The 922746-nt window shown below is 38.1% G+C and carries 899 protein-coding genes, 28 tRNA genes, 6 rRNA genes, 1 other RNA gene, 41 pseudogenes, 4 riboswitches and 1 other annotated feature (2 of these 980 running past the window's edge); of the genes and pseudogenes, 443 read left to right on the top strand and 532 right to left on the bottom strand.

The genetic code is table 11. The annotated features are described in order from the left end of the window. The 4 genes from DQN49_RS08150 to DQN49_RS08135 form a co-directional block, all read left to right on the top strand. Positions 1 to 379: the 3' portion of a DUF2846 domain-containing protein gene (locus DQN49_RS08150; protein ID WP_050789038.1), read on the top strand. 128 nt of this gene lie to the left of the window's left edge; 379 of the gene's 507 nt are visible here — the last part of the coding sequence; its start codon lies off the left edge, out of view; it ends in the stop codon at positions 377 to 379. A gap of 194 nt (positions 380 to 573) precedes the next feature. Further along, positions 574 to 1635, top strand: a complete 1062-nt coding sequence (msrAB, locus tag DQN49_RS08145) for a bifunctional peptide-methionine (S)-S-oxide reductase MsrA/peptide-methionine (R)-S-oxide reductase MsrB (RefSeq protein WP_006995985.1) — start codon at positions 574 to 576, stop codon at positions 1633 to 1635. Between the two features lie 11 nt (positions 1636 to 1646). Then, entirely contained in the window at positions 1647 to 2288 is a 642-nt protein-coding gene (locus tag DQN49_RS08140; RefSeq protein ID WP_006995986.1) for a cytochrome c biogenesis protein CcdA, read from the top strand. Positions 2289 to 2329: 41 nt separating this feature from the next. Continuing rightward, entirely contained in the window at positions 2330 to 2800 is a 471-nt protein-coding gene (locus tag DQN49_RS08135; RefSeq protein WP_006995987.1) for a redoxin domain-containing protein, read from the top strand. A 113-nt stretch (positions 2801 to 2913) separates the two neighbouring features. Here the strand turns inward: DQN49_RS08135 and DQN49_RS08130 are convergent, their stop codons facing one another. The 3 genes from DQN49_RS08130 to moeA all read right to left on the bottom strand — a co-directional run bounded on the left by DQN49_RS08130 (position 2914) and on the right by moeA (position 5254). Continuing rightward, positions 2914 to 3237: an HI1450 family dsDNA-mimic protein gene (locus tag DQN49_RS08130; protein WP_006995988.1), complete on the bottom strand. Its 324-nt coding sequence runs from the start codon at positions 3235 to 3237 to the stop codon at positions 2914 to 2916. 67 nt (positions 3238 to 3304) lie between these two features. Beyond that, the gene (gene moeB / locus DQN49_RS08125; RefSeq protein ID WP_006995989.1) at positions 3305 to 4036 is read right to left on the bottom strand and encodes a molybdopterin-synthase adenylyltransferase MoeB; all 732 of its coding nucleotides are present in this window, start codon (positions 4034 to 4036) and stop codon (positions 3305 to 3307) included. 3 nt (positions 4037 to 4039) lie between these two features. Continuing rightward, positions 4040 to 5254, bottom strand: a complete 1215-nt coding sequence (gene moeA, locus DQN49_RS08120) for a molybdopterin molybdotransferase MoeA (protein ID WP_006995990.1) — start codon at positions 5252 to 5254, stop codon at positions 4040 to 4042. A gap of 137 nt (positions 5255 to 5391) precedes the next feature. On the opposite strand from moeA, the gene folE reads away from it, so the two are divergent. From folE to bioD (DQN49_RS08105), 3 genes are all read left to right on the top strand, one after another. Beyond that, complete coding sequence (folE, locus tag DQN49_RS08115) at positions 5392 to 6048, top strand: GTP cyclohydrolase I FolE (protein WP_005650443.1); 657 nt, start codon at positions 5392 to 5394, stop codon at positions 6046 to 6048. Between the two features lie 60 nt (positions 6049 to 6108). Further along, positions 6109 to 6375 carry a YcgL domain-containing protein gene (locus DQN49_RS08110; protein WP_005650445.1) on the top strand — a complete coding sequence of 89 codons (267 nt, stop codon included), beginning with the start codon at positions 6109 to 6111 and terminating at the stop codon, positions 6373 to 6375. 102 nt (positions 6376 to 6477) lie between these two features. Continuing rightward, positions 6478 to 7206 carry a dethiobiotin synthase gene (gene bioD / locus DQN49_RS08105; protein ID WP_005652748.1) on the top strand — a complete coding sequence of 243 codons (729 nt, stop codon included), beginning with the start codon at positions 6478 to 6480 and terminating at the stop codon, positions 7204 to 7206. An 88-nt stretch (positions 7207 to 7294) separates the two neighbouring features. On the opposite strand, the gene metF is transcribed toward bioD (DQN49_RS08105), so the two are convergent. Next, the gene (gene metF, locus DQN49_RS08100) at positions 7295 to 8173 is read right to left on the bottom strand and encodes a methylenetetrahydrofolate reductase (RefSeq protein ID WP_005650448.1); all 879 of its coding nucleotides are present in this window, start codon (positions 8171 to 8173) and stop codon (positions 7295 to 7297) included. A 463-nt stretch (positions 8174 to 8636) separates the two neighbouring features. Here metF and rplM point away from each other — a divergent pair, with 463 nt between their 5' ends. From rplM to DQN49_RS08080, 4 genes are all read left to right on the top strand, one after another. Further along, positions 8637 to 9065, top strand: a complete 429-nt coding sequence (gene rplM / locus DQN49_RS08095; RefSeq protein ID WP_005650450.1) for a 50S ribosomal protein L13 — start codon at positions 8637 to 8639, stop codon at positions 9063 to 9065. A gap of 16 nt (positions 9066 to 9081) precedes the next feature. Then, positions 9082 to 9474, top strand: coding sequence for a 30S ribosomal protein S9 (gene rpsI, locus DQN49_RS08090; RefSeq protein ID WP_005631594.1), 393 nt, complete (start codon positions 9082 to 9084; stop codon positions 9472 to 9474). Positions 9475 to 9653: 179 nt separating this feature from the next. Then, positions 9654 to 10292: a stringent starvation protein SspA gene (gene sspA / locus DQN49_RS08085; protein ID WP_005650452.1), complete on the top strand. Its 639-nt coding sequence runs from the start codon at positions 9654 to 9656 to the stop codon at positions 10290 to 10292. Next, positions 10292 to 10744, top strand: coding sequence for a ClpXP protease specificity-enhancing factor (locus tag DQN49_RS08080; RefSeq protein WP_005652745.1), 453 nt, complete (start codon positions 10292 to 10294; stop codon positions 10742 to 10744). Before sspA ends, DQN49_RS08080 begins: the two co-directional genes overlap by 1 nt. 35 nt (positions 10745 to 10779) lie before the next feature. On the opposite strand, the gene dxs is transcribed toward DQN49_RS08080, so the two are convergent. The 3 genes from dxs to xseB are packed head-to-tail and all read right to left on the bottom strand — an operon-like array spanning position 10780 to position 13841. Beyond that, positions 10780 to 12657 (bottom strand): 1-deoxy-D-xylulose-5-phosphate synthase, encoded by a 1878-nt coding sequence (dxs, locus tag DQN49_RS08075; RefSeq protein WP_041175190.1) that lies wholly within the window; start codon positions 12655 to 12657, stop codon positions 10780 to 10782. A 54-nt stretch (positions 12658 to 12711) separates the two neighbouring features. Continuing rightward, entirely contained in the window at positions 12712 to 13602 is an 891-nt protein-coding gene (ispA, locus tag DQN49_RS08070) for a (2E,6E)-farnesyl diphosphate synthase (RefSeq protein WP_006995993.1), read from the bottom strand. Further along, entirely contained in the window at positions 13602 to 13841 is a 240-nt protein-coding gene (gene xseB / locus DQN49_RS08065) for an exodeoxyribonuclease VII small subunit (protein ID WP_005628882.1), read from the bottom strand. Before xseB ends, ispA begins: the two co-directional genes overlap by 1 nt. Positions 13842 to 13999: 158 nt before the next feature. On the opposite strand from xseB, the gene thiI reads away from it, so the two are divergent. The 5 genes from thiI (at position 14000) to cspD (ending at position 17023) form a co-directional block, all read left to right on the top strand. Further along, a complete protein-coding gene (gene thiI / locus DQN49_RS08060; protein WP_006995994.1) occupies positions 14000 to 15457 on the top strand; it encodes a tRNA uracil 4-sulfurtransferase ThiI in 1458 nt (485 codons plus the stop codon). 14 nt (positions 15458 to 15471) lie between these two features. Continuing rightward, a complete protein-coding gene (locus tag DQN49_RS08055; RefSeq protein ID WP_006995995.1) occupies positions 15472 to 15792 on the top strand; it encodes a YqcC family protein in 321 nt (106 codons plus the stop codon). Beyond that, a complete protein-coding gene (gene truC / locus DQN49_RS08050) occupies positions 15786 to 16505 on the top strand; it encodes a tRNA pseudouridine(65) synthase TruC (protein WP_006995996.1) in 720 nt (239 codons plus the stop codon). Before DQN49_RS08055 ends, truC begins: the two co-directional genes overlap by 7 nt. Further along, entirely contained in the window at positions 16498 to 16656 is a 159-nt protein-coding gene (locus DQN49_RS08045) for a YoaH family protein (RefSeq protein ID WP_005628875.1), read from the top strand. Before truC ends, DQN49_RS08045 begins: the two co-directional genes overlap by 8 nt. Before the next feature lie 148 nt (positions 16657 to 16804). After that, a complete protein-coding gene (gene cspD / locus DQN49_RS08040) occupies positions 16805 to 17023 on the top strand; it encodes a cold shock domain-containing protein CspD (RefSeq protein WP_006995997.1) in 219 nt (72 codons plus the stop codon). Between the two features lie 157 nt (positions 17024 to 17180). On the opposite strand, the gene ybaK is transcribed toward cspD, so the two are convergent. Continuing rightward, positions 17181 to 17657, bottom strand: coding sequence for a Cys-tRNA(Pro) deacylase (ybaK, locus tag DQN49_RS08035; RefSeq protein ID WP_005631703.1), 477 nt, complete (start codon positions 17655 to 17657; stop codon positions 17181 to 17183). 58 nt (positions 17658 to 17715) lie between these two features. On the opposite strand from ybaK, the gene DQN49_RS08030 reads away from it, so the two are divergent. Beyond that, positions 17716 to 18669 carry an oxidoreductase gene (locus tag DQN49_RS08030; RefSeq protein ID WP_006995998.1) on the top strand — a complete coding sequence of 318 codons (954 nt, stop codon included), beginning with the start codon at positions 17716 to 17718 and terminating at the stop codon, positions 18667 to 18669. Positions 18670 to 18851: 182 nt separating this feature from the next. Here the strand turns inward: DQN49_RS08030 and DQN49_RS08025 are convergent, their stop codons facing one another. The 11 genes and pseudogenes from DQN49_RS08025 to fnr all read right to left on the bottom strand — a co-directional run bounded on the left by DQN49_RS08025 (position 18852) and on the right by fnr (position 28952). After that, positions 18852 to 20000 carry a restriction endonuclease subunit S gene (locus DQN49_RS08025; protein WP_006995999.1) on the bottom strand — a complete coding sequence of 383 codons (1149 nt, stop codon included), beginning with the start codon at positions 19998 to 20000 and terminating at the stop codon, positions 18852 to 18854. A gap of 11 nt (positions 20001 to 20011) precedes the next feature. Next, on the bottom strand, positions 20012 to 22072 hold the full coding sequence (locus tag DQN49_RS08020; protein ID WP_006996000.1) for an N-6 DNA methylase: 2061 nt from the start codon (positions 22070 to 22072) through the stop codon (positions 20012 to 20014). Between the two features lie 224 nt (positions 22073 to 22296). Further along, positions 22297 to 23106 (bottom strand): tryptophan synthase subunit alpha, encoded by an 810-nt coding sequence (trpA, locus tag DQN49_RS08015; RefSeq protein WP_006996001.1) that lies wholly within the window; start codon positions 23104 to 23106, stop codon positions 22297 to 22299. Beyond that, positions 23106 to 24302, bottom strand: a complete 1197-nt coding sequence (trpB, locus tag DQN49_RS08010) for a tryptophan synthase subunit beta (protein WP_006996002.1) — start codon at positions 24300 to 24302, stop codon at positions 23106 to 23108. Before trpB ends, trpA begins: the two co-directional genes overlap by 1 nt. A gap of 16 nt (positions 24303 to 24318) precedes the next feature. After that, positions 24319 to 25070, bottom strand: a pseudogene (locus DQN49_RS08005) (SDR family oxidoreductase). A gap of 120 nt (positions 25071 to 25190) precedes the next feature. Then, a complete protein-coding gene (locus tag DQN49_RS08000) occupies positions 25191 to 25991 on the bottom strand; it encodes a sulfite exporter TauE/SafE family protein (protein WP_006996004.1) in 801 nt (266 codons plus the stop codon). 9 nt (positions 25992 to 26000) lie between these two features. Then, positions 26001 to 26711 (bottom strand): TauD/TfdA family dioxygenase, encoded by a 711-nt coding sequence (locus DQN49_RS07995; RefSeq protein WP_006996005.1) that lies wholly within the window; start codon positions 26709 to 26711, stop codon positions 26001 to 26003. A gap of 31 nt (positions 26712 to 26742) precedes the next feature. After that, complete coding sequence (locus DQN49_RS07990; protein WP_006996006.1) at positions 26743 to 26916, bottom strand: hypothetical protein; 174 nt, start codon at positions 26914 to 26916, stop codon at positions 26743 to 26745. Positions 26917 to 26996: 80 nt separating this feature from the next. Continuing rightward, positions 26997 to 27113 (bottom strand): annotated as a pseudogene (locus DQN49_RS10465) (DUF4198 domain-containing protein); the annotation flags it as partial. A 14-nt stretch (positions 27114 to 27127) separates the two neighbouring features. Then, a complete protein-coding gene (uspE, locus tag DQN49_RS07985; protein ID WP_032826283.1) occupies positions 27128 to 28057 on the bottom strand; it encodes a universal stress protein UspE in 930 nt (309 codons plus the stop codon). Between the two features lie 121 nt (positions 28058 to 28178). Next, entirely contained in the window at positions 28179 to 28952 is a 774-nt protein-coding gene (fnr, locus tag DQN49_RS07980) for a fumarate/nitrate reduction transcriptional regulator Fnr (RefSeq protein ID WP_006996008.1), read from the bottom strand. Positions 28953 to 29237: 285 nt separating this feature from the next. On the opposite strand from fnr, the gene DQN49_RS07975 reads away from it, so the two are divergent. From DQN49_RS07975 to rnm, 3 genes are all read left to right on the top strand, one after another. Further along, positions 29238 to 29323 (top strand) — tRNA-Leu (locus DQN49_RS07975). A 210-nt stretch (positions 29324 to 29533) separates the two neighbouring features. Beyond that, positions 29534 to 30553, top strand: coding sequence for a quinone-dependent dihydroorotate dehydrogenase (pyrD, locus tag DQN49_RS07970; protein ID WP_006996010.1), 1020 nt, complete (start codon positions 29534 to 29536; stop codon positions 30551 to 30553). Further along, positions 30553 to 31377, top strand: coding sequence for an RNase RNM (gene rnm, locus DQN49_RS07965; protein WP_006996011.1), 825 nt, complete (start codon positions 30553 to 30555; stop codon positions 31375 to 31377). The genes pyrD and rnm overlap by 1 nt, the downstream gene beginning before the upstream one ends. A gap of 98 nt (positions 31378 to 31475) precedes the next feature. Here rnm and DQN49_RS07960 read toward each other — a convergent pair whose 3' ends face one another. Further along, positions 31476 to 32084, bottom strand: coding sequence for a chalcone isomerase family protein (locus DQN49_RS07960; protein WP_006996012.1), 609 nt, complete (start codon positions 32082 to 32084; stop codon positions 31476 to 31478). A 127-nt stretch (positions 32085 to 32211) separates the two neighbouring features. Continuing rightward, the gene (gene fumC / locus DQN49_RS07955) at positions 32212 to 33606 is read right to left on the bottom strand and encodes a class II fumarate hydratase (RefSeq protein ID WP_006996013.1); all 1395 of its coding nucleotides are present in this window, start codon (positions 33604 to 33606) and stop codon (positions 32212 to 32214) included. Positions 33607 to 33840: 234 nt separating this feature from the next. On the opposite strand from fumC, the gene DQN49_RS07950 reads away from it, so the two are divergent. The 7 genes from DQN49_RS07950 to valS all read left to right on the top strand — a co-directional run bounded on the left by DQN49_RS07950 (position 33841) and on the right by valS (position 39360). Next, on the top strand, positions 33841 to 34275 hold the full coding sequence (locus tag DQN49_RS07950) for a DNA polymerase III subunit chi (RefSeq protein WP_006996014.1): 435 nt from the start codon (positions 33841 to 33843) through the stop codon (positions 34273 to 34275). A 15-nt stretch (positions 34276 to 34290) separates the two neighbouring features. After that, on the top strand, positions 34291 to 34785 hold the full coding sequence (locus DQN49_RS07945; RefSeq protein ID WP_006996015.1) for a hypothetical protein: 495 nt from the start codon (positions 34291 to 34293) through the stop codon (positions 34783 to 34785). A gap of 81 nt (positions 34786 to 34866) precedes the next feature. Next, positions 34867 to 35037: a hypothetical protein gene (locus tag DQN49_RS10245; protein ID WP_005693965.1), complete on the top strand. Its 171-nt coding sequence runs from the start codon at positions 34867 to 34869 to the stop codon at positions 35035 to 35037. After that, positions 35027 to 35425 (top strand): zeta toxin family protein, encoded by a 399-nt coding sequence (locus DQN49_RS07940; protein WP_006996016.1) that lies wholly within the window; start codon positions 35027 to 35029, stop codon positions 35423 to 35425. The genes DQN49_RS10245 and DQN49_RS07940 overlap by 11 nt, the downstream gene beginning before the upstream one ends. Positions 35426 to 35646: 221 nt before the next feature. Beyond that, the gene (yqfB, locus tag DQN49_RS07930) at positions 35647 to 35967 is read left to right on the top strand and encodes a N(4)-acetylcytidine aminohydrolase (RefSeq protein ID WP_006996018.1); all 321 of its coding nucleotides are present in this window, start codon (positions 35647 to 35649) and stop codon (positions 35965 to 35967) included. Positions 35968 to 35980: 13 nt separating this feature from the next. Further along, positions 35981 to 36481 (top strand): hypothetical protein, encoded by a 501-nt coding sequence (locus DQN49_RS07925; RefSeq protein WP_006996019.1) that lies wholly within the window; start codon positions 35981 to 35983, stop codon positions 36479 to 36481. Between the two features lie 14 nt (positions 36482 to 36495). Next, on the top strand, positions 36496 to 39360 hold the full coding sequence (gene valS / locus DQN49_RS07920) for a valine--tRNA ligase (RefSeq protein WP_006996020.1): 2865 nt from the start codon (positions 36496 to 36498) through the stop codon (positions 39358 to 39360). A gap of 34 nt (positions 39361 to 39394) precedes the next feature. Here valS and hybG read toward each other — a convergent pair. The 9 genes and pseudogenes from hybG to ftnA (DQN49_RS07875) all read right to left on the bottom strand — a co-directional run bounded on the left by hybG (position 39395) and on the right by ftnA (DQN49_RS07875) (position 47079). Continuing rightward, positions 39395 to 39680: pseudogene (hybG, locus tag DQN49_RS07915) on the bottom strand (hydrogenase maturation factor HybG). A 131-nt stretch (positions 39681 to 39811) separates the two neighbouring features. Next, positions 39812 to 41242 (bottom strand): bifunctional indole-3-glycerol-phosphate synthase TrpC/phosphoribosylanthranilate isomerase TrpF, encoded by a 1431-nt coding sequence (trpCF, locus tag DQN49_RS07910; protein ID WP_032826321.1) that lies wholly within the window; start codon positions 41240 to 41242, stop codon positions 39812 to 39814. 39 nt (positions 41243 to 41281) lie between these two features. Further along, the gene (trpD, locus tag DQN49_RS07905) at positions 41282 to 42283 is read right to left on the bottom strand and encodes an anthranilate phosphoribosyltransferase (protein WP_006996023.1); all 1002 of its coding nucleotides are present in this window, start codon (positions 42281 to 42283) and stop codon (positions 41282 to 41284) included. Between the two features lie 52 nt (positions 42284 to 42335). Beyond that, positions 42336 to 42722 (bottom strand): tautomerase family protein, encoded by a 387-nt coding sequence (locus DQN49_RS07900; RefSeq protein ID WP_006996024.1) that lies wholly within the window; start codon positions 42720 to 42722, stop codon positions 42336 to 42338. Positions 42723 to 42770: 48 nt separating this feature from the next. After that, entirely contained in the window at positions 42771 to 43352 is a 582-nt protein-coding gene (locus DQN49_RS07895) for an aminodeoxychorismate/anthranilate synthase component II (RefSeq protein ID WP_005688458.1), read from the bottom strand. Between the two features lie 12 nt (positions 43353 to 43364). Next, a complete protein-coding gene (gene trpE, locus DQN49_RS07890) occupies positions 43365 to 44915 on the bottom strand; it encodes an anthranilate synthase component I (protein ID WP_006996025.1) in 1551 nt (516 codons plus the stop codon). Positions 44916 to 45019: 104 nt separating this feature from the next. Next, a complete protein-coding gene (locus DQN49_RS07885; RefSeq protein WP_032826322.1) occupies positions 45020 to 45784 on the bottom strand; it encodes a glycosyltransferase family 2 protein in 765 nt (254 codons plus the stop codon). Between the two features lie 293 nt (positions 45785 to 46077). Continuing rightward, complete coding sequence (gene ftnA / locus DQN49_RS07880) at positions 46078 to 46575, bottom strand: non-heme ferritin (protein ID WP_006996027.1); 498 nt, start codon at positions 46573 to 46575, stop codon at positions 46078 to 46080. 15 nt (positions 46576 to 46590) lie between these two features. Continuing rightward, on the bottom strand, positions 46591 to 47079 hold the full coding sequence (gene ftnA, locus DQN49_RS07875; RefSeq protein WP_005650594.1) for a non-heme ferritin: 489 nt from the start codon (positions 47077 to 47079) through the stop codon (positions 46591 to 46593). A 517-nt stretch (positions 47080 to 47596) separates the two neighbouring features. On the opposite strand from ftnA (DQN49_RS07875), the gene pstS reads away from it, so the two are divergent. The 6 genes from pstS (at position 47597) to phoR (ending at position 53332) form a co-directional block, all read left to right on the top strand. Beyond that, the gene (gene pstS / locus DQN49_RS07870) at positions 47597 to 48598 is read left to right on the top strand and encodes a phosphate ABC transporter substrate-binding protein PstS (RefSeq protein ID WP_081457583.1); all 1002 of its coding nucleotides are present in this window, start codon (positions 47597 to 47599) and stop codon (positions 48596 to 48598) included. Positions 48599 to 48691: 93 nt separating this feature from the next. Beyond that, positions 48692 to 49639 (top strand): phosphate ABC transporter permease subunit PstC, encoded by a 948-nt coding sequence (gene pstC / locus DQN49_RS07865; protein ID WP_006996030.1) that lies wholly within the window; start codon positions 48692 to 48694, stop codon positions 49637 to 49639. Between the two features lies 1 nt (position 49640). Then, positions 49641 to 50489: a phosphate ABC transporter permease PstA gene (gene pstA, locus DQN49_RS07860; RefSeq protein ID WP_005650601.1), complete on the top strand. Its 849-nt coding sequence runs from the start codon at positions 49641 to 49643 to the stop codon at positions 50487 to 50489. 9 nt (positions 50490 to 50498) lie between these two features. Further along, positions 50499 to 51266 carry a phosphate ABC transporter ATP-binding protein PstB gene (gene pstB, locus DQN49_RS07855; protein ID WP_005650603.1) on the top strand — a complete coding sequence of 256 codons (768 nt, stop codon included), beginning with the start codon at positions 50499 to 50501 and terminating at the stop codon, positions 51264 to 51266. A gap of 96 nt (positions 51267 to 51362) precedes the next feature. Then, a complete protein-coding gene (phoB, locus tag DQN49_RS07850) occupies positions 51363 to 52058 on the top strand; it encodes a phosphate regulon transcriptional regulator PhoB (protein WP_006996031.1) in 696 nt (231 codons plus the stop codon). After that, positions 52055 to 53332, top strand: coding sequence for a phosphate regulon sensor histidine kinase PhoR (phoR, locus tag DQN49_RS07845; RefSeq protein ID WP_006996032.1), 1278 nt, complete (start codon positions 52055 to 52057; stop codon positions 53330 to 53332). The genes phoB and phoR overlap by 4 nt, the downstream gene beginning before the upstream one ends. A gap of 711 nt (positions 53333 to 54043) precedes the next feature. Here the strand turns inward: phoR and sbcB are convergent. The 9 genes from sbcB to mukF form a co-directional block, all read right to left on the bottom strand. Next, a complete protein-coding gene (gene sbcB, locus DQN49_RS07840; protein ID WP_005656746.1) occupies positions 54044 to 55465 on the bottom strand; it encodes an exodeoxyribonuclease I in 1422 nt (473 codons plus the stop codon). 12 nt (positions 55466 to 55477) lie between these two features. Next, positions 55478 to 56353, bottom strand: a complete 876-nt coding sequence (locus tag DQN49_RS07835) for a hypothetical protein (protein ID WP_006996033.1) — start codon at positions 56351 to 56353, stop codon at positions 55478 to 55480. 207 nt (positions 56354 to 56560) lie between these two features. Continuing rightward, on the bottom strand, positions 56561 to 57517 hold the full coding sequence (locus tag DQN49_RS07830) for a HaeIII family restriction endonuclease (RefSeq protein ID WP_006996034.1): 957 nt from the start codon (positions 57515 to 57517) through the stop codon (positions 56561 to 56563). Positions 57518 to 57519: 2 nt separating this feature from the next. After that, the gene (locus DQN49_RS07825) at positions 57520 to 58512 is read right to left on the bottom strand and encodes a DNA cytosine methyltransferase (RefSeq protein ID WP_013527695.1); all 993 of its coding nucleotides are present in this window, start codon (positions 58510 to 58512) and stop codon (positions 57520 to 57522) included. Positions 58513 to 58592: 80 nt separating this feature from the next. Beyond that, positions 58593 to 63125, bottom strand: coding sequence for a chromosome partition protein MukB (gene mukB / locus DQN49_RS07820; RefSeq protein ID WP_006996037.1), 4533 nt, complete (start codon positions 63123 to 63125; stop codon positions 58593 to 58595). Beyond that, the gene (gene mukE / locus DQN49_RS07815; protein ID WP_006996038.1) at positions 63125 to 63859 is read right to left on the bottom strand and encodes a chromosome partition protein MukE; all 735 of its coding nucleotides are present in this window, start codon (positions 63857 to 63859) and stop codon (positions 63125 to 63127) included. Before mukE ends, mukB begins: the two co-directional genes overlap by 1 nt. Before the next feature lie 3 nt (positions 63860 to 63862). After that, positions 63863 to 64921, bottom strand: a complete 1059-nt coding sequence (locus tag DQN49_RS07810) for a HaeII family restriction endonuclease (protein WP_005650624.1) — start codon at positions 64919 to 64921, stop codon at positions 63863 to 63865. Positions 64922 to 64923: 2 nt separating this feature from the next. Next, positions 64924 to 65880: a DNA cytosine methyltransferase gene (dcm, locus tag DQN49_RS07805; RefSeq protein WP_006996039.1), complete on the bottom strand. Its 957-nt coding sequence runs from the start codon at positions 65878 to 65880 to the stop codon at positions 64924 to 64926. A 12-nt stretch (positions 65881 to 65892) separates the two neighbouring features. Beyond that, positions 65893 to 67227, bottom strand: a complete 1335-nt coding sequence (gene mukF, locus DQN49_RS07800; RefSeq protein ID WP_005666957.1) for a chromosome partition protein MukF — start codon at positions 67225 to 67227, stop codon at positions 65893 to 65895. Positions 67228 to 67376: 149 nt separating this feature from the next. On the opposite strand from mukF, the gene ttcA reads away from it, so the two are divergent. Together ttcA and DQN49_RS07790 are read left to right on the top strand one after the other, a co-directional pair. Next, complete coding sequence (ttcA, locus tag DQN49_RS07795) at positions 67377 to 68318, top strand: tRNA 2-thiocytidine(32) synthetase TtcA (protein WP_006996040.1); 942 nt, start codon at positions 67377 to 67379, stop codon at positions 68316 to 68318. A gap of 1 nt (position 68319) precedes the next feature. After that, positions 68320 to 68649: a TusE/DsrC/DsvC family sulfur relay protein gene (locus DQN49_RS07790; protein WP_006996041.1), complete on the top strand. Its 330-nt coding sequence runs from the start codon at positions 68320 to 68322 to the stop codon at positions 68647 to 68649. A gap of 256 nt (positions 68650 to 68905) precedes the next feature. On the opposite strand, the gene DQN49_RS07785 is transcribed toward DQN49_RS07790, so the two are convergent. From DQN49_RS07785 to thrS, 3 genes are all read right to left on the bottom strand, one after another. Further along, the gene (locus tag DQN49_RS07785; protein ID WP_006996042.1) at positions 68906 to 71185 is read right to left on the bottom strand and encodes a YadA family autotransporter adhesin; all 2280 of its coding nucleotides are present in this window, start codon (positions 71183 to 71185) and stop codon (positions 68906 to 68908) included. 9 nt (positions 71186 to 71194) lie between these two features. Next, the gene (locus DQN49_RS10460; protein WP_006996043.1) at positions 71195 to 71539 is read right to left on the bottom strand and encodes an ESPR domain-containing protein; all 345 of its coding nucleotides are present in this window, start codon (positions 71537 to 71539) and stop codon (positions 71195 to 71197) included. 309 nt (positions 71540 to 71848) lie between these two features. Continuing rightward, positions 71849 to 73780 carry a threonine--tRNA ligase gene (gene thrS / locus DQN49_RS07780; protein WP_006996044.1) on the bottom strand — a complete coding sequence of 644 codons (1932 nt, stop codon included), beginning with the start codon at positions 73778 to 73780 and terminating at the stop codon, positions 71849 to 71851. Between the two features lie 284 nt (positions 73781 to 74064). Here thrS and DQN49_RS07775 point away from each other — a divergent pair, with 284 nt between their 5' ends. Then, positions 74065 to 74649, top strand: a complete 585-nt coding sequence (locus tag DQN49_RS07775; RefSeq protein ID WP_006996045.1) for an FMN-dependent NADH-azoreductase — start codon at positions 74065 to 74067, stop codon at positions 74647 to 74649. A gap of 74 nt (positions 74650 to 74723) precedes the next feature. Here DQN49_RS07775 and topA read toward each other — a convergent pair whose 3' ends face one another. Beyond that, positions 74724 to 77330, bottom strand: coding sequence for a type I DNA topoisomerase (gene topA, locus DQN49_RS07770; RefSeq protein ID WP_006996046.1), 2607 nt, complete (start codon positions 77328 to 77330; stop codon positions 74724 to 74726). A gap of 95 nt (positions 77331 to 77425) precedes the next feature. Between topA and DQN49_RS07765 the strand changes: the two genes are divergently transcribed. Then, positions 77426 to 78343, top strand: a complete 918-nt coding sequence (locus DQN49_RS07765) for a LysR family transcriptional regulator (RefSeq protein WP_006996047.1) — start codon at positions 77426 to 77428, stop codon at positions 78341 to 78343. A 62-nt stretch (positions 78344 to 78405) separates the two neighbouring features. Here DQN49_RS07765 and pntB read toward each other — a convergent pair whose 3' ends face one another. The 14 genes and pseudogenes from pntB to rng form a co-directional block, all read right to left on the bottom strand. Further along, positions 78406 to 79830, bottom strand: a complete 1425-nt coding sequence (pntB, locus tag DQN49_RS07760) for a Re/Si-specific NAD(P)(+) transhydrogenase subunit beta (RefSeq protein WP_006996048.1) — start codon at positions 79828 to 79830, stop codon at positions 78406 to 78408. A 10-nt stretch (positions 79831 to 79840) separates the two neighbouring features. Continuing rightward, positions 79841 to 81385: a Re/Si-specific NAD(P)(+) transhydrogenase subunit alpha gene (pntA, locus tag DQN49_RS07755; protein ID WP_006996049.1), complete on the bottom strand. Its 1545-nt coding sequence runs from the start codon at positions 81383 to 81385 to the stop codon at positions 79841 to 79843. A 347-nt stretch (positions 81386 to 81732) separates the two neighbouring features. Continuing rightward, positions 81733 to 82140 (bottom strand): annotated as a pseudogene (locus tag DQN49_RS07750) (glycogen/starch/alpha-glucan phosphorylase); the annotation flags it as partial. Beyond that, positions 82122 to 82244 carry a hypothetical protein gene (locus DQN49_RS10590; RefSeq protein WP_006996051.1) on the bottom strand — a complete coding sequence of 41 codons (123 nt, stop codon included), beginning with the start codon at positions 82242 to 82244 and terminating at the stop codon, positions 82122 to 82124. The gene DQN49_RS10590 and the pseudogene DQN49_RS07750, both read right to left, overlap by 19 nt. A 2-nt stretch (positions 82245 to 82246) precedes the next feature. After that, a pseudogene (locus tag DQN49_RS10240) lies at positions 82247 to 82540 on the bottom strand (4-alpha-glucanotransferase); the annotation flags it as partial. Between the two features lie 177 nt (positions 82541 to 82717). Next, complete coding sequence (locus tag DQN49_RS07740; RefSeq protein WP_006996606.1) at positions 82718 to 84565, bottom strand: UDP-glucose:protein N-beta-glucosyltransferase; 1848 nt, start codon at positions 84563 to 84565, stop codon at positions 82718 to 82720. Positions 84566 to 84650: 85 nt separating this feature from the next. Next, positions 84651 to 86288: a ShlB/FhaC/HecB family hemolysin secretion/activation protein gene (locus tag DQN49_RS07735; RefSeq protein WP_006996607.1), complete on the bottom strand. Its 1638-nt coding sequence runs from the start codon at positions 86286 to 86288 to the stop codon at positions 84651 to 84653. A gap of 74 nt (positions 86289 to 86362) precedes the next feature. Further along, positions 86363 to 89758 carry a two-partner secretion domain-containing protein gene (locus DQN49_RS07730; protein ID WP_111723592.1) on the bottom strand — a complete coding sequence of 1132 codons (3396 nt, stop codon included), beginning with the start codon at positions 89756 to 89758 and terminating at the stop codon, positions 86363 to 86365. Positions 89759 to 90238: 480 nt separating this feature from the next. Then, on the bottom strand, positions 90239 to 90670 hold the full coding sequence (locus tag DQN49_RS07725) for a YcgN family cysteine cluster protein (RefSeq protein WP_167395599.1): 432 nt from the start codon (positions 90668 to 90670) through the stop codon (positions 90239 to 90241). Between the two features lie 78 nt (positions 90671 to 90748). Beyond that, positions 90749 to 92416 carry a glutamine--tRNA ligase gene (glnS, locus tag DQN49_RS07720; RefSeq protein ID WP_006996054.1) on the bottom strand — a complete coding sequence of 556 codons (1668 nt, stop codon included), beginning with the start codon at positions 92414 to 92416 and terminating at the stop codon, positions 90749 to 90751. A 165-nt stretch (positions 92417 to 92581) separates the two neighbouring features. After that, positions 92582 to 93898, bottom strand: a complete 1317-nt coding sequence (locus tag DQN49_RS07715) for a YadA-like family protein (RefSeq protein WP_223395539.1) — start codon at positions 93896 to 93898, stop codon at positions 92582 to 92584. A gap of 557 nt (positions 93899 to 94455) precedes the next feature. Further along, positions 94456 to 94848 carry a type II toxin-antitoxin system VapC family toxin gene (locus tag DQN49_RS07710; RefSeq protein ID WP_006996056.1) on the bottom strand — a complete coding sequence of 131 codons (393 nt, stop codon included), beginning with the start codon at positions 94846 to 94848 and terminating at the stop codon, positions 94456 to 94458. Next, positions 94849 to 95109: an antitoxin gene (locus tag DQN49_RS07705; RefSeq protein WP_006996057.1), complete on the bottom strand. Its 261-nt coding sequence runs from the start codon at positions 95107 to 95109 to the stop codon at positions 94849 to 94851. Between the two features lie 82 nt (positions 95110 to 95191). Beyond that, positions 95192 to 96667 (bottom strand): ribonuclease G, encoded by a 1476-nt coding sequence (rng, locus tag DQN49_RS07700; protein WP_006996058.1) that lies wholly within the window; start codon positions 96665 to 96667, stop codon positions 95192 to 95194. A 114-nt stretch (positions 96668 to 96781) separates the two neighbouring features. On the opposite strand from rng, the gene putP reads away from it, so the two are divergent. Together putP and cmoB are read left to right on the top strand one after the other, a co-directional pair. Next, positions 96782 to 98296, top strand: coding sequence for a sodium/proline symporter PutP (gene putP / locus DQN49_RS07695; RefSeq protein ID WP_006996059.1), 1515 nt, complete (start codon positions 96782 to 96784; stop codon positions 98294 to 98296). Further along, positions 98293 to 99258, top strand: a complete 966-nt coding sequence (gene cmoB / locus DQN49_RS07690) for a tRNA 5-methoxyuridine(34)/uridine 5-oxyacetic acid(34) synthase CmoB (protein ID WP_006996060.1) — start codon at positions 98293 to 98295, stop codon at positions 99256 to 99258. The genes putP and cmoB overlap by 4 nt, the downstream gene beginning before the upstream one ends. A gap of 42 nt (positions 99259 to 99300) precedes the next feature. Here the strand turns inward: cmoB and cdd are convergent, their stop codons facing one another. Continuing rightward, positions 99301 to 100179, bottom strand: coding sequence for a cytidine deaminase (gene cdd / locus DQN49_RS07685; protein WP_006996061.1), 879 nt, complete (start codon positions 100177 to 100179; stop codon positions 99301 to 99303). A 273-nt stretch (positions 100180 to 100452) separates the two neighbouring features. On the opposite strand from cdd, the gene DQN49_RS07680 reads away from it, so the two are divergent. Continuing rightward, on the top strand, positions 100453 to 100935 hold the full coding sequence (locus DQN49_RS07680; RefSeq protein WP_006996062.1) for a Dps family protein: 483 nt from the start codon (positions 100453 to 100455) through the stop codon (positions 100933 to 100935). A gap of 229 nt (positions 100936 to 101164) precedes the next feature. Here the strand turns inward: DQN49_RS07680 and pepT are convergent. Further along, positions 101165 to 102173, bottom strand: a pseudogene (gene pepT, locus DQN49_RS07675) (peptidase T); the annotation flags it as partial. A gap of 295 nt (positions 102174 to 102468) precedes the next feature. On the opposite strand from pepT, the gene potA reads away from it, so the two are divergent. The 4 genes from potA to DQN49_RS07650 all read left to right on the top strand — a co-directional run bounded on the left by potA (position 102469) and on the right by DQN49_RS07650 (position 106413). After that, positions 102469 to 103587, top strand: coding sequence for a spermidine/putrescine ABC transporter ATP-binding protein PotA (potA, locus tag DQN49_RS07665; protein WP_032826284.1), 1119 nt, complete (start codon positions 102469 to 102471; stop codon positions 103585 to 103587). Beyond that, positions 103571 to 104431, top strand: a complete 861-nt coding sequence (gene potB / locus DQN49_RS07660) for a spermidine/putrescine ABC transporter permease PotB (RefSeq protein WP_006996067.1) — start codon at positions 103571 to 103573, stop codon at positions 104429 to 104431. Before potA ends, potB begins: the two co-directional genes overlap by 17 nt. After that, the gene (gene potC / locus DQN49_RS07655; RefSeq protein ID WP_006996068.1) at positions 104431 to 105201 is read left to right on the top strand and encodes a spermidine/putrescine ABC transporter permease PotC; all 771 of its coding nucleotides are present in this window, start codon (positions 104431 to 104433) and stop codon (positions 105199 to 105201) included. The genes potB and potC overlap by 1 nt, the downstream gene beginning before the upstream one ends. A 129-nt stretch (positions 105202 to 105330) precedes the next feature. After that, positions 105331 to 106413: an extracellular solute-binding protein gene (locus DQN49_RS07650; RefSeq protein WP_032826325.1), complete on the top strand. Its 1083-nt coding sequence runs from the start codon at positions 105331 to 105333 to the stop codon at positions 106411 to 106413. A 146-nt stretch (positions 106414 to 106559) separates the two neighbouring features. On the opposite strand, the pseudogene DQN49_RS07645 reads toward DQN49_RS07650, so the two are convergent. Further along, a pseudogene (locus DQN49_RS07645) lies at positions 106560 to 106866 on the bottom strand (hypothetical protein); the annotation flags it as partial. Between the two features lie 1447 nt (positions 106867 to 108313). Here DQN49_RS07645 and DQN49_RS07630 point away from each other — a divergent pair. The 4 genes from DQN49_RS07630 (at position 108314) to DQN49_RS07615 (ending at position 110282) form a co-directional block, all read left to right on the top strand. After that, a complete protein-coding gene (locus tag DQN49_RS07630; protein ID WP_013525864.1) occupies positions 108314 to 108736 on the top strand; it encodes a cysteine peptidase family C39 domain-containing protein in 423 nt (140 codons plus the stop codon). A gap of 174 nt (positions 108737 to 108910) precedes the next feature. Beyond that, positions 108911 to 109618: an AAA family ATPase gene (locus DQN49_RS07625; protein ID WP_006996074.1), complete on the top strand. Its 708-nt coding sequence runs from the start codon at positions 108911 to 108913 to the stop codon at positions 109616 to 109618. A 26-nt stretch (positions 109619 to 109644) separates the two neighbouring features. Further along, positions 109645 to 109917: a hypothetical protein gene (locus DQN49_RS07620; protein WP_006996075.1), complete on the top strand. Its 273-nt coding sequence runs from the start codon at positions 109645 to 109647 to the stop codon at positions 109915 to 109917. A 5-nt stretch (positions 109918 to 109922) separates the two neighbouring features. Further along, a complete protein-coding gene (locus tag DQN49_RS07615; RefSeq protein ID WP_223265902.1) occupies positions 109923 to 110282 on the top strand; it encodes a hemocin immunity protein in 360 nt (119 codons plus the stop codon). A gap of 362 nt (positions 110283 to 110644) precedes the next feature. Here DQN49_RS07615 and DQN49_RS10295 read toward each other — a convergent pair. After that, positions 110645 to 111423 (bottom strand): annotated as a pseudogene (locus tag DQN49_RS10295) (hypothetical protein); the annotation flags it as partial. A gap of 125 nt (positions 111424 to 111548) precedes the next feature. Between DQN49_RS10295 and DQN49_RS10670 the strand changes: the two are divergent. Beyond that, a pseudogene (locus tag DQN49_RS10670) lies at positions 111549 to 111641 on the top strand (type I restriction endonuclease); the annotation flags it as partial. Positions 111642 to 111687: 46 nt separating this feature from the next. Here the strand turns inward: DQN49_RS10670 and DQN49_RS10665 are convergent. Together DQN49_RS10665 and hldE are read right to left on the bottom strand one after the other, a co-directional pair. Continuing rightward, positions 111688 to 111816, bottom strand: a pseudogene (locus DQN49_RS10665) (DNA cytosine methyltransferase); the annotation flags it as partial. A gap of 192 nt (positions 111817 to 112008) precedes the next feature. After that, positions 112009 to 113439: a bifunctional D-glycero-beta-D-manno-heptose-7-phosphate kinase/D-glycero-beta-D-manno-heptose 1-phosphate adenylyltransferase HldE gene (hldE, locus tag DQN49_RS07590; protein ID WP_006996082.1), complete on the bottom strand. Its 1431-nt coding sequence runs from the start codon at positions 113437 to 113439 to the stop codon at positions 112009 to 112011. A 96-nt stretch (positions 113440 to 113535) separates the two neighbouring features. Here hldE and htrB point away from each other — a divergent pair, with 96 nt between their 5' ends. The 4 genes from htrB (at position 113536) to gltS (ending at position 120008) form a co-directional block, all read left to right on the top strand. Continuing rightward, the gene (htrB, locus tag DQN49_RS07585; RefSeq protein WP_006996083.1) at positions 113536 to 114471 is read left to right on the top strand and encodes a lipid A biosynthesis lauroyl acyltransferase HtrB; all 936 of its coding nucleotides are present in this window, start codon (positions 113536 to 113538) and stop codon (positions 114469 to 114471) included. Between the two features lie 72 nt (positions 114472 to 114543). Next, entirely contained in the window at positions 114544 to 116442 is a 1899-nt protein-coding gene (parE, locus tag DQN49_RS07580) for a DNA topoisomerase IV subunit B (RefSeq protein WP_006996084.1), read from the top strand. 66 nt (positions 116443 to 116508) lie between these two features. Beyond that, positions 116509 to 118752 carry a DNA topoisomerase IV subunit A gene (gene parC, locus DQN49_RS07575; RefSeq protein ID WP_006996085.1) on the top strand — a complete coding sequence of 748 codons (2244 nt, stop codon included), beginning with the start codon at positions 116509 to 116511 and terminating at the stop codon, positions 118750 to 118752. A 41-nt stretch (positions 118753 to 118793) separates the two neighbouring features. Further along, entirely contained in the window at positions 118794 to 120008 is a 1215-nt protein-coding gene (gene gltS, locus DQN49_RS07570; protein ID WP_005655130.1) for a sodium/glutamate symporter, read from the top strand. Positions 120009 to 120046: 38 nt separating this feature from the next. On the opposite strand, the gene DQN49_RS07565 is transcribed toward gltS, so the two are convergent. Further along, a complete protein-coding gene (locus tag DQN49_RS07565) occupies positions 120047 to 120955 on the bottom strand; it encodes a RimK family alpha-L-glutamate ligase (protein WP_006996086.1) in 909 nt (302 codons plus the stop codon). A 114-nt stretch (positions 120956 to 121069) separates the two neighbouring features. On the opposite strand from DQN49_RS07565, the gene DQN49_RS07560 reads away from it, so the two are divergent. Next, positions 121070 to 121333: a GrxA family glutaredoxin gene (locus DQN49_RS07560; protein ID WP_006996087.1), complete on the top strand. Its 264-nt coding sequence runs from the start codon at positions 121070 to 121072 to the stop codon at positions 121331 to 121333. Positions 121334 to 121399: 66 nt separating this feature from the next. On the opposite strand, the gene fabB is transcribed toward DQN49_RS07560, so the two are convergent. Further along, positions 121400 to 122620, bottom strand: a complete 1221-nt coding sequence (fabB, locus tag DQN49_RS07555; protein ID WP_005655138.1) for a beta-ketoacyl-ACP synthase I — start codon at positions 122618 to 122620, stop codon at positions 121400 to 121402. A 148-nt stretch (positions 122621 to 122768) separates the two neighbouring features. Between fabB and mnmC the strand changes: the two genes are divergently transcribed. The 5 genes from mnmC to DQN49_RS07530 all read left to right on the top strand — a co-directional run bounded on the left by mnmC (position 122769) and on the right by DQN49_RS07530 (position 128265). Next, a complete protein-coding gene (mnmC, locus tag DQN49_RS07550) occupies positions 122769 to 124781 on the top strand; it encodes a bifunctional tRNA (5-methylaminomethyl-2-thiouridine)(34)-methyltransferase MnmD/FAD-dependent 5-carboxymethylaminomethyl-2-thiouridine(34) oxidoreductase MnmC (RefSeq protein WP_111723585.1) in 2013 nt (670 codons plus the stop codon). 70 nt (positions 124782 to 124851) lie between these two features. Further along, positions 124852 to 125892, top strand: coding sequence for a phosphorylcholine kinase LicA (gene licA / locus DQN49_RS07545; protein WP_111723582.1), 1041 nt, complete (start codon positions 124852 to 124854; stop codon positions 125890 to 125892). Further along, positions 125892 to 126770 (top strand): choline transport protein LicB, encoded by an 879-nt coding sequence (gene licB / locus DQN49_RS07540; protein ID WP_006996615.1) that lies wholly within the window; start codon positions 125892 to 125894, stop codon positions 126768 to 126770. Before licA (DQN49_RS07545) ends, licB (DQN49_RS07540) begins: the two co-directional genes overlap by 1 nt. Continuing rightward, positions 126767 to 127468: an NTP transferase domain-containing protein gene (locus DQN49_RS07535; RefSeq protein ID WP_006996616.1), complete on the top strand. Its 702-nt coding sequence runs from the start codon at positions 126767 to 126769 to the stop codon at positions 127466 to 127468. Before licB (DQN49_RS07540) ends, DQN49_RS07535 begins: the two co-directional genes overlap by 4 nt. Beyond that, entirely contained in the window at positions 127468 to 128265 is a 798-nt protein-coding gene (locus DQN49_RS07530; RefSeq protein WP_111723580.1) for a LicD family protein, read from the top strand. Before DQN49_RS07535 ends, DQN49_RS07530 begins: the two co-directional genes overlap by 1 nt. A 37-nt stretch (positions 128266 to 128302) precedes the next feature. Here the strand turns inward: DQN49_RS07530 and sppA are convergent, their stop codons facing one another. Beyond that, entirely contained in the window at positions 128303 to 130153 is a 1851-nt protein-coding gene (gene sppA, locus DQN49_RS07525; RefSeq protein WP_006996090.1) for a signal peptide peptidase SppA, read from the bottom strand. 96 nt (positions 130154 to 130249) lie between these two features. On the opposite strand from sppA, the gene DQN49_RS07520 reads away from it, so the two are divergent. Further along, a complete protein-coding gene (locus tag DQN49_RS07520) occupies positions 130250 to 130804 on the top strand; it encodes an NAD(P)H nitroreductase (RefSeq protein ID WP_006996091.1) in 555 nt (184 codons plus the stop codon). Positions 130805 to 130850: 46 nt separating this feature from the next. Here the strand turns inward: DQN49_RS07520 and DQN49_RS07515 are convergent, their stop codons facing one another. The 3 genes from DQN49_RS07515 to sstT form a co-directional block, all read right to left on the bottom strand. Further along, positions 130851 to 131405 carry a TorD/DmsD family molecular chaperone gene (locus DQN49_RS07515; protein ID WP_006996092.1) on the bottom strand — a complete coding sequence of 185 codons (555 nt, stop codon included), beginning with the start codon at positions 131403 to 131405 and terminating at the stop codon, positions 130851 to 130853. Continuing rightward, complete coding sequence (locus DQN49_RS07510) at positions 131405 to 132013, bottom strand: NAD(P)H-dependent oxidoreductase (RefSeq protein ID WP_006996093.1); 609 nt, start codon at positions 132011 to 132013, stop codon at positions 131405 to 131407. Before DQN49_RS07510 ends, DQN49_RS07515 begins: the two co-directional genes overlap by 1 nt. Before the next feature lie 120 nt (positions 132014 to 132133). After that, positions 132134 to 133378: a serine/threonine transporter SstT gene (gene sstT, locus DQN49_RS07505; RefSeq protein WP_006996094.1), complete on the bottom strand. Its 1245-nt coding sequence runs from the start codon at positions 133376 to 133378 to the stop codon at positions 132134 to 132136. 284 nt (positions 133379 to 133662) lie between these two features. Here sstT and DQN49_RS07500 point away from each other — a divergent pair, with 284 nt between their 5' ends. Next, complete coding sequence (locus DQN49_RS07500; RefSeq protein WP_006996095.1) at positions 133663 to 134103, top strand: LexA family protein; 441 nt, start codon at positions 133663 to 133665, stop codon at positions 134101 to 134103. Positions 134104 to 134172: 69 nt separating this feature from the next. On the opposite strand, the gene aroG is transcribed toward DQN49_RS07500, so the two are convergent. The 20 genes and pseudogenes from aroG to DQN49_RS07405 all read right to left on the bottom strand — a co-directional run bounded on the left by aroG (position 134173) and on the right by DQN49_RS07405 (position 151164). Then, on the bottom strand, positions 134173 to 135261 hold the full coding sequence (gene aroG / locus DQN49_RS07495) for a 3-deoxy-7-phosphoheptulonate synthase AroG (protein WP_006996096.1): 1089 nt from the start codon (positions 135259 to 135261) through the stop codon (positions 134173 to 134175). Between the two features lie 218 nt (positions 135262 to 135479). Then, the gene (gene lolE, locus DQN49_RS07490; protein ID WP_006996097.1) at positions 135480 to 136730 is read right to left on the bottom strand and encodes a lipoprotein-releasing ABC transporter permease subunit LolE; all 1251 of its coding nucleotides are present in this window, start codon (positions 136728 to 136730) and stop codon (positions 135480 to 135482) included. After that, positions 136730 to 137413, bottom strand: coding sequence for a lipoprotein-releasing ABC transporter ATP-binding protein LolD (lolD, locus tag DQN49_RS07485; RefSeq protein WP_005693575.1), 684 nt, complete (start codon positions 137411 to 137413; stop codon positions 136730 to 136732). The genes lolE and lolD overlap by 1 nt, the downstream gene beginning before the upstream one ends. Before the next feature lie 81 nt (positions 137414 to 137494). After that, entirely contained in the window at positions 137495 to 138136 is a 642-nt protein-coding gene (gene bioD / locus DQN49_RS07480) for a dethiobiotin synthase (RefSeq protein ID WP_006996098.1), read from the bottom strand. A gap of 9 nt (positions 138137 to 138145) precedes the next feature. Continuing rightward, positions 138146 to 138928, bottom strand: coding sequence for a malonyl-ACP O-methyltransferase BioC (gene bioC, locus DQN49_RS07475; RefSeq protein WP_006996099.1), 783 nt, complete (start codon positions 138926 to 138928; stop codon positions 138146 to 138148). After that, positions 138916 to 139563, bottom strand: coding sequence for a DUF452 family protein (locus DQN49_RS07470; RefSeq protein ID WP_006996100.1), 648 nt, complete (start codon positions 139561 to 139563; stop codon positions 138916 to 138918). The genes bioC and DQN49_RS07470 overlap by 13 nt, the downstream gene beginning before the upstream one ends. Positions 139564 to 139572: 9 nt before the next feature. Next, the gene (gene bioF, locus DQN49_RS07465; protein ID WP_006996101.1) at positions 139573 to 140715 is read right to left on the bottom strand and encodes an 8-amino-7-oxononanoate synthase; all 1143 of its coding nucleotides are present in this window, start codon (positions 140713 to 140715) and stop codon (positions 139573 to 139575) included. An 8-nt stretch (positions 140716 to 140723) separates the two neighbouring features. Then, positions 140724 to 142013 carry an adenosylmethionine--8-amino-7-oxononanoate transaminase gene (gene bioA, locus DQN49_RS07460; protein WP_032826328.1) on the bottom strand — a complete coding sequence of 430 codons (1290 nt, stop codon included), beginning with the start codon at positions 142011 to 142013 and terminating at the stop codon, positions 140724 to 140726. Positions 142014 to 142027: 14 nt separating this feature from the next. Continuing rightward, a complete protein-coding gene (locus DQN49_RS07455; protein WP_006996103.1) occupies positions 142028 to 143209 on the bottom strand; it encodes a lipoprotein-releasing ABC transporter permease subunit in 1182 nt (393 codons plus the stop codon). Next, positions 143209 to 144156: a 2-hydroxyacid dehydrogenase gene (locus DQN49_RS07450; protein ID WP_006996104.1), complete on the bottom strand. Its 948-nt coding sequence runs from the start codon at positions 144154 to 144156 to the stop codon at positions 143209 to 143211. The genes DQN49_RS07455 and DQN49_RS07450 overlap by 1 nt, the downstream gene beginning before the upstream one ends. A 59-nt stretch (positions 144157 to 144215) precedes the next feature. Further along, positions 144216 to 145070 carry a 3-deoxy-8-phosphooctulonate synthase gene (gene kdsA, locus DQN49_RS07445; protein ID WP_006996105.1) on the bottom strand — a complete coding sequence of 285 codons (855 nt, stop codon included), beginning with the start codon at positions 145068 to 145070 and terminating at the stop codon, positions 144216 to 144218. 14 nt (positions 145071 to 145084) lie between these two features. Further along, positions 145085 to 145888 (bottom strand): SirB1 family protein, encoded by an 804-nt coding sequence (locus DQN49_RS07440; protein ID WP_006996106.1) that lies wholly within the window; start codon positions 145886 to 145888, stop codon positions 145085 to 145087. Then, on the bottom strand, positions 145888 to 146766 hold the full coding sequence (gene prmC, locus DQN49_RS07435) for a peptide chain release factor N(5)-glutamine methyltransferase (RefSeq protein ID WP_006996107.1): 879 nt from the start codon (positions 146764 to 146766) through the stop codon (positions 145888 to 145890). Before prmC ends, DQN49_RS07440 begins: the two co-directional genes overlap by 1 nt. Next, complete coding sequence (locus DQN49_RS07430; protein ID WP_013527733.1) at positions 146766 to 147206, bottom strand: RDD family protein; 441 nt, start codon at positions 147204 to 147206, stop codon at positions 146766 to 146768. Before DQN49_RS07430 ends, prmC begins: the two co-directional genes overlap by 1 nt. Before the next feature lie 52 nt (positions 147207 to 147258). Further along, positions 147259 to 148341, bottom strand: coding sequence for a peptide chain release factor 1 (prfA, locus tag DQN49_RS07425; protein WP_032826329.1), 1083 nt, complete (start codon positions 148339 to 148341; stop codon positions 147259 to 147261). 278 nt (positions 148342 to 148619) lie between these two features. Further along, positions 148620 to 149387, bottom strand: a pseudogene (locus DQN49_RS07420) (tetratricopeptide repeat protein). A gap of 11 nt (positions 149388 to 149398) precedes the next feature. Then, positions 149399 to 149575, bottom strand: coding sequence for a hypothetical protein (locus DQN49_RS10235; protein WP_006996112.1), 177 nt, complete (start codon positions 149573 to 149575; stop codon positions 149399 to 149401). Continuing rightward, the gene (locus DQN49_RS07415) at positions 149575 to 150234 is read right to left on the bottom strand and encodes a tetratricopeptide repeat protein (RefSeq protein ID WP_006996113.1); all 660 of its coding nucleotides are present in this window, start codon (positions 150232 to 150234) and stop codon (positions 149575 to 149577) included. The genes DQN49_RS10235 and DQN49_RS07415 overlap by 1 nt, the downstream gene beginning before the upstream one ends. Positions 150235 to 150432: 198 nt before the next feature. Further along, positions 150433 to 150969, bottom strand: coding sequence for an elongation factor P hydroxylase (locus DQN49_RS07410; protein WP_006996114.1), 537 nt, complete (start codon positions 150967 to 150969; stop codon positions 150433 to 150435). 66 nt (positions 150970 to 151035) lie between these two features. After that, positions 151036 to 151164 carry a Com family DNA-binding transcriptional regulator gene (locus DQN49_RS07405; RefSeq protein ID WP_032826285.1) on the bottom strand — a complete coding sequence of 43 codons (129 nt, stop codon included), beginning with the start codon at positions 151162 to 151164 and terminating at the stop codon, positions 151036 to 151038. Between the two features lie 24 nt (positions 151165 to 151188). On the opposite strand from DQN49_RS07405, the pseudogene DQN49_RS07400 reads away from it, so the two are divergent. From DQN49_RS07400 to DQN49_RS07380, 5 genes and pseudogenes are all read left to right on the top strand, one after another. Further along, positions 151189 to 151398 (top strand): annotated as a pseudogene (locus DQN49_RS07400) (bifunctional tRNA (5-methylaminomethyl-2-thiouridine)(34)-methyltransferase MnmD/FAD-dependent 5-carboxymethylaminomethyl-2-thiouridine(34) oxidoreductase MnmC); the annotation flags it as partial. An 82-nt stretch (positions 151399 to 151480) separates the two neighbouring features. Continuing rightward, complete coding sequence (licA, locus tag DQN49_RS07395; protein ID WP_197712460.1) at positions 151481 to 152497, top strand: phosphorylcholine kinase LicA; 1017 nt, start codon at positions 151481 to 151483, stop codon at positions 152495 to 152497. After that, positions 152497 to 153375 (top strand): choline transport protein LicB, encoded by an 879-nt coding sequence (gene licB / locus DQN49_RS07390; protein WP_006996615.1) that lies wholly within the window; start codon positions 152497 to 152499, stop codon positions 153373 to 153375. The genes licA (DQN49_RS07395) and licB (DQN49_RS07390) overlap by 1 nt, the downstream gene beginning before the upstream one ends. Then, on the top strand, positions 153372 to 154073 hold the full coding sequence (locus DQN49_RS07385) for an NTP transferase domain-containing protein (RefSeq protein WP_006996616.1): 702 nt from the start codon (positions 153372 to 153374) through the stop codon (positions 154071 to 154073). The genes licB (DQN49_RS07390) and DQN49_RS07385 overlap by 4 nt, the downstream gene beginning before the upstream one ends. Further along, entirely contained in the window at positions 154073 to 154870 is a 798-nt protein-coding gene (locus tag DQN49_RS07380; RefSeq protein WP_111723578.1) for a LicD family protein, read from the top strand. Before DQN49_RS07385 ends, DQN49_RS07380 begins: the two co-directional genes overlap by 1 nt. Before the next feature lie 37 nt (positions 154871 to 154907). Here DQN49_RS07380 and DQN49_RS10660 read toward each other — a convergent pair. From DQN49_RS10660 to DQN49_RS07360, 4 genes and pseudogenes are all read right to left on the bottom strand, one after another. Then, positions 154908 to 155009 (bottom strand): annotated as a pseudogene (locus tag DQN49_RS10660) (peptidase); the annotation flags it as partial. Between the two features lie 234 nt (positions 155010 to 155243). Continuing rightward, positions 155244 to 155660: a phage virion morphogenesis protein gene (locus tag DQN49_RS07370; RefSeq protein WP_005682185.1), complete on the bottom strand. Its 417-nt coding sequence runs from the start codon at positions 155658 to 155660 to the stop codon at positions 155244 to 155246. A gap of 142 nt (positions 155661 to 155802) precedes the next feature. Continuing rightward, the gene (locus DQN49_RS07365) at positions 155803 to 156519 is read right to left on the bottom strand and encodes a PBECR3 domain-containing polyvalent protein (protein WP_065246946.1); all 717 of its coding nucleotides are present in this window, start codon (positions 156517 to 156519) and stop codon (positions 155803 to 155805) included. A gap of 14 nt (positions 156520 to 156533) precedes the next feature. Next, positions 156534 to 156755, bottom strand: a pseudogene (locus DQN49_RS07360) (phage portal protein family protein); the annotation flags it as partial. A gap of 8 nt (positions 156756 to 156763) precedes the next feature. Between DQN49_RS07360 and DQN49_RS07355 the strand changes: the two are divergent. Both DQN49_RS07355 and DQN49_RS10230 read left to right on the top strand, forming a co-directional pair. Continuing rightward, positions 156764 to 157234, top strand: coding sequence for a hypothetical protein (locus DQN49_RS07355; protein ID WP_006996123.1), 471 nt, complete (start codon positions 156764 to 156766; stop codon positions 157232 to 157234). Between the two features lie 54 nt (positions 157235 to 157288). Continuing rightward, positions 157289 to 157447 (top strand): nucleoside triphosphate pyrophosphohydrolase family protein, encoded by a 159-nt coding sequence (locus DQN49_RS10230; protein WP_006996122.1) that lies wholly within the window; start codon positions 157289 to 157291, stop codon positions 157445 to 157447. A gap of 59 nt (positions 157448 to 157506) precedes the next feature. On the opposite strand, the pseudogene DQN49_RS10450 reads toward DQN49_RS10230, so the two are convergent. Then, positions 157507 to 157911: pseudogene (locus tag DQN49_RS10450) on the bottom strand (site-specific integrase). Between DQN49_RS10450 and DQN49_RS10445 the strand changes: the two are divergent. Next, the gene (locus DQN49_RS10445; protein ID WP_032826340.1) at positions 157814 to 158185 is read left to right on the top strand and encodes a hypothetical protein; all 372 of its coding nucleotides are present in this window, start codon (positions 157814 to 157816) and stop codon (positions 158183 to 158185) included. The pseudogene DQN49_RS10450 and the gene DQN49_RS10445 sit on opposite strands and share 98 nt — an antisense overlap. 2 nt (positions 158186 to 158187) lie before the next feature. Here the strand turns inward: DQN49_RS10445 and DQN49_RS10440 are convergent, their stop codons facing one another. From DQN49_RS10440 to DQN49_RS07220, 29 genes and pseudogenes are all read right to left on the bottom strand, one after another. Continuing rightward, a complete protein-coding gene (locus DQN49_RS10440) occupies positions 158188 to 158505 on the bottom strand; it encodes a hypothetical protein (RefSeq protein WP_006996118.1) in 318 nt (105 codons plus the stop codon). 449 nt (positions 158506 to 158954) lie between these two features. Further along, positions 158955 to 159434, bottom strand: coding sequence for a hypothetical protein (locus DQN49_RS07345; protein ID WP_006996117.1), 480 nt, complete (start codon positions 159432 to 159434; stop codon positions 158955 to 158957). Then, positions 159427 to 160050: a hypothetical protein gene (locus DQN49_RS07340; RefSeq protein WP_032826339.1), complete on the bottom strand. Its 624-nt coding sequence runs from the start codon at positions 160048 to 160050 to the stop codon at positions 159427 to 159429. The genes DQN49_RS07345 and DQN49_RS07340 overlap by 8 nt, the downstream gene beginning before the upstream one ends. Next, positions 160050 to 162215, bottom strand: a complete 2166-nt coding sequence (locus DQN49_RS07335; RefSeq protein WP_223395529.1) for a tail fiber protein — start codon at positions 162213 to 162215, stop codon at positions 160050 to 160052. The genes DQN49_RS07340 and DQN49_RS07335 overlap by 1 nt, the downstream gene beginning before the upstream one ends. A gap of 9 nt (positions 162216 to 162224) precedes the next feature. Continuing rightward, positions 162225 to 162800: a DUF2612 domain-containing protein gene (locus tag DQN49_RS07330; RefSeq protein WP_006996360.1), complete on the bottom strand. Its 576-nt coding sequence runs from the start codon at positions 162798 to 162800 to the stop codon at positions 162225 to 162227. Then, positions 162800 to 163942 carry a baseplate J/gp47 family protein gene (locus DQN49_RS07325; RefSeq protein ID WP_006996361.1) on the bottom strand — a complete coding sequence of 381 codons (1143 nt, stop codon included), beginning with the start codon at positions 163940 to 163942 and terminating at the stop codon, positions 162800 to 162802. The genes DQN49_RS07330 and DQN49_RS07325 overlap by 1 nt, the downstream gene beginning before the upstream one ends. Positions 163943 to 164037: 95 nt before the next feature. Continuing rightward, positions 164038 to 164391 carry a hypothetical protein gene (locus tag DQN49_RS07320; protein ID WP_006996362.1) on the bottom strand — a complete coding sequence of 118 codons (354 nt, stop codon included), beginning with the start codon at positions 164389 to 164391 and terminating at the stop codon, positions 164038 to 164040. Continuing rightward, positions 164388 to 165032 (bottom strand): Gp138 family membrane-puncturing spike protein, encoded by a 645-nt coding sequence (locus tag DQN49_RS07315; protein ID WP_006996363.1) that lies wholly within the window; start codon positions 165030 to 165032, stop codon positions 164388 to 164390. The genes DQN49_RS07320 and DQN49_RS07315 overlap by 4 nt, the downstream gene beginning before the upstream one ends. Beyond that, entirely contained in the window at positions 165029 to 165913 is an 885-nt protein-coding gene (locus DQN49_RS07310; protein ID WP_006996364.1) for a phage protein, read from the bottom strand. Before DQN49_RS07310 ends, DQN49_RS07315 begins: the two co-directional genes overlap by 4 nt. Positions 165914 to 166167: 254 nt before the next feature. After that, on the bottom strand, positions 166168 to 166476 hold the full coding sequence (locus tag DQN49_RS07305) for a phage baseplate plug family protein (RefSeq protein WP_013527742.1): 309 nt from the start codon (positions 166474 to 166476) through the stop codon (positions 166168 to 166170). Between the two features lie 5 nt (positions 166477 to 166481). Continuing rightward, positions 166482 to 167264, bottom strand: coding sequence for a phage baseplate protein (locus DQN49_RS07300; protein ID WP_006996366.1), 783 nt, complete (start codon positions 167262 to 167264; stop codon positions 166482 to 166484). A gap of 5 nt (positions 167265 to 167269) precedes the next feature. Continuing rightward, positions 167270 to 168367 (bottom strand): phage tail tape measure protein, encoded by a 1098-nt coding sequence (locus DQN49_RS10435; protein ID WP_006996367.1) that lies wholly within the window; start codon positions 168365 to 168367, stop codon positions 167270 to 167272. Positions 168368 to 168374: 7 nt separating this feature from the next. Continuing rightward, positions 168375 to 169358: a hypothetical protein gene (locus DQN49_RS10430; protein ID WP_006996368.1), complete on the bottom strand. Its 984-nt coding sequence runs from the start codon at positions 169356 to 169358 to the stop codon at positions 168375 to 168377. A gap of 150 nt (positions 169359 to 169508) precedes the next feature. Beyond that, positions 169509 to 169919: a phage tail assembly chaperone gene (locus DQN49_RS07290; protein WP_006996369.1), complete on the bottom strand. Its 411-nt coding sequence runs from the start codon at positions 169917 to 169919 to the stop codon at positions 169509 to 169511. Continuing rightward, the gene (locus tag DQN49_RS07285) at positions 169919 to 170350 is read right to left on the bottom strand and encodes a phage structural protein (RefSeq protein ID WP_006996370.1); all 432 of its coding nucleotides are present in this window, start codon (positions 170348 to 170350) and stop codon (positions 169919 to 169921) included. The genes DQN49_RS07290 and DQN49_RS07285 overlap by 1 nt, the downstream gene beginning before the upstream one ends. A gap of 9 nt (positions 170351 to 170359) precedes the next feature. Further along, complete coding sequence (locus DQN49_RS10225; RefSeq protein ID WP_006996371.1) at positions 170360 to 170518, bottom strand: hypothetical protein; 159 nt, start codon at positions 170516 to 170518, stop codon at positions 170360 to 170362. A 76-nt stretch (positions 170519 to 170594) separates the two neighbouring features. After that, on the bottom strand, positions 170595 to 172103 hold the full coding sequence (locus DQN49_RS07280) for a DUF3383 domain-containing protein (protein WP_006996372.1): 1509 nt from the start codon (positions 172101 to 172103) through the stop codon (positions 170595 to 170597). 4 nt (positions 172104 to 172107) lie between these two features. After that, on the bottom strand, positions 172108 to 172611 hold the full coding sequence (locus tag DQN49_RS07275) for a phage neck terminator protein (RefSeq protein WP_006996373.1): 504 nt from the start codon (positions 172609 to 172611) through the stop codon (positions 172108 to 172110). Further along, entirely contained in the window at positions 172535 to 172906 is a 372-nt protein-coding gene (locus DQN49_RS07270) for a hypothetical protein (RefSeq protein ID WP_006996374.1), read from the bottom strand. The genes DQN49_RS07275 and DQN49_RS07270 overlap by 77 nt, the downstream gene beginning before the upstream one ends. After that, positions 172903 to 173349, bottom strand: coding sequence for a hypothetical protein (locus DQN49_RS07265; protein ID WP_006996375.1), 447 nt, complete (start codon positions 173347 to 173349; stop codon positions 172903 to 172905). Before DQN49_RS07265 ends, DQN49_RS07270 begins: the two co-directional genes overlap by 4 nt. After that, entirely contained in the window at positions 173350 to 173712 is a 363-nt protein-coding gene (locus DQN49_RS07260; protein ID WP_006996376.1) for a DUF4054 domain-containing protein, read from the bottom strand. 9 nt (positions 173713 to 173721) lie between these two features. Further along, entirely contained in the window at positions 173722 to 174636 is a 915-nt protein-coding gene (locus tag DQN49_RS07255) for a major capsid family protein (RefSeq protein WP_006996377.1), read from the bottom strand. Positions 174637 to 174645: 9 nt separating this feature from the next. Next, complete coding sequence (locus DQN49_RS07250) at positions 174646 to 175086, bottom strand: structural cement protein Gp24 (RefSeq protein ID WP_006996378.1); 441 nt, start codon at positions 175084 to 175086, stop codon at positions 174646 to 174648. Positions 175087 to 175098: 12 nt separating this feature from the next. Continuing rightward, positions 175099 to 176199: a DUF2213 domain-containing protein gene (locus DQN49_RS07245; protein WP_006996379.1), complete on the bottom strand. Its 1101-nt coding sequence runs from the start codon at positions 176197 to 176199 to the stop codon at positions 175099 to 175101. A 64-nt stretch (positions 176200 to 176263) separates the two neighbouring features. Next, positions 176264 to 176620 (bottom strand): DUF2513 domain-containing protein, encoded by a 357-nt coding sequence (locus tag DQN49_RS07240; protein ID WP_006996380.1) that lies wholly within the window; start codon positions 176618 to 176620, stop codon positions 176264 to 176266. Between the two features lie 278 nt (positions 176621 to 176898). Next, entirely contained in the window at positions 176899 to 178389 is a 1491-nt protein-coding gene (locus DQN49_RS07235; protein WP_006996381.1) for a phage head morphogenesis protein, read from the bottom strand. Next, positions 178361 to 179691, bottom strand: a pseudogene (locus DQN49_RS07230) (anti-CBASS protein Acb1 family protein). The gene DQN49_RS07235 and the pseudogene DQN49_RS07230 overlap by 29 nt, the downstream one beginning before the upstream one ends. A 1-nt stretch (position 179692) precedes the next feature. Next, positions 179693 to 181036 carry a PBSX family phage terminase large subunit gene (locus DQN49_RS07225; RefSeq protein WP_006996384.1) on the bottom strand — a complete coding sequence of 448 codons (1344 nt, stop codon included), beginning with the start codon at positions 181034 to 181036 and terminating at the stop codon, positions 179693 to 179695. After that, entirely contained in the window at positions 181023 to 181538 is a 516-nt protein-coding gene (locus DQN49_RS07220; RefSeq protein ID WP_005693952.1) for a terminase small subunit, read from the bottom strand. The genes DQN49_RS07225 and DQN49_RS07220 overlap by 14 nt, the downstream gene beginning before the upstream one ends. 76 nt (positions 181539 to 181614) lie before the next feature. Between DQN49_RS07220 and DQN49_RS07215 the strand changes: the two genes are divergently transcribed. Next, positions 181615 to 181866, top strand: a complete 252-nt coding sequence (locus DQN49_RS07215) for a type II toxin-antitoxin system RelE family toxin (protein ID WP_006996385.1) — start codon at positions 181615 to 181617, stop codon at positions 181864 to 181866. After that, positions 181850 to 182197 carry a helix-turn-helix domain-containing protein gene (locus DQN49_RS07210; protein WP_006996386.1) on the top strand — a complete coding sequence of 116 codons (348 nt, stop codon included), beginning with the start codon at positions 181850 to 181852 and terminating at the stop codon, positions 182195 to 182197. Before DQN49_RS07215 ends, DQN49_RS07210 begins: the two co-directional genes overlap by 17 nt. A 1-nt stretch (position 182198) precedes the next feature. Here DQN49_RS07210 and lysC (DQN49_RS07205) read toward each other — a convergent pair whose 3' ends face one another. The 5 genes from lysC (DQN49_RS07205) to DQN49_RS07185 all read right to left on the bottom strand — a co-directional run bounded on the left by lysC (DQN49_RS07205) (position 182199) and on the right by DQN49_RS07185 (position 184720). After that, positions 182199 to 182480 carry an Rz1-like lysis system protein LysC gene (lysC, locus tag DQN49_RS07205; RefSeq protein ID WP_013527746.1) on the bottom strand — a complete coding sequence of 94 codons (282 nt, stop codon included), beginning with the start codon at positions 182478 to 182480 and terminating at the stop codon, positions 182199 to 182201. Next, positions 182392 to 182715 carry a DUF2570 family protein gene (locus DQN49_RS07200; protein ID WP_006996388.1) on the bottom strand — a complete coding sequence of 108 codons (324 nt, stop codon included), beginning with the start codon at positions 182713 to 182715 and terminating at the stop codon, positions 182392 to 182394. The genes lysC (DQN49_RS07205) and DQN49_RS07200 overlap by 89 nt, the downstream gene beginning before the upstream one ends. After that, a complete protein-coding gene (locus tag DQN49_RS07195; RefSeq protein WP_006996389.1) occupies positions 182708 to 183310 on the bottom strand; it encodes a glycoside hydrolase family 19 protein in 603 nt (200 codons plus the stop codon). Before DQN49_RS07195 ends, DQN49_RS07200 begins: the two co-directional genes overlap by 8 nt. Continuing rightward, entirely contained in the window at positions 183279 to 183635 is a 357-nt protein-coding gene (locus DQN49_RS07190) for a phage holin, lambda family (RefSeq protein ID WP_005650535.1), read from the bottom strand. Before DQN49_RS07190 ends, DQN49_RS07195 begins: the two co-directional genes overlap by 32 nt. A gap of 215 nt (positions 183636 to 183850) precedes the next feature. Continuing rightward, a complete protein-coding gene (locus DQN49_RS07185; RefSeq protein ID WP_006996390.1) occupies positions 183851 to 184720 on the bottom strand; it encodes a phage repressor protein/antirepressor Ant in 870 nt (289 codons plus the stop codon). A gap of 597 nt (positions 184721 to 185317) precedes the next feature. On the opposite strand from DQN49_RS07185, the gene DQN49_RS07180 reads away from it, so the two are divergent. Continuing rightward, complete coding sequence (locus DQN49_RS07180; RefSeq protein WP_005687174.1) at positions 185318 to 185500, top strand: hypothetical protein; 183 nt, start codon at positions 185318 to 185320, stop codon at positions 185498 to 185500. A 44-nt stretch (positions 185501 to 185544) separates the two neighbouring features. On the opposite strand, the gene DQN49_RS07175 is transcribed toward DQN49_RS07180, so the two are convergent. The 11 genes from DQN49_RS07175 to DQN49_RS07125 form a co-directional block, all read right to left on the bottom strand. Further along, the gene (locus DQN49_RS07175; protein WP_006996391.1) at positions 185545 to 185994 is read right to left on the bottom strand and encodes a type II toxin-antitoxin system HicB family antitoxin; all 450 of its coding nucleotides are present in this window, start codon (positions 185992 to 185994) and stop codon (positions 185545 to 185547) included. Between the two features lie 31 nt (positions 185995 to 186025). Next, positions 186026 to 186208, bottom strand: coding sequence for a type II toxin-antitoxin system HicA family toxin (locus DQN49_RS07170; protein ID WP_005653907.1), 183 nt, complete (start codon positions 186206 to 186208; stop codon positions 186026 to 186028). 100 nt (positions 186209 to 186308) lie between these two features. After that, positions 186309 to 186677 carry an antiterminator Q family protein gene (locus DQN49_RS07165; protein WP_006996392.1) on the bottom strand — a complete coding sequence of 123 codons (369 nt, stop codon included), beginning with the start codon at positions 186675 to 186677 and terminating at the stop codon, positions 186309 to 186311. Position 186678: 1 nt separating this feature from the next. Then, entirely contained in the window at positions 186679 to 187227 is a 549-nt protein-coding gene (locus DQN49_RS07160) for a recombination protein NinG (RefSeq protein WP_006996393.1), read from the bottom strand. 88 nt (positions 187228 to 187315) lie between these two features. Continuing rightward, positions 187316 to 187735: a recombination protein NinB gene (locus tag DQN49_RS07155; RefSeq protein ID WP_006995071.1), complete on the bottom strand. Its 420-nt coding sequence runs from the start codon at positions 187733 to 187735 to the stop codon at positions 187316 to 187318. Between the two features lie 36 nt (positions 187736 to 187771). After that, positions 187772 to 187996, bottom strand: a complete 225-nt coding sequence (locus DQN49_RS07150) for a hypothetical protein (RefSeq protein ID WP_005633909.1) — start codon at positions 187994 to 187996, stop codon at positions 187772 to 187774. Next, positions 187993 to 188628, bottom strand: coding sequence for a replication protein P (locus DQN49_RS07145; protein ID WP_065246951.1), 636 nt, complete (start codon positions 188626 to 188628; stop codon positions 187993 to 187995). Before DQN49_RS07145 ends, DQN49_RS07150 begins: the two co-directional genes overlap by 4 nt. Further along, complete coding sequence (locus DQN49_RS07140; RefSeq protein ID WP_065246952.1) at positions 188613 to 189371, bottom strand: helix-turn-helix domain-containing protein; 759 nt, start codon at positions 189369 to 189371, stop codon at positions 188613 to 188615. The genes DQN49_RS07145 and DQN49_RS07140 overlap by 16 nt, the downstream gene beginning before the upstream one ends. Then, the gene (locus DQN49_RS07135; protein WP_006996396.1) at positions 189368 to 190036 is read right to left on the bottom strand and encodes a phage antirepressor KilAC domain-containing protein; all 669 of its coding nucleotides are present in this window, start codon (positions 190034 to 190036) and stop codon (positions 189368 to 189370) included. The genes DQN49_RS07140 and DQN49_RS07135 overlap by 4 nt, the downstream gene beginning before the upstream one ends. 47 nt (positions 190037 to 190083) lie before the next feature. Next, positions 190084 to 190380: a hypothetical protein gene (locus DQN49_RS07130; protein ID WP_006996397.1), complete on the bottom strand. Its 297-nt coding sequence runs from the start codon at positions 190378 to 190380 to the stop codon at positions 190084 to 190086. 20 nt (positions 190381 to 190400) lie between these two features. Then, entirely contained in the window at positions 190401 to 190607 is a 207-nt protein-coding gene (locus tag DQN49_RS07125; RefSeq protein WP_005687166.1) for a helix-turn-helix transcriptional regulator, read from the bottom strand. A gap of 130 nt (positions 190608 to 190737) precedes the next feature. Here DQN49_RS07125 and DQN49_RS07120 point away from each other — a divergent pair, with 130 nt between their 5' ends. Continuing rightward, entirely contained in the window at positions 190738 to 191394 is a 657-nt protein-coding gene (locus tag DQN49_RS07120; protein WP_006996398.1) for a LexA family protein, read from the top strand. Between the two features lie 117 nt (positions 191395 to 191511). After that, the gene (locus DQN49_RS07115; protein ID WP_005692469.1) at positions 191512 to 192357 is read left to right on the top strand and encodes a BRO family protein; all 846 of its coding nucleotides are present in this window, start codon (positions 191512 to 191514) and stop codon (positions 192355 to 192357) included. Positions 192358 to 192819: 462 nt separating this feature from the next. Here the strand turns inward: DQN49_RS07115 and DQN49_RS07110 are convergent, their stop codons facing one another. After that, on the bottom strand, positions 192820 to 192990 hold the full coding sequence (locus tag DQN49_RS07110) for a YegP family protein (RefSeq protein WP_005650502.1): 171 nt from the start codon (positions 192988 to 192990) through the stop codon (positions 192820 to 192822). 14 nt (positions 192991 to 193004) lie between these two features. Here DQN49_RS07110 and DQN49_RS07105 point away from each other — a divergent pair, with 14 nt between their 5' ends. The 14 genes from DQN49_RS07105 to DQN49_RS07045 all read left to right on the top strand — a co-directional run bounded on the left by DQN49_RS07105 (position 193005) and on the right by DQN49_RS07045 (position 201307). After that, entirely contained in the window at positions 193005 to 193226 is a 222-nt protein-coding gene (locus tag DQN49_RS07105) for a hypothetical protein (protein WP_005650500.1), read from the top strand. A gap of 518 nt (positions 193227 to 193744) precedes the next feature. Continuing rightward, entirely contained in the window at positions 193745 to 194236 is a 492-nt protein-coding gene (locus tag DQN49_RS07100) for a hypothetical protein (protein ID WP_006996400.1), read from the top strand. A 3-nt stretch (positions 194237 to 194239) separates the two neighbouring features. After that, complete coding sequence (locus tag DQN49_RS07095) at positions 194240 to 194332, top strand: hypothetical protein (RefSeq protein WP_005656638.1); 93 nt, start codon at positions 194240 to 194242, stop codon at positions 194330 to 194332. Between the two features lie 135 nt (positions 194333 to 194467). Next, positions 194468 to 195493 carry a hypothetical protein gene (locus DQN49_RS07090; RefSeq protein WP_006996401.1) on the top strand — a complete coding sequence of 342 codons (1026 nt, stop codon included), beginning with the start codon at positions 194468 to 194470 and terminating at the stop codon, positions 195491 to 195493. 329 nt (positions 195494 to 195822) lie between these two features. Next, complete coding sequence (locus DQN49_RS07085) at positions 195823 to 196674, top strand: P22AR C-terminal domain-containing protein (RefSeq protein ID WP_041175197.1); 852 nt, start codon at positions 195823 to 195825, stop codon at positions 196672 to 196674. A 74-nt stretch (positions 196675 to 196748) separates the two neighbouring features. Then, positions 196749 to 196877 (top strand): hypothetical protein, encoded by a 129-nt coding sequence (locus tag DQN49_RS10585; RefSeq protein ID WP_257004071.1) that lies wholly within the window; start codon positions 196749 to 196751, stop codon positions 196875 to 196877. A gap of 1 nt (position 196878) precedes the next feature. After that, positions 196879 to 197523, top strand: a complete 645-nt coding sequence (locus DQN49_RS07080) for a translocation protein TolB precursor (protein WP_032826402.1) — start codon at positions 196879 to 196881, stop codon at positions 197521 to 197523. Further along, a complete protein-coding gene (locus tag DQN49_RS07075; protein ID WP_006996611.1) occupies positions 197523 to 197957 on the top strand; it encodes a single-stranded DNA-binding protein in 435 nt (144 codons plus the stop codon). The genes DQN49_RS07080 and DQN49_RS07075 overlap by 1 nt, the downstream gene beginning before the upstream one ends. A 63-nt stretch (positions 197958 to 198020) precedes the next feature. Next, complete coding sequence (locus DQN49_RS07070; protein WP_111723576.1) at positions 198021 to 198773, top strand: DUF7666 domain-containing protein; 753 nt, start codon at positions 198021 to 198023, stop codon at positions 198771 to 198773. Between the two features lie 124 nt (positions 198774 to 198897). Beyond that, positions 198898 to 199794, top strand: coding sequence for a recombination-associated protein RdgC (rdgC, locus tag DQN49_RS07065; protein WP_065246972.1), 897 nt, complete (start codon positions 198898 to 198900; stop codon positions 199792 to 199794). Beyond that, positions 199791 to 200036 carry a hypothetical protein gene (locus DQN49_RS07060; protein WP_006996404.1) on the top strand — a complete coding sequence of 82 codons (246 nt, stop codon included), beginning with the start codon at positions 199791 to 199793 and terminating at the stop codon, positions 200034 to 200036. The genes rdgC (DQN49_RS07065) and DQN49_RS07060 overlap by 4 nt, the downstream gene beginning before the upstream one ends. Beyond that, the gene (locus DQN49_RS07055) at positions 200033 to 200383 is read left to right on the top strand and encodes a hypothetical protein (protein WP_111723574.1); all 351 of its coding nucleotides are present in this window, start codon (positions 200033 to 200035) and stop codon (positions 200381 to 200383) included. Before DQN49_RS07060 ends, DQN49_RS07055 begins: the two co-directional genes overlap by 4 nt. A gap of 143 nt (positions 200384 to 200526) precedes the next feature. Beyond that, on the top strand, positions 200527 to 200967 hold the full coding sequence (locus DQN49_RS07050; RefSeq protein ID WP_005684834.1) for a Panacea domain-containing protein: 441 nt from the start codon (positions 200527 to 200529) through the stop codon (positions 200965 to 200967). After that, entirely contained in the window at positions 200954 to 201307 is a 354-nt protein-coding gene (locus tag DQN49_RS07045; RefSeq protein ID WP_006996405.1) for a hypothetical protein, read from the top strand. The genes DQN49_RS07050 and DQN49_RS07045 overlap by 14 nt, the downstream gene beginning before the upstream one ends. 203 nt (positions 201308 to 201510) lie before the next feature. Here the strand turns inward: DQN49_RS07045 and DQN49_RS07040 are convergent, their stop codons facing one another. Beyond that, a complete protein-coding gene (locus tag DQN49_RS07040) occupies positions 201511 to 201684 on the bottom strand; it encodes a ribbon-helix-helix protein, CopG family (RefSeq protein ID WP_006996406.1) in 174 nt (57 codons plus the stop codon). Between the two features lie 823 nt (positions 201685 to 202507). On the opposite strand from DQN49_RS07040, the gene DQN49_RS07035 reads away from it, so the two are divergent. Together DQN49_RS07035 and DQN49_RS07030 are read left to right on the top strand one after the other, a co-directional pair. After that, the gene (locus DQN49_RS07035) at positions 202508 to 202654 is read left to right on the top strand and encodes a hypothetical protein (RefSeq protein ID WP_006996407.1); all 147 of its coding nucleotides are present in this window, start codon (positions 202508 to 202510) and stop codon (positions 202652 to 202654) included. A gap of 300 nt (positions 202655 to 202954) precedes the next feature. After that, positions 202955 to 203809, top strand: coding sequence for a P22AR C-terminal domain-containing protein (locus tag DQN49_RS07030; protein ID WP_013527750.1), 855 nt, complete (start codon positions 202955 to 202957; stop codon positions 203807 to 203809). A 435-nt stretch (positions 203810 to 204244) separates the two neighbouring features. On the opposite strand, the gene DQN49_RS07020 is transcribed toward DQN49_RS07030, so the two are convergent. Both DQN49_RS07020 and DQN49_RS07015 read right to left on the bottom strand, forming a co-directional pair. Then, the gene (locus DQN49_RS07020) at positions 204245 to 205492 is read right to left on the bottom strand and encodes a tyrosine-type recombinase/integrase (protein WP_032826373.1); all 1248 of its coding nucleotides are present in this window, start codon (positions 205490 to 205492) and stop codon (positions 204245 to 204247) included. Between the two features lie 241 nt (positions 205493 to 205733). Further along, positions 205734 to 205810, bottom strand: a tRNA-Val gene (locus DQN49_RS07015). Positions 205811 to 206038: 228 nt separating this feature from the next. Between DQN49_RS07015 and pyk the strand changes: the two genes are divergently transcribed. The 6 genes and pseudogenes from pyk (at position 206039) to DQN49_RS06985 (ending at position 213481) form a co-directional block, all read left to right on the top strand. Beyond that, positions 206039 to 207475: a pyruvate kinase gene (pyk, locus tag DQN49_RS07010; RefSeq protein WP_032826374.1), complete on the top strand. Its 1437-nt coding sequence runs from the start codon at positions 206039 to 206041 to the stop codon at positions 207473 to 207475. Between the two features lie 132 nt (positions 207476 to 207607). Beyond that, positions 207608 to 209023, top strand: coding sequence for a replicative DNA helicase (locus tag DQN49_RS07005; protein WP_257005523.1), 1416 nt, complete (start codon positions 207608 to 207610; stop codon positions 209021 to 209023). Positions 209024 to 209032: 9 nt separating this feature from the next. Then, the gene (gene alr / locus DQN49_RS07000) at positions 209033 to 210115 is read left to right on the top strand and encodes an alanine racemase (RefSeq protein WP_006996414.1); all 1083 of its coding nucleotides are present in this window, start codon (positions 209033 to 209035) and stop codon (positions 210113 to 210115) included. Positions 210116 to 210211: 96 nt separating this feature from the next. Further along, entirely contained in the window at positions 210212 to 211861 is a 1650-nt protein-coding gene (pgi, locus tag DQN49_RS06995) for a glucose-6-phosphate isomerase (protein WP_013527751.1), read from the top strand. 73 nt (positions 211862 to 211934) lie between these two features. Next, a pseudogene (locus DQN49_RS06990) lies at positions 211935 to 212419 on the top strand (transposase). A 90-nt stretch (positions 212420 to 212509) separates the two neighbouring features. After that, on the top strand, positions 212510 to 213481 hold the full coding sequence (locus tag DQN49_RS06985; protein ID WP_006996416.1) for a glycosyltransferase family 2 protein: 972 nt from the start codon (positions 212510 to 212512) through the stop codon (positions 213479 to 213481). Between the two features lie 184 nt (positions 213482 to 213665). On the opposite strand, the gene DQN49_RS06980 is transcribed toward DQN49_RS06985, so the two are convergent. Genes DQN49_RS06980 through DQN49_RS06970 form a run of 3 tightly spaced genes read right to left on the bottom strand, consistent with a single transcriptional unit; the run spans position 213666 to position 215027 of the window. Beyond that, positions 213666 to 214130, bottom strand: coding sequence for an outer membrane lipoprotein (locus DQN49_RS06980; RefSeq protein WP_006996417.1), 465 nt, complete (start codon positions 214128 to 214130; stop codon positions 213666 to 213668). 25 nt (positions 214131 to 214155) lie between these two features. Next, entirely contained in the window at positions 214156 to 214452 is a 297-nt protein-coding gene (locus tag DQN49_RS06975) for a hypothetical protein (protein WP_006996418.1), read from the bottom strand. 5 nt (positions 214453 to 214457) lie between these two features. Further along, a complete protein-coding gene (locus tag DQN49_RS06970) occupies positions 214458 to 215027 on the bottom strand; it encodes a VOC family protein (protein ID WP_006996419.1) in 570 nt (189 codons plus the stop codon). A gap of 79 nt (positions 215028 to 215106) precedes the next feature. Between DQN49_RS06970 and argS the strand changes: the two genes are divergently transcribed. Continuing rightward, on the top strand, positions 215107 to 216840 hold the full coding sequence (argS, locus tag DQN49_RS06965; protein WP_006996420.1) for an arginine--tRNA ligase: 1734 nt from the start codon (positions 215107 to 215109) through the stop codon (positions 216838 to 216840). Positions 216841 to 217125: 285 nt separating this feature from the next. Here the strand turns inward: argS and ilvN are convergent, their stop codons facing one another. The 3 genes from ilvN to DQN49_RS06945 form a co-directional block, all read right to left on the bottom strand. After that, positions 217126 to 217617 carry an acetolactate synthase small subunit gene (gene ilvN, locus DQN49_RS06960; RefSeq protein ID WP_005647229.1) on the bottom strand — a complete coding sequence of 164 codons (492 nt, stop codon included), beginning with the start codon at positions 217615 to 217617 and terminating at the stop codon, positions 217126 to 217128. Then, positions 217617 to 219338 (bottom strand): acetolactate synthase 3 large subunit, encoded by a 1722-nt coding sequence (locus tag DQN49_RS06955; RefSeq protein ID WP_006996421.1) that lies wholly within the window; start codon positions 219336 to 219338, stop codon positions 217617 to 217619. The genes ilvN and DQN49_RS06955 overlap by 1 nt, the downstream gene beginning before the upstream one ends. Positions 219339 to 219604: 266 nt before the next feature. Beyond that, on the bottom strand, positions 219605 to 221125 hold the full coding sequence (locus DQN49_RS06945; RefSeq protein WP_006996423.1) for a Na+/H+ antiporter NhaC family protein: 1521 nt from the start codon (positions 221123 to 221125) through the stop codon (positions 219605 to 219607). Positions 221126 to 221182: 57 nt separating this feature from the next. Next, positions 221183 to 221359: riboswitch (Lysine riboswitch) on the bottom strand. A gap of 208 nt (positions 221360 to 221567) precedes the next feature. Here DQN49_RS06945 and DQN49_RS06940 point away from each other — a divergent pair. From DQN49_RS06940 to aroA, 3 genes are all read left to right on the top strand, one after another. Then, a complete protein-coding gene (locus tag DQN49_RS06940; RefSeq protein ID WP_006996424.1) occupies positions 221568 to 221972 on the top strand; it encodes an H-NS histone family protein in 405 nt (134 codons plus the stop codon). Between the two features lie 69 nt (positions 221973 to 222041). Beyond that, the gene (gene purU, locus DQN49_RS06935) at positions 222042 to 222878 is read left to right on the top strand and encodes a formyltetrahydrofolate deformylase (RefSeq protein WP_005661478.1); all 837 of its coding nucleotides are present in this window, start codon (positions 222042 to 222044) and stop codon (positions 222876 to 222878) included. After that, positions 222878 to 224176, top strand: coding sequence for a 3-phosphoshikimate 1-carboxyvinyltransferase (gene aroA / locus DQN49_RS06930; protein WP_006996425.1), 1299 nt, complete (start codon positions 222878 to 222880; stop codon positions 224174 to 224176). The genes purU and aroA overlap by 1 nt, the downstream gene beginning before the upstream one ends. A gap of 87 nt (positions 224177 to 224263) precedes the next feature. On the opposite strand, the gene DQN49_RS06925 is transcribed toward aroA, so the two are convergent. From DQN49_RS06925 to DQN49_RS06880, 10 genes are all read right to left on the bottom strand, one after another. After that, complete coding sequence (locus tag DQN49_RS06925; protein WP_006996426.1) at positions 224264 to 225604, bottom strand: replication-associated recombination protein A; 1341 nt, start codon at positions 225602 to 225604, stop codon at positions 224264 to 224266. Between the two features lie 61 nt (positions 225605 to 225665). Then, the gene (gene lolA, locus DQN49_RS06920) at positions 225666 to 226283 is read right to left on the bottom strand and encodes an outer membrane lipoprotein chaperone LolA (RefSeq protein ID WP_006996427.1); all 618 of its coding nucleotides are present in this window, start codon (positions 226281 to 226283) and stop codon (positions 225666 to 225668) included. A 17-nt stretch (positions 226284 to 226300) separates the two neighbouring features. After that, a complete protein-coding gene (locus DQN49_RS06915; RefSeq protein WP_013527753.1) occupies positions 226301 to 229069 on the bottom strand; it encodes a DNA translocase FtsK in 2769 nt (922 codons plus the stop codon). A gap of 1 nt (position 229070) precedes the next feature. Then, a complete protein-coding gene (gene lrp / locus DQN49_RS06910; RefSeq protein ID WP_005664572.1) occupies positions 229071 to 229550 on the bottom strand; it encodes a leucine-responsive transcriptional regulator Lrp in 480 nt (159 codons plus the stop codon). 79 nt (positions 229551 to 229629) lie between these two features. After that, complete coding sequence (gene radA, locus DQN49_RS06905) at positions 229630 to 231006, bottom strand: DNA repair protein RadA (RefSeq protein WP_005668320.1); 1377 nt, start codon at positions 231004 to 231006, stop codon at positions 229630 to 229632. 135 nt (positions 231007 to 231141) lie between these two features. After that, positions 231142 to 232185 (bottom strand): CYTH domain-containing protein, encoded by a 1044-nt coding sequence (locus DQN49_RS06900; protein WP_013527754.1) that lies wholly within the window; start codon positions 232183 to 232185, stop codon positions 231142 to 231144. A gap of 323 nt (positions 232186 to 232508) precedes the next feature. Continuing rightward, the gene (locus DQN49_RS06895; RefSeq protein WP_006996434.1) at positions 232509 to 233225 is read right to left on the bottom strand and encodes an HvfC family RiPP maturation protein; all 717 of its coding nucleotides are present in this window, start codon (positions 233223 to 233225) and stop codon (positions 232509 to 232511) included. Next, the gene (locus tag DQN49_RS06890; protein WP_013525968.1) at positions 233215 to 234138 is read right to left on the bottom strand and encodes an HvfB family MNIO-type RiPP peptide maturase; all 924 of its coding nucleotides are present in this window, start codon (positions 234136 to 234138) and stop codon (positions 233215 to 233217) included. The genes DQN49_RS06895 and DQN49_RS06890 overlap by 11 nt, the downstream gene beginning before the upstream one ends. Before the next feature lie 59 nt (positions 234139 to 234197). Further along, complete coding sequence (gene hvfA, locus DQN49_RS06885; protein ID WP_005681701.1) at positions 234198 to 234485, bottom strand: oxazolone/thioamide-modified RiPP metallophore HvfA; 288 nt, start codon at positions 234483 to 234485, stop codon at positions 234198 to 234200. 38 nt (positions 234486 to 234523) lie between these two features. Then, positions 234524 to 234964, bottom strand: coding sequence for an HvfX family Cu-binding RiPP maturation protein (locus DQN49_RS06880; RefSeq protein ID WP_005686601.1), 441 nt, complete (start codon positions 234962 to 234964; stop codon positions 234524 to 234526). 222 nt (positions 234965 to 235186) lie between these two features. Here DQN49_RS06880 and DQN49_RS06875 point away from each other — a divergent pair, with 222 nt between their 5' ends. The 7 genes from DQN49_RS06875 (at position 235187) to DQN49_RS06845 (ending at position 241682) form a co-directional block, all read left to right on the top strand. After that, positions 235187 to 235867, top strand: a complete 681-nt coding sequence (locus DQN49_RS06875; RefSeq protein WP_005647270.1) for a TIGR00153 family protein — start codon at positions 235187 to 235189, stop codon at positions 235865 to 235867. Between the two features lie 24 nt (positions 235868 to 235891). Next, positions 235892 to 237154, top strand: a complete 1263-nt coding sequence (locus tag DQN49_RS06870; protein ID WP_006996436.1) for an inorganic phosphate transporter — start codon at positions 235892 to 235894, stop codon at positions 237152 to 237154. Positions 237155 to 237219: 65 nt separating this feature from the next. After that, complete coding sequence (locus DQN49_RS06865) at positions 237220 to 237831, top strand: TIGR04211 family SH3 domain-containing protein (protein ID WP_006996437.1); 612 nt, start codon at positions 237220 to 237222, stop codon at positions 237829 to 237831. A gap of 6 nt (positions 237832 to 237837) precedes the next feature. Next, positions 237838 to 239088: a multifunctional CCA addition/repair protein gene (locus tag DQN49_RS06860; protein ID WP_006996438.1), complete on the top strand. Its 1251-nt coding sequence runs from the start codon at positions 237838 to 237840 to the stop codon at positions 239086 to 239088. A gap of 71 nt (positions 239089 to 239159) precedes the next feature. Beyond that, positions 239160 to 239780, top strand: coding sequence for a lipoprotein insertase outer membrane protein LolB (gene lolB / locus DQN49_RS06855; protein ID WP_013525970.1), 621 nt, complete (start codon positions 239160 to 239162; stop codon positions 239778 to 239780). A gap of 11 nt (positions 239781 to 239791) precedes the next feature. Continuing rightward, positions 239792 to 240733, top strand: a complete 942-nt coding sequence (ispE, locus tag DQN49_RS06850) for a 4-(cytidine 5'-diphospho)-2-C-methyl-D-erythritol kinase (protein WP_032826388.1) — start codon at positions 239792 to 239794, stop codon at positions 240731 to 240733. 1 nt (position 240734) lies between these two features. After that, the gene (locus DQN49_RS06845; RefSeq protein WP_005647284.1) at positions 240735 to 241682 is read left to right on the top strand and encodes a ribose-phosphate pyrophosphokinase; all 948 of its coding nucleotides are present in this window, start codon (positions 240735 to 240737) and stop codon (positions 241680 to 241682) included. An 82-nt stretch (positions 241683 to 241764) separates the two neighbouring features. On the opposite strand, the gene tyrS is transcribed toward DQN49_RS06845, so the two are convergent. From tyrS to hmrM, 3 genes are all read right to left on the bottom strand, one after another. Beyond that, positions 241765 to 242952, bottom strand: coding sequence for a tyrosine--tRNA ligase (gene tyrS, locus DQN49_RS06840; protein ID WP_006996441.1), 1188 nt, complete (start codon positions 242950 to 242952; stop codon positions 241765 to 241767). Positions 242953 to 243147: 195 nt separating this feature from the next. After that, complete coding sequence (gene sfsA, locus DQN49_RS06835; protein WP_006996442.1) at positions 243148 to 243864, bottom strand: DNA/RNA nuclease SfsA; 717 nt, start codon at positions 243862 to 243864, stop codon at positions 243148 to 243150. A gap of 8 nt (positions 243865 to 243872) precedes the next feature. After that, positions 243873 to 245267 carry a sodium-coupled multidrug efflux MATE transporter HmrM gene (gene hmrM, locus DQN49_RS06830; protein ID WP_006996443.1) on the bottom strand — a complete coding sequence of 465 codons (1395 nt, stop codon included), beginning with the start codon at positions 245265 to 245267 and terminating at the stop codon, positions 243873 to 243875. A gap of 43 nt (positions 245268 to 245310) precedes the next feature. On the opposite strand from hmrM, the gene ribE reads away from it, so the two are divergent. Beyond that, positions 245311 to 245925 (top strand): riboflavin synthase, encoded by a 615-nt coding sequence (ribE, locus tag DQN49_RS06825; RefSeq protein WP_006996444.1) that lies wholly within the window; start codon positions 245311 to 245313, stop codon positions 245923 to 245925. A 67-nt stretch (positions 245926 to 245992) separates the two neighbouring features. On the opposite strand, the gene pepN is transcribed toward ribE, so the two are convergent. The 5 genes from pepN to DQN49_RS06800 all read right to left on the bottom strand — a co-directional run bounded on the left by pepN (position 245993) and on the right by DQN49_RS06800 (position 254106). Next, positions 245993 to 248602: an aminopeptidase N gene (gene pepN, locus DQN49_RS06820; protein WP_006996445.1), complete on the bottom strand. Its 2610-nt coding sequence runs from the start codon at positions 248600 to 248602 to the stop codon at positions 245993 to 245995. 257 nt (positions 248603 to 248859) lie between these two features. Continuing rightward, positions 248860 to 250158: a fimbrial protein gene (locus DQN49_RS10285; RefSeq protein ID WP_065246971.1), complete on the bottom strand. Its 1299-nt coding sequence runs from the start codon at positions 250156 to 250158 to the stop codon at positions 248860 to 248862. 24 nt (positions 250159 to 250182) lie between these two features. Continuing rightward, positions 250183 to 250803, bottom strand: coding sequence for a fimbrial protein (locus DQN49_RS06810; protein WP_005647302.1), 621 nt, complete (start codon positions 250801 to 250803; stop codon positions 250183 to 250185). Positions 250804 to 250816: 13 nt separating this feature from the next. Then, positions 250817 to 253330 (bottom strand): fimbria/pilus outer membrane usher protein, encoded by a 2514-nt coding sequence (locus tag DQN49_RS06805; RefSeq protein ID WP_006996447.1) that lies wholly within the window; start codon positions 253328 to 253330, stop codon positions 250817 to 250819. A 62-nt stretch (positions 253331 to 253392) separates the two neighbouring features. Further along, a complete protein-coding gene (locus DQN49_RS06800) occupies positions 253393 to 254106 on the bottom strand; it encodes a fimbria/pilus periplasmic chaperone (RefSeq protein WP_032826391.1) in 714 nt (237 codons plus the stop codon). A gap of 400 nt (positions 254107 to 254506) precedes the next feature. Here DQN49_RS06800 and DQN49_RS06790 point away from each other — a divergent pair, with 400 nt between their 5' ends. The 4 genes and pseudogenes from DQN49_RS06790 (at position 254507) to DQN49_RS06775 (ending at position 257774) form a co-directional block, all read left to right on the top strand. Then, positions 254507 to 255136 (top strand): fimbrial protein, encoded by a 630-nt coding sequence (locus tag DQN49_RS06790; RefSeq protein ID WP_005685472.1) that lies wholly within the window; start codon positions 254507 to 254509, stop codon positions 255134 to 255136. A gap of 364 nt (positions 255137 to 255500) precedes the next feature. Continuing rightward, positions 255501 to 255650 (top strand): annotated as a pseudogene (gene purE, locus DQN49_RS06785) (5-(carboxyamino)imidazole ribonucleotide mutase); the annotation flags it as partial. Between the two features lie 129 nt (positions 255651 to 255779). Beyond that, a pseudogene (locus tag DQN49_RS06780) lies at positions 255780 to 256444 on the top strand (ATP-grasp domain-containing protein). Positions 256445 to 256583: 139 nt separating this feature from the next. Further along, on the top strand, positions 256584 to 257774 hold the full coding sequence (locus DQN49_RS06775) for an amino acid aminotransferase (RefSeq protein WP_006996452.1): 1191 nt from the start codon (positions 256584 to 256586) through the stop codon (positions 257772 to 257774). A 106-nt stretch (positions 257775 to 257880) separates the two neighbouring features. Here DQN49_RS06775 and DQN49_RS06770 read toward each other — a convergent pair whose 3' ends face one another. Genes DQN49_RS06770 through DQN49_RS06750 form a run of 5 tightly spaced genes read right to left on the bottom strand, consistent with a single transcriptional unit; the run spans position 257881 to position 260942 of the window. Beyond that, the gene (locus DQN49_RS06770) at positions 257881 to 258507 is read right to left on the bottom strand and encodes an energy-coupling factor ABC transporter ATP-binding protein (RefSeq protein WP_032826377.1); all 627 of its coding nucleotides are present in this window, start codon (positions 258505 to 258507) and stop codon (positions 257881 to 257883) included. 1 nt (position 258508) lies between these two features. After that, positions 258509 to 259141, bottom strand: coding sequence for an energy-coupling factor transporter transmembrane component T family protein (locus tag DQN49_RS06765; RefSeq protein ID WP_006996454.1), 633 nt, complete (start codon positions 259139 to 259141; stop codon positions 258509 to 258511). Further along, a complete protein-coding gene (gene cbiM / locus DQN49_RS06760; protein WP_006996455.1) occupies positions 259141 to 259761 on the bottom strand; it encodes a cobalt transporter CbiM in 621 nt (206 codons plus the stop codon). Before cbiM ends, DQN49_RS06765 begins: the two co-directional genes overlap by 1 nt. Beyond that, entirely contained in the window at positions 259761 to 260246 is a 486-nt protein-coding gene (locus tag DQN49_RS06755) for a hypothetical protein (protein WP_006996456.1), read from the bottom strand. Before DQN49_RS06755 ends, cbiM begins: the two co-directional genes overlap by 1 nt. Before the next feature lie 12 nt (positions 260247 to 260258). Then, a complete protein-coding gene (locus tag DQN49_RS06750; RefSeq protein WP_006996457.1) occupies positions 260259 to 260942 on the bottom strand; it encodes a DUF4198 domain-containing protein in 684 nt (227 codons plus the stop codon). An 89-nt stretch (positions 260943 to 261031) separates the two neighbouring features. On the opposite strand from DQN49_RS06750, the pseudogene DQN49_RS06745 reads away from it, so the two are divergent. Further along, a pseudogene (locus DQN49_RS06745) lies at positions 261032 to 261437 on the top strand (Cd(II)/Pb(II)-responsive transcriptional regulator). 14 nt (positions 261438 to 261451) lie between these two features. Here DQN49_RS06745 and DQN49_RS06740 read toward each other — a convergent pair. Beyond that, entirely contained in the window at positions 261452 to 261994 is a 543-nt protein-coding gene (locus tag DQN49_RS06740; protein ID WP_006996459.1) for a tetratricopeptide repeat protein, read from the bottom strand. Further along, the gene (locus tag DQN49_RS06735; RefSeq protein ID WP_006996460.1) at positions 261995 to 262711 is read right to left on the bottom strand and encodes a YwiC-like family protein; all 717 of its coding nucleotides are present in this window, start codon (positions 262709 to 262711) and stop codon (positions 261995 to 261997) included. It lies immediately after the preceding gene. Between the two features lie 111 nt (positions 262712 to 262822). Between DQN49_RS06735 and DQN49_RS06730 the strand changes: the two genes are divergently transcribed. After that, entirely contained in the window at positions 262823 to 263173 is a 351-nt protein-coding gene (locus DQN49_RS06730; protein WP_006996461.1) for a RidA family protein, read from the top strand. Positions 263174 to 263203: 30 nt separating this feature from the next. After that, the gene (locus tag DQN49_RS06725; protein ID WP_005691226.1) at positions 263204 to 263608 is read left to right on the top strand and encodes a YhcB family protein; all 405 of its coding nucleotides are present in this window, start codon (positions 263204 to 263206) and stop codon (positions 263606 to 263608) included. Positions 263609 to 263654: 46 nt separating this feature from the next. Here DQN49_RS06725 and DQN49_RS06720 read toward each other — a convergent pair whose 3' ends face one another. After that, a complete protein-coding gene (locus DQN49_RS06720; RefSeq protein WP_006996462.1) occupies positions 263655 to 264260 on the bottom strand; it encodes a DedA family protein in 606 nt (201 codons plus the stop codon). A 212-nt stretch (positions 264261 to 264472) separates the two neighbouring features. Between DQN49_RS06720 and rplY the strand changes: the two genes are divergently transcribed. Further along, complete coding sequence (gene rplY, locus DQN49_RS06715) at positions 264473 to 264760, top strand: 50S ribosomal protein L25 (RefSeq protein ID WP_006996463.1); 288 nt, start codon at positions 264473 to 264475, stop codon at positions 264758 to 264760. Positions 264761 to 264913: 153 nt separating this feature from the next. Here the strand turns inward: rplY and DQN49_RS06710 are convergent. The 4 genes from DQN49_RS06710 to DQN49_RS06695 form a co-directional block, all read right to left on the bottom strand. Next, positions 264914 to 264988: transfer RNA gene (locus DQN49_RS06710), tRNA-Gln, on the bottom strand. A 47-nt stretch (positions 264989 to 265035) separates the two neighbouring features. Further along, positions 265036 to 265110, bottom strand: a tRNA-Gln gene (locus DQN49_RS06705). Between the two features lie 28 nt (positions 265111 to 265138). After that, positions 265139 to 265223, bottom strand: a tRNA-Leu gene (locus tag DQN49_RS06700). Between the two features lie 5 nt (positions 265224 to 265228). Then, a tRNA-Met gene (locus DQN49_RS06695) sits at positions 265229 to 265305 on the bottom strand. A 306-nt stretch (positions 265306 to 265611) separates the two neighbouring features. Between DQN49_RS06695 and DQN49_RS06690 the strand changes: the two genes are divergently transcribed. Beyond that, entirely contained in the window at positions 265612 to 265977 is a 366-nt protein-coding gene (locus DQN49_RS06690; RefSeq protein ID WP_005683065.1) for an ACT domain-containing protein, read from the top strand. Positions 265978 to 266105: 128 nt separating this feature from the next. Further along, on the top strand, positions 266106 to 267404 hold the full coding sequence (purA, locus tag DQN49_RS06685; RefSeq protein ID WP_006996465.1) for an adenylosuccinate synthase: 1299 nt from the start codon (positions 266106 to 266108) through the stop codon (positions 267402 to 267404). Between the two features lie 56 nt (positions 267405 to 267460). Here purA and dapD read toward each other — a convergent pair whose 3' ends face one another. Next, on the bottom strand, positions 267461 to 268288 hold the full coding sequence (gene dapD / locus DQN49_RS06680; RefSeq protein ID WP_005632504.1) for a 2,3,4,5-tetrahydropyridine-2,6-dicarboxylate N-succinyltransferase: 828 nt from the start codon (positions 268286 to 268288) through the stop codon (positions 267461 to 267463). Between the two features lie 360 nt (positions 268289 to 268648). Between dapD and purR the strand changes: the two genes are divergently transcribed. Next, positions 268649 to 269659, top strand: coding sequence for an HTH-type transcriptional repressor PurR (gene purR, locus DQN49_RS06675; protein ID WP_005660510.1), 1011 nt, complete (start codon positions 268649 to 268651; stop codon positions 269657 to 269659). A gap of 181 nt (positions 269660 to 269840) precedes the next feature. Beyond that, the gene (ppc, locus tag DQN49_RS06670) at positions 269841 to 272480 is read left to right on the top strand and encodes a phosphoenolpyruvate carboxylase (protein WP_006996466.1); all 2640 of its coding nucleotides are present in this window, start codon (positions 269841 to 269843) and stop codon (positions 272478 to 272480) included. A 37-nt stretch (positions 272481 to 272517) separates the two neighbouring features. Here the strand turns inward: ppc and DQN49_RS06665 are convergent, their stop codons facing one another. After that, positions 272518 to 273930, bottom strand: a complete 1413-nt coding sequence (locus DQN49_RS06665; protein ID WP_006996467.1) for a YcjX family GTP-binding protein — start codon at positions 273928 to 273930, stop codon at positions 272518 to 272520. A 69-nt stretch (positions 273931 to 273999) separates the two neighbouring features. On the opposite strand from DQN49_RS06665, the gene DQN49_RS06660 reads away from it, so the two are divergent. Genes DQN49_RS06660 through DQN49_RS06635 form a run of 6 tightly spaced genes read left to right on the top strand, consistent with a single transcriptional unit; the run spans position 274000 to position 280426 of the window. Then, a complete protein-coding gene (locus DQN49_RS06660; RefSeq protein ID WP_006996468.1) occupies positions 274000 to 275694 on the top strand; it encodes an ABC transporter substrate-binding protein in 1695 nt (564 codons plus the stop codon). Further along, positions 275694 to 276659 (top strand): ABC transporter permease, encoded by a 966-nt coding sequence (locus tag DQN49_RS06655; RefSeq protein WP_006996469.1) that lies wholly within the window; start codon positions 275694 to 275696, stop codon positions 276657 to 276659. Before DQN49_RS06660 ends, DQN49_RS06655 begins: the two co-directional genes overlap by 1 nt. Beyond that, positions 276649 to 277536: an ABC transporter permease subunit gene (locus DQN49_RS06650; protein WP_006996470.1), complete on the top strand. Its 888-nt coding sequence runs from the start codon at positions 276649 to 276651 to the stop codon at positions 277534 to 277536. Before DQN49_RS06655 ends, DQN49_RS06650 begins: the two co-directional genes overlap by 11 nt. 3 nt (positions 277537 to 277539) lie before the next feature. Further along, positions 277540 to 278589 (top strand): peptide ABC transporter ATP-binding protein, encoded by a 1050-nt coding sequence (locus DQN49_RS06645; RefSeq protein WP_005647374.1) that lies wholly within the window; start codon positions 277540 to 277542, stop codon positions 278587 to 278589. Further along, positions 278589 to 279398, top strand: coding sequence for a peptide ABC transporter ATP-binding protein (locus DQN49_RS06640; RefSeq protein WP_005670537.1), 810 nt, complete (start codon positions 278589 to 278591; stop codon positions 279396 to 279398). The genes DQN49_RS06645 and DQN49_RS06640 overlap by 1 nt, the downstream gene beginning before the upstream one ends. A gap of 11 nt (positions 279399 to 279409) precedes the next feature. Next, positions 279410 to 280426 (top strand): YeiH family protein, encoded by a 1017-nt coding sequence (locus DQN49_RS06635; RefSeq protein ID WP_006996471.1) that lies wholly within the window; start codon positions 279410 to 279412, stop codon positions 280424 to 280426. 91 nt (positions 280427 to 280517) lie between these two features. Here the strand turns inward: DQN49_RS06635 and truA are convergent, their stop codons facing one another. After that, the gene (truA, locus tag DQN49_RS06630) at positions 280518 to 281327 is read right to left on the bottom strand and encodes a tRNA pseudouridine(38-40) synthase TruA (protein WP_006996472.1); all 810 of its coding nucleotides are present in this window, start codon (positions 281325 to 281327) and stop codon (positions 280518 to 280520) included. A 234-nt stretch (positions 281328 to 281561) separates the two neighbouring features. Between truA and fbp the strand changes: the two genes are divergently transcribed. After that, on the top strand, positions 281562 to 282566 hold the full coding sequence (gene fbp / locus DQN49_RS06625) for a class 1 fructose-bisphosphatase (protein WP_006996473.1): 1005 nt from the start codon (positions 281562 to 281564) through the stop codon (positions 282564 to 282566). A gap of 43 nt (positions 282567 to 282609) precedes the next feature. Here fbp and DQN49_RS06620 read toward each other — a convergent pair. Further along, positions 282610 to 282702 (bottom strand): annotated as a pseudogene (locus tag DQN49_RS06620) ((d)CMP kinase); the annotation flags it as partial. A 267-nt stretch (positions 282703 to 282969) separates the two neighbouring features. Here DQN49_RS06620 and DQN49_RS06615 point away from each other — a divergent pair. Further along, positions 282970 to 284568 (top strand): L-lactate permease, encoded by a 1599-nt coding sequence (locus DQN49_RS06615; RefSeq protein WP_006996475.1) that lies wholly within the window; start codon positions 282970 to 282972, stop codon positions 284566 to 284568. 255 nt (positions 284569 to 284823) lie between these two features. Continuing rightward, a complete protein-coding gene (locus tag DQN49_RS06610; RefSeq protein WP_006996476.1) occupies positions 284824 to 287562 on the top strand; it encodes a TonB-dependent receptor domain-containing protein in 2739 nt (912 codons plus the stop codon). Positions 287563 to 287638: 76 nt separating this feature from the next. On the opposite strand, the gene DQN49_RS06605 is transcribed toward DQN49_RS06610, so the two are convergent. The 4 genes from DQN49_RS06605 to dsbC form a co-directional block, all read right to left on the bottom strand. After that, the gene (locus tag DQN49_RS06605; protein ID WP_006996477.1) at positions 287639 to 288328 is read right to left on the bottom strand and encodes a 5'-methylthioadenosine/adenosylhomocysteine nucleosidase; all 690 of its coding nucleotides are present in this window, start codon (positions 288326 to 288328) and stop codon (positions 287639 to 287641) included. Further along, complete coding sequence (locus DQN49_RS06600; protein WP_081457599.1) at positions 288328 to 289020, bottom strand: thiol:disulfide interchange protein DsbA/DsbL; 693 nt, start codon at positions 289018 to 289020, stop codon at positions 288328 to 288330. The genes DQN49_RS06605 and DQN49_RS06600 overlap by 1 nt, the downstream gene beginning before the upstream one ends. A 4-nt stretch (positions 289021 to 289024) precedes the next feature. Then, the gene (recJ, locus tag DQN49_RS06595) at positions 289025 to 290752 is read right to left on the bottom strand and encodes a single-stranded-DNA-specific exonuclease RecJ (RefSeq protein WP_006996479.1); all 1728 of its coding nucleotides are present in this window, start codon (positions 290750 to 290752) and stop codon (positions 289025 to 289027) included. Between the two features lie 286 nt (positions 290753 to 291038). After that, complete coding sequence (gene dsbC, locus DQN49_RS06590; protein WP_006996480.1) at positions 291039 to 291728, bottom strand: bifunctional protein-disulfide isomerase/oxidoreductase DsbC; 690 nt, start codon at positions 291726 to 291728, stop codon at positions 291039 to 291041. Positions 291729 to 291860: 132 nt separating this feature from the next. Between dsbC and prfB the strand changes: the two genes are divergently transcribed. Further along, a protein-coding gene (prfB, locus tag DQN49_RS06585; RefSeq protein ID WP_111723572.1) for a peptide chain release factor 2 occupies positions 291861 to 292959 on the top strand; the annotation gives its coding sequence in 2 pieces (ribosomal slippage) (positions 291861 to 291935 and positions 291937 to 292959; 1098 coding nt in all). A 151-nt stretch (positions 292960 to 293110) separates the two neighbouring features. Further along, positions 293111 to 294619 carry a lysine--tRNA ligase gene (gene lysS / locus DQN49_RS06580; protein WP_006996482.1) on the top strand — a complete coding sequence of 503 codons (1509 nt, stop codon included), beginning with the start codon at positions 293111 to 293113 and terminating at the stop codon, positions 294617 to 294619. 85 nt (positions 294620 to 294704) lie between these two features. On the opposite strand, the gene mdh is transcribed toward lysS, so the two are convergent. After that, on the bottom strand, positions 294705 to 295640 hold the full coding sequence (gene mdh, locus DQN49_RS06575; protein ID WP_006996483.1) for a malate dehydrogenase: 936 nt from the start codon (positions 295638 to 295640) through the stop codon (positions 294705 to 294707). Positions 295641 to 295846: 206 nt separating this feature from the next. Between mdh and argR the strand changes: the two genes are divergently transcribed. Then, positions 295847 to 296302: a transcriptional regulator ArgR gene (gene argR / locus DQN49_RS06570; protein ID WP_005653722.1), complete on the top strand. Its 456-nt coding sequence runs from the start codon at positions 295847 to 295849 to the stop codon at positions 296300 to 296302. Then, positions 296302 to 297192: a TIGR01777 family oxidoreductase gene (locus tag DQN49_RS06565; RefSeq protein WP_006996484.1), complete on the top strand. Its 891-nt coding sequence runs from the start codon at positions 296302 to 296304 to the stop codon at positions 297190 to 297192. The genes argR and DQN49_RS06565 overlap by 1 nt, the downstream gene beginning before the upstream one ends. 53 nt (positions 297193 to 297245) lie before the next feature. Here the strand turns inward: DQN49_RS06565 and purF are convergent, their stop codons facing one another. From purF to yfbV, 3 genes are all read right to left on the bottom strand, one after another. Further along, positions 297246 to 298763 (bottom strand): amidophosphoribosyltransferase, encoded by a 1518-nt coding sequence (purF, locus tag DQN49_RS06560; RefSeq protein WP_006996485.1) that lies wholly within the window; start codon positions 298761 to 298763, stop codon positions 297246 to 297248. 10 nt (positions 298764 to 298773) lie between these two features. Continuing rightward, positions 298774 to 299265, bottom strand: coding sequence for a CvpA family protein (locus tag DQN49_RS06555; RefSeq protein WP_005647427.1), 492 nt, complete (start codon positions 299263 to 299265; stop codon positions 298774 to 298776). An 86-nt stretch (positions 299266 to 299351) separates the two neighbouring features. Next, a complete protein-coding gene (gene yfbV / locus DQN49_RS06550) occupies positions 299352 to 299795 on the bottom strand; it encodes a terminus macrodomain insulation protein YfbV (RefSeq protein ID WP_005663782.1) in 444 nt (147 codons plus the stop codon). Between the two features lie 214 nt (positions 299796 to 300009). On the opposite strand from yfbV, the gene DQN49_RS06545 reads away from it, so the two are divergent. Further along, positions 300010 to 301215 (top strand): acetate kinase, encoded by a 1206-nt coding sequence (locus tag DQN49_RS06545; RefSeq protein WP_006996486.1) that lies wholly within the window; start codon positions 300010 to 300012, stop codon positions 301213 to 301215. 67 nt (positions 301216 to 301282) lie between these two features. Beyond that, entirely contained in the window at positions 301283 to 303418 is a 2136-nt protein-coding gene (pta, locus tag DQN49_RS06540) for a phosphate acetyltransferase (protein WP_006996487.1), read from the top strand. A gap of 75 nt (positions 303419 to 303493) precedes the next feature. On the opposite strand, the gene smrB is transcribed toward pta, so the two are convergent. Continuing rightward, positions 303494 to 303997 carry an endonuclease SmrB gene (gene smrB, locus DQN49_RS06535; RefSeq protein WP_006996488.1) on the bottom strand — a complete coding sequence of 168 codons (504 nt, stop codon included), beginning with the start codon at positions 303995 to 303997 and terminating at the stop codon, positions 303494 to 303496. A 130-nt stretch (positions 303998 to 304127) separates the two neighbouring features. Here smrB and prmB point away from each other — a divergent pair, with 130 nt between their 5' ends. After that, the gene (gene prmB / locus DQN49_RS06530) at positions 304128 to 305072 is read left to right on the top strand and encodes a 50S ribosomal protein L3 N(5)-glutamine methyltransferase (RefSeq protein WP_006996489.1); all 945 of its coding nucleotides are present in this window, start codon (positions 304128 to 304130) and stop codon (positions 305070 to 305072) included. A 58-nt stretch (positions 305073 to 305130) separates the two neighbouring features. On the opposite strand, the gene cysB is transcribed toward prmB, so the two are convergent. The 7 genes from cysB to DQN49_RS06495 all read right to left on the bottom strand — a co-directional run bounded on the left by cysB (position 305131) and on the right by DQN49_RS06495 (position 312041). Beyond that, positions 305131 to 306102: an HTH-type transcriptional regulator CysB gene (gene cysB, locus DQN49_RS06525; protein WP_005691165.1), complete on the bottom strand. Its 972-nt coding sequence runs from the start codon at positions 306100 to 306102 to the stop codon at positions 305131 to 305133. Positions 306103 to 306112: 10 nt separating this feature from the next. Continuing rightward, entirely contained in the window at positions 306113 to 307186 is a 1074-nt protein-coding gene (rluB, locus tag DQN49_RS06520) for a 23S rRNA pseudouridine(2605) synthase RluB (protein ID WP_006996490.1), read from the bottom strand. A gap of 47 nt (positions 307187 to 307233) precedes the next feature. After that, on the bottom strand, positions 307234 to 307857 hold the full coding sequence (locus tag DQN49_RS06515; RefSeq protein WP_005667400.1) for an L-threonylcarbamoyladenylate synthase: 624 nt from the start codon (positions 307855 to 307857) through the stop codon (positions 307234 to 307236). Between the two features lie 120 nt (positions 307858 to 307977). Next, positions 307978 to 308859: a succinate--CoA ligase subunit alpha gene (gene sucD / locus DQN49_RS06510; RefSeq protein WP_006996491.1), complete on the bottom strand. Its 882-nt coding sequence runs from the start codon at positions 308857 to 308859 to the stop codon at positions 307978 to 307980. Beyond that, the gene (sucC, locus tag DQN49_RS06505) at positions 308859 to 310028 is read right to left on the bottom strand and encodes an ADP-forming succinate--CoA ligase subunit beta (RefSeq protein ID WP_006996492.1); all 1170 of its coding nucleotides are present in this window, start codon (positions 310026 to 310028) and stop codon (positions 308859 to 308861) included. Before sucC ends, sucD begins: the two co-directional genes overlap by 1 nt. 35 nt (positions 310029 to 310063) lie before the next feature. Next, on the bottom strand, positions 310064 to 311155 hold the full coding sequence (gene rlmM / locus DQN49_RS06500; RefSeq protein ID WP_006996493.1) for a 23S rRNA (cytidine(2498)-2'-O)-methyltransferase RlmM: 1092 nt from the start codon (positions 311153 to 311155) through the stop codon (positions 310064 to 310066). Beyond that, on the bottom strand, positions 311148 to 312041 hold the full coding sequence (locus tag DQN49_RS06495) for a transcriptional regulator GcvA (protein WP_005667412.1): 894 nt from the start codon (positions 312039 to 312041) through the stop codon (positions 311148 to 311150). Before DQN49_RS06495 ends, rlmM begins: the two co-directional genes overlap by 8 nt. A gap of 473 nt (positions 312042 to 312514) precedes the next feature. On the opposite strand from DQN49_RS06495, the gene ilvE reads away from it, so the two are divergent. Next, positions 312515 to 313546 carry a branched-chain-amino-acid transaminase gene (gene ilvE, locus DQN49_RS06490; RefSeq protein WP_006996494.1) on the top strand — a complete coding sequence of 344 codons (1032 nt, stop codon included), beginning with the start codon at positions 312515 to 312517 and terminating at the stop codon, positions 313544 to 313546. A 50-nt stretch (positions 313547 to 313596) separates the two neighbouring features. On the opposite strand, the gene DQN49_RS06485 is transcribed toward ilvE, so the two are convergent. Beyond that, a complete protein-coding gene (locus tag DQN49_RS06485) occupies positions 313597 to 313740 on the bottom strand; it encodes a hypothetical protein (protein WP_005634891.1) in 144 nt (47 codons plus the stop codon). Between the two features lie 110 nt (positions 313741 to 313850). Beyond that, positions 313851 to 313895, top strand: a riboswitch (PreQ1 riboswitch). 1 nt (position 313896) lies between these two features. Between DQN49_RS06485 and queC the strand changes: the two genes are divergently transcribed. From queC to DQN49_RS06440, 8 genes are all read left to right on the top strand, one after another. Continuing rightward, a complete protein-coding gene (queC, locus tag DQN49_RS06480; RefSeq protein WP_006996495.1) occupies positions 313897 to 314580 on the top strand; it encodes a 7-cyano-7-deazaguanine synthase QueC in 684 nt (227 codons plus the stop codon). Further along, on the top strand, positions 314573 to 314998 hold the full coding sequence (queD, locus tag DQN49_RS06475) for a 6-carboxytetrahydropterin synthase QueD (protein ID WP_005663812.1): 426 nt from the start codon (positions 314573 to 314575) through the stop codon (positions 314996 to 314998). Before queC ends, queD begins: the two co-directional genes overlap by 8 nt. After that, positions 314999 to 315634 carry a 7-carboxy-7-deazaguanine synthase QueE gene (locus tag DQN49_RS06470; protein WP_005686506.1) on the top strand — a complete coding sequence of 212 codons (636 nt, stop codon included), beginning with the start codon at positions 314999 to 315001 and terminating at the stop codon, positions 315632 to 315634. Positions 315635 to 316248: 614 nt separating this feature from the next. Further along, positions 316249 to 318429, top strand: coding sequence for a DNA helicase II (gene uvrD / locus DQN49_RS06460; protein WP_032826393.1), 2181 nt, complete (start codon positions 316249 to 316251; stop codon positions 318427 to 318429). 89 nt (positions 318430 to 318518) lie between these two features. After that, positions 318519 to 319520 (top strand): ABC transporter permease subunit, encoded by a 1002-nt coding sequence (locus DQN49_RS06455; RefSeq protein WP_006996497.1) that lies wholly within the window; start codon positions 318519 to 318521, stop codon positions 319518 to 319520. 14 nt (positions 319521 to 319534) lie between these two features. Beyond that, positions 319535 to 320422 carry an ABC transporter permease subunit gene (locus DQN49_RS06450; protein ID WP_005653671.1) on the top strand — a complete coding sequence of 296 codons (888 nt, stop codon included), beginning with the start codon at positions 319535 to 319537 and terminating at the stop codon, positions 320420 to 320422. A gap of 9 nt (positions 320423 to 320431) precedes the next feature. Beyond that, the gene (dppD, locus tag DQN49_RS06445; protein ID WP_006996498.1) at positions 320432 to 321424 is read left to right on the top strand and encodes a dipeptide ABC transporter ATP-binding protein; all 993 of its coding nucleotides are present in this window, start codon (positions 320432 to 320434) and stop codon (positions 321422 to 321424) included. 2 nt (positions 321425 to 321426) lie between these two features. Next, positions 321427 to 322410, top strand: a complete 984-nt coding sequence (locus tag DQN49_RS06440) for a peptide ABC transporter ATP-binding protein (RefSeq protein WP_005663823.1) — start codon at positions 321427 to 321429, stop codon at positions 322408 to 322410. Between the two features lie 28 nt (positions 322411 to 322438). On the opposite strand, the gene DQN49_RS06435 is transcribed toward DQN49_RS06440, so the two are convergent. Next, positions 322439 to 323245, bottom strand: coding sequence for a DNA ligase (locus DQN49_RS06435; RefSeq protein WP_006996499.1), 807 nt, complete (start codon positions 323243 to 323245; stop codon positions 322439 to 322441). Between the two features lie 206 nt (positions 323246 to 323451). On the opposite strand from DQN49_RS06435, the gene lpcA reads away from it, so the two are divergent. From lpcA to DQN49_RS06405, 6 genes are all read left to right on the top strand, one after another. After that, positions 323452 to 324036: a D-sedoheptulose 7-phosphate isomerase gene (gene lpcA, locus DQN49_RS06430; RefSeq protein ID WP_006996500.1), complete on the top strand. Its 585-nt coding sequence runs from the start codon at positions 323452 to 323454 to the stop codon at positions 324034 to 324036. 125 nt (positions 324037 to 324161) lie between these two features. Then, positions 324162 to 324893 (top strand): arginine ABC transporter ATP-binding protein ArtP, encoded by a 732-nt coding sequence (gene artP / locus DQN49_RS06425; RefSeq protein WP_006996501.1) that lies wholly within the window; start codon positions 324162 to 324164, stop codon positions 324891 to 324893. A 17-nt stretch (positions 324894 to 324910) separates the two neighbouring features. Beyond that, on the top strand, positions 324911 to 325630 hold the full coding sequence (locus DQN49_RS06420) for a lysine/arginine/ornithine ABC transporter substrate-binding protein (RefSeq protein ID WP_006996502.1): 720 nt from the start codon (positions 324911 to 324913) through the stop codon (positions 325628 to 325630). Positions 325631 to 325633: 3 nt separating this feature from the next. Then, a complete protein-coding gene (artQ, locus tag DQN49_RS06415; RefSeq protein WP_006996503.1) occupies positions 325634 to 326299 on the top strand; it encodes an arginine ABC transporter permease ArtQ in 666 nt (221 codons plus the stop codon). Further along, a complete protein-coding gene (gene artM, locus DQN49_RS06410; RefSeq protein WP_006996504.1) occupies positions 326299 to 326982 on the top strand; it encodes an arginine ABC transporter permease ArtM in 684 nt (227 codons plus the stop codon). The genes artQ and artM overlap by 1 nt, the downstream gene beginning before the upstream one ends. Positions 326983 to 327419: 437 nt before the next feature. Next, positions 327420 to 330731 (top strand): YadA-like family protein, encoded by a 3312-nt coding sequence (locus tag DQN49_RS06405; protein WP_006996505.1) that lies wholly within the window; start codon positions 327420 to 327422, stop codon positions 330729 to 330731. A 97-nt stretch (positions 330732 to 330828) separates the two neighbouring features. Here DQN49_RS06405 and DQN49_RS06400 read toward each other — a convergent pair whose 3' ends face one another. From DQN49_RS06400 to DQN49_RS06385, 4 genes are all read right to left on the bottom strand, one after another. Continuing rightward, positions 330829 to 331341: an opacity family porin gene (locus DQN49_RS06400; RefSeq protein WP_005647500.1), complete on the bottom strand. Its 513-nt coding sequence runs from the start codon at positions 331339 to 331341 to the stop codon at positions 330829 to 330831. 50 nt (positions 331342 to 331391) lie between these two features. Beyond that, on the bottom strand, positions 331392 to 331907 hold the full coding sequence (locus DQN49_RS06395) for a SprT family zinc-dependent metalloprotease (protein ID WP_006996506.1): 516 nt from the start codon (positions 331905 to 331907) through the stop codon (positions 331392 to 331394). Positions 331908 to 332202: 295 nt separating this feature from the next. Further along, positions 332203 to 333357, bottom strand: coding sequence for a methionine adenosyltransferase (gene metK, locus DQN49_RS06390; RefSeq protein ID WP_006996507.1), 1155 nt, complete (start codon positions 333355 to 333357; stop codon positions 332203 to 332205). An 84-nt stretch (positions 333358 to 333441) separates the two neighbouring features. Continuing rightward, positions 333442 to 334023, bottom strand: coding sequence for an anthranilate synthase component II (locus tag DQN49_RS06385; protein ID WP_006996508.1), 582 nt, complete (start codon positions 334021 to 334023; stop codon positions 333442 to 333444). Positions 334024 to 334064: 41 nt separating this feature from the next. On the opposite strand from DQN49_RS06385, the gene DQN49_RS06380 reads away from it, so the two are divergent. Together DQN49_RS06380 and DQN49_RS06375 are read left to right on the top strand one after the other, a co-directional pair. Beyond that, positions 334065 to 335051: an aminodeoxychorismate synthase component I gene (locus tag DQN49_RS06380; protein WP_006996509.1), complete on the top strand. Its 987-nt coding sequence runs from the start codon at positions 334065 to 334067 to the stop codon at positions 335049 to 335051. Beyond that, positions 335051 to 335617: an aminotransferase class IV family protein gene (locus tag DQN49_RS06375; RefSeq protein WP_006996510.1), complete on the top strand. Its 567-nt coding sequence runs from the start codon at positions 335051 to 335053 to the stop codon at positions 335615 to 335617. The genes DQN49_RS06380 and DQN49_RS06375 overlap by 1 nt, the downstream gene beginning before the upstream one ends. Positions 335618 to 335656: 39 nt before the next feature. On the opposite strand, the gene DQN49_RS06370 is transcribed toward DQN49_RS06375, so the two are convergent. Continuing rightward, positions 335657 to 336001, bottom strand: a complete 345-nt coding sequence (locus tag DQN49_RS06370) for a DUF496 family protein (protein WP_013526043.1) — start codon at positions 335999 to 336001, stop codon at positions 335657 to 335659. A gap of 190 nt (positions 336002 to 336191) precedes the next feature. On the opposite strand from DQN49_RS06370, the gene serC reads away from it, so the two are divergent. Then, a complete protein-coding gene (gene serC / locus DQN49_RS06365) occupies positions 336192 to 337280 on the top strand; it encodes a 3-phosphoserine/phosphohydroxythreonine transaminase (RefSeq protein ID WP_006996512.1) in 1089 nt (362 codons plus the stop codon). Positions 337281 to 337367: 87 nt separating this feature from the next. After that, entirely contained in the window at positions 337368 to 338468 is a 1101-nt protein-coding gene (hisC, locus tag DQN49_RS06360; protein ID WP_006996513.1) for a histidinol-phosphate transaminase, read from the top strand. A 76-nt stretch (positions 338469 to 338544) separates the two neighbouring features. Here hisC and grxD read toward each other — a convergent pair whose 3' ends face one another. Together grxD and ompA are read right to left on the bottom strand one after the other, a co-directional pair. Continuing rightward, positions 338545 to 338868, bottom strand: a complete 324-nt coding sequence (grxD, locus tag DQN49_RS06355) for a Grx4 family monothiol glutaredoxin (protein WP_005653629.1) — start codon at positions 338866 to 338868, stop codon at positions 338545 to 338547. 150 nt (positions 338869 to 339018) lie between these two features. Then, a complete protein-coding gene (ompA, locus tag DQN49_RS06350) occupies positions 339019 to 340065 on the bottom strand; it encodes a porin OmpA (protein WP_006996514.1) in 1047 nt (348 codons plus the stop codon). Positions 340066 to 340446: 381 nt separating this feature from the next. Here ompA and ydiJ point away from each other — a divergent pair, with 381 nt between their 5' ends. The 7 genes from ydiJ (at position 340447) to cydC (ending at position 350862) form a co-directional block, all read left to right on the top strand. Beyond that, entirely contained in the window at positions 340447 to 343530 is a 3084-nt protein-coding gene (ydiJ, locus tag DQN49_RS06345; RefSeq protein WP_006996515.1) for a D-2-hydroxyglutarate dehydrogenase YdiJ, read from the top strand. Between the two features lie 424 nt (positions 343531 to 343954). After that, positions 343955 to 344371, top strand: a complete 417-nt coding sequence (locus DQN49_RS06340; RefSeq protein ID WP_006996517.1) for a hotdog fold thioesterase — start codon at positions 343955 to 343957, stop codon at positions 344369 to 344371. Continuing rightward, on the top strand, positions 344368 to 345339 hold the full coding sequence (hemH, locus tag DQN49_RS06335) for a ferrochelatase (RefSeq protein ID WP_006996518.1): 972 nt from the start codon (positions 344368 to 344370) through the stop codon (positions 345337 to 345339). Before DQN49_RS06340 ends, hemH begins: the two co-directional genes overlap by 4 nt. A gap of 73 nt (positions 345340 to 345412) precedes the next feature. Then, entirely contained in the window at positions 345413 to 346270 is an 858-nt protein-coding gene (locus tag DQN49_RS06330; RefSeq protein ID WP_005686470.1) for a co-chaperone YbbN, read from the top strand. A gap of 73 nt (positions 346271 to 346343) precedes the next feature. Then, complete coding sequence (gene trxB / locus DQN49_RS06325; RefSeq protein WP_006996519.1) at positions 346344 to 347300, top strand: thioredoxin-disulfide reductase; 957 nt, start codon at positions 346344 to 346346, stop codon at positions 347298 to 347300. 71 nt (positions 347301 to 347371) lie between these two features. Further along, complete coding sequence (cydD, locus tag DQN49_RS06320) at positions 347372 to 349132, top strand: heme ABC transporter permease/ATP-binding protein CydD (RefSeq protein ID WP_006996520.1); 1761 nt, start codon at positions 347372 to 347374, stop codon at positions 349130 to 349132. Continuing rightward, the gene (gene cydC / locus DQN49_RS06315; RefSeq protein WP_006996521.1) at positions 349132 to 350862 is read left to right on the top strand and encodes a heme ABC transporter ATP-binding protein/permease CydC; all 1731 of its coding nucleotides are present in this window, start codon (positions 349132 to 349134) and stop codon (positions 350860 to 350862) included. The genes cydD and cydC overlap by 1 nt, the downstream gene beginning before the upstream one ends. Positions 350863 to 350882: 20 nt before the next feature. On the opposite strand, the gene ffs is transcribed toward cydC, so the two are convergent. Continuing rightward, an RNA gene (gene ffs, locus DQN49_RS06310) (signal recognition particle sRNA small type) lies at positions 350883 to 350981 on the bottom strand. 128 nt (positions 350982 to 351109) lie between these two features. Here ffs and nrdG point away from each other — a divergent pair. Then, the gene (nrdG, locus tag DQN49_RS06305) at positions 351110 to 351577 is read left to right on the top strand and encodes an anaerobic ribonucleoside-triphosphate reductase-activating protein (RefSeq protein WP_006996522.1); all 468 of its coding nucleotides are present in this window, start codon (positions 351110 to 351112) and stop codon (positions 351575 to 351577) included. Between the two features lie 136 nt (positions 351578 to 351713). Here the strand turns inward: nrdG and DQN49_RS06300 are convergent, their stop codons facing one another. Continuing rightward, a complete protein-coding gene (locus DQN49_RS06300) occupies positions 351714 to 352850 on the bottom strand; it encodes an RNA-guided endonuclease InsQ/TnpB family protein (RefSeq protein ID WP_006996523.1) in 1137 nt (378 codons plus the stop codon). 45 nt (positions 352851 to 352895) lie between these two features. On the opposite strand from DQN49_RS06300, the pseudogene tnpA reads away from it, so the two are divergent. Then, positions 352896 to 353156: pseudogene (gene tnpA, locus DQN49_RS06295) on the top strand (IS200/IS605 family transposase); the annotation flags it as partial. A 60-nt stretch (positions 353157 to 353216) separates the two neighbouring features. Here the strand turns inward: tnpA and hpt are convergent. The 3 genes and pseudogenes from hpt to pmbA form a co-directional block, all read right to left on the bottom strand. Next, a pseudogene (gene hpt, locus DQN49_RS06290) lies at positions 353217 to 353758 on the bottom strand (hypoxanthine phosphoribosyltransferase). Positions 353759 to 353941: 183 nt separating this feature from the next. Then, the gene (locus tag DQN49_RS06285) at positions 353942 to 354685 is read right to left on the bottom strand and encodes an opacity family porin (protein ID WP_197712459.1); all 744 of its coding nucleotides are present in this window, start codon (positions 354683 to 354685) and stop codon (positions 353942 to 353944) included. Positions 354686 to 354915: 230 nt separating this feature from the next. Then, complete coding sequence (gene pmbA, locus DQN49_RS06280; RefSeq protein ID WP_006996528.1) at positions 354916 to 356271, bottom strand: metalloprotease PmbA; 1356 nt, start codon at positions 356269 to 356271, stop codon at positions 354916 to 354918. An 88-nt stretch (positions 356272 to 356359) separates the two neighbouring features. Here pmbA and yjgA point away from each other — a divergent pair, with 88 nt between their 5' ends. From yjgA to rapZ, 6 genes are read left to right on the top strand one after another with little or no spacing between them, the layout of a single operon-like run. Beyond that, complete coding sequence (yjgA, locus tag DQN49_RS06275; protein ID WP_006996529.1) at positions 356360 to 356896, top strand: ribosome biogenesis factor YjgA; 537 nt, start codon at positions 356360 to 356362, stop codon at positions 356894 to 356896. 50 nt (positions 356897 to 356946) lie between these two features. Then, the gene (lptC, locus tag DQN49_RS06270) at positions 356947 to 357561 is read left to right on the top strand and encodes an LPS export ABC transporter periplasmic protein LptC (protein ID WP_005647563.1); all 615 of its coding nucleotides are present in this window, start codon (positions 356947 to 356949) and stop codon (positions 357559 to 357561) included. Further along, positions 357542 to 358060 carry a lipopolysaccharide transport periplasmic protein LptA gene (lptA, locus tag DQN49_RS06265; RefSeq protein ID WP_005661318.1) on the top strand — a complete coding sequence of 173 codons (519 nt, stop codon included), beginning with the start codon at positions 357542 to 357544 and terminating at the stop codon, positions 358058 to 358060. The genes lptC and lptA overlap by 20 nt, the downstream gene beginning before the upstream one ends. Positions 358061 to 358063: 3 nt before the next feature. Then, positions 358064 to 358789 carry an LPS export ABC transporter ATP-binding protein gene (gene lptB / locus DQN49_RS06260; RefSeq protein ID WP_005657236.1) on the top strand — a complete coding sequence of 242 codons (726 nt, stop codon included), beginning with the start codon at positions 358064 to 358066 and terminating at the stop codon, positions 358787 to 358789. Between the two features lie 2 nt (positions 358790 to 358791). Further along, positions 358792 to 359286 (top strand): PTS IIA-like nitrogen regulatory protein PtsN, encoded by a 495-nt coding sequence (gene ptsN / locus DQN49_RS06255; protein ID WP_005647568.1) that lies wholly within the window; start codon positions 358792 to 358794, stop codon positions 359284 to 359286. A gap of 17 nt (positions 359287 to 359303) precedes the next feature. Then, entirely contained in the window at positions 359304 to 360161 is an 858-nt protein-coding gene (gene rapZ / locus DQN49_RS06250; protein WP_005657239.1) for an RNase adapter RapZ, read from the top strand. A 44-nt stretch (positions 360162 to 360205) separates the two neighbouring features. Here the strand turns inward: rapZ and pheA are convergent, their stop codons facing one another. The 18 genes from pheA to DQN49_RS06160 form a co-directional block, all read right to left on the bottom strand. Continuing rightward, positions 360206 to 361363, bottom strand: a complete 1158-nt coding sequence (gene pheA / locus DQN49_RS06245; RefSeq protein WP_005657241.1) for a prephenate dehydratase — start codon at positions 361361 to 361363, stop codon at positions 360206 to 360208. A gap of 126 nt (positions 361364 to 361489) precedes the next feature. Beyond that, complete coding sequence (gene lpxC, locus DQN49_RS06240; RefSeq protein ID WP_005657242.1) at positions 361490 to 362407, bottom strand: UDP-3-O-acyl-N-acetylglucosamine deacetylase; 918 nt, start codon at positions 362405 to 362407, stop codon at positions 361490 to 361492. 38 nt (positions 362408 to 362445) lie between these two features. Next, positions 362446 to 363711: a cell division protein FtsZ gene (gene ftsZ, locus DQN49_RS06235; protein WP_005647572.1), complete on the bottom strand. Its 1266-nt coding sequence runs from the start codon at positions 363709 to 363711 to the stop codon at positions 362446 to 362448. A gap of 83 nt (positions 363712 to 363794) precedes the next feature. Further along, on the bottom strand, positions 363795 to 365072 hold the full coding sequence (gene ftsA, locus DQN49_RS06230) for a cell division protein FtsA (RefSeq protein WP_005657244.1): 1278 nt from the start codon (positions 365070 to 365072) through the stop codon (positions 363795 to 363797). A gap of 18 nt (positions 365073 to 365090) precedes the next feature. After that, a complete protein-coding gene (locus tag DQN49_RS06225; RefSeq protein WP_005657246.1) occupies positions 365091 to 365855 on the bottom strand; it encodes a cell division protein FtsQ/DivIB in 765 nt (254 codons plus the stop codon). After that, positions 365855 to 366775, bottom strand: a complete 921-nt coding sequence (locus DQN49_RS06220; RefSeq protein WP_006996531.1) for a D-alanine--D-alanine ligase — start codon at positions 366773 to 366775, stop codon at positions 365855 to 365857. The genes DQN49_RS06225 and DQN49_RS06220 overlap by 1 nt, the downstream gene beginning before the upstream one ends. Positions 366776 to 366845: 70 nt before the next feature. After that, positions 366846 to 368273 carry a UDP-N-acetylmuramate--L-alanine ligase gene (gene murC, locus DQN49_RS06215; RefSeq protein ID WP_006996532.1) on the bottom strand — a complete coding sequence of 476 codons (1428 nt, stop codon included), beginning with the start codon at positions 368271 to 368273 and terminating at the stop codon, positions 366846 to 366848. Between the two features lie 96 nt (positions 368274 to 368369). Beyond that, positions 368370 to 369425, bottom strand: a complete 1056-nt coding sequence (gene murG, locus DQN49_RS06210; RefSeq protein ID WP_006996533.1) for an undecaprenyldiphospho-muramoylpentapeptide beta-N-acetylglucosaminyltransferase — start codon at positions 369423 to 369425, stop codon at positions 368370 to 368372. Between the two features lie 11 nt (positions 369426 to 369436). Next, complete coding sequence (gene ftsW, locus DQN49_RS06205; protein ID WP_006996534.1) at positions 369437 to 370621, bottom strand: putative lipid II flippase FtsW; 1185 nt, start codon at positions 370619 to 370621, stop codon at positions 369437 to 369439. Between the two features lie 21 nt (positions 370622 to 370642). Continuing rightward, entirely contained in the window at positions 370643 to 371956 is a 1314-nt protein-coding gene (gene murD, locus DQN49_RS06200; protein WP_006996535.1) for a UDP-N-acetylmuramoyl-L-alanine--D-glutamate ligase, read from the bottom strand. A 111-nt stretch (positions 371957 to 372067) separates the two neighbouring features. Continuing rightward, on the bottom strand, positions 372068 to 373150 hold the full coding sequence (mraY, locus tag DQN49_RS06195; protein WP_005651824.1) for a phospho-N-acetylmuramoyl-pentapeptide-transferase: 1083 nt from the start codon (positions 373148 to 373150) through the stop codon (positions 372068 to 372070). Continuing rightward, a complete protein-coding gene (murF, locus tag DQN49_RS06190) occupies positions 373144 to 374517 on the bottom strand; it encodes a UDP-N-acetylmuramoyl-tripeptide--D-alanyl-D-alanine ligase (RefSeq protein WP_006996536.1) in 1374 nt (457 codons plus the stop codon). The genes mraY and murF overlap by 7 nt, the downstream gene beginning before the upstream one ends. Positions 374518 to 374530: 13 nt before the next feature. Then, the gene (murE, locus tag DQN49_RS06185; protein WP_006996537.1) at positions 374531 to 375997 is read right to left on the bottom strand and encodes a UDP-N-acetylmuramoyl-L-alanyl-D-glutamate--2,6-diaminopimelate ligase; all 1467 of its coding nucleotides are present in this window, start codon (positions 375995 to 375997) and stop codon (positions 374531 to 374533) included. A gap of 9 nt (positions 375998 to 376006) precedes the next feature. Further along, positions 376007 to 377839, bottom strand: a complete 1833-nt coding sequence (locus tag DQN49_RS06180) for a penicillin-binding transpeptidase domain-containing protein (protein WP_006996538.1) — start codon at positions 377837 to 377839, stop codon at positions 376007 to 376009. A gap of 12 nt (positions 377840 to 377851) precedes the next feature. Beyond that, entirely contained in the window at positions 377852 to 378175 is a 324-nt protein-coding gene (gene ftsL, locus DQN49_RS06175) for a cell division protein FtsL (RefSeq protein ID WP_005647600.1), read from the bottom strand. A gap of 2 nt (positions 378176 to 378177) precedes the next feature. Next, on the bottom strand, positions 378178 to 379143 hold the full coding sequence (rsmH, locus tag DQN49_RS06170; RefSeq protein WP_006996539.1) for a 16S rRNA (cytosine(1402)-N(4))-methyltransferase RsmH: 966 nt from the start codon (positions 379141 to 379143) through the stop codon (positions 378178 to 378180). Between the two features lie 30 nt (positions 379144 to 379173). Continuing rightward, positions 379174 to 379629, bottom strand: a complete 456-nt coding sequence (gene mraZ, locus DQN49_RS06165) for a division/cell wall cluster transcriptional repressor MraZ (protein WP_005661293.1) — start codon at positions 379627 to 379629, stop codon at positions 379174 to 379176. Between the two features lie 201 nt (positions 379630 to 379830). Continuing rightward, positions 379831 to 381417 (bottom strand): carbon starvation CstA family protein, encoded by a 1587-nt coding sequence (locus tag DQN49_RS06160; protein ID WP_006996540.1) that lies wholly within the window; start codon positions 381415 to 381417, stop codon positions 379831 to 379833. A 196-nt stretch (positions 381418 to 381613) separates the two neighbouring features. Between DQN49_RS06160 and DQN49_RS06155 the strand changes: the two genes are divergently transcribed. Next, positions 381614 to 381844, top strand: a complete 231-nt coding sequence (locus DQN49_RS06155; RefSeq protein WP_005663910.1) for a zinc ribbon domain-containing protein — start codon at positions 381614 to 381616, stop codon at positions 381842 to 381844. Positions 381845 to 382493: 649 nt separating this feature from the next. Here the strand turns inward: DQN49_RS06155 and tal are convergent. Continuing rightward, complete coding sequence (gene tal, locus DQN49_RS06150) at positions 382494 to 383447, bottom strand: transaldolase (RefSeq protein ID WP_006996542.1); 954 nt, start codon at positions 383445 to 383447, stop codon at positions 382494 to 382496. Positions 383448 to 383742: 295 nt separating this feature from the next. Here tal and DQN49_RS06145 point away from each other — a divergent pair, with 295 nt between their 5' ends. The 5 genes from DQN49_RS06145 (at position 383743) to oppF (ending at position 389290) form a co-directional block, all read left to right on the top strand. Beyond that, entirely contained in the window at positions 383743 to 385368 is a 1626-nt protein-coding gene (locus DQN49_RS06145; protein ID WP_006996543.1) for an ABC transporter substrate-binding protein, read from the top strand. An 80-nt stretch (positions 385369 to 385448) separates the two neighbouring features. Continuing rightward, positions 385449 to 386369: an oligopeptide ABC transporter permease OppB gene (oppB, locus tag DQN49_RS06140; protein WP_005647620.1), complete on the top strand. Its 921-nt coding sequence runs from the start codon at positions 385449 to 385451 to the stop codon at positions 386367 to 386369. A 9-nt stretch (positions 386370 to 386378) separates the two neighbouring features. Next, positions 386379 to 387314 (top strand): oligopeptide ABC transporter permease OppC, encoded by a 936-nt coding sequence (gene oppC, locus DQN49_RS06135; protein WP_005651799.1) that lies wholly within the window; start codon positions 386379 to 386381, stop codon positions 387312 to 387314. A 9-nt stretch (positions 387315 to 387323) separates the two neighbouring features. Next, positions 387324 to 388295, top strand: coding sequence for an ABC transporter ATP-binding protein (oppD, locus tag DQN49_RS06130; protein WP_006996544.1), 972 nt, complete (start codon positions 387324 to 387326; stop codon positions 388293 to 388295). Next, positions 388292 to 389290: a murein tripeptide/oligopeptide ABC transporter ATP binding protein OppF gene (gene oppF / locus DQN49_RS06125; RefSeq protein WP_006996545.1), complete on the top strand. Its 999-nt coding sequence runs from the start codon at positions 388292 to 388294 to the stop codon at positions 389288 to 389290. The genes oppD and oppF overlap by 4 nt, the downstream gene beginning before the upstream one ends. A 39-nt stretch (positions 389291 to 389329) precedes the next feature. Here the strand turns inward: oppF and DQN49_RS06120 are convergent, their stop codons facing one another. Continuing rightward, on the bottom strand, positions 389330 to 390196 hold the full coding sequence (locus DQN49_RS06120; protein WP_013527836.1) for a VirK/YbjX family protein: 867 nt from the start codon (positions 390194 to 390196) through the stop codon (positions 389330 to 389332). Positions 390197 to 390300: 104 nt separating this feature from the next. Between DQN49_RS06120 and yihA the strand changes: the two genes are divergently transcribed. Further along, positions 390301 to 390918, top strand: coding sequence for a ribosome biogenesis GTP-binding protein YihA/YsxC (yihA, locus tag DQN49_RS06115; RefSeq protein WP_006996547.1), 618 nt, complete (start codon positions 390301 to 390303; stop codon positions 390916 to 390918). Positions 390919 to 391031: 113 nt separating this feature from the next. After that, positions 391032 to 392561: a YifB family Mg chelatase-like AAA ATPase gene (locus DQN49_RS06110; RefSeq protein ID WP_013527838.1), complete on the top strand. Its 1530-nt coding sequence runs from the start codon at positions 391032 to 391034 to the stop codon at positions 392559 to 392561. Positions 392562 to 392594: 33 nt separating this feature from the next. Here the strand turns inward: DQN49_RS06110 and deoC are convergent, their stop codons facing one another. Then, on the bottom strand, positions 392595 to 393266 hold the full coding sequence (deoC, locus tag DQN49_RS06105; protein ID WP_006996549.1) for a deoxyribose-phosphate aldolase: 672 nt from the start codon (positions 393264 to 393266) through the stop codon (positions 392595 to 392597). 113 nt (positions 393267 to 393379) lie between these two features. On the opposite strand from deoC, the gene DQN49_RS06100 reads away from it, so the two are divergent. From DQN49_RS06100 to waaF, 3 genes are all read left to right on the top strand, one after another. Then, complete coding sequence (locus tag DQN49_RS06100; RefSeq protein ID WP_006996550.1) at positions 393380 to 393883, top strand: protein disulfide oxidoreductase; 504 nt, start codon at positions 393380 to 393382, stop codon at positions 393881 to 393883. A gap of 52 nt (positions 393884 to 393935) precedes the next feature. Then, positions 393936 to 394862 carry an ADP-glyceromanno-heptose 6-epimerase gene (rfaD, locus tag DQN49_RS06095; protein ID WP_006996551.1) on the top strand — a complete coding sequence of 309 codons (927 nt, stop codon included), beginning with the start codon at positions 393936 to 393938 and terminating at the stop codon, positions 394860 to 394862. 85 nt (positions 394863 to 394947) lie between these two features. After that, positions 394948 to 395988 (top strand): lipopolysaccharide heptosyltransferase II, encoded by a 1041-nt coding sequence (gene waaF / locus DQN49_RS06090; RefSeq protein ID WP_013527840.1) that lies wholly within the window; start codon positions 394948 to 394950, stop codon positions 395986 to 395988. Positions 395989 to 396097: 109 nt separating this feature from the next. Here the strand turns inward: waaF and DQN49_RS06085 are convergent, their stop codons facing one another. The 3 genes from DQN49_RS06085 to cysZ form a co-directional block, all read right to left on the bottom strand. Next, positions 396098 to 397321, bottom strand: coding sequence for an MFS transporter (locus DQN49_RS06085; RefSeq protein ID WP_006996553.1), 1224 nt, complete (start codon positions 397319 to 397321; stop codon positions 396098 to 396100). Between the two features lie 247 nt (positions 397322 to 397568). Continuing rightward, positions 397569 to 398519 carry a cysteine synthase A gene (cysK, locus tag DQN49_RS06080; RefSeq protein ID WP_006996554.1) on the bottom strand — a complete coding sequence of 317 codons (951 nt, stop codon included), beginning with the start codon at positions 398517 to 398519 and terminating at the stop codon, positions 397569 to 397571. A gap of 98 nt (positions 398520 to 398617) precedes the next feature. Then, positions 398618 to 399436 carry a sulfate transporter CysZ gene (cysZ, locus tag DQN49_RS06075; protein WP_006996555.1) on the bottom strand — a complete coding sequence of 273 codons (819 nt, stop codon included), beginning with the start codon at positions 399434 to 399436 and terminating at the stop codon, positions 398618 to 398620. Positions 399437 to 399588: 152 nt separating this feature from the next. On the opposite strand from cysZ, the gene zipA reads away from it, so the two are divergent. Then, a complete protein-coding gene (gene zipA, locus DQN49_RS06070) occupies positions 399589 to 400575 on the top strand; it encodes a cell division protein ZipA (protein ID WP_006996556.1) in 987 nt (328 codons plus the stop codon). A 111-nt stretch (positions 400576 to 400686) separates the two neighbouring features. Continuing rightward, positions 400687 to 402699 carry an NAD-dependent DNA ligase LigA gene (gene ligA / locus DQN49_RS06065; RefSeq protein WP_006996557.1) on the top strand — a complete coding sequence of 671 codons (2013 nt, stop codon included), beginning with the start codon at positions 400687 to 400689 and terminating at the stop codon, positions 402697 to 402699. A gap of 4 nt (positions 402700 to 402703) precedes the next feature. On the opposite strand, the gene DQN49_RS06060 is transcribed toward ligA, so the two are convergent. The 11 genes from DQN49_RS06060 to ccmA all read right to left on the bottom strand — a co-directional run bounded on the left by DQN49_RS06060 (position 402704) and on the right by ccmA (position 410602). Then, positions 402704 to 403003, bottom strand: coding sequence for a hypothetical protein (locus DQN49_RS06060; protein WP_005651748.1), 300 nt, complete (start codon positions 403001 to 403003; stop codon positions 402704 to 402706). A gap of 70 nt (positions 403004 to 403073) precedes the next feature. Then, entirely contained in the window at positions 403074 to 403514 is a 441-nt protein-coding gene (locus DQN49_RS06055) for a hypothetical protein (protein ID WP_006996558.1), read from the bottom strand. Between the two features lie 120 nt (positions 403515 to 403634). After that, positions 403635 to 404552, bottom strand: a complete 918-nt coding sequence (ccmI, locus tag DQN49_RS06050) for a c-type cytochrome biogenesis protein CcmI (RefSeq protein WP_006996559.1) — start codon at positions 404550 to 404552, stop codon at positions 403635 to 403637. After that, positions 404553 to 405014, bottom strand: coding sequence for a cytochrome c-type biogenesis protein (locus DQN49_RS06045; protein WP_006996560.1), 462 nt, complete (start codon positions 405012 to 405014; stop codon positions 404553 to 404555). Beyond that, on the bottom strand, positions 405014 to 405559 hold the full coding sequence (locus DQN49_RS06040; RefSeq protein ID WP_006996561.1) for a DsbE family thiol:disulfide interchange protein: 546 nt from the start codon (positions 405557 to 405559) through the stop codon (positions 405014 to 405016). Before DQN49_RS06040 ends, DQN49_RS06045 begins: the two co-directional genes overlap by 1 nt. Before the next feature lie 139 nt (positions 405560 to 405698). After that, positions 405699 to 407645 carry a heme lyase CcmF/NrfE family subunit gene (locus DQN49_RS06035; protein WP_006996562.1) on the bottom strand — a complete coding sequence of 649 codons (1947 nt, stop codon included), beginning with the start codon at positions 407643 to 407645 and terminating at the stop codon, positions 405699 to 405701. Then, positions 407642 to 408163, bottom strand: a complete 522-nt coding sequence (gene ccmE, locus DQN49_RS06030) for a cytochrome c maturation protein CcmE (protein ID WP_006996563.1) — start codon at positions 408161 to 408163, stop codon at positions 407642 to 407644. Before ccmE ends, DQN49_RS06035 begins: the two co-directional genes overlap by 4 nt. Further along, a complete protein-coding gene (ccmD, locus tag DQN49_RS06025; RefSeq protein ID WP_006996564.1) occupies positions 408160 to 408363 on the bottom strand; it encodes a heme exporter protein CcmD in 204 nt (67 codons plus the stop codon). Before ccmD ends, ccmE begins: the two co-directional genes overlap by 4 nt. A gap of 105 nt (positions 408364 to 408468) precedes the next feature. Continuing rightward, positions 408469 to 409233, bottom strand: coding sequence for a heme ABC transporter permease (locus tag DQN49_RS06020; RefSeq protein WP_006996565.1), 765 nt, complete (start codon positions 409231 to 409233; stop codon positions 408469 to 408471). A gap of 60 nt (positions 409234 to 409293) precedes the next feature. After that, a complete protein-coding gene (ccmB, locus tag DQN49_RS06015; RefSeq protein ID WP_006996566.1) occupies positions 409294 to 409959 on the bottom strand; it encodes a heme exporter protein CcmB in 666 nt (221 codons plus the stop codon). 4 nt (positions 409960 to 409963) lie between these two features. Beyond that, positions 409964 to 410602: a cytochrome c biogenesis heme-transporting ATPase CcmA gene (gene ccmA / locus DQN49_RS06010; RefSeq protein ID WP_006996567.1), complete on the bottom strand. Its 639-nt coding sequence runs from the start codon at positions 410600 to 410602 to the stop codon at positions 409964 to 409966. A gap of 248 nt (positions 410603 to 410850) precedes the next feature. Here ccmA and sodA point away from each other — a divergent pair, with 248 nt between their 5' ends. The 12 genes from sodA to pnuC all read left to right on the top strand — a co-directional run bounded on the left by sodA (position 410851) and on the right by pnuC (position 419981). Next, complete coding sequence (sodA, locus tag DQN49_RS06005) at positions 410851 to 411498, top strand: superoxide dismutase [Mn] (RefSeq protein WP_006996568.1); 648 nt, start codon at positions 410851 to 410853, stop codon at positions 411496 to 411498. A gap of 391 nt (positions 411499 to 411889) precedes the next feature. Then, entirely contained in the window at positions 411890 to 412684 is a 795-nt protein-coding gene (gene mlaF, locus DQN49_RS06000) for a phospholipid ABC transporter ATP-binding protein MlaF (protein ID WP_065246970.1), read from the top strand. Continuing rightward, complete coding sequence (mlaE, locus tag DQN49_RS05995; protein WP_005669891.1) at positions 412681 to 413466, top strand: lipid asymmetry maintenance ABC transporter permease subunit MlaE; 786 nt, start codon at positions 412681 to 412683, stop codon at positions 413464 to 413466. The genes mlaF and mlaE overlap by 4 nt, the downstream gene beginning before the upstream one ends. Before the next feature lie 10 nt (positions 413467 to 413476). After that, the gene (gene mlaD, locus DQN49_RS05990) at positions 413477 to 413977 is read left to right on the top strand and encodes an outer membrane lipid asymmetry maintenance protein MlaD (RefSeq protein ID WP_006996571.1); all 501 of its coding nucleotides are present in this window, start codon (positions 413477 to 413479) and stop codon (positions 413975 to 413977) included. A 32-nt stretch (positions 413978 to 414009) separates the two neighbouring features. Next, positions 414010 to 414654 (top strand): phospholipid-binding protein MlaC, encoded by a 645-nt coding sequence (gene mlaC, locus DQN49_RS05985; protein WP_006996572.1) that lies wholly within the window; start codon positions 414010 to 414012, stop codon positions 414652 to 414654. A 10-nt stretch (positions 414655 to 414664) separates the two neighbouring features. Then, entirely contained in the window at positions 414665 to 414982 is a 318-nt protein-coding gene (locus DQN49_RS05980) for an STAS domain-containing protein (protein WP_006996573.1), read from the top strand. A 20-nt stretch (positions 414983 to 415002) separates the two neighbouring features. Next, the gene (locus DQN49_RS05975) at positions 415003 to 415260 is read left to right on the top strand and encodes a BolA family protein (protein ID WP_005690750.1); all 258 of its coding nucleotides are present in this window, start codon (positions 415003 to 415005) and stop codon (positions 415258 to 415260) included. Between the two features lie 10 nt (positions 415261 to 415270). Continuing rightward, positions 415271 to 416545 carry a UDP-N-acetylglucosamine 1-carboxyvinyltransferase gene (murA, locus tag DQN49_RS05970; RefSeq protein ID WP_006996574.1) on the top strand — a complete coding sequence of 425 codons (1275 nt, stop codon included), beginning with the start codon at positions 415271 to 415273 and terminating at the stop codon, positions 416543 to 416545. Positions 416546 to 416844: 299 nt separating this feature from the next. Next, positions 416845 to 417618: an amino acid ABC transporter substrate-binding protein gene (locus tag DQN49_RS05965; protein ID WP_005651725.1), complete on the top strand. Its 774-nt coding sequence runs from the start codon at positions 416845 to 416847 to the stop codon at positions 417616 to 417618. Next, positions 417602 to 418318, top strand: a complete 717-nt coding sequence (locus tag DQN49_RS05960) for an amino acid ABC transporter permease (protein ID WP_006996576.1) — start codon at positions 417602 to 417604, stop codon at positions 418316 to 418318. The genes DQN49_RS05965 and DQN49_RS05960 overlap by 17 nt, the downstream gene beginning before the upstream one ends. 9 nt (positions 418319 to 418327) lie before the next feature. Then, entirely contained in the window at positions 418328 to 419095 is a 768-nt protein-coding gene (locus DQN49_RS05955; RefSeq protein ID WP_006996577.1) for an amino acid ABC transporter ATP-binding protein, read from the top strand. 175 nt (positions 419096 to 419270) lie between these two features. Beyond that, complete coding sequence (gene pnuC, locus DQN49_RS05950; RefSeq protein ID WP_006996578.1) at positions 419271 to 419981, top strand: nicotinamide riboside transporter PnuC; 711 nt, start codon at positions 419271 to 419273, stop codon at positions 419979 to 419981. A gap of 118 nt (positions 419982 to 420099) precedes the next feature. Here the strand turns inward: pnuC and pyrG are convergent, their stop codons facing one another. After that, positions 420100 to 421737 (bottom strand): glutamine hydrolyzing CTP synthase, encoded by a 1638-nt coding sequence (pyrG, locus tag DQN49_RS05945; RefSeq protein ID WP_006996579.1) that lies wholly within the window; start codon positions 421735 to 421737, stop codon positions 420100 to 420102. A 657-nt stretch (positions 421738 to 422394) separates the two neighbouring features. Between pyrG and DQN49_RS05935 the strand changes: the two genes are divergently transcribed. The 9 genes from DQN49_RS05935 (at position 422395) to nrfD (ending at position 434258) form a co-directional block, all read left to right on the top strand. After that, positions 422395 to 423960: a cytochrome ubiquinol oxidase subunit I gene (locus DQN49_RS05935; protein WP_006996581.1), complete on the top strand. Its 1566-nt coding sequence runs from the start codon at positions 422395 to 422397 to the stop codon at positions 423958 to 423960. Between the two features lie 14 nt (positions 423961 to 423974). Then, positions 423975 to 425111, top strand: a complete 1137-nt coding sequence (cydB, locus tag DQN49_RS05930) for a cytochrome d ubiquinol oxidase subunit II (RefSeq protein ID WP_006996582.1) — start codon at positions 423975 to 423977, stop codon at positions 425109 to 425111. Positions 425112 to 425381: 270 nt separating this feature from the next. Beyond that, the gene (locus tag DQN49_RS05925; protein WP_006996583.1) at positions 425382 to 425834 is read left to right on the top strand and encodes a DUF441 domain-containing protein; all 453 of its coding nucleotides are present in this window, start codon (positions 425382 to 425384) and stop codon (positions 425832 to 425834) included. After that, positions 425835 to 426209 (top strand): DUF423 domain-containing protein, encoded by a 375-nt coding sequence (locus DQN49_RS05920; protein WP_006996584.1) that lies wholly within the window; start codon positions 425835 to 425837, stop codon positions 426207 to 426209. Beyond that, a complete protein-coding gene (gene hrpA, locus DQN49_RS05915) occupies positions 426206 to 430117 on the top strand; it encodes an ATP-dependent RNA helicase HrpA (protein WP_006996585.1) in 3912 nt (1303 codons plus the stop codon). The genes DQN49_RS05920 and hrpA overlap by 4 nt, the downstream gene beginning before the upstream one ends. Before the next feature lie 251 nt (positions 430118 to 430368). Further along, the gene (nrfA, locus tag DQN49_RS05910) at positions 430369 to 431895 is read left to right on the top strand and encodes an ammonia-forming nitrite reductase cytochrome c552 subunit (RefSeq protein WP_005651712.1); all 1527 of its coding nucleotides are present in this window, start codon (positions 430369 to 430371) and stop codon (positions 431893 to 431895) included. Between the two features lie 76 nt (positions 431896 to 431971). Beyond that, a complete protein-coding gene (nrfB, locus tag DQN49_RS05905; RefSeq protein ID WP_032826382.1) occupies positions 431972 to 432622 on the top strand; it encodes a cytochrome c nitrite reductase pentaheme subunit in 651 nt (216 codons plus the stop codon). Beyond that, complete coding sequence (nrfC, locus tag DQN49_RS05900) at positions 432619 to 433296, top strand: cytochrome c nitrite reductase Fe-S protein (RefSeq protein ID WP_006996588.1); 678 nt, start codon at positions 432619 to 432621, stop codon at positions 433294 to 433296. The genes nrfB and nrfC overlap by 4 nt, the downstream gene beginning before the upstream one ends. Then, positions 433293 to 434258 (top strand): cytochrome c nitrite reductase subunit NrfD, encoded by a 966-nt coding sequence (gene nrfD / locus DQN49_RS05895; protein WP_006996589.1) that lies wholly within the window; start codon positions 433293 to 433295, stop codon positions 434256 to 434258. The genes nrfC and nrfD overlap by 4 nt, the downstream gene beginning before the upstream one ends. A 238-nt stretch (positions 434259 to 434496) precedes the next feature. On the opposite strand, the gene pyrH is transcribed toward nrfD, so the two are convergent. Then, positions 434497 to 435210, bottom strand: a complete 714-nt coding sequence (pyrH, locus tag DQN49_RS05890; RefSeq protein WP_006996590.1) for a UMP kinase — start codon at positions 435208 to 435210, stop codon at positions 434497 to 434499. Positions 435211 to 435340: 130 nt separating this feature from the next. Between pyrH and DQN49_RS05885 the strand changes: the two genes are divergently transcribed. The 7 genes and pseudogenes from DQN49_RS05885 (at position 435341) to DQN49_RS05855 (ending at position 445191) form a co-directional block, all read left to right on the top strand. Next, positions 435341 to 436900: a phosphoethanolamine transferase gene (locus tag DQN49_RS05885; RefSeq protein WP_032826383.1), complete on the top strand. Its 1560-nt coding sequence runs from the start codon at positions 435341 to 435343 to the stop codon at positions 436898 to 436900. Positions 436901 to 437027: 127 nt separating this feature from the next. Next, positions 437028 to 437432 carry a 3-hydroxyacyl-ACP dehydratase FabZ gene (gene fabZ, locus DQN49_RS05880; protein ID WP_013527849.1) on the top strand — a complete coding sequence of 135 codons (405 nt, stop codon included), beginning with the start codon at positions 437028 to 437030 and terminating at the stop codon, positions 437430 to 437432. Positions 437433 to 437445: 13 nt separating this feature from the next. Then, complete coding sequence (gene lpxA / locus DQN49_RS05875; RefSeq protein ID WP_005651701.1) at positions 437446 to 438234, top strand: acyl-ACP--UDP-N-acetylglucosamine O-acyltransferase; 789 nt, start codon at positions 437446 to 437448, stop codon at positions 438232 to 438234. A gap of 66 nt (positions 438235 to 438300) precedes the next feature. Continuing rightward, a complete protein-coding gene (lpxB, locus tag DQN49_RS05870) occupies positions 438301 to 439473 on the top strand; it encodes a lipid-A-disaccharide synthase (protein WP_006996592.1) in 1173 nt (390 codons plus the stop codon). Then, entirely contained in the window at positions 439466 to 440059 is a 594-nt protein-coding gene (rnhB, locus tag DQN49_RS05865; RefSeq protein WP_006996593.1) for a ribonuclease HII, read from the top strand. Before lpxB ends, rnhB begins: the two co-directional genes overlap by 8 nt. 215 nt (positions 440060 to 440274) lie before the next feature. Further along, entirely contained in the window at positions 440275 to 442425 is a 2151-nt protein-coding gene (locus DQN49_RS05860; RefSeq protein WP_111723570.1) for a DNA methyltransferase, read from the top strand. Further along, positions 442415 to 445191 (top strand): annotated as a pseudogene (locus tag DQN49_RS05855) (DEAD/DEAH box helicase family protein). The gene DQN49_RS05860 and the pseudogene DQN49_RS05855 overlap by 11 nt, the downstream one beginning before the upstream one ends. A 99-nt stretch (positions 445192 to 445290) precedes the next feature. Here DQN49_RS05855 and DQN49_RS05850 read toward each other — a convergent pair. Then, positions 445291 to 445632: a carboxymuconolactone decarboxylase family protein gene (locus DQN49_RS05850; RefSeq protein WP_005662881.1), complete on the bottom strand. Its 342-nt coding sequence runs from the start codon at positions 445630 to 445632 to the stop codon at positions 445291 to 445293. A gap of 111 nt (positions 445633 to 445743) precedes the next feature. Between DQN49_RS05850 and DQN49_RS05845 the strand changes: the two are divergent. Further along, positions 445744 to 446639 (top strand): annotated as a pseudogene (locus DQN49_RS05845) (cupin domain-containing protein). 78 nt (positions 446640 to 446717) lie between these two features. Then, on the top strand, positions 446718 to 448562 hold the full coding sequence (locus tag DQN49_RS05840; RefSeq protein WP_006996601.1) for an ABC transporter ATP-binding protein: 1845 nt from the start codon (positions 446718 to 446720) through the stop codon (positions 448560 to 448562). 124 nt (positions 448563 to 448686) lie between these two features. Here the strand turns inward: DQN49_RS05840 and DQN49_RS05835 are convergent, their stop codons facing one another. From DQN49_RS05835 to DQN49_RS05825, 3 genes and pseudogenes are all read right to left on the bottom strand, one after another. Continuing rightward, positions 448687 to 448965 carry a heavy-metal-associated domain-containing protein gene (locus DQN49_RS05835; protein WP_006996602.1) on the bottom strand — a complete coding sequence of 93 codons (279 nt, stop codon included), beginning with the start codon at positions 448963 to 448965 and terminating at the stop codon, positions 448687 to 448689. Positions 448966 to 448973: 8 nt separating this feature from the next. Continuing rightward, positions 448974 to 449337, bottom strand: a pseudogene (locus DQN49_RS05830) (mercuric transporter MerT family protein). After that, positions 449312 to 449605 (bottom strand): annotated as a pseudogene (locus DQN49_RS05825) (transglutaminase family protein); the annotation flags it as partial. The pseudogenes DQN49_RS05825 and DQN49_RS05830, both read right to left, overlap by 26 nt. A gap of 322 nt (positions 449606 to 449927) precedes the next feature. On the opposite strand from DQN49_RS05825, the gene DQN49_RS05820 reads away from it, so the two are divergent. Then, positions 449928 to 450191 (top strand): hypothetical protein, encoded by a 264-nt coding sequence (locus DQN49_RS05820; RefSeq protein ID WP_032823788.1) that lies wholly within the window; start codon positions 449928 to 449930, stop codon positions 450189 to 450191. 39 nt (positions 450192 to 450230) lie between these two features. Here the strand turns inward: DQN49_RS05820 and DQN49_RS05815 are convergent, their stop codons facing one another. From DQN49_RS05815 to DQN49_RS05650, 38 genes and pseudogenes are all read right to left on the bottom strand, one after another. Continuing rightward, positions 450231 to 450365 carry a hypothetical protein gene (locus DQN49_RS05815; protein ID WP_005677493.1) on the bottom strand — a complete coding sequence of 45 codons (135 nt, stop codon included), beginning with the start codon at positions 450363 to 450365 and terminating at the stop codon, positions 450231 to 450233. A 23-nt stretch (positions 450366 to 450388) separates the two neighbouring features. Next, positions 450389 to 452236, bottom strand: a complete 1848-nt coding sequence (locus tag DQN49_RS05810) for a UDP-glucose:protein N-beta-glucosyltransferase (RefSeq protein WP_006996606.1) — start codon at positions 452234 to 452236, stop codon at positions 450389 to 450391. Between the two features lie 85 nt (positions 452237 to 452321). After that, positions 452322 to 453959, bottom strand: a complete 1638-nt coding sequence (locus tag DQN49_RS05805; protein ID WP_006996607.1) for a ShlB/FhaC/HecB family hemolysin secretion/activation protein — start codon at positions 453957 to 453959, stop codon at positions 452322 to 452324. 74 nt (positions 453960 to 454033) lie between these two features. Further along, positions 454034 to 457486 (bottom strand): two-partner secretion domain-containing protein, encoded by a 3453-nt coding sequence (locus DQN49_RS05800; RefSeq protein WP_111723568.1) that lies wholly within the window; start codon positions 457484 to 457486, stop codon positions 454034 to 454036. A gap of 429 nt (positions 457487 to 457915) precedes the next feature. After that, positions 457916 to 458122: pseudogene (locus DQN49_RS05795) on the bottom strand (phage protein Gp37); the annotation flags it as partial. Continuing rightward, complete coding sequence (locus DQN49_RS05790) at positions 458106 to 458537, bottom strand: gp436 family protein (RefSeq protein WP_006995433.1); 432 nt, start codon at positions 458535 to 458537, stop codon at positions 458106 to 458108. The pseudogene DQN49_RS05795 and the gene DQN49_RS05790, both read right to left, overlap by 17 nt. 9 nt (positions 458538 to 458546) lie before the next feature. After that, on the bottom strand, positions 458547 to 458852 hold the full coding sequence (locus tag DQN49_RS05785) for a hypothetical protein (RefSeq protein WP_006995434.1): 306 nt from the start codon (positions 458850 to 458852) through the stop codon (positions 458547 to 458549). 63 nt (positions 458853 to 458915) lie between these two features. After that, the gene (locus tag DQN49_RS05780; protein ID WP_006995435.1) at positions 458916 to 459839 is read right to left on the bottom strand and encodes a Mu-like prophage major head subunit gpT family protein; all 924 of its coding nucleotides are present in this window, start codon (positions 459837 to 459839) and stop codon (positions 458916 to 458918) included. Beyond that, on the bottom strand, positions 459839 to 460876 hold the full coding sequence (locus DQN49_RS05775) for a phage protease (RefSeq protein ID WP_006995436.1): 1038 nt from the start codon (positions 460874 to 460876) through the stop codon (positions 459839 to 459841). The genes DQN49_RS05780 and DQN49_RS05775 overlap by 1 nt, the downstream gene beginning before the upstream one ends. A gap of 281 nt (positions 460877 to 461157) precedes the next feature. Further along, complete coding sequence (locus DQN49_RS05770; protein ID WP_065246956.1) at positions 461158 to 461574, bottom strand: phage virion morphogenesis protein; 417 nt, start codon at positions 461572 to 461574, stop codon at positions 461158 to 461160. Between the two features lie 135 nt (positions 461575 to 461709). Next, positions 461710 to 463011 (bottom strand): phage minor head protein, encoded by a 1302-nt coding sequence (locus DQN49_RS05765; protein ID WP_065246957.1) that lies wholly within the window; start codon positions 463009 to 463011, stop codon positions 461710 to 461712. Next, positions 462995 to 464617, bottom strand: a complete 1623-nt coding sequence (locus tag DQN49_RS05760) for a DUF935 domain-containing protein (protein WP_006995438.1) — start codon at positions 464615 to 464617, stop codon at positions 462995 to 462997. Before DQN49_RS05760 ends, DQN49_RS05765 begins: the two co-directional genes overlap by 17 nt. Positions 464618 to 464696: 79 nt before the next feature. Then, positions 464697 to 466337: a phage terminase large subunit gene (terL, locus tag DQN49_RS05755; protein ID WP_006995439.1), complete on the bottom strand. Its 1641-nt coding sequence runs from the start codon at positions 466335 to 466337 to the stop codon at positions 464697 to 464699. Next, on the bottom strand, positions 466327 to 466470 hold the full coding sequence (locus DQN49_RS10220; protein ID WP_005681449.1) for a hypothetical protein: 144 nt from the start codon (positions 466468 to 466470) through the stop codon (positions 466327 to 466329). The genes terL and DQN49_RS10220 overlap by 11 nt, the downstream gene beginning before the upstream one ends. Then, a complete protein-coding gene (locus DQN49_RS05750) occupies positions 466467 to 466970 on the bottom strand; it encodes a DUF1804 family protein (protein ID WP_006995440.1) in 504 nt (167 codons plus the stop codon). Before DQN49_RS05750 ends, DQN49_RS10220 begins: the two co-directional genes overlap by 4 nt. 1 nt (position 466971) lies before the next feature. After that, positions 466972 to 467238: a hypothetical protein gene (locus DQN49_RS05745; protein ID WP_006995441.1), complete on the bottom strand. Its 267-nt coding sequence runs from the start codon at positions 467236 to 467238 to the stop codon at positions 466972 to 466974. Further along, positions 467238 to 467495 (bottom strand): hypothetical protein, encoded by a 258-nt coding sequence (locus tag DQN49_RS05740; RefSeq protein WP_006995442.1) that lies wholly within the window; start codon positions 467493 to 467495, stop codon positions 467238 to 467240. Before DQN49_RS05740 ends, DQN49_RS05745 begins: the two co-directional genes overlap by 1 nt. Then, complete coding sequence (locus DQN49_RS10580) at positions 467492 to 467626, bottom strand: hypothetical protein (RefSeq protein WP_006995443.1); 135 nt, start codon at positions 467624 to 467626, stop codon at positions 467492 to 467494. Before DQN49_RS10580 ends, DQN49_RS05740 begins: the two co-directional genes overlap by 4 nt. After that, complete coding sequence (locus DQN49_RS05735; RefSeq protein WP_006995444.1) at positions 467619 to 467876, bottom strand: DUF2681 domain-containing protein; 258 nt, start codon at positions 467874 to 467876, stop codon at positions 467619 to 467621. Before DQN49_RS05735 ends, DQN49_RS10580 begins: the two co-directional genes overlap by 8 nt. Further along, positions 467876 to 468166 carry a DUF2644 domain-containing protein gene (locus tag DQN49_RS05730; RefSeq protein ID WP_006995445.1) on the bottom strand — a complete coding sequence of 97 codons (291 nt, stop codon included), beginning with the start codon at positions 468164 to 468166 and terminating at the stop codon, positions 467876 to 467878. The genes DQN49_RS05735 and DQN49_RS05730 overlap by 1 nt, the downstream gene beginning before the upstream one ends. Beyond that, on the bottom strand, positions 468163 to 468330 hold the full coding sequence (locus DQN49_RS10215) for a hypothetical protein (RefSeq protein WP_006995446.1): 168 nt from the start codon (positions 468328 to 468330) through the stop codon (positions 468163 to 468165). Before DQN49_RS10215 ends, DQN49_RS05730 begins: the two co-directional genes overlap by 4 nt. Further along, positions 468330 to 468878: an N-acetylmuramoyl-L-alanine amidase gene (locus DQN49_RS05725; protein WP_006995447.1), complete on the bottom strand. Its 549-nt coding sequence runs from the start codon at positions 468876 to 468878 to the stop codon at positions 468330 to 468332. Before DQN49_RS05725 ends, DQN49_RS10215 begins: the two co-directional genes overlap by 1 nt. 80 nt (positions 468879 to 468958) lie before the next feature. Then, entirely contained in the window at positions 468959 to 469387 is a 429-nt protein-coding gene (locus tag DQN49_RS05720; protein WP_006995448.1) for a Mor transcription activator family protein, read from the bottom strand. Between the two features lie 105 nt (positions 469388 to 469492). Then, the gene (locus DQN49_RS05715) at positions 469493 to 469711 is read right to left on the bottom strand and encodes a hypothetical protein (protein WP_006995449.1); all 219 of its coding nucleotides are present in this window, start codon (positions 469709 to 469711) and stop codon (positions 469493 to 469495) included. Between the two features lie 10 nt (positions 469712 to 469721). Further along, positions 469722 to 470363, bottom strand: coding sequence for an antA/AntB antirepressor family protein (locus DQN49_RS05710; protein WP_111723566.1), 642 nt, complete (start codon positions 470361 to 470363; stop codon positions 469722 to 469724). A gap of 472 nt (positions 470364 to 470835) precedes the next feature. Beyond that, positions 470836 to 471039, bottom strand: coding sequence for a KilA-N domain-containing protein (locus DQN49_RS05705; RefSeq protein ID WP_006996626.1), 204 nt, complete (start codon positions 471037 to 471039; stop codon positions 470836 to 470838). 26 nt (positions 471040 to 471065) lie between these two features. Next, positions 471066 to 471464: a gp16 family protein gene (locus DQN49_RS05700; RefSeq protein WP_006996625.1), complete on the bottom strand. Its 399-nt coding sequence runs from the start codon at positions 471462 to 471464 to the stop codon at positions 471066 to 471068. A 240-nt stretch (positions 471465 to 471704) separates the two neighbouring features. Continuing rightward, complete coding sequence (locus tag DQN49_RS05695) at positions 471705 to 471953, bottom strand: hypothetical protein (protein ID WP_006996624.1); 249 nt, start codon at positions 471951 to 471953, stop codon at positions 471705 to 471707. 4 nt (positions 471954 to 471957) lie between these two features. Continuing rightward, a complete protein-coding gene (locus DQN49_RS05690) occupies positions 471958 to 472131 on the bottom strand; it encodes a hypothetical protein (RefSeq protein ID WP_006996623.1) in 174 nt (57 codons plus the stop codon). After that, positions 472128 to 472292, bottom strand: a complete 165-nt coding sequence (locus DQN49_RS10210; RefSeq protein ID WP_006996622.1) for a hypothetical protein — start codon at positions 472290 to 472292, stop codon at positions 472128 to 472130. Before DQN49_RS10210 ends, DQN49_RS05690 begins: the two co-directional genes overlap by 4 nt. A 10-nt stretch (positions 472293 to 472302) precedes the next feature. Then, the gene (locus DQN49_RS05685; RefSeq protein WP_006996621.1) at positions 472303 to 472500 is read right to left on the bottom strand and encodes an ANR family transcriptional regulator; all 198 of its coding nucleotides are present in this window, start codon (positions 472498 to 472500) and stop codon (positions 472303 to 472305) included. Positions 472501 to 472686: 186 nt separating this feature from the next. Next, positions 472687 to 473304 (bottom strand): DUF3164 family protein, encoded by a 618-nt coding sequence (locus DQN49_RS05680; RefSeq protein WP_013526168.1) that lies wholly within the window; start codon positions 473302 to 473304, stop codon positions 472687 to 472689. Continuing rightward, on the bottom strand, positions 473305 to 473496 hold the full coding sequence (locus DQN49_RS05675) for an HTH domain-containing protein (RefSeq protein ID WP_005647090.1): 192 nt from the start codon (positions 473494 to 473496) through the stop codon (positions 473305 to 473307). An 8-nt stretch (positions 473497 to 473504) separates the two neighbouring features. Continuing rightward, positions 473505 to 473801, bottom strand: a complete 297-nt coding sequence (locus DQN49_RS05670) for a hypothetical protein (RefSeq protein ID WP_013527864.1) — start codon at positions 473799 to 473801, stop codon at positions 473505 to 473507. 11 nt (positions 473802 to 473812) lie between these two features. After that, the gene (locus DQN49_RS05665; RefSeq protein WP_006996358.1) at positions 473813 to 474694 is read right to left on the bottom strand and encodes an AAA family ATPase; all 882 of its coding nucleotides are present in this window, start codon (positions 474692 to 474694) and stop codon (positions 473813 to 473815) included. Between the two features lie 51 nt (positions 474695 to 474745). Next, positions 474746 to 475144, bottom strand: coding sequence for a hypothetical protein (locus tag DQN49_RS05660; protein WP_032826358.1), 399 nt, complete (start codon positions 475142 to 475144; stop codon positions 474746 to 474748). Between the two features lie 10 nt (positions 475145 to 475154). Continuing rightward, complete coding sequence (locus DQN49_RS05655) at positions 475155 to 477131, bottom strand: Mu transposase C-terminal domain-containing protein (protein ID WP_013527866.1); 1977 nt, start codon at positions 477129 to 477131, stop codon at positions 475155 to 475157. Between the two features lie 9 nt (positions 477132 to 477140). After that, on the bottom strand, positions 477141 to 477404 hold the full coding sequence (locus DQN49_RS05650) for a hypothetical protein (protein WP_005678050.1): 264 nt from the start codon (positions 477402 to 477404) through the stop codon (positions 477141 to 477143). Positions 477405 to 477528: 124 nt separating this feature from the next. Between DQN49_RS05650 and DQN49_RS05645 the strand changes: the two genes are divergently transcribed. Beyond that, entirely contained in the window at positions 477529 to 478335 is an 807-nt protein-coding gene (locus tag DQN49_RS05645; RefSeq protein ID WP_006996354.1) for a transcriptional regulator, read from the top strand. Positions 478336 to 479110: 775 nt separating this feature from the next. On the opposite strand, the pseudogene DQN49_RS05640 reads toward DQN49_RS05645, so the two are convergent. After that, positions 479111 to 479941 (bottom strand): annotated as a pseudogene (locus tag DQN49_RS05640) (transglutaminase-like domain-containing protein); the annotation flags it as partial. Positions 479942 to 480197: 256 nt separating this feature from the next. Here DQN49_RS05640 and DQN49_RS05635 point away from each other — a divergent pair. The 7 genes and pseudogenes from DQN49_RS05635 to DQN49_RS05600 all read left to right on the top strand — a co-directional run bounded on the left by DQN49_RS05635 (position 480198) and on the right by DQN49_RS05600 (position 488318). Then, positions 480198 to 482618 (top strand): DMSO/selenate family reductase complex A subunit, encoded by a 2421-nt coding sequence (locus DQN49_RS05635; RefSeq protein WP_006996352.1) that lies wholly within the window; start codon positions 480198 to 480200, stop codon positions 482616 to 482618. Between the two features lie 10 nt (positions 482619 to 482628). Then, entirely contained in the window at positions 482629 to 483246 is a 618-nt protein-coding gene (locus tag DQN49_RS05630; protein ID WP_005647791.1) for a DMSO/selenate family reductase complex B subunit, read from the top strand. A gap of 1 nt (position 483247) precedes the next feature. Next, positions 483248 to 484087, top strand: a complete 840-nt coding sequence (locus DQN49_RS05625; protein WP_005690803.1) for a dimethyl sulfoxide reductase anchor subunit family protein — start codon at positions 483248 to 483250, stop codon at positions 484085 to 484087. A 111-nt stretch (positions 484088 to 484198) separates the two neighbouring features. Continuing rightward, on the top strand, positions 484199 to 484810 hold the full coding sequence (dmsD, locus tag DQN49_RS05620) for a Tat proofreading chaperone DmsD (RefSeq protein WP_005693380.1): 612 nt from the start codon (positions 484199 to 484201) through the stop codon (positions 484808 to 484810). After that, a complete protein-coding gene (napF, locus tag DQN49_RS05615; RefSeq protein ID WP_006996351.1) occupies positions 484810 to 485310 on the top strand; it encodes a ferredoxin-type protein NapF in 501 nt (166 codons plus the stop codon). Before dmsD ends, napF (DQN49_RS05615) begins: the two co-directional genes overlap by 1 nt. Before the next feature lie 215 nt (positions 485311 to 485525). Continuing rightward, positions 485526 to 486857 (top strand): annotated as a pseudogene (locus tag DQN49_RS10425) (vitamin B12 dependent-methionine synthase activation domain-containing protein); the annotation flags it as partial. A gap of 126 nt (positions 486858 to 486983) precedes the next feature. Then, positions 486984 to 488318: a hypothetical protein gene (locus DQN49_RS05600; protein WP_223395614.1), complete on the top strand. Its 1335-nt coding sequence runs from the start codon at positions 486984 to 486986 to the stop codon at positions 488316 to 488318. A gap of 208 nt (positions 488319 to 488526) precedes the next feature. Here DQN49_RS05600 and ffh read toward each other — a convergent pair whose 3' ends face one another. Beyond that, positions 488527 to 489915: a signal recognition particle protein gene (gene ffh / locus DQN49_RS05595; protein ID WP_006996347.1), complete on the bottom strand. Its 1389-nt coding sequence runs from the start codon at positions 489913 to 489915 to the stop codon at positions 488527 to 488529. Between the two features lie 280 nt (positions 489916 to 490195). On the opposite strand from ffh, the gene DQN49_RS05590 reads away from it, so the two are divergent. The 3 genes from DQN49_RS05590 to DQN49_RS05580 all read left to right on the top strand — a co-directional run bounded on the left by DQN49_RS05590 (position 490196) and on the right by DQN49_RS05580 (position 492838). Continuing rightward, positions 490196 to 491458 (top strand): HlyC/CorC family transporter, encoded by a 1263-nt coding sequence (locus DQN49_RS05590; RefSeq protein WP_032826356.1) that lies wholly within the window; start codon positions 490196 to 490198, stop codon positions 491456 to 491458. 128 nt (positions 491459 to 491586) lie between these two features. Next, on the top strand, positions 491587 to 492357 hold the full coding sequence (locus DQN49_RS05585; RefSeq protein WP_013527872.1) for a threonine/serine exporter family protein: 771 nt from the start codon (positions 491587 to 491589) through the stop codon (positions 492355 to 492357). Between the two features lies 1 nt (position 492358). Then, positions 492359 to 492838 carry a threonine/serine exporter family protein gene (locus DQN49_RS05580; protein WP_005628250.1) on the top strand — a complete coding sequence of 160 codons (480 nt, stop codon included), beginning with the start codon at positions 492359 to 492361 and terminating at the stop codon, positions 492836 to 492838. Between the two features lie 89 nt (positions 492839 to 492927). Here DQN49_RS05580 and DQN49_RS05575 read toward each other — a convergent pair whose 3' ends face one another. Further along, positions 492928 to 493269, bottom strand: coding sequence for a hypothetical protein (locus DQN49_RS05575; protein ID WP_006996344.1), 342 nt, complete (start codon positions 493267 to 493269; stop codon positions 492928 to 492930). Between the two features lie 166 nt (positions 493270 to 493435). On the opposite strand from DQN49_RS05575, the gene serS reads away from it, so the two are divergent. Beyond that, positions 493436 to 494725 (top strand): serine--tRNA ligase, encoded by a 1290-nt coding sequence (serS, locus tag DQN49_RS05570; RefSeq protein WP_006996343.1) that lies wholly within the window; start codon positions 493436 to 493438, stop codon positions 494723 to 494725. A gap of 334 nt (positions 494726 to 495059) precedes the next feature. Then, positions 495060 to 495689: a glutathione S-transferase family protein gene (locus tag DQN49_RS05565; RefSeq protein WP_006996342.1), complete on the top strand. Its 630-nt coding sequence runs from the start codon at positions 495060 to 495062 to the stop codon at positions 495687 to 495689. Positions 495690 to 495706: 17 nt separating this feature from the next. On the opposite strand, the pseudogene DQN49_RS05560 reads toward DQN49_RS05565, so the two are convergent. After that, positions 495707 to 495940 (bottom strand): annotated as a pseudogene (locus DQN49_RS05560) (helix-turn-helix domain-containing protein); the annotation flags it as partial. 109 nt (positions 495941 to 496049) lie between these two features. On the opposite strand from DQN49_RS05560, the gene DQN49_RS05555 reads away from it, so the two are divergent. Then, entirely contained in the window at positions 496050 to 498287 is a 2238-nt protein-coding gene (locus DQN49_RS05555) for a TonB-dependent hemoglobin/transferrin/lactoferrin family receptor (protein ID WP_006996340.1), read from the top strand. Between the two features lie 720 nt (positions 498288 to 499007). Here DQN49_RS05555 and rrf (DQN49_RS05550) read toward each other — a convergent pair. The 9 genes from rrf (DQN49_RS05550) to DQN49_RS05510 all read right to left on the bottom strand — a co-directional run bounded on the left by rrf (DQN49_RS05550) (position 499008) and on the right by DQN49_RS05510 (position 507448). Then, positions 499008 to 499123: ribosomal RNA gene (gene rrf / locus DQN49_RS05550) — 5S ribosomal RNA — on the bottom strand. Positions 499124 to 499365: 242 nt separating this feature from the next. Continuing rightward, positions 499366 to 502479, bottom strand: a 23S ribosomal RNA gene (locus DQN49_RS05545). A 272-nt stretch (positions 502480 to 502751) separates the two neighbouring features. Further along, positions 502752 to 502827: transfer RNA gene (locus DQN49_RS05540), tRNA-Glu, on the bottom strand. A 131-nt stretch (positions 502828 to 502958) separates the two neighbouring features. Next, positions 502959 to 504498 (bottom strand): 16S ribosomal RNA (locus tag DQN49_RS05535). Together the 16S, 23S and 5S rRNA genes with 4 tRNA genes alongside form the textbook arrangement of a ribosomal RNA operon. A gap of 176 nt (positions 504499 to 504674) precedes the next feature. Further along, a tRNA-Pro gene (locus DQN49_RS05530) sits at positions 504675 to 504751 on the bottom strand. A 21-nt stretch (positions 504752 to 504772) separates the two neighbouring features. After that, positions 504773 to 504848: transfer RNA gene (locus tag DQN49_RS05525), tRNA-His, on the bottom strand. Positions 504849 to 504874: 26 nt separating this feature from the next. Next, positions 504875 to 504951 (bottom strand) — tRNA-Arg (locus tag DQN49_RS05520). A gap of 154 nt (positions 504952 to 505105) precedes the next feature. Continuing rightward, on the bottom strand, positions 505106 to 507241 hold the full coding sequence (gene rlmKL / locus DQN49_RS05515; RefSeq protein WP_006996339.1) for a bifunctional 23S rRNA (guanine(2069)-N(7))-methyltransferase RlmK/23S rRNA (guanine(2445)-N(2))-methyltransferase RlmL: 2136 nt from the start codon (positions 507239 to 507241) through the stop codon (positions 505106 to 505108). Positions 507242 to 507371: 130 nt separating this feature from the next. After that, positions 507372 to 507448, bottom strand: a tRNA-Met gene (locus tag DQN49_RS05510). Between the two features lie 187 nt (positions 507449 to 507635). Between DQN49_RS05510 and mltA the strand changes: the two genes are divergently transcribed. From mltA to znuA, 3 genes are all read left to right on the top strand, one after another. After that, a complete protein-coding gene (gene mltA / locus DQN49_RS05505; protein ID WP_013527542.1) occupies positions 507636 to 508745 on the top strand; it encodes a murein transglycosylase A in 1110 nt (369 codons plus the stop codon). Next, a complete protein-coding gene (tcdA, locus tag DQN49_RS05500) occupies positions 508745 to 509515 on the top strand; it encodes a tRNA cyclic N6-threonylcarbamoyladenosine(37) synthase TcdA (protein WP_005649626.1) in 771 nt (256 codons plus the stop codon). Before mltA ends, tcdA begins: the two co-directional genes overlap by 1 nt. Positions 509516 to 509692: 177 nt before the next feature. After that, on the top strand, positions 509693 to 510676 hold the full coding sequence (gene znuA, locus DQN49_RS05495; RefSeq protein WP_006996336.1) for a zinc ABC transporter substrate-binding protein ZnuA: 984 nt from the start codon (positions 509693 to 509695) through the stop codon (positions 510674 to 510676). Positions 510677 to 510725: 49 nt separating this feature from the next. On the opposite strand, the gene DQN49_RS05490 is transcribed toward znuA, so the two are convergent. From DQN49_RS05490 to metC, 3 genes are all read right to left on the bottom strand, one after another. Continuing rightward, positions 510726 to 511232: a DUF2301 domain-containing membrane protein gene (locus DQN49_RS05490; RefSeq protein ID WP_005653606.1), complete on the bottom strand. Its 507-nt coding sequence runs from the start codon at positions 511230 to 511232 to the stop codon at positions 510726 to 510728. A gap of 112 nt (positions 511233 to 511344) precedes the next feature. Continuing rightward, on the bottom strand, positions 511345 to 512706 hold the full coding sequence (gene mpl / locus DQN49_RS05485; RefSeq protein WP_006996335.1) for a UDP-N-acetylmuramate:L-alanyl-gamma-D-glutamyl-meso-diaminopimelate ligase: 1362 nt from the start codon (positions 512704 to 512706) through the stop codon (positions 511345 to 511347). Between the two features lie 477 nt (positions 512707 to 513183). Next, the gene (gene metC / locus DQN49_RS05480; RefSeq protein WP_006996334.1) at positions 513184 to 514374 is read right to left on the bottom strand and encodes a cystathionine beta-lyase; all 1191 of its coding nucleotides are present in this window, start codon (positions 514372 to 514374) and stop codon (positions 513184 to 513186) included. Between the two features lie 274 nt (positions 514375 to 514648). On the opposite strand from metC, the gene pgsA reads away from it, so the two are divergent. The 4 genes from pgsA (at position 514649) to DQN49_RS05460 (ending at position 515654) form a co-directional block, all read left to right on the top strand. After that, positions 514649 to 515206: a CDP-diacylglycerol--glycerol-3-phosphate 3-phosphatidyltransferase gene (gene pgsA / locus DQN49_RS05475; RefSeq protein WP_005658075.1), complete on the top strand. Its 558-nt coding sequence runs from the start codon at positions 514649 to 514651 to the stop codon at positions 515204 to 515206. Positions 515207 to 515361: 155 nt separating this feature from the next. Next, positions 515362 to 515437 (top strand) — tRNA-Gly (locus DQN49_RS05470). A 4-nt stretch (positions 515438 to 515441) separates the two neighbouring features. Next, positions 515442 to 515528, top strand: a tRNA-Leu gene (locus tag DQN49_RS05465). 50 nt (positions 515529 to 515578) lie between these two features. Next, positions 515579 to 515654 (top strand) — tRNA-Lys (locus DQN49_RS05460). 118 nt (positions 515655 to 515772) lie between these two features. Here the strand turns inward: DQN49_RS05460 and DQN49_RS05455 are convergent. Next, the gene (locus DQN49_RS05455) at positions 515773 to 516303 is read right to left on the bottom strand and encodes an inorganic diphosphatase (RefSeq protein ID WP_005630160.1); all 531 of its coding nucleotides are present in this window, start codon (positions 516301 to 516303) and stop codon (positions 515773 to 515775) included. A 233-nt stretch (positions 516304 to 516536) separates the two neighbouring features. Between DQN49_RS05455 and DQN49_RS05450 the strand changes: the two genes are divergently transcribed. The 5 genes from DQN49_RS05450 to DQN49_RS05430 all read left to right on the top strand — a co-directional run bounded on the left by DQN49_RS05450 (position 516537) and on the right by DQN49_RS05430 (position 521698). Then, positions 516537 to 517853, top strand: a complete 1317-nt coding sequence (locus DQN49_RS05450) for an NCS2 family permease (RefSeq protein WP_005627949.1) — start codon at positions 516537 to 516539, stop codon at positions 517851 to 517853. 220 nt (positions 517854 to 518073) lie between these two features. Further along, a complete protein-coding gene (gene udk, locus DQN49_RS05445) occupies positions 518074 to 518715 on the top strand; it encodes a uridine kinase (protein WP_005654445.1) in 642 nt (213 codons plus the stop codon). Between the two features lie 8 nt (positions 518716 to 518723). Then, positions 518724 to 519311, top strand: a complete 588-nt coding sequence (gene dcd / locus DQN49_RS05440) for a dCTP deaminase (RefSeq protein WP_005649599.1) — start codon at positions 518724 to 518726, stop codon at positions 519309 to 519311. Between the two features lie 3 nt (positions 519312 to 519314). Further along, the gene (locus DQN49_RS05435; protein WP_006996332.1) at positions 519315 to 520490 is read left to right on the top strand and encodes a hypothetical protein; all 1176 of its coding nucleotides are present in this window, start codon (positions 519315 to 519317) and stop codon (positions 520488 to 520490) included. Further along, complete coding sequence (locus DQN49_RS05430) at positions 520490 to 521698, top strand: sugar transporter (RefSeq protein ID WP_006996331.1); 1209 nt, start codon at positions 520490 to 520492, stop codon at positions 521696 to 521698. Before DQN49_RS05435 ends, DQN49_RS05430 begins: the two co-directional genes overlap by 1 nt. 60 nt (positions 521699 to 521758) lie before the next feature. Here the strand turns inward: DQN49_RS05430 and der are convergent, their stop codons facing one another. From der to dnaQ, 4 genes are all read right to left on the bottom strand, one after another. Beyond that, positions 521759 to 523273, bottom strand: coding sequence for a ribosome biogenesis GTPase Der (gene der, locus DQN49_RS05425; RefSeq protein ID WP_006996330.1), 1515 nt, complete (start codon positions 523271 to 523273; stop codon positions 521759 to 521761). Positions 523274 to 523689: 416 nt separating this feature from the next. Continuing rightward, positions 523690 to 523766, bottom strand: a tRNA-Asp gene (locus tag DQN49_RS05420). A gap of 23 nt (positions 523767 to 523789) precedes the next feature. Continuing rightward, positions 523790 to 523866 (bottom strand) — tRNA-Asp (locus DQN49_RS05415). 87 nt (positions 523867 to 523953) lie between these two features. Then, a complete protein-coding gene (gene dnaQ, locus DQN49_RS05410) occupies positions 523954 to 524724 on the bottom strand; it encodes a DNA polymerase III subunit epsilon (RefSeq protein ID WP_006996329.1) in 771 nt (256 codons plus the stop codon). Between the two features lie 60 nt (positions 524725 to 524784). Here dnaQ and rnhA point away from each other — a divergent pair, with 60 nt between their 5' ends. Further along, positions 524785 to 525249, top strand: coding sequence for a ribonuclease HI (gene rnhA / locus DQN49_RS05405; protein WP_005687959.1), 465 nt, complete (start codon positions 524785 to 524787; stop codon positions 525247 to 525249). A 258-nt stretch (positions 525250 to 525507) separates the two neighbouring features. Further along, a complete protein-coding gene (locus DQN49_RS05400) occupies positions 525508 to 526605 on the top strand; it encodes a porin (protein WP_006996327.1) in 1098 nt (365 codons plus the stop codon). 197 nt (positions 526606 to 526802) lie between these two features. On the opposite strand, the gene nagA is transcribed toward DQN49_RS05400, so the two are convergent. The 6 genes from nagA to DQN49_RS05370 form a co-directional block, all read right to left on the bottom strand. Beyond that, on the bottom strand, positions 526803 to 527948 hold the full coding sequence (gene nagA, locus DQN49_RS05395; protein ID WP_006996326.1) for an N-acetylglucosamine-6-phosphate deacetylase: 1146 nt from the start codon (positions 527946 to 527948) through the stop codon (positions 526803 to 526805). 136 nt (positions 527949 to 528084) lie between these two features. Next, the gene (gene nagB / locus DQN49_RS05390) at positions 528085 to 528897 is read right to left on the bottom strand and encodes a glucosamine-6-phosphate deaminase (protein WP_065246980.1); all 813 of its coding nucleotides are present in this window, start codon (positions 528895 to 528897) and stop codon (positions 528085 to 528087) included. A gap of 797 nt (positions 528898 to 529694) precedes the next feature. After that, on the bottom strand, positions 529695 to 530576 hold the full coding sequence (nanA, locus tag DQN49_RS05385; RefSeq protein ID WP_006996324.1) for an N-acetylneuraminate lyase: 882 nt from the start codon (positions 530574 to 530576) through the stop codon (positions 529695 to 529697). Between the two features lie 10 nt (positions 530577 to 530586). Beyond that, positions 530587 to 531453, bottom strand: a complete 867-nt coding sequence (locus DQN49_RS05380) for a MurR/RpiR family transcriptional regulator (protein WP_006996323.1) — start codon at positions 531451 to 531453, stop codon at positions 530587 to 530589. Then, on the bottom strand, positions 531446 to 532348 hold the full coding sequence (locus tag DQN49_RS05375; protein ID WP_006996322.1) for an N-acetylmannosamine kinase: 903 nt from the start codon (positions 532346 to 532348) through the stop codon (positions 531446 to 531448). The genes DQN49_RS05380 and DQN49_RS05375 overlap by 8 nt, the downstream gene beginning before the upstream one ends. Before the next feature lie 44 nt (positions 532349 to 532392). Further along, a complete protein-coding gene (locus DQN49_RS05370) occupies positions 532393 to 533079 on the bottom strand; it encodes a putative N-acetylmannosamine-6-phosphate 2-epimerase (RefSeq protein ID WP_006996321.1) in 687 nt (228 codons plus the stop codon). Positions 533080 to 533427: 348 nt separating this feature from the next. Here DQN49_RS05370 and siaP point away from each other — a divergent pair, with 348 nt between their 5' ends. From siaP to DQN49_RS05350, 4 genes are all read left to right on the top strand, one after another. Next, positions 533428 to 534417 (top strand): sialic acid TRAP transporter substrate-binding protein SiaP, encoded by a 990-nt coding sequence (gene siaP / locus DQN49_RS05365; RefSeq protein WP_006996320.1) that lies wholly within the window; start codon positions 533428 to 533430, stop codon positions 534415 to 534417. A gap of 64 nt (positions 534418 to 534481) precedes the next feature. Then, positions 534482 to 536332 carry a sialic acid TRAP transporter substrate-binding protein SiaT gene (gene siaT / locus DQN49_RS05360; protein ID WP_006996319.1) on the top strand — a complete coding sequence of 617 codons (1851 nt, stop codon included), beginning with the start codon at positions 534482 to 534484 and terminating at the stop codon, positions 536330 to 536332. Between the two features lie 175 nt (positions 536333 to 536507). Beyond that, positions 536508 to 537635, top strand: a complete 1128-nt coding sequence (locus DQN49_RS05355; protein ID WP_032826354.1) for an N-acetylneuraminate epimerase — start codon at positions 536508 to 536510, stop codon at positions 537633 to 537635. 161 nt (positions 537636 to 537796) lie between these two features. Beyond that, entirely contained in the window at positions 537797 to 538231 is a 435-nt protein-coding gene (locus tag DQN49_RS05350; protein ID WP_032826352.1) for a methyltransferase family protein, read from the top strand. 42 nt (positions 538232 to 538273) lie between these two features. Here DQN49_RS05350 and hflC read toward each other — a convergent pair whose 3' ends face one another. From hflC to yceD, 11 genes and pseudogenes are all read right to left on the bottom strand, one after another. After that, positions 538274 to 539161: a protease modulator HflC gene (gene hflC / locus DQN49_RS05345; RefSeq protein WP_005660876.1), complete on the bottom strand. Its 888-nt coding sequence runs from the start codon at positions 539159 to 539161 to the stop codon at positions 538274 to 538276. Continuing rightward, positions 539161 to 540378: an FtsH protease activity modulator HflK gene (gene hflK / locus DQN49_RS05340; RefSeq protein WP_032826351.1), complete on the bottom strand. Its 1218-nt coding sequence runs from the start codon at positions 540376 to 540378 to the stop codon at positions 539161 to 539163. The genes hflC and hflK overlap by 1 nt, the downstream gene beginning before the upstream one ends. A 121-nt stretch (positions 540379 to 540499) precedes the next feature. Continuing rightward, entirely contained in the window at positions 540500 to 541207 is a 708-nt protein-coding gene (locus DQN49_RS05335; RefSeq protein ID WP_006996315.1) for a 4'-phosphopantetheinyl transferase family protein, read from the bottom strand. 59 nt (positions 541208 to 541266) lie between these two features. Further along, entirely contained in the window at positions 541267 to 542598 is a 1332-nt protein-coding gene (locus DQN49_RS05330; protein WP_006996314.1) for an anaerobic C4-dicarboxylate transporter, read from the bottom strand. 204 nt (positions 542599 to 542802) lie between these two features. Next, positions 542803 to 543033 (bottom strand): acyl carrier protein, encoded by a 231-nt coding sequence (acpP, locus tag DQN49_RS05325; protein ID WP_005544465.1) that lies wholly within the window; start codon positions 543031 to 543033, stop codon positions 542803 to 542805. A gap of 255 nt (positions 543034 to 543288) precedes the next feature. After that, a complete protein-coding gene (fabG, locus tag DQN49_RS05320) occupies positions 543289 to 544017 on the bottom strand; it encodes a 3-oxoacyl-ACP reductase FabG (RefSeq protein ID WP_005668128.1) in 729 nt (242 codons plus the stop codon). 16 nt (positions 544018 to 544033) lie between these two features. Next, a complete protein-coding gene (fabD, locus tag DQN49_RS05315; protein ID WP_006996313.1) occupies positions 544034 to 544969 on the bottom strand; it encodes an ACP S-malonyltransferase in 936 nt (311 codons plus the stop codon). Between the two features lie 625 nt (positions 544970 to 545594). Then, a complete protein-coding gene (locus tag DQN49_RS05300) occupies positions 545595 to 546545 on the bottom strand; it encodes a beta-ketoacyl-ACP synthase III (RefSeq protein ID WP_006996311.1) in 951 nt (316 codons plus the stop codon). 40 nt (positions 546546 to 546585) lie between these two features. Next, positions 546586 to 546708, bottom strand: a pseudogene (locus DQN49_RS10420) (phosphate acyltransferase PlsX); the annotation flags it as partial. A 23-nt stretch (positions 546709 to 546731) separates the two neighbouring features. After that, positions 546732 to 546902 (bottom strand): 50S ribosomal protein L32, encoded by a 171-nt coding sequence (rpmF, locus tag DQN49_RS05295; protein WP_005544470.1) that lies wholly within the window; start codon positions 546900 to 546902, stop codon positions 546732 to 546734. A 22-nt stretch (positions 546903 to 546924) separates the two neighbouring features. Further along, entirely contained in the window at positions 546925 to 547449 is a 525-nt protein-coding gene (gene yceD, locus DQN49_RS05290; protein ID WP_006996310.1) for a 23S rRNA accumulation protein YceD, read from the bottom strand. Between the two features lie 157 nt (positions 547450 to 547606). On the opposite strand from yceD, the gene asd reads away from it, so the two are divergent. Then, positions 547607 to 548491 (top strand): archaetidylserine decarboxylase, encoded by an 885-nt coding sequence (asd, locus tag DQN49_RS05285; protein WP_032826367.1) that lies wholly within the window; start codon positions 547607 to 547609, stop codon positions 548489 to 548491. A gap of 108 nt (positions 548492 to 548599) precedes the next feature. On the opposite strand, the gene gorA is transcribed toward asd, so the two are convergent. After that, positions 548600 to 549970, bottom strand: a complete 1371-nt coding sequence (gene gorA / locus DQN49_RS05280) for a glutathione-disulfide reductase (RefSeq protein WP_006996309.1) — start codon at positions 549968 to 549970, stop codon at positions 548600 to 548602. Between the two features lie 215 nt (positions 549971 to 550185). Beyond that, positions 550186 to 550785, bottom strand: coding sequence for a YajG family lipoprotein (locus tag DQN49_RS05275; RefSeq protein WP_006996308.1), 600 nt, complete (start codon positions 550783 to 550785; stop codon positions 550186 to 550188). Positions 550786 to 550878: 93 nt separating this feature from the next. Between DQN49_RS05275 and DQN49_RS05270 the strand changes: the two genes are divergently transcribed. The 10 genes from DQN49_RS05270 (at position 550879) to mnmA (ending at position 559978) form a co-directional block, all read left to right on the top strand. Next, positions 550879 to 551190 (top strand): BolA family protein, encoded by a 312-nt coding sequence (locus DQN49_RS05270; RefSeq protein WP_005668108.1) that lies wholly within the window; start codon positions 550879 to 550881, stop codon positions 551188 to 551190. Between the two features lie 290 nt (positions 551191 to 551480). Then, positions 551481 to 552824 (top strand): Na(+)-translocating NADH-quinone reductase subunit A, encoded by a 1344-nt coding sequence (locus DQN49_RS05265; RefSeq protein ID WP_006996307.1) that lies wholly within the window; start codon positions 551481 to 551483, stop codon positions 552822 to 552824. A gap of 2 nt (positions 552825 to 552826) precedes the next feature. After that, entirely contained in the window at positions 552827 to 554062 is a 1236-nt protein-coding gene (locus DQN49_RS05260; protein WP_006996306.1) for an NADH:ubiquinone reductase (Na(+)-transporting) subunit B, read from the top strand. Further along, positions 554055 to 554789, top strand: a complete 735-nt coding sequence (locus DQN49_RS05255; RefSeq protein ID WP_006996305.1) for a Na(+)-translocating NADH-quinone reductase subunit C — start codon at positions 554055 to 554057, stop codon at positions 554787 to 554789. The genes DQN49_RS05260 and DQN49_RS05255 overlap by 8 nt, the downstream gene beginning before the upstream one ends. Next, positions 554789 to 555415, top strand: coding sequence for an NADH:ubiquinone reductase (Na(+)-transporting) subunit D (nqrD, locus tag DQN49_RS05250; protein WP_005648665.1), 627 nt, complete (start codon positions 554789 to 554791; stop codon positions 555413 to 555415). The genes DQN49_RS05255 and nqrD overlap by 1 nt, the downstream gene beginning before the upstream one ends. Before the next feature lie 3 nt (positions 555416 to 555418). Beyond that, positions 555419 to 556015 (top strand): NADH:ubiquinone reductase (Na(+)-transporting) subunit E, encoded by a 597-nt coding sequence (gene nqrE / locus DQN49_RS05245; RefSeq protein ID WP_005631374.1) that lies wholly within the window; start codon positions 555419 to 555421, stop codon positions 556013 to 556015. A gap of 12 nt (positions 556016 to 556027) precedes the next feature. Continuing rightward, the gene (gene nqrF / locus DQN49_RS05240) at positions 556028 to 557263 is read left to right on the top strand and encodes an NADH:ubiquinone reductase (Na(+)-transporting) subunit F (RefSeq protein WP_006996304.1); all 1236 of its coding nucleotides are present in this window, start codon (positions 556028 to 556030) and stop codon (positions 557261 to 557263) included. 143 nt (positions 557264 to 557406) lie between these two features. Then, positions 557407 to 558447: an FAD:protein FMN transferase gene (locus DQN49_RS05235; protein WP_006996303.1), complete on the top strand. Its 1041-nt coding sequence runs from the start codon at positions 557407 to 557409 to the stop codon at positions 558445 to 558447. Between the two features lie 2 nt (positions 558448 to 558449). Next, the gene (gene nqrM / locus DQN49_RS05230; protein WP_006996302.1) at positions 558450 to 558710 is read left to right on the top strand and encodes a (Na+)-NQR maturation NqrM; all 261 of its coding nucleotides are present in this window, start codon (positions 558450 to 558452) and stop codon (positions 558708 to 558710) included. 116 nt (positions 558711 to 558826) lie between these two features. Then, positions 558827 to 559978, top strand: coding sequence for a tRNA 2-thiouridine(34) synthase MnmA (mnmA, locus tag DQN49_RS05225; RefSeq protein WP_111723564.1), 1152 nt, complete (start codon positions 558827 to 558829; stop codon positions 559976 to 559978). Positions 559979 to 560021: 43 nt separating this feature from the next. Here the strand turns inward: mnmA and pgeF are convergent, their stop codons facing one another. Both pgeF and rluD read right to left on the bottom strand, forming a co-directional pair. Further along, entirely contained in the window at positions 560022 to 560756 is a 735-nt protein-coding gene (gene pgeF, locus DQN49_RS05220) for a peptidoglycan editing factor PgeF (RefSeq protein ID WP_006996300.1), read from the bottom strand. 1 nt (position 560757) lies between these two features. Then, positions 560758 to 561732, bottom strand: a complete 975-nt coding sequence (gene rluD / locus DQN49_RS05215) for a 23S rRNA pseudouridine(1911/1915/1917) synthase RluD (protein WP_006996299.1) — start codon at positions 561730 to 561732, stop codon at positions 560758 to 560760. A 107-nt stretch (positions 561733 to 561839) separates the two neighbouring features. Here rluD and DQN49_RS05210 point away from each other — a divergent pair, with 107 nt between their 5' ends. Then, positions 561840 to 562628: an outer membrane protein assembly factor BamD gene (locus tag DQN49_RS05210; RefSeq protein ID WP_013526547.1), complete on the top strand. Its 789-nt coding sequence runs from the start codon at positions 561840 to 561842 to the stop codon at positions 562626 to 562628. Positions 562629 to 562707: 79 nt separating this feature from the next. On the opposite strand, the gene DQN49_RS05205 is transcribed toward DQN49_RS05210, so the two are convergent. The 4 genes from DQN49_RS05205 to focA all read right to left on the bottom strand — a co-directional run bounded on the left by DQN49_RS05205 (position 562708) and on the right by focA (position 567296). Beyond that, positions 562708 to 563190, bottom strand: a complete 483-nt coding sequence (locus DQN49_RS05205; RefSeq protein ID WP_006996297.1) for a surface-adhesin protein E — start codon at positions 563188 to 563190, stop codon at positions 562708 to 562710. A gap of 31 nt (positions 563191 to 563221) precedes the next feature. Further along, complete coding sequence (gene pflA, locus DQN49_RS05200; RefSeq protein WP_006996296.1) at positions 563222 to 563962, bottom strand: pyruvate formate lyase 1-activating protein; 741 nt, start codon at positions 563960 to 563962, stop codon at positions 563222 to 563224. A gap of 129 nt (positions 563963 to 564091) precedes the next feature. Next, positions 564092 to 566404 (bottom strand): formate C-acetyltransferase, encoded by a 2313-nt coding sequence (gene pflB, locus DQN49_RS05195; protein ID WP_006996295.1) that lies wholly within the window; start codon positions 566402 to 566404, stop codon positions 564092 to 564094. 37 nt (positions 566405 to 566441) lie between these two features. Further along, positions 566442 to 567296: a formate transporter FocA gene (gene focA / locus DQN49_RS05190; protein ID WP_006996294.1), complete on the bottom strand. Its 855-nt coding sequence runs from the start codon at positions 567294 to 567296 to the stop codon at positions 566442 to 566444. 504 nt (positions 567297 to 567800) lie between these two features. On the opposite strand from focA, the gene nagK reads away from it, so the two are divergent. Together nagK and DQN49_RS05180 are read left to right on the top strand one after the other, a co-directional pair. Beyond that, entirely contained in the window at positions 567801 to 568715 is a 915-nt protein-coding gene (gene nagK / locus DQN49_RS05185; protein ID WP_006996293.1) for an N-acetylglucosamine kinase, read from the top strand. A gap of 184 nt (positions 568716 to 568899) precedes the next feature. Then, positions 568900 to 570339 (top strand): alanine/glycine:cation symporter family protein, encoded by a 1440-nt coding sequence (locus DQN49_RS05180; protein ID WP_013527526.1) that lies wholly within the window; start codon positions 568900 to 568902, stop codon positions 570337 to 570339. Positions 570340 to 570523: 184 nt separating this feature from the next. Here DQN49_RS05180 and fghA read toward each other — a convergent pair. Further along, positions 570524 to 571169 (bottom strand): annotated as a pseudogene (gene fghA, locus DQN49_RS05175) (S-formylglutathione hydrolase); the annotation flags it as partial. Positions 571170 to 571373: 204 nt separating this feature from the next. Between fghA and DQN49_RS05170 the strand changes: the two are divergent. From DQN49_RS05170 to gdhA, 5 genes are all read left to right on the top strand, one after another. Continuing rightward, a complete protein-coding gene (locus DQN49_RS05170; RefSeq protein ID WP_006996287.1) occupies positions 571374 to 571781 on the top strand; it encodes a MerR family transcriptional regulator in 408 nt (135 codons plus the stop codon). Between the two features lie 217 nt (positions 571782 to 571998). Further along, on the top strand, positions 571999 to 572226 hold the full coding sequence (gene tatA, locus DQN49_RS05165) for a twin-arginine translocase TatA/TatE family subunit (RefSeq protein ID WP_005648696.1): 228 nt from the start codon (positions 571999 to 572001) through the stop codon (positions 572224 to 572226). A 3-nt stretch (positions 572227 to 572229) separates the two neighbouring features. After that, the gene (tatB, locus tag DQN49_RS05160) at positions 572230 to 572790 is read left to right on the top strand and encodes a Sec-independent protein translocase protein TatB (RefSeq protein WP_006996286.1); all 561 of its coding nucleotides are present in this window, start codon (positions 572230 to 572232) and stop codon (positions 572788 to 572790) included. Between the two features lie 9 nt (positions 572791 to 572799). Then, entirely contained in the window at positions 572800 to 573570 is a 771-nt protein-coding gene (tatC, locus tag DQN49_RS05155; protein WP_005658522.1) for a twin-arginine translocase subunit TatC, read from the top strand. A gap of 360 nt (positions 573571 to 573930) precedes the next feature. Beyond that, entirely contained in the window at positions 573931 to 575280 is a 1350-nt protein-coding gene (gdhA, locus tag DQN49_RS05150; RefSeq protein ID WP_013527524.1) for an NADP-specific glutamate dehydrogenase, read from the top strand. Positions 575281 to 575387: 107 nt separating this feature from the next. Here the strand turns inward: gdhA and fur are convergent, their stop codons facing one another. The 3 genes from fur to DQN49_RS05135 all read right to left on the bottom strand — a co-directional run bounded on the left by fur (position 575388) and on the right by DQN49_RS05135 (position 577260). Beyond that, positions 575388 to 575828: a ferric iron uptake transcriptional regulator gene (gene fur, locus DQN49_RS05145; protein ID WP_006996284.1), complete on the bottom strand. Its 441-nt coding sequence runs from the start codon at positions 575826 to 575828 to the stop codon at positions 575388 to 575390. Positions 575829 to 575856: 28 nt separating this feature from the next. After that, positions 575857 to 576381, bottom strand: coding sequence for a flavodoxin FldA (gene fldA / locus DQN49_RS05140; RefSeq protein ID WP_005648709.1), 525 nt, complete (start codon positions 576379 to 576381; stop codon positions 575857 to 575859). A 96-nt stretch (positions 576382 to 576477) separates the two neighbouring features. Further along, a complete protein-coding gene (locus DQN49_RS05135; RefSeq protein WP_013527523.1) occupies positions 576478 to 577260 on the bottom strand; it encodes an alpha/beta fold hydrolase in 783 nt (260 codons plus the stop codon). 70 nt (positions 577261 to 577330) lie between these two features. Here DQN49_RS05135 and seqA point away from each other — a divergent pair, with 70 nt between their 5' ends. From seqA to selD, 8 genes are all read left to right on the top strand, one after another. After that, positions 577331 to 577924 (top strand): replication initiation negative regulator SeqA, encoded by a 594-nt coding sequence (gene seqA / locus DQN49_RS05130; RefSeq protein ID WP_005648714.1) that lies wholly within the window; start codon positions 577331 to 577333, stop codon positions 577922 to 577924. A gap of 2 nt (positions 577925 to 577926) precedes the next feature. Beyond that, positions 577927 to 579285, top strand: coding sequence for an o-succinylbenzoate--CoA ligase (gene menE / locus DQN49_RS05125; RefSeq protein WP_006996281.1), 1359 nt, complete (start codon positions 577927 to 577929; stop codon positions 579283 to 579285). A gap of 41 nt (positions 579286 to 579326) precedes the next feature. Further along, complete coding sequence (mscK, locus tag DQN49_RS05120) at positions 579327 to 582650, top strand: mechanosensitive channel MscK (RefSeq protein ID WP_032826349.1); 3324 nt, start codon at positions 579327 to 579329, stop codon at positions 582648 to 582650. A 10-nt stretch (positions 582651 to 582660) separates the two neighbouring features. Continuing rightward, entirely contained in the window at positions 582661 to 583734 is a 1074-nt protein-coding gene (aroC, locus tag DQN49_RS05115) for a chorismate synthase (protein WP_006996279.1), read from the top strand. 171 nt (positions 583735 to 583905) lie between these two features. Further along, complete coding sequence (gene mepA, locus DQN49_RS05110; RefSeq protein ID WP_006996278.1) at positions 583906 to 584766, top strand: penicillin-insensitive murein endopeptidase; 861 nt, start codon at positions 583906 to 583908, stop codon at positions 584764 to 584766. Positions 584767 to 584783: 17 nt separating this feature from the next. Beyond that, positions 584784 to 585551, top strand: coding sequence for a TSUP family transporter (locus DQN49_RS05105; protein ID WP_006996277.1), 768 nt, complete (start codon positions 584784 to 584786; stop codon positions 585549 to 585551). 46 nt (positions 585552 to 585597) lie between these two features. Beyond that, positions 585598 to 586554 carry a lauroyl-Kdo(2)-lipid IV(A) myristoyltransferase gene (lpxM, locus tag DQN49_RS05100; RefSeq protein WP_006996276.1) on the top strand — a complete coding sequence of 319 codons (957 nt, stop codon included), beginning with the start codon at positions 585598 to 585600 and terminating at the stop codon, positions 586552 to 586554. A 57-nt stretch (positions 586555 to 586611) separates the two neighbouring features. Then, positions 586612 to 587613 carry a selenide, water dikinase SelD gene (selD, locus tag DQN49_RS05095; RefSeq protein ID WP_081457588.1) on the top strand — a complete coding sequence of 334 codons (1002 nt, stop codon included), beginning with the start codon at positions 586612 to 586614 and terminating at the stop codon, positions 587611 to 587613. 110 nt (positions 587614 to 587723) lie between these two features. Here the strand turns inward: selD and rplS are convergent, their stop codons facing one another. From rplS to rpsP, 4 genes are read right to left on the bottom strand one after another with little or no spacing between them, the layout of a single operon-like run. Beyond that, complete coding sequence (rplS, locus tag DQN49_RS05090; protein ID WP_005648735.1) at positions 587724 to 588074, bottom strand: 50S ribosomal protein L19; 351 nt, start codon at positions 588072 to 588074, stop codon at positions 587724 to 587726. A gap of 36 nt (positions 588075 to 588110) precedes the next feature. Then, on the bottom strand, positions 588111 to 588851 hold the full coding sequence (gene trmD, locus DQN49_RS05085) for a tRNA (guanosine(37)-N1)-methyltransferase TrmD (protein WP_006996274.1): 741 nt from the start codon (positions 588849 to 588851) through the stop codon (positions 588111 to 588113). 37 nt (positions 588852 to 588888) lie between these two features. Next, the gene (rimM, locus tag DQN49_RS05080; protein WP_005653863.1) at positions 588889 to 589416 is read right to left on the bottom strand and encodes a ribosome maturation factor RimM; all 528 of its coding nucleotides are present in this window, start codon (positions 589414 to 589416) and stop codon (positions 588889 to 588891) included. A gap of 44 nt (positions 589417 to 589460) precedes the next feature. After that, on the bottom strand, positions 589461 to 589709 hold the full coding sequence (gene rpsP / locus DQN49_RS05075) for a 30S ribosomal protein S16 (RefSeq protein ID WP_005653865.1): 249 nt from the start codon (positions 589707 to 589709) through the stop codon (positions 589461 to 589463). A gap of 291 nt (positions 589710 to 590000) precedes the next feature. On the opposite strand from rpsP, the gene DQN49_RS05070 reads away from it, so the two are divergent. The 5 genes from DQN49_RS05070 (at position 590001) to DQN49_RS05050 (ending at position 595404) form a co-directional block, all read left to right on the top strand. After that, positions 590001 to 590774 carry a hypothetical protein gene (locus tag DQN49_RS05070; RefSeq protein ID WP_032826348.1) on the top strand — a complete coding sequence of 258 codons (774 nt, stop codon included), beginning with the start codon at positions 590001 to 590003 and terminating at the stop codon, positions 590772 to 590774. 22 nt (positions 590775 to 590796) lie between these two features. Continuing rightward, positions 590797 to 592608: an NAD nucleotidase gene (gene nadN, locus DQN49_RS05065; protein ID WP_006996272.1), complete on the top strand. Its 1812-nt coding sequence runs from the start codon at positions 590797 to 590799 to the stop codon at positions 592606 to 592608. 283 nt (positions 592609 to 592891) lie between these two features. Further along, positions 592892 to 593434, top strand: coding sequence for a shikimate kinase AroK (gene aroK, locus DQN49_RS05060; RefSeq protein ID WP_005648746.1), 543 nt, complete (start codon positions 592892 to 592894; stop codon positions 593432 to 593434). A gap of 19 nt (positions 593435 to 593453) precedes the next feature. After that, the gene (gene aroB / locus DQN49_RS05055) at positions 593454 to 594542 is read left to right on the top strand and encodes a 3-dehydroquinate synthase (protein WP_006996271.1); all 1089 of its coding nucleotides are present in this window, start codon (positions 593454 to 593456) and stop codon (positions 594540 to 594542) included. Between the two features lies 1 nt (position 594543). Next, positions 594544 to 595404, top strand: coding sequence for a Dam family site-specific DNA-(adenine-N6)-methyltransferase (locus DQN49_RS05050; RefSeq protein WP_006996270.1), 861 nt, complete (start codon positions 594544 to 594546; stop codon positions 595402 to 595404). A gap of 1083 nt (positions 595405 to 596487) precedes the next feature. Here the strand turns inward: DQN49_RS05050 and DQN49_RS05045 are convergent. Next, complete coding sequence (locus DQN49_RS05045; RefSeq protein WP_006996268.1) at positions 596488 to 597219, bottom strand: phosphatase PAP2 family protein; 732 nt, start codon at positions 597217 to 597219, stop codon at positions 596488 to 596490. Positions 597220 to 597287: 68 nt separating this feature from the next. Here DQN49_RS05045 and ribA point away from each other — a divergent pair, with 68 nt between their 5' ends. Then, positions 597288 to 597938, top strand: coding sequence for a GTP cyclohydrolase II (gene ribA, locus DQN49_RS05040; protein WP_005629111.1), 651 nt, complete (start codon positions 597288 to 597290; stop codon positions 597936 to 597938). A gap of 315 nt (positions 597939 to 598253) precedes the next feature. Here ribA and DQN49_RS05035 read toward each other — a convergent pair whose 3' ends face one another. Further along, the gene (locus DQN49_RS05035; RefSeq protein ID WP_006996266.1) at positions 598254 to 599798 is read right to left on the bottom strand and encodes a peptide ABC transporter substrate-binding protein; all 1545 of its coding nucleotides are present in this window, start codon (positions 599796 to 599798) and stop codon (positions 598254 to 598256) included. After that, positions 599791 to 600153: a YbaN family protein gene (locus DQN49_RS05030; protein WP_006996265.1), complete on the bottom strand. Its 363-nt coding sequence runs from the start codon at positions 600151 to 600153 to the stop codon at positions 599791 to 599793. The genes DQN49_RS05035 and DQN49_RS05030 overlap by 8 nt, the downstream gene beginning before the upstream one ends. A gap of 124 nt (positions 600154 to 600277) precedes the next feature. Here DQN49_RS05030 and prlC point away from each other — a divergent pair, with 124 nt between their 5' ends. The 6 genes from prlC to DQN49_RS05000 all read left to right on the top strand — a co-directional run bounded on the left by prlC (position 600278) and on the right by DQN49_RS05000 (position 610701). Next, the gene (prlC, locus tag DQN49_RS05025) at positions 600278 to 602320 is read left to right on the top strand and encodes an oligopeptidase A (RefSeq protein ID WP_032826366.1); all 2043 of its coding nucleotides are present in this window, start codon (positions 600278 to 600280) and stop codon (positions 602318 to 602320) included. Positions 602321 to 602562: 242 nt separating this feature from the next. Then, complete coding sequence (locus DQN49_RS05020) at positions 602563 to 604107, top strand: type I restriction-modification system subunit M (protein WP_006996262.1); 1545 nt, start codon at positions 602563 to 602565, stop codon at positions 604105 to 604107. Between the two features lie 2 nt (positions 604108 to 604109). Then, on the top strand, positions 604110 to 605108 hold the full coding sequence (locus DQN49_RS05015; protein ID WP_006996261.1) for a virulence RhuM family protein: 999 nt from the start codon (positions 604110 to 604112) through the stop codon (positions 605106 to 605108). Between the two features lie 82 nt (positions 605109 to 605190). Beyond that, complete coding sequence (locus DQN49_RS05010; protein ID WP_111723562.1) at positions 605191 to 606447, top strand: restriction endonuclease subunit S; 1257 nt, start codon at positions 605191 to 605193, stop codon at positions 606445 to 606447. 6 nt (positions 606448 to 606453) lie between these two features. Then, positions 606454 to 607395, top strand: coding sequence for an Abi family protein (locus tag DQN49_RS05005; protein ID WP_006996258.1), 942 nt, complete (start codon positions 606454 to 606456; stop codon positions 607393 to 607395). Between the two features lie 222 nt (positions 607396 to 607617). Then, positions 607618 to 610701 carry a type I restriction endonuclease subunit R gene (locus DQN49_RS05000; protein ID WP_006996257.1) on the top strand — a complete coding sequence of 1028 codons (3084 nt, stop codon included), beginning with the start codon at positions 607618 to 607620 and terminating at the stop codon, positions 610699 to 610701. Between the two features lie 216 nt (positions 610702 to 610917). Here DQN49_RS05000 and DQN49_RS04995 read toward each other — a convergent pair whose 3' ends face one another. The 9 genes from DQN49_RS04995 to birA form a co-directional block, all read right to left on the bottom strand. Further along, positions 610918 to 611547: a YkgB family protein gene (locus DQN49_RS04995; RefSeq protein WP_006996256.1), complete on the bottom strand. Its 630-nt coding sequence runs from the start codon at positions 611545 to 611547 to the stop codon at positions 610918 to 610920. Between the two features lie 213 nt (positions 611548 to 611760). Continuing rightward, positions 611761 to 613557 carry an ATP-binding protein gene (locus DQN49_RS04990; RefSeq protein WP_006996255.1) on the bottom strand — a complete coding sequence of 599 codons (1797 nt, stop codon included), beginning with the start codon at positions 613555 to 613557 and terminating at the stop codon, positions 611761 to 611763. 113 nt (positions 613558 to 613670) lie between these two features. Then, the gene (locus DQN49_RS04985) at positions 613671 to 614258 is read right to left on the bottom strand and encodes a uracil-DNA glycosylase family protein (protein ID WP_006996254.1); all 588 of its coding nucleotides are present in this window, start codon (positions 614256 to 614258) and stop codon (positions 613671 to 613673) included. Between the two features lie 439 nt (positions 614259 to 614697). Continuing rightward, positions 614698 to 614813, bottom strand: a 5S ribosomal RNA gene (gene rrf, locus DQN49_RS04980). A gap of 242 nt (positions 614814 to 615055) precedes the next feature. After that, positions 615056 to 618169, bottom strand: a 23S ribosomal RNA gene (locus DQN49_RS04975). A gap of 407 nt (positions 618170 to 618576) precedes the next feature. After that, positions 618577 to 618652 (bottom strand) — tRNA-Ala (locus DQN49_RS04970). An 85-nt stretch (positions 618653 to 618737) separates the two neighbouring features. Continuing rightward, positions 618738 to 618814 (bottom strand) — tRNA-Ile (locus DQN49_RS04965). Between the two features lie 79 nt (positions 618815 to 618893). Next, positions 618894 to 620434, bottom strand: a 16S ribosomal RNA gene (locus DQN49_RS04960). 356 nt (positions 620435 to 620790) lie between these two features. Further along, on the bottom strand, positions 620791 to 621696 hold the full coding sequence (birA, locus tag DQN49_RS04955; RefSeq protein ID WP_013527518.1) for a bifunctional biotin--[acetyl-CoA-carboxylase] ligase/biotin operon repressor BirA: 906 nt from the start codon (positions 621694 to 621696) through the stop codon (positions 620791 to 620793). 129 nt (positions 621697 to 621825) lie between these two features. Here birA and guaB point away from each other — a divergent pair, with 129 nt between their 5' ends. Further along, positions 621826 to 623292, top strand: a complete 1467-nt coding sequence (guaB, locus tag DQN49_RS04950; protein WP_006996252.1) for an IMP dehydrogenase — start codon at positions 621826 to 621828, stop codon at positions 623290 to 623292. Between the two features lie 109 nt (positions 623293 to 623401). After that, positions 623402 to 624973 (top strand): glutamine-hydrolyzing GMP synthase, encoded by a 1572-nt coding sequence (gene guaA, locus DQN49_RS04945; RefSeq protein WP_006996251.1) that lies wholly within the window; start codon positions 623402 to 623404, stop codon positions 624971 to 624973. A 61-nt stretch (positions 624974 to 625034) separates the two neighbouring features. Here the strand turns inward: guaA and rarD are convergent, their stop codons facing one another. Then, on the bottom strand, positions 625035 to 625925 hold the full coding sequence (gene rarD / locus DQN49_RS04940; protein ID WP_013525488.1) for an EamA family transporter RarD: 891 nt from the start codon (positions 625923 to 625925) through the stop codon (positions 625035 to 625037). Between the two features lie 119 nt (positions 625926 to 626044). Here rarD and DQN49_RS04935 point away from each other — a divergent pair, with 119 nt between their 5' ends. Then, positions 626045 to 626506 carry an Lrp/AsnC family transcriptional regulator gene (locus DQN49_RS04935; protein ID WP_013525489.1) on the top strand — a complete coding sequence of 154 codons (462 nt, stop codon included), beginning with the start codon at positions 626045 to 626047 and terminating at the stop codon, positions 626504 to 626506. Positions 626507 to 626544: 38 nt separating this feature from the next. Here the strand turns inward: DQN49_RS04935 and nhaA are convergent, their stop codons facing one another. Further along, the gene (gene nhaA, locus DQN49_RS04930; protein ID WP_006996248.1) at positions 626545 to 627747 is read right to left on the bottom strand and encodes a Na+/H+ antiporter NhaA; all 1203 of its coding nucleotides are present in this window, start codon (positions 627745 to 627747) and stop codon (positions 626545 to 626547) included. A 188-nt stretch (positions 627748 to 627935) separates the two neighbouring features. Here nhaA and brnQ point away from each other — a divergent pair, with 188 nt between their 5' ends. Next, positions 627936 to 629246: a branched-chain amino acid transport system II carrier protein gene (brnQ, locus tag DQN49_RS04925; RefSeq protein ID WP_032826365.1), complete on the top strand. Its 1311-nt coding sequence runs from the start codon at positions 627936 to 627938 to the stop codon at positions 629244 to 629246. Between the two features lie 105 nt (positions 629247 to 629351). Here the strand turns inward: brnQ and DQN49_RS04920 are convergent, their stop codons facing one another. The 5 genes from DQN49_RS04920 to DQN49_RS10570 all read right to left on the bottom strand — a co-directional run bounded on the left by DQN49_RS04920 (position 629352) and on the right by DQN49_RS10570 (position 631559). Continuing rightward, positions 629352 to 629645 (bottom strand): hypothetical protein, encoded by a 294-nt coding sequence (locus tag DQN49_RS04920; protein WP_006996246.1) that lies wholly within the window; start codon positions 629643 to 629645, stop codon positions 629352 to 629354. Positions 629646 to 629677: 32 nt separating this feature from the next. Continuing rightward, on the bottom strand, positions 629678 to 630019 hold the full coding sequence (locus DQN49_RS04915) for a hypothetical protein (RefSeq protein ID WP_032826347.1): 342 nt from the start codon (positions 630017 to 630019) through the stop codon (positions 629678 to 629680). Between the two features lie 107 nt (positions 630020 to 630126). Next, positions 630127 to 630594, bottom strand: a complete 468-nt coding sequence (nanQ, locus tag DQN49_RS04910; protein WP_006996243.1) for an N-acetylneuraminate anomerase — start codon at positions 630592 to 630594, stop codon at positions 630127 to 630129. Positions 630595 to 630669: 75 nt separating this feature from the next. Continuing rightward, on the bottom strand, positions 630670 to 630996 hold the full coding sequence (locus tag DQN49_RS10575) for a glycosyltransferase (RefSeq protein WP_249270094.1): 327 nt from the start codon (positions 630994 to 630996) through the stop codon (positions 630670 to 630672). Beyond that, positions 630996 to 631559: a glycosyltransferase gene (locus tag DQN49_RS10570; protein ID WP_006996241.1), complete on the bottom strand. Its 564-nt coding sequence runs from the start codon at positions 631557 to 631559 to the stop codon at positions 630996 to 630998. The genes DQN49_RS10575 and DQN49_RS10570 overlap by 1 nt, the downstream gene beginning before the upstream one ends. Positions 631560 to 631830: 271 nt before the next feature. On the opposite strand from DQN49_RS10570, the gene pnp reads away from it, so the two are divergent. From pnp to DQN49_RS10205, 5 genes are all read left to right on the top strand, one after another. Continuing rightward, on the top strand, positions 631831 to 633960 hold the full coding sequence (pnp, locus tag DQN49_RS04900) for a polyribonucleotide nucleotidyltransferase (RefSeq protein ID WP_032826346.1): 2130 nt from the start codon (positions 631831 to 631833) through the stop codon (positions 633958 to 633960). Between the two features lie 81 nt (positions 633961 to 634041). Further along, positions 634042 to 634986 carry a lipoprotein NlpI gene (nlpI, locus tag DQN49_RS04895; RefSeq protein WP_005694062.1) on the top strand — a complete coding sequence of 315 codons (945 nt, stop codon included), beginning with the start codon at positions 634042 to 634044 and terminating at the stop codon, positions 634984 to 634986. Positions 634987 to 635105: 119 nt separating this feature from the next. Next, positions 635106 to 636947, top strand: a complete 1842-nt coding sequence (locus tag DQN49_RS04890) for a DEAD/DEAH box helicase (protein WP_006996239.1) — start codon at positions 635106 to 635108, stop codon at positions 636945 to 636947. A gap of 117 nt (positions 636948 to 637064) precedes the next feature. After that, on the top strand, positions 637065 to 638513 hold the full coding sequence (mltF, locus tag DQN49_RS04885) for a membrane-bound lytic murein transglycosylase MltF (RefSeq protein WP_065246975.1): 1449 nt from the start codon (positions 637065 to 637067) through the stop codon (positions 638511 to 638513). A gap of 4 nt (positions 638514 to 638517) precedes the next feature. Next, positions 638518 to 638670, top strand: a complete 153-nt coding sequence (locus DQN49_RS10205; protein ID WP_005648810.1) for a hypothetical protein — start codon at positions 638518 to 638520, stop codon at positions 638668 to 638670. 133 nt (positions 638671 to 638803) lie between these two features. On the opposite strand, the gene DQN49_RS04880 is transcribed toward DQN49_RS10205, so the two are convergent. The 3 genes from DQN49_RS04880 to arsC all read right to left on the bottom strand — a co-directional run bounded on the left by DQN49_RS04880 (position 638804) and on the right by arsC (position 639782). Further along, positions 638804 to 639100, bottom strand: coding sequence for a DUF5377 family protein (locus tag DQN49_RS04880; protein WP_005648811.1), 297 nt, complete (start codon positions 639098 to 639100; stop codon positions 638804 to 638806). Between the two features lie 18 nt (positions 639101 to 639118). Continuing rightward, positions 639119 to 639364 (bottom strand): alternative ribosome-rescue factor A, encoded by a 246-nt coding sequence (locus DQN49_RS04875; protein ID WP_006996236.1) that lies wholly within the window; start codon positions 639362 to 639364, stop codon positions 639119 to 639121. A gap of 67 nt (positions 639365 to 639431) precedes the next feature. Further along, positions 639432 to 639782: an arsenate reductase (glutaredoxin) gene (gene arsC / locus DQN49_RS04870; RefSeq protein WP_005664106.1), complete on the bottom strand. Its 351-nt coding sequence runs from the start codon at positions 639780 to 639782 to the stop codon at positions 639432 to 639434. 77 nt (positions 639783 to 639859) lie between these two features. On the opposite strand from arsC, the gene DQN49_RS04865 reads away from it, so the two are divergent. Then, the gene (locus tag DQN49_RS04865; protein WP_006996235.1) at positions 639860 to 640909 is read left to right on the top strand and encodes an AI-2E family transporter; all 1050 of its coding nucleotides are present in this window, start codon (positions 639860 to 639862) and stop codon (positions 640907 to 640909) included. A 114-nt stretch (positions 640910 to 641023) separates the two neighbouring features. Here the strand turns inward: DQN49_RS04865 and secF are convergent, their stop codons facing one another. From secF to uvrA, 14 genes and pseudogenes are all read right to left on the bottom strand, one after another. Continuing rightward, a complete protein-coding gene (secF, locus tag DQN49_RS04860; RefSeq protein ID WP_005686665.1) occupies positions 641024 to 641998 on the bottom strand; it encodes a protein translocase subunit SecF in 975 nt (324 codons plus the stop codon). A gap of 10 nt (positions 641999 to 642008) precedes the next feature. Next, positions 642009 to 643859, bottom strand: a complete 1851-nt coding sequence (secD, locus tag DQN49_RS04855; protein WP_006996234.1) for a protein translocase subunit SecD — start codon at positions 643857 to 643859, stop codon at positions 642009 to 642011. 69 nt (positions 643860 to 643928) lie between these two features. Beyond that, positions 643929 to 644222 (bottom strand): preprotein translocase subunit YajC, encoded by a 294-nt coding sequence (gene yajC / locus DQN49_RS04850; RefSeq protein WP_005645638.1) that lies wholly within the window; start codon positions 644220 to 644222, stop codon positions 643929 to 643931. 107 nt (positions 644223 to 644329) lie between these two features. Then, positions 644330 to 644551, bottom strand: coding sequence for a sulfurtransferase TusA family protein (locus DQN49_RS04845; protein ID WP_006996233.1), 222 nt, complete (start codon positions 644549 to 644551; stop codon positions 644330 to 644332). After that, positions 644548 to 645066: a hemerythrin domain-containing protein gene (locus tag DQN49_RS04840; protein ID WP_013527511.1), complete on the bottom strand. Its 519-nt coding sequence runs from the start codon at positions 645064 to 645066 to the stop codon at positions 644548 to 644550. The genes DQN49_RS04845 and DQN49_RS04840 overlap by 4 nt, the downstream gene beginning before the upstream one ends. A gap of 26 nt (positions 645067 to 645092) precedes the next feature. Then, positions 645093 to 646157 carry a restriction endonuclease subunit S gene (locus DQN49_RS10415; RefSeq protein ID WP_223395611.1) on the bottom strand — a complete coding sequence of 355 codons (1065 nt, stop codon included), beginning with the start codon at positions 646155 to 646157 and terminating at the stop codon, positions 645093 to 645095. Beyond that, positions 646102 to 648837, bottom strand: a complete 2736-nt coding sequence (locus DQN49_RS04830) for an HsdM family class I SAM-dependent methyltransferase (RefSeq protein WP_006996229.1) — start codon at positions 648835 to 648837, stop codon at positions 646102 to 646104. The genes DQN49_RS10415 and DQN49_RS04830 overlap by 56 nt, the downstream gene beginning before the upstream one ends. A gap of 89 nt (positions 648838 to 648926) precedes the next feature. Next, positions 648927 to 650075, bottom strand: coding sequence for a tRNA guanosine(34) transglycosylase Tgt (gene tgt / locus DQN49_RS04825; protein ID WP_006996228.1), 1149 nt, complete (start codon positions 650073 to 650075; stop codon positions 648927 to 648929). Between the two features lie 343 nt (positions 650076 to 650418). Beyond that, on the bottom strand, positions 650419 to 651510 hold the full coding sequence (gene queA / locus DQN49_RS04820) for a tRNA preQ1(34) S-adenosylmethionine ribosyltransferase-isomerase QueA (protein WP_006996227.1): 1092 nt from the start codon (positions 651508 to 651510) through the stop codon (positions 650419 to 650421). Positions 651511 to 651633: 123 nt separating this feature from the next. After that, positions 651634 to 652080 carry a hypothetical protein gene (locus tag DQN49_RS04815; protein WP_006996226.1) on the bottom strand — a complete coding sequence of 149 codons (447 nt, stop codon included), beginning with the start codon at positions 652078 to 652080 and terminating at the stop codon, positions 651634 to 651636. 138 nt (positions 652081 to 652218) lie between these two features. Beyond that, entirely contained in the window at positions 652219 to 653802 is a 1584-nt protein-coding gene (locus DQN49_RS10655) for an autotransporter outer membrane beta-barrel domain-containing protein (protein ID WP_371258129.1), read from the bottom strand. Next, positions 653795 to 654712: a S6 family peptidase gene (locus DQN49_RS10650; protein WP_371258130.1), complete on the bottom strand. Its 918-nt coding sequence runs from the start codon at positions 654710 to 654712 to the stop codon at positions 653795 to 653797. The genes DQN49_RS10655 and DQN49_RS10650 overlap by 8 nt, the downstream gene beginning before the upstream one ends. A gap of 747 nt (positions 654713 to 655459) precedes the next feature. Beyond that, positions 655460 to 656127 (bottom strand): annotated as a pseudogene (locus DQN49_RS10690) (S6 family peptidase); the annotation flags it as partial. 423 nt (positions 656128 to 656550) lie between these two features. Beyond that, positions 656551 to 659382: an excinuclease ABC subunit UvrA gene (gene uvrA / locus DQN49_RS04805; protein ID WP_006996222.1), complete on the bottom strand. Its 2832-nt coding sequence runs from the start codon at positions 659380 to 659382 to the stop codon at positions 656551 to 656553. A gap of 154 nt (positions 659383 to 659536) precedes the next feature. Here uvrA and DQN49_RS04800 point away from each other — a divergent pair, with 154 nt between their 5' ends. After that, positions 659537 to 660043 (top strand): single-stranded DNA-binding protein, encoded by a 507-nt coding sequence (locus DQN49_RS04800; RefSeq protein WP_006996221.1) that lies wholly within the window; start codon positions 659537 to 659539, stop codon positions 660041 to 660043. Between the two features lie 177 nt (positions 660044 to 660220). Here DQN49_RS04800 and DQN49_RS04795 read toward each other — a convergent pair whose 3' ends face one another. The 4 genes from DQN49_RS04795 to bcp form a co-directional block, all read right to left on the bottom strand. Then, entirely contained in the window at positions 660221 to 661003 is a 783-nt protein-coding gene (locus DQN49_RS04795; protein WP_006996220.1) for an energy transducer TonB, read from the bottom strand. Between the two features lie 9 nt (positions 661004 to 661012). After that, entirely contained in the window at positions 661013 to 661456 is a 444-nt protein-coding gene (exbD, locus tag DQN49_RS04790) for a TonB system transport protein ExbD (RefSeq protein ID WP_005694050.1), read from the bottom strand. Between the two features lie 3 nt (positions 661457 to 661459). Continuing rightward, positions 661460 to 661912, bottom strand: coding sequence for a TonB-system energizer ExbB (exbB, locus tag DQN49_RS04785; protein WP_005648856.1), 453 nt, complete (start codon positions 661910 to 661912; stop codon positions 661460 to 661462). A gap of 168 nt (positions 661913 to 662080) precedes the next feature. After that, the gene (gene bcp / locus DQN49_RS04780; protein ID WP_005653400.1) at positions 662081 to 662548 is read right to left on the bottom strand and encodes a thioredoxin-dependent thiol peroxidase; all 468 of its coding nucleotides are present in this window, start codon (positions 662546 to 662548) and stop codon (positions 662081 to 662083) included. 105 nt (positions 662549 to 662653) lie between these two features. Between bcp and dapA the strand changes: the two genes are divergently transcribed. The 3 genes from dapA to hpf all read left to right on the top strand — a co-directional run bounded on the left by dapA (position 662654) and on the right by hpf (position 664803). Next, positions 662654 to 663550: a 4-hydroxy-tetrahydrodipicolinate synthase gene (gene dapA, locus DQN49_RS04775; RefSeq protein ID WP_013525505.1), complete on the top strand. Its 897-nt coding sequence runs from the start codon at positions 662654 to 662656 to the stop codon at positions 663548 to 663550. A 110-nt stretch (positions 663551 to 663660) separates the two neighbouring features. Then, the gene (gene bamC / locus DQN49_RS04770; protein WP_006996218.1) at positions 663661 to 664308 is read left to right on the top strand and encodes an outer membrane protein assembly factor BamC; all 648 of its coding nucleotides are present in this window, start codon (positions 663661 to 663663) and stop codon (positions 664306 to 664308) included. A 171-nt stretch (positions 664309 to 664479) separates the two neighbouring features. Beyond that, complete coding sequence (gene hpf / locus DQN49_RS04765; protein ID WP_005653397.1) at positions 664480 to 664803, top strand: ribosome hibernation-promoting factor, HPF/YfiA family; 324 nt, start codon at positions 664480 to 664482, stop codon at positions 664801 to 664803. Positions 664804 to 665245: 442 nt separating this feature from the next. Here hpf and DQN49_RS04755 read toward each other — a convergent pair. The 4 genes from DQN49_RS04755 to DQN49_RS04735 form a co-directional block, all read right to left on the bottom strand. Beyond that, positions 665246 to 665335: transfer RNA gene (locus DQN49_RS04755), tRNA-Ser, on the bottom strand. 183 nt (positions 665336 to 665518) lie between these two features. Then, positions 665519 to 666415 (bottom strand): glycosyltransferase family 8 protein, encoded by an 897-nt coding sequence (locus DQN49_RS04750; protein WP_032826364.1) that lies wholly within the window; start codon positions 666413 to 666415, stop codon positions 665519 to 665521. A 198-nt stretch (positions 666416 to 666613) separates the two neighbouring features. After that, positions 666614 to 667201, bottom strand: a complete 588-nt coding sequence (gene rdgB / locus DQN49_RS04740; protein ID WP_005668864.1) for an RdgB/HAM1 family non-canonical purine NTP pyrophosphatase — start codon at positions 667199 to 667201, stop codon at positions 666614 to 666616. A gap of 11 nt (positions 667202 to 667212) precedes the next feature. After that, the gene (locus tag DQN49_RS04735) at positions 667213 to 667941 is read right to left on the bottom strand and encodes a 3-deoxy-D-manno-octulosonic acid kinase (RefSeq protein ID WP_006996216.1); all 729 of its coding nucleotides are present in this window, start codon (positions 667939 to 667941) and stop codon (positions 667213 to 667215) included. Positions 667942 to 668017: 76 nt separating this feature from the next. On the opposite strand from DQN49_RS04735, the gene DQN49_RS04730 reads away from it, so the two are divergent. The 4 genes from DQN49_RS04730 (at position 668018) to DQN49_RS04715 (ending at position 676081) form a co-directional block, all read left to right on the top strand. Beyond that, on the top strand, positions 668018 to 669061 hold the full coding sequence (locus DQN49_RS04730) for a glycosyltransferase family 9 protein (RefSeq protein WP_006996215.1): 1044 nt from the start codon (positions 668018 to 668020) through the stop codon (positions 669059 to 669061). Positions 669062 to 669383: 322 nt separating this feature from the next. Beyond that, complete coding sequence (gene hxuC, locus DQN49_RS04725) at positions 669384 to 671549, top strand: heme/hemopexin-binding protein HxuC (protein WP_006996214.1); 2166 nt, start codon at positions 669384 to 669386, stop codon at positions 671547 to 671549. Positions 671550 to 671624: 75 nt separating this feature from the next. Then, a complete protein-coding gene (hxuB, locus tag DQN49_RS04720) occupies positions 671625 to 673322 on the top strand; it encodes a heme/hemopexin-binding protein HxuB (RefSeq protein ID WP_006996213.1) in 1698 nt (565 codons plus the stop codon). Positions 673323 to 673333: 11 nt separating this feature from the next. Then, the gene (locus DQN49_RS04715) at positions 673334 to 676081 is read left to right on the top strand and encodes a filamentous hemagglutinin N-terminal domain-containing protein (RefSeq protein WP_006996212.1); all 2748 of its coding nucleotides are present in this window, start codon (positions 673334 to 673336) and stop codon (positions 676079 to 676081) included. Between the two features lie 95 nt (positions 676082 to 676176). On the opposite strand, the gene folB is transcribed toward DQN49_RS04715, so the two are convergent. Continuing rightward, on the bottom strand, positions 676177 to 676533 hold the full coding sequence (gene folB, locus DQN49_RS04710; protein WP_006996211.1) for a dihydroneopterin aldolase: 357 nt from the start codon (positions 676531 to 676533) through the stop codon (positions 676177 to 676179). Positions 676534 to 676615: 82 nt separating this feature from the next. Here folB and plsY point away from each other — a divergent pair, with 82 nt between their 5' ends. From plsY to rpoH, 4 genes are all read left to right on the top strand, one after another. Then, positions 676616 to 677215, top strand: a complete 600-nt coding sequence (gene plsY / locus DQN49_RS04705) for a glycerol-3-phosphate 1-O-acyltransferase PlsY (protein ID WP_005656208.1) — start codon at positions 676616 to 676618, stop codon at positions 677213 to 677215. A gap of 41 nt (positions 677216 to 677256) precedes the next feature. Continuing rightward, positions 677257 to 678960 carry a nitrate/nitrite two-component system sensor histidine kinase NarQ gene (gene narQ / locus DQN49_RS04700; protein ID WP_006996210.1) on the top strand — a complete coding sequence of 568 codons (1704 nt, stop codon included), beginning with the start codon at positions 677257 to 677259 and terminating at the stop codon, positions 678958 to 678960. A 9-nt stretch (positions 678961 to 678969) separates the two neighbouring features. Then, the gene (murB, locus tag DQN49_RS04695; protein WP_006996209.1) at positions 678970 to 679995 is read left to right on the top strand and encodes a UDP-N-acetylmuramate dehydrogenase; all 1026 of its coding nucleotides are present in this window, start codon (positions 678970 to 678972) and stop codon (positions 679993 to 679995) included. A gap of 125 nt (positions 679996 to 680120) precedes the next feature. Continuing rightward, positions 680121 to 680966 (top strand): RNA polymerase sigma factor RpoH, encoded by an 846-nt coding sequence (rpoH, locus tag DQN49_RS04690; protein ID WP_006996208.1) that lies wholly within the window; start codon positions 680121 to 680123, stop codon positions 680964 to 680966. Positions 680967 to 681005: 39 nt separating this feature from the next. Here the strand turns inward: rpoH and dusC are convergent, their stop codons facing one another. The 6 genes from dusC to gltX form a co-directional block, all read right to left on the bottom strand. Then, positions 681006 to 681938 (bottom strand): tRNA dihydrouridine(16) synthase DusC, encoded by a 933-nt coding sequence (dusC, locus tag DQN49_RS04685; RefSeq protein ID WP_006996207.1) that lies wholly within the window; start codon positions 681936 to 681938, stop codon positions 681006 to 681008. Beyond that, positions 681938 to 682804, bottom strand: coding sequence for a co-chaperone DjlA (djlA, locus tag DQN49_RS04680; protein ID WP_006996206.1), 867 nt, complete (start codon positions 682802 to 682804; stop codon positions 681938 to 681940). The genes dusC and djlA overlap by 1 nt, the downstream gene beginning before the upstream one ends. A 78-nt stretch (positions 682805 to 682882) precedes the next feature. Further along, positions 682883 to 683524 (bottom strand): orotate phosphoribosyltransferase, encoded by a 642-nt coding sequence (gene pyrE / locus DQN49_RS04675; RefSeq protein ID WP_006996205.1) that lies wholly within the window; start codon positions 683522 to 683524, stop codon positions 682883 to 682885. A 23-nt stretch (positions 683525 to 683547) separates the two neighbouring features. Beyond that, positions 683548 to 684264 carry a ribonuclease PH gene (rph, locus tag DQN49_RS04670; RefSeq protein ID WP_006996204.1) on the bottom strand — a complete coding sequence of 239 codons (717 nt, stop codon included), beginning with the start codon at positions 684262 to 684264 and terminating at the stop codon, positions 683548 to 683550. Between the two features lie 144 nt (positions 684265 to 684408). Beyond that, positions 684409 to 684484, bottom strand: a tRNA-Ala gene (locus DQN49_RS04665). An 80-nt stretch (positions 684485 to 684564) separates the two neighbouring features. Further along, positions 684565 to 686007: a glutamate--tRNA ligase gene (gene gltX, locus DQN49_RS04660; RefSeq protein ID WP_006996203.1), complete on the bottom strand. Its 1443-nt coding sequence runs from the start codon at positions 686005 to 686007 to the stop codon at positions 684565 to 684567. 170 nt (positions 686008 to 686177) lie between these two features. On the opposite strand from gltX, the gene DQN49_RS04655 reads away from it, so the two are divergent. From DQN49_RS04655 to lpt6, 5 genes are all read left to right on the top strand, one after another. After that, positions 686178 to 686253: transfer RNA gene (locus tag DQN49_RS04655), tRNA-Val, on the top strand. A gap of 43 nt (positions 686254 to 686296) precedes the next feature. After that, positions 686297 to 686372: transfer RNA gene (locus DQN49_RS04650), tRNA-Val, on the top strand. A gap of 58 nt (positions 686373 to 686430) precedes the next feature. Next, positions 686431 to 686506, top strand: a tRNA-Val gene (locus DQN49_RS04645). A 52-nt stretch (positions 686507 to 686558) separates the two neighbouring features. Then, positions 686559 to 686634: transfer RNA gene (locus DQN49_RS04640), tRNA-Val, on the top strand. A gap of 121 nt (positions 686635 to 686755) precedes the next feature. Continuing rightward, on the top strand, positions 686756 to 688411 hold the full coding sequence (gene lpt6, locus DQN49_RS04635) for a phosphoethanolamine transferase Lpt6 (RefSeq protein WP_006996202.1): 1656 nt from the start codon (positions 686756 to 686758) through the stop codon (positions 688409 to 688411). A gap of 19 nt (positions 688412 to 688430) precedes the next feature. Here the strand turns inward: lpt6 and DQN49_RS04630 are convergent, their stop codons facing one another. From DQN49_RS04630 to DQN49_RS04620, 3 genes are read right to left on the bottom strand one after another with little or no spacing between them, the layout of a single operon-like run. Further along, positions 688431 to 689240 carry a virulence factor BrkB family protein gene (locus tag DQN49_RS04630; protein ID WP_005631996.1) on the bottom strand — a complete coding sequence of 270 codons (810 nt, stop codon included), beginning with the start codon at positions 689238 to 689240 and terminating at the stop codon, positions 688431 to 688433. Then, on the bottom strand, positions 689237 to 689719 hold the full coding sequence (locus DQN49_RS04625; protein ID WP_006996201.1) for a YchJ family protein: 483 nt from the start codon (positions 689717 to 689719) through the stop codon (positions 689237 to 689239). The genes DQN49_RS04630 and DQN49_RS04625 overlap by 4 nt, the downstream gene beginning before the upstream one ends. Before the next feature lie 2 nt (positions 689720 to 689721). After that, positions 689722 to 690384: an MOSC domain-containing protein gene (locus DQN49_RS04620; protein WP_006996200.1), complete on the bottom strand. Its 663-nt coding sequence runs from the start codon at positions 690382 to 690384 to the stop codon at positions 689722 to 689724. A 235-nt stretch (positions 690385 to 690619) separates the two neighbouring features. Here DQN49_RS04620 and udp point away from each other — a divergent pair, with 235 nt between their 5' ends. Further along, positions 690620 to 691378 carry a uridine phosphorylase gene (gene udp / locus DQN49_RS04615; RefSeq protein ID WP_013525523.1) on the top strand — a complete coding sequence of 253 codons (759 nt, stop codon included), beginning with the start codon at positions 690620 to 690622 and terminating at the stop codon, positions 691376 to 691378. A 225-nt stretch (positions 691379 to 691603) separates the two neighbouring features. Here the strand turns inward: udp and DQN49_RS04610 are convergent, their stop codons facing one another. The 4 genes from DQN49_RS04610 to DQN49_RS04595 are packed head-to-tail and all read right to left on the bottom strand — an operon-like array spanning position 691604 to position 696772. Continuing rightward, entirely contained in the window at positions 691604 to 692920 is a 1317-nt protein-coding gene (locus DQN49_RS04610) for an MFS transporter (protein ID WP_006996199.1), read from the bottom strand. 55 nt (positions 692921 to 692975) lie between these two features. Next, positions 692976 to 693719 (bottom strand): 2-succinyl-6-hydroxy-2,4-cyclohexadiene-1-carboxylate synthase, encoded by a 744-nt coding sequence (gene menH / locus DQN49_RS04605; RefSeq protein WP_006996198.1) that lies wholly within the window; start codon positions 693717 to 693719, stop codon positions 692976 to 692978. A gap of 60 nt (positions 693720 to 693779) precedes the next feature. Next, entirely contained in the window at positions 693780 to 695486 is a 1707-nt protein-coding gene (gene menD / locus DQN49_RS04600; protein WP_032826344.1) for a 2-succinyl-5-enolpyruvyl-6-hydroxy-3-cyclohexene-1-carboxylic-acid synthase, read from the bottom strand. A 14-nt stretch (positions 695487 to 695500) separates the two neighbouring features. Further along, a complete protein-coding gene (locus DQN49_RS04595; protein WP_006996196.1) occupies positions 695501 to 696772 on the bottom strand; it encodes an isochorismate synthase in 1272 nt (423 codons plus the stop codon). Positions 696773 to 696928: 156 nt separating this feature from the next. On the opposite strand from DQN49_RS04595, the gene DQN49_RS04585 reads away from it, so the two are divergent. Next, on the top strand, positions 696929 to 698143 hold the full coding sequence (locus tag DQN49_RS04585; protein ID WP_006996194.1) for a pyridoxal phosphate-dependent aminotransferase: 1215 nt from the start codon (positions 696929 to 696931) through the stop codon (positions 698141 to 698143). Positions 698144 to 698259: 116 nt separating this feature from the next. Further along, entirely contained in the window at positions 698260 to 699516 is a 1257-nt protein-coding gene (mtr, locus tag DQN49_RS04580; protein ID WP_006996193.1) for a tryptophan permease, read from the top strand. A gap of 108 nt (positions 699517 to 699624) precedes the next feature. Here mtr and DQN49_RS04575 read toward each other — a convergent pair whose 3' ends face one another. The 5 genes from DQN49_RS04575 to DQN49_RS04555 all read right to left on the bottom strand — a co-directional run bounded on the left by DQN49_RS04575 (position 699625) and on the right by DQN49_RS04555 (position 705132). Continuing rightward, positions 699625 to 700992, bottom strand: a complete 1368-nt coding sequence (locus tag DQN49_RS04575; protein ID WP_006996192.1) for an L-serine ammonia-lyase — start codon at positions 700990 to 700992, stop codon at positions 699625 to 699627. Between the two features lie 34 nt (positions 700993 to 701026). After that, positions 701027 to 702265 (bottom strand): HAAAP family serine/threonine permease, encoded by a 1239-nt coding sequence (locus DQN49_RS04570; protein ID WP_006996191.1) that lies wholly within the window; start codon positions 702263 to 702265, stop codon positions 701027 to 701029. 222 nt (positions 702266 to 702487) lie between these two features. After that, on the bottom strand, positions 702488 to 704659 hold the full coding sequence (locus DQN49_RS04565) for a heavy metal translocating P-type ATPase (RefSeq protein ID WP_006996190.1): 2172 nt from the start codon (positions 704657 to 704659) through the stop codon (positions 702488 to 702490). Continuing rightward, on the bottom strand, positions 704634 to 704840 hold the full coding sequence (locus DQN49_RS04560; RefSeq protein WP_005631184.1) for a heavy-metal-associated domain-containing protein: 207 nt from the start codon (positions 704838 to 704840) through the stop codon (positions 704634 to 704636). Before DQN49_RS04560 ends, DQN49_RS04565 begins: the two co-directional genes overlap by 26 nt. 85 nt (positions 704841 to 704925) lie before the next feature. Then, positions 704926 to 705132 carry a heavy-metal-associated domain-containing protein gene (locus DQN49_RS04555; protein WP_005654130.1) on the bottom strand — a complete coding sequence of 69 codons (207 nt, stop codon included), beginning with the start codon at positions 705130 to 705132 and terminating at the stop codon, positions 704926 to 704928. A 76-nt stretch (positions 705133 to 705208) separates the two neighbouring features. Here DQN49_RS04555 and cueR point away from each other — a divergent pair, with 76 nt between their 5' ends. Then, positions 705209 to 705595, top strand: coding sequence for a Cu(I)-responsive transcriptional regulator (gene cueR / locus DQN49_RS04550; protein ID WP_005654127.1), 387 nt, complete (start codon positions 705209 to 705211; stop codon positions 705593 to 705595). Between the two features lie 13 nt (positions 705596 to 705608). Here cueR and metJ read toward each other — a convergent pair whose 3' ends face one another. Beyond that, the gene (gene metJ, locus DQN49_RS04545; protein WP_006996189.1) at positions 705609 to 705926 is read right to left on the bottom strand and encodes a met regulon transcriptional regulator MetJ; all 318 of its coding nucleotides are present in this window, start codon (positions 705924 to 705926) and stop codon (positions 705609 to 705611) included. A 234-nt stretch (positions 705927 to 706160) separates the two neighbouring features. Between metJ and rho the strand changes: the two genes are divergently transcribed. Then, positions 706161 to 707423, top strand: coding sequence for a transcription termination factor Rho (gene rho, locus DQN49_RS04540; RefSeq protein ID WP_006996188.1), 1263 nt, complete (start codon positions 706161 to 706163; stop codon positions 707421 to 707423). Positions 707424 to 707478: 55 nt separating this feature from the next. Here the strand turns inward: rho and DQN49_RS04535 are convergent, their stop codons facing one another. The 4 genes from DQN49_RS04535 to DQN49_RS04520 are packed head-to-tail and all read right to left on the bottom strand — an operon-like array spanning position 707479 to position 711222. Further along, positions 707479 to 708171: a prepilin peptidase gene (locus DQN49_RS04535; protein WP_006996187.1), complete on the bottom strand. Its 693-nt coding sequence runs from the start codon at positions 708169 to 708171 to the stop codon at positions 707479 to 707481. Further along, positions 708168 to 709385, bottom strand: coding sequence for a type II secretion system F family protein (locus tag DQN49_RS04530; protein ID WP_006996186.1), 1218 nt, complete (start codon positions 709383 to 709385; stop codon positions 708168 to 708170). The genes DQN49_RS04535 and DQN49_RS04530 overlap by 4 nt, the downstream gene beginning before the upstream one ends. Then, the gene (locus DQN49_RS04525) at positions 709382 to 710776 is read right to left on the bottom strand and encodes a GspE/PulE family protein (RefSeq protein ID WP_006996185.1); all 1395 of its coding nucleotides are present in this window, start codon (positions 710774 to 710776) and stop codon (positions 709382 to 709384) included. Before DQN49_RS04525 ends, DQN49_RS04530 begins: the two co-directional genes overlap by 4 nt. Continuing rightward, the gene (locus tag DQN49_RS04520; RefSeq protein ID WP_006996184.1) at positions 710773 to 711222 is read right to left on the bottom strand and encodes a prepilin-type N-terminal cleavage/methylation domain-containing protein; all 450 of its coding nucleotides are present in this window, start codon (positions 711220 to 711222) and stop codon (positions 710773 to 710775) included. The genes DQN49_RS04525 and DQN49_RS04520 overlap by 4 nt, the downstream gene beginning before the upstream one ends. 114 nt (positions 711223 to 711336) lie before the next feature. Here DQN49_RS04520 and ampD point away from each other — a divergent pair, with 114 nt between their 5' ends. The 6 genes from ampD (at position 711337) to ruvX (ending at position 716734) form a co-directional block, all read left to right on the top strand. Further along, positions 711337 to 711897, top strand: coding sequence for a 1,6-anhydro-N-acetylmuramyl-L-alanine amidase AmpD (ampD, locus tag DQN49_RS04515; RefSeq protein WP_006996183.1), 561 nt, complete (start codon positions 711337 to 711339; stop codon positions 711895 to 711897). A 622-nt stretch (positions 711898 to 712519) separates the two neighbouring features. Then, positions 712520 to 713419, top strand: a complete 900-nt coding sequence (gene corC / locus DQN49_RS04510; RefSeq protein ID WP_006996182.1) for a CNNM family magnesium/cobalt transport protein CorC — start codon at positions 712520 to 712522, stop codon at positions 713417 to 713419. Positions 713420 to 713441: 22 nt separating this feature from the next. Further along, a complete protein-coding gene (gene lnt / locus DQN49_RS04505) occupies positions 713442 to 714971 on the top strand; it encodes an apolipoprotein N-acyltransferase (RefSeq protein WP_013525535.1) in 1530 nt (509 codons plus the stop codon). 49 nt (positions 714972 to 715020) lie between these two features. After that, a complete protein-coding gene (rsmE, locus tag DQN49_RS04500; RefSeq protein WP_006996180.1) occupies positions 715021 to 715758 on the top strand; it encodes a 16S rRNA (uracil(1498)-N(3))-methyltransferase in 738 nt (245 codons plus the stop codon). Continuing rightward, positions 715755 to 716315 carry a YqgE/AlgH family protein gene (locus tag DQN49_RS04495; RefSeq protein ID WP_006996179.1) on the top strand — a complete coding sequence of 187 codons (561 nt, stop codon included), beginning with the start codon at positions 715755 to 715757 and terminating at the stop codon, positions 716313 to 716315. Before rsmE ends, DQN49_RS04495 begins: the two co-directional genes overlap by 4 nt. Continuing rightward, a complete protein-coding gene (ruvX, locus tag DQN49_RS04490; protein WP_005648994.1) occupies positions 716315 to 716734 on the top strand; it encodes a Holliday junction resolvase RuvX in 420 nt (139 codons plus the stop codon). The genes DQN49_RS04495 and ruvX overlap by 1 nt, the downstream gene beginning before the upstream one ends. A 49-nt stretch (positions 716735 to 716783) precedes the next feature. Here ruvX and rdgC (DQN49_RS04485) read toward each other — a convergent pair whose 3' ends face one another. Continuing rightward, on the bottom strand, positions 716784 to 717692 hold the full coding sequence (gene rdgC, locus DQN49_RS04485; RefSeq protein ID WP_006996178.1) for a recombination-associated protein RdgC: 909 nt from the start codon (positions 717690 to 717692) through the stop codon (positions 716784 to 716786). A gap of 65 nt (positions 717693 to 717757) precedes the next feature. On the opposite strand from rdgC (DQN49_RS04485), the gene proC reads away from it, so the two are divergent. The 4 genes from proC to DQN49_RS04465 all read left to right on the top strand — a co-directional run bounded on the left by proC (position 717758) and on the right by DQN49_RS04465 (position 721076). Continuing rightward, on the top strand, positions 717758 to 718573 hold the full coding sequence (proC, locus tag DQN49_RS04480) for a pyrroline-5-carboxylate reductase (RefSeq protein ID WP_006996177.1): 816 nt from the start codon (positions 717758 to 717760) through the stop codon (positions 718571 to 718573). Beyond that, positions 718573 to 719739: a 3-phenylpropionate MFS transporter gene (locus tag DQN49_RS04475; RefSeq protein ID WP_006996176.1), complete on the top strand. Its 1167-nt coding sequence runs from the start codon at positions 718573 to 718575 to the stop codon at positions 719737 to 719739. The genes proC and DQN49_RS04475 overlap by 1 nt, the downstream gene beginning before the upstream one ends. Positions 719740 to 719769: 30 nt before the next feature. Then, the gene (gene xerD / locus DQN49_RS04470) at positions 719770 to 720663 is read left to right on the top strand and encodes a site-specific tyrosine recombinase XerD (protein ID WP_006996175.1); all 894 of its coding nucleotides are present in this window, start codon (positions 719770 to 719772) and stop codon (positions 720661 to 720663) included. 125 nt (positions 720664 to 720788) lie between these two features. After that, complete coding sequence (locus tag DQN49_RS04465; protein ID WP_006996174.1) at positions 720789 to 721076, top strand: DUF5339 domain-containing protein; 288 nt, start codon at positions 720789 to 720791, stop codon at positions 721074 to 721076. A 51-nt stretch (positions 721077 to 721127) separates the two neighbouring features. Here the strand turns inward: DQN49_RS04465 and ruvB are convergent, their stop codons facing one another. The 6 genes from ruvB to aspS all read right to left on the bottom strand — a co-directional run bounded on the left by ruvB (position 721128) and on the right by aspS (position 726603). Then, positions 721128 to 722135, bottom strand: coding sequence for a Holliday junction branch migration DNA helicase RuvB (gene ruvB / locus DQN49_RS04460; RefSeq protein ID WP_006996173.1), 1008 nt, complete (start codon positions 722133 to 722135; stop codon positions 721128 to 721130). Positions 722136 to 722142: 7 nt separating this feature from the next. Beyond that, positions 722143 to 722757, bottom strand: a complete 615-nt coding sequence (ruvA, locus tag DQN49_RS04455) for a Holliday junction branch migration protein RuvA (protein WP_006996172.1) — start codon at positions 722755 to 722757, stop codon at positions 722143 to 722145. 62 nt (positions 722758 to 722819) lie between these two features. After that, complete coding sequence (gene ruvC, locus DQN49_RS04450) at positions 722820 to 723392, bottom strand: crossover junction endodeoxyribonuclease RuvC (RefSeq protein ID WP_006996171.1); 573 nt, start codon at positions 723390 to 723392, stop codon at positions 722820 to 722822. A 46-nt stretch (positions 723393 to 723438) separates the two neighbouring features. Continuing rightward, positions 723439 to 724179: a YebC/PmpR family DNA-binding transcriptional regulator gene (locus DQN49_RS04445; RefSeq protein WP_006996170.1), complete on the bottom strand. Its 741-nt coding sequence runs from the start codon at positions 724177 to 724179 to the stop codon at positions 723439 to 723441. Positions 724180 to 724338: 159 nt separating this feature from the next. After that, positions 724339 to 724815 (bottom strand): dihydroneopterin triphosphate diphosphatase, encoded by a 477-nt coding sequence (gene nudB, locus DQN49_RS04440; RefSeq protein WP_006996169.1) that lies wholly within the window; start codon positions 724813 to 724815, stop codon positions 724339 to 724341. A gap of 21 nt (positions 724816 to 724836) precedes the next feature. After that, a complete protein-coding gene (aspS, locus tag DQN49_RS04435; protein ID WP_013527496.1) occupies positions 724837 to 726603 on the bottom strand; it encodes an aspartate--tRNA ligase in 1767 nt (588 codons plus the stop codon). Positions 726604 to 726821: 218 nt separating this feature from the next. Between aspS and DQN49_RS04430 the strand changes: the two genes are divergently transcribed. The 6 genes from DQN49_RS04430 to priC all read left to right on the top strand — a co-directional run bounded on the left by DQN49_RS04430 (position 726822) and on the right by priC (position 731649). Beyond that, positions 726822 to 727340, top strand: a complete 519-nt coding sequence (locus DQN49_RS04430; RefSeq protein ID WP_005649040.1) for an isoprenylcysteine carboxyl methyltransferase family protein — start codon at positions 726822 to 726824, stop codon at positions 727338 to 727340. Between the two features lie 52 nt (positions 727341 to 727392). After that, positions 727393 to 728118, top strand: a complete 726-nt coding sequence (cmoA, locus tag DQN49_RS04425; RefSeq protein ID WP_006996165.1) for a carboxy-S-adenosyl-L-methionine synthase CmoA — start codon at positions 727393 to 727395, stop codon at positions 728116 to 728118. A gap of 74 nt (positions 728119 to 728192) precedes the next feature. Then, entirely contained in the window at positions 728193 to 728600 is a 408-nt protein-coding gene (gene gloA, locus DQN49_RS04420; protein WP_006996164.1) for a lactoylglutathione lyase, read from the top strand. Between the two features lie 73 nt (positions 728601 to 728673). Continuing rightward, positions 728674 to 729363: a ribonuclease T gene (rnt, locus tag DQN49_RS04415; RefSeq protein ID WP_005691801.1), complete on the top strand. Its 690-nt coding sequence runs from the start codon at positions 728674 to 728676 to the stop codon at positions 729361 to 729363. A gap of 94 nt (positions 729364 to 729457) precedes the next feature. Continuing rightward, positions 729458 to 729579, top strand: a sequence feature (His leader region). A gap of 97 nt (positions 729580 to 729676) precedes the next feature. Further along, entirely contained in the window at positions 729677 to 731029 is a 1353-nt protein-coding gene (locus tag DQN49_RS04410; protein WP_005654065.1) for a Na+/H+ antiporter family protein, read from the top strand. A gap of 32 nt (positions 731030 to 731061) precedes the next feature. Then, positions 731062 to 731649, top strand: a complete 588-nt coding sequence (gene priC, locus DQN49_RS04405; RefSeq protein ID WP_006996163.1) for a primosomal replication protein PriC — start codon at positions 731062 to 731064, stop codon at positions 731647 to 731649. A gap of 51 nt (positions 731650 to 731700) precedes the next feature. On the opposite strand, the gene DQN49_RS04400 is transcribed toward priC, so the two are convergent. Both DQN49_RS04400 and efp read right to left on the bottom strand, forming a co-directional pair. Further along, positions 731701 to 731790, bottom strand: a tRNA-Ser gene (locus tag DQN49_RS04400). 210 nt (positions 731791 to 732000) lie between these two features. Further along, a complete protein-coding gene (gene efp / locus DQN49_RS04395; protein WP_005662944.1) occupies positions 732001 to 732567 on the bottom strand; it encodes an elongation factor P in 567 nt (188 codons plus the stop codon). Between the two features lie 37 nt (positions 732568 to 732604). Between efp and epmB the strand changes: the two genes are divergently transcribed. The 8 genes from epmB (at position 732605) to DQN49_RS04355 (ending at position 741371) form a co-directional block, all read left to right on the top strand. Then, positions 732605 to 733621, top strand: a complete 1017-nt coding sequence (epmB, locus tag DQN49_RS04390) for an EF-P beta-lysylation protein EpmB (RefSeq protein WP_006996162.1) — start codon at positions 732605 to 732607, stop codon at positions 733619 to 733621. Positions 733622 to 733719: 98 nt separating this feature from the next. Then, positions 733720 to 734985 carry an opacity-associated protein OapA gene (oapA, locus tag DQN49_RS04385; RefSeq protein WP_081457585.1) on the top strand — a complete coding sequence of 422 codons (1266 nt, stop codon included), beginning with the start codon at positions 733720 to 733722 and terminating at the stop codon, positions 734983 to 734985. Between the two features lie 61 nt (positions 734986 to 735046). After that, entirely contained in the window at positions 735047 to 735451 is a 405-nt protein-coding gene (locus DQN49_RS04380) for an MliC family protein (protein ID WP_006996160.1), read from the top strand. A gap of 2 nt (positions 735452 to 735453) precedes the next feature. Beyond that, positions 735454 to 736164, top strand: coding sequence for a DNA repair protein RecO (recO, locus tag DQN49_RS04375; protein ID WP_006996159.1), 711 nt, complete (start codon positions 735454 to 735456; stop codon positions 736162 to 736164). Between the two features lie 136 nt (positions 736165 to 736300). After that, positions 736301 to 736906 carry a fimbrial protein gene (locus DQN49_RS04370; RefSeq protein WP_006996158.1) on the top strand — a complete coding sequence of 202 codons (606 nt, stop codon included), beginning with the start codon at positions 736301 to 736303 and terminating at the stop codon, positions 736904 to 736906. 95 nt (positions 736907 to 737001) lie between these two features. Next, on the top strand, positions 737002 to 737697 hold the full coding sequence (locus DQN49_RS04365) for a fimbria/pilus periplasmic chaperone (protein WP_006996157.1): 696 nt from the start codon (positions 737002 to 737004) through the stop codon (positions 737695 to 737697). Beyond that, complete coding sequence (locus DQN49_RS04360) at positions 737694 to 740249, top strand: fimbria/pilus outer membrane usher protein (protein WP_006996156.1); 2556 nt, start codon at positions 737694 to 737696, stop codon at positions 740247 to 740249. The genes DQN49_RS04365 and DQN49_RS04360 overlap by 4 nt, the downstream gene beginning before the upstream one ends. A gap of 3 nt (positions 740250 to 740252) precedes the next feature. Next, entirely contained in the window at positions 740253 to 741371 is a 1119-nt protein-coding gene (locus DQN49_RS04355) for a fimbrial protein (protein ID WP_006996155.1), read from the top strand. A 124-nt stretch (positions 741372 to 741495) separates the two neighbouring features. Here the strand turns inward: DQN49_RS04355 and DQN49_RS04350 are convergent, their stop codons facing one another. Together DQN49_RS04350 and DQN49_RS04345 are read right to left on the bottom strand one after the other, a co-directional pair. Further along, positions 741496 to 741825, bottom strand: coding sequence for a type II toxin-antitoxin system PemK/MazF family toxin (locus DQN49_RS04350; RefSeq protein WP_006996154.1), 330 nt, complete (start codon positions 741823 to 741825; stop codon positions 741496 to 741498). 25 nt (positions 741826 to 741850) lie between these two features. Continuing rightward, positions 741851 to 742120, bottom strand: coding sequence for an AbrB/MazE/SpoVT family DNA-binding domain-containing protein (locus tag DQN49_RS04345; protein ID WP_013525556.1), 270 nt, complete (start codon positions 742118 to 742120; stop codon positions 741851 to 741853). A gap of 137 nt (positions 742121 to 742257) precedes the next feature. Here DQN49_RS04345 and rlmD point away from each other — a divergent pair, with 137 nt between their 5' ends. The 6 genes from rlmD to DQN49_RS04315 all read left to right on the top strand — a co-directional run bounded on the left by rlmD (position 742258) and on the right by DQN49_RS04315 (position 748316). Beyond that, the gene (rlmD, locus tag DQN49_RS04340) at positions 742258 to 743574 is read left to right on the top strand and encodes a 23S rRNA (uracil(1939)-C(5))-methyltransferase RlmD (RefSeq protein ID WP_006996152.1); all 1317 of its coding nucleotides are present in this window, start codon (positions 742258 to 742260) and stop codon (positions 743572 to 743574) included. Between the two features lie 77 nt (positions 743575 to 743651). Further along, a complete protein-coding gene (relA, locus tag DQN49_RS04335; protein WP_013527485.1) occupies positions 743652 to 745883 on the top strand; it encodes a GTP diphosphokinase in 2232 nt (743 codons plus the stop codon). Positions 745884 to 745897: 14 nt separating this feature from the next. Further along, positions 745898 to 746254 carry a diacylglycerol kinase gene (locus tag DQN49_RS04330; protein ID WP_005632174.1) on the top strand — a complete coding sequence of 119 codons (357 nt, stop codon included), beginning with the start codon at positions 745898 to 745900 and terminating at the stop codon, positions 746252 to 746254. Positions 746255 to 746336: 82 nt separating this feature from the next. Continuing rightward, on the top strand, positions 746337 to 746930 hold the full coding sequence (mog, locus tag DQN49_RS04325; RefSeq protein ID WP_005635167.1) for a molybdopterin adenylyltransferase: 594 nt from the start codon (positions 746337 to 746339) through the stop codon (positions 746928 to 746930). A 1-nt stretch (position 746931) separates the two neighbouring features. Beyond that, positions 746932 to 747270, top strand: a complete 339-nt coding sequence (gene glnB, locus DQN49_RS04320) for a nitrogen regulatory protein P-II (protein ID WP_005649085.1) — start codon at positions 746932 to 746934, stop codon at positions 747268 to 747270. Next, positions 747270 to 748316, top strand: a complete 1047-nt coding sequence (locus tag DQN49_RS04315; RefSeq protein ID WP_005649088.1) for an AI-2E family transporter — start codon at positions 747270 to 747272, stop codon at positions 748314 to 748316. Before glnB ends, DQN49_RS04315 begins: the two co-directional genes overlap by 1 nt. 41 nt (positions 748317 to 748357) lie before the next feature. Here DQN49_RS04315 and priA read toward each other — a convergent pair whose 3' ends face one another. Continuing rightward, the gene (gene priA, locus DQN49_RS04310) at positions 748358 to 750550 is read right to left on the bottom strand and encodes a primosomal protein N' (protein WP_006996150.1); all 2193 of its coding nucleotides are present in this window, start codon (positions 750548 to 750550) and stop codon (positions 748358 to 748360) included. Between the two features lie 84 nt (positions 750551 to 750634). Between priA and trmB the strand changes: the two genes are divergently transcribed. The 9 genes from trmB to DQN49_RS04265 all read left to right on the top strand — a co-directional run bounded on the left by trmB (position 750635) and on the right by DQN49_RS04265 (position 758158). Further along, positions 750635 to 751375, top strand: coding sequence for a tRNA (guanosine(46)-N7)-methyltransferase TrmB (gene trmB, locus DQN49_RS04305; RefSeq protein ID WP_006996149.1), 741 nt, complete (start codon positions 750635 to 750637; stop codon positions 751373 to 751375). Positions 751376 to 751459: 84 nt separating this feature from the next. Further along, on the top strand, positions 751460 to 751804 hold the full coding sequence (locus DQN49_RS04300; protein ID WP_005632159.1) for a YggL family protein: 345 nt from the start codon (positions 751460 to 751462) through the stop codon (positions 751802 to 751804). A gap of 205 nt (positions 751805 to 752009) precedes the next feature. After that, positions 752010 to 752540, top strand: a complete 531-nt coding sequence (napF, locus tag DQN49_RS04295) for a ferredoxin-type protein NapF (RefSeq protein ID WP_005654038.1) — start codon at positions 752010 to 752012, stop codon at positions 752538 to 752540. Then, positions 752533 to 752814, top strand: coding sequence for a chaperone NapD (locus DQN49_RS04290; RefSeq protein ID WP_005656333.1), 282 nt, complete (start codon positions 752533 to 752535; stop codon positions 752812 to 752814). The genes napF (DQN49_RS04295) and DQN49_RS04290 overlap by 8 nt, the downstream gene beginning before the upstream one ends. A 36-nt stretch (positions 752815 to 752850) precedes the next feature. Next, positions 752851 to 755334, top strand: coding sequence for a nitrate reductase catalytic subunit NapA (napA, locus tag DQN49_RS04285; RefSeq protein WP_032826343.1), 2484 nt, complete (start codon positions 752851 to 752853; stop codon positions 755332 to 755334). Positions 755335 to 755389: 55 nt separating this feature from the next. After that, positions 755390 to 756229: a ferredoxin-type protein NapG gene (gene napG, locus DQN49_RS04280; RefSeq protein WP_065246976.1), complete on the top strand. Its 840-nt coding sequence runs from the start codon at positions 755390 to 755392 to the stop codon at positions 756227 to 756229. Next, on the top strand, positions 756229 to 757092 hold the full coding sequence (napH, locus tag DQN49_RS04275) for a quinol dehydrogenase ferredoxin subunit NapH (protein WP_006996145.1): 864 nt from the start codon (positions 756229 to 756231) through the stop codon (positions 757090 to 757092). The genes napG and napH overlap by 1 nt, the downstream gene beginning before the upstream one ends. Before the next feature lie 5 nt (positions 757093 to 757097). After that, on the top strand, positions 757098 to 757541 hold the full coding sequence (locus DQN49_RS04270) for a nitrate reductase cytochrome c-type subunit (RefSeq protein ID WP_005649106.1): 444 nt from the start codon (positions 757098 to 757100) through the stop codon (positions 757539 to 757541). Positions 757542 to 757555: 14 nt separating this feature from the next. Then, positions 757556 to 758158 (top strand): cytochrome c3 family protein, encoded by a 603-nt coding sequence (locus tag DQN49_RS04265; protein WP_006996144.1) that lies wholly within the window; start codon positions 757556 to 757558, stop codon positions 758156 to 758158. Between the two features lie 159 nt (positions 758159 to 758317). Here DQN49_RS04265 and adk read toward each other — a convergent pair whose 3' ends face one another. From adk to DQN49_RS04245, 4 genes are all read right to left on the bottom strand, one after another. Then, the gene (adk, locus tag DQN49_RS04260; RefSeq protein WP_005649108.1) at positions 758318 to 758962 is read right to left on the bottom strand and encodes an adenylate kinase; all 645 of its coding nucleotides are present in this window, start codon (positions 758960 to 758962) and stop codon (positions 758318 to 758320) included. Positions 758963 to 759046: 84 nt separating this feature from the next. Continuing rightward, on the bottom strand, positions 759047 to 760324 hold the full coding sequence (locus DQN49_RS04255) for an MFS transporter (RefSeq protein ID WP_081457584.1): 1278 nt from the start codon (positions 760322 to 760324) through the stop codon (positions 759047 to 759049). Between the two features lie 141 nt (positions 760325 to 760465). Further along, entirely contained in the window at positions 760466 to 761482 is a 1017-nt protein-coding gene (gene galE, locus DQN49_RS04250) for a UDP-glucose 4-epimerase GalE (RefSeq protein WP_006996142.1), read from the bottom strand. A 172-nt stretch (positions 761483 to 761654) separates the two neighbouring features. Beyond that, positions 761655 to 762611, bottom strand: a complete 957-nt coding sequence (locus DQN49_RS04245; protein WP_006996141.1) for an alpha-2,3-sialyltransferase — start codon at positions 762609 to 762611, stop codon at positions 761655 to 761657. A 236-nt stretch (positions 762612 to 762847) separates the two neighbouring features. Further along, positions 762848 to 762936: riboswitch (TPP riboswitch) on the top strand. A 73-nt stretch (positions 762937 to 763009) separates the two neighbouring features. On the opposite strand from DQN49_RS04245, the gene DQN49_RS04240 reads away from it, so the two are divergent. Genes DQN49_RS04240 through tenA form a run of 4 tightly spaced genes read left to right on the top strand, consistent with a single transcriptional unit; the run spans position 763010 to position 766090 of the window. After that, complete coding sequence (locus tag DQN49_RS04240; RefSeq protein WP_006996140.1) at positions 763010 to 763732, top strand: ABC transporter ATP-binding protein; 723 nt, start codon at positions 763010 to 763012, stop codon at positions 763730 to 763732. Beyond that, positions 763729 to 764466 carry an ABC transporter permease gene (locus DQN49_RS04235; RefSeq protein WP_005649115.1) on the top strand — a complete coding sequence of 246 codons (738 nt, stop codon included), beginning with the start codon at positions 763729 to 763731 and terminating at the stop codon, positions 764464 to 764466. Before DQN49_RS04240 ends, DQN49_RS04235 begins: the two co-directional genes overlap by 4 nt. Positions 764467 to 764487: 21 nt before the next feature. Beyond that, complete coding sequence (locus tag DQN49_RS04230) at positions 764488 to 765432, top strand: ABC transporter substrate-binding protein (RefSeq protein ID WP_006996139.1); 945 nt, start codon at positions 764488 to 764490, stop codon at positions 765430 to 765432. 10 nt (positions 765433 to 765442) lie between these two features. Next, positions 765443 to 766090, top strand: a complete 648-nt coding sequence (gene tenA, locus DQN49_RS04225; RefSeq protein ID WP_006996138.1) for a thiaminase II — start codon at positions 765443 to 765445, stop codon at positions 766088 to 766090. 93 nt (positions 766091 to 766183) lie between these two features. Here tenA and DQN49_RS04220 read toward each other — a convergent pair whose 3' ends face one another. Genes DQN49_RS04220 through DQN49_RS04205 form a run of 4 tightly spaced genes read right to left on the bottom strand, consistent with a single transcriptional unit; the run spans position 766184 to position 769645 of the window. Next, positions 766184 to 766999, bottom strand: coding sequence for a metal ABC transporter permease (locus DQN49_RS04220; protein WP_006996137.1), 816 nt, complete (start codon positions 766997 to 766999; stop codon positions 766184 to 766186). Further along, positions 766992 to 767840: a metal ABC transporter permease gene (locus tag DQN49_RS04215; protein WP_006996136.1), complete on the bottom strand. Its 849-nt coding sequence runs from the start codon at positions 767838 to 767840 to the stop codon at positions 766992 to 766994. The genes DQN49_RS04220 and DQN49_RS04215 overlap by 8 nt, the downstream gene beginning before the upstream one ends. A 3-nt stretch (positions 767841 to 767843) precedes the next feature. Further along, entirely contained in the window at positions 767844 to 768764 is a 921-nt protein-coding gene (locus DQN49_RS04210) for an ATP-binding cassette domain-containing protein (RefSeq protein WP_006996135.1), read from the bottom strand. Next, positions 768764 to 769645, bottom strand: a complete 882-nt coding sequence (locus DQN49_RS04205) for a metal ABC transporter substrate-binding protein (RefSeq protein ID WP_005662662.1) — start codon at positions 769643 to 769645, stop codon at positions 768764 to 768766. Before DQN49_RS04205 ends, DQN49_RS04210 begins: the two co-directional genes overlap by 1 nt. A gap of 247 nt (positions 769646 to 769892) precedes the next feature. Between DQN49_RS04205 and DQN49_RS10565 the strand changes: the two genes are divergently transcribed. Further along, complete coding sequence (locus DQN49_RS10565; RefSeq protein ID WP_257005528.1) at positions 769893 to 770018, top strand: hypothetical protein; 126 nt, start codon at positions 769893 to 769895, stop codon at positions 770016 to 770018. On the opposite strand, the gene DQN49_RS04200 is transcribed toward DQN49_RS10565, so the two are convergent. Beyond that, on the bottom strand, positions 770010 to 770888 hold the full coding sequence (locus DQN49_RS04200; RefSeq protein WP_005662660.1) for a D-alanyl-D-alanine carboxypeptidase family protein: 879 nt from the start codon (positions 770886 to 770888) through the stop codon (positions 770010 to 770012). The two genes, DQN49_RS10565 and DQN49_RS04200, sit on opposite strands and share 9 nt — an antisense overlap. A gap of 246 nt (positions 770889 to 771134) precedes the next feature. On the opposite strand from DQN49_RS04200, the gene DQN49_RS04195 reads away from it, so the two are divergent. The 6 genes from DQN49_RS04195 (at position 771135) to DQN49_RS04170 (ending at position 776937) form a co-directional block, all read left to right on the top strand. Then, the gene (locus DQN49_RS04195) at positions 771135 to 772286 is read left to right on the top strand and encodes a bifunctional tRNA (adenosine(37)-C2)-methyltransferase TrmG/ribosomal RNA large subunit methyltransferase RlmN (protein WP_013527479.1); all 1152 of its coding nucleotides are present in this window, start codon (positions 771135 to 771137) and stop codon (positions 772284 to 772286) included. Between the two features lie 100 nt (positions 772287 to 772386). Further along, a complete protein-coding gene (gene pilW, locus DQN49_RS04190; RefSeq protein WP_006996133.1) occupies positions 772387 to 772926 on the top strand; it encodes a type IV pilus biogenesis/stability protein PilW in 540 nt (179 codons plus the stop codon). 71 nt (positions 772927 to 772997) lie between these two features. After that, the gene (locus DQN49_RS04185; protein ID WP_006996132.1) at positions 772998 to 773909 is read left to right on the top strand and encodes a RodZ domain-containing protein; all 912 of its coding nucleotides are present in this window, start codon (positions 772998 to 773000) and stop codon (positions 773907 to 773909) included. An 8-nt stretch (positions 773910 to 773917) separates the two neighbouring features. After that, positions 773918 to 775024: a flavodoxin-dependent (E)-4-hydroxy-3-methylbut-2-enyl-diphosphate synthase gene (gene ispG, locus DQN49_RS04180; protein WP_006996131.1), complete on the top strand. Its 1107-nt coding sequence runs from the start codon at positions 773918 to 773920 to the stop codon at positions 775022 to 775024. A gap of 9 nt (positions 775025 to 775033) precedes the next feature. Next, positions 775034 to 776305, top strand: a complete 1272-nt coding sequence (hisS, locus tag DQN49_RS04175; protein WP_006996130.1) for a histidine--tRNA ligase — start codon at positions 775034 to 775036, stop codon at positions 776303 to 776305. A 17-nt stretch (positions 776306 to 776322) separates the two neighbouring features. Beyond that, complete coding sequence (locus DQN49_RS04170; RefSeq protein WP_006996129.1) at positions 776323 to 776937, top strand: YfgM family protein; 615 nt, start codon at positions 776323 to 776325, stop codon at positions 776935 to 776937. 50 nt (positions 776938 to 776987) lie between these two features. Here DQN49_RS04170 and iscX read toward each other — a convergent pair whose 3' ends face one another. The 13 genes and pseudogenes from iscX to DQN49_RS04105 form a co-directional block, all read right to left on the bottom strand. Then, positions 776988 to 777182 carry a Fe-S cluster assembly protein IscX gene (iscX, locus tag DQN49_RS04165; RefSeq protein ID WP_005630102.1) on the bottom strand — a complete coding sequence of 65 codons (195 nt, stop codon included), beginning with the start codon at positions 777180 to 777182 and terminating at the stop codon, positions 776988 to 776990. Then, positions 777182 to 777523 carry an ISC system 2Fe-2S type ferredoxin gene (gene fdx / locus DQN49_RS04160; protein WP_006996128.1) on the bottom strand — a complete coding sequence of 114 codons (342 nt, stop codon included), beginning with the start codon at positions 777521 to 777523 and terminating at the stop codon, positions 777182 to 777184. The genes iscX and fdx overlap by 1 nt, the downstream gene beginning before the upstream one ends. 41 nt (positions 777524 to 777564) lie before the next feature. Next, positions 777565 to 779424, bottom strand: coding sequence for a Fe-S protein assembly chaperone HscA (gene hscA / locus DQN49_RS04155; RefSeq protein ID WP_006996127.1), 1860 nt, complete (start codon positions 779422 to 779424; stop codon positions 777565 to 777567). An 18-nt stretch (positions 779425 to 779442) separates the two neighbouring features. Beyond that, positions 779443 to 780129 (bottom strand): DUF2625 domain-containing protein, encoded by a 687-nt coding sequence (locus tag DQN49_RS04150; protein WP_005649159.1) that lies wholly within the window; start codon positions 780127 to 780129, stop codon positions 779443 to 779445. Between the two features lie 50 nt (positions 780130 to 780179). After that, positions 780180 to 780704 (bottom strand): Fe-S protein assembly co-chaperone HscB, encoded by a 525-nt coding sequence (gene hscB / locus DQN49_RS04145; protein WP_006996126.1) that lies wholly within the window; start codon positions 780702 to 780704, stop codon positions 780180 to 780182. A gap of 12 nt (positions 780705 to 780716) precedes the next feature. After that, positions 780717 to 781040, bottom strand: coding sequence for an iron-sulfur cluster assembly protein IscA (iscA, locus tag DQN49_RS04140; protein ID WP_006996125.1), 324 nt, complete (start codon positions 781038 to 781040; stop codon positions 780717 to 780719). Positions 781041 to 781097: 57 nt separating this feature from the next. After that, positions 781098 to 781478 carry a Fe-S cluster assembly scaffold IscU gene (gene iscU, locus DQN49_RS04135; protein WP_005654861.1) on the bottom strand — a complete coding sequence of 127 codons (381 nt, stop codon included), beginning with the start codon at positions 781476 to 781478 and terminating at the stop codon, positions 781098 to 781100. A gap of 59 nt (positions 781479 to 781537) precedes the next feature. Continuing rightward, a complete protein-coding gene (locus DQN49_RS04130; RefSeq protein WP_005656383.1) occupies positions 781538 to 782752 on the bottom strand; it encodes an IscS subfamily cysteine desulfurase in 1215 nt (404 codons plus the stop codon). Positions 782753 to 782819: 67 nt separating this feature from the next. Continuing rightward, positions 782820 to 783272 carry a Fe-S cluster assembly transcriptional regulator IscR gene (gene iscR / locus DQN49_RS04125; protein ID WP_005662648.1) on the bottom strand — a complete coding sequence of 151 codons (453 nt, stop codon included), beginning with the start codon at positions 783270 to 783272 and terminating at the stop codon, positions 782820 to 782822. A gap of 52 nt (positions 783273 to 783324) precedes the next feature. Further along, the gene (gene trmJ / locus DQN49_RS04120; RefSeq protein ID WP_005691741.1) at positions 783325 to 784050 is read right to left on the bottom strand and encodes a tRNA (cytosine(32)/uridine(32)-2'-O)-methyltransferase TrmJ; all 726 of its coding nucleotides are present in this window, start codon (positions 784048 to 784050) and stop codon (positions 783325 to 783327) included. A 530-nt stretch (positions 784051 to 784580) separates the two neighbouring features. Beyond that, positions 784581 to 784997 (bottom strand): phage virion morphogenesis protein, encoded by a 417-nt coding sequence (locus DQN49_RS04115; RefSeq protein WP_005682185.1) that lies wholly within the window; start codon positions 784995 to 784997, stop codon positions 784581 to 784583. Positions 784998 to 785139: 142 nt separating this feature from the next. Next, entirely contained in the window at positions 785140 to 785856 is a 717-nt protein-coding gene (locus DQN49_RS04110; protein ID WP_065246946.1) for a PBECR3 domain-containing polyvalent protein, read from the bottom strand. Between the two features lie 14 nt (positions 785857 to 785870). Next, positions 785871 to 786092: pseudogene (locus DQN49_RS04105) on the bottom strand (phage portal protein family protein); the annotation flags it as partial. 8 nt (positions 786093 to 786100) lie between these two features. Here DQN49_RS04105 and DQN49_RS04100 point away from each other — a divergent pair. Together DQN49_RS04100 and DQN49_RS10200 are read left to right on the top strand one after the other, a co-directional pair. Then, positions 786101 to 786571 (top strand): hypothetical protein, encoded by a 471-nt coding sequence (locus DQN49_RS04100; protein WP_006996123.1) that lies wholly within the window; start codon positions 786101 to 786103, stop codon positions 786569 to 786571. A gap of 54 nt (positions 786572 to 786625) precedes the next feature. After that, complete coding sequence (locus DQN49_RS10200) at positions 786626 to 786784, top strand: nucleoside triphosphate pyrophosphohydrolase family protein (RefSeq protein WP_006996122.1); 159 nt, start codon at positions 786626 to 786628, stop codon at positions 786782 to 786784. Positions 786785 to 786843: 59 nt separating this feature from the next. Here DQN49_RS10200 and DQN49_RS10405 read toward each other — a convergent pair. Continuing rightward, positions 786844 to 787248, bottom strand: a pseudogene (locus DQN49_RS10405) (site-specific integrase). Between DQN49_RS10405 and DQN49_RS10400 the strand changes: the two are divergent. Beyond that, complete coding sequence (locus DQN49_RS10400; protein WP_032826340.1) at positions 787151 to 787522, top strand: hypothetical protein; 372 nt, start codon at positions 787151 to 787153, stop codon at positions 787520 to 787522. The pseudogene DQN49_RS10405 and the gene DQN49_RS10400 overlap by 98 nt on opposite strands. A gap of 2 nt (positions 787523 to 787524) precedes the next feature. On the opposite strand, the gene DQN49_RS10395 is transcribed toward DQN49_RS10400, so the two are convergent. The 12 genes from DQN49_RS10395 to DQN49_RS10195 form a co-directional block, all read right to left on the bottom strand. After that, positions 787525 to 787842, bottom strand: coding sequence for a hypothetical protein (locus DQN49_RS10395; RefSeq protein WP_006996118.1), 318 nt, complete (start codon positions 787840 to 787842; stop codon positions 787525 to 787527). Positions 787843 to 788291: 449 nt separating this feature from the next. Next, positions 788292 to 788771 (bottom strand): hypothetical protein, encoded by a 480-nt coding sequence (locus DQN49_RS04090; protein WP_006996117.1) that lies wholly within the window; start codon positions 788769 to 788771, stop codon positions 788292 to 788294. Next, positions 788764 to 789387, bottom strand: a complete 624-nt coding sequence (locus DQN49_RS04085) for a hypothetical protein (protein WP_032826339.1) — start codon at positions 789385 to 789387, stop codon at positions 788764 to 788766. The genes DQN49_RS04090 and DQN49_RS04085 overlap by 8 nt, the downstream gene beginning before the upstream one ends. Next, positions 789387 to 791672, bottom strand: a complete 2286-nt coding sequence (locus DQN49_RS04080; RefSeq protein ID WP_223395604.1) for a tail fiber protein — start codon at positions 791670 to 791672, stop codon at positions 789387 to 789389. The genes DQN49_RS04085 and DQN49_RS04080 overlap by 1 nt, the downstream gene beginning before the upstream one ends. Beyond that, positions 791669 to 792295, bottom strand: a complete 627-nt coding sequence (locus DQN49_RS04075) for a DUF2612 domain-containing protein (RefSeq protein WP_006995038.1) — start codon at positions 792293 to 792295, stop codon at positions 791669 to 791671. The genes DQN49_RS04080 and DQN49_RS04075 overlap by 4 nt, the downstream gene beginning before the upstream one ends. A gap of 8 nt (positions 792296 to 792303) precedes the next feature. Continuing rightward, on the bottom strand, positions 792304 to 793740 hold the full coding sequence (locus DQN49_RS04070) for a baseplate J/gp47 family protein (protein WP_006995039.1): 1437 nt from the start codon (positions 793738 to 793740) through the stop codon (positions 792304 to 792306). After that, entirely contained in the window at positions 793733 to 794098 is a 366-nt protein-coding gene (locus DQN49_RS04065) for a hypothetical protein (RefSeq protein WP_006995040.1), read from the bottom strand. The genes DQN49_RS04070 and DQN49_RS04065 overlap by 8 nt, the downstream gene beginning before the upstream one ends. Next, a complete protein-coding gene (locus DQN49_RS04060; protein ID WP_006995041.1) occupies positions 794095 to 794766 on the bottom strand; it encodes a Gp138 family membrane-puncturing spike protein in 672 nt (223 codons plus the stop codon). The genes DQN49_RS04065 and DQN49_RS04060 overlap by 4 nt, the downstream gene beginning before the upstream one ends. Then, positions 794763 to 795725, bottom strand: a complete 963-nt coding sequence (locus DQN49_RS04055; protein ID WP_006995042.1) for a phage protein — start codon at positions 795723 to 795725, stop codon at positions 794763 to 794765. Before DQN49_RS04055 ends, DQN49_RS04060 begins: the two co-directional genes overlap by 4 nt. Then, a complete protein-coding gene (locus DQN49_RS04050) occupies positions 795722 to 796036 on the bottom strand; it encodes a phage baseplate plug family protein (RefSeq protein ID WP_005643334.1) in 315 nt (104 codons plus the stop codon). Before DQN49_RS04050 ends, DQN49_RS04055 begins: the two co-directional genes overlap by 4 nt. Further along, positions 796033 to 796614 carry a phage baseplate protein gene (locus tag DQN49_RS04045; RefSeq protein ID WP_006995043.1) on the bottom strand — a complete coding sequence of 194 codons (582 nt, stop codon included), beginning with the start codon at positions 796612 to 796614 and terminating at the stop codon, positions 796033 to 796035. Before DQN49_RS04045 ends, DQN49_RS04050 begins: the two co-directional genes overlap by 4 nt. A gap of 177 nt (positions 796615 to 796791) precedes the next feature. Continuing rightward, complete coding sequence (locus tag DQN49_RS10195) at positions 796792 to 796938, bottom strand: hypothetical protein (RefSeq protein ID WP_153232579.1); 147 nt, start codon at positions 796936 to 796938, stop codon at positions 796792 to 796794. On the opposite strand from DQN49_RS10195, the gene DQN49_RS04040 reads away from it, so the two are divergent. After that, a complete protein-coding gene (locus tag DQN49_RS04040) occupies positions 796922 to 797494 on the top strand; it encodes a KilA-N domain-containing protein (protein WP_006995044.1) in 573 nt (190 codons plus the stop codon). The genes DQN49_RS10195 and DQN49_RS04040 overlap by 17 nt on opposite strands. Before the next feature lie 74 nt (positions 797495 to 797568). On the opposite strand, the gene DQN49_RS04035 is transcribed toward DQN49_RS04040, so the two are convergent. The 17 genes from DQN49_RS04035 to DQN49_RS03960 form a co-directional block, all read right to left on the bottom strand. Then, complete coding sequence (locus DQN49_RS04035) at positions 797569 to 799899, bottom strand: tape measure protein (RefSeq protein WP_006995045.1); 2331 nt, start codon at positions 799897 to 799899, stop codon at positions 797569 to 797571. Next, positions 799896 to 800048 (bottom strand): hypothetical protein, encoded by a 153-nt coding sequence (locus DQN49_RS10190; RefSeq protein ID WP_006995046.1) that lies wholly within the window; start codon positions 800046 to 800048, stop codon positions 799896 to 799898. The genes DQN49_RS04035 and DQN49_RS10190 overlap by 4 nt, the downstream gene beginning before the upstream one ends. Positions 800049 to 800083: 35 nt before the next feature. Next, on the bottom strand, positions 800084 to 800566 hold the full coding sequence (locus tag DQN49_RS04030; protein ID WP_006995047.1) for a phage tail assembly chaperone: 483 nt from the start codon (positions 800564 to 800566) through the stop codon (positions 800084 to 800086). After that, positions 800566 to 800991 (bottom strand): phage structural protein, encoded by a 426-nt coding sequence (locus tag DQN49_RS04025; protein WP_005643344.1) that lies wholly within the window; start codon positions 800989 to 800991, stop codon positions 800566 to 800568. Before DQN49_RS04025 ends, DQN49_RS04030 begins: the two co-directional genes overlap by 1 nt. Positions 800992 to 801036: 45 nt before the next feature. After that, the gene (locus tag DQN49_RS04020; RefSeq protein ID WP_032826286.1) at positions 801037 to 802110 is read right to left on the bottom strand and encodes a DUF3383 family protein; all 1074 of its coding nucleotides are present in this window, start codon (positions 802108 to 802110) and stop codon (positions 801037 to 801039) included. Beyond that, on the bottom strand, positions 802097 to 802606 hold the full coding sequence (locus DQN49_RS04015) for a phage neck terminator protein (RefSeq protein WP_006995049.1): 510 nt from the start codon (positions 802604 to 802606) through the stop codon (positions 802097 to 802099). The genes DQN49_RS04020 and DQN49_RS04015 overlap by 14 nt, the downstream gene beginning before the upstream one ends. Before the next feature lies 1 nt (position 802607). Continuing rightward, positions 802608 to 802967, bottom strand: coding sequence for a hypothetical protein (locus tag DQN49_RS04010; RefSeq protein WP_006995050.1), 360 nt, complete (start codon positions 802965 to 802967; stop codon positions 802608 to 802610). Continuing rightward, a complete protein-coding gene (locus tag DQN49_RS04005; RefSeq protein WP_006995051.1) occupies positions 802967 to 803425 on the bottom strand; it encodes a phage virion morphogenesis protein in 459 nt (152 codons plus the stop codon). Before DQN49_RS04005 ends, DQN49_RS04010 begins: the two co-directional genes overlap by 1 nt. Continuing rightward, positions 803418 to 803768, bottom strand: a complete 351-nt coding sequence (locus tag DQN49_RS04000) for a DUF4054 domain-containing protein (RefSeq protein ID WP_006995052.1) — start codon at positions 803766 to 803768, stop codon at positions 803418 to 803420. The genes DQN49_RS04005 and DQN49_RS04000 overlap by 8 nt, the downstream gene beginning before the upstream one ends. Before the next feature lie 3 nt (positions 803769 to 803771). Continuing rightward, positions 803772 to 803960, bottom strand: coding sequence for a hypothetical protein (locus DQN49_RS03995; RefSeq protein WP_006995053.1), 189 nt, complete (start codon positions 803958 to 803960; stop codon positions 803772 to 803774). A gap of 2 nt (positions 803961 to 803962) precedes the next feature. Then, positions 803963 to 804964 (bottom strand): DUF2184 domain-containing protein, encoded by a 1002-nt coding sequence (locus DQN49_RS03990; RefSeq protein ID WP_006995054.1) that lies wholly within the window; start codon positions 804962 to 804964, stop codon positions 803963 to 803965. 7 nt (positions 804965 to 804971) lie between these two features. Beyond that, positions 804972 to 805391: a structural cement protein Gp24 gene (locus DQN49_RS03985; protein WP_006995055.1), complete on the bottom strand. Its 420-nt coding sequence runs from the start codon at positions 805389 to 805391 to the stop codon at positions 804972 to 804974. Between the two features lie 10 nt (positions 805392 to 805401). Beyond that, on the bottom strand, positions 805402 to 806475 hold the full coding sequence (locus DQN49_RS03980) for a DUF2213 domain-containing protein (protein WP_006995056.1): 1074 nt from the start codon (positions 806473 to 806475) through the stop codon (positions 805402 to 805404). 125 nt (positions 806476 to 806600) lie between these two features. Beyond that, positions 806601 to 807818: a PBECR3 domain-containing polyvalent protein gene (locus tag DQN49_RS03975; RefSeq protein ID WP_032826239.1), complete on the bottom strand. Its 1218-nt coding sequence runs from the start codon at positions 807816 to 807818 to the stop codon at positions 806601 to 806603. Continuing rightward, complete coding sequence (locus tag DQN49_RS03970) at positions 807799 to 809115, bottom strand: phage portal protein (protein WP_006995058.1); 1317 nt, start codon at positions 809113 to 809115, stop codon at positions 807799 to 807801. The genes DQN49_RS03975 and DQN49_RS03970 overlap by 20 nt, the downstream gene beginning before the upstream one ends. Position 809116: 1 nt before the next feature. After that, complete coding sequence (locus DQN49_RS03965) at positions 809117 to 810475, bottom strand: PBSX family phage terminase large subunit (protein WP_006995059.1); 1359 nt, start codon at positions 810473 to 810475, stop codon at positions 809117 to 809119. Next, positions 810456 to 810974, bottom strand: coding sequence for a terminase small subunit (locus DQN49_RS03960; RefSeq protein WP_006995060.1), 519 nt, complete (start codon positions 810972 to 810974; stop codon positions 810456 to 810458). Before DQN49_RS03960 ends, DQN49_RS03965 begins: the two co-directional genes overlap by 20 nt. A 77-nt stretch (positions 810975 to 811051) precedes the next feature. Between DQN49_RS03960 and DQN49_RS03955 the strand changes: the two genes are divergently transcribed. Next, entirely contained in the window at positions 811052 to 811303 is a 252-nt protein-coding gene (locus tag DQN49_RS03955; protein ID WP_005643377.1) for a type II toxin-antitoxin system RelE family toxin, read from the top strand. Continuing rightward, positions 811287 to 811634 carry a helix-turn-helix domain-containing protein gene (locus DQN49_RS03950; protein ID WP_006995061.1) on the top strand — a complete coding sequence of 116 codons (348 nt, stop codon included), beginning with the start codon at positions 811287 to 811289 and terminating at the stop codon, positions 811632 to 811634. The genes DQN49_RS03955 and DQN49_RS03950 overlap by 17 nt, the downstream gene beginning before the upstream one ends. Before the next feature lies 1 nt (position 811635). Here the strand turns inward: DQN49_RS03950 and lysC (DQN49_RS03945) are convergent, their stop codons facing one another. The 7 genes from lysC (DQN49_RS03945) to DQN49_RS03915 all read right to left on the bottom strand — a co-directional run bounded on the left by lysC (DQN49_RS03945) (position 811636) and on the right by DQN49_RS03915 (position 816376). Further along, positions 811636 to 811917: an Rz1-like lysis system protein LysC gene (gene lysC, locus DQN49_RS03945; RefSeq protein ID WP_080358406.1), complete on the bottom strand. Its 282-nt coding sequence runs from the start codon at positions 811915 to 811917 to the stop codon at positions 811636 to 811638. Then, positions 811829 to 812152, bottom strand: a complete 324-nt coding sequence (locus DQN49_RS03940) for a DUF2570 family protein (protein WP_006995062.1) — start codon at positions 812150 to 812152, stop codon at positions 811829 to 811831. Before DQN49_RS03940 ends, lysC (DQN49_RS03945) begins: the two co-directional genes overlap by 89 nt. Continuing rightward, positions 812145 to 812747 carry a glycoside hydrolase family 19 protein gene (locus DQN49_RS03935; protein ID WP_006995063.1) on the bottom strand — a complete coding sequence of 201 codons (603 nt, stop codon included), beginning with the start codon at positions 812745 to 812747 and terminating at the stop codon, positions 812145 to 812147. The genes DQN49_RS03940 and DQN49_RS03935 overlap by 8 nt, the downstream gene beginning before the upstream one ends. Further along, entirely contained in the window at positions 812713 to 813072 is a 360-nt protein-coding gene (locus DQN49_RS03930; RefSeq protein ID WP_032826240.1) for a phage holin, lambda family, read from the bottom strand. Before DQN49_RS03930 ends, DQN49_RS03935 begins: the two co-directional genes overlap by 35 nt. Before the next feature lie 178 nt (positions 813073 to 813250). Beyond that, a complete protein-coding gene (locus DQN49_RS03925; RefSeq protein WP_006995065.1) occupies positions 813251 to 813763 on the bottom strand; it encodes a hypothetical protein in 513 nt (170 codons plus the stop codon). 245 nt (positions 813764 to 814008) lie between these two features. After that, positions 814009 to 815336 (bottom strand): IS3 family transposase gene (locus tag DQN49_RS03920; protein WP_111723549.1). Its coding sequence is split into 2 segments (ribosomal slippage): positions 814009 to 814883 and positions 814883 to 815336, totalling 1329 coding nucleotides; the frame shifts between segments, so codons are not numbered across the junction. Positions 815337 to 815407: 71 nt separating this feature from the next. Next, positions 815408 to 816376, bottom strand: a complete 969-nt coding sequence (locus DQN49_RS03915; protein ID WP_006995066.1) for an XRE family transcriptional regulator — start codon at positions 816374 to 816376, stop codon at positions 815408 to 815410. A 133-nt stretch (positions 816377 to 816509) separates the two neighbouring features. On the opposite strand from DQN49_RS03915, the gene DQN49_RS03910 reads away from it, so the two are divergent. From DQN49_RS03910 to DQN49_RS03755, 32 genes are all read left to right on the top strand, one after another. Then, positions 816510 to 816716 (top strand): YdaS family helix-turn-helix protein, encoded by a 207-nt coding sequence (locus tag DQN49_RS03910; protein WP_006995067.1) that lies wholly within the window; start codon positions 816510 to 816512, stop codon positions 816714 to 816716. Between the two features lie 43 nt (positions 816717 to 816759). Then, entirely contained in the window at positions 816760 to 817212 is a 453-nt protein-coding gene (locus DQN49_RS03905) for a phage regulatory CII family protein (protein ID WP_005651123.1), read from the top strand. A 45-nt stretch (positions 817213 to 817257) separates the two neighbouring features. Continuing rightward, positions 817258 to 817491 carry a helix-turn-helix domain-containing protein gene (locus DQN49_RS03900; RefSeq protein WP_005651121.1) on the top strand — a complete coding sequence of 78 codons (234 nt, stop codon included), beginning with the start codon at positions 817258 to 817260 and terminating at the stop codon, positions 817489 to 817491. 1 nt (position 817492) lies between these two features. After that, the gene (locus DQN49_RS03895; RefSeq protein ID WP_065246948.1) at positions 817493 to 818275 is read left to right on the top strand and encodes a helix-turn-helix domain-containing protein; all 783 of its coding nucleotides are present in this window, start codon (positions 817493 to 817495) and stop codon (positions 818273 to 818275) included. Then, entirely contained in the window at positions 818260 to 818901 is a 642-nt protein-coding gene (locus DQN49_RS03890; RefSeq protein WP_065246949.1) for a replication protein P, read from the top strand. The genes DQN49_RS03895 and DQN49_RS03890 overlap by 16 nt, the downstream gene beginning before the upstream one ends. Beyond that, entirely contained in the window at positions 818898 to 819122 is a 225-nt protein-coding gene (locus DQN49_RS03885) for a hypothetical protein (RefSeq protein WP_005633909.1), read from the top strand. Before DQN49_RS03890 ends, DQN49_RS03885 begins: the two co-directional genes overlap by 4 nt. A gap of 36 nt (positions 819123 to 819158) precedes the next feature. Then, positions 819159 to 819578, top strand: a complete 420-nt coding sequence (locus DQN49_RS03880; protein WP_006995071.1) for a recombination protein NinB — start codon at positions 819159 to 819161, stop codon at positions 819576 to 819578. A gap of 88 nt (positions 819579 to 819666) precedes the next feature. Further along, on the top strand, positions 819667 to 820254 hold the full coding sequence (locus DQN49_RS03875; RefSeq protein ID WP_005651110.1) for a recombination protein NinG: 588 nt from the start codon (positions 819667 to 819669) through the stop codon (positions 820252 to 820254). Between the two features lies 1 nt (position 820255). Continuing rightward, positions 820256 to 820621 carry an RNA polymerase sigma factor gene (locus tag DQN49_RS03870; protein ID WP_005651107.1) on the top strand — a complete coding sequence of 122 codons (366 nt, stop codon included), beginning with the start codon at positions 820256 to 820258 and terminating at the stop codon, positions 820619 to 820621. 122 nt (positions 820622 to 820743) lie between these two features. After that, on the top strand, positions 820744 to 821544 hold the full coding sequence (locus DQN49_RS03865; protein WP_223395600.1) for an OB-fold putative lipoprotein: 801 nt from the start codon (positions 820744 to 820746) through the stop codon (positions 821542 to 821544). Between the two features lie 10 nt (positions 821545 to 821554). Continuing rightward, positions 821555 to 822703, top strand: coding sequence for a type I restriction endonuclease (locus DQN49_RS03860; RefSeq protein WP_005651101.1), 1149 nt, complete (start codon positions 821555 to 821557; stop codon positions 822701 to 822703). A gap of 159 nt (positions 822704 to 822862) precedes the next feature. After that, complete coding sequence (locus DQN49_RS03855) at positions 822863 to 823048, top strand: hypothetical protein (RefSeq protein ID WP_006995073.1); 186 nt, start codon at positions 822863 to 822865, stop codon at positions 823046 to 823048. A 385-nt stretch (positions 823049 to 823433) separates the two neighbouring features. Continuing rightward, a complete protein-coding gene (locus tag DQN49_RS03850; RefSeq protein ID WP_006995075.1) occupies positions 823434 to 823721 on the top strand; it encodes a hypothetical protein in 288 nt (95 codons plus the stop codon). Between the two features lie 142 nt (positions 823722 to 823863). Further along, a complete protein-coding gene (locus DQN49_RS03845) occupies positions 823864 to 824115 on the top strand; it encodes a hypothetical protein (protein ID WP_005688811.1) in 252 nt (83 codons plus the stop codon). Beyond that, positions 824105 to 825136, top strand: coding sequence for a P22AR C-terminal domain-containing protein (locus DQN49_RS03840; RefSeq protein WP_006995076.1), 1032 nt, complete (start codon positions 824105 to 824107; stop codon positions 825134 to 825136). The genes DQN49_RS03845 and DQN49_RS03840 overlap by 11 nt, the downstream gene beginning before the upstream one ends. Positions 825137 to 825226: 90 nt before the next feature. After that, positions 825227 to 825964 (top strand): DNA-methyltransferase, encoded by a 738-nt coding sequence (locus DQN49_RS03835; protein ID WP_006995077.1) that lies wholly within the window; start codon positions 825227 to 825229, stop codon positions 825962 to 825964. 13 nt (positions 825965 to 825977) lie between these two features. Continuing rightward, positions 825978 to 826325, top strand: a complete 348-nt coding sequence (locus DQN49_RS03830; RefSeq protein WP_006995078.1) for a hypothetical protein — start codon at positions 825978 to 825980, stop codon at positions 826323 to 826325. Continuing rightward, positions 826322 to 826615, top strand: a complete 294-nt coding sequence (locus DQN49_RS03825; RefSeq protein WP_006995079.1) for a hypothetical protein — start codon at positions 826322 to 826324, stop codon at positions 826613 to 826615. The genes DQN49_RS03830 and DQN49_RS03825 overlap by 4 nt, the downstream gene beginning before the upstream one ends. Positions 826616 to 826627: 12 nt before the next feature. Next, a complete protein-coding gene (locus tag DQN49_RS03820) occupies positions 826628 to 827548 on the top strand; it encodes a recombinase RecT (RefSeq protein WP_061720767.1) in 921 nt (306 codons plus the stop codon). Beyond that, positions 827523 to 828173 (top strand): translocation protein TolB precursor, encoded by a 651-nt coding sequence (locus tag DQN49_RS03815; RefSeq protein ID WP_065246950.1) that lies wholly within the window; start codon positions 827523 to 827525, stop codon positions 828171 to 828173. The genes DQN49_RS03820 and DQN49_RS03815 overlap by 26 nt, the downstream gene beginning before the upstream one ends. Next, positions 828173 to 828607: a single-stranded DNA-binding protein gene (locus DQN49_RS03810; RefSeq protein ID WP_006996611.1), complete on the top strand. Its 435-nt coding sequence runs from the start codon at positions 828173 to 828175 to the stop codon at positions 828605 to 828607. The genes DQN49_RS03815 and DQN49_RS03810 overlap by 1 nt, the downstream gene beginning before the upstream one ends. A 63-nt stretch (positions 828608 to 828670) precedes the next feature. Beyond that, positions 828671 to 829477 (top strand): DUF7666 domain-containing protein, encoded by an 807-nt coding sequence (locus tag DQN49_RS03805; RefSeq protein WP_111723558.1) that lies wholly within the window; start codon positions 828671 to 828673, stop codon positions 829475 to 829477. Between the two features lie 125 nt (positions 829478 to 829602). Next, on the top strand, positions 829603 to 830499 hold the full coding sequence (gene rdgC, locus DQN49_RS03800) for a recombination-associated protein RdgC (protein ID WP_065246965.1): 897 nt from the start codon (positions 829603 to 829605) through the stop codon (positions 830497 to 830499). Next, positions 830496 to 830741, top strand: coding sequence for a hypothetical protein (locus DQN49_RS03795; protein ID WP_005668254.1), 246 nt, complete (start codon positions 830496 to 830498; stop codon positions 830739 to 830741). The genes rdgC (DQN49_RS03800) and DQN49_RS03795 overlap by 4 nt, the downstream gene beginning before the upstream one ends. After that, positions 830738 to 831097: a hypothetical protein gene (locus DQN49_RS03790; protein WP_065246966.1), complete on the top strand. Its 360-nt coding sequence runs from the start codon at positions 830738 to 830740 to the stop codon at positions 831095 to 831097. The genes DQN49_RS03795 and DQN49_RS03790 overlap by 4 nt, the downstream gene beginning before the upstream one ends. Before the next feature lie 7 nt (positions 831098 to 831104). Beyond that, a complete protein-coding gene (locus DQN49_RS03785) occupies positions 831105 to 832268 on the top strand; it encodes a DNA cytosine methyltransferase (protein ID WP_006995082.1) in 1164 nt (387 codons plus the stop codon). Positions 832269 to 832325: 57 nt separating this feature from the next. Continuing rightward, complete coding sequence (locus tag DQN49_RS03780) at positions 832326 to 832808, top strand: DUF551 domain-containing protein (RefSeq protein ID WP_032826241.1); 483 nt, start codon at positions 832326 to 832328, stop codon at positions 832806 to 832808. Positions 832809 to 832811: 3 nt separating this feature from the next. Continuing rightward, positions 832812 to 833249: a hypothetical protein gene (locus DQN49_RS03775; protein WP_006995084.1), complete on the top strand. Its 438-nt coding sequence runs from the start codon at positions 832812 to 832814 to the stop codon at positions 833247 to 833249. Positions 833250 to 833387: 138 nt separating this feature from the next. Then, positions 833388 to 833813 carry a Gp49 family protein gene (locus tag DQN49_RS03770; RefSeq protein WP_006995085.1) on the top strand — a complete coding sequence of 142 codons (426 nt, stop codon included), beginning with the start codon at positions 833388 to 833390 and terminating at the stop codon, positions 833811 to 833813. A 46-nt stretch (positions 833814 to 833859) separates the two neighbouring features. Then, the gene (locus DQN49_RS10275; protein WP_006995086.1) at positions 833860 to 834282 is read left to right on the top strand and encodes a hypothetical protein; all 423 of its coding nucleotides are present in this window, start codon (positions 833860 to 833862) and stop codon (positions 834280 to 834282) included. Positions 834283 to 834334: 52 nt separating this feature from the next. Further along, positions 834335 to 834649: a helix-turn-helix domain-containing protein gene (locus DQN49_RS10610; protein WP_005651299.1), complete on the top strand. Its 315-nt coding sequence runs from the start codon at positions 834335 to 834337 to the stop codon at positions 834647 to 834649. Then, positions 834547 to 835572 (top strand): tyrosine-type recombinase/integrase, encoded by a 1026-nt coding sequence (locus DQN49_RS03755; RefSeq protein WP_006995087.1) that lies wholly within the window; start codon positions 834547 to 834549, stop codon positions 835570 to 835572. The genes DQN49_RS10610 and DQN49_RS03755 overlap by 103 nt, the downstream gene beginning before the upstream one ends. Positions 835573 to 835676: 104 nt before the next feature. Here DQN49_RS03755 and DQN49_RS03750 read toward each other — a convergent pair. The 8 genes from DQN49_RS03750 to ybgC form a co-directional block, all read right to left on the bottom strand. Beyond that, positions 835677 to 835752, bottom strand: a tRNA-Lys gene (locus tag DQN49_RS03750). A 23-nt stretch (positions 835753 to 835775) separates the two neighbouring features. Next, a tRNA-Lys gene (locus DQN49_RS03745) sits at positions 835776 to 835851 on the bottom strand. 154 nt (positions 835852 to 836005) lie between these two features. Then, the gene (gene pal, locus DQN49_RS03740) at positions 836006 to 836467 is read right to left on the bottom strand and encodes a peptidoglycan-associated lipoprotein Pal (protein WP_005652235.1); all 462 of its coding nucleotides are present in this window, start codon (positions 836465 to 836467) and stop codon (positions 836006 to 836008) included. Positions 836468 to 836490: 23 nt separating this feature from the next. Next, positions 836491 to 837774 (bottom strand): Tol-Pal system beta propeller repeat protein TolB, encoded by a 1284-nt coding sequence (tolB, locus tag DQN49_RS03735; protein WP_006995088.1) that lies wholly within the window; start codon positions 837772 to 837774, stop codon positions 836491 to 836493. Between the two features lie 41 nt (positions 837775 to 837815). Then, positions 837816 to 838934, bottom strand: coding sequence for a cell envelope integrity protein TolA (gene tolA / locus DQN49_RS03730; RefSeq protein WP_006995089.1), 1119 nt, complete (start codon positions 838932 to 838934; stop codon positions 837816 to 837818). A 15-nt stretch (positions 838935 to 838949) separates the two neighbouring features. Then, on the bottom strand, positions 838950 to 839369 hold the full coding sequence (tolR, locus tag DQN49_RS03725) for a colicin uptake protein TolR (RefSeq protein WP_005649190.1): 420 nt from the start codon (positions 839367 to 839369) through the stop codon (positions 838950 to 838952). 70 nt (positions 839370 to 839439) lie between these two features. Continuing rightward, a complete protein-coding gene (tolQ, locus tag DQN49_RS03720; RefSeq protein WP_005649191.1) occupies positions 839440 to 840126 on the bottom strand; it encodes a protein TolQ in 687 nt (228 codons plus the stop codon). Positions 840127 to 840142: 16 nt separating this feature from the next. Continuing rightward, on the bottom strand, positions 840143 to 840553 hold the full coding sequence (gene ybgC, locus DQN49_RS03715; protein ID WP_005649192.1) for a tol-pal system-associated acyl-CoA thioesterase: 411 nt from the start codon (positions 840551 to 840553) through the stop codon (positions 840143 to 840145). Positions 840554 to 840878: 325 nt separating this feature from the next. On the opposite strand from ybgC, the gene DQN49_RS03710 reads away from it, so the two are divergent. The 5 genes from DQN49_RS03710 to rnd are packed head-to-tail and all read left to right on the top strand — an operon-like array spanning position 840879 to position 847030. Further along, positions 840879 to 842801, top strand: coding sequence for an ATP-dependent DNA helicase (locus DQN49_RS03710; protein WP_006995090.1), 1923 nt, complete (start codon positions 840879 to 840881; stop codon positions 842799 to 842801). A 12-nt stretch (positions 842802 to 842813) separates the two neighbouring features. Then, on the top strand, positions 842814 to 843524 hold the full coding sequence (tsaB, locus tag DQN49_RS03705) for a tRNA (adenosine(37)-N6)-threonylcarbamoyltransferase complex dimerization subunit type 1 TsaB (RefSeq protein ID WP_006995091.1): 711 nt from the start codon (positions 842814 to 842816) through the stop codon (positions 843522 to 843524). Between the two features lie 24 nt (positions 843525 to 843548). Further along, positions 843549 to 844100 carry a Slp family lipoprotein gene (locus DQN49_RS03700; RefSeq protein WP_006995092.1) on the top strand — a complete coding sequence of 184 codons (552 nt, stop codon included), beginning with the start codon at positions 843549 to 843551 and terminating at the stop codon, positions 844098 to 844100. Positions 844101 to 844142: 42 nt separating this feature from the next. Continuing rightward, positions 844143 to 845831 carry a long-chain-fatty-acid--CoA ligase FadD gene (gene fadD, locus DQN49_RS03695; RefSeq protein WP_006995093.1) on the top strand — a complete coding sequence of 563 codons (1689 nt, stop codon included), beginning with the start codon at positions 844143 to 844145 and terminating at the stop codon, positions 845829 to 845831. 56 nt (positions 845832 to 845887) lie between these two features. Further along, a complete protein-coding gene (gene rnd / locus DQN49_RS03690) occupies positions 845888 to 847030 on the top strand; it encodes a ribonuclease D (RefSeq protein ID WP_013526513.1) in 1143 nt (380 codons plus the stop codon). 42 nt (positions 847031 to 847072) lie between these two features. On the opposite strand, the pseudogene DQN49_RS03685 reads toward rnd, so the two are convergent. The 3 genes and pseudogenes from DQN49_RS03685 to pth all read right to left on the bottom strand — a co-directional run bounded on the left by DQN49_RS03685 (position 847073) and on the right by pth (position 850755). Beyond that, positions 847073 to 848957: pseudogene (locus tag DQN49_RS03685) on the bottom strand (acyltransferase family protein). 73 nt (positions 848958 to 849030) lie between these two features. After that, on the bottom strand, positions 849031 to 850122 hold the full coding sequence (gene ychF / locus DQN49_RS03680; protein ID WP_005649212.1) for a redox-regulated ATPase YchF: 1092 nt from the start codon (positions 850120 to 850122) through the stop codon (positions 849031 to 849033). A 48-nt stretch (positions 850123 to 850170) separates the two neighbouring features. Then, positions 850171 to 850755, bottom strand: coding sequence for an aminoacyl-tRNA hydrolase (gene pth / locus DQN49_RS03675; RefSeq protein ID WP_006995096.1), 585 nt, complete (start codon positions 850753 to 850755; stop codon positions 850171 to 850173). A gap of 182 nt (positions 850756 to 850937) precedes the next feature. Between pth and DQN49_RS03670 the strand changes: the two genes are divergently transcribed. From DQN49_RS03670 to cpdA, 5 genes are all read left to right on the top strand, one after another. Next, on the top strand, positions 850938 to 851246 hold the full coding sequence (locus DQN49_RS03670; RefSeq protein ID WP_006995097.1) for an RnfH family protein: 309 nt from the start codon (positions 850938 to 850940) through the stop codon (positions 851244 to 851246). Positions 851247 to 851248: 2 nt separating this feature from the next. Further along, positions 851249 to 852463: a ribosomal protein uL16 3-hydroxylase gene (locus DQN49_RS03665; RefSeq protein ID WP_006995098.1), complete on the top strand. Its 1215-nt coding sequence runs from the start codon at positions 851249 to 851251 to the stop codon at positions 852461 to 852463. A 1-nt stretch (position 852464) separates the two neighbouring features. Then, on the top strand, positions 852465 to 853784 hold the full coding sequence (gene xseA, locus DQN49_RS03660; RefSeq protein ID WP_006995099.1) for an exodeoxyribonuclease VII large subunit: 1320 nt from the start codon (positions 852465 to 852467) through the stop codon (positions 853782 to 853784). 132 nt (positions 853785 to 853916) lie between these two features. Beyond that, the gene (nudF, locus tag DQN49_RS03655) at positions 853917 to 854549 is read left to right on the top strand and encodes an ADP-ribose diphosphatase (RefSeq protein WP_013526508.1); all 633 of its coding nucleotides are present in this window, start codon (positions 853917 to 853919) and stop codon (positions 854547 to 854549) included. A gap of 9 nt (positions 854550 to 854558) precedes the next feature. Then, positions 854559 to 855383: a 3',5'-cyclic-AMP phosphodiesterase gene (gene cpdA / locus DQN49_RS03650; protein ID WP_006995101.1), complete on the top strand. Its 825-nt coding sequence runs from the start codon at positions 854559 to 854561 to the stop codon at positions 855381 to 855383. 97 nt (positions 855384 to 855480) lie between these two features. Here the strand turns inward: cpdA and DQN49_RS03645 are convergent, their stop codons facing one another. Continuing rightward, positions 855481 to 855768, bottom strand: coding sequence for a YfcZ/YiiS family protein (locus tag DQN49_RS03645; RefSeq protein ID WP_005639254.1), 288 nt, complete (start codon positions 855766 to 855768; stop codon positions 855481 to 855483). Positions 855769 to 856009: 241 nt separating this feature from the next. Between DQN49_RS03645 and DQN49_RS03640 the strand changes: the two genes are divergently transcribed. The 3 genes from DQN49_RS03640 (at position 856010) to mutH (ending at position 858661) form a co-directional block, all read left to right on the top strand. Beyond that, entirely contained in the window at positions 856010 to 857377 is a 1368-nt protein-coding gene (locus DQN49_RS03640) for a porin (protein WP_006995102.1), read from the top strand. A 76-nt stretch (positions 857378 to 857453) separates the two neighbouring features. After that, on the top strand, positions 857454 to 857993 hold the full coding sequence (locus DQN49_RS03635; RefSeq protein WP_006995103.1) for a methylated-DNA--[protein]-cysteine S-methyltransferase: 540 nt from the start codon (positions 857454 to 857456) through the stop codon (positions 857991 to 857993). Then, entirely contained in the window at positions 857990 to 858661 is a 672-nt protein-coding gene (gene mutH / locus DQN49_RS03630; RefSeq protein ID WP_006995104.1) for a DNA mismatch repair endonuclease MutH, read from the top strand. Before DQN49_RS03635 ends, mutH begins: the two co-directional genes overlap by 4 nt. Here the strand turns inward: mutH and tilS are convergent. From tilS to znuC, 5 genes are all read right to left on the bottom strand, one after another. Then, positions 858658 to 859950, bottom strand: coding sequence for a tRNA lysidine(34) synthetase TilS (gene tilS, locus DQN49_RS03625; RefSeq protein WP_006995105.1), 1293 nt, complete (start codon positions 859948 to 859950; stop codon positions 858658 to 858660). The two genes, mutH and tilS, sit on opposite strands and share 4 nt — an antisense overlap. Further along, positions 859950 to 860816 carry a pyridoxal kinase gene (pdxY, locus tag DQN49_RS03620; RefSeq protein ID WP_006995106.1) on the bottom strand — a complete coding sequence of 289 codons (867 nt, stop codon included), beginning with the start codon at positions 860814 to 860816 and terminating at the stop codon, positions 859950 to 859952. Before pdxY ends, tilS begins: the two co-directional genes overlap by 1 nt. Before the next feature lie 72 nt (positions 860817 to 860888). Continuing rightward, a complete protein-coding gene (gene accA, locus DQN49_RS03615; protein WP_006995107.1) occupies positions 860889 to 861836 on the bottom strand; it encodes an acetyl-CoA carboxylase carboxyl transferase subunit alpha in 948 nt (315 codons plus the stop codon). Positions 861837 to 861924: 88 nt separating this feature from the next. Beyond that, a complete protein-coding gene (gene znuB, locus DQN49_RS03610; RefSeq protein ID WP_005656410.1) occupies positions 861925 to 862710 on the bottom strand; it encodes a zinc ABC transporter permease subunit ZnuB in 786 nt (261 codons plus the stop codon). Then, entirely contained in the window at positions 862710 to 863516 is an 807-nt protein-coding gene (gene znuC / locus DQN49_RS03605) for a zinc ABC transporter ATP-binding protein ZnuC (protein WP_005656411.1), read from the bottom strand. The genes znuB and znuC overlap by 1 nt, the downstream gene beginning before the upstream one ends. A gap of 179 nt (positions 863517 to 863695) precedes the next feature. Here znuC and mepM point away from each other — a divergent pair, with 179 nt between their 5' ends. Next, positions 863696 to 865117, top strand: a complete 1422-nt coding sequence (mepM, locus tag DQN49_RS03600; RefSeq protein ID WP_032826242.1) for a murein DD-endopeptidase MepM — start codon at positions 863696 to 863698, stop codon at positions 865115 to 865117. 114 nt (positions 865118 to 865231) lie between these two features. Next, positions 865232 to 866188: a sigma 54-interacting transcriptional regulator gene (locus tag DQN49_RS03595; RefSeq protein WP_006995109.1), complete on the top strand. Its 957-nt coding sequence runs from the start codon at positions 865232 to 865234 to the stop codon at positions 866186 to 866188. Between the two features lie 96 nt (positions 866189 to 866284). On the opposite strand, the gene hfq is transcribed toward DQN49_RS03595, so the two are convergent. Further along, a complete protein-coding gene (gene hfq, locus DQN49_RS03590) occupies positions 866285 to 866560 on the bottom strand; it encodes an RNA chaperone Hfq (RefSeq protein ID WP_006995110.1) in 276 nt (91 codons plus the stop codon). Between the two features lie 90 nt (positions 866561 to 866650). Beyond that, the gene (gene rluC / locus DQN49_RS03585; RefSeq protein WP_005659830.1) at positions 866651 to 867619 is read right to left on the bottom strand and encodes a 23S rRNA pseudouridine(955/2504/2580) synthase RluC; all 969 of its coding nucleotides are present in this window, start codon (positions 867617 to 867619) and stop codon (positions 866651 to 866653) included. A gap of 421 nt (positions 867620 to 868040) precedes the next feature. Between rluC and rne the strand changes: the two genes are divergently transcribed. The 9 genes from rne (at position 868041) to DQN49_RS03540 (ending at position 878219) form a co-directional block, all read left to right on the top strand. Beyond that, positions 868041 to 870848, top strand: coding sequence for a ribonuclease E (gene rne, locus DQN49_RS03580; RefSeq protein WP_006995111.1), 2808 nt, complete (start codon positions 868041 to 868043; stop codon positions 870846 to 870848). A gap of 244 nt (positions 870849 to 871092) precedes the next feature. After that, entirely contained in the window at positions 871093 to 871821 is a 729-nt protein-coding gene (locus tag DQN49_RS03575) for an opacity family porin (protein ID WP_006995112.1), read from the top strand. A gap of 107 nt (positions 871822 to 871928) precedes the next feature. Further along, a riboswitch (TPP riboswitch) is annotated at positions 871929 to 872017 on the top strand. A gap of 129 nt (positions 872018 to 872146) precedes the next feature. Continuing rightward, a complete protein-coding gene (thiM, locus tag DQN49_RS03570; RefSeq protein WP_032826244.1) occupies positions 872147 to 872938 on the top strand; it encodes a hydroxyethylthiazole kinase in 792 nt (263 codons plus the stop codon). Continuing rightward, on the top strand, positions 872931 to 873740 hold the full coding sequence (gene thiD / locus DQN49_RS03565; protein ID WP_005649264.1) for a bifunctional hydroxymethylpyrimidine kinase/phosphomethylpyrimidine kinase: 810 nt from the start codon (positions 872931 to 872933) through the stop codon (positions 873738 to 873740). Before thiM ends, thiD begins: the two co-directional genes overlap by 8 nt. A 10-nt stretch (positions 873741 to 873750) precedes the next feature. Further along, complete coding sequence (gene thiE / locus DQN49_RS03560; RefSeq protein WP_006995114.1) at positions 873751 to 874431, top strand: thiamine phosphate synthase; 681 nt, start codon at positions 873751 to 873753, stop codon at positions 874429 to 874431. Continuing rightward, positions 874415 to 875719: an MFS transporter gene (locus tag DQN49_RS03555; protein WP_006995115.1), complete on the top strand. Its 1305-nt coding sequence runs from the start codon at positions 874415 to 874417 to the stop codon at positions 875717 to 875719. Before thiE ends, DQN49_RS03555 begins: the two co-directional genes overlap by 17 nt. 168 nt (positions 875720 to 875887) lie before the next feature. After that, positions 875888 to 877270 (top strand): prephenate-dependent tRNA uridine(34) hydroxylase TrhP, encoded by a 1383-nt coding sequence (gene trhP / locus DQN49_RS03550; RefSeq protein ID WP_005652150.1) that lies wholly within the window; start codon positions 875888 to 875890, stop codon positions 877268 to 877270. Between the two features lie 141 nt (positions 877271 to 877411). Continuing rightward, positions 877412 to 877711 (top strand): type II toxin-antitoxin system TacA family antitoxin, encoded by a 300-nt coding sequence (locus tag DQN49_RS03545; protein ID WP_006995116.1) that lies wholly within the window; start codon positions 877412 to 877414, stop codon positions 877709 to 877711. After that, positions 877701 to 878219, top strand: a complete 519-nt coding sequence (locus tag DQN49_RS03540; RefSeq protein ID WP_005691414.1) for a GNAT family N-acetyltransferase — start codon at positions 877701 to 877703, stop codon at positions 878217 to 878219. The genes DQN49_RS03545 and DQN49_RS03540 overlap by 11 nt, the downstream gene beginning before the upstream one ends. Positions 878220 to 878395: 176 nt before the next feature. On the opposite strand, the gene srmB is transcribed toward DQN49_RS03540, so the two are convergent. Then, complete coding sequence (gene srmB, locus DQN49_RS03535) at positions 878396 to 879730, bottom strand: ATP-dependent RNA helicase SrmB (RefSeq protein ID WP_006995117.1); 1335 nt, start codon at positions 879728 to 879730, stop codon at positions 878396 to 878398. 69 nt (positions 879731 to 879799) lie between these two features. On the opposite strand from srmB, the gene DQN49_RS03530 reads away from it, so the two are divergent. Further along, complete coding sequence (locus tag DQN49_RS03530; protein ID WP_006995118.1) at positions 879800 to 880498, top strand: tRNA1(Val) (adenine(37)-N6)-methyltransferase; 699 nt, start codon at positions 879800 to 879802, stop codon at positions 880496 to 880498. Between the two features lie 31 nt (positions 880499 to 880529). On the opposite strand, the gene DQN49_RS03525 is transcribed toward DQN49_RS03530, so the two are convergent. Beyond that, positions 880530 to 881585, bottom strand: coding sequence for a tRNA/rRNA methyltransferase (locus tag DQN49_RS03525; RefSeq protein WP_006995119.1), 1056 nt, complete (start codon positions 881583 to 881585; stop codon positions 880530 to 880532). Positions 881586 to 881731: 146 nt separating this feature from the next. On the opposite strand from DQN49_RS03525, the gene pssA reads away from it, so the two are divergent. Next, entirely contained in the window at positions 881732 to 883099 is a 1368-nt protein-coding gene (gene pssA, locus DQN49_RS03520) for a CDP-diacylglycerol--serine O-phosphatidyltransferase (RefSeq protein WP_006995120.1), read from the top strand. 44 nt (positions 883100 to 883143) lie between these two features. Here pssA and fadR read toward each other — a convergent pair whose 3' ends face one another. Further along, positions 883144 to 883869, bottom strand: coding sequence for a fatty acid metabolism transcriptional regulator FadR (fadR, locus tag DQN49_RS03515; RefSeq protein ID WP_013527441.1), 726 nt, complete (start codon positions 883867 to 883869; stop codon positions 883144 to 883146). A gap of 124 nt (positions 883870 to 883993) precedes the next feature. On the opposite strand from fadR, the gene nhaB reads away from it, so the two are divergent. Both nhaB and dsbB read left to right on the top strand, forming a co-directional pair. Further along, positions 883994 to 885538 carry a Na(+)/H(+) antiporter NhaB gene (nhaB, locus tag DQN49_RS03510; protein WP_013527440.1) on the top strand — a complete coding sequence of 515 codons (1545 nt, stop codon included), beginning with the start codon at positions 883994 to 883996 and terminating at the stop codon, positions 885536 to 885538. A gap of 9 nt (positions 885539 to 885547) precedes the next feature. Next, a complete protein-coding gene (dsbB, locus tag DQN49_RS03505) occupies positions 885548 to 886081 on the top strand; it encodes a disulfide bond formation protein DsbB (RefSeq protein ID WP_006995124.1) in 534 nt (177 codons plus the stop codon). A 54-nt stretch (positions 886082 to 886135) separates the two neighbouring features. On the opposite strand, the gene glmS is transcribed toward dsbB, so the two are convergent. From glmS to DQN49_RS03450, 11 genes and pseudogenes are all read right to left on the bottom strand, one after another. Continuing rightward, positions 886136 to 887968: a glutamine--fructose-6-phosphate transaminase (isomerizing) gene (glmS, locus tag DQN49_RS03500; RefSeq protein ID WP_006995125.1), complete on the bottom strand. Its 1833-nt coding sequence runs from the start codon at positions 887966 to 887968 to the stop codon at positions 886136 to 886138. A gap of 111 nt (positions 887969 to 888079) precedes the next feature. Next, positions 888080 to 888352: an HU family DNA-binding protein gene (locus tag DQN49_RS03495; RefSeq protein ID WP_006995126.1), complete on the bottom strand. Its 273-nt coding sequence runs from the start codon at positions 888350 to 888352 to the stop codon at positions 888080 to 888082. Positions 888353 to 888491: 139 nt separating this feature from the next. Then, on the bottom strand, positions 888492 to 889082 hold the full coding sequence (locus tag DQN49_RS03490) for a YjaG family protein (protein ID WP_006995127.1): 591 nt from the start codon (positions 889080 to 889082) through the stop codon (positions 888492 to 888494). 35 nt (positions 889083 to 889117) lie between these two features. After that, positions 889118 to 889913 (bottom strand): annotated as a pseudogene (gene nudC / locus DQN49_RS03485) (NAD(+) diphosphatase). Positions 889914 to 889979: 66 nt separating this feature from the next. Then, positions 889980 to 890576: a Fe-S biogenesis protein NfuA gene (gene nfuA, locus DQN49_RS03480; protein ID WP_006995130.1), complete on the bottom strand. Its 597-nt coding sequence runs from the start codon at positions 890574 to 890576 to the stop codon at positions 889980 to 889982. Between the two features lie 75 nt (positions 890577 to 890651). Beyond that, a complete protein-coding gene (locus tag DQN49_RS03475; RefSeq protein ID WP_006995131.1) occupies positions 890652 to 891338 on the bottom strand; it encodes a ComF family protein in 687 nt (228 codons plus the stop codon). Positions 891339 to 891350: 12 nt separating this feature from the next. After that, a complete protein-coding gene (gene pilQ / locus DQN49_RS03470; protein WP_006995132.1) occupies positions 891351 to 892688 on the bottom strand; it encodes a type IV pilus secretin PilQ in 1338 nt (445 codons plus the stop codon). Between the two features lie 9 nt (positions 892689 to 892697). Beyond that, positions 892698 to 893111 carry a pilus assembly protein PilP gene (locus DQN49_RS03465; protein ID WP_006995133.1) on the bottom strand — a complete coding sequence of 138 codons (414 nt, stop codon included), beginning with the start codon at positions 893109 to 893111 and terminating at the stop codon, positions 892698 to 892700. Beyond that, complete coding sequence (gene comC, locus DQN49_RS03460; RefSeq protein ID WP_005662592.1) at positions 893108 to 893629, bottom strand: competence protein ComC; 522 nt, start codon at positions 893627 to 893629, stop codon at positions 893108 to 893110. Before comC ends, DQN49_RS03465 begins: the two co-directional genes overlap by 4 nt. After that, positions 893626 to 894132 carry a competence protein ComB gene (gene comB / locus DQN49_RS03455; RefSeq protein ID WP_006995134.1) on the bottom strand — a complete coding sequence of 169 codons (507 nt, stop codon included), beginning with the start codon at positions 894130 to 894132 and terminating at the stop codon, positions 893626 to 893628. Before comB ends, comC begins: the two co-directional genes overlap by 4 nt. After that, positions 894133 to 894930: pseudogene (locus DQN49_RS03450) on the bottom strand (competence protein ComA). Between the two features lie 98 nt (positions 894931 to 895028). Here DQN49_RS03450 and DQN49_RS03445 point away from each other — a divergent pair. From DQN49_RS03445 to DQN49_RS03415, 7 genes are all read left to right on the top strand, one after another. Then, positions 895029 to 897629, top strand: coding sequence for a penicillin-binding protein 1A (locus DQN49_RS03445; protein ID WP_006995137.1), 2601 nt, complete (start codon positions 895029 to 895031; stop codon positions 897627 to 897629). Positions 897630 to 897701: 72 nt separating this feature from the next. After that, the gene (locus DQN49_RS03440; RefSeq protein WP_006995138.1) at positions 897702 to 898547 is read left to right on the top strand and encodes a 23S rRNA (adenine(2030)-N(6))-methyltransferase RlmJ; all 846 of its coding nucleotides are present in this window, start codon (positions 897702 to 897704) and stop codon (positions 898545 to 898547) included. 152 nt (positions 898548 to 898699) lie between these two features. After that, a complete protein-coding gene (locus tag DQN49_RS03435) occupies positions 898700 to 899029 on the top strand; it encodes a YbaB/EbfC family nucleoid-associated protein (RefSeq protein WP_005629464.1) in 330 nt (109 codons plus the stop codon). 130 nt (positions 899030 to 899159) lie between these two features. Beyond that, a complete protein-coding gene (gene recR, locus DQN49_RS03430) occupies positions 899160 to 899762 on the top strand; it encodes a recombination mediator RecR (protein ID WP_005626527.1) in 603 nt (200 codons plus the stop codon). A gap of 15 nt (positions 899763 to 899777) precedes the next feature. Beyond that, positions 899778 to 901733 carry a DNA topoisomerase III gene (locus tag DQN49_RS03425; protein ID WP_006995139.1) on the top strand — a complete coding sequence of 652 codons (1956 nt, stop codon included), beginning with the start codon at positions 899778 to 899780 and terminating at the stop codon, positions 901731 to 901733. A gap of 108 nt (positions 901734 to 901841) precedes the next feature. After that, positions 901842 to 902183 carry a preprotein translocase subunit SecG gene (gene secG, locus DQN49_RS03420; RefSeq protein ID WP_005691381.1) on the top strand — a complete coding sequence of 114 codons (342 nt, stop codon included), beginning with the start codon at positions 901842 to 901844 and terminating at the stop codon, positions 902181 to 902183. A 24-nt stretch (positions 902184 to 902207) separates the two neighbouring features. After that, positions 902208 to 902293 (top strand) — tRNA-Leu (locus DQN49_RS03415). Positions 902294 to 902730: 437 nt separating this feature from the next. Here DQN49_RS03415 and DQN49_RS03410 read toward each other — a convergent pair. The 8 genes and pseudogenes from DQN49_RS03410 to DQN49_RS03375 all read right to left on the bottom strand — a co-directional run bounded on the left by DQN49_RS03410 (position 902731) and on the right by DQN49_RS03375 (position 911223). Next, positions 902731 to 904401, bottom strand: coding sequence for a fructose-specific PTS transporter subunit EIIC (locus tag DQN49_RS03410; RefSeq protein WP_006995140.1), 1671 nt, complete (start codon positions 904399 to 904401; stop codon positions 902731 to 902733). Between the two features lies 1 nt (position 904402). Further along, positions 904403 to 905344 (bottom strand): 1-phosphofructokinase, encoded by a 942-nt coding sequence (gene fruK / locus DQN49_RS03405; RefSeq protein WP_006995141.1) that lies wholly within the window; start codon positions 905342 to 905344, stop codon positions 904403 to 904405. Position 905345: 1 nt separating this feature from the next. Further along, positions 905346 to 906845, bottom strand: a complete 1500-nt coding sequence (gene fruB, locus DQN49_RS03400) for a fused PTS fructose transporter subunit IIA/HPr protein (RefSeq protein WP_006995142.1) — start codon at positions 906843 to 906845, stop codon at positions 905346 to 905348. Between the two features lie 71 nt (positions 906846 to 906916). Beyond that, positions 906917 to 907447, bottom strand: a complete 531-nt coding sequence (locus DQN49_RS03395) for a hypothetical protein (RefSeq protein ID WP_013527432.1) — start codon at positions 907445 to 907447, stop codon at positions 906917 to 906919. Between the two features lie 72 nt (positions 907448 to 907519). Continuing rightward, positions 907520 to 908801 (bottom strand): annotated as a pseudogene (locus DQN49_RS03390) (hemolysin family protein). 56 nt (positions 908802 to 908857) lie between these two features. Next, the gene (locus tag DQN49_RS03385) at positions 908858 to 909382 is read right to left on the bottom strand and encodes a DUF1523 family protein (protein ID WP_006995145.1); all 525 of its coding nucleotides are present in this window, start codon (positions 909380 to 909382) and stop codon (positions 908858 to 908860) included. A 26-nt stretch (positions 909383 to 909408) separates the two neighbouring features. Next, on the bottom strand, positions 909409 to 910191 hold the full coding sequence (locus DQN49_RS03380) for a YchF/TatD family DNA exonuclease (protein WP_006995146.1): 783 nt from the start codon (positions 910189 to 910191) through the stop codon (positions 909409 to 909411). 51 nt (positions 910192 to 910242) lie between these two features. Further along, positions 910243 to 911223, bottom strand: a complete 981-nt coding sequence (locus DQN49_RS03375) for a DNA polymerase III subunit delta' (protein WP_006995147.1) — start codon at positions 911221 to 911223, stop codon at positions 910243 to 910245. Positions 911224 to 911422: 199 nt separating this feature from the next. Between DQN49_RS03375 and las the strand changes: the two are divergent. After that, positions 911423 to 913523 (top strand): annotated as a pseudogene (las, locus tag DQN49_RS03370) (phase-variable autotransporter Las). 63 nt (positions 913524 to 913586) lie between these two features. Here the strand turns inward: las and tmk are convergent. From tmk to pyrR, 5 genes are all read right to left on the bottom strand, one after another. After that, positions 913587 to 914219, bottom strand: a complete 633-nt coding sequence (tmk, locus tag DQN49_RS03365; RefSeq protein WP_032826288.1) for a dTMP kinase — start codon at positions 914217 to 914219, stop codon at positions 913587 to 913589. A 16-nt stretch (positions 914220 to 914235) separates the two neighbouring features. Then, positions 914236 to 915279, bottom strand: a complete 1044-nt coding sequence (gene mltG, locus DQN49_RS03360) for an endolytic transglycosylase MltG (protein ID WP_006995150.1) — start codon at positions 915277 to 915279, stop codon at positions 914236 to 914238. Between the two features lie 74 nt (positions 915280 to 915353). After that, positions 915354 to 916681, bottom strand: a protein-coding gene (locus DQN49_RS03355) for an IS3-like element ISHin1 family transposase (RefSeq protein WP_111723554.1) whose coding sequence is annotated in 2 segments (ribosomal slippage) — positions 915354 to 916228 and positions 916228 to 916681 — 1329 coding nt in all. Because the reading frame shifts where the segments join, the coding sequence is not laid out codon by codon here. Positions 916682 to 916766: 85 nt separating this feature from the next. After that, the gene (locus DQN49_RS03350; protein WP_013527426.1) at positions 916767 to 917702 is read right to left on the bottom strand and encodes a peptidylprolyl isomerase; all 936 of its coding nucleotides are present in this window, start codon (positions 917700 to 917702) and stop codon (positions 916767 to 916769) included. 76 nt (positions 917703 to 917778) lie between these two features. After that, complete coding sequence (gene pyrR, locus DQN49_RS03345) at positions 917779 to 918318, bottom strand: bifunctional pyr operon transcriptional regulator/uracil phosphoribosyltransferase PyrR (protein ID WP_005626142.1); 540 nt, start codon at positions 918316 to 918318, stop codon at positions 917779 to 917781. 131 nt (positions 918319 to 918449) lie between these two features. On the opposite strand from pyrR, the gene mazG reads away from it, so the two are divergent. After that, positions 918450 to 919241 carry a nucleoside triphosphate pyrophosphohydrolase gene (gene mazG, locus DQN49_RS03340; protein ID WP_006995153.1) on the top strand — a complete coding sequence of 264 codons (792 nt, stop codon included), beginning with the start codon at positions 918450 to 918452 and terminating at the stop codon, positions 919239 to 919241. Positions 919242 to 919290: 49 nt separating this feature from the next. Here mazG and DQN49_RS03335 read toward each other — a convergent pair whose 3' ends face one another. Further along, a complete protein-coding gene (locus tag DQN49_RS03335) occupies positions 919291 to 920166 on the bottom strand; it encodes a VirK/YbjX family protein (RefSeq protein ID WP_006995154.1) in 876 nt (291 codons plus the stop codon). A 192-nt stretch (positions 920167 to 920358) separates the two neighbouring features. On the opposite strand from DQN49_RS03335, the gene lon reads away from it, so the two are divergent. Further along, positions 920359 to 922746: the 5' portion of an endopeptidase La gene (gene lon / locus DQN49_RS03330; protein ID WP_006995155.1), read on the top strand. It continues 24 nt past the right edge of the window; only the first 2388 of its 2412 coding nucleotides appear in the window; its start codon is at positions 920359 to 920361; its stop codon lies off the right edge, out of view.

Raw genomic sequence — 922746 nt, 5'->3', positions numbered from 1 at the left:
TATGGCTTCTGTTGAAGAAAGTAATACCGCCAAACAATTCAGATCTCCCGAAAAAGGAAATTCAGGATTATATATCTACCGTGATTCTTTTATAGGAAAAGCTTTAAAGAAAGATCTCTATATTGACGATAAATTTATAGGTGAGTCTGCTCCTGATGTATTTTTTTATAAAACCATTAAAGCGGGAGAGCATAAAATTTCAACTGAATCCGAATTCAGTAATAATGATTTAAACATTAAAACTGAAAGTGGTAAAAACTATTTTATTCGTCAATATATTAAATTTGGTGTATTTGTAGGCGGTGCAAATTTAGAACAAGTTTCTGAAGAAGAAGGTAAGAAGGCTATTTCTAAACTAAATATGGCAGTAAGTCATTAAAATTCTGCTCTAACAACATCATTTTATTTAAACAAGACTAAGTCTATATTTAATTTAGACTTAGTCTTTTTTATTTAAAATTCCCCTCTTATTTTCTACCACAATTCAAACTTAAGTAAAAAAATCTGTAAGAAATCGGATTATCCGCCGTCTAACCTTATGTAACGTTAATTTTCACATCATAAGGAAAAACAATGAAACTATCAAAAACATTTCTATTTATTACCGCACTTTGCTGTGCAGCACCAACTTTAGCAATACAAAATTCAACATCATCATCTGGAGAACAAAAAATGGCAATGGAAAATACACAAAACATTCGAGAAATTTATCTTGCTGGCGGCTGTTTTTGGGGTATGGAAGCATATATGGAGCGTATTCACGGTGTGAAAGATGCGATTTCTGGCTATGCAAATGGTAATACAGAGAAAACCAGTTATCAGATGATTGGGCTAACCGATCACGCAGAAACGGTAAAAGTCACTTACGATGCAAACCAAATTTCGTTAGATAAATTGCTTAAATATTATTTTAAAGTGATTGATCCAACCAGCGTAAACAAACAAGGTAACGACCGTGGTAGACAATATCGCACAGGGATTTATTATCAAGATGGAGCAGATAAAGCGGTGATCGAACAAGCACTCACCCAGCTTCAAACCAAATATAAAAAACCAGTACAAATTGAGGTGCAACCACTTAAAAATTACATCGTAGCAGAAGAATATCATCAGGATTATTTGAAGAAAAATCCAAATGGCTACTGCCATATTGATATTACCAAAGCTGATGAACCTGTGATTGATGAGAAAGATTATCCGAAACCGAGTGATGCAGAACTCAAAGCGAAATTGACACCGTTGCAATATTCCGTTACTCAAAATAAACATACTGAACGCTCTTTTAGTAACGAATATTGGGATAACTTCCAACCTGGTATTTATGTTGATGTCACTACAGGCGAGCCTGTTTTCTCTTCAAATGATAAATTTGAATCAGGTTGTGGCTGGCCAAGTTTTACGAAACCGATCATTAAAGATGTAGTGCATTATGAAACTGACAACAGCTTCAATATGCAACGTACCGAGGTGTTAAGTCGTGCGGGCAATGCCCATTTGGGTCACGTTTTTGATGACGGTCCGAAAGATAAAGGCGGTTTGCGTTATTGTATTAACAGTGCATCAATTAAATTTATTCCGTTAGCAGAAATGGAAAAGGCAGGATATGGATATTTGATTCAATCCATTAAAAAATAAGGGGAGACAGGATGTTAGATCAACAACTCCTTATTGGAACTGTATTTTTAGCGGGGCTTGCTTCTTTTCTTTCGCCTTGTATTTTCCCGATTATTCCAATTTATTTTGGTATTTTGAGTAAAGGCGGTAAAAAAGTCCTAAATACTTTTTTATTTATTTTAGGGCTTTCCCTTACATTTGTCAGTTTAGGCTTTAGTTTTGGTTTTTTAGGGAATATTTTATTTAGTAACACCACCCGCATTATCGCTGGCATTATTGTGATTATTTTGGGTATTCATCAACTTGGCATTTTCAAAATTGGTTTGTTGGAACGCACAAAATTGGTGGAAATAAAAACATCAGGAAAATCAACCGCACTTGAGGCATTTGTGCTTGGTTTAATCTTTAGCCTTGGTTGGACACCTTGTATTGGCCCGATTTTGGCTTCCGTGTTAGCTTTATCAGGCGATGAAGGATCCGCACTTTACGGTGCATCAATGATGTTCGTTTATGTTTTAGGCTTGGCAACGCCGTTTGTATTATTTTCATTCTTCTCAGACAGCTTGCTAAAACGTGCTAAAGGGTTAAATAAACACTTAGACAAATTTAAAATCGGTGGCGGAATTTTAATTATCGTGATGGGTATTTTATTGATTACGAATAATTTTTCGTAAAACATAACCTCAACAAAAGAAATTTATAAAAGGAAAAAGCAATGAAAAAACTATTATCAATATTTCTAATGGCATTCAGCCTAAACGCTTTTGCACAAACTAATTTGGCGGATGTGCAACTCAAAGATTTAAACAATCAGCCAGTTACTTTAAGCCAATATAAAGGCAAACCCGTGTATGTAAAAATGTGGGCATCTTGGTGTCCGATTTGTTTGGCAGGATTAGCTGAAATTGATGATTTAAGTGCGGAAAAAAATCGCAATTTTGAAGTGATTACCATTGTTTCGCCCGATCACAAAGGCGAAAAAGACACCGCTGATTTTATTGAGTGGTACAAGGGATTAGAATATAAAAATATCACGGTGCTTTTAGATGAAAAAGGCGAGATCATTGATAAAGCAAGAGTGCGTGGCTACCCGTTTAATCTCTTTTTAGATAGTGATTTAAACCTGAAAAAAACCGTACCAGGACATTTAGGTGCAGAGCAAATTCGAGTGTTTGCTGAAAAATAACGATGACAAGCGGCTTATTTTTAAGCCGCTTTTTATTTCCAATTTGATGGCTTGTTAATTTTAAGCGAAAGGAAAAGGGAAATCAGATGATTTCCCTTATTTTTACGTTATCGTTACTTTTTCCAAATAACGTGAAATTCGCGATCTTCTTCTCGGTGAGAAATTAAGAATTTAGTAAAGACATCATTCATTTCATCTTGCTCATTGACTAAGCCCACCCATACTTCAGCGTATTCTTCTGGGTCAATCAGTACACCAATTTCTTCTTCCCAATCATCGGCGGTTTCAACAAATTCTACACCACCGCGTTCTTCAAATTGTAAGTTGAATAGAAGAATATCGGCAGGATCTAAATTTTCCCCAGCCATTTCTAAGAAAATATCGTAAGCAATATCAATGGCTGTATCTGGATCAAGTTTTTTAATTTCTGTTGCCATAGTGTTTTTATAGTAAAGGTTATGGTTAATAAAAGTGCGGTTAAATTTCTTTCTCTTTTTAAGCGTTTTATTCCATATTGGTTGGAAGTTTAATTTCTCGGATATTCATCGAAAAACCGTCAATCATCAATAAGCGTCCACACAAATTCTTACCGATTTTTAACCGCACTTTAATCGCTTCTAAGGCTTGAATACTGCCAACAATGCCGACGATTGGTGCAAGCACGCCTGCTTCCACACAGCTTAATATATTTTGTCCAAATAATTTGCTGAGATCACGATAAGTCGGCGTATTCGGTTCATAAGTGAAAACGGAAACCTGACCTTCCATCCGAATCGCTGCGCCAGAAATAAGTGGGACTTTTGCATTATTACATTGGCGATCCAATTGATTACGGATTTCTACATTGTCTGTACAATCTAAAACAATATCAAAGTGCGGAATGATTTCAGCGAGTTTTTCTTCATCTAATTTCGCATTAATGGTCTCAATTTTTATATGTGGATTGATTTGTTTCAGTGCAATTTTAGCTGACTCTACTTTGGGCATATTTAAGCGTGCATCACTGTGCAAGACTTGGCGTTGAAGATTTGAAAGAGAAACTGTGTCGAAATCCAACAGTGTTAAATTGCCAATGCCTGCCGCAGCGAGATATTGACTGGCTGCACAGCCTAAGCCGCCAAGCCCAACGATCAGCATTTTGCTTGCTTTGAGTTTTTCTTGCCCATAAAAATCTATGCTTTTAAGAATAATTTGGCGGTTATAACGCAATTCTTCTTCGTGACTAAGTTCGATCATTTGTTATCCTAATAAATGATTGAAAGGCTCAATTGTCACTGTTTCGCCCGCAGAGACATTGCCACGTTCTTGTTCTAACACGATAAAACAATTGCTTTTTACAAAAGCACTAAAGAGATGAGAGCCTTGAAAACCTACTGATTGCACTTCAATTTGACCTTGTTCATTGATGTAATAAAAACCCCGTTGGAAGTCTAAACGTCCCACTGCTTTTTTCAAATTCATTGTAGCAATGGCTGAAAAGTGCGGTGGTTTTTTCCATTGTTTTTGGCCTTGAAGTTTAGCGATTAATGGCTGAACAAGTTGATAAAATGTTACTAATGCGGAAACAGGATTGCCGGGTAAACCACAGAACCAAGCATTTTCTAATTTACCAAAAGCGAATGGTTTGCCCGGTTTGATTGCAATTTTCCAGAAATTTACTTTGCCTACTTTTTCCAATACCGCCTTAGTGAAATCCGCTTCACCAACGGAAACACCGCCACTGGTAATCACTAAATCGGATTGGCTTTGTGCGGCAATAAATGCTTTTTCAAATTCAGCTTCGTTATCAGGTAATAGTCCTAAATCAATGACTTCACAGTGTAGTTTTTCGAGTAATAATTTTACAGTGAAACGATTGGTATCGTAGATTTGCCCACTTTGTAATGGTTTGCCAACTTCCACAAGTTCATCGCCAGTTGAGAGTACACCGACTTTTAATTGACGATAGCATTTTACTTCTGCAATGCCTAGAGAGGCTAATAATGGCAAGGAAACTGGGGTAAGCGGTGCGCCTTGTTCTAATACCACATCGCCTTTCTTTACATCTTCACCAATACGACGGATGTTTTGATTTGGTTTAGGTAATTCACTAAAAGTGACGGTGCCGTCTTCATTGAGTGTTACTTGCTCTTGCATTATCACTGCATCTGCGCCTTCAGGAATCATCGCGCCAGTCATAATTCTGACCGCACTTTTTGAGGGCCATTCTTCTTGGAATGGATTACCTGCAAAAGATTTCCCTGCCACTGAAAGGGTTAAAGATTGTTGTAAATCCGATAAACGTACAGCATAACCATCCATTGCTGAGTTATCGAAAGAGGGAATATTGATAGGCGAAATAATATCTTCTGCACAAATTCGATTGGCGGCTTCTTGTAAATTTAGGTATTCAGTTTGAGTCGGGAAGGGAAGCTGTTCAAGTATTTTCGAGCGAGCTTGATCCAATGTAAGCATAGAAAATCCTTATTTGATAAAATTTGTCAGCTATTCTATATCTAAAGCCTAATTCATTCAAATTTGCAATTTTTCTCATTTTACCATCCTATTATCCTTTGCTAGAATAGCCGATTATTTTTTTAGGAAAGACTATTATGAGCAAAATTTCACTGGATGCACAGAATGTAAGAAATGCCTTGATTGAAAAAGGTATTGAGACACCCATGATTGATCCAACACAGGCTAAAAATGAACGCCGAGAAAGCATTGCAAAACACATGCATGAAGTAATGAAGCTGATTGGATTAGATTTGCGAGATGATAGTTTAGAAGAAACGCCAAATCGTTTAGCTAAAATGTTTATTGATGAGATTTTTAGTGGAATGGATTATGCGAATTTTCCAAAGATGACAAAAATCAAAAATCAAATGAAAGTCAGCGAAATGGTGCAAGTGAATGACATTACGCTAACAAGCACTTGTGAACATCATTTTGTGACGATTGATGGTAAAGTTTGTGTGGCATACTATCCAAAAGATTGGGTGATTGGTCTTTCTAAAATTAATCGAATCGTTTCATTTTTTGCGCAACGTCCACAGGTTCAAGAACGCTTAACTGAGCAACTTTTGACAGCATTTCAAACCATTCTTGAAACCGATGATGTGGCGGTATATGTGAAAGCGACCCATTTCTGTGTGAAAGCGCGTGGTATTAGAGATACGAATAGTTATACTGTCACATCTGCTTATGGTGGCGTATTCTTAGAAGATAGAGATACTCGTAAAGAATTTTTAGCTACAGTTCAAAAATAGGAAATGATAAATTGTAATCCGCACGTAAAATGTGCGGATTTTTATTTCGGGAAATTAAATATGCTATGTGCCATTTATAAAAGTAAAAAGAAGTTAGGAAGTTACCTTTATGTTGCCAATAGAGAGGATTTTTCTTCAGTTCCCAGCGTTTTACTCGAACATTTTGGTAAACCAGAATTAGTGATGATGTTTAATCTGCTTGGGCGTAAAGCACTACACAATGTAGATTGTAATGAAGTATTGGAAACAATTAAACGCCAAGGATTTTACTTACAAATAGCAAAACAAGATGATGGTTTATTTAATAGCTTGAGTGAGATCAAATAATTTGTCTATTTATAAGATAAAAAAAGTGAAAATTTGCGTTATCTCAAATTATTAAATAAAAAATTCCTTTAAAATCCGCCGCACTTTTTAAAGGAGAAAAAAATGAGTAGCTTTTTTGTCGCAGGGACAGATACGAATGTAGGGAAAACAACAGCAGCGCGCGCAATGATTCAAGCCTTGCAAGGGCAGGGAGTGCAAGTTGTCGGCTATAAACCTATTGCTTGTTGTGGAGAAGAGAGTATTTATCCTGTTGCGCAATCAGAAAATACATCTGATTATGATCATTTCGTAAATGCTGATGTATTAACGCTGATGCATTCAACAAAAGAAAATGTGTCTTATCAGGATATTAATAGTTATACTTTTAGCCACTGTGCACCCATGCTCACACAAGATAAAATGCGGATTAAATTAGATAAAATTAATTGTGATTTAACGCGTTTGAATCAAACTTATCAATCTGTTGTGGTGGAAGGATCTTTTGGTTTAATGACACCAATGGCAGAAGGAAAAAGTTTTGCAGATTGGATTACTCAACGAAAAATGCCAGTAGTACTTGTAGTTGGAATTAAAGATGGTTGCGTAAATCACGCTTTATTGACGGTAAAGGTTATCCAACAATTGGGTGTGCCGTTATTAGGTTGGATAGCAAATCGAATTAATCCATTATTAAGCCATTATGCAGAAATTGTTGATTTACTTGTTGAACATATTGATGCGCCGCTTTTAGGTAAAATTCCTTATTTACATAAACCCGAAGAACAAGAATTAGGGCATTATTTAACGAATATAGATCGATTAATGTATATGCAAACAGAGTTCATAAAATAATAAAGTGCGGTTGAATTTTTTTAGTTTTGTATAAGGGCGAAATATCGCCCTTATTTTGTGTTTGAAAAGAAATATATTATTGTGATAATTAAGGTCTTACACCTAACATATGACAGATAGCATAAGTTAATTCACTACGATTTAATGTATAAAAGTGGAAGTCATTCACGCCTTCGCGAGATAAAATTTTTACCATATCCATTGCAACACTTGCTGCTACAAGATTACGTGTAGTTGGATCATCATCCAAACCATCATAGGCTTTAACTAACCACGCTGGAATTTTCACATTAGTGAATGATGCCATTTTTTGGAGTTGTTTAAAATTAGTAACAGGTAAAATACCGGGTACGATTTCAGTATCAATACCAATTGATGCACAACGATCACGAAAACGCAGGTAGTTTTCAATATCAAAGAAAAATTGTGTAATGACGTGGTTTGCACCTGCATCAATTTTACGTTTTAAATTAATTAAGTCTGCTTGTGCGGATTTTGCTTCTGGATGAACTTCAGGATAAGCGGCTACAGAAATATCAAAATCAGCGACAGAACGGAGTAATTCCACAAGATCTGACGCATAAAATGGTTTTTTCGCGTAACCTTTAGGTTCGTCACCGCGTAACGCAACAATACGGCGAATACCACTATCCCAATAATCTCTCGCAATTTGTTTTAATTCTTCAGGTGTGGCATCAATTCCAGTTAAATGCGGTGCGGCTTCTAAGCCAGTTTCTTGTTTAATGGCTTTCACAATGCCGTGAGTGCGGTCACGTTCTCCCGAATTTGCGCCGTAAGTGACTGACACAAATTTAGGCTTTAATACTTTTAAACGATGAATTGAATCCCATAGAAGGGTTTCCATTTTTTCGTTTTTAGGTGGAAAAAATTCAAAGGAGACATTAATTTTTTTATTAAAATCTGCAATATGTTGATTTAATGTATCAATTTCTTTCGCGTAGCTCATAAGGCTTCCTTTAGGATTCTAAAATAGTATTTGTACAATAAAATAGGTTTTAATATGAGTCAATTTCAATTTATTCATTAAAAGTATGATTATTATTAATAATTCAATAAGTGGATAATTATTGTTCAATAATAACTAATTTTTAGATCAACACATACTCAAAACTACCGCACTTTTGTTAGCAATGATTTATCCCATTTTACAACGAAAAAGAAAGTGCGGTAATTTTTTGTGTATTTTTATAGAAAGATAAATGCGTGTTAAATAAATACAATAGATTTGTTTTTTAGCGCAAAAAATTAGCATTTTATGAAAAAACGAGTATAATACGCCGACCCTGTAAATGTGCGAATTCCCATCGTACATTATTTTATCGAGATCGCACTCGAAGGGGTGGCGATTAAGATTAATGGTTGTGTTCATAAGAACACTGGGTATCAAACTAATTTTTGGTAATTAATTAATGAAAACTTTTGTAGCAAAACCAGAAACGGTTAAACGCGACTGGTACGTAGTAGATGCGACAGGTAAAACTTTAGGTCGTTTAGCGACTGAATTAGCACGTCGTCTTCGTGGTAAACACAAGGCTGAGTACACTCCACACGTAGATACTGGTGATTACATCATCGTTATCAACGCAGACAAAGTGGCAGTAACTGGTCGTAAAGAAACAGATAAACTTTACTACTGGCACACTGGCTATGTAGGTGGTATTAAACAAGCGACTTTCAAAGAAATGATCGCTCGCCGTCCTGAAGCAGTGATTGAAATTGCGGTTAAAGGTATGTTGCCAAAAGGTCCATTAGGCCGTGCAATGTTCCGTAAATTAAAAGTGTATGCAGGTGGAGAACACCAACACGCAGCACAACAACCACAAGTATTAGATATTTAATCACGAGGTTTAGAAAATGGCAGAGAATCAAAACTACGGCACAGGTCGCCGCAAAAGCTCTTCAGCTCGTGTATTTATCAAACCGGGCAGTGGTAAAATCACTATCAATCAACGTGAATTAGATGTTTACTTTGGTCGCGAAACAGCACGTATGGTAGTACGTCAGCCATTAGAGTTGGTTGAATTAACTGATAAATTAGACCTATACATCACTGTTAAAGGTGGTGGTATTTCTGGTCAAGCGGGTGCAATCCGTCACGGTATCACTCGTGCATTGATGGAATACGATGAAACATTACGCCCAGCACTTCGTGCAGCTGGTTTCGTTACTCGTGACGCACGTCGCGTTGAACGTAAAAAAGTGGGTTTACACAAAGCACGTCGTCGTCCACAATACTCAAAACGTTAATTTTTATTTTCGTTTCAAAAGAAAAGCAGAGAGAAATCTCTGCTTTTTTATTATTTGAGTTACTCTAACTTATTGATTATAAAACAATAAAAAAGATTATATTGGCAAATAGGTAATGCTTTATGGTAAAATGTTGCCCCTTAAAAACCTAGAATATTTTTGGATCTTCGGAGGAATAAATGTCCAGCGCATCAAGTAAACGTTCAGTAATGACCCTTTTTTCAAATAAAGATGATATTTATTGCCATCAGGTAAAAATTGTTTTGGCAGAAAAAGGTGTGCTTTATGAAAACGCAGAAGTTGATTTGCAAGCTCTACCAGAAGATTTAATGGAATTAAATCCATACGGCACTGTGCCTACGTTGGTTGATCGTGATCTCGTATTATTTAATTCGCGCATCATAATGGAATATCTTGATGAACGTTTTCCACATCCTCCATTAATGCAAGTGTATCCTGTTTCTCGTGCTAAAGATCGACTTTTAATGTTACGTATTGAACAAGATTGGTATCCAACCCTTGCAAAAGCAGAAAATGGCACAGAAAAAGAAAAAACTTCAGCATTAAAACAGTTAAAAGAAGAACTATTGGGGATTGCACCAATTTTTCAACAGATGCCTTATTTTATGAATGAAGAATTTGGTTTGGTTGATTGCTATGTTGCACCATTATTATGGAAATTAAAACATTTAGGTGTGGAATTTACAGGCACAGGAAGTAAAGCGATTAAAGCTTATATGGAACGTGTGTTTACACGTGATTCTTTTTTGCAATCTGTAGGTGAAGCTGCACCAAAAAATTTAATGGATGATAAATAATGGAACATAAATCTTCCCCTAAACGCCCTTATTTATTACGCGCCTATTATGATTGGCTAGTAGATAATAGTTTTACGCCTTATTTAGTTGTTGATGCGACTTACTTAGGTGTGAATGTTCCTGTCGAATATGTAAAAGATGGACAGATTGTATTAAACTTGTCTGCCAGTGCTACGGGCAATTTACAACTTACAAATGATTTCATCCAGTTTAATGCGCGTTTTAAAGGTGTTTCTCGTGAACTGTATATTCCAATGGGTGCAGCCCTTGCGATTTATGCTCGTGAGAATGGCGATGGCGTGATGTTTGAACCTGAGGAAATTTATGATGAACTTAACATCGAGCCAGATACTGAACAACCAACAGGTTTTTATGAAGCAGTAGATAAGCCTAAAAAACGAGAAGAAAAAAAGAAAACAAAATCAGTTTCCCATTTAAGAATTGTGGATTAAGAAAAAACGCGATGAAATTATCATCGCGTTTATTTTTATAAATTACCTTGTTTTGCAATAAAGTTGAGAATTTTTTCTTCAATGCCTTTTGTATCCAATCCTAAATCTGCCAATGCTTCTTGCTGTGTCGCTTGTGGAATAAAATAATCTGGCAAGCCAAGTTGTAAAAGTGCGGTTGATTTTCCTGATGAATTTAGTACTTCCGCAACAGCAGATCCCGCTCCACCTTGAATTGCATTCTCTTCCAATGTGACCAAATAATCGTGAGTTTGTGCAAGCATATTAATCATTTCAATATCAATCGGTTTCACAAAACGCATATCGACAACCGTTGGATTGAGTTTTTCTGATAACTCTAAAGCGGATGGTAATAGAGTACCAAAATTTAAAATCGCAATTTTTTGACCTTTTCGAATTAAACGTGATTTACCAATAGGAAGCATTTCTAAAGGAGTAAGTTTTACACCAACGGCATTTCCGCGAGGGTAGCGCACTGCCGCAGGTTTTCCACATTGATAACCTGTATAGAGCATTTGACGGCATTCATTTTCATCACTCGGCGTCATAATGATCATATTTGGAATGCAACGCATAAAGCTAATATCGAATGCACCTTGATGTGTAGCCCCATCTGCGCCAACTATCCCTGCTCGATCAATCGCAAATAGCACAGGGAGATTTTGAATGGCAACATCGTGAATTAATTGATCGTAAGCACGTTGTAAAAATGTCGAGTAAATTGCGACGACAGGTTTATATCCGCCAATTGCAAGTCCTGTGGCAAACGTGACGGCGTGCTGTTCTGCAATCGCTACGTCAAAATATTGTTTTGGGAAGCGTTGGGAAAATTCTACCATACCTGAACCCTCACGCATTGCAGGTGTGATACCTATAATTTTGGCATCTTTTTCTGCCATTTCACATAGCCAATCGCCAAAAATTTTCGAATAAGTTGGTTTACTATTGTTTTTGGGCAATTCGCCACTGATAGGATCAAATTTAGGTACACCGTGGAAACCAATCGGATCTTTTTCTGCGGGTGCGTATCCTTTACCTTTTTTCGTTTTTATATGCAAAAATTGTGGGCCTTTCAGATTACGCATATTCGTAAGCGTTGCCACTAATTCATCAATGTTATGCCCATCCACAGGGCCAATATAGTTAAAACCGAGTTCTTCAAATAATGTACTTTCTGGCGAAAACATTACACCTTTCATATGTTCTTCGGTTTTTTTCATAAAGTTTTTGATTGGAGGAACTTTATCAAGGATTTTTTTACTGCCATCACGAAGCGTAGAGTAAAGAGAGCCAGAGAAAATACGCGCAAGATGATTATTTAATGCGCCAACGTTTTCTGAAATAGACATTTCGTTATCATTTAAAATAACTAACATATCTGTATGCAATGCCCCCGCGTGATTTAATGCCTCAAATGCCATTCCCGCAGTAATTGCGCCATCACCGATTACGCATACTGTTTTTCTACCTGCATTTTCTCGTTCTGCGGCAACGGCAATGCCTAATCCCGCACTAATAGACGTAGAGGAGTGACCAACACTTAATACATCAAATTCACTTTCTTCACGCCAAGGGAAAGGATGAATACCGTCTTTTTGGCGAATTGTGGACATTTGATCTCGACGACCCGTTAAAATTTTGTGGGGATAAGCTTGATGTCCAACATCCCAAATTAACTGATCAAATGGTGTTTTATACACGTAATGTAGTGCAACGGTTAGCTCTACAGTGCCTAAACCTGACGCTAAATGCCCGCTAGTTTGACTAACAGATTCTAAAAGATAACCGCGTAATTCTTGGCAGAGTTGGGGTAGCTGATCTTTATTTAAAAGACGCAAATCTTCTGGTGAATTAATCAAAGATAATAAGGGGTAATTGTTCATATTGTTAGTCATTTTAAAAACGTGATAATTTTTGACCGCACTTTGTGAGCATTGATGCGGTCGGTATTAACTTTTTCTAGTAATAATGAATTCAGCTAATGCACGAAGTGCGGTCGTATCAAAAGGAATTTTTTCTAATTCAGACAAAGCACTTTGATATAGATCTTGCGCTTTTTGTTTTGCGCCGCTTAACCCAAGTAATTTTGGATATGTACTTTTATCTAAATCAAGATCGGCGCCGACTTGTTTGCCAATTTCTGCGCTATCACCTTCAATATCTAAAATATCGTCTTGAACTTGAAAGGCTAAGCCAATGGCTTCCGCATATTGTGTTAAGGATTGTTCTAAGGTTTTGTCAGCAAAATGCGGAGAACAAATAAAACCTAATTTTAATGCAGCAATCAGCAATGCGCCCGTTTTGTTACGGTGGATTAATTCTAATTCGTTTAAACTAATTTGTTTATGCTCAGAAATAAGATCTAAACTTTGCCCTAAGCACATTCCTTGTGCGCCAGCGCCTTGCGCTAAAATTTTAATTAAAGCCAGTTTTTGTTCAGAAGAAATATTTGGCGTTTTAGTTAATATTTCAAAAGCAAAACTTTGAAGGGCATCGCCCGCAAGAATAGCTGTAGCTTCATCAAATTGGATATGACAAGTAGGATGTCCACGGCGTAAATTGTCATCATCCATTGCAGGTAAATCATCGTGAATTAAGGAATAGGCGTGAATGGCTTCAATGGCAGCAGCTGCGTAATCTAAGGTTTGTTTCTCTGCACCAAGCATTTGACCTGTTGCGTAAACTAAGAAAGGTCGAACTCGCTTACCGCCAAGTAATAATGCGTATTCCATCGCCTCAAGCAAAGGCGCATTATGACTTTCAATGCCCTCAAATTGAGCTTCTAAAAAGCGATTGATACGAGTTTGAACCTGTTGTAATTCTTCAGAAAAGTGACCCATTAAGCATTCCCTTCATAATCATTCAGTGGCGCGTCTTCTGTTTTTTGCAATAAGATCTGAATACGTTGTTCTGCTTGTTGTAAACGTTCTTGCCCTAACTTAGCGAGTTGCACACCTTGTTCAAATTCTTTTAACGCTTCTTCTAACGGTAGATCTCCATTTTCTAAATGTGTAACAATATTTTCTAACTGCGCTAATGTTGTTTCAAAATCTTGTGAAGATGCGGGTTTACGCGCCATGGAATTATCCTTTTTCACGGTAAAAATTGCTTGCCATTGTACTGTATTTTACTTGAGTTGTTAAAAATTTATTTCAAGCTAGGACCAGTGGACTTTTCACTATCTTTGCGTAAAATACTCGCCACTTTAAATCCCCAAGAAATACCTAAACTATTTATATGAAATTTATCGTTAAACTTTTTCCTGAAATTATGATTAAGAGCGAAACTGTTCGTAAACGTTTCGCAAAAATTTTAACCTCTAATATTCGCAATATTTTACAGAAATATGATGAAGAAACTGCAGTTGTACGCCACTGGGATTACATTGAAGTGCGGTCAAAAAATGAAGAAAATAGTGAAGAATTAATCGCCTTGTTACAACGTATTCCTGGTATTCATCATTTTTTAGAAGTTGAAGAAAAACCATTTACCGATTTACATCATATTTTTGAATTGACGCTTGCTGATGTCGCACAACAACTTCAAGGCAAAACCTTTTGCGTTCGAGTAAAACGTAAAGGAAAACATAAATTTAGTTCGATTGAAGCAGAACGTTATATCGGCGGTGGATTAAATCAACACATTGAAAGTGCAAAAGTGCGGTTGAAAAATCCAGATGTGACTGTTCGTATTGATATTGAAGATGACAAAATGATGTTAGTTAAAGCACGTCACGCTGGTATTGGTGGTTATCCGATTGGTACGCAAGAAGATGTACTTTCTTTAATTTCAGGGGGATTTGATTCAGGCGTATCGAGTTATATGTTGATTCGTCGTGGTTCCCGAGTTCATTATTGTTTCTTTAATCTTGGCGGCACAGTCCATGAAATTGGCGTTAAACAAATGGCTTATCATATTTGGCAACGCTATAGTGCTTCACATAAAGTGCGCTTTATTGCGATTAACTTTGAGGGAGTTGTCGGTGAGATTTTAGAGAAAGTCGATAACGGACAAATGGGCGTTGTATTAAAACGGATGATGGTGCGAGCCGCAAGTAAAGTCGCTCAACGTTTTAATATTGAAGCGATTGTGACAGGGGAGGCATTAGGGCAAGTATCTAGCCAAACTTTAACCAATTTACGCTTGATTGATGAAGCCGCTGATGCCTTAGTATTACGCCCGTTAATTACCCATGATAAAGAACAAATTATCGCGATGGCGAAAGAAATTGGTACTGACGATATTGCAAAATCTATGCCTGAATTTTGTGGCGTGATTTCAAAAAATCCTACGATTAAAGCTGTTCGTGAAAAGATTCTAGAAGAAGAAGGGCATTTTAATTTTGAGATTCTTGAAAGTGCGGTACAAAATGCGAAATATTTAGATATTCGCCAGATTGCAGAAGAAACAGAAAAAGAAGTCGTGGAAGTTGAGGCAATTTCTGTATTAGGTGAAAATGAAGTGATTTTGGATATTCGCAGCCCAGAAGAAACGGATGAAAATCCATTTGAATCAGGTACACATGACGTCATTCAAATGCCGTTCTACAAACTTTCTTCTCAATTTGGTAGCCTTGATCAAAGTAAAAGTTACGTGTTGTATTGTGAACGTGGTGTGATGAGTAAATTACAAGCCTTATATTTGAAAGAAAATGGTTTTTCAAATGTGCGTGTATTTGCAAAAAACATTCATTAATTAGGATATAAAATATGCGTAATCAAACTAAACAGCATCTTGAACAGCTTCAAATTACCATGCAGCAGCTTAATTTATGGCAAACGATGCCCCCTGCTGCAGAGGCGTTTTTAAGTGAAGAACCTTTTTCAATTGATACGATGTCTGCCGAAGAGTGGCTACAGTGGGTATTTATTCCACGCATGCAGGTATTGTTAGAAAGTGGTTCAGCCTTGCCAAATAAAATTGCCATTTCGCCTTATATTGAAGAAGCAATGAAGGAATTTAATGAGTTACAACAACTATTAATTCCTTTAGTTGCTTTAGAAGAACTTCTGAACAAGAACCAATGCTAGAAATTTTATATCAAGATGAGTTTCTCGTTGCGGTGAATAAGCCTGCTGGCATGCTGGTTCATCGTAGTTGGTTAGATCCTCACGAAACTCAATTTGTGATGCAAACCTTGCGAGATCAAATTGGCCAACATGTATTTCCTATTCATCGTTTAGATCGACCGACATCTGGCGTGTTGTTATTTGCATTGAGCAGTGAAATTGCGAATTTAATGTGTGAACAGTTTGAACAAAAGTGTGTTCAGAAATCTTATTTGGCTGTAGTGCGTGGGTATCTACAGGGAAAAGAGCGGATAGATTATCCACTAAAAATTCAATTGGATAAAATCGCAGATAAATTTTCTCAAGAAGATAAAGAGCCTCAAGAAGCGATTACTGATTATGAAGGATTAAAAATAGTCGAAATGCCTTATCCTGCTGGGCGTTATCAAACGGCGCGTTATTCTTTAGTTAAATTAATCCCTCATACAGGTAGAAAACACCAATTACGTCGCCATATGAAACATATTTTTCACCCAATTTTAGGGGATACGCAATATGGTGACTTACATCAAAATCGTGCATTAATGTCACATTTAGGTTGTTCTCGATTATTTTTACATTCTGATAGTTTGTCTTTTATTCATCCAATAACGAAAGAGCAAATAACAATTACAGCAGGTTTAGATGAACAATGGCAGCAATTAATGAATCAATTTGGATGGGAAAATGTTTGATATTAACTTAACACACGAACAGCAACAAAAAGCAGTTGAACAAATTCAAGAACTTATGGCAAAAGGAATTAGTAGTGGAGAAGCGATTCAAATAGTGGCGAAAGCACTACGAGAAATTCATAAAAATGATAAAAAAACTCCAGAAAATTAAATTTTTTGTGATCTACTTATCATTTTTGAATATTGCTCGTTGCATAACCGTTCAAAATATTTAAACATAGCGAACCTAATTAGTAGGTAATAAGGCGAGAGTCTTGTTGATTTATTGTTTTAATAGGCGAAGCCTAGAGAGGTCTTTTATGGAAATTGGTATTGTAAAATGGTTCAATAATGCAAAAGGATTTGGTTTCATTTCCGCAGAAGGTGTAGATGCCGATATTTTTGCACATTATTCAGTGATTGAAATGGACGGCTATCGTTCATTAAAAGTGGGTCAAAAAGTACAATTTGAAGTTCTCCACGGCGATAAAGGATCTCACGCCACAAAAATAATCCCAATTGCGGATACTCAAGAATAATAAATACCCTAAATTTTTTTCTATTAATCCTAACTTAAAAGACAAGAATTAAAAGTTAGAAAGTCAGTAAAGGACTAAGCTTTGTGATTAAAAAAAGCTTGGTCCTTTTAGTTCGTATTAAATAAGAAATCCGCCTTTAAATTTATAAGTCCATCACTTATTCATCAACAATATCAGTAAATTCTGCACCTAATACTTTTGCTAAATCTTGTGGTGCAATTTCTACGCTTAGCCCACGTTTTCCGCCTGAAACATAAATCGTTTCAAACTCAAGTGCGGTTGAATTTATCACGGTTTTCACGCGTTTCTTTTGACCTAGCGGGCTAATTCCACCTACAAGATAGCCTGTACTTTTTTGTGCTGCATCTTTATCCGCCATTTCCACTTTTTTCACACCGATAGATTTTGCTGCTTTCTTTAAATTCAGCATATTGGCCGTTGCAAGCACAAAACAAGCGAGTTTTTTCTGATCGCCATTTTCCGCCACAAGTAAGGTTTTAAAAGAGCGGTTAGGATCAATGCCTAATTTTTCGGCCGCCTCATCACCAAAATGTTGATTATTCGGATCATGATCATAAGTATGCAAGATAAAAGGAATTTTTTGTTTTTTAAGTAAATCAATTGCGGGTGTCATTATTTCGTTCCTGGTTTTGGTGTAAAATAATGCTGATTATTTTACAGCGGAGAGAAAAATGGACGCAACCTTAAATATTGCGATAGCAGCAGAATTTGAATTAAGTGAAAAAATTGTAGAGCGTTTCGAACAAAGTGCGCTTGAAATTAGCAAAGTTTCTATTGTTGAAATAATACCTTTTGAAGAAGAACAAAATATTCGTTTTCGAAATAAAAGCGTTGAACAACTTTCGCCAAATGAAGTAGAGTGGGCTGATTTTAATTATGTCTTTTTTGCAGGAAAACTTGAGCAAGTTTCCCATATTGCGCAAGCAGCAGAGCAGGGCTGTATTGTCATTGATATGTTAGGCGTTTGCAGTGCGCTTTCGGATGTGCCTGTTGTTGTTCCAACGGTAAATGAATCACAACTATTTGAACTGAGACAACGTAACATTATTAGCTTGCCTGATCCACAAGTAAGCCAACTTGCTTTAACGCTTGCCCCGATTTTACAAGAAACGAATCTCAATCAAATATTTGTCACCTCTTTATTGCCGGCTTCTTATACGGATGCGGAAACCGTGACGAAACTTGCGGGACAAACAGCCCGTTTATTAAATGGCATTCCATTGGATGAAGAAGAAACGCGCTTAGCCTTTGATGTTTATCCGCATCAAGCACCTAATTTATCAAATCAATTACAACGAATTTTTCCGCAATTAGAGCGTGCTACATTTCATGCAATCCAAGTACCTGTATTTTATGGATTGGCACAAAAAGTCACCGCACTTTCAGATTATGATTTCGACTATCAGCCTCAAAATAGCGAGCTTGTCGCTTTAGAAGAAACCTTAATTACGCCTGTGCTTAATGGAGAACAAGAAAATGGCGAAGAATCAGTAAAACTTCATTTAAGTCAAATAAGTGCGGTAGAAAATGGCGTAGAATTTTGGTCTGTGGCAGATGAACAACGCTTTAATCTCGCTTTACTTTCAGTGAAATTGTTGGAAGGAATTTATCAGCAAGGTTATTAATGAAATTAAGGAGAATAGTATGCAAAATATTCTATTTATTATCCATTCAGCCCCTTATGGTGGATGGAAGCTGACAAAGTATTAAATTTTTAATTTTCTCGATAAAAGAAACCCGCTGCAAGTGCGGGTTCTTTTTTGCTTGATGATGACAAAGCCTTGTAAAATTGTTGGAAAAGACAAAATTACTCGCCAATCACACTTTGATAAGCCGATAACTCACGATCAGCGTATTTAACGACATCGGCGATAACTAATTTCTGAACAGCTGAACCTAATGTTTTCATTAACTTATAATCAGGATCGTTATTTTTGGTTGGTAAATGGCATTTTAAATTATAGGATTTTGAAGATCTTAATTTATTTCCATATTCAAACCTACCTCTTAATGCTTTCTGAATACTACCCGCAAGTATTAACATTACATTTTTGCTTTTCTCATTTTCTCTATTCCAATATACACCCACATCATCAGACGCACCAAAAATAATAGAGCGATAGAACACATTACCAAAAATATCAATAGTTATTGAATTTTTAGGAAATTGAGTAACAGAATTACCAATATATTTTACGACACCAGTATTTGTTATCCCAGACATAACAAATGGCAAATATCCAGATATTTGATCAGACTTTGTTAATCTTTCTCCTTGTTGAATTGAATCGAATAATGAACTAAACGCAAATTCATCCCAATCAACCTCACTAAAAGAATCTATCGCTCGTTGTTCTTCTTCGGTCAATGTATAGTTTGATAGCCCTGTTACTTGCAAGTATCCTTGCAGTTCCTGCAACCGTTCCGCTTGCAGTTCCTGCAACCGTTCCGCTTGCAGTTCACTAATAAAATGATACATATAAGAAACATCTGGCTGTTCATTTCTTATAGGAAGAAAAATAACCAAGTTATTTAACGTATTCACTGTAGGATAGCTAGAATAATCCTTATCAAAGATTTTTAACCCACTATTTATACAAGCAATCATATATTTATAGTGGCTTATAATCCAATCAAACTTTGGAGTTAATAAGAATAAATTTTGGCTACCATACCATTTATGTTTTCTAAATTGAGCAATATTTTCACCAACTTGAATAACAGAAAATGTGTTGCCATTATTAGGCTCAAATCCCAAATGTTTCACATAACCTTGAATACCATTGTTAATCGATGTTCTTCCAATAAACTCATAATTGTTACCGTTTCTATTATTTGATAATTCTATATTACCTTTATCAAAGCTAATAGAAGTCTTTATAGTAAACCAATCTTTTAAAATTGTTCTTTTCCATTCTCCCCCACTTGCCAAAAATTCTTCTTCCAATTTCTGCAAGCGAGGGTTTATTACTTTCCCTGTTCACTTTCCTTTTTTAATAATTGTGAAACTTCCCACGCTAAATAATCGGCAACGGTTTTCTTAAAATCAGCAAGGGTAGGTTTAGTATCAATTTTTTTGTGTTGAGTGAAATTCCAATCGCAACCAGCATTATCGCCTGATACCGAGATTTTATCTTCAATATATTCATTTTCAGTAAAGTGATTTAATTCTCCTTTACCAAATTTCACTAAATCAACTAACTCCTGATAACGTTCTGTTGCATGATCAACATTACGTAAATTTGTACTGGCTTTCGCTTTTTTACGGCTTGAGCGTTTGTAACCGTCATTTGTAAAATCGATAAATTTTACCAGTTGTTTTTCTTCATGTTTTTCGCCAACTTTAAACACATAAATTGCTGTTTGCACGCTAGACTTACCAATAAATATATCAGCTGGCATTTTTATACTTGCAATCAAAGAATGTTTTTGCAGAATACGTTGATTAATTTCTTTTGCTTTACCTGTTCCAGCGGAATCTTGAATAATAACCGCTGCATAACCTTTGTTCATCATATTCAAGGCTTTTTCAACAAAGATCATACCGTTACCTTCTTTAGAATAAGGAGGGTTCAGAATAAAGGCATCCGCTGGAAATGCTTTATCTTCAAATCCTTTTCCTTCAAAGTCAGATAATGAGTTTTTATTTAATACATTTGAGCTACCATCTCCCATTAAGATCATATTTAAAATGGCTAACATATATACGCTAGATAAGATCTCAACACCTAATAATTGATGGGCTTTGATATGAGCTTCTTTTTGACGTAATTCATCTCGAGATGTAATGCTGTTTTTAGCATCAATTAGCATCTCATTCATTGCCGCAACAAGTAAACCTGCCGACCCCGTTGCAAAATCCCACACATAAGAATCTTTATTTACACGAGCTAATTTAGCTAAAAGCGTTGCAACATAAGACGGTGTCAAAACAACATCATTTAATTTATCTTGACTAAATCCAAGCCAAGAATACATTTCATTAAATAATTTTCCTGTAAAATCGGTAGTTAAGCCAATTTTGTAATAAATACCCAAATCATCAACAATTTTTATAAATACTCGTTTTAATTGACTTTCTCCATCAACAACTTTGTTGATATTCTCTGTCAAAACAGTATTTGATAATGTTCGAATAATTAAGTTTTTCTTTTCCTGAGGTAAATTTTTAGCTGATAAAAAAGCATTTATTTTTCTGATTAGAATATCACCATCTCTTTCCCCTTCTTCTGTTTTAGATTTTAAATCTTCTTTTTCAAGCGGAGAAACCTTACCTTGGACACCTAAAGTTGCCATAATAGATGCTGCAACTAAATAAACCCTATCATTCTCTCCTAATCCAGATTCATTCTGATAAATATCATTATTTAGTTTTGTCAAACTAGCATCTATTTCATTTTCACGTTTAGCTTTTATTCTTTCTAATTCATTGTGAGATAAAGAAAGATTATTTACTTGTGTAATAAAATCTTCAAAATGCTCTGGAGCTAAAAATGATAAATCTGAAAACTTCCCTATTTTTTGCCCAATACCTAAATTTGCTTTAGATACATAATATACGCCAATTTCATAGCACAGCTTATCTGTATGAGATTCTTTATAACCCGTCATACCAATCGCAATAATATCGGTATAACTTGTATGATGTAATAATGCATTGGCATAATGCACGGCACCATTTACTGCATATCCATTGATATTTTTAAATATAGGTTCATTCTTAGCCGAACGATTTTCAACATTGCCATCCGCATCTAGTTTGGCTAATTTATCTTTATAACCTTTATATTCAATAAGAATAGGGTAATCTTTTTGAGTAATATTTGAACGCAATAATAATTTTGCATCAGGGCGATTTCCGCCAACACCTCCATTTTTGCTGAAGTAAGCATCTAAAGCTTTATCAATTTCCGTATTTAATTGTTCTTGCTCTAATTTATAGTTGAGTTTATACGAGGCTAACCAGCCGTTTGCTAAATTAGCAATGTTCGGTTCAACCGATTGAATTTTTGACGGAGACTTAGCCATTTAAGCCTCCGCATTTATTTAATATAGAAGTGAAAGCAGTGAGATTTTTTGAAAAATTTACAATTTTTTGCTTGCAATTAACGTTAAGTTTGTGCAGTGCCATTTTTTCGTCCTTAATTTATGAATGTCAATAAAATTTTGAAATTATAAATAAAAAACGGTTAAATTTCCTTGATTTTTCAACAAAATCAGAAAATTTAACCGTTTGTTTTTCTTTACTTAATTTAGCCTTTGGTTGCTTGTTTCATTTCTCTTACAAACGCACCAAGTTCTTCGAGCAATTTCGCTTGATTATCTAAATTTCGCTCAATTATTTTCACCGTTGCCGAACCTGAAATCGCACCAGCCACCCCCAAAGCTAAGGCTTCTTTAACTTGTGCAGGCTGTGCAATGCCGAAGCCTTGTAAAATTGGCGGGGCATTGTGGGCTTTAAGTTGTTCTATAAGGGTATCTAAATTTGCTGCGTGAGCTTGATTTTCAGCACTGGTTACGCCTGCACGTGAGACTAAATAGGTATAGCCTTCGCTATTTTTCGCTACGCCTTGAATAGTTTTCTCGTCCGCATTTGGCGGGCAAATAAAGACGGGTTGAATGCCGTGTTTTTTAGCTGCTTGCACATAATCTTCTTTTGCGAGTAACGGAATATCTGCTACAAGCACAGCATCAACACCTACTTCTGCACAGCGTTGATAAAAAGCATCTAAAGCTTTGGCAAAAATTAAATTGGCACAAAGTAATAAGCTAATCGGAATCTCTGGATATTTTGACCGCACTTTTTCTAATAACTTAAAGCTATCTTCAGTGCTATGTCCCGCAGTTAAAGCGCGATTATTCGCCGCTTGGATCACGGGGCCATCGAGTAACGGATCGGAAAAAGGAAAACCAAGCTCTAAAGTATCTGCGCCGCTATCTACAAGCGTACAAATAATCTCAAAAGAGCGGTCAAAAGTAGGGTCACATAAGGTAACGAAAGGAACAAATGATCCTTCACTTTTTGCTTTAAGCGCAGCAAATTGAGTTTCAAAACGGCTCATTATTTTATTCCTTTTTCTGTCAAAATTTTATTTACGGTGAAAATATCTTTATCGCCACGTCCAGATAAATTCACGACTAAAATTTGTTCTTTGTTAGGTTCTTGATGAATCATTTTTAAGGCTTGAGCAAGAGCGTGTGAGCTTTCTAATGCAGGAATAATGCCTTCATGTTTAGCTAACTCTTGGAAAGCATTCAATGCTTCATCATCAGTAATACTTGGATATTCTGCACGTCCAATACTTTGTAAATAAGCATGTTGAGGCCCAACAGAAGGGAAGTCTAACCCAGCTGAAACAGAGTAGGATTCCTCTACTTGACCATCTTCGGTTTGCATTAAAGGGGATTTCATCCCGAAATAAATGCCAACTTTTGCATGACCTAATGGTGCGCCATGTTCACCGCTTTCAATACCTTTCCCCGCAGGTTCAACACCAATTAAACGAACATTTGGTTCATCAATAAAATCAGTAAACATGCCAATTGCGTTAGAACCACCGCCAACCGCAGCAATCACTGCATCAGGTAAACGACCTTCTCGTTCGAGAATTTGACGTTTAGTCTCAATCCCAATCATTTTTTGAAATTCTCTCACAATCGTAGGGAAGGGATGCGGACCTGCTGCGGTTCCAAGTAAATAATGGGTAGTTTCGTAGTTTGCTGACCAATCACGCATAGCCTCACAACAAGCGTCTTTTAAAGAGCAAGAGCCTTTTTGTACAGGAATTACCTCTGCGCCCATTAGACGCATACGAAATACATTCGGCGATTGACGCTCAACATCTTTTGCGCCCATATAAATACGGCATGGCATATCTAACATAGCACAAGCAAGGGCTGTCGCAACACCATGCTGACCTGCACCTGTTTCGGCAATAATACGTGTTTTGCCCATACGTTTAGCCAGTAAAATTTGCCCTAACACTTGATTGGTTTTGTGCGCACCACCGTGTAATAAATCTTCACGTTTAAGATAGATTTTCGCTTTAGTACCTTTTGTTAGGTTGCGACAAAGAGTAAGTGCGGTCGGTCTGCCCGCATAATTTTTGAGTAAATCAGCAAATTCTGCTTGGAATGTAGGATCATTTTGAGCTTCCACAAAGGCTTGTTCTAATTGCTTTAAAACAGGCACTAAAATTTCTGGCACATACATTCCGCCAAATTCGCCAAAATAAGGGTTAAGAAGTGTGTCTGACATATTTTTTCCTATGATTTTATTTTTCTTTTGAAACGCTCATTCCCGCAAAAGATTGTGCGGTTGGCATTACTTCAATACGATTAATGTTTACGTGTTCAGGCTGTTGATGAAGCCATAATACAATATTCGCAATATCTTCAGGCTGAACCGATTGCACATTTTCATACACTTTTGCGGCTTTTTCATCATCGCCGTGAAAACGCACATTAGAAAATTCCGTACCGCCACATAATCCGGGTTCAACATTACTGACACGGATTTTAGTGCCTGCAAGATCTGCTCGCAAATTTAAGCTAAATTGTGTCACAAAGGCTTTGGTTCCGCCATATACATTGCTGCCAGCGTAAGGGTAATTTCCCGCAATCGAACTCAAATTAATAATGTGCCCGTGATTACGAGCAATCATATCAGGCAACACAAGGCGAGTGATAGTGACCAAGCCTTTGATGTTGGTATCGATCATCTGATACCAATCTTGTAAATCCGCTTTATGTGCTGGCTCTAATCCCAACGCTAAACCTGCATTATTCACCAATAAATCGACCGCTTGCCAACCTTCAGGAAGGGTATTTAGAGCGTTAATTGTGGCTTGTTCATCACGAATATCAAAGGCAAGTGGTAGAAAATGATTGCCCAATTGTGAATGGGTTTCTGCTAATCGAACTGCACGTCTGCCCGTGCCAATCACTTTATAGCCCGAAGCAATCAGTAATTTACAAATGGCTAAGCCGAAGCCTGCGGTTGCCCTGTTACTAATGCGGTTTTCATTTCGTTTCTCCTATATTTATATGCACGACTAAGATAGTACAGTTTAAAAAATGATGTAAGGTTGAAAAAACAAAAGAGATTGAATCTCGCTTGTTAAGACGTATTCAATCCCTTTTTTTATTAAGCGAATAAGGCTTTGTACCCCAAAGTACACATCAATAAGCCTACGGTAATTACCAACACTTTTTTGATAATTTTACCATTACTGTGAATTGCATGTTTACTACCAACATGGTTCCCTGCAAGGTTGGCAATAATCATTGGAATACCTATTAAAAATGCCATTTTACCTGCAATAGCAAAAGATACAAATGCACCAATGTTAGAGGAAAAATTAAAAATTTTGGAGGTCGCAGAAGCACGCAATAGACTTAATTTATTGATTAAGAATAACGCAATAATAAAAATACTTCCTGTACCAGGCCCAAAGAAACCGTCATAAAAACCAACAATTAAACAGGTAATAAAAACAGATAGTGCTGAGTTTTTAATTTCTTGCTCTTGATTTTCTTGCTTGAGCAATTTTCCTTTAAATAAAGTGGTAGCTAAACCCAAAGGTAAAAATGCAAAAATAATATAGTTAATAACATGTGTTGGCAGCATTAAAATAACTTCTGCTCCAATGTAGGCACCTAATAATGCAGAAACAATCCCTATGGGAATAATTTTCCAAACTATAGATTTGCTTTGCATAAAGTTTTTAATAGCAGCGATTGTGCCAATAGTACTAACTAGTTTTTCTTGACCTAATGCTAATTGTGGTGGAAGACCAACTATTAAGAATGCAGGAATTAAAATTAAGCCTGCACCTCCAGCAATAGAATCAATATAACCTGCTACAAAAGAGGCTATTACTAATAAACAAATACCAAGAATAAAATAGTTAGCAATAATACTATTATCGATAAATAAATTTTCCACTTTTTGTCCTTACTTAGTTCTTAAATGATGATTACATTCAGATGATACAAAATATTCTTTGAGAGGTTTATCATAGGTACCAAATAGTCTAATTAACCATCGGTCATTCCCATCAAATTTTGCCTTGAATCCATTTCTTGTATGTAATGTTTTCTGGTTATCAAATGTTACTATCTCACCAGGTTTCAAATACAAAGAAATCCATTTATCTTGATCAATAGCACTTTTTTTGAATTTCTCTAGTACTACCTTATGTTTAGGACTTTCTGTATCTATATTGTGATAATCAAATCTAGAAATATAAGAACCATCTTTACATTTCATAAGTAAAGGAACATCACGAACTTCAGCCTCTCCAGCAAAAGAAGCAGGACGCTTAATGATAAATTTACTTTCTTCTAATAGAGATTTTTCTTCTTCTGCTAAATCCTTAAGAACATCACTAAGTAATAATATACTAGTTGCAACACCTTCTTGTTGCTTTAAGCATAATAGGGTTAATGTATCTGGAATATAAGTTGGAACGTCATTAAACATATCTTCTTCTCGTAATCGTAAATCGGGATTATCAACATGAGGGAAAAATGTTTCATTAGAACCATAAGAGATAATCTGATTTTCTAAACCTTGCTTAGGAACAACATGACGTAATAATTTACCTTCATTTTCACCTTCATAAACAACAGGATAAACCCCAAGTGATAAACAATAACTAACCAAATTAAAAGCTGAAAGTTCAATTGCTTTATTTTCAACAAATCCAGTTAATGTTGGGGTAGGTGGTAAACCAGGGTTCTATATCAATTTTAGATACAACATATCCGATAGAACGAAGTTTTTGTGCATCTGATTGATTTTTTGATACTAAACCATTTGATTCAACATTGCCTAATGCAAGTTGATAAAGTTCATTGTTAGTTTGCATAAGATCCTTTTATTTTTTATGTATTAAATGTAACAAAATTGTTACATTTAAAATAATACTTCATTTGAAACATAAATCATATATTTATAGTTTTCACTTTTTTGAACTAAGGTTTGTTTTTCACCATCTTGATGAATAATTTCCATTGGCGTAAAAATTTTTAAACGCGCTTCAGGAATTTTTTCTATGTAAGGGTAGTATAGGGCTGTTTTTAATCGTCTTTTTTAGATGGTTTAATACCTAATAAATTACAACTTAATTTACTAATCACATGTTCTGCAGTATTACCTAATAAGGCAGCAGATAAACCAGTGCGACCAACTGTACCTAAAATCACTAATTCAGCTTCAATCTCTTTCGCAACTTCAGGAATAACTTCCTCTGGAAAACCTTCGCGTACGTGAGTATGATCTTCATCAATTCCAAATTTTTGGCGTAAAGCTTTCATATTAATAAGATGCTGACCTCGAATACCGTTTTCATAACCTGAAGTATTAAATTCAGGTAAATCAATCGCCATATTGATTGGCGCGGAAGGGTAGGCTGCCACCAAATGGACATTACCACGATTTAGATTTTCCGCGAGTGAAATACCTGTTTCTACCAGCTCTTGATTAAATTCATCTTGATATTCTTGCTCTCCAGAAACATTCACCGCCACAAGAATACGGCGTTGATGTTTCCAATCGCCATCACGAACCATTAAGACAGGAATAGGGCATTTACGAAGAAGTTGCCAATCAATGGGAGTAAAGATAAGAGACGTCAGTTTTTCTTCGTCTTTGGTATATTTTACGACTAGATCGTAATTATTATTTTCTACTTCTTCGTTAATTGCATCAGCTTCATTGCTATTCCACACAATATGAGATTGTAATTCAATTTCTGGATTTGCATATTTATCTAAGTAATATTGAACCGCATGGCGGTATTTTTCAATTACTTGTTGATGCATTTCTGAACGTTCTTCGGAAGAAAGTAAAGCTGACATTTCATAAGATAAATCATAGACTGATAAAAGTGCGGTGATTTTTACCTTAGTTTCATTTTTTTGTTCTTCAACTAAACGCACTGCACGAGCTAGGGCGTACTGTTTTTCATCACTGGGATTAAGTACAACGAGAATATTTTTAAATTTCATAATAGCCTCCAAAATTGAGGCATAGGATAAAAAAGAATAGCAAAAATGGCAAGGTACAAGATTAATTTGGATAAATTTATTTTTATCAAGCACAAAAAGGCGTGATATTCACGCCTTAAATTTATTTAACTAATGTAATTTTTGTTTTATTCGTACCAGTTAATTCAATTAAACCATTTAAATCATTGATTGTAATATATTTGCCTTGTACGCTAATCACGCCGAGTTTTTGAAAGCGGCCTAATAAGCGGCTGATGGTTTCTACTGTTAAACCTAGATAATTACCAATATCGCCACGTGTCATTGTTAAACGAAATTCTTTTGCTGAAAAACCTCGAGCAGAATAGCGTTTAGAAAGATTATGAATAAAAGCAGCCAAACGTTCTTCTGCATTCATTTTAGATAGCAATAAAATCATCTCTTGATCACTTTTAATTTCACTGCTCATCAAACGTAAAATTTGCTGGCGTAGTTTTGGCATTTTTCCTGCCAAATCATCTAAAATATCAAAAGGAATTTCACATACCATAGCCGTTTCTAGAGCTTGCGCAAAACTAGGGTGTTGCATTTGAGTAATGGCATCAAAACCAACTAGGTCACCGGGCAAATGAAATGAAGTAATTTGTTCTTCGCCAGATTCACTAATCGTATAGCTTTTTATTGTGCCAGAACGAATAGCATAAATTGAATTGAGAGAATCTCCTGCTTTAAACAATACTTGAGACTTTTGAATCGGTTTTTTTCTCTCTATGATATTATCAAGCTGATCTAATTCTTGTTCATTTAAGGTAAAAGGAATACAAAGCTGACTAATACTGCAATCCTGACAATGAATCGCACAACCGCCTGATTGAATTTTGCGCCCTGATTTAGCTTCTGCAACGAAATTTTTCATGTACGCCTCAAATATTGAAAAAATAGTGTAAAATTGATCTAACGCAAATATTCTACCACTAATTAGTCAGATTAAGAAGAGTAAAGCATTATGATGGCAGCTGAAAAATTAACAAAAAAACGTTTAGCTCAAATTTTAATTATGTTGTGCATTTTAATTATTGCATTTGTTTGGCGATATTTTTAGAAAACAGAAAATTGTTGCTTATTTTTAAAACAAATGGATTATTTCTAATAAATTTTGCTTGTCACATTCTTATATATACGTATAATTCAACCCCATTAAGCCTGGGTGGCGAAATTGGTAGACGCAGCGGATTCAAAATCCGCCGTTGAATAAACGTGTCGGTTCGAGTCCGACCCTAGGCACCATAAAAATAAAACTAGCCGTTTTTTATACATAATTAAAATGTATTAATGATCGTGTAGAGCTTAATTTTACAATATTTTCCATTAATTATTTCTTTATTATTTGCACATCATCTTTCTTCCTCGTGGAATACGAGCAACCTTACCTTGTAAAGTGCGGTGAAAATTAACCGCACTTTTCTTACAGTAAACTATCCTGAGAGATAAACGAGTATGTATCAATTATTCCGTCACGGCATTTTCCAAATGGATGCTGAAAAGGCTCATAATTTCACGATTCAATGCTTGAAATTAGCTGGTAATCCTTTATTTCAACCGATCTTAAAATCTCTTATTCATGCTCCCAAAGGCTTTCCGAAAACGGTAATGGGTGTGAATTTTCCTAATCCCATTGGATTGGCGGCAGGAGCGGATAAAAATGGCGATGCGATTGACGGCTTTGGTGCATTGGGTTTTGGTTTTTTAGAACTGGGAACAGTCACGCCCGTTGCACAAGATGGGAATGCAAAGCCACGTCAGTTTCGTTTGATTGAAGCTGAAGGCATTATTAACCGTAATGGTTTTAATAATAATGGTATTGACTATCTTATAGAAAATGTGAAAAACGCCCGTTATAAAGGTGTGATAGGCATCAATATTGGTAAGAATAAATTCACACCTTTGGAACAAGGCAAAGATGATTATATTTTCTGTTTGAACAAAGCCTATAACTACGCAGGTTATATTACGGTGAATATTTCATCTCCCAATACACCAGATTTGCGTCAATTACAATATGGTGATTATTTCGATGATTTATTGCGAAGCATCAAGGATCGTCAGGCTATTTTGGCAAACCAATACAATAAATATGTGCCGATTGCGGTAAAAATTGCACCAGATTTAACGGAAAGTGAATTAGTACAAATTGCGGATACATTGGTTCGTCATAAAATGGATGGCGTTATTGCAACGAATACTACAATTTCTCGTGATACGGTTATGGGGATGAAAAATGCCGAACAGCAAGGCGGATTAAGTGGAAAGCCGTTGCAGCATAAAAGCACAGAGATTATTAAGCGATTACATCAAGAACTGAAAGGTCAGATTCCGATTATTGGTAGTGGTGGCATTGATGGTTTGCAAAATGCGCAAGAGAAAATTGAGGCTGGCGCAGAGTTGTTACAAGTTTATTCAGGATTGATTTATCACGGTCCAAAATTAGTAAAAGAATTAGTAAAAAATATTACATAATGACAAAAAAATACGATTTACATTGCCACAGCACCGCATCAGATGGAGTGTTGAGTCCAACGGAATTAGTGCATCGTGCTTATGCGCAAGGCGTGAACGTGCTGGCATTATGCGATCACGATACGATTGCGGGTATTGATGAAGCTGAGATTGCAGCGAAAGAAGTAGGCATTGAATTGATTACTGGAGTAGAAATCTCGACAAATTGGGAAGGGCGAGGGATCCATATTGTAGGATTAAACTTCGATAAAACTCATCCAAAAATGACCGCACTTTTGCAAAGTCAAAAAGCATTACGGGAAAAAAGAGCGGTGGAAATTGGCGATAAATTAGAAAAAGCAGGAATTCTTAATGCTTATGAAGGTGCGAAAGCTTTAGCTGATGGTGAAGTTACGCGTGCGCATTACGCACGTTATTTGGTGCAGATTGGTAAGGTATCTAATGATGGTCAGGCTTTTAAACGCTATTTAGGGCAAGGAAAATCGGCATTTGTTAAAGCTGAATGGGCTGATATTCCCACGGCGATTGAGACAATCCATGCCGCAGGCGGTATAGCTATTATTGCGCATCCATTACGTTATAACATGACGGGGAAATGGGTGCGTAAGCTGATAGTCGATTTTAAGGCTTGGGGCGGTGATGGCATGGAAATGGCGGATTGTGGTCAAACAAAAGATCAGCGTCAAATGCTTGCTCGTTGGGCAAAAGAATTTGATCTGTTGGGATCCGTTGGTTCAGATTTTCATTTCCCTTGTGGTTGGGTTGAATTGGGAAAAAATTTAGATTTAGTTGATAGCGTTATCCCAGTTTGGGAAAAATTTTAGTCAGATAGAGAATGTTCAAATAATAAATACCTGTTTCCTTGATAATAATTTATTCGGAAACAGGTATTTTTTATGGTGCAAAATATAAAAAACTGAATTTATCCTTGAGATTTTTTCTGACTATCTAATAAATAATTTGGCGGTAATTCAGGTGTAGAATCTTGTTCATCAAAGGATTCAATTTCAGGTTTGAGATAAAACTCTGTCGCTTCATGATTGCTTTTCGTTTTGCCTAATAATTGTGGCTGAAGTTTTACAAAAGTACTATTTGGCGCAAGCCAGATACCGATAAATGCCTGATTAAATTTAGCATCAAAATCGTGTTCTAAAACTGTATCATTTAAGACGAAGTAGCCTCTATCTGGTAAGGCAATATAGTTCAAAATATCGTTTGGGGAAAAATCAGGAAAGGTCGCTTGCATTTCTTTAAGCCAGCTTTGAGTATCGCCATCATTAAGTTTTAAGGTTTCGATTTCTTTAATGAGCGTAATCGCAAAATTTTTTCCTTCAATGGGTTTTTCATATTTGAAAGAGAGCATTAATGGACGTTCATTTTCTTGATAAGTGCCAGTTTCAGAAAACAAACCAATGGTATAAACATGGAACGGCCCCCAAGTGTATTCGGCATTTCCGATGGGTTGCCAATCAGCAAAAGGTGCGGTAGAAAAAAACGTTATCATTGCCACAAAAAGGGATTTCATTTTCATAATAAATTGCCGTGAATAAAATTGTGTTGATTATAACAAACCGCATCAAAAAACAAATGAGAAACGAGTAAAAAGGCGAGTAATTTTACTCGCCTTTAATATTACTGATGTTAATTTGTGCGGTGAATTATTTTAGGCTACCCACCATATCTTCTGGGCGAACCCATTTATCAAAATCTTCGGCAGACACTAAACCTAAATTAATCGCTTCTTCACGTAATGTGGTGCCATTTTTGTGTGCGGTTTTGGCAATTTTAGCGGCATTTTCATAACCGATATGCGTATTAAGTGCGGTCACCAGCATCAATGAATTTTCAAGTTGTTGTTTAATGCGTGGATAGTTTGGCTCAATACCCACTGCACAGTGTTCATCGAAAGATACGCAAGCATCGCCCAATAATTGAGCAGATTGTAAGAAGTTGGCAATCATCACAGGGTTGAACACATTTAATTGGAAGTGACCTTGTGAACCCACAAATGCGATTGTAGTGTCATTACCAAATACTTGTGCGCAGACCATTGTCATTGCTTCGCATTGAGTTGGGTTTACTTTACCCGGCATAATTGAAGAACCAGGTTCATTTTCAGGAATTAAAATTTCGCCAATTCCCGAACGAGGGCCTGATGCTAATAGACGAATATCGTTCGCAATTTTAAATAAACTCATTGCTAATTGACGTAATGCACCGTGAGTTTCAACAATCGCATCATGAGCGGCTAATGCTTCAAATTTATTATCTGCTGTGACAAACGGAAGTGCGGTGAATTTTGCAATGTAATCTGCCACTTTCACATCATAGCCTTTCGGCGTGTTCAAACCTGTACCAACAGCTGTACCACCCAATGCTAGTTGGCTTAAATGCGGAAGAGTATTTTTTAATCCTTTTAAGCCGAAATCTAATTGAGCAGCATAAGCCGAAAATTCTTGACCTAATGTGAGTGGCGTTGCATCCATTAAGTGAGTGCGGCCAATTTTTACCACGTTTTTGAAGGCTTCAGATTTTGCCGCAAAAGTTTTTTGTAAACGTTCAACACAAGGAATGGTGTGCTCAACTACTTTTTTATATGCCGCAATGTGCATTGCCGTTGGGAAAGTATCATTTGAAGATTGTGATTTGTTCACATCGTCATTTGGATGAATGATTGATTTTTCGCCTAATTTTCCACCGTTTAACACATGTGCACGATTGGCAACCACTTCATTCACATTCATATTGGATTGTGTGCCAGAACCAGTTTGCCAAATAACAAGTGGGAATTGATCATCCAATTTATTTGCTAAAATTTCGTCACAAGCCTGTGCAATTAAATCACGTTTTTCAAGAGGTAATACACCTAAATCATGATTAGCAAATGCGGCTGCTTTTTTCAAATAACCAAAAGCTTCGATAATTTCATGTGGCATTGATGCGGCTGAACCAATTTTAAAGTTATTGCGTGAACGTTCAGTTTGTGCAGCCCAGTATTTATCTGCTGGAACTTGAACTTCACCCATTGTGTCTTTTTCAATACGAAATGCCATTCTGTACTCCTATGAATTGAATGAAAATTAAAACGCAAGTGATTTTAACACTTCCGAGTTATGAGTGGAACGTAACAAAAACGTTAAAAATCAGTTTTGTGACATAGATCATAAAAGTGCGGTGGATTTTCACGCATTTGTAATAATATATATTTAATTATTTATTTTTTAGGGTTTTTTCGTTAAAATTCTACCCTTTTTATAGGGCAAGATTGAGAAAATAACGGGGCTAAAATGGCAAAAACTGCACAATTTTATATTCTTACGGAAAATTGTACTTTAACTGTCGAAGAAATAGCCTGTAATCTTGCTGCTTCAATATGGCGCTCTGGGAAAAAAGTACTAATTAGTTGCGAAAGTGAGAGCCAAGCATTAGAAATTGATGAACTTTTGTGGCAACGAGATCCTAATGAATTTGTTCCACATAATTTATCGGGTGAGGCAACACAATATCCCACACCGATTGAGATTTCATGGCTTGGAAAACGAAATTTACAACGCCGTGATGTGTTAATCAATTTGCAACAAGAAATCCCAGATTTTAGCCATAGCTTCACCCAACTTATTGATTTTGTACCGAAAGATGATGCTTTAAAAACACAAGCTCGAGAACGTTACAAACAGTTAAGAGCATTGGGATGGGCACTTTCTACAGAAAATATAGCATAACAGAATGGAGTAATTATGAAGAAAACCAAATTTTGCTTAAGTTTATTATTGGGAACAGCTGTATTGATGATTTCAGCTTGTGAGAAACAAGAAAATAAAGTTGAAGCAACCCCTAAAGCTGAAGAAACTAAACAAGCAGCAGAACAGAATGTTAAAAAAGAAACAGTTCTTTTAGAGGAAAATAAAGAAAAAACTTCTGTTGTAGATCAGAAATCTGAAGCTGTTGAACAAGATAAAATGGTTGAAGCTGAAAAAACGGTAGAGATGACTACTCAACAAAAAACGCAAGAAGCTCAAGTTTCATCTAAGGTATTGTCAGCTCCAGCTAAAATAAAGCAGGCAAATGATCCAAATACAGAAAAACGAAAAATATTACAAATACTAGAACAACAATATCAGCAAGTTCGTTGTACTAGCGAGGGAGAGAAACTCGGTTCTGAGAGTTTTTGCCATCAAGAAGAATATCGCTTATTAAATGAAATTGATCGTTTAAAGAAAGAATTGAGATAGTTTTATAAAACTTTCTAAAATTTAAGTATTATTCTGTGAGTTAAAAATGAATTTGGTTAAATTAGCTAAAGAGGATAATTGATGACTGAACGTGAGAAAATTATTCAACAACAGAAACAACTTAAAGCGTTATTTTCAGTTTGGATGAAAGAGAAAATGAATCACGAGGTGGTTATCTTTCAAAAAACTGATGGCAAGATAGTCGAGCATTATCCAGATGGTTCGGAAAAAATTGTGGGTTATGCAAAATAAAGCGATTTTTTATTGTGGAACAAATGATTCGGGAAAAAGTACTTTACGTTCTTTTAACCAAGATGCTGTGCAAATTGTGATTGATTCTGATCATATTGCGATGCAGATTAATCCTCAAAATCCAAGACTTGCTGATATTGATGCAGGCAGAAAAGCGATAGGGCTATTTCGTTTTGCTATTAAGCTACATATTGATTTTTCTATGGAATCAACGCTTTCGGGCAATTCAATTATTCAGAGAATAAAGAACGCTAAAGAAAATGGTTTCTATGTACATTTAAATTATATTGGTATTAATCGCATTGAAATAAATCTTGCACGGATTAAGGCAAGAGTAAAAAGTGGTGGTCATTTTATTGCTGAAGATATTGTAAAATATCGTTATTAAATAAGTTTAGATAATTTATTTCTTGTTTTGTCATATTGTGATGAAATTTTTATTTATGATAATTCAGGCATTACACCCGAATTGATTTTTCAGCTAAAAAATAACTGCATTACTCAATTTAGTGAATTTTTACCAAGTTGGTGTGAAAAAATATTGAATAATTTAAGAAAGCTAGGATTTGAAAAAATTTTCTAAAATATAACCGCTCTTTAAGGATCAAAATGCAACCAAACGACATCACTTTTTACCAACGTTTTGAAGCCGACATTCTCGCTGGGCGTAAAACTATCACCATTCGAGATAAATCCGAAAGCCATTTTAAAGCTGGCGATATTTTGCGTGTTGGGCGCTTTGAGGATAATCAATATTTTTGCACCATTGAAGTGTTAAGCGTGTCGCCGATTACCCCTGATGAGCTAACGGAACAACATGCCAAGCAGGAGAATATGTGTTTGGCAGAATTGCTAGAAGTGATTAAAGCAATTTATCCAAATGAAAGTGAGTTTTTTATGATTAACTTTCACTTGTTATTTACTATGTAAGAGAGACTATTAAATGTGCAAATCATCACTTTTATCTAAACTTAACTTTATATTATTAATATTTTGTGCAGTATCTTTTTTTGGAATAGTTAAGCCTAATAGTATTATTGGTCAATTATTTGATAATCTAGGTTGGGAAGTTAAAACGCCGATAGATAAGTTGGAGTTAGAAGTCAATAATGGATTGGTTGATATTAAGACGAAGATAAATTCTTATCTTAAGGATGTTGATTCTATAAATAAAAATATATCTAAATTAGATGCTAAATCTAGTTTATACGAAAATAAGCAATCTCAAATTTTTGATTCGATCAAAATATTAAATAATAATGTTATTTCACTTGAAAACGAACTTAAGTTAATTAAAGGTGTTACAAATCTTAGTAAAGAGCTTGAAAAATGGGATAGAGAATATTCTAACAACAGCTGTAATTATCCACATGGTACTAATTCAAATATATGCAGAGAGATCAGAGAGAGAAGAACTTTATTGCAACAAAAACTACCTTACTGACAGAGAAAAAATAAATGACACAAAAATTCGAAATGGCAGACCGTTTTAATCCGTCTGCGGTAGAGCAAGCCCTTTATCAACATTGGGAAGAGAGTGGTTATTTTAAACCGTCTGAAAATGAAAATGCGCCGAGCTATTGCATTGCAATTCCGCCGCCGAACGTAACAGGTTCTCTACACATGGGGCATGCTTTCCAACAAACCTTAATGGATACCTTAATCCGTTTTAACCGTATGGAAGGGCATAACACCTTATGGCAAGCGGGGACAGACCACGCGGGTATCGCAACCCAAATGGTGGTGGAGCGTAAAATTGCGGCAGAAGAAGGTAAAACCCGCCACGATTATGGCCGTGAAGCGTTCATCAATAAGATTTGGGATTGGAAAGCTTATTCGGGTGGCACAATTAGCCAACAAATGTGCCGTTTAGGTAACTCAATCGACTGGGAACGTGAGCGTTTCACTATGGACGATGGTTTATCTAACGCGGTAAAAGAAGTGTTTGTTCGTTTGCACGAAGAAGGTTTGATTTACCGTGGTAAACGTTTGGTAAACTGGGATCCAAAACTTCACACCGCGATTTCTGATTTAGAAGTAGAAAACAAAGAGAGCAAAGGTTCCCTTTGGCATTTCCGTTACCCATTAGCAAATGGTGCAAAAACGGCAGATGGTAAAGATTATTTAGTGGTTGCCACTACGCGTCCAGAAACTATGTTGGGCGATACGGCGGTTGCGGTGCATACAGAAGATGAGCGTTATCAATCTTTAATCGGTAAAACCGTGGTTCTGCCGTTGGCAAACCGTGAAATTCCGATTATTGCGGATGAATATGTAGATCGTGAATTCGGTACTGGTGTGGTAAAAATTACCCCAGCGCATGACTTCAACGACTACGAAGTGGGTAAACGCCATAACTTACCAATGGTAAATGTATTGACACTGAACGCAGATATTCGTGATGAAGCGGAAATTATCGGTACTGATGGCAAACCACTTGCAGGATATGAAGCGATGATTCCTGCTGATTACCGTGGTTTAGAGCGTTTCGCTGCACGTAAAAAAATCGTGGCAGATTTTGAAGGATTGGGTTTATTAGACGAAATTAAACCACACGATTTGAAAGTGCCTTATGGCGACCGTGGTGGTGTGCCGATTGAGCCGATGCTAACGGATCAATGGTATGTTAGCGTGAAACCGCTTGCTGATGTAGCAATCAAAGCAGTAGAAGACGGCGAAATTCAATTCGTGCCAAAACAATATGAAAATCTTTATTTCTCTTGGATGCGTGATATTCAAGATTGGTGTATTTCTCGCCAACTTTGGTGGGGACACCGTATTCCTGCGTGGTATGACGTGGAAGGCAATGTGTATGTTGCGCGTAACGAAGAAGAAGTGCGGTCAAAATATAGCTTAGATTCTACGGTTGAACTCAAACAAGATGAAGACGTATTAGACACGTGGTTCTCATCAGGCTTGTGGACGTTCTCGACTTTAGGCTGGCCAGAGCAAACTAAAGAGCTCAAAATGTTCCACCCAACGGATGTCTTAATTACGGGCTTTGACATCATCTTCTTCTGGGTTGCGCGTATGATTATGTTTACGATGCACTTTGTGAAAGATGAAAATGGCAGACCACAAGTGCCATTCAAAACCGTGTACGTAACAGGCTTGATCCGTGATGAACAAGGTCAAAAAATGTCAAAATCGAAAGGTAACGTGCTTGATCCAATCGATATGATTGACGGCATCAGCCTTGAAGATTTACTTGAAAAACGCACTGGCAACATGATGCAGCCACAATTAGCAGAGAAAATTGCTAAAGCGACCCGCAAAGAATTTGCTGAAGGTATTGCGGCTCACGGTACAGATGCGTTGCGTTTCACATTAGCTGCATTGGCTTCAAACGGTCGTGATATCAACTGGGATATGAAACGTTTGGAAGGTTACCGTAACTTCTGTAACAAATTGTGGAATGCAAGCCGTTTCGTCTTAACAAATGACAAATTAGATTTAAGCGAAGGCGAGATTGAGTTCTCATTAGCGGATCGTTGGATTCAATCGGAATTTAATCGCACAGTGGAAACCTTCCGTAACTCATTAAGCCAATATCGCTTTGATCTTTGTGCCAATGCGATTTATGAATTTACTTGGAACCAATTCTGTGACTGGTATTTAGAATTGACTAAACCAGTATTCGCAAACGGCAATGCAGCACAAATCCGTGCGGCAAGCCAAACCTTGGTTCATGTGTTAGAAAAATTATTACGTTTAGCACACCCACTTATTCCATTTATTACCGAAGAAATTTGGCAAAAAGTGAAAGGATTTGTGAGCATTACGGCTGACAGCATTATGTTACAACCTTTCCCGAAAGTGGAAGAAAACGGCTTTGATCCAGAAGCAGAAGGTGAAATTGAATGGTTAAAAGAAGTGATCGTTGCGGTGCGTAATATCCGTGCAGAAAGCAATATCGCACCAAGCAAAGGCTTAGATCTGTTATTCCGTAATTTAAGTGCAGAAAACGCAAAAATTCTCGAAAAACAGACCGCTCTTTTAAAAGCAATGGCGAAATTAGACAAGGTTCAAGTGTTAGTGGCAAACGAAGTCGCACCGCTTGCCGTAGCGAAACTCGTTGGTAATGCTGAATTGCTTGTGCCAATGGCTGGCTTTATCAATAAAGAAGCAGAGCTTGCCCGTTTAACTAAAGAGATTGAAAAATATCAAAACGAAGTTAAACGCATTGAAAGCAAACTCAGCAACGAAGCCTTCGTCGCCAAAGCCCCGGAAGCGGTTATCGCTAAAGAACGCGAAAAACAAGCCGAATACCAATCTGGATTAGAGAAAATCCAAGAGCAGTATAAAGCGATTGAGGGGTTATAGCTAAATATAAAAAGTAGGCATTATGCCTACTTTTTTATTTTTGATTTAATCCTAAAAAATCTCCAACTTCGTGTTCAAGTTGGCTCATTGCGAGCAGAGCCTCTTGGGTTTTCTTAGCTTTTCTTAGCTTCATCTTCATCAATAACACTCATTGCAAAGCCCACATGAACGAGAACCCATTTGCCAAGTAAATCGGCTGGATTTCCCGTGCAGACTAGTGAAATATTTACTTCACGTTGTACGCTACATACATCTACTGTGGCAAGTTGAAGATAATTTGCATCAATTTTGATAATTTGACCTGGAACGCCTAAACACATAATATTTTTACTCCTATTGGCATTTAGGCTGAAATATAGATTTATTTTACTATTACGTAGAATAAATTATTACGATCTGGATCCAACAGTTGCTCATTTCAGATTATTTAGTGATTTCTATGTTATTAAAATTAATAAATATTATTAAAAACTAACCGCATTTTTTCTTCATCTTTTACGCCCGTAGCACTTTCTACTCCAGAATTAAGATCCAAACCTAAGCAGTTTTGTTGAATGGCTTGTTCTACATTATTTGGTGAGATGCCTCCAGCTAAAATAATCTTGTGTTTAAGATGTTCAGGAATTAATGACCAATCAAAAGTTTTTCCCGTGCCACCTTGTTGATTCGCTGTTTGGCTGTCAAAAATATAACGATCCACATTCAAATCATCGATAAAATCGATCACACTTTGGGCTTCAGTATTGACAGAAATAGCTTTCCAGATTTGTGTATTTTCTGCTAGTTGCTGACGAAGTGCGGTAATAAATACTTCATTTTCTGCACCATGTAATTGCACCGCATAAAGCTGCAATTGGCTTGCTATTTTGACGATGAAATCAATGCCTTGATTCTGAAATACACCAACAAATCGAAGTGGCGCAGCGGTTACTAATTCTTGCGCTTGGCGTAAACTCACACAACGTTTTGAATGTTCTGCGAAGATTAATCCGCCGTAAAGTGCACCGTTTTCGTAAACGATTTTGACATCTTGCGCGCGCGTTAAACCGCATACTTTATTTTCTCCAAAAATCACTTCACGCACCGCATTATTCAAATCTTGGTTGCCCATTAAGCTGCTCCCAATTAAGAAACCATGCGCCACTTTTTGTAATTGACGCATTTGGTTGTGATTGTAAATGCCTGATTCGCTAATAATACGTATATCGGCAGGGATACGGTCGGCGTATTTTTCAGTGAGTTCAACAACACGATTTAAATCCACGCTTAAATCGTGCAAGTTACGATTATTGACACCAATAATTTTCGCACCAAGCGCAAGGGCGCGTTCAAATTCTTCTTCATTGCTGGTTTCTGTCAATACACCCATACCAAGAGAATGTGCAAGATCTGCCAGTACACGATAAGTTTCATCATTTACCACGGAAAGCATTAATAAAATCGCATCCGCTTGATAGTAGCGAGCAAGATAAACTTGATATTCGCTAATCATAAAATCTTTGCAAAGCACAGGTTGGCTCACGATACCGCGAACTAAAGGCAAGAACTTAAAATTGCCTTGGAAGTATTTTTCATCTGTCAGCACAGATATAGCATAGGCATAATGTTTATAGACATTGGCGATTTCTTCCAAATTAAATTCAGCACGAATTAATCCCTTGGAAGGGGAGGCTTTTTTACATTCCAAAATATAGGCGGGCTTTTGATGCGTGCCTTTTGCTAATGCTGCATAAAAAGAGCGGTCAGATTTTTGAATGTTTTGTTTAAACTGAGAAAGGGGAAATTCAGTTTCCTTTGCTTTAACCCATTGCGCTTTATCAAGCACAATTTTTTGTAGCACCGTAGCGGAATCAATAGGTTTAGTAAAATCTTGAGTGATCATCATTTTTCTTCTTATTGTGGCGTATCAAATTAGCTTTTATTAATATGTAGTTAATTCCTGCAATGTTTCAAAGGCTTTACCTGATGCAAGATGCGCCAATACATTTTGCACATTTTGTTTTAAGTCATCATGACCAAATAATTTCAATAATAATGCCGTGTTTGCCGCTACAGCATTTGCGTGTTCAGCTTTGCCTTTACCTTGTAAAAGTGCGGTGAGCATTTGGGCATTTTCTTGTGGTTCACCACCGCGAAGGCTTTCGAGGGATTGCGCTTTTAAGCCAAAATCTTCAGGTGTTAAAGTGAAATATTCAATTTTGCCATTTTTAATTTCTGCCACTTGTGTTTCGCCATGCAATGCGACTTCATCTAAGCCAGAACCATGTACAACAAAGGAATGTTGATGTTCTAAGGCAACTGCGGTTTCAGCATAGGTTTTTACTAATTCAGGCGCATATACGCCAAGTAAATGATAAGTTGGGCGAGCAGGATTGATAAGCGGCCCTAAAATATTAAAGATAGTGCGCGTTTTTAAAGTGGCACGGACTGGCGCAACATGACGGAAACCAGAATGATATTGTTGAGCAAATAAAAAACAGACACCAATTTCATCTAACGCTTGTCGAGCTTGCTCTGGTGTGACGTTCACATTAACGCCAAGTGCGGTAAGCACATCGCTAGCACCTGATTTACTCGACACGCTACGATTGCCATGTTTTGCTATTTTTGCTCCCATTGATGCCGCAACAATCGCACTGGTAGTGGAAATATTAATGGTGTTTTGACCATTGCCTCCTGTTCCTACAATATCCGCAAAAGGATAATTTGGATATGGAAATGCTTTGGCATTTTGTAATGAGGCGGCAACGGCACCCGAAATTTCCTCAGTATTTGCTTCCCGCACTTTTAAAGCAATAAGCATCGCAGCAATTTGTTCATTGGAAAGCTCACCTTGGATGACTGCATTAAAAAGAGCGGTGCTTTCTGAGGTTGAAAGTGAATGTCCGCTATAAAGTTGTTCTAATAATTGGTTGTGTTGCATAGTCTATTCCTGTTTTTCTTTGTATGTGGATTTGTTAATTTTCCATATTTTATTAAACATAAATATCGTAATCTAAATCGCGCGCTTCATCGCCAGTCATTCCGCGGAAACCCCAGCAATGCGCAGGTTGTTCTTTAATCGTAATTTCCACATCGTGAGCTCGAATGCCAAGTTTGTACTCTAATTCGCTAAATAGCATTTTTATCAAGCGTTTTTTCGTGCCTTCCATACGACCAGCCATTAGATTAATTTCGATGACCGTGTAATCATCACTACGATCAAAAGGGTAGTAAAAATCTTCTTTTTCTAAACACAAAAAGCGAATCGCATGCTTGCCTTTTGGAATGTCTAATCCGAGATGAAGACTATTATAAATTACTTCCGCGAGTTGTTCACGACGTGGTGAAAGTTTGGATTTAAGTCCGAATACAGTGATCATTTTTTCTCCTTTAAAGTGCAGTTAAAAATTACCGCACTTTTTGATGTCTTATCTATTTAACAACCATTCAATTGATTGTTGTAATAATTGCGAACCTTGCACAGTTAAAATACTTTCAGGGTGAAATTGGAATGCGCAAATGGGTAAATCACGATGACGAATTGCCATGATAATGCCATTATATTCCGCATTGACGATAAATTCTTTTGGTAAATCTTGTCCCATTAAAGAATGATAACGCGCCACAGGCATTGGATTAGCAAGATCTTTAAACATCGCTTCGTTATCATGGGATATACGAGAAACTTTACCATGCAACACTTCGCCAGCGTGAACAACCTTACCGCCAAAGGCTTGAATCAACGCTTGATGACCTAAACAAATTCCAATAATCGGTACTTGATTTTTTAAGCGTTCGATCAATGGCAGTAAAATCCCCGCTTCTGATGGTGTTCCTGGCCCTGGAGAAAGTGCAAGAATGGTATCAGGTGTATTGAGTGCGGTTTCTACCAGTTTTTCTAAATCGCAGTCATTACGATAAATTGTGACGTTGTGACCTAATACACGAAATTGATCCACAAGATTGTAAGTGAAGGAATCGAAGTTATCTAAAAATAAAATATTAGCCATAATAATTCTTCCTTATTTTGCTTGTGTATTAACTTGACGAATTGCTTTTAAGACAGCCGCGGCTTTGTGGCGTGTTTCATCAGCTTCCATTTGTGGATCAGAATCCAATACTTCACCGCAACCTGCTTGTACATGGGCTATTCCATTTTGTACAAAAGCAGAACGAATTACGATACAGGTATCAAAATGTCCATCGGACGTGAGATAACCCACCGCACCACCGTAACTATGGCGTTTTTGCTGCTCAAATTGATAAATAAGTTGCATTGCTTTGATTTTTGGCGCACCAGTTAATGTGCCCATATTCATACAGGCTTGATAGGCGTGAAGCGCATCTAACTCAGGGCGTAATTTACCCACTACGCGAGAGACCAAATGCATGATGTGAGAATAGCGATCCACCTGCATTAACTCAGCCACTTTACGGGTACCGCTTTGGCAAACTCGAGCAATGTCGTTACGTGCTAAATCAACCAACATTAAATGTTCCGCTTGTTCTTTGTGATCAAGGCGAAGTTCTAGTTCTAAACGCGCATCCAATTCAGGATCAATGTTGCCGTGAGCATCAAAACCACGAGGGCGTGAACCTGCGATAGGGTAAATTTCTAGCTGACGATTTTCTGGCGCGTATTTCAGCGCACTTTCTGGCGATGCACCAAACAAAATAAAGTCTTCATCGTTCATATAGAACATATAAGGGCTTGGATTATTTTGTTTGAGTTGAGCGTAACTGGCTAATGTATTCGGGCAAGCAAGGGAGAAACGGCGAGAAGGCACAATTTGGAAAACATCTCCAATATTAATATGGTGTTTTAAGGCTTTCACTATGCCAGTAAATTCAGGATCGTCAAAGTTTGTTTTAACTTCATCACTTACCGCTTTGATAGAAAGAACGTGATCAATATTTTTTAGTTTTTGTGCGATAGAAAGTGAGGTTTTCGCAATATTGACTTGTTCTTCTTGAGCAAAACAGAAACTTTTGAGTGTTGCTTGTTGATTTTGATGGTCGATAGTTATTAAGTGTTCGGCAAGATAGAAACTGTAATCAGGGCAGTTGATACCATCATTTTTTAATGTAATGCCATCCATTGGAATGAAATTTGCGACGAGATCGTAAGCAAATAATCCACCTAAGAAAATAGGCGTTTGGCTATGTTGATAAAGAGTAGAAACAACACGTAATCCATCAAAAATAGTTGCAGACTGTAATTTACTATCTTCATCGAGTTGATTATCAAGTGGTGAAAATTGTACAGAAAATTCCTCTTCAAAATTGACCGCACTTATTTTTCCAAGTGCGGTTAATTTTGGATGAATTTCTTTTAAAACTTGTTTTCCATTCTTATTTAAAGCTTTAAATGTGACGTTGTGACCTAAACAAGTTATCTTAACTGCAGCATTAACTAAAATAAGACTTTGTAAACTATTTTTACTTCCGATTTCGGCAGAGTCGAGTAGAAGAGAATTTGAATTAGGTTGGCAAAGTGTATTAAAAATAGCGGTGGTGTCAGCATAATAGGGAATGGGTTGAGCTGTCACCGCAATAAAGGCTTGAGTTTGCATATTGATATCCTTTTGGAAACTTTTGCACTATTAAAAAAGTACGATAGAGATAAGTCAAGCCTGAATTAACATTTTTTATGTTTTTTGATGAAAAATGTTTACTTTTATTCTTTTGCCCAAGGGCGACCTTCATAATATTCTATATTTTGCTCATTTATCACTTCTAATATTTTTGCAGAAATATTATTGTTATCTTCATCTGACAAGGATAATTGAGGAAAAACACGACGAACAGCAATTAGTTTATTGAAATCTGCCCTATATTTAACGGTATATTTTCCTGAAGTTTGACCTATTAACCCCAAACTTTTTAAGGCAGATAAAAAGCTGCGATCACCAATTAATGGTGTGTTCCAACTATATGAAGTTTTTTGTGCGATCTCACGAGGTACGGCGTAACAATTAGTATCAATATGTCCATTAACTTCATTAAAAGTAAAATGGAGTTGTTGTTGAATATCTTCTATTTTAACATCTACGAAAATATCGCTTTTTGTATTCCAATTTCCGAGAGAGTCAAAATCATCATTGCAAATAAATTGATGATTTGAATCGTAAAAAGATCGCAAGGAATAAGCAAAATCAGCACCTTGTTCAATCACCTTTACTAAGCTTTCCACGTGATCATCTCGTAGCTGATTGTCATCATCTAAATAACAAATAATATCTTCTTCAACAAGAAAAGCTGCTGCTGCGTTAATTGCACCGTTAAGTATTCCGTTTTTTCCTGTATTCATTGGCAAATAAATAGGAATTACATCAGGAAATTGTTCCAATATAGATTTGGCTTTATCCCAGAAAATATTGCCATCAACAAATACATAATGCTTACATGGATAAGTTTGATTTTGTACGCTTTTAATAGCCAAAGATAATTCTGGACGACCAATTGTTGAAGTCACTACCGCAACGGTTTTATTATTTTGATTGATTGATTGATTGATTGATTGATTCATCAGTATAGATCCTTTTCATTTTTATAATACCTTGATTAACTCAAAATATACTTAATATAAGGCAAGCAATATGTTTTGATAAGATTAGAAATAAGATTACGAGATGTAATTATGCAATAGAAAATATTTTTGGAAAATTTGGAATAAAATAATCTGGCAGACACATTATTTTAAATAAAAGATCTGCCAGATTTGATAATCTATAATTAGGCTTCAGTAGAGAGATTACCTAAATCCTTATCGATTAGGAACAAGCCTTTGCCATCTTCTCCAAGAAAATTTAATTTATCTAAAATACTACTAAATAATTTTTCTTCTTCATGTTGTTCTTCCACATACCATTGTAAGAAATTAAATGCAGAGTAGTCTTTTTCTTCAAAGGTTTTACCTACTAATTCATTGATTTTACTGGTAATTAATTTTTCATGCTCATAGGTAGTTTCAATTACTTCTTTTAATGATTTATATTCATGTGCAGGTGCTTCAATTGCAGAAATTACAGCAAGTGAGCCAGTTTCATTTAAATAAGTAAATAATTTACGCATATGTTGCATTTCTTCAGCAGCATGAACTGATAAGAATTTTGCAGTGCCTTCAAAGCCTTGCTGATCGCACCAAGCACTCATTTGTAAATATAAATTAGAAGAATAAAACTCTAAATTCATTTGGTCGTTTAATAGTTTTACTACATTTTCTGATAACATACTATTTTCTCCTATCTATTCCAAGGTTGCGAGTTCACGATCAATAAAGAATAATCCTTTACCATCTTCGCCAACAAGATTAAATCTATCAATAATTCCACTAAATAATTTTTCTTCTTCATGCTGTTCTGCTACATACCACTGCAGGAAGTTAAAAGTAGAGTAGTCTTTGCTTTCAAAAGTAACTTCAACTAATTCATTGATTTTTGACGTGACTAATTTTTCATGTTCTAAAGTTATTTCAAAAACTTCTCTTAATGAAGAATAATCATGTTTAGGTGCATCAATTTTTCCTAAAATAGGCATACCACTAGTTTCACTTACATAATTAAACAGTTTTTGCATATGTTCTAATTCTTCATCAGCATGACGAAGTAAGAAGGTAGCAGCCCCCTCGTAACCGTGTTTTGAACACCATGCACTCATTTGTAAATAAACATTAGAAGAGTAGAACTCTAAGTTAATTTGGTCGTTCAGCTTGTTTATGATTATTTGATTAAGCATAACTAATTCCTTTCCATTTTGATTGACAAAATGCAATAAAGCGTAATTTGCGGCAATCATTTTAGATTCACAAATGATAATTGCAAGTTTTTTTATCAAAAATTTTGATATAACTAATTAATTTTAAAAAGAAAAATAAAAAACAATTATTATCATTTACATAATTCTATAAATTAAATGTGACGTTGTCATAATAAAACTAACAAATTTTAAATTAGTATTAGATATGTCTTTATTTTCCTCCTTAGATTTGGATGAAAATTTAGATTATCGAGTAAACATGAAAACTTACCAACTTTTATTAAACCTAAAGATCGTTATCAATTAATTGACAAATGTAATATCATTCTGCTAGAAAAACACGGTCAAATTTACCTGTACTTTTCTTATAACTACTTTCTTTTGATTATCCATTTAAAATTTTTCATATTGTCATCAAACTGTCACAATTATTTTCTACACTTCGCTACGCAATCTAAATAACACTCAAGGAGAATTTGTTATGTTTATGCATAAAATGAAAAAAAATCTTATTATCGTTTTAACCTTAGGTACGTTACCTTTTGCTCAAGCTAATAGCATCACTGGTGCTGGAGCGTCTTTCCCTTATCCAATTTATGCGAAGTGGGCATCTTTATATGAGAAAGAAACTGGGAATAAAGTTAATTATCAATCCATCGGTTCGGGCGGCGGACAACAGCAAATTATTGCAAAAACGGTTGATTTTGGTGCCTCTGACGATCCAATGAAATCCGAATTATTACAACAACACCAACTAGTCCAATTCCCTGCGGTTATCGGTGGTATAGTGCCTGTTGTTAATTTGCCTGAAATTAAACCTGGTAAATTAAAGTTATCAGGTAAGCTGTTAGCAGAAATCTTCCTTGGTAAGATTAAAAAATGGAACGATCCTGACTTAGTTGCATTAAATCCAACGCTTCCTTTACCAAATAAAAACATTATTGTGATTCATCGTTCAGACGGCTCTGGAACAACATTTGGCTTCACTAATTATCTATCTAAAGTTTCGAACGATTGGAAAAATCAAGTTGGTGAAGGTAAATCAGTGAAGTGGTTAACAGGTCAAGGTGGAAAGGGGAATGAGGGAGTTGCTTCTTATGTTCGCCAAATGAAATACAGCATTGGTTATGTAGAGTATGCCTATGCCAAACAAAATCAGCTTGCTTGGATTTCATTACAAAATCAAGCAGGGCAATTTGTACAGCCTTCTAATGAAAGTTTCATGGCAGCTGCAAGTCACGCAAAATGGCACGAAAAGGCGGGAATGGGTGTTATATTAACCAATGAAACGGGGGAAAAATCTTGGCCAATTACGGCAGCGAGTTTTATTTTATTAAATAAATATTCTGACAATCCTGAAACAACTAAAAATGTATTAGCCTTTTTTGATTGGGCATTCTCAAGAGGGCAAGATGCGGCAACTGAATTAGATTATGTACCAATTCCAGCTGATGTGGTATCTACCATTAAAAGTCAATGGAAAACAGAGCTAAAATAATAAAATCTCTTTATTTTATACCGCACTTTATACAAAACCTAGCATTTAACATTAATAAAGTGCGGTTATCTTAAATAATTTTGGAAAATACTTATGCTCACAAAAAGTCGGAAATATTTTAATCAAACATGGATTGAATCATTATTCAAACAGACTACGGCATTGTTTGCTTTGCTTGTGTTTATTTTACTTGCTGCTATTTTAATTTCTTTAGTCATAGGAAGCTGGGAAAGTATTAAACGTTTTGGTGGGAATTTTCTATTAGAAACATATTGGGATCCTGTACAAGAACAATATGGGGCAATTATTCCTATTTTAGGTACGCTTATTACGGCGGGTATCGCATTATTTATCGCAGTACCCATTTCATTTGGTATTGCTATTTTTTTAACGGAGCTAGCTCCCAATTGGCTAAAACGTCCTATAAGCATTGCAATTGAAATGCTAGCTGCAATTCCTTCTATTATTTACGGAATGTGGGGGTTGTTTGTTTTCGTTCCATTATTTCAAGAGCATATTCAGCCAGTACTAATTGACAATTTGGGGAATTTACCTGGATTAGAATTATTTTTTTCTGGCGTACCTTTTGGTGTTGGTTTATTTACGGCAGGATTAGTGCTTGCCATAATGATCATTCCTTTTATTGCATCCGTAATGCGGGATGTCTTTAGTATAGTACCACCAATGTTAAAAGAAGGTGCTTATGGATTAGGTGCAACCACTTGGGAAGTGGTTCGACAAGTGATTGTACCACACACTAGAATAGGGCTTGTTGGGAGTGTGATGCTAGGATTGGGAAGAGCATTGGGCGAAACAATGGCTATCACTTTTATTATAGGTAATTCGTTTCAATTGCCTAATTCCTTATTTTCACCTTCTACCTCAATCGCATCTGCTATTGCTAACGAATTTAATGAAGCAGGTGGATTACAAAAATCTGCATTGATGGAATTAGGATTACTTCTCTTTGTTATCACAACTATGGTATTGATTTTATCAAGATTAATGATTACAAAAATGCAACAAACAAAAGGGAAATAAGATGAAAACTAATCAAAACTTGCGTTTTTATTGGCGTAAAACACACAATAAATTAATGTTAGGGCTTTCCTATATTTCAGTCATTATCGGCTTATTTTGGTTGTGTTGGATATTATTCACTCTAATTACCAAAGGCATTCCAGCTTTATCAATTGATTTATTCACACAATCTACCCCTGCCCCTAATGAAAAAGGGGGATTGTTAAATGCACTGATTGGTTCGTTTTTTATTGTCGGTGCGGGTACATTGATAGGCACGCCTATAGGGGTATTGGCAGGAACGTATTTGGCAGAATATGGTCGTTATAGCCGTTTCGCACAAATTACCCGTTTTCTTAATGATATTCTTCTTTCTGCCCCTTCTATTATTATTGGTTTGTTTGTTTACAGCTTATATGTATCAAAAATCGAGCATTTTTCAGGGTGGGCTGGAGCATTCGCATTAGCTTTATTGCTTATTCCTATCGTGGTACGCACTACGGACAATATGTTATTACTTGTACCAAATAATTTACGTGAAGCAGCGGCAGCTCTTGGTTGCTCTCAATGGCAAGTTATTATGATGATTTGTTATCGAGCAGCTAAATCAGGGATTTTAACTGGCGTGCTATTAGCAGTTGCCCGAATTTCAGGAGAAACTGCACCGCTATTATTTACCGCTCTGTCTAATCAATTTCTATCTTGGAATATGAATGAACCTATCGCAAATTTACCTGTAGTTATTTATCAATATGCAGCAAGTCCTTTTACAGATTGGAATAATCTAGCTTGGGCAGGTGCAGCTCTAATAACATTATTTGTGCTTTGCTTAAACATTTTCACTCGACTCTTCTTTCAACATAAAAAATAATGAGGCAATATGATTAGTCTACAAGAAACCAAAATAGCTGTGCAAAATCTAAATTTCTACTATGAGGATTTTCATGCATTAAAAAACATTAATTTACGTATCGCTAAGAATAAAGTGACCGCCTTTATTGGTCCTTCAGGTTGCGGTAAATCTACTTTATTGCGGAGTTTTAATCGGATGTTTGAACTATATCCAAATCAAAAAGCTACTGGTGAAATTAATTTAGACGGTGAAAATTTACTCACAACAAAGATGGATATTTCTCTGATTCGTGCTAAGGTTGGTATGGTTTTCCAAAAACCAACGCCATTTCCAATGTCGATTTATGATAATATTGCATTCGGTGTTCGTTTGTTTGAAAAATTATCAAAAGAAAAGATGAATGAACGAGTAGAATGGGCATTGACTAAGGCCGCTCTTTGGAATGAAGTGAAAGATAAATTACATAAAAGCGGAGATAGTTTATCTGGCGGACAACAGCAACGCTTGTGCATTGCTCGAGGGATTGCTATTAAACCTAGTGTGTTGTTGTTAGATGAACCTTGTTCGGCATTAGATCCTATTTCGACTATGAAAATTGAAGAACTCATTACGGAGTTAAAACAAGATTATACTGTGGTTATAGTAACTCATAATATGCAACAAGCTACACGTTGCTCCGACTATACGGCATTTATGTATTTGGGTGAATTAGTTGAATTTGGTCAAACACAACAAATTTTTGATAGACCCAAGATACAACGTACAGAAGATTATATTCGTGGTAAAATGGGGTAGTTATTTTGAGCTCTCTCTTATTAAAAAGTAAAAGTTTGGTGAGAATGTATTATTTCTCACTTCACTTTTATGCCATAAATCAAATGAAGGAGTATTATGACGAGAAAAATTCTGATAGTTGAAGATGAATGTGCAATCCGTGAAATGATCACACTGTTTTTATCTCAAAAATACTATGATGTGATTGAAGCGAGCGATTTCAAAACAGCGATAAACAAGATAAAAGAAAATCCTAAACTAATATTATTGGATTGGATGCTACCTGGTCGTTCAGGTATACAATTTATACAGTATATTAAAAAGCAAGAAAGCTATGCTGCGATTCCCATTATTATGCTCACAGCTAAAAGTACAGAAGAAGATTGTATTGCCTGTTTAAATGCAGGGGCTGATGACTACATCACTAAACCCTTTTCACCTCAAATTTTATTAGCTCGCATTGAGGCAGTATGGAGGAGAATTTATGAACAACAAAGTCAATTTATACAAATCGATGAACTTTCCATTGATGAAAATGCTCAGAGAGTGTTTTTCCAACAGCAGGAAATTAATTTAAGTAGTACAGAATTTAAATTGTTACATTTTTTTATGAGGCACCCTGAAAAAGTTTATTCTAGAGAACAATTGTTAAATCGTATTTGGCATAATGATCTAGAAGTTGAATATCGCACTGTTGATAGCTATATTCGCCGTTTACGCCGTAATTTAGCCCCTTTTCAATGTGAACATTACATCCAAACAGTTCGAGGATCTGGTTATCGATTTTCTAGTTATTTACGAGATAAACAATGAAAAAAATATTGAATTTTATTGTTGAAATAAATTTGGCAATCATTATTTCCTTATTTACTTCTGATTTTATTCTTTGGTTTGCAATAATACTTTTATTAATTTTAGCTTGGCATCATATTAATGAATATCGTTTACTCAAATATCTCAATTTAAAGCAAGATAATAAATTCTCTTTATTACAATTAGGAACATTCTCTCAAACTGAAGCCTACCATCGTCATCAAATTTACAAAGAAAAATGTGCAAGTTTACGTTTGTTATCTCAAATAAATAAAAATATTAAGTATTTACCAGATGCAATTATTATCTGTCAGCATAATGGTAGTATTTCTTGGTGTAATTCAATTGCGCAACAGATGTTTGATTTTTGTTGGAATAAAAAAGTCCAGAAAAATATTTTTGATGTTATTTTTTATGAACAATTTAAACATTATTTTTTCAGTCAAAAAAAAAGACGACCGTTAGTACTATTAACTTATAATCAACGTTATATTGAGGTGCAGTCGCACGCTTATAATTCTCATATGATTTTAGTTATCGCTCGAGATATTACAGATATGATTCATTTACTTAATTCACGCCAAAAATTCTTGAGTAATATTAATCACGAGCTACGTACTCCATTAACCGTATTACAAGGTTACTTAGAAATTCTTGCAGATAATAATATTCAGAACCCTCTACAAAAAAAGGCTATTTTTGCAATGCAAGAGCAAAGCCAACGAATGGAACATCTATTACAACAATTTAATTTTTTAGCAAAAATAGAAACAACTTCAGATAAGGATTTTCGTACATTTGATATGTCAGCCATGATAAATTCTTTAAGAAAAGATACAGATATATTAAATACTTATAATCATCACATTGAATTTATTATTCAGCCTAATATCATTATTTTTGGAAATGAATCTCAACTAAGAAGTGCCGTTTCAAATTTAATTTATAATGCTATTAAGCATTCTGGTAAACAGTGTCATATTCAAATTAAATGGGAAACTTGTGAACAGGGTATTAAATTTAACGTGATAGATAATGGTGTTGGCATATCACCACAGCATATTCCACATTTAACAGAACGTTTTTATAGAGTTGATGAATCTCGTAGCCATTTAACTGGTGGAAGTGGTTTAGGACTGGCTATTGTGAAGCATACTTTATTACAATATCATTCTCATTTAAATATTGAAAGTACTGAAACGAAGGGTAGTAGTTTTTCGTTTATCATACCTAAACGCTTTGTCATATCAAAAAATAATAAAGAAATTCAATGATAATACACGTTGCAAGTATTAGCTGACACGGTAGTAACACATCAGAAAATCGAAAATGGTGGGCTAGTGGAGAGCTTAGATACATAAAAAACACAGCGTGGTAGTTTTTCACCCATCTAAACTTATATTATTTAGATTATGTAGCAGTTGCTAAATCACCTAAATCTTTATCAATCACGCATAAATCTTTATCAATCAAGCATAAATCTTTAAATGCTGCAGTACTTTCACACCCATGAATCGAACACTGTAAATAAACGTCATAGTATGGCTCTAAATTAATTTATTCGTTCATCTTATTTAATTAAGTATAACTAATTAAGAGAGGAGAAATAATCTCTTTATAACCTATAATTAAAAAGTTACTTTGCATTTTTATAATTTAACATAATATACATTATGCGAAATTAGTTATCGGGTTAGCAAAAACTACGGACTAAATAAATCACAGAGTTATACACAAGTCACAGGCACTAGCAAAACAAGACAAAATAAGGCTAGATAACACGTTGTAACGCGTCATTTTATAGAGTTATTGAACGGATGAATTTAAATGTAAAGAAAATGTAAAGTGAAATAAGCTTAAATCTATGTGATTACGCTACGTAAAATCTGGAGAATTTCTTGGATATTTTCTTCCCTGAAAAACAACAAAAAAAAAGCACGTTTTTATTAAAACGTGCTTTTTGACAAAATGTGACAACGTATCGACTAACCTAGTAATTTTATACCATATTCATATACTTGTTGTAGCAAAGATAGTTTTTCAGAATTATCTGAATGTTCCTCAGCTAAACGTTGTAAACTTGATTCAAACTCTACCGCACTTTTTTCAAGTTTATTCTGTCGGTATTTTTTCCATTTAATTTGTTCAGCGCGTGTGAGGGTTTTATAAAAATGACGAGCGCGATAATGGAATAATAATTCAAGGATACGTTTATCTTCAAAAGCTAAACCATGTTCAGATAATTTTTCTGCAGGTAAACTACGTAAAATAGCCATATTATTTTTATCAGCATTGCTAAAAAAGCCATTGTATAACTCAGTTTCTACATTATCATTCGATGCAAATTGACGTTCTTCATTAAAAATATCCGCCACTTTTTCACGAATATCAAAAGATGCTCGTAATTTTGCAAGATTATCCAAGCATAATTGTCGATCAATACCCAATCGATTTGCTGTTTCTGGTAACAAAGTTTTAGCTGGTGCTAAAATAGGACATTTATTGATATGCACAAGCTTTAACGGAACAGATGAAACTCCTCTTTCTTCTAATTTAGATTTTTTGGTATATAAATCTGTCCGTAATTCATCCGCACTTTTGGCTAATAAATTATCGATATCGCCAGTTAAATCACAAACAATGAGTGCATTTTGATTTGTCGGATGCCAAGCTAAAGGTGCAACCCAAGTGCAATTTCCACGATAATTCCCTAGCATTCCAGAAACATGCACTAAAGGTGTCATTGCGCCTGTATCAACTAATTTTTCGATTTCTTTTTTACCGCGATTTTCAAAGAAATATTGGAATAATTTAGGCTGTTTTTCTTTAATTAATTTCGCCATAGCAATAGTTGCATATACATCCGCCATGGCATCGTGAGCATTTTCATGCTCAATACCATTTGCTTTAGTGAGTTTTTCTAAGCGGAAACTTGGCATTCCATCATCGTCATAAGCCCAATTAATTCCTTCTGGACGCAAGGCATAACAGGCTCGCACTAAATCTAACAAATCCCAGCGTGAATTCCCATTTTTCCAGCTGTATTCATAAGGATCAATAAAATTACGATAAAACGTATAACGCGTCATTTCATCATCATAGCGAATATTGTTATAACCCATGACACAAGTATTGGGTTGGGAAAATTCTGCTAAGATATTTGCGGCGAATTCAGGCTCTGAAAGCCCCTTTTCATTACATTCTTGAGGCGTAATTCCTGTGACCATTACGGCTTCAGGAGCTGGTAAATAATCGTTGGTTTGTTTACAATAAAACATTATTGGTTCGCCAATGATATTAAAATCAGCATCTGTACGAATACCCGCAAATTGCGCAGGACGATCTGTTGCTGGATTTACACCAAAACTTTCATAATCGTAAATAAAAAAGCTGAAATCTTTTGCCATGACTACTCTCTTTTACGCAATAATTTTATCTAAATAATATAGGCAAAAAATAGCTGATAAACTGAAAATAATGCCTAGCCAATTTAGCTTGCTAATTCTTTCTTTAAAAACTAATGCACCAGTTATCGTGCCTAAACAAATCACGCCAATGTTCATTCCAGCGAAAACAAGCGTTGGATTTCCAGCAAAACTTTGATGGGCTTTTATGTAGAATAAAATATTAAAGAAATTCAATACACCTAAAACGATACCGCCAATTACACTTGATGATGTCCATTGTGCACGTTTTAAGAATAAATAGATAAACATAACGCAAGCTGCCAGCGAGAAGGAAATAAATAATGTTGCAGGAAATGCGCCGCCGCTTTTCGCCACTTGCTTGAATAAAATATCAATGATGCCGTAACCAAACCAGACGCCGATTAATCCTAAAACACCTTTAAAATTCACCGCACTTTTCCCTTGAGTTGGCTTAGTTAATAAACAAAATAAACCAATAAAGGCTAATACAACGCCAATGATTTTAGATTGGCTTAGTGTTTCATGAAAAATTAAAAACGCTGCTAAAATGGGAAGAAATAACGAAAGACGTTGCGCTGCATCTGAACGTATAATTCCAGCAAACTCCACTGCTTTTGACATAATAATAAATACGCTAGGTAGCAATAAACCCAGTGCTAAAAAAATGGGTGAATTTTCGCTTTGTGCAATGTAATCAGTAAACTCTAAGCCTTTAAAATCAGGTTTAAGTAAGAAATAACTGAAAGTGATAGCCGTGATGTAGTTGAATGCGATAGCTTGTTCAATAATGATATTTTTTTTGCGGGCAATTTTAAGCAAAACTGAAACTGCTACGCTGCAAAGAATGGCAAAAATAAGATTGTGCATTTTTAATCCTTAATGGCTTGTTTAATTAAACTCATAACGAATTCAAGATATTGGGTACTTTCAACAGCAATTTCATAATCTCCATTTCCCCAGTGACCAGTATTAGATACATTTTTACTGTTTAAAATTCGACAACAGATTTTTTTACGTGAAAATTTTCATTATTATTTCTTACTGGTAAGTTAATTCCCTTTCCATTTTTACATATCATTCTTCCCAAGGGGTCTCTAAACAAATTATTGTGGCAGGAACACCAATAAGTTTTATATCAAATTTCAAGCTCGGTTCAATAATAGTAGAAGCATTATGTATTCTAAAACTAAATTGCCATCCTTTATCTAAATATAATTCAACCGTGTTTTTACTATTTGGCTTAAAATCTATATCAATGATTCTAGTTGGTAAATTAGCTACAGGTATAAAAATGTCTGCCTTTCGTTTTTTAGAGGGTTTATTTAGTGTTCCACGTAAATTAAATGATTGAATAGATGTTAGTTTCTTATTATCTTGACTTATGATTTTATAGAAATCAAAATATCCAAGTAAATATTCAACCATTCTCTGTGGAACAATAGAATTATATTTATCATACTTTTCTTTAATTTCTGCTATAAATGATTTAAGTATGGGATAATAAATGCAATCTTCTTTATTAGATAACTCTCTCCATTTTATTTTATCTTTTTTATAAATTTCTAATTTCTCAAAAATAGGGAGTATATTATCCCAATAATTTTGAGAAGAAGGTAATTGGAACCATTTTTCTGAAAAATCAATTTTATGTGATAAACGACTATGTTTCACAGCAAAATGATTATGTTTTAAACTTAAACCAATTTCCCAATTAATATTTTCTCTTTGAATTAAAATATCTCTAATATCGCCTAATTCACCTTTATTATCAGCTTGTATTTTTAAGTTTAATACACCATTACCATCTTCTATTATTGGCTCTAAGCTTGTTATAAGATTGATACCAGCAATTGCACTTTTTGTATATTTTTCTTTTTCAAGATCCGATAATGTACTCCAAGATTTCTCAACTACGTAATAGCTAGAATTCTTTTCGATATTTATATTCTGATTTTGAGTTGCAATGCGTCCTAATTCATTTATAAATGCAAACTCATATGCTCTGCCATTATCATTACTTTTATTTGACATATTTAATTACCTTTACAAATTTCCAATGCAGATTTTATTGTCTTAGCTATTTCATATGCTAAATTTACAGGCACAGCGTTACCGATCATTTTATAACCATCATTCAAACTTTCGTAATGAAAAATAAAATCATCTGGAAATCCTTGCACTCTTGCGCATTCTCTAACAGTTAGTCTGCGATATAAATGTTCTTTTCCTTCAACAAATTTATTTAAATTTTTACTAACTTTTAACATTACAGGAGCTTGGGGGTGTAATTGACATTGTCGTCCAGATGCTTGAACTGTGAATGCTGGTTCATTCCATTGTCTAACACGATTTCTACTCATAAAAATTGTTGAATATGATCCTATAAAATATTCGTGATTAGGATAAATACATTTATTACCATTTGTTTTATTTTTATCTAAAGCTGGAATTGGATTATCTTTTAAGTCCCAAATAACATCCTTAAATGTTGGCTTTATCAAATGTGGAATGGGTGGAAGATAATTAATATTTAACTCTTTTCTAAAACCAATATAAAAAACACGTTTTCTATCTTGAGCTACACCATAATCATTCGCATTAAGCAAAATAATATGGACATCATATCCAGCATTATCAAATTCTTGGATAAATTCTTGAACAGCCTTATTATGACGCTGAGCCATCATTCCTTTGACATTTTCGGCAAGAAAGAATATTGGTTTTTTTTGTTTTAAAATCCGAATATATTCATAAAACAATTTGCCCCTAGGATCATCAATTCCTCTAAGAGATCCCCCCTCACTCCAAGATTGACAAGGCGGTCCCCCAATAATTCCATCACACTTAGGAAATTCATCTGAAGAAATTTTAGATATATCGCCTTTGATTAATTTAGCTGAATGATTACTTTCATATGTTTTCCATATTGATTTATCATATTCATTTGCGCAAATAATACGAAATCCTGCTTTTTGGAAGCCAAGATCTAATCCCCCTGCACCTGAAAAAAGACTAATTAAATTCATAAAAATTTCTAAAACAAAATTGATTTCTATAAGTGCGGTCAAAAACACCGAAGTTTTCAACCGTACTTCCCTTCTATTTTTTATTCTGTCGCACCGAATCCGCGTAAACCAACAACATGTACGTGCTCTTGGTTGCCTGCGATTTTACGCACGAGTTTATAGGTTGTACCTTTTTCTGGGCTAATGTTTTCTGGTGCAGCGATAAGCAACTGCATATCCAAACGTTCGCAAAGTTCGAATAAGGTAGAAATAGATTTACCATCTAAACGTGCTGCTTCATCTAAGAACAACAAGCGACAAGGCACAATATCTTTACCACGAATTCGACGGCTTTCTTCTTCCCAACTTTGAACAACCATTAAGAGAATTGACATACCTGTACCGATAGCTTCACCAGTAGAAAGTGCGCCACTTTCGGCACGTAACCAACCATCAGCACCACGGAATACTTCCACTTCAAGCTCAAGATAATTACGGTAATCTAACAATTCTTCACCAATTGTTTGCGCTGTGCGTTGCCCCATATCTATATGTGGATTGATGCGTTGATAGAGCTTCGCCATAGCTTCAGAGAAGGTGATGCGGTTGTCGTTGAATAAATCTTGATATTCATCTTGCTGACCAGAAAGCGCATCCAACAACATGGCATGGGTATCACGAATATTCACTACCAAACGAACAGATTTCACCTGACCAAACGCAATGTTTTGTAAACCTTGGTTGAGCATACGAATGCGATTTTGTTCACGCTGAATCGTTTTACGCATAATATTTGCAACACTTTCAGAACTGATCGCCAATTTTTTCTCACGGCCAGTTAATTCAGCCGTTAAACGAGAAAGCTCAATTTCCATTTGTTCAATGGCATCAATTGGATCATCCGTTTTAATAATGTCTTGGCGAATACGTTCACGTAGGTGCTGATACACCGCAATAAAGAACCGCACTTTATTTTCAGGTTTATGACTATCTTCAGACACTCTTAGACTATCACGTAAATATTCATTATCCGCTACCGCTGTACGTAACGCACCCAATGCTTTATCTGACATTGAACGTAATTCATCTGCAGATAAATAAGCGAGCTCTCGGCGATTGAGGCGTTTTTCCATATCAGAGTTGCGTGATAAGCGTAAAACCACACACCAACTCACTTTTGCTGCTACAACTAATTCACGTTGAGTTTTATAATCACGTTCGGTTTTTCGGATAAGACGATTTAAGTTGTCCGCTTCGCTTTCAATTAATGTCAGTTGTTTTTCTACATAAGAACGACGCTGACGGCTTGTTGAAAGTTGTTGATGTAATTCATCACGACGGATACGTGCACGTTCTTCAGCACCATCATCAGCTCTCACGCCAAGATCGCTAATTTCCCCAATCAACTCATTTAAGAGCTGATATTTACTATCGTAAGAACTTTGTAACTGAATCAATACGCGATTATATTGGGCAAATTGACTTTGTTTTTGACGAACTTGCTCACGTTGTGTATCTCGCTGTGACTGCATTTGTTCTAAACGTTGGCGAAGTTTTTCGTTTAATTCAGAAGTTTCAGCCTGCCCTGCATCTTCATAACCAAAATGCTGTTTACGTTGTACAACATCAGCTAACGCAAATACACGTTGTTGAACTTGTTTTTGACGCTCAATCGCTTGAGTTAATTCATTTTTTAAGCCTTCGTAATTTTCTGGATCACTTTGTAAACTATTTGCAATCGGCTCTAATTGTGACAACGTTACGCCATATTGACGAATAAAATATTCATCTTGCTCTGCAATATCTAATTGCTCACGACATTCTTCAATGCGATCAATTAAATCTTCATCAGTTAATACATTGAGTTGTGGAATTAACCTATTGAGTAATTGCAGTTTTTCTTTTGCATTATCTAATTGAATGCGTAATTGTTGTTCGCCGCTATTAAATTGGTTTAATTCACGATCAATTTCATTGCGTTCGCGATTAATCTCAGACATTAACTCTTCTGGATTTGGCTGGAACGCAAGCGCCAAATGTAACCCAACAAATTGGCTGAAATGTTCGTATAAACGTTGGCATTTTTGTACATCAAACGCAATTTGGGCATGTTGTTCTGCCACTTCATCACGTTCAATTTGTAATTCTTCTAAACGTTTTTCACGTGCTGCACGCCCAAATAATGGAATTTCAGGAAATCTTGAATAGCGTAATTCACGATCTGAAACTTGCACGACAACACCTAGCTCAAGTTCTTGTGCAGATAATACGCTGTCGTCAAATGCGGTAGGATCGCCTTCAATTAAATACAAATCATCGGGGCAATCTTCCAATTGCGCAAGTTGTTCACGCACAGCATTGAGATCACGCACAACAATAGCATGACGTGCAGGCCCGTAAAGTGCGGAGAAATAAGGCGCGTCTTCAATGGTTACGTCATCGTAAAGCTCTGAAAGCAATACCCCACCAAAACGTTCTGCCAGCATATTTAAGCGTGGATCTTCTGAACCATCTGGCTGACTTAAACGAGAAATTTGTTCATCTAAATACAAACGTTTTTGTTCAAGTTGATCACGTTGCATCGTGAGTTCACGTTCTTTCACAAGTTGTGATTGCATAAAATTCATCACATCTTGGCTATGTTCAAACCTCTCGCCACTTTGTTGCTCTAAACGTTCTAATGCAGCTTGAGCTGTCAGCCATGCTGGCGCTTTACGTGCATTTTCATCATAAAGTGCGGTTAAATTTTCACGTTTTTGACGAAGCGTAGAACGGTTTTCCACTTGTTCTGAAAGTCTTGCTGAAATGTCTTCAATTAACGCTTCTTGCTCTGCGTGATAATCCTCTAATTCTTCTGCTGTTTGTAAACTTAAATTAGCACGTTGATTAAAATCATTAAGTAATTTGACCGCACTTTGTTGTTGTGCATAACGTTGCTCAAGTTCATGTAATTTTGTGCGAAGTTGTGGCGTTTGTTGTGCCTGCAATTTTTGGCTTGGATATTCACGTAATAATTCTTTAGCACTTTCCCACGCCGCAGAACGAGGCATTTCACCCGCAATTTTGCATACCAATTGATAGGCTTTATCGAACTGAGATTTCGCTGCTTCAGAAATAGACATTTTGTGCTCAAGCTCAAGTACGGTTTCAGTCAAACTTTCTGCATGGGCTTCAAACTCTGCGTGATAATCTTCTACATTTTTAACACTTAAATCCGCTAAACCGCATAATGTTTTCGCTTTTTCAAGAGCAGCAATGGCTTGTTGATATTGAAGTGCGCGAGTTTGTTGGGCATCTAATGCTTGTTGATAGTCAGCTAATTGGGATCGTACAGCGTCAATTTCAATTTCAGTTTGCTCAAATTGGGCTTGGCTTTCTTCTAACGCATCATTCGCATCTTCAACCACCATTTTTTGTTCTTCTAAACGCTCGGTAAGTTCTGCAATATCTTCTTGATAGCGCGTGATTTTTTCTTGGTGACGTAAAGCATTTAACACTAAATTAAGATGATCAACCGCACTTTGGTGATCAACTTCTAAAGTACGTTCATTTTCTGCTAATTCTGCCACTTCTCGACTTAAATCAATCAAACGATGTTGAGATAAATTCTGCTCTGCTTTTGCTTTATACCACTCACGACGAGATTCTAATGCAGCCTCAATATTGCCACGGCGTTCATTCGCATTACGCATATAATCCGAAGCAACATAGTTGGTGGTTTCAGTAATTAAATGTTTGAATAAATCACGATCTGATTGCGTAACTTTAATCGCTTCTAAAGTCATACGGTTCTCACGCAATGCACTTTCCATATCTTGGAAAGCTTTGCGCACACCTAAATTTTCTGGCAATAAATAGTCACGTAAAGAACGTGTGATTGCACTGGAAATACCGCCGTATAAAGAGGCTTCGATAAGTTTATAGAATTTGCTTCGGTCTGATGCTGAACATAAACGTTTCGGAATAATACCTAAATCGAACATCATGCCGTGATAATCAGTGATGGAATGATATTGTTTAAATTGCGCACCGATATTTTCAATTTTATCTTTGAGTTCGTTTAAATTAAGGACGCGTGCTTGACGTTCGCCCACTGTTTCAGTGAAAAGTGCGGTCGGATTTTGAGATAATTCGACGCCTTGAATTGAGAACGTTTTTAAATCAACCTTTTTATCACGACCCGCAATTTGTTGCAGACGCACACCAACAAGAATACGTTGATGACGTGAGTTAATGGTATCTAATACCGCGTAACAAACACCTGGACGCAATTTACCATGTAAACCTTTATCGCGAGAACCGCCTGTAGAACCTGCTTCAGTGGTATTACGGAAATGTAAAAGGGTCAAATCAGGAATTAATGCTGTCACAAATCCAGCCATTGTGGTTGATTTCCCCGCACCGTTACCACCAGAAAGCGTGGTAACTAATTCGTCTAAATCAAAAGTACGGGCAAAAAAACCATTCCAGTTAATTAAGGTTAAAGAACGAAATTTACCACGCTCTACACCATTGTTTGCAGTCATGCTAAAAGGCATAGGTGCTTCAACTATTTCTTCGACGTTTTCATTTTCCATAATGACTTCATCGCTCTCTAATTCGATTTCATTTTCTAATTCAAAAACATCAGACATTATTCTTGTTCTCCGTCAAATTCTTCGTCAATTTCATCCGCACTTTCTGCATCGTTTTCCATTAATTGTGCTTGTTTTTCCAACGCTAAGGATTCTGGTGTTGCTGCTTCCCCATCACGAATGAGTCTAGCTTGGGACTCTAATGGATCATCTCCGCTACGTACTTCCGCACCAAAACGAAATACAGATTCAGAAATCGTAAATTTCCCACTATTTTGCTCACCAACAGTTTGAATCATACCTAGACGACGTAAACGACCAATTGCAGCTCGCACTTTTTCTGCCAATTTTTGTTTATCTAAGTCAGAACCACTTGAACGCTGATTAACTGCTTTTAATAATTTTCCTTCATCAGCAAGATTTAATAATTCATCATACACTTCTTGCGTGCTAAAAATGCCTTGTTGAGCTAAACGTTCTGGGCTTAAATAAAGATAACAAAGCACTTTACCAACAAGCATTTCCAACTCAGAAAGTACTGAACGCGCAATTAATGTCGTTGCTTTCGGGCGAAGATAGAAGAATCCTTCTGGCGCACGAATTAGTTCCACGTTATAGCGACGATAAAAACCGTCTAATTCATTTTGGAAATCCATTAAAAATGCGTGATTATCTAAATGCTCCGTGCTGATATGGCGACCTGAGCGCAATAGACTATCTACCGCTGGAAATATTGGATTTGCAATCGCCACAGCGAGTTTTGGGGAAATTACATCTTGAAGGTTGTCTGTCATAGGTTATTTCTCAATATCTAATGCTTTATTGTATTCACGTTCATGAAAAAAGTGATTGAAATCTACTATATCGGTTGCAGGAAATTCTAAACTTATTTCATTTCTGATATGTTCTAATATCTTGCTTCCAACTAAATATGCAGATTTCCCGCGCAATGCTTTATCGTACCATTTTATTAGATCTGCCTCAGTGATAATACTCTGAATCTTAGAACGCCAACCAATTTGATTTAATAAAGACAAAATAAGTTTTTCTTCACTCTCTTTACATACAATAACTATTCGGTCAGATGAAACTGAAGATACAATGTTTTCAGCTAATTCTTCAGTTAATGATAAATGTTTTATTTGAATTGCCATACCAAAATTAGCCCACATATCCAAACCCCGATCTGAAGCATTTGTTACACCAACTCTATTAATTTTTGCATTAAGTTCCAAACTAGTATTCTCACTATCAAGAGAAATAATTTGACGAGTAAAATCTTCAAACTCCTTTAACAAATCAATATTCGATAAATCTAAATCAATTTTTACTTTAACGCCTAAAGCCTCTATTAAAGATGAAAACAACGCATAAACAACTATTTCATAAACTTTATCAATACTTCGTTTTAAACCGGGTTCTAACCAAAAAAGAGCAAGAAATTCACTTAGATGAAAATTATCTGGAGTACGAGAATAACTATACTCTAAGGCTGATGACATCTGATTAAAGCGTTCAAAAAACTTTTTATAAATATAACTTTCTACTCCACCATTTGTTTTTCTATTCATTTCTCCTAATATATTTAAATGTTTGGGAGGCATAGCGTTATCATTAAATAAATCGTCTTGATATTTAGCTGACGATGTTGATACTCTTCCTAAAAAACGGATACAAATAACATCCCGCCATTTTTTAGAAATATTTCGATATGTTTCTTTATCTAATAAATTAATATTTTTATTAACTCTATCTTGATAAAGAATTTCAGCAATTTGTATAGGCTTGTATAAATGTACTCTTGCTTTCTTTATAATTTTATCTAAAGATTCTTTTGCTACTTGAATATCGTTCATTTTTAGTCCAATAATGAAAGTTGAATTGCTTGATTTATTTTAGGCGTTGCCATATTTAAACTATTAATCATTGAACCAGCAATAGCCCTAATTACAGGAACACTAACTGAATTGCCAGCAACTTTACGTACCTGAGAATAAGGTATATTAATTTCAAAAGTATCTGGAAATCCTTGCAATCTTAGCATTTCTCGCCCAGTTAATCGACGTACCCCATTTACAACTAGATAATTATAACTTCCCCCAGCTCTTAATGCACAAGAGTATGGAAGAGCAGAAACATTTCCTGAAATATTTTCATGCCAAATTGAAGGATAAGGCACATCTTTAGTAATTGAACTTAATCTTTTCCGTTTTAGTTCATCTGAAAGAAAATAATTATTAGGAACAACATCATCACTCTCTAATATATTAGAAAGTTCTTCATACTTTCCTATAGGCTTTGGAAATTCAAAATGCAATTTATCTAAAAAACCCACAATGTAAATTCGCTCTCTTTTTTGTGGTAATCCAAAATCAAGGGTATTTAATACTTTATGATATACCGTATATCCTAACTTATTTAATTTATCGTTAATAACTTTAAATGTATTACCATTATCATGTGTTGTTAATCTTTTTACATTTTCCAGCAAAAAAGCTTTTGGTTTTTTAGCTTTCAAAATTGCTTCTATATTAAAAAATAATGTTCCTCTAGTATCAGCAAAGCCCAATCCTTTACCAGCAATACTAAATGGTTGGCAAGGAAATCCAGCAAGTAAAATATCATGATCTGGTATATCGCTAGGAGATATATCATTAATATCTCCAAAAGGTTTTTCGCCAAAATTTACTTCATACATACTTTGAGCATACTTATCCCATTCTGATGAAAATACGTTTTTACATCCAAATGCTTCAAAACCTAGACGAATGCCACCAATTCCAGCAAACAAATCTATTGTTTTATATTCTTTCATACTTATTACTAATTAATACTTATCAATCACATGCGCTTGCACTTCTGCGCCACGTTTATTAATTGCTTGCCAATCTGGATAAATACCCGATAAATCATCATTTGCCATACCAAGACGTACTGCTTGATCAACAATGATTCTAGCCACATCAAAATGACGAGAAAGTGGATAATTTTCCAGTTGTTCTTTTAACACTAAACTCAAATCAATCGGACGGTTATTTTCACGATAAGCAATCAGTAAGCCTTGCATATGCTCTACAATTTGATCGTGTAAATCAGAAAGGGATTCGTATTGCAATTCTTCTGGTAATTCACCTAAAGCATCATCTTCACGCAACACCATTTCTTCATCGCGCAGATCGACTAAACGCTCAGCTTGCGCTGTCCATAAGAACCAAGGATGATCAAAATAATGATGAATAGAATTACGTAAACGTTGTGAAAACACGCGATTTTTATCCATATCAATGGCTGTACGAATAAATTTATGTACATGGCGGTCATAACCAATCCATAAGTCTATGGCTTGTTGTCCCCAGCTAATAATTCGGTCAAGTTTAGATTGTAAATCGGTAATTAATTGATCGATAAAATACAAGTCATCACGCCCGATCACACAATCTTGAATACGTAATAATTGTGCTTGCAATTTATCGCCTGCCGCATTTAGCGTATCTTGCAATTCGCGTAAATTCCCAGATGTTTCATCCAATAAACGTTCACAGCTTGAAATTGCCGCTTGCCAATCTTTAGTAAGAAGCTCTGCAATTTCATCTTTAATACTTTGCTGGTTTTCATCCATAATGCGTTGTGAAAGATCGATGCTATCAAAAATCTCTGCAACGGAATATTTTAATGGTGCAAACACATTACGACGCCAAAAATGTTCGCTTTCGTTATTCTCCACGCCCTCTTCTGCTGAATCAGAAGCACGTTGAATTTCATCTGCCACAATGGAAAGCTGTACAGAAAGACGCAATGCGGAAAATTCACGCTGACGAATGTAATAATCAGACACGCCAACACCTAATGGCGTTAAACGATAAATTGCCAAGCCCTCAGTAAATTCGCTACTAAAACGGTTTAACAAACGTTGTTTCACTAATTCATTAATTGCATTATTCGCTCGTGTTGCAATGGCATCCGTGGATTGCTCAAAAGCATTCATCGTGTGACGAAAAATATCTACAAGATCAGCTTCTAACATTTCGCCGTCTAAACGTTCGTTGTTATAAATTGCAATCGCCAGCAGGAAAACCAAGCGCTCGGTAGGTAAATTCAAAGAAAACTCGCGATCTTTTGCCCAAGAGACGAGTTCAGGAATAGTTTGGGATGTTTCAATCATTGAATTGCAAAGCGTTAAAATTGAACAAAAAATTGGGAAGATTATACAGGATTTTTTGCGGATCTTAAAAATCTTCTTTTGAATTGACCGCACTTTTCCTATTTTTCACGTATAATGTGCGCCTTTCATGAATAACTAAAGATAACAGAATGAGCGAATTAACCCAGTTAGCCCAACAAGAAAAAAAACAAACCTATAATTTCAATAAATTACAAAAACGTCTTCGCCGTAATGTAGGCAACGCCATTGCAGATTTTGGTATGATCGAAGATGGCGATAAAGTCATGGTGTGTTTATCCGGAGGCAAAGACAGTTATACGCTTCTCGATATTTTGTTGAATTTACAGCAAAGTGCGCCGATTAAATTTGATATTGTTGCGGTGAATCTTGATCAAAAACAACCAGGGTTTCCAGAACACGTATTACCTGAATATTTAGAAAGCATTGGCGTAGATTACAAAATCGTACAAGAAAATACTTACGGCATTGTGAAAGAAAAAATTCCAGAAGGAAAAACTACTTGTTCACTCTGCTCTCGCCTACGCCGTGGAATTTTATATCGTACCGCCACAGAACTTGGTGCAACCAAAATCGCTTTAGGACATCACCGAGACGATATGTTAGCGACACTATTTTTAAATATGTTTTATGGCGGCAAAATGAAATCAATGCCACCTAAATTAATTTCTGATGATGGCAAACAAATTGTGATTCGTCCGCTTGCTTATTGCAAAGAAAAAGATATTGAGAAATATGCCATCACGAAGGAATTTCCGATTATTCCTTGTAACCTATGTGGCTCACAACCAAATCTTCAACGCCAAGTCGTAAAAGAAATGCTTAATACTTGGGATCGTCAATATCCTGGACGCTTAGAAACTATGTTTAGCGCAATGCAAAACATTACATTGTCACATATGTGTGATCCGAAATTATTTGATTTCAAAGGCATCAAACATGGGCAACTAATTGATGGCATTGAAGGCGATACTGCATTTGATGAAGAACGAATCACGCCAATGCAATTTGAGGACGAAGATCAAACCGATTTTTCAAACAAGGAAATGATTAACTTTAAAGAAGTGAATTAATATGTTGAATATCAATGGAATTGAAGTTGAAACTGACAAAGACGGTTATTTGCTCCATAGCCAACAATGGAACGAAGATGTCGCTCAAGCTATTGCACAGTTAGAAAGTATTGAATTAACTGATGCCCATTGGGAAGTGATTTACTTTGTGCGAGACTTTTATCAAGAATATAACACCTCCCCAGCCATCCGTATGTTGGTAAAAGCCATGGCGGAAAAGCTTGGTGAGGATAAAGGTAACAGCCGTTATTTGCAACGCTTATTTCCTGAAGGCCCAGCAAAACAAGCCACAAAATTAGCTGGCTTGCCGAAACCTGCAAAATGCCTATAAAAGTGCGGGTCAATTTTCCAAAAGTTTTTAAACGCTTGCTTTTACTAAAAAAATTATCTAACCAAATAGTCAAGTCTAGCTTATAAAGGTATCGGTTATTTACATTGTAAAGTCTTAGATTAGCTGGTTTGCTTAGAAAACATTGGTAAGATTGAGCAAGAATTTTTTACAATCAAAACTCCCTAAAAATTAGCATGCCAATAAAAAACGCTCTCAAATATTATTGAGAGCGTTTTATCTTATTGCCTAATGATTATTACCATTGATAACCAATTCCAGCACCTACAGCATAATCGCCTGCACTGGTTGCAGAGCCGCTTAATTTGAGGTGTATACGATTATTATCACTTGATTTGCTAATACCTATCGCTAAGGCATTTTGACCTTTGAAGTTACCAAAGGCTAAGCCAATCATTGTGCCACCTGGGATACTGTTGGTTGGGATATTTGCGATAGCAACCGCACCTGCAATACCTCCACGGAGTTTCTTATCTGTTTGTCTTAATTCATGACGAACTGAATTAATAGAACGATCAACATAGCGTTTATTCGCCGCATCAGTTAAGTATTTAGGATCTTGAACATTCGTAATACGACGCTCATTCCCCACCGTTCCCACTGAAACGGTGCCTTTTTCTTTAGCGACGGAACCCTTACCTAATGCCACAGAATTGTCTGCTTCCGCTTTCGCATTATGACCAACAGCTGTAGCTCCCTCTGATTCAGCTTTAGCAGTATTCCCTAAAGCAGTAGAACCATTTGCTTGTGCTTGAGCACTATTCCCAATCGCAGTAGAATCTTCTCCAGCAGCTTCCGCACCATAACCTATCGCAGATGAGTTTTTACCTGAAGCCATAGCACTTTCGCTACCGCTTGAGTTATCACCAGACAAGGAGGTTTTGCCATCTTTGCTTATCAAGCCTGAATTTTCTATATGGGTTTGAATCGCTTTGGTTGCATTTTCAGAAGCTTTTGCATCTTGAGCAGATTGAGCTGCGGCAGTCTTAGATTGTTCAGCCTCTTGAGCAGATTGAGCTGCGGCAGTCTTAGATTGTTCAGCCTCTTGAGCAGATTGAGCTGCGGCAGTCTTAGATTGTTCAGCCCTACTCGTCGCTTCATTAATTTCAGCTAGTTTAGCATTGACAGTACCTGCAGCACCTTTAGCATCTTCAATTGCTTGTTTTGATTCATCATTTAACTTATAAGTTACTGCCTCATCTTCATAAGCAACCGCTAAGCCTTCTCCAGCTTTGAAATCAAGCTTATTATTTGTGGTATTTTGATCGCTTGCGTTCTTATTATTCATAGTTTTTGCAGTATTACCATTCACTGTAAAAACATATTCCGTTTTGGCAATTTCGTCGGCAGCTTTAACGACATAATAAAGTTGTGAACCATTAATGGCATCAGTAGAATTTTCAGAAACATTACCTGCGGCAACATTTTGTATTTGTCGTTTGGTTGTACTATTACCAACGCTCACTACACCTGTATTAACGGTTGAAATAACGCCTTTTTGGAGACTTTGATCACCTATCGTAAGAGTGCTTAAATTATTTGGCGTAGACGTTTCTGAATTTTGACCAATCGCAATATCTTGTGCATGACTAGTTGTTGCATTAGTACCTATGGAAATAGCACCTAAAGAATTAGCAAGAACTTTGGCGTTTTTACCAATACTGATCCCTTGACTTGAACTCACTTTTGCATCACTACCTAAAACAATAGAATGTTGTGCGCTTGTATCTGCAATTGAACCATTACCAATAACAATTGATGACCGAGCCCCTACTTTTGATTGCGCCTGTTTATCACTCCCACGTTCTCCTAATCCACCGATAACAATTGATTTACTGCCGTATGCCTTTGCTTCTGCACCGATTGCTACGGTTCTATCGGAATTTGCATCCGCATAAGCACCGATGGCAATAGTTCTTTCTTGTGAAGTTTTTGCATTTTGACCGATCGTAATTGAGTTATTTTTTGCTGATTGTATATTTACACCAATGGAAACAGAATTTTCCCCTGCGGTATCTACGCCTTTACCTAAAGAAATAGAGTTCGAGCGTCGAACAGTTGCTTGATTACCAATAGCAATAGCATTATTTGCAGCACTACCTCGACCGCCATCTATAGCGGTAACATCCGCTTTATTACCAATCGCAATGGCACTATTTGCACCGATGATTTTGCTACCGTTACCAATAGCAATAGAATTGTCTGGAGAAAGAGCGAATGCTTGATAATGAAGAATTTCAGCATTTGCTCCAAGGGCAATAGAATTTCGTCCATTTTCAACTTGTGCTTGTCTACCAATAGCAATACTATTTATTGCGTCATGTCCTTGCCATCCCCAATAGTTATTTATGTTCGCTCGGGTACCAATAGCGATAGAGTCTGTAGCAAATGCGTTAGCATATACTCCCGCTGCAATCGCACGCTTACCTGTTGCACCAGAGCTAGACTTATCTGCATTAGTCTTAAATTGAATACTACCACGTCTCTCTGATATTACTTTTGAATCGTTAGCTATCAACCAAGCATTCTATGGTTCATTTACATTACTCCCATTTTCGTTGACATTTACATGCTTCTCTGCATGAGCAAACCCTGTTGCCAATGCAGTAGCAGCGGTTAAAACAGACAAAGAAAGCCCTTTTGTGACTTTCTTCGTTTGATTAGCTCCAAAGGTAGTAGAACTAGAGGTAGAAGAGGAAGTAGCGGTAGAACTAGCTTTCACGACACCTTTGGCTAATTCTGAAACAACTTCGGTTCTCCCCGTACTTTTGTTCCAAATAATTTTAAATATGTGATTCATAAATAATATAAACACCCTATTTTGATGAAAAAAAACAATCTTCCATCTTTTAAAAATACAAATTAAAAACATCAAAAGATTGCAGCTAAAATGAGTCAGCATTGTAAAAAAAAAATGTCAATGATATTTTGCAGAAAAATAGAAAGGATTTGAGAAGCTAGGTGTATCAAGCCTTGGGAACGATCAGGAGGTGTTTGAATGAGGAAAAATTAATCAGGGAAAGAGCTGAGGGAATAAGCTAATGATGTGTTTGAAAATAGGGGTAAGGGGTAAGTTTCAACCCAAAGTTTTATGGCTAATAACGGCGATCGCTTAAACGATCACCGTTAAATTGAACTCAACGTTTAAACAGTAAATTATATTGGTTATTTTCTAGAAGTATTATTCTTCATTCAATAACTTTAATTCACGATTTCTTACTTGATTTTTCAAGATTTCCGCAAATTCTTCCACAGTAAATGTGCCTAAATCAGCACCTTTACGGGTACGTACAGCCACTTTACCTTCTGCGATTTCTTTATCGCCACAAACGAGCATATAAGGCACACGGCGTAAAGTATGCTCACGAATTTTAAAACCAACTTTTTCGTTACGTAAATCAGTTTTCACGCGTAAACCTACATCAGAAAGCTGTTTTGCGACTTTCTGTACATAATCTGCTTGGCTATCAGTGATATTCATTACAACTGCTTGGGTTGGCGCTAACCATGCAGGGAAGAAACCTGCATATTCTTCGGTAATGATACCAATGAAACGCTCAATAGAACCTAAAATCGCACGGTGAATCATGACAGGGGTTTTACGGCTATTATCTTCTGCCACATAAGTTGCATCTAAACGACCTGGTAATGCGAAGTCTAATTGCACTGTACCACATTGCCATTCACGACCTAAACAATCTCGTAGTGCAAACTCAATTTTTGGACCATAGAATGCGCCTTCACCTTCTTGAATTTCATATTCAAGACCGTTGTGCGCTAATGCTGCTGCAAGACCTCCTTCCGCACGATCCCACATTTCATCTGAACCGATACGATTTTCAGGGCGAGTAGAAAGTTTTACTGCGATATTAGTGAAGCCAAAGGTGCTATAAATGTCGTATACCATTTTGATACAGCTAGTTACTTCGCTCTCAATTTGATCTTCAGTACAGAAAATGTGCGCATCATCTTGAGTAAAGCCACGAACACGCATTAAACCGTGTAAAGAACCTGATGGTTCATTACGATGGCAAGAACCAAATTCCGCCATACGGATTGGTAAATCACGGTAAGATTTTAAACCTTGATTAAAAATTTGAACGTGGCCTGGGCAGTTCATCGGTTTAATTGCATATTCACGGTTTTCAGATTGAGTTGTGAACATTAAATCTGCGTAATTTTGCCAGTGACCTGTTTTTTCCCACAATACGCGATCCATCATAAATGGACCTTTCACTTCTTGATAATCGTATTGTTTTAATTTAGTACGCACGAACGTTTCAAGCTCACGGAAAATTGTCCAGCCATCATTGTGCCAGAACACCATACCTGGTGCTTCTTCTTGCATATGATATAAATCTAATGCTTTACCAATTTTACGGTGGTCACGTTTTGCCGCTTCTTCTAAGCGTGTTAAATATTCAGCAAGTTGTTTTTTATCCGCCCAAGCCGTACCATAGATACGTTGTAACATTTTGTTTTTGCTGTCGCCACGCCAGTACGCACCAGCGACTTTTTGTAATTTGAAATGCTGACAGAAACGCATATTTGGCACGTGTGGTCCACGGCACATATCAATATATTCTAAGTGATGATATAACGCAGGCGTTGCAGTACGTTCAATGTTTTCATCTAAAATTGCCATTTTGTATGACTCACCGCGTTTTTCAAAGGTATCACGCGCTTCTTGCCAAGTAACACGTTTTTTCACGACGTCATAATTTGTTTTTGCCAATTCCAACATACGTTTTTCGATTGCATCAATATCTTCTTGGGTTAAAGAGCGATCTAAATCTACATCATAATAGAAGCCGTTTTCAATAGTTGGACCAATTGCCATTTTTACATCTGGGAATAATTGTTTAATAGCGTGTCCGAGCAAGTGAGCGCAAGAATGGCGGATAATCTCTAAACCGTCTTCATCTTTTGCAGTAATAATTTCTAACGTTGCATCTTGCTCGATAACATCGCACGCATCGCGACGTTCTCCGTTTACACGGCCTGCGATAGTGGCTTTAGCAAGACCCGCACCAATATCTTGTGCGACTTCAAGAACAGAAACAGGACGATCGAATTGACGTTGGGAACCGTCAGGTAAAGTAATAATTGGCATTGTTTTTTCCTTATACAGTGGTCACCCATACGAAAGGTGACGTGTTCATTTAAAATTCTATAAAAATTAACCGCACTTTTGCCCTACTTGGCTTCATTCCTACCATTGAACGAGCGAAATTAGGCAAAAAATGCGTGGCGAATTCTATCACTTTCTTGAAGTATTGTTAAATAAATGCCCATATTTTACAAAAAGGAAATAATGTTTTTCTGACTAAAGGCTTTATCTCTTAAAAATAAAGGCTAGAATAACCGCACTTTTAAATACCCAGTTAAGGAATAAAAATGAGCAACGTATTAGTATTAAAATCTAGCATTTCAGGAAATAACTCGCAAACTAATCAATTAGCTGATTATGTTATCGAAAAATTACAAGGTAATAACATTGTAGTACGCGATTTATCCCAACAACCTCTTCCATATTTTGATACCGCAGCTGCAATTGCTGTGCGTGGAGAACCAAAAACAACAGAAGAAAAACAACTTCTGGCGTTGTCTGATAAACTAATCGAAGAATTAAAAAACGCACAAACATTGATAATTGGTGCGCCGATGTATAATTTAAACGTTCCAACACAATTAAAAAGCTATTTTGATTTTATCGCACGCCCGCGCGTTACTTTCCAATATACAGCAAACGGCTCTGAGGGTTTATTAAAAGGCAAAAAAGCCTTTGTGTTATGTGCATTTGGTGGATTGTATGATGAAGAAAATCTAGTGACACAATATATGAAATCAATTTTAGGTTTTATCGGTATCACAGATGTGCAATTTGTTTATGCACAAGGCATTGGATTCGGATCAGAAGCAATTGAAAAAGCCCAAGTGTCCGCAAAAAATAAAATTAATGAAATTGTAGCAGCCCTTTAATCCTCAGATAATCTACAAAACATAATAAAATTTATTACAAACAAAAAGTGCGGTAATTTACCGCACTTTTTTTCTTATTTCTTTCGTTCAACCCATTTTCCATTGGTGAAATCAACAATCCATTTAGTCGCTTTTCCCTCTTTTTCAGAAGTCACATATTGTTTCTTCTCTTTACGACTAAAACGAACAATCGCTTCATTCTCTTCTGGGTCTTTTTGTGGAGCATCGGCTAAATAAGCTAATTTTTCAGGTAAACGCTCGCGATATTGCACTAGTTCAGCGATTTTAACTGGGCGTGTTTCGCGTGATTTAGGGAAGTTATGGGCTGACATAAATACACCACTCGCACCATCACGCAATACAAAATATGCATCAGATTTTTCGCATTTTAACTCAGGGAAATGTACTGGCTCTTCTTTCGGTGGTGCGACCTCGCCATTTTTCAAAATTTTGCGCGTGTTATCACAATTTGTACATCCCATATACTTGCCAAAACGACCAAGTTTTAGATGCATATCCGCACCGCATTTATCACACTCAACAACAGGGCCATCATAACCTTTAATTTTGAATGAGCCTTCTTCAATTAAATATCCATCACAATTTGGATTATTACCGCAAATATGGATTTTACGATGGGCATCGATTACATAGCTGTCCATTGCCGTACCACATTTTGTACAACGTTTACGATCCATTAATGCTTTGGTTTCTGAAGACTCATCTAAAACATTCAATAATTCTGCTTCAGGAATTAAATTAATCGTCGTTTTACACCGCTCTTTTGGCGGCAATGCATAACCCGAGCATCCTAAAAACACCCCCGTACTTGCCGTGCGAATGGCCATTTTTCTGTCACAAGTTGGGCATTTAATATCGGTTTCCACGAGATTATTCGGGCGCATACCGCCTTCAAGTTCATCTAATTCAGCTTTAGAAAGCTGGCTAGAAAAATCCTTAAAGAATTGATTCAATTCAGTTTTCCAATTTACTGAACCAGAGGCAATTTTATCTAAAGTATCTTCCATATTCGCGGTGAAATCGTAATTCATTAATTCGCCAAAAGACTCATTGAGGCGATCAGTCACAATTTCGCCCATCTTTTCTGCATAGAAACGACGATTTTCAGTACGAACATAACCACGTTCTTGAATGGTGGAAATAATTGCCGCATAAGTGGAAGGTCTGCCAATACCACGTTTTTCCAATTCTTTTACTAAAGCCGCTTCAGTAAAACGAGCAGGTGGTTTGGTAAAGTGTTGTGTTGGTTGCACTTCTTTTAAAGCAAGTTTTTCTGACACAGTAACTGAAGGCAATTCTTGATCTTCAGGATTTTTGCCTATTTGTGGCAATACTTTTGTCCAACCATCAAAACGTAAAATTCTGCCCTTTGCTTTCAAGGTATAATCGCCTGCGGTAACGGTCAGCGTGCTACTATCATATTGTGCAGGCGGCATTTGACATGCTAAGAACTGACGCCAAATTAAATCATAAAGGCGTACTGCGTCTTTTTCCATCCCCTCTAAAGATTCAGGCAATGCTCGAATATCTGATGGACGAATAGCCTCATGTGCCTCTTGCGCATTTTCTTTACTAGAATAGAAATTTGGTTTTTCTGGTAAATATTGTGCACCAAAATGATTTTCAATATAGCTACGCGCCATATTAAGCGCATCTTGACTCAAATTGGTTGAATCTGTACGCATATAAGTAATGTAACCCGCTTCATATAAACGTTGGGCTAACATCATTGTCTTCTTAACGCCAAATCTCAAGCGAGTACTTGCCGTTTGTTGAAGTGTTGATGTAATAAATGGTGCTCGAGGGCGAGAACTTGTTGGCTTAGTTTCCAAATCTGTGACAACGTAATCTGAAACATTCAGAAAATCTACCGCACTTTGTGCTTCTTTTTGATTTTTTGGATCAAATTTCTTGCCTTTATAATCCGTAACATCCAAGCGTATAGCTTGTTTATTTTGATTATTCGTAAGGACGGCAACTTCCCAATATTCTTCAGGCTGGAACGCTTTAATTTCACGCTCGCGTTCGACTAATAATTTAACCGCAACTGATTGAACTCGACCAGCAGAAAGCCCGCGAGCTACTTTTTTCCAAAGTAATGGCGACACCATAAAGCCCACCACTCTATCTAAAAAACGACGAGTTTGTTGAGCATTAACACGATCCATATTTAATTGTTCAGGCTTTTCAAAAGCCTGTTTAATGGCATTTTTAGTGATTTCGTTAAACACCACGCGACTAAAACGATCATCGTTACCACCAATCACTTCACGTAAATGCCACGCAATCGCTTCCCCTTCTCTATCCAAGTCGGTTGCGAGATAAATGTGATCTGCTTTTTTAGCAAGCGACTTTAACTCGGAAACCACTTTTTCTTTACCAGGCAAAATCTGATAATTTGCTTTCCAATCGTGATAAGGATTAATCCCCATACGTTTAACTAAGGCGTTACGTTCCTTCTCTGCCTTAATTTTTGCTTTTTCTTCGGCATCCATACCTTTGGTTGAAATTGGTTTAGCTTTTTCACCTGCACTAGAACCAACCGTCGGCAAATCACGAATATGTCCAACGCTCGATTTCACGACATATTGGCTACCTAAATACTTATTAATAGTTTTTGCTTTTGCTGGCGACTCCACAATCACTAAGGATTTACTCATTTGATTACCTGATATTACTAGAATTTTATAAAATTGCGGGTATAGTGCAAAGTTATGTAGGCAAAATCAAGCATTTTTTCAAAAAAGGTCTATAAATGGATAAACTCAACGCGATTTCTATTTTCTGCAAAGTCATTGAAACCCAAAGTTTTACATTGGCAGCAAAGCAACAAAATATTTCTGTGGCGATGGCAAGTAAATTAGTTTCACAATTAGAAGAACATTTAAAAACACGGTTGTTACAACGTACCACCAGAAAAATTATGCCTACCGAAGCAGGAATGATGTATTACCAACGCTGCCAAGGCATTTTGCTTGATTTAGATGAAGCAGATTCCAGCATCACCCACCTTACCAGTTCATTACAAGGAAATTTACTGATTTCCGTTCCTCGTGATTTTGGTTTACTTTTTATTGCACCAAATTTACCCACTTTTATGGCTAAGCATCCTCATTTGCATATTGAAGTTGAATTTAATGATAAGAAAATCGATTTATTATCCGAAGGCTATGATCTTGCTCTTCGTATTGATTATATGGAAGATAGCTCGTTGGTTTCACGTAAAATAGGAACTACTACTGTTCATTTTGCAGCGTCGCCTAATTATCTTGAAACGAATGGTATTCCACAAACGCCTGATGATTTAGAACATCACAATGGCTTACTTTATAAAAATGCAATGAATCCGGTAAATTGGGTTGGTTCACGTATAAATCAAACCCAACGTTTCAAAATCCAATCCAAAGTGGTAAGCAATAGCGCTTTTGCCTTATTAAATATGGCAAAAGCGGGACTCGGTATTGCTAATTTACCAAAATTTATTTTAGGTAGAGCCTTTGAAAAAGGCGAGCTTATTGAAATATTGCCAGAATATAAACAACAAAAATTAGAAATTCATGTGGTCTATCCAAACAGAAGACATTTACCAATAAAAGTACGGGCATTTATTGAATTTTTATCTGGCCTAGGCTTGTGTTCAGAAATTTTGGAAAATCATGAAGATAATATTTAAATGCTATAAATAAAATACCGCACTTAAGCAACCCAAAGTGCGGTTATTTTTATGCGTGTTTTTTATAATGCTTTTAAGATATCTTCAACGCGATCTTTTGCATCACCAAAGAGCATTTGCGTATTCTCTTTGAAGAATAATGGGTTTTGTACGCCAGCGTAACCCACTGCCATTGAACGTTTGAACACAATCACATTTTGTGCTTTCCATACTTCTAACACAGGCATTCCCGCGATTGGGCTATTTGGATCTTCCATCGCCGCTGGGTTTACCGTATCGTTCGCACCTATAACCAATACCACATCGGTATCAGCGAAATCATCATTGATTTCATCCATTTCAAGTACGACATCGTAAGGTACTTTCGCTTCAGCTAAAAGCACGTTCATGTGGCCCGGTAAACGTCCTGCAACAGGGTGAATACCAAAACGAACGTTCACACCTCGTTCACGCAATTTTGCCGTAATATCAGCGACTGGATATTGTGCTTGTGCAACAGCCATACCATATCCCGGCGTGATAATCACAGAACTTGCATTTTTCAACAATTCAGCCACTTCTTCCGCGGTAGTTTCACGGTGTTCGCCTTGTTCTTCGCTTGAAGAAACTTGAACATCGTTACCAAAACCACCAGCAATGACGCTCACAAATGAACGGTTCATCGCTTTACACATAATGTAAGAAAGAATTGCACCAGAAGAACCAACAAGCGCACCAGTTACGATGAGCAAATCATTATTCAACATAAAACCCGCTGCAGCCGCTGCCCAACCAGAATATGAGTTAAGCATTGAAACCACAACTGGCATATCTGCCCCACCGATTGATGCCACTAAGTGCCATCCAAATGCAAGCGCAATCGCTGTCATTAATAACACAGGGAAAATGCTTTCTGGATTATTCAAGAATGCAACCATCAATAATGCAGATACCACAAGTGCGGCTAAATTTAATTTATGGCGATGCGGTAACATTAATGCTTTTGAATTAATTTTTCCGCTTAATTTACCAAATGCAACAACAGAACCAGTGAAAGTGACGGCACCGATAAAAATACCTAAAAAGACTTCGACATTATGAATATTCGTTAATACCGCTTGTTCAGCTACAAATGCGGCTTGTGCTGCTGCATCTAACCCTTCTGGCATTAATGCCTCATGGTGTAAACCATAGCTATTAAAGCCAACGAGTACAGCCGCTAAACCCACAAAACTGTGAAGAATTGCCACAAGTTCTGGCATTTCAGTCATTTCTACTTTTAATGCACGTTGAACACCGATTGCACCACCGATGATCATCGCAATAATGATCCAAAATGTTCCTTCAGAATGAGTGCCAAAAATGGTTGCGATAAGGGCAATGGTCATACCAACAATACCGAACCAACAACCTGCTTTAGCAGTTTCATGTTTAGAAAGTCCTGCCAAGCTCATAATGAAAAGTAATGCTGCTAAAATATACGCAGCCTGTACTAAACCTTCAGACATTGTGCGCTCCTTAACCTTTTCTAAACATTGCTAACATACGTTGTGTCACACGGAAACCACCAAAAATATTGATGCTTGCCACCAAAATCGCCACAAAAGCTAACGCATCGATAAATAGATTGCCTGTTGGCTGACGAATTTGTAATAACGCACCTACAATAATAATGCCTGAAATTGCATTTGTTACTGCCATTAATGGTGTGTGAAGTGCATGGCTAACATTCCAAACCACGTAATAACCCACCACACAAGCTAAAACAAATACGGTGAAATGTGATAAAAATGCAGCTGGCGCCACAGAAGCTAACCAAAGGAATAACACACCAACACCAACACCTGCCATCACACCGTATTTCACACGAGGATCTGTTGGTTTAGATTCTTTTTTCTCTGCCACTGGTGCAGCTTTGGTTTCTTGTTTTGGTTGTGCAGACACTTGAATTTGTGCTGGTGGAATTTCTTCCCCATCACGAACAACGGTTACACCACGAAGAACCACATCTTCAAAATCAATATTAATATTGCCATCTTTCTCTTTGCACAAAAGTTTTAATAAATTGACTAAGTTTGTGCCATAAAGTTGAGAAGATTGCGTTGGTAAACGGCTTGGGAAATCTGTATAACCAATCACTTTCACTTGGTTTTCAGTTGTAACAACTTTCCCTGCTTGCGTATATTCACAGTTACCGCCAGTTGCAGCTGCTAAATCCACAATCACCGAACCTGGTTTCATTGAATCCACCATTTCTTTGGTGATTAAACGAGGCGCTGGTTTACCCGGAATGGCTGCCGTAGTAATAATAATATCGACTTCTTTAGCTTGTTCTGCATAAAGCTCCATCGCACGACGGTTAAATTCTTCCGACATCACTTTCGCATAACCATCGCCACTGCCACCTTCTTCTTTGAAATCAATTTCTAAGAAGCTCGCGCCCATACTCTGAACTTGCTCTTTCACTTCAGGACGAGAGTCAAAAGCACGAACAATCGCCCCAAGGCTATTTGCTGTACCAATTGCCGCCAAACCAGCCACACCCGCACCAATAACCAACACTTTTGCTGGTGGAACTTTACCTGCTGCAGTAATTTGCCCAGTAAAGAAGCTACCGAATTCATGCGCAGCTTCAATAACAGCACGATAACCAGAAATATTCGCCATAGAAGAAAGCGCATCCAATGCTTGCGCACGAGAAATACGAGGCACCGCATCCATTGCTAACACATTAATTTTCTTCGCAGTGAGTTTTTTCATTAACTCAGGATTTTGCATGCGCCAAATAAAGCTCACAAGCGTTGCGCCTTCCTTCATTTGAGCGATTTCTTCATCTGTCGGTGCATTTACTTTGAAGATAATATCCGATTGCCAAATTTCAGCCGACGTACCGATCTTCGCGCCCGCTTCTAAAAATGCTTGATCTTCAAAACTAGCTTTAAAACCTGCATCGTGTTCCACGATCACGTCAAAGCCCAATTTCAATATTTGCTGAACCGTTTTCGGCGTTGCCGCCACACGGCTCTCATTCTCAAGCAGCTCTCTAGGTACACCAATTAACATACTGTTTCCCTCTGATTGATGATTGGGTTGATGAGATTAATGAACAAACCTTCGTCTATTCATCGTTAAAATGACAAAAAGTCAAACGGATATAAATGTATCATTAATTGAATGAAAATAGGTAACGTTTTTAAGTGGTTTTACAAGATATTGTGATAGGGATCACGAAAAATCCCACATAAAAACATCTCAAAAATTTACCGCACTTTCCATAAAAAAACACCACAAGTAAAAAACTTGTGGTGCTTTTAATTTTATTATTAATCACCTAATTGAACAGGCTCAACTTTCCAAATTCTCTCCGCATACTCTTTAATTGTGCGGTCAGATGAGAAGAAGCCCATACGCACTTTTTCGGTATCTTGCCAAATACATTTGCCTTCGAAATGAATGTTTCCACCAAATTCTACGGTAAAGCGTTTAGAGGGACGAATAAATTCCCACGGCGCCCCTTTTTCAAGCCACGCATCTGGACGTTCTACTTGCTGACCGTTTTCAATTTTTTGGCGGAACATACTATATTCATAACGAATACCGTAGCCCATACCCAGTAAACCAAGGGTTGCAATAGAATCCATAAAACAAGCTGCTAGACGACCTAAACCGCCATTACCCAAGCCAGGATCAACTTCTTTTTCTAAAACCTCTTCTAAATCCACATTTAATTCAGAAAGAGCTTCTTGTGCTAATCCATAAATGCCTTCTGCAATCATCGCATTAGAAAGCGTACGCCCGATTAAAAATTCCATTGAAATTTACGAACAAGTGGCAGTGTGCCATATTGCAAACCATAAAGTTGGGTTAAGCCACAAGGTTCGAAACGGCTTGGCACTAAAATCACATCGCCACCTGCCACCATTAGGCAGGATACGGCAAATGTAATGGATTAATTCCCACATAATCTGCGCCTTGTTTTGCACTTTATTCAATCAAAGTGGCTAAATCACAAAAATCTCCAATTCCCCAGTTTTGTTCTGAGCGTAAACTGTAAAGTTGCACATTCACGCCCCACACTTTTTTATTTTTTAATACGGATGGTTGAAAAGTTAAAACCGTCTTTTCATCCGCGAAAATAAGATGTCCATCAATATCATAATGAGAAAGCGCGATACCGCATTTTTCTGCTTTTTGTTTGAGAGAATCCGAGATTTGCATAGACACCACATCACAACTGTATAACTCTTGTTAAGGATTATAACTAAGCTGAAATTGATGACAACTGGCTTTATTTAAAAGTGTGATCTTAGTCAAAATAAAGCCTCTAATCAGTTAGGTAAAATCCAACTTTTAGAGGCTAAATATAAAACTAAATTTTTCGTGAATAAAATCTTATTAAAATTTTAATGCTTTTACTTTTTCTGATAACACTTTACCCATAGGGCTAGGATCGCCTTTAAAAAGTGTTTTCAAACCATTGGTTTTAATTATATGCTGACGGAGCTCAAGACGCTCTTTATGATTTTCAGCAAGTCTTACCGCACAATTAATATATTCTTCTATGCTTTGAGCGATAAGCCATTCTGGTAAGCCTAAACGTTTGAATAACCCTTCATCAATATGTTCATGTACTTCAGCACCCGTTTTACAAACGCCGACTAGACCCAGTGTAACCATATCTATGATGCCATTTGTATTACCAAATGGGAATGGATTTAACATCATATCGCAGTGACGTAAAATATCGAGATATTCGTTATAAGGCGCATGGGCATGGGCCGTTGCGCTGTCCCCTAAATGCTGCTCAATAAACCACTTAACATGAGGGTGTGTAATACCGAAAGACTGCCCTAGTGCGAAATGGAAATGAACTTTCACTTTAGCCTTATCTCGAATTATTCTCAATGTTTCAAGGAATGTTGGATTCAATTTCATTGTTGTAGCAGCAATACCGATATTCACCACTTCGGGTTCTTCTCTGAATAAGTAATCAACTTTTTCAGGTGCTAATGATGACGGCACATAAGGCAGCGCATCTTTTGGTAAACGTAGTAAAGTTTCACTAAAACAGGCTTCCGAACCTACATAATCATCTTCAACAATAACATATTCAATAAAATCTGAATGGGTTGTAGCTGGATGACCAAGCGCAACAACTTGAATTGGAGCAAGACGCGTATTGCTTGCAAAAATTGTCGTAAAATCCATACCGATACTTGGCATATAAAAGACAGCGGCACCATATTCTTCACATTTTTTACGAACAAACTCAATTTGTTGAAAAATTGTGTCGTATTCAAGTTGGAAAAATTCATCAAATACTTCTCGTCCAGCTTGATTTACATTTTCTTTTCCTATACCAACTAAATAAAATTTTTTACGCGCTTCAATCATTGAAGTGGAGTGAGTTCGGTAAATGGAATGAAAAGAATGAAAATGCTCTAAAAGCACAATCATTACAGGTTTACCATTGCATTCGCTTAATGAAGTAATTTCACGATCTTGCCAACCTTGCGCCAACAAATGTTTACGTATAACCTGATTTAGCGCACGTTTTACATCGTGTTTATTTTGCGCAAAATCATAACTACAATGCATATAAACATCGTGAGAAATACTTGCAGGCAATTGATTTAAACTATCAAATTCCTCTAATTTATTAGGAAACCACTGTAAAATAACCGCTCTTTTATCAAACGCTATCGCTGTTCCAATAAAACGAGGCGATTGCAATGCAAAACAAAGAGAAGCGCAAAGTTCCTTATTTGCATTCCACAGCGCGTTTAAATTTAAATCAATATTTGATTCGGGGAAATATAAAATACAAAATTTTGCAATTGCTGAAAAATCATTATTTAAATGAATATCCCCTAAAATATCAGAATTAGTATTGTACGTTTTCAAAATATGATCTGCATTCACATAAGGCGAACTAGCAAAAATAAGCGCAAGCCAGCGTTGAAATGCTATAAAACGTAATGCCCCACTTTCTGAAAGCATTAAATTAGGATCAATAAATAAGTTTGTGACAGCATTAGCTATACGAGTACAAAAATATTGAGTACGTTTTTCTAATAAATCTGAAATTTGTTCGGGAAAATCAAATTCGATCTCGTTAATACCACCAAAATTAGCATCAATCTTCTCTAAAATTTTTAAAAGTTCGGAACAAGCAACTTCATAATTTTTATCTACAATTGCTTTTTCTAAACGATTAATACTGGGTTGTTTTTCTTGAAGCATAATATCCTTCTTTAACTTTCAACATTCCAAATAACATCAACTAAAAAAGGCACATTAAAGTGCCATTTTATGATCATATCGTTAACTAAAAACTATAAGTTATCTTACCCCAAAAAGTGGTTTTATCGCTTTCAAATGCTTTATTACCATTTAAACTATCTTCATCTGAATTAACTAAACGTCTTGCTACAAAAAGATCCATATTTAAATTTTTCACAATCTCTGCTTTCACGCCTAAACCTGCTGAAGAAACAGTATGCGTATTCGCACCATAGATTTTGGCATTTTCTTTATTATAACGATACTGCCCCAAATCATAGAAAGCATAAGGGCTAATACGATATTTAGTATATTTAGGCATCGCTAATTCATTTCGCCATACCAACCCACGTTCTGCACTAACGCCACTATATTTAAATCCTCGAACAGCATATATACCGCTAATAGAAAAATGATCAAGGCTATTTAAATCTTGACGAGTATATTGAGCACTTAATTGGCTATCAAACTGCCATCCCTGAGCAAACTCTTGATGATACCCAAGTCGAGAAACCAGTAGGTTATAACTACGATGATAATTTTTACCTAGTCGTCTGGTATATTTTGATCCTGGTAAGTTATACGCATAATAATAGTCGGTAAACTCCACATTAACTGTAGCTGTCGTATTTAATTTTACCTCACCACTGATCCCTAAATTAATACCAGCAAGTGAGAAATGTTTACGCGTATTACCAAAATTATTTATACCCGATTTTTGATCATTATAACGATAGCTATAGCCAGCATTCAGTTTAAATTGATCTTCAATACCCCAATCAAACTGCGGTAAAAAATAACTCCAATTTAGTCCAACGAAGGATGATTTACCGCGTGATAATTTACGGTTAATTGCACTTGGTAAACCATCGGTATCACTAGAATCTAAGAGGCTTACTCCAGCTTGAATGCTAACAATTTGATGATTATCATAAAACGGACGAGAATATCCGACACTCAAAGCAGATGATTTTAAAGGAGCCTTAAAATTAGTTAAAGCATTTATAGTTAATACATCATCATTGCCTGTTAAATTCGCATTAATATGCCCAAATATAATACGAGCGCGATTAAATTCTCGTGAACCATAGTTATCCACTGAAATAAAATTACGCGTTTTACCATATGGAGAAAATCCAGCAACTGTTAAGTTAGACACTTTATTCTGAGAATCTAACTCATAGTGCACTCGAGTAATTTTTAATGGATTTTCTTTTGACATTGCAAATTCACGGCGATCAAACCATTGACGACCATCTTCAAAATATTTGCCCTGTTTTAAAGAAGGAAGGCTATGTGCAATATTTTTTTCATCATAACCTTCACTACCTTTATAAAAAACTTGGCCAGTAGTGGGGGCATTATAACTTAATAGGAAAAAAACATTTCCATTTTCAACTCGTTGCTCAGGTAATACAATTTCATATTTTCCTTTATTAAAAGCATTTAATTTTTCTTGTAACGCTTTTTGAGCTTTTTTTAGGCTTGTCAAAGTTTGATTACCTTGATAGCGTTCTAAAATCTCAGCTAATGAAATTTGCTCATTATCCGTTAAACCTTGAATATCGCCCAGTAATTGAAAACTATTCACTGGGAATTGTTGTTCTGCATTTGCCATTGATGTCATACCAAAACCAAGCAATAAAACAACTGCACTTAATTTAAATTTATTCATTTTGTTCATTTATTTCACCTAACATAAATAATTTGTAATATATCCTAAAATGAAGTGGGTAATCCCACTTCATTTTCATATAATCAATCGCCTACCTTTTCAGACTGCTTGTGATATTGAGCTTTACTTTTCTCATTTTCAGCAAGGCAAGAGGTTAACAGACGACCATCTGCGATGTTTTTACCTGCAGGCAATACCACTGAACATACCGAACCATGAGATATAATGCTTGCGGCCTTATTCACACCACGTCCTTTATCGTAAAACATTAAACTTTTTGCACTGCTTAATGGGTACTGCTCATTTTCAGCTGTGCTCAAGTTTGAACGTACAGTACGCTCCATATCGCCCAAAATATCGATTAAATCCAATATCAAACTATCTTTACTTTGTCGTTCAGCTTCTACAATTGTCGTCCTCGTTTTACCTTGAATCAATCCGTTGTTGTCTACAGTGCCATTTGTAATCACATCCACCTCTCCTTCTTTTGAAATGATTTTTGCACCTTTGCGATTCATGATGTTTTGACCTGCAATTACTGATGTAGCTTGCTCACCGTCGATAACACCTTCATTATCCACGTTACCTTCAGCATTAACTGTCACTTTTCCTTTTGCATCTAATTTACCAGTTGATTCATTAGTAAAGTTTGCTTTTGCATTTACGCTAACATCACCCATTTCAGCCTTTACGGTGCCGCTGTTAGTTATGTTTTTATCAGCTTCTAAATTAACGCTCTTACCTGTTACCTTAACTCCGTCTTTAATCTTAATATCCTTTCCAGAAGTAATATTCACAGTACTAGAATCCGAACTAATATTGTTATTCACTTCAACGTTGCCTGATGTTGATTTAATGCTTGTCTCGCCTTTACCTCTAATAGTGACATCGGCTGATACATCTACCGCACGTCTACCATCACCTCGAGAACCATTTAAAATGATATGAGAACCCTCTTGTGCATCTAAAACAAGTGGATTTTTAATGGCTAATCCATCACGTGAATAGGAATGTCCTCTAAATTCTAATGTTGTCGTATTTTCTGTTTTAATTGTAGTTGTGTTGCCATCACTTCTTTCAAAGTATATCCCTGCTACAGTATAGCCATTCGCACTAGCATCAAAGGTTACACGACCTGTTCCTTTTGCAGTAATGTTTGCGGCAACATTTAATCCACGAGTGATTTTTTGATTGTTCTTAAGTAGATAAGGTTTGAGGTTAAAGGTTGCAGTTGAGCTTTCTTTAGTTTCGAATGTTACATCTTGATCAATATTAAGTAGTTTGTAATCGCCATAACGATTATGGCTGTCTGTATAACCTGCTTTACTCTCTTTGTCCAAAAATTCGAAACTACCGCTTTCTACTGTCAAATTCGCACGCCAATTATGCGTAGAAAAAGCCACATTATCAAATTTACGATCAGTTACTTTACGTTCAAAGACGACTTTTCCGTTAGTAGTAATATTACCTTCCCAACTCGAAAAAAATTCATATTTACCGTTATACCAATCTCTAGCTATTGCGTCATATTGAAGTCTCAGCCCCTCGTCATCATAGCCTAAAAATTGAGCATTCTTAATAGTTAATTTATTATAAGCTCTTTTATTGCTGCCAAAATTATACTCATAATGAGGGCCACCAGTAATTCTAACTGTGCCTTTTCCTTTCAAGACTGCACCTTCAATTAAGAAATTAGGGTTAGGGAATTTTTTATTTTGTTTACTTTGTGGACGCGAAGAGGCACTGATATTTAAATCCCCTCGATTAGTATCAATTTCGCCCTTTAACACGAAACCATTACCCGCAGTAATATTAACATTAAGCTTTCCATTTGTTGATTTGATTTTGGTACCTTGCTCTTGGGTGAACGTAGCGTTGGCTATTAGGGTTAAAGTCGCATCATTTCCTGCTGTTTTAATAATATCCGCCTGAACAGTTAAATTACCGTCTTGCATTCCTGTTGGATTATCCGTGGTAATAGTAACATTCGTTCCTTTATTCAAAGCACTGGTAATTGTGGTATTGTAAATAACCGCATCATCGCCTTTTGCTTGAATAGTAGTAATAGGACTAGTAGTTTTATTAATTTGATTTTGATTTTGATTTTGATTTTGAGCCACAATCTTCACATTGTAAGGGTCTAATAACCAGTCTTGCGCTTCAACTTTTGCTGTTGTGCCTATGCCAAGATAATGCCCTGAGGTTTCGACAAAACCACCATTCTCTCTACCGTTTGCGATAATTTCGCCATCAACTTGTGCACGATTACCCCAAACAATCGCTCTACCGCCTTTTTCAGAACCTGAAACATTCACGCTTGCGCCTTGTTTGATTTCGGTGTTTTCTGCTAATTGAATTTCGCCTTTACCGCGCTCATCACCACCGATATAAACCGTACCGCCTTGTTTACCCGTTAATTCCACTTTCGCACCGCTGTTTAATACCACTTTTTTACCCGTAATGGTCAAGTTACCTGCTTTAAAGTTAGCATTATTTAAGGTTACCATACCATCAATGTTCGCCAAGCCTTTTTTGGCTGAAAGAATGATTTCACCTGATTTATCTTTGTGTACACTATTTGCGTTTAATGTACCTTTATTCACAACAGAACCTGCACGCATTTGAATCTTGCCATTTTTTGCAAAAATTGTACCTAAGTTCACGGCTTCATTTTCCGGTGCTACAAGGCTGTAAGTAATCGTTGGGTTAGTAATATCGCTGATCGTTACTTTTTGACCTGCTAATAAAAGAATGTTGCCATCTTCAACTTCAATCACACCGTTATTTTTAACGCTACCACCAATTAAATTTACGCTACCATTTTTTGAAACACTGATTAAACCATTATTCACAATTTGCGCCATGGCTTTATCTTTAGCCTGTTCAAAATTGAAATTGCGTGCTTTTAAATCTTTATCTGAAATGTTTAATGTTGATGCGGTAAAGGCTGCAGCATTAATTACTGCATCTTTGCCCATTACAATCCCATTCGGGTTAATTAAGAATACGTGACCATTTGAATTTAACACACCTTTTAATTGCGAAATTTGATCAGAAGTCACATGGTTAAATACCGCAGAATTGCTATTTTCTTGAACAAAACTAACGAGTTCATCTTGATTAATATTGAATTGTTTCCAGTTAATAATGGCATCTGGGCTATTGGTAATGGTAATATTTTTACCATTTATTGACATTGATGCACTACCACTTACCACTTTCATACCTTGCAAGCCATTTGCCACTTCCATACCTTGCAAGCCATTTGCCATTGCAGTTTGTGTCGCAAAACCAAATGAAAGCAGAGAAATTAAGCTTGCAAGTGGTTTTAATTTTAACCATTTTGTCATTTGAAAATTTGAAGTTGTATCCACTGCATTTTGACAGCCGCTATGACGGTCGTGTCCAGCAGTAATTTCAGAAACAGCCACTAATTGATTTAAACGCTTACTAAATTTTAAACGATAAATTTTATTCATATAAGATCCCTATAAGTCATTAAAGGAGGTATCATTGGAAGTTGTCTTTCAATAATAAGAAACGAAATATCACTATCGCAAAAAAGCATGAGAGTATCATTGATCCAAGTGTTTCATCATTCTCGCACTAAAAAATATAAAACGATAAGATTAGCACTTTCTATACAACTCAATCACCTTTTGAAACACGACATCGCACTACTATGCAACAAGATGATGCGATGATGCGATGATGCGATGATGCGATGATGCGATGATGCGATGATGCGATGATGCGATGGCGATGCGATGATGCGATGATGCGATGATGCGATGATGCGATGATGCGATGATGCTTATTATACTAAATAATAAAAAGAATGCTACTTTTTTTTCATAAAATTTACCCTTTATTTATCTTCACTTTAAATTAATGCCTTTTACAAAAAAGACATGTATATGTGCCAAGCACTCAAACGGTTATTTTAGCGTTATTTTTTCTTAAATCACAAACTCAAACCAATCAATCACATCACGTTCGTGAATACCATTTTTAATCAAAATATCCGCATTTTTTACAGAATGGGAAGAGCCAGAAATAAGCGGATGCCATTCAGGGAGTGTTTTTCCTTCATAAAGCAAACGATAGGCACAAGTATCAGGCAACCAATGAAAATCAGGTAAATTCTTTTTGGTGAGTTTGGTGCAGTCGGTTTCAATTTTAAAACGCGCTGAATAATTACCGCACTTGCCTGTTTCCATATCTAACAGATTACAAGCAATTCGGGTGTAATAAAGTTTTTGGCGTTTGCCTCGCCCTTGAATATATTTGCGATAACAGCATTTGCCGCAGCCATCACATAAGGCTTCCCATTCAGATTCGGTCATTTCAAGCAGGGATTTTGTTTGCCAAAAATTAAGTTCAAGTTGCATACTGGATTGCATAGTTGATACAAATAAAAAGTGCGGTCAAAATTTATGTAGTTTTTGACCGCACTTGGTTGATTAAAATTAGAAACCTTCTTTTAAGCTTACGGTTAAGTTAAACACTAAGTGCTCTGGACGGCTGTCTTTACTATCCGCACAGAAATAACCTTCTCGTTCAAATTGATAACCTTTCTCTGCTTCTGCAACAGCCAAGCTTTGTTCAACAAACCCCTGTTTTGTCACTAAAGAATTTGGATTTAACACGCTTTCAATATCATCTTCAGCACTTGGATTTGGCACAGTGAATAAACGATCATACAAACGGAATTCAGCTGGATAATTATGCGTAGCAGAAACCCAGTGAATTACCCCTTTCACTTTACGACCATCCGCTGGGTTTTTACCTAAAGTTTCAGGATCATAAGTACAGAAAATCGTGGTAATTTCGCCACTTGCATCTTTTTCTACACGTTCCGCTTTAATCACATACGCATTACGTAAACGAACTTCTTTACCCAATACTAAGCGTTTATATTGTTTGTTTGCTTCTTCACGGAAGTCTGCGCGATCAATATAAAGCTCTTTCGTAAACGGCAATTGACGCTCGCCTAATTCTGGACGATTTGGATGATTTGGGGCAGTTAAAACTTCCTCGCCTTCAAAATTTTCAATTACCACACGAACAGGATCAATCACTGCCATTGCACGCGGTGCATTTTCGTTTAAATCTTCACGAATGCAGGCTTCAAGTGCAGAATACTCCACCACGTTATCTTGTTTCGTTACCCCGATACGGCGACAAAATTCACGTAACGAAGTAGGCGTATAACCACGACGGCGTAAACCTGAAATGGTTGGCATACGCGGATCGTTCCAACCATCTACAATGCCATCATTCACTAATTTCAATAATTTACGTTTAGAGGTTAACGTGCCTTCTAAATTTAAACGTGAAAATTCATATTGATGCGGTAATGGACGTTCAATACTGATATTTTCCAACACCCAGTCATATAAACGACGGTTATCTTGGAATTCTAATGTACAGATAGAGTGAGTAATACGTTCGATTGCATCAGAAATACAGTGCGTGAAATCGTACATTGGGTAAATGCACCATTTGTCGCCTGTTTGGTGGTGGCTGGCAAATTTAATGCGATAAAGCACGGGATCACGCATTACCATAAATGGCGATGCCATATCAATTTTTGCGCGTAAACTTGCTTTACCTTCTGCAAATTCGCCGTTTTTCATTTTTTCAAATAAAGCTAAGTTTTCTTCAATAGTGCGGTCACGATATGGGCTGTTTTTACCCACTTCAGTTAATGTGCCACGATATTCACGCATTTCTTCTGGCGAAAGTTCATCCACATAAGCCAAGCCTTTTTTAATCAATTCAATCGCATAACCATAAAGCGCATCGAAGTAATCAGATGCATAACGCGGTTCACCTTCCCATTTGAAACCTAACCATTCCACGTCAGCTTTGATGGAATCTACATATTCCACGTCTTCTTTTACAGGATTGGTGTCATCAAAACGTAGGTTACATAAACCTTGATATTCTTTTGCTAAGCCAAAATTCAAGCAAATCGATTTGGCGTGACCGATATGTAAATACCCGTTCGGCTCAGGCGGAAAACGGGTATGAACGCTTTTATGTTTACCCGAAGCAAGATCTTCATCAATAATTTGGGTGATAAAATGGTGAGTGCGGGTATTTTCTGCACCCAAATATTTGTCTGTCATCATTTTCTCTCGTTAAAATAAAAAATATTCGGCTATTCTATACAAATCTAAGGGAAAATAAAGGTTCATCTCGTGTTCTTGCCATAGAAATACTGGATTTAAATAAAAGATTGTAAAAACTTGCCATAAAAAACCGCCACGAAATTATCGTGGCGATGTATATTTAGCTTACCAAACCCAGCCAGCCCCCATTTGATAGGAAATTTTACTGTTTTTGCCTGCATTCACGGCGATACCACTTTTTAATGTGATATTTGCTTTTGGTGTGTAGCCTACGCCAATCGCCACCGCATTACGACTACCATAACCACCCACTGCAGCAGAAAAACTCGCTTTTCCGACCACTTGTGGCAACACTAAACCAGAAAGCGCGTTAGCCGCCGCTAAACCACGTTCTAATTTGCTGTCTAATTTCCCTAATTTGCCATTTAACTCGTTAAAATCTGATTGGAAATTATTCACTTGCGTTTGCAATGTGCCTAATTTAAGGTCAGTATATCGATTTGCATCTGCTAAAGTTTTTGCATCGCCTGCTTCACGTTTAAGTGCTTCTGAAACAATTTTTCCAGCCGTAAATAATTTAGCACTTGCTAATGTGGATTTATCGCCATCATCCATTTGTTTTTTATTTACTGCGTCAGTGTCTTTTTCGGCTGTTTTTACATTGGCAATGTATCTTTCAGTGCCAACCTTACCCACAGAAATTTCATTCGATCTTGTTGTTTGTGCGTCAGAACCTAATGCAACGCTGCCACTGTGTTCAACTTTTGCACCATTACCAAGAGCTACGGCTGACGATGTTAAGGCTTTTGCACCGTTGCCAATTGCCACTGTATAACTTTCTAATGCCTTACTTTCTTTCCCTAATGCAGTTGAATAATTACCTGTAGCATTTGCCTCTTTACCAATTGCCGTAGAGCCAATATTTGCTTCGGCTTGCTTGCCAATTGCCACCGAATCATTTCCAAGTGTTTTCGCGCGATATCCTAACGCTACTGTATAATTTACCTTAGGTTTGTCATTGTCAGATGTTTTCGCTTCATTTTCTTCGCCAAACACAATGTTATGTTCCCCCTCCACTTTATTTTTATAACCAGATACTACGTTGTAGCGATTATCACCTATATCATCACTAGATTTACCTACCTTATTATCATAACCAGACACAGTGTGATAGACACCATACACTTTATTTTCTTGCCCAAAAACCTGACTTGATGCACCTTTTACTGTATTACTCAAACCGTAAACCTGTAAATTACCATTACCTCCACCATAAGAAACGCCTGTTGCATTATTACCAAGCCCTACAACTACCGTACTATTGCCCGTTAAAGTGTTGTGATCGCCGACGATTAAATTATTAGTTGCGTGAGATAATTTAGGATTATCAGTACCTTTAACACTATTAATAGTATTAGTGTTTAAATTACCGATAATGATATTGTTATTGCTCGTACCCTCAGATGTACTAATATCTTTCATTCCAAAATTTTCTGAGAAGTTAGGATTTGAAGTGGTTGAGGGAGAAGTATCTGCTAAAGCTGGATTAGTGAATATTCCACCAATAATGGAGAGAGCCGTAGTTATTGTGCAAGATGGGAAGAAAAGGCTAGTTTGTTTGTTTGTTTGTTTGTTTGTTTGTTTGTTTGTTTGTTTGTTTGTTTGTTTACAGAATTATATAAAAACATATTATATCCTCACTATATTAAATAAAAGATGCTTAATTTTACATCAAATAGATTAAAATATAAAGGAAATATGATTTTTATAAATAAAAAAGTGCGGTGAAAATCTCAAAAATTTTTCACCGCACTTTCAATACCAACAGGAAGCGGGCAGATTGTTCCATCTATCCCGCATTCACTAAATTATCAATATCTTATAAGAACAGAATATTTGGATGTATAAAACACCTTAAAACAAGAACCTTTTTAGAATAAGGAATACCTAGAAATCTTATCTTTAAGCTAAGAAGGGAGAAATGAAACAAAAACGACCAAATTCTGTAAAACTTTTGCAAAATTTGACTGTTTGGCAAGTTAAACACTACACCAATTTTCTAAAATCAAGTTGGGGACAAACTCAAAAGCTTTATCACTCGTGACTAAAACACATTCATTAGCTAAAGCGTGAGCAGCAATCATCTGATCTTGTACGCCCATTACTTTGCCTTCTTTTTCCATTTCAGCTCTTAGCTTGCCATAAATTTCAGCGGTTTTCGTATCCCATTCTAAAATAGAAATCGCAGATAAAAATATATCTAGAAACTGTGAAAGTTGCAGATTATTACGCTTTGCCACACCATAAAATAATTCAGCGGCGGTAACAGAAGAAATACAGAGAATTTCAGGATTAAGCAGCCTTAATCGTTCTACTACAGAAGGCACTTTACGGAAAAAATAACTCACAGTATTCGTATCTAACATATACATTTAAAAGCCCTCAAAAGGATCTCGCGTTGCCACTTCTTGCTTACGCTCTTTTTCTGATAAAAAATCTTCATCACATTGAATTGTAGGTAACAATTCGAAGACTTTCTGCCAATTTTGCTGGCTACGAGAACGAGTTGAAAGCCTAATATCGCCATTTTCTTCTTTGAAAACATAAATTTGAGTGGCGTCAAACTCAAATTCCACAGGTAAACGAACGGCTTGATTGCGACCATTTCTAAATAAACGTGCGATTTTTTCCATTATGTTCCTCCTTAAATATATGCTTTAGTATATGCCAAAACACTAGTCTGAACAAACACGATTAAATTTAACCGCACTTTAGTTACATCACTACCACATCAAACTGTTCTTGGTTATAAAACTGTTCTGTTTTTACTTTTACTCGTTTTCCAATAAACATTTCCACTTCTGGCAGTAAACCGTGATATTCTTCATTAATAAGGTATTCGGAAACTGCTGGCGAGGCATAAACAACAAATTGTTCACTACTGAATAAATGATGCACCCGAATAATTTCACGCATAATTTCGTAGCAAACTGTCTCGACCGTTTTCACCCGACCTCGTCCGTGACAAGTTGGACATTCATCGCATAGCACATGCTCAAGGCTTTCGCGGGTTCTTTTACGAGTCATTTCTACAAGGCCTAATTGCGTAAAGCCATTCACATTAGTTTTCATACGATCTTTAGAAAGCGCATCACATAAAGATTGCAATACTCGATTGCGATATTCATCTGTTTGCATATCAATAAAATCAATAATGATTATGCCACCAAGATTACGTAGTTGGAGTTGCTGCGCAATGGCTTTAGTTGCTTCAATATTGGTATTGAAGATGGTTTCTTCTAGATTACGATGCCCCACAAATGCGCCTGTATTAATATCAATGGTGGTCATGGCTTCTGTTTGCTCGATAATTAAATAGCCGCCCGATTTGAGATTAACACGTTTATCTAAGGCTGTTTGGATCGCATTTTCAACCCCATACACATCAAAAATAGGTTGATTACCAGAATAAAGAACAAGTTTATCGCTTAATTCAGGCATAAATTCATCGGTAAACTCTTTTACTTCGCCAAAGCAAAGTTTAGAGTCGATACGAATTTTTTCTAAGTTTGTGCCGATAAAATCGCGCAAAATACGTTGTGGAAGTGCTGGCTCGCCGTAAATTTTTGATTTGGTTGGATATTTAGATTTACGTTCTAAAACTTTACGCCATAAGCGTTTTAAAAATTCAGCGTCTTGACGTAATTCTTCTTCGCTTGCCCCTTCTGTGGCGGTACGAATAATAAAACCGCCGAGTTCATCACAAAAAGGTTCAACTAATGCTTTTAAACGGGCGCGCTCTTCTTCGCTTTCAATACGTTGTGAAACGCCTACGTGGCTATTTTCTGGCATAAAAACAAGATAACGTGATGGCAATGTGATATCCGTTGTTAAACGTGCACCTTTTGTACCTAGCGGCTCTTTCACCACTTGTACAACAATATCCTGCCCTTCTCGTACTAATTCTGAAATGCTCTTAACTTTAAATTGCTTTTGTTCATTTTCATCTACACATTCTGTATGGGATACAATGTCCGCAGCGTGTAAAAAAGCCGCTTTTTCCAAACCAATATCAACAAAAGCAGACTGCATTCCTGGTAACACTCGAGTGACACGACCTTTATAAATATTTCCGACAATTCCTCGTTTAGCTTGGCGTTCAATATGCACTTCGCGCAACATTCCTGTTTCTACTAGCGCAATGCGTGTTTCGTTAGGCGTTACGTTCATCAATAACTCGACAGCATCCATTTTATATTCCTAATTTCTTAAATTTCATCAAATATTTAGTCTAAATAGAATAATAGCCCGAAATAAGGTAAAATGCACCCTTTCTGAAATTTTAACCTATTTTGGACTGATATAATGTTTGGATTCGACCCAACTCTTATTACTTTTACTATTTATATTTTCGGGATGTTGCTGATTGGCGTACTCGCCTATTATTACACGAATAATTTATCAGATTACATTCTCGGTGGACGTCGTTTAGGCAGTTTTGTTACTGCAATGTCTGCTGGTGCTTCAGATATGTCTGGTTGGCTTTTAATGGGCTTACCTGGTGCGGTATATTTATCAGGCTTAGTTGAAGGCTGGATTGCTATTGGTTTAACTATCGGGGCTTATTTTAACTGGCTTTTAGTGGCTGGTCGTTTGCGTATTTATACAGAATTAAATAATAATGCGCTCACTCTCCCAGAATATTTTCACAATCGTTTTGGTTCATCACACAAATTATTAAAACTTGTTTCTGCCACTATTATTTTAGTGTTTTTTACTATTTATTGTGCTTCTGGTGTAGTGGCTGGCGCAAAATTATTCCAAAATATATTTTCTGTGGAATATTCCACCGCACTTTGGTACGGCGCAGCGGCAACCATTGCTTACACCTTCATCGGAGGTTTCCTCGCGGTAAGCTGGACAGATACCATTCAAGCCACATTAATGATTTTTGCATTAATTTTAACCCCTGTTTTTGTGTTATTAAGTTTCACTGATACCGCTCAATTTTCCGCAGTACTAGAACAAGCTGAGGCTGCCGTAAATAAAGATTTCACGGATTTATTTACTTCTACCACACCACTTGGTTTATTAAGTCTTGCTGCTTGGGGATTGGGCTATTTTGGGCAGCCACATATTTTAGCGCGTTTTATGGCAGCTTATTCTGTCAAATCACTTATCAAAGCTCGCCGCATTAGTATGACATGGATGGTGCTTTGCTTAGGTGGAGCAATCGGTATTGGTTTCTTCGCGATTCCTTATTTCTTTGCCAATCCAGCTATTGCAGGCACAGTTAATCGCGAACCAGAACAGGTTTTTATTGAATTAGCTAAACTTTTATTTAATCCTTGGATCGCGGGCATATTACTTTCAGCTATTTTAGCCGCTGTAATGAGTACGTTAAGCGCGCAATTATTAATTTCTTCAAGCTCAATCACTGAAGATTTCTATAAAGGTTTTATTCGCCCTAAGGCTTCAGAAAAAGAGCTCGTATGGCTTGGCAGAGTTATGGTGTTAGTTATTGCCGCACTTGCTATCTGGATCGCACAAGATGAAAACAGCAAAGTATTAAAACTTGTAGAATTTGCTTGGGCGGGGTTTGGTAGTGCATTTGGCCCTGTTGTACTTTTCTCTCTTTTCTGGAAACGAATGACATCATCGGGTGCAATGGCGGGTATGCTTGTAGGTGCAGTGACAGTATTTGCTTGGAAGGAAGTTGTTCCTGCTGATACTGATTGGTTTAAAGTATATGAAATGATCCCAGGTTTTGCTTTCGCCAGCCTTGCAATTATTGTTATTTCATTACTTTCCAATAAACCAGAACAAGATATTCTTAATACCTTTGATAAAGCAGAAAAGGCTTATAAGGAAGCAAAATGATCGACTTTCGCCCTTTTTATCAACAAATTGCTACTACAAATTTATCGGACTGGTTAGAAACCTTACCACTCCAATTGAAAGAATGGGAAACTCAAACTCATGGCGATTATGCGAAATGGCGCAAAATTGTTGATTTTTTGCCTGATTTACATGCTGATGAAATCGATCTAAAAAGAGCGGTGAAATCTGACCGCACTTCTCCCCTTTCAGAAGGTGAAAAACAACGAATTATCCATCATTTAAAACAATTAATGCCGTGGCGAAAAGGGCCTTATCATCTTTTCGGCATTCATGTAGATTGTGAATGGCGTTCAGATTTTAAATGGGATCGTGTTCTTCCTCATTTAGCTCCCCTGCAAGGTCGCACTATTTTAGACGTGGGTTGTGGCAGCGGTTATCATATGTGGAGAATGGTAGGCGAAGGCGCAAAAATGGTGGTCGGGATTGATCCTACCGAGCTTTTCCTTTGCCAATTTGAAGCTGTACGCAAACTGCTTAATAATGATCGTCGAGCAAATCTTATCCCGCTTGGTATTGAGCAAATGCAACCATTAGCGGCATTTGACACTGTATTTTCAATGGGCGTACTCTATCATCGTAAATCCCCATTAGATCATTTAAGCCAGTTGAAAAATCAATTGGTAAAAGGTGGCGAATTGGTATTAGAAACGTTAGTGGTGGATGGCGATGTAAATACTGTGCTCGTACCAGCAGATCGCTATGCGAAAATGAAAAATGTTTATTTTATCCCCTCTGTCGCCGCACTAATTAACTGGCTAGAAAAAGTTGGCTTTACTAACGTACGTTGTGTGGATGTAGCGACAACTACATTAGAAGAACAGCGTAAAACTGATTGGTTAGAAAATGAAAGCCTGATTGATTTCTTAGATCCAAATGATCACAGTAAAACCATTGAAGGTTATCAAGCACCGAAAAGAGCGGTAATTTTAGCAAATAAATAAAAAAGGAAATTATTCCCTTTTTATTGTACTCGCGTTTCATATTTACAAAGAATAATACTCTAATTCTACTGAAGTTAATGTGGATAATAAGGTTTCAGCCATCGTTTTATGGCTCAATTTTAATGCTTTTTCAGCCATCACAATTCGCTCAATATCACTCAATTTTTTATCATTTAAATACGCAAAATTAAGTGCGGTTTGCAACGCTGGCAAACTCGGATTAAATGCGGCGTTTTCTGCATAACGTCCTGTCACCACATCTCCATTTTTAAATAAAATCGCAATGCCGTGCGGACTATTTGAATAAGGACAATGAGATTGATTTGCCGCTAAAATAGCTTGATTAATCAAATCATCTTGGTGATCTGCAATTAAATCATGATTTTCATCCGCCAAAAGATGCGCTGCAATATCGAGATCTTTTGGTCCAAACGCATCCGGTAAATAAGAATGTAATGGATTATTTTGGCTATGCGGCAAATGAATTGAAATTTTTTCAGCACCGTGCAATTCATTCATAAATTGACGACAATGTCCGCACGGCGTGTAATTGACCACCATATCTGAAATACGGCGTTCATTACGCAACCAAGCGTGAGAAATTGCACTTTGTTCCGCGTGAATCGTTTGCTGAATGGCTGAATTAGCAAATTCTTGATTCGCGCCGAAATAAAAATCCCCTTGTTCGCCAATAGCAATTGCCCCCACATTAAAATGAGAAATAGCAGTATGACTATAACTTGCAGCAAGTGGCAACAAGTGCATAGCCAATTTTAGTGTGGTAAGTTCAAAATTATGACAAAGCTGCTGCACTTGGGAATAATTTAAAAAACCAGCCCAATTTTGTGAACGAAGTTCATTCACAATAGCTTGATTAAGTGCATCATCTTGTGGCAAGGTGTGCTTAATAAGTTCTTGCATAACATATCCTTAGAAAAAATATTAAAAATTATAACTGTACTTATTAAATCAAAATTTATTGTTAGCCGCGATAGTTTGATTAAATATTCATTAAAACTGTGATCTTGATCACTTATTTGATAGCTTCTATTTATTACAAATTCTTAACAAATAAGGCTAAGACTATCAATTATATTGAATAGAACAATTTCACTTCAAATTATAGAAACGTATAATACCCATATCAAAGGGAGGGCATTAGCTCAATTATTCAACTAGAAAAAGGAAATTATTATGTCAAAAACATCAATCGGACTAGATAAAGTTCAATCAGCAGAATTAGCCGATAAACTTAACGAATTACTTGCAACCTACCAAGTTTTCTATACTAATGTACGAGGCTATCACTGGAATATTAAAGGCGTAAACTTCTTTGCATTACACGCAAAATTTGAAGAAATTTATACTAATTTAATTGCTAGAGTAGATGAAGTGGCTGAACGTATTTTAACTTTAGGTTACACACCAAATAATGCTTACAGCCAATACTTAAAAATATCTCGAATTAAAGAAGATATTGCAGTAAGTGAGGCACAAGAATGTTTATCAGGCACATTACAAGGTCTAAAAACATTACTAGATCAACAACGTGAAATTCTTTCTTTTGCAAATAACGCTAATGATGAAGGTACTGCATCACAAATGAGTGACTATATTAAAGAACAAGAAAAATTAGTATGGATGTTCCAAGCAGCGTGCCAAACTTGCCATAATTAATGAATAAATTTCAACGCTAACGAAAACTAACCTGCAATTAATCTAACTCAATAAAGTTAGATAAATTTAATTTGTCTAAGATCAAATTTGATCTAGCAAATTATCTCAAAAGTAAGAGTTTCCTATTTAGAATAGGAATGTCAAATTCAGTCTGAATAAAGGAAACTCTTATACCTCTTATTCACAGTGATCTCTTTAAACTAATTTAGTCAATTTAACCACTAAATTTAACGTTTTTTACCACATCATACATATTTTGGTAGCTATCTTGAATTTCTAACTCTATAGGCTTTTTCAAACCTTTTTTAGCATTAAATTTTTCCACCTGATTTTTAATAAAAGCTTTTCTTTGTACGAAATTCTGTTCGTCAAAATCACGAATCAAATAGGTAAGCTCTACTTGCTCAATATCGCCAGAAAAATCTTCTAAATGATAAAAGCCCGCTTTCCCATCGGTTTTTTCTGGTACTTCATCAACAGGAAAAACTTGCTGAAATTCACAAGCTAAAGTCAGCGCATTCAGCATTTTTCCTTTTGCATAACCTGTGTGAATATTTCGCCCGAAAAACCGCACTTTTGCCGTTGCAGCATTAAAGTTTTCGTATTCTAATTCCCCTACTTCTCCCCCATCAATGGTATATGCCCAATCACAGGAAAACTTTTCCATTGGGAAATAATGGATTCCCAAACCAATTTCTTCATCAGGCGTAAAAGCAACACAAATATTGCAATGGGGAATATTCTCTTTTTGAAGAATGGAAAGTGCGGTCATAATTTCTGCAATTCCCGCTTTATTGTCAGCCCCAAGCAAAGTGGTTCCATCAGTAACAATAAGCGTTTGTCCGACTAATTTTTGCATAAAAGAATAATAAACAGGGCTAATAAATTCCTCGCCAATACCTAATGCAATATCTCCGCCACGATATTCTTCTATCACTTCTGGGCGTACATTTTTACCACTACATTGCGGAGACGTATCAAGATGCGCAACTAAACCAATGGTTTTCGTTAAGTTAGGATCATTAGTGAGTAAAAATGCTGTTACCACTGCATATTTATTTACTTACTTCAACATTCTCCAAACCAAGTTGGATTAATTCTTTTTGCAACTGCATGGCTAACTTCATTTGCCCGACTGAGCTAGGGGAATGCTTCGCATGAGGTTTTGATTGGGTGTGAAAAGACACATAATGTAAAAATCGTTCTAAAAGTTCTGTTTTATCTATTTGAGAAATCATATTCTCGCTCCTTTTAAAAATATCTTTTTTAGTTTAACGAGAAAAATAGAAAACATCTTGATATATAACAATATTTATAAAATTAACGAAGTAAAATTCATCGAAAGTGCGGTTAAATTTCTCGTTATTTTTATGAACGGCGGTTTTTTACTTTCTAAGGCATTAAGTCCTTTTCATTATTAACAATTCACTATATCATAGTCGTCTATTTTTATATGTCGCCCCTGCAGTCTTGCAGGTTTTATTTCTACTCAGTACCAAATCATTGGTGAAATTAGGGAGAAAACCAAAGCTAGTGGAAAATCAGCTTCAAAACAAGCCTATTATTGAGCTTCGTTCAATCAAAAAATCCTATGGTTCTAACACCATTATTAACAATTTCAATCTTACAATTAATAACGGTGAGTTTGTCACTATTCTTGGCCCCTCAGGCTGTGGTAAGACCACAGTTTTACGCTTACTTGCAGGCTTAGAAGAATTGGATTCAGGTAGCATTATTTTAGATGGTGAAGATATCACCAATGTGCCAGCGGAAAAACGTCATATTAATACGGTATTCCAAAGCTATGCGCTATTTCCACATATGACAATTTTTGAGAACGTGGCTTTCGGTTTGCGTATGCAAAAAGTACCAAACGAGGAAATTAAACCGCGTGTTTTAGAAGCCTTGCGTATGGTACAGCTAGAAGAAATGGCGGATCGTAAGCCAACTCAACTTTCTGGCGGACAACAACAACGTATTGCTATCGCTCGTGCCGTAGTAAATAAACCAAAAGTGTTGTTACTTGATGAGTCTTTATCTGCATTGGATTACAAATTGCGTAAACAAATGCAACAAGAACTCAAAATGTTACAACGTCAGCTTGGTATTACCTTTATTTTCGTCACCCACGATCAAGAAGAAGCGATTACAATGTCTGATCGTATTGTATTATTGCGTAAAGGTAAAATCGCACAGGATGGTTCTCCACGTGAAATCTATGAAGATCCAGCTAACTTATTCGTTGCTCGTTTCATTGGCGAAATTAACGTATTTGAAGCCACTGTGATTGAACGAAAATCAGAACAAGTTGTACTGGCAAATGTTGAAGGTCGTATTTGTGATATTTATACGGATATGCCTGTGGAAAAAGATGAAAAACTTCAAGTACTCCTTCGCCCTGAAGATATTGTGATTGAAGAATTAGATGAAAATGAACATTCTAAAGCAATTATCGGTCATATTATTGACCGCACTTATAAAGGAATGACATTAGAATCAACGGTAGAGTTTGATCATAACGGAATGCGTGTCCTTGTAAGTGAATTCTTTAATGAAGATGATCCACATATGGATCATAGCATAGGACAACGCGTAGGTATCACATGGCACGAAGGCTGGGAGGTTGTACTCAACGATGAAGATAATCAATAATAAATTCCAGAAAATTACTGTTGCGATTATCTTCAGTTGGCTAATCTTCTTTGTGCTGATTCCAAACTTATTGGTACTTGCCGTAAGTTTTCTGACTCGAGATGGTAGCAACTTTTATGCATTCCCAATTACTATTGAAAACTATACAAACTTGTTTAATCCGCTTTATGCACAAGTTGTGTGGAATTCATTGTCTATGTCGGGCATCGCCACCATTATTTGCTTACTAATAGGTTATCCATTTGCTTTTATGATGAGTAAAATTCATCCTAAATATCGACCGCTCTTATTGTTCCTTGTGGTTTTACCATTTTGGACAAACTCGTTAATTCGTATTTATGGAATGAAGGTATTTCTTGGCGTGAAAGGCATACTTAACACGATGTTAATTGATATGGGAATTTTGAATGCGCCAATTCGTATTTTGAATACCGAAATTGCGGTAATCATTGGCTTAGTTTATTTACTATTGCCATTTATGATTTTGCCACTCTACTCTGCCATTGAAAAACTAGATAATCGTTTATTAGAAGCAGCACGAGATTTAGGCGCAAATACGTTCCAACGTTTCTTTAGAGTGATTTTACCATTAACTATGCCAGGCATTATCGCGGGTTGTTTATTGGTATTATTGCCAGCAATGGGAATGTTTTATGTAGCAGACCTACTCGGTGGAGCAAAAGTCTTGCTTGTTGGTAACGTAATTAAGAGCGAATTCTTAATTTCTCGTAACTGGCCATTTGGTTCTGCAGTCAGTATTGGTTTAACTGTTCTAATGGCATTGTTGATTTTCGTGTACTACCGCGCGAATAAACTATTGAATAAGAAAGTGGAGTTAGAATAATGAGTCGTTTACTACGTAATGCATTTATGTTTGTGGTATACGCTTATTTGTATATCCCAATTATTATTTTAGTCACTAATTCCTTTAACGAAGATCGTTATGGTTTGAGTTGGAAAGGTTTTAGCTGGAACTGGTACGAGCGTTTATTTAATAACGACACCTTAATACAAGCTGCGATTCATTCGGTAACTATTGCATTTTTTGCGGCTACCCTAGCTACTATTGTAGGTGGATTAACTGCAATCGCACTTTATCGCTATCGATTCCGCGGTAAACAAGCAGTAAGCGGTATGCTATTTATCGTTATGATGTCTCCAGATATTGTAATGGCAGTATCTTTACTTGCATTATTTATGGTTGTGGGTATTTCATTGGGCTTCTGGTCTTTACTACTTGCCCACGTAACTTTCTGCTTACCGTATGTGACCGTAACTATCTTCTCTCGCTTAAATGGCTTTGATTCCAGAATGTTAGAAGCGGCGAAAGACTTAGGTGCAAGCGAAGTGACTATTTTACGTAAAATTATCCTTCCTTTAGCATTACCTGCAGTTGTATCTGGTTGGTTATTAAGTTTCACTATTTCATTAGATGATGTTGTGGTTTCATCATTTGTCAGTGGTGTAAGTTATGAAATCTTACCATTGAGAATATTCTCTCTAGTGAAAACTGGTGTAACACCTGAAGTTAATGCTTTAGCAACGATTATGATCGTGCTTTCATTAGCTCTTGTCGTTTTAAGCCAGATAATTACACGAAAAAATAACCATTAATTAACAAAAGGTTTCACAAACCTTTGAATTTAAAATAGAATACGCCTTGACGCACAATCAAGGCGTTTTTTTATGCCTGTCATTCGGCAGGTGGTTTTTTACGACTCTTTAACAGGAGAACAAACAAAAATGAAAAAATTTGCAGGTTTAATTACTGCCAGCTTCGTAGCTGCAACTTTAACCGCTTGCAACGATAAAGATGCTAAGCAAGAAACTACAAAAGCTACGGCTGCTGCTAATGACACTGTGTATCTCTACACTTGGACAGAATATGTACCTGATGGTCTTTTAGATGAGTTTACTAAAGAAACTGGCATCAAAGTTATCGTTTCAAGCCTAGAATCAAACGAAACAATGTACGCTAAACTCAAAACTCAAGGCGAGTCTGGTGGCTATGATGTTATCGCACCTTCTAACTACTTCGTTTCTAAAATGGCACGCGAAGGAATGTTAAAAGAACTTGATCACAGCAAATTACCTGTTCTTAAAGAATTAGATCCTGATTGGCTCAATAAACCTTATGATAAAGGTAACAAATACTCTCTTCCGCAACTTTTAGGTGCGCCGGGTATCGCATTCAATACCAACACTTACAAAGGCGAACAATTCACTTCTTGGGCGGACTTATGGAAACCTGAATTTGCAAACAAAGTTCAATTATTAGACGATGCACGCGAAGTATTCAACATCGCTTTATTGAAAATTGGTCAAGATCCAAATACTCAAGATCCAGCCATTATCAAACAAGCCTATGAAGAATTATTGAAATTACGTCCAAATGTGCTTTCTTTCAATTCCGATAACCCAGCTAATTCATTCATCTCAGGCGAAGTGGAAGTAGGTCAATTATGGAATGGTTCGGTACGTATTGCTAAAAAAGAAAAAGCACCTTTAAATATGGTATTCCCAAAAGAAGGCCCTGTACTTTGGGTTGATACTCTTGCAATTCCTGCAACAGCTAAAAATTCTGAAGGCGCACACAAGCTGATTAACTACATGTTAGGGAAAAAAACAGCTGAAAAATTAACCTTAGCTATCGGTTACCCAACCTCAAATATTGAAGCGAAAAAAGCATTACCAAAAGAAATCACTGAAGATCCAGCGATTTATCCGTCAGCTGATATATTAAAAAATAGTCACTGGCAAGATGACGTTGGCGATGCAATTCAATTCTATGAACAATATTATCAAGAATTAAAAGCAGCAAAATAATTGGTCAATTAGCAAAGAATTAAAATCTGATTCTGTGCAATATTTCCTATAAATAAAAACGCCCTTTAGGGCGTTTTTTTAACTAACTTAAACTCTCCTTAACTAATTGTAATTTTAGTTTTTAAATCTCTGTGATTAAAATGCTATTCACATTCCTTTAAATATTACTCCAAATATGCATTGGAGACTGCCATTAAACTTTCGCAAATGACGATTCTCTTATTCCAAAATTTTCAATTTCGTTTATATGGTTTCGTTTTTCTGAGAAGTGTGTGCTGTGATTGATACAAAAATACTTTCATTCGCTTCAGTTTTATCTTCAAACATTTCCATATGCGAGCTACTTTGATAAATAAATAATCGCAGACGATGAAAGTAAGATGAAGTAGTTTTATTTATATAAACCAACTCTGCTGAGAATCGTTTTGTCACACCTGCTACAAATATCTCAATAAGTTTATTTTATTCATACTGACTTATGATAGCCTTTATCATTTGGCTACCCTAACCTAAATAGAGTTTTTAGTCGTTATATAGTACAGTTCCTTTGGTTTTACTTGTTTTGAAATATCAAGAAGCCTTTATCTTCAATGATTGAGAAATTTATAAACGAATAAATTTCCTGTAATCATTGACATTTTTTACTGTCATTTTAAATTAACTTGATAATATACGAGCAATAATTATTTTTGCTGATTATAAATGATTTAGTTGTGGTAAAGGCTTATAGCCTTATTGAAAAATTTTTAATTTCACAGTAGCTGATTTTGTTCATAAATTTCTAGAAATTAGTATAGATAACGCATATTAACCAATTCAGGCAGCGATTAAGCGAATTTATGATCGTAGTATCCGCGCAGAAAATACCTAACTGTTGATTCCGTGAAATTCTTATAAAAAATTAAAGATAAATACGCTGCATTCTTGACTTTAAAAAGGACGTCTTAATTCCAACAATTATTGGAATTAATAAAAGTTAGGTACAAAGAAGGATCCTTGCAAATTAGCCCATCGTATTTACAAACTTAAAGATTGTTAGTTAGTTTGTTAGATAGAATAGATACTTAGTTATCAACCTAGAAATCCAATAAACCTAGACAGAAATTAAATAATTCTAGAATATAGCTATTTAATATTCTACAATGTTTAATAATAATCTATTAAACTATATAAGGATATATATGAAAAATAAAATATTATTTATATTCAACCCAATACTGTGTTATTCCAATAATTATAATTTTATTACATTAAATGATGAATTTGACAACTCTGATAAATTCACATTAGTAACATCATCTTCATTACATTTAAAAAAACAGCCATGAATTTTTAAGAAGAAATGTATTTGATATATCTGGTAGTATTAATAGTTCATACAGTAAATACTCATTTGTATCTAGAGAAGAAAGTAGAAAGGAACAATCATACGATAAATTAAGATTTGATACGATAAATATTGGATTATCTACTAAATTAAATAACTTTAAATCAGATTGGAATAAATCAATATACTTTTCATCAGATGCCATAATTAAAAATGAAAATACAAGTTTTTTTAAAAATTTCTATTTAGATTATATAATAGATAAAACTATAGATCCTATAGTTTTATCCTTAAAAACAGGATTGAAATATTACTCAAAGATAAAAAAATATAACCAATATTTCAAACCATCAAATGTAATAAATATAAAACCTAGAGTAGATTTTTTAGTTAATCCACAGATATCTATAAGTTTATCTACAGAAATACAATTAAAAAGTAGTGAAAAGTACAATGAAAAAGTAACAAATGTATCTGGAATAGAAAACTTTTTATCTATAGGAATATCGTATAATTTAAATTTAAAAAATCGTTTATATTTTGAAACTTCTTTTAATACAACAGGTAATTCAGGTGCTACAATCTACCTTAACTTTGAGAAAGATTTATAATTTAATTATCTTATTATGTATATCAGATTATATATCTGCAAGAGAAATTGTTTCATATAATGAATTTAAGAATTTCAATATTATTAGGCAAACAAAAAATAATTCTTGTGGAGCAGCAGATCTTGCCACAATGCTAAAATATAAATTTCATATTAGTGAAATTAACGAAGATACTATTCTATATAAATTGAAAAATCCAAATGAAGAAACATCCTTTTTTGAACTTGCAAGAATTTCAAAAGAATTCAATATAAATGCTATTGGATTAGCATTAATGTTAAAGGAATTATTAAACATAAATAAACCAGTAATTGCCTATGTAAACAACAGTTTAAACAATGATCATTTTATTATCATCAATGGTATTTTAATAAAGAGTTATTAATATCAGATCCAGCAATTGGAAATTACTCACTAAAAGTTTCTGACTTTGAAAAATATGGCTATTGAGAAATGATAAAAAAGGAGATATTTTATACTTGCATAGAGATTCAAAAGATCACTTAGAGTTTATTGACAATATTAAAACAAAACATAGATTATTATTAAGAAATTAAATATGTACATATATGAAATATATAGAAATAATAAGAACCACTTCTTTCTTGATTATTTATTCCCAGTAAAACTTAATAAACCAATATCTATATTTATTGGTGAAAATGGCGTAGGTAAATCAACCATAATGGAGGCTATAGCTATTTATTTAGGTTGCCCAGCAGAAGGCGGTTCAAAAAACTTTAATTTTTCAACTGAAAATACACATATCCAAATACCAAATATGATGATAAAAAAAGGAACTAAATTTCCTAAAGATATATTTTTTTATAGATCAGAAACTTTTTATACCTTTATGAGTGAAATGAAAAAACTAGATGCACCAGAATTTGGAGGGGGTAAAATAAATTCTTACTATGGAGGGGTTGAATTACATAAATTATCTCATGGAGAATCAATGAATGCACTATATATGAATAGATTTAACAAAAATGGGCTATATATATTAGATGAACCCGAATCCTCCTTATCTCTCAACAATCAGCTTAAATTTATTGAAAGAATCGTAACTCTAAGTAGAAATGGAGCCCAATTTATCATTGCAACGCATTCACCTATTATTATGCAAACCCCTGAATCAGAGTTACTAGAAGTGACAAAAAATGGTGTAAAAACAGTTAACTTTCAAGAAACAAACATATATTATATGTATCGTGAGATTATGCAGGATAATTCTCACACTTATCTGAGTAGTATACTAAATCTATAACTGATCAATTAATAGGGGTAACTTTAATGAAAAAATTTTTTATTTTATTAACAGCCATTATTTTTTCATCAGTTTCGCTAGCAAGTAGTAATGAAGTGCAATCATTATTCAAATCATCTCAAAGTGAAAGTGTTACAGTATTATCTCAGAAAGAGCTATCTGAGATTAAAGGTGGTGCTAGATCTCCCTTGTATACCTGTTCAATATGCGGAGCAAAACATGGTGGAGTATATTCTCCTAGTGTATGCTATAACTGCTATAATAAAGGACTTAGAATAAACGGTATTAGACGTCCATAAAAATTATGGGAATAATTGGCCCTCATGAAGGGAAAGAGCTAGATTTAATGTTAAAAGGTTTAAAAAATTTAGCTCTTTTTTATACTGATTATAATATTCCATATGGATTTATCCCATATTTGGAAAATGGTTTCTTTAAAATAAAGAAAGTTAGAACAATAGATTCTAATAGTAATAATTTTTATTACTATATAATATATACAAAAAAACATAAAAGAAAAGCAAAAAAACTATCGATTTTACTCAAAAAAAGTACAAATTGTTTCAATTTAAATTATGAAAGAAAAATAGGAAAATTATTAGGTTATAGTAAAGAAGATATTGAATTTTATATAAAAACTTGTATATCTAATTATATTAATTAAATTTCATAAAGAACCTGTATTGTAGCAAAAGAATTTTGATCAATCCTCCCCATACTAAATTACAACACGAGACGATAACTTCTCCCTACTCCGTAAAAATGTTAAACAAACATAAGAGAGGACAAAAGCTAAATTTGAAAATTAAAGATATCGATCATACGATACTAAAAAGTCAAGTCTTTAGGCTTACCTTTTAAGCGAGGAGTATCATCTAACAAAACTTTACACTGTGTCGCTAGATAAATCACACAGATTTCAAATAGCTCAATAAGTTATTTTACTTATACTAACTTAAGAGACTTTTACTCATTCCGCTATCTTAACCCCAATAGAGTTTTCAGTCGTTATCTAGAATAACCCCTTTAATTTTTGTTTTCAGCCAAATTTTTCTTTTCTTCTAATTCTTCCCAGCGTAAAAATGCTGTTTCTAATTCGGCTTCAGTATCCGCCAATGCTTTTAATTTAGCGTCGGTAATATCGTGAGCTTGTTGGAAAAATGCTGGATCGGCTATTTCAGCTTGAAGTACGGTGATTTTGGTTTCCAACTCTTCCAATAGTTGTGGAAGTTGTTCTAGTTCTCGTTGTTCTTTATAAGAAAGTTTCACGGATTTCGGCTTAGAAGTGCGGTCATTTTTCACCGCACTTTCTTCTTTTAGTGGTTCAGATTTCTTCGCTTTAACCTGCTCTTCCACTGCTTTGCTTGCCCAGAAATTGGCTTGTTGCTGTTTCGCATCAAAGAATCCACCCACATACTTATTCAAACGCCCTTTACCTTCGAATAAATAACATTCTGTCGCAGTATTATCGATAAATTGACGGTCGTGGCTCACAATTAACAATGTGCCTTGATCAAAGACAGTTTTGCCAGAACAACTTGAGGTATCTAACTGTAATTTGGCTGTTCCCATTACCTCACGGCGTTGGCGCGTTCCTCACGCATCGCTTTTAATGCTCGCACTCGCCCTTCATTTCTTGTGCGGCGAGCCTTGATACCTTGGCGAATCCACACTTCTTCCTGTGCTAGACGTTTATCAAATAATTCATTCTGCAAGGCTTCAACGCGTAGATTTTCTTCTTTCGTGGTTAAATATAAATCGTAATTGCCTAGATAAGACTGCAATTGACCGCGATCTAAATCCACATTACAAGCGGTCGGATTTGCAGAAAAATTTGACAATGAAAAACATATAAATCCAAATTAAGCCTAATACTATTTTCCTCTTTCGTAAAGGGGATATTTAAAACCAATACACTAAGGAGCTTATCATGCTCAACGAAAACGACATCGAACAACTCACTCTTCAACGCCTGCAATCCCTCGGTTGGGAATATCGCTATGGTAAAGACTTGCCTGTTCATTAGATAACTGAGTTAGATCCTGTTGCAAGACTCGATGATGCGGAAAATTAACGCGGTAGGTTTCACAATATACTGGCTCTAACTCAATGGAAAGTAACTGGCGAAATCCAGCATAATCAAATCCTAGAGAAAGACCGCCAGCACCAGAAAATAAATCGAGATAAGTTAATGACATATAAAATTAAAATAATAAAAAACGAGAGATATTGTATTTCAGATAGAGCCTTTAACACAAGCAACCAAGCTTACTTAAAAAACACTAAACTAATTTTAATCCACGAAACTGTGGATAACCATCTGGTTATATCCCACTTCCCATTATATTTCGTTGTTTTTTATGATAAACAAGTTGCCCCCAACCTTTCACTTAATCTTTCAATAATTTAATTTTTTCAATCACGTTTGTTGTTGAACAACCATTTTCAAAGTTTAGTACTTTAACATCACCGCCGTTTGCCCAAACTTCTTTACTGCCTGCAATCTCTTCGGGTTTATAATCGCCACCTTTGACTAAAAGATCTGGTAGAATTTCGCCGATTAAACGCTGTGGTGTGTCTTCGGTGAACGGCACCAACCAGTCCACTGATGCCAAACCAGCTAATACCGCCATACGGTTTTCAAGATTATTAATTGGACGACTTTCGCCTTTTAAGCGTTTAACAGAATCGTCGCTGTTTACCGCAACAATTAAACGATCGCCCAATTTGCGTGCATTTTCTAAATAAGAAACATGCCCTGGATGCAAAATATCGAAACAGCCATTAGTCATCACAATTTTTTCACCCCGTGCTTTAGCTTGTGCGACAGCATCTTTTAATTCTGCTTCACTCATAATGCCAAATCCAGTTTCAGGGCGAGCATGAATCGCATTTTCAAGTTCCACAGTCGAAACCGTTGAAGTCCCCAATTTACCCACCACAATTCCAGCGGCAACATTGGCTAGGTAACAAGATTCTTCGAAAGAACGTCCATCTGCTAATGTGGTTGCTAATACACTAATGACAGTGTCACCCGCTCCCGTCACATCAAACACTTCTTTTGCAACGGTTGGCAAATGATAAGGCTCTTGATTTGGGCGTAATAATGTCATGCCTTTTTCAGAACGCGTTACCAAAAGTGCGGTTAATTCAATATCAGAAATTAATTTTAAACCTTTCTCAATAATTTCTTCTTCCGTATTACATTTACCTACAACGGCTTCAAATTCAGACATATTTGGTGTCAATAATGTAGCCCCACGATAACGTTCAAAATCAGTTCCCTTTGGATCGATCAACACAGGCACATTCGCTTTGCGTGCAATTTGAATCATTTTCTGAACATCTTTAAGCGTGCCTTTACCATAATCAGAAAGAATCAAAGCACCGTAATTTTTTACCGCACTTTCTAACTTCGCTAATAAATCCTTGCAATCTACATTATTGAAATCTTCTTCAAAATCAAGGCGAAGTAACTGTTGGTGACGAGATAAAATACGTAATTTAGTAATGGTTGGATGGGTTTCTAATGCAACAAAATTACAATCAATTTTTTGTTTTTCTAATAAGAGGGAAAGTGCAGAACCTGTCTCATCTTGTCCAATCAATCCCATTAACTGAACGGGTACATTAAGTGACGCAATATTCATCGCCACATTTGCAGCACCGCCCGCGCGCTCTTCATTTTGTTGTACACGAACTACTGGCACTGGTGCTTCTGGTGAAATACGATTGGTTGCGCCGAACCAATAACGATCAAGCATCACGTCGCCTAATACAAGTACTTTTGCTTGCTTAAATTCTGCTGAATATTGAGCCATTTTAAAATCTCTCTATTTGAATAACCAAAATTGTGGCGATTTTACCACAACTCAAATTTACGATAAACTACGCCCCTAACTTACGTGGAAAGAACAATGAAAAACGAAAAACTCCCTCAATTTCAACCGCACTTTTTAGTCCCAAAATACTGGCTTTTTTGGCTAGGCGTAGCAATTTGGCGAAGTATTTTATGTCTTCCCTATCCTATTTTGCGCCATATTGGTCATGGTCTCGGTTGGCTGTTTTCACATTTAAACGAGGGTAAACGTCGAGCTGCCATTGCACGCCGTAATCTTGAACTTTGTTTCCCTTATATGCCTGAAAACGAACGTGAGACGATTTTGCAAGAAAATCTTCGTTCAGTAGGCATGGCAATTATCGAAACTGGCATGGCTTGGTTTTGGTCGGATTCACGTATCAAAAAATGGTCGAAAGTTGAAGGCTTACATTATCTAAAAGAAAATCAAAAAGATGGAATTGTTCTCGTCGGTGTTCATTTCTTAACGCTAGAACTTGGCGCACGCATCATTGGTTTACATCATCCTGGCATTGGTGTTTATCGTCCAAATGATAATCCTTTGCTTGATTGGCTACAAACGCAAGGTCGTTTACGCTCTAATAAAGATATGTTTGATCGTAAAGATTTACGCGGAATGATCAAAGCTTTACGCCACGAAGAAACCATTTGGTATGCACCTGATCACGATTACGGCAGAAAAAATGCCGTTTTTGCACCATTTTTTGCGGTGCCCGATGCTTGCACAACCACTGGTAGTTATTATTTATTGAAATCTTCACAAAACAGCAAAGTGATTCCATTTGCGCCATTACGCAATAAAGATGGTTCAGGCTATACCGTGAGTATTTCAGCGCCTGTTGATTTTACGGATTTACAAGATGAAACGGCGATTGCTACGCGAATGAATCAAATCGTTGAAAAGGAAATCATGAAGGGCATATCACAATATATGTGGCTACATCGCCGTTTTAAAACACGTCCAGATGAAAAGACGCCTAGTTTATACGATTAAAAGTGCGGTCGAATATCACCGCACTTTTTGATAGAATTTTCTCAAATTAAAAAATTAACGAATAATCTCACCATGACAACCAATTATTCAGCTCAAGAAATTACCGTTCTTAAAGATCTCGAACCAGTGCAAATTCGCCCGGGAATGTACACTGACACTACTCGCCCTAATCATTTAGCACAAGAAGTTATTGATAACAGCGTAGATGAAGCCCTTGCGGGTTTTGCCACAAAAATTGAAGTAATTTTACACCCTGATCAATCCATTGAAGTCACAGACAATGGTCGCGGTATGCCTGTGGATATTCATCCTACGGAAGGCGTTTCTGGCGTAGAAGTGATCCTGACTAAACTGCATGCTGGTGGTAAATTCTCCAATAAAAATTATGAATTTGCGGGAGGTTTACACGGTGTGGGGATTTCTGTGGTGAATGCGCTTTCTGAACGCGTGGATATTCAAGTTAAACGCAATGGTGAAGTGTATAAAATTGCCTTTGAAAACGGCAGTAAAGTAGAAGAATTGGAAATTATCGGGACTTGTGGCAGACGCACAACGGGAACAACTGTTCACTTCAAACCGAATCCAAAATATTTTGACAGCGCGAAATTTTCCGTTAGCCGCCTACGCCATTTATTAAGAGCGAAAGCGGTACTCTGCTCAGGGCTTGAAATCAAATTCATTGATAAAGTAAACAATACTCAAGACATTTGGTTATATGAAGATGGGCTTTCCGATTACCTTATCGAAGCAGTAAATGGCTTTGAAACCCTTCCAGAAAAACCATTTGTTGGCGAATTTAAAGGAGCAAATGAAGCGGTTAGCTGGGCATTACTTTGGTTGCCAGAAGGTGGCGAACTAATCGGCGAAAGCTACGTAAACTTAATTCCAACAATTCAAGGCGGAACGCATGTTAATGGTCTACGTCAAGGTTTATTAGATGCTATTCGTGAATTTTGCGAATTTAGAAATCTATTACCACGTGGGGTAAAACTTACCGCCGATGATATTTGGGATCGTTGTTCTTACATTCTTTCCCTTAAAATGCAGGATGCACAATTCGCAGGGCAAACAAAGGAACGCTTATCATCACGCCAAAGTGCGGTGTTTGTCAGCGGTGTTTTAAAAGATGCGTTCAGTCTATGGCTCAACCAAAACGTACAAGACGCTGAAAAATTAGCAGAAATTGCCATCAGTTCTGCACAACGCCGATTACGCGCAGCAAAAAAAGTCGTGCGAAAAAAACTCGTTAGTGGCCCTGCATTACCAGGAAAATTAGCTGATTGTGGCTCACAGGATTTAGAAAAAACGGAATTATTTTTAGTGGAGGGCGACTCTGCGGGCGGTTCGGCAAAACAAGCGCGTGATCGCGAATATCAAGCGATTTTGCCGTTACGTGGGAAAATTTTAAACACATGGGAAGTTTCCCCTGATCAAGTACTAGGTTCAACAGAAATTCACGATATCGCCGTGGCTCTAGGGATCGATCCTGACAGCAATGATTTATCACAACTTCGCTATGGTAAAGTCTGTATTCTCGCGGATGCTGACTCCGATGGTCTGCATATTGCCACCCTACTCTGCGCCCTGTTCTTACGTCATTTTCCGAAATTGGTACAAGACGGTCACGTTTACGTAGCAATGCCACCACTTTATCGCATTGACTTAAATAAAGAAGTCTTCTACGCATTAGATGAAAATGAAAAAGAGGCGATTTTAGATCGGTTGAAAAACAAAAAAGGCAAACCGAATGTTCAACGTTTTAAAGGTTTAGGTGAAATGAACCCATCGCAATTGCGTGAAACAACAATGGATCCTAATACGCGCCGTCTCGTTCAATTAACTTATGATTTAGGGGAAGATCAAGGCTCAGATACTTTAGAACTGATGGATATGTTATTAGCGAAAAAACGTTCCGAAGACCGTAAAAATTGGTTACAAGCGAAAGGCGATCAGGTTGATTTATCTGTTTAGACTAAATTAATCTCAGCAAATCTGAATTTTAATAAATTAAGAATATATCAATTAACAGAAACAAAAATGACAAATATCAACTATGAAGGCATTGAGCAAATGCCTCTACGCACCTTCACTGAAAAGGCTTATCTCAACTATTCTATGTATGTCATCATGGATCGTGCGTTGCCTTTTATCGGTGATGGTTTAAAACCCGTTCAACGTCGTATTGTATATGCGATGTCTGAACTTGGCTTAAATGCCACGGCAAAATACAAAAAATCTGCTCGTACCGTCGGTGATGTACTCGGTAAATTCCATCCACATGGTGACAGTGCTTGTTATGAAGCTATGGTGTTAATGGCACAACCCTTCTCTTATCGTTATCCGCTTGTAGATGGTCAAGGTAACTGGGGGGCGCCAGATGATCCAAAATCCTTCGCAGCCATGCGTTATACGGAATCTCGCCTATCTAAAATCGCTGAAATCTTGTTGAATGAACTCGGACAAGGAACAGTAGATTATCAACCAAACTTTGATGGAACCTTGGCTGAACCACAATATTTACCTGCTCGTTTACCGCATATTTTATTGAACGGCACAACAGGTATTGCGGTGGGGATGGCGACAGATATTCCACCACACAATATTAACGAAATTGCTGATGCGGCAGTAATGTTGCTAGATAATCCAAAAGCGAGATTAGATGATGTACTTGAAATTGTTCAAGGCCCAGATTTTCCAACAGAAGCTGAAATTATTTCGCCAAAATCAGAAATTCGTAAAATTTATGAGCAAGGTCGTGGCTCAATAAAAATGCGTGCAACTTGGAAAAAAGAAGACGGCGAGATCATTATTTCTGCACTTCCACATCAATCTTCTCCCTCAAAAGTTATTGCACAAATAGCCGATCAAATGACGGCAAAAAAACTGCCAATGCTAGAAGATATTCGAGATGAAGCCGATCACGAAAACCCAATTCGCATTGTGCTAGTCCCTCGCTCAAATCGCGTCGATACTGATGCCTTAATGGCACATTTATTTGCTACAACAGATCTTGAAAAAAGCTACCGTGTAAATATGAATATGATCGGGCTTGATCATAAACCAGCGGTAAAAGGCTTATTAGAAATCTTAAATGAATGGCTCACTTTCCGTCGCACAACGGTCACTCGTCGCCTTCAATATCGCCTAGATAAAGTGCTCTCTCGCTTGCATATTTTAGAAGGCTTGATGATAGCCTTTTTAAATATTGATGAAGTTATCGAAATTATACGCCACGAAGATGATCCAAAAGCAGAGCTTATGGCACGCTTTAATTTAAGCGATGAACAAGCCGATGCCATTTTAAATTTACGCTTACGTCATTTAGCGAAATTAGAAGAAAACCAACTCAAAGCAGAACAAGATGAACTTGAAAAAGAGCGGTTAAATTTAGAAGCAATTTTAGGATCAGAACGCCGTTTGAATACGCTTATCAAAAAAGAAATTCAAGAAGATGCGAAAAAATATGCCAGTTCACGTATGTCTCAACTGGTCGAACGTGAAGAAGCCAAAATGATCTCTGAAAGTGATATGACGCCAGCAGAACCAGTTACTGTCATCTTATCAGAAATGGGCTGGGTACGTTGTGCTAAAGGACACGATATTGATCCTAAATCATTAAGCTACAAAGCTGGTGATAGCTATCTAGCTCACGCTTGTGGCAAAAGTAATCAAGCCGTTGTATTCATTGATAGTACAGGGCGAAGTTATGCACTCGATCCGCTTTCATTGCCTTCCGCTCGCTCCCAAGGCGAACCACTTACAGGTAAACTCAATTTACCTACTGGTGCGACCATTGAATATGTTGTAATGGCCAGCGAACAGCAAGAATTATTGATGGCTTCTGATGCGGGATATGGTTTTATTTGTAAATTTGAAGATTTAATTGCACGTAACAAGACTGGAAAAGCCTTGATTTCTTTACCAGAAAATGCCAAAGTGTTGAAGCCTAAAACATTGATAAATTCTACCGCACTTGTTGTCGCAATCACATCAGCAGGCAGAATGTTGATTTTTCCAGCACAGGATTTACCGGTATTATCAAAAGGTAAAGGCAATAAAATGATCACTATTCCCGCAGCGAATGCAAAAGATCGTAGCGAACTATTGACAAAATTATTGCTTATTTCAGATCAAGCAAGTCTTGAATTTTATTCTGGAAAACGAAAAATTGTATTAAAACCAGAAGATCTGCAAAAGTTCCGCGCAGAACGAGGCAGAAAAGGTTCGACATTACCACGTGGATTACATACCAATCTTGAAATTATGGTAATCGAGCCGTAACACAACACATCACTTAAACATAACTTAGGGAGATCCAATTTATGAGCTATACTTTTAGCACGTATGAAACCCTTGCATTAGCAAGCTTAGTTTTGCTATTGGGCTATTTTTTGGTTAAACGCATTAATGTATTAAAAACATTTAACATTCCAGAGCCAGTTGTTGGTGGCTTTATTGTTGCCATTGGTCTTTTAATTTGGCACAAAATTGATGGAACATCCTTTAACTTCGATAAAAATCTACAAACCACAATGATGTTAGTGTTTTTTACTTCTATCGGTTTAAGTGCCAACTTTTCCCGTCTAATTAAAGGCGGAAGGCCACTCGTTGTATTTTTATTCATTGCTGCATTATTAATCTTAGGACAAAACGTTATTGGCATTGCAAGTTCAATGGCATTAGGAATCCATCCCGCTTATGGCTTACTTGCAGGTTCAGTAACCTTAACAGGTGGTCACGGCACTGGAGCTGCTTGGGCGGATACATTTGCACATCAATTTAATCTACAAGGTGCAACTGAAATTGCCATTGCCTGTGCAACTTTCGGTTTAGTATTCGGTGGTATCATCGGTGGTCCTGTCGCTCGTTTCTTATTAAATCGCCAAAAACAAGGCGAAAATCCTGAAAATGATGAAGTTGATGACATTCAAGAAGCATTTGAACACCCAACTTATAAACGTAAAATTACTGCACGTTCATTAATTGAAACAATTGCAATGATTTCAGTATGTTTATTAATTGGTCAATATTTAGATGTACAAACAAAAGGTACTGCACTCCAATTACCAACTTTCGTATGGTGTTTATTCACTGGTGTTATTGTCCGCAATATTTTAACCAACATTTTCCGTTTCCAAGTAGCAGAATCCGCTATTGACGTATTAGGTAGCGTAGGCTTATCCATCTTTTTAGCAATTGCTTTAATGTCATTAAGACTTTGGGAACTTGCAGGTTTAGCAATTGACGTATTAATTGTTCTGGCTATTCAAGTAGCATTTATGGCTGCCTTTGCAATTTTCATTACTTATCGAGCAATGGGTAAAGATTACGATGCCGTCGTATTAAGTGCTGGACACTGTGGTTTTGGTTTAGGCGCAACCCCAACAGCAATCGCAAATATGCAAGCTGTCACCAGTCGTTTTGGGCCATCGCACAAAGCATTTTTAATCGTTCCAATGGTCGGAGCATTCTTTATCGACTTAATCAACGCTGCGCTATTAAAAGTTTCATTTGCAGTTGTAAATATGCTCGCGTAAAGTGCGGTTGAAATTGACAATGTTTTAGAGAAATGCCTTTATCTCGAATTGATAAAGGCATTTATTTCAATATAATCAATTATTTCAGCTGCAATATCAATCCCACTTGTTTTTTCAATCATTTCTAAGCCTGGGCTTGCATTCACTTCTAAAACCAATAATCCATTTTTTGAACGAATTAAATCCACGCCAGCTACATCTAAACCGATAGCTTTTGTTGCTTGAATGGCTATCTGCTTTTCTTCATCGCTTAGGGTAATTTTTTCGGTTTTTCCGCCACGATGGCAATTCGCCCGAAACTCACCATTTTGCCCAATTCTCTGCATCGTTGCTACCACTTGATCACCCATCACAAAACAACGAATATCCGCATTGCCCGCTTCTTCGATAAAATCTTGCTCTAGCATAGATATATTGGTTTGCTTAAAAGTTTCCATAATGCTCACCGCACTTTGTGGTTTTTCAGCTAAAATTACCCCAATTCCTTGTGAACCATTTAGCGTTTTTAAAATTGTCGGCGAACTGATATGAGGTGTCGTCGCCTGAGCTTGTACTTCACCGCCACTTAAAAGTGAATTAGGAACAGGAACACCAGCCTTCAGCAAAAGTTGCAAACTTTTCCATTTATCACGTGCATTTAAAAATGCCTGAGATGAATTTAAACAAAAAGTCCCTTTGCCTTCAAAATGCTGTAAGACTGAACATCCCATTTGCGTACTCGTTGTGCCAAATCGAGGCAAAACTGCATCATAATCAGACAATAAATAAGGTTTCGACTCAGAATTTTCTTGATAAAAAATCTGAAAGTGCGGTGGATTTTGCGAGAGTTTTAAGAAACAGTGATTCGGATCTAAAATATCCATCTCATGCCCTTGATGTTTAGCCGCTTCTTTTAAGCGTTGGCAACTATAAAGACGAGGTTCTCGGCAAAGCATTAATAATTTCATAACATTTAATTTATTATCTACGATGTTCCGTATATTACACGAATAAAAACGCTTTATGTAGATGATAAAAATCAGTAGAATTACCTAGAATTTTAACTCAAAAAAGGAAATCTTATGTTCGTTACTATTTTTGGTCGTCCGAGCTGCCCTTACTGTGTACGAGCAAAAAACCTTGCTGAAAAATTAAAAGGCGAAGTTGCTGATTTTGACTATCGTTATGTGGATATTCACGCAGAAGGCATTACTAAAGAAGATTTATCAAAATCTGTTGGTAAACCAGTAGAAACCGTACCACAAATCTTTATTGATGAAAAACCAATTGGTGGTTGCACTGATTTTGAAGCATTAATGAAAGAACAATTTGGTATCGTTGCTTAATTTTTCTTTTTAATTTATACAAAAAAGCCACTTTCAATCGAAAATGGCTTTTTTCATAGAAGAGTTTTAACCGTTATAACGTTTAAAAATTAATGTCGCATTTGTACCACCAAAACCAAAGCTGTTTGACATGACAGTTTGTAATCCTGCATTTTCTTTCGTCTCAGTAACGATGTTGCAACCTTCAGCGGCTTCATCTAAGGTTTCGATATTAATACTTGGTGCAATAAAATCATTATCCAACATTAATAACGTGTAAATTGCTTCGTGTGCACCCGCCGCACCTAAAGAGTGACCAGTCATTGATTTAGTTGAAGAAATCGCTGGGATTTTGTCACCAAATACATTTTTGATTGCACCTAATTCTTTCACGTCACCTACTGGTGTAGATGTACCGTGTACATTGATGTAATCAATTGGGGTATCGACAGTTGCCATTGCTTGTTTCATACAACGCTCTGCACCTTCACCACTTGGTGCAACCATATCGTAACCATCAGAAGTTGCGCCATAACCTACAATTTCAGCGTAAATTTTTGCACCACGAGCAAGTGCATGTTCTAATTCTTCCACAACCACAACAGCACCACCACCTGCAATAACGAAACCGTCACGATTTGCGTCATAAGCACGAGATGCTTTTTCTGGCGTTTCATTGTATTTAGTTGAAACTGCACCCATTGCATCAAACTCAGTAGCACATTCCCAAGATAATTCTTCTGCACCACCAGCAAAAACGATATCTTGTTTGCCTAATTGAATTAATTCAACCGCATGACCAATACAATGTGCAGAGGTTGCACAAGCAGAACTCATAGAATAATTCACACCACGAATTTTATAAGGTGTAGCCAAACAAGCTGAAACACTTGATGCCATTGTTTTCGTTACAGCGTAAGGACCAATCGCTTTTACACCGCGAGGGCCACGAACCGCATCACAAGCCACTAATTGATTATGTGCAGACCCCGTACCTGCACCAATCACTAAGCCAGTACGATCATTAGAAACTTGATCTTCTGTTAAGCCTGCATCTTCAATCGCTTCACGCATAGAAAGATAAGCATAAGCCGCTGCATCACCCATAAAACGGAACACTTTACGATCAATGTGCTCGCTTGGGTTTAATTTGATTGTTCCGGCAACATGGCTACGCATATTCATTTCTACAAACTCAGGCACAACTTCAATACCTGATTTCCCTGCTTTTAATGAAGCCAATACTTCTTCTTTGTTGTTACCGATACTTGAAATAATCCCAAAGCCTGTAATTACAGTTCTTCTCATTGCTTCTTCCTTATTGTTTTATATGTAAAAATAACGACTCAAAATTACTATGAAATAAAAATATTTCAAGCAATAATTCATTTGTTCGACCAGTTCAGAAAATCGCGTTATTATACGCAAATTTCATTAGGCAAGAAAGGAATAAAAAATGACCTTTAGCGTCCAACATGCTGAGATTCACTTCAACCAAAACCATATTCCCGTCTCAGATCAATTCGATGATGTCTATTTTTCTAACGAAAATGGATTGGCAGAAACCGATTATGTTTTTCTACAAGGTAATCAACTTTGGGAACGTTGGATAACACACAAAGAAGCTAATTTTGTCATCGCTGAAACAGGATTTGGTACAGGATTAAATTTCTTTGCGGCAACTCAATTGTTCCGTGAATTTCGCCAGCAACACGAGAATCATCCTTTAAAACGCCTAAATTTTATTTCCTTTGAAAAATATCCGCTAAAAATCACCGCACTTTCGCAAGCACATCTTGCCTATCCGCAGTTTGAAGATTTAAGCGCTCATTTGCAACGTTATTGGCCTTCATTGATTCTAGGTTGTCATCGTATTCATTTTGAAGAGACAACCTTAGATTTATGGCTGGGTGATGTATCAGAAAACTTGCCACAACTTGGCGATTATATGAATGAACGTATTGATGCTTGGTTTTTAGATGGCTTTGCGCCGAGTAAAAATCCTGAAATGTGGAATGATGATCTCTATAACTTAATGTTTCGTTTCACGAAACCCAATGGTTCTTTTGCCACTTTCACCGCAGCAAGTGCAGTCAGAAAAGGACTTGAATCCGCAGGCTTTAACGTGACAAAACGTAAAGGCTTCGGCAAAAAGCGAAAATGTTTAAGTGGGCTAAAAATACAATCAAAACCTACCGCACTTTCCACACCTTGGTATCTTGCTCAGCCTGCGAAAATGGAAAAACAAGATGTCGCTATTATCGGCGGTGGTATTGCCTCTCTTTGTGCTGCTATTTCCTTAGTAAAACGTGGGGCAAAAGTCACCATTTATTGTGAAGATGACGCGCTCGCACTTAATGCCTCAGGCAATAAACAAGGTGCATTTTATCCACAACTTAGCGATGATAATGCGCGTACCATTGATTTTTACCTGCACGCTTTCAGTTACGGTCGCCAATTACTTGATTGGGCAATCGAACAAAACATAGCGTTTGAACACGAATTTTGTGGCGTGGCACTATGTGCTTACAACGAAAAAAGTGCGGTCAAATTAGCAAAGATTTCTCAGCTTGGTTTACCGAACGAAATCTTCCAAATGCTGAATGCTGAACAACTCAGTGAAAAAGTGGGATTACCGCTTAATTGCGAAGGCGGTTGGATTGAACAAGGGGCTTGGCTTGCACCAAGACAATTTGTTCAAAATGCCTTTTCATTTCTTGAAAAGCAGGGTGTCATCATTAAAACCGCACAAAAAATTACCGCACTTTCTCAAGAAGAAAAAGGTTGGGAACTAAAAAATATGCAAGGTCAAAAATACTGCCATGAAGTCGTCATTCTTGCGAACGGATATAAAATTACTGATTTTGTTCAAACAGAAAAGCTACCGCTCTACCCTATCCGCGGACAAGTCAGCCAAATTCCAACATCAGAAAACTTACTCAAACTGAAATCTGTGCTTTGTTATGATGGCTATCTTACTCCAGCCAATCAATTAAAAACCTCACATTGCATCGGCGCAAGCCATGTTCGTGATAATGTTGATCGCCATTTTAGCGAACAAGAACAACAAGAAAACCAACAAAAACTCCAACAAAATATCGCCCAACCTTGGACGCAAGATGTGGATACATCAGATAATCTCGCTCGTGTAGGCATTCGTTGCTCTGTAAGAGATCTTGCCCCAATGGTGGGAAACGTGCCTCATTTTGAACAGCAACAAGCTGGTTATTACAATCTATTTAACCTCCGCCGTCGTAAACAACCTATTCAAAGTGCAGCCAATTTTCAGAATATTTTCTTAATCGCAGCCTTAGGTTCTCGCGGGCTTACCTCTGCTCCACTCTTAGGCGAAACCTTAGCTTCAATCATTTATGGCGAGCCATTACCAATAAGCGAAGGCATATTACATAATCTTTCAGCTAACCGAGCTTGGGTAAAAAAGTGGTTGAAAGGTTCAAAAGTTGAATAAATTCATAAGATTCAGAGCCTTACAAAAATAACTTTAACGTATTAAAATCAAACAAAATTTAAATATAAAAATGAATACAAAAATGCTATGCAATCAATCAATCAATCAATCAATCAATCAATCAATCAATCAATCAATCAATCAATCAATCAATCAATCAATCAATCAATCAATCAATCAATCAATCAATCAATCAATCAATCAATCAATCAATCAAATTGTAGGATTTGTTAAAACTTGCTACAAGCCTGAGGAAGTATTTCATTTTCTTCATCAGCATTCCATTCCTTTTTCCTCCATTGGAGGAATGACCAATCAAAATGTTCTACTTAATATTTCTGGAGTTAAGTTTGTATTACGGATCCCTAATGCCGTAAATGTGTCACTGATAAATCGAGAATATGAGGCATTCAATAATGCACAGGCATATCGTGCTGGTTTGAATGTAGAAACCCCCGTATTAGATGCCAAAAGTGGCGTAAAACTGACTCGTTATTTAGAAAATAGTAAGCCTTTAAGCCAGATACAATTAAACGAACAAAGTTGTTTGTCTCAAGTTGTGAATAATTTATGTCGTTTACACAATAGTGAATTTGTTTTCCGTAATGTATTTAGCGTATTCGATGAGTTTCGCCAATATTTTTCATTGCTAGAAAACAAATCCGCTTTTTATCAAGCTGATTCGAGAATGGATAAACTTTCAGCTGTATTTTGGCAATTTGAAGAAATCAATAAAGAGATAATTTTACGTCCGTGCCACAATGATTTAGTCCCTGAAAATATGTTATTACAAGATGATCGGCTATTTTTTATCGATTGGGAATATTCGGGCTTAAATGATCCGCTATTTGATATAGCTACTATCATTGAGGAAGCTCATTTATCAAAAGAAGCTGCTGATTTTCTATTAGAAACCTATTGCAATCAGACAAATAAATATCACAAGACAGAATTTCAAATCGCTCACAAACGGTTAAAAATCCATCGTTTTTGCCAAAATGTATTGTGGTTTTTATGGACAAAAGTCAAAGAAGAACACGGCGAGAATTTTGGCGATTATGCGTTAAAACGCTTAGACGCAGCATTTAAACTGTTAGAGGAATTGCCATAATGCGTGGCTATCTCTTTGGCATACTGTCCGCTGTATTTTGGGCATTATCTGGACTGTTGTATAATGAATTGCCATTAAGTGAATATACTGCGTTAGGGAAAGTAATTTCATTGCTTTTTTTAATTGATTTTTGCTCGTTATTAGTTATCGGCATCACATTATGGCGAAAAAGTGCGGTAGATTTTCAAGGTGTTTTTTGGCGACCTGCGTTATCTGGCGTATTAGGTGGACCAATAGGAATGTCTGCCTATTTATTAAGCATTCATTATTTAACAATCTATTATGCTGCACCGCTTTCATCTCTCTTTCCTGTTTTCGCTGCGTTAATGTCTTATTGGATTCTAAAAGAAAAAATTACCAAAACAGCCCAATTCGGATTCGTCTTGGCTATTATTTCTTCTTCGTTGCTTGCTATTGAAGTAGGACAAGAAATAACCTTTAATACTATCGGTTTTATTTTTTTAATAATTTGTATATTAGGGTGGTCATCTGAAATAGTGATATCCTCCTATACAATGCGTTCTCTCTCTGGACTTCAGGTGTATTTTTTAAGACTATGTGGTTCAACTATTGGTTATTTATTGATTCTATTTATTCTTTCCTTGAAAAATTTCTCACTAGATATACTTAGTTTTAATTATGTACAAATTGTTGGTGTAATAATCTTTGGTGCATTATCTTACTGCTGCTATTACCAAGCGATTTATCTGTTAAAACCAATCAAAGCAATGGCATTAAATATCACATATTCTGTATGGGCAATTGGACTTGGTTATCTGCTCTATCAACAGCCAATTAAGCCCATTACCTTACTGCTTACCTTATTATTAAGTGCAGGAGTGATCGTTACACTTTATTACAAAGGGGAACAAAAATGAATGCAATCATTTTAGCAGCAGGCCTAGGCAGCCGATTTAAAGAAATCACACAAAGCACACATAAATCATTGTTAGATATTCACGGCACACCTAACTTAGAACGGACACTCACTTTTCTACGTCAAGCAAATATCGACAATATTGTCATTGTTACAGGGTATTTACACGAACAATTCGAGTATCTAAAGAAAAAATATGACTGCACCTTGATTTACAACGAAAAATATCGCGAATATAACAGCATTTATTCCTTTTCTCTGGCACAGGACTTCTTTAATGATTGTTATGTTATTGATGCGGATGTAGTGCTTAATCGTAATATTTTTCTAACGAAACCATCACACAGCAAATATTTCACGGTTATCCGTTCTAAAACGCACAATGAATGGCTACCGATTTTAAATAGTAATGGGCAAGTAATGCGTATTGAGATTGGATCATTAAACCAGCCTAGCTTGTCAGGGGTATCTTATTGGACAACTCGGGATTGCAATATTATTCTAAATTTACTCAAAGAATATACAAATGAAGTGCAGTTAAAAAATCCAAAACTTTATTGGGACACCATTCCGATGGAATATATAGATAAATTAAATGTTCATACGGAGCAACTTAACAACGATGATATATTTGAGATGGATAACCTTGATGATTATCAGCATATTTTACAAAAACTTACAACAAACAAGGAAAAATAATGAAAAAATTGACTCTTAGAGAACAACAACTAGTTTGTCTCAATATCTTAGATTATTTCCACGCATTATGTGAGCGACACCAAATTCACTATTCTCTTGGTGGTGGAACATTAATCGGTGCTATACGCCACAAAGGCTTTATCCCTTGGGATGATGATATTGATGTTTATATGCACCGTGATGAATATCAAAAATTTATCAATGCTTGGCTACATGAAAAACATGAACGATATAGCATAGGGACAGCGGAAGATATTCTAGCCTCTAATACTGGTGAAATGACAAAAATATTCGACAATAAAACAAAGACGATTGATATAAATGGAGATGAAAACAAAATATTTATAGATATTTTTATCTATGATGGAATACCAAATAACAAAAAAATTATTTATACAATAATCAAAAAATATAGAAAAAGAAAAAACCGTTTTGCATCTTGTAAGAAACGTTGGATAAGAGCTTCCCAAAATTCATTAAAATATACAATACTAAATTGGTTATCGAATCTTTTATTTCATAGAATGCAAAACTATTTATCCGAAATTCAAAAATTGCACCCAATTAATACCTCAGAAAATATAGGGTTATTAATGACGGAATATCGTAATTGGAATAAAGCTTATATGCCAAGAGCTTATTTTAATCACGTTATTTATAAAGAATTTGAGGGGCGACAATTTCAAGTAATGAATGGATATCACGAACACTTAACGCAATATTATGGAGATTATATGAAACTCCCCCCAGAAGAAGAGCAAAAACAACATCATATTCAAGAAGCGTATATTTTGTAAGCGAAAGGGCAGATTTAGTTCTGCCCTTTTTCAATTATTACTTAACCTTCCCACAATTCAAACAATACAAATACTGACCTTTAGGATCATTAAATTTAGTTAATACATTCAATTCTTTTTGTAATTTTTGAATTGGAGCTGGCAGACCAAGCCATTTAACTAATTGCTCTTGAGTACCTTTTTTAGTATCGCGCAATAAAGTGCTAATTAAACTAACATTATCATCAGTGAACCATTCCACGCTAAAATCTTGTACGGCAGTATCTTGGCGTTGATTCACTAATTGTTCTGCTTTATTGACCGCTTCATTAAAAGAACCAATCTCATCCACCAAATCATTTTGGAATGCATCACTGCCTAACCAAACCTGACCCTGAGCAAGTTTATCTACTTGTGTTTTAGAAAGCTGGCGACCTTTGCTAACAATTTCTAAAAATCGGTCATAACCATACTCAATTTCTGTTTGATAAATATCTTGCACAGGTTTTGCTAACGGAGAAAACGCTGATGTATTGGCTAATTCAGTAGTTGAAACACCATCTGCATTCACGCCTATTTTCTTAATGCTATTTTCAAAAGTCGGGAACATCGCGAAAATACCAATAGAACCCGTAATGGTGTTTGCGTCAGCAATAATATAATCCGCAGTGGAGGAAATCCAATAACCGCCAGATGCAGCCATTGCCCCCATAGATACGATAACAGGCTTACCGATTTTCTGTAAATTTTCAGTTTCTTGACGAATCATTTCAGAAGCAAAAGCACTCCCACCTGGTGAATTAACCCGTAAAACAACGGCTTTTACTGAGTTGTCATCTTGAGCTTTACGGAGAATTCGCGCAATGGTGTCTCCACCTGCATTTTCTTCATCACTTTCTCCATCGATAATCGTTCCCTCCACATTTACTACGGCAATTTTATTTGGCGAATTATCCTGTGGTGTTAAACGATCAGGAAATTGCGTTAAATAATCATCAAATGCGACTAAATTAGCTTCTCCATCTGCATTTTTGCCAAAAAGTGCGGTTAATTTTTTCTCTAAATCTAAACGAGTTACAACATCGGTTACTAATCCACGTTGTTGGGCATAAGCGGTACTATTGCCTTTTAATTCTTTAAGTTCTGCAAGATACTGTTTTGCATTCGGCAAAATGCGATCTTTCTTAATCTTGCGATTTTCACTGACGGATAAAATATAATTATTCCACATTTCGCCTAACCAACGCTGCATATTTGCTTTTGCCTCAGCCGACATATCGTTGCGTAAAAATGGCTCTACCGCTGATTTATAAGTCCCTACACGGAAAATATGTGGTGTAACGGCTAATTTGTCGAGCATCTCTTTAAAATACAAATTCTCTTGCGATAAACCGTGAATATCCACGCTTCCAATTGAATTTAGATAAATTTCATCCGCAAAACTCGCTAAATAATATTGTCCTTGGGAATAATTATCCGCATAGGCGATCACTGATTTCCCTGCATCTTTAAAGTGACGAATAGCACCACCAATAAAATCTAATGCGGGCAAATCTGCCCCTTCAAAATAATTAAGATCGAGCACTAATCCTTTAATTTTAGGATCATCTTCCGCTTGTTGAATGGCAAATACCACATCAAATGTCGAAATTTTTCGAGGAACGTGCTTACCATTTAATTCGTTTAACGCATCTTGCCAACGAAGTGTTTCATCTCGATTGTCCGCTAGATAGCCATCTAAATTAAGTAATAACGCACCTTCCCCTATTAATGTTGTAGATTTTTTCCCGCCACTTGAAAAGCTAATAATCGCCACTAGCAGCAATACAAAACCTAAAAACACGACATTCATCACAAGATCACGAATGAAACAAAGGGCTTTCCAACAAAATTTTAATACTCGAAACATACACATTACCTTTAAAAAATTTGCACTAGCGTATCACAAAGCCTTGTCAAAAACTATGCTATAATCCACCGCACTTTTATTCACAGGCATAATACAATGGATTCATTAACACTTTTAACCACAAGAAAATCAAACAAAAAATTGACCGCACCAGCGCCTAATACAGAACAACTTGAACTTATTCTCCAAGCAGCAATGCATGTACCAGATCATGGGAAATTACATCCTTATCATTTTGTTGTAATGGAAAATGAGGGCTTAAATAAATTGGAAACGCTACTTAAAGCAGCCGTTGTAGAATTTGATTTGGGTGAAGAAAAATTAAAGAAAGCTGAAAATTTAGCACATCGAGCACCTATGGTCATTGGTGTGGTAGCAAAAATCGATCCAACTATCGCTAAAGTGCCTGAATGGGAACAAATGTTGAGTGCAGGTTGTGCAACTTATGGATTACAACTGGCAGCACAAGCACAAGGATTTGATAATGTGTGGATTTCAGGGAAATGGGTTAATGGTAGCGCATTACGAGAAGCTTTCGGATGTCGTGAACAAGATCGTGTGATTGCCTTAGTTATGATTGGCACAGGCATAGAAAAAGCAGAACGTGAATACCGTGTTATCGATACAAAAGATTTTGTAACCTATCTATAAAATATTTCTTGCTTTCCTCAAAACTTAGAGGAAAGCAAGATATTGCCTACTCTTCTTCCAATTCATCCGCCATCGCCACCAATATTTCTCGTGTAAGAATGGCTAATGCACGATAAAAAGGCAAGGTTGCTTGCGTTTCTACTTGAGTTAAAAACTTCGCTGCACAAGGTAATAAAAAAGTTTCAAAGAATTCTTGTTGAGCCACTAAAGAATCTGAATTATCTTCAAGCCAAGAGGCTGTAAGTAATAATAAAGCAAAATGATCCGCACTTTCCACCTCTGGCATATTGCGTACAAGGCGAAAATTCACAAATTCTTCAACATCAATGCCATAAGCTGAAATAGCGGTTATCACTTTACCATTCGCAGCAAATAATTTTTGATATTCTTGGTTCAATAAATCAAGATCAATTTTAACTTGTAGGCTATTCAGTGCTAATTCACTTTCTTTATCAGTATCTAACGCCCAAACTTGGATCAAACCTTTTTGTTGTAACCAAGCAAACGCGCCTGCAAGTACTTCATCGGTGGGAGAACGATAAAAAAGATTACCGAATAATCGACTAATTAATGAAAAATTATTAATTTGTTTTTCAGACATTACGCTTTTTCCTTTAAAAGTGCGGTCAGTTTTTCTTTTGTTTTTTGAGCGGCAAGTTCAATCATTGCTTTACGCGCCCCATCATCAATTAAATGAATATCACCGAATAATTCAAACTCGACATTTTCAATGCCACAGTAATTAAATAATCCATTAATTAAACAATGATTGAGAGATTTATCCACACCAAACTCTTTATATTTATCGAGATTACTGCCAATAGTAATAAATTGCAGCATTTGCTTATTTTTAAGCAACCCCACTGATTCGCCGTTTTCCGTTTTATAGGCAAAGCCGTGACTTAATACGCGATCTAAATAGCCTTTCAATATTGCTGGAAAGCCCATCCACCAAAGGGGATAAACCAACGTAATTAAATCCGCTTGAAGAATAAAATTATGCTCTTGCTTAATATCTTCTGGAATAATACCCTTATGGGCATTTCGCAATTCTTCAAAAGATAAAATGGAATTGAAATTCATTTCATAAAGATCGCGAAAAAATACATTTACACCGTTTGCTTGACTGATTTGCTCAATACGATTAGCAATTGCTCGCCCAAAACTACGCTCTGAATTAGGATGAGCAAAAATAATTAAGTGGTTCATTTTTCTTACCTATTTGTAGGGAAATAAAACGTGGCAAAAGTCTATCAAAATAGACCGCACTTTGCATATAAAATCACATAAAAAAAGCGGGCAATGCCCGCTCTCTTATTTGCATCATAATTATGCTGCGTTTTTACGTTCTTCTTCCATACATACTGCCGCAGTAAATAATACGTCAGTTGATGAATTTAATGCTGTTTCAGTTGAATCTTGTAAAATACCAATAATGAAACCAACACCGATCATTTGTGCTGCTACATCATCAGAAATACCAAATAAGCTACATGCTAATGGGATTAATAATAATGAACCGCCCGCTACGCCAGATGCACCACAAGCACAAAGTGCTGCAACAATACTTAATAAAAGCGCACTAACGAAAGAAACTTCTAAGCCTAGTGTATGAACTGCGGCTAAAGTTAAGATAGTAATAGTAATCGCCGCACCCGCCATATTAATGTTCGCACCCAATGGAATAGAAACAGAATAAGTTTCTTCATCAAGATTTAAGCGTTTTGCTAATTCGATGTTCACGGGAATATTTGCTGCGGAACTACGTGTGAAGAATGCAGTTACACCACTTTCGCGTACACAAGTCCACACTAATGGGTAAGGATTACGACGGATTTTCCAGTAAACCAAAATAGGATTTACAACAAAAGCAGTAAATAACATCGTACCAATTAATACAGCAAGTAATTGCACATAACCGCCTAATGCGACTAAACCTTTATCAGATAAGGTTTCAGCCACTAAACCGAATACACCAAATGGCGCAAAAGAAATAATCACGTGAACAATTTTTGATACGCCTTCTGCAAAATCAGATAATACATTTTTAGTTGCATCAGATGCATGACGTAAAGCCAAACCTAAACCAATAGACCAAGCTAATACACCAATAAAGTTTGCTTTGAAAATTGCATTTAATGGATTATCTACCACATTTAAAATTAATGTTAGCAACACTTGACCAACGGCTTGTGGTGCAGAACTTGAATCTTCTTTCGCAGCCAATACCACTTCCGTTGGGAATACGAAACCAGCAATAACAGCAACAAATGCAGCTAAGAATGTGCCTAAAAGGTAAAGCACAATGATTTCTTTCATATTGCTTTTCGTACCAATTTTACGGTTTGCAAGGGCAGCCATAACAAGAAAGAAAATTAAAATTGGTGCAACGGCACGCAGAGCTTTTACAAAAATCGTACCTAATACGCCAACTTTTTCAGCAAGATTAAAACCAATGGTTTCTTGTAATGGTGCTGAAATCAATGCAACAACAATACCAAGAACCAAGCCAGCGGCAATTCGTTTTACCAAACTACCCTGAAATAACAGACTAAATAGACATGATGTGTTCATATTTTTATCTTTCTTTTAGTAAATTTAACTTCAGATTGTTACCAATCCACCTAGGGGGAATTAAAGATAGCGTAAAATTTTAATGAAAGAAAATATTTTTATTATTTTTCACTCTAAAAGTGAACTTTTTTCTAAAGTTATTAGATATTCTCTAAAAACATACTTATAAAAAAATTTTTTATTTAACCTATTGACACCCTGTATGAAATATCAGTAAAATTTAGCTGTACAAAAAAACAGGGTAAAAGGTTATTTATCCATATTATTTAACAGGAGATAAGAGAATGAACAACCAAACTTTGGCTACACAATATGAAATGGATTTTTCTTATAATCCACTGCCTTTTTTCAGTGATATAGAAGATAACCTTAAATTCAACAAAAAATTAGATTTAAATCTTTACTGTATCAAACGTCCAAAACAAACTTGTTTTATTCATATAACTAACCCAAATATGTTGGCTTGGGGAATTGAAAGCGGCGATATGTTAGTCGTCGAAAAAAATGACGATCTTTATTCTGGTGATCTTGTTGTGCTAGAAGAAAATAACGAATTTCATGTCTATGAATTTATGGTGCATAGCGGCAATTATCTTTTCATGGCATTGGATTCCACAACACCAAATATAAATACAAAAGATTGGTCGAATTTACCTATTGTCGGCACCGTAACCAATACGATTCATCAAATGAAACGTCGCGATAAAATGAAATGGGCAGCGTAGTTAAAAGCAAATAAAAAAGTGCGGTGAAAATCAACCGCACTTCTATCTAGTATCTAGATTATATTTCAATTAATTACTCGTCGCTTTACGTCTAGCAATAACTGCATCAGAAAGTTGTTGCAATAATCTTTCAGAATCTTCCCATCCAATACACGCATCCGTAATACTTTGTCCATAAGTCTGCGCTTTGCCATCAACTAAATCTTGACGACCTTCCACTAAATGGCTTTCCACCATTACGCCAAAGATTTGTTTAGAACCAGATGCAATCTGATTACATACGTCTTGGCAAACATCCATTTGCTTTTTATATTGTTTACTGCTGTTTGCATGGCTAAAATCAACCATAACGTGTGGAATACGCCCTGTTTTTTCAATATCAGCACAAACTTTTTCTACATCTTCAGCACTATAGTTAGGGCCTTTATCTCCACCTCGTAAAATAATATGGCAATCTTCATTCCCTTTTGTAGAAACAATTGCAGAATGACCAAATTTAGTGACAGATAAGAAATAGTGGGGAGCTTCCGCCGCACCAATTGCATCTAAAGCGACTTTCACACCACCATTAGTGGCATTTTTAAACCCAACAGCACAAGATAAACCTGAAGCCAACTCACGATGAACTTGTGATTCTGTTGTTCTAGCCCCAATCGCCCCCCAGCTCATAAAATCTGCCAAATACTGAGGTGTAATCATATCTAAAAACTCGCCCGCTGCAGGCACACCAAGATCATTAATATCTGAAAGTAATTTCCGTGCAATACGCAACCCATCATTTAAACGATAAGTATCATTCAAATATGGATCATTAATTAAACCTTTCCAACCCACCGTTGTACGCGGTTTCTCAAAATACACACGCATAATAATTTCAAGGCTATCTTTGTATTTTTCACGTAATGGTTTTAAACGAGTCGCATATTCAATGGCAACTTTCGGATCATGAATAGAGCAAGGCCCAATCACGACTAATAAACGATCATCTTTACCATGAATAATATTATGTGCCTCATGACGAGTTTGCTTCACTAATACCGCAGCATGTTCACTTGCTGGGTATTTTTCTAATAAGGCAATGGGTGGTAACACCTGATCGACTTTTTCAATTCGCGTATCGTCGTTTGCCACGACAATTTCAATTTTCTCTTTAGCCATACATTACTCTCTTGCTTTCAAATGTTGTGTTTAAATTATGTAGCTAATCTACACTTATTTTTGTACTAGTAAACTAGTTCGATATGTTTTTTTTAGAATAAAACCTACGAATTCCCTATTAAACTATCTTTACAACTCCCTTGCAAGCTGAATAAAACGAAATAATTAAGTAAATAAAAGAAAAAAAAATACCGCACTTTTGTGCTGTACTCTCGAAATTAATGGCTACTTAATACTTGTGCAGGTTGTAATTTAGCAGCTCGGCTTGCTGGATAAAGGCTTGCTATTAAACTCAAGGCAAGTGCAGCGATTAAAACCATCAAAACATCCGACCAATGCAACTCGCTTGGCAAGAAATCCACAAAATACACATCTCCCGATAATAATTTCTTACCGATAATCCACTCAATGCCTTGAATAAAAGTTGTCAGATTTAATGCAAGTATAATGCCTAACACAATTCCAATTAAGCAACCTTTCATTCCTGCCTGTAAGCCATACCAAATAAAAATACGTTTGATAAACGCGTTATTTGCTCCAAGCGTACGCATAATGGCAATATCGCCTTGCTTATCTTTTACTGCCATAATCAGCGTAGAAACAATATTAAAACACGCAACACCGATCACAAGCACCATTGCGATATACATTACGGTTCTAATAAGCTGAATATCGCGATACATATAACCAAATTTACTAATCCAATTTTGCATATATAGCATCTGCGGATAATCATTAAACATTGATAAATCCAGATTTCTCACAGAAAAAGGATCATCTAATTTCAATTCAACACCTGTAATTTGATCAGGTTGATAAGTCAAAAAGGTTTGTGCTTGAGCAAGCGGCAATAAGGCATAACTATAATCAAGCTGACCATCTAAGCGTAAAATAGCGGTAACTTGCACTGGCTCACGAATTGGTTGAGCAAATTGTTCATCGCCGTTTTGCTGAGAAATAAGCAAGGTAATCCAATCCCCTACTTTTACATCAAGTTCTTTAGCGATACCCGCTCCCAAGACCAATCCGCCTTCTTTCTCAAATTTGTTCCAACCTTGCTCTTGTACAAAATTGCCAATTGAACTTACCTTATCTTCTGCTTGTTTTTTAACACCTTTGACCTGAACAACTTTCAATTTTGAGCCATTTTCTACCAATGCCGTAAAGCTAACAAAAGGAGAGATTCCTTTAATTTGTGGATTTTGTTGTAGGCGTTTTTCTAAATTTTGCCAATGATGAATTGTGGGATCTTTCTCTTGAGGCGCAGAAAAAATCTCAATATGCGGCACGACGGCCAAAATCCGTTGATTAAGCTCACGCTCAAAACCATTCATCGCACTTAAACCAACAATTAAAACTGCAACACCCAACGCAATACCAATTGCAGAAAATTTTGCAATTAACGCGACTAAAGGATTTTTTTGCTTGCCACGTTGATAACGCCAGCTAATAAAAAACGGCGTATTCATCACGCCCCCTCCTTCAAAAGACCATCTTGCATCACTAAACGGCGTGATAATTTTTCCGCAAGCCCCATATCGTGAGTGACTAATAAAAAAGCAATATTTTGCTCTTGATTAAGTTGTTGAATCAGCTCAAAAATACTTTCAGTGGTCTTGTGATCGAGATTTCCTGTGGGTTCATCCGCTAAAACTAACGATGGATTATTCACTAAAGCACGCGCAATCGCCACACGCTGACGTTCCCCACCAGAAAGCGCAGAAGGACGATGCGTAATTCTATGGCTTAATCCCACCGCACTTAGCATTTTTTCGGCGCGATCTTTCGCTTCAGTTTTATTTTGATGACCAATCAACATCGGCATCATCACATTTTCAAGTGCGGTAAAATCCGCCATTAAATGATGGAATTGGTACACAAATCCTAAATAACGATTACGCAAAGCAGCTAATTCATTAGCCGATGCTTTTTGCAAGGATTGTCCATTAATAAACACTTCCCCACTACTTGGCTGATCAAGTCCCCCTAAAGTATGTAATAAAGTACTTTTCCCTGAACCTGAACTCCCCACAATCGCAACTAATTCTGCAGGTTCCATAGAAAAAGAAACGCCTTTTAATACTTGCGTTTGATTTTCACCTTCTTGATAAAATTTATTGATATTTTCGCATTTTAATAAATAGTTATTCATTTTTTACTCGTTTTAACCGCACTTTAGCGGCAGATAATCCCATCAAAAACTTGCGCGAGTCTATCACACTTTTCCTTGAGCTTAAATTTCAATACACCCAAAGTATTCAAATCCTGTTTCAGGAAAATGTTTTTCAAGATAACGTTTTAAATAGCGTTGGGTTTCTTGACTAATAATAGGATCATATTCTGGGTAACCGTTATACATTACACTTAATACTGAAATACCGCGAGTACGACAAGCCTCTAAACTTAATAATGTGTGGTTTATACTGCCTAGTTTTCCCGATGTCACTAAAATCAAAGGGTAATTATTTAACTGGATATAATCCAACGTCGTCTCTTCTTCACAATAAGGTACCATTAAGCCACCAGCACCCTCCAATAGTACATAATCATATTTTTCTGTCAAAAGTGCGGTAGATTTTTCAATGATTTTTGCTTCAATTTTTCTACTTTCTCGCTTTGCCGCTAAATGTGGCGAACAAGGATATTCAAAAACATAAGGGCAGGTTTTGCCTTGTAAATCTTCTTCCGTTAAATCAATCCCTTGAATCTTTCGATGCACAAGTAAATCATCAGCGATATTTTTACAACCTGTTTGAATCATTTTTTGTGTAATCACGGAAAAGCCTTGTTCCATCAACTTTTTAGCATAAATGCCTGTAGCAATCGTTTTTCCCACATCGGTATCAATGCCAGATATAAAAATAACCTTGCCCATAAATATTCCTTACTGATTTTCTATGTGAGAATAGCGCGCGATAAAAAATAACGGATGATAAGTCAGACGCACTTTGCCCGACGGCATACTGAACGCCGACAAGTAATCGCCAATAAATCCATTGAGATTTTTTCTTGTCCAATTTTTTTGGTTCGTGGCTGTTACGCCTGTATATTTAAGGTGTTTGAGTACATCTAACGGCGTATCAAAGTCTAGTATTACCTTAAAATCCTCACACCATAAAAGCTCAAAATCTTTGGCCAACCAAGTCTGCCATTGGGATAAAGTCGGGTAATTTAAGCCTATATTTGTGATCTGGCGGACTTCTTTTAAATTATCTTCGCCAAAGGTTGCAACCGCCAATAATCCGTTTGTTTTCAAGCCTGTTTTGCAATGGGCGATAAAAGCGTCGGGTTGGTGAAACCATTGCACGGCGGATGCGCTTGCGATTAAGTCAAATTGTTGCAAAAAAAGGAAATGTTCGGCATCGCCGCAATAAAAATCAAAGGATTGCGGCAATTTTTCAGCCAGTTTGGCCTGCACATCGCACAAATCATTAAATAACCAATAATCCGCTGAAATCTGTTTTTGCAACAATGAGCTCAACATACCAGACCCGCAACCAAGCTCCAAAACACTATCTAGTGACCCATTTGGTAAATAATCTTGCAAATGTGTCATTAACTTAATATTCATTTTCTGTTGAATTAACGCATGTTCATCATAGCTATTTAAGGCTTTTTGGAAGGCGTGTTGAATACGCGATTTATCTACGGAAGTTAATGATTCCATAATGCCGACCAGTGGGTAAATCTTGAAAACACATAATGCTCACCCTCTATTTCCTGAACGGCACAACGGGATGCCCAATATTGGTGCTGATTAGCTGGCGTAAAAATTTTATCGCGAGAACTAACCCATGCATTTGCCCAGTGAATAAGATCGGTGCGTTTATCCTGCTGAATCATCGCAAAAATTGCGGTAAGTTCTTGATGAATTTCGTCAAACGGACGGGCTGGAAATAGTCGGTAACGTTCAAAAGATGCTTTATCGCCACAGATTCTGCGTTCAAATTTTAAACGGGTATTTTCTGTGAGATTGCCCAGTGTCGCTTTAAAAATAGTGTCAGGAATGCCAAAATTGTCATCACAGGGCAAACCTGTGCCATTCACTGCCGTTGCGGATTTTAATCTTATTCCTTGCAATGCCCTCTCTGCCGCCCAAACGCCCATAGACCACGCCACCAAACGGATGTGCCGATAGGCGGAAAAATCAAAATCCAAATTTAAATCTTGATAATCGTAGCAAATTAATAAATCATGATCTGTTGGCAAAATCAAATGAGCTACAGCATCAAGAGGTGTCCCCCAGCCAGCAAAATAAACTATTAAATGCTCACCTTGATGATCATAAAATTTCGTTTTCACATTATTTCCTTATAAGCATGCCACAAACTGTTTCACTTCATCCATTGTCATATCTGCCGTCAAAGACAATCGTATTCTGGATGTACCTTTTGGTACTGTCGGCGGTCTAATCGGCAAGCAATAATAACCTTGCCCTTGCAGATATTCCGCTTTGGCAAGAGTGGCTTCATTCCCGCCTAAAATATAGGGGACGATGCAGGTTTGGCTCGGCATTATTTGCGTTCTATGCTCCACTTCTTGGCGTAAAAATACACTTAACCGCTCAAGATGAGTTCTTTCTTTTGAGAATTGCGGCAATCGTTCAAAAATAAAATAAGTCCAAGCCACATTAAACGGCGGCAATGCGGTTGAAAAAATCAATGGACGCATTTGATTAATCAAGCATTCTTTCAATACTTGGCTGCAGACGGCATACGCCCCCACCGATGCTAAGGCCTTGCCAAAAGTGCCAACCAACAAATCTATATCAGCTATCACATTAGCTCGTTCGGCAATACCTAATCCGCTTTTACCGTAAACGCCTATTGCATGGGCCTCATCCACATAAAGATAAGTATTGGGAAATTGTTTTTTTAATTGAACAAGCTGTTTCAAATCAGCTACATCGCCATCCATACTAAAAACGGACTCTGTCACAATAAAAGTGCGGTCAAATTTTCCGACGTTTTTTTCAAGCAGATTTTTCAAATGTTCATAATCATTATGACGATAACGAAAGAACTCACATTGGCTTAAACGAATGCCATCAATCATGCTGGCATGCACTAATTTGTCTGCCAAAATTAAACTTTTTGTTGTGGTCAAAGCCGGTAAAATACCAAGATTGGCGTGATAGCCACTGTTAAATAATAAAGCGCTTTCTCGTTGGAAACGTTGTGCGACAAGCTCTTCCAAATCGGTATAAATAGGAAAGTTGCCCGTTAATAAACGCGATGAAGAACTGGTAAAAGAGGGAAAATTACCGCCATATTGCTGTAAAAAAGACTGGCGCAAGTTTTCATTTGATGCCAAACCTAAATAATCATTAGATGACATATTCAGCATTTTGCGATTTTCTCGCGTAATATATCGTCCTTGATGAACTAAATCTGGAATTGAACGATATTGATTTTGTGCGCTAAGCTGTTCCAGTTGCTGTTTGAAAGCATCCATTTTTCATCCTAATGTTCATATTCCTGAATTAAAGCCAGAATCATGCCTTCCGTTAATTTCTGAAGTTCATCATCTTTAATCACAAATGGTGGCATAACATAAACCAATTTTCCGAAAGGCCGAATCCAAACACCTTGTTCCACAAAACGTGGGACTAAAGTTTTCATATTTACCGCACTTTTCATTTCAACCACCCCAATCGCCCCTAATGCACGAACTTCTTTGACGTAATCTTTTTCAGATAAAGGCGAAAGCTGTTGTTTTAAGGAAGACTCAATTCGCTGAATATTTTGCTGCCAAGGGCTTTCCAATAATAAACGGATAGATTCTGTCGCAATTGCACAAGCCAACGGATTTGCCATAAAAGTGGGCCCGTGCATAAAGCATTTAGCCTCACCGCTACAAATAGTTTGCGCAATTTCAGTGGTCGTAATGCTTGCAGATAAAGTCAAATACCCACCTGTTAAGGCTTTACCGATACACATAATATCTGGCGAAATGCCTGCGTGTTCAGCTGCAAATAATTTTCCTGTTCGACCAAATCCCGTGGCGATTTCATCAAAGATCAGCAATACACCATATTGTTTACAAAGTGCTTGCGCTTTCACTAAATAAGTTGGCGAATAAAAATACATACCGCCCGCACCTTGCACAACAGGTTCTAAAATCAGTGCGGCGATTTCATTACCTTTTCGTTCAAGTAAATCAGCTAAAGGTTCAATGGCACAATCATTCCAAGATTCATTAAATGGAATGTTGGGTTGAGGAAGAAAATATTGTACAGGCAGGCTATGATGAAATAAATGATGCATCCCTGTGGTTGGATCACACACTGACATCGCATTCCACGTATCGCCGTGATAACCTGAACGAATAGTGGCAAATTTTTGTCGTTGCACTTCTCCTTTAGCGTGCTGATATTGAATAGCCATTTTCATCGCTACTTCCACTGCAACAGAACCACTATCAGCAAAAAAGATCTTATCTAATCCATTGGGCAAAATTTGTACCAATAATTGAGCTAATTCCACCGCTGGGTCATGGGTAAATCCGCCAAACATAATATGGCTCATTTTTGCTAATTGATTCTGTGCCGCCGCATTTAAACGAGGATGATTATAACCGTGCAACGCCGCCCACCAAGAGGACATACCATCAATCAAACGACGACCATCTTTTAAAGTTATCATCACGCCATCAGCTCGTTCCACCGCATAAAGCGGCATATCAGAAGAAACTGAAGAATAAGGATGCCAAATATGTTGTGTATCAAAAACTAAAAGTGATTGTTCATCCATCATTTATTTACCATTTACTCGTATCTCAAAGCTGCTGCAGGTTCTACTTTCGCAGCTCGATAAGCAGGATAAAGGGTTGAAAGCAAGGAAAGTAACAGCGAAAATCCAATGACAAAAATCATTTGAACAAAGGATAATTCTGTCGGTAAAAAAACACCTTGAGGATTTACCGCACTTAAAATCTCTGTTAAGTTCAACGTAGCTAAAACACCTAAAATAGCACCGAGCAATGTGCCAACAAATCCCACCAGTAATCCTTGATAAATGAACACCGAACGCACTTGGGATTTTGTTAAGCCTTGAGTTTGCAAAATCGCAATTTCCCCTTGTTTATCCACCACCATCAAACTTAAAGAGGTGACAATATTGGAAATCGCCACGACAATAATCAAACTAATCAGCAAACCCATCATATTTTTTTCCATTCTCACTGCTTGGAAAAATTCTCCTTTTTGCACACGCCAATCCGTGATTTTTTGTGTTGAGAAATGTTGTGGGAGTTCTGTAATTTGGAACGGATCATTCAGAAATAAACGATAGCCCTGCGCTTGCTGAGGTTGAATACGCATTAAGCGACCAATATCTGTAATATTAGCAAAGGCTTCGTAACCAGATGCTTCGCCATAATCATAATAAATATCGCTAACAGTAAACAAACGCTGCATTGGCACCCGACCGAATGGTGTATATTGGCTATTTTCCGTAATCATCAAACGGATTTTATCCCCAATATTCACGCCCAGTTTTTGCGCCAGTTGATCGCCAATGACCAGTTTAAACTCCCCTCTAGGCAAAATTTCATTAAATTTAGTCTGATCAAAAGATTCAACCAAAGGATCATCAGAAAATGATTGAATACCAATAATTTGTCCTGCACTCACGCCTTTTGCCGTTTGATAAATCACATTTGTTGTATTGATCGGCACGGCTTTTTGGACAAAGTGCGGTAAATTTTCTAATGTTTTTTCTGTAGAAATAGGCTGTTCTTCGCTCACAATCGCATGAGGAATGGAAGATAGCACCTGTTGTTTTTGGTAACCTTCTAATCCATTCATCACCGAAAGCACGATGATCAATGCCATCACACCTAGCACAATCCCCAGGCTTGCAAGATTAGTCACTAATCTCCCAAAACGATCCGCACTTTTCGCACGCCAATAACGCAAGGCGATATAAAGAGAAATAGGAAAATTCATTATTTTTGATTTAATTGTTGTACAAATTCTTCGATGTTTTGCATTACTTTGCCAACTAATGTTGTCACTGCACTATCGCTCGCCCAAGCAATATGCGGGGTGATAATTAAATTAGGCATCGTTTTTGCAGCTAAAATTAACGGATTATCTTTTTCTGGTGGCTCTTTTACCATTACATCCAAAGCCGCTCCGCCTAAATGCCCTGTTTTTAACGCATCAACTAAGGCAAGTTCATCAATCAAAGGCCCACGCCCTGTATTAATCAAAAATGCACCTTTTTTCATTTTGGATAAGGTTTCTGCATTAATTAAATCCTTTGTTGTTTCCGTTAATGGGCAATGCAACGTCACAATATCCGCTTGTTTTAATACTTCATCAAAAGGCGTATAACCTTCACGGCAAACAGTGGCATCTTTATGTTCTGCATAAAGCACTTTCATTCCCACGGCATTAGCCAAACGCCCCACTTCTGTTCCTAGGCAACCTTTACCAAATACGCCTAACGTTGAACCGCGCACATCTGTAATTGGATAATCAAAATAACAAAATTGTTTACTTTCCGCCCATTTTGCTTCCGTTTGATCGCGTAACCAACCTGCCAAACTGTGTTTTAAAGAAAAAATCAGACCCATTACGTGTTCTGGCACGGTTGTACTGGAATAACCTGTCACATTACGCACGGCGATGCCCATTTCTTCTGCAGCCACAAGATCAACATTATTTGTACCGGTTGCAGTAATGGCAATCAGCTTTAATTTTGGCAGTTGTTGCAAAGTTTCACGATCAAAAATCACTTTGCTGGTAATAACAATGTCCGCATCCTTCGCTCGCTCAATGGTTTCGGCAGAAGACGTATGATCATATTCAGTCCAAGTATGTTCAAAACTTGGGCGAGGAATTGAAATATGTTTAGGAATAGCCGTGCTATCTAAAAATACGATTTTCATTAATTGCTCCTTTTTTATATACAAAGTGCGGTCAAAATTAACCGCACTTTTGATGAAATTTAAATTGAGGTATCCAATTCTGGAAAAGATTTTACTAAATCATCGATGGCTTTCATTTGGGAAACAAAGCCTTCAAGCGCAGAAAGTGGCAATGCAGAAGGGCCATCACATTTTGCTTGATTTGGATTTGGATGCGCTTCTAAAAATAAACCTGCAATGCCTACTGCTAAACCTGAACGCGCTAATTCGGTTACTTGCGCGCGACGACCACTCGATGCCACCCCAAATGGATCACGGCATTGAAGTGAATGGGTTACATCAAAAATAACAGGGCTACCCTTAGAGGCTTTTTTCATTACACTAAAGCCAAGCATATCCACAATTAAATTATCGTAACCAAAATTTGTTCCACGATCACAAAGAATGATTTTATCGTTACCACATTCTTCGATTTTTTCCACAATATTACCCATTTGACTTGGGCTTAAAAATTGTGGTTTTTTCACATTAATCACTGCGCCTGTTTTTGCCATCGCTTCAACGAGATCTGTTTGACGCGCCAAAAAGGCGGGAAGTTGAATAATATCGACAACATCTGCAACAGGCTGACATTGATAGATTTCGTGTACATCGGTAATAATTTTTACCCCGAATGTATCTTTTAATTCTTGGAAAATTTTTAATCCTTCTTCCATGCCAGGTCCACGGTAAGAATGAATAGATGAACGATTCGCTTTGTCAAAAGACGCTTTAAACACATAAGGCACGCCAAGTTTCTCTGTCACTTTCACATAAGCTTCGCACACTTGCATTGCCATATCACGGCTTTCCAGCACGTTCATTCCGCCAAAAAGCACGAAAGGTTTGTCGTTTGCAACATCAATATTGCCAATTTTTACAATTTTATTTTGCATAAATTTTCCTTAAATCAATGGAGGGGAAAAGTATCTTTATTAATCTCGCCTTTAAGTTCTAAAAGTTGCGTGCGGATAAACGCCGCCGTTGGATCTTTTGGACAATGTTCCACAAAAAATTCTAAATCTTTCAATGCTGAAGGATAAGCCCCCATTTGAGCTAAAACTAAGCCACGGTCACGGATATGATAAGGATTTTCAGCATCAGTAATCATTAAATTCTTAATATAGTGGTATGCCATATCGTTATGCTCTTCACGAATAAGCGCATTTTTCGCCAGTTGCTCAAAGCGAGAATAAAGTAAAGAAAGATCGGCTCTATCAAGTTCTTCGGGTTGAATTTTCGCCCCAAACCCAAATGCACCTTCATAAAGTTGCTGCAATTTTTCTTGTGAAATATAAGTGCCATCCCAAGGATCAATAAAAGCCACTTCATCTCTAACTTCAGCACGTAAAATTAACTGTGTTGGGAAATTTACTGGGTAAATTGGCAAATCCAATGCCTCAGCTAAATAAAACACCATAGCCCCAAGAGTCACTGGCATTCCTTGACGATGTTCAAACACATAAGGCAAATATAAATTGCGAGCATAAAAATAATCTTCTGGATCGCAATGAAAGCCCCAATCTCCATAAAATAGCTGTAGTAACTGATGAATCTGCTTTTCTTTCGGCCAATCTGGCGAAATTTTTTTACGCGCTTTACGCACAAGCCCACCCATTTTTCCCCGAAGTTGTGCTTCTGAGCTGCCATCATCAGAGATAACAAGATAAAAATGCACAAATTTATCGTATAACGCACGTCGATAATATTTCATTACTTCTTCCAAAAACCTAAAGTGACGCGCTCATTGTCGCCATAATCACGCACGGTTTCAACCATTTCCCAATGATTTTCTTGGAAAATTGACCGCACTTTTTCGCCTTGTTGCCATCCGTGTTCAAGCAATAATACGCCATTAGAATTCAAATAACTCGGTGCTAATTCAATAATATGACGTAAATCAGCATACCCCTCATCATTGGCAACTAATGCAGAAAGGGGTTCAAAACTCACATCGCCTTGATGCAAATGTTCATCTTGCGCATCAATATAAGGCGGATTGCTGACGATAAGATCAAACTTCCCTGTTATATTATCAAACCAACAGCTCTGCAAAAATTGGACATTTAGCTGATTTCTTTCTGTATTAGATTGAGCTAATGCCACAACATCGGGCATAAGATCCACACCAATTATTTCCAGCGGAATATGCTGCTTTTGGCAAATGGGCGCAAGCTCGGAAGCCAAAGCGAGGGCGATTGCGCCTGTGCCTGTGCCAAGATCAAGAATACAAAAGTGCGGTGGATTTTCTTCCAGTTTTTCTAACGCAATTTGTAATGCCTTTTCCACTAAAATTTCAGTATCTGGTCTTGGAATCAAAGTGCTTTTTGAGACATTTAATGGCAACGACCAAAATTCTTTTTCGCCAAGAATATAGGCGATAGGTTCGCCTTTTAGACGACGATCTAAAAGTGCGGTCAATTTTAACCGCACTTTTTCATCAATCTCAGTATCATCAAAAGCAAGGATTTGCGTACGCGATTTGCCTGTAGCATGTTGAAGAAGCACAAGTGCATCAATTTTACTATTTTCAGTGGGATTTTTTTGTGCTAAATCCGCCATTGCTTGTGCCAGCCATTCTTTATAATTCATTATTTTTCGTCTTTTAACACAATTGTGCCAGCCAATAAATCCGTTAAAGAACGGCGATCATCGCGCACAAGTGCAACAATACCGCTAATAATCAATAAGAAACTTGTCCATGCCAATAAAATATCAATAATCTCACGACCGATGTATTTACCAAATTCAACAGGCTGATTGGTATGATAATTAAATACGCGCAAGCCTAACCAGCGTTTTGCCATTGTTTGACCATAAGTTTTCATGAAATATAACTGAAAACCAGCATATACAATCATCCCCACTACACCGGCAAAATCCCCCAATGCAAAACCGAGACCAACCATCACCCAAAGAACAAGCCCATTAATCATACTCGCAAGCCAACGTTTAAAACGGCTCGCTTGAGCGAGTTGAGAAGGTTTGAAAGTAGAAGAAAATTCAGCATCTTTTTGATTTTCAATGATCATTTTATTTCCCTGTAAAGTTAAAAAGGACATCTGAAATCAGATGCCCCTATCATTAATTCTGTTCAGACAATGCAGCCAACTGATCCGCTTGATATTCGGTAATAATCGGCTGAATCAGTTCATCAATTTTACCATTCATCACTTCATCCAAACGATAAATAGTGAGATTGATACGGTGATCGGTTACTCGACCTTGCGGATAATTATATGTACGAATTTTATCAGAACGATCGCCCGAACCTAATAAGTTACGACGCATATCTGTTTGTTCTGCGGCTTGGCGTTCTTGCTCTGCTTGAACAATACGTGACGCTAATACTGACATTGCTTTCGCTTTATTTTTGTGCTGTGAACGCTCATCCTGACATTCCACAACAATGCCTGTTGGAATATGTGTAATACGCACCGCAGAATCCGTTGTATTTACGTGCTGACCACCTGCACCTGATGAGCGATAAGTATCAATACGTAAATCTGCTGGATTAATTTCTGGCATTTCAGATTCAGGCAATTCTGGCATTACCGCAACGGTACAAGCAGACGTGTGGATACGCCCTTGGCTTTCTGTTTTTGGTACACGTTGCACACGATGACCGCCCGATTCAAATTTAAGCTGGCCATACACACCTTCGCCAGTGACTTTAACAATCAGTTCTTTATAACCGCCTTGCTCACTTTCGTTAGCACTGAGCATTTCTACACGCCAGCGTTTACTTTCAGCATAACGACTGTACATACGGAATAAATCACCGGCAAAAATACCCGCTTCATCACCGCCTGTTCCCGCACGGATTTCTAAATAGCAGTTATATTCATCATTAGGATCTTTCGGCAGTAAAAGAATTTGAAGTTGTTGTTCCACTTCTTCAATTTCCGCTTTGGATTCTTCGATTTCCATTTGCGCCATTTCTTTCATTTCAGGATCGTCGAGCAATATTTCAGCTTCTTCAATATTTTGATTTAATTGCGTCCAACGATTAAAACATTTCACCACTTCTTCAAGTTGCGAATATTCTTTAGAATACGCACGGAATTTATCCTGATCACTAATTACAGAAACATCGCCCAATAAGGCTTCTAGCTCTTCATAACGTTCTTTTAAACTTTCTAATTTTGCAATAATGGAATCTTTCATCATTTGTAAGTCACCGAAAATAAAATCGGCGTATTCTAGCCGATTTTAGGGAAAATTGACAGCGAAAAGGAAATTAAGAATCTCAGACGCTTTATTTGTGATTTTATTTTTATATTTTTGTATGGCATTTTGAATAAGTTGCTGACTTGAATTCATGCCATAATCATAAACCCAATGGGAAACTGGGGCGTATCCCATTTGAATACGCCCACTCGAAAATAATCCCTTCCCCACATTCCAAAATTCGCATTATTATTGCGGTAAGCGGAATAAAGGCATTAGCGTTCCCCTCTATTTAGCTTGCCATAATATTCGCAACCATCTTGATTACCATTATCACAAGCCTTACCAAACCATTCTTTGGCGAATGTTCTATCTTTTTGAATACCTTGTCCAATAAGATACACCAGACCTAACTTAAACTGACCATCAGCACTACCATTTTCTGCTGCTTTCTTAAACCACTTCACGGCTTCGGTATAATCTTGTCTTACGCCACGCCCTGCACTATAAGCCGAACCTAAATTAGCCTGAGCATTTGCATATCCCTGCTCCACCGCTTTGCGATACCATTTCACCGCTTTAAAATAATCCTGTTTTACGCCACGCCCGTTTGCATACATCACACCCAAATTCATTTGAGCACCTGCATACCCCTGATCCGCCGCTTTGCGATACCATTTCACCGCTTCAAAATCATCTTGTTTGACGCCTATCCCATCAGAATACATATTGCCCAAACTAAATTGAGCCTCTGCATGTCCCTGCTCCGCCGCTTTGCGAAACCACTTCACCGCTTCAAAATCATCTTGTTTTACGCCTTGCCCCTTAGCATATATCACGCCCAAATTAAATTGAACATTTGCATCTGACTGCTCCGCCAGAGGTAACCAAAGTTTAAAGGCAGTTTGATAGTCGCTTTGCTCATAAGCGGTTAAACCTTGTTAGAATTGCTGTTCCAGCGTATCCGCCCAAGCGGTGGATTGAAAAGAAAAGATAGAAGCACCGAAAAGTGCGGTGGTAAAAAGTGTTTTTGTGAGTTTCATTTGTTTTCCTATTAAATTGAATGAATGGATAATCTTTTATTTTTATTCACTAAAATTGGCTTTGAACCATGATGAGGAACTTGCAAACAATAAACCCAATGAAAGGCTTGGGCGTCTCCCATTTGAATACGCCCACTTGAAAATAACCCTTGCCCTACATTCCAAAATTCGCATTGTAAAGTTGGCATTAGAACTCCCCTCTATTTAGCTTGCCATAATATTCGCAGCCATTTTGATTACCATTATCACAAGCCTTACCAAACCATTCTTTGGCTAAAGATTTATTTACTTGAACACCTTTTCCTAAAAGATATGAGAATCCCAATATAGCTTGAGCATTTGCATTTCCCTGCTCTGCCGCTTTGCGAAACCACTTCACCGCTTCAACATCATCTTGTTTGACGCTTTGCCCATTATCATACATCACGCCCAAATCAAATTGAGCCTTTGCATGTCCCTGCTCCGCCGCTTTGCGATACCATTTCACCGCTTCAAAGACATCTTGTTTGACGCCACTCCCGTTTTCATACTTCATACCCAAATAAAATTGAGCACTTGCATACCCCTGCTCCGCCGCTTTGCGATACCATTTCACCGCTTCAAAATCATCTTGTTTGACACCACGCCCGTTGCCATACATAACACCCAAATTGTATTGAGCCTTTGCATCTCCCTGCTCCGCCAGAGGTAACCAAAGTTTAAAGGCAGTTTGATAGTCGCTTTGCTCATAAGCGGTTAAACCTTGTTGGAATTGCTGTTCCAGCGTATCCGCCCAAGCGGTGGATTGAAAAGAAAAGATAGAAGCACCTAAAAGTGCGGTGGTTAAAAGTGTTTTTGTGAATCGCATAGAAATCGTCCATTTATTAATCAACAATTGAAACAACTAAACATTTTTTGTTTAGCATTATGTTTTGTTGTACTCTCTGTAAAGAGAGTACAACACCCAGTATACTGGGTGTGAAATGATTAAAAATTGAACTATTTAATTAGGAGGGAATTGGGAGGAAGACTGAAAAAAGTGAGCAATTTTGCTCACTTTCTGCTATTAAATACGCGCGACATCAAACTTCGCCAGATCAATTTCATCTTCTGTGCCATAAAATGCCACTAACGCCTTGCGTAACATTTCCGCTCGTTTTGGTAAACCTTTTTCCGCGTAGATTTTCACTTGCTCATACACGGCTTGTTTAAAAGGCTGTGTATCGCCCGGATTGCCATTCAAATTATCCGCGCTGGCAAAATAACGAAAACCTGCCGCCGTTGCCAAAATCCACTCTAATGCTTGCGGTTTAACTTCAACTTTTTCAAAGTCACGCTGGCGTTCTTCTGAACGTCCATCTGGCTCATACCAATAACCAAAATCTTCTAGTTTACGGCGTTCTTTGCCTGCCACTAACCAATGGGCAATTTCATGCAATGCACTGCTGTAAAAACCTCTAGCAAAATAAATCGCGTTATAAGGCACTTCATCATTTGCGGGTAAATAAATGGGTTCTTCACCACCTTTGACTAAGCGAGTGTTGTATTCCTCTTCAAAACATTGATTAAAAATTGCAATAATATCTTCTAATTTATGTTCCATTCTATCGACTCCTAAAAAACCGCAAGATTATATCACCAGAGGCTCATTTGTTCTTGTTTATTTTCTTCAGGTAAATTGACATGTAGTATTAACGGTTTTGCAACGAGGGCATTTGATTTCTAAATAACCAACTATCCCCACTTTCACCAATAATTTGTTACAAAATGTGCAACGGATTGCTTTAATTGACTGCATATATTTCTCCTAATCAAAAGATTTGTTACAATCCAAAGTGCGGTCAATTTTCAGAATATTTTCTTAATCGCAGCCTTAGGTTCTCGCGGGCTTACCTCTGCTCCACTCTTAGGCGAAACCTTAGCTTCAATCATTTATGGCGAGCCATTACCAATAAGCGAAGGCATATTACATAATCTTTCAGCTAACCGAGCTTGGGTAAAAAAGTGGTTGAAAGGTTCAAAAGTTGAATAAATTCATAAGATTCAGAGCCTTACAAAAATAACTTTAACGTATTAAAATCAAACAAAATTTAAATATAAAAATGAATACAAAAATGCTATGCAATCAATCAATCAATCAATCAATCAATCAATCAATCAATCAATCAATCAATCAATCAATCAATCAATCAATCAATCAATCAATCAATCAATCAATCAATCAATCAATCAATCAAATTGTAGGATTTGTTAAAACTTGCTACAAGCCTGAGGAAGTATTTCATTTTCTTCATCAGCATTCCATTCCTTTTTCCTCCATTGGAGGAATGACCAATCAAAATGTTCTACTTAATATTTCTGGAGTTAAGTTTGTATTACGGATCCCTAATGCCGTAAATGTGTCACTGATAAATCGAGAATATGAGGCATTCAATAATGCACAGGCATATCGTGCTGGTTTGAATGTAGAAACCCCCGTATTAGATGCCAAAAGTGGCGTAAAACTGACTCGTTATTTAGAAAATAGTAAGCCTTTAAGCCAGATACAATTAAACGAACAAAGTTGTTTGTCTCAAGTTGTGAATAATTTATGTCGTTTACACAATAGTGAATTTGTTTTCCGTAATGTATTTAGCGTATTCGATGAGTTTCGCCAATATTTTTCATTGCTAGAAAACAAATCCGCTTTTTATCAAGCTGATTCGAGAATGGATAAACTTTCAGCTGTATTTTGGCAATTTGAAGAAATCAATAAAGAGATAATTTTACGTCCGTGCCACAATGATTTAGTCCCTGAAAATATGTTATTACAAGATGATCGGCTATTTTTTATCGATTGGGAATATTCGGGCTTAAATGATCCGCTATTTGATATAGCTACTATCATTGAGGAAGCTCATTTATCAAAAGAAGCTGCTGATTTTCTATTAGAAACCTATTGCAATCAGACAAATAAATATCACAAGACAGAATTTCAAATCGCTCACAAACGGTTAAAAATCCATCGTTTTTGCCAAAATGTATTGTGGTTTTTATGGACAAAAGTCAAAGAAGAACACGGCGAGAATTTTGGCGATTATGCGTTAAAACGCTTAGACGCAGCATTTAAACTGTTAGAGGAATTGCCATAATGCGTGGCTATCTCTTTGGCATACTGTCCGCTGTATTTTGGGCATTATCTGGACTGTTGTATAATGAATTGCCATTAAGTGAATATACTGCGTTAGGGAAAGTAATTTCATTGCTTTTTTTAATTGATTTTTGCTCGTTATTAGTTATCGGCATCACATTATGGCGAAAAAGTGCGGTAGATTTTCAAGGTGTTTTTTGGCGACCTGCGTTATCTGGCGTATTAGGTGGACCAATAGGAATGTCTGCCTATTTATTAAGCATTCATTATTTAACAATCTATTATGCTGCACCGCTTTCATCTCTCTTTCCTGTTTTCGCTGCGTTAATGTCTTATTGGATTCTAAAAGAAAAAATTACCAAAACAGCCCAATTCGGATTCGTCTTGGCTATTATTTCTTCTTCGTTGCTTGCTATTGAAGTAGGACAAGAAATAACCTTTAATACTATCGGTTTTATTTTTTTAATAATTTGTATATTAGGGTGGTCATCTGAAATAGTGATATCCTCCTATACAATGCGTTCTCTCTCTGGACTTCAGGTGTATTTTTTAAGACTATGTGGTTCAACTATTGGTTATTTATTGATTCTATTTATTCTTTCCTTGAAAAATTTCTCACTAGATATACTTAGTTTTAATTATGTACAAATTGTTGGTGTAATAATCTTTGGTGCATTATCTTACTGCTGCTATTACCAAGCGATTTATCTGTTAAAACCAATCAAAGCAATGGCATTAAATATCACATATTCTGTATGGGCAATTGGACTTGGTTATCTGCTCTATCAACAGCCAATTAAGCCCATTACCTTACTGCTTACCTTATTATTAAGTGCAGGAGTGATCGTTACACTTTATTACAAAGGGGAACAAAAATGAATGCAATCATTTTAGCAGCAGGCCTAGGCAGCCGATTTAAAGAAATCACACAAAGCACACATAAATCATTGTTAGATATTCACGGCACACCTAACTTAGAACGGACACTCACTTTTCTACGTCAAGCAAATATCGACAATATTGTCATTGTTACAGGGTATTTACACGAACAATTCGAGTATCTAAAGAAAAAATATGACTGCACCTTGATTTACAACGAAAAATATCGCGAATATAACAGCATTTATTCCTTTTCTCTGGCACAGGACTTCTTTAATGATTGTTATGTTATTGATGCGGATGTAGTGCTTAATCGTAATATTTTTCTAACGAAACCATCACACAGCAAATATTTCACGGTTATCCGTTCTAAAACGCACAATGAATGGCTACCGATTTTAAATAGTAATGGGCAAGTAATGCGTATTGAGATTGGATCATTAAACCAGCCTAGCTTGTCAGGGGTATCTTATTGGACAACTCGGGATTGCAATATTATTCTAAATTTACTCAAAGAATATACAAATGAAGTGCAGTTAAAAAATCCAAAACTTTATTGGGACACCATTCCGATGGAATATATAGATAAATTAAATGTTCATACGGAGCAACTTAACAACGATGATATATTTGAGATGGATAACCTTGATGATTATCAGCATATTTTACAAAAACTTACAACAAACAAGGAAAAATAATGAAAAAATTGACTCTTAGAGAACAACAACTAGTTTGTCTCAATATCTTAGATTATTTCCACGCATTATGTGAGCGACACCAAATTCACTATTCTCTTGGTGGTGGAACATTAATCGGTGCTATACGCCACAAAGGCTTTATCCCTTGGGATGATGATATTGATGTTTATATGCACCGTGATGAATATCAAAAATTTATCAATGCTTGGCTACATGAAAAACATGAACGATATAGCATAGGGACAGCGGAAGATATTCTAGCCTCTAATACTGGTGAAATGGCAAAAATTTTTGATTGTCGCACTCAAATAACAGATACTAAGGGAAGAAAAAGCCCGATGTTTATGGATATATTTATCTACGATGGTGTACCGAATGAACCAAAGATCATTTACCCACTGATGAAAAAGCACCGAAGAATTAAACTTCGATTTTCTTCTTGCAAGAAAAGATGGTTAAGATCAAAAGAAAATACGTTGCAAAGAACGATACTTGACAAATTAAGCCACTTTTTATTTTCCAAAATGCAAAAAAATTTAGCACAATTTCAAATAAAATATCCGATAAAACAATGCGATTATATTGGTCTTGTATTATCTGACTACGGCGGTTGGCAAAAATCTTATATGCCGAAGGAATATTTTAATCACGTGATTTATAAAGAATTTGAAGGACGACAATTTCAAGTAATGAATGGATATCACGAACACTTAACACAATATTATGGAGATTATATGAAGCTTCCACCAGAAGAAGACCAAAAGCCACATCATATTCAAGAGGCATATATTTTGTAAGCGAAAGGGCAGATTTAATTCTGCCCTTTTTCAATTATTACTTCACTTTTCCACAATTCAAACAATACAAATACTGACCTTTAGGATCATTAAATTTAGTTAATACATTAAATTCTTTTTGTAATTTTTGAATTGGCGCAGATGTAGCCGTCCGCAAATTTTGAGAAACATAACCGTTAAAAGTGAGAAATCTGAAATCTTGGCTGTTTCCCATTTTAAGCGGTTAAAAATCGCTAAATTTGAGAAATAAAAACGCCCTTTAAATCATCATTAAAGGGCGTTTAAATTTTACACTTTAGATAAACTCGCACAACATAACTGTCCCTAAAAAAGCAAGTTGACATCCTCCGTGCCCTAAAGGACGGGTAGGATGTCAATTAATTAATCGTTGGAAGTAGTCTTGCACGTCTTCCAAAATATCTGCCTTATCTTGAGGTGTTAAAGCCAAAAAAGGACGAGCTGGAATTTCTACTTTACGACCTCGTCCAGCTTTACCGCCGAATTGATGAATAGCCGCGTAAGGCTCATTCGTCCCCACAATGGCTTCATTGTTGTTATATTCAGAAGTAATGCTCGCCATCAGGTTTTCAGTATCCACCAAAGGCGTACCTTGACGATATTTCAGCCCCAGCCATTTAGGACGCCCCCCAACATCAAAATTTTGCAGCACAGCTGATTCCATTGTCCCCGCAATACTTCGCATTAACGGAGCTCGATGAGCGGTGGCTTGTGCAAGGCGTTCTAGTGCCGATGCAATTTCTTGTGCGTTATTGATTTCAATGTCTATCATAATCGTTGATTTTTAAAATTTAAGGGGGTATATTCATGCAAGGCAGTTATTAAAAAAGCGGTGATAATCTCCCTGCCACAGCCTACTTGAGGTGGCTCGTCCTGCTCAGGTGTCCGAGAGCGTGTGTAAGTGATCGGGAGCCTTACTTGATAACTGCCAATTTACCTTTCATTTTTTCTACTTCCTTGATATTAATCTCCCTTGCCGAAAGCACAAAAATTTCATTAAATTTAGATAAGTGCTTTATTACACCTAAAATACGCTGTTTCTCAAAGTTTTTGATAAAATAAAAACGATCATTATCTTGTAGAACAATATCAGGCTGATTAAATAAATCAGGGAAAAGTGCATAGCTTTCCAGTCCAAAATCTTGCCCATCACGGCTATTAAACTGTTTAATTAAAGTATCATCAGAAAGCCACACTGTGCCAGTTTTGCTTTTCAATAAATCCTTACTTTCTGCACTCAAGACACCTGCCGCAAATTTAAAATTTTTGGTAAGACTATCTCGCACCTGTAACATTTGATCAGCAGTGAGTTTTTTTCCATCTAGGCTGAGCGTTTGTTTCATCTCCGCCATATGCTTTGCCAACAATTCAAAATCGTGCTTAAACTCCCCACCTTTCATCTCAACCTTCGCAAACGCATGCGCCAGTTTTTCAGGATAAAGATCCAAATTAGGCTTGTAGTTTAATCGCCCTACATTGTAATCAAAGCCTTTATCCGTCACACGTATCGTGCCATCAGGTAATTTAAACCCTACCGTCTTTTCACGATTGCCTTGCTTATCCGCAGGGCGTTCTACTTCCACCAAAAATTCAGAACTATCATCAGGTTTATCAATCCCACGGCGTTTCAAATCTCTTTCGCCTAACCTTCCTGCGGTTCAGGAATCCCTAATTTATCCCGCACCCAACTTTCCGAAATCTGCACGCCAATGCCCGTAAGTTTAGGGATGGCATCTGCAAATACCGATAAATCTTCATATTCTTTCGTGTCAAACTCAAAATAAGGGATACGATGTGGCGCAATATTCGGATCAACATTAATTTGCAAATACGGCAAAATGATTTGTTGAGTGATAGTTTGCACAAGGTGGCACAATGACAAAACGTTGTGATCAGCCTATTTGTATTGAGTATGAAGAATGCGAACCGAATAAATACGGTGAGATTCGTAAGAAAATTGTGGGGGTAAAAAACAGATTCACAGAAAAGAAAATCATCACCAAATTAAAAAACTGGGTGATTAAATCAGCGAAAAGTGCGTTGGGTTCCACCGCACTTAATTCGGAGTCCACCGAAACAAACAAGGCGCATCGCGCCGCTTGGACTTGTGTCAATAACTGTAACCGTTTAAAAATTGAACAACAAATGAAAGAATTGATGTTGCCTATCGGTTCGCCATTAAAACCGTCACAAATTGAACTTTTAATGCGCCATGGACGGTTACGGCTTAATGACTATCGGTGGATTTGTTGTGAAAACGATGAAGTTTTCATTAAAGAAGAAAAAATTCCGTTGGCTCAAGCCTTTGGTTGGGGCGAGAGCTTGGGGGATTTTAGGGTTAATTAGATAAAAATAGATGAATTATGCACTATTGTAATTGAATATTAAGAGGAAATTAAAATGGCAGACTTACAACAGCTTGTAAAAAACATTGAACAATGGGCAGAAGATCGCAATTTGATTGAGGGTTCTACCCCACAAAAACAATTCATTAAATTAATGGAAGAATTTGGCGAGCTATGCAGTGGCGTAGCAAAATTCATTCTGTTTGAAACATAAAAAACGAAAAGCGAGAATTTGAAAAAGGCGGGGATTGATCAGATAACCCCGCCTTTGTTTTATAGCCGTTGAGCAATTTCTGCCATATCAGGTGCGTAATAAGTATTTTGCAGAATACTGAGATCTCTATGGCCAGATATTTTGGCTAATACCATTACATCCACTTTTTCTGCCAATCGGGTTAATGCTTCACGGCGGGTGTCGTGAAAATGTAAATTGGCATTTTCAAGCCCTTCCATCTTTTTGAGCTTGCGGAAGTTGTGATCCAGTTGGCGTGCTTCCATTTGGAATACTCACGGATCACTTTCTGTTTTTACCGAAGTAAGATGTTGTAAAATCGCTATTGCTTTTACCGAAAGAGGCACCGTGCTTGAATGTCCATTTTTAGTAATTGGCAAAAAGGCGGTGCGCTTTTCAAAATTGATATTATTCCAAGTTAAACTTGCTATTTCCCCAGCTCTCATTGCTGTCTCTATAGCAAAAAGAAATGCCGCCCCGTGCAATTTTGTAAGGTTTTTGGCGGTTCAATATGTTCGACATATTAACCTGACACAAAAATCAGACGCTCAATTTCATGTTCATTATATCGACGAGTTCTTGGTGTTGGTGCTTTTGGTTTCTCAAGATATTTTAGGGGGTTCTGTTATAAAATCCCATTCAATCGTTTTGGCCATTAGAGCAGAAAGCGAACTACGTTCACGCAAAACTGTTGTTGGAGAGACTTCTTTTAATCGTTGATTTTACCACTCACGAAAGTGTGCTTTTCCTATTTCTTGTAAAGATATTGCGGCAAGCGGAGTTCGAGAAAGACGCAGTAGTCTTATGCGCTCTTCACGTTTCCTGTGCTTGGTTACAGTGACTTCTTTTAGATACTTATCAATCAGTTCATCCAATGTAATATCAGGGATTTCATTATACTTTCCTGATTCGAGCTGTTTTTCGAGCATTTCTGCCCATTTTTTTGCGTCTGCTTGAGTCAAAAAAGTGGCTGATTTGCTCACGCCAAACTTGTGCACTTGTGCGTGCCAACTCTTGCCATTCTTGATAATTGTCGCCATTGTTTATTCCATAAAAATGTGTGCAATACACGTGTGCAAAAATGTGTGCAATGGAGTATAGAACAGATCGAAATCGATCCCAATCGGTATAAAAATACTACCTTTTAGGCGATTTTGATATAAAAAAGAAGGTATGTTTTAGTGTGTGAAATTATATAAGCTATTGTTTTTACTTATATTTTATCTATTTCTATCTGAAAATTGGGGAATAGAGAAAAATAGAGATGGTGCGACTAGCTGGATAAGACTTAATTAAATAACATTTTGATTTAAAACAAAATTTACAAAAGCAACATCATTATATATTACCATTCATAATACCATTATATTTAATGACCTACAAATCTAAAAATGTTAAAGGCACATATACATCAGCATATAAAACCGATATATCAAAAGTTGAATCTCTTTTTAATTAAATAACAACGGCGGAATTACCCGCCGTTTGTCTATTTTTGAAAGATTACAGCCAACTGGTTTGGACTAAATCGCCAGCCATTTTCCCCACCACAAATCGCATTAAAACACCATTCGCTGCAGAAAAACTTACTGCGTTTTTGTTTAATCCAGAGAACAATCCCGACAGCACCCCACCAGTCATATTTACAGCCCAAAGTGCGGTCAAAATAGGCTTTGATTTGTGCTTCGGTTACACCGTCGAGCGGAATTAAATCCCATTTGGTATTATCGGACACATCAATTTGTTTGCAACGCACTCCGCCATCTTGCACTGAAGATGAGTAGCAGTCATATACTGTCGCATGCTCATAATGATGCCCATTGCCAAACTCAATGTGCTCAATGGCAATCTCGCAGTGCGAGTATTGGCCCTTGGTAAAAAATCGAGTAATGCGGTCGGCGATTGCTTTAACTGGCTCTTTTCGCCAGTCGCGTTTGTGTTTGTACATTGCCAAATAAACTTTAGCCATTTTGATATGCCTCCATCAAGTTATCCATTTGTTTGATAATGTCATCATAGATTGATTGTAGTTGCTCTAGCGTGAGATTAGGGGCTTTGAGCTCATACTTGCGCATACGTTGATTAGCTAATTCAACCTGCAGTTTTTCAAGTCCCGCCGCCTGCGTCAAAATCAGGTTTGTGGCGGTCTTATTATCCAGTCTTGCACGTTGCGCGAAATCCGTGATATAACGGCTACACTCGCCTTCATAATTTGCGGCTTTAAAGGCTTCTGCCACCGCTTGGCGTTCACGGTACTCACTCTCAAATCTCGTCCAAGTGCTGTAGATTTTTGCTGCGTGCTCGTCAATGTTGGCGATAAGTCGAGTTTGGGTGTCGGCTAAAAGTGCGGTCTGTTTTTCGGCTAAAACTTCCCAGCTGAGCGTATCAAGATTTAACACATGCGCTGCGCTGGGTTGTGGGTCAATTAATACAGGATAGCCTGTTTTATCTGTGATAATTTGCTTTCCTTGGGCTTGTCCATTAAGGAGCTCAAGGTAGGTTTCTTGGCTAATTTCTACCGCACTTTCAGGCACAAAACCGCCGTCAGTATCATCAAAAAAGCCGTTTTTAAAATACATTGTCATTATTTCCATCTCCCAATAGTCATCCAGTCTGCAGACCCTAAATACCAACTTGTTACTGTCGCTGTTGTATTCGTTTTTGCTTGCATAAATACCCAGTTGTATTGCCCCTTACCGCTTGCTCTTGATTCGTATCGTTCTGTAATAAAACATCGATATTCTTTATCTACATATGCAATCGGCAGAACGAGATCTGTATGCACTGTAGTATCGCCTCGAGTAAAAACAATTAGACCTGTTTGAATCATCGTCCCGTCAGGATATTTTCTAATTTCAACATTACCAATTCTTTGGTAAGTAATTGCCTCATTAATAATTTGAGAGGTGGCTTGATTAAAATCCGTAATCTGGCTCACTGTATGGGTATGATTACGCTCTGCTTTATCTTGCAGTCCTTGCGCTAATCGCCCTGCATCAAGCGCACCAGCATTGGTTACCTCGCCATGGGACTTAATCCAAAAGACGACATCATCAAGGCTATTGATGGCCTTGATACATAGTTTGAGGATTAATGATTTAGGGCGAGTTTCATTTCCACCTGTTGCCATTTGAGAGGTGTCTTTGGGGGAAACAAAACCATTATCGCCATCTGCATTGTCATAACCAAGAGTGCTCCACAAATCTGAAGACTGGGCAAATGTTGTATAGTCAAAATACGAATTATTTCTTCCTTGACTTGAGTCGTCGAACCAAGAATCGTAGTCTATCGGCACCCTATGCACATGTCGCTTGAATTCATCTTCTTGTGTTTGCCCCACAGAGAGCCCATTGCCCGCATTACGCAAAAATCTATCTGCGACTTTAGGCACGCGTTCAATGGAGCCATATTTACCAACTAAGTAACGATATAACTCTGGGTAACGCTGCTCGGTAACTTGTGTGGCAATTTCATCAAAGGCAATCCAGCCAGTGGGAATGTTATCCACGGCAAAATAAGCCGTCATGCCTACATCGCTACGGGTTAAATCAGGAAGTTGGTTGCTGTTGCCCAAAGTGCGGTATAAATCGGGAAAGGTTTGTTGGTTAAATGTCGAGCCGTTTGCTTTTAAAAAGCCAACTGGATTGGTTACCGCACGAGGGAATGACACCACCGCACCAATAGGGATGCCATCGGTATTAAGTTTTTTCCAAGCCGACCAACTATCTGTTTGATAACTTGTCTGATGTCGCTCGTACACATCGGTGCTATATGCCACATAAGCTAATTGACGGCACCAAGTGCCATCACCTCCAGCAATAACTTGGATGTGGCAACTGGTCGATACGGGCAGATTTTGAGAGCGGCTTGCTTGCGTAATTGCATAAATCCCATCAGTTTTGAGGGTGTTTAAATTGCCAACAAAAGTCTCAATTTTAAAGTTCCCGATGCCATAGCCTGCAAGTGTATTAGGCTTGCCTTCAATATCCGTATTAAATTGGGGTTTTTCCCCAGCGTGGTAGATTTTTTGGCGTTTGTAGGTTAAATTGCCGTTAGCGTGCATACGAAGTGTGCCAATCTCTCGGTTGCTTGATTTATATTCAAACCAGCAATCCCCATCGTTTGCCCCGATATTTAAATAGTCTCCGCGTGAAGCATAGATCGGGTTATCTGAAATACGGATATTTCTTTTTGCCACAATACGATTTTCAAAGGATTTCTCGCCATTAATGCTTTCGTTACCATTTAAACCAACCTTTCCATCTGCGGTAGTTTTGGCTTCTACTGCTTTGTCATAGGCGGTTTTCACGGCTTTTGATGTTGCAGCTTTGGTTTCGCTATCGCTGTTAGTGGCTGAGCTTAGTTGCACGATGCCATATTGTTGTAACGTTGCCCGTGCAATTTCACTTAAGGCAAACCCCCAACGCACCCAATATTGCGAATCTGATTCATTCGGGCTGTTGTTTTTGCTATTTTTTAATGCTCGGTAGCTTACGCCATCAAACTGGACGCAAGAGCCTTTAGTATAGTCTTGTGTAGCAGACCATTCGGGTAGCCCTCGTTGCATTAAATAAGTATGTTTTTCGTCAAGTCGCTTGAACAAGAAGTTAAACCACTCCATAGGAGGGATACCCTGTGTTTGGTCAAACGTAATCCCCCATCCACGCAATAAATCAGGGAAATTATCAACTTCACCTTGTTTTGCAGATGATGCAAAAATGCTTTCATCTGGCTTATTTACTAATGCCATATGTGACCTCTATATTAGGTTGAAAAGATATTGCACACCGGCTTGGCGTGGCAATATATCTAAATGATTGATTGCGAATTTCTTAAAATCAGATGTGCTCGCACTTGGAACAGAGATAGAGACGGTCATATCGTAGTTATCCACGATGTGACAACCTTCTCCGAAAATAAATAAGCACGCCTCAATTAAGTTTGGTAGCGTGCCTATTTGGTAGTTTTTAAGGATTCTGCATTTAATCAGGAACCGATAATCATCATCGGATAATCTAACGGAATCAGACAGCGGGTCTCGTTTACGATACCATTGCGCACCGCCTAGTCTTTTTTGACTAAATCCCAGTGCATTGGGCGAATTGCGGAAACCGAAAAATTTACGTAATTGATAGCCATTAATAACCCGAAATTGCCCGACGTGTTTACCGACCAAATCAAGCTGATGCCCTGTTGCTGTTTCAATATTCAACACATCTTGCAACCGATATAAATCGATAAAGCCTTGCCCGATAATGCTTTCAAATAGCTTAATCGTTGAGACGGCTTTGGGCTTGTTTCGGTATTGCCAAATCAACAAATCAGAATAGCCCATTATTCCACCTCAATGGTTATATCTGTTGCTAAAATTCGGATTAATTCACGTGGTTGTGCGGTAATATTTTCCGTGGTAAGAGACTGCCCTTTACGCCCGATTTTTAGTTCTTTCACCCAGAAACCGCCCACTTTATTAATTGGCGAATAAAGTCTGGAAAGCGAAAGATTTTGCCCAATGCCAAAGCGTTGAATGGATAATAATCGTTTGATTTCATCCTTATCCACTTCGGTAAAATCTTCACATCGGACACAATGCATAGACACTTGCACATCAACAGGCGTTGCACGGTCGAACCGTAATGCTCTACGCTCGCCATTTACCGTTAAAGTTGTTTCTGTCGCACCTTGCAACCCGACCCCAGCCCCTTTATTTTCATAAATAACGTGAGCGATTTGCTCATCTGCCCCGCCATCTACAATAATATTCAAGGAGTTAGGCTCTACACCATATTTATCACGCTGTTTAGTATTATTTTCTAGCACTTTAACTTGTCTAACATCAGGCAATGCAGCAATTTTTGACTGGATAGCATCGGCAGAATTTTGGGCATTTTTGGTTCGACTGATGAAAAAACGTTCTCGTAATTGCAAGTCGGTTTCTTCTTCCTCACCAATTTCTGCATTTTCGAATGTGGTTGCCGAGGTAAGCCCAAGCGTAACGGTCTCAATGGTCAAATTCGTGTTTTTTATGAGGTTAAACGCACCCAATTCTTCGCTGCGGAAGTCCGCACGGGCGGAGCCATTACTGTCTAGCTGTACATCTGCCGTTAATACCCACCGCACTTTATGTGGGTCAGACACCACAATCCCTGCATAAAGATGAGTTAATGGCTCTCCTGTCAAAATAACTGAGCGTAAATAGCTATAACTTGCCGCTCGTCTTATTAATCCTGCATAAGCAACACGCTGATCGAGCCAAGCACCTGTCGCAACATCAGGATCTAACTGTCGATACACATTCTCGGCAAGCTCTTCAATATCCATCTTCATTTGAGCAAGCAAGCCGACCATTTGCCCATCAGGTGAGTTAGGCGATAGGTCGATATTCTGCCCATAGATTTGTCTAAATCCATCTTCAAATCGTGCCACGATTTCGTTTAATCGCTCAATTTGAATGCCTGTTTCAATCAGTTTTGCCATATTTTCTCCAATAAAAACCGCCCATAAGAGCGGTGGTTTGCTAGTATTATTGTGTTTATCACTGAATTAAAAATGTGGTCAAAATCGACCGCACTTTAAGCATCATAACGTGCAGTTTGTTGCTGCCCGTAAATATCTTGGTAATCAATCGATATGGTCAGCTTGCGTGTATCTGCATCAAAATTAGCTTGGTAATCAGTTATTCTGCTTACACCTTCAGTTTCTAACACATAGCGTTTTATTTTGATTTCCCAGTCTGCCATATTTACCCCACGCCCCATTTGTTCAAGCCAAGGTAAACCATGTTCTAAGTCTAAAAACCAGTCATTAGCAAATGACCAAAGGCGAGTTTGTACATTTTGAGCAATGGCATCTGATTCGCTTGCGTAGTTTGAAAAGCCTTGTCCAAATGTCCAATCGTGCTCTTTATTAAGTCGTCTTACGCTCATTCTGGCACTCCTGTTTTACCGCCACTGTCGCCTGTATGTTTATGGGTTTTCCCTGAAATACCGCCCGCTGTTACATCTGTATCGCTCGAGATAACGCCTGTAGAGCTATGCGAACCTGTTTGCGAGGTGTCGCCCTGATGCTCTATATCTCCCTTGATTTGGATTGTGCCATTCTTGATTCTGATGTATGTGCTGCCATCAAGGGTTTGCATGGATAACCCATCGGTAAAAAATTCACCTATAGCTTTCGGCACAGAGCATATACCAGGAATAAACATCGCATCGGATAAATCATGTAACCTAAAATCTAAAGGCGTTGATGCGCTGCCGTTTTGCCACCATCCATCAATGCAACGCTCAGAAAATATCGCTATCCCCTCATCGCCTGCTTTAAGTGGAAATGTCACTGCAAAGCCACCGCCACGAGGAAAGCTCACGGGTACATCAAGAAGTGGCGGTATATCTGCCCCACTACCATCGACTAACTGCATTTTTATTTGTATCGCAAGTGATACAGTTTGCTTGGCGGGGTCAAAACTCACGACTTTTGCAGGAAGTGCGGTATGTAAATTCAGTTGGTTTTGTTGGATTTGATGGTCGGTTGCAGTTTCTGGCGTTGCTAAGGTTTGCGAGTAGTTCATTTTTTCTTATCCTTGCTTTGCTTATCTGTTTTTTTATCTGATTTCTGACCGCTCTTTTCTTTTTCCACTTTTTGGAATTTTCCCCCAACAACTGTCATTTTGCTGTGCCAATCCCCACCGATGCCATCGCCAGAATGCACAAGTTTTACAATCTTGTACTCCCCATTAAAATATTCAATGATAGATTCAACTTTCACTAGGCCACCAATTTGTAATGCAGGGTTGAGTAAACAAGTTAGCTCTAATCCCTCATCGGTTTGTTCTGGTGCATTAATCATGCCTGTATCTTGGGAAATCAGTACAGCATCATCACTTAGCACTTTATCTTTCGGCAGGAAAATAAGCGAGCCATCTTGAATAGACCAATCAGCCTTATTATTGCGTGCAATTTTGGTGAGAATATCTCGACTATTGCCGTTTAATACTCTACCTCGAGGAAGTTTCCGTTGATTAGGAATGTCAATGGCACCAGACTGTACTTTAGGCATCGTCTTTTGCAATTCCTCAACAATCTGCTTGTCTGTTGCCCCTGCTTTTAATGTCGTTTTAGCTCTCGACTGAGTATAGGCTTGATGCCCATCTGAACACTCAAGCGTAAGGACAAAATCCAATCCCTCTCGTTGGATTCTCGTCTTGGTAATATCTCCCGCATAGATTTGGCGTAACTCGCCATAACCAACCGATAAGGCGACTTTCTTATAGTCTTGGCTTAATAATTGGTTGATATGGTCTCGATTTAAGTTCCATACTTGGATTTTAGCGGGATTAGGCTTTTCATTGATGGTTTTATCAATTTCAAACGCAACACGCAATTGCTCAATGCTTAACGTTTCTTGGTCGTTACTAATGTCGAGTTTCCACCGTCTGCCAAATTGTTTCATACTTACCACCAACGAATTGCAGTAATTAATTCAGGCGCACGCCATACTGCAAAAGATAAAACCACTGCAATTAAAATGGCAATAAATCGCCACGCTTGTAATTTTGATGTCATTTGCAATACCCCTTTAATTAAAATCAAAATAGATGTAAAATTATCCACAGATATATCTACTCCTTTCCTGCTTGTGGAATGGAAAAACCCCGAAGTGCTTGCAACGCTTCGGGGTTTGTTCTTAAAAGTGCGGTCGTTTTTTTAAGATGATTTTTCGCCTATATACAAAAAACATCGAGTGCCCAAATCTTCCATACTCATTGGGTCTAATTCAGCACCGCTTTCATCGTCCAAGTAGAAGAAATAAGGTTGTGTAGTGCGAGCCAATAATGGTACTCCGCACGCGAGCGCATGACCTCGGCAAATCTGCTTTTGATTTACTGGCTCAAATACATCCATTGCCCAAAACTGTCCAATACTATTAAATCGCAAGGTTAAGCGGATTTTTATGCCGTTAAATTCAAAAGTTTGCTCCTGATAAGGATGTTGTGTTAATGGAATTTTAAGCATACGTCTTACCATTTAAAAAGATTGAAAAGCGAGGAGGTTCTTTTAGGTGTATCGTTCTTTGGTTGAGTAGAGCCTTGCTGCGATTTTGTTGCGGATTGAGACGCTGCTCGGCCGCTTTTACTTTTACCCGATACCCCTGTTTTAGATTTAGATTGAGCTGTTTGTGTCTCAACAATAAATATCTCACGAGCCGTTATCGTAAATGTTGCACTGCCATCTTGTGATTGATTGACGGCTACAGATTGGATTAGCATGTTTTTGTACAAGTTAATACCTGTCTGTATGTCAATGGTTTCCCCTGATTTCTGGCAAGAAACAAGGTCGGCATAGCATTTTTGCACTCTACTATCCCCTGCACTGCTATCAAGTAATCCGCCTAGACCAAAATCAGGCAAAAAAGGTGCAATGGTTCGCGCTTGATTAAGGATGCTCTTTGCTTGACTATACGCTCCTGCAACTTGGCTAATCACTCTCCCCGCTCTTGCGGTAGCTTGCGATGTTTGAGTGATAACCTTAACTGGCAAAGGAAAGTTATTAAGAAAGTCTATCCCGCCACGAATATTGCCGATAAACGGAAGGCCTAAACCAAAAGTCGAATGGTCGTGATCAACCATTACACCATTAATGGTAACTTGTTTAGGCTGAATAACCGCATGGTCAGCAATGGCAGCGCCTGATTCAATCGGGTTTTCTGTAATGAATAAATCTGATTGATGGTCTTCTGTTGTCACTACATCAAAGGTAATTTTGCCAATCTTACGATTGGATACTTGAGCAAAATTTAACATAGTGTCTACCCCACAACAGATGAAAGTTGATGATTAATCACTCGAACAGATTGATCCGCCACGGCTTTTGGATTATCTGTGCCTTGGATGTGTTGCGTAATGGTAATTTTGTTATTGCTGTTAGTCACACGATTATCTGCATTTGAGGTTTGAGATTTCGCCCCTACTGCGGCAACTTGTGGTGCAGAAGCATAAGACGGATCGAACATCATTGTGTCATAGGCTTTTGTATTTTGACTTGCCGTGCCTACCTTTTCGCCACTATCAATAAACCACCCTTTTACTGTATCAACAATCGGTGCGATATATTGGTCGTAATAACCCTTAACCCAATCAAATGCACTTTGGAATGGCTTTTTAATCCAGTCTGTAACTTGAGCAAACTTGGTCTCGATAACATCCAAATCTAACTGTTCGCCAGTAAATAAATTCCACAAACCAACAACAAGCGCAAGCCCAAGTTTAAATGGCAACTCAAGCATATCTGTAATGAGAGATAATGTTTCGCCAATTGGATCGACGCTAAAGTTATCAACAAAATTTTTCCAAGTGGATTTAACCCACAATAACGCTGTTTTAAACGGCTTCCAAAACTCTCCCAAGGCAGTTTCGCCGCTTTCAAGATAAGTGATAAAGTCATCAACAAGCAAAAATAAGCCTGCAATTGCTGCGATAATCAATGTAACAGGATTGGTAGCGAAAGCTAATAACATTCTGCGACTAAACCACAATAATGCCACACCTAATGCGTAGATTAAGTTTTTCCACCCAATAGTATGCTCAACAACATTATCGATGGCTGCGGCTAACTCAAACAAGAATGAAAGAATTTTTCCAAAGCCGTTTAGTGTAGTCTTGATAAAGTCATTATTCTCCGTGAACCATTTTGTAAACCGCTCGGCTAATCGCTGAATGGATGGTGCAACACGGAGTGAGACATATTCGCCAATAGCTCTAAAAGCCTGAGAAACCTGAGTCAGTGCATCTTTAAAAGCCGCGGCGGTTTTTGCATTTTCTGCATTACCCACACCAAGCGTGAGCACACTTGCAAGGGCAATTTGTTCTTTCAGTTCATCATTACCAAGGCGCAAGGTTTGAATCATCGAACTATCAATGCAGTTTCGCAAGCATCGCAATTTGCTCTTGCTCCCCCATTGCTTTCATCTTGTCCGAAATTTCCCCCAGCATTTCGCTTGAGGTTTTAACATCCCCATTCGCCTTTTTGGCACTTAATCCATATTGCTCAAATGATTTCGCCCCTCGACCAATTCCTGCTGCAGCTTCGCCAATGACACGAGATAATCCTTCAATAGATGATTGTGCCGCCTGTGCGGATGAGCCATTGACCTCTGCAACCTTACCTAAGTTGTAAATTTGGTCGGCTGATTCGCCCGTGACAGCCGAGAGTTGTTTAATTTCATCGAGTGCATCGAGATTAGCATCAACAAAATTCTTCACCCCGATTGTGGCAGCGTAGAAAGCTGCACCAAATGCCGCAACTTTAAGTGTAGTTTTATTGATACTAATGCCAAGCAATTCAAATTTATTCAGTAATCCGACTGCACCATATTGGGTTGCCCACAAGTCGATGATATTGTCAGATAAATTTTCTGTGCTTTTAGCGTTATCTTCTACGGCTTTTGTATCTTTTTCGGTAGCATCGGTTTTCTGCTCAATCGCAGATTTGAGTTTTCCAATAACTTTTTCAACCTGCTCTGCACTTAACCCCGCTTCTTGTAACTCCTTCGAGAGCTGTTCGGTGTTTTGAAGAAAGCTCTCACCAAACTCAGATAAGAGCTTATCCCCCTCAATGAGTTTTTGTACCCACTCATCTAATGCGTCATCTTCAGAAAGATTTTCTGTTTCAGCTTGTAGTTTTTCAAGGGAATCAAAAAAACTTTCAAACTCAGGTGCGGCTTTAATTTGTTCTGTTGCATCATCAACGGCACGTTCAAGAACTTCAGCAAAAGTACCAAGATTTTCCGCCGCACTTTCCGTGCCATCTCCAATAACATTAAGGAACTGCTCAAACTGTTGCATTGCTTGGCTATCCGCATCAATGCCGATTTTAATCAGTAGTTCATCGAGTAGCATTGCGTTGCTCCATTTGATTTAATTCAACAATAACTTCGTGAAAAGATAAAAGGTCGGCTAACGAGTAAACCGACCTTAATTCGTGTAGTGAACAAAAGTTTTTTACAATAGGCGTAAAAATAAACCAGTCGGCTTTACTGTCTGACTGGCTTATTTCGTCGCTTTTAGATTGGGTTGAATATTGCTCAGTAATCCACCCCCACCGATAAAAAAATCCGCAAATTGATACATCAACCCTTCTTTTAATACGGGGATTAAATGCCCACGGTGTTGGTTGAAATGACTATCAAAGCGTTCAGATAGTCGGTATAGTTTGCCATCTTGCTCACATGAGGTATGTTTAAGCACGATGTCCTCAAGCTCTTTAATGCTTGTGTCGCCTAAATTCGCCAATACAGTCGTCAATACGCTTGCACCGAGTTTTTTATTGTTACCTAATGATGATAAATCAACTGATTGAAGTAATTTCATCGCATTTTTGAGTGCAGTCCATGCTGTCATAGCATTAGCTGGCGTCATCGTATAGGTGACATTTTCAATATTGATTTGTTTGCTTTCCATTATTGAACACCTTTTTCAAGATTCATTGTCATTTTCTCGAACACAATCGTCCAGGTTGTCGCATTGTGTCCATTTCCACGCATATAAGCTGCAGGTGTAGTAAAATATCCTTTACTTGCCGTGACAACATCATCATTGATTAAGTCGCGGATAGCGAGTGTCATCGGTAAATAGGTTTTAATACTGGTTTTTTGTTGATTAAACAACTTAGATAAATAGGCGTTATCCTCAGAATGTTGTTTGATTTTTAGGGTTAATTTGCCTGATTGGTCAGGGTTTGCGATAAATACGCCCGTGCCATTCGCACCAATAACCATTTGCCCTGCATCAACTTGGTTGGTCGCATTAATCACATCTGAGCCGTCTGCCCAGTCACTCATTTCTTTGCCGTCTAATAACACGACAACTTGTTTTGGATCGAAAACTGCCATAGTTATTCCTCATAAAAAGACTTTTAATACGAAAGATAAGCCAAACAACAATACGCCAATTGCTGCGATATTTGCCGAAAGTGCCAATCGTTTTCCAACAATCCCTGCATCCTTTTCTGACATTTTGCCACCTACCTTAACTTGATATTTTGGTGTATACTTAATCAAAATTTATTCCTTAGTATGGATAAGGGGTAAAAGAAAAGCCAAGGGTTGTCGCTCTTGGCTTTTCGCTTTTTTGATGTTATCGGTTATAGTTCACAATCACATCGCTAGAATGGATTGCGCCTGCTAATTTCACTGCGGTTTGAATAGGTGTTGCACGGCGTTGCTCTCGGTCGCTATCGGATAGCGTATCCATTGGTGCCGCCCATACATAGTAACCCTTTTCAAGATAATCGCCTGTCGTCAAGTTACCAAAGCTATCGCCCGTCCATTGACCTGGGGCGAAAGCACCATTGTTTACACCCTCTAAACAAACTTTCTCCACGGCAGCAATCAATACCGCTTGGCCTTTGTCTGTTAATGGGATTTTGGTCGGTGATTTATACAAGCGAGCGAATACCTCTTTTTGCACTGCATCGGTAAACCAGTCTAAGATAACGATTTCATCTGCAAATTTACCACCCATTACTGTGCCTTCAGCAATCATCGCTACATCATCAAAATAAGTGTACACGTTAATGCCTAAGCGTTTAGCCTTAGAGAACTCCGTTGCCGTAATTTCATCAGCCGTAATAGTTGGTTGTTGCTTGAATTTAAGCGTTAAGGTTGAATTGTTTGCCGCAAAGTTAGTTGATAATAAACGAGCCAATGCAGAAGATGCTGGGTACATATCATTTTTATCGAACATTGCTAATGTGTGATCTAAACCTGCATCATATAATTTCTTATAGATGTTATTAGCAGACCATTCAAGTTGTTCAACACGAATAACATTTGCACCAAACATTTTGGTATTAGCTTGCGCGTATTTTGCAGCAGATTCCACTTCGCCATCAGTAAGCTGTGCAGCAAACGTAAAGCCATACCATGCATTATTCACTTCGGCTACATTAAATAATGCCTCTGCAACGGTTTCTTTTTTCAAAGAAATTGATGCCTTACCTACTTTTCGGCTTGCTTGGCCATTTTCTAATTTAAGCAATGAGCCAATATACTCACCGTCACCGCCACCATTAAAGGCATAATGGATTTCGGTTGTTTTATCTTCTCCGCTTGTGTTAGAAGTGATGATAAAACGTTGCCCTACGCTATCGTAAGAGATAGACAAAGATGACGAAAGTGCGGTCAATTTTGCTTGGATTTTGGTGGCAATCGCATTGAAATCTGATGCGTCAGCAAAAGATAGCCCATTTACTTTCTTGGTTTCGGCGCCAATAGTTAATGTAAATCGACCATTTACAACCGCTTTAAAACGCTCTAAATCATCTGATAAGGTTGCACCGCTTAATGTGTTTTTGGTTGCATCAATGGTTGCGGGTTCTTTTTGCCAGCGCGCAATAATTAATTGTTTCGCACGAGGGCTTTGAGCAAAAAATGGCTGTGCTGCTTTTGCTGTTTCTGAATTTGTGCCGAACAACTGTTCTACATCACGTTGATTTTCGACATAAACATAACGCGTAGTCGCATCAGCAAATGCTTGTCCTGCCTCAGGCGTGAACAATGCCACTATGCCGAATGATTTACGCGCGGCAGATTTTGGCATAGTATTTAACTGCACATTGACAATCTGCGAGATAGATAATGCCATAAGGCTATCCTCCTATTTGTTGAATTAAATGGTTTGTGCGTTGTTCAACGTTTGCTATCGGATCTAGAGGTGTATCAACAATGTGATGATGACTAAATACAACATCAAACTGTCCTCGTTCTTCATAATCTGCCCCAACGGTAGCCGTTAAATTGCGGACATCTGAAAAACGAATCACACCCCAGTGATTTGATTTGAGAAAGGAAAGAAACGCTGAACTTTGGAAAATCGCTTTTAGCTTGTAACACTGAGCAAGGGAATTTCGACCGAAACAAGAGAGACTCACGGTGCTTTGCATTGACTGAATGATACGCTCACGTTTGCCGTCAAATTCTCTCGTAGCCTGCCCGATTTCATTACTCATCATCAAATCCACGGTAATAAAAGCAGGTAAAGGATTTTCAGGGAGCCAACCGCCAATAACAGCGCCATTAGGTAACTGTAAAGCCTGTTGAATCCACTTTCGCAGTTTGGCTGTGTCTAACGCCGATATTGTTGTGGTATCCATATTTCCCCCAATTTGCTACGGTTTTTATTTTGTAGGTTTCCCCTTCATAAATAACCAAATCACCTATTTTTAACGGCTTAATGGTGTAGATTTTGATTGAGGGAATAAAACGCTCACCTTCTGGCAATAACAACACATCATTAGGAGAGGTCGGCATAACAATGGCAGCCACGTTTTCATCGGTATAACTCGCCCCGAACCCATCAGATGAATGCTTACCTTGCAGATGTTTCACGGTAACAGCTTGGCTAAATTTACTATTTAGAAAGCGGGGATATTGGTTGATTAAACTCATTTAACGATACCTTTTACAGATTGACGCATTTTGCCTGTATCAATCAATGGTTTGCTAGAGCCTTTTTGTTTGATTGTACTTTTAGCGTTGGCAACCCAGTTGCCACGAGCGATATTTAACTGGACATCCCCTTGCGCAACTAGTGCGAGTTGCTCGTAAATCCTCTCAATTTGCAAGCCTTGCTTAAATAATTGCGTGAAAAGTGCGGTGTATTTCTCTTGGTTTTCTGATAGCGTTTGGCGCAAGAAAGGGCGTGATGGGATGCGCTCATTACCAAATTCCAACACAGCCGCCAAAGAGGCGAGGTTGAAATTCTCAGCCCCCTCTACTGGTTTATCAAATTCAGCAGGAAATCCAATATAAACCGCCTTATCTTTATCAGCCCTTAATCGCTCAATTAACGCTTTTGCTTGCGCTAAATTCCCCGTAATTTGCACCGCCATTTACGCCACCATTACACCAATGCCAACCAATTTACGTAATCGCAAATACTCTTGGCCATATGCTGTTAATTGATAATCTGCATCGGTGCCTGTCAGTGTTGGCACGGCATAGCTAACAGATAACTCGCCAGCACTTTCACTAGCGAGATTTCGATTTGCCCCACCGCCACCTTCGGTTGTCCAAAGTGACAAACGTAATAGATGAGCAGTCAATGCCAACACGCCACGTTGGTAGAGCTTTCCCCAACGAGATTGACTCACTTCCATTTCTGCATCCGATAAAAAAAGGTCGATTTTTTCATAATCGACCTCTTTAAATTCAGGATAACGCTCAATGAATACATACGTTTCAAATGTTGGCATAGTTACTCCCTAGTAATCTACGTAGAGTGCAGAATCTGGCTCCATAAAGGTTACGCCACCAAACGCCATGCGTAAGCCAGACTCATAAGCTAATAAGCCTTTTGGTTGAGCAGCTAACACAGTTGGCGACATTGGCACATCAAAGATAACGTGCTCTTTGCTGTTCACATAAACCATTGCACGAGTTTTGCCGCTTGTTACACGATTACCAAAGTTTGACGGCAAGGCTTTAATTGCAACGTCACGACCTGCAGCTGCAGACAAGCTCTTAGTCAAGAACTCTAATGCGGTTGTATCGGTGTTATTACGTTGAGTTAACGCCAAGTGTGCTAAATCAAGTAAATCAATCGCAAAGGTGTTTGGTGCTTCAATGCGTTTGGTTTTTTCCATACCAGCGAGGAACATCTCCTTAAAGAATGCTACTGATTTGTCAAAATCCATCGCTTGTACTTTGGTGTTTGCGGAAGTGCCTTTGATGTTGTACACCTCGACAGATGGATTATTGAGCAAGCCAGTTAATCGAGTATCTTTTGCATGACCTAAAAAAGCTACCTTTTGTAAGGTTTGTTGTGCGTTTTGGTTTAACACCATGATTTTAGCGGTATCTAACGCTAACCCTAACAGCTTGCCTTGTTCAAGCTCTGGTGTTGCCCATGTTACCGATTTAGCCCATTGTACGATATAAGAGCGAGTTGGCGTAAAGCCGACTTCTACTTGGTCTAATGTGCTTGTGCCAGTGCTAATTAAACCATCATCAAGCGAACCGTGCTCATCTGCACCATAGTGAAGTTTTTCTGTAATGCCGACAGCGGCTTGTTGATCCACATAAACAAATTGCGGGAACACAATTTCAGGATATTTGGTTTCTGAAATTTCTTTGCTCACAGCCGTTAAGCCGTTTTGTACATAAGTTAATAATGACATTCATCCCCCTTATAATTTTGTAATCATCGCTAATTGACCTTTAACGTCAATCACGGTGTAGCCTGTTTCAATCGCATTTGCATCGGTTTCCCCTTGGATTGCGCCAGCTTTACCTTCGCCACCTGTTGTTAATACAAATACTTTACTACCACGAGATACCGTTTTTTCTGATGCAATATTGACCCAAATCGCATCGCCTGCACCAATGTGCATCACATCGACTAATTCGCCCTCAGGCCATTCATCACGAATGCGACTTGCTAATACCACGCCAGCCAATATATCTTTTTTAGCAGATAAGGCTTTCACACCACCTGTGGGATTTAATGCCACAAATTCACCAGCTTTTACTTTGCCCGTGACTTTTTCTGCTGTGGTTTTTGCACTTGCAAGATTGCCCTTGCCTAACTCGCCTGCACGAGCAGGAGCTTGTTCGTAAGCATAACTCATTTCATTATTCTCCTAACTGTTGTAAGTTTTGTTGAAATCTATTTTTGGTGCAGCTTTAGACTCCGCATCACCAAGCAAAATACTGCCGAGTGATTTACGTTCATCCGCTAATTTCGCCACAACCGCTTTTGCTGTTTGATATGCACCTGAAATTTCCTCATCGGATAATTTGGCTGCCTCATCTTTAGTAAAAATACCCTGCGCAACTACCGCACTTTCTTGGATTTCACGCACAGTCGCGTTATCCGCAAAATTGACTTCTTTAAATGCAGTTTTAGCATCAGCCAACACGGCAGCTTGTTTTACTTCTGCGTCACGTTTTGCTTGTGCATCTTTTAGCTGTTGAATTTCTGCATCTTTGGCTTTAAGTTGTTTTTCAAACTCTTCTTTATTCACTTCTTCATCCTTTTTATCTTCGGGTTTAGATTGTTTTTCTTTTGGTTCGGTTGGTTGTTCGCCTTTTGGCTCTTTACCTTCTTCACTACTAGACTTTTCTTCGTCCTCAATTTGTTTTTTCTGTTCGTCCGACAACTTGATGCCGAACGCACCTAAAAACGCATCGAGAATTTTTGCGGTTTTCCCCATAATGGTTTTATCCTCATCGGCAAGTTTTACACTTCCACCGCAGCGACCCTTTGCCACAATCGCTACGTGGTTGCCGATCATCGGCGACATCTCAAAATCTGCATCTTGTACCGTGGATGGCTTAATATCGCAGTCATAACCACAAGATAATTGTTCCACACCGTGCTCCTGTACGGTTTTAATGGCTTGTTCATCATAAATCCAAGCCTCTGCCGTGAGTTCATCGCCCACTCGCTTAACATTACGCACGACACCGACAGAGAGCTGTTTCCAGTTTTTCGCATTTACTCCATCTTTAGGATGACCAACGGTTAATGTGGCATTTTCAAAACTCTTAATCGTTTCATCGCTAAACAAAGATTTCTCAGTGCGAGCGACTTTTTTAATACCGTCTTCTTTTAGCCCAAGTTCTGTAGCGAGGTAATCAAATACCCCAACTTTAGAAATGGTTGCGGGCACAACTAAAAAACCATCTTTAGTGATGGTTCTTTGTGTGACTGCTTGAGTGGTTTTGTCTGTAAATTTCATTTATTTACCCCAATAAAAAACCCGACCATTTCTGATCGGGTTGTTTGTTTTTTTTTTTGCAATATCACGCCAACATTTGGCTAATTATTGTTTGTGCTACTTGTTTTATCGTATCAAGTGATAAATCAAGGCTTTTGCTTTTTATCGTAGTTTTTAAGCTATTCCAGACAGTATCATTGCGGATTTTGTCTAAGAGTTCATGACCTTGCCAAGTCAGCGACCGAGCGATAAGACTCATCTCATTTAGAGAAGAATAATCTATCGCTTCAATCAGCTCTGCACTTTGCAATAACTTAAAATGATAAGATACAGTTTCTGAATCGAAACCAGTAAATCCATCAGGTAATAAACTCCCTCTAGCCTCTGACTGACTTTCCAATTTAAGCAATATAGAGCGAATTAAATCCCAATTACGTTTCATTCTTTGTTATCTCTTGGCCAAAGCATATCCACAATCTCATCATAAGATGATGTTTAGGCTGTTTAACATTTGAACTAATAGTGGTAAAATAAGCTAAACCGTAGATTGAGCTTGGGAACGTTTTGGACGTATGCGGATGCGAGTTAATAAACTAGGAATTACGCACCAAACTATTCTGCGGTTATTTTTTTGATTTCCGCCTATAAACAACCCAATCGAAATGATAGGGTTGTTTGAATAGCTGAATTTAATTTAGAGCCATCATTTGATGGTAAGCATTACGCTTGCTTTCTCGCAAGGATTGTATTTCTGACTTCGTCAGGTGTCTTACGTGAATTAATGATGAATCTTGCTTCCCATTCTGTAAACCGCGAGAAGTCGTAGCCAAATTCTTTTTTCCACCAACTTTCAAGTTCGCCATATTTACTCCGTAATTCTGCTAATGTGTCTTTAGATAGCCTTAATTGTACAGAATATTGTTTGCCAGTTAAAGCATAAGATGCAATAACTTTTCCTTTATTCTCCTCAATATAGCCTTTTAGACTAGCCAATGTACCGCCTTGTGTTTGTGTGTCATCTAAAATAATAGCATATTTATCTTTTGGAACTATGCCATCAAAAGCTGGAGAATAAACCAATCGATGCCATCCATCTCCCCCAGTTCTAGATACTTTTGTTGCTTGAACAATTGATAAATCAACAGGAATATGGAGTTTTTTAGATAATACAGTAGCAATAGCTACAGGAATCATATTTTGACCAACGGCTTCTTCTGCATGAACAGGAATTAGAATTGCATTTTTATTGCCAACCAATTGCTTCAATTTATTTACCGCATCATCTGTAACTAAATCTTTAGCAAGTTGATAAGCATCTTCAATACTACCCTTTTTAGCATTTTCATATAGCGGATGTGATGTTGCATCTCCTAATTTCCTATCAATGATAGTATCAGGGAAATCATCAGACCATTCTGAGCGCATTTGTTGTTTTTCCTGTTGGCTAACTATTGGGCTATTTTTCACTATCTGCTCGTTATTATCAAGCACTGGAATCTGAACACACCGACAATTAAAATCATGACCAGGATGACCAGTATCAGCAGGGGGATTTGAATATTCAAATATCTGCCCATCTTTTTCCGCATGGCTTTCGCGTACACGCTCATCAAGCGATGCTGACCACATGTATTTTTTTATACCAACCTCTTCATGTCTCGCTTGCGTTAAGGCGGCATTTAATTTTGAGGACTGGTCTCGCGCAATAAACATCGCTCGTTTTTCGGTTGTTTTACCCAAGTCTTTTATTTGTGCTGTAAGGTCTTTATTTAAAGAACCCCGAACCATCGCTTGCATGACAGCATTTTGCACCTTATCAAGATATTGCGAACGAATAGACTTGATTAACTGGATATTACCAGCGGTCAATGCATTCACTCTTTCAGCAATATTTGGACTATTGCGTAAATAAGCGGATAAATCGATGCCAGTTTGGTTTTTCAAATTGGTTGATACTTCAGCATGGTTTTGTGCATCACCACGACCAACGAAGCCATTGGCGATATTTTCAGCTTGTGAAGTGCGGTCTGATTTTTCGTACTTTTCTAATACTTTCATCAGTGCTTTCGCACTAATCGCTTGGAACCCTTTCGCATCATCCATAAAAAAAGAGCCTTGCGGTTGTTGCAGGGCTCTTTCTACATCATCGGTCATTGTTTTGACGAACTGCTTAAGCTGTTGTCTATACCAAAGCTCCGTTCTCTTGCTCATCTTCACTGGCTTGAACTTGCGTGCTTTCGCCTTCTGGTTCTTCAAAATTTCTGGCAAGTTCATCAGCATTTTTCATTTCCTCAATGTCATCAGCAGAGATATTAGCAAATAAACCACTTTCTCGGAGTTCGTTTGCCACTTGATATTCATTTACTACGCCATTTTGAATTAACGTATTTGCCGCTGTAGCAAAGGTATTAAGCATATTGACTTGTTGTTCTTGTTTAACCACCGTCAATGGTAAAAATTCAAACCACCAGTCATCAGGTTGCCCACCAAATAATTCATTGCATAGTAATGTATCAAGCACTTCAAGCACAGGACGCAATCTTGTTTCTTGCAATCGATGAATGGATTCGTGGTAGTTTTGAATATCCTCATCTCCACTTGCCAATCCCGAAACAGATTGCCCAAACAAAATGGTGACTGGCATATCTGCCGCACCTGCCACCGCATTGCGAAACTCTGTCAGTAAGTCTTTTAACCCACCAAAAGATAGCTCTTTTCGGTCGTACTCATTTTCCGCATCAAGCAACAAACTATTCGTTACTGATTTAATCGACTGCACCGCTGAAATGACATGAGCCACATCATTTTCTAACCCAGCTGAAATCTTGTCAGATAACCCTGCAATTTTAAAAATATCGATTTTACTTTCAAAAATAAGGTCGCCGACATTCGCTGAGGCACTATCAAAGCGTTTAAGTACATCAATAATCTTTTCAAGGTCTGATACACCCAAACATCATTATCAGATAAAGGTGCATCATTGGCATTGATAATTAATAAACGTGAATGATGCACTAAAACAGATTGTGTGCCACCAATAATGGTATATTCACTATATCGACCAAAGTTTGGCGAAAACACATCATCATCTCGTTGTCCTGTAGGTGAGATTTTCCATTTAGGTAAGATAATCAACCGCTTTAATCGTTCTGTAGGCTGCAATGGCGAAGTGATGTTAATTGTGTCAGTAACAACCAATAAACCCACTGCCCCATACAAACTAGACCATTGCAACGCTTTAGTTAATGTCTCACGCAGTTTTAATCTGCGTTCAAGCTTAGTGAACTCGTCTAGCTGTTCAGATTTCAAGTCATTCGAGAAAATATCGCGCCAATTACGCACCATATCTTCCGAACGTTTAATACAAACCTTATTTGCAATCCAGTTATCACGCCATAATGCTTCGATTTGCATTAAGTCATCGGTTAAGCTAAGCCCACGAGCATAATATGTCTGGTCTTGTTTACTGCCTAACTTTAGCGCAAGTGATTTGATGCCATCTAAAATATTCATCTTATAAATCCAGTAGTGATTTAGGTTTTGTCGGGGCGTAGCACATAACTAAAGCATCCGCCATATTTGGAGAAGGTATGCCACGTTTTTTCATATCCTTTTTGCTTTCAACCTTTACCCGCCCGTTATTGTCATAATCAACACGGGGACGTGATAATTCTGCTTTCAAATACTCAAGCTCTTTGATTTTGCTCGATAGGCTTATCAGTTCATCGTCAGGATAAACATCCCCATACTTTACTGCTCGATAGGTTTTATAGAATCTATCTCGCAACGCCCACCAAGATTGGGCTTTAATGTTCGAAAACATATCTTGATTCTTTTTGTCTTTGATATATTCACGCTCAGGATAAGCAACTGCACCACCAGCATTAAATCCTTCCACTTGTAAAGATTTTGGCAAGCGTTTAAAGTGAGCTTTTACTCCTGCCCCCACGCCAATACTATCGAATATAATCAAATCAGCTTTAAATTTGACCGCACTTTGATTTGTTCGGTTGGCGGAATCAATTACATCGCCATTCTTCCAAACTTCAACACCAAGCACCACAGAACCGTGAACAAAGGCATTCGCGTTCGCATCTGCCCCCTCATCTGCCACATCAAAACCAACCTTCTTCATTCCTTTAGTAGTAAAACCAAGTTTGAGATGCGCATCCACCGCAGATTCAATCCATACAGGCTTAATAATGGCTAAATCGGAATCAGCCACAGGCTCGCCCTCATAAACGTGACGATAAAGCTCGTAATCACGCTCACGCATCTGCTCCATATCTTCCATTAATTCTTTCGGAAAATATGGGTTGTCTTGCCAATTCACTAAGACCGATTTACACCGCTCAGGCGGATGAATCACAAAACGCTGATAGGTATCATCAAGAATATTCTTCGGGTTAAAGCTCACAATAATCTGCGAACCGTCTTCACGAATTGTTGGAATCAATATATCCCAACTTTCTTTTGAAACATTCTCGCCTTCTTCTACCCAAACTACATCAATGCCCGTCATCGACTTAATCGAAGTAATGTTAGTTTTCAGCCCCGCAAACGTGAAGCGTGAACCGTTTTGCCCGATAATTTGCGTTTTCTGTACATCGAAAAAGGCTTGCAAGCCAAGCATTTCAATCTGATCTGCCAACATCTGAATAACCGAATCAGAAATCGATTTCTGAATTTCACGGCAACACAAAACCCGAACAGGCGATTGATAGGCTCGCAATACTAATGCTCTAGCGATACTAAAACTTTTACCTGAACCTCGCCCACCGTAGAAAATAATAAACCGCCAAATAGATTCAAAGAGCGGTCGGAATTTCGTAGGAAATTGAATATTAAGCTGGCTCATCGCTAAATGTCACATTAATCACAGTAGGTAATGGCTTGCCATCGGTTGTTACATCAACTTTATTGGTAAACATCCCTAAATGCTTCCCAAGCAATTCAAGGGCTTTATTTGCACCTGTCGGTTCAAAAACGAAACATTCGGTATTAACGCTTTGTGCCGTTCCTTCTTGAGCATTTTTTACCACAGTGGTAATAGTAAGTGGCTTTCTTCCCATACAAATATCACGATACTCTTGCAAGTCCGCAATGATATTATCTAGGGTAAGATTATGGCGTTGTTGATGGGCTTGTCTTAGTTCTTCAACCCTTACCGTAATCTTACCGTTCTTATTAAGTAACTCACTTGCCTTAACATTGATAACTTCAGTTGTCATTTTTGAGCAATCATAACTCTGCCGATATGCTTCACTGGCATTCCCCAGCTCAATATAAAGCTGGCAAAATTTTTCTTGTTTAGGTGTTAATCCACGACCAGACGTAGATTTTCCTTTCACGTCTGACATAGAAAATCCTTAAAATAACTTGTAAAAACTTATAAATCTTATAAAATGCTCTTCATAAACAATTGGTCTTGTTACTATGAAAGAACTCATCTACCAACCAAAAGCATTAAAGCAATTAAGAAAAATCCCGAGCAAAGCCCACATTATTGAGAAATGCGAAATGCTCAAAAATTTTCCTGATTGCACTAACATTAAGGCACTAACAAACCATACTTATGAATATCGTTATCGAGTTGGCGATTACCGAATTTTCTTTAATATCGTAGGTAATACAATGAGCATTGTTTCTATTGAAGAGGTTAAAAAAAGAGATGAACGCACTTACTAATATCCAATATATCAATAATGAGCAAGGCGTACCTGCTTTTGCTGTTATGCCAATTGCTACGCTTAACTGGCTAAAAGAAAAAGCTAATTTTTCAGACCCTATTGAAACAGGTATCCCTGAATCTGTCGCCAAATTAGCTTTATTGAACGATTATTCTGCATTGCGTGCTTGGCGTGAACACTTAGGTTTAACCCAAGCTGAAGTGGCAAGCCGTTTAGGAATTTCTCAAGCTGCTTATTCACAACACGAAAATTCACAGACCTTGCGTAAAAGCACTCGCATTAAAATAGCGACAGCACTTGGCATTAATTCCGCTCAATTAGATTTTTAATCTATTTACCGCCTTTTGCTTGATTAATCCACTTATTGAGATTATCTACTTGGCTTGCGCACTTATCTCGCTCTGCGGTTACCTTAACAAGCTGTATGACTACATCGCCGTATGTTTCTCCAGTAAATGCTGTTTTGACACAAGGTGCAGTATAGGCTTGAGGCGGATAAATATATTCTGCTTTAGTCGTGATTTTATTTGTACAAGAGGTCAAGAACAGACTGAGGCAAACGAGTGTGAGCGCAAGGTTGAGTCTTAATGATTGTTTTAACTGATTCAGCATTTTCTGTTGCCATCCTTTCTATTTCATCATTACGCTCTTGTTGCTCAATAACGGCATAACGCTCTTGTTGTAACGCAAGACTTAATGATTTGTTAGCATCTTCTTGTTGCTGGATAGTATTTTCTTGTTGCTTTGTCGTTATTTCCAACTCATCTATAACGCTAGATTGGTAACGCAATGCACCAATCAAAACCACGACAACACCCGCTAACGCCATGTAAATGTACTTAGTCATTATCCGTTACCATTAATGCTCGATAGAGCTTGCAACGCTCATCAATGCCATTTAGTCCACCATTAATTCTTCGCGTGACTTTTTCGACAGAATTAAGCTCAGCCAACTCATAGCACTTCCAATACCACACAGCAGTTTTAACAGATAAATCTAAATTCCCTGCCACATCTTCTGGCTGAATATCTCTACCTAACCATTTTCTAAACGCGGCATAATTATCCTTACCTGTAATCTGAATCAGTCCACGACCACGATACTTCCAACCATCTCCGCTTTTCTCATCGCCATTACCCAAACGATTAGCATAAACACGATTGGCTATCAACTCAGGTTTACGCTCATATTTCTTCGCTGTAAGTGGATCGGGAAAATATTTACGGAAAGTTTTAGAAAGCCCAGACCAAGAATAATTTAAATTTTCTTTAAATCTTGTAAATCCGCCACTTTCATGTCCACATTGAGCTAAAAACATCGCTTGCTGCATCTTATTCACACAACCTGCTTTTTCTATCTGCGTCGAAATAGCTTGATAAACACCTTTAACTGCGTGTGGAAAAATTTTATTAAATGTCACTTCGGAAATCATCATTGTCATCTTTTTCAATTCTCCGATTAATGAATTTAAATAAGAATTCGCGAATTTTTTCAGTACCAACAAAACCAATCATCGTACCGAGAAATGAAGAATATTCTGTATGCCCAAATAAATGTGTACAAATTGGCACCGCAACACCCGCAATAGAGGCACACATAGCCGCATCAATTAAAACATAACGAATAGCTGGCTTTTTACGCATAAACCCAAATCTTAAAAGAGAAATAAATAACGCCCAAAAAGCACTCTGTGCTGAGCTAGAACTAAGATTTGTTTGCAACCAAGACCATATTAACGCCCACACATCAGGCTCTTTAATTGGCATATATTTTCTCCCGCCTGTTCTTTAGGCAATAAAAAAGCCCCGACCGTTTCCGATCAGGGCTGTAAAATTCTTTTGTGCGTTTGCTATGCGCTAAAACTGCAACTTACCGAATATAGTACACTTTCACTTGCAAGTAATCAAGTGTTTTTATAATTTTTATGTAAAATCCATTCTTCGCACAATTTTTCAAAAGTGCGGTCAGATTTTTCTTCGTTTTAGAAATCGATTTTGACTGCTTTTGGGTTAAAGCTTCGCAAGTGTTCTAATGCTCGCCAGTTTGTCATTGGGTCAATCTCAAACTCTTGTGTAATGCGGTTTAAGATTTGGTTTGTTGAGCGTAGCACGCTTAAATATTCGTAAGCCTGTCCATATATATCTCCGCTCATATTTGAGCCTAGCACCTTAAAGGCTTTTTCGATATGTTGGAAAGTACCGACACCACGTTTGAAAGCAAACCATAACCAAATAAGCTGTTGGAGTTCATACTCAGTAAATTCAAAAGAGAATTTCTTTTCGCCATTAGGTAATTCAGGATCAGTGATTAATTCCCCTTCTAAAATTATTCTGTGAACATACTCTACTGCTTGAGGGAGTTGTTCAAGGGTTAAATCTTCGATACTTTCCACATTAAAGCGTTGGTGGATTAAATGATAGGCATCGGAATAAATTAATCCTTTTCTGCTCACGAGCATATTCACGGCATTGCGTAAACCTGTTCTGTCATTGACGGATGTTTTGCTTTCATATTTTCCTGTTTTACGAATAGTAAGTAATACTTCTGCTGTAACCCATTTTCTAAAACGGTGTGGAATAGATCCTTTTTTCACAGCATCACGACAACGTAAGATCAAAGTGTACATTCCGCTTTCGCTGATAATATTCATTTCTTGTTGTCCACCAGGGGTGTAACTTAAAGTTACACCCTTTTCGTCTTCATCTAATGCCAATAATGCCTTACGATTGTTATCAATACCTATTGCATCACAAACGTCCTTAGCAACAAACCAAGGCTCATTGTTAATAGCTAAAGTGCGGATAGATTTTGATTCAAAGTTGAATGTAGAGAGTTGGGTTTGATTAGACATAGAATGTCTCCTTTGGTTTATTTTCGATATTAAGATTTGACCCCATAGGGGCACCGGGTGGTTCGAAAGCCGACCAAAAGAAACGGCTGGGATTATTCCCCTTTCGGGTGTTGTATTCTCCGCCCGCCCGACATAGATGAAATTGGATTTATGCGTGTTAAGTCTTAATGGCAATAAAACTAAACGAGATCACAAATTTTGCGCATAAAAAAAACCGCTATGCTATCGGGTGCGGACTTCCGCTTTTGGTTTAAGGTTTCGACACCTTGAATAAAATAGTAGAGGAAAATTTGGAGAATGTAAAGAAGAATAATGTAATAAATACGATAAAAACTTGCGTTAATTTGTAATTAATACTACAATAACAACATCTAAGGCAAGGTGCTTTAGATACAGCAAACCCCACGCTGTCTAGAGTGGGGCTTACTTAAGGGATTAGATAATGAAACCCTATCAAATCATTATCTTAATCATCGTTTTAATGCTAACTTGCTGTAGTGGTACAGTAATTAGCTAGATGAACAAAGGGGGAAGGTCAGATGTCCCCCGATGTCCCTCACTATAATCAAACAAAAAACAAAATGCAAGGACTTTTCTATGGCAATGACTCGCGCAGAAATTAACGCCAAAAGCGATAAAAAACGTGGTGTACGCCTACAATCTTACAAACTACACGAAGATATTATCAAATTGCTTGCTGAACTTTCCGAGAAAACAGGCAAATCTAAAACGGCGATTGTAACAGAAGGGATTTTAGCGATGGAGAAAAACTATAAATAAAAGAACTACCCTTGAAATAGGAGATTGTCAAGGGTAGTCAGAGATTACATTTCTTTATCTGAATGCGCATGCAATTCGCGGTGCGCCGCATTTGCTAAGAAATGGCTACGATCTTTATAGTAGTTACCCATCGCTGCAACACGGCGATCAATGCGCGTTAATAAATATTCAGGTAAAGATACATTAATACGCTGTTTCTTACCTAAGTATTCTGAAATATCGACATCAACTAAAAGCCAAGTATCAAAATAAGCATATTCAGGATCGGCTTTATAGTGTGTTACGCCTTTATCCTTTAGCGTGGTAAGATCAAAACCATCTTCAACCATCGCTTCAAGCATCATTGTAATGGCTTCTGTTACCATTGGTAATAAATCATCGACATCATCAGCACCGCTAAAACAACCATAATCTAATTGGCAAAGTGCAGGGACAATCATTCCGTATGCTTGGTTTTCATTTTCTGGGGTTTCAACACCTACGGTAAAAATCATTTAATACTCCTCCTACTAAGCTCGGCAGAGCTTAAAGCCCTGCCGATTTTTTAATGGATTTTAAAGTTCCGATTGCTAAATCTTGTTTTGGGTGCGGAACTGGAAATCGTTTTCCAGTTTTCGGCGAGAACCAAATTTGATGATCACCTTTTCCATGCCTAACAAAATAACAACCATTTGCTTTAAGTTCCTTGATTAAGTCACCTGAGTGCATGCATCCTCCTTTGTCTTAATCAAAACGAATTATAATACACAAATACACACAAATCAAGAATGAATGTAAGAAAAATGCGGTCAAAATCGACCGCACTTCCCTACCCTAAAAACATGAACTTAATCTTCGCCCCAGTAAATGCACCTTTTAGGAATCTTACGCCCTTAACACGCTCACGATACATATAAGCAGGGGAAATATGAAGTGCGGTACAAATATCTCGTTCATTTGCTTGCTGAACGTATAGTGCCATTAAAATTTGGTATTGCAGCAAACTATCCTTATGAAGGTTCATAATCTGCTCCTCAATTTTTAAGCATTCGTCATCAGTTAAGAATGGAATGTGAGCCTTGCGCACGGTAGGTAAAACAGGAATAGAAATTGTGGTGCTTGGGTATTCTGTGCCAATTCTGTCTCTACCCCAGCAATTACCCCACTTTACCAACACTCTCTCAACGCTATACGACATTCTACTCTCCTTCCTGCTCCTTAATTTTTGCCTTGTAATACTTAATCATCGCCTTGCAATCTTCAATGGTGTATTTCTTCGGTTCGTGGTCTTGCCGTTCTAACCAAGCTACCTTATCTTCACCGATACGCTTCACAAGGTTAATTCGATACTCAATGACATTACCGCTTTTATGCTGATTGCATGGTACGCACTGCTTAAAACAGTTAATTTCGCAAAATCTTAATTCCGGGCAAGCCCCAACACTCCGATAATGCCCAGCATCATATTTACCTTGATGATAGCGACCGCAACTGATACAAGGTTGGTCTTTATCCCGTAATCGGATAAATTTATTAAATGCCGCCTGCGCTTCTTTCAGCCATTCTGAACGACTTTTTAATTTAGCCTTACGTTCCCTTTGCTTTTTCTTCTCTGCTCGTTCTTGCGCTTTTTTCGCATTATCTCGGGCTAATTTAATCGCACATTCAGGCGAGCAAACTTTCTGTGTCGAGCTAAAGGTTTTTACAAACGCTTTGCCGCAAACTTTGCATTTATACTCTTTCGCCATTAGCCAAATACCATATTAAAAATAACCCAAACTGCCGCAATCAAAAGTACAATTTTTAACTCCAAAATCTCATCATCGTTTAAGCGTTTCATTTAAATCCCCATCTATCGTTAAATCTCACGCCATTTTGCACGCCCCAACTGGTCACATACTCGATAAGGCTCGCCATTCTGCTCACGCTCATTTGAGCCGAACTTTCACGGATATTCACAAATTCCCCCTCAAGACCTGGCACAACATCTGCTTTTTGGTTTGTGGCGATTGCGTGACCCGAAATAAACAATACCTTCCATTGCTCCATTGTGAGCTTACGCCCCATAAATTCAGCCTGATTTGCAACATCTTGGCACATAGCGTGAAACTTGGCGTTTTGCTCAAGGTTTCGTGTTATTGGTTGGATTTTGACTACCAACGGCTTTTTATCGTCTATTGGCAGCTCTTTGATTAAATCCAAGCAATTATTTTTAATGCGTTGATCACGTAAAAAGAAAGGTTTGTATTGGCTCATAACATCATTCCCAACGCTTGAATAACATCGCAATACTCATTCTTTATACTCCACACCTAAATCTTCCAACCCAAAATAACCGCAAGATTTTGTTCGATTTACTGCGCTGTATTTACTTACCTGCGGAAACGGTATCGGCTCAATTAAGTGACCGTTACAACGAAAACGATCGTCATCCCATTCGCTGCTCGATATAAAATAATCTGGCGTATAAAAATCCTCTAATTCCGCACCGCACTTTGGGCATTTATAGCTTGTCATTGCAATGCTCCTTTCATCATTGCCATCAAGCTATCGCGCGCCTTATCAGCCTTCGCTTTATCGTAAAAACGTGGCTTTGTTGGAATCATTTTCGGAATATCCTCAAAAGGAAAATTCGACCGCACTTTTTCCGCCGCTTCTGTGAGTAATTTCGGAATAACTTTCAACGTGTCCTCTTCCGATTTTTTCTTACACTTTTCGTACAGATTTTTAAGCAACCAAAATTCCACTTTTGAACGATATTGAAATTCATCCCGATTGAATCGGGCATAGCCTAAGAAAGTGTTATAACGTTGGTATAATTCCGCTTCATTCGGTAAGCCCAGTGCGTGATAGTCATAGGCTTTGCACCAAAACACAAACAACCCTACGCTAGGTAAAAATTTATCAAGAGAGTTTTCTGCTTTATAAAGCCCGTTCTCCAACTGAGGTCTCGTAATTTTTTCTCGTACCAACACACGCAACCAAGTTTTTTTAGCAGAAAGATAATCCGCTTCGGTTTCAAAGGCTGCACGCCAACCAAGAAAAATCGATTTAAGCTCTTGAAAGAGCCAGTTAATCGTCTCTTCCGCACACTGTGCACATTCTGGCGGGAGCGTGTTAATTTGGTCTTGTGTTATGGAATTTTCCATTGTGTACCGTCCACTGTGAAATTCATTCCTGCAGACCAGCCTGTCTGCGTATCGTCAAATTTGGGTTTGTTGCGGTGTGATTGCCCTAAGTGCGGTGAATTTGGTCGCAGTTTTTCATCACGCCAATCCCAAGATGCGTTAAATCCCTGCCAGTTGCGTTCGATGCAAATCTCCACCACTTCACAAATCGAAATTCCTGCTTTGTCCGCTTGTTTTTGCAAACGGCTAAGTTGCGTTTCGCTAATTGCCCCTCGCTTAGTTTTACGATGCGCAATAAAATCTTTAGCAAGCTGTCCTGTTATGCCAAACCGCTCAAGCAAAATTTCGGATTCGCTTTTTTGCGTAGTTTTTTTAGGTTCATTGACTGGTTCTAAAGAGTGACTGGTTATGGGTGAAATATTTTCACTACCCCCTAGTGCAAATTTTTCACTACCTAGTGAAATATTTTCACCCCCTAGTGCAGATTTTTCACTACCCTGATCAAGGTGTAAAAGATATAAATTTGCACTTGAACCATCTTTATTTTTTCGTGCTTTTTTGGTGACCAATCCCATTTTGATTAAATCATCAATGTGACTAATCGCACTACGTTTTGACATTTCGCATTTATCGGCAATGTATTGATAACTAGGAAAACAAATTCCATCATCATTGGCATTATCAGCGAGTTTTAAAAGCACAAGTTTTCTAGCAGGATTGCCAACCTTACAATTCATTGCTTGAACCATTAATCGCATACTCATAGCATCAACTCCGAAGCATAACGTGACGCGATAAATTCAATGCCTTTGCTTGTTACACGCGTCTGAGTGTAATTGTGACCGTGTTCAGCGGTGCCTGTTTTAACCGTAAAAAGATCTCTGGTGTGTGCCGATTGATAAGGCAAAAGCACGCCCGATTGACGATACAAATATTTATCTTCCACCAAGCGATTGACCAATGCACGCTCAGGTATTTTTAAAATCTTCGCCGTCTCACGAAATGATTTACTCGTCCCCACTTCCACATAGTGATCAACAAAAGCGACTTTAGGTGCATTGCGCTCTTTTTCTGCTTGCAACTGAGCGGCTAACATCAACGCCTCAGAAAAAGATTGCGGAATAAGTGCGGTTGGTTTTTGTCGATTTTCCAACGCTTGCCAGCGATCGACCACAGCGGCAGTAAATTCAGGCGATAAGCGAGCGACAACAACAAACGTATCCCGCTTGTTTAACTCGTAGTAATCAAACCATTGATTTCTATACTCAAATTTTAGTGGCTCAATTTGAGCGACTAAATTTTGTTCAATCAAATCACGAATAACACGTAATACATTTTTGTGTTCTTTATGTGTAATCTCCGCAATTTCCCGACTACTCATTGTCAAAATACTTGCGTTTTCTTTCGTCATCGTTAATAATTGATTCATCTGTATATTCCTTAATGAATTAGCCACGAAATCTCCTCGTGGCTTTTTTATTTACCCAAATACTTCTCACGTAACCGCTTATCAAAGCCTTGTGACGCAAGGAGTAACATTTCAAATTCACTTTTCTCAATCGCAATGTGCGTATCCGTATCAAAAACACCGAATTGACAAGCGGCGATAAAGTTAAATGTCTGAGTAAACTCTTCATTACTAATAAAGCGACTCAGTGTGCTAGACGCGGTTTCCATACCTTCCGCCACCTCGTATTGCTTTTGCTTGTAATATTTTTCGATAACCTGATCCGAAAGCACTCTTGCAGATCGCGTTAATTTATTGCGTGCCATTGCGTATTCCTGTTGGTAAATTAGCTTTGAGGCGGAAATACATCCTCGATACAAACTTTTGCTCCAAGTGAGTTCAGAGTTTGAACAATCTTCTGAGCAACACTTAACGATGGAGAACGTAATCCAGTCTCATAATTAGCAATTCGTGGTTGGCTCCATCCGATATGGTTGGCTAGTTGTCGCTGAGTAATCCCAAGTTGCCCTCGAATCTGTGAAAGGTTATTCATTGATAAATTTCCTTTTGTGATTTTTTATAATTCATTTAATCACATAACGGTATTTATATCAATCACAATATGAAATTATATGAATATAACGTAACGTGTTATTATTTGAACTAAAAGAAGGAGAAATAAAATGGCTACACTTGGCGAAAGAATAAAAGCGTATCGAGAACAGTTAAAAATCAGTCAAAAAGAATTAGCTGAGAGATGTAATAATATTGATACCAAAAGTGAGAATGCGCGTTGGGGACAACCGAGAATTGCTAATTATGAAAAAGGCAATAGAACGCCTGACCTCGAAGATATATCTATCATAAGTAAAGCACTTAATATCCTGCCTGAGGTTTTAGCCTTCGATTCAAACATAAGCGAGATCAAAGAGTCAATTTGTCGTTATCCATTATTAAGCCCAATCCAAGCAGGACTATGGACTGATATTAGATCGCTCGAAGGATTTGACGGTTACGAGATGATCCCAAGCACAGTCATCGCCTCTGAAAATTCCTTTTATCTACGAATTGAAGGGAAATCTATGCTCCCCCGATTCAACGAGGGCGATCTGGTTTTAATCGATCCTGATATTGTGCCAACGCCAGGAAAATTCGTGGTAGCAATTAATGGCGACAACGAGGCGACATTTAAACAATACAAAGAGCTTGGCACGAAAACACCAGAAGGCATACCGCACTTTGAGCTTGTTCCGCTCAATCCTATGTTCCCAACATTAAGCTCACTCAACCAAGAGATCCGCATTATTGGTGTGGCAAGGGAAAGAGTTGAAGTTTTGTAATTAAAATGCCAATCAAGGAAACCTGAAAAATTGGCTAATCTACCATAATTAATTTAGCGATAACTAAAAAACCACTTGACTTTACATGCTCAAAAAATCATACAATAAGGAATCAATATGACACAAAAACTTGGAAATAATATGACTCAATTAGCACTCGTATTTGAGGAGGGGACTTCTCTTTCATTTGACGATTTTGCGAAACAAAACGGAATTACATACTGGTATGCTTCTGATCTTGCTATGATGTTAGGGTATAACGATATGCAGGCGATTTTAAAAGCAATGAATAAGGCTTATGCTGTATGTAATAACTTAAATATTCCAATTGCAGACAACTTCATTCAGACACAATCGCCGAACACACCATCTGACTTTAAAATGACTCGCTTTGCTTGTTATCTAACGGTTATGAATGGAAATATAAGTAATCCAAAGGTTGCTGCAGCCCAAGCATATTTCGCTAAACTGGCAGATGAAATTCACACACTTTGCCAAAGCGCCGAAGAGGTGGATCGCGTTTACTTACGTGGCGACATTTCAGATAGAGAAAAAAGCCTGAGCCATATTGCCCACAAACACGGCGTGGAGAACTATGCTTTCTTCCAAAATGCTGGGTATAGAGGGATGTATAATATGAATATTAAAAGCTTAAAAAACAAAAAAGGACTATTTGATGACAAAGCATCACTGCTTGATTTCATGGATAATGAGGAGCTCGCAGCGAATATATTCCGCGTAACACAAACAGAAGCAAAAATAAGAAATCAAAATATTAAAGGGCAAAAAAATTTAGAAAATGCGGCTGAAACTGTTGGCCGATCTGTTCGTAATGTCATGATCTCAAATACTGGAACAGCACCTGAGGATCTCGCCCTTTCCCAAGAAAAAATTAACAAAATACAGTCAAGTATAAAGAAAACACATAAAGCACTAACAAAACACGACAGCAAGAAAAAATAATCCTCTATTTGACAAACAAACCGCCTCACTGGCGGTTTTTTATTACTCAAATCTACCCTTGCTTAAATTCGCCAAATCTACCCTTGCTTAAATTCGCCAAATCTTGCTTATCTCCATCTCAATTTACTGCAACTCTCTAAAAATTCCCCCTCATCATACTTGCTTAATTACAACTAAAACTTGCTTACACTCACAAAAGCACCTCAAAAATCAACCACACTTTTCTATTCTTGCTCATCTACTGGTTAAAAAACAATCAATCAAACACTATTCTCAAAAATTTATTTCTTTAGAAATCAACAATATAATCACATTATGAAATTTTTTAGATAAAAAAATCACAATTTGCATTGATTATATTATTTCAAAGCGTGATAATAAACCACATCAAAACGAGATACACAATCTCAATGCTCTTTAAAAATTTGTGATGAAAAAAGCCCTGCGAACAGGGCTTAGTTATTAAGATTCATAAATAGGTGTCTTTCTATCAGTATCCATAACTAGACCAATGCAATGTAGGCAGTTTTGTTTGGTTGTATAACCCTCGCTAACTGCAATGGTTTCATGATTGGCGGCTTTTAGTCGCCAATACCACTGATTGTTTACACCCTGAAATATCTGAAAATACATAGAGGTAGTTCCTTATGCAAGAAGAAATGAAACGCTATGCAATTTCTTATCACTTCGACGGCAAAAGGTGGGCGACAGATGTTTACGCCCATTCATTCGAAGAAGCGGAAGAAAAGCTAAAAGCAATGTCCCAAGGTACTGTTGACGGCGAGATTCACCTTTCAGTTTACATTCCTGAAAATCCGCTATCGAAAGTATCAAGGTTGATTACAAGAATAGCTAAAAAGTTTATGTAAGTCAGTGACTTTCATCACAAATTTTAAACAATTTGGTTAAAGAAACTCACTCGGCGGAAGCGCAGACGGAAGCCCAACGGTGCTAAGCGGTCGTTAGATTGAAAGCCCTAACCTACTTAGTTAAGAGTGAGTTTTAAAGTCTGCCCATGCAAAGCCAGTGAAAAACGGTGCAGTTGCCGAAAGTGGAGCTCAAGCAGGCGAATATCCCAATGTGGATATTTCAAAACACATTTGCTAGTACAGAGACACAGCGGCATGTGAAACCGTTGCGAATGATAGATGAATTGTGTTTTGAAATGGCAGACAAACGAGGAACGCAACAATGGAAAAATTAGAAATTAAAGTGTAATCACAGCCCTATTCTAGACAAAATCAGCATAGACTGATTGCACTACTCCACTGACCGATCGAAAGGGCGGTATTTTTTTAAACATTTGACACCGCTCCTGCTTCGAATTAGGATAGTACTACTTTCAACAGCCTCTTTTAGAGGTTTTTTTATACCCAAAGCGTGGAATATGACAGAATTATTTATTGAATCTGAATATCATTCAATTCCTCATCAATTTGCTGAATTTCGTGTAGCAAATGTTGATTATATTATTGATTTCTCATCGGATAATGATGTGATTGAAAGCCTCTTTTCTTTAGATGAACGCTTAGTGCCGCTATTAAAAAATCGTAAAACATACAGTATCAAATTTGGCGTAAAAGAATACTACGAAAGCACCGAACCAAGTATCGATCTATACGCTCCACCAATCAATCATCAGCTAAAGAAAACCGATATTCAGCATTTAAAAGAACAACTTGAAACATTGCTCTATAAGCACTATTTAATTTACCAACCTGAATGTTATTTTTTCATCGCCGAACGCCCCTCATTGAGCCGAATGTATCAAAAAATGTGCGACAATCGCCATCCACTTATGATAGACTTTCAACCAATCGGGCAACTAGGCGAAAACTCTGATTGTTTTATTATCAAAACCCCAAACTATAAGGAGTAAGCAATGGCAGAAACTAAACCCAGTGCAAAAGAACTTAAACGTCAAGCTATGCTTGCTTCACGTTTAGCTTACCAAAAAGCAAAAAATCAATCATAAAAATCCGCCCCGAAAATTCGGGGCTTTTTATTTGACACCGCCCCCACTTCGGATTAAGATACCCACACTTTCAACAGAAAGTCTGCAGCCACAATTAAGTGGCTTTTTTTGTATCAAAATTTTAAGGATAGCCATATGTGGAAAATTGAAAATGCCGAAGAGTTACTAAACTTCATTCAAGCATTAAAAACAGATGAAAAAATTAACCTTGAAAAGGTTGAACTGGATTTTCTAAAGCAAGTTAAAATCAAAATTCAAGGCGATCCACACCGTTATAATGGCAGTATCAACTATGCAATTTGCAAAGGAATTTGTGAGTTTCAAAACGAAATATGGCGTGCTTATGCTGAAATTAAAACGGGCAAACCGCATATTACCTTGTTAACCCAAGATGAAAAAGATGCATTAGAAATCACCTTTACCGTAAATGAAGGTTGCACAGAAATTATTGCTGATCTAAAAGATCTGTTCATTGCAATGCGAAAATTATTTAAAGAGATAACAAATGGTATGAATGGCACACAAAAAACACTAACTTGTACCGCATTAGTGTTAGGAATAGGCGGTACAATTATCGGAAGCAAATGGGTTGATAACCAAAAAGAAATTGAATTAGCAAAAATTGAAGCAACCGAAAACCAAATAAAACAACAAAATGAAAGCGATGCATTAAAACAAGCATTTCAAACTATTCAAACTGTGGCAACTGAAAGCAATAATCCACGCTTCAAACAATCCATACAGGCAGTTGAACTGCATACCGATAAAGCCTATAGCGAAATGATAAGAGCAACAAGCGATGCAGAACAAGTGACGATTTCAAACGGCAACAAAACAGAAATTAAACTAGACAAACCGCAGTTAAATAAAATTGTAGATGACCTAACCGCCCAAGAAAAAGCAACCACTACACCTGAATCAATGGACTTATACATTGACGGCGTTAAACGCCAAGAAGGCAAAATCACGCTATTTGTGAGAACCTTACAAAGCGAAACCTTTACCGCCAACCTAGACGCGGATATGCTGGGTGAAGAAGGTGTAAACGAAATTATCGACCGTATTAAAGATATTAACACCATAAAACTTGAAGGAATGGTAAAACGCCGTGCTGGGAAAATAGAACAAGCGAGTTTCTCTAGCATTATTCACGAAGAATAAAATCTAATTGACAAATTAACCGCTCTTTGGCTAAACTACGTCTCACTTTCAACAGAAAGTCGGGATACTGCAATTTTCCGAATATACGAGCGGTTAGAAAAGACGGACGCTCAATGCGTCTTTTTTTATAACTGAAAATCAGTAAATTAAACCTTTCAAAGGTAGTGTCAAATTGACACCCCCTTTCAAAAGTAGTCAATGATGGGCTGGTTGAGGAGATCGAAAGATCTGCCGTTTCTCGTATGCGGTTATTGCAGACCTCAATCAGTTCATCGCCAGTACTGCAATTCTGACGATGAGTTTTTAAAACTTATACGAGGACAGTCAAAATGACTACATTAACTTTTCAAAACACTACTCTTTCAGTTATCAATCAACACAACCAAACTTTTATTACAGCGAACGATCTTGGTTTAGCTTTAGAATACGCTATGCCAATGCAAGCGATTTTAAAAATCTACGACCGCAATGCAGATGAATTTACCGCAGAAATGACCGCACTTGTGGAAATGCAAACCGCAGGCGGACTACAAAAAGTGCGTATTTTCTCATTGCGTGGCGCACACCTAATTGCAATGTTTGCTCGCACCAAAATCGCCAAAGCGTTTAGAAAATGGGTACTCGATGTTTTAGATGAAGAAGTCAAAAAATCGACCGCACTTTTACCAAACACAATTACACCAGAGCAACAACAAGCAATTCAATCTGCGGTGCAACAAGCGCACCACAGAACAGGCTTACACTGGCAAGAGATTTACCGCCAATTAAAAGCCATGTTCCACATTGCCAAATACGACCAGTTACCACAAGACCAATACGGCAATGCAATGGCGTTCATTATGAACTTACAGCCTATTGTCTTGCCATCAGTCGAAAAGAAATACACCCGTGAATTTACAGAACATGACCTACAACAGCTCGTTTGGGCGTGGTTCGCTTTATTGCGTGGCACGGAACTTTGCCAAGTACTTCACCCAGCATTAAAACAAATTGGTTCGCACTACGCTGCTTCCGTTCATGACATTGCTTACGAATATCGCAGCACTCTCCGTCAAGCCCATAACGTATTGACACGCATTACAGAGCAATTTGAATGCGAGCAAGGCAATAACTGGCGTGTATTAAAACATCTTCGAGCCTACAACCCTAAAGCAACAGGATTTCAGCTAGACATTCTCTAAAACATCACAAAATCCGACCGCACTTTACCGTGTGGCGGATTATCACACCTAAAATCCGACAAAAGGAACAGAAAATGAACAAATTAATCATTACGCTCGTGTGTGCATTTGTGGTGTACATGGCGCACGCCCTAAATCTTAATCAAGACTGTGACGGTAAAATCTGTCACACCGAAATAATTTCAACCATAGAGGGAAAATAAAATGTACCAACTCAAAGCTAAATGCTCTGGCTTGGCTGATTTAATGGTAAAGCCTAAAAGCGGTAATGGAATATCTGCTACAGCAAAAAGTGCGGTGAGAAAGATAGTGAAATTTGATTTATTCGGTTATCGAGATTTTGAGGGGAATAAATACACCGAGAAAGGTATCGCACTAGAAGAACAAGCCATTAAGTTAAGCGGTCGTAAGCGTGGATTACCTCTTAAAAAGAACACGGAAAGGCGTGAAAACGATTGGATTACAGGCGAGTGCGATATTTATGTGCCAAGTCGAAAATTAATCATAGATACTAAATGCTCTTGGGATATTGGTTCACACCCTTTTTTTGCTGATGAGGCGGAAGAAAAAGCGAAAAAAGCGGGTTATGACGCACAAATGCAAGGCTATATGTGGCTATGGGATTGTAGTGAGGCGCAAATTGATTTTGTCCTCCTCCCCACTCCTTATGACCAATTATCAAGCTATGACGACCCAAACAGATACATTGACTTGGTTGAGCAAATCCCCCAAGAAAAACGTATCACCACGGTCACAATTAAACGTGATGAGAAAATCATCGAGAAAATCAAAGAGCGGGTAGAAATTGCTCAAGAATATTATCAACAACTCATACAGGAGATGCGCTAATGGCACGTAATACCAACACCGTGATATTAGTCGGTCATTTAGGCAGTGACCCAGAAATCCGCCAATTCCAAAATGGCGGGCAAATTGCCACATTTAATCTTGCTATCGGCGATGATTACCGAGATAAACAAGGTAATACAGTTAAACGTACGCATTGGATACCTATTGTGGTGCATGGCAATTCTGCTGATGTAGCAAGACAATATCTGCAAAAAGGCTCAAAAATCTGTGTAACAGGAAAACTAGTACAGGAAAGCTGGCAAGACCAAAACGGCAATAATCGCACCGCACTTAAAGTAGCGACACAATCCTTTGAAATGCTAGACAGCAAGGTAAGCAATGAAACACAACAGCCAAGCAAAGACAAAGAAAAACCCGACCCATTAAGCGCAGCAGCTGAACAAGATGGGTTTAATGATGATATTCCGTTTTGAGTTACATGATAAGCCACTAACCAATAGTGGCTTTTTTATTATCTAAATTTGAGAGACAAAAAAATGACTGAAGAAAACAAAGAAATTATAGCTTATAAAGGGTTTAAGCAAGACTGGACTTGTCGAGGTTATCAGTATGAGGTAGGCAAAACGTATGAGCATAAAGGTAATGTTGAGGCTTGTGAGAGTGGATTCCACGCCTGCGAATACCCGCTTGATGTGCTTAGCTATTACAGTCCAGCGGTAAGTAAATTTGCTGTAGTTAAAATGAGCGGCGAAACATCAAAAGATAGTGATGATACAAAAATTGCATCTGCAAAAATCACGATCGAAACCGAAATTAACTTACCGGAAATGATAAAAAAAGCCGTTGAATGGATAAAAGGTAAAGTTGATTGGGATGCTGCCAAGGTGTCCAATACAGGCTATCGGTCGGTAGCGACTAATACAGGCTATCAGTCGGCAGCAACCAATACAGGCAATCGGTCGGCAGCAACCAATACAGGCAATCTGTCGGCAGCAACCAATACAGGCGATTGGTCGGCAGCAACCAATACAGGCAATCTGTCGGCAGCAACCAATACAGGCAATTGGTCGGCAGCGGAAGTATCTGGCAAGCAATCTATAGCTGTCGCGCTTGGTTGGCAATCTAAAGCTAAGGCGAGTATCGATGGTGCGATTGTTTGTGTGTATCGCAATCATGAGGGCGAGCTAATCCATATCAAAGCATCAAAAGTCGGTGAAAATAACATCAAAGCTGATACTTGGTACACGTTAGATGAATTTGGTGAGTTTGTTGAGGTTAAAGATGACTAAAAACCATATAGAGAACCTGTCTATGGTAGTGATAGATTCGTGGTTGAAGAACACTACTACGAAGATGATGCTTAAAATCTGCCGCTATTAATTAGCGGCTTTTTATTTATGAGGAATAATAAAAATGTACTGGTTTAGAAATGCAATTATTTACCAATTAACAAAACAAATAGACTTTGAGAGTATCGAAAAACAACTCAAAGAATGTAAATTTACTCCGTGTGGTTCAGCAGATGTTAGCCATTTCGGTTGGTCTGCTCCGCTCGTCACCAGCGAAAATTTAGCACATCAAGCGAACGGAAAAATCTTACTTGTAGCTAAACGAGAAGAGAAGATTTTGCCTGTGGAAGTTGTGAATCGTGAACTCAATAAACGAATCACTGCACTTGAAGAAAAAGAACAGCGAAAATTAAAGAAAGTAGAACGATTATCCCTAAAAGATGACGTGATAGCTACTCTACTTCCGCAAGCATTTTCTCGCATCAAAACGACCGCACTTTACATCGACACGTTGAAACAACTTATCTTTGTTGATGCAGCATCAAGTAAAACAGCTGAGGATGCACTCGCACTTTTGCGCAAATCGCTAGGTAGTTTGCTAGTAGTACCGTTGGCGTTTAACTGTGCGCCATGCGAAGTGATGACAAAATGGGTTACAGATACTGCGCCCGATTGGCTCATCTTGCGCGAAGAAGTAGAAATTCGGGAAAAAGAAGATTTAGGCATTATTCATTGCAAGCAAAAAGATGTTGAAGATGAGGAAATTATCGAACTTGCAAAAAATGGCTCAGTATCAAAACTCGCACTTGAGTGGGAAGACAACCTTAAATTTGTATTAATCGAAGACGGTACGCTGAAACGCTTGAAGTTTGATGACAATATCACCGTTAAGAACGATGACATTGTAAAAGAAGACGTGACAGCTCGTTTTGATGCAGATTTTGTCTTAATGGCGAGCGTGCTTGGTAAAACAGTGGATAGCCTAATAAAAGAATTTGGCGGGATTAGGGATAGATTATGAGATTACTTAAACGGCTAGCTGAAAAAGTCCTGATGGACGATCTTAGACGATTGGATAAACAGATTAATCAATCTATCGAACTCCATGAATTGAAGCTACGAAAATTGGGTGAATTAATTGAAAGTTTGAAAGCTGAGAATGATCAACTAAAACAGGAAAATACGATGCTTGAAACTGAGCTTAGAGCGATAAAACAAGAACGTATTTTAAGTAAACTTAAAAAGAAAAGAAAACGTAAATGAATGAAATTAACATCAAAATCCCCTTACATAAATTCCAAACATTAATACACCGTTATGTTAGAGACAGCCTACACGATAACGGAACGCCTGTTTTAATCTGCATCCACGATGTTAAAGAGTATTGGGCGGTGCTAGATAGCCATACAAGAGAAAAAATTAAGGGCGAAGTGACATTTTTTATCAAAGAATATCATCATCTACGCAATGATGAATTCTTTAAGAAAGATTTAGCTGCTTGGAGTGAATTAGCCGACTGGATAAATGAAAACCGCAGTAGTACATCAACAACTGGCACAACAGCAAAACCACTTGTGCCTGTGGTTAATCTCAAACAGATGGAAAAATAACATTTTTCACATACAGTATTTCCTTAAAAACACTTTTTGTGGCACAATGTTAAGAAGAATTGAATATATTGTTCTTTGACAACCTGTATTTGTACATCAAATGCAGGTTTTTATACTTTAAACTGTTTATTTAAGGAGGAAGTATGGCTTATTCAGCAATGCAAGTGGCAAATGCTTTTATTCAGAAGGCTCAAGAAGGGAAGATTCCCAACCTCACGCCAATGAAATTACAAAAGTTACTTTTCTTTGCTCAATCTTGGTATTTGAAAAATAATAAATCTCGCCTTTTTAATGACGAATTTATCCGTTGGCAATATGGCCCAGTTGTTCAATCAGTGTATTATGAATTTGCTAAAAATAAAGGAACTGAAATTAAACATAAAGCGAAAAATAGCTTTGGTACCGATTTCGAGTCTCGACTAAATCGCGAAGATGAATTTTTTCTTGATGAGCTTATTACTGCTTATGGCGAATATACTGGCTGGCAACTTTCAGAAATGACACATACTCAAGGTGGTGCTTGGGAAAAAGGAAAGTTAGGCTCTATTATCTCTGACTTGGAAATGTATCATGGCAGAGTTTAATCGTAATCAAAAGATAAAACCAAGCATCTCTCCTAAACTTACAAAAGCACCGCGTGAATTTGAGCAAGAACAACCCACTAAATCGAATTCACTTGAAGAGCAAGATGTTAGTGATAGAAAGACCAACCGAAATTTGCGCATTATTTACGCCGTTATCGCATTACTCTTTGCAATAGCGAGCACTGTTTATTGGATGCGTTTTGTTATTTTTTATTACGATCCAGAGAAACACTCCGATGCTGTATTTGGCATTATTACTTCAGCTTGCACCATAAACATTGTTGCTGCCTTTATTTCAATCACAAAGGGATTATTCCCTATTTTGAGTAAAAACGAATAAAATCAGATATTGACAAAAACCGCCATCAACGGATAAGATAACCGCACTAACAATACAAGTCGGTTATCAAACGCTCCGATTCAAAAGCGGTTTTTTTGTACCTAAAATCTAGGTAAAGATCACTTATGATCGGGTCGAGAGAACCTAATAAAATACCTTAGGGGAATAAGTTCCGCCATCTTGTATTGGTAGTTGAAGCCCGATCAACCATGATAATTCAAAATCATCTCCTCAATTAAAGCCGTTTTTGATTTTCCTGTTTGTTCGCTTAAAGCATTTAATTGCTGGATAATATCTTCTTTCAATTTAAAACCAACCATACGCACACCGCGTTTTTTATCAGAACGATCTTGAATTTCTTTTTTAGTCATCGCCATAGCAACCTCTTTATTGACAAAAAATACGACAAGCTATACTATTTGGGAACTGCCTAGTGACGGTGGCAGCCGCCACTAGGACTTTTAGATTCTAATCTAGCAAGCTGGCAGGCTTACTAAGATTAAAATAACTAGGATTAACAGCTTAATACACATAATCCAGTTCCTTTTTTATTTGCCGCTCTCACAAAGGGCGGCTTCTTCATTTTCAGCCCTTCTGAAAACAAATTTATTATAGTTTAAACTACAATATTTAGCAAATGATTTTTTATAGTTTTAAATATATTTTCTACTTGACACCCCTATAAAACTAAACTACTATTCGCCTCAAGGTGTCGAAACCTAGTAAAGGCGGTAGTAAGTGGATCGCCAAAAGTGCGGTCTTTTTTTATGCCGAAATCTCGACAATGTCGGGAGGGCGAGGAATAAAAGACCTTCGGGGAATAACTCCAGCCTAACCTTTACAGGCTTTCGAACCTCCCGACGCCCAGTGTCGAAACTGGTCAATTTCAGAAAACCAAGCGGTTGTTGAAGCCCGATCACCCTACAAAATTGAAAATGAAAGAATTTGATAAAGCCTGTTTACAACACAGGCTTTTTTGTTATATTATTCCGCTAACGGTGCTCAACACACCAATGACTCATAGCGGAACAGACCGCATTAAGTGCGGTATTTTTTTATCCTGATTTTATGATCGGGTGGCGTTTCGTACATATAATACCGCAAGGGAAAACGAAAGGCTGTCTATGAGCAATGTTGAAGCACCCGATCGCCCTATCTCAACAGTAGGGTTTTGTAAAATTACTCATAGGATAAAAAATTATGTCAAACTTAGCAATTCTAGACACTTCTATTCGTCAATTAGATAATCTCTTTTCATTAACTGACTTACACAAAGCTAGTGGTGGTGATGAAAAACATAAACCTGTTTTATTCTTACGTCTTGACACCCACCGCCCAATCATTTAGGATATTCTCACTTTCAACAGAAAGTCGGGAATTGGCGTTCCTGAATAACACGGCGGTTAGAAACAATAGTCGCCTAAATGGTGGCTTTTTTTATAGCCGAAAAACAGAAAATCAAACCCTTTTAAAGGGGTACATCAGTTTGATACCCCCCTTCCAAAAGTAGTCAATGATGGACTGGTTAAGGGATCGAAAGATCGCCGTTTACACCGTGTTACGGTACGCCAACCTTGATCAGTTCATCACCAGTAATTGGCGTTGCTTGTGATGAGTTTTTAAAACTTAAACACGGAGGCAGTCAAAATGACTACTACATTAACTTTCCAAACAACTACTCTTTCGGTTATCAATCAAAACAACCAAATTTGGTTAACGGTTACAGAGATCGGCAAAGCATTAGGTTATTCAGATCCTTTTAAGTCTGTTAAAAATATCTACGACCGTCACCGCGACGAATTTACCGAAAAAATGACCGCACTTATCGACATGCCAACGGCAGGCGGATTACAAAAAGTGCGTATTTTCTCATTGCGTGGCGCACACCTAATTGCAATGTTTGCTCGCACCAAAATCGCCAAAGCGTTTAGAAAATGGGTACTCGATGTTTTAGATGAAGAAGTCAAAAAATCGACCGCACTTTTACCAAACACAATTACACCAGAGCAACAACAAGCAATTCAATCTGCGGTGCAACAAGCGCACCACAGAACAGGCTTACACTGGCAAGAGATTTACCGCCAATTAAAAGCCATGTTCCACATTGCCAAATACGACCAGTTACCACAAGACCAATACGGCAATGCAATGGCGTTCATTATGAACTTACAGCCTATTGTCTTGCCATCAGTCGAAAAGAAATACACCCGTGAATTTACAGAACATGACCTACAACAGCTCGTTTGGGCGTGGTTCGCTTTATTGCGTGGCACGGAACTTTGCCAAGTACTTCACCCAGCATTAAAACAAATTGGTTCGCACTACGCTGCTTCCGTTTATAGCATGGCTTACGAATATCGCAGCACTCTCCGTCATGCCCATAACGTATTGACACGCATTACAGAGCAATTTGAATGCGAGCAGGGTAATAACTGGCGTGTATTAAAATATCTTCGAGCCTATAACCCTAAAGCAACAGGCTTTCAGCTAGATATTCTCTAAAACATCACAAAATCCGACCGCACTTTTTTAAGCCTGCGGCGGATTCTCACACCTAAAATCCGACAAAAGGAACAGAAAATGAACAAATTAATCATTACGCTCGTGTGTGCATTTGTAGTGTATATGGCGCACGCCCTAAACCTTAATCAAGACTGTGACGGTAAAATCTGTCACACCGAACAGACACAACAGTATTAACGAACCACCGCTCTTATGGGCGGTTTTTATTGGAGGAAATATGGAATCTACGACAAGAAAATTACATAATTTGAAAACTGTTTCTAGTTTATTAGATATGAGCGCACCAACAATTTACAGAAAGATAAAAAACGACCCCAATTTTCCAAAGCCTCATCTAGTCGGTGGGAATAATTTTTGGACTGATGCACAAATAAATGACTACATTGAAAGAATTGAATCAGGCTGCTATTCATCTTAGCAGCCCATTAATGCTTTCCCATCAGATGCCTCTTCTACAAAATTCCCCCACCACTGCATATATTCGATCCGTTGTGGCATATACTTTGCTTTATTGTATGTGCCACGAACGGAAGAATATTCAAAATGTGCCAAGCACACCTCAATAATCTCACTGTTAAATTCAGCCTCATTCATAGCTGTGCTAAAAACAGATCGTAAACCATGTGCGGTCAAAATATTCCTATAACCGATCCGTCCAAGTGCTTTATTTGGCGTCTCTTTCGATATAGGCTGTCTTGGATTTTTTTTGCTAGGGAAAACAAACTTACTATTGCAACGATTCAACTTCTGTAACAAACGCAAAATCGTTACAGCTTGTTTGGATAATGGCAAGATAAAATCTTGTACTTTACCTTGTCGCCCCTTCATTTTTTCTTTCGGTATATTCAATAAGCTGTTTTCGAAATCTACATTTTCCCATTCTAATTGAGTAATAGCCCCAGCCCGACCTGCGGTAAGCAGTAGTAGCTCTAATGCACAACGAGTTTCAATTTCAAGGGTACTATTCTGCAAATCTTCAAACAATTTAGGTAATTGCTCTGGGCGAATAGTAGGGTTATTTTCAGCTATTGGTCGAATAAATACCCTTCCAATATCTGCGGTTGCATTATAATTAATTACCCCTCTATTAACCGAATAAATCATTATTTGGTTTAAATAACCAATAATACGATGCAATGTATCCAATTTTCCTGCTCGTTCTAATGGTTTTAATTTCTCAATAGCAAGAGGAGCAGAAATCTCACTAATAGAATAATGCCCCAACACTTTAAACAAGTGACGTTCTAACCGTTTCCCAATATCAATAAAAGTCACTTCTTTTAATCGACCAGTATCAACTTCATTTTTCTTTAGGTATAGCCATTCCCTCCCCATTTCGCTCAAGGTAAATTGACGTTCTTGGATGGCTTTTTGTTCTTGCTGTAAACGATAATCTTGCGGATCGATATTTTTCGCCAACAAAGAACGATATAAATCCCTAATCTCTCGAGCGTCTTTTAATGAAATCTCAGGATAAACACCAAGACTAATTAAAGTTCTTTTTTTGGAAATTGGTTTATAATATTGGAATCGCCAAATTTTCGAACCGTTCATTTTTACGAGCAAGAAAAGACCTTGGCCATCAGACAGTGAATAGTCTTTCTCTTTAGGTTTAGCATTATTGATTTCTGTAATGCTTAATGGTTTCACTAATACAGCCATCCTCCCCCCCATTTGGTATTACGAAAATAATTTTGGTAAGCGTGATTTTTTAATTTTTTTATGAATTTTGGTATTACGACACCTAAAAATCCAAAATCATATTACCAAATATAATACCAAAAAAGTGAGTTAGATTAATATAGATTGATATAGATTGACTTTATAAAATCAGATAACGCCTTGATTCACCAGGAAATTAAATTTTATTTGATATGGATTGAGAGGGATTGAAAAGAAAATTTGGTGCGACTAGCTGGACTCGAACCAGTGACCCCCACCATGTCAAGGTGGTGCTCTAACCAACTGAGCTATAGTCGCACTGTGTGAAGTAGTCGTGATTATAGATATTTTTAACTTGAACACAAGTATTTTTCTTAAAACCCGATATAACTGGCAAAAAAGTAAACAAAACCAGCTTAAATAACTGAGCCGTTTTTGATTTCCAAAAATTTTAAGCGTATAATGTGCACCGATTTTTTATCTGGCTAATATGTAGCGAAGTAAAATAACACCTTTAAAATTTTGTAATTATTGACGGAGTAAATAATGTCTAGAAGACTAAGAAGAACGAAGATTGTATGTACTATGGGCCCATCAACTGACCGTGATAACAATCTTGAAAAAATTATCGCAGCGGGCGCAAACGTAGTTCGTATGAACTTCTCTCACGGTACACCTGATGACCATATCGGACGTGCTGAACGTGTACGTTCTATTGCGAAAAAATTAGGTAAAACCGTGGCAATCTTAGGTGATTTACAAGGTCCTAAAATTCGTGTTTCTACTTTTAAAGACGGTAAAATTTTCTTAAACGTTGGCGATAAATTCATTCTTGATGCAGAGTTACCAAAAGGCGAAGGCACTCAAGAATCCGTTGGTTTAGACTATAAAACGCTTCCACAAGATGTTGTTCCGGGCGACATTCTTTTATTAGATGATGGCCGTGTTCAATTAAAAGTATTATCAACTGATGGTGCAAAAGTTTTCACTGAAGTTACTGTTGGTGGTCCATTATCAAATAATAAAGGTATCAATAAATTAGGTGGCGGTTTATCTGCGGATGCCCTAACAGAAAAAGATAAAGCCGACATTATTACCGCTGCACGCATTGGTGTTGATTTCTTAGCCGTTTCTTTCCCTCGTTCAAGTGCAGATTTAAATTATGCACGTGAACTTGCTCAACAAGCAGGTTTAAATGCAAAAATCGTTGCTAAAGTTGAACGTGCAGAAACCGTTGCTAATGATGAAGCCATGGACGATATTATTTTAGCCTCTGATGTAATTATGGTTGCACGTGGTGACTTAGGTGTAGAAATCGGCGATCCTGAATTAGTCGGTGTACAGAAAAAATTAATTCGTCGTTCACGTCAATTAAATCGTGCTGTAATTACAGCGACTCAAATGATGGAATCAATGATTAGTAACCCAATGCCAACGCGTGCTGAAGTGATGGACGTTGCAAACGCAGTATTAGATGGAACTGATGCAGTTATGCTTTCTGCAGAAACAGCAGCAGGTCAATATCCTTCTGAAACAGTGGCAGCAATGGCTAGCGTATGTTTAGGTGCAGAAAAAATGCCAAGCATTAACGTTTCTCGTCACCGTATGGATAAAGAATTTGAAACCATTGAAGAATCTGTTGCGATGTCTGCAATGTATGCAGCAAACCACATGAAAGGTGTAGCGGCAATCGTCACTTTAACTAGCACAGGTCGTACTCCATTATTAATGTCACGCATTAGCTCTGGCTTACCAATCTTTGCTTTATCTCGTAATCAAGAAACCCTAAACCTTTGTGCACTATACCGCGGTGTAACACCAGTTTATCACGGCGAAGAAAGTCGTACAGAAGCAAGTGCAAAAGCAGCACTTCAATCATTAAAAGAAAAAGGTTATTTATCTACTGGCGATTTAGTGCTGGTAACCCAAGGTGGTCAAGGTGCGACACAAACTAACGTATGTCGTACATTAATTGTTGAATAATCAACAATCTAAATATGTTAAAATAAAAGAGCGGTGGATTTTTCCACCGTTTTTTATTTCCTTTTTTCACCGCACTTTTCACTTAAATCCAATAGATATTTGCGGTATCATAGGCGACATTCTAGTATCGAAATAAGTCCTATGGCATCACAACCTCAAATCAAATCTTCAGACAAAAAAACAGCACAAGTTAGCATTCCTCCGCACTCAATTGAGGCTGAACAAGCCGTGTTGGGTGGCATCATGCTGAGCAATCAACATTGGGATGGCATTGCTGAACGTGTGATTGCTGACGATTTTTATACTTTTCAGCATCGTCTAATTTTTACAGAAATGGAACATCTAATGCGTAATCAATCGCCTATTGATTTAATTACGCTAGATCAAGCCTTAAGAAGCCGTGGTGTAAGCGATGAAGTAGGTGGATTTGCCTATCTAGCAGAGCTTTCCAATAATACTCCGAACGCCATTAATATTTTGGCTTATGCAGATATCGTGCGCGAGAAAGCCATATTACGAGAACTTATTTCGGTAGGGAATCGCATTGCCGAAAATAGCTATTCTCCTAAAGGGCAAGACATTAAGTTAATTCTTGATGAGGCTGAGCGTGAAGTATTTGCGATTGCAGAAAAACGAACAACTTCTAGCGAAGGCCCGCAGAATGTGATCAATGTGCTAGAAAGTACCATTGAAAAAATCGATATTTTAAGCAAACTTGAAAATCATTCTGGCGTAACAGGCATTACGACAGGTTTCACTGATCTTGATAAAAAAACGGCTGGTTTACAACCTTCTGACTTAATTATCGTTGCGGCACGTCCGTCAATGGGTAAAACTACTTTCGCCATGAACCTTTGCGAAAATGCCGCAATGGCAAGTGAAAAACCTGTTTTAGTATTTAGTTTAGAAATGCCTGCAGAACAAATTATGATGCGTATGATCGCTTCCCTTGCTCGTGTTGATCAAACTAAAATCCGTACAGGGCAAAATTTAGATGAAATCGAGTGGAACAAAATTGCCAGCGTAGTAGGAATGTTCAAGCAAAAAAATAATCTTTTTATCGATGATTCTTCAGGTCTAACACCTACCGATGTTCGTTCGCGCGCACGCCGAGTTTATCGTGAAAATGGTGGATTAAGTATGATTATGGTGGATTATTTGCAATTAATGCGCGCACCCGCATTTTCAGATAACCGAACATTAGAAATCGCAGAAATTTCTCGTTCCCTCAAAGCACTCGCCAAAGAATTACAAGTGCCAGTAGTCGCCCTTTCTCAGTTAAATCGTACTTTAGAGCAACGTGGAGACAAACGCCCTGTAAACTCAGATTTACGTGAATCTGGCTCCATTGAACAAGATGCAGACTTGATTATGTTTATTTACCGAGATGAAGTCTATAACGATAACTCGGAAGATAAAGGTGTTGCAGAAATTATTATCGGTAAACAGCGTAACGGCCCAATTGGTCGAGTGCGGTTAAAATTTAATGGACAATTTTCACGCTTCGACAATCTCGCCGAACAACGTGAATATCGAGATGATTATTAAGGAAAAATAATGAACGTAAAACCGGCGACAGCGAAAATCAGTTCGCACGCCTTAAAACAGAATTTAGAAATAATTAAACAAAAAGCACCAAATAGCAAAATTATTGCGGTGGTTAAAGCAAACGCTTATGGTCACGGCGTTGTATTCGTTGCTTCAACCTTAGAACAAAGCGTCGATTGCTTTGGGGTAGCACGTTTAGAAGAGGCTTTAGCATTACGCTCAAACGGCATCACTAAACCGATTTTATTGCTTGAAGGCTTTTTCAATGAACAAGATTTGCCTATTCTAGCCGTTAATAATATTGAAACCGTGGTACACAATCACGAACAGCTTGATGCTTTAAAACGTGCGAATTTACCAAGTCCAATTAAAGTTTGGTTAAAAATAGATACGGGAATGCATCGCTTGGGCATTGCTCTTGATGAAGTGGATTATTTTTATCAAGAACTGAAAAAACTCCCTCAAATTCAACCGCACTTAGGCTTTGTCAGCCATTTCAGCCGAGCCGATGAACTAGAATCAGATTACACTCAGCTCCAAATCTATCGTTTTTTATCCGCCACAAAAGATAAACAAGGTGAACGCACTATCGCAGCTTCTGGCGGCATTCTTTTCTGGCCTGAATCTCATCTGGAATGTATCCGCCCAGGCATTATTATGTACGGCATTTCTCCAACTGATACTATCGGTAAAGAGTTTGGCTTAACGCCAGTGATGAATTTAACCTCGTCATTAATTGCCGTTCGCCATCATAAACAAGGCGATCCTGTAGGTTACGGCGGTATTTGGACAAGTCCACGAGATACCAAAATTGGCGTGGTCGCAATGGGTTATGGCGATGGTTATCCGCGCGATGTGCCAGAAGGTACGCCTGTTTATTTAAATGGCCGTCTTGTACCAATTGTTGGACGTGTGTCAATGGATATGCTCACTGTTGATTTAGGTGCAGATAGCCAAGATTTGGTAGGCGATGAAGTAATTCTATGGGGTAAGGAATTACCTATTGAAACCGTAGCTAAATTCACAGGCATTTTAAGCTACGAGCTAATTACAAAATTAACACCTCGTGTTATAACTGAATACGTTGATTAATCACTGCATTTTTTGAATAGAGGGAGTCATTCTCCCTAATAAAAATTCCAGAAAGTGCGGTTAAAATTTTGATTATTTTTAATGAAAGGAAATACCATGAAAAATATTAACCCAACTCACACCCAAGCGTGGAAATCTCTCGAAGCACATAAAGCTGAATTGTCAAACACCACCATCCAAGATTTATTTAAACAAGAAAAAAATCGTTTTGACGATTATTCTTTAACATTCAATAACCAAATTCTTGTCGATTTTTCCAAAAACAACATCAATCAAACAACCCTTTCACTTCTTCGCCAACTTGCTCAAGAATGCGCACTTGATAGCGCAAAAGAAGCGATGTTTACTGGCAAAAAAATCAATCATACAGAGAATCGTGCCGTGCTGCATACTGCACTTCGCAATCGCACTAATACGCCAGTACTTGTTGATGGTAAAGATGTCATGCCTGAAGTCAATGCTGTGCTAGCTAAAATGAAAGATTTCTGTCAGCGTATTATTTCTGGCGAATGGAAAGGCTATACGGGTAAAGCCATTACGGATGTTGTGAATATTGGTATTGGTGGCTCTGACTTAGGCCCTTATATGGTAACCGAAGCACTTCGCCCGTATAAAAATCATCTAAATATGCACTTTGTTTCAAATGTCGATGGTACACATATTGCGGAAACCTTAAAAAAAATCAATCCAGAAACAACACTTTTCTTAGTCGCATCTAAGACTTTTACCACTCAAGAAACCATGACAAATGCACAAAGTGCGCGTGATTGGTTACTAAAAGCAGCGAAAGATGAAAGTGCGGTTGCAAAACATTTTGCAGCATTATCAACCAATGCTAAAGATGTAGAAAAATTTGGTATTGATACAAATAACATGTTTGAATTTTGGGATTGGGTTGGCGGTCGTTACTCTTTGTGGTCAGCTATTGGTCTTTCAATTGCACTATCAATTGGCTTTGAAAACTTTGAAGCGTTATTAAATGGCGCGCATGAAATGGATAAACATTTCTGCTCTACTCCAATTGAAAAAAATATCCCCACCACTTTAGCATTAGTTGGTTTATGGAATACCAATTTCCTTGGTGCGCAAACAGAAGCGATCTTACCTTATGATCAATATTTACATCGCTTCGCGGCTTATTTTCAACAAGGTAATATGGAATCAAATGGTAAATATGTGGATCGTGATGGCAATGTCATTAACAATTATCAAACTGGCCCTATCATTTGGGGAGAACCTGGTACAAACGGACAACACGCGTTCTATCAATTAATTCATCAAGGTACCACTTTAATTCCTTGTGATTTTATCGCACCCACTCAAAGCCACAACCCATTGGCAGATCATCACAATAAATTGCTTTCAAACTTCTTTGCACAAACAGAAGCATTAGCATTCGGAAAAACAAAAGAGGAAGTCGAGGCTGAATTTGTAAAAGCGGGGAAATCTTTGGATGATGTGAAAAATATTGTTCCATTTAAAGTATTTACGGGTAATAAGCCAACTAATTCGATTCTCGTTCAAAAAATCACGCCATTTACTTTAGGGGCATTAATTGCGATGTATGAACATAAAATATTCGTACAAGGTGTGATTTTTAATATCTTTAGCTTCGATCAATGGGGTGTAGAACTAGGCAAACAACTTGCAAACAGAATTCTTCCTGAATTAACAGATTCTGAAAAAGTAGCAAGTCATGACAGTTCAACTAATGGATTAATTAATCAATTTAAAGCATGGCGTTAATTATTTGGATTTGAATAATTCTAGAGCTGTCACAAATAACGACTAAAAACTCTATTTAGGTTAAGATAATCAAATGAGAGAAAGTCGCTTAAGTCAATAAACAAAATAAACTTATTGAGATATTTCTGGCAAGTGTGACAGCTCTAGCCGCAGCTAAGTTGGTAAATATAAATAAATTTCAGCTTATTACTTTCATCGTCTACCATTGTTTATCACTCAAAGCAGCCTACATATGGAAATGTTTGAAAGTGAAATTCAAGCGAATGAAAGCTATTTTGGTGGTGCTCTGAAAGGTAAACTTGGTCAAGGAGAAGCTGGAAAAACTTCGTAATTTGTTTTTTGAAACGAAATGGCAAAGTAACACCGTGGTGGTTATGAATATGCAATCTGCAACACTGTTACCGATTATTCGAGAAAAGGTAAACAAGGTAGTATTATTTATATGAATTTCTACAGAGGTTATGATATTCTTAAGCTATATTTAAAGGAATATGAATGGCGTTTTAATCACAGTGATTAAAAAAAACTCAAATTTCTATTTCAAAACAATTAATTTAGGAGAGTTTTAATTGGTTGTCTATGCATCTCCTTTTGTTATTTAAATAACGTATAAAATAGTTTAAAGAAGAGTGTAAAATTAGAGCTTATATGGAAAATTTCCCATTAGTATCGGTTATTGTTTGTGCTTATAACGCTGAGCAATATATAGATGAAAGCATTTCATCCATTATTAATCAGACTTATGAAAATCTAGAAATTATAGTTATCAATGATGGTTCAACAGATTTGACTTTGTCTCATTTAGAAAAAATATCTAAATTAGATAAAAGGATAAAAATTATCAGTAATAAATATAATTTAGGATTCATAAATTCTTTGAATATAGGCCTTGGTTGTTTTTCAGGTAAATATATTGCGAGAATGGATGCTGATGATATAGCTAAACCATCGTGGATTGAGAAAATAGTTACCTATCTGGAGAAAAATGATCATATTACAGCAATGGGATCATACTTAGAGATTATTGTAGAAAAAGAATGTGGAATTATCGGTTCTCAATATAAAACTGGAGATATATGGAAAAATCCATTGCTACATAATGAGATTTGTGAAGCTATGCTTTTCTATAATCCGATACATAACAACACTATGATTATGAGAGCAAATGTATATAGAGAGCATAAATTAATCTTTAATAAAGATTATCCGTATGCAGAAGATTATAAGTTTTGGTCAGAGGTTAGTAGGCTTGGTTGTTTAGCTAATTATCCTGAAGCATTAGTAAAATATAGACTACATGGAAACCAAACATCATCAGTTTATAATCATAAGCAAAATGAGGTAGCTAAAAAGATAAAGAGGGAAAATATTACATATTACCTTAATAAGATAGGTATAGATATAAAAGTAATTAATAGTGTGTCGTTGCTAGAAATATATCATGTGGATAAAAGTAATAAAGTGTTGAAAAGTATACTTTATGAGATGTATATGAGCTTAGATAAATATACTATAACTTCACTCTTACATTTTATTAAATATCATCTTGAATTATTTGATTTAAAGCAAAATTTAAAGATTATAAAAAAGTTCATAAGAAAAATAAATGTTATATTTTAGATAGAGTGTTCAGAAAGGGGAGGAACAAATTCCAAGTTTTCTAAAGGACTAAATTCTAATTTAGTCCTTTAAATTTATCTTAGATAGACGATAAATATATATTTTAAATGAATTTAATTATAAAAAATCAGTGCCTTACTAAGTTAAGACACTGATTAATCATATTAGACTTTAATGCTATTGGTTATAGCACAGAAACATTTAAGCTTGAGCCACCACCAACAATACGAACTCGGCGACCAGCTACAAAACTGCTGTCAGCCTTTTGAACAACAACGATCTCTTGACCATCATCTTTCTTAATTACAAGTTCAGCACCGTTTACTTGACTCATTTTTTCTTCGATTTTGCTTCCAGCTATTGCACCGCCAATTGCGCCAACTACTGCAGCAATAGCTTGACCACGACCACCGCCAATTGCACTACCAGCAATACCACCTAAAGCTCCACCACCAAGCGTACCTACTACACCTTGATTATCAGCTTGGATTTTAACAGGGCGTACAGAAACAATCGTACCATAAGTAATTGAACGCGCTTCCTTTGCTTGAGATGCGCTATAAACATCACCGCTGAAAATATCTGTATTTGCACAACCAGTTACACTAAAAGCAACTAACAGTACTAATGCCATATTTGTTTTTTTCATATAATATTCTCTATATTAGAAGGAATTAAAGTGGGTTTCTTGGAGAAAAAGTTGAAATGTTTTTAGTATTACCATTGTCAGATACTAAAACACAAGCACCAACAACTAAAGTTGAATCATACTTATGCACAATAACAACCTCCTCTCCTTTCTGCTGGTTACCAGAACAATCATTTTTACGAACAGTTAATTTTAGATTTTTGCCTTCCATTTGACTAAAAATAATTTGACCTTTATAAGTACCCTCCTCCTTTTGAAAAGCAGAACAAGCACTCAAGCCTACTGTAGCTAAAACAACAAATGCAAGTGATAATTTATTCATTTTTACTAAACCTCAAGTATTTTTTTTATAGAATAAGGATGAACCTTAATGCAAGTATGATTTACTGTTTTATCCGTAAAACTTACTGCAATAGATGGATTTGGTAATCTTTCCCCATCCACTTTAGGCTCGCTCACTTTAATGGTTAATTGAGTTAATTTGTCCCATAAAAAATACATATTAACACGGTTAATCCATTCATTTATCGATTCTTTCGGTAAAAATGGCATTACAATCTCAATATGTTCCCATCCCTCAATTGGATATTTTTTATTTTTAGGAAGTGGAAGTTCAATAATATCCACAAATTGATTGGCAAATTTAACTGGTTTTTCTAATTCAATAAGATAAATCTTACGACCATTAACAATATTACCAGATAAGATTTTACCACACTTTAATAAAAGTATCAGCCAATTTTTAGCACTTTGCTCACTATTTACCCGTAATGCAAGATGATCAATTTCATAGTGAGACAGATCTATTGTCATTTCTTTGGCTAAATGCTGAATTTTTCTTTCAAATATTGCTAAATCTGCTAAAAGTGCGGTTAAATTTTCCTGTAAATTTGTCATTTTGTCCCTTTGAGAAATATACAAAGAACGGTATCATAACCGATTATTTTTATTATTCAATTTGAACATAGGAAAAAACGTGAATATTCAATCTATTCTATCCGATAAAATTAAACAAGCGATGATTCTTGCAGGTGCTGATCAATCTTGCGATGCGCTTATTCGTCAATCAGGAAAACCACAATTTGGCGATTATCAAGCCAATGGCATTATAGCTGCGGCAAAAAAATTAGGTTTAAATCCACGAGAATTTGCTCAAAAAGTTTTAGACAATCTTCAACTATCTGATATTGCAGAAAAATTAGAAATCGCAGGTCCAGGTTTTATCAATATTTTCTTAAATCCAACTTGGCTAACAACTGAAATTTCAGCTGCACTTTCCCACAAAAATTTAGGTATTCAAGCTACCAATAAACAAACAGTTGTGATTGATTATTCATCTCCAAACGTAGCAAAAGAAATGCACGTAGGTCATTTACGCTCTACGATAATCGGCGATGCTGTAGCCAGAACCCTTGAGTTTTTAGGTCACAATGTCATCCGCGCTAACCACGTAGGCGACTGGGGAACGCAATTCGGAATGCTTATTGCTTATCTTGAAAAAATGCAAAATGAACACGCCAGTGAAATGGAATTACAAGATCTTGAAGCCTTTTACCGCGAAGCCAAAAAACATTACGATGAAGATGAAATATTCGCAGAAAAAGCACGTAATTATGTTGTAAAATTACAAAGTGGAGATGAATATTGTCGAACGATGTGGAAACGTTTAGTCGATATCACTATGCAACAAAATCAGCACAACTATAATCGCTTAAACGTGACTTTAACCGAAAAAGATGTGATGGGTGAAAGTCTTTATAATCCTATGTTACCAAGCATCGTAGAAGATCTTAAAAAACAAGGTTTGGCTGTGGAAAATGATGGTGCATTGGTTGTTTATTTAGATGAATTTAAAAATAAAGATGGCAACCCAATGGGTGTAATCGTTCAAAAAAAAGACGGCGGTTTCCTTTATACTACAACAGATATTGCTGCAGCAAAATATCGTTATGAAACATTAAAAGCTAATCGCGCCCTTGTTTTTTCAGATACTCGCCAAAGCCAACATATGCAACAAGCTTGGTTAATTACTCGTAAAGCAGGTTATGTACCAGATAGTTTCTCGTTAGAGCATAAAAACTTTGGGATGATGCTTGGTAAAGATGGCAAACCATTTAAAACCCGTACCGGTGGCACGGTGAAATTAGCCGATCTATTAGATGAAGCAATTGAACGTTCCACTGTATTAATTAATGAAAAAAATACAAATTTATCTAATGATGAAAAAGAAGCCGTGATTAAGGCTGTCGGTATCGGTGCGGTAAAATATGCGGATCTATCCAAAAACCGCACCACGGATTACGTTTTTGATTGGGATAATATGTTAAGTTTCGAAGGTAACACGGCACCTTATATGCAATATGCTTACACCCGTATTCGTTCGATCTTTAATAAAACAGATATAAATTCAACCGCACTTTTGGCTGCACCTTTAACTATTAAAGATGATAAAGAAAGAACGCTTGCAATCAAGCTTCTACAATTTGAAGAAGCCGTGCAAACTGTCGGAAAAGAAGGCACACCACACGTGCTTTGTGCTTATTTATATGAACTTGCTGGCATCTTCTCGTCATTCTACGAACATTGTCCAATTTTAAATGCTGAAGATGAATCTATAAAATTAAGTCGTTTGAAATTAGCATTATTAACGGAAAAAACCTTAAAACAGGGTTTAACGTTACTCGGTATTAAAACCGTAGAAAAAATGTAATTTAGATAATTAAAATCCCTTTCTCAGGAAAGGGATTTTTTATACTTGTTTACTGAATAAAAAAAGTGCCCCATTGGAGCACTACTCGGAAAGCAAAATAGATGTCGGCTATTTAAGATAGCACTTGTTTTTAGTGGTATCAGAATAAAGAAATCCGATCAGTTATGCAAGTACATATTTTTAAATTTGTGAACTTGGTCACGATTTTTTTATAAAAAACAAATGTATTTATAATAAAGTGCGGTAAAATTCTATTAAAATATTTCCGCACTTTACGCCCCTACTTTAAAGAATATTCTTTTCTCCACGAGACACACTAATCAATCCAGAACGAACAATTTCTAACAATGTGGTTTCTTCTTTCAATGCAGAAATAAACGCATCAACTTTATCATTTGTACCGCTTAATTGAATTGTGTAAGACTTTGGTGTGACATCTACAATTTGACCGCGGAAAATATCTGCTAATCGTTTAATTTCATCGCGAGATGACCCCACTGCTCTTACTTTCGCTAAAACAATTTCTCGTTCTATATGTTCCTGCTCACTTAAATTAACCACTTTAAACACATCCACTAATTTATGAAGTTGTTTTTCGATTTGCTCCAATGCCTGAGCATCGCCCACAGCTTCAATGGTCATTCGAGAAAGCGTTGGATCATCCGTTGGCGCAACCGTCAAACTTTCAATATTAAAGGCACGTTGAGAGAATAAACCAACAACACGCGACAATGCTCCCGATTCATTTTCGAGTAAAACAGATAAAATTCTACGCATTAGTTTGTCTCCTCTTGAGGTTTACTTAAAATCATTTCATTCATTGCGCCACCACGAATTTGCATTGGATAAACGTGTTCAGATTCATCTACATTAATATCTACAAAGACTAATTTATTTTTAATACTGAATGCTTCTTGCAATTTGCTTTCAAGTTCATCGGGAGTAGCAATTTTTATTCCTACGTGACCGTAAGATTCTGCCAATTTCGCAAAATCAGGCAAGGAATTCATATAGGTTTGCGAATGGCGACCAGAATAAATCAAATCTTGCCATTGTTTTACCATTCCCAAGAAATGATTATTCAAACAAATAATGACAACAGGAATGCCATATTGTGTTGCGGTAGAAAGCTCTTGAATATTCATTTGAATACTACCATCGCCAGTAACGCAAACAACAGTTCCTTCAGGATGAGCTAATTTCACACCAAGTGCCGCAGGAAAACCAAAACCCATTGTGCCTGCACCACCAGAATTAATCCAATGACGCGGTTCATCGAATGGATAATGTAACGCAGCAAACATTTGGTGCTGACCTACATCAGAAGCCACATAGGCTTGTCCTTTCGTGAGGCGATATACCGCTTCCACGACTTGTTGCGGTTTAATCACGCCTGAAGTGCGGTCAAATTCCAAACATTTTTTTGCTTTCCATTGGTTGATTTCTTGCCACCAACTTTCAAGATCTGTTTGAGATTTTAATCCCTCTTCATTCAATAAACCCAAAAATTCTTCCAATACATTTTTCGCATTTCCGACAATTGGAATCGCTACTGGCACATTTTTAGAAATTGAGGTTGGATCAATATCAATATGAATCACTTTTGCATTTGGGCAATATTTTTCTAAATTATTTGTCGTACGATCATCAAAACGAACGCCAATCCCCAAAATAAGATCACTTTCGTGCATTGCCGTATTCGCTTCTAAAGTACCATGCATACCCAACATACCTAAGAATTGTTTATCCGTACTTGGATAAGCACCCAATCCCATTAATGAGGAAGTCACGGGTAAATTTAAACGTTGTGCAAACTGAATTAACTGCTCACTACATTCAGCAGTGATTGCACCACCACCGACAAAAAGTATTGGTTTCTTCGCCACTAAAAGTGCTTTTAACGCTTTTTTAATTTGACCTTTGTGTCCATTCACTGTTGGATTATAAGAACGTAACTCGACATATTCAGGGTATTCATAAGGATATTTAAAATTAGGATTTACAGTGTCTTTTGGAATATCCACAACAACAGGACCTGGACGACCCGTAGATGCAATATAAAAGGCTTTTTTCAAAGTAGATGGAATATCTTCCGCCTTTTTGACAATAAAGCTATGCTTCACAACGGGACGAGAAATACCCAGCATATCACATTCTTGGAAAGCATCACTGCCAATTAAATTGCTCATAACCTGACCCGAAATGATAACCATAGGCACAGAATCGGTATAAGCCGTTAAAATGCCAGTGATAGCATTTGTTGCACCAGGCCCCGAAGTCACTAGCACACATCCAACTTTACCCGTTGAACGTGCGTAACCATCCGCCATATGCACCGCGGCTTGTTCGTGGCGAACTAAAATATGTTCAATACTACCCAGCGTATGAATTGCATCATAAATATCTAATACCGCGCCTCCGGGATAACCAAATACATACTCTACGCCTTCATCACGTAAAGATTGAACCACCATCTCTGCGCCAGATAACTTCTTCATTTTTCACTCCTTAAATTCACCGCACTTTTAAAAATACGAACAGATTATGTCAATATTCCACATCATACAAAGTAAAAAAAATTTGTCTAGCCACTAAAATAACAAAAAAATCAATTAAAAAAATATAAAAAACCAAAGATAAATGAAAATTTAGTTTTTTATAAATTTTTCCATCAATAAAAATAAAAAAATGCGACAAAATGCCGCATTTTATAAAATAGTAAAAATATTATTTTTTATTCAAATTTTTGAATTAGATCACACTTTTAGCGTTTTTTAACTGCAAATACAATGACAATCAATGAAACTGCCGTTGCTGCAAAACCAGCTAAACCTGAATAAGTAAACCCTACCACAATGTAACCAATAGAAGTCGCTGTTGCAACTGTGGCAGCATAAGGAAGCTGAGTAGTAACGTGATCAATATGATTACATTTCGCGCCCGTTGAAGACAAAATTGTTGTATCCGACACTGGCGAGCAATGATCGCCACATACAGCCCCTGCCATTACTGCAGATAAACAAGGAAGCAATAATTCTGGTGCGACATTCGCTGCCATTGCTGCGGCAATTGGCAACATAATACCGAATGTTCCCCAGCTCGTACCTGTTGAAAATGCCATCGCTGCACCAAGAACAAAAAGTATAACAGGCAAAAATTGCATTGGAATATTACCAGACACAAGAGAAGATAGATATTTACCTGTTTGCATATCGCCTACTATTTTATTAATTGTCCAAGCAAAGAATAAAATTGCGATTGCGCCTGACATTGATTTAATTCCCACAATCCAAGAACGTGCATATTCAGGAACACTCACTTGACGATCAAGAATAATTAATAAAGTAGAAATAATAATTGAACAGAATCCACCTACAACCAAAGATGTTCCTACTACGGTGTTTTCAAATGCACCTAAAACACTAAACACTTTGCCATCCGCAGCCAATGCCTCTGCACCCGTGTAAATCATCATTGAAACTGTAGCGATAATTAAAACTAAAATAGGTAATATAAGATTACGCACCTGACCTTTTGTACCCGTTTCTTCTTCCAACTGATCTTCAGTATTTTTCAAAGCTAATTTTTCGTGACGCACCATTGAAGCAATATCAAAAGAAAAATATGCCACAAAAAACACCATAATAATGGAGAAAATTGCATAGAAGTTCATTGAACTCATTGCTACGAATGCACCAATTGGTGTGTACTCCGTGATCGAATAAGTCGCTAATAAACCACCTATTAAAGTAATAATGTATGCGCCCCAACTTGAAACAGGCATCATTACACACATTGGTGCTGCCGTTGAATCTAAAATATAAGCAAGTTTCGCACGAGAAACTTTAAAACGATCTGTCACAGGACGAGCAATTGCGCCTACAGCGAGACTATGGAAATAATCGTCAATAAAAGTAACAAAAACCAATGACGCCGCTAATAATTTAGCACCACGACGACCTTTAATACGGCTTTGTGCCCATTCAGCAAAGGCACGATTACTACCTGATACGGTTAAAAGTGCGGTTAAAACACCAAGCAATAATAAGAACAAAACAATGTTCATATTTGAATTGATTTCACCATCGGCATAAACCAAAGAAACCACATTTTTTACCAAATAATTAAATGCGCTGCCGATTTGCCAATCGCTTAACATTAATGATCCAATAATAATCCCCGCACTAAGGGAAACCAAAACACGGCGAGTTGCTATCGCCAAAATTATCGCCAACAAAGCAGGGACGATTGACCAAACAGATGATGAAAAATCAATAAGTTCCATTAAATAATACCTATAATTAATGGAGAGAACGGAAAGCACAGGACAGAATAAGACCAAAACAACCGTAGCACTCCATAGTTAATCAGAAAAACTATGACAGTGTCGCCCCTTTCGAGCACGCCACCAACCAAACAAAACGACTTTTATTTGATTTCGGCAACTATTCCTTTCTTTTTTCTTCTTCGTTATCCACTCTGAAAAAATACTTATAATAATTGCGCCTCTACTTTTGTAGTGATTAGAGAGATTACCGTAAAACAAACAAAATGCCAACAGATTTTATAAAAATTTTATAAACTTGAATAAAAATATAAAGAAAATAAACACAAAAAAATATATCTGTTTAGACCATTTATTTAATAATAGATATTTACAATAAATTTTATTTTCTCTATTATTAAATAAATTTTCCCACATTTAATGTTATTTATTGAGGTTTATTATGAACGAATTAGTAAGAGGTTTAACAAATCTTCGTAGTTTACGTGCTGCTGTACGTGAATTAACGTTAGAACAAGCAGAAAATGCCCTAGAAAAATTACAAACAGCTATCGAAGAAAAACGTGCTAATGAAGCAGAATTAATTAAAGCAGAGACAGAGCGAAAAGAGCGTTTAGCTAAATATAAAGAATTAATGGAAAAAGAAGGTATTACACCTGAAGAATTACACGAAATTTTTGGCACAAAAACTGTATCAATTCAAGCAAAACGTGCTCCACGCCCTGCAAAATATGCGTTTATTGATGAAAATGGCGAGCATAAAACTTGGACGGGTCAAGGTCGCACACCACGCCCAATTCAAAATGCGTTGAACAAAGGTAAATCATTATCTGATTTCGAAATTTAATTTTTCTATTTGAAACTAGAACCTATTTTATGGGTTCTATTTTTTTATCTAAACATAGCACACAACATTATGATCGAAAAAAAAATATTACTCACTGATTGCCCTGATGATAAAGGCTTAATCGCAAAAATAACTAATATTTGTTACAAACATCAACTAAATATTCTTCATAATAATGAATTTGTAGATTTTGAAACCAAACATTTCTTTATGCGCACAGAATTGGAAGGTATTTTTAACGAAGCTACTTTATTAGAAGATCTAAAATATAGCTTACCCGAAGAAACGAATTGTCGATTAATTGGCACCCAACGTAAGCGAATTGTAATTTTAGTCACCAAAGAAGCTCACTGCCTCGGCGATATTTTAATGAAAAATTATTATGGTGCGCTTGATGTAGAAATTGCAGCCGTAATCGGCAATCACGATAATTTACGTGAACTTGTTGAACGTTTTAATATTCCATTTCATTTAGTTAGCCACGAAAACTTAACCCGTGTAGAACACGACAAATTACTGGCAGAAAAAATTGATGAATATACGCCAGATTATATTGTTCTCGCTAAATATATGCGTGTGCTAAACCCTGAATTTGTCGCGCGTTATCCAAATCGAGTGATTAATATCCATCATTCATTCTTGCCTGCTTTTATTGGTGCCAAGCCTTATCAACAAGCCTATGAACGCGGTGTAAAAATTATTGGCGCAACGGCACATTTTATTAATAACGAATTAGATCAAGGCCCAATCATTATGCAAAATGTGATTAATGTGGATCATACTTATAATGCAGAAGCGATGATGCGTGCTGGCCGTGATGTGGAAAAAACCGTGTTAAGTCGCGCCCTTGATCTCGCTTTACACGATAGAATTTTTGTTTATAAAAATAAAACGGTGGTGTTGTAATGGAAAAAATTACTCTTGCACCAATAAGTGCGGTTGAAGGAACAATTAATTTACCAGGTTCTAAAAGTTTATCGAATCGCGCATTACTTTTAGCCGCCTTAGCTAAAGGCACAACAAAAGTAACCAATTTATTAGATAGCGATGATATTCGACATATGCTTAACGCCCTCAAAGCATTGGGCGTACGCTATCAACTGTCTGATGATAAAACTATTTGTGAAATAGAGGGATTAGGCGGAGCATTCAATATACAGAATAATCTTTCACTCTTTCTTGGCAATGCTGGGACTGCAATGCGTCCATTAACCGCAGCACTTTGCTTAAAAGGAAAAACCGAAAGCGAAATCATCTTAACGGGTGAACCTCGTATGAAAGAGCGGCCAATTCTCCATTTGGTCGATGCGCTACGCCAAGCGGGTGCAGATATTCGCTACTTAGAGAATGAGGGTTATCCTCCGCTCGCAATTCGCAACAAAGGGATAAAAGGTGGAAAAGTCAAAATTGATGGTTCAATTTCATCTCAATTTTTGACCGCACTTTTAATGTCTGCGCCACTTGCAGAAAATGACACAGAAATAGAAATTATCGGTGAACTAGTCTCTAAACCCTATATTGACATTACCCTTGCAATGATGCGAGATTTTGGTGTTAAGATTGAAAATCATCACTACCAAAAATTTCAAGTTAAGGGAAATCAATCCTATATTTCGCCTAATAAATACTTGGTAGAAGGCGATGCATCATCAGCCTCTTACTTTCTTGCAGCTGGAGCAATTAAAGGAAAAGTGAAAGTAACAGGCATTGGCAAAAACTCAATTCAAGGCGATCGTTTATTTGCTGATGTATTAGAGAAAATGGGGGCAAAAATCACTTGGGGAGAGGATTTTATCCAAGCCGAACAAGCTGAATTAAATGGTATTGATATGGATATGAACCACATTCCAGATGCCGCAATGACGATTGCAACCACCGCACTTTTTTCCAACGGCGAAACCGTCATTCGCAATATTTATAACTGGCGTGTGAAAGAAACAGATCGATTAACAGCAATGGCAACCGAACTACGTAAAATCGGTGCAGAAGTCGAAGGAGGTGAAGATTTTATTCGTATTCAACCGCTTCCACTCAATCAATTTAAACACGCCAATATTGAGACCTATAACGATCACCGTATGGCAATGTGTTTTTCTCTAATCGCACTATCAAACACACCAGTGACGATTTTAGATCCCAAATGTACTGCCAAAACCTTTCCTACATTCTTCAATGAATTTGAAAAGATTTGCTTAAAAAATTAAGTAAAAAAGTGCGAGTGCGGTCAATTTCAAAACAGTTTTCAAATTAACCGCACTTTCATTCCATTCTAAAAAAATCCTAAATAAAGATTATTTATACCGTTTTTTCACCGCACTTTTATCTTGCTCACGTAACCGTTCTAGTTTTTCCTTAATCTGAATTTCCATACCTCTATTCGTTGGAAAATAATATTGAGTGTCTTTTAATTCAAGTGGGAAATAATTTTCGCCTGCCGCATAAGCGTTAGGTTCATCGTGAGCATAACGATATTCAGTGCCATATCCGAGCTCTTTCATTAAATTAGTCGGCGCATTGCGTAAATGTGGTGGAACATCGTAATCAGGTAAATCTTTCGCTTGCTGTTTCGCAGTGTTAAATGCGGTATAAACTGCATTACTTTTTGGCGCTACCGCAAGATAGATAATGGCTTGGGCAATGGCTCGCTCCCCTTCATAAGCCCCCACTCGAGTAAAGCAATCCCAAGCAGCCAATGCGACTTGCATAGCACGAGGATCTGCATTTCCCACATCTTCTGAAGCTATGGCAAGTAATCGGCGCACGACATATAAAGGGTCTCCACCCGCTGTCAAAATTCGTGCATACCAATACAGCGCAGCATCTGGAGCAGAACCGCGAACAGATTTATGTAGCGCAGAAATTAAATCATAGAAACGATCACCTTGTTTATCAAATCTCGCTTGACGTTCGCCTAAGACTTCTTTTAATAAAGTGCGGTCAATTTTCTTTCCATTTTCCGTTTCATCTGCCATATCCACCATTAATTCGAGGCAATTCAAGGCTAATCGTGCATCCCCATTAACATATTCGGCAAGCACTTGCAGTAAATTCTCTTCTAAAATTAACCGCTCTTTACCCAATCCACGTTCAGGATCTTCTACAGCTTGCTGCAAAACTTGTTCAATTTCAGCCGTTGTGAGTGATTTCAGCACATACACTCGGGCACGAGAAAGCAACGCATTATTTAGCTCAAAAGAGGGATTTTCTGTTGTCGCCCCAATAAAAATAACGGTTCCGTCTTCAATGTGCGGTAAAAATGCATCTTGCTGGCTTTTATTAAAACGATGGACTTCATCCACAAATAAGATAGTTTTACGATCTGCAAGACGATTTTGTTTTGCACGCTCAATCGCTTCACGAATTTCTTTGATACCACTCGTCACCGCAGAAATTCGCTCTACTTCCGCATTAATACGTTGTGCTATGATTTCTGCAAGGGTTGTTTTCCCCGTACCTGGTGGACCCCACAAAATCATTGAATGAATATGGCCAGCTTGGATAGCTTTCCGCAGTGGCTTGCCCTCGCCAATTAAATGGCTTTGCCCAAAATATTGTTCTAGATTTGTTGGGCGCATTCTTGCCGCCAGTGGGCGAAAATCATTTTCGGCAAAATCAAAATTGAGGTTAGACATTTTTTATTTCTCACAAAATTGAAGGGCGTATTTCTACGCCCTTATTTAAAATAATCACTTGTTATTTTTTACGTTGGTCATCCACTTCAACGCCTTTTTCTGGCTTGAATTGGAACAAGCTATCAGACAAGGTTTGATTCGTAATATTACGTAAAACATAAAGATTGGTTTGCCCATCTTTCTCTGTCGTACTGAAATTTCGCAATATTCCATTAGCATCAACACGAATATCAAATTGCTTAATGTTGCTTGTGGATAAGGTTGGTTTTAACACAAAGGTATCCGATTGTTGTGTTACCGTATATTGATGCCAATGGCTATTATCATTGCTGGTAAGCAAAACAAAAGGAGTATTATTTACCGCATTTTTTACCCATTGTGCGGTCACTTGTTGCACAAATGGATCGTAGAACCATAAGGTTTTACCATCAGAAATAATCTGGGTTTCTTGAGGGGTTTTAGTCTCCATACGGAATAAATTTGGGCGTTTAATTTGAAGTTTGCCACTTCCTTGTTGAACATTTTTGCCACTTCCAGAAGTTACTGTTTGCACAAATTCTGCACTTAATACATCGACTTTAGCTAAACGCATTTGCAATTCACTTGCCGCATCAGCCAATGCCAAACTACTCAAACCAAGTAAGGCAAGTGCGGCAAATTTTAAGGTTGTTTTTTTCATTTTACTTTCCTTTTAAATTAGTATTCTGGACGATGCGATAAAATTTCACGCTTACCATTTTGCATTGGGCTAACAATCCCTTGTTCTTCCATTTGATCCATAATACGCGCAGCTCGGTTAAAACCTACGCTGAATTTACGTTGAATAGAAGATACTGAAGTTGTACCAGTATTAATAACAAAGTCCATTACTTCATCAAAGAGTGGATCTAATTCTCCACCGCTTGATATCCCTTTTTCTGAACTTTCCTCATCGTCTGCGCTTTCTAAAATTCCATCAATATAATCAGGTTTACCGCGTGCTCGCCAATCATCGGCAATATTGATGACTTCATCATCACTCATATAGGCTCCATGTACGCGGATTAAATCAGATGAACCTTGTCCAGAATAAAGCATATCTCCACGACCTAAAAGAGCCTCAGCGCCACCTTGATCAAGAATAGTACGTGAGTCAATTTTACTTGCCACCGTAAAGGCAATGCGACTTGGAATATTTGCTTTAATTAAACCAGTAATCACATCCACAGAGGGGCGTTGTGTGGCTAAAATTAAATGGATACCAATAGCTCTCGCTTTTTGTGCCAACCGTGCAATCAGTTCTTCGATTTGCTTACCCGCTACCATCATTAAATCAGCAAACTCATCGACAATAACCACAATATAACTCAATTTTTTCAACGCTGGTGGCATTGCATCCATCGTATCTCCCGGTCGCCAAATTGGATTTGGCACAGGCATTCCCATTGCTTCGTATTCATCAATTTTTTCATTAAAGCCTTCAATGTTTCGTACGCGTAAAGCTGAAAGCAACTGGTAACGACGTTCCATTTCATCTACGCACCAACGCAACGAATTAGCGGCTTTTTTCATATCCGTTACAACTGGTGTCAGTAAATGCGGAATATCATTATAAACAGAAAGTTCGACGACTTTAGGATCAATCATAATAAATTTCACATCTTCTGGTTGAACACGATAAAGTAAACTTAGAATCATCGTATTCACACCAACAGACTTACCTGATCCCGTAGAACCTGCTACCAATAAATGTGGCATTTTTGCTAAATCAACAATGACTGGTTTGCCACTAATATCTTTACCTAAAGCAATAGGTAAAGTTGCCTTGCTATCACGGAATTCATTGCTATCTAATACATCACGTAATGGCACCATTTGACGATGAAGATTTGGGGTTTCAATACCAATATAAGGTTTACCTGGAATAACCTCTGCCACACGAATAGAACGAAACATCAATGCTCTTGCTAAATCGGTATCGATGCTCGTGACTTTTGATGCTTTCACCCCTGGCTGTAATTCTAATTCATAACGCGTAACAACAGGACCAACAAGCACATCTTTTACGCTGGCTTTTACATTAAAATTGCGTAATTGTTGTTCAATACGCTGTGAGGTTTCCATTATTTCATCTGGTGTAATGCGTTGTTCATTTGGCGGATATTTTAAAAGCAAATCCAAACTAGGTAATGGTGTACTCGGTTTTTCACGTTTTGTTGTTTGCTGTTGAAATGCAGGATGAATCAAGCTACCGCTATAACCTTTATAATTAGGCTCTTGATTTTTGTCTAATTGAACGGCTTCCATATCATCCTGTAAGGATAGGTTAAATTTCACTCCATCTTTTTCTAAATCTACCTTTTCATCAACTTGAGTAGCAAAATGATTATCTACCATTTCAGTATTCAAAGATTCATGACTGGGTCTTAATAAAACTGTTGGCATTTCATCTTTTGTTAGCAAAGAAACTTGAGTAAAATCATCCGCACTTTGATTAATTGCTAAATCTTCTTGAACAACTGTTTTTACAGGCTTATTCCAAACTGCGACAAAATCATTTTTGCTTACCCTTTGTTCATCTGAATCACTCGATAAATTCACACTAGGCAAGCTTTCAGAATCAAACCCAAAAGAAAATTGCGGTTTTTCATTCTCTTCGTTCACGAGTTGATATTCTGATTTTATAGAAACCTCTGGATTTAACCCGCTAATATTAATTAAATGTGATGAAGATTCGCCAATTGAAATATTTTCTGCTTCTAAGGATAGCTTTACTGTTTCTATTTCACAATTTTGTTCTACATTGAGATGATTTTGATCTATATTTTCTGTTTCTGAACAATCTGATTTTACAATCACAATTTGCTCTAATTCTTCCGTTGATTTTTCTTGCTCAGCATTTTCTGATTGCTCATTTTTCATTGTTAGCCAATGATAAAATGCAACAATTAATCGAATTAACGATGCGCCAGAACAAAAAATAAAACCAATTAAAGCAAGCACAAAACCAATTAAAATTGAACCAAATTTACCTAATACAGGATAAAACCAATTTACAACAAGCGATCCGCCCAATACACCGCCACTCAAATAAAAAGTATTACTTGATAAAAACAACATACTCATTACGCAAAGCCCAATAATCAGCATGATAAAGCCAAAACTACGTAAAATAATTCGAGTACAGGAAAGCTGTTTAACTGCTTTTGTTTTCAATAAATAAATAGGCACGAGAAAAGCGGTGAAAGGAATAATATGGGCAACATAACCTAAAAAAACAAAAAAAAGATCGATTATCCACGCCCCAAATGAACCAACTTTATTAATTGTGTTTCCATACGCACTGGCTGTTGCCCAAGAATTATCAAGGGGCGTATAACTTGACCAAGCAACAATCAAATAAAGTCCAAAAAGTGCGGTTAATCCCAGCAAAAATTCCGCTAAATACTGTCTTAGCGTAAATCGTTCTGTAATTTGTTTAATCATATTATTTCAATACAAGGAAATTGGTTTGTTTTACTTCTTCCATCACAACATAAGTTCGAGTGTCATTTACACCTGGTAAACGTAACAATGTCGTGCCTAGCAATTTTCGGTATTCCGCCATATCTGCCACACGAGTTTTTAATAAATAATCAAAATCGCCCGATACCAAATGGCATTCTTGAATTTCTTCCAACGCTTGAATCGCTGCATTAAATTCTTCAAACACATCGGGCTTACCCCGTACTAATGTAATTTCAACAATCACTAACAATGGTGCATCCAATAATTCTGGATTTAACAGTGCGCGATACCCCATAATCACACCTTGTTTTTCCAAACGTTTAACTCGTTCTAAACAAGGTGTTGGCGAAAGCCCCACTTTTTTCGACAAATCGATATTGGAAATCTTACCGTTGCGTTGTAATTCATTCAGAATTTTTATATCTATCGCATCCAATGCTTTATTTCGTTTTTTTTCCATTTTCTTTATTTCTTTGCTCATAAAAAGGAACAACTATTCTACAGAATTTTCCTTTCATTTTCAGTAGACAATGATTTTTTTACAAATTATCTAACACAGCGAGCGCATCCGTGAGTTTTTTCACAGTAAAAACCTGCATATTTTCGACCGCACTTTTCGGCTTGTTACCAAAAGGAACAATAGCACGTTTAAAACCGTGTTTTGCAGCCTCGCTAATACGTTCCTGTCCACTTGGCACAGGACGAATTTCTCCCGCTAATCCAACTTCGCCAAAAATCACTAAATCTTGCGGCAAAGGGCGATTACGGAAACTTGAAATTAACGCAAGCAACAAAGCTAAATCCGCACTGGTTTCACTGACTTTTACACCACCAACCACATTTACAAAAACATCTTGATCCGCCATTTGTAAGCCACCATGTCGATGTAACACCGCCAATAATAGAGCTAAGCGATTTTGCTCTAATCCCACCGCAACACGGCGAGGATTTGCCAGCATTGAATGATCCACCAAGGCTTGAATTTCCACTAAAAGAGGACGAGTACCCTCCCAAAGCACCATAACGGAGCTGCCCGATGTAATCTCATCACCACGACTTAAAAAGATCGCCGATGGATTTTTCACTTCGCGCAAACCCTGCTCTGTCATTCCAAATACACCTAATTCATTGACTGCACCAAAACGGTTTTTATGGCTACGCAAAGTACGATAACGAGAATCGGCTTCGCCTTCTAATAACAATGAACAGTCAATGGCATGCTCTAACACTTTAGGCCCTGCAAGGGTTCCGTCTTTCGTAACGTGTCCAACCATAATAATCGCCACTTGGCGAGTTTTCGCATAACGAGTGAGGAAAGAAGCACATTCACGCACTTGAGCTACACTGCCTGGCGATGATTGAATATCTGCCAAATGCATTACTTGGATAGAATCTACCACGATAATTTGCGGTTTTAATTGATCCGCCAAATTACAAATCTGTTCCACAGAGGTTTCTGACAACATTTTTAATTGATCATTTGGCAATCCCAATCGGCTTGCGCGCATCGCAACCTGTTGTAATGATTCCTCTCCCGTTACATAAAGTGCGGTCATGTTTTTTGCCAAACCACACATAACCTGTAGTAACAATGTACTTTTCCCTGCTCCAGGATGCCCACCAATTAAAATCGCACTCCCCGGTACGATCCCGCCACCAAGTACGCGATCCAATTCATTAAAGCCACTGGAAAAACGAGGCGTTTCTTGCAAACTAATTTCAGAGAGCGTTTGAATTTTTGCCTGAGTTTCCCCCGCATAGCCACTAAAACGATCATTTTTTGATTTTGCCGTGGAAATTAAGCGCACTTCCGTGATTGTATTCCACGCTTTACAAGCGGAACATTGCCCTTGCCAACGAGAAAACTCCGCACCACAATCGTTACATACATAAGCTGTTTTCGGGGCTTTAGCCATTTTATTCTCCGTATTTGCCGTAGATAACTTCCCGTGGGTAAGTATACCCACGGTTAATTATAGTTATAGTAGTTCCCCTTTGGGGAACACCAAACTACCCCAACGGGGTAACACTGAGATTAGCCTAGGGTATACCTACCCTAGGTCATAAGATAATTCCATTAATTTGATCATTCGCTCAAAATAAACTCGACTTTTCAAAAGTGCGGTCAATTTTTCAATAGTTTTTTCATTGTCTTTCGTTTCACTGTGAAAACGAATCAAATCACGAATTTCAACAAAGATTTTCTGATTGCTTTCTAACAAAGCTGGTAAGCAAGTTTCTTCTTGTTTCTCTGTTGCCACTGCTTCTAAGATTTTCCCATTTTCATCATAATAATGATAAAGATTAAAAAATGCCCCGACTCGCTCCACTGTTTTCATAAAATCTTGGCTAAAAAGTGTGGGAGAAAATGATAAGGTTTCTTCCAAAAGTTTCTGTTCCATTTTCAACACAGAATTAAATTTTGTACAAAAATCTACCGCACTTTCTCGTTCTTCTTTTAAGAAATCACGCCATTTATTGAGCCAATCTGTTAAAAATTGTTTTGAGCCCAGCAAATAACCACGCTTCGCTTTACTTGCGCTACTAAAATAAATATCTCTTTCGAAAGGCAAAGTTTCCACAAAATCAAAAAGATCCTGCACATTGCCAGATTTTAATTCAAATTCAATTTCACAAATAGGCTGTTCATATTCGCCTGCAATAATTTTGCCTTGATCGAATGCCACTTCAATTTTAGATTGTTGAAATTCAACTAACCAAAAAGTGCGGTTAAAATCTGTGGAGAAAATAGGTTGTAGTGTAGAGCTAGGTAATTGTTCAAAAGGATAAAGTACTCTTAATTGGGCATTGGTTGGCGTTTCTTTTTCGGTTAATGGTAAATTATATTCTGGGCGACTATGCAATCCACCAACAACTTTGCCGTTAGTTTTAAGCGTTAATGTAAGTTCTTGATCTTCTTGACGAATACGCAACCCCATTTTTTGTTTAGCAAGAAAATGATCGGGATAATCATAATAGGTGTTACCCAAAAATAAATTTTGATGTTCTAAAATCGTAAATTTTGCAAGATATTGTGGCAATTCAATACCTATTTGTGGCGAAATCGCCAATTTTAATTCAATTTCTTGTAACATAATATTCTCCATTTAAATTAACTGGTTAAATATACAATACAATAGAAATAAATCAAGATTTTTGTGGTGTTTTACTTTACATATTAAATAGCTATAAATGAATTTTTATTTATTGTGATTAAAATATTGCGACTTTTAAATAAAAAAATAATCCGAAAAACATAAACAGATTTCATCGGATAATATTGATAATTTTAAATAACAAAGCCAGATTAAAATGTGAATATTTACTAATCTAAATTAGCAATAATTGTGAAATGTCAATTAAAATAAGTAAGATGAAAATATGAATATTTTCATCTTACTCAGCATTTTCAAAAATTTTATCTTTGTTCGGGGTAAATTACTTCAGATGTAACCCATTTCATCCATACTTGCTCTAATAATGGGATTATTGACGTACTATCTTCAACCATTGTATTAAGAGCAGACAAAACATTTTCTAATGAATTTGGTTGTTCTTGTAGATAACTTAACAACCAGTAATCTAACTCTGAAAGGATTTGTTGCTGAATCCTAAAATCACTATCACGCCATATAATAGCTTGAATTGGCGTGTCATCAAATTGTTTAAAGTCACTTGATAAAAAATCAACGTCATAACTTTTTAAATAAGCTGCGCCAGATAATTGCATTACGCTATGTCTATTCCACTCAAATTTTTCAGGCACTTTGGCTAAAGAAACTTCTGCGAGTAATTGTGTATTTTCAAAATCCATCAATGCCAATATATTTGTATCAAATATCTCTTTTTCTTGACAAAACAAGAGAAATTCTCCTGCAATATCTTGGAAATAAGGAGAATGGGCATTACCATTTTGCACAAAATTTTCTTTAGCATTTTTCCAATACTCTGGCTCAATATGCAATGGTGCTTCAACAAAACAACGATCAATAAAACCAAAAGCATTATTACGAACTAAACGTGTATATACCACTAAACGGTTTGCAGCATAACCATTTAAAGGATCTGCATTACCTAACCGAATAGCATTTGCCAATGCTTGCTGAGTTTCTTTCAATGATGACTTAGGCAGCATAAGACATTACCTCTGTGTGAGCGTATTTTTGCTGTAATTGTGCAATATGCTCAACTTCGGCGTAAAGTTCTGCAAATGGTGGGAAGTTGAAATCACGCTCCAATAAGGTTGGGGGAATCGTAGGTAATCGTTGATAGGCATATTCGAGTAAATCCCATACAGTGCCTTTTACAGCTTCTCCGTGTGTATCAATTAATAATTCAGGTAAATGGCGATATGCTCCTTTTACTTTATTAAATGATTCATTTGCTGAATTCTCTACTACTTGTGCAGCAGAATGTTCTTCATCGTGCCCTGCAATATGAATGTAATTAACACGTTTAACATCAACTTGATCTAAAAAGACATAAGGATCAAGCAATCCGTGATTAACACCATTAACATAAATATTATTCACATCTAAATGAATGCCACAATCAGCCTCTTGTGCGATAGCATTTAAAAATTCCACTTCATTCATTGTGCTAGTAGGAGAATGCAAATAATAAGAAGTATTTTCTAATGAAATTTGTAATCCTAAGAAATCTTGCACATCACGTATTCGTTGCGCAACGTGTTTTACTGCTTCTTCTGTAAATGGCATAGGTAATAAATCATATAAATGCCCTTCACATTCACAATAACTTAAATGTTCAGAAAAGAAAGACGAATTATATTGATTCATTAATGCTTTCGTATTACGGAGTAATTCACGATCAAGTGGTGCTTGCCCACCTAAAGAGAGTGAAAGACCGTGTACTGCTAACGGAAATCTTTCCGCTGCTTGATCAAATTGATAACGTGCCATTCCACCCATTTTACTCCAATTTTCTGGTGCGACTTCAATAAATTGAATAGCGTTATTTGAGGGAAGTTGTAAAAAATCCTCAGCTAAATTCCGACGATAACCTAGTCCAGCACCTTGTAATTTCATAATTAACTCCTTTTTAATAAAAGCTGGCATAAATTGTTACACCAGCATAATTATTATTCTTATTTAGAGCCGCATTTACCTTCGCCACATTTGCCTTCAGCAGCTTTCGGTTTGCTCGCACCACATTTACCCTCGCCACATTTACCTTCAGCAGATTTAGCTTTGTCTGCACCGCATTTGCCTTCACCACATTTACCTTCTGCAGCTTTTGTTTTCACGCATTTATCGCCCACACAAGGTGTTGCTGTATTATCAGTATTGCTTGACTTTGATTCAGCATGTGCTGCTGTCGCTACTGCCATCGTTAATGCACCTGCTAATGCTGTTAATGTTGCTAATTTTTTCATTTGAATAATCTCCTAGAGTTTGAATTTTAAATAAATAATTAGAGAAATTTCAACCAGCTTTTAGTTGGATAAACCTTCTTAATAAGCGTGTCTAAAGAGAGTTTCCCCGCTCCCTGCGTAATTAAGATTAATAAAGTCACCACATAAATTAATGGTAATTTATAACCATTATCACATACGTTATAACCTGAATCGGCGTGAATGCTATACCACGCGACAGAGATTAAAATCGTTAAACTTAATGCACTAAAACGTGTTAGCACACCAAATATCAGCAAGAATGGGAAAATTAATTCTGATCCCATTGCAACGTGCCAATTAATATCGGCTGGAATAAGATTAAATGGAAAAGGAAAACGATCTTGTATTTCAGCGAACCAATTTTGTCCATTCCATTTTTCTAATCCTGCCTCAAAAAACTCCCACGCGAGAAAAAAGCGTAAAATTAATAAACTTACGCCACTGCCGATACCTTGCATCTTACAATCCTTCATTTTTTTACCTTTCAAATTTTCTCGCTTTTAAAGCGAAAAGTGTATTGAGTTACTTATCTTACCACACTAGGAAATATTACCCAGTTGCTTAGTTAGTCGAAGATAAACCTTTTTTCTTACAAATTTTTTTGAAAAATTTTAACTATCAACAAAAATCGGGTAATATGCGCACGAATTTTTAACCCCTTAATTTGGAGTAAATCACTTATGGCAATGAATAATATTCTCGGATTATTTGCCCATTCGCCTCTCAAACCGTTACAAAAACACTCTGAAAAAGTGACCGAATGTAGCGATCTTTTGATTCCTTTTTTTCAAACTACTTTCTCAAAGAATTGGGAACAAGCGGAAGAAAAACGCTTAGAAATTTCTCAATGTGAACGCGAGGCAGATAGTTTAAAACGTGAAATTCGATTGAAATTGCCACGTGGTTTATTCTTACCTATCGATCGTACTGATCTTTTAGAATTAGTCACGCAACAAGATAAACTTGCCAATTATGCCAAAGATATTGCAGGCCGTATGATTGGTCGTCAATTTGGTATTCCTGAAGAAATGCAAGAAGAATTCTTACATTACGTAAAACGAAGTTTAGATGCTATTCATCAAGCTCACCGAGTAATAGAAGAAATGGATAAGCTGTTAGAAACGGGTTTTAAAGGCCGTGAACTCAAATTAGTCAATGATATGATTCAAGAACTTGATTCAATTGAAGATGATACAGACCAAATGCAGATCAAATTGCGTAAAATGCTTTACACCATCGAAAGCCGTTATAATCCAATTGATGTAATGTTCTTATATAAAATTATTGAATGGGTTGGTGTTTTGGCTGACCAAGCACAACGTGTCGGTTCGCGCATTGAATTAATGCTCGCACGTTCATAATCAACAAAACATAGGAAATAAACTATGGAAATTATTAGTCAATATGGTTCTTGGTTGGTGTGGATCACAGCAGTCTTTGGCTTTTTTATGGCGTTCGGAATTGGAGCGAATGATGTCTCAAACTCAATGGGAACATCAGTAGGATCTGGTACCATAACCGCCAAACAAGCAATTATTATCGCATTAATTTTTGAATCTGCTGGTGCCTATCTAGCAGGTGGTGAAGTAACACAAACCATTAAAAGTGGTGTAATCGATCCAATACAATTTGTCGATACGCCAGATATTTTAGCTCTAGGTATGCTTTCAACCTTATTTGCATCTGGGGCTTGGTTATTTATTGCAACCAAAATGGGTTGGCCAGTTTCTGGTACACACACTATTATTGGTGCAATTATTGGATTTGCCTGTATTACGATTGGCCCTAGTTCTGTAGATTGGTCAAAGATTGGAAGCATCGTTGGTAGCTGGTTTGTCACGCCTGTCATTGCGGGTATTTTGGCTTATGCAATCTTTGCAAGTACGCAAAAACTTATTTTTGATACCGAACAACCACTAAAAAATGCACAAAAATATGGCCCTTATTATATGGGGATAACCGTGTTTGTACTTTGTATCGTGACGATGAAAAAAGGCTTAAAACACCTAGGCTTAAATCTTTCAAACAGTGAAACTTTAATCATTTCACTTGCCATCAGTCTTATCGGAATGTTTTTCTTCCATTTCTATTTTAAAAGCAAAATCTTCACTCAATCAGCAAACAAAGGCACTTTTGGTGCAGTAGAAAAAGTCTTCAGTATTTTAATGTTATTAACCGCTTGTGCGATGGCATTTGCGCACGGTTCTAATGACGTAGCCAATGCAATTGGCCCTCTTTCTGCAGTGGTCTCTATTGTAAATGAAGGCGGTAAAATTGTTTCAGGTGGAGCCTTAACTTGGTGGATTTTACCCTTAGGTGCATTAGGTATTGCTGTGGGCTTAATTACTATGGGACAAAAAGTGATGGCGACTGTTGGCTCTGGGATCACCGATTTAACGCCAAGCCGTGGCTTTGCCGCTCAATTTGCTACTGCGATGACTGTTGTCGTTGCATCCGGTACAGGCTTACCCATCTCAACAACACAAACACTTGTTGGAGCTATTTTAGGTATCGGCTTTGCACGCGGTATCGCTGCACTGAATTTAACGGTTATCCGAAACATCATTAGTTCTTGGATTGTCACATTACCAGCAGGCGCATTTTTCGCCATTATTATTTTCTATGTGCTAAGAACTATCTTTAATTAATTGATCTCAATAAAAAGTGCGGTTAATTTTAACCGCACTTTTGTTGTGATGTTTAAGGGGAAAAAATGAAAAAGATCTATAAAGCCTTAATCTCATCTTTACTTTTAAGTACATCAATAAATGTTGCTTATGCGGAAACCCAATATGTTACTGAAAATTTAAGCACGTTTTTACGCCGTGGTGCTGGTGAACAATTTAAAATTGCAGGTTCAATTCAAGCGGGCGAAGCGGTAAATGTATTAGAACGCCAAGGCAAATACACACTCATTCGCGACAATAAAAATCGTGAAGCTTGGATTTTAAATTCAGACTTAAGCAGCACGCCAAGTAGTAAAGAAGAAAATCCAAAATTAAAAGCGCAAGTCCAAGAATTAACCTTAAAACTTAGTCGTTTAGATGGCAATTGGCAGCAGCGTACCGTCGAAATGCAACGTCGAACCAAACAAGCTGAGCAACAAAGTGCGGATCTTTTAGAACAAAATTCACAATTGAAACGTGAACTTGAAATGACCAAAAATAAAAATCGTGATTTAGAAGCGATACTTGATGCAGGTAAACGAGAAATTGCGATCCAATGGTTTATTTATGGCGGTTCAGTATTGGGCGTAGGCTTACTCTTCGGCTTGCTCATTCCTTATGTGTTACCAAAACGTCGCCGTCGCGATGGCTGGACATAATCACGAATGAAAGTTTATTTGGTTGGTGGGGCTGTTCGTGATCAATTATTGGATTTACCAGTAAAAGATCGTGATTGGATTGTGGTAGGCACAGACCCCGCTACGCTACTCTCTCTCGGTTATCAGCAAGTAGGCAAAGATTTTCCAGTTTTTCTCAATCCTAAAACAAAAGAAGAATATGCGCTTGCCCGAACAGAACGTAAATCTAGCGCAGGTTACACGGGCTTTATTTGTGATTTCTCCCCAACAATCACATTAGAACAAGATTTAATTCGACGAGATCTCACTATTAACGCGATGGCTCAAAGCGAAGACGGTGAAATTATCGATCCTTATGGCGGAAAACAAGATTTAGAAAATCGAATTTTACGCCATATTTCTCCCGCTTTTTCAGAAGATCCTTTACGAGTATTGCGCGTGGCACGCTTTGCAGCCCGTTATCATTCTCTCGGTTTTAAAATCGCATCAGAAACACTATCCCTAATGGCAGAACTTGCCCTATCGGGAGAATTACAACATCTCACGGCGGAACGCGTTTGGCTAGAAACAGAAAAAGCCTTAAACGAAAAAAATCCTGAAATTTATTTTGAAACCTTACATAAAACAGGCGCATTAAGCGTTTTATTTTCTGAAATCGATGCCCTTCATGGGGTGCCAAATCCAGTAAAACATCATCCCGAAGTGGATAGTTTTATTCATACCATGTTGGTATTAAAACAAGCAGTTAATTTGACTGAAAATAACCCTATCCTAAATAAAAGTGCGGTCCGTTTTGCCGCAATTTGTCATGATCTTGGCAAGGCTCTTACACCTCAAAATATTCTTCCTCATCATTATGGGCATGAACAAGCTGGCATAAAACCGACTAGATCATTGTGCAAACGCTTGAAAGTCCCAAGTTATTTTCAAGAACTTGCAGAACTGACTTGTGAATTTCACACACATATTCACAAAGCCTTTGAGCTTCGAGCTGAAACCGTCATAACGCTGTTTAATCGTTTTGATGTGTGGAGAAAATCACAACGCTTTCAAGAATTTCTACAAGTATGTCTAGCTGATACTCGAGGTAGAACAGGTTTTGAAAATAAAGACTATCCACAAATAGATTACATCAATCAATTATTACACTCTGCAAATGAAGTAGATGTGCAACAAGTTATTGCCGATGGATTTGAGAAACAAGCAATCAAAAATGAATTGACGAAACGAAGAATCTTAGCGATTAAACAAACAAAAACGAATTACCCAAAAAATTAACACATAAAAGTAACTTTACTCAATTAAACTAAATCCTTAAAATACGTGAGCTTATTAACTTGATGAATAATATGAAAACCTTTAAATTTCTCACCGCACTTTTTGCCACTGCGATTCTAACCGCTTGCACATTAGATATGGAACGTCCTACTAATGTACAATACATTGATAAAACGGATGCGATATGGCAACAACATTTACAAAAGATTCAAAAAATTCAATCCTATCAAGCCAAAGGACAAATTGGTTATATCAGTCCTACAGAACGTTTTTCTAGCCGCTTTGAATGGCAATACCAAAATCCGAAATCTTATACGCTTAAACTCTATTCTTTAATCAGTAAATCTACCCTGTTGATTCAAATGCATCAAAGCGGGATGACAATTTCCGATAACAACGGCAATCAACAATCTGCAGCCAATGCTAAACTACTATTACAAGAGATCATTGGCATGGATGTACCATTAGAATATTTAGCTTATTGGTTGAAAGGCCAACCAGCAATGAACGCGGATTATCAAGTTGGCACCAACCATTTACTTGGCGCATTTACTTATCATGTGGATGGTTCTCAATGGACGGCAGATTATCTAACCTATCACTCAAATAATTCAATGCCTGAAAATATTTTGCTGAAAAATGACAGCACGAAACAAACCTTAAAAATTCGCGTAGACGAGTGGATTTACTAATGAATACATTAATGAAATCACATCAATTTTCTACCGCACTTTGCCAAAATACAACACAATCAAATGGGCAGCCATTACGCTTCCCTAGCCCAGCAAAACTGAATTTATTTCTTTATATCAATGGAAAATTGCCGAACGGCTATCATGAATTACAAACGCTTTTCCAATTTTTAGATTTTGGCGATTGGTTAGACATTAGTATTCGGGAACAAGATAATCAAATTGTTTTAACGCCAGAAATTCCAAATCTAAAAACGGAAAATAATCTAATTTATCGAGCCGCAAAACTTTTACAAGAAAAAGCCAATATTCAATTGGGTGCAAATATTCATTTAGATAAAATTCTTCCAATGGGAGGCGGTGTTGGTGGCGGTTCATCCAATGCAGCAACCGCATTAGTCGCGTTAAATTATTTATGGCAAGCCAATTTATCCATTGATGAACTAGCAAAATTGGGATTAACATTAGGCGCGGATGTGCCAATATTTGTACATGGACACGCAGCTTTTGCTGAAGGCGTCGGGGAAAAAATCACTTATTGTGAACCTGCCGAAAAATGGTTTGTTATATTAAAACCCGATGATTCAATATCGACGGCTGTCATCTTTCAAGATCCAAATTTACCACGTAATACACCGAAAAAATCCCTCGAACAACTTTTGAGTGAACCTTATAAAAACGATTGCGAAAAAGTTGTGATAAATCATTATTCAAACGTTGAAAAAGCGTTAAACTGGTTGCTACAATATGCGCCGGCAAGATTAACAGGAACGGGCGCCTGTGTTTTTGCTGAATTTGATCATGAAGCAGAAGCGCAAGCGGTATTTAGACAAAAACCAGAAGCATTTTTTGGTTTCATCGCTAAAGGACTCAATGTGTCTCCCTTGCACGCAATGTTGAAGCAGCTATCATCAACTCATACTCATAGACAATCTAAACCTGAGGTTTTATAAAATGCCTGACATTAAACTCTTCGCGGGTAATGCTACACCTGAACTTGCAAAACGTATTTCTGAACGTTTATATATTTCACTAGGCGATGCAACAGTCGCTCGTTTCAGCGATGGAGAAATTCAAGTTCAAATTAATGAAAATGTGCGTGGTGCGGATGTATTTATCATCCAATCAACTTGTGCGCCAACCAATGATAACTTGATGGAATTGGTTGTGATGGTAGATGCGTTACGTCGCGCATCTGCTGGTCGTATTACTGCCGTGATTCCTTATTTCGGCTATGCTCGCCAAGATCGTCGTGTTCGTTCTGCTCGTGTGCCTATTACCGCTAAAGTTGTGGCAGATTTACTTTCAATTGTTGGTATTGACCGTGTCTTAACCTGTGACCTACACGCAGAACAAATCCAAGGTTTCTTTGATGTTCCCGTAGACAACGTATTTGGTTCGCCAGTTTTAATTCACGATATTTTGAAAAAATCTGATCTTAAAAATCCAATTGTTGTTTCCCCAGATATTGGCGGCGTTGTGCGTGCTCGCGCTGTCGCTAAATTATTAAACGATACGGATATGGCTATTATTGACAAACGTCGTCCACGCGCAAACGTAGCACAAGTAATGCATATTATCGGTGATGTTGCAGATCGTGATTGTATTTTGGTTGATGATATGATTGATACTGGCGGTACGCTTTGTAAAGCGGCAGAAGCATTAAAAGAACGTGGTGCAAAACGTGTTTTTGCTTATGCAACTCACGCCGTTTTCTCTGGTGCAGCAGCCAAAAATTTAGCCAGCGATGCCATTGATGAAGTTGTAGTTACTGACACGATTCCTCTATCAGAAGAAATGAAAGCGATCGGTAAAGTTCGCGTGCTTACACTTTCTTCCATGCTGGCAGAAGCCATTCGCCGCATTAGCAACGAAGAATCTATTTCTGCGATGTTTAACTAAATTAAAATTTCAATAAAAAATACCGCACTTTTATTGCCAAAGTGCGGTATTTTTTTATTTACTTTATTTAACTGTATCTACTTTATTCAATCGTTACACGCGCAAATTTTCGTTTACCCACTTGGTAAACATTTGTGCCTTTTGGTGCATTATCTTTTACGTTATCGACTTTTTCACCATTGATTTTTACACCGCCTTGTTGAGCAGAGCGAATCGCTTCAGAAGTGGAAGGAACAAGAGCTGCTTCTTTTAATAAGGTGGCTAAACCAATTTCGCCAGAAAACGTAAATTCAGGCATTTCATCAGGCATTGCGCCTTTTTGGAAACGGTTAATAAATTCTTGTTCTGCAGCGTTTGCTGCCTCTTCATTGTGGAAACGTGCAATTAATTCTTTTGCTAATAAGATTTTTACATCACGTGGATTTTTGCCGTTTTCTACTTCCGATTTTAATTGTGCAATTTCGCTTAATGGACGAAATGAAAGAAGGTTATACCAATCCCACATGAGTTCATCAGAAATTGACATCACTTTACCGAACATATCGCTTGGTGCTTCCGTTACGCCAATATAGTTACCAAGTGATTTGGACATTTTTTTCTCGCCGTCTAAGCCAACGAGCAATGGGAGTGTAATCGCAACCTGTGGTTTTTTGCCTGCTGATTTTTGTAATTCACGACCAACAAGTAAGTTGAATTTTTGGTCTGTACCGCCTAGTTCTACATCTGCATCTAATGCAACAGAATCGTAGCCTTGCAGTAATGGATAAATGAATTCGTGAATTGCAATAGGTTGATTATTACCAAAGCGTTTTTTGAAGTCATCGCGTTCAAGCATACGCGCAACCGTGTAGTTGCTTGCAAGACGAATCATCCCTTCTGTACCAAGTTTGCTTAACCATTCAGAGTTGAAGACGATTTTAGTTTTTTGTGGATCAAGAATTTTATAAATTTGCTCTTTATAGGTTTCAGCGTTACGCAATACATCTTCACGGCTGAGTGGAGGGCGCGTTGCGTTTTTACCTGATGGATCGCCCACCATTCCAGTAAAATCGCCAATTAAGAAATAGACTTCATGACCGAGTTGTTGAAATTGACGTAATTTGTTTAATACAACGGTATGCCCTAAATGAATATCTGGTGCGGTTGGATCTGCGCCTAATTTGACTTTTAATGGGCGATTTTCTTTCAGTTTTTCGATTAAATCCGTTTCTGAAAGGATTTCATCAGTACCGCGCTTTAGTTCCGCGAGAACGGTATTAATGTCAGTCATTATTATTTCCTAATTATGTTTTAAAAGGTTTTATTATAGGGATTCTTAGCGATTTGTGAATAAAAAAAACGCCTATTTGTGGGGAAATAGGCGGGAATGTTGGAGTGATTATCTAATATTGTTGTTGGAATGATTAGATGATAATTGTTATCAATAACTTTGTCAATAGATAAATAAAAATAATTCTCAAAAATATTATTTTATATAAGGCACCGATTCTGTTAAGGAAAGTGCGGTAGGAATTTCATTAGAAATTTCAAATTTACCCGCATAAGCATAGGCTTCAACACCTTGTTCCATTGCTTCTTTTAATAAGCGATCATATTCAGGATCGATATATTCCGCAATTTTGAAACGATCAAACCCATTATGTAACCCAGCAAATAGCACTACTGCTCGATGACCTTGTTTTTTCATTGCCAATAATTCTCGAACGTGTTTTTGTCCACGCGTAGTAACCGCATCGGGAAACATACCTAAATTGCCTTTTACAAGCGTGATTGATTTCACTTCTACATAACAATCAAGCAAGCCTTCGCCTTTTAGTAAGAAATCAATTCGGCTATTTTCTTCGCCGTATTTCACTTCAGGGTAAATTTCATCATACATTGCCAATTCTTTGATTTGCTTATTTTGCAATGCTTCAAAGACAAGCTGATTAGAACGATGGGTATTGATACAGCAAAGTTGTCCATTTGCGAGTTGAGTAAGCTCCCAAGAATGGGGATATTTACGAGTTTGACTATCGGAATGTGAATACCAAATTGTGTCGCCTTTCTCTCCGCACCCAGTCATCGCACCTGTATTGGCACAATGAATTGTCATAACATCACCAGTTGGCAATTCAATATCCGCAAGAAAGCGTTTGTAACGACGAATTAATTTTGCCGATTGTAAAGCTGGAAGTTGCATAAAGTTCCTTATTTAAGTTTTTCTAAACGTTGTAAAATAGCGTTGTCGTTCATAGCTTGCATTTTTTTCATTCTCAAAGAAAGTAAGATCGCCGCAAAAGTGAGCGAGACCACAAAGGCAATCCAGAAACCTTTCGCATCAATGTGTGGCACAAGCCAATCTGTACGACCGAGCGTATAACCAAGTGGCACACCAATTACCCAATAAGAGAAAAGAGTAATATATAAAATCATTTTGGTATCTTTATAACCACGTAAAATGCCACCAACCACCATTTGAATGGTATCTGAAAATTGATAAAGTGCGGCAAATAATAATAAATTTGCCGCCATTGCAATGACAATTTCATCTGTTACGAAAATAGAGGCAATTTCATAACGGAAAAAAATCGTAATTAATGCAGTAATAATTGTCACAGTTAGCCCTAATAATAATGCGGCATAGCCAATTTTCTTCGCATTTTGTGGAGAACCTGCACCCAATGCTTGTCCAACTAAAATCGTCGTTGCCATACCAATCGACATAGGGAACATAAAAATAAAAGAACTGGTATTCAATGTGATTTGATGGCTTGCGACAATAGTTGCACCCAGCGGAGAAAGCATTAAGGACGTAAGTGCATATAACGCCACTTCGCAACAAATTGCAATGGCAATGGGTAATCCTAAACGCAGTAATTTTTTAAGTGTTTTCGGATTTGGCATTTCAATTAATTGACTAAATACTTTTAGTGAACGTTCTTGAGTATTCGTGTAGGAATAGAAAATCATCATTAAGCACATTGCCCAGTTCACAATAGCTGTCGCAATACCACAGCCCACCGCACCAAAAGCAGGCATACCAAATTTTCCATAAATAAAAATGTAATTAAGCGGAATATTAATCAATAAACCTAAAAAGGTAATGACCATCGCAGGCTTGGTTTTCTCAATCCCATCATTTAAACAACGAAAATTAATCAGCATCAAATAAGCTGGCAATCCCCACAACATGGCATGTAAATAATCGCGTGCTAAATCTGACATTTTGCTTTCCATTTGCATATATTGCAGCGGAATTTCACAGAAATAAATCAGTAAACCTAAAGGAATACTCACGCCTAACACAAGCCAAATGCCTTGGCGAACTTGATGTGCAATGCGATGGTGTTGGCCTGAACCATTCAAATAAGAAATTGTAGGCGGCAATGCCAACAATAAACCTTGCCCAAAAAACATCAATGGCATCCAAATTGAAGCACCAATAGAAATGGCTGCCATATCAGTGGAACTCACTCGCCCCGCCATAATGGTATCCGCTAATCCCATTGAGTTTTGTGCAATTTGCGCTAATAAAATAGGCAAGGAAATTTTAATCAACTTTTTAATATCAGCGTGGTATTGAGATAAAAGACGAAAATTCATAAATTTGATATACTGCTAAAAATTTTTAGAAAAGGAAAAAATTATGTTTACTGGAATTGTCCAAGGCACCGTCCCTATCCACTCCATTAAAGAAAAGGCTAATTTTAGAACACAAGTAGTAAAATTACCACCTGAAATGCGTAAAGATCTGGAAATTGGCGCATCAGTAGCAAATAACGGCGTATGTTTAACTGTAACTGAAATTAACGGCGATCTGGTTAGCTTTGATCTGATGCAAGAAACCTTAAGAATTACAAATCTCGGCACAGTAAAAGTGGGCGATTATGTGAATATCGAACGTGCTATGCAAATGGGAACGGAAATTGGCGGACATTTATTATCTGGTCATATTTATTGCACCGCAAAAATTTCAGATATTATCGCTAGTGAAAATAACCGACAAATTTGGTTCGAGCTGCCAAGCACAGATGTAATGAAATATATTTTAACGAAAGGATTTGTTGCGGTAGATGGCATTAGCCTCACTATTGGCGAAGTAAGAGACACACAATTCTGTGTGAATTTAATTCCTGAAACCTTGCAAAGAACTTTAATGGGGCAACGTAAAGTGGGCGATATTGTGAATATTGAAATCGATCCTCAAACGCAAGCCATTGTAGATACGGTAGAAAATTATTTGCAGTCAAAAAATTTTTAGTTCATTTAAAAATATTCGGTAATTGAATAGAGAATAGGCATAAAGCCTATTCTCACATCATCAAGTATTACTGCAACGCTTTCTCAATTTTTTCAAATAAATCTTTTGACAGATTTTCTACAACGCTTAGGCGTTCTAAAGCACGTTTCATCAGCGTTTGGCGTTGGGCATCAAAGCGAGAAAAACGAATTAATGGCTCGATTAAACGCGCAGCCACTTGCGGATTACTTTCATTTAAACGGATTAACACATCCGTTAAGAAACGATAGCCAGAACCGCTTACGTTGTGAAATGCTTTTAAATTGTGATTTGCAAAGCTACCTACTAATGCACGTAAACGGTTTGGATTATTAAAGTTAAAACTTGGGTGATCCATTAATAACTGAATAATTTCCAACACATTATCATCTGGGCGAGTGGCTTGTAATGCAAACCATTTATCCATGACTAATCCATCGTGTTGCCATTTTTGTTCAAAATCAGCTAATAACACATCTCTGCAAAGTAATGCAGCTTTAGTTGCAACACTTAATGCCGCCAATGTATCTGTCATATTATTCGCATTATTGTAGTGTTTTTGCACTAGGTTATTGCCCAAATTGGTGTAAGCCAAATAAGTTAAACAAAGATTACGCATTACACGTAAGGCGATGTCTTGTTGCGTAACTTGATAATCATTAAGACGAATATGGGTATAAACACGCAAGAAATCATCTTTTAAAGATTCTGCAATTTGAGCTTGCATAAATGCTCTTGCGGCTGAAATGCCCTCAGGATCAATTGTTTTAAAACTTTCTGCAAACTCCATTTCTTTCGGCAGTGTGAGAATTAAGGTTGCCAATTCAATATCTTTCTCATAATGGTTCAGAACATAAGAAAGTGCGGTCAAAATTTCAGGCGAAATTTCTAGTGACTCGCCTTGTTGGAAACGCACAACATTACGACGCAATTCTTGCGCAAATAACATTTGAGCCGCATCCCAACGGATAAACTGATTATCTGCAAATTTCAGCAAGCCTAATAACTGCTCCGTTTTATAATCATAATCCAGTTTTACTGGTGCAGAAAAATCACATAGCAATGCGGGAATTGGGCGACCATAAATGCCATGAAACTCAAAGACTTGGTCTTTTTCAGTGACATTTAATACATCACTCAACAATTCGCCATTATGTTGTAGCATTTGTTTCGTGCCATTCACATCATAAAGCGACACTTTTAATGGAATATGTAAATTCACTTTTTCCATTTGATCTGCGGTTGGCGGTGTGGATTGTGAAACCGTTAAACGATAAGTATGCGTTTTTTCGTCATAAGCATCACTAATCAATAATTCTGGTGTACCCGATTGGCTATACCAACGGCGGAATTGGTTTAAATCGAGGTTATTTGCACGTTCCATCGCAGAAACAAAGTCTTCACAGGTTGCCGCTTTGCCATCGTTTTCAGCAATATAAAGTTGCATGCCTTTTTGAAAGCCTTGCTCCCCTAATAAAGTGTGCAACATACGAATGACTTCCGCCCCTTTTTCATATACTGTCACTGTGTAAAAGTTATTCATTTCAATCACTTTTTCAGGGCGAATTGGGTGCGACATTGGGCTTGCATCTTCGGCAAATTGCACGGTGCGTAAAAATTTCACATTATTAATGCGATTTACTGCACGAGAACCTGTATCTGAAGAAAACTCTTGATCACGAAAAACCGTTAAACCTTCTTTCAAACTTAGTTGAAACCAATCACGGCAGGTAACACGGTTGCCTGTCCAGTTATGGAAATATTCGTGTGCAATCACACTTTCAATGGCAAGATAATCTTCATCGGTTGCCGTTTGTGGATTTGCCAACACAAATTTAGAGTTAAAGATATTTAATCCTTTGTTTTCCATTGCGCCCATATTGAAAAAATCGACAGCAACGATCATATAAATATTGAGGTCATATTCTAAATTAAAGCGATCTTCATCCCATTTCATCGCTTTTTTCAAACTTTCCATTGCCCAAGTTGCACGGTTAAGATTACCGCGATCCACATAAAGCTCTAACGCAACTTCACGGCCACTTTTAGTAATAAATTTATCTTGTAATAAATCAAAATCCCCCGCCACTAAAGCAAATAAATAGCTTGGTTTTGGGAATGGATCATTCCATTCCACCCAATGGCGACCATCTTCTAATTCGCCACTTGCAATGCGATTGCCATTAGAAAGTAAGAATGGATATTTAATTTTATCTGCCGTAATTTTGGTTGTGTAACGCGCCAATACATCTGGACGATCAAGCATATAAGTGATTTGACGGAAACCTTCCGCCTCACATTGCGTACAAATACCTTCGCCAGACTGATATAGCCCTTGTAATGACGTATTTTCAGCTGGTACAAGGAAGGTCACAATTTCAAGCTCAAATTCTTCCGCACTTTTGCCTTTCAAATCGAGCGTTAAACTCTCGCCATCTTGTTGATAAGCAGAAAATGGCTCACCATTAAATTTAATAGAGGAAAACTGGAAGCTATGCCCATCTAAATGTAAAGAAGTCGCTTCATCATTTAAGCGTTGAAATTTTGAGGTTGCGGTTACCACAGTATGTTTAGGATCAAGTTGAAAATCTAAATAAATGTCTGTGACCGTAAAATCAGGTTGTTTGTAATCTTTTCTATATTTTGCTTTGGCTAACATAATTTGACCTATTCTTATAAAAGTTATGCCTAGGATAAAATTTTATCCTTAAAGTTGCAATGGTATTTTCCTATAAAACCCATTTAGCAAACGTTTGCTCGATATATGTAATCTATGCTATTCTACACCACGTTTTTAATTAGTTGTAAGGTGGGCGTAAGCCCACGCAAAATATATAAAAAGTCCGTAGGGTGGGCGTAAGCCCACGTATTAAAGTGATTATAGGTAATGCGTGGGCTTACGCCCACCCTACGTTATTATTGATATGACATTGTGAAAGTGGCGGCGGCATTGACTTTTCCTTCGGTTAAATCGCCTCTTTTTAGGTCTTTTACGTAATAGACTTTGAAAGTTTCTTCAGCACTTTGATCTCCGCCAGCAGAAGTCGGTTGTTTATGTAATTCAAATTGTCCAGCATTCCCCATTTGAGCAGAAGCAGCACCGTATTTTACGGTGTCGGTGCCATTTTGTCGTTTGATTTTCAAGCTAACACCTTTGGCTTGTCCGTCGCCTGTTTGGGTGCGAAGTAATTCATTTGCTCCATTATTCGTTGTACCACCTTCGCCCGTAAAAGTAACTTTCACTACAGGAAATAACCATTTGCCGTTGGCTTTATTATAAGTGGTATCGCCACAATTTACTCTTAACTTAAATGTTGTACCTTCCATTTCATTTTGCATATCCAATTCACGTTTTTTTACCGCTGGTAATTTAACTGGATTTGGATTCACTGGATTACTATCCAGAGTACATTGACGTTGTTGTTGGATTAATGAAATTATTGGCGTATTTAGTTGAACATCTAGTGAACCACGATCTTGAACGATATAGGATACCCGTCCTACACCTTGATTTTTTGCTTCCCATTTTTTTAATTTTATTTTTCCAAGGGGAAGTTGCATCATAGGAATAGTTTTACTTGAGCTAGGTAATGTTAATAAGTGTAATCTCGCTCTTAATTGGAATGATACATCAGCAGTATCTCCGAAACGAATTGGTAAGGTGGTTAATAAAAATTCGTCTCGTTGTAATTGATTGTCTAACCAATCAACAGCACCGTTACGGCTTATCCCTAACTGGAAAGATACACCAATTTCTGGATTCTGACGTATTTTATAAATCACTTGATTATCATCACTTGGTATTTGTGTTGCTTCCAATTTTGTACTATCAAAAGTAAAGTATAAAGGCAGTTGCATTAGCGGACAATTTGTACAAGTAAATCCTTGAAAACTATAACCCGTATGGCCTGAAACAGTAGTATTTATCCAATGATTAAATATAGACGATTGTTGTCTGTTATTGCTGAAAAAGGGCATATTAACAGAATTATCTCTTGCTTTAGAAAAAAGAATTTGTTCTGGTGTGGTCGCAGATGCAATCATATTAGAAGAGCCATCAAAAGTATAAGTGTACGTTCTATTCACTCCTAAATCAGGAGTAAAATTAGCTCTTTTCGTATTTGCTTCTGCAATATTCCCCATTAAGAAAAAAAATAAGAATGCAATTTTAGAGATGGGCGTGAGATACTTTGCGTATGTTGTTAAAGTTTTCATTTTAATTCTATTGCCTATGATAAATTAGTCATACTGCACTTCAAAAGTTGCAGCGGCTTCAACGTAGCCTGCGGTGGCGGGACCTGTGGCGTAATAATGTGCGAAGTAGTCAAAACGGGGTTGAATAACCGTGCCGTTTTGTGCTTTGCCTGTGTCGGCGGCTTTTTTGCTGTCGGCTTCGGTGCCGTCCACTTTAATGGGCGTGTTTGTGCCATCGGCTTTGACGATTTGAATGCCTACATTGGTGGCTTTGCCGCTGCCCTTCTGATTGGCAAGATAAGGTTGCTGTCCTCCTACACCATCTTTAAATAACAACTTGACTTTTGTGGTATCATCTATCTTGCAGTCTTTTAGCATGATAGAAAAAGGCACGGGCGCAGCGGTTTGCCCTGCACGGCTTAAATTGGCTTTGCCCACTGTTGGCAGGGTAACAGTGCGATTTTGGCTGCCTGTGTCGATTTTACAGGTGCCGTCGCTTAAAATTTCCCCTTCAAAGGTCACTGTGCCATCAGCAGCATATAAAGGCGGTGCAATGAAGCAAGCAAATAAGGCTATTTGACGACAAAAGGCACTCAATGTTTGACCACCGCAAGCGATGGATTTTCGAGCATAAAGTGCGGTCAATTTTCGGTCTTTTTTTTGCATAAATCCTCTTTGGTTATTTTTGTGGTTGGCATTGCATATCTTGGCTTTGCAATTGTTTGTTATCTAAATCAACTTGATAGTGGAAACGGCATTGTTCGCTTTCTCGCTCGCCCCATTTGACGATTAACTCGCCTTTTGGCTGGGTAAGTTTATTCGCGAAAAGCACGCCCCCTTGCACCACATCGCCCACAAATGCCCCTTTGCTATCTTGTGCGGTGGATGCCATTGGCACCGGCTCGCCATTTGGCAAAGTGAGGTTAAATAGTACCATTGTGTTTTTGCCCGTGCGGAAATCCACTAAGCTAATTGAATTTGCACGAGGAATGATTTGGCGTTCAGTGGCTTCAAATTCCACATTCGCCTCCGCATCAGATGGATTGATACCGATATAATTGATTTCATACGGGCTGGTGTAAGGCATAACTGCATTGCCGAAATAATCAAGGCTCACATTGGCACCTGATTCCACTTTTGCCCCTGCGGCATCTTTGGCGTGAATAATGGCAAAACTTTCGCCAACAGGTTGGCTTAAGGTAATACCATGTTTGTGCGCCACAACAGCACCGCTTGCGCCCAGTGAGGTGGAGCGATTTTTGAGGCTATCACGTGAATAAGAAGCACGGTAACTACCAATGCTATTGTTATGTGCAAGATTTGCGTCATAACTACGATAGCCTTGATTATTACGTGAAGCGTTAATGCCATAACTCCATTGATGACGTTCGCCAAAAGAGCCATTTACGCCAAGTCGTTGGTTAATATCGTTACCACTGCGAGAATAACCACTATCTGCAGAATGGTTATCACCTAATGGCAGGCTGAGACTCAAATAAATGCTGTTGTCACGTTTGCCCGTTTCTTTATCAATACTCTGTGAGAGGTTTACAGAGTAATTGAGAATGTGGAAGCTGTTTGAATAGGCAACTTGATATTGCGTATTCGTGCCACGTTTTTCCCAATAATTATAGGTTTGTCCTGAAAGATAGAGATTTCCCCAATTCCCCAGACTTTGGCTTAAACTCACTTGAAACTGATTTTTTGGGCGGTAAATTTCAGGCAAATACGCACCGCTAAATTGTCTGAAAGTGCGGTTAAGACCAATGGTGTCGCTTAAGGTGTAAAAATCCTGTGAAGAATAGCGATAGGCTGCCAACGCGATATTGGTGCCACTTTCATTGAAGTTAATACTATAACTGCTGTGCAAGCTGTAGCCGTTTTTGCTCACATTTTTTAGCGGAAATTCAGCGTGCGACCAAGTGGCATCAGCAGAAAACGCCCCAATCGGCGTATTTAAACCAAAACCAAACAGCCCTGCACGATAATGACGTGTATAAAGCAGGCTTGAATTCAGCGTGAGATGATTAGTTAAACCATATTGCAACACGCCTTGTAACACACGTTCATCAAAGGTGCGGCTGTCAATTCGATAACGTCCGCCAGCTAATTGATAACGCACATGCCCCACACGCATTAGCGGGGCAAGATTAGAAAACGGCACAATAAATGACCGCACTTTACCATCACTTTCTTGGATTTCCACCGTTAAATCGCCGCTATAACCGCTGGCATACAAATCGTTAATCACGAAAGGCCCTGCGGGAACGGTGATTTGATAAATCGTATAGCCATTTTGTTTGATGCTGACTTTGGCATTTGTGTTTGCCACACCACGCACCACTGGGGCAAAACCACGTTGTGATGGGGCAAGCATTCTATCATCAGAGGCAATACGCAAACCACGCATACCAAAATTTTCGCCAATGCGGGCAGTGCTGAAAAAATCCCCAACAGTGACATTGCCACGAAGCTGGGCGAAATCTCGTTGTAAATAGGTATCGCCACGTTCGTAATGATTTTTGCCCTTATCAGTAAAACCCGAGCTACTTTGGTTTTCAAAACGGCTAAAACTGCCATTATGCCGTAAAGCCCAGTTACCGAAATTCACGCCACTACGCAAGCCCACATACAAACTTTTAGATTTTACTTCGGGATTATCAGAACGATAATAGTTGATGTCGTAATTTGCAAAAGCAGCATTGGTGCCCGTTTGCCAGCGAGATGGCGCAATATAGCCTCTTGGTCGGCGAATAGTGAGAGCTTGAGGGAGCTCAAGTTTCAATTTCATTTCGCTGCTTTGATATTCAAACGTGCCTTGAGGAATGGCATCAGAAGCAAAGACACAAGTGTCATCTTCTGCATTGGGCGATTTCACAATGGCTTCATCCATCAAATCCAGCATTTCTTGAAGTTTAGGCGTAAAGCATAATTCTGCCCGACCTGTGGCAGGATTATCAGCAAAAATGATATCGCTTTCGCCTTTTTCTTCATTATTTACATAGATTTGAGCTTCATAACGCCCTGGTAACACGGCATTTTTTACATTAAATCGGGCAAAATCAATGCCCAACACCGAACCGCCTCCCCAAAGAGAGGCATCAAATTGGTCTTCTGCCCAGACTAAAGGATTTGCCAATAGCAGTGAACAAGCAAACGCAATTTTATTTAAGGGAAAAATTTTTGTTTTCACAAATTAAAGTTCTCATTGTAGTGTTTATAGGTAACGCGTGGGCTTACGCCCACCCTACGTTATTATTGAGCGATGGCGTCGCCCTCTTGGTCAGCACCGTAATCATTAACCAATACCCATTTCAATTTATCGCCAGAACGCACGCCTTTGGCTTCAAATACCGCTTGAGAAAAAGGGGCGACCATTTTGACATTTTTCGCAGGCTTATTTTGATGTAACAAACCAATGTAGTTCATATAATAAGGTGTTTGATTATCCACCAGCACCCCTTCAGGCGTGGCTTTAAACACCACTTTTTTCATTGCATCAAAAGAATCCATCGAGAGTTTCGCAGGGCGATAAAACAACTTCAAACGTGAACGAATGGCAATTTGCATAAAACTGCCGTGTTTTGCCAGAAATGCCGCATCAGGTTTCGGCGGAATATCTAACAAATTAAAATAAAAGAGGCTTTCGCGATCGTCAGGTAAAGGCTCACCGCCTGTGAACGTAATCCGCAAACTTTGCCCTGATTTCGCCTCCACTCGAGTAACAGGCGGGGTAATCACAAAAGGGGTTTTGGTGTATTTTGGGTCGGCATTTGGATTGCCATTATCAATCCAGACTTGCACCAAGGCCGCCGAATCATCATTGTTTTCTAACTTCACGATAACATTTTTTTGCCCAGCGGGATAAATCACTCTGGTGCCTGTGATAACCACATTCGCATTGGCAGAAAATGCACAAAGTGCAGTAAAAAATAGTGCGGTAAAAAATAAAAGTGTTTTTTTAAACATTGTTTTCCCCATTTCAACATAATTAAATCCATAAACTGGACTAAGCCCATATTTATCCTTATTCATTTCCCCGTAGGCAGGGCTTTAGCCCACCGCGCCTAATATATTGCAGTTGTTTGATTATGTTCCGCGTGGGCTTACGCCCACCCTACAAATCTTTTTTATATGTCTCCAAGTGGGCAAAAACCCAGCCTACAGCGAAAATTCAAAATAAAATATGCAATTTTTTCAAAAAGGACTTTAATTATATATATATATATATAATGGAAGCGTTTTTTTACTTTTTTTTGAAAAAAACAAATCTTGCTGTTTATTAAAGCTTTGGCATGTTGATAAACGGTTTATATTCATCTTTTGCCTTATTTATAAGGCGCAAACCTCTTTTATGGAGCAATTTATTATGAAAAAAACACTTCTTGGTAGCTTAATTTTATTGGCATTTGCGGGGAATGTGCAGGCGCAGGCGCAACCTAATACAGAAACCTCTGGTAAAGTTACTTTTTTTGGCAAGGTTGTTGAAAATACTTGTAAAGTGAAAACAGAGAATAGAAATATGAGCGTGGTATTAAATGATGTGGGTAAAGCGCATTTATCTCAGACAGGTAATACCGCAATGCCAACGCCATTTACAATTACATTGAACGATTGTCAAACTACCGCTCAAGGCAATAATCAAGCGAGAAAAGTTGGGCTATATTTCTATTCTTGGGAGAATGCGGATAAGGAAAATGACTATACATTGAAAAATAAAACAGGTAGTGATTTTGCGACTATGGTTAATATCCAACTTATGGAAAGTAATGGCACAACTCCAATTAAAGTAGTAGGTAATGATACGACCGATTTTTCTTTTCAAAATACGAATAACGGCTCTTCTGCACCAAACGTAAGTACTAAACATATTTCGGGCAGTGCAACATCAAATAATAACTCACTTGACCTCCATTTTATTTCTCAATATTACGCAACAGGTCAAGCAACCGCTGGTAAAGTACAATCCTCAGTTGATTTCCAAATTGCTTACGAATAATACCTAATGTAACGCAATCTAAGCCCACGCGTTTGTTATATCCCGCGTGGGCTTATTCCCAGCCTGCAATTACTAAAATTTAAAAATCAAATAATTATAAAATAATCCCCATTAATACTTACAGTTATTGTTAATCGGTGGGCTAAAGCCCAGGCTACGATCTATTCTTATAAAAATTGTGCTTAGGATAAAATTTTATCCTTAAAGTTGCAATGGTATTTTCCTATAAAAGCCATTTGGCAAACGTTTGCTCAATATATGTAATCTATGCTATTCTACGCCACGTTTTTAATTAGTTGTAGGGCTTCAGCCCACCTTTGTTATGGCCAAATGGATAAAAAACGATGGGCTAAATGGATAAAAATTAGCCATTGGCCCTGCGGGTGCGGCAAATGCTGGATTGTTAGCCGCACAAATTCTAGCAAGTTGGGATGTAGAATTGCTTTCACGCCTGCAATCTTTCCGTGAAAGCCAAACTCATGCTGTACTGGATAATCCCGATCCACGCACATAAAAATTCCTTCAGTTCTGACCGCACTTCTAAAGTGCGGTTGTTTTTTTCGTAAATTTAACGAGAAATATTATGCAAAACTTCACCTTATACCCAACCGTTTATATATTCGGCAACGGATAACTCGGCAGAATGTTAGGTTACGCTGGCGCACCTTTAGATATTTATGTTGAACCTTTAGCCTTCAATGCGCCAGTTTTTGACTTACCTGAAAATGCGATCATCACGGCAGAAATTGAACGCTGGGAAAAAACGCCTTTGACTGAATTACTCGGCAATCATAAAAACTTCGTCAATCAACATGTATTTAGATTATTGACCGATCGTTTTACGCAAAAATCCTTGCTTGATGAACTCAATCTTTCTACCTCGCCTTGGTGTTTATTAAAAGATAAAACGCAATGGAATGTTTTGTTGTAGGCGACAAATTACTGATTAACGAACTTGCGCCTCGCGTACATAACAGTGGGCATTGGACACAACTGGGATACTCGATTAGCCAATTTGAATTACATTTACGTGCGTTACTTGATTTGCCAACGCCAGAATTACAAACATTCGCCCCAAGTGTGATGGTGAATTTAATCGGCACAAACCATAATCCAAAATGGCTTAATATACCTTTTGCACAACTTCATTGGTACGGTAAAGAAGTGAGGGCTGGGCGTAAGGTTGGGCATATCAATCTTTCTCATCCTAATAAAGCGGTCATTATTCAACAATTAGAAAAGCTCCGCATTGAATTACCAGAAGATTATCAATCAGGATTAAATTGGGCGATTGAAAAACTAAAATAATGTAAAAAATGACCGCACTTTTTGATGAATATTTAAAAATATCAAAGTGCGGTTAATTTTTATAAAAATCTTTCTTGATAAAATAAAACGGCTGAAGTATAAAATTATCCATCACACAACTGATACATAAGGAAAAGCTATGTTTGAACATATCAAAGTGGCACCAGCCGATCCAATCTTAGGCTTAGGCGAAGCATTCAAATCCGAAACTCGCGAAAATAAAATTAACCTGGGCATTGGTGTTTATAAAGATGCGCAAGGTACAACGCCGATTATGCGCGCGGTAAAAGAAGCAGAAAAACACTTATTTGATAAGGAAAAAACGAAGAATTATCTTACTATCGATGGTATTGCTGATTATAACGAACGAACAAAAGCACTACTTTTCGGTAAAGATTCTGAAATAATCAAATCTAATCGTGCGAGAACAGTACAAAGTTTAGGCGGAACAGGCGCATTACGCATTGCGGCAGAATTTATTAAACGTCAAACCAAAGCGCAAAATGTTTGGATCAGCACCCCAACTTGGCCAAACCACAATGCGATTTTCAATGCGGTGGGCATGACGATTCGTGAATATCGTTATTATGATGCTGAACGCAAAGCCCTTGATTGGGAACATTTACTTGAGGATTTAAGCCAAGCTAGCGAAGGCGATGTAGTGCTTTTACACGGTTGCTGCCATAATCCGACGGGTATTGACCCAACCCCTGAACAATGGCAAGAATTAGCCACACTTTCGGCTAAAAATGGCTGGTTGCCACTCTTTGACTTTGCTTATCAAGGTTTAGCCAATGGATTAGATGAAGATGCTTATGGCTTGCGTGTTTTTGCGGCAAACCACAAAGAATTGTTAGTTTCAAGTTCATTCTCGAAAAACTTTGGTTTATACAATGAGCGTGTAGGCGCATTTACTCTTGTGGCTGAAAATGCAGAGATTGCTTCAACTGCATTAACACAGGTGAAATCAATTATTCGTACGCTCTACTCTAACCCAGCATCTCACGGTGGAGCGACCGTAGCAACAGTGTTAAATGATCCTCAGCTTCGCCAAGACTGGGAAAATGAATTAACTGAAATGCGTGAACGTATCAAAAAAATGCGTCATTTATTCGTTCAGTTACTAAAAGAATATGGTGCAGAACAAGATTTCAGTTTTATTATAGAACAAAACGGTATGTTCTCTTTCAGTGGCTTATCGCCAGAACAAGTTGATCGCTTAAAAGAAGAATTTGCGATTTACGCTGTTCGTTCTGGTCGTATCAATGTGGCTGGTATTACTGAAGATAATATTCGCTATTTATGTGAAAGCATTGTGAAAGTGCTTTAATAGGGTTAGAAATAATATATCCTCTAAAATATTGTAAGTAAAAAATAAAGCCTTGATTATCAAGGCTTTAATTTTATTTAATCATTAACAAATTCTCGGCAATGGTTCATTTGTTGGTAAATCTAATAATTTCTGTGGCTAATTTGTTAATAAATCCATGATGATGGGATGAAATCAAAATGGGTAAGGAAAGCTCACGCAAAAGTGCGGTCAATTTTTCAGTATTTTTTCGATCTAATCCATTGGTGGGTTCATCTAATAATAAAATTTTTGGCTGCATCGCTAAAACACCCGCAAGTGCGGTGAAATTTTTCTCACCACCAGATAGGGTATGCACCATACGATCTTTTAAACCTGTGATACCAAGACGTTCTAATTGTTGCTCTGCGATATGATACGCCTGCTCTCTGGGCATATTTTGGTTTAATGGCCCGAAGGCAATATCATCCAACACTGTTGGACCAAAAAGTTGATCATCGGCATTTTGAAAACAAATACCAATCGTGCCACGAAAGGGTGCAAAATCTTTTTCTTCACGACAAACTTGGCCAAATAGTTTAATTTCCCCTTTGGTTACAGGAACAAATCCCAACAAAGCAAGCAGTAAAGTGGTTTTTCCTGAACCAATTTCCCCTTGTACGAAAAGACGTTTTTGACCTTCCAAGGTAAAACTCAAATCTTGAATAATCGCTCTACCATTGCGTTCGATACAAAGATTATTTACAGCTAACATGTTATTTTTCTCTCTTTTTGCCAAACTGAAAACCACGACATTTTAACGCCATTTGCGCGGTTTCAGCTTTCAGCAGGGCATGAATCAATAATAAAGCGACACTTTGAGCTGTCACATAAAGGGTTCGGCGGTTAAGCCTAGGACGAAATCCACGAGCGCGCATAGCAATATCCATTTTTTGACGCAATTCGCCAAGCAATGCAATGTAACGTACGGTCAGCACAAAAAGTTGAATTAATTTTTCTGGCAAAGGCAATTTACCAATGGCTTGAACAAGCACCGCATCATTAATATTCAATAAAAAAAGCCAAAGAGAAATCAGCAATAAATGAGTCCGTAAACTTAATTTTTCTGCTAATTCGATGCCTTGAAAATTGAGTTCAATGCCATTTTCTCCAATTTTCCAACTTAATGTCACCCACATTAAAGCAATAAAAATAACTAAAGCGAACCAACGTTTAAGATAGGGCAAAAAAGATTTTTGACTGAACTGCAGTGAAATAAAAAAGAGAAAAACTGCAAGCGCATTAAGGGGGATAAGCCAAGTGAGATCACTCAATCCACTAATGATTAATCCCCAGATAAACAGATAAATCAACCTAAAGTGCGGTTGAAATAAGCGGTGAATTTTCATTAAGAGACATTCTCGGTACGATTCATTACTTCAGGATACATTTTACCAAGCAAGGTAATCACCCCTACGCTGATAATACTATCCAAAATAAATACCGGAATATGAGAGACTAGCAAGAGCCAAACAAGATTCAGATAACTTTTTCCACCATCTAACATTAGCACAAAAGAAGCAAGCGCGCCTGCCCCGCCAATGCCAATTACGCCAGATCCAATACCGACTAATAAGCGATCTTTTAAAGCCATATGCAGTTGTAAACGAGAACGGAAAAGATAATGAACGAGCACTGCTGGCATTGCCATCACGCAGAGATTGACGCCCAACACTGCAAATCCGCCAAAAGAAAAGAAGATGACTTGCAATAAAAGTGCGATAAGAAATGCTGGAAATACAGCCCACCCTAGAAATAAACCAGCCATGCCATTTAAAATTAAATGCACGCTACCAATTCCTACGGGGATATGAATGGTTCCTGCCACAAAAAATGCAGCCGCAAAAAGTGCGGTAAGCGGTAAACGTTCTGATTCTAAACCACGTAACCCCACAGCAATGCCTGCAACAGCAAGCACTGCACCAGCTAATAAAATAGGCGTATGTAACACGCCTTCAGATAAATGCATTAAATACGTCCTTGTTTAATTTTACGCGCATTACGTAAAGCAATAAGTCCAGCAATACCAACGATATAACCGATGCCACCCAAAATATCATGCAAATAAATTTTATCTTTTAAATGCGCAATATCTTCACGAAGCAGCATTAAATCTGCACCGCTTTGATTTTCAGCAGAGGTATGAGCCGCAACAACAGACGCACGATGTCCTTCCTCTCCTTCCACCACAACTTTTAAGGTGGTATGTGGTACATCAGTAATCGAAAGCTTAAATGCGCCTTGGCGGTCTGTTTTTCCAGTTAAAACAGGATCAGAAACACCTGAGCGGAAAACTTCTAAATAAGTTTCAGCCGCTGGGGTCATATCAGAATAATAGGATTTGCCAGAGAGTGTTTGCCCATCATATTGGGCAAACACATAAAGTGCGTGAGCATAAGCATTGGGGAGATAGCAAGCTGCAAAAAGTGCGGTTAAAAAAACAACTTTTTTCATCCCAAATCCATATTATTGTGCATCAAAAGTTAGCATATATTCCACAGAGCGACGATCGTAATCTGCATTATTCGTCACATTTTCCTCAAACTCTGCCCATACTTTATTAAATCCTTTAGTTGGCGTAAATTGAGCAATACCTTTTTCATTGGTTAAATTGAACGGTGCATCTTCACTTACACCCACTTTAATACCTTGAACGGGTTTACCATTATGTAACACAAGGATAGAAAGTGGTTTGTTCGCTTGCGCTTTTTCTTGAGGAATTAATTCGTAAGCTTGTTGATGAGATTTGAAAGATTCAGCATCCCATTTCAAAATCGCTTTACCAAATTTAACAGGATTGGTACTAAATTCAGCAGTTGGTTCCTCACGTTTTGTTTTTTCCACGTATTTACCGCTTGGTAATTTTGACCATACACCATTATCAAAATGAAGGAATACTAAATCTGATTTAGGCATAAGATAGGCTTCGCCATTTCTAAATTGATAATCAACTGTGGTTAATTTCCCTTGCGCATTTAAGGCTTGAATAGATTTAAGTTTAGATTCTGGATAGGTTTCAGTTTGTTCATGTCCAAATTTCACCACGTATTCACCTTGTGATGAAGCAGGCTCAAGCCAAACATTATGCGCATTAGCAACAGATATACCTAAAAGCGCGGTTAATCCCATTGCGATTTTTTTTAATTCCATTTTGGATACTCCTTGTTTGTTTAAGAAAATGTGGGCATATGATAAAATATGAAGTAACTTTAGAGTCAAGTCATTTTTTAAGGTAGTTAATGAAAATTGGAGAACTTGCTAAAGCCCTAGGCTGTACCGTAGAAACCATTCGTTATTATGAACAACAAGGCTTAATTCCCGCACCCAAACGCACGTCAGGTAATTTTCGTCAATACAATGAAGAGCATTTACAACGTTTATCATTTATTTGTAACTGCCGAAATTTGGATATTTCATTAAGTGAGGTAAAAAATCTGCTTAATTTAGAAAATGCATCAAAACAACAAGCAGAAGAAATTAATCGCGTGTTGGACAAACATATTAAAGAGGTGGTGACAAGAATTCATGAACTTGCCCATTTACGGATGAAATTAATTGAATTACGAGAGAGAACAGCATTGAATGATGAAGATCCAATGACATTACTATCAACATAGCGGTGTGAAATTTGTGCGGTTAAAATAACCGCACTTTTAAGATTATGGCTGACTAGATAAACGCTGTTTTGCTTCCTTATTGCCTAATTCAGCTGCTTTTTTCAGCCATTCCAATGATTTTTCAGGCTGGTTTTGTGAGAGATAAATATTACTTAACATCATCATCGCATCCGTATCTTTAGCTCGAGCTGTACGTTCAAAAAGCTTAATGGTCTGCTCTGTATTTTGTTTGACGTAATCGCCACGCAGATACATAACGCCAAGATTATTTAGCCCTTTCACGCTGCCCTTCTCTGCCGCTTCGCTAAACCACCAATAAGCCTTTTCATAGTCTCTCACCGTGCCACGCCCAAGGTTATATAACATACCTAGATTGCTTTGAGCAGTGATATTTCCTTCTAACGCCATTGGATACATAATATTGAAAACGTCGATCCATTGTTGTTTATTGGCAAACTCTTGTGCCAAATTCATTCTTGCTTGATCATCCATTTTCGAATTCGCTGTAATATCAATGGTTTTCATCGCCCAAACAGGCAAACTAAAACAAAGTAATACTATATGAAAAAATAACTTCAATTTCATTTATAAAGTTGCTACTAAAAGTAAAATAAAAAACACGGCAGTAATCGCAAATTCGATTAGTCCAACTTGCATAACAGAAAGCTTTTTAGTGGGCAAATAAACGGCTCGCACTAATCCAGGCACAAAAGCTAATGCTAAAATAAATTGTTGCGAAACCACAAAAATCAGCACACATAATAAGTGAAAAATCACTGATGCCCAAAAATAACGTGGATTTTTTCGTTCACGCATCATTGATTTTACATAAAGTGTTGTTCCAATAAAAAATAATGTTGGGTAAATCGCCACCCAAAGTATTTTTTCATCAAAAGTGCGGTCAGAAAAATAATAAGATCCCATTCCAGCTAGAGCAAAAATTAAGATCCCTGCCAAGTCATTCCATAAATTGCGCTCATCTTTTTTCTTGGTGAAATAAATATTCACCGCAACAAACGGTAACATGGCAAACATAAAATACAACACTTGCCAATTATAAATTAACGCAGGAATCGCAAAAATCACGGCGGCAGCAAAATAAATCACAGACCATTTTTTATATAACTCAAGATTTTTACCTTTAAACAAATTCAAAAAAGGATAAGTCATCAAATAAAGCGAAAACCATCCTAATAATAAAAATAAGTGTGCCCATACTGGATTAGCAAGCAACATGCCGTAAATAAAAGGCACCAATGCCATAACAATAGCGCCATGCTGATTAGAGATAAGCAGTTTCATAATGATTAAATAATTGAGAATAATTGTCGGGTATTTTAGCCTAGTAAAGAGGATTTTACAAAGCAGTAAAGGCTATTTAGAATAGAAGAAAACACCCCAAAGGAGAACCCTATGACAATTCAACGCATTTTACCCAGTGCACGTTTAAGTGAAGTTTCAATTCATAACAACCTCGCCTATTGTGCAGGGCAAGTTCCAGAATTAACCATCGAGCAAAATGCCTACGAACAAACCAAAGAAGTATTAGGTTTAATTGATAAATTGTTATCAGAAATTGGCTCCAATAAAAGCAACATTTTAACCGCACAAATTTTCTTGGCAGACATGCAAGATTATGCACAATTAAATCAAGCTTGGGATGAATGGGTCGATCATGTTAGTCCACCAAGTCGAGCGACAGTGGAAGCTAAATTAGCGGATCCTCGTTGGAAAGTTGAAATTGTTATTATTGCAACTTGTTAGTTTTTTAAGCCGAATAAACAGGAGAATATTATGGAAAATTGGACAAATGAAATTTGGGTAGCGATTGGTATCGCTTTTATTGTTGGGTTATTTATTGGTTACATTATTGTGCGTTTAACCAAAGGCTCGGTAAAACATCAAGCTAAAACAGAGGCTGAATTAAAAACAGTCAAAACCCAACTTGATACACAAAAGGCGCAAATCGAAAAACATTTTGCAGAAAGTGCTGAGTTATTCAAAACCTTAATTAACGATTATCAAAAACTTTATCGCCACTACGCAACTTCCTCCAATAATTTACTGGGCGAAAAAGATCACAAAGGTTTATTCACCCAACAGTTAATTACTGCAACAGATAAATCTCAAAATGAACAGCCTAGAGATTATTCGGATGGTGCATCAGGCTTATTTAAAGAAAATAAAGAAGAAAATTAAAAAGTGCGGCTAAAAATAGAAATATTTTTAGCCGTTTATTATTCTATTATTGCGTTGATTTTTTAGATTTTTTCCATTTCCAAAAAAAGAATAGTACAAGTAACCCAACAAATATATAAATCACAATTTGACCTTTTTGAATTTGTGTATGTAGCCAATCTAAATTTTTAGCCCCCAATTCCCCAAGATAAATCCAAATAGGTACAGAAATAATCGCAGCACAGAAATCTATTAAAACAAAACGAACATAACTTACACGGCGTGTAATACCTGATACCATATAAATTGGAGCACGTAAACCGGGTAAAAATCGTGCAACAAACAGTACTCGATTGCCGTATTGGCTGAATTTTTCACGCACCATTCTTAAACGCTGTAATGTTACGATTCTACGTATTGGTCGGAAACGTAAAATTTTCGTGCCATAAATTCGACCAAGCCAATACATACAGGAATCGCCAGCAAGCACACCAATCATACTAACCAGCAACATCAAATGAGAATTGACATTTTCTGGATAAAGCCCCGCAATGACACCACCTGAAACTAATGTTATATCTTCTGGAATAGGTACACCAAATCCACAAATAATTAAAACAAAAAGAACAGCCCAATAACCATATTCAGTAAAAAATCCAATTAAAAATTCCATTTGTTCCTGCTTTTTTATTAATAGATGTGATAAAAAATTGGTTCACATTTTAATCTTTTCAAATCAAAAAGCCTAGAAAAAAGTTTGATTTGAAAATAAGGATATTCTATAATCCACGGCTCTCAAGGCTTGTCTTTGAGCGGTTTTAGGAAAATTGCTGGGTCGCCTGCGATTTTCTTTCTTTTAACATTTAATTTCAAGAGAACATAAAAATGGCATTTAAATTTAACGCTGAAGTTCGTACTACGCAAGGTAAGGGTGCGAGCCGCCGCCTGCGTAACAATGGTCAAATCCCTGCAATTGTTTATGGTGGCAGTGAAGAGCCAGTTTCAATCATCTTAAACCACGATGAATTAAACAACGCGCAAGCACATGAATCTTTCTATTCTGAAGTGATCACTTTAGTAGTAGATGGTAAAGAAGTTGCAGTTAAAGTACAAGCAATGCAACGTCACCCATTCAAACCAAAATTGGTTCACATTGACTTCAAACGTGCATAATTCTAGTTCACGCATTTAAATAAAATAACAAAAAAGCTAAGACATTCATCTTAGCTTTTTTCTTACATATTCATTGTTTCTCAATAAATATCTAAACTTCAATTTTTTATTAAATAACGATTTTTGTAAGTTATTACGAAGATATTGAAAATATGGCTGGGGTACTAGGATTCGAACCTAGGAATGCTGAGATCAAAACCCAGTGCCTTACCGCTTGGCGATACCCCAATTAGATAAATCTTTGATTGGATATAAAGAAGACTTTTTTGATAGTATGGCTGGGGTACTAGGATTCGAACCTAGGAATGCTGAGATCAAAACCCAGTGCCTTACCGCTTGGCGATACCCCAACGACTATTTGAATTACAAAGTGATAAATGGTGCGGGACGAGGGACTTGAACCCACACACCTCTCGGCGCCAGAACCTAAATCTGGTGCGTCTACCAATTTCGCCAGTCCCGCAAATTTGGTGGCTACAGCGAGATTCGAACTTGCGACCCCAACATTATGAGTGTTGTGCTCTAACCAACTGAGCTATGTAGCCATCACTTAATTTGCTTAACCATATCGGCTTTGCGGGGCGTATTATGCTAATTTTGATGATCCTCGTCAAATACTTTTTTACAAAAAAAGTAATTTTATGTTTGTTTGGTTATTAATGAAGCATATCACTTATTTTTTATTCATTTAAACAACTTATATGGCTTTCTCAACAGCCAAATTTTTCCTAATCCTATTTTTTCTTTTATGCGTTCATTTATTGTTAATTAAAATTTATTTGACAAAAAATGCCTAAATCGTTATTTCTATACCCACTATTCTAAAAAAACACAACATCTAGGAGGACCTTATGCCCCATCTCTCAGTCGCCAAATTTGGCGGAACATCTGTTGCTAACCACGATACGATGACAGCTTGTGCAAAAATTGTCATTGCCGATCCCAATACACGCGTAGTTGTGCTTTCTGCATCAGCTGGTGTAACAAATTTATTAGTGGCTTTAGCAAATGGTATAAAAGCGACAGAACGTGAAAAATTAATTAGCAATGATCTGCATATGACTTCAGGTGTGGCAAAACGTATTTTTGATACTGTTCAATCTTATAATGTGCGAATGATTAGTTATGGGGCAAGTACCAACAATGTTTGTATGTTAGTACAAAGTGAACATTCTGATGAAATTGTACGCTCGTTACACAAATCCTTATTTGAATAAAATTTAAACCTAAAGTGCGGTGAAAAATCACCGCACTTTTTCTTTTATATCATTGAGATTAAAGCTGAAAAAGAGTAAAGTAAGTGACTGTTTATTTGACTAATTTAACCGAATAAAAGGCGGAAATTATGGGAAAAAGCGTTGTTATCTTAGGCGCACAATGGGGCGATGAAGGTAAAGGAAAAATCGTTGATCTTTTGACGGATCGCGTAAAATACGTAGTTCGTTATCAAGGTGGCCATAACGCAGGTCACACACTTATTATCAATGGCGAAAAAACCGTATTACGTTTAATTCCATCTGGTATGTTACATCCAAACGTAACTTGCTTAATTGGTAATGGCGTTGTGGTTTCGCCTGAAGCATTAATGAAAGAAATGGGCGAACTTGAAAGCCGAGGTATTAAAGTTCGTGAACGTTTATTAATTTCAGAAGCTTGTCCTTTGATTCTGCCTTATCACGTTGCAATGGATCACGCACGCGAAGCAGCCCTTGGCAAAAAAGCTATAGGTACAACTGGTCGTGGTATTGGCCCAGCTTATGAAGATAAAGTAGCTCGTCGTGGTTTACGCGTAGGCGATTTATTTAATAAAGAAGCCTTTGCCGAAAAACTCAAAAACATCCTTGAATACTATAATTTCCAATTGGTGAACTACTACAAAGTTGAACCTGTCGATTATCAAAAAACCTTAGATGATGTAATGGCAATTGCCGATGTAATCACAGGTATGGTGGCAGACATCACTACAATTCTTGATACTGCGCGCAAAAATGGCGAACATATTTTATTTGAAGGTGCACAAGGGACAATGTTAGATATCGACCACGGTACTTATCCGTATGTAACCAGCTCAAACACAACGGCTGGTGGTGTTGCAACAGGTTCTGGTTTTGGCCCGCGTAATCTTGATTATGTACTTGGTATCATTAAGGCTTACTGTACTCGTGTAGGTGGTGGCCCATTCACAACTGAATTATTTGATGATGTGGGTGCTGAAATTGCTCGTAAAGGTAACGAATTTGGCGCGGTAACAGGCCGTCCACGTCGTTGTGGTTGGTTCGATGCCGTCGCCATTCGCCGTGCAATCCAACTTAACTCTATTTCTGGTTTCTGTATGACTAAACTAGACGTATTAGATGGTTTTGATGAAGTAAAAATCTGTGTTGCTTACAAAATGCCAAATGGCGAAATCGTTGAATATGCACCGTTAGCGGCGAAAGATTGGGATGCTGTAGAACCAATTTATGAAACATTACCTGGCTGGAAAGAAAATACTTTCCGCATCACAGATGTAAATAAATTGCCACAAAACTGCATTAACTATATTAAACGTATTGAAGAAGTGACTGGCGTACCAATTGATATTCTTTCAACTGGCCCTGATCGTGTGGAAACAATGATTTTACGTGATCCGTTCGCCGCTTAATTTCTTTTGATTTTCAGACCGCACTTTTAAAAGTGCGGTTTTTTTTATATTTTTTACTATTCTTCAATGGAACGTAATAATTCATTGATGCCCACTTTTCCTAAAGTTTTTGCATCCACTTTTTTCACGATTACTGCGCAGTATAAACTATATTTTCCACATTTTGATGGAAGGCTACCTGATACCACCACAGAACCTGCTGGTACACGGCCGTAATGAATTTCGCCTGTTTCACGATCATAAATTTTGGTTGATTGACCAATGAATACGCCCATTGAAATAACACAACCATCTTCAACGATAACACCCTCAACCACTTCTGAACGAGCGCCAATAAAACAGTTATCGCCAATAATAGTTGGGTTAGCTTGTAATGGTTCTAACACGCCGCCGATGCCTACGCCACCCGATAAGTGAACATTTTTACCAATTTGCGCACAAGAGCCTACCGTCGCCCAAGTATCTACCATGGTGCCTTCGCCAACGTATGCACCAATGTTTACATAAGATGGCATTAATACGCAGTTTTTAGAAATGTATGCACCTTTACGCACCGTTGCAGAAGGCACAACACGAAAACCTTCTTCAGTAAAACGTTCTTCAGTGTAATCCGCAAATTTTAATGCCACTTTGTCGTAATATTTTGTTTCTGCGCCATCAATGATTTGGTTATCGTTAATGCGGAAAGATAGCAATACCGCTTTTTTTAACCATTGATGTGTTACCCATTCGCCAGCAATTTTTTCGGCTACACGATATTTTCCAGAATCTAATCCTTCGATCACTTCTTCAATTGCCGCGCGCGTTTCTGCATCAACGGTTTTTGGTGTAATTTCTGCACGTTTTTCAAATGCTGCTTCAATAATTGCTTGTAAATTTGACATAGAACTTCCTATATATGTTGTGAATAAAACGGCATTAGTTTTACCATATTTTAAACGGGCAAGCAAAACACCGAAAAAAATCACCGCACTTTGTAGAAACAAAACTGCGGTGATAATAAAAAGTTGGTTTGATTAAAAGATTGAAAGTGCAAGCCCCACGACAACAGACATACTAAAAACAACCATAATCATTGCATAACCAAAATCGCTCATTTTGTTCTCCTCATAAAAAAATAACGCAGACATTCTAGCAAGAATAATACGAAAAAATCACTTCTTTTTATAAAAAATTTGCAATAAAGATGACTAAATTCTCAACAAACCTTTATAATAGGAAAAATTTTTTAGGGATTTAAATATATGGCAACAATTAAAGATGTGGCAAAAATGGCTGGTGTGTCCACCACAACCGTATCTCACGTAATTAATAAAACCCGTTTCGTTGCAAAAGATACGGAAGAAGCGGTGTTATCCGCAATTAAACAACTTAATTATTCCCCTAGTGCTGTGGCACGCAGTTTAAAAGTCAATACCACCAAATCCATTGGTATGATTGTGACAACCAGTGAAGCACCGTATTTTGCCGAAATAATCCATTCTGTTGAAGAACATTGCTATCGACAAGGTTATTCTTTATTTTTGTGTAACACACAAAATGATCCTGAAAAAGTCAAAAATCATTTAGAAATGTTGGCAAAAAAAAGGGTCGATGGTTTGCTTGTAATGTGTTCTGAATATACTCAGGATTCATTGGATTTACTTTCATCATTTTCCACTATTCCAATGGTTGTAATGGATTGGGGACCAAATGCCAATACAGATGTGATTGATGATCATAGTTTTGATGGCGGTTATTTAGCAACCAAACATCTTATAGAGTGCGGTCATAAAAAAATCGGGATTATCTGCGGCGAACTCAATAAAACTACCGCAAGAACGCGTTATGAAGGCTTTGAAAAAGCAATGGAAGAAGCTAAATTAACAATCAATCCGTCTTGGGTACTAGAGGGTGCATTTGAGCCTGAAGATGGCTATGAATGTATGAATCGTTTACTAACTCAAGAGGAATTACCAACCGCCCTATTCTGCTGTAACGATGTGATGGCGCTCGGTGCAATATCAGCACTAACAGAAAAAGGCTTGCGTGTGCCAGAGGATATGTCAATTATCGGCTATGATGATATTCACGCCTCACGTTTCTACGCACCACCATTAACCACCATTCATCAATCAAAACTACGTTTAGGCAGACAGGCAGTAAATATTCTGTTAGAACGAATTACTCACAAAGATGAAGGTGTTCAACAATATAGTCGTATCGATATAACCCCTGAGCTTATCATTCGAAAATCCGTTAAATCGATTTTATAAACTTAGCAAAAATAAACCGCACTTTTTAAACAATCCCTAAAAAGTGCGGCTCTTTTTTAGCTATTTTTTAGCTTTTCTTGATTATTTTCAAAATTTCTCTGAATAGCATTTGCCCTCCACCCTATTTTTAGTTATATCTATCGCCAACTGACAAATTTTATTTTTACTTTTAGGAGTTCCTATGACACAAGAGTACCGCACTCTACGCAATAACATTAGTATGTTAGGGCGTTTTCTCGGAGAAACCATCAATGATGCACAGGGCGAGGATATTCTTGAGTTAATCGAAAACATTCGTAAACTTTCTCGTAATTCTCGTGCTGGCGATGATAAAGCAAGACAAGCATTGCTCGATACGCTAGGTAGTATTTCTAATGAAAATATTATTCCTGTCGCACGTGCTTTCAGCCAATTTTTAAACCTCACTAACATAGCTGAACAATATCAAACAATTTCCCGTGAACATTCTCTTGCACAAAGTTCTTCTCAATCCTTAAGCGAACTTTTCAAACGCTTAAAAGAACAAAATGCCTCAGTGGAAGACGTGCATAAAACCGTCGAAAAATTATTAATTGAGCTTGTTCTAACCGCACATCCAACAGAAACAACACGTCGTTCATTAATTCATAAACACATTGAAATCAATAAATGTTTAAGCAAGCTAGAACATCATGATTTAACTGAAAAAGAACGCAATATTATTGAGCGTCTATTACTTCGTTTAATCGCTGAAGCATGGCATACCAACGAAATTCGTACTGTTCGCCCAACGCCATTTGATGAGGCTAAATGGGGCTTTGCGATGTTAGAAAACAGTTTGTGGCAAGCTGTGCCAGAGTTTTTACGCCAACTCAACGAAACCGCCCGTGAATTTTTAGGTTACGATTTGCCGGTAGGATTAAAACCTGTGCGTATTTCCTCTTGGATGGGCGGCGACCGTGATGGAAATCCATTTGTTACCGCACAAATTACCAAAAAAGTACTTTATTTTGCCCGCTGGAAAGCGGCGGATTTATTCTTACAAGACATCAGCAAATTAGCCGATGAACTTTCAATGATGAAATGTAGCGATGAATTTCGTGATAAATACGGCGAACATTTAGAACCCTATCGTTTCGTAGTAAAAAATTTACGCAATCAACTTACAGCAACATTAGCTTATTTTGATGATCACTTATCTAATCGCACACCAAGAGTCTCCGAAAGCGAGATTATTTTGGAAGATAATCAACTGTGGGAGCCGCTTTACGATTGTTATCAATCTTTAATTCAATGCGGTATGCGCATTATTGCGAATGGTTCATTGTTGAATATTTTGCACCGTATTAGTTGTTTTGGCGTGACTCTTTCTCAAATGGATATTCGCCAAGAAAGCACTCGTCACACCGATGCCATTGCTGAAATTACCCGCTATATTGGTTTGGGCGATTACGCTCAATGGATGGAAGACGATAAACAGGCTTTCTTAATTCGTGAATTAAGCTCACGTCGCCCATTAATTCCGCAAAACTGGACGCCATCGCCTGAAACCAAAGAAATTTTAGATACTTGTAAAGTCATTGCTCAACAAAAACAAGGTGTAATAGCTTGTTATGTTATTTCAATGGCGCGCAGTGCCTCTGATGTTTTAGCCGTTCATTTACTCTTAAAAGAATCAGGCGTACCATATCATATTCCTGTTGTGCCATTATTTGAAACCTTAGAGGATTTAGATGCAGCCGAAAAAGTGATGACTCAACTTTTCAATGTGGGTTGGTATCGTGGCGTCATTAATAATCGTCAAATGGTAATGATTGGCTATTCAGATTCGGCAAAAGATGCGGGAATGATGGCAGCCTCTTGGGCGCAATACCGTGCACAAGAAGCCTTAGTGAATTTAACAGAAAAACTTGGCATTGAACTCACTTTATTCCACGGACGTGGTGGCACAATTGGTCGTGGCGGTGCGCCAGCACATGCGGCATTACTTTCTCAGCCACCTCGTTCCTTAAAAAATGGTTTACGTGTAACAGAACAAGGCGAAATGATTCGTTTCAAACTGGGTTTACCCGCAGTAGCAGTAGAAACCTTTGATCTTTACGCCAGCGCCATTTTAGAAGCAAATCTTTTACCGCCACCAGAACCGAAACCAGAATGGCGTACTATAATGGACGAGCTTTCCACGATTTCTTGCGATATTTATCGTGGTGTGGTGCGTGCCGATAAAGATTTTGTGCCTTATTTCCGCAGTGCGACGCCAGAACAGGAACTCTCCAAATTGCCGCTTGGCTCTCGCCCTGCAAAACGCAATCCAAATGGCGGTGTGGAAAGTTTACGTGCGATCCCGTGGATTTTTGCCTGGATGCAAAACCGTTTAATGCTGCCAGCTTGGTTAGGGGCTGGTGCAGCTATTCGTCAAGTTATTGAACAAGGCAAATGCGATATTATTCATAAAATGTGCGAAAACTGGCCGTTCTTTTCAACGCGAATCGGAATGTTGGAAATGGTCTTTAGTAAATCGGATACTTGGCTTTCCCAACAATATGATCAACGATTAGTGAAAAAAGAGCTTTGGTATTTAGGCGAAAATTTACGTAAGCAACTTGAAGATGATATTCAAACTGTGCTTTCACTTTCTCACCAAAGTGAATTGATGTCTGATTTACCTTGGATTGCAGATTCAATTGCATTGCGTAATATCTACACGGATCCACTCAATCTACTGCAAGTGGAATTGCTTCACCGTTTCCGTGAAAATCCAGAGCAAGTCAATCCCGATGTGGAACAAGCATTGATGATTACCATCACAGGTATCGCGGCTGGGATGCGCAATACGGGCTAGAAAGATGAAAAAAGTGCGGAAAATTTTCCGCACTTTTTTATTCAAATCGATCACTTAATAAAAATTGTAAAACCGCATCCATTCTCAAATGAGGAATGCTCTCCCCTTGTTCTAAAGGCTGAGGTTCAAAACTATCAAAATCACAGTGCGGTTGTTTTTGCCAAAATTCTGTTCTGGGTAATTTACTCGGCACGGTTCCTGGATAAAGTGTAATCAGCTGTTTATCAATAGAACGAACCCCTTGAATTGCTTTAATTTCTTTTCCTTGCTGATTCACAATCACTTGCTTTGTGGTACGAACAGCCGCAATGGCGGTATATTCCGTATCAATTCCTTCAAATTCTACATGGCGACCGCCCTCTTGCACAATTTGGCACATTAAACTCACTAAATTAGGAATTTGATCACGAGTAATATGATCCGCCTTGGTCGCAACAAACATTAATCGATCAATTTGCGCAGAAAACAAACGATGAAGAAAATTTCTGCTGCCATAATGGAAATTATTAAATAACTGATTTAAGCCCATTTGCATATCTAAAAAGGCTTGCTGACTGTGATTTAAAGGCGTTAAACAATCCGCCAAAATAACTTGACGATCAAAGGTAGAAAAATAATTTTCGTAAAAACCTTTCACAATTTTATTGCGATAATAATTATAACGTTTTGTCAGCACGACAAAATAGCTATTCGATTTGGCTGTTTTTTTCAAGGTTTGCCAATGTTCTTCCGAAAGATGAATTAATGGAAAAAATTGTAATGCGGGCGCACCCTCTAAATCACTTGGCAATACAAATCGCCCAGGCTGAATAAATTGCATGCCTTGCGACTTACATTGGTGTAAATAATCCGTATAACTTTTCGCAATCTTGGCTAAAACATCTTCATTTGCGACCGCACTTAAATCCAAATTCTGCAACATGGAAAGCCAATTCTGCGCCAATTCTGCACGAACGCCAGTTGTGACCTTGATTTGCTCTTGTGACCATTGTTGAAAATCTAAATTTAACAACGGCAAATCGAGCAACCATTCCCCTGGATAATCAAAAATATCTAGATAAAGCGTGCCTCGTTCTTTCAAATGGCGTAGCAAGCCAGATTGACGTTGAAAACGAATTGCTAAACGCGTTTCACTCACGCCACGAGTAGATTGAAACCATTGAGGCGGATTTTGTGACAAATCATTTAAATTACTTTCATAATCAAAACGTGGCACGCTGAGATCTTGTTGGGATACTCGTTTGACTGCCAAGATCGCACCATTTCTAGCTGCTTCAAACAAGGGCAAATGCTGTGATGAATGTTGATTAATGGAGAGAAGTTGATTGATTAAACTTGTAATAAACGCCGTTTTTCCACTCCGACTTAACCCTGTTACCGCTAAACGCAAAGTGCGGTCAAAACCACGATTAATAATTTGATTGATTTCCTTTTGAACCCGATTAAACATTCAATATCCTAGCCATTTTTACTAATATGCCTTACAATTTGACACATAATTTATCACAATGCATTTGTTATGTTACGTCTAAATCTGAGATTTTTATCTTTTCTGCTCTGTATAATCCAAAGTGTAGAATTACAGGCTGCGCCAAGTGTTCCAACATTTTTAACTGAAAATGGCTTAACTTATTGCACCCACGCTTCAGGTTTTTCATTTAATCCGCAAACAGCAGATGCAGGAACCAGTATGAATGTGGTCACGGAACAAATTTATAACAAATTATTTGATATAAAAAATCACAGTGCAACATTAACACCAATGCTAGCACAATCTTATTCCATTTCAGCTGATGGTAAAGAAATTTTATTAAATTTACGTCACGGCGTAAAATTTCACCAAACCCCTTGGTTTACCCCAACACGTGATTTTAACGCTGAAGACGTAGTATTTTCGATTAATCGTGTATTAGGGCATAATACTTATTTACCAACCTTAGCAGAGACGAATGTTACCTATAGTAATCCACAATATAGAGTGTTTCACGAACAAGCAAGAAAAGTGCGTTTTCCTTATTTTGATAGCATTAAACTTAACGAAAAAATCAAATCTGTGACTGCACTTTCGCCTTATCAAGTAAAAATTGAATTATTTGCACCAGATTCCTCCATCTTGTCTCATCTTGCCAGCCAGTATGCCATTATTTTTTCACAAGAATATGCCTATCAATTAAGCGCAGATGACAACCTTACTCAATTAGATACCCACCCAGTAGGAACAGGGCCTTATCAAGTAAAAGATTATGTATATAACCAATATGTTCGCTTAGTGCGTAACGAAAACTATTGGAAAAAAGAAGCCAAGATAGAACATATTATTGTGGATCTTTCTACTGATCGCAGCGGACGTTTAGTCAAATTTTTCAATAATGAATGTCAAATCGCCTCTTATCCTGAAGTAAGCCAAATTGGCTTATTAAAAAATGATGACAAACATTATTATATGCAATCTACTGATGGTATGAATTTAGCCTATTTAGCGTTTAATTTTGATAAGCCATTAATGCGAGATCACGAAATCCGCGCCGCTATTTCACAAAGTTTAAACCGAGCTCGAATCATTCATAGCATTTACCATAACACAGCAACTGTTGCTAATAACATTATTCCTGAAGTATCTTGGGCTTCAAGTGTCAATACGCCAGAATTTGAGTTTGATTACAATCCCAAAATCGCCAAAAATAAATTAGCAGATAAAAACCTTTTGTTAAATTTATGGGTAATTAATGAAGAACAAGTCTATAATCCTGCACCTTTTAAAATAGCTGAAATGATAAAATGGGATTTAGCTCAAGCGGGTGTGAAAGTTAAAGTGCGTGCCGTAACTCGTCCATTTTTAACTTCACAATTACGCAATCAATCGGAAAATTATGATTTGATTCTATCTGGTTGGTTAGCTGGTAATCTTGATCCTGATGGTTTTATGCGTCCAATTTTAAGCTGTGGAACAAAAAATGAACTCACTAATTTATCTAATTGGTGTAATGAAGAATTTGATCAATTTATGGATCGTGCCATTACCACCTCACATTTAAGTTCACGTGCAAAAGCCTATAATGAAGCCCAAGAACTCGTTTTACGTGAATTACCCATTATTCCTATTGCCAATGTAAAACGAATTTTAGTCGCAAATAGTCGTGTGAAAGGAGTAAAAATGACGCCTTTTGGTAGCTTAGATTTTTCCACTTTATATTTTATTCAGGAGAAACACTAATGTTATGGTCGGTTCTTCGCCATATTCTGTGGGTGGCATTATTATTACTCGTATTATCGCTATTAGGCTTTGTCATTTTATTGCGCGATCCTCTTAATGCGAATCTTGTTACACAAAACATTTATATCGGCTATTTCCATTATTTAGGCACCTTGTTACAAGGTGATTTTGGCATTACCTATAACGGTGGAAAATCATTAATGAACCTTATTCTTACGGTTCTTCCTCCCACATTGGAACTTTGTTTCATTACATTGTTTTTGGCATTTATTTTTGGTTTGCCACTTGGCATTATAAGTGCGGTCAATTCTGAACAAGTTTTTGCAAAAAGTTTACAAATCCTATCTTATGTAGGGCTATCTATTCCAATATTTTGGTTAGCCCCCATTTTACTGTATGTTGCCGCGCTCTCACATTGGGAAATTGCCGCTATTGGACAATATAATTTGCTTTACGAAATTAAACCCATTACGGGATTTCCTGTTATTGATATGTGGTTTCTGGAAGTACCTTATCGTACAAAAATCGTACAAAATATATTGCAACATTTAGCCTTACCAACATTGGTATTGTGTATTTTGCCAACAATGGAAATTATCCGCATTATTCATCAACGAGCAGAATATATTTTGAATCAAAATTTTTCTAAAGTAGCGACAACACGGGGTTGGTCAAAATGGAAAATTCTCCATCAATATGTATTTCGTAATACTTTTCCCCTGCTTGTTCCACAAGTACCACGTGTATTCACATTAGTATTAACGCAATGTATGTTGGTAGAAACGGCTTTAGGTTGGCCTGGCATTGGTCGTTGGTTAATTAATGCCGTAAATGAACAAGATTACAACAGCATTGCCGCAGGTGTAATTGTTATTGGTGTATGTATTATTTTGATTGATACATTCACTAAAATATTCACTTTTATACTCGATCCATTTAAAAAGAAAGGTTGGTATGCAAGATAAAGAACCTGATGAATTCCGCGAAAGCACCTCAATCTTTCAAATTTGGTTACGCTTTCGTCAAAATACCATCGCACTTTTTAGCTTTTATTTATTAATCGCATTAATTTTTACCGCACTTTTTGCTAGTTATCTTGCACCTTATGCTGATAATCGACAATTTATTGGGCAAGAATTAATGCCTCCATCTTGGGTAGATAGAGGAAAAATTGCTTTTTTCTTTGGTACTGATGATTTAGGTCGCGACATATTAAGTCGTTTAATTATGGGTACTCGTTATACCTTAGGTTCTGCTTTACTGGTTGTCTTTTCAGTGGCAATAATAGGCGGCGCACTAGGAATTATTGCAGGACTACTGAAAGGTATTAAAGCTCGTTTTGTCGGGCATATTTTTGATGCGTTTTTATCGTTACCTATTCTATTAATTGCCGTTGTTATTTCAACATTAATGGAACCAAGTTTATGGAATGCAATGTTCGCAACACTCTTAGCGATATTGCCGTATTTCATCCATGCAATTTATCAAGCCATTCAACAAGAATTGAAAAAAGATTATGTGCTGATGTTAAAACTTGAAGGCATTTCTAACTGGGAATTATTGAAAAGCACTATTTTACCGAATATTACTGTTATTTATATTCAAGAAGTGGCTCGTGCTTTTGTGATAGCCGTGTTGGATATTAGCGCGTTAAGTTTTATTTCCCTTGGCGCACAACGACCAACCCCAGAATGGGGCGCAATGATAAAAGACTCTTTGGAACTACTCTATCTTGCACCTTGGACGGTATTACTCCCTGGCTTTGCAATTATTTTTACTATTTTATTAAGCATTATTTTTAGCAATGGCTTAACTAAAACCATCAATCAACATCAAGAATAGCCTATGGCACTTTTAGACATTTGTAACCTCAATATTGAAATTCAAACCTCCAATGGACGTATAAAAATTGTAGATGGCGTCAATCTTTCCCTTAACGAAGGGGAAATCAGTGGATTAGTTGGCGAATCAGGCTCAGGAAAAAGCTTAATCGCTAAAGTCATTTGTAATGCAATCAAAGAAAATTGGATTATTACTGCCGATCGCTTTCGTTTTCACGATGTCGAACTACTTAAACTCAGTCCTAATAAACGACGTAAGATTGTCGGCAAAGAAATTTCAATGATTTTCCAAAATCCCTTATCTTGCCTTGATCCAAGTCGAAAAATAGGGAAACAACTCATCCAAAATATTCCTAATTGGACATTTAAAAATAAATGGTGGAAATGGTTTGGGTGGAAAAAAAGACGTGCTATTGAATTGTTACATCGCGTAGGAATTAAAGATCATCGTGATATTATGGCAAGCTATCCTAACGAACTGACAGAAGGCGAAGGACAAAAAGTTATGATCGCAATGGCTGTCGCTAATCAGCCACGTTTATTAATCGCAGATGAACCAACAAATGCATTAGAATCAACCACTGCCCTACAAGTTTTTCGTTTACTTTCCAGTATGAACCAAAATCAGGGAACAACAATTTTACTTACGAGTAACGATATTAAAAGTATTAGTGAATGGTGCGATCAAATTTCAGTGCTTTATTGTGGGCAAAATACCGAATCTGCCCCGACTGAAATATTAATCGAAAGTCCCCATCATCCTTATACCCAAGCCTTAATTAATGCAGTACCCGATTTTACTCAACCTTTGGGGTTTAAAACTAAATTGGGTACGTTAGAAGGCACCGTGCCTATTTTAGAGCAAATGCCAATTGGCTGTCGTCTTGGCCCAAGATGCCCTTTTGCACAAAAAAAATGTATGGAAAAACCAAGACGATTGAAAATAAAACAACACGAATTTTCTTGTCATTATCCTATTAATTTACGAGAAAAAAATTTCAAAGAAAAAACAACCGCCACCCCTTTTATACTTAATTGCAAAGGAAATGAATAATGCCCTTATTACAAGTGGAAGATTTAACTAAAACTTTTAAAGGTCACGCCAGTTTATTTGGTCGAAATCAATTCAATGCAGTGGATAAAGTGAGTTTTACCCTTGAACGTAAACAAACACTTGCAATCATTGGCAATAATGGCTCTGGTAAATCAACCCTAGTGAAAATGATAGCGGGCATTATTCCGCCAACTTCTGGTCGAATTTTATTTAATGATCGGGAATTACAATATCAGGATGCCCAATCTAGAGCTAAACATATTCGTATGGTTTTCCAAGATGCCAACTCTGCATTTAATCCACGTTTAAATATTGGACAAATATTAGACGAACCATTAAGCCTAGCGACAGATTGGACAGAAACACAACGTAATGAAAAAATCTTTGAGACCCTTTCTCTTGTTGGGCTTTATCCTGATTACACAAATCTCAATATTAAGCATCTTTCTATTAGCCAAAAACAGCGTGTCGCTTTGGCACGTGCGCTGATTTTAGAACCTGAAATAATTATTATAGATGATGCAATTGGTAATTTAGATGCCTCGGTGCGCATTCAATTACTAAATTTAACCCTTGATCTGCAGCAACGTTTAGGTATTTCTTATATTTATGTAGGGCAAGATCTCGGTGTAATTAAACATATTGCAGATACGATTATCGTAATGGATGAAGGAAAAATGATTGAATATGGCAGCCCTCAAAATCTTTTTACTGATCCACAAACTGATGTTACTCGTCGCTTAGTCGAAAGCTATTTTGGCAAAATTTTAGATGAAACCGCTTGGGTAAAAGACAAAAACGCTCACTAAGGAAAGAAAAAATGAACACTCGTCCCTTTTATTTCGGACTTATATTTATCGCGATTATCGCTATACTTGCTAACTATTTAGGAAGCACCGACTTTTCCCATCATTATCATATCAGTGCCTTCATTATTGCCATCTTACTGGGAATGGCAATCGGCAATACTATTTACCCGCAATTTTCAACACTAGTGGAAAAAGGCGTATTATTTGCCAAAGGCACGATTCTTCGCACTGGCATTGTGCTGTATGGTTTTCGCCTTACTTTTGGCGATATTGCCGATGTTGGCTTAAATGCTGTTGTCACTGATGCCATTATGCTAATTTCAACCTTTTTTCTTACCGCACTTTTGGGCATTCGTTATCTAAAAATGGATAAACAATTGGTTTATCTCACTGGGGCAGGATGTAGTATTTGTGGTGCGGCAGCGGTTATGGCGGCAGAGCCTGTTACCAAAGCAGAATCTCATAAAGTTTCAGTGGCGATTGCCGTAGTGGTCATTTTCGGGACACTTTCTATTTTTACTTATCCATTTTTCTACACTTGGTCGCAACATTTAATTAACGCTCATCAATTCGGTATTTATGTTGGTTCTAGCGTACACGAAGTCGCTCAAGTTTATGCGATTGGGGGAAATATTAATCCTATCGTGGCGAATACTGCCGTCATTACCAAAATGATCCGAGTAATGATGCTTGCACCATTTTTATTAATGCTTTCTTGGTTATTAACACGTAGTGATGGGGTATCAGAAAATACGTCACACAAAATTACAATTCCTTGGTTTGCTGTACTTTTTATTGGCGTTGCCATTTTTAATTCTTTTGATTTATTACCAAAAGAACTCGTGAAATTATTCGTTGAAATCGATTCTTTCTTATTAATTTCAGCGATGGCTGCACTTGGCTTAACTACGCAAGCAAGCGCAATCAAGAAAGCAGGACTAAAACCTCTGATTTTAGGGATACTGATTTATTTATGGCTAGTGATTGGAGGATTTTTAGTGAACTATGGAATATCAAAATTAATATAAATTCACTTAACATTGACCGCACTTTTAAAGTGCGGTCTTTTTTTATGAAGAATATTTTCAGATATGGTTATTTAAAAGATGAAATTACGCTTTATTTCAAAGGACGATTTAATAAACCATCCTCTAAAAATAAAGGGCCAATTGGGCGTTTAGGAATATCAAACTTTTGTGGATAAATCACATCCACCAAATACAATCCATCGGGTTTTGCTGTTGGTGCGGCAAGCTGACGATTTTTCTGCTCAAGCAGCCATTGCATCCATTCAATCGGCTGATTTCCAGCACCGACCTCAATCAAACTTCCCACAATATTGCGCACCATATGATGCACAAAAGCGTTCGCCTGAATATCAACAATAATATATTTTCCGATACGAGACACATTCAAATGATGCACATTACGCCAAGGCGTATGAGACTGACATTGCGCCGCACGGAAAGAGGAAAAATCCTGTTCGCCAAGTAAACATTGCCCTGCCCGATGCATTTTTTCCGCATCTAAATCTAAATGGCAATGGGTTATTCCTCCCGCTAAAATCGCAGAGCGTAATTTATTACAATAAAGAATATAACGGTAACGGCGTGCTGTTGCAGAAAATCTGGCGTGAAATTCATCATCGACTTGTTTTGCCCAACTCACTGCAATGTCATCAGGTAAATGAGCATTCGTACCAAAAGCCCAAGCCTTCTCTGGACGAACCGCATTGGTTTCAAAATGAACAACCTGCCCCGTTCCACTTACGCCAGAATCCGTTCGCCCCGCACAAAATATTTCAATTTTTTCATTTGCAATGTGAGAAAGTGCCTTTTCTAATTCTTCTTGTACACTGCGGACTTTTTCTTGTCTCTGCCAACCATAATAATTTTGTCCATTATACTCAATGCCTAATGCAATTTTCATTTTTTACCTTTTGGCTTAATAAAGTGCGGTTATGGTAGCCCAAGTTTATTTGGAGCGCAAATTCACAAAATCACTCCAGAATTAATTAACAAATAAGTGATAGCTTCTAAAAATTACAACAATTAATGTGAAATTTTTGTGATAAAGATCCCATTCTGATAATCTGCCATTAGAGTTTACACTCCAAACTCCCTATAATTAATCAACGTATTATGAAAAACTAAAAGGAAAATTATGAAAACATTAAGTGAATTTATCGTTGAACGCCAAGCTGAATATCCAAACGCAAAAGGGGAATTGAGTGGTATTTTGTCGTCAATTCGTCTTTTAGCGAAAATTATTCATCGAGATATTAACAAAGCAGGTTTAACAAATATTCTCGGTCAATCTGGTATTGAAAATGTACAAGGCGAAAGTCAAATGAAACTCGATTTATTCGCCCATAACACGATGAAAGCGGCATTAATGGCACGTGAAGAAGTGGCTGGTTTTGCCTCTGAAGAAGAAGAAAGTTTTATCGCATTTGATACAGAACGTGGCCGTAATGCAAAATATATTATTTTAACGGATCCCCTTGATGGTTCTTCAAATATTGATGTAAACGTATCCGTCGGTACAATTTTCTCTATTTACCGTCGCGTATCTCCAATTGGCTCACCTGTTACCTTAGAAGATTTTATGCAACCAGGTAATAAACAAGTCGCGGCGGGTTATATTGTTTATGGTTCATCAACAATGTTGGTATATACCACTGGTAATGGAGTTAATGGTTTCACTTATGATCCATCAATCGGTACATTCTGTCTTTCCCACGAAAATATGCAAATGCCAAAAGAGGGCAAAATTTATTCCATCAATGAAGGACAATACCTGAAATTCCCGCAAGGTGTAAAAAAATACATTAAATATTGCCAAGAAGAAGATAAAGTGACTCATCGCCCTTACGTATCTCGCTATATTGGTTCACTTGTAGCAGACTTCCACCGCAATTTATTAAAAGGCGGCATTTATATTTACCCAAGTGCAACCAACTATCCAAATGGAAAACTCCGTTTATTATATGAAGGCAATCCTATTGCATTTTTAGCGGAGCAAGCTGGTGGTGTCGCAACAGATGGTTATCGTCGAATTTTAGATATTCAACCAACGGAACTCCACCAACGTGTACCACTTTTTGTTGGTTCAGAAGATATGGTAAAAAAAGCACAAGAAATGATGGAAGAATTTAAAGAAGAATAATAAAAATCTCCTCGATTAAAAGGGGAGATTTTTATCAATAAAAAGCATAGCCCAACTTTTCAGCCAACACATAACAAAGCGTCCCTTTCCCAGCACCACTAGGACCATCAACAGTAATAATCATTCCCATACAAATTATCCTTTCATTCTCAAAATTTTGCGCATTATAGTGAGAATTTGGTGATCCTGCTAATGTTAATATGGCATTAAACAATCTTTATCATATTCCATATTCTTCTATTAATGCTATAACTAAACACAAATAGTAATAAAAATGTAAAAAATGAAAATAAAATGTTAAATTTTATGAGATATTGATCACATTTTCTTAAAATAGGTATATGCTTTTGCATATAAATCCATAAAATAACCACATCTTTTAATCTAACTCTGAGGATATTTTATGCTGTCTTTTGTTCTAAGTATTTTTCCTATCGTTTTACTGATTTATCTTATGGTAAAAAGAAACGCGCTACCTTCTTATGTTGCCTTACCTTGGATTGCAACATTAGTTATGGGCGTTCATCTTTTACACTTTAATACAGATATTGTTACTATTAGTGCAAATGTTGTTTCTGCAATTGTTGCGGTACAAACTCCTATTACAGTAATTTTTGGTGCGATTCTCTTTAACCGTTTCTCTGAAATTTCAGGCGCAACAAATATTATGCGAAAATGGTTAGGAAATATTAATCCAAATCCCGTTGCACAATTAATGATTATTGGTTGGGCGTTTGCCTTTATGATCGAAGGTGCAAGTGGTTTTGGTACACCAGCGGCAATTGCTGCACCTATTTTAGTGGGATTAGGTTTTCATCCATTAAAAGTGGCAATGTTGGCACTGATTATGAACTCAGTTCCCGTATCCTTTGGTGCGGTAGGTACACCAACTTGGTTTGGTTTTGGTGCTTTAAAATTATCAGAAGATATGATTTTAGAAATTGGGTCTATTACAGCATTTATACACTCCATTGCTGCACTTATTATCCCATTATTAGCACTTCGTATCTTAGTAAATTGGGATGATATTCGTAAAAACATCGTATTTATCTATATTAGCGTACTGGGTTGCGTAGTACCTTATTTCTTGATTGCTCAAGTCAATTACGAATTTCCATCACTCGTTGGGGGGGCAATCGGCTTATTTATTTCTGTATGGGCTGCTAATCGCAATATTGGTTTAGCAAAAGTAACAAATACCCTTGATAATAATGCGGTAAGTACGGGAGAAGTAGTTAAAGCATTATTCCCGACAGGTTTACTTATTGCATTTTTAATTGTGACTCGTATTCATCAATTACCATTCAAAGCAATGATGAATGACGCAACTATTTGGTTCTCAACCACATTAGGTTCGTTAGGATTATTTGAAATTAGCAAAGGTTTAATCTTTAGCTTAAAAAATATTTTTGGCTCAAATGTTTCATCAAGCTATAAACTTCTTTACGTACCCGCATTGATTCCATTTGTCATTACAGTACTAATTGCGATTCCTGTCTTTAAAATTTCCAGTTCAAATGTTAAACAGATTTTTGTATCAAGTTTACAACAATCTAAAAATCCATTTATTGCCTTAGTTGGTGCCTTAGTGATGGTAAACCTAATGTTAGTGGGTGGCGAACATTCTATGGTAAAAATTATTGGTCGAACTTTTGCTGAAATTTCTGGTAGTAACTGGACTATTTTCTCCTCTTTCTTAGGCGCGATCGGATCCTTTTTCTCTGGTTCAAATACCGTATCCAACCTAACATTTGGTAGTGTTCAACTTTCTACCGCAGAAACCACTGGCATTTCTGTCGCACTTGTTCTTGCTTTACAATCTGTCGGTGGAGCAATGGGGAATATGGTATGTATCAATAACATTGTAGCGGTAAGTTCTGTGTTAAATATTTCAAACCAAGAAGGCACAATTATTAAGAAAACCATTATACCTATGATCGTTTACGGTATCATTGCCGCACTTTGCGCGTTGTTCTTAGTACCTTTATTTTATAATCTATAAAATTTACACCAAAAATGACCGCACTTTTGCGGTCATTTCCTATTTTAAAGTGCGGTTGATTTTGCGAATGAATTTATCCATTTTAGCGAAAACTAAACTTTCTTTTTCTTTATTCCCTCTACATCTTTTCTCTCTAAAAAATTAATTTTTTTCATTATTTTTAGGTATTTTCATTAAATTTATTAAATCATTCCTTGAAATCCCTCTTATAAAATGGATAATCGTAATCTTTCTCAAAAATAAATAGGAACGATAATGAAGAAAGCTATAAAATTAAATTTAATTACACTTGGCCTAATTAATACAATCGGTATGACGATTACACAAGCTCTAGCCGAAGAAACATTAGGACAAATTGATGTAGTGGAAAAAGTTATATCAAACGATAAAAAACCTTTCACTGAAGCCAAAGCCAAAAGTACACGTGAAAATGTCTTTAAGGAAACACAAACCATTGACCAAGTGATTCGGAGCATTCCTGGGGCATTTACTCAACAAGATAAAGGCTCGGGTGTCGTTTCTGTGAATATTCGTGGCGAAAATGGATTAGGCCGTGTCAATACGATGGTTGATGGTGTAACCCAGACCTTCTATTCTACAGCCTTAGACTCAGGTCAATCAGGCGGAAGTTCTCAATTTGGTGCGGCAATCGATCCTAATTTTATTGCAGGTGTAGATGTTAATAAAAGCAACTTTTCAGGATCAAGCGGTATAAATGCGTTAGCAGGCAGTGCTAATTTTAGAACATTAGGCGTTAATGATGTTATTACCGATGACAAACCATTCGGCATTATTCTGAAAGGAATGACAGGGAGCAATGCCACTAAATCCAATTTTATGACAATGGCTGCAGGCAGAAAATGGCTTGATAATGGTGGCTATGTAGGCGTTGTGTATGGTTATAGCCAACGTGAAGTTTCACAAGATTATCGTATCGGTGGCGGAGAACGATTAGCATCATTAGGGCAGGATATTCTCGCGAAAGAAAAAGAAGCTTATTTTCGTAATGCGGGTTATGTTTTAAATTCAGCTGGACAATGGACACCTGATTTAAGCAAAAACCATTGGTCTTGTAATGACCCCGACAACCCCCACTTAGCTGACTCGAAACCATTTCCAAATTCTACCGATTTAAGCAAAGTATGCAAACAATGGTACCAAAATAGTAAACAAAAGGAAATTTTAAAACAACTTAAGAATAAAGATCCATCAAAAATTACAGAATTACAAAAAGACATAACAGAAACTGATAAAAGCTTTGAACGCAATAAAGATCAATATAGCGTTGCACCAATTGAGCCTGGTAGTTTGCAATCACGCTCACGTAGCCATTTATTAAAATTTGAATATGGCGATGATCACCAAAATTTAGGGGCGCAAATACGTACATTGGATAATAAAATTGGTTCTCGCAAAATTGAAAACCGTAATTACCAAGTCAATTATAACTTCAATAATAACAGCTATCTTGATCTTAATTTAATGGCTGCACATAACATTGGTAAAACCATTTATCCTAAGGGTGGTTTTTTTGCTGGCTGGCAAGTGGCAGACAAACTTATTACCAAAAATGTCGCAAATATTGTTGATATAAATAACAGCCATACTTTCTTGTTGCCAAAAGAAATCGATTTAAAAACCACATTAGGGTTTAACTATTTTACTAATGAATACAGTAAAAACCGTTTTCCAGAAGAATTAAGTTTGTTTTATAACGATGATTCACACGATCAAGGTAACTACAGCCATTTAGGACGATTTAAAGGTACCCGAAGTTTACTACCCCAACGTTCAGTGATTTTACAACCTTCTGGCAAGCAAAAATTTAAAACGGTCTATTTTGATACCGCACTTTCTAAAGGCATTTATCATTTAAATTACAGCGTGAATTTTACCCACTATGCGTTTAATGGTGAGTATGTTGGATATGAAAATGGAGCGGAACCGATTTTGCATAAATCAGGCCATAAAAAGGCATTCAATCATTCCGCTACATTAAGTGCAGAGCTAAGCGATTATTTTATGCCATTTTTCACTTATTCACGCACACACAGAATGCCGAATATTCAAGAGATGTTTTTCTCTCAAGTGTCTGATGCAGGGGTAAACACGGCATTAAAACCTGAACAATCTGACACCTATCAACTAGGCTTTAATACTTATAAAAAAGGTCTATTCACTCAAGACGATGTGCTAGGCATCAAATTAGTGGGTTATCGTAGCTTTATTAAAAACTATATCCATAATGTTTACGGTGTTTGGTGGAGAAATGGCGTTGTACCTACGTGGGCAAGCAGTAATGGTTTTCGCTTTAATATCGCACATCAAAATTATCAACCTATCGTGAAAAAAAGCGGTGCCGAGTTAGAGCTTAATTATGATATGGGACGTTTTTTTGCGAATGTCTCTTACGCTTATCAACGTACTAATCAGCCAACCAATTATGCCGATGCCAGCCCACGTCCGAATAATGCTTCAAAAGAAGACATTTTGAAACAAGGTTATGGCTTATCTCGTGTTTCAATGCTACCAAAAGACTACGGCAGATTAGAGCTTGGCACACGCTGGTTTGATCAAAAATTAACCTTAGGTATGGCAGCTCGTTATTATGGAAAAAGTAAACGTGCGACAATTGAAGAAGAATATATCAATGGCTCTCGCTATGAAAAACATACTTCAAGTCAAAGAACTTACTATGCCGTGAAAAAAACAGAAGAGATTAAAAAACAACCGATTATTTTAGATTTACACGTCAGCTATGAACCAATCAAAGATTTGATTATTAAAGCGGAAGTACAAAATCTATTAGATAAACGTTATGTTGATCCATTAGATGCTGGAAATGACGCGGCTTCGCAACGTTATTATTCAAGTTTAAATGATTCAATTTGTAGTAAAAATGATGCTTGTGAAGATGGAGTAAAAGATAAATCTGTACTTTATAACTTTGCACGTGGAAGAACTTATATTCTGAGTTTAAACTATAAATTCTAATTGGCTCATATAAAAAGGCATAGCTAAAAGCTATGCCTTTAATTTTAGAATTTATTATCTTATTAAAAGATTATTACTACAGTCTGTCAATCATCCCCAACACTAACGCCGAAGACTGCTTCGCCGCTAATGGTAAAAACTCTTCAAAAGACATACTTGCTTTACCATCGCCGCCATCAGAAATTGCTCGAACCACCACAAAAGGCACATTAAACGCATAGCAAACTTGTGCAATCGCTGTCGCTTCCATTTCAACCCCCGTCACATTCGGGAAGTCTGCTTTTATTTGTGCGATTTTATCTTCACTATTAATAAAACTATCGCCAGAGCAAATTAAGCCACGTTTTACTGATTGTCCTTGCTTTTCTGCAATTTCTTGAGCGAGATCTGCTAATTTTTTGTCCGATAAAAATGCCGCAGGATTAGCAGGCAATTGCCCTTTTTCATAGCCAAAAGCGGTCACATCCGCATCGTGATAGCGTGTTTCATCAGAAATTACAATATCCCCCACTTTCAAGCCTTTTGCTACCCCACCAGCAGAGCCAGTATTGATCACAAAATCTGGCTTGGCTAATTGCAATAATGCCGTGGTGCCAATGGCAGCTGCCACTTTGCCAATGCCTGATTGCAATAATACAACATTTTTACCGTTAATTTTGCCTTCAAAAATGACCGCACTTGCTACACAAGTTTCCGTTCTCTCTGTCATTAAATTTTTTAAAATTTCCACTTCTTGCGCCATTGCGCCAACAATTCCGATTTTCATCACTTTTGTTCCTGTTCTATTTTATTTACCAAAAAATCTAACACTGCAACGCTATAATCATCGTTATAAAGCGTACTCGCAGTGAGTACATATTTTCCCCCAATAACAACGTAAGGATAGGTAAACACACCATATTCTTCCGTCAATTCAATCGCATTTTGAATTTGTTCTTTTACGCTTTGTGAATTTTCAGTTTGAATAAATAACTGTTTATCTAGCCCTTGTTCTTCCGCCCATTGCTGAATTTTATTTGATGTAGACAATTCTGTATAACGGGATTTTTCTGAAGTTTCAAATAATAAAACATTGGATAATTCCCCCGCACTTAATGCTTGCAAAGTATAAAAAATGCGTGCGCTAAACTGGCTATCGGCAGTTGCAATAGGATATTGTTCCAACACAACTTTATGTGTGCGTATTTGGCTATAAAGTTCTAAAATATCCTGTGCTGAAGAACATACTCGACAATCATAATCAAAAAAGAATTGAATCCGTATTTTTTTATCGGCTCGAGACGCTTGTTCAATAGGTTCTTGATAAGAAAAATAATCGCGCCCATCTTCAAAATAAATTGTGTCCCGTGATGGCAAGTACGGAGAATTTTGTACTGAAAATTCTTTCTGATTGACTTCTGCTAAAACAAACGACGATAAAAAAAGCAAACAAAATGCCAACAGCCCTTTTAATTTCATTCTATCACTCATCTATAGGCTCAATATAATCTACCAATAATTGTAGGCTACGATTGCCACGAAATTCGTTAATCTCTAATTTATAGGCTAAACGAGCCTGTTTAATTGAAAGATCAGGATACAATCTTGTATCAATATTAAACGCAATCGCATCTAATAACCCCCCATCTTGTTTCGGTTCTAGCAACATTTTTAGATGATTTTTATTTTGCCCAATCGCGCGCTGATCTAAAATTTTAAATTCGCCATCAAAGCAAGGCTCAGGAAACCCTTGTCCCCAAGTGCCTACCGATTTTATCAACTCTGCCGTTTCAAGATTAAATTCATTTGAATTCAGTTCGCCATCTGTCCAAATTATGCCTTGCAGATGTTCTTCATCAAGCCAATCGGCAATGGTTTGATTAAAAAGATGTTGGAAATCCGCAAAATATTCTTCTCGAATACTCAACCCAGCAGCCATTGCGTGTCCGCCAAATTTTAAAATTATATTAGGATGTTGCGAATGAATACGCTCTAAAACATCGCGCATATGTAACCCCTCAATAGAACGAGCGGAACCTTTCAAAATTCCCTCACTATCTTGCGTAAAGGCAATCACTGGACGATGATATTGATCCTTAACCCTTGATGAAACAATGCCTAATACGCCTTGATGCCAATCGGGCTGATAAAGCGTAATACCATAGGGTAACTCTTTAAAAAGTGCGGTAAGATTTTGACAAATTTTTATTGCCTCAAGCTTCATACCTGCTTCAATTTCTTTACGTGTTTGGTTGAGTTCGTCAAGATCTAAAGCTAATTCTCTGGCTTTTGACATTTCGTTCGCCAGCAAAAGCTCCACCCCAATCGACATATTATCTAAACGCCCTGCCGCATTTAAACGAGGCCCGATACAAAAACCGAGATCACTTGAGGTAAACTGTTCAACATTGCGGTTGGCCACTTCAGCCAACGCAATAATACCAGGACGGCAGTGTCTAGCACGAATCCGCATTAAACCTTGATAAGCAAGGATACGATTATTTTGATCTAAAGGCACAACATCAGCGACAGTACCCAATGCAACTAGATCGAGCAAATCAGTAAAATTAGGTTGTGTTTCTGCAGTAAAAATACCGAGTTCACGAAATTTTGCGCGCACCGCCAGCATCAAATAAAATGCCACACCAACGCCAGCTAAAGATTTTGAAGGGAAATGACACTGACTTAAATTAGGATTAACAATCGCATCGGCTGGCGGCAAAGTTTCGGGCGGTAAATGATGATCCGTGACTAAAACTCGAATGCCTTTTTCTTTCAAAAATGCAATGCCTTCAAAAGATGAAACGCCGTTATCCACCGTCATTAATAACTGAACGCCCTTTTCAATCGCCATTTCAGCCACTGGAATACTCAAACCATAACCTTGTTCAAATCGATTTGGCACAAGGTAATCTACATCAGAAAAACCAAGTTGTCTTAAAGCGAGCACACTCAATGCTGTGCTAGTTGCACCATCAGCATCGAAATCCCCAACAATCACTATTTTTTGCTGTTGTTGGTAAGCCTCCACTAATAAATTTACCGCTTGATCAATGCCATATAATTGATTTGGATTGAGCATTGATTTCAAAGTGCGGTCTACTTCTTTGGTGTTTTTAATATGACGAGCACGATAAAGGCGATCTAATAACGGATGGGTTGAAACAGAATTTCCAACTGGAATTTCACGGCGTTTGATAAGTTTTTTCACTGGATATTAATTCATACCTAAAAGCAAAAAGCTGTTGAAATCAACAGCTCTTTTATCTATACTTTTTCCTGTCGGTCAGGGCTTTTAACCCTGAATGCTGACAGGGGTTAAAGCCCTACTGACCATTAGTCTAACTATTGTGTCAGCTAAGGATTTTAATGATGCCTAAATTATGTATTTATATCATAATTTTTGTGTTGTTAATGCTTTTAAGCTCCCCAGCATATTAAGCATAACCGACTAAACACAAGGGGTAGGCAACTGCCCCTTGCTCTTTATTATAAAATTATTGTGCCGTTTCTTCAAGAGCTCTTAATAAATCAGCTGGTTTTAAATAACCGCCAATAAGCTCACCAGTTGAGGTAACAATACTTGGTGTTCCTCGTACACCAAATTGAATACCTAATTCATAATGTTTTTTCACGATATTTGGCGTTTTAACTTCTTTTGGTAAATTGCCTTTTTCTGCTTCATTTAAAGCAAAAACGGGATCTTTCGCCGTCCAAATCGCTTCCATTTGTTTCGCCGTTTGATTATTCATACCTGCACGAGGGAAAGCTAAATAACGTACGGTAATGCCAAGATCGTTATATTCTTTTAATTGCTGATGTAATAAATGGCAATAATGGCAGGTAATATCCATAAATACTGTTACTACGTGTTTTTCATTTTTCGCAGGATAAACAATCATCTCGTTTTTATAAGAATTAAGTTTATCCACTAAAATTTTACCTGCGACATCAACAGGGCCATTATTTGTGAGTTCATAAAGTTTACCTTCAAAAAGATATTTTCCATCTTCGCTTACATAGAGTATACCTTGATCCGTAACAGCCGTTTTAATGCCTGAAATCGGCGAAGATTTAATAACAATATTTGATATATTAAAAGACTGTAATTTGCGTTTAATTGCCGCATCATCTGCCATTGCATTAGCCGCAGCCACGCACAAAAGTGCGGTAAAAATTTTCTTCATTTTTTGTTCCTAAATTAGCTTGAGTGAGAAAGTCTAAAATTATAGAGAGATTGCTAATTTCTGCAAGGTCAAACTATCCAAAAATCAGAAAATAGCATATAATTCCACACTTTATCACACAGTGAATTTATTATGTTTGAAATCAATCCTGTAAAAAATAAAATCATCGATTTATCTGACCGCACTTCAGTGCTTCGGGGGTATCTTTGACTTCGATGCCAAAGTTGAGCGTTTAGAAGAAGTCAATGCGGAATTAGAACAGCCAGATGTTTGGAATGATCCAGATAAAGCCCAAGCACTTGGTAAAGAACGTGTTTCTTTAGAACAAGTTGTAAATACCATCAAAAATTTAGAACAAGGTTTAGAAGACGTTGATGGGTTGCTAGAACTTGCCATTGAAGCAGAAGACGAAGACACCTTCAATGAAGCGGTAGCTGAATTAGATGAACTCGAACAACAACTCGAAAAATTAGAGTTCCGTCGAATGTTTAGTGGCGAACATGATGCTTGCAATTGCTATGTGGACTTACAAGCAGGTTCTGGCGGTACGGAAGCTCAAGATTGGACAGAAATGTTGCTGCGTATGTATCTCCGTTGGGCTGAAAGCAAAGGTTTTAAAACAGAACTGATGGAAGTCTCTGACGGCGATGTAGCAGGATTGAAATCAGCAACTATTAAAGTGAGCGGTGAATATGCCTTTGGTTGGTTACGAACAGAAACGGGGATTCATCGCTTAGTGCGTAAAAGTCCATTTGATTCCAATAACCGTCGTCATACATCATTCAGCGCGGCATTTGTCTACCCTGAAATTGATGATGATATTGATATTGAAATCAATCCTGCTGATTTACGTATTGATGTTTATCGCGCATCAGGGGCAGGTGGTCAGCACGTAAACAAAACTGAAAGTGCGGTGCGAATTACCCATATGCCAAGTGGCATTGTGGTGCAATGTCAAAACGACCGTTCACAGCACAAGAACAAAGATCAAGCGATGAAGCAATTAAAAGCGAAATTGTATGAGCTTGAATTACAGAAGAAAAATGCGGATAAACAAGTAATGGAAGATAATAAATCTGACATTGGTTGGGGAAGCCAAATTCGCTCTTATGTATTAGACGATTCACGCATTAAAGATTTGCGTACTGGCGTAGAAAACCGTAACACCCAAGCCGTATTAGACGGGGATTTAGATCGATTTATTGAAGCGAGTTTAAAAGCGGGCTTGTAGAAATTTCTTGCCTTCCCCTGTTTACGGGGGAAAGTGGCGCGAAGCGACGGAAGGGGGCTTTCGATAATATATTTCCTTTAGTCTTCAACAGCTCCTAAAGTAAACAAAGAAAATAAAAATTTCTTATTAATTTATAAAAAAGGTAAACAATATGTCAGAACAAGAAGTTAAAGAATTAGATCTCAATGGCGAAATGCTCGTTCGTCGTGAAAAATTAGCCGCATTACGTACAAAAGGTAATGCCTTTCCAAACAAGTTTCGTCGTGATGCTCTCGCACAAGATTTGCACAATCAATATGATGCAGAAGACGGGGAAATCTTAAAAGAAAAAAGCATTGAAGTACAAGTTGCTGGTCGTATTATGACTCGCCGTGCAATGGGTAAAGCAACGTTTATCACTATTCAAGATATGAGCGGTAAAATCCAGCTTTACGTTGCACGCGATAATTTGCCTGAAGGTGTTTATGCTGAAGATGTAGGTAACTGGGATTTAGGCGATATCATTGGAGTGAAAGGTACACTTTTCAAAACTAAAACCAATGAATTAACCATCAAAACAACTGAAGTTCAACTTTTAACCAAAGCACTTCGTCCATTACCAGACAAATTCCATGGTTTAACCGACCAAGAAGTTCGTTATCGCCAACGTTATTTAGATTTAATTTCTAACGAAGAATCTCGCCGCACTTTTATTATTCGTTCTAAAGTTGTCGCGGGTATTCGTGAATATTTCATTTCTAAAGGCTTTATGGAAGTGGAAACGCCAATGTTACAAGTCATTCCAGGCGGTGCATCTGCACGTCCTTTCGTGACTCATCATAATGCATTAGATGTGGATATGTATTTGCGTATCGCACCTGAACTTTATTTAAAACGCTTGGTCGTTGGTGGATTTGAACGAGTATTTGAATTAAACCGCAACTTCCGTAATGAAGGGGTTTCTGTTCGTCATAATCCAGAATTTACTATGCTTGAATATTATCAAGCATATGCGGACTACCATGATTTAATGGATAACACCGAAGAACTTCTTCGTAAATTAGCGATTGATATTCTTGGTACGACTATTGTGAAATACGGCGAATACGAATTTGATTTTGGTAAACCATTCGAACGTATTACGTTACACGATGCAACCATTAAATATGGTGCAGACAAAGGTATCGTAAAAGAAGATTTATATGACTTTGATCGTGCAAAAGCTACGGCAGAACGCTTAGGTATTGAAGTACAAAAATCTTGGGGCTTAGGCAGCATTGTCAATGCAATCTTTGAAGAAGTGGCTGAACATCACTTAATTCAACCAACATTCTTAATGGCTCACCCTGCGGAAATTTCGCCACTTGCACGTCGTAATGATGAAAACCCAGATGTTACAGATCGTTTTGAGCTATTTATCGGTGGTCGTGAAATCGGTAATGGTTTCTCAGAATTAAATGATGCAGAAGACCAAAACGAACGTTTCGATGCACAGGTTGCAGCAAAAGAGGCGGGAGATGATGAAGCAATGTTTAAAGATGACGACTTCGTTGTGGCTCTTGAACACGGCTTGCCACCAACAGCAGGTGAAGGTTTAGGTATCGACCGTCTAGCGATGCTTTATGCAAATGCACCATCAATTCGTGATGTGATCTTGTTCCCTGCAATGCGTCAGAAATAATAAAGATACAAACAAAAGCCACCAAATGGTGGCTTTTTTATCGAAACATAAAAAGGGAGCTAATGCTCCCCTTACTTTTTAATGATTAACCATTAATAAATTTTTCGCCTAATTCAATATCTGCACGTAAAGTCGGCAACATATTTTCTAGAGCTTGTTGTTCAAAATTGCTTAATGGGCCAATTGGTAAAATTTCTTCTACACCTTCTTTACCTAAACGAACTGGCTGAGAGAAGAAACGAGCATATTTGCCATCGCCTTCAACATAAGTACATTCAACCACTGTCTCGCCACTTAATCCTTTCACTAAAGAACGCGCAAAACGTACTGCAGCCTGCGCCATTGAAAGAGTTGCTGAACCGCCACCCGCTTTTGCATTGACCACTTCTGTACCTGCATTTTGGATACGTTTTGTTAATGGTTCAATTTCATCTTCATTCCACTCAGCATATTGAACTTGAGAAAGTAATGGAAGAATAGTCACACCTGAGTGACCACCAATAACAGGAACGCTTGTACGAGAAACATTTAAACCTTTTAATTCAGCCACAAAGGTTTCAGAACGCAACACATCTAAAGTTGTCACGCCAAATAATTTACGTTTGTCGTAAACGCCTGCTTTTTTCAATACTTCAGCCGCAATTGCAACAGTAGTATTTACTGGGTTAGTGATGATACCAACACAGGCTTTCGGGCAAGTAGTAGCAACTTTTTCAATTAAACCACGAACAATGCCTGCATTAATATTGAATAAATCTGAACGATCCATACCAGGTTTACGTGCAACACCAGCAGAAATTAATACAACATCCGCACCTTCAAGTGCTGGCGTTGGATCTTCACCAGAAAAACCTTTCACATTCACTGCCGTTGGAATATGACTCACATCCACTGCAACACCTGGGGTAACAGGGGCAATATCATATAATGCTAAATCTGAGCCTGCTGGCAACTGAAGTTTTAGTAATAACGCTAATGCTTGACCAATACCACCTGCGGCACCTAATACAGCAACTTTCATAAATACTCCTTATGTGTTAGTTAATTTAAAACAGACTGATTTTAAAATGTTCATCTTACAATTACAAATAGAGAAATATCATTCTATGATCTAGTTCACATTTCTGAGATAAATATTTTCTTCTCTTCGTTCTTATTCATATTTCAGTTGATGAAAGTGAATTTTTATGCAATTCTTATGCAAATTTTGACTATTGAAAAATAAAGATGACTGAGAATTTAACTCGCGCTTTTAAAGAATTACTCAACCAAGAACGCTTTGGTTCTCAAAGTGAAATTGTCGATGCCTTAAAAAAACAAGGCTTTACTGGTATTAATCAATCAAAAATATCAAGAATGCTCAGCAAATTTGGCGCGGTTCGCACCCGTAATACCAAAATGGAAATGGTCTATTGCTTACCAAATGAATTAAGTGTTCCCAATACCAGTAGTCCATTAAAAAATCTTGTCTTAGATGTTGATCACAATGCGATGTTAATCATAATAAAAACAACGCCCGGTGCTGCTCAATTAATTGCACGATTACTTGATTCCATTGGAAAATCAGAAGGCATTTTAGGTACTATCGCAGGCGATGATACTATTTTTGTCACGCCCACAAACGATAAACCTATCGACGAATTATTGCAAAATATCCAACGTTTATTTGAAAACACATTGTAATGAATATTCTATTAACGGGAGGCACGGGACTTATCGGCAAAGCACTTGTCGAACAACTCTGTTTACGCAATGAACAAGTGACGATCTTAACGCGCTCAAGTTCGCCGCACACTCTCTCAAAGCACAAAAACATCAAATTTATTACCGCACTTTCCCAACTTAATTCACAAGAACAGTTTGATGCCATCATCAATCTTGCTGGCGAGCCAATTTTTCATAAAGTTTGGTCGAAAAACCAGAAATCTATTTTACGAGAAAGTCGTTTAAGCCTCACTACTCAACTGGTTGAATTCATCAATCAGTATCAGCAATACCCAATTTTTATATCAGGTTCAGCAACAGGAATTTACGGCGATCAAGACGAACAAAAAATTACCGAAACAAGCAAAACAGCAAAAACCTTCACTGCACAATTATGCCAAGATTGGGAAAATATCACGCAACAAGCTAATGCGAGGGTTTGTTTGATTAGAACAGGTATGGTATTTTCTACAAAAGGTGGCGCACTTGCTCAAATGTTGCCTTTATACAAATGGGGACTTGGCGGTAAACTGGGCAAGGGAGAGCAATATTTCCCTTGGATTGCTTTGGAAGATATGGTAAACGGCATTTTATTTTTACTCGATCATTCAGAATGCAGAGGGGCGTTTAACTTCGCTGCCCCGAATCCCATAAAACAGCATAAATTTAACCGCACTTTAGCTCAACTATTAAAACGTCCTGCTTTTGCAACCATTCCAAAATGGCTATTACATTTTATTCTTGGCGAGCGAGCAAATCTATTACTCGAAAGTCAAAATGTTGTACCTGAAAAATTACTCAACGCTGGATTCCAATTTCAATATGCTGATTGCAAAAACTATCTAGAAGACATCCTAAAAAACAAATAAAAAAATCACCGCACTTTTAATACGATGATTTTATCCCTCTTAATGCCTAGCATTTATTGTTCATTGTAAATTTCAAGATTGGATGCTTGTTTTTCTCGTTTTTTCTTTGCACTATCATTGCGTTGAGTTGCGATTTTATTAAGATATTCAGGGCTAATATCGCCTGTAATATATTCGCCTGTGAAAACAGAACAATCAAAACCTTGAATGGCTGGATTTTCCAATTGAACAGATTCAGTAAGTGCGGTCAGATCTTGGAAAATTAATTTGTCTACGCCGATCAAATGTGCAATTTCCTCAACATTTCGCCCATAAGCAATCAGTTCATCGCGACTCGGCATATCAATACCATATACATTCGGATAACGAATTTCTGGGGCAGCAGAGGCGAAGTAAATTTTCTTCGCACCAGCTGAGCGAGCCATTTCAACAATTTGCTCAGAGGTTGTACCTCGAACAATAGAATCGTCTACCAATAACACGTTTTTATCTTTAAATTCAGCTTTAATGGTATTCAATTTGCGACGAACAGAACTAATACGCTGTGCTTGTCCTGGCATAATAAAGGTACGGCCAACATAGCGATTTTTCACAAATCCTTGGCGATAAGGCTTCCCTAGAACACGAGCTATTTGTAACGCAATATCTGTTGAAGTTTCAGGAATAGGAATGACCACATCAATATTATCAATTTCATCCGCCCATTCTTTTGCAATTTTTTGCCCGAGTTTTTCGCCCATATGAACACGTGCAGCATAAACAGAGACGCCATCAATCGTTGAATCTGGGCGTGCAAAATAAACATACTCAAAAATACAAGGATTTAGCACCGCACTTTCGGCACATTGTTGCGAATAAAGCTCGCCATCAAACGTCACATAAACAGCTTCGCCTGCAGCAATATCACGCACAAACTCGAAACCTACAATATCTAAAGCCACTGTTTCAGAGGCAAACATATAATCAGTTTTGCCATTTTCTTCGCGTTTACCCAACACCAAAGGACGAATGCCAAAAGGATCACGAAACGCAACCATGCCATGCCCAATAATCATCGCTACACAGGCGTAAGCACCACGAACATCCTTGTGAGTTTTATGAACGGCATAGAAAATATCTTGTGGATCGAGGTGATCTTGAGGAATGTGATCGAGATGGTTAGCAAGAATATTAAGAAGAAGTTCGGAATCTGAATTCGTGTTTACATGGCGGCGAGCTGTTTTAAAGACTTTTTCTTTTAACTCCACTGAGTTGGTTAAGTTGCCGTTATGCACCAAAGTGACACCATAGGGAGAATTCACATAAAAAGGCTGTGCCTCTGAGACGCTAGAACTCCCCGCTGTAGGATAGCGAACATGCCCCAACCCAGCATGTCCTTGCAAGCGTAGCATATGTTCTTGATGAAACACATCGCTGACTAAACCATTAGCTTTACGTAAGCGAAAACGGTTTTCATCATCAACCGTTACAATACCTGCCGCATCTTGTCCACGATGTTGCAAAAGGGTTAATGCTGCATAAATAGATTCATTAACCGGACTTTGGCTAACAATACCGACAATACCACACATTTTGTGTTCCTTATTGATTAAGCGTTGGAGTTAAAAAACTTGAACTCGCCTGAAGTTGTTGAAAGAACCATTCAATAATAAAACCAAAGTGCGGTATTAATTGAGATTCTTTCCACCAATCAGTTTGTTCAAAATTGGTAAAAGTATCCATAAAAAATAACAACGCAGCCACAATCAGCGCACCGCGCACTAAACCGAAAGCTGCACCTAATACGCGATCAGTGCCGCTTAAACCCGTCTTATCCACTAATTGACTAATCACATAATTTACTATGGCACCCACAATTAAAGTCAGAACAAACAAAATGGCGATTGCAGTTCCATTACGAATATACATTGATTCAATTTGCGTAAGATAAGCAGCAAGATAAGGATAGAACTGACTTGCTACAATAAATGCCACAACCCAGCTACCGAGTGAAAGCACTTCGCGAACAAAACCGCGTAATAAACTAACAAGAATGGAAAAAGCGATAATGCCAATAATAATGTAATCGATCATTAAAAAATCTCTCAATGAAAAACGGCCGTTTAAAACGACCGAGCTATTCTACAAAAATAAAGCCAAAAAGAAAACGTTTGCGTAAACTAAATTTCCTGCCAAAAAGCACGTTCAAATTTACTTTGAGCTTTCTTTAAGACTTCTGCTAAATGTTGGTATGTCGGTTTTTCTTGCACAAAAGGCAAGGGTTCATGTAGTTGTTTTAAACGTTCGCAAATATCATAAAACCATACCGCACTTTGATTTTCTAACGGCGTATTGGCACGCTTACCAAGCCAATAAAGACCTTGAAAAGGAATAAGCAAGGCAAAAAGTGCGGTCAAAATTGCGATAGAAAATGCCATCAAATCATTTTTTGCATAAAACTGCTGCCACAGAATTGCAAACACAGCAACAAAAGGCATAAATTTTTGTGCAAAACTCGTGGCTTTCATAATACGGTTTTCAGGGAAAATAATGCCTAACTTCGCCTCCAGCGGCCAAGTATTAAGATAAATTTGTCCCTGTTTTAAAATGGAAAAAAATGCCATAAAAACACCTCAAAAATTGACCGCACTTATCATACGCTATTTTAAGTCTATTTTTAGTAAAAATAGTTTAATTTTTCAAAAAATACGATAAAATTTGTATTTTTTCCTTACCGATGAATTTATTTTATTCATCAAAAGGTGTATTCTATGTCTGATTTTTCAAGCCATCTTAGATGATGGATTTCTATTAACCTCAATCAAATATAGGGTTCCTATGTCAAAACTTGTTCTTATCCTTAACTGTGGTAGTTCTTCACTCAAATTTGCAATTCTTGATCCAGCAACAGGGGAAGAAAAATTATCTGGCTTAGCCGAAGCATTTTTCTTACCCGAAGCACGTATCAAATGGAAACTCAATGGAGAGAAAGGTAACGCAGATTTAGGCGCAGGCGCAGCGCATACTGAAGCACTTAATTTTATCGCATCTAACATTCTGAATGATGAGCTTAAAAATTCTATCGCGGCAATTGGTCATCGTATCGTTCACGGTGGCGAAAAATACACTCAATCTGTCATCGTAACAGATGAAGTTGTTAAAGGAATTGAAGATGCTGCACAATTTGCACCACTTCACAACCCTGCTCACTTAATTGGTATTCGCGAAGCATTCAATGCATTCCCACACTTAAAAGATAAAAACGTGGTAGTTTTTGATACAGCATTCCACCAAACTATGCCTGAAGAAGCCTTCCTTTATGCCCTTCCATACTCTTTATATAAAGAACACGGCGTACGTCGCTATGGTGCACACGGCACAAGTCACTACTTCGTTTCTCGTGAAGTCGCTAAATATGTAGGCAAACCTGCAGATCAAGTAAATGCTATTATTTGTCACTTAGGTAATGGTGGTTCTGTTTCTGTTGTGCGTAACGGTCAATGTATTGATACTTCAATGGGCTTAACTCCGCTAGAAGGTTTAGTAATGGGTACGCGTTGTGGCGATATTGACCCTGCAATCGTATTCTACCTATACAAAACACTAGGTATGTCTATGGATCAAATCGAAGAGACTTTAGTGAAAAAATCGGGTCTTTTAGGTTTAACTGAAGTAACAAGCGACTGCCGTTATGCTGAAGATAACTACGATGATGAATCTAAACCAGAAACAAAACGCGCTTTAAATGTTTATAGCTATCGTTTAGCGAAATACATTGGTGCTTATATGGCTGTGTTGGGCGATGATCACTTAGATGCAATTGCATTCACTGGTGGTATTGGCGAAAACTCAGCGCACGTTCGTGAATTAGCCTTAAATCACTTAAAATTATTTGGCATTAAAATCGATCACGAACGAAATCTTGCCACACGTTTTGGTAAAGATGGTGTAATCACCACTGATGATTCCGCATTTAAAGCAATTGTTCTTCCAACTAACGAAGAATTGGTTATCGCACAAGATACCGCAAAACTTTGTTTCTAATTTAACAACAAACTGCCGAATTTTTCGGCAGTTTTTATTTATAACATATACATATTAAGGTTTAACTATGTCTCGCACGATTATTCTTATCCCTGTAAGTACAGGCGTGGGTTTAACTAGCATTAGTCTTGGATTAATCCACTCTCTCGAACAAAAAGGCGCAAAAGTTGCTTTTATGAAACCAGTTTCTCAACCAAGCACTGGCGAAGATAAATTGGATCGCACAACTTCTATTATTCGCACTAGCACTAGCCTTGAAACTGCCGAACCTTTTATGTTAAGCGTGGCAGAATCATTAATTGGTCAAAATCAGTCTGACGTATTGTTAGAAAAAATTGTAGCTAACCACCAACAATTAACCAAAAATAATGACATCGTTGTAGTTGAAGGCTTAATACCCACAAGAAAACACGGTTACGCAAACAGTATCAACTATGAAATTGCACAAGCATTAGATGCGGAAATCGTATTAGTTGCAGCACCTGCAACTGAAACGCCAACCGAATTAAAAGATCGCGTAGAAGCTGCAGCCTCTCTATTTGGTGGTAAAAACAATCCAAATCTTTTAGGTGTTGTTGTAAACAAATTCAATGCACCTGTTGATGAATCAGGTCGTACTCGTCCAGATCTTGCTGAAATTTTTGATTCATTCCAACACAATCATATTAGCGAAACAGAAGTAAACAAGTTATTTGCAGGTAGTGCCATCAAGTTATTAGCTTGTGTGCCTTGGAATGCAAATTTAATCGCGACACGAGCAATCGACTTAGTCAAACATTTAGGTGCATCAATCATTAATGAAGGAGAAATCAATCGCCGCATTCGTGGTATCACTTTCTGTGCAAGAAGTTTACCAAATATGGTAGAACATTTCCGTGCAGGCAGCTTATTAGTCACTTCAGCAGATCGTCCAGATGTGCTTGTAGCAGCCGCTCTTGCAGCATCAAATGGTATTGAAATCGGCGGTATTTTATTAACAGGCGGCTACAAAATTGATGCTCAAATTAATAAACTTTGCCGTCCAACTTTTGAAAAAGCGAAATTACCGATCTTCCGTATTGAAGGCAATACTTGGCAAACTGCATTAAGTTTACAAAGTTTTAATCTAGAAGTGCCTGTTGATGACAAAGAACGTATTGAAAATATTAAACAATACATTAGCCAACACTTTAATGCTGACTTTATCAATAATTTAGTTGCAGATTCCAGCCGTTTACCTCGCTTATCCCCACCTGCATTCCGTTTCCAATTAACTGAACTTGCTCGTGCGGCGAAAAAACGTATTGTACTTCCTGAAGGCGATGAACCTCGTACAATCAAAGCAGCCGTACTTTGCGCAGAACGTGGCATTGCGGAATGTGTGCTTTTAGCAGATCCTGCATCCGTTCAACGAGTTGCAGAAGCACAAGGTGTTAAATTAGGTAAAGGTATTACAATCATCAATCCTGCTGACGTTCGTGAAAACTATGTTGATCGTTTAGTTGAATTACGTAAAGCAAAAGGTATGACTGAAACCGTGGCTCGTGAACAATTAGAAGACACCGTAGTACTTGGCACAATGATGCTAGAAGCAAATGAGGTAGATGGTTTAGTATCTGGTGCCGTTCACACGACTGCAAACACCATTCGCCCACCAATGCAAATCATCAAAACTGCACCAGGTAGTTCGATTGTTTCTTCTATCTTCTTTATGTTATTACCAGATCAAGTGCTTGTTTATGGTGACTGTGCGGTAAACCCAGATCCAACTGCAGAACAACTTGCTGAAATTGCAATTCAATCAGCAGATTCTGCTAAAGCATTTGGTATTGATCCAAAAGTTGCGATGATTTCTTACTCAACAGGTACATCTGGTAGCGGTGCTGATGTAGAAAAAGTGAAAGAAGCAACTCGTATTGCGAAAGAAAAACGCCCTGATTTATTAATCGATGGCCCATTACAATACGATGCGGCAGTGATGGAAGATGTGGCTCTCTCTAAAGCACCAAATTCACCAGTAGCAGGTAAAGCAACGGTATTCGTATTCCCTGACTTAAATACTGGTAACACTACTTACAAAGCAGTACAACGTTCTGCAGATTTAGTGTCTATTGGCCCAATGCTTCAAGGTATGCGCAAACCAGTCAATGACTTATCTCGTGGTGCCTTAGTTGATGATATTGTGTACACAATTGCCTTAACCGCAATTCAAGCAACACAATAATTCAAGTAAAAATATAAAAGAAAATACCGCACTTTGCCCTAGCAGTAAAAGTGCGGTATTTTTTATAACGTTTTTTTACAAATCGACCAAAATCAAAATTGCGGCTTCACCGCCCCACTCCCTTGGTGCTTGATGTAATGCCCGCACTTTAGGATGTTGTACTAGCCAACGTGGAATTTGTTTTTTCAATGTAAAGGTGCCATAGCCCGTCATGATACTGGCACAATCAACATGCTCATTTTCACAAACCAGTAAAAGTGCGGCTAATTCTTGCTTAGCTTGTTCACGGGTTAAACCGTGTAAATCTAAAAACAATTCTGGCGAAAAATCTCCACGACGAAGTTGTTTTAATAAATGGGAATCTTCCCCATCACGTAAATATTTCACAACACCATCATGCTCATTCAGTAATGGCTCATATTCATCAGAAAAATAGAACAATGTATCTTCTTTCGCTCGTAATTCTTTCAATTCTATTTTTTTCTGATCACGTTTTTGGCGGGGGGCAACAAAAGTATCTTGTTTAATTGGCTTAATGCCTTTGGTTTCCGCGCGGAATAAATCAAATTCGTCTTGCATTTTTTTCTCATTAATTTCAAATTTTGCGTATCATATCATAGTTCTACATTCTCATCTGTGGTATAACTACGCCAAATTTTCATACCGAATTTTATGCTAACTTTTCTACTCACTTTTATGGAGAAATGCGATGGAAACTTCACATAACCAAGAATTAGTTGCAACTATCTTGGAAGATAATGTTGCAAACGAACTGCAAACCATCCAAGATTTTCTGCGTTGGACGTATAGCATTCTCAATCGATCTGATGTTTACTTCGGGCAAGGGCACGATAATCCTTGGGATGAAAGCCTGCAACTCGTTTTAAGTGGCTTACATTTACCCATTGATTTACCTACCGAATTATTTAACAGTCGATTAACCCCATCTGAAAAAGAAACCTTAGTTCAACTTGTATTAACCCGAATCGAACAACGCGTACCTGTGGCATATTTAACGAATAGCGCTTGGTTCTGCGGTCACGAATTTTATGTCGATGAACGAACCATTATTCCACGTTCTCCAATTAGTGCTTTAATTCAAGATCGATTTGAAGATTTAATTTCACAAGAACCAAATCATATTCTCGATCTATGCACAGGCAGCGGTTGTATTGCCATTGCTTGTGCTTATGCTTTCCCGAATGCGGAAGTAGATGCGGTAGATTTATCGGTTGATGCACTTAATGTCGCAGAGATCAATATTTCACGCCATCAATTAGAGCATCGTGTATTCCCGATTCAATCAAACTTATTTGAAAATATTTTGGGACAAAAATACGATCTTATCGTGACCAATCCACCTTATGTGGATGAAGAAGATCTCGCCGATATGCCGGAAGAATTCCATTTTGAACCAGAGTTAGCCTTAGGTTCTGGCAGTGATGGCTTAAACATTACCAAACAAATTTTAAAACAAGCACCAGATTACTTAACCGAAAATGGCGTGTTGGTGTGTGAAGTGGGTAATAGTATGATTAGCTTAATTGAGCAATATCCAGATGTACCCTTTAAATGGGTAGAACTTAAAAATGGCGGACTAGGCGTATTTGCTATTCAGCGTAAGGATTTAGTGAAATATCACGATCTGTTTTAATCTTTCAAGTGCGGTTAAAATTCTTATTAAATTTCAACCGCACTTCATTTATACATTGTTATCTTGTTTCCAATTCAATGCCTTCAAATAATTTTTTCACTGAATTGTTATCACGCAAACGCTCGGCTTTTTCTACGACACTACGAGTTAAGTGCGGTGAAAAATATTCCATGAAATCGTACATATAATTACGTAAGAACGTGCTATGTTTAAATGCAATATTCGTCATACTCGGGCGGAACAAATGGCTTGCATCAATTAGCACAAGATCCGCATCTAATGCCGTATGCGCCATAGATGCCATAATGCCCACCCCTAAACCCAAGCGCACATAAGTTTTAATAACATCAGCATCGGTAGCCGTAAAAACTATATTTGGTAAAATGCCTGCACTATTAAATGCGTAATCTAAATCAGAAACACCCGTAAAACCAAACGTGTAAGTCACAAGTGGGTATTTGCCTAATTCCTCAATGGTCAGTTCTTTCACTTTGGCAAGCGGATGTTCTGGCGAAACAATCACGGCACGATTCCACCAATAGCATGGAATCTGAACTAAATCATCAAATAAATAAGGTGCTTCAGTGGTAATTGCCAAATCCACTTCACCTGACATTAAAGCATCGTGAATTTGTGTTGGCGAACCTTGATGAATATGCAAGCTCACATCAGGATATTTTTTAGAAAAACGTTCAATCACGCTTGGCAGCATATAACGAGCCTGAGTATTTGTCGTCGCAATACGTAATACACCGTGATTTGGCCGAGTATATTCATCGGCAACGGCACGGATACCTTGCGCTTTAACAAGTAACTCGCGTGCAATTGAGATAATCTTTTTCCCTGCTGGTGTAATTGATTTTATATGTTTGCCATGACGCTCAAAAATTTCCAGACCTAATTCATCTTCTAATAGGCGAACTTGTTTACTGATACCCGGCTGTGATGTGTAAAGTGCATTTGCCGCTTCTGTGACATTCAAATTTTGGTTTACAATCTCAACGATATAACGCAATTGATGCATTTTCATAAAAAAGTCCTTATTTTTTATAACGTTTGTTCATCTCCGAATAACGTTTTACCGCTTTACGAATTTGCCCAGATTTTGGACGACGACTAGCCTGTTTTACATCTAATTTCGTTTCAGTCTCAGCAGGTAATCCCACCAATTCACGTAAATAATTGACGTTTTCAAGATCCATTTCTTCCCAGCCACCACGAGGCAAACCTTTCATCAGTTTGATATTTCCGTAACGAATACGAATCAAGCGGCTAACTTGAATCCCTTGGGATTCCCACAAACGACGAACCTCACGGTTACGTCCTTCCATCAAGGTTACGTCATACCATTGGTTAATACCCACACCGCCTGTAAATTTAATTTCTTTAAAGTTGGCAAGGCCATCTTCAAGCTGAACGCCTTTACGTAAACGCGCTAACATCGCATCATCAACTTGACCAAATACACGCACAGAATATTCACGTTCAACTTCATGGCTTGGGTGCATTAAACGATTTGCTAATTCGCCATCAGTGGTAAAAAGCAATAAACCCGATGTATTAATATCTAAACGCCCCACCGCAATCCAACGAGATCCCGTTAAATGCGGCAAACGATCAAACACGGTCGCGCGCCCTTTTGGGTCGCTACGTGTACAAAGTTCGCCTTCAGGTTTGTAATACATTAATACACGGCAAATTTCTTTTTGTGCGTGGCTAAGATTAATGATTTGACCATCAATACGCACTTTCACGCCAGAATGTACGTCAATACGATCGCCTAAAGTCGCAATTTTACCCTCTACGCTCACTCTGCCTGCGGCAATCATCGTTTCAATTTCACGACGAGAGCCTTGTCCTGCACGCGCTAAAACTTTCTGTAATTTTTCGCCCTCTGCTTTAGATTGATTCGAGGCTTTTACAATAGGTTTCGCTTTTGGCTTAGATAAAAATTTGTTATCAGAATTAACCGCACTTTTTTTCGTATTTGCTGTTTCTACGCAAGCAGTACGAGATACTGAACGTCTGTCATTTTTAGCTGAAAAATCACGTTTCTTTGCTGAATCTTTGGAAAAGTGCGGTTGTCGTTGAGTTTGTTTTTGACTAGGTTTCATTGTTTTCCTTGAATAATGGAAAGGTCGCTTTCACAAGCGTCTATAAGTTAAATAAAAGGAGCAGTACTTCCACTTCCTTCGCGTAAAATCACTGGCGATTCTTCCGTTAAATCTACCACTGTTGTAGGCTCTTGCCCTAAATATCCACCATGAATAATTAAATCCACTTGGTGTTCCAAACGATCACGAATTTCTTCAGGATCGGATTGCGTAGTATGTTCTTCATTCGGCAACATTAACGAACAAGATAAAATCGGCTCGCCTAAGGCTGAAAGCAAATCTAAAGCAATTTTATTATCTGGTACGCGTAAACCAATGGTTTTACGTTTTGATGTCATTAAACGGCGAGGTAATTCTTTCGTTGCTGTAAGAATAAAAGTATAACGCCCTGGCGTATTATTTTTAATCAAACGATAAGCGGTATTATTTACCCTTGCATAAGTTGAAAGTTCCGACAAATCGCTACACACCAAGGTAAAATTATGTCCTTCAGGCAATTTACGAATTGCTACAATGCGATCCATTGCGTGTTTATCGCCCATCATACAGCCCAAGGCATATCCCGAATCCGTTGGATACACAATCACACCGCCTTTTTGTAAAATCTCTACGGCTTGATTAATCAAGCGCGCTTGTGGATTTTCAGGGTGGATATAGAAAAATTGGCTCATGTGTTTCTTCCTTAAAAAATGTGCGCTGATTATAGCAATTTTGTGCTCACTTTATAATGGCGAGCATATAAAAATAAAGGCGTAGAAAGCCAATCTACGCTTTAGAAAACTAAAGTGCGGTTAATTTTTAGATGATTTTAATAGCTTTCTCAAGGCTTCACCAATTTCAGCGAGGCTTTTTACACAGGTCACACCAGCGGCTTCTAACGCTGCAATTTTTTCTACCGCAGTACCTTTTCCGCCGCTAATAATGGCTCCCGCATGCCCCATCCGTTTTCCTTTTGGCGCAGTGATACCCGCAATATACGCAACCACTGGTTTAGTGACATTATCTTTAATGAAGATTGCTGCTTCTTCCTCTGCAGAGCCGCCAATCTCGCCAATCATCACAATGGCTTCTGTTTCGGGATCTTGTTGAAATCTTTCAAGAATATCAATAAAACTAGAACCTAGAATAGGATCTCCCCCGATACCCACACAAGTCGATTGTCCAAAGCCTTCATCTGTAGTTTGTTTTACCGCTTCATAAGTTAAAGTTCCAGAACGAGAAACAATCCCCACTTTACCTTTTTTATGTATGTGAGCGGGCATAATGCCGATTTTACATTCATCAGGCGTAATCACACCTGGGCAATTTGGCCCAATCATTACTACGCCCGTTTCATTTAATTTCTGTTTCACTTTAAGCATATCCAATGTAGGAATACCCTCAGTAATACAGACAATTAACTGAGTCCCTGCATCAATAGCTTCAATTATGGCATCTTTACAAAATGATGCTGGCACATAAATGACTGTCGCTGTTGCCCCCGTATTTTCGACAGCTTCACGAACTGTATTAAATACAGGTAAACCAAGATGAGTGGTTCCACCTTTATTTGGTGATACGCCACCGACTAATTGCGTTCCGTAGGCTAATGCTTGTTCAGAATGAAAAGTTCCTTGTCCACCAGTAAAACCTTGGCAAATCACTTTGGTATTTTTATCAATTAAAATCGCCATTAGTGTTCTCCTTTTGCTGCATTCACGGCTAATTCTGCGGCTTGTTGTAAACTCTGTGCGGTAAGAATATTAACGTCGCTTTCCGCTAAAATTTGGCGACCCATTTCAGCATTCGTTCCTTCTAATCGCACAACTACAGGCACTCTCACGCCCACTTCATTTACTGCAGCAATCACGCCTTCAGCAATCAAATCACAACGAACAATGCCACCAAAAATATTCACTAAAATCACCTTCACTGAAGGATCGGTTAAAATGATTTTGAACGCTTCAGCAACCCGCTCTTGCGTTACACCACCACCCACATCAAGAAAATTCGCAGGCTTCCCACCATAGAGTTTCACAATATCCATGGTGCCCATTGCAAGTCCAGCCCCGTTTACCATACAACCAATATCGCCCTCTAAAGCCACATAGTTTAACTGGAATTTTTCAGCTTCTGCTTCACGAGCATCATTTTGAGTTAAATCTTGCAGTGCCAATAAATCTTTATGGCGAAATAAAGCGTTATCATCGACAGATATTTTGGCGTCGAGACAAACCAAATTGCCTTGTTGAGTGAGAACAAGTGGATTGACTTCCAGTAAAGATAAATCTTTTTCTAAAAACAAACGAGATAAGCCCATAAAGATATCGGTAAACTGTTTGTTTTGCGTACCACTTAACCCTAATTTAAACGCCAATTCACGGCCTTGATAAGGCAATCCTCCAAATAAAGGATCAATCTCGACTTTATGGAGTAAGTGCGGTGAATTTTGCGCAACTTCTTCAATATTCATTCCACCAGCAGGAGAAGCAATAAACACCACTTTTTGAGAGGCGCGATCAACAACCGCACTTAAGTAAAATTCTTTATCAATATCGCAAGTTTCTTCAAAATAAATCTGGTTTACTGGCTGACCCAATTTATCCGTTTGAAAAGTGACTAAACGTTGTCCCAGCCATTTTTCTGCAAAAGATCTCGCTTCCTCTACATCTTGCACTAATTTAACGCCACCCGCTTTACCACGCCCACCAGCATGAACTTGGCATTTCGCTGCCCACTTATCGCCAGAAAGTTGAGCCAGTACCAAATCGACATCCTCAACAGATTGACAGACTGCCCCATTTTTTACGGGTAATCCATAATGCTCAAATAGTTGTTTTGCTTGGTATTCGTGTAAATTCATTCGCGACGTCCTTTTTGGTTATGAAAACAGTTCACTCAAGGTTTTAATGCTATATGAACCGTGATTTCTTCACGATCGTGATATAAATGTTTTGCTTGGATATCAAAATTTAAATTCTGCTCAGCCAACATAACAGCCAAGTTTTCTAAACATAATATCACTTCTTGATAACGTTTTTTCATGGGTAATTTTAAATTGAAGATGGTTTCTCGGCACCAACCATTCAACAACCATTTACCAATCAATAAAGAAATACGACTTGGTTGTTCCACCATATCACAGACTAACCAATCTACTTTTTTCCTTTTGGGAGGCTGAAATTTAAAACCATCTTCCGCGCAATGTTCAATGCGCCCCGTATCATGCAAACTCGCCGCCATTTTTCCGTGATCAACAGCATAAACAAATAAACCGCGTTTAACTAATTGATACGTCCAACCACCAGGGCAAGCCCCTAAATCAACGCCAATCATATTTTCATTTAAACGTTTATTCTCTTCTTTACGCGGAATAAAAGTCAAAATAGCTTCTTCTAGTTTTAACGTGGAGCGACTCGGCGCATCTGCAGGAAATTTTAAACGAGGGATTCCCATAAAATGGGAGGAATGATTATCCACATAAGAATATCCCACATAACAGCAATTCGGTTTTACAAAAAAACAATGTAAAAATTGACCGCACTTTTGACTCGCCTTTACCGAAAGCCAGCCTTGTTTTTTCAATGCCTGACGTAAAGGCACGGTAAATTTACGACAAAAAGTGGAGAGCTCCTTCGCTTCATTTGTGTCTGCAGTTTCTACAAAAAGCTCGCTAGATTGAGCAAAATTAACTTGTTGTGATAATGCTTCAAATGCCGCCACGATGGGACTAATACGATCAGCGGGATCTAAATCTTCCAATAAATCAGAAACCACAATCATCTGACGAGCAAAAATCAAACGGTTAAAAGGAATGTCTCGAGCAAGGCGATCGGCCTCATCAGGTTGATAACATTCAAAAATGACATAACCCGAATTATCTTGTACTCGAGCAAAACCAAATACACCTAAATGACTTGCTTGATCGGTAATCTCTGTGGCGACTTCTTTCTCAAAACCTGGGCGACAATATAATGCGAGTTTATTCATTTTCTTCTTGTTTAATTGAGTTAATAATCCACTGACGGAATGCTTGAATTTTTTGATCATCTAGGCGATCAAGATGATTGACCACATAAAATGATTTTGGATCAGGCAAATTAGTCGGCAACACTGCTTGCAATGAGCCATTTTCAATTTCTTGCAAGGCTAATAAGCGATTAGCTAATACAATACCTTGCCCGTGAATAGCCGCCTGTAACGCCATAAATGTATGGCTAAATAACGGTCCTTGCTGAATATTTAAATCATCTAACTGTAAATGATTTGCCATCGCTTGCCAATTATCACAGGTATGAATGTGAATTAATGTGTGTTTTTTTAAATCTTCAGGCTGAATAATTGGATTTTCTGCTAGCAATTCAGGTGAGGCTAAAATCAATAAATTTTCTTCGCAAAGACGATCTACTTGAAGATTCTGCCAATTTCCCAAACCATAATAAATAGCAAGATCAATTTCTTTATTTAACAAACCTTCATCTTGATCCACGCCTGTTAAACGAACCTCAATTTGCGGATAAAGCTGATTAAATTCACTTAAATGTGGCACTAACCATTGGATACCAAAAGTTTGTGGCACGCTAATATTTAAATGCGGATCCGTTTTTAACGTTAATAATCGCTCTGTTGCTTCATTTAAGCGACGCAGAATTTTATTAATATCAACAAAATAAGCTTTACCAAGCTCCGTTAATTCTAAAGAACGATTCTTTCGCTTAAATAATTCAATCCCTAAAAATTCTTCTAATAATTTAATTTGATGACTAACCGCCGCCTGTGTAACACAAAGCTCATCTGCTGCTTTAGTAAAACTTAAATAACGAGCAGCCGACTCAAAAGATTTTAGTGAATTCAATGGTGGCAAACGTTTATACATAAGTATTTCCATTTATAAAATTTTCGTCTATAATGGACAAGATTTATTTCAAATTAGTTTTTCTAATACCTCAAATAAAAAAACGTCACTTGTCCTTTCCTACCCTTTTCCTTACAATACAACCATACTTAATGATTGGTAATTCCTTACTAGTTAATGAGTTTCAGACTTAAGTATGATGTTGTGTTTGCATATAGTTCGGGAAACCGAACTTGAGTAACAATTTGTTACTCATTTACTTCCTGTATATTATTAAACCGATTTGGTTAAACGCTGCTCTCATTGAGTGGCGTTTTTTTCATCCCGATTTTAGCATAACTATATCGTTATTTCCTGCCCTGTTTCCAAAATTTCATTATTCCTTTTTAGTTGGCTAAAAATTGCATCATTTCGAGAATTTATTATTTAAATCACTTCAGGAATGGTGTAGATTAAGCGAAATTTCATTCAAAAAATAATATTAAGGAAGTAAAATGAAAGACTTAGACTGGAATAACCTTGGTTTTAGTTATATTAAAACAGATTACCGCTTCATCGCTCACTGGAAAGATGGCAAATGGGACGAAGGAAAACTCACTACAGATAGCACATTACATATTCACGAAGGTTCAACCGCTCTTCACTACGGTCAGCAATGTTTTGAAGGCTTAAAGGCTTACCGTTGCAAAGATGGTTCAATCAACTTATTCCGCCCGCAAGCAAATGCAGAGCGTATGCAACGTACCGCAGACCGTCTTTTAATGCCACGCGTACCAACTGAATTATTCGTGCGTGCATGTAAAGAAGTGGTTAAAGCTAACCAAGATTGGTTGGGTCCTTACGGTTCTGGTGCAACCTTATACTTACGTCCATTCTTAATTGGCGTGGGCGAAAATATCGGCGTGAAAACGGCACCAGAGTTTATTTTCTCTGTTTTTTGTTGCCCAGTGGGTGCTTACTTCAAAGGTGGTTTGGCTCCATCAAACTTTATCACGACTGATTATGACCGTGCTGCACCAATGGGCACTGGTGGTGTGAAAGTGGGTGGGAACTACGCAGCAAGCTTACTTCCACACGAATTAGTCGCAGAACAAGGTACGCCAGAACGTAAATTTGCGGATGCAATCTATTTAGATCCAAAAACTCACACCAAAATTGAAGAAGTCGGTGCGGCAAACTTCTTTGGGATCACAAAAGACAATAAATTCATCACACCAAAATCAGAATCTATTTTACCAAGTATCACTAAATACTCTCTTTTACATATCGCAAAAGAGCGTTTAGGTATGGAAGCTATTGAAGGCGATGTGTATATCGATCAACTCGATCAATTCGTAGAAGCGGGTGCGTGCGGTACAGCAGCGGTGATTACCCCAGTGGGCGGCATTCAACACAACGGAAAATTCCACGTATTCTATTCAGAAACTGAAGTAGGCCCTGTTACCCGTCGTCTTTATGATGAATTAACAGGCATCCAATTCGGTGATGTTGAAGCACCTGAAGGCTGGATTGTGAAAGTAGAATAATTTCTACCAATAGAAAAACGAAAGTGCGGTTAAAAATCAACCGCACTTTTTTATTGATTCAATCCCCATTGGCGAGAATCTTTATCAAATTTAACACCTGAATGCGAACCTTCTGCACCGTTAAAATACACATCCTTATTTGCGCAAGCTGAAATAATCAACGCGCCTGCGATAATCAACAACCATTTTTTCATAAGTAAACCTTTTTGCTAAATTAAAAACCTGCGAATTGTAGTACAACGACTTCACATCCAACGAAATATTTCACTTGTCTTGCTAAAATAGAACTTCCCCACTAAAATACCCCCCCGTAGTTCGCAAACCTCCTACAATAAAAAACTAGGTAAAATATGAATATTTTCAATCCAAACCACGATCGTAAAGCGATCGTCATCTTTTCAGGTGGACAAGACTCCACGACTTGTTTATTCCAAGCTATTGCTGAATACGGCAAAGAAAACGTAGAAGCCATTACCTTTCAATATGGGCAGCGTCATGCTATTGAATTAGAAAAGGCACGCTCTATTGCACAAGATCTCGGCATTAAACAAACCTTGATTGATACATCTGTTATGAAAGCTATCACGCATAATGCATTAATGGATGAACAGGCGCATATTGAGCAAAAAGAGAGTGAATTGCCAAACACTTTTGTTGATGGTCGCAATGCCCTATTTTTACTTTATGCAGCGATTTATGCGAAAGGCCAAGGCATTCAAGATATTATCACTGGCGTATGTGAAACAGATTTCAGCGGTTATCCAGATTGCCGAGATGTGTTTATCAAGTCAATGAATGTCACATTAAATTTAGCTATGGATTATCAATTCAATATCAAAACACCATTAATGTATCTCACTAAAGCCCAAACTTGGCAACTTGCTGATGAATTAGGCGTATTAGATTATGTACAAAAACATACTCACACTTGCTATGAAGGCATCGAAGGTGGATGCGGAAAATGCCCAAGCTGTATTTTACGCAATAAAGGTCTAAAGAAATATTTGACTCAAAAAGGTAGAAAAAATGTTTAAAATTTCCAAAGAATTTAGCTTTGACATGGCACATTTATTAGATGGACATGATGGGAAATGTCAAAATTTACATGGACACACATATAAATTACAAGTTGAAATTTCGGGCGACTTATATAAATCAGGTGCAAAAAAAGCAATGGTCATTGATTTTTCAGATCTAAAGTCTATTGTGAAAAAAGTTATTTTAGATCCGATGGATCACGCCTTTATTTATGATCAAACCAATGAGCGAGAAAGCCAAATTGCCACTCTATTGCAAAAGTTAAACTCAAAAACTTTTGGTGTTCCCTTTAGAACTACGGCAGAAGAAATAGCTCGTTTTATTTTTAATCGTTTAAAACATGATGAACAACTGTCCATATCATCCATTCGTTTATGGGAAACTCCAACTTCATTTTGCGAGTATCAGGAGTAAATGTTGATGGAAAAATATCATGATTTTGAACCGAACTTTAACATAGTCGAAATTTTTGAAAGTCTGCAAGGGGAGGGCTTCAATACGGGAATGCCAAGTGTTTTTGTACGATTTGGTAAATGCAATCTAGACTGTCCTTGGTGTGATACACCTTATAATAATTTTAAACGCTGGTCTGTATCACAAATTCTAGAAAAAGTGCGGTCATTTTCGTCAAAGAATATTATCATCACAGGTGGTGAGCCAACAATTGTACCAAAAATTGAATACTTACTTGAGCAATTTAAATCAGATGGCTATTTTCTTGCAATTGAAACCAATGGTCTAAAAGCAATTCCTGCACAAATAGATTATATTGCGACGAGTCCTAAGAGCCTTTATGCTCATAAGTATGAAAAGCGTTGCATTCCATTTGCAAATGAAGTACGTATTGTAATGGACAGTAATATGCCATCATTTTGTGAATTGATCGAGCAAAAAATAAAAGCAAAGAATTACTATCTTTCACCTTGTGAAATTGATGGGAAAATGAATTTACTTGAGACTATCACTTTACTTGGTCAATTGAATCAACGTTCAAATAAACCTAAATGGCAGCTAAGTTTACAAACACATAAATTGATTGGTATTGAGTAATAGAAGGAAATATTATTTTTTGATCAGTATATAATTTAGTATATGACGTTTTCTACTTTAGAGAGTGATCATAATGAAACTTGGATAGCACACTTCTCCCATTCCTTTGTGCTAACCATTTTTTGGAATTTTGTACCATATCTCACTCTTTCTTATTTGTATTAATTATGAATAACATTGAATTTGAGTAACTTTTTAACCTAAAACTTAATTCGGACAAAATCACCGACTATGCGTAAAATGGCGTGCAAGTAGAAAGAAAAGCAAATGTTTATAAAATCATTACAGGAATCCGAGCAAATCAAGTATTGATTAAGTCATTAAACAACATTCCTATACTATTATTGTTCATCATGGGTATTTTTGGAAAAATGAGAAACCTTACATTTTAGGAATGAGAGGTAAACGAATTAAAAGTTTGTTTATAAATAGTATAAAAATAGCTTTCAAAGCATATGGTTTTGATGTTGAGTTTAAGGATATAGGAGAATCCCGCTTAATATTATTCTTAAAATGTTCTACCCTACTTTTGATATACTCACAAATCTTATTGTTTCACAAGATAGATGGGACTATAATAACTGTAAATTTAAACAGATTAAAGATAGTTTATGATGGATATTTCTGAATTACTTGACGGACTCAACGATAAACAACGCGAAGCCGTAGCTGCTCCTCTTGGTAATCGCCTAGTGCTAGCTGGTGCAGGATCGGGCAAAACGCGTGTATTGACGCACCGTATTGCTTGGTTAATTGCGGTCGAAAATATTTCTGAAGGCAGCATTATGGCGGTGACGTTTACCAATAAAGCCGCAGCAGAAATGCGTCATCGTATTCAATCTACCCTTGCCAAACACGCACAACATCAATTATTTGGTATGTGGATTGGCACCTTCCATAGCATTGCTCATCGTTTGTTGCGAGCTCATCATTTAGATGTGGGATTGCCACAAGATTTCCAAATTTTAGATTCAGAAGATCAACTTCGTTTAATTAAACGATTATTAAAATTACATAATTTTGATGAAAAAGCTTTTCCGCCTAAACAGGCTTGTTGGTACATCAATAACAAAAAAGATGAAGGCTTGCGACCAAATGATATTGAAGATTTTAATGATCGCCAAGAACGTGAATGGATTAAAATTTATCAGATCTATCAAGACACTTGCGATCGCGCAGGGTTGGTCGATTTTGCTGAATTATTAATTCGGGTCTATGAATTATTTGAGAAAAAACCATTAATTTTGCAACGTTATCAACAACGTTTTCAGCATATTTTGGTGGATGAATTTCAAGACACCAATAAAATCCAATATAAATGGATCAAAATTCTTGCTGGAAAAACAGGCAAAGTCATGATCGTAGGCGATGATGATCAATCTATATACGGTTGGCGTGGTGCGCAAATTGAAAATATCCAAAAATTCTTGAAAGATTTCAAAGCCGAGACAATTCTCCTTGAACAAAACTATCGTTCTACCGCCAATATCCTAAACAGCGCAAATGAATTAATTGCAAACAATAGTGATCGTCTTGGTAAAAATTTATGGACAGAGGGTGAAAAAGGCGATCCTGTGGGCATCTATTCTGCCTTTAATGAATTAGATGAAGCAAAATTTGTCGCTTCACAAATTCAGGATTGGGTAGAACATGGCGGAAAACTTGATGATTGCGCTGTACTTTATCGTAGTAATAGCCAATCACGGGTTATTGAAGAAGCCTTAATTCGTTGTCAAATTCCATATCGTATTTATGGCGGTATGCGTTTCTTCGAACGTCAAGAAATTAAAGATGCGTTAGCCTATCTTCGTTTGATTAATAATCGTCAAGATGATGCGGCTTTTGAGCGTGTAATTAATACGCCAACCCGTGGCATTGGCGACCGCACTTTAGATATATTGCGTAACTTAACACGTGAACGCCAAATTACCTTATGGCAAGCAGTACAAGTCGCAACACAAGAAAATATGTTGGCAGGGCGAGCCTCCACAGCCTTATTACGTTTCCAAGAATTAATTAATTCATTACAACTTGATACCGCAGAAATGCCGCTTTTCGCACAAACTGATTTTGTGATTAAACATTCGGGCTTATATGAAATGTATCAACAAGAAAAAGGCGAAAAAGGCGAAGTGCGTATTGAAAATTTGGAAGAATTAGTTACCGCAACCCGTGAATTTATCAAACCTGATAATGCGGAAGAAATGACCGAACTCACTGCCTTTTTAACGCACGCTTCCTTAGAAGCTGGCGAAGAACAAGCCTCGCCGCATCAATCTTGTGTAGAAATGATGACGTTGCACTCTGCGAAAGGCTTAGAATTTCCTCGTGTATTTATGGTGGGCGTAGAAGAAGGATTATTCCCAAGTTTTCGTTCTTTTGAAGAACCCGGACGTTTAGAAGAAGAGCGTCGTTTAGCTTATGTCGGTATTACTCGCGCACAGAAAAAACTGACCATCTCTTATGCGGAAAGCCGTCGATTATATGCCAAAGAAGAACGCCATTTGCCATCACGGTTTATCGCAGAATTACCGAGAGAATGTATCCAAGAAATTCGTTTACGAGGGACAGTCACGCGTGCGATGAACCTAGCAAAAGTCGGTTCATTGTCGAATACCAGTGCGGTCGAAAATGAATGGAAAATGGGTCAAAAAGTTAAACACGAAAAATTTGGTTTCGGCACAGTGATTAATGTGGAAGGATCTGAAAATAACACACGTTTACAAATAGCATTCCAAGCGCAAGGCATTAAATGGTTGATTGCGCATTTGGCAAAATTGGAAAAAGTGCGGTAGAATTCAAGAGTATTATATTTTTTACCGATTAATTTCTTTGAAAAGTGCGGTGAATTTTTACCGCACTTTTATTATCTACGAGTGATGGAATGTTTAAATTTGTATTCAAACGAATCTTAATGGTGATCCCTACTTTTATTGCCATTACTCTTATTACCTTTGCCCTTGTGCATTTTATTCCCGGTGATCCTGTGGAAATTATGATGGGGGAACGCGGCTTAACGGCAGAAGTACATCAACAAATGATGCACCAATTGGGTTTAGATTTACCTCTTTATCAGCAATATTTCCACTATATTGGCAATGTAATTCAAGGGGATTTCGGTGCATCGTTCCGCACTCAACAACCTGTTCTTAGTGAATTTTTTACACTTTTCCCTGCCACCGCTGAATTAGCTTTTTTTGCGTTATTTTGGTCGTTATTAGGCGGCGTAATTTTAGGCACGATTGCCGCGGTAAAAAAAGACAGTTGGATTTCTCACACCGTTACAGCTGCATCGCTCACAGGTTATTCTATGCCGATTTTCTGGTGGGGTTTAATTTTAATTTTATATGTTTCGCCACAACTCGGTTTGCCACAAGGTGGGCGTTTAGATAATGAATTTTGGATCGATACACCAACAGGATTTATGCTTATTGATAGCTGGCTTTCTGGTATGCCAGGTGCCTTCGAAAATGCGGTGAAATCCTTAATTCTTCCTGCCATAGTCCTAGGCACAGTTCCTCTCGCCATTATTACGCGTATGACACGATCTGCAATGCTGGAAGTATTAGGCGAAGATTACATTCGCACGGCTAAAGCAAAAGGTTTAAGCTATACTCGAATTGTTATTGTTCACGCATTGCGTAATGCGTTAATTCCTGTTGTCACTGTGGTCGGGTTAATTGTAGGTCAATTGCTTTCTGGTGCAGTTCTCACAGAAACCATTTTCTCTTGGCCGGGGATTGGGAAATGGATTATTGATGCCATTCAAGCCCGTGATTATCCTGTGTTGCAAGGTTCTGTATTGATTATTGCAACCATTATTATTGTGGTGAATTTAACCGTCGATTTACTTTACGGCGTGGTCAATCCGCGTATCCGTCATTAATTGTAGGAGAAATTATGTCTGACACGCCTTTAACTTTCGCGCCAAAAACACCCTTACAAGAATTTTGGTTTTACTTTAAACAAAATCGTGGTGCGCTAATTGGTTTAATTTTTATTTTGATTGTTGCCTTAATCAGCATTCTCGCGCCTTATATTGCACCTTTTGATCCAACAGAACAAAATCGTACCGCACTTTTATTGCCACCCGCTTGGTATGAGGGCGGTAATCCTGCTTATTTACTCGGCACAGACGATATTGGGCGAGATATTCTTTCGCGTATTATTTATGGAACGCGAATTTCCGTCTTTGCGGGATTTATCATCGTATTACTATCTTGCGCCTTTGGTACAAGCCTTGGCTTGATTTCTGGCTATTATGGCGGCGTGCTAGATACAATTATCATTCGCCTAATTGATATTATGCTCGCAATTCCAAACTTACTTTTGACGATTGTAGTCGTCTCTATTTTAGAGCCATCACTCGCCAATGCCACTTTAGCGATCGCCGTGGTATCGATTCCTAGCTATGTGCGTTTAACTCGAGCAGCGATGATGAATGAAAAAAATCGTGATTATGTGACTTCATCTAAAGTGGCAGGGGCAGGTATTTTACGCCTCATGTTTATTGTGATTTTACCAAACTGTTTAGCCCCTTTAATTGTGCAAATGACAATGGGCATTTCCAATGCCATCTTAGAACTCGCAACACTTGGTTTCTTAGGCATTGGTGCAAAACCACCAACACCAGAACTTGGTACAATGCTTTCCGAAGCTCGTGGTTTTATGCAAGCGGCAAACTGGTTAGTTACAATTCCTGGCTTAGTGATTTTATCTTTGGTATTAGCTTTCAACTTAATGGGCGATGGCTTGCGTGATGCCCTTGATCCAAAACTCAAACAATAGGAAAACAGAATGGCATTATTAGACGTAAAAGAACTTTCTGTTCACTTTGGCGATAAAAAAACGCCATTTAAAGCAGTGGATCGTATCAGCTACCAAGTCGCACAAGGCGAAGTGCTTGGCATTGTGGGGGAATCGGGCTCAGGTAAATCTGTGAGTTCTCTCGCTATTATGGGATTAATTGATCATCCTGGACGTGTATCTGCTGAATTCTTGCAATTTGAAAATACTGATTTACTCACTTTAGAGAGTAAAGCTAAACGCCAGCTTATTGGTGCTGATGTTGCGATGATTTTCCAAGATCCGATGACAAGTTTGAATCCTGCTTATACTGTGGGCTTCCAAATTATGGAGGCGTTAAAAACTCACGAGGGCGGCACAAAAAAGGCGAGAAAAGACCGCACTTTAGAGCTTTTAAAATTGGTCGGTATTCCTGATCCTGAATCTCGGATTGATGTTTATCCCCATCAGCTGTCTGGTGGAATGAGCCAGCGCGTGATGATTGCGATGGCAATTGCTTGCAGACCTAAATTATTGATTGCTGATGAACCAACCACGGCATTAGACGTGACTATCCAAGCTCAAATTATGGAACTCTTACTTGAATTGCAAAAGAAAGAATGTATGTCCCTAATTTTGATTACTCACGATCTAGCACTTGTGGCTGAAGCGGCAGAGCGAATTATCGTGATGTATGCTGGACAAATCGTTGAAGAAGGCACCGCAAAAGATATTTTCCGCGAGCCAAAACACCCTTACACACAAGCCTTGTTACGTTCATTACCTGAATTTGCAGAGGGAAAATCTCGCTTAGAATCATTACAAGGGGTCGTCCCTGGAAAATACGATCGCCCAACAGGCTGTTTATTAAATCCTCGCTGCCCTTATGCCACCGAATATTGTCACCAAGTTGAACCTCAATTGCATCATATCGGTTCGCGTAAAGTAAAATGCCATACTCCGCTGAACGAGCAAGGCAATCCAGTTGAATATCAAGGAGCTTAATAATGACGAATGAAGTAAAAGAAAATACGCCATTATTAAATGCCATTGGCTTAAAAAAATATTACCCTGTAAAAAAAGGCTTGTTTGCAAAACCACAGCAAGTAAAAGCGTTGGATGGTGTCTCTTTTCAGCTTGAACGAGGTAAAACTTTAGCAGTCGTGGGGGAATCAGGTTGTGGAAAATCAACGCTAGGTCGTTTATTGACAATGATTGAAGAACCAACCAAAGGCGAACTTTATTACAAAGGACATAATTTTTTAGAAAATGATTCTGAAACAAAAGCACTACGTCGTAAAAAAATTCAAATAGTTTTTCAAAATCCTTACGCATCGTTAAATCCACGCAAAAAGATTGGTTCAATTTTGGAAGAACCATTAATCATCAATACAAAACTTTCCGCCAAAGAACGTCGAGAAAAAGTTTTATCGATGATGGAAAAAGTGGGCTTGCGCGCTGAATTTTATGATCGTTATCCCCACATGTTCTCAGGCGGACAACGCCAACGTATTGCCATCGCTCGTGGTTTAATGTTAGATCCCGATGTCGTTGTTGCCGATGAGCCTGTTTCTGCATTGGATGTTTCCGTACGTGCACAAGTACTGAATTTAATGATGGATTTACAAGATGAATTAGGCTTGTCTTACGTATTCATTTCACACGATCTTTCTGTGGTAGAACATATCGCTGATGAAGTGATGGTAATGTATCTAGGTCGTTGTATTGAAAAAGGGACGACAGAGCAGATTTTTTCTAATCCTCAGCATCCTTATACCAAAGCGTTACTTTCAGCAACGCCACGTTTGTCGCCAAACTTGCGCCGTGAGCGCATAAAACTGACAGGCGAATTGCCAAGCCCAATTAATCCGCCAAAAGGCTGTGCATTTAATCCTCGTTGTTGGAAAGCGACAGAAAAATGTCGTGAAAATCAACCGCACTTGGAACAATATACTGATGGAAAATTAATCGCTTGTTTCCATATTGATTAAATTCATTTTGTCAGATTTATAAATAGGCTCATTTTTTCTCTCGCCAATAGGTTGCAAATCGAGGTTTTCCACTATTCGTAATGCCTCGATATTTATAAGTAATCACAGATCCTATCGGAGGGGGATTTTCTCGTTCGTTTAAATTAAAACTCGAACCGATTTTAAATTCTCCCCGATGATTTTTACAAGTTAAAGCACCCATCACATTTTCAAATTGTCCTTTGCCTTTATGGTGTGCAATAACCGTACATTCTTCATCTCGTGCTGTTTTCAATTTTAAAATTTGTGAGCTTCGCTTACGTTCATAAGGTGCATTAGGGTTACGTACAACAACGCCCTCGCCTTGCAAATTTTCGACTTGTGCAAGAAATTGATATAAATGGGTTTTATCTTTAACAGGAATTTGCTCAATAATTTCAATGTAAGTTGTTGGATGTTCAAGTAAATGCGCTTTTAATTTAGCTAAACGCTCAAATAAATTGCCCTCTGCATCAGGCACATCAAAAACATACAATTTAAGTTTTTCCCAACCATCACCTTTGAAAGATTTTGTGATGGATGAAATTTCCTCAAAATGATTTCGCTCACTAAATAATTCGCCATCAATCGCAAAAGGCGGAAAATCCTTAATGAAATAAGCGGGCGGCGATAAAGGTTGCCCTTGTCGGGTTAATAATTGCTTTCCATTCCAATAACCGCGTACGCCATCTAACTTTTCAGACATCACCCAACCCTCTATGGGTTGATTATTATAGGTATGAAGAAGCATTAAATCTGAGTTAGCAAAAGCAAAAGAACTAGCAAAGAAAAGTAACAAAGTGCGGTAAAATTTCATTGTGTTTTTGAAAATTAAAGGGCTAAGAATTTACGTAAGATAAACATATCTTGAAAAATCCCCAACTACTCAAACTTATTTTTTCGATCTAAATCGCAAAAAATCATCATTTCATCGAAAAAAGATGAATTTTTATTTAGGCTAGCGAAGAATCTTCATCTGCTATACAATGCCATCGCGATTTTATTCCCAACAAGGAGCAATCAATGTATTTAGATCAAATCAAAGCAGAACTTGTGGAAGCACAAGATGTGTTAAACAAATTTATTTCTGACGAAAATAACATTAAATTAATTCAAGAAGCGGCATTATTAATTTCGAATAGCTTCAAACAAAGAGGCAAAGTGCTTTCTTGTGGTAATGGCGGTTCGCATTGTGATGCGATGCATTTTGCAGAAGAATTAACGGGTCGTTATCGTGAAAATCGCCCAGGCTATCCTGCTATTGCGATTTCAGATGTAAGTCATTTAAGCTGTGTAAGTAATGACTTTGGCTATGAATATGTCTTTTCACGCTATGTTGAAGCGGTGGGGCAAAAAGGCGATGTGTTATTCGGTTTATCAACCTCTGGTAATTCAAAAAATATTTTAAACGCCATTGAAGCCGCAAAAGCAAAAGGCATGAAAGTCATTGCGATGACAGGCAAAGATGGCGGAAAAATGGCAGGATTAGCAGATGTTGAAATTCGCGTACCCCATTTCCGTTATGCAGATCGTATTCAAGAAATCCATATCAAAGTTATTCATATTTTAATGATGTTAATTGAGTTTGAAATGGCAAAACAAGCCTAAAGTGCGGTTGATTTCAATCAAGTTTTTAAAATCCCAAATTTTTTGGGATTTTTTATTAATAGTGCTTGCATAATTATGCATAAAAATGTAATATTTTTTCATCTTATAAAGCATAGAGAAGAAAAATGGCTATTCGTATTAAAAATCTCAATTTCTTTTACGGTTCATCACAAGCGTTATTTGATATTAACCTTGAAGCAGAAGAAGGCGATACCGTTGTGTTGCTGGGTCCAAGTGGTGCAGGCAAAAGTACATTAATTCGCACATTAAATTTGTTAGAAGTGCCAAAGTCTGGCGAATTAAGCATTGCAAATAATGATTTTAATTTATCCGATGCAATGGCAAATCCCAAAGCAATCCGACAATTACGTCAAGATGTAGGAATGGTTTTTCAACAATATCATCTTTGGCCGCACTTAACGGTAATTGAAAACCTAATTGAAGCACCAATGAAAGTGCGTGGTGTGAGTGAAAATGAAGCGAAAACTGATGCAATGGAATTGTTAAAACGTTTACGTTTAGAACAACTTGCCGATCGCTTTCCATTACATTTGTCAGGGGGACAGCAACAACGTGTAGCAATAGCGCGCGCACTAATGATGAAGCCACAAGTTCTGTTATTTGATGAACCAACGGCTGCGCTAGATCCAGAAATTACAGCGCAAGTTGTAGATATTATTAAAGAATTACAAGAAACTGGCATTACGCAAGTGATTGTGACCCACGAAGTCAATGTGGCGCAAAAAGTGGCGACAAAAGTCGTCTATATGGAACAAGGTAAAATCGTCGAAATGGGATCCGCTGATTGCTTTGAAAATCCAAAAACGGAACAATTTAAACACTATCTTTCTCACTAGAAAATAAGGAGCTTACGATGAAAAAAACATTATTAACTGCCATTTTATTGGGATCATCTATTGCTGTAAGCGCACAAGAACTCACTTTTGCAATGGAACCTAGCTATCCACCATTTGAAACCACAAATGCAAAAGGCGAAATTATCGGGTTTGATGTTGATGTGGCAAATGCAATTTGTCAAGAAATTCAAGCAACCTGTAAATTCAAGAGCGAAACCTTTGATTCATTAATTCCAAGTTTAAAAGCAAAACGTTTTGATGCGGCAATTTCCGCAATCGATATTACCGATGCTCGTGCAAAACAAGTGTTATTCTCTGATACGTATTACGATAGCTCTGCAAGCTATGTTGCTCTTAAAGGCAAAGCAACCTTAGAAAGTGCAAAAAATATAGGTGTTCAAAATGGTACAACATTCCAACAATATACCGTAGCAGAAACCAAGCAATATAGTCCAAAATCCTATGCAAGTTTACAAAATGCCATTTTAGACTTAAAGAGCGGTCGGATTGACATTATTTTGGGCGATACCGCCGTGCTCGCCGATATGATTTCCAAAGAGCCAGAAATTCAATTTGTAGGCGAAAAAGTGACCAATAAAAAATATTTTGGTAATGGTTTAGGTATTGCAATGCACAAATCAAACAAAGATTTGGCTGCACAATTAAACAAAGGTTTAGCTGCAATTAAAGCAAATGGCGAATACCAAAAAATCTATGATAAATGGATAACAAAATAATTTATGTTTTCTGACTTTCTTTCTTTAATGTTTACCGCTGCTCTAATGACTTTAGGGCTTGCGGTCTGTTCATTGCTCTTAGGCTTATTTTTAAGCCTTCTTTTTGCAGTGCTTGAAGCAAATCGCTTTATTGGCAAGCCGATGACAGTATTTGTGACATTATTACGTGGCTTACCCGAAATTATTGTTGTATTACTTGTCTATTTTGGTTCTACTGAATTAGTAGAAATGCTGACAGGAGAATACATTGAATTTGGGGCATTTGGCTGTGGTGTGTTTGCGCTTTCTCTCATTTTTGCAGCTTATGCTTCACAAACATTACGCGGTGCAATTCAAGCCATACCAAAAGGACAATGGGAATCAGGTGCAGCGTTAGGCTTAAGCAAAAGCTATACGTTCATTCATATTGTTATGCCACAAGTATGGCGTCACGCCTTACCTGGTTTAAGCAACCAATGGCTTGTATTACTAAAAGATACGGCATTGGTTTCATTAATTGGCGTAGACGATTTGATGCGCCAAGCGGATCTGATTAATACCAATACTCATCAGCCTTTTACTTGGTATGGTATTGCTGCGTTAATTTATTTGGCAGTGACATTAATTAGCCAAGTTGGTATTCGAAAATTAGAGCTGCGTTTTACTCGTTTTGAAAGGGGCGTGAAATAATGTTTCAAGAATATTTAACTGTGATCGCACAAGGGATCCCAACGAGTTTACTCCTCACAGTCGTATCCTTACTAATTGCTTTCTTTTTAGCCTTATTTCTTACTTTTTTACTTTCAATGGAAAATAAATGGATAAAAAGTGCGGTTAATTTATACCTTACTTTATTCACTGGCACGCCACTGTTAGTACAGTTCTTTTTAATTTATGCAGGACCCGGTCAATTCCAATGGATTATTGACAGCCCATTATGGTTTTTCTTATCCAATGCGTGGTTCTGTGCCGCATTAGCTTTAGCACTAAACAGCGCAGCTTATTCCACCCAATTATTTCACGGTGCAGTAAAAGCCATTCATAAAGGACAATGGGAAAGTTGCGCAGCGTTAGGGTTAAGCCGATTACAGACACTCAAAATCTTAATTCCCTACGCTTTAAAACGCGCATTGCCGTCTTACAGTAACGAAATTATTTTGGTATTTAAAGGCACGGCATTAGCATCCACCATTACGATTATGGATATTATGGGTTACGCACGCCAACTCTATGGTACAGAATATGATGCAATCACAATTTACGGCATTGCGGGCGGTATCTATTTAATTATCACAGGCATTGCAACATTATTACTACGTAAATTAGAGAAAAAAGTATTGGCATTTGAACGTTTTGAAGTAAGCAAAGCATAAAGTGCGGTAAAATTTTTAGTGATTTTAAATCCCAATCTCCGTTGGGATTTTTTATTTTGTGATCTTGATCACATATTTTTGATATTAATCAGTGTATAATTAAAAGAGGTTTCTTATTGCAAATAATAGGGATAGACTTTGTGAACAAACAAACAAACAAACAAACAAACAAACAAACAAACAAACAAACAAACAAACAAACAAACAAACAATACTAGCACTTTCCGCCAGAAGCATAACACCTTTTAAGCTGAGGCGATACATATCTTCTGTGTTGTGTGGATTTATTTTTTCTGCACTTCCTCACACAAATCCAGTTCATTTTAAAGAAAACATTATTCTTTAGTCTCGCTGTGTTTTTCAACGCTAAAACACGGCTGGGGTTTTCTTTGTCTTTTTTATTGTAAACATAAACGAAAAATCAAATCGAGGTTAGTATGAATCATATTTATAGAATTATTTTTAATCGGGCATCAGGTGTTTTTCAAGTGGTCTCTGAACTTGCTAAAGGCAAGGTAAAATCTACAAAAACATCCGTAAAATTAACCGCACTTTGTATGGCATTAGTGAGTTGTGTGGTGTTGGCGGGGGATAATACAAATTCTAGCCCTACCAATGAAGAAATTAAGAAACAATATGAAGAACTAAAAGCAAAAGTTGATATGCTGCTCAAAGTTGTTAATGTTACAACAGTAAACATAAATCCAGTAAATGCAAGTGCAGCAAGTGATGGTGGAATTGCTATTGGATCATTGGCTAATGCTTCAAATAAAACAGCTATCGCCATTGGTGTAAATACCACAGCTTCTAATGTCTCTGCTATAGCATTGGGGCATAATGCTACATCATCCAATGTTTCTACTATTGCGATTGGTAATGCGTCAGCAACACAGAAAGAAAATATCGCTATTGGTAATCGAACTTTCGCAACTGGACAAGGAGCTATGGTAATAGGGATCAATTCCACTGCTTCAGGTAATAGAGCGATAGTGTTTGGAGAAGATTCAAAGGCATCAGAAGCCTACACGATAGCAATAGGACATAATGCTACAGCATCTAAAGGTGAGTCAATTTCTATTGGTTATGATACAAAAGCAAGTGGTAAATATTCCGTTACGTTGGGTCCTTGGGCAAATGCATTAGAAGATAGTGCTTTAGCTTTAGGGGCTCAAGCAAAGGCATCTGGTAAATATTCCGTTGCTATCGGTCGTAGTACCAGCGCCTTAAAAGAAGGTGGCATAGCAATCGGACTGAATTCGGCAACTTATGCTGAACGTGCGATAGCTCAGGGTTTTGCATCTATTAGTACAGGAGATGGGGCAATCGCTATCGGGGATCACGCAATCAGTCAAGGAAAATATGGTATTTCTATAGGGGTTAATTCTGCTATCAATAATGTGGGAACAGCAACAAATATTATTATCGGTAATGGGGCTTATGCAGGGCGTGGCACGCAACCTAGCAAGCTAACAATGTTGTTAAAACCGAGCGAACAAAAAATTTCTGTGGATGAAAACCCAGAAAAAATTGGTGGTACGGAATATATTGCAAACTCAGCTGAAGGTATTCGTCGTACTGCAGTATCAAAATATCGCCTTATTTTTCCTAAATATGCCAAACAATTTGAAAACAGTATTGCCTTTGGCACACTTGCACAAACTGTAGGACATCAAAGTATCGCATTTGGTGCTGGCACACGTGCATCAGGAGCGGACTCGCTTTCTTTTGGTATTGCTGCTGAATCGCGGGGGCATTATTCTTTAGCAATTGGCTCGTCAGCTGTAGCGAAAAGAGAAAGTGGCATAGCCATAGGTCGAATTGCTACCGCTCACGCAGACAATTCGGTTTCTATTGGTACATATTCGCAAGTAATTATTGATGGTGGTGTTGCTCTTGGCGATCATTCCATTGCCGATCGTGGAGAAAATTCAGTAGGTGTCGATTTCAGTGGCAAATACACAGGCATAGATGCTAATAATCATTACATTCTAAAAGGAGAATTGAAAACTGAATCAGAGGCTATGCAAACTGACATTAATAATGCAAAAGAGAGATTTAAAACAGATGTAGAAAAATATAGCGAGTTATCAGAATTACGCAATTTGATCGAGGGAGAAATCCCTGCTGCAAACAGTACATTTAATTCTCGAAATAATACGTATACTCAATTGCAAAACCAAATGAACAGTTCAAACAATTCAAAACCAAAAGCCGAAGATGTACAAAAAGCCAAAGAAGCTAAAGAAAAAGCTGAAGCAAATTTGAATAAGTTAAAGGCTCGTCGTAGCGAATTAGAAACTAAACATAGCATAACGATGACATCTGATGCGGCAAATAATAACGATTCAGAGAAAAATAAAAAAGAACTCGAAGAAATTGAGAACAAACTGACCGCACTTGATAAACAGCTTGTTACAGATGAAGGAAATTTCAAAGACAAACAAACAGCTCAAAATAAGATTGTTTCAGTATGGCGAGGCACTACGGGAGCATTTTCTGTAGGAAATCGCTATCGCAATCTAACCCGCCAAATTACTGGCGTAGCAGCAGGGACAGCAGACACTGATGCCGTAAACTTGGCACAGTTGAAATCTGCAGGCTTGCGTTTTGCAGTTAATTCCGACAATCAAGGTTTTGCTGATACGGATAAAACCCACAACTTCTACAAACACGTGGGCGAAACGCTCTCTATTTTAGGCGAGAGTGGTGTTGGCTATAAAGCAGATTTGTATAGCAGTCGCAACTTGATTACTTATCACGATAATGACGGTATTCGCATTGCAATGAAAACTAATCCAGTATTTGACCGTTTAACCTTAGTCAATAAAGATGATCCGAGTAAATCTTTAGAACTTTATGCTAAAACAGACAAGGATGGTAAAGCCCATTTAATTCAGGCAGAAAAAGCACCTGAAGCGAATAATGCAGCCAAAGAAAAACCACAAACCCCGAATAATAGAACAGATGGTAATCACAACGCAGTAGGTCAAGACGGTGCCAACGGACAAAATGGACAAGCTGGTAGCACAGGCTCAACAGGTAATGCAGGTTCTGCAGGTGGTCAAGGGGCTGATGGTGCAGCAGGTCACAATGGTTCAGCGGGTCACAATGGTTCAGCGGGTCAAGGCGGAGCTAATGGACAAGCTGATGGCACCAGTTCGGCAGGTAACGCAGGTTCTGCAGGTAGCCAAGGTTCAAATGGTACAACAGGTCACAATGGTTCGACAGGTCAAAACGGTGCTAACGGACAAAATGGACAAGCTGGTGGCACAGGCTCGACAGGTAATGCTGGTTCTGCAGGTAGTCAAGGTTCAAATGGTTCTGCTGGTAATCAAGGTTCGAATGGTGCAGCAGGTCAAGACGGTGCTAACGGACAAAATGGAGCAAACGCTAATCACGGTATAAATAGTAGCAATGGCTCAAATGGACTTTCTGCCAATGAAACTGATCTCACTCGTGCAGCAATCAAAGGATTGAATCAAGCGACTGGCGAAATCAATCGACAAATCCGAAAAACCACTCGTGAAAGCCGTGCGGGTATTGCCGCATCAATGGCAATGGGGCAAATTTACCCAGTGCAAGGAAAACGTTTTACCGTTGGGGCGGCAGCAGGGACTTATCGAGGACAATCTGCCGTTGCAGTTGGGGTTCGTTATACACCTAAACCGAATATGGTAATTAGCCTTTCTGGCTCTGCTGATACCAATAACGGTGTGGGTGCTGCAACTGGGGTAAGTTTTGGGTTTTAGAGTATTGAAATCATCCCAAAATAAATAACGGTGATTGTTTTAAACGATCACCGTTAAATTAAAGTGTTTTATAAAAAAGATTTTTGTATTCTAAAAATTAGAATCCGTACCCCACACCAACTTTCGCACCATAGTTATTAACTTTGGTACTATCAAAATTACCTAAACGATTGTACTCAACTCCACCATTTGCGTACCAGTTGCCATCTAACTTATATTTTGCACCTGCTACAACCCCATATCCGAGCTTAATATCAGAAGAACTTTTAAACTTTTGTTCTGCGCGATTGGTGTATTTAAATTGATTAGTCGCTACACGAGCACCAACATAAGGTTGCACTTTAGAATTCGTGTCAAAATCATATAATACTGATGCACCTAAACCTTGAATTTTTGTGCCATCAACTTTTCCATGATGAGTATAATCACCCGCAACACGTGTATTTCCTACTTTATAACCCACGGATACGCGAGGTTCAACTCTTGTATTGTTACTACCGTTTGCTTTAGTTTGAGATAAACCGATATCGCCTTCAGCATAGATATTCGCATTTGCAACAGAAGCAAAGGCAAATGCACCAACAATAACTGCTAATAAAGATTTTTTCATTGGATAACTCCTTTATTTATTGAATAAATTGGAAAAATATATCACAAAAATTATTCTTCATCATCGACAAAAACTAATTTTCCCCTACATTTTTTACACAAATATTCGATGTTTTCTTTCATTATTTTGTTATGCCGACGAATAGTTAGAAAATGGGTTTGGCAAGCACAACGATATTCAAAGGTTTTACCCTGCACATTTTTTATATCAAATTGATGGCAAGTGTCCGCAGGAAGCTTAAAAATTTCATTCATTACAAGCTGCCATTCCCGCCCATGTGGTTTTACACAACCAAACATTTGATACACAATCAAATGCGCAAGCTCATGTGGCACGACTTGTCGAATAAATTCATCCGTATTTTCTTGCAATAAAGTGCGGTTAAATTTTATTTCATTTTTTTGTAGGTAAGCCACGCCTGCCTTTATGCCACGCAACTCATAATTTACCTCAGGCATTGTAAATTTTCGCTTAAAATAAGCCTCTGCAAGCTGCAAAGACTGATTCAATTTGCGTTGCACTTGCATTTTTAAATGACGAAATGGAATTTGCTCTATTGATGTCATGATTGAAAAGCAAAAACCGCTAGATAAGCGGCTTTTATATGATAGAATAACCAGCGGTTGGTCAGGTACGTTATTGCCTGACTGGCGGGTCAGGCAGTAACTCAATCTCGATCAGCTTTGTTTAACAACTCTGAAAGGAGATAGCCTTATGATAAAAATCATATTAATGATTATTATCGGGTTCTTGTTGCTGTCCTTTAGCTCCCCAGCTTGGTAGCAACCTAAACCAACTAAGGCAACAAGAAACCTTGTTGCCTTCTAAATATAAGCCTTTCAAACTAAAAATTCAAGCCTATTATTTTAAACCTGCCGCAATACGTAAATCTTCTGCGCGATCCACTTTTTCCCAAGGGAATTGCTCACGACCGAAATGACCATAAGCTGCCGTTTCACGATAGATTGGTTGAATTAAATCTAACATTTTAATTAAGCCATAAGGACGTAAATCAAAAAACTCACGAACTAATGACACTAATAATTCATTTGCAACTTTTCCAGTTCCAAAGGTTTCGACCATGATAGATGTTGGATCAGCCACACCAATCGCATAAGAAAATTGGATTTCACAACGATCTGCAAGACCTGCTGCAACAATATTTTTTGCGACATAACGTGCAGCATAAGCCGCAGAACGATCTACTTTAGATGGATCTTTTCCTGAGAATGCGCCACCACCGTGACGAGCAGCACCACCGTAAGTATCCACGATAATTTTACGACCAGTTAAACCACAATCGCCCATTGGCCCACCGATAACAAAACGACCAGTCGGATTAATGAAGAATTTTGTTTCTTTAGAAAGCCATTCACTTGGTAACACAGGTTTGATAATTTCTTCCATCACACCTTCATGTAAATCTTTTTGGCTAACTTCTTCAGAATGTTGAGTAGAAAGCACAACCGCATCCACACCAACAATTTTATTATCTTCATATTTTAACGTGACTTGGCTTTTCGCATCTGGGCGTAACCATGCTAATTTACCACTTTTACGCACTTCAGCTTGTTTTTCCATTAAACAATGTGCATAAGTAATGGCTGCAGGCATTAATACATCCGTTTCATTGGTGGCATAACCAAACATAATACCTTGGTCGCCTGCGCCCTGATCTAATGGATTTTCACGATCAACGCCTTGATTAATATCTGCAGATTGTTTACCAATCGCATTAAGCACCGCACAAGAATGGCCATCAAAACCCATTTCAGAATGTTCATAACCAATATCACAAATCACTTTACGGGTTAAATTCTCAATATCAACCCATGCTGATGTGGTAATTTCACCACCCACCAATGCCATACCAGTTTTTACGTAAGTTTCACAAGCTACTCGTGCTTTTGGATCTTGTTTTAGGATTTCATCAAGTACTGCATCAGAAATTTGATCGGCAATTTTATCTGGATGCCCTTCAGAGACTGATTCAGATGTAAATAAATAGCTAGACATATTTTCTCTCTTCTTCTTTTAAATTTGGATGTATTGACGTATAGACGGCTATAATACGCATTTTTGCTTAATAAGCAAGCGGTATTATGAGGTAGTTGTGGGATGAATCGCCAACCAATTACGCAAAATTTTCTCGCCAAAGTCTGACATATAAGATTCTGGATGAAACTGGACACTATAAATTGGCAAAGATTTATGTTGCATTGCCATCACTACATCTTCATCACAAAGTGCGGTGATTTCTAGGCAGCTAGGAAAATCTTCTTCCTGTACGCCCCAAGAATGATATAGCCCGATATTAAATTCAGTTGGAAGATCAAAAAACAATGGAGAATTTGACCGCACTTTTAATGTTCGTTTCTGCCCGTGACGAACATTCTCTAAGTTATACAATGTACCACCAAAAAACTCACATAAGGTTTGATGCCCTAAACACACACCTAAAATAGATTTTTGCTGATAATATTTTTCCAACATGGAAAAAAGTTGTGGATAAGCGCGTGGTATATCAGGCCCTGGCGAAATCAATATATGGCTATAATTTTCCGCTGTATTTTCTTTCAAATCTTCTACGTTTAAAACATCATAAGGCACATTTAATTTTCGAATTAAATCCACCAAGTTAAAAGTAAAAGAATCGTGATTATTAATGATGAGTAATTTCATAACAGTTCGGTATTCGTTATAATCAGGTCATTTTACGCAAAATGGCACAAAGCACAATGCAACATTTTATTGAACAGGCTAATCATTATGGCAAACAACGCACGCCATTTTTCTTTCTTATTGATTTTGAAAAAGAAAAACCCTTGATTTGTCCTCTCGAAAATTCTGCACAACAAGGCATTTATTTTGATATTTTAGGCAAAAGAAATTGCACAATTTCTCCAGGGCCTCTCCCTCTTAATTTTACCAAACATCCAATGCCTTTCTCGCATTATCAACAAGGTTTTGAACTTGTTCAAAGTGAATTACAAAAAGGTAATTCTTATTTATTAAATCTCACCTACCCCACTGAAATTTCAGGTAATCTGTCACTTGAACAAATTTTTCATCAAACCAATGCACCTTATAAATTGTGGTTACAAGATCAATTCGTTTGCTTTTCACCTGAATGTTTTGTCAATATTCATGACAACAATATTTTTACCTATCCCATGAAAGGGACAATTAATGCCTCTCTGCCCGATGCAGAAAATCAGTTACTCACAAATGAAAAAGAACAACGCGAGCATTACACGATTGTTGATTTGATGCGTAACGATTTATCCATGGTGGCAGAACACATTCAAGTGAAAAAATTTCGTTATATCGATCGTATCAAAACCCAGAAAGGCGAAATACTGCAAACCAGTTCTGAAATTTACGGAAAATTGAATGAAAACTGGCAAAATCAAATTGGGGATATTTTAGAGAAACTGTTGCCTGCTGGGTCTATTAGTGGCGCACCAAAAGAAAAAACCACACAAATTATTCAACAAGCAGAAAAACAAAAACGCGGTTATTACACGGGAATTTTTGGCATATTTGATGGCAAAACACTACAAAGTGCGGTAGCAATTCGATTTATTTCTCAAGTAGATGAAAAATTTTATTTTCATAGTGGAGGTGGAATTACCATTCATAGCAATGCGCAAGATGAATATGAAGAATTGTTAGAAAAAGTCTATTTACCGATTGAAGGTGCTGATTAATGTATCCTCTATTTGAAACCCTTTGTATTGAAAACGGGACAATTCAAAATATCGATTTACACCAAACACGGTATGAACGTAGTTTGCGTGAATATTATGGTAAAAGTGCGGTGAAAATTTTTAATCTTTTTTCACTCATTCAACTTCCAACGCCTTTACAAAATCAATTAATTCGCTGCCGCATTGATTACAATGCCGAAACCACACAAATTCAATATTTTGAATACCAACGAAAAATCTACCGCACTTTTCAACCTGTAATTTGTGATGACATTGAATATAGTTTGAAATATTCAGATCGCAGTTTAATTAATACATTATTTGCTCAACGTGGTGCTTGTGATGAAATTATGATTATCAAAAATGGAAAAGTGACAGATTGTTCCATCGGTAATTTAATTTTTCGCCAAGGAAAAAAATGGTACACACCAGACACGCCATTGCTTTTAGGCACACAACGAGAAAAATTATTACAAGAAGGGAAAATTCAAGAACGCACAATATTCCAAGAAGATATTGTCAATTTTGACGAAATTAAAATCATTAACGCAATGAATAGCTTATAAAAAATAAGCCGACTGATTCAGTCGGCTCTAGTTATCCTATTATTTTTCAGCATTTTTCAATAATTCTGCGTGTGCTTTTTTCTGTTCTTTCATTTTCGCACTGATCTCTCGACGTTGCGTAGAAAGCTCCGCATTGCGAATCGTGTAATCATCAACACGACCTTCATAGTCATCACGCATACTTTCAATAATTCCACGTACTTCTGCAATAGTCATATCATCACGAATATATTGATTTAAATTATCCAACAACAATATGCGTTTTTGGTTATCGCGAATCTTACGATTATTGTCTTCCATATCTCGTTTAATTCTATTTTTTAAACGATACATACGCACGTATTCCAACACTTCTTGAAAAGATTGTTTATTCACAATTTCCATAACAACTCCCTTTAAAATAAATAAAATGACTGTGCCGTAATTTAGCTTTTTTTTAATCAATCGTCAAAATTTACCCTCTATTTTATGAATGATAGAAAGAATTTTTTTGATTTCAGTAAAAAGCATTGATTATCGATTTTTGTAGTGATAAAAAAGACATCATTATTTTCATAAAAAGCAAGGAAATACAATGTCACAAGTCTTTAATTTTAGCGCAGGTCCTGCGATGATTTTCCCAGAAGTGTTGCAAAAAGCACAAAATGAACTTACAAACTGGCTCAATCAAGGTGTTTCTGTAACGGAAGTAAGCCATCGCGGAAAGTATTTTATGGAACTCGTTACCCAAGCGGAAAAAGATCTACGTGAGGTTTACAATATTCCTGATAACTATCGTGTACTTTTCTTACAAGGTGGCGCTCGCGGTCAATTTGCCGCGATTCCGATGAACTTAATCAGTAAAAAAGGCAAAGCCCTTTATTTAAATAGTGGGCATTGGTCAGCTACAGCAGCAAAAGAAGCAAGAAATTTTGCAGAAATTGATGAAATCACTATCGTAGAAAGTGGCGAACAGACTCGAATTACCGATCTTGATTTTAGCCATATCGCTGATCAATATGACTACGTTCATTATTGCCCGAATGAAACCATCAGTGGTGTAGAGATTTTTGATGTGCCAAATGTAGGCAATGCCGTATTGGTCGCAGATATGTCTTCAAATATTCTTTCACGTCAAATCGATATCAGTAAATTTGGGGTAATTTATGCAGGTGCGCAAAAAAATCTTGGCCCAGCGGGTATTACGTTAGTGATTATTCGCGATGATTTAATCGGTAATGCACGTAAAGAAACTCCCTCTATTTGGAATTATGCAACTCAACGTGATGCAGATTCAATGATCAACACGCCTCCAACTTTTGCGTGGTATTTATGTTCCCTCGTATTTAAACATCTCAAAGAAATAGGCGGCTTAGAAATAATCGAAAAACGTAATGCACTAAAAGCACAAACTCTTTATGATTATATTGATTCGAGCAAACTTTACCGCAATGTGGTAGCAAAAGAAAACCGCTCAACAATGAATGTGACTTTCATCACTGGAAATACAGAATTAGATGCCAAATTTGTCGCAGAATCCACTGCTGCTGGCTTGCAAGCCTTGAAAGGTCATAAGGTTTTAGGTGGAATGCGCGCATCTATTTATAACGCAATGTCGCAAAATGGTGTTGAGGCACTCATTTCATTTATGAAAAAATTTGAAACTGAAAATCTTCCTCAATAGGAAAAACATTTCCAATGGGCGTATTTACTACGCCCAAATTTATTTAAAAATACATACTAACCCATATCAATATTTACAAATAACACTATGCAGTACATCAACATTGCCAATCGTGGCGTAAAATCCTTATCCCCTTATCAAGCAGGCAAACCCATTGAAGAATTAGAACGAGAACTTGGTATTTCCAATATCGTTAAACTTGCCTCAAACGAAAACCCATTTGGTTTTCCAGAAAGTGCAAAAAAAGCAATTTTAGAACAATTAGATAAACTAACTCGTTATCCAGATGCGAATGGCTTTGAATTAAAACAAACTATCGCAAAAAAATTTGGCGTTCAACCAAATCAAATTACGCTTGGAAATGGCTCAAATGATTTATTAGAACTTTTTGCTCACACTTTCGCAACGGAAGGCGATGAAATCATTTATTCACAATATGCCTTTATTGTTTATCCTTTAGTGACTAAAGCGATAAATGCAATTGCAAAAGAAATTCCAGCTAAAAATTGGGGGCACGATTTACAAGGATTTTTGACCGCACTTTCTGATAAAACAAAGCTCATTTACATTGCTAATCCCAATAATCCAACGGGTAATTTTTTAACATCGCAAGAAATTGAAGATTTTTTAGCAAAAGTCCCCGAAAATGTAATCGTGGTATTAGATGAAGCCTACACGGAATTTACTAGATCTGAAGAACGAGTGGATTCCTTCCATTTATTAAAAAAATATTCAAATTTAATTATTTCACGTTCTCTTTCCAAAGCCTATGGCTTGGCAGGCTTACGCATTGGTTATGCAGTATCTAATCCCGAAATCGCAGATTTATTAAATCGAGTTCGACAGCCATTTAACTGTAATTCTTTGGCATTAACTGCTGCAGTTGCCGTAATGAATGACGATGAATTTGTTGAAAAAGTCGCTGAAAATAATCGAATAGAAATGCGACGTTATGAAGACTTTTGTCAAAAAAATCAATTGGATTATATTCCCTCTAAAGGAAATTTTATAACCATTGATTTCAAACAACCTGCCGCACCAATTTATGATGCGTTGTTACGAGAAGGCGTAATCGTTCGCCCAATTGCTGGTTATGGCATGCCGAATCATTTACGTATAAGTATTGGTTTACCTGAAGAAAACGATAAATTTTTCACCGCACTTTCTAAGGTATTAAAGTTTGCTTAATCTATTATTTAATAATGAAAGGGAAATTTATTATATAAAAAACCCGCTTATTGCGGGTTTTATTTTTCCACTGTGATTAAGCGTGCTTTGCTGCCACTTCAGCTAATAAAGTTTGCAATTCGCCTGCTTGATACATTTCTAAAATAATATCACAACCACCAATTAATTCTCCCTCAACCCATAATTGTGGGAAAGTTGGCCAATTTGCATATGTTGGTAATTCAGCGCGAATATCTGGATGTTGTAAAATATCCACATAACCAAAAGGCACTTTGCAGTGCATTAATGCCTCAGATGCACGAGCAGAAAAACCACAAGATGGTAATTTTGGCGAACCTTTCATATAAATAAGAATGGGATTTTCACTAATTTGCTTTTTGATTTTGTCTAAGGTTTCCATAATGTTCCCTATAAATAAACGAGGTAAGCATTTTATCACAAGTTAAAACTTGATTGAAATGCTTGGTTTTATATTCATTTAAAACAAAAGGCCTAAACCGAAGTTTAAGCCTTTTGCTGTATTTAATCTTTCGTTAAACAAATACTAAAATTATTTAGTACCGTTTACCGCGATTTCTACACGACGGTCTGGAGCAAGACAAGCGATAAGCGCTTTACGACCCTTAACTTGGTCACAAGTTGCACCAGTTACTGGGTTTGCTTTACCGTAGCCAGTTGCAGAGATTGCGTCTGCTGCAACACCTTTAGCAACAAAGTAGTTAGCTACTGAATCTGCACGTTTTTGAGAAAGTTTTACGTTGAACGCGTCAGAACCAATACGGTCAGTGTAACCAGCAACCACTACTTTTGCACTTTTAACTTGTGACATTTGGCCATAGATGCTGTCTAATGTTGCTTGCGCTTGAGGTTTTAAGTTTGCTTTACCAAATGCGAAAGTTACATCAGAGTTTAAGCTGAAAGTTTTGCTTACCATTTCAGGTGCTGCAACAACTGGCGCTGCGCCTTGACCAAAACGGTAAGAAATACCCGCGTTGATAGAACCAATCCAAGGGGTGTAGTTAATTGCGCTATTTGGGTTATCTTGAGGGCGGTATTTACCTACGCGAGTTAGCCATTGGTATTCTAAACGAACTGCTAATTCTGGTAATACTGCGTATTCTGCACCTACTGCAAATAAACCAGAGGCACGTACTCTGTGACCATCTTTATGGTTATCTACAGGGTAGAATTTATAGTCAGAACGAACTAAAGCAACACCTGCTTTACCATAAACATCTAAACCATTTAACACTTCGTAGCTACCTTTTAAGCTTAAGTGAGTACCGTGGTTAGTGTGTTTAGCAACAGTTCTACCTTCTTTACGACCTTTGGCACGACCGAAATCGTCGTAACCTAATTCAACCGCTAAACCTAAGTTATTTTGATTTAAAATTTGATAACCACCGAATACGCCATAAGTGAAAGAATTACGGTGATAACCAGCATCATGTTCACGAGCTTTAGCACGAACGCCATTATGGAAAGATGCTTGACCAGCTTTAACACCTGCATAGAAAGTGTTTTCTTGTGGAGCTGCTTGAGCTACTGAAGCTGCTGCTAAACCAGCAACTACTAATGCGATTGCAGTTTTTTTCATTTTAGTTTCCTCTATTTAGTGATCGAATATTAATAAAAAAGAGTCCTTGTTTATACTGAACTTTTAATTAAAGTTACATTCTAAACAGTCGCTTAACTAGGTTTTTGAATTTGCCCTACTTTATTACCTTTTGACAAATTCAATTCCTTTGTTTACGCCAAAGGAACGTTCAAAATTCCTCTTATTGTCCTATAAAAAATTGAAAAGATCAAATTCTTTTGAATTTTTTGTTTATTTTTCATCCAAACAACACACTTTTCTTGACTCATTTACTCCATAAAACACTTCTTAAAAACGCTTAAAATCTAATTCGACATTGTTCGCACCTTAAGATATTATCGAGATCACCTGCTATTTATATCTTTAAATGAGTTAAATGCTATGTTGCCAAGTCTAAATCGCACGCCACAAATTGAACAAGATGTACTTAACTATCTCCAAGCACTTAAAAAACAACATTTTGAAGGCGATATAGCAACAAACTATGCAGATAGATTAAGTCTTGCTACGGATAACAGCGTTTACCAACAGCTTCCTCAAGCGATTCTTTTTCCAAAAACTGTTGCTGATATAGTGCGGATAACCAAATTGGCAAATTTACCTGAATATCAATCAATCAGCTTTACGCCTCGCGGTGGAGGCACTGGCACAAATGGGCAATCCATCAATAACAATATAATAGTGGATCTTTCTCGTCATATGACTGCCATCTTAGAACTCAATGTAAAAGAACGTTGGGTTAAAGTACAAGCAGGTGTCGTAAAAGATCAACTTAATCAATTTTTAAAACCACATGGTTTATTCTTTGCCCCAGAGCTATCCACCAGCAATCGAGCGACTTTAGGTGGAATGATTAATACCGATGCCTCTGGGCAAGGTTCATTACAATACGGTAAAACCTCTAATCATGTTTTGGCATTGCGTGCCGTGTTAATGAACGGTGAAATTTTAGATACAAGTGCGGTCAATTCTGTTGATGTTTTAGAAAACATCGATGCGCTTGAATTAAGTGAGAGTAGCAAAAAGCTCCACCAAACAATCGCGAAACACTGTAAAGAAAAAAGAGCGGCTATAATTAAAGATTTGCCACAACTTAACCGTTTTTTAACGGGATACGATCTGAAAAATGTATTCAATGAAGATGAAAGCAAATTTAATCTCACCAGAATTCTCACTGGCTCTGAAGGTTCTCTCGCATTTATTTGCGAAGCCAAACTCAATCTTCTGCCAATTCCGCAGTATCGCACGCTCATCAATATTAAATATCGTTCTTTTGACGCGGCATTACGCAATGCGCCCTTTATGGTGAAAGCCAATGCGCTTTCTGTGGAAACCGTTGATTCCAAAGTCTTAAACCTCGCCAAACAAGATATTATTTGGCAATCGGTGAATGAACTTCTTACAGAGGATGAAAAAGATCCAATTCTCGGTTTAAATATTGTGGAATTTGCTGGTAATAATCAAGAAAAAATAGACCGCCAAGTCACCGCACTTTGTCGCTTACTTGATGAAAAAATTGAACACAACCAAGATCACATTATTGGCTATCAAGTTTGTTCTGATTTACCCTCTATCGAACGTATTTATGCAATGCGAAAAAAAGCCGTGGGCTTACTTGGTAATGCAAAAGGTGCAGCCAAACCGATTCCTTTCGTGGAAGATACTTGTGTTCCCCCAGAAAATCTTGCGGATTACATTAGTGAATTTCGCGCTTTATTAGACCAGCACAATTTACAATATGGCATGTTTGGTCACGTGGATGCTGGCGTGTTACACGTTCGCCCTGCGCTTGATTTATGCGATAAAGAACAAGTGAAATTATTCAAACAAATTTCAGATGAAGTGGCAGAACTTACGATTAAATATGGTGGATTACTCTGGGGAGAACATGGAAAAGGCGTGCGTTCCCATTACGGCGAAAAATTCTTTACCCCAGAACTCTGGCACGAACTTCGTTATATCAAAACCTTATTCGATCCGAACAATCGCTTAAATCCTGGCAAAATCTGTACGCCTTTGGATTCCAAAGATGAACTTTATTCTATTCTTTCGCCAATGCGAGCTGATAAGGATCGCCAAATTCCTATCCAAATACGAGATGAATTTAAGGGTGCGATGAACTGCAATGGAAACGGATTATGTTTCAATTTTGATGAACACAGCATTATGTGCCCGTCGATGAAAGTCAGTAAAAACCGTGTATTTTCGCCGAAAGGTCGCGCAGCAATGGTTAGAGAATGGCTTCGATTGATGGCAAATGAAAATGTTTCGCCCGAACAATTAGACTTCCGTAAAACAGAAATAAAACTAACCGCACTTGTAAAAAGACTCAGCAATACGGTTCAAAAATGGCGAGGCAATTATGATTTTTCTCACGAAGTAAAAGCCGCAATGGATACTTGCCTTGCTTGTAAAGCCTGTGCGAGCCAATGCCCGATTAAAATTGATGTACCAAGTTTCCGTGCGAAATTCTTTCATTTTTATCACAGCCGCTACTTACGCCCCGCAAAAGATCACATTGTGGCAAATTTAGAAATCGCTGCGCCTTATATGGCAAAACAGGCAAAATTCTTTAATTATTTTACCAAGCTAAAAGTCACGCAAACATTAGTGGAAAAAACGCTAGGTATGACTGATTTGCCCTTGCTTTCTGAACCCAATTTGCAACAACAGCTGGTGGAAATTCATTATCAAGGCAAATCCTTGGAAGAATTGGAAGATCTAAGTGCGGTAGAAAAAAACGATATTTTATTTATTGTGCAAGATCCTTATACCTCTTACTATGATGCCAAAGTGGTACGGGATTTTGTTATGCTTACGCAGAAATTAGGCTTCACGCCAATTCTGTTGCCATTTAAACCAAACGGCAAAGCAATGCACATTAAAGGTTTCTTAAAACGCTTTAGCAAAACAGCACAAAACCAAGCCGAGTTTTTAAATCGAATGGCAAAATTAGGCATTCCTCTTGTGGGCGTTGATCCAGCCATCGTGCTGTCTTATCGAGATGAATACAAAGAAGCACTACAAGAAAAACGGGGCGATTTTCACGTTCTCACCGCACATGAATGGTTAAAACAAAGATTACAAAATGCGGATTTACAAGAGAAGTTAAAAAACATCGCCAAAACTGACCGCACTTTCGATTGGTATTTATTCCCGCATTGTACGGAATCTACTTTTATGCCGAACAGTCCAAAAGAATGGCAAGAAATTTTTGGAAGATTTGGACAACAACTTAATGTAGAAAAAGTAGGATGTTGCGGTATGGCTGGTGTATTTGGACATGAAGTGCAAAATCAAAAAATGAGCCGAAAAATCTACGATGTATCCTGGCATAAAAAACTGCATGAAAAAGATCCGCACTTTTGTTTAGCAACTGGTTATTCTTGCCGCAGTCAGGTAAAACGTTATGAACATGTGGTGCTAAAACACCCTGTTCAAGCCTTACTTGAGATATTTAAATAAAGAATGATAACTTGCCTTCCCCTGCTTGCGGGGAAAAGTGCCTGAAGGGCGGAAGAATGTGCTTGAAACAATTTATGTTGAAATTGAACATTTATCCCCCCCTCAGCCTTCGGCAGCTCCCCCCATAAATGGGTGGAGCCAAGATTAGAAGTTATAAAATAAATAATGATAACTTACCTTCCCCTGCTTATTAGAAGTTTTAAAAACTTGCCTTCCCCTGCTTGCGGGGGAAGGTGCCCGAAGGGCGGAAGGGGGATATAGGGATATGCGAAATAAAATTTTGGAATGATGAAATATTAAAAAAAATAGATAATGTACCTAAAACAATTTATGTTGAAATTGAACATTTATCCCCCCTCAGCCTTCGGCAGCTCTCCCCATAAATGGGTGGAGCCAAGATAATTGATAATATGGAATAGATTAAATGCTCTGGAAAAAAACTTTTACCCTCAAAAACTTAAATCAACTCTGCACCAACAGTGCAGTTAGCCATCTTGGCATTGAAATTTCTGCTTTTGGAGAAGATTGGATTGAAGCGACAATGCCAGTGGATCATCGTACTATGCAGCCGTTTGGTGTATTGCATGGCGGGGTTTCTGTTGCTTTAGCTGAAACAATTGGTTCTCTTGCGGGTTCGCTTTGTTTAGAAGAAGGCAAATCTGCGGTGGGATTGGATATTAACGCCAATCATCTTCGCCCTGTTAGTTCAGGTAAAGTAACCGCAAGAGCCACGCCAATTAATTTAGGCAGAAATATCCAAGTTTGGCAAATTGACATCCGCACAGAAGAGAATAAACTTTGTTGTGTTTCTCGATTAACCCTTTCCGTAATCAATTTATGACAAAATCCGCAAAAATCGGCGTATTACTTGCCAATCTAGGCACGCCAGATAGCCCAACACCGAAGTCAATTAGCCGTTATTTATGGCAATTTTTAACGGATCCTCGCGTGGTAGATTTACCCCGTTGCAAATGGTATCCACTGCTTAAAGCCATTATTTTGCCATTGCGTTCAAAACGTATCGCCAAAAATTATCAAGCAATCTGGACAGAACAAGGCTCGCCTTTACTTGCCATTTCACGACAACAAAAAGACGCATTACAAGCCTATTTAGATAAGCAAAACATCGATACACAAGTAGAAATTGCCATGACGTACGGCAATCCTTCAATACAAAGTGCGGTGAAAAACTTGCTTAAAAATCAAGTTGAGCGAATTATTGTTTTACCTCTTTATCCGCAATACTCTAGCTCAACCACGGGCGCAGTATTTGACGCTTTCGCTAATGCTCTTAAAGAAGAACGAGGATTAGTGCCTTTTGATTTCATCCATTCTTATCATGTTGATGAAAATTACATTAACGCCTTAGCAAACTCCATAAAAGTGCGGTTAAAATCCGATGAATTTTTACTATTTTCTTATCACGGTATTCCTTTGCGTTATGAAAAAATGGGCGATTATTATCGTAAACATTGTAAACAAACGACTATTGCAGTGGTTAATAAACTGGGCTTAACAGAAAACCAATGGGGAATGACGTTTCAATCTCGCTTTGGACGTGAAGAATGGCTACAGCCTTACACAGATAAATTTCTTCAAAATGCAGCACCACAAGGCATTCATAAAATAGCTGTCATTTGTCCAGGTTTCTCCGTAGATTGTTTAGAAACCATTGAAGAAATTGACAAAGAAAATCGAGAAAATTTTCTAAAAAATGGTGGACAATCTTATCAATATATTCCCGCACTTAATGTAGAGCATGCACATATTGAAATGATGGGAAAATTGATCCTAGAAAAACTTGCTTAATAAATGGTAAAACGTTTCTAAAATCTTCCGCACTTTGCTAAAATCAGCCATTATTTTTTCACAAGGATAAAACATGGCTGATTTTCCTTTTATCGTTGAGATCAACGAACAAAATCTTACTGAAATACTGCAACAATCCTTAGAAAAACCACTTGTCATCAATTTTTACGCGCCAACCCATAAAGAATCGGCGGATTTTTTGGTGCTACTTGAGCAAGTTGCAGAACAATATCAAGGACAATTTATTCTTGGAAAAGTAGATTGTGAAAAAGAGCAAATGATTGCTGCACAATTCCGCATCCAAGCATTGCCAACCACCTATTTGTTTAAAGAAGCACAGGCATTAGATGCATTTCCAGGCATGCTTGATAAAGCGTCATTAATCCAACGATTAAGCATTATTTTACCTAAAGAGGAAGATTTAAAATTCCAACAAGCATTAGATTTCTTGCAAGTAGAAAATTACGAAGCTGCATTGCCATTGTTGAAAGACGCATGGGAACTTTCCGATAAGAAAAACAGTGATGTTGCCCTGCTCTATGCGGAAACCTATATTGCAATGAAGAAAACGGAGCCAGCACAAGAAATTTTAAATCAAATTCCATTGCAAGATCGAGATAGCCGTTGGCACGGATTACAAGCACAAATTGAGCTACAAATTCAAGCAGCTGATACACCTGAAATCCAACAATTACAGGCTGATTATGCTAAAAACCCAACAGCTGAAATTGCAATAAAACTTGCTGTACAACTTCATCAAGCTGGACGAAATGAAGAAGCATTAACACTACTTTTCGGCATTTTAAAAACAGATTTAAGCGCGCAGAATGGCGAAGTTAAACAACAATTTTTATCTATTTTAAGCGCAATGGGCAATGCTGATCCGCTGACAAATAAATTTCGTCGATTACTTTATTCGCTGCTTTATTAAGCAAAAAGTTTATAATCAGTAAAATGCAACTTATTGCATTATATTATTACTTAACTACAAACAAGGATTCTTTATGTCAGATATCAAACACGCAAAACTTTTAATTTTAGGCTCAGGTCCTGCTGGTTATACTGCAGCTATTTATGCGGCGCGTGCAAACTTAAAACCTGTATTAGTAACGGGTTTACAACAAGGCGGACAGCTAACAACCACAGATGAAATCGAAAACTGGCCAGGCGATTTTGAGATGACTACTGGTTCAGGTTTAATGCAACGTATGTTGCAACATGCAGAAAAATTTGAGACAGAAATCGTTTTCGATCATATCAATCGCGTCGATTTATCTTCTCGCCCATTCAAACTTTTTGGCGATGTGCAAAATTTCACTTGTGATGCGTTAATTATCGCAACAGGTGCCTCTGCACGCTATATTGGCTTACCTTCAGAAGAAAACTACAAAGGTCGTGGCGTTTCTGCTTGTGCAACCTGTGATGGTTTCTTTTATCGTAATAAGCCTGTTGGTGTCATTGGTGGTGGAAATACTGCGGTGGAAGAAGCGCTTTACTTAGCCAATATTGCAAGTACAGTGCATTTAATCCACCGTCGCGATGGCTTCCGTGCGGAAAAAATCCTTATCGATCGTTTATACAAAAAAGTAGAAGAAGGGAAAATCGTTCTTCATACTGACCGCACTTTAGATGAAGTATTGGGCGATAATATGGGCGTAACTGGATTACGTTTAGCCAACACGAAAACTGGAGAGAAAGAAGAACTCAAATTAGATGGCTTATTCGTGGCGATTGGTCATTCGCCAAATACGGAAATTTTCCAAGGGCAACTAGAATTGAATAATGGCTATATCGTTGTAACATCTGGTCTTGACGGCAATGCAACCGCCACTTCTGTGGAAGGCGTGTTCGCAGCAGGCGATGTCATGGATCACAATTATCGCCAAGCAATTACCTCCGCGGGAACTGGTTGTATGGCAGCCTTGGATGCAGAACGCTATTTAGATGCTCAAGAAGCATAAATCTTCTAACCAATTCCCCTCTTTTAACTCTTTTAAAGAGGGGAACTTTTTCTATAATCACGACCAAAACAATGAATAAACTTCGCCAAAAATATTTACAAAAATGGCTTCGCGCACAACAAGAACCTATCAAAAAATTAATGCGTGCAAACATTGTCTTAGCTACGCTTTCTTCATTCATTTTAGTCGCACAAACTTATTTTCTTGCGACGTTGCTCGATAAACTGATTATGCAAAATGTGCCTCGTGATGAACTTATTCCTTATTTTCTCGGGCTAATTATCGGCTTCGGGATGCGTGCTATTATTTTATGGGCACGCGAAAAAATAGGTTTCCAAAGCGGACAATTATTACGCAACCATATTCGTCAAAAAATCCTGGATAAAATCCATCTTGTCGGCCCTGCGACAATCAATCAAAAACCAGCTGGAAGTTGGGCAAGCATTATGTTGGAACAAGTTGAAAACTTACATAATTTCTATGCCCGTTTTCTGCCTCAACAAAGTCTTTCAGCCATTGTTCCAGTGGTTATTTTCATTGCTGTATTTCCCTTGAACTGGGCTGCAGGCTTAATCTTAATGATTACCGCACCGCTTGTTCCTCTGTTTATGATCATTGTCGGTATTGCTGCGGCTGACAACAGCCAAAAAAATATGGATACCCTTTCTCGCCTCAGTGCCCAATTTTTAGATCGCTTACGCGGTTTGGAAACCTTGCGTCTTTTTAACCGCACTTCTGAACAAACTGAGCATATTGAAAATGCCACTGAAGATTTCCGTGAAACCACAATGGATGTGCTAAAACTCGCTTTTCTCTCTTCTGCCGTATTGGAATTTTTTACCTCTATTTCCATTGCACTGATGGCGGTCTATTTTGGTTTTAGCTACTTAGGTCAAATTGAATTTGGTACCTATAATGCACCGCTTACACTTTTCACAGGTTTCTTTTGTTTAATTCTTGCACCTGAATTTTATCAACCCTTACGCGATCTGGGCACTTATTACCACGACCGTGCAGCAGGTATTGGTGCCGCAGATGCCATTGTTGATTTTTTAGAATCCGATTATTTAACCGTTCATCAAAATGAAAAAACAATTTCTTTAGAAAGTGCGGTTGAAATTTCTGCCGAAAATTTAGTGGTGCTTTCGACACAGGGTTCAGCATTAACCAAGCCGTTAAACTTCCAAATTCCAGCAAATCACAATGTTGCGCTTGTAGGGCAAAGTGGCGCAGGGAAAACCTCATTAATAAATGCGATTTTGGGCTTTTTACCTTATGAGGGTTCTCTTAAAATTAATGGGCAAGAACTTCGCGAAAGTAATCTAGCTGACTGGCGCAAACATATTGCCTGGGTAGGACAAAATCCATTGTTATTACAAGGCACAATTAAAGAAAACTTACTACTTGGCAATATTCAAGCCAACGATGAAGAAATTAATCAAGCTTTAATGCGTTCTCAAGCGAAAGAATTTACCGATAAACTTGGACTTCATCACGAAATAAAAGATGGTGGATTAGGCATTTCTGTGGGACAAGCACAACGCCTTGCTATTGCTCGGGCATTGTTACGCAAAGGCGATTTACTTCTGCTCGATGAGCCAACCGCAAGCCTAGATGCGCAATCAGAAAATCTTGTTTTACAAGCATTGAATGAAGCAAGTCAGCATCAAACTACACTGATGATTACACACCGAATTGAAGATTTAAAACTATGTGATCAAATTTTTGTGATGCAACGAGGAGAAATAGTACAGCAAGGTAAATTTACCGAATTACAACATCAAGGTTTCTTTGCTGAACTACTCGCTCAACGACAACAGGATATCCAATAATGCGCACATTACTTCCGTTTATACGTTTATTTAAATTCGCCAAATTTCCGCTTATTTTAGGCTTGGTGCTGATGATTTTAGGGTTGGGATCTAGCATGAGCTTGCTTACCGTTTCAGGCTGGTTTTTAGCCGCTACAGCCATTGCAGGACTAGGCACGCTATTTAACTTTTTCTACCCTTCAGCCAGTGTGCGAGGTTTAGCTATCGGGCGAACCGTCATGCGCTATTTTGAAAAAATAGTGACGCATGATGCAACATTCCGCATTTTGTCCAAATTACGCGTGCAAGTATTTGAAAAAATTATTCCTTTAAGTCCAGCTGTGTTAAATCGTTATCGCAACAGCGATTTATTAAATCGTTTAGTTTCCGATGTGGATACACTTGATAGCCTCTATTTACGTTTACTTGCACCATTTTTCACTGCTGTATTTGTAATCATTGCCATAACGATTGGACTTAGCTTTATCAATATTCCACTCGCACTTGGTTTAGGCTTATTTTTGTTAATTTTATTAATGATTATCCCAACTGTTTTCTATCGACTAGGACAGCAATTTGGTGAACGCTTAATCCAAGCACGCGCGACCTATCGAACCCAGTTTTTAGAATTTATCCAAGCACAAGCCGAGCTTTTATTATTTAATGCAGAAGATAAATTAAAAGAGAAAATGTCAGCCACAGAAAAAACATGGCAGGAAGATCAAGCCAAAGAAGCAAAATTAAGCGGATTTTCTACCGCACTTGTTCTCTTTCTTAATGGTTTGTTGATTTCTGGAATGCTATGGTTTGCAAGTAACGCCGATTTTGGCACAGATGAATATCGCACGGCTTATATTGCACTTTTCACTTTTGCTGCACTTGCCGCCTTTGAGATTATCATGCCATTGGGGGCAGCATTTTTACATATAGGTCAAGTGATTGCAGCAGCAGAGCGTGTGACCGAAATCATTGAGCAAAAACCGCTTGTTGAGTTTAATGGTAACGAGGAATTTAAAACAAAAGTGCGGTTAATTTCTACGAAGAATTTAAATTTTTCCTATCCCGAACAAGAAACACTCGCATTAAAAAATCTGACATTAGATTTAGAACAAGGACAAAAAATTGCTATTTTAGGCAAAACTGGAAGTGGGAAATCTTCACTTCTTCAACTTTTAGTACGCAATTATGATGCGAATCAAGGTGAGCTTTTATTGGCAGAAAAACCCATTTCCACCTATTCAGAAGAAACATTACGCCGCCAAATTTGTTTTTTAACTCAACGTGTTCACGTATTCAGCGATACACTTCGTCAAAATTTACAATTTGCAAGTGCGGATAAAATTTCTGATGAACAAATGATTGAAGTGCTACATCAAGTTGGTTTAAGCAAATTGCTTGAGCAAGAAGGAAAAGGTTTAAATCTTTGGCTGGGAGATGGCGGTCGCCCGCTTTCTGGTGGGGAACAACGCCGTTTAGGTTTAGCGCGTATTTTACTCAATAATGCACCAATTTTATTATTGGATGAACCAACAGAAGGCTTAGATCGCGAAACTGAACGTCAAATTTTACGTTTGATTCTGCAACATGCCGAAAATAAAACCCTAATTATGGTCACTCACCGTCTCAGTTCAATTGAACAATTCGATAAAATTTGTGTAATTGATAACGGAAGATTAATCGAAGAAGGCGATTACAATAGTTTAATCACAAAAGAAAATGGGTTCTTTAAAAGATTGATTGAGCGAGTATGAGAAAAGGAAGTTGGGCGGAAACCTTCCCAGCTTCTTCTCGGCACACAGTAATTCCGACTTTGGCTGCTTCCTTCCGGACCTGACCGAGTAAACCAGACACCGTTGCGAGAGACCGAGAAGGTTTCCATTGATATCGCAATGCGATTGCGTGCTATTATGCAAAAATTACCGCCGTATTGCAAAGACTAATTCAAAAGTGCGGTGAATTTGGCGAGAATTTAAGCCACATTTTCAGGATTTTAATGAAATGAACTACCTCCAATACTACCCGACCGATGTTATCAATGGCGAAGGTACAAGATGCACACTTTTCGTCAGTGGCTGTACGCACGCTTGCAAAGGTTGCTACAACCAAAAAAGTTGGTCATTTTCAGCGGGTGTATTATTTGATAAAGCAATGGAACAACAAATCATCAATGATTTAAAAGACACACGCATTAAACGCCAAGGTCTGACGCTTTCAGGTGGCGATCCACTTCATCCGCGCAACGTAGAAACATTATTGCCCTTTGTGCAACGTGTAAAACAAGAATGCCCCGATAAAGACATCTGGGTTTGGACGGGTTATAAACTAGATGAATTAGATGAACAACAACGTGCAATGTTGCCTTATATTGATGTGTTAATTGATGGGAAGTTTATTCAAGAACAGGCAGACCCAAGTTTAGTTTGGCGAGGTTCCGCAAATCAAATTATTCATCGATTTAAGTTTTGACATCCTCCCCGCCCTAAAGGACAGAGATTCCTACCAGCTCCCACGCTTTGCGCGGGCTACTCTCGGTGGGTTCTTGTTGCTGACCTCTCAATGAAGTTCACTTCACAAGCTCTACGGCTGTGTCCCAGCCTGATATTTACGCTTGGACGATAGCTCGCCCACGCTCCAAAATGTTTAACGCTCCAACCACATCCGCATTTTCCGTATAGCCGCATTCTACGCATTCAAAATCAGCCTGCGTTTGGCGATTTTCCTTAGCGGTATAACCGCAACAAGGACAAGTTCGACTGGTATTCTGCGGTGGAACAGCGACTAAAAAACCGCCTAGCCATTGCGTTTTATAGTCCAACTGACGGCGGAACTCGAACCAAGATTGGTCTAGTATCGCTCGGTTCAAACCTGATTTCTGTTTCACATTCTTGCCGTGTTCTTCCGCTGTGCCTTTGGCTGATTTGGACATAGCTGACACCTGTAAATCTTCAACGTAGATCATCGCGTGGTTTTTGCTGATTTTGCTTGAAGTTTGGTGCAAGAAGTCTTTACGACAGTTGGCGATTTTGTGGTGCAATTTGGCGATTTTCGCCTTTAATTTCAGCCAGTTTTGGCTAAATTTAACCTTATTTTTAAGTCGGCGTTGTAGTTTCGCTAGTTTGCCTTTGTAGATTTTAAAGGCATTCAACGGCTCAAAATATTCACCGCCTGAAAGTGTTGCAAAACGGGCAACGCCCATATCTATGCCAATTTCTCCACCTTTATGCATTGGGATTTCATATTCAAATTCCGTTTGAATACTGACAAAAAAACGACCGCTCTTTTGGCTCACCGTGACGTTTTTAATTTCGCCGACGACATCGCGGCTGTTGCGATAGCGAACCCAACCGATTTTCGGGAGATACAAGCGGTTATTTTGTTGTTCCAGTTTGCAACCTTGAGGAAAACGAAAGCTCTCTTTCAAGCCTTTTTTCTTGAATTTCGGGAAATCAGCACGCTTTTGAAAGAAGTTTTTGAACGCACTTTCAAGGTCTTTTAACGACTGTTGAAGTACTTGGGAATGGCAGTCTTTGAGCCAAAGCAGTTCTTTTTTCCATTGCGGAAGCAGATTAGCTATTTTCGTATAACTGAACTTGACGCTATTATCTTGCTCATATTGCTCATTCTGCCAAGCCAACGCCCGATTAAACACAAAACGAGAGCAACCACAGAACTGCTTAATTCTGCGGATTTGCTCGCCGTTTGGCATTATTTCGAACTTAAAGGCTTTGCGTAATTGCATTGGCAAGGTTTAGAATATGATTTTTCCATATTCTATACTTGGTCTATGAAAAAAGAAACTGAAATCAGACACGGCAGACATTGCGTTTTTAATATGTACGTTCACTTGGCCTTTGTTACAAAATACCGCCATGATGTTTTTACAAAAGCGATTTTAGATGATCTCAATTTGATTTTCGAAAGCGTCTGCAATGATTTTGAAGCAAAATTAGTCGAGTTTGACGGCGAAGACGATCACGTTCATTTACTCATTGAATATCCGCCGAAAGTGGCAGTTTCTACGTTAGTAAACAGCCTAAAAGGTGTATAAAAAAGTGCGGCTAAAAATTCATTTAAAATTTCAACCGCACTTTTCAATAAAATCAAATTATTCTTCTAAAACAACTTTACCGATATAGCCTAAATTACGATGGCGTTGTGCGTAATCGATACCATACCCCACCACAAATTCATCAGGAATTTCAAAACCAATCCATTCAACAGGCACTTCCACTTCGCGGCGAGAAGGTTTATCAAGTAACGTACAAATTGTAAGGCTCGCAGGCTCACGCAAATTCAAAATATCACGCACTTTTTCCAACGTATAGCCCGTATCAATAATATCTTCCACAATTATAAAACGTGTTTACCTTTTATATCGCCGTCCAAATCTTTGGTAATACGAACGTCGTGATTCGTGGTCATGCCAGTGCCATAACTTGAAGTAGTCATAAATTCAATTTCCACAGGTAAATTTATCTGACGAACGATATCCGCCATAAACATAAAGGAACCACGTAAAAGCCCTACGACAACAAGGCTATCGATCTGTTTTTCTTGATAAAATTTTGTAATTTGAGCTCCTAATTCAGCAATACGAGCATAAACATCGTTCTCTGAAATTAAAACATCTACGTGGTGTTTTTTCATTGTGTTTCCTTATGAAATGACAGGGAATAAAATCGTTTGCTATTTTACAAAAAAGCTGAAGTTTAAACTTCAGCCGTTGTATTCCTGCCCTAATCACATATATCCACAATGATTAGTCAAAGTTATATCTGTCTTATAAAAAACTAAGTCTTTCAACTTAGTTTTTTATTTTTCCTAATAGATTTAGAACGTAAATCTCAGCCCAGTAGAAACTTCATAAGTTCTAATTTTATTTTTCTCTAATTTACCCCAGTCGTCATAATGGTATGCCAGATCCAAAGCAAGATTTTTAGTAATTTCATAGCTTACCCCAACTATTGCACCAACACCTACTCGAGTAAGGCTAATGTGGTTTGAGTCTGGCTTCAACTGAATTGTTTGACCTGCGCCTATACCATTAGGGAAAATACCAGGAATACGAGGAAGTGCACTCCCTATATTTTTTATATAACCATTACTACTTAGATCAATCGTAATATGGTTTACACTTAAGCGCGCACCAATATAAGGTTTAATAGGCGATTTAGTTTCAAAGTCATAAATAGCGGCAACACCAAATGTTTGGCTTTTTACTTTATTATGAACATTAACTTCTGTTATTAAGCTTGGAACAGCTTTTGTTTCAGCATGAGCATGGTTTTGAAGGGGTTTATAACGAGAGTAATCAAAAGCTAAACGCCATTGACCAAAATCATAACCTAAAGAAAAGCGTGGATGGAGGGCTTTATTTTTATATTTAGCATTAGCGCTATCATTGATAAGTTTTTCCCAAGCATAACCTAAATCAGCTTGAATATAAAAACCTTTGCTTTGTTCATTATCGGCAGCTAGAGCCACAGAGGAGCAGAGGAGCAGAGGAGCAGAGGAGCAGAGGAGCAGAGGAGCAGAGCTCGTTTCATATTTTTCATAAAAATATCCTTTTGTCAATAGTAAATCTCATCGATTCTATCAAATATCATTTTCCTATTCAAGAAATAAAAAATAAAAAATAAAAAATAAAAAAGGCTGAAGTTTAAACCTTCAGCCTTTTTGAACCCTAACGAATTTACTTTCTACTCTACCTGTTGGAGCAACCTGCAATCGCTTAACAGATGTGCGTATAGTAACAAATATTTATCCATTGTCAATAATAATTATTCTCAACTTCAAAAATATTCTTAATTTCCTGAAATTTTCATTTTATCTAACAAAATAGAACCCGTTTGGATGTTAGAACAATGCTCTATATCATCCGCTACAGCAACCATATTCTTCAACATATCTTGCAATTGCCCCGCAATAGTAATTTCGGCGACAGGATATTGAATTTCCCCATTTTCCACCCAAAAACCTGATGCGCCACGGGAATAATCGCCTGTAACGATATTGACCCCTTGCCCCATAACATCTGTTACGAGTAAGCCTGTTCCCATTTGACGTAAAAGTGCGGTCAATCCTCCAGTTAAATTTGGCTTAACAAGCCAGTTGTGAATACCTCCAGAATGACCAGTGCTCGGCATACCGAGTTTTTTACCGCTGTAACTTGTCACTAAATAAGTTTGTAATACCCCATCTTCAACAATTTCACGATCTTGCGTGCGAACACCCTCACTATCAAAAGGCGTAGAAGCTAAACGGCGCAATAAATGCGGTCTCTCACTGATACTGAACCAATCTGGTAAGACCTGTTTGCCCAAATGATCGAGCAAGAAACTTGATTTTCTATATAAACTACCACCACTTATTGCAGCAGCAAAATGAGAAATAATACCGGTTGCAACATCATTTAAGAAAATGACAGGCACTTCTCGTGTGCTCAATTTTTGAGGATTTAAACGAGAGACGACTTTCTTTGCACAATTTTCGCCAACCCAAATTGGCGATTGGAGTTTGTCAAATTCACGAGAGATCGTGTATTCGTAATCATTTTCTAAGGCATCTTCTACGCCACCAATAACCGAACAAGATAAGGAATAACGGCTTGATAAATAACTTTGCAACATACCATGGCTATTTCCATACACTTTCACGCCTTTATGTGAATTAAAACTTGCTCCGTTGCTATTTACGATGCGTTTATCCGCTTGCAAAGCGGCTTGTTCTGCTTGAAGTGCCAATTCCGTCGCTTTATCAACATCTACATCAGCAGCATGATAAAGTTCTAAATCAGGCGCATCAAAAGCCATTAGATCTTTATCAGCCAACCCTGTGCAATCATCGGGTGAAGTGTATTTTGCAATTGCAAGTGCGGCTTCTACCGCATTTTTAATTGCGCTTTCGCTTAGATCGGAAGTAGAAGCATTGCCTTTTTGTTGCTCCATATAAACGGAGATCCCCAATGCGCCATCATTAGTAAATTCTACGTTTTCAATTTCTTGCAAACGAGCAGATACGGATAAACCGCTCACTTTTGTGACCGCGACTTCTGCACTTGCGCCAGCTTTCGTTGCTAACTCCACTGCAAAACTGACGGCTTGACGTAATTCTTGTTCTTGTGCTTTTAAAAGTGCGGTTGAATTTTCAGCTATTTTCATTATTTTTTCCTATTAAAAATTTTCAACATTTTATCTTATTTTCAAAGTTTATGGTAAAATGCGCGCCAATTTTTATAAAGGATAAAAAATGGCAAAACGTAAGAAAAAAGAAGTTTTCGATTGGGAAGATGAAGATCAAGAAGAAATTATTTGGGTAAGTAAAAGCGAAATCAAACGCGATGCGGAAGATTTAAAACAACTTGGCGAAAAGATTGTCAATTTAACCAAAGCTAATCTTGCCAAAATCCCACTTGATGAATCCTTATTTGATGCCATTGAACTTGCACAGCGTTTACAAAAAGAAGCTCGCCGCCGTCAATTACAATATATCGGTAAATTGTTGCGTGGAATTGATGTTGAACCCATTCGTGAAGCCTTAGATAAAATTGAAAATAAGCATAACCAACAACAAGCTATGCTGCATAAAATCGAAAAAGTGCGGGATGAATTGGTGGAAAAAGGCGATGTGGCTTTAACAGATTTATTAAATGATTATCCTAATGGCGATCGTCAGCAACTACGCAATCTGATTCGTTCTGCACAAAAAGAACTGGAGCAAAATAAACCATCGAAAGCCTATCGAGAAATTTATCAAATGCTCAAGGTATTAATGTTGGAAGATTAAAAATATTGAAATTTTCATCCGCACTTTGTGGATAAGTGATTGAAATAAAAATGAATATTCGTTGGAATGTAATTTTGGGCGTTATCGCACTTTGTGCTTTGGCGTGGTTTTATTCCTTAAATCAGGAAACCGCAGATTTATCTGAACTGGTGAAAAAGCCAGATAGTCCTGATTATGTGGGTTATAAAATGGAAACTACGGTTTTTTTCCCTGATGGTAAAAAACAATATTTGGCTTTATCCGATAAAATTGAGCATTATACAGTCAATGAACAAACCCTTTTTACCGCGCCTTTAGTTTATTTATATCCCACAACATCAAATGAAAAGGAAGAGGAAAAAAATGCCAATCAAAATGTAGATTTTTTTAGCACACAAAGCTGGAAATTAAGTGCAAATCAAGCAAGATTGACAAAAGATCAAATATTGTATTTAGAGGGTAATGTCGTCGCGCAAAATTTAACATCAGATTCACGTTTGCAACGCATTGAAACAGAATCAGCGGTCGTCAATTTGAAAACACAGGATATGACTTCCGAAACACAGGTTAAAATTAAGGGTAAAAATTTTAGTTCTACAGGATTAAAATTAGTCGGAAATTTACGCCAACAAGTGGCGACATTAAAGGAACAGGTAAAAACATATTATGAAGTTAGTAAGCAATAAAATTCTTTTTCTTGCAACGATGGTATTAGCATCAAGTTCAGCTTTTGCATTGAAAGGTGATGTTAATCAGCCGATAAATATTGTTTCGGATAATCAATCCTTAGATATGGAAAAAAGTGTAGTGACATTCACAGATAATGTGGTAATTACACAGGGGTCTATTGTTATCAAAGCAAATAAAGTTGTCATCACTCGTCCTGCTGAAAAATCAGGGAAAAAAGAAACCGTAGAAGCATTCGGCACGCCAGTCACATTCCATCAACAGTTAGATAATGGTAAGCCAGTGGATGGAAAAGCAAATAAAGTTCATTATGATCTTGGTAACGAATTTTTAACATTAACTAACAATGCCGAATTAAAGCAGCTTGATAGTAAAATTAATGGCAGTGTTATTACCTATGATGTGAAAAAACAACAACTTAAAGCTAATGGTAATGGAAAATCACGAGTAACAACAGTTCTTATTCCATCTCAATTACAACAAGCTAAAGGGAAGTAATCTATGTCAATTTTGACTGCAGAGAATTTAGCTAAAAGCTACAAAAGTCGTAAAGTTGTTTCGGATGTCAGTTTAACTGTAAACTCTAATGAAATTGTTGGTTTACTCGGGCCAAACGGTGCAGGGAAAACAACAACTTTCTATATGGTCGTTGGGCTTGTTCGCCAAGATCAAGGTAAAATTGTTATTGATGGCGAAGATATTAGTTTGCTCCCAATGCATAATCGTGCGCAACGTGGCATTGGTTATTTACCGCAAGAAGCCTCGATTTTTCGCCGTTTGACTGTCTATGAAAATTTGATGGCGGTATTGGAAATTCGTAAAGATTTAACCCCACAACAACGTCGCGAAAAAGCAGATGAGTTGATTGAGGAATTTAATATTGGCCATATTCGAGATAATTTAGGGCAAGCCTTATCAGGCGGAGAACGTCGCCGTGTAGAAATCGCACGTGCCTTAGCAGCAAATCCAAAATTTATTCTATTAGACGAACCTTTTGCTGGTGTAGATCCTATTTCTGTGAGCGATATTAAGAAAATTATTACTGATTTGCGCAATCGTGGATTAGGCGTTTTGATCACTGATCATAATGTACGTGAAACCCTTGATGTTTGCGAACGTGCTTATATTGTTGGCGCAGGTAAAATTATCGCAACAGGCACACCAGAACAAGTGATGAACGATGAACAGGTTAAACGCGTTTATCTTGGCGAACAATTCAAATTATAAAAATGAAAATAACTGAACTATTAAGCCCTGAGAATATTCGTCAGGGCGTTAGTTTTTCTAGCAAAAAACGATTATTTGAGTCTATTGCGCATTTTGTAGAAGAACAAATCCTTGCAGAACAAGGCGAACAAGCCTGTTTTGAATGCCTTTTTGAACGTGAAAAACTGGGGAATTCTGGTTTAGGAAATGGGATTGCAATGCCAAAAGCGAAAATCCCCGTAACAGTATCAGATAAAGCAATCGCAGTGTTTATGCAACTCGATAATCCGATTGATTACGATGCTTTTGATGGTAAACCAGTGGATTTAATCTTTGCCTTGCTGATTCCAGAAAATCAATGTGAAACCTACATTCCAGTTTTAGCATCATTAATAGAAAAACTGACTGATAAAAATGTGTTGAAACAATTACGATCAGCCAAAAGTGCGGATGAAATTTGGCAAGTTTTTGAAATTACCGATCAATCAGAAACGACACTTGAAGAAGTGAAAGAATAATTACAGTGGGGAAACTTATGGAAATTATCATTATTAGTGGACGTTCTGGCGCAGGAAAATCTGTAGCCTTACGAGCATTAGAAGATACTGGATATTACTGTGTTGATAATATTCCTTTAGATTTGCTTCCTCAATTGACTGATATTCTGTCTCAATCCCAATCATCTGTCGCCATCAGTCTTGATATTCGTAATATTCCAAACTCCGCTAATTCTCTTGAGCAAACCATTTCAACATTACAAAAGCATCATCAGATTAAAATCATTTTCTTAGAGGCTGATCGTGCCACCCTAATTCGCCGATATAGCGATTCACGCCGTTTGCACCCGCTTTCATTAAAAGATTTATCTCTTGAAGTCGCAATTGATGAAGAATATTGCTATCTTGAACCATTGATTCAACACGCAAATCTTATTCTTGATACCACCCATCTTTCTACGCATAGTCTTGCAGAGCGATTACACGAATTTTTACGCGGTAATAGTGAAAAAGAATTAAAAATTATTGTTGAATCTTTTGGTTTTAAATATGGGCTTCCTTTAGATGCGGATTATGTTTTCGATGTACGATTTTTACCTAACCCCCATTGGGATCCAACATTACGTCCAATGACTGGATTAGAAGCCCCTGTCGCAGAATTTCTAAATAGTCATACAGAAGTCAATGAATTTATTTATCTCACTCGTCATTACATTGATACTTGGTTGCCGATGTTAGAAAAAAATAACCGTAGCTATTTAACCATTGCCATTGGATGTACTGGGGGAAAACATCGCTCCGTTTATATTGCCCAGCAATTAGGCGAATATTTTCAAGCCAAAGGAAAAACGGTGAAAATTCAACATAAATCTTTAGAACGGAACAAAAAAATATAAAAAGTGCGGTCATAAAAACATTATTTTTATTGACCGCACTTTTTTTACACGCTCACAGGCTTTACAATCTCACTAGGATAACAGCCTAAAATTTTTAAGTAATTACTATAATTTTTTAGTTCTTCCAAAGCCTGTTTCGTATCTGGATGATGAATATTTGCTTCAATTTCTAGATAAAACATTTCTTCCCAAGGCTTACCATAAATCGGTCGAGATTCCAGTTTTGTCATATTGATTTGATGCTTTTTAAACACCAATAAAGCATCCACTAATGCGCCAGCTTGCTGTGAAGTTGTCATTAATAATAAGGTCTTTGTGGGAATCTGTGATGAAACTTCGCGAGGCTCTTTAGCCACCACAATAAAACGCGTAATATTGTTCTCTTGATTAGCAATATTAGTTTTTAATACACTAAGTCCATACAATTTTCCACCGTCTTCATTGCCCAATGCTGCAATATTAGGTTTATTCAAACTTGCGACTAATTGCATTGCGTGTGAACTACTTTCGCAATATTCAATATGCACGCGATCAAGGCTATGAATAAATTGACTACATTGTTGAATCACTTGAGGATGACTATACAACGTATCAATTTGGTTCAAATCTGTCTTATCATTGACAAGTACGCAGTGTTTGATTGGATAAGCCAACTCTCCCACTAATGATAAATCAGTATGCTGAAGTAAATCATAAACTTCATTAATTGCACCCGATGTTGTATTTTCTAAAGGTAACACACCAAAGTCAGCTTCTCCAGTCTGAACTTTTTCAAATACTTGCTCAAAAGACTGACATCCTAGTTCTACAAATTGTTTTTGATAACGAGCAGCATAATTACGTGCAGCTAAATTAGAATAAGAACCACGTTTACCTAAAAAAGCGATATGTAAATTTTGATTACGCTGTTCATTAAGTTTATTCTGCAAGTAGACTTGCTGGGTCAATACCGAGTCTTCAATGATTTTTTGGAAAATTGAAGTGATATATTGTGCTTCAAGCTGATAATTTTCATTTTCTGAAAATTGCACTAGTTCTTGTAAAAGTTGCTGTTCTCGCTCTACATCACGTAAAGCTTTTTGCGAGATCTCTTTACTTCTCACTACATCGAAAGCTAAACGATGACGCTCAGAAAGTAATTTTAATAAACTACGATCTATTTGCGTAATTTGTTGGCGAATGTCAGATAATTCTAATGCCATAATGCTTCCTTATAAAAAATCCCACGAAATTGACCGCACTTTTAGTACATTCGCTATTTAAGCACGAGATGAAATAAAAAAGCTATACTTCCCACCAGAAATATAGCTTTTTCAACAATAAAACAATTAAATAAGCACTTGCACTGGAGCTACATACCCTTGTGGCACTTGCTCTTTATCTTCAAAGGTTACAAATTCCCACGCTTCTTGATTTGCTAAAACAGCACGAAGTAACTTGTTATTTAAACCGTGACCTGATTTATAGGCTTTAAAATCACCGATAATGTTATAACCAGCCATATAAAGATCACCAATTGCGTCTAACATTTTATGACGAACAAGTTCATCTTTAAAACGTAAACCATCTTCATTTAAAATTCTATAATCATCAAGAACAATCGCATTATCAAGGCTACCACCTAATACTAAACCTTGAGATTGAAGATATTCAATATCTTTCATAAAGCCAAAAGTTCTTGCTCGGCTAATTTGATGAACAAATGCTTGGGCAGAAAAATTCATTTCATAGTTACGTACATCTTTGCCAATAGCAGGATGGTCAAAATCAATAGTAAAATCTAAACGAAAACCATTGTAAGGCTTAAATTCAGCCCATTTATCGCCATCTTCAACTCGAACATATTCCTTAATACGAATAAATTTTTTCGCTGCATTTTGTTCTTCAATTCCTGCATCTAACAACAAATAGATAAACGGACTAGCACTGCCGTCCATAATTGGAATTTCAGGCGCATCAACTTCAATAATAATATTATCAATACCAAGCCCTGCCAAAGCTGCATTTAAATGCTCGACGGTAGAAATACGCACACCTTGTTCATTAATTAGTGCGGTACAAAGCATTGTATCACGCACTGAATTAGGATCAGCAGGGAATGCCACCGCAGGGTTTAAATCTGTACGATAATAAACAACACCAGTGTTTGGCATAGCTGGGCGCAAGGTTAATGTCACTTTTTCACCGCTATGCAAGCCAACGCCTGTAACTTTAATACTTTGTTTTAATGTTCTTTGTTTAATCATTCTACTACCTTCATTTACTAGGTATTTTCTGAAACTTATTAATTTTCTTCACGCTGTGCAGGATTAAAGAAATTATTTTTCTTAAATGCTTCCAAGCGATCTGTAATCGGTTTATCTAACGGCCGTTGATATTCTTCTGATGCAGTTCTTGACACTTCAACAGATTCACGACGATGAAGTTCAGGAACAATGTTTACACGTCCTTCACCTTCAATATTCTGCGTAGAAAGCCCTTGACGAACAACCTGAATTGGTTCATTTCCTGCAATTTCACCGAGACCAGTTGCCACAATAGTTACACGAATTTCATCGCTCATCTCAGGCACTAAACTCGTACCAACAACAACTGTCGCTTCTTCAGAAGCAAAACTACCTATTGTCTCACCTATAATGTTAAACTCTTCAAAAACTAAATCCATTCCAGCAGTAATATTAACTAAAATTCCTTGAGCGTTAGAAAGATCGATTTTTTCTAGAAGATCATTGCGTACTGCAAGACGAGCTGCCTCTTCTGCTCTACCTGCACCGGGTTCTCCCACAGCTGAACCAAAACCAATCATAGCTTGCCCTTGAACTGACATTACCGTTCTTACATCAGCGAAGTCCACGTTAATTAAACCAGGAGAGGTAATCATATCTGAAATTCCCATTACAGAATTACGCAATACGTCGTTTGCAGCAGCAAAAGCATCAATTAATTTAGCATTTTTAGGGAGAACTTTTTGGATTTGTTGATTCGGAATAATAATCATTGAATCAACATATTGGGATAAATCTTTAATACCAAGCTCTGCAAATTGCATACGCTTTTTGCCTTCAAAGGCAAAAGGTTTAGTCACTACAGCAACAGTCAAAATACCGAGTTCTTTAGCAATTTTAGCAACAACAGGTGCCGCACCCGTACCTGTGCCGCCGCCCATACCTGCTGCAATAAAGACCATATCGGCACCTTCAAGCATTTTGCGGATTTCATCCTGATCATCTTCAGCTGCCTTACGACCAATATTCGGATTTGCCCCAGCACCTAAACCTTTGGTTGTTTCTCCACCAATTTGTACGGTCTGTTGAACTTGACTTTTACGCAATGCTTGAGCATCAGTATTGACGGCATAAAATACTATGCGACCGTGTTCCTCTGATGTTAATGAACTTTCGCCAACAAAGGTTCCGCCCATTTCTTGTTTTACCATATTCATTACCATATGGTTTACGGCATTGCCACCGCCACCGCCTACACCTACGACTTTGATCAGTGCGCCGGATTCGTTAAAATTATCGTACTCAGGGTACTCTGGGTATAGCATTGATGTTCTCCGTTACTGCCAGATAAGCTGACTAAATATATAAAATATAAATTCCCTTTATTGTAGATGAAAAATTAAAATAATCAAAATTCTGACCGCACTTTATTGACAATTTTTTTTACTCCTTGCCAAATAGATTCAAAGAAAGTTCCTTCAGAATCATCACTTCCTGAAATTAAATCATCATCACTATTACTGTGATTATATTGCAATAATCCCACCACCGTTGAATATTGTGGACGATTCACGTAATCAGTCAAACCAGTAATATTTAATGGACTCGCAATACGCACCTGACAATGGAAAACATTTGAAGCGCATTCTTTAAGATCTTCAATCTGCGCTCCACCACCAGTTATTACCACACCTGCAATTAATTCAAATTTAATATGTTTTGCTTCTAATTCAGCTTTTAACTTATCTAATTCATCTTTTACCACGCCTAAAAGCTCCGTATAACGAGCTGATGTAATTAAAGATAAATCACTTTTTGTTAATGAACGAGGCGCACGACCGCCAATACTTGCCACTTCAATTTTTTTATCTCCGTGCAAACGAGCTGGGTAAAATGCACTAGCATAGTTCACTTTGATCCGTTCTGCTTCTGCTCGCGAAATTGTACAAGCGTGCGCAATATCATTTGTCACAATATTTCCTGCGTAAGGAATTACCTTGCTAAAACGTAATGCGCCATTCGTATAAACCATCACGTTCATTGTGCCAGCACCAAAATCAATTAAACACACGCCGAGATCTTTTTCATCCTCAGTTAGCACAGAATGTGTTGCTGCAAAACCAGAGAAAACCACTTTATCCACTTGCAATCCACAACGTTCAATGGCTTTTTTTAAGTTATTTTGCCAATCTTGATGACAAGCGATCAAATGTACTTGTGCTTTTAAACGCACGCCTTGTAATCCCAATGGATTTTTAATGTTCATCTGACGATCAACAGCGTATTCTTGTGGAATAACATGCAATAAAGATAAGCCTTCTGGCAATTTTATTGAGCTTGCTGTATGAAGTGCGGAATCGATTTCCTCTTGTGTTACTTCACTTTCTGCTATCGGCACAAAACCACTTTCATTGAGGCTTTGAATATGCTCTCCAGTAATAGCTAAAGTCACACTCATAATCTGACAATCAGCCATAGATTCTGCCGCTTCAATAGCACGTTGAATCGAACCCACCACGGCATCAAGATCAGTGATGCTGCCACGATCAATCCCTTTTGAAGGACAACTGCCTACACCAAGCACATTCACTACACCATCAGGAAATACTTCGCCAACTACAGCGACCACTTTTGACGTGCCAACCTCTAAACCTACTATTGTTTTTGTTTCCACACCTTTAACCATTTTCGCACCCAGTTATTTTTATCTATCAATCATACCTACAGCAGCACCTGCCGTATATCTTAAATCTATATAATCTATTTTTTTGTTTTCTGGCACATCAATTTGCGGATAAATTGTGACAAATCGCTCAAGTTTTGATTTCCAATCGCCACGACCTAATTTTAGCACAATATCATTATCAAGCTGGACCTGCCACGCACCGCGATCATCAATATTAATTCCCTTTGCCATTATATTATTTGATTTTAAATTAATATAAATTTGGTTCCACGTCTCAATTACTTTCAAACTCTGATAATCGGGCCCGCCCAAATAGGGCAAATTTTTTGCAGTTAAACGTACAGAGGGAAGCTGAAAAACTATACCATCAAGGGTAACAAATTGATTTTGATTCCAAAACGCAACGGGTTGATATTCTGATACCCAAATACTTAAACGATTTGGCCACATTTTTCTTACTATTGCACCTTTAACCCAAGGTAAAGCCTCAATTTGCTCTTGAATCGGTGCCACATCTTGCCCCCAAAATCCTTTTAATTCGCCCATTTTTAATAGGCTTTCTTTAATATCATCATCAGTCGTAAAGGTATTTTGTCCAACAAGTGCAAATGCACTAATCGGCTTATCATCCATTTTTTCTAAAATGCTTTGCCAATTAAAATAAACACCAAGTAAAAAAAAGACACCAAGCAATACCGCGAAAGCCCGAATATGAAAATAATATTTAGGCTTTTGTTCTCCAAAACGAATATTCTGTGGCGTTTTTCTTTTCAGAATGTTCATTACAGGCTCAACTCCAAAATTTTCACGACGAGTTGCTCAAAAGAAATACCTACTGTCGCTGCAGATTTTGGGAATAAACTATGGCTCGTCATTCCAGGATTAGTATTAACCTCAACCAAACGGAAATTACCTTTTGCATCACACATTACATCAATACGACTCCAACCTCGACATCCCACTGCATCATAAGCACGTTTTACTAATATAGCTAACGCTTGCTCGCGTTCAGGCGTTAAACCGGCTGGGCAGAAATATTGCGTATTATCAGAAATATACTTCGCTTCATAATCATAAAATTCGCCCTCTGGAACAATACGAATTGCGGGTAATACTTGATTATCAAGCACAGGTACGGTCAATTCATCGCCATCCAGCCATTCTTCAATTAGGATGGTATTATCAAATTTAAGCGCATATTCCACCGCACTTTTTAACTCTTCTACCGCTTTTACTTTCGTTAAGCCAACGCTAGATCCTTCTAAAGAGGGTTTTACCATTAGTGGTAAGCCTAATTTTGCCACAACAGACTGAGGATCTAATTCAGAAAAAGTTTCTCGGGTAACCACTTCCATATCAGCAACAGGTAAACCAAAGGCTTTCCACAACATTTTTGTACGCATTTTATCCATGGTCAATGCTGAAGCCATCACGCCACAACCAGTGTAAGGTAAACCAATTTGCTCTAATAAACCTTGCATTGTGCCATCTTCTCCACCACGACCGTGCAAAATATTAAACACTCGATGAAAACCATCCTTTTTAAGGTTAGCAACATTATATTCTTTAGGATCAATAGGATGAGCATCATAACCTTGGTTTAATAAAGCCTCTAATACTGCGTTACCTGAATTGAGAGAAACTTCACGTTCAGCAGATATACCGCCCAATAACACAGCAATTTTTTCTTGTTTTAAGTTCATTTTTTATCCTGTTTTTCTTCTTATGATGATATTTTTCTAATGCTAAGATTTTCAATCAATCCATCTGGCATTAATTCTTCCAAGATTCAGCCAAGCCACGAGAAATTTTACTTACACTGCCCGCACCTTGTGCCAAAATTAAATCGCCATCTTGAATAATTTGATCAAGAACATCGCCTAATTGTGATGTGTCAGAAACCAAGATTGGATCGATTTTTCCTAAATTTCTAATTGAACGACAAAGTGATTTACTATCAGCTCCAACAATTGGTGCTTCTCCCGCTGCGTACACATCAAGCATAATTAATGCGTCCACTTGCGAAAGCACTTGTACAAAATCATCAAATAAATCACGAGTACGAGAATAACGATGCGGTTGGAAAATCATCACAATTCGTTTATCTCCCCAGCCTTCTCGCGCGGCTTTAATCGTTACACTGACTTCTGTTGGATGATGACCATAATCATCAACTAAACGCACCTTACCATTTGGACGAATAAATTCGCCTAGCTGATCAAAACGACGACATGCACCTTGGAAATCGGCAAGGGCTTCTAAAATTGCCTCGTTAGCAATCCCCTCTTCTTTTGCGACAGCTAACGCTGCCGTTGCATTTAACGCATTATGTTTTCCAGGAACATTGAGCAATACATTAATACGTTCATTATCTGGGCAAATCACAGTGTAGTGACCTTGAAAACCCGTTTGTTCATAATCTTCAATACGATAATCTGCCTGTTCACTGAAACCGTATGTAATCACTTGGCGACCAACTTTGGGAATAAGTTCCATTAAAACAGGATCATCAGCGCACATCACAGCTAAACCATAAAATGGTAAATTGTGTAGGAACTTCACATAGGTGGCTTTCATTTTTTCGAAATCGCCTTCGTAAGTATCCATATGGTCTGGTTCCATATTAGTTACAACAGATACCATTGGTTGTAAATGCAAAAATGACGCATCACTTTCATCCGCTTCGGCAATTAAATAACGACTTGCCCCTAAATGTGCATTCTTACCCGCCGATTTCACTAAACCGCCATTGACAAAAGTCGGATCAAGTTTAGCTTGCGTATAAATCATTGAAATCATAGCTGTTGTTGTTGTTTTTCCGTGCGTTCCTGCAACAGCAATACCATGACGAAAACGCATAATCTCCGCCAACATTTGTGCGCGTTGAATCACTGGAATGCGTTTTTGTTTCGATGCAACTAATTCAGGGTTATCATCTTTTATCGCACTAGACACAACAACAACACTTGCGCCTTCAATATGTTCTTCTGCGTGACCAATGTAGATTTTTGCCCCAGCTTGAGCTAAACGTTGAGTGACTACACCATCGGCAATATCTGAACCTGAAATTTGATAACCTTCATTTAATAAAATTTCTGCAATGCCGCTCATTCCTGCGCCACCAATGCCAATGAAATGAATTTGCTGTACACGGCGCATTTCAGGGATAATTTTTCTAATTTCTTCGTGGGAATGCTTCATTTATTTTTCCTTTTCTCCCAAATGACAAAACTCAACTAAAAGTGCGGTTAAAATTCGCAACGTTTTTTATTTCTAATCATTAGAACACAGCAAGCCCTAGCTTGAATATTGTTTAATTACTTCAGCTACACGTTGTGCAGCATTAGGCATCGACATTGTTTTCGCTTTCAATGCCATCTGTAATAAATTTTCACGAGTAAAATTTTTTAAATAATTCACTAGAATTTCAGGCGTTAAATCTGCCTGTTCTATAATTTTCGCCGCACCAACATCTGATAAATATTTCGCATTTAAATATTGTTGGCGATCTTTATGTTGGAAGGGTACAAAAATTGCTGCGGCTCCCACTGCTGCAATTTCACATACGGTTAATGCGCCAGAACGGCAAATCACCACATCAGCCCAAGCATAAGCCTCTGCCATATTATCAATAAATTCTGTTATTTTAACTTGTTCTAAATTCTCGCCATAAAGTTGGCTGACTTCTTCTACCGCACCTTTACCTACTTGATGACGAAGCTCTAATTTATCTGCAAGCTGGGCGACTACTTTAGGTAAAGTATGATTAAGCACTCTCGCTCCTTGACTACCACCAACCACTAAGACACGTAATTTTTCCTCACGATCCGAGAAACGAATATCAGGATCTGGCATCTCAAATAAATCTTCTCGAACTGGGTTTCCTACTACTTCAGCATGAGGAAAAGCAGTTGGAAATGCCTGTAATACACAGGTTGCAATTTTACCTAATAACTTATTCGTTAAACCCGCTATCGCATTTTGTTCATGTAAAATGATTGGCACACCACAAAGTTTTGCCGCAACGCCAGCGGGGCCAGAAACATAGCCTCCCATACCAAGTACAGCGTCAGGCTTTTCTTCTTGAATAATTTTTTTTGCCTGCAACACCGCACGAAAAACGGCAAAAGGCGCATTTAACAAAGCTTTTATACCTTTACCACGCAAGCCAGAAATTTGAATAAATCGAATAGGAATACCATATTTTGGTACAAGTTGAGCCTCCATTCTATCTTTCGTACCTAACCAGCAAATATCCCATTCTTGTTTTTGTAAAGTTTGAGCAACTGCAATGGCAGGAAAAACATGACCGCCAGTGCCACCCGCCATCACTAATAATTTTTTATTTTTCATCTTTTCTATCTCTAATCATCACGCAAGCGTGCTTGACCTATACGAAATAAGCGATTTTCGTGATCAATTCGCAATAAAATACCAATAGTGGCGGACATAATGATAATACTCGAACCACCATAACTCACGAGTGGAAAGGTTAAACCTTTAGTTGGTAGCATTCCAAGAGCCATACCTAAATTCACAAAGCCTTGAAAGAAAATCCAAAAACCAATACCTAATGCAAAAAAACCTCGAAAACGTTGTTCTAACATTAAGGATTCTCGTCCAATTTTCATTGCACGAAAAATTAATAAACCTAATAAAAGAATAACAATCAATATACCGATAAATCCAAATTCTTCGCCGATAATCGCCATAATGAAATCGGTATGTGCTTCAGGCAAATAATCTAATTTTTGAATTGAATTACCTAATCCTTTACCAGTAATTTCTCCCCGCCCAAATGCCATAAGAGAGTTTGTTAATTGGAAACCAGTGCCATAAGGATCTTTAAAGGGTTCTAAAAAACCTATAAATCGCTTTAACCGATAAGAGGCGGTCAATACTAGCCAAACGAATAAGATTCCACCTAATGCTATCAATCCTACAAACTGTAAAATTTTCGCCCCTACGATAAAAAGCATCCCAGACATAATAATAAATAGCACGACTGTACTACCTAAATCAGGTTGTAATAAAAGAAAACAACCCAATACAAGCATAACAATAAGCGGTTTAAAAATACTAAGATGTCGCGACCGCACTTCATCATAACGACGAGTGAAATAGCTTGCTAAAAAACAAGTCAAAGCCAATTTTGCAAATTCTGCAGGTTGAAAATTTAAGATCCCCAATGAAATCCAACGTTTTGCGCCATTAACCGATGTACCGATAAAAGGGACAAGCAATAATAATATGACGGAAAATAAAAAAATTTTAGCGTGCCATTTTTCCCATTGCGAAGAAGAAATTTGTAATGAAATATAACAAGTGAGCAAAGAAAGTAACACATAAATAGCGTCGCGTTTTGCAAAGTAAAAAGGATCATTAAATAAACGAGAGCTATAAGGAATAGAAGCAGATGTTACTGCCACTAAACCAATTAAAAGCAAAATAACAAATAACCAAAATAGTGCGCGATCATACAACAAACCTTGAGGTGTGATGCGTGTCCATTCATTGTAATTTTTTTTGATATTTTGTAAAAATTCCATCTTATTTCGTGAGTTACTAAATTAGGTTAAACATTGAGCTAAATGCGTAAATTCTTCGCCGCGCTTTTCAAAAGAGGCAAACTGATCGAGGCTTGCACAAGCTGGCGACAATAATACCATATCTCCGCTTTGCAATGTTGGGCGTAAAAATGCTATCGCTTGTTCCATTGTTTCAAACAAATAGCTTTGTGATGAAAATTTTGCAAGCAGCGCACCATCTCGACCAAAACAATAACAAATAATGTGTGGTTGATTAATTAATTCAGCTAATTCTGAAAAATCAGCCCCTTTTCCGTCTCCGCCTAGCAACAAATGCAATTTACCCTCAATATAAAGCCCAGCTAATGCAGCAACTGTACTCCCCACATTTGTTGCTTTAGAGTCATTAATCCAACGAATGCCATTAGCTTGATGCACTAATTGAAAACGATGATCTAACCCTTTGAAATGACGAAGTGCGGTACGAATTGAATCTAAATTAATACCTATAGCTTGTGCCAATGCTGTTGCTGCCAAAATGTTCATATAATTATGGCGACCAACCAATGTAGCTTCTTCACAAGGTAAAATCACTTCATCTTTTACCATTAAATATTGCTTGCCATTTTCAGTTTTTAGCCAATAATCCGCACTATTTTCCGCAAAAGAAACGGTATGTTTCGCTTGATTTTCGTTTTCCCCAAAAGTCAGCCTATCTTCATTGTTCAACACACCTACTTTAGCATTATGATAAATGCGTAATTTTGCTTGGCGATAATCTTCTAAATCCATATAGCGATCCATATGATCTTCAGTCACGTTCAAGATAGTCGCAGCCGCAGCTTTTAAGCTATAAGTTGTCTCAAGCTGAAAACTAGAAAGCTCTAATACATAAAGTTCACAATCTTCATTCAACAATGACAAAGCGGGAATCCCAATATTTCCGCCCATACCAACTTTCACGCCAGCAGCTTTCGCCATTTCATAAACTAAAGTAGTTACGGTACTTTTTCCATTTGAACCGGTAATTCCCACAATTGGCTTCGTCGCCGCACGGCAGAATAATTCAATATCACCGATTACTTCTACGCCAGCTTTAAGTACGGTTTGAATTTCTGGTGTTTTTACCGCAAGCCCTGGGCTAATAACAATCATATCGCTTTCAAGTAACCATTCCTGATTTAAACTACCAGTATGAAGAGGGATATTTTGAGGAAGTTTATCAATACCAGTAGGATTTTTTCGGGTATCAATCACACGAATATTAGCCTGTTGGGATAAGAGATAATCCACACAAGAAAGACCTGTTTTGCCAAGCCCAATGATCATAATATTTTTGTTTTGATAGGCATTCATTTTATTTCTTCTTAATTACTATAAGTTTTAAATTTTGCTGATGGGAATATCAATTTATAACGTAAAAGCTCGCTCTTTCAAAAACTGAAAGAGCGAACCTAGCTATATTTATTAACGCAACTTCAAGGTGACTAATCCCATCAACACTAACATTAAGGAAATAATCCAAAACCGAATAATCACTCTTGGTTCTGGCCATCCTTTCAATTCAAAATGATGATGAATCGGTGCCATTCTAAAAATGCGTTGTTTGCGTAACTTATAAGACCCTACTTGCAAAATAACAGAGAGCGCTTCAACAACAAATACGCCACCCATTATCACAAGCAAAAATTCCTGACGAACAAGAATTGCTACGACACCCAGCGCACCACCTAATGCTAGAGAACCCACGTCCCCCATAAATACTTGAGCTGGATAAGTATTAAACCATAAGAATCCCAAACTCGCGCCAACAATAGCTGTACAGAACACCACTACTTCAGAACTGTATTTAATATACGGAATGTGCAAATATTCTGCGAAATTCACGTTACCTGTAGCCCAAGCAATTAAAGCAAACGCACCTGCAACAAGCGCAGTAGGCATAATCGCTAATCCATCTAAACCGTCGGTTAAATTCACTGCATTACCCGTGCCAACAATCACAAAGTAAGATAACACAATATAGAACAAACCTAATTGAGGCATAATGTCTTTAAAGAATGGAATCACTAAACGGGTGGCATCAGTGTCGTGGCCAAGCCAATAAAGCCAAAGGATTGCCACTAATGCCACCACAGACATCCAGAAATATTTCCAACGCGCAATCAATCCATCAGTATTTTTACGGGTAATTTTACGGAAATCATCCACAAAACCAATTGCACCGTATCCAAATAAAACAAATAAACAAACCCAAATATAAGGATTAGCAAGATTTGCCCATAATAACGTACTTACGCCAATAGAGAATAAAATCATCACACCGCCCATAGTGGGTGTGCCTTTTTTTGCAAAGTGACTTTCAGGGCCATCATTTCGCACTTCTTGGCCAAATTTTAAGATCTGCAAGCGTTTGATCACTTTAGGGCCAATCCAAAGTGAGATAAAAAGTGCGGTTAATAATGCAAGAATTGCGCGGACGGTAATATAAGAAATAGCATTAAAAGCGGTTTCGTAACGAACAAGATATTCAGCAAGCCAGACTAACATTTAATTTTATCCTTTAATGAATAGATCACATCTTCCATTTTCATTGAGCGTGAACCTTTTCCTAGCACCACAACTTTTTTATTTTGTTGTAATTGGTTTTCAATAAGTGGAACTAAGAAATCCACCATTTCAGTTTTATCCGTAAAATGCTTACCCAAAACAGCCTCAGAAATAACCGCACTTTCATTGCCATAAGAACAAACTAAATCTAAATTTACCAAATTAACATATTGTCCAACTTCACGATGAATAGCGAGAGAATTTTCGCCCAATTCTTTCATATCTGCGACACATAGAATAAGGAAAGCATCATAACTTTTTAGGACATCAATAGCCGCACAGAGAGAATCTTTATTTGCGTTATAAGTATCATCTAATAACAATAAATTAGGCGTGACTTGAATAGGAAGTAAACGCCCTTTCACTTGTGAACGTTGTTCTAATCCAGCTTTGACATCGGCAAGCGTAGCACCAACATTCATCGCTAGTGCGGTAGCAGCTAAAGCATTTTTTACATTATGCTCTCCAAGATAAGGTAAACTAATATCAATTTCGCCTTGCGGAGAAACTAACGTAAAGGTTGAACCTTGTTCGTTACCTTGAACATTTTTGACGGAATAGTCCTTACCGTTGAAATATTGAATGGCGTGATTACTAATTTCTTTTTGCCAAATATCTAAGTGATTATGTTCAGCATTGATAATCGCCACACCATTTTTTGTTAAACCTCGATAAATCTCGCCTTTTGCTTGAACAACTCCCGCTAAAGAACCAAACCCCTCTAAATGTGCGGGCGCAATATTATTAATCAATGCGGCATTAGGTTGAACTAATTTTGTGGTGTAATTGATTTCATTTTGATGATTTGCACCAAGTTCAATCACAGCAAAACGATGTTTTTCTGTTAAGCGAAGTAGAGTTAAAGGCACACCTATATCGTTATTGAAGTTACCATTGGTAAAAAGTACCGCTTCTGAATCTGCTGCGGTATGTTGCAAAATACTTGCCGTCATTTCTTTTACCGTGGTTTTACCAGAAGAGCCGGTCATCGCCACAGTACGTGGATTAATTTTCTCACGTAACCATTTTGCAAGTTCACCCAAGGCAATACGGGTATCCTTAACCACAAGTTGAGGAACTAAAATAGACGAGTTTTCTTGCTGAACAACAAGCGCAAGCGCACCCTGTGACACCGCTTGATCAAGATATTGGTGAGCATCAAATTTTTCGCCTTTTAAAGCAAAAAATAAGCTATTTGATACGCTTTTTCGAGTATCCGTATTAATTTCTTCAACTTGCACATTTTCATCGCCAATTAATTTAGCTTGAAGAATCTGTGCAAGTTGTACAGTAGAGAGTTTAATCATAATTGAGTGATTATTATTTTAAGAAATCAAGTGCAATTTCTTGGTCGGAAAAATGCACAACTTCCGAACCAATAATTTGATAATGCTCGTGACCCTTTCCAGCAATTAAAATCACGTCATTTTCTACCGCACTTTCAATCGCAAACTGGATCGCCTGTGCGCGATCAGGAATAATCCCCACTTTTTCCATATTTTTAAAGCCAGCGACAATATCTGTTTCAATTTGGCTTTGTGATTCTGTTCGTGGATTATCTTTTGTCACAATAATCTTTTCAGCAAACTGCTCTGCAACCTGAGCCATTAACGGACGTTTGCCTCTATCACGGTCTCCGCCACAACCAAAAATGCACCATAATTCGCCTTGGCAATGTTCACGGGCAGCAATCAACGCTTTTTCCAGCGCATCTGGTGTATGCGCATAATCTACAATAACGATTGGTTTATTTGGATATTGAATCATTTCCATTCTTCCACATACTCCTTTTAAAGATTTCGCCGTAGCGAGTAAATTTTCCAATGGGTAACCAAACGATAACAACGTGCTCATTACTAATAATAAATTACTTACATTAAAAGCACCAATTAATGGGCTATGCAAAACACCATTACCCCAGCTAGATTCAAAAGTAATATCTGCACCTTTAAAATGATAATGGATATTTATTGCTTTCATCCATTGGTGTGAACCTACTTTAAAATCCGCATTCATACTTACGGCAATAGCATCAGGTAGTTCAGTTAGCCATTGGTATCCAATTTCATCATCAGCATTAATCACTTTAATTTGGGTATCTAATTCAGTGAACAAGCGTTTCTTCGCCGCAGCATAATTTTCCATAGATTGATGATAATCTAGATGATCACGGGTTAAATTCGTGAAAATTGCTGCTTTAAAATGCAAGGCTTCTACACGATGCTGCGCCAAACCGTGTGATGAAACTTCAATAGAAGTAAAATCTGCACCTGCGTGTTTGAAAGTTGAAAGAGATGACTGAATTTCTACTGCTGAACCTGTCGTATTTTTAGCTTCTACAATTTGCCCAAAAAGTCCATTACCAATGGTTCCCATCACAGCCGCACGATGCCCCAATAATTCAGCCCATTGTGCTAATAATTGAGAAATAGTGGTTTTGCCATTTGTTCCTGTAACGCCAACAAGGGTTAAATTTTTAGAGGGCGAATCATAAAAAACATCAGCTAAGGACGAAAGATGACGTGCAAGTTGATGATATTTCACTACGGGAACATTCCCAATAAACTCTACAGTTAAATGCTCGCTAGATAATTCTGTCTCAGAAACCACCGCACTCGCACCAGAATGAAGAGCAGAATCAATAAATTGATTTCCATCCACCTGATGACCTTTTATCGCCACAAAAAGATCGCCAGCTTTAACCTTACGGCTATCTAACACCATATTATGGAGTTCTATATCATTCTTTAATTCAGGCAAATTAAAAAGTGCGGTGAGTTTTTTCATAATTTTTCCTTAATTCACTTTTTGATTCTTGTGTTCGCCAATATAAACAATACGTTTTGCACTTTTCGTTGTTGTGTTTTCAGCTGCTTCAGCATCTTGCGGAATAGCATTTGCACGTAACGCATAGCCCATAATGTTAGAGAATACAGGGGCAGAAACCGCACCACCATAATATTCTCCTGCTTTTGGATCATTGATCAAAATCACTAATGCATAACGAGGATCACTAATTGGTGCAATACCCGCAGTAAATGCCACATATTTATTTACATAATGTCCATTTTCAATCTTACGTGCCGTACCTGTTTTTACGCCGACACGGTAGCCTTCCACCATTGCGCGTTTATTTTTAATTGCTACTTTCTCTAAAATCTCCACGATATCTTTAGTTATTTTTTCAGAGAAAACCCGTTTCCCTATCACTGGCGGATCAACTTTAGTGATAGAAAGCGGACGATAAACACCGAAACTACCAAGGGTTGCATAGGCACGAGCAATTTGTAAAGGTGTCGCAGTAATACCATAACCATAAGCGACTGTTGCACGCTCAATATCTGCCCAGCGTTTACGATTTGCATTCAAAATCCCAACTTGTTCTCCGATCAAGCCTAAATCTGTCGGTTTACTTAAACCTGCATTTTGATAAGTTTCCATTAATGCACTAGGTGGCATACGTAATGCAAGACGACTTACACCACGGTTACTAGAGTTCATTAAAATCTCGTCTAAAGTTTGCTGAGCACGTGGTGCAACGTCCACAATTTCTTTACCGCTTAATTTAAAGGATGTAGTATTAATAATTTCATCTCGTTTAACTACACCTCGTTGAAGTGCGGTTAAAACAACGAAAGGTTTTACCGTAGAACCTGGCTCAAAAGTATCGGTAATTGCACGGTTACGCATTAACTCTGATTTCACGCCGACACGGTTGTTTGGATTATAAGAGGGCGCAGTCGCCATAGCTAACACCTCCCCAGTACGAACATCAACTAACACCGCAGTACCAGACTCCGCATTATTCTCAGACACCGCCTTTTTAATCTCACGATACACCATAGATTGCAATTTTTCATCGATACTTAAGGTAACATCTTGTGCATCATATTTTTTCTCATCGGAGATATGTTCAACAATATTTCCTCGTTTATCTTTACGAACAGTACGTGAACCGTCTTTACCAACAAGCAGGGAATTAAAACTTTTCTCAATGCCTTCAATACCATTTCCATCAATATCCGTATAACCCACCACGTGTGCAGCTTCTTCTACACAAGGATAAAAACGGCGATGCTCTGTTTCTAAAATAATACCCTTAATTTTTAATCTACGAATATAGTTAGTTTTACTTAATTCAACTTGACGTGCTAAATACAAATAACCAGATTTAGAATTTTTCTCAATTTTTTTCACTAAATCATTTTCAGTCATACCTAATTCTTCGGCTAAAGCTGCAATTCGTTCTTTATCCGCAAGCGAATTTTCCTTCAACATCGTTTTTGGATCTGCCACAATCGCGCTCATCGGCACGCTTACAGATAAAAGCTGACCATTACGATCTAAAATAGAACCACGCACCGATAATACTTCATCTTTACGCAAAGAACGCTTATCCGCTTCATTTGATAACGTATCGGCATTAATAGATTGAACATAAGCTGCTCGTGCGACTAAAGCACACAGACCGAGTAAAATAAGAACCGTAGAAAGCATATAACGTCCACGCATAAAGCATTTTTCAAACACCTTTTGAGACTTGTTTTGCTTTACAGTTTCAGGTGCGGTCAATTTTCTAATTGTTTTTTTTGACTTACCTGATTTACGCGAGGAATTAAATTTCACCATTTTTTTTACCTATTATTCTCTAATTTCAACTTCTTGCTCTGAAGAAACAACTTTCATTTTTAATGTACTAATCGCAATAGATTCTACACGCGTGCTATCCCCTTCCGTAGCTTCCTGCACTTGTAAATTGCGGTATTCATTCTCAAGTGCTTGACGCTGTAAAATTAACATTCCATTTTCAGAAATTAGTTGGCGAGTTTTATGGGTTATCCAAATCGTTCCCATTGCAGAAACTAAAATCCCTATTAACAGCAACACCACTAACTTATTTGAAGAAAATAAATCTTCGACTAAAATCTGCTGTAACGGATAACGAGGCTTATTATTTTCAGACATCGCTAAATTCTCTCTGCCACACGTAATATGGCACTTCTTGAACGAGGATTTGCTTGAATTTCTGCATCACTTGGCTGAATGGCTTTACCAATAATTCTTAATTTTTGATTACGCTGAATTTGATCTTCTCGCAATGGTAAACCTTTGGGAATATCCTCGCCCTTACTTTGTTTTTTCATAAAATGTTTCACCATTCTATCTTCTAAAGAATGGAAACTAATAATTGATAAACGACCTTCTGGTGCTAACATATCTAACGCAGAATTAAGCAGACTTTCTAATTCATCTAATTCCGAATTAATAAAAATACGAATAGCTTGGAAACTACGCGTCGCAGGATGTTTATGTTTATCTTTAAAAGGAACTGCCTGTGAAATAAGTTCCGCCAATTGACTGGTACGCGATAAAAATTCTGTGCCATTTTTTACCGCACTTTTATTGAAATCAACAATAGCAGTGGCAATACGTTTAGCGAAACGCTCTTCGCCAAAAGTTTTCAACACCCAAGTTAAATCCTCAATGGACACTTGTTTTAACCATTCTTCAGCAGATAAACCTTGAGTTGTATCCATACGCATATCAAGCGGGCCATCTTTCATAAAACTAAAACCACGTTCTGCTTCATCAAGCTGAGGGGAAGACACACCAAGATCAAGCAAAATACCGTCAATTTTGCCCACTAAATTTAATTTGTCACAAATTTCAGGAATATGCGAAAAGCTGTTATGTTCAATCTGAAAACGCGAGTCTTGGATTTTGTGTGCTTCTGCAATAGCACGAGGATCGCGATCTACAGCTATCAAACGACCATTAGAAGAAAGTTGAGAAAGGATAAACCGAGAATGCCCCCCACGCCCAAAAGTACCATCAATATAAATGCCATTCTCCTTCAATGCCAAGCCATTCACGGCTTCGTGAAGTAAAACTGTAATATGTTCAGATGAAGAAAAGGAATTTTCGCTATTCATAAATTTAAGATAAAAGTACTACATTATTTTCTATAATGAGAAATCATTTAACGCATCAGCAGCAAAATCTGCACTGGAGCCAATTTCTATATCCTCTGCAATTTGAGTATGCCATTCTACATCGCTCCAAATTTCAAATTTATTAAGTTGCCCTACCAACATTAAACCTTTTTCTAATTTTGCGTGTTGGCGTAATGGCCCACTAAGCAAAATACGACCCTGAGCATCCATCTCACATTCAGTGGCATGGCCAAGCATTACTCGCTGCAAACGGCGTTGGGTAGGATCAAAGTTAGAAAGTGCGAGAAGTTTTTGTTCGATTTTTTCCCATTCATCAAGGGGATAAAGTAAAAGACAGGATTGGCGAATATCTACAGTACAAACCATTTGCCCTTGGTTCTTTTCAAGAATTTCAGCGCGATAGCGAGTTGGGATCGCTACACGCCCCTTAGAATCTAAATTAACCGCCGTTGCACCACGAAACATATTACGCCTTAAAAATTGAACTTATTTTTAGAAAATCTCTAAAAATCTCCACAAAACACCACTTTTCTCCACTTCTGGCAAGTTTATAATTTGTTCGCTCAACTTGCAAGTAATTCCACATTAAAGCAACTGATTTTTATCAAAATAAAAAAGCCGTTTGAATAAACAATTCAAACGGCTTTTTTCATCAAATTTTATTGACTAATTATTTATATAAGCTTCTTCATCTCGCGTACCTAATGGTTTAAGCATTGTGAAGAACAATACGATACAAACGATGGTTGTTGCTAAACCAAGATACACAGAAAGCTGATAATCTAAGCCGAAACCAATTTTGTTGTAGAACAAATAAGTTGCACATACTGTTGTGATAAACCACGCAGGAAGAGACGCAACCCAGTGGAATTTATGATAACGATATAAATATCCCGCTGCAGTCCATAACATTACCATTGCTGTCATTTGGTTTGCCCAAGTGAAATAACGCCATAATACGCTGAAATCAATGGTTGAAATAAAATAACCTAATACAAACAACGGCACAGCAATTAATAAACGTTTAGGTAATGAACGTTGATCAACATTAAAAATTTCGGCTATCTGTAAACGCGCAGCACGGAATGCAGTATCGCCAGAAGTAATAGGAAGAACAATCACGCCTAATATAGCAAAAATACCACCAATAAAACCTAAGAAATGTAACGAACTATCATACACAACTTTAGATGGAGAACCAGCTGAAATTGCATCTTGTAACGCTTGTGGATTTTCATAGAATGCAAGACCAACCATACACCATACTAATGCAATTACCCCCTCAGTAATCATTGCACCGTAGAAAATGAAGCGACCTTCACTTTCATTTTCTGTACAACGCGCCATTAATGGGGTTTGCGTTGCGTGGAAACCTGATAATGCACCACAAGAGATAGTTAAGAATAAAAGTGGCCAAATTGGAACATCACCTTTCACTTGGAAATTTTGTGTAAATTTCGCCCAAGTTAAACCCTCGCCATCAGCATTAATTGTACGGAAAAACTCAATTGGATCTGTTGCACTAAAATGTGAAACAACTAATCCGTATACCATACCAACTGACATAAAGAGTAATAACGCACCAAAGAGTGGATAAATTCGACCAATAATCTTATCAACTGGAAGTAAGGTTGCAAGAATATAATAAGCAAAAATAATTGCTGTCCACAGAGCAACCACTGTTGCTTTATCCATTCCCCATACTTTAATCCCACCAGCTTCAACAGAATGATGAACTGCCTCTGCATCACCAAGCACTAACGCACCTTGCGAAACACCAAATACATCCATTGTAATGGTACCCATTAATTGAGCTGGGCTTGCCACAAACACAACACCGACAAGTAAAAGCAACACAAGTGCTAATGTATTGATAAAGACTTTAACGGGACGACCTAAAAACTTACCCGCCAAATATGGCATTGTTGCGCCACCGTGACGAATACTTAACATACCACAGAAATAATCGTGTACTGCGCCAGCAAAAATACAACCAATAACAATCCAAAGCATTGCAACAGGTCCATATAATGCACCAAGAATAGGGCCAAAAATAGGGCCTGTTCCCGCAATATTTAACAATTGAATTAGCCAAATTTTCGTTTTAGACATTGGCATATAGTCCACACCATCATTTACTTGGTAAGCAGGTGTTTGACGTTTTGGATTAATCACAAAAATTTTTTCGATAATTTTTCCATAAATAAAGTAACCGATAATCAACACGGCTACACAAAAGAAAAACCACAACATAGGAAGGCTCCTCAAAAAATAAAGTAAAAGTATTTATATGCCCTAAACAAGCGGCTGTATTCTATTTCAAATTACGTCAAATCAAAATTGAATTTAAAGATTTTTATAAGATTTGTGACTTGTATCACATTTGTAAAATCTAAAACATCCATTAAAATGCTAATAAATAAGTAATTGAATAGGTATAAAAGCAAATATGTCCTTAACAAGATGCCCTGAATGCAGAAAAAAGATTAGTGAAAATGCAGAAAATTGCCCTAATTGCGGCTTCTCTTTCAAACAAAAAGATCTAGAGATGTACAAACAAAGATTAGAAGCTCGACGTTTACATAATGAAGAAGTCAATCGTAAAAGCACAAAACTCCACATAATTTGGTTTTGCATCTTTGCAATTTTTATCGCAGTCACAAGCTGGATGGTAAATTAATCTATCAATGATAAATTTATTAAGGAGTTACTATTAACTCAAAAAGCTGATAAAAATTATAATTCTATTTATAACTTACAATGGCTTGATGAAAATACATCGAAAAAAAGATGCTTCTCTTGAAGAATGGTAGATAAAAATGCAAAATCTGATAGGAAATCTTTTCTCAACAAGCATCTTATACCTGATGTGGACTTATCTATTGATAATTTTGATCAATTCTTTGAGGAAAGAAAAATTATCTTAATTAAGAAATTAAGTGATTTATTAAGCTAATTTATAATCATATATCAAATGGTAATCATTCCAGAATGTATAAAATCTTGGGAAGCCTACCACTTTTCTCTGATATTATCGCAAGTTAAAATTCTAACTACTAATTTAGTATAAATTAAAAATATAATTTATCTTTATTAAAATATTTTTATAATAAATTTCATCTATTTTGTTATGAAAATGTATTACTTAATAATATTTCTGTAACCATTATCTATCGCTGCTAGGAGTAAATAAACAAAAACACACCGAATTTTTACCACACTTTTATATCTTAATAAATAAAAAATCTGCACTCAAATTAGTTAAATATTTTCTTTAACTAATTCAAGAGCAGATTGAAATGCGGTTATTTTTTATATTGAATGATAGATTAAAGTTTTGCTGAAAGCATGGTTTCCAATTTTTCTTGGTCAATAGCAAATTTACGAATACCCTCTGCTAATTTTTCAACAGCCATAGCATCGCTGTTATGTTGCCAGTAGAACTCAGCTTCTGTTAATGGTTGTGGTTTCGCTTTTACTTCGCCTTTGTATTCTAATTTGCGTACAAGTGCGGTTGAATTTTCTTGTAATTCTTTCAGTAATGCTGGTGCAATGGTTAAGCGATCGCAACCTGCAAGTTCAGTAATTTCGCCTACATTACGGAAGCTCGCGCCCATCACAACTGTGTTGTAGCCATATTCTTTGTAGTAATTGTAGATTTTGGTGACAGAAATAACGCCTGGATCTTCTGCTGGCGCATATTCTTTTTTGTCGGAGTTTGCTTTGTACCAGTCTAAAATACGACCTACAAATGGCGAAATTAAGTAAACGCCCGCTTCTGCACAAGCACGAGCTTGCGCTTCAGAGAATAATAAGGTTAAGTTACAGTTAATGCCTTCTTTTTCAAGGATTTCTGCAGCTCGGGTCCCTTGCCATGTGGAAGCGATTTTAATCAAAATACGATCATTTGAGATGCCTGCTGCATTATAAAGTGCAATTAATTTACGTGCTTTTTCAACCGTTGCTTGGGTATCGTAAGAAAGGCGAGCATCCACTTCAGTAGAAATACGTCCTGGAACAATTTTTAAAATTTCTAAGCCGATGTTTACCGCTAATTTATCTTCTGCATCAATAAGTTGCTGTGCTTTATCATTGCTTTGAGCTTTTGCATAAGCTACCGCTTCATCAATTAATGGCGCATATTGTGGAAGTGCAGATGCGCTTAGAATTAATGATGGGTTTGTTGTTGCATCTTGTGGTTGGTATTTTTTGATTGCATCAATATCGCCAGTATCAGCTACGACGACGGTCATATTACGAAGTGAATCTAACTGTGTTGTCATTGTATTCTCCTTGAATGGACTTGTTTAAATCTAATTAGGTTACGATAGCACAATTAGCATTAAAAGGGTAATTTATGTAGGAAAATATTTACAATAGGAAAAATCAATACATCCTAGATCCCCCGCCTCTCATATCATCACTTTTAGCAATTTTTTTAGCGATTTATTAGACACAACTCACAAAACTCAATTTTTCTTCAAATAATTTCCTGACAAATCTTTACAAAAATGAATTTTTGAGCTAATAAGTAGAAGACTTTTTATAAAAATATCGCCTAATAACAAGGAGGCTCAAATGCAACACAAACTACTCTTCTCTGCAATCGCTCTTGCTCTTTCCTATTCTGCGCAAGCAGTTATAGTGCCTGAAGGAACACAATTAGATGAAAAACAACATATCGTCATCAATAACGGGGCTGAACCACAAAGTTTTGACCCACACAAAACCGAAGGTGTGCCAGAATCTAACGTTGCTTATCAATTACTTGAAGGCTTAGTCACCTCAGACTCTGAAGGTAAACTTCAACCGGGTGCGGCTGAAAGCTGGGAAAATACACCTGACTTCAAAACCTGGACATTCCATTTACGTAAAGATGCTAAATGGTCAAACGGAGATCCTGTTACTGCACACGATTTCGTGTTTGCGTGGCGTCGTTTAGTGGATCCTGCAACTGCTGCACCTTATGCGAGTTACTTAAGTTATTTACAAGTTGAAAATGCACAAGACATTATTGACGGTAAGAAAAAACCGGCTGAATTAGGCGTGGAAGCAAAAGATGATTACACCTTTGTGGTTCATGCAACCAATCCTGTGCCTTATGCAGTCAGTTTAACGACTCACCAATCCTTATTGCCATTACCACAAAAAGTAGTCGAAAAATTGGGTGATGCATGGGTAAAAAAAGAAAACTACGTGGGTAACGGTGCTTATAAGCTGGCTAACCACATCATTAACGAAAAAATCGAATTTGAACGTAACCCACTTTATTGGAACGATAAAGAAACCGTAATCAATAGCGCGACATTCCTCGCCATTGAAAACCCAAGTACCGATGTAGCGCGTTATCGTGCGGGCGATTTAGACATGACCAGTTATGGTTTACCGCCAGAACAATTCGCTAAATTACAAAAAGAATTGCCAGGCGAAGTATACGTTACTCGTACCCTAGGAACTTATTCTTATGAATTAAACAATAAGAAAGCACCTTTTGATAACGTGAATATTCGTAAAGCCTTGAACTTATCCCTTGATCGTAATGTGATCACCGATAAAGTATTGGGCCAAGGTCAAACACCAACCTATGTGTTTACCCCAACTTACATCGAAGAAGGTCATCTCATTCAACAACCTGCTTATTCAAAAGAACCGATGGCACAACGTAATGAAGAAGCCATTAAACTCTTAGAAGAAGCTGGTTACAGTAAAGCGAATCCGTTGAAATTCAGCATTCTTTATAATACCAATGAAAACCACAAAAAAGTGGCTATTGCTGCAGCATCTATGTGGAAAACGAACACCAAAGGTTTGATTGATGTGAAATTAGAAAACCAAGAGTGGAAAACTTACATTGATAGCCGTCGTGCCGGTCGTTACGATGCAGCACGTGCAGGATGGAATGCGGATTACAACCAAGCAACAACATTCGGCAACTATTTCTTATCTAATTCTAGTAACAATACCGCGAAATATGCGAATCCAGAATATGATAAAGCGATGGCAGAATCTTACGCAGCAACTGATGCAGAAGGTCGTGCAAAAGCTTATGCGAAAGCCGAAGAAATTCTTGGAAAAGATTACGGTATCGTACCAATCTTTAACTATGTGAATCCACGCTTAGTGAAACCTTACGTAAAAGGTTATTCAGGCAAAGATCCACAAGATCATATTTACTTACGCAATCTTTATATTATTAAACATTAATTCGTTGCTCGTATTTAAGTGCGGTTAAAAATCGTCGTATTTTTTGACCGCACTTTTCGCCCATTTTGGTTGGAGTTGTTATGCTCAAGTTTATTTTTAAACGGCTGTTGGAAGCCTTGCCGACGCTGTTTATTTTGATTACTTTTTCTTTCTTTTTGATGCGTCTTGCCCCTGGCAGCCCCTTCACTTCTGAACGCGCTTATCCGCCAGAAGTCATGGCTAATATCGAAGCGAAGTATCATTTAAATGAACCATTATATAAACAATATTTCCTTTATTTAGAAAATCTTTCCAAAGGAGATTTTGGTCCCTCTTTTAAATATAAAGACCAATCAGTCAATGATTTAATCGCGTCAGCTTTCCCTGTTTCCATAAAATTGGGAATGGTGGCTTTCGCCTTTGCAGTCGTGCTAGGAGTAACAGCAGGTACGCTCGCCGCTCTCAATCAAAATAGCCGTTGGGATTATATTTTGATGAGCTTCTCGATGCTTGGGGTCATTATGCCAAGCTTCGTATTTGCACCTGTTTTAGTGCTAATTTTCGCCATTTATCTAGGATGGCTGCCAGCTGGCGGTTGGAACGGTGGTACCGCCATGTACATGATCTTACCTGTAGCCTCCTTAACTATCGCTTATGTTGCAGGGATTGCGCGTATCATGCGTGGTTCGATGATTGAAGTGTTACATTCCAACTTTATTCGAACCGCCAAAGCTAAAGGACTTTCCATGTCGAGAATCATTTTAAAACATGCTTTGCGTCCCGCACTTTTACCCGTGATAACCTATTTAGGACCTGCTTTCGTAGGGATTATTACCGGCTCAATGGTGATCGAAAGCGTATTTGGTTTACCTGGCATGGGGTTATTATTTGTAAACGGCGCATTGAACCGCGATTACTCTTTAGTTTTGAGCCTCACCATTTTAGTGGGGACATTAACCATTTTATTTAATGCGATTGTGGATATTTTATACGCCATCATCGATCCAAAAATTCGTTATTAAGGATAAGTTATGACAGATTATCGTACTCAGCCGATTAATCAGAAAAATGCGGATTTTGTGGAACAAGTGGCTGACCGTATTGAAGAAATGCAACTGGAAGGCCGCAGCCTATGGCAAGATGCGAAACGCCGTTTTTTCCGCAACAAAGCGGCCGTTGCCAGTCTGATTATTTTGGCGTTTATTATTATATTTATCACCGTAGCGCCTTGGTTCTTCCCATTTACCTATGAAGATACCGATTGGAATATGATGAGCGCCGCACCAACAATGGAAGGTTATCACTTCTTCGGTACCGATGCCTCAGGTCGAGACTTGTTGGTACGTACTGCTATCGGTGGACGTATTTCATTATTGGTCGGTATTGCTGGTGCTTTCATTTCCGTCACTATCGGCACAATTTATGGGGCGATTTCCGGTTATGTAGGCGGTAAAACAGATATGCTGATGATGCGCTTTTTGGAAATTCTTAGCTCATTTCCATTTATGTTTTTCGTGATTTTGTTGGTGACCCTTTTTGGCCAAAACATTTTCTTAATTTTTATCGCTATCGGAGCCATTGCTTGGCTTGGTCTTGCACGTATTGTACGCGGACAAACCCTCAGCCTAAAAAATAAAGAATTCGTCGAAGCCGCCATCGTTTGTGGCGTACCTCGTCGCCAAATCATTTTGAAACACATTATTCCGAATGTATTAGGCTTAGTGGCAGTTTATGCCTCGCTTGAAGTGCCTGGGCTCATTCTATTTGAATCATTCTTAAGCTTCTTAGGATTAGGAACTCAAGAACCGATGAGTAGCTGGGGTGCACTCTTAAGTGATGGTGCTGCACAAATGGAAGTGTCGCCTTGGTTATTAATTTTCCCGGCATTTTTCCTTTGCCTTACCCTATTTTGTTTTAACTTTATCGGTGACGGGTTGCGTGATGCGCTCGATCCGAAAGATAGATAGGAGCGAATAATGAATCCTTTATTAGATGTAAAAAATCTCTACGTTCGCTTCAAAACACCAGATGGCGTCGTTACAGCAGTGAATGACTTAAACTTCACGCTGAATGCAGGAAGCACGCTCGGTATTGTAGGCGAAAGTGGATCAGGCAAGTCACAAACAGCCTTTGCTTTAATGGGTTTATTGGCAGCCAACGGTGAAGTGGAAGGCTCTGCCATTTTTGAAGGGAAAGAATTAGTTAATTTACCGAATGCTGAATTGAATAAAATCCGCGCCGAGCAAATTTCCATGATTTTCCAAGATCCAATGACGTCGCTAAATCCTTACATGAAAATCGGTGAACAACTCATGGAAGTGCTGCAATTGCACAAGGGCTATGATAAACAAACTGCCTTTGCCGAATCCGTGAAAATGTTAGACGTAGTTAAAATGCCAGAAGCTAAAAAACGCATGGGCATGTATCCGCACGAGTTTTCTGGCGGTATGCGTCAACGGGTGATGATTGCGATGGCCTTATTATGCCGTCCCAAACTACTCATTGCAGATGAACCAACAACCGCTTTGGATGTGACCGTTCAAGCACAAATCATGACCTTGTTAAATGAGTTAAAACACGAATTTAATACTGCAATTATTATGATCACTCACGATTTAGGTGTGGTAGCAGGTATTTGCGATCAAGTTATGGTGATGTATGCTGGACGAACCATGGAATACGGCACAGCGGAACAAATTTTCTATCATCCAACCCATCCCTATTCCATAGGCTTAATGGATGCGATTCCTCGCTTAGACGGCAATGAAGAACACTTGGTAACCATTCCTGGCAATCCACCGAATTTATTGCATTTGCCAAAAGGTTGTCCATTCTCACCTCGTTGCCAATTTGCTACCGAACAATGCCAAATTGCACCAAAACTGACTACATTTAATCACGGTCAATTACGTAATTGTTGGTTATCAGCGGAGAAATTTAACCTATGACAGTCTCAAACAACAAAGAATTACTCCTTGAAGTCAATCACTTAGGCGTCAGTTTTAAAATTAAAAATGATAAATCCCTTTTCTTCGCCAAACCGCAAACCTTAAAAGCGGTGAAGGATGTGTCTTTTAAACTTTACGCAGGTGAAACTCTCGGCGTAGTAGGTGAATCTGGTTGCGGTAAATCCACACTTGCACGCGCTATTATCGGTTTAGTCGAAGCGAGTGAAGGGGAAATCTTGTGGCTTGGTAAACATTTACGAAAACAATCAGCGAAACAATGGAAAGAAACGCGTAAAGATATTCAAATGATTTTCCAAGATCCGCTCGCCTCTCTCAATCCGCGAATGAATATTGGCGAAATCATTGCTGAGCCATTAAAGATCTACCAACCGCACTTAAGTGCCGCCGAAGTGAAAGAAAAAGTGCAAGCTATGATGTTGAAAGTTGGGCTTTTACCGAACTTGATTAACCGCTACCCACATGAATTTTCTGGTGGTCAATGTCAGCGTATCGGTATTGCTCGTGCGTTAATCATTGAGCCCAAAATGATCATTTGTGATGAGCCCGTTTCAGCGTTAGATGTGTCGATTCAGGCTCAAGTGGTGAATTTATTGAAATCCCTGCAAAAAGAAATGGGGCTTTCCTTAATTTTTATCGCCCATGATTTAGCGGTGGTAAAACATATTTCTGACCGCGTATTAGTGATGTATTTAGGCAATGCAATGGAATTAGGCAGCGATGTGGAAGTATATAACGATACCAAGCATCCTTATACCAAAGCCTTAATGTCTGCTGTTCCGATCCCCGATCCAAAATTGGAACGCAATAAATCCATCGAATTACTTGAAGGTGATTTGCCTTCGCCAATTAATCCACCGTCTGGTTGCGTATTTCGTACTCGCTGTCTAAAGGCTGATGAGAATTGTGCGAAACAAAAACCGCTTTTCACCAGCCAAAACAACAGCCATTTTGTGGCTTGCTTGAAAGTCTTATAAAACAAAAAGTGCGGTTAAAATTCACCGCACTTTTTACTTTTACAATCCTAACTTTTCTTCAATTACCTTAGCCAAATCATCTAGCATCGCATAACGTTTACGATACATGGAACGTTTTTTACTTGGAATATCATCCAGATTTCTATCCATTTTTAAAGGCAATTCCCAGTAATCTTTTAATTCTCCGCCTGATTCGCCAAAAATTGCATCATAATCCACAGTATATTGTTTACTTTGAATGAAGCGAGATTTATTTTGGTATTTTTGTGGAATGCCAAGCAATTTATCGTAGTCTAGTATTTTTGTGAGTGATTTCATGGTTTCAACCATTAAATAGGCAGGGCGTAAACCGTGGCATAATTTGGTTAGTTGCTTCACCATTTCTTTTGAACCTTCAAAATTTGGCCCTTGTACAACAGCAATAAGCAACGCATCGCCTAATTTGGCAAAAGTAAGCAAATAAACTAATTCATTTCTTGGTTTATGCCATAGCTCCAATACCCAATATCCTTCCATTGGTTGATGGGTTGTCATGCTTAATGTCATTTCAAAATCAGGAATGACTTCGCCAAAACTTAGAGGTTTTTCCCATAACGGCGTAGAAAGTGCGGTAAGTTTTTCGGGTAAAAATAAAAGATTCTCACAAACGGCATGAAAACGTTGTGATGCGTTAAAACGCTTATCTAAAAAACGACAAGCAACAGGATAACTATAATCCAAGTGCGTATTAAAAATATCGACGAGAAAAGGATATTGATTGATAAATTGTTCAAAGCGACGAATTGAACCGCGATTTAAAAAGCTACGTAAGTTATAACGCCAATGTTTTGGTGCATCAAAACGCCCTGGTCGATATGGATAAATATCCTTAGATTGAGGCCATTGGTAAGTTGTTTTTGTTGTCATCTGGATTGCCATTAATTGATTATAATTTCAGAGAGAATTTTGACATAATTTCAGGAAATTTTCCATTTATGCTATTCTAAACACAATTTTTAAAAGGAATACTTATGTCTGAAATTAAACTTAATTACCACAAAACCCACTTTTTAACGAGCGCACCGAATATTCGTTCCATTCCTGAAGATACGGGCATTGAAATTGCGTTTGCGGGTCGTTCAAATGCAGGAAAATCGACCGCACTTAATGCACTAACCAATCAAAAAAATTTAACGCGCACCTCAAAAACACCGGGGCGCACGCAATTGATTAACTTATTTGAAGTGGAACCAAATTATAAATTGGTGGATTTACCAGGCTATGGTTATGCTGCCGTGCCAGAGCAAATGAAAATCCAATGGCAAAAATCCTTGGGCGAATATTTGCAAAAACGAGAATGTTTGGCGGGATTGGTTGTGTTGATGGATATTCGCCATCCGCTTAAGGATCTTGACCAACAAATGATTGAATGGGCGGTTTCAGCAAATTTACCGATACTTTTATTGCTTACTAAAGCCGATAAATTGAGCCAAAGTGCACGTAGTAAACAAGTAAAAATGGTGCGTGAAGCAATTCTTCCATTTCAAGGCGATATACAAGTTGAGGCTTTTTCTGCACAAAATAAAATTGGTATTGATAAATTGGCGGCGAAATTAGATTTTTGGTTTTCGCCACTTTTTGCGAAATAAAATATGAATTTTGCGATCTAGATCGCAAAAAAAGCACGGAATGAATGATTTCATTACGTGCTTTTTTTATAGTGCAAAAACTATCTTCATTTTACCGCACTTTAAGGATTATCATGTCCCTTGCTATTGTTTACAGCCGTGCTTCTATGGGTGTGCAAGCACCGCTAGTCACCATTGAGGTGCATTTAAGCAACGGAAAACCAGGATTTACACTTGTTGGTTTGCCAGAAAAAACGGTGAAAGAGGCACAAGATCGGGTGCGTAGTGCATTGATGAATGCACAATTTAAATACCCAGCCAAGCGTATCACTGTAAATCTTGCACCTGCGGATTTACCGAAAGAAGGCGGAAGATTTGATTTGCCTATCGCCATCGGAATTTTAGCCGCATCAGATCAGCTTGATGCGAGCCACTTAAAGCAATTTGAATTTGTGGCAGAGCTTGCGCTGACGGGCCAATTGCGTGGCGTACATGGTGTGATTCCCGCTATCCTTGCAGCGCAAAAGTCAAAGCGAGAGTTAATTATTGCGAAACAAAATGCTAATGAAGCCTCGCTCGTGTCTGATCAAAATACTTATTTTGCTCAAACGCTTTTAGACGTGGTGCAATTTCTCAATGGTCAGGAAAAATTACCCCTCGCCACTGAAATTGTGAAAGAAAGTGCGGTAAATTTTTCAGGTAAAAATACGTTAGATTTAACGGATATTATCGGACAACAGCACGCTAAACGAGCATTGACCATTGCCGCAGCAGGGCAGCATAATTTGCTCTTTCTTGGTCCGCCAGGTACAGGGAAAACCATGCTCGCTAGCCGCTTGACGGGGCTTTTACCTGAAATGACAGATTTAGAAGCGATAGAAACGGCATCTGTAACGAGTTTAGTTCAAAACGAGTTAAATTTTCATAATTGGAAGCTACGTCCTTTTCGCGCACCACATCATAGTGCATCAATGCCTGCTTTAGTTGGTGGCGGAACGATCCCTAAACCTGGCGAAATATCCTTAGCAACAAATGGGGTGCTTTTTCTTGATGAACTTCCAGAATTTGAGCGAAAAGTGTTAGATGCACTACGCCAGCCTTTGGAAAGTGGTGAGATTATTATTTCTCGTGCCAATGCAAAAATTCAATTCCCAGCTCGTTTTCAATTAGTGGCAGCGATGAATCCAAGCCCCACAGGCCATTATACTGGGACACATAACCGCACTTCACCACAGCAAATTATGCGTTATTTGAATCGACTTTCAGGGCCATTTTTAGATCGTTTTGATTTATCTATTGAAGTGCCTTTACTGCCACAAGGTAGCTTGCAAAATACGGGCGATCGTGGCGAAACCAGCGCGCAAGTTCGTGAAAAAGTGTTAAAAGTACGTGAGATTCAAATGGAAAGAGCAGGGAAAATTAACGCTTATTTGAACAGTAAAGAGATTGAGCGTGATTGCAAGTTAAATGATAAAGATGCCTTTTTCCTTGAAAAAGCACTGAATAAACTGGGGCTTTCTGTTCGGGCTTATCATCGTATTTTGAAAGTTTCTCGAACCATTGCCGATCTACAAGGAGAACAACAAATTTCTCAACCGCACTTGGCGGAGGCCTTGGGCTATCGAGCAATGGATCGTTTGCTGCAGAAATTGTCGAATATGTAAAAACGCGTGGAAAGAATACCACGCCTGAAAGGATTAGTAAGTGCTTTGAGTGTCTTGAGTACCGCTAATAATTGCAATGCCAGCGCTTGCACCAATGCGAGTCGCACCCGCCTTAATCATTGCAAGTGCAGTTTCAGTATCACGCACACCACCTGATGCTTTAACACCAATATTGCCGACCGTTTTTTTCATCAATGCAACATCTTCTACGGTCGCACCACCTTTATTAAAGCCTGTTGATGTTTTAACAAAAGCTACACCGATTTCTTTACAAATTTCGCAGGCTTTCACTATTTCATCTTTAGTGAGCAAACAAGTTTCTAAAATTACTTTTAATGGCGTGCGATCACAAGCATCAAATACAGCTTGAATATCTTGTTTCACTGCATTCCATTTTTGCGATTTTATCCAACCTACATTAATCACCATATCAATTTCATCTGCACCCGCTTTAATGGATTCTTGTGTTTCAAATGCTTTGACTGAGGTTAAATTGACACCCAAAGGGAAGCCAACCACAGTACAAATTTTTACATTTGAGCCAGCAAGTTTTTCTTTAGCGAGTGGAATATAACCAGAATTGATACATACAGAATAAAATCCATGTTCAATCGCTTCATTACAGAGTGTCGAAATATCTTGTTCATTTTTTTCTGCGGTAAGTGCGGTGTGATCGATATATTGAGCAAGTTGATTTGATATCATTATTTTCCTCCTTTTATTTATGTTTTACCTATTATTATAGCAAAAATTCTTTATTTTTGACTATGGATTTACGCTCAATTACAATCATCTCAACAAGATAAGGAATAAATAAAATGAAGATTAAAAAATTACTCAAGAATGGATTATCCCTCTTTTTAACTTTTATTGTGATGACTAGCATACTGGATTTTGTTCGTCGCCCTGTAGTGCCAGAGGAAATAAATAAAATCACGTTACAAGATCTTAAAGGGAATACGTTCTCTCTTGAAAGTCTTGATCAAAACAAACCCACATTACTTTATTTTTGGGGAACTTGGTGTGGTTATTGTCGTTATACTTCGCCAGCAATTAATTCTTTAGCAAACGAAGGCTATCAAGTTGTATCGGTGGCATTACGTTCAGACAATGAGGCGGACGTAAATGATTATTTAAGTAAGCATGACTACCACTTCACTACGGTTAATGATCCTAAAGGGGAATTTGCAGAACGATGGCAAATTAATGTGACGCCCACAATTGTGCTGTTGAGTAAAGGCAAAATGAATCTTGTTACGACAGGTCTTACGACTTATTGGGGATTAAAAGTGCGGTTGTTTTTCGCAGAGTTTTTTGGCTAAGCAGTAGAAAATCTATTACAATACGCAGACTTATTTTAAAGAGGACAGAATTATGATTATCGTAACAGGCGGCGCTGGTTTTATTGGCAGCAATATTGTCAAAGCATTGAATGATTTAGGGCACAAAGATATTTTAGTGGTCGATAACTTAAAAGATGGCACGAAATTTGCAAATTTAGTTGATTTAGACATTGCAGATTATTGTGATAAAGAAGATTTCATTGCTTCTATTATCGCGGGCGATGAATTTGGCGATATTGATGCGGTATTCCATGAAGGGGCTTGTTCTGCGACTACGGAATGGGATGGCAAATACATTATGCACAACAACTACGAATATTCTAAAGAGTTGTTGCATTATTGCCTTGACCGCGAAATTCCTTTTTTCTATGCCTCAAGTGCGGCAACTTATGGAGACACCAAAGTATTCCGTGAAGAACGTGAATTTGAAGGCCCATTAAATGTGTATGGCTATTCTAAATTCTTGTTCGATCAATATGTGCGTAACATTTTGCCTGAAGCAAAATCGCCAGTATGTGGTTTCCGTTATTTCAATGTTTACGGACCGCGTGAAAATCATAAAGGTTCTATGGCGAGTGTGGCATTCCACTTGAATAACCAAATCTTAAAAGGCGAAAATCCAAAATTATTTGCAGGCAGCGAACACTTCCGCCGTGATTTTGTTTATGTGGGGGATGTGGCTGCAGTGAATATTTGGTGTTGGCAAAATGGTATTTCGGGTATTTACAACCTTGGTACAGGAAATGCAGAAAGTTTCCGTGCGGTGGCTGATGCGGTAGTGAAATTCCACGGAAAAGGCGAGATTGAAACCATTCCATTCCCAGAGCATTTGAAATCTCGCTATCAAGAATATACGCAAGCAGATTTGACTAAACTTCGTTCAACAGGCTACGATAAACCATTCAAAACAGTGGCGGAAGGCGTGACTGAATATATGGCATGGTTGAATAGAAAATAAACCGTAGGTTTGCCTACTTCCCATCAACAAAGTGCGGTTAAAAATCTCGGTATTTTTGACCCCACTTTTATCTGAAAGACAGAAAATGAATATTCTAATTATCGGCCCTTCTTGGGTTGGCGATATGATGATGTCGCACAGTTTGTACCAGCAACTGAAAATTCAATATCCAAACTGCAATATTGATGTGATGGCACCGAATTGGTGTAAGCCTTTGCTTGAGCGAATGCCAGAGGTGCGTAAGGCGATTGAAATGCCATTAGGGCACGGAGCCTTTGAATTGGGAACGCGTTATCGTTTAGGAAAGTCTTTGCGTGAACAATATGATATGGCGATTGTTTTGCCTAATTCATTGAAATCTGCGTTTATTCCTTTCTTTGCAAAGATTGTCCATCGTCGCGGTTGGAAAGGCGAAAGCCGTTATATTTTATTGAATGATTTACGAGCCAATAAAAAAGATTATCCAATGATAGTGCAGCGTTATGTTGCATTGGCTTTTGAAAAAGATGCTGTACCAAAAGCTGATGATATTCTTGTCTTGAAACCCTATTTGACGGTTGAGCCAGCGCAACAAGCTGAAACCTTAAAAAAATTTGAAAAACAAACCGCACTTTTAGGCGAGCGTCCAATTATTGGTTTTTGTCCTGGTGCGGAATTTGGCCCAGCAAAACGTTGGCCACATTATCATTATGCAAAATTAGCAGAAATGTTAATTACCCAAGGCTATGCTGTGGCGCTATTTGGTTCTGCTAAAGATGAACCTGTGGGCGAAGAAATTCGTCAAGCGCTGCCAGAAGAGTTGCGTGAGTTTTGTGTCAATTTAGCAGGAAAAACCAACTTGAATGAAGCGGTGGATTTAATTGCAAATTGTACGGCAGTCGTGACCAATGACAGTGGTTTAATGCATATTGCGGCAGCAGTAAATCGTCCATTGATTGCACTTTATGGACCAACTAGCCCACAATATACGCCGCCGCTTTCAGATAAAGCAACGATTATTCGTTTAATTGAAGGTGGATTGATTAAAGTCCGTAAAGGCGACAAAGAGGGGGGGTATCATCAAAGTTTGATTGATATTACGCCAGAAATGGCATTAGAAAAATTGAACGAACTGTTGGCAAAATAATGAAAGTTTGCTTAGTGAAAAGAAAACTTATAAAGATATTACTTATAAGATGACTTGTTTCATAAAAAAATGCTCGCATTTGGCGAGCATTTTTATCTTTTATATTTTCTTAGTCTAAGGCTTTACCTTTTAATTCAGGGATTAAGAAAATTGTCGCTAACATATCAATTACGTAGATAATCGCAAGTAGAGCGATGACCGTTTGGAAAGAGTAAGCAAGTACAACTGCACCCACAACTACAGGTCCAAATCCCCCTACGGCACGACCAATATTGAAAAGTACGTTTTGTGCCGTTGCTCGAGCTTCTGTTGGGTAGGCTTCCGCCATCAATGCACCGTAACCGCCCAGCATTCCGTTCACAAACATACCTAAAAATGCCCCAGCAAGAAGCATGATGTCAGGATCGGTAAGTTGTGAGTAAACCACGATACTTATCACTGCGCCTAATTGGAACAGTAAGAAACTTGGTTTGCGTCCGATGCGATCGGCGAGTTGTCCGAAAATCCAAATGCCAGCCATCATGCCACAGACGGTAACGGCTGTCCAAAGCCCAGATTTAGTTAAACTGAACCCAAGTTGTTTTGATAAGAAATTAGGTAACCAAATCATAATGCCGTAATAACCGAAGTTTTGTACAGAAGTGAGTACGACGATACCAAGACTAATTTTGCTCGTGGCTTTGTCTTTAATCAGAAGCTGGAATGAACGTAATTTATCAGTAAAGCTGGATTGCGTTGAAAGTGCGGTTTGTTTTTGCGTGAAAATTTCAGGTTCGTGCAGATGAGAACGTAAGAACCAAGCGACAAATGCAGGGAAGATACCCACCAAGAACATTCCACGCCAGCCAATATGCGGGAGCAATAATGGTGTAAGCAATGCGGCACCTAACACACCAGCTTGCCAACCTAATGCAACATAAGATGCTGCTTTCGCTCGGTGGCGTGCAGGCCATGCTTCTGCTGCTAGAGCCATCCCAATTCCAAATTCACCGCCTAAGCCAATGCCAGCAATTGTGCGATAAATCAGTAAATCCCAATAACCTTGTGCAATCGCACACAACCCAGTAAATACCGCAAAAAGAAGAATAGTCCAAGTCAGTACGCGTACTCGACCGTATTTATCGCTTAATGCGCCAAATAAAATGCCGCCAAATACGGCACCAATCAGAGTCCAAGTTACGAGAGAGCCACCTTGGGCGGGTGTTAGATTTAAGTCTGCGGAAATTGCACTAAGCATGAAACCTAAAATGAGAAGATCGAAACCGTCCATTGCATAGCCGACGGCAGAGCCAATTAAGGCTTTCCAGCCATAACTGTTTACTTTGTTTGTCATGATGTGTCCTTTTGTTACTCGCGGGTAACATTTAAAGTGAAAAGAAAGGTGATTAAAAATCGGTGGCTAGTTTACTGCATTAATAAAAAAATTCAATGAACAGAATATGAAAAGAAGAAAAAATTGATTTTGAATAAGAAGGAAAGGATAAAATAAGGGGATTAAACAATCTGATCTCATTCAGATTGAACTACTCTAGTCTTAATAAAAGTGCGGTGAAAATTCACCGCACTTTATTCTTTTTTGTTTATCCCTCAATCCCTTCAAACAGAGCTGTGCTTAAGTAGCGTTCAGAAGCTGAAGGCAAAATAACAACAATGAGTTTATCGGCAAATTCTGGTAATTTAGCTAAGCGATCTGCAGCCGCGACAGCTGCACCAGATGAAATACCTGCAAGAATGCCTTCTTCCGCCATTAAGCGACGAGCTGTGGCAAGTGCGGTATCACTATCAACAGTTTCTACGCGATCAATAATAGATAAATCTAAATTTTTGGGAATGAAACCCGCACCGATACCTTGAATTTTGTGTGGGCCTGGTTTTACTTCTTCACCCGCTAAAGTTTGACTAATGACCGGAGATTCCACTGGCTCAACGGCAACAGAAGTGATTTGTTTACCAAAATCTAATTTAATCGCACGAGAAATACCCGTAATCGAACCACCTGTTCCTACGCCAGCAACAACAACATCGACTTTGCCATCCGTATCTTTCCAAATTTCAGGCCCTGTTGTTTCTCGATGAATTTGCGGGTTAGCTGGATTTTCAAATTGTTTAAGCATGACATAGCGGCTTGGATCAGAAGCAACAATTTCTTCTGCTTTCGCAATAGCACCTTTCATTCCTTTTGCGCCTTCGGTAAGCACTAAATTCACACCCAATCCGCGCAATAAACGTTTTCTTTCTAGGCTCATTGTTTCCGGCATGGTGAGCGTGATTTTATAACCTCTAGCCGCCGCAACATAAGCCAAAGCAATGCCCGTGTTACCACTCGTTGCATCTACAATCTCTTTCCCTTTTGTGAGCGTGCCATCTTTTTCTGCTTGCCACACCATATTCGCCCCAATACGGCATTTTATGCTGTAGCTTGGGTTACGACCTTCAATTTTTACCACCACATTGCCGTTATGGCCAAAGTGTTTTAAACGCACAAGCGGCGTATTTCCGATAGAATAAGAATTGTCTGCATAAATTGTCATAATATTTTCCTTTCGTTGGACTTCTTTAATGTTGGTTTATTTATAGTACCGCACTTTTGATTAAAAAAATAGTTATTTGATCTATTTATAACTGTAGGCTATTTAACAATCCCTGTATTTTCTGAACGAACATCAAGCCCCGTTTGAGAGGAAAAAGATCTATTCATATTAAAACCTAAGTCATTACGATAATTTTCCACCCACATCAGCGTCGCACCACATACTGCAACAGGCATAATTAATAAATTAATCACGGGCACAAATGTGCAACAAGTAACCAATCCACCAAAAGTTAAACTTTGAGTTCGTTGATTGCCAAGCACATTTTTCATGATATCAAAAGAGACTTTGTGATTATCAAAAGGATAATCACAATATTGAATTGCCATCATCCAACAAGTGAACAAGAAAGTAAGTACTGGCACGATGGTTTGCCCAACCAAAGGAATAAAACTCAGTAAAAATAAGGCGATAATTTTGGGTAGGCTATAACGTAATTTTTGCCACTCTCGAGCAAGCATACGAGGCACATCTTTTATTACATCAACAAGACCATCATCATTAATATTTTCCCCCGTCAGCATTTTTTCTACTTTTTCCGCCAACAAACCATTAAAGGGGGCTGCGATAAAGCCAGAAAACGTGGTAAAAGTAAAATAAAAGAGCAATAAAATCGTTAAAATCGAAAGTGTCAGTAAAATGACACTGAGAAAACTAAGCCAATCTGGAATAAAATTCATCGCCCAATCAATAGCACTGCTGATTTGGCTAATAAAAAGCCAAAATAAACCACAAAGCAAAACAGTATTGAGCAAAATTGGAATAATAACAAACCGACGCAAACCTTTTTGTGTGATGAAATGCCAGCCCATCACAAAATAATGGAAACCAGATTTTAATTCATTAAGATTCAACATTTTTCTTTCCTTTCAATAAAAATATGCTTAAAACAGACCGTACTTTTCCTTTAAAATTCCACACTTTGAAGTATTTTTTCACCTACTGAAATATGGTAGCATTAGCACCATTTATAGCACTCTCGCCGAACTATCGCGCGTAAGGAATAAAAATGGATTTAAATACAATTTTGATTATTGTGGGTATCGTGGCACTTGTCGCCTTAATCGTACACGGATTATGGTCAAATCGTCGTGAGAAATCAAAATATTTCGATAAAGCCAATAAATTTGACCGCACTTCTCTAACATCTAAATCCCATACGCAAGAAGAAATGGTACAGCCAAACAATATTTCGCCAAATACTTATGTGGAAAATGGGCATACACCAATTTCTCAACCGACCACAGAAAAATTACCATCAGAAACTGAATTGATCGATTATCGCCAAAGCGATAAAAGTGTGGATGATATCAAAATTTCTATTCCTAACACGCAACCTATTTATGATATGGGGAATCATCGTTCCGAGCCAATACAACCAACGCAACCTCAATACGATATACCAACCGCAAATAATGTCGCAAGTATGACCTTAGAACAACTTGAAGCACAAAGTCAAAATGTTGGTTTTAATGGCATTAGTTCATCATCGCCAGAATTAAGAGTGCAGCTTGCAGAATTATCTCACGAAGAACATCAAGTAGACTACAACCTCTCGTTCAATGAACCAAAAGCAGAAACGACAGCTCAGCCAAAACAAACAACTGGCTATATTCAACTTTATCTTATTCCAAAATCTAGCGAAGAATTTAATGGTGCTAAATTGGTGCAGGCTCTTGAAAACTTGGGTTTTATCTTGGGTAAAGATGAAATGTATCATCGTCACTTAGATTTAAGTGTGGCAAGTCCTGTGCTTTTTAGTGTGGCAAATTTAGAGCAACCCGGCACATTCAATGCTTATAACTTAGCGGAATTTAACACCATAGGAATTGTATTCTTTATGCAATTGCCCTCTCCAAGTAATAATCTTGCTAATTTACGTATGATGATGCGTGCTGCCCATACATTAGCCGAAGATTTACAAGGTGTTATACTGACTGAAGAACAAGAAATTTTTGATGCAAATGCAGAGCAAGCCTATCTTGCTCGAGTGTAAATTCATACCTTAAATTTACCGCACTTTTATATTCATTTAGACAGGCTTTATACCTGTCTATTTTCACGCTAAATACATAGAAAAGTGCGGTCATTTTTCTCCGAGAATTTTATGAAAAATATTCAAACTCAACTAGACAATCTACGCAAAACCTTGCGCCAATATGAATACGAATACCACGTTTTAGATAATCCGAGCGTGCCTGATAGCGAATACGATCGTTTATTTCATCAGCTCAAAGCCCTAGAATTAGAGCATCCTGAATTTCTGACGTCAGATTCGCCAACTCAACGTGTTGGTGCAAAACCACTTTCTGGGTTTAGCCAAATTCGTCACGAAATTCCTATGCTCTCTTTGGATAATGCTTTTTCCGATGCAGAATTTAATGCTTTTGTAAAACGCATTGAAGATCGTTTAATCCTATTACCGAAACCACTTACTTTCTGTTGCGAACCTAAACTTGATGGCTTGGCTGTGAGTATTTTGTATGTTAATGGTGAACTTACACAAGCCGCCACTCGTGGTGATGGCACCACAGGCGAAGATATTACAGCCAATATCCGCACGATTCGTAATGTTCCATTACAACTTTTAACAGATAATCCTCCAGCACGTTTAGAAGTGCGGGGCGAAGTTTTTATGCCGCACGCAGGCTTTGAGCGTTTAAATAAATATGCGTTAGAACATAATGAAAAAACCTTTGCTAATCCTCGCAATGCAGCGGCAGGCTCTTTACGCCAGCTTGATCCTAATATTACCAGCAAACGTCCGCTGGTATTAAATGCTTATGGTATTGGAATTGCTGAGGGGGTTGATCTGCCGACTACGCATTATGCTCGTTTGCAATGGCTAAAATCTATCGGGATTCCAGTAAATCCTGAAATTCGTTTATGTAATGGTGCAGATGAAGTTTTAGGTTTTTATCGAGATATTCAAAACAAACGTAGCTCGTTAGGTTATGATATTGACGGAACGGTATTAAAAATCAATGATATAGCCTTACAAAATGAATTAGGATTTATTTCTAAAGCACCTCGCTGGGCGATTGCTTATAAATTCCCCGCCCAAGAAGAATTAACCCTGTTGAATGATGTTGAATTCCAAGTGGGTCGAACTGGCACAATCACACCAGTTGCCAAATTAGAGCCAGTGTTTGTTGCAGGCGTTACAGTAAGTAATGCCACCTTACATAATGGCGATGAAATTGAACGTTTAAATATCGCTATTGGCGATACTGTTGTTATTCGTCGAGCAGGCGATGTAATTCCACAAATTATTGGCGTATTACACGAACGTCGCCCTGATAATGCTAAACCAATCATTTTCCCAACAAATTGCCCTGTGTGCGATTCTCAAATTATTCGTATTGAAGGCGAAGCAGTAGCACGTTGCACGGGAGGATTATTCTGTGCGGCACAGCGTAAAGAGGCATTAAAACATTTCGTCTCTCGTAAAGCAATGGATATTGATGGTGTAGGCGGAAAATTAATAGAGCAATTAGTCGATCGAGAACTGATTCATACACCTGCGGACTTATTTAAACTTGATTTAACCACACTCACACGCTTAGAAAGAATGGGCGCAAAATCTGCAGAAAACGCACTCAATAGTCTTGAAAATGCAAAAAGCACGACGCTTGCTCGCTTTATTTTTGCTTTAGGCATTCGTGAAGTGGGCGAAGCCACTGCATTAAATCTTGCTAATCATTTCAAAACTTTAGATGCGCTTAAAGACGCAAATCTTGAAGAACTTCAACAAGTGCCTGATGTAGGGGAAGTTGTAGCGAACCGAATTTTTATATTTTGGCGTGAAGCGCATAATGTTGCAGTCGTGGAGGATTTAATCGCACAAGGTGTGCATTGGGAAACTGTAGAAGTGAAAGAAGCGAGTGAAAACTTGTTCAAAGATAAAACTGTAGTACTGACAGGCACTCTTACACAAATGGGGCGTAATGAAGCAAAAGCCTTATTACAACAGCTTGGCGCAAAAGTAAGTGGTTCGGTATCCAGTAAAACAGATTTCGTTATCGCAGGCGATGCGGCAGGCTCTAAACTTGCAAAAGCTCAAGAACTAAATATTACAGTATTAACAGAAGAAGAATTTTTAGCACAGATAACAAGATAATTTTTTATCTAAAATAGTGATAATTATAATGATACCCGACGCTTGGTGTAACTGGAAGAACAGGCAATACACGTCTTGTTCTCGTTTTAACTTTATTGTCACTTTGGTTTAATTTTAAACTTGTATCAATTTGTTGCGTTATTTTATCCTTTTGAGTTTGTGTAACAGTATTACCACTAATAACTCGAGCATTATATTCTTGCACAGTTTTCATATCGTAAACAGCGTGGCTGTGTTGTTCTGACTGAGATGAACATCCAACCAAACATAACATAACAACACTAATAAAAACGAAATTTTTCATTTAATATAACCTATTTACAAATTACATTATTTAATACGGCACTGCCTTCTGAAATATGATTGATGGCAGTTTATTTTAATTTTTTATTTTCTTGTGGCTGAATGCGTTTAGACAAATCTTTGTCTGTAATTGAACAAACAGGCACATAACTTAAATTTTGAGGATCTTTTTGGTTATAAATAGTTGCACCAGCCACACTGCCATAGAATTCTCCTCTATTGTCTGGATAAAGATAATGGTAAGTCGAATTTGTGTAATCTACACCTCTTGTAATCTTAAATCCCTGACAAATTCCAGCTGGAGATTCATAAATACTTTCTGATGAAGTCGTTTCACCTATTTTATAAACCTTAAATTCAATACTTTGAGCTAGTTTTTGAGCATCATTATTTGAAACATCGGAATTAAATGCTTTTTTATCTTCAGAAGCAATATAAGTGACTGCACTAGAATCATTTTCTGCAATCGAAAATTGTGAAGTAAATAAACTTCCAATAATGACGCAGAACAAAGAAAAAAAGTGCAATTTTTGTTATTCATTTCTCGTTCCTTTAGTACTTTATTAAATGCTAATCTGTTTGACTACGAATAACTTTTCGCACTATATCAAAAAATCTTATAACGTACAAGGTTATTTTTCGGGAGTGATACTTTTTGATTTTTCTTCATTTTGAGCTTCTAAAGCATCACGCGCGGCACGAATACTTTTTTCAATTAATGGAACTCGCTCATCACCTTTCGGCATTAAGCGTAGCATCATCGCCCAAGTCACTGCCGCCATTTTATAATCTCCCGTTTCAAAATAACGGAATGCGAGTAAACTCAATGCTTCAATATTAGTGTGTTCTTGACGAATCACTTCACGCAATAAATTGCCACCTTTAAGTTTATCAGTCGCGTCTTCAGAAAACATCAATACACGCGCATAACCTAATTTATATTGCACATTATCTGGTTCAAGTTTATTAGCCTTTTGATAGCTATCGAATGCCAAACGAGCATCACCTAAATTCATCCCAATTTGACCGAGCATCCACCATTTTTTGGCATCAGTTGGATTTTTTTGCAAATCGATTCGAAGTGCGGTAGAAAATTGCTGCATTTCTGTATCAGAAAATGGATTTTTATCTTCATCTTTCATTCGGTCAAAGAAATAGGGCAATTTCGCATAAGTTTGCTCTAACATCGATTCGGCTTGCCAAGATCCCACCATAAAATAAGAAGGACCTGCGATAATTCCTAACGCTAATACACCAGAGATAAACCAAATTTTTCCATAAGATTTGCCAGAATAATCCACATTCTCTTGAACCTTGCTCGGAACATCATCAAGCAAAGTTTTCTGTAATTCTTGTTTAAGTTGCTCAACATTTTCAACTAAACCTTGGGAATTATCTTGCTCAATTTCTTCCAAGCGCGAGAAATATAACGCCTTATTTAAATCATCACGTTTTTGCCCATGTTTCGCTTTGAATTGACGTAATAAAGGATAAAAACAAATTAACGCCACAACTAAAGTGGTTAAGATAAAAATTAATGTAAAATTCATCTATTTATCCTTGTTTAATAATTCTGCCAAACGTGCATTATCTTCATCCGTTAAAATCTCTTGGGATTTCACCGCACTTTGGGTTTTAGGTTTGCGTCTTAATAAAAACACCACGCCTAACAACACAAGCAATAATGGCGCAATCCATAGCACTAATGTACTCGCTGTTATAGGAGGATCATAGGTTACAAAATTGCCGTAGCGAGCCACCATATAATCCACTACGTCATTTTTCGATTTACCTTCTTGTAAAAGCTCAAATACTTTGCCACGCATATCCACTGCGATAGTCGCATTGGAATCCGCAATATTGTTATTTTGACATTGAGGGCAACGCAAAGATTGTGTTAATTGGTGGTAATCACTCTCTTGCTGTGGAGAACTAAAATTTAATGCATCAATAGCTGAAAACGCCGCTGAGCTAAACAAAAGTGCGGTCAAAAATAGCCATGTTTTTTTCATTATTGTTGCTCCGAAAGTTTGTCATAAATTGGTTTTAAAGTCTGAGTCCAAACTTTTTCGTTTACATCTCCAGCATAACGATAATGAATCACACCTTTTCCATCTACAATGAACGTTTCTGGCGCACCATATACCCCTAAATCCAAACCGAAAGAACCTTTTTCATCTTTTAAAACAACTTGATAAGGATTGCCAAGATCTTTTAGCCACTTCATTGCTTTAGGTGATTCATCTTTATAATCTAAACCAATAATTCTCACACCCTCTTTAGCAAGTTTGTTTAAATATTGATGTTCTGCATAACAAGTCGGACACCAAGTCGCCCATACGTTAAGCAAAACTGGCTCACCTTGTTGAAACAATTCGTTCGTGTAAGCTTTATTTTCAAACAACTCCGTCAAATTTTTTGCTGGCACAGGCTTTCCAACCAAAGCTGACTCTAATGCTTTAATATCTTCACCTTGCGCATTGCGTTTTAATTGCACTAAAAAGGCAATTGTTATTGATAAAAAGAGAATAAGAGGAACGAGTAATTTTTTTTTCATTTTTTACCGCACTTTTTCATTAACTTTGCTCCACCCATTTATGGGGGGAGCTGTCGCGAAGTGACTGAGGGGGATATCGTAATCCCCCTTCCGCCCTTCGGGCACCTTCCCCCGCAAGCAGGGGAAGGCAAGAATAAAATTATTTCTTCAACAACACATTAAACCGATAGCGTCGATCGAACATGCACAACAATCCACCTAACGCCATAAATAAGCCGCCAATCCAAATCCAGCGAATAAATGGCTTGTAATATAAGCGTAACGCCCAAGAATTATCCTCAAGTTTTTCGCCAAGTGCCACATAGAGGTCACGAGTTAAACCACCTGCAATAGCGGCTTCCGTCATAGACATCCGACTTACTGTGTAAAAACGTTTTTCTGCGAATAAACTTGCCTCTGGTTGCCCATCTTTCGAAATATCAATTTGCGCTTTTCCACCAACATAATTTGGACCATTTTCATCCGTCACACCAACGAATTTAAAATCGTAACGACCAATTTGTGCGTTCTCGCCAACTTTCATTCTCACATCACGTTCTACGCTAAAGTTTTGGCTAAATGCGATCCCCCAAACAGTCATAGCTACGCCTAAGTGAGCTAACATCATTCCCCAATGAGAACGAGATAGTTTGCGTACGCCAACAAAGAATGATTCACGATGCGTCGCACGTTGTTGCAATTCATAAAGCGCAAGTAACGCGATAATCACGGTCATCATTGAACCAAGCACTGAACTCACGGTAATTTTATCTTGCAAGAAATAAGGTAGTGCAAAACCTGCAATCAGCATAACAAATACGCTGATAACAACAGGCGTACGAATTGCAGAAAATTGGTCTCTACGCCATTTCACTAAAGGTCCAATACCAAGCAATAATGCAAATGGTGTCATAATAATTAAGAACATTTGATCAAAGAATGGCGCACCAATAGAAATAGAGCCTAAACCCAGTTGTTTATGAACCAGTGGTAACAACGTTCCTAAGAATACAACGCAAAGTGCGGTCATTAATAAGATATTATTTAATAACAACATACTTTCACGTGAATAGCGTTCTGCATTATCACGAGAACGAATTTGACTGCCTTTATACGCATAGAGCGCAAGCGAACCGCCAATTACCACAACGAGGTAAGCCAAAATATACAAACCACGAGTTGGATCCGATGCAAATGCGTGAACTGAAACTAAGATACCAGAACGAACTAAGAACGTGCCGAGCAGACAAAGTGAAAAGGCTAAAATCGCAAGTAATACCGTCCAAGCTTTGAAAGAACCACGTTTTTCTGTCACAGAAAGAGAGTGAATCAATGCAGTACCAGCAAGCCACGGCATAAACGATGAGTTTTCTACTGGATCCCAGAACCACCAGCCCCCCCAGCCAAGCTCATAATAAGCCCACCAAGAACCGAGTACGATACCTAAAGTTAAAAACACCCAAGCAGCAAGCGTCCAAGGACGTGACCAACGCGCCCAAGCTGAATCTAATTTTCCAGTCATTAAGGATGCTATCGCAAACGCAAATGCCACCGAAAAACCCACATAGCCCATATAAAGTAATGGAGGGTGGAAAATCAAGCCTACATCTTGCAACATTGGGTTAAGTTCTTTTCCATCTACTGGGAAATCTGGGAAAGTACGCGTGAAAGGATTTGAGGTAAACAAAACGAACAATACAAAACCGACGCTAATAATCCCCATAATACCAAGCACGCGAGCAACCGCTTCTTGGGGTAAATGTTTACTCAATAAAGCAACGGCAAATGACCAAACCGCCAGTAACCAAATCCACAGTAACAAAGAGCCTTCATGGGAACCCCATACCGCAGATAAACGATAATAAATGGGTAAAGTAGTATTAGAATTATTTACAATATATTGCACGCTAAAATCATTGACTGCGAATAAATAAAATAGCGCAGCAAAAGCAATGCTTAGGCTTGCAAATAAACCATAAGTCATTGGGCGAGCTAATGCCATTAATTGTACATTGCCCTTTTCCGCCCCCCACAAAGGGAAAATCGCCAACATAAGCGATACAGCTAAACTTAAAGCCAGCGCATAATTTCCTAATTCAGCAATCATTTTGCGCCTTCTTTTTCTTGACGATCACGCTCACTTTCGCCTTTTAAATCTGCTGCCTTAATCCCCATTGGTTTATGTACTTTTTGCATGTTTTCGCCTAATTCTGGCGGCACATAATTTTCATCGTGTTTAGCCAATACTTCTGTCGCGCTTAAAACCGCTGACTGAGTTAATACGCCTTGAGCCACAATCCCCTGCCCTTCACGGAAAAGATCTGGCAAAATGCCTTCATATTCAACAGTGATCGCAGGACCAATATCATTTAAATCGAACCGCACTTTTAAGCTTTTTGGATCACGCACTACCGTGCCTTCAACCACCATACCGCCAACACGAATACGCTGCCCCACTTCAGGTTTTTGATTCGGATTATTATCCTTACCTTGAATCACTTCAGATGGCGTATAAAACAAGTCGATATTTTGACGTAATGCATACAGCATCAATCCACTTGCAATAGCAATGCCAAGCACAACAAAAATGACTAATTTAAATCTGGATTTACGTCTTGGATTCATAGTGTGTTCCCCTTATTTGCTTGTTGTAAACGTTCTTCGCGTTGTTGCTCACGCAATACATTTTGTAACACTGTTGTGCGTTGTTTTACACTTTGAACAATTAAGGCAATAACTGCCACTAAACTTACTGCATAGGATAACCATACGTAAAAACCGTAGCCACCCATATTAAAAAAATCACTCCAAGTTTGGAAAAACATAAAATATTCCTTATTTTTTACCCTAGGGTAGGTATACCCTAGGTTAGTAAAAGTACTACCCTTTTAAGGTAGATTAAACGTTCCCCAAAGGGGAATCATTTTATATTAACCGTGAGTATACCTACCCACGGAATTAGATACGTTCGCAAGTGCTTTAACCCAAGGACGTTTTGCATCTTCTTTCAATAATTCCACGCGATAACGAACTAAAGTAAGCCAAATATACAAGGTCAAAAAACCGAAGATACATAAAATTAATGGAACCAACATTGGAATTGCAATGGATGGTTTTTCAAATTTGGTAATACTAGCCCCTTGATGTAATGTGTTCCACCACTCCACCGAAAAATGAATAATCGGTAAAATCACGACCGTTGTAATGCATAAAATCCCCGCCGCTTTTGCGCCTACGTTACGATCTGAAAAAGCAGAATAAAGGGCTAAGATACCAAGATAAAGAAAGAATAAAATCAATTCTGCAGTTAAGCGAGCATCCCACACCCACCAAGTACCCCACATTGGTTTCCCCCAAATTGCCCCCGTAACAAGCGATAAGAAAGTAAACAATGCACCAATTGGCGCCATTGCAATCATTGCGAGATGAGCTTGCTTAATTTGCCACACTAGGGCAACCACAGCTGCAATCGCCATTGAACCGTACACACCCATTGACCAAATCGCTGTCGGCACATGTACATACATAATTCGGAAACTATTGCCCTGTTGGTAATCTGCTGGGGCGAATGCTAACCCCCATACAATGCCAACACCGAGTAAGATAAGCGTTAAAAATGCAAATAACGGACTCAATTTACCGCAAATACGATATTGAGTTTCTGGTTTTGCATAAGGATGTAACCTCTTCCACATAAAAAAGATCCTTAAAAATTAAAGAGAAAAACCACCGCACTTTTATACGATGAAATAAAATTAATTATCTAAACTAATTCGCAACGCTGCCGCGATAGCAAAAGGCGAAAGCGTTACTGCACCAACCATCATGGCACCTAAAATCGCCAGTTGTCCCCCATAAGGCACATTTAATCCTGCTGCTTCTAGTATTGATGAAGCAAAAATTAAAACAGGAATAAACAACGGAACAACAAGCAAACTCAACAACACGCCACCTTTTCGCAATCCCACCGTTAAAGCCACGCCAATAGCACCGATACAACTCAATACAGGAGTGCCCAGTAACAATGTCAAAACCAATGCCCACCAAATATTGACCTCAAGAGAAAGTAACAAAGCCGCAATAGGCGATAATAAAATAAGCGGCAAACCAGTGAGCAACCAATGTGCAACGACTTTAGCCAAAGCTGTCATTGGTAAAGGCTGTGCGATTAACATTAATTGTTCAAGAGAACCATCAATAAAATCATCGCGGAATAAACGCTCAAAAGAAAGCAATGCTGAAAGTAATGCAGCTACCCATGCGATACCCGGTGCGATACGGGAAAGTAATTTAGGCTCTGGCCCAATAACAAGCGGAAACAAAGTAATCACAAGCAAAAAGAACCATAGCGGATTTAAAATCTCCGCATTTTTGCGCATCGCAATTTGAAGTTCTCGTTTAATTATCTCTAAAAAAATCATTAAGTTATTCCGCTTTATAAGCCGCTAAATTCAATTTTTGCAGATGAGAACTTGGCACTTCTTGGTGGCTGGTTAACAACACAATACCACCTCGTTGAGCATGCTCATCAAAAAGTGCGGTTAGAATTTCCACGCCTTTTTTATCAATCGCAGTAAAGGGCTCATCTAAAATCCATAAGGGCGCTTGAGACAGCCATAAGCGACCTAACGCGATACGTTTTTGTTGTCCTGCAGAAAGTTGCGCGGCAGGCAAATCTTCACGACCTAGCAATCCCACTTTCTCAAGCAAATCCCACAACATATCGGTGTTTTGTTCAGCTTGACTAATTCGTTGATAAAACTGCAAATTTTTCCACGCCGTTAGCTCTGGTTTAACGCCTGAAAGATGTCCTAAATAAAGCAAATTCTGATGATACTGTTCACGTTGTTTAGAAATTGCTTCAGCATCCCACCGCACTTCGCCTTCTAAAGGTTGGGCTAAACCAGCAAGAATACGTAACAAGCTCGTTTTACCTATGCCGTTATGCCCTTCAATTTGTACAAAATCACCGCTATTAAAATCGCAAGTCAAAGCACGAAAAAGTACGCGTTCACCACGTTGGCAGGATAAATTTTGCAGATATAACTTGTGTTGCTCAAACATAATTACAGAGGGAAAATAGAAAGTGGCGGTATTCTAATATTTGATGAAATTTTCGCAACTCAAACGCATAACTCTTTAGAAGTAGATTGATAGATTTATTGATTTAAAACAAAATTTAATAAATTCACTTTTTAAAAAAGGAAAAACATTTAATGATCTAAATCAATTTTTTTGCTATTATTTGCTCAATTTTGGTTATAGACCAAAACCTCAACGAAATCTGTTTTTAACAATAGAAGGAATACATTATGTCTTACACTCTCCCTGAATTAGGCTATGCCTATAATGCCTTAGAACCACATTTTGATACGCAAACAATGGAAATCCATCATAGTAAACACCACCAAGCTTACGTAAACAATGCAAATGCTGCATTAGAAGGTTTACCCGCTGAATTAGTAGAAATGTGTCCGGGTCATTTAATTTCTAACCTTGATAAAATTCCTGCAGAAAAACGTGGAGCATTACGTAATAATGCTGGTGGCCACACAAACCACAGTTTATTTTGGAAAAGCTTGAAAAAAGGTACTACTTTACAAGGCGCATTAAAAGATGCGATTGAACGTGATTTTGGTTCTGTAGATGCATTTAAAGCAGAGTTTGAAAAAGCAGCAGCAACTCGTTTCGGTTCAGGCTGGGCATGGTTAGTATTAACCGCTGAAGGTAAATTAGCCGTTGTATCAACAGCAAACCAAGATAACCCATTAATGGGTAAAGAAGTGGCAGGTTGTGAGGGTTTCCCACTTTTAGGTTTAGACGTTTGGGAACACGCTTACTACTTAAAATTCCAAAACCGCCGTCCAGACTACATTAAAGAATTCTGGAATGTGGTAAACTGGGATTTCGTTGCAGAACGTTTTGAACAAAAAACAGCTCACTGTAACTGTGCAAAATAATAAACATAGGAAAACCTAGCAAAAGCTAGGTTTTTCTGCTTTCCTCTCTATAACTTTTCTTTTGCAATCTTTTTTATCAAATCTGTATCTTTTACAGGCTTATTATTTATAGGCATTTATCAATGTTATTTTCCATAAACAAAGTATTATTAAAATTCAATAAATAATGAAGAAATGTAAAGCTTCTTTAGTGAGGTCAAAAAGAATGTTACTATGGCAAAATTTTAAGTTATTAAAAATAGAATTTATCACTATTTTTATGACCACATTAAAGTTAAGCCAAAGAAATGTGTTGCTATAAATAACAAAACTTAATCTTTAAATTAAACGAATCTAACTTTTTAAGGTCATATAAAACTGATTGAACTTTTTATTTATAAACGAGATTTTAATGAATCAAAATCTAATTGAAGTTAAGAATCTCACCTTTAAACGCGGTGATCGCGTGATTTACGATAACCTGAATTTGCAAGTAAAAAAGGGAAAAATCACTGCGATCATGGGGCCGTCGGGGATTGGTAAAACCACCTTACTTAAATTGATCGGTGGGCAACTAATGCCAGAGCAAGGTGAAATTTTGTTTGATGGACAAGATATTTGTCGTCTATCTAATCGTGAACTGTACGAAGTACGCAAGCGGATGGGGATGTTATTCCAATCAGGTGCGCTTTTTACGGATATTTCTACTTTTGATAATGTCGCCTTTCCAATTCGTGAACATACGCATTTGTCTGAAAGTTTAATTCGTCAAATCGTGTTGATGAAATTGGAGGCGGTTGGGTTGCGAGGCGCTGCCGCATTGATGCCTTCAGAACTTTCCGGTGGTATGGCTCGTCGAGCTGCATTAGCGCGTGCTATTGCGCTTGACCCTGATTTAATTATGTTTGATGAACCATTTACTGGGCAAGATCCGATTAGTATGGGCGTAATTTTAAGCCTGATTAAACGATTAAATGAAGCGTTAAATTTGACTTCTATCGTCGTGTCACACGATGTGGAGGAAGTATTGAGTATTGCAGATTATGCCTATATTATTGCAGACCAAAAAGTCATCGCAGAAGGAACATCTGAGCAGCTTTTACAAAGCCAAGATCCGCGAGTGGTGCAATTCTTAAAAGGTGAATCTGATGGCCCTGTGCGCTTTAACTACCCAGCGCAAGATTATATGAAGGAATTGTTTGAATGATCGTCAATTTTATTTCTGCTTTAGGAAAACAGGTGATCGACTTTTTCCGTGCATTGGGGCGAGCAGGCTTTATGTTATTTGGCGCATTGATCGGCAAGCCACAAATTCGTAAGCATTTTCCTTTGCTTGTGAAGCAAATGCATGTTTTAGGTGTCCAATCGTTACTCATTATTTTGTTGTCCGGTTTATTTATTGGAATGGTATTAGGACTACAAGGTTATGTCGTATTAGTTGATTTTTCTGCTGAAACAAGTTTAGGTCAGTTGGTGGCACTTTCTCTTTTGCGAGAATTAGGGCCTGTTGTTACCGCACTTTTATTTGCTGGTCGAGCAGGTTCTGCATTGACGGCTGAAATAGGCTTAATGAAAGCCACTGAACAACTTTCTAGTCTTGAAATGATGGCTGTTGATCCTTTACGTCGAGTGATTGCACCACGTTTTTGGGCAGGTGTCATTTCTATGCCAGTTTTGTCAATCTTGTTTATTGCAATTGGTATTTGGGGCGGTTCCTTAGTTGGTGTGGATTGGAAAGGTGTTGATTCAGGCAGCTTTTGGTCTGTTATGCAAAATTCCGTGAGTTGGAGCTATGATATTTTAAATGGCTTTATTAAAGCGGTTTTCTTTGCTGTAGCCGTAACTTGGATTGCGCTTTTTAATGGTTATGATTGTATGCCAACATCAGAAGGTATCAGTCAAGCTACAACACGAACAGTTGTGCATGCATCTCTTGTTGTTCTAGGATTAGATTTTATTTTGACTGCTATTATGTTTGGCGCAGGTTAAGGATTTTTTTATGAGACAAACAATTAAATATGAATTTTGGGTCGGGTTATTTTTATTACTTGGTATTGGTGCCTTAGTTTTTTTAGGTTTACGCGTAGCTAATGTACAAGGTTTTGCTGAGACGAAATCTTATACCGTGACGGCAATTTTTAATAATATTGGCGGACTAAAAGTGCGCGCACCACTAAAAATTGGAGGCGTAGTAATTGGGCGTGTGAGTGCTATTACGCTTGATGAAAAAAGCTATTTACCAAAAGTAAGTATTGCGATTAATCAAGAATATAATGAAATCCCAGAAAACAGTTCTTTATCAATTAAAACATCAGGTTTATTAGGTGAGCAATATATTGCCTTAACAATGGGTTTTGATGATGGAGATACAGCAATGCTTAAAAATGGTAGCCAAATTCAAGACACTACATCAGCTATGGTATTGGAAGATTTAATTGGACAATTCTTATACGGAAGTAAAAAATCAGACGGCAATGAAAAATCAGAATCCGCAGAATAATAGGTTAAATTTTATAAATTAGGAGATTGACAATGAACCTTACTCAACTAAAAAAATGGTTTACTATTTTAACTTTCGTATTAACCGCACTTTTGGTTACACGAACAGCTATTGCAGAAACAAGTCCTTATGTTTTAATGCAGCAAGCGTCAGATAAACTATTTTCTGATATACAAGCTAATCAAAGTAAAATTAAACAAGATCCAAATTATTTACGTACTATTGTTCGTAATGATTTATTGCCTTATGTAAACTTAGAATATGCAGGTTCTAAAGTATTAGGTTCATACTACAAATCAACCTCTACAGAACAACGAGAAAAATTTTTCAAGACTTTTGGTGAATTGATTGAGCAAAAGTACGCACAAACATTAACAAATTATTCTAATCAAAAAATTCAAATTGAATCAGAAAAAGAATTAGGCGATAACAATTTTGTAAATATTCGCGTAAGTGTTATTCAAACTAATGGCGTTGCTCCGATCCTATTAGATTTTAAATGGCGTAAAGGCAATAAAAGTGGGGAATGGAAAGCCTACGATATGGCAGCAGCAGGCGTAAGTATGCTGGAAGATACGATAAAAAATTGGGTTGGTATTTTAAACAAACAAGGTATTGATACATTAATCACAAAGATGCAGCAATCTGCCTCACAACCTATAATTTTCAATCAATAAATGAATAACTATGCTAAATTGGGATTTGCAAAAAAATAATGATAAAATAACGCTCTTTTTGTTTGGGGAACTATCTCGCAGCACCTTGTTACCAATGTGGCAGCAACGTGGCGTTTTTTTGTCAGAAAGTACACTTGATAAAACTATTGTTGAATGGAATTTATCTGGTCTTCAGCATATTGATTCAGCTGGTTTTACAGTGCTTTGTGATTTTTTACGAGAGTGTCAAAAGATTAACAAAACAGTACGATTAGTTTATCCACCAAAACAATTATTAACCCTAGCAGATCTTGTTGGTTTATCTGATTGGATCGCAAATTTTACATAGCTTACTTAAACGGAAATCCAATGGAACTTCAAAAAATTGAAAAAATTTTAAAAGACACGCTAAATATCGTAGAAGTCTATGCACAAGGTGAAAATGCACATTTTGGTGTAATTGTAGTGAGTGATGAAATTGCTGCACTATCTCGTGTAAAACAACAACAAACGATTTATGCCCCTTTAATGCCTTATTTTAGCACTGGTGAAATTCACGCTCTAACCATCAAAACTTATACCGTAGAAAAATGGAAACGCGATCGTGCATTAAACCAGTTTAATTAAGGATTTAAAAATGGATAAATTTCGTGTTTATGGGCAATCTCGTTTAAGTGGAAGTGTGAATATTTCAGGCGCAAAAAACGCCGCACTTCCAATTCTTTTTGCGGCTATTTTAGCTACAGAACCTGTTAAATTGACAAATGTTCCCGAACTTAAAGATATTGAAACAACTTTAAATATTTTGCGTCAATTAGGCGTAATTGCAAATCGTGATGAAACTGGTGCAGTTTTATTAGATGCCTCTAATATCAATCATTTCACTGCACCTTATGAATTGGTTAAAACTATGCGTGCTTCAATTTGGGCATTGGCACCTTTAGTCGCTCGTTTCCATCAAGGTCAAGTCTCATTACCTGGAGGTTGTTCTATCGGAGCTAGACCTGTTGATCTCCACATTAGCGGTTTAGAAAAATTAGGTGCGGACATCGTTCTTGAAGAAGGATATGTAAAAGCACAAGTATCAGATCGTCTTGTTGGAACTCGAATTGTAATAGAAAAAGTAAGTGTAGGCGCAACTTTATCTATTATGATGGCCGCAACCCTTGCGAAAGGTACGACTGTTATTGAAAACGCCGCTCGTGAACCTGAAATTGTAGATACTGCAGATTTCCTTAATAAAATGGGTGCAAAAATATCTGGTGCAGGTTCTGATCACATTACGATTGAAGGTGTTGAACGTTTAACTGGTTGTGAGCACAGTATTGTGCCAGATCGTATTGAAACAGGTACATTCTTAATTGCCGCAGCAATTTCAGGCGGTCGTGTTGTTTGCCAAAATACTAAGGCTGATACTTTAGATGCGGTGATCGATAAACTCCGTGAAGCTGGTGCGCAAGTTGATGTAACTGAAAATAGCATTACTTTAGATATGCTTGGTAATCGCCCTAAAGCAGTGAATATTCGTACTGCACCACATCCAGGGTTCCCAACTGATATGCAGGCTCAATTTACTTTATTAAATATGGTGGCAGAAGGTACAAGCATTATCACTGAAACGATTTTTGAAAATCGTTTTATGCATATTCCTGAATTAATTCGTATGGGTGGTAAAGCTGAAATTGAAGGGAATACAGCGGTATGTCACGGGGTTGAACAATTGTCTGGCACAGAGGTAATAGCGACAGATTTACGCGCTTCAATCAGTTTAGTGCTTGCAGGTTGTATCGCAACGGGAGAAACCATTGTAGATCGTATTTATCATATCGATCGTGGTTATGAACATATCGAAGCTAAATTACGTGGCCTAGGTGCGAAAATTGAACGTTTTTCTGGAAGTGATGAAGCGTAATTAGATACGCTGCTTTTCTATTAGACATTACAAGTTTATTTATAATCTTAAATTTCTATTAATGCCTTTCTTTAGAAAGGCATTTTTTTACTGAAATTTTATAAGAGTAGATTGATTGCATTGTTTAGAAACGTATTTTTCTACAAGAAAGTGCGGTCGATTATTTTCTTATTTTGATAGTAAGCACTTATATCAATTTTTTATAACTAAAATTCATAAACCATAAATAAATAATCTTTTTTTTCATAAGTTTGGTTTTTATAATCACGCTTAGACAAACACAACACAAGGAAGAAAAAATGAAAAAATTACTTTTTACGACCGCACTTTTAACTGGAGCTATTGCTTTCTCAACTTTTTCTCACGCAGGCGAAATTGCCGATCGTGTTGAAAAAACTAAAACTTTATTAGTCGGAACAGAAGGGACTTATGCACCATTTACTTTCCATGATAAAAGTGGAAAATTAACAGGCTTTGATGTAGAGGTTATTCGTAAAGTTGCTGAAAAGCTCGGTTTGAAAGTGGAATTTAAAGAAACACAATGGGATGCAATGTATGCGGGGTTAAATGCAAAACGTTTTGATGTGATAGCAAACCAAACTAACCCAAGCCCAGAGCGTTTAAAAAAATACAGTTTCACAACGCCTTATAATTATTCTGGTGGGGTGATTGTAACAAAATCATCGGATAACAGTATTAAATCATTTGAAGACTTGAAAGGTCGTAAATCTGCGCAATCTGCAACAAGTAACTGGGGTAAAGATGCAAAAGCTGCAGGTGCGCAGATTCTTGTAGTGGATGGTTTAGCACAGAGCTTAGAGCTTATTAAACAAGGCCGTGCAGAAGCAACAATTAATGATAAATTGGCTGTATTAGATTATTTTAAAAAACACCCAAATTCTGGTTTAAAAATTGCTTATGATCGTGGGGATAAAACTCCGACTGCCTTTGCTTTTTTACAAGGTGAAGATGCATTGATTACAAAATTTAATCAAGTACTTGAAGCACTTCGCCAAGATGGTACATTAAAACAGATTTCAATTGAATGGTTTGGTTATGATATTACTCAATAATTGGTTGGCGAGTCTTCCATTTATGAGTGCAGAACGAGCTGATTATGTAATCAGCTCGTTTTGGCCTATGTTGGAAGCAGCAATTTTATACACATTGCCATTGGCAGTCATTTCTTTCTTCTGTGGTTTGCTTATTGCAGTGATTGTTGCCGTAATTTGTACTCTTCCTCATCCAAATTTTATGACTAAACTTTTGCAAAGTATTGGTCGTGCTTATATTTCTATTATTCGTGGTACGCCAATGCTTGTGCAGATTTTTATTATTTTCTATGGATTGCCTGAAGTCGGCATTAAACTTGAGCCCTTCCCAACTGCAATTATTGCCTTCTCAGTCAATATCGGTGCTTATGCTGCAGAAACTGTGCGTGCATCAATTATTGCGATCCCAAAAGGACAGTGGGAGGCTTCTTATGCTATAGGAATGAATTATCAACAGGCATTTATTCGCACGATTATGCCGCAAGCATTACGCATTTCAGTCCCTTCTCTTTCTAACACTTTTATTAGCACAGTGAAGGATACCTCTTTGGCTTCTTTAGTATGGATCGCAGAGTTATTTCGCGTCGCACAAAATATCACGGCGGAAAATTATGAATTTATTTTGATTTATAGTGAAGCAGCACTGATTTATTGGGTTTTCTGTTTTGTATTGTCTATTGGTCAAATGCGTTTAGAAAAACGCCTTTCTCGTCACTTGTAAGGATTGTCTATGCTAAAAGTAAGTAATATTCAGAAAAACTTTAATGGCAATCATGTGTTAAAAGGCATTGATTTTGAAATTAATAAAGGCGAAGTGGTTGCAATTTTAGGTCCTTCTGGTTCTGGAAAAACCACCTTTTTACGTTGTTTAAACTTGCTTGAACGACCAGAGCAAGGCATTTTGGAATTTACTGATGGCAGTCTAAAAATTGATTTTAGCCAGAAAATTAGTAAAGCAGATGAATTGAAGTTACGCCGGTGTTCGTCAATGGTCTTTCAGCAATACAATTTATTCCCTCATCGTTCTGCCCTTGAAAATGTTATGGAGGGAATGGTTGTTGTGCAAAAACAAGATAAAGCTCAAGCTCGTGAAAAAGCACTTAGTTTGCTAGAAAAAGTAGGGCTTAAAAATAAAGCGGATTTATTTCCATCCCAACTTTCTGGCGGTCAGCAACAGCGAGTGGGGATTGCTCGGGCCCTTGCGGTAAAACCTGATATTATTTTATTAGATGAACCTACATCGGCATTAGATCCTGAATTGGTGGGCGAAGTGTTACAAACACTAAAAATGCTCGCCCAAGAAGGTTGGACAATGATTATTGTTACTCACGAAATGCAGTTTGCGAAAGATGTCGCGGATCGTGTGATTTTAATGGCGGATGGATATATTGTAGAACAAAATACAGCAGATAAATTCTTCACTTGCCCACAACACGAGCGCACTAAACAGTTCTTGTTACAAGCAAAAATACCACTTGAGCTTGATTATTATATTTAAAGTGCGGTCAATTTTTAGAGCGTTTTTTGAAACAAACTCAATAATGGATAATGTAGGCTTTAATTAAAACGTGATGGATTTCACAACTTTAGAATTAAATGCTTCTACACCTTTACATTACCAATTCACTATGCAAGAATGCTCACGTTAAAATTTAAGTCAATAGGAGTAAATAATGACTTTGGCAGCGCGTTTAAAACGAGAATTTGTTTCTGGTTGGAAACCTTTTGAGGTGGTTTGGCTTGCGCTTTTTATTATTGCGCAAATTTGGGCTTATGATGTACAAACACCTGATTCTTGGTTAGCAATGATTTCTGGTATTTCTGGTATTTTGTGTGTGGTATTGGTAAGTAAAGGTAAAATTAGTAATTATTTCTTTGGATTGATTTTTGCCTATACTTATTTTTATGTTGCTTGGGGATCGAATTTCTTAGGTGAAATGAACACCGTACTTTACGTATATTTGCCCTCTCAATTTATTGGTTACTTTATGTGGAAAGCCAATATGCAAAATAGCGATGGTGGAGAAAGCGTGATTGCCAAAGCGTTAACTGTTAAAGGATGGGTGACATTAATTGTTATGACTACGGTTGGTACTTTGCTTTTTGTTCAAGCATTACAAGCGGCTGGTGGTAGTTCAACAGGTTTAGATGGTCTAACTACAATTATTACGGTTGCGGCACAGATTTTAATGATTTTGCGTTATCGTGAACAATGGTTGTTATGGATTGGATTAAATATTCTTTCTATTTTCTTATGGGCAGAGACACCTGCAATATACTTAATGTATTCAGCCTACTTACTTAACTCGTTGTATGGTTATTATAACTGGACGAAATTAGTTAAGCGTACTAACCTAAATATAAAAACAGTAAATAGCTTATAAAAACCCCCCGTTAAATGATAAATTTAACGGGGATTTTTTTACTTCAAAAACATCAAGTTATATCATAACCAAATAAAAATATTTCATTTTTTTACCGCACTTATTGCAGAACCAAGAATTACTTCACAGATTTTTTGTGATTTTCATAGGCTGCTTTTACAAAGCCTGCAAACAACGGATGACCATCACGAGGCGTAGAAGTAAATTCTGGATGGAATTGGCAAGCGACAAACCAAGGATGATTTAGCACTTCGATAATTTCTACCAATTTTTTATCTGCAGATAATCCAGTTACTTTCAATCCTGCTTTTTCAATTTCTGGAAGCAAGGTATTGTTCACTTCATAGCGATGACGATGACGCTCTTCAATGGTTTCTTTGCCATAAAGCTCGCGAGCGCGGCTACCTGATACCAAATGACATTGTTGTGCGCCTAAACGCATTGTTCCGCCAAGATCTGATTCATCGGTACGCACTTCAGTATTACCCTCCGCATCTTGCCATTCTGTGATTAATGCCACCACAGGTTGTTCACAATCTTTATCAAATTCAGATGAATTGGCTTTAGTTAAACCCGCTACATTACGTGCATATTCAATCAACGCGATCTGCATACCTAAGCAAATACCCAAGTAAGGAATTTTGTTTTCTCGTGCATATTGTGCGGTACGAATTTTACCCTCTACACCACGATAACCAAATCCACCTGGAACAAGAATGCCATCAACGCCTTTTAATACTTCAACACCTTTGGTTTCAACATCTTGGGAATCAATATATTTAATGTTTACACTTAAACGGTTCGTTAAACCTGCGTGCTTTAAGGCTTCATTTACTGATTTATAGGCATCGGGTAACTCAGTGTATTTACCTACCATACCGATGGTTACTTCTCCCACTGGATTGGCTTGCTTGTAAAGCACTTGTTCCCATTCAGTAAGATCTGCTTCAGGGCAAGTTAAACGGAAACGTTCACAGACAAAATCATCTAAACCTTGAGATTTTAATAATGCGGGGATTTGATAAATTGAATTCACATCTTTTAATGAAATGACTGCACGTTCTGCAACATTACAAAATAAAGCAATTTTCGCACGTTCATTTGGTGGAATCATACGATCTGAACGGCAAATCAACACATCGGGTTGAATACCAATAGAAAGCAATTCTTTTACCGAATGCTGGGTTGGTTTAGTTTTTACTTCACCCGCCGTTGGGATGTAAGGCACCAAGGTTAAATGCATAAATAACGTATGTTCACGACCAACTTGAACGGCTAATTGACGTAATGCTTCTAAGAATGGAAGTGATTCAATATCCCCAACAGTGCCGCCCACTTCAACAATCACAACGTCGTGACCTTGAGCACCAGCAATAACGCGATCTTTAATTTCATTAGTGATATGTGGAATCACTTGAATTGTTGCACCAAGATAATCGCCACGACGCTCTTTACGTAATACTTCAGAATAAATTTTACCTGTAGTGAAGTTATTACGTTTGGTCATTTTCGTGCGGATGAAACGCTCATAATGACCTAAATCTAAATCTGTTTCTGCGCCATCTTGAGTAACGAAAACTTCCCCGTGTTGGGTTGGGCTCATCGTACCAGGATCCACATTAATATATGGATCTAACTTCATAATGGTTACGTTTAAACCACGTGCTTCTAAAATTGCCGCCAATGATGCTGCCGCAATGCCTTTACCTAACGATGAAACCACACCGCCAGTGACGAAAATATAATTTGTAGCCATAGGGAACCTAATCTGTATTGGGATATAAATGATTATAGCTAATCATCTTACAGACAAAATCAACCAAAAGTGCGGTCAAAAATCAAAGATAATTAGCTATCAAAGACGGGACGGTAGTTTACCTGATTTGGTTAATGAACTCAATGCTAGTTTTGCCTTAATCCTTTTTATCCTTGGAAAGGAACAACAATCACATTACAAATGTTGAATGATAAATTAAGTATTAAATGCCACTACATACTTATTCAAGCAGTTAAAAACATCAATAGATGATGTTGGTTGAGGCAAATATTAAAATATGCTCTTACACAATGAAATTAATCATCTTTAAAACAAAAATTATTGCAAAAATGTCAATTTGATCTAAGTCAATTAAATTAAATGAAATATAACAAATAAGCCCTATTTTTGTATTTATATCAAAAATGTGATCTATATAGCATTTTTTACTATTTTTTATTCTTATATTTAGTAGTAGAATAGCCGCCAATTTGGGTTATCTCTATAATAACTGGTGTTTTTTTAACCTTTAAAAATAATTATGTAGATAAGTCAATGTAAACTTAGCTGATTGGAGTTGAGTAATTAGGGATTATTTAAGGCATCGCCTTGTTAATCATTGTTGGAACTAATGTTGTTTATACAAAGGAGTTGAGAATGTTAGACGTTGTTGATCTTTCTCGCTTGCAGTTTGCTTTAACTGCGTTGTATCACTTCATTTTCGTGCCGCTAACATTGGGTTTATCCTTTATTCTTGTAATTATGGAAACTATTTATGTGGCGACAGGTAAAGAAGTTTATAAAGATATGACAAAATTTTGGGGAAAGTTATTTGGTATTAACTTTGCCCTTGGGGTAACCACCGGTATTATTATGGAATTCCAATTTGGTACTAACTGGTCTTATTATTCTCATTACGTAGGGGATATTTTTGGTGCGCCACTTGCTATTGAAGCGTTACTTGCCTTCTTCTTAGAATCCACTTTTGTGGGGTTATTTTTCTTCGGTTGGGATCGTTTATCAAAAGGAAAACACTTATTAGCAACTTATTGTGTGGCTTTCGGTTCTAATTTATCTGCTATGTGGATTTTGGTTGCAAATGGCTGGATGCAAGCACCAACAGGTTCAGAATTTAATTTTGAAACTGTACGTATGGAAATGACTAACTTCTTAGATCTTTGGTTAAACCCTGTTGCACAAAGTAAATTCTTACATACTCTTTCTGCAGGTTATGTGACAGGCGCATTTTTTGTTTTAGCCATTAGCTCATACTTTTTACTAAAAGGTCGTGATTTTGAATTTGCAAAACGTTCTTTCTCCGTAGCTGCTACTTTTGGATTTATCGCCTCTATTTCAGTGCTAATTCTTGGTGATGAATCTGGTTATGATATTGGTAAAGCACAACCAGTAAAATTAGCCGCAATGGAAGCTGAATTTGAAACTCACGCAGCACCTGCTCCATTCCTTCCAGTAGCAATTCCAAATACGGCTGAAATGAAAAATGATTTTGCGATTGAAATTCCTTATCTTGGCGGTGTAATAGCAACTCGTTCAATTGATAAAGAAATTATAGGTCTAAAAGATCTTCAAGCATTAAATGAAACTCGTGTACGTAGTGGTATCCGTGCTTATGAATTATTTACTCAACTACGCGCTGAGAAAAAAGCAAATGGTCAAGTAAATGAAGAAACCAAAGCACAATTTAATGAAGTTAAAAAAGATCTTGGTTTCGGTTTATTATTAAAACGCTATACAAACAATGTTGTTGATGCGACAGAAGAACAAATTAAACAAGCCGCTCGTGATACTATTCCAAATGTAGGCCCTAATTTTTGGGCATTTCGTGCAATGATTGCCTCTGGTGGTTTAATTGCCTTACTTACATTCGGCGCATTTGTTCAAAATTTACGTAATAAAGTCACTCAAATTCCATTATTGTTAAAAGTTCTTTTATGGGGATTGCCATTACCTTGGATTGCCATTGAGTGCGGTTGGTTCTTAGCAGAATATGGTCGTCAGCCTTGGGCTATTTACGAGATCTTACCTGTTGGCGTATCCGCTTCTAATTTAAGTACAGGCGATTTATGGTTCTCCATTGGTTTAATTTGTGCGCTTTATCTTGCGTTCATTATTGTTGAGATGTATTTGATGTTTAAATATGCGCGTTTGGGTCCAAGTGCGTTAAAAACCGGCAAATACTACTTTGAACAATCAGCTAAATAAGTAGGAGATAAATTATGATTGATTATGAATTTCTACGTTTTATTTGGTGGGTGTTAGTTATTGTATTATTGATTGGCTTCTCTGTGACTGATGGATTTGATATGGGCGTGACCGCACTTTTACCTGTAATAGGTAAAAAAGAAGTGGAACGCCGTATTATGATCAACACTATTGCTCCCCATTGGGATGGTAACCAAGTTTGGTTATTAACTGCAGGTGGTGCAATATTTGCAGCTTGGCCAATTGTATATGCAGTATCTTTCTCAGGTTTTTACATTGCATTAGTATTAGTCTTGGCAGCGTTATTCTTACGTCCATTGGGTTTTGAATATCGTGCAAAAATTGATAATCCAACTTGGCGTTCTGTTTGGGACTGGGGATTATTCGCAGGTGGTTTTGTACCAGCATTAGTATTTGGCGTGGCTTTTGGTAATTTATTACAAGGCGTTCCATTCCATTTTAACGAATTAACTCAAGTGACTTATACAGGTTCATTTTTTGAGCTATTAAATCCATTCGCATTATTATGTGGTGTTATTAGCTTATCAATGCTTGCCACTCACGGCGCAAACTGGTTACAAATGAAAACCACTGAAGTCTTACGTGATCGGGCTCGTTCAGTAAGTCAAATTGGTTCTATTGTGACTTTAATTACATTCGTATTAGCTGGCGTATGGTTATATTCTAAAGATGGTTATGTAGTTACTAGCACTATCGATCATTTCGCTCCATCGTCTCCAATGAATAAAGAAGTTGCTGTAGAAACTGGCGCGTGGTTTAGAAATTTCAATGAAATGCCAATTCTTTGGATTTTCCCTGCGTTAGCTGTAGTTGCTGCATTATTAAATGCTGCATTTTCTAAAGCTAATCGTTGTGGTTTTGCATTTTTCTTCTCTGCATTAACAATGGCTGGTGTGATTATTACTGCAGCAGTATCAATGTTCCCATTTGTGATGCCTTCAAGTTCACATCCTGAACAAAGTTTATTAATGTGGGATTCGACTTCAAGTGAATTAACATTAACATTAATGCTGATTTTTGCAGTTGTTTTTGTGGTCATTGCTTTAGCTTATACTATTTGGTCTTACTCAAAAATGTTTGGTCGTTTAGATGCTAATTTCATTGATAAAAATAAACACTCATTATACTAAGGAGAAATAGAATGTTATATGCGATTTGGGTAGTGGGTGTATTGTTTGCAATTTGGGCTAGTGCGAAATGCACCATCAATAAAGAAAAAAAAGGTAAATTTGAAGAATAAATTATTTAAGAATTTTACCGACTAAATAAAAGGGTTCAGATCATAATGAACCCTTTTTAACTTTTCTCATTTATCTTTTTCTCAACAACAATGGAAAATAATTTTACGAATTTCTATGCTAGAATATTTACCAAAATTTCCATTTTTTTAACCGCACTTTATGACATTACAACTCAATACCATTGCTCTATTACTAGTGATACTTCTTATTCTTGGCGTATTAAGCAACAACAGCACAATTACCATTTCTGCTGCCGTATTACTTATCATGCAGCAAACTTTTTTATCTTCTCATATTCCTTTGCTCGAAAAATATGGCGTTAAAATTGGTATCATTATTTTAACCATTGGGGTTTTAAGCCCCTTAGTTTCAGGGAAAATTCAGTTGCCTGATTTATCAGGTTTTCTTAGTTGGAAAATGGCTCTTTCTATTGCAGTTGGAATACTTGTGGCATGGCTTGCTGGTAAGGGTGTGCCTTTAATGGGCGAACAACCCGTTTTAGTCACTGGCTTGCTTATCGGCACAATTATTGGTGTAGCATTTTTAGGTGGAATTCCCGTTGGCCCACTTATTGCTGCAGGTATATTAGCTTTATTTTTAGGGAAAATTTAAATGAAAAACAAATACCTTACTCTTGTTGCTTTAAGCGGATTCTTCTGTGTCGCACTAGGCGCATTTGCAGCGCATGGTTTAAAGCACATTTTAGATGTTAAAGCATTATCATGGATTGATACGGGGTTAGAATATCAAATGTTCCATACCATTGCAGTACTTGCCGTTGCATTATCTGCTTTACGTGACAACAAATTCGCCCGATTATCTATGTCTTCTTGGTTAATTGGAATCTTATTATTTAGTGGAAGTTTATACGCACTTGCTTTCGAAGCAAGCAATGTAATTGTATGGATTACGCCTATTGGCGGCACTTTATTTTTAATCGGATGGATTAGCTTAGCTTACGGAAGTTTCAAAAGTAAATCGCTATGAAAAACAGCTCGGTAAAACACACATTAACTCCCTTACAACAATCTCTTTTTTCTCAATTAAATGACATCATTCTGGTGGATCAACGTCGCTTATCCGCCTGCATTCATGGTATTGGAAAAATAAAAAGCCAAGAGGCTCAACAAGCCGTTGCCGCTGAAATCCAACAGCAAATTGAACAAGCTAGATTACGTGTAGAACAACGGAAAAGTGCGGTACAAAATCCGATTGTTTTTCCAGAAAGCTTGCCCGTTAGCCAACGCAAAGTCGAAATTCAAAAACTGCTTTCTGAACATCAGGTCATTGTGGTAGCAGGGGAAACTGGTTCAGGTAAAACCACCCAATTGCCGAAAATGTGTTTGGAATTAGGTTTCGGCAATTTAGGCATGATTGGTCATACCCAGCCACGCCGTATTGCTGCTCGTTCGGTGGCGGCGCGTATTGCGGAAGAACTGGAAACGGAGCTTGGTGGTTTAGTCGGTTATAAGGTTCGTTTTAACGATCAAATCAGTGATGATACACAAATCAAATTGATGACTGACGGGATTCTGTTAGCGGAAATTCAAAACGATCGTTTTCTCAATCAATATTCTTGTTTGATTATCGATGAAGCCCACGAACGTAGCCTAAATAACGATTTTATTCTCGGTTATCTGAAACAGCTTTTGCCACGTCGTCGTGATTTAAAACTTATTATCACTTCTGCAACCATTGATGTGGAACGCTTTTCTAAACACTTTAACAATGCGCCGATTATTGAAGTCTCAGGCAGAACCTATCCTGTTGAAGTGCGTTATCGTCCCGTAGTGGAAGAAGACGATCAAGATCAGCTACTAGGTATTCTTAATGCGGTGGATGAATTGCAAGCAGAAGGTCGAGGCGATATCTTGATCTTTATGAACGGTGAACGGGAAATTCGTGATACTGCCGAAGCCTTGCAAAAGCAAAATCTAAAACACACGGAAATTCTACCGCTCTTTGCTCGATTGTCTGCGCAAGAACAAAATAAAATTTTCCATCCAAGCAGTTTAAATCGCATTGTATTGGCGACCAACGTCGCAGAAACCTCATTGACCGTGCCGAGCATTAAATATGTGATTGACCCAGGTACAGCGCGCATTTCCCGTTATAGCTATCGCACCAAAGTACAACGTTTACCGATTGAACCTATTTCACAGGCATCTGCAAATCAGCGTAAAGGTCGTTGTGGTCGTGTAAGTGAAGGGATTTGTATTCGTTTATATTCGGAAGAGGATTTTAATTCTCGTCCAGAGTTTACCGATCCTGAAATTCTACGCACCAATTTAGCCTCCGTTATTTTGCAAATGACGGCATTGGGTTTGGATGATATTGAAGCGTTCCCATTTGTTGATGCGCCAGATAAACGCCATATTCAAGATGGCGTGAAGTTGTTGGAAGAGTTGGGCGCGTTTGAAACTGTTCAAACTAAATCGGGTGAAAAACGCCTATTAACTAGAGTTGGTCGCCAACTCACTCAACTTCCAGTCGATCCGCGCCTTGCCAAAATGATCCTAAGTGCGGTCAATTTTGGCTGCGTTTATGAAATGATGATCATCGTCTCTGCGTTATCCATTCAAGATCCGCGCGAGCGTCCACAAGAAAAACAGCAAGATTCTGATGAAAAACATCGTCGTTTTGCCGATAAAAAATCAGATTTCTTGGCTTTCCTCAATCTTTGGCGTTATCTACAAGAACAACAAAAAGAATCGAGTAAAAACCAATTCCGTCGTCAGTGCCAAAAAGATTTCTTAAATTATTTACGCATTCGTGAATGGCAGGATATTTATCATCAAATTCGTTTAACCGTGCGTGAAATGGGCTTGCCGATTAATTCCGAAAAAGCAGAATATCAGCAAATTCATACCGCACTTTTAAGCGGTTTGCTTTCTCATATCGGTTTAAAAGAAGCGGAGAAACAACAATATCTTGGCGCACGTAATGCCCATTTTGCGATTTTCCCCAATTCTGTGCTTTTCAAAAAACAACCGAAATGGGTAATGGCGGCAGAGTTAGTGGAAACCTCCAAACTTTGGGGGCGCATGGTGGCAGAAATAGAGCCAGAATGGATTGAGCCACTTGCCGAGCATTTAATAAAAAAATCCCATTCCGAACCCCTTTGGTCTAAATCTCGTGGGGCGGTGATTGCAGATGAGAAAGTCACGCTTTACGGTGTGCCGATTGTGGCTGTGCGACCAGTGAATTACGGTGCTATTGATCCAACGGTAAGCCGTCAGATCTTTATTCAATCTGCCTTGGTGGAAGGGGATTGGAACACCAAGCATAAATTCTTCAAAGAAAATCAAAGGCTCGTTCGAGAAGTAGAAGAATTGGAACACAAAAGCCGCCGCCGCGATATTTTGGTGGATGATCGCACATTGTTTGAATTTTACGATCAGCGTATTGGCACAGAAGTTGTCTCTCAAAAACATTTTGATACCTGGTGGAAAAAGGTGCAGCAAAAAGATCCTGAATTGCTTAATTTTGAACGTTCATTTTTGATCAATGATGATGCGGAACAAGTGAGCAAGCTGGATTTCCCGAATTTCTGGCATCAAGGTAATTTAAAACTCAAATTGACTTATCAATTTGAACCAGGTACCGATGCGGACGGTGTGACAGTACATATTCCATTGCCATTGCTCAACCAAGTGGAAATGACCGGCTTTGGCTGGCAAATTCCAGGCTTGCGTGAAGAATTGGTGATTGCGCTGATTAAATCGCTGCCGAAATCTTATCGCCGTAACTTCGTACCTGCACCTAATTATGCTCAAGCTTTTTTAAGTCGTGCGGTGCCATTGGAAAAGCCATTATTAGATACGCTGATTTATGAATTGCGTCGTATGACTGGCGTCACCGTAGAAGCGGAACATTGGAATTGGGAACAAATTCCAAGCCATCTGAAAATGACGTTCCGTGTGGTAGATGAAAACGGTAAGAAAATCGCAGAATCCATGAATTTGGATGAGCTGAAATTCAACTTAAAAGATCGTGTGCAGGAAAGTATTTCTGCTGTGGCAGATGATGGCATTGAGCAAAGTGGGCTGCATATTTGGAGTTTTGCAGATTTACCACAATGTTACGAACAAAAACAACGTGGTTTTAGCGTCAAAGCGTTCCCCGCCATTGTAGATGAAAAAGATGCCGTAGCTATCAAACTGTTTGAAACAGAGTTTGAGCAATCGGTGGCTATGCAACAAGGTTTGCGTCGTTTGTTATTGCTCAATGTGCCATCACCAATTAAATATCTTCATGAAAAATTGCCGAATAAGGCTAAATTGGGTCTGTATTTTACTCCGTTCGGTCGCGTATTGGATTTGATCGATGACTGTATTGCTTGTGCGGTGGATAAACTGATTGCCGATTTTGGCGGGTTTGTTTGGGATGAAGCAGGCTTTGAAAAATTGCGTGATTTCGTTCGAGAAAATCTTAACGAAGTGACCGTGGATATTGCGCAGAAAGTGGAGCAGATTCTTACTCTCACTTACCAACTTAACCAACGCCTTAAAGGCAAAATGGATTTCACGATGGCATTTGCATTATCCGACATCAAATCGCAACTTGCAGGTTTGGTGTATCAAGGTTTTGTGCAAAAGAGCGGTTATGATCGCCTACCAGATTTACAACGTTATCTGCAAGCCATTGATAAACGTATTGATAAGTTGGCTCAAGATGTAAACCGTGATCGTGCTGCGATGTTGCGCATACAGCAAGTACAACAGGCTTACCAACAATTACTGGCTAAACTGCCAAAATCTAAACCTATTTCCGATGAAGTGGCAGAAATTCGCTATATGATTGAGGAATTGCGCGTAAGTTTATTTGCCCAGCAATTAGGTACGAAATATCAAATATCAGATAAAAGAATAGCAAATATTATTAGTCAATACTAATGATAATAATACTCAAAATTAAGGCGGTTTTATACCGCCTTAATTTATTTAAAACAATAATGTACCTCTTTTTAAGTATTTTAAAATATAAGCTTGATCAAGCTCAAACTTTAGCATTCTGCGAGTAGAAAAACTTTTTTCTTTTGGTATCTTACGCTTGAATGAAAATATATCTACATTTTGTATGGATATTAATAATAATTCTCAACTTTCTACTTAACCTTTTTATTACAACAAATGGAGTAATTATCGTGAACGCATTCAAAAAAAGCCTTATTGTGGCAGCGTCTTTCGCGAGTTTAAGCTTATTTAACTCAGCCACTGCTGAGCTTGTATATAAGCCATTAGAACAACCTGTTGAACCCGCAAAACCTGATTTGAAAATTGAATCTGTAAATGAAAAATTTGCAGAAAAATATCCAAATCAATATAACAGCTGGCGTTCTACAGCAAACGGCGATGGCGAAAACATTATTTATGCTGATGAAGAAAATCCGCGCCTAATCGTACTTTGGGGTGGTTATGCATTTGCAAAAGAATATAACGCACCACGCGGTCACTTTTATGCGGTAACAGATGTGCGTAATATTTTACGTACAGGTGCGCCAAAAACGGCAAATGATGGCCCTCAAGCTATGGCATGTTGGACATGTAAAGGTCCTGATGTTCCACGTTTAATCGCGGAATGGGGTGAGAAAGATTATTTCAATGCGAAATGGGCAAAGGGAGGGCCTGAAATCGTGAACTCAATTGGCTGTGCTGACTGTCACGACACAACCTCTAAAGATTTTGCAGAAGGCAAACCTGCATTACGTATTGCTCGTCCACACGTATTACGCGCCCTTGATGCTTTAGAAAAAGCCACTGCTGAAAAAGATAAAGCAGAAGGTCGCCCACACAACAATTTAAGTTTCAACACGGCGGCGCGTACTGAAAAACGTGCAGAAATTTGCGCAAACTGCCATGTTGAATACTATTTTGCAGGGGACATCAAGCAAGTAACTTTCCCTTGGGATAATGGTCAAACCGTAGATGATATTGAAAAATATTATGATGATATTGGTTTCACTGACTGGACTCACTCACTTTCTAAAGCACCAATGTTAAAAGCACAACACCCTGACTTTGAAATTTGGTCTTTAGGTATGCACGGTAAAAATGGGGTAACTTGTGTAGATTGCCATATGCCAAAAGTACAAGGTGCGGACGGTAAAGTTTACACCGATCACCAAATTCAAAATCCATTTGAGGCATTTGACAGCACTTGTGCAAATTGTCACGATCAAAGCAAAGAAAAATTACGCGATATTGTTACTTCACGTAAAAAAGAAGTGAAAGATGTAATGGGTCGTTTAGAAGACCAAGTTGTCAAAGCTCACTTTGAAGCAAAAGAGGCTTGGGACGCAGGTGCAACTAAAAAAGAAATGGAAGCAGCATTAATGGATATTCGTCATGCTCAATGGCGTTGGGATTACACTGCTGCAAGCCATGGTGGTCATATGCATGCGCCTGAAGTAGTACTTCGTGTATTAGCTTCTGGCTTAGATAAAGTAGCAGACGCACGTACTAAACTTGCTGTAATCTTAACTAAACACGGTGTGAAAACTCCAGTTCAAATCCCAGATATTTCAACTGCTGATAAAGCGTGGAAAGTAATGGGTATTGATATTGAAAAAGAACGTAAAGCGAAAGAAGAATTCTTAAAAACTGTGGTACCACAATGGGAGCAACAAGCTAGAGAAAAAGGCTTATTAGTTGATCCACCAGCACAAAAATAAATGAAAAATGCACCGCACTTTTTAGTGCAAACAGGAAAGTGCGGTGATTTTCAAGGTCAAATTTGAGGTAACCCAAATGAATTTAACTTCTTTAATCAACAAATCTGCAAAAGCGTTAGCGTTAATTGTGGCATTTGTAGCAGCGCCATTTTTGGCTTATGCGGATGATGCACAAAAACCTGCGGATCATTTTACTTATGAACCGCAATTAGATAACCAACGCGCTCCTAATCAATATTGTGCTAAATGCCATAAATTCGACAAAATAGATAAAAACCAAACGCTAGATCAGTCTGGTGGCGAACTCCACTTTGGTAAATTTCACGGTGCACATTTAGATAAGAAAAATCCAAATAACGGTAAAGCTATTACTTGTGTAAGCTGTCACGGCAATGTTTCCGAAAATCATCGTCGCGGTGCTAAAGATGTTATGCGTTTTGAAGGAGATATTTTCGGTAATAAAAAACCGATGTATTCAGTTCAAGAACAAAACCAAGTTTGTTTTGCTTGCCATCAACCTGACAAACTTCGTGAAAAATTATGGGCTCATGATGTACACGCAATGAAATTGCCTTGCGCAAGTTGCCATACGCTTCACCCTAAAGAAGACGCAATGAAAGGTATTCAACCAAAACAACGCGTTAAACTTTGCGTAGATTGCCATGGTAAACAACAAAAACGTAAAGCTGAACAAGATAAACTAATCGAACAAAAGGATAAACTATGACAGTCTGCTCACGCCGAAACTTTGTTTCTGGCATGGGGGCTGTGATCCTTATGACGGGGACATCTTTACCTGCTTTTGCAAAAGAAAACAAGGCAGATAAACCTAAACGTTACGCAATGATACATGATGAAAATGCGTGTATCGGTTGTACAGCCTGTATGGACTCATGTCGTGATGTAAACCAAGTGCCAGAAGGCGTTTCTCGCTTAGAGATTCTACGTAGTGAACCTTATGGGGAATTTCCAAATCAAGAATACGAGTTCTTTCGTCAATCTTGCCAACATTGTACAAATGCACCTTGTGTAGCAGTTTGTCCAACTGGTGCATCTTTTATTGATAAAGAGACTGGCATTGTAGATGTACATAAAGATTTATGCGTAGGCTGCCAATACTGTATAGCAGTTTGCCCATATCGTGTACGTTTTATTCATCCAATACATCGTACCGCAGATAAATGTAACTTCTGCCGCGATACAAATTTAGCCAATGGTAAACAACCTGCTTGTGTAGAGGCTTGCCCAACCAAAGCATTAACCTTTGGGGATATGAATGATCCAACAAGTGCAGTTTCACGTAAAGTGAAAGAAAAACCGGTTTATCGCACTAAAGTGGAATTAGGTACACAACCAAACTTATATCACATTCCATTCCAACATGGGGAGCCTAGAAGATGACGTTAGATTATCCAGTTCCATTTCATACGCCTAATCTAGTGTGGGATTATACCATTGCAATCTACTTGTTTTTATTGGGGATCTCATCTGGTGCAGTACAGTTAGCAATTGCCTATAAACGCAGTAATAAACTAGAAAATCTAAGCCAAAACTGGATTATTCGATCTGGGGTAATTTTAGGGTCTGTACCAACATTAATTGGTTTAACGCTATTAATTTTCCACTTGACTCGACCTTGGACATTCTGGAAATTGATGTTTAACTATCAATTCAACTCCGTAATGTCGATGGGGGTCATGCTATTCCAAATCTATATGTTATTTTTAGTCATTTGGGGGCTAGTGATTTTCAAAAAAGAAATCGAAGCATTAATTAATCGCTTTATGCCAAAACTGCAATTTGTGATGAAACTCATCGGTATTGCAGAACGTATTGCAAGTCCAGTCGAAGTTATTCTTTTCATATTGGCTGCTGTGCTTGGAGCATACACAGGGTTCTTACTTTCTGCATTGATTAGCTATCCAATGTTAAATAACCCCGTATTACCCGCATTATTCTTAGCCTCTGGCACATCATCTGGTATTGCTGCAACCTTCTTAATTATCTTAATTGCAGGAAAACTAAAAGGTGATTCTCACGAATCGCACTTCATCCACAAATTTGAAGTGCCAATTATGGTGACAGAACTTGGTTTGATTGTGTGTTTCTTCGTTGGATTACATTTTGGTGGCGGACAAAAAACAGTTGCGTTACATAATGCCTTATCTGGTTTTTTGGGGGTGGTATTCTGGGTTGGAGTATTGATTATTGGTATCTTGATCCCATTAATCGCCAATATGTTTGTTAATGACCGTTTAAAATACAATCGTAACTTTATTATCTTGGTGTCAATTTTTGACTTAATTGGGGTATTTTGTTTACGTTTCTTTATTTTATATGCGGGACAACTCACTGTAGCTTAAACTGAAATTTTATAAAAAATTAATCTGCATTCTAAAAGTTTGATTAACTTTCTCACTTATTAGAGTGCAGATTTTTATATCTAAATAATCCAACTATGAAGACTAAACAGAATTTACGAAAACTTTCATTCCTGCCGTAATGCTTTATTTAAATTAAAAAGACTAAACTCAATGAATTAAAAGTTTAGTCCTTAATTTAATTATGTATTTTCTTTAATATTATTCTTTTCAACATTCACTAACAAATAGTGGTGCCTTCTTCAGTACCAGTCACTACTTGACGTAATGCTCCAGGTTTACCCATATTGAACACTCTAATCGGCATGCCATGATCGCGAGCTAAAGTAAACGCCGATAAGTCCATCACTTGTAATTCTTTATCGATCACTTCTGCATAACTTAAATTTTTATAAAGTTTTGCATCAGGATTTTTCGCTGGATCACAATCATACACACCATCAACTTTAGTCGCTTTCAACACAACATCAGCTTCAATTTCAATACCACGCAAACAAGCGGTAGAATCAGTGGTAAAGAATGGATTTCCCGTTCCCGCAGAGAAAATGACTACGCGTTTTTCACGTAACATTTTGATTGCTTCAGACCAGTTATAAGTATCGCAAATACCATTTAATTGGAAAGCGGACATTAATTTTGCGTTCACATCAGCACGGAATAAAGAATCACGCATTGCCAAACCATTCATCACAGTAGCAAGCATTCCCATATGATCGCCCACCACGCGATTCATCCCCGCTTTTGCTAGTTTTGCACCACGGAATAAGTTGCCACCACCAAGAACGACACCAACTTCCACACCCATCTCCACTAATTCTTTAATTTCAACAGCCATACGATCGAGAATCGCAGGATCGATACCAAGACCATCTTCTCCTTGTAATGCTTCACCGCTTAATTTCAATAAAATACGTTTATAAATTGGTTGGCTCATTGTTTTTTCCTTCTGGCTTAAAAAATTGGCTTATTCTATAAAATAACCGCTCAAGAGTGAAGAAGTTAAATATGGAAATTCTCAGTGAAAGGTGGATAATAGCGACATTTTCTTTTCAGGGAAGACAATGATGAACACGAAAAAAACAAGCCAAATTTTGCCCGCACTTTTTGCGGTGATTTGTGCCGCATTCGCAGGTTATTTTATTTTAATCGGTTCTGGAATGTTTACAGAACCAAGTGTGGCTCTCATTCTGCTTGCGACAATAACTATTCTCTTATTAAGCAGCAGTAAAAAATCCTTCTATTTTATTTTGCTACCGCTTGCATTACTGCATACTTTTTATACGCCTACAGGGCTAAATTTTGGCCCTCCAAGCTATCAATATATCGCCTCGCTTTTCGCGACAGATATATTAGAAACGAAGGAATTTCTATTGCAAATCCCAGTGAGTAGTTACTTAATTGCTTTCGCCATTCCTATTTTGATTTTTCTTCAGTACAAAAGTGCGGTGAAATTTGGCATAAAATTTTATCGTAATAAAACATTTATTGCCTTGGCGACATTGCTTTTTGCTTACAACATGCCGCTTGCTGAACCGATCAAAGAAACAGTAAGTTCCACATTAAAAATTGTAGATGAAGTGCAAAAACTAAAACAAATCTCTCAATCTGATAACTGGGGAAAATCAACATTAGAAAATTCACGCTATGATGATTATGTAATTGTACTCGGAGAAAGTGCACGGAAAGATTACCACCATGCCTACGGCTATCCAATTGAAAACACCCCCTTTATGTCTAACGCTAAAGGCACGTTGATTGATGGTTTTCGTTCAGCAGGAACAAATACCGTCGCCTCACTTCGTTTAATGCTAACCTTTCCAGACAAAGAAAAATGGGAACCCAATTACAGTTTGAGTTTAGTAGATCTCATCAAATCTGCAGGCGTGAAAACTTATTGGCTTTCTAATCAAGGGATGATCGGTAAATTCGATACGCCCGTTTCATCCCTCGCTTCAAAATCTGATGAAACCTTTTTCTTGAAAAAAGGCGGAAGCTTTAATTCGACTAACTTTAGTGACTTTGATTTATTACCCAAATTCGCCCAAGTATTAGAAAATTCTGTTCAAGGAAAACGTTTTATTGTGTTGCATATTTATGGTTCACACCCAATGGCTTGCGATCGTATCGAAGATTATCCAAAAATCTTTGATGATAAAGATCTTAATCCGAAATATGGTTATTTAAATTGCTATGTTTCATCTATTAAGAAAACTGACGAATTTTTAAAACGTGTATATGATCAGCTTGAAGAAAACGCGAAGAAAAATCACCGCACTTTCTCAATGATTTATTTCTCAGATCACGGTTTGTGCCACCAACAAGATGAAAAAAACAATATACTTTTGTTCAATCAAAACTGTTTCAGCCGAGAGCATCATAATATTCCGCTATTCAAAATTTCATCAGATGATATGGAACGCAAAGAATATAAGGTGTTTAAATCAGGTTTGAACTTCTTAGAAGGAATCGCAAATTGGATAGGAATTAAAAATCCTCAATTAACGCAAACAGAAGATTTATTTTCTAACGAGTCGGATAAAAATGACTTTGGATTGCAAAAACGAATTGATGAAAAATATCGTAAAGATGACGATCCAGCCATTGATATTCGTCCTAAACACTAGGCTATATTGAGTGCGTTTTATTTTTAGCTATAAATATCGTATAATCCGACAGATTTTATTTGTTTATTTTTTGTAAGGTATCAACGTGTCAGAACAACAACCAAAAGTGATCGAATCAAAAGAAATTATGACTTTATTACCACATCGCTATCCATTTTTATTAGTGGATCGCGTATTGGATTTTAAAGAAGGCGAATGGTTAAAAGCGATTAAAAATATCAGCGTCAATGAGCCTTGTTTCACAGGCCACTTCCCAGGCGAACCCATTTTACCGGGCGTTTTAATTTTAGAAGCTTTGGCACAAGCAATGGGCATTTTAGCCTTTAAAACTCACGAATTAAAAGGCGGCGAACTATTCTACTTTGCAGGTATTGATGAAGCGCGCTTTAAACGCCCAGTATTACCGGGAGATCAAATGGAATTAAACGTTCAAGTGATTAAAAAACGCCGTGGTATTACTGCATTTACTGGCGTTGCCACCGTAAACGGCGAAATCGCTTGTGAAGCAAAACTAATGTGTGCTCGTCGTTAATTAAGGGGTAAATATGATCCACCCAAGTGCAAAAATTCATCCAACTGCCCTCATTGAAGAAGGTGCGGTAATTGGCGAAGATGTTTTTATTGGGCCTTTCTGTATTATTGAGGGTACTGTTGAAATCAAAGCTCGCACTGTATTGAAATCTCACGTTGTGGTACGTGGCGATACCGTGATTGGCGAAGATAACGAAATTTATCAATTCACTAGTATTGGCGAAGTAAACCAAGATTTGAAATACAAAGGCGAAGCTACAAAAACCATTATTGGTAATAGCAATAAAATTCGTGAACACGTGACAATCCATCGTGGCACGATTCAAGGCTGTGGCGTAACCGCTATTGGCAATAACAATTTATTAATGATTAATGTTCACGTTGCGCACGATTGCCAAATTAAAAATAACTGTATTCTGGCAAACAATGCAACGCTTGCAGGTCACGTAGAATTAGATGATTTCGTGATTGTTGGCGGTATGTCAGCAATTCATCAATTTGTGATTGTTGGCGCACATGTTATGTTAGGCGGTGGTTCTATGGTAAGCCAAGATGTACCACCTTATGTTATGGCGCAAGGCAACCACGCCCGTCCATTTGGCGTAAACTTAGAGGGTTTGAAACGTCGTGGTTTTGATAAACCAACTATGCACGTAATCCGTAACATTTATAAAATGCTCTACCGTAGCGGTAAAACACTTGAAGAAGTGTTACCAGAAATTGAGCAAATTGCGGAAACCGATTCAGCGATCAGTTTTTTTGTTGAATTTTTCAAACGTTCAACTCGCGGGATTATTCGTTAATAAAACTTCTTCATTTTCAACCGCACTTTACACACCAAAGTGCGGTTATTTTTTAGGATAAATTTGATGAATAAAACAAATCCAACCATTGCTCTTGTTGCAGGAGAAGTGTCTGGCGATATTCTCGGGGCGGGATTAATACGCCAGCTCAAAGCACATTATCCTAATGCGCGCTTTATTGGCATTGCAGGCCCAAGAATGTTGGCTGACGGTTGTGAGACTCTTGTTGATATGGAAGAGCTTTCAGTCATGGGCTTGGCTGAAATATTAAAACATCTTCCTCGTCTGTTGAAAATTCGCAAAAATGTCATTCAAACTATATTGCAAGAAAAACCTGATGTTTACATCGGCATTGATGCGCCTGATTTTAATTTGGATGTAGAACTTAAACTAAAAGAGAACGGAATTAAAACTATTCATTACGTTAGCCCCTCTGTATGGGCTTGGCGTCAAAATCGCATCCATAAAATTGCCAAAGCGACTCATCAAGTTCTAGCCTTTTTGCCTTTTGAGAAAGCCTTTTACGATAAATTTAATGTGCCTTGCCGTTTTATTGGGCACACAATGGCAGATGCTATTCCGCTCAAACCAAACCGTGCCGAAGCCTGCCAAACGTTACAGATTGATCCCGCACAACGCTATTTAGCAATCTTAGTTGGAAGCCGTGGTTCAGAAGTGGAATTTCTGGCTGAGCCTTTCTTAAAAACCGCTTTATTATTAAAAGAACAATTCCCAGATTTACAATTCCTCGTGCCTTTAGTGAACGAAAAACGACGAATTCAATTTGAAGCCATTAAAGCTAAAATTACGCCAAATCTAGACCTGCATTTAATTGATGGCAATGCACGACAAGCAATGATCGCAGCTGATGCAACACTTCTTGCTTCAGGAACAGCAGCACTTGAAGCAATGCTTTGTAAATCCCCCATGGTAGTTGGCTATCGAATGAAACCACTGACCTATTTCTTAGCAAAACGTTTAGTGAAAACCGATTATATTTCTTTACCAAACTTGCTTGCGAATGAAATGCTTGTTCCTGAAATGATTCAAGAGGAATGCACGCCAGAATTGCTTGCTGAAAAACTATCTGCTTATCTTTCAGATGATGAAAGTGCGGTAAAAAATCGCCATGTTTTAATTCAGCACTTCACGGATTTACACCAAAAAATTCAATGCAATGCCGATAAGCAAGCGGCTCAAGCAGTCATTGATTTATTAGAAGGAAAAGAAAATGTTTGAATATCCACAAGGCTATAAATTGATCGCTGGCGTTGATGAAGTTGGGCGAGGCCCTCTCGTTGGGGCGGTTGTCACGGCAGCCGTCATTTTAGATCCTCATAATCCAATTGAAGGATTAGCTGATTCTAAAAAACTTTCAGAAAAAAAACGTTTAGCCCTTGCTGAAGAAATCAAAGAAAAAGCCCTTGCTTGGGCATTAGGTCGAGCTGAAGCTGATGAAATTGACGAGATAAATATCCTGCAAGCCTCCTTGCTGGCAATGACTCGAGCGGTAAAATCTTTAAAAATTCAACCGCACTTTGTGTTGATTGATGGCAATAAGATCCCAAAAGATTTAGATATTCCAGCGCAAGCCGTCGTAAAAGGCGATAGTATTGTGGCAGAAATCAGTGCAGCTTCTATTTTGGCGAAAGTCGCACGAGACCAAGAAATGGAAGAATTAGACAAGCAATATCCAGAATACGCTTTTGCCCAGCATAAAGGCTATCCGACCAAATTACATTTGGAAAAATTAGCTGAACTTGGCGCGTTACCGCAACATCGTCGTAGCTTTGCCCCAGTGAAAAAAGCACTAGAACAGTTGTAGAATGCTAATTTGGTTTAACAAAGGCTGTGTTTTAATACTGTGTTGATGCTTTCACTAAAATTTGATGCATATAAACAAAATTTTTTGACTTCTGTGAGTCAAAGAAAACAGGTTAAGAGAGTAATTAAACCTATACGGTCGATAAATATACCTAAACACTCTACTATTCCTTTGTAATAGCACATTAAAATAATGACTTATGAGGATCGATAACGATGAAGACAGACATTCAAACCGAATTAACCCAAGCCCTGCGATCACACGAAAAAGTATGGGCAAACGAAGAAAAAACCATTTTAGCCAAAAATATCCTATTGGATTTGGTAGAAAAAACCGACCCGACTATTATCGGGTTGTTATTGGGGAATGATGAGTTAAAACGCCATTTCTTTGTGGAAGTGAATGATGTTTTGGTGTTTAAATTGCAGGATTTTCGTTTTTTCTTGGACAAACACAGCATCAATAATTCCTACACAAAATACGCCAATCGCATTGGCTTGACGGACGGCAACCGCTTTTTGAAAGACAGTTCGGATATTGTGTTGGATTTTCCGTTTAAAGATTGTGTGCTAAATGGCGGACAAAGCACCGAAGAAGGCGAAGAAATTTATTTTAAACGCAATAACAGCCAGCCAGCCAGCCAGCCAGCCAGCCAATTATACACTAAATTAACCCGAAAAAGGCAAGAAATATTTTTTAATCAAACCCTTGCTTTTGATGAAATTGACCGACTTTTTGACGCAAAAGCATTCTCAAAATTCTCTCGCTATACCGCAGACGGCAAACAAGCCGTTGGCGAAATCAAACGCCATTTTGACGGCACACCCGCCGAAAATCTCATTATCAAAGGCAATAATCTGATAGCCCTGCATTCGCTTGCCAAGCAGTTTAAAGGCAAAGTAAAGTTGATTTATATTGACCCGCCATACAATACAGGGGAAGACAGTTTTAAATATAACGATAAATTTTCACATTCTACTTGGCTCACTTTTATGAAAAACCGCTTGGAAATTGCGAAAACATTGTTGGCTGATGATGGTGTGATTTTTGTTCAATGCGATGATAAGGAACAGGCTTATTTAAAAGTTTTATTGGATGAAACTTTTACAAGAGAAAATTTTATAAACTGCATTGCTGTAAAAATGTCAGAGCCATCAGGTAACAAAATGGCACATACATCGCATAGACTACCAAAGATAAAGGAATATATTCTTATCTATAAAAATAAAAATATAAAATTAAACCCTATTAGAGAGCAAAAATCAGAATGGGACGATGAGTACAATATTTTTTTAGACAATTTTACTCAAGAAGATAAAAAATTTATTGATTTAATAGTAAATAGCCAAACAGAAAATAAAGAAATAAATGGTAATACTTTAAAAGAAATTGATATTCTTTTAAAGAAAATATCTCCTATTTCAGTTAATCAAAAATTAGCCCAATTAAATATTAAAGATAATGAAGTTATAAAATGGAAACTAGATAATGCGTATAGAATTGTAAGAACAGCAGCTAGTAGTAGCGTAAAAAAATTAGCAGATGAAAAAAAGGGAAATTGCCAACAACAATTTTTTTCAGTTATTTCTAAACGAGATAGATTATTGTATATCGTCAAGTCAGATTACTCAAAAGATGCAAAAGCACCACGAGTGCAGGTTTTGTTTGCAGAAGATTATTTGAGTATTAGTTTATGCGATTTATGGACAAATATAAATACCACAGGACTAGAAGCAGAAGGAAATGTAGAGTTAAAAAATGGTAAAAAGCCAGAAAGTTTAATTGAAACCATCATTAAACTAGCAACCAATGAATCCGACATCGTCCTAGACTACCATCTTGGCAGTGGCACAACCGCCGCCGTTGCTCATAAAATGAACCGCCAATATATTGGCATTGAACAAATGGATTATATTGAAACGCTTGCCGTTGAACGCCTGAAAAAAGTGATTGATGGCGAGCAAGGCGGTATTTCCAAAGCCGTGAATTGGCAAGGCGGTGGCGAGTTTGTTTATGCAGAACTTGCTCCATTTAACGAAACCGCAAAACAACAAATTTTGGCGTGCGAAAGTTCAGACGACATCAAAACGCTGTTTAATGAATTATGCGAACGCTATTTTCTAAAATACAATGTAAGCGTGAAGGAATTTAGTCAAATCATTGAAGAACCTGAATTTCAATCTTTGCCATTAGACGAACAAAAACAAATGGTGCTTGAAATGTTGGATTTAAATCAAATGTATGTTTCATTATCCGAAATGGACGATGAACAATTTGCAGACTGCCTGAACGATGACGATAAAGCGTTAAGCCGTGCGTTCTATCAATCAGTAAAAAATCAAGCGGAGAAAAAAGATGGCGAATGATAAAACTTTGTTTGAAGTAATTGAAAATGAACGTAAAGCGGTTAAAAAATATAAGCCTGAATTACTTGAAATGCCTGAGTTTATGTCCAAAAACTTAAAATATGATTTTTTTGAATGGCAAAAATCGGCTTTGGAAAACTTTGTGATTTTTGACCGCACTTCAAAATTAAAGGATTTTCCCGATATCAAAAACCGCCCTACCCATTTGCTGTTCAATATGGCAACAGGTGCAGGCAAAACGATGATGATGGCAGCGTTGATTTTGTATTATTTTGAAAAAGGGTATCGGCATTTTCTGTTTTTTGTGAATCAAAATAATATCGTGGATAAAACGGAAAATAATTTTATTGACCCGACGCACGCAAAATTTTTGTTTACCGAGAAGATTTTGCAGGGCGATACGGTAATTCCTATTCGCAAAGTGGAAACGTTTAGCCAATATTCAGACGGCATTGAAATTAAATTTACCAGCATTCAAAAACTGTATAACGATATTCACATCCAACGAGAAAACCAAACCACATTGGCGGATTTGAACGAATTGAATCTTGTGATGCTGGGCGATGAAGCACACCATTTAAACGCGCAAACCAAAGGCAAAAAACAAGGCGAATTAGAGTTAGAAAAGGAAATGAACGACCGCACCAGCCATGCCGAAATTGAACTCAAAGGCTGGGAGCATATGGTTTTGGAATTCTTACTCAATAAAGATGGCAATCCTAGCCAAAATGTGCTGTTAGAATTTACCGCCACGCTGCCTGAAAATGCTGACGTGCAACAAAAATACGCTGATAAAATCATCACAAAATTTGGGTTAAAAGAATTTTTGCAAAAAGGTTATACCAAAGAAATCAATTTGGTATCCAGTACGCTGGGTAAGAAAGAACGAGTGTTGCACGCTTTATTGTTTGCTTGGTATCGCCATCAAATTGCGTTGAAATATGGCATTGCCAATTTCAAGCCTGTGATGTTATTTAGAAGTAAGACGATTGATGAATCAAAAGCGGATTATTTGGCATTTTTAAATTGGGTAGAAAATGTGCAAGCGGATGATTTTTCGTTTTTAACGACATTTTCAACAAGCCTGAACGATAGCGATAGCGATAACGCCAACGAACAAGGCAAAACCCGCACCGAACAAGCCTTAAAATTTATGCGGGACAATAAATTTGAGTTTGTGCATTTGGCAGATTGGGTAAAACAAAATTATCAAAAACACAATGTGATTATTACCAACTCCGAAACCAACAAAAACAAAAAAGAAAAAACCGACAGCGAAACGGAAAAATTGCTAAACAATTTGGAAGCAGCTGATAATCCAATCCGCGCTATTTTTACGGTGGACAGATTAACCGAAGGTTGGGACGTTCTGAATTTGTTTGATATTGTGCGTTTATATGAAGGGCAAAACGGCGGCGGTTCAAATAAAAAATCAGGCAAAACGGCTGCCGCCACCGTATCAGAAAAGCAGTTGATTGGTCGTGGCGTGCGTTATTTTCCATTTGCGTTTGAAGATAAACAGCCGAATAAACGTAAATTTGACAACGATATGCAACACGAATTGCGTATTTTGGAAGAATTGTTTTATTACACGCACGATGAGCAATCCCGATATATTACAGAACTGAAAAACGAGTTACGAAAAGACGGTTATTTGCCTGAAAAAGACGATGATAAGGTATTGGCAACATTTAAACTCAAATCTGAATTTGCTGATAATAAGGATTTTAGAGAGTTGTTAATTTGGGCGAATAAAAAATCCCCAATCCCAATGCCAAAGCCAATAATGCAGACAGCCTGAAAAAAGCCGATCCGCGAACGCTTTCATTCCAAGTTCACGGCAAATTGTTGCAGGAAACGCAATTTACAGCCGATGAAAATGATGAAAAAGCCCGACAAATCGGCACACAAAATAATTTTACTAAAACCATAGAAATGAGTGAAATGGAATGGCACATTTTCAATAAAGCCTTGCATATCAAAGGAAAAAATAGTCAATCTTTATTCCATTTTGACCGCTTGCAAAGCAAACTCAACATTCAAAATCGCAATGAACTACAAAATAACTTGTTAAAAGATTGGCAAATTGAATTTTTAGGATTAGAGCAAGATAAACAGATTAACCCAGATGATAAACTTGCAGGCTGCCTAAAAATCTTGGAAATGGTTGAAAAACATCTCAATGAAAGTGATATGCCGTTTATCGGTACAAAAGAATTTACGCCTAAAAAATTGTGGGAAATTTTCGGCACAGCAAAACAAAAATGGGTCAAAAAAGATGATGTAAAAACTGCCATTGCCATGCAAAATGATTGGTATGTGATGGATAATTTTGCTGGAACGAGTTTGGAAGAAGCGTTAATTCAATTTATTTCAGAGCGTTTGGGCGATTTGAAATCTCAATATGACGTTCATTTAATCCGTAATGAAGAAGTGTTTAAATTGAATAACTTTTCCGATGGTGAAGGATTTATGCCGGACTTTATTTTATTGCTGAAAGATAAACAAAAATCTTCTTCCAATGGTGTGGATGGCTTTTTGCATTACCAAATTTTCATTGAGCCAAAAGGCGGACATTTAGTGGAAAATGATTCGTGGAAAAACGCTTTTTTAAAGGCAATCACAGCGGAATACGGGACGGATAAGATTCTGCAAAAAGATACACCGCATTATCGTTTGATCGGTTTGCCGTTTTTTACTGACAATCAGGAAAATGGAGAATTTACGGAGTCATTCCCTTTAGGGGAGGCATCGCTTGAAAAATAGAGTGGTGTATTATTAAAACACTGCCTTAACAAAATAAGGGAGCATTAAAAAAATGCTCCCTTTCTCTTAATCAACTTAACTTTATGGAATGATGAGTAATTAAGCTTTCTGTACGCTATATGCTTCTAATGCACGTAAAGAATAAGTATAAGCTGCACCTGCATTTAATGCGATAGCTGTTGCTAATGCAGCAGCAACTTCAGCTTCGCTTGCACCAGCTTTTACCGCTTCTTCTGCGTGTACGCTAATACAGCTTTCACAACGCGTTGTTACAGCAACTGCTAATGCGATAAGTTCACGAGTTTTAGCGTCAAGCACATTGCCCTCTGCAGCTGCCGCGCCTAATGCTTGGTAAGCTTGTAACATTTTAGGGTGTTGTTTACCCAATTCACCAAATGATTTTTTAACGTGAGATGTGTGTTCTTTCCAATCTGTAAACATAATGTTCTCCTAAATATATTGAATTAATAACCAACTGGTGTGGCAAATTATAGGCGGATTAGATTATGATACTTGCTTATTTATCTCAATTTTTATCGCTAACATCTCATTATGGACTATTTAGATAAACTTACCCATTTAGCACAAGTGCGTGGAGAAATTAATATTCGCTGTGAATTTCAAGGCGAATGGCAAATATCTCATCAAGAAAAGGATGCAGGAAAAGGCATATTCCATCTTATTGAACAAGGCGAGTGCTGGCTTACACTAAATGAAAAACAATTTCATTTAAAAGAGGGGGATGTTTTTTTTCTTCCTCAAAATCAACCGCACTCTATGCATTATTCAGCAAATAAAAGAGCGGATATTCCTACAAAAAAAAGTCATCAAGGATTATTTGAGTTACATCAGATTGGACGAGGTACACCAGATTTAAAAATGTTCTGCGGTAATTTTTATTATCAACAAGATGCGCTTCTTACAGCATCAATGCCTGAATATTTACATATAAATTTATGCGACACGCCAATTCATCCTTTAGTACAGCTTTTTTTACAAGAAGCGCAAAAAATGATGCGGGTACGAAATCCGTCGTTGATGCACTTTCAAATGTACTTTTAATTTATATTTTACGCCACGCTATTCAACAAAATTTAATTGAACAAGGCATCTTATTTGCCTTGCAAGATAAGCGATTAAATACTGCACTGATCGCAATATTACAACAACCTCAAAATGATTGGCATATTGAACAATTAGCTGAACTTGCAACAATGTCCCGTGCAAACTTTATTCGTATCTTTCAACAACATATTGGTATGTCGCCAGGACGTTTTCTCACGAAAGTGCGGTTACAATCTGCGGCGTTTTTATTAAAACAATCACAACAATCTGTGCTTGCCATTGCTTTAGAAGTGGGGTATCAATCAGAAGCGCATTTTTGTAAAGTTTTTAAAAATTACTACCAACTTTCTCCAAGCCAATACAGAAAATCTGTCAGCCTATAAATTGATTTGTTTTTGTGCTATAATAATATGCACTTCTAAAAGGCAACCCGCGTTGCCTTTTCTTTTTAAGGAAAAGATATGTTTAACAAAATTTTTTCGTGGTTTGAAAATCGTTTAAATCCCTATCCAGAAAGCAATCCAACAACACCTAAAAAAGGTTTGTTCCGTTTTATTTGGTCTAGTATTACAGGAATGAAAGGCTGGATTTTTTTGCTCGCAATTTTAACCGTAGGTACAGGTGTAATGGAAGCTGTATTATTCCAATTTATGGGAACGCTTGTAGATTGGCTAGGCACATTTACACCTGAAAGATTATGGCAAGAAAAAAGTCATTTATTAATTGGAATGGCTGCTCTATTACTTATTAGTATTGTGTGGGGATTTTTAGCTTCGGCCGTGCATTTACAAACCTTACAAGGCGTATTTCCAATGCGATTACGTTGGAATTTCCATCGTTTAATGCTTGGACAAAGTTTAAGTTTTTATCAAGACGAATTTGCAGGTAGAGTATCCGCAAAAGTAATGCAAACCGCCCTTGCAGTACGTGACACAGTACTTACACTTGCAGATATGTTCGTTTATGTATTGGTATATTTTATTACCTCTGGCGTAGTGCTAGTAGCATTAGATTCTTGGTTCTTATTACCATTTATTACTTGGATTATACTCTTCGGTTTGATCCTACGAACCCTAATTCCTAAACTATCAAAAACCGCACAACGACAAGCTGATGCTCGTTCTTTAATGACAGGACGTATTACAGATGCTTATTCTAATATTGCTACAGTAAAATTATTTTCTCACGGCTCACGCGAAGCTACTTATGCCAAGCGTTCTATGCAAGATTTTATGGTAACAGTACACGCCCAAATGCGCTTAGCAACATCACTAGATACACTCACTTACGCTACAAATATTCTACTTACGTTAAGTACTGCAATACTTGGTATTATTTTATGGAAAAATGGTCAAGTTGGCGTGGGTGCAATAGCAACGGCGACGGCAATGGCATTACGCGCAAATGGACTTTCTCGCTGGATTATGTGGGAATCTGCCCGTTTGTTTGAGAATATCGGAACCGTAAACGACGGAATGAATACTTTAACCAAACCTCACACCATTGTGGATAAACCACAAGCGTCACCGTTACAAGTGAAACAAGGGGAAATTAAGTTTAACAATATTACCTTTGCTTACGATCCAACAAAACCATTACTCAATCATTTCAATCTCACTATCAAACCAGGGGAAAAGGTTGGGTTAATCGGTCGTTCTGGTGCAGGAAAATCTACGATTGTGAACTTATTGCTTCGCTTTTATGAAGCACAACAAGGCGAAATTACCATTGATGGACAAAATGTACTCAATGTGCAACAAGAAAGCTTACGTCGCCAAATCGGTTTAGTCACTCAAGACACTTCCTTGCTACATCGTTCTGTACGTGACAATATTATTTATGGTCGCCCGAATGCTACTGATGAAGAAATGGTTTTAGCTGCTGAACGAGCGGAAGCCGCTGATTTCATCCCATTTCTCAGTGATTCTCAAGGTAGAAAAGGCTATGATGCCCATGTGGGAGAACGCGGGGTAAAACTTTCTGGTGGTCAGCGTCAGAGAATTGCCATTGCTCGTGTAATGTTAAAAGACGCACCAATTCTATTGTTAGATGAAGCCACAAGTGCATTGGATTCAGAAGTGGAAGTGGCAATACAAGAAAGTCTCGATAAGATGATGGAAAATAAAACTGTGATTGCCATTGCCCATCGTTTATCCACCATCGCAGCGATGGATCGCCTGATTGTGCTTGATAAAGGACAAATTGTCGAACAAGGTACGCACGCCGAATTACTAGAGCTCAATGGTCTGTACGCTAAACTTTGGAATCATCAAAGTGGCGGATTTTTAAGCAGAAGTGCTGAATAATATTGCGTTTATCATATTTAATTAATTGTACTGTAATCAAGCTAATTAAAAAATTAGTCTAATTTAATAGCTAAAGAAAAGTGCGGTGAATTTTTACCGCACTTTTTTGCTAGATATTTAGCGTTTAATTCACGACTTCAGCAGTATATTTCAGCTTGTGAATTGCATCGAATAATTGTTGGTTTGTGACTTTTGGATCTTCCACAACCGTCACTAAACCATCTTTAATAGATGCTTTTGTTGAAATAACGCCATTGATATTACGCAGTTCTTTATTGACTAAGTAAGCACAAAGCTGGCAATTCATTTCCTTTACTTTTAGCACAATTTGTTTGGTTTCATTCGCATGAGCGAAAGAAATTGCAAACAGCGAAAGCAAAAGTGCGGTACATAATTTCTTCATTTTTATTCCTAATTAGCTAATTCTAAAATCCAAGGTAAAATTGTTGGATAGGTTAAGAAAAAAATCATCACGATAAATACAATCCAATATAAAACGATAAGTTTTTTACGGGAAATATATTTGCTACAAATGATTTTTTTTGGAAAACATCAACAGCCAAAATCCATAGGCAAAGGCACATAATGAAATGATAAGCATGGGAATACGCAAATAATCATATTCGCCTAAGCCAATCAACCAAGTGGACGACACACCAAATACTAAATAAATTAATGGTGCGATGCAGCACAAGGTTGATGCCACCGCAGCACTTAGTGCGGTGGCTATGGCAACCCAAAAGGATTTATTAGAGTTTTTTAGATACGTAGTCATATTTAAATTCTTTTGGATCAAAGGAATTTAACGGATCGCCACCTACTTCTGCATATGGATAGCCGAAGTTATTGATTGGAGCCAGCTCTGGTTGTGGATATAAATCGAAGTCACGGGCATGATTAAATCCCACCCAGTTTGCTTCCCAGTTACCAAACAAATATTTTGCTACGGCTTGTGTATCTTTATCTTCAACAGATTTTTTCTCTGCTAAACGCATTTTGGCAACGTCTGCGGAATCAACTGGTACCCATCCAAATCCTGCTATAAGTTCGCAAATCTTTTTGCATAAAATCGAAATTTATTTCGCATAATAGTTTAATTGTTTATGCAAAATAAACCTCAAATTTAAATTTTACACTTTAGATAAACTCGCACAACATAACTGTCCCTAAAAAAGCAAGATAAATTCCTTTTCTTGCTTTTTTCATTTAATGAAACAGCGTTACATATCTGCACCTATTTAGCCCTCCATCCCTCCCTAGCCTAATTCGACCGCAGTCAGTCATTTTTCCGTAATGATGACTTGCTATGTAAACCTAAGAGAGCAATCCTATGACCAAGTTAAACAAACACAGGAAACCCACAAAATGACAAATTTTAAAATGAGAACCGAGCAAGAAATAATGATGGAGCTAGCTCTTGTTGCCGTAAAAGAACACGACGGTTTTGTTGTAGACGGTTCGCAATATTCACTGCCTAACGAATGCGGGCAAACTTTTGTCTATAACACGGCATTTTTAGATGTGCGTTTTGTGGAAGACGGACGCAAAGATTGCGTGGTAAGATTTACGTCCACGCTCGCCCCTTTTGCCCCACCGTTTTATTGTTTACTTTCCGAATTAGAAGACTAAAACAAAAGGCTTCGTGATTACTCGAAGCCTTTGTTACTGCTAGAATTTATAGACTAAATTGTCTTCATACGCCACTTGGTAGTTCAGTTTGGCATTGACTGTAATCCGTTTGGCGTTTTCAAACGCCTGCCAATTATGCACTTTATCATCGACCATATACTCAATAAACCGCACAAATTTTCGTGAATAAAATCTTATTAAAATTTTAATGCTTTTACTTTTTCTGATAACACTTTACCCATAGGGCTAGGATCGCCTTTAAAAAGTGTTTTCAAACCATTGGTTTTAATTATATGCTGACGGAGCTCAAGACGCTCTTTATGATTTTCAGCAAGTCTTACCGCACAATTAATATATTCTTCTATGCTTTGAGCGATAAGCCATTCTGGTAAGCCTAAACGTTTGAATAACCCTTCATCAATATGTTCATGTACTTCAGCACCCGTTTTACAAACGCCGACTAGACCCAGTGTAACCATATCTATGATGCCATTTGTATTACCAAATGGGAATGGATTTAACATCATATCGCAGTGACGTAAAATATCGAGATATTCGTTATAAGGCGCATGGGCATGGGCCGTTGCGCTGTCCCCTAAATGCTGCTCAATAAACCACTTAACATGAGGGTGTGTAATACCGAAAGACTGCCCTAGTGCGAAATGGAAATGAACTTTCACTTTAGCCTTATCTCGAATTATTCTCAATGTTTCAAGGAATGTTGGATTCAATTTCATTGTTGTAGCAGCAATACCGATATTCACCACTTCGGGTTCTTCTCTGAATAAGTAATCAACTTTTTCAGGTGCTAATGATGACGGCACATAAGGCAGCGCATCTTTTGGTAAACGTAGTAAAGTTTCACTAAAACAGGCTTCCGAACCTACATAATCATCTTCAACAATAACATATTCAATAAAATCTGAATGGGTTGTAGCTGGATGACCAAGCGCAACAACTTGAATTGGAGCAAGACGCGTATTGCTTGCAAAAATTGTCGTAAAATCCATACCGATACTTGGCATATAAAAGACAGCGGCACCATATTCTTCACATTTTTTACGAACAAACTCAATTTGTTGAAAAATTGTGTCGTATTCAAGTTGGAAAAATTCATCAAATACTTCTCGTCCAGCTTGATTTACATTTTCTTTTCCTATACCAACTAAATAAAATTTTTTACGCGCTTCAATCATTGAAGTGGAGTGAGTTCGGTAAATGGAATGAAAAGAATGAAAATGCTCTAAAAGCACAATCATTACAGGTTTACCATTGCATTCGCTTAATGAAGTAATTTCACGATCTTGCCAACCTTGCGCCAACAAATGTTTACGTATAACCTGATTTAGCGCACGTTTTACATCGTGTTTATTTTGCGCAAAATCATAACTACAATGCATATAAACATCGTGAGAAATACTTGCAGGCAATTGATTTAAACTATCAAATTCCTCTAATTTATTAGGAAACCACTGTAAAATAACCGCTCTTTTATCAAACGCTATCGCTGTTCCAATAAAACGAGGCGATTGCAATGCAAAACAAAGAGAAGCGCAAAGTTCCTTATTTGCATTCCACAGCGCGTTTAAATTTAAATCAATATTTGATTCGGGGAAATATAAAATACAAAATTTTGCAATTGCTGAAAAATCATTATTTAAATGAATATCCCCTAAAATATCAGAATTAGTATTGTACGTTTTCAAAATATGATCTGCATTCACATAAGGCGAACTAGCAAAAATAAGCGCAAGCCAGCGTTGAAATGCTATAAAACGTAATGCCCCACTTTCTGAAAGCATTAAATTAGGATCAATAAATAAGTTTGTGACAGCATTAGCTATACGAGTACAAAAATATTGAGTACGTTTTTCTAATAAATCTGAAATTTGTTCGGGAAAATCAAATTCGATCTCGTTAATACCACCAAAATTAGCATCAATCTTCTCTAAAATTTTTAAAAGTTCGGAACAAGCAACTTCATAATTTTTATCTACAATTGCTTTTTCTAAACGATTAATACTGGGTTGTTTTTCTTGAAGCATAATATCCTTCTTTAACTTTCAACATTCCAAATAACATCAACTAAAAAAGGCACATTAAAGTGCCATTTTATGATCATATCGTTAACTAAAAACTATAAGTTATCTTACCCCAAAAAGTGGTTTTATCGCTTTCAAATGCTTTATTACCATTTAAACTATCTTCATCTGAATTAACTAAACGTCTTGCTACAAAAAGATCCATATTTAAATTTTTCACAATCTCTGCTTTCACGCCTAAACCTGCTGAAGAAACAGTATGCGTATTCGCACCATAGATTTTGGCATTTTCTTTATTATAACGATACTGCCCCAAATCATAGAAAGCATAAGGGCTAATACGATATTTAGTATATTTAGGCATCGCTAATTCATTTCGCCATACCAACCCACGTTCTGCACTAACGCCACTATATTTAAATCCTCGAACAGCATATATACCGCTAATAGAAAAATGATCAAGGCTATTTAAATCTTGACGAGTATATTGAGCACTTAATTGGCTATCAAACTGCCATCCCTGAGCAAACTCTTGATGATACCCAAGTCGAGAAACCAGTAGGTTATAACTACGATGATAATTTTTACCTAGTCGTCTGGTATATTTTGATCCTGGTAAGTTATACGCATAATAATAGTCGGTAAACTCCACATTAACTGTAGCTGTCGTATTTAATTTTACCTCACCACTGATCCCTAAATTAATACCAGCAAGTGAGAAATGTTTACGCGTATTACCAAAATTATTTATACCCGATTTTTGATCATTATAACGATAGCTATAGCCAGCATTCAGTTTAAATTGATCTTCAATACCCCAATCAAACTGCGGTAAAAAATAACTCCAATTTAGTCCAACGAAGGATGATTTACCGCGTGATAATTTACGGTTAATTGCACTTGGTAAACCATCGGTATCACTAGAATCTAAGAGGCTTACTCCAGCTTGAATGCTAACAATTTGATGATTATCATAAAACGGACGAGAATATCCGACACTCAAAGCAGATGATTTTAAAGGAGCCTTAAAATTAGTTAAAGCATTTATAGTTAATACATCATCATTGCCTGTTAAATTCGCATTAATATGCCCAAATATAATACGAGCGCGATTAAATTCTCGTGAACCATAGTTATCCACTGAAATAAAATTACGCGTTTTACCATATGGAGAAAATCCAGCAACTGTTAAGTTAGACACTTTATTCTGAGAATCTAACTCATAGTGCACTCGAGTAATTTTTAATGGATTTTCTTTTGACATTGCAAATTCACGGCGATCAAACCATTGACGACCATCTTCAAAATATTTGCCCTGTTTTAAAGAAGGAAGGCTATGTGCAATATTTTTTTCATCATAACCTTCACTACCTTTATAAAAAACTTGGCCAGTAGTGGGGGCATTATAACTTAATAGGAAAAAAACATTTCCATTTTCAACTCGTTGCTCAGGTAATACAATTTCATATTTTCCTTTATTAAAAGCATTTAATTTTTCTTGTAACGCTTTTTGAGCTTTTTTTAGGCTTGTCAAAGTTTGATTACCTTGATAGCGTTCTAAAATCTCAGCTAATGAAATTTGCTCATTATCCGTTAAACCTTGAATATCGCCCAGTAATTGAAAACTATTCACTGGGAATTGTTGTTCTGCATTTGCCATTGATGTCATACCAAAACCAAGCAATAAAACAACTGCACTTAATTTAAATTTATTCATTTTGTTCATTTATTTCACCTAACATAAATAATTTGTAATATATCCTAAAATGAAGTGGGTAATCCCACTTCATTTTCATATAATCAATCGCCTACCTTTTCAGACTGCTTGTGATATTGAGCTTTACTTTTCTCATTTTCAGCAAGGCAAGAGGTTAACAGACGACCATCTGCGATGTTTTTACCTGCAGGCAATACCACTGAACATACCGAACCATGAGATATAATGCTTGCGGCCTTATTCACACCACGTCCTTTATCGTAAAACATTAAACTTTTTGCACTGCTTAATGGGTACTGCTCATTTTCAGCTGTGCTCAAGTTTGAACGTACAGTACGCTCCATATCGCCCAAAATATCGATTAAATCCAATATCAAACTATCTTTACTTTGTCGTTCAGCTTCTACAATTGTCGTCCTCGTTTTACCTTGAATCAATCCGTTGTTGTCTACAGTGCCATTTGTAATCACATCCACCTCTCCTTCTTTTGAAATGATTTTTGCACCTTTGCGATTCATGATGTTTTGACCTGCAATTACTGATGTAGCTTGCTCACCGTCGATAACACCTTCATTATCCACGTTACCTTCAGCATTAACTGTCACTTTTCCTTTCGCCGATAAATTAGCATTCTTTTTCACTGTAAGGTCCTGTGTAGCCGTAACACCAACATTACCCTTCTCAGCCTTCACTGTTCCACTGTTACTAATACTAATATTTTTACCTGATAAAATTGCATCGCCCATTGTTGCAGTAACTTTAGCCATCTCTCCCAACATCAAATCTTTAGCGGCATTTAAATTAACATTCTTACCTTTTACCTCAAAATTTTTGTTAATGTTAATATTGTTTGCAGAAAGGATATTCACAGGACCAGAATCCGAAGAAATATTCGCATTCACGTTAACATTGCCTGATGTTGATTTAATGCTTGTCTGGCCTTCACCTTTAATAGTGACATTTTCTGATACATCTACCGCATTATTACCTGAACCATTTAAAATTATACGAGAACCTGCTTGTGCATCTAAAACAAGTGGATTTTCAATGGCTAATCCCTTACGTGAAGCAGATTTTCCTTTAAATTCTAATGTTGTCGTACCTTCCGTTTTAATTGTAGTTGATTTGCCATTACTTGTTTTATCAAAGTATATCCCTGCTACACTATAGCCATTCGCATTAGCATCAAAGGTTACATGACCACTTCCTTTTGCAGTAATGTCTGCGGAAACGTTTAATGCTCTAGGTGTATTAACATAGCCATGACCATTACCTAAATAAGGTTTAAGGTTAAAGGTTACAGTTGAATTTGCTTTAGTATCAAATGTTACATCTTTATCAATATTGAGTAGTTTATAGTCTCTATATCGATCATACGCATTGTTAAAACCTACTTTATTCTCTATGTCTGAAAATTCAAAACTACCGTCTTCTACTGTCAAATTCGCATGCCAATTATACGTAGAAATACTCACAGCGTTCCACGCTGGAGCGTTTACTTTACGTTCAAAGGTAACTTTTCCTTTAGTAGTAATATTACCCTCCCAATTCCCCACAACATCATAGACACCTTTATCCCAGTCTCTCCTTGGTGAGTTATATTGAAGTTTCAGCCCCTCTTCATCATAGCCTACAAATGTAGTATTATTAACAGTCAACATATTAAAAGCTTTCTTTTGGGTATTACCTCCTATATTAACAGCATGATACTTATCAGTTCTACCATTAATCCGAACTGTGCCTTTTCCTTTCAAGATTGCACCGTCAATTGATGCATCATTCGCATAGGCATCGATATTTAAATTCCCTCCATTAGTATCAATTTCTCCCATTAATACCAAGCCTTTACGCGCAGTAATGTTTAGGTTTAATTTGCCTGTTGTTGCTTTGATGCTTGTACCTTTATTTTGGGTAAAAGTATCGTCTGCAATCATGGTTAAGCTAGCATCTGTTCCATTATTTTTCACAATATTCGCTTCAACCGTAAAATTTCCACTACCGGCAACACGTTTGATGCCTTTTGCTTCTGTAGTTGTAATAGTTACATCTGTACCTGCATTTAAGGCTGCTTCAATTGTTGTATTCAAAATTTTAACGTCTTTGTCTTTACTAGTAATGGTAACTGCAGGGCTATTTTTTACTCCATCTGATTGAACTTCAGGGGCTGATACAATACGTATATTGTAAGGATCTAATAACCACTCTTTCCCTTCAACTTTTGCTGTTCTGCCTACCCCCAAGTAGTGACCCGAGGTTTCAACAAAACCACCATTCTCTTTGTCTTTACCTTTTGCTGTAATTTTGCCATCAACTTGTGCATAGTTACCCCACACAATCGCTCTACCGCCTGTTTCAGAACCTGAAACATCCACACTTGCTCCGTATTGAATTTCGGTTTTTTCTGCTAATTGAATTGTGCCTTTACCGCGCTCATCGCCGCCGATATAAACCGTACCACCCTCTTTACCTGTTAATTCCACTTTCGCACCGCTGTTTAACACCACTTTTTTACCTGTGATGGTTAAGTTGCCTGCTTTGAAGTTGGCATTGTTTAAAGTGACTGTGCCATCAATGTTCGCCTCGCCTTCTTTGGCTGAAAGGATGATTTCACCTGATTTATCTTGGCGTACGCTGTTTGCATCTAATGTGCCTTTATTTACAAGCGAACCCGCATGCACTTGAATCTTGCCATTTTTTGCAAAAATTGTGCCTAAGTTCACGGCTTTATTTTCTGGTGCAACAACGCTGTAAGTAATTGTTGGGTTAGTCATATCGCTGATCGTGACTTTTTGACCTGCTAATAAAAGAATGTTGCCATCTTCTACTTTAATTACACCGTTATTTTTAACGCTACCACCAATTAAATTTACGCTACCATTTTTTGAAACACTGATTAAACCATTATTCACAATTTGCGCCATGGCTTTATCTTTAGCCTGTTCAAAATTGAAATTGCGTGCTTTTAAATCTTCATCTAAAATATTTAATGTTGATGCGGTAAAAGCTGCAGCATTAATTACTGCATCTTTGCCCATCACAATCCCGTTCGGGTTGATTAAGAATACGTGACCATTTGAATTTAACGCACCTTTTAATTGCGAAATTTGATCAGAAGTAACACGGTTAAATACCGCAGAATTGCTATTTTCTTGAACAAAACGAACGAGTTCATCTTGATTAATATTGAATTGTTTCCAGTTAATAATGGCATTTGGGCTATTGGTAATGGTAATATTTTTACCATTTATTGACATTGATGCACTACCACTTACCACTTTCATACCTTGCAAGCCATTTGCCACTTCCATACCTTGCAAGCCATTTGCCATTGCAGTTTGTGTCGCAAAACCAAATGAAAGCAGAGAAATTAAGCTTGCAAGTGGTTTTAATTTTAACCATTTTGTCATTTGAAAATTTGAAGTTGTATCCACTGCATTTTGACAGCCACTATGACGGTCGTGTCCAGCAGTAATTTCAGAAACAGCCACTAATTGATTTAAACGCTTACTAAATTTTAAACGATAAATTTTATTCATATAAGATCCCTATAAGTCATTAAAGGAGGTATCATTGGAAGTTGTCTTTCAATAATAAGAAACGAAATATCACTATCGCAAAAAAGCATGAGAGTATCATTGATCCAAGTGTTTCATCATTCTCGCACTAAAAAATATAAAACGATAAGATTAGCACTTTCTATACAACTCAATCACCTTTTGAAACACGACATCGCACTACTATGCAACAAGATGATGCGATGATGCGATGATGCGATGATGCGATGATGCGATGATGCGATGATGCGATGATGCGATGATGCGATGATGCGATGATGCGATGATGCGATGATGCGATGATGCGATGATGCGATGATGCTTATTATACTAAATAATAAAAAGAATGCTACTTTTTTTTCATAAAATTTACCCTTTATTTATCTTCACTTTAAATTAATGCCTTTTACAAAAAAGACATGTAGATTGATGTCGTTTCAAATTAGTGCCCATACGTTCGATACGTGCGCCCCCAAAAGTGACTAAACACATCGGCAAACGTGATGTCCCAAGACTTTCATCATCGAGCTCGCCACCGTAGCTTTTAACGGTATTGACTAAACGCCCTAAGCCACGCTGTAGGCGTTCTACAAGAGCATTTTCAATTTGAGTAATCACGCGCAAAAATCCTGTTTTTCGGATTAGTAAAAATCACACCATTGTCGTGTTCGTTGGCATCATTATTCTCTGTCGGTGGCAACCCCAGCGAAATCTTACCCACACTGATATCCTCAAGTTCTTTTAAACTTAATTTATAGCGTGTAATAATTTCTTCTGTAATCGTCACATGAGACATACTCGCTAAACGATAACGTGCCAAATCACAACAAAGTCGCACCAAGTTTTGTGGTACATTCACAAGAGGGAGGGTATAACGTGCTGCCAAATAACCATCAATTTGGCTTGAGCTATCAGACAATGCAATATCAAGCAAATTGTCATTAACTTGCCCAGTCAAATCGCGGTCGGTCAGCTCAATGGCTTGTACTTCCCCTACACGTAACACAAAATCTTCAGCACTGGCGTAATGCATCACTCATCCTTATTTTTCGCAGATGGGAATAAGTTCTAACCAAGGATCTTCAGCAAGCATAATAACTTGCTCACCTGTCAAGTTTTCAACTGGAATTTCCACTGCACTTTCTTTGTTAAAACGATAGCCGCAGCGACCATAAGAGGCTTGCGGATGAATTGCACGTAACGTCACCGCATAGGCAATAGGATGAATCGCATCACTACCTTTGGGCGTGTCATCCAACTCGTCTAAAGTGCGGTCGGTTTCTGTGGTGTTTTCCGCAGAATCGGTTTTCACTTCATCGTCTGTCTTGTTTTGCTGTTTCTTTGCCATAACTTCCTCCTAGTCATTTCTTGCTTTCCCTCGCAAGCGAGGGAAGGCAAGGAAAGAGACGGATTACTCCACAATCTGTGAAGACACCATCACTTTAAGCGTCCCTTTCAACACATTGCTGGTACCGTTGATAATATCGGCTTCCACTAAACGTTTTGCTGTATATTCAAGTGCAGGTGGCACTAATAAGATATTCGGACGAATATTTAACAACTTGCCGCCATCGCCTTTTAAGGATTTCATTTTTGCCAACACGCCCATTAAGACATCTTCAGTTAATTCGCTGTCTTCCACACGATGAGCAAGTTGCCAGAATGCAAAACCTGCATTACCACGCGCACGCACGCCCCAAATATAGGTATCTTCCATAAATACCGTATCGGATTTAGACGGATCAAATTTCGTCTCAATTTCAGGGGTTAAGCGTTCTTGCCAAATAAATGGCTTCACGGCATTCGTCGTATCCAACAAATAAAACGCTGGTTTTCCTGCTGCACTGCCTTTGGTAATATTACTTTGCGTGGTTTGATTGCCTGTGCCATCGACTTCCGCAAAAACAGGATGATCGTCATCAAAGAAATTCTGCCCGTCATAGCAAAGGGTGCTTTTACCTTGTTTAATTAAGCCAAAGACTAAATCATCAGGTAATTCCGCCGCACTTTGTCCCATTTGTTTTACCATCGGACTAAATAAGCCCACCTGGTCGTCTTCAATATTGGTGCGCGGAATAGCAACAGTGCTTTCAAACAACTTATTCGATACTTGCATACCTTGTGCTTGCATTTTGCGTAAACGACGTTTACCCACCCATTCTTGCAATTTTGGGAAATGCCCTAACCAACCGTAAGTATTGGTTTCGGTAGAACTTGCAATCTTCATCGCAATTTCTGACCATTGAGGATTAATCACGTTTAAACCGCTTGCAAAGTCTTTTTTAAAGGCTTCATCAAGGGCTTTTAAAAGTGCCGATTTTTTGAATTTATCCATTATTTTTGCTCCTTATAGGTTGCCATATAATCTTTTTCGCTTAAGCCTAACGCTTTTGCTGCTGCACTCTCTGCCGCACTTAACGTTGCCACTTTCTGCTCTGGGTCGCCTTTTGCTTGTGGCTCACCACTTAATGCTGCCATTGCAGGTGCTTTTTCTAAATAAGCACTTAATGCTTCAACAGATAAACTTTGCGCCCAATCTTTTAATGCGGGAGCCAGTTTGCCTTGCGATAATGCTGCTTTGATTAATGCCGCTTTCTTGTCCGCTTCTACAGATGTTTTAAGCGCATTAAAATCAGCCTGTAATGCGGCTACCTGTTCGACTGGCACAAATTTAGCAGGATCAGGGTTGCCCACTTGTGTGGATAACGCTGCCACTGATTGTTCTTTTTCAGCTAATTTTGCGTAAACATCTAACACGTCCACAGAGCTATCGCCTTTAGCTGCCGAAAGTGCGGTCACTTTCTCCGTAATGTCAGCTTCACTTGCATCTGCTTTTAAAACAAACAGTGTGCATAATGCTGCCAATAATTTTTTATTCATTGGATTGTCCTCTTGTAACAAATTCACGCTGGCTGCCACCATTGCCTCCTCCATGCCATCTAAAGCAGGCGTATTGGTTAATGCAGCATGAAAGATCTTGCGAACATAGCCGTCTGTGTCGTAAGCAAACACAGCCGAGATATAACGATATTCGCCATTTTTGATATAGTCCGCGGCTTTATCAGTCCAACGCACATCAGCAAAAATCCCTTGTGGGGTAAAATAGAAATATTCCATCCAGCCCGCACTCGGTGCTTCTTTGCCGTTTTTTAGGGAGTGAATAATTTGGTGTTCATAGTCAATAGGAAGGGGATTGCGTTGATTATTTGCCAACGCCACCACATCCGCGCCATTTGTATCTGTTACATACCATGCCTCCACATCGGTTGGTCTGCCGTCTGTAGCGCGAAATTTGCCATAAGGTAAAAGTTGGATACGACCATACTTCGCCTTGTCAATTTCAAAACTACAAGCGGCAACTGTTAATTTCATCTGAAACCATCCTTAAAAACTCAATCTAGGATGGCAGAATATCGAATTGAACGAGATAACAAGAGATGACTGGCTTCAGCACAACCCAATAATTTGAAATGTTAGACAATGAGGAACAAGCCTCACATTAAAGACGTGAAAGATTGAATGATTGAAAACAACCCAACCCCATTTTAAAACGCTTTAAAACCGTTTTAAATTGTTTTAAAAATTTAAAGATGAAATCTTATACCCTAAAAGTAAAAAATCGCCCTACGTGCGATTTAGGGCGATTTTCTGATTTATTTAATTAAGCGTTGGAAGTAGTCTTGCACGTCTTCCAAAATATCTGCCTTATCTTGAGGTGTTAAAGCCAAAAAAGGACGAGCTGGAATTTCTACTTTACGACCTCGTCCAGCTTTACCGCCGAATTGATGAATAGCCGCGTAAGGCTCATTCGTCCCCACAATGGCTTCATTGTTATTATATTCAGAAGTAATGCTCGCCATCAGGTTTTCAGTATCCACCAAAGGCGTACCTTGACGATATTTCAGCCCCAGCCATTTAGGACGCCCCCCAACATCAAAATTTTGCAGCACAGCTGATTCCATTGTCCCCGCAATACTTCGCATTAACGGAGCTCGATGAGCGGTGGCTTGTGCAAGGCGTTCTAGTGCCGATGCAATTTCTTGTGCGTTATTGATTTCAATGTCTATCATAATCGTTGATTTTTAAAATTTAAGGGGGTATAGTCGTCAAGCCACTAGAAAAGCGATGAATCTCGAGGATCGCAAGCGATAGGTTGAAATAGTACCTTGGACTGTGTGCGGTGGGTTCGAGCCCCGCCTAGTGGCTTACTCTTTAAATGCCTTTCTCCATTGCTTATCACTCACTAATCTAAACGACTGAACAAAAATTTCCGGTTCTTTGCTTAAAACCTTCAATACTGCAAGCAGTTTCTTGCCATTAACATCCTTATAAAATTGGTATCCTAGTTCATCGACTACAATTTTATCTGGAGCATTGATGATATCTGGCAACGCCTCATACTCATCAATCCCAAAATCTTGCCCATCACGGCTATTAAACTGTTTAATTAAAGTATCATCAGAAAGCCACACTGTGCCAGTTTTGCTTTTCAATAAATCCTTACTTTCCGCACTCAAGACACCTGCCGCAAATTTAAAATTTTTGGTAAGACTATCTCGCACCTGTAACATTTGATCAGCAGTGAGTTTTTTTCCATCTAGGCTGAGCGTTTGTTTCATCTCCGCCATACGCTTTGCCAACAATTCAAAATCGTGCTTAAACTCCCCACCTTTCATCTCAACTTTCGCAAACGCATGCGCCAGTTTTTCAGGATAAAGATCCAAATTAGGCTTGTAGTTTAATCGCCCTACATTGTAATCAAAGCCTTTATCCGTCACACGTATCGTGCCATCAGGTAATTTAAACCCTACCGTCTTTTCACGATTACCTTGCTTATTCGCAGGGCGTTCTACTTCCACCAAAAATTCAGAACTATCGTCAGGCTTATCAATCCCACGGCGTTTCAAATCTCTTTCGCCTAACGCAATTACCGTACAGCGACAATTAAACCCATTGGGCGGGTAGAATGTCGCCCAAAACGGATCATCATAACGATACACCTTACCGCTCAATGCTAAATGGGCAGGACGAGTACGCGCATCACCCACGGCGGAATATTGCCAATAAGGGCGATTATCCACATTGTCACGTAAGCGTTGATAACGCGCAGCCGAATAAGCGGACTGCATATTAACACGATAAATCGTATTTAACCGACGCGGCGTGCCAAAATATTCCCCTGTTTTGGGATCTGCCAGTAAATGCCCATCAATACCACGGATAGACGGATCTTTTCCAAAAATCCAGCCTTTGCGTTCAAATTCACTCACCAGTTCTTTTTTCCAAACGTGAAAGCCTTTGCCCTCACGCATAGCCGTTTCTAAAGATTGGTAAATATCCTTTGTCATATCAAGGCTAGTTAGGTGCGCAATCGTCGTGGCACGTGCCAATGCGCTATCGTGCATTTCTTTTGCTAACACCTTACTGGCAAGCATTTTCTTTTGGCGCAAAAACTCAATGGCTTGTTTGGGTTCTACGCCAATGGCAAACTTAGGTGCGCTCGGCATTGGCAGCTCCTAATAAATCAGCTAAAAATACTGCACTTGTCAAATAGGCTTGATGGCTTTCACTGGTTAAATCAGGATAAAGTGCGATCAGTTTTTCCTGTGCTTCGTCATAGCTTTCACTTGCCATGACCACGCCTACAATTTGTTTCATCATAGGATCAAGCTGTTGATTAAAATCCGCATTTGCCAGTGCATCATCAATCAAACCGTCCAGTTCAGCTTGTTCGTCCTTTGTACCATTCTGCGCCGATAACGCAGCAGCACGGCAACCGCAAGAACAGTCTTTGCCGTGGTTAAATACGGCAGAAAGTGCGGTCGTTTTTTCGTCCGTTTTCTCGCCTTGCGGTGTTCTTAAAATCAGTTCACCTTCCTGCGGTTCAGGAATTCCTAATTTATCCCGCACCCAACTTTCAGAAATCTGCACGCCAATGCCGGTAAGTTTAGGGATGGCTTCTGCAAAGACCGATAAATCTTCATATTCTTTTGTGTCAAACTCAAAATAAGGGATACGATGTGGCGCAATATTCGGATCAACATTAATTTGCAAATACGGCAAAATGATTTGTTGAGTAATGGTTTGCGCAATCTGTTTCGCATCGCTAATCATCAAATCACGACGCACTTCATTATGCACATTACCTAACGCATTGGTGGAGCTTTTACCATCCGCCCCCGATGTTAAGGTTTGCCCCAAAATCAACCGAGCAATAGATTTCTCGCACCAATCAACCATCTGTAAAAATGGATTATTACCCGATGCAGCACCCGCATTAGCGACGTTATGTAGTTCAATCTTCATCGATTCAGGCATAATGCCTGCCGCGTTATGCCCAATTTCAGCCAACGCACGCAGTAACGTGCGTTTCTCCGCATTAGTGGCACCGGCACCATATTTACCAATGCGAATCGGCATACCATAAAGCTCTAAAAACTCGGCAAAATCACGCACAGAATAATGCTTATACATATGAAGCCATGCCAATGTGCGATATAAGCCATCACGCGCCAACTGTGTCGAACGAGATTTATGGCGATGTACCACCCAACCAAAAGGACGTAAAGGCTCGCCCATTTGATTCGCTGGCGTGCGTAATAATAAACTATCGTCTTTATCCAATTTAAACCAAGACTGAGGACAAGGTTTAAAGCCTTTTGGAACCCATTTGCCATCCACCTGTGCCCATTGAATTTCCAACGCCGAAAAACCGTGTCCCACGGCATCCATTAAATCCATAAACAAGTCTTCAAGATTGGGATATTGATAAAATAACTCATCAATCTCTGCTTGCAATTTTTCTTCCGCAGGGGTTGCATTACGTGGCTCAACAATACGCCAATCTAGTGTTAAAACTGAACGCTTACGCGTCATCATATTCGCCGCAATACTGCTATCTTGCTCTTCAATATCCATGAAAAGTTGATGCTGTGCCTGAATATCGCCGTTTTCGGCATCCTCTAAAATCTGCTTTAATTTTGAAGGCGTAATTTTTGCAGAGGGGTGATCATCTAATACACGCCCCGTTGCAGTCACTTCCGCTTCATCGGTTTGTGTTGGCTCTGTTTCATTACCTTTTAAAAGCCCTTTAACCTTATCTAAAAATCCCATTTAAACTCCCTAAAAAATCAACCGCACTTTCATCATGCACCGTTTGCCTACTTTTGCTTTGTACAAGCCCCGATTTCAATTAATCTCGCCAAAACGAATAAAGATCATCGTCTTCATCTTCCACATCAAACGTATCCAACTGATCCAACCCAATCCACTCAATCGCTGCCGAACTACCCACTGCATTACGCCACAACATTTCCAGCGCATCTGGGCCATCATCATGGTCTGCTTTCGGGAAATGGCGTAACTGGGAAATCAGTGTAGTTTGCGAGCTATGCAACAAAATTAAGCCATTCGCCATGTGGGGTTGTAGGCTCTCAATACGCAACATTTTGTCTGTATTTGGCTTCGTCGCCGTCGCTGGAACAGGAATGCCACGTTGCGCAGAGCGTTTCACTAATTCATCTTTTAAAAACTCTTGGAATTGCACCGTTTCAACAAACCACCGCTGACAGTGGTATTGCTTCTGCATACGGATCACATCTTCAATAATTAAATCAGGCAAACGTTTCTTCACTTGCGCTTCCACCACATATAACTTGCCTGTTTCTCTATGATATCCGCCCACTAAAATGGCAGAGGGGTCTCTACTTGCCCCTGCTTTTCCTAAGGATGGGTCAAGCGCACCGAAATAAATTAAATTTGCTGGCAATTCCGTCCAATAAGTCAAACTATTGGCAAACATCGCATCATCACTGCTTAACGGGTCATTTTGATATTCCGAATCAAAGGTGGCATGCCCATCACGAGCGCGAATCTTCATCAAGGTTAAAATCGGGCGAGCAGCCCAACTTACTACCGCACCTTTATCCATTGCCGCTTGATTTTGCGTATAGAAAGCATCAGCCACCGCTTCGCCTTCGTTTAAGTAGAAGTCCTCCCACTTATCCCACAGGCTCATATCATCAGGCTGACGAATTAAGGCTTTAAACTTGGCTGTCTTCCACGCTTTACTCGATAAAGTGCGGTTTAAAACACTGTCGTAATGGAGAATAGTCCCGATATATACCACATCTAACTTATCTCCAGCCGCCCCTAACGGAAGGACGGTTTTCTTCAACCAATCGTGCAATTTGTCACGCTGTTCAGGGCTCCGCACTTGTTCGTCATTTTCAATATCATCCAGTACCACCAAATCAGGACGATACGCCCCATGGCGTAAACCACGCAATTTCTTGCCGGAACCTGCCACTTGCACTTTTTGATTGGCTTTTGTGATAATGGTTGCCGCTTGCCACACACGCCCTTGTCCTGCTATTTCAGGGAAATCAATGCGCAAACGTTGGTTAAATTCCAACTCTACTTTAATGGCTTCCAACATTGGATAGGCTTGGTCGATACTATCCATCACAATCAACGCATAGCGTTTTTTCTGTGTCACAAGACAGTAAAGTGTAAAGAGCTGGGAGACCAAGGTCGATTTAGCTTCACCACGTGGCGCAGCAATGGCCAAATGAACTGATGATGGCTGTTGTAATACTTGTGGCAACTGCTCAAAAAGATAGTTATGCAACTGCGAACGTGAACTTGAGCGCACATAATGCGGAAAGTAATTCGACACAAAAAAGTCATAGCCCGAAACAGGATCTAACACCTTTTTGCGTCGCTCACTAATGGCAGCAAGAGAATCATCCCACCCCTCAAACTTTGCCTCGACCTTTTGTCGCAAGCTGTCCGAATAGGCTTTTAATTCCGCTAATAATTCTTTATTTTTCATAACTTACTCTAGAAGCCGATAGACAAAAAGCAATAAATAAAAACCATCCCCAACCACTAATACCTTGGCTTAACAATAAGAATGCACAAATAATGGCTGCAAGTGATGGCAACTGAAAAATTAAGAGTTTCATGCTTTAAATTCCTTATCTAAAGTTTTCCCAAACCCTTCCAACAAGTCCGCAAACTCATTAATCAGCTCAGGTTTATTGGCTTGTATATAATCTCCAAACATCGTGATGGTCTTTATTGCCGTCGCCATTTCCGACACTTCTGGCAATAATCGCTTACTGCTTGCCACCATTTTCGAATAGCTATCACCCAAGCCCTGAATCAACTTCGCCTTTTCACTCACAGGCAATGCTTCCGCGCGCTTAATCTCATTCATTGTGTTTTCAAAATAAAGCACAAACGCAGTCAGCATGCCGCGCGCCACATCTTCCACTTTACCACTTGCCATCGTGTTCGCATCACGCACTTTATCCCAATTATCGCCACGCGCTTCGGCTTCACGTTTCCAGCGGCGTGCCGTGTTGTAAGATACACCTGCTTTTTCAGCGGCTAATTCAAGCGTTAAGCAATCAAACACATAATAACGGCGCACATCTGCCTTGGTTTTTTCATCATGTGCCATCTTAACCCCCGAATTTTGCTTTAATCAGCTCAAACCCAACAGAGACGACCAAGCCACTTAACCCGCCAATAACCGCAGCACGCACACCTAATTTCGCCAAACTTTCTTCTACCTTTGCCAAGCGAGTATCAATATCATCCACTCGACCGTCTAAGCGATCGATTTTATGGTTCGCTTGTCGGCTTAAAGCCAGAATCTCATCTAATTTGGCATTAATTTCTTGTTTTTCTGCCAATTGCTCTAATCGTTTTCGCTCTCTTGCTGACATTATTTATCCACCTTTTTATCTAACTTCTGATTGATTTCTTTCAACTGATCGCGCACCTCTTTCAAAATGCTTTCAAAGTGTTTATTTTTTACTTCAGCAAGCTCTTTACTCTGAAAATCCTGTTGCATTTGCTTTTCTAAGGCTTTAATCGCATGCTCATTTTCAGCCACTTTATCGTTTACCGATTTCCACGCCCAGCCGACTAATGTCATAATCAACGTCGTGCCAATGCCAATAAACACTTTATCGTCAATCATTTTGGCTCCTTACTTTCAGCACAAATCTCACGATACGTCGCATTATGTACCGCAATTTGTCGCAAGGTTTCCGTGGTATCTTGTCGGCTAGCAGTGATAATGCCAAATCCACTACAACTTGGATTAATCACGGAGATCGCCTGATTGCTGCAGGCGGTTAATGACATCATCACGGCCAGTATTACGAGTGTTTTCTTCATTTTTCTTTCTCACTTCAAAATGTTTCACTTGGGTTTCAGCCACGACTTTCTGCACTTGCAACTGGGCATTGGTTTTTAATAACTGCTCAATCTCACGGTGTGCCTGTTTCAGCTTAAACATCACATACGCACCCAATAGCACGAAAATCCCGAGCCCTGCTAAAATAATCTGCATACTCATCAAATCCCCCTTGGTCTATCCGTTTGTTCTGGCTCCACATAGGTTTCACTGGTAATCTGTTCTTCTGGTTTTGCTTGTTTGGCTTGAAAAGCCATCACTGCCCCTTTGGTTGCAGCAGAACCCCCACAAAAACAAGCAAAATAAAAAAACAAATCAGTGACCGTAGAACGGTCAAGATAGACCGCATAAATCAGTACACCCGCCATGACCAAAAAGCCGAAAAACTGAATAAACCCCGTTGTACTGGCTCGCCCATCACTATTGGTAAATAATTCAAAAAACTTATTCATCGGCATAATCTCCACATCATCACTTCGGCTGCCGTCGGTTTCCCTCTAGATACATAACTCCACGCATTTTTACTGTAAAAGTGCGGTCGATATTGCGTGACTTTTTGAGGCTTTTGAAACCAATTTAAAACACGTTTAAACACGCCTAAAAATTTCATCTTCATCACTCGCCCTCAAACAAATGTTCAACATTAATAACTTGTTCACTATCCAACCAACGCCACACATCAAAGCAAGGGCAGGCTTTTACCCATTCATTAGGTGTAATGGTGCCGTCGCCATTTAAATCTGGGCTTAAATCACGATGCCCACAAATTCGCGCATCAGGATATTTCGCCTCAAGTTGGCGTAATAAGCGATATAAGGCTTGCCACTGCTTTTCTGTATATTCACCGTGATTTTTGTTGCTTGCTGTTACACCACCCACTAGGCAAATGCCCAATGAATTTAAGTTATGCCCTTTAACATGTGCACCGGTTTCGCCTTCTTGTCTGCCACTTTCCACTGTGCCATCCACATCAATCACAAAGTGATAACCAATATGAAGCAAGTGTGGATTAAATTGACGACATCGCTCTGGATTACGTTTAAAACCACGTCCTTTGTGCCAGCTGTCGATAGTTTGCGCGGCGGTTTGTTGCGCCGTGCGTAAAGATTTGCCATTGCGCGTTGCTGAACAATGGATCACAATTTTTTGAATGGGATAAGCCATAAAAAATACCCTTAATCTATTGAGATTGAAGGGTATTGTCTTAAAAGCAGAGTAAAGAGAAGAGAGGAGCGGTTTCAGCACTAAAACAAGGCAAGATTATGGGTTTCTTCAGGATGGCGCATTTGCGCCAAAATCTCCCAACCGCTCCGATCAGAAAGTTGATATTTCGGACAAAGCTCAAGCATAGCCATACGCCCTGATTTATTTAAATGCTGGGTAAGATAATCATAATCGGCTTTAAAACGATAATTACGCAACACACGCAATGCCGTTTGGCAACGAGGAATATACAGCCACTCCCCACGAAAAACCTCTCGTAATTTCACCGCACTTTCCAAACCGATGAGTGCTTTGAGTTTTGGAAAATAATGCACCCCATCAGTAAATCGAAAGGTAGCCCCACCAAAATTTGTAATAATTTTCTCCACCGCAGCAAAGCCCACCAAATCCACCATCTGCTGCACCGTTTCAGGCAGTAGTTCAGCCACATCTTCCAAAGATTCAACCATAAACACCTCCGCAAATTGTTTTACACAATTCTCACACGGAAATTTTAAAAAGGCGGTATTTTTGAAAAAAAAAGATAAAAAAATCCCACCGAAGTGGGATTTTCTTTATGCCTTAATGGGCAATTCTTTCACTAACTGTCGCACCGTGCTAACTTGGCAATCCAATGCTGCGGTAAACACTGCAATCATACCAGCAAGTTGGCTATAACTTAAGGTATCAGCCGTGTTGTCAGTGATTTCCAACAACTGGCGCAAACAGTGCAAGCCACCAAGGCTACTTTGAATTTCATCAAATTGATGTTCTAATTCATATCCGATGCTCATCTTCGCCCCCTTACGCCAACAAATCCAACTGCACAGCAGCTGTTTTTGGTAATGTGGAGGAAAAAAAGCCCAAATTCCGCATTTTAAATGCCATCCATTTCACGCTATCTTTGGTTTTGCCTAATAGCGTACCAATTTCACGATAACTTAAGCCCATTTCACGATAGCGTAAAAAGTCTTTCGCTTGTGGGTTTGCCGTTAAAAAGGCGGTTTGCGCAGTGGTAATTAAACGTGCTAATTCATCTGGATTGTTACGTAAAAATGTAGGGATGGCTGTCAATTTTGCGTTTAATTGGGCGTTTTCCGCTTGCAAGCGTGGAATTTCATTGCGTGCTTGTTCTTCACACTCAATAAATAAATCACGAATACGGTCGCCAATCTCGTTGTTTTCCATCAGGCATAAATGCTCTGCCATTCGGAGAGTAAGGTGGTATTCTTTGGTTTCTGTCTTGAAGAATCCACGATTGCTCAAATTTGAGCATTCGATAAAATCAAGGTTTTTACGGAATCTTGTCTCCGAAAGGCGACGACCGATCCAAGTATCAAAACGAGTTTTTACTTGTAATAATTCGTGGACTTCACGAGCATTGATTAATTCAACTGGGTGATTATTGATTTGACCTGTAAAGGTATGAATAGGTAGGTTTGTCATCTTTAATTTCCTTTAATTGGAACCCTATTTTCAGTAGGGCGACCGACAGCTGAAAACTGTAAAGATGAACAGCGGAGTTATTCCCTTGCGGTATTATATTCCTCGCACTGTCGGTCATTGATAAATTGGTTTTAATTTTTTTACCTAAACTTCAGGCAAAAAAATAGCACGAAATCACGGTTGTGCCGACCGCATCTTTGGGCTTTTCAGACCCTGATCGCAAAATTAACCTTTTTTTAATCAGAAATCAAGGTTTTCTACCCAACATTATGCAAAAAGTTTCGTCGCTTCGTAGGGTGGGCTTTAGCCCACCGCAAATATCATCACATTCTTATGGTAGGCTAAAGCCCACCCTACAAAACTAAAACCGATTATTCAGGGCTTGCGCTAAACCCTGTAAATCGGCTCTAGCGCACCAATGCCCAGACGGTCGCAATACTGCGGTTTAATTGCTCGGCGATTTGGCGGTTGCTTAAGCCTTGGCGGTGTAGGCGATCTTCAGATCTGTAGATCGGTCTAATTCCGCAATCAGTTCCTGTGTGCCGTGTAAGCGTAACCAAAGCGCAGGCTGTTTTTCTTTTCCTGTACCGCTTAACTTATGCAATGTGTTCAAGCTGATTCTGCCGTGTTCGTCTAAGGCGATCACTTCGTTGGCTAAGATAATCTGATTTTTCATGTTTTTTCTCCTGTTGTTGATGTGAATTAATGTTGTCGATTTCGATCATACACCGCCAACATCTGCACCACCTTTTTCAACTGCCACGGCTGTAACCAATGCACAAAATCCACTTTAAACGAACGTTTCGCAATACCATCGGCATATTCTTTCGGTAAACTATGTTTTGCTAAAAGTGCGGTAATTTTTGCCAAATAAATTTTCTTATCTTCACGTGGTGCTGCACGATTTCCCCAAAAATGACTATTGGATTTAAAACCCTTTTGCACCATAACATTTAACACCTGTTGCAATTCACTTTCCGTCATTTCAGTACAACTTGTTTTCCCCGTTGTACTGACCAATAATTGACGATAGGTTTCATCATCAAGACCTAATTGGCTTTTTCCAATATGGATTTTAGCGATTAAATTTTTACGCAACATAGCCTTTCTCCTGTTCCGCTTTCTAGCTTCGTAGGGTGGGCTTTAGCCCACCGCAAATATCATCACATTCTTATGGTGGGCTAAAGCCCACCCTACAAAACTGCCAACCATTGAATGATTTTTGTCTGCATTTTTCCTCCTTGTTAATTGAAAACACATTACTCAGCCCACTTCATCTAACCCATCCCCCTCTTTTGTAAAGAGGGGCTAGGGGAGATTTGAATGGACTGTAAATGGGTTTTAATAGTCGCGTGTTTTTTGCACATCAATAGTGATACTTCCTACTCCTATCAGGTCATCATCTTTCCAACGAATCACATCTGCTAGAGTAATATTCAATCCAAGTTCTTTTAGCTTTTCGGCTTCGGCTCTCGCTTGTTTTTGAAAATGGAACCATTCTTTGAAATCTGCTAAGAATCGTTCAAACTGTTTATCGTCAAGCACTAAAATATCTGTCACCTGTTTAAATTCATAAATTTGATCTGTCATTTAATCACCCCAACACTGGTGCCATTCGCCACGCCACACTTTCCATCTCTCTGCTTGCTGCTTGTAATAGCAACAAAGCCCCTTTTGAGTCATCAACCAGCCACTGTTCTTTTGCTGCTTCGATTTGCTCCATAATCTGCGCCAGTTGCTCGGTGACTTGCGCTTTCTTTTCACTCATACTTCCTCCACCTCAACCACATCATCAATTTCCGTAATCGTATGCGGTAGTTTATTCACATCACACACATTCAAATCACACAATTCCAATACTTGCTCATTGCTTTCAGCTTCCACAACTGCTTCAACTAAGCAATAAAAACGTGCTACATATTTCGCCATAATCTCCCCCTTAAAACGGTTTTCTTAATACTCGGTCACAAAACGCGGCGCGGTGTTTGCACCACTCTTGATTGCGTGCGTTAGGTGCGTTAAGTTCCGCAATCGCCCATTGCGCTTTGGCGTCTTGCAGTTCGCCTCTGCGTTCGCTGTTTGCCGCTTGTTCACTGTAATATTTAAAGCGATCAAACTTGTGGATATTTTTATTCATAAGGTTCTCCTGTTGGTTTAAAACCTATTATGAATGCCCCTCATTCCATCCCGCCTCTTTTGTAAAGAGGGGTTAGGGGAGATTTAAAGGGCATTTAAATAAGTTTTATAAATTCTTAAACATCAAATATGCTAACCACGCATACAGTGCAAAAAGACAAATTACAACGATGCCAGACTCACTCATCTACACCCCCGCTACATCTAATGCAATCGGCACATACTGATCGCTTTCGCCCACACGCTCATAAAGTCGCACATAAGCCTTACTGCTTACCACTTGCACGCTTTCACTAATCGCCTGCATTGCGTTTTGCCAACGTTCATCTTGAATATCGACACGTCGCAATCCTAAAATGCGAGATGTATTTAAATTACCTTCCTTATCCACATTAAACGCACGTTCAATTAATGCTTTTAGTTCCGGGCGAGAGCCTTCGCTCCATTCATTCAAGCACGCATCAATCAACACTTTTGCCGCTTGGATACGTTCATCAAATTGCAAATGGTCGTTAATCGCACGTTGGATTTTATATTTGCCGTCGTAGCTATAAAGTGTGATATTGCCTTTACTACCGCCCATTTTCGCATTGTATTTTTCAGCCGAAAGTTCAATAAACGCTTGAATATCGCCGAAAATGCCATCTTTAAAATTGCGCATCTCCTTATTTAAGGACACGCCTTTTTCCACCCATTCACGAACAAGCACATCACGTGCTTTGTCGATGTCTTTTACCAACTCAGCTGGCGTTAAATTGCCTCTTGCATCACGCCAGTATTCTTTCCCTTCAATCATTTGCTTCATTTAGAGCTCCTCTTTATCTAACTTAATCACTACAAGTCGCTTACCTTTATCACGTTTACATCGGGCGACTGTTGCCGAGCTGTAAATCGTTTTTTCACTCACATTGAGCTTCTTTGCTAATTCTTCCGCAGTCCCGTCACCCAAATTCTCTTCGCCACGATAGACTGCATAAATTTGCCGACGCGTTGCCATTCCTCCTCCTAGTTCAAATACTTCCGCCAAACCACACGGATACCTTCCACCGTAAATTGCGCTTCTTGGTATCGCCCCACATCACGCCCCACGTGATACACATAAGCCTGTTGGTCTTTCTCGAGCTGTTCTGTTACCGCATTATTCATCACACGCACCGTCGGTCTTATCTTCTCAAAGTGCACATTAATTACCGTCAGCCCCATTTCATTTAAGCGTCTCACTGCTTTTTCTACTTGTTCTAAATAAGCCAACATCACGGCATTGTTTTTGTTTAATTGTTTAGTTGTATTGGGTTGTAACATCTTGGTCTCCTTTAGCTAATCAACATCTTGTTATATTCTTCAATCATCTCGTAGGTAATATCGCACTCGTTGAGTTTGGATAACCGCACCACACCGCTCATTAAGTTACTCAATCGACGCGAATTACCTTTACTAAATTTAATAAAGGCGTCGTTAAATTCCCCTGTGCCGAGCGCGCTTTCTATTAACATGGCTAAATCTTTATCTGGCAAAGCATTGCCAAAATTATGCGTATTGTTCACTCGACTATATAACTGCGCAAATTCGCCACTTTTCCCACGTAAATTCACTAACAATCTAGGCATACCAGCAAGCACGACACCGATTTGGGTTTTATCGTGCAAACGGCGTACAAATTCCAAAGAACGCGTGGAGAGCAACTCTGCTTCATCAATAATCAATAAACGCTCCGAACCATCTAATTTTTCCACTATTTTTTCAAAAACATCATGATTTCCCCCTTGCGCCACAACACCGCAGTTTTCCGCAATCTTGTGTAACAGCACTCTAGGGTTATAGCCTGGATCCGTTTCAATCAACATAGAAGACGGATAACGCGCTGCATATTCTTTCAAGGTTGCCGTTTTGCCTAAGCCTGCTGCGCCATACACCACTACAATCTTGCCTTCTGTATGCGCATACTGCATAACGTCCATTGTTTTTCTCGCCGCTAAGGTTGATACAAATTGGCTGTTGTAATGCGCGTTTAAAATCTTCTGATCTTGGCGTGCCAAATACTCCGCCACCTTGTCATCAAGGCGTTGTACATCGCCTGCATATTGATCTTTCAAATAAAGACTAATTGTCCCCACTGACACTGATAACGCTTGCGCAATCTGCTTTTGTGTCATACCACTATTGGTCATAAACTGTTGCAGTTCTTTGTTTTTCATTTTTAACCTCGTTATAATTCTGTTTTAAACCTACCTAAACCAAGGAGAACCTTATGCAGCAAACTCAACTCGAAGACTTACAGCAACAACTTTCTGCCCTAAACGGTCGGCTTGCTGTACAACAGATTTTAATTCGCTCGCTAATTGTTCAACTTGCTGAGCAGGATCAACTTGCGCTGCTTCAATTTCAGGGCGATTCGCACGATCAGCTTCGTCTTTTGTTACAAAGCACTGATGTGCCTGATTTTGTAGCGACGGATATGAAGGCGTACCTTGATTCATATCTAGAGCCATTGATTGCGATGCTAAATTTGGGGCAACGCCACTAGGGGTTAAAATCCAAACTGGGAAATCGTTTATTTTCGACCAATCTCTTTTAATCAACGTTTGAGCGCGTTCAAATCGTCTTTTGGCACGCGCTTTACGTTCTTTTTCAATAAAATTCTTCATCTTGTTCTCCTTATTCATTCACTAACTTTGCCTGTTCCGCTTCCCATTCTTCTTTCTCTGTTAAGTTATGGAAAATCGGCTTGGCTGGGATTTTTTGCTTCACTTTTGGCACTAACACCGCAAAATCAGGCTGATGCTCAATCGTAATAATCGGGTTAAGTTCCGCATTAATCTCATCAAGCTGTTCTTGTTTCAATTTCGCTCGGCGTGCATGACGCTCTTGGCGTGTTTTCTCAACAAACGGCATTGGGAACGCATCACGTTTATTGCCATCTAGTTCGGCATAACACACAAAAGTGCCGTCTTGCTTTCTCACAATCACTTGGCTTGGATCGTGAATATCAAACATCACTTGCACCTTTTGCCCATCAACATCGAGCAATTTCGTGCTAAAGTAATAATTATTGAAAAGTTGTAACCAACCACGTTGTGCCACACGTAATGTACTTGGGCGGAATAAATCCCTTGCTTCCACTGGCGTAACAAAGACCAAATCATCAGGGTTCATTTTTTCCATCAACTGACGGCGTTTTTGTGCAGGTGTCATTCCAATTTCACTATGCACATGTTCGTTGTTGTACCAATCAACCCCAGCTTGAACCGCATCTAAAAACTGATTCCAGCTTGGCAATTTACCCACTGCCCATTGTTGTTTTGGCGTTAGCTGTGTCGCGCCTTTACGTTTTGCTTTATCCAGTGAAATCACTGCTGTGCTCACTTGTCGCACCGTGTCTTTATCCGCCCCTGTGCCGTGATAGGTTTCAAATTGGCGAGCAATTTTGTATAAAATTGTTTGATGCACCCGCTCAATAATCCCACGCCCTTGTGGATTGCCCGGAATCCCTGTTTGGTGTTTAATCCCCAAACGCGGCAACATCCCCGTAATATCACCATCAAGCATCCAGTTTTTCTCACCCCCACCATTATCGGAGTAATAAATTGCGGGTATGCCGTAGCGTTCCACGCCATAACGCAAGGCATCTGCCACTGCCAGAACGTTTTCCGCCAAACTAGCCGACCAACCCACAATAAAGCGGCAAGAGGCATCCATAATTAATGTCACCTCAGGAATAAAAGGGCGACCGTGTTCAGGATGGGCGACTTTCAATTTCATCGCATGGCCATCACCCACCCACACATCATTCACCTGCAACACGCTCCAATGGCGTTTAACATAAGTGTTAAGAGCACGGAGTTCAGAACCCGTCTTACGACCAATTTCCTTAATGTGTTTTGGCAATTTCGCCAACGCAGCGCGAACTTGGTCAATACTCGGTTTCATTTCTAAACGTAACGGCTCGTCTGCAAAACGTGCATCCCATTCAGCCGAAAAATAGTGATAGGCTTCTGCCACATTGATGCCATTGGTTTGGCGATATATCGCCAAAAAGTCAGGCAACCACACAATTTCTTCAGCCTTTTTCGCCACCCGTTGCATTGGCGCGAGGGCTTTTAATCGTTCTTCAGGGGTATCCGCCTTTTCATAATCCAACACCCATTGATTCAAAGTGCGGTCAGATAAAGTGCGATTTTTTCCTTTCTTGTTATTGGCGATTTCAACCAATCTCATCAAATCAGAAGAAATGCCACCATGTTTGATTTGTTCACAAAAAAACTTAATCGCCTTGTAACGAGGTTGGGCTTGTTCAAGCTGTGCCACTTGAGCAACTAACGCCATTCTTGCCCCTGCTACTTCACGTTGTTTTTCCGTTAAAGTTTTTAATTCCACCTGACGGAGATCGGCGGGAAGAGATTTGGGTTTGGCTTTCACAATAGAAACTGCAAATTTGTTACGAATTTCATCTTGTAAGGCTTGTGGCATTGATGAAAGAGCATATTCTTTGCCCCCACCTTTGCCAACGCGCTTGCGGGATTCCCAATTTTCACGTTCTGCTTTATCTTTAATTCTCCGAATGCTACTTGGAAGATATTGTGAATGAAATTCAAATAACTCCTGAACACTGTAAAAGTCCTTAAGTTTTAACATTATTTACTCCTACATTTGAGAAAATTGACGTCTTAATTGGCTAACTTTTTCCGCTCGAAGAACTTTTTTCTGTTGATGTTTGGCGTAGTGTGGAAAAACCTGATCCAGTGGTTTTTCAATCGCAAGACAAATGGCTTTTGCAATTCTCTGACTGCTTTTGCCTTGTTTGATTACCGTTGATACGGCTTGATTAGATACGCCCAATGATTCAGCAATCATTGCAACGTTTAGATTTTTGATTTTTAACGCTTGATAAATTTCATTCGGACTCATAAAATCCCCCTAGAACAACCAATTTATTCAACTGGTTGTTTCAACTAATTAACTCAACGGCTTTATTATATGCCAATATTTTTTGGCACGTCAAATAAATTTTGCAATTATTTGAGGTTTTTTTATGGAACTATTGATCACACGTGAAGATATGGGCATTCGCCTAATAGAAGAAAGAACAAGATTAGGCTATTCGCAAGCTAATTTTGCCCATCAAACAGATGTAAGCCGCGAAGCATTACGACTTAATGAGATTGGAAAAAGTGGTATTTCTGCTGAATTTTTAGGAAGAGCTGCTCAATTAGGCGTAGATGTTCAATATGTGATTATAGGGATTCGTTCTGCTAATAACGTTGATTGCACAGATAATGTAGATAAAGCTGTCAATAATTCTTCTGTACTCGGTGATAACAACAATGTTGTTTATGGCAGTGGCACAATTAATAACATCAAAACAGAAAAGGTTGTAACGCGTACAAAAGCAACCGTTGAGCCAGATAAAACACATATTAATGAAAAAATGGCTAGAACATTGCACGATCTTGTCGATGAAATTGTTAAGTTAGAAAAAGCCGTTAAACAAAAACCAAAGAGCTTTCAAGCCGTATGGAGCTCGCTGAATCGCCATTGCGGTGTAACAGCTTATCGCTTGATTGCACTACAAGACTATGAGAAAGCAGAGCTATACTTAAGAAAATGGGTTGGCAGATTAAATTCTTCAAAATCTGCACCGAAGAAAGTGGGCAATCAATGGCGAAAAACGAAGTACAGCTACATTCATACAAATGTGAAACAAATGGGCATTGAACCACTACTACGTCAACATCTTCAAGAAAAATACTCGGCAGGTAGCTTAACTGACTTAAGCGATGATCAACTTACGAAAGTTTACCAATTTATTGCAGGTAAAAAGCGTACATTACTTAAATAAAGTTGGACGGTAAGCGTCCAAGTTTAAAATAAACAAAAAATAGGCAGTTCAGGAATAATTTAATTGAATATCAATCAGTTATATTTAACTTGGACGTCTTATTTCATTTATGTTAAACGTCCAAGTTTAAGATAATAAACTTGGACGTTTAATTGCTATTAGGCAAGTAGTACGTGGCTATCGTGACTTCTAATATGTCTCCGACATCAATGTCAGTAACACCAGCAAAAACCGCATCACAAGCACTTTCTTAATATTTTAAAGCACAAAGGCAAGGATGCCTGTGTTCCTTTCAAATACCGCCAAATAATGGCGCATTTTCGCTAATTCTACCCATAATCACACACAACAAACCACTAGATTTCATCTAAACGCACCAAAATCGCCCCAAAAACCAACAAAAAAGGCGATTTCTGCCACTGAAACCGCCTTTTTTATTTAGTGAGCTTGTAAATTAGCTTCTAAGTTATCGTCTCTGGTTAGAAATTTAAGTTAAATTCTTAGTAGCAAAACTCAATGACCTATCCAGTTTAAAGCCATTTTAAACTAACTTTAAAATGAACTTTAAATTTTTAAAAATGTTTAAACCCTAACAATTCACCGCCAACTTTTATGCAAAATAAAACCCAATTTTCGACCATTTTCCCCCAATCCCCACCATTTTCCATTTTTGCATAAACTTCCCCCCTAAAAACGCCAAAACCCCACAAACAGGGGCTCCAGCCAATTTTTTCCGCCAAATTTTTTTCTTTTTCCTTATGCAAATATTGTCACTACCCCACACTGCAAGGTAGAATTCAGCGCGGCAGTGCTGACCGCCACTTACGTTTGCGATGCCTTGTTCATTTGCACTACCGAAGGCACCTTTTGAATATTTGCCCATTTTCTCTGCCGCACCTAAGCGAATACCAAAAATTTCACGAGCAGGGATGCCTGCAGCACGAGCAAGTGCCACAAATACAGAGTTAATATCGGTACATTTACCTTTTAACACGCCAGTGGTAAGAATTTTTTCTACATCGCCGTCACCACAACCTAATACAGAATTATCACGTTCCATATTTTTTACGATCCAGTGGTGAATAAGTTCTGCTTTCTTCAATGGATTAGTTTCTTTACCTAGGATTTTGTCAGCAAATTCTTTCACAATGCCATCAGTTTTAATATGTGGAGTAGCTTTTAAGTATTCTTGTACATCCACGGAATACTGAATATCTTTTGGCGGAGTATAATTCTCTAAAGCACCTTTCACCATCGGTTCACGGTCTTTTGTTTCAATGACCATCGTGACTTTTAAATCACGCTTTTGTGCATCTTTATTCCAAGTGGCAAATAAGGTTTTCGCTCCGTATTTATTGTTTTCTGTTACATAGGCATTCATGTAATTACCTTCAAAGTGAATCGATTTCACTTGTTGGTATTCCCCATTAAATGGTAATGGAACCCATAAATTGGTTTGTCCTTGCGAGCCTTTTGGCACAACTAAATCATAGGTTTGCGTGAATTCGTAAAGATGGGCGTCTGTATTGTAGTTTGGAATATTAGTGTTTGCATGAGCTAACGAGCCACATGCAGAAAGCACCGCAACTGCGATAAGTTTCTTCATGAAGAGATCCTCTTCTAGTTAATAATAGTTAAACTTAACATATTAGATAAACTAATACGCCACTATGCTAACGGGTTTTTAAATCCATAGTCAATTTGTTATTCCAAAATTTATTAAAACATCAATCTACTAAAATACCCTATAAATAATATACCTATTAATGATTAATTGATTTGGCTCAAGTAAAACTTCTATACAAAGATTATAATTAACTCGTTTTAGTTATTTTTCAATCTAACTGTGGGGGAACGATATAATGAGTAACTTTAATCAAATAAGTCGCCGAGATTTTGTCAAGGCGTCATCTGCGGGAGCTGCACTGGCAGTTTCAAATCTTACTTTACCTTTCAATGTAATGGCTAAAGAGACACAACGCCTCAATGAAAATAATCAAGAACGTATTGTTTGGAGTACTTGTACAGTAAACTGTGGTAGCCGTTGTCCATTACGAATGCACGTAAAAGATAACCGAATCACTTATGTGGAAACCGATAATACGGGGACAGAAACATATAATCTTGATCATCAGGTTCGTGCTTGTCTACGTGGACGTTCTATGCGTCGTCGAGTATATAACCCAGACCGTTTAAAATATCCAATGAAACGTATAGGTAAACGCGGAGAAGGCAAATTCAAACGAATCAGTTGGGATGAGGCTTTAACTGAAATTGCAGACGCATTGAAACGCAATATCAAAAAATATGGCAATGAATCAATTTATTTAAACTATGGTACGGGAACACTCGGTGGCACAATGGCTAAATCTTGGCCACCTGCATCCACTATGATCGCTCGTTTTATGAATTGTATTGGTGGATATTTAAACCATTATGGTGATTACAGCACCGCACAAATTGCTGTCGGTTTAGATTATACCTATGGTGGTGGTTGGGCATTGGGAAATGGAATGGCTGACATTGAAAACACCAAATTAATAGTGTTATTCGGTAATAATCCTGCAGAAACTCGTATGAGTGGAGGTGGTTTAACTTATTGTATTGAACAAGCCAAAGCTCGTTCCAATGCCAAAATGATTATTATCGATCCTCGTTATAATGATACTGGTGCAGGGCGTGAAGATGAGTGGATCCCAATTCGTCCAGGCACTGATGCAGCCCTCGTTTCTGCCCTTGCTTATGTAATGATTCAAGAAAATCTCGTGGATCAACCTTTCTTAGATAAATATTGTGTTGGTTATGATGAAAAAACATTACCTGCGGATGCCCCTAAAAATGGTCATTATAAAGCCTATATTTTAGGTTATGGTAATGATGGTATCGCTAAAACCCCAGAATGGGCGGCTAAAATCACGGGTATTCCGGCGGAGAGAATTATTAAACTCGCACGTGAAATTGGTAGTACAAAACCTGCCTTTATTTCCCAAGGTTGGGGGCCTCAACGTCGTAGTAATGGAGAATTAATCTCTCGTGCCATTGCGATGTTGCCAATCTTAACAGGTAATGTTGGAATTCACGGCGGTAACACTGGTGCACGTGAAAGTGCGTATAGCATTCCATTTGTGCGGATGCCAACGCTAAAAAATCCTGTGAAAGCAAGCATTCCAATGTTTTTATGGACAGATGCAATTATTCGTGGCACAGAAATGACCGCACTTACAGATGGTATTCGTGGTGTTGATAAATTATCGTCCCCAATTAAAGTAATTTGGAATTACGCAAGTAACTGTTTGATTAATCAACATGCACAAATCAATCGTACTCACGATATTTTACAAGATGATACCCAATGTGAAATGATCATTACTATTGATAATCATATGACATCTACTGCCAAATACAGTGATATTTTATTACCAGATTGTACAACTTCAGAACAAATGGATTTCGCTTTAGATGCCTTTGTATCCAATATGGCATATGTCATTTTTGCAGATCAAGTGATCAAACCATCTTTTGAATGTAGACCTATTTACGATATGTTAAGTGATTTAGCTGAGAAAATGGGCGTAAAAGAAAAATTTACTGAAGGAAGAACACAAGAAGAATGGTTACGCCATATTTATGAGCAATCTCGAGAAAAATTACCTGAATTACCTACTTTTGAAGAATTTAGACAACAAGGTATTTTTAAAAAAGTTGATCCTAATGGCTTTAAAGTTGCATACAAAGATTTCCGTGATAATCCAGAAGCCCATCCACTTAAAACGCCATCTGGCAAAATTGAAATTTATTCTTCTCGTCTAGCTGAAATAGCAAAAACTTGGAAATTAGCAGAAGATGACGTAATTCATCCCTTACCTATTCACGCCCAAAGTTTTGAGCATTACGGTGATCCATTAATGGAAAAATATCCGTTACAACTAAGTGGTTTTCACTATAAAGCGAGAACCCATTCAACTTATGGCAATGTGGATGTATTAAAAGCAGCTAATCCACAAGAAATTTGGATGAATCCTATTGATGCAGAACCTCGTAATATTAAAAATGGCGATATGATTCGTATCTTTAATGATCGAGGCGAAGTACATATTAATGTAAAAATTACACCCCGTATTATTCCAGGAGTTGTGGCATTAAGCGAGGGGGCTTGGTATGCACCAGATAAAGATCGTATCGATCATTCAGGTTGCATTAATGTACTTACGACACAACGCCCATCACCGCTTGCGAAAGGTAATCCGCAACATTCTAATTTAGTTCAAGTGGAACGTTTGTAGGGGGATAATTATGGAACAATATGGTTTTTATTTTGATTCTGAACGTTGCACAGGCTGTAAAACTTGTGAATTAGCCTGTAAGGATTACAAAGATCTTGGCACAGAAGTCAATTTTCGTCGTATTTATGAATATACAGGTGGTCAGTGGAATCAACAAGCAGATGGATGCTGGCATCAAAATATATTTGCTTATTATATGTCTATTTCTTGTAATCATTGTGCAGATCCTGCTTGTACAAAAGTTTGCCCAACTGGTGCAATGCACAAAAATGCAGATGGTTTCGTGATCGTCAATGAAGAAATTTGTATCGGTTGTCGTTATTGTCATATGGCGTGTCCTTATGATGCACCGCAATATGATGCACAAAAAGGTCATATGACAAAATGTGATGGATGTTATTCTCGCGTAAAATCAGGTCAAAAACCGATTTGTGTTGATGCCTGCCCACTACGAGCATTGGATTTCGCTCCTATTGATGAACTTCGAACAAAATATGGCACACAAGCCTCCATCGCACCACTACCACCGGCTGATATCACTCAACCAAATTTAGTGGTAAAACCCAATAAATACGCTCGTTTAAGTGGCGATACAAGTGGGTTCTTAGGAAACCCAAGAGAGGTGTAAGATGAATACAGGATTATATGAACTGCCATTAGTATTTTTTACAGTTTTGGCACAAAGTGCGGTCGGTGCTTGGCTTGTTTTCACATTTGTACTATTAAATGAGAAAAATACAAAAAGTCGCACTTATATTCATAAAGTAATGTTTGTGATTTTGGCTTTACTAGGTATTGGATTTATTGCTTCCATTATGCATCTTGGCTTACCTATACGTGCATTTAATTCACTTAATCGAGTCGGCTCATCAATGATGAGTAATGAAATTGCCGCTGGTGCAATATTTTTCACATTAGCAGGTTTCTACTGGCTGATTGCAATTTTAGGTAAAATGCCAGTTTCACTTGGAAATGTATGGCGAATTGTGACCGCCCTTATCGGCATACTATTTATGTATGTAATGAATCAGGTTTACCATATTACAAGCATACCAACTTGGAATAATGCATTAACCTCTTGGTCATTCTACCTTACCGTTGTATTAGGTGGATTAACATTGAGCTATGCGTTATTAATCCCTAATAAACAACGTGAATATCAGCTTCAGCATCTGCCAAGTTTATTCGCCATTGGGGTATCATTGGTCGCAATAGTAGCCATATATCAAGGCTTCAATTTACACAATATTCACAGTGCTATTCAAAATGCCGCTGACCTCGTACCAAATTATGCCATAATGACCGTAACTCGCTTATGTTTACTTTCCATTGTAGCTTTCCTCTTATTCCGAGTGAAAAACATAGGGCTATTAGGTATTTCCGTTCTATTAACGTTAGTAGCTGAAGGCATCGGTCGCGTATTATTTTATGGATTACATATGACTTACGGTATGGCGATTGGTGGTTAAATTATGTTGAGGCGTATAGCATACGCCTCAATTTTTAGAAACGTTAATTAGTAATATTTAACTAACTCTCATATCCCCATTCACTAATGACAAATTGTTTTCGGAGATACTATGCAAAATACTCTTCAACAAATTTCTATTTATGGGCGTTTACTCGGTGCAGTATTTTACTATGAGCCTAATGATGCACGACTTACTGATATTTTGACATTCTTTCGCCAACCAAATTGGATGCAAGAATGGGAAATTTCATTTGATGTAAAAACACATAAAAAAATTACCGCACTTATTGAAAAAGGGCTACAACAAAATATCACTGAACAATATCAGTATTTATTTATTGGTCCAAATGAATTACCTACGCCACCTTGGGGATCTGTATATCTTGATCCTGAATGTGTTATTTTTGGTAATTCTCTCTTAGCATTACGCGATTTCTTACAACAACATCAAATCGCATTTCAAACACAACAAGATGAACCAGAAGATCATATTGGCTTAATGCTAATGCTTGCTGCATATTTAGCAGAAAATCGACCGCACTTATTAACCAAATTTCTACGTGAACACTTCTTAACTTGGGCGTATCATTTCCTTGAACAACTAAGCAAAATAGAAAATTCTGATTTTTATCAAGCTCTTGCATTACTTACCATAAAAACTTTACAACAATGGCAAGTAGATTTACATATTAATGTACCGACAGTAAGATTTTATCGATAATGAAAAACGAAGCCTATTATCAGGCTTATTTAAGCCACCATCACATTTCTCGTAGAGGACTATTGCGTCATGTATTTCCAGCTACAAAATCAACAATAGAAAAAACGCAGTCTCGTCCTCCCTTTTCAGCACGAGAAGATTTATTTTCCGCCGTCTGCAATGGTTGTGGGGAATGCGCTTCAGCTTGCCCTAATGGTTTAATTCAACTAAAACAGCAACAAGCCACCCTTGAAATTGACTACGTACCTTGTGATTTGTGTGGTAAATGCGCAGAAGTTTGTCCGACAAATGCACTACATCCTAATTTTCCAGCAGATACATTACTTCGTCCACAATTTTCCTCAGCCTGTTTAATCCTACAAAATCAAACCTGTCCAGACTGCCAAACCGCTTGCCCACAACAAGCAATCTCCAGCACTTTAGAGATTGATAATGAACGTTGCAATGGGTGCGGAGAATGTAAAATTACCTGTTTTGTCGCAGCCATTACACTTAAATAAAAAACCTTAATTTTCCACCGCACTTTCCTTCTAACATTAGCCCCCCCCTAGCCCTTACACCTATTATTCCGTAGTTATTTATTTAAGATTTACAGAACAAAATAATTATGGTGAATAAAACCGCTCAACTTAAACAAGCTCTAGAAAATCGCATTCTCATTTTAGACGGTGCGATGGGGACGATGATCCAAAAATATAAACTGACCTAAGCCGATTTTAGAGGCGAGAAGTTTAAGAAAAGTGCGGTCGATTCTGTCGCAGAATGGCGCACTTGGCCAGTGGGAGAACTTTTAAAACACGCCCTTGTGAAAAGGATTACCACTTGCCAAACATTACCACGCCCATTAGATGTGATTGAAGGCTCGTTGATGGCTGGCATGGACGTAGTCGGCGATTTATTCGGCGATGGTAAAATGTTCCTGCCGCAAGTGGTAAAATCGGCGCGCGTGATGAAACAATCTGTGGCGTATTTAGAACCATTTATAATGCAACCAAACAAAAAGGTTCAAGCAACGGTAAAGTGGTGATTGCAACCGTAAAAGGCGACGTGCACGACATCGGTAAAAACATCGTGAGTGTGGTGATGCAATGTAATAACTTTGAAGTGATTGACTTAGGCGTGATGGTGCCAGCAGACAAAATCATCCAAACCGCCATTGATGAAAAAACGGACATCATCGCGTTAAGTGGTTTAATTACCCCTTCTCTAGATGAGATGGAATACTTCTTGGGTGAAATGACTCGTTTAGGCTTAAACCTGCCTGTGATGATTGGCGGTGCAACCACCTCCAAAGAACATACCGCCATTAAACTTTATCCAAAATACAAACAACACTGTGTGTTCTATACCTCTAACGCTTCCCGTGCGGTAACAGTATGTGCCACCTTAATGAACCCTGAAGGGCGTGCAGCATTGTGGGAACAGTTCAAAAAGGATTACGAGAAAATCCAACAATCTTTTGCAAATAGTAAACCGCTACGTAAACAGCTTAGCATTGAAGAAGCACGTGCAAATCGCTTTGATGGCTTTAGTGGTGAATGGGCAGATTACGTGCCACCAACGCCAAAACAAACGGGCATTGAAGAAATGGAATTAGTAGAAGGCTATAAAGCGGCAGGCGATGACTACAACGCTATCTTGCTACAAGCCGTAGGCGATCGCCTCGCTGAAGCCATGGCAGAATACCTGCACTTTGAGCTTCGCACCCGCATTTGGGGCTACACGCAAGAAGAATTTGACAACCAAGGGTTAATTAATGAAAATTATGTTGGCATCCGACCTGCACCGGGTTATCCAAGCTGGCCGGAACACACGGAAAAAGCCCTGATTTGGGATTTATTAGAAGTCGAACAACGCATCGGCATGAAACTCACCGAAAGCTACGCCATGTGGCCTGCAGCCTCCGTCTGCGGTTGGTACTTCACCCTCCCTGCAAGTAACTATTTCACCTTAGGTCGCATTAATGAAGACCAAGCTCAAGATTATGCCAAACGTAAAGGTTGGGATGAGAGAGATGATGAAGTGGTTGGGGGTGGCGATGAAGTAGGGATAAAACATATTATGATATAACGTTATCTTATATTTGAAGTTATTTATTAAAACTATACAATTAGAGCCTAGGAATAAAAACTTAAACTATTTATTAACTTAATTTATTATGGGAGAAAATTTTATGTCCTTAAATAATTCGCTAACAACTTTTAATAGTCAGTTACCCGATTTATCAGTTAATACTATTCCCGCAATTAATCAACTAGTTTCTGCTCTTCGCATTCCAAGAGACGTTTTAGCAAGTGATGAAGAAATTAGATATGCTTGGAATGATTTACCTAGAGAATTAAGAAATATACCAGTCCAGAATGTGAATCCTGAGCTTATTGCTCGTATGTGCATTGCAATTAGCTCAGGATTATTTGATGGTGCAATCAACTATATATGGAATGCTTCTATTTTGAGATTGCGTGATAAAGTTAGAACCTTTGGTCTTCCAATTGTTGCTCAAGTATTGGAAAGGGATTTTGAAGAAGGCCATTTAATAGCATTACAGGATAGTCAGTTACTAGATTTATGTTTGCAATTAAACATTCTTAACGAAGAAGGCTTTCTTTTTCTAGGCCAATGTAGAAATATCCGTAATAATTTTTCTGCTGCTCACCCTTCACTTGGCAATTTGAATGATAGAGAATTCATTACATTCTTAAATCGTTGTATAAAATATGCTTTAGGTGATTCTTCTTCACCTAAAGGAGTCAATATTAGTGATTTTATTCAATCGATTAAAGGTGGAAGATTTAATCAAGAACAAAGGGAATATTGGATTGATAGGCTATCTAAAACTCACGAAGCACAGAAACAATTATTGATTATTATGGCACACGGTATTTATTGTGACCCAAACTCACAGGAAACAACTAGATTAAATGCTTTAGATATTTGTGCTTTCTTTCAAAATAGTTTTTCTGCTTCACTAAAATCTTCATTAATTGATAAACACTCTGAATATATCGCAAAAGGAGATGAACAAAGATTAAGAGCATCTAGTCAATTTTTTGAGAAATTAAGTTTATTAGGGTTGCTATCAGCTCCACAACAACATGCGATTTTTTCAGCAGCAATTAACAGGTTGCAAATCGCTCATGATGGGCTAAACAATTTTTATAATGAGCCTCCCTATGCTGAAAGATTAGCAGAATTGTCTCAAAATACAGCAGTCCCTGAAACAGCCCAAAGTGATTTTGTAGATACGATAGTTTCTTGTTATTTGGGAAACAGATATGGAGTTTCATGGGGAGCAATTCCATTTTATGAAAAAATTATTAGAAACTTTTCTCCAAAAGAAATTAACCTAATGATTACCCATGCAAAAATTAATAGTTCTAAAATTGGAAGAAAAACCAACGATGAATATGGAAGAATAAGATTTATAGAAGCTTTAAAATTAATTGATTCTGGAAGTATTCCAAGTGGAGTTCGCCCAGCATATGACCAATTATTAAATAATAAGTAGATGTTGTTTACTAACAAACTCTACAGTACTGCCCCCACGATGGCGCACCCTTCCCAGAGTGTGCCTAATTTCACTAAAAAACACTTCAAAAACTCACCGCACTTTGATGTCTAGGGCACACGTTAGGAAATGCGCGCCAGCATAAGTGTTAAATACAAAAAAGTGCGGTGAAAATATTTCTTTTTTACCGCACTTTTATCTTCTGAAATTATCGTTTAAACATTCCGCCTAAACCACCAAGACCGCCTAAGCCTCCGCCCATTAAGCCTTGCATTCCACGCATCATTTTAGCCATGCCACCTTTACGCATTTTCTTCATCATACGTTGCATTTCATCGAATTGTTTAAGTAATTTATTGACATCTTGCACTTGAGTGCCAGAACCTAATGCAATGCGACGACGGCGAGATCCTTTGATAATATCTGGGTTTGCACGTTCTTTTAGGGTCATGGAGTTAATGATCGCTTCCATTTTGATAAACATTTTGTCATCTACTTGATTTTTAACGTGATCAGGCAAATTTTTTGCACCTGGTAATTTCTCAAGCATAGACATCATGCCGCCCATTTTTTTCATTTCGATCAGCTGTTCGCGGAAATCATCTAAAGTGAAATCATCGCCTTTCTTGAATTTCTGTGCCATTTTTTCCGCTTTTTCACGATCAACAGAACGTTCAAGATCTTCGATAAGGGAAAGCACATCGCCCATGCCCAAAATACGAGAAGCAACACGATCAGGATAAAACGGCTCAAGTGCCTCCGTTTTCTCACCCACACCCAAGAATTTAATTGGTTTACCTGTGATTTGACGAATCGATAACGCCGCACCACCGCGCGCATCACCGTCCACTTTCGTCAAAACAACCCCTGTAAGAGGCAATGCTTCATTAAAGGCTTTTGCTGTATTTGCCGCATCTTGACCAGTCATCGCATCAACAGTGAAAAGGGTTTCGATTGGATTTAATGCAGCATGGACTTGCTTGATTTCGTCCATCATTTCTGTATCAACGTGTAGGCGACCTGCCGTATCCACAATCAACACATCGTAGAATTTCAGTTTTGCATCAGCAAGTGCCTCTTTAGCAATATCAACGGGGTTTTGTTTAACATCCGATGGAAAAAAATCCACGCCAACGGATTGAGCCAAGGTTTCAAGTTGCTTAATCGCAGCAGGGCGATATACGTCAGCAGACACCACTAATACTTTCTTTTTATGGCGTTCACGCAAGAATTTTGCCAATTTACCCACGCTGGTGGTTTTACCCGCACCTTGTAAACCTGCCATTAAGATAACTGCTGGTGGTTGGGTTGCAAGATTTAAACTCTCATTGGCTTCGCCCATGGCTTTTTCAAGCTCACTCTGAACGATTTTTAAGAACTCTTGCCCCGGCGTTAAACTTTTATTGACTTCTTCCCCAAGCGCGCTTTCTTTTACTTTTGCGATAAATTCACGCACCACAGGCAAGGCAACATCGGCTTCAAGTAATGCCATACGCACTTCGCGTAAGGTTTCTTTAATATTATCTTCCGTTAAACGGCCTTTTCCTGTGATATTACGTAAAGTTTTGGAAAGGCGATCCGATAAATTCTCAAACATGGCTAACAATCCTGTTTTTCTTAAAAAATTGTGCTGATTATACCGAAATTTAGGCGTTTTTCATCATTTCAAATGAAAATGACTTTTTGAGTAGGCAATTTCATAAAGAAAGTATAGGACATAAGGAAAAAGAATGATTATTTAGCCAATTTCGGGTATCATCCTGCTCACTCTTGGCTATTTGAGTAGCCATTTGATTTAGCAAAATCAAATAACAGGTAAAAAGTGCGGTAAAAAATGACCGCACTTTTTGTTGATTAACGAACAAAAGGATTTTCCCTTGGATAGCATTCCCCTTAGTACTTTATTTATTATTCTTATTATCTGTTTAGTTTTATCAGCCTATTTTTCTGGTTCTGAAACTGGACTACTCTCCCTCAATAAATATCGTCTTCGTTTTCTATCTGAACAAGGCAATAAAGGCGCGAAAAAAGCGGAAAAACTGCTCGAAAAGCCAGATACCTTGTTAAGTTTTATTCTTATTTTTAATAACCTTGTGAATATCAGCGCATCTGCAATTGCAACAGTAATTGGTATGCGTTTATATGGCGATGCCGGCGTGGCGATTGCAACGGGTTTGCTCACTTTCGTAATGCTCGTATTTTCTGAAATATTCCCCAAAACTGTGGCCGCAATGCACGCAGAAAAAGTGAGTTTTTTTTCAAGTCATATTTTAACTTCATTGCTTAAAATCTTTTATCCGCTCGTTTGGTTAATGAATATTTTTACTAAATCCTTGATGCAAATAGTAGGGTTAAAACTTGATATGCAAAAACAAGTAATTAGTAGTGAAGAACTGCGTAGTATTGTGTCAGAAGCAGGCGAAGCAACACCAAATGAACAACATCCACAAATGTTGCTGTCTATTTTGGATATGGAGACAGTCACCGTTGATGACATTATGGTTCCCCGCAACGAAATCGGCGGTATAAATATTGATGATGATTGGCGAGCTATTATGCGCCAGCTCAATCACGCCGCACACAATCGTGTTGTACTTTATAAAAGTAGCCTTGATGAACAAGTACTTGGCATTTTGCGCGTGCGTGAAGCATTCCGCTTGCTCCTTGAAAAAAATGAATTTACCAAAGAAACCTTAATTCGTGCCGCAGATGAAGTGTATTTCATTCCTGAAAGCACGCCATTAAAAACGCAACTTGCAAATTTCCGTACAAATAAAGAGCGAATTGGCTTAGTTGTAGATGAATACGGCGATATTAAAGGGCTTATAACTTTGGAGGATATTTTGGAGGAAATCGTTGGGGATTTTACCACTTCCACAGCCCCAAGCATTGACGAAGAAGTAATTCAACAGTCTGATGGTTCAATGATTATCGATGGCTCCGCTAATCTACGCGATCTCAACAAAATGTTTAACTGGGAATTAGATACAGAAGATGCTCGTACTTTTAATGGTTTAATCTTAGAACACTTAGAGGAAATACCCGACGAAGGTACGATTTGCGAAATTGATGGTTTGCTAATCACTATTCTTGAAGTGGGCGATAATATGATAAAACAGGCGAAAGTCCTCAAACTTTAATCATAAAAAACTCCGCCAAATTGAACCGCACTTTTGACTTGGATCATAAGTGCGGTTCTTTTTTTGCGCATTTTTTAGAAAAGATTTTTATAATTCTTTCTAGGTATATTTTGATAGAGAAGAAAGATATGGAACACGAATATCAACGGGCGGTGACTCGCGTGTGCGTACAAACGGCACTGCTCTTGTTACAACATGGGGCAGAAAGTACCGTGGTGGTACAAATGGCGCAGCGTTTAGGCGTGGCACTTGGCGTAGAAAGTGTAGAATGTGCGCTTACGGCAAATGCGGTGGTGCTGACGACCTTATCAGATAATCATTGCATTACTACCGCACGAAAAAATACAGATAAAGGCATTAATATGCAAATGGTTACTGATGTTCAACGCATTGTGATTGCCGTTGAGAATCATTTGTATGACTTAGAGATCGCACAAAGAAAACTGGATCAATTAAAACCGCTTAAATATAACCGATGGTTAGTTGTATTCATGATTGGCTTATCTTGTGCAGCATTCGCCCATTTATCTGGTGGCGATTGGATAATTTGCGGCATCACCTTTGTGGCAGCCGCCATTGCAATGTTTGTGCGACAAGAATTTTCTAAACGGCACTATAATCCCCTTATCGTCTTTTCCATCACCTCTTTCGTCGCCTCGCTGATTTCTGGCGTGAGCTTAAAATATAACTTAGGTAACAATCCTCAAATTGCCTTAGCATCTAGTGTGTTATTACTTGTGCCAGGGTTTCCGCTGATTAATTCTTTGGCGGATATATTAAAAGGTTATGTGAATATGGGATTAGGCCGTTGGACGATTGCGACTGTTCTCACTTTTGGCGCATGTCTTGGTATTGTATTCGCTTTAAGCCTATTACATATTACAACTTGGGGGCATTAAAATGTTATTAGACATCACAATATTTATCTTGAAATTACTCGATGATATGCTATTTGCTGCGATTCCAGCGGTGGGCTTTGCTTTAGTATTTAATGTACCGCCCAAAGCCTTAAAATATTGTGCAATTTTAGCCGCACTTGGGCATGTTACACGCACATTATTACTGCATATTAATATGCCTATTGTATTTGCTACATTCTTTGCCACTTGCGTGATTGGATTTTTAGGCGTGCATCTTTCCCATCGTTATTTAGCCCATCCCAAAGCCTTCACCGTTGCCGCAATTATCCCCATGATCCCCGGTGTTCATGCTTATAAAGCAATGATTTCAATGGTACAAATTCATCATTTTGGCTTTTCTGATGCTTTATTTGAACAAATGATTAGCTCCTTTATTAATACCAGTTTTATCCTAGGCGCAATAGTATTTGGATTGGCTTTACCGGGCTTATTGTTTTATCGACAAAAACCTGTGGTGTAACACTAAAAACAGTGCAACAAAAAAGCCGACATTTGTCGGCTTTCTACTATTCTTGTGATTTTTTCTTGGGGTATTCATAAAGCTCATCTTTAATCCGTAATTTTTCTTTTTTCAAATAACGATTTCCATTTTGTAATCAATTCATTATTTAATGTTTGGCGCACTTGATTATTCACATAACGAATGTATTCCACAAAAAGTTGATCCACTTCTTTACGATCAAAAGAGGATAGAATTAATTGATTAAGATTATTTTCTTGAGAAAACTTAAAATGCGAGGCAATTTGCTGAACGGTTTCATTTTCAACTTTAGCTCTCGCTTTCACAAAATCAGATTGATTTAAAAAAGCCATTAATTGAGCGGATGAAGTAAGAATTTTTGTAAATTCATGATACGCAGAATCTGTCGCCTTACGCTCAATTTTTACCATATCAACAGCATCAGCATCACCACTAACTAAATGGGGCGTGGATTCTAATACAAAGTGCGGTCAATTTTTCTTTATTTTTATACGTTGGCTTTTAAACTGGTTTATTTGAAGAAAGCACGCTAGAATAAGGTTGTTTTCATTTCAACGAAAAAAGTAAGGAAATTCTATGATCGATCCAAATTTACTCCGTAATAATTTAGCAGAAGTCGCAGAAAAATTAAAAGTAAAACGCAACTTTATGCTTGATACGGAAAAACTCACCGCGTTAGAAGATCAGCGCAAAAACTTACAAGTCACTACCGAAAACTTACAAGCGGAACGTAATGCTCGTTCCAAAGCCATTGGTGCTGCTAAAGCGCGTGGTAAAGATATCGCACCATTATTGGCAGAAATGGATGATATAGGCAATCAATTGACTGAAGCAAAAGCACAATTAGATGCGGTACTTGCAGAAATCAATCAAATTGCATTAAGTATTCCAAATCTACCCGCAGACGAAGTGCCATTAGGCAAAGATGACACAGAAAATAAAGAAATCTTACGTTGGGGTACACCGCGTACATTTGATTTTGAAGTGAAAGATCATGTCACTTTGGGTAAAGAAGCAAATGGCTTAGATTTTGCTGCTGGGGCTAAATTAACTGGTGCGCGTTTCGCCGTAATGAAAGGTCAAATCGCCAAAATGCACCGTGCATTGGCACAATTCATGTTAGATCTTCATACTGAACAACACGGCTATTTAGAAACCTATGTGCCTTATTTAGTAAATCACGCAACACTTTATGGTACAGGGCAATTACCAAAATTCGGGGAAGATTTATTCCATACTTTAGCCTTAGAAGGCGAACAACCTTACGCATTAATTCCAACTGCAGAAGTGCCAGTCACTAATTTAGTGCGTGACGTGATTATTGATGAAGCAGAATTACCAATAAAAATGACCGCACATACGCCATGTTTCCGTTCTGAAGCAGGCTCTTACGGTCGTGATACTCGTGGTTTAATTCGTATGCACCAATTTGATAAAGTAGAAATGGTACAAATCGTTGATCCAGATAAATCAATGGAAGCACTTGAAGAATTAACAGGTCATGCGGAAAAAGTATTGCAATTATTAAATTTACCATACCGTAAAGTTTTACTTTGCACAGGCGATATGGGCTTTGGTTCTTGCAAAACTTACGATTTAGAAGTTTGGGTGCCTGCACAAAATACTTATCGAGAAATTTCTTCTTGCTCAAATATGTGGGATTTCCAAGCTCGCCGTATGCAAGCTCGCTGTAAAGCAAAAGGCGATAAGAAAACTCGCTTAGTGCACACATTAAATGGTTCAGGCTTAGCGGTTGGTCGTACTTTAGTGGCTGTACTTGAAAACTATCAAAATGCCGATGGTTCAATTACCGTGCCAGAAGTGCTACGTCCATATATGGGCGGATTAGACGTTATCGGAAAATAATCCTTCTAGAAGATAAAAAAGCGTGGATTTTAAAATTTCCACGCTTTTTTATTATCAAAGCCTTACAATAACTGTTTTAAATTTTTTGGCATTCAAGCCAATTAGGAACTTTATTCTATTATAAAATTATATCTATAACATAGAAAATTTATCTTTCAATTGACATCAATATCCAGAGCATTACTCTAAAAAACATATCAAAGTATCTAAATTGTTATAATATTAGTTCACTTTACGATTAAACAAGAGTAAGAAGCAATTTTAATAAGTTAGATATTCCACGTATAAAACAGTATAATTCCATCAATAGCTCATAAACCAACAGGAGTATTTTATGAAATTATATGGTTTAATTGGTGCGTGTTCATTTGTTCCACATGTGGCATTAGAGTGGGTAAAAATACGTGAAAATGCTGATTATGAATTTGAACCTGTCACTCGTGAGTTAATTAAATCACCTGAATTTTTATCATTGAATCCACGCGGGGCAGTACCTGTATTAGTTGATGGCGATTTAGTTCTTTCGCAGAACCAAGCGATTTTGCACTATTTAGATGAACTTTATCCTAATTCAAAATTATTTGGTAGCAAAACCGTACGTGATAAAGCCAAAGCAGCTCGCTGGTTAGCATTTTTTAATTCCGATGTGCATAAATCATTTGTGCCTCTGTTCCGTTTGCCAAACTATGCAAAAGATAACGAAACACTTGCACACACTATTCGCCAACAAGCAGTAGAGCAAATTTTAGATCAACTTGCAGTCGCAAATGAGCATTTAGAAAGTCACATTTATTTTGGAGAAGATATTTCCGTTGCAGATGCCTATCTTTACATTATGCTAAACTGGTGCAGAGCAGTCAAAATTGATTTCAGCCACTTAACACAACTTTCGGCTTTTATACAACGTGTTGAGACTGATCAAGCTGTCGAAAATGTGAGAAAAATTGAAGAACTAAAAGTATAAACAGGAAGTTTCTACAAAAATTGCCCATTTTTAACCGTTTGTATCACGTTAAGTTTAAATTTAAGTGAGTAATTTCGCGTCTTACCCAACACAGCTAACCCATTGATTCTACTATGATTAAACTGGTTAATCCAATGTCACAATGTTCTACTGTCAAGTTGAAAATGTTTACGGATGAGTGAATAATTTTTACCATTTTGAATATAAAATTCGATGACTTGTTGTTTGAAAAGAGTGTTGTATTTGGCTATAAAAAATCTGCATCTTACAATTAATTTATATAAGTAAAAATATCTTGCTTTTATCATCGTTAAACTTAGAATAAATATAAATAATTATCATTAAGATTTAAGGGTATATATGAATATTTTAATTAATAAACGTATCTTTTTATTAGTTACCCTTGTAGGTATTCAACTAAATGTAACCGCAAAACAAAATTCTTCTAATTCTAATAGAGAGGAGTTATTACCTATTATTGTGAACACTAATGATGATAGTAATAAACTACCTGGTCGTTCAGTATTAAAACAGAAAAATATCGAACAACAACAAGCTGATAATGCAGCAAACTTAATTAATATCTTACCAGGTGTGAACATGGCTGGCGGATTTCGTCCTGGTGGGCAAACATTAAATATTAATGGAATGGGTGACGCTGAAGATGTTAGAGTGCAGTTAGATGGGGCTACAAAAAGTTTTGAAAAATACCAACAGGGTTCTATTTTTATTGAGCCTGAATTATTAAGAAGAGTAACAGTAGACAAAGGAAATTATTCTCCTCAATATGGTAATGGTGGCTTTGCTGGAACAGTAAAATTTGAAACTAAGGATGCTAGGGATTTCTTGCAAGAAAACCAAAAAATAGGTGGTTTTTTAAAGTATGGAAATAATAGCAATAATAACCAAAAAACTTATAGTACTGCACTAGTTTTACAAAATGAACAAAAAAATATTGATTTATTATTATTTGGTTCTGTAAGAAATGCTGGCGATTATAAAAGACCCGATAATAGCAAAATTCTTTTTTCAAAAAATAATCAAAAAACCGGATTAATAAAATTAAATTGGCAAATTTCACCCGAGCATTTACTCACATTATCGAGTGTTTATGGTATTCATAAAGGCTGGGAGCCTTTCGCAGCAAAAAGAGATATCCTACCTAAACCAAGTTCGGATGAGATAATGCGTTTCGGTGCTGATATTGCGTGGAAACGTAAACTGGTTTATCGAGATCAAAAAGATGAAAATTACACATTAAAATACAACTATCTACCTGAAAATAACCCATGGATTAACTTATCTACTCAGTTCAGCTACAGTAAAACCACACAAAATGATACTCGCCCCGAAAAAGCCCCTTCTGTATTTCTGGGTACACTCGGTAATCAAAGCTGGATAACTTATTCAGATCTTACTTTTGATATAAATAACACGAGTACTTTTAATATTAAAAGCACTCGGCATGAACTATTATTTGGTTTGCAATGGTTAAAAAACACAAGAAATACTTTAATGTATCACAAAGGGAAGATGAAAGATAAAACCTATAATTATGGCTATTTCCAACCTTATTATATGCCTTCTGGACGCCAGTATACACAAGCATTTTATTTACAAGATCAAATAAAATGGAAGAATATAATTTTTAGCACAGGAGTGCGTTATGACCATATCAATAATATAGGGCAGAAAAATTTAGCACCACAATATAATGATATATCTGCAGGGCATAATTATAGTCAGAAAAATTATAATGGCTGGTCTTATTATTTAGGTCTTAAGTATGATGTAAACCATTATTTAAGTTTATTTACAAATTTTAGTAGAACTTGGCGTGCACCTGTTATTGATGAACAATATGAGACGCAATATAAGCAATCTTCTGGGCCTGTAACAGCAACCTCTTTAAATTTAGAAAAAGAAATGATTAATCAAACGAGAGTGGGTGGAATTATTACTCTCAATCATCTATTTCAGGAAAATGATGCTTTTCAATTTAGAACTACTTATTTTTACCACCGTGGTAAAAATGAAATATTTAAAACCAGAGGAGTTAATTGTGTAGGCAATGCTGCAAATACCAATCATGTTTGTCCTAAACCCATTGGAAATTATCGTAATTTGCCAGGTTATGTTATTCAAGGTGCAGAGTTAGAAGCTTATTATCAATCCACTTATTTATTTGGTGAGATAACATATTCTTATGTAAAAGGAAAACGTGACACCTCACCAAGAAACCCATGGGGTAAAACCTCAACATGGATTGCAGAAATCCCCCCTAGAAAGGCAACTGCTACTTTAGGTTTCAATGTTCCAAAATATTATCTCACGGTAGGTTGGCGTGCTGAGTTTGTAAGAAGACAAGATCGATCGCCATTATCTGGTGACCCTGAAGCAAAATATTGGTCATTGCCAGCTTCAAGAGGATACAGCCTACATAACCTATTCCTTTCTTGGAGCCCTGCAAAAATTAAAGGTATGAATATTAAGATTACAGTGGATAATTTATTCAATCGAGCATACAACCCTTATCTAGGCGAATTGGCTTCTGGAACAGGTAGGAATATCAAATTTAGCCTATCTCAGAAATTTTAGAATAAATAGCCCGATTGAATCTAATCGGGCTTTATCATAACTATAATTTCCTATACTAATTTTAGTATTCTTTAAAGAGCAAATTTAAATAATAAATCCAAATAAGTACGACATCTTAAATTATAGATAAATATCAAAATTATGTTTTATCTTTACCCTATTACTTTCCATAATAGAAACTAAACTTACCTAAAAATTTAAATATAATTTAAAATCTAGCTTAACAACAAAGTCAATACACATTTCTTCTAGTTTTCCTTTCTTTCCGATTAATATACCTCAAAAGATACCCTGTTGTTCTCACTAACTTTTCTACTATAGGAATATCATTAGCATAAGCTATGAAGAAGAAAGTTAAAACAGAGGCATTATGTAATATAAGTTATTTATATAATTTAACATAACTTTCCATATAACAACAACGCATCTTTATAACATAATTGCAATGTATTCTGTTTTAAATTTATAGCAATTACCTAAATAGTAAAGAGTACGAATAAAGTACATATAGGCTATTAATTACTTTAAAAAAATTAAAATATATTTGTAGATTTATGGACAATTACATTTATCCTTTAAAAGATTAATCTAGAGAAATTTTTTACAGCAATACAACAAGTTTACAAGGAATTCAAATATTTTTAATTTTTAGAAAAAAACAAAAACCCTAGCTTTTCAACTAGGGTTCTGTTTTTATGTGATTTAGATTTGTATCTGATAACCTGGCGGTGCCCTACTCTCACATGGGGAAACCCCACACTACCATCGGCATTACAGCGTTTCACTTCTGAGTTCGGTATGGTCTCAGGTGGGTCCACCGCACTATCGCCGCCAAGATAATTCTTTGATAACTCGTCTTCTCTTTTATCTCTCGTCTCTTTTATCTCTCGTTACTCAGTCTTTACTCTACCTTTCACTCGTTCTTATTGGTCACAAGCTGAACTCAATTTCCTTTCTATTAAGTCTTCTATATTTACTTTTCTTTGTTTAGTCTTTTACTTCGGTTTCCGCTCTACTTTTATTTGCTTCGCTTTTCATCTCTTACTTCACTTAGCTCCCAAAAACACTTGAGCGTTGTATAGTTAAGCCTCTCGGGCAATTAGTATCTGTTAGCTCAATGTATCACTACACTTACACACCTGACCTATCTACGTCGTAGTCTACAACAACCCTTACTATCTCTTAGATTGGGAGAACTCATCTCTTGGCAAGTTTCGTGCTTAGATGCTTTCAGCACTTATCTCTTCCGCACTTAGCTACCCGGCAATGCGTCTGGCGACACAACCGGAACACCAGTGGTGCGTCCACTCCGGTCCTCTCGTACTAGGAGCAGCCCCAACCAATTCTCCTACGCCCACGGCAGATAGGGACCGAACTGTCTCACGACGTTCTAAACCCAGCTCGCGTACCACTTTAAATGGCGAACAGCCATACCCTTGGGACCTACTTCAGCCCCAGGATGTGATGAGCCGACATCGAGGTGCCAAACACCGCCGTCGATATGAACTCTTGGGCGGTATCAGCCTGTTATCCCCGGAGTACCTTTTATCCGTTGAGCGATGGCCCTTCCATTCAGAACCACCGGATCACTATGACCTACTTTCGTACCTGCTCGACTTGTCTGTCTCGCAGTTAAGCTTGCTTATACCATTGCACTAACCTCACGATGTCCGACCGTGATTAGCAAACCTTCGTGCTCCTCCGTTACGCTTTGGGAGGAGACCGCCCCAGTCAAACTACCCACCAGACACTGTCCGAGACCACGTTCCGCAATCTTCGTTAGAACATCAAACGTTAAAGGGTGGTATTTCAAGGATGACTCCATAGAAACTGGCGTTCCTACTTCAAAGTCTCCCACCTATCCTACACATCAAAATTCAATGTTCAGTGTCAAGCTATAGTAAAGGTTCACGGGGTCTTTCCGTCTAGCCGCGGGTACACCGCATCTTCACGGCGATTTCAATTTCACTGAGTCTCGGGTGGAGACAGCCTGGCCATCATTATGCCATTCGTGCAGGTCGGAACTTACCCGACAAGGAATTTCGCTACCTTAGGACCGTTATAGTTACGGCCGCCGTTTACTGGGGCTTCGATCAGGTGCTTCTCTTGCGATGACACCATCAATTAACCTTCCAGCACCGGGCAGGCATCACACCCTATACCTCCACTTTCGTGTTTGCAGAGTGCTGTGTTTTTAATAAACAGTTGCAGCCAGCTGGTCACTTCGACCGGTTCAACCTTCAGGGGCTAGCCCTTACAATCTACGCCGGCGCACCTTCTCCCGAAGTTACGGTGCTATTTTGCCTAGTTCCTTCACCCGAGTTCTCTCAAGCGCCTGAGTATTCTCTACCTGACCACCTGTGTCGGTTTTCAGTACGGTTTAGTAAAGCCTTTCGCTTAGTGGCTTTTCCTGGAAGTGTGGTATCAGTTACTTCAGCTCCGTAGAGCCTCGTCATCATCTCTCTGTGTTAAGGAAGTCCGGATTTGCCTAAACTTCCCACCTACCAACTTAAACGCACATATCCAACAGTGCGATAACCTAACCTACTCCGTCCCCACATCGCAGCTTTACCAAGTACAGGAATATTAACCTGTTTCCCATCGACTACGCTTTTCAGCCTCGCCTTAGGGGCCGACTTACCCTGCCCCGATTAACGTTGGACAGGAACCCTTGGTCTTCCGGCGAACGGGTTTTTCACCCGTTTTATCGTTACTTATGTCAGCATTCGCACTTGTGATACGTCCAGCCCATCTCTCGATGAACCTTCTTCCGCTTACACAACGCTCCCCTACCCAACAGGCGTATCACTAATCATCCTCACTCTAAGATACCCGACTCAACGTTCGGGTTGCTTGAACAACCTTTCATGTCGCTTTGCGCCATTCTAGGTTGTTAATCGTAAGGCGTATTAGTGATACGCCTGATGCCGCAGCTTCGGTGCTATATTTCAGCCCCGTTACATCTTCCGCGCAGACCGACTCGACTAGTGAGCTATTACGCTTTCTTTAAATGATGGCTGCTTCTAAGCCAACATCCTAGCTGTCTAAGCCTTCCCACTTCGTTTCCCACTTAATATAGACTTGGGGACCTTAGCTGGCGGTCTGGGTTGTTTCCCTCTCCACGACGGACGTTAGCACCCGCCGTGTGTCTCCTGAGTATCACTCTTTGGTATTCGTAGTTTGCATCGGGTTGGTAATCCGGGATGGACCCCTAGCCGAAACAGTGCTCTACCCCCAAAGGTGTCACCTCAAGGCTCTACCTAAATAGATTTCGGGGAGAACCAGCTATCTCCCGGTTTGATTGGCCTTTCACCCCCAGCCACAAGTCATCCGCTAATTTTTCAACATTAGTCGGTTCGGTCCTCCAGTTAGTGTTACCCAACCTTCAACCTGCCCATGGCTAGATCACCGGGTTTCGGGTCTATACCCTGCAACTCAACGCCCAGTTAAGACTCGGTTTCCCTTCGGCTCCCCTATTCGGTTAACCTCGCTACAAAATATAAGTCGCTGACCCATTATACAAAAGGTACGCAGTCACCCCATCACTTAATCCCACTGCTTCTTTTGGGTGGTTTGACTCGCTTCGCTCCTCTTACCATTGTTTAAGTGCGGTTGCTTTTCATCACCTTCCAATCGGATTAAGTGATGGGGCTCCCACTGCTTGTACGTACAAGGTTTCAGGTTCTATTTCACTCCCCTCACCGGGGTTCTTTTCGCCTTTCCTTCACAGTACTGGTTCACTATCGGTCAATCAGGAGTATTTAGCCTTGGAGGATGGTCCCCCCTTCTTCAAACAGGATATCACGTGTCCCGCCCTACTTCTCGTTAGCTTAGTACCACAATATGGTTTTTAGATACGGGATTATCACCCTCTTTGATTGTGCTTCCCAACACATTCTCCTAACTATATTGCTATCACTTACTGGCTCTTTCGCTTTCGCTCGCCGCTACTGACGAAATCTCGGTTGATTTCTTTTCCTCGGGGTACTTAGATGTTTCAGTTCTCCCGGTTTGCCTCAACAAGCTATGAATTCACTTGTTGATAGTAGATTCTTCATCTACTGGGTTTCCCCATTCGGATATCTTGGATTAAACGCCTCTTATCGACTCATCCAAGCTTTTCGCAGATTAGCACGTCCTTCTTCGCCTCTGATTGCCAAGGCATCCACCTTGTACGCTTAGTCACTTAACTATACAACCTCAAATGTTTTCAAAACTCAATATAAAATAGATACCGTGCTTTGACTGCACTTTCAGCCTCATTAATTCAACTAAACACTTGATTACTTTTGTTCAATCAAGATTTTTTTACAAAACAGGTTTGTTTTTAGAGTTTCCTTCTCAGTTCCCTCTTTTCACTTTCCTGTCTTGCCTACTCAGACTTTCTCTCGAAAATCTCTTGTTTTCAGCTTGTTTCCAATTTTTTAAAGAACAGTAAGACAATCTAATAAAGTTATCTTTAATTGGCGTCCCCACGGGGATTCGAACCCCGGTTACCGCCGTGAAAGGGCGATGTCCTAGGCCTCTAGACGATGGGGACATCAATTAAAGATACTCTATTTTCTTTTTATCTTTTAACGTTTATTTTTCAACGTTGCTTTCGCTTCGTTTTTAATCTTGTCTACAACTATCAGCCAATCTGTGTGAGCACTCGCTGTCTCTCGTCTTGGGTAAGGAGGTGATCCAACCGCAGGTTCCCCTACGGTTACCTTGTTACGACTTCACCCCAGTCATGAATCATACCGTGGTAAACGCCCTCCAAAAGGTTAAGCTATCTACTTCTGGTACAACCCACTCCCATGGTGTGACGGGCGGTGTGTACAAGGCCCGGGAACGTATTCACCGCGACATTCTGATTCGCGATTACTAGCGATTCCGACTTCATGGAGTCGAGTTGCAGACTCCAATCCGGACTTAGACGTACTTTATGAGATTCGCTCCACCTCGCAGCTTCGCTTCCCTCTGTATACGCCATTGTAGCACGTGTGTAGCCCTACTCGTAAGGGCCATGATGACTTGACGTCATCCCCACCTTCCTCCAGTTTATCACTGGCAGTCTCCTTTGAGTTCCCGACCAAGTCGCTGGCAACAAAGGATAAGGGTTGCGCTCGTTGCGGGACTTAACCCAACATTTCACAACACGAGCTGACGACAGCCATGCAGCACCTGTCTCTAAGTTCCCGAAGGCACAAGCTCATCTCTGAGCTCTTCTTAGGATGTCAAGAGTAGGTAAGGTTCTTCGCGTTGCATCGAATTAAACCACATGCTCCACCGCTTGTGCGGGCCCCCGTCAATTCATTTGAGTTTTAACCTTGCGGCCGTACTCCCCAGGCGGTCGATTTATCACGTTAGCTACGGGCGCCAGAGTTAAACCCCAACCCCCAAATCGACAGCGTTTACAGCGTGGACTACCAGGGTATCTAATCCTGTTTGCTCCCCACGCTTTCGCACATGAGCGTCAGTACATTCCCAAGGGGCTGCCTTCGCCTTCGGTATTCCTCCACATCTCTACGCATTTCACCGCTACACGTGGAATTCTACCCCTCCCTAAAGTACTCTAGTTACCCAGTCTGAAATGCAATTCCTAGGTTAAGCCCAGGGCTTTCACACCTCACTTAAATAACCGCCTGCGTGCCCTTTACGCCCAGTTATTCCGATTAACGCTCGCACCCTCCGTATTACCGCGGCTGCTGGCACGGAGTTAGCCGGTGCTTCTTCTGTATTTAACGTCAATTTGATGTGCTATTAACACATCAACCTTCCTCAATACCGAAAGAACTTTACAACCCGAAGGCCTTCTTCATTCACGCGGCATGGCTGCGTCAGGGTTCCCCCCATTGCGCAATATTCCCCACTGCTGCCTCCCGTAGGAGTCTGGACCGTGTCTCAGTTCCAGTGTGGCTGGTCATCCTCTCAGACCAGCTAGAGATCGCAGGCTTGGTAGACCTTTACCCCACCAACTACCTAATCCCACTTGGGCTCATCCTATGGCATGCGGCCTCTCAGTCCCGCACTTTCGTCTCTCGACACTACGCGGTATTAGCGACAGTTTCCCGTCGTTATCCCCCTCCATAAGCCAGATTCCCAAGCATTACTCACCCGTCCGCCACTCGTCAGCAAGAAAGCAAGCTTTCTCCTGCTACCGTTCGACTTGCATGTGTTAAGCCTGCCGCCAGCGTTTAATCTGAGCCATGATCAAACTCTTCAATTCAAGTTCAATCGCTCAATAAACTGCTTAGCTATAAATAAAACACTACTTAAAAAAGTAATGATGAATTTTCAGTTAAGCACCTATTAAGACTTCAAAATTAAAAATAGTTTTAAAACAAGTCAATCAACAAGTGCCCACACAGATTGTCTGATATATTGTTAAAGAGCAAAATAAAGTGGTCGGCGAGATAGGATTTGAACCTACGACCCACTGGTCCCAAACCAGTTGCGCTACCAAGCTGCGCTACTCGCCGTCAGATCTTATAAAGATAAGATGGGGTGGCTAATGGGATTCGAACCCACGACAACTGGAATCACAATCCAGGGCTCTACCAACTGAGCTATAGCCACCATTAAAAGTTGTTATTGCACTGACCTGGCGCGCTCGACAAGATTCGAACTTGCGACCTTTGGCTCCGGAGGCCAACGCTCTATCCAACTGAGCTACGAACGCGAACGCGTTACTGCGTCGTTGCGGAGGCGTATATTAATGATTTAATAAAACCTTGTCTAGCACTTTTTGAAAAAAAATGTTTGAGCGATAGTTTTTTATTCAGTTTGTTTAAAATGCACTATTTTTTCGACTATTTTTACAACTTGGCGAATTATTATATATGTTGAATCATCCAACAATTATGAATTTGTTTATTACGTTCAAAATCTAGCGGTAACGTTTTATGCGAAATTTCTACCGCACTTAAGCCTAATTCTTCCAACGCAACTAAATTCATTTTGAATCCACGTTTATTATTCGAAAAAACAATTGTGCCATTATTCGACAAAACTCGTTTTAAATTGCGCATTAATTTCACATGATCTCGTTGCACATCCCAACTCTCTTCCATACGTTTAGAATTTGAAAACGTCGGTGGATCCACAAATATCAAATCAAATTGACGATCACATTTTTCTAACCATTGAAGGCAATCTGCTTGAATTAATTTATGTTGTTTACCTTTAATATCATTCAAGATAAGATTTTGCTCCGCCCAATTAAGATAAGTATTTGACATATCAACGGTAGTTGTCGATTTAGCGCCACCAAGTGCTGCATGAACAGTTGCAGAACCTGTATAAGCAAATAAGTTCAAGAAATCTTTACCCTTTGCCAACTCACCAATCATTTTTCTTGTTAAACGGTGATCTAAGAATAATCCAGTGTCTAAATAATCTGTCAAATTTACCCAAAGTTGTGCGCCATATTCATTCACATAAAAGTATTCGCCTTTATTGGCTAACTTCTCATATTGATTTGTACCTTTTTGTTTCTGACGAACTTTGAGGATCAACTTATTCGTTTCCACACCTGTCACTTGCAAAGTTGCAGTAACGGCATCTAACAAACGCTGACGAGCTTTGTTTTCATCAATATTTTTCGGCGCAGCATATTCTTGTACAACTATGTAATCTGCATAACGATCAACAGCTAAATTATATTCTGGCAAATCAGCATCATATAAACGATAAGCGTCTAATTCTTGTTGCTTTGCCCATTTGCTAATTTTCTTAATATTTTTTTGTAATCGATTAGCAAAATCGGGGGCGACCTCCGAAGTGCGGTTAAATTCTAATTCCTTTTCATCTGTAATTGCGTCAGATTTTCGTTCTGAAACTTGATAATTCTTTTGCACACAATCTAGTGGGCCATTTTTGGCTTTAAACTGTCGGCTGGCACGCATTCTCAAACAATCAAGCAATGTGGATTCGCTACTAAAAACAGAAACATTCCAACCGCAAAATTCTTTTTTAAGTCTTTGCCCAAATACAGAATAGAGCGCGATTAAAGCTGGTGTTGTTCCTAAACGTTCCCCATAAGGTGGATTACAGATAATCGTACCGACTTCATTTAAACGAGGATTTTTCAACGCTGCCACATCAGCTTGCTGCCATTTAATTAAATGTGAAACACCTGCATTTTGTGCATTCTTCTGCGCCTTTTTTAATACGCGGTGATCGAGGTCAAATCCATAAAAGTGCGGTTGAATTTCACGTTGTTTTTCTTCTGCTAATTCAATCGCTTCATTTTTTACTTTTTCCCAAGCCGATTGATTATGCGCTTTCCAAAAATCAAATCCCCAATGTAAACGATAAAGTTGCGGCGCAATTTTAGCTTCCATTTGTGCCGCTTCAATTAAAAGTGTGCCAGAACCACACATTGGATCTACTAATGGAGAACCCACTTGCCAACCTGAACGCATAACAATTGCCGCCGCTAGAGTTTCACGTAAGGGTGCTTGACCTGCATCTTCACGATAGCCTCGCAAATGTAATGCTTCCCCACTTAAATCTAAAGAAATCACTAAATTTTCACGATTCAAATAAGCATGGATACGTACGTCTGGCTGAATTTTATCTACATCAGGGCGAGTTTTACCTTGACGTTCAAAGTAATCGACAATTCCATCTTTAACGCGCATCGCACCAAATTGAGTATGACGAATTTCTTGGTTGGTTCCATTAAAATCGACAAAGAAGGTAACTCGTTCATCAAATTGCGCTAACCAATTAAAGCCTGAAACAGCCGCATAAAGATCCAAATCACTGTAAATTTTGGTTTCAATCAAAGGAAATAAAATGCGTGAAGCAAGGCGTGACCAAAGCAAAGTACGGTATAAAGTTTCGTCATCAGCTTGATAATGAACGCCACCTTGAACCACTTTTGCCTCTTGCGCGCCAAGTTCAGTGAGTTCAACTTTTAATAATTCTTCAAAGCCACGAGAAGTCGTTGCAAATAATTGTTTCATTTAGGTACCGATTTTGAAAATTTTGAGGGATTATAGCATAGAAAAAGATGATCTAATTGAGATCATCATAGCGAGTTAAACTGTAAAAAGAAAAGCCCCGATTTTCTTAAATCAGGGCTTTAGAATTTGTTGGTTGCGGGGGCCGGATTTGAACCGACGGCCTTCGGGTTATGAGCCCGACGAGCTACCAAGCTGCTCCACCCCGCGTCTGATGGGGCGTACTATACTCGCTTAAAATTGAATTGCAAGAATTAAACAAAACTTGACGTATTGTTTGTTAATAAAATGTTCAATATGTGGTTTTATTAATCAACTCCGCTAAATAACACTGGTTGTTTTCAGTAAATTTTGATAGCGTATGCAGCCCTATTGTAGCTTACTTTAGAATTAAAAAATGTCGATGCTTAAACCTTTCTGGTTCAAAACTTTTTCTATCTCAATTATTACCGCACTTTTGGTAGCTTGTACCTCTAACACAAAAAACACTCAGATTCCAACCACCCCAAATGGGAGTGATCCTCAACAATTCGGTGCAAAATATACCAATCGAACTTATCAGCAAACCGCTCTTGTGCCTGTTTCCTATATAGAAAACCAAAGTGCGGTAATAAATCAAGGCGATTTTTTAACACAGCTTTCCAATATAAAAAATTATTCAAGTAAACTTTCCACCAATTTTTACGATAATTATGAAAAGATTACAAATTGGGTTCTTTCTGGGGCAAATATTAATGAACTCACTCAATTTAATATCCAACCACAAATTATGCGTGGCTTTGATGGATTTCAAAATGTGCTGATGACAGGATATTATTCGCCTATACTTTATGCTCGTCATTCCCCACAAGGTCAATTTAAAAATCCAATTTATCGTATGCCTGTAAAAAAACGTCTAAGTCGAGCACAAATTTATGCGGGCGCATTAACGGGAAAAAGATTAGAGTTAGCATATAGCGATTCAATGTTAGAAAACTTTTTACTTGGTGTACAAGGCAGTGGCTATGTAGATTTTGGCGATGGCAATCTTAACTATTTTGCTTACGCAGGACAAAATGGTTACCCTTACACGGCTATCGGGCGTTTATTAGTAGAAGATGGCGAAATTCCAAAAGAAAAAATGTCTATTCAAGCAATTCGAGAATGGGGTAATCGTAATCCCTCTCGTGTACAAAGCTTGTTAGAACGCAATGAATCTTATGTATTCTTTAAAAATGATCCAAGTGGCAAAGTGAAAGGCTCTGCGGGCGTTCCTCTTGTAGCAATGGCTTCAGTGGCATCAGATCACAATATTATCCCATCTGGTTCTGTGCTTTTAGTCGAAGTACCCGACATTGATAATAACGGAAACTGGCTTGGCACACACAAATTACACTTAATGGTTGCACTTGATGTAGGCGGAGCAGTGAAAGGTCATCACTTTGACTTATATCGTGGTATCGGTGCTAGAGCGGGACATATTGCAGGGCTTTCAAAACACTACGGTAGAGTATGGGTATTACGGTAATGGCTAGAATAGATAATTACGAACAACGCTTTGGTGGCATTGGGCGACTTTATACGCCTGATGGCTTAGCACGCTTACGCCAAGCGCATATTTGCGTAATAGGCATTGGTGGTGTGGGTTCTTGGGTCGTGGAGGCCTTAGCACGTTCAGGTATTGGTGAACTCACATTAATTGATATGGATGATATTTGCGTCACAAATATCAATCGCCAACTTCCTGCGATGAGCGGCACAATCGGCAAATTAAAAACTGAAGTCATGTCAGAGCGAGTAAAATTAATTAACCCAGAATGTACCGTCAATATTATTGATGATTTTATCTCGCCAGAGAATCAATCGGATTATCTCAACCGAGGCTATGACTATGTGATTGATGCCATTGACAATGTGAAAACTAAAGCGTCGCTGATTGCTTATTGTAAACGTAACAAAATTAATGTGATTACTATTGGCGGTGCTGGTGGTCAAACTGATCCAACCCAAATTCAAATTGCCGATCTCAGTAAAACCATTCAAGATCCGCTGCTCGCCAAAGTGCGGTCAGTTTTACGCAAGGATTACAATTTTAGCCAAAATCCAAAACGCAAATTTAGTATCGATGCGATATTTTCAACACAACCTTTAATATTCCCACAAATGACAGAAGACTGTTCTATTTCTGCCACAATGAATTGCGCAAACGGATTTGGTGCAGCCACGATGATTACGGCAACCTTTGGTTTTTTTGCCGTTTCTCGTGTAATAGATAAATTACTAAAGAAAAAATCTTAATCACCTCTTGAAAATGCACATTGACCATAAATGTGCATTTTTTATTGAATGAAACCTATTGACTTTGAAAATGAAAAATTTTCCCTCTTTTTACTATAAAATCGTTGCAATTTATATAAAAAGGCGTACTCTTTTTTCCCTTTGAGAATTACTACCAACAAGTAAGGAAACATAAATATGAAAAAACTTTTAAAAATTAGTGCCATTTCTGCCGCACTTTTAAGTGCGCCAATGATGGCGAATGCCGATGTATTAGCATCAGCAAAACCTTTAGGCTTTATTGTTTCATCTATTGCAGATGGCGTAACTGGTACACAAGTCCTTGTTCCTGCAGGTGCCTCTCCGCATGATTACAATTTGAAATTATCTGATATTCAAAAAGTAAAATCTGCAGATTTAGTTGTATGGATTGGTGAAGACATTGATTCATTCTTAGACAAACCAATTAGCCAAATTGAACGTAAAAAAGTGATTACCATTGCCGATCTTGCGGATGTAAAACCTTTATTAAGTAAAGCTCACCATGAGCATTTCCATGAAGATGGCGATCATGATCATGACCATAAGCACGAACACAAACATGATCATAAACACGAGCATAAACACGATCACGAACATCATGATCACGATCATCACGAGGGTTTAACAACAAACTGGCACGTTTGGTATTCTCCAGCTATCAGCAAAATTGTTGCACAAAAAGTAGCGGATAAATTAACTGCACAATTCCCAGATAAAAAAGCGTTAATTGCACAAAATCTTTCAGATTTTAACCGCACTTTGGCAGAACAAAGTGAAAAAATTACGGCACAACTTGCAAATGTTAAAGATAAAGGTTTCTACGTTTTCCACGATGCTTATGGTTATTTCAACGATGCTTATGGGTTAAAACAAACGGGTTACTTCACCATCAATCCATTAGTAGCACCGGGTGCAAAAACTTTAGCGCACATTAAAGAAGAAATTGATGAACATAAAGTAAATTGCTTATTCGCAGAGCCTCAATTTACGCCAAAAGTGATTGAGTCTTTAGCGAAAAATACTAAAGTCAATGTAGGACAACTCGACCCAATTGGCGATAAAGTTACTTTAGGTAAAAATTCTTATGCAACATTCTTGCAATCTACTGCAGATAGCTACATGGAATGTTTAGCTAAATAAATCTTTCTAAAAACAATGACCGCACATAAAAGTGCGGTCATTTTCTTTGCTAAATTTGATATTTAGTTTTATCTCCAATATCAAAATGCAAAGGCATTCGCCATTTTTGTATCGCTAAAACTAAAAGTAATACGCCAGAAATAATAGAAAAAATGCGTAGTGCAATAAGATTATTTAACACCCACGAAAACCACAAGCAAGCCACAAATATCGGCTGTAAATTTAGCAAAGGCACGCGGAAACAAAAATATTCTTTAAAACACAAACCACCTAAAGTAAGTAACGCACCGCCAAGAGCCAACGCAGGATAATGATTAATATAAAAAAGTAATCCTATCCAAGTAGCAAATTGAAAAAGCAATCGAAAAGATTTTAAGTAAATGTGTAACGAAGAGGCACAACAGGTTGCCGCAATTAATATAAATGTGAGCGATAAATCTGGATACCAACTCACTGTAAGAACAGCCAACGCCGCTATCACAAAACCAGTTCGGTAAATAATAACAGTCAGATAATCTAAAAAATCCATCGGTGATTTAATATGTGGATCAGCCATTGTATAAATGTTCCTTTTTATGAATTACAAATTAAAAATAAATATAGCCTAAAAGTCAGAAATAAAAAGTACAGTCAATTTAAAAACAGGTTCTAAATTAACCGCACTTTTATTATTTCAGTTTTAGCTTATCAAGAATTTTTTGATGAATGCCACCAAAACTGCCGTTAGACATCACTAAAATATGATCCGTAGGTTGAGCCTCTGCAACAATCATATCCACTAATCGATCTAAATTTGCATTCCAATAAGCAGGTTGTACACATTGGTTTGCAATATCTGCCACTTCCCAAGAAAGTTGTTCAGGTTGAAGCATAAACACGGCATCAGCTCGGCCAAGCACAGGCGCAATTTCATCTTTATGAACCCCTATTTTCATTGTGTTAGAACGAGGTTCAAGCACTGCAAGAATTCGCACACCACCACCCACTTTATCTCGTAAAGCGGTTAGCGTAGCAAAAATAGCTTCTGGATGATGAGCAAAATCATCATAAACTGTAATGCTATTAACTTCGCCTTTCACTTCTAAACGACGTTTAGCATTCACAAAAGATCCCAACGCTTTGCACGCATCTTCAATAGCAACGCCAGTATGATGAGCCGCAGCGATCGCCATTAACGCATTATGCATATTATGTTGTCCCACTACATTCCATTTTACTTCTGCCACTTTTTCTCCATGATGGAAGACAGCAAAATGTGAAGCATCATTTGTAATACGTTCAGCAAACCACTCGTTATCTTTGCCTAAAAATTGCTGTTGAGACCAACATCCCAATGCCAAAGTTTCTTTTGCACTTTGTTCACTCGCCGAACTTAATACCAAGCCACTGGCTGGGATAGTTCGAATCATATGATGAAATTGGCGTTGGATCGCTTTGAGATCATCAAAAATATCTGCATGGTCAAAACTAATGTTATTTACGATAAGTGTACGAGGATTGTAATGGACAAATTTAGAACGTTTATCAAAGAAAGCTGTATCATATTCATCAGCTTCAATAACAAAATAAGGGCTTACGCCTAAACGGGCAGAAATGCCAAAATTACCCGCAATTCCTCCGATTAAAAAACCTGGTTTTAAGCCATTTTGTTCTAAGATCCACGTTAGCATACCTGTTGTCGTTGTTTTTCCATGCGTACCTGAAACCGCCAATACCCAACGATCTCGCAATAAATGATCATGTAACCATTGAGGGCCAGATGTATATTTCAAATTATTTTCCAACACATATTCTACGCAAGGATTACCACGTTTCATCGCATTACCAACAATTACCATATCAGGCGCAGGTTGTAATTGTGCAACATCATAATTTGGAATAATCTCGATACCTTGCTCTTCTAAAAAAGTGCTCATTGGAGGGTAAACATTAGTATCGGAACCCGTTACGTGATAGCCCATTTGTTTAGCTATCATCGCCACACCGCCCATAAATGTGCCACAAATACCTAAGATATGAATATGTTTCACTGTATTTCTCTGTTGATTAAGGAAAACGAAAAATATGATAAAACAACTTCTATGAACTTTCAAAAGAAAAGACTGCCATACCAAACTATATGATCTATAATTAACGCCACTGAACTATTATTTAACCACTTCAATAGGAATAAACAATGAAATTTAAGCGATAAAGCAATTTCAGAAGTACAATGGCTCACTATTTACAAAGAAAATAATCAGCCGTTCTATGTAGCAAATCTTCCTGCATTACAATTTGGAAAAACAGTTGCACCAAAAGCAAATGAAGTCGTTACCTTATCAACCGATGAAGAAGCCGTGCTTTCTCAAATTCGTCCTCACTTACAACAAGGAAAAAGTATTCAAGTCGATATTATTGGGACTTCAATTCATTTTGCTGACGGTACCCAAATTGGTTTAGTTTCAGAACAAAAATAATCCTATAAAAAATGCCTGTGTAAAACAGGCATTTTTTTATCCGCACTTTTAAGCAATTCGCTCAAAACCAGCTTTCAAATCTGCAATTAGTTCATCCACATTTTCAAAACCAATATGCACACGAATTAATGAACCTGTAAGATTACGTTTAATATTTGGACGAATATGTGCAATTTCTTCTGGTTGATTACAAAGAATTAGAGACTCAAATCCTCCCCATGAATAAGCCATAGCGAACAGTTGAAAATGATCCATAAATTTTGATACTTGCTCTGAAGTTAATCGCTGGGTTAATTCAAAAGAAAATAAACCGCTGCTTCCACTAAAATCACGTAAAAAGAATTCATGACCAGGGCAACTTGGTAAAGCTGGATGATACACAGTTTTTACTTCTGGTTGCTCACTCAACCATTTTGCCACTTTAATACTGCTTTCCTGATGTTGTTTTAATCGTACCCCCAATGTACGGATACCACGAGCAGTCGTATAAGCAGAATCTGCATCAACCATTTGCCCCATTAAATAGGAATGTTCTCTAAGTTGATCCCAAGTTCGTGCATTCGCAACAGCAGTACCAATCATAATATCTGAATGACCCACTAAATATTTCGTACCCGCCTGAATAGAAATATCAATATCATGCTCTAACGCTTTAAATAGAACACCTGCCGACCAAGTATTATCAATCATAATCACAATATTAGGGTTCACCTTTCTTGCAGCCTTCACAATAGTCGGAATATCAGGAATTTCCATTGTAATAGAACTCGGTGCTTCTAAGAAAAGTACTTTTGTATTCGGTTGAATAAGCGTTGCAATATCTGCACCAATAAGAGGATCGTAATAAGTTATATCGATCTGCATTTTTTTCAGCACAATATTACAGAAATTTTGGGTTGGCTCGTAAGCTGCGCCACTCATTAACACATGGTCGCCAGTTTTAACAAAAGAAAGAATCGAATTAGTTACTGCTGCTGTACCACAAGGATAAAGATAACAACCTGCCCCCCCCTCCATTTCGCACATTAAATCTTGTAAAGCAAAATGTGTTAGCGTCCCTCTTCTGCCATAAAATAATTCGCCTTTTGCTCTATGTTGAGTAGCGTGTTTTTTATCTTCAATACTGTCAAATAGTAATGAAGAAGCTCGCTGTAAAACAGGGTTTACCGATCCTTGTGAAAAACGTTTTTGACGACCAGAATGAATAAACATTGTTGAAAGATCATATTTTGTTTGCATATATTTCCTTATTTAAATTAACTTATAGGGCAAAAATAACTATGGTTTCAATTCCTATCCGCACCTGATTTTACTTCATCTGCGGTATTAGGCAATGGAAAAAATAAAGAGAAAACAACAAATAATTCTGACGTCTACACAGAATCCCTAAAATAGATGCTAACGAGCTTTAATTTTATCAATTATTTATAAAAAGCGACCTTAGGTGGCTTTTTTTATCATCAGAGATAATTTAGAATAAACCATCTTTAGCTAAAGTGCGGTCAATTTTTCTATGAAATTCAATATCCCAATTTTCCTAACGATCTTTCGAGTCATTTTGATTCCTTTTTTCGTGATTGCATTTTATTTACCCATTGAATCATCTCCTTTCATCACAACGCTCATTTTTTTTATTGCAGGTGTCACTGACTGGCTAGATGGCTATCTAGCTCGTAAATGGAAACAGACCACGCGCTTTGGTGCATTTCTTGATCCTGTTGCTGATAAAGTAATGGTAGTGGTTGCACTAGTTTTAATTGTCGAACATCAACATACATTTTGGATAACCATTCCTGCCATTATTATGATTTCTCGTGAAATTATCATCTCCGCATTACGTGAATGGATGGCAGAGCTTGGGGAACGTAGCAAAGTCGCAGTCTCTTGGTGGGGAAAATGGAAAACCACAGCGCAAATGTTAGCACTGGGCGGATTATTATGGCGTTATAACAACTATATGGAAATAGCAGCAATTATCTTACTTTATATCGCCGCTATTTTAACTATATGGTCAATGATCCAATATTTACAAGTAGCAAAAGGAAGCTTGCTAGATAATATTCAATTATAAATTTAAATAAAACACAGTTATTTTTTATGATAACCATCTATATTTGAGTTATTTTTAATCAAATAAAATATTTTTTATTTTTTTCGTTTGACAGCAATATATAAATCCGTAAAATACGCCCCGTTGTCACGCAGCAGTGCTGATTAGTGATAAATGCGGGAATAGCTCAGTTGGTAGAGCACGACCTTGCCAAGGTCGGGGTCGCGAGTTCGAGCCTCGTTTCCCGCTCCAATTTGCCCGAGTGGTGGAATCGGTAGACACAAGGGATTTAAAATCCCTCGCCTTTCGAGGCGTGCCAGTTCAAGTCTGGCTTCGGGCACCATTTAAACACCAATCTAAAGGTTTTAAAATTAATTTTAAAATCAGTCTTTTGGGTCGTTAGCTCAGTCGGTAGAGCAGCGGACTTTTAATCCGTTGGTCGAAGGTTCGAATCCTTCACGACCCACCACTTAAAAATAAAGTAAGCACCGAAAGGTGTTTTTTTATTATCTAAATCTCTGAAACTCATATAAAAAATCCCCGACTCAAAGAATCAGGGACTTTTACAATCAAACGTCTTTAATTAATTAACGCTCATTCCAACGTTTAATAGATTCACGAATCACTTCTTTCGCTTCTTCTACATCGCCCCAATGGGTCACTTTCGTTGAGCCAGGTTTCTTAAGCGCTTTATAGTTATTGAAATGGAACTCAATTTGTTTAATTAAGTTTGCTGGTAAATCTGCTAATGAATTGTAAGCATTTCCTGTATCACGATCATCTGCAGGAACACAAACGATTTTGTCATCCACTTCGCCATCATCAACAAATTTCATGACACCAATTACTTTAGCTTCAAGGAATACACCTGTTGCTAATGGTTGGCGAGTGATTAATAACACATCTAACTCATCGCCATCTTCATCTAAAGTTTGCGGAATAAAGCCATAGTTAGTTGGTTTTGCAAAAATTGCTGGCTCAACACGATCTAATTGGAATGCCGCAACTTTACGGTTCCATTCGATTTTATGGCAGCTACCTTCTGGAATTTCATTTACTACATTGATAATGCCAGCATCTACATCGCCTGGCGTTAAAATTTGATTAAAATCAGCCATTTTGTTTCCTTCATTTTATCAAGTTAAAAAACGCGACAAGTATAGCAGTTTTTCTGCGAACTCGCAGTCTCATTTGTAGAGAAAATCAGCAAATAGATTATTTCATAACTATTCATAATTTTGACCGCACTTTATCCTAAATAAAACCCACGCAAACGTTTACTTATCATTTTTATGATGTAAAATAGTGCACCTTATTACTTCCAATTTTTTACTTAACTTCAAGGAACACTATGCCAACTTTAGAAAAAACATTTGAGCTCAAACAACGTGGTTCAACTGTTCGTCAAGAAATTATCGCGGGTTTAACCACGTTCTTAGCAATGGTTTATTCTGTCATCGTGGTACCCAATATGCTGGGTGCTGCAGGTTTTCCTGCGGAATCTGTCTTTATTGCCACCTGTTTAGTTGCAGGATTAGGCTCTATCTTAATCGGCTTATGGGCAAATGCACCAATGGCAATTGGTTGTGCAATTTCTCTTACTGCTTTTACAGCATTTAGCTTAGTGATTGGTCAAAAGGTCGCCATTCCCGTTGCGCTAGGTGCAGTATTCTTAATGGGGGTTGTGTTTACCTTAATTTCTGCCACAGGTATCCGTGCATGGATCTTGCGTAATTTACCATCCAGTATCGCTCATGGAGCAGGAATCGGTATCGGACTCTTTTTACTTTTAATTGCCGCAAACGGTGTTGGTTTAGTCGTCAGCAACCAAGCGGGCTTGCCAGTAAAATTAGGCGATTTCACCTCATTCCCAGTCATGATGTCCTTAATTGGTTTAGCGTTAATTATTGGCCTTGAAAAAATGAAAATTAAAGGCGGTATTTTATGGGTAATTATCGCTATTACTATCGTAGGTTTAATTTTTGATCCAAATGTAAAATTTGGCGGAGAGATTTTCAAAATGCCAACCTTTGGTGAAAATTCTCTCTTCTTACAATTAGACTTTATGGGCGCACTACAACCCGCAATCTTGCCTGTGGTATTTGCTTTGGTGATGACTGCCGTATTTGATGCGACTGGTACAATTCGTGCAGTTGCAGGTCAAGCAGACTTGCTTGATAAAGATGGTCAAATTATCAATGGCGGTAAAGCCCTAACTTCAGACTCAATCAGTAGCTTATTCTCAGGCTTATTCGGTACAGCACCAGCTGCCGTTTATATTGAGTCAGCAGCAGGGACAGCAGCAGGCGGTAAAACAGGTATTACTGCTATCGTTGTTGGTGTGTTATTCCTATTAATGCTTTTCTTCCAACCATTAGCTTTCTTAGTACCAGGCTACGCAACTGCTCCAGCATTAATGTATGTTGGTTTATTAATGTTAAGCAATGTAAGCAAATTAGATTTCGATGATTTCGTTGGCGCGATGAGCGGATTAATCTGTGCAGTGTTTATCGTACTTACCGCTAACATCGTAACAGGCATTATGTTAGGTTTTGCGGCATTAGTAATTGGAAGAATAGTGAGCGGCGATATTAAACGCTTAAATGTAGGTACTGTGATTATTGCAATCGTACTTGTTGCATTCTATGCAGGCGGTTGGGCGATTTAGTAACAGAAATAAGAAAAGGGAAAAGCCTTCCCCTTAATTTTAATCACAAAAGTGCGGTGAAATTTTACCGCACTTTTTTATACTTGGATTACTCTTTCTTCAATAAGAAAATACCGTGATGAAGTTCACAGTTTTTAAAATTCAAGTGAAAAAATAAACGTGAAATTCACCGCACTTTTCTTTATAATTGCAAGAATTTTCCTTACATCGAAACACGATTATGTCAAATCCCTCTTGTATCATCATCGCCATCACAGGTGCATCTGCATCAGGCAAAAGTTCTATCGCTTCCACTGTTCACAAAGAGCTCTGTAATGAACTAGGCTGCCAAGAAATTGGTATCATTACTGAAGACAGTTACTATAAAGATCAAAGTCATTTAGAAATGACTGAGCGGGTAAAAACGAATTACGATCATCCAAACTCTATGGATCGCGATTTACTTATCCAACATTTAAAAAATCTAAAAAATGGCAGTGCAGTAGATGTGCCTGTTTATAGCTATGTAGAACATACTCGCACCAACGAAACAACGCATTTCACACCAAAACGAATCGTAATTTTAGAAGGGATTTTATTACTTACCGATGAACGAGTACGCCAATTAGCCGATATTTCTGTATTCGTAGACACACCACTTGATATTTGTTTCATCCGCCGTTTACAACGTGATATGGAAGAACGTGGTCGCTCTCTACAATCAGTGATTGATCAATATCGTGCAACCGTGCGTCCAATGTTCTTACAATTTATTGAGCCGTCTAAACAATATGCGGATATTGTCATTCCTCGTGGTGGTAAAAACCGTATTGCAATCAATATGTTAAAAGCTCAAATCCTTCATTTATTGAATCAAAAATAGGAAATCTTATGCGTCTTTGCGATACTGATATTGAACGCTATCTCGATGATGGCATTATTTCTTTAACACCACGTCCAAATAATGACAAGATCAACGGTGCGACGATTGATGTTCGCTTAGGTAATTCTTTCCGTGTATTTCGTGAACATTCTGCGCCTTTTATTGATTTAAGCGGCCCAAAAGAAGAAGTATCCGCCCAGCTTGAATCGGTAATGAGCGATGAAATTCTTATTCCAGAGGGGGAAGCATTTTTCTTACATCCTGGTACTTTAGCGTTAGCAACCACGCTTGAATCCGTGAAATTGCCAGCCAATATTATCGGTTGGTTAGATGGTCGCTCTTCTTTAGCCCGTTTAGGCTTAATGGTACACGTCACCGCACACCGTATTGATCCAGGTTGGGAAGGAAAAATCGTGTTGGAATTTTATAATTCAGGGAAATTACCATTAGCATTACGCCCAAATATGGTAATTGGTGCGTTAAGTTTTGAAGTATTAAGTGGCGAAGCAAAACGACCATACAGTAGCCGCAAAGATGCAAAATATAAAAATCAACAAAGTGCAGTAGCCAGTCGTATTGACGAAGACAAGGAATAATCGATGAAAAAGTTCGCACTTATCGTAGGGATCGTCGCTTTGGCGATCTTTTCTTTTTTATATATTCAACTTTACCGCGTGCAAAGTGCTATTAATGAACAACTGGCACAACAAAACATTGCCGTTCAGTCAATCAATTTATCATTATTTTCTCCCGCACTTTCCCTTGAAAATCTAAAAACTACGCAATTTTCAGCTCAAAAAATTGAAGCTAAATTTAGTTTTTTACCTCTTTTGTATGGAAACGCAGCACTTCATTCACTGAATATTCAACAGCTCAAATTAACTCAAAACACACAAAATCCTGCCAATGTATCGATAGAGATTTCGCCTTTTTCATTAAAACAGCTTTTATCAAAAAAAGTAATATTAAATGGCGAAAACCATATTCGCATTGAATTTAATAAACCTATTTATGGAAAAACAAAAACTTTCCATTTTTCTTTCCATAAAGCGAATTTAAACTTCTCAACATCAGAATCAACCCCACTTCAATTTGTAGATGCAAGCCTAAATAATCAGCCTATCGGTTATATTGAAACTCACACAGCCCACCAACAAATAGTGACTTATATAAAACCACAATGCGATAACGATTGTTTAGCTGTATTGAAATATCAACAAATAGACAATCAAAGTGCGGTAAATTTTTCGGGTAAATATTTCCCTGTTCAACGCTTATTCGCACTATTAAATTTGCCAGAAATGTTAAGTGGACACGCCGATTTTGATCTTGATTTCAGCTTTTCATCTTCCGCGCTTATTCAAGGAAAATTAAATTTTTTAGCGCAAAATGGCGAAATTCTTGGCGTGAATTTATTGGATATGGTAGCGCAATATTTCCCGATTAATTACAACAATGATTTGTTACAAAACAAAGAATTAAACACTCGCTTTGAACAATTTTACTTGCAATTATTTCTCCAACAAAATCAACTCATTGCTGAAAAAATCGAATTAAAAACGCCCGCACTTTTGGGGCAAGGAAAAGGCATCATTGATTTAAATCGAATGGAATGCAATGTGGATATTAATTTAAATTCTACGGATCAACGCTATCAAAATTTGACACTACCAATCAATTTTTTTGGTAACTGCAATTCTCCACAATACAAAATTAATTTTACGAAGAAATTCCGCCATCAATTAATTGATGCGATTAAAGAAAAGTTACGTTAATGTCGTTATATTTAAAAGCTGAAAAAATCCAATCATGGCGCGTGCTTATTATGGCTTGCGCAGGATTTATTTTTAATACTACAGAATTTGTACCCGTTGCAATGTTAAGCGATATTGCACAAAGTTTTGATATGCAAACCGCTGATACTGGTTTAATGATGACAGTTTATGCTTGGACGGTGCTAGTTATGTCTTTGCCTGCGATGCTTGCCACGGGCAATATGGAACGTAAAAGTCTGCTTATTAAACTTTTCATTATATTTATCGTTGGGCATATTTTATCGGTCATTGCATGGAATTTCTGGATATTACTTCTCGCTCGAATGTGTATTGCATTAGCACATTCGGTGTTTTGGTCAATTACTGCCTCACTTGTGATGCGCATCTCACCTAAACACAAGAAAACTCAAGCATTAGGAATGCTCGCTATTGGCACCGCACTTGCCACAATCTTAGGCTTACCGATTGGGAGAATCGTCGGGCAGCTGGTCGGTTGGCGGGTCACTTTTGGCATTATTGCAGTACTAGCACTATCCATTATGTTTTTAATTATTCGATTATTGCCAAATTTACCCAGTAAAAACGCTGGCTCTATTGCAAGTTTACCCTTGCTTGCTAAACGCCCATTATTACTTTGGCTTTATGTAACAACGGCAATCGTCATTTCAGCACACTTTACCGCTTATACTTATATCGAACCATTCATGATTGATGTCGGGCACTTGGATCCAAATTTTGCCACGGCTGTATTATTAGTTTTTGGTTTCTCAGGTATTGCCGCAAGTCTATTATTTAAGAGATTCTACCGATTTGCGCCCACAAAATTTATTGTTGTTTCGATGAGTTTATTGATGTTGTCCCTCCTGCTACTCCTCTTTTCTACCGAAACAATGATAGCAATGTTCAGCCTTGTGTTTATTTGGGGGATTGGCATTTCTTGTATCGGATTATCCCTACAAATGCGCGTACTAAAACTTGCACCAGATGCAACAGATGTTGCTACGGCTATTTACTCGGGTATTTTCAATGCAGGAATTGGCGCAGGCGCATTATTTGGAAATCTTGCAACAACCTATTTAGGATTAAACGAAATTGGTTATACGGGCGCAGCATTAGGTTTAATCGGTTTCATCATTTTTATTACAACGCACTTAAAATATCGCCATACCTTTCTTCTACAAAACAATCAAAAAATAACCGCACTTTAGTTCTCCAAAAAGAATCCTAAAAGTGCGGTTAAATCTGTCTAAGTTTTATTTATCTTGCGTTTAACGTTTCGCTTTCTTAATAAATTTCATCAAACGTTTACGTTTACGCAGTTGGTTCGGGGTAAGTTTATTTTTGCGTCCTGCAAATGGGTTTGAGCCTTCTTGGAAAAGCAGACGAATGGGTGAACCAATAATTTTTAAACTCTTACGATAATAATTAGATAAATAACGTTTATAAGAATCTGGTAGTTTATCCATTTGGTTACCGTGAACCACTATAATCGGCGGATTATAACCACCTGGGTGAGCATATTTTAATTTAATGCGACGACCGCCAATCATCGGCGGTTGGTGCTCATCCGTTGCCATTTGCAAAATACGAGTTAAAAGCGAAGTCGTCATTTTTTGAGTGGCACAAGCATAGGCTTCTTTAATCGAATCAAAAAGATTACCTACACCACTTCCGTGCAAGGCTGAAATAAAATGCACGCGAGCAAAATCAATAAAATCTAAACGACGATCAAGTTCAGATTTAACACGATCTTTCACATCTTGATCTAAACCATCCCATTTATTCACGACGATCACTAGAGAACGACCTGCATTTAAAATAAAGCCGAGCAAAGATAAATCCTGATCAGAAATGTTCTCTCTCGCGTCAATAGTCAATAACACAACATTAGCATCTTGAATCGCTTGTAAGGTTTTAATCACAGAGAATTTTTCCACTGCCAAATGCACTTTACCACGTTTACGCACACCAGCTGTATCAATCAAGGTATATTGCTGTCCATCACGCTCCATTGGAATATAAATACTGTCACGTGTCGTACCTGGCATATCAAAAACCACGACACGATCTTCGCCTAAAATACGATTGGTTAAAGTAGATTTACCCACATTTGGACGACCAACAATGGCTATTTTGATATTCTTATCTTGTTCTTCTTCAAGTTCTTCGTCTAACGCATCATCAATTAATGCCGTATCTTCTTCTGAATCAAAATCGAATTCTTGTTCCCATTCGTCTTGTTCTTCCTCAGAAGTGCGGTCATTTTCATCGGCGTTTTCCATTTTTTCCGCAAAAGGCGCAAGTACTTGTTCCATTAATTGAGTAACACCACGACCTTGTGAGGCTGCAATTTGCTCAATTTCCCCTAAACCTAACTGATAAAATTCAGCACAATGAGAATCCGCATCAATACCATCGGTTTTATTTGCCACCACAATCGTCGTTTTGTTTTGACGTTGGCGTAAATAATTAGCAATACCAATATCTGCTGCCGTTAAACCTGCACGAGCATCCACAAGGAAAAGAACAATATCCGCTTCATCAATAGCAAGCAAAGATTGCTCCGCCATTTTTTCTTCTACACCCTCTTCCGTTCCATCAATACCGCCAGTATCAATAACAATAAAATCATAGCCAGCAATATGTGCGTGACCATATTTTCTATCACGAGTTAAACCGGGAAAATCAGCGACTAACGCATCTCTCGTACGAGTAAGGCGATTAAATAATGTGGATTTTCCCACATTCGGGCGACCAACAAGGGCGACGACTGGAGTTGCCATAAAAAATCTCTTATTTTGTCAAAAATGGCGGCTATTATATCGGAAGTTAAAGGATTGGTAAAAAATGATTTCATAAAGAAAAGAAAAAGCCACAGATACAATCCTATGGCTTTCTAAACACTGTTTATTTATCTATAACTTAACGTTATAATAATCTCGCTTTCAAGAATCCAGCTTGAAAGCGAGTGTTGCGCTTTTTCGCAACGTTTGAAGAGGATAAGAAAATGATTAAGATCATTATCCTTGTTGTCGTTTTATTATTAGTGAGCCAACCCGCTTACTGATAAGACAACATTCTAGGGAGTGACCGCTCCCTAGTTCTTCAAATATTAAAAGTTTACTTTATTTTTGTCAAGGATGAATAAATTTCAGATACAAAAAAAGCACCCTTAGGTGCTATCTTTATTTATCTTAATTGGCGGAATGGACGGGACTCGAACCCGCGACCCCCTGCGTGACAGGCAGGTATTCTAACCAGCTGAACTACCACTCCGAGATAAGATATTAATTTTAAATTGGCGGAATGGACGGGACTCGAACCCGCGACCCCCTGCGTGACAGGCAGGTATTCTAACCAGCTGAACTACCACTCCGCTAAGTGGTGCGTATCTTAATGATGAACACAAATCTCGTCAATCTTTTTTTATTAAATTTTACTTACCTGCTTAAATTCCACACGATTAATGCACATTATTATTGCCAAAGCGTTTATCCCAAAGACAATTATTTCCACTTTTTTTATTCATCATCTTTAAGAATTCTAAATGCGCTTGTAACTCATCATTAGTAGGTTGAATTAATTTTAAATTGTGCGAAAAATCTACCGCACTTTTTATTTCTTCCGCCGTTTTTTCTTGCACAACACGGATAACTTCAGACTCAACAGATTCTTCTTCATCGAATAAATTTGTTTGCCCTCCCGTCATCATCAAATAAACATCCGCCAAGATCTCGGCATCCAGTAACGCACCGTGCAAAGTACGTTTGCTATTATCAATACCTAAACGATCACAAAGTGCATCCAAATTATTGCGTTTTCCAGGATACATCTGACGAGCCATTTGTAGCGTATCTGTCACCAAACAAATATCGTCAGTTTTCACATTAAGGTTAAGTTTATGAAATTCATAATCCATAAATCCAACGTCAAAGGGGGCATTGTGAATAAGCAATTCCGCGCCATTAATATAATCCAAAAAATCTTGGGCAACGTCTTTGAATTCAGGTTTATCCGCTAACATTTCATCAGTAATACCATGAACTTTAATCGCATCAGGATCAACGGGGCGATCTGGCTTAATATAAATATGGAAATTATTACCTGTGTAACGACGATTTATTAATTCAACTGCACCAATTTCAATAATGCGGTGTCCTTCATAATGCGCGCCGAGCTGACTCATACCTGTAGTTTCAGTATCTAATACAATTTGGCGATTGGGATTAATCATTTGTTCAACCTATCTCTTTCCATTAAAATACTTGCCATTCTACACAACAACCTTTTTGTTATGCAAAAACAGATTGAAATTTTTACTGATGGATCTTGCTTAGGTAATCCTGGAGCAGGGGGAATTGGCGCCGTATTACGTTATAAACAACATGAAAAAATGCTCTCCAAAGGCTATTTCAAAACCACCAATAATCGAATGGAATTACGCGCTGTCATTGAAGCATTAAATACATTAAAAGAACCTTGCTTGATCACGCTTTATAGTGATAGCCAATATATGAAAAATGGCATAACAAAATGGATCTTTAACTGGAAAAAAAATAATTGGAAAGCAAGTTCTGGAAAGCCTGTAAAAAACCAAGATTTATGGATAGCCTTAGATGAATCCATCCAACGTCATAAAATTAATTGGCAATGGGTAAAAGGTCATGCAGGACACAGAGAAAATGAAATTTGCGATGAATTAGCAAAAAAAGGAGCAGAAAATCCGACATTGGAAGATATGGGGTACATAGAAGAATAATACAACTGATATAACATCATATTTTTCGATACCTAAAAATATTTAATACTTAAACCTAAAACAGAATAAAAAACAATCAAATTCCTTTAAAAAAGTGTGATCTTGATGAGATTTCAAGAAAATTAAAATTTTGGAGTATTGACATCAAAAAATTTTTTGCTAAGATATTGCCTATTGCCTATTTTGTTTAGTAATTAGGCAATTCTATTGAAAAAGAGTTCAATCATAGATAGTAAACAACCATAAGGAACACAAATTATGAAAAAAACATTTGCAGCATTAATCGTTGGTGCATTCGCAGCTTCAGCAGCAAACGCAGCTGTTGTTTATAACAACGAAGGGACTAACGTAGAATTAGGTGGTCGTTTAAGCGTTATCGCTGAACAAAGCAATAGCACAGTGAGAGGTCAAAAACAGCAACACGGTGCATTACGCGATGCAAGTTCACGTTTCCATATTAAAGCTACTCATGACTTAGGCGATGGTTACTATGCATTAGGTTATTTTGAAACACGCTTTAATTCTGGTGCAGACAAATCTGACGGTTTTGGTGATGTAACAACTAAATTAGCTTATGCTGGTTTAGGCAAAAAAGAATTAGGTCAAGTTACTTTCGGTCGTCAAAAAACTATCGCTAATGTAATGGCAAGCGCGGAAGATAACCAATATGGTTTGATTGAAAAATCTGGCTACGTTCCAGATGAAGGTGCTTCTGTTGTAGTTTATACCTACCAAGGTATTGATGGTTTAACATTAAGCACCAGCTATATGTTTGCACAAGAGCGCGGAGGTAAGCGACAAGCTGATGCTGGTGAAGTGTTAAAGAATCTTCCTCATGCTCTTAACTTACGTAACGGTGTTCAAGTTGGTGCAAAATATGATGCAAACAACATCGTTGCAGGTATTGCTTATGGTCGTGCCAATTATAAATATAATAATAATAATAATAATAATAATGAGCATGCACCACTTCGACAAGTTAATGGTGTATTAGCAACTTTAGGCTACCGTTTCGATGATGCAGGTTTATTCGTATCTCTTGATGGCGGTTACGCAAAAAGTAAAAATAAATCAGAGCCACACGAAAAACGTTACTTCGTATCTCCAGGTTTCCAATATGAATTAATGGAAGATACTAATGTCTATGGCAACTTCAAATATGAACGCAATTCTGTAGATCAAGGTAAAAAAACACGTGAACAAGCAGTGTTATTCGGTGTAGATCATAAACTTCACAAACAAGTATTAACCTATATTGAAGGTGCTTACGCTAGAACTAGAACAACTGAGAGAGCTAAAGGCGTAAAAACTGAAAAAGAAAAATCAGTGGGTGTAGGTTTACGCGTTTACTTCTAATCATTTGTTAGAAATACATTATTAAAAGCAAGGCGAATCGAAAGATTCGCTTTTTTTTGCTTAAAATCAAGTTAAAAAATGATTAAGTTAAAAGTGTATAAATATTTAGGCTATTTTATAAGTAACAAAATATTAATAAAAAATCTGTGACATATATCACAGATTTTTAAATCAATTAACTATTTAAGTGTTTACTATTAATTCTCTTTCCACTTTCCGTTTACTACTGTGCCGATTACTTGGTAATTTGGCGTAAACACTGCTAAGTTCGCTATCTTACCTTTTTCTACCGAACCTAAACGATCATCTATACCAATTGCTCGTGCAGGATAAAGGTTACTCATTCTAATGGCTTCCGCAAGAGGAATTTCAACATATTCTACCGCATTTTTAATGGATTCCATCATTGTGATTGATGCCCCTGCAATCGTGCCATTCGCATCATAGCAACGCCCATCTTTGATATAAATTGTTTTTCCCACAAAGGTAAAACTTTCTAGTTCTGGCGGTGCGCCTGCAGCTGCAATAGAGTCAGTCACAATACAAAGTTTGTCGCCTTTGATTTTTTTATCAATGCGAACATTGCCGTAATTGATATGCACACCATCGACGATAATACCAGTGTAAACATCAGAATCTAATACTGCGCCCACTACGCCCATTGCACGTCCAGAGCTAATTGGCGACATTGCATTATGCAAGTGAGTCGCAAAAGTTGCACCTTTGTGGAATGCGGCTTTAGCCACTTCATAAGTGGCATTAGAATGGCCTACAGAGACAATAATGCCCGCTTTCACAAAATCAGGCGTATAGTTAATGGTTGGGTTTTCTGCAGCAATGGTCATTTTTGTAATCACATCACCATTTTCGCAGAGAAAATCTTTCATTTCAGGCGTAATTTCACGAATATATTCGGGGCGGTGTACACCTTTTTTCTCAATGCTGAGATAAGGCCCTTCAATATGTAAACCAAGTGCTTGGTTTTTATGCTTGTTTAAATATTCACGCATAATTTTTACCGCACTTTTTATATTTTCATCAGGCGCGGTAATAAAAGTGGGAAGGAAACTTGTACAACCTGATTTTAAGTTAGTTTCCTGCATAATTTCCAAGGTTTCAACGCTAGTTTGGTCGTTAAACATCACGCCACCACAGCCATTTAATTGCAGATCAATAAAACCAGCAGTTAAATTATTACCTTGTAAATCAATGGTTTTGATACCTGTTTCTAATTCAGCTTGGGGAACTACCGCTTCAATAATTTCACCGTTAATAATTACAGCAAAATCACGTAAAACATCATATTTTGTGTAAATTACACAATTAATTAATGCGTATTTCATATTCTGTTCCTAATATCAACATCAGTTTAACATAGCAACTATATTGCTCTTAAACGTAAGGACAATTTGCCCTACGATTGTTTGTGATTATAGGGCGAATGTAATTCGCCCCTACATAAAGATGAAGAATAGATCTTTATTTATCCTGATAATCCGTACCAGCAACCGCGCCTTCTAATTCAGTAAAATATTTCACGGTTTTCACTTTTAACTCTTGTTGAGCAGCTTCATCACAAACAAGCAAGAAATGACGGTGCATTTGTAATGCACTGACTGTCCATAAATGGTTAATACTGCCTTCAACTGCAGCTTGCACTGCCAGTGCTTTTTGATGTCCTGTTGCTAAAATCATCACTTCTTCTGCATCTAATAATGTGCCGACACCAATGGTTAAAGCATATTTCGGCACTTGAGTAACATCGTTATTAAAGAAGCGTGAATTTGCAATTAATGTATCTTGCGTTAGCGTTTTAATACGGGTGCGAGAACTTAATGAAGAAGCAGGTTCATTAAATGCGATATGTCCATCTACGCCAACCCCCCCCATAAACAGATGAATTTTGCCGTAGGATTTAATTTTTTCTTCATAACGATGGCATTCTGCATTATGGTCATCGGTATTGCCGTTAAGAATATTGATATTTTCAGGTAAAATATCGATATGATTGAAAAAATTGTTATACATAAAGCTGTGGTAACTTTCAGGGTGTTCCTCTGGTAAAGCCACATATTCATCCATATTGAAAGTCGCTACGTGTTTGAAACTCACTTTGCCTGCTTGATAAAGTCGAATCAGTTCTTGATAAGTTTTTAGTGGTGTACCACCAGTAGGTAACCCCAATACAAAAGGACGCTCGGCGGTAGGTTTAAAATCGTTGATACGATTGATGATATGTTGTGCAGCCCAACAACTGACTTGTTGTTCTGTTTGTAATGGAATAAAACGCATATTAGCCTTCCTTTATTATTGACCGTGATGATCCTATTCATATCGTAGGCTGGACTTTAGCCCACCCTTTACCAAAGGATCATTATAAGTGCGGTAATTTTCTATCTTGTTTTTAAAAAGAAATTCTTTTGCTTCAATAATTTACGACAAAGCAATAGAAGTTGCCCCCTTCCGCCCTTCGGGCACCTTCCCCCGTAAACAGGGGAAGGCAAGTGCTTGCTGACTTGTTGTTCTGTTTGTAACGGAATAAAACGCATATTAGCCTTCCTTTATTATTGACCGTGATGATCCTATTCATATCGTAGGCTGGACTTTAGCCCACCCTTTACCAAAGGATCATTATAAGTGCGGTAATTTTCTATCTTGTTTTTAAAAAGAAATTCTTTTGCTCCAATAATTTACGACAAAGCAATAGAAGTTGCCCCCTTCCGCCCTTCGGGCACCTTCCCCCGTAAACAGGGGAAGGCAAGTGCTTGCTGACTTGTTGTTCTGTTTGTAACGGAATAAAACGCATATTAGCCTTCCTTTATTATTGACCGTGATGATCCTATTCATATCGTAGGCTGGACTTTAGCCCACCCTTTACCAAAGGATCATTATAAGTGCGGTAATTTTCTATCTTGTTTTTAAAAAGAAATTCTTTTGCTCCAATAATTTACGACAAAGCAATAGAAGTTGCCCCCTTCCGCCCTTCGGGCACCTTCCCCCGTAAACAGGGGAAGGCAAGTGCTTGCTGGCTTGTTGTTCTGTTTGTAACGGAATAAACAGAGGAAGGTAAGTTTTTCTAATTTAAATATTTATGACAAAAATTTCGCTTTCAAGTCTTTTGCTTTTGCAACCTGTTCTGCTGTTGCTTTTGATGTCATTGGTTCACGGCAATAACCTGCATCCACCCCTTCTAATTTAAGCAATTCTTTGATGGTTAAATATAAACCGTTCGCTAAAATGCCTTCGATTAAATCGTTGGTTACGTGTTGGATTTCTAACGCTTCGGCTAATTTACCCGCTTGAGTTAATTCAAAAATTTGACGAGCACGAACGCCGTTTACGTTAAAGGTCGAACCAATTGCACCATCCACACCAAGTGCGGCTGCCGGTAGCATCATTTCATCGAAACCTGCCCAAATTAAGTGGTTTGGATAAGCTTTTTTCAAACGTTCTAATAAGTAGAAATCACCTGCTGTGAATTTTACCCCTAATACTTTCGGGTTTTTGTAAAGTTCACCGAATTGTTCAATGCCCATATTCACGCCAGTTAAGAACGGGATTGAGTACACAATCATATTGTTGCCCGTTTCTGCAATGATGGTGTCGTAATAATGTTTAATTTCAGGGAAGCTAAATTTGTAATAGAATGGCGTCACTGCAGATAAGCAGTCGTAGCCTAATTCTCTTGCATATTTACCTAATTCCACCGCTTCTTTTAAGTTTACGCTGCCCACTTGAGCAATTAGTGCGATTTGATCTTTTGCTTCATCTTTTGCAATGCGGAAGATTTCTTTTTTCTCTTCCGTTGAAAGCATAAAGTTTTCGCCTGTTGAACCGCCCACATATAAGCCATCAACTTTCATTTTGTCGATATTATGGCGGATAATTTGGCGTAAACCTTTTTCATTAATGGTGCCATCTTCATTAAATGACACTAATAATGCACTGAAAATACCTTTTAAATCACGCATAAGTTTTCTCCTATTTTGTACGTTGTTCAAGAATTACATTGAGAGTTTTTTGTTTAGTTTGAGCGGCAATTTCTTCTTCACCCTGCACTAACAAAGCATAAATTAAATCTAATACAAAAAGCTGTGCAATTTTGGTGCCAATAGAATCGCCTTGTAACTTGCCTTGTTTATTACCATTTACCAAAACATAATCAGCATATTCTGTCACGGGGGAACGCAAACTATGCGTCAATGCCACTGTTGTTGCACCATTTTGTTTTGCGATTTTGATGGTATGTGCCGTTTCAGCAGAATAACCAGAATGGCTTAAACCAATTGCCACATCAGAAGACGTCAATAATGCCGCCTGCATATACATAAAATGATTATTACCTGAAGCATCCACTTGAAAACCAATACGCATCAGCTTATTTTTAGCATCTTCAGCCGTTACGCCAGATGAACCCACACCAAATAAAAAAATACGGCGTGCTTTTTTAAGTACTTTAACGACTTCTTCAAGCTGTTTTAAATCAAGTAAATTAATCGTTTCTTCCATTACATTAGCAACCGCCGTTTGCAATTTTTGTGCAATAGTGAGCGAATCATCACTTGGCATAATTTCTGTTTCAAGTATGCTTTCATCTTGATTATCTTTCGTCGCAAGTTCAATAGAAAGCTCTAGTTTGAACTCGCTGAAACCTTTAAAACCAATGGTTCGACAAAAACGGACGAGCGTAGCTTCTCCAACTTGCAAATGTTTAGCGATTTCTGAAAGGGAGCATTGAGAGACTAAATCAGGCGAACGCAAAATCGTATCGGCAATTTTTTTCTCTGATTTAGTTAAACTCTGGTAAAGTGAGCCAATTTTGTTTAACACATTTCCCGATTTAGCCATAAATTGTTCCTTCAGGCTTATCCAGTAAAACATCTTTTACCCAATAAGCTGCGCCAATTAAACCTGCATCTTGTCCAAATTTAGCGGTTTCAATTTCACAACAATATATCGAAGGAAAATCTTGTAAATATTTTTCAACCAAAGATAAATATCCATCAGCTAATCCCACACTGCCACCAATCGCGATTTTTTGAATATCTAAACTAATCACTAAATTAGCAATTAAATTAGCAATGGCTTTCGCAGAACGCTCGACAAGTGCGGTCGCTTTTTCATCATTTTTTCTAAAACGCTCAAACACTTCTTTTGGATCGCACGGATCTTCCCATTGGGAAGAAACTGCTTCAATTGCTCGCCCTGAAGCAATCGCTTCGACACAACCTCGACGCCCACAACCACAGATCGCACCATTTGGATCAGCTAATGTATGACCAATATGCCCAGCAATACCACGAGAACCTGTCTGCAAAATTTGGTTCAGCACAATCCCTCCGCCAACTCCTGTTGAAACGGTAATAAAAACAAAATTTGATACCTGTTCAGAATTTTGCAATTGATATTCCGCATAAGTCGCAGCTTGTGCATCATTTAATAAACCAATCGGTTTATCCGTATGTTTTGCAATACTCGCTTTAAGTGGAAATTCCGCCAAGCCACCTAAGTTTTTCGGATTTAATGCACTTAAAATACCATTATTGATAATCCCCGTAGATGCTACCGCTACATAATCAAACTGCCCTTCATAATCAGCAAGCAATTTGCCTAACGCTTGGTGCATTCCCTCCACGACATTTTCACGTGGTGTATGAATTTGCTGACGTTGCTCAATTTCGCCATTTTTTACAATCGCCGCAGCAATTTTTGTCCCACCAATATCTAGTGCTAAACAACGCATAACTTATCCTTATAGTGTAAAGTCTTTTCTCACACGTCTTACGACTATCTTGCAGATTTCACTGAATGAGCAAACCAACTCACAATATGTTCAAGACGAGTTAAGGCTGAACCTACAGTCACGCAATCTGCACCAATTTCAATTGCCACTTTTGCTAATTCAGGCGTGTTATAACGCCCTTCAGCCATCACAAAACAACCCGCTGATTTTAAATCTTTCACTAATTGATAATCTGGTTCTTTTGGCACTGCGCCACCTGTATAACCCGACATCGTACTGCCGACAATATCAAAACCAAGCGCTTTACAATACAAGCCTTCTTCTAAATTAGAACAATCTGCCATTGCCAAACAGCCCATTTCGTGGATTTTTTTCACCGCACTTTCAATATCCACAGGACGCGGGCGTTTAGTGCCATCTACTGCAATAATATCCGCGCCTGCATTGGCTAGATCTTCAATATCTTGTAAAAACGGCGTAATACGCACGGGACTATCAGGCAAATCACGTTTTACAATTCCGATAATCGGAACATTCACAAAAGGACGGGTTGCTTTAAGGTTATCAACACCCTCAATACGTAAGCCAGAAGCTCCGCCCATAACTGAAGCCTGAGCCATAGCAGAAACGATTTCAGGTTTATCCATTGGGCCATCATCGACAGGTTGGCAAGAAGAAATAAGACCATATTGAATTTGAGAAAGTACTTCTTGATAAGATAATTTAGACATATAACACCCCTCATTTAAATCTGAATAAATCACTTTAAAATTAATTTAATCCACACAAAACAATCTTTTATAAGTTGTAATATGCTTATATTTTCATCATTTAACCTTATTATATGAAAAAGAAATGCCATTTTAAAGAATATTTTTGAAGTGTTTTTTCATAAATGTGATCAACTTCTCATTTTTGAAATAAAACTCGTAAAACTATTTTAAATTTGTTTTTTTACTCTTAGAATTGCTCTCGAATCCTATTTTTGGGGAGAAAACATACATTTTTTGCCTAAATTGATTCTCATATTATGGGGTTAATCTATGCCCTTTCCAACATAAGTTCACACAGGAGCGAATATGATGAAATTGACAAAACTTTTCCTTGCCACCGCCATTTCTTTAGGCGTATCTTCTGCTGTTCTTGCCGCTGATTATGACTTGAAATTCGGTATGAATGCTGGAACTTCATCAAATGAATATAAAGCGGCAGAAATGTTTGCCAAAGAAGTCAAAGAAAAATCACAGGGTAAAATTGAAATTTCACTTTATCCAAGTTCACAATTAGGTGATGACCGTGCAATGTTAAAACAATTAAAAGACGGTTCTCTCGACTTTACCTTTGCAGAATCTGCTCGCTTCCAGCTGTTTTACCCTGAAGCGGCAGTATTTGCCTTACCTTATGTTATTAGCAACTACAATGTTGCACAAAAAGCCTTATTCGATACAGAATTCGGTAAAGATTTAATAAAAAAAATGGACAAAGATCTTGGCGTGACTTTACTTTCCCAAGCTTATAACGGAACTCGCCAAACGACTTCAAATCGTGCAATCAACAGTATTGCAGATATGAAAGGCTTAAAACTTCGTGTGCCAAATGCAGCAACAAACTTAGCCTATGCTAAATATGTTGGCGCATCACCAACACCAATGGCATTTTCTGAAGTTTATCTTGCGTTACAAACCAATGCCGTCGATGGTCAAGAAAACCCGTTAGCAGCGGTGCAAGCACAAAAATTCTATGAAGTGCAAAAGTTCTTAGCTATGACTAATCACATTTTGAATGACCAACTTTATTTAGTAAGCAACGAGACTTATAAAGAACTCCCTGAAGATCTTCAAAAAGTCGTAAAAGATGCTGCCGAAAATGCAGCAAAATATCACACTAAATTATTCGTAGATGGAGAGAAAGATTTAGTCTCATTCTTTGAAAAACAAGGCGTGAAAATTACACATCCTGATCTTGTCCCATTTAAAGAATCAATGAAGCCGTATTATGCTGAGTTTGTAAAACAAACTGGTCAAAAAGGTGAATCAGCTTTAAAACAAATTGAAGCAATCAATCCATAATCCCTCTTTAGTGTGCCGTAATGGCACACTACATTCCCTTATTCTTCATCAAACGGAGTGAAGTATGAAATATATTAATAAGCTTGAAGAATGGCTGGGTGGCGCATTATTTATCGCCATTTTCGGTATTCTTATCGCTCAAATTCTTTCACGCCAAGTTTTTCATTCTCCGTTAATTTGGAGTGAAGAACTCGCCAAGCTCTTATTTGTTTACGTGGGTATGTTGGGTATCAGCGTTGCTGTGAGAAAACAAGAACACGTATTTATTGATTTTTTAACTAATCTAATGCCCGAAAAAATCAGAAAATTCACAAATACGTTTGTACAATTATTAGTCTTTATATGTATTTTCTTATTTATTCATTTCGGTATTCGTACTTTTAACGGTGCATCATTCCCTATTGATGCCTTAGGAGGCATTTCTGAAAAATGGATTTTCGCAGCACTGCCTGTTGTCGCAATATTAATGATGTTTCGCTTTATCCAAGCGCAAACCCTAAACTTTAAGACAGGGAAAAGCTATTTACCTGCGACTTTCTTTATCATAAGTGCGGTCATTTTATTTGCGATTTTATTTTTCGCGCCAGATTGGTTCAAAGTATTGCGTATTAGCAATTATATAAAACTCGGTTCAAGTTCAGTCTATGTCGCCTTACTCGTTTGGCTAATCATTATGTTTATCGGTGTCCCTGTAGGTTGGTCCTTATTTATTGCTACTCTACTTTATTTTTCTATGACACGTTGGAACGTCGTAAATGCCGCAACTGAAAAATTAGTCTATAGCCTAGACAGCTTCCCATTACTTGCCGTGCCATTTTATATTTTAACGGGAATTCTAATGAATACAGGTGGGATTACCGAACGTATTTTTAATTTTGCTAAAGCCTTACTCGGTCATTACACAGGAGGAATGGGACACGTTAATATCGGCGCAAGTTTATTGTTCTCTGGTATGTCAGGTTCAGCACTTGCTGATGCGGGGGGCTTAGGTCAATTGGAAATCAAAGCAATGCGTGATGCTGGTTATGACGATGATATTTGCGGAGGAATTACTGCTGCTTCTTGTATTATTGGGCCATTAGTTCCGCCAAGTATTGCAATGATTATTTACGGTGTAATTGCCAATGAATCTATCGCAAAACTCTTTATTGCAGGTTTTATTCCAGGTGTATTAATTACTTTGGCTTTAATGGCAATGAATTATCACATTGCAAAAAAACGAGGTTATCCACGTACACCAAAAGCTACGAGAGAACAACTTTGCAGCAGCTTTAAACAATCTTTTTGGGCAATCTTAACGCCGTTATTAATTATCGGTGGTATTTTTTCAGGCTTATTCAGTCCAACAGAATCTGCCATTGTTGCAGCAGCATACTCTGTAATTATTGGTAAATTGGTGTATAAAGAATTAACCTTAAAAAGCTTATTTAATAGTTGCATAGAAGCAATGGCAATTACGGGCGTAGTCGCCTTAATGATTATGACTGTGACTTTCTTTGGCGATATGATTGCCCGTGAACAAGTCGCAATGCGTGTTGCTAATGTGTTTGTTGCCGTTGCCGATTCGCCTTTAACCGTATTGATAATGATTAACGCACTGTTACTTTTTCTTGGAATGTTCATTGATGCCCTAGCATTACAATTTTTAGTATTACCAATGCTTATTCCTATCGCAATGCAGTTCAATATTGACTTAATCTTCTTTGGTGTAATGACCACATTAAATATGATGGTTGGTATTCTTACCCCACCAATGGGAATGGCTCTCTTTGTTGTTGCTCGTGTAGGAAATATGTCAGTTTCCACGGTAACCAAAGGCGTATTACCGTTCTTGATTCCCGTTTTCGTCACATTAGTATTAATCACGATTTTCCCACAAATCATCACATTTGTGCCAAATCTATTGATACCATAATAAAAAGTGCGGTTGAAAAACATTAAATTTTTTAACCGCACTTTCATCGTTTTCGTAAGTTACATCTGCCGTATCTTACAATACAAAAGGGTGCAATAACTGCACTTTATCAACGCCTATTCAATGCCGTTTAATGAATAGAAAACTGTAAACACAACTCAAAATGGGGTTTATTATGAAACTAACTAAAACAGCATTATGTACTGCACTTTTTGCCACCTTTACTTTTTCAGCGAACGCACAAACTTATCCTGATTTGCCAGTGGGGATCAAAGGAGGAACAGGCGCATTAATTGGCGACACAGTTTATGTGGGATTAGGTTCTGGTGGCGATAAATTCTATACCTTAGACCTAAAAGATCCTTCAGCACAATGGAAAGAAATTGCTACATTTCCGGGTGGCGAACGCAATCAACCTGTTGCAGTCGCAGTGGATGGAAAACTTTATGTATTCGGTGGTTTACAAAAAAATGAAAAAGGCGAACTTCAACTCGTTAATGACGCTTATCGCTATAACCCAAGCGATAATACTTGGATGAAACTTCCTACTCGTTCTCCCCGTGGTTTAGTAGGATCAAGTGGCGCATCTCACAGTGATAAAGTTTATATTTTAGGTGGTTCTAATCTCTCTATATTTAATGGTTTCTTCCAAGACACTGTGGCAGCAGGTGAAGATAACGCGAAAAAAGATGAAATCGCAGCAGCTTATTTCGATCAACGTCCAGAAGATTATTTCTTTACAACAGAATTATTGAGCTATGAACCCTCAACCAACAAATGGCGCAATGAAGGTCGCATTCCATTCTCTGGTCGTGCTGGAGCAGCCTTTACAATTCAAGGTAATGAGCTAGTGGTTGTCAATGGCGAAATTAAACCTGGACTTCGCACCGCTGAAACCCATCAAGGTAAATTCACTGCTAAAGGTGTGCAATGGAAAAACTTACCTGACTTGCCCGCACCAAAAGGCAAATCACAAGATGGTTTAGCTGGTGCGCTTTCAGGCTATAGTAACGGTCATTATTTAGTCACTGGTGGCGCAAATTTTCCAGGTTCAATCAAACAATTCAAAGAAGGAAAACTTCACGCACATAAAGGTTTAAGCAAAGCTTGGCATAACGAAGTTTATACGTTGAATAATGGTAAATGGCGCATCGTTGGGGAATTACCAATGAATATTGGTTATGGTTTTTCTGTATCTTACAATAATAAAGTTTTACTGATTGGCGGTGAAACTGATGGAGGTAAGGCTTTAACTAGCGTCAAAGCAATAAGCTATGACGGTAAAAAATTAACCATCGAATAATTTATCACATAATAGTGCATAAAATTTATAATAATCAAAAGCGGCGAAATTTATCGCCGCTTTATGCAAAATAAAAGTAATTAAAGCAAAATTAACACAAATTTTGACCGCACTTTAAATGCGCTATAAAGAGCTGGCATTTTTATTAATAAGATTTAGCGATGTTATTTATTCCACCACCACTACTCTGTTTATTCATTGCCATAGCAATGTATTTTTTGCCAAAGATTGCTAGTTATTCTGTCCATTTTTCAGTGATTGTTTTTGTTATTTCCCTTTCATTTTTGATTGCTTTAAGCAGCGTTATGCAATTCTTTATATGTAAAACCTCCATTAATCCTCGTGACTTTAAAGGCACAACAAAATTAGTTTCCACAGGCATATTTCGATTTAGCCGTAACCCAATGTATTTAAGTTTGCTGTTAATTTTGCTTGCTTGGACGCTTTGGTTAGGTAATAGTTTAGCTTGGTTAGGTGTAATTATCTTTATATTAGTGATAAACCAGTTTCAAATAGCCCGAGAAGAAACCTATTTGGAAAATAAATTTGGCGATGAATATCGTCGTTACAAACAAAAAGTAAGACGTTGGCTATAAAAAAACACCTTCACAAGGAAGGTGTTTTTATCAAATTAAACTCTATTTTTTCGGTGCCTGCATAAAGCGGAAGAAATCACTATCTGGTTTTAAAATCATTATATTGTCAGAATTTGCAAAACTCGCTTCATAGGCTTTTAAGCTACGCACAAAAGTAAAGAATTGTGGTTCTTGAGCAAAAGCATCTGAATATAATTTTGCTGCAGCTGCATCGCCTGAACCTCGTAATTCTTGTGCAGTTTTATTTGCATTAGCAAGAATTAACGTCACTTTGCGATCTACATCAGCTTGAATAAATGCTGCTTTTTCTTTCCCTTGAGAACGATGTTCACGCGCCACTGCATCACGTTCTGCACGCATACGTTGGTAAATCGAAGAAGAGACTTCATCTGGTAAATTAATTTGTTTTACACGCACATCGATCACTTCAATACCTAATTCTGCCGTACTGTCTTGTCCTGAACTTAAAGCTTTTTTTGCCCCTTCCATTAATTCTCCACGTGTACCAGAAACAATATCTTTAATCGTGCGTGAACCAATTTCAGAACGTAAACGGTCGTTTACTTTACGACTTAATAAATTTGCAGCTTGAGCATAATCGCCACCGCCAGTAGATGTGTAGAATCGACCAAAATCACTGATTTTCCATTTCACATAAGAATCCACTAGCAAATCTTTTTTCTCAACAGTAACAAAACGTGTTGCAGAGCCATCTAAAGTACGAATACGCGCATCTAAAACTTTGATGCTATCAATTAAAGGCACTTTAAAATGCAAGCCTGGTTCATATACAACCACTTTGTTATCAGCATCACGCTGTACTTTGTTAAATCGTAACATAATGCCACGCGTACCTTCCGTTACAACGACGATACTAGAATAAACGACTGCCGCAATCACGAAAATAACAGGTAATAAAAATCTACGCATTAGTTAAATCTCCCTTGACGAATCGGTGCAACGGTAGTCGGCTGAGGCTGATGAGAATTTTGACGTTCTGGCGCAGTAAAAGCAGGCGAAGAATTGACCGCACTTGGCGCACTTGTTACCGATTTTTTGCCCATAATTTGCTCTAGCGGTAACACAGTTAAATTATTACCATTATTGCCATCAAGCATTACTTTTGGGGTATTTGCCATCACTTTTTCCATCGTCTGAATATATAAACGCTCACGCAGTAAATCTGGTGCAGCCTTAAATTCTGGCAACAAGCGTTGCAAACGTTCCACTTCACCTTTTGCATCTAACACGATACGATCTTTATAAGCTGTTGCTTCTTCAAGAATACGTTGCGCATCACCGCGTGCAATCGGTTCTTTCTCACGCGCATAGGCTTCCGCTTCACGAATAAAACGTTGTTCATCTTCCTGTGCTTTAATTGCATCATCAAACGCATCTTTTACTTCTTCAGGTGGGCGCGCAGATTGGAAGTTCACATCAATAACCTCAAGTCCCATATCATAGGATTTGATAATTTCATTCAAAGCTTTCCAAGTATTTTCACGCACGACAGAGCGACCTGTGGTTAAAATATCATTCATAGACATATGCCCAATAACATAACGTAATGCACTATCTGTCGCTTGATTCAAACTATCATCTGCATTTGTTACGCTAAAAAGATATTTTGCAGGATCTTGCACACGATATTGCACGGTCATTTCCACTTTTACCATATTTTCATCTTGAGTCAGCATTGCACCTTGTGTACGCAACTCTTTTACTTGCTCCACATTTACTGGCAATACTTTATCTACAAATGTTGGTTTCCAGTTCAAACCGGGTTGAACAATAGAATGTAACTCGCCAAAACGAAGCACCACACCGCGTTCAGCCTCTTTAATGGTGTAAAAACCGTTTACGCCCCAAATAATCGCACCAATCACTACAGCAAGTGGAATAACTTTGCCAAAATGTGGCGTATTGCCTTGAGAACTGCCATTATTTTGACCGCTCTTTTTATTTCCACCACCTAATTTTTTAAGCAGATTATTAAAAATCTCCTCAATATCTGGCGGAGATTGCTCTTGATTTCCACGATTTTGATTGTTATTCCATCCATTATTATTGGATGAATTTCCCGGCTGTTGGTCGTTGCTTTGCCCTGGTTTACTCCAAGGATCGCGATCTGAACCGTTCTGTGACATTTCATTCTCCATTTGTCAAAAAATTGTTAAGAGTTTAGCTAAATAAATGGGGCACGTCTATGAAAATACAAGGCTTTTTAGGCAATAAAAAATCCTTGATTTTATATAAGGATTTTTTTGATTAATTCACTTCATAAAGAACATATTTTTCAAGTTCTTTTATCTGTAAACTTTCTCTATTCCATTCATAAAAGTGCGGTAATTTTTCTTGATGATTGACAAAAGCGGCTAAATAAATAGGGAGTTCATCAGTAAACCACAACTGCCCCTGCGGACAATAATCTGAAAAAATTTTTTGTTGTTCAGGAAAATGACGAACATTGGATAATTTTACGATCCCAAATCCTTGAGATTTCAATACAGCCTCTCGCAAACACCAACAACGATAAAAAGCGTTCAAAGAATCCTGCTGATGATGAAACCAATCAATTTCTTCTTTTGGTGCAATATGTTCCATCAACGCCGTAAAATTTCTTATTTTAGGAAATTCAATATCAATTCCCACCGCACTTTTTTCTTCTTTTCTAATATCTAATATTACCGCCACCCAATCACCAGAATGGCTAATATTAAAATCTATTCGCTCATCAAGAAAATAAGGTCTGCCACTTTCAGAACGATGAATTTGAGATAAAAGTGCGGTGGATTTTCCTGCTATTTTTAGAAGTTGGAAAAGTAATAAATGCGCAAGCCGACGACACTGATGACGCTGAAAAACACGGGAGCTATCCGTTTCAATTTGATATAGATTTTCTGGAATCAGTTCATCGGGTAAGGATTCCAAAGAAAAAGGTTGATTTATATTGCCGTAGGCGATGTAGGTTGTCATAAAATAAAAGCACCATTCAAAGGTGCTTTTATATTAAAAGGATTTAGTTTGTGTGTAAATTAGCGAATCACTAATTCCGCCACAGAAACACCGACCAAGCAAGCAACAACAACCCCAATTAAACCTGGCACCATAAAACTGTGGTTAAAATAATATTTACCAATTTTTGTTGTACCCGTTACGTCAAAGTTTACTGTTGCAATATCTGACGGATAATTTGGAATGAAGAAATACGCATAAGTTGCAGGCATTAAACCAACTAAGATTGGCGCAGGAATACCTAAACCAATACCAACAGGTAATAACATTACGGCTGTTGCTGCTTGGCTATTAATTACAACTGAGACTGCAAATAACGCCAATGCGAATGTCCAAGGGTAAGTTTGCACCATATCAGTAATCGCGGCTTTAAATTCTGGCATTGCATATTTGAAGTAAGTGTCGCTCATCCACGCAATACCATAAATTGCAATCGCTGCTACCATACCTGACTTAAATACCACGCCATTTGGCACGATTTGAGGATTTGTTTTCGTTGCAAGTAAAATCACACCGCCAAAGCAAAGCATCATCATTTGAATGATAAGTGACATTGAAATTGCTTTTCCGCTACCGATAGTACGAATTTCAGGAATCATCGCAATCGCAACAATCACAACTAAAGCAAGTAAAAATAGGTAAACAGATTTTTTTGCCCCTTGCGGAAGGGTTTCATTCAATGTTGTACTGGTAGTATTTAAAATACGTTCGCGCCATACTGGATCTTGTAAACGACGTTGATATTCAGGATCTTGTTCTAACTCTTTACCACGACGCATACTGTATAAAGAAAGTGCAATCGTACCCGCTAAAGTAGCAGGAACGGTTACACAAATAATATCTAATAAACTAATATGCTCAAAAGCGGGCATTGCTGTAATTTTACCTAGATAAAATACAACAGCTGCAGAAAGTGGGCTTGATGTGATGGCTAATTGCGATGCTACCGAAGACGCTGCCATTGGACGTTCTGGACGAATTTTGTTTTTCAATGCAACATCGCCGATGATTGGCATAATTGTGTAAACAGAGTGACCCGTACCAAGCATAAAGGTTAATAAATAGACGACTAATGGGCCTAGTAAAGTAACACGTTTTGGATTTTTACGGAGAATGCGTTCAGCAATTTGTAACATAAATTTCAAACCGCCAGCTGCTTCAAGTACGGATGCGCAAGTCACCACTGCAAGAATGATAAGCATAACATCAATCGGTGCTTTCCCCACTGGCATACGAAATACGAAAACCTCGATAGCAAGACCGATACCAGAAACAACACCTAATCCGATACCGCCGTAACGGCTACCGATATAGAGCATTAATAGTAAAAATAAAAATTCTAAATAAAGCATAAACACCTCAAAAATGAAAAACTATGCAAATAATACTTCTTTTTAGGCATATAACTAAATAATTTTTTAAAATTTAAACCAAGATTTTAAGTAAACGATAATTTAGATCAATTTTTATGAAAAGGAAAAATAAAAAGTGCGGTAATTTTAAAGAGGATTATTAGAAAAAAAATTAGGCGACTTAAAACGTCGCCCAACTTAAAATTATTGATTGTTTTGCACGTAATCAATCGCAGATTGAACAGTGGTAATTTTTTCAGCTTCTTCATCAGGAATTTCAATATCAAATTCTTCTTCTAAAGCCATTACTAATTCAACTGTGTCTAATGAATCTGCACCTAAATCTTCAACAAAAGAAGCTTCAGGTTTAACATCTTCTTCTTTAACACCTAATTGTTCAACGATGATTTTTTTCACGCGTTCTTCAATACTCATTTGTTTTTCCTATTTGTTAGTTTTAACTCATAAAAGAGCGGTTAGTGTATGTATTTTTTAGTAACTTGCAACTATTTTATGGTCTGGTCGCACCACAAAATAGGCAATGTGAACACACACATCAAATATAGTTACGTACCTTTGCATACGCTCAAGGCGTAACCAAGTTACATTGCGAGTAGGATTTTAGCATTATCTAAAATCTTTGGCTATGATTTTATTGCTTAGAAATCCCCCATAAATCAATGTCAAATTTTAGCTTAAGTATAAGCCACCATTCACGTGTAACGTTGTTCCCGTGATATAACCTGCATCATCAGAAGCTAAGAAAGCAACGGCTTTAGCTATGTCTTTTGCTTCGCCTAAACGTCCAGCTGGAACATTAGATAAGATCCCCGCTTTTTGTTCATCCGTAAGCACTTCTGTCATATCTGTTGCAATAAAACCTGGTGCAACCACATTTACAGTAATACCACGTGCAGCTACTTCTTTCGCTAAAGATTTAGAAAAACCAACCACACCCGCTTTTGCCGCACAATAGTTAGTTTGTCCTGGATTACCCGTTGAACCAACCACTGAACCAATATTGATGATACGACCAAAACGTTTTTTCATCATTGAACGTAACATGGCTTTAGAAAGATGATACACCGAAGTTAAGTTAGTTTGCATAATATCAAACCATTCCTCATCTTTCATACGCATCAATAAATTATCGCGAGTAATACCTGCGTTATTCACGAGAATATCAATATCGCCAAAATCATTTTTAATTTGTCCAAGTAAGGTTTCGATAGATTCTTTATCCGTTACGTTTAAAACTAAACCTTTACCTTTATCCCCTAAATAAGCCGAGATCGCCTCTGCACCCTTTTCAGAGGTTGCGGTACCAATTACAAATGCACCTTTTGAACTAAGTTCTTCTGCAATCGCACGACCGATACCACGGCTAGCCCCTGTCACTAAAGCAATTTTACCTTGCATTTTTTCTTCCTTTTACTTACGCTAAAAATTCTTCTACCGCATTGAATGATGCAACATCATTTACAGATATTGCTTGTAAATCACCCACAATGCGTTTGGTTAAACCATTTAATACTTTACCTGGCCCCACTTCAACAAGCGCTAGAACGCCATCTTGCGCCATTTTTTCAACTGTTTCAGTCCAACGAACTGGACTATATAACTGACGAACAAGTGCGGTACGAATTTCGGTGCCTTCAGTTTCAGCTTTCACATCAACGTTATTTAATACCGATGTTGTTGGTGTATTAATTTGAATATTCTCAAGTGTTACCGCTAATTGCTCGGCTGCAGGTTTCATTAATGCACAGTGAGAAGGTACGCTCACAGCTAACGGCAATGCACGTTTCGCCCCTGCTTCTTTACATAATGCAGCCGCACGCTCAACTGCAGCTTTCGCACCCGCAATAACTACTTGACCCGGTGAGTTAAAGTTCACCGCAGATACGACTTCGCCTTCCTCTGCTTGTTTGCAAGCATTAATAATTGCTTCATTATCTAAACCAATGATTGCATACATTGCGCCAGTGCCTTCAGGCACAGCTTGTTGCATTAATTTTCCGCGCAATTCCACTAATTTAATCGCATCTTGGAAATCCAACACCCCAGCACAAACTAACGCAGAATACTCACCTAAGCTATGACCTGCCATCACTTCTGGTTTTAATTGAGGAAATTTTTCTTGCCATACGCGATAAATAGCGACTGAAGCAGCTAAAAGTGCGGGCTGAGTTTGCCAAGTTTTATTAAGTTCTTCAGGACCTTGTTGAACAAGATACCATAAATCATAACCAAGCGCATCAGATGCTTGTTTAAATGTTTCAATAACGATTGGATATTCAGTGGCAAGATCAGCAAGCATACCGACAGTTTGGGAGCCTTGACCTGGGAAGACCATTGCGAATTTTTTCATTATGTTTTGTCCTATTGTTTTTTAATTGAAAATTCTTCTTCGGTAATTAAAATCGGGTTTCGCCGATGGCGACTTACTTTTTCTTTGCTTCGCCAAAGAAAAAGTAAGCAAAAAGAAAGGCGACCCTACTTTTCCTTGTTTCCTTTGTTCCATTGAATTTGTTTCACGGAAATTTTCTAAACTCGCTGCGCTCAAACAGACGAAAATTTCCTACAAATTCAATTCCACAAAGGTGGAAAAGAAGGGAACCCAATTTGTTCTTTATCCGATTTAAAGTGCGGTCAAAACTCAAAATATTTTTTGTTCTTAAAATGAATTTAAAATTAACCGCACTTTTTAAATAATGCTCTGATAAATTCGGGGCCCCATATAAATCGCCTTTGCGACTTTCAATTTTTAGGCAATTTGCGTCTGTTTGAGCGTAGCGAGTTCAGCAAATTGCCGTTAAGAAAATTGAAACAAAGCAAAGAACAGCGATTTAACTGGGGCGTGTTTTCTTTGCCTACTTTCTTTTACACGAGTAAAAGAAAGTAAGTCGCCGTCAGGCGAACCCCTGACATTTAACACAAAAAGTGCGGTCAATTTTTACCGCACTTTAAAATCATCAATAATTATATCAAATCAACTAAAATCTCACTAACGCTGAACCCCAAGTCCAACCACCGCCAAAGGCTTCTAATAATAATAACTGCCCACGTTGAATACGACCATCTCGAACAGCCTCATCTAAAGCGACAGGCACTGTTGCTGCACTGTTGTTAGCGTATTTATCTAACGTTACCAGCACTTGCGACATATCCATTTCTAATTTTTTAGCCGTCGCTGTAATAATACGTAAATTTGCTTGGTGTGGCACAAGCCAATCTAAATCTTTTTTATCTAAATTATTTGCTAAAAGTGTTTCTTCCACCACATTTGAAAGTTCACGAACTGCCAATTTGAAGGTTTCGTTACCTTGCATCTCGATATAGCCAGATTTTTCTATACCACGTTCTGGCTGAGCTAAAACAAGGGCATTATTTTTATCTGCTGAAGCGTGTAAATGGGTGGAGATAATTCCTTCTTGTTCACTCGCTTCTAAAATTACAGCACCCGCACCATCACCAAATAGCACAACAGTGCTGCGATCATTTTCATCTAATTTACGAGAATTGAGATCTGAGCCTATCACTAAGGCTTTTTTCACTTTGCCTGCACGAATAAATTGATCAGCTACGCTCAAAGCATAGACAAAGCCTGTGCAAGCTGCCGCTAAATCAAAAGAAATCGCATCATCAATATTTAATAAACCTTGCACTTGGCAAGCCGCACTTGGATAAGCATGTGAGTGACTTGTAGTTGCAACAATAATCAGTTCAATATCTTGAGGATTAATTTGAGCAGCTTCGATCGCATTTTTTACCGCTTCAAATCCCATTGTTGCAACAGTTTCATCTTCCGCTGCGATACGACGTTCACGGATACCAGAACGAGTGACAATCCATTCATCTGATGTATCAACCATTTTTTCTAAATCCGCATTTGTGCGAATATGACTCGGCAGATAGCTACCGGTGGATAAAATTCTACTATTCATACTCAATAAGATAAGCGATTAAAAAGGAAAAAATCTATGGACTATCGCCAAGTAAGAGATAAGACCACACCAGATTATTTTCCGATGTTAAAGGAATGCAGATAGTAATACGGGGACCAACGTCCCCGCCCATCACATCTAACGCCAAGGTTAGACGGTTCAAGTGAACACCTATAAGTAAAAAAATTACTTATTGATCACTTTACGACCACGATAGTAACCGTCTGCAGTTACGTGGTGGCGTAAGTGAGTTTCACCGCTTGCTTTATCTACTGATACAGCAGCAGTTGTTAAAGCATCGTGTGAACGACGCATATCACGACGTGAACGAGATTTTTTGTTTTGTTGAACAGCCATTGGCTATACTCCTAAATTTAATTTACTTTTGCTTTAAATTAGCTAATACAGCGAACGGGTTCGGTTTTTTTGCCAATTCTTCAGGCAATTCGCCAAAAACCTGTTCCTGCACGGACACTTCACAGTGTTCAGATGAATGCATTGGGACAAGCGGCAAAGCTAAAATTAGCTCATCTTCCACCGTGCCAATTAAATCTATTTCGCCAAACTCATTGAACTCGATTGGCTCATAAATTTCGGGCAAGTCATCAGCCTGATCCCAATTAGCCACTGGACTATAAGTAAACTCACATTCCAATGTTTGTTTGTAAGGTTCGTTACAACGCTGACATTCAAGATCGACATCAATCTGTACTTTACCTTTCATCACCACTAATTTTTGTGGATCAACATAAAACGATAATGTTACCTGTGCATCGCTGAGCACGTTTACCACTGATTCCGCCAAACGCTCAAGCTGATTTGCCGAATAATAACCAACATAATCAAGCCGTCTTTGAGCATCTTTTACCGGATCAACGGTTAGGGGTAGTTTTACCTTTTGCATAGGGCGTGAATATTACCCCTTGTTGCGAAGATAGTCAAAGGGAAATCACATTTTTATTGGATAATAACGAGAGAAAAATTTCTAATTACCAAAAAAGTTGGCACTTTGATAAAAATTGCTATAATCACGCCTCTTTTTTTAACAAGGAAAGATAATGATGACTTCAAATTCTTATTGGCAACGCTTAAAAGTGGCATTTCAATATGTCATGCCGCAAATTTATTTAACTCAAATTGCTGGCTGGTTTGCTAAACAAAAATGGGGCAAAATAACACATTTTGTAATTAAAGCTTTTGCGAAAAAATACAACATTGATATGAGCATTGCGCAAAAAGAACAATTTTCTGATTACGCAAGTTTTAATGAATTTTTTATTCGTCCGTTAAAAGAAAACGCGCGTCCAATTAATCAAAATCCAACCGCACTTTGTTTACCAGCAGACGGTCGCATTAGTGAGTGCGGTCATATTGACGATAATCTTTTATTGCAAGCTAAGGGGCATTTTTTCAGCCTAGAAGACTTATTGGCAGAAGATAAAGAATTAGTGGAAACCTTTAAAAATGGGGAATTTGCTACTACTTATCTTTCTCCTCGTGATTATCACCGAGTGCATATGCCATGCGATGCTACGCTACGCAAAATGATTTATGTGCCGGGTGATTTATTCTCTGTGAATCCATTTTTAGCCCAACATGTACCAAATTTATTTGCACGTAATGAACGTGTGATTTGTGTATTTGATACTGAATTTGGCACAATGGTACAAATTTTAGTTGGCGCAACCATCACTGCAAGTATTGGCACAACTTGGGCAGGCGTAATTAATCCACCACGCCACAATGAAGTGAAAACTTGGGAAGTGAAAACTTGGACTTATGAAGGCGAAAGTGCGGTCAAATTATTGAAAGGTCAAGAAATGGGTTGGTTCCAACTTGGTTCAACAGTAATTAATTTATTCCAAGCCAATCAAGTGCGTTTGGCTGATCATTTAAGCGTAAATGAACCTGTTCGCATGGGCGAAATCTTGGCATATAAAAAATAAACAGGATTTATTTCCATAAATGACAGAAACAAATCCTGAAAATAGATATTTCTCACTTCTTTAAAGGCAGTATAACCTTACTGCCTTTTTCTTCTTTCATTTGAACAATTAACGCATTGTTACAAATTCCTCTGAACCTGTTGGATGAATTGCCACCGTATTGTCAAAATCAGCTTTTGTTGCACCCATTTTGATTGCTACTGCAAATCCTTGAATCATTTCATCTACACCGAAACCAATACCATGTAAACCCACAACTTTTTCATCTTTACCCACACAAACTAATTTCATTTTGCACGGTTGGCGATGTTGAGTTACCGCAGTGTACATCGCTGTGAAAGAAGATTTATATACCTTAACATTTTCTGCGCCGTACTGCTCAATCGCTTGCGGTTCAGTTAAACCTACAGTGCCGATAGGCGGATGGCTAAATACAACGGTTGGAACTAAACTGTAATCTAAATATTCAGTCGGTTTATTATTAAATAAACGCTCAGAAAGACGACGACCTGCTGCAACTGCAACTGGTGTTAATTCAATGCCGTTTTCAATAATATCGCCTACCGCATAAATGCCTTTCACATTAGTATTTTGATATTTATCTACTTTGACATAGCCATGTTCGTTCGTTTCTACGCCTGCATTTTCTAAGCCAATTTTATCTGTCGTTGGAACACGACCCGCAGCCCAAATAACGCAATCTACGGTAACATCAGATTGACCATCACATCTTACAGTAAGTGAACCATCTGCATTTTTTACAATTTCAGATGGGGTAGAATTGGTATGTAATTGAATTCCATCTTGCGCAAGCACTTCCACTAATGTTTCTACGATTAATGGATCCTGATTACGCATTGGCGCATGGCGACGCACTAATAAATGTGTTTCCACGCCTAAGCTATTTAATACGCCAGAAAGTTCAACAGCAATATAGCCTGCACCAATAACAGCAGCACGTTTTGGTAATTCGGTTAATGCAAAGAAACCATCTGAATCAATGCCGTATTCTTGTCCTTTAATATTTGGACGATATGGACGACCACCAGTTGCGATTAAAATATGATCTGCGGTTACTTGTTCTTTTGTACCATCAGCAAGTGTTACTTCAATGGTATGGGCATCGACAAATTTTCCGAAACCATTAATTACATCAATATTATTTTTCGCTAATACATTATTATAAGATGTATGGATACGACTAATATAGGCTTGGCGACTTTCAATCAGTTTTGAAAAATCAAATTTTTTCACTTCAACATCAAAACCATAATCTGGTGCATAATTGTTGATTGCTTCTGCAATATGCGCGCCATAAAACATCACTTTTTTAGGTACGCAACCGACATTTACACAAGTTCCGCCAAGATGTTTTGCTTCAATGATTGCACATTTTTTTCCATAGCTTGCTGCTCGATTTAGAGACGCAATACCGCCACTGCCACCGCCAATAGCAATATAATCATAATGTTTAGCCATAATTTGCTCCTTTTTTAAACTAAAATTTTTTTGTATTCTGCCTAATTTTTATAAAGAATGCTATAAATTGATGTAATTGGTTTTATGAATATTTTTTATTCTTTTGAACAGATGATTAGTTTGAAATGATTTTATGTGAAGCCTAGTATGTAGAATGAAATAGCGTGATAGAAAAAGAGGAAGATTGTTCAATCTTCCTCACTGTAGATATGTGATTAATTAGAATATTGGTTTATCGCAGCCGCAACTTCTTGATCTTGATAAATATTGTTCACAATATCATTAAAAGTTTGAGATAGCACTTTATGAATTTCATCATTGTCCGCATTAAATACGCCCTCTTGTAAGCGCGTAACATTAAATGATTTATTATACGAACCTTTCGCACCTTGTACATAAACTGTCGCTTGAATTTTGGTATTAAGTTTATAACGAAGATTACCTTGTTCTACTTGCGTACCAAATTCACGCACATCCACAGTTACCCACGCATTTGAACCATTTAATTGCCCAATTCTAAAGCCTTTACTAATTAAATTTTGCTGCATCACTTGCTGAAATAATTGTGTAACACTTGGGGATGCATTTAATTTAATCAGTTCCCCGTGTTTCGTATAACTCGCAATCTCTTGTATTGCGCGGCTATCTTTTGTTGTAACAGATACAACGGCAGTTCGATTAACATTCATTGAAGCACTTGGCGCAAGCGGTGTAAATGCTAATATATTTGATTGTGCTTGGCAGCCTGCAAGAAATAATGTAGCCGCTAGAATACCTACTGATGATAATGTTTTAATTTTGTTTACTAATGTCATGATTTCCCCATAAATCAATTAGAATTGTGCTATTCTTACAAACTTCCTTATTAATGTATAGCGTTTCATTGTAGTTTTTGTGGAGAACTTATAATGTCAATTCAACAAATTATTGAGCAAAAAATTCAAAAAGAATTTCAACCGCACTTTTTAGCAATAGAAAATGAAAGCCATTTACATCACTCTAATCGAGGTTCTGAATCACATTTTAAATGCGTTATTGTCAGCGCAGACTTTAAAAATATTCGAAAAGTACAACGTCATCAGCGTATTTATCAATTATTGAACGAAGAATTAAATCATAGTATTCACGCATTAGCATTACATTTATTCACTCCAGAAGAATGGAAAGCACAAAATGAAACTGTACCGCACTCAACAAAATGTGCAGGTATTGGTCGTTAATTTTGTTATAAAAATGTAACATTTTTGATATATCGCAAAAAGTTCTAACAAAAAACCCTCTGTTTAAGTAGCGAAAAACAGAGATTTTCGCTAGAATAAGGCGTTTAATTTAGTCCAAATTCGATTTCTCGGTAAAATTATTAACTGTGAAATCAATCCATTTGAGTTTTTTATTTTGTGACATTAATGTTTTTTTAGCGGTTTGTCACACTCAAACGTGAGATTGCTTCTAGGGTATTTTTACTATATTAGCAATTGTATTTTTAACCTTGAAAAGTAGTGCAAATAGTATGATTACAATTAAGAAAGGTTTGGATCTCCCAATCGCGGGAAAACCAGCACAAGTAATCCATAGCGGCAACGCTGTGAATCAAGTTGCGATTCTAGGTGAGGAGTATGTGGGGATGCGTCCTTCAATGAAGGTACGCGAAGGCGATGTTGTGAAAAAAGGTCAAGTACTTTTTGAAGACAAAAAAAATCCTGGTGTAATTTTTACAGCCCCTGCAAGCGGTACCATCACTGCAATCAATCGTGGCGAAAAACGTGTATTACAATCTGTTGTTATTAATGTAGAAGGTGATGAAAAAATCACTTTTGCAAAATATAGCACAGAACAATTGAATACACTTTCTTCTGAACAAGTAAAACAAAACTTGATAGAATCTGGCTTATGGACGGCATTACGTACTCGTCCATTTAGTAAAGTTCCATCCATTGAAAGTGAAGCATCTTCTATTTTTGTAAACGCGATGGATACCAATCCATTAGCAGCCGATCCCTCTGTCGTATTAAAAGAATATTCGCAAGACTTCACTAACGGTTTAACCGTATTAAGTCGTCTATTCCCTTCAAAACCATTACACTTATGTAAAGCGGGCGATTCTAATATTCCCACTACTGATCTTGAAAATTTACAGATTCATGATTTTACTGGTGTTCATCCAGCTGGTCTTGTAGGGACGCATATTCACTTTATTGATCCTGTCGGTATTCAAAAAACTGTATGGCATATCAATTATCAAGATGTAATCGCTGTAGGTAAATTATTTACAACAGGTGAACTTTATTCAGAACGAGTAATTTCTCTTGCAGGTCCTCAAGTGAAAGAACCTCGTTTAGTACGTACAATAATCGGTGCTAATCTTTCTCAATTAACCCAAAATGAATTAAGTGCGGGTAAAAATCGTGTAATTTCTGGCTCAGTTCTTTGTGGTCAAATAGCAAAAGATTCACATGATTATTTAGGTCGCTATGCTTTGCAAGTATCAGTAATCGCTGAAGGTAATGAAAAAGAATTTTTTGGTTGGATTATGCCACAAGCCAATAAATATTCTGTGACTCGTACCGTATTAGGTCACTTCAGTAAAAAATTGTTTAATTTTACTACTTCAGAAAATGGTGGCGAACGTGCAATGGTGCCAATCGGTAGCTATGAGCGCGTAATGCCGTTGGACATTTTACCTACATTATTATTACGTGATTTAATCGTGGGCGATACCGATGGTGCTCAAGAGTTAGGTTGTCTGGAATTAGACGAAGAAGACTTGGCGTTATGTTCTTTCGTTTGTCCAGGCAAATATGAATACGGTTCAATCTTGCGTCAAGTCTTAGATAAGATTGAGAAGGAAGGTTAAAAATGGGTTTGAAAAATCTTTTTGAAAAAATGGAACCTGCGTTTTTACCCGGTGGTAAATACAGCAAGCTTTATCCGATCTTTGAATCGATTTATACCTTGCTTTATACACCAGGTACGGTAACGCACAAAAACACTCACGTTCGTGATGCGTTAGATTCAAAACGTATGATGATTACGGTTTTCCTTGCGTTGTTCCCTGCGATTTTCTATGGGATGTACAATGTGGGTAACCAAGCGATTCCAGCGTTAAATCAATTAGGCAATTTAGATCAACTAATTGCTAACGATTGGCACTATGCTCTTGCAAGTTCATTAGGTTTAGATTTAACTGCCAATGCAACTTGGGGCTCTAAAATGGCTCTTGGAGCAATTTTCTTTTTACCAATTTACTTAGTGGTATTTACCGTTTGTACTATTTGGGAATTGTTATTCTCTGTGGTTCGTGGTCACGAAGTAAATGAAGGAATGTTCGTTTCAACCATTTTATTTGCGTTGATCGTTCCACCAACATTGCCACTATGGCAAGCCGCATTAGGTATTACTTTTGGTATCGTTGTTGCAAAAGAAATTTTTGGTGGCGTAGGTCGTAACTTTATGAACCCTGCACTTGCTGGGCGTGCGTTCTTATTCTTCGCATATCCAGCTCAAATTTCAGGCGATACGGTTTGGACTGCCGCAGATGGTTTCTCTGGTGCAACCGCACTTTCACAGTGGTCACAAGGTGGTCAAGGTGCATTGCAACATACCGTAACAGGCGCTCCAATTACTTGGATGGATGCTTTTGTTGGTAACTTACCTGGTTCAATGGGGGAAGTTTCTACCCTTGCAATTTTAATCGGTGGCGCAGTGATTGTGTTCACTCGTATTGCCGCATGGCGCATTATTGCTGGTGTGATGATTGGCATGATTGCAACCTCAACCTTGTTTAACCTAATTGGCTCAGAGACTAACCCTATGTTCTCAATGCCTTGGCATTGGCACTTTGTTTTAGGTGGATTTGCATTAGGTATGGTATTTATGGCGACCGATCCTGTTTCAGCATCTTTTACTAATACTGGTAAATGGTGGTACGGTGCATTAATTGGCGTAATGGCTGTATTAATTCGTACTGTAAACCCAGCCTATCCAGAAGGAATGATGTTAGCGATTTTATTTGCAAACTTATTTGCACCGATTTTCGACTACATCGTTGTTCAAGCAAATATCAAACGTCGGAGAGCAAGAACAAATGGCTAAGTTTAATAAAGACAGCGTAGGCGGCACAATCCTTGTTGTGCTACTACTGAGTTTAGTTTGTTCCATTATTGTTGCTGGTTCCGCAGTAATGTTAAAGCCTGCACAAGAAGAACAAAAGTTACTCGATAAACAAAAAAATATCTTAAATGTAGCTGGTCTTTTACAAGAAAACACGAATGTAAAAGAAACTTATGCAAAATTTATCGAGCCCCGTTTCATTGATTTAGCAACGGGTGAATACACACAACAAGCAGATGATAGCCAACAAGCAATTCCTGCTGATGCGGATAAAGCACGTATTCGTTCTCGTAGCAAAACAACTGAAGTTTATCTTGTAAAAGATGAACAGGGTCAAACTCAACAAGTTATTTTACCAATTTATGGCACTGGCTTGTGGTCAGTGATGTATGGCTTAGTATCTGTTCAACCAGATGGTAATACTATTAATGGAATCACTTACTATCAACACGGAGAAACACCGGGATTGGGCGGAGAAATTGAAAATCCAAACTGGGCAAGTCTATTTAAAGGTAAAAAATTATTTGATGAGCAACATCAACCTGCCATTCGTATTGTGAAAGGTCAAGCTCCACAAGATGAACATAGCATTGATGGTTTATCTGGTGCAACTTTAACAGGTAATGGTGTTCAAGGTACCTTTAATTATTGGTTCAGCAAAGATGGCTTTGGTCCATATCTTGAAAAACTTCATTCAGGAGCAAACTAATGTCTGGAAAAACAAGTTATAAAGATCTGTTGTTAGCGCCAATTGCTAAAAACAACCCTATTGCATTGCAAATCTTAGGGATTTGTTCTGCATTAGCTGTAACAACAAAATTAGAAACTGCTTTTGTTATGGCGATTGCAGTTACCTTAGTAACTGGATTATCAAACTTATTTGTTTCCCTAATCCGCAATTATATCCCTAACAGCATTCGTATTATTGTACAGCTCGCAATCATCGCTTCGCTTGTTATCGTAGTGGATCAAATTCTAAAAGCCTATGCTTATGGTTTATCTAAACAACTTTCGGTATTCGTTGGTTTGATTATTACTAACTGTATCGTAATGGGGCGTGCTGAAGCATTTGCGATGAAATCCCCTCCAGTTGAAAGTTTTGTAGATGGTATCGGAAATGGCTTAGGTTATGGTTCAATGTTAATTATCGTAGCATTTTTCCGTGAACTTATCGGTTCAGGTAAATTATTTGGTATGACGATTTTCGAAACTATTCAAAATGGTGGCTGGTATCAAGCAAATGGTTTATTCCTACTTGCACCAAGTGCATTCTTTATCATCGGATTTGTGATCTGGGGATTAAGAACTTGGAAACCAGAACAACAGGAGAAGTAATCAATGGAACATTATATTAGCCTATTTGTTAAGGCAGTCTTCATTGAAAATATGGCACTTTCTTTCTTCTTAGGAATGTGTACTTTCTTAGCGGTATCTAAAAAGGTGTCCACTGCGTTTGGTCTTGGGATTGCGGTAACTTTCGTTCTTGGTATCGCAGTGCCAGTAAACCAATTAATTTATGCAAATGTACTAAAAGAAAATGCTTTAATTGAAGGTGTAGATTTATCATTCTTAAACTTCATCACTTTCATTGGGGTTATTGCTGGTTTAGTGCAAATTCTTGAAATGGTGTTAGATAAATTTATGCCATCTCTTTATAACGCATTAGGGATTTTCTTACCTTTAATCGCAGTAAACTGTGCGATCTTTGGTGGGGTATCTTTCATGGTTCAACGTGATTACAATTTCCCTGAATCTATCGTGTATGGTTTCGGCTCAGGTTTAGGTTGGATGTTAGCGATTGTAGCGCTTGCTGGCTTAACGGAAAAAATGAAATACGCTGATATTCCTGCTGGATTAAAAGGTTTAGGTATTACCTTTATCTCTGTTGGTTTAATGGCACTAGGCTTTATGTCTTTCTCTGGTATTCAATTATAAGGAGTGTAATCAATGAGCGATTCAGTAATTCTTGCACTCGGTATTGCCGCATTCACGGTTATTGTATTAGTGTTAGTGGCAATCATCTTATTTGCGAAATCAAAATTAGTCGATTCTGGTGATATTACTATCGGCATCAATGACGATCCTGAAAAAGCAATCACATTACCTGCAGGTGGCAAATTATTAGGGGCTTTAGCAAGTAAAGGTATTTTCGTGTCTTCTGCTTGCGGTGGCGGTGGCTCTTGTGGTCAATGTATTGTTAAAGTGAAAAATGGTGGCGGAGAAATTCTTCCAACCGAACTTTCTCACATTAACAAACGTGAAGCAAAAGAAGGTTATCGTCTAGCTTGTCAAGTTAATGTAAAAGGTAATATGGAAGTTGAACTTCCAGAAGAAATCTTCGGCGTGAAAAAATGGGAATGTACTGTTATTTCTAACGATAACAAAGCAACCTTTATCAAAGAGCTTAAATTGGCTATTCCTGAAGGCGAGGAAGTGCCTTTCCGTGCAGGTGGTTATATCCAAATCGAAGCTGAACCACATGTGGTGAACTATAAAGATTTCGATATTCCAGAAGAATACCACGAAGACTGGGATAAATATGATTTATGGCGTTATGTCTCTAAAGTGGACGAGCATATTATCCGTGCTTACTCAATGGCTTCATACCCTGAAGAGAAAGGTATCATTATGCTTAACGTTCGTATTGCGACTCCACCACCACGCCAACCTGATGCACCTCCGGGTCAAATGTCTTCTTATATTTGGTCATTAAAAGCAGGAGATAAAGTCACAATTTCTGGTCCATTTGGTGAATTCTTCGCGAAAGAAACTGATGCAGAAATGGTATTTATCGGTGGTGGTGCGGGTATGGCTCCAATGCGTTCACATATCTTCGACCAATTAAAACGTTTACATTCTAAACGTAAAATGTCGTTCTGGTATGGTGCACGTTCTAAACGTGAAATATTCTATCAAGAAGACTTTGACCAATTACAAGCTGAAAATCCAAACTTTGTATGGCACGTGGCACTTTCAGATGCATTGCCTGAAGATAATTGGACTGGCTATACAGGCTTTATTCACAATGTACTTTATGAAAACTACTTGAAAAATCATGAAGCACCAGAAGACTGTGAATACTATATGTGTGGGCCTCCAGTGATGAATGCAGCTGTAATTAAAATGTTGAAAGATCTTGGTGTTGAAGATGAAAACATTTTATTAGATGACTTTGGTGGCTGATTTTAGTTAATCAATTCATCATAAAAGCTGACCGCACTTTGTGATAAAGTGCGGTCAAAATTTAAGATGTTTTTAAACATTTTCTATGATTACAGGTAAGTTTTGTTGAGTTTGCCAGTAATTCACAAATTTAGGAAATCCAGATGAAAAAATTAATAAGCGGTATCATAGCGGTAGCAATGGCATTAAGTCTTGCTGCTTGTCAAAAAGAAACAAAAGTTATTTCTTTAAGCGGTAAAACAATGGGGACAACTTATCATGTTAAATACCTTGATGATGGTTCAATAAAAGCAACATCTGAAAAGACGCATGAAGAAATTGAAGCAATCTTAAAAGATGTGAACGCGAAAATGTCCACTTACAAAAAAGATTCGGAATTGAGCCGCTTCAATCAAAATACCCAAGTGAACACACCGATTGAGATTTCAGCAGATTTTGCCAAAGTATTAGCTGAAGCGATTCGTTTAAATAAAGTGACCGAAGGTGCATTGGATATAACTGTTGGTCCTGTCGTGAATTTATGGGGATTTGGTCCTGAAAAACGCCCCGAAAAACAACCTACTCCAGAACAATTAGCTGAACGCCAAGCGTGGGTTGGCATTGATAAAATTGCCCTAGATACTAACAAAGAAAAAGCTACATTAAGTAAAGCACTTCCTCAAGTTTACGTAGATTTATCGTCAATTGCTAAAGGCTTTGGCGTTGATCAGGTGGCTGAAAAGTTAGAACAATTAAATGCTCAGAATTACATGGTTGAAATCGGCGGTGAAATTCGTGCGAAAGGAAAAAATATTGAAGGTAAAGCTTGGCAGATTGCCATTGAAAAACCAACTACAACAGGCGAAAGAGCGGTTGAAGCTGTCATTGGATTAAACAATATGGGAATGGCAAGTTCTGGCGATTACCGTATTTACTTTGAAGAAAATGGCAAACGCTTTGCACACGAAATTGATCCAAAAACAGGTTATCCAATTCAACATCATTTAGCCTCAATTACGGTACTTGCACCAACCTCAATGACTGCAGATGGCTTATCTACAGGGTTATTTGTGCTGGGGGAAGACAAGGCGTTAGAAGTGGCTGAGAAAAATAATCTTGCCGTTTATTTAATCATTAGAACAGATAATGGTTTTGTTACCAAATCATCCTCTGCTTTCAAAAAATTAACAGAAACAAAAGAATAGTTATGCAAACTTTATTTTTTACTTTAATCGCTTTCGTCGCAATTATATTGTTGATGTCTATCGGATTTATTATCAAAAAACAAAGTTTAAAAGGCAGCTGCGGTGGTTTATCTACCCTTGGTATTGCCAAAGCTTGCGATTGTGATAAACCTTGCGACACGCTTCAATCAAAATTAGATGCAGGCGATGAACAAGCGAAAACTGAATATGAGCAAAAATTTGCGAAAAAAGATGATGACTCGCAATTTTATCAAGTGAAATAACTTGCTCAAAAATGACCGCACTTTATGTGCAAAATAAAATTAACGGCAAAATTATTTTGCCGTTTTCTCATTCAATGACCAATGTGCTTCGCCTTAACCGAAGTTACGGGAGAACTATGTTAATTTCAAATACTTATAATCAACACTTTCCTCAATTGACGCAAGAGCAGCTTGCGAGCAATGCGACAAAAAAAGTCATTTGTGGTATGTCTGGTGGCGTGGATTCTTCTGTGTCAGCTTTTATTCTTCAACAGCAAGGCTATCAGGTTGAAGGCCTGTTTATGAAAAACTGGGAAGAAGATGATGATACGGATTATTGTACTGCCGCAGCTGATCTTGCAGATGCTCAGGCTGTATGTGATAAGTTGGGGATTAAACTACATAAAATTAATTTTGCGGCAGAATATTGGGATAATGTCTTTGAGCATTTTTTAACTGAATATAAAGCAGGACGCACTCCGAACCCAGATATTTTGTGTAATAAAGAAATTAAATTTAAAGCATTTTTAGAATATGCAGCTGAAGATCTCGGTGCAGATTATATTGCAACAGGGCATTATGTACGTAGAGCCGGTGATGATGAAAATGCAAAATTATTAAGAGGTTTAGATGCTAATAAAGATCAAAGTTATTTTCTTTATACTTTAAGCCATAAACAAGTAGGGCAAAGTTTATTCCCCGTTGGTAAAATCGAGAAGCCCATTGTTCGCGCTATTGCTGAAGATCTTGGCTTAATTACGGCGAAGAAAAAAGATTCTACAGGGATTTGTTTTATTGGTGAGCGTAAATTTAAGGATTTCTTAGCACGCTATTTACCAGCTCAACCAGGTAATATTCGCACTGTAGATGATGAAATTATTGGTCGCCATGATGGATTAATGTATCACACATTGGGACAACGCAAAGGATTAGGCATTGGTGGTCTAAAAAATGCGGGAGATGAAGCTTGGTATGTAGTAGATAAAGATGTAGAAAATAATGAACTTATTGTCGCGCAAGGTCACGATCATCCTCGTTTATTTTCAAAAGGATTGATTGCCAGCCAATTACATTGGGTTGATCGCGAACCAATTCGAGAGTCATTACGTTGCACGGTGAAAACGCGTTATCGCCAACAAGATATTCCTTGTGTGATTGAACCAATTGATGATGAAACTATTCGAGTGATTTTTGATGAACCTCAATCAGCTGTAACCCCAGGGCAATCTGCCGTATTTTACCTTGGCGAAGTTTGTTTGGGTGGCGGTATTATCGCAGAAAGAATATAAAACAAAGATGACTAAAAGCGCGTAAAATGCGCTTTCAAACTATTTATTCAAACCAAATGACACTCGCCATTCGTCCCGTTTGATTGTCCCTGCGATAAGAAAAGAACTTTTCTTTTTCGTTGAATGTACAGTGATTTCCACCATAAATTTGCGTAATACCTAGATTGTTTAATCGCTGAGTTGCAATTTGATAAAGATTACTCAGGTATTTACCGTCTTCGATTGCATCAGGTTGAAAGGCGAGTTTGGCTTTTTCATCTACTGCAACAAACTTTTCTACAATATCAATCCCAACTTGAAAGGCCTTTGGACCTATTGCAGGGCCAAACCACGCGATAATATCTTCAGGTTTAGCTTGAAAATATTTCACTGTTTCTTCTAGTACGCCATCGCATAAACCACGCCAGCCAGCATGTGTTGCAGCCACTTCATTGCCAGATGTTGTAGTGAATAGAACTGGCAAACAGTCTGCAGTCATAACAACGCAAACTTGATTGGGAACATTTGTATAAACTGCATCCGCTTCAAGATTTTGTCCCGAATAAGGTAATTGAAGTACTCGAGTGCTGTGTGTTTGCGTTAAAAATATAGGTTTTTGTGGCAAGCCAAATTTTTCGACTAATAAAGTGCGGTTAGTTTTTACCGCACTTTTATCATCACCGACATGATCGCCTAAGTTGAAACTCAAATAAGGCTCTAAGCTCACGCCCCCTTCACGAGTAGTGGTAAAGGCATGAATATTCTTTGGAACATTCCAATTGGGGTTAATTGCTTGCATATTAATAATCTAACTCATCTTTATGTTCGAGATAGTCGGCTTTGAGGGCATTAAGCAATTCAACAAAGTCATCTGGTAATGGTGCATACCATTCCATCATCTCCCCTGTGATTGGATGAGCTAAGCGTAACATGACCGCATGTAAAGCTTGGCGTTTGAAATTACGCAATACTTCCATAAAGTCTTCGCTCGCATTTTTTGGTGGACGAGGGCGTCCGCCATAGGTTTGATCGCCTAGCAATGGATGGGCAATATGTGCCATATGAACGCGGATTTGATGCATGCGCCCCGTTTCTAAACGTAAACGTAAACGGGTGTAGTTACGGTAATTTTCCATAATACGATAGTGGGTGACAGCGGGTTTTCCCATTGGATGAACCGCCATTAAAGTACGTTTGGTTGCATGACGAGCCATAGGTTGATCTACTGTGCCACCTTTGGTCATAATGCCTGAAGCGACCGCTTCATATTCGCGCGTAATTTTGCGTTTTTGTAGGTCACGTACTAACTTAGTTTGAGCAGGAATGGTTTTAGCAACAACCATTAGACCTGTCGTATCTTTATCTAATCGATGCACAATTCCTGCTCTCGGTACTTCTACAATCGGCGGATAATGATAGAGTAACGCATTGAGCACGGTTCCATTTGGATTGCCAGCACCTGGGTGTACCACAAGATCTTTTGGTTTGTTAATCACAATAATATCATCATCTTCATACACGATATTCAATGGAATATTTTCTGCTTCAAAACGTGTTTCATCTTCCACTTCAACAATAATCTCTATTCTCTCTCCTCCAAGCACTTTCTCACGCGGAATATTAGTAATGCGGTCGTTAAGTTTTACGAGATCGGCTTCAATCCATGTTTTTAATCGGGAACGAGAATATTCAGGGAACAACTCTGCAAGTGTTTGGTCTAAACGCTGTCCCATTTGTTCAGGCTGCACTTCAGCCGAAAGGGTAATTTGTGGCATAAATAGCTCTCAAAAATTTTAAAAGTTGGCTTATTGATTAATATTCTATACAATAGCGGACAATTGTATCTTATTTATTGGTTTTCGTAAAAATTAAGGAAAAAACAATGCGTAAAATAAAATCTTTGGCATTGCTTGCCGTGGCAGCATTGGTTATTGGATGTTCAAGTGGTTCAAAAGATGTTGAACAAGCATCGGTAAATGAATTATACACAAAAGGTACAACATCATTACAAGAAGGTAGTTACTCTGAAGCCATTCGCTATTTAAAAGCGACGACTGAACGTTTCCCTGGTAGTATTTATCAAGAACAGGCGATGCTAGATTTAATTTATGCAAACTATAAAGCACAAGATTATACGCAAGTATTATTGATGGTAGATAGCTTTTTACATCAATTTCCACAAAGCCCAAATCAAGCCTATGCGGTATATATGGCTGGCTTAACTAATGCAGCAACAGGTGATAATTTCATTCAAGATTTTTTTGGAATTGACCGTGCTACACGTGAAACAACCTCTATGCGTACCGCTTTTTCTAATTTCCAAAACTTAGTTCGTGTATTCCCTAATAGCCCTTACTCACAAGATGCTTTAGCTCGTATGGCTTATATTAAAGATGCACTGGCTCGTCACGAATTAGAGATTGCAAAATTCTATGCAAAACGTAAAGCGTGGGTAGCAGTTGCAAATCGTGTGGTAGGAATGTTAAAACAATATCCTGATACTAAAGCAACTTATGAAGGATTATTTCTGATGCAGGAAGCTTATGAAAAAATGGGTTTAACCGCATTAGCAAATGATACTCAAAAAATTATTGATGCGAATAAAGATAAAACTTTTGCACCAATCGAAAAACCAAACGAGCCAGACTTAAAAGTGCCAGCAGTAAAATAGCAATAACTGCAGAAAAATCAAATACCCTCTGCACCCTAAAAGTTGAATAAAATTTAAACTAATTAAGGTGCAGATTTTTTTATTTTTTATCAACTGAAAATGCTTTACCATAATTTGCACAAATAATCTGAGCAGCATTATAAAGCGTTGTATCAGGTGTTAAACTTAACGTATGTTTCTTTTGCTTTTTAGGCGCTGCCCGCAAACCCTGTCCCCAAAATTCGTCATAGAAATCAGTTCGCACTTGAGTTAAATGATAATTTGCACAATTCAAAATCTTATACTGACGAACAGAACGTGCATAACGTTTAGGCTCAGGATAAACATACAATCCCTTATCTAAATTCACCACTGCATCAAAATGTACAATTTGTGGCTCTTGGTTATCCACCCAGATCGATTCACTATCGATGTAATAATTCACATTCTTTACCAAACGTATATATCCGCTTCGTACATCAGTCGGCGGTGTCAGCTTCACATCATTTTGTTCAGCCTTTTGAGTTTGAGCAGAACAGGCGGTAAGTAACCCAAGTGATAATGTTAAAATAATTTTTTTCATTATTTACTCCTTATGTTAGCTGACATTTATTCTAGAATTTTACAGTGTGTCCATAACCTTCTAGAATTGTTTTAATATGCTCTAACGATTCTTTAGTTGGCGGTAATACATTTTCAAGCTCATAATCTAACCCAAGGGTTTTCCATTTATGTGCACCTAATCGATGATAAGGAAGAAGTTCAACTTTTTCAATATTGGTCATACCTTCAATAAACTGACCTAATAAATGCACATCGTGATCGCTATCAGTATAACCAGGCACCACAACATAACGAATCCAAGTATGTTGATTACGTTTTTGCAAATATTTTGCAAATTCAAGGGTACGTTTATTTGGCACCCCAATAAGATTTTGATGAACTTGATCATTAAGTTCTTTTAAATCGAGTAAAACAAGATCTGTTACATCTAATAATTCATCAATAATATGATCATAATGACGTACAAAACCATTTGTATCTAAGCAAGTATTAATCCCTTCTACTTTACAAGCTCGGAACCAATCTCGCACAAATTCTGCTTGTAGCACAGCCTCACCACCAGATGCCGTCACGCCACCACCAGTCGCATTCATAAAATGACGATAACTCACCACTTCTTTCATCAGCTCTTCCACACTGATTTCGCGACCACCTTCAAGATCCCAAGTATCACGATTGTGGCAATATTTGCAGCGCATCAAGCAGCCTTGCATAAATAAAATAAAACGAATACCTGGCCCATCTACAGTGCCACAGGATTCAAAAGAGTGAATTCGTCCAAGAACTGACATACATAAATTTCCTAAAATTAGATATAGCTAAATTTTACCAAATATTTAGTCTATAAAAAATGAGCCTGATTTAAATCAGGCTCATACATATTATGTTCCCGCCAAAGTGCGGTTAAATTTTATCGTGTTTTAGAACGATTCTGTGAATGTACGAGTGACGACGTCTTGTTGTTGCTCTTTAGTTAAAGAGTTGAAACGTACTGCGTAACCAGATACACGGATAGTCAATTGTGGATATTTATCCGGATTTTCCATTGCATCTAACAACATTTCACGGTTTAACACGTTCACGTTTAAGTGTTGGCCACCTTCAACTGTTGCTTCGTGGTGGAAGTAACCATCCATTAAGCCAGCAAGATTACGGCGTTGCGCTTCTGCATCGTTACCTAACGCATTTGGTACGATTGAGAAGGTATAAGAAATACCATCTTTCGCGTAAGCAAATGGAAGTTTAGCTACAGAAGTTAATGATGCTACCGCACCTTTTTGGTCACGACCGTGCATTGGGTTAGCACCTGGTCCGAATGGCGCACCTGAGCGACGACCATCTGGAGTGTTACCTGTTTTCTTACCATAAACAACGTTAGAAGTAATGGTTAATACAGATTGTGTAGGCACAGCGTTGCGGTAAGTTTTAAGTTTTTGAATTTTCTTCATGAAACGTTCAACTAAGTCACAAGCGATGTCATCAACACGGTTGTCGTTGTTACCATATTGTGGATATTCACCTTCGATTTCGAAGTCGATTGCTACGTTGCTTGCTACAACATTGCCATCTTTATCTTTGATGTCGCCACGAACTGGTTTAACTTTCGCATATTTAATTGCAGAAAGTGAGTCTGCTGCAACAGAAAGACCTGCGATACCACAAGCCATGGTACGGTATACATCACGATCGTGTAATGCCATTAATGCTGCTTCATATGAATATTTATCGTGCATATAGTGGATTACATTTAAGGCAGTCACATATTGTTTTGCCAACCAATCCATAAAGCTATCCATACGAGTCATTACTGTATCAAAATCTAATACTTCATCAGTAATTGGTGCAGTTTTCGGGCCTACTTGCATACCTAATTTTTCATCGATACCGCCGTTGATTACGTATAACAATGTTTTCGCTAAGTTTGCACGTGCACCGAAGAATTGCATTTGTTTACCCACAATCATTGGTGATACACAACATGCGATTGCGTAGTCATCGTTGTTGAAGTCTGGACGCATTAAATCATCGTTTTCGTATTGAACTGATGAGGTATCAATCGATACTTTTGCACAGAAACGTTTGAAGTTTTCAGGTAATTGTTCAGACCAAAGAATGGTTAAGTTTGGTTCTGGAGAAGTACCCATGTTGTAAAGAGTGTGTAAAATACGGAATGTATTTTTGGTTACTAATGTACGACCATCTAAACCCATACCAGCGATGGTTTCAGTTGCCCACATTGGGTCACCAGAGAATAATTGATCGTATTCAGGTGTACGTAAGAAACGAACCATACGAAGTTTCATAACTAAGTGGTCAACTAATTCTTGCGCTTCAGTTTCAGTAATTTTCCCTGCTTTTAAATCACGTTCGATGTACACGTCAATAAAGGTTGCGGTACGACCGAATGACATTGCAGCACCATTTTGTGATTTGATTGCAGCAAGATAAGCAAAGTACATCCATTGAATGGCTTCTTGAGCATTAGTTGCTGGGTTAGAAATATCATAACCATAGCTTGCTGCCATTTGTTTTAATTGACCTAATGCACGGTGTTGTTCTGCGATTTCTTCACGTAAACGAATTGTTGCTTCAAGATTTACGCCATCTTCTAAATCTTTTTGTAAAGAAGAGAATTGTGCGTATTTATCTTTCATTAAGAAATCTACACCATAAAGTGCTACACGACGGTAGTCACCGATGATACGACCACGACCATAAGCATCTGGAAGACCAGTTAATACCCCAGATTTACGGCAACGTAAAATATCTGGCGTATAAACATCGAATACACCTTGGTTATGTGTTTTACGGTATTCAGTGAAGATTTTTTTCACTTTTGGATCAAGTTCACGACCATAAACTTTACAAGAACCTTCCACCATTTTGATACCACCGAATGGCATAATGGCACGTTTTAAAGGTTCATCAGTTTGAAGACCAACGATTTTTTCTAAATCTTTGTTAATGTAACCGGGTGCGTGAGAGATAATGGTAGATGGTGTATGTTCATCAAAATCTAATGGCGCGTGAGTACGGTTTTCAATTTTAATTCCTTCCATTACAGATTCCCAAAGCTTGGTTGTTGCTTCGGTTGGACCTGCTAAGAAAGAGTCATCGCCTTCATAAGGGGTATAGTTTTTTTGGATAAAGTCACGTACATTGACATTTTCTTGCCAATCGCCACCAGCAAAACCAGCCCACGCCAATTTTTGCATTTCATTAAGTTCTGACATAGTCATTTCCTTTGTTAATTAATAAATAAGTAAATCTTTAATGCGTTTTGGTTAAATAACGTTGGAATACACCAATACAAATTGCCCCGCCGACAATATTTCCCAACGTTACAGGGATTAAATTCTTCACGATGAAATGGTACAAATCTAAATCTTCGTATTTCATCGGATCAACACCGATTTGTTGCCAAAATTCAGGTGTACTAAAATGTGCGGTAATAATTCCCATCGGAATCATAAACATATTAGCCACACAGTGTTCAAATCCTGATGCAACAAACAAACCAATCGGCATAATCATAATAAATGCTTTGTCTGTAACAGTCTTACCAGAATAAGACATCCAAACCGCCACACACACCATAATGTTACATAAAATACCTAGGTTAAAAGCTTCAAACCAAGTGTGATGAATTTTATGTTGGGCGGTTGCAAGAATTGTTAAACCCCATTGACCATTTGCTGCCATTGTTTGTCCACTAAACCAAATAACAGCCGCAATAAATAAACCACCAACGAAGTTGCCCAAATATACTACGATCCAATTTCGAATCATTTGTGTCGTGGTGATTCTACCGCCTACACGGGCGACTAAAGTTAAAGTAGAAGAAGTGAATAATTCAGATCCTAAAATCACCACCATAATTACGCCCAAGGAGAAGACTAATCCACCTACTAACTTGGTTAATCCCCAAGGTGCGCCTGCACTAGCAGTTTGTGTTGTCGTGTAAAATACAAAGGCTAAGGCAATACAAGCACCAGCACTAATACCGGACATAAACGATAAAAATGGACGTTTATTTGCTTTATAAGTTGCTGTATTTTCTGCATAATCCGTTGCTTCAACAGGTGTGAGCGCAACAGAAGATAGTTTTTGATTTTCTGATGCCATAATCAAACTCCAACTATTGACATTGAAAAAGTTGATGAAAATTTAATACTTTTAACAAGTTTACGACTACAAATACTTCTATAATTGGTGCTATTTTACTCTCCTCCCCTTTCATTGCAAAGAAAAGCAAAAATTATTTCAACAAACTTTGATATTTTGCAAGGTTTGTTTAATTAAAGACAAAATTCCCATATTAATATTCGCTCAATTTCATACATTCAGAGTAAGTAAAGCACTTAATTTGAAACTTGTTTTATTCGCGTAATACCGTGAATTCCCCCAGATAATCATCCACTTTTCCAAAACCTTGATTATTCACAACAGGCAAATTCAGAATTTTTTCAAACGAACCAGATTAAGTGTATAGACTTGCTATTTTGAGTAATTAATAGCATTATTTTGATCTTTTTGAAGAAAAAGGCGATCTTTGTCATAAAATAATGATTTAAGTGCGGTTAAAATTTTGGTTAATTTTAAGTTCACTTCTTTATACAGGAGCAGATTATGTATTATGGTTTAGATATTGGTGGCACGAAAATAGAGCTTGCCGTATTCAATGAAAAATTAGAAAAATTATATTCTGAACGGGTGCCAACACCTAAAACCGACTATGAAGAATGGCTTAACACGATTGTGGATTTAGTGAATCGTGCTGATGAAAAGTTTGGTGAAGTGGGCACCGTAGGTTTGGGCGTACCTGGTTTTGTTAATCAACAAACTGGATTAGCCGAAATTACCAATATTCGTGTGGCAGATAATAAACCAATTTTACGCAATCTGTCTGCACGTTTAAGCCGTGAAGTGCGGGCAGAAAATGACGCAAATTGTTTTGCGTTATCTGAAGCATGGGATACGGAAAATCAGCAATATCCGACTGTACTTGGTTTAATTCTTGGGACTGGTTTTGGTGGCGGCTTTGTCTTAAATGGTAAAGTTCATTCAGGTCAAGTGGGAATGGCGGGAGAGCTTGGTCATTTACAACTAAATTATCATGCCTTGAAATTATTGGGATGGGATAACGCCCCAATTTATCAATGCGGTTGTGGCAACAAGGCTTGTTTGGATAATTATTTGTCTGGTCGCGGTTTTGAAATGCTTTATCGAGATTTGAAAGGCGAAACATTATCCGCTCGTGAAATTATTGATTTGTTCTATCAAGGCAATGAAAGTGCGGTAGATTTTGTGAACCTTTTTGTTGAGTTGGCGGCGATTTCTATTGGCAATATCATTACGGCATTTGATCCGCATATGATTGTGTTAGGTGGTGGATTATCTAATTTTGATTACCTTTATGAGGCTTTACCAAAAGCACTACCGCCTCACTTGATGCGGACAGCAAAAGTTCCACCAATTAAAAAAGCGAAACACGGCGATTCTGGTGGTGTGCGTGGTGCAGCAGCATTGTTTTTAACCAAATAATTCAACAAACTAGTGGGGCGTATTCAAATAATATGCCCTTTGTTTTTGAAAAATATTTAGAATATTCTAAATTTATTAGATTTTTTCTTTTTTGTTTTTCTTTTCTTTAGAGAAATTATTAAAAAATCTCGCCTTTTCATTGAAAAACCATACAATCAAATTATTTATCGCTTGAGGGATGATTATGGACTTTGAATTTTCAAAAATGTTAGAAGAAGTGCTAACTTGGATAGTCGCACACCTTGATGGACCTTTATGGGATGCCACAATTGTTATTTTGCTTGGGACTGGTCTATTTTTTACCATTACAACAGGATTTGTGCAGTTCCGTTTATTCCCAGCAAGCCTTCGTGAAATGTGGTTTGGTCGTGCGGTGGAGGGAAGTTCATTAACACCTTTCCAAGCGTTTACGACAGGTCTTGCGAGCCGCGTTGGTGTGGGTAACATTGGTGGGGTTGCAACGGCAATCGCCTTGGGAGGCGAAGGCGCAGTGTTTTGGATGTGGGTAACGGCATTTATTGGTATGTCGAGTGCTTTCGCTGAATCTACCCTTGCTCAATTATTTAAAATTCAAGATAAAGATGGATCATTCCGTGGTGGCCCTGCTTATTATATTGTGCAAGGTTTAAAATCACGTTGTATGGCAGTGGCTTTTGCACTTGCATTAATTTTTACATTTGGTTTTGCCTTTAATTCTGTGCAGGCAAACTCTATTGTTGAAGCAACGAGTAATGCATGGAGTTGGAAAGGGGAATATGTCGGTATTTCATTAGTAATTTTGACCGCACTTATTATTTTCGGTGGCGTTAAGCGTATTGCGATTATTTCGAGCAACCTTGTACCAATGATGGCACTTTTCTATTTGATTATGGCGGTAATTATTCTTGGTATGCATATTGATATGATCCCTTCCGTGATTCATCGTATTGTTCAAAGTGCATTTAGTTTTGATGCTGCCGCTGGCGGAATGTTTGGTGCATTGGTATCGAAAGCAATGATGATGGGGATTAAACGTGGTTTATTCTCAAACGAAGCGGGAATGGGATCTGCGCCTAATTCGGCTGCAGCAGCTCACGTTAAGCATCCAGTTAGCCAAGGTTTAGTGCAAATGCTCGGTGTGTTTGTTGATACAATGATCGTTTGTACTTGTACTGCCGTTATTATTTTGCTTTCGAATAATTATGGTAGCGAAACGCTCAAAAGTATCTCACTTACGCAAAATGCTTTGCAATACCACATAGGTGAATTTGGGGTGCATTTCCTGGCGTTTATCTTATTGTTATTCGCTTATTCTTCTATTATTGGTAACTATGCTTATGCGGAAAGCAATATCCGTTTTATAAAAAATAAACCTTGGTTTGTATTTTTGTTCCGTTTAATGGTGCTATTTTTCGTGTATTTCGGTGCGGTTCGCTCTGGCAATGTGGTGTGGAATTTTGCAGATACGGTGATGGCAGTCATGGCAATCATTAACTTGATCGCAATTTTGATGTTGTCGCCAATCGTATGGAAATTAATGAAAGATTATCAACATCAGCTTAAAGAAGGAAAAACGCCAGAGTTTAAAATTGACGAATACCCTGAATTACGTAAGAAAATATTTGATTCTCGCATTTGGAAATAAAGATAAAATGACTAGAAAGAGATTATCTACCTTTCCAAAGAGTTAGATTATTATTTAAAGAAATTTTTTGATATTGTTTCAGGCTTGGTTCTTCTATTTCAGACTGAATAAACTATTGCCGGCACTTTTTACCGCTCTCGTGCCGGCTATCCCAAACTGCTTTGAAAACTGACCGCTCTTTAGCTTACTTCAAAAATGCCGCATGATAGGCAATATGCTCGCCAATAAAACTGGCGATGAAGTAATAGCTGTGATCATAGCCTTTATGGAAGCGCACATCGACCGGCTGATTTGACACGCTACAGGTTTCGATAAAATCTTCGGTACGCAATTGTGTAGGCAAAAAACTCATCTTCCAAGCCCTGATCAATGCGTATACATTGCACTTTATAGCCTTGTTGAATGAGCGAGCTGACATCATATTGCTGCCATTTTTCACGATCTTCCCCTAAATAGGCAGAAAAGGCTTTTTCTCCCCAAGGCACAAGGCTTGGCGACAAAATGGGCGAAAAAGCAGAAACACTTTGATAACGTTCTTGGTTTCGCAGTGCCAATACCAATGCACCGTGTCCGCCCATTGAATGTCCCATAATGGAACGTTTGCCGTTGGTAGGGAAATTTGCTTCAATCAAATCAGGCAATTCATTCAAGATATAATCATACATTTGATAATTCATCGCCCAAGGCTGCTCGGTCGCATTAAGATAAAAGCCCGCTCCCTGCCCTAAATCGTAAGCCGCATCGTTCGGCACTTGCTCTCCACGAGGGCTAGTATCAGGCGCAACCACAATCACTTGATGTTCTGCCGCATAACGCTGAAAGCCTGATTTCTACAATTTGTAAGGGTTGATTTGGGGCGAATGCTACCGCAGCACGAGATTTGATGGTTGAGTTGATTTGTTTAATTTCCATTGCTTTTCCTCTTAATTCATTGACAAATTTGCCTTGCCTAAGCAAGATAGCATCAGTGTACACTTTAGAGTTCACTCTAAAGCAAGTGTTTTTTTATCATTTTTGTTTAAAGGGAATAAAAAGTGACTTACACCACCGCTAAAGCTGCTGAAAAAATAAGCATTCCCGCCTACACCTTACGCTTTTATGACAAAGAAGGCTTGTTACCTAATGTCGGACGTGATGAATACGGTAATCGCCGTTTTACCGACAAGGATTTGCAATGGTTGAGTTTATTACAATGCTTGAAAAATACAGGAATGAGCTTAAAAGACATCAAACGCTTTGCGGAATGTACCATCATTGGCGACGATACTATTGAAGAACGCCTTTCCTTATTTGAAAATCAAACAAAAAATGTAAAGTGTCAAATTGCCGAATTAAAACGTTATTTAGATTTGCTTGAATACAAATTAGCGTTTTACCAAAAAGCGAAAGCACTAGGCTCGGTAAAAGCTGTGAATTTACCGCAAATTCCTGAAACGAGCTAAAAGGATAAAAGTGCTCACATCACAGAATTAGAAGAAAAATACAATTTTTAGAGATAGATCAATTTTAACTTTTTTATTACATAAATAAGTTAAAAATCAGGTTTCGTGATCAAGATCAGGATAACATAAAAATAATCTCCGATAGCTATTGTTCTAAATGGCTAAAAAGAGTATATTCCGAGCCAAATTTTTTCTTTTTTACAGAACGGAGTTTATTATGTTTGGTTTATCCCCCGCTCAACTGATTATTTTATTAGTCGTTATTTTGTTGATTTTTGGCACGAAAAAATTAAGAAATGCTGGCTCAGATCTTGGCGCAGCAGTGAAAGGTTTCAAAAAGGCGATGAAAGAAGATGAAAAAGTAAAAGATGCGGAATTTAAGTCTATAGATAATGAAACAGCGTCTGCAAAAAAAGAAAATATAAAAGAGAAAGAACAGGCTTAATCCGTGTTTGATATTGGTTTTTCAGAACTTATTTTACTAATGGTTTTGGGATTGGTTGTATTAGGCCCGAAACGTTTGCCTATAGCAATTCGCACTGTAATGGATTGGGTAAAAACAATTCGTGGTTTAGCTGCTAACGTTCAAAATGAGTTGAAACAAGAGCTAAAATTGCAAGAATTACAAGATAGTATTAAAAAAGCGGAATCCCTTAACTTGCAAGCTCTTTCACCAGAATTGAGTAAAACGGTGGAAGAATTAAAAGCTCAAGCAGATAAGATGAAAGCGGAGCTAGAAGATAAAGCAGCTCAAGCTGGTACAACGGTGGAAGATCAAATCAAAGAAATCAAAAGTGCGGCTGAAAATGCAGAAAAACCTCAAAATGCAATCTCAGTTGAGGAGGCCGCAGAAACTTTATCTGAAGCAGAAAAAACACCTACAGATTTGCCCGCACTTGAAACTCACGAGAAAGTAGAACTGAACACACATTTATCTAGCTATTATCCTCCTGATGATATTGAAATCGCTCCAGCGTCAAAATCTCAATCTTCAAAAACTAAATCATAGCGAGTTTTTATGAGTAATGTGGATGAATCTCAACCTTTAATTACGCACCTTGTTGAACTAAGAAACCGTTTATTACGCTGTGTGATTTGTGTAGTGTTGGTTTTTGTTGCTTTGGTGTATTTTTCCAATGATATTTATCATTTTGTTGCTGCACCTTTAACGGCTGTTATGCCAAAAGGCGCAACAATGATTGCAACCAATATTCAAACGCCTTTCTTTACGCCAATTAAATTAACTGCGATTGTTGCAATTTTTATTTCTGTCCCTTATTTGCTTTATCAAATTTGGGCTTTTATTGCACCTGCTTTATATCAGCACGAAAAACGGATGATTTATCCGTTGTTATTTTCCAGTACGATTTTATTTTATTGCGGTGTTGCTTTTGCTTACTATGTCGTCTTTCCTCTTGTATTCAGCTTCTTTACACAAACAGCCCCAGAAGGCGTTACCATCGCAACAGATATTAGTAGTTATTTAGATTTTGCTTTAGCGTTATTTTTAGCTTTTGGCGTTTGTTTTGAAGTGCCAATTGCGATTATTCTACTTTGCTGGACTGGTATTACCACTGTAAAGGCTCTTTCCGAAAAACGCCCTTATATTATTGTTGCGGCATTTTTTATTGGAATGCTTTTAACGCCTCCTGATGTTTTTTCACAAACTTTGCTTGCCATACCGATGTGCTTGCTGTTTGAGCTCGGTCTATTGGTCGCTCGATTTTATCAACCAAAAGACGACGAAAGTGCGGTTAAAAATAATGATGAATCAGAAAAAACACAATGATGAACTGAATTGTTAATCGTATGGGAGCTTTGCCCCCGTTTTTATTATATTGATATAACCCTAATTTTGTTTTTTCATAAAACATATTTTCGTAGTGATTTACTAGAAATATGATTTGTAATCTGCTCTATATTTTTATTGAAAATATGATTACCTGATGGTTTTCTGTCGTTTTTTTATTTTTTATCTAATAAATACGATATTTTTTTAGATAATTTCTTTACTTTTTCCTTTTCTTTAAATTTCCTTTATAAAATGGTTGCAAGATTAAATTAGCCATTGCATATTGTCTATGCGCCTCACGAGGCGAATACAATAAAAATACAATACACACAACATCAACAAAGAGGGAAATTCATTATGTCAAAAGTTGCTTCCTTAGACGCATTTTTAACAAAAGTTGCTCAACGCGATGGTTATCAACCTGAATTTTTACAAGCGGTTCGCGAGGTATTCACATCAATTTGGCCTTTTTTAGAAGCCAATCCTAAATATCGTTCAGAAGCATTATTAGAACGTTTAGTTGAGCCTGAACGTGCATTTCAATTCCGTGTGGCGTGGACTGACGATAAAGGGCAAGTGCAAGTAAACAGAGCATTTCGTGTACAATTTAATAGTGCCATAGGCCCATTTAAAGGGGGAATGCGTTTCCATCCATCAGTAAATTTATCTATCTTAAAATTCTTAGGTTTTGAGCAAATCTTTAAAAATGCTTTAACAACATTGCCTATGGGCGGGGCAAAAGGCGGTTCAGATTTTGATCCTAAAGGCAAATCTGATGCTGAAGTTATGCGTTTTTGCCAAGCATTAATGGCTGAACTTTATCGTCACGTAGGAGCTGATACAGATGTTCCCGCAGGCGATATAGGTGTTGGTGGGCGCGAAGTTGGCTATTTAGCTGGCTATATGAAAAAATTATCAAACCAATCAGCCTGTGTTTTCACTGGTCGCGGTCTTTCTTTCGGTGGTAGTTTAATTCGTCCGGAAGCAACGGGATATGGATTAGTTTATTTTGCTCAAGCAATGCTTGCTGAAAAAGGCGATAGTTTTGCAGGTAAAGTAGTTTCAGTTTCTGGTTCTGGTAATGTAGCACAATACGCTATTGAAAAAGCATTATCTCTTGGTGCAAAAGTAGTAACTTGTTCTGATTCATCAGGTTATGTTTATGATCCAAATGGATTTACTACTGAAAAATTAGCCGCACTTTTCGATATTAAAAATACAAAACGTGGGCGTGTGAAAGATTATGCAGAACAGTTTGGTTTGCAATATTTTGAAGGTAAACGCCCTTGGGAAGTGCAAGTTGATATTGCGCTTCCTTGTGCAACTCAAAATGAATTAGAACTTTCTGATGCACAACATTTAATTAAAAATGGTGTGAAATTAGTGGCTGAAGGTGCGAATATGCCAACAACAATTGAAGCAACAGAAGCATTACTAGCTGCAGATGTATTATTTGGCCCGGGTAAAGCTGCCAACGCTGGTGGTGTTGCTACTTCTGGTTTAGAAATGGCACAAAGTTCACAACGTTTATATTGGACAGCGGAAGAAGTGGACGCTCAATTACATCGCATTATGTTAGATATTCACGCAAACTGTAAAAAATACGGCACAATTGAAGGTCAAGAAAACATTAACTATGTTGTTGGGGCAAATGTAGCAGGCTTTGTTAAGGTGGCTGATGCAATGTTAGCCCAAGGCGTTTATTAACAAATAAAAAAGTTAAACTAAATAACCGCACTGTAATAAAGTGCGGTTATTTTTTAGGATGAAATTTGAATATAAGAAAGGCGACATTTTGTCGCCTTAGATATTATTTATTTTGAATTGTTTTCGTCACAATGATTAATATCACTGCATTTACCGTAAAGATACACGTTATGCGTTTTTAATTTTATGCCGTATTTTTCACTGATTTCACGCTGACGTTGTTCAATAATATTATCCGTAAATTCAAATACTTTACCGCAATCTTCACAAATAATATGATCGTGATGTTCTGTTGGGGCAAGCTCAAAAACGGATTTATTTCCCTCAAAATTATGACGGATTACAATATGTGCTTCATCAAATTGATTAAGCACACGATAAACTGTGGCTAATCCAATTTCACTACCTTGTTCCAGCAAAATTTTATAAACATCTTCTGCAGAAAAATGTTCATTTTTATGATTTTGCATTAAAGCGAGAATAGTTAAGCGAGGCTCTGTAATTTTTAATCCCACTTTTTTGAGTAATTTAATATTTTCTTCAGACATAATTTTTCTTCCTATTATGCACAAAATACTAAGCCAATTCAGCTAAGCACATTTCATCATAAATTTGTTTACACCATTTTTCTACACGCTCTGCGGTAAGCTCTGGTTGGCGATCTTCATCAATACATAATCCGATGAACGTGCCATCTTCCAATAAGGCTTTCGAAGCTTCAAAATTATAGCCTTCTGTTGGCCAATTTCCTACCACAATTGCACCGTGTGGCTCTATAATATCGCGCACAGTTCCGATAGCATCACAGAAATAATCTGCATAATCTTCTTGATCGCCACAACCGAAAATACCTACAAGTTTATCTGTAAAATCAATTTCTTCGAGTGTTGGGAAAAAGTCATCCCAGTCTGCTTGTGCTTCGCCGTAATACCAAGTTGGGATACCGAAAAGCAAGAAATCGTATGCTTCAATATCTTCTTTGCTACTTTTGGCAATATCACGAATATCAATTAAATCACTACCTAATTGTTTTTGGATTTGTTTTGCGATGTTTTCAGTATTTCCAGTATCACTACCATAAAAAAGACCAACTATTGCCATTTTTATTTCCTTTTTTATATTAAATTTAATCTATTGATTATAAGGCTTATCCAAATTTGGCGAACTATATCATAAAAGCATTCTCACTTAAACTACTTAATTCTTATTTAGAAATCGTTTAATTGCACGAATAACAAAATCAGGTTTTTCGGCGTGAACCCAGTGTCCACTGCCATTAATCGTAAAGGCAGTTGCATTAGGAAATTGTTCTAGAATTTTTTCGCTATTTTCTATTTTTATATAAGAGGAATCTCCACCCTTAATAAAAAGAGTTGGCGTAAATACACGTACTTTTTCCCAATCCATAATATTGGCATAATTGTTAAAAAGTGCAGTAAGATTAAAACGAAAACAATCAGCTGAATTAACATCAAAAGATTTCAACATAAATTGTACAACGTTTTCATCATTAATTTCTTGTTTTAAAATCGGTTTGGCTTGCTGACGATTTTCAGGCTTTGCATTTTTTACCGCAAATAGGCCATTAAAAACATCTTTATGACCAAATCCTTCATAAGGCATAGGGGATATATCAATTACGATTAATTTTTCGACTAATTCTGGGCAAAGTGCGGTGATTTTCATGGCGGTTTTTCCCCCCATAGAATGACCAATTAATATCACTTTGGATAAATTTAAGTGGCGGATTACCGCGATAACATCTTCAGCCATCAGTTGATAATTCATTTTTTCCGAATGAAAACTATGGCCGTGATTGCGTAAATCAATACGTAAAATACTGTAATATTCACTAAAAGCTCTCGCGATAACGCCGAGATTATCCATATCGCCGAATAAACCGTGAATAAAAATTAAAACAGGTGTATTAATCGTTTGTTTTACTTGATGAAATTGATAATTGAGTAATGATTTTGCCATAATTTTTACGTGAGAATTTGTAAAGAAGTCGTTATAATTGAAAAAAATTTTAGCAAACAGAGAGATAAAAATGAAGATCATTGAAGTAGACGAAGAATTATACCAATATATTGCGAGCCAAACCCGCTCTATTGGAGAAAGTGCTTCGGATATTTTACGCCGTTTGCTTAGTTTACCTGTGCATACTTCAATTGTTAATGATTTAATTATTACTTCAGCAGAAACAGATCAAAAGCCAAAACAGGCTATCAATGTGAAAGAAGTAAATATCAAAACAACAAAAAAGCAATCAATAACCGCAATTAATCAGATTGTAGAAAAAGTCCAAACTTTATTAAATTCAACTGAATTTCAAGAAGAAAGTAAGGCTGTTGTACGTTTCTTAGCGATTTTACGTGTGCTTTATCGTACAAATCCTGAAAGTTTTGCGCAAGCCACAGAATCTTTACAAGGACGTACTCGAGTTTACTTTGCACGCGATGAAGCGACATTATTAATGGCGGGTAACCATACTAAACCAAAACAAATTCCAGATACGCCTTATTGGGTTATTACCAATACAAATAGTGGACGAAAAATGTTAATGCTAGAAGGAGCAATGCAATCTATGGAATTACCTGAAACATTGATTGATGAAGTGCGATCATATTTCACGGTAAATTAATAATGTATCCTTGGCAAGATTTTGCTATTCAACCTGATTTCTCAAATAAAATCGCTTTGCGTACTACGCAGGGCGATATGCTTACTTGGATAGAATTGACTACCAAGATTAACCAAACAGTGGCTTTTTTACAAAAAAAAGGCGTAAATGCGGAAAGTGCGGTTGCTTTTGTGGGAAAAAATTCAGAGAAAATTTTATTTTTATATCTGGCGACAATTCAGCTTGGTGCAAAAGTTTTAGGCATAAACCCTGCTTTTCCACAAGAAAAAATTGCAAAATTATGTGAGTTTTATCAAATTGATTTTTGTTTTTATGATAAAGATTTACTGAATTTGCAAGAAATTGGTGTTTTTACGCAAAAAGCCGATTTTTTTCGTCCTGCGACGATGACGCTCACGTCTGGATCGACAGGTTTACCAAAAGCAGTTGTGCATAATGTCCAAGCACATTTGGATAATGCAAAAGGGGTATGTAACTTAATGAAGTTTGATTGTAATCAATCTTGGTTACTTTCATTACCCTTATATCACGTTTCAGGGCAAGGTATTGTTTGGCGTTGGTTATATTGCGGTGCACAATTACATTTCCCAGAAGATGATTTTTATGCTTCATTATTAAAGACGACCCACGTTTCTCTTGTGCCAACGCAATTACAGCGTTTATTAGATTATTTACAGGAAAATCCGAGCATTTCATTTGCTACACGCCATATTTTACTGGGCGGTGCGCATATTCCGACAGAACTTACACAAAAAATGGTGAAATATGGCATTAAAACTTATTCTGGTTATGGAATGACGGAAATGGCGTCTACGGTTTTTGCTAAAAAATCTGACGGAAAACAAGGCGTAGGGCAACCGCTCTTAGGTAGAGAGTATTGTTTAGTAAATGATGAAATTTGGCTGAAAGGTGCAGGTTTGGCGATGGGTTATTGGAAAGATCGACAAATTGTTCCATTAACAAATAACCAAGGTTGGATTCAGACAAAAGATAAAGGCATTTGGCAAGAGGGCGAACTTGTTATTATCGGACGACTTGATAATATGTTTATTTCAGGTGGCGAAAATATTCAGCCAGAAGAAATTGAACAAGTGATTATTCAACATTCTTCAGTTAATCAAGTGTTTGTTTTACCACAAAAAAACAAAGAATTTGGTCAGCGTCCTGTCGCTTTAGTGGATTTTAATGAACCCTTTAGCAAAAGTGCGGTTGAAAATTTAATGTTTTTTTTACAAGATAAACTTGCACGTTTTAAACAGCCTATTGCATATTATCCTTTGCCACTGATACTTGAGAAAGGCATTAAGATCTCACGTAAACAGCTTGCTGATTGGCTGGCAAAGCGAGATGAGATAAATTAATTTACCATTTAGATTAGGGAAAAATAATGATTAGGAAACTTATGAAAATACCTCCATTTTTTACCGCACTTTTTGCCTCGGCAATGTTTACCCTTAGCGTTTCGCAAGGGGTATTGGCGGCAAATTCAACAAACGTATTACCAACGGAACAATCGCTTAAAGCCGATTTGGCTAACGCTCAAAAAATGAGTGAGGGGGAGGCAAAAAATAGGTTGTTAGCAGAATTACAAACATCAATTGATTTATTGCAGCAAATTCAAGCTCAACAAAAAATCAATGATGCATTGCAAACAACATTAAGCCATTCAGAGAGTGAAATTAGAAAGAATAATGCAGAAATTCAAGCATTAAAAAAACAACAAGAAACGGTAACAAGTACTGATGATAATGCACAATCACAGGACTATTTACAAAATAGTCTCACTAAGTTAAATGATCAATTACAAGATACGCAAAACGCATTAAGCACAGCAAATGCACAATTGGCAGGGCAAAGTTCTATTTCTGAACGAGCACAAGCGGCATTAACAGAAAATGTTGTACGCACACAGCAAATCAATCAACAATTGGCCAATAATAATATTGGTAGCACATTGCGAAAACAATATCAGATTGAATTACAACTGATTGATTTAAAGAATAGTTATAATCAAAACTTATTAAAAAATAATGATCAGCTTTCTTTACTCTATCAAAGCCGTTATGACCTATTGAATTTACGTTTGCAAGTACAGCAGCAAAATATTATTGCGATTCAAGAAGTCATTAATCAAAAAAATCTTCAGCAATCACAAAATCAAGTAGAACAAGCTCAGCAGCAACAGCAAAAAACTGTGCAAAATGATTACATTCAAAAAGAACTTGATCGCAATGCACAGCTTGGTCAGTATTTATTACAACAAACAGAAAAAGCGAATTCATTAACTCAAGATGAGTTAAGAATGCGGAATATTTTAGATAGCCTCACTCAAACTCAACGTACTATTGATGAACAAATTAGTGCATTACAAGGCACGTTAGTTCTTTCACGTATTATCCAGCAACAAAAACAAAAATTACCGACTAACTTAAATATTCAAGGTTTATCAAAACAAATTGCCGATTTGCGTGTACATATTTTTGACATTACTCAAAAACGCAATGAACTTTATGATCTAGATAACTATATTAATAAAGTTGAAAGTGAAGATGGAAAACAATTTACTGAGGCAGAAAGAACGCAAGTTAAAACGCTATTAACTGAGCGTCGGAAAATGACATCTGATCTGATTAAATCTTTAAATAATCAATTAAATCTCGCGATTTCTTTGGAATTAACACAGCTGCAAATTACACAAATCAGTGATCAAATTCAATCTAAATTAGAGCAGCAAAGTTTTTGGGTGAAAAGTAATAATCCTATTGATTTAGATTGGGTAAAAATGCTTCCAAGAGCTTTAATTGAACAGTTTAATGGTATGTTGAAAAAATTAGGTTTTCCAACTAATTATGACAATTTACCTTATTTGCTGATGTATTTCTTAGGGTTATTTATTGTAGGCGGTGCAATTTTTAAATTTAAAAATCGTATTAAACAACAATTAAACAAAATTAATCGTGAAATACATCGTTTAGATACAGATAGTCAGTGGAGTACTCCACTTGCCCTGTTATTAACAGCGTTTTTAACGCTTTCTAGTACACTTTGGTTTTTAGCAGTTTGCCAAATGATCGGCTTCTTTTTCTTCAAAAATCCAGAAGAATTTTGGCATTGGTCATTTAGTATGGCGGGTTATTGGTGGTTCTTTACATTTTGGATTTCATTGTTCCGTCCAAATGGTATTTTTGTTAATCATTTTGAATCTTCAAAAGAGAATGCACAACGTTTTCGTGGTGTTATCCAGCGCATTATTATTGTGGTTGTATTGCTTTTAAATACTTCTGTGTTTAGCAATGTCACTGATGCAGGTTTAGCTAATGATGTGTTAGGTCAAATTAATACTATTGCGGCTCTAATTTTCTGTGCGGCGATTATTGCCCCTCGTTTTAATCGAGTACTTCGCTCTTATGAACCTGAAACAAATAAACATCATTGGTTAATAAGAATTGTACAAATTGGTTTGAGATTAATTCCTGTGGGATTAATCGTACTTATTGTTTTAGGCTATTACTACACCGCTTTAAATTTAATTGAGCATTTTATTCATTCTTATATTGCTTGGTGTGTATGGTGGTTAGTACGCAATACGATTTACCGTGGTATTACGGTTTCTTCTCGTCGTTTAGCACATCGCCGTTTAGCAGAAAAACGTCGTCAAAAAGCACTTGAAAATAATTATGAAAATATGTCCTCTGATGATGTGGTTGCAGTGGGAGAGCCAGAGGAAAGTTTGGCGTTAAATGATGTGCGTAACCAATTATTACGTTTTGTAGATCTCTTTATTTGGACAGCATTATTAGGAATTTTCTACTATGTATGGTCAGATTTAGTCACCGTAGTGAGCTATTTACGTGAAATTACACTTTGGCAACAAACCACGACAACCGATGCTGGCACTGTAATGGAAAGCATTACTTTATTTAATCTTCTTGTTGCTTTGGTTATCGTAGGAATTACTTATGTGTTGGTTCGTAATATTTCAGGTATTTTGGAAGTATTAATTTTCTCTCGCGTGAATCTTTCACAAGGTACGCCTTATACGATTACGACACTACTTACTTATATTTTTATCGCCATTGGTGGTGCTTGGGCATTTGCAACCTTAGGGATGTCTTGGTCAAAATTACAATGGTTATTCGCCGCACTTTCTGTTGGTCTTGGTTTTGGTATGCAAGAGATTTTTGCAAACTTTGTGTCAGGTATCATTTTGTTATTTGAACGCCCAATCCGAGTTGGCGATGTGGTTACCATTAATGGAGTGAGCGGTACTGTAGCGAAAATTCGTATCCGTGCAATTACATTGATTGATTTTGATCGCAAAGAAGTGATTGTGCCAAATAAATCTTTTGTGACAGGTCAAGTGACCAACTGGGCATTATCTAGCACTATGACACGTTTAGTGATTAGCGTTGGTGTTGCTTATGGTTCTGATTTAACGCTCGTGCGCCAATTATTACTTCAAGCAGCTGATGAACAGCCGACTATTTTACGCGATCCTAAACCATCTGCTTATTTTTTAACTTTTGGTGCAAGTACACTGGATCACGAGTTACGTGTTTATGTAGAACAAGTTGGGGATCGCACCAGTATTACAGATGCCCTTAATCGCCGTATTAATGAATTATTTGCAGAACATAATATTGATATTGCCTTTAATCAATTAGATGTATTTATCAAAAATAATGATACAGGCGAAGAAATTCCTTTTGTTGATGTAAAAAAATAAGGGGGAAATTATGGCTGGTAATACAATTGGACAACTTTTCCGTGTGACAACCTTTGGGGAGTCACATGGTATTGCATTAGGCTGTATCGTTGATGGCGTGCCACCAAATCTCGAATTATCCGAGAAAGATATTCAGCCAGATCTAGATCGTCGTAAACCAGGAACATCTCGATATACTACGCCTCGTCGTGAAGATGACGAAGTTCAAATTTTATCGGGAGTGTTTGAAGGAAAAACCACAGGCACAAGTATTGGAATGATCATTAAAAATGGTGATCAGCGTTCGCAAGATTATGGTGACATTAAAGATCGTTTCCGCCCAGGTCATGCGGATTTTACCTATCAGCAAAAGTATGGAATCCGTGATTATCGTGGCGGTGGGCGTTCGTCAGCACGTGAAACAGCGATGCGGGTTGCTGCAGGGGCTATTGCGAAAAAATATTTACGCGAACATTTTGGCATTGAGGTGCGAGGTTTTTTAAGCCAAATCGGTAATATAAAAATTGCTCCGCAGAAAGTGGGACAAATTGATTGGGAAAAGGTAAACAGCAATCCATTCTTTTGTCCTGATGAAAGTGCGGTAGAAAAATTCGATGAATTGATCCGTGAACTTAAAAAAGAAGGAGATTCTATTGGTGCAAAACTTACTGTTATTGCAGAAAATGTACCTGTAGGATTGGGCGAGCCAGTATTTGACCGTTTAGATGCCGATCTTGCTCACGCATTAATGGGAATTAATGCAGTAAAAGGTGTAGAAATTGGCGATGGCTTTGCTGTGGTTGAACAACGAGGTTCGGAACATCGTGATGAAATGACACCTAATGGCTTTGAAAGTAATCATGCAGGCGGTATTTTAGGCGGAATTAGTTCAGGACAACCAATTATCGCCACTATTGCACTAAAACCAACTTCAAGCATTACGATTCCTGGTCGTTCAATCAATCTTAATGGTAAACCCGTAGAAGTTGTAACAAAAGGTCGTCACGATCCTTGTGTGGGGATTCGTGCTGTACCCATCGCAGAAGCTATGATGGCGATTGTCTTATTAGATCATCTATTACGTTTTAAGGCACAGTGTAAATAATCTTAGTATGAGATGGGAGTCTGTGCCTAGGATAGGTATACCCTAGGTTAGTTTGATGTTATCCCTTTGGGGTAAGTGTAAAGTTCCCCAAAGGGGAACTATTTTTCTAACCGTGGGTATACTTACCCACGGCAAAACCTAGGATATACTTACCTACAGCAAAACTTTAGAATGAATAAAATTTTATTAAAAACAACCATAATTTTTACCGCACTTTTCTCTCTGAACGTTGTTGCGTCTCCTCTAGATTGGCAAAAAGTGAAACGCCCTATTCCAAGTGAAGATGGTAAAGCAAGTCCTATTGGTAGTTATACCAACGGGTGTATTATTGGAGCACAAGCATTACCGCCGAAAGGTGAAGGTTACCAAGTTATTCGTATGAATCGCAATCGTTATTATGGTCATCCAAATATGATTCAGTATCTTAAACGTTTGGGACAACGCATTAAAGCTGCTGGGTTGCCAACGATGTTAGTGGGCGATATTGCCATGCCGGGTGGCGGACGATTTTTAACGGGTCATGCTAGCCATCAGATGGGATTAGATGCGGATATTTGGTTAAGAATGGGCGAGATGTCAGACGCCGATGCGCTGAATTCTGATGGTAAGGGTTTATTAGTTGTAGATAGAAAGGCGCAACGAGTGGATGAACGAGTATGGAATAGCAATCATGCGACGTTAATCAAGTTAGCTGCGCAAGATCCAAATGTGACGCGTATTTTTGTTAATCCTGCGATTAAGGTAAAATTATGTCAAACCGCTGGCAATGATCGCGGTTGGCTACACAAAATTCGTCCTTGGCATGGACACAACTCTCATTTTCATGTTCGTTTAACTTGCCCCGCAGATGCATCTTATTGTGAAAATCAAGCGCCTGTGCCTGCTGGTAATGGTTGTGGAGACGAATTATATTCTTGGTTTGAACCGCCAAAACCAGGTGCTTCAGTGAGCAAACCTAAAGTTACACCGCCTGAGCCGTTTTTGTGCCAACAGATTTTGAACTCACCGAATCGGAGTGAATGGTTAGAATAGCATTAAGGTAAATCAATATGGATATCGGCATTGATCTTTTAGCAATATTGTTTTGTGTTGGTTTTGTTGCATCATTTATCGATGCAATTGCTGGCGGTGGTGGATTAATTACTATTCCAGCGTTGCTTATGACTGGCATGCCACCAGCAATGGCGTTAGGCACCAACAAATTGCAAGCTATGGGCGGTGCATTATCCGCAAGCCTTTATTTCTTGCGAAAAAGAGCGGTCAATTTACGCGATATTTGGTTTATTTTGATTTGGGTTTTCTTAGGTTCAGCCCTAGGTACATTATTAATTCAATCAATTGACGTGGCGATTTTCAAAAAAATGCTGCCTTTTTTGATTTTAGCCATTGGTCTATATTTTTTATTTACCCCTAAATTAGGTGATGAAGATCGAAAACAGCGTTTAAGTTACATGTTATTTGGTCTTTTAGTTAGCCCATTTTTAGGTTTTTATGATGGCTTCTTTGGCCCAGGAACTGGCTCAATCATGAGTTTAGCCTGTGTTACTTTGCTAGGATTTAATCTCCCGAAAGCGACGGCACATGCAAAAGTGATGAACTTCACTTCGAACCTTGCTTCTTTTGCGCTTTTCTTATTGGGTGGACAAATTCTTTGGAAAGTGGGTTTCGTGATGATGGCTGGGAGCATTTTAGGTGCAAATTTAGGTGCCAAAATGGTAATGACGAAAGGTAAAACCTTGATTCGACCGATGGTTGTTATCATGTCTTTTATGATGACGGCTAAAATGGTTTACGATCAGGGTTGGTTTCATTTTTAATTCGGAAAGCGCGCAAAAGTGCGGTTAAAATTAATTTCATTTTATTATGTCGGATAATCAACAAAATTTACGTTTGACAGCGAGAGTGGGCTATGAAGCGCACTTTTCATGGTCGTATTTAAAGCCTCAATATTGGGGGATTTGGCTTGGTATTTTCTTTTTATTGTTGTTAGCATTTGTGCCTTTTCGTCTGCGCGATAAATTTGCGGGAAAATTAGGTATTTGGATTGGGCATAAAGCAAAGAAACAGCGTACGCGTGCACAAACTAACTTGCAATATTGTTTCCCTCATTGGACTGAACAACAACGTGAGCAAGTGATTGATAAAATGTTTACGGTTGTTACACAAGTTATGTTTGGAATTGGTGAGATTGCAATCCGTTCAAAGAAACATTTGCAAAAACGAAGCGAATTTATCGGTCTTGAACATATCGAACAGGCAAAAGCTGAAGGAAAGAATATTATTCTTATGGTGCCACATGGCTGGGCGATTGATGCGTCTGGCATTATTTTGCACACTCAAGGCATGCCAATGACTTCTATGTATAATCCACACCGTAATCCATTGGTGGATTGGCTTTGGACGATTGCACGCCAACGTTTCGGCGGAAAAATGCATGCACGCCAAAATGGTATTAAACCTTTTTTAGGTCATGTTCGTAAAGGCGAAATGGGTTATTACTTACCAGATGAAGATTTTGGGATGGAACAAAGCGTATTTGTTGATTTCTTTGGGACTTATAAAGCGACATTGCCAGGGTTAAATAAAATGGCAAAACTTTCTAAAGCCGTTGTTATTCCAATGTTTCCTCGTTATAACGCAGAAACAGGCAAATATGAAATGGAAATTCATCCTGCAATGAATTTAAGTGATGATCCTGAACAATCAGCCCGAGCAATGAACGAAGAAATAGAATCTTTTGTTACGCCAGCGCCAGAGCAATATGTTTGGATTTTGCAATTATTGCGTACAAGGAAAGATGGCGAAGATCTTTATGATTAAAAATAGGGTTTGAAAGTCATATTCTCGAAAACGGATATTCAATAAGGTAAATAAGAAATGGAAGAAAAAATTCGGCTGACACAATACAGCCATGGTGCAGGTTGAGGCTGTAAAATTTCGCCTAAGGTGTTAGGGACAATTTTACATTCAGAACTGGAAAAATTTTATGATCCAAATCTGCTCGTTGGCAATGAAACTGCAATTATCAGTACCACAGACTTTTTCATGCCGATTGTGGATGATCCTTTTGATTTTGGACGAATTGCTGCGACCAATGCCATCAGTGATATTTTTGCTATGGGCGGTAAGCCGATAATGGGAATTGCCATTTTAGGTTTTCCAACCAATGTATTACCTGCAGAAGTTGCACAGAAAATTGTTGATGGCGGTCGCTTTGCTTGCCATCAAGCGGGTATTGCTTTAGCGGGTGGACATTCCATTGATTCGCCTGAACCTATTTTTGGTTTAGCCGTGACAGGCGTGATTAACACTGAAAAAGTGAAACGTAATGCTTCTGCAAAATCAGGTTGTAAGCTTTATATGACGAAACCGCTTGGTATTGGTATTTTGACGACGGCGGAAAAAAAAGGAAAACTTAAGCCAGAACATCAAGGTTTAGCTACTGCCGCCATGTGTCAAATGAATTCTATTGGTAGTCAATTTGCCCAAGTGGATGGCGTAACAGCAATGACGGATGTCACAGGATTTGGTTTACTTGGTCATTTAATTGAAATCTGTGAAGGTTCAAATCTAAGTGCGGTAGTTTTTTCGGACAAAATTAAAACCTTGGACGGCGTAAAAGATTATATTGCTCAAGGTTGTGTACCCAGTGGAACAGGGCGTAATTTTGAAAGTTATGGACATAAAGTTGGCGCATTAACCGAAGAACAAAAAGCGATTTTGTGTGATCCTCAAACATCAGGCGGTTTATTAGTGGCAGTTGAGCCTAATTGCGTTCAAACAGTAATTGACATAGCCAAAGATGCGGGCATTGATTTATATGAAGTGGGTAAATTGAAACCTAAATCAGAATCCGATATCGTTGTTGAAGTAAAATAAGGAATTTTAATCGATCATCCCTAATGATTAATTAAATTACCATGATCCACATAGCAAAAAACCTTGGAATATCCCAAGGTTTTTTTTAGATTATCATTAAATATAATGAATTATGCGCCTAAACGCTCTTTAATACGAGCTGATTTACCTGAACGTTCACGTAAGTAGTAAAGTTTAGCTTTACGTACCGCACCTTTACGTTTAACTGCGATAGAATCTACAGCTGGAGAGTGAGTTTGGAATACACGCTCAACGCCTACGCCGTTAGATACTTTACGTAAAGTAAATGCTGAGTGCAAGCCACGGTTACGAATTGCAATAACCACGCCTTCGAATGCTTGCAAACGACGTTTGCTACCTTCAACTACCCATACTTTAACTTCTAAAGTATCACCTGGGCGGAAGCTAGGTACGTTTTGTTTTAATTGTTCTTGTTCAAGTTGTTTGATAATGTTAGACATTGTTTGATCCTTTATTGATCCTAGATGTAACTGAAACTAACTGTTATGCTCGGCTTGCGCCTCTTTTAACAGCTTACGTTGTTCGTCAGTCAGAGCTAGGCCTTCTAAGAGCTCAGGGCGTCGGAGCCACGTTCTCTGTAGCGATTGTTTTAATCGCCATTTCCGAATTTCTTCGTGATGTCCCGACATCAGCACGGGTGGTACAGTTAATCCTTCTAACACTTCCGGTCTAGTGTAATGTGGGCAATCTAATAAACCATCTGCAAAAGAATCTTTCTCTGCGGAGGCTTGTTTGCCTAATACACCAGGAATAAAACGAGCAACAGCATCAATTAATGTCATTGCTGGCAATTCCCCACCGGTCAGAACGTAATCGCCGATTGACCATTCTTCATCAATTTCAGTTTGAATCAACCGTTCATCAATCCCTTCGTAACGTCCACATACTAAAATCAATTTCTGATTTTGAGCAAGCTCGGTTACGCCGCCTTGATCGAGTTTACGTCCTTGTGGCGAAAGGTAAATCACCTTTGCTCCTTCTCCTGCCGCAGCTTTTGCAGTATGAATCGCATCCCGTAAAGGTTGCACCATCATTAGCATTCCCGGGCCACCACCATAAGGGCGATCGTCCACGGTTTTATGCTTGTCGAATGTAAAATTTCTTGGATTCCAACATTCAACTTTCAGAAGATTATGTTTTACGGCTCTACCTGTAACCCCAAATTCCGTAATCGCTTTAAACATTTCGGGGAATAATGAAATTACCCCTATCCACATAAAAAGCCTACTACATTACGTTTGTGCATACTTGAGATTAGAAACCAGCGTCCCAATCCACTTCAATTGTTTTTGTGGTGAGATCGACTCTTTTAACTACTTGTTCATACAAAAACGGAATTAACCGCTCTTGTTTTCCAAAAGCATCTTTGGTATTGGCTTTAACCACTAATACATCATTAGAACCCGTTTCCATCATTTCTGTTACTGTTCCCATTGTATAACCTTCTAAGTTTACGACTGTACAACCGATTAAATCGTGCCAGTAATAATCGCCCTCTTCTAGTTCTGGGAAAACAGATAAATCTACACCAATTTCAACATTCGCTAAAATTTGTGCAGCTTCACGGTCATCAACGCCTTTTAATTTAACGATGATTTCGTGATTATGATAACGCCAGTTTTCTAATTCAATTGATTGCCATTCACCTTTGATTTTTAAAAACCAAGGTTGATAATCAAAAATGCTTTCAGCTTGTTCTGTTGATGAATAAATACGCAACCACCCACGAATACCGTAGGTTGAGCCTAATTTGCCCACAACTTCAATATGTTGTTGTTCCATATTTTTCACCTATCTTAGTTTGAGAACTAAATCAAAAAGCAAAATTATGCTGCTTTTTGTGCTTCTTTTACCAAGCTCGCAACACGATCAGAAAGTGAAGCACCTTGAGCAACCCAGTGATTTACACGCTCAAGATTAATGCGAAGACGTTCTGCATTACCTTGTGCAATTGGATTGAAGAAACCTACACGTTCAATGAAGCGACCGTCACGAGGTGAACGACTGTCAGCGACTACGATTTGATAAAATGGGCGTTTTTTAGCTCCGCCACGAGATAAACGAATGGTTACCATAACCTTCCTCTAAATGTTTAATTACTAAAAGAATATTCTCAAATTCGAAAGTGATTTGAGAATATAGCTTACTTTTTTCTCTGTATATATAGACAAAAAGCCTGCGAATTTTATACTTTTCAAGCAAAATTGCAAGTTTTGTATGCATAAAGTAGGTTGTATTCCTTTTAATTATCATTCACAATTTATTTTGTTTTACGATATAATACGAGGCATCCAGCTGTTTTAGGTCAAATTTACGCGTATAGCGGTATTTTAGCTTGATAAAATATCAGTTAAATGAGGTTTATTATGAAAATTAGTTTTCATTCTGTGTTAATTGGATTAGCATCATTTATTGGTGTTCAACAAGGTGTAATAGCTAGTCCATCTTCTCATCAATCAATATCCACTGAATCAGCTGAGGCTTTGAAGCAACAATTTTCAATGGCTTTAGCTAAACAAGACAAACAACAAATTACAAATTTACAAAAAAAACTTACCGCACTTTTTTCTTTACCTCCCCAATTTCTTGATAATCAGATCCAAATAAGCGAGAAAATCCTCACTCGCATTTTTAAAACAGATAAAAATCTCACGCCTAAATTTCTTGATTACTTATACTTTGAGCCAATAAATACTGTTGATGCTAATTTAATTCAGGAAATGAAGAAAAACTTACTGGTGTCTTTTTTAGCAAATGATCAGGCAAAAATTTATATTCGTCAAACAGATAATTCAGAGCAATTTGTTCAGACTTTAATGGAGCGGGGAGCAAAAGCAGATCAAATTATATTACTGTCTTTGAATGCCAAAGGTATATTTCAAAAAATTATTGAACAAATACGTCAAGATTTTCCGAATCAGACTATTTTTTCGATTACTGAAAATCGTATTAGTTTGATTACTCCTTCTTCAGAAATTAAGTCTCGCCTTGCTTTAGCAAATATGATGTTCAATCGCCAATTTAAAGGTGTGGAAGTTGATGATTTCTCGTATTTAGATCAACCTCGAGAAAATTTACAGCACAATAATGATGCAATTCGTTACAGAACCTTTCAAGCAATGCTAGAAGGTTTAAATTAATCCCTTACCAATAGGAGTTTTTATGCTTTTATCCAAAAAATCGGCCACCTTTGCACTCAGTGCATTTGCGATGCTTTTCACTAGTGTAGCTCTTGCCAAAGAGGCACCACAAGCTCACAAAGCTGTGGAATTAAGTATTTTGCATATCAATGATCACCATTCTTATTTAGAACCGCACGAAACACGGATTAATTTAAATGGTCAGCAAACCAAAGTGGATATTGGTGGTTTTTCTGCTGTCAATGCAAAACTTAACGAATTGCGTAAAAAATACAAAAATCCATTAGTACTGCATGCAGGCGATGCCATTACTGGTACGCTTTACTTTACGCTGTTTGGCGGTTCTGCAGATGCAGCTGTGATGAATGCAGGTAATTTCCATTATTTTACTTTAGGTAATCATGAATTTGACGCGGGTAATGAAGGGTTATTAAAACTGCTTGAACCATTAAAAATCCCAGTGCTTTCAGCTAATGTGATTCCTGATAAAAGTTCAATTTTGTATAACAAATGGAAACCTTACGATATTTTCACTGTGGATGGAGAAAAAATTGCTATTATCGGTTTAGATACCGTGAATAAAACAGTGAATTCCTCTTCTCCGGGTAAGGATGTGAAGTTTTATGATGAAATTGCTACTGCACAAATTATGGCAAATGCGCTAAAACAGCAAGGAATTAATAAAATTATCCTACTTTCACACGCAGGTAGTGAAAAAAATATCGAAATTGCTCAAAAAGTAAATGATATTGATGTGATCGTTACTGGCGATTCACATTATTTATACGGAAATGATGAATTACGTAGTTTAAAACTTCCAGTAATCTATGAATATCCACTTGAATTTAAAAATCCAAATGGAGAGCCTGTATTTGTAATGGAAGGCTGGGCTTATTCTGCCGTGGTGGGGGATTTGGGTGTTAAATTCAGTCCTGAAGGTATAGCGTCTATTACTCGTAAAATTCCTCATGTGTTAATGAGTTCTCATAAACTTCAAGTGAAAAATGCGGAAGGTAAATGGACGGAATTAACTGGCGATGAACGTAAAAAAGCACTTGATACTTTAAAATCAATGAAGAGTATTTCACTTGATGATCATGATGCAAAAACAGACATGCTTATTTCAAAATATAAAAGTGAAAAAGATCGTTTAGCACAAGAAATTGTTGGTGTCATCACAGGTTCTGCAATGCTGGGTGGTTCAGCAAACCGTATCCCAAATAAAGCAGGCTCAAATCCAGAAGGTTCTATTGCAACGCGTTTTATTGCAGAAACAATGTATAACGAACTCAAAACAGTGGATTTAACTATTCAAAATGCTGGCGGTGTACGCGCAGATATTTTACCGGGTAATGTAACCTTTAACGATGCTTATACTTTCTTACCTTTCGGGAATACGTTATATACCTATAAAATGGAAGGTTCATTAGTGAAACAAGTGCTTGAAGATGCAATGCAATTTGCTTTGGTTGATGGCTCTACAGGCGCATTCCCTTATGGTGCAGGTATTCGTTATGAAGCGAATGAAACACCAAATGCGGAAGGTAAGCGTTTAGTGAGTGTTGAAGTCTTGAATAAACAAACCCAACAATGGGAACCGATTGATGATAACAAACGTTATCTTGTCGGAACAAATGCTTATGTTGCAGGCGGTAAAGACGGTTATAAAACCTTTGGTAAATTATTTAACGATCCAAAATATGAAGGCGTTGATACCTACTTACCTGATGCAGAAAGTTTCATAAAATTTATGAAAAAACATCCGCACTTTGAGGCTTACACTTCATCAAATGTGAAATTTAATGCTTCAACTGATGCATTACCTAAAAAATAAATTGAAAAATAGGCTAAAAATAGCGCGTATTTAACGCGCTATTTTTGTTATTAATCCTAGGTTTGAAGACTTCATAGATGATTAAGAATTTTAACTATTCCATATTTAGATGGTTTCTCGTGGAAAATAAATTCCCTATAGAGGTTGAAAAATAGGGTGATTTATTGCGATAATCTACCCCATTTTTTGGGAGATCTTTCTATCTTCTGCATTTTTATGCAGTTTATTTTCATTAGAAATGATCGAATTTTATTTCACTTTTAATTTAATTAGATAAAGAACAATGGCGGAAAAACGTAATATTTTTTTAGTAGGACCAATGGGTGCAGGTAAAAGTACTATCGGTCGTCAATTAGCACAACAGCTTAATATGGATTTTATTGATTCCGATGCAGTGATTGAAGAACGTACGGGCGCGGATATTAGCTGGATTTTTGATTTGGAAGGCGAAGACGGCTTCCGAAAACGTGAAGAACGCATTATTAACGAACTCACACAAATGCAAGGTATCGTCCTTTCAACTGGTGGTGGCGCAGTGCTTTCTAAGGAAAACCGTAATTATTTATCAGCACGTGGTATTGTAATTTATTTAGAAACAACGGTGGAAAAACAATTCCAACGCACTCAACGTGATAAAAAACGTCCATTGCTCCAAGATGCAGAGAATCCTCGTCAAGTATTGGAAGATTTAGCAAAAATTCGCAATCCGCTTTATGAAGAAATTGCGGACATCACTTTGCCAACCGATGAACAAAATGCCAAAATAATGGTAAATCAAATTGTTGATTTAATTGATAATATGAATGGGTTGAATGGTGCACTTTAAACACACCTAAGGATAAATTATGCTGTGCGTCAACGTGGAATTGCAAGAGCGTCGCTATCCTATTTTAATTGGTAGCGGATTGTTACAAGATGAACGTAGTTACCCGATTATACGTGGGGATCGCGTGATGATTGTAACGAATCCTACAGTTGCGCAATTTTATCTCGATACAGTCATCTATGCGTTGGAAAAACGTGGTTGCGTAGTCGATCATGTTTTATTGCCAGATGGCGAAAAATACAAAACACTTGAATCTTTAAACTTAATTTTTACCGCACTTTTGCAAGGTAATCATGGGCGAGATACCACGATTATTGCATTGGGCGGCGGCGTAATTGGCGATGTTGCTGGCTTTGTTGCGGCAAGTTATCAGCGTGGTGTTCGTTTAATTCAAATTCCAACCACATTGCTTTCACAAGTGGATTCTTCAGTGGGCGGTAAAACGGCGGTTAATCATGAATTAGGCAAAAATATGATTGGCGCGTTCTATCAGCCATCAATGGTTATTATTGATACGCTCACGCTTAATACGCTTCCTAAACGTGAAGTAAACGCGGGGCTTGCCGAAGTTATCAAATATGGTGCCATTTTAGATTACGAATTTTTTGAATGGCTAGAGCAACATATTGATGAACTTGTCGCTTTGCATCCTGAGGCGCTTCAACATTGTATTTCTCGTTGTTGCCAAATTAAAGCAGATGTTGTCGCGAGAGATGAAACAGAAAAAGGCGATCGTGCATTGCTTAATCTTGGACATACTTTTGGACATGCCATTGAAACTCACTTAGGTTATGGAAACTGGCTTCATGGCGAAGCTGTTTCGACGGGAATGATGATGGCAGCGGCGCTTTCGGAAGAACTTGGAGATATTTCTATTGCAGATGTGTCTCGCCTTGAAAAATTACTTGCTCGTGCCAATTTGCCCACCGTATCACCGGATACGATGCAGCCAGAAGACTATTTACCGCATATGATGCGTGATAAAAAAGTTCTATCGGGTAAATTGCGTCTGGTGTTACTCAAATCTCTAGGTCAAGCTTATGTGGCGAATGATACCGAACATACCCTCGTGTTAAACGCAATTCGTCGTTGTACTCAAACGGATTAAGATGTTACGTCCGAAAAAACAATCTTTAAAACCTAAGTTAAAACACCGTCCATTTTTAAAATGGGCGGGGGGAAAATTTCGTTTAACGGACGAGATAAATAAAGCCTTTCCAAACAAAAAAAACTGCTTAATTGAGCCATTTGTGGGTGCTGGAGCGATATTTCTGAATTCTAATTTTGAACGCTATATTTTGGCAGATATCAACCCTGATTTAATCAATCTATTCAATATTGTGAAAGAAAATGTAGATGGTTATATTGAAGATTGTAAGCCGATTTTCTTCGCTGATGATGCCAATACACCCGATTATTACTATGCTAAACGTCGCCAATTCAATGCATCAACAGATCCTTTCGAACGTTCGATTATTTTTTTATATTTGAACCGTTTTGGGTTTAACGGATTATGCCGTTATAACAGCAAGAATGAATTTAATGTGCCTTTTGGAGCTTACAAAACTCATTATTTTCCAGAAGATGAATTACGTTATTTCGCTTATAAAGCGCAAAGTGCGGTATTTTTATGCTGTGATTTTCAAAAAACTTTTGAATTTGCCGATAAGGATTCGGTGATTTATTGTGATCCACCTTATGCTCCGCTACAACAAGAGACTAATTTTACTGGTTATGCGGGGAATGAGTTTGGATTGGCGCAGCAACGTGCTTTGGCAGATTTAGCGAAATCTATACAAAAAGAAAAACAAATTTCGATATTGATCTCGAATCACGATACTAAATTTACGCGTGAAATTTATAACGGTGCTAAATTTAAACGGGTAAAAGTCCAACGTTCTATTAGCCAAACCCCAGAAAAACGCGTAAAAGTGAAAGAATTGATTGCGATATTTGGTGCTCGTAAATAATAAAAATAGCCCTTACTTTATACTAAAAGTACCAAAATCGTAATTTTAAAACCACAATAAAATAATATATTGTGTATTACCATTTATCTCTTACAGTACCTATATACTTTTTTGATACTAACCCAAAATACTCACAAGTCTGTAATTTTACCTGTAATCCTTTTGTTTTATCAGAATGATTATCTAGAAAACTCATCCAATCATCAGAATAATTATTATCCTATGGTAGAATGTAAATTATTTTAATAACGCCTTATTTGTACTGTGGATAATTCATCAAAATTTAAGCCTGTTATGCTTTATTCTTTAGTGTATAACAAATAGGATAAAATGGAAAAAGCAAAACCATCCAAGCAAAGAAATTTTAATCACTGTCAAGGAGTACATTATTGAATTTGGTAATAAACCGTTAGGTTTAAAAGATACTAGACCCAAATGCCACTACCCTATTTGTGCTCAAGTTTTATTTGAGAAAAATGTAATACAGTGCCATCCTCTAATAGCAATTTTTCTAATTACCCAAAAAGCGAACTCTTCCCCATAAAATTAAACTAAAGCAATTTATACCAATCATATTTTCCATTATCACCAAATAAAACGCATGGACTGAATTAAAAAATTCATTCAGAAAAAATTGGCAAAAATATTATCGTCAAATTAGTTTTTTTGGCAAAAAACTTATAATCTATTGAATTTATTATATTAGCTAATCAACAAAAAATTTGGGAATACGATAAACTTGAAGAGTATCAAATTCCTTATATTCTATTAACATTAGGAGACTGTCCTAACCAAAAAGGAACATATAAAAATAAACGTCACTGCTGGTTTAGATTTTGGTTTGATGCTTCAATTCAAAGATATGAAGATATTTGGAATAATAGTTCTTTACCAGTATTGTGGACAACCTATTATTACCTATCAGGGAAACAAAGAAAACCTTCAGAAATAAATCTAAAAAACATGAATTATTTCATCATAGATAAAACTTTCTTAGAACAAGAAATATTACTTCCCCAATTTATTATTCAAAATATAGAACGGTGGTTTGAAACACACAATTTTGTATAGACAAGTCAGCACCTAATACCATTTCATGACGAAGATCGCCTTTTTCTTTAAAAAGGCAAAAATAATGCTATTAATCAACCATGCCAGTAATGTCGCCACCAATAAATCTATTGGGTAATGCATGCCTAATCGCACACGGCTAATCAACATCAACAAGCCCCACACCGCAATACCCGCCACCAGCAATTTTGCTTTAAAAGAACGGTTACCCAATAATTGGGTAAAGCCAACAGCAAGCATTAGCCAAGTTGCGGCAAAAATCGTATGTCCAGAAGGGAACGAATACCCCGTTTCATTTTCATAATGATGAACTAACCAAGCTGGTGTGATAGCATCCATCGAATAAAAATTCTTAGCTATTTCAGAACGCAAAGTGCGGTCATTTTTATAAAAGTTTTCAGGCGTTGAATGAGTTTGCTCAGCTAGATAAACGGTGAACGGACGAGGTTCTTCAAATAATGCTTTTGCCCCTGTTTTTGCCGCTTGAGTTGCAATAACTGAAATCCCCATCACAATTACGCCTAATAGCCATTGTTTTGGATTTTTAAATAAAAACGCAAACAAAAGCGTAAATAACACACAGGTAATCAACGCATAAGGTACGCTACCCGTTTCAGTGAGCAAATAAAGCCAATAATCAGCTTGAGTTAATTGGCTATTACCATGCCACTGATAGGAAATACCCCAAATAAAAAATGGTACAAGACAAAGTAATAACGTATATAATGACAGCCTTTTGAACATGCTCGCCCCTTGATAACAAAAATAACGCGCGCATTCTAACAGAAATGACTACGAATAAGGATCACTTTATGGCAAAAATTCAGCTAGTTGCGCAAGCCAATTTACCCACTGAATACGGTATTTTCAAAATGGTGGGATTTGAATTCCCAGATACAAAAAAAGAACATGTAGCCTTAGTGATGGGCGATATTTCTAATGCTGATGAACCTGTATTAGCACGTATCCATTCTGAATGTTTAACTGGCGATGCGCTTCACAGCTTAAAATGCGATTGTGGGTTCCAACTGGCGACAGCATTAAAACAAATTCAAGAAGAAGGTCGCGGAGTCTTAATTTATCATCGTGAAGAAGGTCGCGGAATTGGTTTGATTAATAAAATCCGTGCTTATTCTTTACAAGATAAAGGAATGGATACCATTGAAGCTAATCTTGCTTTAGGTTTCAAAGCGGATGAACGCAACTTTGAAGTCTGTGCCGATATGTTTGAGCTACTTGGTGTAAAAAAAGTTCGCTTAATGACCAACAACCCAGAAAAAGTAGAAACCATGAAAAAAGCAGGTATCAACGTGGTTGAACGAGTACCGCTTAATGTAGGCGAAAACCGCTACAACACAAAATATCTTGATACAAAAGCGAAAAAAATGGGGCATTACATTGTGCATAACAATGATGAACAACATTTAATGACCTGTCCACATTGCCAGGAAGAGATTATTTAACAAATAAGATATGTTAAAAAAGCCATACTGTTATATTGAACAGTATGGCTTTTTTATTTAAACTCTCAGTTACGGAATAATCGAAAGATTTTTTAGCATATTGCTAAAAACGAGAAAGCCCGTCTCGTATTCCAAAGATCGGGGCTTATCAGGAGTAAGTAAAATGAAAAAAATTGCCTTTTTCATTTTCTTGATTATCTGTTGTTTAGTTAGCTGTTCAGGCACAGTTATCTAAGATAACCACAAGGGAACGATGTAGGCGTTGTCCCCAATGCCTCCAATCTTAAAGATTTTTTTTCTTGATTGCAAGGGCAATTATTGACTTTGAACCTTTCTCCACAAATCTTTACTGTAAATGGTTCCAACAGAATTTACTTGCGCGCCCATTATAGTTGGTGTGAGATAAACTGGCGTACTATATTGAAAAATGGGTAATACTAAATGTTCTTGTTGAACTATTTCTTTTAATTTTGCGTAATTTTCTAACCGCACTTTTTCGGATGTCGTCGTCATTGCACTTTCAAATAAACGATCAAATTCCGCATTTTTATAGCCATTTTTATTATCAGGGTTTTTTGAATAGAATAAATTTAGAAAGGCTGCAGGATCATTAAAATCAGCACACCAGCCAGAACGAATTAATTGAAAATCGCCTTTTGTGCGGGCACTTTGCAATTCTTGCCAGCTCATAGCTTGATTTTCAACACGCAATAAATCGGATTGCGATAATTGACGATTTAATCGCGTTATAATGGTTTGATTCAGAGACGAATCATCATAACGAATGCGTAATTTCAACGGATGCATTTCACTCATTTGATTTTGCGAAAGTAATTGTTCTGCGATGGCTGGTTCCCAAATTGACTCTTGCTCTCCGAGCATTGATTTTGGCAGAAAACTATTGTTAGGGTGAAGATAAGGAATATCTGCAACTAAATTCTTGGTAGAAATCATCGAAACAATGGCTTTTCTTAGCGCACTTTTTTGCAAAATTGGATCCGTAAGATTAAATTCGTAAAAATAAGTACAAAGTTGCGGATAATCTTGGATATTTTGAACTGCTTTTTTCGGATTCATTACAACATCAAAATCAGACAAATCTGCATCAGCTGCAATTTGTTGATACTTCACTTGCTGAAATATCACTTTTTCTTTCGCCCAATAATAAGGATTGGCAATTAAAATGTGCTGATTTTCAGCCTGACTTTGTAACTGATATGCGCCATTGCTGATAAATGTTTCAGTCGATTTAACATAGCGAGGCAAAAGACTGACATGCGCCAGCATAGAAGGCAAATATGGTGATGCTTTATCTAATTCAATACGTAAAGTGCGGTCATTTTCAGCGAATAATCCAAGCGATTCCACAGCTAGTATTTTTTCCAACACTGCCTTCGCATTTTTCACATTCATAAAAGCCAAATAATTTTTAAGTGGACTTTCAGATTGCGAAAGTGCTTGCCAAGATTGCACAAAATCTGATGAAGTGATAGGCTCGCCATTCGACCATTTGGCATGTTCACGCAAAGTGAAAATCCAAGTTTTATTGTCTTCGGTTTGCCAACTTTCTGCTACGGCTGGAACAAGATTACCTTGCGCATCATAAGCTGTTAAGCCTTCAAAAAGATCTCGTAATAATTGAGTTTGTTCTTCGCTTTGTGCTTGCCAAGGTTGCAAAGTCAAATCGCTATAAACGCCACGTTTTAATTCAACTCGGTTAGATTCTAATTGAGTATTTTTCGGTGTCTCAACTTGTGGCGAAATAGGCTTGGAACTATCCAATTTATCACAAGCCACCATCGTAAAAATGATGGAAAAAATAACCGCACTTCGTTGGCACAAAGCGAACAAATTATTCATTTTCGGTTTTAACCCAAAATAAGAAGAACCAAAACTTAATGCAAATCAACGCAACAATAACACTACGCCCTATTACGCTTGGCGTAAAATAAAAACCAATTAGTAGCATTATGGTGACAAAAGTCAAAATACAAATTTTGGTATTTTTCTTTAATGATCGATTTTCATTAAAAGACTTGAGATGTTTTTGATAAATACTTGTACCTAAAAACCATTGTTCTAAGCGTTTTGAACCTTTTGCGAAGAAAAATAAAGTAAGTAATAAAAAAGGCGTGGTAGGCAAAAGAGGAAGAAAAATGCCAATGATGCCAAGTGCAAGAGAAAGAAAACCTAAAATAATGTAAATAATTTTCATAATGTTCCTAATAAAAAAGAAAATGCGAACTATTATTACCGATTTTTTAGATTTTTCAACCTTGATATTATAGAATTTGTCGTCACATAAAAAGCAGTTTTCAAACAAAGGAACATTTATGTCTATGTCAAATCCATTACTGAACATTCAAGGCCTACCGCCATTTTCACAAATCAAGCCAGAACACATTCAACCCGCTGTTGAAAAATTAATTCAAGATTGTCGTGACACAATAGAACAAGTGTTAAAACAACCGCACTTTACTTGGGAAAATTTCATTTTGCCTTTAACAGAAACCAATGATCGCTTAAACCGTGCTTGGTCACCTATTTCTCATCTCAATTCAGTAAAAAATAGCACTGAATTGCGTGAAGCCTATCAAGCGTGCTTGCCTTTACTTTCTGAATACAGCACTTGGGTTGGTCAGCATAAAGGGCTTTATAATGCCTATTTGGCGTTAAAAAATAGTGCTGAATTTGCCGATTATTCTATTGCACAAAAGAAAGCCATTGAAAATTCACTGCGTGACTTTGAACTTTCAGGCATTGGTCTTTCAGAAGAAAAACAACAACGCTACGGCGAAATTGTAGCGCGCTTGTCGGAATTAAATTCACAATTTAGCAATAACGTATTAGATGCCACAATGGGTTGGGAAAAGCTCATTGAAAACGAAGCAGAACTGGCAGGCTTACCAGAATCCGCACTACAAGCTGCACAACAATCTGCCGAAAGTAAAGGATTGAAAGGTTATCGTTTTACGTTAGAAATCCCAAGTTATTTGCCAGTGATGACTTACTGCGAAAATCGTGCATTGCGTGAAGAAATGTACCGAGCTTATGCGACACGTGCCTCAGAACAAGGTCCGAACGCTGGCAAATGGGATAACAGTAAAGTTATGGAAGAAATTCTTACGTTACGCGTAGAACTGGCAAAATTACTCGGTTTTAACACTTACACCGAACTTTCACTTGCCACAAAAATGGCTGAAAACCCACAACAAGTGCTTGATTTCTTAGATCATCTTGCCGAACGTGCTAAACCACAAGGCGAAAAAGAATTGCAAGAATTGAAAGATTACTGTGAAAAAGAATTTGGTGTCACTGAACTTGCGCCTTGGGATATTGGTTTTTACAGCGAAAAACAAAAACAACATTTATACGCCATTAATGATGAAGAACTTCGTCCATATTTTCCTGAAAATCGCGTGATTTCGGGATTGTTTGAATTAATTAAACGAATTTTTAATATTCGTGCAGTTGAACGCAAAGGCGTGGATACTTGGCATAAAGATGTACGTTTCTTTGATTTAATTGATGAAAACGATCAACTCCGTGGCAGTTTCTATCTTGATTTATATGCGCGCGAACATAAACGTGGTGGCGCGTGGATGGACGATTGTATCGGACGCAAACGTAAACTGGATGGCAGCATTCAAACCCCAGTGGCTTATTTAACTTGCAACTTCAACGCCCCTATAGGTAATAAGCCAGCGTTATTTACGCACGATGAAGTTACCACGCTATTCCACGAATTTGGTCATGGCATTCATCATATGCTCACGCAAATTGATGTCTCCGATGTGGCGGGTATTAACGGTGTGCCTTGGGATGCCGTGGAATTACCAAGTCAATTTATGGAAAACTGGTGCTGGGAAGAAGAGGCATTAGCGTTTATTTCAGGACATTACGAAACAGGCGAGCCGTTGCCAAAAGAAAAACTCACGCAATTGTTAAAAGCAAAAAATTTCCAAGCCGCGATGTTTATCTTGCGCCAGCTTGAATTTGGGATTTTTGATTTCCGTTTGCATCACACCTTTGATGCGGAAAAAACCAATCAAATTTTAGAGACACTTAAAGCAGTAAAATCACAAGTTGCCGTCATAAAAGGCGTTGATTGGGCAAGAACCCCGCACAGCTTCAGCCATATTTTTGCAGGGGGCTACGCCGCAGGTTATTACAGCTATTTATGGGCTGAAGTCTTATCGGCTGATGCTTATTCTCGCTTTGAAGAAGAAGAAGGTATTTTCAACCCAATCACCGGCAAATCATTCTTAGATGAAATTCTCACGCGTGGTGGCTCAGAAGAACCAATGGAACTCTTCAAACGCTTCCGTGGCAGAGAGCCGCAATTAGATGCATTGTTAAGACATAAAGGCATTATGAATTAATATATCAATCTATAGGGCATGTATGACATGCCCTTTTTCAAATATTTTCCGCTAAAAAAGCCCTTCATAAAAACATTGCAAATTTCAACCGCACTTTATCAAGACAAAACCTGCAAACGAGATATTATTTTTACAAATAGCCGCAAGATAAACTCATAGAAATTCACGCAGAATAGACTAATTTCCTGTATAATTTTTCACATCTTTATTTAACTCATTACATAAAATATTTTGAGGATTTTATGACAATAGCAATGCAACAACGTGCCGAACTTCAACGCCGTATTTGGCAAATTGCTAATGATGTGCGTGGCTCAGTCGATGGCTGGGATTTCAAACAATATGTGCTTGGCACACTTTTTTACCGTTTTATTAGCGAAAATTTTGCCAATTACATTGAAGCGGGCGATGAAAGCGTAAATTATGCTCAATTACCCGATGAAATCATTACACCTGACATTAAAACAGATGCCATTAAAACGAAAGGCTACTTTATTTACCCAAGCCAATTATTTAAGAATGTTGCGGCTAATGCTGGCAGCAATCCTAATTTGAATACTGATTTAAAACAGATTTTTACTGATATTGAAAACTCAGCGACGGGCTTTCCATCTGAACAAGATATTAAAGGGTTATTTGCCGATTTTGATACCACCAGCAATCGCTTAGGCAATACCGTAAAAGATAAAAACGACCGCTTAACGGCTGTTTTGAAAGGCGTGGCTGAACTTGATTTTGGCAAATTTGAAGATAACCACATTGATTTATTTGGCGATGCATACGAATATCTTATTTCTAACTATGCCGCCAATGCAGGCAAATCTGGTGGCGAATTTTTCACCCCACAAAGTGTTTCCAAACTCATTGCTCAAATTGCAATGCACGGGCAAACCTCGGTCAATAAAATTTATGACCCTGCAGCAGGTTCTGGCTCACTTTTGCTTCAAGCCAAAAAACAATTTAATGAACATATTATTGAAGAAGGCTTTTTCGGGCAGGAAATTAACCATACCACATACAACCTTGCCCGTATGAATATGTTTTTGCATAACATCAACTACGACAAGTTTGATATTGCTTTAGGTAACACCTTAATGGAACCACAATTTGGCGATGATAAACCTTTCGATGCCATCGTTTCTAACCCACCTTACTCCGTGAAATGGGCTGGCTCCGACGATCCCACACTTATTAACGATGAACGCTTTGCCCCCGCCGGCGTGCTTGCGCCAAAATCCAAAGCGGACTTTGCCTTTATTTTACATGCGTTAAGTTATCTTTCAGGCAAAGGCAGGGCGGCGATTGTCTCCTTCCCAGGCATTTTTTATCGCGGCGGTGCGGAACAAAAAATCCGCCAATATTTAGTGGATAATAATTTTGTGGAAACCGTGATCGCCTTAGCACCTAATCTCTTTTTTGGCACCAGTATTGCGGTGAATATTTTGGTGCTTTCCAAACACAAACCCAATACCCAAACCCAATTTATCGACGCCAGCGGTTTATTTAAATCTGCCACTAATAACAACATTTTAGAAGAGGAACATATTGAGCAAATTCTCAAACTGTTTGCCGATAAAGAGGATGTGCCGCATTTGGCAAAATCCATATCCTTTGAAGAAATCGCCCAAAATGACTACAACCTTGCAGTAAGTTCGTATGTGGAACAAAAAGACACCCGCGAAGTAATTAATATTGATGAACTCAATGCTCAAATTCGTAAAACTGTAGCCAATATTGACCGCTTGCGTGCGGAGATTGACAAGATTGTGGCGGAGATTGAGGGATAACAATGGAAATTGTGCTTTATACCACCAGTGAAGGTAATGCTCAGTTTAGATTACAGAAATTTGATGATCAGATTTGGCTATCTCAAATTGAAATGGCTGAGCTATATCAGACCACTAAACAAAATATCAGTAAACATATCAAAGCTATCTTTTCTGAAGGCGAACTTGATGAAAATTCAACCGTCAACTATAAGTTGACAGTTCAAACTGAAGGAAGTCGAACCGTTTCTCGCCAATTAGCTTATTATTCGTTACCACTGATTATTGCTGTAGGATACCGAGTTCGATCATCTCGTGGCACACAATTCCGTCAATGGGCAACCGATCGATTGCAAGAATATATGGTAAAAGGTTTTACGATAGATGATGAACGCTTAAAAGATAATGGTGGTGGAGATTATTGGAAAGAATTACTCAATAGAATCAGAGATATTCGCTCAAGTGAAAAAGCATTATACCGCCAAGTTCTAGATCTATACGCAACCAGCCAAGATTATAATCCTAAAAGCGAAGCAACAGTTAAATTCTTCAAAACGGTACAAAATAAGTTACATTATGCAACTTGTGAACAAACATCGGCAGAACTCATTTACTATAGAGTAGATAGCAACAAAGATTTTATGGGACTAACTACATTTAAAGGTGCATTACCCACATTAAAAGAAATCAAAGTTGCAAAAAATTATCTCACAGAAGAAGAATTATTTCGTTTAAATCGTTTGGTATCTGCTTTTTTTGACTTAGCTGAACTTAAAGCACAATCTCATACGCCAATGTATATGCAAGATTGGGTTAATGAATTAGATAAATTTGCTCAAATGTATGGTAAAGGCGTGTTACAAAGTGCTGGAAAAATCAGTCGAGAACAAGCTGAACAAAAAGCCATTTCAGAATATAGAGCTTATGAGGTAAAAACACTTTCACCCATTGAACAAGAATATCTAGCTACATTGAAAGCATTAGAAAAAACAACCGTAGATAAATTGCATCAGAAAAAATAAGCCACAGTAGCGGCGGACTTCAGTCCGCCGAAAGAATATCAATATTACAACGGCGGATGAAATCCGCCCTACGAGAAATACGATGAAAAACAACCGCACTTTTTTAGAAAAATTATTGGATGGGGCTGAGGTTGAGCGGAAGCCTTTATGGTCAATTACAACTTGGGATAAAAGATTTAATGCTGTAGAAAAAGAAAAACAACCTAAAGTTATTAAATATCACTACTACTTAGCAAGTGAGTTAAAACCTTTAATTGTAGATGGAGGTAATGTAAAACTATTAACCACAAATGAATCTGATATTTGGACTACCGAAGAACTAGTACAAAACAATATTTCTGAAGGAGAAATTATTGCAATCCCTTGGGGTGGTAATCCAATAGTTCAATATTATAAAGGTAAATTCGTTACAGCGGATAATAGAATTGCAACATCAAATAATACTAAAATTTTGGATAATAAATTCTTATACTATTTTTTATTAAGTAAATTAGACGTAATTTCTTCGTTCTATAGAGGTTCAGGAATTAAACATCCTAGCATGTATCATGTTTTAGAAATGTTAATCCCCATCCCCCCACTTTCCGTCCAAACCGAAATCGTAAAAATTTTGGACACATTGACAGAGCTTACCAGCGAGCTTACCAGCGAGCTTATACTACGCCAGAAACAGTATGAATACTATCGGGAAAAATTATTATCTTTTGATAGTTTAGAGCTATCGGGGGGGGGGGGGGGGGGGGTAGTCCAATGGATAAAACTGATTGATTTGGGAGAGTTAATTCGTGGCAATGGATTACAGAAGAAAGATTTTACCGAAACAGGCGTTCCAGCCATTCATTATGGTCAAATTTATACCTACTATGGTACATTTGCCACGAAAACCAAATCTTTTGTTTCGCCCGAATTGGCTAAAAAATTAAAAAAAGCTAAATATGGCGATGTATTAATTGCTGGGACTAGTGAAAATTTAAAAGATGTAATGAAACCTCTTGGATGGCTTGGTAGTGAAATTGCTTTTTCAGGCGATATGTTTGCATTTAGACCGAATAAAAGAGTAAATACAAAATACTTAACATATATTTTGCAAACAGAAAGATTTTATAAATTTAAAGAAAAATATGCTCAAGGTACAAAAGTAATTAGAGTTAAGGCTGATAATTTTTTGAATTATGAAATTCCTCTTCCTACATTTGAAGAACAACACCGTATCGTTTCAATCCTAGATAAATTTGAAACCCTAACCAATTCCATCACCGAAGGCTTACCTTTAGCGATTGAACAAAGACAAAAGCGGTATGAGTATTACCGAGAATTATTACTAAATTTTAAACAATAAGAAAATATGCCAAAAACATTAAAAGAATGGAAAAGTTTTGATGACCAACTCTCGCAATTAAAAACACGTGGGCTTGTTATTGAGAATGACTTAAAAGCCTTAGGTTATTTAAAAACAATTGGATATTATCGTATTAGTGGCTATCTTTATCCTTTTCGCCAAATAGATATTTGTAATCCTGAGAAAAAATTAGACCGCTTTATTGAAAATACATCTTTTACTGATGTAAAACAACTTTACCTTTTTGATAAAAAATTACGACAATTAGCACTTGATGCTTTAGAAAGAATTGAAGTCGCTATGCGTGTGAATATTGCTTATCAATTAGGAAAATATCAACCACTCGCCCACAAAAAAAGTGAATTTTTTGATTCTAATTTCCGACATTCAGAATGGTTAGATAGACTTGATAGTTTAATTCGCCGAGAAGGAAAAACAAATTTTGTAAAACATCATTTAGAACAATATGAAGATCTACCTATTTGGGTATGCTGTGAAGTTTGGGATTTTGGCACAATGTCAAAACTTTATAGCGGGATGAAAGAAGAAGATAAAGACCATATTGCTAAAATATATCATTTAAAAAGTGGAAAACATTTACAAACGCATCTTCACGCTTTTAACATCATTCGCAACATTTCTGCACATCATAGCAGATTATGGAATCGTTCTATTCCTATAAATGCAACATTGAAAGGGCTAAATGACCCACAGTGGAAAATGCTTTCCACGAAACAAGTATTCGTATATTTTTGTTTGATGAAAAGAATGTTAGATATTATTTGTCCAAATTCAACGTGGGGAGAACGTTTTTTAGCGGTTCTTGATGAATTTCCTAAGGTGCAAAATAATGCAATTTCAATAAGAGATACAGGATTAGTTATTGACCTAAAAGAATGGAATCTATGGGGAAAAATGGCCCCTAGCCTTGTGAATCCAACCACTTGAGTTGGCAAAGCCAGGGGAACTGTTGGCACGCATAGTATAAAAATATGGATCCGAGGTCAAGTTCTTTAGTTAAAACTAAAGTTTTCTTGATTAATATTTAAACTATAAAAATTACGACTGGAAAATATACCCAATAAAAAATAAGCTTATTATTCAATAGCTTATAATAACTCAAGTTACTCAGTAATACTGAATAACTGAAAAATATACTAAGGAAAAACCATGACCCAATACAAAACTATCGCTGAATCCAATAATTTTATCGTTTTAGATCAATATAATAAATTTGTGGAAGAACCTAATGCTGGTTATCAAACAGAAGGGAGCCTTGAGCGTGAGTTTATTCGTGATTTACAGGCTCAAGGCTATGAGTATTTACAAGGGCTTAATAATCACGATGAACTGATTAAAAACTTACGTGTTCAATTACAACGGTTGAATAATGTTATTTTCTCCGATGCAGAATGGCAACGTTTTTTAGAGGAATATTTGGATAAACCGAGCGATAATCTGATTGAGAAAACCCGCAAAATTCACGATGATTATATTTATGATTTTGTGTTCGATAACGGACGCATTCAGAATATCTATTTGCTAGATAAGAAAAATCTTGCCAATAATTCTCTGCAAGTCATCAATCAATTTGAGCAAACTGGCAGCTATGATAATCGTTATGATGTGACAATTTTGGTGAATGGTTTACCCCTTGTGCATATTGAACTGAAAAAACGCGGCGTAGCCATTCGTGAAGCCTTTAACCAAATTCACCGTTACAGCAAAGAAAGTTTCAATAAAGAAAATTCTCTCTTTAAATATATTCAGATTTTTGTCATTTCTAATGGCACGGATACCCGCTATTTTGCCAACACAACGAAACGCAATAAAAATAGCTTTGATTTCACAATGAGTTGGGCAACGGCAAAAAATACTCTGATTAAAGATTTAAAGGATTTTACCGCAACTTTCTTGCAAAAGAATACTTTGCTCAATGTGTTGGTAAATTACTGCGTGTTTGATGTGAGTGATACGTTGTTAATTATGCGTCCGTATCAAATTGCCGCCACTGAGCGTATTTTATGGAAAATCAAAAGTTCATATCACGCCAAAAATTGGAGCAACAAAGAAAGTGGTGGCTATATTTGGCATACCACAGGTTCAGGCAAAACCCTCACCAGTTTTAAAGCATCTCGCCTTGCGACTGAACTTGATTTTATTGATAAAGTCTTTTTTGTGGTCGATCGTAAAGACTTAGACTACCAAACGATGAAAGAATATCAGCGTTTTTCGCCTGATAGCGTGAATGGATCGGAAAGTACCGCTGGGCTTAAACGCAATATTGAAAAAGATGATAACAAAATTATCGTAACCACCATTCAAAAATTGAATAATTTAATGAAAAGTGAAGAAAACCTGTCTATTTATCAAAAACAGGTGGTCTTTATTTTCGATGAAGCACATCGCTCCCAATTTGGCGAAGCACAAAAAAATCTAAAACGTAAATTCAAAAAATTCTATCAATTTGGTTTTACTGGCACACCTATTTTCTCTGAAAACGCATTAGGTGCGGAAACGACAGCAAGTGTGTTCGGTGCGGAATTGCATTCTTATGTGATAACTGATGCTATTCGTGATGACAAAGTACTGAAATTCAAGGTCGATTACAACGATGTCCGCCCACAATTTAAAGCCTTAGAAACAGAAAAAGATCCTGAAAAATTGACCGCACTTGAGCAGAAACAAGCCTTTTTACACCCTGAGCGTATTAAAGAAATCTCGCAATATTTGCTTAACAATTTTAAACAAAAAACCCACCGCTTGAATGCCACAGGTAAAGGCTTTAATGCAATGTTTGCGGTAAGCAGTGTGGAAGCAGCAAAACGTTATTACGAAACCTTACAAAATTTACAGGCAGAGCAGGAGCATCCGTTAAAAATTGCAACAATCTTTTCGTTTGCCGCCAATGAAGAACAAGATGCGATTGGCGATATTCCAGATGAGACCTTTGAACCCACTGCTCTAAACAGTACAGCAAAAGAATTTTTAACGAAAACCATTGATGATTACAATTACTACTTTGGCACGAATTATGGCGTAGATAGTCAATCATTCCAAAATTACTATCGCGATCTTGCCAAACGTGTGAAAAATCAGGAAGTGGATTTACTGATTGTGGTCGGAATGTTCTTAACAGGCTTTGATGCCCCTACGTTGAATACTCTTTTCGTGGACAAAAACTTGCGTTATCACGGATTAATGCAGGCTTTTTCTCGCACCAACCGCATTTATGACACAACTAAAACCTTTGGGAATATCGTCACTTTCCGTGATTTGGAACAAAATACCATTGATGCAATCACGCTATTTGGCGATAAAAATACGAAGAATGTCGTACTAGAAAAAAGCTACGACAGCTATTTTAACGGTGATGACAATCAACGTGGTTATTTGGAGGTTATTCAAGAGCTACAAAATCGCTTTCCTAATCCAACAGAAATCGAAACAGAGCAAGATAAAAAAGAGTTTGTAAAATTATTTGGCGAATATCTACGTGTCGAAAATATTTTGCAGAATTACGATGAATTTGCAGCATTGCAAGCCTTACAAGCGGTCGATTTAAATGATCCGATTGCAATGGAGAAATTCAAGCAAGTACATTATGTGAATGATGAACAAATTGCAGAAATGCTAAAAGTACCCACTTTACCAGTAAGAACAGAGCAAGATTATCGTTCCACTTATAATGATATTCGCGATTGGTTACGCCAAAGAAAAGAGGGGAATGATAAAGATAATTCACCGATAAATTGGGATGATGTCGTGTTTGAAGTAGATTTATTAAAATCTCAAGAAATCAATTTGGATTATATTCTTGCGTTAATTTTCGAACATCATAAGAAAAACCAAGACAAAGAGGTGTTAATTGATGAAATCCGCCGCACAGTTCGTTCAAGTTTGGGTAACCGTGCGAAAGAGAGCTTGATTGTCGATTTTATCAACCAAACAAATTTAGATGATATTCCCGATAAAGCGACTTTAATTGACTCATTCTTCCTATTTGCTCAAGCAGAACAGCGAAAAGAAGCAGAAACCTTAATTCAAGAAGAAAATTTGAATGTCGATGCAGCAAAACGCTATATCAGCACTTCATTAAAACGGGAATATGCCAGTGAAAACGGCACGGCACTTAATGAAGTATTGCCAAAAATGAGTCCACTTAATCCACAATATCTCACTAAAAAGCAGACAATTTTCCAAAAAATTGCTGCATTTGTAGAGAAATTTAAAGGGGTTGGAGGAAATATTTAAATTTAATATATCAACAATTAGAAACCTTATTAAGACATAAAGGCATTATGAATTATGAATTATGAATTATGAATTATGAATTATGAATTATGAATTATGAATTATGAATTATGAATTATGAATTAATAATACAAAACATACTGGTCAATATTTAACTAGTCGTGATAATAAAAACAGCTCCAATTTATACTTGGAGCTGTTTTTATATCGATAAACTTATTTTTTACGTGCTAACATTCGATTTGCACACTCTGCTGCAGCTGTTAAGCCACCTGCCATCATAATAATATCTTTAATCACTAAACGACCAACTCCAGATAAATAAGGGAAACCATAGGCTGGCGTTGGTAAATCTCCACCTAGATTAGGCACCCAAGCCTCGGGCGTTGTGATTAAAAATGACAGCGTGACTATTGACATGCCAAATGTCAGTAGGCCCCCTGCTAAACCTGCCGTTGCATTCCAAATACCAGCTAAAGTAAGAATACCAACAGTAACAATAATTGCTCCAATAATGTAAGAAGCCGTATAGGTGCCATTTTCTTTATGCCATTCGATGTTTTTTGCAACCATCTTTCCTTCAGGATTTTTGTGTAGTGTATATTCCATCACTAACTCTCCTTTATCATTCGGCACTAAATTTGGCCCTTTTTCATACATATAGCTAAAAAACGGGCTATTTGATACAAAGTGGGCAATTCCATCTGCCTCATATTGACAAACTTTCAAACCACCGATCCATGCCATTACAATAAAAATAGCAATACGGATAAAATTAATAAATTGACGCTGCATTGGTGCAACAATTCTCGCGACAAATTCAACAAATGTATTAAATACTGACATATAAATTTCCACATCAAAGTAAATAAAATTGAGAGCCTAATTCTACTCGCTTTAATATTAAAAAGCAAAATCAATTCCCTTTAATATAAAGGTAAATAACGGAGAAATTTGAAAAGTTTTACTAATTAAAATAAAATTTGATTTTCCCATTTTAAGCCTATTTATTATCTTTAAATCACATTTAAATAATCTTTACACAACTACCTTATGATATTAAAATTTACAAAATTTAAGCAAATCCTCCACATCTTCTAACCAAAGATTTCCAATTTCATCAATCAATTCTCCACAATTAAAAACATCAGAATTTTTAGCCGCACTTTCTAAAGTATCCGCTAATTGTCGTAAATGATTTAACCCTACCGATGCCGCTGCGCCTTTAATTTTATGGGCGGTATCTTCTATTTCTTTCATATTATCTTTTGATAATTGAGCCAGATAATTTGGCATAGTTTGTTTGAATAAAGATAAATTTTCTAAAATTTGGGATTTTCCAAGCGTTTCAATCAGCGCTAAATCAAACTGTTCTGAAAGCTCATTATCATCATTCATTTCTATAATAGATTCGCTTTCATCTGCAAAAAATTTCTGTAGACAATGGTGTAAATCCTTAATTGAAATGGGTTTACGTAATACGCCATCCATGCCCATTTCTAAATATTCTTGCTCGCTTTGCATAACATTGGCGGTAAAAGCAATCATTGGCGGTAAAAAATCATAAATACCGTTTTCATAGTTCTCTCGCAAATATTGGGCAATTTCAAAACCACTCATATCTGGTAATTTAATATCGAGCAATAGAATGTCGTAAACATTTTTCTCAAATAAAGTAATCGCCTGCTTGCCATTTGTCGCAACATCAACATGATGCCCAAGTTTTTCTAAAATAGTTTTCGCAACCATAATATTGAGATCAACATCTTCTACTAAAAGAATATTCAAGAATGGTATATTTTTCTTAACGGATTCTTGTTCAGAAATTTCTTGAGCGTGGAGAGTAAGATGGAAAGTTGCGCCTTTTCCTCGCTCACTTTCAACTGTTAAATCTCCTTCCATTAACTGAGCGAGATTTTTAGAAATAGCCAACCCAATACCGCTACCCGCACTTTGCTGACGGCTTTCTTTCACTTGATAATACATTTCAAAAATATGTTTTTGTTCTTCAGGTGAAATCCCCATTCCTGTATCTTTCACAATAAAATGGTAACAATCCTGATTTCTCATAATTTTAAGAATAATATTTCCCTGATCCGTAAACTTCACCGCATTACTAATTAAGTTCCACAAAATTTGGCTCAAGCGAACACGATCAAGATTTAACCAATTAGGCAAATTAGGTTCAAGCTCTAAAGAAAAAATAAGATTTTTTTCTTTGGCGAGGAAACTAGCAAAATTATAAATATCGTTTAATAAGGCGGGGAAATCTGTTGGCTGGCGATTTAATTCAATTCGGCTGGCATCAATTTTTTCCAAATCAATAATATCGCTAAAAATATAGCCTAAACTGACCGCACTTATGTTGATAGTTTTTAAATAATTACGCTGGAGATCATCCAATTCATCATCAAGTAAAATCTGGCTAAGCCCGACAATCCCATTCAATGGCGTGCGAAATTCATGGCTTATTGTGGCAAGTAAGGTACTTTTATCACGGCTATTTTTTTCTAACTTTTCCAATGCTTGGGATAATTTTTTCTGAGCAGCAATTCGCTCGGCGACCTCATTTTCCAATCGATTAACCGAGCTTGAAAGATCAAGACGAGAATGTTCAAGTTTTTCTACTAATAAAGTGAAAAAATAAATAACAAAAGGCGCAGTGAGTAAGCCAAAAGTTACCGAACGAAAAATATCTACCCAAGATATCTGATGAACAATAAATAGACTAAATAAAATCTGAGTACAAAGGGCTAAAACCGCTAGAATCATCACGCCTAAAAGAGAAAAACGAAGACGCCCAAGACGAATAACCCAATCCACATAACTCTGAGCAAAATATTTGAAATTTTTCATCAAATCTCCTAAAACATTATTATCGTTATAAAAAAACCTGTGGATATAGGCTTTATTATATCCATAAAGTAAAAGAGATTGTTATTACTATGTGTGCGTAAGAAATGAAAAACTTAATCTTTATTAATTATCTGTTTGACTAAAATTTGTAATTCAGGAATAACTTGCTCTTCAAACCAAGGATTCTTTGTTACCCAAAGCTGATTACGTGGGGATGGGTGCACGAGAGGCATAAAGTGCGGTAAGAATTGACGATAATTTTTAACAGTGTTAGTTACATTATCTTTATTTTCGGGTAAATAATATTTCTGTGCATATTGCCCAATAAGAATAGTGAGCTGAATATTAGGTAGATGCCCTAAAATCATTGAATGCCATCTTTCTGCAAAACCTTGACGAGGTGGTAAGTCACCCGATTTACCTTTTCCAGGATAATAGAAATCCATGGGAAGAACCGAAAACATACCTGAATTATAAAAATAATCGTAATCTACTCCCAACCATTCACGTAAACGCTCACCACTTTTATCATTCCAATACAAACGAGATTGCTCAGCTTTTAACCCTGGAGCTTGACCAACAATATTAATTCGAGCTGTTTTAGGCACCGAAAATAAAGGGAAAATTCCACGTTCTGTAAAATCTTTATTTTGAGGATCAGCGATAATACTTGAAGTTATTTCGTCTAAATTTTTAAGCATAATGAAGGAGATTAGAAATGAATATATAAAGTCTATTTGAAAAATATGAAAACTCAAAACTCTAAATGATATAAATAGGTATATTTATTAAAACTATATTGTAGGCAATACAAAACTAAAAACTTGATATTGAAATACAATCTCTATTTTCTACTTTAATCCTTTTCATGAAATAATGTCTAGAAAGGTTGGTTTCATTAATAATATTCATATAAAATTAAGAATTAGGGAACCAGTATAATACATTAAAATTAGAAATATGCTAATTAATAAAATTAATTATTTAGATAATTATTTTAGTTAAAATACAAAACCCCAGTCCTTAAACTGGGGTTCTATATTTATTCTTTATCTAATTTGTTTAATTCTGTTTTTACTTAATTTTATCTATCTTAATTACCTTAATGGATAGATTTATATTTAGATTTTTTATTTGCTAACCTGGCGGTGCCCTACTCTCACATGGGGAAACCCCACACTACCATCGGCATTACAGCGTTTCACTTCTGAGTTCGGTATGGTCTCAGGTGGGTCCACCGCACTATCGCCGCCAGGATAATTCTTTGATAACTCGTCTTCTCTTTTATCTCTCGTCTCTTTTATCTCTCGTTACTCAGTCTTTACTCTACCTTTCACTCGTTCTTATTGGTCACAAGCTGAACTCAATTTCCTTTCTATTAAGTCTTCTATATTTACTTTTCTTTGTTTAGTCTTTTACTTCGGTTTCCGCTCTACTTTTATTTGCTTCGCTTTTCATCTCTTACTTCACTTAGCTCCCAAAAACACTTGAGCGTTGTATAGTTAAGCCTCTCGGGCAATTAGTATCTGTTAGCTCAATGTATCACTACACTTACACACCTGACCTATCTACGTCGTAGTCTACAACAACCCTTACTGACTTAAAGTCAGGGATGACTCATCTCTTGGCAAGTTTCGTGCTTAGATGCTTTCAGCACTTATCTCTTCCGCATTTAGCTACCCAGCAATGCCTCTGGCGAGACAACTGGAACACCAGTGATGCGTCCACTCCGGTCCTCTCGTACTAGGAGCAGCCCCAATCAATCATCCTACGCCCACGGCAGATAGGGACCGAACTGTCTCACGACGTTCTAAACCCAGCTCGCGTACCACTTTAAATGGCGAACAGCCATACCCTTGGGACCTACTTCAGCCCCAGGATGTGATGAGCCGACATCGAGGTGCCAAACACCGCCGTCGATATGAACTCTTGGGCGGTATCAGCCTGTTATCCCCGGAGTACCTTTTATCCGTTGAGCGATGGCCCTTCCATTCAGAACCACCGGATCACTATGACCTACTTTCGTACCTGCTCGACTTGTCTGTCTCGCAGTTAAGCTTGCTTATACCATTGCACTAACCTCACGATGTCCGACCGTGATTAGCAAACCTTCGTGCTCCTCCGTTACGCTTTGGGAGGAGACCGCCCCAGTCAAACTACCCACCAGACACTGTCCGAGACCACGTTCCGCAATCTTCGTTAGAACATCAAACGTTAAAGGGTGGTATTTCAAGGATGACTCCATAGAAACTGGCGTTCCTACTTCAAAGTCTCCCACCTATCCTACACATCAAAATTCAATGTTCAGTGTCAAGCTATAGTAAAGGTTCACGGGGTCTTTCCGTCTAGCCGCGGGTACACCGCATCTTCACGGCGATTTCAATTTCACTGAGTCTCGGGTGGAGACAGCCTGGCCATCATTATGCCATTCGTGCAGGTCGGAACTTACCCGACAAGGAATTTCGCTACCTTAGGACCGTTATAGTTACGGCCGCCGTTTACTGGGGCTTCGATCAGGTGCTTCTCTTGCGATGACACCATCAATTAACCTTCCAGCACCGGGCAGGCATCACACCCTATACCTCCACTTTCGTGTTTGCAGAGTGCTGTGTTTTTAATAAACAGTTGCAGCCAGCTGGTCACTTCGACCGGTTCAACCTTCAGGGGCTAGCCCTTACAATCTACGCCGGCGCACCTTCTCCCGAAGTTACGGTGCTATTTTGCCTAGTTCCTTCACCCGAGTTCTCTCAAGCGCCTGAGTATTCTCTACCTGACCACCTGTGTCGGTTTTCAGTACGGTTTAGTAAAGCCTTTCGCTTAGTGGCTTTTCCTGGAAGTGTGGTATCAGTTACTTCAGCTCCGTAGAGCCTCGTCATCATCTCTCTGTGTTAAGGAAGTCCGGATTTGCCTAAACTTCCCACCTACCAACTTAAACGCACATATCCAACAGTGCGATAACCTAACCTACTCCGTCCCCACATCGCAGCTTTACCAAGTACAGGAATATTAACCTGTTTCCCATCGACTACGCTTTTCAGCCTCGCCTTAGGGGCCGACTTACCCTGCCCCGATTAACGTTGGACAGGAACCCTTGGTCTTCCGGCGAACGGGTTTTTCACCCGTTTTATCGTTACTTATGTCAGCATTCGCACTTGTGATACGTCCAGCCCATCTCTCGATGAACCTTCTTCCGCTTACACAACGCTCCCCTACCCAACAGGCGTATCACTAATCATCCTCACTCTAAGATACCCGACTCAACGTTCGGGTTGCTTGAACAACCTTTCATGTCGCTTTGCGCCATTCTAGGTTGTTAATCGTAAGGCGTATTAGTGATACGCCTGATGCCGCAGCTTCGGTGCTATATTTCAGCCCCGTTACATCTTCCGCGCAGACCGACTCGACTAGTGAGCTATTACGCTTTCTTTAAATGATGGCTGCTTCTAAGCCAACATCCTAGCTGTCTAAGCCTTCCCACTTCGTTTCCCACTTAATATAGACTTGGGGACCTTAGCTGGCGGTCTGGGTTGTTTCCCTCTCCACGACGGACGTTAGCACCCGCCGTGTGTCTCCTGAGTATCACTCTTTGGTATTCGTAGTTTGCATCGGGTTGGTAATCCGGGATGGACCCCTAGCCGAAACAGTGCTCTACCCCCAAAGGTGTCACCTCAAGGCTCTACCTAAATAGATTTCGGGGAGAACCAGCTATCTCCCGGTTTGATTGGCCTTTCACCCCCAGCCACAAGTCATCCGCTAATTTTTCAACATTAGTCGGTTCGGTCCTCCAGTTAGTGTTACCCAACCTTCAACCTGCCCATGGCTAGATCACCGGGTTTCGGGTCTATACCCTGCAACTCAACGCCCAGTTAAGACTCGGTTTCCCTTCGGCTCCCCTATTCGGTTAACCTCGCTACAAAATATAAGTCGCTGACCCATTATACAAAAGGTACGCAGTCACCCCATCACTTAATCCCACTGCTTCTTTTGGGTGGTTTGACTCGCTTCGCTCCTCTTACCATTGTTTAAGTGCGGTTGCTTTTCATCACCTTCCAATCGGATTAAGTGATGGGGCTCCCACTGCTTGTACGTACAAGGTTTCAGGTTCTATTTCACTCCCCTCACCGGGGTTCTTTTCGCCTTTCCTTCACAGTACTGGTTCACTATCGGTCAATCAGGAGTATTTAGCCTTGGAGGATGGTCCCCCCTTCTTCAAACAGGATATCACGTGTCCCGCCCTACTTCTCGTTAGCTTAGTACCACAATATGGTTTTTAGATACGGGATTATCACCCTCTTTGATTGTGCTTCCCAACACATTCTCCTAACTATATTGCTATCACTTACTGGCTCTTTCGCTTTCGCTCGCCGCTACTGACGAAATCTCGGTTGATTTCTTTTCCTCGGGGTACTTAGATGTTTCAGTTCTCCCGGTTTGCCTCAACAAGCTATGAATTCACTTGTTGATAGTAGATTCTTCATCTACTGGGTTTCCCCATTCGGATATCTTGGATTAAACGCCTCTTATCGACTCATCCAAGCTTTTCGCAGATTAGCACGTCCTTCTTCGCCTCTGATTGCCAAGGCATCCACCTTGTACGCTTAGTCACTTAACTATACAACCTCAAATGTTTTCAAAACTCAATATAAAATAGATACCGTGCTTTGACTGCACTTTCAGCCTCATTAATTCAACTAAACACTTGATTACTTTTGTTCAATCAAGATTTTTTTACAAAACAGGTTTGTTTTTAGAGTTTCCTTCTCAGTTCCCTCTTTTCACTTTCCTGTCTTGCCTACTCAGACTTTCTCTCGAAAATCTCTTGTTTTCAGCTTGTTTCCAATTTTTTAAAGAACAGTTGATAAAACTTTTCAGTTATCATCGTTAAATAAACTAAAACAAAATTAAATTTAAAATTAAACTTAAAACTAAGAATAAAATAACCTAATATTTAAAATAGCTTAATCACTACCTTAATACTTTATTAATTTGTCCTTTTCTAATTTACTTAACGATGATAAGTGGTGGAGATAAGCGGGATCGAACCGCTGACCTCCTGCGTGCAAGGCAGGCGCTCTCCCAGCTGAGCTATATCCCCATTTATCATTCATCATTTATTATATTAATTACTTAATATTTTTATAATAAATGATTGACCATTACGCCCTTATCCACTCTCAGAGTGGTGGGTCTGAGTGGACTTGAACCACCGACCTCACCCTTATCAGGGGTGCGCTCTAACCACCTGAGCTACAGACCCAAGGGTAATGTTTTCTTCTGCTCATTTGTCTACAACTATCAGCCAATCTGTGTGAGCACTCGCTGTCTCTCGTCTTGGGTAAGGAGGTGATCCAACCGCAGGTTCCCCTACGGTTACCTTGTTACGACTTCACCCCAGTCATGAATCATACCGTGGTAAACGCCCTCCAAAAGGTTAAGCTATCTACTTCTGGTACAACCCACTCCCATGGTGTGACGGGCGGTGTGTACAAGGCCCGGGAACGTATTCACCGCGACATTCTGATTCGCGATTACTAGCGATTCCGACTTCATGGAGTCGAGTTGCAGACTCCAATCCGGACTTAGACGTACTTTATGAGATTCGCTCCACCTCGCAGCTTCGCTTCCCTCTGTATACGCCATTGTAGCACGTGTGTAGCCCTACTCGTAAGGGCCATGATGACTTGACGTCATCCCCACCTTCCTCCAGTTTATCACTGGCAGTCTCCTTTGAGTTCCCGACCAAGTCGCTGGCAACAAAGGATAAGGGTTGCGCTCGTTGCGGGACTTAACCCAACATTTCACAACACGAGCTGACGACAGCCATGCAGCACCTGTCTCTAAGTTCCCGAAGGCACAAGCTCATCTCTGAGCTCTTCTTAGGATGTCAAGAGTAGGTAAGGTTCTTCGCGTTGCATCGAATTAAACCACATGCTCCACCGCTTGTGCGGGCCCCCGTCAATTCATTTGAGTTTTAACCTTGCGGCCGTACTCCCCAGGCGGTCGATTTATCACGTTAGCTACGGGCGCCAGAGTTAAACCCCAACCCCCAAATCGACAGCGTTTACAGCGTGGACTACCAGGGTATCTAATCCTGTTTGCTCCCCACGCTTTCGCACATGAGCGTCAGTACATTCCCAAGGGGCTGCCTTCGCCTTCGGTATTCCTCCACATCTCTACGCATTTCACCGCTACACGTGGAATTCTACCCCTCCCTAAAGTACTCTAGTTACCCAGTCTGAAATGCAATTCCTAGGTTAAGCCCAGGGCTTTCACACCTCACTTAAATAACCGCCTGCGTGCCCTTTACGCCCAGTTATTCCGATTAACGCTCGCACCCTCCGTATTACCGCGGCTGCTGGCACGGAGTTAGCCGGTGCTTCTTCTGTATTTAACGTCAATTTGATGTGCTATTAACACATCAACCTTCCTCAATACCGAAAGAACTTTACAACCCGAAGGCCTTCTTCATTCACGCGGCATGGCTGCGTCAGGGTTCCCCCCCATTGCGCAATATTCCCCACTGCTGCCTCCCGTAGGAGTCTGGACCGTGTCTCAGTTCCAGTGTGGCTGGTCATCCTCTCAGACCAGCTAGAGATCGCAGGCTTGGTAGACCTTTACCCCACCAACTACCTAATCCCACTTGGGCTCATCCTATGGCATGCGGCCTCTCAGTCCCGCACTTTCGTCTCTCGACACTACGCGGTATTAGCGACAGTTTCCCGTCGTTATCCCCCTCCATAAGCCAGATTCCCAAGCATTACTCACCCGTCCGCCACTCGTCAGCAAGAAAGCAAGCTTTCTCCTGCTACCGTTCGACTTGCATGTGTTAAGCCTGCCGCCAGCGTTCAATCTGAGCCATGATCAAACTCTTCAATTCAAGTTCAATCGCTCAATAAACTGCTTAGCTATAAATAAAACACTACTTAAAAAAGTAATGATGAATTTTCAGTTAAGCACCTATTAAGACTTCAAAATTAAAAATAGTTTTAAAACAAGTCAATCAACAAGTGCCCACACAGATTGTCTGATATATTGTTAAAGAGCAAAAAATAACGACGCACTTGGAAACTTAAAAAACTTCACAACAGTGCGTCGTTGTGTGCGGTGCATTATAGGGATTTTCAAATCCCTTGCAAGTACTTTTTGTAAAAATATTTAAAAAAATGAGCTTTTGACTAAAATATAAACGGGCTCTTAAAAAGTGCGGTTAAAATATTCAGTTCTTTGACGCTCTTATTTCTTACGCAATGAAACCTCTCCAGCATTAAACATCTGGATTTTATTGCCACATAATACTTTTAGATAACCGCGTTCATCGATGCCTTGTTCAATACCTGAAATAACGCCTTGTTCAGTAAGCACATTTACTTCATTATTTGAAAACGCATTATATGATTGCCACGCTTGTTGAAATTCATCATTAATACCATTTTTCTCAAAAATATTTAAACGTGCATACAAATGTTGTATGAGTTTTGGTAATAAGGTTTGTCGCTCTACATCGGGATCTATTTCACCTACTTCCGCATAAGGCTGACTAATTTCCGTTTGTTTTGGCAAAGACACATTAATACCTACGCCAATCACTAAATTGAGCATACCATTTTTATGGTTAGCAATTTCAACCAAAATTCCGCCCAACTTTCTTCCATTAAACAAAATATCATTTGGCCACTTCACTTGCACCTTTAGCACTTCCGCAATCGCTAAACCGATGACTAAACTTAAACCCTCAATTGATTTTTTAGGATCAAACGTCCAATAAAAACTAAACATTATTTGCCCAGCAAAAGGCGATAGCCATTGACGACCACGCCGACCACGCCCTGCCGTTTGATATTCACCCACGCAAAGATCGCCTTTTTTTAAGGAAGGAATATTTTGTAGTATCCATTCATTTGTAGAAGAAATAATCGGCTGATAATGAATACCATAAGGAAAAAGTGCGGTTGAAATTTGCTGAGGATTTAATAAAGGAAGCATTGGCACTAAGCGATAATCTTGTTCATCAACGAGAATATCCAAACCGAGTTCACGTAATTGTTGAATATCTTCCTCCAGATTTTGAGAAAACTTTTCCAATTCAGACCGCACTTTTGTCTGACAGTCCGCTAAATATGTCAATAACGCAAAATTCATCATTTATTCCTTATGGCAAATAGAATAAAAATCATAGCATAAATCCTAAAATTTCGTTTTCAAAATAAAGTGAAATCTGTATAATCCCACCGCAATATTTTTTAACTTCAACTTAGCGAGAATATTGCAATGTCATTACGCATTAAACAAGAAGCCCTTACTTTTGACGATGTTCTACTCGTCCCAGCGCATTCAACAGTGCTTCCAAATACAGCCAATCTTTCAACCAAACTCACTAAAGAAATTAATTTGAATATTCCTATGCTTTCAGCAGCAATGGATACCATAACAGAAACCAAACTTGCGATCTCTTTAGCGCAAGAAGGTGGAATTGGCTTTATTCATAAAAATATGACTATCGAACGCCAAGCGGATCGCGTTCGTAAAGTGAAAAAATTTGAAAGTGGTATTGTGACTGAACCAGTAACTGTTTCACCAAATTTAACGCTTGCCGAACTTGCTGAAATGGTGAAGATAAATGGCTTTGCGGGCTACCCTGTTGTAGATAGTGAAAATAACCTAATTGGTATCATTACTGGACGCGATACCCGTTTCGTAAAAGATTTAAATCAAACCGTTTCGCAAGTAATGACAAAAAAAGACCGCTTGGTAACGGTAAAAGAAGGGGCAACTCGCGAAGAAATCTTAGCATTAATGCACCAACATCGTGTTGAAAAAGTATTGATGGTCAATGGCAGCTTTAAACTTAAAGGGATGATTACCGTTAAAGACTTCCAAAAAGCAGAACAAAAACCTAATGCGTGTAAAGATGAATTTGGCCGTTTACGCGTGGGTGCCGCTGTAGGTGCAGGCCCAGGTAACGAAGAACGTATTGATGCATTAGTAAAAGCTGGGGTGGATGTGTTGTTAATCGACTCTTCTCACGGTCACTCAGAAGGCGTATTACAACGTGTTCGTGAAACTCGTGCAAAATATCCAAATTTGCCTATCGTTGCAGGTAACGTAGCAACGGCTGAAGGCGCAATTGCATTAGCAGATGCAGGCGCAAGTGCGGTAAAAGTAGGTATTGGTCCTGGTTCAATTTGTACAACTCGTATTGTAACTGGCGTAGGTGTTCCACAAATAACCGCTATCGCAGATGCAGCTGCTGCATTAAAAGATCGCGGTATTCCTGTAATTGCTGACGGTGGTATCCGTTTCTCTGGCGATATTGCAAAAGCTATCGCTGCTGGTGCAAGCTGTGTAATGGTTGGCTCGATGTTCGCGGGTACAGAAGAGGCTCCAGGTGAAATCGAACTTTATCAAGGTCGTGCATTTAAATCTTACCGTGGTATGGGCTCATTAGGTGCGATGGCGAAAGGCTCTTCAGACCGTTACTTCCAATCTGATAACGCGGCAGATAAACTCGTACCAGAAGGTATCGAAGGCCGTATTCCATATAAAGGTTATTTAAAAGAAATCATCCACCAACAAATGGGTGGCTTACGTTCTTGTATGGGCTTAATGGGCTGTGCAACTATTGATGAACTACGCACAAAAGCAGAATTCGTTCGCATCAGTGGCGCAGGCATTAAAGAAAGCCACGTTCACGATGTTGCTATTACTAAAGAAGCACCGAACTATCGTATGGGCTAATCTTTAAGGTGGGCTTTAGCCTGCCTTTTGCTGTTTAAAGTGCGGTTGGTTTTTGCAAAGTTTTAAATAATATGAACCGCTTACACTATCAATAATAAGAGCATTATAAATGACAAATATCCACAATCACAAAATCCTAATCCTCGACTTCGGTTCACAATATACTCAACTGATTGCGCGTCGTGTGCGTGAAATCGGTGTGTACTGTGAACTTTGGGCTTGGGATGTAACCGAACAACAAATCCGTGACTTTGCCCCAACGGGTATTATTCTTTCTGGTGGTCCTGAGAGTACAACAGAAGAAAATAGCCCTCGTGCACCAGAATATGTATTTAATGCTGGTGTACCAGTATTAGGCATTTGCTATGGAATGCAAACTATGGCGATGCAACTTGGCGGTTTAACCGAAACTTCTGACCACCGAGAGTTCGGCTATGCTTCAGTTTCTCTTGAAAATTCCACCGCACTTTTTGCAAATTTAAACGATAATTCGACCGCTTGCGAGCCAAAACTAGACGTTTGGATGAGCCATGGCGATAAAGTAACGCGTTTACCTGAAAACTTCCAAGTTACCGGTACGACTCCAACCTGCCCAATTGCGGCAATGTCTGACGAAAATCGTCGTTTCTACGGTGTACAATTCCACCCGGAAGTAACCCATACCAAAAAAGGTTTGGAATTATTAATGAATTTCGTGGTGAACATTTGTGGTTGCGAAACTAAATGGACAGCTGAAAACATTATCGAAGATGCCGTTGCTCGCATCAAAGAACAAGTAGGCGATGATGAAGTGATTTTAGGCTTATCTGGTGGCGTGGACTCTTCTGTTGTTGCATTACTTTTACACCGTGCTATCGGCAAAAACTTACACTGCGTATTCGTGGATAACGGTTTACTCCGCTTACACGAAGGCGATCAAGTCATGGAAATGTTCGGTGACAAATTCGGTTTAAATATTACCCGTGTTGATGCTGAAAGTCGTTTCTTAGGTGAACTTGCAGGCGTATCTGATCCTGAAGCGAAACGTAAAATTATCGGTAAAGTATTTGTTGATGTATTTGATGATGAATCGAAAAAACTCACTAATGTGAAATGGTTAGCACAAGGTACGATCTATCCTGACGTGATCGAATCTGCAGCCAGCAAAACCGGTAAAGCACATGTGATTAAATCACACCACAATGTAGGTGGCTTACCAGACTATATGAAACTTGGCTTGGTTGAACCATTACGTGAATTGTTTAAAGATGAAGTACGTAAAATCGGTTTGGCATTAGGCTTACCAGCTGAAATGATCAACCGCCACCCATTCCCTGGTCCAGGCTTAGGCGTGCGAGTATTAGGTGAAGTGAAAAAAGAATACTGCGATTTATTACGCCGTGCGGATGCGATCTTTATCGAAGAATTACGCAACAGCGGTTGGTATGAAAAAACCAGCCAAGCCTTCAGCGTATTCTTACCAGTGAAATCTGTAGGCGTAATGGGCGATGGCCGTAAATACGATTGGGTTATTTCCCTACGCGCAGTAGAAACAATCGATTTTATGACCGCACATTGGGCACATTTGCCTTATGATTTATTAGGCAAAGTGTCTAACCGTATCATCAACGAAGTGAATGGCATTTCCCGCGTCGTGTACGACATCAGCGGAAAACCACCCGCAACAATCGAGTGGGAATAGAAAATCTCTATTTCAGATAATTTCTAATTATTTCAGTAACTTTAATAAGTGCGGTTAATTTTCACCGCACTTTATTTTTGTTTAAAACCCCTTCTATGCCAATCACAATGAGACTTAACCAAATAGGCACATAAGTAAAATAGTCGCTTGTGGTTATTTGATTATCTAGCACAAAGACAGCTATTAAAAAAAGCAATATGGGTTCAATATAACTCAACACCGCAAAAATACTAACTGGAATTTGTTGGCTTGATTTTAAGTTGGCTGAAAGCGAAATCGCACTCACAATACCAAGTGCTGGTAGCAATAACCAATAACGATATTCTTGCGTAACCAAAGAAAGCGTATCGCTTTGAGAAAGAATATAAATAAAACAAGGAATCGAAATTAAAATAATATCCAATGTAATTCCTTGTAGAGCTGGGATTTTCATCAATTTACGGCTTAGATAATAAAATGGATAAACCATACAAACCCACAAGCTTGTCCACGAAAAACTTTGAGTGTGCCATAATTCATGTGCAACACCGCAGGCAGCCAGTAAAAGCGCGATTTTCTGAATAAATGATAAGCGTTCTTTTAACCAAGCCCATCCTAAAACAGCCATAATCAGCGGAAAAAGAAAATATCCCATCGCAATATTTATCCCTTCGCCATTTAGCGGTGCCCACATAAAGAGCCAAAATTGACTTCCCGCATCTAATGTCCCCAGTAAAAATAAAACCCAACGCGTCCAACTTTTTCCTAACGTTGTCGTGATAAGAGACAAAAGAGAGCGACAACCAATAGTCGGGAATAAAATTAAAAATAGCCCAAAGATCATGGTCAGCACACGCCACGCAAAAACATCCGTTCCGCTAAGTGGTTGGAGCCATATACTAAATAAATACAATATGCCAAATAAACATTGTGAAAAAATGCACAATAATACGCCTTGAATGACTACTTTCATCTTGAACCTCATCTCATCAATGTGATTATTATAAAAGCCCAAGGCAATAAAAAATCTCAACTTTATTTTTTATTGTGATAATATTTTTCTCAATGGTTACATTTTTGAGAAATTATCTTATGCAAACACTGGATAAATTAGATCGTAATATTTTGAATGTATTACAACAAGATGCCATGATTCCGTTAAAAGAACTGTCAGAGAAAGTGAATAGTTCCGTTGCAACCTGTCAACGACGTGTGCAATCATTAACTGATTCAGGCGTTATTACAAAACGAGTTGCAGTTGTTTCCCCAAAAGCCGTTGGGCGTACGATTAGCGTATTTGTCATGGTCGAAATGGATAATCAACATTCTTATTATCAAGAGCAATTTGAACGGAAAATGCGTCAAGAAGACGAAGTGGTAAGCTGTTACGAAATCTCAGGGGACTATGATTTTATGTTGCTACTCCATGCAAAAGATATGGAAAGCTATCACGCATTCACACGCCGAGTATTGACAGGTGAATTTCATGTAAGAACTTATAAAAGTTTATTTGTAATGAATTTTACCAAAGCAGATAGTGGAATTATCTTATAGAACAAGTGCGGTAAATTTTTACCGCACTTTGTGTATGATTAACTTAGTTTTGTCGTCTGTTTTAAGAATAAATAACCAAGTATTGCCGAAACAGTTGATCCAAGTAGAATACCTAAACGAGAAAGCGTATTGACACTTTCCCCCGCATTAGCATCAAACGCAAGGCTTGCTAAGAACATTGACATCGTAAAACCGATTCCACATAAAACCGCAACAGCAAAAATTTGTTTAAAATTAATTCCATCTGGTAATTTAGCTAATCCCAATTTAACAGAAATATAACTAAATCCAAATATACCGACTGGTTTACCAATAATTAAACCGCTTGCTATAGCCAATAATAATGGCGACGAAATCATATTCACATCTATGCCTGCAAAACTCACACCAGCATTGGCAAATGCGAAAAGTGGTAAAATAACGAAAGATGACCAAGAGGCTAAAATATGCTCGAAATCATCTAATGGGCGTTCTCCTTTTTTACCTTTCAATGGAATGCTAAAACCAATAATAACGCCTGCTAAAGTAGCGTGCACACCAGACTTTAATACGGAAGCCCATAAAATTGCACCTACGACCATATAAGCGCAAAGTGCGGAAACTTTGAAACGATTTAGTAATATCAGCGCAATAATTGCCACGACAGAAAAAATTAGTGCTTGTACACTCAATCCGTGCGAGAAAAATAATGCAATAACAACTATCGCACCGAGGTCATCAATAATAGCAAGGGCAAGTAAAAATATTTTCAGTGGAAGTGGCACTTGTTTACTCAATAACGCCATAATTCCCAGTGCAAAAGCAATGTCTGTTGCCATTGGAATTGCCCAGCCATTAGCTAAACTTGGATCTTGTTTAGCGATAAACCAATAAACTACAGCCGGTATAACCATTCCGCCAATAGCTGCAATAGCAGGGAAAATAGCTTGTTGATAGGTAGAAAGCGCGCCTTCAAATAATTCTTTTTTGACTTCCATTCCCACTAATACAAAAAACACCGCCATAAAACCATCGTTAATCCAGTGAATTAAGGTTTTATTAATTGAGAAACTACCAATTTGTAAACTTACAGGCAAATTTAAAAAATCATTATATTGGTTGCTTAACGGCGAATTAGCCAGCAACATCGCAACAACAGCTGAAAAAAGCAATAATATACCGCCAGCAGATTCTAATTTAAAAAAACGTTGGATCAGTTTTATCACATAAACCCCTTTAAAAATACATAGCAAAAAATTCACAAAGGAAGCATCCTAGCATATTTTCGAAGTTAAAGGAAAAAGTGCGGTAGATTTTGTCGGGATTTTTAGCGAATTGTCGATAAAATGCCATATATCGTGACGAAATTCACATTTTTAGTTTTACAAAATAGGGATTCTCTACACTTTGTAGTAGAATGCAGGCCTTTTTATTTTTAGAATCAAAAACTATGTTTTCACGCAAAGATATTATTATTTTAGGAATGATGATCTTCGCCTTATTTTTAGGTGCGGGTAATATCATTTTTCCGCCTATGGAAGGATTTTCCTCAGGACAACATTGGACGAGTGCTTCCTTAGGCTTTGTTTTAACTGGCGTTTTAATGCCATTTATTACGCTTGTTGTGGTAGCGATTTTAGGTCGTGGCGAAGAACTTACTAAAGATTTACCAAAATGGGCTGGCACAGGTTTCCTCGTTATACTTTATTTAACCATTGGCTCTACCTTTGCAATGCCCCGCATCACTAATGTTGCTTATGAAATGGCGTGGTTGCCTTTAGGCTTAACAGAAAATAATGCGAATGTTCGTTTTGTATTCTCACTAATTTTTAACTTAATCGCGATGGGCTTTATGATTAGCCCAAATACGATCATTTCAAGCGTGGGTAAATTTATGACACCAGCTTTATTAGTGTTACTTATTGCTGTAGCAATTACCGTATTTATTTCGCCTTTATCTGAAATTCAAGCGCCAAGTAATGCTTATGAAAATAGCCATTCTTTATTAATCGGTTTAACTAGCGGCTATCAAACGATGGATGTACTCGCAGCCATTGCTTTCGGTGGAATTGTCGCCCGAGCATTATCAGCGAAAAATGTGACAAAAACCAAAGATATTGTGAAATACACCATTTCAGCAGGATTTGTTTCTGTCATTTTACTCGCCAGTTTATATTTTTCGCTTTTCTATCTAGGTGCAACCAGTGCTGCAGTTGCAGAAGGGGCAACGAATGGTGGACAAATTTTCTCTCGTTATGTAAATGTCTTATTCGGTTCAGCTGGGACTTGGATTATGGCGGGTATTATTGTATTAGCGAGCTTAACAACACTTGTTGGTGTAACGAGTGCATCTGCTGATTATTTTGCAAAATTTTCCTCTCGCTTTTCCTATCCATTTTGGATCGCCCTTTTTACCGCGATAACAATCACAGTTTCGCAATATGGATTGACTGATTTACTTCGCATAACCATTCCAGCATTGTTATTAATTTATCCAGTAGCCATTGTGCTTGTTTTATTGCAATTCTTACGAAAAAAACTTCCATCAATAAAATTTACATACAATAGTACATTGCTCGTTACGGTTTGTTTTAGTTTATGTGACAGCTTAAATAACGTTAAAATGTTACCAGAAAGCATCAATTCATTATTGAAACACTTCCCTCTTTCATCTGAAGGAATGGCTTGGTTGGTTCCGACTTTAGTAATGTTAGTTGCAAGCATTTTTATTGGAAAAGCATTGCGTAAAACCCATTCTTAATCTCACAAAGTGTTTTATAAAGATATTACTGTAAATAAAGGTAAAAATAAGATTGTGCTTACACGCTGACTATATAAGCCCCTTTACCTAGAGGGGCTTTTTACTTTATTTCTTTTTATTTATTGCATTAACAATAAAGCAAGATGTTCCCATTACGGCAAAAATTAAGCCGATTACGCAGGCGGTTGTTGCGTGTGTACCATCAATGATGTAGTTATAAGCATCTCCGCCAACGTATGCATTTTTCTTAAGGATGTCTAATGTTGAATTAGAATAAACAAGTAGTTTATATAAGCCATAGCCGACAGAGCTGAAAGCCGCTAAGTAGCTGAGCCATCCCCACTCTAACAGCGTAGTGTCTTGAGTTTTTTCTTGTTGAACTGATGTATTTTCTTCCATTACATGCTCCTTATATTTTAAATGAATCAATACTATCCACAGCCAATCATTTTTCCAGAATGTGTAACAGTACAACGGTTTCCTTCGCTATCTTCTGAGTGGCATCCTTTGTCATCACACCATGACTTAATTGAGTATGAATTTCCTTCACTGTCTTGGGAATAGCAAGTATTTCCTTTACATCCTGATTCAACAGAGTAATTATTACCCATTGAATCGTATGATTTTACATTGATAGTTCCATCAGGAAAAGTTTCAGTCTCAGTACAGACTCTATATTCTCCTTCTCCAAAACACTCAGTATTTGCTAGAGACAAAGCAGATACTACACTGACGAAGGAAAGTATAACTATTTGGATGGAGAGTTTTTTCATTATTGCTCCTTACGTTTATGAAATAGGGATTAAGCATAATATTTTTTGGAAAATAAAAATGAGATCTTGACCACAAAAATAAATTTCTAACCGCACTTTTTCAAAAATCAAATTAATTTAACAGGTACTTTTACGACTAATTTTTTAATTTTTTCTGTTTTTCCATTCACTACACAGCAAGGCTTGTGCGGTTCATAAGGATAGAATACAGCGAACATTTTTGGTTTCATTGTGACGGTGAATTTATCATCAATATCTGCATAAAGTTGATAATCGTCTGCTTCATTGTAATCTTCATACTTAGATAAATTCGGATAGGTTGCGCCCACTTCGATATTTTCCGTGCCACGAATAAGCACTTGTACATCTAAGTATTCATGATGTAATTCTGCTTTTTTACTGCTTGGTTCTGCAGTTTCTGGTTCCATTACGTTCATATAAAGTTGATCGTTAATATCATGGCGACCATTCTCTAACGCATTCAAATCTAACGTATTTAAATAATCACATACTTCAGTAATCACTTTTGGTAAACCAACTTTAAAATTTGGGTTGGTTAAACTGCTAATAATCATAGAATTTTCCTTATAGTGGATAAAAGTTACACTATGATACCAAGTCGGTTAAATGAAATAAAGCCACCGATTACATCATCTCTCTTGATTAATCCAATTAGCTCTTATAGTGCCGAGTGGAAGAGAGTAAATATCTTGCCAACTTATTGAAGCATAAAGTCTAAACAATGAAATTACGGCATTAACATAAGTATTTTCAGAAAAAATATTATCAAGAGGCTTATGAGGACCTGTAAAATGAAAAATAACAGGAGAAATATCAAGAGTATTAATTGAAATCATATGATCTAATTGGAAATTATAACGCTTATCTAATGAAATCCAACGATCTTTAAAATAGTAATTTAGAATATCTTGATCGCCGTAAATTAAACTTTCTTTTAATTGGTTGTGTAACGTAATTAATTTTGCAGAAAATGATGATTGATTGATTGATTGATTGATTGATTGATTGATTGATTGATTGATTGATTGATTGATTGATATTTTTCCATATTAAAATATAAAACACCAGCATTGAAATAATCCTTATCTTTATAAGGATGGCCAATGCGAGTTACATAAGGATCTAAGACTGCTGCTATTGTATGACGAGAGAAATCTAAATATTCAAAAGGAAGCGTAATATTGCCATTAATCACGATATCACAATCAAGATAAATCCAATAAGGAATATCACTATAATGAAGTAAGCGATCAATATAAAATCTTAAATAAGTAGCAGAAGTAATATAATTATTTGCACTAAAAGAATCTAATTCTGATTTATCTATATGAACTAATTGTAATGTTGAATAGCGTTTAGCAAAATAAGGTTGAAGATCATTTTGCCACGATTCAGAAATATCTCCTGTATGTAAAATAAAAACAGAGAGATTTTCATTGTGCATTAATAGAGATTTCAGTGTGATTTCTACATAAGGAAGATAATTAGCATCACTAGCCATCATTACATTACATTTCATATAAAAGAACCTAATTTCAGAGAGAACAATCAATTTTAGGAGGAAAATACTGTCGAAACAATGATAACAAGTTGGTAATGTGAAATAAAGTTAGCCATTAAAGCCAAACATCCTGTATAATGCAGGGGCTTTATTTTCTACATTAGCGTGCGGCTATCAAAAGAAATTTTTAAACGACCAAAGTGCGGTCATTTTTTCGAGAGATTTCTTTTGCTAGTCGCAATCTGGAAAATAAAGTTTTGTTTTAAATATCATTTTGAAGGAAAACATTGTGAATCCAATTGTTAAACAATTTAAATACGGTCAACATACCGTTACTCTAGAAACTGGCGCGATTGCACGTCAAGCAACGGCTGCGGTTATGGCAAGCATGGACGATACCACGGTATTCGTGACCGTTGTTGCTAAAAAAGATGTAAAAGAAGGTCAAGACTTCTTCCCATTAACCGTAAACTACCAAGAGCGTACTTATGCGGCGGGTAAAATCCCAGGTGGTTTCTTCAAACGTGAAGGTCGTCCATCTGAAGGCGAAACTTTAATTGCACGTTTAATTGACCGTCCAATTCGTCCATTATTCCCAGAAGGTTTCTTCAATGAAATCCAAGTTGTGGCAACTGTGGTGTCTGTAAACCCACAAATCAGCCCTGACTTAGTGGCAATGATCGGTGCTTCTGCAGCATTAACCTTATCTGGTGTGCCTTTCAACGGCCCTATCGGTGCAGCGCGTGTTGGTTTTATCGACAACCAATTCGTATTAAACCCAACTATGGCAGAACAAAAACAAAGCCGTTTGGACTTAGTGGTTGCTGGTACTGACAAAGCCGTATTAATGGTTGAATCTGAAGCTGATATTTTAACTGAAGAACAAATGTTAGCAGCGGTCGTATTCGGTCATCAACAACAACAAGTTGTGGTTGAAGCGATCAAAGAATTTGCGAAAGAAGCAGGCAAACCACGTTGGGATTGGGTTGCTCCAGAGCCAAACACAGATTTAATCAATAAAGTAAAAGCGATTGCAGAAGCGCGTTTAGGCGATGCATACCGCATTACTGAAAAACAAGCTCGTTACGAACAAATCGATGCGATTAAAGCGGATGTGATTGCGCAAATCACAGCAGAAGATGAAGAGATCAGCGAAGGTAAAATCGTGGATATTTTCACCGCACTTGAAAGCCAAATCGTTCGTGGCCGTATCATTGCAGGCGAACCACGTATTGATGGTCGTACCGTTGATACTGTTCGTGCATTAGATATTTGCACTGGTGTATTACCACGTACTCACGGTTCTGCGATTTTTACTCGTGGCGAAACGCAAGCATTAGCTGTTGCAACCTTAGGTACCGAACGTGATGCACAAATCATTGATGAATTAACGGGTGAACGTCAAGATCACTTCTTATTCCATTATAATTTCCCTCCATATTCTGTAGGCGAAACTGGTATGATCGGCTCGCCAAAACGTCGTGAGATCGGTCACGGTCGTTTAGCAAAACGTGGTGTAGCGGCTGTTATGCCAAGCCTTGCAAAATTCCCGTATGTTGTGCGTGTAGTATCTGAAATCACTGAATCTAACGGATCTTCTTCTATGGCATCTGTATGTGGTGCGTCTTTAGCGTTAATGGATGCGGGCGTTCCAATCAAAGCTGCTGTTGCAGGTATCGCAATGGGCTTAGTGAAAGAAAAAGAGAAATTCGTGGTTCTTTCAGATATCTTAGGTGATGAAGACCACTTAGGGGATATGGACTTTAAAGTGGCTGGTACACGCGAAGGTGTAACCGCCCTTCAAATGGACATAAAAATTGAAGGTATTACCCCTGAAATTATGCAAATTGCATTAAACCAAGCGAAAAGTGCGCGTATGCATATTCTTGGTGTCATGGAACAAGCAATCCCAGCTCCACGTGCTGATATTTCTGACTACGCACCGCGCATCTATACAATGAAAATCGATCCTAAGAAAATCAAAGATATCATTGGTAAAGGTGGCGCAACAATTCGTTCATTAACTGAAGAAACTGGCACTTCTATCGATATTGATGACGATGGTACAGTGAAAATTGCCGCAGTAGATAGCAATGCAGCGAAAAACGTAATGGGACGTATTGAGGAAATCGTTGCAGAAGTTGAAGCTGGCGCAATTTACAAAGGTAAAGTCACTCGTCTTGCTGATTTTGGAGCATTCGTCGCAATCGTTGGAAATAAAGAAGGTTTGATTCATATTTCTCAAATTGCTGAAGAGCGTGTAGAAAAAGTGAGCGATTACCTTCAAGTGGGTCAAGAAGTAAACGTAAAAGTTGTTGAAATCGATCGTCAAGGTCGTATTCGTTTAACAATGAAAGACTTGGCTCCAAAACAAGAAACTGAAATTAACCAAGAAGATCCTGTCGAAGAACAGGAATAATCTTGGAATATCGAATCAAAACTTGGTAGCATTCGCTACCAAGTTTTGTTGTTTTCCAACTTTTAGGCATAAAGAAAGCAAATGCGGTGTTTTCGCTTATCTCGCCATTTTATAGTCTATTTATTTAGCTTATGTGCGATCTTACTCCTTGCTGGCTGTGTTCAGTCTAGGGGTGGTTTTGTGTCTAAAAATCATGTCGTGTTGGCTGAACAAAACCCGAATACTCACTTTGAACAAGAAGTGATGATCGTGCGATTAAGCCAAGTACTACTGGTTGGAAAAATGAGTAATGAAGAACGTGCATCACTACATTTTGAACGTGGCGTACTCTATGATTCTCTTGGATTATGGGGACTTGCTCGTTATGATCTTACTCAAGCCCTTGCATTACAGCCGAAAATGGCATCTGTGTACAATTACTTAGGGCTTTATTTATTGCTTGAAGAAGATTACGACGGCGCATTGGATGCTTTCAATACGGTGTTTGAATTAGATTCAGGTTATGACTATACCCACCTTAATCGTGGTTTAAATTTTTATTATGTAGGGCGCTACCATCTTGCTCAGCAAGATTTCTTACAGTTCTACCAAGCCGATAAAAAAGATCCCTATCGTGTCTTATGGCTATATTTGAACGAACAAAAATTAAAACCACAAGAAGCCCAAACAAACCTTGTTGAACGAGCAAAAGGGCTATCAGAGGACTTCTGGGGTACACACATCGTTCAATATTACTTAGGACACATCTCTGTAGAAGAATTACAACAACGTGCAAGTGAATTTGCCGAAAATTCACAACAATATGCTGAAATTCTCACAGAAACCTATTTTTATCTAGCAAAACAAAAACTCAATGTAGGGCTAGTAGATGAAGCAGCAGCTTTATTTAAACTAGCTATGGCAAATCAGGTTTATAACTTTGTTGAGTATCGTTTTGCCGCGTTTGAACTCATGAAATTAAAACCGGTTCAAACAGAAGACGAAAAAGAAGAGAAAAGTGCGGTAACAAAAGCGATTGTTTTCTAAAAATCAATCCAAAACTTACCGCTCTTTGCAGTAGAACGAATAGAAAAATTCATTCGCTCTGCTCAACTTAATAAACCGAAGGCCCGTTGAGCTTTCCTTATTTATATTCGAGTATTTTAATGACTAACAAAATTACTTTTAATAACTTAGGCTTACCTGAGTTCATCTTAAAAGCTGTTTCTGACTTAGGTTTTGAAACACCTTCTCCAATTCAACAATCTTGTATCCCGCATTTGCTCAGTGGCAATGATGTGCTAGGTATGGCACAAACGGGTAGTGGTAAAACTGCTGCCTTTGCACTGCCTTTACTCGCGCAAATTGATCCAAGTGAAAAACATCCACAAATGTTAGTGATGGCACCTACACGCGAACTTGCTATTCAAGTTGCCGATGCGTGCGAACTATTTGTTAAATATGCACAGGGCACTCGCATTGTTACCTTATATGGTGGCCAACGTTATGACATCCAACTTCGTGCATTAAAACAAGGCGCACAAGTGGTTGTGGGTACACCAGGTCGTATTCTTGACCATATTCGTCGCGGAACATTAAATCTTTCTGAACTTCGTTTTATCGTATTAGATGAAGCCGATGAAATGCTACGCATGGGTTTCATTGATGATGTAGAAACCGTCATGGCAGAATTACCAGAAAATCATCAAACTGCGTTATTCTCTGCAACAATGCCTGAACCGATCCGTCGTATTACGAAACGTTTTATGAATGATCCACAAGAAGTGAAGATCAAAGTGAATAACGAAAATGCCCCAGATATCGACCAAAGTTGTTGGTATGTACACGGCGTGCGTAAAAACGAAGCTCTTCTTCGTTTCTTAGAAGTGGAAGATTTTGATGCAGCGATTATTTTTGCTCGCACTAAAACTGGCACGTTAGACATTACAGAACTACTTGAAAAAAATGGTTTCCGTTCTGCCGCACTTAATGGCGATATGACACAACAATTACGCGAACAAACCCTCGATCGCTTACGTAACGGCAGTTTAGATATTGTTGTGGCAACCGATGTGGCTGCACGCGGTATCGATATTGAACGTATCAGCCTTGTGGTGAACTACGACATTCCGCTTGATGCAGAATCTTATGTACACCGAATTGGGCGTACTGGTCGTGCTGGTCGTTCTGGTCGTGCTTTATTATTCGTTGAGCCTCGCGAGCGTCGTTTACTTCGTAATATTGAACACCTAATGAAAAAAGGTATCAATGAAGTAGAATTGCCAAATCATCTTGTGTTACAAGAATGCCGCCGCAAAAAATTTGTCGCCAAAATTACGAAACAACTCGAGCATCACGATTTAGAACAATATCGTAGTTTATTAGAAGACTTATTCACAGCCGATCAGGATCAAGAAGATATTGCTGCAGCAATGTTGATGCTGCTTCAAGGCAAACAAAAACTTATTCTTCCACCTGATCCGCCAATGGAAAAACGTCGTCGTGAACGTAATGATCGCGGTGATCGCCGTGAAAATCCTCGTTCAGCTGAACGTCGTGGCGAACGTAAAGGCTATGGAAATCCACAACCAATGGATTTATATCGTATCGAAGTCGGTCGTGCAGATGGTGTAGAAGTTCGCCATATCGTTGGTGCGATTGCTAACGAAGGCGATATTAACAGCCGTTATATTGGTCATATTAAACTTTATGATGATTACACTACCGTTGAATTGCCACAAGGTATGCCGAAAGAATTATTGCAACAATTCGGAAAAACACGCGTATTGAATAAACAAATGCAAATGTCTTTCTTAGGTGCAGTAAAATCCGATAATTCCCGTGGCAGCGATGATTTTAACGGTAAACGTAAAGGTCGTGGTGGCGATTTCCGTGGAGAGCGCGGACGTGAACGCGGCAATGATAATCGTGGAAATCGTAAATTTAATGAAAAAAGTAACCGCACTTTTAGCGACAAACTACGCCGTGATCGTAGATCATCATTCTAAAAATAAATCGTCTGATATTTTACATACACTTAGCCCCTTGAACCTCAAGGGGCTTTTTATTGTCTATAGTGAAAGTTTTGGCTACAATCCCATAACTTTTTTATATAGGAAAAATCATTGAAAGGTCTTTTTTTACGTATTATTACTGCTCTAGCGTTATTATTTTGGGCTATTGATATGGTGTTCCCATGGCAATTTTTACGTCATACTGAAGAAAATCATTATACTGCAATTCAAGCTAGGGGATCACTTTATGTAGGAACAATAAATAACCAGATTTCTTATTTTATTAATAAAGATAGCGAACGAGGCTTTGAATATGAATTAGCCAAAGCATTTGCTGATACTTTAGGCGTAGAACTCGAAATGAAAATTTTCGATAATCAAGAGCAGTTATTTGATGAACTTGATAAACACAATATTGATTTAGCTGCCGCCCACCTTTTATACCATCCTAAAAATGCGGAACGTTTCCAAATAGGTCCTGCATATCATTCTGCTTCATGGCAATTAGCTTATCGAAAAAATGAAAATCGTCCTAAAAATTTAGGTAACGTAAAGAAAGATATTTATATCTCAAATAATTTAGCATTAGAAGAAACGCTAAAAGAATTACAAAAACAATATCCACAATTAATTTGGAAAAGAAATCAAGCACTTACTCAAGAAGAACTATTACTACAACTGGCTGAAGGCAAAATTCCTTACGTTATTGCAAATTCTATTGATATTGCTGCAATTCAACAAATCAAACCAGAATTAGCCATTGCCTTTGATATTACTGATGAAGCAAACGTTCACTGGTATTTACCCAATAGCCCCTACCGCGATCTACAAACGGCTTTACTCAATTTTATGAATAATGCCGAAGAAACGGGACTTTTAGATAATTTAAAAGAAAAATATTTAGGGCATATTTCACAATTTGATTACGTGGATACGCGCTCTTATATAAACGCAATTGAAAATACCCTGCCACAATTCTCACCGCTCTTTGAAAAATACAAAGGTAAATTAGATTGGAGATTACTCGCAGCAGTCGCTTATCAAGAGTCTCATTGGAATCCAGATGCAACATCACCTACGGGCGTGCGTGGCATAATGATGCTGACGAAAGATACCGCACAATATATGAAAATCAGTGATAGAACAGATCCTGAACAAAGCATTAAAGCGGGATCAGGATATTTACACTGGCTGATTAGTCAAATTCCAGAAAGCATTGAAAAGGAAGAAAGAATTTGGTTTGCCTTAGTTGCCTATAACATAGGACTCGGTCACTTAATTGATGCACGCCGTTTAACTCAAAATCTTGGAGGAAATCCAGATAATTGGCTCGATGTGAAAAAAAATCTGCCTTTATTAGCAGAAAAACGCTATTATTCCCAACTGAAATACGGCTATGCGCGAGGCTATGAAGCCCATCAATATGTAGAAAATATTCGCCGCTATATGAATAGCATAGTGAATTATCATCGAGTCCAAGAAAATCAAACAACGAATGATAATGCCAACAACGAAAGTGCGGTTAAAAATTTAGAAGAAATAAAAGAAAATAAGGATTAATAAAATGTTAAAACGTAAAACTTTTCTTAAAAAGAAAGCTAATTTACAACAAAGTTCTTTATCACGAAATCTACGTTTAAGACGTTTAAAACACCGCAAACAACAACAATTTTCGAGACATTCATTACAATTTGTCGTACAAGAAATTTGTTGCTAAGTAATCTATTTTTCTTATCAAAATAAAGAAAAAATAACCGCACTTTTTTATGTAATTTATATCATTAAAGTGCGATCTTTGTTTTACAATAATCGTAAAATATAGTGTGAAATTTTATAGATTAATCAATATTTTATTCTAATTTTATCCCTAAGTTTCCAATTTTCACACCGACTAGACCAATCGAGACGGGATCAAAATAATCCCCTAAAAATTTGAACAATTCATTTAACTCTGTAAAAGAACGCTGAATTTTTATTTGATCCTCCACTTTACGCACAAATTCATAGCGTATGTTATTTTCTTCAAAATAAGCTGTTAGAGTTAAATAAATCGTTTCAAAGAAATGGCTTTTTGCCCCCTCCTCTCCGGGATCACTAATACGCACATTCCATGTATTATTAAGTAGAATTTGAGGCTGTTTTGACATATTTTACTCCTTATTATTTTAACCTAAGAAAAACCCGATTATAAAGTTTCTGTAATCAAAAAATTTATAATCGGGCTTTTCAAACATTTTCCCTGGGTGTTTCGCCTTACGTTGGTAACTGCCTTTCCCTTTACGTTTTTTCTCAACACGTTGGCGAAATAATTTATCGCCTAGCAATGCCATCACTGCATTATCTTTTATCACGCCTCGAGTGTGCAAATAAACGGTTTCATTTTCAACCACACTTTTTTGTTTCTTTCTCATAAATTTTCCTTAAAAAAGCCGCGGAAGGATTTCCACGGCTGATGTATTATACATGCAAACGTTTAAATTACAAAATCTCAAGTACAGTTTCTGGCGGACGCCCGATTTTAGCTTTATCGCCATTAATAACAATTGGGCGTTCAATAAGTGCTGAATGTTCACTTATCGCTTTAAATAATTCTGCTTGAGAAAGATCTAAATTATCTAAATTTAAGCTTTTATATAGTTCATCTTTCGTACGCATCATTTGTCGCACATCATCAATTCCTAATTTTTTGGCAATGCTTTGTAATTCATTCACGGAATACTGCTTTTGCAAATACAGTTCAATAATCGGCTGAATACCTTTATTTTCTAATAATGCTAGCGTTTCACGGCTTTTTGAGCAATGTGGGTTGTGATAAATAATAACAGACATAGGATTTCCTCTTAGTAGCTATAAACACTGTAAATTTTAACTTATAATGGCGAAAAATACTTATAGGAAAAGAAATTATGCTAGAAATGTTAAAAAGCTGGTACTCACGCCGTTTAAGTGATCCACAAGCGATGGGACTATTAGCAATATTATTATTTGGCTTTATCTCCATTTATTTTTTTGGAGATTTAATTGCACCTTTGTTGATTGCTCTAGTGCTATCCTATTTACTAGAAATGCCAATCAATTTTTTAAATCAATATTTAAAATGCCCAAGAATGTTAGCGACAATTCTTATTTTCGGTAGTTTTATTGGTCTAGCAGCAATTTTCTTTTTGGTATTGGTGCCAATGTTATGGAATCAAACTATTTCCTTATTAAGTGATTTGCCCGCTATGTTTAATAAATCTAATGAATGGCTACTCAATTTACCCAAAAATTATCCTGAACTTATTGATTATTCAATGGTAGATTCTATTTTCAATTCTGTGCGAGAAAAAATCCTTGGTTTTGGCGAATCTGCTGTAAAACTTTCTTTAGCCTCTATTATGAACTTAGTTTCCTTAGGAATTTATGCTTTTTTAGTACCATTAATGATGTTTTTTATGTTGAAAGATAAATCAGAACTTTTACAAGGGGTAAGTCGATTCTTACCAAAAAATAGAAATCTCGCATTTAAAGTCTGGAAAGAAATGCAACAACAAATTTCTAATTACATTCACGGAAAATTATTAGAAATACTGATTGTCACTTTAATCACTTATATTATTTTCTTAATTTTCGGGCTAAACTATCCGCTCTTATTGGCTTTTGCGGTGGGTCTTTCAGTTCTCGTCCCTTATATTGGCGCAGTTATTGTGACGATTCCTGTTGCATTGGTTGCTTTATTCCAGTTTGGAATCAGCCCAACATTTTGGTACATCATTATTGCTTTTGCTGTAAGCCAACTTTTAGATGGAAATCTCCTTGTGCCTTATTTATTTTCTGAAGCCGTCAATTTACATCCACTAATTATAATCATTTCAGTATTAATTTTTGGCGGTTTATGGGGATTTTGGGGTGTATTCTTTGCCATTCCTTTAGCCACTTTAGTAAAGGCCGTAATAAATGCCTTACCTCAAGATTAAATAATCTTTGAATTTTAAGTAGTCTATTTTAATTAGAGCTTTATATAAATAAAAAATAGTTAATCGTAAATTTTCGATTAACTATTTTTTTAATTTATTCTAAAAGTAAATTAACTAAGGTAATTCATCAATTTCTTTATCTACTTTAGGTGGGATCATATGTTCACGACGTAAACCAACATCGTATGCAATGGCGATGGCAACAAAAATCGAGGAATAAGTACCAAATCCAATACCTACGAGTAAAGCAAGTGAAAAGTTATGAATGGAAGGACCACCAAAGAAGAACAATGCCATCACGACAACTAATGTAGTAACCGAAGTAATGATAGTTCTTGATAAAGTTTGCGTTAAAGAAATATCAATAATATCAATCGTATCCAATCGTCTAATTTTTCGGAAATTTTCACGAACCCGGTCAAATACCACAATACTATCGTTGATGGAGTAACCCACCACAGATAAAATCGCTGCGACAAAAGTAAGATCAATTTCAATTTGTAATGCAGAGAATACCCCTAGCGTAATAATGACGTCGTGCGCAAGAGAAGCGATACTGCCAAAGCCTAAACGCCATTCAAAACGTGACCCCACATAAATAAGCACCATTGCTAATGTCGCTAAAGTCGCATATACCGCACCTTGTGCTAATTCTTCACCAACATTTGGGCCAACGAACTCAATACTACGAATTTGAATGTCTTTATCTACATTCTGTAGCATACTTTTGACGTGTTCACCAATGGTAGAATCATTATTACTTGCAGGTAAACGAATCATCACATCCTGAACTGATCCTGTGGTTTGTACAATTGGGCTTTCAATTCCATTTTCGTGAAGTTTACTACGAATTTGTTCAAGGTTAGCGGACTGCGAGAAGTGAGTATCAAATACCACTCCACCAGTAAAATCTAAGCCCCAGTTAAATCCTTTGGTAATAATAAAAAATAGAGAAATTACCATCAAAAGTGCGGATAATATATAACCCAATTTACGCACTTTCATAAATTCAGTCAATGGGAACGGGAGCTTTATCCCATTGATTTCACGGATAAAATGTCCGTCTTTATCTTTTGTAAAAAGTTTCATCATTTCCCGCCTAAATTAATAATTTTTTAAGTTGTTTGCCGCCGTAAAGGGCATTAACTAATGCGCGAGTTCCAGTAATCGCGGTAAACATAGAAATCGCAACACCAAGTGAAAGCGTAATCGCAAAGCCTTGAATTGGGCCTGTTCCTACCGCGTATAGAATAATTGCGGTTAAGATTGTGGTTAAGTTTGCATCAAAAATAGAAGTAAATGCGCTGTTATAACCTTCATTAATGGCTTGCTGAATTGAACGACCATTACGAATTTCTTCTTTAATACGTTCAAAAATCAATACATTCGCATCTACTGACATACCTAAAGTTAAAACGATACCCGCAATACCCGGCATTGAAAGTGTCGCACCAGGTAAAATAGACATTAATCCCACAAGTAATACGATATTAATAACAAGTGCAAAACTTGCAATCACACCAAACATTTTGTAGTAAAACAACATAAAGGCAATAACAGCAACTAATCCCCAAAGACTCGCATTAATCCCTTGCTCTACGTTTTGCGCACCTAATGATGGGCCAATTGTGCGTTCTTCAACAATTTGAATTGGTGCAATTAATGCGCCAGATTTCAATAAGGTAGAAAGATTATGTGCTTCGGCAATACTATCAATACCAGTAATTTGGAAATTAGAACCAAAACGTCCTTGAATTGTTGCAACATTAATCACTTCTTCATGCTTTTCTAAAATAGTTTTACCATTTTCATCTTTTTTACCGTTATCTTTATATTCAACATAAAGCGTTGCCATTGGTTTCTTGTAATATTTTTTAGTGGTCTGAGACATAATCTCGCCACCTTCGCTATCCAAAGTTACACTCACTTGCGGCGTGCTTGAATGCTGATCTAAACCAGAGCTTGAATTAATAATATGCTCCCCACCTAATACGGCACGTTTAAATAATGCAACAGGATGACCTTGGCGATCATATTTAACTTCCGAATCAGCTGGTAACATATTACGAGAAATAGCATCAGCCGTAACATTTTGATTTACGATACGAAACTCAAGTGTTGCCGTTGCCCCTAAAATTTCTTTTGCGCGTGCAGTGTCTTGAACACCTGGTAATTCAATCACAATACGCTCCGCACCTTGACGTTGAATTACCGCTTCTGCAACACCTAATTCAGCAACACGTTTACGTAAAATCGTTAAGTTTTGCTCAATGGCTAAGTCGCGAGCTTCATTTAATGCTGCAGTAGATAGCCCTAAATTAATACTATCAGCATCAGGCTCAGTAATATCTAATGTTGGATGTAATTGGCGAATAATTCGCTCAGCTTTAGCACGCTGGCTCACATTAGCTAAGGTTATCAACGTACCAAAATGCTCAGTATTTTTAATGGCAGTATATTGAATTTTTTCTTTACGAAGTTCGCCACGCAAACTATCTTGTAATTGCTCTTGGCGTTTTACAAGTGCGGCATTCATATCGACTTCCATCAAAAAACGAACTCCACCACGTAAGTCTAATCCCCATTTCATAGGATTCGCACCAAACATACTTAACCAAGCTGGAGTGGCTGGAGCAAGATTTAATGCGGTGGTGTAATTATTGCCAAGACGTTCAGCAATTTTATCTTTAGCAAGAAGTTGATCATCGGTATTAGTAAAACGAGCTAGAATTGAGCCATTCTCAAGCACGATAGATTTGGTTGGAAGATTATTGGTTTTAAGCACATCTTGAACTTGTCCAAGCACGCTAGTATTTGCTTCTTGACCGCGTGTACCGGAAATTTGCACCGCAGGATCTTCACCATAAATATTTGGAAGAGAATATAAAATCCCGATGACCACAATAAAAATAACCATCAAATTCTTCCATAATGGATAACGGTTTAACATAGTTTTCCTTTTCTTTTCTAACGCACAGAGCCACAATGCGTGGCTCTGGAAAATAATTTAACGTTACTCTTAAAGTGATTTTAATGAACCTTTAGGAAGAACGCTCACAATGTAGTTACGATTAATCGTAATTTCTGTCGTGTCGTTTAACGCAATCACGATACTATCGCTACCTTCGGTTACTTTAGTAATTTTGCCGATTAAACCACCAGCAGTTAAAACTTCAGTACCTTTTGCAAGCTCAGACATCAATTTTTTGTGTTCTTTATTGCGTTTAGCTTGCGGGCGATAAATCATAAAGTAGAAAATTAAACCAAAGATCACGAAAATAAATAGCGTGGACATTGGGCTTTGTGCTTCCATTGTGTTTTCCTTATTAATTTAAGTTAAAAATTTTGCGTAAAATACCATAAATTGCTTCATTGGGAAAGGCGAACTAAGCCCAATATCCTACGTTATGGCGATTATTTTTATTTTTTCAAGATAACGATAAATTCTTTTTCCGAAGTGTAATATTGCTCGACTAAAGCAACAGAATTTTCTTCGGCAAAAATAGAAAAATTTTCCACCGCACTTTCAAGGTTTAAGATCAACATTAGCTCATCATTTTTATCCAAATTTTTTAAGGCTTTTTTGGCACTTAAAAGAGGAATGGGGCATCGAAGTGCGGTTAAATTGAGCTGATATTTCATTCTTTAACTTGACGACGAGCACTCATGCGCTTGCCCATTTCAGTCAAAATATCCGCACTTAAGCATTCACGCCCCATTTCAAATAACGGCTCTTCTAACGCAATATGACGATCATAACCTTGAATAAAGCGTTCAATTAAATATTCATCAATATTTTGACGTTGTTCAGAAATAAGCTCTTCTAACTGCACAGATAATGCATTCCAATTTTCATGCAAATATTCGTGCTGTTTTTCTAATTCATCAATGGAAGTTTGTGTTTGCGGAGCCACTTTGACTAATTGAGGGAAAAAATCTAATTCTTCATCATCGTGATGTAACGGTGCGGCACGATTGAAATAAGTTAAAATTTGCTCAACATCATTTAACACAGCCTGAGTATAGCCGTGTTTTTCTAGATAATCAGGCAAAATGCTTAACTGACGACAAAAACGTTTTACCTTGCTATGGCAGGCATAAAGCATTTCAATCGGCTCATTCCAAGTGGCGAATTGTTGAGGTTCAAGAATTTGCATAAGGTTTCCTTTGTTAAAATAAAAGATCAAAGCCATTTATCTAAAACCGCTTTTTTCTCCTGCCTTGAATTTTCCAACACTTTTTCTAGTTCAGAAATTTGGGTTTCGATTTCATTGATTTGATTAACGATAGATTGTTGTTCATTTAAATCTGGGACAAGGAAAGAAATATTACCAATTGTGCTTAGATTTAATTCAATCTGTCCACTTGCACCAGTCGCCATTCGTTCAATTGTTTTAAACCCTATATGTGCTAAAGAATACATAGCAAATTTAGGTAAAACTTTCTCATTAGGGCGGAAAATAGTAATGTGGCTATCTACAACAAAATCTCCATCTAATCCAAATAATGTAACTCGACCTGCAGTACCCTCTCCTGTTGAATTAATAAGAATATCTCCTTTCTGTAATTTCCTTTCATCAATAATAAAATTATCAGCCAAGAAAAATCTTTCATTGAAAAGAAATTCATTATATCCACGAGCTTGCCCAGATTTAATGACTTGAATTGATGAATTTCCGTATTTAGGTGATTTCCCACGCTTTAATAATAATTGTAACTCATTGATTTTAAAGCGTTTTACCCCCCCCCGCACGATTTCTAACTCATTGAAAATTTTAGCAAATTTTGCACGATATTCTTCGATTTGCATGCGAGTGCGGTTAAATTCATCATCAATTTTTTGACATTCTTCGACTACTTTTTGTTGAATGTCTAGAGGGACTTTAGGAATAGGTAAACGTTTAATATCATCAGGATAGACGTGTGGTTGTGCTGCACCACGCGCTAAATCAAAAATATTTTCTTGAATACTTTGCAAATATGTAAAAATAAATTTTGTCCCCACATAATTATCTGCTCTCACAGTTGTACAATCAGATGCAAAAATTTTCTCTGTCCAAAAATTTACAAATCCTGCATTTGCACCTGAGGCACTAATAGTAATTGTGTTTTCCATACGGTTAAATTCATTATGCATATAAGCAAAGTTTTTTCCTCCTGCAACAACTTTGTAATCTCCTACAATTGCATTTTTAGCAGTAATTGATTTGCCTTTTTTTAATTTCTGCTGGAAACTCTTCCAATGCAATAATGGGATACTTACTCAAAACCTTAATTTTCTTTTGAACGTTAGTGCGAATGGCTTTATCAAAATCCACACGGCTAAAATCCAGCATTTGTGTAAGCGGTAATAGGCTCACATAATTTGCTAACGTTTGCGGAATTTCGACCGCTTGTTGGTTGAAATTCTGGCGAATAAGGCAGTTAATTTTGGTTTCATCAAACAAGTTTTGTGGGTTAAACAACGGAGTTTGAATTTGGTTAATACCTTTGAGTTTTGCTAGGCTATCGTCCTCATCACCGCTGGTTTGATTGAGATATTTAATCCCTTCGCTGCCTTTTGCCGAACTCCATTCATAACCTAAAAAGGCTTTCTTTTCTTTGTTGTCCGCAGGCATTTTCACCACTAACACATCTTGCGGATTATTTTGTGCCAACATAAAGAATTGCATCTTATCCGCCTCAATCGCTTTGGCAAAATTGAGCCACTCTTTGGCTAAATTTGCTGATTTTGCAAATTTTCTTTTCTCAAATGCCTTGCGGTATTCTTGGAAAAACTCTGTTTCAGCAATTGCCAAAGGCATTTCTTCGATGGCAGATAAGAAAGCTTTGTAATCATCAAGATTAAAACCGCAATGGTTGCAATAACTTTGTAACAAATGATGATCTTCAAATAAGCCATCAAAGCCAAAGTTACCACTTTGCCATTGTTCTATGCGATTTTTATAGTGTTCGCTTAAATTTGGTGTTGCTTGCTTACGGCGTAAGAAAAGGGTGGCTGTGTTTGTACCTGTTTTGCTAAATGTGCCTGAACCAAATTCTGCAATGGCGACTAAATCAAAATGTTGTAGCAAAATTTCACGGCATTTAATGTAAATGTTGCCGTTGGTTAAAATACTAGAAGGTAATACTATAACCGCAATCCCTTCAGCGTGAAGAAGTTGTTTGGCTTTTTCAATAAAGAAGGTTTCAATGCTGTTAAAGGTTTCTTCGTTATCAATGTTTTCATAAAGGGTAAATTTGGCTTTATCTTCATCGGAAATAGTAGATAAAAAGCCTTTAACGCTATATGGTGGATTAGCCACTAATAAAGAGAATGAACCATCTTGTAAGGCTTTACCTTGTTCTTGATTTTGAGCAAGGGCATCGGCATAGATAATATTCATCTCATCTTGCCCATACATAAAGGCAGAAACCTTTGCCACTTTGGATAAGCGGTATTCTTTTTCAATACCATAGATTTTTTGGTAAAACTCAGATAGATTCCGACCGCTATCTTTTAGCAAGGGTTTGATTTGGCTTGCGTATTCCGTTAAGAAATGCCCTGCACCACAAGCGTAATCAATTACTTTTGGTGCATTTTTATTTTGTAAAACCTGTTCCAGTGGCAGTGAAGAAATCAAAAATTTCACAATCGGCATTGGAGTAAAAAACTGTCCTTCTGATTGTTTTACTCCTTGATCTAAAAAGCCCTCAAATAAATCACCCAAAAATTGGTGCTGTTCTTCTTCACTTTTGAGTTTGATGTCTTGCAACATTTGCACGATTTCTTTCAAAATTACTGCATTTTGAAAGAAGAGCTTTTCATTATGTACATCTAGAAATGCAAAAGGGTTGTTGGAATAGAATTTAAGTTGCGTAAAGTATTCTAAAACAGTGCGTTTGGTTTCATCTTTTTTATTTTTGAACAAATGAAATGCGTTGTTGATTTCTTCTTCGCTGATGTAGGTTACTTCTTCGCCCAAAAAATCTTTCATACCAATTTTATAAAGTTGTTGTAGACGATCTTGCAAGTCGTAGTGGTTATCGCTGGCGGCACCTTTCCAATAAACTTTTAAATTTTCAGGGTTGGCTTTTTCGTCCACTACTTTGCATAGAAAGATATTAACCAGTTTATCAAAAGCATTTTCACGTGCTGAAACGTTATGCTGGCGCATAATCGTGGCAAATTGATGATATTTTTTCTGAATGGTGTCGTTATCAACAATTTTAAGATCGTTCACATTATAAGGACGATTACCGACTTTAAAGATTTCTGATTCAAAGAGATTATGCGTAATAAAGTCTTGTTGATAGGTATCTGTCCAAACGTTGAAATAATCCACTTTTGCCCCATTTTCTGCTTGAATTTGGGCAAAACTTTGTAATTTATCGTTGTTTTTCAAGAAGTCATTATTATCTGTCATCGAAATCAGATGATAAATGGATTCCACTTTATCATTGCGAAAATCTGAACAATATAAACAAAGCCATTTAGCTCGGCGGTAAGTATTAAAATAGTTAAATAACTGTCCACCATTTTTTAACATTTTCGCCCATGCTTTAGAAAATTCTCGACTTTTGCCATCATCTGCGGTTTTACATTCAATTAGTAAGTATTCCACGCCATCGTTATCTTGCACAATAATATCGCAGAAACCACCTGTATCACCGTGTCCACCTGGCATACCTTGTTCTAAAATAATATGTTCTGGTTTATAACCAGATTGTAATAAGTTATGCACACACTCAAATACCACAAAATTTTCAGGTGCAGAAAAGTTTTTAGTAGTATCTCGTTGTGCTTTTAAGCCTTCAGGATAAATTAATTTTTCGTTAGCAAAATCGACTTTTAATTCATAACTGTTGATTGTTTTATAATAAATTTTATTCGTTTGAGAAAAGTCTAAAGAAGAGAGTAATTCAGGAAAGTTTGAGCGAGTAATCATATATTATCTATTTATTGTGAGGTTTATTATTCATTATACTAAAAAGTGCGGTCAAAAAACGTTTTATTTTTCTACCGCACTTTTATTAATTATGATTTATCCGCTAATTGTAATGGCGGAACAGGTTTGCCCATGCGAGCATAGAATTCCACCACAAAATCATCAAAACGATCATCTTCAATCGCTTGACGAATTTCCGCCATTAAACGTTGATAATAGCGTAAATTGTGAATGGTATTTAAGCGTGCACCTAAAATTTCACCGCATTTATCCAAGTGATATAAATAAGCTTTCGTATAGTTTTTACAAGTGTAACAATCGCAGTGAGGATCTAACGGGCTGGTATCATCACGATATTTTGCATTACGGATTTTGACAATGCCGTCTGTCACAAATAAATGGCCGTTACGTGCGTTACGGGTTGGCATTACGCAGTCAAACATATCAATGCCACGACGCACGCCTTCCACTAAATCTTCTGGTTTACCCACGCCCATTAAATAACGTGGTTTGTCAGCTGGGATTTGTGGGCAGATGTATTCTAAAATGCGGTGCATATCTTCTTTTGGTTCGCCTACCGCTAAACCGCCCACCGCATAACCGTCAAAGCCAATATTCACTAAGCCTTCTAATGATACTTTACGTAATTCTTCAAATACACCGCCTTGAATAATACCAAATAGCGCATTTTTATTGCCTAATTCATCAAAGCGATCGCGGCTGCGTTTTGCCCAACGAAGTGACATTTCCATAGATTTTTTCGCATAATCGAAAGTCGCTGGATAAGGCGTACATTCATCAAAAATCATCACGATATCAGAACCTAAATCATATTGAATTTCCATGGATTTTTCAGGCGAAAGGAAAATACGCTCACCATTAATTGGGTTTTGGAATTTTACGCCTTCTTCGGTAATTTTACGTAATTTACCTAAACTGAATACTTGGAAACCGCCACTGTCAGTCAAAATCGGACGATGCCATTGCATAAAATCGTGCAAATCACCGTGTTTACGCATAATTTCTTGCCCTGGACGTAACCATAAATGAAAAGTGTTACCCAAAAGAATTTCTGCACCTGTCGCACGCACTTCTTCTGGCGTCATGCCTTTTACCGTGCCATAAGTACCCACTGGCATAAACGCAGGGGTTTCTACACTGAATATGCCTTGTGGACGTTCAAATACCAAGCGACCACGGCGAGCATTGCCGCTTGTTTTATCTAATTCATACTTCATTTTTGCTCCAACGAATAAACAGTTCGAAGATTTTTTAAACAAAAAAGCCTGTTAAAAAATACAGGCTTTGTGATATCATATTTTCAATGCTCTTTGAGCAGAGGCGGATCTACTAAGATAGTCCGCCAGTTGCCGCTGTCGGGCTATTTCGTAGATCCTGAGTTTGTTAATCATACTAAGGATAAAAATATGACTAAATTTATGATTAAGTTGGTCATCATTATTCTACTTTGCCTGTTATTGAAAAGTAGCACTGGCTATTAGTAGTTGATGCCGACAAGAGATGGTTACCGCCATCTCTTGTTCTTTATTGTAAGTGCTGACTAATTACAAGTCAAACAACTTATTCTAAACCTCTCACATTAGAATTTTTATTAATAAACATCGCATCGCCATAACTAAAGAAACGATATTTTTCTTGTACTGCATGCTTATACGCATTCATGGTATTTTTATAACCAGCAAAAGCTGAAACTAACATAATCAAAGTGCTTTCAGGTAAGTGGAAATTAGTAATTAAACAATCCACCACTCGGAATTTTTTACCCGGATAAATAAAAATAGAGGTATCAGAAAAATAAGGCTCAATTAAATCTGGATTGCCAAATTCTTCCGCAGAAAGTGCCGCACTTTCAATAGAACGAACAGAAGTAGTTCCCACTGCAATTACACGTTTGCCCGCTTTTTTTGTTGCGATAATCGCATTACAGACTTCTTGAGAAACTTCCACATACTCCGCGTGCATTACGTGATCTTCAATATTTTCCACACGAACTGGCTGAAATGTTCCCGCGCCCACATGTAATGTAACAAATTCAAAATTCACACCTTTCTTTTTAAGTTTCTCAAGCAAGGGATCATCAAAATGTAAGCCTGCTGTTGGTGCTGCTACCGCACCTGGTACTTTACTATAAACCGTTTGATAACATTCTTTATCGGCTTCTTCATCTGGACGATCGATATAAAGCGGTAATGGCATATGCCCAATGGTTTGCAACACATCTAAAAGAGCGGTTGATTTATCACTTAATTCCACTTCAAACAACGAACTATGACGAGCTTTCATTACTGCTTTAATGCCATTATTTTCGCCTAATTTATCTTCCCCTAAAAATAATTCAGCCCCTTCTTTAGGGGATTTCGATGAACGAATATGCGCTAAGAAACGATGTTCATCTAACATTCTCTCAACTAAAACTTCAATTTTGCCACCACTGGCTTTACGCCCAAACATTCTTGCAGGAATAACGCGCGTATTATTAAAAATCAACAAATCGCCTTCATCAATTAAATCTAATACATCAGAAAAAGTGCGGTGAAAAATTTCTCCGTTTTCGCCATTTAACTGTAATAAACGACAAGAAACACGATCAGTTTTAGGATAACGAGCAATTAATTCATCGGGTAAATCAAAGTTAAAGTCTGAAACACGCATAACAAAATTTAGGTTAAATAAAATAGGCGGTAAGTCTAATTTGAATTGAAAATGATCTCAAGAAAAAATCTCCCCTCGGGGAAGATAAAATAACCAGCAATTATGCTGGTTATTTGGGATTAATTATAAATTTGCTTTTTTAGTTGCTTTTACGTTTACATCACAATTTTTGACGATGATACTATCGCTAGATTTACCTTTTTGAATTAAATTGACAGGCACAATAGAATCAAATTTATCTAACGTTAAGCCACTATCTACATTCCAAACATAATCCCCAGAAACGAAACTTGTAAAGTCATTTTGTGATTTATCACGAGTAAAATCTTTCGCAATAATGCCATCGCCCACACTTACCATTGCAGCAACTGGTTCTTGGTTTTCAAATTGATACACCGCAGTCACAGTTTCTTTATTGCAGGAATATACAACTGTTTTATCAGTGATTGTTGGAAGCGTTTGCATTTCAGTCATTTGCGCAGATGATTTTGTCATTTCAGGTGCATCCTTTGCACAAGCAGATAATACGACTACAGCAGCAAATGCTGGTAAAATTTTAGTTAAATTCATTATTAAATCCTCTTAATTAATCCCCTATATAGGGTGCTACTTAGATACCTTTAATAAAATAAAGTTCCATTATTGGAATAAACAAGGTGGGATTTGCCCCGTCTTGTTTATCAATAAACGATAAAATTATGTTGATTTTTACCAACGATACCCCAATTTCACGCCCACATTTTGCTGTTTGCCGAGTTGTGAACCTTGAGATTTTGAGATAAAAGCAGAAATTTGGAAATGTAAAATTTCTGCCTTTAATCCCACTTCTTTTTGCCAATAACGCCCAAATGATTGTTGCAACATAGTGCGATTTACAGTGGTTTGTACGTTAGTGTTTGAAACATCAACATAATTGACGAAGAAATAAGGCTTAACACTGATATTATCTGTCGGGGTAAATGTATAATCAACTCGAATGCCAGCATTATAGCGATTAAATGCAAGGCTCGGTGTTTGCACTTTCAATTCTTCAGATTGATAATTTTCACGTTCAATAAAATATCGATTAACACCAAAATAAGGCTGAATACCCAATTGCCCTAAACGGAACTGATAACTTACATTCACACCATAATTTATCGCTTTTCGATGAATTTTTCGGCTTTGTTCTTCAGCCATTTTACTCGCACTAATTCCCGCACCCATGTTTACACCAAATTGTAAATCGCCCCATTGATATTGGGCAAAACCCGACATCATCGTTAATGTCGCGTGATTTTTAACCTGTTCATCAAAGGTATTATCTGAACGGCTATGCGAGAAAACCGCCCCAATTCGTCCATTATCTAAGGCTTTTTGCACCCCAATTTGACGCAAGTTCGTTTTCTGCTTATAAGCACGGAACGCATCAGAATCATAGCGTCTTTTATCCTGTGCGATATTTGTCCACAGGGCAGATTGTGCTTGATCTACAAAAAGATGATCCAATTCATCTTGAACGGAAAGCATACTATTTACTGTTGCAGACAACTCCGATAACGCACTATTTGAGTAACGGCTGATCAAGTCTTTTTGTTTGTCTTGTCTTTTCGCTTGTTCTTCTTGAGCTTGACGTTCTTTTTTCACTTGCTGTTGGGCATTAATAACCTCAAGTGCGGCTTGTGATACGTTTAACTGGCTTTGATCAGACGGGGTATCAGAAAACACCGCTCTTCTTGACCGCACTTTTGGCTTACTTTGTTGTTTTTTAGCAGTCAGTTCAACTTGTTTGGCTTCTAATGTTTGTTCTGCTTGCTCTGCTCTTACTAAATCATTGCGCAATTCCTGCTCTTTTATTGGGTTATGCAAGCGGAATTCGCCATTATTCTTCACTAATTTATAACGTAATGCACCTGCATCAACGTGGTCATTTTCTAAAGTGAATGTGAGTTTGTTTGATAACGGTTTATTATCTTTGCTTTCAACCAAAGTTAATTGCTCAAGGGTCACGGGTTCTTTGCCTGTGTTGCGAACAGATAATGTGTAATCGCCCTCAGCGTCATTCGATAATTTTAATTTATCGATTTTATAGCCAAATAAAGATGAAGTAAATTGGAATGTGCCTTGCCCGTTCAATTTACCATTTACTGTCAATGTGTTGAAACGATGTTCTGCCGATTTTGGCGTTGTTTCCGTCTCTAATGAACGGCGGCGACGGCGTGGTGCATTATTTGGACTAGCTGAATAAGCTGAATTTAACGTAACAGTACTATTATTTAGCGTTAAATTCTGCAATGTAGCATCGCTAGGCATTGTCCAAGCCGCATTTTCCAACGTCACTGTTGTGCCTTTGTCGCCCTGAATTTGGTGCGAAAAATGGCTGTTTTTTTAAAGAAAATTGAGCAGAATCCGTTAAATGCACATTACCGTTTAACGTGGCATTATTTACCATTGCATTTGCGTGATTTGAAAGTTTGATATTGCCTATTTGGGTGGCATTATTACTCAATGTAAATTGGCTATGATTTATTAAAGTGACATTACCATTAAGTTTTGCTAAACCATTAATATTCACTGTTGCATTATCAGTTAAATTAATAGAGCCATTAATTTGTGTTATGGGTATGGAATTAATAACTTTTTTATCGGTTAAATCAACTGTTTTACAAGTCGTTAATCCTGTCCAATCTGAACGCGTGCAAATGGTATTTTGCTGATTTGGCACAACACCAAATGTGGCATTTACATTATTGCTGACTGTCCAATTTCCCTCAATTGAAGAAACATTGCGAGAAACCACCGCACTTCCGCCTTTAATTTGGAAGTTTTCAGCTTTAAATGTGCGGTTGATCCAATCGTAATCCCACACAATTTCGCCTTGTGGGATACCTTCCATTTCTGACCAACGTTTGTCTAAATGATTGTAGGCGTGGGGTGTCGGTCTACCGCTGAAAAATAGTTTACCTTTTGTTTGGGTAATATCGCCTTTTAAGTTTGTGCCACCTGAAAGTAGCAAAGTACGATCTTCTGTGGTTGGTTTATAAATAAGGTTTAATCGTCCATTGTGTTTATTTTCATCTGTTTCACCAAACAGACCGTTGTAGGCAATTTCTTTGCTGTAATCAAGTTTATTAATATTATTTTTATTAGTTGGAACAGTAATGCTTTCGTTCCCAGTAATACTGACATTAGCGGCTTGAGTTGTATTATGGTTCACAATCATCGCCCCCTCGTCCGTATTTTGGATACGTTTAAAGGTTAATGAATGCCCGTTAAGATCTAAGCGACCACCACGAAATCCGAAATAAATATTGTTAGGATCAACTTGATCTGCACTATTTAATTGAACTGTTGCTCGACCGCTTACAATGCCAACTTCTTTAAAGGCTTGTTTTTTACCATCATTATCCGCTTTTTGATCTAAGATAACGGTGCAGTTACCCACACTAATGTTACCTAGGTTTTTACCTGTGCCATTAACAAAGAGTGTTCCAACACCAATTTTAGATAGGCGATCATTTTCAGGATTGTGAACTTTCCATTCAACAGTTGCATCTTGCCCAATAGATACGCCAGCACCTTGATTTATATTATTTTCAATTGTTAAAGTTCCTGTTCCTCGATCACCAAAGTAAATATTTTTTCCGTGTTCCATTCTTGGTTGGTAAATATTATATCCTGGAGCTGTTTTAGCTCGTTCTTTGGCGGTTTTCTCTAATGATGGATTAAATAACTTCACAGTTCCTACTTCTGATTTAGCTTTAGAGCCATCTTTACTAGGTCTAGTTAAAGTTAATTTACCTGTACCATCATTATTTGATACAAAGGAATAATGTCCATTTATTGAGGGAATATAGCGTCGAAAAACACTAGGGGTATCAACTGCTAAAACTTCAGTATAAAACCATTCTTCACGTATTAGCTGAAACCCATTACCTCTCCCCACAAAAGGATGTCCAGTTTGTAATACCCCGTTTATAAACCATTTTTGTTTCTCCGCATCATAAATAAACATTGGTGAGCCACTATCACCCTGAGCTCCTATAGGTAATGGACCATAATGATTAGATCTAATTATATTACCGCTAAAATGAACTGTACCATTATCGCCACTACTTTGAGTATGTGTATTTCCTGCAATAAGGTAGTTATACGCCTCTGAAATATCGTATGAACTATATGCATTTGTTTCTTCATCCTTATCCGTACGCCAATACTGGTGTCCTGAACCTATACGCACACGCTCAGGATAGTCATACCTATCGGTTCAGCTTCGGTTACAAATTTATGTAAACGTGGCATATGATAATCTCCATCATAAGGATGCTCTCTCTCCCAAGCCTGATAATTATTCCTTTTTACAATTTGATAGGTAAAGCGGTGCTGATCAGGATTTCGTCCTTCTGCACCAAAATCAACATCGTTATATCCGCCGTTATGTGCCACACTCACAATATACTGATCGCCTACTAATGCCCCCACCCCATTTCGCGACACCACAGAAAAATCAATCATAGGTGCTTTTGTCATTGATGTGCCAACTAAATGCCCTTCTTTGTTATAAACCTCAATATTTTTAGCCCCAACTGTGAACTTCCCTTTATTCTCAGCAAAATCACGATAATATTGGTAGTCAATCTCAAAATAAGTGTGACCTGTCCAAGCTTGCGATATTATCCCTAATGAAATACAAGCGGTTAAAAAATTCAGACAAAATACAGTTTTTTTTCATAAAATTTATTTAATTAAGTAATTTTTCGTATTAAAAAATACGTGGTTAAACGACTATTGAACAATAGTTGAACAATAAAAGTGCGGTGATTTTCTGAGGGATTTCAGCTAAAAAAACGAACTAAAAGGCACAAAAGAAAATAAAGGAGTAAAACTATATAGTAATTAAGCCAAAATTTCTAGGTTTTGGCTTAATACTTAGTGGGTAATCTTATCTTACGATGGATTAATATTGTATGTAATTTATACAAATAATTAAAATTAAAACAATATCACTAATAAAATAACCGCACTTTATGTGAGTTTTCTCTGAAAGTGCGGTCATTTTTTCTAAGGTTTTTCTAAAATCGGTTTAAGGAAGCGAGCGGTGTGGGAACTTTCTACTTTGGCAACTTGCTCTGGTGTACCCGTCGCAATAATTTGTCCGCCGCCACTGCCTCCCTCTGGACCAAGATCGACAATCCAGTCTGCGGTTTTAATCACATCAAGATTGTGTTCAATGACGACTATAGTATTTCCTTGGTCGCGTAATCGATGCAGTACTTCAAGTAATTGCTTAATATCAGCAAAATGCAAACCAGTCGTCGGTTCATCTAGAATATACAAAGTTTTACCCGTATCACGTTTAGAAAGTTCCGTTGCTAGTTTCACGCGTTGTGCTTCGCCGCCTGAAAGTGTTGTGGAAGATTGACCTAATCGAATATAAGATAATCCCACATCTATCAAGGTTTGTAATTTTCTTGCAATCATTGGAATCGCATCAAAAAACTCGCGCGCCTCTTCCACCGTCATGTCCAAAACTTGATGGATGGTTTTGCCTTTATAACGAATTTCTAAGGTTTCGCGATTATAGCGTTTGCCTTTACATTGGTCGCAAGGAACATAAACATCGGGCAAAAAGTGCATTTCAACTTTGAGTACACCATCTCCTTGACAAGCCTCACAGCGTCCACCTCGTACGTTAAAGCTAAAACGTCCTGGATTATAACCGCGCGCACGTGCCTCTGGCACCCCTGCAAAAAGCTCGCGAATTGGGGTAAATAAGCCTGTATAAGTGGCTGGATTTGAACGTGGCGTGCGCCCAATCGGGCTTTGGTTAATATCAATAACTTTATCGAAATGTTCTAATCCCTCGATAGATTGATAAGGTGCGTAATCCGTCTTTTCCGCTCTATTTAACGCATTTTGCGCAAGTGGAAATAAGGTGTCATTAATAAGTGTGGATTTTCCTGAACCAGACACACCTGTCACGCAAGTAAACAAACCAACGGGAATATCTAAATTCACATTTCTTAAGTTATTACCTGATGCACCTTTAAGTTTGAGCCATTTTTTCTTATCAAGTGCGGTGCGTTTTTTCGGGATTTCGATTTTATCTGCGCCCGATAAAAATTTTCCCGTGATGGAATTTGGATTGAGCATAATTTCATCGGCATTTCCTTGCGCAATAACTTGTCCGCCATGCACGCCAGCACCAGGTCCAATATCAATAATATGGTCAGCTGCACGAATCGCGTCTTCATCGTGCTCCACGACAATTACCGTATTACCAAGATTACGCAAATGAATTAACGTATTAAGTAAGCGTTCATTATCACGTTGGTGCAAGCCAATAGAGGGTTCATCTAATACATACATTACGCCAACAAGTCCCGCACCAATTTGACTCGCAAGGCGAATACGTTGCGCCTCCCCACCTGAAAGAGTTTCAGCAGAACGAGAAAGAGAAAGATAATTCAAACCAACATTGACTAAAAACTGCAAACGCTCGCGGATTTCTTTAAGAATTTTTTCCGCAATTTGTGCTTTTTGACCAGTGAGAGAAAGTGCGGTAAAAAATTCGAGGGTTTCGCCAATGCTTTTTTCCGCAATTATCGGCAAATTGGTTTTTCCAATATACACATTACGCGCTTCGGGTCGCAAACGAGAACCGCCACAATCTGTACAAGGTCGATTGCTAATATTTTTCGCTAATTCTTCACGCACCGACATTGATTCCGTTTCTTTATATCGGCGAGCCATATTATTCAAAATCCCTTCAAAAGGGTGCTTGCGAATAACCACATCGCCACGATCATTCATATATTGGAATTCAATTTCCTCTTTTCCTGAACCCTGCATAATGATATGTTGAATCTTCTTTGGCAAAGATTCATAAGGGGCTTCAACATCAAAATGATAATGTTTCGCCAATGATGTAAGTATTTGATAATAATAGAAATTACGACGATCCCAACCTTTTACCGCACCACCAGCAAGAGAAATAGTTGGATTTTGCACCACACGATCTTCATCAAAATATTGCTGCACACCCAAGCCATCACAAGTTGGGCAAGCACCTGCAGGATTGTTAAAGGAAAATAAACGAGGCTCTAATTCTGGCACAGAATAACCACAATGCGGACAAGCAAAATTTGCTGAAAAAATTAATTCTTCCGTTTTCGGATTATTCATATCTGCCACAATCGCAGTGCCACCTGAAAGCTCTAATGCGGTTTCAAAAGACTCTGCTAAACGTGTTGCTAAATCTGACCGCACTTTAAAACGATCAACCACTACTTCAATAGTATGTTTTTTCTGTAAGGCTAATTTTGGCGGATCAGATAAATCGCAAATCTCGCCATCAATACGCGCACGAATATAACCTTGCGCAGCAATATTTTCTAAAATCTTAACGTGTTCGCCTTTTCGATTTTTGACAACTGGCGCAAGTAACATCATCTTGCTGTCTTCTGGCAAACTTAATACTTTATCCACCATTTGACTAATTGTTTGTGCAGTTAATGGAACATCATGATCTGGACAACGCGGCTCCCCTACTCGTGCAAACAATAAACGTAAATAATCGTAAATTTCCGTAATTGTTCCCACTGTAGAACGTGGATTGTGTGAGGTAGATTTTTGTTCAATCGAAATTGCAGGGGAAAGTCCCTCAATAGAATCCACATCAGGCTTTTCCATTAAAGACAAAAATTGACGCGCATACGCCGAAAGAGATTCAACATAGCGGCGTTGCCCTTCCGCATAAAGTGTATCAAAGGCTAAAGAGGATTTTCCCGAACCTGAAAGCCCAGTAATCACCACAAGTTTATTGCGTGGAATAGTTAAATTAATATTTTTCAGGTTATGGGTTCTAGCCCCGCGAATATCGATATTTTCCATAAAATAACTCAAAAGTATGAAATAAATGTAAATTTTGCGATCATTATCGCATATTTTAATATCTGTGTAAATATCCAGTTAAAATATATAGATCTTTTAAAAAATTTCAGGCAAAATAACCGCACTTTTTTTAGATAAAAAATGAGGTTTTTTTATGGCTGGAATTAATAAAGTCATTATTGTAGGTCATTTAGGTAATGATCCTGAAATTCGTACTATGCCAAACGGCGATGCCGTTGCAAATATCAGCGTAGCAACCAGTGAAAGCTGGAACGACCGTAATACTGGCGAACGCCGTGAAGTAACAGAATGGCACCGCATTGTATTCTATCGTCGTCAAGCAGAGATTTGCGGCGAATATTTACGCAAAGGCTCTCAAGTGTATGTGGAGGGTCGTTTAAAAACACGTAAATGGCAAGATCAAAACGGTCAAGATCGTTACACCACAGAAATTCAAGGCGATGTAATGCAAATGCTTGGTGGACGTAATCAAAACGCAGGTGGTTATGGTAATGATATGGGCGGTGCGCCACAACCTTCTTACCAAGCTCGTCAAACTAACAATGGTAATAGTTATCAATCATCTCGCCCAGCTCCACAACAATCTGCACCACAGGCTGAACCACCAATGGATGGATTTGATGACGATATTCCGTTCTAAATTACATAGATTGAAAAGTAAATGATAAAAATCAGAGAGAAGCTGAATAAAAGAGAGCTTCTCTTTTTATTTTACTAATTAAAAGGACTAAACCTATGATTATAGATTTAGTCCTTAATTTTATAGCTTTAGTTTTAGGGAAGATTAATTGCTACCATTTATCTTCCATATCACATTTTATTGAAGAGTAAAACTAATTTGCACATTTAAACTCGAAGGGAATCCTGCGGGTCTTGTTCCAACAGAGCGAGATACGTTAATAGCGTCTAATGCCGCCTTATCTAAACTTTCATCGCCTGAGGATTTTGTAACCTTAGCACCACTTAACGAACCATCAGCCCCTACATTAAAAGATACACTCACTTTTCCTTGTTTGCGCATTATCTTCGCTCGAGTTGGATAACGTTTATGGCTTTCAATTTCACGGCGGATTGCAGAACGGTAAGCCGCTATTTCACTCGTATCCGTTCCACTTCCTGCTACCTGTGCATTGCTATTAGCTGCGCTTGTTGTACTTGCTTTATCATTTACGTTGGCACTTGAATCAATATTTTCATCGCCTTTTGGTAGCTCTTTATTGATTGGTTTCTTTTGTGGTTTAACCTCTTTTTTAGGTTTATTTTTCGGCTTTTCTTTTGGTTTTGGCTTTTCCTTTTCTGGTTCTTTGATTTTTTTCGGTTCAGGTTTTATTGTTGGATCTTCTACAATTTCTTGTTTTTCTGGTTCTGGCTCTTTTTGTACATTTTCTGGCTCTTTTTGTACATCTTCTGGCTCTGGAGCAGGTTCTTCCAACACCATGCCCTGTAATAGCTCCATAGAAATACTTGTAGATATATCGCCTTGTGCGCTATTTGCGCTATCACTTGGCTCATTCCAATTCCATAAGATAAATCCTATAACAATACCGTGTGCGATCAAAGAAATAAGCAAACCCAATAGCGAACGTTTTGTTTGCTGCATAATTATTCCTTACGGCGTAGTTGGTACAGATTGAGAAGGAGTAGATTCTTGAGAATTTTTACCCGCACTTTTTCCCTTATCTTTCATAGAAACAATTGCCACATTTTTGATTTCATTTTTAGAAAGCATATCTGTAATCGTCACAAAATCTTGGAAAGAGGCTTCAGCATCAATTTTTAAAGTTACTTTCTGATCTTTATTCCATTGAGCAATTTCTGCCTCTAGAGCTTCTTGAGAAATAGGTTTATCATTAAAATAGAGTTGTTTATCCGCTGTCACTGTCAATAATTTAGCCAGCTCGTCAGATTTAAATGCGACCGCTGTACTAGCTTTTGGTACATTTACTTGAATTTTACCTTGAGAGATAAAAGATGCAGTAATAAGCACCACAGTAAGTAGCACCAACATAATATCAATGAAAGGGATAATGTTGATTTCATCGAATTTTTTCACGAATTATTCCTTATCTTTTTGTTCGCTTAATACTTTCCATTTTAAACGATTAACTTCAACTTTACGCCCCAAACCGTTATAAAACACCATAGAGGGAATAGCCACTAGAATACCTAATGCAGTTGCTTTTAATGCTAAAGATAAGTGCAACATAATTACACTTGGATCAATGTCGCCACCGCCGTGACCGATTTGATAGAAAGTTAATAAAATCCCGATAACTGTACCAAGTAATCCAACATAAGGCGCATTTGCACCGATGGTAGAAATCACTGTCATATTACGGTTTAAATCAATATCTAATGCGTGAATAGTAGAATAATGTGCCACGCTTACCTTTCTTAAAAAAAGATAACGTTCAATTACCATCGCAAGCATAATAATGCTCATCAGTAATAATAAACCGATGATAAAATAATCACTGTACTGTTGTAAAAAATCAAAAAGTTGTACCATTTTTTTTCCTTGTTATTTGAGAAATTTTTTTGAGAATATAATTGAGAATGAATTTCAATCACTCGGGGAATTCTAGCAAAGGCTGAATAATGCGTAAACCTTGAATTTAAAAATTTATGAATTTTTTACCGCACTTTATGTGGAAAAGTGCGGTTATTTTTTGAAATATTATAGGGAACGAAGATAATCAATGATCATTTGATGATGGTCTTTTATCTTAAATTTATCAAATACTTGCATAATAGTTCCGCTTTCATTGATTAAAAAACTAATTCGATGAATACCGTCGTAAGTTCTCCCCATAAATTTTTTTTCGCCCCATACGCCAAATTGCTCCGCAACTTGATGATCAGGATCAGAAAGCAATGTGAAATTAAGTTCTTTTTTCTCAATAAATTGAGCTAATTTTTTCGGGGCATCAGGACTAATACCAAGTACAACTAAACCTAGTGCATCTAATTCGGATTTACTGTCGCGCAATCCGCAGGCTTGTGTGGTACAGCCTGGAGTGAGAGCCTTTGGATAAAAATAAATTAAAACTTTTTTACCACGAAAATCACTTAAAGAAACAAATTTTTCTTGTTGATTTAATAAGGTAAAAGCAGGTGCTTGATTACCAACAGATAATGGATTCATAAAAAACTCCTTTAATGAAAAAAAATTTGCAAATTAAAGTTATTTTAGCGACTATAACAAGTGAAACCAAATAATAAAATAAAATTAAAAACCGACGGAGGTTATATGTCAGCGCAAAATCCTTTATTTTCGGGTAGCATAGTTGCCCTTGTTACGCCAATGAATCATTATGGCGAAGTCGATTTTTCCTGTTTAGAAAAATTAGTAGAACACCACATTGAAGCTGGTTCTAATGCGCTTGTTTCTGTGGGTACAACGGGAGAATCCGCCACGCTAAGTATTGAAGAAAATGTAAAAGTCATTGAAAAGACTGTTGAATTTGCCAAAGGACGTATTCCTATTATTGCGGGAGCGGGTGCAAATGCGACGAGTGAAGCAATTACAATGACCAAATTATTACGAGACAGTGGTGTAGCAGGATGTTTATCTGTTGTGCCTTATTATAATAAACCAACCCAAGAGGGAATGTATCAACATTTTAAAGCCATTGCGGAATGTACTGATTTACCACAGATTCTTTATAACGTTCCTAGTCGCACAGGCAGTGATATGAAACCAGAAACAGTTGCTCGTTTAGCTGAAATTGAAAATATTGTAGGCATTAAGGAAGCAACGAGAGATGTTAGCCGAATAGTTAAAATTAAGCAGCTTGCAGGTAAGAATTTTATTGTTTTAAGTGGCGATGATGCAACAGGCTTAGAAGCAATAAAATTAGGTGCTGAAGGAGTAATATCAGTAACAAATAACATTGCAGCAAAAGATATGGCTGATATGTGCCGTTATGCACTTGCGGGAGATTTTGATAAAGCGGAAGAAATTAATGCTCGTTTAATGCGTTTACATCACGACCTGTTCATTGAATCTAATCCAATTCCAGTGAAGTGGGCAGCTTATCGCTTAGGCTTAATTAAATCGCCACATTTACGCTTGCCACTTACAACACTTAGTGAAGAAATTCAACCAAAAGTAGAAGATGCGCTAAAAATCGCAGGATTGTTATAAAAATAAAGGGGTAAGTAATTACCCCTCACTTTTAGGTATTATAGATCAGTAAAATAATCAAAAAGTGCGGTCAGAATTTATCAAATTTTCAATTTAGTTAAGGTTAATATATGAAAAAAATAATATTGAATTTAATAACGGCTATTATTCTAGCTGGTTGTTCGTCTAATCCTGAAACCTTAAAAGCAACCAACGACTCATTTCAAAAATCTGAGACGAGCATTCCCCATTTTTCCCCTTTGGCTACTGGAGGGGTACAGTTACCAAAAGCTGATGATGCCTATTCATTACCTAATATTGAAGTGAAAAAAGGGGAAGATATTGATATTCGCCCACCATTAATCCCTCTCGCTATTATTCAAAATTCAATAACAAAATTTGATGGCGAACGTTCGTTGATTGTCTATCCAAAACAACAGGCAAAACTATATAATCTTCAGCAAGTTAAGCGTTTGTTGAAAGATGAGGGTATTTCATCAACAACAGATGGTTCGATTTTAACAACTGATTGGGCAAAAACAGAACGAATTGGCGATAAATCTATAGAAATAAAATATCAAATAGAACAAGTTATGACAGCTGATGTAAGTGCACTTACCGTATCTATTTTACATATGCGCCGAGATGGTATTATTTTTACACCAAATGTATCAGATAAACAATATTATACTTCGGAACGTTTAAATCGCATTGTTTTAACACTCACTACCGCGTATAACAAACAATTACAGGATTTATCAAGTACTTTAATTCAATAGGGGGCGTCATATAATAATTTCTCTAAAATAATAAATATTTAAACATGAGACCTAGATCATCCTTTTGAAAATTACTCTGATATTTATCTTTAAAACACTTGAAAATCTAAAATAAGAACGCTATTTTGTTATTAACTAGAATTTAAATCACGCAACAAAGAGGTAAATGCTATGACACTTAATATTACCAGTAAACAAATGGACATCACCCCTGCAATTCGTGAACACTTGGAGGAACGACTTGCGAAGTTAGGTAAGTGGCAAACGCAGTTAATTAGCCCACATTTTGTTTTAAACAAAGTACCTAATGGATTTAGTGTCGAAGCCTCTATTGGCACACCCTTAGGCAATTTATTAGCCAGTGCAACTTCAGATGATATGTATAAAGCAATTAATGAAGTGGAAGAAAAATTAGAACGTCAGCTTAATAAACTTCAACATAAAAGTGAATCTCGCCGAGCTGATGAACGTTTAAAAGATTCTTTTGAAAACTAAATACTGTAGATAAAATCTAATCTGGCAGCCTTATTGTAAAATGATATGTCTGTCAGATTAATTTTAGATGAAACAATTAAATCACTAAAAATTGATGATATTAACTCAAAATATTAATAAATTTTATTAAATATAGATTAATTTAACCTATCGTGCACGGCGATGTAAACTTCAGTACATTCACGCTTATCCACTACAAGAACATAAACGACAACTTTATCTTCAATAACTTCATAAACTTAAACAATGCCCTACAGAGCGAAATTTTATTTTATAAAACACACCAAAAAATCTAAAAAACCGATCGGCAAATACGTATAAATTTCCTAAGCGTTTGATTAATTTTTTCTTAAATTGCTTTTAATAAAAATAGAGACTAATGAGAAAGATACAGATTAAATTTATATTTTTTAACAAGATAGATATTATTTGACGGGATTAATGGCGGTGAGAAAGGGATTTGAACCCTTGATGCAGTTTCCCACATACACGCTTTCCAGGCGTGCTCCTTCAACCACTCGGACATCTCACCGTAAAAGGTTTGCAAACTATAAAGATTTACTCTGGTTTAGTCAAGTTTTTTACTCTAAAAAATAAAAATCTTTAAAAGATTAGTTAAAAAATAGGCAATAAAAGCTATTGAGCTAATTCAGAGTTAGAAGATACTAATAATTTAGTAAGATGTAACCTTAATAATTATTAAAACAGTTGATTTTTAATAGATACCATATATTAATTTATCTTTTATTCTCTTTCTTAATCTTTTTATTTTAATTAAAAAAGGGATTTTCTCAAAATGATCATACCAAGATGATGGTATATTAATAATTTTATCCATTTCTTTTAAAAGTAAATTTCCTATATGACAATTTAAGTGACCGCATTTTTTGTGCCAAAATTTACATGGACCACAATAATGAGAAATAACTATTGGCATTTTTACGCATAATAAATTTTTCTTTTTAATCAAATTTCGATCCGTTGGTGTAAAATTAAATCTATTATTAATAAATTTTACTTTTCCTTTACAGATACCATTTAGAATATCTTGATCTTGGTATTTCATAACATTATTGTATTTATTCATCCAATTTATTGATTTTTGGAAAATATTTTCTTCTTTCCATTTATTTAAATTAATTAATAATATGCCCGCATTAAAATAAGAATATCCTTCTAAACCAATTGTTTTTTTATAAGCTTCATTTTTTACATCAATAAAAGTATCTCGACATGCTGCCAAATAATAGTTCGTTATATCTATATTCCAAAGTTCTTGAAGTGAAGAGTTTGTTAATGTGTCCACATCAATATAAATAGCTTTTTCTATATTCTTTATGTATTTAGTTAAATTTAGTCTAGCGTAAGTAGCTAAAGATATATAATCTATTGTTTTTGGAAAGTTTTGAAAATCTGACTCACAAACTGGCAAGAAAAATACTTTACAAGAATATTCGCTTGCTAAATTATTTATTATGGTCTTATTTTCCTGATTTATTTTCATATCAAGAATATAAAAATTTATTTTTTTAGGTGTATTTTTAATAATGCTAAAAATACTTACAGCTAAATAAGGTGCATAATAGTTGTCAGACGAAAATATAATATTCATTGTCTGACTGACAGTCTGTCTGTCTGTCTGTCTGTCTGTCTGTCTGTCTGTCTGTCTGTCTGTCTGTCTGTCTGTCTGTCTGTCTGTCTGTCTGTCTGTCTGTCTGTCTGTCTGTCTGTCATGAAATTATCTCTGATTAACGTGTGAATTATTATTTTTTGGGTTATTTTTTTGATAGATTAAATAATTTTATTTACTTTATAATTTACTTTTTAAAACACTCAATGCCTTTGCTCGATGAGAAATTTTTTTCTTCTCAACCGTTTCTAATTCAGCAAATGTGCAACCTTGTTCTGGGCTAAAGAATAAACTGTCATAACCAAAGCCATTTTCGCCTTTTTCTTCAAAACCAATCACGCCACAACACTCACCTTCGGCGATAATTGGCGATGGATCCGTTGGATGTTGTAAAAACACGATACAACTCACAAATTTGGCTTGGCGTTGATCTTGTGCAACATGAGCAAGCTCTGCCAATAATTTCTCACGGTTTTTAGCATCATTGCCCTCTTCACCAGCATAACGAGCAGAATACAGACCTGGTGCGCCATTAAGTGCGGAAACCACCAAGCCTGAATCATCCGCAATAGCAGGTAAACCTGATTTTTCTGATGCATAACGTGCTTTTAATAACGCATTCTCAACGAAAGTTAAGCCTGTTTCTTCTGGGCTTTCAATGCCTAAATCTGTTTGTGCAATCACTTCAAAGCCAAAATCAGATAAAACATCAGCCATTTCTTTCACTTTGCCTTTATTGCCTGTAGCAAGTACAATTTTTTGTTTCATAATTAGTCCTTTTATTGATGATAAGCTGCCGTTAAATCAGCCCAGTTTTGCTCGGTAAATTGAATATTCATTCGTCCAACTTCTTTTTCAAAAGAACGTTTTAAACGATTCAGATTTTGTGTTTTCCAAAAATCCCCTGATTTTTTACCGCACTTATCAAAATCGAGTAACCAACATTTTTGCTCTTGTTCAGCTTCTTGTTGAAGCAAAATATTGTGTGCATTCAAGTCTGTATGGCAAATTTGTAAATCGTGTAATTTTCGAATCAAACGACCAATTTGCCTCCAAGTTTCTTTTGGCAATGTTTGTGTTTGTAAAAGTGCGGTTAAATCCTGCGCGTTTTCGATTTTCTCGGTCAAAATATCCGCTTGATAGCAAATACCTAACTTGCCTTTTTGAATACGTGCAGCAATGGGTTTAGGCACAGGCAAACCTGCTTCATACAAACGTTGCAACAAATGAAACTCAGCAAAACTACGAGTAGTGTCAAGAGCAGAAAAACGATAACGATCTTTGTTCAGTTTACCCCAAAGTCCACCGCGATAATAATGACGCAACGCACAATTTACGCCAAACCAATCTTCCGTTTGCAGGAAATAAGTAGTGCCTCGACCTTTTGCACTCCCTATCACTCGTTCTTGTTTTTGCCAAAATTCCGCTTGGAAAAACTCGGTTGCTTGCTCAAAAGTGCGGTCAAAATTAAAGATAAAATATTGGTTATCTTGTTGGAATTGGTGCATTGGAACGTTGTTATGAATAGAAAATGGGCTTATTCTACTTTAAAATAAGCACAAATTAAATGATAAAGGAACGTCAATGCCACTTTTTACCGAAGCTCCAAAATCCCTTTGTATTCTCCGATTGTCAGCGGTAGGCGATGTTTGCCACGCCTTAGCTGTGGTTCAGCACATTCAGGCATATTATCCCCAAACAGAAATAACTTGGATTGTAGGCAAAACCGAAATGGGTTTACTTTCAGGCATTCCTAATATCACGCTTATTCCTTACGATAAAAAAACAGGATGGAAAGGCGTTTTATCACTTTGGAAACAACTAAAAAATAAGCAGTTTGATGCACTATTAAATATGCAAACAGCATTTCGTGCATCAATCCTTTCTTTAGGAATTAAAGCAAAATTCAAAATTGGATTTGGAGAAAAACGTTCTCGAGAAGGGCAATGGCTATTTGTAAATCGTCGTATCACTGATCCCTCATCGCCCCACGTATTAGATGGATTTATGGCTTTCGCTGAATATATTGGCGTGCCGAAAGCAGAACCGAAATGGGAATTAGCTATCTCACAAGATGATTATAAATTTGCCGATCAATTTATTGATTTCTCTCGTAAAAATTTATTAATTTCCCCTTGTTCTAGCAAAGCAGAAAAAGATTGGCTAATCGAAGGTTATGCAGAGGTTGCCAATATTGCCCATCAGCATAATATCAATGTAATTTTCTGCAGTTCGCCAGCCAAACGTGAATTAGAAATAGTCGAAAAAATTACCGCACTTTGCCATTTCACACCCACCAATATTGCAGGAAAAACAAACCTAAAACAGCTTACCGCTTTAATTTCTAAGGTTGATTTGGTGCTTTCGCCAGATTCTGGCCCTGCCCATATTGCGACAACACAAGGAACACCAGTTATTGGCTTATATGCCTATCACAATCCTTTGCGTACTGCGCCTTATAATAATTTAGATAACGTGATATCAGTATATGAAAAAAATGCCCAAAAAGAATTTGGCAAACCATCTTCTGAACTACCTTGGGCAACCAAACTAAAAGGGAAAAATTTGATGGCAGAGATTCAAGTGGAACCCGTCATTGAACAAATGAAAAAATTGGGGTTATTTTGAAAAAACAATCTATATCTCAAAACTTAGATGGTTTTAATATAGCCAACTTGAAAGTTGTTTTTGGAAAGTACGAGCTTTAGTTTTTTAAGTTAAAAATCAATAGCTTGTTGTTAAAATAATTTATATTTAGTCATAAAATCTATACCTTAATCTCTTGCTTATTTAGTCCAATTTTTGCAGGTACAGATTGAAATCCAAAATTAGTTTGAATTTTACGCAATTAAATGCAAATGATTATAAATAAACCAATTGATTATTATTGTAATCATCGTTATTATCATCGCCATTCTCCTATTTTTAATTATTACAATAAGGAAAACAGATGCGATTTTCTAAACTTTCCCTTGCAATTACAACAACCTTAGTGACAGCAAATGCACTAGCGCAATCCGTTGAATTAGACTCTATCAACGTTATTGCGACACGAGATCCAAGTAGGTTTGCTTATACGCCAGAAAAACAATCTAAAGATAGTCTTCTTTCCAAGCAAGCGACTAGTGTTGCAGATGCGTTAGAAGACATTCCCAATGTTGATGTTAGAGGCGGTTCGAGAAGCATTGCTCAAAAACCTAATATTCGAGGGTTAAGTGATAATCGTGTTGTGCAAGTTATTGATGGCGTGAGACAAAATTTTGATTTAGCACATAGAGGTTCTTATTTTCTTCCAATGTCACTCATCCAAGAAATTGAAGTAATCAAAGGACCAAGTAGCTCCTTATGGGGTAGCGGTGCATTGGGTGGTGTTGTGGCAATGCGTACGCCAAATGCTTTAGACTTATTGAAAAATAATGACAAATTCGGAGTTAAAATTCGCCAAGGTTATCAAACTGCTAATAATTTATCGGAAAAGGATGTTTCTGTATTTGCGGCAAATGACAAATTCGATGTTCTTATTAGTGGTTTCTATAATAATGCGGATAATTTACGCACTGGTAAAGGCAACAAGCTGAATAATACCGCCTATAAACAGTTTGGGGGCTTAGCAAAGTTTGGTTGGCAAATTAATGATGCGAACCGCGTGGAATTATCCCACCGCGAAACTCGTTTTAAACAAACAGCACCAAGCAATAATGAGGTGGAAAACGAACTTACTAATGAACAAATTAAAGATCAAATCAACGAGTTCCACGGATCAAGCAACAGTTTTCCTCCTAAAAGACCATCAGCACCAGAAATATCAAAGTTTTACTCTGGCGTGAAAACACGTTTAGGTAGTGTCAGTTATTTAACTGATCAACAAATTCCTGATCAAAGCACGGTATTTAACTATTATTTAACGCCAGATAATCCTTATCTAAATACGCATATCGCACTGTATAACAATAAAACTATTGAGAAAGAACAGCGTAAAGTCAGTGGTGTGAAAGATCAGACTAAATTGACTACCCGAGGTATAAATTTACGTAATTCTTCCGAATTATCTCACATTTCCTTTGTTTATGGGGTGGATTATATGCGAGATAAAATCCGTACCGAACGAGGCACAAACGATAAAGATGCGAAGTTTCGAGCGGAACCCTATAATGCGAATTCAAACACTACAGGCGTTTATTTAATCGCCCATATTCCGCTATTTGGGGAAAAATTGCTAGTTTCGCCAAGTGTACGTTATGACCACTACGATACCTCAAGTAAAACTGTAAAATACAAGGATAATCATTTATCTCCTGCCACAAAATTAACTTGGATAGTGACCAATTGGTTAGATTTTACTGCCAAATATAATGAAGCTTTCCGAGCACCATCTATGCAAGAGCGGTTTGTGAGTGGTGCTCACTTTGGAGCAGAGACTCGAGGGCTAAATCAAGTCAATAGATTTGTAGCAAATCCAAATTTGCGCCCTGAAACAGCGAAAAATAAAGAAATTACCGCAAATCTACATTTTGATAGTCTGTTTAAACAAGGCGATAAATTCAAAATTGAAGCGACTTATTTCCGTAATGATGTGAAAGATTTTATTAACTTAAAAATATTTAATGATGCAAAGACAAATGCAGGTGCAAATAAAAATGCAAGTGCAAATGGAGCATTTTTGCCAAAAAATTCCCAGTATCAAAACATAACTAATGCCCGTTTAAGCGGTATTGAATTGCAAGCTCAATACCAAACAGAACGTTTAACACTGTTTACTAACTATGGCAGCACCAAAGGTAAAGATAAAGATAGTGGCGAAGCTTTATCAAACATTGCCGCAAGCAAAATCGGCGTAGGGGTAAATTATGCTTTAGTAAAAGACAAATTCACGGTGGGAGCGACAGTAACCCATTACGCTGCTCAACGCCGAGTGCCTAAAGATCATAGTGTTACCTACCCAAGTTATATACTGACCGATCTTCGTGCTACCTATGCACCATTAAAAGGCGAATGGAAAAACCTGCGTTTAGATTTTGCACTGGAAAACTTGTTTGATAGAAAATATCAACCCGCGTTTAGTTTAATGGAAGGCACTGGTCGTAATGCGAAAATTAGTGCGGTTTATAGCTTCTAAATTTACTTTGGAAAAACGCCCTAAAGCTGTTTTCCCTCAATTTTTGTAATTTTATCAATTAATAGGACATAAGGAATGAAAATGAGACCTCGTTATTCTGTTATTGCAAGTGCGGTCAGTTTAGGCTTTGTTTTGAGTAAATCAGTGATGGCATTAGGTCAGCCAGATACTGGATCATTGAACCGTGAACTAGAACAACGTCAAATTCAATCAGAAGCCAAACCTAGTGGCGAATTATTTAATCAAACGGCAAATTCGCCTTATACTGCACAGTATAAACAAGGACTGAAATTTCCACTTACGCAAGTACAGATTTTAGATCGAAACAATCAAGAAGTCGTCACAGACGAGCTTGCACATATTTTAAAAAATTATGTAGGAAAAGAGGTATCGCTGTCAGATTTAAGTAATTTAGCAAATGAGATCAGCGAATTTTATCGTCATAATAATTATTTAGTGGCAAAAGCAATTTTACCACCGCAGGAAATTGAGCAAGGTACGGTAAAAATTTTGTTACTTAAAGGTAATGTAGGCGAAATACGCTTGCAAAATCACAGCGCATTAAGCAATAAATTTGTATCCCGTCTCTCTAATACAACAGTGAATACGTCCGAATTTATTTTGAAAGATGAGTTAGAAAAATTTGCTTTAACAATGAACGATGTTCCAGGGGTAAATGCTGGTTTGCAACTCTCCGCAGGCAAAAAAGTCGGCGAAGCGAATTTACTGATTAAGATTAACGATGCAAAACGTTTTTCTAGTTATGTTTCAGTAGATAACCAAGGCAACAAATATACAGGGCGTTACCGTTTGGCTGCGGGGACAAAAGTCAGTAATTTGAATGGCTGGGGCGATGAATTGAAACTGGATTTAATGAGTTCTAATCAGGCTAATTTAAAAAATGCTCGTATAGATTATTCCTCTTTAATTGATGGTTATTCTACGCGTTTTGGTGTAACGGCTAACTATCTCGACTACAAATTAGGTGGTAATTTTAAATCATTACAATCTCAAGGGCATTCCCATACCTTAGGGGCTTATTTGTTGCACCCAACAATCCGTACACCAAATTTTCGTTTAAGTACTAAAGTGAGCTTTAATCATCAAAACCTTACGGATAAACAACAAGCGGTTTATGCGAAACAAAAACGGAAAATAAATAGTTTAACTGCAGGGATTGACGGTTCTTGGAATCTTATTAAAGATGGGACAACTTATTTTTCATTATCTACCTTGTTCGGTAATTTAGCGAATCAAACTAGTGAAAAAAAACAGTATGCCGTAGAGAATTTTCAAGCAAAATCGCATTTTACGGTATATAACTACCGCTTGTCTCACGAGCAAATTTTACCAAAATCTTTTGCTTTCAATATTGGTATAAACGGTCAGTTTGCCGATAAAACCCTTGAAAGCTCACAGAAAATGTTGCTTGGTGGTTTGTCTGGAGTACGTGGACATCAAGCTGGTGCGGCTTCTGTGGATGAAGGGCATTTGATACAAACAGAATTCAAACATTATTTACCAGTCTTTTCCCAAAGTGTGCTAGTTAGTTCATTGTTCTATGACTATGGTTTGGGAAAATATTATAAAAATAGCCAATTTCTCGCAAAAGGCGTGAAAAATAGCGTGAAATTACAAAGCGTTGGTGCAGGACTTTCTCTTTCAGATGCTGGCAGCTATGCCATCAACGTCAGTGTCGCCAAGCCGCTTGATAACAATATTGATAATGCCGATAAACACCAATTTTGGCTTTCTATGATTAAAACTTTCTAAGGAGGTATGCTATGTATAAATTAAATGTAATTTCTCTTATCATTTTGACCACTTACACTGGTGCGACATATGCCTCTACACAGGATTTTCCACAAAATCACACAACTGTTTCTGGGACTGTCACTGTTACTACAACTGCAGATAAAATGACGATTAAGCAAACAACCTCCAAAACTCAAATAGACTGGTATAGTTTTGACATCGGTAAAAATAAAGAAGTGAAATTTGAACAGCCTGACGCAAATTCTGTGGCATATAACCGTGTAACTGGCGGCAATGCTAGTCAAATCCAAGGGAAATTGACGGCAAACGGTAAGGTTTATTTAGCAAACCCTAATGGGGTTATTATTACCCAAGGGGCAGAAATTAATGTAGCTGGTTTATTTGCAACAACCAAAGATTTAGAGAGAATCAGTGAAAATGGCAATGGCAATGGCAATGGCAATGGCAATAAATTTACCCGTAAAGCAAAAGAAGGTAAGGTGCTAACAGAAGGTAAAGTTCTCAATCAAGGGGAAATTAAGGCGAAAGATTTCGTGGTACTTAATGGCGATGAAGTTATCAATGAAGGGAAAATTGACGCTACAAATGGCAAAGTATATTTATCCTCAGACTATAATTTCACATTTACCTTATTACCAGATAGCGGTATAAGTGTGGCATTAGAAGATAATGCAGTACAGGGTATTGTTAAAAATGAAGGGAGCATTAAAGCAGGAGAGATTACGTTAAGTGCGAAAGGGCGTAAAGAAGCATTAGATAGCTTGGTTATGAATAATGGTGTGTTAGAAGCAACTAAGGTTAGTAGTAAAAACGGCAAGGTTGTGTTATCTGCTGATGAAATTAAGTTAAATGATAAAAGTAATATTAAAGGGGAGAGTGAGGTTGTATTTACCTCAAATAAGGAACTTGAAAACAATATAAAAATCACTTCTCAAAATCGCTCAAAAGTTACCTCGCCTAAAATCAACTTTAAAGGCAAAAGTGTTAATATCAAAGGTGACTTTGGACGTGAAGACAATAATGATTACTATAAAGATGAATTTAAAACATTAAATACAGAAGTTAATATTGACGTGCCAGACACTGAAAATATTCGTATTGCGGATAAAGATAAAGAGCAAGATAAAGATAATACGGGTACGGGTTCATTTATACAAACAGATGCGTTAAGTTCATTACTAGCTAATAATGGAAAAGTGAATCTTAAAGGAAAGGACGTTAATATTTCAGGACATATTAATATAAATTCCTTTAGAGGCACAGATTCGCTATTAAAGCTAACTAACCAAGGTCATATTAATATCAATCATGCAGATATTCATTCAACAGGTCGTTTATTTTTTATAACCAGCTTGCAGAATAAGGAAGATTTTCAATCAAATATTACCATTGCTGACAGCAAAATAAATCTTGGTAACGGAGCTATGGGATTGGGGCGTAGTGTCGATGAAGAAAACCTCGATAGATGGCGTAGAACGGAAAACTCACAACGCAAAAAGTTTAATGTTAATATGAGTAATGTAGAATTTAATCAGGTTGATGATGTGGTTGTAGCAGGTGGATTTAAAGAAGTTAATTTAGATCGCATCGTTGCCACAGGACAAACGAATTTTTACATTGATGGGGGGGTATCCCGTAATAGAAATGGTGTGAGTTCAAAATATGAATACGGTGTATTAGATTTAGACAAACGTACGCAGTTATCGGAGCTAGATCAACGCAGACGTCGTTGGGGATATTACCCTGATTTAGATTTAGATATGAATAAAGCCTATTGGCATCGTTTTGATATGTTTGCCAGCAAAAATACGGGGCGATCAACTATTAAAGATACAGAAATTAATATTTCTAACAGTAAGATTAATCTGAAAAATGGATTTGTACATTTACTGGCAGAAAAAATTAAGTTAGATAATAGCAAGATTGATATTACCTTTGATAAAGATAATTCACAAGATATTTCAACTCAAATTAACCGTTTAGGAATGAATGGTAAAGTCTCAATGGTAAACTCACATATTAAAATCGTGGGCGATGAGAAAATCGATATATCTGCAAAAGCACCTTATGCTACGATGTTTTTAATCGGGGAATTAATAGGGGAAAAAAGTTCTATTTTTGTGAAATCTCATCAGGGTTACACCTTTAGAACTGATGGCGATACAAAAATTGCAGGTAAATACAGTAAAGATGACTTGAAAATTACCGCAATTAACACTGGAGGAAGAACTGGGGAAGAAGTGATCATTAATGGTGCGCCTGGCTCAATTGATAATGATGCTAATATTGCCAATATGGCATTTACTATTGGTGATAACGCAAATACCAAAACAACCATTGAAAATGCCGACATCACTGCCTTAGCACCAAACGGTGGAACTGCTTATTTAAGCTCCAAAGGGGTAGAAATTGAGGTAAAATCAAATTCAAATTTCACATTCTTTGAACTTCCTCGTGAGAAAAACCTTAATCAAACAAAAATTAACGGCGCTTCTACCAAACTCAGTGAACGTGGTTTTGCTAGACTTTATGACAAAATTAACGGTGTGCGAGCCAGCAACTTGTCTGCTGAGCAATTGAATGTTACGGACGCAAGCGAAAAAATCATTAATACAAATTTAGTGAGTAGCTTAGATGTTGAAAAACTTGTTTCTGTTGCAGTTTGTGATGCAGGTAAAGGTTGCGAAGAACAACAATTCGGCGATAAAGGTAATAATACTAAAGTGAGTGTTGGAGAGTTAGAAGCTGAACAATAACTATTCAGAACACAAAGTAAAAGCATAAAGCCAATCTGACAGACATCAATTAAATTGCATGCCTGTCAGATTTATTAATAGCCACTATCGTTACATTATTTTAAATAACCACGAACAATCAATACGCCAACATTTCGAGCTTGCGCGACGGCTTTTGGTTTACTCAGTTTAATTTTTAATCCTTGAAGTTGATAACGTGACTCAAGCAAATCCGCCACTTCATAAGCCACTCGCTCAATCAGCAAGAAAGATTTACTTTCCACATAATCAATAATCGCTTGGCTCACTTCAGCATAATTTAAACAATATACAACATCATCCGTTTCTGCCGCTTGTTTGCAATCCCAAGCCATTTCTAAATCAAACACAAGTTTTTGCTTTATTTGCTGTTCCCAATCATATACACCGATTTGTGCAAAAACAGTCAATTCTTCAATAAAAATGCGATCCATAAGGTTTCCTCTAAAATTATTGTAGGCGTATGCTATCAATTTTGGGTAGAATAACGAACAGTTTTTCTTGCTGGAGTGCAAAATGAGCCTTTTCGCCCTTTTTTATATGCTTTTTGCCTATCTTTTAGGTTCAGTTTCCAGTGCGATTTTAATTTGTCGCATCGCAGGCTTGCCAGATCCTCGTCAAAATGGTTCACACAATCCTGGGGCGACAAATGTGTTGCGCATTGGAAATCGTAAGTCTGCCTTGGCAGTGCTTATTTTTGATATGTTAAAAGGGATGATTCCTGTATGGGCAGGGTATTATTTAGGTTTAACCCAATTTGAATTAGGAATGGTCGCACTTGGTGCTTGTTTAGGGCATATTTTCCCAATTTTCTTTCAATTTAAAGGTGGCAAAGGTGTTGCAACTGCCTTTGGGGCAATCGCACCGATTTCTTGGGCTGTTGCAGGTTCAATGTTTGGTACGTGGATCTTTGTTTTTCTTGTTAGTGGCTATTCTTCATTAAGTGCGGTTATTTCTGCATTACTTGTGCCTTTTTATGTGTGGTGGTTTAAACCTGAATTTACTTTTCCTGTTGCACTGGTGTGTTGCCTATTAATTTATCGTCATCACGATAACATTCAACGCTTATGGCGTGGTCAAGAAGATAAAGTTTGGGCTAAATTTAAAAAGAAATAAAAATTTTACCGCACTTTTCTAAATTTCCACTGGAGTTTTCTGTGTATACTAAAGGTTCCGTTTCCACTCGTATTGCGAAATATTTATTTATCATTCTTATCGTTGCTGGTGTGATTAGTTCTCTGAGTTTGGCAATTATGAGCAGTAATAAATATGATGCCGAAGCCATTAATATTTCAGGTTCTTTGCGTATGCAAAGTTATCGCTTGCTTTATGAAATGCAAGAACAACCAGAAAGCGTGGAAACGAACTTACGCCGTTATCATATAAGCCTTCATTCATCTGCTTTACTAGAAGTCCAAAATCAATTTTTCACACCGAATGTATTAAAACATTCCTATCAAAACATTTTGCAACGTTGGACGAACATGGAAAAATATGCGCGCCAACAGGATGTAAAAAACTATAGTAAGCAGCTTACTAACTATGTTGCAGATGTTGATTACTTTGTGTTTGAACTACAACGTTTTAGTGAGCAAAAATGGATTTTGGGCGTTTCAGTATTAGGTTTTGCGATGTTGTTAATTTTGCTGATGGTGTCTTATGTGATTTGGTATACAAACCGAGAAGTTGTGAAACCTTTGCATTTAATGACAAAAGCCAGTATGCAAGTGCAAATGCGTCAATTCAATCATATTCCACTTAACACAAGGAAACAAAACGAACTTGGCACACTGGCTCGCGTATTTACACAAATGTCCACAGAACTGGGACAGCTTTATTCGCGTTTAGAAGAAGCGGTAAATGAAAAAACGCAAAAGTTGCGTCAAACTAACCGCACTTTAAGCACTCTTTATCAAAGTGCTCAACTTCTGAATACAAACACAATTAACGATAAAATTTTAAATCAAGTTTTGAATTACATTTTTATTAGCGATCATTTGAACTTCGTTAAAGTGGAAGTGATGGGGGCTGAACATTGGGATATTACATTGGGTAAGCAAGATGCTAATAATGAACTACAAATCGAAACCCTTTCTGTGGATAACGAAGAATTAGGTGTACTCTCTTGGCAAGCAGGATTACCTTGTCCAGATCCCCGAATTATGCAAAATTTAGCGCAAATGCTTGCTCGTGCGCTTTATTTCCATAAAAATTTACGTCAGAAAGAACAGATTTTATTAATGGAAGAACGCTCAATTATTGCGCGAGAGTTGCACGATTCTTTGGCTCAAGTCTTATCATTTTTACAAATTCAACTTACTTTGCTCAAACATAATCTGAAGAAAGAAGACGAACAATCAAAAGAAAAGAGTTTGGCAATTATTGCCAATTTTGAACAAGCCCTTTCTGGTGGTTATGCACAGTTACGTGAGCTTTTAGCCACTTTCCGTTTAACCATACAAGAAGCGAATTTACAGCTTGCACTAGGACAAGTGATTGATTCATTACGCTCACAAACAACAATGCAAATGAATGTGAATTGTCAATTACCATCGCAAAGTTTGAACCCTCAACAGCTGGTTCACGTTCTGCAAATTGTACGTGAAGCCACCACCAACGCGATCAAGCATTCTCAAGGCACGGTAATTGAAATTAGCGCAAGAATTAATGCGGAAGGCGAGTATGAAATTTTAGTTGAAGATGATGGGATTGGCATTCCAAACCTTGAAGAACCTGAAGGGCATTACGGCTTGAATATTATGGCGGAACGTTGTCGTCAGCTTAATGCACAATTGCATATTCATCGCCGTGAACAAGGCGGCACACAAGTCAAAATTACCTTGCCACATACATTATATTAGGACATCAAAATGCAAAATTTACAACCTTTTCACACTTTCCACATTCAGTCTAATGCTCGTGAAATTATTGAAGCACATAGTATCGAACAGCTACAACAAGTGTGGGCGCATTCTAAATCAGAAAATTTACCCACTCTTTTTTTAGGTCAAGGAAGTAATGTTCTATTTCTAGATGATTTTAATGGCATCGTGATCCTTAATCGTTTAATGGGGATTACGCACGAACAAGATGCAAATTTTCACTATCTTCACGTCAATGGCGGGGAAAATTGGCATAAATTGGTGGAGTGGTCTATTAACAATGGTATTTATGGCTTAGAAAATCTGGCTCTGATTCCCGGTTGTGCAGGCTCTGCCCCCATTCAAAATATCGGTGCTTATGGCGTTGAATTTAAAGATGTATGTGATTATGTGGAGGTACTTAATTTAAATACGAACGAAACCTTTAGACTCGACACAGAACAATGTGAATTTGGTTATCGTGAGAGTATTTTTAAACATCGTTATCAGCAAGGTTATGTGATTACAGCGGTTGGATTAAAGCTAAAAAAAGATTGGCAGCCTATTCTAAAATATGGTTCGCTTGTAGAGTTCGATCCGAAAACGGTCACCGCTAAACAAATTTTTGATGAAGTCTGTCATATCCGTCAAAGTAAATTACCTGATCCCAATGAATTTGGTAATGCAGGGAGTTTCTTTAAAAATCCCGTTGTCAGTTCAGAACATTTTGAAGAAATCAAAAAACATCACGAAAATCTACCGCACTTTCCACAGGCAGATGGCTCAGTGAAATTAGCGGCAGGCTGGCTGATTGATCAATGCAATCTTAAAGGTTTTCAAATTGGTGGGGCTGCGGTTCATAAAAAACAAGCATTAGTATTAATTAACAAAAGCGGGGCAACAGGGCAAGATGTGGTCAAACTCGCCCATCACGTTCGCCAAACTGTTGCAGAAAAATTTGGTGTATATTTACAACCTGAAGTACGATTTATCAGTGCAACTGGCGAAGTAAATAGTGAGCAAATTATCACATAATTTTATAATAATTGAACTTTCAATTGATAAAATCTGTCTTATTAACAAATTGGTTCAATAAGATATCTTATTGTGCTATAACTAAGTACATTGATTGGCAAAAGCCAAAATAAAGAAGGAAAACGATGGATAAAGAAACACAAATGATGTTAGTTCCTCAAGGCAGTATCGAAGGTTATATTCGTGCGGCAAATGAATATCCGATGCTGACTGCAGAGGAAGAAAAGGAATTGGCAGAACGTTTGTATTATCACGAGGATTTAGATGCCGCGAAAAAACTTATTTTGTCGCATCTTCGTTTCGTGATCCATGTTGCACGTGGCTATTCTGGCTATGGTTTGCCACAAGCTGACTTAATCCAAGAAGGCAATATCGGCTTAATGAAAGCGGTCAAACGTTTTAACCCTGAAGTTGGTGTACGCTTGGCGTCATTCGCTGTGCATTGGATTAAAGCAGAGATCCACGAATATGTTCTTCGTAACTGGCGTATCGTAAAAGTCGCAACCACGAAAGCTCAACGTAAATTATTTTTCAACCTACGTAAAACTAAACAACGTTTAGGTTGGTTCAATGAAAATGAAGTTGATATGGTCGCAAATGAATTGGGTGTTTCCAAAGAAGATGTGATCGAAATGGAGTCTCGAATGAGCGGTGCGGATGTCGGTTTTGATTTACCTACTGATGATGCAGAAACAGAGACCTATTCTCCAGCCCTTTATTTGGAAGATAAAAGTTCTAATTTCGCAGCAGAGCTTGAAAATGAAAACTTTGAAAGCCAAGCAACCGAGCAATTAGGTGCGGCGCTACAAAGTCTAGATGCGCGTAGTCAGGATATTATCAAAGCTCGTTGGTTAGATGATAACAAAGCTACATTGCACGACTTGGCAGCAAAATATAATGTCTCTGCGGAACGTATTCGTCAATTAGAAACTAATGCTCTGAAAAAATTAAAAAGTGCGGTGAATTTTTAAATAATTTAGAAAAAGAAAACCTGCTGATTAGCAGGTTTTTTATTTATCATTTAACCGTAATTTCAAATCTTCAGCAGTTTGGCAAGTCTTAATCTTATCAAACACTTGGTTCGCTTCATCATATTCCTTATTCAAATAACGTAGCCATTGTTTAATTCGTGCCACATGGTAAAAACCGCTGTCATATTCATTTTCAACATTAGCATATTTTTGCAAGATTTTTTGAATTTCACACCAAGGCATTTTTTCTGCATTTGATTTCAAAACATGGCTTAAATTCGGAATATTCAACGCGCCTCGTCCCACCATTAAATCCTGACAACCTGTTTGGGATAAGCAATCTTGCCCATCTTGCCAATGCCAAATTTCTCCGTTAGCAATAACTGGAATGAATAAACGCTCTCTGACTTCACCAATTTTTTTCCAATTAATGCGATCAGCACGATAACCATCAGCTTTTGTGCGTCCATGAACTGTAATTTCGGTTGCGCCGCCTTGCTCTACCGCATCAGTGATTTCAAAGGCTTGAGAAATATCATCCCAGCCTAACCGCACTTTTACACTAACGGGAAATTCACCTGGCACGGCTTGGCGTAAGGCTTGAGTGGCACGATAAATCAATTCAGGCTGTTTCAATAATGCCGCACCACCATTGCTGCCATTCACAGTTTTAGAGGGGCAACCACAATTTAAATCAATGCCATGAGAACCAAGATCGATCGCACGAATTGCATTTTCAGCAAGGCATTCTGGATGCTGCCCTAGCAACTGCACTCGTACAGGCGTGCCAGAAGAAGTAAAGCCCTGATTTTTTAATTCAGGGCATAAACGATAAAATACTTTTTCAGGGAGAAGTTGATCAACTACGCGAACAAATTCTGTTATACATAAATCGTAGTTATTCACTTCGGTGAGAAGTTGGCGTACAAAGGGATCAAGAACCCCTTGCATAGGCGCAAGAATAACACGCACTATTTCCAGCCTTTTGCTTGACAAATTAAATCGTAAGCAGCTTGAATCTGTTGAGTTTTTTCTTTTGCCATTTCCATCATTTCTGGCGGTAAACCTTTCGCCACAAGTTTATCTGGATGATGTTCATTCATTAAACGACGATAAGCACGCTTAACCGTGCTTTGCTCATCTGACTCTGTCACACCCAATACTTTATAGCCATCATTTAAAGTTGGGCCAGAAGCATGTTGGTAACCACCACTATTTTGTTGCTGATATTGGTAGCCACCTTGATATGCACCTTGTTGATATTGCTGATAAAAACCGCCTTGAGTAAAAGCTCGAGCAGCCATTTCCATCGCAATCATTTGTTCAAATTGCATACGAGAAAGACCAAGTTCTTCAGCGATCACATAAAGCACTTCTTTCTCATTTTCATGAAGTTCTGAATCGGCAAAAGCCGCTTGAACTTGCACTTGTAAGAACATTCGCAATAAATCAGCACGTTGCCCACAACCAATGCGAAATTCACGGATAACTTGACGAATCGGGAAATCAGATTCTTTACCACGACGAAACGCATCTTGCGCTAATTTACGCCCAGCATCATCCAGTTTAAGCTGAATCATTAATTGATTAGCTAATTGGATATCTTCTTCTGTTACACGCCCTTTCGATTTACTTAAATGCCCTAACACCGCAAAGGTGGTTTGCATAAACAAGTCTTGACGCGTTGTTTTCTTTTTAAAGAAACTAGAACTTACCGAGCCAAGTTCATACAATTTTTTATCTGCAATAGAACCTAAAATGAGCCCAGCTATCGCACCAAAAAATCCACCAACTTTCCAACCTAAAAATACGCCTATAATTTTTCCAATAAATTCCATTCTTTCCTCTGTTAAGTCAAAGTGCGGTTATTTTTATAATGTTATTTATAATGATGATAAAAATTTATTTCTCAAGTTTTATACGCCAAATTCGGCACGATAAGCACGCATTTCTGGCAAATGGCTACTGTATCGAGGATCTTGTTCGATAAATTGCATCAAATCATCTAAATCAATGATTGATAGCACTTGGCATTGATAATCACGTTCTACTTCTTGAATTGCTGAAAGCTCGCCTTTTCCTCGTTCCTTACGGTTTAGAGCGATCAATACCGCCGCAAGCTCTGCTTTATTTGCACTGATTAATTCCATAGATTCACGAATTGCAGTGCCAGCCGTAATCACGTCATCCACAAGCAAAATTTTTCCTTGCAATGGGCTACCAATTAAATTGCCGCCCTCTCCGTGATCTTTCACTTCTTTACGATTAAAACACACGGGTTTATCAATACCATAACGATTAAATAACGCCACCGAAACTGAAGTGCCAATTGGAATACCTTTGTAAGCAGGGCCAAAAACCACATCAAAATCTACCGCACTTGCCTGAATTGCCGCAGCATAAGACTCGCCTAAACGCGCTAAATCTGCCCCCGTATTGAACAAACCCGCATTGAAGAAATACGGACTTTTACGCCCCGATTTCAAAGCAAACTCGCCGAATTTCAATACATTTCGGCTTAAAGCAAATTCGATAAAATCGCGTTTATATTGTTCCATTTTTTAACTCCTATAAACTGTGTTTATAAGCCTAGCGCTTCGCGTTGAGCGATAAAAATTTGATTACAGCCTTGTTTCGCTAAATCTAATAATGTTAATAATTCTTCATGGCTAAATGGCTCGCCTTCTGCAGTGCCTTGCACCTCAATCATGCGACCATCTTCCATCATCACAACATTCATATCAGTTTCCGCTGCAGAATCTTCCACATATTCCAAATCACAAACAGCTTGACCATCAACAATCCCTACAGAAATCGCCGAAACTAGCCCTTTAATGGGGTTAGTTTTTAACGTGCCATTCTCAATTAAACCGTTGATCGCATCACATAATGCGACTGCAGCACCAGTAATGGATGCAGTTCGTGTGCCGCCATCCGCTTGAATAACATCACAATCTAAAGTAATCGCACGTTCACCCAGTGCTTTAAGATCCACCATGGCACGCAAAGAGCGGGCAATTAAGCGTTGAATTTCCATTGTGCGTCCGCTTTGTTTACCTTTAGCCGCCTCACGTTGCATACGACTATGTGTTGAACGTGGCAACATTCCATATTCGGCCGTTACCCAGCCTTGCCCTTGTCCTTTTAAGAAACGTGGCACAGCATCTTCCACTGTTGCAGTACAAAGCACTTTGGTGTCCCCAAATTCAACAAGCACAGAACCTTCAGCATGCTTGGTGTAGTTACGGGTAATTTTAATTTGGCGGGGTTGATTATTTTCTCGATTATTTGGACGCATAATTATTCCTTGATATGGTTTCGAACGATGTAATAAAAAAGCGCACTATTCTAGCACGCTTTAGTTTTTATTTTTGTTAAAATTCGCTAAGATATTGATTATTGATAATAAAAAAGCAAGGTGCTTTACCTTGCTTTATTAATTTGGTGGAGATAATCGGGATCGAACCGACGACCTCTTGAATGCCATTCAAGCACTCTCCCAACTGAGCTATATCCCCATAAAAGACAGCGACATGATAAAATTTGACTATGTGGCTGTCAATACGATTTTATTATGCGTTTGTTATCCGATTAAATATTAAGCGTTTTGTGCATGAATAAAATCAATAGCGCGCTGAATACGCGCAAGTACGCGATCTCTGCCGATACCGACTAGGGTAACATCCATTGATGGAGATTGACCAGAACCTGTCACAGCGACACGTAATGGCATGCCAACTTTACCCATGCCCACTTCTAGTTCAGCAGCTGTTTGCTCAATGGCTTCGTGAATAGAATGTAAATTCCAGCTAGAAAGTGCGGTTAATTTTTCTTTCACTTTTGCAAGCGTTTCAGCAGCATTGCCTTTGAAATGTTTTTTTGCTGCGGCTTCATCAAAGGTTTCAAACTCTTCAAAGAAGTAGCGGCTTGAACTTGCCATTTCTTTTAAGGTTTTGCAACGTTCCGCAAGCATGGTGACTATTTCAGTTAATGCAGGACCATTGCTTGTATCAATGCCTTGATCTTTGTAATGCCATTCAAGGTGTTTAGCCACATATTCTGGCGGTAATTCACGGATATAATGTTGATTCAACCATTGTAATTTTTCGGTATTAAATGCGCTAGCTGATTTGCTAACGTGATCTAATTCGAAATAGTTGATCATTTCTTCGCGACTGAAAATTTCTTGGTCGCCATGTCCCCAGCCTAAACGAACAAGATAGTTGATTAAAGCTTCTGGTAAGTAACCATCATCACGATATTGCATTACGCTCACTGCGCCATGTCGTTTAGAGAGTTTTTGACCATCATCGCCATTAATCATAGAAACGTGTGCATAGGTTGGAATTGGAGCACCAATCGCTTTTAAAATGTTAATTTGACGAGGCGTGTTGTTGATATGATCTTCGCCACGTACAACATGTGTGATACCCATGTCCCAGTCATCTACAACTACACAGAAGTTATAAGTTGGAGAACCGTCTGTGCGACGAATAATAAGATCATCAAGCTCACTGTTGCTGATTTCAATACGGCCACGTACGGCATCATCAAATACTACCGAGCCTTCAGTTGGATTTTTAAAACGTACAACGTGGGGTTCATCAGGTGAATGGTTGTGATCGTGTAAGCAGTGACGGTCATAACGTGGTTTTTCTTTATTTTGTTCTTGAGTATGACGAAGTTCTTCTAAGCGATCTTTAGTACAATAGCAACGATATGCTAAGCCTTGTTCAATCATTTCATCGATCACTTGGTTGTAACGATCAAAGCGTTTAGTTTGGTAATAAGGACCATGCTCCCACGGAAGGTTTAACCATTCCATTCCTTCAATAATGGTAGCCGTTGCTTCTGGTGTTGAACGCTCTAAATCAGTGTCTTCAATTCGTAATACAAATTCGCCGTTATTATGTTTTGCGTATAACCAAGAATAAAGTGCGGTACGTGCGCCACCTACATGTAAATAACCTGTAGGGCTAGGAGCAAAACGAGTACGCACTTTTACATTTGGATCTAAATTAAAAGGAGCATCTAGTTTCATTTTTATAACCTATCTTCAATAAAATATTAGTCGTTATTCTACTACGACTTGTTTGACTTCTAAATAAAAAAGCGGATTTTATGCTTATTTTTACGACAATTAAACAAAATTTAATAAAAAGGTATTGACTGAAAATGCATTCTCCCTATAATGCCAACCCACAACATTAAGGGCGATTAGCTCAGTTGGGAGAGCACCTCCCTTACAAGGAGGGGGTCACTGGTTCGAGACTGGTATCGCCCACCACTTCTCTAAAAAGTGTTCTTAATGTTACTAAGTTTGACCAAGCGGGCGATTAGCTCAGTTGGGAGAGCACCTCCCTTACAAGGAGGGGGTCACTGGTTCGAGACCGGTATCGCCCACCACTTTTCTAAAGTGTCCTTTCCGCTCAAACTTTCCCTTTATATTTAAACGCTTTCTAGTGGGCGATTAGCTCAGTTGGGAGAGCACCTCCCTTACAAGGAGGGGGTCACTGGTTCGAGACCGGTATCGCCCACCACTTAAAAGTGTTTAAATAAACCGAAAATTTAAGGTTTTGCCTTAATATTATCGGGCGATTAGCTCAGTTGGGAGAGCACCTCCCTTACAAGGAGGGGGTCACTGGTTCGAGACCGGTATCGCCCACCACTTTATTTTCAAATTATCCAAATAATTTCCTTTTCCCGTTCAATCTATTACGTTTACGTGATAAAGTGTGCAGACATTGTCATGTGTCATTTTAGTCTGTTATGCATCATAGGGAAAATTTATGATCGCTTATATTTTCTTAGCTTTATTCACGATTGCGGCAGTGATTTTTATTGTAAACTCCCATTATCGTTGGACTTATTTCTTTGCTATTACGCTTTTTACTTTTTTATTTGGCGGCATGCTTATGGTTTCCAGCCAATGGCAACGTGCTTTAAATTTTTCATCAGTGCTTTTTGTAGTGCTGATGTTATTTCATCGTTTAAAAATTCATTATTACAAACAGCCTTTGTTAATTTCAGATTTCTTTCTTGTGGTAGATTGGCGAAATTGGGAAACCTTAATTCATTATAAAGGTGCGTTGTTTGGCGTTATTGGGCTACTGGCGTTATTAGGTTATGCGATTTTTGGTTTTAATGATGCCGAGTCTTTAGGGGTATTAGGTAGCAGCATTGGTGCTTTATTGTTTATCATTAGCTTTAGCTTGATGTGGCATTATTCTAAAAATCCAAGTGCGGTGCAAGTTTGGTTAGATTCTTTGCCCGATGATGGTCGTGATGTGTTTTTAAATTTACCAATGTCTTGCCGCGGTATTTTTTTCAAAGTGCCAAATTTTGATGGCAATAGCCAAAATTTTATTGAAAAAATGACCGCACTTTCACCTGATACAAACAACCTATCTGAAACAAAACCCGATATTGTTGTAACATTAATGGAATCCACGCTGAACCCTCATCAATTTGCTTTTAGTCAGCAATCTATTCCACCACTTTCCATGTTTGAGTCTCAAAGTGATACAGTATTTGCTTCGCCGTTGCGTGTACATACTTTTGCTGGCGCAACGTGGAAATCAGAATTTGCTTTTTTAGCCGGTGTGCCTTCGACAGATTTTGGTGCGTTAGCAAGTGGCGTTTTTTATTCTGTTGTACCGCACTTGCAATCAGGTTTAGTGAAAAATCTAAAAGCTCAAGGATATTTTTGTGTTGCTTTGTCGCCTTTTACAAAAGGTAATTACAATGCAAAATCCGCTTATGATCATTTCGGTTTTGATTTGATGTTACAGCCGCAAGATCTTGGTTATCCTGCGCCTATTAGTAAAAATCTTTGGGATATTAGTAGTGAAGAAATGATGAAGTACACCCGAATGATTTTGGAAAAGCAGTATCCTGCGTTAGAAAATGTAGATCAGCCAATGTTTGTTTATGTATTGACTATGCGTGAACATGGCCCATACGAATTGGGAATGGAAAATATATTTAATCTTCAAATGCCTAATTTAGGGGCTAAAAGTATTTCTGCATTGAATGACTATACTCAACGTATTGTTGCATTGAATGATGCGATTGAAGGAATAAATAACTATTTACATGAACGTAAAAAGCCTTTTGTGCTAGGTTATTTCGGTGATCACCAAGTGGCATTTGATAATGCGATCCCTCCGAAGAAAGGGGATTATGCTCAACCCGATTATGTGACCCAATTTGTTGTGAGAAGTAATTGTGCGAGTCAATTTAAGCAAGAGCAACGTTTTTTAGATCTCGCTTTTGCTGGAGGTGTTTTGATGAATGTAGCTGGATTATCAGCAGAAGATGAATTTATGAAAGCGAATATGGCAATGTGCAAATTGAGTGATGGCAAATTAGAAGATTCTTCTGATATTCAGCTACTCAATGATTATCGCCATTATTTATATCAAACATTGGCGATTGCCAGATAATTTTCTTATAGATCGAGCATTATTGCTCGATCTGCTCGCCAATTTCATCTAAGGTTGAAGCTAATTGTGCACCAACTAACACCACAAGCCAACTTATTTGAATCCACAATAACATAATTGGTAAAGTTGCCATTGCACCGTAAATTAATTGATAAGAGGGAAAAGTGACGATATACCAAGTAAATGCTTGTTTACCAAGAGTGAAAAAAATCGCGGCAAGAAATGCACCGTAAGCTGAATGCTTAATTTTCACTTTTTTATTCGGTACAACCGTATAAATAAGCGTAAAAATAAACCAAGTAAATAAAAAAGGCACAAAACTGAGCAATTTTAAGCCTAATGATAAATGTTCCGATTGCTCAAACATTATTTTAATATACGAACTAATCCCAATGCTCACGCCAATAATAAGTGGGCCAAGTGTCAAAATCATCCAATAAATCGCAAAAGAAGAAAGCGGAGAGCGAGATTGACTATTGTGCCAAATACTATTTAGTGTTCGGTCGATGTTATTAATTAGCATCAAGGCAACGGCAATTAAACTCACAATTCCCACCGCACTCATTTTCTTTGAGTTTGATACAAATTGATCGATATATTCGCCCACCATATCACTCGCTGATGGTGCAAAATTAGTAAAAATCATTTCTTTTAATTCTCCCGTCACTTCATTGAATACAGGAAAAGCAGAGAAAATAGAAAAAATAACCATAACTAAAGGAACTATTGCTAACATTGTGCTATAAGTCAATGCACCAGCTACTTGATTAAGTTTATTTTCTGAAAAACGTTTCCAAAATAATAATCCAAAATTTTTTAATGAAATCATAGAAATCCCCCACAACAATGTTTAAATTTTTTACCAGAACCACATACACAAGGTTGTTTCATTGTAGGCAAGGATACTGTCGGATCAACAAAATACCAACGGTTTTCAATTTTCACAAAAATTGACCGTTCTTGATGGGCTTGATCACATTCTTCGCCTTGAAAAATAGCTTTAAATTCCACCGCACTTTGAGTTTTTGTAAGGCTTTCCGTTTTTAGAATTTCTAATCCTAGCCACGTAGTGTTGTCCGCCCATTCTTGCAATAACCTAGGCTTTAATAAAGTTTGTTGGCTTGGCACAGTTGTTACAACAATATAAGGTATATTTTTTAACACATACGCTGTATAACGTGAACGCATAAGTTGTTCTGCCGTTTCGGGAAATGCTTGTCTCAAATGAAATTTGCCACAACAATCTGCGTAATGATGACCAGATTGACATGGACAGTCCTCTGAAAGTGCGGTTGAAATTTCTGACATATTTATCCCTGTTGTTTGAATTTCGATATTTGCGATCGAATTGAGCGTTTAAAGGCTTCAGCTAATACTTCAATCTCTAATGCTACATCTAATTCAGCTTCATTTTTTGGCGCAGATAACAAGCGATTTAAATGACGAATTGTTATTTGCGGATAAGGACGGGCGAGTAATTTTAGTTCATCCTTTTGCTTAATTGTTCCTGTTTCAATAATACGAACATACCATCCACTGAGCCCAGTTTGATAAATAATATCGCGCGTCTCTTCGTTTTCCGTATTTTTTGATAAACGCTCACAAGGTTTACGTGGTTGAGATACTTCTAAAATGGTTGAGCCGATTTGATAACGATCGCCAATACATACATTGTCTTCATTCAAGCCTGACACGACAAAATTTTCTCCGTATGTCGCAGTATCCATATAAGAAAAATCTTTATTTAATAAAGTATTTAATTCATTAAAAGAATCTGCCGACATAAAAAAGAGAGCTTTATCTACACCACCGTGATGTTTTTTTAAACCAACATCGTTTCCTTCCGCACCAAGAGAATGAATTTTTACCGATGGCACAACTTTTTTACGAATCGCGCTTTCATACAGGCTTCCATCGGAAAAGGTTAGGGTTTGAACTTGTCCCACTTTTATAACTAAAATTTTTGCATTCATTTTATTTTTCGCTTGTTCTAGAAAAAATTTACGTGGAATTATAACCGAAAACGTTTAACTTTTTGACCGCACTTCTTTTTTTACTTATTATTCGTTATCAGAAAAACAAAAAAGAAATAATAAAAATGTTTGAAAGAGAAAAAAATTTTCTAAAAATATTTTATTTCTTTTCTTGAAAATAAGATTTTTCCTAAGGGCGAAATCATCACGTTCAATGATAATAAGGAGATTTATTATGTCAGACGTATTTCACTTAAACCTCACTAAAGCGCAACTTAAAGGTGCAACACTCGCTATTGTTCCTGGCGATCCTGCGCGTAGTGAGCGTATTGCGAAACAACTTGATAATCCAGAGTTTCTTACAAGCACGCGTGAATTTACATCGTGGTTAGGTTATATCAATGGTCAGCCTATTGTTGTATGTTCTACGGGTATTGGTGGTCCATCAACATCAATTTGTGTGGAAGAACTTGCTCAACTTGGTGTTCGCACTTTCTTACGTATTGGCACAACGGGTGCAATTCAACCGCACATTAATGTAGGCGATGTTCTTATCACAACGGCTGCTGTTCGCTTAGATGGTGCAAGCCATCATTTTGTACCATTAGAATATCCAGCTGTGGCAAACTTTGAATGTACAACCGCACTTTATAATGCAGCGAAAGCAAAAGGTATTGAGCCTTATGTAGGTGTAACCGTATCATCTGATACATTCTATCCAGGTCAAGAACGTTACGATACTTATAGTGGTAAAGTATATCGTAATTACCAAGGTTTGCTTAAACAATGGCAAGATTTGAATGTCATGAATTACGAAATGGAATCTTCAACATTGTTTACTATGTGTAGCGCATTAGGTTTGCGTGCAGGAATGGTTGCAGGCGTGATTGTAAACCGCACTCAACAAGAAATTCCAAATGAAGCAACGATAAAACAAACAGAAGAAAAAGCTGTGTCTGTTGTGATCGCAGCTGCACAAGCGTTGTTAAGTTAAAGTAATATTTATTTGAAACAATAAAACTTTATTTTATTCTGCACCTTAATTAGATTTATTTTCTAACGAAGTAAGGTGCAGATTTTTTTATTAATAAACTGCGATCTTCTGATCAATTTAATCAAAGTAGTCTATTTACTTGTTGGCATTGAAACCTAAACTTGATATAAGTTCTAAATAAACTACTTTTAAAGGCTAAATAACCTAACATATTTACGACTAAAATTAGATTTCTGTTAAATCTACATTTTTAGTCTCTTTTGAGGCTAATAATGCCAAGAAAGTCATTAATGCATTGATTGCTAAATAAATTCCTACGCCCATTACACCGAATGACGCGTTAATTTTTAAAGAAATCATTGCTGCAATTGTTGCACCAATAATTGATGCTAAATTATAGGCGAGAGAGGCACCTGAATAACGGACTTCTGTTGGGAATAATTCTGGTAATAGCGCAGCCATTGGACCAAATGTCATTCCCATAATCGCCATACCAATCACTAAAAATGCAAATACGCTAACTGGAGTGCCATTTTCTAAGAATAACGGCATTGCTAAACCAAGCACGCCGATAGCAATAGTCACCCAAATCAACCATTTACGACGACCGATTTTATCGGCATAAAAACCGGAAATACTGATAAAAACACCAAATACAATGGCACTAATTAATAACAAGCCAGTAAATGTATTTGCTGGGATTCCTAAACCAAGCGCATAACCTGCTTCAGAAAGCTTTGGCGCGGTTCGAGAATATGCCTGCGCAAAAGCCGTCATAATGTAAAACAAAGAATAAGTTGCCACCATAATAAATGTACCAATGATCATTGGTTTTAAGTGTTTGGTAAACACAACACTCACTGGTGCATTCAATTTTTTGCCTTTTTGCTCTGCTTCCACAAATACGTGGCTTTCGTGCAAAGTTAAGCGAACATATAAACCAACTGCAACTAATAAAATGGAAGATACAAATGGAATACGCCACGCCCATTCAACAAGTGCATTATGACCAAGTAAATAGCTAACTAAGAAGAACGTTCCATTAGCGACAAATAAACCAATTGGTGCGCCTAATTGAGGGAAAGTACCGTACCAAGCTCGTTTTCCTTCTGGTGCATTTTCTGTTGCGACTAACGCTGCACCGCCCCATTCTCCACCAAGTCCAATTCCTTGACCTACGCGACATACACAAAGCAAAATCGGCGCCCAGATACCAATTTGAGCATAATTAGGAAGTAAACCAATTACTACCGTTGAACCACCCATTAAAACAAGAGAGGCAACCAAGGTTTTTTTACGACCAATTTTATCTCCAAAGTGACCGAATAATGCCGAACCAATAGGACGTGCAAAAAATGCTAAAGCAAGCGTAGAAAGAGAAAGTAAATCATTAGAAAGCGGATCATCGCTATGGAAGAATTGCGTATTGAAAACTAATACAGCGGCAGCCGCATAGATATAATAATCAAAAAATTCGATTGCCGTACCGACCATCGAGGCTAACGCCACTTTCATCGGATTATTACGAAGTTGTGTAGACATTGTGTTTCCTTAGTAGTTTATTATAAAGAGAAAGTATTGAATCCTAGCATTTTAACTAAGGTCTAGCAATTTTTAATATGCAATTTTCTATTTTTTTAGAGAAATATTTTGAGTTTTCTAAATGTGAGTTATGTCCAGCGCAGGGAATTGTCACTAAATCAATTTGATTTTCTTTGGCTAATACTTGGAACTTATGATCTCTTTCGCCACAAAAATAAAAAAATGGCAAAGAACTTAACCGCACTTTTTCACTAAAATCAGGTTGTTTGGATAGACTTGTCGCCAGCAGCATTTTGCCAATATTTTCCCCACAACTTGATTTTCGTTTTTCAACTAACTGCAGCCTTTCTTCTGCAGTCAAATGAGAAAACACAGGTTGTTGATACCAATCATTCAACACTTTTTCTGGCGATTCTTGCATAAAACGTTGCGCCCAAGCAAAATCCTGCAGAAAACGAGCCTGCTTTTCTTCGTCAGTTTTTAAACCTAGATTCGCTCCTTCTAAAATAACGCCTTGTAAATTAGATCGTTCCAGCTGAGCTTGCAGCGCATAATACAAAGCAATCCTTCCACCTAGAGAATACCCAACAAGAAAATAGGGTTCATTTTTCACCGCACTTTTAATTTGCTGAGCCAAATACACAGCTGTTTCTTCAAAATTTGTGACTTCAAGGTCTTTAGCTTGCCCGTGAAAAGGCAAATCTAGCGCAATACAATTAAAGTGCGGTAGATTTTCAATGACTTTTTGCCAGTCATTTTTTGTACCAAGAAGTCCGTGAAGAAAAATGATGTTTATCATTGAAGGGATTATTGATAGAAATAATAAAATATGGCGGACTAAAGCCCGCCTACAGAATACTTAAGCACCAATCACGGCGTGACTAATTTGCTCGATTAAGCGTTTATACAAACTACTACCATCACTCGGATTCGTTTTAATTTCAATTAACGTTGCCTTGCGACGACTATAAGCCTGTTTCACAACGGAATTGAGATCCGCCCAAGTATAAGGATGAGCGTATTTGAGATCAAACATTGCCGCGATTTGAGAAAAATCGCCATTATGCGGTAATCGATAGAACTGATCTTTGACTTGTTCATCCACAGGTAACATATCAAAAATCGCACCACCATTATTATTGATCACAAAGATTAGCGTTGGTTGCGTAACGTTTTTGAATAATGCGAAAGAATTTAGATCATATAAAGTGGACGTATCGCCAATCACCGCAACAACAGGTTTATTTGAACCAATACCTATTCCAGCAGCAGTAGCCAACAAACCATCAATTCCACTCGCACCACGATTGGTATAAACGGGATAACTTTCTGGTAATTGCGTTAGCGCATCAACCAGACGAACAAGTAAACTATTACCTAAAAATAAAACACCGTTATAAGGTAAAAGTGTTGGTAAACGTAATGCGAGCGAGGCTTCCGTTAAATTTCCGCCTACTTGCTGTTCAATAAAGGTCGCACAGAACTTAGATAAAGCTAACGGTTCAAGCAACCAAGTCTTTTGGCGTAAAGGTGGATGCGCACGCAACCAATGATGCGCTTTAGCATTGAATCTTGTCAATGAATGATGGTAAGGATCTAATGCTTTACCACTTTGTTCAACCAACCAAAATTCACCTTTAAACGCCTGTAAGAATTGATTAATTCGTTTACTAATAAAGCGTGCACCGAATTGAATCACAATATCAGCTTGTAGAAGTTTTTCACGAACAGTTTGGTTTGCTAGCCAAATATCTTCATAAGGCGTCGTTGGAACAACACCAGATTGAATATCCGTCAGTAACACCCAGCCCATAGCACTTGCCCAAGAATTAATGCCCATCGCTTGTTCTGCAGGTAATTGACCAACCACAACGACACCACGTTTGGTACGCCAATGATCCCAATTTTCATGCATTAATACTTCGTTTTGTTGGACTTCTACATTTATCCAAGACTTGTTTTGAATTAACCAGCGTTGTAACGGCTGTAGCCAACTATGGGAATTTACTTCCTCATCAGTTGCATCATAAAGTGGCTCGGCAAATGGGACATTAATATGAACAACGCCACCTTGTTGTTTTTGTTGGAAAGCTGCCTGTTCAAGTAGAGAAATTAACCACTGCGCAGAATAATCAGCATTCGGTTTAGGTAAATTAACATTTGCAACTGGATACTGACCAAACATATTTTGTTGCAAAATGGCCTGATTTGCACCGCACTCCCAAAGTTCTGGTGGACGATCAGCAGTTAAAACAAATAAATTCACACCAGTTTGGCGCGCTTCAATAATGGCGGGATAAAGGTTTGCAGTCGCCGTGCCTGATGTCACAATAATGGCAACAGGTAATTGAGTTGCTTTGGCAATACCAAGTGCAAAAAAACCTAAACCGCGTTCATCAAAATGCGTATGACAAGTGACTGAACCTGCATTTTGCAAACGTACGGCTTCTAGAGTTAAAGGTGTCGAACGCGAACCTGGCGCGATACAAATGTGAGAAACGCCTTGGCGCACCAAGGTTTCTAAAATCACTTTCGACCAACAACGATTAAACACGCTTACCGACATTTTTTTCTCCGTTATCATTTTTCTTCTGCAAACAAGGAAATTAACCCTGCTGCTTTACGTTCAATTTCTTTCCATTCTTCCAATGGCTGCGAGCCTGCCACAATGCCCGCGCCAGCAAATACTCGAATACGATGACCTTCAATAAAAGCAGAGCGAATCGCCACACAAAACTCTGAACATACATCGCTCATCACGCCCAATGTTCCCGCATACCAGCCTCGATCAAAGGTTTCGATTTCTGACAAAATCATTTTGGCTTGTTGCTGTGGCAAACCAGATACTGCAGCTGTAGGATGAATCGCTTTTAATATATTTACATCTGCATAATGTGCGGTCAAATTTGCACGAATTTTACGAATCAAATGTTGTACTTTACGTAACGGTTTCAATTCCACATTGCTTACATCAAAACTTTCTACTTGCTTACGTAAATTCTGCGAAATATCTTTTACGACTAACCAATTTTCTTTTAAATTTTTCTCATCATTTAATAACCAATTGGCTTGAGATTGCGTTTCTTCCTCACTTTCAGAAACCGATGCTGTCCCCGCCAAAGCTTCGGTTAGCAACAAATTATACTCACGAGCAAATAGGCGTTCTGGCGTAGAACCAACAAAAACCGAATGAGAATTTTCAGCCCATAAAAAATGATAACAACCTTGATTTTGTTTTTCGCTTTCTGCTAAAAAATCGTAGGCATTAATCGCTTGCTTTAAATGAAAAGTGGTTTCATTGGCTAACACAATTTTTGTCAGCTCTCCACTTTTAATTTCCACCAAAGCCTGATTGACCCAATCACACCAAGTTCTTTCATTAGCTCGAGGCTCTGTATGCAAAGGAATCTGTTTTGGCAAAGCTGAAAGTGCGGTGAGATTTCCAAAAGTTTTGAGGTGAGCTAAAGTATCATTCGCACTTTGCTCATTTTTCACAAAAAAGGATACCAACGCGCCTTTATTATCCTGTTCAACAAGCATTTTAGGTAATACAAATTGTGCAGTGCCTTGAAATTGCAAACCGCCTACCAGTGGAAAACCACTTTCTTCAATAAACTCTTGCGCTAAATTTAACTGTGAAAATGACTGCACTGCCCCAAGCGCAGCCAATGCTTTTTCTTCATCACGAAAATGTAAATAAAATTGAGGATACGCAGATTGACCTTTCAGCCACGCCAACAAATCGACCTTGTCCAGTTTTACCTGAAAACGGACAAGTTCATTCGTTGATTGCTGTAAATATGCGTGAATTTGCGATTTTAACTCGCCTATTGCCTGCGCTAAATAACTCATTAGATTTTGTTTTAAATACACAAAAAATTAGCCGTATTCTACCGCAGATTGTTAATGACAAAAAATTTTTTTACAAAATCTTTTCAATATTGAAAATTCAGCGTAAATTAACCGCACTTTTCACGAAAATTTTATTAGAAACAAAAGGATTTCACTATGCGATTATTCCCAAAATCCGACAAATTAGAACACGTATGTTATGACATTCGCGGGCCAGTACACAAAGAAGCACTACGCTTAGAAGAAGAAGGCAATAAAATTTTAAAACTAAATATCGGTAATCCCGCACCTTTCGGCTTTGAAGCACCAGATGAAATTTTGGTGGACGTATTGCGTAATTTGCCGTCAGCTCAAGGCTACTGTGATTCAAAAGGTTTATATTCTGCTCGTAAAGCCATTGTTCAATATTATCAATCAAAAGGGATTCACGGCGCGACCGTCAATGATGTGTATATTGGTAACGGCGTATCTGAGCTTATCACAATGGCCATGCAAGCATTACTCAATGATGGTGATGAAGTACTCGTGCCAATGCCTGATTATCCGCTTTGGACTGCTGCGGTAACACTTTCTGGCGGCAAGGCTGTTCATTACCTTTGTGATGAAGAAGCAAATTGGTTCCCCGCTATTGATGATATTAAAGCGAAAGTGAATACGAAAACTAAAGCGATTGTCATCATCAACCCGAACAACCCAACGGGTGCAGTGTATAGCAAAGAATTATTACAAGAAATTGTGGAAATCGCGCGCCAAAATAATTTGATTATCTTCGCCGACGAAATCTACGACAAAATTTTATATGATGGCGCAGTACATCATCATATTGCCGCACTTGCTCCTGATTTATTAACGGTTACGCTGAATGGGTTATCAAAAGCTTATCGAGTTGCAGGCTTCCGCCAAGGCTGGATGATTTTGAACGGCCCAAAACATAATGCGAAAGGTTATATTGAAGGCTTAGATATGCTGGCATCAATGCGTTTATGTGCCAACGTACCAATGCAACATGCAATTCAAACCGCACTTGGTGGCTATCAAAGTATTAATGAATTTATTTTACCGGGCGGTCGATTACTTGAGCAACGAAACAAAGCCTATGATCTCATCACTCAAATTCCAGGCATTACTTGCGTGAAACCAATGGGGGCGATGTATATGTTCCCGAAAATTGATGTGAAAAAATTCAATATTCACAGTGATGAAAAAATGGTGCTGGATTTACTCCGCCAAGAAAAAGTACTACTTGTGCACGGTAAAGGATTTAATTGGCATTCGCCAGATCACTTCCGTGTTGTTACTCTTCCTTATGTAAATCAACTTGAAGAAGCCATTACAAAATTAGCAAGATTTTTGTCGGATTACCGTCAATAATGAATGCTTTGACAACATTACAAAGGGGACTAAATGTCCCCTTTTTATCGATATAAATATATTGCACTTTTCTTGTGTACTACTATAATAGTGCAAATTTATTTTAGAGGCATTTTATGATACAACAAAAATCTCCTTCTCTCTTAGGCGGTGCAATGATCATTGCAGGTACAGCGATTGGTGCAGGCATGCTGGCTAACCCAACTTCAACGGCGGGTGTATGGTTTATCGGTTCAATTCTTGCTTTAATTTATACTTGGTTTTGTATGACAACCTCAGGATTAATGATCCTAGAAGCTAATCTACATTATCCAACAGGTTCAAGTTTTGACACTATCGTTAAAGATTTATTAGGAAAAAGTTGGAATACTATCAATGGTCTTTCCGTTGCTTTCGTCTTGTATATTTTGACTTATGCCTACATAACCTCAGGCGGAGGCATTACACAGAATCTGCTCAACCAAGCATTCAGTTCTGCTGAAAGTGCGGTAGATATTGGAAGAACTTCAGGATCTTTAATTTTCTGCCTTATTCTTGCAGCCTTTGTATGGCTTTCAACCAAAGCAGTGGATCGTTTCACAACCGTGTTAATTGTCGGAATGGTGGTTGCTTTTTTCCTTTCTACTACTGGTTTATTAAGCTCTGTAAAAACAGCAGTTTTATTCAATACCGTTGCTGAAAGTGAGCAAACATATTTACCTTATTTATTGACCGCACTTCCAGTTTGTCTCGTGTCGTTTGGTTTCCACGGAAATGTCCCGAGTCTCGTCAAATATTACGATCGTGATGGTCGTCGCGTGATGAAATCGATCTTTATTGGTACGGGCTTAGCATTAGTGATTTACATCTTATGGCAGCTCGCTGTACAAGGTAATTTACCACGCACTGAATTTGCGCCAGTCATTGAAAAAGGCGGCGATGTTTCTGCATTATTAGAGGCTTTACATAAATATATTGAAGTGGAATACTTTTCCGTCGCATTAAATTTCTTTGCTTATATGGCAATTTCTACTTCATTCTTAGGCGTCACTTTAGGGTTATTTGACTATATTGCGGATCTATTTAAATTTGACGATAGCTTATTGGGCAGAACAAAAACAACACTTGTTACTTTTTTACCGCCATTATTGCTAAGCCTGCAATTTCCTTATGGATTTGTGATTGCCATTGGTTACGCTGGATTGGCGGCAACAATTTGGGCTGCAATTGTCCCCGCACTTCTTGCCAAAGCAAGCCGTCAAAAATTCCCACAAGCAAGTTATAAAGTATACGGCGGAAATTTTATGATTGGTTTTGTAATATTATTTGGCATATTAAATATTGTGGCGCAAATTGGGGCAAACTTAGGTTGGTTTGCAAGTTTTACTGGGTAAGTTTTAAAGAATAAATTTAAATTATTAAATAGCGATCTGCACTTTAACAGTGGGTTATGTAGTCCAACTCATTCGTGCAGATCAGCCCCTCAATTATTTTACTTTTTATTAGTTACAAACAATCTTAACTGCAAGTCCGCCTTGAGATGTTTCGCGATACTTAGCATTCATATCTTTGCCTGTTTCGTACATTGTTTCAATCACTTTATCCAAGGTTACTCTCGGATTGGTGGTGCGGCGTAAAGCCATACGTGATGCATTGATTGCTTTTACTGAAGCAATCGCATTGCGTTCAATACAAGGTACTTGAACTTGACCTCCGACAGGGTCGCAAGTTAATCCTAAATTATGCTCCATTGCAATTTCAGCTGCGATGCATACTTGTAGTGGATTGCCACCCAAAATTTCAGCTAGTCCCGCAGCCGCCATTGAACAGGCTACACCCACTTCGCCTTGACAACCCACTTCTGCACCAGAAATAGAAGCGTTCATCTTATAAAGTGAACCAATCATCCCTGCGGCTAATAAATAGCGTTCAATGATTTCAGGTGTTAATGGCGAGATGAATTTTTCATAGTAAGCTAATACCGCTGGAATAATCCCGCACGCACCGTTAGTTGGTGCCGTAACCACGCGTCCACCTGCTGCATTTTCTTCATTGACAGCAAGCGCAAACATATTGACCCAGTCGATTACGCGCATTGGATCGTTAGATAAATTCGTATTTGCTTGCAACGCACGATAAAGTGAAGCTGCACGACGTGGTACTCTTAATGGGCCAGGTAAAATACCCTCTGTGTGAATACCGTGTTCAATACAAGCCTGCATCGTTTTCCAGACATTCTCTAGATGAGCACTAACAGCCTCTTTGCCATTCAATGCGATTTCATTTTCCAACATCACAGTGGAAAGCATTAAGCCGTTATCACTACAATGTTTCAAAATATCTTCGGCATTTTTGTAAGGATAAGGCACTTGGACTGTGTTTTTTTCTGCTTTGCCAAAATGGGCTTCATCGACAATAAAACCACCACCGATCGAATAATAGGTTTGGAGATAAAGCTCTGTGCGATTTTCATCAAGAGCGGTAATTGTCATGCCATTTTCGTGCAATTTTAAAAAAGTGCGGTGGAAAATGAGATTATTTTCAAAATCAAATTTTACTATCTTTTGACCGACATTAATGGGTAAAAGTGCAGTTTGTTTAACTTTCTCAATGAAACCTGAAATCATATCAATATCCACATTATGTGGTAAATAACCCGCTAACCCCATAATAATGGCAATATCTGTACTGTGTCCTCGTCCTGTCATTGAAAGAGAACCGTACACATCTACGTGAATTTCAGTAGTTTGTTCAAATTGATTTCGTTTAATTAAGTCGTCTATAAATTGTTTACCCGCTTTCATCGGACCGACCGTGTGGGAACTGGATGGCCCAATTCCCACTTTAAACATATCAAATACGCTAATCATAAATTTCTCAAAATTCGTTAAAAATTAAAGGCGATTATAATAATCCATAAACAACTGCAGAAATAGCAATTAGCCCCATAATTGTTACAAATACATTACTGAAACGTCCGCTGTAGCGTTTCATTGCTGGGATTTTTCGAATCGAGTACATTGGCATGATAAACAAAATCATCGCAATGATTGGGCCGCCAAGAGATTCGATTAAGCCTAAGATACTTGGATTAATAATCGCAACGCCCCATAACGTTAATAAGAAGAAAAGTGCGGTCGCATAATTGAGTTTTTTACGATTTACTGCTTCACCTTTCATTTTTAAATATAAACCTTCTAAGCCTTCACGCGCCCCCATATAGTGACCGAAGAATGAACTAGTAATCGCTAAGAATGCAACAAGCGGGCCAAAATAAGAGATATATGGATTATCAAATTTATTCGCTAAGAAAGACAAGATACTAATATTCTGTTCTTTTGCTGCCACTAATTCTTCAGGTGTTAATGTTAGTACACAGCTAAATACGAAGAACATTACAAAGAATAACAAAATCGTTGAGACGCCTTTTTCTGTATGGCTGATATGGCGTTCTGCACCCTCAAACGTTTTGTATTCACGGAATTGTGAGCAAGTAAAAGATGAAATTGCTGGTGAATGGTTAAATGAAAATACTAATACGGGAATGGTTAGCCATAAAGTTGTTAAGAAACCGCCTGCTGTTGGAAGTTCATATAATACGGCACTATTCCATTCAGGAATTAAGTAAATAGAAAGAACAAATAAAATTAAGACTAACGGATAAACAAGCCATTCTGTGATTTTTAACATCACTTTTTCATTAAATAACATCACGGAAATCAATACCGCAATTAATACAAAAGAGAGAATGACTCGATTTGGCGATGCCATGCCAAGCTGATTCACAATAAAAGAATCTACGGTGTTAGTAATACCGTTACCGTAAATTAAAAGAATGGGGAAAATCGCGAAAAAATAAAGTAAGGTAATAAGCTTACCCGCTGTTTTACCAAAGTGTTCTTCCACTACTTCAGTAATATCGCTGCCAGGATTTTTTGATGAAAGTACAAAGTAGGCTAAGCCACGGTGAGCAAAATAAGTCATTGGCCCGACGATGATTGCCATTAAAACTAACGGCCAAAATCCACCCATCCCTGCGTTAATCGGCAAGAACAATACGCCCGCGCCAACCGCCGTACCGAAAAGGTTTAACATCCACGTTGCATCAAATTTGTTCCATTTGAGTTTTTCTGTTGATTTCATAGTTTGCTCCAAAGCATAAATTACTTAAATTTGTCAATTTGTAGAGCAAAATATGCCCTAACAAAATTTGAGTATTATGTTATGCCGATAAATAGAGAATCTCAAAGAGAAAATTCTAAAATTGTGATCAAGTTAAAATTTTTTTAGAAAAAGTGCGGTAATTTTCAGCGACAAAAAAATCGGTGCGATGACGACACCGATTGCGTATAAAAATAAATGAAATTAGAACCGCACTTTTTTCAATCTTAAGGCGTTCATCAATACGGAAATTGAGCTCAACGCCATAGCAGCACCAGCGATTATAGGGCTAAGAAAACCGAAAGCTGCAAGGGGTATGCCGAGAATATTGTAAATCAAAGCAAAAAAGAGATTTTGTTTGATATTTTTCAAGGTTGCTACTGCAATAAAAAGCGCATCCACAAGTTGATTCACCGAATGTTGCATAAGCGTTGCTGAGGCGGTTTGTTCCGCAATATCTGAACCTGATTTCATCGCAAAACTGACGTTTGCCGCGGCTAAAGCAGGCGCATCATTTATTCCATCGCCTACCATTGCGACAATATGACCTTGAGCTTTCAGCTTTTGGATTTGTTCCGCCTTATCTCTAGGACTGAGTCCACCAAAGACTTTCTTAATGCCGAGCTGTTTTGCTATGTAATCCACGACAGATTGTTGATCGCCACTCATAATCACTACATCAATATTTTGTTGTTGTAAGCGTTGAATAGCGTGCAAGCTATCGTTTTTTAAGGTATCCGTCAGCGCAAATGCACCAATGGGTTTATCATTTATAGATACTGCGACAATGCTCGCAATTTGCCAGATATCCTCTAAATTTTTAGGCAAGATTAAACCGCAATAATCGGGTTTACCGACTTTTATTGTTCCCACTTGTTCTAATTCGGCTTGAATGCCTTGACCCACTTCCATCTTTGAAAAAAGTGCGGTAGGAATTTCTAACATTTTTTGTTCCGCTGTTTGCACAATAGCTTTTGCAATTGGGTGGTTAGCTTGTCGTTCAACTGCTGCGGCAAAACGATACAAATCTTCTTCAGAATACACCGCACTTTGTGGCTGCCATAGTGCTGAAATTTCAAGCTCCCCCTTTGTTAGTGTGCCAGTTTTATCAAGTACAACGGTATCTACGTGGGCGGTTTCCTCCATTGCTGCCGCATCTTTAAACCATACGCCAGCATTAACCGCTTTACCTAAACCAACCATTATGGCAGCTGGTGTGGCTAATCCCAAGGCACAAGGGCAAGCAATCACAAGCACGGATACTGCGTGAATGAGTGAAGACACACTATCATTCGTCAGAATGTAAGTGAGAATGAAAGTAACAAGTGAAATCACTAATACAGCAGGCACAAATACTGACGCAACTTTATCGGCAAATCGTGCAATGGGTGCTTTTGAGCCTTGCGCATCTGATAATGCATTCATCATATCGCCAAGTAAGGTTTGGCTACCAAGCTGATTTGCTCGATAGATAATAGAACCTTCTGTTACCATTGCCCCTGCTAAGACTTTTCCACCTTTCTGTTTTTCTTCTGGACGAGATTCACCTGTTAAATGACTTTCATCACACCATCCATTTCCACTTTCAATTATTCCGTCTGCCGCAATACGCTCGCCTTGATTCGCACGAATGATTTCGCCGATATTTACTTGGTCAAGAGCAATTTCAGTCCATTTGTCATTACGCAGAGCGGTGACTTTTTTCGGTGTCAGTTGCAAAAGCATGCTTAAGCTATTTAGGCTGTGCTTTTTAGTGCGATCTTCAAGAAATTTTCCAAGACTGACAAAACCAATTACCATAACAGAAGCCTCAAAATACACTTGCTCCATTGCATGATTGGCGTGGTAAAACAGCATAAAAGCAGAATAAAGATAAATAGTGAGCGTTCCTGTACTGACAAGGACATCCATATTGGCAAGTCCACCACGAATACTACCGATTGCTCCACGATAAAATGGAATGGCTAACCAAAGTTGCACAATGCTTGCTAATGCAAATTGCCAAATCGGGGGTAACATTAAGTGATGGGAGCCACTTATCATACCAAGCATACCAATCAGAAATGGAATATTGATTATCCAAAGTACGATTAATCGCCAAGGGATTGATGTATTTTTTTCTTCTATTGGCAATTCATTGGCTTGTTTGATATGAGCAGAAAAACCTGTTTTATGGATAATCTCTATAATTTGAGTTTCGCTTGCCTGATCAGGATTGAACAGGACTTGTGCTTCTTCGGCAGCAAAATTTACGCCTGCTTGTTGCACAAATGGTTTTTTATTTAAAACTTTTTCAATACGATTGGCACAAGATTGGCAGGTCATCCCACCAATCTGAATCGAAATTTTTTTACTCTGTGGCGTCAAATCCAGCATCTTCAATGACCTCAATCAGCTGTGCAACATTGACTCGATTTTCATCAAAAGTAATATTTGCTTTACCCTCTAATTGCACATCAGCAGATTGTACACCATCTAATTCAGTTAAAACTTGAGTAAGACTTTTTACGCAACAGCCGCAATGTATGCCTTTTATGTTTAATGTGATAGTTTTCATTTTTACTCCTTGTTAGTTGTTTTATTGATGAATGCGATTGGCACAAGATTGGCAGGTCATCCCACCAATCTGAATCGAAATTTTTTTACTCTGTGGCGTCAAATCCAGCATCTTCAATGACCTCAATCAGCTGTGCAACATTGACTCGATTTTCATCAAAAGTAATATTTGCTTTACCCTCTAATTGCACATCAGCAGATTGTACACCATCTAATTCAGTTAAAACTTGAGTAAGACTTTTTACGCAACAGCCGCAATGTATGCCTTTTATGTTTAATGTGATAATTTTCATTTGTACTCCTTGTTAGTTGTTTTATTAATAGCTACACTATAAACCTTTACATAAGGTTAAGGTCAAGAAGTTTTTTATGAATATTAGTGAAGCCGCAAAATTAGTAGGTTTATCTACAAAACAAATCCGTGATTATGAAAAAATGGGGTTAATTAAACCCGCTGTTCGCAGTTTGTCAGGCTATCGAAATTATGGAGAAAGTGATTTAGAAAGGTTGCATTTTATTCGACACTCACGCAATGTTGGGTTTTCGTTACATCAAATCGCACAATTATTAGCACTACAAGATAATCCTAAGCGTAGCTGCCGAGAAGTGAAAGTGCTAACTGCTCAACATATTGCGACATTAAATCAACAAATAGAACAGTTACAAAAAATGGTACAAAAATTGCAGCACTGGCACGACAGTTGTCAGGGCAATGACAACCCTGAATGTTTAATTTTGAATGGCTTGAACGGATAAGTGAAAAGTGCGGTTAATATTCCCAACTTTCTGGATCGACACCTAATTCACGCATAAGCACTTTGGCATCTTCGGGAATTTCATCATTACGCTCTTTCATTAAATCTGTATCGGCGGGCAAAGGCTGTCCTGTGAATGCGTGTAAGAACGCTTCACAAAGCAATTCACTGTTAGTTGCGTGACGTAAACTTTTTAATTGGCGACGAGTGCGTTCATTCGTCAAAATTTCCAGTACTTTAATAGGAATAGATACTGTAATTTTTTTTACTTGCTCACTTTTTTTGCCGTGTTCTGCATAAGGGCTGATATATTTTCCGTCCCAATCTGCCATAATTTCCCTTAGAGCTTATCGATAACCTTACAGACTGTCCGTATTCTAATTAAAAATCAAATAAAGAACAATCTAGACGGCTAAACTTCCAAAATAAGTTCTTAAAAAAGTGTGGTAATTTTTTTAATAAAAGCTAGACAGCACAGGGTTTTAGTGGTAATTTACGCACCATTCAAAGGGTGCAAACCCACCATTCGAATAATCAATTCTTATTAATTCCAACATTTATTCATTATGCATTTAACAGAACTTAAAAATACGCCTGTCTCTGATCTTGTGAAACTCGGCGAGGAGCAAATGGGCTTAGAAAATTTAGCACGTTTGCGTAAACAAGATATTGTCTTTGCAATCTTAAAACAGCACGCCAAAAGTGGCGAAGATATTTTCGGCGGTGGCGTGTTAGAAATTTTACCAGATGGTTTTGGTTTCCTTCGTTCTGCCGATAGTTCCTACCTTGCAGGCCCTGATGATATCTATGTTTCCCCAAGTCAAATTCGTCGTTTTAATCTTCAAACTGGGGATAAAATCGAAGGCAAAATTCGTCCACCAAAAGAAGGCGAACGTTATTTTGCACTTTTAAAAATTGATCAAGTTAATGATGACAAACCAGAAGTTTCTCGTAGCAAAATCTTATTTGAAAACTTAACGCCATTACATGCTAACTCTCGTTTAAGAATGGAGCGAGGCAATGGCTCAGCAGAAGATTTAACTGCCCGTATTTTGGATTTAGCCTCGCCAATTGGTAAAGGCCAACGTGGTTTGATCGTAGCTCCGCCAAAAGCGGGTAAAACAATGTTGTTGCAAAATATTGCGCAAAGTATCACGCATAATTATCCTGATGTGGAACTTATCGTATTACTGATTGATGAACGCCCAGAAGAAGTGACAGAAATGCAACGTTCAGTAAAAGGCGAAGTCATTGCTTCTACTTTTGATGAGCCAGCAACTCGTCACGTTCAAGTGGCAGAAATGGTAATCGAAAAAGCGAAACGTTCAGTAGAGCATAAAAAAGATGTGGTGATTTTACTTGACTCTATTACCCGTTTAGCACGTGCTTACAATACGGTAACCCCAGCTTCAGGTAAAATTTTATCTGGTGGTGTGGATGCTAACGCATTGCACCGTCCAAAACGTTTCTTCGGTGCTGCACGTAACGTGGAAGAGGGCGGTAGTTTAACGATTATTGCCACTGCGCTAGTTGATACAGGTTCGAAAATGGATGAAGTTATTTTCGAAGAATTTAAAGGTACAGGTAATATGGAATTACACCTTTCTCGTAAAATTGCAGAAAGACGCGTATTCCCAGCCATTGACTTTCAACGCTCTGGTACTCGTAAAGAAGACTTACTCACAACAGCGGATGAATTACAAAAAATGTGGATTCTTCGTAAGATTCTTAATCCAATGGATGAAGTGGATGCAATGGAATTCTTGATTGATAAGCTGATGATGGCAAAAACCAACGAAGAGTTTTTTGAAGTGATGAAACGTTCGTAAAAGTAACCGCACTTTTATGAAGAACAAGGGGAAAATATTATGTTTTCCCCTTTTTTTAATACCAGTAATATTTGACGAAATAAATTATGACAGCTGATAAGTTCATAAAAGGGGCAAAAGGTATAAATTCTTTTTTCTTTTTATGAATAAGCGAAAAACATATTCCAAGAACTGAGGCTAATAATAAAAAGTGCGGTAAGGTTTCTAAATGAATAAAACTTCCTAATGCCATTGCTAGCCAATAATCTCCCCGTCCAAAGGCTTCTTTTCCGTAATAGAATTTTGCAATCCAATAGATTGCGTAGAAAACAATAAAAAAACTTGCCGCACTTTTTATGCTTTCAGATAACGTAAGCAATGAAAAATTATTGTCTGCCCCAAATAAACCGATTGTAAGTAGCCATAAACAGAGTGTAGTAGAAATAAGTTGATAGTGCCAATCAAGATAACTGATTGCCCAAAGGATAAGAAGTGTGAGTCCGAACCATACAGTAAAAATAGAATCTTTGAAGGCAATTTGTAAAAATATAAATCCAACTCCAACACTTAAAAAATACCTCAAAATATGACCGCACTTTTTTTGTTGAATAGAGGAAACGCTAGGCTGAAATGACAGAAAGTTTTGTGGAAATAATTCAACGTAGGTCGCATAAATCTCTTGCTGTAAACGGGTAATAAAACCAGATAGGTAAAACCACAATGCGATCCCTAAGATGCCGCCTAATAAAAACATTGTGAAGTAAATCATTGAATAACAGAGCCCATATTAAAGATAGGTAAATACATTCCCATCATAATAATTCCAATCAGACTGCCGATGATCACCATCATTAATGGTTCTAGCATTTGTGAGAGTAAGTCAATTTGATGATTAAGTTTTTCTTGGTAATTATCCGCAATATGCTCTAGCATCAAAGCGAGTTTTCCGCTTTGCTCGCCAATTTGTAACATTTGTTGTGCTTCCATCGGGAAAAGATCGCTACTTACGCTATTAGAAAACGCATAGCCTTGAGAAACCCATTGTAAAATTGACCGCACTTCTTTATCTAATATGATGTCATTTACAAGCGTCTTGGTTTGCCACGTTTGTGTGCGAGGAAGAAAACTGTCTAGTGCTTGATTAAGCGGTACGCCAGCCTGTAACATAATTTGTAAACTGTGACTAAAGTTCACTAAACGTGAAAGTTTTTGAATTGTGCCAAAAATAGGCGTGACAGAGATAAGTTGGTTTTTCTTTTGATGAAACCAAGTCTGGCGTTTTAGATAAAAGTAATAAAATAGAACAAAACTCAAAGCGAAAAATAGCAAAATGCCAATATTTTGCTTAAGAAAATTGGATATAGAGAGCAATATTGCGGTTATTGTTGGTAATTCGGCATTGTTGCCACTGTACATTTCAGCAAATTGAGGCACGATAAAAAGCAGTAATGCGAGTGTCAATAATAGAGAAATTCCCAATACCATTGAGGGGTACAACATAATTTTCTGTAATTTACGTTGTAATGCTAAAGATTGGCTACGATGTGTGGCTATTTTTTTACAAACAGCGGAAAGTTTTCCTGTCATTTCTCCCACTTGAATCAGTTGAATTTCTTGTTGTGTGAGATATTTTCCTTGTTGTTCAATGGCTTGTGAGAATGCTAAGCCAGATTCAATGGATTGAAGCAGTCGTTCAAGCCATTTGTTGAGCATAATTTGAGTACAATTTTGTTGCAAAATTTGTAGGCTGTTTTTTAACGGAATTACGGACTGTAGCAATGTCGCTAATTGATTGAGTAATTCACTGATTTCTGAATTTTTGGGTTTTGCCCCAAATTGCCAGTTTTGTTGTAATTTGATGTGAGTAAGCCCGCGGCTTATTAACTGAAAGTGCGCTTGTTGTTTCGTATCCGCAATAATTGAGCCTTTTTGTTTCTGATTTAATGCGTTACTACCTTGATAATAAAAGAGTTTTTTAGTCATGAGTTTTTACCTAACACACGTTCAATTTCTTTCTCATCTGTTATGCCTTGGCTAACTTTTTCCAAACCACTCTCTCGTAAATTCTCAAAATCCGTTTGATAGCCATTCTGTTGCCAATGTAGAAATTGATACACGCCGATTCGCCCCCGATAACCTTGATGGCAATCACAAGAATTTATTAAATTTCCACCGCACTTTGGACAGATTTTTCGTACAAGACGCTGTGCAATGACAAGTAGTAAACTGTTTTCAATTTCATACTGCTGAATACCGAGTTGTTGTAAGCGAGAAATGGCAGAAATTGCATCATTGGTATGTAAAGTTGAAAGCACCAAATGCCCCGTTTGAGCGGCACGTAGTGCAATCATCGCACTTTCTTCATCACGAATTTCACCTAGCATAATGATGTCGGGATCTTGACGTAAAAAAGCGCGCAATAGACGGCTAAAATCTAATCCAATCTGTGGGTTAATTTGGCTTTGAATAATGCCATCAAGCTCAATTTCAATGGGATCCTCAGCGGTCATAATATGTTTATCAGGCGTATTTAGCCACTGAAGTGCGGTGTAAAGTGAGATACTTTTTCCACTTCCTGTTGGGCCAGTTACTAAAATTAATCCTTGTGGCTGGCTAAGTGCGCGTTGAAATGCTTGTTGCTGATTTTCGGTCATACCCAGTTCAGCAAAGCTAAGTTCTACAGGTTTATTTTGTTGCGCTCGCAACACTATTTTTTCGCCCCAATGGGTTGGTAAGGTTGAAAGGCGAAAATCAAGAATATCGGAAAAAGTGGTTTTAAATTGAAATCGTCCATCTTGTGGAAGTCGATTTTCACTAATATCTAATTTAGCCAGTAATTTTAAGCGTGAAATAATACGATTGGCGAATATTTTGCTTATTAAGGGTTGTGGTTGTAAAACACCATCAATTCTAAACCGCACTTGAAACTGATCAGCCAAGGTTTCTAAATGAATATCAGAGGCATTTTTTTGTAAGGCAGATTCAAAAATCTGATTAAGTAAGCGGATAACAGGTTCATCATCTTCTTGTTCAAAATGGGTTTCTTGATGTTGATAGAATTTAACTTGCTCTTCCACTTGCATTTGGCGCGGAGTAAGTTGTTGTAACAGTTCTTTGAGTTGGCTGCTTTCTAACAAAATTGGTTCGACAGGTTTTCCTGTTATAAACGCAATGGTTTCACAAGCTGAAAGATTGGAGAGAGAATCAACCCCTAGCCAAAGACGATTATTTTCTTCTTTAAGTGGCAAAGCAAAATACCGCAAGAGCAAGGATTGCTGTTGTTGATTACGCACCCATAAATCAGGCGAGATCGTAAAGATCTCGCCATTTTGAGCGGTTACACGCTGAGTATGAAGTAAAGCATAGCTCGTCATTGTGTAACACTTCCGCAAAAATTTGCTGGAAATAAAGAGGCATCCGTTCCTTTGCAAGTTGTTGTCCAAGTTACACCTGTTGCAGCATTACCTGTAGCTTGCAAAATATATTCCATATTTGCCAATGTGCCATCCCCTTTTACTGTTATTGCACCGTTGCTTGTTGTCACTGATTTTACATAGCCTTTTGCTGCGGTTATATCTGCTGCAATACCATTTTTTCCACCCGTACAGTTTGTTGTTTCATTTGTGCTATATACACATAATTCCACATCAGCCTTATAAGGCGCTGACGCTTGCAGTAATTCAGATACCGCTGCTTTTTTAGTATAATTTTGATAAGAGGGAATTGCGATAGTGGCTAAAATAGCAATAATTGCAATCACAATCATTAGCTCTATTAATGTAAACCCTTTTTTCAAGGTTTGCTGTGTTGTTAGTTTCATTCATTTTCCTTTTATTAGGCCTTTGTTAGCGACGACATTGTGAAAAGGAAAAATTTGTTTGTAAAATTGACCGCACTTTTTCTGCGATCCTGATCGCAAAAAAAGGAAAAAAGTATGCAAAAACTAAAAGATATTGAACAAGGTATACTGGATTGTCGGCAAATTCAGTCACCTCACTTCGATAAACGCCCAAATCCACAGGATATTTCCTTACTGGTTATTCATTATATTAGTCTGCCGCCAAAACAATTTGGCGGCGGATATGTGGATGATTTTTTTCAAGGAAAATTAGATCCTAAGATTCATCCTTATTTTGCAGAAATTTATCAAATGCGTGTTTCAGCACATTGTTTGATCGAACGAAATGGGCGAATTACGCAATATGTCAATTTTAATGATCGCGCTTGGCACGCAGGCGTATCTAATTTTCAAGGACGAGAAAAATGTAATGATTTTGCCATTGGAATTGAGCTGGAGGGGAGTAATGAACAGCCTTTTACCGACGCTCAATATTTTTCATTGCAAGAGCTTACTAACGTAATAATGAAAAGTTACCCGAAGATTACAAAAGATCGAATTGTTGGACATTGCGATATTTCGCCAGGACGTAAGATCGATCCTGGTCAATATTTTGATTGGGAACGTTATTTATCCAGTGTAAAACAAACTGTATAAAAATTAAACATCAAATTTTGATGTATTCTGTGTATTATAAATGCGTTCACTCTTTTAATTCTAACTAGTTGAATTAAAAGGAATAAATTTAAATCTGAAATTTTATTAAAAAAGTTAATTTGAGTTATACAACATTATAGATTTTCTCAACCACAATTTTATCCACAGAAATATTGAATAACTCAAAGAGATGATAAAAAGATCTTTTGTGAATAAAACTGTTTTAAAAATTGTATTTTTTTACCGCACTTTCTTCCATTTTTGAATGTGAAAAGTGCGGTTTATTTTTGTTTAAGACCTTTTGGTTGGAAATAACCCTATTTATTCTGAAGTTTGATGTGATAAGGATCTTTGCCTGTTTTTACGAGATCAATTCACAATCAGAAATCCGTTATTCACAATGTTATCCACAACATAGGTACTTTTCGTCATATAAACAAAATAAGAATATTTTGTTGTCTAGAATTTTCCCCTCTCCGTAAAATTGTATATTTTTAACCGCACTTTAGGTTCAAACCCAATGTGCAGTTATTTTTATTGATTTTCCTCTTTTCGCTTTTTGCTCTTTTTTTTAAAATATGATACTTTTTCGCCGTCAATAAGACATCAAACACAAATCAATATGAACGACGAACAGCAAAATTCAAACCAACCTGAAAATACGAAAAAACCTTTTTTCCAATCTTTATTCGGTCGCTTTTTTCAAGGCGAATTAAAAAATCGTGAAGAACTTGTGGAAGTGATTCGCGATTCAGAACAAAACGATTTAATTGATCAAAATACGCGTGAAATGATTGAAGGCGTGATGGAAATTGCGGAACTTCGTGTTCGTGATATTATGATTCCTCGTTCACAAATTATTTTTATTGAAGATCAACAAGATGTAAATACTTGTTTAAACACAATTATTGAATCCGCACATTCTCGTTTTCCTGTGATTGCCGATGCCGATGACCGCGATAATATCGTGGGCATTTTGCACGCAAAAGATTTATTAAAATTTTTACGTGAAGATGCCGAAGTGTTTGATTTATCTTCATTATTGCGCCCCGTCGTGATTGTGCCAGAAAGCAAAAGAGTGGATCGTATGTTAAAAGATTTTCGCTCAGAGCGTTTCCATATGGCCATTGTGGTGGATGAATTTGGTGCAGTGTCGGGGCTTGTTACTATTGAAGATATTTTGGAACAAATTGTTGGCGATATTGAAGATGAATTTGATGAAGAAGAGATTGCGGATATTCGTCAGCTTTCTCGTCATACTTATGCAGTGCGTGCGCTCACCGATATTGATGATTTCAATGGGCAATTTAATACGGATTTTGATGATGAAGAAGTAGATACCATTGGCGGTCTGATTATGCAGACTTTTGGTTATTTACCAAAACGAGGGGAAGAAATTATTTTGAAAAATCTTCAATTTAAAGTAACTTCTGCAGATAGTCGTCGATTAATTCAACTTCGAGTCACAGTGCCAGATGAACATTTGGCAGAAATGAATAATGTAGATGAAAAATCTGAATAGGATTTTATTATCAATTAAATTTATGAATAAATATTTAACTTATTTTATTGCTTTTATATCGGGTTTAGTCGGTGTTTTTGCCTTTTCGCCATTTGATTATTGGCCTTTAGCCTATGTGTCTTTACTCGGTTTACTTTATGTCGTTAAAAATCCTAAAAAATCCACCGCACTTTTATCCACTTTCTTGTGGGCGATGGGATTTTTCTGCTTTGGAGTAAGTTGGCTTAATGTTAGCATCCATCAATTTGGTGGTGCGTCGTTAGGGGTGAGTTATTTCCTTGTCAGTTTGCTTGCGGCTTATCTTGCGCTATATCCAATGCTCTTTACCTATTTAGTTCAGCGTTTCAAAGTGCAAAGTGCGGTAATTTTTGCCGTGATTTGGACATTGACAGAATTTTTACGGGGTTGGATTTTTACTGGTTTTCCTTGGCTTCAGTTTGGTTATACACAAATTGACAGCCCATTTTATGGTCTCGCCCCGATTTTTGGGGTAACAGGATTGACATTCTTTACCCTTTGGGCAAGTGCGGTCATTTTTAATCTCGTTTCCTCTTTGTTTAAAACGAAAAATCTTAAATTAGTTTTATCGAATGCTTTGTTATTGATTATCGTAGGGGGATTAAGTGCTTATTCATCGCGAATTCACTTTGTAAAATCTGTTGAAAATAAGGCAATTTCAGTCACGCTTGCGCAAGGCAATATTGAACAAAACCTTAAATGGGATCCTAATTATTTCTATTCTACTTTGGCAATTTATCAAAAATTAATCGCAGAAAATCTTGGTAAAACCGATTTAATTATTTTGCCTGAATCAGCCTTACCAACCCTTGAAAATGCAATTACACCATTTTTTGAAAAATTAGAGCATGCTGCTAAAGAAACTAAAACGGAGATTATGATTGGAACGGTATTCCAAGATACAAAATCTGGTAAGTTATTAAATTCAATTATGACTACTGGAAACCCAGATTTTCCTTATCAACCAGATACGCCAAATCGTTATAATAAACATCATCTCGTGCCTTTCGGGGAATATGTTCCGCTAGAAAGTATTTTGCGACCGCTTAATTCAGTGTTTAATTTACCAATGTCAGCATTTCAAAGTGGAGAGGCAGTTCAACCCTCTTTAATCGCAAAAAAACGTGCTTTTTCGCCAGCAATTTGTTATGAAATTATTTTCGGCGAGCAAGTGCGACAAAATTTGAAACAAGATACGGATTATTTGCTCACCTTATCTAATGATGCGTGGTTTGGCGATTCTATTGGGCCTTGGCAACATTTACAGATGGCAAGAATGCGCGCTTTAGAATTAGGCAAACCGCTTATTCGTGCAACAAATACGGGGATTTCAGTTTTTGTTGATGCGCAAGGTAAGGTATTAGCACAAGCCACGCAATTTATTGAAACAACTTTGACTTATAAAATTGCACCTGCGGAAGGCAAAACCCCTTATTCTGTGTTAGGAAATATGCCTTTGTATGCTTTATCTTTATTGTTTTTACTCTTGCACAGTATGATGGCGTTTATTCGTCGTAAGATGAATATCTTATAAAAACACCAGTTAAAATGACCGCACTTTTTCATTCATATAAATAAACATTATGCGCATACCAAGAATTTATCATCCAATATCCCTTGAAAATCAAACTCAATGTTATCTTTCAGAAGACGCGACAAATCACGTTGCTCGAGTGTTAAGAATGACAGAAGGCGAACAGCTTGAACTCTTTGATGGTTCTAATCATATTTATCCAGCAAAAATTATTGAGTCAAATAAAAAGTCCGTAAAAGTAGAGATTTTAGGGCGTGAGCTTGCGGATAAAGAATCCCATTTAAAAATCCATTTAGGACAAGTGATTTCTCGCGGAGAACGAATGGAATTTACTATTCAAAAATCCGTAGAATTAGGGGTAAATGTGATTACGCCATTATGGTCAGAACGCTGTGGCGTAAAACTTGACGCAGAGCGGATGGATAAAAAAATCCAACAATGGCAAAAAATTGCGATTGCAGCTTGTGAGCAATGCGGTCGTAATAGCGTGCCAGAAATTCGTCCATTGATGAAATTGCAAGATTGGTGTGCAGAAAATGATGGTGCATTGAAATTGAATTTACATCCACGCGCACACTATTCTATTAAAACCTTACCGACTATTCCTGCTGAGGGTGTTCGCTTATTAATTGGCTCGGAAGGTGGATTATCAGCACAAGAAATTGCCCAAACTGAACAGCAAGGATTTACTGAAATTTTATTAGGAAAACGTGTTTTACGCACTGAAACTGCATCACTTGCAGCGATAAGTGCATTGCAAATTTGTTTTGGGGACTTAGGCGAATGATGGAATTACAAGGAAAATTTTTGATCGCAATGCCACATTTAGACGATTATTTTAATCGCACGGTGGTGTTTATGTGTGAGCATAATGAACAGGGTTCAATGGGTTTGGTAATTAATCAGCCGACAGATTTAAGCATTGCGGAACTTTATTCAAAACTCAATTTTATGATGAAAAATGACCGCACTTTTGGTAATGAAATGGTGGTTGCGGGTGGACCTATGCATACAGAAAGAGGGTTTATTTTACATAAGAATACGCTTAATGCTTTTCAACATACTTACAAAGTCACAGAGGAACTTTCAATGACAACCTCCGCTGATGTGGTGGAAACGCTAGGTTCAACTTTTGCGCCTGAAAAATATCTTGTTGCGCTAGGATGTTCAAGCTGGGGGGCTGGTCAGTTAGAAAAAGAAATCAGAGATAATGCGTGGTTGGTGGTGTCATCTAACGATCAAATTTTATTTGATATGCCCTATGAAGATCGTTATGCTGCAGCCAATCAGTTACTTGGTATTCATCCTTATAATTTTGCGTTAGCGCAAGTAGGGCATAGTTAATGGGAATTACCGCTCTGGCTTTTGATTTTGGCACTAAAAGTATCGGTTGTGCCATAGGACAAAGTATTACTGGCACAGCACAAGCCTTGCCCGCTTTTAAGGCGCAAGATGGCATCCCAAATTGGGAAGCGATCGAAAAATGTTTGAAAGAATGGAAACCAGATGTTGTCATTGTTGGTCTTCCTTTAAATATGGACGGAACAGAACAAGATCTCACTCTACGTGCTCGTAAATTTGCAAATCGTTTACAAGGTCGTTTTGGCGTTAATGTTCATTTACAAGATGAACGATTAACCACCACGCAAGCTCGTAGTGAGATTTTTGAACGTGGTGGTTTTAAAGCATTAAAAAAAGGCAAAATCGATGGAGTGTCAGCTTGTTTAATTTTAGAGAGCTGGTTTGAATACGCTGAATATTAGATTCACATTGTAAAAATAAACTTCATTTTAGAATGATTAAAGTGCGATTTTATAATCTCGCTTTTTCGCCACCAAATTCATCTAATAAATTTTCGGTGAGTTTGGCTAAAATACCTGTCATCAGTACAAAATCTGCATCGAAACGCTGTGCAAAATCTTCTTTCAGAATATCATCATTTTTTTCCCGTACAGTATCTGCAAATTTTAAACGTTTGATTGTGCAATCTTCGTTAAAAACGAAAGTTAAGGTATCTTCCCATTCTAAGGCTAATTTACTTACTACTTTTTTGCCATCTTGCAGAAGAGCGAGAATTTCTTCATTTTCTAAGGGTTGTTTTTTGCAACGAATAACGCTGTCTTCCTGACTGCCACGAAGCTCGGCTTCTTCTAATGCAAGTAACCAATGCGGTAAGCTATCTTGAAGGATCCAATTGGTTAAAATCGTGCTGGGTTCATTAGCAAAGGCTAAAGGCACGACAGGGAGCGAACCTAAGGATTTACGCAGTAATGCGAGCGCATCTTCTGCGCGTTTACTCGATGCGGCATCAACATGAACAAGATTATTTTCCGTATCAATCCATAGTGCCGTATGCTGATTTTTACTAAATGCACGAGGTAATAAATTCATCACGACATCATCTTTTAATGTTTGTTTTTCTACCTTTTTAAGTTTGCGATTTTCTTTTTGTTCAAGGCTTTCAATGCGTTCATCAAGTTCACGTTTGACCACATTTGCCGGCAAGATTTTTTCTTCTTTTTTGGCGATTAATAGAATTTGTTTTCCAACAGAAAAATAGAGTAAATCAGAATCTCTTAATGGAGCAGACCAGCCAAATTTACTTTGATCTTGAGCACCGCAAGGATGGAATTGACAATCTTCCAGTTGAGTTTGTAGTTGTGTAAGATCCCAATCTAGGGGTTTAGTCAGTCTATAAGTCATTAAATTTTTGAACCACATCGTAACACTTCCTTCAATATAGGGTAGAATGTGCGGTATTATAGCCCATAAAAGTAGGAAAAACGATGCAACACAAATTGATTGCCTTTATTGGCGGCGGCAATATGGCGCAGGCTATTATTCTTGGCTTGTTGAAACAAGGTTATCCTGCCGAGCAAATTATTGTGAATGATCCGAATGAGGAAAAAAGAGCATTTTTTGCCAATCTTGGCGTGGCAACTTCAGAAAATAATGTGGAAAGCGTAATTAAAGCGGAAGTTGTATTGCTTGCGGTAAAACCTCAAATGATGGCTGATGTTTGTTTGCCACTAAGTGCGGTGGATTTTTCCGATAAATTGTTAATTTCCATTGCTGCGGGTATTTCAACTGAACGCTTGAACGCATTAATTCCAAGCGTAAAATCGATAGTACGCGTCATGCCAAATACGCCCGCATTGGTGGGGGAAGGTATGGCGGGTTTATTTGCACCGAAAAATACGAGTGAAAATTACCGCACTTCTGCACAAGATTTATTGGGAGCAGTGGGAAGAACGGTTTGGGTGAATGATGAAACTCAAATGCACGCAGTCACCGCTGCTTCAGGAAGTAGCCCTGCCTATTTCTTTTTAATGCTGGAGGCTATGCAGCAAGCCTTAATCAAAATGAATATTGATGAAAAAACAGCGCGTGAATTAGTGCAGCAATCTATGCTTGGTGCAGCAAAAATGGTGACCGAAAATCCGCAAATTGCACTTTCAACTTTGCGTGAAAATGTTACCTCGAAAGGTGGCACTACTGCGGCAGCGTTAGCAGTATTTGACGCTCAACATTTTAATCAAACAATAGAGCAAGCTATGCAGGCTTGTTTGTCTCGTTCACAAGAAATGGAAACTTTATTCTAATGCAAGTTCGTCCTTTTTATTGGCTCGCACTGAGCTTTCTAGGTTACTACTGCGCTTATGGCGTATTTTTGCCCTTCTTTCCCGCATGGTTGAAATCACAACAATATGGGGAGGAAATGATTGGTTTGGTGATCGGGAGTGCTTATATTTTCCGATTTGCGGGCGGATTATTTTTTTCATCGCTGATTAAAAAAGCTAATCATATTATTAGTTCCTTACGTCTATTGGCGTTAGCATCGGCAATTATTATGGCGGCTATGAGTTTAGTTGCACATAATTTTTGGTTGTTGTTTATTGCTATCGGTTTGTATGCCTCTGTGAATTCAGCGGGAATGCCGATTGGGGATTCGTTGGCATCCACTTGGCAACGTCAAATCGGCTTGGATTACGGCAAAGTACGTTTAATTGGCTCTTCTGCCTTTATCCTTGGCGTAGTGGTGTTCGGCGGCATGATTGGTTGGGTTGGCGAGCAAAATATCGTGTGGATTTTAACCGCACTTTTATCTTTCTATACCATCATTCAGCTTTTAAAACCGACCATTCCCCCAAAAGATGAAATACCTGAAGATGGCGCTCAAAATAATATTGGTTTTATTGCTTTACTGAAAAATCCTATTACATTGCGAGTCATGATTGCAGTGGGGCTGATTCAAGGCTCTCATGCGGCTTATTATGTGTATAGCACAATTTATTGGACAAGTATTGGGATCTCCGTTTCTCAAACGAGCTTACTTTGGGGCATTGGAGTATTAGCGGAAATTGTATTATTTTTCTTTTCTCGTCGCTTATTTCAAAATATTTCTATCAGTGTGCTACTTTATATTTCTGCGTTTGCGTGCGTTGGACGCTGGGTTGTAATGGGATATATTGAAGATTTTTGGTTGATATTCTTATTGCAACTTATGCATAGTTTGACTTATGCCGTGTGTCATTATGCGATTGTTCGCTATATCACCACCCAGCCGCAAAGCCATATTGCGAAGTTGCAAGGTTTGTATAATGGTTTATCGAATGGTGTGCTTATTGCCATTTTCACCGCGATTGCTGGCATGATTTATCCAACTTCGCCAGCGATGACATTTGTATTTATGAGTATCATCGCAGCTGCTGCATTTTTTGTGATTCCACGCAAGTTAAATGCCTTTTTGATTGTTCAGCATAAATAGGATGCATCGCTTTCCTTGTAGAAAAGTAATATGAAAAATCTTGCGCTCATTGATTTGTTTCTTAACGAATATTGGATTGAAAAAGGGCTTTCAGAAAATACCGTTCAATCTTATCGTTTGGATTTAACCGCACTTTGTGATTGGTTGGATAAAAACGGCTTGTCTTTGGAAACTTTAGATGCTGTAGATTTGCAAGGTTTTCTAGGAGAGCGTTTGGAGAAAGGTTACAAAGCCACGAGCACCGCGCGAATGTTAAGTGCAATGCGTAAACTTTTCCAATATTTATATCGGGAAAAATATCGAGTAGATGATCCAAGTGCGGTGCTAAGTTCGCCTAAATTACCCAGTCGCTTGCCAAAATATTTAACCGAGCAACAAGTGTCTGATTTGCTCAATACGCCAGATGTTGAAGTGCCTTTGGAGTTGCGTGATAAAGCAATGTTAGAGTTGCTTTATGCGACGGGGCTTCGTGTCACGGAGTTAGTTTCGCTTACGATTGAAAACATGAGCGTGCAACAAGGTGTGGTGCGAGTGATTGGTAAAGGGAACAAGGAACGTATTGTGCCAATGGGGGAAGAAGCTGCTTATTGGGTTCGTCAATTTATGCTTTATGGTCGCCCTGTTCTCTTAAATGGGCAGAGTTCTGATGTTGTGTTTCCAAGTCAGCGCGCACAGCAAATGACTCGTCAAACTTTCTGGCATCGTGTAAAACATTATGCCATTCTCGCAGATATTGATGCTGAAGCACTTTCCCCTCACGTTCTTCGCCATGCTTTTGCCACCCATTTAGTGAATCACGGTGCGGATTTACGCGTGGTGCAAATGTTGTTGGGTCATACAGATTTATCTACAACACAGATTTATACTCACGTGGCAAAAGAAAGATTAAAACGATTGCATGAAAGATTTCATCCTAGAGGATAATTTCGGGGTAAATTTTGACACGCATCACAAATTTTGAATAAAAAATTAGACAGCTCAAGCATATTTTGCTATCTTGCGAAAAATTTCGACATTTATTCTATCGAAAAGTAATTTTGGATTCTAAAATGAAAAAAATCACGCTTTTTTTTACCGCACTTTTATGCTTATTTTCAACTTCTGTTTTAGCAGAATCTAATTCAATGCCTAAACAATGCGAACAACTATTTAAAGAAACAGAGAATTTGATTGCCCAAGCAGAAAAACAACTTGGAACCCACATTCAAGTAAGTAAAATCAAAAGTAAACTAAACCAAAGCAAACAACAAATTCTTCAAATGGAATTAGCGACTCAGTTAAAAAGTTGTGAAGTGGGTTTAGCAAAATTAAGTAACTTGAAAAGTTATAGTGAGTAATTAAAAAAGCCTTATTGAGTACAATAAGGCTTTTTTAGTGGTTAAATTTATCTAGTCTGATAATTTCTGCAAACCAAAATGACGATAAGTTTGTGATGTTGCAATACGACCTCTCGGCGTTCTTTGTAAAAAACCCTGTTGAATCAAATAAGGCTCTAACACATCTTCAATGGTATCACGTTCTTCGCCAATTGCAGCAGCAAGATTATCTAGCCCCACAGGCCCACCATCAAAACGCTCAATAACTGCAGACAACAATTTTCTATCCAAATAATCAAATCCGGCATCATCGACATCCAGCATTGAAAGCGCTTGTTTTGCCACATCTACAGAAATTACACCCCCATTACGCACATCTGCATAATCACGCACGCGTCGTAATAAACGGTTTGCAATTCGAGGCGTGCCTCGTGAACGACGAGCCACCTCGAAAGCGGCTTGTTGTTCTAATTCAAGATTTAAACAGTCCGCACTTCTTGCAACGATAGATGTTAAATCTTCTACAGAATAAAACTCCAAACGTTGCACAATACCAAAACGATCACGCAATGGAGAAGTCAAAGAACCCGCTCTAGTGGTCGCGCCAACCAAAGTAAAAGGGGGTAAATCTAATTTAATGGAACGAGCAGCGGGTCCTTCGCCAATCATAATATCCAACTGATAGTCTTCCATTGCTGGATAAAGGACTTCTTCAATAGCAGGGGAAAGTCGATGGATTTCATCAATAAATAATACATCGTGCGGTTCAAGATTAGTAAGCATTGCGGCTAAATCTCCCGCTTTTTCTAATACAGGCCCTGACGTCGTACGAATATTCACGCCCATTTCATTTGCCACAATATTAGCAAGCGTTGTTTTTCCCAAACCTGGAGGGCCAAAAATCAATAAATGATCTAAGGCATCTTGACGTAGTTTGGCTGCCTTGATGAAAATATCCATCTGCTCGCGCACTTGCGGCTGCCCAACATAATCTGCTAATAGTTTAGGACGAATAGCACGGTCGATAACATCTTCATCAACCTTAGCTTGCCCGCTAATAATTCTATCTGCTTCAATCATATTTTTCCTACAATGCGGCTTTTAATGCTTCACGAATAACTTGTTCACTGGTTAATTCAGGTTTAACAACGCGTTTTACCATTTTTTCTGCTTCTGCAGGTTTATAACCTAAAGCAATTAAGGCTGAAATTGCTTCATCAGATGAACTTTCCGAGTGGGATTCAATAGATGGGGATAATCGAATATGCGTACTTTCTACAAAGAAATCGCTTTGTTTTACGCCTTTAAATTTACCTTTGAGTTCAACTAACAAACGTTCAGCTGTTTTTTTGCCAACACCTGGAATTTTAGTGAGTTTAGAAAGTTCTTCTCTCTCAATTGCGTAAGCAAATTGTTCGACCGACATGGCGGATAAAATCGCTAAGGCTAATTTAGGCCCCACCCCATTTGTTTTAATTAATTCACGAAATAAAGTGCGGTCTGTTTTCTGGGCAAATCCAAAGAGTAAGTGAGCATCTTCACGAACAACAAGATGGGTGAATAAAGTTGTTTCTTGTCCAATTTCTGGTAAATCATAGAAACTCGTCATCGGCAAAAGCAATTCATAGCCTACGCCTTGCACATTGAGTAAAATTTCTGGAGGTTGTTTTTCTAAAAGAATGCCTTGTAAGCGACCGATCATAATTCTTCCGAATGATAAAAAAATTAACGCATAGAATAAAATAAAACTGGACGAACATCCAGTTAAATTTTTAATCTAAAGCGTCCTCGGCTATATCTGGTCTTTAAAAGTGCGGTCATTTTTTCTTGCATTTCTGTCATTTTCACAGAATTGGCAATATGTAAAGAATGTTGAATAGAATGCGCATGTGTAATCGCAATAGCCAACGCATCCGCTGCATCGGCTTGAGGTTTATCTGACAACTTCAAAATACGAGTCACCATTTCTTGCACTTGTACTTTATCAGCAGAACCAATGCCCACAACCGTTTGTTTTACTAAACGTGCGGCATATTCAAAAACAGGTAAATCATGATTTACCGCTGCAACAATCGCCGTGCCGCGAGCCTGCCCAAGTTTCAAGGCTGAATCCGCATTCTTCGCCATAAACACTTGCTCAATCGCAAACATATTAGGTTGAAATTGCGTGATGATTTCAGTTACCCCAGCATAAATGCGTTTCAAACGGGTGGGTAAATCTTCAACTTGAGTACGAATTGCGCCACTGCCGAGATATTCCAAATGTCTTCCTGTTTGGCGAATCACACCGTAGCCCGTTACGCGAGAGCCGGGGTCAATACCTAAAATAATGCTCATAATTTCTATAAAAAATGGGTAATTAAATTACCCATTTATTGCATTATTAAAGTTGAGATGCCACTTCGTCACTAATTTCACCATTGTGATATACGTTTTGTACGTCATCACAATCTTCCAGCATATCAATTAAACGAAGTAATTTTGGTGCAGTTTCAATATCAAGATCAACGGTTGTTGATGGAATCATCGTTACTTCAGCTTCTTGTACTTTAAAACCAGCTGCTTCAATGCCATCGCGCACTGAACCTAAATCTTCCCAAGCAGTATAGATTTCAAATGAACCATCATCTTGTGGTTGAATATCATCAGCACCCGCTTCGATTGCTGCTTCAGTTAAGGCATCTTCATCCGCTTCTGCGATTAAGATTAAACCTTTTTTGCTAAATAAATAACCCACAGAACCTTCTGTTCCCAAGTTACCACCGCATTTGGTAAAACTTGGGCGCACTTGTGAGATCGTACGGTTTGCATTATCACTTAAACATTCCACCATAACCGCTGTACCGCCTGGGCCATAACCTTCATAGATTTTGGTTTCCATATTGGTGTCATCGCCACCACCTATGCCACGATCAATAGCGCGGTTGATAGTATCGCGCGTCATATTGTTGCTAAGTGCTTTATCTACTGCTGCACGTAAACGCGGGTTAGCACTCACATCGCCACCACCAATTTTAGCTGCGGTAACAAGTTCACGAATTAATTTAGTAAAAATTTTACCGCGTTGTGCATCTTGTGCTGCTTTGCGGTGTTTAATATTAGCCCACTTACTATGACCTGCCATTTTATTTCCTTCTGTTTTGATCTTATTGATCTTGATTTAATTAAACGTTTTGACCTAGGCTAGGTATATCCTAGGTTAGTAAAAGTGTTACCCCGTTGGGAGTGGATGTAGCTTTTCCCAAAAGAGAACCGCTATCACCATAATTAGCTGTGATTATACTTACCTACGGAGATTAAAAAGATATTTTTTAATAGCTTCCGCATTATTCTGGGATTTCGTCATTTCTACTGCTTTTTTCGCCGACACCCAGCAAAAATCTAAATGCTCACTCAATACTGGAATAAATTCTTTTTCCACCTCACACAAAAACCAATGTTCTTTGCAGTGAGTAATATTCGGTGCGTATTTATAGCGGAAATGTGGAAAAATTTCAAATTCTATGCTCTCATTGCAATCAAAAAGTGCGGTGGAATTTTCCGAAATTTCTAACCGCACTTCTTCCCATAGCTCACGAATTGCTGTTTTTTTTGGTGCCTCACCACTTTCAATGGTGCCAGTAACAGACTGCCAAAAATCAGGATCATCTTGGCGTTGGAGCATTAAAACTCTGTTTGTATCTTTAGTGTAAATTACAACGAGAACAGATTGATTATTTTTGTATTGCATCATTAAAAATGCGGCCAAATCTGACCGCACTTCATTCCTAATATTTCAAACTTATTCTGCTTTAACGACAGAAATTGCCAACTCTTCCAATGCTTGCGGATTTGCAAAACTCGGGGCTTCCGTCATTAAGCACGCTGCTGCCGTAGTTTTAGGGAAAGCAATTACATCGCGAATGTTTTCCGTGCCTGTTAAAAGCATAGTTAAACGGTCTAAACCGAATGCTAAACCAGCATGTGGCGGTGTACCAAATTTTAACGCATCTAATAAGAAACCGAATTTCTCTCGTTGTTGTTCTTCGTCAATACCAAGAATACGGAACACAGTTTGTTGCATTTTCGGATCGAAAATACGTACAGACCCCCCCCCCACTTCGTAGCCGTTGATGACCATATCGTAAGCATTGGCTACCGCACTTGTTGGATCAGCCTCTAATTGCTCTGGGCTGAAATCTTTTGGTGAAGTGAATGGATGGTGCATTGCTGCAAGATTACCTTCTTCATCACGTTCAAACATTGGGAAATCAATGACCCAAAGCGGTTGCCATTCGTCTAAACGAGTTAAGCCAAGATCACGACCTAATTTCAAACGTAACGCGCCCATTGCATCAGTGGTAGTTTGCCATTTGTCTGCACCGAAGAATAAAATATCGCCAGTTTGTGCATTCACACGTTCTGCTAACGCTTTCCATACCTCTTCATTTAAAAATTTCGTAATCGGACTTTGCACGCCTTCAAGACCAGCATTAATATCGTTTACTTTTGCCCAAGCCAAACCTTTTGCACCGTAGATTCCTACAAATTGTGTATATTCATCAATTTGTTTACGAGTAATTTCTGCACCATTTGGTACTCGAATGACTGCAACACGGCCATTTGGATTGTTTGCTGGCTCATTAAATACTTTAAAATCAACATCTTTGACAATATCTGCTACATCTACCATTTCTAATGGATTACGCAAATCTGGCTTATCCGAACCAAAACGACGCATTGCTTCTTGCCAAGTCATCACTGGGAACTTACCTAAATCTACACCAATGGTATCAAGCCATAAGTCGTGCACCATACGTTCCATAATTTCGCGGACTTCTGGCGCAGTTAAGAAAGAAGTTTCCACATCGATTTGAGTAAACTCAGGCTGACGATCTGCTCGTAAATCTTCATCACGGAAACATTTTACGATTTGATAATAGCGGTCAAAACCAGACATCATTAAAAGCTGTTTGAAAAGCTGTGGTGATTGCGGCAATGCATAGAATTTGCCTTTATGCACACGGCTTGGCACTAAATAGTCACGCGCACCTTCTGGCGTTGCTTTGGTAAGCATTGGAGTTTCAATATCAAGGAAACCATTGTCATCCATAAAACGACGCACAAAGCTGGTGATTTTCGCACGGGTTTTCAAACGCTGCGCCATTTCAGGACGACGTAAATCTAAATAACGGTATTTTAAACGTTGTTCTTCGGTGTTATTTTGGTTGAAGTCTAATGGTAAAACGTCAGAAGCATTGTAGATGCATAATTCTTTCGCTAACACTTCCACTTCGCCTGTTGCCATATTTTTATTGATTTGGTTTTCAGGACGCGCAATCACTTCGCCTTTAATTTGAATACAGAATTCGTTACGTAAACCCGCAGCCGCTGTCAATGCATCTTGATATTTCGGATCAAAACAAACTTGCACAATGCCATCACGATCGCGCATATCAATAAAAATCAAGCCACCTAAATCACGACGGCGATGAACCCAACCGCTTAATGTTACGTCTTGTCCGATATTGTTACGGTTTAATGCTCCGCAATAATGTGTACGCATCATTTCAAAATCCTTTGTACTCTTTTAATTATGCTCAAAAATCTGTCGCAATTATAGCGGAAAACCAAGAGAGATAAAAAGTTTATTTATGCTGACAAATCAATCAAAAAAGCAAAGAAAAGTAATAAATGTTCAAAATAAAGGCTTTTTTGTGCCATATCATCAGATTTTTTGTTATATTGTGTGGCTTGTTGAGATCAAATTACGTTAAGGATAACTACATGTTATTTATCAATATTACTTTTGCCTGTATTTTAGCGATCCGTTTTTACAGTCTGTCTATTTCAATTCGTCATGAAAAAGCACTCATTGCAAAGGGTGCAATACAGTATGGTAAACGCAATTCCACACTGTTGTCCATTGCCCATGTTGCATTTTATTTTGCGGCGATCATTGAGGCGAATAAGCAAAACCTGTCATTTAATAGCACTTCACAAATAGGGTTGGCGATTTTAATTTTTGCTATTGCAATGCTATTTTATGTGATTTATGAGCTAAAAGAGATTTGGACAGTAAAAATTTATATTTTACCAGAACATCAAATTAATCGCTCTTTCTTGTTTAAATACGTACGTCACCCAAATTATTTCTTAAACATTATTCCCGAATTAATTGGTTTATCGCTTTTCTGTCAGGCTAAATATACCGCATTGGTTGGACTACCTATTTATTTGCTTATCTTAGCCGTGCGTATTAAACAAGAAGAGAGTGCCATGTCGCATTTATTTCCTAAATCATAATTTATAAATTTCTTCTAAAATAACGCCTCTTTCTCTCTGCCTTTAACACATTATGGTAAAAGATACTCTATTTTCTACCCCCATTGCTAAATTGGGGGATTTTATCTTTGACGAAAACGTTGCTGAAGTCTTTCCAGATATGATTCAACGTTCCGTGCCTGGCTATTCCAACATTATTACTGCAATCGGTATGCTGGCTGAACGTTTCGTCACGGCTGATAGTAACGTTTATGATCTAGGTTGCTCACGAGGAGCTGCCACACTTTCTGCACGTCGAAATATTCATCAACCCAACGTAAAAATTATTGGTATCGATAATTCTCAACCGATGGTTGAACGTTGTCGCCAACATATTGCGGCATATCATAGTGAGATACCAGTAGAAATTCTCTGTGACGATATTCGCCACGTTGAAATTAAAAATGCCTCAATGGTCATTCTCAACTTCACCTTGCAATTTTTACCGCCTGAAGATCGTATCGCATTGCTTACCAAAATCTATGAAGGTTTAAATCCAAACGGCGTATTAGTACTTTCTGAAAAATTCCGTTTTGAAGATACTAAAATTAATCATTTACTCATTGACTTGCACCACCAATTCAAGCGAGCCAATGGTTATAGCGAATTAGAAGTGAGCCAAAAACGCACCGCACTTGAAAATGTGATGCGTACAGACTCTATCGAGACACACAAAGTGCGGTTAAAAAACGTAGGATTTTCACAAGTAGAACTTTGGTTCCAATGCTTTAATTTTGGTTCGATGATTGCAGTTAAATAATTCATAACAAATTTATTTAATTCAACTTTTTTATGGCATAATGCCCGCACTTTTATCAAAAAAGGATTAAACCGATGCAAATTTTACACACTATGTTACGCGTGGGCGATTTAGATCGTTCAATCAAATTTTATCAAGATATTTTAGGCATGCGTTTATTACGCACCAGTGAAAACCCAGAATACAAATATACGCTGGCTTTTTTAGGTTACGAAGATGGCGAAAGTGCGGCAGAAATTGAATTAACATACAACTGGGGCGTAGATAAATATGAACATGGCACTGCATATGGACATATCGCTGTCGGCGTGGATGATATTTATGCGACTTGTGAAGCCGTTCGCGCGAGCGGTGGTAACGTTACTCGCGAAGCAGGGCCAGTGAAAGGTGGATCAACCGTCATTGCTTTTGTTGAAGATCCAGATGGTTATAAAATTGAGTTTATCGAAAACAAAAGTACTAAATCTGGTTTAGGTAACTAAAGTGCGGTCAATTTTTATTGTATTTTTAATAACGTAGGGATTCCTACGTTATTTTATTTTTAAGAGATAGATTATGTCCGATTCTCAAGAAATCCCTTATCACAACCAATTAAAAAATCGCTTTCGTGGCTATTTCCCCGTCATTATTGATGTTGAAACTGCAGGTTTTGATGCAAAAAAAGATGCGTTACTCGAACTAGCCGCCATCACATTAAAAATGGATGAAAACGGTTATTTGCATCCTGATCAGAAATGCCATTTTCATATCGAGCCTTTTGAAGGCGCAAATATTAATCCAGAATCCTTGAAATTTAATGGTATTGATATTCACAATCCACTACGTGGCGCGGTGTCTGAACTTGATGCAATCACGGGATTATTTCAAATGGTGCGTCGAGGACAAAAAGATGCGGATTGCCAACGTTCTATCATTGTGGCGCACAATGCCACTTTTGACCAAAGTTTTGTGATGGCTGCCGCTGAACGTACTGGCGTAAAGCGTAATCCCTTCCACCCTTTTGGAATGTTTGATACCGCAAGTTTAGCGGGCTTAATGTTTGGTCAGACTGTTCTCGTTAAAGCCTGTCAAGCCGCAAAAATTCCTTTTGATGGTAAACAAGCCCATTCAGCGTTATATGATACCGAACGCACGGCGAAATTATTCTGCTATATGGTCAATCATTTAAAAGATTTAGGTGGTTTCCCACATATTGCGTCTGAACTAGAACAGGAAAAAACAACTGAAAAAGAGACCGCACTTTAAGAAAAATAAAAAACTGGTTGCAATCGTTTTATTTTTCCAGTAGTTTAAAAGCAATTCTTATTTGGAGATAAAAAATGAACATTATCCGTCGTCACCATCATCACCATTCAACTGAATAATCTTTCAGGTTTTTGGTGTGCTTGGAAGATTTCTTCCGAGCTGACAGGATAATAAAAATCTTACCCCTCGGAAGGCAACTTTCGAGGGGTTTTGTTTTATTTACGATATAGGAGGCATTAATTTAGCGTTATTCTTTATTCAATAAAAATTTTAAAGTAAAGTATTTATCATTTAATTTACAAGGAAAAACACAATGTTATCAAACCCTGTTGTTATCTCAATCATCGTTTTGCTGGCACTTAGTTTGCTACGCATCAACGTTATTATCGCACTGGTGATTGCTGCGCTTACCGCAGGATTTATCGGTGATTTAGGTTTAACTAAAACCATCGAAACCTTTACAGGCGGCTTAGGTGGCGGTGCTGAAGTCGCAATGAACTATGCAATACTTGGAGCGTTCGCCATTGCTATTTCTAAATCAGGCATTACTGATTTAATCGCTTATAAAATCATCACAAAAATGAATAAAACACCAACTGCTGGCAATTTAACTTGGTTTAAATATTTCATTTTTGCGGTATTGGCATTGTTTGCCATCTCTTCTCAAAACTTACTTCCAGTGCATATTGCTTTTATTCCAATTGTTGTACCACCACTACTTTCAATCTTTAACCGTTTAAAAATTGACCGCCGTGCAGTAGCTTGCGTACTTACATTTGGTTTAACTGCTACCTATATGTTATTACCAGTAGGCTTTGGAAAAATCTTTATTGAAAGTATTTTAGTTAAAAACATTAATCAAGCTGGCGCAACCTTAGGTTTACAAACAAATGTAGCACAAGTTTCTTTAGCAATGTTGTTACCTGTTATTGGAATGATTTTAGGCTTACTCACAGCCATATTTATTACCTACCGTAAACCACGTGAATACAATATCAATGTTGAAGAACCAACAACTAAAGATATTGAAGCTCACATTGCTAATATTAAACCAAAACAAATTGTTGCAAGTTTAATCGCGATTGTCGCGACCTTCGCAACACAATTAGTCACAAGTTCAACTATCATTGGCGGTTTAATTGGCTTAATTATTTTCGTACTATGTGGCATTTTCAAACTAAAAGAAAGCAACGATATTTTTCAACAAGGCTTGCGCTTAATGGCAATGATTGGCTTTGTAATGATTGCTGCTTCAGGTTTTGCAAATGTGATTAATGCCACCACTGGCGTAACAGATTTAGTACAAAGCCTAAGTTCTGGTGTTGTGCAAAGTAAAGGTATTGCCGCATTATTAATGCTTGTCGTTGGTTTATTAATTACAATGGGTATTGGATCATCATTCTCTACAGTACCGATTATTACATCAATTTACGTACCACTCTGTTTATCTTTTGGTTTTTCTCCATTAGCGACAATTTCAATTGTAGGTGTAGCGGCGGCTTTAGGAGATGCAGGTTCGCCCGCATCAGACTCAACATTAGGCCCAACATCTGGCTTGAATATGGATGGCAAACACGATCACATTTGGGATTCTGTTGTACCTACCTTTATTCACTATAATATTCCATTATTGGTATTCGGCTGGATTGCAGCAATGTACCTTTAACGATTATAATCCCCCACTTGGGGGATTTTTTTATGACTGTTCAACAACTTATCCAACGCTTAGATCAAAAAGTTCAACAACTTTATCAAGCTCATTTATCCAAACGAGAAGAAAAAATCTTCGCCAAATTTGACCGCACTTTGTTCAGTGAAAATGGACAGAATGTTTCCTTTTATCTAAAAGAAATCAATCAAACGCTAGATAGAATAAAGACGTTAGAGTCTAACGATTCTAATCACTATAATTTTCTAGCTGAGCGTTTACTCGCCCAATGTTCCGTTCTTTCGGAAGCTTTAGTTCGCAAAAATACTCATCTAACTGAATCCCAAACAACAACGAAACAAACCATTCAAAAATCTCAACATAGCATTCATAAATTACCACCAAGAGAACGCCTAGAAAAATATTACGAAGCACGAGAACAATTGAATAATCTTTATCGACAGCATAAAGATTTAGCACAAGCTGAAAAAAATAATGATGAAAAAATACGTTATGCTCAACTTGCAGAAGTTTATAAAAAACGCCAGCAAAAATGCCAAGATGCAATCGATCTTTTAGAAGAATATTTGGTGTTTAAAGAAGAAGTGGAAAACCGTGAAAACACAGAAAATAGATGATGAGAAATAAAAAAACTAATTCTTCCGAATTAGTTAGCTCGTAAAAATTGATGGCGGAGGAATAGGGATTCGAACCCTAGGAGGGCGTAAACCCTCGCCGGTTTTCAAGACCGGTGCCTTCAACCACTCGACCATTCCTCCGTGATTTAATGCGCGTGAATAATACGTTCTCTAATAAAAACCGTCAAGTAGAAATAATCTCATTTTTATCAAGTGATTATTTTTACCACAGCTTATAAAAAATGCCTTTCCTATTTATGAACGGAAAGGCATTTTTATTGAATGAATTTCAGTGCTTTTTATTACTACAATATATCGCAGAAATTAACCGCACTTTTGTCATCTAAACAATTATTTTACGCGAGAGACGTATTCGCCAGAACGAGTATCTACTTTGATAACTTCACCGATTTGAACGAAAAGAGGTACTTTTACAACTGCGCCTGTGCTTAATGTTGCTGGTTTACCGCCAGTGCCTGCGGTATCGCCTTTAAGACCTGGGTCTGTATCGACGATTTCTAATTCAACAAAGTTTGGTGGCGTAACAGTAATTGGTGCGCCATTCCATAAAGTCACGACACAATCTGCTTGGTCTAATAACCATTTTTCTGCATCGCCTACGGCTTTTGCATCAGCAGAGTACTGTTCAAATGTTTCTGGGTGCATAAAGTACCAGAAAGCATCGTCTTTGTATGAATAAGTTAAGTTAAGATCCATAACATCAGCCGCTTCAACCGAAGTGCCAGATTTAAAGTTTACGTCTAATACTTTGCCTGAAATTAATTTACGAATACGAGTACGAGTGAATGCCTGACCTTTGCCTGGTTTTACAAATTCATTTTCAACGATGACACAAGGCTCGCCGTCTTGCATAAATTTTAGACCTGGTTTGAAATCACTGGTAGTATATGTAGCCATATTTGAAATATCCTAAAAATGAGAGATGGTTTGAAAAGTGCGTATTTTACCCCAAGAACCCGTCATTAGAGAAGAACAAAATTGGCTCACAATTCTAAAAAATGCCATTTCAGATCCTAAATTATTACTAAAAGCCTTAAATTTACCAGAAGATGATTTTGAGCAATCTATTGCTGCGCGGAAACTTTTTTCGCTTCGCGTGCCACAACCTTTCATTGATAAAATAGAAAAAGGTAATCCGCAAGATCCCCTTTTCTTGCAAGTGATGTGTTCTGATTTAGAGTTTGTGCAAGCGGAGGGATTTAGTACGGATCCCTTAGAAGAAAAAAATGCCAATGCGGTGCCAAATATTCTTCATAAATATAGAAATCGCTTGCTCTTTATGACAAAAGGCGGTTGTGCAGTGAATTGTCGTTATTGTTTTCGCCGACATTTTCCTTACGATGAAAACCCAGGAAATAAAAAAAGCTGGCAATTGGCATTAGATTACATTGCGGTGCATTCTGAAATTGAAGAAGTGATTTTTTCAGGTGGCGATCCTTTAATGGCGAAAGATCACGAATTAGCTTGGTTAATAAAACATTTGGAAAACATACCGCACTTACAACGTTTGCGTATTCACACCCGTTTGCCTGTTGTGATTCCGCAACGAATTACTGATGAATTTTGCACTTTATTAGCAGAAACTCGTTTGCAAAAAGTGATGGTGACACACATTAATCATCCGAATGAAATTGATCAAATTTTTACTAATGCGATGCAAAAATTAAACGCTGTGAATGTCACGCTGTTGAATCAATCTGTTTTGCTAAGAAGCGTGAATGATGATGCGCAAATTCTAAAAATATTGAGCGATAAACTTTTTCAAACAGGGATTTTGCCTTATTACTTGCATTTGCTAGATAAAGTGCAAGGGGCGAGCCATTTTCTGATTAGCGATATTGAAGCTATGCAAATTTATAAAACCTTGCAGTCTCTGACATCTGGCTATCTTGTTCCTAAACTTGCACGAGAAATTGCGGGCGAGCCAAATAAGACTTTATACGCAGAATAAGATCCGATAAAATACGCCCAATTTTCTCGTCGCACTTTTGGGCTTCTCAATTTTGTGGCTAATTAATATGAATAAGAACAAGCATCAGGGGCAATCCAGTGAATTCTATGGATAAAAATGAACAATCATCTCAAAATGAATTAGATTTAGGGCTTAATCAAGCAGAGCCAATTACACCAAAGAAAACAATTCAGCCAAGTTCGTCAATTTTAGGTAAAGCAAAAGGGTTATTTGCCAAAAAAAATCACGTGCAAACTAACTTTCAGCAACGTAAAGAACCCACTTTTGGGCATACTCCTGCTCAAGAAAGGACACCTTTTATTTCTAGCGAAACATTGAGAACGGAACAAGAGCCTGTTCTTCAAACTTCTTCCACAGAAGAAAATATTTCTGTGGTTGATGAAGAAATCAGTGCTGAAAATAACGCGGATGAAACCGTCGAAAAGGCTGAAAAACCTATTTTAGCCCAACCAGAAAAATGGAAAGTATTACAAGTATTGCCAGCAAAACATCGTCGCTTGTTTATGGCTATTTTGGCGTTGGTTATTTTATTGATTATTTTCTTTGCATTAAAACCAAGTTCTGACACGGTTGAGTCTTTTACTCAATCTAACAGCAATGAAATCCCTGTGCAGTTCCAATCCTTAGATAAAAGTCAGCCAGTAGAAACCACGATTTTAGATAATCCTCCTGCACAAAATCAAATGACTACAGAACAAGCTAACCAACCTGAATCTGCACCAAAAGTAGATGAATCGGCGAATAATACGACGGCTCAAAACCAATCAGTAGAAAATGCGCCAATGCAACAAAATGTTGTTCAAGCTCCAATTCAAATGCCAAATGAAATGGCTGCGGCATCTGTTGCGCCTATTGTTACGCCTATGCAACCAGCTCAAGCGGTAGAGCCACAAGTTGCGCATAAAGATATTACGAAAAAAGAAGTGAAAGTGGCAGAGAAAGCAGCGATGCCATCAAAAGCAACGGAACAAAATGTCGCTAAAACAGCAGGAAAAGCACCGATTGTTGAAGCCAAACCTGTTCAAGTTAAAAAAGAAAAGAAAGTTCAAATCGTTGATGCAAAACCTGTGAGTAAATCTACAGCTTCTCGTCTTGCTGCAAAAACATTAACTGTGCCGAAAGGTGTTTCACTGATGCAAGTCTTCCGTGATAATCAACTTAATATTTCCGATGTAAACGCAATGAGCAAAGCGACAGGGGCGGGGAATGTATTAAGTAGCTTTAAATCTGGCGATAAAGTAACGGTATCTGTGAATAATCAAGGGCGAGTAAATGAAATGCGTTTATCCAATGGCGCGCGTTTTATTCGTCAGTCTGATGGTTCTTATCAATATAAAAAATAATTTTTTGGGCGAGTAATCGCCCTTTTTTTCTTTTTTAAGTTCTTTTCTCAAGGTAGGATTTATGTTGAAAAAAATACCTCTTATTTTTACCGCACTTTTGCTGGCTGGCTGTGCGCAAAATGCCAGTGTGACACGCCCCCAAGCGCAAAAAATGCAAGTAGAAAAAGTGGATAAAGCCTTACAAAAAGGCGAAGCTGATCGATATTTATGTCAAGATGATAAACTTGTTCGTGTTGTACACGCCACACATAAAAAATACAAAAAAAATTTGCATTATGTCACTGTTACTTTTCAAGGCGTATCAGAAAAACTAACCTTAATGATTTCTGAACGTGGTAAAAATTACGCCAATATTCGTTGGATGTGGCAAGAGCGTGATGATTTTAGTACGCTAAAAACGAATCTCGGCGAAATTTTAGCAACGCAATGTGTGTCACAAACAAGTGAACGCTTATCTGGACAATAATCGTGCAAAGCGAACTTCAACGTGGTTTTGTTTTGCATCGTCGCCCTTATAGTGAAACGAGCTTATTGGTGGATTTATTCACTGAAGAAAGTGGGCGTTTAACCGTGATTGCAAAAGGGGCGCGTGCAAAGCGTTCATCTTGGAAATCGGTTTTGCAACCTTTCACACCTTTATTGTTGCGTTGGACGGGAAAAAGCGCATTGAAAACCCTTACCAAAGCTGAACCTGCCGCAATTACACTTCCTTTACAACAAATCGCCCTTTATAGTGGCTTTTATGTAAATGAATTACTCACTCGTGTTATTGAGTCTGAAACGCCAAATCCTGCGCTGTTTCAACATTATTTAAAATGCTTAACAGGCTTGGCAACGGAAACTAACGTTGAGCCAACGTTGCGTCTTTTTGAATTTCAACTTTTACAAATTCTTGGTTACGGCGTGGATTTTCTGCATTGTGCAGGGTCTGGCGAGCCTGTCGATTGCACAATGACATATCGTTATCGTGAAGAAAAAGGTTTCATCGCGTCTTTAGTGAAAGATAATCTTACTTTTTACGGCAGAGATTTATTAGCTTTTGAAGCCCTCGATTTTTCTGATGATGCGGTACGTCAAGCAGCAAAACGTTTTACTCGTATTGCGCTGAAACCTTATCTTGGCGATAAACCGCTAAAAAGCCGAGAGTTATTCTCACAGCACATTCTCTTGTTAAAATGATTTTTTATTTTTTTAAATAAGTATTGACAGTTGCATTTTTTTTGAATTATAATTTCCCCCCGAATACCTTTTAAACAGGTATTTTCGGTTAAATTAATAAAGGTTTATTAATTTTTAAAAAATTTTAATTTAAAGAATGATTCAAATAAAAAAACAACTCTTATCTGCTGCACTTGTTGCAGTATTCTCAGGTGCATTGGCAATAAATGCGAATGCGGCGACAAAAGGTAGAATCAATTTTACAGGGAAAATTGTTGAGCAGACTTGTATTGTTACAAACAATAATACAAATCAAACTATTGATCTTGGAAAAGCTCCTACAAATGCTTTTACACAGGAAAGCGATGTTGCAAATCCAACAAAATTTTCTATTCATTTAGAAAATTGCACATTAGCTGCAGCTGGCAATGCAAATACAGCACACAAAGTTAAAGCTGGGTTTTCTTCTGTTCAAAACGTTGATGTTGATCATAAATATACTTTAAAAAATGAAATTGGTGCAGATAAAGCAACAAATATTAATATCCAATTATTTAATAAAGATGGCAAGAAAGCGATTTCTCCAATGAAAACAGCAACTAATGGAAACCCTTTAACGCAGACTAATGCAGACGATGTAGATCCAGAAGATATTACAGCCTCAACAACATTAACCTACTTTGCAAAATTCTATGCTACTAGTGCTAATGTCGGTGCTGGCGATGTCAAAACCTCCGTCGATTTCGAACTCGTATATGAATAATCCTTTCTTTATTTCTATTAGGGCAAGTTAGCTTGCCTTTTTTGATTGCAGACGATTTGTTGGCGTTTGCATCTGTGTATTTTTAAGGGGAAAGGATGTTAAAAAAAATATTGTTCGGGGTGTTGCTGTTAAGTAGCACAGCGCAAGCCAATGTAGTGATTACAGGAACGCGGGTTATTTATCCAGAAAATGAAAAAACCATTACGGTTAAATTAGATAATCCTGGTAAAAAGGCATCGCTGGTTCAGGCATGGATAGATGAAGGGGATCCTGATGCAGATCCGCGTCATATTCAAGTTCCTTTTGCCATTACGCCACCTGTTAGCCGTATAGAATCTCAATCAGGACAAACCTTACGCATTACTTACACTGGCACAAAAGCCTTGCCTAAAGACAGGGAAAGCCTATTTTATTTCAATTTGCTTGATATTCCGCCTAAACCAAGCAAAGAATTTCTAGATTCCAATCAAAACTTTTTACAATTTGCTATTCGTTCTCGCCTTAAATTTTTCTATCGTCCAGAAAATTTAGCGATGAAGCCTGAAGATGCTTATAAAATGGTTCGTTGGCAGGCGGTATCTAATGGCGTAAACGTGGATAATCCAACACCTTATTATTTGAGTTATGTGTCGGCAGAAGTTAATCGTACACCCTTAAAAAAAGTGAGAATGGTCGCACCTTTCAGCCAAGTGGTGTTTGAGGGAAAAGGCATCCACAAAGGGGATAAATTGAAATGGTATTTGGTTAATGATTACGGCGGCGACAGTGCTGGCGAAGCGGTATTGCAATGAATCATTTTCCTGTTATCCAATCAATAAAAAATATGAAAAAACTGACAACAAAACCTTTTACCCGTCGCACATTGGCATATTTGCTGATACTTGCTTTTTATACGAGCTGGGGATATGCGGTGGAAGAAGATGAATTTGATGGCGCATATTGGGGCGGTGGCTCAAAATTGGGCGTTGATTTTTCTCGTTTTAATCAGAAAAATGCCGTGCTGCCCGGAGAATATGATGCAGAAGTGCGAGTCAATAATGTTTTAAAAGGCAATGTTAGACTGCGTTTTGCCGATAATGATGAAACCCAGCGTGCCGAATTGTGCCTGACTCCCGCTTTACAGGAAATGTTGGATTTGGAAAAATCTGCCATTAAACAACAAGGCGAAGAGGACAGTTGCGTTTGGGCGAAATATGCCATTCCTGACGCGGTATTTACTTATCAAACGGGCGAATTTCGTCTTGATGTAGATATTCCGCAAGCTCTCACAGTCAGCCATCCACGCGATTATATTTCGCCGACACGCTGGCAAAGTGGCACAACAGCGGCTTTTGTCAATTATGATGTGAATTATTACCGCTATCATAATCAGCGCAGTGTGAACGATAATTTTTATTTGGGCATACGGGCAGGGGCAAATATCGGCAGTTGGGCGTTGCGTCATTATGGTTCGCTGTCTTGGAATAAAAGTAATCTTTCAGGCAGTTATACCGATGGCTATCAGCATGGCGAAACCTATTTGCAACGAGATTTTGCGCTCTTGCAGGGCGATGTAACCTTAGGCGATTTCTACACCTCAGATGAAATTGGCGAAAGTTTTGGCTTGCGAGGAATTCGTGTGGCTTCTGACGACCGAATGCTTGCGCCTTCTCAACGCAGTTTTGCACCTGTTATACGTGGCATTGCGAATACCAATGCGAATATTACCATTAGACAAAATGGCAATATTATTTACCAAATTGCCGTACCTGCAGGGCCTTTTATTATCGATGATTTATATTCAAGCGGTAATAACGGCGATTTGCTGGTGGAAATTCAGGAAAGCGATGGAAAAGTGCGGTCATTTTCCGTGCCATTTTCAAATACCGCACCTTTGCTACGTGTTGGTCATTTCCGTTATCGGCTAAGTGGCGGAAAATATCGCCATAATGATGATGCGGTGGAAGATAACGTAATGCAGGCAACCCTGCAATATGGTTTATTTAATTCATTAACCATTAACGGCGGCGCGATTGCCTCGCCGAATTACCGTGCGCGCCTGTTTGGTTTTGGGCTGGCGACACCGATTGGTGCGTTTTCTGCTGATTCCACTTGGGCGAAAGCTCGCTTTTCGCATCAAACCTTTAAAGGACAGCGTTTACACGGTAATTATCGCATCGATTTCAATAATTTTGGAACAAATATTATGTTGTCGGTATATCGCTATTCGCGAGACTTTTACCGATTACAAGATACGTTGTCGATTAATCACGAAGCGAAAAAATATACAGGGTTTTATTTTCCGCTTCCTTATTTAGTTCCTAAAGGACAATACCAACTTTCGATTAACCAAAATATGGGCAAATGGGGCGATTTTTATCTTTCGGGGCAAACTTCCACCTATTGGGGAACGGAGGGCGAAAGTAGAGAGTATCAAATCGCCTATAGTAACCGTTACAAAAGCTTAGGTTATCAAATTTCCCTTTCGCAAACTCACGATAAAATCAGCGATAGGCGAGAAAAAGCAGTGTATTTGAGTTTTAGTCTGCCATTGGGCGACAATCATTCTCTTTCTAGCTCTTATTCTCGCCAGTCAGACTACAGTAGTGCTCAATTGGGCGTAAACGGGAGTTTGGGCGACAAACGGCAATGGAACTATGGTCTGTCTGTTTCTCAAGACGCCAACCGTTATCGTCAAGTGGCTGCCAATGGCGGATTCCAAAGCGGAATAGGCGATTATCGTGCTTCTTTCTCGCAAGATAATCAACACAGCCGTCAAATGGGTATAAGTGCGAATGGATCTATCGTGGCGCACCAATACGGTATAACGCTAGGGACACGAGTTAGTGATGGTTTTGCCATTATCCACGCCAAAGAAGGGCGCGGTGCTGGCATTGAATCAGGCAATGGCAATCTTGATTATTTTGGTAACGGCATTGTGCCTTATGTCAGCCCTTACAGTGTCAATTATATTGGTATCGATCCGAAAGGGGCGCAGGAAAATGTCGATTTTGAGGCGACAGAAACACAAATTATTCCGCGTGCGAACAGTATTCATTTGGTGGATTTCAGCACGCATAAAAATACGATGATTTTGTTTAACTTGAGCCTGCCGAGCCACGAGATCGTGCCGATGACGGCAACGGCGCAAGATGAAAAAGGGCAATTTGTCGGCTATGTTGGACAAGGCGGAATGCTGTTTGCAGAGAGATTGACGAAATCTGAAGGTCGTCTAAATGTGAAATGGGGACAAAACTCGGCAGATCAGTGCGAATTTGATTATCGAGTAGATCTTTCCGAAAACAGCAAGTTACAGGCAAAAACCTATGATGCACTTTGTACGCCAGTAAAAAATAGGGAATAAAAAATGAATAAATACGTAATTGGGATCATCTCGCTGTTACTTACCTCGCAAGTATGGGGAAGGGATTCAACCTCTTGGGATGGCGCGACAAGAATGGTACATGTGACTGCCACAGACTTTACGCTTCCCTCGCCTAGTGGACAAGGTAATCTCCGTGCCTATGGGAAAGATAATATCCCCTTTCGATTTGACAGGATGCTAATAAGAACACAGGATAGAAATAAAATCCCCCTAAATGCCTCTTGGGGAACGGGAGAACAATGTTGGACAATCGAAGCGAAAACTGAACTGACAAAATGGGGAACATTGAATAATGGAACGATATATAAATTAACGGACTATATCGGCATTATTATTGAAGCGGGAGATGGTTATACCAATAATAAGAATGTTCCTTCAAATAATTGGTCGGATGTATTTCTCGGTGGTTATTGCACCGCAGGGGAAGCAGGGGCTGCTGTTGAAGCTTGGCCAGTTTTATTACAAAGCCCACCTGCGGGGATGATACTAGATGTGCCAAGAACCAAAATAGCCTCAATGCGGATTGTGAAACCCACTTATGTCCCACAAGGGAAAACACGTTTTTGGAATGGTTTTAACGGATTTTCTGGCAAAACTGACTGGGATGTTTGGCTGCCTGCCTTTTCATTACGAGTGGAGGCTAAAACCTGTCAGTTGGATACGCCGAACGATCTTATTGTAGTTATGCCGACTATTGCCAACCAACATATTCCGAAACGGGGAGATCAACGTTATGGCGGAAAATTCCAAATACGGCTTACTTGCCCCACCACAAGCGACGATAATGGCAAAAAAATTGCGGCTTATATGACGCTGACAGATCAGACAGATCCTAGCAACCGAGGCGATATTTTGACACTGACACCGCAATCCACCGCGCAAGGCGTGGGTATCAAACTATATAAAAACAATGATGCCAGCGCGCTAAGCTATGGTCCTGATTCGTCATTAAAAGGCACAGAAAACCAATGGAAATTTTCTTCAAGAGACGGCGAGGAAAAACCAACGGTGGAATTTAAGGCGTTTTATGTGAATAAAGATGGAAATATCACAGGCGGTACAGTAAATGCGGTTGCCACTTACACCTTTTCTTATCAGTGATTTATGCCAATTGAGATTTACGCTGTTCACTTAGGGCATATTAATGTAACAGGCATTGTGAAAGTATTGTAAGCGTTTAAGATGAAAATAAAGGTGGCTCTTGCCACCTTTTGGTTTTTACTATTTATTGTGGGTCAATTAAATCTACTAATTTCATAATCACTTCATCGACTAAATAATCTTCTGCTTTTGTGGCAAATTTTGCTTGTCTCTCTTTTAAATCTAATGCACGAACTTGATAACACAAAATTACACCTGTTACTCTACCTGATTGCGTGCTATTTCCATCAATAACTACAGTGACATTTTGTGAACGAGCAAAATTCCCACCAGATGATATTGGACAGCAAATAGCTGTCCCTAGAGCCTTATTAAGTAATTCATCTGAAACTACTATAAAATAATGCGGGTTACGTAATTCTAGTCCTTTAGTGGATCTGGATCGATATACCAAATTTCGCCTTTTTTAGGTATTCGCATTAGCATACCTCTTTTCCTGTTGGTTCAGATTGCGTGAAATTTGACACTGAAGCATTTAATTCTGCAATTTCTTGGCTATCAATATTTGAGAGTAATTCGGCAACGGTTTTTCGTCCTCTTGCTTGACGTTTAATTGGCGTAAGCACAACCCTCTCCCCTTGCGCTTCTAAATTAATTTTATGACCAATTTGCCATCCCATTTGTTGTAAAATTGCCATCGGCACAGTTAATACGGCTGCGCCGCCTTGTTGTCTTAATGTCGCTTGCATAATATGCCTTTCTTTTTGTGTTACTTTGTGTAACATTGTGAGGCTGTTTTTAGGAAATGTAAAGCAAAAATAAAATATCAATGAATAACTATTCTGCAATGTGTATACTTAACTAATTTAGCGCAATTCTTCAAACAATGGTTCTTCTTTATACCCCAAAGCAAAAAACAAAAAATGTTCAAACCATTACGGCGGATATTCTTGATTTAGATTATCAAGGTTTAGGCGTTGCGAAAATTAATGGTAAAACTTGGTTTATTGAAAATGCACTTCCGCACGAAAAAGTGGAATGTCGTATTCTGGAGGATAAACGCCAATATGGACACGCCATTGTAAAAAAATGGCGAGTAAAAAGCCCTGAGCGTTTAGCTCCAAAATGTGCTTATTTTATGCGTTGTGGTGGTTGCCAAGGACAGCATATTCCTATTGAAATGCAGAGGAAAGCGAAAGAATCCGCATTGTTTAAACGATTAAGTAAATTACAGTCAGAGCCGATTTCATTCCAGCCTATGATTTGTGGCGATGCTTGGGCGTATCGTCGTCGTGTGCGTTTGAGTTTATGGTTTAACCCAAGTACAAAACAAATCGACATGGGCTTTCGTCAGAAAAATACCAACGATTTAATACCCGTTCAATCTTGTGAAGTGGCAGAACCTGCAATTAATTATTTACTACCTAAATTAACCGCACTTTTAGAAAAATTTTCAGCACCGAAACAGCTTGGGCATATTGAATTGGTGGCTGCCGATAATGGTGTCGCAATGTTGTTACGTTACACCAAAAACCTTGCGGAAATTGACCGCACTTTATTGCTTAAATTTGCTGAACAAGAAAAGTTAATGCTGTTTTTACAAAGCGACAAAGGCATTGAACAAATCTATGGCGATGCACCTTATTATCAATTTTCTGATGGCATAAAATTACATTTTGATATTCGTGATTTTATTCAAGTAAATAGTGCATTAAATGAACCTATGGTCAATACAGCGTTGGATTGGCTTGAATTGAGCCAACAAGATTGCGTGCTAGATTTATTTTGCGGCATGGGAAATTTTACGCTTCCTCTCGCCAAACGCGTGAAAAGTGCGGTAGGAATTGAAGGTGTTTTTGAAATGGTACAAAAAGCGGCGCAAAATGCCGAGAGAAACCAAATCAAAAATATTGAATTTTTCCAAGCCGATCTTGACCAATCCTTTGTTGAACAACCTTGGGCTAATCAGTCGTTCAATAAAATTTTGCTTGATCCTCCACGCAGTGGTGCAGCTTTCGCGTTAAATGCGTTGTGCGAGCTGAAAGCAGAGAAAATTTTATATGTATCTTGTAATCCTGCAACATTAGTGCGTGATGCGGAAATTTTATGTGATTTTGGCTACAAGATTGAAAAAAGTGCGGTGATAGATATGTTCCCTCATACGGGGCATTTGGAATCGATAACCTTATTCACTACAAAATAACTCGGTTATTCGGTACAATATCCACCCAAAATAAAAGCGACAGGAAGTTGCTTGCTCTTCATCAACAAGGGGGTATTATGGTTGCTGTTCGTGGTTCTCATTTGTTAAATCCGCAGGATTTTGTGATTGAACAATGGTGCACTGGCTTAAAACTAGCAGAACAAACAGAAAAAAGTTTGATCGATGCGTGGTATTACGCACGTGATTTAATGAATGCCTACCCCGATGAAATGAAGAATGCGACCTTGATGCTGCAGTCTGGCGTGGAAATGGTAGAAATTTTGCACGAACTTAATATGGATGCGGAAACATTGCTTACTGCCATGTTGTTTCCTATTGTTGCAAATAAATTAACAGACTGGGAAAGTCTAAAAGAAAAATTTGGTGCGAAAATTACTAAATTACTTAAAGGCGTGTTGGAGATGGATAATATTCGCCAACTTAATGCCAGTCATTCCGCTAACGCTCTGCAAGTGGATAATGTTCGCCGTATGTTGTTGGCGATGGTGGACGATTTCCGCTGCGTGATCATTAAACTTGCCGAACGTATTACTTTCTTGCGTGATGCAGAGCATCGTTGTGCAGAGGAAGACAAAGTCCTTGCAGTCAAAGAATGTTCTTATATTTATGCCCCTCTTGCCAATCGTCTTGGAATTGGTCAGCTGAAATGGGAGTTAGAAGATTACTGCTTCCGTTATCTTCATCCTGAACAATATCGCGCTATTGCTAAATTATTACAGGAACGTCGTCTTGATCGTGAACATTACATTGCTGATTTCGTCAGTGAGTTGAGCGGTTATTTACGTGAAAATATCGAGCAAGTGGAAGTGTACGGCCGTCCGAAACATATTTATAGCATTTGGCGTAAAATGCAGAAAAAGCATCTTGAGTTCAGTGGTTTATATGATGTAAGAGCGGTCAGAATTATCGTGCAAAAATTGCAAGATTGTTACACCGCACTTGGGATTGTTCATACTCAATTTAAACACTTACCCAAAGAATTTGACGATTATGTGGCGAACCCGAAACCGAACGGTTATCAATCTATTCATACTGTTGTTTTAGGTAAAGGTGACAAGCCAATTGAAGTACAAATTCGAACCCAACAAATGCATGATGATGCAGAGTTAGGTATGGCGGCTCACTGGAAATATAAAGAAGGCAATACAGGCAGTATGTCTGCCTATGAAGAAAAAATTGCGTGGTTGCGTAAATTGTTAGCTTGGCAAGATGATATTACGGATTCAGGCGAAGTGCTGGCAGAGTTGCGTAGCCAAGTGTTTGATGACCGTGTATATGTGTTTACGCCAAAGGGCGAAGTGGTGGATTTGCCAACGGGATCTACACCATTAGATTTTGCTTACGCCATTCATAGTGAAATTGGTCATCGCTGTATCGGGGCAAAAGTTGCGGGGCGTATTGTGCCATTTACCTATCAGCTACAAATGGGTGATCAAATTGATATTATTACCCAGAAAAATCCGAACCCGAGCCGTGACTGGCTAAACCCAAATTTAGGATTTACTCACACCGCAAAATCTCGAGCCAAAATTCAAGCGTGGTTTAAAAAACAAGATCGCGATAAAAATATTCCAGCGGGTAAAGAATTACTCGATAATGAACTCGCGCTTTTGAATTTAAGTATTAAGCAAGTGGAACCTTATGCGTTACCACGCTATAACTTGAAAAATTTGGACGATCTTTATGCGGGCATTGGCAGTGGTGATATTCGTTTAAATAACTTAATCAATTTCTTGCAAAGTAAATTGATTAAAGTGACTGCTGAAGAAGCAGATCAAGAGATTTTACGTCATGTTGCTAACAAAAGTGCGGTCAATTCTCAGCAGAAATCTGAAAAGAACAATGGCTATGTGATTGTGGAGGGTGTGGACAATCTTATGCATCATATTGCGCGTTGCTGCCAGCCGATACCAGGCGATGCGATTGTTGGCTATATTACAATGGGACGTGGTATTTCTATTCACCGAGCGGATTGTGAACAATTCTTAGATTTGCAAGCGGCTCATCCAGAACGCGTAGTGGAATCAATTTGGGGCGAAAATTACGCAAGTGGTTTCCATATTAATATCCGTATTGTGGCAGGCGATCGCAATGGCTTATTGCGTGATATTACGACGGTTCTAGCAAATGAAAAAATTAGCGTATTAGGGGTCTCAAGCCGTGCTGATACCAAAAAACAGCTTGCTACTATTGATATGGAAATTGAACTTCATAATGTTGAAAGTTTGAGTAAAATATTGGCTCGATTAGCAAAATTAGATGATGTTATCGAAGCGAAGCGTTTATAAAAATAGGAAAATTTATGTATAAAACGACGGGGCTAACCCATTTAATCAATTCCACGAAATATTCATTACAAGGCTTAAAAAGTGCGTTTAAAAATGAAACGGCTTTTCGCCACGAATGTTTTTTAGCCTGCATTTTAATTCCTCTTACTTTCTTTTTAGGCGAAACAAAAATTGAAATTATATTGATGATTTCTTCTGTTTTGCTTGTGATGGCGTTAGAACTTTTAAACAGTGCGGTAGAGGCAGTTGTTGATCGCATTGGTACAGAACGCCACGAACTTTCAGGACGTGCGAAAGATCAAGGCTCTGCATCGGTATTTATTGCCCTTTGTATTGTCGGTATCGTTTGGGGCGGAATTTTATTCTTCTAACCCTCCAAAAGTGCGGTAAGTTTTTACCGCATTTTTGATTTATCCAATCACGTCAAAATTATTTATAAAAATAAGGAAAAATATGACCGCACTTTTAAAAATTGGTCTGGTGTCTGTTTCTGATCGCGCATCAGCAGGCGTATATCAAGATCAAGGTATCCCAGAATTACAGGCTTGGTTAGAACAAGCGTTAGTAGATCCTTTCCATTTGGAAACAAGATTAATCCCTGATGAACAACCGATTATTGAACAAACCTTAAAAGAGCTGGTGGATGAACAAGGTTGCCATTTAGTGCTGACAACTGGTGGAACTGGGCCAGCAAAACGCGATGTAACGCCTGATGCAACCCTTGCGGTAGCAGATCGAGAAATGCCAGGTTTTGGCGAACAAATGCGTCAAGTGAGTTTGCATTTTGTGCCTACCGCAATTTTATCCCGCCAAGTGGGTGTAATTCGTAAGGAAAGCTTGATTTTAAATCTTCCTGGTCAGCCTAAAGCGATTAAAGAAACCTTGGAAGGCGTGAAAGATAAAGAGGGAAATGTGCTTGTAAAAGGCATTTTTAGCGCAGTGCCTTATTGTTTGCAACTGATTAACGGCTTATATATTGATACCAAGCCTGAAATCATCGAAAGTTTCCGTCCTAAATCCGCAAGACGCGAAAATCTGGAGAAATAGCATGAAAAAAATCGAAGCAATGATTAAACCCTTTAAATTAGACGATGTGCGAGAAAGTCTTTCAGATATTGGTATTTCAGGTATGACAATCACGGAAGTACGCGGATTTGGTCGCCAAAAAGGTCATACAGAACTTTATCGTGGTGCGGAATATATGGTGGATTTTCTGCCGAAAGTGAAATTGGAAGTAGTGGTTCCTGATGAACTTGTGGATCAATGTATTGAAGCGATTGTTGAAACGGCACAAACAGGCAAAATCGGTGACGGCAAAATTTTTGTTTATCACGTTGAGCGAGCGATCCGCATTCGCACGGGCGAAGAAAACGAGGATGCGATTTAGTGCAAAATAATTTAAATTTACACCGCACTTTGCTTGGCATTGCTGCGGTGATTATTATCTTAGCTGGCGTAAAATTGGCGGCAGAAATCGTGGTGCCATTCTTGCTATCACTCTTTATCGCGATAATTTGTTCGCCGATAATTAAGGCGATGACCCAACGCCGCGTCCCGCATTGGTTAGCCATTACTTTGCTTTTTGTCTTGATTTCTTTGGTATTTTTCTTCTTAGTCGGGTTGATTAACAGCACGGCAAGAGAATTTACCCAATCTATTCCACAATATAAAGTTTTGCTTTCACAACGTGTGAGTGATTTAACTGGATTGTTGCAACGTTTCAATCTGCCTTTCACGCTTTCGCGTGAAACCATCCAAGAAAATTTTGACCCAAGCATCATTATGAATTTTGTAAGCCGAGTATTGCTGAATTTCTCTGGTGTAGTGAGTAATGTGTTTGTTTTAGTGTTGGTTGTGATTTTTATGCTTGCCGAAGCACCAACGATGAAACATAAATTTGCAATGGTAATTAGTTCAACCCCTCATGATGCAGCCAAAGAAGAACGCCATATTGATCGCGTTTTGCAAGGCGTAATTGGTTATCTTGGCATCAAAAGCATCACGAGTTTACTGACTGGCGTCGGAGTGTTTATTTTGTTGGAAGCCTGTGGGGTTCAATATGCCATTTTGTGGGCAACCTTGAGTTTCTTGCTGAATTATATTCCCAATATAGGTTCTATCATCGCGGCTATTCCGATTATTGTGCAAGCCTTATTACTGAATGGTTTTGGCATTGGCTTTGGCGTAGCAATCGGTGTTATTGCGATTAATATGGTTGTCGGTAACATTATTGAACCTAAAATGATGGGGCAACGATTAGGGCTTTCAACCTTAGTGGTGTTCCTTTCATTATTGTTTTGGGGATGGCTGCTTGGAACAGTGGGAATGCTACTGTCTGTTCCTTTGACGATGGCATTAAAAATTGCCTTGGAGTCCAGTCCCAATACAGCGAAATATGCCTGTCTATTAGGAGATGTCGAAGATTTCAAATAGATTTTAGAGATAAAAGTGCGGTGAATTTTCACCGCATTTTTTTATGATAAGTCTTGCGGATCGACGTCCAAAATTAACCGCACTAGGCTGTTTTTTTCAAGTTCGGCTTGTTGATATTCTCTTAATGCTTTTTGCAACGTCATTCTTGACGGATGTTGCAATAATAACTGCCAGCGATATTGCCCCGCTTTTTTGCTGAACGGTGCAGGCATTGGGCCAAGCATTTGTAATCCCGTAATTTGCTTCGATTGAAAAAAATCTGCAATTTGGCTTAAGCAATTTTCTGCAAGATCAGAATGTCGAGCCTGTGCTTTGAATAACGCCTGAAAAGTAAAAGGCGGCAATCCCATTGAATGGCGTAATTGTAAGGTTTCTTTTGCAAAAGCTTGGTAGCCATTTGCCAATAAAGTGGTAAGCAAAGGATGATCAGGATAATGTGTTTGTAGCACAACTTCACCTTGTTTATCGGCACGTCCTGCACGTCCAGCAACTTGAATATAAAGTTGAGCTAAACGTTCTTCTGCACGAAAATCCAGTGAAAATAATGCACTATCTACATTCACTAAGGCAACGAGAGTAACATTCGGAAAATGATGTCCTTTCGCGAGCATTTGTGTGCCAATCAAAATTTGGCTTTTGCCTTGTTGAATATCTTCTAAATAACCTTCCAATTTTCCTTTACGTGCCGTGCTATCGCGGTCGATTCGCGCTACAGAATAATGAGGAAATAGCGTTTTCAAGGTTTCTTCTAATTGTTCTGTGCCTAGACCAGTAGTAACTAAATGGGTAGAACCGCAATCGTCACATTGGCGAGGAATAGTTTTTTGCGCGCCACAATGATGACAACGCAATACATTTTGATGCTGATGATAGGTATAAGGTTTTTCACAATGAGGGCATTGTGCAATCCAACCACATTCATGGCAAAGCAATACGGGTGCAAAGCCACGACGATTTAAGAAAAGCAACACTTGATTGCCTTTTTCTAAGTGGGCTTTCATTCGTTCCAATAAGGGTTTTGAAAGCCCGTTTTGTATGTTTTGATTTTTCAAATCAATAACGAAATGACGAAGTGCGGTAGAATTCCCCGCTCTTTTTGATAACACTAAATGTTGGTATTTGCCGTTTTGTACATTATTAATACTTTCTAAACTTGGCGTGGCGGATCCCATTAATACCGCAATATTTAGTTTTTGAGCCAGCACAATCGCCAAGTCTCGCGCATGGTAACGCCAACTGTCTTGCTGTTTGTAAGACGAATCGTGTTCCTCGTCCAAAATAATTGCACCAAGATTAGAAAATTGCGTGAACAATGCCGATCTCGTGCCAATCACAATAGCACTTTGTCCAGAGCGGGCGCGATCCCATACATAAAGCCGTTGCGTATCGGTTAAATTAGAATGCAGTACATCAATTTCTACGTTGAAACGCGCTTTGAAACGTTGCACCGTTTGAGGTGTTAGCCCGATTTCGGGTACAAGCACTAATACTTGCTTACCCGATTTTAAAATTTCTTCAATATACTGCAGATAAATTTCTGTTTTACCTGAACCAGTCACGCCATCGAGCAGCCATACATTGAAACCAGAATGAAAGAGCAGTTGGCTGAAGGCTAAGGCTTGCTGCTTATTTAAGGTTAAACGATTTTCAGCATTGACAATTGGGTTATTGCCTAATCTTTGTTGCCAGCTTAGGGGATTTGTGTGGATAGTAATTTCTTCAATAAACCCTTTGGCTTTTAAGGCAGACCAAATGGCAGAGGAAAAATTATTATTGCCTTTTTCAAGATCAGTTTCAGATAAGTATTGTAGGGCTTCAGCTTGCTTTTTCGAGCGTTTTAATTCGCCTTGTTTAAGGGCATTTTTCCCCGCATCCGTAATTCGCCAAAAAGTGCGGTCATTTTTTACCGCACTTTCGCCGTTACGCAATTTCACAGGCAAGGCTTGAAATAACACATCGCCTAATCCTGCTTGATAATAATTTGCTGCCCAATGAAGCCAATCCCAATAAATGGGCGTAAAAAGTGGGGCTAAATCCAATGGTTGAAGAATAGCCTTGAGTTTATCCTCTGGCACGTCCGATTTTGTCGGAAAATCAGCCACAATGGCGACACGTTTTTGGGTGCCAAAAGGCACAAGAACACGCATACCGATTTGTAATGAAACATCATCGGGGACGAAATAATCAAATAAACGAGGAAGCGGCACAGCCAGTGCCACTCGGACAATTTTCATAATCAACCTTGGGAAAAAATTTGCCCTATTATACGAGAAAAATTGGTATAATCGCCGCCAATTTTTTTCACGAACAAGATTTTTATGACACAAACTTTTGCCGATCAAAAACGTAAAACCGTTGAAACCGCAGAATTTACCGAAGATGGCCGCTATAAGCGCAAAATCCGTAGTTTTGTTCTCCGCACAGGTCGTTTGAGCGAATTTCAAAGAAATATGATGAATGATAACTGGGGAACACTTGGTTTAGATTATCAAACGGAACCTTTTGATTTTGCTAAGATTTATGGCAATGATAATCCAGTTGTATTAGAAATTGGCTTTGGAATGGGAAAATCGCTTGTGGATATGGCTTTTGCTAATCCTGACAAAAATTACCTTGGCATTGAAGTTCATACTCCTGGCGTTGGTGCTTGTATTGCTTATGCAGTGGAAAAAGGCGTAACGAATTTACGCGTGATCTGTCATGATGCAACGGAAATTTTACGTGACAGTATTGCAGATGGTGCGCTTGGCGGTTTGCAATTATTTTTCCCCGATCCTTGGCATAAAGCAAAGCATCATAAACGTCGTATTGTTCAACCGCACTTTGTGACACAAGTTATACAAAAATTAAGTGAAAATGGTTTTATCCATATGGCGACAGACTGGGAAAATTATGCAGAGCAAATGCTAGAAGTATTAAGCGTAAACACCGATTTAGTGAACACTTCGAAAAATGGTAATTATATTCCAAGACCAGATTTTAGACCTTTAACTAAATTTGAAGCTAGAGGTCACAAACTTGGACACGGTGTTTGGGATTTATATTTTGTGAAGAAATAAATCAGTTTTAGGCAAACACGATGCCTAATTGATGAATTTAATATAAAATACGCATTTGAATATAACCTTAATAGGAGAAATACAATGTCTAAATCTTACAATCAACGCCAACGCAAAAAACTTCATCTCGCGGAATTTCAAGAACTGGGTTTTCTTGTAAATTTCCAATTTGCAGAAGGTACTGCGATTGAAACTGTAGATGAAATCGTTGATCGTTTTATTAACGAAGTGATTCAACCAAATGGATTAGCTTATGAAGGTAGCGGGTATTTACATTGGGAAGGTTTAGTTTGCCTAGAAAAAATTGGCAAATGCGATGAAAGTCACCGTGAAACAGTGAAAAAATGGTTAGAAACAAATGGTTTGCAACAAATTGAAGTAAGCGAATTATTTGATATTTGGTGGGAATATCCAGCAAAAGCAGAATAATCTAAATTGAAAGCAGCATAGCAAAAATCGCTATGCTGTTTTGTTTTAATCCCTTGCAAAATTCATTAAATCTTAGATTTTTTGATCTATAACAAATAAAGTTCAAATAATTGACAAACTACCTATTTTTGGTTGTTTTCATTTATTCATCGTAAACACATAATCCTTCGTCTACAGAAGCATTCAGAAATATTTGAAAGACATTATGACCGTTGAAAATTTACCTCGCAGACAATTTTTACGCGGTAAATTTTCAACATTGAGCTGTTTAGAAAATAATCAAAAACAGAATTTTGTGGGTGTTAGACCGCCTTGGTCCGTGGAAAATTCTATTTTTGTAGCGCAATGTACGCGCTGTGGCGACTGTCTTTCTGTCTGTGAAACCAATATTTTGGTAAAGGGCGATGCTGGTTTTCCTGAAGTGTGCTTTGATAATGGCGAATGTACTTTTTGTGGGAAATGTGTAGATGCCTGTAAACAGCCTATTTTTTATCCGCGTGACCAGTTACCTTGGTCACATAAAATCGACATTGGCGTAGCTTGTTTAACATTGCACCGTATTGAATGCCGAACTTGCCAAGATAATTGTCCAGCTAATGCGATTCGTTTCAAATTACAAATGGGTGGCGTAGCACAACCTTTAGTTAATTTCGATGCTTGTAATGGCTGTGGGGCTTGTGTACAAGGCTGCCCTGTGAATGCAATAACAATGAACGATCTAAAACAAAATGAATAATACAAATTTAATATTAGAAAATGCGAGGGATTGGCACGTTGTTGGATTGATCGTGCAAGGTAATCCAAAAAAATTATCAGCAATTCAAACCGCACTTTTAGCGATTGAGCATACTGAAATTCCGACTTTTGATGAAAAACTTGGAAAATTTGTGGTGGTAATGCAATCGAACGATCAGCATCTCTTGCTTGAAAAAATGGAAAGTGTGAAAGATATCGACGGTGTGATTAATGTATCGTTGGTGTATCACGAGCAAGATGAACAAAATAAATAATTTTAAAATCAAACGTTTAACGTGGGGGAAAACGCGATGAATTTAAGTCGTCGAGACTTTATGAAAGCCAATGCGGCTATGGCAGCCGCAACGGCAGCGGGGCTAACCATCCCAGTCAAAAATGTGGTTGCGGCTGAATCCGAAATTAAATGGGATAAAGCAGTATGTCGTTTCTGTGGTACTGGTTGTGCAGTATTAGTTGGTACTAAAGATGGACGTGTTGTGGCATCTCAAGGCGATCCTGATGCAGAAGTAAACCGTGGTTTAAACTGTATTAAAGGTTACTTCTTGCCAAAAATTATGTACGGTAAAGACCGTTTAACGCAGCCGCTTTTACGTATGACAAACGGAAAATTTGATAAGAACGGCGATTTTGCGCCAGTTTCTTGGGATTTTGCGTTCAAAACAATGGCTGAAAAATTCAAAGAAGCGTTCAAAAAGAACGGTCAAAATGCAGTAGGTATGTTTAGTTCTGGTCAGTCTACCATTTGGGAAGGCTATGCAAAGAACAAACTTTGGAAAGCAGGTTTTCGTTCTAATAACGTAGACCCGAATGCGCGTCACTGTATGGCATCTGCAGCGGTTGCGTTTATGCGCACCTTCGGTATGGATGAACCTATGGGTTGTTATAACGACATTGAACAGGCAGATGCTTTTGTTCTTTGGGGCTCAAATATGGCGGAAATGCACCCAATTTTGTGGTCGCGTATTACTGATCGCCGTATTTCTAATCCTGATGTTCGTGTCACTGTACTTTCTACTTACGAACATCGTAGTTTTGAACTTGCCGATCACGGTTTGATATTTACACCGCAAACTGATTTGGCAATTATGAACTACATCATCAATTATCTTATTCAAAATAATGCGATTAATTGGGATTTTGTTAATAAACATACCAAATTTAAACGCGGAGAAACGAATATTGGCTATGGTTTACGTCCAGAGCATCCATTAGAAAAAGACACGAATCGTGCAACAGCTGGGAAAATGCACGATTCTTCTTTTGAAGAATTAAAGCAACTTGTATCAGAATATACAGTGGAAAAAGTATCGAAAATGTCTGGGTTAGATAAAGTCCAGTTAGAAACTTTAGCGAAACTTTATGCTGATCCAACGAAGAAAGTGGTTTCCTACTGGACAATGGGCTTTAACCAACATACACGTGGTGTGTGGGTAAACCAATTAATCTACAATATTCATTTACTTACTGGAAAAATTTCAATCCCAGGTTGTGGGCCATTTTCATTAACTGGTCAGCCTTCTGCTTGTGGTACGGCGCGTGAAGTAGGTTCATTCCCTCATCGTTTACCTGCCGACTTAGTGGTAACTAATCCTAAACATCGTGAAACAGCGGAACGTATTTGGAAATTACCAAAAGGTACGGTTTCTGAAAAAGTGGGGTTACACACAATTGCACAAGACCGTGCAATGAATGATGGCCAAATGAATGTGTTATGGCAAATGTGTAACAATAATATGCAAGCAGGGCCAAACATTAATCAAGATCGTTTGCCAGGCTGGCGTAAAGAAGGCAACTTCGTGATTGTTTCAGATCCTTACCCAACTGTATCCGCACTTTCTGCTGACTTAATTCTTCCAACGGCAATGTGGGTGGAAAAAGAAGGGGCTTACGGCAATGCAGAACGTCGTACCCAATTCTGGCATCAACAAGTTAAAGCACCAGGCGAAGCAAAATCAGATTTATGGCAATTAATGGAGTTCGCAAAATACTTCACTACTGATGAAATGTGGACAGAAGAATTACTTGCACAAATGCCTGAGTATAGAGGTAAAACCTTATATGAAGTGCTCTTCAAAAATGGTCAAGTTGATAAATTTCCATTAAGCGAACTGGCTGAAGGAAAACTAAACGATGAATCAGAATACTTTGGTTACTACGTTCACAAAGGTTTATTTGAAGAATACGCTGAATTTGGTCGCGGTCACGGTCATGACTTGGCTCCGTTTGAAATGTATCATAAAGCGCGTGGTTTACGCTGGCCAGTTGTAGAAGGTAAAGAAACCTTATGGCGTTACCGTGAAGGCTATGATCCATACGTTAAAGAAGGCGAAGGTGTGGCGTTCTACGGTTATCCAGACAAAAAAGCGATTATTCTTGCAGTACCTTATGAACCACCAGCAGAATCACCAGATAAGGAATATGACTTATGGTTATCTACTGGTCGTGTTCTAGAGCACTGGCATACTGGTACTATGACTCGTCGTGTGCCTGAATTACACCGTGCTATGCCAAACAACCTTGTTTGGATGCACCCATTAGATGCACAAGCTCGTGGTTTACGTCATGGCGATAAAATTAAGATTTCATCTCGTCGTGGCGAAATGTTTTCTTACTTAGATACTCGCGGACGTAATAAACCACCTCGTGGCTTAGTATTTACCACTTTCTTTGATGCTGGTCAGCTTGCAAATAATTTAACGTTAGATGCGACAGACCCAATCTCAAAAGAAACCGACTTCAAAAAATGTGCGGTAAAAGTGGAAAAGGCTGCGTAAAAACCATATAAAAATCAACCGCACTTTATTTTCCCCTTATCCGTAAAAGAGGAAGATAAAAGTGCGGTTAAAATCTAAAAAGAAAATGAAGAAACCCGCTCTCAATCCTGAACGTAGAAAATTTCTCAAAGAAGCAACCCGTACTGCGGGTGGTTTAGCTGGCGTTGGGATTTTGTTGGGATTGCAGCAAAATCAAAGTCTTGCGCGAGAAGGTGTGCCATTACGTCCGCCCTTTGCTTTGCAAGATGCAAAAGCATTTTCTGCAGCTTGTATTCGTTGTGGACAATGTGTTCAAGCCTGTCCTTATGACATGCTGCATTTAGCATCTTTATTATCGCCAGTAGAAGCGGGAACACCGTATTTTATTGCGCGTGATAAACCTTGTGAAATGTGTCCTGATATTCCTTGTGCAAAAGCCTGTCCTAGTGGTGCATTAGATCGTCAAGCAACAGATATTAATGAATCGTGTATGGGACTGTCAGTACTGTTAGATCACGAAACTTGCTTAAATTATCAAGGATTACGTTGTGATGTTTGTTATCGGGTTTGTCCATTAATAGATAAAGCGATTACCTTGGAAAAACAACATAATCCACGTTCTGATAAGCACGCGTTATTTATTCCAACCGTGCATTCTGATGCCTGTACTGGATGTGGGAAATGTGAGCAAGCTTGCGTATTGGAAGAAGCAGCGATTAAGGTTTTACCAATGGATCTTGCAAAAGGTATGTTAGGTAAACATTATCGTTTAGGCTGGGAAGAAAAAGCGAAAGCTGGCCATTCTCTTGCACCTAAAGATATGATTTCGTTGCCAACTCGTACTCCAGACGGATCAACTGTAATGCCTGCTCCAGCAGAACCCGTGCTAGCACCTATTTTAGGGAGTGGCAAATAATGGCAAATACACCAAAATTTGCAGGGAAAGAGTCACGAGAAAAATGGGGCTGGTGGTATGCAAACCGCTTTTTGTTTTGGCGTCGATTCAGCCAACTTAGCATTCTTGCGATGTTTTTAAGTGGTCCTTATTTTGGCGTGTGGATTCTAAAAGGCAATTATAGTGGAAGCTTATTGCTCGATACTATTCCATTAAGCGACCCTTTAATTACAGCAGAAAGCTTGGCTGCAAGACATTTACCTGATGCTCTCACCTTGATTGGTGCAGCAATTATTGTGTTATTTTACGCAGTGCTTGGTAGTAAAGTATTTTGTGGTTGGGTATGTCCGCTAAATGTTGTGACTGACTGTGCTGCGTGGCTACGCCGTAAACTAGGCATTCGCCAAACAGCAAAAATTTCGCGTGGTTTACGTTATGGCATCCTTGCGCTTATTTTACTAGGCAGTTGCGTAAACGGAATGTTGCTTTGGGAGTGGGTTAATCCAGTAGCCGCACTTGGTCGTGCCTTTATATTTGGTTTTGGTGCAACAGGCTGGCTATTACTTGTTATTTTTCTTTTTGATTTATTGATTGTAGAACATGGTTGGTGTGGACACCTTTGCCCAATTGGTGCCGCTTACGGTGTGATTGGTGCAAAAAGTTTAATCCGTATCAAAGTGATTGATCGTGCGAAATGCGATAATTGTATGGATTGCTACAATGTTTGTCCCGAAGCCCAAGTGTTACGTTCACCTTTACATGGAAAAAAAGACGAAAGCCTACTTGTGCTTTCCAAAGATTGCATCAGCTGCGGACGTTGTATTGACGTTTGCGCTGAAAAAGTTTTTAAATTTTCGACCAGATTCGATCATTCAGGGAAGTGATTAATATGACTAAACAGGTATCTAAAATTTTAGCGGGATTATTTACCGCACTTTTTGCTGGCTCACTGATGGCATCTGATGCACCAGCAGTGGGAAAAGATTTAACTCAAGCGGCAGAAAATATTCCACCCGCATTTCATAATGCACCGCGTCAAGGCGAATTACCCGCATTGAACTATGTAAATCAGCCTCCAATGGTTCCACATAGTGTGGCAAACTATCAAGTGACAAAAAATGTAAATCAATGTTTAAATTGCCACAGCCCAGAAAATTCTCGTTTGAGCGGTGCAACTCGAATCAGCCCAACTCACTTTATGGATCGTGATGGAAAAGTAGGTTCAAGTTCATCGCCACGTCGTTATTTCTGTTTACAATGTCACGTTTCTCAAGCAAACGTAGATCCTATTGTTCCAAATGATTTCAAACCGATGAAAGGTTACGGAAACTAATTTAAGAGGTCTATATGTCTGAGAAAAAACCAAATATCTTAAAGCGTTTCTGGCAATGGTTTAGAAAACCAAGCCGTATGGCGATAGGTACAATTATTATCTTATCGGCTATTGGCGGTATTCTTTCTTGGGTTGGTTTTAACTATGGTTTAGAAAAAACCAACACTGAACAGTTCTGTGCAAGCTGCCATATGCAAGATGCTTATCCAGAATATTTACATAGCGTGCATTATCAAACTCGTACTGGTGTGGGGGCAAGTTGTCCAGATTGTCACGTACCACACGAATTTGGTGCAAAAATGAAACGTAAAATTATTGCAGCTAAAGAAGTATATGCGCACTATACTGGAAAAGTGAATACTTTAGAAAAATTCAATGCGCATCGTTTAGAAATGGCTCAAAATGAATGGGCGCGTATGAAAGCTAACGATTCTAAAGAATGTCGTAATTGCCATAATGTAGATCGTATGAACTTCAATGATCAACGTTCTGTGGCAGCACGTATGCACCAAAAAATGAAAACTGAAGGTAAAACTTGTATTGATTGTCACAAAGGTATTGCACACCAATTACCTGATATGAGTGGCGTTGAGTCAGGCTTCAAAGACGAGAAGTGATTTTCTAAAAATAGGCTGAAAAAATACCGCACTTTTTTCAGCCTATTATAAATTTGGGTAGTTTATAAAAAAATCTGCACTTTAATTCGCTGATTTATTCAGCCTTTAAGGTGCAGATTAATTATATTTTCTAAAGTGCGGTTAATTTTTAGATTATTTTTAGCCTAAGATTTTATCTAACTCTTGGCTAACTTCTTCCACTTTTTGTGTACCGTCTAAACGGAAATATTGAGTATTCCCCGCTTTCGCTTCTGCTTGGTAATAATCAATTAATGGGCTAGTTTGTTTATGATATACGGCTAAACGATCTAATACAGTTTCTGGTTTATCGTCTGCACGAATAATTAAATCTTCGCCTGTTACATCATCTTTACCTTCCACTTTTGGTGGATTATAAACGATGTGGTAAGAACGACCAGACGCTTGGTGTACGCGACGGCCACTCATACGTTCAACAATCACTTCGTCTGGCACATCAAATTCTAAAACAAAGTCAATTTTAACACCTGAATCTTTCAGTGCATCCGCTTGTGGAATAGTACGAGGGAAACCATCTAACAAGAAACCATTTGTGCAGTCAGCTTGAGCAATACGATCTTTTACAAGGGCAACGGTTAATTCATCTGGTACTAATTTACCTTCATCCATTAATGCTTTAGCTTGTTTGCCAAGTTCAGTCCCCGCTTTGATTGCAGCACGGAACATATCACCAGTTGAAATTTGCGGGATACCAAATTTGTTCATAATAAATTGTGCTTGGGTGCCTTTACCTGCACCCGGTGCACCTAAAAGAATAATTTTCATAAAAAATCTCCATTAATACAAAACGTGATTAAGATACTGATAAAGCATAGTGCGGTCAAATTTTTTATAATTTTTACCGCACTTTTATACTGAGCTGGTCTTATTATTTTCTTGCTTCAAAGGTGCTACCCAAAATAAACAAAGCATGCCGGGAATCGCTAAAAATAAACAAAACCAAAAATACTGATAATACCCCACTGCTCCCACAACATAACCAGAAAGTATACCTAAAACTTTACTTGGCAAAGCTGAAAGGCTTGTAAAAAGTGCAAGCTGTGTTGCAGTATAAAGAGGATTACTCTCACGTGCCATGAAAGCCACAAAAGCTGCGGTACCAAGTCCAACGCCGATATATTCTGCTGCAATCACAACACCTAGTTTCCATAACTCGGCAGATGTAATAACATCAAAATGACCGAAAGCAGACAACCAAATAAACCCACCAATTGTTACCATTTGTACAAGCCCAAATAGCCACAATGCACGATTAATACCCAGTTTTAGCATTATCATACCACCAGCAAGCCCAGATAAAATGCTTGACCAAAGTGCGGTACTTTTTACAACAATAGCAATATCCTCTTTGCTAAATCCCATGTCATAAATAAATTTGGTTTGTAACGTTGTGGCAAAAGAATCCCCGAACTTATACAAAAACAAAAATAGTAAAAAACCGATAGCCTGAATGACGCCCTTACGCTGGAAAAATTCTTGTAATGGAATCCAAAATGCTTGATAGAACGGCTGATTAGATTGTTGCACGTTGATTTTCGGCTCTTTGGCTAAAAATAGTGTCATGAAGATGCCTGCTAACATACAAAGTGCGGTCCATAAAAAGACGGTTTCCCAAGGATAAATCGCCGCCAAATATAGCGATAATCCCCCTGGAATTAATCCCGCAATTCGATAAGCATTAATATGAATAGTGTTTCCTAAACCTAATTCATGATCACTCAAAATTTCACGACGATACGCATCCAACACGATATCTTGTGTAGCTGAAAAAAAGGCGATAAGCAACGCAATATTTGCTACTGTACCCAGTTGTGTGAGCGGATCAAACAGGCTAATGATGTAAAGTAAAATCAATAATGCCACTTGTGAAAGCAGCATCCAGCTACGACGACGCCCTAAAAAACTCGGGAAATAACGATCCAATAATGGTGCCCACAAAAATTTCAATCCATAAGGCAACATCACACCCGTTACTGCACCAATAAGCTCAATTGAAAGATGTTTATCTGTCAGCCAAACAGGCAACATTTGCAATAACACAAATAATGGCAAACCAGAATTAAAACCTGTGAAGGCGCAAATTAACATCTTGCGCGTAAAAATTTGAGAAGAAAGGGAATTTGACATAAAGTGCGGTTAATTTTAGTTGTATTTTAGAAATTTCGCCTTTCAATTAAAGGATTTTTGTAAAAATTAGGGGATTTTTAATCATTCCCCCAATGTTTAGCATTCTTCTTCCTAAAAAAGAAAAACAAATATTAGAGAATATTAATCTCTATACCCTTTTGGATTATTTTTCTGCCAGTTCCACGTGTCTTGCATCATTTTTTCAAGACCACGTTCTGCCACCCAACCAAGCTCTTTTGCCGCTAAACTAGGATCAGAATAGCAAGTGGCAATATCGCCTGAGCGGCGTTCTACAAGTTTATATGCAATTGTAATATTGTTGGCTTTTTCAAAGGCTTTTACCATATCTAATACGGAATAACCATGACCTGTACCTAGGTTATAAATATGTAAACCAGCATCATTTTCATGACGTTGAAGTGCTTTTAAATGCCCCACTGCCAAATCAACTACATGAATATAATCACGCACCCCTGTTCCATCGTGAGTGTCGTAATCACTACCAAATACAGAAAGTTGTGCTAATTTACCGATAGCAACTTGGCTAATATAAGGTAATAAATTATTTGGAATACCATTTGGATCTTCACCAATCAAGCCACTTTCATGCGCCCCAACTGGATTAAAATAACGCAAGATAGTCATGCTAAATTTTGGTTCCGCTTTTACTGTATCGCGTAAAATCTGTTCAACCATATATTTAGAGGTACCATAAGGGTTGGTTGTACCGCCGACCTCACAATCCTCTGTAATTGGAATAATTTTTGGATCGCCGTAAACCGTTGCAGATGAGCTAAATACAAAGTTCCAAACACCAGCTTTTTTCATTTCTTGAATTAATACAAGGGTGCCAGCGACATTGTTCATGTAATATTCTGTCGGCTTTTGAACACTTTCCCCTACGGCTTTTAACCCTGCAAAGTGAATAACCGAGTTAATCTCATTTTCTGCAAAAATTTTTTGTAACAAAGCACGATCTAAAATATCGCCTTCATAAAACTTTGCTTCTTTGCCCGTAATTTGTTTTACACGCTCAAGGGATTTTGGCGATGAATTGCAAAGATTATCTAATACCACCACCTCTTTGCCAGCATTTAATAATTCTACAACTGTGTGAGAACCGATATAACCAGCACCCCCCGTCACTAAAATGGCCATAATGATTTCCTTGTTAATTATTGAGACTAAAAAATTATATCACTGTTTTGTGTGGTAAGAATGGTGATTTTCAATAAAATAAAAAACCTGTTGCTAAAAAGTATTGTTGTAGCGAGTGAGATAACCTCTCATATTTAGGGCTATGTCCATTAGTTGTGTGATATAAGGTTATCTAATCCCATTTTCTTGATTTTAAGGCGTGTTTTATATCATTAGGTAAACGTAATATATCCCAGAACAACCGAAAAATCAGATTTTGGTAAATTCTTGGTTTGGAATATATACCAATTTTTTTATATACAAACTTCGGCGGAATTAAAATATCTTGTGTGTAATTTTTCTTTTCTTCGAGAATAAAAGGAATTGGGTTATTCAGTGGTGATAAAGGAAAATAATTACATAGAGGACTTTCTGGCGAAATGCAATAAATATTTACTCCATAATGTTTTTGTAAAAAATAAAGTGCATTTAAATCATATTCCATAGAATGGATATCGCTTTGACTTTTATTTTTTGAAAAAGAAGGTAATAATTTAATAATATTTTCTTTTTGATGATGAAATGCGTAAGGATTCCCTTTTTCTTGATAAAAATCAATACCTGTTAAATAAAGATCTTTATAACCCATTGCAGTTGCCACTGCACACATATAAACGCCTGATGTAATTCTCTTATTTTCATATAATTCGTTATATTGTAAATAGGCATCAAAGGCGGGTAGCTTGTTTAAATAATAATGTCCAATATCAACTTGTGTTAGTAATTTTTGTACATTTTTGATTTTCTTTAATTCTGAATCTCCTAAATTGACAAAAGATGATAAAATAATATCAGCATATTCATATTCATTATTTTTAATTAATTGCATAAAAGTATAGTATTGTTCAAAAATTACAGAGCAATTAAAAAATACTTTTTTTATTTTCTTGCCAAGAAAATAATGACCTTCAAAATAAAATTGATTGCAACGGAAAACATCATAATCTTTAGGTAATAAACTATAGTCAATTGATTTTAAACTTGTTCCATTACCTGCAATAATGACAGACTTTGATTGATTGATTGATTGATTGATTGATTGATTGATTGATTGATTGATTGATTGATTGATTGATTGATTGATTGACATATTGTACCGTTCATTGAATAAAATAGAAGTTATCCCTAAAAAATAATAAACATGATATAGATTTATAGAACTTTTTACTAGACGTTGATTATACCTTCCTAAAATTAGGATCTAATATCAGTTGTACTATCTCCGTTGTATCTTAGCAAGAAAAATTTAAAAATGCTTTTCTTGTTCCATTCGGATAGAAACCTAATCGCTTGTTTTTTCTACCAAACAAGCGTAAACTTACCAACAATTTTTAGTCGGGGTGCCGAAAGGCTGAGATGATACCCGTGAACCTGAAACAGTTAGCACTGACGTAGGAAACTAATATGCCAAAAAGTCCATTTTCTTTTCATTCCATTTCTTATCCTTTCTTTTTTATTACGCATTCCCTTTAATCATTGAGGCGAGCAATGGTGCATATTCAAGATTTGAGTCTTGCCTTTAATGGGCAAACGTTATTTGAGCATCTTAATTTAACCCTGTTGCCGAACGAATGGGTGAGCTTATTGGGCAGTTCAGGCGTGGGAAAATCGACACTTTTGCGACTACTGGCGGGTATTGAAACGCAAGGCATGGTGCAGGGGAAAATCCTATTTGAACCGAAAATTCGTATTGCGTGGTTGCCGCAAAAAGAGACACTTTATCCGTGGTTGTCAATTGTCGATAACGTGCAGTTGCAAGCGGTCTTATTTGGGCGAAAATCTGCAAAAACCACTGAAAAAGCTAAAATGTTGCTTGAAAAAGTGGGAATGGCAGCACATTGGCACAAGCCTTGTTCGCAGCTTTCTGGCGGGCAAAAACAGCGGGTTGCCTTGGCACGCACCTTAATGCAAGAGGCGGATTTGATTTTGCTTGATGAGCCTTTTTCCGCTCTTGATGCCATCAGTCGCCATCAACTTCAAGATTTAGCCTTTGAACTGCTCGAAGATAAATCAGTGCTGCTCGTGACCCACGATCCGCAAGAGGCATTACGGCTAAGTCAGCGTATTTTTGTGTTGCGTTCGCCTGAAACTCATCAAACAGCATTATCGGCGGTGATTCTGCCCGAAGGTAACGCCCCGCGTGAGTTGCATCAAGCCAATTTATGGGCGTTGCAGCAACAATTATTGCAGGAATTAGAGGGCGAACAATGAAAATTCGCCTACTTAAACCGCTTTTAATTGTTGGCGTGTTGTTGATGATCTGGCAAATGGTCGCAACCTTGGGCAGCTTCCCACACTACATTTTTCCCTCACCGCAAGCTGTAGGGCAGCAGTTATTCACACACGCTGAACTGCTTTGGCAGCATACGCAAGTCACGTTGTTAGAAATCTGCTTAGGGCTGTTGTTAGGCTTTCTATTTGGGTTGATTTCGGCGTTGTTGCTCTCATTTTCTCGTCAAATTTCTGCCGTCTTATTGCCGATTTTGGTCATTTCGCAAGCGATTCCCGTGTTTGCTATTGCGCCGTTGTTGGTGTTGTGGTTTGGCTATGGAATGGCATCCAAAATTGTGATGTCGGTGCTGATTATCTACTTCCCCGTCACGGCAGCTTGTTATGATGGACTACGCAACACCCCACAAGCGTGGCTCGATTTGGCGAAAACCTTTAACATTTCCCCCTTGCGTTTATTGCTTAAAGTGCGATTACCTGCGGCTTTGCCTGCTTTTGCTTCGGGCTTGCGAATTGCCGTTTCTGTCGCCCCGATTGGTGCGGTGGTAGGTGAATGGGTAGGTTCATCTGAAGGCTTGGGGTATTTGATGATTCACGCCAATGCCCGAATGCAAGTCGATTTAATGTTTGCCGCCTTACTGATTTTAGTGTCAATTTCACTCTGTTTATATTTCAGCATTGATTGGCTATTACACCGTTTTATTTGGTCTGTTTAACTTTTCATTAAAGGAGAAAAAATGAAGATAATCATCCGTTATTTCAGCTTTGTAATGGGGCTAATGCTCACGCTTCCTAGCTTTGCAAAAGAGAAAATCAGCATAATGCTAGATTGGTATGTAAATCCCGATCATGCAGCCATCATTGTGGCTCAACAAAAAGGCTTTTTTGAGAAAAATAACTTGGAGGTTGAAATTATCGAACCTGCTGATCCTGCATTACCGCCGAAATTAGCGGCGGCAGAAAAAGTTGATTTAGCCGTGAGTTATCAGCCTCAGCTTTATCAACAAGTGGCAGAAGGCTTGCCTTTAGTGCGGGTGGGTTCACTGATTTCAAATCCATTAAATAGCGTAGTGGTACTAAAAAAGAGCAATTTGAAAAGCCTTGCTGATTTAAAAGGTAAAAAAGTGGGGTATTCTGTCAGCGGTTTTGAAGATGGATTACTTGATACAATGCTTCATTCTATTGGTTTAAGCAATAAAGATGTGGAATTAGTGAATGTAAATTGGTCGCTTTCGCCCTCTCTTTTAACTGGACAAGTGGATGCTGTGATTGGTGCATTTCGTAATTTTGAACTCAATCAGCTTGCTTTAGAAAAGCAAGAAGGTATCGCATTCTTCCCAGAACAATATGGTGTGCCTGCTTATGATGAGTTGATTTTAGTTGCTAATAAAAACAACGTAACAGATAAAAAAACATCGGCATTTTTGACCGCACTTGAACAAGCCACAAGCTATCTACAAGCTCACCCCAATGAAGCGTGGCAAGCCTTTGTCAGCTATAAACCAAACGAACTTAACACGCCATTAAACCAACTGGCGTGGAAAGACACGCTCCCCTTTTTAGCCGATAAACCTCGCAAATTAGACGCTAAACGTTATCAACAAATGGCAGAATTTATGCAACAAAAAGGCTTAATTCCAAAAGCCTTAGCGTTGAAAGAATATGCGGTAGAAATTAAATAAGGAAAAAAAGATGATTGAACAACTCATTCAACAAGCTCAGCCTTATTGGCAACAATATATTGAACACGAATTTGTGCAACAGCTCGCAAAAGGTACGCTACCAAAAGCTTGTTTTCAGCATTATTTGAAGCAGGATTATCTCTATCTTTTTCATTACAGCCGAGCCTTTGCCTTAGGTGTATTCAAGTCAAAAAATTTCGCTGAAATGGAAACACCTCGTAAAACCTTAGAGATTCTTTGCCAAGAAATTCAACTACATTTAAATTATTGCCGTGAGTGGGGAATTAGTGAGCAAGAGATTTTTGCTACTCAAGAAAGTGCCGCTTGCATTGCTTATACTCGCTATTTGCTTGATTGCGGCATGACGGGCAGTTTGGCTGAACTTTATGCAGCTGTAACCCCTTGTGCTTTGGGTTACGCTCAAGTTGCTCGTTACATTACTCAGCATTATCCTCGCTTACCGAACAATCCTTATCAAACGTGGATTGACACCTATGCGAGCGAGGAATTTCAACACGCCGCCCAAGAAACCGTTGATTTTCTTACCGCACTTTGCAAACCACTAAACCCAAGTCAGCTTGCTGAGATTCAACAGATTTTCACCACTGCAACTAGAATGGAAATTGCGTTTTGGCAAATGGGGTTGGGTTTGGCTTAGATTGGCGATTAGACGAATGACTTTATTTATCTCCAAACGGATAAATTTATTGCGATTTTCTACCTCCTCTTTGAGAAAAGAGGGGTAGAAAAATTATCTTATTCTAATCTTGCTATAAGCTAATGCTATAACAAAAAATGCGGCTTGCAGAAGAATAATACAAGCACCTGTTGAGGCATCAAAATGATAGCTCAAGATTACGCCAATTAGGCTTGATGTAATGGAACTTATAATAGCAATCCATAACATTTTATCAAAAGATTTTGTTAGCGTAAGTGCAGTAATTCCTGGTGCAATTAACATTGCCACCACCAAAATAACGCCAACCACTTGCATCGTGCTTACAATAGTTAAAGCAAGCAGCATTAACAAACCATAATGTAAAATTTTAGGAGAAAGCCCTGCAACACGGGCGTGGTTTGGGTCAAAACAATAAAGCAAAAAATCTTTACGTTTAAAGACAATCATACAAAAAATTATCGCAGAAATGACCGCACTTTGAATGAGTTCTTGATGACTTACGCCCAACACATTACCAAACAAAATATGGGTTAAATGCTGTTCTGTTTGAATTTTGGTGAATATAACAAGACCAATAGCAAACATTCCAGAAAATACAATGCCCATTGCGGTATCTTCTTTTATACGGCTATTTTCTTTTAAATATCCCACGCCAAGGGAGCAAAAAATGCCTGAGAAAAACGCGCCAATCGCTAAAGGGATTCCTGCCAAATAAGCAAGCACAATACCGAGTAATACAGCGTGAGAAATGGCATCGCCCATTAATGACCAGCCTTTCAAGACTAAATAACAAGAAAGTAACGCACAGATAATCGAAACAATCAATGCGGTCAATAATGCATTTTGCATAAACTCAAATTGTAGCGGTTCTAAAAGCCAATCAAACATTTTCTACCGCCTTTTTATTGCGAGTGAGTAAACCATATTTTGGTGAAAATAAGAAAGCTGCCAAGAATAATAATGTTTGCAATGTGACAATCACACCGCCAGTAGCACCATCTAAATAATAGCTAATATAGACCCCAACAAAACTTGTCACCGCCCCTAAAATAATGGCAATGATTGATAAAGTTTTGAATTTATCTGTGAGTAAATATGCCGTCGCACCCGGGGTAATGACCATCGCAATCACTAAAATCGCACCCACAGTTTGCAATGCAGCTACTACACAAGCACTTAATAGAGTAAAAAACAAAACTTTATAAAATAATGGCGAAAGCCCTACCGTTCTTGCTTGTGTTTCATCGAAAAAGATCAGTAATAAGTCTTTCCAGAACAGTAAAAGCAATACTAAACAAACGCCGATGATAATTGCCACTTGGTAAATATCTTCGTCAGCAATACCTAAAATATTGCCTAAAATAATACTTTGCACATTTACTGCAGTTGGATTTAAAGAAATGATCAATAGACCTAATGCAAAGAAAGTACTAAAAATAAATCCGATCACGGCATCTTCTTTCAGTTTAGAAATGGATTTAATCCAAAGAATGGAAAGTGCGGCTAAAATTCCGGCAAAAAATGCACCAAGTGCATAAGGCAAAGAAAAGGTATAAGCAATAGCGACACCAGGCACAACAGAATGAGAAAGCGCATCGCCAATCAAAGACCAGCCTTTAAGCATTAAGTATGAAGACAAAAAAGCACAAATCCCACCAACTGCCGTGCTCAAGATCATCGCCCTGAGCATATAATCATAGGAAAAAGGTTCTAATAATAATGCTAACATGCCTTAATCCTTCTCTTTTTTGACCGCACTTTTATAAGGACAGTCTTCGAAATGGCAATCCTGAGTTGTTGGCGCTGGAGGATCTTGCTTAGTTTCGCCATAGAATACAACGGCTTTTTCATCATCCGTTAAGACAGTAACCGCACGTTTATCTTCATCATTATGTAAATTTTCGCCCAATAATTTAATATGGCGTAATACCCCACCAAACACAATTTCCAAATTATGTTGGTTAAAGGTATCTTCCGTTTTCCCTGCTGCAATCACCGTACGATTAATCATCACCACTTGATCACAGAAATCAGGAACAGAGCCTAAGTTATGAGTTGAGACAAGAATAAGATGACCTTCTTCTCGAAGCTTTTGAAGAAGATCAACAATAGCATTTTCAGTTTTCACATCAACGCCAGTGAAAGGTTCATCCAATAAAATAATTGGACTTTGTTGTGCTAAAGCACGGGCTAAAAACACGCGTTTTTTCTGCCCGCCAGATAACTCTCCAATTTGACGATGCGCGAGATGCTCAATGTTCACTCGCTGCATCGCCTCTTGAACTTTTTGTTTATCAATCGCTTTGGGGATACGAAGAAAATTCATATACCCATAACGTCCCATCATCACGACATCATACACTGACACAGGAAATTGCCAGTCCACTTCTTCTGATTGTGGTACATAAGCAACCAAATTACGTTTCAATGCTTGGGAAATTGGCAAATCACAAAGTTTAATTTCGCCTTGTTGTGGCTTTACAAGTCCCATTATGCTTTTAAATAATGTGGACTTGCCACTTCCATTCACGCCAACTAACGCACAAATAGTTCCACTATTGAGTGAGAACGTCATATTGTGAATAGCAGTATGACCATTGTTGTAACGAACAGTTATATCATTAACCCAAATTGATGTCGAGAAAGAGTCCATTATTTTCCGAATCCTTTAACAATGGTTGATACAGTGACGTTAAGCAAATCAATATAAGTTGGCACTGGGCCTTCTTTCGCAGAAAGTGAATCAACATACAATACGCCACCGTATTTTGCGCCACTTTCTTTCGCTACTTGTTGTGCAGGTTTCGCTGAAATTGTACTTTCACTAAACACAACTGGAATATTGTTTTTACGAACTAAATCAATCACTTTACGCACTTGTTGTGGTGAGCCTTGTTGTTCAGCATTGATTGGCCATAAATAACCTTCTTTTAAGTTGTAATCTTTCGCCAAATAACTGAAAGCACCCTCACTTGTTACAAGCCAGCGTTGCTCTTCTGGAATTTGTGCTAATTTTGCACGAAGCGGTTCATCAAGTTGTTTAATTTTTTGAGCATAGTCAGCGGCATTTTTTTCATATACAGCTGCATTTTGTGGATCGTATTTCACTAACGCATTTTTAATATTTTCAATATAAATTAAAGCATTAGATGGCGACATCCACGCATGTGGGTTAGGCGCATCTTTATACGGGCCTTCATAAATAGATAATGGTTGAATACCTTCTGTTACTACCACAGCAGGTTTATCTTTAACATTTTGGAAGAAACGCTCAAACCAACGTTCCAAATTTAAGCCATTCCATAAAATTAAATCAGCAGATTGCGCTTTTACAATGTCTTTTGGCGTTGGTTCATATTCGTGAATTTCTGCGCCAGGTTTAGTAAGAGATTCCACCGTTGCCGCATTGCCTGCCACATTTTGCGCAATATCTTGAATCACGGTGAAGGTGGTAACTACTTTAAATTTTGCGTTAGCTTGCATTGCAAATAAACCAAGTGCAAGTGCGGTCATAATTTTGAATGAATTTCGCATAAGATGTCCTTATTTAAAAAAAGATAGATTGAATGCCTGAATAATTGTTCAATAGCTCAACAATTATTCATCGGAGATAATAGTACTACTTTTTATATTGTTTTGGAATGGGAATGATTATCAAAATAATAGATTTATTTATAATTATTTCGTACAAAATGTATTGAATGTATGAAAAAAGAACAAAACATTTTGGTTAGTATTAAGTTCAGCAATAGTCTTGGCTGCTTGTGATGATAAACCTAAAATGACAGAACAAACCAAAACAACTGACCAAGAAAAAGTCACTGTAGAACAGCCTGCTCATCAGCTAAAAACGCGAGATAAAACAAACTGTTATCTTGCGTTTTTATATTTACGAACATTATTTTGATAATTTCTGAATTAGCGTATTAAATCCCACTTCATCATAGCCATCTTCATATTGGGCTTCTCCTGCTACATCACGAATTGTTCTTCCATTTAATGCCGTGCAGCCGAATTTTTCTAATTTGCTTTTAGTAAAACTAGAACGATACGCTGAGGAAGTGTTATTTAAACTAATTACGCCAATAGTTGCATTTTTGCATAGGTGTTTATTAATGAAAACGAGATTATAACCAGATTCTTGAATGTAGCCTGTTTTATTCACTGCCGCATCAAAGATTTCATCACGCACTAACTTATTAGTATTTTTAATATAAAGCTTGTGTTTCCCTGCTTGGATATAAGTTGCACTAAGATTAGATAAACGTTTAATGTCCGATTTATTTAATGAATATTTGGCGAGCTTAACTAAATCCATTGGGCTGGAAATATTATAGCTAGATAACCCTGAACTATCGTGAAAACGAGTAGAATACATACCAAGTTGATGGGCTTTTTCGTTCATTTTCTTAATAAATTGGCGACGACTTATTCCCACTGCACGAGAAAGCGCGTGGGCGGCATAGTTATCAGAATGGACAAGCATTGCTTTCAATAATTCGTTACAAGAGATAGGAATATTTTTAGGTAATTTTGTTCCAGTGCCTTTAATTCGATCCGTATCCTCTTTTGTGATTGCGATTCGACAATTAGGATTTTTATTATTCTCTAAAAATACATTAGCCGTCATTAATTTTGTTACAGAGGCAATAGGCTGAATACTATCAGACGCGTGGCTTTCCAACACTCGATTATGGGTAAAATCATACACAACATAAGACTGTGCCAGCGCAAAAGAAGGACACAAAGATAAAATAAATAAAGCTTTTTTAAACATTATTGGTCACCTTAAAAAATAGGCTGATATTTTACCGCACTTTTTCCGCTGCAATTGAAAATATTTGCGATCTAGATCGCAAAAAAGTGCGGTAAGATTTTCTATCGTTTTTCAATTCCGCTAGATTATGCGGTGACAAATCTGTACAATCTCCGTTCATTTTTTAATTGCGAATTTTTCATTGTGAGTTTTTGATAAAAACACCTGCACAACGCTATCGCCACAATGTGTAATAACGAGGCTAAAATGTCAGAATTATTGTCAGTGCACTCAGATGCACCCGCTAAAAAAATTAATCTAATGGATTTAACGCGCCAACAAATGCGCGAATTTTTTAAAGAACTCGGCGAAAAACCATTTCGAGCAGATCAGTTAGTTAAATGGATTTATCATTTTGGCGAAGATAACTTCGACAATATGACAAACATTAATAAAAAATTACGTGAAAAACTTAAGGCGGTTGCAGAAATTAAAGCCCCAGAAGTTGCCGTTGAACAGCGTTCAGCCGATGGCACGATAAAATGGGCAATGCAAGTGGGCGAGCAGCAAGTTGAAACTGTGTATATTCCCGAAGCAGATCGCGCGACGCTTTGTGTATCTTCCCAAGTTGGCTGTGCCTTAGCTTGTACCTTCTGTTCAACCGCACAACAAGGATTTAACCGCAATTTAACGGTTTCAGAAATTATCGGTCAAGTATGGCGAGCCTCTAAAATTATTGGCAACTTTGGGGTGACTGGCGTTAGACCCATTACCAATGTAGTAATGATGGGAATGGGCGAACCCTTATTGAATGTTGCTAATGTTGTTCCTGCAATGGAAATTATGTTAGATGATTTTGCCTACGGTTTATCAAAACGTCGTGTAACCTTATCGACTTCTGGTGTTGTGCCAGCATTAGATAATTTGAGCAAAATGATCGATGTGGCTTTGGCTATTTCATTACATGCCCCAAACGATGAATTACGTGATGAAATTGTGCCAATCAACAAAAAATATAATATCAAAACATTGATTGACTCGGTAAATCGTTATTTGACAGTATCAAATGCAAATCATGGCAAAGTGACGATTGAATATGTGATGCTCGATCATGTAAATGATGGCGTAGAACACGCTCATCAACTTGCAGAAGTATTAAAAAATACGCCTTGTAAAATTAATTTAATTCCGTGGAATCCGTTCCCTGAAGCACCTTATGCAAAAAGCTCGAATACGCGTATTGACCGCTTCCAAAAAACCTTGATGGAATATGGCTTTACTGTGATTATCCGTAAAACCCGTGGAGATGATATTGACGCAGCCTGTGGGCAATTAGCGGGAGATGTTATCGATCGTACTAAACGTACGGCAATGAAACGCCAATTTGGACAAAATATTGGGGTGACAGAAGTTAATTAATATTCTAGGTATGTGAATTAATCAAGTTCACATACCCTATGTTTTCATACAAATTAAAGCATATTAAATATTTCTTCCTGCCCAGTTAAAAGGAGAAAAAATGAAAACAATAAGTAAACAACTAAGTGCGGTTATTTTCCCTTTTATTTTTTCTGCTTGCGTTTCACAATCTGCATCTAGCTTAAATCATCAAGCTGCCGCTAAAGCGCGCGTGGAACTCGCTTTGAGCTATCTTCAGCAAAATAATCCTCAACTGGCTAAAATCAACTTAGATAAAGCACTTCAACACGATAAAAATTACTATCTCGTGCATTCAGCACTTGCACATTATTATCAACAACAAGGGGAAATAGAGAATGCACATCGTGAATATGAAATAGCCGTAAACCTTAATCATAAACAAGGCGATGTGCATAATAATTTTGGTACGTTTCTATGTAGTCAAAAGAAATTTGAACAAGCCCAGCAACAATTTGAATTAGCACTTAATTCGCCGAATTATTATCATCAAGCGGATACATTTGAAAATATCGCGCTTTGTGCTTATTCCGCGCAAAAAATGGATATTTATCAGCAAACTTTAGAAAAATTACGTCAAATCGATGGAAAACGTGCGGAAAAATTCAATAGTCTAAAATAAAGCATTGCCAAATCAAGTATTGGACTTTAAAATTTAGCCCTTATTTACCGCCTAATTATTTGATTAAATTTATGAATCCAACTACTGAGCAAGTGCTTTCTCCTGGTGAGATTTTTCGTCAAACACGCGAAGCCTTAAATCTTTCTCTTGAAGATGTCGCTAAAGAAATCACGCTACGCCCTTCTATATTAGAGCAACTTGAAAATAATGAATTTATTCAAAAATCAACGCCTTCTATATTTGTCAAAGGTTATGTTCGCAGCTATGCAAAATTCTTACGTTTGCCAGATTCTGTGTGGGAAAATATTGTTTTTGCTGAAACAGAAAAAAATGATTTAGGGAAAAATGCACGTTCAACCCGTGCCGTTAATCAATATTCCTCTCACAATCGTTGGATCGGGCGTTTAACCGCAATAGTATTCGTGATTGTAATTGGTATGACTGGGCTTTGGTGGTGGCAAAGTTATCAACAAAATACTCAAGAACGCGATGATTTAGTGCAAAGCTATGTTGCCTCTACCGAAAACAATCAGCCCGCCACCGCTCTTGTGACAACAGAAGAAACTAATAAATCTGCACCAGAAACAGCAGCACCAGTCTCACAACCAGTAGAAATAACAAATAATCTGTTACCAGAAATAGCACAAGAAAATAGCGTTTCACAACCCAAAAACGATGAAAAATCAGTTTCAGACATTCAAAGTGCGGTCGAAAATCCAAGTATTTCTCCAACGTTACCTATAGCAAAAGGCGATTTAGTGATTGAAATACTAACAAATAGCAGTTGGATTAGTGTAAAAGATAACGCTCGCCACGTATTAGCACAAAAAGAATATAAACAAGGCGAAATATTAACCTTTAATGGCAATGAATTTTCATTAATTGTAGGCGCGCCAAGCAATGTGCGTATCACTTACAAAGGCGAGAATTATCCTCTCAAAGTGGATGGTCGCGTAGCAAAATTCAAACTTTCACAACCTTAGGAAAAATAATGTCAGCTTTTCAGCCAACTATTAAGCGCCGTGAATCGACAAAAATATATGTGGGAAATGTACCAATTGGTGGAGATGCACCGATTGCCGTGCAATCAATGACAAATACTCGCACCACTGATGTGGAAGCGACAGTTGCTCAAATTAAATCATTAGAACGTGTTGGTGCAGATATTGTTCGTGTATCTGTTCCAACAATGGATGCTGCGGAAGCATTTAAACAAATTAAACAACAAGTGAATGTCCCGCTCGTAGCAGATATTCATTTCGACTATCGTATCGCGCTAAAAGTCGCAGAATATGGAGTGGATTGTTTACGTATCAATCCTGGCAACATTGGTCGTGAAGATCGCGTCCGTGCCGTTGTTGATTGTGCGCGAGACAAAAATATTCCGATTCGTATTGGTGTAAATGCAGGCTCTTTAGAAAAAGATTTGCAAGAAAAATATGGCGAGCCAACGCCAGAAGCCTTGTTAGAATCCGCATTGCGTCATGTAGAAATTCTAGATCGTCTTAACTTCGATCAGTTTAAAGTGAGCGTAAAAGCCTCTGATGTATTTTTAGCGGTTGAATCTTATCGTTTACTGGCTAAAGCAATTAAACAGCCTTTACATTTAGGCATTACAGAAGCAGGTGGCGCACGCGCTGGTGCAGTAAAATCTGCAGTGGGTTTAGGAATGTTATTAGCTGAGGGCATTGGCGATACACTGCGCGTTTCTTTGGCGGCAGATCCCATAGAGGAAATCAAAGTCGGTTTTGATATTTTGAAATCTTTACGGATTCGTTCAAGAGGAATTAACTTTATTGCTTGCCCAACCTGTTCTCGCCAAGAATTTGATGTAATCGGCACAGTAAATGCGCTAGAACAACGCCTTGAAGATATTATTACACCAATGGATGTATCTATTATCGGTTGTGTAGTAAATGGTCCTGGCGAAGCGCTCATCTCCGATCTGGGCGTAACGGGCGGTAACAAAAAAAGCGGTTATTATCTTGACGGCGAACGCCAAAAAGAGCGTTTTGATAACGAAGATATAGTGAACCAATTAGAAGCAAAAATTCGTGCGAAAGTCGCACAACAAGATCCAAAAAACAGAATTATTTAAGGAAAGCTCGTGGCAAAAACAATTCAAGCAATTCGTGGTATGAACGATTGCGCCCCAACAGAATCTCCATTATGGCAATGGATTGAAGCACAAGTACGCAATGTATTAAATAGTTATGGCTATTCGGAAGTGCGTATGCCAATTGTAGAAAGTACGCCATTGTTTGCGCGTGCAATCGGCGAAGTAACTGATGTTGTCTCAAAAGAAATGTACACCTTTTGGGATAACGATGAACAATTAACCTTACGCCCTGAAGGCACAGCAGGTTGTGTGCGAGCAGCCATTGAACACGGTTGGATCTATAATAATGAACAACGCTTATGGTATATCGGGCCAATGTTCCGTCATGAACGTCCACAAAAAGGGCGTTACCGTCAATTCCATCAAGTAGGTGTTGAGGTATTCGGTATTGCAAATCCAGAAATCGATGCCGAATTAATCATGCTTACCTATCGTTTATGGAAAGCATTAGGTATCGATCAACATGTTACACTTCAACTTAACTCTATTGGCTCTTTAGAAGCTCGAGCAAATTATCGTTCAGCTTTAGTTGGATTCTTAGAAAACCATCAAGATTTAATGAGCGATGAAGAAAAAGAGCGTTTAGTAAGAAATCCGCTTCGTATTTTGGATACAAAAAATCCAGAATTACAAAAAGTATTAGATAACGCGCCTAAATTGCTTGATTATTTAGATGATGAAAGCCGTGCGCATTTTGAACAATTATGTTCATTATTAGATGCTGTTGGTATTCAATATGAAATTAATCCTAAACTCGTTCGTGGTTTAGATTATTACAACAAAACTGTATTTGAATGGGTAACCTCCGCTCTTGGTGCACAAGGTACCGTGTGTGGCGGCGGTCGTTATGACGGTTTAGTGGAACAACTTGGCGGACACGCAACGCCAAGTATCGGATTTGCGATGGGATTAGAGCGTTTAGTCTTGTTGGTACAAGAAGTTAATCCAAATGTTCCTGCGAAAAGTGCGGTGGATATTTATGTTGTTTATCAAGGCGAAGGCGCAACATTAGCCGCTTTTGAATTAGCGGAAAAAGTACGCTCAGAATTACCGCACTTAAATACTATGTTGCACTGCTCTGGCGGTAATTTCAAAAAACAATTTAAACGTGCAGATAAATCTGGTGCAACATTGGCATTAGTTATCGGTGAAAGCGAAGTACAAAATAAACTGGTCGTTGTTAAACACTTGCAAGGTGGCGCAGATCAGCAAACCTTAGATTTAGTGAATGTAATCGACTATATTCAAACTCAATTTTAATTTAAAAGGGGAAAAACATGGCTTATTCCATTGAAGAAGAACAAGAGATTAACCAGTTGAAAGACTGGTGGAAAGAGAATGGCAAAACAATTATTGTCGCTTTTATCTTAGGTGTTGGTGGTATGTTTGGATGGCGTTATTGGCAAGCTCACCAAGTAGAACAAATCTCTCAAGCTTCTGTACAGTATGATGCTTTAATCAATTCTGTACAACAAAACGAACAGGCTAAAAAAGCAAATATAGAACAATTTGTGCAAGCTAACAGCAAAACGGCATACGCTGTCTTTGCTTTGTTAGATGAATCGAAAAAAGCCACTGAAAAACAAGATTTTGCAGCAGCAGGAGTAAACTTAAAGCAAGCATTAATGCAATCTCAAGATGAAGTATTAACATCTATTGTTGCCTTACGTCTAAGTGCAGTGCAATTTCAATTAGGTCAATTAGACAATGCTTTAACCACCTTAAATCAAGTGAAAGGCGAAAGCTTTAATGCTCGTAAAGCTATTTTAACTGGCGATATCCAAGTCGCCAAAGGAGATAAAGTTGCGGCTAAAAACAGCTTTGAGCAAGCACAACAAAGTGGTAGCCAATTAGAACAACAAATGGCCAAAATGAAATTAAACAATCTTTAAAAAATAATACCCGCATCAAAGTGCGGGTATTTTTTCAATCAAATTTCTGATTATTCAAATTCATCCAACCATTTCAATAAAATAGCCTCAAGAATCGCTTCATTTGACTTATTCGGATCGTCATCAAAATCTTCAAGTTCACAAATCCATTTATGTAAATCAGTAAAACGAACGGTTTTTGGATCTAAATCTGGATTACGATCGTAAAGTTCTTCTGCAATTAATTGTGCATCAGTCCATTTCATTAGTGAGCCGCCTCATTTGCGTGATTAAGGTTATATTTTGGAATTTCTACCACAAGATCTTCATTTCCCACTACGCATTGACAAGATAAACGGCTATCCATTTCTAATCCCCAAGCCTTATCTAGCATATCTTCTTCTTGATCAGTAGTTTCATTTAAAGAGTCAAATCCCTCACGAACAATCACGTGGCAAGTTGTACAAGCACAAGAACCATCACAAGCATGATGGATTTCTACGCCAGCATTGTGAGCAACTTCTAATAAGTTATCGCCAACAGCGGCATCAACAACCATACCTTCGGGACAAAATTCTTCATTAGGTAAAAAAATCACTTTTGGCATAACACTTTCCTCAAAATTATTTAATAATCTGACCGCACTTTTTACGGTTTTTCAATATCTGAAAAATTTTTGCCTGTCAAAGCTTTATTAATCGATGCATTCATTCGACGTGCTGCAAATTCTTGGGTAGCAGTATCCAAGGCTTTAATTCCTTGCGCGATTGCATCACGATCGGAACCTTGTTTTACATCCATTAATTGTTTTAACGCAGTTTCAATATGACGAAATTCGTCTGTGCTAAGCAATTCAGCCCCATCTGCTTGCAGCGCAACAATTACGCTTTCAATAACACGATCTGCTTCCACTCGTTGCTCGGCTAATTCACGTGCTTGTAAATCCTCTTGCGCATTATCAAAAGAAGATTTTATCATTGCTGTCACTTCTTCATCTGTTAAGCCATAAGATGGTTTAATTTGTATTGAAGACTGTACTTTTGTCGATTTTTCCATCGCTGTAACGCTTAATAAACCATCTGCATCCACTTGATAAGTCACTCTAATATGGGCTGCACCCGCTGCCATTGGCGGAATACCTCGTAGAGTAAAGCGTCCTAAAGAACGACAATCATCGACTAGCTCTCGTTCGCCTTGTACCACATGAACAGTCATTGCTGTTTGGCTATCTTTGAAAGTAGTAAACTCTTGCGCACGAGCCACAGGAATTGTGGTATTGCGTGGAATAATTTTTTCCACTAATCCGCCCATCGTCTCAATGCCTAAGGAAAGCGGTACAACATCAAGCAATAACATATCAGAATCAGTTTTATTTCCGACTAAGATATCTGCCTGAATTGCAGCACCAAGTGCCACAACTTTATCAGGATCGATTGAGGTTAATGGTGTTTTACCAAAAAACTCGCCAACTTGTTCTCTTACATAAGGCACGCGAGTTGAACCTCCAACCATTATCACCGCTTGCACCTCTTCAGATTCTACATTGGCATCTTTCAATGCTCGACGACAAGTTAGTAATGAACGTTTTACAAGCGGATAAATTAATTCATTGAATTGTTCCCGCGAAATCTCTACTGAAAAATCTTGCCAAGAAATAACCGCACTTTTTTCATTAGTCAAAGTAATTTTAGCTTGGTTAGCAAGGGTTATTAACTCACGCTGTTGATTTGCTGTTTGTGGTTTTCGCTTAGTTTGTTCTATTACCCAATCTGCAATTAAATGATCAAAATCATCTCCACCTAATGCAGTATCGCCCCCCGTTGCAAGAACTTCGAAGACACCTTTCGATAAGCGTAAAATTGAAATATCAAATGTACCACCACCTAAATCATAAACCGCAATAATGCCTTCCTGCCCACTATCTAATCCATAAGCAACTGCGGCTGCAGTAGGTTCATTCAATAAACGCAATACGTTTAGCCCAGCTAAACGTGCAGCATCTTTAGTGCTTTGACGTTGAGCATCATCAAAATAAGCAGGGACTGTAATCACAACGCCAGAAAGCTCTCCGCCAAGGCGTTGTTCGGCAATATAATTTAAACGCGACAAAATATCTGAAGACACTTCAATTGGACTTTTCTGCCCTTGTGCCGTAACAATTAAAGGTAATCCATTTTCACTCGCTACAAATTCGTAAGGCAAATTAGGATAGCGAGATTGCACATCTGCAAGACTTCGACCAATTAAACGTTTGACTGAAATCACCGTATTTTTGGGATCAACTGATGCTTGTTCAAAGGCTTCTAAACCAACTTTCTTCTCTTCAACACCATAATGAACAACTGATGGCACAAGACTGCGTTCTTGTTCATCATTAAGAATCACGGATTGCCCACTACGCACGGATGCAACCAAAGAATTGGTTGTTCCCAAATCAATCCCAACGGCTAAACGATGTTGATGCGGTGCCGCAGCTTGTCCTGGTTCTGCAATTTGTAATAATGCCATATGCTATTTTTCTACTAGTTATGCGACGGAATACGCCAAATCAAATTTATTTTTTTCTGCAAAGCTTGCTTGGTAATGGGTTTCAATATTGACTTCCTGTTTTTGACGTTCATCAATTGCTATTTTTCTGTCTTGATTTAAATCAGGCGTAAATACAAAAACTTGGTTACCATCTAATTGTTTTACATCATCTTGCCAATTTTTCCAAAATAGCCCTTGATAAAAGGCCTCTACATCGCCATTCAATGCCCAAGCTAAAAATTCTGTGTAAGTAAAATTTAAATTATGCCAAGTAAGATCTTTTGATGAATAGTAATAAATTTTTCCAATATTATTGCCTAACGAACCACCATTTAACGCAAAATAACCACCAATCACATCATCTGCAACTAATAAATATTTTGGTTTTTCGCCTGACTCACTAAAAGATTTACTGAAATTCCAATCCATCAAGCCACGCGGTAATTTAAAACTTCCAGAACCTAAAATACGTAACCAACCATAATGAATTAAAATTCCACCTGTTTCATAGATTACTGCACCCATTGGCGAGGATGTTGGCATTTGCATAGTAAAAAGCTCACGCTCCGCACTGGATTGATCTTTTTTAATTACTTCACAATGATTGCGAGCGTTATCAATCCATTGGGAAAGGGTTATCCAAGCAGAATGTTCTGGACTAGTGAGCTGTTCAAGAGTTTGCATAGTGTTATTTATTCACATCTCGTAGGGGCAAATTACATTTGCCCCCACATTTAATCTAATTCAAAAATTCGTTCTTCCACACTTTCAATTTCTTCAGAAAGTTTATGGGTAAAACGTAATTTATCACAGTATTGAGATGCTCTCGCCCATTGTTGAGATTTCAAACTCTCAAAAAGTGCGGTCAATAATGATTGAGTTTCTTGTTTAATTTCTTTAGCAAAAGCATTTAATGCTCTTTCATCTTGCTGGCGTTCAACTTCTTCTAATTGTTCGCGCCATTGTAACTGTTGCATTAAAAACGCAACATCTTGCGTGCTTTTTTGTTCAAGATCTAACTGCTCGCCAGTATTAAGAGCAATGATCGCTTCAGCTCGCAAAATTGGGTCTTTTAACGTTTTTAAGGCATCATTCACTTCGGTAGATTTTTGCATCGCAACACGTTGCTCTAAAGCACTACTTGAGACAAAATTATCTGGATGTAGGGCCTTTTGTAATTTTAAATAACGTGCATTTAGTACTTTTTCATCCAGCTGAAAATCAACTGGCAAATCAAAAATTTGAAAAGGATTGAACATCAGATTATTACCTTAAACGTGGAAACTTTCGCCACAACCACAAGATTCTTTTACATTTGGATTATTATATTTAAAGCCTTCATTTAGGCCTTCTTTTACATAATCCAGCTCAATGCCATTGAGATAAACGAGACTTTTTGGATCGACAATAATATTAACACCGTGCTGCTCAAAAACTTGATCTTCGGAATTTAAAACATCTACAAACTCAAGTACGTAAGCTAAGCCAGAACAACCTGATGTTTTCACACCTAAACGTAATCCAATACCTTTACCACGATTATCCAAAAAGGCTTTCACTCGCTGCGCTGCTTTTTCTGTTAATGCAATACCCATCTATCCCCCCAACACCGCTAAAAATGCGGTCAAAATTGACCGCACTTTTTCACATAATTAGCCTTGTTTTGCTTTATAATCAGCAATTGCTGCTTTAATTGCATCTTCTGCTAAAATAGAGCAATGCACTTTCACTGGCGGTAATTCTAATTCTTCAGCAATTTGGCTATTTTTAATTGCCCCAGCTTCTTCTAAAGATTTACCTTTTACCCACTCAGTAATTAATGAACTAGATGCAATCGCAGAACCACAGCCGTAAGTTTTGAATTTTGCATCTTCAATAATGCCATTATCATCTACTTTGATTTGTAGTTGCATAACATCACCACAAGCTGGCGCACCAACCATTCCAGTACCAACATTGCTATCTTTTTTATCCAATGATCCCACATTACGTGGATTTTCATAATGATCAATTACTTTTTCGCTATAAGCCATTTTAACTTTCCTTTTTTCAATTCTAGTGAATGCCATTGTCAGATAATGGCAACTAAATATTAGTGAGCTGACCACTCAATGGTATTTAAATCAATACCTTCTTTAAACATATCCCATAATGGCGATAATGCACGAAGTTTTTCTACCGCGCCCTTCATTAAATTAATTGTGTAATCAATTTCTTCTTCAGTAGTATAACGACCTAATGTGAAACGAATTGAACTGTGTGCCAATTCATCATTTAAGCCAAGTGCGCGCAATACATAAGATGGCTCTAAGCTAGCAGATGTACAAGCAGAACCAGAAGAGACAGCAATATCGCGCAACGCCATCATTAAGGATTCTCCCTCAACATAGTTAAAACTAATATTTAAATTGCTATCTAAACGATGTTCCATTGAACCATTTACATAAGTTTCTTCAATATCTTTTAAGCCATTATATAAACGATCACGAAGTGCTTTTAAGCGTGGCATTTCTGATGCCATTTCTTCTTTTGCAATTCGATAGGCCTCTCCCATTCCTACGATTTGATGAACAGGTAATGTACCTGAACGCATACCACGTTCGTGACCACCACCATGAATAATCGCCTCTAAACGTACGCGAGGTTTACGACGAACATACAATGCGCCAACACCTTTTGGCCCGTAAAGTTTATGGCTAGACATCGACATTAAATCAACAGCTAATTCTTCCAAATTAATTTCAACTTTACCAACACTTTGAGTTGCATCCACATGGAAAATTGTTTTATTTGCACGACAAAGTTCGCCAATAGCTTTAATATCTTGTAACACACCAATTTCATTATTAGCGTGCATAATTGAAGCTAAAATTGTATCTGGACGAAGCGCAGCTTTGAATTTTTCTAAATCAATTAAACCATCAGCTTCTGGAGACAAATAAGTGACTTCAAAACCTTCTCGTTCTAATTGACGGCAAGTATCTAACACTGCTTTATGTTCAGTTTTACAGGTAAGAATGTGTTTACCTTTAGTTTGATAGAAATGCGCCGCACCTTTAATAGCGAGGTTGTCGGATTCTGTCGCACCAGAAGTAAAGACAATTTCACGAGAATCTGCACCAATGAGATCAGCGATTTGATTACGCGCAATATCAACAGCTTCTTCTGCTTGCCAACCAAATTTATGTGAGCGAGAGGCTGGATTACCAAATGTGCCATCGATGGTTAGAAACGCCATCATTTTTTTCGCAACACGTTCATCGACTGGACAGGTCGCTGCGTAGTCTAAATAAATAGGTAATTTCATTTTCACTCCTAAATTATGCTAAATATAACCGCACTTTTTTATTAAAAAATATACTGCTTATCCTTTATTATTGATTAACTAATAAATTATTAAAATCACGATGAGATTGACGTTTTACATTACGCTTATTTACCAGCTCTGCTAACGTAATCTCGTTTAAAAAACTTTCAATACGTAAACTTAAATCTTCCCAAAGTTTGTGAGTTAAACATTCCACACCATTTTTACAATTTTCACGCCCCAGACATTTCGTTACGTGAATATTTTCATTTACTGCCGCAATAATCATTCCTACAGAAATTTGTTCACTTGGTAGCCCTAATTGATAACCACCTCCTGGTCCGCGAACACTTTTGACTAAACCGTCTTTACGTAATTTAGCAAAAAGTTGCTCTAAATAAGATAAGGAAATATGTTGGCGTTCAGAAATATCCGCAAGGCTTACAGGCCCGCCATCTGCATTTAAAGCAATATCTAAAACGGCTGTAACTGCATAACGACCTTTCGATGTAAGTTTCATAAAGAATCCCTAAAAATTAATTGCGCAATACTTACATATCTGACTAATTTAGTCAATTATCCTCTTTTGTTAAATCAATTCGTTTTTCAACCGCACTTAGCATGCCATTTAAAATATTTAATTCGTTTTTCTCTAATTTTGCACGATAGTATAAACGCTTTAATTTACGCATAACTCCTTGATTTTGAATAAATCCAAGAGACTGATATATACGTTCTGTGTAGTCAAAAAAATAAGCTAACTGATCTGTTGTTGGATAGTTTTTCTCTATTAAAGAAAGTGAATTTTTCTTATTATTTTGAACTAAGAAAGCCATACGCAATTCATAACTTACCAGCTGCACAGCCATTGCTAAATTTAAAGAAGAATAATCAGGATTCGCTGGAATATTCAAGTGATAATGACATTTCAGCAGTTCTTCATTGGTTAATCCAATACGCTCACGACCAAACACAATAGCTATCTTGCCTTTATACGCTACAACTTTCTCTGCGCATTCTCGAGGCTCGATCAATGTATTTTGTAAATGACGTAAGCGAGCACTTGTTCCAATTACCAAAGAGCAATCATCGACGGCTTCATCAAAACTATCGACAACCCTAGCATTTTTTACAATATTTTCTGCGCCAGCTGAAAGGGCATAAGATTGTTCATCAACAGATTTAGGTGAAACAAGACAAAGCTGGGTCAATCCCATCGTTTTCATTGCTCTAGCCGCAGAACCAATATTACCACTGTGCGAAGTTTCAATTAAAACAATACGAATATTTTCCAACATAATGATACCCGACTAAAATTTAAGGGTATTCTACCACAATAACCGCTAAAAATAGTCAAGAATTTAAGCTAATTAAAGAAATTTAAAATATTAGAGATGAATAATAAAAATGGTAGGTTGTGAGAGGCTCGAACTCTCGACCGACGGATTAAGAGTCCGAACCAGTTATAATAGATATTAATCAATAATAAATTATAAATCAACCACTTACGCATATAGATATTATATATTTATCCATTAGTCCTATCAACCTTCCATACCTTTTTACACCTATCTTGTCAAATTCTCGTCAAACTAAAATCATTTAATCCTAGCTGATCATTGAGTTAATGATAAACAGTATTTAGAAAGTTCGGTGAATTTTCATCGCGCTTTAGGTGTAACCGCCCGCTAAATTTGAGAAATAAAAACGCCCTTTAAATCATCATTAAAGGGCGTTTAAATTTTACACTTTAGATAAACTCGCACAACATAACTGTCCCTAAAAAAGCAAGTTGACATCCTCCGTGCCCTAAAGGACGGGTAGGATGTCAATTAATTAATCGTTGGAAGTAGTCTTGCACGTCTTCCAAAATATCTGCCTTATCTTGAGGTGTTAAAGCCAAAAAAGGACGAGCTGGAATTTCTACTTTACGACCTCGTCCAGCTTTACCGCCGAATTGATGAATAGCCGCGTAAGGCTCATTCGTCCCCACAATGGCTTCATTGTTGTTATATTCAGAAGTAATGCTCGCCATCAGGTTTTCAGTATCCACCAAAGGCGTACCTTGACGATATTTCAGCCCCAGCCATTTAGGACGCCCCCCAACATCAAAATTTTGCAGCACAGCTGATTCCATTGTCCCCGCAATACTTCGCATTAACGGAGCTCGATGAGCGGTGGCTTGTGCAAGGCGTTCTAGTGCCGATGCAATTTCTTGTGCGTTATTGATTTCAATGTCTATCATAATCGTTGATTTTTAAAATTTAAGGGGGTATATTCATGCAAGGCAGTTATTAAAAAAGCGGTGATAATCTCCCTGCCACAGCCTACTTGAGGTGGCTCGTCCTGCTCAGGTGTCCGAGAGCGTGTGTAAGTGATCGGGAGCCTTACTTGATAACTGCCAATTTACCTTTCATTTTTTCTACTTCCTTGATATTAATCTCCCTTGCCGAAAGCACAAAAATTTCATTAAATTTAGATAAGTGCTTTATTACACCTAAAATACGCTGTTTCTCAAAGTTTTTGATAAAATAAAAACGATCATTATCTTGTAGAACAATATCAGGCTGATTAAATAAATCAGGGAAAAGTGCATAGCTTTCCAGTCCAAAATCTTGCCCATCACGGCTATTAAACTGTTTAATTAAAGTATCATCAGAAAGCCACACTGTGCCAGTTTTGCTTTTCAATAAATCCTTACTTTCTGCACTCAAGACACCTGCCGCAAATTTAAAATTTTTGGTAAGACTATCTCGCACCTGTAACATTTGATCAGCAGTGAGTTTTTTTCCATCTAGGCTGAGCGTTTGTTTCATCTCCGCCATATGCTTTGCCAACAATTCAAAATCGTGCTTAAACTCCCCACCTTTCATCTCAACCTTCGCAAACGCATGCGCCAGTTTTTCAGGATAAAGATCCAAATTAGGCTTGTAGTTTAATCGCCCTACATTGTAATCAAAGCCTTTATCCGTCACACGTATCGTGCCATCAGGTAATTTAAACCCTACCGTCTTTTCACGATTGCCTTGCTTATCCGCAGGGCGTTCTACTTCCACCAAAAATTCAGAACTATCATCAGGTTTATCAATCCCACGGCGTTTCAAATCTCTTTCGCCTAACCTTCCTGCGGTTCAGGAATCCCTAATTTATCCCGCACCCAACTTTCCGAAATCTGCACGCCAATGCCCGTAAGTTTAGGGATGGCATCTGCAAATACCGATAAATCTTCATATTCTTTCGTGTCAAACTCAAAATAAGGGATACGATGTGGCGCAATATTCGGATCAACATTAATTTGCAAATACGGCAAAATGATTTGTTGAGTGATAGTTTGCACAAGGTGGCACAATGACAAAACGTTGTGATCAGCCTATTTGTATTGAGTATGAAGAATGCGAACCGAATAAATACGGTGAGATTCGTAAGAAAATTGTGGGGGTAAAAAACAGATTCACAGAAAAGAAAATCATCACCAAATTAAAAAACTGGGTGATTAAATCAGCGAAAAGTGCGTTGGGTTCCACCGCACTTAATTCGGAGTCCACCGAAACAAACAAGGCGCATCGCGCCGCTTGGACTTGTGTCAATAACTGTAACCGTTTAAAAATTGAACAACAAATGAAAGAATTGATGTTGCCTATCGGTTCGCCATTAAAACCGTCACAAATTGAACTTTTAATGCGCCATGGACGGTTACGGCTTAATGACTATCGGTGGATTTGTTGTGAAAACGATGAAGTTTTCATTAAAGAAGAAAAAATTCCGTTGGCTCAAGCCTTTGGTTGGGGCGAGAGCTTGGGGGATTTTAGGGTTAATTAGATAAAAATAGATGAATTATGCACTATTGTAATTGAATATTAAGAGGAAATTAAAATGGCAGACTTACAACAGCTTGTAAAAAACATTGAACAATGGGCAGAAGATCGCAATTTGATTGAGGGTTCTACCCCACAAAAACAATTCATTAAATTAATGGAAGAATTTGGCGAGCTATGCAGTGGCGTAGCAAAATTCATTCTGTTTGAAACATAAAAAACGAAAAGCGAGAATTTGAAAAAGGCGGGGATTGATCAGATAACCCCGCCTTTGTTTTATAGCCGTTGAGCAATTTCTGCCATATCAGGTGCGTAATAAGTATTTTGCAGAATACTGAGATCTCTATGGCCAGATATTTTGGCTAATACCATTACATCCACTTTTTCTGCCAATCGGGTTAATGCTTCACGGCGGGTGTCGTGAAAATGTAAATTGGCATTTTCAAGCCCTTCCATCTTTTTGAGCTTGCGGAAGTTGTGATCCAGTTGGCGTGCTTCCATTTGGAATACTCACGGATCACTTTCTGTTTTTACCGAAGTAAGATGTTGTAAAATCGCTATTGCTTTTACCGAAAGAGGCACCGTGCTTGAATGTCCATTTTTAGTAATTGGCAAAAAGGCGGTGCGCTTTTCAAAATTGATATTATTCCAAGTTAAACTTGCTATTTCCCCAGCTCTCATTGCTGTCTCTATAGCAAAAAGAAATGCCGCCCCGTGCAATTTTGTAAGGTTTTTGGCGGTTCAATATGTTCGACATATTAACCTGACACAAAAATCAGACGCTCAATTTCATGTTCATTATATCGACGAGTTCTTGGTGTTGGTGCTTTTGGTTTCTCAAGATATTTTAGGGGGTTCTGTTATAAAATCCCATTCAATCGTTTTGGCCATTAGAGCAGAAAGCGAACTACGTTCACGCAAAACTGTTGTTGGAGAGACTTCTTTTAATCGTTGATTTTACCACTCACGAAAGTGTGCTTTTCCTATTTCTTGTAAAGATATTGCGGCAAGCGGAGTTCGAGAAAGACGCAGTAGTCTTATGCGCTCTTCACGTTTCCTGTGCTTGGTTACAGTGACTTCTTTTAGATACTTATCAATCAGTTCATCCAATGTAATATCAGGGATTTCATTATACTTTCCTGATTCGAGCTGTTTTTCGAGCATTTCTGCCCATTTTTTTGCGTCTGCTTGAGTCAAAAAAGTGGCTGATTTGCTCACGCCAAACTTGTGCACTTGTGCGTGCCAACTCTTGCCATTCTTGATAATTGTCGCCATTGTTTATTCCATAAAAATGTGTGCAATACACGTGTGCAAAAATGTGTGCAATGGAGTATAGAACAGATCGAAATCGATCCCAATCGGTATAAAAATACTACCTTTTAGGCGATTTTGATATAAAAAAGAAGGTATGTTTTAGTGTGTGAAATTATATAAGCTATTGTTTTTACTTATATTTTATCTATTTCTATCTGAAAATTGGGGAATAGAGAAAAATAGAGATGGTGCGACTAGCTGGATAAGACTTAATTAAATAACATTTTGATTTAAAACAAAATTTACAAAAGCAACATCATTATATATTACCATTCATAATACCATTATATTTAATGACCTACAAATCTAAAAATGTTAAAGGCACATATACATCAGCATATAAAACCGATATATCAAAAGTTGAATCTCTTTTTAATTAAATAACAACGGCGGAATTACCCGCCGTTTGTCTATTTTTGAAAGATTACAGCCAACTGGTTTGGACTAAATCGCCAGCCATTTTCCCCACCACAAATCGCATTAAAACACCATTCGCTGCAGAAAAACTTACTGCGTTTTTGTTTAATCCAGAGAACAATCCCGACAGCACCCCACCAGTCATATTTACAGCCCAAAGTGCGGTCAAAATAGGCTTTGATTTGTGCTTCGGTTACACCGTCGAGCGGAATTAAATCCCATTTGGTATTATCGGACACATCAATTTGTTTGCAACGCACTCCGCCATCTTGCACTGAAGATGAGTAGCAGTCATATACTGTCGCATGCTCATAATGATGCCCATTGCCAAACTCAATGTGCTCAATGGCAATCTCGCAGTGCGAGTATTGGCCCTTGGTAAAAAATCGAGTAATGCGGTCGGCGATTGCTTTAACTGGCTCTTTTCGCCAGTCGCGTTTGTGTTTGTACATTGCCAAATAAACTTTAGCCATTTTGATATGCCTCCATCAAGTTATCCATTTGTTTGATAATGTCATCATAGATTGATTGTAGTTGCTCTAGCGTGAGATTAGGGGCTTTGAGCTCATACTTGCGCATACGTTGATTAGCTAATTCAACCTGCAGTTTTTCAAGTCCCGCCGCCTGCGTCAAAATCAGGTTTGTGGCGGTCTTATTATCCAGTCTTGCACGTTGCGCGAAATCCGTGATATAACGGCTACACTCGCCTTCATAATTTGCGGCTTTAAAGGCTTCTGCCACCGCTTGGCGTTCACGGTACTCACTCTCAAATCTCGTCCAAGTGCTGTAGATTTTTGCTGCGTGCTCGTCAATGTTGGCGATAAGTCGAGTTTGGGTGTCGGCTAAAAGTGCGGTCTGTTTTTCGGCTAAAACTTCCCAGCTGAGCGTATCAAGATTTAACACATGCGCTGCGCTGGGTTGTGGGTCAATTAATACAGGATAGCCTGTTTTATCTGTGATAATTTGCTTTCCTTGGGCTTGTCCATTAAGGAGCTCAAGGTAGGTTTCTTGGCTAATTTCTACCGCACTTTCAGGCACAAAACCGCCGTCAGTATCATCAAAAAAGCCGTTTTTAAAATACATTGTCATTATTTCCATCTCCCAATAGTCATCCAGTCTGCAGACCCTAAATACCAACTTGTTACTGTCGCTGTTGTATTCGTTTTTGCTTGCATAAATACCCAGTTGTATTGCCCCTTACCGCTTGCTCTTGATTCGTATCGTTCTGTAATAAAACATCGATATTCTTTATCTACATATGCAATCGGCAGAACGAGATCTGTATGCACTGTAGTATCGCCTCGAGTAAAAACAATTAGACCTGTTTGAATCATCGTCCCGTCAGGATATTTTCTAATTTCAACATTACCAATTCTTTGGTAAGTAATTGCCTCATTAATAATTTGAGAGGTGGCTTGATTAAAATCCGTAATCTGGCTCACTGTATGGGTATGATTACGCTCTGCTTTATCTTGCAGTCCTTGCGCTAATCGCCCTGCATCAAGCGCACCAGCATTGGTTACCTCGCCATGGGACTTAATCCAAAAGACGACATCATCAAGGCTATTGATGGCCTTGATACATAGTTTGAGGATTAATGATTTAGGGCGAGTTTCATTTCCACCTGTTGCCATTTGAGAGGTGTCTTTGGGGGAAACAAAACCATTATCGCCATCTGCATTGTCATAACCAAGAGTGCTCCACAAATCTGAAGACTGGGCAAATGTTGTATAGTCAAAATACGAATTATTTCTTCCTTGACTTGAGTCGTCGAACCAAGAATCGTAGTCTATCGGCACCCTATGCACATGTCGCTTGAATTCATCTTCTTGTGTTTGCCCCACAGAGAGCCCATTGCCCGCATTACGCAAAAATCTATCTGCGACTTTAGGCACGCGTTCAATGGAGCCATATTTACCAACTAAGTAACGATATAACTCTGGGTAACGCTGCTCGGTAACTTGTGTGGCAATTTCATCAAAGGCAATCCAGCCAGTGGGAATGTTATCCACGGCAAAATAAGCCGTCATGCCTACATCGCTACGGGTTAAATCAGGAAGTTGGTTGCTGTTGCCCAAAGTGCGGTATAAATCGGGAAAGGTTTGTTGGTTAAATGTCGAGCCGTTTGCTTTTAAAAAGCCAACTGGATTGGTTACCGCACGAGGGAATGACACCACCGCACCAATAGGGATGCCATCGGTATTAAGTTTTTTCCAAGCCGACCAACTATCTGTTTGATAACTTGTCTGATGTCGCTCGTACACATCGGTGCTATATGCCACATAAGCTAATTGACGGCACCAAGTGCCATCACCTCCAGCAATAACTTGGATGTGGCAACTGGTCGATACGGGCAGATTTTGAGAGCGGCTTGCTTGCGTAATTGCATAAATCCCATCAGTTTTGAGGGTGTTTAAATTGCCAACAAAAGTCTCAATTTTAAAGTTCCCGATGCCATAGCCTGCAAGTGTATTAGGCTTGCCTTCAATATCCGTATTAAATTGGGGTTTTTCCCCAGCGTGGTAGATTTTTTGATTGTTATATGACAATTCCCCATTTGCCCGAATACGAATGGTGCCGATAGCTCGGTTACTTTTTTTATACTCTATCCAGCCGTCGCCATCATTCGCCCCCATATTTAAGAGGTGATTAGCATTTGCATAAGTTTGCGAATCAGCCACCCCAATGCCACGAAACCCAATGATTTTAGATTCAAAACTTTTGGTACCTTGAATCGATTCATTGCCCCTTAATCCCACTTTGCTCTCTGCGGTAGTTTTGGCTTCTACTGCTTTGTCATAGGCGGTTTTCACGGCTGCACTGGTTGCAACTGTGTCTGCACTATTGCTATTTACTGCAGAGGATTTCTTGCTGTTGGGGATAACATTGCCAAGTGAGCGAGTATTGGAGTCAATCAGTTGCTTGAGCTGATAGGCGGTTTTAGGCGTTAATGCTAAATCTTCACGTTGGCTATCGTAGCCTGTGTAGAGTTGGGTTATTCCTTGTTGTTGCAAGGTTGCTTTAGCGATTTCGTGGGTATGACCTTGCTCATCAACAAAATTCACTGTGTCTGCCGTTAGACTTTTCGGATGACTATAGCCTTTTGATAATGCCAAAATCGCATCACGCAATGAATTAACATTTTCTTCTGTTGGCTCGATATTGGCTTTTTCCAACACGGCTTTTAATTGATTAAACAACCACTGGTCTTTTTTATCGTTCATCTGTTGAACATAGTTAAAGTCTTGCACTGTTGGCGTATCATCGCCTAAATGCGCCCAGCCTGCTTCATAATTAGTTTGAGAGAAGTCGGTTAAATCGCCATTTTTCGCCCAAGTAATTCTTTTGAATAAATCAATTAGTTTTAACTTCATTTGTTATCCTTATGCGTTATAAATTCTACCGTTACCTTTACACCTGCTGCCGTGGGAATCCACAAAACCGGCTCTTGTTCTACCGCATCCAACCTATTTTTTTCCATTCGTGTAATCGCTATATGCACATCTGCATCCTGTCCTTCTGTGATTGAAACACGCTCTGCTAAAAATATAGCCCTACAGGCTTCAATTACATCATCAAGGGTGCCATGTGAATGATTGGCGATAACTTTCCATTTAATTAATCGTCGATAATGCTCATCGAGCATATAATTAAAATCTCTAGAATTAGTTTGCGTGGCTAAATCACGAATAGGGGCTCGACTAAAGGGTTTTGCCTTTGATTGACCAGAAAAACCGAAATACCAATCGCCATTTACTCTAGCGAAAGGGCGTGGCATACCGACAATATCGCCTACGCCATCAAGTTGTTTTCCTATAGCGGTATCAATATGCCTTTCTGTAAGCATTTGCTTTAAGGTTGCTTGAATTTCGTGATGCGGTAAAAGAAGAAGTGATAAAAATGTGTTTAAGTTAGGCGAGTAATTAAATTGAGAAAGTAATCGCTCTCGCCCTAACTGCTTAAAATCATCATTAAGTGCGGTTAAAATATCTTTCATATTTTCTCCTAACTCATCACAATGATAGACGGATCGAAAATCGCTTCTTCATCAGGTGCGATGGTAATATTCTGTTCTTGGTATCTTGGCTCTGGATCGGTAATATTATTCGTTTTACCTATCTGAACGGTAACTTTTCCCACGCCTTGAACCTCAATGCAAGCAGCAATAAGGCGTTGATGAATTACATCTGCTCCCACGCCAAGTGATTTACCATATTTCAAGATATTGTTGAGTGCACTTACAATGTAACCAGCTCTCGCAATTTCATCTTCATCAACAAAGGTTTCAATGGTAACTTTTAACCAAATGTAACATTTAGTCGGACGACTAAATTTAATCAAGTGCGGTTGGTTTTGACTGTCTCGCACGGTAACTTCGGTTTGCCCGTGTGTGCCAATACCCAAAGGCTTAAATTTTAATAATGTCGATGCGATATCCGTATCTAAACCACCTTTGACTACCGCATACAGTGAACGCTTAGGAATACCATTAATCGTCTGATCTGCATCGTTTTCATAAATTCTCAATGAATGAACGCCCGCCACCTTGCTTAAATTGGCATAAAGTGAATCAATTGTACCGGCTCCATTTTGCCAAACACCACGATGATAACGTTGATATAATTCAATATCACTTTCTTCTAAACGACCGGATGCACCTTCAACAACATTGTTCACTTCAACAACGCCATCAATCATATTTACCAGTTCAATCATTTGCCCAATATCGGCTTTATCTTCACTAGGGCTTTCAGTGGAAAGCATACAACGCACGCCTAAGCGAGAAAGCGTAAGATTTTGGCTAACGGAGATAGAAAAGTGCGGTATAGATTGTGCCGAAATCTCAATAATTACATTATCATTACTCACATCGGCATAACTTATCGCTTTTAATTGATTGGCTAAACCTTGAATAATACTCGCACTTGATGAACGCATTGCTGTAAAACGATACGTCACACCATTAACTACGACGGAAAATACATCGCCCGTATTAATGGTATTTGAATTTAGCTCAATCCGTGCATAAGCAGCTTGATTTGAATCAATGCGTGCGTCTTCATCTGAATAATATAAAATCTGTGTTCCTGCATTGCGTACTGCAGTATATCGGGGGATTTCAACGCCAGTATTACCGTAAAAAATCACTGGCACCGTTGAGTGCTCTGCTTGTAAACGAGTGACTCCTGTAAAAGAAACGGCGCGATCTAAATTTGCTCCAGTTGCGCTCATCGGATACATTGCACTATAAACGCTTTCGATAAGCTCCCATAAGGCGGCAAAGCGTTCTGACTCAATGTTTAACATCATTCCCATCACAGTTTCAGGTGACAAATCAATATCTTCCCCAAACATTTTCTTCGCATTTTCATAAAGCTCTTTTAACTGCTCTGGCATACGCTTACGCACAAAGCCACTACGCGTTAATCCATAATTAGCCATTTCGTTTTATACTCACTTTGTCTTTTACTACACCTTCGTTGGTTCGTGCTGAAAATTGCACCGCCAAAACCCGATCTTTTAGATGAAATTCAAGAGATAAACGCTCTACCGCTAGAACCCCTTTCACACCCATAATCTTTTTGCGAAAAATGGATTGAATACGTGCGTTATCAGGATTCTTTGTCAAAATTTCATCAAAATAAGGCAGTCCAATTGTTGTATCTAAAAACCACTCTCCTAAAAACGTTAAAAGCACAACCTTAATCTGTTGTGCTTTTTGATTGATGCCATCTACAAGTACTAGTTTACGATCTTTTATCATCAAATCGTGTTGTCCATTCAATTTTAAATCGATCATAATGGTGTCCCTGTTGTACCACCGCTATCGCCTTTATGCTTGTGACTTTGTAATGACACACCATCTGCCATAACATCGCCAGTTGTCGTTAAAGAACCACTAACGGATACACTGCCACTGTTACCTGCCGTTGAAATACCGCCATTTACGATTACATTGCCGTTAAAGGTACTGGTTGGCGCAGTCACAGTAAAATTATCCGTTGTTACCCTTACATCAGGCGAATTGATCGTAATATTGCCATTTGGTGCGATTTTAATTTTACCGCTACCGTATTTAATACAAAGGTTCTCAACATCGGCATTTGGAGAGCGACTATTACCGCCCATTACACAAAAAGCATCGGATAAATCAAACATTCGCGGATCATCTGGCGCATCATTGCTTCCACTTAACCAATTTTCTAGAGATCGCTGCGAAAAAATCAGCAAGCAACCATCACCAACTTTCACTGGTAATGTCACTTGTGCCACCGCACCGTTAATGTCTGTCATAGGGAACATCACCGGCACGTTTACAATCTGCGGTGCATTTAATACTTCGCCATTGGCTAACCGCTTAGGAATAGAGGGTTGTACCGTTGCCCGCACCGTTCCCGCATCATAACTGACAATTTTCCCTGGCAATGACACATTAATTTCAGAAAGTGCGGTTAAAATATCCGTCATTTTTGCTCGTCCTTTTTCTTACGTTTTTTACGATGTTTACTTTGCGTTTCCATCTGCGTTTTAGTCGGTGCGTTTAGATCTACTAAATGTAGTTCGCTTTGCCAATCACCAGAATGACTATCACCCGAATGCTTGATTTTTTCCACGCGGAACCAATTTGTCACGGTCACACTTTCCAGCTTGATTTTGTCACAAGGGTTTAGCATAGGCAGTAACAGGCTTTTTACATTCCAACCGTCCCTCGCTTGCCGATCAAAGGCAAATTTCTCATCTTGCTTTTTATTTGGCGTATCCTGCTTCTTACTGCGTGCTGCTTCACGTGTGCGTTCAGGAAAACCGATTAGCCCGCTATCTTTTGCTAACACATAACCCGATCGCTTTGTCACGCCATTGCGGTTTACAATCTGCAGTTCGCCATTTTGGATCGACCACTCAAGCCCCGTTCCTGCAACGACTTTGTCTAACGCTTTACGAGCGGCACCGTAAAAACTAAAACCATTTGCCCAAGTGCGTGATTTCAAATTATCCGCACCAACTACGGTTACGCCCATTTTTGCAGCAATATCATTAGTAATTTGCGTAGAACTCACACCACCGCCATAACCTAATGAAACCGCCGTATCGCGAATTTCTACCAAGCCATCTAAAACATAAAGCTCCGTCACCCAGTCTGCGCCTTGATGATAAGAATACGCCGTGGCAATATCCCCCGAGCATAACAAAACATTACCTTCCTGCTCATATCCTGCATACAACACACATCGCATATCTGGCTGCTCAATAGTTTTTCGTGTAGTGGATGCAAGGTTATAGATTTTAATGGTATTTTCGTTCGGCTCGGCTTCACAATCTTTTTCAATATCGAACTCAATACGCATTGGCGGCTCAATCACAATGGCATCTTTTTGCCCTTTCTTGCCAATCATCAATTTATAACTACGTAAAAAGCGATAACTCATTCATCCACTCCGATATAAATCAACACCGCCTTGCCATTGATAAAATCATCGCGTCCAATCGTTTGTAAATTATCATCACGCACCGCAATCAATTCCCCAAGTGGCAATTCATCACGGCGTACTGGCGCAATTAAAGGACGATTCGGCAAAATCACAATGCTTGAGACCAGTTCATCGTTATAAGCATTTTCAATAGTGAGCGACCAAAATCCGATTGTGTCGTTCCAAGAAAAGTGTAAAAAAAAGACTTCATCATCAAGATTTACTTCGGTAATAAAATCGTTTTTATTTGCAAGGTTTATTGTGATCATTGTTTTTTACCACTCCATTCGCCGAACTTCGTGATTTTTTGTGCCTGCGTATTTGTCGGCTTGCCAGTTTGTGCTTTGCCGGTTTTTGCTTTCGTCTGTCCCGCTTTGCCTTTTGCGTTTGGCGCGGCTTTCTCTGGTGGCACCTCTTCCTTGCGTAACGTCACTTTTTGAATTTTTCGAAATTCCGCACTAATATTTAACCGCTCGCCGTCATCACTGTTACGCTCAATCTCAAGGCTTTCAATAGCAAAATCTTCATACACATCAAGACCGGTAACAATCGTGACTAATTCCCGCTTAGCGTGTAATTCTCGCAACGTCTCTTTTGCTGCAATCAATTTATATTTCCCTAAGCCAACATTAAACAATGTTCCTGTGCCAGTAATCACGCCACTAAGGCTTAACCGCTCACTTTCCCGTGTAATGTGATCAGAAATTACCGTACCGTCTTCAATGGGATATTCCGTGATTTGGCTAGAAAGTGATGTGTTTTCGGTTAAAAGTGCGTCCAATTCCAATACGCCAATTGTCGTACGCTTGCCCGAAAGGGCTGAAAATAAAAGGTTTACTATGCTCATAATTTACTTTTTTCTCTTTACAACGCCCGAGAATTTCATTAGGATTAGTTCAAGGTCTCAAAAGCCTTTATCAGATACGGTTTTCACCCCGTTAGTGTGATTTTTTTGTATCCAAATTTTAGTGAGTTAAACCACCATTATTTAATTCATTAGAAGTGCGGAGCAAAAATTAACAATTTATTCAATGATCGACAGTGCGACTAATACAATACCGCAAGGGAATACGTCCGCTGGATTATCTGACCAGTTTTGAGCTGTCGATCGCCCTAACCTAAAATTAGGGGTTCCATCAAAAGGAAAATCAGATATGTCAAACTTAACCATTCTTAACAATTCTATTCGTTCATACGAAAATCTTTTCTCTTTAAACGATTTACACGTTGCTAGCGGTCGAAAAGAGAAACACCGCCCAAATCAATTTATCCGCTTAGAAACCACTCAAGAATTAATTAAAGAAATTCAAGACGAAGATCTAAATGCGCAGATCTGCGCATTTAAAACTATTCGCGGCACTAAAGGCGGCACTTACGCTTGCGAAGAATTAGTGCTTTCCTATGCCATGTGGATTAGCCCAAAATTTCACTTAATAGTCTTGCGCGCGTTTTTGGCTATGCACCGCAACGAGCCAAAACAACTTACACTACCGCTTGTCAGTGATGAACTTAAACAGGCAATGGCAAAAATGGTAACTTACGCATCGCAATATGCCAACTTCCAACAAGCCATTACAAGCGCACAACTGGAAGAGCAAAAACGCCTTGTAGAGTTCTTTTTTTCCAGCATTCCAAATGGAGATAGCTATCTGTTTGTGTTCAACAAAAACATTCAGCAAGATATTCAACAGGCAAGCGATTTACTGCATAAGCTAATCACACAATAATAGAAAACCCCGAAATGCTTTAACGTTTCGGGGTTTTGTTTTTTTAAAGTACGGTTAAAATCAACCGCACTTTTTTACCCAGCATATTCAATCGCCCCCATTCCAAACGATGTAGATGAACCACGGCTTAATTTGTCTGATACCGCATTAGCCACACCGCTAGGATTAGCGGAGCTTTGAATATTGAAGTTATTGGTTTGCGTCATATTCTGATTAGGTGCGAAAATAGGACGACCGCCATAGCCTAACCGCTGTGGCGATACGTGACCGCTTACTGGTGTAGTTAAGGCTTCGCCGCTTAGCTTAACTTCCGCTTTCGCACCGTCAGAAAACAAATCTCTAATCCAGCTCGGAATAAGCGAATTAAACCAGCCTACCACAGTATCGATAGATTTTTGCCACGCATTTTTAAACATCGTCGTCACGCTATTCCATTTTTCGCCAGCATCTTTCTTTACATTATCCCAGCTCTCCGCTGCTTTATTTGTGATGTTATCCCACATTTCGCTTGCACCAGTGATGATACTTTGCCAAATCTCCGCCGCTTTTGTGGAAATGGCTTCCCACGCAGCAATGGCAAAGGCTTTCACTTCATCCCAATACACAACAAGCAAGATAACCAAGCCAATTACCGCACTAATCGCAAGCAAAATTGGGTTACTTGCTACCGCCATAAACATCGCGCGACCGATCGCAAAAATACCTTTTACCACTGTGCCAACGACAGATTTAAATATCACGCCAAATTTGACCGCCCCACGTTTCAAAAGCGAGAATGCGCCACTGCCGACACGGGAAAATAATTTAAAATGTTTTTGCGCCCAGATAAATGGAGATGCAATCCCTTTCGCTACCTTAATAAAAGGTTTGGTTACAAACATTACGGATCTAAATCCACCTTTCAACAATCCGAAAAATGCACGGAATGGGGAAAATAACGCCCATACAGCGGAGATAATACCGCCCAGCACCATTAGCCCAACAGAATAAAGCGGTAGGAATTTCAAGCTTAATCCATCAATCATATCGCCCACACTAGACCAAGCACCGGCATAATCCCCATTAATTAATGCGCGAATAATCCGCACCATACCGCTTACCGTATTAATGAGATTCCTCACGGCGGCAATAATATATTCTAAAACATCAGTAGCAAAAGCCTGCCAAGAGTCAAAATTAATCTCAACGCCCGCCATTCGGCTTAAATCTTTTAATAAACCACGAACATTGATCCAAAGCTTATCCGCCAGTTTACCTAGCGCGGCGAATTTATCCGCCCAAACTTCATAGCGTCCGACTAATGCCCCAGTAAAGGATAAATCGCCCTGTGTCCAACCATAAATATCTTCTAACACCAAGGCAACGACACCCGCCGCCGCAGCCATCGCCAAGTAAGGTGCCGCCGCACGTGCACCCATCATTAACAATTGATGCAAGCTCTTTTTCGCCGCTGCCAGCGCAAACATCAGCTTACCACCGATTACCGTACCAGCTAAAAAGCCCACTAAACGAATGTTTTCTATTACCCATTCAGCAGCATTATAGAAAGCCGCGCCGAGTTTAGAGACTTTATTGACCGCTACATCAATCAATTGACCGGCTTTATTTTTCAGAATCGTCATACCGCGCCCAAAGGTTTTCGGCATCTGATCGAATTCTTTTTGGATTTTATCCGCTTGTTTTAGCAGACCTTGTGCGAGTTCTTTTGATGTGAGCTTACCTTCTTTACCTAGATCTTTTAATTGCCCAATCGGCACGCCAAAACTATCAGCAATGGCATTCGCTAAACGTGGGGCTTGTTCAATAATTGAGTTCAGCTCATCGCCACGTAATGCACCCGAGCCTAAGGCTTGACCAAGCTGCATCAAGGCGGCTTGCTGCGCCCCCTGATCTCCGCCGCCAATCGTCATCGTTTGCCCAATGATTTCCGTTAAATTTAACGTATCATCAAGACTTAACCCCAAATCCCCCGCACTTCGATTCACTTTTGAAAATAAATCCGCACTGGCGAGATAGTCTTGTCCGGAACGTTGTGAAAGGTCGAAAATCTGACTCAATGCATATTTATGTTCTTCAACAGATTTTGTCGCCAATTTCACACGACTATCCACCGCAGCCCATTCATCGGCAATTTTGATCGCACTACCACCGGTAACCATCGCAAAATAACCAGCAACAAGGTTACGTAGAGAACGCATTTGATTTTTAGCGTCTTTCAGATTATTACCGACCTCTTTCACGTTCACGGCAGCCCCTGAGAATTTAGCACGTAATCCATCGACTGCATTATTTAGGTTGCTACGAATACCTTTTGCCGCCTGTTGAGTTTGAATAACATAAGCTTTTAAACCGGAATTATCGACTTTATAACGCAGTAACGTTACCAGTTCACGCACAACATTCATCGGTTTTTCTCCATTTGTTTTGCTTCCATCGCATCTACCGCATCTAGTAAGCGATTAATCTTCAAAAGCTCGCCCATATCCATCAATCCTGCCGTATTAAGCTCTGTTAGTGTAACTTTACCGGCTAAAAAAGGACGCCAAGCGATCATCTCACTTAGCGTCTGTTCGCTGTATTTACCAACGCTTACGCTTTCTTCACAAGCTCTTGCACCGACCCAAGACGGGCAAGAAATTTCGTAAAAAAACTGCTGAAATTAAGTTGTAAGATGAAAATTACCAACTCGATAAGCTCCGACATATCATCAAACACCAAATCAAAATCAGTTTTGCTAAGTTTTTTATCTGTCCCATTGTTGAAATCATCACGCTGCACCGTCACTAGTTCAGGTTTAATTAGCATATCAGCTAGTTTAACTAACTCTTGGCCGCTTAATTGCTGGCTTAAATCTTGTAAACCTTGCGCAAAATTCGCCGCACTTTTCTGTGCTAATTCGGCTAACTGAGCTGACGTTGCATCTTTCGGTTTTTCATCGCTAAATCCGATTACTTTCGCCAGTGACGGTACAAGGGTTTTCTGCAAATCGCCAAAAATGCGTAACTGATCCATTACCGAAAACTTTTGCACAAAAAAAGTGCTTTCGCCAATTTGAATTTCACTGCGTGTCATCAGTCATTTCCCCCTACAAATAATTTACCGTCCGCAGTTTCAAGCGTCCACTCGCGAGAACCCACTTCTTTTCCAAGCTCAAGTTTCGCCGATTTAACCACCCACGCCGTGCTTGCAGCGAATAATGAGCGACCACGCAAGTCTTTTACCGCAATTGGAAAGGTTGCGTTTTTACTCACTTTATCCGCTGCATAGAGTTCACTTAACACATCATTGGTATCACTGGTTTGTAATAACGTTAATGTGACTTTTTTACGTGGATCGGCACTGGTTGCACGTGCTACTTCGCCATCTGCACCAGCAACAGATGATACGCCGTCAGACATTTCTTCAATATCAATAAAGGTTCCATCTGCAAAGCCAGAAACAATAACCGCCCCGATCACAATACTTACTTCATCGGGCGCATAAGTTGCTAAAGCCATAAAATTCTCCTAAAAAATGACCGCACTTTAGCGGTCTGTTAATGATTAAAGACTGTAAGCCAGATTGCCCTTGATTTCTGTTAAGTGAATAGCACCGGCTAAACGTGCCGAGAATTTCACATCTTGCAATAAACGCTTACCTTTATTGTTATTCGACACCTTCGCCGCCAGTGGAAGGGAAATCACATAACTTGGAATTTCCTTGTTATTATCATCCAATTCTGTCGGCGCAATACCGCCACGTGCTACACCTAAATCTAACGCCTGACGCACTGCCGCACCAATTAATTGAATACCTTTATCGGTGTAAGGCACTTTGCCGTAAGCATTGATTAAGACGGATGTCACATTAATTTGTACTTCCTGCACCAACCAATCACGGAAACGGATAATATCGATCCATTCCCCAGCTGCGACTTTGCCGCCTTGCGTTACCGCAAAGCTATCGTTAAATTTCTCAAATGTCGTTGCGTTTTTCTTCGAGCAAGCTAAGTATTCGCCTTCCATTAACGGCGAATAAGATACGCCAGCAAGTTTTTTCAAGTTCCACGTTTCTGACCCCGGATAGAATGTGAAGGAATAGCTCATTAAGGCAATTTCTGGGTATTCTTCCGTTGCTTTATGGGAATACATTACCGCCGAGCGGTAATATTGTTTCGCTTCAAGTTTGCTCGCAATATCGGTTTTCTCCGCCGATTGTGGCAATTTTTCATCAGCAGAGGCGGTAACAAATAATTTACCATTGGTTTCTGCCCACGCCGCCGCCAACATCACATCAGCGTCTTCACGCGAGACCAACGCCAAGCCATACCAGCTGTTATTTTCTCGTGCGACCGCAGCAAGCGCATCCGTCACGCTTTCATCTTGTGCTTTACGTCCGATAAATACCTGTGCCACGTGTGACGGCTGCGCAAAGGCGGTAGCCACAGCGATATAAAGCGGATTGTTTGATTTTAAGCCTAAATCCAATAATTCATTTGGATCGGTTACTACCAGAAAACGTGCTGAATTATTCAGCGTATGTTCGCCTAAAATTAATAAATCACTAAAAGATTTACCGGCGATTGTGGTTGTATTTAAATCAATAGCCACATTTACCAAGCGATCAATTTTCGCCATTTTCATTTACCCCTATTAAATTTTTCTCAGAAGCACGTCCTATGTTTGCCGTCACTTCCACTTGTTCAATAATACCCATAATATCCTGCACACTAGCCGCATAACGAATTTCAAGCTCTACCATTGCCCGATCTTCATATTCACGCTGTTCATTTAGAAAGGCTAAATGGGTAATCCGCCCAATGCGAATCAATGCCACGCCATCATTTAACCAACGCTCACGACAAGACTGCATAGATAAGCGCATACAAACATCTCGCAATGCCTGTAAACTGTTTCCACCGAAATAATTCAACTCAAGCACGGCATCGATATGAGTTTTTACCGTCTGATTGCCTTCATCATTTACCGCCGAATAATGAAAATGTTCTGGTGTCCTCTCAAACTTCAGTTCATAAGTAAAAAATGGCTTTTCTGGCTCACGCCCATTTTCATAGGTGCGAATAAAAGGGCGATCCGATAGATCGCCCAATAAATCATACAAACGCTCAAGCATATTATTTTACCCGTATAGCCACGTAGCGATGATGTGACAACACACCACTGTGATAACTAGCTCGTGAAATCACTTCGTATCGCTCGCCGTCAAATAGCACTACTGTGCCATTGTGTGCATTTTCTCCAGCCACCGTTAGTTTTTGATCGGTGTAAATTTTTACCGCACTTGAAACGCGCCGCCCCTGCATTGATACCACTAGGCGATCCATTTCAACACCGCTTAACGGCTGAATGGATGCCATTAACGTCTGCTCGATTTCGCCGCCGTTTACCCACTTGCCTTTCACGTACTCTCCGTCAGAACGCACAAGTATTGTATAAGGCTTGCGAAAAGAAGATTGAGAAGAAAATATCTGCATCAGATTTCAACCTTATAACGAATTGAATTGACTAATTGCGAGGTATCTACGAGCGGTTTACTACTTTTCTTGCGCCTACGCGTAGATGGCGCATTCGGTGTCCAAGGATAAGACTTCAAGGTATTTTTCTGCTTGTCTTGATACCATTGCCCAAGTTTTGAAAGCTCTTGCACCAAATCAGCCCCTTTCGCCACATTAGAGACCACACGCCCTAAGTATTGCGCCACTGCCTGTTGATTATCTTCAAAGGTTTGACGAATAAAAGGACGAGACGGGATATGTGCCGTGCCATATTCATTCCAAATACCAATATCCACCAAGTTTTCGCCTGATTCAGAATGAACGCCTGCATCCGCTTGAACGCCTACTTTTACGCGTGCTTTGCCGATTTTGTTTATCAACTCAAGTTCTTTTTCAAGCCCTTTATTGTTGATTTTTACCTTAACCACGCTAGACACAATAACTCCCTACGGTAATCGCACCAAGGCGTACGCAAATATTGTTTAGCTCGTTATATTTCGCCAAAAAGCGTTCAGCGTTGCCGCCTTTATCGCTCCCTGAAAAATATTCACGTTCTAAATCGCCTTCACGTTCACGCCGTAAACCTGCCGCATTTACCCCGCTTTCAATCGACTGAGCCAACAAATAAGCCGCATACCACGCCACCGCCTCATCTTGCTTGTCATCAGATAAACAGTCTGGACGTTTATTATCAGCCACGCTTAACGCCTTATTTACCATATCTTCAGGCATTTGTTGGCTTAATGGGTAAAAGAGATTAAGTAACGAGTATGCGCTCATTTATTACTCCTGCTTTTTACTTTTGCCGTCTTTTTTCGCATCTTCCGCTTTCGGCGTTACGTCAATTAATACGCCACGTTTAATTAAACGATCAAGCCCTACCGCATCATCGGCAATTTCCACCTCTTGATTAGGGGCGATAAACTCGCCGCCAACACGAATTAAACGGGCTTCAATATTACGTACAATCATCGCTAAATCTCCGCTTTGGTTGCCGATAACGGATAACGTAAGAACACGCCGCCCACACGAGCCACACAGTTCACAACAAGCTCTAAATTGCGTTCTTGTGCCGGTAACTGGGTAAAATCTTGCGGCGTTTCAAGAGTTAAGTTATCAAGGGATTTTTCATAGCAAATCGCTAAGTTCTTATTCCCTGTACCCGCTTTCTCTAATTCCCATAAGCCCTGAATAGTTAAGTTAGGATGTTTACGCTTGAAGAACGTCAATACGTCCACTTTGTCAGCCGTGTTCATATACTTACTGGATAACGTCTGATAATCGGTTAGCGACAACAATAAGTGTGTTGGCTGATGCACACCTTTTGATTGCAACACGACGGTATCGTGTAGATTGTCCAAATCCGCTAGCACCGCATCCGCCGTTGCAGTTTTCCAGCCACCAGTTACCGATGTTTCTCCTAAATTCGGGTGGTTAATAAAGCCGTTTAAACCAAATTCTTTATCTCCTAACAAGGCAATTTCGTTCATCTTTACTTCCACCGCACGACGCGCCGCACGAGCTTTAGAAGACGGTAAATCCGTTTGATTAGCTGACGCCGCTTTCAACTCTTGTAGATTGTAGCCATAAGCAGCACCGATGTTTTTCACTTTCACCGCACGTTCTGTCATTGCCACATCCGCACGCGGTAAATCATCGGCATAGTTGGCAATGACTTTAGCCATGCCGACCATATCGTAAATGCGTTCAGTCACGGTTTCTGCCCATTCAGGGGCTTCAGAAGAGACAGGGACGAGCGATAAGCCATTCATACCCGGTAATTTTTCTTCATAGATTTTGTTGCGCACAAACTCTAATTGGCGTTGCGTAAACAAGCCCGCATCTTGGTTAAATACACCCACCGCATTTAAACAAGTATTGATCGCATTCAACTCGAACGCATCTTGACGAATATCTGTCATTATTTTTCTCCAATAAAAAAGCCCCAAGTTTTCACTTAGGGCATCGTTAAACATTGAATAATTAAGCTAACTCGACTAACGCGAGCTTGCCATATTTACCGCAATCTACTACGGCGGTTTTAAAGGTTGCATTCGGTAATGCTGTGCCAGTTTTTGCCACCTTGCCTGAAGCGGGGTCAAAACTTACCGCACTTCCTGCCGTAATCGCTTCGCTGTCTTTCACTACACACCACGCAACCCCTTTACGCAATACGGAAACCGCATCAAATTTCGCATAACCGCCTACTACAGCATGGGAATGTAACGCAATGCCAATGGGCTTAGTGCCACCTAATTTAGCTTGATTAGCTTTTGTACCTTGTGTGATTACCACACCAAAAGGGATTTCCGCTTCTGCTGCAAAAGTTTCTACCAAATCATAGCGGCTATCGCCTTTCATACCAGCAAAGGCTTTTTGTTGTAATTGATCGTACATAGACATCGTTTTGCTCCTATTGGTTACGACTTGCAATCATTGCCGCACGACCAGTTAATTTCGTTTGGCTATCCTGCGTGAATGTGGTTTGATTTGTGGCAGATGGTGTTAATTGCTGACGCTGCAAACCTGCCGCATCCTCGCGTTGTTTGGCATCGCTTACCGCAATATCAAACGCCGCTTCAATATAACCATCGGATTTTTGCGATAAATCCGCATCGTCTTGACGAATTGCCTTAATTACTGCTTCACGCAACGCACGGTCGGTACTATCAGCTTTCACTTCCACATTATGCACTTTCGCTACGTTTTCCAATTCAACACGCACCTTGGCTTGACTTACCGCATCTTGTTTAATTTGTTCAACCTGCGTTTCAAGCTCTTTCACTTTCGCTTCTGCCGCATCTGCGCGTGCCGCTTCTTTGTCTTTTGCTGTCACTGCGTCTTTGGCGTCTTGTTTTAGTTTATTTAATTCAACAATCACTTCGGGTGCGGCTTGATACGTAATGCCGCTATCTAAGCGAATGTCAGAAAGCGTTGTTTGAGTGTTACTCATCGGATTTTCTCCATCTTCGTTAAATTCCACGGCATCTGCCGCATCTAAATTAAGTGCGGCATTGCCTGCACGCCCAACTGTCACAATGGCTAAATGGTTAGGACGAATATTACGCTGGATCACATCATACGGCTCGCCGTCTTCTGTTGTACCGCTCGTCTCGTCAATATCTACCTTATAGCCAACCGACAATTCTTTTTTTCCAAAATCAACGGCTTTCGTATTGTGAATCACAATATCTGCCGTTAAATTTTGCCCATCTTGTTTACCTTCCGTTAAGATAGAGCCCACCACCAAATGCGCATTATTTTTCGTCACAAGTCCGTGATGATCTTCTGTAATCGGCAATCCCTTATAAGCGCGTAAACTATCCGCCTTAAATACTTCATCGGGCGGACGATATTCACGTCGAGTTTTGCCATTAGGAAGCTCATAAACAAACACCCCACTTCTTGTCAGAATAGGGGTGTCATAAATAAAACCGTTATCATCTCGCCGTGCCTGAATGCCACGGCGGTCGTATCGCATTACCATATAATGATCTCCAAAAATTGAAATTTAAATTCAATGCTCTATAATACAGAAAACCATAAATCGTAGGACATAGCACGTTTCGGACGTTAAGCAGGTGCCAGAGTGAACCAAGCACTATGTGAGATTTATGGTTTTTTCTTTTTCCGAATCCACATTGTTTTTACTGCAATTTTCTTATGGCGTTTTCTAACTTCTTGAACGCAAAAGATTTCATCTCCAATTTCTTTGCGTAGTAAAAACGTTTCATTTCCCGCATCACTTGTCCCAGTGTAGTCAATACTATCAAATGACGAAACAATCTGCGGCAACATCAAAATATCGGCTTTTGTTACCGCTCTTTGCCCACGCTTATTTTCAGCTTTCTCATTTCCGTGTTGCTTTAGAATATGGCGTATACTCGATTCATCAATGCTATGCTGCCAACCGCTTATATCTAATCCAATACTTTCTTTAGCAAGCGTAACTAAGGCAGGATCAACCGAACCAAAATTAGAAAATGACTTATTTCCACCACCGGATAATGAATTATCAAACAACTCATCTAAGTTCATTTTCCCTGTTTTGATTGTTGAAATAGGATCTATCGGTTCAGCGTCATCTCTCCCAAGATCTTCAAATTCAGGGAATACCGCCTCCGCATAGCAACGACATAAAATAGGCTCCCCCGGATGTCCGTCATCAGGTGGATTATCCCAATCAAATTGTTTACCCTCACGATCAACGTGGTGCGCCCGCTCACGCTCATCAAGCATACCGCGCCAAATATACGACTTCACGCCGATATTTTGCTGGCGCAACTTCGTCAAATGACCGTTTAACTTGCCAATTTGGTCACGAGCAATTAATGTTGCACGTTTCTCGTTGGTGTTAAGGATAGACTTCACATCATCTACCACGCTTTCCCAACGCCAACCACCGCGCACCGCTTGAGTAAAGCGACTACGCAATTTTTCTAACGTCTGCGTAGGAAGGCTTTTTATTAGACGGATATTTTCCCATTCCGCAATTTTTAATGCATCATCAAGCCAAGGTTCAGTCGTGAAAACATCGACGCTATAAACTGATTTCAGCACCTTGTGAAACTGTCTGCGATTAAAATCAGCCGTTTGCTTCACATAACCACGCACAAATTGCGTAATTTCTTTTTCATCAACAAAAATCAATACCGCTTGCAATAATTCAATAAGCCAACGTTCAAGTATGTCAGAAAAACTATCTTGTCGAATATTTGCCTGAAAGTGCGGTCGAATTTCAACGAATTTTTGATTAACCATCGTATTAATGTTTCTCGCCACACCACGTAAATAACCCACATATTCACGCTCAATTGCGTGAGGAAACAACCACGCCTTTGGCTTTCTGTTCTTCTTGATACTTTTCAACATCATCGTCATCTACCTGTGGCAATTTGTCCGCTTGAATGCCAAACTCCCCGGCAATCTGTGTTCGCAATTCTTCTGTGGATAATGCACCCGAATCAACCAAATTAATTAAGCGATCAAGCTCGATTTTCGCTGCATCCGCATTCGTTTTACGCACATCGGCTATTTCTTTGTCAGTTGGTGTATTAAGCGACGGGAATTTGATTTTCCAGTTCTCAAACGGCTTAATATGCTTTTGAAACATCAATAGTTCAATCAGCTTTTCAAGCACTGGCTTGATTTTATGTTGTTGAATACTTTCGACCAAATCGTAATAGCTTTCAAAATCGCTCTGTCCTGTGGCGTTCATACCTTTAGCTGACTGCCCGAATAAAATCGCCACTGGAATATTCACATCAGCCGAAATCGCTACTTTAAATTCATCAAGCACATCAACAATCCCGCCTAAATCCGCATTGAGAATGTTGTAATCGTCTTCGCTATCAACAGCTACGCCATTTAACAGACTACGCCCACGTTCAACAAGATTGATACGCTCTCGAATAACAGGCTCTAATCCATTATCAATTGCCAATGCAAGCCCTTTCATTTTATGAACCGCTTGCTGTTTGCGTTCAAGAATTAACGAAGCCCACATCAATGATTTTTGATAATCACGAATTTTTGGATAAACCGATCTAACCGCACTACGCCCAATCCAATGTAAGCCATTTTTTAGACGTTCTGGCAATGAATCACCGCCCATAAATAACAAACGGCTTTCATGGATTTCTACCTGACTATCAAGCGAACCAGCAATCGTACCGATATTTAACCGATAACTGGAATAGCGACCATAATTTGGCTTGGTTGGATCGGAATAGCGATTAGCCGTAGGCGAAATTTGACTTAAATCAAACACTCGCACTTCATCGATACGTGTAATGCGACTTGGCTCTAACGGCTCACTTAATCGCGCACCGTCATCGGTCAATAAAACCATAACCGCACCACCAAAAAACCGCGACCAACGCACCATATCTGCCAATGCAGGCAAAATCTTCAACCGTTCAATCTCATTGCTAATCGCATCATCTTGATCGCCTTGAATTTCAATCGAACGTGAAATCGCCGCATCTGCTGGCATATCGACCACCCGTGCGGCTAAACCACCTAACTCATATAACGTTAAATCAAAAAGTGCGGTTGAATTTGCAGAATTTCTTGCAAAATGATTAATCCCCAAGGCTTCGGCGTAGCCGTCTTGATTAAATGCCATATTAACTTCCTAACCCAATGAAACGCGACAATACATCTTCTTTCGGTGCGAAACACATTACCAACGCATCCGCCTTATTCGGTGACGGAATGCCACGCTTTTTCATATCTTTCTTACTTTCTACTTTTACACGCCCATTACCGTCATAATCCACATAAGGGCGTGCCAATTCTGCTTTTAAATATTCCAAATCCCTTATATCGGAAGAAAGACTAATCATCTCATCAACGGGATATTGCTCTTCATACGTTATCGCCCGATAGGTTTTATAGAAACGATCGCGTAAACGCCACCACGCCTGAGCCTTAATATTGGCGAACATATCTCGATTGGTTTTACCATAAACATATTCCACATCAGGCTCAAACACCGCACCCCCAGCATTAAAGCCATTAATACGAATGGATTTATCGTCTAGGCGATGATAGTGTGCTTTTACACCGGCACCCACGCCGATGCTATCGTAAACAATTTCATTTGCGCCAAATTCCAATGCATTAAGCCGAGTTCTGTCTGCACTACCAATCACATCTTCGCCGCGCCATTCATCCATTCGCAACACTACAGAACCATGAACAAAGGCATTAGCATTCGCATCTGAGCCTTCATCCGCCACATCAAAACCAATAATCTTTCGCCCTGCTGCCACAAAGCCTAGTTTTTTATGTGCATCAACCGCGGCATCAATCCACAATGGTTTAATAATAACCTTATCGCTATCAGCTACCGGTTCTCCCTCATAAACATGACGATAAAGCTCATAATCACGTTCACGCATCTGCTCCATATCTTCCATTAATTCTTTTGGAAAATATGGGTTGTCTTGCCAATTCACTAAGACCGATTTACACCGTTCAGGTGGATGAATCACAAAGCGTTGATAGGTATCGTCCAGAATGTTTTTCGGGTTGAAACTCACAATAATTTGCGAGCCATCTTCACGAATGGTCGGAATCAACACATCCCAGCTTTCTTTTGAAACATTCTCGCCTTCTTCCACCCACACTACATCAATACCCGTCATTGACTTGATTGAAGTGATGTTGGTTTTCAGCCCAGCAAACGTGAAGCGTGAACCGTTTTGCCCGATAATTTGCGTTTTCTGTACATCAAAAAAGGCTTGCAAGCCAAGCATTTCAATCTGATCTGCCAACATCTGAATCACAGAATCAGAAATCGATTTCTGAATTTCACGACAACACAACACCCGAATCGGTTGAGTATAAGCACGTAGCACTAACGCACGGGCAATGCTGAAACTTTTCCCAGAACCACGTCCGCCATAGAAAATAATAAAACGCCAAATAGATTCAAAGAGCGGTCGGAATTTCGTGGGAAATTTAAGGTTCTTCTGGTTCATCGCTAAAACTAATGTTGATGACTGCAGGTAACGCATTACCGCCTGAGGTCACATCGACTCTATCTTTAAACATACCAAGATGTTTGCCTAGTAGCTCAAGAGCTTTATTTGCACCTGTCGGTTCAAAAACAAAACATTCGGTATTAACGCTTTGTGCCGTTCCTTCTTGAGCGTTTTTTACCACAGTGGTAATGGTAAGCGGCTTTCTTCCCATACAAATATCACGATACTCTTGCAAGTCCGCAATGATGTTATCAACGGTAAGATTATGGCGTTGTCTGTGCTCTTGTTGAAGCACATCAACCCTTGATCTAATCTTGATCTTATCTAATTCTTTTTTAGCTAATCGGTTTATACTTTCGGGCTTCATATCTTGGCAATCATAACTCTGCCGATACGCTTCACTCGCATTCCCCAGCTCAATATAAAGCTGACAAAACTTTTCTTGTTTAGGCGTTAATCCACGACCAGACGTGGATTTTCCTTTCACGTCTGACATAGGAAATCCTTAAAATAACTTGAATAAAACTTATAAAACCTATAAAATACTTATTAATTAAATGTAATACTTTAGCTATGAAAGAAATCATCTATCAGCCAAAAGCATTAAAACAATTGAGAAAGATTCCAACAAAAGCACATATAATTGAAAAATGTGAGTCGCTTAAAACCTTTCCCGATTGTTCTAATATCAAAGCACTAACCAATCACACTTACGAATATCGTTACCGTGTTGGTGATTATCGTGTTTTCTTTAATATCGTTGGTAATACGATGAATATCGTATCTATTGAAGAGGTTAAAAAAAGAGATGAACGCACTTACTAATATTCAATACATTAATAATGAGCAAGGCGTACCTGCTTTTGCTGTTATGCCAATTGCCACGCTTAACTGGCTAAAACAAAAAGCGAATTTTTCAGACCCTATTGAAACAGGTATACCTGAATCTGTCGCCAAACTAGCGTTATTAAACGATTATTCTGCATTGCGTGCTTGGCGCGAGCACTTAGGCTTAACACAGGCTGATGTTGCGGGACGTTTAGGTATCTCTCAAGCAGCTTATTCGCAACATGAAAATTCACAAACATTGCGTAAAAGCACTCGCATTAAAATAGCGACAGCACTTGGCATTAATCCCGCTCAATTAGATTTTTAATCTATTTACTGCCTTTTGCTTGATCAACCCATTTATTAAGATGATCTACTTGGCTTGCGCACTTATCTCGCTCTGCGGTTACTTTAACTAACTGTATGACTACATCGCCGTATGTTTCCCCAGTAAATGCTGTTCTTACACAAGGTGCGGTATAGGCTTGAGGCGGATAAATATATTCTGCTTTAGTCGTGACTTTATTTGTACAAGCGGTCAAGAACAGACTGAGGCAGACGAGTGTTGGCACAAGGCTGTGTCTTAATGATTGTTTTAACTGATTCAGCATTTTCTGTTGCTATCCTTTCTATTTCATCATTACGCTCTTGTTGAGCAATAACGGCATCACGCTCTTGTTGTAATGCAAGGCTTAATGATTTGTTAGCATCTTCTTGTTGCTGGATAGTTTTTTCTTGTTGCTTTGTCGTTATTTCCAATTCATCAATAACGCCCGACTGATAACGCAATGCACCAAACAAAACCACTACAACAACCCCTAATGCTATGTAAATGTACTTAGCCATTATCCGTTACCATTAATGCCCGATAGAGCTTACAACGCTCATCAATGCCGTTTAGCCCACCATTAATTCTTCGCGTGACTTTCTCTACAGAATTAAGTTCAGCCAATTCACAGCATTGCCAATACCAAATAGCAGTTTTAACAGATAAATCTAAATTGCTTGCCACATCTTCTGGCTCAATGTCTCTACCTAACCATTTTCTAAATGCGGCATAATTATCCTTACCTGTAATCTGAATCAGTCCACGACCACGATACTTCCAGCCATCTCCACTTTTCTCATCGCCATTACCTAAACGATTAGCATAAACACGATTAGCAATAAGTTCAGGCTTACGCTCATATTTCTTCGCTGTAAGTGAGTCTGGGAAATATTTATGAAAAGTTTTAGAAAGCCCAAGCCAAGAATAATTTAGATTTTCTTTAAATCTTGTAAATCCGCCACTTTCGTGTCCACATTGCGCTAGAAACATCGCTTGCTGCATCTTAGTTACACAACCTGCTTTTTCTATCTGTGCTGAAATAGCTTGATAAACACCTTTAACTGCGTGCGGAAAAATTTTATTGAATGTCACTTCGGAAATCATCATTGTCATCTTTATCAATTCTCCGATTAATGAATTTAAATAAAAACTCACGAATTTTCTCCGTACCAACAAAACCAATCATCGTACCGAGAAAAGAAGAATATTCAGTATGCCCAAATAAATGTGTACAAATTGGCACCGCAACACCCGCAATAGAGGCACACATAGCCGCATCAATTAAGACATAACGAATAGTCGGCTTTTTACGCATAAACCCAAATCTTAAAAGAGAAATAAATAACGCCCAAAAAGCACTCTGTGCTGAGCTAGAACTAAGATTTGTTTGCAACCAAGACCATATTAACGCCCACACATCAGGCTCTTTAATTGGCATATATTTTCTCCCGCCTGTTTTTAGGCAATAAAAAAGCCCACGTATTAACGTGAGCTTGTGATAGATGGCCTTACCCCGTGCGATTTCTCGCGCAATAAAGTCTAACAAGGCAAGGAGCTATTACTGTAAACAAAAAGCCCCGACCGTTTCCGATCAGGGCTAATAAATCATTAACACATTACATTTCCAATACAAACTTCAACGTATCCGTAATCGTTGAAAAAGTAAGCTTCTCTAAATTTTGCTTAATAAGTGTAATCTCAAAAGAGCCATCAATATCCGAGCAGCCCAATAATTTTAATTTTTCCACTCTTGTTTGATATTGTGAAATTTCTTCCACTAAATCGCCAGACAGAATGCCATTAAAGGCTTCACGTGCCAAATTGACGCTAAATCCGAATGACTGTGCTAAATAATCCACATCGATTGTAATATCTGCACCAACAAAACTATCTTTCGGATCTGAAAACTGAATTCTAATATTCATAGAGCCTTTGTAGTTGGCTTCAATCGTATCAGGAATAAGATTACTAACAGTAAATCCTTGCCCTTGTAAAAATGCAATCGCTTCATTCGTCATCAACGAAATAGCATTCTCTTTTTTGCCCTGTAATAGGGCTAAACGCTGCTTAAATAAGGCATCACTTTCAGCCTTTAAATCAGCAAGTTGTTTACGTAATTCAAATGACATTCTTTATCCCCTTATAACCGCCTAAAATTAAAGCAATTATAGTACGAAGTGCCACAATAAAAAAGCCCCAAGTCTATCAACTCGGAGCTATCAAATTCATTTGTGCGTTCTCAACGTGCTAAAACCGCACTATAAATAAAATAATACACCTAATAGCTAGCCATTTCAAGGATTTTTTGAAACTTTTTTAGGGGAACTCAAAAAATTTAGGGGAAATTGATCTGACCCCAAAAAGTTAGACTGATTTAGTTCAAGGACTGAGTTCTGTAATTCACAGGGCTGAGTCCTTTTAGTTTCCCCTGAATGCGCTCATGGTTGTAATAATGAATATATTCATGGATCGTTTTTTCCAGTTGTTCGAACGTCTCAAATCGTTTGCCGTAATAACATTCCGTTTTTAATCGCCCAAAGAAGCTTTCCATCGCACTATTATCTAAACAATTCCCCTTCCTTGACATACTTTGTTGAATGCCATTCTCCCTGAGTATGTTTTGATAACCTATCATCTGATACTGCCAACCTTGGTCGGAATGTAAAATCGGTTTTGCGCCTTCAAGCCTTGCTACAGCTTGTTTCATCATTCGGGTAATTTGCTCAAAGTTCGGGCTTCGCGCTAAATCATAAGCAATAATTTCATTGTTAAATAAATCCTTAATTGGGGATAAATAGAGCTTGCCTTCAGCGCACTTAAATTCGGTAATGTCGGTTGCCCATTTTTCATTAGGCTGTGTTGCCGTAAAATCGCGTTGTAACAGATTATCCGCAATATGCCCGACTTCACCTTGATAAGAACGATATTTTTGTGTCTTGCATTTTCCCTTAAGCCCCAACCATTGCATAATACGTTGCACTTTTTTATGGTTAATTTTAATGGTTTCTCTTAGCTTAAACGTCACTCGGCGATAACCGTAGTTTCCGTGATTATCATGATAAATAGTGGCGATTTCTTGTGAGAGTGCTACATTTTTATCGTTTTTCGTCTTCAAGTGATAGAAGAAAACACTGCGTGCCAAGCCGATTAAATCTAATAAAATGGGCAGCGGAAAATGAATGCGTAATGCCTTTACGATAGCGGCTTTTTCTGCATTTTTTGTTGGTTGAGCTCTTGCAACTTTTTTAGGATTGCGTTCTCCGCACGTAGTCGGAGATTTTCCAATTCTAGTTCTTCCTCTCGTGTTTTCGGTTTAGGCGGCATTTTAGGGTATTGGAGTTTCATGGTTGGGCGACCTTTAGGTTTGGGGATTAAGCCGTTTATACCTTGTTTTTCAAAGGCTTTCAACCATTGGCTAACAACACCTGCATTGGCAATACCAAAATGTAAGCAAGCGGCTTCTGCAGAAAATTTCCCATTTTTAACCGCTTGTATCACGTTAAGTTTAAATTCAGGTGAGTAATTTCGCTTCTTACCCAGCACCGCTAGCCCATTGATTCCACTATGATTAAATTGGTTAATCCAACGTTCTAATGTTGTTTCGGCAAGTTGAAAATGCCTGCGGGTAAGTGAACTATTTTTACCATTTTGAAGATAAAATTCGATGACTTGTTGCTTGAAAAGAAAATTGTATTTGGTCATAAAAAATCTACACCTTAGTGAGTTGGTTGTTTAGTCCAACTTTTGGGGTGCAGATCAAATTTCCCCTTTTCTTATAAATCCTCTGCAATAATAGAAAATTTTCGCACGCAACGACCCAGTACGTTTAAACGTGACAAATCATCAATTTCAAAGCTCGATCCCACGCGCTCATTCTCCGCCACCGCATTTAATACACCGCTCGGTGTTTGATATAAACGACGCACATACAACTCATTATTCATTACAAACAAATAAATCCCTTCGCCAGCATATTGTTTACAAGTCGTATCCACAAACATCAAATCTTTTTTATTAATTACCGGCGACATACTCTCATTAAACATCGTTATCATCGCCACATTCGCCGTAGAGCGTAGTTTTAATAAATCCATCATCCCATCTTGTGAAAGATGTAAGGCTTCAAAAGGGCGAGGGAAATGCGCATTAATTATATCTGTCTCAGCTAAACGATTTACATCTAAGGCAAAAACCCATTCTTCCGTTGGCTTCGTTTTTAATGAAACCTGCTGCTTCTGCAACATCTCGCGTAATTCATCACTTCCACTGTCAAAAAAATTATTGACGGTCTGCCCCTGATTGTTATTAATCTGAGAATTTTCCAAAGTGGAATGACTAACGGTCATATCGCCATACAACAAATAATCCGGCGTTGTACCGAGCTCTTTTGCTATTTCAACAATTTTGCGTGGATTTCTGGTTTCTCCGGCAAGGATTTTCTGCATAGAGGGTTGAGCAATGCCGATCATATTAGCAAATTCGGTTTGGTTTATTCCTTTTTCTACCAGCAACGCTTTTAATCTCCCTGATAATGTTGTCATTTTTGTACTCCCATATTTTAACCAGTTTGGATCTACACCTAACGCATTGGCAATCTCAAGAATATTTCTTGGTTTTTGAGTTTCACCTTTCACGATATTACTGATCGCACCTTGGGTAGTTCCCACCATTTCCGCCAATTCTGCTTGTGTAACATTCCTTTCAATCAGCAAAAATTTCAATCGCTCGCCCAATGTTGTCATATTTACTCCCTTTCCCTTTCTATTTTATTTTATAGATATTTCTATAGATAAAAAAATAGATTTACCTATTTATAAATAGTTTATTTTCCTTTAGAATAGTAAAAACTTTATTTACTTAATAGGAAAGACTATTTTGATCAATAAAACAATTAAAATTGCGATTGATGAATGTGGTGGTCAAGCCAAATTAGCAAAGCTGTGCAGTGTCGCACAGCCTACGGTTTTTGCTTGGCTTCACCGTGGTGGTATTAGTGGCAAATACATCCCGCTTATCGCCAAAGCATCCAATGGGAAAGTCACCGAAACTGACATCTTGCGCTCACTCACAAAGTCACAATAGCGCAACGAATAGTAAAAATCTTCAAGAAAAAGGAAAGGTTTTAATGAACAGTAAAGACATTCAGCGCACGTTACATCGCGATTGTAAAAACGCGTCTGGCGGTATCACTACGCTGGCACTCACGCTAGGCAAATCGCCGAATATTTTAGGCAATAAACTTAACGTAGAATGCGAAAACAATCATCTCAGCTTTATCGAAGCCCTCGATCTCATCGAAATCACCAATAGCACGCGCACCGTCGCCGCCATTGCCGACAAAATCGATCATCTTATCGTACCTATGCCCAAATGCGCCAGTTGCTGCGCCGATGTCGTGCAAGGCTTTTTAGACATTACCACCAATGCAGGGAAAATTGGCGAACAAATCAAAAGCGCAGTCCATCCTAATTCAGATTTAGGGCGCGAGTTATCCAACAAAGAAAAACAAACGATTTCCGCCAGCATTGACGCGCTCATTGAAAGCGCATTGTGCTTAAAGTGGGAATTAGAGCAATAAAAAAACCACGGCGGGAACCGTGGCTAATCATTAAGGAATGTATTTATGGAGAATACTAATCCAAACGAAAAAATAAGTCAATCGCAATGTGACCGTATTTTGCGTTATTTGCAATCAGGTAAGCGACTGACATCACTCGAAGCTTTAGACAAATTCGGTTGCTTGCGTCTTTCGGCGCGAATTTTAGATTTAAAAAACCGCTGGCATCAGATTTCGGACGAGTTCGTCCACGATGCACGCACAGGCAAAGTATATAAAGCGTATTTTATGGCGGTATGAGATGAGTGTTGAGTTAATGACTAAAGCATTTAAAAGCAAAACCGGCAATCCTTTAACAAAATTAGTGCTGGTAAAATTAGCCGATAATGCGAATGATGATGGCGTTTGTTATCCAAGTTATAAACGTATTGCAATCCAATGTGAAGTTTCGCGCCCTACGGCAATTTCGCACGTTAAGAAATTGGAAGCGATGAAATATTTATCCATTCGTGAACGTAAAACCGAAAACGGCAACGCCACTAATGTGTATATCTTGCATCCCGAAAACTGGGAAATATTAGAGCCTTTTACTAGTAAAGCAGCTTTACCACCCCTAGTAAACGAGCTTAACCACCCTAGTAAAGCAGCTTTACCACCCCTAGTAAACGAGCTTAACCCTGAACCATCAATAGAACCATCAGATAACCATCATATTAAAAAAACTACGCAAAAAAGCGAATCCGAAATGTTGCTTGAGCAGTTCGGTATTACCGGACAACTGGCGAAAGATTTTATTGCACACCGCAAAGCCAAAAAGGGCGTAATTAACCAAACGCAACTCAACCGTCTGCAAAAACAAGCGGACAAGGCGGGGATTTCGATTTGTGAAGCGGTGGAGATTTGCATTGAACGAAACTGGCAGGGATTTAACGCATCATGGGATTGGCGTGATGAAAAACTGCGACCAAATTCACCGCACTTAGGGCAATCACACCCCAATAAACCCAAATTTGACGATACGCAGACAGGCTGGTCTGCAGGAATGAATTTCACAGTGGACGGTACGCAATGGAAAATTCCATAACACAAGACCAAATTAACACGCTCCCGCCAGAATGTGCACAGTGTGCGGAAGAGACGATTAACTGGCTCTTTCAAGAGCTTAAATCGATTTTTCTTGGTTGGCGTGCAGCCTTTGAAACCGAAGCGGATTATCTTTCTGCTAAAAAAACTTGGTTGCGTGTGTTGGTACGAGAAAAAATTACGAGACCTCAGTTGGAGAACGGGCTTTATAAAGCAGAAAACTCTCTTGATAAATTTTTACCTAGCGTAGGGTTGTTTGTGTTTTGGTGCAAAGCCTATGACTATCACGCACTGGGCTTACCGAATGAAGCGGAATTATACCAACGTTATAACACTTTCTTAGGCTATGCCCGATTCAATCGGGATGAATTTCAATATCGTTCAAAAGTGGAATTTTGGTTGCTTAAAAATCTGTACGAAAAGTGTAAGAAAAAATCGGAAGAGGACACGTTGAAAGCTATTCCGAAATTACTCACAAAAGCGGCAGAAAAAGTGCGGTCGAATTTTCCTTTTGAGGATATTCCGAAAATGATTCCAACAAAGCCACGTTTTTACGATAAAGCGAAGGCTGATAAGGCACGCGATAGCTTGATGGCAATGATGAAAGGGAAAGGGGCATTGCAATGACAAGCTATAAATGCCCAAAGTGCGGTGCGGAATTAGAGGATTTTTATACGCCAGATTATTTTATATCGAGCAGCGAATGGGATGACGATCGTTTTCGTTGTAACGGTCACTTAATTGAGCCGATACCGTTTCCGCAGGTAAGCAAATACAGCGCAGTAAATCGAACAAAATCTTGCGGTTATTTTGGGTTGGAAGATTTAGGCGTGGAGTACAAAGAATGAGTATTGCGATGTTATTTAAGCGTTGGGAATGATGTGATGAGCCAATACAAACCTTTCTTTTTACGCGATCAACGCATTAAAAATAATTGCTTGGATTTAATCAAAGAGCTGCCAATAGACGATAAAAAGCCGTTGGTAGTCAAAATCCAACCAATAACACGAAACCTTGAGCAAAACGCCAAGTTTCACGCTATGTGCCAAGATGTTGCAAATCAGGCTGAATTTATGGGGCGTAAGCTCACAATGGAGCAGTGGAAAGTGTTGTTTATTTCGGGTCACGCAATCGCCACCAATCAAAAAGCAGATGTTGTGCCAGGTCTTGAGGGGGAATTTGTGAATATCCGTGAAAGTTCGGCTCAAATGAGCGTGAGCAGAATGGCGAGCCTTATCGAGTATGTGACCAGTTGGGGCGTGCAAAATGGCGTGAGATTTAACGATAGATGGGGATTTAAATGAAACGCTTAAACGATGATGAGATTTTGGAGTTAAAAATTGTACTTTTGATTGCGGCAGTTTGGGTAATGTTTAATATGGTGTTTGGTTAATGGCGAAAGAGTATAAATGCAAAATGTGCGGAAACTACTTTATAAAAACCGTTTCAAGTCTGCAAAAGGTCTGTTCGCCAGAATGCGCTATTAAACTTTCGCGCGAACAGACCCGCAAGGCACGCGAGAAAAAAGACAAACAGGCGCGAATCGAAAACCGCAAAAAAATGACCGCACTTAAAGAGAAAAACAAAACCAAGCACGAATTGACCAAGGAAGCGCAAGCGGCAGTAAATAAATATATCCGCCTACGCGATATGGGCAAAGAATGCATCTCCTGCGGCACGCCCTTAGTGGCAGAACAGCTAGGAGGAGGGTTTGATGCTGGGCATTACCGCTCACGTGGAGCTGCGCCACACTTGCGCTTTTATACTCTCAATATCCACGGTCAATGTAAAAAATGCAACCGCTACTACGGCGGCAATGTACAGCAATATCGCCTAGGCTTGCTTGATAGACTAGGTAGCGAAAAAGTCGAACAAATTGAAGCTGACAACCGCCCACGGCATTATTTCCCCGATGACTTACGGCGCATCAAACAGATTTTTAACAAAAAATGCCGATTAATAGAAAAAAGAAAGGGATAATATGCAGACCAAACACATCTTAGATATTAAATTAACTGCTCGCCGCTATGGCAAATGGGCGCGTGAAGGCGAGGGAATTAACTATCCCTCAATTCAGCCCTTTTTACGCAAAGCAACGCCCGATCACGGTATCCCGATGTTAGATGATGAAACCGCAATGCGCATTCACGACGCAACACTTATTATGCGCAACGTCACACCAGAGTTATATCAAGTGTTTATGCTACGGTATGTTAGCAATTTATCGCAAGGTGACGTAGGGCGGGAAATGAGAGTGAGTGTACCAACGATAAAATCTTATCTTTACGCCGCGCATCAATCTCTAAAACTACTTCTAACGCAAAATAAGTGTATTTTTCTCGCTTAAACTTTCATCAAACGTCTGCTTCGGTAGGCGTTTGGTTTCTAAAATGTGATCTATATCACTGAATGATCCCCACCTATTGTGTAATATGCCAAAAATCTCTCGCTAACATCAAGGAAACTAAAATGAAAAAAGCTGTGCTATCCTCGCTAATCTTAGTTGCATTACCCTTTTCAACGCTTACCGAAGATAAAATCTACAATCCAAGTCCACAAGAAATTGAATTAATGAAATTAGTGATCAAGGAAGAAATAGATGTCTACTTTCAAGGTGGGAAAACTGCTTATAAATATGGTGATTACGTATTTACCACCATATCTGAATTAGAAAAGGAATATGATAAAAATGAAGCTCGAGCCAACAAAAAATTCAAAGGCAAAAATTTGATAGTTTCAGGCACGATAGGTAGCATTGAGACGGATTTATTCGATCACCCGTATATTGTATTTAAATCAAAAAATGAATTTAACTTCAACGCGACACAAGCAAAATTTAAAAAATCTGCTTACGATAAAGTGATCGATTTAAATAAAAGCGATAAAGTAAATTTAGTTTGTGAAGGTGCCGGAGAAGTGGCGGGAACACCAATGCTAGACAATTGCCAATTCCGCGCCGATGTCATCAAATCCATTACAGATCAATATCTCGCAGATTATAATAACCTTTTAACAAAAGGCGTAGATACATCAAAAGTATTTTTAAATAAGATCGTATATATCGTCGCACGACGAGCGTATATAACCAATGGATTTAGCAAATGCAGTAAAAAAATTACATCTGATTGCCTTGATAAGGGCGTAGATAAGAAAAAAGAAAAAGCAATTGAAGATGCGGCTGAGAATAATGATTTTATCCCTGAACTTAAACCATTAGCCGAATATTTAGATTTCCACTACACCCCAAAAGATCAGCGAAATAATCAATAAGGAATGTATTATGACTGATGCCATTTTAAAAGATAAAATCCTATCTCACGCCCAACACGTATTACGCGCTGGGCCACATTGCACAACCGAAGAAACTACCAAGCAAGCATTAATTCTTCCATTCTTGGATATATTAGGCTTTACATCATACGATCCAACTAAAGTAAAAGCGGAATATACTGCAGATTTTGTCGGCGCAAAAAATGGTGAACGAGTGGATTACGCGCTATTTTGTCATAACGTGCCGGTAATGTTTATTGAAGCAAAATCCTACAATGAAGACTTAAGCAATCATGCACCACAGCTCGCGCGTTATTTTAATGCAACCCCTGAAGTAGCCGTTGCAGCAATTACCAATGGCAAAGAATGGCGATTTTTCACTGACTTGAAAGATAAAAATATAATGGATAGTACGCCATTTTTACGCATAAACTTTAGCAGTCTTGATGAAACTAAAATCCCACAACTAGCGCAATTCTGCCACGATAAGTTTCAACCAGAAGCACTCCGCACATTAGCGGAAGAAAGTGTTTATCTTTCCGCTTTCACTAAGGTTATTTCATCGTCTCTAAAAGATGTAGATAGCGATTTTGTTCGATATATTGCCGGTCGTTCCAATATTGGACGCCAGCTTAACCAGCGTTTTATTGAATCCATTACCCCAATCGTGAAGCAGGCAGTTGAGAAAGCTGTGAGCGAAATGGTTGTATCAGGCTTATCCAAGCAGCCGGTAATGGAGCAGTTGGAAGAGCCAGCATCGGAGATGATTGATGAAACCGCGCCTGTCGTCGATCCTAACAATAGTAAAATCGTGACAACCTATACTGAGCGATTATTATCTGAATATGTTTCATTAATTCTAGGCGAAGAAGTTGAACTGATCGCCAAAGACACTGAAAGCTATTTCAGCATTTTGTATCAAGGAAAAACGAACCGCTGGATCTTACGTTATTACGATAACAAGCAACGCCCATCGATTGTAATTCCTATAGAGCTAAATGACGAGAACAGAAAGGAGATCGTGCGCGCCGGTTTGGAAATCTCAGGCAGCCAAATTATTATAGATTGCCCTGAAAACATCTTAAGATTGAGCGGTATCATTCGTGATTGCCTTGAGTATTGTCAAGATGATGAAAATTTTAGAGTGAAAAAAAAATAACGCAATACACAACCCACCCAGCCCGCAATCGCGGGCTTTTTTATTGCCTAAATTTCGACAAACAAAAAAACTATATTTTATAGAAAAAACTATTTACATTAAATAGAAAAAGCTATATTATAAGCACATCAAAACAAAACACCCTATAAGGAACCTAAAATGAATATTAATAGCTCTGCAGAATTAAAAGCCTTTTTCATTACCGAAGTGTTAGAGCGTTACGCAGAGAAAACAGGAAAAGCCTTAGAAGCCTTAGCAGATTTGTTTATGACTAATGAAGATTTCAGAAATCTGATTATGGATGAAGTTGAAGTAGAGGCAAAACAAGTTGTAGCACATATTTAAAAATGTACCCACCGCAATAGCAGGCGTAAGCCGAGAGATAAGCAGAGACGGCAGTGGGATTTAATAAAAGAAGAAGAAAAATAAGAACAGTCACTTAAGTTTATCGCCTAAAGTTTTTACTAAGCCCTTTGAGAAGGCCTTGAATAAAAATTTTAATTGCTCTTTAACAAATCGAATCACCCACGAACCAACATCAACATTGGGAATAATGCGTAACTTGAACGCGTGGGGCTGAGGCAATCAAGATAACGCCATTTTTAACCGCACTTTTCTCTTAATGCAGCCGAAATCGATTTGACGGCGACCGCGTTGCGGAATCTGACAGATTAAGCGCATTATCACATTAAAGCGCGGTTAAAAATGGTACACAAACAAGGAGCCAACTATGGCAACTATCATCGTAAAGCGTGATGCAGGTTCACGCAAATTCACCGAAAAAGGCGAAATTTTACAACGTGGTAAAGCGGGCAGATTAGAAAGAATGTTCGATAAACAACGTCGCATTAATGCCGCGTTTGAAAAAATGGTGGTAAAAGAAAGTGCGGCGGATCGCGCAATTAAATTTGCAGCCAACCGCCAAAAAGAGCAATTTATCGACATAGCCAACTACCCTGCTGCAAAGGTAAACCTGCTGGTACAAACACCGTGCACGCAGTGCAGAAGCGCAGATTAGGGGTAAGAGAATTAATACGATAGCCTCGGCTTGAGCCTTACAAGCATAAAGAAAGGCACCATATTCTAGACAAAATTAGCATAGACTGATTGCACTACTCCACTGACCGCTCGAAAGGGCGGTTTTTTTAGGGTTATTTAAAATGAAAAATAAAATCACAGACTTAAACAATCATTTATTTTCCCAGTTAGAAAAACTGCTTGATGAAGACTTAACCGATGAAGAACTTAATCGAGAAATTAAACGTGCCAATGCCGTATCAGGCATTGCGGCAAATATTATCGCAAGCAATGCGATTTCGCTTAAAGCAATGACATTGTTTGAAAATCGTCAAATTGAAAGAGAATCCCCTGATTTTCTAAGAATATCTAAGGCGCAAGGCGATGACCTCTAATGCGGAACGATTTAAATTCACCGATGAACATATTGCGTTTATTCGCTTACATTGGGATAAAAAGCCATCTGATCTAATTAAATTGTTTCAGCAACAGTTTGATTTATTAATAAATCGTAATGTTTTCTATAAATTAAAAAAGAAACACAATATTCCAAGCCTTAAGCATGCTAATCGTTACAGCAAAGAAGAACTTGCGTTCATTAAAGCGAATTGCACGTTAAATGAAAGAATCTTGGCTCAAAAAATGGAAGTTTATTTCAATAAACCATTTAATCCACACGCGTTAAAGGTTTTGCGCGTGAAGAGACAATGGCTAACCGGACGAAGCGGTCGATTTGAGAAAGGTGAAAATTTAAAACCGATTGGCTTTGAGCGATATTGTGAAAATGCAAAATGTTGGTTAATAAAAGCAAGCATTAAACGTTATGAACGGAAATCGCATTATCTCTGGCGCAAAGCCAGTAGAAAAATTCCGCGTGGACATATTATTGATTACAAAGACGGCAATTCAAGAAATTGCACCCTTGAAAATCTCGAATTAATTTCACGTGTTGAAATGGCTTGGCGAAAGAAATTACAGTATCACCAACTCAATGATGAAATTAAACCCACCTTTTCCGCCTTTGTAAAACTCAAAGAAGGCATAAATCAACGTAAAAAAGAGAAAGATATGGAAGAAAATCAATCCCCCAATATTGCCACGCAGGAACCGACAACATTCACGTTTGAATTTACAGAGCATGACCTACAACAGCTCGTTTGGGCGTGGTTTGCTTTATTGCGTGGCATGGAGCTTTGCCAAGCACTTCACCCTGCATTAAAACAAATTGGCTCGCACTACGCTGCTTCCGTTTATAGCATGGCTTACGAATATCGCAGTACTCTCCGTCAAGCTCAAAAAGTATTAGAGCGAATCACGGAACAATTTGAATGCGAGCAAGGCAATAACTGGCGCGTATTAAAATATCTTCGAGCCTACGATCCTAAAAAAACGAGTTTTCAATTAGAAATTCTATAAAACAGCAAAAAATCCGACCGCACTTTTGAAAAATCGTGTGGCGGATTATTACACCCAAAATTCAACAAATCGACTAAAAAGGAAACAAAAATGAAAACCGAATTATTCAACGATCACTTCCAAAACTACAAACGCTACCACATCCCAAAAGCGCAGCTAGTCATCGCCGATATTCCCTACAATCTCGGTAATAATGCTTACGCTTCAAACCCTGAATGGTATGTAAACGGCGATAACAAAAACGGCGAAAGCGACAAAGCCAACAGTAGTTTTTTTGATACAGATAAAGATTTTCGCATTGCCGAATTTATGCATTTTTGTTCAAAAATGCTCATCAAAGAACCGAAAGAACGCGGCAAAGCCCCTTGTATGATTGTGTTTTGCGCTTTCCAACAAATCCCAATGGTGATTGATTACGCCAAGCAGCACGGCTTTAAAAATCACATCCCTTTGGTGTTTATTAAATCATCATCACCACAGGTGCTCAAAGCGAATATGAAAGTCGTCGGCGCAACAGAATATGCCTTGATTTTATACCGCGATAAACTGCCGAAATTTAACAACAACGGCAAAATGATTAAAAACTGGTTCGAATGGGAAAAGGACAACCGCAAGGAAATCCCTAAACTGCACCCGACACAAAAGCCCATTGCCGTGTTAAAACGCCTCATCGAAATCTTTACCGATGAGGGCGATGTAGTGATTGATCCGGTTGCTGGCAGTGCATCCACGCTACGCGCCGCACGAGAGCTTAACCGCCCGTCCTATGGCTTTGAAATCAAAAAAGACAGCTGCAAAATCGCAAAAGAACAAATGCTTAATATCTAACAAGGAGCCCCAAATGAAACGCTCAAAAAACGCATTACGCCAAGAAAAACAAAGCTTCACGCATTTTATGAAAGGCAGTGAAAAATGGCTAAACAGAATCTGCTATTTTCTCGCCGCCTTGGTTATTTCCCTAATTGTGGGCGGGATTAGCCTAGACGCCGATGCCAACCCCACCGATTGGCACGATAACGAATTAAGCCAACAAATCCAACAAGAAACCCGATGTGAACTGAAAGGGGGCATATATGAAAACGGTGTATGTTTACCGCCTAATCTTACACTGGCAGCAGAAAAAGAACTGCAGGATTACACCGCACAAAAACAAGCAGAAATTAACCGCACTTTAGGAGAAAAACAATGAAACCCTACGCTGATTACTACGCTCAACTCAATGCGGCACACCAACGTAAAGTGGATTGGCAAGCAGGCTATGAAATCGCCTTAGACGAAGTCGCCACGGAAATTGACAATGATTTACAACAAGGCGACCAAACGCATTATCACGAACTCACGGAAATGTTGTGTGATAACGATAATTTCTGGCTTGCCATTGGCAGCGGTGCAAGTTATGAGCCTTATAGACAAGAAGCGATTAAGAAAATCGCCGAGCGTGAATTAAACGACAGAATGAATGATTATGACCCAGATTAATGGAGGGGCGAGATGACAAACCAAGTCCAACATCAACAAAATAAACAGCCACCTGCGCTTAAAACATTTTTTGAAAGTGCGAATGTGCAAAATAAGATTAAGGAACTTGTTGGCAAAAATGCGGCCACTTTTGCAACAAGTGTCATGCAAATCGCCAACAGCAATTCAATGCTTAAAACAGCAGACCCAATGAGCATTTTTAATGCGGCCTGTATGGCTGCGACACTGAATTTGCCACTACAAAATGGCTTAGGCTTTGCCTACATCGTCCCTTTCAGAAACAACAAGGAAAAGAAAACCGAAGCGCAATTCCAAATTGGCTATAAAGGTTTTATCCAACTGGCACAACGTAGCGGGCAATTTAAACGCTTAGTCGCATTGCCTGTGTACAAAAAGCAACTTATCAAAAAAGATTTTATTAATGGTTTTGAGTTCGACTGGGAGCAAGAACCCGAGCAAAACGAAAATCCAATCGGCTATTACGCCTATTTTAAACTAGTAAACGATTTTTCAGCCGAACTCTATATGAGCCACGATGACATCGTCAAACACGCTCAACGCTACAGTCAAACATTTAAAAAAGGCTATGGCGTATGGCACGATAACTTCGAGGCAATGGCATTAAAAACTGTAACTAAGTTATTGCTATCAAAACAAGCCCCGCTCTCTGTTGAAATGCAACAAGCCGTATTAGCCGACCAAGCCGTTGTGAAAGATGTAGAAAATCAAGAATTCAACTACACCGACAATATTCAAGAGGCGGAATTTTTAGCGGTTGTTGATGAAGCCACATTCGAACAATGCAAACAAAGCATTGCCAACGGCGAAACCACCCTACAAGAGCTTTGTGATAGTGGGGCTTATGAATTTAGCCAAGAGCAGATTGCGGAGTTGGAGGCGATTGAGAATGGAAATGTACCAACTCAAAGCTAAATGCTCTGGCTTGGCTGATTTAATGGTAAAGCCTAAAAGCGGTAATGGAATATCTGCTACAGCAAAAAGTGCGGTGAGAAAGATAGTGAAATTTGATTTATTCGGTTATCGAGATTTTGAGGGGAATAAATACACCGAGAAAGGTATCGCACTAGAAGAACAAGCCATTAAGTTAAGCGGTCGTAAGCGTGGATTACCTCTTAAAAAGAACACGGAAAGGCGTGAAAACGATTGGATTACAGGCGAGTGCGATATTTATGTGCCAAGTCGAAAATTAATCATAGATACTAAATGCTCTTGGGATATTGGTTCACACCCTTTTTTTGCTGATGAGGCGGAAGAAAAAGCGAAAAAAGCGGGTTATGACGCACAAATGCAAGGCTATATGTGGCTATGGGATTGTAGTGAGGCGCAAATTGATTTTGTCCTCCTCCCCACTCCTTATGACCAATTATCAAGCTATGACGACCCAAACAGATACATTGACTTGGTTGAGCAAATCCCCCAAGAAAAACGTATCACCACCGTCACAATTAAACGTGATGAGAAAATCATCGAGAAAATCAAAGAGCGGGTAGAAATTGCTCAAGAATATTATCAACAACTCATACAGGAGATGCGCTAATGGCACGTAATACCAACACCGTGATATTAGTCGGTCATTTAGGCAGTGACCCAGAAATCCGCCAATTCCAAAATGGCGGGCAAATTGCCACATTTAATCTTGCTATCGGCGATGATTACCGAGATAAACAAGGTAATACAGTTAAACGTACGCATTGGATACCTATTGTGGTGCATGGCAATTCTGCTGATGTAGCAAGACAATATCTGCAAAAAGGCTCAAAAATCTGTGTAACAGGAAAACTAGTACAGGAAAGCTGGCAAGACCAAAACGGCAATAATCGCACCGCACTTAAAGTAGCGACACAATCCTTTGAAATGCTAGACAGCAAGGTAAGCAATGAAACACAACAGCCAAGCAAAGACAAAGAAAAACCCGACCCATTAAGCGCAGCAGCTGAACAAGATGGGTTTAATGATGATATTCCGTTTTGAGTTACATGATAAGCCACTAACCAATAGTGGCTTTTTTATTATCTAAATTTGAGAGACAAAAAAATGACTGAAGAAAACAAAGAAATTATAGCTTATAAAGGGTTTAAGCAAGACTGGACTTGTCGAGGTTATCAGTATGAGGTAGGCAAAACGTATGAGCATAAAGGTAATGTTGAGGCTTGTGAGAGTGGATTCCACGCCTGCGAATACCCGCTTGATGTGCTTAGCTATTACAGTCCAGCGGTAAGTAAATTTGCTGTAGTTAAAATGAGCGGCGAAACATCAAAAGATAGTGATGATACAAAAATTGCATCTGCAAAAATCACGATCGAAACCGAAATTAACTTACCGGAAATGATAAAAAAAGCCGTTGAATGGATAAAAGGTAAAGTTGATTGGGATGCTGCCAAGGTGTCCAATACAGGCTATCGGTCGGTAGCGACTAATACAGGCTATCAGTCGGCAGCAACCAATACAGGCAATCGGTCGGCAGCAACCAATACAGGCAATCTGTCGGCAGCAACCAATACAGGCAATCTGTCGGCAGCAACCAATACAGGCAATTGGTCGGCAGCAACCAATACAGGCGATTGGTCGGCAGCAACCAATACAGGCAATCTGTCGGCAGCAACCAATACAGGCAATTGGTCGGCAGCGGAAGTATCTGGCAAGCAATCTATAGCTGTCGCGCTTGGTTGGCAATCTAAAGCTAAGGCGAGTATCGATGGTGCGATTGTTTGTGTGTATCGCAATCATGATGGCGAGCTAATCCATATCAAAGCATCAAAAGTCGGTGAAAATAACATCAAAGCTGATACTTGGTACACGTTAGATGAGATAGGTGAGTTTGTTGAGGTTAAAGACGACTAAAAAACCATATAGAGAACCTATCTATGGTAGTGATAGATTCGTGGTTGAAGAACACTACTACGAAGATGATGCTTAAAATCTGCCGCTATTAATTAGCGGCTTTTTATTTATGAGGAATAATAAAAATGTACTGGTTTAGAAATGCAATTATTTACCAATTAACAAAACAAATAGACTTTGAGAGTATCGAAAAACAACTCAAAGAATGTGAATTTACTCCGTGTGGTTCAGCAGATGTTAGCCATTTCGGTTGGTCTGCTCCGCTCGTCACCAGCGAAAATTTAGCACATCAAGCGAACGGAAAAATCTTACTTGTAGCTAAACGAGAAGAGAAGATTTTGCCTGTGGAAGTTGTGAATCGTGAACTCAATAAACGAATCACTGCACTTGAAGAAAAAGAACAGCGAAAATTAAAGAAAGTAGAACGATCATCTTTAAAAGATGATGTGATAGCTACCCTACTTCCGCAAGCGTTTTCTCGTATCAAAATGACCGCACTTTATATCGACACATTGAAACAACTTATCTTTGTTGATACAGCATCAAGTAAAACAGCCGAAGATGCACTTGCACTTTTGCGTAAATCGCTTGGCAGCTTGCCAGTAGTACCGTTGGCGTTTAACTGTGCGCCGTGTGAAGTAATGACAAGATGGGTTACAGATACTGCACCTGATTGGCTAATCTTGCGTAAGGAAGTGGAAATCCGCGAAAAAGAAGATCTTGGCGTTATTCACTGCAAGCAAAAAGATGTTGAAGACGAGGAAATTATTGAGCTTGTTCAAAATGGCTTGATCTCTAAACTCGCGCTTGAGTGGGAAAACAACCTTAAATTCGTATTAATCGAAGATGGCACGCTGAAACGCCTGAAATTTGACGACAATATCACCGAGCAGAACGATGATATTGTAAAAGAAGATGTAACTGCTCGTTTTGATGTAGACTTTGTCTTAATGGCGAGCGTGCTTGGTAAAACAGTGGATAGCCTAATAAAAGAATTTGGCGGGATTAGGGATAGATTATGAGATTACTTAAACGGCTAGCTGAAAAAGTCCTGATAGACGATCTTAGACGATTGGATAAACATATTGATAAATCTATCGAACTCCATGAATTGAAGCTACGAAAATTGGGTGAATTAATTAAAAGTCTGGAAGCTGAGAACAATCAACTAAAACGAGAAAATGCGACGCTTGAAACTGAGCTTAGAGCAATAAAACAAGAACGTATTTTTAGTAAACGTAAAAAGAAAAGCAAACGAAAATGAATGAAATTAACATCAAAATCCCCTTACATAAATTCCAAACATTAATACACCGTTATGTTAGAGACAGCCTACACGATAACGGAACGCCTGTTTTAATCTGCATCCACGATGTTAAAGAGTATTGGGCGGTGCTAGATAGCCATACAAGAGAAAAAATTAAGGGCGAAGTGACATTTTTTATCAAAGAATATCATCATCTACGCAATGATGAATTCTTTAAGAAAGATTTAGCTGCTTGGAGTGAATTAGCCGACTGGATAAATGAAAACCGCAGTAGTACATCAACAACTGGCACAACAGCAAAACCACTTGTGCCTGTGTTGCCTGTGATTAATCCAAAACAGAGGAAAAAATAACCGCACTATGTTTACCTACGGTTCAATCTGTTCAGGGATTGAAGCGGTAAGCGTGGCATGGAAAGGCTTAAGTAAACCGCTGTGGTTTAGCGAAATTGAGCCTTTTCCTTGCGCCGTGCTTGCTTATCATTATCCCAACATCCCAAATCTTGGTGATATGACCACCTTACCCGAAAAAATCTTAAACCGTGAAATTCCTGCGCCTGATGTGCTTGTTGGTGGTACTCCTTGTCAAGCATTTTCTGTCGCTGGTTTGCGAAACTCGTTAGATGACGACCGCGGAAATCTCACGTTAACTTTAATACACATATTAGAGGCTATTGATTATGTTAGATACCAAGACGGTAAGCAGCCGTGCGTTTTGTTGTGGGAAAACGTTCCGGGTGTACTATCCACCAAGGACAACGCATTCGGACACTTTTTGGCTGGACTGGTTCAAGAACGTCAGCCATTGCAGCCAACAGGGCGAAAATGGACAAACGCAGGTTTATTGCATTCAGCTCGAACTGTCGCGTGGCGAACACTCAATGCTCAATACTTCGGACTCGCCCAACGACGCAAGCGCGTGTTCCTTGTGGCAAGTGCTAGAGAAAGAAGCGTCGCCCAAATACTTTTTGAGCGCACAAGCTTGCAAGGGTATTCTCAATCGTGCGGAAAAACGCAACAAGGTTTTACCTGCTACGCTGAGGGAAGCTTTGGAACGTATCGCCAATCCGTATTGGGGGGGCTAGTAAAAGCTAGTGGTGGGGCGCTTGGTGGTGGCTCTGAAACTATTGTAGTACATGGTACGCAAGACCCGATTATTTCAACATCAACTGCCCACTGCCTAGGGCGCAATAATGGGCAGGAAAATGTTTTGTTCGATATTTCAGACCGACGCGATGTTGTGCGCATACAAAAGGACGGCACTACGCCAACACTTACCGCAAGAATGGGGACAGGTGGGAATAACATTCCATGCATGAGCATCAACCAAAACATTCGCAAACTTACCCCTTCAGAATGCGAAAAATTACAAGGTTTTCCTCCAGGTTATACGCAAATATCGTATCGAAATAAACCAGCCGAAGATTGCCCGGATAGCCCGCGCTATAAAGCTATCGGCAATAGTATGGCTGTACCGGTTATTAAGTGGATCGGGGAAAGAATGATTAATTATTTAAACAAATAAATCCAATAGGCGTTCCAAGTGAGTGTTTTTTATTTTAAGCAAACAAAGGTGGAAAAAATGACCAAATATTTTTCAGTGGATATATCAAACGATATCCACATTATTAATTTGTGTGAAACATTAGAGCAAGCAAGAGAGACTTGTTTGGCTGGCGCTGTCGAGGCTCACGAATTTGCAGACGACATGGACGAATACGAAAATTATGAGAGTAATGATTTACCGTATGCTGTTTATGGTGTGGTTTTAGGTAAAGCGGAATGCAAGAAAAAAACGTTAACCGAAGAGGAGAAAGATGAGCACTGCTCCGATTTTGATTACGTCCTTGAAAAACCAGAAATTGTAGATTACCCGAAAGATGGCAACTGGATTAAGTATGACTCTTGCCCGCCAAGTGAAGATGGCTTTTTTATCGCATATTGCCCGGAATATGACATACCTGTGAAGGTTGCATTTTACGATGCAGACTTGTGCGGATTTACAGAGTTTACAGATGGTGAAGTAACACACTGGCAACCACTACCACAACCACCGGAGGAATAAATTATGCCAAATTGGTGTGTAGGAAATTTAAAAATTAGAGGCGAATCCGCTGATATAACGCATTTTTTAACGGAGTGCATTGAAGGTTGCGAGTGTGACATTGATGAATTTGGCACGTTAGAAATAAAAAACATTAGAGAGCAAGAAATCAAAGGGGCCCGACGTGTTTTTTGCGACAACCCAAATGAAATCATTGAGGGATATGAGTTGGAGAATGGGTATATCGTTGTCATACCAATCTCAGCTGCATGGGTATTAAGTCAGCCTGAAATGATTGAATTAAGCAAAAAATTTAATGTTGATTTTAGGTTTTATGGATTTGAATTGGGGCAAGCATTTAATCAAGAGTTAGAAATCATAAAAGGCGTATTAACTTTAGATAAATGTATCGAATTTAAAAATTACATTTGGGAATGCCCTATGCCTTATCTTGGGGGATAAAACCCATTTACAGCCCATTAAATCGCCCTCTCCTCTTTACAAAAAGGGGAATAAATTAGATGAAATGGGCTAACTAAAATAAATCGTTATAACCGCCATTATGGGCGTTTTTTTTACTATCTAAACCACGGAGGAAACATGAATAGTATTACCGAAGAATTTATTAAATCACAAATTGCCAATGTTGAATATCATCAACTTACCGGCACAACAATCACAATCTCGGTCATTACATTAAAATCAGGCTTTACTGTTACGGGCGAAAGTGCTTGCGTAGATCCAAATAACTTTGATGTAGAAATCGGAAACAAAATTGCGTATGAAAATGCGTTCGATAAATTGTGGCAATTATTCGGTTTTGAACTGAAACAGAAAATTGGCGGTGATTGGATGTATCGCTTACATCGTGAACGCTCGGAATTGGCTGAACGTATTGATGCACTTAAAGAGTTTCTCAATAGCAAAGAAATAATCACAATATGCGAGCATAACGTTCTCAAGCAGCAAGAAAAAGTGATGTCACAATATCTTGCAATTTTGGATGCTCGTTTGGCGCAAATTTAAGTAAATCGACCGCACTTTGGTGCGGTTTGTTATTTAAGGAGTATGTATGAACTACACAAAGAAACCTGTCACAATCCAAGCGTGGCAATTCACAAAAGAGAATTACACTAAAGGGGTTCCGCACATTTTTAGAAGTAAAAATGTTTCGTATTGGTCGCAATATGGCGGAAAGGTTATCGGAGGGGAAATTAAAACATTAGAGGGTGTAATGGAAATTTCCGAAAATGATTGGGTTATCTGTGGGGTAAATGGCGAATTTTATCCGTGTAAGCCAGATATTTTTGAAAAAACTTATATGCCAGATCCAAATATTGAAGACTATATCAATCGTATTCGTGATCTTGCAAACAATCGAGATGTCGAGGGAACACATATTGAAGCTGATAAAATCTTGTGTGAAGTACTGAAAACTCTTGGGCAAAGTGAATTGGTCGAAGAATTTGAAAAATTAGAAAAATGGTACGCGTAATAACGCTAAATGATATGACCGTCCGAAAGGGCGGTTTTTTATTGGAGGAAATATGGAACAAACGCTCACTATTCGCGATGTTGCAAAGTGCTTGAACCTTAGCGAAACAACCGTGCGGAAAAATAAATTAAAGTGGGGATTTTTCCAAATGGAAGGGTCTAGAATGTGGCGAGTTTTTAAATCCGATCTTGATCGCAATCGCAAAAAAGCTGAAAATCTCAGCGATCTATATGCGAAGGTCGGTGATACACAGGAGAAACAAAAATGCCGATCCGCAAAAATAAAAATGGCGTGTGGCAAATCGATTTTACCACACCAAGCGGCGAGCGAGTTCGATGCAGTAGTAAAACAACTGACAAAAAATTAGCTCAACATCTCCACGATAAGCTCAAGCACGAAGCATGGCAAGTGGAGCAGCTTAACAAAAAGCCCGAAAAAACGGTGGAGCAAGCCTTAATTTTATTGCTCAAAGACGCAGAGCATAAAAAAGACAAACTCACCAAAATTCAGCACGCCAAATATTGGCGCGATGAAATCGGGAACAAGCTGCTTAGTTCTTTAACAAGTGAAGATATTCAAAATGCGATTCCTACGCACGTTGTACGCACAGGGAAAATACTTTCCCCAGCAACCCAAAACCGCTATCGTTCGTCCATTATGCGGGCAATCAATCTGGCAAAGCAAGCTGGTTGGATTGATGTCGTGCCTTATATCGCTAAAAGTAGCGAACCCAAAAAACGCATCCGCTGGATTACTGAAAAGGAAGCAGAGCGATTATTAGATAGCTTAAATCTTAATTGGATGAAAGATGTCTGCCAGTTCGCCTTATTGACGGGGGCTAGAATGACGGAGATTTTGTCAATGACGTGGGATAAAATTAATTTTGCTAACAAAATGGCAATAGTTACTGGCGATATTGCAAAATCTGGACGTGGACGTTCTCTGCCTTTAAGTGATGACGCAATTAATCTAATCAAAGAAAGGATGAAATATCAAGTGTCTCCCTATGTTTTTCATAGCGGAACAGGGAAACTACGTGATGATATTTCACGAAGGGATTTTAAGCGCGCCTTGCAGCGAGCCAATATTAAGAATTTCCGATTTCATGATTTACGTCACACTTGGGCAAGCTGGCATATCCAACGCGGAACACCGCTAATGGTACTCAAAGAGTTAGGCGGATGGGAAACGATAGAAATGGTTCAGAAGTATGCACACCTAAATGCCGACCATTTATTGTCATACGTGAATCAAGTCAAATTCTCGTCAAACACTCGCCTTGCTAGGTAAAGCAGAATAGCAGAAAACGACAAACTGGATGATTATCCAGAAACAAAAAGTACGTAAGTTATTAATTCTAAAGAGAAAACTTACAATACTTAGAAAACTCTATTTGGTAGGTTGTGAGAGGCTCGAACTCTCGACCGACGGATTAAGAGTCCGCTACTCTACCAACTGAGCTAACAACCCAACTGGACAACTAAATCAGAGAGTGGTGGGTCGTGAAGGATTCGAACCTTCGACCAACGGATTAAAAGTCCGCTGCTCTACCGACTGAGCTAACGACCCACTGTGTTAATGGATTTATGATAACGCATTTGTTCTAGAAGCAAAAGAATAAATTCATTCTTTCAAGCTAATTGGTTAAATTACAAACGATGAAAACAAAACAGGATCCAATAAAAAATGGATCCTGTTTTTCAAGTATTAGAAATACTAAGAATTAGTACGCTAACACTGCACGACGGTTTTTAGAATATGCAGCTTCATCATGACCTAATACTGCAGGTTTTTCTTCACCGTAAGATACTGTGCCTAATTTACCAGCATCAACACCTTTACCAGCTAAATAACCTTTAACTGCATCTGCACGACGTTGGCCTAATGCGATGTTGTATTCTGGTGTACCACGTTCATCAGTGTTACCTTCTACTAATACTTTAGCAGCTGGCGTTGCATTTAAATATGCAGCGTGTGCATCTAAGATTTGAACGTATTCACCAGTAATGTCATATTTATCAAAACCGAAATAAACGGTATTGTAACGTTGTTGAAGATCAGCAACAGAGTAACCGCCAAAAGTTTGAGCAGCACCATTGCCTGCAGCATCGTTGTTAGATGAACTACAAGCTGCTAATGCAGCTACAGAACCTGCAACTAATAATGATTTAACAAATTTGTTCATTAGATTTCTCCTAAATGAGTTTTTTATTTAGTTAAGTATGGAGACCAAGCTGGAAATTTAACTTGGCCATCACTTCCTGGAAGGCTAGCCTTAAAGCGACCATCTGCAGAAACCAATTGTAGCACCTTTCCTAAGCCCTGTGTAGAACTATAAATAATCATAATTCCATTTGGAGAGAGGCTTGGACTTTCGCCTAGAAAAGATGTACTAAGTACCTCTGAAACGCCCGTTGTGAGATCTTGTTTAACTACATTATTGTTACCATTAATCATCACAAGTGTTTTTCCATCTGCACTAATTTGCGCGCTGCCGCGACCACCCACTGCTGTTGCGCTACCACCGCTTGCATCCATTCGATAAACTTGTGGCGAACCACTTCTATCGGATGTAAATAAAATTGAATTTCCGTCTGGCGACCACGCTGGTTCAGTATTATTACCCGCACCACTCGTCAATTGAGTAGGTGTACCGCCATTTGCTCCCATAACGTAAATATTCAGAACACCATCACGAGAAGAAGCAAAAGCTAAACGAGAACCATCTGGCGAAAAGGCTGGTGCGCCATTATGCCCTTGAAAAGATGCCACTACTTTACGTGCGCCAGAATTTAAATCCTGTACAACAAGTTGTGATTTTTTATTTTCAAACGATACATAAGCCAAACGCTGGCCGTCTGGAGACCAAGCTGGAGACATAATTGGTTGGGCACTACGATTGACGATAAATTGATTATAGCCATCATAATCTGCTACACGAACTTCATAAGGTTGCGAACCGCCATTTTTTTGCACAACATAAGCGATACGAGTTCTAAAGGCACCACGGATCGCAGTTAATTTTTCAAAAACTTCATCACTCACAGTATGCGCGCCATAGCGTAACCATTTATTTGTTACTGTATAGCTATTTTGCATTAATACAGTCCCTGGCGTACCTGATGCACCAACCGTATCAATTAATTGATAAGTAATACTATAACCATTACCCGATGGAACCACTTGTCCAATTACAATTGCGTCAATTCCAATATTCGACCAAGCCTCAGGATTTACCTCTGCAGCTGAAGTTGGGTGTTGAGGCATTTGAGACACCGCAATAGGATTAAACTTACCACTGTTACGTAAATCATCTGCAACAATTTTACTAATATCTTCTGGTGCAGAACCAACAAATGGTACGACAGCGATAGGGCGCGCACCATCAACCCCTTCATCAATGACAATGCGTACTTCATCGCCAGCGAATGCATTGCTTCCAACAGCAAGTACAATCGCTAATACGCTCACTAAACATTTTAATAATTTCATTTTGTTACCTTTAAAATTTAACAATAAATTTTTCTAAAGAATTATCGAATATCAAAGTCAATAATTGGTGATTTATATTTTTCATAAATTTCATCCGATGGCGCAGCTGGAACTTTTTTCGTTCTAGCCACCGCACTTAATGCAGCTGAACAAATATCATCAGAGCCTGAAATTTTTTGATACCCCAAGATTGCACCATCTCGACCTAATTGAATTTTAATACGACAAACCTTTCCTGCAAAACTTGGATCTTTTAAGAAACGACGTTGAATCTCTTTCTTAATTACACCTGCGTATTGATCCCCAACCTTACCACCATCGCCAGAGCCAAGTGCAGCACCGCTACCTTGAGTTCCACCTTTATTTATGTTTCCCCCTTTAGATGCACTGCCGCCACCAATATCTCCGCCATTTAAGAAATCATCTAGGCTTGCTTGATCTGCTTTACGTTTCGCTTCCGTAGCAGCTTTAGCTTCTGCATCAGCTTTTGCTTTTGCCTCCGCTTCAGCCTTTGCTTTAGCTTCAGCGGCGGCTTTTGCCTTAGCTTCCGCTTCTACTTTCGCCTTAGCTTCCGCTTCTACTTTCGCCTTAGCTTCTGCCTCTTGTTTTGCTTTTTGAGCAGCAATTTCTGCTGCTTTCGCTTTAGCCTCTTCTTCAGCTTGTTTTGCCGCAGCAGCTAAACGTTTAGCCTCTGCATCTGCTTTTAATTTTGCAGCTTCAGCCGCTTGTTTAGCCCTAGCCTCTTCAGCTTGCTTCTGTTTTTCCAACGCTTCTTGACGAGCTTGCTCTTGTTGTTTTTTTATTTCTTGCTGACGTTGCTGTTCTTGCTGACGTTTTAACTCTTCTTGTCGTTGAACTTCTTGTTGATGCTTAATCTCTTCTTGATTAGGCTCAGGTGGTTTTTCTTCCACAACAGGTTCTGGGCGTTTTTGTTTATCCGATTGCCCTTTTTTTTGTTGTTGAATACGCCCCCATTCCTGAGCAGCCGTACCCGTATCAACAATCACTGCCCCTATTACATCTCCTTCACCTTCTCCACCACCCATAATTTCAACGGTGTGATAAAGCGAACTTAAAATCAATAAGCCAAACAAGATAAAGTGCAAAAGGATAGAAATAGCAAAAGCATTGATTCCTTTCTTTTGTCGATTATTTTGCACGTGTTACCTACTTAGCTAAATGGGATTTGTCATTAAACCTACAGATTTAATGCCTGCAAGATGAAGTAAATTCAATGCCTTAATCACTTCTTCATAAGGCACTTCTTTAGCTCCGCCTACTAAAAATAGCGTATTATTATCCTTATCAAATTCCTGTCTAGATAATTGAGTAACCATTTCTTCTGTTAAACCTTCTTGACGTTCTCCGCCAATAGAAATCGCATATTTTCCAATACCTGCCACTTCAAGAATGACGGGGACTTTATCTTCATTAGAAACCTCTTGGCTTTGCACAGAATCAGGCAATTCAACTTGAACGCTTTGACTAATAATAGGGGCGGTTGCCATAAAAATTAACACTAAAACTAAAAGCACATCTAAAAAAGGCACAATATTAATTTCAGATTTAATTGCTTTACGCTGACGACGAGCCATATATTCCTCTAAAATTTTAACTTATTTTTACCGCACTTTTTCTTCAAAGTGCGGTCAATTTTCCCTATTTTTAGTGAGGGGCTTTACCAAAGGCTTGACGGTGTAAAATCGTCGTAAATTCATCAATAAAATTACCGTAATCTTGTTCAATGGCATTCACTCGTAAACTTAAACGGTTATAAGCCATTACTGCAGGAATTGCGGCAAATAAACCAATCGCAGTGGCAATCAACGCTTCGGCGATACCTGGCGCTACCATCTGTAACGTTGCTTGTTTTGCACCACTTAATGCCATAAAAGCGTGCATGATACCCCAAACAGTTCCAAATAAACCAATATAAGGGCTAACAGATGCCACTGTGGCTAAAAATGGAACTCGGTTTTCCAAACTTTCAATCTCACGGTTCATCGCAAGATTCATCGCACGCATTGTGCCTTTAATAATCGCTTCAGGTGCGTCTGGATTTACTTGTTTTAAACGTGAAAATTCTTTAAATCCCACGCAAAAAATTTGTTCGCTGCCCGTTAATCCATCGCGACGATTAGATAGCCCTTCATAAAGTTTATTTAAATCTTCTCCTGACCAGAAACGATCTTCAAACGTACGTGCTTCTTTTAAGGCATTCGTTAAAATACGGCTACGTTGAATAATAATTGCCCAAGATATGATTGAGAAAGAAATCAAAATCACAATTACCAGTTGCACAACAATACTTGCTTTTAGAAAAAGATCTAAAAAATTCAATTCTGCAGTCATTGCATACTCCGAAAAATTATTTTAAGTGATGAAACGCCGCTTTAACTTCTTTGGGAAACGCCACAGGTTTCATCTTGCCTAGATCAACACAGGCTACCTTAACAGTAGCCTTTGATAACATCAGGGTGTTGCGCATCAGTCTCTGTTCAAAAAGGATTGTAGCCCCTTTTACTTCTGAAACCTCTGTTTCCACCATAAGTAAATCATCCAATTTTGCTGCCACGCAATAATCAATGGCGAGCGTTTTGACAACAAATGCGAGTTGTTGTTCCTCTAGTAAGGTTTGTTGCGTAAAATTTAATGTACGCAAATATTCTGTTCTTGCTCGTTCAAAAAAATGCAAATAGCGAGCGTGATACACTACGCCACCTGCATCAGTATCTTCATAATACACACGAACAGGAAAAGAAAAGCAATTATCCAACATATTCTCACCCAATTGGTCGCAATAAGCCGTGTATTCTAGAACCAGTTTTTGGGATAAGCAAGCTATCTATGAAAAAACTCAATAAGATTTTATTCATTTTAAAACATCTAAAATTTTTACCGCACTTTTAGCCTGACTAGCAAAAGATAAGGTAATGACAAATCATTTTTAACCTTTCTAATTGAGCAAAATCTATTCAAAACATAACCGTTCTTTAAAAATAACCTCTATGTAATCTTAAGCCACCAGTATTTTTATTCTTGATATTTAGCGTTTCTATGCGACAATCTTTGCGGTTATTTACTTTAAAAATATGTTTTACTAGATGGATTACGAAAATCAAATTGCCAATATTTTCTCACTAAATGGCGAATTAAGCCAAAATATCAAAGGTTTTCGTCCTCGAGCTGAACAACTTGAAATGGCATATGCTGTAGGTAAAGCAATTCAAAATAAATCTTCTCTTGTAGTTGAAGCTGGAACGGGGACAGGAAAAACCTTTGCATATCTCGCGCCTGCTTTAGTTTTTGGTAAAAAAACCATTATTTCTACAGGATCTAAAAATCTTCAAGATCAGCTTTTTAATCGAGATCTTCCAGCTATTAAAAAAGCCCTTAATTTCACGGGAAAAATTGCGTTGCTAAAAGGTCGGGCAAACTATCTTTGTTTAGAGCGTTTAGATCAAGTGATTGCTCAAGGTGTGCTTGGAGATAAGTCTGTTTTAGCTGAATTAAGTAAAGTACGAAAATGGAATAATAGTACTAAAACAGGCGATTTCACAGAATGTATCGAGCTTGCAGAAGATAGCCCAATTATTCCTCAACTGACGAGTACAGCGGAAAGTTGTTTAGGCACCGATTGCCCTAATTATTCAGAATGTTATGTAGCAAGTGCGCGTAAAAAAGCATTAAATGCGGATTTGGTTGTAGTTAATCATCATTTATTTTTTGCTGATATGGCTGTGAAAGAAAGTGGTTTTGGCGAACTTATTCCAAATGCAGAAGTGATTATTTTTGACGAAGCTCATCAGTTACCCGATATTGCCAGTCAATATTTTGGTCAATCTTTAACATCACGCCAGCTTTTTGATTTGTGTAAGGATATTAATATTGTTTACCGCACAGAACTTAAAGATATGCAGCAGCTTGGCACAACATCTGATACCTTACTGAAAGTGGTACAAGATTTTCGTTTATTACTGGGTAATGGGAGTAATGTTCGAGGAAATTGGCGTGAGCTTTACACGCAAAGTGCGGTGAAAAAAGCCTTTGAATTATTACAAGAGAAAATAGATTTTTTATCTGAAGTAATTAAATTAGCACTTGGTCGTTCCCAAACTTTAGACAGTATTTTTGAGCGTGTTGAATCCATTAAAATCCAACTCAAACGTTTATCAGAAACAAATATTGTGGGTTATTGTTATTGGTATGAAGGAAATGGTCGCCAGTTTGGTTTACATATTACGCCATTGACGGTGGCCGATAAATTTGGTGCTCAGCTGGAAGCGAAAGAAGCCGCTTGGATATTCACATCTGCGACATTAGAAGTGGGGGGAACTTTTAATCATTTCTGCCAACGTTTAGGCATTGAAAATGCGACACAAAAAATTTTATATAGTCCCTTTAATTATCCTGAACAATCTTTGCTTTGTGTGCCTCGATATTTGCCGAATACCAATCAAGTGAATACATTAAATTCACTAGGCGAAATGTTATTACCCGTGATTGAAGCAAACAAAGGGCGTTGTTTTGTTCTTTGCACTTCTTATTCAATGATGCGTGGTTTAGCAGAATATTTCCGTGAAAAAAGTCATCTTTCGATTTTATTACAAGGCGAAACCTCAAAAGGCAAATTACTCGAACAATTTATAAAAGAAACGCATAGCGTTTTGGTGGCAACTTCTAGCTTTTGGGAAGGTGTAGATGTACGCGGCGATGCACTTTCTTTAGTGATTATTGATAAACTTCCCTTTACCGCGCCAGATGAACCTTTGTTGAAAGCTCGCATTGAGGATTGTCGTTTGCAAGGTGGCGATCCATTCAATGATATTCAAATTCCTGAAGCGGTAATTACCTTGAAACAAGGCGTTGGACGTTTAATTCGTGATGTTACAGATCGTGGCGTTGTGATTATTTGTGATAATCGATTAGTAATGCGCAATTATGGCGAAACTTTTTTGAAAAGTTTACCTAACTCAAGTCGTACCCGTGATCTCAACAAAGTGATACAATTCTTACAAAATAAGTAAACGAGAATAATAATGCAAAATTTAACTTTATTGGCGTTGGACACCTCTACTGAAGCCTGTTCTGTCGCTTTATTGTATCGTGGTGAGAAAACACATATTAATGAACTAGCCCAACGCACACACACTAAACGAATTTTACCTATGATCGATGAAATTTTGGCAAATTCGGGTTTAGGTTTAAATCAAGTTGATGCTTTAGCTTTTGGGTGCGGGCCTGGTAGTTTTACTGGTGTTCGTGTTGGTGCGGGGATTACACAAGGTTTAGCGTTTGGTGCGGATTTGCCTGTCATTCCAATTTCAAATTTAACCGCAATGGCACAGGCGGCATTTGAATTACATCAAGCAGAAAATGTTGTTGCAGCGATTGATGCGAGAATGAACGAAGTCTATTTTTCTCAAGTAGTGAGAGAAAAAGTGCGGTCAGATTTTGGGGAAGTTTTTCAATGGCGAGAAATCATTAGCGAACAAGTTTGTTCCCCTGAACAAGCAATTAAACAGCTTCGAGATGATAACACATTTAGAGTCGGGACAGGTTGGGCTGCTTATTCTCAATTTACTGAAAAAAATCTAACTGGCTCAGATATAGCATTACCTAATGCCTTATATATGTTAGAACTTGCACGGGTAGAATACTTGCAAAAACACACAATTTCAGCTTTAGAGATTGAACCGATTTATTTGCGAAACGAAGTTACTTGGAAAAAATTACCAGGACGTGAATAAGTTTAAATAACTGGAGGATAGAAAATGAAAGGAAAAATCACCTTATTTTTTACCGCACTTTGTTTCGGATTAACGGGCTGTATTGCACCACCAAAAGGGTTAGAAAAAGAGCGATTCTCAATTAATTCCTATCGCGAGATTTCTCCTCAGGATTTGACCTGTCATTGTAAAACAGTTCGACTTGGAGGAAAAATTATCAATACTACCGTTTTAGCAAATCAAACAAAAATTGAAGTGTTAAGTTTACCCGTATCATCAATTTCAGCTAAACCATTTGTTGAATTGCAATCCGATGGTCGCTTTATCGTGTATTTCAACGGTTTTGTTGAGCCTGAAAATTTAAAAGAACGTTATATTACTGTAGGCGGTCAATTAGCTGGAACAGAGAAAGGCAAAATAGAACAAGCTGATTATACTTATCCTGTTGTTCAAGCGGATAAATACCGTATTTGGACACTCAGTACCACCTATGATTATCCAACAGATGATTGGGATGAAGACGATGATTGGGGATTTTTTAGATGGAGATATCGCCCTTGGTATGTTCAGCCTGAAATTCACTATTATTTGAATTAAATGATAAAATCTTAAAGATTTTCCAACAAATTAGGATAAAAAATGGAAAAAATTTGGTTTCAAAATTATCCAGAAGGTTCTGAAAAATTTCTAGATACCTCAAAATATGAATCTATTTTGGATATGTTCGACAAAGCAGTGCGCGAACATCCAGATCGCCCCGCTTACATTAATATGGGGCAAGTACTTACTTTCCGTAAATTAGAAGAACGCAGTCGTGCATTTGCCGCATATTTGCAAAATGAATTTAAACTTCAACGTGGAGATCGCGTGGCATTAATGATGCCAAATTTATTGCAATATCCTATCGCACTTTTTGGTATTTTACGGGCTGGCTTAATTGCAGTAAATGTCAATCCTCTTTACACACCGAGAGAATTAGAGCTCCAGTTGCAAGATAGTGGTGCGGTAGCGATTGTCGTGGTATCAAATTTTGCTTCTACCTTGGAAAAAGTCGTTTTCAATACCAATGTTAAACACGTTATTCTTACCCGAATGGGCGATCAACTTTCATTTGGTAAACGTACTTTAGTCAATTTCGTCGTAAAATATGTGAAAAAACTCGTGCCGAAATATAAATTACCGCACGCAGTAACATTCCGTGAAGTATTGAGTATTGGTAAATATCGCCAATATGTTCGTCCAGAAATATCGCGTGAGGATTTAGCCTTTTTACAATATACTGGCGGTACAACTGGCGTGGCGAAAGGTGCGATGCTGACGCACGGAAATATTATAACCAATGTCTTCCAAGCAAAATGGATTGCAGAGCCATTTATTGGCGATCATTCTCGCACTCGTTCAGCTATTTTAGCCTTGCCTCTTTATCACGTATTTGCCTTAACGGTAAACTGCTTATTATTTTTAGAGTTAGGTATCACGGCGATTTTAATTACTAATCCGAGAGATATTGAAGGATTTGTGAAAGAGTTGAAAAAATACCGTTTTGAAGCAATCACTGGTGTGAATACCTTATTTAATGCCTTGTTAAATAATGAAAATTTCAAAGAAGTTGATTTTTCGGCTTTAAAACTTTCTGTAGGTGGCGGTATGGCTATTCAACAATCAGTGGCAACACGTTGGCACGAATTGACGGGCTGTAACATCATTGAAGGTTATGGAATGACGGAGTGTTCGCCATTAATCGCCGCTTGTCCGATTAATGTTGTGAAACATAATGGCACTATTGGTGTGCCAGTGCCAAATACGGATATAAAAATCATTAAAGATGATGGCTCTGATGCAAAAATTGGCGAAGCTGGCGAATTATGGGTGAAAGGCGATCAAGTAATGCAAGGTTATTGGCAACGACCTGAAGCAACGAGTGAAGTGTTAAAAGACGGTTGGATGGCAACTGGCGATATTGTCATTATGGATGAATCATATAGCTTACGCATTGTAGATCGTAAAAAAGATATAATTTTGGTTTCTGGCTTTAATGTCTATCCAAATGAAATTGAAGATGTCGTTATGCTGAATTACAAAGTGTCTGAGGCTGTGGCAATTGGTGTTCCTCACGCAGTTTCTGGCGAAACGATAAAAATCTTTGTGGTGAAAAAAGACGATAGTTTAACTCGTGACGAACTTCGCAACCATTGTCGTCAATATCTCACAGGCTATAAAGTGCCAAAAGAAATTGAGTTCCGAGACGAACTGCCAAAAACTAATGTTGGCAAGATTTTACGTCGGGTTTTACGCGATGAAGAGATCGCAAAACGTCCAAAACATTAATGTCAAAATGGGATAGCAATATCCCATTTTTGTTCTTTTCAAATAAAAAAATCACTATGATAAAAGAATGTCAAAATCCACCGCACTTTAGAGTCATTTCGGATAATGCTGCACTATTGGAAATTTGTAATTTGGCTCAGATGAAAAGTGCGGTTGCCCTAGATACAGAATTTATGCGTGTTTCCACTTATTTTCCTAAGCTGGGATTAATCCAGCTTTATGATGGCGAACGCGTCTCTTTAATTGATCCTTTAGCGATTACGGATTTTTCGCCTTTTGTCGCATTGTTATCCAACCCTAAGGTATTAAAAATCTTACATTCTTGTAGTGAAGATTTATTGGTTTTCTTACAAGAATTTGATCAGCTTCCACGCCCAATGATTGATACACAAATTATGGCACGCTTTCTTGGGCTTGGCACATCAGCAGGATTAGCAAAATTAGCACAACAATATTTAAATATAGAAATCGATAAAGGCGCAACTCGTACCAATTGGATCAAACGCCCCCTTTCTGATATTCAACTTCAATATGCCGCAGGCGATGTTTGGTATTTGTTGCCGCTTTATCATATTCTTGAAAAAGAGTTAGCGAAAACACCTTGGGAACAAGCAGTAAGAGATGATTGCGAACTTGTTCTTGCTAAAACGCATAAATTACAAGAACGAGATTCAGAAAAAGCGTATTTAGATATTCCAAATGCTTGGAAATTAAATCCATTAGAATTGTCTCGTTTAAGAGTTTTGGGGCAGTGGCGACAAAACGTGGCAATAGAACGTGATTTAGCACTTTCTTATATTGTGAAATCAGAACATCTTTGGAAAGTGGCAAAGAATAATCCACGCAATACATCTGAAATGTTGGAAATGGGATTAACTGAAAATGAAGTGCGTGTACGTGGTAAGAAAATTCTACAATTACTTTCTCAAGCAAGACGTATTTCGTCTAATGACTATCCAAAATCTATTGAACGTATTTCTGAAGATCCTCGTTATAAAAAAACAATTCGATTATTACAAGAAAAAGTGAATAGCCTAACACCAGAAGGTTTAGCCCCTGAAATCGTTGCAAGTAAACGCACTTTGGAAGAATTGATTAAATGGGTTTGGAAATATGATTGTTCTCAAGATACACTACCAGAGTTGCTGATTGGATGGCGAAAACCTATTGGTGAAAAGTTAGTTGATGAACTTAGGTAAATATAAAAAAGCGTTGGGCAAATAGCTCAACGCTTTTAGTTTTTACTCATAGAGTTTTTTCACTTGTTCAGGTGTCATCACTCGTTGGTATTTACTAAATTCTTTTGCCATATAGTAAGCACCAAAATTTGTTAGGTGATCTTGATCAGCGTACAAGTATTTTCCTTCTGCCATAACACTATCTTTTGGTAAATACTGTTGAGCATCTACCCAATAAACATTAGGAATATCTTTGACTAAATCATGAATAATTTTGTTACTCGCATCAATATCGCCCATTCTACGAATTGGTTCCAAATATTTTTCAAGTCCATAATTTTCTAATAAATAACCACGCAGCGGAGAACGACTTACTGAGCTATTATTAGCAAAAACATATACGGGCTTTTGCATCGCTAGTTGTTTCACTGTGTTTTTAAAACGCGCTTTAAAGTCTGGTTCAATGAAAGTTTCGGGTCTAAAACGAGGTACTGGCTGTCCGCCCATTCTCAAGTCATAAAATGCTGAAATAAATATCGCTTTATATTGAGAATCTTTCTGCCATACAGATTGGCAATTAGGATCTAATTGATATTGTTCATTCACAATAAAGCTACATTCAAATTTATCTTTGAAAATATCTGCTTTCCAGCCTTCTTTATTTCCCACATAGTTTAGAAAAGCTTCTAAATGTGAAGAATGAGAATCGCCTAAAATAATGACCTTAGCAGGATAATGATTTTCATTAGAAACAGGAATTGCTTGTTCAATATGTTCTTTTTCAGCTCGTATTGTTTGTCTTTTATAAAGATTAAATCCTAAGAGTAAAAGAGAAGGAATAAAATAAATATAAAGAAAACTTTGTTTAAAGTTTAGTTTCGATTTTCTAATTGGTTGTTCGATTAAATAATAACTTAGAACTGAAAAAATTATTGTTAATATTATTACTATAGCGATAGATTGATTATTAATTTGTTTTTCGCCCGTTATATAATAAGCAAACGCAATAAAAATCCAATGATATAAATAAAGAGAATAAGAAATTTTTCCAATAAACACTATTGCTTTATTAGATAAACATAATTTAACGATGTTATTTTGTGATGTGGTATGAATAATTAATGCTGTAAAAATACAAGGAAGAATTAAAGTAATACCAGGAATATATGCAATATTATTATTCATTAAAAATAAGCAGAAAAATAATAGTAATGTACTTAATATTGCAATAACATTGCTTGCTTGCTTGCTTGCTTGCTTGCTTGCTTGCTTGCTTGCTTGCTGAAAGATTATGATAAATTGCCAACAAAGATCCTACAAGTAATTCAGGAAATCTGAGATTAGAGAGATAATAAATATTAGGCTGATGCAATACTTCTTTGTAAAAGTTAGCTGAAACAAAAGATGTCGCAAGTAAAATAAAAAACAAAATTAGCGTTATAATAAATAATACTTTAATTTCTCTAAATTTTTTATAAGCTAAAATGAGGATAAGTGGAAAAATAAGATAGTATTGTTCTTCTACGGCTAATGACCAAATATGTAATACAGGGTTTTCATTCGCACTTAAATCAAAATAACCTTGTGTTAATCCTAGATAGAAATTAGATAGGAATGCAATAGCTAATTCAATGGTTTTTCTTAATTTATTGAAATCATTATAAATAAAAATAGCAGACGCAATGAAAGACACTAATGCCATCACTGTAATAAAAGCAGGATAAATTCGTTTAATACGTCGAGTATAAAATTGTTTAAGCGAAAAAGAATTCTGTTGAATTTCTGTGATAATAATACCCGTAATCAGAAACCCAGAAATAACAAAGAAAATATCCACCCCAAGAAAACCACCAGATAACCAGTTTTCATTAAGATGATAAATAATGACTGAAATAACAGCAATTGCGCGTAGTCCATCAATTTCTGGACGATATTTAATAGATGACATAATATTCCTTTAATAAAAATATAAACCGCACCTTGATTTATGCGTCAAAAGTGCGGTGATTTTTTGTGTGTTTTTATACGTTGAATCGGAAATGCATTACATCGCCATCTTGTACGATGTAATCTTTGCCTTCTAAACGCCATTTACCTGCTTCTTTTGCACCGTTTTCACCGTTGAATTGGATAAAGTCTTCATAAGCGATAACTTCTGCTCGGATAAAGCCTTTTTCAAAGTCAGTGTGGATTACAGCTGCTGCTTTTGGTGCGGTTGCGCCGACTGAAACTGTCCAAGCTCGTACTTCTTTTACGCCAGCAGTGAAATAAGTTTGAAGATTTAAAAGCGCATATCCTGCACGAATTACTCGGTTCAATCCTGGTTCTTCAATGCCTAAATCTTGTAAAAACTCGACTTTTTCTTCATCATCAAGTTCTGCAATTTCAGATTCAATCGCAGCACATACTGGAACAACCACTGCCCCTTCTTTTTCAGCAATTTCACGAACGCAATCTAAGTATGGATTATTTTCAAAGCCATCTTCATTTACGTTTGCGATATACATTGTTGGTTTTAACGTTAAGAAGTTGTAACTCTTGATTGCTTGCAATTCTTCTTTATCTAACCCAACAGAACGAATCATTCCAGCATTTTCCAGCACAGGAAGGATTTTTTCCATAACGGAAAGTTCAAATTTAGCTTCCTTATCGCCACCTTTGGCACGTTTTTGTAAACGTTGGATCGCTCGTTCACAACTGTCTAAGTCTGCTAAGGCTAATTCAGTGTTGATAGTTTCAATATCATCAAGCGGATCAATTTTCCCTGCAACGTGTACAATGTCATCGTTTTCAAAACAACGCACTACGTGACCTATCGCATCGGTTTCACGAATATTAGCGAGGAATTTGTTACCCAAGCCCTCGCCTTTACTTGCTCCCGCAACTAAGCCTGCGATGTCCACGAATTCCATCGTGGTAGGTAATATGCGTTCAGGCTTAACGATTTCTGCCAATGCATCTAAACGTGGATCTGGCATTGGCACGACACCCGTATTTGGTTCGATAGTACAGAATGGATAGTTTGCGGCTTCAATGCCAGCTTTAGTGAGTGCGTTAAAAAGAGTAGATTTGCCGACATTTGGCAATCCCACAATACCACATTTGAATCCCATAATTTTTCCCTTATTTTGAGTAAAACGGTTGTAAAACTAACCGCACTTTTAAATTTTAAAACTGTTTAAACGATTGGTCGCTTTGATCATTCCATCTTTGAAAATCATTTCTACACAATCAGTTGCTTCATCTAACACTTTTTCAAGTGCATTGCGATCTGCTGGAGATGGTTTATTTAAAACATAACCTGCCACTAAATCACGATGGCCTGGATGCCCAATGCCAATGCGTAAACGGTAGAAATTATTGTTATTGCCCAGTTGAGCCACAATATCTTTTAAGCCGTTATGTCCGCCGTGCCCACCGCCTTGTTTGAGTTTCGCTGTGCCAGGTGGTAAATCTAATTCATCATGAATCACTAAAATTTCTTCAGGTTTAATACGGTAAAAACTTGCCAATGCCCCAACTGCTTTACCGCTTAAATTCATAAAAGTTGTTGGTACTAAAAGGCGTACTTCTTTTCCATTCACTAAAGTGCGGGCAGTTTTTCCGAAGAATTTACTTTCTGGATTTAGCGAAACGTTAAAACGACGTGCCAAGCGTTCAATAAGCCATTCGCCTGCATTGTGGCGTGTATCGGTATATTTTTCGCCAGGATTGCCTAAACCAACAATGAGTTTTATTTCTGACATTTTTATTTGATGATGTAAAAATTTGATGATGTAAAAAATAGTGGCGTATTGTAGCGAAAAAGCCTTAAATTCTCAATCTATAAGGCGGAAACAAAGAGGTAATTTATTGCTCGTGATTTATCATTAAAAGTCACCGCACTTTTCCGTTATAATGGCTAAAATTTTTTAACAAAGAAGTAAAAATGAATCAGATTAACATTGAAATCGCTTATGCTTTTCCCGAACGTTATTATTTGAAATCTTTTCAAGTTGATGAAGGAATTACCGTGCAAACGGCGATTATGCAATCAGGGATTTTAAGCCAATTTCCAGAGATTGATTTGAGCATAAATAAAATTGGGATTTTCAGTCGTCCAATAAAATTGACTGATGTATTAAAAGAGGGCGATCGTATTGAAATTTATCGTCCATTACTTGCTGATCCGAAAGAAATTCGCCGTAAACGTGCAGCAGAGCAAGCTGCAGCCAAAGACAAAGAAAAAGGAGCTTAAAAATGACCGCACTTTCATCTGTTGATTTTTGTTTACCTGAACATATCACGCCAGAAATTTTTCTACGTGATTATTGGCAGAAAAAGCCACTTGTAATTCGTAACGGTTTGCCTGAAATTGTTGGGCAGTTTGAGCCACAAGATATTATTGAGCTTGCACAAAATGAAGATGTCACCGCTCGTTTAGTGAAAACATTTTCTGATGATGATTGGAAAGTTTTTTTTAGCCCTTTGAGCGAAAAGGATTTCCAAAAATTGCCAGAAAAATGGTCGGTGTTGGTTCAAAATTTGGAGCAATGGTCGCCTGAATTAGGACAACTTTGGAACAAATTTGGCTTTATTCCTCAATGGCAACGTGACGATATTATGGTGTCTTACGCGCCGAAAGGAGGTTCTGTCGGTAAGCATTATGATGAATATGATGTATTTTTAGTGCAAGGCTATGGTCATCGTCGTTGGCAAGTGGGTAAATGGTGTGATGCAAGCACTGAATTTAAACCCAATCAATCGATCCGAATTTTTGATGATATGGGCGAATTAGTCATTGATGAAGTGATGAATCCAGGGGATATTTTGTATATTCCAGCCCGTATGGCACATTATGGCGTGGCTGAAGATGATTGTTTAACCTTCTCTTTTGGTTTGCGTTATCCGAATTTAAGTAATTTGATTGATAGCGTAAGTAAAGGATTTTGTCATCAAGATCCTGATTTGAATTTAAGCGAATTTGATTTACCGCTACGTTTAAGCCAGTCTGTACAACGTACAGGTAAACTTGCGGATGAAAATATTCAAGCAATGAAACAGCTTTTATTAGATAAATTGGCTAATTCAAAAGCTTTCGATGCGTTATTTAAACAAGCTGTGGCAAGTGCGGTAAGTTCTCGTCGTTACGAGTTATTAGTCTCTGATGAAATGTGCGATCCTGATGAAGTGCGGTCAATGTTAGAAGAAGATGGTGCATTCCTTTCTCAAGACAACAATTGTAAATTGCTTTACACCGAAAATCCGCTGCGAATTTATGCGAACGGCGAATGGTTAGATGAACTTAATGTAATTGAAAGCGAAGTGTTAAAACGCTTATCTGACGGCGAAAGTTTAGATTGGGCATTTTTATCAAGTTTAGTAAATGAAACTGAAGATCCTGAAACCTCAATGGATTTGTTGTTGGATTCCATTTGTAACTGGGTTGATGATGGTTGGGTGTTAATTGAATAATATGTCAGACAATATTTATTCCGTCTCTCAACTCAACTCTGCTGCGCGCCAGATGTTGGAGGGGCATTTTTCCCAAATTTGGCTAACAGGGGAAATTTCCAATTTTACGCAACCCGTGTCTGGGCATTGGTATTTAACGCTGAAAGATGAAAATGCACAGATGCGTTGTGCAATGTTTCGTATGAAAAATTTGCGTGTTGCTTTTCGTCCACAAAATGGAATGCAAGTGCTTGTGCGTGCCAATGTGAGTTTATATGAGCCTCGCGGCGATTATCAACTTATTATTGATTCTATGCACCCAGCAGGCGAGGGATTATTGCAACAGCAATTTGAAGCGTTAAAAATGAAATTGGCTGCGGAAGGATTGTTTGCTCAAAATCTCAAGAAAAATCTACCGCACTTTAGTAAAGCAGTGGGGATTATTACGTCTTCTACAGGTGCGGCATTACAGGATATTTTGCATATTTTGGCACGCCGTGATCCAAGTTTAAAAGTCGTCATTTATCCCACTGCAGTTCAAGGCAAAGAGGCGACTGCAGAAATTGTGCAAATGATTGAACTTGCTAATGTGCGACAAGAAGTGGATGTATTAATTGTGGGTCGTGGTGGTGGTTCATTAGAAGATCTTTGGTGTTTTAATGAAGAAGAAGTGGCTCGTGCGATTTTTCGTTCAACCTTACCCATTATCAGTGCGGTAGGTCACGAAACAGATGTGACGATTGCCGATTTTGTTGCAGATCTTCGTGCGCCGACCCCTTCTGCTGCGGCAGAGTTAGTTAGTCGTAATCAAGATGAATTATTGCAACAACTTCGCCATCAACAGCAACGTTTAGATATGGCATTTGATCGTTTATTTACACGAAAAAGCCAGCGTTTGAAACAGCTTGCCTTACGATTGCAAAATCAGCATCCGCAGAATCAGCTACGTGCTCAACAAGCGAAAAATGAACAGCTTACGCATCGCTTGCAACTTGCAATATTGCGTCAGTTTGAAAATACACAACAAAAATTCACCGCACTTTCTGTTCGTTTAAAACAAAATCCATTGCCATATCAAGTGCAACGTCATCAACAGCATTTAGAACAACTTCAAGTGCGGTTAAATTTCAGCATAAATCGGCAAGTGACGGAACGTCAAAATAAACTGGCAACGTTATGCGGAAAATTGGATGGCTTAAGCCCGTTGAAAGTCTTGGCAAGAGGTTATTCTATTGCGGAAAATCCGCAAGGTAAAGCCATTGTTAGCGTGAAAGATGTCAATCAAGGGGACTTCATTACAACTCAAGTGGCTGATGGAAAAATTGTGAGTAAGGTTTTGTAAGATGCTTATTTTGTAAAAATGGCATTTTGTTTTTTTGTGACTCACTTCAAACTCTCAGCAAAAAGTGGAAACCTTCTATTTTTTTTGTAGTCTTTTAAGCGTATGATTTTGCACTCAGTTTTGGAGAAAAAGATGTCAGAAATTCAACATTTTAGCCAACAAGATATAGAAATATTGGGCGAACAAACTTTGTATGAGGGTTTTTTCACGCTTAAACGAATCCAATTTAAACATAAACTTTTTGCTGGGGGGCAAAGTGGCGTCGTAACCCGAGAATTACTGATTAAAGGCGCAGCCTCAGCGGTTATCGCTTATGATCCAAAAGAAGATTCGGTGATTTTAGTTGAACAAGTTCGCATTGGCGCGGCTTATCATCCTGAATCTCATCGTTCGCCTTGGTTACTTGAATTAATTGCAGGTATGGTGGAAAAAGGCGAAAAGCCAGAAGACGTTGCTTTGCGTGAGAGTGAAGAAGAAGCGGGAATTCAAGTCAAAAATTTAACACATTGTTTAAGTGTGTGGGATAGCCCAGGTGGCATAGTGGAGCGGATTCATTTATTTGCAGGCGAAGTGGATAGCTCACAAGCAAAAGGCATTCACGGTTTGGCTGAAGAAAATGAAGACATTCGAGTGCACGTAGTAAAACGTGAACAGGCGTATCAATGGATGTGCGAGGGGAAAATTGATAATGGCATTGCAGTGATTGGATTGCAGTGGCTTCAATTAAATTATGCTCAGTTACAACAAAGTTGGAAACGTAGCTAGGGGGCATTAATGAAAAATACGTTTGTTTATCAGGCGGAAAAGCCAATTATTAAGTTATTACAAATTACCGATCCCCATTTATTTAAAGATGAAAGTGCGGAATTATTGGGAGTAAATACACAAGCAAGTTTTGCTCAAGTATTAAAGGAAATTCAGCAAGAAAATAACCAATTTGATGTGATTCTTGCTACAGGTGATCTTGTGCAAGATAGTAGCGATGAAGGTTACACTCGTTTTGTAGAAATGATGAAACCTTTCAATAAACCTGTATTTTGGATTCCAGGAAATCACGATTTTCAGCCTAAAATGGCAGAATTTTTAAATCAGCCACCAATGAACGTGGCAAAACATCTTCTACTAGGCGAACATTGGCAAGCTTTATTGTTGGATAGCCAAGTTTATGGTGTACCGCATGGACAACTAAGCCAGCATCAACTCGATTTATTAAAAGAAACCTTAGAAAAAAATCCTGAACGCTATACCTTGGTTGTATTACACCATCATTTATTACCAACTAATTCCGCGTGGCTTGATCAACATAACCTTCGTAATTCTCACGAATTGGCAGAAGTGCTTGCGCCTTTTAGTAATGTGAAAGCTATTTTATATGGGCATATTCATCAAGAAGTAAATAGTGAATGGAATGGCTATCAAGTGATGGCAACGCCAGCGACTTGTATTCAATTTAAACCTGATTGCCAGTATTTTTCTCTTGATACCTTACAGCCTGGTTGGCGTGAAATTGAGCTACATTCAGATGGTTCAATTCGTACGGAAGTAAAGCGTATTCAGCAAGCGGAATTTTTGCCGAATATGCAAGAAGATGGATATTAAATTTTGTGGACGTTTTAAAAATCGTTTTTATAGTGCGTATTTTTAAAACGTCCACTATTCTAACCCAACAAAAGTGCGGTCAAATTTTTAATTGTTTTTAACGATTCGCCAGTTCAAAAATCATCGCCTCTGCTTGGCAACTAAAAGTGAAAGAGGCATTTAATTGAACGCCGTTTTCAACTGCCACGATTTCGCTTTTAATTTCGCAAGGATCGCTTTCTGTATCCCGCGCTTTCTTCGTTAATCGTTCAAGTGCTGCATTGGCATCAGCTTCTGTGCTATAAACTTGATGTACTTCTACGCTACAGTCAGAGCCATCAATAATCGTGCCTACATCAACACAGCTACAAGTTAAGGATTCTTCTGCTTTGCATTTTACGGTCATTTTCTTTTCCTTATATGAATATTTTTGTGCATTTTATCATTTTTCTTTTTTTCCCATAAATGACAAAAATTGAACAAAACAATCCATTAAATGCAAAAAACTCCTGCTAACTGATATTAACCATAATAAAAATAAGGAAATAGAGTTGCACTCAACAGATTCAGGCTTTATAATTACCCAGTAATTACCCAGTAATTACCCAGTAATTACCCAGACTTTTACTTATAACAAGGGGATCCAAATGAAAAAATTTAATCAATCTATATTAGCAACAGCAATGTTATTGGCTGCAGGTGGCGCAAATGCGGCTGCGTTCCAATTGGCGGAAGTTTCTACTTCAGGTCTTGGTCGTGCCTATGCGGGTGAAGCGGCGATTGCAGATAATGCTTCTGTGGTGGCAACTAACCCAGCTTTGATGAGTTTATTTAAAACGAATCAATTTTCTGTGGGTGGCGTTTATGTTGATTCTAGAATTAATATGAATGGTGATGTAACTACTTATATAAAATCTCTTTCAACAGCAACAACAAAGAACGGCTCAGCTTCAAAGCGTAATGTTGTTCCTGGTGCTTTTGTGCCAAATCTTTATTTCGTTGCGCCAGTGAATGATAAATTAGCGGTGGGCGCAGGAATGAATGTCAATTTCGGTCTAAAAAGTAAATATGACGATAGTTATGATGCTGGTGTATTTGGTGGAAAAACTGACTTGACTGCTATCAACTTAAATTTAAGTGGTGCTTATCGAGTAACAGAAGGCTTGAGCATAGGTTTAGGGGTAAATGCGGTTTATGCTAAAGCCCAAGTTGAACGGAATGCTGGTATTATTGCGGATAGTGTTATAATTGCACAAAATGGAAAAGTATCCACAGTACTGCCAGAACCACAAAAAACAATTGCTGAGTATTTGACCTCTAAAGGCAAATCTGTTGTGTCATTACAAGATAGAGCAGCTTGGGGGTTTGGCTGGAATGCAGGTGTAATGTATCAATTTAATGAAGGTAACCGAATTGGTTTAGCCTATCATTCTAAAGTGGACATTGATTTTTCTGACCGCACTGCCACTAGTTTAGAAGCAAATGTCATCAAAGAAGGTAAAAAAGGTAATTTAACCCTTAAATTGCCAGATTACTTAGAACTTTCTGGTTTCCATCAATTAACTGACAAATTTGCTGTGCATTATAGTTATAAATATACCCATTGGAGTCGTTTAACAAAATTACATGCCAGCTTCGAAGATGGTAAGAAAGCTTTTGATAAAGAATTGCAATACAATAATAACTCTCGTATTGCATTAGGGGCAAGTTATAATCTTGATGAAAAATTGACCTTACGCGCGGGTATTGCTTACGATCAAGCGGCATCTCGTCATCACCGTAGTGCTGCAATTCCAGATACCGATCGCACTTGGTATAGTTTAGGGGCGACCTATAAATTCACGCCGAATTTATCTGTTGATCTTGGCTATGCTTACTTAAAAGGCAAAAAAGTTCACTTTAAAGAAGTAAAAACAATAGGTGAAAAAACTGCATTCGAATTGAATACAAATGCAAATTATACTTCTCAAGCACATGCAAATCTTTACGGCTTAAACTTAAATTATAGTTTCTAATCCGTTAAAAAATTTAGCATAATAAAGCACACTTCCACAGCAAGTGTGCTTTTCTTTTTATAAAACAAGGCGAAAAATGACCGCACTTTATTACACTTATTACCCCTCGCCAGTGGGACGGCTTTTGATTTTATCTGATGGCGAAAGCATTACACATATTGATTTTGAAAAAGAGCAATATGCGCCTAATCCAAAATGGCACAAGCAAGATGAATTGCCTGTTTTTCAAAAAGTGCGGTTGGCTTTTGAACGATATTTTAATGGCGAAGTTGAGTGTTTTTCAAACATTCCTTTAAAACCAGAAGGCACCGCGTTTCAACAAGCCATTTGGCAAGCCTTGCGCGAAATTGCTTATGGCGAGCTTTCCACTTATGGCGAGCTGGCGTTACGGATTAATAATCCTAAAGCTGTTCGTGCCGTGGGCGGTGCGGTGGGGAGTAATCCCATTAGTATTATTATTCCTTGTCATCGCATTTTAGGCAAAGATCGTACTTTAACTGGTTTTGGCGGTGGCTTAGAGGCAAAACGTTTTTTATTACAGTTAGAGAATATTCCCTATATTGATAAAGGCACTGAAAACACGAAGCCTCGCTTTTTTAAGAAATATCACGAATGATTCCACAAACCCTTGAACAATTACTTTCCCAAGCGCAATCTATTGCTGGCTTAACTTTTGGGGAGTTAGCTGATGAACTGCATATTCCTGTTCCGATTGATTTAAAACGTGATAAAGGCTGGGTAGGCATGTTATTAGAGCGTGCTTTAGGCGCAACGGCAGGGAGTAAAGCTGAACAGGATTTTTCTCATTTAGGTGTTGAGCTTAAAACATTGCCGATTAATGCGGAGGGTTATCCTCTTGAAACCACCTTTGTGAGCCTTGCTCCATTGGTACAAAATTCAGGAGTTAAATGGGAAAATTCGCACGTTCGTCATAAACTTTCTTGTGTACTTTGGATGCCTATTGAAGGCAGTCGCCATATTCCATTGCGTGAACGTCATATCGGTGCGCCAATTTTATGGAAACCAACCGCTAAGCAAGAACGTCAATTAAAACAAGATTGGGAAGAATTGATGGATTTAATTGTACTTGGCAAATTGGATCAAATTACTGCTCGAATTGGCGAGGTTATGCAACTCCGTCCAAAAGGGGCAAATAGCAAAGCCGTTACAAAAGGCATTGGCAAAAATGGGGAAGTGATAGATACCTTGCCTTTAGGTTTTTATCTAAGAAAAGAATTTACCGCTCAAATTTTGAAAGCATTTTTAGATGTAAAGCCACTTTAACTTGATTTTAAAACACGGAAAAAACCGACCGCACTTTTTAGCTTGTTGCCATAAAAAATTAAGGGAATTCGATTTCGTTCCCAAGGTGGCACGCCTAATTCTTGCCAGATTTTTTTTATATCTTCTCTTGGGCGTTTCGGATGATGTTTAATTTTGCCTGAATAGCCAAAGCGAATAGAAATAGGCAAGTCCGTTTTTTCTAGCGTAACAGAGTAATCCTGCCAGTAGAAAATCAGGTTTTGTTCATTTTCTTGAACAGTGAGATTGCCTAAATCATCGGGTAAACTTAACGTGTTTTGTTCTAATTTTAGGCAGTATTTGGTTAGATCAGAAAACCGTTTAGTTAAATATAAACTATCTTGATAACGTCGAATGACTTTATTTACAAGTTGAAATTGAGGATTTGCCTCTTCTTTTGCAAAAACAACATCATTAATAAGCTGTGTAAGCTGGCGTTTACTTGGCATTTCAAGTTGGTTTTCCGCAAGCCACATACGCAAAAGTGCGGTTTGTTTTGCGAGAGAATATTTGCGGAACTGGCACAGTTTAAATTGGTTTTTAATTTGACAATGTTTTGCAAAGGTTTCACTCAATAAATCATTGATTAATTGTTGCTGTTCAAAACAATGTTGTGCTGAACGTTGCACGGCTAAATCAAAATAAGCCCAGCGTTCACGTAATTTTGGCAAAATTTCATTGCGTAAGAAATTGCGATCAAATCGATTATCTTCATTACTTTCGTCTGTAATCCAGTTGAGTTTTTCTTTTTGCGCGTAATTTTCTAACTGGGTGCGAGTAAAACCTAACAAAGGGCGTAAAATTGGCATGCCGAACAATACACTTCGTTGTTGCATTGCGCCCAAGCCTTGTAGCCCACTGCCACGTTTTAGGGCTAAGAAAAAGGTTTCTGTTTGATCGTTTAGATGATGTGCCGTGACCAGCATTTCTTGTGTTTGAAGATGTTTTTTTATGGCTTGATAGCGTGCTTCACGTGCCCCAGCCTCAATACCATTGGTTTTATCTACTTGTACTCGCTCGATAATCAACGGAATTTGAAATTGATCGCATAAGTCTTGGCAATGTTTAGCCCAACTGTCTGCATTGGGGCTTAAGCCGTGATGAATATGGATTGCTCGTACTGATAAAGGCGGTAAGTGCGGTCGTTTTTGACGAAGTTTTGCAAATAAAGAAAGAAGTACAGTGGAATCTAAACCACCACTCAAGGCAATAAGAAATGCTTGAGCGGTGGTTTGTTTGAGTTGTTTTTCAATGTCTGAAAGTAAGTCCATTAGGCAACTTTTTCAGCTTTATAATTGCTGCTTGGATTGAGAATTTCAAAACGTGCGGCAATGGTTTGTAATTCGTAAGAACCTAGTTCAAAGGTGGTTTTCATTACGCCTGCTACTTCATTATTCATCGCTTCAAAGGCTTCTACATCAGATTTTCCATTGAGTAAATTTGCTAAGAATGTCCCTGCAATTAAATCGCCCACGCCCACTGGTTCAAAATTGAATTGATAAAGTGGACGGCTTAAATGCCAAACACCCTCTGGGGTTGCCATAATAATTTCAAATGTATCAGGATCGTTGATTTTACCTGCACTGCCTAAATGTTTAACAAGGACTTTCTTCACGCCTTTTGCAATTAACGCATTCACTGCTTTTAACACATCATCAAAGGTATTAATTGGGAATTCAGTGAGCTGACGTAATTCATGCAAGTTTGGCGTCATAATGTCTGCCACTGGAATCGCTTTTTCAATAAGTGCTTCGCAAACACCATTGGCAACTACGCAGCTTTTTTTCGGATGTGGCATTACAGGGTCGCATAAATAAAGCGCATTTGGATTACGCAGTTTGATTTGCTCTAAAGCAAAAAGAATTTGATCGACTTGTTCCGCAGAACCTAAGTAACCAGATAACAAGGCATCACATTCTTGTAGTTTTTCAATATTATCGAGTCCAGTTACAATTTCTCGGATTTGTTCTTGAGGAATGATCATGCCCGTCCATTTTCCGTATTGAGTATGATTAGAAAATTGAACGGTATTTAATGCCCATACATCTACGCCTAATAACTGCATTGGAAAAGTCGCAGATTTGTTACCTGCAAAACCATAGACCACGTGGGATTGGATTGAAAGTACGTTTTTCATTGTGTTTTCTCCTTTGTTGTATATTTAGATCAAAAAAGAGCGGCAAAAATCACCGCTCTTTTAGAATATTAGTTAGCAATAACCGTAAGACATTAAACGTTCATAGCGTCTATTTAATAATTCTTCTTTGCTTAGTCCGTCAAGCTCTGCTAAATCTTCTTTTAAACGAAGTTTTAAGTTTTCAGCTATTTCTAGATAATTACGATGTGCACCACCTAAAGGTTCTTGCACAATGCCATCGATAAGATTTAATTCTTTTAAACGGCTTGCGGTTAATCCCATTACTTCCGCTGCAGTCGATGCTTTTTCCGCACTTTTCCAAAGAATAGAAGCACAGCCTTCAGGCGAGATAACAGAATAAGTGGAATACTGCAACATATTCACTTTATCGCCCACGCCAATAGCTAACGCACCGCCCGAACCGCCTTCACCGATAACAGTACAAATAACGGGAACGGTAAGTTGTGCCATTTCGCGTAAGTTGCGAGCAATAGCTTCCGCTTGACCACGTTCTTCTGCGCCAATACCTGGATAAGCCCCTGGTGTGTCAATAAATGTAATAATTGGCAATTTAAAACGTTCAGCCATTTCCATTAAACGTAACGCTTTGCGATAGCCTTCAGGTGCAGGCATACCAAAATTGCGTTGTACTTTTTCTTTTACGGAACGACCTTTTTGATGACCAATCACCATCACTGGGCGACCATCTAAACGCGCCAAGCCACCAACAATCGCTTTATCATCAGCAAAAGCACGATCGCCAGCAAGTTCTTCAAATTCCGTAAAAATATGTTCGATATAATCTAATGTATAAGGACGGTTTGGATGACGTGCCATACGTGAAACTTGCCAAGCATCAAGGTTAGCAAAGGTTTTTTTAGTGAGTTCGTTACTTTTCTTTTGTAAGCGTTTGATTTCATCAGTTAAATCAACTTTATCATCCGATGCTGAGCATAATGCTTCAATTTTTGCTTCTAATTCGGCAATCGGCAATTCAAAATCTAAATATTCTTGGTTCATTTTGTTATCCTAAAAAGACCGTAAAAATCGACCGCACTTTATCAAGAATTAAACTGGGGCGCAAATGGTTTTCACTGGTTGGGCAAACTTATAATCGCTCTTTTTTGAAGAGTGATAAGACAAATAAAAACGCTGAACAAATCACAACGGAAGGCCCAGCAGCGGTATCATAAAAGGCTGATAAGATTAGCCCAGCTATAATTGACAACATACTGACTACAATCGCCCAGCCCACCATAGATTCTGGCGTTCTCGCAAAGCGACGAGCGGTTGCCGCAGGGATTATTAATAAGGATGTGATTATTAATGCACCGACAAATTTCATACTCAAGGCAATAGTCAATGCGGTTAATATCATTAAAATAAAACGCATTTTTTTGATATTAATGCCTTCAACTTGCGCGAGTTCTGGCGATACGGTGGTGGAAAGTAAGGATTGCCAAAAGTAAATTAATGTTGAAAGCACAATTATCACGCCAATGCCAATATAAATTAAATCGGTATAATTAATTGCGAGCAAATCCCCAAATAAATAATTCATTAAATCTACCCGTACATTCCGTAATAATCCTACTGTCACAACGCCGAGAGATAAACAGCTATGGGCGATAATGCCGAGCAAGGTATCAATAGAAAATTGCGTATTGCTTTCTAACCACACCATTGCGATAGCAAGAATTAAGGTCAGCACCACAATCGCAATGTAAGGATTGACTTGTAAGAAAATACCTAACGCCACGCCAAGCAAGGCAGAGTGAGAAAGTGTGTCTCCAAAATAAGCCATTTTCCGCCACACTACAAATACGCCAAGTGGCGCGGTAATAAGTGAAAGCAAAATGCCTGTTAAAAGGGCAGGAAATAAAATTTCAAACATTATTTATCCTTATTTTGACAATGCACTGCTGATGAATTACAACCGCACACATCTCCGTGTAAAGTGTGATGATGATTGTGATGATGGGTATAAAAGCCGATATTTTGTGCGATCTGATTTCCCCATAAACGCATAAATGTTGGATCATTTGAGAGAACATCAGGCGTACCTGCACAACAAATATGTTGGTTAATACACAATACTTCTTTACTGTCTGCCATCACAATGTGTAAATCGTGTGATACCATCAATACAGCACAATTTAATTTTTGTTGGGTCTGATGAATGAGCTGATAAAGTTCTGCCTGACCAGTAATATCTACGCCTTGAGTGGGTTCATCTAGCACAAGTAAATTTGGTTTATTTAAAATTGCACGCGCCAATAATACGCGTTGCATTTCGCCACCAGATAGTTTTTGCATATTATTTTTGCGTAAATGTGAAATCGAAAGTTGCTCAAGTGCGGTGGAAATTTCTTGTGTTTTAATGCCTTTTTTTAGCGAAAGAAATCGCTCAACCGTAATAGGTAAACTATGATCTAAATGGATTTTTTGTGGAACATAGCCAATGCGAACATTTTTACTGTAAATGACTTCGCCAGAAGTGGGCGTTTGTAGTTTTAATAAGGTTTTTAATAACGTTGATTTTCCGCCACCATTTGGTCCCACAATGGTAATAATAGAATTGGGATAGATATTTAAATTAATATCTTGCAGAGCGGTTTTTTGTGCGAAAACCACATTGATATTTTTTAATTGAATGAGCGGTTGTTGGTTTTGCTCGTTGCGAATGGCTGTGATATTCATAAAATCGCCGTGTTTTCAACAATGGTTGGGGAAAATAACGCATTTTTATAGAATTCTCAAGATTTTCTACCTAATGTCGAATATTTAAGCGTTTGAATAATGCTTTTCCCGTAGAAATGAATTTTCTTTATAATCTGTAGTCCGAATGCTGAAAACTTTTTTTTATTTTAGGGATGCCAGTGCAACATGTAAAATTAGCTCGAGATAGAAGAAAAAAACGCGCATATATAAAAGTAGGCGTGTTTTTTGTTGCTATTTTGCTTATTTTGACAGGCATTTTACTTACAATAAAAAGCAAACCTGAAGAAAACCCCATATTTTCCACCTCTGACAGTGGGGAATATCACGAGTTAAATACATCGCCAAATAAAAATTCCACCGCACTTCAACCTGATGAAGATGCCACCTCTTATGATGATGAACTACAAGCAAAAGATGACGAAGTTGATGAAGTAAAACTATCTTCAGATAATCTCGATACTTTACCTCAAGACGCACAAGACGCACTCAATGGTTTATTAGACGCAGCCGATCAAGCCATAAGAATTACTGATCAATTTAGCTATACGGTAACCGAAGGGGATACGTTAAAAGATGTTTTGGCTCTGTCTGGCTTGGATGATTTAACAGTACAACAGTTGCTTGCGCTTGATCCCGAATTAGCCCACTTAAAAGCAGGTCAGCAATTTTACTGGATTTTAGATAAAAATGATAACTTGGAATATTTAAATTGGCTGGTTTCTGAAAAAGAAGAACGTATTTATGAACGTCTCGAAGATGGGAAATTTAAACGCCAAGTTATTGAAAAGAAAAGTATTTGGCGAAAAGAAGTATTAAAAGGCGAGATTCAAAATTCTTTAAATAGTAGTTTAAGAGAACAAGGTCTTGATACGCGTCAAATTAGCCAACTTAGTAACGCCTTACAATGGCAAGTGAATTTGAGAAAACTAAAAAAAGGAACTCAATTTGCCATTTTAGTTTCTCGTGAATATTTAGGCGATAAACTCACTGGTCAAGGTAATGTTGAGGCGTTACGTATTTCATCTGGTGGTAAAAACTATTATGCTGTGCAAGCTGCAAATGGTCGTTATTATAATCAGCAAGGAGAAACCTTAGGCAAAGGTTTTGCTCGTTATCCATTGCAACGCCAAGCACGCGTATCCTCCCCTTTTAATCCAAATCGTCGTCATCCAGTAACAGGACGTGTTCGTCCGCATAAAGGTGTGGATTTCTCCGTTTCTCAAGGCACACCAGTTATTGCACCAGCAGATGGCACAGTTGAAAAAGTCGCTTATCAGGCTGGCGGTACAGGACGTTATGTTATGTTGCGTCACGGGCGTGAATATCAAACTGTTTATATGCATTTGAGCAAATCCCTAGTAAAAGCAGGGCAAACAGTTAAAAAAGGCGAACGTATTGCACTTTCTGGTAACACGGGGATTTCTACGGGCCCACATTTACATTATGAATTTCATATTAACGGTCGGGCAGTGAATCCTCTTACTGTTAAATTACCCGGCACTAGCAGTGGTATGACTTCAGCTGAACGGAAACAATTCCTTGTTCGTGTTCGTGAAGCTGAAAAAATGTTAAAACCTTAGCGATATAAAGTGCGGTCAAAAATGGTCGCATTTTTACCTTATGTAAAATAATATTTACACTTTGTTGTAAAGAAATTATCATAGCCATATCTTAATTATCCCCATTCTCTGAATATGACGATTTCTAAATTTGATCCTAAAAAACCTTTCGATTGTTTTATTGTGCAAAGTGAATCCATGAAAAGTGCGGTAGAAAACGCGAAACGTTTTGCTATGTTTGATGTGCCTTTGTTAATTCAAGGCGAAACGGGGAGTGGAAAAGATTTGTTAGCGAAAGCCTGCCATTATCAGAGTTTGCGTCGCGATAAAAAATTTATCGCAGTAAACTGTGCGGGTTTGCCTGATGAAGATGCGGAAAGTGAAATGTTTGGTCGAAAAGTCGGAGACAGTGAAACCATCGGTTTTTTTGAGTACGCGAATAAAGGGACAGTTTTACTCGATGGCATTGCCGAACTTTCATTAAGTTTACAGGCTAAATTATTGCGTTTTTTAACGGATGGATCTTTCCGTCGAGTAGGCGAAGAAAAAGAGCATTATGCAAATGTGCGCGTGATTTGCACATCACAGGTTCCACTTCATTTGCTTGTTGAGCAAGGTAAAGTTCGTGCTGATTTATTTCATCGCTTAAATGTTCTCACTATTAATGTGCCTGCATTACGAGATCGCATGGCTGATATTGAGCCACTGGCACAAGGTTTTTTACAGGAAATCAGTGAAGAATTAAAAATTGCAAAACCAACTTTCGATAAAGATTTTCTTCTTTATTTGCAGAAATATGATTGGAAAGGGAATGTTCGAGAGCTTTATAACACCCTTTATCGCGCTTGTTCGTTAGTACAAGATAATCATTTAACTATCGAAAGTTTAAATCTTGCTCTGCCACAAAGTGCGGTGATTTCTTTGGATGAATTTGAAAATAAAACCTTAGATGAAATTATTGGTTTCTATGAAGCACAAGTCCTAAAATTATTTTATGTAGAATATCCAAGCACGAGAAAATTGGCTCAACGTTTAGGCGTTTCCCATACTGCCATTGCGAATAAATTGAAACAATATGGAATTGGAAAGTAGTTTTCACATTTGAGATGAAAAAAAGTGCGGTTGAAATTTCCTGAGAATTTTCAACCGCACTTAATAAATATTGATTACCCATTAATGGTATTGTGATTACTCTGCTTGAATTTCCACGTTTTCAACTGCTTCTGTTGGAGCAGTATGATGATTGTTATTGTGATGGGAAACTGAACGAGCAGGCACAACCGTTGAAATTGCGTGTTTATATACCATTTGATTCACGGTGTTTTTTAATAAAATCACGAATTGATCGAATGATTCAATTTGACCTTGAAGTTTGATTCCGTTTACAAGGTAGATTGATACAGGAATGCGTTCACGACGAAGCGCATTTAAATAAGGATCTTGTAAAGATTGTCCTTTTGCCATTTTGCTATCCTTTGTTGTCGTTATTATGAAATTTGTTGATAGAAACGAGTTGTCTCCGTGTGTAAGTGTAGCAATAAACAGAAATATTGTCTATTTGCTTTCCCGCAACTTTTGCAAAATTGCTTTCATTTGATGATCTAGTGACGCATTGAAACGTAGTGTTTCTCCATTTTTAGGGTGTTCAAATCGAATTGAAAAAGCGTGCAAAAACAAACGATTCAATCCTAATTCATTCATTTGTTTATCAAAATCTTTATCGCCGTATTTATCATCTAATGCGATAGGATGCCCTGCATATTGTGTATGCACGCGAATTTGATGCGTTCGCCCTGTGACTGGCGAAGCCTTCACAAGCGTAGCATTTATATAGCGTTCTTCAATACTAAAGCGGGTTTCAGATGGTTTTCCTTGCTCGCTGACACGCACAATGCGCTCTCCGCTAGATAATTCATTTTTCAAAAGAGGGGCTTGAATAACTTTTATATGGGATTGCCATTGCCCACGTACTAACGCTAAATAATCTTTTTGAACGGTTTTGACGCGAAGTTGTTCGTGCAAATTGCGTAATGCTGAACGTTTTTTGGCAATTAATAAAATGCCTGATGTATCGCGATCTAAACGATGAACCAGTTCTAAAAAGCGTGCTTCTGGGCGTAATGCTCGTAAGGCTTCAATCACACCAAAATTTAAACCACTTCCGCCGTGCACCGCGATTCCTGAGGGTTTATTTAAAATAATCAAGCAATCATCTTCAAACAAAATTTGGTTTTCAAGTGCGGCAACTTTATTGAGATTTTTTGAAATCGGCGCATCATTTTTTTCTGCGACACGCACAGGTGGAATGCGTACAACATCGCCTGTTTGCAGTTTATATTCTGGTTTAATTCTGCCTTTGTTTACTCGCACTTCGCCTTTACGCACAATGCGATAAATTAAACTTTTGGGTACACCTTTGAGTTTTGCTAATAAATAATTATCAATTCGTTGCCCACTTTCATCTTCACTAATTGTCAGCATTTTTACGGATGAATTAATGATTTTTTCATTTTGTTTTGTCATTTTTTTTCCTTTTGAAAATCGCTGCAAATCATATCATAAAGGCACTATAAACGTAATATGAACGTCACTCTATGAACGCAAATTCGCCTTGCTAATTAATCGTTTTCTATGGATAATAGAACGTCTTTTTGTGCCTAAGAATTTGCGTAAAAAAGGATAAGTTTTGTTGGTGAAAACTCAATGCAGCAATTGGCATAAGACATTGATAATCAACATTTTTCTTAAAATAAATCAGCCGTTTGCAACGCGTGCGGAATATCGCGTTGTTTTATCAAGCAAATATTTATGCTTAATAACGTTATCAATGCACCCAGCAACATACAGTCGTGAGATTGACTGGCGCGAGAAACACGAGGTCGATAACGAAGCAAAGTGCGGTTTATTTTGAGGTTTTTTTAAATATTTAATAAGAGAATTGACAATGAAAAGAATGTTAATCAATGCAACTCAAAAAGAAGAGTTGCGTGTTGCGCTTGTCGATGGACAACGCCTTTTTGACTTGGACATTGAAAGTCTGGGACACGAACAAAAAAAAGCGAATATCTACAAAGGAAAAATTACTCGCGTTGAGCCAAGCTTAGAAGCGGCTTTTGTAGATTATGGTGCAGAACGTCACGGTTTTTTACCTTTAAAAGAAATTGCCCGTGAATATTTTCCTGATGATTATGTTTTTCAAGGTCGTCCGAATATTCGCGATATTTTGACTGAAGGACAGGAAGTTATCGTTCAAGTTAATAAAGAAGAAAGAGGAAACAAAGGTGCAGCCTTAACTACTTTTGTTTCTCTTGCTGGTAGTTATTTGGTGTTTATGCCGAATAATCCACGGGCAGGAGGAATTTCTCGCCGTATTGAGGGCGATGAACGTACTGAACTAAAAGAGGCATTAAGTTCATTAGATGTGCCTGACGGTGTAGGCTTAATCGTCCGTACTGCTGGTGTGGGAAAATCGCCAGAAGAATTACAATGGGATTTAAAAGTATTATTACATCATTGGGAAGCGATCAAACAAGCTTCACAAAGTCGTCCAGCTCCATTTTTAATTCATCAAGAAAGCGATGTGATTGTACGCGCTATTCGCGATTATTTGCGTCGTGATATTGGTGAGATCCTGATTGATAGCCCAAAAATTTTTGAGAAAGCGAAAGAGCATATCAAACTTGTGCGTCCTGATTTCATCAATCGCGTGAAACTTTATCAAGGCGAAGTACCACTTTTCAGTCACTATCAAATTGAATCTCAAATCGAATCCGCATTCCAACGTGAAGTGCGTTTACCTTCTGGCGGTTCAATCGTTATTGATGTAACTGAAGCATTAACCGCTATTGATATTAACTCCGCACGTTCTACTCGTGGTGGCGATATTGAAGAAACGGCATTAAATACCAATCTTGAAGCGGCAGATGAAATCGCGCGTCAATTACGCTTACGTGACTTAGGTGGATTAGTTGTCATTGATTTCATTGATATGACACCAATTCGCCATCAACGTGAAGTAGAAAATCGTATTCGTGATGCGGTTCGTCCAGATCGCGCCCGTATTCAAATTAGCCGAATTTCTCATTTTGGTTTGTTAGAAATGTCACGTCAGCGTTTAAGCCCATCATTGGGCGAATCTTCGCACCATATTTGCCCTCGTTGTCAAGGAACAGGCAAAGTACGTGATAATGAATCTCTTTCTTTATCTATTTTGCGTTTGCTGGAAGAAGAAGCATTAAAAGAAAACACCAAGCAAGTGCATACCATTGTGCCAGTACAAATTGCCTCTTATCTTCTTAACGAAAAACGCAAAGCAATCAGTAATATTGAAAAGCGTCATAATGTCGATATTATTGTTGCCCCAAATGAAGCAATGGAAACACCGCACTTTAGTGTTTTCCGTTTACGTGATGGCGAAGAAGTAAATGAATTAAGCTATAACTTAGCGAAAATTCACTGCGCTCAAGATGAAAATACTGAAGAATCACTGCTTTCTCGTAATGTGGAAACAACAGCTGTTATTGAACAACCGGCGGTTGAAAGTGCAGCAGTTGCGCTTTCTATTTCAGAAGCAGCCCCAACGCCAGTTGAGCGTAAATCAAATGAATCCTCTTTGTTAGCTAAAATTATTGCGAAGATTAAAGGTTTATTTGCGACTAAATCTGAAGAAAACAAACCGAAAAATAACCGCACTTCGCGCAATCCTAATCGTAATCAACGCCGTTCACAGGATCGTCGTCCTTCTCGTCGTCCACGTTCTGAAAATAACGAAATAAAAAGAACCGAAGAACAGGTTCGTAATGTCCGTGAGCGTAATCAACGCCGTCCGCGCCGTAACTTAGTGGAAGAAAGTATCGCTGAAAGTGCGGTAAATTCTACACCTGTTTTTGAGACTAAAGAAGAAAGAACTGAGCCTGTAACTCAACGCCGCCAACGCCGTGATTTACGTAAACGCGTGCGCGTTGAAGATAATGAAACAGTTGTTGAAAATAACTTCAGCACGACTGAAAAAATGCCAGAAGTGGATGTAATTACGGTTCAAAATAATGATGAAAAACCCGTTCATCAGAACCAACGTTCTGAACGTCAAGAGCGTCAGCGTCGTACTCCACGTCATTTACGTGCAGCGAATAATCAGCGTCGTCGCCGTAATCAAGAGCCAAAATCGCCAATGCCATTATTTGCTGCGGTGGTTTCGCCTGAATTGGCAAGTGGCAAGGCTTGGATTGATTATTCAACGGTAAATCTGCCAAAAGAAAATCATTTCTTATCTGTGGATGAATTGCTTGAGCAAGAGAAAACTAAAAAAGGGTTTATCACGCCAGCAATGGGAATTGTCGTTGAAGAAAAATCCCCTGATGTAAAACCTGCATTAGATTTTATTACTCAACCAGCTAATGAATCGGTACAGAAAAAAGTACAAGAATCTTTAGATCGTTTAAGTTCATATAAACCTCAAGAAGTTGTTGAATCTATTGATCCAGCAATTAATGTAGATGAACCTGAAACGCTTGAGAAAGTATCAAAATTTGTCCGCACTTATGAATTTAATGGACGTTTAGGTACAATTTCTTCAGTGCCCCATACAAAAGCGGAGATGACTTTAGCGAAAGCAAATGATGAAATGCCAGAGGCTTTCCCAATTAGGGCTTGGCAGGATTCTCGTTATTATTTCTATGGAACAGGCGCGGCAGGACATCATTGTGCAATTAGCCACGTTTATTCTGAACCAACCCGCGCAAAATCAGAATAATCAAAAATAAAAATAGAATTGACGTAACCAACATTACGTCAATTCTTTTTATTTTATAAATACAGTTTGATTGAAAGCATAAAAAAACCAATCAGTCAAATTTTGCTGTTATTTTATGCTTTAATTAAAACATTTTTACTTATATTATAGAATAGAGTAAAATGAAGCACGATTTTCAAAAAAAAACTATAAAAATTTTATTTTTAACAAAAATCCTTTGGAGGAACCCTAATGAATATTCGAATTGAGAAATCTTCTCTTCTCTTCTGCTGTACAAGCAAAGGAAGATAATGGAAAAGGGATTTATGTGCAAGCGGATTGGGTGCACGCACGTGAAAAAATAGAGACACATAATCCAAATCAACCTGAAATATTACAAGACTATTCATACATCAAAACTCATTCCAACCATCCTCGTTTTTCTATTGGTTATAATTTTGGCAATTGGCGAATTGCAGTAGATTATGCTCATTATCGTAAATGGAGTCACGGCAAACATCTTATTAGTGAACCTATCGAAAAAGATCCTGCTGGACCGACTCCTCCGATGAATCAAGTTAAATCTAGCACAGTAATTGATCACAAAGATGCAGGTAGTTTCCAAGCCAAGAATTCTTATGGTATTTCTGTAATTTATGATTTTGATACTGAATATAAAATTAAACCTTATGTTGGTGCAAGAATTGGAGTTGGGCATGTTGCTGCCAGCGGTTACACAAAAGATGAATTTACAACAAAACTTACATTAAAGTCTAACAATATGCGAATAGGCGGAGATGTGAAGGCAGATCAGAAAACATCATATTCCAGAACCATAAAACGCATTGGTTTTGGTTTTATTGGTGGTATTGGCTATGACATTACACCGAATATTACCTTAGACTTAGGTTATCGTTATAACGATTGGGGACGTTTAGAAAACGTGCGTTTTAAAACTCACGAAGCCTCTTTCGGTGTACGTTACCGTTTTTAAAACAAATTTAGTTTTCTATTTAAGCGGCCAAATTCTTCTGATTATTTACAAAGACAAGAAGCATTTGACCGCTTGTTTTTTCCGTAAAACAAGCGTAAACTTCTTTCAACTTTTAGTCGGGGTGCCGAAAGGCTGAGATGATACCCGTGAACCTGAAACAGTTAGCACTGACGTAGGAAACTAATATGCCACATATTCAACCTTTCTCTATCACGATTTTATCCTGTTTATTTTCCCAATTTTCTACATTTTATTACACCCGCTAATTGCTCACAGTGAATAGCGGGCATTTTTGTTTATTTTATATTCAACACAAGGAATGCTTATGCAATCAATTTATCTCTCCAAAATCCGTGAGCAGAATCCGCTCATTCATAACATTACCAATATTGTGGCAGCGAATTTTAGTGCCAATGGCTTGTTGGCATTAGGAGCTTCGCCTTTGATGTCGGCGAATATCGAAGAAATGCAGGAAGTACCGAAAATCAGTCAAGCGTTGGTCATTAATATTGGTACGCTGATTGGTAAAGATCGGGAAGCGATGTTGCAGGCAGGAAAAACGGCAAATGAGGTTGGAATTCCTGTAGTGTTAGATCCTGTTGGTGTGGGGGCAACGAGCTATCGCCGTGAGACCATTCGTGAGCTTTTAGCCGAGGTAAAATTCGCACTTATTCGTGGTAATGCAGGTGAACTGGCTGCCATTGCAGGCGAGGCGTGGCAGGCAAAAGGTGTAGATGCAGGGCAAGGCGAAGTGGATTTAAAAGCCGTTGCCGAGAAAGTGGCTCAACGCTATGGCTGTACGGTGTTGATTAGCGGGGCGGTGGATATTGTCAGCGATGGCACACAAACTGCGACCGTTCACAACGGCACGTCATTGTTCCCGAAAGTTACGGCTTCGGGCTGTTTATTGAGTGCCGCGTGTGCTGCATTTTTAGCGGTAAGTGAAGGGAATTATTTTTCTGCGACATTAGAAGCCTGTGTAGCATACACCATTGCAGGCGAGTGTGCGGCACAAGGCTTAACCACACAAGTGGGACAGTTCCAAATCCGTTTGTTGGACGAGCTTGCTGCCCTTTCCCCTGAAACCATTGGACAAAGAGGGCGCATTAATGAGTAATGTGAAACAAGTTTTAACCATCGCAGGGTCAGACAGTGGCGGTGGTGCAGGCATTCAAGCGGATCTTAAAACCTTCCAAATGCGCGGCGTGTTTGGTACATCAGCAATCACGGCAGTTACGGCACAAAACACACTTGGCGTATTTGATATTCACCCTATTCCACTGAAAACAATTCAAGCGCAACTGGAAGCGGTCAAAAATGATTTCCAGATTGCAAGTTGCAAAATTGGTATGTTGGGCAATGCAGAAATTATTGAATGCGTTGCAGATTTTCTTGCTGATAAGCCTTTCGGCACGCTGGTGCTAGACCCTGTGATGATCGCCAAAGGCGGCGCACCGTTATTGCAACAGCAAGCGGTAAGTGCGTTAAGCCAAAAATTGCTGCCGTTAGCGGATGTGATTACACCAAACATTCCCGAAGCGGAAGCTTTAACGGGGATTGCGATTGTGGACGACATCAGTATTCAACAAGCCGCAAAAGCGTTGCAAAAACAGGGGGCGAAAAATGTGATTATTAAGGGCGGACATTCGCTCAATTCGCAAAGTGAGCTGTGCCAAGATTGGGTTTTACTTGCAGATGGTCGTCATTTTACTTTGCAAAGCCCCCGTTTCAACACGCCACATACACATGGTACGGGCTGTACCTTTTCTGCCTGTTTAACCGCAGAGTTGGCGAAAGGCGAACCGTTGCAAAGTGCGGTAAAAACAGCGAAAGATTTTATTACCGCTGCGATTTCTCACCCATTGAATATTGGGCAAGGACACGGGCCGACAAATCATTGGGCTTACAGTCGCCTTTAAGGATTGAAAGATGAAAAATATTCAAAAAATCTTACCGCTTTACTTTGTGGCAGGCACGCAAGATTGCCGTCATTTGGGCGAGAACTTGTCGGAAAATTTATTATTCGTGCTTAAACAAGCGTTAGAAGGCGGAATTACCTGCTTTCAATTTCGGGATAAAGGCAAATTTTCGTTAGAACATACGCCCTCAGCACAGAAGGCATTGGCGATGAGTTGTCGTGATTTGTGCCGTGAATATGGCGTACCGTTTATTGTAGACGACAACGTTGATTTGGCGTTGGAAATCGAGGCGGATGGCATTCACGTTGGGCAAAGCGATATGCCTGTGCAAGAGATTCGAGCTAAAACAGATAAACCGCTAATTATTGGTTGGTCGGTGAATCGTTTAGACGAAGCAAAAATTGGGGAAAATTTAGCGGAAATTGATTATTTTGGAATTGGCCCGATTTTTCCAACGCAATCAAAAGAAAATCCCAAACCAACATTAGGAATGGCGTTTATTCAAACTTTGCGAAATGCGGGCATAACTAAACCGCTTGTGGCAATTGGTGGGGTGAAATTAGCTCACGTTAAAACCTTACGAGAATTTGGGGCGGATGGTGTGGCAGTGATTACTGCAATTACGCACGCCGATAATGTGCAAGCCGCAACAAAAGCATTACGGGAGGCAAGTGGTGAATACGCAAAATAGTTTAAAGCAAGTAGCAACAGCGACGATGGTCGGCACGGCGATTGAGTATTTCGATAACTACATTTACGCAATGGCAGCGGTATTGGTATTTAACCATCAATTCTTCCATGCCGCAGATCCACTTTCAGGGCAGATTGCGGCACTTTCCACTTTAGCACTCACTTTTATTGCTCGCCCTTTGGGAGCAATATTGTTCGGGCATTTCGGTGACCGTTTCGGTCGGAAAAATACTTTTGTGATGAGCTTGCTGTTGATGGGCGTTTCCACTGTGGTTATCGGTTTGTTGCCAACTTATGACAGCATCGGTATTTGGGCGACAATTTTGCTCTGTTTATGCCGTATTGGGCAAGGTATCGGTTTAGGCGGAGAGTGGGGCGGTGCAGCGTTAGTTGCGGTTGAAAATGCTCCCGAAGGTAAACGAGGTTGGTATGGTACTTTCCCACAACTGGGAGCCCCGCTTGGCTTGTTGTTGGCAAATGGCGTATTCTTAGGCATTACGGCAATTTTCGGGCAAGAAGCTATGACTGAATGGGCGTGGCGGATACCGTTTTTATCTTCCGTTATCTTAGTGGCAATTGGCTTATATGTTCGCCTAAAACTGACTGAAGCCCCGATTTTCCTTGCGGCACTCAATAAACCGCAGCCAAAACGCTTACCAATGTTGGAAGTCATCACTACTTATTTCAAGCCGTTTTTCTTGGGGATGTTAATTTGTATTGCAGGCTATGTGCTGTTCTACATTATGATTGCCTTTAGCCAAATTTACGCCAAATCTGCTCCAACGGTTTCAGAGGCAGGATACGCAATGGGATTAGGACTTTCCCCGCAAATTTTTACCGCTTTATTGATGGCAAGTGCGGTTTCTTTGGCAATAACGATTGCCGCTTCGGGTAAATATATCGACAAAATTGGTCGCCGTATTTGGCTCATTTGGACAACTGTTGGCGTTGCGATTTTTGGTTTATCCTTGCCGTTATTTCTCGAAAACGGTACAACTACCAGTCTGTTTTGGTTTTTATTCATCGGTATGGGGTTAATTGGAATGGGCTATGGACCATTAGCGAGTTTTTTACCTGAACTCTTCCCTACTCACGCCCGCTATTCAGGTGCTTCTTTAACTTATAATATTGCAGGTTTATTCGGGGCAAGTGTTGCGGCAATCATTGCCTTACCGCTGAATGCTCACTACGGCTTAAAAGGTGTGGGGATTTATTTAACCCTAAACGCTGTGTTGAGCTTGATTGGATTATGGTTTATTTCAGAAACGAAAGATAAATTACTATCCTAAGATTTGAGGAATTAAATACAACCTATTAAGCGGTTAAATTTTACATAAAATTCTACTAAGAATTTAACCGCACTTTTCTTTACAAGCCAAATATTTTCTCTACAATACCCCACCTAACGATTTACCTTGAGTAAATCCCTGACCTGAAATCAGACAAAAGAGAATATTATGACAACCCAATTCAAACCAGAATTACTTTCCCCTGCAGGCTCTCTTAAAAATATGCGCTATGCGTTTGCTTATGGTGCAGATGCGGTTTATGCAGGACAACCTCGTTATAGCTTACGTGTACGCAATAATGAATTTAATCACGCCAATTTGAAAATCGGGATCGATGAAGCCCATTCCCTTGGCAAAAAATTCTATGTAGTGGTAAACATTGCACCCCATAATTCCAAACTCAAAACTTTTATTAAAGATTTACAACCTGTCATCGATATGAAACCAGATGCTTTAATTATGTCTGACCCAGGCTTAATTATGTTGGTGCGTGAAAATTTCCCTAATATTGATATTCATCTTTCTGTGCAAGCCAATGCGGTAAACTGGGCAACGGTAAAATTCTGGAAACAAATGGGATTAACTCGTGTGATTTTATCGCGCGAACTTTCAATAGATGAAATTGCTGAAATTCGCCAACAAGTGCCAGATATTGAACTCGAAATTTTCGTACATGGTGCGTTGTGCATGGCGTATTCTGGCCGTTGCTTACTTTCTGGCTATATCAACAAACGCGATCCAAATCAAGGCACTTGCACCAATGCTTGCCGTTGGGAATACAAAATGGAAGAAGGCACGACGGATGAAGTAGGCAACATCGTGCCGAAAATCGATCCTGCTCAACAAATCGAAGTGAAAAATGTAGCACCAACCTTAGGCGAGGGTGCGGTAACGGATAAAGTCTTCCTTTATACCGAATCACAAAAGCCTGACGAACAAATGACAGCGTTTGAAGATGAACACGGCACCTACTTTATGAATTCAAAAGATCTGCGTGCCGTACAACATGTAGAAAAATTGACCGCACTTGGTGTGCATTCTTTAAAAATCGAAGGCCGTACTAAATCATTTTATTATTGTGCAAGAACGGCTCAAGTTTACCGCAAAGCAATTGATGATGCAGCCGCGGGCAAACCATTTGATGAAAGCTTAATGGATACGTTGGAATCCCTTGCGCATCGTGGTTATACCGAGGGTTTCTTACGCCGTCATACGCATGATGAATACCAAAACTACGAATATGGCTATTCTATTTCTGATCGTCAGCAATTTGTCGGTGAATTTACCGGCAAACGTAATGAACAAGGTATGGCAGAAGTAGCAGTAAAAAACAAATTCTTACTTGGCGACAATGTAGAAATGATGACACCACAAGGCAATATTAATTTCAAAATTGAAAAAATGCTAAATCGTAAAAATGAAACGGTTGATGCCGCACTAGGCGATGGGCATTTTGTATTCTTAAATGTGCCACAAGATATTAACTTAAATTACGCTTTATTAATGCGTAATTTAGTTAATACCAATACAAGAAACCCGCATTCTAATTAACATGCTCCCCGCTCTAAAGGAGGGGGATTTCTACTAGCTCCCACGCTCCAAAACGATAAATATTTATTGTATTTTTCTTGATAATGTACGTCTGTTAGCCGTAAAATATAAGATGTTATTAATAACATAAGGAGTAGATGAATGAAAACACAAGTAACAAAAGCAAGATTGGAGGCTAAAGTAAACATAGATATATACGAATTGCTAAAACAAGCTGCTGCAATTACAGGGCGAACATTAACCGACTTTGTGGTAAGTGTAGCTTACGAGGAAGCTAAAAAGACCATTTCAGAACATCAAGTTTTACGTTTAGCAGTGAATGATCAGGCATTGCTGATTGAAAGTCTAAGTAAACCATTTGAGCCTAATCAATCAATGAAAAATGCGCTTAATATGTATGAAGCATATCTATCTATTACAGGGAAAAATAATGATAAATGAAAATTTAGCATATTTAAGTGTATTACCCTTAGAAGATTTAAAGATTGAGAGAAGTTCATTTTCTTGTTCAGTTGAACCTTTAGAAAAGTATTTTCATAAGTACGTTTCTCAAGATGTAAAGAAAGGGCTTGCAAAGTGTTTTGTGCTTATAAATGAACAACAATCTAGGATTGTTGGCTATTACACTTTATCGGCATTATCAATACCAATTACAGATATACCACAAGAACGAATAAGTAAAGGTGTACCATATCCTAATATTCCTGCTGTTTTAATAGGGCGATTAGCAATTGATACGAATTTCCAGAAGCAAGGGTATGGAAAGTTTCTAATTGCAGACGCCATTCATAAGATTAAGAATGCTACGGTAGCTGCCACAATTTTAGTCGTTGAAGCAAAAAATGATGATGCCAGCTCGTTTTATGAACGATTAGGGTTTATTGAATTTAAAGAATTTGGAGGAACACACAGAAAGTTATTTTATCCGCTAACAAAATTAATAAAATAGATGAAAATCCCCTCTTAAGAGGGGATTTTCATCTGTGTTATAAATACACCAAATATTATTGATTTTATTCACATATCTATACTAGCAACGAGTGTGCAAACGAAGCCTATAAATTTTTTTTCATAAGAAATCCTTAATTATTTAAGATTATTAAATTGAACTAGAACAAAGCAAAGCTATACTATACAAGCATAAATATGACTGTTACTTGGCTTGCGTCGTTTGCCGATATTTTTTGTATCCTTATGACGCAATTTTACTTTTTTCTTTGCCTCTGTTTTTTTCTTATCTTCACGTTTTTCTTTAATACGAGCCTTTTGTTTTTTGCTGACAGATTTCACTTCGCCATCTTTTGGTGGCTTAGTGCGAGGCTCTAAACTTGCTAAAATGCGCGCCTTTAAAATTTCCTCAGTATAGCGTTTGATTTTACCTAGCAACTTGTAGTCATGGGCTTCGACAAAAGAGACTGCCGTGCCTTTTTTGCCAGCTCGCGCGGTACGTCCAATTCGATGTAAATAAGTATCCGCACTATAGGGCAAATCAAAATTCATTACATGGCTTACATCATCAATATCAATACCACGCGCAGCCACATCCGTTGCAACCAATACCGTCACAATACCTGATTTCAATTTATCAATGGCATTGTTACGTTGAGTTTGTGCCATTTCGCCTTCTAAATATGCGGAACGAATGCCTCGTTTACGCAATGTTTCGGAAAGTTCACGCGCATCTTCACGACGGCGAACAAACACAATTCCACGGGTTACTTCTTCAGTTTCAATAAAACGCGCGAGCAATTTGATTTTGTGTTCATTGCTGTCTGCGTGATAATACCATTGATTGATTTTTTTTCTTTCACGGCGACTTGGTTCCGCATCTACTTTCACAGGATCATTCAACAAACGCTCCGCAAAATCGACCAATAACTCTCCTTCTAAGGTTGCAGAAAACAACAAAGTTTGTTTTCGCCAACGGGTTTCAGCTGCAATTTTTTCCGCATCTTGCCCAAATCCCATTTGTAACATTCTATCGGCTTCGTCAAAAATCAGCATTTCAACGGAACGGCAATCAAAATTTTCTTCCTTAATGTACTGCAATAAACGGCCTGGCGTAGCCACCACCAAATCTTGATTGGTATTGAATACATCACCGTGATTTTGATACGCCACGCCACCTGTAATTGTCGCAATATTTAAATGGGTGAACTGCGCTAATTCTTCCGCTTGTTCAGCCACTTGCATTGCCAGTTCTCGGGTTGGTGTTAATACCAAAATACGCGGTGGGCCTGGTTTACGGCGTGGATAATCCAATAAATGTTGTAGCGCAGGTAATAAAAAAGCAGCCGTTTTCCCTGTTCCCGTTGGAGCAGAGCCTAATACATCACGCTCTTCCATTGCGGCAGGAATGGCTTCCATTTGAATAGCTGTTGGGCGGGAATAACCTTTTTTCTCAAGTGCCTTTAAAAGCTCTGGAGAAAGATCGAATTGTTCAAATTGGGATAAATTCATTATTGTGCGGTTCTTTGTTAAAATTGGCGAGGATTATACCTGAAAGTGCGGTCAATTTACGAAAAATTTATGAACGGATTTACCTTTAAACAATTCCATATCAATCAAAATTCTTGTGCCATGAAAGTCGGCACTGATGGCATTTTGTTAGGTGCTTGGGCAGATGTAAAGCATTGTAAAAATATTTTAGATATGGGCTGTGGCACAGGATTATTGGCGTTAATGTTGGCACAACGAACTGAAGAAAACTGTCAAATTCAAGCGGTTGAGTTGGATCCCATTGCAGCAAAACAAGCACAAGAAAACATCAATAATTCAGTGTGGAAAAATCGCATTCAACTTACTCAAGCGGATATACAACATTTTTTACAAACCACTGAACAAACCTTTGATTTAATTGTGGCAAATCCACCTTATTTTGAACAAGGTATCGCTTGTAAAAATGAAGAACGAGAATTGGCTCGTTATACCAAGCAAAGCCACTTAAATTGGTTAGAATGGGCTGCAATACGCTTGTCGGAAAATGGGAGAATAAGTTTTGTTTTGCCTTATGAGGCAGGCAAAACGCTCATAAAATCCACCGCACTTTTTTGCATAAAACAGACGAATGTCATCACTAAAATAGGAAAAACGCCCCAGAGAATGTTGCTTACCTTTGCCAAACAACCCGAAGTTTTAATGCAAGATCAATTGGTAATTTATGATGCGGATAATCAATACACTGAAGCGTTTATTGAATTGACTAAAGACTTTTATTTGAAATTTTAAAGGGGAAATCATTTTCCCCTTTAATCATACACTATCTAAAATACCACTTCGCTAACAACACACCCGCATTCACTGCAATGTTTAAGCCTGATTTAATTGGACTTGCGAGCGTTAAACGCACTTGCGTGTCTTCTGGCGTCGCTAAACTTTCCGTAGAACTTTCACTTAGCACAAAAACCACTTTATTTTTTAACCGCACTTTATCCAATGGGTCGCCTTGTTTATTGTGCGATACGTGAATAATTTGATAGCCTGATTTGCGCAAGTGCATCAAAGCCGAATCAATATCATCCGTTTCTAACACACGAATATATTCTGCGCCACCTTCTGCTACACGCATAGAGGCTCCCGAATACAGATTTTCCACATTATCGGCGACAATATTTTTCACGCCAAAATAAGCACAAGTACGCAATACACCTCCGATATTTTGTGCATTATTCACGTTGTCCAATAGCACTAAACAATCTTCTTTATGAGGAATATCCAAATACCCTTGCAACATGAAAACACGCGGTTTCTTCACTAATAAGCAAATGCCACCGTGATGTTCTGTTCCGCTCACTCGAGCTAATTCTTCACTATCTACAACGTGATAAGCCTTCTTGTTTTCGGCTAAATAACTCAATACATCGCCAATTTTGTGTGACATTTGCACGGTTGCCCACAATCGAACAATACTTTCAGGGCGTTCTGCAAATAAAGCTAAACAGGCATTTTCACCGTAAACCTTCATTTCTTCCGCACGGTTTTTCTTAATTTTTTCAGGCGCACGAGGAGAAAGTGCACCCGTTTTCTTTTCTTTCGTTTTATAAACCGTACCCGTACTTTTTATTGTCACTTGAACCTTAGGTTGTTCTGCATTTTTATTTGATGGCGCACGAGATAAAGAAAGTTGCGTAATTTTAGTTTCTTTCACTTCTTGTTTATCACGAGAAAAACGAGATTTTTCGTTTCTATTTCCATTAAATTTATCATTAAAGTGCGGTCGATTTTGGCTTGGTTTTTCTCTGTACTTTTCCCCCACTGAGCGTTCTTGAAAGGTTTTGCCTGCGGATTGAAAAGACGGTTTGCGTTTGTCGTTCATAGGGTTTCCCTGAGTAAAAATGGCTGTTTTTTAGCCAAAAAATGCTAAAATTTGTGAGCATTATAACGAAAAAAAGCCTTTTTTCTATTAATAAGCGCGTGAAATATTGTAAACTAACGCACTAGTCTTTAATCACGAGATGGATTATGTTAATCAATAAAACCAAACGAGCTGAACAAAATTTAAATAATTTGCCATTCCTTGCTTTGCAAGCTGAGCAAATTGAATTTTTGGGTAGCTCGGCTGAATTTAAAACTCAAATTATTGAATTAATCAGAAACGCAAAAAAACGTATTTATGTCACCGCACTTTATTGGCAAAAAGATGAAGCGGGACAGGAAATTCTCGATGAAATTTATCGCGTGAAGCAAGAAAATCCTCACTTGGATGTAAAAATTCTCATAGATTGGCATCGCGCACAACGCAATTTATTGGGAGCGGAAAAATCTGCCACTAATGCAGACTGGTATTGCGAGCAACGCCAAACTTATCAGTTACCTAATGATCCGAATATGTTCTTTGGCGTACCAATTAACACACGAGAAGTTTTTGGTGTATTGCATGTCAAAGGCTTTGTATTTGATGATACGGTGCTTTATAGCGGTGCAAGTATTAATAATGTCTATCTTCATCAATTTGAAAAATATCGTTATGACCGCTATCAAAAAATCACTCATTCAGAATTAGCTGACTCGATGGTAAATTTCATCAATGATTACTTGTTAGATTTCAGTGCAGTTTATCCACTTGATGTGACTAACCGCCCTCGCACCAAAGAGATCCGCGGCAATATTCGCGCTTATCGTAAAGATCTTGCTCAAAATGGTGAATATTCATTAAAAAGTGCGGTGAAATTACCCAATGTTTTAAGCGTATCGCCATTGTTTGGCTTAGGCGCATCAGGCAATGAATTAAATCAAGTAATTGAAGATTTATTCTTACAAGTACAAAAAAAATTAGTGATTTGTACGCCATATTTTAATTTTCCACGCACATTGCAACATAAAATAGCAACATTATTGGAAAATGGTAAACGAGTAGAAATTATTGTTGGCGATAAAGTCGCAAACGATTTTTATATTCCACCAGAACAACCATTCAAAATGGCGGGGGCATTACCTTATCTTTATGAAAGTAATCTTCGCCGTTTCTGTGAAAAATTTGAGACTCAAATTGAAAATGGTCAGCTTGTGGTGCGTTTATGGCGTGATGGCGATAATACCTACCACTTAAAAGGCGTGTGGGTAGATGACCGTTATATTTTACTTACGGGTAATAATCTTAACCCTCGAGCATGGCGTTTGGATGCAGAAAATGGCTTATTAATTTACGATCCACAACAACAGCTTTTAGCCCAAGTGGAAAAAGAGCAAAACCAAATTCGCCAACATACAAAAGTATTAAAACATTACACTGAATTAGAAGAATTGAATCAATACCCAGAACCAGTGCAAAAACTTTTGAAAAAATTTGCACGAATTAAAGCAGATAAATTGGTGAAAATGATTTTGTAATTATAAGAAAAGTTTTATATTTTTTCTTAAATTCGCTTCCAGTATTAATCTGATAAATTTTGTGGCAATCGTTCTAAAATGGCTTTCCAATAGGTTGAAGAACGTACATTATGTTTACGGATGCAATCCACTACTGCATCTGCATTTCCCTCAAGACAAATTTGTTGCATTTCTAAATAAAATTGCTTTGTTAATTCACGGTGTTTTTTTTCTTTAAAAAATAACAACCCTATTCGCTGATAAACGCCTTTTAAACTATTGAAAATTAAACGATAAAAGGGTTTGTTGGCAACAACAGTGAATTGACGAAATAATTGGTAATCAAATTCTGTGTAATCTTGTGCTGTGTTTTGTAATTGATCTAATTCAGCAAAAAGTGCGGTTGATTTTTGAGGGGAATTTTTTACTGCTTCATAAATGTAAGATTCCGACATTTTACTACGTAAAGAGAGCATATTATCAATAATTAAGGGCGCGGACTGCATATCCAAAGCAATTAGGGTTTCAATAATATTCGGCCCTGCAGCATCCCAAATATTATTTACTTTGGTGGGTTTGCCGTGCTGAATTGTTAGCCAACCATCACGAGCCAAACGTTGTAAAACTTCACGTAGGGTGGTGCGAGTTACACCAATCTTATCGGCTAAATCACGTTCTGATGGCAAATTACTGCCCGCAGGAAAAACATCTTGCCAAATACTCTTTACAATATATTCCTCTGCTAAAGCTGCTGGACTTTGGGCTTTTAAAATGTCGTTATTGTTTTGCATTACAATTAAAAATCAGATAAAAATCAAAAAAAATGCAATTTTATAAAAAAATTACTTGGTTTTTATTATCCTTTAAAGGGGGATATATTACAATCTTCACGTGATAAAAATAATGGAGTTCACTATGACAAACATTCAGGCTTTTATGAAAAACTTTCTTGGGGCAAGTCCAGAATGGTACAAACTTGCCATTGTGGTTTTTCTTATTATAAATCCAATTGTTTTCTTTTTTATTAGTCCTTTTATTGCGGGTTGGTTACTGGTTGCAGAATTTATTTTCACATTGGCAATGGCATTAAAATGCTACCCTCTTCAACCAGGTGGTCTATTAGCAATTGAAGCTATTATTATTGGAATGACAAATGCCAAACACGTCAAAGCAGAAATTATGGCAAACTTTGAAGTGATCTTGCTACTGATATTTATGGTGGCAGGTATTTTCTTTATGAAACAATTACTGCTTTATGTATTTACTAAATTACTTGTCAAAATTCGTTCTAAAATTGCACTTTCTATTGCCTTTTGTTTTAGTGCTGCTTTTTTATCGGCTTTTCTCGATGCTTTAACGGTTGTTGCTGTTATCATTAGTGTCGCAATGGGATTTTATGGTGTGTATCACAAAGTTGCATCAGGCAATAATTTAATTGATGCGGTTGATATTTCAGACGATAGAAAAATTATTGAACAACAGCACGAAATCTTAGAAAATTTCCGTGCATTCTTACGTAGTTTAATGATGCATGCGGGTGTAGGAACTGCACTCGGTGGTGTAATGACCGTTGTTGGAGAACCACAAAACTTAATTATTGCAGAACAAGCAAAATGGAACTTTATGGAATTTTTCTTCCGTATGGCACCCGTGACTATTCCTGTATTTATCTGCGGATTACTCACTTGTTTCTTGGTCGAAAAATTCAAATTATTTGGTTATGGCGAGAAATTACCAGACGAAGTGTGGAAAGTCTTATCAGATTTAGATCGCACTAATTCAGAAAAAATGTCTAAACAAGATAAAATTAAATTAGGTATGCAAGCGTTAATCGCAATTTGGTTAATTCTTGGATTAGCATTCCATCTTGCCGCAGTCGGTTTAATTGGTTTAAGTATCATCATTTTTGCTACGTCTTTCACTGGTGTGACGGATGAACATACTATCGGTAAAGCCTTTCAGGAATCTTTACCCTTTACTGCATTGCTCGTTGTATTCTTTTCTGTTGTTGCAGTAATTATTGATCAAAAACTTTTTTCACCAATTATTCACTTCGTTCTTTCTGCGGAAGAAAATACACAACTTACTTTATTCTATTTGTTTAATGGCTTGCTTTCTTCTATTTCTGATAATGTATTTGTTGCAACGGTTTATATTAATGAAGCTAAAGCTGCACTGACTAATGGAGTAATTGCACCGCATCAATTTGAATTGCTTTCTGTTGCCATTAATACAGGTACAAACTTACCATCAGTTGCAACACCAAATGGACAAGCTGCTTTCTTATTCTTATTGACTTCATCAATTTCGCCATTAATTCGCCTTTCTTATGGCAGAATGGTTTATATGGCTTTACCTTACACGATTGTACTTTCAATCATTGGTTTACTGGCTATTGAATTTATTTTACCAGCTGCCACAATTTGGTTAGCAAGTTTAGGTTTAATTTTGCCAATTTAAGGAGAGAAAATGCTCGCACTATTCAAACAATTTTCCGAAAAACGTTTTGTGTGGTTTTTATTGGCTTTTTCAAGTTTAGCCTTAGAATCCACCGCACTTTACTTCCAATATGGAATGGGCTTACAACCTTGTGTGCTCTGTGTTTATGAACGTTTAGCAATGATTGGCTTATTTGTAGCGGGCATTATTGCATTACTTCAACCTCGCGTTTTCATACTTCGATTAATCGCCTTGGCTTTAGGTTTATTCAGCAGTATTAAGGGCTTATTAATTTCATTTCGTCATCTTGATTTGCAAATGAATCCAGCTCCTTGGAAACAATGTGAGTTTATTCCAAATTTTCCCGAGACTTTACCATTTCATCAATGGTTTCCATTTATATTTAACCCGACTGGCTCTTGTAATGAAAGCCAATGGTCATTATTTGGTTTAACGATGGTGCAATGGCTAGTGATTATTTTTTCACTATATGTGGTTATTCTCACATTATTGTTAATCGCACAAGTGATTAAAACACGGAAACAAAGAAGATTATTTAACTAAAAAAAGACGGTGAAATTTCACCGTATTTTTTATTACATTAAAATCAACCGCACTTTATTCAACGGTAACTGATTTTGCTAAGTTACGAGGTTGATCTACATCAGTACCTTTAATTAAAGCCACATAATAAGAAAGTAATTGCATTGGAATGGTATAAAAAATCGGTGCAACAATATCATTGACTTTTGGCATCGTGATGATTTTCATTCCTTCACTTGGCGTAAATCCTGCTTCTTTATCGGCAAATACATATAATTGACCACCACGAGCTCGCACTTCCTCAATGTTCGATTTTACTTTTTCTAATAATTCATTATTTGGTGCAACAACAATCACTGGCATATCAGCATCAATTAACGCTAATGGCCCGTGTTTCAATTCTCCCGCCGCATAGGCCTCAGCGTGAATATAAGAAATCTCTTTCAATTTCAAAGAAGCCTCTACGGCAATTGGATAAAACGCACCACGACCTAAGAAAAGTGCATGATGTTTTTCAGCAAAATCCTCAGCCAATGCTTCAATTTCTGTATCAAAAGCTAACGCTTTTTCAATTTCAGCAGGTAAAGATTGCATTGCTTTGATAATCTCACGCTCTTTTTCTGCAGAAATATGACCTTTAACTTTACCAAGTGCCGTTACCAGCATTAATAATGCAGCGAGCTGTGTCGTAAATGCTTTTGTTGATGCCACCCCAACTTCAACACCGGCACGAGTCATAAATGCAAGATCTGATTCGCGTACGAGCGAAGATCCAGCAACATTACAAATTGTTAATGCCGCCATATAGCCCTTTTCTTTCGCTAAACGAAGTGCAGCTAAAGTATCGGCTGTTTCGCCAGATTGAGAAAGGGTAATCAATAAGCTATTTGGACGGGTAACAAATTTGCGATAACGAAATTCTGATGCAATTTCAACATCACAGCTCACTCCAGCTAAAGATTCAAACCAATAACGCGCCACCATACCTGCATTATAAGATGTACCACAAGCAACAATTTGAATATGCTCAACTTTTTCTAAAATGCCTTTTGCACCATTACCGATTGAATCGACAATCACATTTTCGTGATTAATACGCCCTTCCATTGTATTAATAAGTGCGGTTGGCTGTTCGTAAATTTCTTTCTGCATAAAATGACGGAATTTGCCTTTCTCTGCCGCGTCATTTTCAAGATTAGACTCGTGAATTTCACGTTTAGCCTTATTACCGTGAGTATCATAAATATCAACTGTACGACGTGTAATTTCTGCAATATCTCCTTCTTCTAAAAAGATAAAACGACGGGTAACACTTAAAAGTGCAAGTTGATCTGAAGCTAAGAAATTTTCACCGATACCTAAGCCAATCACAAGTGGACTACCAGAACGAGCTGCCACTAAATGTTCAGGATGACGGCTGTCCATTACCACCATACCATATGCGCCCGTGAGTTGTTTTACCGATTTCTGCACAGCCTCTAAAAGGGAATCCGTGCTACGCATTTCCCATTCAACGAGGTGAGCGATCACTTCAGTATCGGTTTGTGATAAAAAGACATAACCACGAGATTTTAATAATTCGCGAAGTTCTTCGTGATTTTCAATAATACCGTTATGTACTACAGCAAAAGTACCTGATGAATGCGGATGCGCATTAGTTTCTGATGGTTCGCCGTGAGTTGCCCAACGGGTATGTGCAATTCCCGTTCCACCAATTAATGGTTTTTCTGATACGGCTTCATCTAAAGCTTTAACTTTGCCTAAACAACGAATACGTTGTAATTCATTTTGTTTATTGATTACTGCAACACCAGCTGAATCATAACCACGATATTCTAAACGATGTAAACCATTAATTAAGATTTCCGCTACATCTCGTTGCGCTACTGCGCCGACAATACCACACATAAGTTTTCCTTATTTATTTCTATTACTAAGTTTGTTTTTACATTTGCCACGCGTTTACACAATAAAAAACCCTGTGCAATCGACAGGGCTTCATTTCATTGATGTTATCAATTATTTGATTGCATCTTTTAATGCTTTACCAGATACAAATGCTGGCACTTTAGATGCTGCGATTTGGATTTCAGCACCAGTTTGTGGGTTACGACCAGTACGAGCAGCACGTTCATTTACTTTAAATGTACCGAAACCGATTAATTGTACAGGCTCACCTTCTTTTAGGCTTGCAGTAATTGCATCTAAAGTCGCTTCTAACGCTGCTTTAGCTTGTTTTTTGTTTAACTCTGCAGCGTTTGCAATTGCATCAATTAAATTTGTTTTGTTCATAAATTTGTACCTTCTGTTAAATAAAAAATTTGATTCTTTAAAAGTATCTTTGCGAATTCGTCGCAAAAACTGTGCAAAGGATAATCTAACTTTAGATAAATTAAAAGCATGATTTATAAAAATTGTGACAAATCTCACGTTATTGATGAAATTCTATACCAATGTTAGATATACCCTCAGTCCGAATTTCATTTTTTAAAGCTAAAATTAATTCAATATCACGTTTTTCACATTCTTTAAGCAAACGATAAACTTGCCATTGCACATCAAGTTCTGTTTGAATATCTTCATTTTCTTTTAGCTTACTTTCTGACCAATCTCGTCCTGTTTCTGTTTCCAATAATGCCCTTATTGTTCCCAACGAAATTAAGCTTATTTCCACCGCTTTTTCTAAGGTTTCGCCCGCAATAATGGCGTGTAAAATTTCAGCTAAAGCCTGACAGGCATCTAACGCTGGCACAACACCAAAACTATCATAATCATTCACATCAGGAATAATCGTTTCTAATTTCTCCAACTGATTTTCAAAGTTGATCTTCGCATCTTTAACCGTTAAATATTCCCACACCAAATTGAGAATATTTTGATACGTTTTGCTTTCAACGCTAAGCTCGTTCATTTGACAGAACAATTTAAAATTTGGTGCCATACGTTCACATAAAGCAGCCATAAAAGTAAGATGTTGCCAACTTTCTAAGTTTTCTAAGCGTTTATGAATCGGATTTCGCATCTTATTTCCTTAATTCGTAAGAGTTGGAATATTTATTAATCGGATTTATGTTCCGCTTTACAAAGTTCAAGCGTCGCATGAATTAATTTGCGAGCGATAGTACCCGTTGGCGGTAATTCTGGCAAGGGTTGATCATAAGAAAACCATTGTGCATCGTGAATTTCACTTTCCTGCAATGTTATTTCTCCGCTTTCATAATCAGCAAGAAAGCCGACCATTTGAGAGTTTGGAAATGCCCAAGGCTGGCTACCGAAATAACGAAGATTTTTTATTGAAATCCCTGTTTCTTCAAAAACCTCTCTCTGCACTGCTTGTTCAAATGTTTCCCCTACTTCGACAAAACCTGCAAGCGTCGTGTATATTCCTCCGTTAGGACTATAATGTCGCTTATGATTTGCCAATAGAATTTCGTGACCACGACGAACCGCAACAATAATTGATGGGCAAATCACAGGATAAGCTCGATACCCACAGTGAATACATTGCACTGCAAGCTCTTCTTGAATTTGTTGTGTTTTATGACCGCACTTTCCACAGAATTTATGTGGTTTTCAGAAAATGATTAATTTCCACACCTCGGCTTAATATATGGAATTCATCCTCTGGCAGTGAAAGCAAGTTACTCAAACTCACATATTCTCGTTCATCACTTTCTTGCTCAGCCACAAGCCACAACGGATGATTTTTCCATTCTCCAATTTGCATTGCCTGTAATCCTTCCAAATCAATATCTTTAGCGATACCAAAAGGCAATTCATTATTCACTAAATACAGATTAGAACCTTGTGTAAGCAACCAATAACCAAAATCATCTTGTTGAAGTATTTTCATTTTTTCTCCATAAAAATAACCGCACTTTCAAAAGTGCGGTTATTATAAATCTTCTTTTATAACTCACTAATAATAAGAATGTTCGCCACGTTGATGCTCAGTTATATCTTTTGCACCTTTTAATTCATTCGGGAATAAGCTAACAAGTTGTTTTTCTACGCCATCTTTTAACGTAACATCCACCATTGAACAACCGTTACAGCCACCACCAAATTGTAAAACTGCGTAACCATCTTCAGTAATTTCAATTAAGGTTATACGTCCACCGTGATTTGCAAGCTGTGGGTTAATTTGAGTTTGAATTACATATTCAACACGTTCAATTAATGGCGCATCATCAGCCACCTTACGCATTTTGGCATTCGGTGCTTTTAAGGTCAGTTGCGCACCAAGCTCTTCGGTAACATAATCAATTTCTGCTTCTTCTAAGAAAGGCAAACTCACTTCATCAATAAATGCAGAAAAAGTATCGTATTTCATTTCAATATCGCTTTCTTCCACGGCATTCGGGGGGCAATAAGATACGCCACATTCCGCATTAGGCATGCCCGGATTAACCACGAAAATACGAATATTCGTTCCTTCTTCTTGGGTGTCTAAAAGTTTTCGAAAATGCGCTTGTGCGGCATCAGAAATAGCGATTTGCTGGGTTGCTTGTTCCATAATTATGTCCTAAATACTTGAGAGAAAGTATCGGGAATAATACGCTTATCGCGCTTTTTTTTCCAGTGCTTTATATTAAGCTCGCGCCAGCCCCCACACTTGGATCTCCTCCACACCTAATTTTCGCAACAATTTTGAGATTTCATTGAGTGTAGAACCAGTAGTAATCACATCATCCACCAATGCTATACGACGATAAGGAAACTCATTTTTCAAAACAGCAAGAGAAAAGGCATTTTTTAAATTCTGACGACGATCTTTTGCACTCAAACCACGTTGAGTATAGGTGTGTTTCACACGCTTTACGATATTGTTCAAATTAGGAATATCCAGCCAACGACTTAATTGCCGAGATAATAAATCTGCCTGATTATAACCCCGTCGCCACTGACGAAAATGATATAAAGGCACTGGAATGATTGCTTCTGGCAATTTAAGTTGATGCGTTCGTTTAGCATCACGCACCGCAAGATATAAAAGCCGAGCTAAAGTGCGGTCAATCCAAAATTGATTTTGAAATTTAAAACGGTGAATCAATATCGAAAGAGGTTCAATATAATGCCCAATAATGACCATCTTATCCCAACTAGGTTCTTGTTTAAGACAATTCCCACAACGCTGCGCATAATATTGCAATTCCGCACCACAATGACCGCAATAAGGAAAAGATTTAATTTGTTTTTGGCAACCTGAACATAGCCCATTTTTTGCAATATGAAGATTGCCACGACAGTGGATACAGCGAAAATTAAAAAAATTCATCGTCTAAAAAAGTTATTTTTTCCCCGCACTTTTTTGTTTCAACGCCTCTAACGTTTCTCCTGCTTTTAAAATATGTGGCGTCACGAAAATCACGAGCTCACGTTTTTGATGTCGTTCACTTTCTTTGCTAAATAATCGTTTAATAACGGGTATATCGCCAAGCAATGGCACTTTATCTTCGCTTTTCGTGATTGTGTCGTGAAATACGCCGCCAAGCACAATGGTTTCCCCATCTTTGGCAAAAACCTGAGTATTAATTTCTTGCTTATCAATAGAAACCCCCTCATTTTGTCCATAAGCGACACGAGAACCAGGGGAATTTTGACTTACCAATAAATCAAGTAAGATATTGTTATCTTTAGAAATATGTGGCGTCACTTCCAAACCAAGTACTGCCTCACGAAATTCCACAGATTGCGTATCGTTACGAGTATTACTCACGATGTAAGGAATTTCTGTACCCTGTTTAATGCTCGCACTTTTCTTATTGGTAGTGAGTAAGCGAGGACTTGCAATAATTTCTACATTATTTTCACGCTCCAATGCACTCAATTCTAAATCAAGCAATCGCCCATTAATTTTGGCGACTTGTAATGCTATAGAGCCAGCAGGTGTCGTCGTTGTCGCAAAATTTACATTAAGATTATCCGCAATATTTTCAAAGCTATTGCCTGTAAGGCTGCCCGCAACTCGTCTTGCATTTTCAGTTGGATTAAAAATCCCCCACCGAACGCCAAGTTCTTTCAAACTCTCATCCGTAATTGTCACAATTCGCGCTTCAATAGCGATCTGTTCAATAGGCTTATCCATTTCAGCAATCAGTTTTTTGATATTTTGCACAGAACGAGGTTCATCCTGAATAACCAGCAAATTACTGCGATCATCAAAGGTAATGCTCCCCGTAGAAGAAAGCAAAGATCCACTTCCTGTTGTTAAGGATTTCATTAATTCAGAGGCTTTAGCAAAATGAAGTTTTACCGTGTGGCTGACTAAGTGCGGTTCATTTGTCGTAAGATTTCCTGCAACTTGACCTTTGCCAGATTGACTGCCGTTTAAATAATAAACTCCATCATCTTTATTCAAAGTAAGATGCTTACTTTTTGCGATTATTTTTAGCAAACGTGGCATATCAATATTGTTTAATTTCAAAGAAATATTGCCTTCTAACCTCTCACCCATCACTAAATTCACATCTTGTTGGAAAGCTAATTGCTCCAGTGTTTGGGCTAAAGGTGCTTGCGATAAACGAATAAAAAAACGTTCGTTATCTGTTTTAGGATTAGCAAAAACGATTAATGGCAAACAAAAACATACTAAAAAATAACCGCACTTTAAAAGATATTTCTTCATAATCTTCCTTTAAAAACTTAATTTTTTCCATTCACTACTATCACATTGCTCTCCGAGCTTGCGCATAAATTGAACATTGTTTTGGTTGATTTTTTCTACAATATAGCCCTCTTGAGCCACATCAATGCCCTCTAAAACGCTGTAAACTTGCAAAGCCTGATCTTGCAATAAGGCAAAGGCTTTATCTTTAGAAATCACTACGCCCACCAATTTTAAAGCGTTCAAAGGAATTTCAGCCGCTTGGCGATTTTCATCCGCTCCGCATAGATTATTAGGTACATCTGAGGAAATTATTTCTGTCTGTTCCATTACTGTTTGTGCGTTATCAAACTGAGAACGGTTACGCTGTGTTTTATCGAAAGGATCTTGTCCCCAAGTGCAATTTATAAAAAGCAATGCTGTTAGGAAAAACCAATACTTCATTTTGTCTCCCTATCTAACTGAAAAATAATCTCGGTTTGCAATGGGCTGTCTTCGGGTTTGATAAACTGCAAGCGACTCACTGAAAGCTGTGACGAATTAGCCAAAAGTGCGGTTAAAAATGTCTTCGTTTTCTCAAAATGACCTGTAAGCTGTAAATGCAAAATAGGCTTTTGCCCCATTTCCCAACGTAAATGCTGAGATAAACCGTTGCGTGCAGCTAAACGTTGAATTTGTTTATTCAAAGGAATAATTTGTGCAGCCAGTTCTGGAGAAAGTTTTCGACTTTCCGATTGCTGCTGTAAAGAAGTTAAAATTTTCTGTTGATGCAACAATTCTGAACGTTTCACCGCTAACTCATTTTCAATTTCATGGAAACGTGAACTCCCCTCGATATAATCTAAAACGGGGCGAAAAATCACCGCACTTAATAGCAATAAAAAGGTTAAACCGTGCACATAAAAAGGCTGACTTAGCCATTTTCCAAAAGGAGTCAAAGGATCGTTAAAAAAAGCTTTCATTTTTCCGCCCCTTGTTCCACATCAAAGTGAAAAAACAATGTATCTTGTTCAGGTTGAACCTGACTTAATTTCACATTGGGAAAATGTTTCTTTAAAAATTGATGAATCAGTTCAAATTCTGTTTGATCTTGCGCGTTACCTTCCAAGCTTAAGTTATTCGCATCTTGTTTAAATTTATTCAGTTCTCCTTGTTGAAAAGGTAATTCACTTAGCTGTTGTAAACTCTTTTTTACTTGCTCGTTGGGAATAGATGTCAAAACTTCACCAACTTTCACCGCACTGCGTAACTGATCAATTTGCATGGTATTTTTATGAAGCTGTTGATTAAGTTGTTCAAACGACTTTTGCTGTGCCTGCAAATTTTGTTTCTGTTGTTCAATCAAATTGCTAAAAGCCAACATTAAATTAATAGCAAGCAAGATAAATAAAGCGATATAAAAAGCTAAACGACGTAAACGCTTTTGATGTTGATAAGTACGCCAAGGCAATAAATTCATCGACATTTAACCACCCACTTTTTGTTGATGTAAATCTTTTTGCCATAGCGCGTTGCCAAGTGCAATAAAAGGGAGTTCTGTTTCTACTCGCTGCCAATTTTCTAGTAATGGTGTATGACTTGAGGGAATTTGATAAACAAAAACTTGTTCAAGTTGTCCTTCAAAACGTTCGGTAAATTGTTCATAAAGTGCGGTCAAATTTTCGTGAGATTGTAAAATTTGTGATTGCTGAGATCTTTCACAAATCGCCAAGCAATAGTCATCTTCTTGAAATAAAAATAAGGTATTTTCTGACCGCACTTGTTCATTCAACAAATATTGAAATGCACGCAAAACAGCATTTGATGCAACATCCAATACATTAATTTTAAATGGCTGAAAATCTTGCAAATAAGTTTGAGCAGTACTTTTACGAATTGCAGTAACCTCTAATCGAAAACCTTGCTTTAACGGGGTAGAACGATAATCAAACCACAATTCTTCTAAAAAAATAGGCAGCTCTTTCTCAATCACAAATTTACATTGTTGATGACATTCTTGCGCATTTAACACTTGTGGCAACATTAATACTTTCGACCAAGTTAAGTGAGCGGGAATGCTTGCTACAAACTGCAAAGGAAAGGTTTTCCCTTGATATTGTGTTTTTAGCTATTGTAAAAAACGATTTTTAAAATAACGATCATTAACAAAGATTTGATAACTTTGTGGCTGTTCGAGATCATCAAACCACACAAAATCAAAATAACTCTGCTTACGATGAATGCCGATTTGTAAAGTGCGGTAATTTTTCAGGGAGAATTGCATATTCTTTCCTATTCTTTAAAGGCTGAATCTTTTATACTTAACAACCAAATCATAGGTCTCTTGACAAGAATATTCATTAACGAAGCGAGAATTTTACGATGCGGATCGCAAAATTAATATTAAACACCCTATTAACTTTATGTATTTTAGGTTTAGTAGCAGGCGGAATGTTGTATTTCCACCTAAAATCTGAATTGCCCTCAGTCGAAGCATTAAAAACCGTTGAATTACAGCAACCAATGCAGATTTATACGGCAGACGGTAAATTAATTGGCGAAGTGGGTGAGCAACGCCGTATTCCAGTGAAATTAGCCGATGTGCCACAACGCTTAATTGACGCATTTTTAGCGACGGAAGACAGTCGTTTTTACGATCATCACGGATTAGACCCTATTGGCATTGCCCGTGCATTATTTGTCGCAGTGAGTAATGGCGGTGCATCACAAGGCGCAAGTACGATTACTCAACAATTAGCGCGTAACTTTTTCTTAACCTCAGAAAAAACCATTATTCGTAAAGCTCGTGAAGCCGTGCTTGCGGTAGAAATCGAAAATACCCTCAACAAACAAGAAATCTTAGAGCTTTATTTAAACAAAATCTTTTTAGGCTATCGTTCTTATGGTGTTGCAGCGGCAGCACAAACCTATTTCGGTAAATCATTGAATGAATTGACCTTATCGGAAATGGCTATTATTGCTGGTTTACCTAAAGCACCTTCAACAATGAATCCGCTTTATTCGCTAAAACGTTCAGAAGAACGCCGCAATGTGGTGCTAAGCCGTATGTTAGATGAAAAATACATCAGCAAAGAAGAATATGATGCTGCATTGAAAGAGCCGATTGTGGCGAGCTATCACGGCGCAAAATTTGAATTTCGAGCCGATTATGTCACTGAAATGGTGCGTCAAGAAATGGTGCGTCGTTTTGGCGAAGAAAATGCTTACACCAGTGGTTATAAAGTATTTACCACTGTACTTTCAAAAGACCAAGCTGAAGCCCAAAAAGCTGTGCGTAATAACTTGATTGATTACGATATGCGTCACGGTTATCGCGGTGGCGCGCCATTATGGCAAAAAAATGAAGCCGCTTGGGACAATGATCGCATTGTCGGTTTTCTACGCAAACTACCTGATTCAGAGCCATTTATTCCTGCGGCAGTGATTGGAATAGTGAAAGGCGGTGCTGAAATATTGCTTGCCTCTGGAGAAAAAATGACCTTATCAAGCAATGCAATGCGTTGGACAGGCAGAAGCAATCCTGTGAAAGTCGGCGAGCAAATTTGGATTCGTCAGCGTGCTAATGGGGAATGGCAATTAGGACAAATTCCCTCAGCAAATTCAGCATTAGTTTCTCTTAATTCAGATAATGGCGCGATTGAAGCAGTGGTGGGTGGCTTTAGCTATGAACAAAGTAAATTCAATCGAGCCACACAATCTTTAGTTCAAGTGGGTTCTTCTATTAAACCATTTATTTACGCGGCAGCATTAGAAAAAGGCTTAACACTTTCAAGCGTATTACAAGACAGCCCGATTTCTATTCAAAAACCGGGACAAAAAATGTGGCAACCGAAAAACTCGCCTGATCGTTATGATGGCCCGATGCGTTTACGCGTAGGATTAGGTCAATCCAAAAATATGATTGCTATTCGTGTGATCCAAACGGCAGGTATTGATTTCACAGCAGAATTTTTACAACGTTTTGGTTTTAAACGTGATCAATATTTTGCAAGTGAAGCCTTAGCACTTGGCGCGGCCTCTTTCACGCCATTAGAAATGGCGCGAGCTTATGCCGTGTTTGATAATGGTGGCTTCCTCATTGAACCTTATATCATTGAAAAAATTCAAGATAACACGGGTAAAGACTTATTTATTGCAAACCCTAAAATTGCTTGCATTGAATGTAATGATATACCTGTAATTTATGGCGAAACCAAAGACAAAATCAACGGCTTTGCCAATATTCCTTTAGGCGAGAGTGCCTTAAAACCAACAGATGACAGCACCAATGGCGAAGAATTAGATCAACAACCTGAAACTGTGCCTGAACTGCCAGAATTACAATCAAATTTCACCGCACTTAAAGAAGATGCGATTGATTTAATGGCTGCTGCAAAAAATGCTTCGTCGAAAATAGAATATGCGCCACGTGTCATTAGTGGCGAACTTGCTTTTCTCATTCGTAGTGCCTTAAATACGGCAATTTATGGCGAACAAGGTTTAGACTGGAAAGGCACCAGCTGGCGCATTGCACAAAGTATTAAACGTAGCGATATAGGCGGTAAAACAGGTACTACCAACAGTTCAAAAGTGGCTTGGTATGCGGGATTTGGAGCAAATTTAGTCACTACAACTTATGTCGGATTTGATGACAACAAACGTGTACTCGGGCGCGGTGAAGCAGGTGCAAAAACAGCAATGCCAGCTTGGATCACTTATATGAAAACTGCTCTAACTGATAAGCCTGAACGTAAATTACCATTACCACCGAAAATTATGGAAAAAAGTATTGATACGATGACTGGATTGCTTTCTCCAGCTGGTGGACGCAAAGAATACTTTATTATGGGAACAGAACCAACTCGAACTTATCTTTCAGAAATGCAAGAGCGTGGTTATTATGTTCCTACAGAGTTACAGCAACGCTTAAATAATGAAGGCAATACGCCAATGCCTGCTGCACAACCACAAGAACTCTTCTAAAAATGACCGCACTTTAGTGCATAATCAGGCGAGTCAATTGGCTCGCCTTCGTTATTAAACAAAGGATATATTATGCTGAGTTACCGTCACTCATTCCATGCAGGCAATCATGCTGATGTCTTGAAACATATCGTCTTAATGCTCATTTTGGAAAATCTTAAACTCAAAGAAAAAGGCTTTTTTTATTTGGATACGCACTCTGGTGTGGGGCGTTATCGTTTATCCTCAAACGAATCAGAAAAAACGGGAGAATATAAAGAAGGCATTGGACATCTGTGGGAGCAAACAGACTTACCCGAAGATGTTGCACGTTATGTAAAAATGATCAAAAAACTCAATTATGGTGGCAAAGAACTACGTTATTACGCGGGTTCTCCATTAATTGCCGCGGAATTGTTGCGTCCACAAGATCGCGCACTATTAACCGAACTTCATCCTAGCGATTACCCAATCCTTCGCAATAATTTTAATGACTACAAAAATGTCACCGTAAAATGTGACAATGGCTTTCAACAAGTCAAAGCAACGCTTCCGCCAAAAGAACGCAGAGGCTTAGTACTAATCGATCCTCCTTATGAATTAAAAGAAGATTATGATCTCGTTGTTAAAGCCATTGAAGAAGGCTATAAACGTTTTGCCACTGGCACTTATGCGATTTGGTATCCTGTTGTATTACGCCAACAAACTAAACGTATTTTTAAGGGTTTAGACGCAACGGGAATTAGAAAAATTCTAAAAATTGAGCTCGCTGTTCGCCCAGATAGCGATCAACGAGGAATGACCGCAAGCGGTATGGTGGTAATTAATCCACCTTGGACATTAGAAACCCAAATGAAAGAAATTTTGCCTTATCTCACAAAAACATTAGTTCCAGAAGGTACAGGAAGCTGGACTGTCGAATGGATTACCCCAGAGTAATTCTCCATTATAAACGCCACTAAATTTCACCGCACTTTATAGCTTAAAAGTGCGGTAAGATTTTCTAAGATTTTAAATAAATCCCACAGTTCCCAAAAGCCCATTTTTTCGCTAGAATGCACGCAATTTTTGACTTAATAAAGGATAACATTATGTTTGGAAAAGGCGGTTTAGGCGGCTTGATGAAACAAGCCCAACAAATGCAAGAAAAAATGCAAAAAATGCAAGAAGAAATCGCGCAACTAGAAGTAACGGGTGAATCTGGTGCAGGTTTAGTGAAAATCACAATTAATGGTGCACATAACTGCCGCCGTATTGACATTGATCCGTCTTTAATGGAAGACGATAAAGAAATGTTAGAAGATTTAATCGCAGCTGCTTTTAACGATGCGGTGCGTCGTGCAGAAGAATTACAAAAAGAAAAAATGGCATCAGTTACCGCTGGAATGCCATTACCACCAGGAATGAAGTTTCCGTTTTAATCGAACACTTGTCTTCCCCTGCTTGCGGGGGAAGGTGTCGCAAAGCGACGGAAAGGGGTTCCCCCTAAGTCTTCGGTATTCCCCCGTAAATAGAGGGAGCGGAAAGTAGTCTTATATTTCATCTCAAATTATGCAAAGCAGCCCACTTTTAGAACACCTTATTGAAAACTTACGTTGTCTTCCAGGCGTAGGGCCTAAATCTGCGCAACGTATGGCTTATCATCTTTTACAGCGTAATCGTAGCGGTGGAATGAATTTAGCTCGAGCACTCACAGAAGCTATGTCTAAAATTGGTCATTGTTCACAATGTCGAGACTTTACGGAAGAAGACACTTGCAATATTTGCAACAATCCACGCCGTCAAAATTCAGGTTTGCTTTGTGTCGTTGAAATGCCAGCAGATATTCAAGCGATTGAGCAAACGGGGCAATTTTCAGGACGTTATTTTGTTTTAATGGGACATTTGTCTCCACTTGATGGTATTGGGCCTCGTGAAATTGGCTTAGATTTACTGCAAAAACGCTTAGTAGAAGAATCTTTCCACGAAGTGATTCTTGCAACAAATCCAACGGTGGAGGGCGATGCGACGGCAAACTATATTGCTGAAATGTGCCGCCAACATAATATCAAAGTGAGTCGTATCGCTCACGGTATCCCGGTCGGTGGTGAACTGGAAACTGTGGACGGCACAACGCTTACTCACTCTTTTCTAGGTCGTCGTCAAATCGACTAATCTTCTCATACCATTATGCGTTTATTTATCGCCGAAAAACCAAGCCTAGCTCGTGCTATTACTGACGTGCTCCCCAAGCCTCATCAACGTGGGGATGGTTTTATTAAATGTGGCGATAATGATGTGGTAACTTGGTGTGTAGGGCATTTGCTCGAGCAAGCAGAACCCGATGCCTATGATCCTAAATTCAAACAATGGCGTTTAGAACATCTCCCTATCATTCCTGAAAAATGGCAACTTTTACCGCGAAAAGAAGTAAAAAAACAACTTTCTGTGGTAGAAAAGCTAATCCATCAAGCGGATACACTTGTTAATGCAGGAGACCCAGATAGAGAAGGACAATTACTTGTAGATGAAGTGTTCAGTTATGCCAATTTATCTGCCGAAAAACGCGATAAAATTTTACGCTGCTTGATTAGCGACCTAAATCCAAGTGCGGTAGAAAAAGCGGTTAAAAAATTACAACCCAACCGTAATTTTATTCCTCTTGCCACATCCGCTCTCGCACGAGCTCGCGCCGATTGGCTTTATGGAATTAATATGACCAGAGCTTATACCATTCGAGGCAGACAAACTGGCTATGATGGCGTGCTTTCGGTTGGGCGAGTGCAAACCCCTGTGCTTGGTTTAATTGTACGTCGAGATTTAGAAATTGAGCATTTCCAGCCCAAAGATTTCTTTGAAGTACAGGCTTGGGTTAATCCAGATAATAAAGAAGAAAAAACTCCAGAAAAATCAACCGCACTTTTCAGTGCCTTATGGCAACCTAGCAAAGCTTGTGAAGATTACCAAGATGATGACGGCAGGGTGCTCTCTAAAGGCTTAGCTGAAAACGTTGTAAAACGTATTACAAATCAACCTGCAGAAGTCACCGAATACAAAGACGTTCGTGAAAAAGAAACGGCACCCTTGCCTTATTCTCTTTCTGCGTTACAAATTGATGCAGCAAAGCGATTCGGTATGTCCGCTCAAGCCGTATTAGATACGTGCCAACGCCTATATGAAACTCATCGTTTGATTACTTATCCGCGTTCTGATTGTCGCTATTTGCCCGAAGAACATTTTGCCGAACGCCACAATGTATTAAATGCAATTTCAACCCATTGTGAAGCTTATCTACGCTTACCAAATGTCATTTCAACTGAACAGAGAAATCGCTGTTGGAATGATAAAAAAGTAGAGGCTCACCACGCAATCATTCCTACTGCCAAAAATCGTCCAGTAAATCTAACACAAGAAGAACGTAATATTTACAGCCTTATCGCTCGCCAATATTTAATGCAATTTTGCCCTGACGCAGAATATCGTAAAAGTAAAATCACATTAAATATCGCTGGCGGTACTTTTATAGCCCAAGCGCGAAATTTACAAACGGCTGGGTGGAAAGAATTGTTAGGCAAAGAAGACGACACAGACAATCAAGAACCCTTATTACCAATAGTAAAGAAAGGACAAATTTTGCATTGTGAACGCGGAGAAGTGATGAGTAAAAAAACTCAGCCACCAAAGCCCTTCACTGATGCAACCTTGCTTTCAGCAATGACGGGCATTGCGCGATTTGTGCAGGATAAAGAACTCAAAAAAATTCTGCGAGAAACCGATGGATTGGGTACAGAGGCTACTCGCGCTGGCATCATTGAATTACTTTTTAAACGCGGTTTTTTAACTAAAAAAGGGCGAAATATTCATAGTACAGAAACTGGAAGAATTTTAATTCAGGCATTACCAGATATTGCCACCCAACCAGATATGACGGCTCATTGGGAATCGCAACTCACAGACATTAGTCAAAAACAAGCAACCTATCAACAATTTATGCATAACTTGAATCAAATGTTGCCTGATTTAGTCCGTTTTGTAGATCTTAATGCATTAAGACAATTAAGCCGCATTAAAATGATTAAATCCGATAGAGTGAAACCTAAAAGTGCGGTAAAAAAATCGAGTAAATCAAACGGTAAAACTGATTAAAGTTAAACCAATTAATATTTTTTTTATGCAAAGCACTTGCGAGAAAATTGAATTTTCTATAACATTCACGACCAGTTTTCTTGCAAAATTGCAAATTAGAGAGAAAAAATGTATCAAGTTCTTTTATTTATTTATGTTGTTGTCGCGATTGCCTTGATCGGGTTTATTCTCGTTCAACAAGGTAAAGGAGCGAACGCTGGCGCATCTTTTGGTGGTGGCGCATCAGGTACAATGTTTGGCTCTGCTGGTGCAGGTAACTTTTTAACACGTACTAGCGCGATTTTAGCAACCGCATTCTTTGTTATTGCTCTCGTTTTAGGTAATATGAATTCACATAAAGGCAATATTCAAAAAGGTGCTTTTGACGATTTATCACAAGCTGCAGAGCAAGTTCAGCAACAACAGGCAGCTCCAGCGAAAGACAATAAAAATAGCGACATCCCACAATAAAATAGGATTAGCATAAAAATTAAAGCTCTGGTGGTGGAATTGGTAGACACGCTATCTTGAGGGGGTAGTGACCACAGGTCGTGCGAGTTCAAGTCTCGCCCAGAGCACCAAATTAAAAAATATACAGCACTAAAAGCATTACAAAGCCTTGATTCTACTGAAATCAAGGCTTTTTTATTCCCTATACTCCACTATAAAATACTATCGAACCTTAGAATCTTAGTAATAGACTTAATAATATATTCACGCTAAGGCAAAAAAATCTATTACTAAAACAGCATAGAGACTTGTAAATACTAGAGGATTATCGCCTAGTTTGTTATATTACTAAGTAGGGCTATTTTATGGCATACTTAACAAATCCGCTTTCTGACGCCCAAATTAAAAAAGCAAAACTGAAAGAAAAAGATTGCTCCTACTTTTGCAAACGATTCACGAATACATCCATAACTAAAAGGACTAAGCCCTGTAGATTACAGAGCTTAGTCCTTGATTTCATAGTCTAACTTTTTCAATGAAAATTATTTTTTACATTCAAAGTGCGGTATTATTCCGCATTGTTTTTCGATTTAATAATGGCGTAAACCACACCTGTTGATAAAGCACCAATCGCAATTGCACCAAGATATTTCAACGGCTCAGATACAAATGGAATGACAAATAATCCGCCGTGCGGAGCTTGTAAGGTAATATTTAATCCCATTGAAATCGCACCAGCCACCGCACCACCAATCACAGAGCTAATAATGACTCGAATTGGATCTGCTGCCACAAATGGTAGTGCACCTTCAGAAATAAAACATAAACCAAAAACAAATGATGCTTTCCCCGCATCGCGTTGGCTAACGGTAAATTTATTGCGAGCAATCCAAGTCGCAACTGTCATACCAATTGGAGGAACCATACCTGCGGCCATTGCCGCAGCCATTGGTGTATAAACTTGGGAAGCAATCAATCCAACCGAAAAAGTGTACGCTGCTTTATTTACTGGTCCGCCCATATCGATACACATCATTGCGCCGATAATTGCACCTAAAACAATCGCATTCACTTCGCCCATTGAAGTAAGCCAATTACTTAGCTCTTTCATAATTTCAGCCACTGGTGGATTGATGAGGTAAATCATTGTCAAACCAACAATCATCGAACCTAAGAGCGGTAAAATTAAAATCGGTTTTAATGAAGTCAGACTTGCTGGCAATCGAATAATCACATTTAGCCCTTTCACCACATAGCCCGCTAAGAAACCTGCAATAATACCGCCAAGAATCCCTGCACCCGCTTCACTTGCCAACATCCCTGCAATCAAACCAACTGCAAGTCCTGGACGATCAGCGATAGAAAATGCAACGTAACCGGCAAACACGGCAATCATTAACTTGAACGCCACACCACTACCGATATTTATCAATATATTTGGAAGATCTTGAAAAACTCCTGTATTTTCAATTACATTAAAACTGAACATAAAGGAAATCGCGATCAACAATCCACCAGCAACCACTAACGGTAACATATGAGAAACGCCAGTCATTAAGTGTTTGTACACACCTTTTTTCTCACGGCTTTCTTCTTTCGTTCCCGCATTATTTCCACCATCAAAAATTTTGGCTTCTTTAAATGCTTTATCAAATTCTTGCTCAGTTTTCTTCAAGGCTAAGCCTGTTGAAGTGCGGTACATTGGCTTACCTTTAAATTTATCTAAAGGCACATCAATATCTGCTGCAACAAATACCAAATCAGCCGCTGCGACTTCTTCCACAGTAATTTCATTGCCAACCCCAACTTGACCACGGGTTTCAACTTTTACATTCCAACCTTGCTTTTTCGCATAGGCTTCAATCGCTTCGGCTGACATAAACGTATGTGCAACGCCAGTTGGACAAGCAGTTACCGCAACAATATTTTTTACACCAGAAACACCTGTAAAACTCACCGCACTTTTCGGTGCAACATAATCAGCCCCATTGGCTAAAGCGTTTGCCAGCGTGACTTCAGGAGAAATCATGGCGATAGCTTCGCCGATAATAAAGACTTTTTTACCGACTAACTCAGGGTTATTTGGTAATACAGAACCAAATACAAGAACAAGATCTGCTTCGGCTGGTGTTTCTACAATAGAGACATTTGCTTTTTGTGCAGCTGCTCGAAAAACTTCATGTAATAAATAGACTTTCGCATCGCCTACATTAGCTGATTGGGTTAAAAATAACTTCATACTATCCTTCAATCATCGTTATTTGTACTTTTTCTAAAATGGGGTCAAGTAAACTCAAATCACTCACACCGACGTTACTCTGAGATACAGCAAAAGCGGACACAGCCGTAGCAAAAGCTAAGGTTTCAGCTTTAGATAAACCTTTTTCAAAACCATAGATTAAGCCTGCTACCATTGAATCCCCTGCTCCAACGGTACTCACGACATTTTCACATTTTGCTGGCTCGGCTTTGAGCACGCCTTCATTATTAATCCATAAAGAACCTTTTGCGCCCATTGAAATAATCACGTTTTCAATGCCTTTCGCTTTGAGTTGCCGTGCAGCGGCAATAATTTCTTCAAGACGATTTAATGGATGACCAACCCAAGCCTCAAGTTCTCGATGATTGGGTTTTACTAACCAAGGTTTCGCTTTTAATCCAGCGGTGAGCGCAGCATTGCTACTATCAAGAACCACTTTAACGCCAGCTTGGTGAAGCTGATTTAACCAATCAGCAAATAATTCAGGAGACACACCTCGAGGTAAACTGCCACAAACTGCGACAATGTCATAATCTAAACAATAAGCCAAAGAATCTGTCACAAATTGTTGCCAAACTTGTCGGCTTATTTGATATCCCAAGAAATTTAAATCTGTCACATCCGCTTCAGTCTCGGTAATTTTTACATTGATACGTGTTTTGCCATCAACACGGTGGAATTTATCTTCCAAACCGTGCTTATTAAACATTTGCTCGAAATCAGCTGAATTATCCTTGCCCAAAAAGCCACCGACTGCAACATTAACGCCTAAATCTTTTAGTACTTTTGCGACATTAATGCCTTTTCCAGCAGGGAATAAGCCCAATGTTTCTACCGTATTTACTTCGCCAAGTTGAATACGATTTAAACGCCCAACTAAATCATAGGCGGCATTTAAGGTAATGGTTACGACGCTTGCCATACTATTCCCCTAAACCCGATTCAATCACAGCACTGATTCCGTCAATAGCTTGTTGCGCTTCTTCGCCCGTCGCAACAAAACGTAAACGAGTCCCTTTGACTACGCCTAATGCCACAATTTTCATCAAACTTTTAGCACTCACTAATTGAGAATTACGATCAAGGTTTTGAACTGCTACGGAAGCATTATATTTCTTCACTTCGTTTACCAATATTGCACTTGGGCGAGCGTGCAAACCTTGCTCGTTTTTAATCACAAATACGGCTTCAATGGCATTTGCTGGCAAATTATCATCTTCTGTTAGCGCAGGTGTGTGAATTTGATCGCCCATAATCTCAATGGTATCGGGTTCAGACGGTGGCACTGCCGAAACATTCTCGCCCAAGCCATTGGCTATCGCTTTGCCCAATGATTCAATTGCTTGTTTTGCATCTTCCCCCTCTGCCACAAAACGTAAACGATGTCCTTGTGTTACACCAAGCGCAACAATCTTCATCAAACTTTTTGCGCTGACGACTTCACTTTCACGAGTAAGATTTTGCATGGTTATTTTAGAAGTGAATTTTTTCACTTCATTAACCAAATTTGCACTTGGGCGTGCATGTAAGCCATGCTCATTACGAATCGTAAAGGTTCCTACAACAGCACCTTCTACAGATTGAGTTTCAACATCACTCGATGAACCCAAAAGTGCGGTCAAAATTTCTGTTGAATTTCCATTGAGCAAGGTTGTTTGGACATCGTCATCTAATAAACGCGCCAAAGTTGGATTAATTTGATCACCGACGGCTGAAACAGTTATCACGCCTTTTACGGCCTTGCCATTGTGGCTAAAAATTGTTTTAGCACGACTAAATGCTAAGGCATTTTTCACATTTCCTACGACAGAGTCCGTTACCCATAACCCCTTGCCAAGCGGTAATGCCGCATTATTTATCACTTCAGAAATAAAGCGATTTTCTACCGCACTTTGCACCTGTAATTGCCCTGCATTAATCGCAACTAAAGTTAATAAACTTTGGGTATTTACATCTAAACTGATATTGGCAGCAGGAATTTCAAATGGATCAATTGTCTCGCCCATTAAAATCGCGCAAAATTCAGCCACATCAGTTATTTTTGCTAATTTTGCTGCGGTATCTTCATCACTCAAAACGTGGGTAAGTTGACGTAATAAGGACAAATGCTCATCAGATCGCGCCGCAATACCAATCACGACATAAGCAATATTTCCTTCGCCCCATTCTATGCCTTGAGGAAATTGAAACACTTGCACGCCCGTTTTCTTTACCATCGAACGAGTATCCAAGGTGCCATGAGGAATAGCGATGCCATTGCCTAAAAAGGTCGAGGTTTGCAGCTCGCGCGCTAACATTCCTTGCAAGTAGCCATTTTCAACATTGTCTGCTTGAACCAATGCGGACGCTGCCATTTCGATCGCTTGTTGTTTATCAATTGCATTAGCATTTAAATGAATGTTGCTTTCCGAAAGTTCTAACATTCTTGCTCCTTAATAATTTAAAAAGAAAGCTGCGGATGAAACAAATCGACCAGCAGCTTATTGAAAAACAATTATTTAGATGTACAGGCTTTCAGCAGCGCTTCACTACCTTGCACAATATATTCATCATTTTCTCCGCGTGCTTCGCCTTTTTGTAAATCACGCATCGCATCATAAATACCTTGAGCCATACTTTGCGAATCCACTTTTTCCCAACAATTTGCACTCAAACGTTTAAGGTTAGCTTGCAATGCTTCCGCATGTAACACGCCGCTATAATAAGCATATACATCAGAATCATGACCGCCTGTATAAAGTTTATCCTGAATTTGTTTCACAGGAACTAAAATACGACCTAAATACCAGTCATTCGCACCACTTGCAAAATTATCTACAAAGAAATTTTCATTCACGCGACCTTTATATGTCGCCACAGTCGCTTCATAAGCAGCTGCATAGGATTTTTGATCGATTTTATCTTTATCTAAATCAATCACTTTTTTATCGTTCCCCGTAAATGGAATATAGTTAGTAACCGATGACCAAGAAGAACAACCTGCCAATATTAACGTAAAAAATAAAACAGAGATTTTTTTAAACATAGTCATACCTGATTAAAGTTAATAAAACGTCGCCATTATACTGGCTGAAGGGCATTAAAGAAAGATCGGTAATTATTCCGCCTCTTTTACTAAAGACACCAAAATCTGATCGATTTTAAAGTTTTCCGTATCAATCACTTCAAACTTGTATTTTCCGTAAACCACAGAATCGGTTTTTTTCGGGATTTTACGTAACATATACATCATAAAACCACTGATAGTTTCGTAGTTTTCTTCATCGGGAAAATAAGCAATATCTAATACTCGAGTTACCTCTTCTAATGGCGTTGCGCCATCAATCAGCCACGAGTTTTCATCACGGCTCACAATATATTCTTCTTCGTTAGAAACCAATTCCCCCATAACAATACTCATCACATCATTTAGCGTAACAATACCCACCACAAGAGCATATTCATTCACAATAATCGCAAAATCTTCGCCAGTAGATTTAAACAATTCCAACACTTCGTAAAGAGAAAGCGTATCAGGTACAAATAAGGCTTTACGGAGTAGTTTGGGATCAGTCAGCACCACATTTTCATTCTGCAAATACATGGTGAGCAACGTATGGGATTCGATATAACCTAAGATTTTGTCGAGGCCATTGTCACAAATCACAATTTTAGAATGAGAATCACGAGAAAGCGTATCCATGACTTCTTGGCGAGAAAAAGTGCGGTCTAAATATACGATGTTTTCACGGGTTGTCATTGTGGAAGTTACCGTACGGGCTTGCATATCAAAAATATTTTCGATCAAATAATGCTCTTGAGTTTTTAATACACCAGCTTCTGCGCCTGCTTCAACTACGGCGAAAATATCTTCAGAGGTCATGCCATCTTCACGCACAGTAGAAATGCGAAATAGACGGAAAAAGGCATTAGCAAGCGTATCAAAAAACCACACAAGCGGTTTAAACACATACATACTAAAATTCATAATACCCACAACGCGCAACGCCACCATTTCAGGATAAGTAATAGCAATTCGTTTTGGAATAAGATCGGCAAATAAAATAAACAAACAAGTCACTAATATAAAAGCGATTGTAGAGGCGGTTGGCTCAATCCAATTTCCTTCAAAAGAACGATTTAAAATATCTGCAATGTAAGGACTTAGCGCACTTTCGCCAATTCCCCCACCCAAAATCGCCACCATATTCAACAAAATTTGAACCACCGTAATAAAACGACCAGGATGTTCTTGTAATTTAAGCACTTGAAGCGCGCGCACATCGCCTTCATTTCAATTTTAACTTACGAGAACTCGCCAGAGAAATTTCAGCAGAAGAAACAACTGCACTACTTAAAATTAAAGCCACAATTGCCAAAATAGTATGAAATAATTCCATAATCATTACTCAAAAATATAAAAGAAAACGACCGCACTTTGCGACCGTTTGGGATATTACTTATCGCTGTCAAACCAGCCGCGAATAAATTGGATAGACAAAAATAATGTCGCCAGCAAGAATACATATAAAATCCACGAAACAATCGGATTGCTTGGTGTGTCATCAGCAGTAATTTCTTTAATTGAGGTTGCATTACGATATTCATCCACCATCGTAATACGCCAACCATAGTATTTAATTTGAACAAGTTTGTTGTCATTACCCAAAGCCTGTGCTTCAGCCTGTAAATTGGCTGAGCCAAATTTGAAGTAGAATGGGAAACCCCAACGCGTATCTTCATTGCGATACACCATAATTTTGCCATCGTCATTTTGCGTATTGATATAATACACATCGCGTGTTGCTCCATCAGCTGGATTCGATTTTGTGATTGGACCGTCTTTATCAACGCGTTTTACTTCTACGCCAGTAACACGCGTCACATCGTAATGAGGAAATACATAATTCACTACGGAAAACATAAAACCGTGGAATAAAAAAACAACAATAAATAAGAAATATTTAAAAAACTTTCGCATACTTTTTCCTTGTCAGAACTGTGCATTTATTCTACACGAATTTTAAATAAACGCTCGAAATTTTGCGTGGTGATTCGAGCAAACGCCTCGGCAGAAACGCCCTTTAAGGTTGCCACGTATTCACATACTTCTCTCGTATAAGCTGGTTGGTTTTCTTTTCCTCGATAAGGCACTGGCGCAAGATAAGGTGAATCCGTTTCTACTAATAAGCGATCCATTGGTACATAACGAATAACCTCACGAATCGCTTCAGCATTTTTAAAGGTGACAATGCCAGAACAAGAAATGTAAAAACCTAAATCCAACGCTTTTTTCGCAAATTCCATGGTTTCCGTAAAACAATGAATAACGCCACCGCACTTCTCAGCATGGTGTTGGCGTAACATTGAAATAGTATCATCACCCGCAGAACGTGTATGAATAATCACAGGCTTATCTAATTGGTTTGCAATATCGATTTGGCTACCAAACACCGCTTGTTGCGTCGCTTTATTGTCAGCACTGTAATAATAATCTAATCCAATTTCGCCAATCGCAATCACTTTAGGATCTTGTGCTAAACGCAATAAGCGTTCTGCGTTATAAGGTTCTTCTTCAAAATCGAGGGGATGAACACCGCAAGCAAGGGAGACATTATTAAATTCGCGTAAAGAGTCATAAGCCTGATCAAAACGGCTTAATGTTACACCGATGGCGAGCAAATATTTCACATCACGCGCGCGTGCTTTTTCCACCACATCTGCGATATTTTTATGTAAATTTTCATAATCCAATGCATCTAAATGACAGTGGGAATCAACAATGAACATATTTATTTTCCTATATTTGTACCTTGGGTAAATATACCCACTGAATGATAATTAATCCCTAAACACTTCTGTGACTAATCGCGTCAAACCATCTAATAGCATTAATTCAACATTCACACCATTAATTGTAAGCAAATCTGACCGCACTTTTTGCATAATTTTGATTGATTGTAATAAACCAAGGGCAGTTTGCTCATCGCTGAATTGTTCGATACCACGCCCCAGATCAGCCACTTGTCGATGATTGTTAATTTCAAGTTTATGTTTTAAACAATCGGAAAGAAAAGCTAAAATCCAATCCACTTGCTGAACATAGCGTTCTTTATCAAACAACGGAAGCAATTCCAATGGCGAACGTCGGCGATAAAACACCCAAAATTGACGTAAGAAGTTCTTACGCTGTTCAATAAGCCCTTGTTGTAAAGTCTCTAATGCTAAAAGCGGACGTCCAAGATTCATCGCAAGTGCGGTCAAAATTTCCTGATTTTCTGCCGCACTTTCTGATTTCAACCAATCAACAGCCATTTGTTCATCAGGCACGGACAGATTCCACACTTGGCATCGACTGTAAATGGTTGCCAACAAACTTGACGAACTATCCGTCTGAAGTAAAAAATAAGTATTTGGGCGAGGCTCTTCTAATGTTTTCAATAACGCATTAGCAGCCGCTTCCGTTAAACGTTCCGCACCTTGCACATACACCACTTTATTGCCGTTTTGTTGTGCGTGCTGCGCAACCATTTCATTAATATCGCGTACTTGATCGACGCCAATATCCTTACCATCAATAGGGCTCAATTCGTGATAATCTGGATGACTATGGGCTTGCATTAAATGACAAGAATGGCATTGGCCACAAGGTTTATCGCCTTGAGCCACACACATTATTTTCTGTGCAAGTGCATTAAATAAACTCTCTACGCCTAAACCAGAATCAGCTTTAATTAGCACAGCATGATGCCCCAACCCTTCGTCAAAGGTTTGAGCAATTTGATGATAAATTGGCATTAGCCAAGGGTAAAGTGCGGTCATTTTTCCAGAAATTTTTGTGAATAACGAGGGCAATTATACACATTTTCAAACTGGCTTGACAAAATAGCAAAAAGCAAACGTTTACTTTTAATAAATAAGAAATAAATAGAGAAAATTTGAACCAAATGGCACTTTTTGTTCAGTTTTATGCTAAAATTCACGCCTTTATTTATTTTTACTTGACAAAGGAAAATTTATTATGAAATTCGAAGCAAGCAAGCAAGCAAGCAAGCAAGCAAGCAAGCAAGCAAGCAAGCAAGCAAGCAAGCAAGCAAGCAAGCAAGCAAGCAAGCAAGCAAGCAAGCAAGCAGAAGTTTAGTTTAATCTATTCCTTATTGATAGCATTTTTATTTATTCCATATTCTGTTAGCGGTGAGCCTAAATATGTTCAAGAATATTTTGTCAAAGAAAGAGGAATTCAGTATTTTGGAGAGGGAAGTGGTGCTTCCGTATTCTATTCATTAAAAGATATGCTCGATCGAAATTCTGTAGCTTGGAGTCCTGTTCCTAAACAAATTATTGATTATATAACAAATACTGAAGCCTGCTATTTTTCACACCCAGATTCCCCTAAAGATGATTGTCAACTATTTGGTTCCAATACTTATGAAAAAAAATGGTTCCTCACTGATTTTTCAGAGCAAAAATATGGGGCAGAAGAAGAAAATGGAATATTTGGTAATGAATATGCTAAACATTTTGTTTACCCCTTCCGAGAAGATATTCCTTTTTATAGTGAAAGTGAAAAACTGTATAAGTTACCTGTTTTGTATCAATCTTATCTATATGATAACTATGAAACAGAAAAAACAAGCCGCCCATTAAATGCATTAATCAATAACAGGGTATATGATTTTAATGTACTTGCTATTGATAATTATCGATCTAAGTTTCCAGATGAAACTAGAGGCTTAACACTTACCGTGAAAAACCAAAGTGAAGTACGCGGTGCCACCCTTCAGTTATTAAAAATGGTTTTACAAGATTCTCTTTGGGAGCCACGTTTTAATTCTGATGTACATCACTTAGAGACACAAAATGCTAATATTCGCTTTAATAGCACAAATACAAGATTAACCGTGCATGAAAATTATCAGGGTGACGGCTCTCGCTTTTTCATTAAATTTAATCCAAAAGAAGCAACTCAACCTGTTTTAACCTTTGATAAAGATGTGACAGGAACGTCTAACATAGTTTTTGAAAAGCCAATAGACGATTTAAAAAGCCTAGATGGACATCAAATTATCAAAGTAAACGGCACGGCAGATAAACACGCATTCCGTCTTTCTGGCAAACACCAAAAGGGAATTTATACGCTTTCTTTACAACAACGCCCAGAGGGCTTTTTTACCAAAGTGCAAGAACGCGATGATATTGCGATTTATGCACAACAGGCTCAAGCCGCCAATACGTTATTCGCCTTGCGTTTGAACGACAAAAACAGCGATATTTTTGACCGCACTTTACCGCGCAAAGGTTTGTGGTTGCGTTTAATTAGCGGTCACTTAAGTCAAGATGTTCAAGGCAAGACCGCACCAGTAGAAGGAAATCGTAAAGGCATACAACTTGGTGGCGATGTTTTCTCCTTACAGAATCAAGACTACCAACTTTCCTTTGGTTTAATGGGTGGGCAAGCAGAACAACGTAGTACTTTTCGTAACTCAGATACAGACAATCTTACAACAGGAAGTATGAAAGGCTTTGGTGCGGGCATTTATGCCACTTGGCATCAACTTCAGGACAAACAGACAGGTGCGTATGTTGATAGCTGGGTACAATATCAACGTTTCCGCCACCGCATTAACACTGAAGATGGCATAGAACGTTTTACTTCAAAAGGTATCACCGCCTCAATTGAAGCAGGTTACAATGCTTTATTAGCAGAACACTTAACTGAAAAAGGCACTCAAATTCGTTTTTACCTACAACCACAGGCACAATTGACTTATTTGGGGGTAAATGGCGACTTAACCGATAGTGGTAATAGTAAAGTAAATTTACTTGGCTCTCGCCAATTACAAAGCCGAGTGGGCGCACAAGCTAAAGCCCAATTTACTTTTACTAATGGTGTCATTTTCCAACCATTTGTTGCTCTCAATTCAATTTACCAACAAAAACCTTTCGGTGTGGAAATAGACAATGAACGTCGAGTGATAAACAATAAAACGGCAATTGAAAGTCAATTAGGTGTAGCATTGAAAATTAAATCTCACTTAACTTTACAAGCAACATTCAATCGCCAAACAGGCAAACATCACCACGCTAAACAAGGCGCACTGAATTTACAGTGGACGTTTTAAGTTTAGTAGTAACAAAAAAATCGGCAGGAAATTCTCTGCCGATTTTTTATTTTAAAAGTGCGGTCATTTTTCGTTTGATTTCCACCAATTTTTTACCGCACTTTCGATATCAGCTTGAACAAGTTCAATACTCTGCTCTGCATTAATTACGACTGCTTTTGGATTATCTTTTACTAACGCTAAATAGCGTGCTCGAGTACGATGGAAAAAATCTAAATCCATTTGCTCAATACGATCTAACTCGCCACGTCCACGAGCTCGCGCTAAACCGACAATTGGATCTATATCCAAATAAATTGTGAGATCTGGCTCAAAATCACCTAATACGGTTTCTTTCAAAGTAAGCATAAAATGCGGATCTAATTGACGTCCGCCACCTTGATACGCCTGAGATGACATATCATGGCGATCACCCACTACCCATTTTCCTTGCATTAACGCAGGTTTAATCACGTTATCCACCAACTGAATACGTGCGGCATAAAGCATTAATAACTCTGCTTTCGCTGTCACAGGTTCTTCAGTTTCATGTTTAATTAGATGACGTAATTTCTCTGCCAACGGGGTTCCACCAGGCTCGCGTGTAAATACGACATCTTGAATACCAAGTTCATGCAAGACTCGCACAACAGACTGATGAGCGGAGCTTTTCCCCGCGCCTTCCAAACCTTCAATGACAATAAATTTTCCTTTCATATTTTCTTCCGCACTTTTATTTGGCATTTTTCTGGCTGCGATACCAACGTAAATATTCTTGTACCGCTTTATTATGTTCATTCAAATTTCGGGTAAATTTATGCCCACCAGAACCATCTGCTACAAAATAATAAAAATCTGTTTTTTCTGGATGCGCAACAGCCTGTAATGAACTTTCGCTTGGCATAGCAATTGGCGTTGGAGGCAATCCATCAATCACATACGTATTATAAGGCGTCTTGGTTTCTAAATCTTTTTTGCGAATATTCCCATTGTAATTTTCGCCCATACCATAAATTACCGTTGGATCCGTTTGTAATTTCATTTTTGCTTTTAAGCGGTTGAGAAATATAGATGCCACTTTTGCTCTCTCATTAGCAATGCCCGTTTCTTTTTCCACGATAGAAGCCAAAATCAACATTTCATAATGGTTCGCTAAAGGTAAATCATCGTCACGCTCGTTCCAAGCCTTATTTAACGCCTTTTTCATTCGCTCAGCCGATCGCTTAAGCAGCTCCAAGTCTGTCGATTTAGGCGTATAGTTATAAGTATCAGGATAAAGCCAACCTTCCACATTTTTTAGTTCAAGATTTTGACCGACATCTGGCAAGTCAAGTAATGTGAAAATGTCTTCGTTACTCTTATCTTTCAAGGTTTGCACCAAGTGCGGTGCATTTTCAAGATCTTTTCGCCAATCCTTGAAGGTTTTTCCTTCAATCCATTTTACATTGAACTGCACTTCCTTACCTGAATTAAGCAAATCCAGTAAATCTTGCACAGTTTTCACATTTTCAAGAGAATAAGTCCCTGCTTTTATTTTATTTAGCTCAGGTTTCAGTTTCAGCAAATAAGGCAATAATTTTCCGTCATCAATTAACTTTTCTTGCTCAAAAAGTGCGGCTAATTTTGAACCTGTTGTGCCACGTTCAATAGTTAAAAGTTGATCTGCCTGCACATTTACTGGTGTTTTTACAAATTCAGTCATTTTGTAATAAGCAAAACTCGCCACGCCCGCTAAAATCAAAATTAAAAGTAAAATCGCAATTAAAAATTTCTTCATAAGCTATAAGAAAGAGAAAATAAAAAAACAACAAAAGGGGCAATTATGATCTGACCCCAAAAAGTTAGACTGATTTAGTTCAAGGACTGAGTTCTGTAATTCACAGGGCTGAGTCCTTTTAGTTTCCCCTGAATGCGCTCATGGTTGTAATAATGAATATATTCATGGATCGTTTTTTCCAGTTGTTCGAACGTCTCAAATCGTTTGCCGTAATAACATTCCGTTTTTAATCGCCCAAAGAAGCTTTCCATCGCACTATTATCTAAACAATTCCCCTTCCTTGACATACTTTGTTGAATGCCATTCTCCCTGAGTATGTTTTGATAGCCTATCATCTGATACTGCCAACCTTGGTCGGAATGTAAAATCGGTTTTGCGCCTTCAAGCCTTGCTACAGCTTGTTTCATCATTCGGGTAATTTGCTCAAAGTTCGGGCTTCGCGATAAATCATAAGCAATAATTTCATTGTTAAATAAATCCTTAATTGGGGATAAATAGAGCTTGCCTTCCGCACACTTGAACTCGGTAATATCGGTTGTCCATTTTTCATTAGGCTGTGTTGCCGTAAAATCGCGTTGTAACAGATTATCCGCAATATGCCCGACTTCACCTTGATAAGAACGATATTTTTGTGTCTTGCATTTTCCCTTAAGCCCCAACCATTGCATAATACGTTGCACTTTTTTATGGTTAATTTTAATGGTTTCTCTTAGCTTAAACGTCACACGGCGATAACCGTAGTTTCCGTGATTATCATGATAAATAGTGGCGATTTCTTGTGAGAGTGCTGAATTTTTATCGTTTTTCGTCTTCAAGTGATAGAAGAAAACACTGCGTGCCAAACCGATTAAATCTAATAAAATGGGCAGCGGAAAATGAATGCGTAATGCCTTTACGATAGCGGCTTTTTCTGCATTTTTTGTTGGTTGAGCTCTTGCAACTTTTTTAGGATTGCGTTCTCCGCACGTAGTCGGAGATTTTCCAATTCTAGTTCTTCCTCTCGTGTTTTCGGTTTAGGCGGCATTTTAGGGTATTGGAGTTTCATGGTTGGGCGACCTTTAGGTTTGGGGATTAAGCCGTTTATACCTTGTTTTTCAAAGGCTTTCAACCATTGGCTAACAACACCTGAATTGGCAATGCCAAAATGTAAGCAAGCGGCTTCTGCAGAAAATTTCCCATTTTTAACCGCTTGTATCACGTTAAGTTTAAATTCAGGTGAGTAATTTCGCTTCTTACCCAGCAAGGCTAGCCCATTGATTCCACTATGATTAAATTGGTTAATCCAACGTTCTAATGTTGTTTCGGCAAGTTGAAAATGCCTGCGGGTAAGTGAACTATTTTTACCATTTTGAAGATAAAATTCGATGACTTGTTGCTTGAAAAGAAAATTGTATTTGGTCATAAAAAATCTACACCTTAGTGAGTTGGTTGTTTAGTCCAACTTTTGGGGCGCAGATCAATTAAGCCCCTTTATTTTTGATACTTTGTTATTTATTAAAATACTGAATATTGGCTCTTTTACGCAATGCTTTAACCCAATCGTTCGTCGCATCTTGTAATTGAGTATTTACTAAACGTTCATATGCTTTTTGTGTGTAGGCTTCTGCTGTAAGATCGCCATCACGTACGCCAGTTACTTCCAAAATATGCCAACCAAACTCAGTTTTAAATGGTGCAGAAATCACACCTTGTTTACTTTTCACGACGGTTTGTGCAAACTGTGGTGCATAAGTTTCTGGGAACGCATAACCTAAACTACCGCCATTCGCACCCGATAAATAATCTTTAGAATATTTTAATGCGGCATCAGCGAAAGTTGTTTTACCTGCAATAATATCAGAACGAATTTTAGCTAATTGTTTTTTTGCTTGAGCATCATTTAACAATGGATTAAGTTTTAACAAAATATGGCGAACTTCATACTCTTTCCCCATAACTTTCTGTGCCGTACCCTTTTCTTTCGCTTCTTCTAACATTTTTTGACCGAGTGCAACCACTTCTTCACGCGTTACATCAATACTTTCTTGAATAGCTTTATTACGTACAGCCCCCATTACCATTTGATTGGCAATTTGCTGACGGAATGTATTTAATGAAATGCCTTGGTAATCCAGCGCATCTAAAAATTGACCATAAGTTAAGCCATTTCTAGCTGCAGTGTCTTCCACAATATGATCAATTTCACGCGGATCAATTTTGACTCCCGATTCTTGAACTGCTTTTTGCACCAAAATATCATCAATAATTTTATCAATCGCACTTTGGCGATCACCTTTTTTACCCATATTGGCACGCACTTGGCTTTCTAAAATAGGAATACCATCTACTGTTGCAACAACACGTTCCCCAGCTTGAGCCATAGAAGCAAAAGCGACACATCCCAAAGCAGCCAATAAAAAAGATCTTAAAACAAATTTTTTCATTTTCATCTCATCCAAAAAAGAGTCAATAACGTTGGTTAGAGTAACAATTCTACTGAAGGTTCACAATAGATAAGATTTATTTCCCTAAGATAGCAACTTCGTAACAGCCATCTTGTTTTTCAGTGCGAACTTGCACAAGTTCATCACGGCTTGTTGGCACATTTTTACCTACGTAATCAGCACGAATGGGTAATTCACGATGGCCACGATCAACAAAAATCACTAATTCAATTTTTGCAGCACGACCAAAATCAGTAAGCGCATCCATTGCCGCTCGAATGGTTCGACCAGTAAACAGCACGTCATCAACCAAAATGACGGTTTTATCTTGAATATTCAAATATTGTGATGAACCACTATAAACTGGCATTTTATCTTCCTGATCAACCAAAGTTAAATCATCTCGATAAAAGGTAATATCCAGTTCCATTGAAGGTAAATTTATACCACTTAACTCTTCAACTCGACGTTGTAATAATTCTGCAATTTCCGCGCCACGGCGTTTAATCCCAACAATAACAAGATCATCTAAGGTTTGATGTTTTTCAATAATTTCGTGAGAAATACGCGAAATTGTGCGAAGAAAACGATCATGATCAATAATAATTTTTTCCATTTTTCCCAGCTTTATCAATAGTATTTCAATGCACAAAGTATAAAGAAAATACACCTAAAAAGCGACGGCATTTGCACCATTTTTCTTGTTCGTTATACTATCCAAAACATTCCATCAAAGGAAACCAAATTATGCGCTACTCCATTCAAGATTTTATTCAACTCATCGCCCAACTTCGCAATCCAAATGGCGGATGCCCTTGGGATTTAAAACAAAATTATGAATCTATGATTTCTTGTTTAACGGAAGAAACTTACGAAGTAATTGAAGCGATTGAGAAAAAAGACATACCAAATTTACGCGAAGAATTAGGGGATTTATTGTTGCAAGTCGTTTTCTTCAGCCAGCTTGCAACGGAAGATAAATACTTTACTTTTGACGATGTGTTACAAGATATCGCTGAAAAAATTGTACGCCGTCATCCTCATGTGTTTGGTAATGCAAAAGCGGGGGACGAAACAGAAGCCCTTTCCCGTTGGAACGAAATGAAAGCCAAAGAAAAACAAGGTAAAAGTGAAGAAACCTCTATTTTAGATAATGTGCCTCGTGCTTTGCCTTCTCTTACGCGAGCGGCAAAATTACAAAAACGTTGTTCAAAAGTAGGGTTTGATTGGGAAGAAATTTCACCCGTATTTGACAAAGTGCGGGAAGAATTACAAGAAGTTCAAGCTGAAATTAACCGCACTTCGATTGAACAAAATAAAGTAGAAGAGGAAATCGGCGATTTATTGTTCGCAACCGTCAATCTTGCTCGCCACTTAAAATGTGATCCTGAAGATGCATTGCGGAAAGCAAATTTAAAATTTGAACGTCGTTTTCGAGCAGTAGAGCAAGCGGTTCAACAACAAGGTAAGCAAGTGAATAATGTGCCACTTATTGAATTAGATTTGTTATGGGATGAAGTGAAAAAACAAGAAAATTAATAGAGAAGTGCGGTAAAAATTTCTCTCATTTTTTACCGCACTTTCTTCGTTAAAGTTGCTGAATATCCAGTGCCATTTGGTCTAACATTTCATAACGTTTACGATACATAGAACGTTTTTTACTTGCGATATCTTCTAATTGTTTGCGTTCAATATGCAAAGGTAATTGCCAATAGTTATGGCGATATTCTCCTTGGTTTTCTTGCCAAAATTCATCGTAATTAAACAAAATCTTACTGCGCGCAGAAAGACGATATTTTCCTTGCGCTTTGTGCGGAATGCCCACTAACTCACATTGCCATTTTTCAGCAAGCATTTTGAACGCATTAACCAACATAAACATTGGTCGCATACCGTGTAATGCTTTCGTAGCCTGTTTCACAAGTTCTTGCGCATTGTTACTTGAGGAGCCTTGAATCGAGGCGATAAGCAATTTATTCGGGCTTAAAAAAGTGAAAGACGCATCATATACTCGTTCGTTATTTTGATTGCGAATATTAATAGAAAAATATCCTTCAAAGGGATCGATATGATTAATACTCAACGATAAACGCAAATCCTCAGTTAATTGGGTTAGCACGATATGTTGTTGATCTAATAATTGTTGGCAAAGCGAACGTCCCATTTTTTCTTCTGCCAAACGTAAATTCTCCGTAATCGCCGTTAAACGTTCTGAAGCAGAAAAGCGTTTATCGCAAAAGGTCGTCAGAATTGTATTAGTACGATAATAATCTTGTGTAAATAAAGACTGCCATTGCGTTTCTGTATTAAGGAAGTCCACTAATTGATGACATTGCTTTTGATATAACCATTTATAGCCATAATAGCGTAATTTTTCCCGCACTTGTTTAAGAAAAGGGCGATCCTTAGAATAAGGATACATTTGAACGTAAGTGGGGAAAATAAAATGATTTTTCGTGGACATAACTCAATATTTTGTGAAATTTAATAAAATTTTTCGTTATTTTAGCCATTATCACTTCATTTGCCAAAATTCTTTTTTGTTTAAAACCCACTTTACAACTCAGATTTTGTTATAATCTTTTCCTTGAATTCCTTTTTCCCTACCCCAATATTTACCCAAATTATCGGAACGAAATTATAAGAGAGACCAATTATGGCGAAGAATACCCAACGTACAATGCCCGTATTGCCATTACGCGATGTTGTCGTTTTTCCTTATATGGTGATGCCACTTTTTGTAGGGCGCGCAAAATCAATTAATGCCCTTGAAGAAGCGATGAACGATGACAAACAGATTCTTTTGGTATCCCAAAGAGAAGCTGATTTGGAAGAACCTACCCCTGAAGATTTATTTGATGTGGGTACCATTGCTAACATTATTCAGTTATTAAAATTACCTGATGGCACAGTAAAAGTGCTAGTTGAAGGTCAAAATCGTGCGAAAATTAACAGTCTTGAAGACGGCGAAAAGTGCTTTTCCGCCCAAATTACCCCTATCGAAACCACTTATGGCGATGAAAAAGAGTTAGTGGTGGCAAAAAGTGCGGTACTTTCTGAGTTTGAAAATTATCTTACCCTCAACAAAAAAGTGCCTACAGATATTCTCAATGCCCTTCAACGTATTGATGATGTTGATCGCTTAGCTGACACAATGGCTGCCCATCTCCCTGTAAGCATTCGCCATAAACAAAATGCGTTAGAACTCGCTAATGTGCAAGAACGTTTAGAATATTTGCTTGGTATGATGGAATCAGAGGCTGATATTCTCCAAGTGGAAAAACGGATTCGCGGTCGTGTCAAAAAACAAATGGAGAAAAGCCAGCGTAACTATTATTTGAACGAGCAAATTAAAGCCATTCGTAAAGAAATGGATGGTGGCGAAAATGAAGATACCATTGATGAAGTTGAACAACTGCATCAAAAGGTGGAAGCGGCAGGCATGCCAGCTGATGTACGCGACAAAGTAGAAAATGAATTACAAAAACTTAAAATGATGTCAGCCATGTCTTCTGAAGCAACGGTAATACGCAGTTATATTGAATGGATGATCCAAGTGCCTTGGCATCAACGTTCTAAAATGAAAAAAGACATTGTTAAAGCACAGCAAGTTTTAGATACCGATCACTATGGTTTAGATCGCGTAAAAGAACGCATTCTTGAATATTTAGCAGTACAAGCGCGTTTAAACAAAGTGAAAGGCCCGATTCTTTGTTTAGTTGGCCCTCCAGGTGTAGGTAAAACTTCTCTTGGTCAGTCTATTGCCAATGCTACTGGTCGTAAATATGTACGTATGGCATTAGGCGGCGTGCGTGATGAAGCAGAAATCCGTGGTCACCGTAAAACCTATATTGGTGCATTGCCGGGTAAATTAATTCAAAAGATGGCAAAAGTGGGCGTAAAAAATCCATTATTCTTGCTTGATGAAATCGACAAAATGGCATCCGATATGCGAGGTGATCCTGCATCAGCGTTGCTTGAAGTATTAGATCCCGAGCAAAACACCACATTTAACGATCACTATTTAGAAGTGGATTATGATCTTTCTGATGTGATGTTTGTGGCAACATCAAACTCTATGAATATTCCAGGCCCATTATTGGATCGTATGGAAGTCATTCGTCTTTCTGGTTATACAGAAGATGAAAAACTTAATATCGCAATGCGCCATTTATTAGCAAAACAAATTGAACGTAATGGTTTGAAGAAAGGCGAACTTACCGTAGAAGAAAGTGCAATTTTAGATATTATCCGCTATTACACACGTGAAGCGGGCGTACGTGGATTAGAACGTGAAATTTCAAAAATCTGCCGTAAAGCCGTGAAAAATTTATTAGTAAATCCAAAACTTAAATCTATCACGGTAAATTCAGATAATCTGCACGATTATCTTGGCGTAAAACGTTTTGAATTTGGTAAAGCTGACACGCAAAACCGCATTGGTGAAGTGACTGGTTTAGCTTGGACAGAAGTGGGCGGCGATTTACTCACTATTGAAACTGCCTCTGTTGTGGGCAAAGGAAAACTTTCTTTCACTGGTTCATTAGGCGATGTGATGAAAGAATCCATTCAAGCGGCAATGACCGTTGTGCGTGCTCGTGCGGATAAACTGGGTATCAATGCTGAATTCCACGAAAAACGTGACATTCACATTCACGTGCCAGATGGTGCAACACCAAAAGATGGCCCAAGTGCAGGTATTGCAATGTGTACTGCATTAATTTCTTGTTTAACAGGTAATCCTGTGCGTGCTGATGTGGCAATGACGGGAGAAATCAGTTTACGTGGTAAAGTATTACCAATCGGTGGATTAAAAGAAAAACTTCTTGCGGCACATCGTGGCGGAATTAAAACCGTATTAATCCCAAAAGAAAACGTTAAAGATCTTGAAGAAATTCCAGAAAACGTAAAACAAAATCTTGCAATTCACGCGGTAGAAACCATTGATGAAGTGCTTGGTTTTGCATTGGAAAATCCACCAGAAGGCATTGAGTTTGTTAAAGTGGAGGCTAAACCTAAAGCACCACGCCGTAAAGTGACGAGT

It is taken from the genome of Haemophilus aegyptius, assembly GCF_900475885.1.
In the GTDB taxonomy this organism is placed as follows: domain Bacteria; phylum Pseudomonadota; class Gammaproteobacteria; order Enterobacterales; family Pasteurellaceae; genus Haemophilus; species Haemophilus influenzae.
The sequence above is the reverse complement of the archived record's forward strand: the minus strand, read 5'-3'. Positions and strand labels throughout refer to the sequence as shown.

Excerpts from the sequence above, each read along its gene's own strand:
- msrAB (WP_006995985.1), top strand. The coding sequence starts at position 574 with ATGAAACTATCAAAAACATTTCTATTTATTACCGCACTTTGCTGTGCA.
- DQN49_RS08140 (WP_006995986.1), top strand. The coding sequence starts at position 1,647 with ATGTTAGATCAACAACTCCTTATTGGAACTGTATTTTTAGCGGGGCTT.
- DQN49_RS08135 (WP_006995987.1), top strand. The coding sequence starts at position 2,330 with ATGAAAAAACTATTATCAATATTTCTAATGGCATTCAGCCTAAACGCT.
- DQN49_RS08130 (WP_006995988.1), bottom strand. The coding sequence starts at position 3,237 with ATGGCAACAGAAATTAAAAAACTTGATCCAGATACAGCCATTGATATT.
- moeB (WP_006995989.1), bottom strand. The coding sequence starts at position 4,036 with ATGATCGAACTTAGTCACGAAGAAGAATTGCGTTATAACCGCCAAATT.
- moeA (WP_006995990.1), bottom strand. The coding sequence starts at position 5,254 with ATGCTTACATTGGATCAAGCTCGCTCGAAAATACTTGAACAGCTTCCC.
- folE (WP_005650443.1), top strand. The coding sequence starts at position 5,392 with ATGAGCAAAATTTCACTGGATGCACAGAATGTAAGAAATGCCTTGATT.
- DQN49_RS08110 (WP_005650445.1), top strand. The coding sequence starts at position 6,109 with ATGCTATGTGCCATTTATAAAAGTAAAAAGAAGTTAGGAAGTTACCTT.
- bioD (WP_005652748.1), top strand. The coding sequence starts at position 6,478 with ATGAGTAGCTTTTTTGTCGCAGGGACAGATACGAATGTAGGGAAAACA.
- metF (WP_005650448.1), bottom strand. The coding sequence starts at position 8,173 with ATGAGCTACGCGAAAGAAATTGATACATTAAATCAACATATTGCAGAT.
- rplM (WP_005650450.1), top strand. The coding sequence starts at position 8,637 with ATGAAAACTTTTGTAGCAAAACCAGAAACGGTTAAACGCGACTGGTAC.
- rpsI (WP_005631594.1), top strand. The coding sequence starts at position 9,082 with ATGGCAGAGAATCAAAACTACGGCACAGGTCGCCGCAAAAGCTCTTCA.
- sspA (WP_005650452.1), top strand. The coding sequence starts at position 9,654 with ATGTCCAGCGCATCAAGTAAACGTTCAGTAATGACCCTTTTTTCAAAT.
- DQN49_RS08080 (WP_005652745.1), top strand. The coding sequence starts at position 10,292 with ATGGAACATAAATCTTCCCCTAAACGCCCTTATTTATTACGCGCCTAT.
- dxs (WP_041175190.1), bottom strand. The coding sequence starts at position 12,657 with ATGACTAACAATATGAACAATTACCCCTTATTATCTTTGATTAATTCA.
- ispA (WP_006995993.1), bottom strand. The coding sequence starts at position 13,602 with ATGGGTCACTTTTCTGAAGAATTACAACAGGTTCAAACTCGTATCAAT.
- xseB (WP_005628882.1), bottom strand. The coding sequence starts at position 13,841 with ATGGCGCGTAAACCCGCATCTTCACAAGATTTTGAAACAACATTAGCG.
- thiI (WP_006995994.1), top strand. The coding sequence starts at position 14,000 with ATGAAATTTATCGTTAAACTTTTTCCTGAAATTATGATTAAGAGCGAA.
- DQN49_RS08055 (WP_006995995.1), top strand. The coding sequence starts at position 15,472 with ATGCGTAATCAAACTAAACAGCATCTTGAACAGCTTCAAATTACCATG.
- truC (WP_006995996.1), top strand. The coding sequence starts at position 15,786 with ATGCTAGAAATTTTATATCAAGATGAGTTTCTCGTTGCGGTGAATAAG.
- DQN49_RS08045 (WP_005628875.1), top strand. The coding sequence starts at position 16,498 with ATGTTTGATATTAACTTAACACACGAACAGCAACAAAAAGCAGTTGAA.
- cspD (WP_006995997.1), top strand. The coding sequence starts at position 16,805 with ATGGAAATTGGTATTGTAAAATGGTTCAATAATGCAAAAGGATTTGGT.
- ybaK (WP_005631703.1), bottom strand. The coding sequence starts at position 17,657 with ATGACACCCGCAATTGATTTACTTAAAAAACAAAAAATTCCTTTTATC.
- DQN49_RS08030 (WP_006995998.1), top strand. The coding sequence starts at position 17,716 with ATGGACGCAACCTTAAATATTGCGATAGCAGCAGAATTTGAATTAAGT.
- DQN49_RS08020 (WP_006996000.1), bottom strand. The coding sequence starts at position 22,072 with ATGGCTAAGTCTCCGTCAAAAATTCAATCGGTTGAACCGAACATTGCT.
- trpA (WP_006996001.1), bottom strand. The coding sequence starts at position 23,106 with ATGAGCCGTTTTGAAACTCAATTTGCTGCGCTTAAAGCAAAAAGTGAA.
- trpB (WP_006996002.1), bottom strand. The coding sequence starts at position 24,302 with ATGTCAGACACACTTCTTAACCCTTATTTTGGCGAATTTGGCGGAATG.
- DQN49_RS07990 (WP_006996006.1), bottom strand. The coding sequence starts at position 26,916 with ATGCAAACTAACAATGAACTTTATCAACTTGCATTAGGCAATGTTGAA.
- uspE (WP_032826283.1), bottom strand. The coding sequence starts at position 28,057 with ATGAAATTTAAAAATATTCTCGTTGTACTTAATCCCAGTGATGAAAAA.
- fnr (WP_006996008.1), bottom strand. The coding sequence starts at position 28,952 with ATGAAAAATTTCGTTGCAGAAGCTAAATCAGGGCGCAAAATTCAATCA.
- pyrD (WP_006996010.1), top strand. The coding sequence starts at position 29,534 with ATGTATCAATTATTCCGTCACGGCATTTTCCAAATGGATGCTGAAAAG.
- rnm (WP_006996011.1), top strand. The coding sequence starts at position 30,553 with ATGACAAAAAAATACGATTTACATTGCCACAGCACCGCATCAGATGGA.
- DQN49_RS07960 (WP_006996012.1), bottom strand. The coding sequence starts at position 32,084 with ATGAAAATGAAATCCCTTTTTGTGGCAATGATAACGTTTTTTTCTACC.
- fumC (WP_006996013.1), bottom strand. The coding sequence starts at position 33,606 with ATGGCATTTCGTATTGAAAAAGACACAATGGGTGAAGTTCAAGTTCCA.
- DQN49_RS07950 (WP_006996014.1), top strand. The coding sequence starts at position 33,841 with ATGGCAAAAACTGCACAATTTTATATTCTTACGGAAAATTGTACTTTA.
- DQN49_RS07945 (WP_006996015.1), top strand. The coding sequence starts at position 34,291 with ATGAAGAAAACCAAATTTTGCTTAAGTTTATTATTGGGAACAGCTGTA.
- DQN49_RS10245 (WP_005693965.1), top strand. The coding sequence starts at position 34,867 with ATGACTGAACGTGAGAAAATTATTCAACAACAGAAACAACTTAAAGCG.
- DQN49_RS07940 (WP_006996016.1), top strand. The coding sequence starts at position 35,027 with ATGCAAAATAAAGCGATTTTTTATTGTGGAACAAATGATTCGGGAAAA.
- yqfB (WP_006996018.1), top strand. The coding sequence starts at position 35,647 with ATGCAACCAAACGACATCACTTTTTACCAACGTTTTGAAGCCGACATT.
- DQN49_RS07925 (WP_006996019.1), top strand. The coding sequence starts at position 35,981 with ATGTGCAAATCATCACTTTTATCTAAACTTAACTTTATATTATTAATA.
- valS (WP_006996020.1), top strand. The coding sequence starts at position 36,496 with ATGACACAAAAATTCGAAATGGCAGACCGTTTTAATCCGTCTGCGGTA.
- trpCF (WP_032826321.1), bottom strand. The coding sequence starts at position 41,242 with ATGATCACTCAAGATTTTACTAAACCTATTGATTCCGCTACGGTGCTA.
- trpD (WP_006996023.1), bottom strand. The coding sequence starts at position 42,283 with ATGCAACACAACCAATTATTAGAACAACTTTATAGCGGACATTCACTT.
- DQN49_RS07900 (WP_006996024.1), bottom strand. The coding sequence starts at position 42,722 with ATGATCACTGTATTCGGACTTAAATCCAAACTTTCACCACGTCGTGAA.
- DQN49_RS07895 (WP_005688458.1), bottom strand. The coding sequence starts at position 43,352 with ATGGCTAATATTTTATTTTTAGATAACTTCGATTCCTTCACTTACAAT.
- trpE (WP_006996025.1), bottom strand. The coding sequence starts at position 44,915 with ATGCAAACTCAAGCCTTTATTGCGGTGACAGCTCAACCCATTCCCTAT.
- ftnA (WP_006996027.1), bottom strand. The coding sequence starts at position 46,575 with ATGTTATCAGAAAATGTAGTAAAACTATTAAACGACCAAATGAATTTA.
- ftnA (WP_005650594.1), bottom strand. The coding sequence starts at position 47,079 with ATGCTTAATCAAATAATCATAAACAAGCTGAACGACCAAATTAACTTA.
- pstS (WP_081457583.1), top strand. The coding sequence starts at position 47,597 with ATGAAAAAAAATCTTATTATCGTTTTAACCTTAGGTACGTTACCTTTT.
- pstC (WP_006996030.1), top strand. The coding sequence starts at position 48,692 with ATGCTCACAAAAAGTCGGAAATATTTTAATCAAACATGGATTGAATCA.
- pstA (WP_005650601.1), top strand. The coding sequence starts at position 49,641 with ATGAAAACTAATCAAAACTTGCGTTTTTATTGGCGTAAAACACACAAT.
- pstB (WP_005650603.1), top strand. The coding sequence starts at position 50,499 with ATGATTAGTCTACAAGAAACCAAAATAGCTGTGCAAAATCTAAATTTC.
- phoB (WP_006996031.1), top strand. The coding sequence starts at position 51,363 with ATGACGAGAAAAATTCTGATAGTTGAAGATGAATGTGCAATCCGTGAA.
- phoR (WP_006996032.1), top strand. The coding sequence starts at position 52,055 with ATGAAAAAAATATTGAATTTTATTGTTGAAATAAATTTGGCAATCATT.
- sbcB (WP_005656746.1), bottom strand. The coding sequence starts at position 55,465 with ATGGCAAAAGATTTCAGCTTTTTTATTTACGATTATGAAAGTTTTGGT.
- DQN49_RS07835 (WP_006996033.1), bottom strand. The coding sequence starts at position 56,353 with ATGCACAATCTTATTTTTGCCATTCTTTGCAGCGTAGCAGTTTCAGTT.
- DQN49_RS07830 (WP_006996034.1), bottom strand. The coding sequence starts at position 57,517 with ATGTCAAATAAAAGTAATGATAATGGCAGAGCATATGAGTTTGCATTT.
- DQN49_RS07825 (WP_013527695.1), bottom strand. The coding sequence starts at position 58,512 with ATGAATTTAATTAGTCTTTTTTCAGGTGCAGGGGGATTAGATCTTGGC.
- mukB (WP_006996037.1), bottom strand. The coding sequence starts at position 63,125 with ATGTCTGATGTTTTTGAATTAGAAAATGAAATCGAATTAGAGAGCGAT.
- mukE (WP_006996038.1), bottom strand. The coding sequence starts at position 63,859 with ATGACAGACAACCTTCAAGATGTAATTTCCCCAAAACTCGCTGTGGCG.
- DQN49_RS07810 (WP_005650624.1), bottom strand. The coding sequence starts at position 64,921 with ATGAACGATATTCAAGTAGCAAAAGAATCTTTAGATAAAATTATAAAG.
- dcm (WP_006996039.1), bottom strand. The coding sequence starts at position 65,880 with ATGAAAGAATATAAAACAATAGATTTGTTTGCTGGAATTGGTGGCATT.
- mukF (WP_005666957.1), bottom strand. The coding sequence starts at position 67,227 with ATGATTGAAACATCCCAAACTATTCCTGAACTCGTCTCTTGGGCAAAA.
- ttcA (WP_006996040.1), top strand. The coding sequence starts at position 67,377 with ATGAGCGAATTAACCCAGTTAGCCCAACAAGAAAAAAAACAAACCTAT.
- DQN49_RS07790 (WP_006996041.1), top strand. The coding sequence starts at position 68,320 with ATGTTGAATATCAATGGAATTGAAGTTGAAACTGACAAAGACGGTTAT.
- DQN49_RS10460 (WP_006996043.1), bottom strand. The coding sequence starts at position 71,539 with ATGTTTTTAATTTGTATTTTTAAAAGATGGAAGATTGTTTTTTTTCAT.
- thrS (WP_006996044.1), bottom strand. The coding sequence starts at position 73,780 with ATGCCAATTATTACTTTACCTGACGGTTCCCAACGTCAATTCGATCGT.
- DQN49_RS07775 (WP_006996045.1), top strand. The coding sequence starts at position 74,065 with ATGAGCAACGTATTAGTATTAAAATCTAGCATTTCAGGAAATAACTCG.
- topA (WP_006996046.1), bottom strand. The coding sequence starts at position 77,330 with ATGAGTAAATCCTTAGTGATTGTGGAGTCGCCAGCAAAAGCAAAAACT.
- DQN49_RS07765 (WP_006996047.1), top strand. The coding sequence starts at position 77,426 with ATGGATAAACTCAACGCGATTTCTATTTTCTGCAAAGTCATTGAAACC.
- pntB (WP_006996048.1), bottom strand. The coding sequence starts at position 79,830 with ATGTCTGAAGGTTTAGTACAGGCTGCGTATATTTTAGCAGCATTACTT.
- pntA (WP_006996049.1), bottom strand. The coding sequence starts at position 81,385 with ATGTTAATTGGTGTACCTAGAGAGCTGCTTGAGAATGAGAGCCGTGTG.
- DQN49_RS10590 (WP_006996051.1), bottom strand. The coding sequence starts at position 82,244 with ATGGTGGCAGGTGGCGATGTGATTTTAGTGCCAAGCCGTTTCGAACCT.
- DQN49_RS07740 (WP_006996606.1), bottom strand. The coding sequence starts at position 84,565 with ATGCTTCAAGAAAAACAACCCAGTATTAATCGTTTAGAAAAAGCAATT.
- DQN49_RS07735 (WP_006996607.1), bottom strand. The coding sequence starts at position 86,288 with ATGAACAAAATGAATAAATTTAAATTAAGTGCAGTTGTTTTATTGCTT.
- DQN49_RS07730 (WP_111723592.1), bottom strand. The coding sequence starts at position 89,758 with ATGAATAAAATTTATCGTTTAAAATTTAGTAAGCGTTTAAATCAATTA.
- DQN49_RS07725 (WP_167395599.1), bottom strand. The coding sequence starts at position 90,670 with ATGCAACTTGAACTTAATTTTTGGCAAACAAAATCCCTGCTTGAAATG.
- glnS (WP_006996054.1), bottom strand. The coding sequence starts at position 92,416 with ATGATGACAGACAAATATTTGGGTGCAGAAAATACCCGCACTCACCAT.
- DQN49_RS07715 (WP_223395539.1), bottom strand. The coding sequence starts at position 93,898 with ATGAAAGATATTAGTACATCTGAGGGTACGAGCAATAACAATATCATT.
- DQN49_RS07710 (WP_006996056.1), bottom strand. The coding sequence starts at position 94,848 with ATGTATATGTTAGATACGAATACTGTGAGTTATTTTTTCCGTAAAGTG.
- DQN49_RS07705 (WP_006996057.1), bottom strand. The coding sequence starts at position 95,109 with ATGGAAAAAATCGCACGTTTATTTAGAAATGGTCGCAATCAAGCCGTT.
- rng (WP_006996058.1), bottom strand. The coding sequence starts at position 96,667 with ATGGATGCTGTCGAGTTATTGATGAACGTAACGCCTAACGAAACACGC.
- putP (WP_006996059.1), top strand. The coding sequence starts at position 96,782 with ATGTTTGGATTCGACCCAACTCTTATTACTTTTACTATTTATATTTTC.
- cmoB (WP_006996060.1), top strand. The coding sequence starts at position 98,293 with ATGATCGACTTTCGCCCTTTTTATCAACAAATTGCTACTACAAATTTA.
- cdd (WP_006996061.1), bottom strand. The coding sequence starts at position 100,179 with ATGCAAGAACTTATTAAGCACACCTTGCCACAAGATGATGCACTTAAT.
- DQN49_RS07680 (WP_006996062.1), top strand. The coding sequence starts at position 100,453 with ATGTCAAAAACATCAATCGGACTAGATAAAGTTCAATCAGCAGAATTA.
- potB (WP_006996067.1), top strand. The coding sequence starts at position 103,571 with ATGAAGATAATCAATAATAAATTCCAGAAAATTACTGTTGCGATTATC.
- potC (WP_006996068.1), top strand. The coding sequence starts at position 104,431 with ATGAGTCGTTTACTACGTAATGCATTTATGTTTGTGGTATACGCTTAT.
- DQN49_RS07650 (WP_032826325.1), top strand. The coding sequence starts at position 105,331 with ATGAAAAAATTTGCAGGTTTAATTACTGCCAGCTTCGTAGCTGCAACT.
- DQN49_RS07625 (WP_006996074.1), top strand. The coding sequence starts at position 108,911 with ATGTACATATATGAAATATATAGAAATAATAAGAACCACTTCTTTCTT.
- DQN49_RS07620 (WP_006996075.1), top strand. The coding sequence starts at position 109,645 with ATGAAAAAATTTTTTATTTTATTAACAGCCATTATTTTTTCATCAGTT.
- DQN49_RS07615 (WP_223265902.1), top strand. The coding sequence starts at position 109,923 with ATGGGAATAATTGGCCCTCATGAAGGGAAAGAGCTAGATTTAATGTTA.
- hldE (WP_006996082.1), bottom strand. The coding sequence starts at position 113,439 with ATGGCTCAATATTCAGCAGAATTTAAGCAAGCAAAAGTACTTGTATTA.
- htrB (WP_006996083.1), top strand. The coding sequence starts at position 113,536 with ATGAAAAACGAAAAACTCCCTCAATTTCAACCGCACTTTTTAGTCCCA.
- parE (WP_006996084.1), top strand. The coding sequence starts at position 114,544 with ATGACAACCAATTATTCAGCTCAAGAAATTACCGTTCTTAAAGATCTC.
- parC (WP_006996085.1), top strand. The coding sequence starts at position 116,509 with ATGACAAATATCAACTATGAAGGCATTGAGCAAATGCCTCTACGCACC.
- gltS (WP_005655130.1), top strand. The coding sequence starts at position 118,794 with ATGAGCTATACTTTTAGCACGTATGAAACCCTTGCATTAGCAAGCTTA.
- DQN49_RS07565 (WP_006996086.1), bottom strand. The coding sequence starts at position 120,955 with ATGAAATTATTAATGCTTTGCCGAGAACCTCGTCTTTATAGTTGCCAA.
- DQN49_RS07560 (WP_006996087.1), top strand. The coding sequence starts at position 121,070 with ATGTTCGTTACTATTTTTGGTCGTCCGAGCTGCCCTTACTGTGTACGA.
- fabB (WP_005655138.1), bottom strand. The coding sequence starts at position 122,620 with ATGAGAAGAACTGTAATTACAGGCTTTGGGATTATTTCAAGTATCGGT.
- mnmC (WP_111723585.1), top strand. The coding sequence starts at position 122,769 with ATGACCTTTAGCGTCCAACATGCTGAGATTCACTTCAACCAAAACCAT.
- licA (WP_111723582.1), top strand. The coding sequence starts at position 124,852 with ATGAATACAAAAATGCTATGCAATCAATCAATCAATCAATCAATCAAT.
- licB (WP_006996615.1), top strand. The coding sequence starts at position 125,892 with ATGCGTGGCTATCTCTTTGGCATACTGTCCGCTGTATTTTGGGCATTA.
- DQN49_RS07535 (WP_006996616.1), top strand. The coding sequence starts at position 126,767 with ATGAATGCAATCATTTTAGCAGCAGGCCTAGGCAGCCGATTTAAAGAA.
- DQN49_RS07530 (WP_111723580.1), top strand. The coding sequence starts at position 127,468 with ATGAAAAAATTGACTCTTAGAGAACAACAACTAGTTTGTCTCAATATC.
- sppA (WP_006996090.1), bottom strand. The coding sequence starts at position 130,153 with ATGTTTCGAGTATTAAAATTTTGTTGGAAAGCCCTTTGTTTCATTCGT.
- DQN49_RS07520 (WP_006996091.1), top strand. The coding sequence starts at position 130,250 with ATGGATTCATTAACACTTTTAACCACAAGAAAATCAAACAAAAAATTG.
- DQN49_RS07515 (WP_006996092.1), bottom strand. The coding sequence starts at position 131,405 with ATGTCTGAAAAACAAATTAATAATTTTTCATTAATTAGTCGATTATTC.
- DQN49_RS07510 (WP_006996093.1), bottom strand. The coding sequence starts at position 132,013 with ATGAACCACTTAATTATTTTTGCTCATCCTAATTCAGAGCGTAGTTTT.
- sstT (WP_006996094.1), bottom strand. The coding sequence starts at position 133,378 with ATGAACACATCATGTCTATTTAGTCTGTTATTTCAGGGTAGTTTGGTA.
- DQN49_RS07500 (WP_006996095.1), top strand. The coding sequence starts at position 133,663 with ATGAACAACCAAACTTTGGCTACACAATATGAAATGGATTTTTCTTAT.
- aroG (WP_006996096.1), bottom strand. The coding sequence starts at position 135,261 with ATGGCTAAAGAGAAAATTGAAATTGTCGTGGCAAACGACGATACGCGA.
- lolE (WP_006996097.1), bottom strand. The coding sequence starts at position 136,730 with ATGAATACGCCGTTTTTTATTAGCTGGCGTTATCAACGTGGCAAGCAA.
- lolD (WP_005693575.1), bottom strand. The coding sequence starts at position 137,413 with ATGAATAACTATTTATTAAAATGCGAAAATATCAATAAATTTTATCAA.
- bioD (WP_006996098.1), bottom strand. The coding sequence starts at position 138,136 with ATGGGCAAGGTTATTTTTATATCTGGCATTGATACCGATGTGGGAAAA.
- bioC (WP_006996099.1), bottom strand. The coding sequence starts at position 138,928 with ATGGAATCATTAACTTCCGTAGATAAATCGCGTATTCAACACGCCTTC.
- bioF (WP_006996101.1), bottom strand. The coding sequence starts at position 140,715 with ATGGATGCTTTCAAACAGCAACTGGAACAGCTTAGCGCACAAAATCAA.
- bioA (WP_032826328.1), bottom strand. The coding sequence starts at position 142,013 with ATGGATGAACAATCACTTTTAGTTTTTGATACACAACATATTTGGCAT.
- DQN49_RS07455 (WP_006996103.1), bottom strand. The coding sequence starts at position 143,209 with ATGAATTTTCCTATTTCTCTTTATATCGCCTTGCGTTATTGGCGTGCG.
- DQN49_RS07450 (WP_006996104.1), bottom strand. The coding sequence starts at position 144,156 with ATGAAAATCGTATTTTTAGATAGCACGGCTATTCCTAAACATATTTCA.
- kdsA (WP_006996105.1), bottom strand. The coding sequence starts at position 145,070 with ATGCAAAATAAAATTGTAAAAATTGGCAATATTGATGTTGCAAACGAC.
- DQN49_RS07440 (WP_006996106.1), bottom strand. The coding sequence starts at position 145,888 with ATGAAATATTATCGACGTGCGTTATACGATAAATTTGTGCATTTTTAT.
- prmC (WP_006996107.1), bottom strand. The coding sequence starts at position 146,766 with ATGAATTATAAAGAATGGCTGGCACAAGCAATGGCGGATTTAGCACAA.
- DQN49_RS07430 (WP_013527733.1), bottom strand. The coding sequence starts at position 147,206 with ATGATCATTGAAAATCAAAAAGATGCTGAATTTTCTTCTACTTTCAAA.
- prfA (WP_032826329.1), bottom strand. The coding sequence starts at position 148,341 with ATGAAAGATTCCATTATTGCAAAATTAGAAAGTTTAAAAGAACGTTAT.
- DQN49_RS10235 (WP_006996112.1), bottom strand. The coding sequence starts at position 149,575 with ATGCCAACTTTACAATGCGAATTTTGGAATGTAGGGCAAGGGTTATTT.
- DQN49_RS07415 (WP_006996113.1), bottom strand. The coding sequence starts at position 150,234 with ATGCGATTCACAAAAACACTTTTAACCACCGCACTTTTAGGTGCTTCT.
- DQN49_RS07410 (WP_006996114.1), bottom strand. The coding sequence starts at position 150,969 with ATGGAACATAAATTAGAAGATATTATTGCAATTTTTAATCAATGTTTT.
- DQN49_RS07405 (WP_032826285.1), bottom strand. The coding sequence starts at position 151,164 with ATGCAGTCAATTAAAGCAATCCGTTGCACATTTTGTAACAAATTATTG.
- licA (WP_197712460.1), top strand. The coding sequence starts at position 151,481 with ATGCTATGCAATCAATCAATCAATCAATCAATCAATCAATCAATCAAT.
- licB (WP_006996615.1), top strand. The coding sequence starts at position 152,497 with ATGCGTGGCTATCTCTTTGGCATACTGTCCGCTGTATTTTGGGCATTA.
- DQN49_RS07385 (WP_006996616.1), top strand. The coding sequence starts at position 153,372 with ATGAATGCAATCATTTTAGCAGCAGGCCTAGGCAGCCGATTTAAAGAA.
- DQN49_RS07380 (WP_111723578.1), top strand. The coding sequence starts at position 154,073 with ATGAAAAAATTGACTCTTAGAGAACAACAACTAGTTTGTCTCAATATC.
- DQN49_RS07370 (WP_005682185.1), bottom strand. The coding sequence starts at position 155,660 with ATGATAGACATTGAAATCAATAACGCACAAGAAATTGCATCGGCACTA.
- DQN49_RS07355 (WP_006996123.1), top strand. The coding sequence starts at position 156,764 with ATGACAAAACGTTGTGATCAGCCTATTTGTATTGAGTATGAAGAATGC.
- DQN49_RS10230 (WP_006996122.1), top strand. The coding sequence starts at position 157,289 with ATGGCAGACTTACAACAGCTTGTAAAAAACATTGAACAATGGGCAGAA.
- DQN49_RS10440 (WP_006996118.1), bottom strand. The coding sequence starts at position 158,505 with ATGGCGACAATTATCAAGAATGGCAAGAGTTGGCACGCACAAGTGCAC.
- DQN49_RS07345 (WP_006996117.1), bottom strand. The coding sequence starts at position 159,434 with ATGGCTAAAGTTTATTTGGCAATGTACAAACACAAACGCGACTGGCGA.
- DQN49_RS07340 (WP_032826339.1), bottom strand. The coding sequence starts at position 160,050 with ATGACAATGTATTTTAAAAACGGCTTTTTTGATGATACTGACGGCGGT.
- DQN49_RS07335 (WP_223395529.1), bottom strand. The coding sequence starts at position 162,215 with ATGGCATTAGTAAATAAGCCAGATGAAAGCATTTTTGCATCATCTGCA.
- DQN49_RS07330 (WP_006996360.1), bottom strand. The coding sequence starts at position 162,800 with ATGGGCTATTCTGATTTGTTGATTTGGCAATACCGAAACAAGCCCAAA.
- DQN49_RS07325 (WP_006996361.1), bottom strand. The coding sequence starts at position 163,942 with ATGGCAAAACTGATTGAAACAGGCATTCAAATTGAGCGATTAAACGAA.
- DQN49_RS07320 (WP_006996362.1), bottom strand. The coding sequence starts at position 164,391 with ATGAGCGTAAGACGACTTAATAAAGAGCACGATTGGACATTTGGACAA.
- DQN49_RS07315 (WP_006996363.1), bottom strand. The coding sequence starts at position 165,032 with ATGAACTACTCGCAAACCTTAGCAACGCCAGAAACTGCAACCGACCAT.
- DQN49_RS07310 (WP_006996364.1), bottom strand. The coding sequence starts at position 165,913 with ATGAAACAATTTGGCAGACGGTGGAAACTCGACATTAGTAACGACCAA.
- DQN49_RS07305 (WP_013527742.1), bottom strand. The coding sequence starts at position 166,476 with ATGCTTAAAATTCCATTAACACAACATCCTTATCAGGAGCAAACTTTT.
- DQN49_RS07300 (WP_006996366.1), bottom strand. The coding sequence starts at position 167,264 with ATGTTAAATTTTGCTCAAGTATCCAATCGTAAGATTGGCAAAATTACC.
- DQN49_RS10435 (WP_006996367.1), bottom strand. The coding sequence starts at position 168,367 with ATGATTCAAACCTTGCGCCTTGGTAATGATGAACTGAAAGAACAAATT.
- DQN49_RS10430 (WP_006996368.1), bottom strand. The coding sequence starts at position 169,358 with ATGCTACTCGATGAACTACTGATTAAAATCGGCATTGATGCGGATAGC.
- DQN49_RS07290 (WP_006996369.1), bottom strand. The coding sequence starts at position 169,919 with ATGGAAAGCAAACAAATCAATATTGAAAATGTCACCTATACGATGACG.
- DQN49_RS07285 (WP_006996370.1), bottom strand. The coding sequence starts at position 170,350 with ATGGCAGTTTTCGATCCAAAACAAGTTGTCGTGTTATTAGACGGCAAA.
- DQN49_RS07280 (WP_006996372.1), bottom strand. The coding sequence starts at position 172,103 with ATGGCATTATCTATCTCGCAGATTGTCAATGTGCAGTTAAATACTATG.
- DQN49_RS07275 (WP_006996373.1), bottom strand. The coding sequence starts at position 172,611 with ATGGATACCACAACAATATCGGCGTTAGACACAGCCAAACTGCGAAAG.
- DQN49_RS07270 (WP_006996374.1), bottom strand. The coding sequence starts at position 172,906 with ATGAGTTTAATCAACCAATATCCCCGCTTTCTAAATAGTAAATTTAGC.
- DQN49_RS07265 (WP_006996375.1), bottom strand. The coding sequence starts at position 173,349 with ATGGCGGTGCAAATTACGGGGAATTTAGCGCAAGCAAAAGCGTTAATT.
- DQN49_RS07260 (WP_006996376.1), bottom strand. The coding sequence starts at position 173,712 with ATGCCAACATTTGAAACGTATGTATTCATTGAGCGTTATCCTGAATTT.
- DQN49_RS07255 (WP_006996377.1), bottom strand. The coding sequence starts at position 174,636 with ATGTCATTATTAACTTATGTACAAAACGGCTTAACGGCTGTGAGCAAA.
- DQN49_RS07250 (WP_006996378.1), bottom strand. The coding sequence starts at position 175,086 with ATGAGTTATGCTTACGAACAAGCTCCTGCTCGTGCAGGCGAGTTAGGC.
- DQN49_RS07245 (WP_006996379.1), bottom strand. The coding sequence starts at position 176,199 with ATGAAATTTACAGACAAAACCACTCAAGCAGTCACACAAAGAACCATC.
- DQN49_RS07240 (WP_006996380.1), bottom strand. The coding sequence starts at position 176,620 with ATGAAACGTAATTGGGATTTAATTCGCTCTATATTGCTTAAATTGGAA.
- DQN49_RS07235 (WP_006996381.1), bottom strand. The coding sequence starts at position 178,389 with ATGAGCAAGAGAACGGAGCTTTGGTATAGACAACAGCTTAAGCAGTTC.
- DQN49_RS07225 (WP_006996384.1), bottom strand. The coding sequence starts at position 181,036 with ATGAGCCAGCTTAATATTCAATTTCCTACGAAATTCCGACCGCTCTTT.
- DQN49_RS07220 (WP_005693952.1), bottom strand. The coding sequence starts at position 181,538 with ATGTCAGACGTGAAAGGAAAATCTACGTCTGGTCGTGGATTAACACCT.
- DQN49_RS07215 (WP_006996385.1), top strand. The coding sequence starts at position 181,615 with ATGAAAGAACTCATCTACCAACCAAAAGCATTAAAGCAATTAAGAAAA.
- DQN49_RS07210 (WP_006996386.1), top strand. The coding sequence starts at position 181,850 with ATGAACGCACTTACTAATATCCAATATATCAATAATGAGCAAGGCGTA.
- lysC (WP_013527746.1), bottom strand. The coding sequence starts at position 182,480 with ATGCTGAATCAGTTAAAACAATCATTAAGACTCAACCTTGCGCTCACA.
- DQN49_RS07200 (WP_006996388.1), bottom strand. The coding sequence starts at position 182,715 with ATGACTAAGTACATTTACATGGCGTTAGCGGGTGTTGTCGTGGTTTTG.
- DQN49_RS07195 (WP_006996389.1), bottom strand. The coding sequence starts at position 183,310 with ATGACAATGATGATTTCCGAAGTGACATTTAATAAAATTTTTCCACAC.
- DQN49_RS07190 (WP_005650535.1), bottom strand. The coding sequence starts at position 183,635 with ATGCCAATTAAAGAGCCTGATGTGTGGGCGTTAATATGGTCTTGGTTG.
- DQN49_RS07185 (WP_006996390.1), bottom strand. The coding sequence starts at position 184,720 with ATGTCTAATCAAACCCAACTCTCTACATTCAACTTTGAATCAAAATCT.
- DQN49_RS07180 (WP_005687174.1), top strand. The coding sequence starts at position 185,318 with ATGGCAATGACTCGCGCAGAAATTAACGCCAAAAGCGATAAAAAACGT.
- DQN49_RS07175 (WP_006996391.1), bottom strand. The coding sequence starts at position 185,994 with ATGATTTTTACCGTAGGTGTTGAAACCCCAGAAAATGAAAACCAAGCA.
- DQN49_RS07170 (WP_005653907.1), bottom strand. The coding sequence starts at position 186,208 with ATGCACTCAGGTGACTTAATCAAGGAACTTAAAGCAAATGGTTGTTAT.
- DQN49_RS07165 (WP_006996392.1), bottom strand. The coding sequence starts at position 186,677 with ATGTCGTATAGCGTTGAGAGAGTGTTGGTAAAGTGGGGTAATTGCTGG.
- DQN49_RS07160 (WP_006996393.1), bottom strand. The coding sequence starts at position 187,227 with ATGGCGAAAGAGTATAAATGCAAAGTTTGCGGCAAAGCGTTTGTAAAA.
- DQN49_RS07155 (WP_006995071.1), bottom strand. The coding sequence starts at position 187,735 with ATGAGCCAATACAAACCTTTCTTTTTACGTGATCAACGCATTAAAAAT.
- DQN49_RS07150 (WP_005633909.1), bottom strand. The coding sequence starts at position 187,996 with ATGACAAGCTATAAATGCCCAAAGTGCGGTGCGGAATTAGAGGATTTT.
- DQN49_RS07145 (WP_065246951.1), bottom strand. The coding sequence starts at position 188,628 with ATGGAAAATTCCATAACACAAGACCAAATTAACACGCTCCCGCCAGAA.
- DQN49_RS07140 (WP_065246952.1), bottom strand. The coding sequence starts at position 189,371 with ATGAGTATGCGATTAATGGTTCAAGCAATGAATTGTAAGGTTGGCAAT.
- DQN49_RS07135 (WP_006996396.1), bottom strand. The coding sequence starts at position 190,036 with ATGAATCAATTATTAACGATGACGAAAGAAAACGCAAGTATTTTGACA.
- DQN49_RS07130 (WP_006996397.1), bottom strand. The coding sequence starts at position 190,380 with ATGGCACGCAATAAATTAACGCGATCTGCAAGAGTGCTTTCGGATCAG.
- DQN49_RS07125 (WP_005687166.1), bottom strand. The coding sequence starts at position 190,607 with ATGAATAACCTTTCACAGATTCGAGGGCAACTTGGGATTACTCAGCGA.
- DQN49_RS07120 (WP_006996398.1), top strand. The coding sequence starts at position 190,738 with ATGGCTACACTTGGCGAAAGAATAAAAGCGTATCGAGAACAGTTAAAA.
- DQN49_RS07115 (WP_005692469.1), top strand. The coding sequence starts at position 191,512 with ATGACACAAAAACTTGGAAATAATATGACTCAATTAGCACTCGTATTT.
- DQN49_RS07110 (WP_005650502.1), bottom strand. The coding sequence starts at position 192,990 with ATGTATTTTCAGATATTTCAGGGTGTAAACAATCAGTGGTATTGGCGA.
- DQN49_RS07105 (WP_005650500.1), top strand. The coding sequence starts at position 193,005 with ATGCAAGAAGAAATGAAACGCTATGCAATTTCTTATCACTTCGACGGC.
- DQN49_RS07100 (WP_006996400.1), top strand. The coding sequence starts at position 193,745 with ATGACAGAATTATTTATTGAATCTGAATATCATTCAATTCCTCATCAA.
- DQN49_RS07095 (WP_005656638.1), top strand. The coding sequence starts at position 194,240 with ATGGCAGAAACTAAACCCAGTGCAAAAGAACTTAAACGTCAAGCTATG.
- DQN49_RS07090 (WP_006996401.1), top strand. The coding sequence starts at position 194,468 with ATGTGGAAAATTGAAAATGCCGAAGAGTTACTAAACTTCATTCAAGCA.
- DQN49_RS07085 (WP_041175197.1), top strand. The coding sequence starts at position 195,823 with ATGACTACATTAACTTTTCAAAACACTACTCTTTCAGTTATCAATCAA.
- DQN49_RS10585 (WP_257004071.1), top strand. The coding sequence starts at position 196,749 with ATGAACAAATTAATCATTACGCTCGTGTGTGCATTTGTGGTGTACATG.
- DQN49_RS07080 (WP_032826402.1), top strand. The coding sequence starts at position 196,879 with ATGTACCAACTCAAAGCTAAATGCTCTGGCTTGGCTGATTTAATGGTA.
- DQN49_RS07075 (WP_006996611.1), top strand. The coding sequence starts at position 197,523 with ATGGCACGTAATACCAACACCGTGATATTAGTCGGTCATTTAGGCAGT.
- DQN49_RS07070 (WP_111723576.1), top strand. The coding sequence starts at position 198,021 with ATGACTGAAGAAAACAAAGAAATTATAGCTTATAAAGGGTTTAAGCAA.
- rdgC (WP_065246972.1), top strand. The coding sequence starts at position 198,898 with ATGTACTGGTTTAGAAATGCAATTATTTACCAATTAACAAAACAAATA.
- DQN49_RS07060 (WP_006996404.1), top strand. The coding sequence starts at position 199,791 with ATGAGATTACTTAAACGGCTAGCTGAAAAAGTCCTGATGGACGATCTT.
- DQN49_RS07055 (WP_111723574.1), top strand. The coding sequence starts at position 200,033 with ATGAATGAAATTAACATCAAAATCCCCTTACATAAATTCCAAACATTA.
- DQN49_RS07050 (WP_005684834.1), top strand. The coding sequence starts at position 200,527 with ATGGCTTATTCAGCAATGCAAGTGGCAAATGCTTTTATTCAGAAGGCT.
- DQN49_RS07045 (WP_006996405.1), top strand. The coding sequence starts at position 200,954 with ATGGCAGAGTTTAATCGTAATCAAAAGATAAAACCAAGCATCTCTCCT.
- DQN49_RS07040 (WP_006996406.1), bottom strand. The coding sequence starts at position 201,684 with ATGGCGATGACTAAAAAAGAAATTCAAGATCGTTCTGATAAAAAACGC.
- DQN49_RS07035 (WP_006996407.1), top strand. The coding sequence starts at position 202,508 with ATGTCAAACTTAGCAATTCTAGACACTTCTATTCGTCAATTAGATAAT.
- DQN49_RS07030 (WP_013527750.1), top strand. The coding sequence starts at position 202,955 with ATGACTACTACATTAACTTTCCAAACAACTACTCTTTCGGTTATCAAT.
- DQN49_RS07020 (WP_032826373.1), bottom strand. The coding sequence starts at position 205,492 with ATGGCTGTATTAGTGAAACCATTAAGCATTACAGAAATCAATAATGCT.
- pyk (WP_032826374.1), top strand. The coding sequence starts at position 206,039 with ATGTCTAGAAGACTAAGAAGAACGAAGATTGTATGTACTATGGGCCCA.
- alr (WP_006996414.1), top strand. The coding sequence starts at position 209,033 with ATGAACGTAAAACCGGCGACAGCGAAAATCAGTTCGCACGCCTTAAAA.
- pgi (WP_013527751.1), top strand. The coding sequence starts at position 210,212 with ATGAAAAATATTAACCCAACTCACACCCAAGCGTGGAAATCTCTCGAA.
- DQN49_RS06985 (WP_006996416.1), top strand. The coding sequence starts at position 212,510 with ATGGAAAATTTCCCATTAGTATCGGTTATTGTTTGTGCTTATAACGCT.
- DQN49_RS06980 (WP_006996417.1), bottom strand. The coding sequence starts at position 214,130 with ATGAAAAAAACAAATATGGCATTAGTACTGTTAGTTGCTTTTAGTGTA.
- DQN49_RS06975 (WP_006996418.1), bottom strand. The coding sequence starts at position 214,452 with ATGAATAAATTATCACTTGCATTTGTTGTTTTAGCTACAGTAGGCTTG.
- DQN49_RS06970 (WP_006996419.1), bottom strand. The coding sequence starts at position 215,027 with ATGACAAATTTACAGGAAAATTTAACCGCACTTTTAGCAGATTTAGCA.
- ilvN (WP_005647229.1), bottom strand. The coding sequence starts at position 217,617 with ATGCGTAGAATTTTATCTGTTTTACTCGAAAATGAATCGGGAGCATTG.
- DQN49_RS06955 (WP_006996421.1), bottom strand. The coding sequence starts at position 219,338 with ATGAAGAAGTTATCTGGCGCAGAGATGGTGGTTCAATCTTTACGTGAT.
- DQN49_RS06945 (WP_006996423.1), bottom strand. The coding sequence starts at position 221,125 with ATGGAACTTATTGATTTTTCATCATCTGTTTGGTCAATCGTCCCTGCT.
- DQN49_RS06940 (WP_006996424.1), top strand. The coding sequence starts at position 221,568 with ATGAACGAATTAGTAAGAGGTTTAACAAATCTTCGTAGTTTACGTGCT.
- purU (WP_005661478.1), top strand. The coding sequence starts at position 222,042 with ATGATCGAAAAAAAAATATTACTCACTGATTGCCCTGATGATAAAGGC.
- aroA (WP_006996425.1), top strand. The coding sequence starts at position 222,878 with ATGGAAAAAATTACTCTTGCACCAATAAGTGCGGTTGAAGGAACAATT.
- DQN49_RS06925 (WP_006996426.1), bottom strand. The coding sequence starts at position 225,604 with ATGTCTAACCTCAATTTTGATTTTGCCGAAAATGATTTTCGCCCACTG.
- lolA (WP_006996427.1), bottom strand. The coding sequence starts at position 226,283 with ATGAAAAAAACAACCTTAAAATTTGCCGCACTTGCCTTACTTGGTTTG.
- DQN49_RS06915 (WP_013527753.1), bottom strand. The coding sequence starts at position 229,069 with ATGATTAAACAAATTACAGAACGATTTACGCTAAGACAGTATTTAGCG.
- lrp (WP_005664572.1), bottom strand. The coding sequence starts at position 229,550 with ATGGAAAAAAAACGAAATAAAGCATTGGATGCGATAGATATAAAAATT.
- radA (WP_005668320.1), bottom strand. The coding sequence starts at position 231,006 with ATGGCTAAAGCCCCGAAAACAGCTTATGTATGTAACGATTGTGGTGCG.
- DQN49_RS06900 (WP_013527754.1), bottom strand. The coding sequence starts at position 232,185 with ATGTTACAAGAAATTGAATTAAAATTGGCGATTTCGCCACAAATAGGT.
- DQN49_RS06895 (WP_006996434.1), bottom strand. The coding sequence starts at position 233,225 with ATGCTGCCTAAGTCATCATTGAAAGAAACTCAGCAAGCATTGGCAAAT.
- DQN49_RS06890 (WP_013525968.1), bottom strand. The coding sequence starts at position 234,138 with ATGAAATTACAAGGTGCTGGACTAGGTTATCGTCGGAATTTAGCTGAG.
- hvfA (WP_005681701.1), bottom strand. The coding sequence starts at position 234,485 with ATGAAAAAATTAGCAACATTAACAGCATTAGCAGGTGCATTAACGATG.
- DQN49_RS06880 (WP_005686601.1), bottom strand. The coding sequence starts at position 234,964 with ATGCAAGGTATCGGCAGTGGCGTAAGTTTATTAATTTTACGCTTTTTT.
- DQN49_RS06875 (WP_005647270.1), top strand. The coding sequence starts at position 235,187 with ATGGCAATGAATAATATTCTCGGATTATTTGCCCATTCGCCTCTCAAA.
- DQN49_RS06870 (WP_006996436.1), top strand. The coding sequence starts at position 235,892 with ATGGAAATTATTAGTCAATATGGTTCTTGGTTGGTGTGGATCACAGCA.
- DQN49_RS06865 (WP_006996437.1), top strand. The coding sequence starts at position 237,220 with ATGAAAAAGATCTATAAAGCCTTAATCTCATCTTTACTTTTAAGTACA.
- DQN49_RS06860 (WP_006996438.1), top strand. The coding sequence starts at position 237,838 with ATGAAAGTTTATTTGGTTGGTGGGGCTGTTCGTGATCAATTATTGGAT.
- lolB (WP_013525970.1), top strand. The coding sequence starts at position 239,160 with ATGAAAACCTTTAAATTTCTCACCGCACTTTTTGCCACTGCGATTCTA.
- ispE (WP_032826388.1), top strand. The coding sequence starts at position 239,792 with ATGAAATCACATCAATTTTCTACCGCACTTTGCCAAAATACAACACAA.
- DQN49_RS06845 (WP_005647284.1), top strand. The coding sequence starts at position 240,735 with ATGCCTGACATTAAACTCTTCGCGGGTAATGCTACACCTGAACTTGCA.
- tyrS (WP_006996441.1), bottom strand. The coding sequence starts at position 242,952 with ATGACTGACATTAATACCGTTCTCGCGGAACTAAAGCGCGGTACTGAT.
- sfsA (WP_006996442.1), bottom strand. The coding sequence starts at position 243,864 with ATGCAACTTCCAGCTTTACAATCGGCAAAATTAATTCGTCGTTACAAA.
- hmrM (WP_006996443.1), bottom strand. The coding sequence starts at position 245,267 with ATGAATTTTCGTCTTTTATCTCAATACCACGCTGATATTAAAAAGTTG.
- ribE (WP_006996444.1), top strand. The coding sequence starts at position 245,311 with ATGTTTACTGGAATTGTCCAAGGCACCGTCCCTATCCACTCCATTAAA.
- pepN (WP_006996445.1), bottom strand. The coding sequence starts at position 248,602 with ATGTTAGCCAAAGCAAAATATAGAAAAGATTACAAACAACCTGATTTT.
- DQN49_RS10285 (WP_065246971.1), bottom strand. The coding sequence starts at position 250,158 with ATGAAAACTTTAACAACATACGCAAAGTATCTCACGCCCATCTCTAAA.
- DQN49_RS06810 (WP_005647302.1), bottom strand. The coding sequence starts at position 250,803 with ATGCAAAAAAAAGACCGAAAATTGACCGCACTTTATGCTCGAAAATCC.
- DQN49_RS06800 (WP_032826391.1), bottom strand. The coding sequence starts at position 254,106 with ATGTTTAAAAAAACACTTTTATTTTTTACCGCACTATTTTTTACTGCA.
- DQN49_RS06790 (WP_005685472.1), top strand. The coding sequence starts at position 254,507 with ATGAAAAAAACACTTCTTGGTAGCTTAATTTTATTGGCATTTGCGGGG.
- DQN49_RS06775 (WP_006996452.1), top strand. The coding sequence starts at position 256,584 with ATGTTTGAACATATCAAAGTGGCACCAGCCGATCCAATCTTAGGCTTA.
- DQN49_RS06770 (WP_032826377.1), bottom strand. The coding sequence starts at position 258,507 with ATGTTAGCTGTAAATAATCTTTGTATCGAACGCAATGGTAGAGCGATT.
- DQN49_RS06765 (WP_006996454.1), bottom strand. The coding sequence starts at position 259,141 with ATGAAAATTCACCGCTTATTTCAACCGCACTTTAGGTTGATTTATCTG.
- cbiM (WP_006996455.1), bottom strand. The coding sequence starts at position 259,761 with ATGCATTTATCTGAAGGCGTGTTACATACGCCTATTTTATTAGCTGGT.
- DQN49_RS06755 (WP_006996456.1), bottom strand. The coding sequence starts at position 260,246 with ATGAAAAAAGTTGTTTTTTTAACCGCACTTTTTGCAGCTTGCTATCTC.
- DQN49_RS06750 (WP_006996457.1), bottom strand. The coding sequence starts at position 260,942 with ATGGAATTAAAAAAAATCGCAATGGGATTAACCGCGCTTTTAGGTATA.
- DQN49_RS06740 (WP_006996459.1), bottom strand. The coding sequence starts at position 261,994 with ATGAAATTGAAGTTATTTTTTCATATAGTATTACTTTGTTTTAGTTTG.
- DQN49_RS06735 (WP_006996460.1), bottom strand. The coding sequence starts at position 262,711 with ATGAAACTGCTTATCTCTAATCAGCATGGCGCTATTGTTATGGCATTG.
- DQN49_RS06730 (WP_006996461.1), top strand. The coding sequence starts at position 262,823 with ATGACAATTCAACGCATTTTACCCAGTGCACGTTTAAGTGAAGTTTCA.
- DQN49_RS06725 (WP_005691226.1), top strand. The coding sequence starts at position 263,204 with ATGGAAAATTGGACAAATGAAATTTGGGTAGCGATTGGTATCGCTTTT.
- DQN49_RS06720 (WP_006996462.1), bottom strand. The coding sequence starts at position 264,260 with ATGGAATTTTTAATTGGATTTTTTACTGAATATGGTTATTGGGCTGTT.
- rplY (WP_006996463.1), top strand. The coding sequence starts at position 264,473 with ATGGCATTTAAATTTAACGCTGAAGTTCGTACTACGCAAGGTAAGGGT.
- DQN49_RS06690 (WP_005683065.1), top strand. The coding sequence starts at position 265,612 with ATGCCCCATCTCTCAGTCGCCAAATTTGGCGGAACATCTGTTGCTAAC.
- purA (WP_006996465.1), top strand. The coding sequence starts at position 266,106 with ATGGGAAAAAGCGTTGTTATCTTAGGCGCACAATGGGGCGATGAAGGT.
- dapD (WP_005632504.1), bottom strand. The coding sequence starts at position 268,288 with ATGTCAAATTTACAAGCAATTATTGAAGCAGCATTTGAAAAACGTGCA.
- purR (WP_005660510.1), top strand. The coding sequence starts at position 268,649 with ATGGCAACAATTAAAGATGTGGCAAAAATGGCTGGTGTGTCCACCACA.
- ppc (WP_006996466.1), top strand. The coding sequence starts at position 269,841 with ATGACACAAGAGTACCGCACTCTACGCAATAACATTAGTATGTTAGGG.
- DQN49_RS06665 (WP_006996467.1), bottom strand. The coding sequence starts at position 273,930 with ATGTTTAATCGGGTTCAAAAGGAAATCAATCAAATTATTAATCGTGGT.
- DQN49_RS06660 (WP_006996468.1), top strand. The coding sequence starts at position 274,000 with ATGTTACGTCTAAATCTGAGATTTTTATCTTTTCTGCTCTGTATAATC.
- DQN49_RS06655 (WP_006996469.1), top strand. The coding sequence starts at position 275,694 with ATGTTATGGTCGGTTCTTCGCCATATTCTGTGGGTGGCATTATTATTA.
- DQN49_RS06650 (WP_006996470.1), top strand. The coding sequence starts at position 276,649 with ATGCAAGATAAAGAACCTGATGAATTCCGCGAAAGCACCTCAATCTTT.
- DQN49_RS06645 (WP_005647374.1), top strand. The coding sequence starts at position 277,540 with ATGGCACTTTTAGACATTTGTAACCTCAATATTGAAATTCAAACCTCC.
- DQN49_RS06640 (WP_005670537.1), top strand. The coding sequence starts at position 278,589 with ATGCCCTTATTACAAGTGGAAGATTTAACTAAAACTTTTAAAGGTCAC.
- DQN49_RS06635 (WP_006996471.1), top strand. The coding sequence starts at position 279,410 with ATGAACACTCGTCCCTTTTATTTCGGACTTATATTTATCGCGATTATC.
- truA (WP_006996472.1), bottom strand. The coding sequence starts at position 281,327 with ATGAAAATTGCATTAGGCATTGAGTATAATGGACAAAATTATTATGGT.
- fbp (WP_006996473.1), top strand. The coding sequence starts at position 281,562 with ATGAAAACATTAAGTGAATTTATCGTTGAACGCCAAGCTGAATATCCA.
- DQN49_RS06615 (WP_006996475.1), top strand. The coding sequence starts at position 282,970 with ATGCTGTCTTTTGTTCTAAGTATTTTTCCTATCGTTTTACTGATTTAT.
- DQN49_RS06610 (WP_006996476.1), top strand. The coding sequence starts at position 284,824 with ATGAAGAAAGCTATAAAATTAAATTTAATTACACTTGGCCTAATTAAT.
- DQN49_RS06605 (WP_006996477.1), bottom strand. The coding sequence starts at position 288,328 with ATGAAAATCGGAATTGTTGGCGCAATGGCGCAAGAAGTGGAAATTTTA.
- DQN49_RS06600 (WP_081457599.1), bottom strand. The coding sequence starts at position 289,020 with ATGAAATTAAAAGGGCTGTTGGCATTTTGTTTGCTTTTTTTATCGTCG.
- dsbC (WP_006996480.1), bottom strand. The coding sequence starts at position 291,728 with ATGAAGAAAATTTTTACCGCACTTTTGTGCGTGGCTGCGGCTAATGCA.
- lysS (WP_006996482.1), top strand. The coding sequence starts at position 293,111 with ATGTCAGAACAAGAAGTTAAAGAATTAGATCTCAATGGCGAAATGCTC.
- mdh (WP_006996483.1), bottom strand. The coding sequence starts at position 295,640 with ATGAAAGTTGCTGTATTAGGTGCCGCAGGTGGTATTGGTCAAGCATTA.
- argR (WP_005653722.1), top strand. The coding sequence starts at position 295,847 with ATGACTGAGAATTTAACTCGCGCTTTTAAAGAATTACTCAACCAAGAA.
- DQN49_RS06565 (WP_006996484.1), top strand. The coding sequence starts at position 296,302 with ATGAATATTCTATTAACGGGAGGCACGGGACTTATCGGCAAAGCACTT.
- purF (WP_006996485.1), bottom strand. The coding sequence starts at position 298,763 with ATGTGTGGTATTGTCGGTATTGTTAGCCAAAGTCCGGTTAATGAATCT.
- DQN49_RS06555 (WP_005647427.1), bottom strand. The coding sequence starts at position 299,265 with ATGATCGATTACATTATTATTGGCATTATCGCTTTTTCCATTCTTGTT.
- yfbV (WP_005663782.1), bottom strand. The coding sequence starts at position 299,795 with ATGGCATTTTTTTCCATTTTAAAACAGGGACAAATTTATCTTAATACT.
- DQN49_RS06545 (WP_006996486.1), top strand. The coding sequence starts at position 300,010 with ATGTCAAAACTTGTTCTTATCCTTAACTGTGGTAGTTCTTCACTCAAA.
- pta (WP_006996487.1), top strand. The coding sequence starts at position 301,283 with ATGTCTCGCACGATTATTCTTATCCCTGTAAGTACAGGCGTGGGTTTA.
- smrB (WP_006996488.1), bottom strand. The coding sequence starts at position 303,997 with ATGCAAGACGAATTTGATTTATTCCGCGCGGAAACCAAAGGCATTAAG.
- prmB (WP_006996489.1), top strand. The coding sequence starts at position 304,128 with ATGGAAACTTCACATAACCAAGAATTAGTTGCAACTATCTTGGAAGAT.
- cysB (WP_005691165.1), bottom strand. The coding sequence starts at position 306,102 with ATGAAAATGCATCAATTGCGTTATATCGTTGAGATTGTAAACCAAAAT.
- rluB (WP_006996490.1), bottom strand. The coding sequence starts at position 307,186 with ATGAAACCTAGTCAAAAACAAACTCAACGACAACCGCACTTTTCCAAA.
- DQN49_RS06515 (WP_005667400.1), bottom strand. The coding sequence starts at position 307,857 with ATGAGCCAATTTTTCTATATCCACCCTGAAAATCCACAAGCGCGCTTG.
- sucD (WP_006996491.1), bottom strand. The coding sequence starts at position 308,859 with ATGGCGATTTTAATTGATAAAAATACCAAAGTGATTTGCCAAGGTTTT.
- sucC (WP_006996492.1), bottom strand. The coding sequence starts at position 310,028 with ATGAATTTACACGAATACCAAGCAAAACAACTATTTGAGCATTATGGA.
- rlmM (WP_006996493.1), bottom strand. The coding sequence starts at position 311,155 with ATGAATAAACTCGCATTATATTGTCGCCCAGGTTTTGAGAAAGAAGTC.
- DQN49_RS06495 (WP_005667412.1), bottom strand. The coding sequence starts at position 312,041 with ATGTATAAACGTTTGCCACCATTGAATTCACTAAAATCTTTTGAGTCG.
- ilvE (WP_006996494.1), top strand. The coding sequence starts at position 312,515 with ATGAAAGACTTAGACTGGAATAACCTTGGTTTTAGTTATATTAAAACA.
- DQN49_RS06485 (WP_005634891.1), bottom strand. The coding sequence starts at position 313,740 with ATGAAAAAATGGTTGTTGATTATCGCAGGCGCGTTGATTATTTCAGCT.
- queC (WP_006996495.1), top strand. The coding sequence starts at position 313,897 with ATGAATATTTTCAATCCAAACCACGATCGTAAAGCGATCGTCATCTTT.
- queD (WP_005663812.1), top strand. The coding sequence starts at position 314,573 with ATGTTTAAAATTTCCAAAGAATTTAGCTTTGACATGGCACATTTATTA.
- DQN49_RS06470 (WP_005686506.1), top strand. The coding sequence starts at position 314,999 with ATGTTGATGGAAAAATATCATGATTTTGAACCGAACTTTAACATAGTC.
- uvrD (WP_032826393.1), top strand. The coding sequence starts at position 316,249 with ATGGATATTTCTGAATTACTTGACGGACTCAACGATAAACAACGCGAA.
- DQN49_RS06455 (WP_006996497.1), top strand. The coding sequence starts at position 318,519 with ATGTTTAAATTTGTATTCAAACGAATCTTAATGGTGATCCCTACTTTT.
- DQN49_RS06450 (WP_005653671.1), top strand. The coding sequence starts at position 319,535 with ATGTCTGACACGCCTTTAACTTTCGCGCCAAAAACACCCTTACAAGAA.
- dppD (WP_006996498.1), top strand. The coding sequence starts at position 320,432 with ATGGCATTATTAGACGTAAAAGAACTTTCTGTTCACTTTGGCGATAAA.
- DQN49_RS06440 (WP_005663823.1), top strand. The coding sequence starts at position 321,427 with ATGACGAATGAAGTAAAAGAAAATACGCCATTATTAAATGCCATTGGC.
- DQN49_RS06435 (WP_006996499.1), bottom strand. The coding sequence starts at position 323,245 with ATGAAATTTTACCGCACTTTGTTACTTTTCTTTGCTAGTTCTTTTGCT.
- lpcA (WP_006996500.1), top strand. The coding sequence starts at position 323,452 with ATGTATTTAGATCAAATCAAAGCAGAACTTGTGGAAGCACAAGATGTG.
- artP (WP_006996501.1), top strand. The coding sequence starts at position 324,162 with ATGGCTATTCGTATTAAAAATCTCAATTTCTTTTACGGTTCATCACAA.
- DQN49_RS06420 (WP_006996502.1), top strand. The coding sequence starts at position 324,911 with ATGAAAAAAACATTATTAACTGCCATTTTATTGGGATCATCTATTGCT.
- artQ (WP_006996503.1), top strand. The coding sequence starts at position 325,634 with ATGTTTTCTGACTTTCTTTCTTTAATGTTTACCGCTGCTCTAATGACT.
- artM (WP_006996504.1), top strand. The coding sequence starts at position 326,299 with ATGTTTCAAGAATATTTAACTGTGATCGCACAAGGGATCCCAACGAGT.
- DQN49_RS06405 (WP_006996505.1), top strand. The coding sequence starts at position 327,420 with ATGAATCATATTTATAGAATTATTTTTAATCGGGCATCAGGTGTTTTT.
- DQN49_RS06400 (WP_005647500.1), bottom strand. The coding sequence starts at position 331,341 with ATGAAAAAATCTTTATTAGCAGTTATTGTTGGTGCATTTGCCTTTGCT.
- DQN49_RS06395 (WP_006996506.1), bottom strand. The coding sequence starts at position 331,907 with ATGACATCAATAGAGCAAATTCCATTTCGTCATTTAAAAATGCAAGTG.
- metK (WP_006996507.1), bottom strand. The coding sequence starts at position 333,357 with ATGTCTAGCTATTTATTTACATCTGAATCAGTCTCTGAAGGGCATCCA.
- DQN49_RS06385 (WP_006996508.1), bottom strand. The coding sequence starts at position 334,023 with ATGAAATTACTCATCATTAATAATCACGATTCTTTTACTTTTAACTTG.
- DQN49_RS06380 (WP_006996509.1), top strand. The coding sequence starts at position 334,065 with ATGGCACAAAGCACAATGCAACATTTTATTGAACAGGCTAATCATTAT.
- DQN49_RS06375 (WP_006996510.1), top strand. The coding sequence starts at position 335,051 with ATGTATCCTCTATTTGAAACCCTTTGTATTGAAAACGGGACAATTCAA.
- DQN49_RS06370 (WP_013526043.1), bottom strand. The coding sequence starts at position 336,001 with ATGGAAATTGTGAATAAACAATCTTTTCAAGAAGTGTTGGAATACGTG.
- serC (WP_006996512.1), top strand. The coding sequence starts at position 336,192 with ATGTCACAAGTCTTTAATTTTAGCGCAGGTCCTGCGATGATTTTCCCA.
- hisC (WP_006996513.1), top strand. The coding sequence starts at position 337,368 with ATGCAGTACATCAACATTGCCAATCGTGGCGTAAAATCCTTATCCCCT.
- grxD (WP_005653629.1), bottom strand. The coding sequence starts at position 338,868 with ATGGAAACCTTAGACAAAATCAAAAAGCAAATTAGTGAAAATCCCATT.
- ompA (WP_006996514.1), bottom strand. The coding sequence starts at position 340,065 with ATGAAAAAAACTGCAATCGCATTAGTAGTTGCTGGTTTAGCAGCAGCT.
- ydiJ (WP_006996515.1), top strand. The coding sequence starts at position 340,447 with ATGTTGCCAAGTCTAAATCGCACGCCACAAATTGAACAAGATGTACTT.
- DQN49_RS06340 (WP_006996517.1), top strand. The coding sequence starts at position 343,955 with ATGCTCTGGAAAAAAACTTTTACCCTCAAAAACTTAAATCAACTCTGC.
- hemH (WP_006996518.1), top strand. The coding sequence starts at position 344,368 with ATGACAAAATCCGCAAAAATCGGCGTATTACTTGCCAATCTAGGCACG.
- DQN49_RS06330 (WP_005686470.1), top strand. The coding sequence starts at position 345,413 with ATGGCTGATTTTCCTTTTATCGTTGAGATCAACGAACAAAATCTTACT.
- trxB (WP_006996519.1), top strand. The coding sequence starts at position 346,344 with ATGTCAGATATCAAACACGCAAAACTTTTAATTTTAGGCTCAGGTCCT.
- cydD (WP_006996520.1), top strand. The coding sequence starts at position 347,372 with ATGAATAAACTTCGCCAAAAATATTTACAAAAATGGCTTCGCGCACAA.
- cydC (WP_006996521.1), top strand. The coding sequence starts at position 349,132 with ATGCGCACATTACTTCCGTTTATACGTTTATTTAAATTCGCCAAATTT.
- nrdG (WP_006996522.1), top strand. The coding sequence starts at position 351,110 with ATGAACTACCTCCAATACTACCCGACCGATGTTATCAATGGCGAAGGT.
- DQN49_RS06300 (WP_006996523.1), bottom strand. The coding sequence starts at position 352,850 with ATGCAATTACGCAAAGCCTTTAAGTTCGAAATAATGCCAAACGGCGAG.
- pmbA (WP_006996528.1), bottom strand. The coding sequence starts at position 356,271 with ATGAAAATAGCTGAAAATTCAACCGCACTTTTAAAAGCACAAGAACAA.
- yjgA (WP_006996529.1), top strand. The coding sequence starts at position 356,360 with ATGGCAAAACGTAAGAAAAAAGAAGTTTTCGATTGGGAAGATGAAGAT.
- lptC (WP_005647563.1), top strand. The coding sequence starts at position 356,947 with ATGAATATTCGTTGGAATGTAATTTTGGGCGTTATCGCACTTTGTGCT.
- lptA (WP_005661318.1), top strand. The coding sequence starts at position 357,542 with ATGAAGTTAGTAAGCAATAAAATTCTTTTTCTTGCAACGATGGTATTA.
- lptB (WP_005657236.1), top strand. The coding sequence starts at position 358,064 with ATGTCAATTTTGACTGCAGAGAATTTAGCTAAAAGCTACAAAAGTCGT.
- ptsN (WP_005647568.1), top strand. The coding sequence starts at position 358,792 with ATGAAAATAACTGAACTATTAAGCCCTGAGAATATTCGTCAGGGCGTT.
- rapZ (WP_005657239.1), top strand. The coding sequence starts at position 359,304 with ATGGAAATTATCATTATTAGTGGACGTTCTGGCGCAGGAAAATCTGTA.
- pheA (WP_005657241.1), bottom strand. The coding sequence starts at position 361,363 with ATGGCATTAGAATTATCTGACATTCGCCAACAAATTACGCAAATAGAT.
- lpxC (WP_005657242.1), bottom strand. The coding sequence starts at position 362,407 with ATGATTAAACAAAGAACATTAAAACAAAGTATTAAAGTTACAGGCGTT.
- ftsZ (WP_005647572.1), bottom strand. The coding sequence starts at position 363,711 with ATGCTATACCCAGAGTACCCTGAGTACGATAATTTTAACGAATCCGGC.
- ftsA (WP_005657244.1), bottom strand. The coding sequence starts at position 365,072 with ATGGTTAAAGGTGTGGAAACAAAAACAATAGTAGGTTTAGAGGTTGGC.
- DQN49_RS06225 (WP_005657246.1), bottom strand. The coding sequence starts at position 365,855 with ATGAACATTCTGAAAAGAAAAACGCCACAGAATATTCGTTTTGGAGAA.
- DQN49_RS06220 (WP_006996531.1), bottom strand. The coding sequence starts at position 366,775 with ATGAACTTAAAACAAGAAAAAATTGCTGTGTTATTGGGCGGTATATCT.
- murC (WP_006996532.1), bottom strand. The coding sequence starts at position 368,273 with ATGAAGCATTCCCACGAAGAAATTAGAAAAATTATCCCTGAAATGCGC.
- murG (WP_006996533.1), bottom strand. The coding sequence starts at position 369,425 with ATGAAAAATAAAAAATTATTAGTGATGGCGGGTGGCACTGGCGGTCAT.
- ftsW (WP_006996534.1), bottom strand. The coding sequence starts at position 370,621 with ATGGAATTTTTACAAAATATCAAAAAAAATTACAATGAATGGACACGC.
- murD (WP_006996535.1), bottom strand. The coding sequence starts at position 371,956 with ATGAATGCCTATCAAAACAAAAATATTATGATCATTGGGCTTGGCAAA.
- mraY (WP_005651824.1), bottom strand. The coding sequence starts at position 373,150 with ATGTTAGTCTGGCTTGCTGAATATCTTGTTCGTTACGAAACCGCTTTT.
- murF (WP_006996536.1), bottom strand. The coding sequence starts at position 374,517 with ATGATTAAACTCTCTACTGTACAACTTGCACAGATTCTTCAAGCTAAA.
- murE (WP_006996537.1), bottom strand. The coding sequence starts at position 375,997 with ATGAAAAAACTCACCGCACTTTTTAATTTGCCTGAATTAAAGAATGAT.
- DQN49_RS06180 (WP_006996538.1), bottom strand. The coding sequence starts at position 377,839 with ATGGTGAAATTTAATTCCTCGCGTAAATCAGGTAAGTCAAAAAAAACA.
- ftsL (WP_005647600.1), bottom strand. The coding sequence starts at position 378,175 with ATGTCTGAAAATAATAAGCCTCGTTATCCGTTACAGCAGATTTTAGTC.
- rsmH (WP_006996539.1), bottom strand. The coding sequence starts at position 379,143 with ATGAATAGCGAAAATTCCTTTTCTTCATCTGAACATATTACAGTTTTA.
- mraZ (WP_005661293.1), bottom strand. The coding sequence starts at position 379,629 with ATGTTTCGTGGTGCAACGGCGGTTAATTTAGATTCTAAGGGGCGTGTA.
- DQN49_RS06160 (WP_006996540.1), bottom strand. The coding sequence starts at position 381,417 with ATGTTGTGGTTTTTCTTTTGTGTAGCCGTGTTGATTATCGGTTACTTT.
- DQN49_RS06155 (WP_005663910.1), top strand. The coding sequence starts at position 381,614 with ATGTCCTTAACAAGATGCCCTGAATGCAGAAAAAAGATTAGTGAAAAT.
- tal (WP_006996542.1), bottom strand. The coding sequence starts at position 383,447 with ATGACAACACAGTTAGATTCACTTCGTAATATGACCGTCGTCGTAGCT.
- DQN49_RS06145 (WP_006996543.1), top strand. The coding sequence starts at position 383,743 with ATGCAACACAAACTACTCTTCTCTGCAATCGCTCTTGCTCTTTCCTAT.
- oppB (WP_005647620.1), top strand. The coding sequence starts at position 385,449 with ATGCTCAAGTTTATTTTTAAACGGCTGTTGGAAGCCTTGCCGACGCTG.
- oppC (WP_005651799.1), top strand. The coding sequence starts at position 386,379 with ATGACAGATTATCGTACTCAGCCGATTAATCAGAAAAATGCGGATTTT.
- oppD (WP_006996544.1), top strand. The coding sequence starts at position 387,324 with ATGAATCCTTTATTAGATGTAAAAAATCTCTACGTTCGCTTCAAAACA.
- oppF (WP_006996545.1), top strand. The coding sequence starts at position 388,292 with ATGACAGTCTCAAACAACAAAGAATTACTCCTTGAAGTCAATCACTTA.
- DQN49_RS06120 (WP_013527836.1), bottom strand. The coding sequence starts at position 390,196 with ATGACAACAAAAACAACTTACCAATGGCCTCAATCTAAGGATATTTAT.
- yihA (WP_006996547.1), top strand. The coding sequence starts at position 390,301 with ATGTCTGAAATTAAACTTAATTACCACAAAACCCACTTTTTAACGAGC.
- DQN49_RS06110 (WP_013527838.1), top strand. The coding sequence starts at position 391,032 with ATGTCCCTTGCTATTGTTTACAGCCGTGCTTCTATGGGTGTGCAAGCA.
- deoC (WP_006996549.1), bottom strand. The coding sequence starts at position 393,266 with ATGATATCAAATCAACTTGCTCAATATATCGATCACACCGCACTTACC.
- DQN49_RS06100 (WP_006996550.1), top strand. The coding sequence starts at position 393,380 with ATGAAGATTAAAAAATTACTCAAGAATGGATTATCCCTCTTTTTAACT.
- rfaD (WP_006996551.1), top strand. The coding sequence starts at position 393,936 with ATGATTATCGTAACAGGCGGCGCTGGTTTTATTGGCAGCAATATTGTC.
- waaF (WP_013527840.1), top strand. The coding sequence starts at position 394,948 with ATGAATATTCTAATTATCGGCCCTTCTTGGGTTGGCGATATGATGATG.
- DQN49_RS06085 (WP_006996553.1), bottom strand. The coding sequence starts at position 397,321 with ATGACAAACAAAGTAAACAGTTATGGCTGGAAAGCCTTAATTGGCTCT.
- cysK (WP_006996554.1), bottom strand. The coding sequence starts at position 398,519 with ATGACAATTTATGCAGACAATTCTTATTCTATCGGAAATACGCCGCTT.
- cysZ (WP_006996555.1), bottom strand. The coding sequence starts at position 399,436 with ATGTTGAATCTTAATGAATTAAAATCTGGTTTCCATTATTTTGTGATG.
- zipA (WP_006996556.1), top strand. The coding sequence starts at position 399,589 with ATGGATTTAAATACAATTTTGATTATTGTGGGTATCGTGGCACTTGTC.
- ligA (WP_006996557.1), top strand. The coding sequence starts at position 400,687 with ATGAAAAATATTCAAACTCAACTAGACAATCTACGCAAAACCTTGCGC.
- DQN49_RS06060 (WP_005651748.1), bottom strand. The coding sequence starts at position 403,003 with ATGAAAAATTTCGTTTTTATTAGTGTTGTTATGTTATGTTTGGTTGGA.
- ccmI (WP_006996559.1), bottom strand. The coding sequence starts at position 404,552 with ATGAATTTTACATTAATTTTTATCTTAACCACTTTAGTTGTGGCGTTA.
- DQN49_RS06045 (WP_006996560.1), bottom strand. The coding sequence starts at position 405,014 with ATGAAAAAAACATGGCTATTTTTGACCGCACTTTTGTTTAGCTCAGCG.
- DQN49_RS06040 (WP_006996561.1), bottom strand. The coding sequence starts at position 405,559 with ATGAAAAAAAAATTACTCGTTCCTCTTATTCTCTTTTTATCAATAACA.
- DQN49_RS06035 (WP_006996562.1), bottom strand. The coding sequence starts at position 407,645 with ATGATTGCTGAATTAGGAAATTATGCGCTGGCTTTAAGTTTAGCTGTA.
- ccmE (WP_006996563.1), bottom strand. The coding sequence starts at position 408,163 with ATGAATCCAAGACGTAAATCCAGATTTAAATTAGTCATTTTTGTTGTG.
- ccmD (WP_006996564.1), bottom strand. The coding sequence starts at position 408,363 with ATGTTTTTCCAAACTTGGAGTGATTTTTTTAATATGGGTGGCTACGGT.
- DQN49_RS06020 (WP_006996565.1), bottom strand. The coding sequence starts at position 409,233 with ATGTGGAAGAGGTTACATCCTTATGCAAAACCAGAAACTCAATATCGT.
- ccmB (WP_006996566.1), bottom strand. The coding sequence starts at position 409,959 with ATGATTTTTTTAGAGATAATTAAACGAGAACTTCAAATTGCGATGCGC.
- ccmA (WP_006996567.1), bottom strand. The coding sequence starts at position 410,602 with ATGTTTGAGCAACACAAGTTATATCTGCAAAATTTATCCTGCCAACGT.
- sodA (WP_006996568.1), top strand. The coding sequence starts at position 410,851 with ATGTCTTACACTCTCCCTGAATTAGGCTATGCCTATAATGCCTTAGAA.
- mlaF (WP_065246970.1), top strand. The coding sequence starts at position 411,890 with ATGAATCAAAATCTAATTGAAGTTAAGAATCTCACCTTTAAACGCGGT.
- mlaE (WP_005669891.1), top strand. The coding sequence starts at position 412,681 with ATGATCGTCAATTTTATTTCTGCTTTAGGAAAACAGGTGATCGACTTT.
- mlaD (WP_006996571.1), top strand. The coding sequence starts at position 413,477 with ATGAGACAAACAATTAAATATGAATTTTGGGTCGGGTTATTTTTATTA.
- mlaC (WP_006996572.1), top strand. The coding sequence starts at position 414,010 with ATGAACCTTACTCAACTAAAAAAATGGTTTACTATTTTAACTTTCGTA.
- DQN49_RS05980 (WP_006996573.1), top strand. The coding sequence starts at position 414,665 with ATGCTAAATTGGGATTTGCAAAAAAATAATGATAAAATAACGCTCTTT.
- DQN49_RS05975 (WP_005690750.1), top strand. The coding sequence starts at position 415,003 with ATGGAACTTCAAAAAATTGAAAAAATTTTAAAAGACACGCTAAATATC.
- murA (WP_006996574.1), top strand. The coding sequence starts at position 415,271 with ATGGATAAATTTCGTGTTTATGGGCAATCTCGTTTAAGTGGAAGTGTG.
- DQN49_RS05965 (WP_005651725.1), top strand. The coding sequence starts at position 416,845 with ATGAAAAAATTACTTTTTACGACCGCACTTTTAACTGGAGCTATTGCT.
- DQN49_RS05960 (WP_006996576.1), top strand. The coding sequence starts at position 417,602 with ATGATATTACTCAATAATTGGTTGGCGAGTCTTCCATTTATGAGTGCA.
- DQN49_RS05955 (WP_006996577.1), top strand. The coding sequence starts at position 418,328 with ATGCTAAAAGTAAGTAATATTCAGAAAAACTTTAATGGCAATCATGTG.
- pnuC (WP_006996578.1), top strand. The coding sequence starts at position 419,271 with ATGACTTTGGCAGCGCGTTTAAAACGAGAATTTGTTTCTGGTTGGAAA.
- pyrG (WP_006996579.1), bottom strand. The coding sequence starts at position 421,737 with ATGGCTACAAATTATATTTTCGTCACTGGCGGTGTGGTTTCATCGTTA.
- DQN49_RS05935 (WP_006996581.1), top strand. The coding sequence starts at position 422,395 with ATGTTAGACGTTGTTGATCTTTCTCGCTTGCAGTTTGCTTTAACTGCG.
- cydB (WP_006996582.1), top strand. The coding sequence starts at position 423,975 with ATGATTGATTATGAATTTCTACGTTTTATTTGGTGGGTGTTAGTTATT.
- DQN49_RS05925 (WP_006996583.1), top strand. The coding sequence starts at position 425,382 with ATGACATTACAACTCAATACCATTGCTCTATTACTAGTGATACTTCTT.
- DQN49_RS05920 (WP_006996584.1), top strand. The coding sequence starts at position 425,835 with ATGAAAAACAAATACCTTACTCTTGTTGCTTTAAGCGGATTCTTCTGT.
- hrpA (WP_006996585.1), top strand. The coding sequence starts at position 426,206 with ATGAAAAACAGCTCGGTAAAACACACATTAACTCCCTTACAACAATCT.
- nrfB (WP_032826382.1), top strand. The coding sequence starts at position 431,972 with ATGAATTTAACTTCTTTAATCAACAAATCTGCAAAAGCGTTAGCGTTA.
- nrfC (WP_006996588.1), top strand. The coding sequence starts at position 432,619 with ATGACAGTCTGCTCACGCCGAAACTTTGTTTCTGGCATGGGGGCTGTG.
- nrfD (WP_006996589.1), top strand. The coding sequence starts at position 433,293 with ATGACGTTAGATTATCCAGTTCCATTTCATACGCCTAATCTAGTGTGG.
- pyrH (WP_006996590.1), bottom strand. The coding sequence starts at position 435,210 with ATGAGCCAACCAATTTATAAACGTATTTTATTGAAATTAAGCGGTGAA.
- DQN49_RS05885 (WP_032826383.1), top strand. The coding sequence starts at position 435,341 with ATGAACACGAAAAAAACAAGCCAAATTTTGCCCGCACTTTTTGCGGTG.
- fabZ (WP_013527849.1), top strand. The coding sequence starts at position 437,028 with ATGACTTTATTACCACATCGCTATCCATTTTTATTAGTGGATCGCGTA.
- lpxA (WP_005651701.1), top strand. The coding sequence starts at position 437,446 with ATGATCCACCCAAGTGCAAAAATTCATCCAACTGCCCTCATTGAAGAA.
- lpxB (WP_006996592.1), top strand. The coding sequence starts at position 438,301 with ATGAATAAAACAAATCCAACCATTGCTCTTGTTGCAGGAGAAGTGTCT.
- rnhB (WP_006996593.1), top strand. The coding sequence starts at position 439,466 with ATGTTTGAATATCCACAAGGCTATAAATTGATCGCTGGCGTTGATGAA.
- DQN49_RS05860 (WP_111723570.1), top strand. The coding sequence starts at position 440,275 with ATGAAGACAGACATTCAAACCGAATTAACCCAAGCCCTGCGATCACAC.
- DQN49_RS05850 (WP_005662881.1), bottom strand. The coding sequence starts at position 445,632 with ATGTTTACAGATTGGAAAGAACACACATCTCACGTTAAAAAATCATTT.
- DQN49_RS05840 (WP_006996601.1), top strand. The coding sequence starts at position 446,718 with ATGTTTAACAAAATTTTTTCGTGGTTTGAAAATCGTTTAAATCCCTAT.
- DQN49_RS05835 (WP_006996602.1), bottom strand. The coding sequence starts at position 448,965 with ATGAAGAAATTATGTACCGCACTTTTGCTTTCGCTGTTTGCAATTTCT.
- DQN49_RS05820 (WP_032823788.1), top strand. The coding sequence starts at position 449,928 with ATGACAAATTTTAAAATGAGAACCGAGCAAGAAATAATGATGGAGCTA.
- DQN49_RS05810 (WP_006996606.1), bottom strand. The coding sequence starts at position 452,236 with ATGCTTCAAGAAAAACAACCCAGTATTAATCGTTTAGAAAAAGCAATT.
- DQN49_RS05805 (WP_006996607.1), bottom strand. The coding sequence starts at position 453,959 with ATGAACAAAATGAATAAATTTAAATTAAGTGCAGTTGTTTTATTGCTT.
- DQN49_RS05800 (WP_111723568.1), bottom strand. The coding sequence starts at position 457,486 with ATGAATAAAATTTATCGTTTAAAATTTAGTAAGCGTTTAAATCAATTA.
- DQN49_RS05790 (WP_006995433.1), bottom strand. The coding sequence starts at position 458,537 with ATGCATTACGCCAGTGCTGAAGATTTTGTGTTACGTGTAGGGGAAGTA.
- DQN49_RS05785 (WP_006995434.1), bottom strand. The coding sequence starts at position 458,852 with ATGGCAAAGAAACAGCAAAACAAGACAGACGATGAAGTGAAAACCGAT.
- DQN49_RS05780 (WP_006995435.1), bottom strand. The coding sequence starts at position 459,839 with ATGGATAAATTCAAAAAATCGGCACTTTTAAAAGCCCTTGATGAAGCC.
- DQN49_RS05775 (WP_006995436.1), bottom strand. The coding sequence starts at position 460,876 with ATGAAATTAACAGTTGCCGCTTGTAGTTTTGAAATTGACAAGGCGAAG.
- DQN49_RS05770 (WP_065246956.1), bottom strand. The coding sequence starts at position 461,574 with ATGATAGACATTGAAATCAATAACGCACAAGAAATTGCATCGGCACTA.
- DQN49_RS05765 (WP_065246957.1), bottom strand. The coding sequence starts at position 463,011 with ATGCCGAGCGCACCTAAGTTTGCCATTGGCGTAGAACCCAAACAAGCC.
- DQN49_RS05760 (WP_006995438.1), bottom strand. The coding sequence starts at position 464,617 with ATGGGATTTTTAGATAAGGTTAAAGGGCTTTTAAAAGGTAATGAAACA.
- terL (WP_006995439.1), bottom strand. The coding sequence starts at position 466,337 with ATGAAAAATAAAGAATTATTAGCGGAATTAAAAGCCTATTCGGACAGC.
- DQN49_RS10220 (WP_005681449.1), bottom strand. The coding sequence starts at position 466,470 with ATGAAACTCTTAATTTTTCAGTTGCCATCACTTGCAGCCATTATTTGT.
- DQN49_RS05750 (WP_006995440.1), bottom strand. The coding sequence starts at position 466,970 with ATGGCACATGATGAAAAAACCAAGGCAGATGTGCGCCGTTATTATGTG.
- DQN49_RS05745 (WP_006995441.1), bottom strand. The coding sequence starts at position 467,238 with ATGTCAGCAAGAGAGCGAAAACGATTAGAGCAATTGGCAGAAAAACAA.
- DQN49_RS05740 (WP_006995442.1), bottom strand. The coding sequence starts at position 467,495 with ATGATTGACGATAAAGTGTTTATTGGCATTGGCACGACGTTGATTATG.
- DQN49_RS05735 (WP_006995444.1), bottom strand. The coding sequence starts at position 467,876 with ATGAGTATGCAGATTATTTTAGCAGGGCTCGGGATTTTCGTGCTATTG.
- DQN49_RS05730 (WP_006995445.1), bottom strand. The coding sequence starts at position 468,166 with ATGAATAAGTTTTTTGAATTATTTACCAATAGTGATGGGCGAGCCAGT.
- DQN49_RS10215 (WP_006995446.1), bottom strand. The coding sequence starts at position 468,330 with ATGAAGATGAAATTTTTAGGCGTGTTTAAACGTGTTTTAAATTGGTTT.
- DQN49_RS05725 (WP_006995447.1), bottom strand. The coding sequence starts at position 468,878 with ATGGCTTATCCCATTCAAAAAATTGTGATCCATTGTTCAGCAACGCGC.
- DQN49_RS05720 (WP_006995448.1), bottom strand. The coding sequence starts at position 469,387 with ATGGTTGAATCTTTGGAAGATGTGGCTGAACTACTGCCTGAAACGGTG.
- DQN49_RS05715 (WP_006995449.1), bottom strand. The coding sequence starts at position 469,711 with ATGAGCATCGGATATGAATTAGAACATCAATTTGATGAAATTCAAAGT.
- DQN49_RS05710 (WP_111723566.1), bottom strand. The coding sequence starts at position 470,363 with ATGACAAACCTACCTATTCATACCTTTACAGGTCAAATCAATAATCAC.
- DQN49_RS05705 (WP_006996626.1), bottom strand. The coding sequence starts at position 471,039 with ATGAAAAATCAGATTATCTTAGCCAACGAAGTGATCGCCTTAGACGAA.
- DQN49_RS05700 (WP_006996625.1), bottom strand. The coding sequence starts at position 471,464 with ATGTTGCGTAAAAATTTAATCGCTAAAATCCATATTGGAAAAAGCCAA.
- DQN49_RS05695 (WP_006996624.1), bottom strand. The coding sequence starts at position 471,953 with ATGACAGATCAAATTTATGAATTTAAACAGGTGACAGATATTTTAGTG.
- DQN49_RS05690 (WP_006996623.1), bottom strand. The coding sequence starts at position 472,131 with ATGAGTGAAAAGAAAGCGCAAGTCACCGAGCAACTGGCGCAGATTATG.
- DQN49_RS10210 (WP_006996622.1), bottom strand. The coding sequence starts at position 472,292 with ATGGCGAAATATGTAGCACGTTTTTATTGCTTAGTTGAAGCAGTTGTG.
- DQN49_RS05685 (WP_006996621.1), bottom strand. The coding sequence starts at position 472,500 with ATGAATAAAAATATCCACAAGTTTGATCGCTTTAAATATTACAGTGAA.
- DQN49_RS05680 (WP_013526168.1), bottom strand. The coding sequence starts at position 473,304 with ATGAAGCAAATGATTGAAGGGAAAGAATACTGGCGTGATGCAAGAGGC.
- DQN49_RS05675 (WP_005647090.1), bottom strand. The coding sequence starts at position 473,496 with ATGGCAACGCGTCGGCAAATTTATGCAGTCTATCGTGGCGAAGAGAAT.
- DQN49_RS05670 (WP_013527864.1), bottom strand. The coding sequence starts at position 473,801 with ATGTTACAACCCAATACAACTAAACAATTAAACAAAAACAATGCCGTG.
- DQN49_RS05665 (WP_006996358.1), bottom strand. The coding sequence starts at position 474,694 with ATGAAAAACAAAGAACTGCAACAGTTTATGACCAATAGTGGTATGACA.
- DQN49_RS05660 (WP_032826358.1), bottom strand. The coding sequence starts at position 475,144 with ATGAAGAATTTTATTGAAAAAGAACGTAAAGCGCGTGCCAAAAGACGA.
- DQN49_RS05655 (WP_013527866.1), bottom strand. The coding sequence starts at position 477,131 with ATGTTAAAACTTAAGGACTTTTACAGTGTTCAGGAGTTATTTGAATTT.
- DQN49_RS05650 (WP_005678050.1), bottom strand. The coding sequence starts at position 477,404 with ATGAGTCCGAATGAAATTTATCAAGCGTTAAAAATCAAAAATCTAAAC.
- DQN49_RS05645 (WP_006996354.1), top strand. The coding sequence starts at position 477,529 with ATGGAACTATTGATCACACGTGAAGATATGGGCATTCGCCTAATAGAA.
- DQN49_RS05635 (WP_006996352.1), top strand. The coding sequence starts at position 480,198 with ATGAGTAACTTTAATCAAATAAGTCGCCGAGATTTTGTCAAGGCGTCA.
- DQN49_RS05630 (WP_005647791.1), top strand. The coding sequence starts at position 482,629 with ATGGAACAATATGGTTTTTATTTTGATTCTGAACGTTGCACAGGCTGT.
- DQN49_RS05625 (WP_005690803.1), top strand. The coding sequence starts at position 483,248 with ATGAATACAGGATTATATGAACTGCCATTAGTATTTTTTACAGTTTTG.
- dmsD (WP_005693380.1), top strand. The coding sequence starts at position 484,199 with ATGCAAAATACTCTTCAACAAATTTCTATTTATGGGCGTTTACTCGGT.
- napF (WP_006996351.1), top strand. The coding sequence starts at position 484,810 with ATGAAAAACGAAGCCTATTATCAGGCTTATTTAAGCCACCATCACATT.
- DQN49_RS05600 (WP_223395614.1), top strand. The coding sequence starts at position 486,984 with ATGTCCTTAAATAATTCGCTAACAACTTTTAATAGTCAGTTACCCGAT.
- ffh (WP_006996347.1), bottom strand. The coding sequence starts at position 489,915 with ATGTTTGAGAATTTATCGGATCGCCTTTCCAAAACTTTACGTAATATC.
- DQN49_RS05585 (WP_013527872.1), top strand. The coding sequence starts at position 491,587 with ATGGAACACGAATATCAACGGGCGGTGACTCGCGTGTGCGTACAAACG.
- DQN49_RS05580 (WP_005628250.1), top strand. The coding sequence starts at position 492,359 with ATGTTATTAGACATCACAATATTTATCTTGAAATTACTCGATGATATG.
- DQN49_RS05575 (WP_006996344.1), bottom strand. The coding sequence starts at position 493,269 with ATGGTAAAAATTGAGCGTAAGGCGACAGATTCTGCGTATCATGAATTT.
- serS (WP_006996343.1), top strand. The coding sequence starts at position 493,436 with ATGATCGATCCAAATTTACTCCGTAATAATTTAGCAGAAGTCGCAGAA.
- DQN49_RS05565 (WP_006996342.1), top strand. The coding sequence starts at position 495,060 with ATGAAATTATATGGTTTAATTGGTGCGTGTTCATTTGTTCCACATGTG.
- DQN49_RS05555 (WP_006996340.1), top strand. The coding sequence starts at position 496,050 with ATGAATATTTTAATTAATAAACGTATCTTTTTATTAGTTACCCTTGTA.
- rlmKL (WP_006996339.1), bottom strand. The coding sequence starts at position 507,241 with ATGAAACAATTATTTGCAACGACTTCTCGTGGCTTTGAAGAATTATTA.
- mltA (WP_013527542.1), top strand. The coding sequence starts at position 507,636 with ATGTCGATGCTTAAACCTTTCTGGTTCAAAACTTTTTCTATCTCAATT.
- tcdA (WP_005649626.1), top strand. The coding sequence starts at position 508,745 with ATGGCTAGAATAGATAATTACGAACAACGCTTTGGTGGCATTGGGCGA.
- znuA (WP_006996336.1), top strand. The coding sequence starts at position 509,693 with ATGAAAAAACTTTTAAAAATTAGTGCCATTTCTGCCGCACTTTTAAGT.
- DQN49_RS05490 (WP_005653606.1), bottom strand. The coding sequence starts at position 511,232 with ATGGCTGATCCACATATTAAATCACCGATGGATTTTTTAGATTATCTG.
- metC (WP_006996334.1), bottom strand. The coding sequence starts at position 514,374 with ATGCAAACAAAATATGATCTTTCAACAATGTTTATTCATTCTGGTCGT.
- pgsA (WP_005658075.1), top strand. The coding sequence starts at position 514,649 with ATGAAATTCAATATCCCAATTTTCCTAACGATCTTTCGAGTCATTTTG.
- DQN49_RS05455 (WP_005630160.1), bottom strand. The coding sequence starts at position 516,303 with ATGGCTGATTTTAATCAAATTTTAACGCCAGGCGATGTAGATGCTGGC.
- DQN49_RS05450 (WP_005627949.1), top strand. The coding sequence starts at position 516,537 with ATGCCAACTTTAGAAAAAACATTTGAGCTCAAACAACGTGGTTCAACT.
- udk (WP_005654445.1), top strand. The coding sequence starts at position 518,074 with ATGTCAAATCCCTCTTGTATCATCATCGCCATCACAGGTGCATCTGCA.
- dcd (WP_005649599.1), top strand. The coding sequence starts at position 518,724 with ATGCGTCTTTGCGATACTGATATTGAACGCTATCTCGATGATGGCATT.
- DQN49_RS05435 (WP_006996332.1), top strand. The coding sequence starts at position 519,315 with ATGAAAAAGTTCGCACTTATCGTAGGGATCGTCGCTTTGGCGATCTTT.
- DQN49_RS05430 (WP_006996331.1), top strand. The coding sequence starts at position 520,490 with ATGTCGTTATATTTAAAAGCTGAAAAAATCCAATCATGGCGCGTGCTT.
- der (WP_006996330.1), bottom strand. The coding sequence starts at position 523,273 with ATGGCAACTCCAGTCGTCGCCCTTGTTGGTCGCCCGAATGTGGGAAAA.
- dnaQ (WP_006996329.1), bottom strand. The coding sequence starts at position 524,724 with ATGATTAATCCCAATCGCCAAATTGTATTAGATACTGAAACTACAGGT.
- rnhA (WP_005687959.1), top strand. The coding sequence starts at position 524,785 with ATGCAAAAACAGATTGAAATTTTTACTGATGGATCTTGCTTAGGTAAT.
- DQN49_RS05400 (WP_006996327.1), top strand. The coding sequence starts at position 525,508 with ATGAAAAAAACATTTGCAGCATTAATCGTTGGTGCATTCGCAGCTTCA.
- nagA (WP_006996326.1), bottom strand. The coding sequence starts at position 527,948 with ATGAAATACGCATTAATTAATTGTGTAATTTACACAAAATATGATGTT.
- nagB (WP_065246980.1), bottom strand. The coding sequence starts at position 528,897 with ATGCGTTTTATTCCATTACAAACAGAACAACAAGTCAGTTGTTGGGCT.
- nanA (WP_006996324.1), bottom strand. The coding sequence starts at position 530,576 with ATGCGTGATTTAAAAGGTATTTTCAGTGCATTATTAGTGTCATTTAAT.
- DQN49_RS05380 (WP_006996323.1), bottom strand. The coding sequence starts at position 531,453 with ATGGCTAAATCGGGAAATGTGTTAAACAAAATTGGCTCACTTTACCAG.
- DQN49_RS05375 (WP_006996322.1), bottom strand. The coding sequence starts at position 532,348 with ATGCGTTGTTTAGCACTAGATATTGGTGGGACAAAAATTGCTGCGGCG.
- DQN49_RS05370 (WP_006996321.1), bottom strand. The coding sequence starts at position 533,079 with ATGTCTAAATTATCTTATCAAGAAGTACTTTCTCAAATTCAATATGGT.
- siaP (WP_006996320.1), top strand. The coding sequence starts at position 533,428 with ATGATGAAATTGACAAAACTTTTCCTTGCCACCGCCATTTCTTTAGGC.
- siaT (WP_006996319.1), top strand. The coding sequence starts at position 534,482 with ATGAAATATATTAATAAGCTTGAAGAATGGCTGGGTGGCGCATTATTT.
- DQN49_RS05355 (WP_032826354.1), top strand. The coding sequence starts at position 536,508 with ATGAAACTAACTAAAACAGCATTATGTACTGCACTTTTTGCCACCTTT.
- DQN49_RS05350 (WP_032826352.1), top strand. The coding sequence starts at position 537,797 with ATGTTATTTATTCCACCACCACTACTCTGTTTATTCATTGCCATAGCA.
- hflC (WP_005660876.1), bottom strand. The coding sequence starts at position 539,161 with ATGCGTAGATTTTTATTACCTGTTATTTTCGTGATTGCGGCAGTCGTT.
- hflK (WP_032826351.1), bottom strand. The coding sequence starts at position 540,378 with ATGTCACAGAACGGTTCAGATCGCGATCCTTGGAGTAAACCAGGGCAA.
- DQN49_RS05335 (WP_006996315.1), bottom strand. The coding sequence starts at position 541,207 with ATGACAACCTACATCGCCTACGGCAATATAAATCAACCTTTTTCTTTG.
- DQN49_RS05330 (WP_006996314.1), bottom strand. The coding sequence starts at position 542,598 with ATGCTTTATTTAGAATTTTTATTTTTACTATTAATGCTCTATATCGGT.
- acpP (WP_005544465.1), bottom strand. The coding sequence starts at position 543,033 with ATGAGTATTGAAGAACGCGTGAAAAAAATCATCGTTGAACAATTAGGT.
- fabG (WP_005668128.1), bottom strand. The coding sequence starts at position 544,017 with ATGCAAGGTAAAATTGCTTTAGTGACAGGGGCTAGCCGTGGTATCGGT.
- fabD (WP_006996313.1), bottom strand. The coding sequence starts at position 544,969 with ATGAAAAAATTCGCAATGGTCTTCCCAGGTCAAGGCTCCCAAACTGTC.
- DQN49_RS05300 (WP_006996311.1), bottom strand. The coding sequence starts at position 546,545 with ATGAATAGTAGAATTTTATCCACCGGTAGCTATCTGCCGAGTCATATT.
- rpmF (WP_005544470.1), bottom strand. The coding sequence starts at position 546,902 with ATGGCTGTTCAACAAAACAAAAAATCTCGTTCACGTCGTGATATGCGT.
- yceD (WP_006996310.1), bottom strand. The coding sequence starts at position 547,449 with ATGCAAAAGGTAAAACTACCCCTAACCGTTGATCCGGTAAAAGATGCT.
- asd (WP_032826367.1), top strand. The coding sequence starts at position 547,607 with ATGACTTCAAATTCTTATTGGCAACGCTTAAAAGTGGCATTTCAATAT.
- gorA (WP_006996309.1), bottom strand. The coding sequence starts at position 549,970 with ATGGCTAAACATTATGATTATATTGCTATTGGCGGTGGCAGTGGCGGT.
- DQN49_RS05275 (WP_006996308.1), bottom strand. The coding sequence starts at position 550,785 with ATGACATTAGTAAACAAAATTAAAACATTATCATCAGTAGGTATTCTA.
- DQN49_RS05270 (WP_005668108.1), top strand. The coding sequence starts at position 550,879 with ATGTCAATTCAACAAATTATTGAGCAAAAAATTCAAAAAGAATTTCAA.
- DQN49_RS05265 (WP_006996307.1), top strand. The coding sequence starts at position 551,481 with ATGATTACAATTAAGAAAGGTTTGGATCTCCCAATCGCGGGAAAACCA.
- DQN49_RS05260 (WP_006996306.1), top strand. The coding sequence starts at position 552,827 with ATGGGTTTGAAAAATCTTTTTGAAAAAATGGAACCTGCGTTTTTACCC.
- DQN49_RS05255 (WP_006996305.1), top strand. The coding sequence starts at position 554,055 with ATGGCTAAGTTTAATAAAGACAGCGTAGGCGGCACAATCCTTGTTGTG.
- nqrD (WP_005648665.1), top strand. The coding sequence starts at position 554,789 with ATGTCTGGAAAAACAAGTTATAAAGATCTGTTGTTAGCGCCAATTGCT.
- nqrE (WP_005631374.1), top strand. The coding sequence starts at position 555,419 with ATGGAACATTATATTAGCCTATTTGTTAAGGCAGTCTTCATTGAAAAT.
- nqrF (WP_006996304.1), top strand. The coding sequence starts at position 556,028 with ATGAGCGATTCAGTAATTCTTGCACTCGGTATTGCCGCATTCACGGTT.
- DQN49_RS05235 (WP_006996303.1), top strand. The coding sequence starts at position 557,407 with ATGAAAAAATTAATAAGCGGTATCATAGCGGTAGCAATGGCATTAAGT.
- nqrM (WP_006996302.1), top strand. The coding sequence starts at position 558,450 with ATGCAAACTTTATTTTTTACTTTAATCGCTTTCGTCGCAATTATATTG.
- mnmA (WP_111723564.1), top strand. The coding sequence starts at position 558,827 with ATGTTAATTTCAAATACTTATAATCAACACTTTCCTCAATTGACGCAA.
- pgeF (WP_006996300.1), bottom strand. The coding sequence starts at position 560,756 with ATGCAAGCAATTAACCCCAATTGGAATGTTCCAAAGAATATTCATGCC.
- rluD (WP_006996299.1), bottom strand. The coding sequence starts at position 561,732 with ATGCCACAAATTACCCTTTCGGCTGAAGTGCAGCCTGAACAAATGGGA.
- DQN49_RS05210 (WP_013526547.1), top strand. The coding sequence starts at position 561,840 with ATGCGTAAAATAAAATCTTTGGCATTGCTTGCCGTGGCAGCATTGGTT.
- DQN49_RS05205 (WP_006996297.1), bottom strand. The coding sequence starts at position 563,190 with ATGAAAAAAATTATTTTAACATTATCACTTGGGTTACTTACCGCCTGT.
- pflA (WP_006996296.1), bottom strand. The coding sequence starts at position 563,962 with ATGTCAGTTCTTGGACGAATTCACTCTTTTGAATCCTGTGGCACTGTA.
- pflB (WP_006996295.1), bottom strand. The coding sequence starts at position 566,404 with ATGTCAGAACTTAATGAAATGCAAAAATTGGCGTGGGCTGGTTTTGCT.
- focA (WP_006996294.1), bottom strand. The coding sequence starts at position 567,296 with ATGGCATCAGAAAATCAAAAACTATCTTCTGTTGCGCTCACACCTGTT.
- nagK (WP_006996293.1), top strand. The coding sequence starts at position 567,801 with ATGTATTATGGTTTAGATATTGGTGGCACGAAAATAGAGCTTGCCGTA.
- DQN49_RS05180 (WP_013527526.1), top strand. The coding sequence starts at position 568,900 with ATGGACTTTGAATTTTCAAAAATGTTAGAAGAAGTGCTAACTTGGATA.
- tatA (WP_005648696.1), top strand. The coding sequence starts at position 571,999 with ATGTTTGGTTTATCCCCCGCTCAACTGATTATTTTATTAGTCGTTATT.
- tatC (WP_005658522.1), top strand. The coding sequence starts at position 572,800 with ATGAGTAATGTGGATGAATCTCAACCTTTAATTACGCACCTTGTTGAA.
- gdhA (WP_013527524.1), top strand. The coding sequence starts at position 573,931 with ATGTCAAAAGTTGCTTCCTTAGACGCATTTTTAACAAAAGTTGCTCAA.
- fur (WP_006996284.1), bottom strand. The coding sequence starts at position 575,828 with ATGTCTGAAGAAAATATTAAATTACTCAAAAAAGTGGGATTAAAAATT.
- fldA (WP_005648709.1), bottom strand. The coding sequence starts at position 576,381 with ATGGCAATAGTTGGTCTTTTTTATGGTAGTGATACTGGAAATACTGAA.
- DQN49_RS05135 (WP_013527523.1), bottom strand. The coding sequence starts at position 577,260 with ATGGCAAAATCATTACTCAATTATCAATTTCATCAAGTAAAACAAACG.
- seqA (WP_005648714.1), top strand. The coding sequence starts at position 577,331 with ATGAAGATCATTGAAGTAGACGAAGAATTATACCAATATATTGCGAGC.
- menE (WP_006996281.1), top strand. The coding sequence starts at position 577,927 with ATGTATCCTTGGCAAGATTTTGCTATTCAACCTGATTTCTCAAATAAA.
- mscK (WP_032826349.1), top strand. The coding sequence starts at position 579,327 with ATGAAAATACCTCCATTTTTTACCGCACTTTTTGCCTCGGCAATGTTT.
- aroC (WP_006996279.1), top strand. The coding sequence starts at position 582,661 with ATGGCTGGTAATACAATTGGACAACTTTTCCGTGTGACAACCTTTGGG.
- mepA (WP_006996278.1), top strand. The coding sequence starts at position 583,906 with ATGAATAAAATTTTATTAAAAACAACCATAATTTTTACCGCACTTTTC.
- DQN49_RS05105 (WP_006996277.1), top strand. The coding sequence starts at position 584,784 with ATGGATATCGGCATTGATCTTTTAGCAATATTGTTTTGTGTTGGTTTT.
- lpxM (WP_006996276.1), top strand. The coding sequence starts at position 585,598 with ATGTCGGATAATCAACAAAATTTACGTTTGACAGCGAGAGTGGGCTAT.
- rplS (WP_005648735.1), bottom strand. The coding sequence starts at position 588,074 with ATGTCTAACATTATCAAACAACTTGAACAAGAACAATTAAAACAAAAC.
- trmD (WP_006996274.1), bottom strand. The coding sequence starts at position 588,851 with ATGTGGATAGGGGTAATTTCATTATTCCCCGAAATGTTTAAAGCGATT.
- rimM (WP_005653863.1), bottom strand. The coding sequence starts at position 589,416 with ATGGAACAACAACATATTGAAGTTGTGGGCAAATTAGGCTCAACCTAC.
- rpsP (WP_005653865.1), bottom strand. The coding sequence starts at position 589,709 with ATGGTAACCATTCGTTTATCTCGTGGCGGAGCTAAAAAACGCCCATTT.
- DQN49_RS05070 (WP_032826348.1), top strand. The coding sequence starts at position 590,001 with ATGAAAATTAGTTTTCATTCTGTGTTAATTGGATTAGCATCATTTATT.
- nadN (WP_006996272.1), top strand. The coding sequence starts at position 590,797 with ATGCTTTTATCCAAAAAATCGGCCACCTTTGCACTCAGTGCATTTGCG.
- aroK (WP_005648746.1), top strand. The coding sequence starts at position 592,892 with ATGGCGGAAAAACGTAATATTTTTTTAGTAGGACCAATGGGTGCAGGT.
- aroB (WP_006996271.1), top strand. The coding sequence starts at position 593,454 with ATGCTGTGCGTCAACGTGGAATTGCAAGAGCGTCGCTATCCTATTTTA.
- DQN49_RS05050 (WP_006996270.1), top strand. The coding sequence starts at position 594,544 with ATGTTACGTCCGAAAAAACAATCTTTAAAACCTAAGTTAAAACACCGT.
- DQN49_RS05045 (WP_006996268.1), bottom strand. The coding sequence starts at position 597,219 with ATGTTCAAAAGGCTGTCATTATATACGTTATTACTTTGTCTTGTACCA.
- ribA (WP_005629111.1), top strand. The coding sequence starts at position 597,288 with ATGGCAAAAATTCAGCTAGTTGCGCAAGCCAATTTACCCACTGAATAC.
- DQN49_RS05035 (WP_006996266.1), bottom strand. The coding sequence starts at position 599,798 with ATGAATAATTTGTTCGCTTTGTGCCAACGAAGTGCGGTTATTTTTTCC.
- DQN49_RS05030 (WP_006996265.1), bottom strand. The coding sequence starts at position 600,153 with ATGAAAATTATTTACATTATTTTAGGTTTTCTTTCTCTTGCACTTGGC.
- prlC (WP_032826366.1), top strand. The coding sequence starts at position 600,278 with ATGTCAAATCCATTACTGAACATTCAAGGCCTACCGCCATTTTCACAA.
- DQN49_RS05020 (WP_006996262.1), top strand. The coding sequence starts at position 602,563 with ATGACAATAGCAATGCAACAACGTGCCGAACTTCAACGCCGTATTTGG.
- DQN49_RS05015 (WP_006996261.1), top strand. The coding sequence starts at position 604,110 with ATGGAAATTGTGCTTTATACCACCAGTGAAGGTAATGCTCAGTTTAGA.
- DQN49_RS05010 (WP_111723562.1), top strand. The coding sequence starts at position 605,191 with ATGAAAAACAACCGCACTTTTTTAGAAAAATTATTGGATGGGGCTGAG.
- DQN49_RS05005 (WP_006996258.1), top strand. The coding sequence starts at position 606,454 with ATGCCAAAAACATTAAAAGAATGGAAAAGTTTTGATGACCAACTCTCG.
- DQN49_RS05000 (WP_006996257.1), top strand. The coding sequence starts at position 607,618 with ATGACCCAATACAAAACTATCGCTGAATCCAATAATTTTATCGTTTTA.
- DQN49_RS04995 (WP_006996256.1), bottom strand. The coding sequence starts at position 611,547 with ATGTCAGTATTTAATACATTTGTTGAATTTGTCGCGAGAATTGTTGCA.
- DQN49_RS04990 (WP_006996255.1), bottom strand. The coding sequence starts at position 613,557 with ATGAAAAATTTCAAATATTTTGCTCAGAGTTATGTGGATTGGGTTATT.
- DQN49_RS04985 (WP_006996254.1), bottom strand. The coding sequence starts at position 614,258 with ATGCTTAAAAATTTAGACGAAATAACTTCAAGTATTATCGCTGATCCT.
- birA (WP_013527518.1), bottom strand. The coding sequence starts at position 621,696 with ATGAATTTTGCGTTATTGACATATTTAGCGGACTGTCAGACAAAAGTG.
- guaB (WP_006996252.1), top strand. The coding sequence starts at position 621,826 with ATGTCATTACGCATTAAACAAGAAGCCCTTACTTTTGACGATGTTCTA.
- guaA (WP_006996251.1), top strand. The coding sequence starts at position 623,402 with ATGACAAATATCCACAATCACAAAATCCTAATCCTCGACTTCGGTTCA.
- rarD (WP_013525488.1), bottom strand. The coding sequence starts at position 625,925 with ATGAAAGTAGTCATTCAAGGCGTATTATTGTGCATTTTTTCACAATGT.
- DQN49_RS04935 (WP_013525489.1), top strand. The coding sequence starts at position 626,045 with ATGCAAACACTGGATAAATTAGATCGTAATATTTTGAATGTATTACAA.
- brnQ (WP_032826365.1), top strand. The coding sequence starts at position 627,936 with ATGTTTTCACGCAAAGATATTATTATTTTAGGAATGATGATCTTCGCC.
- DQN49_RS04920 (WP_006996246.1), bottom strand. The coding sequence starts at position 629,645 with ATGGAAGAAAATACATCAGTTCAACAAGAAAAAACTCAAGACACTACG.
- DQN49_RS04915 (WP_032826347.1), bottom strand. The coding sequence starts at position 630,019 with ATGAAAAAACTCTCCATCCAAATAGTTATACTTTCCTTCGTCAGTGTA.
- nanQ (WP_006996243.1), bottom strand. The coding sequence starts at position 630,594 with ATGATTATTAGCAGTTTAACCAACCCAAATTTTAAAGTTGGTTTACCA.
- DQN49_RS10570 (WP_006996241.1), bottom strand. The coding sequence starts at position 631,559 with ATGAAATGTAATGTAATGATGGCTAGTGATGCTAATTATCTTCCTTAT.
- nlpI (WP_005694062.1), top strand. The coding sequence starts at position 634,042 with ATGCGGTGTTTTCGCTTATCTCGCCATTTTATAGTCTATTTATTTAGC.
- DQN49_RS04890 (WP_006996239.1), top strand. The coding sequence starts at position 635,106 with ATGACTAACAAAATTACTTTTAATAACTTAGGCTTACCTGAGTTCATC.
- DQN49_RS10205 (WP_005648810.1), top strand. The coding sequence starts at position 638,518 with ATGTTAAAACGTAAAACTTTTCTTAAAAAGAAAGCTAATTTACAACAA.
- DQN49_RS04880 (WP_005648811.1), bottom strand. The coding sequence starts at position 639,100 with ATGTCAAAACAGCCTCAAATTCTACTTAATAATACATGGAATGTGCGT.
- DQN49_RS04875 (WP_006996236.1), bottom strand. The coding sequence starts at position 639,364 with ATGAGAAAGAAACAAAAAAGTGTGGTTGAAAATGAAACCGTTTATTTG.
- arsC (WP_005664106.1), bottom strand. The coding sequence starts at position 639,782 with ATGTCTGTTATTATTTATCACAACCCACATTGCTCAAAAAGCCGTGAA.
- DQN49_RS04865 (WP_006996235.1), top strand. The coding sequence starts at position 639,860 with ATGCTAGAAATGTTAAAAAGCTGGTACTCACGCCGTTTAAGTGATCCA.
- secF (WP_005686665.1), bottom strand. The coding sequence starts at position 641,998 with ATGAAACTTTTTACAAAAGATAAAGACGGACATTTTATCCGTGAAATC.
- secD (WP_006996234.1), bottom strand. The coding sequence starts at position 643,859 with ATGTTAAACCGTTATCCATTATGGAAGAATTTGATGGTTATTTTTATT.
- yajC (WP_005645638.1), bottom strand. The coding sequence starts at position 644,222 with ATGGAAGCACAAAGCCCAATGTCCACGCTATTTATTTTCGTGATCTTT.
- DQN49_RS04845 (WP_006996233.1), bottom strand. The coding sequence starts at position 644,551 with ATGAAATATCAGCTCAATTTAACCGCACTTCGATGCCCCATTCCTCTT.
- DQN49_RS04840 (WP_013527511.1), bottom strand. The coding sequence starts at position 645,066 with ATGCAAATTCTTGAACCTCAACAATTCGCCACTTGGAATGAGCCGATT.
- DQN49_RS04830 (WP_006996229.1), bottom strand. The coding sequence starts at position 648,837 with ATGATTACTCGCTCAAACTTTCCTGAATTACTCTCTTCTTTAGACTTT.
- tgt (WP_006996228.1), bottom strand. The coding sequence starts at position 650,075 with ATGAAGTATGAATTAGATAAAACAAGCGGCAATGCTCGCCGTGGTCGC.
- queA (WP_006996227.1), bottom strand. The coding sequence starts at position 651,510 with ATGCGTGTTTCAGACTTTAACTTTGATTTACCCGATGAATTAATTGCT.
- DQN49_RS04815 (WP_006996226.1), bottom strand. The coding sequence starts at position 652,080 with ATGAATTTAACTAAAATTTTACCAGCATTTGCTGCTGTAGTCGTATTA.
- DQN49_RS10655 (WP_371258129.1), bottom strand. The coding sequence starts at position 653,802 with ATGCCTAGCGATGCTACATTGCAGAATTTAACGCTAAATAATAGTACT.
- DQN49_RS10650 (WP_371258130.1), bottom strand. The coding sequence starts at position 654,712 with ATGATTGTGAACCATAATACAACTCAAGCCGCTAATGTCAGTATTACT.
- uvrA (WP_006996222.1), bottom strand. The coding sequence starts at position 659,382 with ATGGAAAATATCGATATTCGCGGGGCTAGAACCCATAACCTGAAAAAT.
- DQN49_RS04800 (WP_006996221.1), top strand. The coding sequence starts at position 659,537 with ATGGCTGGAATTAATAAAGTCATTATTGTAGGTCATTTAGGTAATGAT.
- DQN49_RS04795 (WP_006996220.1), bottom strand. The coding sequence starts at position 661,003 with ATGCAGCAAACAAAACGTTCGCTATTGGGTTTGCTTATTTCTTTGATC.
- exbB (WP_005648856.1), bottom strand. The coding sequence starts at position 661,912 with ATGGTACAACTTTTTGATTTTTTACAACAGTACAGTGATTATTTTATC.
- bcp (WP_005653400.1), bottom strand. The coding sequence starts at position 662,548 with ATGAATCCATTATCTGTTGGTAATCAAGCACCTGCTTTTACCTTATTA.
- dapA (WP_013525505.1), top strand. The coding sequence starts at position 662,654 with ATGTCAGCGCAAAATCCTTTATTTTCGGGTAGCATAGTTGCCCTTGTT.
- bamC (WP_006996218.1), top strand. The coding sequence starts at position 663,661 with ATGAAAAAAATAATATTGAATTTAATAACGGCTATTATTCTAGCTGGT.
- hpf (WP_005653397.1), top strand. The coding sequence starts at position 664,480 with ATGACACTTAATATTACCAGTAAACAAATGGACATCACCCCTGCAATT.
- DQN49_RS04750 (WP_032826364.1), bottom strand. The coding sequence starts at position 666,415 with ATGAATATTATATTTTCGTCTGACAACTATTATGCACCTTATTTAGCT.
- rdgB (WP_005668864.1), bottom strand. The coding sequence starts at position 667,201 with ATGAAACAAAAAATTGTACTTGCTACAGGCAATAAAGGCAAAGTGAAA.
- DQN49_RS04735 (WP_006996216.1), bottom strand. The coding sequence starts at position 667,941 with ATGCACCAATTCCAACAAGATAACCAATATTTTATCTTTAATTTTGAC.
- DQN49_RS04730 (WP_006996215.1), top strand. The coding sequence starts at position 668,018 with ATGCCACTTTTTACCGAAGCTCCAAAATCCCTTTGTATTCTCCGATTG.
- hxuC (WP_006996214.1), top strand. The coding sequence starts at position 669,384 with ATGCGATTTTCTAAACTTTCCCTTGCAATTACAACAACCTTAGTGACA.
- hxuB (WP_006996213.1), top strand. The coding sequence starts at position 671,625 with ATGAAAATGAGACCTCGTTATTCTGTTATTGCAAGTGCGGTCAGTTTA.
- DQN49_RS04715 (WP_006996212.1), top strand. The coding sequence starts at position 673,334 with ATGTATAAATTAAATGTAATTTCTCTTATCATTTTGACCACTTACACT.
- folB (WP_006996211.1), bottom strand. The coding sequence starts at position 676,533 with ATGGATCGCATTTTTATTGAAGAATTGACTGTTTTTGCACAAATCGGT.
- plsY (WP_005656208.1), top strand. The coding sequence starts at position 676,616 with ATGAGCCTTTTCGCCCTTTTTTATATGCTTTTTGCCTATCTTTTAGGT.
- murB (WP_006996209.1), top strand. The coding sequence starts at position 678,970 with ATGCAAAATTTACAACCTTTTCACACTTTCCACATTCAGTCTAATGCT.
- rpoH (WP_006996208.1), top strand. The coding sequence starts at position 680,121 with ATGGATAAAGAAACACAAATGATGTTAGTTCCTCAAGGCAGTATCGAA.
- djlA (WP_006996206.1), bottom strand. The coding sequence starts at position 682,804 with ATGGAATTTATTGGAAAAATTATAGGCGTATTTTTAGGTTGGAAAGTT.
- pyrE (WP_006996205.1), bottom strand. The coding sequence starts at position 683,524 with ATGGAACAATATAAACGCGATTTTATCGAATTTGCTTTAAGCCGAAAT.
- rph (WP_006996204.1), bottom strand. The coding sequence starts at position 684,264 with ATGCGTCCAAATAATCGAGAAAATAATCAACCCCGCCAAATTAAAATT.
- gltX (WP_006996203.1), bottom strand. The coding sequence starts at position 686,007 with ATGAAACTAGATGCTCCTTTTAATTTAGATCCAAATGTAAAAGTGCGT.
- lpt6 (WP_006996202.1), top strand. The coding sequence starts at position 686,756 with ATGATCGCTTATATTTTCTTAGCTTTATTCACGATTGCGGCAGTGATT.
- DQN49_RS04630 (WP_005631996.1), bottom strand. The coding sequence starts at position 689,240 with ATGATTTCATTAAAAAATTTTGGATTATTATTTTGGAAACGTTTTTCA.
- DQN49_RS04625 (WP_006996201.1), bottom strand. The coding sequence starts at position 689,719 with ATGTCAGAAATTTCAACCGCACTTTCAGAGGACTGTCCATGTCAATCT.
- DQN49_RS04620 (WP_006996200.1), bottom strand. The coding sequence starts at position 690,384 with ATGAATGCAAAAATTTTAGTTATAAAAGTGGGACAAGTTCAAACCCTA.
- udp (WP_013525523.1), top strand. The coding sequence starts at position 690,620 with ATGTCAGACGTATTTCACTTAAACCTCACTAAAGCGCAACTTAAAGGT.
- DQN49_RS04610 (WP_006996199.1), bottom strand. The coding sequence starts at position 692,920 with ATGTCTACACAACTTCGTAATAATCCGATGAAAGTGGCGTTAGCCTCG.
- menH (WP_006996198.1), bottom strand. The coding sequence starts at position 693,719 with ATGATAAACATCATTTTTCTTCACGGACTTCTTGGTACAAAAAATGAC.
- menD (WP_032826344.1), bottom strand. The coding sequence starts at position 695,486 with ATGTCGGTAAGCGTGTTTAATCGTTGTTGGTCGAAAGTGATTTTAGAA.
- DQN49_RS04595 (WP_006996196.1), bottom strand. The coding sequence starts at position 696,772 with ATGAGTTATTTAGCGCAGGCAATAGGCGAGTTAAAATCGCAAATTCAC.
- DQN49_RS04585 (WP_006996194.1), top strand. The coding sequence starts at position 696,929 with ATGCGATTATTCCCAAAATCCGACAAATTAGAACACGTATGTTATGAC.
- mtr (WP_006996193.1), top strand. The coding sequence starts at position 698,260 with ATGATACAACAAAAATCTCCTTCTCTCTTAGGCGGTGCAATGATCATT.
- DQN49_RS04575 (WP_006996192.1), bottom strand. The coding sequence starts at position 700,992 with ATGATTAGCGTATTTGATATGTTTAAAGTGGGAATTGGGCCATCCAGT.
- DQN49_RS04570 (WP_006996191.1), bottom strand. The coding sequence starts at position 702,265 with ATGAAATCAACAGAAAAACTCAAATGGAACAAATTTGATGCAACGTGG.
- DQN49_RS04565 (WP_006996190.1), bottom strand. The coding sequence starts at position 704,659 with ATGCTGGATTTGACGCCACAGAGTAAAAAAATTTCGATTCAGATTGGT.
- DQN49_RS04560 (WP_005631184.1), bottom strand. The coding sequence starts at position 704,840 with ATGAAAACTATCACATTAAACATAAAAGGCATACATTGCGGCTGTTGC.
- DQN49_RS04555 (WP_005654130.1), bottom strand. The coding sequence starts at position 705,132 with ATGAAAATTATCACATTAAACATAAAAGGCATACATTGCGGCTGTTGC.
- cueR (WP_005654127.1), top strand. The coding sequence starts at position 705,209 with ATGAATATTAGTGAAGCCGCAAAATTAGTAGGTTTATCTACAAAACAA.
- metJ (WP_006996189.1), bottom strand. The coding sequence starts at position 705,926 with ATGGCAGATTGGGACGGAAAATATATCAGCCCTTATGCAGAACACGGC.
- rho (WP_006996188.1), top strand. The coding sequence starts at position 706,161 with ATGCATTTAACAGAACTTAAAAATACGCCTGTCTCTGATCTTGTGAAA.
- DQN49_RS04535 (WP_006996187.1), bottom strand. The coding sequence starts at position 708,171 with ATGATTTACTTCACAATGTTTTTATTAGGCGGCATCTTAGGGATCGCA.
- DQN49_RS04530 (WP_006996186.1), bottom strand. The coding sequence starts at position 709,385 with ATGACTAAAAAACTCTTTTATTATCAAGGTAGTAACGCATTAAATCAG.
- DQN49_RS04525 (WP_006996185.1), bottom strand. The coding sequence starts at position 710,776 with ATGACGAGCTATGCTTTACTTCATACTCAGCGTGTAACCGCTCAAAAT.
- DQN49_RS04520 (WP_006996184.1), bottom strand. The coding sequence starts at position 711,222 with ATGAAACTAACAACACAGCAAACCTTGAAAAAAGGGTTTACATTAATA.
- ampD (WP_006996183.1), top strand. The coding sequence starts at position 711,337 with ATGCAAAAACTAAAAGATATTGAACAAGGTATACTGGATTGTCGGCAA.
- corC (WP_006996182.1), top strand. The coding sequence starts at position 712,520 with ATGAACGACGAACAGCAAAATTCAAACCAACCTGAAAATACGAAAAAA.
- lnt (WP_013525535.1), top strand. The coding sequence starts at position 713,442 with ATGAATAAATATTTAACTTATTTTATTGCTTTTATATCGGGTTTAGTC.
- rsmE (WP_006996180.1), top strand. The coding sequence starts at position 715,021 with ATGCGCATACCAAGAATTTATCATCCAATATCCCTTGAAAATCAAACT.
- DQN49_RS04495 (WP_006996179.1), top strand. The coding sequence starts at position 715,755 with ATGATGGAATTACAAGGAAAATTTTTGATCGCAATGCCACATTTAGAC.
- ruvX (WP_005648994.1), top strand. The coding sequence starts at position 716,315 with ATGGGAATTACCGCTCTGGCTTTTGATTTTGGCACTAAAAGTATCGGT.
- rdgC (WP_006996178.1), bottom strand. The coding sequence starts at position 717,692 with ATGTGGTTCAAAAATTTAATGACTTATAGACTGACTAAACCCCTAGAT.
- proC (WP_006996177.1), top strand. The coding sequence starts at position 717,758 with ATGCAACACAAATTGATTGCCTTTATTGGCGGCGGCAATATGGCGCAG.
- DQN49_RS04475 (WP_006996176.1), top strand. The coding sequence starts at position 718,573 with ATGCAAGTTCGTCCTTTTTATTGGCTCGCACTGAGCTTTCTAGGTTAC.
- xerD (WP_006996175.1), top strand. The coding sequence starts at position 719,770 with ATGAAAAATCTTGCGCTCATTGATTTGTTTCTTAACGAATATTGGATT.
- DQN49_RS04465 (WP_006996174.1), top strand. The coding sequence starts at position 720,789 with ATGAAAAAAATCACGCTTTTTTTTACCGCACTTTTATGCTTATTTTCA.
- ruvB (WP_006996173.1), bottom strand. The coding sequence starts at position 722,135 with ATGATTGAAGCAGATAGAATTATTAGCGGGCAAGCTAAGGTTGATGAA.
- ruvA (WP_006996172.1), bottom strand. The coding sequence starts at position 722,757 with ATGATCGGTCGCTTACAAGGCATTCTTTTAGAAAAACAACCTCCAGAA.
- ruvC (WP_006996171.1), bottom strand. The coding sequence starts at position 723,392 with ATGAGCATTATTTTAGGTATTGACCCCGGCTCTCGCGTAACGGGCTAC.
- DQN49_RS04445 (WP_006996170.1), bottom strand. The coding sequence starts at position 724,179 with ATGGCAGGTCATAGTAAGTGGGCTAATATTAAACACCGCAAAGCAGCA.
- aspS (WP_013527496.1), bottom strand. The coding sequence starts at position 726,603 with ATGATGCGTACACATTATTGCGGAGCATTAAACCGTAACAATATCGGA.
- DQN49_RS04430 (WP_005649040.1), top strand. The coding sequence starts at position 726,822 with ATGTTATTTATCAATATTACTTTTGCCTGTATTTTAGCGATCCGTTTT.
- cmoA (WP_006996165.1), top strand. The coding sequence starts at position 727,393 with ATGGTAAAAGATACTCTATTTTCTACCCCCATTGCTAAATTGGGGGAT.
- gloA (WP_006996164.1), top strand. The coding sequence starts at position 728,193 with ATGCAAATTTTACACACTATGTTACGCGTGGGCGATTTAGATCGTTCA.
- rnt (WP_005691801.1), top strand. The coding sequence starts at position 728,674 with ATGTCCGATTCTCAAGAAATCCCTTATCACAACCAATTAAAAAATCGC.
- DQN49_RS04410 (WP_005654065.1), top strand. The coding sequence starts at position 729,677 with ATGTTATCAAACCCTGTTGTTATCTCAATCATCGTTTTGCTGGCACTT.
- priC (WP_006996163.1), top strand. The coding sequence starts at position 731,062 with ATGACTGTTCAACAACTTATCCAACGCTTAGATCAAAAAGTTCAACAA.
- efp (WP_005662944.1), bottom strand. The coding sequence starts at position 732,567 with ATGGCTACATATACTACCAGTGATTTCAAACCAGGTCTAAAATTTATG.
- DQN49_RS04380 (WP_006996160.1), top strand. The coding sequence starts at position 735,047 with ATGTTGAAAAAAATACCTCTTATTTTTACCGCACTTTTGCTGGCTGGC.
- DQN49_RS04370 (WP_006996158.1), top strand. The coding sequence starts at position 736,301 with ATGATTCAAATAAAAAAACAACTCTTATCTGCTGCACTTGTTGCAGTA.
- DQN49_RS04365 (WP_006996157.1), top strand. The coding sequence starts at position 737,002 with ATGTTAAAAAAAATATTGTTCGGGGTGTTGCTGTTAAGTAGCACAGCG.
- DQN49_RS04360 (WP_006996156.1), top strand. The coding sequence starts at position 737,694 with ATGAATCATTTTCCTGTTATCCAATCAATAAAAAATATGAAAAAACTG.
- DQN49_RS04355 (WP_006996155.1), top strand. The coding sequence starts at position 740,253 with ATGAATAAATACGTAATTGGGATCATCTCGCTGTTACTTACCTCGCAA.
- DQN49_RS04345 (WP_013525556.1), bottom strand. The coding sequence starts at position 742,120 with ATGCAAGCGACATTAAGACAACAAGGCGGCGCAGCCGTATTAACTGTG.
- rlmD (WP_006996152.1), top strand. The coding sequence starts at position 742,258 with ATGGTTCTTCTTTATACCCCAAAGCAAAAAACAAAAAATGTTCAAACC.
- relA (WP_013527485.1), top strand. The coding sequence starts at position 743,652 with ATGGTTGCTGTTCGTGGTTCTCATTTGTTAAATCCGCAGGATTTTGTG.
- DQN49_RS04330 (WP_005632174.1), top strand. The coding sequence starts at position 745,898 with ATGTATAAAACGACGGGGCTAACCCATTTAATCAATTCCACGAAATAT.
- mog (WP_005635167.1), top strand. The coding sequence starts at position 746,337 with ATGACCGCACTTTTAAAAATTGGTCTGGTGTCTGTTTCTGATCGCGCA.
- glnB (WP_005649085.1), top strand. The coding sequence starts at position 746,932 with ATGAAAAAAATCGAAGCAATGATTAAACCCTTTAAATTAGACGATGTG.
- priA (WP_006996150.1), bottom strand. The coding sequence starts at position 750,550 with ATGAAAATTGTCCGAGTGGCACTGGCTGTGCCGCTTCCTCGTTTATTT.
- trmB (WP_006996149.1), top strand. The coding sequence starts at position 750,635 with ATGACACAAACTTTTGCCGATCAAAAACGTAAAACCGTTGAAACCGCA.
- DQN49_RS04300 (WP_005632159.1), top strand. The coding sequence starts at position 751,460 with ATGTCTAAATCTTACAATCAACGCCAACGCAAAAAACTTCATCTCGCG.
- napF (WP_005654038.1), top strand. The coding sequence starts at position 752,010 with ATGACCGTTGAAAATTTACCTCGCAGACAATTTTTACGCGGTAAATTT.
- DQN49_RS04290 (WP_005656333.1), top strand. The coding sequence starts at position 752,533 with ATGAATAATACAAATTTAATATTAGAAAATGCGAGGGATTGGCACGTT.
- napA (WP_032826343.1), top strand. The coding sequence starts at position 752,851 with ATGAATTTAAGTCGTCGAGACTTTATGAAAGCCAATGCGGCTATGGCA.
- napH (WP_006996145.1), top strand. The coding sequence starts at position 756,229 with ATGGCAAATACACCAAAATTTGCAGGGAAAGAGTCACGAGAAAAATGG.
- DQN49_RS04270 (WP_005649106.1), top strand. The coding sequence starts at position 757,098 with ATGACTAAACAGGTATCTAAAATTTTAGCGGGATTATTTACCGCACTT.
- DQN49_RS04265 (WP_006996144.1), top strand. The coding sequence starts at position 757,556 with ATGTCTGAGAAAAAACCAAATATCTTAAAGCGTTTCTGGCAATGGTTT.
- adk (WP_005649108.1), bottom strand. The coding sequence starts at position 758,962 with ATGAAAATTATTCTTTTAGGTGCACCGGGTGCAGGTAAAGGCACCCAA.
- DQN49_RS04255 (WP_081457584.1), bottom strand. The coding sequence starts at position 760,324 with ATGTCAAATTCCCTTTCTTCTCAAATTTTTACGCGCAAGATGTTAATT.
- galE (WP_006996142.1), bottom strand. The coding sequence starts at position 761,482 with ATGGCCATTTTAGTGACGGGGGGTGCTGGTTATATCGGTTCTCACACA.
- DQN49_RS04245 (WP_006996141.1), bottom strand. The coding sequence starts at position 762,611 with ATGTCAATCAATCAATCAATCAATCAATCAATCAATCAATCAATCAAT.
- DQN49_RS04240 (WP_006996140.1), top strand. The coding sequence starts at position 763,010 with ATGGTGCATATTCAAGATTTGAGTCTTGCCTTTAATGGGCAAACGTTA.
- DQN49_RS04235 (WP_005649115.1), top strand. The coding sequence starts at position 763,729 with ATGAAAATTCGCCTACTTAAACCGCTTTTAATTGTTGGCGTGTTGTTG.
- DQN49_RS04230 (WP_006996139.1), top strand. The coding sequence starts at position 764,488 with ATGAAGATAATCATCCGTTATTTCAGCTTTGTAATGGGGCTAATGCTC.
- tenA (WP_006996138.1), top strand. The coding sequence starts at position 765,443 with ATGATTGAACAACTCATTCAACAAGCTCAGCCTTATTGGCAACAATAT.
- DQN49_RS04220 (WP_006996137.1), bottom strand. The coding sequence starts at position 766,999 with ATGTTTGATTGGCTTTTAGAACCGCTACAATTTGAGTTTATGCAAAAT.
- DQN49_RS04215 (WP_006996136.1), bottom strand. The coding sequence starts at position 767,840 with ATGTTAGCATTATTATTAGAACCTTTTTCCTATGATTATATGCTCAGG.
- DQN49_RS04210 (WP_006996135.1), bottom strand. The coding sequence starts at position 768,764 with ATGGACTCTTTCTCGACATCAATTTGGGTTAATGATATAACTGTTCGT.
- DQN49_RS04205 (WP_005662662.1), bottom strand. The coding sequence starts at position 769,645 with ATGCGAAATTCATTCAAAATTATGACCGCACTTGCACTTGGTTTATTT.
- DQN49_RS10565 (WP_257005528.1), top strand. The coding sequence starts at position 769,893 with ATGACAGAACAAACCAAAACAACTGACCAAGAAAAAGTCACTGTAGAA.
- DQN49_RS04200 (WP_005662660.1), bottom strand. The coding sequence starts at position 770,888 with ATGTTTAAAAAAGCTTTATTTATTTTATCTTTGTGTCCTTCTTTTGCG.
- DQN49_RS04195 (WP_013527479.1), top strand. The coding sequence starts at position 771,135 with ATGTCAGAATTATTGTCAGTGCACTCAGATGCACCCGCTAAAAAAATT.
- pilW (WP_006996133.1), top strand. The coding sequence starts at position 772,387 with ATGAAAACAATAAGTAAACAACTAAGTGCGGTTATTTTCCCTTTTATT.
- DQN49_RS04185 (WP_006996132.1), top strand. The coding sequence starts at position 772,998 with ATGAATCCAACTACTGAGCAAGTGCTTTCTCCTGGTGAGATTTTTCGT.
- ispG (WP_006996131.1), top strand. The coding sequence starts at position 773,918 with ATGTCAGCTTTTCAGCCAACTATTAAGCGCCGTGAATCGACAAAAATA.
- DQN49_RS04170 (WP_006996129.1), top strand. The coding sequence starts at position 776,323 with ATGGCTTATTCCATTGAAGAAGAACAAGAGATTAACCAGTTGAAAGAC.
- iscX (WP_005630102.1), bottom strand. The coding sequence starts at position 777,182 with ATGAAATGGACTGATGCACAATTAATTGCAGAAGAACTTTACGATCGT.
- fdx (WP_006996128.1), bottom strand. The coding sequence starts at position 777,523 with ATGCCAAAAGTGATTTTTTTACCTAATGAAGAATTTTGTCCCGAAGGT.
- hscA (WP_006996127.1), bottom strand. The coding sequence starts at position 779,424 with ATGGCATTATTACAAATTGCAGAACCAGGACAAGCTGCGGCACCGCAT.
- DQN49_RS04150 (WP_005649159.1), bottom strand. The coding sequence starts at position 780,129 with ATGCAAACTCTTGAACAGCTCACTAGTCCAGAACATTCTGCTTGGATA.
- hscB (WP_006996126.1), bottom strand. The coding sequence starts at position 780,704 with ATGTTCAATCCTTTTCAAATTTTTGATTTGCCAGTTGATTTTCAGCTG.
- iscA (WP_006996125.1), bottom strand. The coding sequence starts at position 781,040 with ATGGGTATTGCATTAACAGAAAAAGCAGCGCAGCGAGTGAAAGCCTTT.
- iscU (WP_005654861.1), bottom strand. The coding sequence starts at position 781,478 with ATGGCTTATAGCGAAAAAGTAATTGATCATTATGAAAATCCACGTAAT.
- DQN49_RS04130 (WP_005656383.1), bottom strand. The coding sequence starts at position 782,752 with ATGAAATTACCTATTTATTTAGACTACGCAGCGACCTGTCCAGTCGAT.
- iscR (WP_005662648.1), bottom strand. The coding sequence starts at position 783,272 with ATGAAACTTACATCGAAAGGTCGTTATGCAGTTACAGCCGTTTTAGAT.
- trmJ (WP_005691741.1), bottom strand. The coding sequence starts at position 784,050 with ATGTTGGAAAATATTCGTATTGTTTTAATTGAAACTTCGCACAGTGGT.
- DQN49_RS04115 (WP_005682185.1), bottom strand. The coding sequence starts at position 784,997 with ATGATAGACATTGAAATCAATAACGCACAAGAAATTGCATCGGCACTA.
- DQN49_RS04100 (WP_006996123.1), top strand. The coding sequence starts at position 786,101 with ATGACAAAACGTTGTGATCAGCCTATTTGTATTGAGTATGAAGAATGC.
- DQN49_RS10200 (WP_006996122.1), top strand. The coding sequence starts at position 786,626 with ATGGCAGACTTACAACAGCTTGTAAAAAACATTGAACAATGGGCAGAA.
- DQN49_RS10395 (WP_006996118.1), bottom strand. The coding sequence starts at position 787,842 with ATGGCGACAATTATCAAGAATGGCAAGAGTTGGCACGCACAAGTGCAC.
- DQN49_RS04090 (WP_006996117.1), bottom strand. The coding sequence starts at position 788,771 with ATGGCTAAAGTTTATTTGGCAATGTACAAACACAAACGCGACTGGCGA.
- DQN49_RS04085 (WP_032826339.1), bottom strand. The coding sequence starts at position 789,387 with ATGACAATGTATTTTAAAAACGGCTTTTTTGATGATACTGACGGCGGT.
- DQN49_RS04080 (WP_223395604.1), bottom strand. The coding sequence starts at position 791,672 with ATGAAGTTAAAACTAATTGATTTATTCAAAAGAATTACTTGGGCGAAA.
- DQN49_RS04075 (WP_006995038.1), bottom strand. The coding sequence starts at position 792,295 with ATGAAAGATATTTTAACCGCACTTAATGATGATTTTAAGCAGTTAGGG.
- DQN49_RS04070 (WP_006995039.1), bottom strand. The coding sequence starts at position 793,740 with ATGGCTAATTATGGATTAACGCGTAGTGGCTTTGTGCGTAAGCGTATG.
- DQN49_RS04065 (WP_006995040.1), bottom strand. The coding sequence starts at position 794,098 with ATGATCGATTTAAAATTGAATGGACAACACGATTTGATGATAAAAGAT.
- DQN49_RS04060 (WP_006995041.1), bottom strand. The coding sequence starts at position 794,766 with ATGACGGATATTTTAACCGCACTTTCTGAAATTAATGTGTCATTGCCA.
- DQN49_RS04055 (WP_006995042.1), bottom strand. The coding sequence starts at position 795,725 with ATGAGTTATCGCTTTTTACGTAGTTATAAATTGATGATTGGCAAGAAA.
- DQN49_RS04050 (WP_005643334.1), bottom strand. The coding sequence starts at position 796,036 with ATGATCACAATAAACCTTGCAAATAAAAACGATTTTATTACCGAAGTA.
- DQN49_RS04045 (WP_006995043.1), bottom strand. The coding sequence starts at position 796,614 with ATGAGCATAGTAAACCTTTTATTTTCAGCCCTTTCGGGCAAGCGTACG.
- DQN49_RS04040 (WP_006995044.1), top strand. The coding sequence starts at position 796,922 with ATGTCAAACTTAACCATTCTTAACAATTCTATTCGTTCATACGAAAAT.
- DQN49_RS10195 (WP_153232579.1), bottom strand. The coding sequence starts at position 796,938 with ATGGTTAAGTTTGACATATCTGATTTTCCTTTTGATGGAACCCCTAAT.
- DQN49_RS04035 (WP_006995045.1), bottom strand. The coding sequence starts at position 799,899 with ATGAATGTTGTGCGTGAACTGGTAACGTTACTGCGTTATAAAGTCGAT.
- DQN49_RS10190 (WP_006995046.1), bottom strand. The coding sequence starts at position 800,048 with ATGATCGCTTGGCGTCCTTTTTTAGCCGGTAAAGTTACACTAACAGAG.
- DQN49_RS04030 (WP_006995047.1), bottom strand. The coding sequence starts at position 800,566 with ATGACACGCAGTGAAATTCAAATTGGCGAAAGCACTTTTTTTGTGCAA.
- DQN49_RS04025 (WP_005643344.1), bottom strand. The coding sequence starts at position 800,991 with ATGGCTTTAGCAACTTATGCGCCCGATGAAGTAAGTATTGTGATCGGG.
- DQN49_RS04020 (WP_032826286.1), bottom strand. The coding sequence starts at position 802,110 with ATGGCGAAAATTGATCGCTTGGTAAATGTGGCTATTGATTTAAATACA.
- DQN49_RS04015 (WP_006995049.1), bottom strand. The coding sequence starts at position 802,606 with ATGCTTGAGCGTTTGTATGATTTATTGGGCGATCTATCGGATCGCCCT.
- DQN49_RS04010 (WP_006995050.1), bottom strand. The coding sequence starts at position 802,967 with ATGCAGATATTTTCTTCTCAATCTTCTTTTCGCAAGCCTTATACAATA.
- DQN49_RS04000 (WP_006995052.1), bottom strand. The coding sequence starts at position 803,768 with ATGAGCGCATACTCGTTACTTAATCTCTTTTACCCATTAAGCCAACAA.
- DQN49_RS03995 (WP_006995053.1), bottom strand. The coding sequence starts at position 803,960 with ATGATTGTACGTAATATTGAAGCCCGTTTAATTCGTGTTGGCGGCGAG.
- DQN49_RS03990 (WP_006995054.1), bottom strand. The coding sequence starts at position 804,964 with ATGTTTAACGATGCCCTAAGTGAAAACTTGGGGCTTTTTTATTGGAGA.
- DQN49_RS03985 (WP_006995055.1), bottom strand. The coding sequence starts at position 805,391 with ATGTCTATGTACGATCAATTACAACAAAAAGCCTTTGCTGGTATGAAA.
- DQN49_RS03980 (WP_006995056.1), bottom strand. The coding sequence starts at position 806,475 with ATGGTAATGCGATACGACCGCCGTGGCATTCAGGCACGGCGAGATGAT.
- DQN49_RS03970 (WP_006995058.1), bottom strand. The coding sequence starts at position 809,115 with ATGGCATTTAATCAAGACGGCTACGCCGAAGCCTTGGGGATTAATCAT.
- DQN49_RS03965 (WP_006995059.1), bottom strand. The coding sequence starts at position 810,475 with ATGAACCAGAAGAACCTTAAATTTCCCACGAAATTCCGACCGCTCTTT.
- DQN49_RS03960 (WP_006995060.1), bottom strand. The coding sequence starts at position 810,974 with ATGTCAGACGTGAAAGGAAAATCCACGTCTGGTCGTGGATTAACGCCT.
- DQN49_RS03955 (WP_005643377.1), top strand. The coding sequence starts at position 811,052 with ATGAAAGAAATCATCTATCAGCCAAAAGCATTAAAACAATTGAGAAAG.
- DQN49_RS03950 (WP_006995061.1), top strand. The coding sequence starts at position 811,287 with ATGAACGCACTTACTAATATTCAATACATTAATAATGAGCAAGGCGTA.
- lysC (WP_080358406.1), bottom strand. The coding sequence starts at position 811,917 with ATGCTGAATCAGTTAAAACAATCATTAAGACACAGCCTTGTGCCAACA.
- DQN49_RS03940 (WP_006995062.1), bottom strand. The coding sequence starts at position 812,152 with ATGGCTAAGTACATTTACATAGCATTAGGGGTTGTTGTAGTGGTTTTG.
- DQN49_RS03935 (WP_006995063.1), bottom strand. The coding sequence starts at position 812,747 with ATGACAATGATGATTTCCGAAGTGACATTCAATAAAATTTTTCCGCAC.
- DQN49_RS03930 (WP_032826240.1), bottom strand. The coding sequence starts at position 813,072 with ATGCCAATTAAAGAGCCTGATGTGTGGGCGTTAATATGGTCTTGGTTG.
- DQN49_RS03925 (WP_006995065.1), bottom strand. The coding sequence starts at position 813,763 with ATGTCATTTGAATTACGTAAACAACTTGCTGATTTAAAGGCTGAAAGT.
- DQN49_RS03915 (WP_006995066.1), bottom strand. The coding sequence starts at position 816,376 with ATGACAACATTGGGCGAGCGATTGAAATTTTTGCTGATTGAAAGGAAT.
- DQN49_RS03905 (WP_005651123.1), top strand. The coding sequence starts at position 816,760 with ATGAACAGTAAAGACATTCAGCGCACGTTACATCGCGATTGTAAAAAC.
- DQN49_RS03900 (WP_005651121.1), top strand. The coding sequence starts at position 817,258 with ATGGAGAATACTAATCCAAACGAAAAAATAAGTCAATCGCAATGTGAC.
- DQN49_RS03895 (WP_065246948.1), top strand. The coding sequence starts at position 817,493 with ATGAGTGTTGAGTTAATGACTAAAGCATTTAAAAGCAAAACCGGCAAT.
- DQN49_RS03890 (WP_065246949.1), top strand. The coding sequence starts at position 818,260 with ATGGAAAATTCCATAACACAAGACCAAATTAACACGCTCCCGCCAGAA.
- DQN49_RS03885 (WP_005633909.1), top strand. The coding sequence starts at position 818,898 with ATGACAAGCTATAAATGCCCAAAGTGCGGTGCGGAATTAGAGGATTTT.
- DQN49_RS03880 (WP_006995071.1), top strand. The coding sequence starts at position 819,159 with ATGAGCCAATACAAACCTTTCTTTTTACGCGATCAACGCATTAAAAAT.
- DQN49_RS03875 (WP_005651110.1), top strand. The coding sequence starts at position 819,667 with ATGGCGAAAGAGTATAAATGCAAAATGTGCGGAAACTACTTTATAAAA.
- DQN49_RS03870 (WP_005651107.1), top strand. The coding sequence starts at position 820,256 with ATGCAGACCAAACACATCTTAGATATTAAATTAACTGCTCGCCGCTAT.
- DQN49_RS03865 (WP_223395600.1), top strand. The coding sequence starts at position 820,744 with ATGAAAAAAGCTGTGCTATCCTCGCTAATCTTAGTTGCATTACCCTTT.
- DQN49_RS03860 (WP_005651101.1), top strand. The coding sequence starts at position 821,555 with ATGACTGATGCCATTTTAAAAGATAAAATCCTATCTCACGCCCAACAC.
- DQN49_RS03855 (WP_006995073.1), top strand. The coding sequence starts at position 822,863 with ATGAATATTAATAGCTCTGCAGAATTAAAAGCCTTTTTCATTACCGAA.
- DQN49_RS03850 (WP_006995075.1), top strand. The coding sequence starts at position 823,434 with ATGGCAACTATCATCGTAAAGCGTGATGCAGGTTCACGCAAATTCACC.
- DQN49_RS03845 (WP_005688811.1), top strand. The coding sequence starts at position 823,864 with ATGAAAAATAAAATCACAGACTTAAACAATCATTTATTTTCCCAGTTA.
- DQN49_RS03840 (WP_006995076.1), top strand. The coding sequence starts at position 824,105 with ATGACCTCTAATGCGGAACGATTTAAATTCACCGATGAACATATTGCG.
- DQN49_RS03835 (WP_006995077.1), top strand. The coding sequence starts at position 825,227 with ATGAAAACCGAATTATTCAACGATCACTTCCAAAACTACAAACGCTAC.
- DQN49_RS03830 (WP_006995078.1), top strand. The coding sequence starts at position 825,978 with ATGAAACGCTCAAAAAACGCATTACGCCAAGAAAAACAAAGCTTCACG.
- DQN49_RS03825 (WP_006995079.1), top strand. The coding sequence starts at position 826,322 with ATGAAACCCTACGCTGATTACTACGCTCAACTCAATGCGGCACACCAA.
- DQN49_RS03820 (WP_061720767.1), top strand. The coding sequence starts at position 826,628 with ATGACAAACCAAGTCCAACATCAACAAAATAAACAGCCACCTGCGCTT.
- DQN49_RS03815 (WP_065246950.1), top strand. The coding sequence starts at position 827,523 with ATGGAAATGTACCAACTCAAAGCTAAATGCTCTGGCTTGGCTGATTTA.
- DQN49_RS03810 (WP_006996611.1), top strand. The coding sequence starts at position 828,173 with ATGGCACGTAATACCAACACCGTGATATTAGTCGGTCATTTAGGCAGT.
- DQN49_RS03805 (WP_111723558.1), top strand. The coding sequence starts at position 828,671 with ATGACTGAAGAAAACAAAGAAATTATAGCTTATAAAGGGTTTAAGCAA.
- rdgC (WP_065246965.1), top strand. The coding sequence starts at position 829,603 with ATGTACTGGTTTAGAAATGCAATTATTTACCAATTAACAAAACAAATA.
- DQN49_RS03795 (WP_005668254.1), top strand. The coding sequence starts at position 830,496 with ATGAGATTACTTAAACGGCTAGCTGAAAAAGTCCTGATAGACGATCTT.
- DQN49_RS03790 (WP_065246966.1), top strand. The coding sequence starts at position 830,738 with ATGAATGAAATTAACATCAAAATCCCCTTACATAAATTCCAAACATTA.
- DQN49_RS03785 (WP_006995082.1), top strand. The coding sequence starts at position 831,105 with ATGTTTACCTACGGTTCAATCTGTTCAGGGATTGAAGCGGTAAGCGTG.
- DQN49_RS03780 (WP_032826241.1), top strand. The coding sequence starts at position 832,326 with ATGACCAAATATTTTTCAGTGGATATATCAAACGATATCCACATTATT.
- DQN49_RS03775 (WP_006995084.1), top strand. The coding sequence starts at position 832,812 with ATGCCAAATTGGTGTGTAGGAAATTTAAAAATTAGAGGCGAATCCGCT.
- DQN49_RS03770 (WP_006995085.1), top strand. The coding sequence starts at position 833,388 with ATGAATAGTATTACCGAAGAATTTATTAAATCACAAATTGCCAATGTT.
- DQN49_RS10275 (WP_006995086.1), top strand. The coding sequence starts at position 833,860 with ATGAACTACACAAAGAAACCTGTCACAATCCAAGCGTGGCAATTCACA.
- DQN49_RS10610 (WP_005651299.1), top strand. The coding sequence starts at position 834,335 with ATGGAACAAACGCTCACTATTCGCGATGTTGCAAAGTGCTTGAACCTT.
- DQN49_RS03755 (WP_006995087.1), top strand. The coding sequence starts at position 834,547 with ATGCCGATCCGCAAAAATAAAAATGGCGTGTGGCAAATCGATTTTACC.
- pal (WP_005652235.1), bottom strand. The coding sequence starts at position 836,467 with ATGAACAAATTTGTTAAATCATTATTAGTTGCAGGTTCTGTAGCTGCA.
- tolB (WP_006995088.1), bottom strand. The coding sequence starts at position 837,774 with ATGAAATTATTAAAATGTTTAGTGAGCGTATTAGCGATTGTACTTGCT.
- tolR (WP_005649190.1), bottom strand. The coding sequence starts at position 839,369 with ATGGCTCGTCGTCAGCGTAAAGCAATTAAATCTGAAATTAATATTGTG.
- tolQ (WP_005649191.1), bottom strand. The coding sequence starts at position 840,126 with ATGACTGCAGAATTGAATTTTTTAGATCTTTTTCTAAAAGCAAGTATT.
- ybgC (WP_005649192.1), bottom strand. The coding sequence starts at position 840,553 with ATGTTGGATAATTGCTTTTCTTTTCCTGTTCGTGTGTATTATGAAGAT.
- DQN49_RS03710 (WP_006995090.1), top strand. The coding sequence starts at position 840,879 with ATGGATTACGAAAATCAAATTGCCAATATTTTCTCACTAAATGGCGAA.
- tsaB (WP_006995091.1), top strand. The coding sequence starts at position 842,814 with ATGCAAAATTTAACTTTATTGGCGTTGGACACCTCTACTGAAGCCTGT.
- DQN49_RS03700 (WP_006995092.1), top strand. The coding sequence starts at position 843,549 with ATGAAAGGAAAAATCACCTTATTTTTTACCGCACTTTGTTTCGGATTA.
- fadD (WP_006995093.1), top strand. The coding sequence starts at position 844,143 with ATGGAAAAAATTTGGTTTCAAAATTATCCAGAAGGTTCTGAAAAATTT.
- rnd (WP_013526513.1), top strand. The coding sequence starts at position 845,888 with ATGATAAAAGAATGTCAAAATCCACCGCACTTTAGAGTCATTTCGGAT.
- ychF (WP_005649212.1), bottom strand. The coding sequence starts at position 850,122 with ATGGGATTCAAATGTGGTATTGTGGGATTGCCAAATGTCGGCAAATCT.
- pth (WP_006995096.1), bottom strand. The coding sequence starts at position 850,755 with ATGTCAGAAATAAAACTCATTGTTGGTTTAGGCAATCCTGGCGAAAAA.
- DQN49_RS03670 (WP_006995097.1), top strand. The coding sequence starts at position 850,938 with ATGAATCAGATTAACATTGAAATCGCTTATGCTTTTCCCGAACGTTAT.
- DQN49_RS03665 (WP_006995098.1), top strand. The coding sequence starts at position 851,249 with ATGACCGCACTTTCATCTGTTGATTTTTGTTTACCTGAACATATCACG.
- xseA (WP_006995099.1), top strand. The coding sequence starts at position 852,465 with ATGTCAGACAATATTTATTCCGTCTCTCAACTCAACTCTGCTGCGCGC.
- nudF (WP_013526508.1), top strand. The coding sequence starts at position 853,917 with ATGTCAGAAATTCAACATTTTAGCCAACAAGATATAGAAATATTGGGC.
- cpdA (WP_006995101.1), top strand. The coding sequence starts at position 854,559 with ATGAAAAATACGTTTGTTTATCAGGCGGAAAAGCCAATTATTAAGTTA.
- DQN49_RS03645 (WP_005639254.1), bottom strand. The coding sequence starts at position 855,768 with ATGACCGTAAAATGCAAAGCAGAAGAATCCTTAACTTGTAGCTGTGTT.
- DQN49_RS03640 (WP_006995102.1), top strand. The coding sequence starts at position 856,010 with ATGAAAAAATTTAATCAATCTATATTAGCAACAGCAATGTTATTGGCT.
- DQN49_RS03635 (WP_006995103.1), top strand. The coding sequence starts at position 857,454 with ATGACCGCACTTTATTACACTTATTACCCCTCGCCAGTGGGACGGCTT.
- mutH (WP_006995104.1), top strand. The coding sequence starts at position 857,990 with ATGATTCCACAAACCCTTGAACAATTACTTTCCCAAGCGCAATCTATT.
- tilS (WP_006995105.1), bottom strand. The coding sequence starts at position 859,950 with ATGGACTTACTTTCAGACATTGAAAAACAACTCAAACAAACCACCGCT.
- pdxY (WP_006995106.1), bottom strand. The coding sequence starts at position 860,816 with ATGAAAAACGTACTTTCAATCCAATCCCACGTGGTCTATGGTTTTGCA.
- accA (WP_006995107.1), bottom strand. The coding sequence starts at position 861,836 with ATGAACCAAGAATATTTAGATTTTGAATTGCCGATTGCCGAATTAGAA.
- znuB (WP_005656410.1), bottom strand. The coding sequence starts at position 862,710 with ATGTTTGAAATTTTATTTCCTGCCCTTTTAACAGGCATTTTGCTTTCA.
- znuC (WP_005656411.1), bottom strand. The coding sequence starts at position 863,516 with ATGAATATCACAGCCATTCGCAACGAGCAAAACCAACAACCGCTCATT.
- DQN49_RS03595 (WP_006995109.1), top strand. The coding sequence starts at position 865,232 with ATGACGATTTCTAAATTTGATCCTAAAAAACCTTTCGATTGTTTTATT.
- hfq (WP_006995110.1), bottom strand. The coding sequence starts at position 866,560 with ATGGCAAAAGGACAATCTTTACAAGATCCTTATTTAAATGCGCTTCGT.
- rluC (WP_005659830.1), bottom strand. The coding sequence starts at position 867,619 with ATGACAAAACAAAATGAAAAAATCATTAATTCATCCGTAAAAATGCTG.
- rne (WP_006995111.1), top strand. The coding sequence starts at position 868,041 with ATGAAAAGAATGTTAATCAATGCAACTCAAAAAGAAGAGTTGCGTGTT.
- thiM (WP_032826244.1), top strand. The coding sequence starts at position 872,147 with ATGCAATCAATTTATCTCTCCAAAATCCGTGAGCAGAATCCGCTCATT.
- thiD (WP_005649264.1), top strand. The coding sequence starts at position 872,931 with ATGAGTAATGTGAAACAAGTTTTAACCATCGCAGGGTCAGACAGTGGC.
- thiE (WP_006995114.1), top strand. The coding sequence starts at position 873,751 with ATGAAAAATATTCAAAAAATCTTACCGCTTTACTTTGTGGCAGGCACG.
- trhP (WP_005652150.1), top strand. The coding sequence starts at position 875,888 with ATGACAACCCAATTCAAACCAGAATTACTTTCCCCTGCAGGCTCTCTT.
- DQN49_RS03545 (WP_006995116.1), top strand. The coding sequence starts at position 877,412 with ATGAAAACACAAGTAACAAAAGCAAGATTGGAGGCTAAAGTAAACATA.
- DQN49_RS03540 (WP_005691414.1), top strand. The coding sequence starts at position 877,701 with ATGATAAATGAAAATTTAGCATATTTAAGTGTATTACCCTTAGAAGAT.
- srmB (WP_006995117.1), bottom strand. The coding sequence starts at position 879,730 with ATGAATTTATCCCAATTTGAACAATTCGATCTTTCTCCAGAGCTTTTA.
- DQN49_RS03530 (WP_006995118.1), top strand. The coding sequence starts at position 879,800 with ATGAACGGATTTACCTTTAAACAATTCCATATCAATCAAAATTCTTGT.
- DQN49_RS03525 (WP_006995119.1), bottom strand. The coding sequence starts at position 881,585 with ATGAACGACAAACGCAAACCGTCTTTTCAATCCGCAGGCAAAACCTTT.
- pssA (WP_006995120.1), top strand. The coding sequence starts at position 881,732 with ATGTTAATCAATAAAACCAAACGAGCTGAACAAAATTTAAATAATTTG.
- fadR (WP_013527441.1), bottom strand. The coding sequence starts at position 883,869 with ATGCAAAACAATAACGACATTTTAAAAGCCCAAAGTCCAGCAGCTTTA.
- nhaB (WP_013527440.1), top strand. The coding sequence starts at position 883,994 with ATGACAAACATTCAGGCTTTTATGAAAAACTTTCTTGGGGCAAGTCCA.
- dsbB (WP_006995124.1), top strand. The coding sequence starts at position 885,548 with ATGCTCGCACTATTCAAACAATTTTCCGAAAAACGTTTTGTGTGGTTT.
- glmS (WP_006995125.1), bottom strand. The coding sequence starts at position 887,968 with ATGTGTGGTATTGTCGGCGCAGTAGCGCAACGAGATGTAGCGGAAATC.
- DQN49_RS03495 (WP_006995126.1), bottom strand. The coding sequence starts at position 888,352 with ATGAACAAAACAAATTTAATTGATGCAATTGCAAACGCTGCAGAGTTA.
- DQN49_RS03490 (WP_006995127.1), bottom strand. The coding sequence starts at position 889,082 with ATGCGAAATCCGATTCATAAACGCTTAGAAAACTTAGAAAGTTGGCAA.
- nfuA (WP_006995130.1), bottom strand. The coding sequence starts at position 890,576 with ATGGAACAAGCAACCCAGCAAATCGCTATTTCTGATGCCGCACAAGCG.
- DQN49_RS03475 (WP_006995131.1), bottom strand. The coding sequence starts at position 891,338 with ATGAATTTTTTTAATTTTCGCTGTATCCACTGTCGTGGCAATCTTCAT.
- pilQ (WP_006995132.1), bottom strand. The coding sequence starts at position 892,688 with ATGAAGAAATATCTTTTAAAGTGCGGTTATTTTTTAGTATGTTTTTGT.
- DQN49_RS03465 (WP_006995133.1), bottom strand. The coding sequence starts at position 893,111 with ATGAAGTATTGGTTTTTCCTAACAGCATTGCTTTTTATAAATTGCACT.
- comC (WP_005662592.1), bottom strand. The coding sequence starts at position 893,629 with ATGAAAGCTTTTTTTAACGATCCTTTGACTCCTTTTGGAAAATGGCTA.
- comB (WP_006995134.1), bottom strand. The coding sequence starts at position 894,132 with ATGTCGATGAATTTATTGCCTTGGCGTACTTATCAACATCAAAAGCGT.
- DQN49_RS03445 (WP_006995137.1), top strand. The coding sequence starts at position 895,029 with ATGCGGATCGCAAAATTAATATTAAACACCCTATTAACTTTATGTATT.
- DQN49_RS03440 (WP_006995138.1), top strand. The coding sequence starts at position 897,702 with ATGCTGAGTTACCGTCACTCATTCCATGCAGGCAATCATGCTGATGTC.
- DQN49_RS03435 (WP_005629464.1), top strand. The coding sequence starts at position 898,700 with ATGTTTGGAAAAGGCGGTTTAGGCGGCTTGATGAAACAAGCCCAACAA.
- recR (WP_005626527.1), top strand. The coding sequence starts at position 899,160 with ATGCAAAGCAGCCCACTTTTAGAACACCTTATTGAAAACTTACGTTGT.
- DQN49_RS03425 (WP_006995139.1), top strand. The coding sequence starts at position 899,778 with ATGCGTTTATTTATCGCCGAAAAACCAAGCCTAGCTCGTGCTATTACT.
- secG (WP_005691381.1), top strand. The coding sequence starts at position 901,842 with ATGTATCAAGTTCTTTTATTTATTTATGTTGTTGTCGCGATTGCCTTG.
- DQN49_RS03410 (WP_006995140.1), bottom strand. The coding sequence starts at position 904,401 with ATGAAGTTATTTTTAACCCAATCAGCTAATGTAGGCGATGCGAAAGTC.
- fruK (WP_006995141.1), bottom strand. The coding sequence starts at position 905,344 with ATGGCAAGCGTCGTAACCATTACCTTAAATGCCGCCTATGATTTAGTT.
- fruB (WP_006995142.1), bottom strand. The coding sequence starts at position 906,845 with ATGTTAGAACTTTCGGAAAGCAACATTCATTTAAATGCTAATGCAATT.
- DQN49_RS03395 (WP_013527432.1), bottom strand. The coding sequence starts at position 907,447 with ATGTTTAAAAAAATCTCTGTTTTATTTTTTACGTTAATATTGGCAGGT.
- DQN49_RS03385 (WP_006995145.1), bottom strand. The coding sequence starts at position 909,382 with ATGCGAAAGTTTTTTAAATATTTCTTATTTATTGTTGTTTTTTTATTC.
- DQN49_RS03380 (WP_006995146.1), bottom strand. The coding sequence starts at position 910,191 with ATGTTCATTGTTGATTCCCACTGTCATTTAGATGCATTGGATTATGAA.
- DQN49_RS03375 (WP_006995147.1), bottom strand. The coding sequence starts at position 911,223 with ATGACCGCACTTTACCCTTGGCTAATGCCAATTTATCATCAAATTGCT.
- tmk (WP_032826288.1), bottom strand. The coding sequence starts at position 914,219 with ATGAAAGGAAAATTTATTGTCATTGAAGGTTTGGAAGGCGCGGGGAAA.
- mltG (WP_006995150.1), bottom strand. The coding sequence starts at position 915,279 with ATGAAGAAATTTTTAATTGCGATTTTACTTTTAATTTTGATTTTAGCG.
- DQN49_RS03350 (WP_013527426.1), bottom strand. The coding sequence starts at position 917,702 with ATGAAAAAATTTGTTTTAAGATCTTTTTTATTGGCTGCTTTGGGATGT.
- pyrR (WP_005626142.1), bottom strand. The coding sequence starts at position 918,318 with ATGGAAAAAATTATTATTGATCATGATCGTTTTCTTCGCACAATTTCG.
- mazG (WP_006995153.1), top strand. The coding sequence starts at position 918,450 with ATGCGCTACTCCATTCAAGATTTTATTCAACTCATCGCCCAACTTCGC.
- DQN49_RS03335 (WP_006995154.1), bottom strand. The coding sequence starts at position 920,166 with ATGTCCACGAAAAATCATTTTATTTTCCCCACTTACGTTCAAATGTAT.